At 43.6% G+C, this 922746-nt stretch carries 813 protein-coding genes, 2 tRNA genes, 5 pseudogenes, 2 CRISPR repeat arrays, 1 riboswitch and 2 other annotated features (2 of these 825 running past the window's edge); of the genes and pseudogenes, 663 read left to right on the top strand and 157 right to left on the bottom strand.

What is annotated here, in order from left to right:
- From rho to ACFPRA_RS09635, 38 genes are all read left to right on the top strand, one after another.
- Positions 1 to 731, top strand: the 3' portion of a protein-coding gene (rho, locus tag ACFPRA_RS09820) for a transcription termination factor Rho (protein WP_381433435.1). Its footprint begins 553 nt before the window's first position; the window shows 731 of its 1284 coding nt (coding positions 554-1284); its start codon lies off the left edge, out of view; the stop codon is at positions 729 to 731.
- Between the two features lie 120 nt (positions 732 to 851).
- Positions 852 to 1040 (top strand): DUF4177 domain-containing protein, encoded by a 189-nt coding sequence (locus ACFPRA_RS09815; protein WP_381433432.1) that lies wholly within the window; start codon positions 852 to 854, stop codon positions 1038 to 1040.
- Between the two features lie 20 nt (positions 1041 to 1060).
- Positions 1061 to 1570: a DUF2165 family protein gene (locus tag ACFPRA_RS09810; protein WP_381433429.1), complete on the top strand. Its 510-nt coding sequence runs from the start codon at positions 1061 to 1063 to the stop codon at positions 1568 to 1570.
- A 156-nt stretch (positions 1571 to 1726) separates the two neighbouring features.
- Positions 1727 to 1948: a 50S ribosomal protein L31 gene (gene rpmE, locus ACFPRA_RS09805; RefSeq protein ID WP_239392349.1), complete on the top strand. Its 222-nt coding sequence runs from the start codon at positions 1727 to 1729 to the stop codon at positions 1946 to 1948.
- Positions 1949 to 2146: 198 nt separating this feature from the next.
- Positions 2147 to 2749, top strand: coding sequence for a thymidine kinase (locus ACFPRA_RS09800; RefSeq protein ID WP_381433426.1), 603 nt, complete (start codon positions 2147 to 2149; stop codon positions 2747 to 2749).
- 249 nt (positions 2750 to 2998) lie between these two features.
- Positions 2999 to 4075, top strand: coding sequence for a peptide chain release factor 1 (prfA, locus tag ACFPRA_RS09795; RefSeq protein WP_381433424.1), 1077 nt, complete (start codon positions 2999 to 3001; stop codon positions 4073 to 4075).
- Positions 4050 to 4922 (top strand): peptide chain release factor N(5)-glutamine methyltransferase, encoded by an 873-nt coding sequence (gene prmC, locus ACFPRA_RS09790; RefSeq protein ID WP_381433421.1) that lies wholly within the window; start codon positions 4050 to 4052, stop codon positions 4920 to 4922. Before prfA ends, prmC begins: the two co-directional genes overlap by 26 nt.
- A gap of 43 nt (positions 4923 to 4965) precedes the next feature.
- Positions 4966 to 5535 carry a stage II sporulation protein R gene (locus ACFPRA_RS09785; protein WP_381433418.1) on the top strand — a complete coding sequence of 190 codons (570 nt, stop codon included), beginning with the start codon at positions 4966 to 4968 and terminating at the stop codon, positions 5533 to 5535.
- 59 nt (positions 5536 to 5594) lie between these two features.
- Positions 5595 to 6623 carry an L-threonylcarbamoyladenylate synthase gene (locus tag ACFPRA_RS09780; RefSeq protein ID WP_381433415.1) on the top strand — a complete coding sequence of 343 codons (1029 nt, stop codon included), beginning with the start codon at positions 5595 to 5597 and terminating at the stop codon, positions 6621 to 6623.
- A 318-nt stretch (positions 6624 to 6941) separates the two neighbouring features.
- Complete coding sequence (locus ACFPRA_RS09775) at positions 6942 to 7448, top strand: manganese efflux pump (protein WP_381433412.1); 507 nt, start codon at positions 6942 to 6944, stop codon at positions 7446 to 7448.
- A 61-nt stretch (positions 7449 to 7509) separates the two neighbouring features.
- Positions 7510 to 7953, top strand: a complete 444-nt coding sequence (locus ACFPRA_RS09770) for a low molecular weight protein arginine phosphatase (RefSeq protein ID WP_381433409.1) — start codon at positions 7510 to 7512, stop codon at positions 7951 to 7953.
- Positions 7953 to 9248, top strand: coding sequence for a methyl-accepting chemotaxis protein (locus ACFPRA_RS09765; RefSeq protein ID WP_408020214.1), 1296 nt, complete (start codon positions 7953 to 7955; stop codon positions 9246 to 9248). The genes ACFPRA_RS09770 and ACFPRA_RS09765 overlap by 1 nt, the downstream gene beginning before the upstream one ends.
- A gap of 138 nt (positions 9249 to 9386) precedes the next feature.
- Complete coding sequence (gene rpiB, locus ACFPRA_RS09760; RefSeq protein WP_381433406.1) at positions 9387 to 9824, top strand: ribose 5-phosphate isomerase B; 438 nt, start codon at positions 9387 to 9389, stop codon at positions 9822 to 9824.
- Between the two features lie 79 nt (positions 9825 to 9903).
- Positions 9904 to 10449, top strand: coding sequence for a TIGR01440 family protein (locus ACFPRA_RS09755; protein WP_381433402.1), 546 nt, complete (start codon positions 9904 to 9906; stop codon positions 10447 to 10449).
- 65 nt (positions 10450 to 10514) lie between these two features.
- Positions 10515 to 11756 (top strand): serine hydroxymethyltransferase, encoded by a 1242-nt coding sequence (glyA, locus tag ACFPRA_RS09750; RefSeq protein ID WP_381433399.1) that lies wholly within the window; start codon positions 10515 to 10517, stop codon positions 11754 to 11756.
- 341 nt (positions 11757 to 12097) lie between these two features.
- Positions 12098 to 12727: a uracil phosphoribosyltransferase gene (upp, locus tag ACFPRA_RS09745; RefSeq protein ID WP_381433396.1), complete on the top strand. Its 630-nt coding sequence runs from the start codon at positions 12098 to 12100 to the stop codon at positions 12725 to 12727.
- 19 nt (positions 12728 to 12746) lie between these two features.
- Positions 12747 to 13868: a non-hydrolyzing UDP-N-acetylglucosamine 2-epimerase gene (gene wecB / locus ACFPRA_RS09740; RefSeq protein WP_381434852.1), complete on the top strand. Its 1122-nt coding sequence runs from the start codon at positions 12747 to 12749 to the stop codon at positions 13866 to 13868.
- A 725-nt stretch (positions 13869 to 14593) separates the two neighbouring features.
- The gene (locus tag ACFPRA_RS09735) at positions 14594 to 14965 is read left to right on the top strand and encodes an ATP synthase subunit I (RefSeq protein WP_239392361.1); all 372 of its coding nucleotides are present in this window, start codon (positions 14594 to 14596) and stop codon (positions 14963 to 14965) included.
- Positions 14966 to 14994: 29 nt separating this feature from the next.
- Entirely contained in the window at positions 14995 to 15705 is a 711-nt protein-coding gene (gene atpB / locus ACFPRA_RS09730) for a F0F1 ATP synthase subunit A (RefSeq protein ID WP_381433392.1), read from the top strand.
- Positions 15706 to 15772: 67 nt separating this feature from the next.
- Positions 15773 to 15985: a F0F1 ATP synthase subunit C gene (atpE, locus tag ACFPRA_RS09725; RefSeq protein WP_239392363.1), complete on the top strand. Its 213-nt coding sequence runs from the start codon at positions 15773 to 15775 to the stop codon at positions 15983 to 15985.
- 344 nt (positions 15986 to 16329) lie between these two features.
- On the top strand, positions 16330 to 16875 hold the full coding sequence (gene atpF, locus ACFPRA_RS09720; RefSeq protein ID WP_381434849.1) for a F0F1 ATP synthase subunit B: 546 nt from the start codon (positions 16330 to 16332) through the stop codon (positions 16873 to 16875).
- Positions 16872 to 17411, top strand: coding sequence for a F0F1 ATP synthase subunit delta (locus tag ACFPRA_RS09715; RefSeq protein ID WP_381433389.1), 540 nt, complete (start codon positions 16872 to 16874; stop codon positions 17409 to 17411). The genes atpF and ACFPRA_RS09715 overlap by 4 nt, the downstream gene beginning before the upstream one ends.
- A 25-nt stretch (positions 17412 to 17436) precedes the next feature.
- A complete protein-coding gene (gene atpA / locus ACFPRA_RS09710) occupies positions 17437 to 18945 on the top strand; it encodes a F0F1 ATP synthase subunit alpha (RefSeq protein ID WP_381433386.1) in 1509 nt (502 codons plus the stop codon).
- Between the two features lie 129 nt (positions 18946 to 19074).
- Entirely contained in the window at positions 19075 to 19932 is an 858-nt protein-coding gene (locus ACFPRA_RS09705) for a F0F1 ATP synthase subunit gamma (protein ID WP_381433384.1), read from the top strand.
- Positions 19933 to 19974: 42 nt separating this feature from the next.
- Positions 19975 to 21390: a F0F1 ATP synthase subunit beta gene (gene atpD, locus ACFPRA_RS09700; protein WP_381433381.1), complete on the top strand. Its 1416-nt coding sequence runs from the start codon at positions 19975 to 19977 to the stop codon at positions 21388 to 21390.
- Between the two features lie 25 nt (positions 21391 to 21415).
- Positions 21416 to 21823: a F0F1 ATP synthase subunit epsilon gene (locus tag ACFPRA_RS09695; protein WP_381433378.1), complete on the top strand. Its 408-nt coding sequence runs from the start codon at positions 21416 to 21418 to the stop codon at positions 21821 to 21823.
- A gap of 139 nt (positions 21824 to 21962) precedes the next feature.
- Positions 21963 to 22199, top strand: a complete 237-nt coding sequence (locus ACFPRA_RS09690) for a DUF1146 family protein (RefSeq protein WP_381433375.1) — start codon at positions 21963 to 21965, stop codon at positions 22197 to 22199.
- A gap of 558 nt (positions 22200 to 22757) precedes the next feature.
- Complete coding sequence (murA, locus tag ACFPRA_RS09685) at positions 22758 to 24062, top strand: UDP-N-acetylglucosamine 1-carboxyvinyltransferase (RefSeq protein WP_381433373.1); 1305 nt, start codon at positions 22758 to 22760, stop codon at positions 24060 to 24062.
- 213 nt (positions 24063 to 24275) lie between these two features.
- Positions 24276 to 25154 carry a stage II sporulation protein D gene (gene spoIID / locus ACFPRA_RS09680; RefSeq protein ID WP_381433370.1) on the top strand — a complete coding sequence of 293 codons (879 nt, stop codon included), beginning with the start codon at positions 24276 to 24278 and terminating at the stop codon, positions 25152 to 25154.
- 10 nt (positions 25155 to 25164) lie between these two features.
- Positions 25165 to 25827 (top strand): peptidoglycan DD-metalloendopeptidase family protein, encoded by a 663-nt coding sequence (locus tag ACFPRA_RS09675; protein WP_381433367.1) that lies wholly within the window; start codon positions 25165 to 25167, stop codon positions 25825 to 25827.
- A gap of 340 nt (positions 25828 to 26167) precedes the next feature.
- Complete coding sequence (locus ACFPRA_RS09670; RefSeq protein WP_239392372.1) at positions 26168 to 26440, top strand: sporulation transcriptional regulator SpoIIID; 273 nt, start codon at positions 26168 to 26170, stop codon at positions 26438 to 26440.
- 632 nt (positions 26441 to 27072) lie between these two features.
- Entirely contained in the window at positions 27073 to 28065 is a 993-nt protein-coding gene (gene mreB, locus ACFPRA_RS09665; protein WP_381433363.1) for a rod shape-determining protein, read from the top strand.
- Positions 28066 to 28107: 42 nt separating this feature from the next.
- Entirely contained in the window at positions 28108 to 28947 is an 840-nt protein-coding gene (locus tag ACFPRA_RS09660; RefSeq protein WP_381433361.1) for a flagellar hook-basal body protein, read from the top strand.
- Positions 28948 to 28977: 30 nt separating this feature from the next.
- Positions 28978 to 29814 (top strand): flagellar hook-basal body protein, encoded by an 837-nt coding sequence (locus ACFPRA_RS09655; RefSeq protein ID WP_381433358.1) that lies wholly within the window; start codon positions 28978 to 28980, stop codon positions 29812 to 29814.
- 91 nt (positions 29815 to 29905) lie between these two features.
- Positions 29906 to 30214: a DNA-directed RNA polymerase subunit beta gene (locus ACFPRA_RS09650; RefSeq protein WP_381433355.1), complete on the top strand. Its 309-nt coding sequence runs from the start codon at positions 29906 to 29908 to the stop codon at positions 30212 to 30214.
- 50 nt (positions 30215 to 30264) lie between these two features.
- Positions 30265 to 30708, top strand: coding sequence for a 3-hydroxyacyl-ACP dehydratase FabZ (gene fabZ / locus ACFPRA_RS09645; protein ID WP_381433352.1), 444 nt, complete (start codon positions 30265 to 30267; stop codon positions 30706 to 30708).
- Positions 30709 to 30804: 96 nt separating this feature from the next.
- Positions 30805 to 31191 (top strand): hypothetical protein, encoded by a 387-nt coding sequence (locus tag ACFPRA_RS09640; protein ID WP_381433350.1) that lies wholly within the window; start codon positions 30805 to 30807, stop codon positions 31189 to 31191.
- A 109-nt stretch (positions 31192 to 31300) separates the two neighbouring features.
- Complete coding sequence (locus ACFPRA_RS09635) at positions 31301 to 31681, top strand: hypothetical protein (protein ID WP_381433347.1); 381 nt, start codon at positions 31301 to 31303, stop codon at positions 31679 to 31681.
- 69 nt (positions 31682 to 31750) lie between these two features.
- Here ACFPRA_RS09635 and ACFPRA_RS09630 read toward each other — a convergent pair whose 3' ends face one another.
- The gene (locus tag ACFPRA_RS09630) at positions 31751 to 32194 is read right to left on the bottom strand and encodes a YwpF family protein (protein WP_381433345.1); all 444 of its coding nucleotides are present in this window, start codon (positions 32192 to 32194) and stop codon (positions 31751 to 31753) included.
- Between the two features lie 281 nt (positions 32195 to 32475).
- Here ACFPRA_RS09630 and ACFPRA_RS09625 point away from each other — a divergent pair, with 281 nt between their 5' ends.
- Both ACFPRA_RS09625 and ACFPRA_RS09620 read left to right on the top strand, forming a co-directional pair.
- Positions 32476 to 32907 carry a single-stranded DNA-binding protein gene (locus ACFPRA_RS09625; RefSeq protein ID WP_381434847.1) on the top strand — a complete coding sequence of 144 codons (432 nt, stop codon included), beginning with the start codon at positions 32476 to 32478 and terminating at the stop codon, positions 32905 to 32907.
- A gap of 343 nt (positions 32908 to 33250) precedes the next feature.
- Entirely contained in the window at positions 33251 to 33412 is a 162-nt protein-coding gene (locus ACFPRA_RS09620; RefSeq protein ID WP_381433342.1) for a hypothetical protein, read from the top strand.
- A gap of 63 nt (positions 33413 to 33475) precedes the next feature.
- On the opposite strand, the gene ACFPRA_RS09615 is transcribed toward ACFPRA_RS09620, so the two are convergent.
- From ACFPRA_RS09615 to ACFPRA_RS09605, 3 genes are all read right to left on the bottom strand, one after another.
- Positions 33476 to 36217, bottom strand: coding sequence for a DEAD/DEAH box helicase (locus ACFPRA_RS09615; RefSeq protein ID WP_381433339.1), 2742 nt, complete (start codon positions 36215 to 36217; stop codon positions 33476 to 33478).
- Positions 36214 to 37794 carry a hypothetical protein gene (locus ACFPRA_RS09610; RefSeq protein ID WP_381433337.1) on the bottom strand — a complete coding sequence of 527 codons (1581 nt, stop codon included), beginning with the start codon at positions 37792 to 37794 and terminating at the stop codon, positions 36214 to 36216. Before ACFPRA_RS09610 ends, ACFPRA_RS09615 begins: the two co-directional genes overlap by 4 nt.
- Positions 37795 to 37860: 66 nt before the next feature.
- Positions 37861 to 38310, bottom strand: a complete 450-nt coding sequence (locus ACFPRA_RS09605; RefSeq protein WP_381433334.1) for a helix-turn-helix domain-containing protein — start codon at positions 38308 to 38310, stop codon at positions 37861 to 37863.
- Positions 38311 to 38502: 192 nt separating this feature from the next.
- Here ACFPRA_RS09605 and ACFPRA_RS09600 point away from each other — a divergent pair, with 192 nt between their 5' ends.
- The 12 genes from ACFPRA_RS09600 (at position 38503) to ACFPRA_RS09545 (ending at position 51722) form a co-directional block, all read left to right on the top strand.
- Positions 38503 to 38850, top strand: coding sequence for a hypothetical protein (locus ACFPRA_RS09600; RefSeq protein WP_381433331.1), 348 nt, complete (start codon positions 38503 to 38505; stop codon positions 38848 to 38850).
- A 104-nt stretch (positions 38851 to 38954) separates the two neighbouring features.
- On the top strand, positions 38955 to 39410 hold the full coding sequence (locus ACFPRA_RS09595; protein ID WP_381433328.1) for a transcriptional regulator: 456 nt from the start codon (positions 38955 to 38957) through the stop codon (positions 39408 to 39410).
- Between the two features lie 375 nt (positions 39411 to 39785).
- Positions 39786 to 40481 carry a hypothetical protein gene (locus tag ACFPRA_RS09590; protein ID WP_381433325.1) on the top strand — a complete coding sequence of 232 codons (696 nt, stop codon included), beginning with the start codon at positions 39786 to 39788 and terminating at the stop codon, positions 40479 to 40481.
- Positions 40474 to 41739 carry an efflux RND transporter periplasmic adaptor subunit gene (locus ACFPRA_RS09585; RefSeq protein ID WP_381433322.1) on the top strand — a complete coding sequence of 422 codons (1266 nt, stop codon included), beginning with the start codon at positions 40474 to 40476 and terminating at the stop codon, positions 41737 to 41739. Before ACFPRA_RS09590 ends, ACFPRA_RS09585 begins: the two co-directional genes overlap by 8 nt.
- Positions 41740 to 41891: 152 nt before the next feature.
- On the top strand, positions 41892 to 42503 hold the full coding sequence (locus tag ACFPRA_RS09580; RefSeq protein ID WP_381433319.1) for a 3'-5' exonuclease: 612 nt from the start codon (positions 41892 to 41894) through the stop codon (positions 42501 to 42503).
- Positions 42504 to 42599: 96 nt separating this feature from the next.
- Positions 42600 to 43733 (top strand): polysaccharide deacetylase family protein, encoded by a 1134-nt coding sequence (locus tag ACFPRA_RS09575; protein ID WP_381433316.1) that lies wholly within the window; start codon positions 42600 to 42602, stop codon positions 43731 to 43733.
- 364 nt (positions 43734 to 44097) lie between these two features.
- Positions 44098 to 44391 carry a YhdT family protein gene (locus tag ACFPRA_RS09570; RefSeq protein WP_381433313.1) on the top strand — a complete coding sequence of 98 codons (294 nt, stop codon included), beginning with the start codon at positions 44098 to 44100 and terminating at the stop codon, positions 44389 to 44391.
- Positions 44388 to 45833, top strand: coding sequence for a sodium/pantothenate symporter (gene panF / locus ACFPRA_RS09565; RefSeq protein ID WP_381433310.1), 1446 nt, complete (start codon positions 44388 to 44390; stop codon positions 45831 to 45833). The genes ACFPRA_RS09570 and panF overlap by 4 nt, the downstream gene beginning before the upstream one ends.
- A gap of 150 nt (positions 45834 to 45983) precedes the next feature.
- Complete coding sequence (locus tag ACFPRA_RS09560) at positions 45984 to 46895, top strand: DMT family transporter (protein ID WP_381433307.1); 912 nt, start codon at positions 45984 to 45986, stop codon at positions 46893 to 46895.
- A 552-nt stretch (positions 46896 to 47447) separates the two neighbouring features.
- On the top strand, positions 47448 to 48761 hold the full coding sequence (locus tag ACFPRA_RS09555; protein WP_381433304.1) for an alkaline phosphatase: 1314 nt from the start codon (positions 47448 to 47450) through the stop codon (positions 48759 to 48761).
- 458 nt (positions 48762 to 49219) lie between these two features.
- Positions 49220 to 50392: an aminotransferase class I/II-fold pyridoxal phosphate-dependent enzyme gene (locus ACFPRA_RS09550; RefSeq protein ID WP_381433301.1), complete on the top strand. Its 1173-nt coding sequence runs from the start codon at positions 49220 to 49222 to the stop codon at positions 50390 to 50392.
- A gap of 262 nt (positions 50393 to 50654) precedes the next feature.
- Positions 50655 to 51722 (top strand): CAP and S-layer homology domain-containing protein, encoded by a 1068-nt coding sequence (locus ACFPRA_RS09545; RefSeq protein ID WP_381433297.1) that lies wholly within the window; start codon positions 50655 to 50657, stop codon positions 51720 to 51722.
- Positions 51723 to 51825: 103 nt separating this feature from the next.
- Here ACFPRA_RS09545 and ACFPRA_RS09540 read toward each other — a convergent pair whose 3' ends face one another.
- Positions 51826 to 52011: a hypothetical protein gene (locus tag ACFPRA_RS09540; protein WP_381433295.1), complete on the bottom strand. Its 186-nt coding sequence runs from the start codon at positions 52009 to 52011 to the stop codon at positions 51826 to 51828.
- Positions 52012 to 52152: 141 nt separating this feature from the next.
- On the opposite strand from ACFPRA_RS09540, the gene ACFPRA_RS09535 reads away from it, so the two are divergent.
- The 7 genes from ACFPRA_RS09535 to ACFPRA_RS09505 all read left to right on the top strand — a co-directional run bounded on the left by ACFPRA_RS09535 (position 52153) and on the right by ACFPRA_RS09505 (position 64325).
- The gene (locus ACFPRA_RS09535) at positions 52153 to 53322 is read left to right on the top strand and encodes a S41 family peptidase (protein WP_381433292.1); all 1170 of its coding nucleotides are present in this window, start codon (positions 52153 to 52155) and stop codon (positions 53320 to 53322) included.
- A 112-nt stretch (positions 53323 to 53434) separates the two neighbouring features.
- On the top strand, positions 53435 to 54727 hold the full coding sequence (locus tag ACFPRA_RS09530) for a nucleotide sugar dehydrogenase (protein WP_381433289.1): 1293 nt from the start codon (positions 53435 to 53437) through the stop codon (positions 54725 to 54727).
- A complete protein-coding gene (locus tag ACFPRA_RS09525) occupies positions 54724 to 55434 on the top strand; it encodes a WecB/TagA/CpsF family glycosyltransferase (RefSeq protein ID WP_381433286.1) in 711 nt (236 codons plus the stop codon). Before ACFPRA_RS09530 ends, ACFPRA_RS09525 begins: the two co-directional genes overlap by 4 nt.
- A gap of 576 nt (positions 55435 to 56010) precedes the next feature.
- Entirely contained in the window at positions 56011 to 59517 is a 3507-nt protein-coding gene (locus tag ACFPRA_RS09520) for an S-layer homology domain-containing protein (RefSeq protein WP_381433283.1), read from the top strand.
- Positions 59518 to 59618: 101 nt separating this feature from the next.
- Positions 59619 to 61847: a beta strand repeat-containing protein gene (locus tag ACFPRA_RS09515; protein ID WP_381433280.1), complete on the top strand. Its 2229-nt coding sequence runs from the start codon at positions 59619 to 59621 to the stop codon at positions 61845 to 61847.
- 798 nt (positions 61848 to 62645) lie between these two features.
- On the top strand, positions 62646 to 63620 hold the full coding sequence (locus tag ACFPRA_RS09510; protein WP_381433278.1) for a hypothetical protein: 975 nt from the start codon (positions 62646 to 62648) through the stop codon (positions 63618 to 63620).
- A gap of 561 nt (positions 63621 to 64181) precedes the next feature.
- A complete protein-coding gene (locus ACFPRA_RS09505; RefSeq protein ID WP_381433275.1) occupies positions 64182 to 64325 on the top strand; it encodes a hypothetical protein in 144 nt (47 codons plus the stop codon).
- Here ACFPRA_RS09505 and ACFPRA_RS09500 read toward each other — a convergent pair.
- Positions 64262 to 64465, bottom strand: a pseudogene (locus ACFPRA_RS09500) (cytochrome-c oxidase); the annotation flags it as partial. The gene ACFPRA_RS09505 and the pseudogene ACFPRA_RS09500 sit on opposite strands and share 64 nt — an antisense overlap.
- A gap of 836 nt (positions 64466 to 65301) precedes the next feature.
- Between ACFPRA_RS09500 and ACFPRA_RS09495 the strand changes: the two are divergent.
- Positions 65302 to 66909 (top strand): S-layer homology domain-containing protein, encoded by a 1608-nt coding sequence (locus ACFPRA_RS09495; RefSeq protein WP_381433272.1) that lies wholly within the window; start codon positions 65302 to 65304, stop codon positions 66907 to 66909.
- A 259-nt stretch (positions 66910 to 67168) separates the two neighbouring features.
- The gene (locus ACFPRA_RS09490) at positions 67169 to 67939 is read left to right on the top strand and encodes a hypothetical protein (RefSeq protein ID WP_381433269.1); all 771 of its coding nucleotides are present in this window, start codon (positions 67169 to 67171) and stop codon (positions 67937 to 67939) included.
- A gap of 31 nt (positions 67940 to 67970) precedes the next feature.
- On the opposite strand, the gene ACFPRA_RS09485 is transcribed toward ACFPRA_RS09490, so the two are convergent.
- Together ACFPRA_RS09485 and ACFPRA_RS09480 are read right to left on the bottom strand one after the other, a co-directional pair.
- Positions 67971 to 68453: a VanZ family protein gene (locus ACFPRA_RS09485; protein WP_381433266.1), complete on the bottom strand. Its 483-nt coding sequence runs from the start codon at positions 68451 to 68453 to the stop codon at positions 67971 to 67973.
- A 97-nt stretch (positions 68454 to 68550) separates the two neighbouring features.
- The gene (locus ACFPRA_RS09480) at positions 68551 to 69633 is read right to left on the bottom strand and encodes an S-layer homology domain-containing protein (RefSeq protein ID WP_381433262.1); all 1083 of its coding nucleotides are present in this window, start codon (positions 69631 to 69633) and stop codon (positions 68551 to 68553) included.
- Between the two features lie 513 nt (positions 69634 to 70146).
- Between ACFPRA_RS09480 and ACFPRA_RS09475 the strand changes: the two genes are divergently transcribed.
- The 18 genes from ACFPRA_RS09475 to ACFPRA_RS09390 all read left to right on the top strand — a co-directional run bounded on the left by ACFPRA_RS09475 (position 70147) and on the right by ACFPRA_RS09390 (position 89215).
- Positions 70147 to 70875 carry a YveK family protein gene (locus ACFPRA_RS09475; RefSeq protein ID WP_381433259.1) on the top strand — a complete coding sequence of 243 codons (729 nt, stop codon included), beginning with the start codon at positions 70147 to 70149 and terminating at the stop codon, positions 70873 to 70875.
- Positions 70876 to 70880: 5 nt separating this feature from the next.
- Complete coding sequence (locus ACFPRA_RS09470; RefSeq protein WP_381433256.1) at positions 70881 to 71585, top strand: CpsD/CapB family tyrosine-protein kinase; 705 nt, start codon at positions 70881 to 70883, stop codon at positions 71583 to 71585.
- A gap of 48 nt (positions 71586 to 71633) precedes the next feature.
- Positions 71634 to 72401, top strand: a complete 768-nt coding sequence (locus ACFPRA_RS09465) for a tyrosine-protein phosphatase (RefSeq protein ID WP_381433253.1) — start codon at positions 71634 to 71636, stop codon at positions 72399 to 72401.
- A 47-nt stretch (positions 72402 to 72448) separates the two neighbouring features.
- On the top strand, positions 72449 to 74278 hold the full coding sequence (locus tag ACFPRA_RS09460) for a polysaccharide biosynthesis protein (RefSeq protein ID WP_381433250.1): 1830 nt from the start codon (positions 72449 to 72451) through the stop codon (positions 74276 to 74278).
- 29 nt (positions 74279 to 74307) lie between these two features.
- Positions 74308 to 75387 (top strand): Gfo/Idh/MocA family protein, encoded by a 1080-nt coding sequence (locus tag ACFPRA_RS09455; RefSeq protein ID WP_381433247.1) that lies wholly within the window; start codon positions 74308 to 74310, stop codon positions 75385 to 75387.
- On the top strand, positions 75335 to 76654 hold the full coding sequence (locus ACFPRA_RS09450; protein ID WP_381433244.1) for a nucleotide sugar dehydrogenase: 1320 nt from the start codon (positions 75335 to 75337) through the stop codon (positions 76652 to 76654). The genes ACFPRA_RS09455 and ACFPRA_RS09450 overlap by 53 nt, the downstream gene beginning before the upstream one ends.
- 5 nt (positions 76655 to 76659) lie before the next feature.
- Positions 76660 to 77940 (top strand): lipopolysaccharide biosynthesis protein, encoded by a 1281-nt coding sequence (locus ACFPRA_RS09445; protein ID WP_381433241.1) that lies wholly within the window; start codon positions 76660 to 76662, stop codon positions 77938 to 77940.
- On the top strand, positions 77927 to 79156 hold the full coding sequence (locus ACFPRA_RS09440; protein WP_381433238.1) for an O-antigen ligase family protein: 1230 nt from the start codon (positions 77927 to 77929) through the stop codon (positions 79154 to 79156). The genes ACFPRA_RS09445 and ACFPRA_RS09440 overlap by 14 nt, the downstream gene beginning before the upstream one ends.
- A complete protein-coding gene (locus ACFPRA_RS09435; RefSeq protein ID WP_381434844.1) occupies positions 79140 to 80303 on the top strand; it encodes a DegT/DnrJ/EryC1/StrS family aminotransferase in 1164 nt (387 codons plus the stop codon). The genes ACFPRA_RS09440 and ACFPRA_RS09435 overlap by 17 nt, the downstream gene beginning before the upstream one ends.
- A gap of 2 nt (positions 80304 to 80305) precedes the next feature.
- Positions 80306 to 81010, top strand: a complete 705-nt coding sequence (locus ACFPRA_RS09430; RefSeq protein ID WP_381434840.1) for a DapH/DapD/GlmU-related protein — start codon at positions 80306 to 80308, stop codon at positions 81008 to 81010.
- A 9-nt stretch (positions 81011 to 81019) separates the two neighbouring features.
- Positions 81020 to 82303, top strand: coding sequence for a glycosyltransferase family 4 protein (locus ACFPRA_RS09425; RefSeq protein ID WP_381433235.1), 1284 nt, complete (start codon positions 81020 to 81022; stop codon positions 82301 to 82303).
- The gene (locus tag ACFPRA_RS09420) at positions 82304 to 82900 is read left to right on the top strand and encodes a sugar transferase (protein ID WP_381433232.1); all 597 of its coding nucleotides are present in this window, start codon (positions 82304 to 82306) and stop codon (positions 82898 to 82900) included.
- 1 nt (position 82901) lies between these two features.
- Positions 82902 to 83546 carry a NeuD/PglB/VioB family sugar acetyltransferase gene (locus ACFPRA_RS09415; protein ID WP_381433229.1) on the top strand — a complete coding sequence of 215 codons (645 nt, stop codon included), beginning with the start codon at positions 82902 to 82904 and terminating at the stop codon, positions 83544 to 83546.
- Positions 83547 to 83558: 12 nt separating this feature from the next.
- Positions 83559 to 84878 (top strand): phenylacetate--CoA ligase family protein, encoded by a 1320-nt coding sequence (locus ACFPRA_RS09410; protein ID WP_381433226.1) that lies wholly within the window; start codon positions 83559 to 83561, stop codon positions 84876 to 84878.
- A 24-nt stretch (positions 84879 to 84902) separates the two neighbouring features.
- Complete coding sequence (locus tag ACFPRA_RS09405) at positions 84903 to 86330, top strand: APC family permease (protein WP_381433223.1); 1428 nt, start codon at positions 84903 to 84905, stop codon at positions 86328 to 86330.
- A gap of 13 nt (positions 86331 to 86343) precedes the next feature.
- Positions 86344 to 87519, top strand: a complete 1176-nt coding sequence (locus tag ACFPRA_RS09400) for a DegT/DnrJ/EryC1/StrS family aminotransferase (RefSeq protein WP_381433220.1) — start codon at positions 86344 to 86346, stop codon at positions 87517 to 87519.
- A gap of 26 nt (positions 87520 to 87545) precedes the next feature.
- A complete protein-coding gene (locus tag ACFPRA_RS09395) occupies positions 87546 to 88253 on the top strand; it encodes a glucosamine-6-phosphate deaminase (protein ID WP_381433218.1) in 708 nt (235 codons plus the stop codon).
- Between the two features lie 176 nt (positions 88254 to 88429).
- Positions 88430 to 89215 carry an isoprenyl transferase gene (locus tag ACFPRA_RS09390; protein WP_381434837.1) on the top strand — a complete coding sequence of 262 codons (786 nt, stop codon included), beginning with the start codon at positions 88430 to 88432 and terminating at the stop codon, positions 89213 to 89215.
- 83 nt (positions 89216 to 89298) lie between these two features.
- Here ACFPRA_RS09390 and ACFPRA_RS09385 read toward each other — a convergent pair whose 3' ends face one another.
- Positions 89299 to 89790: a sigma-70 family RNA polymerase sigma factor gene (locus tag ACFPRA_RS09385; protein ID WP_381433215.1), complete on the bottom strand. Its 492-nt coding sequence runs from the start codon at positions 89788 to 89790 to the stop codon at positions 89299 to 89301.
- A gap of 248 nt (positions 89791 to 90038) precedes the next feature.
- On the opposite strand from ACFPRA_RS09385, the gene ACFPRA_RS09380 reads away from it, so the two are divergent.
- Positions 90039 to 90521: a competence protein ComK gene (locus ACFPRA_RS09380; protein ID WP_381433212.1), complete on the top strand. Its 483-nt coding sequence runs from the start codon at positions 90039 to 90041 to the stop codon at positions 90519 to 90521.
- Between the two features lie 397 nt (positions 90522 to 90918).
- Positions 90919 to 92610, top strand: coding sequence for a methyl-accepting chemotaxis protein (locus ACFPRA_RS09375; RefSeq protein WP_381433209.1), 1692 nt, complete (start codon positions 90919 to 90921; stop codon positions 92608 to 92610).
- 102 nt (positions 92611 to 92712) lie between these two features.
- On the opposite strand, the gene ACFPRA_RS09370 is transcribed toward ACFPRA_RS09375, so the two are convergent.
- Together ACFPRA_RS09370 and ACFPRA_RS09365 are read right to left on the bottom strand one after the other, a co-directional pair.
- Positions 92713 to 94290: an S-layer homology domain-containing protein gene (locus ACFPRA_RS09370; RefSeq protein ID WP_381433206.1), complete on the bottom strand. Its 1578-nt coding sequence runs from the start codon at positions 94288 to 94290 to the stop codon at positions 92713 to 92715.
- A gap of 597 nt (positions 94291 to 94887) precedes the next feature.
- Positions 94888 to 94960, bottom strand: a tRNA-Asp gene (locus ACFPRA_RS09365).
- Positions 94961 to 95403: 443 nt separating this feature from the next.
- Here ACFPRA_RS09365 and ACFPRA_RS09360 point away from each other — a divergent pair.
- The 11 genes from ACFPRA_RS09360 (at position 95404) to ACFPRA_RS09310 (ending at position 109134) form a co-directional block, all read left to right on the top strand.
- Entirely contained in the window at positions 95404 to 95547 is a 144-nt protein-coding gene (locus ACFPRA_RS09360; RefSeq protein ID WP_381433203.1) for a hypothetical protein, read from the top strand.
- On the top strand, positions 95548 to 96066 hold the full coding sequence (locus ACFPRA_RS09355; protein ID WP_381433200.1) for a tyrosine-type recombinase/integrase: 519 nt from the start codon (positions 95548 to 95550) through the stop codon (positions 96064 to 96066). It begins immediately after the preceding gene.
- Between the two features lie 81 nt (positions 96067 to 96147).
- Complete coding sequence (locus ACFPRA_RS09350) at positions 96148 to 97548, top strand: S8 family serine peptidase (protein ID WP_381433196.1); 1401 nt, start codon at positions 96148 to 96150, stop codon at positions 97546 to 97548.
- A gap of 409 nt (positions 97549 to 97957) precedes the next feature.
- Positions 97958 to 101173 (top strand): hypothetical protein, encoded by a 3216-nt coding sequence (locus ACFPRA_RS09345; protein ID WP_381433193.1) that lies wholly within the window; start codon positions 97958 to 97960, stop codon positions 101171 to 101173.
- 16 nt (positions 101174 to 101189) lie between these two features.
- Positions 101190 to 101798 carry an Ig-like domain-containing domain gene (locus ACFPRA_RS09340; protein WP_381433189.1) on the top strand — a complete coding sequence of 203 codons (609 nt, stop codon included), beginning with the start codon at positions 101190 to 101192 and terminating at the stop codon, positions 101796 to 101798.
- Positions 101799 to 101992: 194 nt separating this feature from the next.
- Positions 101993 to 102715: an Ig-like domain-containing domain gene (locus ACFPRA_RS09335; protein ID WP_381433186.1), complete on the top strand. Its 723-nt coding sequence runs from the start codon at positions 101993 to 101995 to the stop codon at positions 102713 to 102715.
- A gap of 11 nt (positions 102716 to 102726) precedes the next feature.
- The gene (locus ACFPRA_RS09330) at positions 102727 to 103116 is read left to right on the top strand and encodes a hypothetical protein (protein WP_381433183.1); all 390 of its coding nucleotides are present in this window, start codon (positions 102727 to 102729) and stop codon (positions 103114 to 103116) included.
- Between the two features lie 286 nt (positions 103117 to 103402).
- Positions 103403 to 105859 carry an S-layer homology domain-containing protein gene (locus ACFPRA_RS09325; protein WP_381433180.1) on the top strand — a complete coding sequence of 819 codons (2457 nt, stop codon included), beginning with the start codon at positions 103403 to 103405 and terminating at the stop codon, positions 105857 to 105859.
- Between the two features lie 199 nt (positions 105860 to 106058).
- Entirely contained in the window at positions 106059 to 107426 is a 1368-nt protein-coding gene (locus ACFPRA_RS09320; protein ID WP_381433177.1) for an HlyD family efflux transporter periplasmic adaptor subunit, read from the top strand.
- On the top strand, positions 107419 to 108618 hold the full coding sequence (locus ACFPRA_RS09315) for an ABC transporter permease (RefSeq protein WP_381433174.1): 1200 nt from the start codon (positions 107419 to 107421) through the stop codon (positions 108616 to 108618). Before ACFPRA_RS09320 ends, ACFPRA_RS09315 begins: the two co-directional genes overlap by 8 nt.
- A gap of 39 nt (positions 108619 to 108657) precedes the next feature.
- Positions 108658 to 109134 (top strand): hypothetical protein, encoded by a 477-nt coding sequence (locus ACFPRA_RS09310; RefSeq protein ID WP_381433171.1) that lies wholly within the window; start codon positions 108658 to 108660, stop codon positions 109132 to 109134.
- 62 nt (positions 109135 to 109196) lie between these two features.
- Here the strand turns inward: ACFPRA_RS09310 and ACFPRA_RS09305 are convergent, their stop codons facing one another.
- The gene (locus ACFPRA_RS09305) at positions 109197 to 109811 is read right to left on the bottom strand and encodes a TetR/AcrR family transcriptional regulator (RefSeq protein ID WP_381433168.1); all 615 of its coding nucleotides are present in this window, start codon (positions 109809 to 109811) and stop codon (positions 109197 to 109199) included.
- Positions 109812 to 110565: 754 nt separating this feature from the next.
- On the opposite strand from ACFPRA_RS09305, the gene ACFPRA_RS09300 reads away from it, so the two are divergent.
- The 7 genes from ACFPRA_RS09300 to ACFPRA_RS09270 all read left to right on the top strand — a co-directional run bounded on the left by ACFPRA_RS09300 (position 110566) and on the right by ACFPRA_RS09270 (position 120022).
- Positions 110566 to 111213 (top strand): GTP pyrophosphokinase, encoded by a 648-nt coding sequence (locus ACFPRA_RS09300; protein WP_381433165.1) that lies wholly within the window; start codon positions 110566 to 110568, stop codon positions 111211 to 111213.
- A gap of 455 nt (positions 111214 to 111668) precedes the next feature.
- Entirely contained in the window at positions 111669 to 112958 is a 1290-nt protein-coding gene (locus ACFPRA_RS09295) for a TolC family protein (protein WP_381433162.1), read from the top strand.
- Between the two features lie 453 nt (positions 112959 to 113411).
- Entirely contained in the window at positions 113412 to 114860 is a 1449-nt protein-coding gene (locus tag ACFPRA_RS09290) for an efflux RND transporter periplasmic adaptor subunit (protein WP_381433159.1), read from the top strand.
- Between the two features lie 3 nt (positions 114861 to 114863).
- A complete protein-coding gene (locus ACFPRA_RS09285; protein WP_381433156.1) occupies positions 114864 to 117989 on the top strand; it encodes an efflux RND transporter permease subunit in 3126 nt (1041 codons plus the stop codon).
- A gap of 489 nt (positions 117990 to 118478) precedes the next feature.
- Positions 118479 to 118787 carry a hypothetical protein gene (locus ACFPRA_RS09280; RefSeq protein ID WP_381433153.1) on the top strand — a complete coding sequence of 103 codons (309 nt, stop codon included), beginning with the start codon at positions 118479 to 118481 and terminating at the stop codon, positions 118785 to 118787.
- Positions 118788 to 119007: 220 nt separating this feature from the next.
- On the top strand, positions 119008 to 119184 hold the full coding sequence (locus tag ACFPRA_RS09275) for a hypothetical protein (RefSeq protein WP_381433150.1): 177 nt from the start codon (positions 119008 to 119010) through the stop codon (positions 119182 to 119184).
- A 511-nt stretch (positions 119185 to 119695) separates the two neighbouring features.
- On the top strand, positions 119696 to 120022 hold the full coding sequence (locus ACFPRA_RS09270) for a DUF3817 domain-containing protein (RefSeq protein ID WP_381433147.1): 327 nt from the start codon (positions 119696 to 119698) through the stop codon (positions 120020 to 120022).
- 97 nt (positions 120023 to 120119) lie between these two features.
- On the opposite strand, the gene ACFPRA_RS09265 is transcribed toward ACFPRA_RS09270, so the two are convergent.
- Positions 120120 to 121328 (bottom strand): hypothetical protein, encoded by a 1209-nt coding sequence (locus ACFPRA_RS09265; protein WP_381433145.1) that lies wholly within the window; start codon positions 121326 to 121328, stop codon positions 120120 to 120122.
- A gap of 359 nt (positions 121329 to 121687) precedes the next feature.
- On the opposite strand from ACFPRA_RS09265, the gene ACFPRA_RS09260 reads away from it, so the two are divergent.
- On the top strand, positions 121688 to 121981 hold the full coding sequence (locus tag ACFPRA_RS09260; RefSeq protein ID WP_381433142.1) for a hypothetical protein: 294 nt from the start codon (positions 121688 to 121690) through the stop codon (positions 121979 to 121981).
- A gap of 72 nt (positions 121982 to 122053) precedes the next feature.
- Here the strand turns inward: ACFPRA_RS09260 and ACFPRA_RS09255 are convergent, their stop codons facing one another.
- From ACFPRA_RS09255 to ACFPRA_RS09240, 4 genes are all read right to left on the bottom strand, one after another.
- Positions 122054 to 122365: an AtuA-related protein gene (locus ACFPRA_RS09255; RefSeq protein WP_381433139.1), complete on the bottom strand. Its 312-nt coding sequence runs from the start codon at positions 122363 to 122365 to the stop codon at positions 122054 to 122056.
- The gene (locus ACFPRA_RS09250) at positions 122346 to 123683 is read right to left on the bottom strand and encodes an acyclic terpene utilization AtuA family protein (RefSeq protein WP_381433136.1); all 1338 of its coding nucleotides are present in this window, start codon (positions 123681 to 123683) and stop codon (positions 122346 to 122348) included. The genes ACFPRA_RS09255 and ACFPRA_RS09250 overlap by 20 nt, the downstream gene beginning before the upstream one ends.
- A gap of 10 nt (positions 123684 to 123693) precedes the next feature.
- The gene (locus ACFPRA_RS09245) at positions 123694 to 124992 is read right to left on the bottom strand and encodes a CitMHS family transporter (protein WP_381433133.1); all 1299 of its coding nucleotides are present in this window, start codon (positions 124990 to 124992) and stop codon (positions 123694 to 123696) included.
- A gap of 273 nt (positions 124993 to 125265) precedes the next feature.
- Positions 125266 to 126690, bottom strand: a complete 1425-nt coding sequence (locus ACFPRA_RS09240) for a sigma-54 interaction domain-containing protein (RefSeq protein WP_381433130.1) — start codon at positions 126688 to 126690, stop codon at positions 125266 to 125268.
- A gap of 153 nt (positions 126691 to 126843) precedes the next feature.
- On the opposite strand from ACFPRA_RS09240, the gene ACFPRA_RS09235 reads away from it, so the two are divergent.
- Positions 126844 to 127626 carry an isoprenyl transferase gene (locus ACFPRA_RS09235; RefSeq protein WP_381433127.1) on the top strand — a complete coding sequence of 261 codons (783 nt, stop codon included), beginning with the start codon at positions 126844 to 126846 and terminating at the stop codon, positions 127624 to 127626.
- Between the two features lie 762 nt (positions 127627 to 128388).
- Positions 128389 to 129918 carry a CoA-acylating methylmalonate-semialdehyde dehydrogenase gene (locus ACFPRA_RS09230; protein WP_381433123.1) on the top strand — a complete coding sequence of 510 codons (1530 nt, stop codon included), beginning with the start codon at positions 128389 to 128391 and terminating at the stop codon, positions 129916 to 129918.
- A 198-nt stretch (positions 129919 to 130116) separates the two neighbouring features.
- On the opposite strand, the gene ACFPRA_RS09225 is transcribed toward ACFPRA_RS09230, so the two are convergent.
- Both ACFPRA_RS09225 and ACFPRA_RS09220 read right to left on the bottom strand, forming a co-directional pair.
- On the bottom strand, positions 130117 to 130335 hold the full coding sequence (locus ACFPRA_RS09225) for a zinc ribbon domain-containing protein (RefSeq protein ID WP_381433121.1): 219 nt from the start codon (positions 130333 to 130335) through the stop codon (positions 130117 to 130119).
- A 16-nt stretch (positions 130336 to 130351) separates the two neighbouring features.
- Positions 130352 to 131305, bottom strand: coding sequence for an RNA-guided endonuclease InsQ/TnpB family protein (locus ACFPRA_RS09220; RefSeq protein ID WP_381433118.1), 954 nt, complete (start codon positions 131303 to 131305; stop codon positions 130352 to 130354).
- A gap of 336 nt (positions 131306 to 131641) precedes the next feature.
- Here ACFPRA_RS09220 and ACFPRA_RS09215 point away from each other — a divergent pair, with 336 nt between their 5' ends.
- Complete coding sequence (locus ACFPRA_RS09215) at positions 131642 to 132349, top strand: GDSL-type esterase/lipase family protein (protein ID WP_381433115.1); 708 nt, start codon at positions 131642 to 131644, stop codon at positions 132347 to 132349.
- Between the two features lie 86 nt (positions 132350 to 132435).
- Here the strand turns inward: ACFPRA_RS09215 and ACFPRA_RS09210 are convergent, their stop codons facing one another.
- Positions 132436 to 132705, bottom strand: a complete 270-nt coding sequence (locus ACFPRA_RS09210; RefSeq protein ID WP_381433112.1) for an excalibur calcium-binding domain-containing protein — start codon at positions 132703 to 132705, stop codon at positions 132436 to 132438.
- A 198-nt stretch (positions 132706 to 132903) separates the two neighbouring features.
- On the opposite strand from ACFPRA_RS09210, the gene ACFPRA_RS09205 reads away from it, so the two are divergent.
- A complete protein-coding gene (locus ACFPRA_RS09205) occupies positions 132904 to 133398 on the top strand; it encodes a cupin domain-containing protein (RefSeq protein WP_381433109.1) in 495 nt (164 codons plus the stop codon).
- 257 nt (positions 133399 to 133655) lie between these two features.
- Here ACFPRA_RS09205 and ACFPRA_RS09200 read toward each other — a convergent pair whose 3' ends face one another.
- The gene (locus tag ACFPRA_RS09200; RefSeq protein WP_381433106.1) at positions 133656 to 133892 is read right to left on the bottom strand and encodes a hypothetical protein; all 237 of its coding nucleotides are present in this window, start codon (positions 133890 to 133892) and stop codon (positions 133656 to 133658) included.
- A 136-nt stretch (positions 133893 to 134028) separates the two neighbouring features.
- On the opposite strand from ACFPRA_RS09200, the gene ACFPRA_RS09195 reads away from it, so the two are divergent.
- The 8 genes from ACFPRA_RS09195 to ACFPRA_RS09160 all read left to right on the top strand — a co-directional run bounded on the left by ACFPRA_RS09195 (position 134029) and on the right by ACFPRA_RS09160 (position 142390).
- Positions 134029 to 134754, top strand: coding sequence for a FadR/GntR family transcriptional regulator (locus ACFPRA_RS09195; RefSeq protein ID WP_381433103.1), 726 nt, complete (start codon positions 134029 to 134031; stop codon positions 134752 to 134754).
- Positions 134755 to 134789: 35 nt separating this feature from the next.
- On the top strand, positions 134790 to 135563 hold the full coding sequence (locus tag ACFPRA_RS09190; RefSeq protein WP_381433100.1) for a gamma-glutamyl-gamma-aminobutyrate hydrolase family protein: 774 nt from the start codon (positions 134790 to 134792) through the stop codon (positions 135561 to 135563).
- Complete coding sequence (locus ACFPRA_RS09185) at positions 135563 to 136633, top strand: ABC transporter substrate-binding protein (RefSeq protein WP_381433097.1); 1071 nt, start codon at positions 135563 to 135565, stop codon at positions 136631 to 136633. The genes ACFPRA_RS09190 and ACFPRA_RS09185 overlap by 1 nt, the downstream gene beginning before the upstream one ends.
- Positions 136634 to 136706: 73 nt before the next feature.
- Positions 136707 to 137555, top strand: coding sequence for an ABC transporter permease (locus ACFPRA_RS09180; protein WP_381433093.1), 849 nt, complete (start codon positions 136707 to 136709; stop codon positions 137553 to 137555).
- The gene (locus ACFPRA_RS09175; RefSeq protein ID WP_381433089.1) at positions 137556 to 138335 is read left to right on the top strand and encodes an ABC transporter permease; all 780 of its coding nucleotides are present in this window, start codon (positions 137556 to 137558) and stop codon (positions 138333 to 138335) included.
- 15 nt (positions 138336 to 138350) lie between these two features.
- Complete coding sequence (locus ACFPRA_RS09170) at positions 138351 to 139433, top strand: ABC transporter ATP-binding protein (RefSeq protein ID WP_381433086.1); 1083 nt, start codon at positions 138351 to 138353, stop codon at positions 139431 to 139433.
- A 21-nt stretch (positions 139434 to 139454) separates the two neighbouring features.
- Positions 139455 to 140909 carry an ABC transporter substrate-binding protein gene (locus ACFPRA_RS09165; RefSeq protein ID WP_381433083.1) on the top strand — a complete coding sequence of 485 codons (1455 nt, stop codon included), beginning with the start codon at positions 139455 to 139457 and terminating at the stop codon, positions 140907 to 140909.
- Positions 140910 to 140917: 8 nt separating this feature from the next.
- Positions 140918 to 142390 (top strand): aldehyde dehydrogenase family protein, encoded by a 1473-nt coding sequence (locus ACFPRA_RS09160; RefSeq protein ID WP_381433080.1) that lies wholly within the window; start codon positions 140918 to 140920, stop codon positions 142388 to 142390.
- 105 nt (positions 142391 to 142495) lie between these two features.
- On the opposite strand, the gene ACFPRA_RS09155 is transcribed toward ACFPRA_RS09160, so the two are convergent.
- Positions 142496 to 143551 (bottom strand): acyltransferase family protein, encoded by a 1056-nt coding sequence (locus tag ACFPRA_RS09155; protein ID WP_381433077.1) that lies wholly within the window; start codon positions 143549 to 143551, stop codon positions 142496 to 142498.
- A 340-nt stretch (positions 143552 to 143891) separates the two neighbouring features.
- Between ACFPRA_RS09155 and ACFPRA_RS09150 the strand changes: the two genes are divergently transcribed.
- The 14 genes from ACFPRA_RS09150 to ACFPRA_RS09085 all read left to right on the top strand — a co-directional run bounded on the left by ACFPRA_RS09150 (position 143892) and on the right by ACFPRA_RS09085 (position 159377).
- Complete coding sequence (locus tag ACFPRA_RS09150) at positions 143892 to 144863, top strand: sugar-binding transcriptional regulator (protein WP_381433074.1); 972 nt, start codon at positions 143892 to 143894, stop codon at positions 144861 to 144863.
- The gene (locus tag ACFPRA_RS09145; protein WP_381433071.1) at positions 144838 to 145875 is read left to right on the top strand and encodes a galactitol-1-phosphate 5-dehydrogenase; all 1038 of its coding nucleotides are present in this window, start codon (positions 144838 to 144840) and stop codon (positions 145873 to 145875) included. Before ACFPRA_RS09150 ends, ACFPRA_RS09145 begins: the two co-directional genes overlap by 26 nt.
- Positions 145876 to 145877: 2 nt before the next feature.
- The gene (locus ACFPRA_RS09140; protein ID WP_381433068.1) at positions 145878 to 147416 is read left to right on the top strand and encodes an FGGY-family carbohydrate kinase; all 1539 of its coding nucleotides are present in this window, start codon (positions 145878 to 145880) and stop codon (positions 147414 to 147416) included.
- On the top strand, positions 147400 to 148881 hold the full coding sequence (locus ACFPRA_RS09135; protein WP_381433065.1) for a sugar ABC transporter ATP-binding protein: 1482 nt from the start codon (positions 147400 to 147402) through the stop codon (positions 148879 to 148881). Before ACFPRA_RS09140 ends, ACFPRA_RS09135 begins: the two co-directional genes overlap by 17 nt.
- Before the next feature lie 19 nt (positions 148882 to 148900).
- Complete coding sequence (locus tag ACFPRA_RS09130) at positions 148901 to 149878, top strand: ABC transporter permease (RefSeq protein WP_381433062.1); 978 nt, start codon at positions 148901 to 148903, stop codon at positions 149876 to 149878.
- A 13-nt stretch (positions 149879 to 149891) separates the two neighbouring features.
- The gene (locus ACFPRA_RS09125; protein WP_381433058.1) at positions 149892 to 150884 is read left to right on the top strand and encodes a substrate-binding domain-containing protein; all 993 of its coding nucleotides are present in this window, start codon (positions 149892 to 149894) and stop codon (positions 150882 to 150884) included.
- 14 nt (positions 150885 to 150898) lie between these two features.
- The gene (gene deoC / locus ACFPRA_RS09120) at positions 150899 to 151570 is read left to right on the top strand and encodes a deoxyribose-phosphate aldolase (protein ID WP_381433055.1); all 672 of its coding nucleotides are present in this window, start codon (positions 150899 to 150901) and stop codon (positions 151568 to 151570) included.
- A gap of 304 nt (positions 151571 to 151874) precedes the next feature.
- The gene (locus ACFPRA_RS09115; RefSeq protein WP_381433053.1) at positions 151875 to 152537 is read left to right on the top strand and encodes a chromate transporter; all 663 of its coding nucleotides are present in this window, start codon (positions 151875 to 151877) and stop codon (positions 152535 to 152537) included.
- Between the two features lie 36 nt (positions 152538 to 152573).
- Complete coding sequence (locus ACFPRA_RS09110) at positions 152574 to 153116, top strand: chromate transporter (RefSeq protein ID WP_381433050.1); 543 nt, start codon at positions 152574 to 152576, stop codon at positions 153114 to 153116.
- Between the two features lie 336 nt (positions 153117 to 153452).
- Positions 153453 to 154334 carry an MBL fold metallo-hydrolase gene (locus ACFPRA_RS09105; RefSeq protein WP_381433047.1) on the top strand — a complete coding sequence of 294 codons (882 nt, stop codon included), beginning with the start codon at positions 153453 to 153455 and terminating at the stop codon, positions 154332 to 154334.
- Between the two features lie 24 nt (positions 154335 to 154358).
- The gene (locus tag ACFPRA_RS09100; RefSeq protein WP_381433044.1) at positions 154359 to 155336 is read left to right on the top strand and encodes a hypothetical protein; all 978 of its coding nucleotides are present in this window, start codon (positions 154359 to 154361) and stop codon (positions 155334 to 155336) included.
- On the top strand, positions 155317 to 156618 hold the full coding sequence (fahA, locus tag ACFPRA_RS09095) for a fumarylacetoacetase (RefSeq protein WP_381433041.1): 1302 nt from the start codon (positions 155317 to 155319) through the stop codon (positions 156616 to 156618). Before ACFPRA_RS09100 ends, fahA (ACFPRA_RS09095) begins: the two co-directional genes overlap by 20 nt.
- Before the next feature lie 42 nt (positions 156619 to 156660).
- Entirely contained in the window at positions 156661 to 157824 is a 1164-nt protein-coding gene (locus ACFPRA_RS09090) for a homogentisate 1,2-dioxygenase (protein WP_381433038.1), read from the top strand.
- Positions 157825 to 158018: 194 nt separating this feature from the next.
- Positions 158019 to 159377: an MFS transporter gene (locus tag ACFPRA_RS09085; protein ID WP_381433035.1), complete on the top strand. Its 1359-nt coding sequence runs from the start codon at positions 158019 to 158021 to the stop codon at positions 159375 to 159377.
- A 69-nt stretch (positions 159378 to 159446) separates the two neighbouring features.
- Here the strand turns inward: ACFPRA_RS09085 and ACFPRA_RS09080 are convergent, their stop codons facing one another.
- The 4 genes from ACFPRA_RS09080 to rbsD form a co-directional block, all read right to left on the bottom strand.
- Positions 159447 to 160625 carry an ROK family transcriptional regulator gene (locus ACFPRA_RS09080; protein ID WP_381433032.1) on the bottom strand — a complete coding sequence of 393 codons (1179 nt, stop codon included), beginning with the start codon at positions 160623 to 160625 and terminating at the stop codon, positions 159447 to 159449.
- 411 nt (positions 160626 to 161036) lie between these two features.
- Positions 161037 to 161270, bottom strand: coding sequence for a hypothetical protein (locus tag ACFPRA_RS09075; RefSeq protein ID WP_381433029.1), 234 nt, complete (start codon positions 161268 to 161270; stop codon positions 161037 to 161039).
- A 376-nt stretch (positions 161271 to 161646) separates the two neighbouring features.
- Complete coding sequence (locus ACFPRA_RS09070) at positions 161647 to 162390, bottom strand: glutamine amidotransferase (protein WP_381433026.1); 744 nt, start codon at positions 162388 to 162390, stop codon at positions 161647 to 161649.
- 108 nt (positions 162391 to 162498) lie between these two features.
- Complete coding sequence (gene rbsD / locus ACFPRA_RS09065) at positions 162499 to 162897, bottom strand: D-ribose pyranase (protein ID WP_381433023.1); 399 nt, start codon at positions 162895 to 162897, stop codon at positions 162499 to 162501.
- A gap of 146 nt (positions 162898 to 163043) precedes the next feature.
- Here rbsD and ACFPRA_RS09060 point away from each other — a divergent pair, with 146 nt between their 5' ends.
- The 7 genes from ACFPRA_RS09060 to rbsB are packed head-to-tail and all read left to right on the top strand — an operon-like array spanning position 163044 to position 169881.
- Positions 163044 to 164051: a LacI family DNA-binding transcriptional regulator gene (locus ACFPRA_RS09060; RefSeq protein ID WP_381433020.1), complete on the top strand. Its 1008-nt coding sequence runs from the start codon at positions 163044 to 163046 to the stop codon at positions 164049 to 164051.
- 33 nt (positions 164052 to 164084) lie between these two features.
- The gene (gene rbsK, locus ACFPRA_RS09055; RefSeq protein ID WP_381433017.1) at positions 164085 to 165035 is read left to right on the top strand and encodes a ribokinase; all 951 of its coding nucleotides are present in this window, start codon (positions 164085 to 164087) and stop codon (positions 165033 to 165035) included.
- A gap of 36 nt (positions 165036 to 165071) precedes the next feature.
- Positions 165072 to 165719: a transaldolase family protein gene (locus ACFPRA_RS09050; RefSeq protein ID WP_381433014.1), complete on the top strand. Its 648-nt coding sequence runs from the start codon at positions 165072 to 165074 to the stop codon at positions 165717 to 165719.
- A 35-nt stretch (positions 165720 to 165754) separates the two neighbouring features.
- Positions 165755 to 166444 (top strand): ribulose-phosphate 3-epimerase, encoded by a 690-nt coding sequence (locus ACFPRA_RS09045; protein WP_381433011.1) that lies wholly within the window; start codon positions 165755 to 165757, stop codon positions 166442 to 166444.
- Between the two features lie 4 nt (positions 166445 to 166448).
- On the top strand, positions 166449 to 167969 hold the full coding sequence (locus ACFPRA_RS09040) for a sugar ABC transporter ATP-binding protein (protein WP_381433008.1): 1521 nt from the start codon (positions 166449 to 166451) through the stop codon (positions 167967 to 167969).
- Positions 167950 to 168885: an ABC transporter permease subunit gene (locus ACFPRA_RS09035; RefSeq protein ID WP_381433005.1), complete on the top strand. Its 936-nt coding sequence runs from the start codon at positions 167950 to 167952 to the stop codon at positions 168883 to 168885. The genes ACFPRA_RS09040 and ACFPRA_RS09035 overlap by 20 nt, the downstream gene beginning before the upstream one ends.
- Positions 168886 to 168942: 57 nt before the next feature.
- Positions 168943 to 169881 carry a ribose ABC transporter substrate-binding protein RbsB gene (gene rbsB, locus ACFPRA_RS09030; RefSeq protein ID WP_381433002.1) on the top strand — a complete coding sequence of 313 codons (939 nt, stop codon included), beginning with the start codon at positions 168943 to 168945 and terminating at the stop codon, positions 169879 to 169881.
- 338 nt (positions 169882 to 170219) lie between these two features.
- On the opposite strand, the gene ACFPRA_RS09025 is transcribed toward rbsB, so the two are convergent.
- The 4 genes from ACFPRA_RS09025 to ACFPRA_RS09010 all read right to left on the bottom strand — a co-directional run bounded on the left by ACFPRA_RS09025 (position 170220) and on the right by ACFPRA_RS09010 (position 174543).
- Complete coding sequence (locus ACFPRA_RS09025) at positions 170220 to 171062, bottom strand: 5'-methylthioadenosine/adenosylhomocysteine nucleosidase (protein ID WP_381432999.1); 843 nt, start codon at positions 171060 to 171062, stop codon at positions 170220 to 170222.
- A gap of 200 nt (positions 171063 to 171262) precedes the next feature.
- Positions 171263 to 172129: an MBL fold metallo-hydrolase gene (locus ACFPRA_RS09020; protein WP_381432996.1), complete on the bottom strand. Its 867-nt coding sequence runs from the start codon at positions 172127 to 172129 to the stop codon at positions 171263 to 171265.
- Entirely contained in the window at positions 172126 to 173535 is a 1410-nt protein-coding gene (gene nhaC, locus ACFPRA_RS09015; RefSeq protein ID WP_381432993.1) for a Na+/H+ antiporter NhaC, read from the bottom strand. Before nhaC ends, ACFPRA_RS09020 begins: the two co-directional genes overlap by 4 nt.
- Positions 173536 to 173853: 318 nt before the next feature.
- On the bottom strand, positions 173854 to 174543 hold the full coding sequence (locus tag ACFPRA_RS09010) for a response regulator transcription factor (protein ID WP_381432989.1): 690 nt from the start codon (positions 174541 to 174543) through the stop codon (positions 173854 to 173856).
- Between the two features lie 181 nt (positions 174544 to 174724).
- Here ACFPRA_RS09010 and ACFPRA_RS09005 point away from each other — a divergent pair, with 181 nt between their 5' ends.
- Both ACFPRA_RS09005 and ACFPRA_RS09000 read left to right on the top strand, forming a co-directional pair.
- Positions 174725 to 175657, top strand: a complete 933-nt coding sequence (locus ACFPRA_RS09005) for an alpha/beta hydrolase (protein WP_381432985.1) — start codon at positions 174725 to 174727, stop codon at positions 175655 to 175657.
- Positions 175658 to 175682: 25 nt separating this feature from the next.
- A complete protein-coding gene (locus tag ACFPRA_RS09000) occupies positions 175683 to 177314 on the top strand; it encodes a flavin-containing monooxygenase (protein WP_381432982.1) in 1632 nt (543 codons plus the stop codon).
- A 210-nt stretch (positions 177315 to 177524) separates the two neighbouring features.
- Here ACFPRA_RS09000 and ACFPRA_RS08995 read toward each other — a convergent pair whose 3' ends face one another.
- Both ACFPRA_RS08995 and ACFPRA_RS08990 read right to left on the bottom strand, forming a co-directional pair.
- On the bottom strand, positions 177525 to 178106 hold the full coding sequence (locus ACFPRA_RS08995; RefSeq protein WP_381432979.1) for a hypothetical protein: 582 nt from the start codon (positions 178104 to 178106) through the stop codon (positions 177525 to 177527).
- Positions 178107 to 178414: 308 nt separating this feature from the next.
- Positions 178415 to 180052 carry a sodium:solute symporter family protein gene (locus ACFPRA_RS08990; protein WP_381432976.1) on the bottom strand — a complete coding sequence of 546 codons (1638 nt, stop codon included), beginning with the start codon at positions 180050 to 180052 and terminating at the stop codon, positions 178415 to 178417.
- Positions 180053 to 180392: 340 nt separating this feature from the next.
- A riboswitch (cyclic di-GMP riboswitch) is annotated at positions 180393 to 180477 on the top strand.
- A 191-nt stretch (positions 180478 to 180668) separates the two neighbouring features.
- Between ACFPRA_RS08990 and ACFPRA_RS08985 the strand changes: the two genes are divergently transcribed.
- Positions 180669 to 181634, top strand: a complete 966-nt coding sequence (locus ACFPRA_RS08985; RefSeq protein ID WP_381432973.1) for a sensor domain-containing diguanylate cyclase — start codon at positions 180669 to 180671, stop codon at positions 181632 to 181634.
- A gap of 436 nt (positions 181635 to 182070) precedes the next feature.
- Here ACFPRA_RS08985 and ACFPRA_RS08980 read toward each other — a convergent pair whose 3' ends face one another.
- The 3 genes from ACFPRA_RS08980 to ACFPRA_RS08970 all read right to left on the bottom strand — a co-directional run bounded on the left by ACFPRA_RS08980 (position 182071) and on the right by ACFPRA_RS08970 (position 185604).
- The gene (locus ACFPRA_RS08980; protein WP_381432970.1) at positions 182071 to 184080 is read right to left on the bottom strand and encodes a methyl-accepting chemotaxis protein; all 2010 of its coding nucleotides are present in this window, start codon (positions 184078 to 184080) and stop codon (positions 182071 to 182073) included.
- 474 nt (positions 184081 to 184554) lie between these two features.
- Positions 184555 to 184782, bottom strand: a complete 228-nt coding sequence (locus tag ACFPRA_RS08975; RefSeq protein WP_381432967.1) for a hypothetical protein — start codon at positions 184780 to 184782, stop codon at positions 184555 to 184557.
- A gap of 360 nt (positions 184783 to 185142) precedes the next feature.
- Positions 185143 to 185604 (bottom strand): helix-turn-helix domain-containing protein, encoded by a 462-nt coding sequence (locus ACFPRA_RS08970; RefSeq protein ID WP_381432964.1) that lies wholly within the window; start codon positions 185602 to 185604, stop codon positions 185143 to 185145.
- 205 nt (positions 185605 to 185809) lie between these two features.
- On the opposite strand from ACFPRA_RS08970, the gene ACFPRA_RS08965 reads away from it, so the two are divergent.
- The 3 genes from ACFPRA_RS08965 (at position 185810) to ACFPRA_RS08955 (ending at position 188235) form a co-directional block, all read left to right on the top strand.
- The gene (locus tag ACFPRA_RS08965) at positions 185810 to 186610 is read left to right on the top strand and encodes a GIY-YIG nuclease family protein (protein ID WP_381432961.1); all 801 of its coding nucleotides are present in this window, start codon (positions 185810 to 185812) and stop codon (positions 186608 to 186610) included.
- 184 nt (positions 186611 to 186794) lie between these two features.
- Complete coding sequence (locus ACFPRA_RS08960; RefSeq protein WP_381432958.1) at positions 186795 to 187718, top strand: nucleoside hydrolase; 924 nt, start codon at positions 186795 to 186797, stop codon at positions 187716 to 187718.
- A 181-nt stretch (positions 187719 to 187899) separates the two neighbouring features.
- Positions 187900 to 188235: a DUF3870 domain-containing protein gene (locus ACFPRA_RS08955; RefSeq protein ID WP_381432955.1), complete on the top strand. Its 336-nt coding sequence runs from the start codon at positions 187900 to 187902 to the stop codon at positions 188233 to 188235.
- A 314-nt stretch (positions 188236 to 188549) separates the two neighbouring features.
- Here ACFPRA_RS08955 and ACFPRA_RS08950 read toward each other — a convergent pair whose 3' ends face one another.
- From ACFPRA_RS08950 to ACFPRA_RS08935, 4 genes are all read right to left on the bottom strand, one after another.
- The gene (locus tag ACFPRA_RS08950) at positions 188550 to 189740 is read right to left on the bottom strand and encodes a thiolase family protein (protein WP_381432951.1); all 1191 of its coding nucleotides are present in this window, start codon (positions 189738 to 189740) and stop codon (positions 188550 to 188552) included.
- Positions 189737 to 190393 (bottom strand): 3-oxoacid CoA-transferase subunit B, encoded by a 657-nt coding sequence (locus ACFPRA_RS08945; RefSeq protein WP_381432948.1) that lies wholly within the window; start codon positions 190391 to 190393, stop codon positions 189737 to 189739. Before ACFPRA_RS08945 ends, ACFPRA_RS08950 begins: the two co-directional genes overlap by 4 nt.
- A complete protein-coding gene (locus ACFPRA_RS08940) occupies positions 190356 to 191072 on the bottom strand; it encodes a CoA transferase subunit A (RefSeq protein ID WP_381432945.1) in 717 nt (238 codons plus the stop codon). Before ACFPRA_RS08940 ends, ACFPRA_RS08945 begins: the two co-directional genes overlap by 38 nt.
- Positions 191073 to 191918: 846 nt before the next feature.
- Positions 191919 to 192050, bottom strand: a complete 132-nt coding sequence (locus ACFPRA_RS08935; RefSeq protein ID WP_381432942.1) for a YfhE family protein — start codon at positions 192048 to 192050, stop codon at positions 191919 to 191921.
- Between the two features lie 358 nt (positions 192051 to 192408).
- On the opposite strand from ACFPRA_RS08935, the gene ACFPRA_RS08930 reads away from it, so the two are divergent.
- The 13 genes from ACFPRA_RS08930 (at position 192409) to ACFPRA_RS08870 (ending at position 214974) form a co-directional block, all read left to right on the top strand.
- On the top strand, positions 192409 to 193473 hold the full coding sequence (locus tag ACFPRA_RS08930; RefSeq protein WP_381432940.1) for an ABC transporter substrate-binding protein: 1065 nt from the start codon (positions 192409 to 192411) through the stop codon (positions 193471 to 193473).
- 5 nt (positions 193474 to 193478) lie between these two features.
- The gene (locus ACFPRA_RS08925) at positions 193479 to 194252 is read left to right on the top strand and encodes an ABC transporter ATP-binding protein (protein ID WP_381432937.1); all 774 of its coding nucleotides are present in this window, start codon (positions 193479 to 193481) and stop codon (positions 194250 to 194252) included.
- 3 nt (positions 194253 to 194255) lie between these two features.
- The gene (locus ACFPRA_RS08920) at positions 194256 to 195047 is read left to right on the top strand and encodes an ABC transporter permease (protein WP_381432934.1); all 792 of its coding nucleotides are present in this window, start codon (positions 194256 to 194258) and stop codon (positions 195045 to 195047) included.
- A 701-nt stretch (positions 195048 to 195748) separates the two neighbouring features.
- Positions 195749 to 195931 (top strand): hypothetical protein, encoded by a 183-nt coding sequence (locus ACFPRA_RS08915; RefSeq protein WP_381432931.1) that lies wholly within the window; start codon positions 195749 to 195751, stop codon positions 195929 to 195931.
- Positions 195924 to 197351, top strand: coding sequence for an amidase (locus ACFPRA_RS08910; RefSeq protein ID WP_381432928.1), 1428 nt, complete (start codon positions 195924 to 195926; stop codon positions 197349 to 197351). Before ACFPRA_RS08915 ends, ACFPRA_RS08910 begins: the two co-directional genes overlap by 8 nt.
- 301 nt (positions 197352 to 197652) lie before the next feature.
- A complete protein-coding gene (locus ACFPRA_RS08905) occupies positions 197653 to 198870 on the top strand; it encodes an MFS transporter (RefSeq protein WP_381432925.1) in 1218 nt (405 codons plus the stop codon).
- Between the two features lie 100 nt (positions 198871 to 198970).
- The gene (locus ACFPRA_RS08900) at positions 198971 to 200377 is read left to right on the top strand and encodes a M20 family metallopeptidase (RefSeq protein ID WP_381432922.1); all 1407 of its coding nucleotides are present in this window, start codon (positions 198971 to 198973) and stop codon (positions 200375 to 200377) included.
- Between the two features lie 465 nt (positions 200378 to 200842).
- Positions 200843 to 202138, top strand: coding sequence for a hypothetical protein (locus ACFPRA_RS08895; RefSeq protein ID WP_381432919.1), 1296 nt, complete (start codon positions 200843 to 200845; stop codon positions 202136 to 202138).
- Between the two features lie 151 nt (positions 202139 to 202289).
- Entirely contained in the window at positions 202290 to 203411 is a 1122-nt protein-coding gene (locus ACFPRA_RS08890; protein WP_381432916.1) for a 5-methyltetrahydropteroyltriglutamate--homocysteine S-methyltransferase, read from the top strand.
- Positions 203412 to 203779: 368 nt separating this feature from the next.
- Positions 203780 to 204370: a class D sortase gene (locus ACFPRA_RS08885; RefSeq protein ID WP_381432913.1), complete on the top strand. Its 591-nt coding sequence runs from the start codon at positions 203780 to 203782 to the stop codon at positions 204368 to 204370.
- Between the two features lie 118 nt (positions 204371 to 204488).
- A complete protein-coding gene (locus tag ACFPRA_RS08880; RefSeq protein WP_381432910.1) occupies positions 204489 to 210704 on the top strand; it encodes a collagen binding domain-containing protein in 6216 nt (2071 codons plus the stop codon).
- A 154-nt stretch (positions 210705 to 210858) separates the two neighbouring features.
- Positions 210859 to 211815 carry a diguanylate cyclase domain-containing protein gene (locus ACFPRA_RS08875; RefSeq protein WP_381432905.1) on the top strand — a complete coding sequence of 319 codons (957 nt, stop codon included), beginning with the start codon at positions 210859 to 210861 and terminating at the stop codon, positions 211813 to 211815.
- A 36-nt stretch (positions 211816 to 211851) separates the two neighbouring features.
- The gene (locus ACFPRA_RS08870) at positions 211852 to 214974 is read left to right on the top strand and encodes a hybrid sensor histidine kinase/response regulator (RefSeq protein WP_381432902.1); all 3123 of its coding nucleotides are present in this window, start codon (positions 211852 to 211854) and stop codon (positions 214972 to 214974) included.
- A gap of 20 nt (positions 214975 to 214994) precedes the next feature.
- Here the strand turns inward: ACFPRA_RS08870 and ACFPRA_RS08865 are convergent, their stop codons facing one another.
- On the bottom strand, positions 214995 to 216134 hold the full coding sequence (locus ACFPRA_RS08865) for a response regulator (protein WP_381432899.1): 1140 nt from the start codon (positions 216132 to 216134) through the stop codon (positions 214995 to 214997).
- Positions 216135 to 216364: 230 nt separating this feature from the next.
- Between ACFPRA_RS08865 and ACFPRA_RS08860 the strand changes: the two genes are divergently transcribed.
- Positions 216365 to 217720: a cyclic 2,3-diphosphoglycerate synthase gene (locus tag ACFPRA_RS08860; RefSeq protein ID WP_381432896.1), complete on the top strand. Its 1356-nt coding sequence runs from the start codon at positions 216365 to 216367 to the stop codon at positions 217718 to 217720.
- A gap of 315 nt (positions 217721 to 218035) precedes the next feature.
- Entirely contained in the window at positions 218036 to 218923 is an 888-nt protein-coding gene (locus tag ACFPRA_RS08855) for a cation diffusion facilitator family transporter (RefSeq protein WP_381432893.1), read from the top strand.
- A 124-nt stretch (positions 218924 to 219047) separates the two neighbouring features.
- On the opposite strand, the gene ACFPRA_RS08850 is transcribed toward ACFPRA_RS08855, so the two are convergent.
- Entirely contained in the window at positions 219048 to 219932 is an 885-nt protein-coding gene (locus tag ACFPRA_RS08850; protein WP_381432890.1) for a LysR family transcriptional regulator, read from the bottom strand.
- Positions 219933 to 220325: 393 nt separating this feature from the next.
- Between ACFPRA_RS08850 and ACFPRA_RS08845 the strand changes: the two genes are divergently transcribed.
- The 16 genes from ACFPRA_RS08845 (at position 220326) to ACFPRA_RS08770 (ending at position 238211) form a co-directional block, all read left to right on the top strand.
- Positions 220326 to 221090, top strand: coding sequence for an SDR family NAD(P)-dependent oxidoreductase (locus ACFPRA_RS08845; RefSeq protein ID WP_381432887.1), 765 nt, complete (start codon positions 220326 to 220328; stop codon positions 221088 to 221090).
- Between the two features lie 47 nt (positions 221091 to 221137).
- Positions 221138 to 222409, top strand: coding sequence for an aromatic ring-hydroxylating oxygenase subunit alpha (locus ACFPRA_RS08840; RefSeq protein WP_381432884.1), 1272 nt, complete (start codon positions 221138 to 221140; stop codon positions 222407 to 222409).
- Positions 222406 to 222912: an aromatic-ring-hydroxylating dioxygenase subunit beta gene (locus ACFPRA_RS08835; RefSeq protein ID WP_381432881.1), complete on the top strand. Its 507-nt coding sequence runs from the start codon at positions 222406 to 222408 to the stop codon at positions 222910 to 222912. The genes ACFPRA_RS08840 and ACFPRA_RS08835 overlap by 4 nt, the downstream gene beginning before the upstream one ends.
- A 96-nt stretch (positions 222913 to 223008) precedes the next feature.
- Positions 223009 to 224037, top strand: a complete 1029-nt coding sequence (locus tag ACFPRA_RS08830) for an NAD(P)/FAD-dependent oxidoreductase (RefSeq protein ID WP_381432878.1) — start codon at positions 223009 to 223011, stop codon at positions 224035 to 224037.
- Between the two features lie 45 nt (positions 224038 to 224082).
- On the top strand, positions 224083 to 224331 hold the full coding sequence (locus ACFPRA_RS08825) for a ferredoxin (protein ID WP_381432875.1): 249 nt from the start codon (positions 224083 to 224085) through the stop codon (positions 224329 to 224331).
- A 72-nt stretch (positions 224332 to 224403) separates the two neighbouring features.
- A complete protein-coding gene (locus ACFPRA_RS08820) occupies positions 224404 to 225867 on the top strand; it encodes an aldehyde dehydrogenase (RefSeq protein WP_381432872.1) in 1464 nt (487 codons plus the stop codon).
- A 214-nt stretch (positions 225868 to 226081) separates the two neighbouring features.
- Positions 226082 to 227089 carry a VOC family protein gene (locus ACFPRA_RS08815; protein ID WP_381432869.1) on the top strand — a complete coding sequence of 336 codons (1008 nt, stop codon included), beginning with the start codon at positions 226082 to 226084 and terminating at the stop codon, positions 227087 to 227089.
- A 100-nt stretch (positions 227090 to 227189) separates the two neighbouring features.
- Complete coding sequence (locus ACFPRA_RS08810; protein WP_381432865.1) at positions 227190 to 228212, top strand: amidohydrolase family protein; 1023 nt, start codon at positions 227190 to 227192, stop codon at positions 228210 to 228212.
- Between the two features lie 62 nt (positions 228213 to 228274).
- Entirely contained in the window at positions 228275 to 229636 is a 1362-nt protein-coding gene (locus tag ACFPRA_RS08805) for an MFS transporter (protein WP_381432861.1), read from the top strand.
- A 540-nt stretch (positions 229637 to 230176) separates the two neighbouring features.
- Entirely contained in the window at positions 230177 to 231895 is a 1719-nt protein-coding gene (locus ACFPRA_RS08800; protein WP_381432858.1) for a hypothetical protein, read from the top strand.
- A complete protein-coding gene (locus ACFPRA_RS08795; protein WP_381432855.1) occupies positions 231892 to 232914 on the top strand; it encodes a dipeptidase in 1023 nt (340 codons plus the stop codon). Before ACFPRA_RS08800 ends, ACFPRA_RS08795 begins: the two co-directional genes overlap by 4 nt.
- Positions 232896 to 233696 carry a DUF3726 domain-containing protein gene (locus ACFPRA_RS08790; RefSeq protein WP_381432851.1) on the top strand — a complete coding sequence of 267 codons (801 nt, stop codon included), beginning with the start codon at positions 232896 to 232898 and terminating at the stop codon, positions 233694 to 233696. The genes ACFPRA_RS08795 and ACFPRA_RS08790 overlap by 19 nt, the downstream gene beginning before the upstream one ends.
- A 24-nt stretch (positions 233697 to 233720) precedes the next feature.
- Positions 233721 to 235193: an aldehyde dehydrogenase family protein gene (locus ACFPRA_RS08785; protein ID WP_381432848.1), complete on the top strand. Its 1473-nt coding sequence runs from the start codon at positions 233721 to 233723 to the stop codon at positions 235191 to 235193.
- Positions 235194 to 235277: 84 nt separating this feature from the next.
- On the top strand, positions 235278 to 236015 hold the full coding sequence (locus ACFPRA_RS08780) for an IclR family transcriptional regulator (RefSeq protein WP_381432845.1): 738 nt from the start codon (positions 235278 to 235280) through the stop codon (positions 236013 to 236015).
- 40 nt (positions 236016 to 236055) lie between these two features.
- The gene (locus ACFPRA_RS08775; protein WP_381432842.1) at positions 236056 to 236499 is read left to right on the top strand and encodes a RidA family protein; all 444 of its coding nucleotides are present in this window, start codon (positions 236056 to 236058) and stop codon (positions 236497 to 236499) included.
- A 107-nt stretch (positions 236500 to 236606) separates the two neighbouring features.
- The gene (locus ACFPRA_RS08770) at positions 236607 to 238211 is read left to right on the top strand and encodes a BCCT family transporter (RefSeq protein ID WP_381434834.1); all 1605 of its coding nucleotides are present in this window, start codon (positions 236607 to 236609) and stop codon (positions 238209 to 238211) included.
- Between the two features lie 65 nt (positions 238212 to 238276).
- Here ACFPRA_RS08770 and ACFPRA_RS08765 read toward each other — a convergent pair.
- Positions 238277 to 238447: pseudogene (locus ACFPRA_RS08765) on the bottom strand (YibE/F family protein); the annotation flags it as partial.
- A gap of 496 nt (positions 238448 to 238943) precedes the next feature.
- On the opposite strand from ACFPRA_RS08765, the gene ACFPRA_RS08760 reads away from it, so the two are divergent.
- Complete coding sequence (locus ACFPRA_RS08760; RefSeq protein ID WP_381432839.1) at positions 238944 to 239519, top strand: TetR/AcrR family transcriptional regulator; 576 nt, start codon at positions 238944 to 238946, stop codon at positions 239517 to 239519.
- Positions 239520 to 239546: 27 nt separating this feature from the next.
- Positions 239547 to 240935 (top strand): DHA2 family efflux MFS transporter permease subunit, encoded by a 1389-nt coding sequence (locus tag ACFPRA_RS08755; protein WP_381432836.1) that lies wholly within the window; start codon positions 239547 to 239549, stop codon positions 240933 to 240935.
- A 418-nt stretch (positions 240936 to 241353) separates the two neighbouring features.
- On the opposite strand, the gene ACFPRA_RS08750 is transcribed toward ACFPRA_RS08755, so the two are convergent.
- Complete coding sequence (locus ACFPRA_RS08750; protein WP_381432833.1) at positions 241354 to 241587, bottom strand: purine/pyrimidine permease; 234 nt, start codon at positions 241585 to 241587, stop codon at positions 241354 to 241356.
- 91 nt (positions 241588 to 241678) lie between these two features.
- Positions 241679 to 241996, bottom strand: a complete 318-nt coding sequence (locus ACFPRA_RS08745) for a winged helix-turn-helix transcriptional regulator (RefSeq protein WP_381434831.1) — start codon at positions 241994 to 241996, stop codon at positions 241679 to 241681.
- A 754-nt stretch (positions 241997 to 242750) separates the two neighbouring features.
- On the opposite strand from ACFPRA_RS08745, the gene allW reads away from it, so the two are divergent.
- From allW to ACFPRA_RS08660, 17 genes are all read left to right on the top strand, one after another.
- Entirely contained in the window at positions 242751 to 244199 is a 1449-nt protein-coding gene (gene allW / locus ACFPRA_RS08740; RefSeq protein ID WP_381432830.1) for an allantoin permease, read from the top strand.
- Between the two features lie 57 nt (positions 244200 to 244256).
- Entirely contained in the window at positions 244257 to 245588 is a 1332-nt protein-coding gene (locus ACFPRA_RS08735) for an allantoinase (RefSeq protein WP_381432826.1), read from the top strand.
- 70 nt (positions 245589 to 245658) lie between these two features.
- Entirely contained in the window at positions 245659 to 246930 is a 1272-nt protein-coding gene (locus tag ACFPRA_RS08730; protein WP_381432822.1) for an MFS transporter, read from the top strand.
- A 74-nt stretch (positions 246931 to 247004) separates the two neighbouring features.
- Positions 247005 to 248237: an allantoate deiminase gene (allC, locus tag ACFPRA_RS08725; RefSeq protein ID WP_381432819.1), complete on the top strand. Its 1233-nt coding sequence runs from the start codon at positions 247005 to 247007 to the stop codon at positions 248235 to 248237.
- Between the two features lie 31 nt (positions 248238 to 248268).
- Positions 248269 to 249318 (top strand): ureidoglycolate dehydrogenase, encoded by a 1050-nt coding sequence (allD, locus tag ACFPRA_RS08720; protein WP_381432816.1) that lies wholly within the window; start codon positions 248269 to 248271, stop codon positions 249316 to 249318.
- A gap of 261 nt (positions 249319 to 249579) precedes the next feature.
- The gene (locus ACFPRA_RS08715; protein WP_381432813.1) at positions 249580 to 250023 is read left to right on the top strand and encodes a MarR family winged helix-turn-helix transcriptional regulator; all 444 of its coding nucleotides are present in this window, start codon (positions 249580 to 249582) and stop codon (positions 250021 to 250023) included.
- A gap of 51 nt (positions 250024 to 250074) precedes the next feature.
- Positions 250075 to 251016: a ring-cleaving dioxygenase gene (locus ACFPRA_RS08710; RefSeq protein ID WP_381432810.1), complete on the top strand. Its 942-nt coding sequence runs from the start codon at positions 250075 to 250077 to the stop codon at positions 251014 to 251016.
- Between the two features lie 239 nt (positions 251017 to 251255).
- Entirely contained in the window at positions 251256 to 252314 is a 1059-nt protein-coding gene (locus tag ACFPRA_RS08705) for an LLM class flavin-dependent oxidoreductase (protein ID WP_381432807.1), read from the top strand.
- Between the two features lie 17 nt (positions 252315 to 252331).
- A complete protein-coding gene (locus ACFPRA_RS08700) occupies positions 252332 to 252898 on the top strand; it encodes an NADPH-dependent FMN reductase (RefSeq protein WP_381432804.1) in 567 nt (188 codons plus the stop codon).
- A 97-nt stretch (positions 252899 to 252995) separates the two neighbouring features.
- The gene (locus ACFPRA_RS08695) at positions 252996 to 253379 is read left to right on the top strand and encodes a DoxX family protein (protein WP_381432801.1); all 384 of its coding nucleotides are present in this window, start codon (positions 252996 to 252998) and stop codon (positions 253377 to 253379) included.
- 545 nt (positions 253380 to 253924) lie between these two features.
- Positions 253925 to 254668 (top strand): IclR family transcriptional regulator, encoded by a 744-nt coding sequence (locus tag ACFPRA_RS08690; protein WP_381432798.1) that lies wholly within the window; start codon positions 253925 to 253927, stop codon positions 254666 to 254668.
- 272 nt (positions 254669 to 254940) lie between these two features.
- Positions 254941 to 255927 carry a TRAP transporter substrate-binding protein gene (locus ACFPRA_RS08685; protein WP_381432795.1) on the top strand — a complete coding sequence of 329 codons (987 nt, stop codon included), beginning with the start codon at positions 254941 to 254943 and terminating at the stop codon, positions 255925 to 255927.
- Between the two features lie 78 nt (positions 255928 to 256005).
- On the top strand, positions 256006 to 256920 hold the full coding sequence (locus tag ACFPRA_RS08680) for a polysaccharide deacetylase family protein (protein ID WP_381432792.1): 915 nt from the start codon (positions 256006 to 256008) through the stop codon (positions 256918 to 256920).
- Between the two features lie 78 nt (positions 256921 to 256998).
- Entirely contained in the window at positions 256999 to 257508 is a 510-nt protein-coding gene (locus ACFPRA_RS08675; RefSeq protein WP_381432789.1) for a TRAP transporter small permease, read from the top strand.
- Position 257509: 1 nt separating this feature from the next.
- Entirely contained in the window at positions 257510 to 258787 is a 1278-nt protein-coding gene (locus ACFPRA_RS08670; protein WP_381432786.1) for a TRAP transporter large permease, read from the top strand.
- Positions 258788 to 258824: 37 nt separating this feature from the next.
- Positions 258825 to 260189, top strand: a complete 1365-nt coding sequence (locus ACFPRA_RS08665; RefSeq protein WP_381432782.1) for a dihydroorotase — start codon at positions 258825 to 258827, stop codon at positions 260187 to 260189.
- A complete protein-coding gene (locus ACFPRA_RS08660) occupies positions 260186 to 261430 on the top strand; it encodes a Zn-dependent hydrolase (protein WP_381432778.1) in 1245 nt (414 codons plus the stop codon). The genes ACFPRA_RS08665 and ACFPRA_RS08660 overlap by 4 nt, the downstream gene beginning before the upstream one ends.
- 312 nt (positions 261431 to 261742) lie before the next feature.
- Here ACFPRA_RS08660 and ACFPRA_RS08655 read toward each other — a convergent pair whose 3' ends face one another.
- Complete coding sequence (locus ACFPRA_RS08655) at positions 261743 to 262501, bottom strand: YibE/F family protein (protein WP_381432775.1); 759 nt, start codon at positions 262499 to 262501, stop codon at positions 261743 to 261745.
- On the bottom strand, positions 262498 to 263625 hold the full coding sequence (locus ACFPRA_RS08650; RefSeq protein WP_381432772.1) for a YibE/F family protein: 1128 nt from the start codon (positions 263623 to 263625) through the stop codon (positions 262498 to 262500). Before ACFPRA_RS08650 ends, ACFPRA_RS08655 begins: the two co-directional genes overlap by 4 nt.
- Positions 263626 to 263909: 284 nt before the next feature.
- On the opposite strand from ACFPRA_RS08650, the gene ACFPRA_RS08645 reads away from it, so the two are divergent.
- The 6 genes from ACFPRA_RS08645 (at position 263910) to ACFPRA_RS08620 (ending at position 271265) form a co-directional block, all read left to right on the top strand.
- Positions 263910 to 265109: a M20 metallopeptidase family protein gene (locus ACFPRA_RS08645; RefSeq protein WP_381432769.1), complete on the top strand. Its 1200-nt coding sequence runs from the start codon at positions 263910 to 263912 to the stop codon at positions 265107 to 265109.
- A gap of 263 nt (positions 265110 to 265372) precedes the next feature.
- Complete coding sequence (locus ACFPRA_RS08640) at positions 265373 to 267106, top strand: ABC transporter substrate-binding protein (protein ID WP_381432766.1); 1734 nt, start codon at positions 265373 to 265375, stop codon at positions 267104 to 267106.
- Positions 267107 to 267405: 299 nt separating this feature from the next.
- Positions 267406 to 268362 (top strand): ABC transporter permease, encoded by a 957-nt coding sequence (locus ACFPRA_RS08635; protein ID WP_381432763.1) that lies wholly within the window; start codon positions 267406 to 267408, stop codon positions 268360 to 268362.
- A gap of 19 nt (positions 268363 to 268381) precedes the next feature.
- Entirely contained in the window at positions 268382 to 269308 is a 927-nt protein-coding gene (gene opp4C / locus ACFPRA_RS08630; RefSeq protein WP_381432760.1) for an oligopeptide ABC transporter permease, read from the top strand.
- Positions 269309 to 269313: 5 nt separating this feature from the next.
- Complete coding sequence (locus ACFPRA_RS08625) at positions 269314 to 270297, top strand: ABC transporter ATP-binding protein (protein WP_381432757.1); 984 nt, start codon at positions 269314 to 269316, stop codon at positions 270295 to 270297.
- The gene (locus ACFPRA_RS08620; protein ID WP_381432754.1) at positions 270294 to 271265 is read left to right on the top strand and encodes an ABC transporter ATP-binding protein; all 972 of its coding nucleotides are present in this window, start codon (positions 270294 to 270296) and stop codon (positions 271263 to 271265) included. Before ACFPRA_RS08625 ends, ACFPRA_RS08620 begins: the two co-directional genes overlap by 4 nt.
- 224 nt (positions 271266 to 271489) lie before the next feature.
- Here the strand turns inward: ACFPRA_RS08620 and ACFPRA_RS08615 are convergent, their stop codons facing one another.
- Complete coding sequence (locus ACFPRA_RS08615) at positions 271490 to 271915, bottom strand: hypothetical protein (RefSeq protein ID WP_381432751.1); 426 nt, start codon at positions 271913 to 271915, stop codon at positions 271490 to 271492.
- A 97-nt stretch (positions 271916 to 272012) separates the two neighbouring features.
- Here ACFPRA_RS08615 and ACFPRA_RS08610 point away from each other — a divergent pair, with 97 nt between their 5' ends.
- Entirely contained in the window at positions 272013 to 272624 is a 612-nt protein-coding gene (locus ACFPRA_RS08610) for a M20/M25/M40 family metallo-hydrolase (RefSeq protein ID WP_381434828.1), read from the top strand.
- 389 nt (positions 272625 to 273013) lie between these two features.
- Here ACFPRA_RS08610 and ACFPRA_RS08605 read toward each other — a convergent pair whose 3' ends face one another.
- Complete coding sequence (locus ACFPRA_RS08605; protein ID WP_381432748.1) at positions 273014 to 274129, bottom strand: RNA-guided endonuclease InsQ/TnpB family protein; 1116 nt, start codon at positions 274127 to 274129, stop codon at positions 273014 to 273016.
- Positions 274130 to 274145: 16 nt separating this feature from the next.
- A pseudogene (locus ACFPRA_RS08600) lies at positions 274146 to 274429 on the bottom strand (IS200/IS605 family transposase).
- 302 nt (positions 274430 to 274731) lie between these two features.
- Between ACFPRA_RS08600 and ACFPRA_RS08595 the strand changes: the two are divergent.
- From ACFPRA_RS08595 to ACFPRA_RS08570, 6 genes are all read left to right on the top strand, one after another.
- Positions 274732 to 275979 carry a Zn-dependent hydrolase gene (locus ACFPRA_RS08595; protein ID WP_381432745.1) on the top strand — a complete coding sequence of 416 codons (1248 nt, stop codon included), beginning with the start codon at positions 274732 to 274734 and terminating at the stop codon, positions 275977 to 275979.
- A gap of 288 nt (positions 275980 to 276267) precedes the next feature.
- Positions 276268 to 277671 carry a dihydropyrimidinase gene (gene hydA, locus ACFPRA_RS08590; protein ID WP_381432742.1) on the top strand — a complete coding sequence of 468 codons (1404 nt, stop codon included), beginning with the start codon at positions 276268 to 276270 and terminating at the stop codon, positions 277669 to 277671.
- A gap of 28 nt (positions 277672 to 277699) precedes the next feature.
- Positions 277700 to 279043 (top strand): NAD(P)-dependent oxidoreductase, encoded by a 1344-nt coding sequence (locus ACFPRA_RS08585; protein ID WP_381432737.1) that lies wholly within the window; start codon positions 277700 to 277702, stop codon positions 279041 to 279043.
- A gap of 12 nt (positions 279044 to 279055) precedes the next feature.
- Positions 279056 to 280318, top strand: a complete 1263-nt coding sequence (gene preA, locus ACFPRA_RS08580; RefSeq protein WP_381432734.1) for an NAD-dependent dihydropyrimidine dehydrogenase subunit PreA — start codon at positions 279056 to 279058, stop codon at positions 280316 to 280318.
- 57 nt (positions 280319 to 280375) lie between these two features.
- The gene (locus ACFPRA_RS08575; protein WP_381432731.1) at positions 280376 to 281833 is read left to right on the top strand and encodes an NCS1 family transporter; all 1458 of its coding nucleotides are present in this window, start codon (positions 280376 to 280378) and stop codon (positions 281831 to 281833) included.
- An 18-nt stretch (positions 281834 to 281851) separates the two neighbouring features.
- A complete protein-coding gene (locus ACFPRA_RS08570; protein ID WP_381432728.1) occupies positions 281852 to 282058 on the top strand; it encodes a hypothetical protein in 207 nt (68 codons plus the stop codon).
- Positions 282059 to 282537: 479 nt separating this feature from the next.
- On the opposite strand, the gene ACFPRA_RS08565 is transcribed toward ACFPRA_RS08570, so the two are convergent.
- Positions 282538 to 282969, bottom strand: a complete 432-nt coding sequence (locus ACFPRA_RS08565) for a hypothetical protein (RefSeq protein WP_381432726.1) — start codon at positions 282967 to 282969, stop codon at positions 282538 to 282540.
- A gap of 130 nt (positions 282970 to 283099) precedes the next feature.
- Between ACFPRA_RS08565 and ACFPRA_RS08560 the strand changes: the two genes are divergently transcribed.
- Entirely contained in the window at positions 283100 to 284665 is a 1566-nt protein-coding gene (locus ACFPRA_RS08560) for a glycosyltransferase (protein WP_381432724.1), read from the top strand.
- A gap of 94 nt (positions 284666 to 284759) precedes the next feature.
- On the opposite strand, the gene ACFPRA_RS08555 is transcribed toward ACFPRA_RS08560, so the two are convergent.
- Entirely contained in the window at positions 284760 to 285938 is a 1179-nt protein-coding gene (locus tag ACFPRA_RS08555; protein WP_381432722.1) for an NAD(P)/FAD-dependent oxidoreductase, read from the bottom strand.
- Positions 285939 to 286111: 173 nt separating this feature from the next.
- On the opposite strand from ACFPRA_RS08555, the gene ACFPRA_RS08550 reads away from it, so the two are divergent.
- From ACFPRA_RS08550 to ACFPRA_RS08540, 3 genes are read left to right on the top strand one after another with little or no spacing between them, the layout of a single operon-like run.
- Positions 286112 to 286378: a (2Fe-2S)-binding protein gene (locus ACFPRA_RS08550; protein ID WP_381432719.1), complete on the top strand. Its 267-nt coding sequence runs from the start codon at positions 286112 to 286114 to the stop codon at positions 286376 to 286378.
- Complete coding sequence (locus ACFPRA_RS08545) at positions 286375 to 286773, top strand: (2Fe-2S)-binding protein (protein WP_381432716.1); 399 nt, start codon at positions 286375 to 286377, stop codon at positions 286771 to 286773. The genes ACFPRA_RS08550 and ACFPRA_RS08545 overlap by 4 nt, the downstream gene beginning before the upstream one ends.
- Positions 286766 to 287953 carry an NAD(P)/FAD-dependent oxidoreductase gene (locus tag ACFPRA_RS08540; RefSeq protein WP_381432713.1) on the top strand — a complete coding sequence of 396 codons (1188 nt, stop codon included), beginning with the start codon at positions 286766 to 286768 and terminating at the stop codon, positions 287951 to 287953. Before ACFPRA_RS08545 ends, ACFPRA_RS08540 begins: the two co-directional genes overlap by 8 nt.
- Before the next feature lie 364 nt (positions 287954 to 288317).
- On the opposite strand, the gene ACFPRA_RS08535 is transcribed toward ACFPRA_RS08540, so the two are convergent.
- The 3 genes from ACFPRA_RS08535 to ACFPRA_RS08525 form a co-directional block, all read right to left on the bottom strand.
- Positions 288318 to 288539: a tautomerase family protein gene (locus ACFPRA_RS08535; protein ID WP_381432710.1), complete on the bottom strand. Its 222-nt coding sequence runs from the start codon at positions 288537 to 288539 to the stop codon at positions 288318 to 288320.
- 176 nt (positions 288540 to 288715) lie between these two features.
- A complete protein-coding gene (locus tag ACFPRA_RS08530) occupies positions 288716 to 290038 on the bottom strand; it encodes a helix-turn-helix domain-containing protein (protein WP_381432707.1) in 1323 nt (440 codons plus the stop codon).
- Between the two features lie 2 nt (positions 290039 to 290040).
- A complete protein-coding gene (locus ACFPRA_RS08525; protein ID WP_381432704.1) occupies positions 290041 to 291366 on the bottom strand; it encodes an amidohydrolase in 1326 nt (441 codons plus the stop codon).
- Positions 291367 to 291733: 367 nt separating this feature from the next.
- Between ACFPRA_RS08525 and ACFPRA_RS08520 the strand changes: the two genes are divergently transcribed.
- The 17 genes from ACFPRA_RS08520 to ACFPRA_RS08440 all read left to right on the top strand — a co-directional run bounded on the left by ACFPRA_RS08520 (position 291734) and on the right by ACFPRA_RS08440 (position 311539).
- Positions 291734 to 292891 carry an ABC transporter substrate-binding protein gene (locus ACFPRA_RS08520; protein WP_381432701.1) on the top strand — a complete coding sequence of 386 codons (1158 nt, stop codon included), beginning with the start codon at positions 291734 to 291736 and terminating at the stop codon, positions 292889 to 292891.
- Positions 292892 to 292902: 11 nt separating this feature from the next.
- Positions 292903 to 293769: a branched-chain amino acid ABC transporter permease gene (locus ACFPRA_RS08515; protein WP_381432696.1), complete on the top strand. Its 867-nt coding sequence runs from the start codon at positions 292903 to 292905 to the stop codon at positions 293767 to 293769.
- Positions 293770 to 293782: 13 nt separating this feature from the next.
- Positions 293783 to 294826: a branched-chain amino acid ABC transporter permease gene (locus ACFPRA_RS08510; RefSeq protein ID WP_381432692.1), complete on the top strand. Its 1044-nt coding sequence runs from the start codon at positions 293783 to 293785 to the stop codon at positions 294824 to 294826.
- Positions 294819 to 295604, top strand: coding sequence for an ABC transporter ATP-binding protein (locus ACFPRA_RS08505; protein WP_381432689.1), 786 nt, complete (start codon positions 294819 to 294821; stop codon positions 295602 to 295604). The genes ACFPRA_RS08510 and ACFPRA_RS08505 overlap by 8 nt, the downstream gene beginning before the upstream one ends.
- Positions 295597 to 296295, top strand: a complete 699-nt coding sequence (locus tag ACFPRA_RS08500; RefSeq protein ID WP_381432687.1) for an ABC transporter ATP-binding protein — start codon at positions 295597 to 295599, stop codon at positions 296293 to 296295. The genes ACFPRA_RS08505 and ACFPRA_RS08500 overlap by 8 nt, the downstream gene beginning before the upstream one ends.
- Positions 296296 to 296638: 343 nt before the next feature.
- The gene (locus ACFPRA_RS08495; protein ID WP_381432684.1) at positions 296639 to 298021 is read left to right on the top strand and encodes an aminotransferase family protein; all 1383 of its coding nucleotides are present in this window, start codon (positions 296639 to 296641) and stop codon (positions 298019 to 298021) included.
- A gap of 70 nt (positions 298022 to 298091) precedes the next feature.
- On the top strand, positions 298092 to 299210 hold the full coding sequence (locus ACFPRA_RS08490) for a class II histone deacetylase (protein ID WP_381432681.1): 1119 nt from the start codon (positions 298092 to 298094) through the stop codon (positions 299208 to 299210).
- A gap of 64 nt (positions 299211 to 299274) precedes the next feature.
- Positions 299275 to 300756, top strand: a complete 1482-nt coding sequence (locus ACFPRA_RS08485; protein WP_381432678.1) for an aldehyde dehydrogenase family protein — start codon at positions 299275 to 299277, stop codon at positions 300754 to 300756.
- A 105-nt stretch (positions 300757 to 300861) separates the two neighbouring features.
- A complete protein-coding gene (locus tag ACFPRA_RS08480; protein ID WP_381432676.1) occupies positions 300862 to 302241 on the top strand; it encodes a purine-cytosine permease family protein in 1380 nt (459 codons plus the stop codon).
- 156 nt (positions 302242 to 302397) lie between these two features.
- Positions 302398 to 303822, top strand: coding sequence for an APC family permease (locus ACFPRA_RS08475; RefSeq protein ID WP_381432673.1), 1425 nt, complete (start codon positions 302398 to 302400; stop codon positions 303820 to 303822).
- A 357-nt stretch (positions 303823 to 304179) separates the two neighbouring features.
- Positions 304180 to 305355, top strand: a complete 1176-nt coding sequence (locus ACFPRA_RS08470) for a flavin reductase (protein WP_381432671.1) — start codon at positions 304180 to 304182, stop codon at positions 305353 to 305355.
- A 35-nt stretch (positions 305356 to 305390) separates the two neighbouring features.
- Positions 305391 to 306851 carry a 4-hydroxyphenylacetate 3-hydroxylase family protein gene (locus ACFPRA_RS08465; RefSeq protein ID WP_381432668.1) on the top strand — a complete coding sequence of 487 codons (1461 nt, stop codon included), beginning with the start codon at positions 305391 to 305393 and terminating at the stop codon, positions 306849 to 306851.
- Between the two features lie 74 nt (positions 306852 to 306925).
- Positions 306926 to 307501 carry an FAD synthetase gene (locus ACFPRA_RS08460; protein WP_381432666.1) on the top strand — a complete coding sequence of 192 codons (576 nt, stop codon included), beginning with the start codon at positions 306926 to 306928 and terminating at the stop codon, positions 307499 to 307501.
- Positions 307502 to 307528: 27 nt separating this feature from the next.
- Positions 307529 to 307981, top strand: coding sequence for a RidA family protein (locus ACFPRA_RS08455; RefSeq protein WP_381432664.1), 453 nt, complete (start codon positions 307529 to 307531; stop codon positions 307979 to 307981).
- Positions 307982 to 308027: 46 nt separating this feature from the next.
- The gene (locus tag ACFPRA_RS08450; RefSeq protein WP_381432661.1) at positions 308028 to 308711 is read left to right on the top strand and encodes a DUF1028 domain-containing protein; all 684 of its coding nucleotides are present in this window, start codon (positions 308028 to 308030) and stop codon (positions 308709 to 308711) included.
- Positions 308712 to 308824: 113 nt separating this feature from the next.
- Positions 308825 to 310069: a Zn-dependent hydrolase gene (locus tag ACFPRA_RS08445; RefSeq protein WP_381432658.1), complete on the top strand. Its 1245-nt coding sequence runs from the start codon at positions 308825 to 308827 to the stop codon at positions 310067 to 310069.
- Between the two features lie 42 nt (positions 310070 to 310111).
- Positions 310112 to 311539: an aspartate ammonia-lyase gene (locus tag ACFPRA_RS08440; RefSeq protein ID WP_381432654.1), complete on the top strand. Its 1428-nt coding sequence runs from the start codon at positions 310112 to 310114 to the stop codon at positions 311537 to 311539.
- A gap of 309 nt (positions 311540 to 311848) precedes the next feature.
- Here ACFPRA_RS08440 and ACFPRA_RS08435 read toward each other — a convergent pair whose 3' ends face one another.
- The 7 genes from ACFPRA_RS08435 to ACFPRA_RS08405 all read right to left on the bottom strand — a co-directional run bounded on the left by ACFPRA_RS08435 (position 311849) and on the right by ACFPRA_RS08405 (position 317553).
- Positions 311849 to 311977 (bottom strand): YvrJ family protein, encoded by a 129-nt coding sequence (locus ACFPRA_RS08435; RefSeq protein ID WP_381432649.1) that lies wholly within the window; start codon positions 311975 to 311977, stop codon positions 311849 to 311851.
- A 694-nt stretch (positions 311978 to 312671) separates the two neighbouring features.
- Entirely contained in the window at positions 312672 to 312890 is a 219-nt protein-coding gene (locus tag ACFPRA_RS08430; protein WP_381432646.1) for a DUF2922 domain-containing protein, read from the bottom strand.
- A gap of 56 nt (positions 312891 to 312946) precedes the next feature.
- Positions 312947 to 313165: a DUF1659 domain-containing protein gene (locus ACFPRA_RS08425; RefSeq protein ID WP_381432643.1), complete on the bottom strand. Its 219-nt coding sequence runs from the start codon at positions 313163 to 313165 to the stop codon at positions 312947 to 312949.
- A gap of 106 nt (positions 313166 to 313271) precedes the next feature.
- Complete coding sequence (locus ACFPRA_RS08420) at positions 313272 to 313829, bottom strand: hypothetical protein (protein ID WP_381432640.1); 558 nt, start codon at positions 313827 to 313829, stop codon at positions 313272 to 313274.
- Positions 313830 to 314078: 249 nt separating this feature from the next.
- Positions 314079 to 315305: an RNA-guided endonuclease IscB gene (iscB, locus tag ACFPRA_RS08415; RefSeq protein WP_381432637.1), complete on the bottom strand. Its 1227-nt coding sequence runs from the start codon at positions 315303 to 315305 to the stop codon at positions 314079 to 314081.
- Positions 315306 to 315710: 405 nt separating this feature from the next.
- Positions 315711 to 316184, bottom strand: a complete 474-nt coding sequence (locus tag ACFPRA_RS08410) for an S-ribosylhomocysteine lyase (RefSeq protein WP_381432634.1) — start codon at positions 316182 to 316184, stop codon at positions 315711 to 315713.
- A 184-nt stretch (positions 316185 to 316368) separates the two neighbouring features.
- Positions 316369 to 317553: an ROK family protein gene (locus ACFPRA_RS08405; protein WP_381432632.1), complete on the bottom strand. Its 1185-nt coding sequence runs from the start codon at positions 317551 to 317553 to the stop codon at positions 316369 to 316371.
- A 152-nt stretch (positions 317554 to 317705) separates the two neighbouring features.
- Between ACFPRA_RS08405 and xylF the strand changes: the two genes are divergently transcribed.
- From xylF to ACFPRA_RS08370, 7 genes are all read left to right on the top strand, one after another.
- Positions 317706 to 318797: a D-xylose ABC transporter substrate-binding protein gene (gene xylF, locus ACFPRA_RS08400; RefSeq protein ID WP_381432629.1), complete on the top strand. Its 1092-nt coding sequence runs from the start codon at positions 317706 to 317708 to the stop codon at positions 318795 to 318797.
- 334 nt (positions 318798 to 319131) lie between these two features.
- The gene (locus ACFPRA_RS08395) at positions 319132 to 320652 is read left to right on the top strand and encodes a xylose ABC transporter ATP-binding protein (protein ID WP_381432625.1); all 1521 of its coding nucleotides are present in this window, start codon (positions 319132 to 319134) and stop codon (positions 320650 to 320652) included.
- A 62-nt stretch (positions 320653 to 320714) separates the two neighbouring features.
- The gene (locus ACFPRA_RS08390; protein ID WP_381434825.1) at positions 320715 to 321812 is read left to right on the top strand and encodes a sugar ABC transporter permease; all 1098 of its coding nucleotides are present in this window, start codon (positions 320715 to 320717) and stop codon (positions 321810 to 321812) included.
- A 39-nt stretch (positions 321813 to 321851) separates the two neighbouring features.
- On the top strand, positions 321852 to 323174 hold the full coding sequence (gene xylA / locus ACFPRA_RS08385; RefSeq protein WP_381432622.1) for a xylose isomerase: 1323 nt from the start codon (positions 321852 to 321854) through the stop codon (positions 323172 to 323174).
- A gap of 86 nt (positions 323175 to 323260) precedes the next feature.
- The gene (gene xylB / locus ACFPRA_RS08380) at positions 323261 to 324760 is read left to right on the top strand and encodes a xylulokinase (RefSeq protein WP_381432619.1); all 1500 of its coding nucleotides are present in this window, start codon (positions 323261 to 323263) and stop codon (positions 324758 to 324760) included.
- A 15-nt stretch (positions 324761 to 324775) separates the two neighbouring features.
- Entirely contained in the window at positions 324776 to 325774 is a 999-nt protein-coding gene (locus ACFPRA_RS08375) for a Gfo/Idh/MocA family protein (protein ID WP_381432616.1), read from the top strand.
- Between the two features lie 35 nt (positions 325775 to 325809).
- Positions 325810 to 326856: an aldose epimerase family protein gene (locus ACFPRA_RS08370; protein WP_381432613.1), complete on the top strand. Its 1047-nt coding sequence runs from the start codon at positions 325810 to 325812 to the stop codon at positions 326854 to 326856.
- Between the two features lie 69 nt (positions 326857 to 326925).
- Here ACFPRA_RS08370 and ACFPRA_RS08365 read toward each other — a convergent pair whose 3' ends face one another.
- The gene (locus ACFPRA_RS08365; protein WP_381432610.1) at positions 326926 to 327675 is read right to left on the bottom strand and encodes a hypothetical protein; all 750 of its coding nucleotides are present in this window, start codon (positions 327673 to 327675) and stop codon (positions 326926 to 326928) included.
- Between the two features lie 335 nt (positions 327676 to 328010).
- Between ACFPRA_RS08365 and ACFPRA_RS08360 the strand changes: the two genes are divergently transcribed.
- The 17 genes from ACFPRA_RS08360 (at position 328011) to ACFPRA_RS08280 (ending at position 345862) form a co-directional block, all read left to right on the top strand.
- Positions 328011 to 329159, top strand: coding sequence for an acyl-CoA dehydrogenase family protein (locus ACFPRA_RS08360; protein ID WP_381432607.1), 1149 nt, complete (start codon positions 328011 to 328013; stop codon positions 329157 to 329159).
- An 11-nt stretch (positions 329160 to 329170) separates the two neighbouring features.
- Positions 329171 to 329755 (top strand): TetR/AcrR family transcriptional regulator, encoded by a 585-nt coding sequence (locus ACFPRA_RS08355; protein ID WP_381432604.1) that lies wholly within the window; start codon positions 329171 to 329173, stop codon positions 329753 to 329755.
- 103 nt (positions 329756 to 329858) lie between these two features.
- Positions 329859 to 330644 carry an enoyl-CoA hydratase gene (locus ACFPRA_RS08350; RefSeq protein WP_381432601.1) on the top strand — a complete coding sequence of 262 codons (786 nt, stop codon included), beginning with the start codon at positions 329859 to 329861 and terminating at the stop codon, positions 330642 to 330644.
- Positions 330645 to 330870: 226 nt separating this feature from the next.
- On the top strand, positions 330871 to 332460 hold the full coding sequence (locus ACFPRA_RS08345; RefSeq protein WP_381432598.1) for a class I adenylate-forming enzyme family protein: 1590 nt from the start codon (positions 330871 to 330873) through the stop codon (positions 332458 to 332460).
- 51 nt (positions 332461 to 332511) lie between these two features.
- Complete coding sequence (locus ACFPRA_RS08340; RefSeq protein WP_381432595.1) at positions 332512 to 333765, top strand: acyl-CoA dehydrogenase family protein; 1254 nt, start codon at positions 332512 to 332514, stop codon at positions 333763 to 333765.
- A gap of 29 nt (positions 333766 to 333794) precedes the next feature.
- On the top strand, positions 333795 to 334775 hold the full coding sequence (locus ACFPRA_RS08335; RefSeq protein WP_381432592.1) for an NADPH:quinone oxidoreductase family protein: 981 nt from the start codon (positions 333795 to 333797) through the stop codon (positions 334773 to 334775).
- Positions 334776 to 334809: 34 nt separating this feature from the next.
- Positions 334810 to 335604 (top strand): enoyl-CoA hydratase/isomerase family protein, encoded by a 795-nt coding sequence (locus ACFPRA_RS08330; RefSeq protein WP_381432589.1) that lies wholly within the window; start codon positions 334810 to 334812, stop codon positions 335602 to 335604.
- Positions 335605 to 335685: 81 nt separating this feature from the next.
- Positions 335686 to 336801 (top strand): TRAP transporter substrate-binding protein DctP, encoded by a 1116-nt coding sequence (gene dctP / locus ACFPRA_RS08325; protein WP_381432586.1) that lies wholly within the window; start codon positions 335686 to 335688, stop codon positions 336799 to 336801.
- Positions 336802 to 336878: 77 nt separating this feature from the next.
- Entirely contained in the window at positions 336879 to 338270 is a 1392-nt protein-coding gene (locus ACFPRA_RS08320) for a TRAP transporter large permease (protein ID WP_381432583.1), read from the top strand.
- Between the two features lie 24 nt (positions 338271 to 338294).
- Positions 338295 to 338840: a TRAP transporter small permease gene (locus tag ACFPRA_RS08315; protein WP_381432580.1), complete on the top strand. Its 546-nt coding sequence runs from the start codon at positions 338295 to 338297 to the stop codon at positions 338838 to 338840.
- A gap of 82 nt (positions 338841 to 338922) precedes the next feature.
- Positions 338923 to 339978, top strand: coding sequence for a phosphotransferase family protein (locus ACFPRA_RS08310; protein WP_381432576.1), 1056 nt, complete (start codon positions 338923 to 338925; stop codon positions 339976 to 339978).
- A gap of 99 nt (positions 339979 to 340077) precedes the next feature.
- The gene (locus ACFPRA_RS08305; protein WP_381432571.1) at positions 340078 to 341259 is read left to right on the top strand and encodes an acetyl-CoA C-acetyltransferase; all 1182 of its coding nucleotides are present in this window, start codon (positions 340078 to 340080) and stop codon (positions 341257 to 341259) included.
- Positions 341252 to 342151, top strand: a complete 900-nt coding sequence (locus ACFPRA_RS08300; RefSeq protein ID WP_381432568.1) for an NAD(P)H-dependent flavin oxidoreductase — start codon at positions 341252 to 341254, stop codon at positions 342149 to 342151. Before ACFPRA_RS08305 ends, ACFPRA_RS08300 begins: the two co-directional genes overlap by 8 nt.
- On the top strand, positions 342135 to 342971 hold the full coding sequence (locus ACFPRA_RS08295; RefSeq protein WP_381432565.1) for an enoyl-CoA hydratase-related protein: 837 nt from the start codon (positions 342135 to 342137) through the stop codon (positions 342969 to 342971). The genes ACFPRA_RS08300 and ACFPRA_RS08295 overlap by 17 nt, the downstream gene beginning before the upstream one ends.
- Positions 342968 to 343810, top strand: a complete 843-nt coding sequence (locus ACFPRA_RS08290; protein ID WP_381432562.1) for a 3-hydroxyacyl-CoA dehydrogenase family protein — start codon at positions 342968 to 342970, stop codon at positions 343808 to 343810. The genes ACFPRA_RS08295 and ACFPRA_RS08290 overlap by 4 nt, the downstream gene beginning before the upstream one ends.
- Positions 343811 to 343969: 159 nt before the next feature.
- Entirely contained in the window at positions 343970 to 345349 is a 1380-nt protein-coding gene (locus ACFPRA_RS08285) for a S41 family peptidase (protein ID WP_381432559.1), read from the top strand.
- Positions 345350 to 345433: 84 nt separating this feature from the next.
- On the top strand, positions 345434 to 345862 hold the full coding sequence (locus ACFPRA_RS08280; protein WP_381432556.1) for a VOC family protein: 429 nt from the start codon (positions 345434 to 345436) through the stop codon (positions 345860 to 345862).
- 55 nt (positions 345863 to 345917) lie between these two features.
- On the opposite strand, the gene ACFPRA_RS08275 is transcribed toward ACFPRA_RS08280, so the two are convergent.
- The 3 genes from ACFPRA_RS08275 to sda all read right to left on the bottom strand — a co-directional run bounded on the left by ACFPRA_RS08275 (position 345918) and on the right by sda (position 348844).
- Positions 345918 to 346955, bottom strand: a complete 1038-nt coding sequence (locus ACFPRA_RS08275; protein WP_381432553.1) for a PTS sugar transporter subunit IIC — start codon at positions 346953 to 346955, stop codon at positions 345918 to 345920.
- A 366-nt stretch (positions 346956 to 347321) separates the two neighbouring features.
- On the bottom strand, positions 347322 to 348461 hold the full coding sequence (locus tag ACFPRA_RS08270) for a polysaccharide deacetylase family protein (RefSeq protein WP_381434822.1): 1140 nt from the start codon (positions 348459 to 348461) through the stop codon (positions 347322 to 347324).
- A gap of 242 nt (positions 348462 to 348703) precedes the next feature.
- Complete coding sequence (gene sda, locus ACFPRA_RS08265) at positions 348704 to 348844, bottom strand: sporulation histidine kinase inhibitor Sda (RefSeq protein ID WP_381432550.1); 141 nt, start codon at positions 348842 to 348844, stop codon at positions 348704 to 348706.
- Between the two features lie 657 nt (positions 348845 to 349501).
- On the opposite strand from sda, the gene ACFPRA_RS08260 reads away from it, so the two are divergent.
- The 8 genes from ACFPRA_RS08260 to ACFPRA_RS08225 all read left to right on the top strand — a co-directional run bounded on the left by ACFPRA_RS08260 (position 349502) and on the right by ACFPRA_RS08225 (position 363616).
- A complete protein-coding gene (locus ACFPRA_RS08260) occupies positions 349502 to 350479 on the top strand; it encodes a bile acid:sodium symporter family protein (RefSeq protein WP_381432547.1) in 978 nt (325 codons plus the stop codon).
- A 164-nt stretch (positions 350480 to 350643) separates the two neighbouring features.
- Positions 350644 to 351822, top strand: coding sequence for an extracellular solute-binding protein (locus ACFPRA_RS08255; protein ID WP_381432544.1), 1179 nt, complete (start codon positions 350644 to 350646; stop codon positions 351820 to 351822).
- A 345-nt stretch (positions 351823 to 352167) separates the two neighbouring features.
- On the top strand, positions 352168 to 353238 hold the full coding sequence (locus tag ACFPRA_RS08250; protein WP_381432541.1) for an ABC transporter ATP-binding protein: 1071 nt from the start codon (positions 352168 to 352170) through the stop codon (positions 353236 to 353238).
- Between the two features lie 12 nt (positions 353239 to 353250).
- Positions 353251 to 354972, top strand: a complete 1722-nt coding sequence (locus ACFPRA_RS08245) for an ABC transporter permease (RefSeq protein ID WP_381432538.1) — start codon at positions 353251 to 353253, stop codon at positions 354970 to 354972.
- 34 nt (positions 354973 to 355006) lie between these two features.
- Positions 355007 to 356524 (top strand): argininosuccinate lyase, encoded by a 1518-nt coding sequence (gene argH, locus ACFPRA_RS08240; RefSeq protein ID WP_381432535.1) that lies wholly within the window; start codon positions 355007 to 355009, stop codon positions 356522 to 356524.
- On the top strand, positions 356524 to 357465 hold the full coding sequence (locus tag ACFPRA_RS08235) for an N-acetylglucosamine kinase (protein WP_381432532.1): 942 nt from the start codon (positions 356524 to 356526) through the stop codon (positions 357463 to 357465). Before argH ends, ACFPRA_RS08235 begins: the two co-directional genes overlap by 1 nt.
- Positions 357466 to 357708: 243 nt before the next feature.
- On the top strand, positions 357709 to 360564 hold the full coding sequence (locus ACFPRA_RS08230) for an S-layer homology domain-containing protein (RefSeq protein WP_381432530.1): 2856 nt from the start codon (positions 357709 to 357711) through the stop codon (positions 360562 to 360564).
- A 226-nt stretch (positions 360565 to 360790) separates the two neighbouring features.
- Positions 360791 to 363616 (top strand): S-layer homology domain-containing protein, encoded by a 2826-nt coding sequence (locus ACFPRA_RS08225; RefSeq protein WP_381432528.1) that lies wholly within the window; start codon positions 360791 to 360793, stop codon positions 363614 to 363616.
- 67 nt (positions 363617 to 363683) lie between these two features.
- Here the strand turns inward: ACFPRA_RS08225 and ACFPRA_RS08220 are convergent, their stop codons facing one another.
- Positions 363684 to 365174 (bottom strand): DUF6612 family protein, encoded by a 1491-nt coding sequence (locus ACFPRA_RS08220; RefSeq protein WP_381432525.1) that lies wholly within the window; start codon positions 365172 to 365174, stop codon positions 363684 to 363686.
- A gap of 418 nt (positions 365175 to 365592) precedes the next feature.
- Between ACFPRA_RS08220 and ilvD the strand changes: the two genes are divergently transcribed.
- From ilvD to ACFPRA_RS08175, 9 genes are all read left to right on the top strand, one after another.
- Positions 365593 to 367260 (top strand): dihydroxy-acid dehydratase, encoded by a 1668-nt coding sequence (gene ilvD, locus ACFPRA_RS08215; RefSeq protein ID WP_381432522.1) that lies wholly within the window; start codon positions 365593 to 365595, stop codon positions 367258 to 367260.
- A 380-nt stretch (positions 367261 to 367640) separates the two neighbouring features.
- The gene (gene ilvB, locus ACFPRA_RS08210) at positions 367641 to 369368 is read left to right on the top strand and encodes an acetolactate synthase large subunit (RefSeq protein ID WP_381434820.1); all 1728 of its coding nucleotides are present in this window, start codon (positions 367641 to 367643) and stop codon (positions 369366 to 369368) included.
- A complete protein-coding gene (ilvN, locus tag ACFPRA_RS08205) occupies positions 369365 to 369880 on the top strand; it encodes an acetolactate synthase small subunit (RefSeq protein ID WP_239391546.1) in 516 nt (171 codons plus the stop codon). The genes ilvB and ilvN overlap by 4 nt, the downstream gene beginning before the upstream one ends.
- 121 nt (positions 369881 to 370001) lie before the next feature.
- Entirely contained in the window at positions 370002 to 371036 is a 1035-nt protein-coding gene (gene ilvC / locus ACFPRA_RS08200; RefSeq protein WP_381432518.1) for a ketol-acid reductoisomerase, read from the top strand.
- A complete protein-coding gene (locus ACFPRA_RS08195) occupies positions 371023 to 372564 on the top strand; it encodes a 2-isopropylmalate synthase (RefSeq protein WP_381432516.1) in 1542 nt (513 codons plus the stop codon). The genes ilvC and ACFPRA_RS08195 overlap by 14 nt, the downstream gene beginning before the upstream one ends.
- Positions 372565 to 373068: 504 nt before the next feature.
- On the top strand, positions 373069 to 374169 hold the full coding sequence (gene leuB / locus ACFPRA_RS08190) for a 3-isopropylmalate dehydrogenase (protein WP_381432514.1): 1101 nt from the start codon (positions 373069 to 373071) through the stop codon (positions 374167 to 374169).
- 133 nt (positions 374170 to 374302) lie between these two features.
- A complete protein-coding gene (leuC, locus tag ACFPRA_RS08185; RefSeq protein WP_381432512.1) occupies positions 374303 to 375712 on the top strand; it encodes a 3-isopropylmalate dehydratase large subunit in 1410 nt (469 codons plus the stop codon).
- 21 nt (positions 375713 to 375733) lie between these two features.
- On the top strand, positions 375734 to 376330 hold the full coding sequence (gene leuD, locus ACFPRA_RS08180; RefSeq protein WP_381432510.1) for a 3-isopropylmalate dehydratase small subunit: 597 nt from the start codon (positions 375734 to 375736) through the stop codon (positions 376328 to 376330).
- A gap of 85 nt (positions 376331 to 376415) precedes the next feature.
- Positions 376416 to 377342: a threonine ammonia-lyase gene (locus ACFPRA_RS08175; RefSeq protein WP_381434817.1), complete on the top strand. Its 927-nt coding sequence runs from the start codon at positions 376416 to 376418 to the stop codon at positions 377340 to 377342.
- Positions 377343 to 377442: 100 nt separating this feature from the next.
- On the opposite strand, the gene ACFPRA_RS08170 is transcribed toward ACFPRA_RS08175, so the two are convergent.
- Positions 377443 to 379128, bottom strand: coding sequence for an exosporium glycoprotein BclB-related protein (locus ACFPRA_RS08170; RefSeq protein WP_381432508.1), 1686 nt, complete (start codon positions 379126 to 379128; stop codon positions 377443 to 377445).
- A gap of 225 nt (positions 379129 to 379353) precedes the next feature.
- Here ACFPRA_RS08170 and ACFPRA_RS08165 point away from each other — a divergent pair, with 225 nt between their 5' ends.
- Complete coding sequence (locus tag ACFPRA_RS08165; RefSeq protein WP_381432506.1) at positions 379354 to 381492, top strand: AAA family ATPase; 2139 nt, start codon at positions 379354 to 379356, stop codon at positions 381490 to 381492.
- A gap of 135 nt (positions 381493 to 381627) precedes the next feature.
- Here the strand turns inward: ACFPRA_RS08165 and ACFPRA_RS08160 are convergent, their stop codons facing one another.
- Entirely contained in the window at positions 381628 to 382716 is a 1089-nt protein-coding gene (locus ACFPRA_RS08160; RefSeq protein WP_381432504.1) for a glycosyltransferase, read from the bottom strand.
- A 311-nt stretch (positions 382717 to 383027) separates the two neighbouring features.
- Here ACFPRA_RS08160 and ACFPRA_RS08155 point away from each other — a divergent pair, with 311 nt between their 5' ends.
- Entirely contained in the window at positions 383028 to 385298 is a 2271-nt protein-coding gene (locus ACFPRA_RS08155) for an S-layer homology domain-containing protein (RefSeq protein ID WP_381432502.1), read from the top strand.
- A gap of 51 nt (positions 385299 to 385349) precedes the next feature.
- On the opposite strand, the gene ACFPRA_RS08150 is transcribed toward ACFPRA_RS08155, so the two are convergent.
- A complete protein-coding gene (locus ACFPRA_RS08150) occupies positions 385350 to 387344 on the bottom strand; it encodes an S-layer homology domain-containing protein (RefSeq protein ID WP_381432500.1) in 1995 nt (664 codons plus the stop codon).
- Positions 387345 to 387553: 209 nt separating this feature from the next.
- Here ACFPRA_RS08150 and ACFPRA_RS08145 point away from each other — a divergent pair, with 209 nt between their 5' ends.
- From ACFPRA_RS08145 to ACFPRA_RS08115, 7 genes are all read left to right on the top strand, one after another.
- Positions 387554 to 389020: an O-antigen ligase family protein gene (locus ACFPRA_RS08145; RefSeq protein WP_381432498.1), complete on the top strand. Its 1467-nt coding sequence runs from the start codon at positions 387554 to 387556 to the stop codon at positions 389018 to 389020.
- A gap of 302 nt (positions 389021 to 389322) precedes the next feature.
- Positions 389323 to 391599 carry an S-layer homology domain-containing protein gene (locus ACFPRA_RS08140; protein ID WP_381432496.1) on the top strand — a complete coding sequence of 759 codons (2277 nt, stop codon included), beginning with the start codon at positions 389323 to 389325 and terminating at the stop codon, positions 391597 to 391599.
- Between the two features lie 138 nt (positions 391600 to 391737).
- On the top strand, positions 391738 to 392877 hold the full coding sequence (locus ACFPRA_RS08135) for a polysaccharide pyruvyl transferase family protein (protein WP_381432494.1): 1140 nt from the start codon (positions 391738 to 391740) through the stop codon (positions 392875 to 392877).
- A 287-nt stretch (positions 392878 to 393164) separates the two neighbouring features.
- Positions 393165 to 395744 (top strand): hybrid sensor histidine kinase/response regulator, encoded by a 2580-nt coding sequence (locus ACFPRA_RS08130; protein WP_381432492.1) that lies wholly within the window; start codon positions 393165 to 393167, stop codon positions 395742 to 395744.
- Positions 395722 to 396837 carry a response regulator gene (locus ACFPRA_RS08125; protein ID WP_381432490.1) on the top strand — a complete coding sequence of 372 codons (1116 nt, stop codon included), beginning with the start codon at positions 395722 to 395724 and terminating at the stop codon, positions 396835 to 396837. The genes ACFPRA_RS08130 and ACFPRA_RS08125 overlap by 23 nt, the downstream gene beginning before the upstream one ends.
- A gap of 161 nt (positions 396838 to 396998) precedes the next feature.
- Complete coding sequence (locus ACFPRA_RS08120; protein WP_381432488.1) at positions 396999 to 397646, top strand: class D sortase; 648 nt, start codon at positions 396999 to 397001, stop codon at positions 397644 to 397646.
- 32 nt (positions 397647 to 397678) lie between these two features.
- Positions 397679 to 402343 carry a SpaA isopeptide-forming pilin-related protein gene (locus ACFPRA_RS08115; protein ID WP_381432486.1) on the top strand — a complete coding sequence of 1555 codons (4665 nt, stop codon included), beginning with the start codon at positions 397679 to 397681 and terminating at the stop codon, positions 402341 to 402343.
- A 99-nt stretch (positions 402344 to 402442) separates the two neighbouring features.
- On the opposite strand, the gene ACFPRA_RS08110 is transcribed toward ACFPRA_RS08115, so the two are convergent.
- Both ACFPRA_RS08110 and ACFPRA_RS08105 read right to left on the bottom strand, forming a co-directional pair.
- Positions 402443 to 403618, bottom strand: coding sequence for a DUF5050 domain-containing protein (locus ACFPRA_RS08110; RefSeq protein WP_381432483.1), 1176 nt, complete (start codon positions 403616 to 403618; stop codon positions 402443 to 402445).
- A 737-nt stretch (positions 403619 to 404355) separates the two neighbouring features.
- Positions 404356 to 405024, bottom strand: coding sequence for a LytTR family DNA-binding domain-containing protein (locus tag ACFPRA_RS08105; protein ID WP_381432481.1), 669 nt, complete (start codon positions 405022 to 405024; stop codon positions 404356 to 404358).
- Between the two features lie 213 nt (positions 405025 to 405237).
- Here ACFPRA_RS08105 and aceA point away from each other — a divergent pair, with 213 nt between their 5' ends.
- The 5 genes from aceA (at position 405238) to ACFPRA_RS08080 (ending at position 411819) form a co-directional block, all read left to right on the top strand.
- Positions 405238 to 406521 carry an isocitrate lyase gene (gene aceA / locus ACFPRA_RS08100; RefSeq protein ID WP_381432479.1) on the top strand — a complete coding sequence of 428 codons (1284 nt, stop codon included), beginning with the start codon at positions 405238 to 405240 and terminating at the stop codon, positions 406519 to 406521.
- Between the two features lie 225 nt (positions 406522 to 406746).
- Positions 406747 to 408345, top strand: a complete 1599-nt coding sequence (gene aceB / locus ACFPRA_RS08095; RefSeq protein ID WP_381434814.1) for a malate synthase A — start codon at positions 406747 to 406749, stop codon at positions 408343 to 408345.
- 17 nt (positions 408346 to 408362) lie between these two features.
- Positions 408363 to 408488 carry a YhfH family protein gene (locus ACFPRA_RS08090; RefSeq protein ID WP_239391524.1) on the top strand — a complete coding sequence of 42 codons (126 nt, stop codon included), beginning with the start codon at positions 408363 to 408365 and terminating at the stop codon, positions 408486 to 408488.
- Positions 408489 to 408632: 144 nt separating this feature from the next.
- Positions 408633 to 409799 (top strand): pyridoxal-phosphate-dependent aminotransferase family protein, encoded by a 1167-nt coding sequence (locus ACFPRA_RS08085; protein WP_381432476.1) that lies wholly within the window; start codon positions 408633 to 408635, stop codon positions 409797 to 409799.
- A 523-nt stretch (positions 409800 to 410322) separates the two neighbouring features.
- On the top strand, positions 410323 to 411819 hold the full coding sequence (locus ACFPRA_RS08080; RefSeq protein ID WP_381432474.1) for a class I adenylate-forming enzyme family protein: 1497 nt from the start codon (positions 410323 to 410325) through the stop codon (positions 411817 to 411819).
- A 71-nt stretch (positions 411820 to 411890) separates the two neighbouring features.
- On the opposite strand, the gene ACFPRA_RS08075 is transcribed toward ACFPRA_RS08080, so the two are convergent.
- Positions 411891 to 412766: a glycerophosphodiester phosphodiesterase family protein gene (locus tag ACFPRA_RS08075; protein ID WP_381432472.1), complete on the bottom strand. Its 876-nt coding sequence runs from the start codon at positions 412764 to 412766 to the stop codon at positions 411891 to 411893.
- A gap of 452 nt (positions 412767 to 413218) precedes the next feature.
- Between ACFPRA_RS08075 and ACFPRA_RS08070 the strand changes: the two genes are divergently transcribed.
- The 19 genes from ACFPRA_RS08070 to ACFPRA_RS07980 all read left to right on the top strand — a co-directional run bounded on the left by ACFPRA_RS08070 (position 413219) and on the right by ACFPRA_RS07980 (position 433416).
- Entirely contained in the window at positions 413219 to 414352 is a 1134-nt protein-coding gene (locus tag ACFPRA_RS08070) for an ABC transporter ATP-binding protein (protein WP_381432470.1), read from the top strand.
- On the top strand, positions 414349 to 415251 hold the full coding sequence (locus ACFPRA_RS08065) for a carbohydrate ABC transporter permease (protein ID WP_381432468.1): 903 nt from the start codon (positions 414349 to 414351) through the stop codon (positions 415249 to 415251). The genes ACFPRA_RS08070 and ACFPRA_RS08065 overlap by 4 nt, the downstream gene beginning before the upstream one ends.
- Positions 415248 to 416066, top strand: a complete 819-nt coding sequence (locus ACFPRA_RS08060) for a carbohydrate ABC transporter permease (RefSeq protein WP_381432466.1) — start codon at positions 415248 to 415250, stop codon at positions 416064 to 416066. The genes ACFPRA_RS08065 and ACFPRA_RS08060 overlap by 4 nt, the downstream gene beginning before the upstream one ends.
- A gap of 325 nt (positions 416067 to 416391) precedes the next feature.
- Complete coding sequence (locus ACFPRA_RS08055; RefSeq protein ID WP_381432464.1) at positions 416392 to 417765, top strand: ABC transporter substrate-binding protein; 1374 nt, start codon at positions 416392 to 416394, stop codon at positions 417763 to 417765.
- A 205-nt stretch (positions 417766 to 417970) separates the two neighbouring features.
- The gene (locus ACFPRA_RS08050) at positions 417971 to 420340 is read left to right on the top strand and encodes a bifunctional 2',3'-cyclic-nucleotide 2'-phosphodiesterase/3'-nucleotidase (protein ID WP_381432462.1); all 2370 of its coding nucleotides are present in this window, start codon (positions 417971 to 417973) and stop codon (positions 420338 to 420340) included.
- 411 nt (positions 420341 to 420751) lie between these two features.
- The gene (locus ACFPRA_RS08045; protein WP_381432460.1) at positions 420752 to 422080 is read left to right on the top strand and encodes a vWA domain-containing protein; all 1329 of its coding nucleotides are present in this window, start codon (positions 420752 to 420754) and stop codon (positions 422078 to 422080) included.
- Between the two features lie 13 nt (positions 422081 to 422093).
- Positions 422094 to 422795: a hypothetical protein gene (locus ACFPRA_RS08040; RefSeq protein ID WP_381432458.1), complete on the top strand. Its 702-nt coding sequence runs from the start codon at positions 422094 to 422096 to the stop codon at positions 422793 to 422795.
- A 337-nt stretch (positions 422796 to 423132) separates the two neighbouring features.
- Positions 423133 to 423873 (top strand): Flp pilus assembly protein CpaB, encoded by a 741-nt coding sequence (cpaB, locus tag ACFPRA_RS08035; protein ID WP_381432456.1) that lies wholly within the window; start codon positions 423133 to 423135, stop codon positions 423871 to 423873.
- A gap of 30 nt (positions 423874 to 423903) precedes the next feature.
- Complete coding sequence (locus tag ACFPRA_RS08030) at positions 423904 to 425031, top strand: CpaE/TadZ family protein (RefSeq protein ID WP_381432454.1); 1128 nt, start codon at positions 423904 to 423906, stop codon at positions 425029 to 425031.
- Positions 425032 to 425035: 4 nt separating this feature from the next.
- The gene (locus ACFPRA_RS08025; RefSeq protein ID WP_381432452.1) at positions 425036 to 426364 is read left to right on the top strand and encodes a CpaF family protein; all 1329 of its coding nucleotides are present in this window, start codon (positions 425036 to 425038) and stop codon (positions 426362 to 426364) included.
- On the top strand, positions 426361 to 427293 hold the full coding sequence (locus ACFPRA_RS08020) for a type II secretion system F family protein (RefSeq protein ID WP_381432450.1): 933 nt from the start codon (positions 426361 to 426363) through the stop codon (positions 427291 to 427293). The genes ACFPRA_RS08025 and ACFPRA_RS08020 overlap by 4 nt, the downstream gene beginning before the upstream one ends.
- A 3-nt stretch (positions 427294 to 427296) precedes the next feature.
- Positions 427297 to 428232, top strand: coding sequence for a type II secretion system F family protein (locus ACFPRA_RS08015; protein WP_381432448.1), 936 nt, complete (start codon positions 427297 to 427299; stop codon positions 428230 to 428232).
- A 27-nt stretch (positions 428233 to 428259) separates the two neighbouring features.
- Positions 428260 to 428466 (top strand): hypothetical protein, encoded by a 207-nt coding sequence (locus tag ACFPRA_RS08010; RefSeq protein ID WP_381432446.1) that lies wholly within the window; start codon positions 428260 to 428262, stop codon positions 428464 to 428466.
- Between the two features lie 21 nt (positions 428467 to 428487).
- Positions 428488 to 428886, top strand: coding sequence for a TadE/TadG family type IV pilus assembly protein (locus ACFPRA_RS08005; protein ID WP_381432444.1), 399 nt, complete (start codon positions 428488 to 428490; stop codon positions 428884 to 428886).
- Entirely contained in the window at positions 428861 to 429565 is a 705-nt protein-coding gene (locus ACFPRA_RS08000) for a pilus assembly protein TadG-related protein (protein WP_381432442.1), read from the top strand. The genes ACFPRA_RS08005 and ACFPRA_RS08000 overlap by 26 nt, the downstream gene beginning before the upstream one ends.
- A 108-nt stretch (positions 429566 to 429673) precedes the next feature.
- Positions 429674 to 429964 carry a hypothetical protein gene (locus ACFPRA_RS07995; protein ID WP_381432440.1) on the top strand — a complete coding sequence of 97 codons (291 nt, stop codon included), beginning with the start codon at positions 429674 to 429676 and terminating at the stop codon, positions 429962 to 429964.
- Positions 429965 to 430022: 58 nt separating this feature from the next.
- Positions 430023 to 432062: a hypothetical protein gene (locus ACFPRA_RS07990; protein WP_381432438.1), complete on the top strand. Its 2040-nt coding sequence runs from the start codon at positions 430023 to 430025 to the stop codon at positions 432060 to 432062.
- A gap of 149 nt (positions 432063 to 432211) precedes the next feature.
- Positions 432212 to 432814 carry a hypothetical protein gene (locus ACFPRA_RS07985; RefSeq protein WP_381432436.1) on the top strand — a complete coding sequence of 201 codons (603 nt, stop codon included), beginning with the start codon at positions 432212 to 432214 and terminating at the stop codon, positions 432812 to 432814.
- The gene (locus ACFPRA_RS07980) at positions 432811 to 433416 is read left to right on the top strand and encodes a hypothetical protein (RefSeq protein WP_381432434.1); all 606 of its coding nucleotides are present in this window, start codon (positions 432811 to 432813) and stop codon (positions 433414 to 433416) included. Before ACFPRA_RS07985 ends, ACFPRA_RS07980 begins: the two co-directional genes overlap by 4 nt.
- Before the next feature lie 109 nt (positions 433417 to 433525).
- Here the strand turns inward: ACFPRA_RS07980 and ACFPRA_RS07975 are convergent, their stop codons facing one another.
- The 3 genes from ACFPRA_RS07975 to ACFPRA_RS07965 form a co-directional block, all read right to left on the bottom strand.
- Complete coding sequence (locus tag ACFPRA_RS07975; protein ID WP_381432432.1) at positions 433526 to 435700, bottom strand: 5'-nucleotidase C-terminal domain-containing protein; 2175 nt, start codon at positions 435698 to 435700, stop codon at positions 433526 to 433528.
- A 179-nt stretch (positions 435701 to 435879) separates the two neighbouring features.
- Positions 435880 to 437529 carry an N-acetylmuramoyl-L-alanine amidase gene (locus ACFPRA_RS07970; RefSeq protein ID WP_381432430.1) on the bottom strand — a complete coding sequence of 550 codons (1650 nt, stop codon included), beginning with the start codon at positions 437527 to 437529 and terminating at the stop codon, positions 435880 to 435882.
- Positions 437530 to 437677: 148 nt separating this feature from the next.
- Positions 437678 to 438580, bottom strand: coding sequence for a C40 family peptidase (locus tag ACFPRA_RS07965; RefSeq protein ID WP_381432427.1), 903 nt, complete (start codon positions 438578 to 438580; stop codon positions 437678 to 437680).
- A gap of 328 nt (positions 438581 to 438908) precedes the next feature.
- Here ACFPRA_RS07965 and ACFPRA_RS07960 point away from each other — a divergent pair, with 328 nt between their 5' ends.
- The 5 genes from ACFPRA_RS07960 (at position 438909) to ACFPRA_RS07940 (ending at position 445802) form a co-directional block, all read left to right on the top strand.
- Complete coding sequence (locus tag ACFPRA_RS07960; RefSeq protein ID WP_381432425.1) at positions 438909 to 440021, top strand: glycosyltransferase; 1113 nt, start codon at positions 438909 to 438911, stop codon at positions 440019 to 440021.
- Positions 440014 to 441297: a murein biosynthesis integral membrane protein MurJ gene (gene murJ / locus ACFPRA_RS07955; protein ID WP_381432423.1), complete on the top strand. Its 1284-nt coding sequence runs from the start codon at positions 440014 to 440016 to the stop codon at positions 441295 to 441297. The genes ACFPRA_RS07960 and murJ overlap by 8 nt, the downstream gene beginning before the upstream one ends.
- A gap of 389 nt (positions 441298 to 441686) precedes the next feature.
- The gene (locus ACFPRA_RS07950; protein WP_381432421.1) at positions 441687 to 442793 is read left to right on the top strand and encodes an amidohydrolase; all 1107 of its coding nucleotides are present in this window, start codon (positions 441687 to 441689) and stop codon (positions 442791 to 442793) included.
- A 250-nt stretch (positions 442794 to 443043) separates the two neighbouring features.
- Positions 443044 to 444243 carry a CaiB/BaiF CoA transferase family protein gene (locus ACFPRA_RS07945; RefSeq protein ID WP_381432419.1) on the top strand — a complete coding sequence of 400 codons (1200 nt, stop codon included), beginning with the start codon at positions 443044 to 443046 and terminating at the stop codon, positions 444241 to 444243.
- A gap of 260 nt (positions 444244 to 444503) precedes the next feature.
- Positions 444504 to 445802, top strand: coding sequence for a CitMHS family transporter (locus tag ACFPRA_RS07940; protein WP_381432417.1), 1299 nt, complete (start codon positions 444504 to 444506; stop codon positions 445800 to 445802).
- Between the two features lie 44 nt (positions 445803 to 445846).
- Here the strand turns inward: ACFPRA_RS07940 and ACFPRA_RS07935 are convergent, their stop codons facing one another.
- On the bottom strand, positions 445847 to 447433 hold the full coding sequence (locus ACFPRA_RS07935) for a SulP family inorganic anion transporter (RefSeq protein WP_381432416.1): 1587 nt from the start codon (positions 447431 to 447433) through the stop codon (positions 445847 to 445849).
- A gap of 474 nt (positions 447434 to 447907) precedes the next feature.
- Here ACFPRA_RS07935 and ACFPRA_RS07930 point away from each other — a divergent pair, with 474 nt between their 5' ends.
- A complete protein-coding gene (locus tag ACFPRA_RS07930) occupies positions 447908 to 449359 on the top strand; it encodes a vWA domain-containing protein (protein ID WP_381432414.1) in 1452 nt (483 codons plus the stop codon).
- Between the two features lie 238 nt (positions 449360 to 449597).
- Here ACFPRA_RS07930 and ACFPRA_RS07925 read toward each other — a convergent pair whose 3' ends face one another.
- The gene (locus tag ACFPRA_RS07925) at positions 449598 to 450335 is read right to left on the bottom strand and encodes a C40 family peptidase (protein ID WP_381432412.1); all 738 of its coding nucleotides are present in this window, start codon (positions 450333 to 450335) and stop codon (positions 449598 to 449600) included.
- A 325-nt stretch (positions 450336 to 450660) separates the two neighbouring features.
- Between ACFPRA_RS07925 and ACFPRA_RS07920 the strand changes: the two genes are divergently transcribed.
- Together ACFPRA_RS07920 and ACFPRA_RS07915 are read left to right on the top strand one after the other, a co-directional pair.
- The gene (locus tag ACFPRA_RS07920) at positions 450661 to 452568 is read left to right on the top strand and encodes a sensor domain-containing phosphodiesterase (RefSeq protein ID WP_381432410.1); all 1908 of its coding nucleotides are present in this window, start codon (positions 450661 to 450663) and stop codon (positions 452566 to 452568) included.
- 382 nt (positions 452569 to 452950) lie between these two features.
- Complete coding sequence (locus tag ACFPRA_RS07915; protein ID WP_381432408.1) at positions 452951 to 454261, top strand: NAD-dependent malic enzyme; 1311 nt, start codon at positions 452951 to 452953, stop codon at positions 454259 to 454261.
- A gap of 54 nt (positions 454262 to 454315) precedes the next feature.
- On the opposite strand, the gene ACFPRA_RS07910 is transcribed toward ACFPRA_RS07915, so the two are convergent.
- From ACFPRA_RS07910 to ACFPRA_RS07900, 3 genes are read right to left on the bottom strand one after another with little or no spacing between them, the layout of a single operon-like run.
- The gene (locus ACFPRA_RS07910; RefSeq protein WP_381432406.1) at positions 454316 to 455974 is read right to left on the bottom strand and encodes a b(o/a)3-type cytochrome-c oxidase subunit 1; all 1659 of its coding nucleotides are present in this window, start codon (positions 455972 to 455974) and stop codon (positions 454316 to 454318) included.
- Positions 455974 to 456477, bottom strand: a complete 504-nt coding sequence (locus ACFPRA_RS07905; RefSeq protein WP_381432404.1) for a cytochrome c oxidase subunit II — start codon at positions 456475 to 456477, stop codon at positions 455974 to 455976. Before ACFPRA_RS07905 ends, ACFPRA_RS07910 begins: the two co-directional genes overlap by 1 nt.
- A gap of 23 nt (positions 456478 to 456500) precedes the next feature.
- Entirely contained in the window at positions 456501 to 456647 is a 147-nt protein-coding gene (locus tag ACFPRA_RS07900; RefSeq protein WP_381432402.1) for a cytochrome c oxidase subunit 2A, read from the bottom strand.
- A gap of 322 nt (positions 456648 to 456969) precedes the next feature.
- Between ACFPRA_RS07900 and ACFPRA_RS07895 the strand changes: the two genes are divergently transcribed.
- Entirely contained in the window at positions 456970 to 457662 is a 693-nt protein-coding gene (locus ACFPRA_RS07895; RefSeq protein WP_381434811.1) for a glucosamine-6-phosphate deaminase, read from the top strand.
- A gap of 369 nt (positions 457663 to 458031) precedes the next feature.
- Here the strand turns inward: ACFPRA_RS07895 and ACFPRA_RS07890 are convergent, their stop codons facing one another.
- Positions 458032 to 458394: a hypothetical protein gene (locus ACFPRA_RS07890; RefSeq protein WP_381432399.1), complete on the bottom strand. Its 363-nt coding sequence runs from the start codon at positions 458392 to 458394 to the stop codon at positions 458032 to 458034.
- Between the two features lie 212 nt (positions 458395 to 458606).
- On the opposite strand from ACFPRA_RS07890, the gene ACFPRA_RS07885 reads away from it, so the two are divergent.
- A complete protein-coding gene (locus ACFPRA_RS07885; protein WP_381432397.1) occupies positions 458607 to 459095 on the top strand; it encodes a C40 family peptidase in 489 nt (162 codons plus the stop codon).
- 434 nt (positions 459096 to 459529) lie between these two features.
- Here ACFPRA_RS07885 and ACFPRA_RS07880 read toward each other — a convergent pair whose 3' ends face one another.
- Both ACFPRA_RS07880 and secA2 read right to left on the bottom strand, forming a co-directional pair.
- Positions 459530 to 460423: an accessory Sec system S-layer assembly protein gene (locus ACFPRA_RS07880; protein WP_381432395.1), complete on the bottom strand. Its 894-nt coding sequence runs from the start codon at positions 460421 to 460423 to the stop codon at positions 459530 to 459532.
- Positions 460424 to 460425: 2 nt separating this feature from the next.
- Positions 460426 to 462786 carry an accessory Sec system translocase SecA2 gene (gene secA2 / locus ACFPRA_RS07875; RefSeq protein ID WP_381432393.1) on the bottom strand — a complete coding sequence of 787 codons (2361 nt, stop codon included), beginning with the start codon at positions 462784 to 462786 and terminating at the stop codon, positions 460426 to 460428.
- A gap of 699 nt (positions 462787 to 463485) precedes the next feature.
- On the opposite strand from secA2, the gene ACFPRA_RS07870 reads away from it, so the two are divergent.
- On the top strand, positions 463486 to 464529 hold the full coding sequence (locus tag ACFPRA_RS07870; RefSeq protein ID WP_381432391.1) for a glycosyltransferase family 4 protein: 1044 nt from the start codon (positions 463486 to 463488) through the stop codon (positions 464527 to 464529).
- A gap of 195 nt (positions 464530 to 464724) precedes the next feature.
- On the opposite strand, the gene ACFPRA_RS07865 is transcribed toward ACFPRA_RS07870, so the two are convergent.
- Positions 464725 to 465789, bottom strand: coding sequence for an LCP family protein (locus ACFPRA_RS07865; protein WP_381432389.1), 1065 nt, complete (start codon positions 465787 to 465789; stop codon positions 464725 to 464727).
- A gap of 168 nt (positions 465790 to 465957) precedes the next feature.
- On the bottom strand, positions 465958 to 466590 hold the full coding sequence (locus ACFPRA_RS07860) for a YigZ family protein (protein WP_381432387.1): 633 nt from the start codon (positions 466588 to 466590) through the stop codon (positions 465958 to 465960).
- Positions 466591 to 466735: 145 nt separating this feature from the next.
- Between ACFPRA_RS07860 and ACFPRA_RS07855 the strand changes: the two genes are divergently transcribed.
- The 4 genes from ACFPRA_RS07855 to ACFPRA_RS07840 all read left to right on the top strand — a co-directional run bounded on the left by ACFPRA_RS07855 (position 466736) and on the right by ACFPRA_RS07840 (position 470200).
- A complete protein-coding gene (locus ACFPRA_RS07855) occupies positions 466736 to 467887 on the top strand; it encodes a sensor histidine kinase (protein WP_381434807.1) in 1152 nt (383 codons plus the stop codon).
- Positions 467888 to 467915: 28 nt separating this feature from the next.
- Positions 467916 to 468590 carry a response regulator transcription factor gene (locus tag ACFPRA_RS07850; protein WP_239389139.1) on the top strand — a complete coding sequence of 225 codons (675 nt, stop codon included), beginning with the start codon at positions 467916 to 467918 and terminating at the stop codon, positions 468588 to 468590.
- 119 nt (positions 468591 to 468709) lie between these two features.
- A complete protein-coding gene (locus ACFPRA_RS07845; protein ID WP_381432385.1) occupies positions 468710 to 469285 on the top strand; it encodes a nuclear transport factor 2 family protein in 576 nt (191 codons plus the stop codon).
- Positions 469286 to 469828: 543 nt separating this feature from the next.
- Positions 469829 to 470200, top strand: coding sequence for a YhjD family protein (locus tag ACFPRA_RS07840; protein ID WP_381432383.1), 372 nt, complete (start codon positions 469829 to 469831; stop codon positions 470198 to 470200).
- Here the strand turns inward: ACFPRA_RS07840 and ACFPRA_RS07835 are convergent.
- The 3 genes from ACFPRA_RS07835 to ACFPRA_RS07825 all read right to left on the bottom strand — a co-directional run bounded on the left by ACFPRA_RS07835 (position 470190) and on the right by ACFPRA_RS07825 (position 472743).
- Entirely contained in the window at positions 470190 to 470717 is a 528-nt protein-coding gene (locus tag ACFPRA_RS07835; protein ID WP_381432381.1) for a competence protein ComK, read from the bottom strand. The genes ACFPRA_RS07840 and ACFPRA_RS07835 overlap by 11 nt on opposite strands.
- 229 nt (positions 470718 to 470946) lie before the next feature.
- Positions 470947 to 472122: a M20 metallopeptidase family protein gene (locus ACFPRA_RS07830; protein ID WP_381432379.1), complete on the bottom strand. Its 1176-nt coding sequence runs from the start codon at positions 472120 to 472122 to the stop codon at positions 470947 to 470949.
- Between the two features lie 105 nt (positions 472123 to 472227).
- Positions 472228 to 472743, bottom strand: a complete 516-nt coding sequence (locus tag ACFPRA_RS07825; RefSeq protein WP_381432377.1) for an antibiotic biosynthesis monooxygenase family protein — start codon at positions 472741 to 472743, stop codon at positions 472228 to 472230.
- Positions 472744 to 472957: 214 nt separating this feature from the next.
- On the opposite strand from ACFPRA_RS07825, the gene hemE reads away from it, so the two are divergent.
- From hemE to ACFPRA_RS07805, 4 genes are all read left to right on the top strand, one after another.
- A complete protein-coding gene (gene hemE, locus ACFPRA_RS07820; protein ID WP_381432375.1) occupies positions 472958 to 473998 on the top strand; it encodes a uroporphyrinogen decarboxylase in 1041 nt (346 codons plus the stop codon).
- A gap of 378 nt (positions 473999 to 474376) precedes the next feature.
- The gene (gene hemH, locus ACFPRA_RS07815; RefSeq protein WP_381432374.1) at positions 474377 to 475309 is read left to right on the top strand and encodes a ferrochelatase; all 933 of its coding nucleotides are present in this window, start codon (positions 474377 to 474379) and stop codon (positions 475307 to 475309) included.
- Positions 475310 to 475336: 27 nt separating this feature from the next.
- Positions 475337 to 476764, top strand: coding sequence for a protoporphyrinogen oxidase (hemY, locus tag ACFPRA_RS07810; RefSeq protein ID WP_381434804.1), 1428 nt, complete (start codon positions 475337 to 475339; stop codon positions 476762 to 476764).
- A 215-nt stretch (positions 476765 to 476979) separates the two neighbouring features.
- A complete protein-coding gene (locus tag ACFPRA_RS07805) occupies positions 476980 to 477831 on the top strand; it encodes a glycerophosphodiester phosphodiesterase family protein (RefSeq protein WP_381432372.1) in 852 nt (283 codons plus the stop codon).
- Positions 477832 to 477908: 77 nt separating this feature from the next.
- Here ACFPRA_RS07805 and yhfH (ACFPRA_RS07800) read toward each other — a convergent pair whose 3' ends face one another.
- From yhfH (ACFPRA_RS07800) to yhfH (ACFPRA_RS07785), 4 genes are all read right to left on the bottom strand, one after another.
- The gene (gene yhfH / locus ACFPRA_RS07800) at positions 477909 to 478034 is read right to left on the bottom strand and encodes a protein YhfH (protein ID WP_239389130.1); all 126 of its coding nucleotides are present in this window, start codon (positions 478032 to 478034) and stop codon (positions 477909 to 477911) included.
- A gap of 78 nt (positions 478035 to 478112) precedes the next feature.
- Positions 478113 to 478238, bottom strand: coding sequence for a protein YhfH (gene yhfH / locus ACFPRA_RS07795; RefSeq protein WP_381432370.1), 126 nt, complete (start codon positions 478236 to 478238; stop codon positions 478113 to 478115).
- A gap of 80 nt (positions 478239 to 478318) precedes the next feature.
- Positions 478319 to 478444: a protein YhfH gene (gene yhfH, locus ACFPRA_RS07790; protein WP_239389127.1), complete on the bottom strand. Its 126-nt coding sequence runs from the start codon at positions 478442 to 478444 to the stop codon at positions 478319 to 478321.
- Positions 478445 to 478524: 80 nt separating this feature from the next.
- Positions 478525 to 478650, bottom strand: a complete 126-nt coding sequence (yhfH, locus tag ACFPRA_RS07785) for a protein YhfH (RefSeq protein ID WP_239389127.1) — start codon at positions 478648 to 478650, stop codon at positions 478525 to 478527.
- A gap of 313 nt (positions 478651 to 478963) precedes the next feature.
- On the opposite strand from yhfH (ACFPRA_RS07785), the gene ACFPRA_RS07780 reads away from it, so the two are divergent.
- From ACFPRA_RS07780 to ACFPRA_RS07730, 11 genes are all read left to right on the top strand, one after another.
- A complete protein-coding gene (locus ACFPRA_RS07780; RefSeq protein ID WP_381432367.1) occupies positions 478964 to 479956 on the top strand; it encodes a lipoate--protein ligase in 993 nt (330 codons plus the stop codon).
- A 491-nt stretch (positions 479957 to 480447) separates the two neighbouring features.
- Positions 480448 to 481152: a response regulator transcription factor gene (locus tag ACFPRA_RS07775; RefSeq protein ID WP_381432365.1), complete on the top strand. Its 705-nt coding sequence runs from the start codon at positions 480448 to 480450 to the stop codon at positions 481150 to 481152.
- A complete protein-coding gene (locus tag ACFPRA_RS07770; RefSeq protein WP_381432363.1) occupies positions 481149 to 482201 on the top strand; it encodes a sensor histidine kinase in 1053 nt (350 codons plus the stop codon). Before ACFPRA_RS07775 ends, ACFPRA_RS07770 begins: the two co-directional genes overlap by 4 nt.
- On the top strand, positions 482152 to 482934 hold the full coding sequence (locus ACFPRA_RS07765; protein ID WP_381432362.1) for an ABC transporter ATP-binding protein: 783 nt from the start codon (positions 482152 to 482154) through the stop codon (positions 482932 to 482934). Before ACFPRA_RS07770 ends, ACFPRA_RS07765 begins: the two co-directional genes overlap by 50 nt.
- Positions 482906 to 484840 (top strand): FtsX-like permease family protein, encoded by a 1935-nt coding sequence (locus tag ACFPRA_RS07760; RefSeq protein WP_381432360.1) that lies wholly within the window; start codon positions 482906 to 482908, stop codon positions 484838 to 484840. Before ACFPRA_RS07765 ends, ACFPRA_RS07760 begins: the two co-directional genes overlap by 29 nt.
- Positions 484841 to 484941: 101 nt before the next feature.
- Positions 484942 to 485217: a hypothetical protein gene (locus ACFPRA_RS07755; RefSeq protein ID WP_381432358.1), complete on the top strand. Its 276-nt coding sequence runs from the start codon at positions 484942 to 484944 to the stop codon at positions 485215 to 485217.
- Positions 485218 to 485459: 242 nt separating this feature from the next.
- Complete coding sequence (locus ACFPRA_RS07750; protein ID WP_381432356.1) at positions 485460 to 487436, top strand: S9 family peptidase; 1977 nt, start codon at positions 485460 to 485462, stop codon at positions 487434 to 487436.
- A 189-nt stretch (positions 487437 to 487625) separates the two neighbouring features.
- Positions 487626 to 488207 carry a hypothetical protein gene (locus ACFPRA_RS07745; RefSeq protein WP_381432355.1) on the top strand — a complete coding sequence of 194 codons (582 nt, stop codon included), beginning with the start codon at positions 487626 to 487628 and terminating at the stop codon, positions 488205 to 488207.
- Positions 488208 to 488460: 253 nt separating this feature from the next.
- On the top strand, positions 488461 to 488637 hold the full coding sequence (locus ACFPRA_RS07740; protein ID WP_381432353.1) for a hypothetical protein: 177 nt from the start codon (positions 488461 to 488463) through the stop codon (positions 488635 to 488637).
- A 335-nt stretch (positions 488638 to 488972) separates the two neighbouring features.
- A complete protein-coding gene (aspA, locus tag ACFPRA_RS07735; protein ID WP_381432351.1) occupies positions 488973 to 490415 on the top strand; it encodes an aspartate ammonia-lyase in 1443 nt (480 codons plus the stop codon).
- A 141-nt stretch (positions 490416 to 490556) separates the two neighbouring features.
- Positions 490557 to 490829: a late competence development ComFB family protein gene (locus ACFPRA_RS07730; RefSeq protein WP_381432349.1), complete on the top strand. Its 273-nt coding sequence runs from the start codon at positions 490557 to 490559 to the stop codon at positions 490827 to 490829.
- Between the two features lie 442 nt (positions 490830 to 491271).
- Here ACFPRA_RS07730 and ACFPRA_RS07725 read toward each other — a convergent pair whose 3' ends face one another.
- Positions 491272 to 492084, bottom strand: a complete 813-nt coding sequence (locus tag ACFPRA_RS07725) for a flagellin (protein ID WP_381432346.1) — start codon at positions 492082 to 492084, stop codon at positions 491272 to 491274.
- Between the two features lie 104 nt (positions 492085 to 492188).
- Here ACFPRA_RS07725 and ACFPRA_RS07720 point away from each other — a divergent pair, with 104 nt between their 5' ends.
- Positions 492189 to 492596, top strand: a complete 408-nt coding sequence (locus tag ACFPRA_RS07720; protein ID WP_381432344.1) for a flagellar export chaperone FliS — start codon at positions 492189 to 492191, stop codon at positions 492594 to 492596.
- Positions 492597 to 492711: 115 nt separating this feature from the next.
- Here the strand turns inward: ACFPRA_RS07720 and ACFPRA_RS07715 are convergent, their stop codons facing one another.
- On the bottom strand, positions 492712 to 493488 hold the full coding sequence (locus ACFPRA_RS07715) for an enoyl-CoA hydratase-related protein (RefSeq protein ID WP_381432343.1): 777 nt from the start codon (positions 493486 to 493488) through the stop codon (positions 492712 to 492714).
- Between the two features lie 156 nt (positions 493489 to 493644).
- Between ACFPRA_RS07715 and ACFPRA_RS07710 the strand changes: the two genes are divergently transcribed.
- From ACFPRA_RS07710 to ACFPRA_RS07565, 30 genes are all read left to right on the top strand, one after another.
- A complete protein-coding gene (locus ACFPRA_RS07710) occupies positions 493645 to 494871 on the top strand; it encodes an EAL and HDOD domain-containing protein (protein WP_381434801.1) in 1227 nt (408 codons plus the stop codon).
- Positions 494872 to 494961: 90 nt separating this feature from the next.
- Positions 494962 to 495816: a DegV family protein gene (locus ACFPRA_RS07705; protein WP_381432341.1), complete on the top strand. Its 855-nt coding sequence runs from the start codon at positions 494962 to 494964 to the stop codon at positions 495814 to 495816.
- 41 nt (positions 495817 to 495857) lie between these two features.
- The gene (locus ACFPRA_RS07700; RefSeq protein ID WP_381432340.1) at positions 495858 to 497234 is read left to right on the top strand and encodes an ATP-dependent helicase ComFA; all 1377 of its coding nucleotides are present in this window, start codon (positions 495858 to 495860) and stop codon (positions 497232 to 497234) included.
- The gene (locus ACFPRA_RS07695) at positions 497231 to 497839 is read left to right on the top strand and encodes a ComF family protein (RefSeq protein WP_381432338.1); all 609 of its coding nucleotides are present in this window, start codon (positions 497231 to 497233) and stop codon (positions 497837 to 497839) included. The genes ACFPRA_RS07700 and ACFPRA_RS07695 overlap by 4 nt, the downstream gene beginning before the upstream one ends.
- A 20-nt stretch (positions 497840 to 497859) precedes the next feature.
- Positions 497860 to 498276, top strand: coding sequence for a TIGR03826 family flagellar region protein (locus ACFPRA_RS07690; protein ID WP_381432336.1), 417 nt, complete (start codon positions 497860 to 497862; stop codon positions 498274 to 498276).
- A gap of 136 nt (positions 498277 to 498412) precedes the next feature.
- Positions 498413 to 498676 (top strand): flagellar biosynthesis anti-sigma factor FlgM, encoded by a 264-nt coding sequence (flgM, locus tag ACFPRA_RS07685; RefSeq protein WP_381432334.1) that lies wholly within the window; start codon positions 498413 to 498415, stop codon positions 498674 to 498676.
- Positions 498677 to 498691: 15 nt separating this feature from the next.
- Positions 498692 to 499189: a flagellar protein FlgN gene (locus tag ACFPRA_RS07680; RefSeq protein WP_381432332.1), complete on the top strand. Its 498-nt coding sequence runs from the start codon at positions 498692 to 498694 to the stop codon at positions 499187 to 499189.
- Positions 499190 to 499200: 11 nt separating this feature from the next.
- Complete coding sequence (flgK, locus tag ACFPRA_RS07675) at positions 499201 to 500730, top strand: flagellar hook-associated protein FlgK (RefSeq protein WP_381432330.1); 1530 nt, start codon at positions 499201 to 499203, stop codon at positions 500728 to 500730.
- A gap of 18 nt (positions 500731 to 500748) precedes the next feature.
- Positions 500749 to 501630 carry a flagellar hook-associated protein FlgL gene (gene flgL / locus ACFPRA_RS07670; protein WP_381432329.1) on the top strand — a complete coding sequence of 294 codons (882 nt, stop codon included), beginning with the start codon at positions 500749 to 500751 and terminating at the stop codon, positions 501628 to 501630.
- 55 nt (positions 501631 to 501685) lie between these two features.
- Positions 501686 to 502240 (top strand): DUF6470 family protein, encoded by a 555-nt coding sequence (locus ACFPRA_RS07665; protein WP_381432327.1) that lies wholly within the window; start codon positions 501686 to 501688, stop codon positions 502238 to 502240.
- Between the two features lie 114 nt (positions 502241 to 502354).
- The gene (fliW, locus tag ACFPRA_RS07660; protein ID WP_381432325.1) at positions 502355 to 502804 is read left to right on the top strand and encodes a flagellar assembly protein FliW; all 450 of its coding nucleotides are present in this window, start codon (positions 502355 to 502357) and stop codon (positions 502802 to 502804) included.
- Between the two features lie 3 nt (positions 502805 to 502807).
- Positions 502808 to 503035, top strand: a complete 228-nt coding sequence (csrA, locus tag ACFPRA_RS07655) for a carbon storage regulator CsrA (RefSeq protein WP_381432323.1) — start codon at positions 502808 to 502810, stop codon at positions 503033 to 503035.
- A 250-nt stretch (positions 503036 to 503285) separates the two neighbouring features.
- Positions 503286 to 504449 carry a flagellin N-terminal helical domain-containing protein gene (locus ACFPRA_RS07650; RefSeq protein ID WP_381432321.1) on the top strand — a complete coding sequence of 388 codons (1164 nt, stop codon included), beginning with the start codon at positions 503286 to 503288 and terminating at the stop codon, positions 504447 to 504449.
- Positions 504450 to 504521: 72 nt separating this feature from the next.
- Positions 504522 to 506345 carry a motility associated factor glycosyltransferase family protein gene (locus ACFPRA_RS07645; protein WP_381432319.1) on the top strand — a complete coding sequence of 608 codons (1824 nt, stop codon included), beginning with the start codon at positions 504522 to 504524 and terminating at the stop codon, positions 506343 to 506345.
- 65 nt (positions 506346 to 506410) lie between these two features.
- Positions 506411 to 507418, top strand: coding sequence for an NAD-dependent 4,6-dehydratase LegB (locus ACFPRA_RS07640; RefSeq protein WP_381432317.1), 1008 nt, complete (start codon positions 506411 to 506413; stop codon positions 507416 to 507418).
- Entirely contained in the window at positions 507415 to 508569 is a 1155-nt protein-coding gene (locus ACFPRA_RS07635) for a LegC family aminotransferase (RefSeq protein WP_381432315.1), read from the top strand. The genes ACFPRA_RS07640 and ACFPRA_RS07635 overlap by 4 nt, the downstream gene beginning before the upstream one ends.
- A 5-nt stretch (positions 508570 to 508574) precedes the next feature.
- A complete protein-coding gene (neuC, locus tag ACFPRA_RS07630) occupies positions 508575 to 509702 on the top strand; it encodes a UDP-N-acetylglucosamine 2-epimerase (RefSeq protein WP_381432313.1) in 1128 nt (375 codons plus the stop codon).
- On the top strand, positions 509699 to 510778 hold the full coding sequence (neuB, locus tag ACFPRA_RS07625) for an N-acetylneuraminate synthase (RefSeq protein WP_381432311.1): 1080 nt from the start codon (positions 509699 to 509701) through the stop codon (positions 510776 to 510778). The genes neuC and neuB overlap by 4 nt, the downstream gene beginning before the upstream one ends.
- A complete protein-coding gene (locus ACFPRA_RS07620) occupies positions 510771 to 511394 on the top strand; it encodes an acetyltransferase (RefSeq protein ID WP_381432309.1) in 624 nt (207 codons plus the stop codon). The genes neuB and ACFPRA_RS07620 overlap by 8 nt, the downstream gene beginning before the upstream one ends.
- Positions 511395 to 511397: 3 nt before the next feature.
- On the top strand, positions 511398 to 512450 hold the full coding sequence (locus tag ACFPRA_RS07615) for a nucleotidyltransferase family protein (protein ID WP_381432307.1): 1053 nt from the start codon (positions 511398 to 511400) through the stop codon (positions 512448 to 512450).
- A complete protein-coding gene (locus tag ACFPRA_RS07610) occupies positions 512443 to 513129 on the top strand; it encodes an acylneuraminate cytidylyltransferase family protein (protein ID WP_381432305.1) in 687 nt (228 codons plus the stop codon). The genes ACFPRA_RS07615 and ACFPRA_RS07610 overlap by 8 nt, the downstream gene beginning before the upstream one ends.
- Positions 513130 to 513499: 370 nt before the next feature.
- On the top strand, positions 513500 to 514192 hold the full coding sequence (locus ACFPRA_RS07605; RefSeq protein ID WP_381432303.1) for a hypothetical protein: 693 nt from the start codon (positions 513500 to 513502) through the stop codon (positions 514190 to 514192).
- Positions 514193 to 514442: 250 nt separating this feature from the next.
- Positions 514443 to 515141 (top strand): FadR/GntR family transcriptional regulator, encoded by a 699-nt coding sequence (locus ACFPRA_RS07600; RefSeq protein ID WP_381432301.1) that lies wholly within the window; start codon positions 514443 to 514445, stop codon positions 515139 to 515141.
- A 43-nt stretch (positions 515142 to 515184) separates the two neighbouring features.
- A complete protein-coding gene (locus ACFPRA_RS07595; protein WP_381432299.1) occupies positions 515185 to 516510 on the top strand; it encodes an FAD-binding oxidoreductase in 1326 nt (441 codons plus the stop codon).
- A gap of 2 nt (positions 516511 to 516512) precedes the next feature.
- Positions 516513 to 517868: a (Fe-S)-binding protein gene (locus tag ACFPRA_RS07590; RefSeq protein WP_381432297.1), complete on the top strand. Its 1356-nt coding sequence runs from the start codon at positions 516513 to 516515 to the stop codon at positions 517866 to 517868.
- A complete protein-coding gene (locus tag ACFPRA_RS07585) occupies positions 517865 to 519322 on the top strand; it encodes an FAD-linked oxidase C-terminal domain-containing protein (protein ID WP_381432295.1) in 1458 nt (485 codons plus the stop codon). Before ACFPRA_RS07590 ends, ACFPRA_RS07585 begins: the two co-directional genes overlap by 4 nt.
- A gap of 30 nt (positions 519323 to 519352) precedes the next feature.
- Positions 519353 to 521527 carry a malate synthase G gene (locus tag ACFPRA_RS07580; protein WP_381432293.1) on the top strand — a complete coding sequence of 725 codons (2175 nt, stop codon included), beginning with the start codon at positions 519353 to 519355 and terminating at the stop codon, positions 521525 to 521527.
- 166 nt (positions 521528 to 521693) lie between these two features.
- Positions 521694 to 522473 (top strand): fumarylacetoacetate hydrolase family protein, encoded by a 780-nt coding sequence (locus ACFPRA_RS07575; RefSeq protein WP_381432291.1) that lies wholly within the window; start codon positions 521694 to 521696, stop codon positions 522471 to 522473.
- 243 nt (positions 522474 to 522716) lie between these two features.
- Positions 522717 to 524486 (top strand): L-lactate permease, encoded by a 1770-nt coding sequence (locus ACFPRA_RS07570; protein WP_381432289.1) that lies wholly within the window; start codon positions 522717 to 522719, stop codon positions 524484 to 524486.
- Between the two features lie 441 nt (positions 524487 to 524927).
- Positions 524928 to 526727: a DNA/RNA non-specific endonuclease gene (locus ACFPRA_RS07565; RefSeq protein WP_381432286.1), complete on the top strand. Its 1800-nt coding sequence runs from the start codon at positions 524928 to 524930 to the stop codon at positions 526725 to 526727.
- Between the two features lie 279 nt (positions 526728 to 527006).
- Here the strand turns inward: ACFPRA_RS07565 and ACFPRA_RS07560 are convergent, their stop codons facing one another.
- Together ACFPRA_RS07560 and ACFPRA_RS07555 are read right to left on the bottom strand one after the other, a co-directional pair.
- Positions 527007 to 527972: a S8 family peptidase gene (locus ACFPRA_RS07560; protein ID WP_381432284.1), complete on the bottom strand. Its 966-nt coding sequence runs from the start codon at positions 527970 to 527972 to the stop codon at positions 527007 to 527009.
- Between the two features lie 1449 nt (positions 527973 to 529421).
- Entirely contained in the window at positions 529422 to 530387 is a 966-nt protein-coding gene (locus tag ACFPRA_RS07555; protein ID WP_381432282.1) for a S8 family peptidase, read from the bottom strand.
- Between the two features lie 909 nt (positions 530388 to 531296).
- Here ACFPRA_RS07555 and ACFPRA_RS07550 point away from each other — a divergent pair.
- The 13 genes and pseudogenes from ACFPRA_RS07550 to ACFPRA_RS07490 form a co-directional block, all read left to right on the top strand.
- Positions 531297 to 531455, top strand: a pseudogene (locus ACFPRA_RS07550) (group II intron reverse transcriptase/maturase); the annotation flags it as partial.
- Between the two features lie 239 nt (positions 531456 to 531694).
- Positions 531695 to 533047 (top strand): sigma-54 interaction domain-containing protein, encoded by a 1353-nt coding sequence (locus ACFPRA_RS07545; RefSeq protein ID WP_381432280.1) that lies wholly within the window; start codon positions 531695 to 531697, stop codon positions 533045 to 533047.
- Between the two features lie 217 nt (positions 533048 to 533264).
- The gene (locus tag ACFPRA_RS07540) at positions 533265 to 534047 is read left to right on the top strand and encodes an enoyl-CoA hydratase/isomerase family protein (RefSeq protein WP_381432276.1); all 783 of its coding nucleotides are present in this window, start codon (positions 533265 to 533267) and stop codon (positions 534045 to 534047) included.
- A 2-nt stretch (positions 534048 to 534049) separates the two neighbouring features.
- Positions 534050 to 535222 carry a thiolase family protein gene (locus ACFPRA_RS07535; RefSeq protein WP_381432274.1) on the top strand — a complete coding sequence of 391 codons (1173 nt, stop codon included), beginning with the start codon at positions 534050 to 534052 and terminating at the stop codon, positions 535220 to 535222.
- Entirely contained in the window at positions 535194 to 536045 is an 852-nt protein-coding gene (locus tag ACFPRA_RS07530; RefSeq protein WP_381432272.1) for a 3-hydroxyacyl-CoA dehydrogenase family protein, read from the top strand. The genes ACFPRA_RS07535 and ACFPRA_RS07530 overlap by 29 nt, the downstream gene beginning before the upstream one ends.
- 13 nt (positions 536046 to 536058) lie before the next feature.
- Complete coding sequence (locus ACFPRA_RS07525) at positions 536059 to 537189, top strand: acyl-CoA dehydrogenase family protein (RefSeq protein ID WP_381432270.1); 1131 nt, start codon at positions 536059 to 536061, stop codon at positions 537187 to 537189.
- 315 nt (positions 537190 to 537504) lie between these two features.
- Positions 537505 to 538272 (top strand): SDR family NAD(P)-dependent oxidoreductase, encoded by a 768-nt coding sequence (locus tag ACFPRA_RS07520; RefSeq protein WP_381432268.1) that lies wholly within the window; start codon positions 537505 to 537507, stop codon positions 538270 to 538272.
- Between the two features lie 27 nt (positions 538273 to 538299).
- Positions 538300 to 538476, top strand: a complete 177-nt coding sequence (locus ACFPRA_RS07515) for a hypothetical protein (RefSeq protein ID WP_381432266.1) — start codon at positions 538300 to 538302, stop codon at positions 538474 to 538476.
- Positions 538473 to 540014, top strand: coding sequence for a sodium:solute symporter family protein (locus tag ACFPRA_RS07510; RefSeq protein WP_381432264.1), 1542 nt, complete (start codon positions 538473 to 538475; stop codon positions 540012 to 540014). The genes ACFPRA_RS07515 and ACFPRA_RS07510 overlap by 4 nt, the downstream gene beginning before the upstream one ends.
- Positions 540015 to 540026: 12 nt before the next feature.
- Positions 540027 to 541628 carry a long-chain-fatty-acid--CoA ligase gene (locus ACFPRA_RS07505; RefSeq protein WP_381432262.1) on the top strand — a complete coding sequence of 534 codons (1602 nt, stop codon included), beginning with the start codon at positions 540027 to 540029 and terminating at the stop codon, positions 541626 to 541628.
- 270 nt (positions 541629 to 541898) lie between these two features.
- Positions 541899 to 542598: direct repeats of the CRISPR family, unit length 32 nt; unit sequence GTCGCACTCTATATGAGTGCGTGGATTGAAAT.
- A gap of 370 nt (positions 542599 to 542968) precedes the next feature.
- Positions 542969 to 544177: a cation:dicarboxylate symporter family transporter gene (locus ACFPRA_RS07500; protein ID WP_381432261.1), complete on the top strand. Its 1209-nt coding sequence runs from the start codon at positions 542969 to 542971 to the stop codon at positions 544175 to 544177.
- Positions 544155 to 545213 carry a threonine aldolase family protein gene (locus tag ACFPRA_RS07495; RefSeq protein WP_381432259.1) on the top strand — a complete coding sequence of 353 codons (1059 nt, stop codon included), beginning with the start codon at positions 544155 to 544157 and terminating at the stop codon, positions 545211 to 545213. Before ACFPRA_RS07500 ends, ACFPRA_RS07495 begins: the two co-directional genes overlap by 23 nt.
- A 153-nt stretch (positions 545214 to 545366) precedes the next feature.
- The gene (locus tag ACFPRA_RS07490; protein WP_381432257.1) at positions 545367 to 546134 is read left to right on the top strand and encodes a GntR family transcriptional regulator; all 768 of its coding nucleotides are present in this window, start codon (positions 545367 to 545369) and stop codon (positions 546132 to 546134) included.
- Between the two features lie 237 nt (positions 546135 to 546371).
- A CRISPR array of direct repeats spans positions 546372 to 546868; the repeat unit is 32 nt; unit sequence GTCGCACTCTTTATGAGTGCGTGGATTGAAAT.
- A 186-nt stretch (positions 546869 to 547054) separates the two neighbouring features.
- Here ACFPRA_RS07490 and ACFPRA_RS07485 read toward each other — a convergent pair.
- The 6 genes from ACFPRA_RS07485 to ACFPRA_RS07460 all read right to left on the bottom strand — a co-directional run bounded on the left by ACFPRA_RS07485 (position 547055) and on the right by ACFPRA_RS07460 (position 558502).
- Positions 547055 to 548170 carry a M20 metallopeptidase family protein gene (locus ACFPRA_RS07485; protein ID WP_381432255.1) on the bottom strand — a complete coding sequence of 372 codons (1116 nt, stop codon included), beginning with the start codon at positions 548168 to 548170 and terminating at the stop codon, positions 547055 to 547057.
- Between the two features lie 141 nt (positions 548171 to 548311).
- The gene (locus ACFPRA_RS07480) at positions 548312 to 548998 is read right to left on the bottom strand and encodes a 4'-phosphopantetheinyl transferase family protein (RefSeq protein WP_381432253.1); all 687 of its coding nucleotides are present in this window, start codon (positions 548996 to 548998) and stop codon (positions 548312 to 548314) included.
- Positions 548998 to 552120 (bottom strand): non-ribosomal peptide synthetase family protein, encoded by a 3123-nt coding sequence (locus ACFPRA_RS07475; RefSeq protein ID WP_381432252.1) that lies wholly within the window; start codon positions 552118 to 552120, stop codon positions 548998 to 549000. The genes ACFPRA_RS07480 and ACFPRA_RS07475 overlap by 1 nt, the downstream gene beginning before the upstream one ends.
- Before the next feature lie 68 nt (positions 552121 to 552188).
- A complete protein-coding gene (locus ACFPRA_RS07470) occupies positions 552189 to 553940 on the bottom strand; it encodes a methyl-accepting chemotaxis protein (protein ID WP_381432251.1) in 1752 nt (583 codons plus the stop codon).
- 378 nt (positions 553941 to 554318) lie between these two features.
- The gene (locus ACFPRA_RS07465) at positions 554319 to 556319 is read right to left on the bottom strand and encodes a methyl-accepting chemotaxis protein (RefSeq protein WP_381432250.1); all 2001 of its coding nucleotides are present in this window, start codon (positions 556317 to 556319) and stop codon (positions 554319 to 554321) included.
- A gap of 188 nt (positions 556320 to 556507) precedes the next feature.
- Positions 556508 to 558502, bottom strand: coding sequence for a methyl-accepting chemotaxis protein (locus tag ACFPRA_RS07460; RefSeq protein WP_381432248.1), 1995 nt, complete (start codon positions 558500 to 558502; stop codon positions 556508 to 556510).
- Between the two features lie 212 nt (positions 558503 to 558714).
- Here ACFPRA_RS07460 and flaG point away from each other — a divergent pair, with 212 nt between their 5' ends.
- The 16 genes from flaG to ACFPRA_RS07380 all read left to right on the top strand — a co-directional run bounded on the left by flaG (position 558715) and on the right by ACFPRA_RS07380 (position 575530).
- Entirely contained in the window at positions 558715 to 559083 is a 369-nt protein-coding gene (gene flaG, locus ACFPRA_RS07455; RefSeq protein WP_381432246.1) for a flagellar protein FlaG, read from the top strand.
- 17 nt (positions 559084 to 559100) lie between these two features.
- Positions 559101 to 560600, top strand: coding sequence for a flagellar hook-associated protein 2 (locus ACFPRA_RS07450; protein WP_381432243.1), 1500 nt, complete (start codon positions 559101 to 559103; stop codon positions 560598 to 560600).
- Positions 560601 to 560627: 27 nt separating this feature from the next.
- On the top strand, positions 560628 to 561029 hold the full coding sequence (gene fliS, locus ACFPRA_RS07445) for a flagellar export chaperone FliS (protein ID WP_381432241.1): 402 nt from the start codon (positions 560628 to 560630) through the stop codon (positions 561027 to 561029).
- On the top strand, positions 561026 to 561376 hold the full coding sequence (fliT, locus tag ACFPRA_RS07440; RefSeq protein ID WP_381432239.1) for a flagellar protein FliT: 351 nt from the start codon (positions 561026 to 561028) through the stop codon (positions 561374 to 561376). Before fliS ends, fliT begins: the two co-directional genes overlap by 4 nt.
- Positions 561377 to 561691: 315 nt before the next feature.
- Complete coding sequence (gene hpf / locus ACFPRA_RS07435; protein WP_381432237.1) at positions 561692 to 562264, top strand: ribosome hibernation-promoting factor, HPF/YfiA family; 573 nt, start codon at positions 561692 to 561694, stop codon at positions 562262 to 562264.
- Between the two features lie 555 nt (positions 562265 to 562819).
- The gene (gene secA, locus ACFPRA_RS07430; protein ID WP_381432235.1) at positions 562820 to 565327 is read left to right on the top strand and encodes a preprotein translocase subunit SecA; all 2508 of its coding nucleotides are present in this window, start codon (positions 562820 to 562822) and stop codon (positions 565325 to 565327) included.
- Positions 565328 to 565365: 38 nt separating this feature from the next.
- A protein-coding gene (prfB, locus tag ACFPRA_RS07425; RefSeq protein ID WP_381434798.1) for a peptide chain release factor 2 occupies positions 565366 to 566467 on the top strand; the annotation gives its coding sequence in 2 pieces (ribosomal slippage) (positions 565366 to 565437 and positions 565439 to 566467; 1101 coding nt in all).
- A 273-nt stretch (positions 566468 to 566740) separates the two neighbouring features.
- Positions 566741 to 567079, top strand: coding sequence for a cytochrome c551 (gene cccB, locus ACFPRA_RS07420; RefSeq protein ID WP_381432233.1), 339 nt, complete (start codon positions 566741 to 566743; stop codon positions 567077 to 567079).
- A 365-nt stretch (positions 567080 to 567444) separates the two neighbouring features.
- Complete coding sequence (gene ftsE / locus ACFPRA_RS07415) at positions 567445 to 568131, top strand: cell division ATP-binding protein FtsE (protein ID WP_381432231.1); 687 nt, start codon at positions 567445 to 567447, stop codon at positions 568129 to 568131.
- Positions 568121 to 569005 (top strand): permease-like cell division protein FtsX, encoded by an 885-nt coding sequence (ftsX, locus tag ACFPRA_RS07410; protein WP_381432229.1) that lies wholly within the window; start codon positions 568121 to 568123, stop codon positions 569003 to 569005. The genes ftsE and ftsX overlap by 11 nt, the downstream gene beginning before the upstream one ends.
- 36 nt (positions 569006 to 569041) lie before the next feature.
- The gene (locus ACFPRA_RS07405) at positions 569042 to 570319 is read left to right on the top strand and encodes a murein hydrolase activator EnvC family protein (RefSeq protein ID WP_381434795.1); all 1278 of its coding nucleotides are present in this window, start codon (positions 569042 to 569044) and stop codon (positions 570317 to 570319) included.
- A gap of 513 nt (positions 570320 to 570832) precedes the next feature.
- Complete coding sequence (locus ACFPRA_RS07400) at positions 570833 to 571486, top strand: hypothetical protein (RefSeq protein ID WP_381432227.1); 654 nt, start codon at positions 570833 to 570835, stop codon at positions 571484 to 571486.
- Positions 571483 to 572064: a redoxin domain-containing protein gene (locus tag ACFPRA_RS07395; RefSeq protein ID WP_381432225.1), complete on the top strand. Its 582-nt coding sequence runs from the start codon at positions 571483 to 571485 to the stop codon at positions 572062 to 572064. The genes ACFPRA_RS07400 and ACFPRA_RS07395 overlap by 4 nt, the downstream gene beginning before the upstream one ends.
- Positions 572065 to 572203: 139 nt before the next feature.
- A complete protein-coding gene (locus tag ACFPRA_RS07390) occupies positions 572204 to 573643 on the top strand; it encodes a S41 family peptidase (protein ID WP_381432223.1) in 1440 nt (479 codons plus the stop codon).
- A gap of 437 nt (positions 573644 to 574080) precedes the next feature.
- Positions 574081 to 575250 (top strand): PDZ domain-containing protein, encoded by a 1170-nt coding sequence (locus tag ACFPRA_RS07385; RefSeq protein ID WP_381432221.1) that lies wholly within the window; start codon positions 574081 to 574083, stop codon positions 575248 to 575250.
- A 28-nt stretch (positions 575251 to 575278) separates the two neighbouring features.
- A complete protein-coding gene (locus ACFPRA_RS07380) occupies positions 575279 to 575530 on the top strand; it encodes a CsbA family protein (RefSeq protein WP_381432219.1) in 252 nt (83 codons plus the stop codon).
- A 109-nt stretch (positions 575531 to 575639) separates the two neighbouring features.
- On the opposite strand, the gene ACFPRA_RS07375 is transcribed toward ACFPRA_RS07380, so the two are convergent.
- Together ACFPRA_RS07375 and ACFPRA_RS07370 are read right to left on the bottom strand one after the other, a co-directional pair.
- A complete protein-coding gene (locus tag ACFPRA_RS07375; RefSeq protein WP_381432217.1) occupies positions 575640 to 575948 on the bottom strand; it encodes an AzlD domain-containing protein in 309 nt (102 codons plus the stop codon).
- Positions 575948 to 576670: an AzlC family ABC transporter permease gene (locus ACFPRA_RS07370; protein ID WP_381432215.1), complete on the bottom strand. Its 723-nt coding sequence runs from the start codon at positions 576668 to 576670 to the stop codon at positions 575948 to 575950. The genes ACFPRA_RS07375 and ACFPRA_RS07370 overlap by 1 nt, the downstream gene beginning before the upstream one ends.
- Before the next feature lie 136 nt (positions 576671 to 576806).
- On the opposite strand from ACFPRA_RS07370, the gene ACFPRA_RS07365 reads away from it, so the two are divergent.
- From ACFPRA_RS07365 to ACFPRA_RS07295, 15 genes are all read left to right on the top strand, one after another.
- The gene (locus ACFPRA_RS07365) at positions 576807 to 577430 is read left to right on the top strand and encodes a TVP38/TMEM64 family protein (RefSeq protein ID WP_381432213.1); all 624 of its coding nucleotides are present in this window, start codon (positions 576807 to 576809) and stop codon (positions 577428 to 577430) included.
- 264 nt (positions 577431 to 577694) lie between these two features.
- Entirely contained in the window at positions 577695 to 578597 is a 903-nt protein-coding gene (locus ACFPRA_RS07360) for a cytidyltransferase (RefSeq protein WP_381432211.1), read from the top strand.
- Positions 578598 to 578628: 31 nt separating this feature from the next.
- Entirely contained in the window at positions 578629 to 578955 is a 327-nt protein-coding gene (locus ACFPRA_RS07355; protein WP_381432209.1) for a DUF3870 domain-containing protein, read from the top strand.
- Positions 578956 to 579200: 245 nt separating this feature from the next.
- On the top strand, positions 579201 to 580214 hold the full coding sequence (locus tag ACFPRA_RS07350) for an LLM class flavin-dependent oxidoreductase (protein WP_381432207.1): 1014 nt from the start codon (positions 579201 to 579203) through the stop codon (positions 580212 to 580214).
- 33 nt (positions 580215 to 580247) lie between these two features.
- Complete coding sequence (locus tag ACFPRA_RS07345; RefSeq protein WP_381432205.1) at positions 580248 to 580832, top strand: NADPH-dependent FMN reductase; 585 nt, start codon at positions 580248 to 580250, stop codon at positions 580830 to 580832.
- Positions 580825 to 581808, top strand: a complete 984-nt coding sequence (locus ACFPRA_RS07340) for a hypothetical protein (protein ID WP_381432203.1) — start codon at positions 580825 to 580827, stop codon at positions 581806 to 581808. The genes ACFPRA_RS07345 and ACFPRA_RS07340 overlap by 8 nt, the downstream gene beginning before the upstream one ends.
- Before the next feature lie 6 nt (positions 581809 to 581814).
- Positions 581815 to 583107, top strand: coding sequence for a fumarylacetoacetase (gene fahA, locus ACFPRA_RS07335; RefSeq protein WP_381432201.1), 1293 nt, complete (start codon positions 581815 to 581817; stop codon positions 583105 to 583107).
- A 349-nt stretch (positions 583108 to 583456) separates the two neighbouring features.
- The gene (locus tag ACFPRA_RS07330) at positions 583457 to 584614 is read left to right on the top strand and encodes a homogentisate 1,2-dioxygenase (RefSeq protein ID WP_381432199.1); all 1158 of its coding nucleotides are present in this window, start codon (positions 583457 to 583459) and stop codon (positions 584612 to 584614) included.
- 330 nt (positions 584615 to 584944) lie between these two features.
- Positions 584945 to 586207: an MFS transporter gene (locus ACFPRA_RS07325; RefSeq protein WP_381434792.1), complete on the top strand. Its 1263-nt coding sequence runs from the start codon at positions 584945 to 584947 to the stop codon at positions 586205 to 586207.
- A 389-nt stretch (positions 586208 to 586596) separates the two neighbouring features.
- Positions 586597 to 586968, top strand: a complete 372-nt coding sequence (locus tag ACFPRA_RS07320) for a hypothetical protein (RefSeq protein ID WP_381432197.1) — start codon at positions 586597 to 586599, stop codon at positions 586966 to 586968.
- A gap of 21 nt (positions 586969 to 586989) precedes the next feature.
- The gene (locus tag ACFPRA_RS07315; protein ID WP_381432194.1) at positions 586990 to 588225 is read left to right on the top strand and encodes a CaiB/BaiF CoA transferase family protein; all 1236 of its coding nucleotides are present in this window, start codon (positions 586990 to 586992) and stop codon (positions 588223 to 588225) included.
- A 30-nt stretch (positions 588226 to 588255) separates the two neighbouring features.
- On the top strand, positions 588256 to 588990 hold the full coding sequence (locus ACFPRA_RS07310; RefSeq protein ID WP_381432192.1) for an enoyl-CoA hydratase/isomerase family protein: 735 nt from the start codon (positions 588256 to 588258) through the stop codon (positions 588988 to 588990).
- A gap of 3 nt (positions 588991 to 588993) precedes the next feature.
- The gene (locus tag ACFPRA_RS07305) at positions 588994 to 589776 is read left to right on the top strand and encodes an enoyl-CoA hydratase/isomerase family protein (protein WP_381432190.1); all 783 of its coding nucleotides are present in this window, start codon (positions 588994 to 588996) and stop codon (positions 589774 to 589776) included.
- A gap of 2 nt (positions 589777 to 589778) precedes the next feature.
- Positions 589779 to 590999 carry a CaiB/BaiF CoA transferase family protein gene (locus ACFPRA_RS07300; protein ID WP_381432188.1) on the top strand — a complete coding sequence of 407 codons (1221 nt, stop codon included), beginning with the start codon at positions 589779 to 589781 and terminating at the stop codon, positions 590997 to 590999.
- A complete protein-coding gene (locus ACFPRA_RS07295; RefSeq protein ID WP_381432186.1) occupies positions 590983 to 591558 on the top strand; it encodes a cysteine dioxygenase family protein in 576 nt (191 codons plus the stop codon). The genes ACFPRA_RS07300 and ACFPRA_RS07295 overlap by 17 nt, the downstream gene beginning before the upstream one ends.
- 26 nt (positions 591559 to 591584) lie before the next feature.
- On the opposite strand, the gene ACFPRA_RS07290 is transcribed toward ACFPRA_RS07295, so the two are convergent.
- Entirely contained in the window at positions 591585 to 592502 is a 918-nt protein-coding gene (locus tag ACFPRA_RS07290; protein WP_381432184.1) for a LysR family transcriptional regulator, read from the bottom strand.
- Between the two features lie 152 nt (positions 592503 to 592654).
- On the opposite strand from ACFPRA_RS07290, the gene ACFPRA_RS07285 reads away from it, so the two are divergent.
- From ACFPRA_RS07285 to ACFPRA_RS07235, 11 genes are all read left to right on the top strand, one after another.
- Positions 592655 to 594223, top strand: coding sequence for an ABC transporter substrate-binding protein (locus tag ACFPRA_RS07285; protein WP_381432182.1), 1569 nt, complete (start codon positions 592655 to 592657; stop codon positions 594221 to 594223).
- A 28-nt stretch (positions 594224 to 594251) separates the two neighbouring features.
- Positions 594252 to 595196, top strand: a complete 945-nt coding sequence (locus ACFPRA_RS07280) for an ABC transporter permease (protein ID WP_381432180.1) — start codon at positions 594252 to 594254, stop codon at positions 595194 to 595196.
- Between the two features lie 16 nt (positions 595197 to 595212).
- Positions 595213 to 596052 carry an ABC transporter permease gene (locus ACFPRA_RS07275; RefSeq protein WP_381432178.1) on the top strand — a complete coding sequence of 280 codons (840 nt, stop codon included), beginning with the start codon at positions 595213 to 595215 and terminating at the stop codon, positions 596050 to 596052.
- Between the two features lie 18 nt (positions 596053 to 596070).
- Entirely contained in the window at positions 596071 to 597099 is a 1029-nt protein-coding gene (locus ACFPRA_RS07270; RefSeq protein ID WP_381432176.1) for an ABC transporter ATP-binding protein, read from the top strand.
- A complete protein-coding gene (locus ACFPRA_RS07265; RefSeq protein ID WP_381432174.1) occupies positions 597074 to 598102 on the top strand; it encodes an ABC transporter ATP-binding protein in 1029 nt (342 codons plus the stop codon). The genes ACFPRA_RS07270 and ACFPRA_RS07265 overlap by 26 nt, the downstream gene beginning before the upstream one ends.
- Positions 598103 to 598473: 371 nt before the next feature.
- Positions 598474 to 601971: a helicase-exonuclease AddAB subunit AddB gene (gene addB / locus ACFPRA_RS07260; RefSeq protein WP_381432172.1), complete on the top strand. Its 3498-nt coding sequence runs from the start codon at positions 598474 to 598476 to the stop codon at positions 601969 to 601971.
- A complete protein-coding gene (gene addA, locus ACFPRA_RS07255) occupies positions 601949 to 605635 on the top strand; it encodes a helicase-exonuclease AddAB subunit AddA (RefSeq protein ID WP_381432169.1) in 3687 nt (1228 codons plus the stop codon). The genes addB and addA overlap by 23 nt, the downstream gene beginning before the upstream one ends.
- Positions 605636 to 605637: 2 nt before the next feature.
- The gene (locus ACFPRA_RS07250) at positions 605638 to 606837 is read left to right on the top strand and encodes a DUF418 domain-containing protein (RefSeq protein ID WP_381432167.1); all 1200 of its coding nucleotides are present in this window, start codon (positions 605638 to 605640) and stop codon (positions 606835 to 606837) included.
- A gap of 41 nt (positions 606838 to 606878) precedes the next feature.
- Positions 606879 to 607778 (top strand): fumarylacetoacetate hydrolase family protein, encoded by a 900-nt coding sequence (locus tag ACFPRA_RS07245; protein WP_381432165.1) that lies wholly within the window; start codon positions 606879 to 606881, stop codon positions 607776 to 607778.
- Positions 607779 to 607844: 66 nt separating this feature from the next.
- Entirely contained in the window at positions 607845 to 608237 is a 393-nt protein-coding gene (locus ACFPRA_RS07240; RefSeq protein WP_381432163.1) for a YisL family protein, read from the top strand.
- A gap of 539 nt (positions 608238 to 608776) precedes the next feature.
- Positions 608777 to 610225, top strand: a complete 1449-nt coding sequence (locus ACFPRA_RS07235) for an alpha-amylase family glycosyl hydrolase (protein ID WP_381432161.1) — start codon at positions 608777 to 608779, stop codon at positions 610223 to 610225.
- Between the two features lie 62 nt (positions 610226 to 610287).
- Here ACFPRA_RS07235 and ACFPRA_RS07230 read toward each other — a convergent pair whose 3' ends face one another.
- Positions 610288 to 611925: a glutathione ABC transporter substrate-binding protein gene (locus ACFPRA_RS07230; RefSeq protein ID WP_381432159.1), complete on the bottom strand. Its 1638-nt coding sequence runs from the start codon at positions 611923 to 611925 to the stop codon at positions 610288 to 610290.
- Positions 611926 to 612238: 313 nt separating this feature from the next.
- Between ACFPRA_RS07230 and nikC the strand changes: the two genes are divergently transcribed.
- The 4 genes from nikC to ACFPRA_RS07210 are packed head-to-tail and all read left to right on the top strand — an operon-like array spanning position 612239 to position 616163.
- Entirely contained in the window at positions 612239 to 613135 is an 897-nt protein-coding gene (gene nikC / locus ACFPRA_RS07225; RefSeq protein ID WP_381432157.1) for a nickel transporter permease, read from the top strand.
- 12 nt (positions 613136 to 613147) lie between these two features.
- Positions 613148 to 614089, top strand: coding sequence for an ABC transporter permease (locus ACFPRA_RS07220; RefSeq protein WP_381432155.1), 942 nt, complete (start codon positions 613148 to 613150; stop codon positions 614087 to 614089).
- A 45-nt stretch (positions 614090 to 614134) separates the two neighbouring features.
- The gene (locus ACFPRA_RS07215) at positions 614135 to 615160 is read left to right on the top strand and encodes an ABC transporter ATP-binding protein (RefSeq protein ID WP_381432153.1); all 1026 of its coding nucleotides are present in this window, start codon (positions 614135 to 614137) and stop codon (positions 615158 to 615160) included.
- Positions 615132 to 616163, top strand: coding sequence for an ABC transporter ATP-binding protein (locus ACFPRA_RS07210; RefSeq protein WP_381432151.1), 1032 nt, complete (start codon positions 615132 to 615134; stop codon positions 616161 to 616163). The genes ACFPRA_RS07215 and ACFPRA_RS07210 overlap by 29 nt, the downstream gene beginning before the upstream one ends.
- 71 nt (positions 616164 to 616234) lie before the next feature.
- Here ACFPRA_RS07210 and ACFPRA_RS07205 read toward each other — a convergent pair whose 3' ends face one another.
- Genes ACFPRA_RS07205 through ACFPRA_RS07195 form a run of 3 tightly spaced genes read right to left on the bottom strand, consistent with a single transcriptional unit; the run spans position 616235 to position 619283 of the window.
- Entirely contained in the window at positions 616235 to 617560 is a 1326-nt protein-coding gene (locus ACFPRA_RS07205) for a CoA-disulfide reductase (RefSeq protein WP_381432149.1), read from the bottom strand.
- Positions 617561 to 617579: 19 nt separating this feature from the next.
- On the bottom strand, positions 617580 to 618434 hold the full coding sequence (locus ACFPRA_RS07200; protein WP_381432147.1) for a DegV family protein: 855 nt from the start codon (positions 618432 to 618434) through the stop codon (positions 617580 to 617582).
- A gap of 36 nt (positions 618435 to 618470) precedes the next feature.
- Complete coding sequence (locus ACFPRA_RS07195) at positions 618471 to 619283, bottom strand: Cof-type HAD-IIB family hydrolase (protein WP_381432145.1); 813 nt, start codon at positions 619281 to 619283, stop codon at positions 618471 to 618473.
- Positions 619284 to 619424: 141 nt separating this feature from the next.
- On the opposite strand from ACFPRA_RS07195, the gene ACFPRA_RS07190 reads away from it, so the two are divergent.
- The 5 genes from ACFPRA_RS07190 to ACFPRA_RS07170 all read left to right on the top strand — a co-directional run bounded on the left by ACFPRA_RS07190 (position 619425) and on the right by ACFPRA_RS07170 (position 625743).
- Positions 619425 to 620204 (top strand): prolyl oligopeptidase family serine peptidase, encoded by a 780-nt coding sequence (locus ACFPRA_RS07190; RefSeq protein WP_381432143.1) that lies wholly within the window; start codon positions 619425 to 619427, stop codon positions 620202 to 620204.
- 202 nt (positions 620205 to 620406) lie between these two features.
- Positions 620407 to 620715, top strand: a complete 309-nt coding sequence (locus tag ACFPRA_RS07185; RefSeq protein WP_381432141.1) for a metal-sulfur cluster assembly factor — start codon at positions 620407 to 620409, stop codon at positions 620713 to 620715.
- Between the two features lie 193 nt (positions 620716 to 620908).
- Positions 620909 to 621394: a ribonuclease E activity regulator RraA gene (gene rraA, locus ACFPRA_RS07180; RefSeq protein ID WP_381432138.1), complete on the top strand. Its 486-nt coding sequence runs from the start codon at positions 620909 to 620911 to the stop codon at positions 621392 to 621394.
- Between the two features lie 336 nt (positions 621395 to 621730).
- Positions 621731 to 623872 (top strand): ATP-dependent Clp protease ATP-binding subunit, encoded by a 2142-nt coding sequence (locus tag ACFPRA_RS07175; RefSeq protein WP_381432136.1) that lies wholly within the window; start codon positions 621731 to 621733, stop codon positions 623870 to 623872.
- Positions 623873 to 623994: 122 nt separating this feature from the next.
- Positions 623995 to 625743 (top strand): methyl-accepting chemotaxis protein, encoded by a 1749-nt coding sequence (locus tag ACFPRA_RS07170; protein ID WP_381432134.1) that lies wholly within the window; start codon positions 623995 to 623997, stop codon positions 625741 to 625743.
- A 318-nt stretch (positions 625744 to 626061) separates the two neighbouring features.
- Here ACFPRA_RS07170 and ACFPRA_RS07165 read toward each other — a convergent pair whose 3' ends face one another.
- A complete protein-coding gene (locus ACFPRA_RS07165) occupies positions 626062 to 626244 on the bottom strand; it encodes a DUF2929 family protein (protein WP_381432132.1) in 183 nt (60 codons plus the stop codon).
- A 186-nt stretch (positions 626245 to 626430) separates the two neighbouring features.
- Between ACFPRA_RS07165 and ACFPRA_RS07160 the strand changes: the two genes are divergently transcribed.
- Both ACFPRA_RS07160 and fabF read left to right on the top strand, forming a co-directional pair.
- Positions 626431 to 627363 (top strand): beta-ketoacyl-ACP synthase III, encoded by a 933-nt coding sequence (locus tag ACFPRA_RS07160; protein WP_381432130.1) that lies wholly within the window; start codon positions 626431 to 626433, stop codon positions 627361 to 627363.
- A gap of 76 nt (positions 627364 to 627439) precedes the next feature.
- Complete coding sequence (gene fabF / locus ACFPRA_RS07155; protein ID WP_381432128.1) at positions 627440 to 628675, top strand: beta-ketoacyl-ACP synthase II; 1236 nt, start codon at positions 627440 to 627442, stop codon at positions 628673 to 628675.
- A 493-nt stretch (positions 628676 to 629168) separates the two neighbouring features.
- On the opposite strand, the gene trpS is transcribed toward fabF, so the two are convergent.
- Positions 629169 to 630155: a tryptophan--tRNA ligase gene (trpS, locus tag ACFPRA_RS07150; RefSeq protein WP_381432126.1), complete on the bottom strand. Its 987-nt coding sequence runs from the start codon at positions 630153 to 630155 to the stop codon at positions 629169 to 629171.
- Between the two features lie 55 nt (positions 630156 to 630210).
- Positions 630211 to 630456: a binding site (T-box leader), on the bottom strand.
- A 473-nt stretch (positions 630457 to 630929) separates the two neighbouring features.
- Between trpS and spxA the strand changes: the two genes are divergently transcribed.
- The 4 genes from spxA (at position 630930) to pepF (ending at position 635617) form a co-directional block, all read left to right on the top strand.
- The gene (gene spxA, locus ACFPRA_RS07145; protein ID WP_186669618.1) at positions 630930 to 631325 is read left to right on the top strand and encodes a transcriptional regulator SpxA; all 396 of its coding nucleotides are present in this window, start codon (positions 630930 to 630932) and stop codon (positions 631323 to 631325) included.
- Between the two features lie 251 nt (positions 631326 to 631576).
- Complete coding sequence (gene mecA / locus ACFPRA_RS07140; protein ID WP_381432124.1) at positions 631577 to 632236, top strand: adaptor protein MecA; 660 nt, start codon at positions 631577 to 631579, stop codon at positions 632234 to 632236.
- A gap of 364 nt (positions 632237 to 632600) precedes the next feature.
- The gene (locus tag ACFPRA_RS07135; protein WP_381434788.1) at positions 632601 to 633746 is read left to right on the top strand and encodes a competence protein CoiA; all 1146 of its coding nucleotides are present in this window, start codon (positions 632601 to 632603) and stop codon (positions 633744 to 633746) included.
- A gap of 50 nt (positions 633747 to 633796) precedes the next feature.
- A complete protein-coding gene (gene pepF / locus ACFPRA_RS07130) occupies positions 633797 to 635617 on the top strand; it encodes an oligoendopeptidase F (RefSeq protein ID WP_381432122.1) in 1821 nt (606 codons plus the stop codon).
- Positions 635618 to 636271: 654 nt separating this feature from the next.
- Here the strand turns inward: pepF and ACFPRA_RS07125 are convergent.
- The 3 genes from ACFPRA_RS07125 to ACFPRA_RS07115 form a co-directional block, all read right to left on the bottom strand.
- The gene (locus tag ACFPRA_RS07125; protein WP_381432120.1) at positions 636272 to 637078 is read right to left on the bottom strand and encodes a DsbA family protein; all 807 of its coding nucleotides are present in this window, start codon (positions 637076 to 637078) and stop codon (positions 636272 to 636274) included.
- Entirely contained in the window at positions 637075 to 637470 is a 396-nt protein-coding gene (locus ACFPRA_RS07120; protein WP_239389039.1) for a globin domain-containing protein, read from the bottom strand. The genes ACFPRA_RS07125 and ACFPRA_RS07120 overlap by 4 nt, the downstream gene beginning before the upstream one ends.
- A gap of 103 nt (positions 637471 to 637573) precedes the next feature.
- A complete protein-coding gene (locus tag ACFPRA_RS07115; RefSeq protein ID WP_381432118.1) occupies positions 637574 to 638260 on the bottom strand; it encodes a lytic transglycosylase domain-containing protein in 687 nt (228 codons plus the stop codon).
- A 147-nt stretch (positions 638261 to 638407) separates the two neighbouring features.
- On the opposite strand from ACFPRA_RS07115, the gene ACFPRA_RS07110 reads away from it, so the two are divergent.
- The 4 genes from ACFPRA_RS07110 to ACFPRA_RS07095 are packed head-to-tail and all read left to right on the top strand — an operon-like array spanning position 638408 to position 641206.
- Complete coding sequence (locus ACFPRA_RS07110; protein ID WP_381432116.1) at positions 638408 to 638797, top strand: UPF0738 family protein; 390 nt, start codon at positions 638408 to 638410, stop codon at positions 638795 to 638797.
- Between the two features lie 18 nt (positions 638798 to 638815).
- Positions 638816 to 639484 carry a GTP diphosphokinase gene (gene yjbM / locus ACFPRA_RS07105; protein WP_381432114.1) on the top strand — a complete coding sequence of 223 codons (669 nt, stop codon included), beginning with the start codon at positions 638816 to 638818 and terminating at the stop codon, positions 639482 to 639484.
- A 5-nt stretch (positions 639485 to 639489) separates the two neighbouring features.
- Positions 639490 to 640290: an NAD kinase gene (locus tag ACFPRA_RS07100; protein WP_381432112.1), complete on the top strand. Its 801-nt coding sequence runs from the start codon at positions 639490 to 639492 to the stop codon at positions 640288 to 640290.
- On the top strand, positions 640283 to 641206 hold the full coding sequence (locus ACFPRA_RS07095; RefSeq protein ID WP_381434785.1) for an RluA family pseudouridine synthase: 924 nt from the start codon (positions 640283 to 640285) through the stop codon (positions 641204 to 641206). Before ACFPRA_RS07100 ends, ACFPRA_RS07095 begins: the two co-directional genes overlap by 8 nt.
- Here ACFPRA_RS07095 and prpE read toward each other — a convergent pair.
- Positions 641190 to 641930, bottom strand: a complete 741-nt coding sequence (gene prpE, locus ACFPRA_RS07090) for a bis(5'-nucleosyl)-tetraphosphatase PrpE (RefSeq protein WP_381432109.1) — start codon at positions 641928 to 641930, stop codon at positions 641190 to 641192. The two genes, ACFPRA_RS07095 and prpE, sit on opposite strands and share 17 nt — an antisense overlap.
- A gap of 180 nt (positions 641931 to 642110) precedes the next feature.
- Between prpE and mgtE the strand changes: the two genes are divergently transcribed.
- Positions 642111 to 643484 (top strand): magnesium transporter, encoded by a 1374-nt coding sequence (mgtE, locus tag ACFPRA_RS07085; RefSeq protein ID WP_381432107.1) that lies wholly within the window; start codon positions 642111 to 642113, stop codon positions 643482 to 643484.
- A 102-nt stretch (positions 643485 to 643586) separates the two neighbouring features.
- Positions 643587 to 644015, top strand: coding sequence for a hypothetical protein (locus ACFPRA_RS07080; protein ID WP_381432105.1), 429 nt, complete (start codon positions 643587 to 643589; stop codon positions 644013 to 644015).
- Between the two features lie 134 nt (positions 644016 to 644149).
- Here the strand turns inward: ACFPRA_RS07080 and ACFPRA_RS07075 are convergent, their stop codons facing one another.
- Entirely contained in the window at positions 644150 to 644719 is a 570-nt protein-coding gene (locus ACFPRA_RS07075; RefSeq protein WP_381432103.1) for a CotY/CotZ family spore coat protein, read from the bottom strand.
- Between the two features lie 115 nt (positions 644720 to 644834).
- Here ACFPRA_RS07075 and ACFPRA_RS07070 point away from each other — a divergent pair, with 115 nt between their 5' ends.
- The 7 genes from ACFPRA_RS07070 (at position 644835) to ACFPRA_RS07040 (ending at position 648015) form a co-directional block, all read left to right on the top strand.
- Positions 644835 to 645242 (top strand): hypothetical protein, encoded by a 408-nt coding sequence (locus ACFPRA_RS07070; protein ID WP_381432101.1) that lies wholly within the window; start codon positions 644835 to 644837, stop codon positions 645240 to 645242.
- Positions 645242 to 645697, top strand: coding sequence for a stage V sporulation protein AC (gene spoVAC, locus ACFPRA_RS07065; protein ID WP_381432099.1), 456 nt, complete (start codon positions 645242 to 645244; stop codon positions 645695 to 645697). Before ACFPRA_RS07070 ends, spoVAC begins: the two co-directional genes overlap by 1 nt.
- Positions 645691 to 646692, top strand: a complete 1002-nt coding sequence (locus ACFPRA_RS07060; RefSeq protein WP_381432097.1) for a stage V sporulation protein AD — start codon at positions 645691 to 645693, stop codon at positions 646690 to 646692. The genes spoVAC and ACFPRA_RS07060 overlap by 7 nt, the downstream gene beginning before the upstream one ends.
- Before the next feature lie 9 nt (positions 646693 to 646701).
- The gene (gene spoVAE, locus ACFPRA_RS07055) at positions 646702 to 647064 is read left to right on the top strand and encodes a stage V sporulation protein AE (protein ID WP_239389028.1); all 363 of its coding nucleotides are present in this window, start codon (positions 646702 to 646704) and stop codon (positions 647062 to 647064) included.
- Positions 647065 to 647173: 109 nt separating this feature from the next.
- Positions 647174 to 647341: a YjcZ family sporulation protein gene (locus ACFPRA_RS07050; protein WP_381432094.1), complete on the top strand. Its 168-nt coding sequence runs from the start codon at positions 647174 to 647176 to the stop codon at positions 647339 to 647341.
- Positions 647342 to 647360: 19 nt separating this feature from the next.
- On the top strand, positions 647361 to 647615 hold the full coding sequence (locus ACFPRA_RS07045) for a stage VI sporulation protein F (protein WP_239389026.1): 255 nt from the start codon (positions 647361 to 647363) through the stop codon (positions 647613 to 647615).
- Positions 647616 to 647712: 97 nt separating this feature from the next.
- Positions 647713 to 648015 (top strand): hypothetical protein, encoded by a 303-nt coding sequence (locus tag ACFPRA_RS07040; protein ID WP_381432092.1) that lies wholly within the window; start codon positions 647713 to 647715, stop codon positions 648013 to 648015.
- A gap of 70 nt (positions 648016 to 648085) precedes the next feature.
- On the opposite strand, the gene ACFPRA_RS07035 is transcribed toward ACFPRA_RS07040, so the two are convergent.
- The 3 genes from ACFPRA_RS07035 to ACFPRA_RS07025 form a co-directional block, all read right to left on the bottom strand.
- Entirely contained in the window at positions 648086 to 648526 is a 441-nt protein-coding gene (locus tag ACFPRA_RS07035) for a GNAT family N-acetyltransferase (protein ID WP_381432090.1), read from the bottom strand.
- Between the two features lie 3 nt (positions 648527 to 648529).
- The gene (locus ACFPRA_RS07030) at positions 648530 to 649045 is read right to left on the bottom strand and encodes a YjcG family protein (protein ID WP_381432088.1); all 516 of its coding nucleotides are present in this window, start codon (positions 649043 to 649045) and stop codon (positions 648530 to 648532) included.
- A gap of 82 nt (positions 649046 to 649127) precedes the next feature.
- Positions 649128 to 649859 carry an alpha/beta hydrolase gene (locus ACFPRA_RS07025; protein ID WP_381432086.1) on the bottom strand — a complete coding sequence of 244 codons (732 nt, stop codon included), beginning with the start codon at positions 649857 to 649859 and terminating at the stop codon, positions 649128 to 649130.
- A 462-nt stretch (positions 649860 to 650321) separates the two neighbouring features.
- On the opposite strand from ACFPRA_RS07025, the gene ACFPRA_RS07020 reads away from it, so the two are divergent.
- The 5 genes from ACFPRA_RS07020 to ACFPRA_RS07000 all read left to right on the top strand — a co-directional run bounded on the left by ACFPRA_RS07020 (position 650322) and on the right by ACFPRA_RS07000 (position 654147).
- The gene (locus ACFPRA_RS07020; protein WP_381432084.1) at positions 650322 to 650906 is read left to right on the top strand and encodes a phosphatidylglycerophosphatase A family protein; all 585 of its coding nucleotides are present in this window, start codon (positions 650322 to 650324) and stop codon (positions 650904 to 650906) included.
- A gap of 226 nt (positions 650907 to 651132) precedes the next feature.
- Positions 651133 to 651861, top strand: coding sequence for an amino acid ABC transporter ATP-binding protein (locus ACFPRA_RS07015; RefSeq protein WP_381432081.1), 729 nt, complete (start codon positions 651133 to 651135; stop codon positions 651859 to 651861).
- Positions 651862 to 651883: 22 nt separating this feature from the next.
- Entirely contained in the window at positions 651884 to 652735 is an 852-nt protein-coding gene (locus ACFPRA_RS07010) for a transporter substrate-binding domain-containing protein (RefSeq protein ID WP_381432079.1), read from the top strand.
- 98 nt (positions 652736 to 652833) lie between these two features.
- Positions 652834 to 653484 carry an amino acid ABC transporter permease gene (locus ACFPRA_RS07005; RefSeq protein ID WP_381432077.1) on the top strand — a complete coding sequence of 217 codons (651 nt, stop codon included), beginning with the start codon at positions 652834 to 652836 and terminating at the stop codon, positions 653482 to 653484.
- A 12-nt stretch (positions 653485 to 653496) separates the two neighbouring features.
- Positions 653497 to 654147: an amino acid ABC transporter permease gene (locus ACFPRA_RS07000; RefSeq protein ID WP_381432075.1), complete on the top strand. Its 651-nt coding sequence runs from the start codon at positions 653497 to 653499 to the stop codon at positions 654145 to 654147.
- A 63-nt stretch (positions 654148 to 654210) separates the two neighbouring features.
- Here the strand turns inward: ACFPRA_RS07000 and ACFPRA_RS06995 are convergent, their stop codons facing one another.
- The gene (locus ACFPRA_RS06995; RefSeq protein WP_381432073.1) at positions 654211 to 654606 is read right to left on the bottom strand and encodes a helix-turn-helix domain-containing protein; all 396 of its coding nucleotides are present in this window, start codon (positions 654604 to 654606) and stop codon (positions 654211 to 654213) included.
- Between the two features lie 210 nt (positions 654607 to 654816).
- On the opposite strand from ACFPRA_RS06995, the gene ACFPRA_RS06990 reads away from it, so the two are divergent.
- Positions 654817 to 654996, top strand: a complete 180-nt coding sequence (locus ACFPRA_RS06990; RefSeq protein WP_381432071.1) for a hypothetical protein — start codon at positions 654817 to 654819, stop codon at positions 654994 to 654996.
- Between the two features lie 148 nt (positions 654997 to 655144).
- Here ACFPRA_RS06990 and ACFPRA_RS06985 read toward each other — a convergent pair whose 3' ends face one another.
- The 4 genes from ACFPRA_RS06985 to ACFPRA_RS06970 all read right to left on the bottom strand — a co-directional run bounded on the left by ACFPRA_RS06985 (position 655145) and on the right by ACFPRA_RS06970 (position 657038).
- Positions 655145 to 656038, bottom strand: a complete 894-nt coding sequence (locus tag ACFPRA_RS06985; RefSeq protein ID WP_381432069.1) for a manganese catalase family protein — start codon at positions 656036 to 656038, stop codon at positions 655145 to 655147.
- A gap of 40 nt (positions 656039 to 656078) precedes the next feature.
- Positions 656079 to 656300, bottom strand: a complete 222-nt coding sequence (locus tag ACFPRA_RS06980) for a YuzF family protein (protein ID WP_381432067.1) — start codon at positions 656298 to 656300, stop codon at positions 656079 to 656081.
- 265 nt (positions 656301 to 656565) lie between these two features.
- Positions 656566 to 656638, bottom strand: a tRNA-Val gene (locus ACFPRA_RS06975).
- A 256-nt stretch (positions 656639 to 656894) separates the two neighbouring features.
- Positions 656895 to 657038 carry a hypothetical protein gene (locus ACFPRA_RS06970; RefSeq protein ID WP_239389015.1) on the bottom strand — a complete coding sequence of 48 codons (144 nt, stop codon included), beginning with the start codon at positions 657036 to 657038 and terminating at the stop codon, positions 656895 to 656897.
- 608 nt (positions 657039 to 657646) lie between these two features.
- On the opposite strand from ACFPRA_RS06970, the gene ACFPRA_RS06965 reads away from it, so the two are divergent.
- From ACFPRA_RS06965 to ACFPRA_RS06945, 5 genes are all read left to right on the top strand, one after another.
- On the top strand, positions 657647 to 659137 hold the full coding sequence (locus ACFPRA_RS06965) for a UDP-N-acetylmuramoyl-L-alanyl-D-glutamate--2,6-diaminopimelate ligase (protein ID WP_381432065.1): 1491 nt from the start codon (positions 657647 to 657649) through the stop codon (positions 659135 to 659137).
- Between the two features lie 161 nt (positions 659138 to 659298).
- Complete coding sequence (locus ACFPRA_RS06960; protein ID WP_381432063.1) at positions 659299 to 660873, top strand: peptide chain release factor 3; 1575 nt, start codon at positions 659299 to 659301, stop codon at positions 660871 to 660873.
- Positions 660874 to 661284: 411 nt separating this feature from the next.
- Complete coding sequence (locus ACFPRA_RS06955) at positions 661285 to 664347, top strand: efflux RND transporter permease subunit (RefSeq protein WP_381432061.1); 3063 nt, start codon at positions 661285 to 661287, stop codon at positions 664345 to 664347.
- A gap of 237 nt (positions 664348 to 664584) precedes the next feature.
- Positions 664585 to 665349, top strand: coding sequence for a TerC family protein (locus ACFPRA_RS06950; protein ID WP_381432059.1), 765 nt, complete (start codon positions 664585 to 664587; stop codon positions 665347 to 665349).
- A 537-nt stretch (positions 665350 to 665886) separates the two neighbouring features.
- Positions 665887 to 667236: a TrkH family potassium uptake protein gene (locus ACFPRA_RS06945; RefSeq protein ID WP_381432056.1), complete on the top strand. Its 1350-nt coding sequence runs from the start codon at positions 665887 to 665889 to the stop codon at positions 667234 to 667236.
- 50 nt (positions 667237 to 667286) lie between these two features.
- On the opposite strand, the gene ACFPRA_RS06940 is transcribed toward ACFPRA_RS06945, so the two are convergent.
- Positions 667287 to 669038, bottom strand: coding sequence for a B12-binding domain-containing radical SAM protein (locus tag ACFPRA_RS06940; protein WP_381432053.1), 1752 nt, complete (start codon positions 669036 to 669038; stop codon positions 667287 to 667289).
- Positions 669039 to 669230: 192 nt separating this feature from the next.
- Between ACFPRA_RS06940 and ACFPRA_RS06935 the strand changes: the two genes are divergently transcribed.
- Both ACFPRA_RS06935 and ACFPRA_RS06930 read left to right on the top strand, forming a co-directional pair.
- Positions 669231 to 670664: an ATP-binding protein gene (locus ACFPRA_RS06935; protein ID WP_381432051.1), complete on the top strand. Its 1434-nt coding sequence runs from the start codon at positions 669231 to 669233 to the stop codon at positions 670662 to 670664.
- A gap of 521 nt (positions 670665 to 671185) precedes the next feature.
- On the top strand, positions 671186 to 671623 hold the full coding sequence (locus ACFPRA_RS06930; protein ID WP_381434782.1) for a MarR family winged helix-turn-helix transcriptional regulator: 438 nt from the start codon (positions 671186 to 671188) through the stop codon (positions 671621 to 671623).
- 732 nt (positions 671624 to 672355) lie between these two features.
- Here ACFPRA_RS06930 and ACFPRA_RS06925 read toward each other — a convergent pair.
- Positions 672356 to 672997 carry a hypothetical protein gene (locus ACFPRA_RS06925; RefSeq protein WP_381432049.1) on the bottom strand — a complete coding sequence of 214 codons (642 nt, stop codon included), beginning with the start codon at positions 672995 to 672997 and terminating at the stop codon, positions 672356 to 672358.
- 95 nt (positions 672998 to 673092) lie between these two features.
- The gene (locus ACFPRA_RS06920; RefSeq protein WP_239389005.1) at positions 673093 to 673272 is read right to left on the bottom strand and encodes a YkvS family protein; all 180 of its coding nucleotides are present in this window, start codon (positions 673270 to 673272) and stop codon (positions 673093 to 673095) included.
- 279 nt (positions 673273 to 673551) lie between these two features.
- Here ACFPRA_RS06920 and ACFPRA_RS06915 point away from each other — a divergent pair, with 279 nt between their 5' ends.
- Both ACFPRA_RS06915 and ACFPRA_RS06910 read left to right on the top strand, forming a co-directional pair.
- Entirely contained in the window at positions 673552 to 673713 is a 162-nt protein-coding gene (locus ACFPRA_RS06915; protein ID WP_381432046.1) for a Spo0E family sporulation regulatory protein-aspartic acid phosphatase, read from the top strand.
- Between the two features lie 342 nt (positions 673714 to 674055).
- Positions 674056 to 674928, top strand: a complete 873-nt coding sequence (locus tag ACFPRA_RS06910) for an NAD(P)-dependent oxidoreductase (RefSeq protein ID WP_381432044.1) — start codon at positions 674056 to 674058, stop codon at positions 674926 to 674928.
- Between the two features lie 341 nt (positions 674929 to 675269).
- Here ACFPRA_RS06910 and ACFPRA_RS06905 read toward each other — a convergent pair whose 3' ends face one another.
- Positions 675270 to 675734 carry a YkyB family protein gene (locus tag ACFPRA_RS06905; protein ID WP_381432042.1) on the bottom strand — a complete coding sequence of 155 codons (465 nt, stop codon included), beginning with the start codon at positions 675732 to 675734 and terminating at the stop codon, positions 675270 to 675272.
- 126 nt (positions 675735 to 675860) lie between these two features.
- Between ACFPRA_RS06905 and ACFPRA_RS06900 the strand changes: the two genes are divergently transcribed.
- From ACFPRA_RS06900 to ACFPRA_RS06840, 13 genes are all read left to right on the top strand, one after another.
- Positions 675861 to 677906 (top strand): putative bifunctional diguanylate cyclase/phosphodiesterase, encoded by a 2046-nt coding sequence (locus ACFPRA_RS06900; RefSeq protein WP_381432040.1) that lies wholly within the window; start codon positions 675861 to 675863, stop codon positions 677904 to 677906.
- 121 nt (positions 677907 to 678027) lie between these two features.
- Entirely contained in the window at positions 678028 to 678261 is a 234-nt protein-coding gene (locus ACFPRA_RS06895; protein WP_381432038.1) for a hypothetical protein, read from the top strand.
- Between the two features lie 138 nt (positions 678262 to 678399).
- On the top strand, positions 678400 to 678840 hold the full coding sequence (gene cbpB / locus ACFPRA_RS06890) for a cyclic-di-AMP-binding protein CbpB (RefSeq protein ID WP_239388999.1): 441 nt from the start codon (positions 678400 to 678402) through the stop codon (positions 678838 to 678840).
- 91 nt (positions 678841 to 678931) lie between these two features.
- The gene (locus ACFPRA_RS06885; RefSeq protein WP_381432035.1) at positions 678932 to 680419 is read left to right on the top strand and encodes an MDR family MFS transporter; all 1488 of its coding nucleotides are present in this window, start codon (positions 678932 to 678934) and stop codon (positions 680417 to 680419) included.
- Positions 680406 to 681299 carry a LysR family transcriptional regulator gene (locus tag ACFPRA_RS06880; protein ID WP_381432033.1) on the top strand — a complete coding sequence of 298 codons (894 nt, stop codon included), beginning with the start codon at positions 680406 to 680408 and terminating at the stop codon, positions 681297 to 681299. Before ACFPRA_RS06885 ends, ACFPRA_RS06880 begins: the two co-directional genes overlap by 14 nt.
- 93 nt (positions 681300 to 681392) lie before the next feature.
- Positions 681393 to 683795, top strand: coding sequence for a hypothetical protein (locus ACFPRA_RS06875; protein ID WP_381432031.1), 2403 nt, complete (start codon positions 681393 to 681395; stop codon positions 683793 to 683795).
- The gene (locus ACFPRA_RS06870; protein WP_381432028.1) at positions 683792 to 684721 is read left to right on the top strand and encodes an ABC transporter ATP-binding protein; all 930 of its coding nucleotides are present in this window, start codon (positions 683792 to 683794) and stop codon (positions 684719 to 684721) included. The genes ACFPRA_RS06875 and ACFPRA_RS06870 overlap by 4 nt, the downstream gene beginning before the upstream one ends.
- 1 nt (position 684722) lies before the next feature.
- A complete protein-coding gene (locus ACFPRA_RS06865; protein ID WP_381432026.1) occupies positions 684723 to 685568 on the top strand; it encodes an ABC transporter permease in 846 nt (281 codons plus the stop codon).
- A gap of 16 nt (positions 685569 to 685584) precedes the next feature.
- Positions 685585 to 687006: a hypothetical protein gene (locus ACFPRA_RS06860; RefSeq protein WP_381432024.1), complete on the top strand. Its 1422-nt coding sequence runs from the start codon at positions 685585 to 685587 to the stop codon at positions 687004 to 687006.
- A gap of 21 nt (positions 687007 to 687027) precedes the next feature.
- Positions 687028 to 688023: an AAA family ATPase gene (locus tag ACFPRA_RS06855; protein WP_381432022.1), complete on the top strand. Its 996-nt coding sequence runs from the start codon at positions 687028 to 687030 to the stop codon at positions 688021 to 688023.
- Positions 688020 to 688892, top strand: coding sequence for a DUF58 domain-containing protein (locus tag ACFPRA_RS06850; RefSeq protein ID WP_381432020.1), 873 nt, complete (start codon positions 688020 to 688022; stop codon positions 688890 to 688892). The genes ACFPRA_RS06855 and ACFPRA_RS06850 overlap by 4 nt, the downstream gene beginning before the upstream one ends.
- A gap of 15 nt (positions 688893 to 688907) precedes the next feature.
- Positions 688908 to 690674 carry a vWA domain-containing protein gene (locus tag ACFPRA_RS06845; RefSeq protein ID WP_381432018.1) on the top strand — a complete coding sequence of 589 codons (1767 nt, stop codon included), beginning with the start codon at positions 688908 to 688910 and terminating at the stop codon, positions 690672 to 690674.
- On the top strand, positions 690658 to 693252 hold the full coding sequence (locus tag ACFPRA_RS06840; protein WP_381432016.1) for a VWA domain-containing protein: 2595 nt from the start codon (positions 690658 to 690660) through the stop codon (positions 693250 to 693252). The genes ACFPRA_RS06845 and ACFPRA_RS06840 overlap by 17 nt, the downstream gene beginning before the upstream one ends.
- 316 nt (positions 693253 to 693568) lie before the next feature.
- On the opposite strand, the gene ACFPRA_RS06835 is transcribed toward ACFPRA_RS06840, so the two are convergent.
- The 7 genes from ACFPRA_RS06835 to ACFPRA_RS06805 form a co-directional block, all read right to left on the bottom strand.
- Positions 693569 to 694768: an MFS transporter gene (locus tag ACFPRA_RS06835; protein ID WP_381434779.1), complete on the bottom strand. Its 1200-nt coding sequence runs from the start codon at positions 694766 to 694768 to the stop codon at positions 693569 to 693571.
- Between the two features lie 527 nt (positions 694769 to 695295).
- A complete protein-coding gene (locus ACFPRA_RS06830) occupies positions 695296 to 696369 on the bottom strand; it encodes an ABC transporter substrate-binding protein (RefSeq protein ID WP_381432014.1) in 1074 nt (357 codons plus the stop codon).
- Positions 696366 to 697166 (bottom strand): ABC transporter permease, encoded by an 801-nt coding sequence (locus ACFPRA_RS06825; RefSeq protein WP_381432012.1) that lies wholly within the window; start codon positions 697164 to 697166, stop codon positions 696366 to 696368. The genes ACFPRA_RS06830 and ACFPRA_RS06825 overlap by 4 nt, the downstream gene beginning before the upstream one ends.
- A complete protein-coding gene (locus tag ACFPRA_RS06820) occupies positions 697150 to 697971 on the bottom strand; it encodes an ABC transporter permease (RefSeq protein WP_381432010.1) in 822 nt (273 codons plus the stop codon). Before ACFPRA_RS06820 ends, ACFPRA_RS06825 begins: the two co-directional genes overlap by 17 nt.
- On the bottom strand, positions 697964 to 699067 hold the full coding sequence (locus ACFPRA_RS06815; RefSeq protein ID WP_381432008.1) for an ABC transporter ATP-binding protein: 1104 nt from the start codon (positions 699065 to 699067) through the stop codon (positions 697964 to 697966). The genes ACFPRA_RS06820 and ACFPRA_RS06815 overlap by 8 nt, the downstream gene beginning before the upstream one ends.
- Positions 699068 to 699117: 50 nt before the next feature.
- Entirely contained in the window at positions 699118 to 699660 is a 543-nt protein-coding gene (locus ACFPRA_RS06810) for a helix-turn-helix domain-containing protein (protein WP_381432006.1), read from the bottom strand.
- Between the two features lie 200 nt (positions 699661 to 699860).
- The gene (locus ACFPRA_RS06805) at positions 699861 to 701315 is read right to left on the bottom strand and encodes a magnesium transporter CorA family protein (protein WP_381432004.1); all 1455 of its coding nucleotides are present in this window, start codon (positions 701313 to 701315) and stop codon (positions 699861 to 699863) included.
- A gap of 72 nt (positions 701316 to 701387) precedes the next feature.
- On the opposite strand from ACFPRA_RS06805, the gene ACFPRA_RS06800 reads away from it, so the two are divergent.
- The 3 genes from ACFPRA_RS06800 to ACFPRA_RS06790 all read left to right on the top strand — a co-directional run bounded on the left by ACFPRA_RS06800 (position 701388) and on the right by ACFPRA_RS06790 (position 703158).
- Complete coding sequence (locus tag ACFPRA_RS06800; protein ID WP_381432003.1) at positions 701388 to 701711, top strand: hypothetical protein; 324 nt, start codon at positions 701388 to 701390, stop codon at positions 701709 to 701711.
- Between the two features lie 199 nt (positions 701712 to 701910).
- Positions 701911 to 702354, top strand: coding sequence for a TlpA family protein disulfide reductase (locus ACFPRA_RS06795; protein WP_381432001.1), 444 nt, complete (start codon positions 701911 to 701913; stop codon positions 702352 to 702354).
- A 144-nt stretch (positions 702355 to 702498) separates the two neighbouring features.
- Entirely contained in the window at positions 702499 to 703158 is a 660-nt protein-coding gene (locus ACFPRA_RS06790) for a potassium channel family protein (protein ID WP_381431999.1), read from the top strand.
- Positions 703159 to 703210: 52 nt separating this feature from the next.
- Here the strand turns inward: ACFPRA_RS06790 and rnjA are convergent, their stop codons facing one another.
- The 3 genes from rnjA to def (ACFPRA_RS06775) all read right to left on the bottom strand — a co-directional run bounded on the left by rnjA (position 703211) and on the right by def (ACFPRA_RS06775) (position 705917).
- Entirely contained in the window at positions 703211 to 704878 is a 1668-nt protein-coding gene (rnjA, locus tag ACFPRA_RS06785) for a ribonuclease J1 (protein WP_381431997.1), read from the bottom strand.
- 3 nt (positions 704879 to 704881) lie between these two features.
- On the bottom strand, positions 704882 to 705091 hold the full coding sequence (locus ACFPRA_RS06780) for a DNA-dependent RNA polymerase subunit epsilon (RefSeq protein WP_239388978.1): 210 nt from the start codon (positions 705089 to 705091) through the stop codon (positions 704882 to 704884).
- Between the two features lie 268 nt (positions 705092 to 705359).
- Positions 705360 to 705917, bottom strand: a complete 558-nt coding sequence (def, locus tag ACFPRA_RS06775) for a peptide deformylase (protein ID WP_381431994.1) — start codon at positions 705915 to 705917, stop codon at positions 705360 to 705362.
- A gap of 194 nt (positions 705918 to 706111) precedes the next feature.
- Between def (ACFPRA_RS06775) and ACFPRA_RS06770 the strand changes: the two genes are divergently transcribed.
- From ACFPRA_RS06770 to ACFPRA_RS06745, 6 genes are all read left to right on the top strand, one after another.
- Positions 706112 to 706735, top strand: a complete 624-nt coding sequence (locus tag ACFPRA_RS06770) for a YkyA family protein (protein WP_381434776.1) — start codon at positions 706112 to 706114, stop codon at positions 706733 to 706735.
- 283 nt (positions 706736 to 707018) lie between these two features.
- A complete protein-coding gene (gene pdhA / locus ACFPRA_RS06765; protein ID WP_381431992.1) occupies positions 707019 to 708134 on the top strand; it encodes a pyruvate dehydrogenase (acetyl-transferring) E1 component subunit alpha in 1116 nt (371 codons plus the stop codon).
- Between the two features lie 3 nt (positions 708135 to 708137).
- Positions 708138 to 709115: an alpha-ketoacid dehydrogenase subunit beta gene (locus ACFPRA_RS06760; protein WP_381431990.1), complete on the top strand. Its 978-nt coding sequence runs from the start codon at positions 708138 to 708140 to the stop codon at positions 709113 to 709115.
- A gap of 27 nt (positions 709116 to 709142) precedes the next feature.
- Positions 709143 to 710465 (top strand): dihydrolipoamide acetyltransferase family protein, encoded by a 1323-nt coding sequence (locus tag ACFPRA_RS06755; RefSeq protein ID WP_381431988.1) that lies wholly within the window; start codon positions 709143 to 709145, stop codon positions 710463 to 710465.
- A gap of 4 nt (positions 710466 to 710469) precedes the next feature.
- A complete protein-coding gene (lpdA, locus tag ACFPRA_RS06750) occupies positions 710470 to 711882 on the top strand; it encodes a dihydrolipoyl dehydrogenase (protein WP_381431986.1) in 1413 nt (470 codons plus the stop codon).
- Between the two features lie 303 nt (positions 711883 to 712185).
- Positions 712186 to 712464: a UPF0223 family protein gene (locus ACFPRA_RS06745; protein ID WP_381431984.1), complete on the top strand. Its 279-nt coding sequence runs from the start codon at positions 712186 to 712188 to the stop codon at positions 712462 to 712464.
- A gap of 356 nt (positions 712465 to 712820) precedes the next feature.
- Here the strand turns inward: ACFPRA_RS06745 and ACFPRA_RS06740 are convergent, their stop codons facing one another.
- Entirely contained in the window at positions 712821 to 713438 is a 618-nt protein-coding gene (locus ACFPRA_RS06740; protein ID WP_381431982.1) for a YktB family protein, read from the bottom strand.
- A gap of 302 nt (positions 713439 to 713740) precedes the next feature.
- On the opposite strand from ACFPRA_RS06740, the gene ACFPRA_RS06735 reads away from it, so the two are divergent.
- Both ACFPRA_RS06735 and ACFPRA_RS06730 read left to right on the top strand, forming a co-directional pair.
- Entirely contained in the window at positions 713741 to 713938 is a 198-nt protein-coding gene (locus tag ACFPRA_RS06735) for a hypothetical protein (protein WP_381431980.1), read from the top strand.
- A 112-nt stretch (positions 713939 to 714050) separates the two neighbouring features.
- Entirely contained in the window at positions 714051 to 714845 is a 795-nt protein-coding gene (locus ACFPRA_RS06730; protein ID WP_381431978.1) for an inositol monophosphatase family protein, read from the top strand.
- Positions 714846 to 714902: 57 nt separating this feature from the next.
- On the opposite strand, the gene ACFPRA_RS06725 is transcribed toward ACFPRA_RS06730, so the two are convergent.
- Positions 714903 to 715088: a YlaF family protein gene (locus tag ACFPRA_RS06725; RefSeq protein WP_381431976.1), complete on the bottom strand. Its 186-nt coding sequence runs from the start codon at positions 715086 to 715088 to the stop codon at positions 714903 to 714905.
- 157 nt (positions 715089 to 715245) lie between these two features.
- Here ACFPRA_RS06725 and typA point away from each other — a divergent pair, with 157 nt between their 5' ends.
- Together typA and ACFPRA_RS06715 are read left to right on the top strand one after the other, a co-directional pair.
- Positions 715246 to 717087 (top strand): translational GTPase TypA, encoded by a 1842-nt coding sequence (gene typA / locus ACFPRA_RS06720; protein ID WP_381431974.1) that lies wholly within the window; start codon positions 715246 to 715248, stop codon positions 717085 to 717087.
- Between the two features lie 67 nt (positions 717088 to 717154).
- Positions 717155 to 717499, top strand: coding sequence for a YlaH-like family protein (locus tag ACFPRA_RS06715; RefSeq protein WP_381431972.1), 345 nt, complete (start codon positions 717155 to 717157; stop codon positions 717497 to 717499).
- A 36-nt stretch (positions 717500 to 717535) separates the two neighbouring features.
- Here ACFPRA_RS06715 and ACFPRA_RS06710 read toward each other — a convergent pair whose 3' ends face one another.
- Together ACFPRA_RS06710 and ACFPRA_RS06705 are read right to left on the bottom strand one after the other, a co-directional pair.
- Positions 717536 to 717739 carry a YlaI family protein gene (locus tag ACFPRA_RS06710; protein WP_381431970.1) on the bottom strand — a complete coding sequence of 68 codons (204 nt, stop codon included), beginning with the start codon at positions 717737 to 717739 and terminating at the stop codon, positions 717536 to 717538.
- 12 nt (positions 717740 to 717751) lie between these two features.
- Entirely contained in the window at positions 717752 to 718252 is a 501-nt protein-coding gene (locus ACFPRA_RS06705) for a peptidyl-prolyl cis-trans isomerase (protein WP_381431968.1), read from the bottom strand.
- A 190-nt stretch (positions 718253 to 718442) separates the two neighbouring features.
- Between ACFPRA_RS06705 and ACFPRA_RS06700 the strand changes: the two genes are divergently transcribed.
- From ACFPRA_RS06700 to pyc, 3 genes are all read left to right on the top strand, one after another.
- On the top strand, positions 718443 to 718724 hold the full coding sequence (locus ACFPRA_RS06700; protein ID WP_239388963.1) for an Fpa/YlaN family protein: 282 nt from the start codon (positions 718443 to 718445) through the stop codon (positions 718722 to 718724).
- A 208-nt stretch (positions 718725 to 718932) separates the two neighbouring features.
- Positions 718933 to 720114 (top strand): FtsW/RodA/SpoVE family cell cycle protein, encoded by a 1182-nt coding sequence (locus tag ACFPRA_RS06695; RefSeq protein ID WP_381431966.1) that lies wholly within the window; start codon positions 718933 to 718935, stop codon positions 720112 to 720114.
- Entirely contained in the window at positions 720114 to 723551 is a 3438-nt protein-coding gene (pyc, locus tag ACFPRA_RS06690) for a pyruvate carboxylase (RefSeq protein ID WP_381431964.1), read from the top strand. The genes ACFPRA_RS06695 and pyc overlap by 1 nt, the downstream gene beginning before the upstream one ends.
- Positions 723552 to 723601: 50 nt before the next feature.
- On the opposite strand, the gene ACFPRA_RS06685 is transcribed toward pyc, so the two are convergent.
- The gene (locus tag ACFPRA_RS06685) at positions 723602 to 724516 is read right to left on the bottom strand and encodes a COX15/CtaA family protein (protein WP_381431962.1); all 915 of its coding nucleotides are present in this window, start codon (positions 724514 to 724516) and stop codon (positions 723602 to 723604) included.
- Between the two features lie 322 nt (positions 724517 to 724838).
- On the opposite strand from ACFPRA_RS06685, the gene cyoE reads away from it, so the two are divergent.
- The 8 genes from cyoE to pdxR all read left to right on the top strand — a co-directional run bounded on the left by cyoE (position 724839) and on the right by pdxR (position 732965).
- Positions 724839 to 725756 (top strand): heme o synthase, encoded by a 918-nt coding sequence (gene cyoE / locus ACFPRA_RS06680; protein ID WP_381431960.1) that lies wholly within the window; start codon positions 724839 to 724841, stop codon positions 725754 to 725756.
- 101 nt (positions 725757 to 725857) lie between these two features.
- Complete coding sequence (gene coxB / locus ACFPRA_RS06675; protein ID WP_381431958.1) at positions 725858 to 726922, top strand: cytochrome c oxidase subunit II; 1065 nt, start codon at positions 725858 to 725860, stop codon at positions 726920 to 726922.
- A 35-nt stretch (positions 726923 to 726957) separates the two neighbouring features.
- Complete coding sequence (locus ACFPRA_RS06670) at positions 726958 to 728832, top strand: cytochrome c oxidase subunit I (RefSeq protein WP_381431956.1); 1875 nt, start codon at positions 726958 to 726960, stop codon at positions 728830 to 728832.
- Entirely contained in the window at positions 728832 to 729458 is a 627-nt protein-coding gene (locus ACFPRA_RS06665) for a cytochrome (ubi)quinol oxidase subunit III (RefSeq protein WP_381431954.1), read from the top strand. Before ACFPRA_RS06670 ends, ACFPRA_RS06665 begins: the two co-directional genes overlap by 1 nt.
- 1 nt (position 729459) lies before the next feature.
- The gene (locus ACFPRA_RS06660) at positions 729460 to 729807 is read left to right on the top strand and encodes a cytochrome C oxidase subunit IV family protein (RefSeq protein WP_381431952.1); all 348 of its coding nucleotides are present in this window, start codon (positions 729460 to 729462) and stop codon (positions 729805 to 729807) included.
- Between the two features lie 142 nt (positions 729808 to 729949).
- On the top strand, positions 729950 to 730885 hold the full coding sequence (gene ctaG / locus ACFPRA_RS06655) for a cytochrome c oxidase assembly factor CtaG (protein WP_381431950.1): 936 nt from the start codon (positions 729950 to 729952) through the stop codon (positions 730883 to 730885).
- Between the two features lie 31 nt (positions 730886 to 730916).
- A complete protein-coding gene (locus ACFPRA_RS06650; protein ID WP_381431948.1) occupies positions 730917 to 731378 on the top strand; it encodes a DUF420 domain-containing protein in 462 nt (153 codons plus the stop codon).
- A 144-nt stretch (positions 731379 to 731522) separates the two neighbouring features.
- The gene (pdxR, locus tag ACFPRA_RS06645; RefSeq protein WP_381431946.1) at positions 731523 to 732965 is read left to right on the top strand and encodes a MocR-like pyridoxine biosynthesis transcription factor PdxR; all 1443 of its coding nucleotides are present in this window, start codon (positions 731523 to 731525) and stop codon (positions 732963 to 732965) included.
- 709 nt (positions 732966 to 733674) lie between these two features.
- Here pdxR and serC read toward each other — a convergent pair.
- Complete coding sequence (gene serC / locus ACFPRA_RS06640) at positions 733675 to 734772, bottom strand: 3-phosphoserine/phosphohydroxythreonine transaminase (protein ID WP_381431944.1); 1098 nt, start codon at positions 734770 to 734772, stop codon at positions 733675 to 733677.
- A 261-nt stretch (positions 734773 to 735033) separates the two neighbouring features.
- Here serC and ACFPRA_RS06635 point away from each other — a divergent pair.
- The 6 genes and pseudogenes from ACFPRA_RS06635 to cydC all read left to right on the top strand — a co-directional run.
- Positions 735034 to 735668: pseudogene (locus tag ACFPRA_RS06635) on the top strand (NAD(P)H-dependent flavin oxidoreductase); the annotation flags it as partial.
- Positions 735669 to 735843: 175 nt separating this feature from the next.
- A complete protein-coding gene (locus ACFPRA_RS06630) occupies positions 735844 to 736293 on the top strand; it encodes a YfmQ family protein (RefSeq protein ID WP_381431942.1) in 450 nt (149 codons plus the stop codon).
- 361 nt (positions 736294 to 736654) lie between these two features.
- Positions 736655 to 738058, top strand: a complete 1404-nt coding sequence (locus ACFPRA_RS06625; RefSeq protein ID WP_381431940.1) for a cytochrome ubiquinol oxidase subunit I — start codon at positions 736655 to 736657, stop codon at positions 738056 to 738058.
- Positions 738045 to 739058, top strand: coding sequence for a cytochrome d ubiquinol oxidase subunit II (cydB, locus tag ACFPRA_RS06620; RefSeq protein ID WP_381431938.1), 1014 nt, complete (start codon positions 738045 to 738047; stop codon positions 739056 to 739058). The genes ACFPRA_RS06625 and cydB overlap by 14 nt, the downstream gene beginning before the upstream one ends.
- Positions 739058 to 740779, top strand: a complete 1722-nt coding sequence (cydD, locus tag ACFPRA_RS06615; RefSeq protein ID WP_381431936.1) for a thiol reductant ABC exporter subunit CydD — start codon at positions 739058 to 739060, stop codon at positions 740777 to 740779. The genes cydB and cydD overlap by 1 nt, the downstream gene beginning before the upstream one ends.
- Positions 740776 to 742509, top strand: a complete 1734-nt coding sequence (cydC, locus tag ACFPRA_RS06610) for a thiol reductant ABC exporter subunit CydC (RefSeq protein WP_381431934.1) — start codon at positions 740776 to 740778, stop codon at positions 742507 to 742509. The genes cydD and cydC overlap by 4 nt, the downstream gene beginning before the upstream one ends.
- An 88-nt stretch (positions 742510 to 742597) precedes the next feature.
- On the opposite strand, the gene ytvI is transcribed toward cydC, so the two are convergent.
- Positions 742598 to 743656: a sporulation integral membrane protein YtvI gene (ytvI, locus tag ACFPRA_RS06605; protein WP_381431932.1), complete on the bottom strand. Its 1059-nt coding sequence runs from the start codon at positions 743654 to 743656 to the stop codon at positions 742598 to 742600.
- Between the two features lie 123 nt (positions 743657 to 743779).
- The gene (locus tag ACFPRA_RS06600) at positions 743780 to 744145 is read right to left on the bottom strand and encodes a YugN family protein (protein ID WP_381431929.1); all 366 of its coding nucleotides are present in this window, start codon (positions 744143 to 744145) and stop codon (positions 743780 to 743782) included.
- 797 nt (positions 744146 to 744942) lie between these two features.
- On the opposite strand from ACFPRA_RS06600, the gene ACFPRA_RS06595 reads away from it, so the two are divergent.
- Complete coding sequence (locus ACFPRA_RS06595; RefSeq protein WP_381431927.1) at positions 744943 to 746016, top strand: CAP domain-containing protein; 1074 nt, start codon at positions 744943 to 744945, stop codon at positions 746014 to 746016.
- Positions 746017 to 746029: 13 nt separating this feature from the next.
- On the opposite strand, the gene ACFPRA_RS06590 is transcribed toward ACFPRA_RS06595, so the two are convergent.
- On the bottom strand, positions 746030 to 746761 hold the full coding sequence (locus ACFPRA_RS06590; protein ID WP_381431925.1) for an amino acid kinase family protein: 732 nt from the start codon (positions 746759 to 746761) through the stop codon (positions 746030 to 746032).
- A gap of 110 nt (positions 746762 to 746871) precedes the next feature.
- On the opposite strand from ACFPRA_RS06590, the gene ACFPRA_RS06585 reads away from it, so the two are divergent.
- On the top strand, positions 746872 to 748296 hold the full coding sequence (locus ACFPRA_RS06585; protein ID WP_381431923.1) for a UDP-N-acetylmuramoyl-L-alanyl-D-glutamate--2,6-diaminopimelate ligase: 1425 nt from the start codon (positions 746872 to 746874) through the stop codon (positions 748294 to 748296).
- Between the two features lie 411 nt (positions 748297 to 748707).
- Positions 748708 to 749151, top strand: coding sequence for a YlbF/YmcA family competence regulator (locus ACFPRA_RS06580; protein ID WP_381431922.1), 444 nt, complete (start codon positions 748708 to 748710; stop codon positions 749149 to 749151).
- A 60-nt stretch (positions 749152 to 749211) separates the two neighbouring features.
- Here the strand turns inward: ACFPRA_RS06580 and ACFPRA_RS06575 are convergent, their stop codons facing one another.
- Complete coding sequence (locus ACFPRA_RS06575) at positions 749212 to 750120, bottom strand: glycerophosphodiester phosphodiesterase family protein (protein WP_381431920.1); 909 nt, start codon at positions 750118 to 750120, stop codon at positions 749212 to 749214.
- A 341-nt stretch (positions 750121 to 750461) separates the two neighbouring features.
- Here ACFPRA_RS06575 and ACFPRA_RS06570 point away from each other — a divergent pair, with 341 nt between their 5' ends.
- The gene (locus ACFPRA_RS06570; protein ID WP_381431918.1) at positions 750462 to 750734 is read left to right on the top strand and encodes a YlbG family protein; all 273 of its coding nucleotides are present in this window, start codon (positions 750462 to 750464) and stop codon (positions 750732 to 750734) included.
- An 85-nt stretch (positions 750735 to 750819) separates the two neighbouring features.
- Here ACFPRA_RS06570 and ACFPRA_RS06565 read toward each other — a convergent pair whose 3' ends face one another.
- Positions 750820 to 751215, bottom strand: coding sequence for a DUF7147 family protein (locus ACFPRA_RS06565; protein ID WP_381431916.1), 396 nt, complete (start codon positions 751213 to 751215; stop codon positions 750820 to 750822).
- A gap of 123 nt (positions 751216 to 751338) precedes the next feature.
- Here ACFPRA_RS06565 and ACFPRA_RS06560 point away from each other — a divergent pair, with 123 nt between their 5' ends.
- From ACFPRA_RS06560 to coaD, 3 genes are all read left to right on the top strand, one after another.
- Positions 751339 to 752754 (top strand): hypothetical protein, encoded by a 1416-nt coding sequence (locus ACFPRA_RS06560; RefSeq protein WP_381431914.1) that lies wholly within the window; start codon positions 751339 to 751341, stop codon positions 752752 to 752754.
- A gap of 271 nt (positions 752755 to 753025) precedes the next feature.
- Complete coding sequence (gene rsmD / locus ACFPRA_RS06555; protein ID WP_381431912.1) at positions 753026 to 753574, top strand: 16S rRNA (guanine(966)-N(2))-methyltransferase RsmD; 549 nt, start codon at positions 753026 to 753028, stop codon at positions 753572 to 753574.
- Positions 753575 to 753584: 10 nt separating this feature from the next.
- On the top strand, positions 753585 to 754067 hold the full coding sequence (coaD, locus tag ACFPRA_RS06550; protein WP_381431910.1) for a pantetheine-phosphate adenylyltransferase: 483 nt from the start codon (positions 753585 to 753587) through the stop codon (positions 754065 to 754067).
- A gap of 50 nt (positions 754068 to 754117) precedes the next feature.
- Here the strand turns inward: coaD and ACFPRA_RS06545 are convergent, their stop codons facing one another.
- Positions 754118 to 755029: a hypothetical protein gene (locus ACFPRA_RS06545; protein ID WP_381431908.1), complete on the bottom strand. Its 912-nt coding sequence runs from the start codon at positions 755027 to 755029 to the stop codon at positions 754118 to 754120.
- A gap of 127 nt (positions 755030 to 755156) precedes the next feature.
- Here ACFPRA_RS06545 and ACFPRA_RS06540 point away from each other — a divergent pair, with 127 nt between their 5' ends.
- On the top strand, positions 755157 to 756203 hold the full coding sequence (locus ACFPRA_RS06540) for a SepM family pheromone-processing serine protease (RefSeq protein WP_381431906.1): 1047 nt from the start codon (positions 755157 to 755159) through the stop codon (positions 756201 to 756203).
- A 5-nt stretch (positions 756204 to 756208) separates the two neighbouring features.
- Here the strand turns inward: ACFPRA_RS06540 and ACFPRA_RS06535 are convergent, their stop codons facing one another.
- Entirely contained in the window at positions 756209 to 757423 is a 1215-nt protein-coding gene (locus tag ACFPRA_RS06535; RefSeq protein ID WP_381431903.1) for a nucleotidyltransferase, read from the bottom strand.
- A 120-nt stretch (positions 757424 to 757543) separates the two neighbouring features.
- Between ACFPRA_RS06535 and ACFPRA_RS06530 the strand changes: the two genes are divergently transcribed.
- From ACFPRA_RS06530 to ileS, 31 genes are all read left to right on the top strand, one after another.
- Entirely contained in the window at positions 757544 to 758077 is a 534-nt protein-coding gene (locus tag ACFPRA_RS06530; protein ID WP_381431900.1) for a YceD family protein, read from the top strand.
- Positions 758078 to 758100: 23 nt separating this feature from the next.
- Positions 758101 to 758274, top strand: coding sequence for a 50S ribosomal protein L32 (gene rpmF, locus ACFPRA_RS06525; protein ID WP_239388928.1), 174 nt, complete (start codon positions 758101 to 758103; stop codon positions 758272 to 758274).
- 246 nt (positions 758275 to 758520) lie between these two features.
- Positions 758521 to 759279, top strand: coding sequence for an enoyl-CoA hydratase/isomerase family protein (locus ACFPRA_RS06520; RefSeq protein ID WP_381431898.1), 759 nt, complete (start codon positions 758521 to 758523; stop codon positions 759277 to 759279).
- Between the two features lie 510 nt (positions 759280 to 759789).
- Entirely contained in the window at positions 759790 to 761340 is a 1551-nt protein-coding gene (locus ACFPRA_RS06515) for an acyl-CoA carboxylase subunit beta (RefSeq protein ID WP_381431896.1), read from the top strand.
- 70 nt (positions 761341 to 761410) lie between these two features.
- A complete protein-coding gene (locus ACFPRA_RS06510; protein WP_381431894.1) occupies positions 761411 to 762319 on the top strand; it encodes a 2-dehydropantoate 2-reductase in 909 nt (302 codons plus the stop codon).
- Positions 762307 to 762696, top strand: coding sequence for a DUF3397 family protein (locus ACFPRA_RS06505; protein ID WP_381431892.1), 390 nt, complete (start codon positions 762307 to 762309; stop codon positions 762694 to 762696). The genes ACFPRA_RS06510 and ACFPRA_RS06505 overlap by 13 nt, the downstream gene beginning before the upstream one ends.
- Before the next feature lie 91 nt (positions 762697 to 762787).
- Entirely contained in the window at positions 762788 to 764404 is a 1617-nt protein-coding gene (gene bshC, locus ACFPRA_RS06500) for a bacillithiol biosynthesis cysteine-adding enzyme BshC (RefSeq protein ID WP_381431890.1), read from the top strand.
- A gap of 266 nt (positions 764405 to 764670) precedes the next feature.
- Complete coding sequence (mraZ, locus tag ACFPRA_RS06495; protein WP_239388922.1) at positions 764671 to 765102, top strand: division/cell wall cluster transcriptional repressor MraZ; 432 nt, start codon at positions 764671 to 764673, stop codon at positions 765100 to 765102.
- Between the two features lie 96 nt (positions 765103 to 765198).
- Complete coding sequence (gene rsmH, locus ACFPRA_RS06490; RefSeq protein ID WP_381431888.1) at positions 765199 to 766131, top strand: 16S rRNA (cytosine(1402)-N(4))-methyltransferase RsmH; 933 nt, start codon at positions 765199 to 765201, stop codon at positions 766129 to 766131.
- Positions 766132 to 766145: 14 nt separating this feature from the next.
- Positions 766146 to 766517: a cell division protein FtsL gene (gene ftsL, locus ACFPRA_RS06485; protein WP_239388920.1), complete on the top strand. Its 372-nt coding sequence runs from the start codon at positions 766146 to 766148 to the stop codon at positions 766515 to 766517.
- A 35-nt stretch (positions 766518 to 766552) separates the two neighbouring features.
- The gene (locus ACFPRA_RS06480) at positions 766553 to 768727 is read left to right on the top strand and encodes a penicillin-binding protein (protein WP_381431885.1); all 2175 of its coding nucleotides are present in this window, start codon (positions 766553 to 766555) and stop codon (positions 768725 to 768727) included.
- Positions 768728 to 768784: 57 nt separating this feature from the next.
- Positions 768785 to 770701, top strand: coding sequence for a penicillin-binding transpeptidase domain-containing protein (locus ACFPRA_RS06475; RefSeq protein WP_381434773.1), 1917 nt, complete (start codon positions 768785 to 768787; stop codon positions 770699 to 770701).
- A 362-nt stretch (positions 770702 to 771063) separates the two neighbouring features.
- Positions 771064 to 772035, top strand: coding sequence for a phospho-N-acetylmuramoyl-pentapeptide-transferase (gene mraY, locus ACFPRA_RS06470; protein ID WP_381431883.1), 972 nt, complete (start codon positions 771064 to 771066; stop codon positions 772033 to 772035).
- Positions 772036 to 773388 (top strand): UDP-N-acetylmuramoyl-L-alanine--D-glutamate ligase, encoded by a 1353-nt coding sequence (gene murD, locus ACFPRA_RS06465; RefSeq protein WP_381431881.1) that lies wholly within the window; start codon positions 772036 to 772038, stop codon positions 773386 to 773388. It begins immediately after the preceding gene.
- A 76-nt stretch (positions 773389 to 773464) separates the two neighbouring features.
- Positions 773465 to 774529 carry a putative lipid II flippase FtsW gene (gene ftsW / locus ACFPRA_RS06460; RefSeq protein ID WP_381431879.1) on the top strand — a complete coding sequence of 355 codons (1065 nt, stop codon included), beginning with the start codon at positions 773465 to 773467 and terminating at the stop codon, positions 774527 to 774529.
- Positions 774530 to 774542: 13 nt separating this feature from the next.
- On the top strand, positions 774543 to 775349 hold the full coding sequence (locus tag ACFPRA_RS06455; RefSeq protein ID WP_381431877.1) for a cell division protein FtsQ/DivIB: 807 nt from the start codon (positions 774543 to 774545) through the stop codon (positions 775347 to 775349).
- Positions 775312 to 776052, top strand: a complete 741-nt coding sequence (locus ACFPRA_RS06450) for a DUF881 domain-containing protein (protein WP_381431875.1) — start codon at positions 775312 to 775314, stop codon at positions 776050 to 776052. The genes ACFPRA_RS06455 and ACFPRA_RS06450 overlap by 38 nt, the downstream gene beginning before the upstream one ends.
- A gap of 24 nt (positions 776053 to 776076) precedes the next feature.
- Entirely contained in the window at positions 776077 to 776796 is a 720-nt protein-coding gene (locus ACFPRA_RS06445; protein WP_381431873.1) for a DUF881 domain-containing protein, read from the top strand.
- A gap of 2 nt (positions 776797 to 776798) precedes the next feature.
- On the top strand, positions 776799 to 777170 hold the full coding sequence (locus ACFPRA_RS06440; RefSeq protein WP_239388912.1) for a small basic family protein: 372 nt from the start codon (positions 776799 to 776801) through the stop codon (positions 777168 to 777170).
- A 94-nt stretch (positions 777171 to 777264) separates the two neighbouring features.
- Positions 777265 to 778548 (top strand): cell division protein FtsA, encoded by a 1284-nt coding sequence (ftsA, locus tag ACFPRA_RS06435; RefSeq protein ID WP_381431870.1) that lies wholly within the window; start codon positions 777265 to 777267, stop codon positions 778546 to 778548.
- 344 nt (positions 778549 to 778892) lie between these two features.
- The gene (ftsZ, locus tag ACFPRA_RS06430; protein WP_381431868.1) at positions 778893 to 780065 is read left to right on the top strand and encodes a cell division protein FtsZ; all 1173 of its coding nucleotides are present in this window, start codon (positions 778893 to 778895) and stop codon (positions 780063 to 780065) included.
- A 378-nt stretch (positions 780066 to 780443) separates the two neighbouring features.
- Positions 780444 to 781298, top strand: a complete 855-nt coding sequence (locus ACFPRA_RS06425) for a sigma-E processing peptidase SpoIIGA (protein ID WP_381431866.1) — start codon at positions 780444 to 780446, stop codon at positions 781296 to 781298.
- Positions 781288 to 782001 (top strand): RNA polymerase sporulation sigma factor SigE, encoded by a 714-nt coding sequence (gene sigE, locus ACFPRA_RS06420; RefSeq protein ID WP_239388908.1) that lies wholly within the window; start codon positions 781288 to 781290, stop codon positions 781999 to 782001. The genes ACFPRA_RS06425 and sigE overlap by 11 nt, the downstream gene beginning before the upstream one ends.
- A 228-nt stretch (positions 782002 to 782229) precedes the next feature.
- Complete coding sequence (gene sigG, locus ACFPRA_RS06415; RefSeq protein ID WP_381431864.1) at positions 782230 to 783012, top strand: RNA polymerase sporulation sigma factor SigG; 783 nt, start codon at positions 782230 to 782232, stop codon at positions 783010 to 783012.
- 86 nt (positions 783013 to 783098) lie between these two features.
- Positions 783099 to 783341: a PRC-barrel domain-containing protein gene (locus ACFPRA_RS06410; RefSeq protein WP_381431862.1), complete on the top strand. Its 243-nt coding sequence runs from the start codon at positions 783099 to 783101 to the stop codon at positions 783339 to 783341.
- A gap of 72 nt (positions 783342 to 783413) precedes the next feature.
- The gene (locus ACFPRA_RS06405; RefSeq protein ID WP_381431860.1) at positions 783414 to 784106 is read left to right on the top strand and encodes a YggS family pyridoxal phosphate-dependent enzyme; all 693 of its coding nucleotides are present in this window, start codon (positions 783414 to 783416) and stop codon (positions 784104 to 784106) included.
- A complete protein-coding gene (locus tag ACFPRA_RS06400; protein WP_239388904.1) occupies positions 784103 to 784555 on the top strand; it encodes a cell division protein SepF in 453 nt (150 codons plus the stop codon). The genes ACFPRA_RS06405 and ACFPRA_RS06400 overlap by 4 nt, the downstream gene beginning before the upstream one ends.
- Before the next feature lie 26 nt (positions 784556 to 784581).
- Positions 784582 to 784860, top strand: coding sequence for a YggT family protein (locus tag ACFPRA_RS06395; RefSeq protein ID WP_381431858.1), 279 nt, complete (start codon positions 784582 to 784584; stop codon positions 784858 to 784860).
- Positions 784861 to 784922: 62 nt separating this feature from the next.
- Entirely contained in the window at positions 784923 to 785699 is a 777-nt protein-coding gene (locus ACFPRA_RS06390) for a YlmH family RNA-binding protein (protein ID WP_381431856.1), read from the top strand.
- Between the two features lie 91 nt (positions 785700 to 785790).
- Entirely contained in the window at positions 785791 to 786300 is a 510-nt protein-coding gene (locus ACFPRA_RS06385; protein WP_381431854.1) for a DivIVA domain-containing protein, read from the top strand.
- 88 nt (positions 786301 to 786388) lie between these two features.
- Positions 786389 to 786608 (top strand) — a binding site (T-box leader).
- A 188-nt stretch (positions 786609 to 786796) separates the two neighbouring features.
- Positions 786797 to 789559 (top strand): isoleucine--tRNA ligase, encoded by a 2763-nt coding sequence (gene ileS, locus ACFPRA_RS06380; protein WP_381431852.1) that lies wholly within the window; start codon positions 786797 to 786799, stop codon positions 789557 to 789559.
- A 105-nt stretch (positions 789560 to 789664) separates the two neighbouring features.
- Here ileS and ACFPRA_RS06375 read toward each other — a convergent pair whose 3' ends face one another.
- The 3 genes from ACFPRA_RS06375 to ACFPRA_RS06365 are packed head-to-tail and all read right to left on the bottom strand — an operon-like array spanning position 789665 to position 792880.
- Positions 789665 to 791164, bottom strand: coding sequence for a PH domain-containing protein (locus tag ACFPRA_RS06375; protein ID WP_381431849.1), 1500 nt, complete (start codon positions 791162 to 791164; stop codon positions 789665 to 789667).
- Entirely contained in the window at positions 791161 to 791655 is a 495-nt protein-coding gene (locus ACFPRA_RS06370; RefSeq protein WP_381431847.1) for a PH domain-containing protein, read from the bottom strand. Before ACFPRA_RS06370 ends, ACFPRA_RS06375 begins: the two co-directional genes overlap by 4 nt.
- Before the next feature lie 22 nt (positions 791656 to 791677).
- Positions 791678 to 792880 (bottom strand): DUF418 domain-containing protein, encoded by a 1203-nt coding sequence (locus ACFPRA_RS06365; protein ID WP_381431845.1) that lies wholly within the window; start codon positions 792878 to 792880, stop codon positions 791678 to 791680.
- Positions 792881 to 793025: 145 nt separating this feature from the next.
- Between ACFPRA_RS06365 and ACFPRA_RS06360 the strand changes: the two genes are divergently transcribed.
- The 14 genes from ACFPRA_RS06360 (at position 793026) to pyrE (ending at position 808642) form a co-directional block, all read left to right on the top strand.
- Positions 793026 to 793739 (top strand): response regulator transcription factor, encoded by a 714-nt coding sequence (locus ACFPRA_RS06360; RefSeq protein ID WP_381431843.1) that lies wholly within the window; start codon positions 793026 to 793028, stop codon positions 793737 to 793739.
- Positions 793736 to 795460: a sensor histidine kinase gene (locus tag ACFPRA_RS06355; protein WP_381431842.1), complete on the top strand. Its 1725-nt coding sequence runs from the start codon at positions 793736 to 793738 to the stop codon at positions 795458 to 795460. Before ACFPRA_RS06360 ends, ACFPRA_RS06355 begins: the two co-directional genes overlap by 4 nt.
- A gap of 123 nt (positions 795461 to 795583) precedes the next feature.
- Positions 795584 to 796060, top strand: a complete 477-nt coding sequence (gene lspA, locus ACFPRA_RS06350; RefSeq protein WP_381431840.1) for a signal peptidase II — start codon at positions 795584 to 795586, stop codon at positions 796058 to 796060.
- The gene (locus tag ACFPRA_RS06345; RefSeq protein WP_381431838.1) at positions 796060 to 796962 is read left to right on the top strand and encodes an RluA family pseudouridine synthase; all 903 of its coding nucleotides are present in this window, start codon (positions 796060 to 796062) and stop codon (positions 796960 to 796962) included. Before lspA ends, ACFPRA_RS06345 begins: the two co-directional genes overlap by 1 nt.
- Positions 796963 to 797097: 135 nt before the next feature.
- Positions 797098 to 797718 (top strand): bifunctional pyr operon transcriptional regulator/uracil phosphoribosyltransferase PyrR, encoded by a 621-nt coding sequence (gene pyrR, locus ACFPRA_RS06340; RefSeq protein ID WP_381431836.1) that lies wholly within the window; start codon positions 797098 to 797100, stop codon positions 797716 to 797718.
- A gap of 24 nt (positions 797719 to 797742) precedes the next feature.
- The gene (locus ACFPRA_RS06335) at positions 797743 to 799029 is read left to right on the top strand and encodes a uracil-xanthine permease family protein (protein WP_381431834.1); all 1287 of its coding nucleotides are present in this window, start codon (positions 797743 to 797745) and stop codon (positions 799027 to 799029) included.
- A gap of 151 nt (positions 799030 to 799180) precedes the next feature.
- Positions 799181 to 800122, top strand: coding sequence for an aspartate carbamoyltransferase catalytic subunit (locus ACFPRA_RS06330; RefSeq protein WP_381431832.1), 942 nt, complete (start codon positions 799181 to 799183; stop codon positions 800120 to 800122).
- On the top strand, positions 800061 to 801332 hold the full coding sequence (locus tag ACFPRA_RS06325) for a dihydroorotase (protein ID WP_381431831.1): 1272 nt from the start codon (positions 800061 to 800063) through the stop codon (positions 801330 to 801332). The genes ACFPRA_RS06330 and ACFPRA_RS06325 overlap by 62 nt, the downstream gene beginning before the upstream one ends.
- A 5-nt stretch (positions 801333 to 801337) precedes the next feature.
- A complete protein-coding gene (locus ACFPRA_RS06320) occupies positions 801338 to 802438 on the top strand; it encodes a carbamoyl phosphate synthase small subunit (RefSeq protein ID WP_381431830.1) in 1101 nt (366 codons plus the stop codon).
- The gene (carB, locus tag ACFPRA_RS06315) at positions 802431 to 805619 is read left to right on the top strand and encodes a carbamoyl-phosphate synthase large subunit (protein ID WP_381431828.1); all 3189 of its coding nucleotides are present in this window, start codon (positions 802431 to 802433) and stop codon (positions 805617 to 805619) included. Before ACFPRA_RS06320 ends, carB begins: the two co-directional genes overlap by 8 nt.
- The gene (locus tag ACFPRA_RS06310) at positions 805616 to 806392 is read left to right on the top strand and encodes a dihydroorotate dehydrogenase electron transfer subunit (RefSeq protein ID WP_381431826.1); all 777 of its coding nucleotides are present in this window, start codon (positions 805616 to 805618) and stop codon (positions 806390 to 806392) included. Before carB ends, ACFPRA_RS06310 begins: the two co-directional genes overlap by 4 nt.
- On the top strand, positions 806389 to 807303 hold the full coding sequence (locus tag ACFPRA_RS06305) for a dihydroorotate dehydrogenase (protein WP_381431824.1): 915 nt from the start codon (positions 806389 to 806391) through the stop codon (positions 807301 to 807303). The genes ACFPRA_RS06310 and ACFPRA_RS06305 overlap by 4 nt, the downstream gene beginning before the upstream one ends.
- On the top strand, positions 807300 to 808013 hold the full coding sequence (pyrF, locus tag ACFPRA_RS06300; RefSeq protein ID WP_381431822.1) for an orotidine-5'-phosphate decarboxylase: 714 nt from the start codon (positions 807300 to 807302) through the stop codon (positions 808011 to 808013). The genes ACFPRA_RS06305 and pyrF overlap by 4 nt, the downstream gene beginning before the upstream one ends.
- On the top strand, positions 808010 to 808642 hold the full coding sequence (pyrE, locus tag ACFPRA_RS06295) for an orotate phosphoribosyltransferase (protein ID WP_381431821.1): 633 nt from the start codon (positions 808010 to 808012) through the stop codon (positions 808640 to 808642). The genes pyrF and pyrE overlap by 4 nt, the downstream gene beginning before the upstream one ends.
- 93 nt (positions 808643 to 808735) lie before the next feature.
- Here the strand turns inward: pyrE and ACFPRA_RS06290 are convergent, their stop codons facing one another.
- Positions 808736 to 809407, bottom strand: coding sequence for an MOSC domain-containing protein (locus tag ACFPRA_RS06290; RefSeq protein ID WP_381431819.1), 672 nt, complete (start codon positions 809405 to 809407; stop codon positions 808736 to 808738).
- Between the two features lie 149 nt (positions 809408 to 809556).
- On the opposite strand from ACFPRA_RS06290, the gene ACFPRA_RS06285 reads away from it, so the two are divergent.
- Complete coding sequence (locus ACFPRA_RS06285; RefSeq protein WP_381431817.1) at positions 809557 to 809778, top strand: hypothetical protein; 222 nt, start codon at positions 809557 to 809559, stop codon at positions 809776 to 809778.
- A gap of 58 nt (positions 809779 to 809836) precedes the next feature.
- Here the strand turns inward: ACFPRA_RS06285 and ACFPRA_RS06280 are convergent, their stop codons facing one another.
- Positions 809837 to 811528: an Rqc2 family fibronectin-binding protein gene (locus ACFPRA_RS06280; protein ID WP_381431815.1), complete on the bottom strand. Its 1692-nt coding sequence runs from the start codon at positions 811526 to 811528 to the stop codon at positions 809837 to 809839.
- A gap of 157 nt (positions 811529 to 811685) precedes the next feature.
- Between ACFPRA_RS06280 and gmk the strand changes: the two genes are divergently transcribed.
- From gmk to ACFPRA_RS06215, 13 genes are all read left to right on the top strand, one after another.
- A complete protein-coding gene (gene gmk, locus ACFPRA_RS06275) occupies positions 811686 to 812303 on the top strand; it encodes a guanylate kinase (RefSeq protein WP_381431813.1) in 618 nt (205 codons plus the stop codon).
- 3 nt (positions 812304 to 812306) lie between these two features.
- Entirely contained in the window at positions 812307 to 812531 is a 225-nt protein-coding gene (gene rpoZ, locus ACFPRA_RS06270; RefSeq protein ID WP_381431811.1) for a DNA-directed RNA polymerase subunit omega, read from the top strand.
- A gap of 94 nt (positions 812532 to 812625) precedes the next feature.
- Entirely contained in the window at positions 812626 to 813840 is a 1215-nt protein-coding gene (gene coaBC, locus ACFPRA_RS06265; RefSeq protein ID WP_381431809.1) for a bifunctional phosphopantothenoylcysteine decarboxylase/phosphopantothenate--cysteine ligase CoaBC, read from the top strand.
- The gene (priA, locus tag ACFPRA_RS06260; protein WP_381431807.1) at positions 813830 to 816241 is read left to right on the top strand and encodes a primosomal protein N'; all 2412 of its coding nucleotides are present in this window, start codon (positions 813830 to 813832) and stop codon (positions 816239 to 816241) included. Before coaBC ends, priA begins: the two co-directional genes overlap by 11 nt.
- 92 nt (positions 816242 to 816333) lie before the next feature.
- A complete protein-coding gene (gene def / locus ACFPRA_RS06255) occupies positions 816334 to 816846 on the top strand; it encodes a peptide deformylase (RefSeq protein ID WP_381431805.1) in 513 nt (170 codons plus the stop codon).
- A complete protein-coding gene (gene fmt, locus ACFPRA_RS06250; protein ID WP_381431803.1) occupies positions 816843 to 817784 on the top strand; it encodes a methionyl-tRNA formyltransferase in 942 nt (313 codons plus the stop codon). The genes def (ACFPRA_RS06255) and fmt overlap by 4 nt, the downstream gene beginning before the upstream one ends.
- On the top strand, positions 817781 to 819133 hold the full coding sequence (gene rsmB / locus ACFPRA_RS06245) for a 16S rRNA (cytosine(967)-C(5))-methyltransferase RsmB (protein ID WP_381431800.1): 1353 nt from the start codon (positions 817781 to 817783) through the stop codon (positions 819131 to 819133). Before fmt ends, rsmB begins: the two co-directional genes overlap by 4 nt.
- A 41-nt stretch (positions 819134 to 819174) precedes the next feature.
- On the top strand, positions 819175 to 819933 hold the full coding sequence (locus ACFPRA_RS06240; RefSeq protein WP_381431798.1) for a Stp1/IreP family PP2C-type Ser/Thr phosphatase: 759 nt from the start codon (positions 819175 to 819177) through the stop codon (positions 819931 to 819933).
- Complete coding sequence (gene pknB, locus ACFPRA_RS06235) at positions 819930 to 821918, top strand: Stk1 family PASTA domain-containing Ser/Thr kinase (protein ID WP_381431796.1); 1989 nt, start codon at positions 819930 to 819932, stop codon at positions 821916 to 821918. The genes ACFPRA_RS06240 and pknB overlap by 4 nt, the downstream gene beginning before the upstream one ends.
- A 14-nt stretch (positions 821919 to 821932) precedes the next feature.
- Entirely contained in the window at positions 821933 to 822826 is an 894-nt protein-coding gene (gene rsgA / locus ACFPRA_RS06230; RefSeq protein WP_381431794.1) for a ribosome small subunit-dependent GTPase A, read from the top strand.
- On the top strand, positions 822819 to 823487 hold the full coding sequence (rpe, locus tag ACFPRA_RS06225) for a ribulose-phosphate 3-epimerase (RefSeq protein WP_381431792.1): 669 nt from the start codon (positions 822819 to 822821) through the stop codon (positions 823485 to 823487). Before rsgA ends, rpe begins: the two co-directional genes overlap by 8 nt.
- Positions 823484 to 824137 (top strand): thiamine diphosphokinase, encoded by a 654-nt coding sequence (locus tag ACFPRA_RS06220; RefSeq protein ID WP_381431790.1) that lies wholly within the window; start codon positions 823484 to 823486, stop codon positions 824135 to 824137. Before rpe ends, ACFPRA_RS06220 begins: the two co-directional genes overlap by 4 nt.
- A gap of 34 nt (positions 824138 to 824171) precedes the next feature.
- On the top strand, positions 824172 to 824294 hold the full coding sequence (locus tag ACFPRA_RS06215) for a stage V sporulation protein M (RefSeq protein ID WP_381434770.1): 123 nt from the start codon (positions 824172 to 824174) through the stop codon (positions 824292 to 824294).
- 58 nt (positions 824295 to 824352) lie between these two features.
- Here ACFPRA_RS06215 and rpmB read toward each other — a convergent pair whose 3' ends face one another.
- Entirely contained in the window at positions 824353 to 824541 is a 189-nt protein-coding gene (gene rpmB, locus ACFPRA_RS06210) for a 50S ribosomal protein L28 (protein ID WP_239388865.1), read from the bottom strand.
- A gap of 253 nt (positions 824542 to 824794) precedes the next feature.
- Here rpmB and ACFPRA_RS06205 point away from each other — a divergent pair, with 253 nt between their 5' ends.
- The 97 genes from ACFPRA_RS06205 to ACFPRA_RS05725 form a co-directional block, all read left to right on the top strand.
- Positions 824795 to 825157: an Asp23/Gls24 family envelope stress response protein gene (locus ACFPRA_RS06205; protein ID WP_381431788.1), complete on the top strand. Its 363-nt coding sequence runs from the start codon at positions 824795 to 824797 to the stop codon at positions 825155 to 825157.
- Between the two features lie 17 nt (positions 825158 to 825174).
- Positions 825175 to 826842: a DAK2 domain-containing protein gene (locus ACFPRA_RS06200; protein ID WP_381431786.1), complete on the top strand. Its 1668-nt coding sequence runs from the start codon at positions 825175 to 825177 to the stop codon at positions 826840 to 826842.
- Between the two features lie 529 nt (positions 826843 to 827371).
- On the top strand, positions 827372 to 828034 hold the full coding sequence (gene sdaAB, locus ACFPRA_RS06195; RefSeq protein WP_381431784.1) for an L-serine ammonia-lyase, iron-sulfur-dependent subunit beta: 663 nt from the start codon (positions 827372 to 827374) through the stop codon (positions 828032 to 828034).
- 13 nt (positions 828035 to 828047) lie between these two features.
- Positions 828048 to 828956, top strand: a complete 909-nt coding sequence (sdaAA, locus tag ACFPRA_RS06190; RefSeq protein ID WP_239388861.1) for an L-serine ammonia-lyase, iron-sulfur-dependent, subunit alpha — start codon at positions 828048 to 828050, stop codon at positions 828954 to 828956.
- Positions 828937 to 830985, top strand: coding sequence for an ATP-dependent DNA helicase RecG (gene recG, locus ACFPRA_RS06185; protein WP_381431782.1), 2049 nt, complete (start codon positions 828937 to 828939; stop codon positions 830983 to 830985). The genes sdaAA and recG overlap by 20 nt, the downstream gene beginning before the upstream one ends.
- A gap of 480 nt (positions 830986 to 831465) precedes the next feature.
- Positions 831466 to 832050 (top strand): transcription factor FapR, encoded by a 585-nt coding sequence (gene fapR, locus ACFPRA_RS06180; RefSeq protein ID WP_381431780.1) that lies wholly within the window; start codon positions 831466 to 831468, stop codon positions 832048 to 832050.
- Positions 832047 to 833039: a phosphate acyltransferase PlsX gene (gene plsX, locus ACFPRA_RS06175; RefSeq protein ID WP_381431778.1), complete on the top strand. Its 993-nt coding sequence runs from the start codon at positions 832047 to 832049 to the stop codon at positions 833037 to 833039. The genes fapR and plsX overlap by 4 nt, the downstream gene beginning before the upstream one ends.
- Positions 833036 to 833980, top strand: a complete 945-nt coding sequence (gene fabD, locus ACFPRA_RS06170; protein WP_381431775.1) for an ACP S-malonyltransferase — start codon at positions 833036 to 833038, stop codon at positions 833978 to 833980. The genes plsX and fabD overlap by 4 nt, the downstream gene beginning before the upstream one ends.
- On the top strand, positions 833980 to 834726 hold the full coding sequence (gene fabG, locus ACFPRA_RS06165) for a 3-oxoacyl-[acyl-carrier-protein] reductase (RefSeq protein WP_381431774.1): 747 nt from the start codon (positions 833980 to 833982) through the stop codon (positions 834724 to 834726). Before fabD ends, fabG begins: the two co-directional genes overlap by 1 nt.
- A 283-nt stretch (positions 834727 to 835009) precedes the next feature.
- Positions 835010 to 835246, top strand: coding sequence for an acyl carrier protein (locus ACFPRA_RS06160; protein ID WP_239388855.1), 237 nt, complete (start codon positions 835010 to 835012; stop codon positions 835244 to 835246).
- A gap of 147 nt (positions 835247 to 835393) precedes the next feature.
- A complete protein-coding gene (rnc, locus tag ACFPRA_RS06155; RefSeq protein WP_370642868.1) occupies positions 835394 to 836158 on the top strand; it encodes a ribonuclease III in 765 nt (254 codons plus the stop codon).
- Between the two features lie 2 nt (positions 836159 to 836160).
- Positions 836161 to 839718 (top strand): chromosome segregation protein SMC, encoded by a 3558-nt coding sequence (gene smc, locus ACFPRA_RS06150; protein ID WP_381431771.1) that lies wholly within the window; start codon positions 836161 to 836163, stop codon positions 839716 to 839718.
- Positions 839719 to 839732: 14 nt separating this feature from the next.
- Positions 839733 to 840728: a signal recognition particle-docking protein FtsY gene (gene ftsY, locus ACFPRA_RS06145; protein ID WP_381431769.1), complete on the top strand. Its 996-nt coding sequence runs from the start codon at positions 839733 to 839735 to the stop codon at positions 840726 to 840728.
- Between the two features lie 73 nt (positions 840729 to 840801).
- Positions 840802 to 841134, top strand: coding sequence for a putative DNA-binding protein (locus ACFPRA_RS06140; protein WP_381434767.1), 333 nt, complete (start codon positions 840802 to 840804; stop codon positions 841132 to 841134).
- Positions 841135 to 841148: 14 nt separating this feature from the next.
- On the top strand, positions 841149 to 842504 hold the full coding sequence (gene ffh, locus ACFPRA_RS06135) for a signal recognition particle protein (protein ID WP_381431767.1): 1356 nt from the start codon (positions 841149 to 841151) through the stop codon (positions 842502 to 842504).
- 221 nt (positions 842505 to 842725) lie between these two features.
- Positions 842726 to 842998, top strand: coding sequence for a 30S ribosomal protein S16 (gene rpsP, locus ACFPRA_RS06130; RefSeq protein WP_203246201.1), 273 nt, complete (start codon positions 842726 to 842728; stop codon positions 842996 to 842998).
- A gap of 15 nt (positions 842999 to 843013) precedes the next feature.
- The gene (locus tag ACFPRA_RS06125) at positions 843014 to 843247 is read left to right on the top strand and encodes a KH domain-containing protein (RefSeq protein WP_381431765.1); all 234 of its coding nucleotides are present in this window, start codon (positions 843014 to 843016) and stop codon (positions 843245 to 843247) included.
- A gap of 77 nt (positions 843248 to 843324) precedes the next feature.
- A complete protein-coding gene (rimM, locus tag ACFPRA_RS06120) occupies positions 843325 to 843840 on the top strand; it encodes a ribosome maturation factor RimM (protein ID WP_381431763.1) in 516 nt (171 codons plus the stop codon).
- The gene (gene trmD, locus ACFPRA_RS06115; protein WP_381434764.1) at positions 843840 to 844577 is read left to right on the top strand and encodes a tRNA (guanosine(37)-N1)-methyltransferase TrmD; all 738 of its coding nucleotides are present in this window, start codon (positions 843840 to 843842) and stop codon (positions 844575 to 844577) included. Before rimM ends, trmD begins: the two co-directional genes overlap by 1 nt.
- A 132-nt stretch (positions 844578 to 844709) precedes the next feature.
- A complete protein-coding gene (rplS, locus tag ACFPRA_RS06110) occupies positions 844710 to 845054 on the top strand; it encodes a 50S ribosomal protein L19 (protein ID WP_239388849.1) in 345 nt (114 codons plus the stop codon).
- Between the two features lie 107 nt (positions 845055 to 845161).
- Positions 845162 to 845719: a signal peptidase I gene (gene lepB, locus ACFPRA_RS06105; RefSeq protein ID WP_381431760.1), complete on the top strand. Its 558-nt coding sequence runs from the start codon at positions 845162 to 845164 to the stop codon at positions 845717 to 845719.
- An 18-nt stretch (positions 845720 to 845737) separates the two neighbouring features.
- Positions 845738 to 846619 (top strand): ribosome biogenesis GTPase YlqF, encoded by an 882-nt coding sequence (gene ylqF / locus ACFPRA_RS06100; RefSeq protein WP_381431758.1) that lies wholly within the window; start codon positions 845738 to 845740, stop codon positions 846617 to 846619.
- A 139-nt stretch (positions 846620 to 846758) separates the two neighbouring features.
- Entirely contained in the window at positions 846759 to 847538 is a 780-nt protein-coding gene (locus tag ACFPRA_RS06095) for a ribonuclease HII (RefSeq protein WP_381431756.1), read from the top strand.
- Positions 847535 to 849529 carry a hypothetical protein gene (locus ACFPRA_RS06090; protein ID WP_381431753.1) on the top strand — a complete coding sequence of 665 codons (1995 nt, stop codon included), beginning with the start codon at positions 847535 to 847537 and terminating at the stop codon, positions 849527 to 849529. The genes ACFPRA_RS06095 and ACFPRA_RS06090 overlap by 4 nt, the downstream gene beginning before the upstream one ends.
- Positions 849526 to 849813 carry an EscU/YscU/HrcU family type III secretion system export apparatus switch protein gene (locus ACFPRA_RS06085; protein WP_381431751.1) on the top strand — a complete coding sequence of 96 codons (288 nt, stop codon included), beginning with the start codon at positions 849526 to 849528 and terminating at the stop codon, positions 849811 to 849813. The genes ACFPRA_RS06090 and ACFPRA_RS06085 overlap by 4 nt, the downstream gene beginning before the upstream one ends.
- A 116-nt stretch (positions 849814 to 849929) precedes the next feature.
- Positions 849930 to 851090, top strand: coding sequence for an ADP-forming succinate--CoA ligase subunit beta (gene sucC, locus ACFPRA_RS06080; RefSeq protein WP_381431748.1), 1161 nt, complete (start codon positions 849930 to 849932; stop codon positions 851088 to 851090).
- A 19-nt stretch (positions 851091 to 851109) separates the two neighbouring features.
- Positions 851110 to 852012 (top strand): succinate--CoA ligase subunit alpha, encoded by a 903-nt coding sequence (gene sucD, locus ACFPRA_RS06075; protein ID WP_381431746.1) that lies wholly within the window; start codon positions 851110 to 851112, stop codon positions 852010 to 852012.
- Between the two features lie 75 nt (positions 852013 to 852087).
- On the top strand, positions 852088 to 852975 hold the full coding sequence (dprA, locus tag ACFPRA_RS06070) for a DNA-processing protein DprA (protein WP_381431745.1): 888 nt from the start codon (positions 852088 to 852090) through the stop codon (positions 852973 to 852975).
- A gap of 114 nt (positions 852976 to 853089) precedes the next feature.
- Positions 853090 to 855162: a type I DNA topoisomerase gene (topA, locus tag ACFPRA_RS06065; protein WP_381431743.1), complete on the top strand. Its 2073-nt coding sequence runs from the start codon at positions 853090 to 853092 to the stop codon at positions 855160 to 855162.
- Positions 855163 to 855310: 148 nt separating this feature from the next.
- Positions 855311 to 856621, top strand: coding sequence for an FADH(2)-oxidizing methylenetetrahydrofolate--tRNA-(uracil(54)-C(5))-methyltransferase TrmFO (gene trmFO, locus ACFPRA_RS06060; RefSeq protein WP_381431741.1), 1311 nt, complete (start codon positions 855311 to 855313; stop codon positions 856619 to 856621).
- A gap of 352 nt (positions 856622 to 856973) precedes the next feature.
- Positions 856974 to 857873: a tyrosine recombinase XerC gene (xerC, locus tag ACFPRA_RS06055; RefSeq protein ID WP_381431739.1), complete on the top strand. Its 900-nt coding sequence runs from the start codon at positions 856974 to 856976 to the stop codon at positions 857871 to 857873.
- A gap of 12 nt (positions 857874 to 857885) precedes the next feature.
- Positions 857886 to 858428 carry an ATP-dependent protease subunit HslV gene (gene hslV, locus ACFPRA_RS06050; protein WP_381431737.1) on the top strand — a complete coding sequence of 181 codons (543 nt, stop codon included), beginning with the start codon at positions 857886 to 857888 and terminating at the stop codon, positions 858426 to 858428.
- Positions 858425 to 859825, top strand: a complete 1401-nt coding sequence (gene hslU, locus ACFPRA_RS06045; protein WP_381431735.1) for an ATP-dependent protease ATPase subunit HslU — start codon at positions 858425 to 858427, stop codon at positions 859823 to 859825. The genes hslV and hslU overlap by 4 nt, the downstream gene beginning before the upstream one ends.
- Positions 859826 to 859923: 98 nt before the next feature.
- Positions 859924 to 860700, top strand: coding sequence for a GTP-sensing pleiotropic transcriptional regulator CodY (gene codY / locus ACFPRA_RS06040; RefSeq protein ID WP_381431733.1), 777 nt, complete (start codon positions 859924 to 859926; stop codon positions 860698 to 860700).
- Between the two features lie 315 nt (positions 860701 to 861015).
- Positions 861016 to 861411, top strand: a complete 396-nt coding sequence (gene flgB, locus ACFPRA_RS06035; RefSeq protein ID WP_381431731.1) for a flagellar basal body rod protein FlgB — start codon at positions 861016 to 861018, stop codon at positions 861409 to 861411.
- Positions 861412 to 861413: 2 nt separating this feature from the next.
- Positions 861414 to 861875, top strand: a complete 462-nt coding sequence (gene flgC / locus ACFPRA_RS06030; RefSeq protein ID WP_381434762.1) for a flagellar basal body rod protein FlgC — start codon at positions 861414 to 861416, stop codon at positions 861873 to 861875.
- 24 nt (positions 861876 to 861899) lie between these two features.
- Positions 861900 to 862208, top strand: coding sequence for a flagellar hook-basal body complex protein FliE (gene fliE / locus ACFPRA_RS06025; protein WP_381431729.1), 309 nt, complete (start codon positions 861900 to 861902; stop codon positions 862206 to 862208).
- A 54-nt stretch (positions 862209 to 862262) separates the two neighbouring features.
- A complete protein-coding gene (fliF, locus tag ACFPRA_RS06020) occupies positions 862263 to 863852 on the top strand; it encodes a flagellar basal-body MS-ring/collar protein FliF (protein WP_381431727.1) in 1590 nt (529 codons plus the stop codon).
- 16 nt (positions 863853 to 863868) lie between these two features.
- Entirely contained in the window at positions 863869 to 864882 is a 1014-nt protein-coding gene (gene fliG / locus ACFPRA_RS06015; protein WP_239388830.1) for a flagellar motor switch protein FliG, read from the top strand.
- Complete coding sequence (gene fliH / locus ACFPRA_RS06010) at positions 864866 to 865645, top strand: flagellar assembly protein FliH (RefSeq protein WP_381431725.1); 780 nt, start codon at positions 864866 to 864868, stop codon at positions 865643 to 865645. Before fliG ends, fliH begins: the two co-directional genes overlap by 17 nt.
- Positions 865642 to 866976: a flagellar protein export ATPase FliI gene (gene fliI, locus ACFPRA_RS06005; RefSeq protein WP_381431723.1), complete on the top strand. Its 1335-nt coding sequence runs from the start codon at positions 865642 to 865644 to the stop codon at positions 866974 to 866976. Before fliH ends, fliI begins: the two co-directional genes overlap by 4 nt.
- Positions 866976 to 867428 carry a flagellar export protein FliJ gene (gene fliJ / locus ACFPRA_RS06000; protein WP_381431721.1) on the top strand — a complete coding sequence of 151 codons (453 nt, stop codon included), beginning with the start codon at positions 866976 to 866978 and terminating at the stop codon, positions 867426 to 867428. The genes fliI and fliJ overlap by 1 nt, the downstream gene beginning before the upstream one ends.
- 4 nt (positions 867429 to 867432) lie before the next feature.
- A complete protein-coding gene (locus ACFPRA_RS05995; RefSeq protein WP_381431719.1) occupies positions 867433 to 868032 on the top strand; it encodes a MotE family protein in 600 nt (199 codons plus the stop codon).
- A 30-nt stretch (positions 868033 to 868062) separates the two neighbouring features.
- Entirely contained in the window at positions 868063 to 869454 is a 1392-nt protein-coding gene (locus tag ACFPRA_RS05990) for a flagellar hook-length control protein FliK (protein WP_381431718.1), read from the top strand.
- 3 nt (positions 869455 to 869457) lie between these two features.
- On the top strand, positions 869458 to 870105 hold the full coding sequence (gene flgD, locus ACFPRA_RS05985; RefSeq protein ID WP_381431716.1) for a flagellar hook assembly protein FlgD: 648 nt from the start codon (positions 869458 to 869460) through the stop codon (positions 870103 to 870105).
- A gap of 19 nt (positions 870106 to 870124) precedes the next feature.
- Positions 870125 to 870505, top strand: coding sequence for a TIGR02530 family flagellar biosynthesis protein (locus ACFPRA_RS05980; RefSeq protein WP_381431714.1), 381 nt, complete (start codon positions 870125 to 870127; stop codon positions 870503 to 870505).
- Positions 870506 to 870591: 86 nt separating this feature from the next.
- Complete coding sequence (flgG, locus tag ACFPRA_RS05975; protein WP_381431713.1) at positions 870592 to 871416, top strand: flagellar basal body rod protein FlgG; 825 nt, start codon at positions 870592 to 870594, stop codon at positions 871414 to 871416.
- A 79-nt stretch (positions 871417 to 871495) separates the two neighbouring features.
- The gene (locus ACFPRA_RS05970; protein WP_381431711.1) at positions 871496 to 871717 is read left to right on the top strand and encodes a flagellar FlbD family protein; all 222 of its coding nucleotides are present in this window, start codon (positions 871496 to 871498) and stop codon (positions 871715 to 871717) included.
- The gene (fliL, locus tag ACFPRA_RS05965) at positions 871707 to 872132 is read left to right on the top strand and encodes a flagellar basal body-associated protein FliL (protein WP_381431709.1); all 426 of its coding nucleotides are present in this window, start codon (positions 871707 to 871709) and stop codon (positions 872130 to 872132) included. Before ACFPRA_RS05970 ends, fliL begins: the two co-directional genes overlap by 11 nt.
- Before the next feature lie 45 nt (positions 872133 to 872177).
- On the top strand, positions 872178 to 873176 hold the full coding sequence (gene fliM / locus ACFPRA_RS05960; protein ID WP_381431706.1) for a flagellar motor switch protein FliM: 999 nt from the start codon (positions 872178 to 872180) through the stop codon (positions 873174 to 873176).
- Positions 873169 to 874365, top strand: a complete 1197-nt coding sequence (gene fliY / locus ACFPRA_RS05955) for a flagellar motor switch phosphatase FliY (RefSeq protein ID WP_381434759.1) — start codon at positions 873169 to 873171, stop codon at positions 874363 to 874365. Before fliM ends, fliY begins: the two co-directional genes overlap by 8 nt.
- A gap of 22 nt (positions 874366 to 874387) precedes the next feature.
- Complete coding sequence (locus tag ACFPRA_RS05950) at positions 874388 to 874750, top strand: response regulator (protein WP_381431704.1); 363 nt, start codon at positions 874388 to 874390, stop codon at positions 874748 to 874750.
- Positions 874722 to 875456: a flagellar biosynthetic protein FliO gene (locus ACFPRA_RS05945; protein WP_381431702.1), complete on the top strand. Its 735-nt coding sequence runs from the start codon at positions 874722 to 874724 to the stop codon at positions 875454 to 875456. The genes ACFPRA_RS05950 and ACFPRA_RS05945 overlap by 29 nt, the downstream gene beginning before the upstream one ends.
- Complete coding sequence (gene fliP, locus ACFPRA_RS05940) at positions 875449 to 876114, top strand: flagellar type III secretion system pore protein FliP (RefSeq protein ID WP_381431700.1); 666 nt, start codon at positions 875449 to 875451, stop codon at positions 876112 to 876114. Before ACFPRA_RS05945 ends, fliP begins: the two co-directional genes overlap by 8 nt.
- Positions 876115 to 876125: 11 nt before the next feature.
- Complete coding sequence (fliQ, locus tag ACFPRA_RS05935; RefSeq protein WP_381431698.1) at positions 876126 to 876395, top strand: flagellar biosynthesis protein FliQ; 270 nt, start codon at positions 876126 to 876128, stop codon at positions 876393 to 876395.
- Between the two features lie 4 nt (positions 876396 to 876399).
- Complete coding sequence (gene fliR, locus ACFPRA_RS05930; RefSeq protein ID WP_381431696.1) at positions 876400 to 877176, top strand: flagellar biosynthetic protein FliR; 777 nt, start codon at positions 876400 to 876402, stop codon at positions 877174 to 877176.
- 4 nt (positions 877177 to 877180) lie between these two features.
- Positions 877181 to 878263 (top strand): flagellar biosynthesis protein FlhB, encoded by a 1083-nt coding sequence (flhB, locus tag ACFPRA_RS05925; protein WP_381431694.1) that lies wholly within the window; start codon positions 877181 to 877183, stop codon positions 878261 to 878263.
- A gap of 418 nt (positions 878264 to 878681) precedes the next feature.
- Positions 878682 to 880712 (top strand): flagellar biosynthesis protein FlhA, encoded by a 2031-nt coding sequence (flhA, locus tag ACFPRA_RS05920; RefSeq protein WP_381431692.1) that lies wholly within the window; start codon positions 878682 to 878684, stop codon positions 880710 to 880712.
- Positions 880712 to 881824 (top strand): flagellar biosynthesis protein FlhF, encoded by a 1113-nt coding sequence (gene flhF, locus ACFPRA_RS05915; protein WP_381431690.1) that lies wholly within the window; start codon positions 880712 to 880714, stop codon positions 881822 to 881824. Before flhA ends, flhF begins: the two co-directional genes overlap by 1 nt.
- Positions 881817 to 882683 (top strand): MinD/ParA family protein, encoded by an 867-nt coding sequence (locus tag ACFPRA_RS05910; protein ID WP_381431688.1) that lies wholly within the window; start codon positions 881817 to 881819, stop codon positions 882681 to 882683. The genes flhF and ACFPRA_RS05910 overlap by 8 nt, the downstream gene beginning before the upstream one ends.
- A gap of 1 nt (position 882684) precedes the next feature.
- Complete coding sequence (locus tag ACFPRA_RS05905; RefSeq protein ID WP_381431686.1) at positions 882685 to 883824, top strand: protein-glutamate methylesterase/protein-glutamine glutaminase; 1140 nt, start codon at positions 882685 to 882687, stop codon at positions 883822 to 883824.
- Positions 883825 to 883836: 12 nt separating this feature from the next.
- A complete protein-coding gene (locus ACFPRA_RS05900; RefSeq protein WP_381431684.1) occupies positions 883837 to 885906 on the top strand; it encodes a chemotaxis protein CheW in 2070 nt (689 codons plus the stop codon).
- 16 nt (positions 885907 to 885922) lie between these two features.
- Entirely contained in the window at positions 885923 to 886390 is a 468-nt protein-coding gene (locus ACFPRA_RS05895; protein ID WP_381431682.1) for a chemotaxis protein CheW, read from the top strand.
- Positions 886380 to 887012, top strand: a complete 633-nt coding sequence (locus ACFPRA_RS05890; protein ID WP_381431680.1) for a chemotaxis protein CheC — start codon at positions 886380 to 886382, stop codon at positions 887010 to 887012. Before ACFPRA_RS05895 ends, ACFPRA_RS05890 begins: the two co-directional genes overlap by 11 nt.
- A gap of 1 nt (position 887013) precedes the next feature.
- A complete protein-coding gene (locus tag ACFPRA_RS05885; RefSeq protein WP_381431677.1) occupies positions 887014 to 887508 on the top strand; it encodes a chemotaxis protein CheD in 495 nt (164 codons plus the stop codon).
- Positions 887509 to 887616: 108 nt separating this feature from the next.
- A complete protein-coding gene (locus ACFPRA_RS05880; RefSeq protein ID WP_381431675.1) occupies positions 887617 to 888399 on the top strand; it encodes a FliA/WhiG family RNA polymerase sigma factor in 783 nt (260 codons plus the stop codon).
- Entirely contained in the window at positions 888396 to 888695 is a 300-nt protein-coding gene (locus ACFPRA_RS05875; RefSeq protein ID WP_381431673.1) for a hypothetical protein, read from the top strand. The genes ACFPRA_RS05880 and ACFPRA_RS05875 overlap by 4 nt, the downstream gene beginning before the upstream one ends.
- 6 nt (positions 888696 to 888701) lie before the next feature.
- Positions 888702 to 889220, top strand: a complete 519-nt coding sequence (locus ACFPRA_RS05870) for a DUF6115 domain-containing protein (protein WP_381431672.1) — start codon at positions 888702 to 888704, stop codon at positions 889218 to 889220.
- 143 nt (positions 889221 to 889363) lie between these two features.
- Positions 889364 to 890089 carry a 30S ribosomal protein S2 gene (rpsB, locus tag ACFPRA_RS05865; RefSeq protein WP_239388802.1) on the top strand — a complete coding sequence of 242 codons (726 nt, stop codon included), beginning with the start codon at positions 889364 to 889366 and terminating at the stop codon, positions 890087 to 890089.
- Positions 890090 to 890209: 120 nt separating this feature from the next.
- On the top strand, positions 890210 to 891094 hold the full coding sequence (gene tsf, locus ACFPRA_RS05860) for a translation elongation factor Ts (RefSeq protein WP_381431670.1): 885 nt from the start codon (positions 890210 to 890212) through the stop codon (positions 891092 to 891094).
- An 85-nt stretch (positions 891095 to 891179) separates the two neighbouring features.
- The gene (pyrH, locus tag ACFPRA_RS05855) at positions 891180 to 891905 is read left to right on the top strand and encodes a UMP kinase (protein WP_381431668.1); all 726 of its coding nucleotides are present in this window, start codon (positions 891180 to 891182) and stop codon (positions 891903 to 891905) included.
- Positions 891905 to 892462: a ribosome recycling factor gene (gene frr / locus ACFPRA_RS05850; protein ID WP_381431666.1), complete on the top strand. Its 558-nt coding sequence runs from the start codon at positions 891905 to 891907 to the stop codon at positions 892460 to 892462. Before pyrH ends, frr begins: the two co-directional genes overlap by 1 nt.
- Before the next feature lie 142 nt (positions 892463 to 892604).
- Positions 892605 to 893399: an isoprenyl transferase gene (locus ACFPRA_RS05845; RefSeq protein WP_381431664.1), complete on the top strand. Its 795-nt coding sequence runs from the start codon at positions 892605 to 892607 to the stop codon at positions 893397 to 893399.
- Positions 893396 to 894190, top strand: coding sequence for a phosphatidate cytidylyltransferase (locus ACFPRA_RS05840; RefSeq protein ID WP_381431662.1), 795 nt, complete (start codon positions 893396 to 893398; stop codon positions 894188 to 894190). Before ACFPRA_RS05845 ends, ACFPRA_RS05840 begins: the two co-directional genes overlap by 4 nt.
- A 61-nt stretch (positions 894191 to 894251) precedes the next feature.
- Positions 894252 to 895400 carry a 1-deoxy-D-xylulose-5-phosphate reductoisomerase gene (locus tag ACFPRA_RS05835; protein ID WP_381431660.1) on the top strand — a complete coding sequence of 383 codons (1149 nt, stop codon included), beginning with the start codon at positions 894252 to 894254 and terminating at the stop codon, positions 895398 to 895400.
- 43 nt (positions 895401 to 895443) lie between these two features.
- The gene (gene rseP, locus ACFPRA_RS05830) at positions 895444 to 896709 is read left to right on the top strand and encodes an RIP metalloprotease RseP (protein ID WP_381431658.1); all 1266 of its coding nucleotides are present in this window, start codon (positions 895444 to 895446) and stop codon (positions 896707 to 896709) included.
- Positions 896710 to 896791: 82 nt separating this feature from the next.
- Complete coding sequence (locus tag ACFPRA_RS05825) at positions 896792 to 898498, top strand: proline--tRNA ligase (RefSeq protein ID WP_381431656.1); 1707 nt, start codon at positions 896792 to 896794, stop codon at positions 898496 to 898498.
- A gap of 68 nt (positions 898499 to 898566) precedes the next feature.
- Positions 898567 to 902883: a PolC-type DNA polymerase III gene (locus tag ACFPRA_RS05820; protein ID WP_381431653.1), complete on the top strand. Its 4317-nt coding sequence runs from the start codon at positions 898567 to 898569 to the stop codon at positions 902881 to 902883.
- A gap of 431 nt (positions 902884 to 903314) precedes the next feature.
- Positions 903315 to 903791: a ribosome maturation factor RimP gene (rimP, locus tag ACFPRA_RS05815; protein ID WP_381431651.1), complete on the top strand. Its 477-nt coding sequence runs from the start codon at positions 903315 to 903317 to the stop codon at positions 903789 to 903791.
- Positions 903792 to 903812: 21 nt separating this feature from the next.
- Entirely contained in the window at positions 903813 to 905006 is a 1194-nt protein-coding gene (gene nusA / locus ACFPRA_RS05810; protein WP_381431649.1) for a transcription termination factor NusA, read from the top strand.
- An 18-nt stretch (positions 905007 to 905024) separates the two neighbouring features.
- On the top strand, positions 905025 to 905303 hold the full coding sequence (rnpM, locus tag ACFPRA_RS05805; RefSeq protein ID WP_239388791.1) for an RNase P modulator RnpM: 279 nt from the start codon (positions 905025 to 905027) through the stop codon (positions 905301 to 905303).
- Positions 905300 to 905611: a YlxQ family RNA-binding protein gene (locus ACFPRA_RS05800; protein ID WP_381431647.1), complete on the top strand. Its 312-nt coding sequence runs from the start codon at positions 905300 to 905302 to the stop codon at positions 905609 to 905611. The genes rnpM and ACFPRA_RS05800 overlap by 4 nt, the downstream gene beginning before the upstream one ends.
- Before the next feature lie 13 nt (positions 905612 to 905624).
- On the top strand, positions 905625 to 907976 hold the full coding sequence (infB, locus tag ACFPRA_RS05795; RefSeq protein ID WP_381431645.1) for a translation initiation factor IF-2: 2352 nt from the start codon (positions 905625 to 905627) through the stop codon (positions 907974 to 907976).
- The gene (locus ACFPRA_RS05790) at positions 907973 to 908251 is read left to right on the top strand and encodes a DUF503 domain-containing protein (protein WP_381431644.1); all 279 of its coding nucleotides are present in this window, start codon (positions 907973 to 907975) and stop codon (positions 908249 to 908251) included. The genes infB and ACFPRA_RS05790 overlap by 4 nt, the downstream gene beginning before the upstream one ends.
- 22 nt (positions 908252 to 908273) lie before the next feature.
- On the top strand, positions 908274 to 908624 hold the full coding sequence (gene rbfA / locus ACFPRA_RS05785) for a 30S ribosome-binding factor RbfA (RefSeq protein WP_381431642.1): 351 nt from the start codon (positions 908274 to 908276) through the stop codon (positions 908622 to 908624).
- Positions 908625 to 909109: 485 nt separating this feature from the next.
- Entirely contained in the window at positions 909110 to 910021 is a 912-nt protein-coding gene (gene truB / locus ACFPRA_RS05780; RefSeq protein WP_381431640.1) for a tRNA pseudouridine(55) synthase TruB, read from the top strand.
- Between the two features lie 12 nt (positions 910022 to 910033).
- Entirely contained in the window at positions 910034 to 910981 is a 948-nt protein-coding gene (locus tag ACFPRA_RS05775) for a bifunctional riboflavin kinase/FAD synthetase (RefSeq protein ID WP_381431638.1), read from the top strand.
- A 128-nt stretch (positions 910982 to 911109) separates the two neighbouring features.
- Complete coding sequence (gene rpsO / locus ACFPRA_RS05770; RefSeq protein ID WP_239388784.1) at positions 911110 to 911379, top strand: 30S ribosomal protein S15; 270 nt, start codon at positions 911110 to 911112, stop codon at positions 911377 to 911379.
- Between the two features lie 531 nt (positions 911380 to 911910).
- On the top strand, positions 911911 to 914031 hold the full coding sequence (pnp, locus tag ACFPRA_RS05765; protein ID WP_381431636.1) for a polyribonucleotide nucleotidyltransferase: 2121 nt from the start codon (positions 911911 to 911913) through the stop codon (positions 914029 to 914031).
- Between the two features lie 110 nt (positions 914032 to 914141).
- Positions 914142 to 915389, top strand: coding sequence for a M16 family metallopeptidase (locus ACFPRA_RS05760; protein WP_381431634.1), 1248 nt, complete (start codon positions 914142 to 914144; stop codon positions 915387 to 915389).
- 71 nt (positions 915390 to 915460) lie between these two features.
- A complete protein-coding gene (locus ACFPRA_RS05755) occupies positions 915461 to 915733 on the top strand; it encodes a YlmC/YmxH family sporulation protein (RefSeq protein ID WP_239388781.1) in 273 nt (90 codons plus the stop codon).
- The gene (locus tag ACFPRA_RS05750; protein ID WP_381431632.1) at positions 915726 to 916499 is read left to right on the top strand and encodes a hypothetical protein; all 774 of its coding nucleotides are present in this window, start codon (positions 915726 to 915728) and stop codon (positions 916497 to 916499) included. Before ACFPRA_RS05755 ends, ACFPRA_RS05750 begins: the two co-directional genes overlap by 8 nt.
- 12 nt (positions 916500 to 916511) lie before the next feature.
- A complete protein-coding gene (locus ACFPRA_RS05745) occupies positions 916512 to 917102 on the top strand; it encodes a dipicolinate synthase subunit B (RefSeq protein ID WP_381431630.1) in 591 nt (196 codons plus the stop codon).
- Positions 917103 to 917259: 157 nt separating this feature from the next.
- The gene (locus tag ACFPRA_RS05740; protein WP_381431627.1) at positions 917260 to 918285 is read left to right on the top strand and encodes an aspartate-semialdehyde dehydrogenase; all 1026 of its coding nucleotides are present in this window, start codon (positions 917260 to 917262) and stop codon (positions 918283 to 918285) included.
- 33 nt (positions 918286 to 918318) lie between these two features.
- Complete coding sequence (gene dapA / locus ACFPRA_RS05735) at positions 918319 to 919209, top strand: 4-hydroxy-tetrahydrodipicolinate synthase (protein WP_381431625.1); 891 nt, start codon at positions 918319 to 918321, stop codon at positions 919207 to 919209.
- Between the two features lie 449 nt (positions 919210 to 919658).
- Positions 919659 to 921326, top strand: a complete 1668-nt coding sequence (locus ACFPRA_RS05730; RefSeq protein ID WP_381431623.1) for a ribonuclease J — start codon at positions 919659 to 919661, stop codon at positions 921324 to 921326.
- 401 nt (positions 921327 to 921727) lie between these two features.
- Positions 921728 to 922746, top strand: the 5' end (the start) of a protein-coding gene (locus ACFPRA_RS05725) for a DNA translocase FtsK (protein WP_381431621.1). The gene runs 1345 nt beyond the window's last position; 1019 of the gene's 2364 nt are visible here — the first part of the coding sequence; the start codon lies at positions 921728 to 921730; the stop codon falls past the right edge of the window.

The following is a 922746-nucleotide window of genomic DNA, read 5'->3' as shown; positions in this document are numbered from 1 at the left end:
TGTTATTAAAGGAAATTGCCAATGCAATTACAACAAATCATCCCGAAACGGAACTGATTGTACTGCTGATCGACGAGCGTCCGGAAGAAGTGACCGATATCGAACGGTCCGTCAAAGCGGACGTCGTCAGCTCCACTTTTGATGAAGTGCCGGAAAACCACGTCAAAGTGGCGGAACTGGTTCTGGAACGTGCGATGCGTCTTGTCGAACATAAGCGTGATGTCGTCATTTTAATGGACTCCATCACCCGACTCGCCCGAGCATACAACCTGGTTATCCCGCCAAGCGGACGTACACTATCAGGAGGGATCGATCCTGCCGCATTCCACCGTCCGAAGCGATTTTTCGGAGCAGCGCGTAATCTGGAAGAGGGCGGTAGTTTGACGATACTCGCAACCGCATTGATCGATACGGGCTCACGGATGGACGAAGTCATCTATGAAGAATTCAAAGGAACCGGTAATATGGAGCTTCATCTCGATCGGAACCTGGCAGAACGACGAATCTTCCCAGCACTCGATATTCGCCGCTCTGGTACACGGAAAGAAGAATTGCTCATTCCATCCAACCAACTCGAAAAACTATGGGCCATCCGAAAAACATTTTCCGATGCACCCGACTTTGCCGAACGCTTCTTGAAAAAACTTCGCCAAACCAAAACAAACGAAGAATTCTTCGACAAACTCAACGAAGAAATGAAAGCCCACCGAAACGGCAAAGGCTTGTTATAAAAAAGATTTCGACTCTCATCTGAGAGTCGAAATCTTTTTTTTATCTAATAGCCTCTATAGACGTTTGCTGGCGTTTATTGTCAGAAATGAGGGTATATAAAAGTGAGGAGGGTAAGAGAAATGTATGAATACCATATTGAAAGTCTCCGATTAACCCGAAGGCTTGAAGGCTTCTCACTTGATCAGGAGTATAAGCAACTCATTGACACTTATGCTAGGGAAGGATGGCGATTTGTACAATTCGTGGATTTATCAGGTTTAACCAAAGAAGAGCAGAGGATCGACCTCGTATTTGAAAGAAAAAAATGAGATGAAAGGAGTGGCTTTACTTGAATACCATTGCATTGCGTTTATTAAAAACGTTTACGCTGCTGTTGGCAGGACTTTTTGGACTCTTTGTATTTGCGGGAAACCTAATGGATTACAATTCAAATTATGAATTTGTCCGCCATGTGCTATCGATGGATACAACGTTTGAAGGAAATGCATTAATGTGGCGTGCTATCGAAAGCCCTGTCCTTCATACAATTGCCTATTGGGGATTAATTATCGCGGAAGGTGTTTTCAGTTTGCTTGCTTTCATAGGCGTTTATCATATGCTGAAAAATATTCGATCGACAGGATCTCGTTTCAACAAAGCAAAAGCGTTTGGATTTTATGCTTTCATACTCGGCTTTGCAATTTGGTTTTTAGGTTTTATCGTCATTGGGAGTGAATGGTTCGCGATGTGGCAATCGCAAATATGGAATGGGAAAGAAACCGCAATGGACATCACAACCGTTTGGATCGGCTTCGCAATTTTGTTGGCCCTCAAGGATGATAACCTAAATGAGCAGTAAAATATAGTTGCATGAGAATATAGGATTTGTTATAATCACTTAGGTAACTTGATTACCATCTGCTGCATATACGGCTGACATACACGGGTCGTGTAAGGCATCAGTCTTATAATAAAACTCTGTTCCAGATGGTTCAGGGCGAGAGGAGAGAGATTGATGAGAGCAGGAATTCATCCAGCTTATAAAGTAGCAACTGTCACTTGTTCATGTGGTAACACATTTGAAACAGGTTCTGTAAAAGAGGACATCCGAGTGGAAGTTTGCTCAGAATGCCACCCATTCTACACTGGACGCCAGAAATTTGCTGCAGCGGACGGCCGTGTCGACCGCTTCAACAAAAAGTATGGTCTCAAAGAAGAAGGCCGCGACGAAGAGTAAGGCTTTCACAATACCCGTCAGGTGCATATGCATCGGCGGGTATTTCTATTTGGAGAAAATGATGGACTAATCCGAACATACATAAGGGATTGCATCATTCATAGCCATCCGACAAAGAATAAACGTCACATCCGACTTGTTCGATATTCTGATGACGATAAAATAAGACCTTATAAGTAAGTGGAAAGGGGATTTCACATGTACGTATCGATGCAAGGCGGTTGGATCGAAGTGATTTGCGGCAGCATGTTCTCAGGGAAGTCGGAAGAATTGATCCGCCGAATCCGCAGAGCGCAATTTGCCAAACAGAAAATTGCTGTATTCAAACCGGAAATAGACGATCGTTATAGCGAGGAAGCGGTCGTCAGCCATAATGGGACAACCGTCATCGCCAATCCGGTTGCGAGCTCAGCGCATATTAAAGAATTCGTCACCGATGAGTATGATGTCATCGCCATTGACGAAGCTCAGTTTTTCGATGAAGGCATTGTCGACATGGTCATGAATCTTGCAGATCGCGGATTCCGGGTCATCCTTGCCGGACTCGATCAAGATTTCCGGGGAGAACCGTTCGGACCGATGCCTCGTCTCATGGCGGTCGCCGAGCATGTCACTAAACTCCAAGCCGTCTGCACGGTTTGCGGCTCGCCATCCAGCAGAACCCAAAGACTGATCAACGGCGTTCCAGCCGGATACGATGATCCTGTCATTCTGGTTGGTGCTGCAGAAGCCTATGAAGCAAGATGCCGCAAGCACCATGAAGTACCAGAAGGCACCTCAGTCGCAACTGTGGAACAATAAGCAACAAAGCCGGCCTGGGAAAACTGGTCGGCTTTCACATTTTTTAGTAATCAAAAGTAAACAACGCTCCCGCTTAACAAAGCAACGTTCTCTTTAAAGTTCACAACGCAAGCGATCAAGAAAGCAACGCTCCCATCCAAGTACACAACGCACCCAACCCAACACCGCAACCAGAGAAATAACTGTATTTACCACGCCATTTCCCGTACAATTAACATACAAATCAGTTCTATAAATGAGGTGTCCAATATGTTTGAAAGGCTTCAGGCAGTAGAAGATCGATACGATCAACTGAATGAATTGCTGAGCGATCCAGATGTCGTGAGCGATATGAAAAAGCTCCGGGATTATTCGAAAGAACAATCCGGTCTGCAGGAAACGGTTGAGACGTATCGTGAATATAAAAATGCGATTACAGAACAGAAAAATGCCAAAGAGATGTTGAATGAACCGCTCGATGAGGAGATGAAAGAGCTCGTTAAAATGGAATTGTCCGAGCTGGAAGAGAAAATCGAAGCACTCGAAGCGCAACTGAAATTATTGCTCGTCCCGAAAGATCCGAACGATAGCAAAAACGTTATCATGGAAATCAGGGGAGCGGCCGGAGGAGATGAGGCTGCTTTATTCGCGGGGAACTTATTCCGGATGTACAGCCGCTATGCGGAAATGAACAACTGGAAAGTCGATGTGATGGATGCTTCTCCGACCGAACTGGGTGGTTTCAAAGAAATCATTTTCATGATTAACGGCGAAGGTGCCTATTCAAAATTAAAATTTGAAAACGGGGCACATCGCGTGCAGCGTGTGCCGGAAACGGAGTCGGGCGGTCGGATCCATACATCAACTGCGACAGTCGCAGTCTTACCGGAAGCCGAAGATGTCGATATTGACATTCTCCGAGAAGATCTGAAAATCGATACATACCGTTCAAGTGGTGCAGGTGGACAGCATGTTAACACGACAGACTCTGCTGTTCGTATTACGCACCTACCGACGGGAATCATCGTATCCATGCAAGATGAAAAATCACAAATTAAAAACCGTGAAAAAGCGATGAAAGTATTAAAAGCTCGTGTCTATGATGCGGCACAACAAGAAGCGCAAGCAGAATATGCTGCGAGTCGAAAATCGGCAGTCGGAACAGGTGACCGTTCTGAGCGGATTCGCACTTATAATTTCCCACAAAACCGGGTGACTGATCACCGCATCGGTTTGACGATTCAAAAGCTTGATCAAATCATCGAAGGAAAACTTGATGAAGTCGTCGAGGCACTCATCCTTGAAGAACAGGCGAAACGCCTTGAAAGTTTGGATCGGCATGACTGAACAAGTGTATGCAGCACTTCAGCGAGCCACTTCACAATTAGAAGAAAAAGGACTCGACATCCATGCGGCAAAGCTTCTAATGGAGCATATCACCCAAAAGACAAGCGCCAGTTTGCTTGCTGATTTACGTGAGCCGCTCACTTCTGAACAACAGCAAGCCTTTTGGGAAGCGATGCGTGAATTGCTCACAGGCAAACCGGTGCAATACATTATCGGTACCGAACAGTTTTACGGATATACATTCAAGGTGGATGACAATGTTCTCATCCCGCGTCCGGAAACGGAGGAACTGGTCTACAATGCCTTGCAGCGTGGCCGGAAACTGTTCTCGCAACAATCGATCCGAGTCGCCGATATCGGCACAGGAAGTGGCGCGATCGCGATTTCATTCAAAAAAGAATGGCCTGAGTCCTCTGTCACTGCAACAGATATTAGCGAAAGGGCGATTGCGGTCGCCAAACAGAACGCTGTGGATAACGACGCCGACATCGATTTCCGTTTAGGGGATCTCACTTCGCCGATTGCCGGGCAAAAGTGGGATATTGTCTTATCCAACCCACCTTATATCGCGCATGACGAAGCTAAGCAAATGGCGGATACGGTTCTTGATCACGAACCGCATGGTGCCCTATTTGCTGACGAAGACGGGCTCTTCTTTTACCGAAAACTTGCGGAAGCATTGCCGCCGCTTATGAATTGTCATGCATTGATCGGCGTCGAGATCGGTTATTTACAAGGCGAAGCTGTGCACCAGCTCTTCCAAATTGCATTTCCTAAAGCTGTCATTGAAATTGTAAAAGATATCAACGGTAAAGATCGAATGATATTTTGCAAGATTGGTGAATAAATCCCCCTCCCTCTGGCGACAATGCGAGTAGGAGGGGATCACTATGTTAGAAGATTACGAGGTTGCGAGAAAGAAAACATTATGGGACAAGTTGCTGCCATACATTGAATTCATCATCGTCCTGCTCATTATACAATCCATCATTACCCTATTCACAGGGGGAGTGGAAGAGGAGGACACCATTCGTTTCCGATTACTTGCGCATTCGGATGCCCCTGTCGATCAACAGATCAAAAGAAATATCCAGCGGGAAATCGAGCCGCTCATCGCAAAGGCAGTTGCTGATTCGCAATCCGACCAAGAGCTTGTGGATAACTTGGTTGCGATTGAAGAGACCGTCCTGGAAGTGGCTGAATCCTTGTCCAACGGTCATGCGGTTACATTGGAAAGGACGGAAGCGCTATTTCCGCCGAAAAGATCTGGGCTTTTCATTCATCCACAAGCCACTTATGATGCATATATCTTAACAATTGGAAGTGGACGTGGGGATAATTGGTGGTGTGCACTGTTCCCGAAAATCTGTTTTCCAGATCAAAAGGAAGAACAGGGGAAAGAAGAGGAGGAAGAAGTCACATTCTTCGTCTGGGAGTGGATAAAATCTTGGTTTTCATAAGGTTATCAACAAAACTTGTGGATAATTAATGAAAACTGTGTATAAAAGGGGTTTTACACATGGAAACAATCGTTGCAACCGTGGATAAAAATATGGATAACGAAAAAAAATATAAACAAGCTGTGGATATATTGAAAAGTGGAGAGGTCGTGGCGTTTCCGACTGAAACGGTATACGGTCTTGGAGCAATTGCCACGGACGAAAAAGCGGTGCAAAAGATATTTGCAGCGAAAGGGCGGCCTTCTGATAATCCGCTCATTGTACATATAGGACATCAGGAAGAGGTTTCGAACTATGCAACTGGCATTACGCCAGAAGCGGAAAAATTAATGGCTGCTTATTGGCCCGGGCCTCTGACGCTTGTTCTGCCTAAAATTCCTGGTGTCATTGCTGAAAATGTGACACCGGGTGTAGACACAGTCGGTCTTCGAATGCCTGATCATCCCGTCGCATTGGAACTACTTCGCACACTTCGGAAACCGCTTGCTGCGCCAAGTGCCAATCGAAGTGGCAAGCCAAGTCCGACTGAAGCTTCTCATGTATATGAGGATTTGAAAGGGTTGATTCCGCTTATTTTGGATGGCGGGAAAACGGGAGTTGGCGTGGAGTCGACGGTCGTCGATATGACAACGACACCCCCTGCGATTTTAAGACCGGGCGGGGTGACGAAAGAAATGATTGAATCGCTCATCGGTCCCGTTCAAGTTGAGAACAAAGTATCCGACGAAAAAGCACCACGTGCACCGGGTATGAAATATACGCATTATGCACCGGAAGCGCCGCTTTATTTGATCGGAAGTGAATCTGACACAATTGGCGCCGCCATTGCCTCGCTGCATAACGAAGGGAAGAAAGTCGCGTTAATTGGCCCGGATGAGTTGGATAATCCTGAAGCGGACTGGTTTTTCGCTATCGGTTCCAAGGAGGATCATGAAGCAATGGCGGCAAATCTGTACAGGGCACTCCGTCAATGTGATTTGACAGATGCGGATGTAATCTTAGCGGTTGAAACGGATCTGACCGGAGTCGGTGCAGCCGTGATGAACCGCTTGACGAAAGCGGCTGACGGAAAACGTTACAAAGACTGATAACTTGATTCAGCAAATCTTTTGTACTGAAAGCGAAGCGTCAGCTACAGAAGTCCTCACTTCCATAAGTGGCGGGATGAATGCCAGAATGCATTTTAATCAAAGGGAGTCTAAATTCCCTGCTGCATAAAGGAACTCAGGCTAAGGTCGCAGCGTTCTGAAAGTGCCTTAAATTCTGCCAAAAAAAGCAGAAATATGGCAAATCGAACCCTTCGATGTTCGATTCGCAATTACGCCGAGGCGTAATTGATATAATAGGCATGACCTCCTTAGGTATCGCATAAAATGGACGAATGTGGTATCTGGGGAGGTTTTAGTTTGACGGAATTATTCGTGGCAGGGATTACGACAATCGATATTCTCATCGTCTACGCCTTGTTACAAGTGAAAAAAGGAAGATTCAAATTAGCGCTCTGGACAGCCTTTCTGAATATGGCATTTCCGTTTCTCGGTTTTTGGGCAGGAGAAATGACAGCGAGTCTTTTTTCGGAATGGAGCGGATTATTATCCGGTGTATTGTTGGGCTTGATCGGCATTCAAATGCTTTTGCATGATGAAGATGCAAAAACAGTGGTCAATAAGACGATATCTCCGGCTGTGGTTGCGATTGCTGTCAGTCTGGATACCTTCTCCGTCAGTGTATCGGTTGGGATGCTCCAATTGGATAAGACGCTTTTTATCATGGCATCCGGATTGCTTTCTTTACTATTTTCTTATGCTGTGCTTCGTTTTAAACGCCATCTAGGGATCAAAAATGGAAAAGTTCTCAAGCGTCTGGCAGGCATCGCTTTGTTGGTTCTGGGAATAATGTCATGCTTTCGTTGAAATTATCTATTTCTTTCCTCATAGAACTCCGTTATTCTAAAGATATAGAAGGTGATCAATTATGAACATTTATTTGATTTGTACGGGAAATACATGTAGAAGTCCAATGGCAGAGGCTATTCTTCGATCGAAAAAGATCGACGGTATGGTGGTCCGTTCGGCGGGTATTTATGCGCAGGATGGCTGGCCGATTTCACAGCATGCGCAGGTATTGATTGACGAGGCGGACATGCCGCATACACCTGTCTCTAGAGCCGTCACACAAGAGGATTTGGAATGGGCGGATCTCATCCTGACCATGACAGAAGCGCATAAATCGGCGCTTCTACACGTTAATCCCGCAGTGGAACGTAAGACGTTTACGTTAAAAGGATTTGTTCAAGCAGAAAAAGATGGAGATGTCTATGATCCTTTCGGAGGCGATTTGGAAACATATCGACATACATTCACTGAATTGTCACGGATCATCGACCAGCTCGAACAGAAATTGGCGGAGGGAAAATGATGAGCAATATGGGGAAGAAGCAGTTCGGGTTACGAAAAAAACTTGTGTTATTCGTCACGATATTAGCGATTGTCACGTATACGACGAGTGCGGTATTCATCAACTTTATACAACCGCAATTCTTTCCGAATTTCGATAAGTTCTGGTTTGCGGTGATGACGTATGCATTGGGGATATTTTGGTCTGGCCTATTAGCGGCATTATTCAGTACCATTTTAACGAAACCATTGCAAAACCTTGAGCAGGCGGCCAATAAAGTGGCGGCTGGTGAAATCGGAATGGATATCGAATTACCGCGATCATCCGATGAAATCCGTTCACTTGCAGAAGCATTTCAGCACATGGTCTTGAATTTACGCACAGTTGTTGAACAAATCGAAACGAACTTTGAGAAAACGGCAACAACAGTGGACAAACTATCGGCGGAAACCGGGGCTGCGACTCGACAAGCAGACGCGGTATCCTCAACCATTCTGGAAATATCCGCTGGAGCGGAAGAATCGGCAATTGCCATTCAGGAAACCGCGGAAGCGATTGAAGATGTACGCGTATTGGCTGTCGAGGTGAATAACCGGGCAGAAGATTCGTCGGTTCGTTCAAAAGAGATGATGGATGAACTTGTACGAACAACGGCAGTATTCCGCACGCTCGTTGAGGGAATCCGGAATATGTCGGCGCAAAGTGAGTTGACATTGGGAACCATTCGACAGCTTGATGAAAATGCACAAAAAATCGGTGAAATTGTTCAGTTTGTCGGAAATATCGCAGCACAGACCAATTTGCTCGCATTGAACGCATCCATCGAGGCGGCACGTGCCGGCGAACAGGGTAAAGGATTCGCTGTCGTTGCGGAAGAAGTGCGCGTCCTCGCGGATGAAAGCGCCAAAGCGGTTCAGGGGATTTCCGCACTCGTCGCGACGATTCAAACAGACGTCACAAAAGTCGTGAAAGAGATGGAACAACAAGTGAAAACGGCGGCAATCGAAGCCGATCGTGCGAATGAAACGACTGGAAATGTCGAAGCGATGACCTTGAAAGTGAATGGCATGGCGGATTCCGTTGTGGATATTACAAAATTTGTTGAAAATCAGTTGACCAATATCGAAACGACGGCGCGCCAATCGCAAGAAGTTGCCGCCATCGCAGAGGAAACGTCGGCAGGTGCGCAGGAAGTCAGCGCTGCGACCGAAGAACAAGTTCGCTCTATTGAACAGGTGGATGCGATGGCAAGTGAATTGAAAAGACAATCGGAAGAGCTTTACAACGTCATCCACAAATTTGATCGAGCAAAATAATAATGACTATAAAAATGATGCCAGCTAGTATGCTTGGCATCATTTTTAAATGACATGATGTAGGTGCTAAATTTCGCTGTTTTTTTTACGGGAAGATGGTAGAATGATTTATAAGTAAATTATGAAAAGAGGGACGCTGTGAAAATTGCGATAGCTTCAGACCACGGGGGGAACAATCTCCGCCGTGAAATCGTGCAATTATTAGTGGAATTAGGCGTGGAATATGTTGATTTCGGACCGGATTCCAACGAATCTGTCGACTATCCGGATTTTGCGACGCCTGTTGCAAACGGTGTCGCATCCGGCAATTTTGATCGTGGCATCCTGATCTGCGGAACCGGGATCGGCATGTCCATCGCTGCCAATAAAGTGAAAGGCATCCGTTGTGCGCTTGTCCATGACGTCTTCAGTGCGAAAGCGACAAGACAGCATAATGATTCCAACATCCTTGCAATGGGGGAACGTGTCATTGGACCGGGCCTTGCAAGGGAAATCGTCGCTACATGGCTGAATACGACATTCGAAGGTGGCCGTCATGAGCGCCGAATCGGCAAACTGATGGATCTGGAAGACTGAAGAAAAGCGGAAGCGGAAATGCCAAGAGGGCACCGGCAACAGTAGCTGGGTCACTCTAGGAGAAGGCAGGTGCAGAGAAATGGATGTTTTACACCGATGTAAGGCTCAATTAGAACAATTGTTGGCAGAAATGGCTGAACAGACCAATCTAGAACCAGGTACGCTCTTTGTCGTCGGCTGTTCCACTTCCGAAATTGCGGGTAGCCGCATCGGCACTGCGGGAGCAATCGAAATCGGAGAAATGCTCTTCGAACCTTTAACGGAATTTGCCAAGAAACATCAATTGTTTCTTGCATTCCAAGGTTGCGAGCATATCAATCGAGCATTGACAATTGAACGCAAGGCAGCTGAAAAATTTAAGCTTGACCCGGTTTCGGTCATTCCGGTCGCGCATGCGGGCGGCTCGATGTCAGCCTATGCTTATCGTCATATGGAAGACCCAGTTGTAGTGGAAGAAATCCGGGCCTCCGCGGGAATCGATATCGGTCAGACATTGATCGGCATGCATCTTAAACCGGTTGCAGTCCCTCTACGGACAAGCATCGGAAAAATCGGTGATGCGATTGTGACTGTAGCAACAACGCGGCCGAAGTTAATCGGTGGAACAAGAGCAATTTATGAATAAATGCGTAGACACCCGGTGTCAGTTACCGACACCACAAAAAAACAGATGATAAGGGGAATGAGAACATGGATTTGAACAATGTAAAACGTGATGATGCAGCAGTATACGAAGCGATTATGGCGGAGAAAAAGCGTCAACAATCCAACATTGAACTGATTGCATCCGAAAACTTCGTAACAGAAGCGGTCATGGAAGCACAAGGCTCTTATTTAACAAATAAGTATGCAGAAGGCTATCCGGGCAAACGCTATTACGGTGGTTGTGAACATGTCGATGTCGTGGAAGATATCGCTCGTGACCGTCTGAAAGAAATTTTCGGTGCAGAATATGCAAACGTTCAACCGCACTCCGGTGCACAAGCGAATATGGCTGTCTATTTCGCTGTACTAGAGCCAGGCGATACAGTACTCGGTATGAATCTATCACACGGCGGTCACTTGACGCATGGTAGTCCGGTGAACTTCTCTGGTGAATTGTATAACTTTGTTGAATATGGTGTCGGTAAAGAAGACGAACTGATCGACTATGAAGATGTCCGTCAAAAAGCGCTTGAGCATAAGCCAAAAATGATCGTAGCTGGCGCGAGTGCTTACCCACGTGAAATCGACTTTGCGAAATTCCGTGAAATTGCAGATGAAGTTGGTGCTTACTTATTTGTAGACATGGCTCATATCGCAGGTCTTGTTGCAGTTGGCGAACATCCGAATCCAGTGCCGCACGCACACTTCGTTACGTCAACGACGCATAAAACATTAAGAGGTCCACGTGGAGGACTTATTCTTTCTTCAGAAGAATTCGGTCGGAAACTAGACAAATCCATTTTCCCTGGTGTTCAAGGCGGCCCGCTTATGCACGTGATCGCTGCAAAAGCAGTTGCATTTGGTGAAGCGCAAAAGCCAGAATTCAAAACGTATATCCAACAAGTGAAAAAGAATGCAAAAACACTTGCAGAAGCACTTATCGCAGAAGGTGTTGATATCGTCTCAGGCGGTACAGATAACCACCTCGTATTAGTGAACCTACGCTCACTTGGTATTACAGGAAAAATCGCAGAACATGCATTAGACGAAGTTGGTATCACTGCAAATAAAAACACAATTCCTTACGATACAGAAAGCCCATTCGTAACATCCGGTATCCGTCTTGGTACACCGGCAGTAACGACGCGCGGTTTCAAAGAAGAAGAAATGAAGGAAATCGCATCCATCATGGCGAGCGTTCTGAAAAACCCTGAAGACGAAGCCGTGAAAAAAGAAGCACAACAACGCGTTGCAGCATTGACGGACAAGTTCCCGCTCTACGCATAATCATCTGAAACAACAAGCCGCCATCATAGATAGCGGCTTGTTGTGCATGGCTTAGCGCTCAATCTTACATCCAAGAGCTCAATCATCAAGCCAGGCGCTCAAACTTGCATCTAAGTGATCAACCATCAAGCCAGGCGCTCAATCCCGCATCCAAGAGCTCAACCATCACGCCAAGCGCTCAAACCAACATCACAAGAGCTCAATCAACACGGCAAATGATCAATCACCACCGATTGAAATCGACTGACAACTTGAAAACAGAAAAACGTTTAGCTGGCAGATGTCCATGTAGTCCATTTCTGCTATAATAAACAAGACATTCCGAAAAGGGGCGAATAATCATGCCAAAAGTACATGTTTTTGATCATCCACTCATTCAACACAAACTGACACATATACGTGACGTGAACACAGGAACGAAAGAATTCCGTGAACTGGTTGATGAAGTGGCGACGCTCATGGCGTACGAAATTACACGCGAACTTCCGCTAATGGAAGTGGAGGTTGAAACACCGGTCAAAAAAGCGAATTCGAAAGTGCTCGCTGGTAAAAAATTGGGCATTATCCCGATTTTACGTGCGGGAATCGGCATGGTAGACGGAATTTTAAACCTGATTCCAGCTGCCCGAGTTGGACATATCGGACTCTACCGCGACCCGGCAACATTGCAACCGGTCGAATACTATGTAAAACTGCCTTCAGACGTTTCAGAGCGTGAATTGATCCTCGTTGACCCAATGCTCGCGACAGGCGGATCTGCGATTGAAGCGGTCAATTCATTGAAAAAACGCGGTGCGAAAAACATCCGATTCATGTGTCTGATTGCGGCTCCAGAAGGGGTTCAAGCAATGACGGAAGCGCACCCTGATGTGGACATTTATATTGCCGCACTCGATGAAAAATTGGATGAAAAAGGCTATATCGTACCAGGACTTGGCGATGCAGGAGATAGACTTTTCGGAACAAAATGATGTGGAAGGCGTGAACGTTTTGACAAAGAAATGGAAAGTGATGACGATTTTCGGCACGCGGCCCGAAGCCATCAAAATGGCGCCGCTCGTACTGGAATTGCAAAAGCATGCGGACGATATAGAGTCGATTGTAACGGTAACGGCTCAACACCGCCAAATGCTTGACCAAGTACTAGGAACATTCGGCATCACGCCCGACTACGATCTCAACATTATGAAGGATCGGCAAACGCTCGTCGATGTCGCGACGCGCGGACTGGAAGGACTCGATCGAATCATGAAGGAAGCAGAGCCCGACATCGTGCTCGTTCACGGGGATACGGCGACGACTTTTATCGGGAGTCTTGCTGCATTCTATAACCGAATTGCGGTCGGTCATGTGGAAGCGGGGCTCCGTACATGGGACAAATACTCCCCTTATCCGGAGGAGATGAACCGCCAATTGACAGGAGTACTCGCCGATCTTCATTTTTCACCGACCGAAAAATCGGCACGTAACTTATTGGACGAAGGGAAACCGGAAGAGCGCATCTATATTACAGGCAACACGGCGATTGATGCACTTCGGACGACGGTGCTCGAAGAATATTCACATCCTGTTCTGGATAAGATCGGGACGGATCGACTGATATTATTGACAGCACATCGCAGAGAAAACCTCGGTGAGCCGATGCGCAACATGTTCCGTGCCATCAACAGATTGCTTGAAAAACATGACGATGTTCAAATCATCTACCCCGTGCATATGAACCCAGCAGTCCGTGAAGTCGCTGACGAACTTCTTGGAGGTAATGATCGCGTACATCTGATCGAACCGCTTGAAGTGGTCGACTTCCATAACTTTGCCGCACGCGCCCACATTATTTTGACCGATTCCGGTGGTATCCAAGAAGAAGCGCCATCACTCGGGAAACCGGTAATCGTTTTGCGCGATACAACCGAGCGACCTGAAGGAATCGAAGCCGGCACATTGAAACTCGCAGGAACGGATGAGGACACGATCTTCGAATTGACAGACACGCTTCTCTCCGACAAAGACGAGTACACGAAAATGGCCCAAGCATCGAACCCATATGGTGACGGACACGCTTCCGAACGAATCGTCGAAGCGTTGAAAGAATACTTATCTTCTATAAAATAAAAACCGGATTTACCGATCACTCAGAGTGTAGACAAAGTTGTTTTTTTACTTTGTCTACACTCTTTTTTGAAGTATATGCTGTAAAGTAATTCCGGTCGCTTTTTCCATCGTCTAGACTCCGGGCACCCTCCGCTTTTGTTCCTAAGGGAAACCCCTAGAACAAGCCATCCCCTCAATTTTGTCGATTGTTTGACAAAACGAACACTTTGTGAAGAATTTCACGGGAATCAATTGACATCAAAATATGCCTATTGTATGCTTACAAAGGGTAAGAATGATAGGGGTTTTTCATATGCATGCAACAGAGTTGCATGGCGAAATGATGAACGCTCGCTATCACTACTGCCTGATCATGTCGGAATTGCGCGAGAATTGCTTTTGGACTGTTAATAGGTTAAGAAGCACTTTCTGTAAATCGCCTCTACTTCGACAAAAATGTATAATTTCTAGGTTCTATCCTTTTCGGAGTCTTTGCCTACAGGAAAAGCGGAAGTAAACCGGAACCGGGGGATACTTTTGGTAGAAGTCATAACTCAGTCTTATGGCAATCTCCATATACCCATGGAATTTTCGGAAACTGACGACTGGACAAGTAACAGGCTGGACGGCGGAACGGGAACCACCCCGCTTGTCCTTTTGAATTGCTTGCGCATGACCTTTCAAAAGGCGTTGCAGCAATGCTCCATACTATCCAAAAAAAACAAGAATCAGGAGAATAACCGATCATGCAAACACTGCAAGAAATACATAACCGGCAAAGGAAAGGCGTCTTTTTTTTGCTCGCATTGTTCGTTCTCGGATGGGGATTCACTGATTATCAAACGATTTTCGCAGGTTTAATACTCGGATCGTTCTTTGGATTGTATAATTTCTGGATTCTTGTCCGTAGAATGAAGCGATTTGATGATTCCGTTTCAAAAGGAAAAGGAGGAGCATCAATAGGGACAGCGATGCGTTTCGCATCCGGTATGGCCGCGGCCGCTATCGCGATTTCGCTGCCGGAACATATTGACATGGTTAGCACGGTGATCGGTCTTATGATTCCATACATCCTGTTACTGGCTGATAGGATCATATTCCACAAACAGTATGAATAATTCGATTGTTAGAGGGAGGTGAACGAAACGTGAACCACGGAAATCCTAATTTTAATCTTTTTGGTATTGTATTTAACGCGTCAAACATCTTAATGCTTTTCGTTACATGTCTCATCGTATTTCTCATCGCAGTTTCAGCTACACGCAGAATGCAGATGAAACCGACGGGCATGCAGAATTTCATGGAATGGGTCATGGATTTCGTGAAAGGTATCATTAAAAATAACATGGACTGGAAAACGGGCGGTCGATTCCATATTCTTGGCATCACACTTCTTATGTTCGTTTTCGTAGCAAACGTCCTCGGATTGCCATTTGCGATTTATTGGGATGGGTATCTATGGTGGAAATCACCTACAGCAGATCCGACTGTAACACTGACACTTGCATCTTTGGTCGTTATCCTATCGCATTACTACGGTATTAAACTTCTTGGTTTCAAAGAGTATGGGAAAGGCTATTTCAAACCGATGCCGTTCCTCTTCCCATTGAAAATTATTGAAGAATTCGCAAACACGCTGACACTCGGTCTACGTCTTTACGGTAACATTTTCGCAGGGGAAATCCTCATCGGTCTACTTGCAACACTTGGGGCCTCCAGTGCCGTTGGTTTTGCTGGAGCATTGATCCCGGCGCTCGCTTGGCAAGGATTCTCGGTCTTTATCGGGGCGATCCAAGCATTCATCTTCGTTATGTTAACGATGGTCTATATCTCACATAAAGTGAGCACGGATCATTAAACATATACTACCCAATTTCAGGGTGGACAAACAAAAAATACAACTATACTTAGGAGGAAATTATACTATGGGTCTATTAGCAGCAGCTATCGCAATCGGTCTTGGTGCACTTGGCGCAGGTATCGGTAACGGTCTTATCGTTTCTAAAACAGTTGAAGGGATTGCACGTCAACCAGAACTTCGCGGTGCACTTCAAACGACAATGTTCATCGGGGTTGCTCTTGTTGAGGCACTTCCAATCATCGCAGTAGTAGTTGCATTTATCGTCATGAACCGCTAATTATGAAGAACTAAGTACAAAATGGCGAAGAGCGCAGTAAGAGGTCCTTCGCCATTCCTTTATGTAGAGAAATTTATCTTCATTCAGCAGAAAACTCCCACCTCTAAGATGGCGAGATGAATGCGGTTTGGTTTACCTGTTCAGCGGATGTTCAAACGCCCGCTGAACGAAGATAAAGCCTCCGGCGGATGTCACAGATTTTGAAAGGAGTGAATCGAGCAAGCTCGATTCAAAATCTGGACGCAATTACGCCGAGGCGTAATTGATCAATTGCAAAAAGAAATGCATTCCAATTTTCAAATAAAAAGGTAGAAGCACTTGAAGGGAGTGAAACAATCGTGTTTATGGATACCTTCATCCACGTAGCAGATCATGCTACTGTAGGATTTTTAGCAGATTTAAACAACAGACTGAACCTTGGCGATATCATCGTCACAGTCGTGTTTTTCACGATACTCATGCTTCTTTTGAAAAAATTTGCATGGGGACCACTTATGGGTGTCATGGATCAACGCGCTGAGTTGATCGCGAATGAGATCGATGCGGCTGAAAAAAGTCGTCTAGAATCACAGAAACTTCTTGAAGAACAGCGTCAATTGTTAAAAGAAGCGCGTGATAACGCACAAGAGATTGTTGAAAACGCCCGCAGGCAAGGGGAAACACAGCGTGAAGAACTGATCACAGCTGCGCGTGCAGAAGTGGGCCGCATAAAAGAAGCGGCTGCAGTCGAAATCGCAACTGAAAAGGACAAAGCCATTGCGGCAGTCCGCGAAGAATTCGTATCACTATCTATCCTTGCAGCGTCTAAAGTACTCGGGAAAGAAATTTCCGAAGAGGATAACCGCGCATTGATTGAAGAAACGATTGTGAAGGCAGGCGAAGGCCGATGAGCCAATCGGTTGCGGCACAACGCTATGCCCTCGCATTGTTTGAATTGGCACAAAAAAATGGACAGACTGGACCGGTTCTGGAAGATCTCCAAGAACTGAAAAAGGCTTTCCAAGACAATGAACAACTCGGGCATTTGCTTGAATCTCCGAGATTATCCGTAACGAAAAAGAAAGAACTGCTTACAGACCTATTTAAAGGAGCAAACCCGCTCATTTTGAATACGCTGTCCGTCCTGGTCGACAGAAAGCGCATCAACGAGGTTGTTCACCTTGTCGATGAGTTTAACGCATATGCAAATGATGCAGCAGGCGTCGCTGAAGCGAAAGTGTACTCTACACGTTCATTGACAGACGACGAAAGCCAATCCATTTCCACTGCGTTCGCAAGGAAAGTCGGTAAACAGTCTTTACGAATTGACAATATCATCGATCCGAATCTGATCGGGGGCGTCCGTCTCCAAATCGGTAACCGCATTTATGACAGCAGCGTGAGCGCGAAGCTCGAGCGTCTGAAACGGGATCTCATCGGATCATAAATCTGAAATTTGAGGGGTGACATACATGGGCATCAAAGCTGAGGAAATCAGTGTTCTCATAAAACAGCAGATTGAAAATTACCAATCTGAGATGAAAGTGAGCGAAGTAGGTACAGTTATCTCAATCGGTGACGGTATCGCACGTGCTCATGGCCTCGACAACGTCATGGCTGGAGAGCTTCTTGAGTTCTCAACAGGTGTTTTAGGGATGGCACAAAACTTGGAAGCGAATAACGTAGGTATCGTTATCCTAGGGCCATACACAGACATCAAAGAAGGCGATGAAGTACGTCGTACAGGCCGTATTATGGAAGTACCTGTCGGTGAAGAACTAATCGGACGCGTTGTAAATCCACTCGGTCAACCAGTTGACGGACTTGGTCCAATTGCAACGACAAAAACACGTCCAATTGAAAGCCCTGCCCAAGGGGTTATGGCACGTAAATCCGTTCACGAACCACTACAAACAGGCATCAAGGCGATCGACGCGCTTGTTCCGATCGGACGTGGACAACGTGAATTGATCATCGGTGACCGTCAAACAGGAAAAACGACTGTCGCAATCGATACGATCTTGAACCAAGCGGACCAAGACATGATCTGTGTCTATGTCGCAATCGGTCAAAAAGAATCTACAGTTCGTGGAGTTGTTGAAACACTTCGTAAACACGGCGCACTTGATTACACAATCGTCGTAACGGCTTCTGCTTCACAACCTGCTCCACTTCTATACTTAGCACCATATGCAGGTATCACAATGGCTGAGGAATTCATGTTCCAAGGGAAACACGTCCTTGTCGTTTATGATGACCTTTCCAAACAAGCGGCTGCATACCGTGAACTATCCTTGCTACTTCGTCGTCCTCCAGGTCGTGAAGCTTACCCAGGTGATGTTTTCTACCTTCACTCCCGTCTACTTGAACGCGCAGCGAAGTTGAACGACACGCTAGGTGCAGGATCGATTACAGCACTTCCATTCGTTGAGACACAAGCAGGGGACATCTCCGCTTACATCCCGACGAACGTAATCTCCATCACGGATGGTCAGATTTTCCTTCAATCGGACTTGTTCTTCTCGGGTGTACGTCCAGCGATCAACGCAGGTCTTTCCGTATCCCGTGTAGGTGGTTCGGCACAAATCAAAGCGATGAAAAAAGTTGCGGGTACGCTTCGTCTGGACTTGGCTGCGTATCGTGAACTTGAAGCGTTCTCACAATTCGGTTCCAACCTCGACCCTGCAACACAGTCGAAGCTTGACCGTGGAGCGCGTACTGTTGAAATCTTGAAACAAGACTTGAACAAACCGTTCAAAGTCGAGCAACAAGTCGTCATCCTTTACGCGTTGACACGTGGACATCTTGACGATATTGCGTTGAAAGACATTCTCCGTTTCGAAAGCGAACTTCTAAGCTGGCTCGAAACGAACCACACTGACGTATATGATCATATTCGCACGACAAAAGATCTTCCATCTGATGACGCAATGGTAGCAGCTATCAATGCGTTTAAAAAGACCTTTGCCGCTTCCGAATAAGCAATAAAACAGTTGGACAACAACAGTCCGACGATGTTCGATCAAAAGAGGGATGTTTGAAAAGAAAGACGAACGCAACGACAATCTTTTCGGACATCCTCTAAAAAACGATAAGGTGGTGAAATGTCAGTGGCATCATTACGCGATATAGAAAACCGTATTAAATCGACGAAGAAAACAAGTCAAATCACGAAAGCGATGCAAATGGTTTCCGCTTCCAAATTGGCACGTGCCGAAATGAATGCGACCGCATTCGTTCCATACATGGAGAAAATCCAGGAAGTCGTCAGTTCAATTGCAGCCGGTACGAATGACGCCAGTCATCCGATGCTTATTTCGCGCCCTGTGAAGAGGACGGGTTATATCGTTATCACATCGGACCGTGGACTCGTTGGCGGTTATAACGCCAATATTCTGCGTGCGGTAACTCGTGCAATCGAAGAGCGTCACAAATCGAAAGATGAAGTGAGTATCGTTGCAATCGGCCGAAAAGGTCTCGAGTTCTTCCAGCGCCAAGGAATGAATATCGTCGAGAGCCTCGACGGTGTAAGTGATCATCCTACCTTCGGAGAGATAAAAGACATCGCGAACCGTGCTGTTGGCATGTTCACAGAAGGCGAATACGATGAAGTATACTTGTTCTACAATCACTTCGTCTCCGCCATCTCAAGTGAAGTGACGGAAAAGAAATTGCTTCCGCTCACGGATATCACATCGGCATCTGCAACGACTTCCTATGAGTTCGAGCCTTCAAGCGAAGCGATTCTTGAAGTGCTTCTTCCGCAATATGCGGAGAGCCTCATCTTCGGTGCATTGCTAGATGGGAAAGCGAGTGAACATGCTTCCAGTATGACAGCGATGAAGACTGCTACGGATAATGCATCTGATTTGATAGATACTTTAACACTTTCATTCAACCGTGCACGACAAGCTGCGATCACGCAAGAAATTACGGAGATCATCGGCGGCGTCGCTGCGCTTGAATAAGAGATAAACTGTTCGGCAAAGAGTAAGACAGGAGGGAAAAGTATGAATAAAGGACATATTCTTCAAGTAATGGGTCCGGTTGTTGACGTCAAGTTCGAAAACGGACAGCTCCCGGAAATCTATAACGCATTGAAGGTCCAGATTGAACGTCCTAACGAAGACCCAGTGACACTGACACTGGAAGTCGCGCTTCACCTTGGTGACGATTCTGTACGTACGATTGCAATGTCATCAACAGACGGTCTACAACGTGGTGCTGTTGTTGAAGATATGGGTGCCCCGATTTCAGTTCCAGTAGGTGACATTACACTTGGACGTGTATTTAACGTACTTGGAGATATTATCGACCTTGGGGAGGAAATCCCGGCAGCAGAGCGCCGTGACCCAATTCACCGCGAAGCTCCGAAATTCGAAAATCTTTCAACAGAAGTTGAGATCCTCGAAACAGGTATTAAAGTTGTTGACTTACTTGCGCCATACATCAAAGGTGGTAAAATCGGCCTCTTCGGTGGTGCGGGTGTAGGTAAGACGGTTCTGATCCAAGAATTGATCAACAACATCGCCCAAGAACACGGTGGTATTTCCGTATTCGCAGGTGTTGGAGAGCGTACACGTGAAGGGAACGACTTGTTCCACGAAATGACGGACTCTGGCGTTATTACGAAAACAGCGATGGTATTCGGTCAAATGAACGAGCCGCCTGGTGCGCGTATGCGCGTTGCCTTGACTGGTTTGACAATGGCAGAATACTTCCGTGATGAAAAAGGTGCAGACGTACTTCTGTTCATCGACAATATCTTCCGCTTTACACAAGCAGGTTCTGAGGTTTCGGCACTACTTGGCCGTATGCCATCAGCCGTTGGTTACCAACCGACACTTGCTACGGAAATGGGTCAGCTTCAAGAGCGTATCACATCGACGAACGTCGGTTCGGTTACATCAATCCAAGCGATCTACGTTCCAGCGGATGACTATACGGATCCGGCTCCGGCTACAACGTTCGCTCACCTTGATGCGACGACAAACCTTGAGCGTAAACTTTCTGAGATGGGGATCTACCCAGCGGTTGACCCGCTTGCATCCACTTCTCGTGCACTAAGCCCTGAAATCATCGGTGAAGAGCATTACGAAGTAGCACGTCAAGTGCAACAGACGCTTCAGCGTTACCGTGAACTACAAGACATCATCGCAATCCTTGGTATGGATGAGTTAGGGGAAGAAGATAAGCTGGTCGTAGCTCGTGCACGTCGTATCCAATTCTTCTTATCACAGAACTTCCACGTTGCTGAACAGTTCACAGGTCAGAAAGGTTCTTATGTACCTGTCGCTGAAACGGTTAAAGGCTTCAAAGAAATTCTTGATGGCCGCTATGATCACCTTCCTGAAGATGCATTCCGACTTGTCGGTCGTATCGAGGAAGTTGTTGAAAAAGCGAAAAGCATGGGCGTAGAAGTCTAAGAATAAGGGACACGGAGGGGAAAAAATGAAGACAGTTAAAGTCAATATCGTCACTCCCGACGGCCCGGTTGCTGAAACGGACGCAAACATGGTCATTGCCGTCACTGAATCAGGCGAAATCGGGATCCTTCCCGGCCACATTGCGATGGTCGCACCATTGAAAATTGGTGCACTTCGTCTGAAAAAGGGTGACGCGACAGAACATGTAGCAGTACACGGCGGTTTTCTTGAAATCCGTCCGGATGTTATCACTGTTTTAGCACAAAGTGCAGAAATGGCTTCTTCTATCGATCTCGCTCGCGCGCAAGCAGCAGCGAAACGTGCAGAAGACCAACTTCGCGCTAAAAAAGATACCCAAGAATACCAAATGGCAGAACTTGGATTGAAACGCGCTATTAATCGTATCAACGTGTACGGAAGTAGAGCGAGATGAGTTGTTGATGAAAGCGGACAGAGGACATGTTTCTTCTGTTCGCCTTTTCAATGCTAGAGCCAAATGCTTATGTTGTTGACAAATTAAATGCCCTGGCGAACTGCTCGAACAATTGCTGGCAATAGGAGGAAATGGACACATGAGTGGAATTATCGGATTTCAGCCATTGTTGGCGATCGTCTCACATATTTTTTTCATTGGCGTTTCTTTCTATGCATTACAGGCTGTCATTCCCGAAAAAATTATTAAGAAAAATCGTGTCATGCAAGCGCAAATTTTATTTATTTTATTGAGCATTGCAATCGGTTGGGCCGTATCAAATTTCTTTTTAGAGATATCCTATTGGTCAGGAAAGCTACCGTTTATGTTCAGTTAAAAACTTTCACATATCCGACGTTTCGCTTGGCGTACAAACCCATTTGCTGAATGAAGAACAATGGATCCATGTTATCGCCGCACATATAGAGGACGGCAACCTGCGCTTTTGAATTTGGACTCCGTATTTGGGGCGATGACATGAAACGGAACATTCGGTAAATAAAGAAAAGGTTTACATCAACCATTCAAAAGGAATGTATACTACAGGTCATAAGACGAAATGACACAAAACGCCAAAAGTATACATAGTATAGACTACGTGATGGCACATGAAAAGATAGCCCACTTGTTGCTTGTCTTATGACAATGGGCACTGTAAAATAGGATATGTTTTTATGCTTAATTTATCTTCATTCAGCAGGAGACTCTCACTTCCTTAGGTGGTGAGATGAATGCGGTTTTATTTTCCTTATTCAGTAGGTGTTCAAACGCCCGCTGAACGAAGATAAAGCCTCTGGACGCAATACGCCGAGGCGCGATTGATAACAACGATAACTAACGACAATAGATCAAGATATTTTGTTTGGCTACAATTTAGGAGTCGGAGGGACTTATTTTGGATAAAATCATTATCAACGGTGGACGTGTACTGAGAGGGAATGTCCGGGTCGAAGGCGCAAAAAATGCAGTATTACCGATACTTGCAGCTGCATTGCTGGCATCTGAAGGACCAAACATCATCCGTGACGTACCCAACCTTTCAGACGTCGATACGATTAATGAAGTGCTGAAAAGTTTAAATGCAAAAGTAAAATATTCACCGGAATTAGATGAGGTTATCATCGATTCTTCCAGCGAATTGTCCAGTGAAGCACAATTTGAATATGTACGGAAGATGCGCGCATCCATTCTGGTCATGGGGCCGCTTCTTGCACGTAACGGCTTCGCACGCGTTGCACTTCCAGGCGGCTGTGCAATCGGCTCACGACCGATCGATCAGCATTTGAAAGGCTTTGAAGCGATGGGCGCGGAAATTACATTTGGACATGGACATGTGGAAGCGAAAGCGGAAGGCGGCTTAAAAGGCGCGAAAATCTACTTGGACTTCCCAAGCGTCGGCGCGACCGAAAACATTATGACAGCGGCAGCGTTGGCAAAGGGCACGACAATTATTGAGAATGCGGCCAAGGAACCGGAAATCGTGGATCTGGCGAACTTCATCAATGAAATGGGCGGAAAAGTCGTCGGTGCAGGGACGGATTCTATTCGAATCGAAGGTGTCAAAAAATTATTTGGTACGACGCACCATATCATTCCCGATCGCATTGAAACGGGGACATTCATGGTTGCCGCTGCCATTACTGGCGGTGACGTCATCATTGACAATGCTGTACCGGAACACAATGCGGCCCTTATTTCAAAACTAGGAGAAATGGGTGTCGTCATAACGGAATTGGATGAAGGCGTTCGTGTGACGGCCGAGTTACCATTGAAATCCGTGGACTTAAAAACGATGCCATATCCAGGATTCCCGACGGATATGCAATCTCAGATGATGGCATTGATGCTCACGGCAACAGGTACAGGCGTCTTAACTGAAACAGTTTTTGAAAATCGCTTTATGCATGTGGAAGAATTCCGTAGAATGAACGCTTCGATTAAGATCGAAGGGAGATCCGTCATCCTGACAGGTCCATCCGAGCTACAAGGCGCTGAAGTGGCTGCAACAGACCTTCGTGCCGCAGCTGCACTGATCCTTGCTGGGCTCGTAGCAGAGGGCGTGACACGCGTGACGGAATTATCCCACCTCGATCGGGGCTATGTGAATTTCCATACGAAGCTCGCAGCACTCGGAGCCGATATCGTACGCGTCTCCCCGGAAACAGAAACGGAAAAGACACCGCAAAATATATATAATTGATTTCGAACCAGAAAGGCTGTCAGCAATAATTGACAGCCTTTTCGACGTAGAATATTGAAAAATCCCATCCTATTGATTGTTGAAAAGTATGTATAAAACCACTTCAAACTCATATACTCTAGCATGGACAAACTTCTACCTATTCTATTCATCTTATTATTATTTTTTATTCCGGTCTGGTTAAAAACGCCACCGGAAAAAAGCGGGTCTACTGTGGATGCGACAGCTAAGCTTTGTTCCATTGAAATTTCCGTTGCAGGCGTGGACAAGCCGATACCATTGGAAGAGTACGTCGCCGGGGTCGTCGCCGCCGAAATGCCCGTTAGTTTCCACGAAGAGGCATTGAAAGCGCAGGCCATTGCAGCACGTACATATGCACTTCGAACGACGGAAAACGGTCAAAAGCCGATTGCTGCAGATGTTTCGGCCCAAGTCTATGCCACTGAAAAAGACCGGAAAGAACGATGGAAGAAAGAATTCAAACGCAACGAAGAAAAAGTGCAAGCGGCTGTCCAGGCAACGGCAGGCGATATTCTCGTCTATGAAGACGAAATGATCTCCGCTATGTTCTTTTCTACTTCGAACGGCAAAACCGAAGCCGCACAAAACTTTAGTGGCAATGATATCCCTTATTTACAAAGTGTGGACAGTCCCGGGGAGGAGGACGTAGCACCGACTGTCGAGCGTGCCACTGAAATTGCACTAACGAAATGGAACCAAATTTTAGGGACCAATTGGAATGCCGACCATTTCAGAAAACTGCAACTCGTCCGGAATTCGACAGGACGGGTCCAGAAAGTGATCTCTACCGGATTCGAAGCGACTGGCAGGGAAATACGAGACCAATTGGAACTCGCCTCAACCGACTTTGATATCGCTTACGATGTGACCAACGAAATCGTCCATATTACAACGACTGGATACGGTCACGGCGTTGGCATGAGCCAATACGGGGCAGAAGCGTTTGCCCAGAAAGGATGGCCGGCGGATAGGATTCTTTTACACTACTATAGCGGCACCGAAATAAAAAAATTCACTTCGCTTGATTCGGAATGTTTAAAATCTCCATCACTTGCAAACAATAGCGAGTGAGGTGATGATAATGCGAGAAGAAAAACCGAAAGCCCCTTCTCAGAAGAACAAAAGTGCAAAGACAAAAAGCTGGTTCTGGCCAATCGTCTATTCGGGTATCGCAATTGTCTTCGTAGGTATGATCTGGGGGTATAATGCATTCATGAAAGAAGATTCCCCAGGCTCGGCAGACATTGCACAACAAGCCCCGAATGACAACCTGGTCGTAGAAACAAACGCATCCAAGGAGACACTCAAATACCCATTCTCTGAAGATCTCCTGGATGACGTAGCGATTCTACAAGATTATTATGACGCAGAAGCATCTGAGGAAGTACGAGAAAATGCCTTACTGGTATTCGACCAACAGTATGTCACAAACACCGGAGTATCCATCTCTGTACTTGGCCAGCCATTCGAAGTGGTCGCTGCAATGAGCGGTACAGTGGCAGAAGTTATTAATGATCCATTCAGTGGCGACGAAATCATTCTATCCCATGCTGACGGTAAGCAAACAATCTACGGTTCCGTTTCCGGTATTCTAGTCAAAAAAGGTGACGAAGTAACCCAAGGTCAACCCCTCGGCACCGCTTCAGAAAATGAATTGAACACAGAGGCAGGCATCCACTTACATTTCGAAGTCCATGAAGATGGCGTCCCTGTCAACCCAGGTTCATACTTGGGATTCCAATAACACACAACGAGCCATTCCTGACTAATCTGGAATGGCTTTTTTCAATGGGATATGAATATTCTTTAAGAATGAGTGAGCATTCCTTCTAAGAGATTAATCTTCTTAGGCGCTCAACCCTTCTTCCAAGCGATCAATCCTCTTCTTAGGCGCTCAACCTCCCTTCCAAGTGATCAATCCTCTTCCCAGGCGCTCAAAAGTTCCTCCAAAAGCTCAATCTCCTCATCCATCCCCCTCCAAAAACCCACAGGAATTCACATCACATCGGCCTAGCATCGCATATCTCACCTTTCGCTCGCATAAGCTAAAGGAAGATTCTGAGCTGACAGGAAAGGAAGAGGGCGTGCACGAGCAAATACGGAGGCGATGCGTGCGCCTCGGAAAAATGTTGCTTGAAACTGGACTTACCGTACGGGCGCTAGCAAAAGCGACGGGCTATTCGAAAAGCACGGTCCACAAAGACCTTACAGAACGTTTACCAAACGTCGATGTGGCACTGGCGGAAGAAGTCGCAAAAATACTTGCCTATCACAAGTCTGTCAGGCATTTACGGGGCGGCGAGGCGACAAGGATCAAATGGATGAACGAAACGAAGAAAGAAGTAGGGAGCAGGTAGTAAAGAAAAGCGTAAGCGCCTGTTTAGGGGTGACAGGCATAAGTCGATCCAGCGACGCGGCGATTTTTGCCGCATAGCTGGATTGCTTATGACCGGAGCCCCTGGCGCCCTACGCTTTTGTTTTATCTTGCTCAATTCAGGTTTCTACATAGGTCACCCAACCAAAGCAATTACGCCTTGGCGTAATTGCTTCCAGATTTTGAATCGAGCTTAAAGCTTGCAGGAAGCAGGTCATACAGTCGTTGCGAATCGAACAGCAAAGGGTTCGATGTGCCTTAATTTCTGCGATATTTGCAGAAATTAAGGCATATTCCTTTTTGGACGTCGCGAACTTAGACTGCCTTCTTTGACTCCTTTTAAAACTGTGACATCCACAGGAGGTTTTATCTTCGTTCAGCAGGCGTTTGGACACCCGCTGAACAGAAAAATAAAACTGTATTCCCCTCATCACCTATAAAGGCAGGTGTCTTCTGTAGCTGACGCTTCGCTTTCAGTACAAAGGCATTTGCTGAATGAAGATAAATGGTTCTAAAGTATGTTCATTAACGGTTAAGTATGGTAAAATAATTTGTTAGGAGCAGTTACATACAACGGATTATCAGATGATGCAGGTGGAAGGGGAAACTGGAACAATGTTTGCAAAAGATATCGGGATTGACCTCGGTACAGCCAACGTTTTGATACATGTAAAGGGAAAAGGGATCGTCTTAAACGAACCATCAGTCGTAGCCATTGATAAGAAATCGAGCAAAGTGCTAGCAGTCGGAGAAGAAGCAAGACAAATGGTCGGAAGGACGCCTGGCAACATTATCGCGATCAGACCGATGAAAGATGGCGTCATCGCAGATTTTGACGTGACGGAAGCGATGCTGCGTCATTTTATTAATAAATTAAATGTCAAAGGTTTTTTATCCAAACCACGCATCCTCATCTGTTGTCCGACGAATATAACAAGTGTCGAACAGAAAGCGATTCGCCAAGCGGCTGAGAAATCAGGCGGCAAAAAAATATTCTTGGAAGAAGAACCGAAAGTTTCCGCAATCGGTGCAGGAATGGATATTTTCCAGCCCAGTGGGAATATGGTAGTCGATATCGGAGGCGGCACGACGGATGTCGCAGTGCTATCGATGGGGGATATCGTCACTTCGCAGTCCATCAAGGTGGCAGGCGATACGTTTGACAATGATATTACACAATACATTAAAAAACAATATAAACTGTTGATTGGGGAACGGACCGCTGAAAACATTAAGATGAATGTCGGAACCGTTTTTCCGAAAGGGCGCAATGAACAAATGGATATCCGTGGCAGGGACATGGTCTCTGGGCTTCCACGCACAATTACCGTCCATTCTGAAGAAATCGGGAATGCGCTGAAAGAGTCTATCTATCTTGTCGTCCATGCTGCAAAATCGGTTTTAGAACAAACACCGCCTGAACTGTCGGCGGACATTATCGATCGGGGTGTTTTCCTGACAGGCGGCGGTGCGTTATTAAACGGCATTGACCAGCTGCTTGCTGAAGAACTGAAAGTCCCCGTCTTCATTTCGGACAACCCTTTGAACTGTGTAGCAATCGGAACGGGGATTTTATTGGATAATATCGACAAAGGTGTTCTGCAATAACGGACAGACACGAATACAATAAGTGAGGCAGGGGATAAGCAAATGTTCCGTGGATTTTATACAGTAGGATCAGGAATGATTGCGCAACAGCGAAAAACAGAGATGCTGGCAAATAATATGGCGAATGCCAATACCCCAGGATTTAAAGCGGAGCAAGCATCGATCCGTTCATTTCCAGAAATGTATATGTCCAGTATCGAGACGGCGCGCATACCGACCGCAAATGGCTTTCAGATGAAAGGACTTTCGCCGGTCGGTGCGGTTTCAACAGGGGTTTACATGCAGGAGACATTGCCGTTATTCATCCAAGGACAATTACGGGAAACCGAACTGACAACGGATGTGGCGCTCATCGACGGTCTCTTGCCGGCAGATGCGGAAACGGGCATTCAAGGTGCGATCTTTTTTAGACTGGAAAATGAAGGCGGCAACGAAGTATATTCGAAAAACGGAAATTTCACATTGGACGCCAATGGCTTTTTGACGCATCCGATGGGCTACTATGTCCTCGACAGTAACGGTCAACGAATTGCGTTGCCAAATGACGATTTCCAGATTACGCCTGAAGGTGTTATCATGGCAGGGGAAACCGCTGTTGCGACAATCGGTGTCTCCTTCGCGGGGCGTCCGGACACGCTTCTGAAGCAAGGAAATGGCTTGTTCGCAACAGAAGATGGGGCGAACTTACCGGATGCAAATGGCGTGGCAGGCGTCACTTATACGATGCAACAGGGTTATTTGGAAGGTTCCAATGTCGATGCCGCACGCACCATGACAGATATGCTGACGGCTTACCGCGCTTTCGAGGCCAATCAAAAAATCCTACAAGCATATGATCGTAGCATGGAAAAAGCAGTCACTGAAGTCGGCCGAGTTAACTGATTACCAGGCATTTGAAAGGAGTACGAGCATATGATACGCACAATGGCGACAGCTACGAATACGTTAAGCCAATTGCAAAACCAAATCGACGTCATTGGCAATAACTTGGCGAACTCAAGCACACATGGCTATAAAGCGAGCCAAGCCAACTTCCATGAATTGCTCTATCAGCAATTCAATAACGACAAAGCGGATGCGGCACCACGTCAATCGCCACCAGGTATCCGTTATGGAGCAGGCGCGGTTCTCGGAGCGGCGCAAATGAATTGGAAAGTCGGCTCCTTGCAAATGACTGGACGAGAACTGGATTTTGCACTGACAGAGCCGAAACAGTATTTCAACATTTTAGCACCCGGCGAAGGCGGGGAACAGACCATTTATACACGCCAAGGAAATTTCTATATTTCGCCTATGGATAATGGACAAGTGATGCTCGTCACGGGAGACGGTTATCCGGTTGCAAATAGTGCCGGCTTACCGATCTTATTTGCCGATGATGCTACTGGCTATTCGGTCAGAACTGGCGGCATCCTTGAAGTGAGACATACAGACGGCACAGTGGAAGCGATTGAAATGGGGATCACCGTCATGGAACGCCCCAACTTGATGACGCGACTTTCGGCGGCGAACTTCGGTCTTCCGGAAAACTTGGCGGATCTCGGTGTTACACAACAAGATGTCCTGACTGAGTTACAAGGGGATGCGCGTAACAGAATTGGTATGGAGAACCAAGCACTCGAAGCATCGAATGTCAATATGCAAAAAGAAATGACGGATCTCATTGCTGTCCAACGCTCCTACCAGTTCAATGCACGGGCAGTCACATTAGCGGACCAGATGCTTGGTCTTATCAATGGCATCCGCTGATCGATCGAATAAAGATAAAAGAACTCAACCTCCATTCACAGCAAGATACACTTTTCAAAAGGTTGGGAACTGGAATTAGGGAGTACTTTGAATGACGAATGAAAAACGAAACGTTGTGAACCGAAAGAGGGAGCGGACGGTAGAACCGATGACGCGTTCATCCCGTCGGCAACGCCCTGTTCAGAAGGAGGCATCTGTATCACCGCGAAAGGCATGGGTACAGATTCGCCTTCTTCCGATTTGGTTACGCATCGTGCTTGTCCTGTTACTACTTATAGGAGCGGCAATCTCTGGTATGATGGTTGGCTATGGGTATATTGGCGACGGAGAACCCCTCGATGCCCTAAAAAAAGAGACATGGGTTCATATCCTCGATATTATGAACGGGAAAGAGTCGTAAAGGCTCTTTCATTTTTCCAGATAAATACATAACAAGGAAGGTGTATGGACATGCTAACAGCAGAACAAATACAGGCTATTTTACCACATCGCTATCCATTTCTAATGATTGATCGAATTCTTGAAGTGGAGGAAGGTAAACGTGCGGTCGGCATTAAAAATGTCACAATCAACGAAGAATTTTTCAATGGTCATTTTCCGGGCTATCCTGTCATGCCAGGTGTTTTGATTGTGGAAGCACTCGCACAAGTTGGTGCAGTGGCTATGTTACAAAAAGAGGAAAACAAAGGACGACTTGCTTTTTTTGCAGGGATCGATAACTGCCGGTTCAAACGACAAGTAACACCGGGGGATACATTGCGACTGGAAGTGGAAATTACAAGATTGCGCGGTTCCATCGGCAAAGGAAAAGCACGTGCAACAGTCGACGGCGAAATAGCATGTGAAACCGAAATTACATTTGCTCTTGGGCCGATCGTGTCGAAAGAGGACTAAATTTGCGAATAACATGGAATTTAGTTACAATGGACAGTAAAGTGCAGTTGCAAGAGACAACGATTGCACTTCTAAAGCGGGAGGTAACAAATCAGTATGTTTAAAGATCTTTCTCCGAATTTGAAAAGCAGTATCACCAGGTCAATTACACAAACTTTTGAACAATACATGAGCGACATTGACTGGTCTGAAGAAAAATTTAGTATTGATGACTATATTGCCGCTTGGCGCGAATATATAACGACAAAAGCCCTTTGGTACACGAAGATTCCAGATGATATGAAAAGGGATCCGAAATTTCACGAAGACCTTGCACAGCGCATCAATGAAATCATCGGACGCATCCTTAGTGAGCCGCCATCTGAAGAACAGATTGCGACGATTCAAATCATGCAGGAAAAGCTTAATACTCATTATGAGTATGCTTGTAAAGCAGAAGCGGTATACGTCGAAACATTGCTGAAAAATCATTTGGAAATATAAAAACAAAAGCTAAAAAATTACAGGGATAGCTCTTTCTTTTCTGGTCAACCTACAAAGTATCATACAGATTTGTATGGTAGACGGCTTGTGGAAAGGAGGGAAACTCTTCATGGTCAAAAAAGCGATACCACTTGTTCTCATGTCAGGACTTGTATTGACGGCATGTACCACTAACAATACAGTCCCGAACAACAACGAAACGCCAATGGAAAGTTTGGAGGATCGTACTCGGGACTGGACGCCTCGCGTAAATGATGAGCGAACTGGACCGGACTTTGACGGTCTTGATAACGATCGCGGTGTCAACCGTAATGGTGGGATTATCAATGATAACAACGGTGTACGTAATGGTGTCATCAATGATGACAACAATATACGTAACGGTGTAATCAATGATACGAACCCGAACGGTGTCATGAATGATGGAACCACGACAACCCCACGTGAAGACATCATTATTGAAGATGATCGTAATCGAAATAACCGCTAACCACAAGCCGTAAAAAACCGCTTCGATAATAATCGAAGCGGTTTTTCCTTTGCAGAAAAGTTTCCAGTATTAATTTTCCGCTGTATTTTTATCTTTCTTCAAGCGTGGACGAGAACGCATATCGGCTTCAAAGCGGTGGAGAAGCTCTTCACCTTCCAAACCTTCCCCGATCAATTCTTCCAATAACTGCTCTGCATATTGGGCACGTGCCCGTTTCAATCTTCCCTTCAATAAGACCGAAATATTTTCCCCGATTTGTTTCACAGCTTCGACTGTGACACGAAAAGCAGCAGGTTCATTTTCTGGATAGGAGATGACTACCTTTGCTTCGAGCAACGCTTCTTCGGCTTTCCATCTTTCAAAAGACGCCTGATGCTTTTGATCAAGGAACATTTCCAATATCCACAAATGATGGCTATTTTCCTGATTGATGATTATTCCGTCGATCAGTGGAAAGTCCAATAAATGATTTTCATTTACGATTCCGACGGATAGCATTTTGAATGTTTTCATCGCCATTCTCCCCATTCATTTTCCCTTAAGTATACCATAGACACCTACTCGGACAGAAAAAAAGAAAAAATCCCGAATTTAAATTGTCATGAAATCGGTGCAATTCTGCCAAGTGGATCATGCCGCGATTGATAACCGGTAGCACACAGGAGCGTTCTTTTAAATAACAAATATCAAGCGCCTAAACAGTCGAAATTTGCAATATGCGAAGTTGCCTTGAGGAAATGAACAATTGTAGTATTAAGCCAAGTTAATCGAAAGGAGGGAAACCATTGAATCAGGTGGCACTGGTAGGTCGTATTACAAAAGATCTGACACTTCGTAAAGTGTCTGGTGGAAGGGTCCAAGGGAGCTTCATACTTGCGGTAAACCGAAACTACAAAAATCGACAAGGGGAGGTGGATACAGACTTTGTACTCTGTACGTTGTGGGGGAAACTCGCTGAGAATGCCGCAAAGCATTGTGGAAAAGGGTCTTTGATTGGCGTAGGCGGGAGGATTCAATCCAGGACATATGAACGCGAAGATAAAAGTCGGGTCTATGTAACAGAAGTGATCGGTGATGAAATCCGTTTTCTGGTTACCAAAAAACGGAGTACAGAAAACTTGTATGCTGAACCTGTGACGAGTACTGCGCAGCCGGAAAAAAGAGAAAATGAATCAATACATTTTCATTTGCCAGAGCGTGAGACAGAAGAATTACCGATTTTCTAATAAGACGACAGACAGCGTCATCTGAAAAAATGAACGACAAGGGGGCAGGATCGCCGGACGACAAGCCGGGACAATCATAACAGTAATGAGGAATAGGACTACGTAAAAAATGGGAAAACGGAACGCAAACGGATTGGGGATCCGAAACGTTCCAATCGTACATCAAACTCGCCAGATGCAACCGGAGCATCTGCAAAGCTAAAGTTCAGGGAATGAAAAATACTGCTATCCGCTTATCAAGCGGATACTTACCGCCACGCTACGCACATATATGGACATGAAGGCGGAGACCGCTTTCGCCTTCATGCTCCTCAATCACAATTGAAAGAAGGGAATGGGCTATATGCATACATTAGATAAAGAAGTGAAACGATTGGAGATGCAAATCGGACAGCTCGTCAGTATCATTGCAAATTTAAATGATCGCCTAAACCGGCTAGAAGACAGTGAACGCAAGAACAAAATAAGGAGTATCCGTAAAATCCAATTAGCAGAACGAATCTAACGAGCCGGACAAAACCCGAAAAGACCCCGGAGCGATCGAAGTCTCCGAGGCCATCTTGTATATTCAGCGATCAAACGAAAGGAGCTCATCCAATTCACGATCGGTCAATTCGGTCAACCATTGACTCGATTGGATAAGGTCTGCGGACAGTGCCGCTTTCTCCTCAAGCATTTTATCAATTTTTTCTTCAATCGTCCCGATCGTCACGAATTTATGGACATGGACGAACTTCGTTTGACCGATGCGATAAGCCCGGTCTGTCGCTTGATTTTCCACTGCCGGGTTCCACCAACGATCCGCGTGGAGGACATGATTGGCACCAGTTAAATTCAAACCGGTGCCCCCAGCTTTCAAGGAGAGAATGAAGATCGGAAATTCACCGTCTTGGAACGCTTCCACTAAACGATCGCGTTGTCCTTTCGGCATGCTGCCCGTCAGGAAAGGTGCATCGATCGCATATAACTCGGACAGGCACTGTCGGATCAATTGCCCCATTCCGATATACTGGGTGAAAATGAGACATTGTTCGCCATTACCGGCAATATCTCCAGCCATGGACACAATGCGATCCAGCTTCTCAGAGCGGGACATCATTTGCATCGCTGAAGTATTTGGTTCTTTTAAGAATAAAGCCGGATGGTTACAAAGCTGCTTTAATCGGCTTAACATTTTTAAGATAAGACCCTTCCGCTCAAAACCGGTTAGCGTCTCCAATTTGAACTTCGTCTCTTCCAGAAAACTTTCGTACAGAGCCGCCTGCTCAGTCGTCAACGGACAATACTCATTCTGTTCGAGCTTTTTCGGTAAGTTGAGTTGCAATTCAGGATCATTCTTTGTCCTGCGCAAAAGGAATGGTCGGATTTTAGCCCGAAGCTTCCTTTTCACGGCTTCGGAATCATCACGTTCGATCGGAATGATATAATCATCCGTGAATTTCCGGAAACCGCCGAAATACCCTTTATGGATAAAATCGAAAATGGCCCATAGCTCAGACAAGCGGTTTTCAATGGGGGTGCCTGTCAACGCAATATGATGTTGACCGTGAAGTTTCCGAATGGCACGCGACTGCTTTGTCTGCATATTTTTGATGTTTTGGGCTTCGTCGAGCGTAATACTCGCGAATTCCGTTTCCGCAAGCATCTCGCCGTCTTGGGTGCTCGTACCGTATGTCGTGAGAATGATATCGGGCTTCAGTTGCTCGATCCGTTCTTTGAATTGTTCATCTTTAGCTCGGGACGGTCCGTAATGGGTATAGACGGAAAGCGTCGGTGCAAAGCGTTCAATTTCTTTTTGCCAGTTGCCGAGAACGCTGGTCGGACAGATGATCAAAGAGGGGGTGGCAGTCTCTGCTCTGCCATGGACGTTCAGTAAATACGTAATGAGCTGAATCGTTTTTCCGAGCCCCATATCATCCGCTAGGCATGCACCGAAACGGTTATCGCGCATGAAAACGAGCCAATTATAGCCCTCTTCTTGATAAGGCCGTAATTCGGCATGTAAATCTTTTGAAATACCTGTTGCTGGAAGACCCTTCTTATCAGAAAGCATTTCCATATAGTTGCGCAACGACTGTTGCATTGTGAAGGCGAAGAGAGGATCATCCAGCTCTTCATCTTCCTCCAAAGGAATAAATTCCTCAGGGATATCTTGGAACAAAAGATCTTTTACCGTCCATTCTCCGGCATCCGCCCGGTCCATCAATTCGCGGATTTTCTTAAGCCAAAGTGGATCGATATGGAACCATTGGTCGCCAGCACGAATATATTCCCGATTTTCGTCAACGAGTTTACGGAAAGAGTCACGATCAATCTCATGCCCAGCAAGTGAGAAATTCCAGTCGAAAGAGAGGACCTCATCCAAGCCGGTTGCGGATTTATACGAGTGGGTATCCGCATTAGTCCGGATACGCATTCTCGATTCGGTTACGGACTTCAGCCATGCAGGCAAAATGATGGGATAACCGAATGATTGCAATAAGGCTAAATCATGTTGGATAAATAAGCGGACTTCCGCATCTGCCATCGATTGGGATAAAAAACTTTCCTGGAATGAAAGCTCAACAGATGTGATAAAAGACGTCATTTCAGCTTGCCTTTTTGTAATTTCTTTAGCATACGGCTTCCATTTGGCAGGCAACGCTTCCTCGATAGGTGAAAGTAATTTACGGACGGCAGGTGCCCAGTGCGTACCGCGTTCGCTGACAATGACAGTTTCAAGCAGCCATTCACTATCCGAATCATCTTCAGGCTCGGTCAGACGGAAAGCGACATTGACTGGGATAGCAGAACTGGTTTCGCCAGGCCAACCAAATTGTTTTAGATGCGGCAAGAGAGCAGGGAATTGATCGGGATGAATGGCGGTTGTCGTCAGCTTCCCACGGACGGCATCATGGATGAAATAGGCCGCTTCTTTCGAAATACCTGCTTGGTCGTAGTTAAAACGGATATCGTTATCGTCTACTTCAGCGTAGTTCCATATGTCTGCCTTCATCCATGCATCGGATGCTTCTTGGATGGAAGTGATAGCAGTATCGTCTTTCTTAGCCAACCCTTGAAAGGATACATAGGGATGCATATCGGAAAAAGCATGTAGCAACTGATCGGCCCTCAATTGTAAATGATGTTCACCCGTATGGGCAAGCAGGCCGAACAGTTCCCGTTCATTGCTGAAAAATAAATAAGAAGCCAGTTCATCAGGTGCCAACGTAAAATCATGTTCATCTTTGGCGAGAAGAGTGAATTGCCCCTCTTCCGTCCGTTCGATATCCAGTTGGAGAGTACGTTTTAATGTGAATTGTTCATTCATAAGTTCAGATTTCCCTTCTCCATCTCTTCCATTAACGCGCGCAGTCTGCGGTTTTTTTCACGCACTGTATCGATATATTGATTCCAAAAATCGATTTTCCCACTTTTTTTCGCTCCGGTTTTCATTTTCTTGAATAATTTGACCGCCCGTCGATAGCTATGCCGATTTTTTTCCTGTATGCATTTCATGGCGTACGTATGGAGAAGAGGTATAACAGCAACCGGATCTTTCGCCAAAGCCAATTTCAGTCCCCCGGCATCCGCACTATCTAAAGAAACACCATATCGATGCATCAGTGCTGCCCATTCGGCAAAGCGTTCCCGTTCAACGAGGAAATCGGCATAGACATCGACGCCGGCAGTGCCATATTGGGAAAACATTTCTTCCCGCAATTTTTCAGGGAAATCGGCCGCTTCAAGCAACCCATCGATCGTGCGCACAAATAATGGACGATTGGAAACTGCAATCGCATTGTTCACATATTCGCCGATGAATGGGGAAATCGCATGCATCATAACGGATAGCGTTTCGATCTCTTCTAACCCTTCCGCCAGTTGGGCAAGTGGGAGCCACAGTTCGACATGATTCGCATCCATGTCTTTGGCAAGCTCTTTCACTTCTTCATGATTGCCTTGCATCAAGTGGAAAAAAGCGATGAAGATACGGGCTTCTTCAGAAGGGTCTTTTGAAAGAATCGTCATTTCCGTAGCACGTTCTTTTGGATTGGGATAAAGATGTTCCCAAAAGAGACGATACACTTGAAAGCGTTTCTCGAAAAGACCGGGATGCCGAAGTGCAAATGTCCGGACGAGTTCTTTTAATCGTTCATGGAAAGCATCCGTTTCAAATAGTTTAGGCTTTGCTCCGATTGCAGAAATGCAAGCTTGCAGTTTATCAAGTTGCTCGATCAGCCAATTTTGTATATACCATTTGCCATATTGAAAAGAAGCAAAATTGCCGTTTAAGTGAGTTTGTATATAAGCCCAACCTGCATCCAAGAGATGCAAGCGATAATACAGCTCAAATAGCGGTTTCCACTCCCATTCAAATGGGGTGAGCGGAATCGCTTTTTGATCGATTAAGGAAGATTCATGGATGAAGATACCGGGATTATCAGATTGATCAAACGTTCGAAGTGGTTGAGTTAAACGTGACAGAACGTCAATCCATGCATCGGGCGTACGCTCGGATATGGACAGAGCGAGCTGCTGGGATTCCGCTCTTCGCCATTCATGCAGCCAGTCCGTCAAAGAATGGAATTGGGAATAGAGATGGAATACAGTGGCGATCCGATGCGAGCACCAGCCGAAGGAGCCGCAAGTGCATGCTGTCTCCATGCGGTCGAATGAAAGCCGGACATCCGCCGGGACGCCACCTTCCAAGGAGATCATGAAGTCTTCCGGATTTGCCCCGTAGCGATAGGAAGTTATCGCATTATTTCTTACGAGCGTGACAGCCCGTCTTATTGCGAGCGCATCGGCTTCTATTCCAGGCCGGAGAGTATGTTGAATTTCATACATAAAGTCGGAAATTTGATTTTCGTGCAGGTAGGAAATGCGTTCTACCGTCATGTTCATTGGACCACTCCCTCAGAAAAGCATTCCCTCCATTATACCGCTTTTCAGCCCGGGAGTTAAATAATCTCATTCGGTATCTTGTTCTTTTACGTATTTCAGGAACAAAGAGAGCAACGCTTTATTGGAATTCAAGTAATTCCGTCGATCCTTTTTCGTCATTTGCGAAATAATCGCCACAAATTCCCTTAGTTCTGGACTTTCTTCAAACAATTGCCGATGCCGATCGATAAAACTGTCCATATATTTTTCCTGCACTTCGGCCGCTTTGACAGGTTGTGAAATATTTGGATCCCGCACTGCTTTTAAAGGTGTACCAAGGATCATGGCCAAAAAGTAATCGTCTGGAATGGAAAAAGTCTCTTTGACGACGGGAAGTAAATCATTTGGGAATCCCCGTTCACTGCGTTCATAATTCGATAAGGCAGCCGGATCGATTTTTAATTCATAGGCCGCTTCAAGCTGTTTCATACGCAAATATTCTTCTCGATATTCCTTGAATTGTTTACCAAAATGCATAACCGTTTCCCCTCTCTCTTTTTTGACAACCGTATAGAAGTAATAAGGGGATTAATTAAAAACCAACGAAACGTTGATAAATATTTGGAGTACGTTGGTTTTCTTGAAAGAAAGGAAATTTATTGTAAGGATAATAGATGGTTTTACTCATTAGAGAAATCGTTACTTTCAGCATGATCGGAGGAATAGAAATTGGAAGAATACGTAGTGAAAATACCAAATCTGGAATCACTTTTTTTTGAAACAAAAGATTTGTATGAAAACGTCACCCAATTAGTAGATCAGACATCTAATCCATCGAGTAATCTCATATACTTAAAAGAAGAACGCAAACTGTATCTTCGATCGGTTTCATTCGGTACGTTAGCTTTTCAATTTGTTTCTCTCGACTTTGAAAACAATCAGATCCACTTCAAATGTTCGGACGAATCAATCGGGGATGCAAATCGTCAAATCTACGAATTTCTCACTACTTTACGCTGGAATTTTCAGCCGAAAAAAATGTCTTACGTAATGGAACGGAGGGCGAAGTTCAACTAAAAAAAACATCAAATTGAATACAAACGAAGCAATATCATTCACATATTAGCCACAAATGTGATAGAATACTAATAATCGGAATATTCAATAATGGAGGGAGAAAGATGCTATCAATCCAGAGGGTCACCCCATTTTTTACATCTCAAGAGGATTTTCGTTTACGCCTTGTGTTTGCTTACCAGTATTTCTCCATTGTCAAAGGTGGTGAGGTATTTCAGTTCATACCTTCTGAAGGAAAAGAAATTGTCATTAATATGAAGAGCTTACAAGTCGAAAACCTAGGGGAAGTATTTGTGTTCCAACGGGGCAACCGATTTATTCGACTACCTTTGTATCAATTGCTCCTCATATCAGATCTCCATACGCATTTGACAATTATTCTAGAAGGGGCGGTCAATATGGAAACGGAAGAGAAAATGCCGGAAGTCGTCATACTGGAAGCCGAAGGGATTATTGAACAGTTAGAAGTGGAGAACAGATTGCGGATGATCGATTATGCACTTGAAACAGACAATGTACAGATGTTTAATGAACTAACGGAAGGACTGCAGCAAAAGTGAATAGTGAAACTTGAAAAGGCACCTGTCGAACAGCAGTTAACGATAGGTGTTTTTTTTGATCTTGTTAAAGGAAAATAACAATGAAATTGTCAAAATAACAAGGAGACTCTCGTGTATCAGTTCGCCCTTCTTCCTTGTTGTCTGCAAAAATGTCGATTTCCCGGGAAATAAGTGAAAGGGAAATTTCCCGAAGAATCGATCGGGTTTTCCTTATTCAGCAGTTAGCGTTTTTAAGAGAAGAGGATGAAAAGTGGCCAACATCTTCATCATTTTCACGTTCTAACGTTGCAAAACTCTCAATTTTTGCTAAAGTAATCTATAGGATACTATGATTTACACAAATTCAGCGATGGTTAGCAGAAAGGGATTACCGCTATGTTTTTCGACTTTAAATTTTGGCATTTCCTGACGGACCCCCAGCAGTTGTCGAGCCGACTTCAAACATCCGAGATGCGCGGCTTCAACAAACGTGTAGCGGCGGTCTTTCTATTTGGCATCCTCCTATTCGTCTTTCGCGAAATATGGGGAATGGGCACGGAATCCATTACACCATTACTCCCGACGATGACGGCGACCGATTATACAATTGCGCGCTATGCCTCATTGGTCGGCACGATTCTATGGGCACTTGTCTATCTGTCCTTTCATTTCTTCGGTTTTGCCTACATACTGAGCCTGCTTACAGCGATTCCGTTTCAAAAGCTTCTGCCAATGCAATTGCTGATGACAGGGTTATTATTAATTGAAAAAACATTGGTCTTGATCGTCTTTATGATGAAAGGCGCGACTGCAAGTGTATCGTTTTTGTCTTTTGGACCACTTGCCGTTACATTTCTAGACTCTTACTATCTTATCTTATTTCTAAATCAATTGACCATTACGACTGCTTTAATTCTTACATTCCAGTTTCGATTTATCCGTTCATATAGCGGGATTACTGAAAGAAAAGGTTGGTTCTGGATTTTATTTGGCATCCATATTGGAATGGCACTGATCGTGGCAAGTGTGGGTCTTATTCCATTTGAGAGTCTATTTCATTCACTTGTAGAAAGAGGTGTCGGCCATGAATAAAAGAATGAATATCGCCGTCGCCATTGCGATCAGTTCGTTTATAGCCATGAACTTCTATCTTTTATTCTCCGACAAAAGCGTCATACCGAAATCCGTGTACATCGATCGTTATGAACAAATGGGAGCCCATCATGTCCAACAGGAAATTGGAAAAGAGGGCCTTGTTGCACCGTTTGAAACGTATACTGTTTACGTAGGTCGTGAAGAGACGGTCGATACATGGTTTGTTCAAGAAGGGGATCATGTCGATGTCGGCGATAATCTTGCCTTCTTGCAAACGGAACATGTAGAAGGGCAGCGCGCGATTTGGGAAGCTGACCTTCAAGCCCTGGACGAACAGGAATCCGCGCTTTTAAGCCTCATTTCCAATTTAGAATCGGAGCGTAAATACTCCGCTAACGACAGCTCTGCCAATGTTTCAGAAAAAGTCGAAGGAGAATGGGCTGTCGATGTTCAAGTCGATGTGAAACAGGACGCCTCTTTTGCGCAAGCCATTTCAGCAGCGGAACAAGAGCTGGCTCTGATTGAACGTCAACGGGTAGTCGTGGAGGCGCAGCTTGCACAAAACACGACAAAGCCTGCCTTAGTCAGTCCCGTTGAAGGCATTGTTTCCAACATAACGCGCCATGGCACGATGCTTGCCGTTGATATTTTCAGTTCACAAAGAATTGTGGTCACCTATGCGAAAAATAAAGAATGGCAACAAATCGAAAACGGGGATCGTGTACTGATCCAAGGGGATGGCGTTGAAGAAGTGTTGGAAGGAACCGTCTTATCGGTGTCCATGGCACCTGCGTCCGATAACGAATGGCTCCGTACGTACAAAGCGTTGGATGACGAAACGATCACCAATCCGCTTGCCTATTATGAAGTTCGTATTCTATTCGATTCAGACTTGGAATCAATCCCGTTCGGAACAGACGTCAACGCGGTCGTCATTGTCAATGAAGCGCAAGACGCTATCACCATAAATGATAAATGGCTCCATCGTTCTTACAAGGAATCTGCGTCCGTCTGGAAAATCGATGACACAGGACATGCCCAATTGACTACTATCGAGACGCCATTCAGTTGGCAATCACGCGCAGTCGTATCGGAAGGTTTACAAATTGGGGACATTGCCCTAGACAAACCGGATTTATCGCAATATGGGGATGCTCCTAGGGTATTTATGGCACTCCCTACGGATATGCCGACAAAGTCCCAATGGAGAACGTTTGGATGGCGCAATTATATCAAATATGGGTTGATTAAATAAGGAAATGTACTATAAAAAGGGAATTCCTGCATTGTTATATAAGGGAATTCCCTTTTTTGTGTAGAAAAGAGGGATACCTCTTGTAGTTATGGGTATAGAGTAGTATAAGTAATAAGTAGGAATCGGATTTTTCTGGAAAAGGAAGTGGTCCTATGTCAGACACACATGAAAGAGCGAGAGAATTGCTTCGCCTTAAACCGAAGCAGCAAAATTGGGGGGCAAGAAGAGCCGCGAGAAATAAAAAATACAATTCTTCCTCCAAAGTGGTAAACGATTACATTGTCCTTGATTTCGAAACGACAGGCTTTCGCGCGGGAGCGGATCGAATCATCCAAATTGGCGCCATTAAATACGCAGATCATGAAGTAGCAGAAATGTTTACGACCTTCATTAATCCCTTGCGCCATATACCGCTGTCCGTTACAAGACTGACTGGTATTTCAAATGAAATGGTCGAAAGCGCACCAGTGATCGAAGAAAAAATCCATGAGCTGATCGACTTCATCGGAGAATTACCGATCATTGCACACAATGCCTCGTTTGATATGGGTTTTCTATATGCGCTAGAGAACATCGAAGGAGTCGAAATTCCAGCTTACACCGTCATCGATACGGTCAAACTTGCCCGCAAAAAAATTACCCAATCGACCGATCATCGATTGACGACGTTAACCAATTATTTGCAGCTGGAACATGACGCGCATGACGCAATAGGCGACTGTCTAGCTACGGCCGCCATCTATCAATATTGTATCCAAAATTAGGGAAATGAGTCACTGTGCATAAGACGGCTCTAAAAGAATACACTATAGTGAAGAGTTCTATTTTCATGAAAAATATACGGAAATGGGGCAAACGAGATGAAAAATAGCTTATTAGCGATTTTTATAGCTGGCCTAATCAGTTTAGCTTTCGGCATAGGAAAAAGCGAAGCTGCCATCATGAAAACAAGCCACCATGTTGGCCTCCATGACCGTTTGCTTGACATTGAAGATGTTCGCGTCATCGATAACGATATGAAAGTACCGCTCGATGAAATCGCAAAAGTCCTTTATATACCGGTGGAAACCGAAGCGGGGAACACAATCATCCGCAAGCGCGGCATTGAAATCGTGTATAACGAAGCGACAAACCTCATTTTACAAGATGGAAAAGAACTGACATGGTCCCCGATTGTCGATATCGACGGCACCATTTACATTAGTGTAAAATACATCGCCCGTGAAATTGGCTTCAAGGTCGAATATTTTCCAAAACAAAAAACGTTGCGAATTTACCGCGATGACTATGAGCATATGAGCCATTCAGATTATGAAAAACATATCGCCAATCTTTTGGCAAAAAAAGAAGCATCCAAACCGGCCGCGAAAGCGACCGTCTATCTCACATTCGATGACGGTCCAAACAAATACACGAAGATCAACAACAATACCCTTAAAGAATACAATGTTCAAGGCACCTTCTTCTTCCTCGGTAACTATATGAAAAACAACGAAGAAATCGTGCAAACCGTCGCTGAAGCAGGACATTACATCGGTTCACATAGCATGACCCACGACCAAAACAAAGTCTACAAATCGACGAAATCGTTCATTGACGAAATGAGTGGGGGCATCGATCTGATCCATGAAATCACCGGTATCGACAGCAAACTAATTCGCGTCCCCTATGGTAGTAAACCGCATGTCACACCTGCCATGCAACAAGAGCTAACAGCACTCGGTTACAAAATGTGGGACTGGAACGTCGACTCCAACGACTGGAAATACACAGACAAACAAGTCGATAAAATCATCGAAAATGTCCAAAATGGCGTCCAAAAAGCCCATCGATCCGGCGAGCAAAACATCATCATTCTGATGCACGACCGCAGCCAAACAACAAAAGCACTACCCGAAATCATCCAATGGCTCCAACAAGAAGGCTACACCATCAAACCATACGAACCCGACCACCATATCACCCAAAACTTCCTAAACGACATCACTCTATAACCCTAAAAACCGCCAGTGACGGCGGTTTTTTTGATGGAATTAAATTGAGACGTGCCGCGCTCAAAGATTCTGCTAAGTGATCAAAGCGCCATTCCCCGCGCTCAAAGAGTTCCCTAAGTGATTAAAACGCTACCCCAGCGCTCAAAACACCCACCAAATAATCAAAGCACTCCTCCCAAAAAACTTCGTCTCCCTAAACTCTGTCATTTCCGGTATAATGAGACCCACAGAATGTTTTCAAACTAGGGGAAGCACTGAGAACCGATGCAACACCGCATCCCATACAGACGGATCTATCGCCGTCTGGTAAAATAAAGTGCCAGCAACTGGCATCACCAACACAACCATAGAAAGGAACACCCTTATGGCAATCAAAACAAATACCCAACCAACCATTGACCCGCGCTTCAAAATCGCGCACCGTGAAGCGTGGATTGGCGTTGCACTCGCTATTTTCAACTTCGTCTGGTGGTTCGGCTTCGCTTACGGGCTCGGCTCACGACCTGTCGAAGAGTATACGTATATCCTCGGCTTGCCCGATTGGTTTTTCTATAGCTGCGTTGTCGGCTTCGTCCTTATTTCGGCGCTCGTCATCGTCATCGCCAAATTTATATTGAAAGAAGTTTCATTCGAAGAAGAGGAGGAGCAAGCACCGTGAACTTGGGCGTCATCATCCCGCTTGCCATTTTACTAATCGCTATTTTCGTGATCGGACTACTGGCATCAAAAACATCTATGACCGCAAAAAACGGCTTCCTTCAAGATTATTTTCTTGGAGGGCGCGAACTCGGCGGTTTCGTCCTTGCGATGACAATGGTCGCCACTTATGGAAGTGCGTCTAGCTTCCTTGGAGGTCCGGGCACCGCTTATACAGTCGGCTTCGGCTGGGTATTATTGGCGACGATCCAAGTCGTCACAGGTTATTTCGTCTTGCTCATTCTCGGCAAGAAATTTGCCATTCTTGGCCGCAAATATAACGCCGTCACAATGATTGATTTCTTGAAGGCGCGTTACAACAGCTCGGCTGTCGCGATTCTAGCAGCTATCGCCATCATCATCTTTCTTTTTTCCGCCATGACCGCACAATGGGTCGGCGGCGGATGGCTTATCGAATCGCTTACAGGCTTGCAGTACACAACGTCGCTCTTCATTTTCGCGGTTTCGGTTCTCGTTTATGTCATCATAGGGGGCTTTCGCGCCGTTGCGGTAACCGATGCCGTCCAAGGGGCCATCATGGTGATCGGCACACTCGTCCTGCTAATCGGCGTCATCATCGCAGGGGGCGGTGTACCCGCCATCATGCAAGATTTGTTGAATGAAAACCCGCGTCTCGTCACGCCATTCGGGGCAGACGGGAACTTGACCGCCGCCTACGTATCCTCGTTCTGGATTCTCGTCGGCGTCGGCGTCGTCGGACTTCCGCAAATGGCAGTCCGTGCCATGAGCTACAAAAGCTCGCGCGCTATGCACCGCGCGCTCGTCATCGGCACAATTGTCACCGGCATCATCATGCTCAACATGCACTTGATCGGCGTGTTCGCCCGTCCTGTCATGCCAGGCATCGAAGTCGCCGACAAAGTTATCCCGCTACTCGCGCTCGAAGTATTACCCGCATGGTTGGCGGGAATCGTACTCGCAGCTCCGATGGCGGCCATCATGTCAACCGTAGACGCGCTGTTATTACTGGTCAGCTCAGCTATCGTCAAAGATGTCTACCTGAACTTCATCAAACCCGATGCAACAGAAAAATCGGTTAAATGGATAAGCTTCGGCGTTACCGGCGTACTCGGAATCATCGTCTTCCTACTCGCCCTGCAACCGCCCGAACTGCTCATCTTCCTAAACCTATTCGCATTCGGCGGACTCGAAGCAGCCTTCATCTGGCCAGTCGTCCTCGGACTCTACTGGAAATACGGCAACAAATACGGCGCCATCGCCTCCATGATCACCGGCATCACATCGTATATCATCATCCATTTTTACAACGAAGCATACGGAAATTTACTAGGCGTCCACACCGTCACGATCCCGGTCGTCTTGTCATTCCTTGCCTTCGTTTTCGGCAGCCTGGCAATCAAACAGAAAGCCTTTGAGTTTTAAGCAATAAAAAGAAATTATGTGGAACAGTAGCGTCCACATAATTTCTAACCCAGTACATAACGTTTGAATAAAACAATGCAATGTTTCAACTAAACGAAGCAACACTCAGTACCAAGAATCCAAACCCAAACCAAAAGGAGGCTCAGCCCTATGTGGAAAATCTACGCCTTACTCACAACGACCATGCTCATTTGGGGATTCAACTTGCCACTCCTCAAATATCTCATTACAGAAGTCGAACCCGTCACCATGACAGCGTTCCGCATCCTGTCTGCCAGTATCGTCGTCTTCATCATCCTTGCTGCACTTAAACTCCTTCGTTTACCTACTCGAAAAGAGTGGCTTTACATCCTGGGAGGCGCGCTTCTCAACGTCGTCCTTCACCATTACTTTCTAAATATGGGCCTCGCCCGTACGTCTGGCACCAACGCAGGACTCATCCTAGGAACAGGACCCGTCCTCACGGCCATTTCCGTCTCGTTGATCTTCCGCAACTACCCATCCAAAATCCAATGGCTCGGCGTCGGATTCGGACTGATCGGCGTCAGCTTCGTCGTCCTGGTGGGTGGGGAAATGAGTGGACTCGCACTCGGTGACATTTTCGTCTTTATCGCCATTTTGGTCCAAGTACTATCATTTCTAGTTATCTCGAAAGCCGCCAAAACCCTTAATCCGCTCACCATGACCGCCTACATGATGGGGATCGGTAGCATCTTTCTAATCATCATCAGCATCATTCAAGAGCCCGGCGAAATCAAGGTATTCGCCACAGTGCCGCCTGTCTTTTGGCTCGGCTTCTTTGCCAGCGCCATCATTGGCACAGCAATCGGTCACATGCTCTATAATTACGCAGTCGGAAAAGTCGGCCCATCCAAAGCCGCCATCTTTATTAACTTCAACACCCTATTTTCATTACTCGGCGCCATCCTATTCCTAGGCGAAACGATCACCGCCCGACACCTCATCGGGCTCGTCTTCATCGTCGCCGGCGTCATCCTAGGATCTGGCGCCGCCGAAGACCTATGGAAAAAACGGCGCGAACAACAAGAAAACGCCGTTTAAAAGTAAGTGTTGATAAATGCCGCACAAGCGTTGTTTACTTAGAGTCAAGCCAACACCATCCACGCCGTCCAAAAACCTGGACGGCTTTTCTAAATCTACTGCGGCTACCCGAAAACTTTACACAACAACTATCCGAAAAAGATACAACCGATTCTAGGGGAGGAGCAGAGGTTAATGGAACTCTCTAACGAAGAAAATGCATCTTCAACATCTTCGAGCTGAAGCGGCAAGAAGGAAAGATGGAATAACGACGTGAGATAGCGCGAAATTTACTAAAACAAAAAATCCCATACGAGACAATCGTTACGGCTACAAAATTGACGTTGGAAAAACTTAAACTAACGAAAAGTTCCGGTTCAAAAAAATGTTTCCAGCAAAGTAAGCAACAGCTATCGAAAACCACAACACTCTATCCAAAGAAAACAACACCCCCGCCTCAAACCAATAACATTCCACCTACAAAAGATTTACAATCTCTTACACTATTTTAATATTCCTCTAACAAGCTAGAGATACAGTTAGAGTGTACGAAACTTTGGAGGAGGAATTCATTTGAAGAAAACGTTGAAAAAAAAGATGATGATCGCTGCGATAGCGGGGAGCTTTACCGTAGGAAGTTTCATAGGCATCACATCACTGCAACCGGCTGAAGCAAAAGAATCACAATCCAACGAAAAAGTAGAGAATGTCATTTTTATGATTCCGGATGGATATTCTAGTTCATACGCAACGAATTATCGCTTGTACAAAGGAGAAGAATCGGTAATGGATTCACACCTCGTGGGCATGCATCGGACGTATTCCGCCAACTCGGAAGTGACGGATTCTGCTGCGGCTGGCACCGCGATGGCGACTGGAACGAAAACGAACAATGGGGTCATTAGCATGGATCCTGATGGCAACAAGCTTGAATCGATTTTACAAGCTGCAGAAAAGAGTGGGAAATCGTCAGGGTTAGTCGCAACTTCCACGATTACCCATGCCACGCCGGCCGTTTTCGCTTCAAATGTAGCAACGCGCGCTAATGAAAAAGACATTGCACCTCAATTCCTTCAAAATGATGTGGATGTCATCCTAGGCGGCGGTAAAAAGTATTTTAGTGATGATTTATTAAATCAAGCAAAACAAGACGGTTATGAAATTGTGTCTGATGCGCAATCGTTAAATAATGTAAAGAATGTAAAGAATGCGGACAAGTTGATTGGACTTTTTGCTGAAGATAGTTTAGCCCCTGAACTGGATCGTGAGACGACGAATGAGCCAAGCTTGAAGGAAATGACAGCAGCTGCTATCGATGTGCTAAGCAAAGATAAAGATGGATTCTTTTTAATGGTTGAAGGGAGTCAAATCGATTGGGCTGGCCACGATAATGATGCGGCTTGGGCGATGAAAGACGCTGAAGCGTTTGAAAATGCAGTAGAGGCGGCACTGGATTTCGCGAAAAAAGATAAGAAAACGTTAGTCGTCATCGCAGGTGACCATGATACGGGTGGTATGTCTGTCGGCGGTTATGATGGATCAGGTGCCAATTTGGAAATCCTTAAAAATGTAACAGCGACAGGCGACTTTATGGCAGCTCAACTAAATGAAGAGCGAACTAATATCCAAGAGATCGTATTGGAATATGCCAATATTACATTAACCGAAGCTGAAATCGATCAAATCAAACAAGCAAGCAATCCGTCATTCCAAATTAACTCAATCATTTCCAAGCATGCACTTGTCGGTTGGACACACACGGGACATACGGGTACAGACATCCCTGTCTATGCCTACGGTCCACAAGCCCATAAATTTGCAGGGTTAATCGAAAATACAGATTTCCCACAACTGATGGCAGAAGCTATGAAAATCCCATTTAACTAACTCGTTAATTGGTCCGCCCCTCTCCACGAGGTGCGGACCAATTTATATCAAAAAGACAGTAGTAGGCATAAATCAAGCCCCGCCCTCGCTCTCCAAGCACCTCCCAAGTGATCAAAGCCCCGCCCTCGCGCTCCAAGCACCTTCCAAGTGATCAAAGCCCCGCCCCCGCGCTTCAAGCACCTCCCAGGTGATCAAAGCCCCGCCCTCGCGCTCCAAGCACCTCCCAAGTGATCAAAGCCCCGCCCCCGCGCTTCAAGCACCTCCCAGGTGATCAAAGCCCCGCCCTCGCGCTCCAAGCACCTTCCAAGTGATCAAAGCCCCGCCCCCGCGCTTCAAGCACCTCCCCCAAGCGCTCAAACCAACGCTCCCCCAAATCCCCCAAAAAAACACCCCCAAAAACCAAACAACACCCATCCCGCATACACTAGACTACTTAACCACCAAAAGGAGGACTCGCCATGACGCCTTCCATCAATCCGCGCGTGCAACAAATTGAACTGTCAGGCATCCGGAAGATCGCGAATCTGCTCATCGATTATCCCGACGCTATCAATCTCACCGTCGGGCAGCCCGATTTCCCGACACCCGACCGCGTCAAACAAGCCGCCCACCAAGCCATCAGCAACAATCAAACCGCCTACTCGTCCAACGCCGGTCTACTCGAACTCCGGCAAGAGGTATCCACGTTCTTCGCCGACAAATACAATTTCACCTATGACCCGGAAACCGAAATCCTCGTCACAACCGGAGCCAGCGAAGCGATGGACGTTGCATTCCGAACCATTCTCGAAGCCGGTGACGAAGTCATCATCCCGGTACCGAGTTATACCGGCTACGAACCGCTTATCACACTTACGGGCGCAAAACCTGTCTACTTAGACACAACCCAAACCGACTTCATCCCGGACCCGCAGCAAATCGAACAACTCATCACACCCAACACCAAAGCGATCGTTTTCAACTATCCATCCAACCCGACCGGCGTCACCATCCCGCGCCTAACGATGGACGCCCTTGTCGCCACCCTCGTCAAACACGACATTTTCATCATCTCGGACGAAATCTACAGCGAAAACACATTCGAAGGGGAGCACCGTTCATTCGCACAATACCCTGAATTAAAAGACAAACTATTCCTTATCCACGGCCTATCCAAATCCCATTCCATGACCGGCTGGCGTATAGGCTTCCTGCTTGCCGCACCCCAGTGGACAAAACACGCCGCCAAAATCCATGCCTACAACACCATTTGCGCCAGCGTCCCATCCCAACACGCCGCCATCTGCGCACTGAACGAATGCCGACAGACCCCTGCGGCAATGAACCGCGAATATATCCGCCGCTGTGACTATATGTACACCCGTCTCACCAATATGGGCCTTCCGACCGTCAAACCGACCGGCGCCTTTTATATGTTTCCTTCTATTAAAATAGCCAACATGACCGCCGACCAATTCGCCCACACGCTGCTCGACGAAGCCCGTGTCGCCGTCGTCCCAGGCACCGCCTTCACATCCTACGGCGAAGGACACATCCGCATCTCCTACGCCTATGCCTTCGACCAACTCGAAATTGCCATGGATCGAATGGAAAAATGGCTCGGTGACCGAACATCCGGTACCAGGTACTGACACCATTCTCCTCCAACAGTAGAAATAACCGTCACACCTTGGAAGGGGGCGGTTATTTCTTTATCAACTTCCCAACGATTTGACTCTAGCTACCAAAATAGGCATTTTGTATTGAATTTTTTCAGTTCCAACGCCATCCCCACATCTCCATGCCCAACATCACCCCAAAATCCCTATAACTACGTAACTACTAAAATAGTACAATTTAATAGAAGCAAAACGATTTTGATTTCAAAAAAGTTGCACAAAAGGAGGGAATCTCATGAAAAAACACATTGCAACAGTCATTCTATCGGCAACTCTATTATTCTCACTTCAACCGGCTACCCAAGCTGCCACTTTCAAAGATGTTCCGTCCACACATTGGGCGCATGACGCCATCACCAATATATCCAAACGTGGGCTGATCAACGGCTATCCGGACGGTACCTATCGGCTAAACGAGCCCGTCACCCGTGCCCAAGCGGCCAAAATCGTTGCACTGGCCATCAATGCCAAACCATCTGCGCATTTCAAACCGCAATACCGGGACGTTAGCCCAGCGCATGGTGCCTACGACCATATCCGTGCATTGACGGAACGTGGCATCTTCACAGACGGGGGCCAGTTCCGTCCGAATGAGCCGCTCACCCGTGCGCAAATGGCCAAAATGCTCGTCATCGGCTACGACATCATCGTCGACGACAACGACTATATCCGATTCGAAGACGTCCGGACGATCAACCAATATTATGGCTATATCATAACGCTCGCCGAAATCAGCGTCACCACCACACCGCCAGGCGGCACTTATAACCCGAACGGCAATGTCACCCGAGCACAAATGGCTGCATTCGTCGACCGGACAACGAAATTCGACCAGGACCGCAAAAAAGGGCTTATCTACTATGACCAACAACAACGCAAATACCGAGAGAAGAAAGCATCTGAGCCACCCGCACCCGTCGTGGACAACCAGACCCAAACCATCCAATTGGTCAATGAACAGCGGAAACAACTCGGCGCCAAAGCACTCGTCCAAGATGAAAAATTAGCTGCCATCGCTCAGAAGAAAGCGGAAGACATGGCGAACAATAACTATTTCGCACATCAGTCTCCGACATATGGATCTGTCAGCCAAATGCTTGACAGCTTTAACTACACGTGGACAGGCTATGGCGAAAACATCGCCCAGGGCTATACCACACCGAAAGCCACGGTCGATAGTTGGATGAACTCAACCGACCATCGCGCCAATATCATCAACACCAAATTCACCAACATCGGCGCAGGCTACGCCACAGACACCAGCGGAACGACCTACTGGGTTCACCTGTTTACTCAAAAATGAAACTCGGTGCCATCTACTGGTACTCCACAATCTTGAAAAGTCTACAGGATGCGATACACTGAACGTAGAAACGCATAACCTAAAAAGACCGAGTGCGCTAACACTAGGCCCAGCAACTGCCACCCGCAAGAAGAGCGGTTGGTCCGATGGCAGAAATAACCGTCAAACCTTGGTAGGGAGGGACGGTTATTTCTTTTTCAATAGGAAAAAGATGATTGACAACAAAATCGTAATGAACATCAACTTCATAACGAAATAACTCAACACCCCACGGCACCCGCTCAATCAACCACCGCTCCCACCAAACAAACCAACGACCACCCACCCAAAAAACACAACAAAATCCCCAGCACTATGTATCTATCACCTAAATCGCGGGTATGGTTTATAATACAGATAGAAACTAAACCCGCGAAAGGGGACCATTCGAATGAAATACCTTCAAATAGCACTTCTTACAGTCTTTTCCCTATTCCTATTCACACCATTCGCCGAAGCGGATACCGTTGAGGATATTAAATTTTTCGTTGAAACGTATTATTATGGGGACATGCCAAAAAACTTGGACAAGATGTCAACGGTAGAGGAGATTATGAGCTCCTTGGATGAATATTCCCGTTATCTGTCGGCAGAGGAGTACCGCGCTTATATAGGGCATGTTGCGGAAGACACTCCCAAGCAACAAGCGACAGCAGCAGATACTGAAAACCAGCCTGCGGTTACCTCTTCCATGCTGTACGGCAATGTCGGTTATATGAAAATCACCACGTTCTCCACGGATCTCGGTTCAAAAGTGGAGCAGCATTGGCTGAAGTTGAAAAAAGCCGGTGCGACTGAACTCATCGTCGATCTCCGTTACAATGGCGGCGGCTATGTGGAGAGTGCCGAACAGCTTCTCGGATTCTACCAAGGCGTGACAGACGCCTATCATCTACTGACGCGGGAAGGCAAAGAAACGATCAAGCCGTTTCCGAGGAAAACGAAATTCCCGAAGCAGTCGTATTTACTGGTCAATCGTTATTCCGCTTCTGCTTCTGAAATCGTCGCAGCCGCGCTGCATGACACCAATGCCGCAACAATCGTCGGCGAGACGACAAAAGGGAAGGGGAGTGTCCAAACCTTTTTTGAATTCGATGACGGTTCGGCACTCAAGCTGACCATCGGCAATTTCACAGGCCCGAAAGGAACGATCGTCCATAAGAAAGGCATCACGCCGACGATCAAAACAACACCCGACAACGAACTCACCACGATGCATCAGCGGCTGTTAAATGCATCATTCACTAAAAAGAGCTATCGCAAGACGGTCGAACTGAAAAACGTCGCGACCGATAAAATCTTTCACGTCCAGTTCACCCAGCCGATGAACTTTTTGGACAAGCAAACGTCCCATACGGTAGAGCTTGTAAAATTGGGCGGCGTGGCCGTCCCGATTCAATTGAAGAACAACTACGATGACATACTCGATGTCATCCCGAACAAAAACTTGCAAGTCGGCGGCTCCTATATGCTCGTCGTCCACCCGGGCGCCAAGAACACGAAAGGCCGCACCGTGAAACAAGGCACATTCACACCGATCACGGTAACAGGTTCCCGTTAAGGACACTGTTAGGCCATACAATAAGCAGGCACTCGCAAGTACCAAAGCAGTTATGGTATAATCAACAGATGTTTACAAGGACAAGCACCATCCAACAGAGAGGAACATACCAATGACGAAAAACATATGTGTCGTAGGACTCGGCTATATCGGCCTGCCGACAGCCGTCATGTTCGCCAATAGCGGCGTGCGCGTACACGGCGTCGACATTAACGAAAAAGCGGTCAATATGATCGCCAATAAACAACTTCATATAGAAGAGAACGGTCTTCAGGAACGTCTCGAACAAGCCATCGACGAAGGGATGTTCACCGTATCGACAGCACCGACAGAAGCGGAAGTCTACATCGTTGCCGTCCCATCTCCGATCAACCCGGACAACACGGCGAACTTGGAATATATCCGTCAAGCGACGGCTTCCATCGTTCCATACTTGCAAAAAGGCGCACTCGTTATTCTTGAATCGACGGTTCCACCGAAAACGGTTGAAAACGTTATGTTGCCGGAACTTCGCAAATCCAACCTCGTACTCGGTGAAGAACTATTCGTCTCGCACTCACCGGAACGTGTCATCCCGGGTAAGATTTTCGAAGAGCTTATCAATAACGACCGCATCGTCGGCGGGATTACACCGAAATCGGCTGAAATGACGAAAGAACTATACAAAACGTTCGTTCAAGGGGAAATCCACCTGACAGACGCGACAACAGCCGAACTCGTCAAAGTCATGGAAAACACGTACCGCGACGTCAACATTGCCTTCGCAAACGAACTCGCGAAAATCGCGGAAACGATCGACGTGGACATTTGGGAAGCGATCCGTTTCGCTAACTTCCATCCGCGAGTAAACATCCATACGCCGGGACCTGGGGTAGGGGGACATTGCATCGCCGTCGATCCATGGTTCTTAGTGGAATTAAGCCCAGACAAAGCCGACATCATCAAGAAGTCACGCCTGACAAACGATGGCATGCCGAAGTTCACAGCCCAAAAAGCGAAAATGCTATTGGAAGAGCAAGGCATCGAAAACGGCAAGGTAGCAATTCTCGGCCTGGCGTTCAAAGGAAACGTCGATGATATGCGGGAAAGCCCGTCCACGGAAGTGATCAAAGAACTCGAAAACATCGGGTTAACCGTGACATCATTTGATCCGCATATTAAAGAGATGCAGCACCCAACGCAAAAAGAATCGCTCGGACAAGCAGTTCAAGACGTCGATTTGATCATCCTAACGACCGATCATAACGAGTTCAAAAATATTAATCCCGAAATGCTGAACACCGGCGATACGAAACCGCTCGTCCTCGATACGAAAAATGCTCTCAACCGAGACAAATGGGAACGTGCAGGCTTCCGTTTCTTCAAACTCGGTGATGGGAAGCACAAAGGAAACTCTTCTATATGAAAGAAGAAATTTTAGGTGTTCAAGTTAACACGGAAAACTACGATGAGCTGATCCCGAAAGTATTCCAGAACATCGAAGAGAAAAAGAAATCGCTTGTCGTTGCCATCAACCCGGAAAAGCTCATGAAAGCGAAAGAAGATCCGGAACTGAAAGCGCTCCTGAATCGGGCCGAGTTCCAGATCCCGGATGGCATCGGAGTCATTATCGCGTCCAAGCTGCAAAAAGGCAATATCACCTCCCGCGTGACGGGCGTCGATATGATGGACCGCATCGTTCGGGAAGCGGCACGTACACAGAAGGCCATCTTCTTATACGGCGCCAAGCCAGGCGTCGCAGAGAAGGCGGCCCAAAAGCTGCTTGACACTTACCCGGATCTAATCGTTGCCGGAACACAAGACGGTTACGAAAAAGACACGCGCAAAGTCATCGAGACGATCAATCAAGCGAAGCCGGATATCCTATTCGTCGCCATGGGTTCACCGAAACAAGAACAATGGATCGAAAAGTATAGAGACGAGCTGCACCCCATCCTCTATCAGGGCGTGGGGGGCTCTTTCGATGTACTTGCTGGGAACGTCAAACGCGCACCTGCCATATTTCAACGTTTCGGGGCGGAATGGCTCTACCGTTTACTGAAAGAACCGAGCCGTCTCAAGCGGCAGATGAACCTTCCGAAATTTTTATTAGAAGTTTTTTCCCGGAAATGATAATTGAGCACTTGTAATCTAGTAGATTAGGTGCTAGAATACGAATTGTAAGGATAATTTCCTCTAAAGCATATAACAACGCCACGCAGGTCGAAATCGGTTGGTTGACCACACAAAAAGGCTTGAACAGTTCCCATCTGTTCAAGCCTTTTTGTTTTATCTTGAAATAGAAGAGATACCTACTATTTTACAAGACAAGTCGAGTGACAAAAAAATGAACTTTTTGCGAACTCCATAACGCATCCATTTCTACCTCGCAATCATGCTTTTCCCTTATACCACGCTAAATAGCCAGAAAACACAGGCACCCGTCATAACTCCTATACAAAAGAAATTTTTTTGTAACATTAATCCAATAACAGTAAAACACTTGATATATATCTAAAATACGCTAGAATAATATAAGCGACTCGGTAATCTCATATCCTACAGTATGGATTTTACGATATTACTAATTTGTAATTGACATCCTTGTCGCAAATATCTATACTTTACTGTGTAATGGCTTCTAACTTTCATTTTGCCGTGAAAGTAGTAGACAAATTTTATTTCTATCTAAGAGGAGGAAATTATTCAATGGCTAACCAACCATCGAAGTACAGCAAATTTTTACTTGGCGCTGCATCAGCTGCTCTAGTAGCATCCGCAGTAGCACCAGTAGCAAGCGCGGCAGATTTCAAAGATACAAAAGGGAATACGCACGAAGTAGCAATCGATGCACTATCTGATCTAGGCATCATCTCAGGCTACCCAGACGGTTCTTTCCAACCAAACAAAGTTTTAACACGTTCTGACGTTGTTAAAATGATGGGTAAATGGCTTGTATCTCTTGGAAACGAAGTTCCAACAGACTACAAAACGAACCCACGTTTCACAGACTTAAACTCTAACTCTAACAACGAGTTGCTTCAATATGCTGCATTAGTAGCAGACCATGGTGTATTCCAAGGTAACAACGGTAAACTAGATCCAAATGGTAACATCACGCGTGAAAACATGGCATTGGTTCTTGTTCGCGCTTACGATGCAATCAACGGAACAGACCTTGTTGAAACTGTGAAAGGCGAAGACTTCAAACGCGATGTAACAGACCTTGCAACAGCAAAAGCTGAAGCACGTCCTTACATAGATGTGCTGGATTACTATGATATCACTAACCCAGCAGCTCCTGTGTTCAACCCGAAAGGAACGACTACACGTGGTCAATTCGCATCATTCCTTCACAGAACTGCTAACCTTGATGAAGTTGCACTAGAACTTCGCATTCTAGACGTAGTTGGTTTGAACGACACGAACCAATTCCTACAAATTAACTTCAGCAAACCGGTAACAACTGGTCTTGATCCAGCTGATATCCAAATCAGAAACTCAAAATCTGGCGATACGTACGGTGTACGTGAAGTGAAACTTGCTGCTGACGGTAAAAGCGCACAAGTTGAACTCTTCCAACCAAGAGAAGGCGACATCGTTCTTGAGTATGTAACAGATTATGACATCTCTGTTAAAGCAAACGGCGAATTGTTGACGTTCGTATTCAACCGTCCACTATTCTCTGAAGCTCGTATCGTTGACATCGATGTAGCGAATAACAAATTCACTGCTGTCGATGACAAAACAGGAAACTCTGTAACTGTTAAAGTACTAAAAGACACTGAGTTTGACTACCAAGGTGCAATCGGTGAACTAGTACGCGTTTGGTACAATGGCGATAAAGAACTAGTAAAATATGAAATCCAATCTGCTTCTGCAGTATACGATGCGATTGAAATCGACGATAAAGATACAATCAAACTTCTAACTGCAGACAAAAAAGTTGATATCTCTGACGATGAGTATACTGGCAACAATAGAAACGATGACTACAAGTTCAAAATCTATGTTGACGGTAAAGAAGTTACAACAAGCAATGGCGAAATCCCATCTGACCTTGCTAAAAAACGTTTCAACTTCGCAAAAGTTGGTTACGACAAAGCTGGCGAAATTGAATACGTGAGCGCTTATAGCCTTAACGAATTCTTAGTTGTTGACAAAGTTGACGGTAAAGAAATCGTTGGTGTTGAAGGCGATGCTTCTGGTTCATTCAACGCTAAAGATGCAACAATCATCAAAGACGGCAAAGTGATCGCACTTGACGATGTTAAAAAAGGCGACATCTTGTTCTTCAGCAACGATGCAGATGATAAAGATGGATTTGCAGAAGTATTCAACAACACAGTGAAAGGTAAAATCACTGACACATTCCTAGAGTCTATCCGTGTAGACGGAAAAACATATGATTTCGTTCATGATAAAGCAGAAAGCGACAAATTCGTCAAGAAAGACTACGCTAACGCTGTATTCTTGAATGACCGCGACAGACTAGAATACATCGATGAAGATTCTGCAGAAGAACTTCAGGCAGCTGGTGACGTTACATTGTATCTTGACCGTGCTGGTAACCTAGTTTACGTTGGCGGAGATACTGCTGATGTTGCGAAAAACACAAAAACTTCTATCCTAACAGAAGACATCAAAGTGAAAACTGACTTTGGTAAATCTGTTGCTCAGTTCGAAACTGTCAACCAAGACGGCGACGACAAATTGTATCAAATCGATCTAGAAACGTTGAAGAAAATCGTTATCAACGGTAAAGATTACACAATCGATAAAAACGCTGACGAGTCAGATGAGTGGAAAATCTCACACAACGACACACAACTCGTATTAACTAGCGGAACTGGCGTAAAAGAAACAATCGCGCTTAAAGCAGCTGGTACAGTTGTAAACTTCAAACTAGACGATGCTAGCGTTGTTAAAGAACTTGAATTCTTCACAAGCACATCTGCTAAAGAAGGTTACGGTACAACAACTAGCGTTGTAGAAGCTAAAGACAACTACGTTGGCGGTAAGCGTCTACTAAGCAACACTGTTGTATTTGATGCGAAAAAAGCAGCATCTAACGGTACAATCGATGAGAAAGATGTAAAAGTGACTACATGGAGCGAATATAAAGGTTCAGATATCACTTCATCTTACTACATCTACAACGATGACAATGAAGTTATCGCTCTAGTAATCAAACAAACAAGTGCACAAGATACAGTAGAAGAATCAGCGCTTATTACAAATGTACTTCGTAATTCTGATAAAGAAATCATCGAAATCACAGCATTTGTTAATGGAGCTAAGAAAACTTACAAAGTTGACGAAGTGAAATTCGACAGCGTTGAAAAAGGTTCAACTGTTGTACTTGAGTTCGATAAAGACAACTCTGACGTTGTAGACGGTATCAAATCAGCTACTTCTTCATTCGTTGCTAAAGATCTAATCGTTGATTCTGTAGATTCTGGCCGTAGAGAAGTTACATTTGCTGATGGAAAGAAAGCTCGTCTTGTTAGCAACGGTCTAGTTCTTAACGGATCAGATAAAACAGATATCACAACAAAAGCATTGAGCGACCTTCGTGGTGAGAACATTAAAGTAACAGTTCTTTATGACGAAAAAGGTTCTGAGTTCGCTAAGTACTTCGTTTACGAGAAAATCACTAAAGCTGAGTACGATCGTTTGAAAGCAGAACAAACTAAAGATGAAGTAGCAAAAGTAACTGCTCTAATCGACGCACTTCCTACAGCTGCTAACATCAAACTTGCTGACGAAGCAGATGTTAAAAAAGCACGTGATGCTTACAATGCATTGACTTCTTCACAAAAAGATCGCGTTGCAAAAGCATCTGTTGAAAAACTAGAAGCTGCTGAAGCGAAAATCAAAGAATTGAAAGAAGAAAATCAAACTCCAGCTGATTTCGAAATCACAACAGCTGAAAAATCTTATGCAAATACGATTTCACAAGCTCTAGGACTTGCAAACATTGACGTTGCAGGAACTATTGCTACAGCGGATATCGGCAATGTATCAGAAGTTAAAATCTCTGTCCTTCCATTAGAAGAAGATCAAGAGGTTGCTACTGTGACTGTTAATGCAGATGGGAAATTCTCATACACAGGTCTTGGTTCAAGCAAACATACTTCTGTAACTGTTGAATATGTTGTGAATGGTGAAACTAAGACAGCATCACTAAACCTAACTGACAAAGGTGTTAAGTAATAATATTATTCACTACACACTAAATCATGATAACAACGTCTACAAGCCTAATAGATTATTAGGCTTGTAGGCTAGTTATCTACACAAATGGAGGTAACAAAGTGAAAAAAGGATTTAAATACTCAATGGCAGCTATCGTTGCAGCATCTGCGCTTACGCCGGTAATGGCTTCAGCTGCAGAAAATGATACTGTAGCACCAGGAGTTTATAATACAAGCACAAATGAAACCCTTACATTATCACAGTTCCAAGACCTTTCAACTTCTGCTAAAGGTAAATGGTTAGCAAACTCAAACGTTTATGTAGTAGTTGATGGACTAGCGTACAAAGGTACGAACATCATTACATTGTCAGATGCTGACCTTATGGCATCTGGAGTTCCAGCTAAAGATGTAATAACACAACCATCTGTGCCTGGAGAACTTAAAGTTGAATCGGTAAGTGCGATTAACGCTAAAGAGATTAAAGTAAATTTTAATCAAAAAGTTACTAAAGCAACTGCAGAATGGTCGGTAGCAACAGATGCTGGTAATATTACTGTTAAGCCTACAGGTGGTGCAGCAGTTAATGTTACTTCTAAATTAGCTGCTGATGGTTTGTCAGCTACTTTAACATTAGATGGTGCAGCAGTGTTAGCTAATGAAACTGGATATGATGTAACTGTCGGTACTGGCGTACTTAATGAAAAAGGAGAAGGTCTGAAGCAAGCTTCAACTTCTACTTTCCAATTTAACGACAAAGTAAAACCAACTGTAACTTCTGTACAATCAGTGAACGGGGATGTTGTTGTTACTTTCTCAGAGAAACTTAATGCAACAGCTACTACTGTAGTAATTAATGGTCAAGATCATACAGTAACTCCTACATCAGGAGATACAAAAATAACTGTAGCTAAATCAAATTTCACCGGTGCAGCAGCACTTGAAGCAGGTAAAAATTATACTGTAGTTGTAGCTGGAGCAGAGGACCTCGCTGGAAATGCAATGAACTTATATTCAGGTTCAGTACAATATTCAGTAATTACTGATACAGTTGCACCTACAGTATCTTCTGTAACTGCAGTTGACGAAAAAACATTTAATGTGAAATTCTCTGAAGAATTAGCTTATACTGCTAACGCACCAACTGCAGCTGAGTTGGGTCTAACAGTTAATAAATCTGATGGCTCTGCAGTTACGCCACTTACAGTTACTACGGAAGATGGAATTACATTCAAAGTAGTAGTACCTACTGTATATGGAGCAAACTCTTCAACAGAGAAAATCACAGTTAATTTAAATGGTTATAAAGATGTTGCTTTAAATTTAGGACAATCTAAATCAACTCAGTTAACTTTGACTAAGGATACAGTTGCACCAAAGTTAGTTAAATCAGAGTACAATGCAAATACAGGAAAAATCACATTAACATTTGATGAAGTTCTTAAAGCAGAAGCAGCTGGTGCTGCAGGTACATTCGAACCAGCACTTTCGATTGTAAATGATGCTACTGGTCAAACAGTTGCTGTCGTTGCTGGTTCTGTTGAAGCTGTAGCAGCTGGATCTAAAACAGTTGTTATTGATAATGCAACGGCTGCACTTGCTAATGGAAATTATACTTTACATGTATCGGCAGCTGCTGTTACCGACACAGCATTTACACCAAATACATCTGCTGCATTCTCTACTAAAGTTGTAATCACTGGTTCAGCTACAGTTAAACCAACATTAACTTCAGCAACAGCAAATAGCACAAACTTAATTACTGTAACTTTTGGAACAGCAAAAGTTAAGGGTGGAAATGTTGCTGGTTCAGCAACTGATGCATCTAACTATAAGTTAAACGGTGCTGCACTACCAGCTGGTTCATTATTAACAATCGACGCAGCAAATGAAGTAGTTTCTATTCAATTACCAGAAGGATCAATTGATAATTCTGCTACACAGATACTAACTATTTCTGGTGTTCAAGCTGTAGGTTCTTCAGCTACTATTGATACTGTGAATTCTACTGTTACTCTAACTGATACTAAAAAACCTGAGATTACATCAGCTATTATCAATACAACAGGTGACATAGTTCTTACATTCAGTGAAAGTATTAATGGCACAACTACTGGTACAGGAACTCAACCTGTAATTGGCGACTTTATTGTTGCTGTAGATGGTGCTACTGTTGCTTCTGGTCTTTCAGTTGCAAATGGTGAAAAGAATAATCAATTGGTTATCAAATCATCAGACGTAAGCTTTGCAACTGGAACAGTTACTGTTAAAGCTACAGGTACAACAACTGGTGCGGATGCAGCAGGAAATACAATTTCTACTGTAAACACGGTTACTGCAACTCGCTAATTTAGGATTAAGTTCGGATACCAAGTTCCAACACGATTCTGACAACTCATTTATTATTTTTTTTTGAGTGGGTCTAGTAATCTAGTGTTAGAATTTAAAATTCGAATATAGAAAATAGCCAACTATCTTTCGGGATGGTTGGTTGTTTTTTTGCTTCTACTACTCTTTCATTCATATATTATAATTCCGAATCAATGATTACAGCTTTACTTCCATCAACGGAGGTAGGGCTTATTTTAATTGGAGGGATTGTAGATGAAGAAGTATGGAGAGAAAGCAGAGCAGTTGAAATGGTTAATGGTGAAGGGAGGGATGAATATCAGAAACAAGTTCTGGCTAAGCAGGTGAAAATCATGTTGTTGGGGTTGTTCAAGGTATCAAGTAGGATCCACAGTTACAGTTGATACTAGAGGATCTACAATTGAATGAAGCTCCAGTAGATTATTTGTGGATTTACTCCTCGTGTCGTCTTGTATGGCAACATGGCAGTGATTGTATCTTGTGAAATTGTTACCACTCAACGAGATGCCAGCGGACTCGTTTACATATTGTTCAGGTGCCAGGTACTTGATACAATTCAGATAACTTTCATAGAATCTCTGTGGGGCTTTTCTGTTTGCATCTATTGAGTTCAGGTTATTCCCTTCTAATCAATTTATAGTATAATAGAATCAGGAGGAAAGTTGCGATTCGCAGACCTGTTGAATATATTTTTAGAGAGTTTTGTTTAGCTAGTAAAATCTTTGAAACAAAAATTCAACGGTTATAACCTAAATTTGTTTAGTGAAGGAGAATTCTATGAGCAAAATTATCAAAGTATTAGTTATGTTTTTCATCGCCACTACATCACTGTTGTTGATGACTGGAAGCATAGTTAGTGCTACAACTAATGAAAAAGTATACAAGTCTTTTTCATTGCACTCTGAAAAGTCGAAGTTCCCCATGAAACTCAGCAACTCATTAGTAATCGATATTACGCCAAATGAAGAGCCAGTCATAAAAAAAGAAAACCGTGTATTTTGGCAAGGTGTTGGCGGATGGATGAGTAGTGAGATAAGTTTCACAGTGACAAAAAATAATGACACCTATCTTTATTACAAAACTGGAGCAGGCGGGACGGAATCAGTTGAAGTGATTGGTGTGAATCGTGATGGAAAGATATTCATGAATAAAACATTCAATGGCGATGGTGCGGCCATGCATGCCAGATTTGTGTCCCCAAGCATTATTGAAATTGGGATTGAAGGTTATAGTCCATATTATGATGGTTCTACAGCCAGTAAACATTCCGGGTCTTATAAATCGAAATTTTATCAGCTGTATGTAAACGGCTCCGTTAAGGAAGTCGTCTATTTTGACAGCACCTTTGCTTCATTGGCAAAGAAAGGTCAGTTGAAATGGGTTCCAGGAGCCCTTGGTATGTCATTTTCCAACTTGAAATCCGCTGTTCAAGATCCATATGCTTGGCAGGATATGGCCGAGCACTATAATTTCTATTATACAGCGGTTGGAATGTACGGCTTCTATTATAATAATGACTTCAGCAAATCAATTAAACCAAATGCCAAAGTGCGGGGAATCTTCCGAACCTCCGATCTGCACGGCAACAGGAAGGACTTACGACCGTTTTTCAGAAAACAATTCGGCAAAGAAGTGTTAAGTTACGGAACTCATTTGGACGTTTATCGAGTAGGCAAGTATTACCTGGGAGTACAATATTTCGATGCAGACACTGTGCATCTTAACCTAACTACCGACAATGTTTTCCGCTAAAAACTGAAGGTTGCCCCTTCAAAAAGTCCATCCATTAACATTCGGTGCCAGTAACTCAAACAACTCAGACACTACTCTGACATTTGTGAGTGACACCACAGAAATTGGCTCTTCGATCGAGAAATCGATCGTGGGGCTTTTTCTTTTGATTACAAAGTGTAAAGTTCAGGAGTGGTCAAGCCCACTAATAATTAGCTAAATAATTCGTATTCAAATAAGAGACTGGGCGTTAAAATTATTTTTCAAACTTAAATAGATAGTAAAACGTAAGCCCGTAATCAAACAACGCATATAAACATGAAGCACCTCCTGATACGATAAACATATTATTTTATAGGAGGTGCTTTTCATGCCGCAAAAACACTCAGTCATCGTCCCCGTAACATTACATCCTATAGCAAACACCGACAAGCCTAAGGTATCTGCAATTTTCTCCGGGTTTTGTACAATTATACTCGCACATATAGAAATCATCTTTCGAAATGACGTTGAGGAGAGCATCAACCAAACCATCATGATTCTAAGGTCCGAAACATCTATATCATCCACGGGAAAAAAGACATGCGGAAAGGGATTGAAGGTTTAGGTACGCTGATTCAAGATTTTTTCGAACTTGAACCGTACAGCGATTCTATTTTCTTATGTAAGAGTAGGGCTAACCCGATCATCATGAAAGGAAGTCCGATATTGAACAACCAAAAGTGAATTTTTGCGATTGTGGTTGTCGCTGCTTTTGGAAATCGGACATATATGATTCCCACGAGTCCCGAGGATGCCCAGCCAAGAAGGTTAATATGTGCATGAACGGGCGTTAAGAGGTGATTATGGGACATGGACATATACATGCCGAGCGAAACACCAATTACAAAATAGATAACTGCAATTTTAATAAATTTAACTTGCTTCAGCAGAAGTCTCCTGAATGAAAGTGCCTTAATTTCTGCAAAAAAACGCAGAAATACGGCAAATCAAACCCTTCGCTGTTTGATTGGCAACGCCTGAGTGACCAACATCCTGTTGGCCCAAGCCTCCGGCGGATGTCACAGATTTTGAAAGGAGTTAATTGAGCAAGCTCAATTCAAAATCCGGACGCAATAACGCCGAGGCGTTATTGATCTCCCATGCTTTTCCTTCTCCCTTCCAATCGATTTGTTGTATTCGATCGTATGGCCGCAACTGTCATAGTCGATACCTTCGGGTTCATCACTCCTTCTATTTGCGGAATTATTTTGTAAAATAAACATAATAGTTGCTACACTTATAGCAACATAAATATGAACTTTAATTAATTTGAATACGTTAGTTCCTTTATACCCAATAACTAAAGTTGTAAGCCTGAAGTTTCAATACCAATCACATATTTATAATTTTCTTGTATAAGTGACATCAATCGTAACCAAAATTTTATTTTCGATGGTTATTTATGCCTTCTTCACATACGTCCAAAAAATATTCATTTACACCCATTCCCCGCTAGGTGTTTTGAATTAACGAAAACATCGAATTTGTCGGTGATTTTGTAGAAAAGGGTGTAATTGTTCCCCGAAGCGTGTATGATACGAAGTCATTATTTTTGCATTAGTATAAATAATTTCACGATAAAAAATGGTGAATGCATCTATGAATGTGATAGGATACGATTTGAAAGAAATTTTAGTAAATACTACTAGGAGGTTAGAAGATGAAAAAGGATTCAAGCGCGTATCAAAAATTATTTAGAGCAACATTAGCAACAACCATGGCTACAGGGGTACTTGTAGCAGCCGTGCCAACTTATACGGAGGCGGCAAAATCGTTCACAGACGTTAAACCGGTGGATCATTTCAATGAAGCAGTTTCGAACTTAGTAGAAAGGGGCATAATTAAAGGCTATGATGATGGTACATTTCGTCCAAATGAAAACATCAGCAGAGCACATGCCGCTAAAGTCATGGCACTTGCTTTAGAGTTGGACACGGAAAATGTAATTGATCCAGGCTTTAAGGATATCCCAAAGAGCCATCCATATTATGGGCATATCGCTGCACTCGTTAATGCAGGTATTATTAACGGCTATGAAGACAATACGTTTAGACCAACAGGAAAATTGACGCGCGCACATGCTGCTCAAATGCTAGTAATAGGATACGATCTTGAAGAAGAACTTTCGAATCTACCATTCAAAGATATTAACGACAAACAATGGTCTACAAGTTACATTCAAACCTTATATGCTAAAGAAATCACAACAGGAACAACCGAAACGACATTCTCACCGAATACATTCGTTACACGTGGACAAGTCGCTTCGTTCATCAACAGAAGTGAAAAGGTAGCGCAAAAGAAAGGCGCAAAAGTCATTCGTATTGCGGATAATAAAATCGAGTTATCAGATGGGACATTCTTACTCCATGCTGACTTGCAAAAAGTATTCAACGCAGAGAATCTGGACGTACTGAAAGGTGCAAAAGTCAAATACACGGTGAAAAAAGGCGTAATCGTAGCAGTCAGTTCAATCGAACTCCATGCAAACGGGACTGCTAGAAAAAATTTAACACTAGATGGTCAAAATGCAACATTTGCAGGTGATATCACGGTAAATGGTGATTATATCGCCTTGAAAAATCTTGAAGTTCCGAATGTAACTGTAACTACAAAGGCTAAACATGTGATCATCGATGCGGAAGTCGACGAACTACACGTCAAAACAAAGAACTCAAAAATCACCCTTGGCACGGATGCTAAAATTGGAAATCTCGTTTTTCCAAGAGGAATCCCGACAAAAGACATCGTCCAAGACTATGACAACGTAAAAGAACAAATCGAGAAAATCAACGGGCAACCTGACCAAGGTTCTCCTGACGGTTCAACGTCAAAAGGAAATGCTGAATTGAGAGATCAGCTTCGCGACCAACTCGAAAAAGGAAATGAAGCGGCAGATGGTGCTGTGAAGATAAAATTGGCAGGGAAAAAGTTTAAAGTCGAAATTAAAGATCCTGCAAGTACACTTGATGAATTCAGTGTAGCAGCAGAAGAAGTGTTTGATGCTTTCAAAGCAAATGGAACTGTTGTTAATTCAGCAACAGTAACGTATCGAACTTCACTAGGAAAGGTTACATTGGCGAAGGACGATATCAATAATAACCAAGACTTTGATGAAGTAATTAAAAAAGCATTAGCCAAAGTTGGATTATCAGGCAGTACGAAGCTGAGTATCTTAGAAAACAGATCAATCGAATTCAAGGTGAAAGGTGTTATCGATGGCAAAGCATTTGACGACAAGTACACATTTGAATTTAAAACAAAATAATCATCATTAACAAAGCCCGCCATGTCTAGAGACATGGCGGGCTTTCTTTCGCAGTGACCTTGGTGGGGAAAGTCCACTTCGGTGACTATACTACTAAAATTGTAAGGGGAATAATCATGCGAGAGTAAAGTAAACAACATGTTCAAAAATGAACCCACATCCATACGACCCTTTTTGCTAAATATTACCTAAGTCGCTACATCCTATTCTACCTTTCTGCTAGACTGGTAAACATACGACAAAATTGCAGGGGGAATGTATGAAGAAAAAACTGAAGATTTTCTCATTGGTATTTGTAATTGTATTATTGGTTGCAGCAAGCTACCTGTTGTATGTCATCAAATTCAAGGAATATGATGTGGCGGACGAAGAGGTGGAGAAAATAGTTAAGGTGCCATATGAGATTGAGTTGCCTGATGGAAGTAAGCTTACGTTGGATGAAGAACAGAAGGGGACGGATTCTGAAGAAGCCGATTCCAAGACGGCAGGTTCGACTGTGGATACAGCCGGCAAATTGGATACGACCTCCGACCGAATTACTGCAGATAGTGGTATGGAAGAAGGGAAGTCCGATGCTGCAAAAAAACAGGATTCCGTATCGAAAGGCACCGGCTCGGACGGCACGCGCGGCAAAGCGGATAGTTCGAAAAGTCGTGGTAATAATGAAACTGAAAAGAAACCGACAGTCGCTTCGATTAAACAGAAGTATGCGCCCACATTTGAAAATCTGCAAGTGCAAGCGGATAATAAGCTGAATTCCTTGATCGGCCATGCGAAAAAGGAGTATATCGATAAGAAGGAAAGTGGAGAAAGTATCAGTTACGGTTACTTTTACAATAAGTACGTAGATGCTGCCAACGGATTGGAAGCGCAAACGGACGCAGCATTCAATAGTGTCATCAAAGCGGTGGAGAAAGATCTGGTGGCGAACGGTTACGGAAAGTCATACGCTCAAAGCTTCATCGATGAATACAATGTAAAAAAGAAAGAACGTCGCGACAGTCTGATTAGCAAAGCGATGGACCTATAAGTAAAAAGCAAGAATCCACTGACCATCAAGGTCAGTGGATTCTTGCTTTTTTTCGCAGTTTTGGTTTTACCCATAGTAGCAGTCGCAACAAGAGGAGGAAAGTAATGGCCCCAGACATATCGAGAATGACATCATTGACCGTCGGCGTCCGTCCGCCTGTTAATGATTGATGATATTCATCGCCAATTGCGAACAATAATGTGATAATCGTCGCAGTTAACATACGGAATGCATGCTTCGGTAAAAGCGAATAGATGACAGTGGCAAGGATACCGAATATGAAGAAATGGGCGCTTTTTCTCAGAAGGAATTCAACAAAATGATAATAGCCCCTTTCTTCGATGGAAATCGTTTTCCCCCAATAAGGTACTTGCAGTTTCGATAGCGAGGCTTCAAGTGGTTTATCCGGCAGCCATTCCTTCAGTGTCGGAATTAGTGACTGTTGCTCATACGTCTGCGCGGATGAAACGAATAGGATGCCTAGAAGGATGAATAGTACGATTATTTTTTTCATATGCAAATTGTATCATATGAAATGGTTGAAAATACATGCATAAGAAAAAGACCTCCCATCCAAATTGGATTGGGAGGTCTTTACAGTTTGAAAAGGATTATTGTTTCGGGATAAAAACTCGCAAGTTGACATTGAAGTCTTCCCAGAACTCAGTGTCATCTTTTTGGGCGAACAGTGTCACCTTGATGTCATCCGCTGCGAGATCCCCATTTGTCTTATCTTCCGTTTCTTTCAAGTGAGCGATTAATTCTTTTTGCAATACGTTTTTCGCTGCAGCACGGTCATTCGCAATATTTACGATATCGTTTGTCCCTACTCGAATATTATTGACGCCAAGATCAAGTAGTTTGTCCGAGAATAATCCTAGATTTTGGATAGCATGCAAGCCGTCATCTAAATCGTACGCGGTAATTGTCAGTGTATTTCCAGCAGGATCAAATTTCGTTTCTGCTAATTTTTTGCCATCGGATTCAACGACCGAATTTTCTAATACGATTTTCCTGATTTCTGTTTTTGCTTCCTGTACAAGTTTGTCCACTTTCCCGGCGTTTTCTGCACGGGAGACAAAGGAGGCCATTTGTGCCCGTGTAACAGTATCGTTAGGCTCGAATGTTGTGGCTGTTTTCCCTTTGGTCACTTTGTTGTTGATGAGCGTGCGGACATGATCGACATACCAAGCGGAATTGCTCACGTCTGTGAAAGGATTTTCGATAGCTGGATCGAGTTCTAGCTTATAACCGAGAGCAATCACTTTTGCCATTTGTGCGCGTGTCATCGGTGTATTGGGACGGAATGTTTGATCTTCAAAACCTGTGAAGTAACCTGCATTTGCAATCGCTGCTACATATTTGTAATGCCATTGTTTGTTGTTCAAATCTTTGAAGCCGGGATCTTTGACATTTTCAGTATCTAATCCAAGAGACAGTGCAAGGATTTTGGCTGCATGTGCACGCGTCAGTTTACCGTTAGGTTTGAATGTTCCATCCTCGTACCCTTGAACGATTCCTTTTTCAACCAAATCCATGATGTTGTCATAATGATCCATATTGGCTTTGACATCTGAAAATGATTTGTCAGCTGCCTCTGTTGCAAGTGGAACGGAGACGACAAGTGCCCCTGTAGCAACGGATAAGGATAGAGCGGATAAAAATGCTTTTTTTGATGCTTTTCGCTTTTTCATGAGATTCCCTCCAAATTAGTAGTGTTAAGAAAAATCCCAATAACCATATCAAATAACAAGCTAGATTGATAATTATTAACTGTTAAAAATGAATAAACAGGAAAAAGAAACCATTCATTCAATCCGTTGTTCATGATTTCCTAAATAACACGAAATTTGCACATCGAAGTTCAACTATGAAAATGGCTATTTTTACAGTTATTTCAATTTTAAAGCCGTGAAATAACCAATATTATCCAAGAGAGTACCCTTTGACCTGCGAGGCAAACTCTTCCATTAGGTCCATGATTTACCCTAAGTTATTTCCAATAAATAATTGAAATGAGAATTCTGATGCATCTGATTACTTCAGAACGGTTATCGGTCAATTTTCGTTGATGGTTCATTTTTACTGTGATGGTTCCATTGATTCAACTTTGAAAAAATTGCGACATATCACGAGATAATCTGCCAAACTATGTGCTAGAATGAGGTCGATTTAATAGAGATTGCGATAAAGGGGATACCGAGCCTATGGAAGAAACAATCAGTCTTCAGGATTTGTTCAAGACACTGAAGAAAAGAGCTGTCCTAATTTTGCTTGCAATGCTCCTTGCGGTGACTGTAGCAGGAGTCTTCAGCTTTCTGGTTCTAACGCCGATTTACCAGGCGTCTACACAGATTCTTGTGAATCAGCAAAAGTATGAACAGAACCAGTTCAATTCACAGGACATCCAAGCAAATCTGCAGCTTATCAATACATACAACGTCATCATCAAAAGTCCGGCGATTCTGTCCATCGTGATTGAAAACCTTGATCTCAACACGACGCCGGCAGCACTCAATTCGAAAATAACGGTGAATAGTGCACAAAATTCTCAAGTCGTGAACATTAGCGTACAAGATCCTGAGCACCATGTTGCCGTGGATATTGCCAATACAACGGCTGAAGTGTTCCAAGAGGAAATTCAAAAGCTCATGAATGTCGATAATGTCAACATTCTATCGCCAGCAGTCTATGTGGAAAATCCCTCTCCTGTAAAGCCGAATCCGTATCTCAATATGTCGATTGCTGCAGTAATTGGTCTAATGCTCGGTGCTGGAATTGCATTTCTGCTGGACTATTTAGATACGACAGTGAAAACGGAACAAGATATCGAAAATCTGCTTGGCTTGCCGATTCTTGGACTGATTAGTCCTATTTCTGAAAAGGATATCCTGGGCATGAAAGAATCACCAAAATGGGGAAGAAAGGGGAGGTGACGGTTATGTTCAAAAAGACTAAGAAGCCGCTTCAAACTGTTGCAAGAAAACTTGTGACGAATCTCAACTCGAAATCGATCATTTCTGAGCAATTTCGGACGGTCAGAACGAACATCAATTTTTCGATGCCTGATAAGGAGTTGAACACTTTGCTGTTCACTTCTTCTGCTCCGGGGGAAGGGAAATCGACGAGTGCGGGAAATGTCGCAATCGTTTTTGCCCAGGAAGGGAGGAAAGTTCTGCTTGTTGATGCGGATATGAGAAAGCCAACGATGCATTACACATTCCATATGGCGAACACTGCCGGTCTGTCCAATTTACTGACAAGAAAATGGAGCTTGGATGATGTTGTCAAAGAAACGGGAATCAAGGGGCTACAACTCGTCACATGTGGACCGATTCCGCCGAATCCGGCTGAACTGTTAAGCTCCAAAACAATGGATGCACTTATCGAGGAATTCAAAGACAAATATGACCTTGTCGTATTTGATGCACCGCCACTCCTATCTGTAGCGGATGCGCAAATTCTGTCAAATAAATGCGACGGTACAATACTTGTTATTAATTCAGGGACGACCGAAAAGAATAGTGTTGTCAAGGCAAAAGAAGCACTAGAGTCAGCGGATGCAAATATTATTGGTACCTTGCTGAACAATTTCATTCTTGAAAAAGATCATTACTATTACCAATATTACGGAACAGGAGAGTGAAGGAATGAGTCATCATTTGTCTTTCAGTAGACCTTGGAGGAGAACCAAATGATTGATATGCATACCCATCTCCTGTTCGGAGTGGATGATGGCCCAAAAACGATAGAAGAAACGATGGGCATCGTGGAAAAAGCGATGAAAGAAGGGATTACAGATATGATTGTGACGCCGCATGCATTCAGTCCGCATTTCCATGTGTCTTGTGAAGAGATTGAAAGTCAGCTTCGCTTGCTTACTGACGTGGTGCGAGAAGCACGTTATCCAGTGAACCTCCACACAGGGCAGGAGGTTCGTCTGTGTGAAAATCTTGTCGAAAAGTTACAAGTGAATGAAGTGATGACACTCGCAAAATCGCGTTATTTACTTCTTGAGCTCCCGACACAATCCGTACCGGCTTATACAGTGAATGTAATTCAAGCATTGCTTGAAAAAGAAATAATCCCGATTATTGCGCATCCCGAACGGAACCGTGCAATCGCGGAAAAACCGGAGCGCCTTGAGCGATTGATACGTCACGGAGCATTGGCACAGATTACTGGAGGGAGTCTAGCGGGACATTTTGGGAAAAATGTGCAAAAACTTTCCCTTCAGCTGATCGAGGCAAATCTAATCCATGCATATGGATCGGATGTCCACAACTTAGATACCAGACCACTCCTGTTCAAGGAAGGGCTCTACTATCTGGAGAAAAAGAAACGATCTGACAGGATCGATATTCTCCTTGAAAATAACGAGCGAATTTTGAAAGACGAACCGGTTATTATGTTAGAACCAGAAACACCAGTTTCAAGAAAATGGTGGCAGTTAATTGTGTAAAGGATTTACGAGTTATGTTGAACAAATTCTCTGAAGGAGGAAGGGCAATGACAATCGGGAAAAGGATGTCGTTTTTATTTGCTGTCGACTCATTAATCGTCCTACTATCAATTTACTTTGGCTATTTTATCCTGCATCCGAATATTAATGTGCTTACGAATGAAGTATTATTCGTCAGTGTTATTGTCATCCAGCTTGCGCATCATTTTTTTGCATGGCGATATGGACTCTATCGAAAAGCATGGACTTACGCGTCAATCGGCGAGTTAAAATCGATTTTCAAAGCTGTTACATGGACCATAGCCGTTGTCATGGTTGTCCAATTTGCCATGACACAAGATATTTACCTGCGGGCGCTTTTTCTCACATGGGTGTTTCATCTACTGCTGATTGGCGGTTCACGATTATCATGCCGACTAATGCGTCACACAATGACGCATCATCATGGGAAGAAAGCGAAACGTACGTTGGTGGTCGGAGCTGGACAAGCGGGGACAATGGTAGCGCGTCAAGTACTTCAAAACCCAGAATCAGGTATGAAGCCGGTAGCCTTTGTCGATGATGACCATTTAAAAAAAGGATTAGAGATTTTCGGTGTGAAAGTACTCGGATGTACCGAGCAAATTCCGGAGTTAGTGGTAAGCAACAGCATCGATAAGATCATCGTTGCCATTCCGTCTTTACCGAAACAGGAAATGGCAGACTTGATGAAGATATGTGTCAAAACAGGGGTAAAAACGCAAACCATTCCGAGAATTGAAGACCTGATGACCGGGAAAATATCTGTCAATGATATACGCGATGTCAAAATCGAGGATCTCCTTGGCCGGGAAGAAGTGGAACTGGACATGAAGGTAATCGCAGAAAAACTTACAGGAAAAACCATCCTCGTTACAGGCGCAGGCGGCTCGATTGGGTCCGAAATCTGCCGGCAAGTGACTGAATTCAGACCAAGAAAACTCATTCTTCTAGGACATGGTGAGAGTTCAATATACAACATCGACATGGAGCTTCGGCAAAAAGTGTCGAAAGAAACGGAACTCATTCCAATCATCGCAGATGTGCAAGATCGGGTCCGCATTTTTGATATCGTGGCTGAACACAGCCCTGATGTCATTTACCATGCCGCGGCCCATAAACATGTGCCGTTAATGGAATACCAGCCGATGGAAGCTGTAAAGAACAATATTTTTGGAACAAAAAATGTAGCTGAAGCGGCAGACACATTCGGTGTTCCTCATTTCGTCCTTGTTTCGACAGACAAAGCCGTCAATCCGCCGAACATCATGGGTGCAACCAAACGTTTTGCTGAAATGCTTGTTCAAAATCTGGCAAAAGAGAGTAAAACGAAATTCGCAGCCGTCCGTTTCGGCAACGTCTTAGGGTCTCGCGGAAGTGTTATCCCGCTATTTAAACAGCAAATCGCTAAAGGGGGTCCAGTAACCGTAACGGATCCTGAGATGACCCGCTATTTCATGACAATTCCGGAAGCATCACGGCTTGTTATCCAGGCAGGCACCCTTGCGGTAGGTGGAGAAGTATTCGTCCTAGACATGGGCGAACCAGTGAAAATCGTCGATCTCGCGAAAAATCTCATTAAGCTTTCCGGCTATAGCGAAGAAGAAATCGACATTGAATACTCAGGGATTCGTCCTGGAGAGAAGTTGTTTGAAGAACTGTTGAATGAGAATGAAAGACAAAGCGAGCATGTATTTCCCAAGATTTATATTGGCAAGGCAGACCCAATCAGTCCATTGAAGATGAACGAGCTGTTAGAGGTACTCCCTAAAATGTGTGACGCAGAGGTCAAGGAAACGCTGATTGGATTGGCGAACCGAAAAAAGATTAAAGAGCTGGACGTTGTTCCGATTGCTTAAAATTTCAATTTGAATAGTGAGGGTTTTATATGAATTTTGCAATTGTTGGGTGCGGTTTTATAGCAAAGAAGCACTCCCAGGCCATCAAGAATATCGAAGATGCAAAATTAGTGGCGGTTTGCGATCAAGTACCGGAGTTGATGCAACCCTATGTTGAAGAACATGATGCCACTCCCTATACAGACATTGAAGAAATGCTGAGAAATGAGTCAATCGATATCGTTAATATTTGTACACCGAGCGGCTCTCACGCAATTTTAGCCGAGCTTGCTGCAAAGTATGGTAAACATGTCATCGTTGAAAAACCGATTGCGATGACTTTAGAAGAAACGGACCGGATCATCGGAGCAACACAGGCACAAAATGTGAAGCTGGCTGTTGTCCATCCGAACCGTTTCCGTCCAGCAGCGATGAAATTGAAGGAGGTTCTTCAACAGAATCTGCTCGGTAAAATTAGTCATGCGCTCTGTATTGTCAATTGGAACCGTGGTCAGGATTATTATGACCAAGCTCCTTGGCGTGGAACAAAAGAATATGACGGCGGAGTGTTAATGAATCAGGCAATACATAATTTGGATTTACTTTTATGGTATATGGGAGCGCCCGAAGAAGTGTTCAGCATGGAAGCAACCCGTTTTCGCGACATCGAAGCGGAAGATGTCTCCACGGGAATCATTCGTTTCCAATCAGGAGCACTCGCTACAGTTCAAGCTTCAACAACGGTCTATCCGAGAAATTACGAAGAGTCAATTACGATTTTCGGTGAAAAAGGAACCGTTAAAATAGGTGGGGCGAATGCGCTCCATTTTGAAACTTTGAATCTTCAGGATATGAGTGATCAATTGATTGAGACCACTATTGACCAAGTAAGATCCAATCCTTGGGGAAAGTCAGGTCACGAAGAAATCATTGCAGATATGATCGAAGCGATCAGGGAAGATCGTTTACCTGCAATCACGGGGGAAGAGGGACGTAAAGCTGTCGAGCTTGTTCTAGCTTTCTATGAATCCGCAAAACTAAACAAATCTGTGAAGATGACGGAGAGGAATGATTCGAATGACAATGACCAAAACAAAATCACAAAGTTTACTAGAAAAGTTGAATGCTAAAACCGCCAAGATAGGTGTCGTGGGGCTTGGTTATGTAGGGCTTCCATTGGCAGTCGAAAAGGCGAAGGCGGGATTCACAGTCATCGGTTTTGACCTCCAGGAAGAGAAAGTGAAAATGGTCAATCAGGGGATGAATTATATCGGCGACGTCGTCCAAGAAGATCTTGAAGCACTAGTTGCTGCAGACAAACTGATGGCCACATCCGACTATTCCTTTATTAAAGAAGTCGATGCGATTGCGATTTGTGTACCCACGCCGCTTGATATTTACAAACAGCCAAATATGGAGTATGTGAAAAGCTCAGCGGAAGCGATTGCTGAAAATGTGATGGCCGGCACGCTAATCGTTCTTGAAAGCACAACTTATCCGGGGACGACAGAAGAGCTTATCAAGCCAATTCTGGAAAAGAAGGGTCTTATTGTCGGAAAAGACGTGTTTTTAGCATACTCGCCTGAACGTGTCGATCCAGGAAATAAAGACTTCAATACGAAAAACACGCCAAAAGTCGTTGGTGGGGTTACGCCAGCATGTACCGAAGTGGCGGCAACCATGTATCGTGCTGTTCTTGACAGTGATATACACGAAGTATCCAGTCCGGCTGTTGCCGAGATGGAAAAACTGCTTGAAAATACCTTCCGGAATATCAACATTGCACTTGCAAACGAGATGGCAATCCTTTGCAACAAAATGGGGATTGACGTATGGGAAGTCATTGATGCAGCGGCAACAAAACCTTATGGGTTCATGCCTTTCTATCCGGGACCGGGTCTTGGCGGTCACTGTATTCCAATCGATCCATGGTACTTGACATGGAAAGCCCGGGAATACAATTACCATACAAAATTGATTGAAACTGCTGGTGAGATTAATGACAGTATGCCGGATTTTGTTGTTCAGCGTTGTTCAGAAATTTTGAACGAACAGGAGAAATCATTAAGAGGATCTAAAATTCTTGTGCTTGGAGTTGCTTATAAGAAAGACATTGACGATTATCGGGAGTCACCGGTGTTGCCGATATTGAATCGATTAACGAAGGTTGGGGCTGAATGGGAAGTTGTAGATCCGCATGTGCCTGAATTTAAGTTGGATGGGACAATCATTGAATCGATTGTATTGACAGAGAAAAAGCTGAAAGAAGCGGATCTTGTGGTGATCGCAACGAATCATAGTGGGTTAGAGTACGGGATGATACAAGAACAGAGTAAGGCGATCCTTGATACGAGAAATGCAATTGATAAAACACAAAGAAATTACTACAAGCTATAAAGTGAATGATGAAAAATACAAAGAATAAAGGTTTTATAAAAAACGTTCTCACGATCGCTAAAGGAACGGCTACCGGGCAACTAATACTTTTTTTAGCATCACCTATATTAAGTAGAATTTATACTCCGGAAGAATATGGCGTATTAGCCATTTACACGTTACTAATTTCGACATTAAGTATTTTGTCAACACTCAAACTCGAATTAGCGATGCAAACAGAAGAGAAAGATACACGCGCTATTTTTATCGTTAAAGTATCAATGATTTTTAATATACTATTTTCATTAGTTTTATTTGTTATCTTTCATAGTCAAAAAGAGTTGCTATGTAAATTATTTAAAATACCTTTAGAAAGCTCCGGGTTTTTATATTTAATACCTGTTGGTGTTTTTGCATTAGGGTTAAATAGAATAAATTCAAGCCTATACATTAGGAACAAGAATTTCAATGACTTAAAAAAGCTGTTTGTTTCTAATTCTATTTTAATGGTCATTACCCAGATGGGATTGGGTGTATTAAAGATAATCCCTAATTCTTTGATAATTGGAGATGCAATAGGCAGGCTAATTACCAATGTCAGGGCTATAAAAGGAAATTTAACGAATAATAAAACGTCAAAATTCAGCTATCTAAATGTTTTCGAACTCATTAAGGAAAAAAAGAAATATGTTTTTCTCTCCACCAGTTCTGAATTTATATTTGTATTGGTGAACCAATCTATCCCTTTTTTGCTTATTTTCTTCTATAGTCCGATTTTAGCTGGCTACTATACATTTGGGCTAAAGATAGTAAATGCACCAATGGTCTTAATTGGTAAATCAATATCTCAAGTATATATATCGGAAATTCGTACTGAAACAAAAAGATATAACAAAATCAATAAACTTTTTAATCAAATTGTAAAAAGGCTAATGATAACGGCTATTTTACCGTATAGCTTATTATTCTTTTTTGGACCAGAAATTTTTTCGATTATCTTCGGATCTAAATGGAGTTATTCCGGTGAACTAATGAGTATAATGTCAATTCTATTCTTTGTGGAAATAATCGTCTATCCATTGACAGTAACGTTAGAAGTTTTAGAAAAACAAAATTTTCTTTTCTTCTGGCAATCAATTAGAGGCATAGCAACTATTATAGCTTTCTTCGCCTTAGATTTCTTGCAAGTTAAAGTGGAAACAACTCTATCTATCATCTCGCTGTTACTAGTGATTTTTTATTTGATTGTTTTTGTATATATAAAAAAAGTCATAACTAGCAAGGAAGACCAAATTGAAGCTGAATGATTTAATAAAGTTAACTCAGATGATCATTATTGTACTAATTATATTTGCGGGAAGAACCAATTTTGGTATTAATCTACCACCTATTCCAATCTACCTTGGACTTATCGGTATTATTGCCTTACTACTAAGTTTCGTAATAATAAAGAAAAGGGAGGGGTATGGATTAACCAATCAATTTTATATCTCTTTATTCTTCCTCTTTTCATTAATTTTATTGGTAGGTAACTACATTGATACAAGTCAATACGGTTTTACAAAGTCTATCGAGTTTACTATTTATGTATTTTTCCTGATTTTAATCATAGATATTTGCGTTCAGGAAAGAAAAGATTTAATAAACTTAATAAAATCATTTTATTTTATAGCTTTAGTAATGGCGATAATCTCTATAGCAATGGGGGTAATCAATAATACTCTCTTTACGGACAGATTAACCTTTTTAAACAGCGGTTCTAACACTTTTAGTCGAATGATGTTTATGGGTATATCAGCTAATCTTTTTTTAATATTTAGTTCAAAACGAGGCGTTGTAAAATACTTTAGTTTATGGTTTTTTCTGGGGGCTATTTTCTTAAGTGGAGCCAGACAAACAATCTTAGGAACAGTTATTTTAGTTACATTATTTTTGGTACTTATCATTGCAAAAACAAAGAAAACAAAAGGTAAATCAGTAATGAAGTTTACTTTCTTACTATTTTTCTTAATAATACCATTTGTTTTTTTGTGGCCTTTTATACAGGAAAGCAGGTTCTATGGTAGGTTTCTTCTGCTATTTTCCGAGAACAAAGGTGACTCGATTAATGTTAGGACTTGGTTAATAGAGCAAGCATTTCTTTATGGGAAAGAATCTTATCTATTTGGAAATGGTACAGGATCCTTTGCTATAAAAATGCCTGAATATATTTATCCCCATAATATTTTTGCAGAGATTTTTATGGAGAATGGACTATTGGGTTTGACAATTTTATTCATTATTATTTTGTATCCGTTCACTTCCATTATAAAAAAATCAAGCTTCCGAATTGAAGAAAAAACACAACTGGTGAACGAAACTTTGCTGATCATGTACCTTTTTAGTTTATACACTGCTCAAATATCAGGTGATTTATATGATAATAGATGGATTTTTATTTTCGGGTTACTATTACTGAAAAATCCTATTTTGATAAGGAGAGAGTATTTTGAGAAAACAAATTCCGATGCTAGATTTAAGTAATCAATACCTCAATATAAGGGAAGAAATAATTGAGAAACTGGATCAGGTAATGTCCTCGTCACAATTCATCCTTGGCAGCCATGTGAAGCAAATCGAAAATGACATCGCTAAAATGAGTAAGACAAAACATGGAATTGGCGTGGGGAACGGCTCCGATGCAATTCATATCGCGCTCCAAGCGGCAGGCGTTGGCGAAGGCGATGAAGTCATTACAACTTCATTCACTTTCTTTGCCACCGCGGGGGCCATTGCACGTGCCAATGCGAAACCGGTATTTGTTGATATTGATCCGGTTACATACAATATTGACCCTTCAAAGATTGAAGCTGCTATTACTGAGAAAACGAAAGCAATCATTCCTGTTCACTTATACGGTCAAATGGCAGACATGGATCCAATCATGGAAATTGCTAAGAAACACAATTTGTATGTGATTGAAGATGCTGCACAGGCGATTGGTTCAACCTATAAAGGCAAACAAGTTGGAGAAATGAGTAGCGCCGCAACCTATAGCTTTTTTCCTACCAAAAATTTAGGCGCATATGGCGATGGCGGGATGATCGTGTCAAATGATCAGGATCTGGCAGAACAAGCTCGCGTTATTCGTGTCCATGGCAGTAAGCCGAAATATCACCATCATGTCTTAGGCTATAATAGCCGATTGGATGAAATGCAGGCGGCCGTTCTAAGTGTGAAGTTGCCGCATTTGCCTGCCTGGGGCGAGAATCGCAGAATGCGTGCTACATATTACACTGAAAAACTGAATGAGGCTATGGGACAACATGTTGTTACACCTGTTGAAGTGGAAGGGAATTACCATGTCTTCCATCAGTACACGCTTCGAGTTCAAAAGAGGGATGAATTGCAGGCTTTCCTGAAAGAGCAAGGCGTTGCCACTATGATTTACTATCCGATACCTTTGCATTTACAGCCAGTCTTTGAAGAATTGGGTTATAGCGAAGGCGATTTGCCAGAAACAGAAAAAGCAGCGAAAGAAGCCTTGTCGTTGCCGATGTTCCCCGAATTGAAAGAAGAGCAACAAGACTATGTCATTGAGAAGATAGCTGAGTTTTATTCCCAAAATGTAATTGAAAGCCAATCTGAAGAGACCGAGCAATTTCACAAGGAGAGGGTGGGTATTGATTGACGATCAAGAGAGGGCATAACGTTGTTCTTGGAGAAAATCTAACGATTGGAAACAATGTTGTGATTGGAAACAATGTTGTCATCTATGAAGGAACAGAAATCGGTAATAACGTGATCATTCAAGATAATGCGGTGATCGGAAAACAGCCGACACGTGCAAAAGCGTCCATTCTTCCCGAGGTGAAGACGTTGCCGGCCGCAAAAATCGGTTCGGGTGTTACTGTGGGAACATCCGCAATCATCTATGCCAATGCTGAAATCGGCGATGATGTGTTCATAGCCGATTTAGCTACCGTCAGGGAACGAGTGACTGTCGGAGAAAAAACGATTGTCGGTCGCGGAGTTGCAATCGAAAATGACTGTGTAGTCGGGAAGAGATGTAAACTCGAAACGAATTGTTATATAACCGCCTATTCAGAGCTTGGCGACTACGTATTTGTTGCGCCATGTGTCGTCACGACGAACGATAACTATTTGGCCAGAGGAAAAGAACGTTTTGACAAATTCAAAGGGGTCACTGTAAAAGATGGAGGTCGAATTGGGGCAAACTCCACGATACTACCCGGAAAAGTAATTTATGAAGATGGAACTGTCGCCGCAGGAAGTATCGTATCACGGGATGTAGAGAAAGAATGTCTGGTTGTGGGATCACCGGCAAAAATATTACGGAAAGTTCCTGAAGAACAATTATTAAGGAACCAAGAATGAGGGAACACATTGAATATATGGATCTTTAATCATTACGCAAAAACGCCCCTTCAAAGTGCAGGGACCCGACACTATGAATTAGCCAAATACTTGATCAGCAAAGGATGTAACGTCACAATCTTTGCTTCATCATATAGTAATATTCAAAAAAAGTATCTGATTGAACATGAACATGCAAATTATCAAGTCGAAAAGGTAGAAGGCATTCGTTTTGTATGGCTAAAAACGACATCTTATCAAAAAAACAGCACAAGGATACTTAGTTTTTTCAGTTACTATAACCAATCCATAAAAACTGTAAAAAGAGTATTTGCAAATGAAAAAGTGGACTTGATCATAGGATCTTCCGTGCATCCATTGGCAGCTTTGGCGGCATATAAAATTTCGAAACTGAAAAAGTCAACGTTCTATTTTGAAGAACGTGATTTATGGCCCCAAACATTTATCGATTTCGGGAAAATCAGTGAAAATCATATTGTAAGTAAATTTTTATTTGGACTGGAAAAGTTTTTATACAAGAAGTCCGATAAAACTATCGTTCTATTTGATAGAGCTGTAGATTATGTGAAATCCAAAGGCATAGACGAGCGTAAAGTAATCCATATTCCAAATGGCGTCAATCTCAATGCTTTCAAACAGAGAAATGAATCCGAAAGTATTGATGAAATGTTTAGGGACTTTGAAGATAAATTTATGATTATCTATACGGGCTCCCATGGAATAGCCAATGATTTGGATAAACTAATTGATTTGGCGGAGCAAGTCCATTTGTCCGATACTGAAAAAAACATTCATTTCTTGTCAGTAGGAGCAGGCCCTTTAAAGGATAAATTAATAAAAAAAGCTGCCGAGAAAAAGCTTGATAATATTACTTTTTTAGAACCTGTAAGAAAAGTCGATATCCCTTATCTATTGAGTAAAGCAAATATGAGTTATATTGCGATTTTAGATAGTCCTTTATATAAGTGGGGATTTAGTATGAATAAGCTATATGACTACTTGGCCGCTGGTTTACCGATGATTATGCATACTAATTCAGAGCTCGTAGGCGAATATAATGAAATCGATGGAGTTTTTGTTTCTGATCATATCGAGACTCTTCGGGATAAAATACTTTGGTTATCTACTCATCAAGAGGAGATACCAAGATATTCTGCTGCTCTAAAAAATCATGTTGAAACGAGATACTCGTGGGATATCTTAGGAGAGCGAATTTATAAAGAAATGATCAGTGATATGAAATTGAATGCGATCGAAGTGAATGATTCAAAAATCAGGAGTGAAGTGAGATAAGTGAAAAGAATTTTTGATGTTATCGTAAGCAGTTTATTATTAGTGGTTCTTTCACCTTTAATCTTGATAATTATTATATTCATAAAATCTAAATTAGGTTCACCTGTATTATTTAAACAAAAAAGACCAGGACTGAACGGGAAAATTTTCGAGATCTATAAATTCAGGACAATGACAAATGACGTGGATGAAAACGGGCATTTATTACCGAATGAAATGCGTCTTACCGAATTTGGAAAATTGGTGAGAAAGACGAGTTTAGATGAACTTCCACAGTTGTTCAATGTAGTAAAAGGTGATATCAGTCTAGTGGGACCGAGGCCATTATTGGTCGATTACTTGAAACTTTACACGCCTGAACAAGCAAGAAGGCATGATGTGCGCCCCGGAATTACGGGATGGGCGCAGGTAAATGGTCGAAACGCGATCAGTTGGAAAGAGAAGTTCGAACATGACGTATGGTATGTCGATAATCAGAGCTTTCTACTCGATATGAAGATTCTTTTGCTGACGGTTAAAAAGGTATTCAAATCAGAAGGTATTAATACAACTTCTAATAAAATGGTTGAGCGTTTTACGGGAAATGAGGGCGATTGAGATGAGTATTCCTACGTATATTATTGGTACCGGCGGTCTTGGAAGGGGCGTTGCTGAAACGATAAAGGTCCTGTCAGATCGAGATCGCAATTGGACTTTTGCAGGTTTTATTGACGATGATTCCAGCGTGATCGGGACATCTGTGAATGGAATGGAAGTGGTTGGCGATACAGACTATTTACTTAGCTTGAATGTAATGGCAAATGTTGTAATTGCGATTGCAAATCCAGAGATCAAGTCTGTAATCAGTCAGAAGTTATCTCAAAATGCCCATCTCTTATATCCAAATATTGTACATCCATCCGTAAATCTTAATTCATCGATAACGATGGGGATCGGAAATATCATTTCGGAAAACGTTGTATTTTCCGCAAATGTCAGTATCGGTGATTTTGCGTTAATTCATTTTAACTGCACGATTGGTCATGATGTGCAAATTGGGGATCATGTAACGGTTTACCCCGGCGTGAATCTGTCCGGCTATTCGAAAATGGAGCCCAAAAGCCAAGCGGGAACGAACTCATCTATATTGCCGCAGGTGACTGTCGGTGAAGGGGCGGTTGTTGGCGCCGGCTCGATGGTGAACAAGAACACAATGCGCTATGCCACTGTAGTGGGCATACCTGCTAAGGAAATGAAAAATTGAGGTGTTTCAAAGATGGTACGACTGTCTGATTCTTCTATTATGAACTTCAATGAGGTTATTCGAAATAAGCTTTTCTTTTTTATGGATCGTGTACTAAAAAAAGGAATTTACGACCAAATAACATCTGTAGAAGAAGATGTTAGGAATCCGCGTTTCGAGTACAAATTGAATGAGATCATTAGCCATGCTGGACGAACTGTTCCCTATTATCATACCTATAAGGACGTTGCTGACATCTCGCAAATGCCTGTTGTTAACAAAAGCATTATCCGAAAAGAGAGTCAGTCATTTCTCTCTACTTCATATGCGAAAAATGAACTCATTAAAGTAACAACTTCCGGATCATCCGGTACTCCGATGGAATTTTATAGGGAGCATAACAAAAGGATCCGGCAAATAGCAGAAGTGATTTTTCTAGGAATACCGATAAAGTATTACTTCGGCATGAAGCATGGATTCATCAGAGCGACCCATCCAAAAAGTCGGTTGAATCTGCTGTTGCAGAATGAGATTCATATTGATCCGACAAAGATGTCGGCCGATGCTCTCGAGAAAATTAGAACAGATATTAAAGAAATGAAATGTATCATTGGGTTTCCATCGACCTTATATGAAATTGCTTTGTATTGTGAGAAAAAAGGAGATACTCCGAAACATTTCAATTTGGTCGGTCTTATTTGTACTGCTGAACCTTTACTTGAAAAGCAGAAAACTGTAATCCAACGGGTATTCGGCTGTCCAATTCAAGTCAGATATGCTGCAGAAGAATTAGGGTTAATAGCGGTACAAAATCCCGGTTCACCGTTTTACCGCGTTAATCAAGCATCATTTTACGTGGAAATATTGAAGTTGGATTCAGATTCGCCTTGTGAGGAAGGTGAGGAAGGAAGAATCGTCATCACTGATTTGGAAGCGAAAGCGATGCCTTTAATCCGGTATGACACGGGCGACTTGGGTGTCATGAAAATTGAAGAGATAAGGGGCGAAAGGATTGTCACTCTCTCATCGATTTCAGGTAGAAAGATTGAAATGTTGTTCTCTCCAACCGGGGAGAAAATTTCGCCTTTCTCGATTAACGTAAAAATGAAAGATGTTAAAGGCGTTATTAAGTTTCAATTCATTCAACAGGATAAAAATAACTACACCATGAAAGTCGTGACTGACGAAGCGTACTATGACGAAACGAAGCTACTACGGATTTTGCATGGTATTTTAGGAGAAAATGCAATGATTTCCATCGAAAAAGTTAATGAGATCAAGCCTTTAGCTTCTGGTAAAACAGCATATATCGTTAACGAATACATCCAAAAAGACGAAGCAAGGACAAGCTAAGACTTACTAAAAGGAGATGTATGGATGGAGAAAAGAGAAGTATTGGAAAAGAATCTGAAACCGTCATGGGTATGGGCGATCGCATTCGGATCTTCCATCGGGTGGGGGGCTTTCATATTACCCGGGGACTGGATTGCTGAGGCCGGACCTGCGGGAGCAATGATTGGCTTGCTTCTGGGGGCAGTTGTCATGATGTTCATAGCTGTCAGTTACGGAGTTCTCATTAGAAAGCATCCTGTTTCCGGCGGAGAATTTGCTTACGCCTTTCTAAGTGCCGGGAAGACTTGGGCATTTATAACAGGATGGTTCCTGGCTTTAGGATATGCATGTATCGTTGCATTGAATGCTTCAGCTTTTTCGTTATTGTTGAAGTATTTATTCCCTTCATTTATGAAACAACTATTTCTCTATGAAATTGCAGGGTGGGAAGTGTACCTTCCCGAGGTTATCATTTCCTCATTAGCTATTTTGCTCTTTGCTTATTTGAACATTAGAGGTAACGGGTTTTCTGGCAAGCTTCAATTTATATTTTCGGTTGTTTTGATTTTGGGTGTTGCAATAATGGGCATCTATACGTTCGCGTTTGCAGATTTTCCGATTGAAAATATGAAACCCGCTTTTCCTGATGGGAAATCGCCACTCGTTTCCATATTGCTGATACTTGCAATTGCTCCTTGGGCATACGTCGGATTTGATAATGTCCCCCAGGCGGCGGAAGAGTTCAAATTTTCGCCTAGCAAAGCATTTGGGCTAATTATCATGTCATTATTAGCTTCCGGGCTAGTATATGCGACCATGATTGGCGTTACATCATGGACTTTCGCTTCAGGGACAAGTGTGGATCATTCAAATTTATGGTTAACGGGCGATATTATCAGTTCATCCTTTGGTACGGTTGGCGTTGTTGTTTTAGCAATTGCAATCATTATGGGGATTTTTACTGGACTTAATGGTTTTTTTCATTCATCGAGCAGGCTTTTGTTTGCGATGTCTCGCGGAAAAACGCTTCCAGTTTTTTTCTCGGATTTACATCCTAAATATAATACACCTTATAAGTCGATTATTTTCATTGCTCTTTTTACATTGCCATCTGTCTGGTTTGGTCGTGAGGCTTTGATTTGGATCGTTGATATGTCTTCGATCGGTGTATCGATTGCCTATTTCTTTACATGTTTTACCGCATATCGGGTGCTCAGTTGGACAAGGAATACGAATGGATTAGAACGATCACCCATTAAAAAGACAATCGCTTTATTGGGAGCGGCTTTTAGTACAATGTTTGTACTTTTATTGATAGTGCCTGGCTCGCCGGCACAGCTGGGGACGCCATCCATAATTGCCCTCCTTGTTTGGATTGTACTGGGTGCCTCCTTTTTCACGAGTATATATAAGCGTTTCAAAGTATTTAGTAAAGATGAACTGTCTTACTATATCTTAGGCGATAAAAAATAAGGGTAATGGGGTGATGAACATGATAGAAAACAAGCGAATTTTTTTGTCTTCCCCTCATATGAGCGGGAACGAACAGAAATACATAAACGAAGCGTTCCAAACGAATTGGATTGCGCCGCTTGGGCCGAATGTGGATGCGTTTGAAAAGGAGCTGGCTTCATATGTGGGGATGGCTGGTGCTGCAGCAACTTCATCGGGTACTGCGGCGATCCATTTGGCGCTTGAATTACTTGGCATCGAACAAGGCGATACAGTATTCTGCTCAAGTTTAACGTTTGTAGCGAGTGCAAATCCGATTTTGTATACAGGTGCGGAGCCGGTGTTCATTGATTCGGAAGAAGAGACATGGAATATGTCTCCTATCGCGTTGGCACGTGCTTTTGAAGATGCACAAGTGAATCGGAAATTGCCGAAAGCGGTGATTGTCGTTAACTTGTATGGGCAAAGTGCCAAGATGAATGAATTGCTGGAAATCTGTGAGCGGTATGAAGTTCCGATGATCGAGGATGCGGCCGAGTCGCTTGGCTCTCTCTATAAAGGTAAAAAGAGCGGCTCATTGGGACAGTTTGGGATTTATTCATTCAATGGTAATAAGATCATTACGACATCGGGCGGGGGAATGCTTGTCTCTGATAATCTAGGTGCATTGGAACAGTCACGCTTCTTGGCGACGCAGGCACGTGATACAGCGAAACATTATCAGCATAGCCAAGTGGGATATAACTACCGGATGAGTAACATTCTTGCAGGGGTTGGCCGAGCGCAGCTTGAAGTGTTGGATAAGCGAGTGAAGGCACGGCGCGATATATTTGATCGATATATTGAGGCGTTAGGTGAAATCGAAGGTGTTCACTTTATGCCTGAACTTGAAGGAACGTATTCGAACCGTTGGCTAACGGCGTTGACGTTAGATCCAGATAAGGTGGGCATTACACCTTATGAGCTGATTGATGCTTTAGAAGCGGAGAACATTGAAGCACGCCCGGTGTGGAAGCCGTTGCATATGCAGCCGTTGTTTGAAGGGTGCAAATTCTATCGGCATGCAGAAGAGGCGAGCGTCAGTGAGCGGTTGTTTGCAGAAGGGCTTTGTCTGCCTTCGGGATCTAACATGACGGAAGAGGAGCAGGAAAGAGTTATTACAATCTTAAAGAAACAGCTTTCAAGAAAAATCTCATTACTAGGAATATAAATTTATAGATTTGGCAAGGTGGAAAAATGGAGAACATCACATTACTAAACGTCAAAGATCAGGAACAAGCGGCACAACAGGTATGTAAAATGATTCAAGGCCAATTGGATGAAGGAAAGCTCGATGTGCTCGGACTTGCAACAGGGAGTACAATGATTCCAATTTATAAGAAATGGGTCGAATCGGAACTATCATTCGAGAAGGTTACGACATTCAATTTGGATGAGTATGTTGGCCTTCACGCAGAGAATAAGAATAGTTATGCCTATTTCATGCAGGAGCATTTGTTTAGTAAGAAGAAGTTTAAGCGATCATTTATTCCGAATGGTGTTGCTAACAATCTTGAAGAAGAATGCGCGGCATACGAAAAACGATTAAGGGAGTACCCTTTGGATGTTCAACTTCTCGGAATTGGCGAGAATGGTCATATTGCATTTAACGAGCCGGGCACTTCGTTTGATTCGGTGACGCATCTTACAACATTAACCGAATCCACACTAGGCGTAAATAGCACATTTTTTGATCCTGACGAAACAATACCAAGAACTGCATTGACAATGGGGATATCTTCTGTCTTAGCAGCGAAGAAGATCATCCTCATTGCCTTTGGAGAACGTAAACGCTTTGCACTTGAAAAGCTGTTGGAAGGTAAAGAGACTGTTGAGTATCCTGTAACGGCATTAAATGGTCATGGGGATGTCACGGTGATTACAGATTTGGGGTATTTGATTTAAAGTTCAGCCATTAGCTATTTGCAATACCAATAAAGTTAGATTGAATGATATGCAATGTTTATAAATGAATTTATGAGCAATAGGACAGACTACATCCCCCTATATTTGACGTGGGTTTGCAGATTGGAGGATACAATATGCTCGAAAAGTTTCTTTGGAAAAAGTCAGAGCCTGTGATGCCTGTGCCTGACAGTTTTGCGGATAGATTGAGTATTGCCCGAAAAAAGCAAATGCCTAATCATGTTGCGATCATCATGGATGGGAATGGGCGTTGGGCAAGGCAACGTAATCTGCCCCGAGTCGCCGGTCACCACGAAGGGATGAAGACGATCCGTAAAATTACCCGTTTTGCGAATGAACTCGGTGTTAATGTTTTGACTCTCTACGCGTTTTCAACCGAAAACTGGAAAAGACCGAGAGTTGAGGTTGATTTTCTTATGAAACTTCCGGGCAAGTTCCTAACTGCATACTTGCCTGAACTGATTGAAGAAAATATCAGGGTAGAAATGATTGGTCATTTCGAAGCATTGCCGGAGCATACGCAGCACGCCATTGAAAAGGCGATGAAGGCGACGGAACAGAATGACGGTCTTGTTTTGAACTTTGCCATGAATTACGGAAGTCGGCTTGAATTGGTGAATGTAGTGAAGCAGATTTGCGAGTTAGCCATGACGCAGCAGATTGACCTTGCAGATGTGAATGAAGCGTTAGTGGAGTCCTGCCTCATGACGAGTCATTTGCCGGAGCCTGATTTGCTGATCCGGACGAGTGGTGAAGTCAGGCTTTCGAACTTTATGCTTTGGCAGCTTGCCTATGCAGAATTAGCATTTACAGATGTCTATTGGCCGGACTATGACGAGGAGTGTCTCTTGGAAGCCATCGAAGACTTTCAACTGCGCAATCGGCGGTTTGGGAGTTTGTGTGAAGAAGAGGATGCGTTGAAAAAACAGCGAATGAAGTAAAGGGTTGTCCGATACAATGGACAACCCTTTACTATTGAGGTAAGGACAAAGTAGGGAGACGAAAGACATCAACTGATCGATCCTTACGAGTCTATCGCGAATGCACTTCTCAATTTGAACAGTATCCGATGCCTCCGCTTTTTTATTCCCTCCACTGAAATGCCGATATTTTTAGCACATTCCATAAGGGTGAGCCCTTCGATGAATAACGATTGTATAAGTTCCCGCTCAGCAGGTGCTAGTATATCTAGTATATCGGTAATTTTATCGGCCATCCCGGCATGGCAATGGTTTTGGTTCTCTAGGAGATACGCTAATGATGAATCGTCCACATGGGTGAACCTTTCATCAAATTTGCTTTCCTTTTTCATATCATCCAGCATGGCGCCTCTAATGCTTCGATAGGCAAATGCTGTGAAATTCCCTTTTGTAGCGTCAAAGCGATTCCAAGCTTGCCATAAAGCGACTCTTCCTGCTTGTATGAAACTGTCATGGTCACGGTAAATATGCAGATTGCGGATCGAGGCGGAGATCATCGGTTCATATTGTTGTAAAATGTCTTCAAAATTTGTCATTTGTACGGCCTTTCAGACCGTGCACGGCGCTTTGGATTCCCGGGTGACTTCATCGTAGTTCAATCGGAATATGGAAACCAATGCTCATTTATGACGTTTGGCGCACCATACGTTAAGAATTGAGAGACCTAAAGTGACATATGGACCAATTAAATTGGATAATTCCCCATATTTAATTAATTTAGACTATGAATCTTTGTGGGATAATGGTAAACTGTGAATAGAGGGAAAAAAAGGGGGATTTTTACATGTTGAACTGTGATTCTTTATTACTTGATGAGTGTGCATTAGCGTTAAAGCCAGTTTTTACCGGGGGATATCAATCCAAAATTATTACAACTCAAGGAATTTATTATTCCAAGTTACCAGCTAAGGAGTTACTGAATAAGGCGTGTCTCCGTTACTTTTCAACGAAACAGGGGCGTACACAAGCTGCGGCATTGCTGTTGGAGTTTTCACGGAAACCGCCGTTTATGATCGTACCGAACGAAGTCGGGGTATTCCCTACGGAATCACCAAAAAATCCGGAATGTATCTGGATCTTCAACCATCGTTTCACTGTCGACGAAGTTGCGAAAGGGAAATCGGTTATTACATTCATGAACGGCACATCCATTCATGTTCCCGTTTCGAAATTCACTATAGTGAAACAAAACGAACGACTGCACACATTAATGAGTATCAGTCGTTTCATGCATCGGGAAAAAGGCTTATACGGGAAGGGCGAATAAAATAAGAGGTTTCAAAGCAATTCAACATTGTTTTGGAACCTCTTATTTTTTGATTCCATTCAAGTTGTAAGAATTAAAATACTATTTACAAGAATATTATTAAAATTCACATATTTAATCCGATATTATTATTGTAGGTGAAATGAAATATGTGTAGAATGATTGATTTATATCTACTGGGGTATGGTTTTTATAAGTCCAACTAGTAAGGAGGGAGGAATGAACTTGATCGCTGATCTGAAAAATCTTATAAAAACTTCAAGCTTTTAAGCGTTTGATAAGTAATCGTCTCTATACGAGGAATAAGGACATAGGAATTTGTTGGAGAAAGGAGTCGTTACTTTGAGGTTTTCGGTGACGGAGCAGTAAAATCCCATACTGAACAGGAGATGTTTAGATGAAGAGAGTAGGTTTTAAAAGTATAAGGAGTAAATTGACTTTTTCATTTTCGATAGTTGTGTTGTTGGTGATCGGATTAGGCGTTTACAATCTTGCATCGGTTAAAGATGTCAATGAGATGACAGAGAACATTGTGAATAAGGAAATTCCTTTATTGATGGCTGATCAAAAGTTGGCCACAACGATGGCGAATCGGATTGCTGCTGTCCGGGCGTATGTCTTGTTTGGGAATCCGGATTACAAAGAGCAATTTTATACATATACCGAGCTAAGTAAAGAATATCAGGCTCAGGCCGAAGTGCTGGCAGCTTCAGAAGAATTTGACCAGCTCATTGTCGAAACGGCCGCGTGGAGAGAATCCATTATTCGTGAAGTATTTGATGAATACGATAAGGGGAACGAAGAAATCGCCCTTTTCAATCTTGGGAAATTGGCTGAAGTCGGTTCAGAACTGACGAGTCGCTATGAAGGGATAGCGGATAATCGGGAACGGATTACGAACGAACAAGGAAGGCAGATTATTGCGAATGGCGAGGGTACGTTCAAAACGGTTTCCATTGTCACCGTTATCGTTGTGATTGTCAGTATGATTGCCGCATGGGTGGTGTCTTCCATTATTTCAAAACCGATCATCAAGGTGATGGATCGCATGAAGTCCATTGCTGCTGGCGATTTAAGTCAAGAACCATTGGCGATACATACACGAGACGAGGTGGGGCAGTTAGGTGTCGCGATGAATGAAATGAGTGTCCATACACGTGAGTTGTTACAGAACATCAACCACGTTTCTGCAACGGTTACGGCACAAAGCGAGGAGTTGACACAGTCATCCAATGAAGTGAATGCAGCATCCCAACAAGTCGCCACGACCATGCAAGAATTGACATATGGAATTGAGAACGAAGCGAATAGTGCTTCGGAACTTTCGTCGATTATGGAAGTTTTTACAACGAAAGTAGAGGAAGCCAATGGGAAAGGGGAGGCGATCCAGCAAGCTTCGCGGCAAGTGCTTGGCAAAACGGCAGAAGGCACCCATTTAATGGACATATCCACTGAACAGATGAATCAGATTGATACCATCATGCACGATGCTGTTTTAAAAATAAAAGGGTTGGATACTCAATCCCAAGAAATATCCAAATTGGTTGTCGTCATTAAAGAAATATCGGACCAAACGAATCTATTGGCTTTGAATGCCGCGATTGAAGCAGCAAGAGCCGGGGAACATGGGAAAGGCTTCGCGGTCGTCGCGGAAGAGGTGAAGAAACTGGCCGAAGGAGTGGCGGTTTCAGTAACCGATATAACCGGCATTGTGGACACGATCCAAAGCGAATCCAGTATGGTTACGGCATCTTTGCAAGAGGGCTACACAGAAGTGCAAAGAGGAACCGAGCAATTACAAACGACGAGCAAGACCTTTACAGAAATCAGAGATGCAGTCAATGACATGGCAAATAATATTTCGATCATTTCCGAGAACTTATCGGATATTGCGGCAAATAGCGAAGAAATGAGTGGAACCATTGAAGAAATCGCGGCCATTTCTGAACAATCCGCTGCCGGCGTGCAAGAAACCGCCGCTTCCATGGAACAAACAAGCAGCTCGATGGAAGAAGTAGCGGGCAGCGCTGTACAACTCGCCCGATTAGCCGAAGAGTTAAATGGACTCGTTCAACAATTTAAAATTTGATGGATGAAAGATAAAAGGCTCTGCAGTGATTTCCCTGCAGAGCCTTTTGTAAGTAATATGATGAATGATTCCTAATTCAGTCATGTCTATAGTTTCAGTTCGTCAGTTCTTTACCAAAATGATGTCATCATCTTTCGAAAGGAAAAGAGTAACAGTTTTTCTCATATCTTCAGCAGCATTTAAATTAAAATGTTTAAGTTTTCCTGAGTCTATGTAATACCCATCATAGTCGTAAACTTTTCCAGTTACCTTAATGCCACTATCATAGATGGCTTCTATTTTGCCGGTAACGATATTCGTTCCAACTTCCATAACACCCTCAACTTCATTGAAAAGTAAGAAATCGCCTTGTTGAATATCTGCTTGTCCAATCATTTTATGTGATTTAACAAAGACGTCAAAATTCTTTAAGTCGATTTCTCCATTGATGCCTTTCATGATAGAACCATCCACAGACTCTACTAAAAGAAAGTCATTTAATTTATATTGTGCAATAAATTTGTTTTTCTTTTTCACATCTTTTTCTTCATTTTTAAACTCATACGAAGTCAGTTCACCATTACTGTTGTGCCAGATTTTTACTTCTCGGTTATAGGCTGCGACAAAATCCATTTCTAGCTTTTCAGGTACAAAAAATGTCCTATTGGCCTTGTTGTCATCTGTAACAGTAATTTTACGGTTAGCTACATCAACCGCTGTAATTTTAAGATCGTTGGCTGGAATATACTCATTTCGATTATAGGAGACAGAATTTGTGAACCCATTTGCTTTGAATTGGATTGTATAATCTCTTACAGTTTTTAAGCCTGCTCCTTCAAACATAGTAAGAATAGCTTTCTTTCCTTCACTATTTAATTGAACGTCTTGAACGCCGTGTAGATCTCTTGAAGCTACATCAGAAATATGAAATTGGAATGGTTCAATGTGATTGAGAGCGTCGCTAAACGTTACTTCTATATAGCGTCCATCACTACTAAGTGCGACAACATCTGTTATCGTGATTTCTTCAGAAGGCGTATCCTTTACAGCAGGAGCATCCGGTACAGAAGATTCGTCCTCATATTGAAGGGCTTTATAGACAATACCAACTGCATGTGCCCATGTTAAATGTTGATTGGGTGCATATTGATTCTTCTCATTTCCTTTTATAATATCCGCATGGTAAAGCGTACGGATTTGGGAAAAAGCCCAGTGATTGGAATCGATATCTGAAAAGGGTGGGGAATTCTTATCACTTTCCTTGAGGTCATAAGCTTTTGAAACCATAACGGCCATTTGGGCACGTGTTAAAGGATTGGCAGGACGGAATGTACCGTCACTATAGCCACTAAACACGCCTTGCTCTGCTAACGTGATAACAGCAGCATAATAGGGATCCTCTTTTTTGATATCTGTAAAGGATGACCTCTCTTTTTCAATTGGTTTGGCATCCTGAGATTCATAGATTAATTGGACAAACTCACCACGTGAAATGACTTTATTTGGTTTAAACTCTTCTTTATTGGAAAGAACGCCATTGGCGACTAAACCTTGTAATGCATCACTATACCAGTAAGTTTGCTTCTGAACGCCAACAGTGGCAGCAGAAACAGTTAATGGCTGTATGGAGTACACAAGCGCAAGAAGCATGAAGCCAACTGCCAATATAAAAAATTTGGATAAAAACAATGGATAACTCATGAAGCCTATTCCTCCTAAAAGATTTTGTATAAGCCAAAATGATAACCATTCTCAATAGCGGGCAAAAAAATATACATGTCATACTGATAATGATTCTCATTTTCATCTACAAGATTATCATAATTGCATGAATATACTTTGTCAATGATAAAATTATTATTGGTTTTTTTATAGCTGAAAAAGCTCTGATCGTTTAACTTAACTAGGTTTTCGATGAGTCAATCGTTGAATAGCTAGCTTTTTTCATCGAGCAGGAAATTATAAAATTTTGACCTGTGGCTAACTGCTCGTATATTCAAAGGGAGTAGGATGTAGTGAAAGGGGAAAGCAGAGTTATTATTAGAATAGTAATTTAAGCATTTATACATTCATGTGCATGAAGCAACACTTTCTGCTTTAGGAAAAGAAAAGCTGGATGAAGAAGTCGGATAATACTCCCAAAAAAGTCCCAAGTGAATGGTTTACACTTGGGACATGGATAGAGGCGCTTTTGTTCTTACTGTTTCGTTTGGAGGAGCTATTCAAAGGCCGAATGCCAGTTTATTTAACTAAAAAAGTCGTGAAGGTTATGTAAACCATTCACGACTTTTTATCATACGGTTCTGACGGGGATCGAACCCGCGATCTCCTGCGTGACAGGCAGGCATGTTAACCGCTACACCACAGAACCAACTTTTATAGTATATTATAACTTTATTTATAAATCAACATAAAATTATAGAATCGGCTGTTATTTATTTTAGTAGTTTTCATTTCTTATCATCCCCTTATCTCTTCTACCATCCCACTGAACCCGAGAAAAACACCAATATCCTTTCACATTCCATAACATTTCCGCGAATGATTCTCCTTAATATTGAGCATTATCTCCTTTATTTTCCTTATCGCCTTATAAATCATGGCAAATGGATAGGAGGAATTAGGTGGTTGAGCAAACTTAGGGGTTTGATGAAAGTGTGCGATTATTTTTGGAACACTTGGAACGGCAATGTTATTCAGCTGAAACTTCGAGCGGATATGGAAAGGACCTGGAATGCTTCTGGAGGTTTATGGGGGAGAAGGATTTTCCCCTAGAGACAATTGGGAAAGAGGAATTGCTGAAGTTCATGGACGATGACATCATTTTATAAGTTTCTCGTCTATGAACTGGATTTTCCGGTAGATGTGGCGGCACGAATCCGGATTCCCAAAGTGTATGTGCCACTTAAGAATATATTAACGGAAGAGGAAGTGAAGCGATTATTGGAGGCTGCGTAATTGTTGGGCCCATGCTATCACCTTCTTTTCAGCATGTTGTATTATATCGGCTTACGCTTGACGCCGGTTCGGGTTTTGGAGAGAAACTATATCAATCTAGCGGAAGGATTAATCTATTTTCCAAAAGTGAAAGGCGGAAAAGATCTATACTTGCCGTTATACGTAGCATTGCAGGCGCCCATTGAACAATACCTGTCTGAACACCTGACGAGGGAGAGCCGCTACGTCTTTCTATCCAACCGTTGTCCAGACCAACCGCTCAGTCCATCAGATATTCGGAATAAACTACGTTTAGCGGCCTATTCCGCAGGACTGGACACATCAATTACACCGCACACCCCACGCCATTGCAAAGCAACACACTTGACGATACACAACGTCCCCCAACACACATACGATTTATCCATTAGCTTGGATAGAACGAAACAAATAGCTCTTCTATGTGAGTCATCTATCGAGGAGCTATTCTGTTTCTGTAAAAGGAAGAAGCGATATCTATTTCGTTCCAAGTATATGTAATAGTTATGTAGGATGTTTACGCGTTCCTTCCGATTTCCGTTATACTGATAGGAAAGTAGAAGCTCAAGGGAGGTAGAAGAGATGAAAAAAGCAATAATTAGTATATGGATCATTTTTCTCACTGGACTATTTTTGACAGTGCCTACTTTAGATTTGGCACTTGCAACTTCAGGGAATCCTGATGTGAATGAAGAAACCGATCGAATGCTTGTAAAAGTGACCGATAACGAAGGAAATGAATTTGTCGAAAGTGTTTCAAGAGAAGAACTTGGACAAGCCAATGAAGATTTTCTTGCTGATGAATCTTCTGTGCTTTATGAAGCGCAAGAAGTCGAAGCCCTTGAACCGGATTTTCGCCGCTATATCGCGGTTCAGCCTGTTAGCATTGAAACGATGTCCTGGGGGACTGAGCGTATCGGTATTACGGAGTTGAAAAACAAAACAGCTATAGGTAATGAACGTGTAATTGTTGCGGTCATTGACACTGGGGTTGATTATACACATCCTTTCCTGAAAGGCCGGATGGTGCAGGGCTATGATTTTGTCGCGGATGATACGGAGCCGATGGATGTCCATTTCCACGGTACGCACGTCGCAGGTATCATCGCGGATACGACGCCAGCGAATGTCAAAATAATGCCGATTCGGGTCATGGATGAAGAGGGGCGGGGCTACGACTCCGACATTGCGAAGGGAATCCGTTACGCAGTCGACAACGGTGCTGATATCATCAATTTGAGTTTTGTTGGTCAAGGCTACTCTCAATATTTGGCGGACACGATTCAGTATGCCCTCTCGAACAATGTCCTGGTCATCGCCGCCGCAGGGAACGAACAAGCCGACACGTCCGATTATTATCCAGCTTCCGAGCAAAAAATCATCGTCGTTTCAGCAACCGACAGAAACGACCGCATCGCCCAGTTCAGTAATACCGGTTCTTCGATCGATGTTTCCGCTCCTGGCGTCGATATCGTTTCAACGATACCACAGCAAAAATTTGGAAGCGCAAGTGGCACTTCCATGGCCGCACCCTATGTAAGCGGAGTGGCTGCCATGTTGAAACTGGATGACTCCAAAAGAGAGATTGCAGAACTGGAAAGGCTATTAAAAATTTACGTAGATGATCTTGGAACAATCGGATGGGATCCGCTTTACGGTGAAGGAATTGTAAACGTCACCGAGTATACGAGCAGTCCCGGTAATGGAGCAATGGAATTTATTCAGCTCCCCGAACTGCATGACGTGCCTCTAGACAAAATCTGGAGTATTAAATTCAACCGTGAACTTCTGGAGCAAGACATTGTCAATGTAAAGCTACTACAAGGAACTAATGAGATTCCAATTCAAACAGCGGTCAATCCACAAAACAAAGAAATCACCGTAACGCCACGCTCAGGGTTTAAGCCGAACCGGGCTTATCGCCTTCTCATTATGATCGAGAATGGGAGCAATTATGAAATGGTGTTTACTACGGGGGATTAGATCCTAAAAGAGAGAAGCGCTCGAACGCTCCTCTCTTTGTAACCTCTACCGTCAGGGAGATGGTAGTGAAAATTTATTTAATGTCTTGAGAACCACCCTTTATTAGCCTGCAACGGCGTTGGGTGGTTTTCCTGTTTTCAAGTACTTTTTCCGAAAATATGAAGTCGCCTGTGTCACGCTTTACATAGTACCCTCATGGAATGGATACGGGTCTAAATTCCTGAAGTGAATTTGGCAAGAAAACACACTAAATAATTGTGAAAATAGTACGATAGTAAGGAGTAGGGATAGAAGGGCTATTATCCAAGGAATCCGTGTGAGAGATACGAGAGAGAGTAATCCAGTACATAAGCAATAACAGTATCATCTTGCACGAATACCTACACAATATTAATAAAGGAGCGAACAAATGAAGCCTATCAAGAACACTAAAAGTTATTTACGTAACATCCTGTTACCCTTATTTACATTCATGCTAGTACTTTCTACAGTACTACCTTCAGTTGCATTGGCAGCGGAGGGGGGATTGATAGAAGTTGAGCTAGACACCAATCCTACAATCATAACTGAAGCTAAAATCAACAACGATGGCTTTAAGGTTACCCTTACTTTATCCGACCTCAATAGAAAATGGGTAAGCGATGTCGATAGCCAAGATAAAAAAACACTACTCATTGATAGCATGACGGTGGATAATAATCCAGCTGCATGGAATAAATACAAAGATGATCTGAAACAAAAACTTGCTGATGTGACAGTTGTTGTTGATGATCAAAAGCTCACATTAACACTACCAGCATCGTCTGTATATGAAATCTCACAAGACGAAACAATCACAATGAATCTCTCGCCAGCATTAATTGAAAATTGGCCTGGACAAGTAACACCTGTCACCATTGACATCTATGCTGACCCGCAAATATCAATGGGCGGTAGCGTTATGTCATCTGTGACGGCAGAAGAAATTCGAAAAGGTGGCAAGGAAATTGAGCTTAAATTAGTCAATGCCACTTGGAACGAAACTGAGTTTTATGAGATGGCTAAACTGAAAACCTTTTTAGACCAATTCGGTAATACACCAATTGATATCGCAAAATATGTTAATCTAGCGAACCCGAATGATGTTATCGAGTTTCCTAATCCACAAACATTAAAAATTAAATTACCGGCTATTCCGTACATCGGAACTGGTGGGGTTGTTACATTCAACCCTGTACCACTACTGCCACCTAATGGGAACTATGCAACTATTGATAAAGCGAAAGATGGAACAACTTCACTAGGGGACGATATAAACGAAATTTCTCCGATGTCGTTTGACATTAAACCGAGTACTGCTTCAAGTCTTGAGATCACTACAAATCCAAACCCAATTACAGAAGAAAATGTGATTGCAGGGAATCAAGCAACAATCACTTTAAAGTTAAGTGGTAGTGCGAAGTGGGATAGTAATCTTACAAACGCAAAGAAAAATGCTCTAATCGATGCGCTTGAAGCGGAAAATCAGGCGGACCAGTGGAAAAAGGTTAAAGATGCTTTAACAAGTGCTAATGTAAAAAGAGTAGACGAGACAGAAATAACGATTGAAATCCCAAAAGTCGAAGGTTATTACCTAACCGCCAACCAAAAAATTTCACTTCAAGCCCCTCATCAACTATTAGTAGATGATGTGGATCTGAATTCAGTAGAATTTGAGATTAAAGCCAAGCCAAAAGCACTGATATCGGGAACTGTCACACCAGAAGTCTCCCAAGCGGATATCATTAAAGGTGGCGAGACAATTATTGTCACATTGGTCAATGCAAAATGGGATGCCGATATCGCAAAACAGACAGCTTTACGTGAAAAATTACTAAATGGTTTTACATTCGATACTGCATATAAAGCAGTCATAAATGCTGGGGCGAGTGTAGTAAGAACAAATGATCAAGTCGTTACGATTACATTACCGCCGATTGTTGGATTTAAAATAGGATCTGATACACCGATAGCATTTAACGAGAATTCAATAACAGCAAACGAGACGTTAGTCTCAACAACGCCAAAAGCCTTCACTATCACACCTGTTGCCAATCAAACCGCAACCATTTCAGGTTCAATTACTAATTCCAATGAATTTGACATTGTCAAAGGCGGCAAGACAATTACAATTACATTGAAAAATGATGTTTGGGCGAAAGACCTTAGCACTAAACCAATAACTTTTTCTGATACCAAGTTAACTTACACTAATATTAAAAGAGTAAGCGATACTGTTGCAGAACTTACACTAAACGGGATAAGTGACTACTCTTTAACTGAAGACACTTCAGTAACCCTAGATATACCAGCAGAATTGCTCTCTATTTCAAGTGGAAAAATCACTACATCGGCATTCAAAATTGCCGCTGTAACCGCTGAATTGCCGAAAAAAGAAAATCTAGTACTCGATAAGTCCGATATCCAAAAGGGTGGTAAGACAATCACGATTACGCTAAAAAATGCAACGTTTAAAGAAAATCTAACTACTAATGAGATAACTACTATTTTCACTGGCACCGCTTCAGGTAAAAATATGATAGTAAATGCAATTAATAATGATCCAAAGGCAATCAAGATTACAAAAGATAAAATAACGATTAAATTACCGCCAATACCTGGATACAATTCTACGAACCCAGAAACGATTAGATTGCAAATCCCACGAGGATTAATCAATCACGACAGCCCTAGGGATATACCGGTTGACGGAGAAATTGCAATCGGGGCAGTCGCCACAGCGACACTTAATGGAAGCTCATTCACGAATCAACAAATCAAAGCTGGAAACGCAACAATCACAATTACTTTAACCGGTGGTATAGAGTGGGATCCGACCATTGAAACAAATAAGAGTAAAAAATCGGCCCTTTTGAAAGGCTTCACAGTTTCCGATCAAACGAAAGAATGGTCACTTCTTAGCAAGGAAATTAGTGCGAATGCACAATTCGAATTGAATAATGCCAAGAATGCATTAAAGATTACATTCCCTGCTGTACCGGATTATTCAATTATCCGCAATCAAGTCGTGGACATTAAGATTCCGAAATCTGTATTGGCAAGTTATAAAGATGATATAGAAGTTGCGAATAAATTGACGATTACCGTACCTCGGGGCGCAATCAGCGACAAGACACTCGGTGATTTAACAGCGGAAGAACTTGCTAAAGCCATTGAAGATAACAAACGGGTCATTGTCCCGGCAAAAGTGGTCGAAACCATCTTCGTCAATACGGTTGAACTCCCAGAAAAGCAAAGCATTACAACGATTGAAATCACTACAACGTCTGCCGTGGAACAGGTTCAGGTGACAGTAGCAGGCGGCACAGCGCAAACAGTAGAGCCAAAAGGGAATAAATCCGTTTTCGTCTACACGAACTTGGAGAAAAATAGCGAATTGAAAGTTTCAGTATTTGGAAGTGATAAATCCAAGCCGTTACAATCCGATATTTACAAGAAAATCGGTAAAGGGAATAAAACGTATAGTGAGATTCCTAAAAAAGATCTGACAGGATCTTACTCAATCTATACCCTTTTGACGGATAAATCCTTACTGAAAGATATTTTTAAACATTACTCAATTGACGAGCTGAAAGTGACTCAGTGAGAGAGGGGGAGCATACTTGAAACAAAGAACTAAAATAGTCGTAGCTTTTCTAGCCATGTTCTTCGTGATCTTGGCAACTAGCCAATTAGCGAATGCCAAGGAGTGGACTTTGCAGACGAATGATGATGTGAATAAGGTTTGGAACATCCGATTTAATTACCCGATAGACCCTAGTTCTTTATCGACGGATAGCGTTTATGTGCTAGATGGAACAAAAAAACATACGATAACGCTAGGTTTAGCGGAGGGCGGAAAAATGGTATCGGTAACTCCAACCACATCTTATGAAATGGGGAAAACATACCGATTAATGATTACGAATGCTCTTCAATCAAATGATGGACAAGCGTTGATGGAACCTGTGGAATTGCCATTTCAAATAGTCAATCCAAATGATAAGATTCAATCCGTGTACAGTAAAACTGTTAACCTATTTACGACCGTGACGGTGAAAACTAGTTCGGATGTACACAGTGTGAAGGTAAGTGGAGATGAAATGAAGTACGAAGGAAATAATACGTATACACTCACACTCGTCGATGCGAAAATCGGTTCCACCCTGACGATCTATGGCTATGACGAAAATGGTAAACGTATTGAAACGAAAAAATACAAGATTGAATAAGAAGGAATACCGTGCTTCAAAACGATCCCGAATTGTTTTGGAGCACGGTACCTTTTTGGCGTCCATACCAAAGTAAGCAATAAATTACCCGAATTATCCGCGGTATCCAATGATATCCTGACTATCCAACAATGTACATTGCATCATTTCTATTATATTATTAGAAGTATTCATACTAAATTGGAGGGGATGACATGAAAAAGTTTTTTGCTATAGTTATTGCTTTTGCCGTAACCTTTTCGCTTGGAAGCAATATAAAGGCAATGCATCATTTTGATGAAAGCACCGATTCGTTAGCTGTCCAAGGAAATACATATGATTTTGCTCATTCGTCTATCGCGAGTACTTCCGAACTATCGGATGGTCAATTAAAAGGGATTCAAATTGAACTAACATCTGAAGTCATGATACGCGGTGAAGAGCAGGCGGTGAAGTTAATCGGTCTCTATAATGGTGGGGCGCAGAAAACGATTAGTCTTTCCGATGTGGAGTTGATCTCAACCGAACCGACTGTCGCTGCTCTATCATCAGGAACGTTAAAAGCTTTAAAGCCTGGAAATACAGTGCTTATCGCGAGATATGGCGAAATGGTGGATTTTGTTACCGTTCAAGTTAAAGATTTCAAAGAGCAATCTCATAAAGCGAATGTGCCTGCAAACAAAATCTGGAATGTACCATTTAATCAACAAATCGATATTCAAACAGTGAAAAATATTACGGTCGTGGATAGCAAGGGAGTAGAAGTACCTGTAACTCACAATTACTTAAACGATAAAAAAGATTCAATCGTCCAAGTCATTCCGGTTAACGGTTATACACCTGGGCAACGATACACCATTTGGGTGAAAGATGTACGATCGTTATCCGGGAAGTCGCTAGAATATTACACGAAAATGGATTTTACGATTAAAAAATAGGAGGAGTTCAAATGAAAAAAATAGCGCTAGCGCTCGTATTTACTTTACTGTTGACTGTAGCAGCGCCATTGACGAGTTCTGCCGATTCCGGAAAAGCTCCAGATGGTTTTTATAAGTTAACTGGAACAACAAACTTCGTTCCGGTGTCCAGTTTTATATCAGGGAAACTAAAATATAAAGTATCCATTTTGACGGATACAGATTATTATTTGATTTTAAATGGAAATGCGATTTTAGCATACGATATCATTTTTTCATCATCAGATGCTGAATTGGAAAAGAATATGATCACTGAAACAGAATTGAAAAGAATGTTTAATGTAGGAATTGATTCTAAAGGGAAGGTCATCCCCGGCGGATTTGTGGATGACGAGGGATTTAGGGCAGAAGAGATTTTTTGAAAAATGAATTAGAAAGACGATTTCTCCAGCCATAAAGTAACATACAAATATCCGCGCAAGGGCTGTCCCATCTGTCATGCATTCACTGACGGATGGGCAGCCCTTTTAACTATCTGTTATTCGGCTGAATTTGACTTGGGATGTCGAGTAGTGGGGGCTATAGGTCCATTTGCAATAACGAAATTTGAACTATATAATTAATAGAATAATAATTTCATAGAATGGGCATTTTAGTGCTATATTACATAAAAACATGTACAGAAACGAATGAGGAGGATGTGAAAAAATGTTCGGTCGGATCAAGTTATACAAGCAAGTTTTAGTGGGCTTCGTCGTGGCGGTGCTTGTCGCTACAACGCTGATACCTGTGGCAAGTGCTGCGACAGGATTTTCTGATGTTTCATCTGCAAGTTCGCATGCTGAAAACATTGAGCGGGCGGTTGAAATGGGACTTATCAAAGGACAAAATGGCAAGTTCCATCCGAATGATGCGATTACGCGTGGACAAGTTGTGAAGATTTTGGCCCGCTATTTGGAAAATAAGCATGGGAAGAAAAGTACTTCGAAAGTCGAGCCTTTTGCCGATGTGACTGCAAAAGCGAAAGACAAAGAGTTGTATAAAGCTTCGCGGGTTGTGAAGTATCATGAAGCGTTTATGGGGGATAACAATCGTTTGCGACCGAGTGAGATCATGACACGTGAACAGATGGCTAGTGTCCTTGTCCGTGCTTTCGAGTTGGAGCCGAAAGCGGGAAATGCAAGGATTACAGACATCGATCAAGTGAGCGAGCATCACAGGCAAAATGTGCGGACGATTGCCAACTTGGGCATCACGTCGACAGCGGACGGTCGTTTTTCGCCTAAACAAGCTGTGACACGTGCACAGTTTTCCAGTTTCTTTGTCAGAACGATTGATGGACATGGTGGTCTTCCGAAGTCTATGAACGGTTTGAAAATCACCAATATCGTTGCACTTGACGATGCCAACCAAGCTTTGCGCATTGATTTTAGCAAGGCTATTACGAAATTGACGCCTGCAGATATTGATATTCGGCACGCGATCTCAGACACGAATTATGCTGTGAAAGCAGTGGAGCTTGCGGAGAATGGTAAAAGTGCTCAAGTTGAACTATTTACCAATTTAATGGCGGACCGGGCAAATGTTGCCGATTATCACGTTACAGTGAACGTATTCGGAGAGGAATTGACGTATTCGTTCAATCGATCCACTTATATAGAAAGTTTTGTTGTAGATATTGATGTGAGTAAAAACAAAATCACATACTACACGGACAAAGGCTCTACAAAAACGATTGATATGCCCGCTACGGCGAAAAACTTGGATCTTCAAGAACTACTCGGTGCAAAAGTCCGTGTTTGGCTCGATGCTAAAAACAAGCCGACTGATGTAGAATTGATGAAGCAGAAAACAAAATACGATGCGATTGAAATTACGAAAATCGATGAAATTCGGTTGGTTTCAGAAGGGAAGACCTATAAAATATCGACAGACACCTTCCCGAATGCCCCCAAGAAGAATCAATTTGCTTTCTATTTAAATGGACAGAAAGCCGAAATTGGGGAAAAAAACGATCAGAAGAAAAAAGTGAAGGTCAAAGATCGCTTCAACTTTGCCAAAGTGAGCTTTGATGATAGAGGAAATATCGTATTTGTAAGTGCCTATAACTTGAATGAGTTTTTAATAGTCGATCGAGTGCAGGACAAAGACGTGATCGGCTATCCTGGAGAAGGGACGGGCGGCATCTTCAATGCGAAAGACGCGACAATCATTCGGGATGGCAAGGCTTTAAAACCAAGTGACCTACGCCGTGGGGATGTAGTGTTCTTTAATAAGGAAGCGAACAAGAAGAAAGGTTTTGCAGAAGTTGCGGGACCTGTCGCCAAGGGAGTAATCGATGCTGTTTCTTCAAGCGAAGTCCGAATCGATGGTACGACTTATCGTTTGCACGAGCTCTCCAAGTTGGAAGATTACAAAGTGAACTATGGCGCTGCCGTTTATCTTCATCCTGATGGTAAAACGGAAATGATCGACTCCGCTATTACCAGGGCCCTCCAAAATACAGGCACTGTAAAGGTCTATGCAGACCGGGCAGGCAATGTGGTCTATATCGAAGGCGGTCCCGTGAAAATTGAACGCAATCAAGCCATTGCCCTTTTACTCGCAGACATTGTCGGCAATAGACAATCAGGTCGGGAGATTTTTGAAGTGGATGCCCTCCTTGCAACGGGCGAGAGAAGGTGGTTTACTTCAGACTTGGATAGCTTGGATAGTATCATCGTGGATGACATAACTTATGATATTAGTAAAAATGGTAAATGGAAGGCGGAATTTGTTTACAAGGATGCTAAAAATCAAAAAGAACCAACGACAATTCTGCTAACCAGTAAAAATGATAAAAAAACAGTGAAAGTACCGATGGATAAGACGAAAGGTCAACTCGTCCGCTTGCATATGGATCGGGATCATCGGAAATTGGAATCGATGGAGTTCTTTAAAAAGCGTTCGGCTAGCAAGAAAGCAGTTGTTAAATCGAGTGACACCCAGATTTCGGGCAAACGGTTGAATCCGCAAACGATTGTCTTTGATACAGAATATTTCAATTCAAAAGATATCAAAGTCACAACATGGGGCGCTTATAAGGGTTCTGCTACAGTCGCCTCCATGATTTATGACGAAAACAATGCGATCATTGCATTCGTGACGGACAAACCACCAAAATGATGCGATAGCAAAGCCGGAAGTATTGCAAAAAATAAGGATAAAAAATCCTTCGAAGTCCTTTAGGGCTTTGGAGGATTTTTTTCATGACTGTTGTCCTTGTCTGCCAAGAATTACTATGTTACTATCATTCTAGTGACCATAGAACTGATTTTGAATTTTGGTCAGAACGATAAGGATAAGGATTTAGGGGGGCAAGGATATGAAATATCTTCGAATAATCGTCTTGTCGGCAATGGTACTGCTGATCGGGTCGGGTATTTTTGTTTTATCGACAAATAAGGTAGAGAGCAAGTTTGCTGGGAAAATGGAATCGAATCCAACGGCCTATCTCGAAGCGACTCAGTTACATGCCAGTTTTAAAATGGGAGGACGTGTGAGCGAGATACTTGTGAAGGAAGGCGATGTCGTCAAGAAAGGTCAAGTGCTGGCACGCCTTGAAAGTGAAGAATTGCTCACGAAAGTTGCACAGGCTGAAGCGGCGGTGGAAGTGCAAAAAGGCAAGTTGGCAGAAGCGCAATCTGCCGTACAAATGGCTCAAGGAAAAGTGGGGGAAGCGGAAGCCTCAACAGCGGCCGCGGCAGCACGGAAATCACAAGGAGCGGATGCTGCCCGCTTAACGGCTCAGTCTGTGGAAAAACAGGTGAAGGAAGCGCAAGCGGTTGTCAAAGTAGCGGAAGCAAAATTGGCGGCACTTCAAAATGGTGCTAGAGCGGAGGAAAAACAACAAGCTAAAAGTAAATTGGAAGCAACTAAAAAAGCGCAAGAAACGGCTCAAACAAATCTTGAACGCCTCCAAGCATTATATGAGGAGGGCTTGACCTCCCAAGCCGCATTGGAAGAGGCGGAGATGAATTTCAAAAAGGCGAGCTCGGAATATGAAGTGGCAGATCAAGCCTATCAAATGGTGACAAAGGGACCGCGCCAAGAGGAAATCAATGCCGCAAAGGCGCAGCTTGAACAAGCGAAAGCTGTATTGGAATTGGCAGAAGTGAGTCGCGGACAGGTGGCTGTTCAGGAAGGTGACATTCTTGTTGCGGAAGCGGGAATCAAACAATCGGAAGCGACCATTACGTCGGCGAAGTCCGGTATCTCACAGGCGGAAGCATTAGTACTTTCCGCGCAGGCTGGACTACAGCAAGCGGAGGCGAGCCTCGCTGAAGCCCAAACCTATGTCAGCTACATGGAATTACTGGCCCCTGCAGATGGGATCATTGTGTCGAAATCGGCTGAGACGGGTGAGCTTGTAGGATCTGGATACCCGGTGTTTACAATTGAGGCACAGGAGGACAAATGGACAACCTTTTATTTCCCTGAAACAGATGTGACGGCCCTCAACGTTGGACAAGAGGTACAAGTGCGCTTGCTTTCAACTGGGGAAGAAGTGGAAGGGAAAATTGTTCAAATGGAGCCAGCTGCTAGTTTTGCTGTGAAAAAGGCTTCTCAAAGTTTAGGAGAGACGGATATCCGTTCATTCGGCGTGAAAGTCGCCTTTCCACAATTGCCGGAAGGAATTGTGACAGGAATGACGGTTCAATGGAGTGAACAAGGGGTAAAGGATAATGAATGAGGCTGGATTGAAGATCGGTGATGTGATTAAAGAAGAGTGGATGAATATTTTCAAAGATAAGCGTTTGCTGGCGATGTTAGTATTGGTGCCGCTTTTATATTCAGCCATGTTTGCGTATCTTTACTCCAATCACACCGTGAAAGAGATGAATACGGTATTATTCGATCAGGATAATAGTCAACTTAGTAGGCAAATCGTTCAGTCTTTTGATCAATCTGAATCATTCAAGGTAACCAATCTCGTGTACTCAGAGTCCGAGATTGAACAGGCGATTGCGCTTGGCGAAGCAAAAGTCGGGATTATCATTCCGAGTGATTTTTCAGCCCGCCTTAAGCGTGGGGAAAGTCCATCCATCCTGACGATGATTGATGGTAGCAATATGATGATCTCGAATTTAGCGACTCGTTCCGCCAACGAAATCATCAGTACCATCGGCATGGGAGCGTCTGTTGAACAGTTGCAACAGCAAGGTTTACGCAGTGAAGAAATCACAAAAGTGTTTTCACCGATCCCGTTCAGTTACCGGGTGCTTTATAACCCGACATTTGACTATAGCGTATTTCTTGTGTACGGTTTAATCGGGACGGCGCTTCAGCAAGTCTTGTTATTAGGAATTGCGTTAACGGTTACGCGTGATAAGGAACTGGGGATTTGGGGGCGTTTTTCAAATTGGAGAGAGCAACCATGGAAAATCGCCTATGCAAAATGTGCACCCTATTTTTTGATCGGTGTTCTGAATACGTTTGTCGCCTATCTCGTGGGGATTTATGCCGTGCAGCTTCCTTTTAGAGGACAAGTACTGCCCTTTCTTTTATTGACAATCAGTTTTGCTTTTGCTTTAATTGGTCTGGGTTATTTAGTAAGCCTGTTCTCAGAAAACCAGCTTGCATCTACTCAATTGGCGATGCTGATTGCGGTACCGTCGTTTCTGTTATCGGGCTTTACATGGCCGTTTGATGCGATGCCGACATTGTTGTCGACGATTGGGCATGCATTACCTTTAACGTATTTTCTCGATGGAGTCCGAGAAATCTTTCTGAAAGGGAATGGTTTTGTTACCATTTGGAGAGATCTCGTCGCCTTGTTATTGATGGGATTGGTTACGTTCTTCATCGCGATGGTCGTGACAACATTCAAGCGCTATTGGGAGAAGAAAGAAAACGAGAAAATGTCAAGTTCTAACGCCATGTAAGACGTTAGAAAAACTGCACTCAGCAGAGGAGGATTTACAATGAAAAAACTACTAATTGTATTTGTTGCGATGTTAGGATTGGTACTTGCAGCGTGTAATGGACAGACAAAAGAGGAAACGCCGGAAAAACCGGGCGTAGAGACACCAGGAGAAACAACACAGACGCCGGAAGAAACACAGACACCAGAAGAAGCACCTGAAATTTCAAAAAGCGTGATTGAAAAAGCGGTAACTTCTACGAAGGATAACATGATGATCGAAGATGCGACTGCTGAAGTGAAGGACAATACAGTGAACCTTTTCGTCACTGTATCGGATGCTTCAATTGATATGAAGTATGCGGAACAGACAGGTGAAGAGTTTGCCAACTTGCTAGCTTCTAATTATGCTGAAGAAAATGCATCTGCTTCCAAGCTATGGGATATGTATGACCTGACCATTACGATTGGTACAGATAAGGACAATCCGGTAATTAAAGGTTCGAAAACAACAGATGCTGATAAAATTAAGTGGTAAATTAGATGAAAAAAGATCCTCTTAAGCCAGTCATGCTTAAGAGGATCTTTTCGTTTAGCCCATCATTCTTTGGCTAGCCCTTTTTTAATCATATCAATTTCGGTCGTATAGTTTTGTAAGGATTCTTCAAAGGATAATTCCAACGCGAAGTTTTGAATGAGGTTTTGAAACGTGATGGCCAGAATAATTCTGACGACATGAAATAATTCATGTTCATCTGCAATGTTCAATTTATCTCGATTGATCAAGTCAAGATGTTCGATTTGTCGGCATTTTGCATCTTCCATATTTACATTTTTGGCAATTGTATTTTCCACTTTGTGATTCATATTTAAAAAGGCGTTTTTAATAAACATACCGTAATCTTGGTTTTGAAAATCCGTTAACATACCTCGGAACATTCCCTTGAAAGAGTCAAATAAGTCTCCGTCATTTTCTTGTAGCAGGGAAATGAATCTCTCCTCGTTCTGTTTGGCGTATTTCTCTAAGATAAAGAAGAATAAGTCATCCTTGTCCTCGAAGTATTGATAGAAACTGCCTCGAGCAATTCCTGCCTGTTTAACAATGTTGGAAATGGACGCTTCGTTTAATGGGACACGTGAAAATTCTTTCACCGCCGAATCGATTAACGTCTCCTGTTTATCTTGAGGTAAATTAAAAAAGGTTTGTTTAGGCACTTTTTTCCTCCTGGTTATTTAATGTATAATCTTGGTTGCGAATCGAACAGCAAAGGGTTCGATTTGCCGTATTTTTGCGGTCTTTGCAAAAATTAAGGCACTTTCCTTTTAGGGCGTCGAGCACTTAGACCGTCTTCCTTTATTCGTTCAGCGGGCGTTTGAACACCTACTGAATGAAGATAAATGAGTAAAATTATGGCACGAACAAGTACAATCTAATAGTAAATGACACGGTGTCACATGTCAATGATGAAGAAGGGCTATCCCATAAGTCAGAAAATCGGCTTATGGGATATTTTTTTGAAAAACGTCAGAACCGTGTCCAACTCAGAAAAAGTAATGACGCATTGTCATTTTACAGTTGACATATGACACACCGTCACTTACTATAAGTGCAGAACAGCAAATGACACACTGTCACTTGTTTAACTTGATTCAGCAGAAGTCCCCCACTTCCATAAGTGGCGGGATGAATGCTAGAAAGCAATTCAATCAGAGTGAGTTCAAACTCCTTGCTGATTGGAGGAACTCAGGCTAAGGTCGCCGCGTCCTGCGGCAACGCCTGAGTGACCAACATCCTGTTGGCCCAAGCCTCCGGCGGATGTCACAGATTTTGAAAGGAGTTAATTGGTGCCTTAATTTCTGCAAAAAGCGCAGAAATACGGCAAATCGAACCCTACGCTGTTCGATTCGCAATTCAAAATCTGGACACAATCACGCCGAGGCGCGATTGATTGAGAAAGGGGGATCATAGATGAATGTAATGGAGAAAAAGCATACGGGGAAAATTGAAATAGAAGATGTGAAGCAGTGGAGTCTTCTCCTATTGCCCTATAAATTTGCGTTAGATGAGTTAAAAACAAAAATGAATATCATGGCTGAAGAAACCATGTATATGAATGACTCCAATCCGATTGAACATATTAAAACGAGAATAAAAAAAGTGAACAGTATCCAAGCGAAATTGGAAAGAAAAAATATCGCGCCTACCATGAGAAATGCGAAAGACTATATATTCGATATTGCAGGAATGAGGATTGTTTGTTCTTTTATCACGGATATCTATGATATTTATACAAGATTGTCAAATCGAAAGGATATTAAAATTATAGAGGTAAAAGATTATATAAAGTCTCCGAAAGCGAACGGTTACCAAAGTTTACATATCATTGTCCAGGTACCCGTGACATTATCGCATGGCATCGAACAGGTTTATGCGGAAATCCAGCTTCGCACGTTGGCAATGGATTTTTGGGCCAGTCTTGAGCATAAAATTTATTACAAATATGACAAAGAAATCCCTGAAAACTTAGAGAAAGAACTTCTCAAAGCAGCGCAAACAGCCAAATTGATGGATGAAAAAATGATGGGTATTCGGGAAGAGGTCAGAAGTCTGTCTTAATCCGGTAATTTTTGTACTAAAAGCGTCAGTTACAGAAGCCCCACATTCCTAAACTCTATGAAAATATGGAATATCAGTTTATTTAGAAGCATAGTTTGGGTGTTGAAACCGATTGTGTGAGACGATTCATGTAAAAACTTTGTACTCTCGGTCTAGCTGATTCAAATTAACAAAACCTCAACAATCAAGCTGAATTTTAGAGGAAAAACCGATTATTAGTTGTATTGTTTAGACTGTGAGTATAAAATGGTTGAGTAGCTGGAATGCGTGTTTGAAAAGTATGGATAGATAGAAAATCATGGAGGTTAAAAAAGAAAATAACAAATCCAGACTATAAGTTACTTTATATACTTGTAAGATTACATAGTCATTTTAAGATAATAGAAATATATGATACCAGTTTGTTATAATAAAATAGGTTTACTAGCACTAGAAAAGTAGAGAGGAATGGTTGTATGAAAAAAGGTACTGCGTTGGGACTAGCATTGATGTTGGCACTCCCAAGTATGTCGACAGTCGCATTGGCAGATGGAGTGGAAGAAATTGAGGATGTCAACGTAACCGAAGACGGTGAAAATATAGAAGATGGTGAAATTGTTCTAGAAGGTGAGCTTGAGGAAGAAGGGCTAGAGGAAATCGAAATGGAGTTAATCGATAGCCTCTCACTCGAAACGGTGCTTGACCTTGCACTTGAAGATAATTACTCTCTTTTACTTCTAAACTATCAACTTGAACTTCTCGAAAGCCAAACAGGCGGGACAAGCAAGGACTACGGTGAAACAGTTTTCGATATTCGAGATTTGGAAAGAACGAAAAAACGCTTGCAAAAGGCTGGAGGTAGTGCTTCATTCGCGGAACGACTTCAAATTCAAAACCAGCTAGAAGCATTGCAAGATAAGATCGATGCAGTTGAAGATGCGCTTGACCAAATGGAGTCAGGACAACTTTCATTGATCTACTCGGAAGAAGAAGCGAAAGAAAATATTAAAATGGCAACGACTGCGACTTATATCCAATTGTTAATGGGGGCGGAACAGCAAGAATTGCAACAGAAAGCTCTGAACCTCAAAGAAAAAGAAGTCGCAATGAAAAAGCGTCGCTATGACTTAGGTCTTCTTTCCCGTGATGAACACTCAAAAGAATTACGCGAAATTGAGCGCCAAGAAATCCAGCTCGCATTAGATAAGAAAGAATGGGATAAAAACCTGGCGGAATTCGCGCTTGACCTAGGGATTGTCTATCATCCGGACTTGACGCTCCAACCACTCAATTTGGAGGAATTGGAGCTGATTGAACAAGAGACCGAAACTCAAGAGCTCATTGAAAACTCGTTCAAATACAAAAACCAGCTCAATACGATTGAACTGGCTGAGAAACAGCGTACAAGAGTCCATGAAGATGAAGACTCGAAATCGTATGACAAAAATCAGGCAGATATCAATGTGAAGATTGAAAAAGAGAAACTCGAACAGTTAAAAGTGGATATGGCCATTTCTATCAGACAACTATTCTATGACGTTGAAGATGGTTTCCAAGCCATCAAGGATGCAGAGCGCGAATTGAAGTTTGCTAAAGAAGACGACCAGACGTTAAAACGTCGTTATGAATTAGGACTTGTTTCTCGTGCAGATTATGAACTGGCTTCGATCCGTTTGGACCAAGCGGAGCTGTCACTTGGTTTAGCCAAAGATGCCTACGTCTTGTTGACGAAAAAAGTCGAATTGCTTGAGGCAGGCGTCATTTAATGATCACGAACTAACTCGTAAGCTAGAAGTGAAATGTGTATAAGAAGCGGAACTGTGCGGCGATCGCCAGTCCGCTCTCTTCATTTGTCCCGCATTAACGGGCAGTAAGACTCCCACCTCAAGAGTTAAGTAAAACGATAAGGATAGGTGGGAGATCAACTGCCAATCGAACAGCGAAGGGTTCGATTGGCCTTAATTTCTGCGCTCTTTGCAGAAATTAAGGCACTTACAGGAGGCCGCGAACTTAAGTTGCCTTCCTTCAGTAGGTAGTTTGGACATCCGTGTAAAAGCCCGATTGGTTCGGGCCAACACGATGTTGGTCACACAAGCGTTGTCACAGGACGTGACGCTTTTAGCTTGTGTTCCACTCAATCAGTGGGGGATGGGGAACCCCACCCACTGATTGAAGTTTCACTTTATGTATAGATTGTAAAGGGAGGATTCGATTCTGAGATGAAGCGAAAGAAAAATAGGAGAATACTAGGCTTTTTATCCATTATAGCGGTTATGGCTGTAGTGGCTGGCTGTAATAAGGATGAGACGTCGGGGGAAGAAGAGCCGGTTGCGAAAGAAATTCCGGTTGAGGTTGCGGAAGTGACCTACGGAGCCTTAAGTGATAGCAATCGATTAACCGGAACGATCATTCCTGAAACGGAAGTGGACGTCGTTCCTAAAACGGCCGGCGAGTTTAAAGAAATCAAAGTGCAAAAAGGGGATATTGTTAAAGTTGGTCAAGTCCTTGCGCGCCTTGATGATACCGCTGAACGAAACGCAGTCAAGCAACAGCAGGCCGCTTTAAAACAAGCCCAAAGTGGTTTGAAAAGTGCACAAAGCGGTTTGCGCAATGCACAGAGTGGAAAGTCGAAAGCTGAAAAAAGTTATTCACAGGCCCAAGCATCTGTGAGGCAAGTCGAGGCTTCCTTAGCAGAAGCGCGTAAAGCTAAAAATGACAATTTGGACAACATCGAATTCCAAATCAAAAATGCAAAACTGGCTTGGGATCAAGCGAAACAAAACTTGGAACGTATGAAAGCTTTGCATGATGAGGGACTCATTTCCCAACAAAATTACGAAGACGCTGAGAACGGAGAAAAGAATGCCAAAAATGCTTATGACCAAGTCGTTTTGAATAAAAATCAAGCGAGCGGAGATTTAAGTTTACAGTCGCTGGAGGCATCTTTAGACCAATCCAGAATCGGATCAAGCATTGCGCAATCATCGATTCAAGATGCGGAGATCGGGATTATGCAAGCCCAAGCAGCTGTAGAACAAGCCCAAGCGGGGGTCGAGCAGGCACAACTGGGTGTCGATTCAGCGAATGAGCGATTGGATGATAAAGTGATTGTTGCGACTGCATCTGGAGAAGTGACACAAGTTTCAGGTGAAGTGGGTGCGATGGCGTCCGGTCAGCAACCCTTTGTAACGATCGTATCCATCGATACAGTAGAAGTGAGTGTCAATGTCCTTCCGGATCAATTATCCATTTTTAAACCGGGTGCAACAATTGACGTCGAAGTGAACGGAATGAAAGAAAAATTCAAGGGAACCGTTTCCTATGTTTCTGCAGTAAGTTCCGGCTCTGGCTTGTTTACGGTCGAAGCGCGAATCGACAATCCGAATCATTTGATTCGACCTGGTATGGTGGCTACGATTATCGTGGATGAAGTATTGGCGTCCGATACGATCCTTGTTCCAACCACTGCAGTGATCCAGAAGGAAGGGAAATCGGTGGTCTTTACGATTGCTGATGGAACTGCCGTGTTAAAAGAAGTGGAAGTTATCCGTTATGGAACAGATTTAACTGCGGTAACAGGTGAGTTAAAAGAACATGAAGAAGTCGTTATTAAAGGACAAAACCTCCTGAATGATGGAGATTCCGTGAAAATCATGAAGGAGGACTAAGCTTTGAAACTGATTAAAGGTTCGATAAATCGTCCTGTCGGGGTCATCATGGTTGTTGTGCTCGCACTCGTTTTAGGTTTTATCTCGGTTCGAAATTTAGCCGTGGATTTATTTCCTAAAATGGATTTGCCGATCGCGGTTGTGGTCACGAGCTACCCGGGTGCTGCCTCACAGGAAATTGAAGAATTGGTTAGTAAACCAATAGAATCAGCGGTTGGAACGCTTGAAGGTATCGACACGATCCAATCCATTTCACAACCATCTTCGTCGATGGTGATTTTACAGTTTGACTATGGAACAGATATCAAATCGACTTTAAATGATATGAGGGAAAAGTTGGATCCTGTCCGTGCCCAATTGCCGGATGGCGCGAATGCCCCATTGGTCATGCGTCTCGATCCTCAAGCGATTCCAATTCAGACGATCAGTTTAACTGGGGCAGATTTAAGTGAATTACAAGTCATCGCTGAAAACGAAATCCAGCCCGAATTCGAGCGTGCACCTGGAATTGCTTCCGCTAGCATTACAGGTGGATTGAAAAGGGAAATTCAGGTGAATTTGGATCTTGGAAAGATGCAAAACTTTGGGCTTTCGGGCCCTCAAGTTGCCCAAGCATTAGGGGCAGAAAACCGCTCTATTTCGGCGGGGACTGTAGAACGTGGCGGTGAAGACGTTCAAGTACGGATCGACGGTGAATTTACTTCGGTCGAAGATATTATGAACACCAAGATTGCTCTTGTCAGCGGTGAGACGATTAAAGTGAGAGATGTCGCTGAGGTAGTAGATACATTTGAAGACCAAACGACAATCTCTCGTGTTAATGGAGAAGATACACTGACATTCTCCGTTATGAAGCAATCGGATGCCAATACGATCAGTGCAGCAAATGAGATTAATCGAGTCATTGACAAGTTAAATCCGAAGTTGGAAGAACGCGGTTTGAAATTGACAACGACCATGGATACATCCATATTCATCTCAGACTCGATTAACTCTGTTATGGTCAATATGGTTGTCGGATTTGCCTTAGCAATGATTGTCTTACAATTATTCTTACGGAGCATTCGAACGACGTTGGTCATTGGTCTGACGATGCCATTATCCCTGCTCACGACATTTACGCTCATGTACTTGACAGGTGAAAGTATCAACACCATCTCAATGGGTGGTTTGGCAATCGGAATTGGTTTGATGATTGACAGTGCCATCGTTATTCTTGAGAACATCTTTAAAAAACGGACGGAAGGCATGCCGATCAAAGAAGCTGCATTGGCAGGGGCGACTGAATTAGCACCATCCGTCATTGCGGCAACCTTAACGACTGCGGCGATTTTCGTACCGATGCTCTTCATCAGCGGACTTGCAGCGCAGATGATACGCCCACTTGCATTGACAGTCGTCTTTGCGGTATCGGCAGCACTTATTGGTGCCATCACATTCTTGCCGATGATTTCCTCTAAATTTTTAGGAAGTGTATCTGCATCTTTCGACAGTGAGGAAAGTAAGGGATGGTTCAATAAGCTGTTAAATAAGTTGACGAATAGTTATGTCAAGCTTTTGGAAAAAGCTTTAAGAGCCCGGAAAAGAACGATTGCTATCGTTGCGGCAACTGTAGTCGGAAGCTTGTTTCTTGTCCCCTTCATCGGATTTGTCTTGATGCCATCTGCCGATAGCGGAGAGATGCAAATCAATGTGGAGTTACAACCAGGTACGCAACTGGCCGAGACAGAGAAAACGGTTCAAGATATTAGCGAACGTCTGACTCAATATGACGACATCATCGATATGACAACTGTAACCATTGGTGGTAGCTCGATGGGAATTGGCGGAGGCAGCTCCGAATATGCGAGTTTTGCCATTAAATTTGTCAAAGCAAGTGAACGGGATTTATCGACATCGGAGTTGATTGGTGAAGTCGATACTATGCTGAGTGATATTCCTGGCGCAAAAATCACCGTGCAAGAGAATGATCAAGGGATGGGTACGGGTTCTCCAATTCAAGTTGAAATTTCGGGCGATGACTTGGCTGTCCTAGGCGATCTATCTCAACAGGTCGTGTGGATCCTTCAAGATATAGACGGTACCCTCAATATCGAAAGTACTTCTGCGGAAGGGCGACCGGAAGTTCAAGTCATCGTGGATCGTGAAGTGGCCAGTCAGTATGGACTCTCTTATCAACAGGTCATGAACGGAATCAGCATGGCTTTCAGTGGACAAGTCGCTACAAAATATAAAGAAGATGGCGATGAGTTTGACGTTCGGGTTGCATTCCCGAAAGAAAGTACACAAACCATTCGTGATTTGGAAACATTCGTCATTCAAAATAGCGAAGGCGTCCACGTTCCGATTACGGCTGTGGCAGAGCTCAAGCAAGTCCAAGGTCCGACCGAAATCAACCGGAAGAACCAAAAGCGACAAGTGAATGTCACAAGTGATGTAATCGGACGTTCTGCAGTGGAAGTATCACAAGACTTGAATGCGAAGTTGAAAGAACTTGCATTGCCAGAAGGTTATGAAGTAAGTACGGGCGGGGAAGCGGAAGATATTGCCGAGGAGTTTACGGCGCTAGGGATTGCGCTCGTACTAGGCGTTGTGCTTGTGTACATGGTAATGGCATTCCAATTCGAATCCTTTACCCATCCGTTTGTCATCATGTTCTCCCTGCCAACGATGATCATCGGGGCGATGGTCGGACTCTTTGTCACCAATATCCCGCTAAGTGTCACGGCATTTATGGGAATCATCATGTTGGCCGCGATTGTGGTGAATAACGGGATTATCCTGGTTGACTATACCAATATCTTACGATCACGAGGAATGGAAAGAACCGAGGCACTTATTGAATCGGGACGTAGCCGACTTCGTCCAATCCTGATGACTTCCGTCTCCACCATCTTTACGATGATCCCAATTGCTTTTGCATTTGGGGAAGGAGCGGAATCCAACCAGCCGATGGGTGTAGTTGTTGTATTCGGTTTAGCTGCTTCAACAGTATTGACCCTCGTTTTCGTACCGGTTATGTATGTAGTCATCGATAATCTGGCGGAAAAAACAAAGAACAGATTCAGTGGAGAAAAAAGGTTAAAGAGGAAAGCTAATAAGTTAAGCCTCAATGGGAAAAGCGAATAATAATCGCTTTAAAATATAAGCAAGACTAGAAGTGTCAATCAACCGAAATTGAAATACTGGTGTTTAATAGACATAAAAGGACACAGGGCAGCTGCCTTGTGTCCTTTTGGTATATTTACTTTTGTTGGTTCAAACACAATTGTGCTTACTACTAATTTACCGCCTATTGGAGTTAGGAAAATAATTTTTACGCGTTCTATCCTTCGTGAGAATTGAAATTTGAGGGGAATAAAACTAGCAAATTTGCAATATGCCTTTTTTATTTATTTCAAAACGGCATTATCGACTTTTCAGTACATTTATGACAATTTATACCCTGAAATTGTTGGTGTATGGTGGATGAAAATGGAAACAAATTACCGCCAAACTTCAAAATCCTACAATTAAAGCAGTAAACCATCGCTAGGTAAAATCACAACGAATTCTTCCCTAATCACTATTAATTCACGGTGAAAAACCCTTATACTATAATCTATAGGAGTGGGTCATATGGACAAACAACTTATTGAAATGATGGGCAAAATGATGGAACAGATGAACGGTGTACAGTCAGATGTCCAGAGTTTGAAAACAGAGATGAAGGATGTTAAAACCGATATCCGAGACATAAAAACCGAGATGCATGAACGGTTCGATGCTGTTGATACAAATTTAAACGGTGTCGGTCGTCAATTCGAGGAACTATCAAAAAATACGGTTCAGTTATGGAAAGATATGAAGAAAGAGCTGAAGTACATCACATACAAAATTCATGCCTTGGATCGGGAAGTATTTATGCGAACCGATTCATTGCATTGAAGAAAATAGGATAAAACCGAACTAATAAGTCCAATGACCGAGAAAGGTCGAAGGGCTTTTTCTTATTCAATGAGGCAACTAATTCTCTAATATTTGAATAAAATATGACACACTGTCGTAATGTATTGACATGTGACAAAGCGTCATTTATTATGGAAATAACCTGAGAAATGACACGTTGTCATTTGATGGGATCACTTTAGCTAGAAGGAGGACTTTTTTGAAAAACAACGATCGGAAAACGGAACAAACTCTTCTACAAAAGGGCTATTTGACGACTGCCCAAATTGTGAAAAAGCTACAATTACAAGGAATTCAAGCGGATGTGTGCAAAAGAGTAACAATTGGGCTACTCGCTCCGTTAGAGAATCCCCGAGAAAGCTTAGACATTCTATAAGATGGGTTAAGCAACCCGAAATCTGGGTTGCCCATTCCCAGAGGAATATTTAACTTGATTCAGGAGAAGTCCGCCATTTCCATAAGTGGCGGGATGAATGCCAGAATGCATTTCAATCAGAAGAGTCTAAACTCCCTGTAGCTGACGCTTCGCTTTCAGTAGAAAAAGATTTGCTGAATAGAGGAACTCAGGCTAAGGTCGCCGCGTCCTGCGGAAACGCCTGAGTTACAAACATCCTATTGGCCTAAGCCTCCGGCGGATGTCACAGCTTTTGAATTGAGTTAATTGCGAATCGAATGGTTCGGTTTGCCTGAAATTTCTGCGTTCTTTGCAGAAATTAAGGCACCAGCCATTAGAAAGCGCAATTCAAAATCTAGACGTAATTGATAGTAGAAAACTGTAAGGAAGAACTTGCTCTGTGAACGTTCAGTGAAAGTCCTTTCTTTTCTTGTACTTGTTCTGATGCTACTTCTATAATGGGAATAGACTAGTAGATTAGGAGTGGAGATTGATGTTGAAAACGGCCTTAGGGCGATTTCGATTGATGGGTATATTGGAAGGTGGCTCGTTATTGTTCCTCTTATTCATCGCGATGCCTTTAAAATATTTCATGGATATGCCAATGGTGGTCACTGTCGTTGGAATGATACACGGGGTGCTGTTCACCATCTACTGTATAGCCATTGTGTATACGACATTTGCAGTGAAATGGCCAATCCGATTTTTCTTCGGTGCATTTATCGTAGCGTTTATCCCGTTTGGAAATTTCATTTTAGATAGTCGCCTGAAAAGGCTAGAAAGTAATTTGGCTTCGGGGTCTAGGTTACAATACAATTAAGTCTACAAATTCCATATATACTAATCAATCCGGGACTGTACGATTGTAGTCTCGGATTGATTAATAAATGAACGAATATCTTATTCATTATTCCAATTCACCAATCTTCATGTACCCGGAAGACGATATGACAAGTTGCGTTTCCTGAAAGACTCGTGATCGCTAATGTCACCGGAGTTGTCCCATTCAAAACGGTATCGACCGGAAAGCGTTGCTGCGCTGAATGTTGCCCGCCTTTGGCAAACCCGCTCATCAGTTTGATCCCGGTTGAGGTATTGATTGCGGTGGCGGAAACATCTGATTGGCAACATGTTTCTGCTGATGGAGTATCGCTAATATTGCCAAAGGAAGCCCCGGTCAGTGTAGAACCGTAACGCAATTGCCATCTTAGATCGTTACTGGCTAGGATATCGAAGCTGCTAATTTGTACATTCACCGAGTTATTCCTGTTTGAACCATCAGGAAAAATGCTTTTTCGTCGGAAACTGATGGTCGGAATAAAGGCACCGGCTCCTACCGTCATATTTAACCGGCTTTCTGAAGTGATTCGATTCGTTGGGACAGTTGGTCCGAGAATCGCATAATATCTTCCCCTCACGTTTGCGGAAAATACACCGCCAGCCCCTCCATTTTCGACCTGCACACGAATGACTTGGTTCGGATCAGAAAGTAAAACGCCGTTCGTATTTTGGGCCTGGCGATGACAGACGACGATTTGCTGGAAATTTAACGTGTTCACAAATACGATCCGGAACTCGATAATTCCGTACTCATAGCCAAATCGTATTTGGAACATTTTCCCGACTGTTGTATTAAGTTTAAGTTTACTTGGTCCTGATCCATCCAGCCGGTCTACATTCCAAGAGGATTGATAAACCTTAAATATTTCGACGCCGTTGTTAAGGACCGCAACAAATATCCCCGTGGCGTCTTGACCGAAGTAGGCACCATTGCTTCCATCAAAATAACCCCAAGTGGCTTTTTGGGTACCCGTCGGAGCCGTAGGAATACGGACGGAAACCCCGGCTTCGAACGAATTGCCTGGGAATAGCTTACCGCGTTCAGTGGTATCTAAAATGGCTGTAGCATTTGGGGAAGTGGTCGTTGCGACTTGATAGAAGCCTTGTGTATTTGTAACTGTACCACTCCCTGTGGTGGAAATGACATCCCTTACTGCAGAAATGCCGTAATTGGATGTATAGTTGAATAGAGGCGTTGCTTCAGCGGTTTGTAAACGATCGAACATCGAATTTAATGTCGGAGAAATTCCTGTAAGATTGATAACGGGCCAAATGAGATCTGACACAAGTGTTCCCTCCCTAAAAAAAGATTCTTATCATATGTATTCCATTGCGGATCGTTAAAGAATTGAAAATGCGAGTGGACAAAGGAATCAATTACGCATTGATGCGATTGGTTTATAAAATAGAAGGAGTATTTTAGCATGCGATAAGATTGGAAGAGTTAAGTTGCATCAGACGGATTGGGGAAAGAGCGTTTCTCTGAAGGGGCACAAAGGCCGATTAAAAAAGGCTGTTGTACATGATAGTATACGGAACATATACTGCAATTGTATTGGAAAATATAAGAAATCAATCGGGTCGTATCTCGGTTGATTTCTTATTTGTATGTTTCTCCTAATGACAACTGGGGGTGAAATTAATTATGAAATTTTCCACTGCAAGATGGATAGCTGCTATTTTGGGGATTTCGGCAACGGTGGCCATCACTACTTATTTCATGCTAGATGCCAAAGATCGGATGATTCCCTTCTTAGCGCTGATTATCAAGCCGTTTATGATGATGACGCTGTTTCCCCTCGTTATTTTACTTCTTGCGATGCTCATTGCAGAACAAAAGAAAGAAGAACAAGTTTCCGGTCAAGTATTCAAGCGCTCGATTGTGATTGTCACTGCACTCTTTTGTTTTAAGCTATTTACACGTTATTTTTCGAACTGATCACTCCGTTGGATATTATTAGCCATCTCGAAAAAATGTCCACCCGTTTGTCAGGTGGACATTATGCAAAACCTATATCTCAATCTCCATCCCCAGCAATGCATAGCTCAAACTTTTCCCATGGGTGTCCATGCTGAGCGAGGTGGTGACGCCGCCGAGTAAGGCATGGTGACAAACGAATTGAAGTGCGGAAATGTTTGGGACTTCATAACGGATGATATTTCCATCGACAATTTCTGTTAAATGTTCCTTTACTTTTTCCGCGGTTACTTTTTCATGTAATAGCTCGTAATCCTTTTCTTCATACGGAATTAGGGAGAGGATGAGCGTATTGCCTTTGTCGCCGGCGCGGCTATGGGCGAGTTCATATAATTTTTTCTTCATATTTCACACTCTCCCTTATGTTGACAGATGCCTTTATGTTGCTTCGCGGGATTAAGGTCGACACGATCCCAACGACTTCATTTGTATATTTACGGGCGCCCCCACCGGCAGCTGGGCCGTTTGTGTACAAGGCTTCGACTTCTTCGCCGATTTTTTCCGCGGCTTCTTTCGTTTCTGCTTTGCCCACTACGCGCAGCCGGATTTCATAGGGTTCTTCCAGTGCTCCAAAGTTTGTACGATGGACGGATGAGCTGCCGATATAATCCAGTCGAAGTTCGGGGAATTCGCCTTTTAGCCGTTCATGCAGAATTTCGCCGGCGAGTTCTGCTCTACCTAACGCATTGGGCCCGGCATAGGAGATTTCGCCTTCACCTTGGAATCCTGCATGGTAGCCGACGCTTACTTTCAAAGTGTTTGGCTTCGCTTTCCCTTTACAACCGGAAACTTCGATGCGGTTTGCGGCAAGCTCCTTCAACCGAACCGTTGTAAAATCAGCACTGACATCAGGGGTGAGGTATTCATTCGGATTGGTCACTTCATACAACAGCTGTTCTTTCGCCGTTGCCAATGAAATCTTGCCACCCGTTCCTTCCAGCTTGCTGATGACGGCCGTACCATCTGACGCAACATCCGCATAGGGGAATCCTAAGTGGGCAAGGTCCACCACATCTTTTTTCCCCGGGTCGGCAAAATAGCCTCCGCAAATTTGCCCGCCACATTCCAATAAATGGCCAACGACTGTCCCTTGTGCAATCCGATCCACATCGTCCAATGACCAGCCAAAATGATGGACCATTGGCGCGACGAATAACGACGGATCCGCCACACGGCCGGTAATAATGATATCCGCGCCAGTCTCTAATGCAGGCAAGATGGCTTCGACGCCGAGATAGGCATTGGCGGATAGTAATGATCCGTAGGCAGATATGGGGGTCTGATCCTCTAACGTCTTTTCATTCGGTCGAATGAGTGCAAGGACATCATCGCCCGTTACAGCCGCCACTTTTATGGAGATCCCAAGGTTGCGCGCCATTTCCGCCACTTTTTCAGCCGCCCCCACCGGATTGGCGGCACCCATATTGGTGATGAGTCGTACTTTATTTTTAGAAAGAATAGGTAAGAGTAATTCCAATCTCTTTTCCAATAAAGGATCGTAACCCAATAACGGGTTATTCAACTTCCGTTTTTGTGCCAACGCAATGGTGCGTTCCGCAAGACATTCCAATACTAAGTAATCCAACTTTCCTTGTTCAGCAAGAAGTACGGCCGGTTCCAATCGGTCTCCTGAAAATCCTGCTCCTGATCCGATTCTGATCATTTCAATCACCTCAAATAGATATCGCTCCTGTTAGTAATGCAATGATGGTCATGACAATCGTTGTCCCGAATGCCCATTTGAAAATGAATTTTTGGTGCTCGCCTAAATTGACCCCGGTCATACCGACAAGAATGAACGTGGAGGCGGTAAGCGGGCTTAATGGAAAGCCGGTCGTCATTTGGCCAAGAATCGCCGCGCGTCCGATTTCAATCGGATCAATGCCGAAATTCACAGCGGTTTCCGTGAGAATCGGCAGCACACCGAAATAATAAGAGTCCGGTGTGAACACAAAGCTGAGCGGCATACTCGTGATGGCGACGAGTAAAGGCAGGAAGTTCGCGATTTGCTCCGGAATGACTGACACCAAAGAAATGGCCATGGCGTCAATCATTTGCGTGCCTGTCAAAATGCCGGTGAAAATCCCTGCCGCAAAAATCATGGAGGACACCATAACGACATTGCCTGCATGATTCGTCAGCCTTTCTTGTTGCGCTTCGAAACTTGGATAATTGACAAGCAAAGCGATCACGAATGCGACGAGAAATAAAACCGGCATCGGCAGCCAGGCCATCACCAATGCAACGAGAAGTAAAACCGTTAATGCCAGATTGAACCAGAACAGGTTATATCGCTTCACTTCGGCAGTAGCCGCGTGCTCCATCATGAACCCTTCCTTCTCGAGATTCAAATCGATAATCCCCAGTCTCTCACGCTCTTTTTTTCCAAGCCAATAGGCTGAAAACAAGACCCACGCGATTCCTGCAAACATGGCAGGTAGAACGGGATTGAATAATTGGGTTGAATCCGCTTCGAGTACACTCATCGCTCTTGCCGTCGGACCACCCCAAGGTGCAATATTCATGACGCCTGCCCCCAACGCAACGACACCCGATAAAACGAGCGGATTCATCCCAAGCCTTTTATAAATAGGAAGAAATGCCGAAATCGTTATCATAAAAGTCGATGCACCATCTCCATCCAATGCCACAAGCATCGTAACAAGCGCTGTCCCGATGACAATTTTCAACGGATCCCCTTTCACAATTCGAATGATCCGTGAAATGATCGGATCAAATAACCCCGTATCCATCATCAGCCCGAAATATAATACCGCAAAGCCAACCATAATCCCCGTTGGTGCAACTTTTTGAATCCCTTCTAACATCATCGGTCCCATTTCTGGACCAAACCCGCCGATCACCCCAAAAACGATTGGTACAAGGACAAGCGCCACAATGACGGTCAGCCGCTTTGTCATAATCAAAAATAGGAACGTACCGATCGTCAAATAGCCTAATAATGTTAACATCGAATCCCCCCAGTTCCCTTTTAATCCTTCCCTTTTTCTTCCTGTCACCGCCTTTTTCTCTATGCGGTTAGTGATGCAAGAAGCGTGCCAGAAGGATATGGGGGGTGAATCGGCGGAAAATGGCGACTATTTGAAAGGTGATGTTAATATTTTTTGATCTGGTTTCTAGCTAATTAGAAATCAATAGAATGATGATGTCTCGAAATGTTGTGCCAACAATGATTAACTTGATTTCTAATTCCTTAGAAAATTGACAGTCTGCTTTCTAAGTGTTTAGAAATCGATGTGATGACGCTTCAATTTGTTATATAACGTAGCTAATGAAATCCCTAACGCATTGGCAACTTTTTTCTTTTCTTCAATGCCTGTCCCGAATCGTTTGATCGTTTCTTGAATGAAGTTTTTCTCGGCTTCCTCCATTGCTTGCTGCAAAGGTTTATCGACGCTATTGACCTGCAGACTAGGGGAGACTACACGGTTTTTGGTCAAGATCTCGGGTAGATGTTCGATTTTGATTGCTGTACCTTCGACCATACAAGAGGCGTAGTCGATCATATTTTTTAATTCGCGGACATTACCTGGCCATTCGTAGGACTGCAAAAACGCCAAGGTCTGCTCGTCCACTGTATAATCGGCAGGCACATGCTCCAACTCCAAATTTGTAACGGATGACTGGAGGATCGAATCGACCAACTCAGGGATATCTTCCTTTCTTTCACGAAGGGGTGGAATATGTAGGTTGATGACATTCAGCCGGTACAATAAATCCTCACGGAAGCGGTTCTTTTTCACGAGTTGCTGGAGATCACGGTGGGTTGCCGCGATAATTCGGACGACTATGCGCCGCTCATTCGTTTCGCCTACTCTACGAATTTTGCTTTCTTGCAGCACCCTTAACAATTTTGCTTGCAGATCGTAGGACATATCCCCGATTTCATCTAGAAATATTGTTCCGTTATTTGCCATTTCAAACAGGCCGATTTTCCCGCCCTTTTTCGCATTGGTAAAAGCGCCATCCCCATAACCGAATAATTCGCTTTCCAAAAGAGAGGGGGGAATAGCAGCGCAATTGACGGGGACAAATGGCTGATTCTTTCGCCGGCTTTCATTATGGATGGCTTGGGCAAACAGCTCTTTTCCCGTCCCGCTTTCGCCTGTAATTAAAATGGACAAATCGGTCTCGGCCACTCTTTCGGCTACGTGAACCGCCTCTTTAAGCCCCCTGTTTTTGCCGATAATTTGCTTGAACGTATAATTTGCTTGGTAAAGCGAATTCATCTTTTTCTGAAGTTGCTCTAATTTTTCCCCTTTTTGTTTTAGCTCCTGATTGAGCTTATGAACTTCCGTCAAGCTTTTACAAATAGATACTGCCCCAATGATTTGATTGTTGACTGTAATGGGGGCCATATCGACAACATATTCCCGATCCCCTGTTTTCCGATAAACGCCCACCCTCGTTTTTTGATCGATCAGTGTTTCAGGTAAGAGGGCACCAGGGCGGGACTCTTTCAATGGCTTGCCGATCATTGCCGGCGTACATCCTGTGATCTTTAAATACTCAGGGTTCACGAGCCGAACAATTCCTAGATGATCAATGACAAGCACCCCATCATTGATGGAATGAACAATCGCCTTCCACCACTCGATCTGCTTTTCAAGGGAAAGATCCGTCATCTCAAAATTTGAAAACTCCAACATGTCTCTGCACCGTCCTTTCTAAAAACATCCTATTTTCATTATAAACATAGAGGCAAGGGGACTGTTGGTTGAATGAATGGCAATATTGATTCATAAAATGAAATAGAGTATCCCGTTACACGACTAAAGGCAAGCGGAAAGGGAGGATACGATATGCTCGATAAGTTTCTTTTGAAAAAGTCGGAGCCTGCGCTACCTGATAGTTTGCTAAAGAGGTTGAATGAAGCCCGGAAAAAGCCGATGCCGAATCATGTAGCGATCATTATGGATGGGAACGGACGATGGGCGAAGCAGCGTAATCTGCCCCGGGTTGCCGGTCATCATGAAGGGATGAAAACAGTTCACAAAATTACTCGCTTTGCCAATGAACTCGGCGTTAAAGCGTTGACGCTCTATGCGTTTTCAACCGAAAATTGGAAAAGACCCAAATTTGAAGTGGATTTTCTGATGAAACTGCCGGGTGAGTATTTAACGACTTACTTGCCTGAGCTGATCGAAAAAAATGTGAAAGTGGAAATGATCGGCGATTTCGAAGCGTTGCCAAAACATACACAGCAAGCAATTGAAAATGCGAGGAAGGCGACAGAACAAAATGACGGTCTTGTGTTGAACTTTGCATTGAATTACGGAAGTCGGCTAGAGTTGGTGAATGTCGTGAAGCACATTAGCGAATTAGCCGTGGCGCAACAAATTGCCCCCGAGGATATAGATGAAGCATTCGTGGAATCTTGTCTCATGACGGGTCACTTGCCGGAACTCGATCTGCTCATTCGGACGAGTGGGGAAGTGAGGTTGTCGAACTTTATGCTATGGCAACTTGCCTACGCCGAACTCGCATTTACAAACGTCTATTGGCCGGATTATAACGAGGAATGCCTATTGGAAGCAATCGAAGATTTTCAATTGCGCAATCGACGATTTGGCAGTTTAGGATGAAAAGGGTTGCCCAGATGTAGTGGGCAACCCTTTTGTTGGGAGCTCAAAATGTTTGTTGAGTGCCCAAGGTGCATGGTTGGCGCTCAAACTATCTTCTCACATGCTCATAAAAAACCGTTCGCGCTCAAAGAAGATCCCCTCGCGCTCATAAAAATCCGCCCGTGCTCAAAGGAAGTGACAAGTGATCAAAGAGAAACCCGCCGCGCTCAAAGATTTACTCCTCAAGCTCAAAGAAAGTTGTGCGCTCAAAGGAAGTGTCGAGTGATCAAAGAGTATCCCATGGTGCTCAAAGCCTCCCCTCACACGCTCAAACAACGCGGTACGCGCTCAAAATCAGCAAAGAGTGATCAAAGCGTGACCCGCATCGCCCAAACAAAGTTACCTCGCGCTCAAAGCTCACCAAAAAAACGTCACCCCCTGAAACCATCCAACATAATCGAAGTGGAATCTTTTCGGCGATCAACTTGGGATACATTGTCTATGGAATGGATACGAACACGGTTCTGAACAAACTTCCAACTTTTAGCATGGAAAAATCTATTGAGGAATAGAAGGAATTATCCGACATGCTCACGAAGGATTACTTATGGTTGATTTCAGTAAGATTTCCCCGCAATTGAATGACAAAATCTATGCGTTGCCAGAGAGCACGCATTGGATTAGTTGGGAGCGCCGATCGGGGATATGCTGATTGCATATGATGAAGAAACGGTGGAAAAGGGTATGGCGAATTAATCAAACAATAAATGGGGAGGAATGGACATGACGTCAATCAAAAGTGAAAACAAAGTGAGCACGTTGACACACTTTATTGGTGGGGCAATGGTGGAAGGGAAAAGCGGGCGTTTCGGGGATGTCTTTAATCCATCGACAGGTGAAGTCATTGGGCATGTTCCATTGGCAACGAAAGAAGAAGTCGTGGAAACGATTCAAAAGGCACAAGCCGCTTTCCCGGAATGGCGGAAGACTTCTGTTGCGAAACGGGTGGAAATCATCCATCGTTTCAGGGCTTTGCTAGTGGAAGAAACGGATCGGTTGGCGGAGTTGATCGGCCGTGAAAGCGGTAAGACGATTGCCGATGCGAAAGGAGAAATCAGTCGGGGGATTGAATCGGTAGATTTTGCCTTGAGTGCTCCGCAAATGTTAAAAGGGGAGTACTCCGTCAATGTCGGCGGCAATATCAATTCGTTCTCAGTGAAGCAGCCGCTTGGCGTTGTGACGGCGATTGCACCGTTCAACTTCCCAGTCATGGTGCCGCTTGCGATGACATCGATGGCGGTCGCTTGCGGAAATTCCGTGATTTTGAAGCCGTCCGAACGTGTGCCGCATTCTGCACTTTTCATTTCAGAGCTTTGGCAAAAGGCAGGGCTTCCGGCAGGTGTTTGGAGTGTCATCAATGGCGATAAGGAAGCGGTGGATGAGTTGTTGTCCAATCCGCTTGTAACGGCTATTTCCTTTGTTGGCTCGACGAAAGTGGCGGAGTATATTTACCACGAAGGTTGCCGGAACAATAAACGGGTCGCGGCTTTCGGCGGCGGGAAAAACCATATGATTATTATGCCGGATGCCGATGTGGATCAGGCAGTGACGGCATTTCTCGGTGCCGCATTCGGTGCAGCCTCCCAACGTTGCATGGCGATTTCCGCCGCTATTCCGGTTGGAGAAAAGACAGCAGAACGCTTTACAGAAAAATTAAAAGAACGCGTTGCCGAATTAAAAGTCGGTCCCTACCATGATGAGCAAATGGACTTCGGCCCAGTCATCACCCAACAATCAAAAGATCTTGTTCTCAAATACATTGAAGAAAGCTTGGAAGATGGAGCGAAACTTGCCTTTGACGGCCGCAATCCGGAAATTTGCCAAACTGAGAAAGGCTTCTTTTTAGGCCCAACCGTCTTGGACCATGTCACAACCGATATGAAAATTTACAAAGAGGAAGTATTTGGCCCAGCGCGCATCGTTGTCCGAGTTTCTTCATTGGATGAAGCAATTGACATGATCAACGACCACGAGTTGGGGAATGGCGTCACCATTTTCACGAATAATGGCGCTGCCGCCCGCAAGTTTACAGAAGAAATCGAAGTCGGCATGGTCGGCGTCAACGTCCCGATCCCGATTCCAGTCGGCTATCATAACTTTGGCGGTTGGAAGCGCTCCAAATTCGGAGAAGGCCATATGTTTGGTCCGGATACCGTCCGCTTCTTTACGAAATCCAAAACCGTATCGGAAAGATGGCCGGATGCAGATGCGATTGGACAGCAAACGGAGTTCTCTTTCCCGAGTAATGATTGAATGAACCTCCCCCACTTAAAACGTTCCGTTTTTGAAGTGGGGGTTTCCTATCAAATGAATGAAAATGCTCCAACAAAGAATGTGGGTGACACGTTCTTTTTACGAGAATTCGTAGAAGTCGTTTTCATGCACTACAGTAGGCAACAACTTATCCGCAGATAAGCAGGGTCGGAACAGACCATCTACTACTTCTTGCCCTTAGGCAATCCGTAGATACTTTGTAGATTGTAGGCTAAAATCGAGTTCTCTGATTTCGCCATAAAAGGTTTTTGCGAAGAAATTGGATGCCCCGTGAATATCGCGATGATTTGTATAACCGCATGGACATGTATAGATTCTCGAAGAGACCTTGCGTTTCTTCGGGCAGCAAGGACATTGCTGACTCGTATGACTTTCATCGTGTTTTTCGATTTTCATGCCTTCTGCTTCCAGTTTATACTTCAGATAGGCGTAAACTTTTCCAAAAGACCAATTGGATAGCTTCTGGTTCGTCGTTCTTCGTCGGACCTTTTTTCTTTTTACGGCGGGATGTGTTGCGTTGAACGCCGTCCACATCTCCAAATGCAACTTCTTTGACTTCGTTTTCGATGCACCAATCGACAAATTGTTTCGTTGTTTTATGCAAAGCATCTTGAAGTTGTTTATCACTTTTCGAGAGCACATAGCGTTTCGCTCGGTGATATCTTTTCCACTGCTTGGACCCTTTTGTGCATTTGCTCATTTTTCGTTGGAGTTCTGCTAGCTTTTTATTGCGCAACCGATGAATGGCGCGGATTTTACGACCAGTAATGATGATATTTTCACCATTTTCCGCAACCGCCGCAACGGTGTGGATTTCTCCAACGTCAATTGCTGAGCGATTTACGAAGGTATTTTCTTTCGCTTTCTGACCATCCTCATAAGCGATGGATAACATCAGTTGTCGGTCAAAAATTAGTTCGATTTCTTTGATTTGACCTTTTGGCAACTCTTTGATCCAGAGAATAAGAGGAGCTTGTAGCTTCCCTTCAAATTTTCCCACCGATAATTGGATTTTGCCATTTTCAAAGACTTTGAAGCCGTTGTTCGCCCATTTCGTATTGAAGTGTTTTTTTCGTTTGTACGGATATTTATTTTGATGTCCGGCTTTTCTCGCTTTTCTTGCTGCATCACGTGCAAACAGATACTTATGACAAACGGCTTGCACAGATTGGGAATGAATCGGGAAGATTCCCTTTGTGCCTTTCTGTAACGCACTTTTGGTAATCCATTTTCCTGTTTTCAAATGGGTTTCTTTCGCAAGCTCTAAACACCGGTTCCAAACTTCACCCGAAACCCGGTTGCACTCGAATAATCGGTCAATCGTTTCCTCGCTTGCCCGGAACGGCGTCTTCATACAACGAATCATTGCCAACCCTCCAATCAGATGCTAGTACACTTTATTATACCACGAACCCCATAAAATGAAACGTATGTTCTTGTGTGATAACAATATAAGAGCAAGCATTCATCTCCCACCTACGCTTTGCGTTGAGGTGGGAGAATTCTGCCCTAAGTTGTTAAATAATAAGCCAGGCGCTGAAACAATTGGGGTTGTTTTGGTGTCTGGTTTTTTGATGGTGAAAGCAATGCACCGCGCGAGAAACACAACATATACAAAATAACAGCACCCTTGTTAAAACTCCCGCAAATCGGGGTATAGCTATTTGGAAAGGCTTTTGCCTCGAAGTAAGGAGTGTACAGTGTGAAAAAGTACAAAATTTTATTGATGATTTCATTAGTTTTAAATATCTTGCTTATAGGATCAGGCAGTTATGTAGTGAACAAGATTGGCGGCATCGATTTTGGGAAAACAAAGGTGCAAGCGACGTCATCTCCGAAAAAGGATGCGAATTATTATTTCACAAAGAAAAGTATTTTTGAGCAATCGACTATCCAGCAGCCGGATAAAGTGTTTATCGGAGACAGCATAACCGATTATGGAGAGTTCCAGGAATATTTCTCCGGCGAAGTTGTATTGAATCGCGGGATCCGGAATGATACTGCAGAAGGTGTTTTGAATCGGGTAGATGAAGTGGTGGAGCGGAATTCTGCAGAGGCGTATTTGATGATTGGCGTGAATGATATTCGTCATGACACGGATATACAGGATTTCAGGAAGAACGTCACCGCTATTGTAGATGCGTTTGAAGGAACGAGCACGAAGCTTTTTCTCCAATCGATCTTGCCAGTGAACAATGGATTATTCGGGAATGATGTGTCGAATGAAAAAGTAAAGGAATTCAATGATGTTTTACAAAAAATTGCTTATGAAAATGGAATTAAATACATCGACTTGCATGCCCATTTTGAGGATGAAAGTGGACAGTTGGATAAGCGCTACACGGTTGATGGACTCCATTTGAATGGCGAAGGGTATACATTGTGGATCGAAACACTCAATGCAACATGAAAAAAGCCAGCCATCTACAAACTCGGCTGGCGTTTTGCGTCTACACAAACAAAATCACTTAAAATCTTAAAGGAATAAAGACTATTTTATCGCTCGCAAGCAATCAAATCTTTATCACGATCACTTTTCTTATTCGCGTCATAAAGTGCTTGAGAAACAAACGGCTTGTACTTCGTTTTGCCGCCTTTGTTTTTAATGGAGGCAGATCTCGCCACGCCGCCAGGATATACCTTATTCAGCTCTTTACAGTTGGCATAAGTTTTAGTTTTTGGACTAGCCGCTTCAACTTGCGTGGTATAGAATGACAGACTGAATACTAGTGTGAAGGACAGGACTACCGTGAATAATCGCTTCATGCATAGACGCTCCTTTTGAATGAATTTCCATAAATTTCATTTTCTTTTAATATATCTTTTAATAGAAATTTTGTCCAGTGCGTATTTTCATGGGAAACGGTTTGCTATCATTAGCATAAGGGCATGATTGTATAAGTAGAAGTTGATATATCAGAAAAAGAAGAAACTAGAATCTATCAAGTAAAGGTTGGTTGACACATGAAAAAAGACGCTCATTACTATATTCAGCACCTTGGTCTGGAGCAGCATCCGGAAGGTGGGTTTTATAAAAGCAGTTTCGCTTCACTACATGGTATGGATGTGGACGGAAAGAAGCGCCATCTGTTCACAAGCATTTATTTCCTTTTAGAGTCAGGGGATGTGTCCCATTTTCATCGGTTGAAATCGGATGAAGTGTGGTATTTCCATGGAGGTAGTCCGCTCATTGTTCACGTGATCGATGAGGCAGGAAATTATACGGAAATGAAGCTTGGTCTAGATATCGAGAACGGAGAGATGCCACAGGTGATCGTTCCCCGAAATTCGATTTTCGGATCTTCCACGATTGAAGGCGGAACATTTTCACTCGTTGGTTGTATGGTTTCTCCCGGCTTTGATTTTGAAGACTTTGAGCTGTTTACACAGGAGCAATTAATGGAAAGCTATCCACAACACGAAAAAGTGATTGGCCAATTAGCATATAGGACACTTTAAAAAGAATATAAATTGTGGATCGAAGTCCTAGGCCGATTCACATTGACATGAAAACACCAGCCATTTCAATTTGGCTGGTGTTTTCATGTTGTTATGTAGGATACGGCACTACTGGGTCTTTCCATCCCCAGTCGGATGGGGCGTAGTATTGTTTTTCACCTTCTGCCGAAAGTGCCCCAGCGCGGGACAGAGAGGTGCCGCGTCTCTGTAATAAGTAGTCTATGCAAAAATGAATGACGTTATACATTCATTTTCTCTTAAGTTGGCATTGGGTTTGTTTCCTTCTTCGGCGAAAATCCACCGAGCAATAGTTTTCCATTCGGCAGCAAATGTTTGATCAGAATGGAAACGATGATCGGGATGAACACGCCAATTGCTGTGTACCCGATAAGGCCGTACGTAAAATAGTCGTTCAACAATTTGTCCATGAGAATATGCAAGTACATGATGGACAGCGAGTGCTGTTCGACTTTTTGTAGCCAGCTGAGTGACATGTTGATACAAATGAGTTCAAACGGTTTTTACTGGTCACGAATATTATATTATTTAGAAAATGCTTGCATTGGCGAAAAAATAGTTTTATTATAAGGTATAAGGTTTATACCATAGACCAAAGGAGGAGTAATATCTTTGAATCAGTGGAAAAGTGTCGATACATTCAAGAATATCGATGCGAAAAAAGTAAGTGACTATATTTTTGAACAACTTCAAGAAGCAATTGTTTTAAAAGAGTTGCTGCCGGGAGAGCAGTTACCTCCAGAGCGGGAATTATGCAAAATTTTTAATACCAGCCGTGACACAATGCGAGATGCTATCGCAGTACTAAAAGAAGAAGGTCTTATAGAACAGAGAAGAGGTGCGAAAGGGGGAACGTTCATACTTCCACTTACAACTCAAGATATTGAACGTACTCGAACGAACGTATTGAATGAAAAAGAGAATTACTTAAAATTATTCGAGTTCCGGAATGTTATTGAGCCGGAAGTTGTTCGATTAGTTGTCCAAAATGTCTCTAGTCAAGAGCTGGAAGAATTAAACACTATAGTTGAAAAAATGAAAAATGAAAAGAATCGAGAAGAGTTTCGCTCTTTAGACGTACAATTTCATTTGATGCTTGGAAAGTATTCGGACAATCTATATTTTGAACAAGCGGTTCGCATGATTAGACTAAAAGTGAATCCTGTGTTAGACATATTACCTTTTAATGAAAAGGTCTATGAAAAAAATTATCTGGAACATAAGCAGCTCTTAAAGGCTATCGAAAATGGTGACACCAAAGAAGCACATCAAATCATGGTAAACCACATTAGCTCTACCACAAATAACTTGTTTGAACGGTTGAAAAATACAAATTAGATGGAATATTTGTTTGTACTAGATGAGGTGAATAAATGAGGAACACACTTATAAAAGTAGGGGTGACAGGTTATTTCGTATCCTCTGAACAAAACAAAAATGGTTGGGTGAAAGGTGTTCCAGGACAGCAGTTTTCGATGTTCAGTTATGATTTTGTTGAATCAATTTTAAGTTCGAAAGCGTTACCAACTTTAATGCCGATTGTACCCAAAAAATTCATCAAAGAACAATTAAGGTTAATTGATGCATTGGTTTTGGCCGGTGGAGAGGATGTTCATCCTAAATATTATGAAACTGAACATGTTAATCAAGAATACAAAGATACTTCCTTTGAAAGAGATGAGTATGAAATAGAACTGATCAGACAAGCACTCGATATTGGAATTCCTATTTTATTCATCTGTCGGGGAATGCAATTGTTAAATATCGTTCAAAATGGCACATTGTATGGAGATATTGCATCTGAAATATCAACTAAGATAAAGCATTTAACAGTAGAAAACAGATCGAAAGCAGTACATGATGTCGTTTTAAAGGAGGATCATTTTGTTTCTTCTTTAATAGGAAATACAATTAATGTCAATAGTATTCATCATCAGTCAATTAAACATTTGGGAGAAAATCTTGAGATAGTAGGGAAATCAAGGGATGGTATTGTCGAAGTCATTACATTTAAAGACAGGGAAGATATTATTGCTGTTCAATGGCATCCCGAAATGATGTACCAAGAAAGTGGTCATGCGAAAAGCATTTTTAACTGGTTGATTGATAAGGCTGATGCCAACCAAAAAAGTAAAGGGGGATTATGATGAAGAAAAGCTGGATATTAACCGTATTTACGATGGTAAGCATCTTGATTTTGGCTGCTTGTGGTGGAGGAGATAAGGAAGGGGCCACTTCCTCAAACGGGACAAAAGGAAAACAGAAATTGGTTGTCACCTCGTTTGGCGGTGATTATGAAGCTGCGCAAATGGAAGTGTTAGTAAAACCATTTGAAGAAGAATTTAATGCCGAAGTTGAAATGATCACGTTATATTCTGCGGATGCGCTTGCTCGGATAAAGGCTCAAAAAGATAATCCTGAAATCGATGTTGTTCAATTTTCTGGTGGTCAAGAAGCACAGGCGATTAAAGAAGGTTTAGTGGAAGAAATCGATTCTAGTATACTCAAAAATATTTCGGGTATTTATGAAAGCGCTATATTAGATCCTAAATACGGTCCTGCATCGGCATTCGATGCGTTAGGTATTTTATACAATAAAGAGATCGTAAAAGAAGTTCCTACATCTTGGAATGAATTATGGAAAGAAGAATATAAAGGCGATGTCGGGATAATCGATATTTCAAATACGTTTGGTCTACAATTTCTAGTGATGAACGCATTATTAAACAATGGCGATGAGAAAAATATCGATCCAGGTTTTAAAAGTATTGAAACTTTATTGCCAAATGCTTCTTCAATTGTCTCAACAACTCCTGATCTAGGAAATCTTTTTGCTCAAGAAGAAGTCATTATCGCACCATATGACTCTGGATATGCTTTTAACTTTAGTAAACAAGGCCAACCAATTGGATTCTCTATCCCTGAAGAAGGGGGAATGGCTATATTCATCAATATGCAAGTCGTAAAAGGCTCCAAGAATTCAGAATTGGCCAATGAGTTCATCAATTACTCGTTGCGTCCTGAAGTTCAAAAGGCTTTTGCTGAAAAAACAGGATTCTCACCTACCAACAAAGACGTAGAAATATCAGAAGAGTTGGCTGAAGTCATTCCTCATGGCGAAGAAGTCATGAATAGTTTGATTAAATTAGATTGGAATACTGTCAACGAGTATAAAGGTGAGTGGACGGAACGTTGGGCTAAACTAATCTCACAATAGGTGTGACAAATGGTAAGGCAATCCTGTGAAAAATTGCCTTACTCATCTTATTTTGAAGTAGGAAGGTGAAGCAATGAAACTAAAACTTTCACCACATTGGATATTGCTCATTCCAGGACTAGCGATGATGTTATTCTTCTTTATCGTTCCTCTTGGACAAATTTTCATTATCAGTTTTTTTGAATCGCAAACGGATGGCGTATTTACATTCGAAAATTACAGTAGATTTTTATCAGACTCCCATTATTTGAAAATATTATGGCGCACCATATGGATTGGCTTTGTGACGGCTCTTGTCTGTTTATTTTTAGGCTATTCCCTTTCTTATGGAATTGCCAGGGCGAAAGAAATGTATCAAAATTTTCTACTCTTATTAGTCATATTACCATTACTGACGAGTGCGGTAGTTAGAAACTTTGGTTGGATGGTCATTATGGGGAAAAAGGGATTAATTAATGAAACATTGTTATCCCTTCATATTATTTCTAGTCCAATCGAAATTTTATATACTCCGTTGGGGGTTATTATTGCGATGACCCATGTTTTGTTACCTTTCATGGTACTCGTGTTATATCCAATTTTATCTTCAGCGGATCTAAATATAGAGCACGCTTCGGAAAACTTAGGTGCCTCTCCGTTTAAAACATTTTGGTTAGTTACGATACCATTATCACTTCCGGGTATCTTTGCTGGAACATTGCTCGTATTTTCAATCGCTATCAGTTTCTACATTACACCGGCATTAATCGGTGGACCAAAAGTTCCTGTCATGGCGACAGAAATCTATAATCAAACCATCAACTTATTAAATTGGCCTTACGCATCCTCTATTGCTGTGATTTTATTAATAGCCGTATTAATAATAATTAGCGTTTATAATAAAGCGCTCAGTAAAGTATCGAATCAAGGGGGTGGCTTGTAGTTGAAACCTATTTCTATTTTTCGCATTATCAATCTATTCATTTTTGCCTTTTTAATGGCGCCACTCTTAATTGTCATTGTTACATCTTTTAGTAATACAGCTTATTTAACGTTTCCACCAGAGGGTTTTACTTTGAAGTGGTATGAATATGTGCTCTCAGATGGAAGATATTTTGAACCATTAATGAACAGTCTATTAGTTGCAGCAATCGCAACCATTGTCTCATTGATCATCGGAACCATGGTTTCAATTGCAGTCGTTCGATATCGTTTCAAATTAAAAGGCGCCGTTAACTCCCTTTTTCTTGCACCATTAATCGTTCCGTCACTTTTACTCGGGATCGGTTTGTTAATGTTTTTTAGTAAGTTAGGAATTACAGACGCATATGTAAGGTTGACCGCAGCCCATTGTGTGTTAACGGTTCCTTATGTCGTTAGATCAGTAGTTGCAAGTTTGGGACGAATCAATCCCTCGATTGAAGAAGCTTCAAGAATCCTCGGTGCGTCACCCATAAAGACTATTTTTCTGGTGACATTACCTTTAATAAAACCGGCCTTAATAGCCGGAGGATTTTTCGCTTTCATTATTTCTTTCGACGAGCTTGTAGTAGGGCTGTTTTTAACAAGTTCTAGTGTGACAACGTTACCTTTATTGATATATTCTGATATCCAATTCAATTTGAATCCGTCGATTTCAGCAATATCTTCACTCTTAATTTTAGGAACGATAATAATTGGCGTGATAGGCATGAGATTTATTGATAAAAAGGACCTGTACTAACTAGGGGGGAAAAGAATGGGTCGTTTAGTAATAACGAATTTATGCAAGCAATATAAAGACAATCTAGTCGTTAAGCAACTCGATTTGACGATTGAACAAGGAGAATTAGTTTCCTTATTAGGTCCAAGTGGTTGTGGTAAAACGACAACATTGAGAATGATCGCCGGATTACTTGATCCGACGAGCGGTTCTATTAAGTTAGATGATAAAGAAATTGTAAACGTTCCGACACATAAGAGAGATATTGGTCTAGTTTTCCAAAACTATGCGCTGTTTCCTCACTTGACCATATTTGAAAATGTTGCATATGGCTTGAAAAGAAAGAAAGTACTTAAAAGTGAGATTGAAAAAAGAGTGAAAGCGGCGCTTGAATCTGTACAACTTACAGGATTTGAGGACCGTTTACCTACACAATTATCAGGAGGTCAGCAACAACGTGTCGCTTTGGCACGGTCACTTGTCCTCAATCCGTCCATTATTTTATTTGATGAGCCACTTAGTAATTTAGATGCGAAGTTACGGCAATTTTTAAGAGTGGAAATCAGGCAATTACAAAAAAAACATGGGTTTACAGCATTATTTGTCACGCATGATCAAGAAGAAGCGATGGTCTTATCAGATCGAATCGCAGTTATGTATAACGGTGATATTTCACAGCTTGGGACACCGTCGGAAATATATGATGAACCGAGCAACTCGTTTGTTGCCAACTTTATTGGAGAAACGAATATGATTTCAGTCAACGATGTCCGGGAAGAATCTGATTGTTTTACTGCCAAACTTAAAACTGGCGAAATCATAAAAGTGAGTAAACGAAAAAATTCCACTTCTATCGAAAAAGTCATTATGTTCAGACCGGAACATTCACAAGTAATTAAACAGAGTGATGTTGAGAAGATGGGTGAACAAAATAGTTTAAATGGGCAAGTGGAATACATGCATTTTCTAGGTTCGACATATACGCTTGGCGTTAGGTCGGCTGCACATGATAAAACCATTATTTGTTCATTACAACCAGAAGATTATAAAGACTTGTCTTTACATGAAGGCGATGACGTTTTTGTTACTTGGTCAAAAGAAAAAACATATATTTATTAACGAGTAAAGGGGAATCTTATGATGACTAACAATTTAACAGTAAGAATTGCTCAAGGGACCGATGCTTCTACGATGGATCCATTTGCACATTCAGAGACGACGACCGCGAATATTTTACTTCAGGTATACGACTCACTTGTAAGAAGAGATAGTGAGATGAATATTCAACCTCATCTCGCGACGTCTTGGGAGTATGTAAATGATAGGGAAGTAATTTTTAATTTACGGGACGATGTTTATTATCATCATGGGAATAAATTTACAGCTTCAGATGTGAAGTTTTCAATCGAGCGAATGGTTGATCCGAAAATGAGTGATATTTTCCCACCGGCAGGCCGATTTAACTCAATGGTGTCTGTTGATGTTTTAAGTGACGATCAAGTGAAGGTTCATTTACATCGTCCGGATCCGAATTTATTAGCACAACTGGCAGGGCTGATGATTATTTCCGAGTCTTATTTTAATGAAGTTGGCGAAGCCAAGTTTTCAGTTTCACCAAGTGGAACGGGTCCTTTTAAAATGCAAAATTGGAAGCGAGAAGAGGGGAAAGTTTATTTAGAAAGAAATGATAACTACTTTTTAGGAAAAGCAGACATGGAGTTTTTGGAGTTTCACGCTGTACCCCATGGAGTAGATCGGGTAGAAGGCATTAAAAATAAAATATATGATGTTGCAGCGAATTTTCCTCCACTTGATAAAGAAGCTGTTGAAAAAGAAGAAGGGGTTACAGTCGCAGGAACACCAAGTGTGGGAATCATCTACATGGGAATAAATACTCACCATGAAATACTTAGTAATAAAAAGTTACGACATGCGATTAGTCATGGGATCGATATGAAAACAATAATCGAAGAAGAATTAGTAGGCTGTGGTTATCCTTTAGCAGGTCCCGTTTATCCACAGGCATTTGGAGTCGATGAAAATCAAAAACCGATCGAATACAACCCGGAAAAATCAAGACAGTTATTAAAAGAAGCAGGATTCGAAGAGGGAGTATCCGTTAAAGTCGAGGTCCCGGATGGCCGTTTTACACAAGATAAAGAAATCTGTTTTAAAATGAGGGATCAACTAAAAGAAGTGGGAATAGATCTGGAAGTTGATGTAAGGCCTTGGGAGGAGTTTATCGGAAGGTTTAGAAACCACCAATATGATCAAATGTACTATGTCGGTTGGGGCAATTTCACATTTGATCCTGATGAAGTTTATCGGAATGCTTTTATTCACCCTAGAGCATGGAATCCGACGCATTTTTCACATGATAGAATGGAAGAAATCGCGATCGAAGCGAGTAAGATTTTAGATCCGACTACACGTCAAGAGTTATATAGTGAAGCACTTTCTATTTTTAGAGATGAATTACCTTGGATTCCACTATTTCAACAATTTGATCTCTATGGGTTAAATGAAGAGTGGATATTTAAGCCAAGAATGGATGAGTTTATCTATGCGTTCGATATCAAGAAAAATAGAGGGTGAGGTTTCAAATGGAAATCGGAAAGATGTATGTAAATGGTGAATGGATACTTGCAAGAGGCAATGGGACCCGTGAAATTATGAACCCTGCAAATGGAGAAGTTATCAAGATTGTAACTGAAGCTACAGCTGAGGATGCAGAAGCAGCAATTGAAACTGCAAGAAGAACGTTTGATTCAGGTATATGGTCTCAATTAAGACCTGAAGAACGAGCTATGTTTTTATATAAAATTGCAGATGAAATTGAAAGAAGTAAAGAAGAACTCGCTCAGTTAGAGACATTAAATAATGGAAAGCCACTTGGAGAAGCCATTTCGGATGTAGAAACGGCAGCTGATGCATTTCGATATTACGCGGGTCTTACGAGAACAGCGTTTGGAGAAACATTTGATTCGTCATTGGATAGTATAGTTGTAAAACAAGCAGTGGGTGTATGCGCATTAATCGTTCCATGGAACTTTCCATTACAAATGGCGGCATGGAAACTTGCACCATGCTTAGCAGCGGGGAATGTTGCTGTTTTCAAACCAGCCGAAATTACACCTTTAACCGCTATAAAGCTGTTTGAAATAATCGAAAAAGTGCAACTGCCAAAAGGCGTCTGCAACTTGGTGTTAGGCTCTGGACAAGTGATTGGAGATATCATGACGTCTCATCATGAGGTAGATAAAGTATCTTTTACAGGTGGAACAGAGACAGGAAAAAAAGTCATGACAAACGCACTTCGAACGATGAAAAAAGTTACATTGGAATTAGGTGGGAAATCACCGATTGTTGTTTTCCCGGATACAGATTTAGAAAAAACAGCAGAATATATTTTATTCGCCATCTTCTTAGGGGCAGGTCAAATTTGCTCTGCTGGATCAAGGTTGATTGTACATGAGTCTATTGCGTTTGAGTTAACTTCACTACTAGTGAAACACACGCAAAAAATAGTTGTAGGGAATGGGCTAGATACTGGTGTGCAAATGGGCCCCGTATCTTCTATTCAACATATGCATAAGGTACTTGCGATGATCGAAAGAGCTAAGGAAGATGGCGCAGTGCTGTTAACAGGAGGAAATCGAATTAATAAGGTGTCTTTGGATAAAGGATATTTTATAGAGCCGACCATTTTTTCTGTTGAGGATAACCAAATAGAAATTGTTCAAGAAGAAGTGTTTGGCCCGGTCCTCACGATACAAACATTTAAAGACGAAGCTGAAGCTATTTGTTTGGCAAATAGTACCAAATTTGGATTGGCTGGAGCTGTCTTTACTAAAGGCTTTTCACGGGCTATGCGCATGTCTAAACATATACGCTCAGGAACAGTGTGGATTAATAAATATCATAGCGTCAATAATCAGCTTCCTTGGGGAGGTTTCAATCAAAGTGGATTTGGTAGAGACCTAGGAAAAGATGCATTAAACGAATACCTAGAAACGAAAGTAATCCAGATGAATTTAAGTGATAGTGCATTAGGGTTTTATGATAGTTTTAAATAATCGATGCAGTAAGTGTGAATTAGCTAACTATTATTTGCAGTAATAAAGAATGCGAAGCTTATAATCAGTGATAAGATGTCTTCGGTATGTTGCCGAAGACATCTCTTAAGTTGGCATTGGGTTTGTTTCCTTCTTCGGCGAAAATCCACCGAGCAATAGTTTTCCATTCGGCAGCAAATGTTTGATCAGAATGGAAACGATGATCGGGATGAACACGCCAATTGCTGTGTACCCGATAAGGCCGTACGTAAAATAGTCGTTCAGCAATTTGTCCATGAGAATATGCAAGTACATGATGGACAGCGAGTGCTGTTCGACTTTTTGTAGCCAGCTAAGCGACGTACGGGTAGTGAAGCGCTGGAAGAGGCCGACCAATACGATGGTGAATGAAAGCGGAATGGCCAAGTCCAGTATGAAATGGTCGTAGCGCAAAAATTTCATGCTTAATCGGTAGTCGATGACGCCCATGCTATCCAGTAAAATGGCGGTCATGCTGACAACCAATCCCGCAACCAACCATCGTTTCGTCACGTTCATCCACATATCTTTCAAATAATAACCGACCGCAAAATAGACGACCGCCATCAGCGCCACATCGAGATTCCACAACATCGGAATCGACTGAGCAGCCTCTGAGGGCTTTCCGCCAATGACATGCATCGCCACAATGCTTTCGAAATGCGCAATCAAATAGAAAATCGCTAACAGAACAAACTGTTTCCTGCGGTTGAATGTTTTGGTCAACCATAAGAAAAACAGATAAGTAAAGAACAACGTCGTTACAAACCAGAACACTCCATACGCCCCGCGGATAAAACGTCCACCCACTGCAAGTGCCCATAAATCATTCAAATACCACGATATATCCAAATTCCCGGAGCCGATTTCCATCCCATAACGAATCAGCGTAATACTGACAAGGAAAAACAGATAAGGGACAATCAGCTGCATAAAGCGCTTATGGATCGCCGCTTTCATCAGCCCTTTCTCCACAACCGGTTTAAAAAACAACCCACTCAAAATGAAAAAAGCAGGCATATGAAACCAATAAATATACTTCGCAAGCGGAAAATCCAACTCCCCCGGATAATGCCCGATCACGACAAGAATCATTAAAAACCCTTTTGTTACATCCACCCACGTTAACCGTTTCTTCGTCATGCATAAGCACCTCGTGAAAAAGAATTTGCTGCTATTGTATACCCTAATTGCCGCATTTGAGCGCAATGTAACACAATTGAAAACAAAATGTAAGATTAATGGGGAATTTTGTAGGAGTTTCCATAGAAGAAGACAACGTGTTATATGAAACGAACACTATCAATCTGTTTGTTTACCTTTTCACTTACTAAGAAGGCATTTTGAAATTGTATGAGATTCAAGAACAATTGAAATTTTGTTCAATCATTGAGAAAACGCTTTCCAGTTGAAAAATTTAGATTATACTAACTGTAGAACATAATTTACTAAGGTGAACAAAATTTCATACGAGGAGGACGAAATGTATTCCCAAGTAGAAATGATTAAAGTTGCGAAACTTTATTATGAAATGAATCTTACACAAAAAGAAATTGCTGAAAAATTGAATTATTCCAGGGCGACAATTAGCCGGATTATAGATGCGGCATTTAAAGCAGGTATTATAAAAGTGGACATTCAATATACACTGAGTTCTGTTCAAAAATTGGAAAATCAAATTAAAGAAAACTATAAATTGAAAAAGGTCTTTGTGGCGCCTGTCTATTTAAATGAACCGAAGCTTGTTTTAAATGACGTAGGGAAAGCGGTCGCAGCGTATTTGGATGAGATTTGTGAAAACGATTCCATATTGGGTGTTTCCTGGGGTACTTCGCTAGGTCATGTGGTTCCCTATCTAAAGAAAAAGATGTTACCAAACATGAAAATTGTCCAATTGAACGGTGGAGTTGCAAAAAGTACTTATTCTACAGGTTCCGTCGCTTTGCTTGAAAAATTTTCACGAGCTTTCATGGCTGAGCATTATCATTTGCCGGTTCCTTCCATCGTGGACTCCCAAATAATCGCCGAGGCTATTATGACGGATTCAAGTATTGAGCAGGCGCTGGAATTGGGGAGTCAATGTAATATCGCTTTATTTGGGATCGGTAATGTTTCGTATGAATCGGTTCTTTACAAAGGCGGTTATTTCAAAGGAGACGCTTATGAAGAATTGATACAAAAAAAGGCCGTGGGAGATATTTGTTCAAGATACTTTTCTGTGACGGGAGAGGTTGTCGATCAGCATTTAAATCAACGGACGATTGGACTGGAATTGGAGAAATTACGAAACAAAGACTATTCGATTGCACTAGCTGCTGGAAAAGAGAAGGCCGATAGTGTGATAGGGGCCCTCAACGGAGGTTATGTAGATACACTTTTCATCGATGAGGAATTGGCAAAGGAAATTTGTAAGAAGGAGATGTGGATATATGATGAAAGCAGTCAAATTATATGAACCGGGGAATTTACAGGTAGAAGATATAGGGATACCCACGATTTCGCCTGATGAAGTACTTATTGAAGTGAAAGCGGTGGGGGTTTGCGGGTCGGATATTCCACGGGCATTAGTCAAAGGAGCTTACTATAAAGGCTTGACACTTGGACATGAGTTTGCTGGTCAAATTGTGGAGTGTGGGTCCGATGCTACGGAATGGGCTGTAGGTGATCGGGTAACCATTGCACCATTAGTTCCTTGTAAGAAATGCCAATATTGCGAACAAGGGAAATATGGTCTGTGCGAATCCTACAACTATTATGGCTCAAGAACCGATGGAGCGATGGCAAACTATATAAAAGTAGGAAAAGAAAATATTTTAAAAATAGATGATACGATCTCATACGATGCCGGAGCGATGATTGATCCGGCTGCAAATGCCATTCATGGTCTTTGGCGGGGAGATTTGAAAAAAGGGGACGTGGCAGTTGTCATCGGACTCGGTGCAATTGGGTTATTCGCAATACAATTCGCCCGAGAAATGGGAGCGAAAGAAGTGATTGCAGTTGATATTTTTGATGAAAAACTTCAAGTTGCTAAAAAACTGGGTGCGGACCGCGTGATCAATTCAATGACTGAAAATCTCGGTGAAGTATTAGCGGGTACGGATGTCTCGGTTGTACTGGATACTTCAGGCTCCGCCATTGCACAAGAGCAAGCTGTTTCAATTGCGGGGAAAATGGGACGAGTTGTATTCCTTGGTATTTCCAATCAGCCACTCACACTTTCTGCCAAAACAGTGGATCGTCTACTAAGGTATGAAATTGGGGTCCACGGTTCGTGGAATTCTTTTTCCGATCCATTTCCAGGTAAAGAATGGACCTATGCCATTGAATGCATGGCGCAAGGGAAAATCAAAACCCAAGAAATTATCTCTCACCGATTTTCATTGGAAGAGACGCCACAGGCATTTGAAAAGATAAAAAATAAAGAATTGCTCTTCAACAAAATTATGATCTACCCAGGTGATTAACTATGCTGACAGATTATGTACTCGGAATTGATTTGGGAACTCAATCGTTGAAGGTAGGGGTTTACAGTACGGATGGTAAGTGTCTTGGTCGTGCGAGCGCTTCCTATCCTACCTATAACCGAAATGATGGTTACTCTGAGCAGGATCCGAATGACTGGTGGAGTGCATTACAGACCTCTATGCAATCCGTTTCCCAATCGATCGATATGGAACGGATTAAAGGCATCACTTTTTGTGCGACTTCTTCGACGGTATTGTTAACAGACGAATGGATGCAACCAATCGGCTTGGCACAATGCTGGATGGATCAACGCTCCATCAGTGAGGAAGATGAAATCAATCGAAATGAGCATGTTGCTGTAAAGGAAAGGCTACGCTACTCGGGTGAGAAAACATCGATTGAATGGATGCTGACGAAGTCGTTATGGTTGAAAAAGAACCATAACTTGTCGGGGAAAAGAATTATGGAGCAAATCGATTGGATGAACTATCGATTGACTGGCGAACTGGTGGCATCCAAGTGTAACGCTACATGTAAATGGGGCTATGTAGAACAGCTTGGTGGTTTTTCCGATCCATTTTTTAAAGAAATCGGTCTTGAGGGCATTACAACACATTGGCCTTCGAAAGTGCTACGTGTCGGCGATTTGGTCGGATATGTATCACAGGATGCTGCTCGTTCTTTAGGATTAAAAACAGGCATACCCGTTTTCCAAGGTGGGATCGATGCGCATATTGGGATGATTGGCGCGGGAGCACTTGAGCCAGGAAATCTCAATATGATGACGGGCACGAGTTTTGTCCATTTAATGCATCATAAGCGGCCGATTTTTAATGACGCGTTATGGGGACCTTATGATTCACCACTTGTCGAAGAGCATTGGCTTCTTGAGGGAGGTCAACTATCGTGCGGGTCCATCATCTCTTGGTTTCTCAATGAATTTTATGGACAGTGTGAAGACAAAGCAGCTGTCTATCGGGAACTGGAAAACGAAATTCAGAAAATAGGGCCGGGAAGTGAAGGGCTGCTTGTATTGGATAGTTGGAAAGGGCATCGGACTCCTTTCAAAACGCCGTATGCAACAGGTGCATTCGTCGGAATGACGCTTTCTCATAACAAATATCATATCTATCGGGCGATACTAGAAGCTATTGCATTCGGTACACGAAATGTAATTCGCACATTCAAACAGTCCTCTATACCCGTAAAGCGGATCATTGCAGGGGGCGGCGGGACCAACAATGATTCATGGATGCAAATTATTAGCGATGTCACCGGTGTCCCGATTTCAATACCAAAAGATGTGGAAACGGGTTCAAAGGGAGCCGCTATTGTCGCTTCATTTGGCCTTGGTAACTATCCATGTTTAATCGAAGCGTCCTCCTCAATGGTCGAAATGCAGAAAACGTATACACCGAATAAGGAAGTGCAAGCGAAATACGACGCACTTTTTGACATCTATTTGGAGTTGAATCAAACGTTATTCCCAATTATGGAAACGCTGAAGAAAGGGGTAGCCTACAGTGAATCATATTCTTGAAATGAAAAGGATTTCTAAATCATTCCCAGGCGTGAAGGCCCTTCAAAATGTGGATTTTTCGCTCGAAAAAGGGGAAGTGCATTGTCTCATTGGTGCAAATGGAGCTGGTAAATCGACTTTAATGAAAGTTCTGGCAGGCGTTTATACAAAAGATGAAGGAGAGATTTTGTTAGAAGGCCAGCCTGTAACGATAAAGAATCCTTTCGATAGTATGGCGTTAGGGATTTCTACGATTCATCAGGAGCTGTCACTTGTCGAAGAATTGAGTCTCGCGGAAAATATCTTTCTCGGTAATTATTTGAAACCGCAAGGCGGATTTGTCAACTGGAGGCGGATCCATGAGGAAACGAAGAAATTATTCGAGCTACTCGGCCTATCTGTCTCGCCCTCTATGCGCACTTCCGATGCAAGTATGGGAGTGAAACAAATGGTCGAAATTGCAAAGGCGATCCGATCCGAATGCAAAATCATTGTGATGGACGAACCTTCTACGGCGCTATCGAGTGAGGAAGTCACGAAATTGTATAAAGTGATCGACCTACTGAAAAAACAAGGTTATACAATTGTTTACATTTCTCATAAGCTTGATGAGCTATATGCTGTCGGTGATCGGGTAACGGTCTTAAGGAACGGACAATGGATTATTACAGATAGCTTGGCAAACCTGAAACAACCTGAATTAATCCATCATATAACAGGTCGCTCAATTGAGAAGGAAGAAAAGGTTTACAAGGTATCATCTAGAGAAGAGTTTTTACGTGTAGAAGGCTTCACGAATGATAAGATTCATAATGTATCTTTTGCAGTTGGTAAAGGTGAGATTGTAGGCTTGTACGGCTTAGTCGGATCTGGGCGAACTGAATTGTTAAGAGCCATTTACGGCGCGGATGCTAGAAAAGCAGGAGAGCTATTCATGGACGGGGCGAAGAAAAATATCACTTCCCCGAGTCAAGCGGTGGAATTAGGAATGGGGCTCGTGCCGGAAAATAGAAAGACTGAAGGGGCGAATCTAGAATTATCCATTTTAGATAATGCCATGTTACCATCTCTTCATTCTTACTCTAAGCGGAGTTTCGTAAAGTCGAAAAAAATGAAAACGGCTATGCAAGAAGCCATTCGAAAACTAAATATTAAAGCGAGTAGCATGCAGGTAAAAATGGGCACGTTGAGCGGAGGAAATCAGCAAAAAGTAATTATTGCAAAATGGCTGATCCATAACTCGAAACTTCTGCTATTCGATGAACCGACGCAAGGTATCGATATCGGGGCAAAAGATGAGATTTACAGCATCATGAAGGAAATCGCGCATCAAGGGACCAGTATTATTATGGCAACATCCGAGATTGAAGAGTTACTGACCGTTTGTGACCGGGTTTTGATTATGTTTGAAGGGAAGCTTATCAAAGAGTTCACACAACCAGCGGAAAGTAAAAACGATATTATGAACATCGCTGTGTCAGGATAATCAGTAAGGAGGGCAAATCATGACCGCAAAAATAGAAACCTATCAAGAATCGGAAAAAAGTTTTCCATCCGTGAAATCTATTTTAAAGAAATATAATCTGTTTTTCATCTTTCTAGGGTTTATTTTAATCGGTAGCCTGCTATCAGATCAATTTCTATCTGTACAAAATATACTAAACCTTCTTCAACAATCTTCTTTCGTTGGCATTGTGAGTATCGGGATGACTTTCGTTATCCTGGTGGCGGGGATTGACCTATCTGTTGGAGCCATATTGGCTTTAACCGGCATGCTCGTATCGATCTTGCTCAGCACAGGGATGAATCCCGTTTTAGCCGTAGTTCTGACATTGCTAGTCGGAGCGTTTCTAGGTTTTGTAAACGGATTCATCTCCACGAAATTTAAAGTGCCAGCTTTCATCGCGACATTGGCGATGATGGTCAGTGCAAGGGGCTTTGCATTGCTAACGACAAATGGAGAACCGGTTTATGATCTTCCCGATAGCTTTACGGCTCTCGGTGGGAATGTGTTTGGAAAGGTTCCACTTACGGCGGTCATTTGGATTGTTTTAACGATCATTGCCATCGTCGTTTTGAAATATACGACTTTCGGGAGAAAGATTTACGCAGTCGGTGGTAATGAAGAATCATCACGACTTTCAGGTATTCCAGTAAAGAAATATGTCACTTGGTGTTTTGTCATATGTGGAACATTGGCCGGGGTTGCGGGAATCTTGATGAGTGCTTGGCTCACTGTTGGGCAACCGACAGCTGGGAGTGGGCTCGAATTAGATGTCATTGCAGCGGTCGTCTTAGGTGGGACAAGCCTCGCTGGTGGTAAAGGCGGCGTTGGGGGGACGTTTATCGGGGTGCTGATTATGAGTATGATTATCAACATCTTTAACTTACTCGGGTTATCGTCCTACTACCAGTCCATCTTTATGGGCTTCATTATCGTCTTGGCTTTAATTATGAACCAATATATTACACACAAAAAATAGGGGGATTTCAGATATGAAGAAGAAATGGCTAATCGGCTTGTTAACAATTATTATGGCAATCTTGCTAACGGCTTGTGGAGAAGAAAAATCTTCGGGGAATGGAGATACTGCTACTGATGGGGAGAAGAAGCCATTAGTAATCGGTTTTTCACAAGTCACGCTTGAATCTCCATTTTACACATCATTAGTTGATGGGGCAAAGGCTGAAGCCGAAGCACAAGGCATTGAACTGATTGTCGTGGATGCGCAAAACAACATTGAAAAACAAAACACGGACGTCCAATCACTCATCACTAAAAAGATCGATATTCTTCTGATTAACCCTGTGAATCCGTCAGCGGTAGCGCCCGCTTTAAAAGCGGCAGAAGCTGCCGGAATTCCTGTCATCACAGTAGACCGTGCAACGAAAGAAGAAGTTGTTTCGTATATCGGACGTGATAATGAAGAAATGGGTCGTATCGCAGGCGAAAAGGCACTTGAGCTTCTAGGTGGTCCATCAGCGACAGGAAAAATTATTGAGTTGCAGGGCGATGCAGGGGGCACTGTCATGAAAGCCCGTCACGATGGTTTCCATGAAATCGTAGGGAAAGCGGCTGGCATTAAAATTATCGAAGGTCCTTACAATGACTATATCCGGGCAAAAGCGGTTTCCTCCATGCAGGATTTACTGCAAGCCCATCCAGATGTAAATCTCGTTTACGCGCATAATGATGATATGGCGTTAGGCGCAATTCAAGTACTCGGCCAACAAGGGAAACTCGATCATGTACAAGTTGTCGGAATCGATGGACTAATGGAAGCGGTGAAGAAAATAGAAGAAGGTTCATTTCAAGCGACAGTTATCAATGATCCAATTTCCCTTGGTCAACTTGCTATCCAAACAGCGATTAAAGTAGGAAATGGTGAAGAAGTAGAAAAAGTCATGAATGCAGCTACTGGATTGATCGACGAATCAAATGTTGCGGATTATCTAGACGACTCAAAAAACTTTGCTGAGGTAAAATGAAGGAGGACCTGAAGATGTCAATTTCATCCTATATTGATCATACATTGTTAAAGGCTGATGCCACAAAGGAACAGATTGAAGAGCTATGTAAAGAAGCAGCAGAGAATAGATTTGCAACAGTTTGTGTGAATCCGCATTACGTCGCGTATTGTAAGGAATTGTTGAAAGATACAGAAGTGAAAGTCTGTACAGTTGTCGGATTTCCGTTAGGTGCCAATAAAACGGCGGTTAAAGTATTCGAGATGGAACAGGCCGTGCAGGATGGGGCAACAGAAATCGATTATGTCATCAATGTGAGTGATGTGAAAAACGGCGATTATCAAGCGATAAAAGAGGAAATGAACCACTTCTTGAAAATGAAGAGCAAGCACCCGGAGCTTATTATTAAAGTGATTTTGGAAGTCTGTTATTTAACGGATTCCGAAATATCGAAAGTATCGATGATTGCAAGAGAATGCAATATTGACTATGTGAAAACATCCACCGGATTTGGAAGTGGCGGTGCAACGGAAAAAGCTGTCCAAATCATGAAAGATGTATCGGGTGAAACAGTCAAAGTAAAAGCATCAGGAGGCATCCGTACCATTGAGGATGCGGAAAAGTTTATCGCCCTTGGCGTGTCTAGAATTGGGACAAGTAATGGCGTTACGATTGTCAAAGGCAAAGCAGCCTTAAACGAGTATTAATGAAAATAGTGGATTTGATAAGGTGCCCCTTAAGTTGATTAAAAACTTAAGGGGCATTTTGATAATTGGAGAAGTTACCATAGAAGAAGACAACGTTCTTACAGAAGTTGTAAACTCTATGCTCGAAGTAATCAACGTTTTCGAGAAAGTGAACAACCCTACATATGAAGACACAATGACTGATTTTACGGGAATATCTAGAAAACAAATCTATTCACTAGGTATACACTTTTGTTATATCCGATACAGTTATTGCAATTTACCTTTCCTTCTTTATTTGATAACGTTAAAGAGAAGTTATTATATGAACAAACCAACTTTAGATAAAATGAAAGAAGGAGAAATCATGAAGGGATGGAAAATTCTATTCCAACTTTTTTGGACTTTTTTTAAGATCAGTCCTGTCACGTTCGGTGGTGGGTTTGCGATGGTACCGCTTATTGAAAAAGAAGTGGTAGAGAAGAGGGGATGGTTGAAAAGTGAAGATGTTACGGATGTGTTCGCGTTATCCCAATCTGTACCGGGAGCCGTTGCGATTAACTCCGCCACTTTTATCGGTCAACGAATAGGTGGGGTAAGGGGCGCTATTGCAGCAATGCTGGGTGTGTCATTACCTACTTTTTTTATTGTTCTCATTCTGGGTGTCTTGTACTTTTTCATACAGGATAACCCCAAGGTTGAAGCAGCTTTCATATCGATCAGAGTTTCGATAGTCGCCATCATCGTTTATGCGGCCATTAAAATTGCCAAAAATGCTATTGTCGACAAATCCACATTTGGCATGATGGTGATCGGGATTCCTGCCTTATTCTTCATTCACCCGATTATTGCCATTGGCGTGGGCGCTGTAACCGGGATCATCACGATCTCAATTAAAATGAAGTTAGGGTACAAAATAGAACGGGAGAGGAAGGCGGAAAAGGACGATAAAGATAAGCTTGAATACTTCATGGGCGCAGGCATATAGCCGCTTATATTTTCAACTGAAAGAGAGGTGAACAGGGTGGTACTGTGGGAGTTGTTTAGCACTTTCTTTGTTATTGGCTTCGTCTCTTTTGGCGGGGGCTATGCGATGATTCCTGTCATCGAAAATGAAGTTTCCCAACATGGGTGGATGACGGCGCAACAATTTACGGATACAATTGCCATTGCGGGCATGTCGCCAGGTCCAATCGCAGCAAATAGCGCGATTCTTGTTGGCTATTCGACAGCTGGTGTCACCGGGGCAGTGATCGCGGCGCTGGGAATCTTGCTACCGGCCATTATACTTGTCATAGTTGTAGGGACTTTCTTTATCAAATTGCATCATAATTCGGTGGTTCAATCGATGTTTTATGGATTAAGACCGATTGTTACAAGTTTAGTGATCTATGCGGCGATCAGTTTTGCCTTATCCAGTCATTTACTGAGCTTGGAAGTTTCATGGAAAACCATCAGCTTACTCGTAACATTTGGATTATCATTATTTGCTCTTCTGAAATTGCATTGGAATCCAGTCTATGTCATTTTACTTTCCGGATTGGTTGGGGTTGCCCTTTATTCATAAAATAGTGGATAGCTGGATTAGATCCATTAGCATTGCACAAAAATGATCATTTTATCATTGTGTAACGCTAGTGGCTATCTCCATGATTAGATATCTATGAATTTAAAATTATAAAAGTGTTGAAACATATTGAGTGCTGCGTTACAATGAAAATGCATTTATCCTTTTGGTTTGAAAAGTCGGAATTTTAGGGTTGTCTGATAAACGAAGAAATTCTGATGTCCCATTTTTTTTGACTATTTATGTTCAAAATGAATATAAATAGATTTATATAAATGTATAAAGAGGATATTTATCTATTTAAATCCAAAATGATAATAAGGAAGGGTGTTTTAAATGAGTATATCAGTTGTTATGTTGGGGACAGGGAGTCCACGGCCAGATTTAGACCGTTCTGGTCCGTCTCAAGTTTTAATGATCGACGGCACACCCATTTTAATTGATTGTGGAGATGGTGTAGTCAATCAATTAATGAAGGCAAAGATTTCACTTTCCGAAATCAATTACCTATTTTTAACGCATTTACATGCAGACCATGTCTATGGGTACGGTCACTTTTTAGTAGCCGGTTGGGGAAGTGGACGGAAGAAGTTAACGGTAGTAGGTCCTCCGGGAACGAAAGAACTTCATAATTTGGTTTTAGAGATGTTTAAAAATGATATCAAATACAGGACCTCATTAGGGTTTCCTCCGGAAGGGATTTTAGATGTCACGATTGTCGAGGTAGATCCATCGCAGGCTATTCCTTGTGAGTTACCGGCTGAAGTAACAGCTGCCTCTATGATTCATAACGTTCCAACCTTTGCTTACCGTTTTCAAATGGGAGACAAAGCTGTCGTCATTTCTGGGGATACGGCTCCTTCGCAACGGCTAGTCGAGCTATCTCAAGGAGCGGATATTTTAGTTCACGATAGTTGTCTAACAACGACTTCCATGTATAACCATTCGCCAAGGCCGGAATTAAAAAAGGTATGGGAAAACCTACAAAAAGAACATTGTACGCCGGAGCAAGCGGCAGATACAGCGCGTGAGGCAAATGTGAAAAAACTAGTCTTGACCCATTTTCTTCCGGGTATCGATGTGAATGAAATCTATCAAGAATCAAAGAAGGTCTATGATGGAATTGTCATAGTACCTGAAGACTTGCAAGTGATTGACGTAGACGATGTTGAAATAGCCGATATCAGAAAAGAACTAGCCATACAAACCGCAAATTAATGATAAAGAAAAGGTGATAACAGGATGAAAGTCAGTTTACAAGCATTTATGGCGAACTTAATCGATTATGCTGGTCTGTTTCCACCAACCAGTCTGCCATTGGACGAGGCAATCCGGAACTATGCTGTCTATCGATCGGAAAAGGACGCTTGGATGTTGGGGCCTTTTATTATTCCAATCTCACAACTGGAGAAACTTGCCCCCTATGTCTCTTTATTTTCTCGTGAACTGCCTCTTTCTCTTTCCGTAATCGGTCGCAAGAGTGCTAAAGAGGATGATTGGCAACGAGGGCTCCAAGAAGATTTAGCGTTAGTGGAAGCTTTTCGTCAGAGGCACGGTGATTGTGTAAAAATCGGAACATTAGAACAACTGTTACCGCCGATTGAATTGGAACAGGAGTTGTTAGAGGCGTTCGCTACGGAGACCGCCAGACATAACTTGAATACTTTTTGTGAACTAGCAGCACCGCTCGATGTAGATTGGGAAGTCAACCTGTTAAAAACGCTTGATTGCATCGCGGCTCATAACGAGCAGCATAACAGTCAACTAGGTTTTAAGTTGCGTACAGGCGGAGTCTCGGCTGAAATGTTTCCATTACCGGCCCAGGTTGCATCGGCAATTATTGGTTGTCGCGATAGGGGCATTGCCATGAAGTTCACGGCGGGGTTACACCATCCGATTCGAATGTATCGAGATGAGGTGGGGACAAGGATGCATGGTTTCTTGAATGTCTTTACGGCGGGCATGGCAGCCTATGTCCATCATTTAGATGTGGTAGAGACGACACAGATTCTAGCGGACGAAGATCCGAATCATTTTTCTTTTACCACTGAAGCGTTGTCTTGGCGTGATTTGGTTGTCAAAGCATCTGCTATCGAAGAGGTGCGGGAAAAATTGCTTTGCTCTTATGGTTGTTGTAGCTTCGATGAGCCACGTCAGGACCTGAAGGAACTAGGAATTCTATATACGGAGGATGATTTAAGTGAAAAAGTCTTTTATTGATGTAAAAACGGATTCGCATTTTCCCATTCAAAACTTGCCTTATGGTGTATTTAGTACAAAGGGCAATCCAACACCACGAATTGGCGTTGCGATAGGGGAGTATGTATTGGATTTGTCTGTACTTGAAAAGGAAGGTTTTTTTCAACAAATTATCGGGGAGCACGGCCCTGTTTTTAATCGTACCTCATTAAATGATTTTATGGGGTTAGGAAAAGATATTTGGAGCGCGGTCAGAAAACAAGTTCAGCTGTTATTGTCGGCAGATGAACCGACATTAAGAGATCATACTGCCCTTCGTCATGAATCTCTTGTCCTTCAAAATGAAGTGGAACTTCATCTCCCTATGAAAATTGGGGACTATACCGATTTTTACGCTTCGAAAGAGCATGCGACAAATGTGGGAGTTATGTTCCGTGGGAAAGAAAATGCATTAATGCCTAACTGGACGCATTTGCCAGTCGGTTATCATGGAAGGTCTAGCTCTGTCGTCGTAAGTGGAACGAATGTGCGTCGTCCAGTTGGTCAAACAAAACCGGCAAATGCGGATGTCCCGATGTTCGGACCTAGTAAGCAACTGGATTTTGAACTGGAGATGGGTGTTGTCATCGGTACTGGAAATAAGCTTGGTGAACCGATATCCATTGAACAGGCAGAGGAAGCCATCTTTGGTTTGGTGTTAGTAAATGATTGGAGCGCGCGTGATATACAGGCTTGGGAGTATCAGCCATTAGGTCCTTTTCTAGCCAAAAATTTTGCAACTTCCATATCGCCATGGGTCGTACCATTAGAGGCATTGGAACCTTTCCGTGTAACGGGACCTGTACAAGACCCTCAGCCATTAGCTTACCTTAGACAGCCAGAAGCGAACACGTTCAATATTCATCTAGAAGCCTATTTAAAAGGTGAAAAGCAACATACGCCAACACGAATCAGTTCGACTAATTATCGTTCCCTCTATTGGAGTGCTGCTCAAATGGTCGCACATCATACGATCGGAGGCTGTGATCTGAACCCTGGAGATTTACTAGGTACGGGCACAATCAGTGGCCAAGAAAAAGAAGAACGTGGAAGTTTATTAGAAATAACATGGCGTGGAACAGAACCTGTCCAACTAGGCAAAGATGAACAGCGTGAGTGGATTGAAGATGGTGATGAGCTGACGATTACTGGATGGTGTCAAGGTGATGGGTATCGGGTGGGGTTTGGAGAAGTGACGGGAACGATCGAGCCCGCGCATGATGTAAAGCAATTATTGTCTGAACAAAAACTTGTCCATAAGTGAAAATAGAGCTGGCTAAAATGTAAAATGGGAGGGTTAAAGATTATGTCATTTTATCACAAATTGGGGGAAATACCCAGAAAGAGGCATACCATTTTCCGTAAGGAAGATGACACATTATTTAAAGAGCAAGTGATGGGGACAAAAGGGTTTTCAGGGATCCAATCAATTTTGTATCATCATAATGCCCCTACTAATTTTTTGAAAGCAGATTTAATCGGGAAATGTAGTTTGGAATATGAGGAGCAAAGTGCGCTACGTCCACGTCATTTTTATTCGGATCAAGTTAGCAAGGAACCAAGTGATGCTGTGATGGGGCGGGAATACATTCTTGGAAATGATGACTTGTTAATAGGAGTCGTCAATCCAACAAAAAATATGGATTATTTCTATCGAAATAGTGATGGGGATGAATTATTATTTGTCCATCATGGGACTGGAAAAATTGAAACGACCTTTGGAACGCTTCAGTATAAGCCAGGCGATTATATTGTGATGCCGGTAGGGACGATTTACCGAGTGACACCAGACGAAGGGGAATCCAAGTTTCTAGTTGTGGAAACATTTAGTTGGATTACAACACCAAAACGTTATCGAAATGAATTTGGTCAACTTCTTGAACATAGTCCGTTTTGTGAGAGAGATATACGAGTGCCCGAAAGTTTAACGGCCAGCACGGAAAAAGGGCAATTTGAGGTTCGAACAAAAACGAGAGGTCATTTGCATGCTCATTATTATGCGCATCATCCACTTGATGTTGTTGGTTGGGATGGCTATTTATATCCATGGATCTTCAATATCAGTGATTTTGAACCGATAACGGGGCGCATTCATCAGCCGCCTCCGGTCCATCAAACGTTTGAAGGACATAATTTTGTAATTTGCTCATTTGTTCCACGCTTATATGATTATCATCCAGATGCTATTCCGGCACCTTATGTTCATAGTAATGTGGACAGCGATGAAGTCTTATATTACGTGGAAGGGAATTTTATGAGCCGGAAAGGCGTAAAAGAAGAGTCCATTACGCTCCATCCGCTTGGCATTCCGCATGGACCACATCCAGGAAAAGCAGAAGCTAGTATTGGTAAAAAAGAGACGCTTGAATTGGCGGTTATGATTGATACATTCCGGCCGTTAAAAGTCGTTAAGAAGGCACAGGTATTAGAAGATGAGAATTATCAATATAGCTGGAATGAAGAAAGTTAATTGTAAAATATAAGTGGAGTGTAGGTATGACTACTATCTTCCGAAAGAGAAAGAAGGCGTGGGAATCTTCTTTCTCTTTGTATTAGAAAAATTATAAAATAAACCTTCTGGGGACACCATTCAATCCATCTTCATCTAAGAACTAACTAAAAAATGAAAGCGATACCAAACTTTAACTATAAAGGGGTTAAATTATGAAAAAAGTTGACGTTAAAGAAATTATAGATACTAGTAAATTCGGTCGTTTTCATCTGAATTTACTCATTGCTTTACTATTTATTGTTCTTTGTGATGGATACGATATGTTTTACTTAGGGAACATCATTCCCTCTTTAATAGCGGATTGGGGCATTACTACCGTTCAAGCGGGTGCGATTACAAGCTCGGGATTATTTGGAATGGTGATTGGCGCTTTAGTTTTAGGAACCTTGGCAGATAAAATTGGAAGAAAAGCATCCATTTTTATCTCGATTGTTGTCTTTTCAGGCTTTACTTTTTTAGCAGGTTTTTCAAATGACCACATCACATTTGGCATATTACGATTCATTGCTGGCTTAGGGATAGGTGGTATACTTCCGACTCTTAATGCATCATTAGCAGAATATGCCCCTAAAAAAAATCGAATGACGCTTATCGTGCTGATGAACATTGGAGCACCCATAGGCGCTGTTTTAACATCTGTATCAGCTATGTATTTGCTGCCTGATTTTGGATGGAGACCCGTTGTATGGCTTGGAGCACTACCCTTATTGTTTTTACCATTACTATTCAAGATCATACCGGATTCACCAGCGATTTATGTAAAGAGAAACCAGAAAGCAAAATTAGCAAATGTGCTCAATCGAGTTGTCGGTGAAAATATCTATACGGAAAATGATGAATTTACATTAACAGTTGATTCAAAAAAAGGCTCTTCTGTCAAAAAGTTATTTATGAATAAACGGGCAGTGAATACGCTATTGTTCTGGATTGCGATCTTCATGAATTTGATTGTATTGTATGGATTAAGTACATGGATACCTAAAATTATGCAGAATGCGGGTTATTCACTCGTATCGAGTATCAGCTTCTTATTAATGCTAAAAGCGGGCGCTATATTAGGAGCTATCGGTGGAGGACGTCTTTCGGATCGGTTCGGAGCAAAAAGGGTTATTTATATCTATTTTATGTTGGCCTTTTTTGCGCTATCCATTCTAAGCTTACAACCTAGTTCAACTTTGTCCTATATTTTGTTGTTTATAGCAGGGGCAACCACTAGTGGAACACAAATGGTATCGAATGGGTATATTTCACAATACTATCCAACTGAAATCAGATCAACAGGCATTGGCTGGACGCTTGGAATTGGCAGGATTGGCGCGATCATTGGCCCCATTTTAGGAGGATATGTGTTAAGTCAAAACGTTCCTTATGCGACCAACTTTTTAGTTTTTGCCATTCCTTGTTTAATTTCAGCTATCGCTTTCTGGTTTGTGCAGGAGAACTTCGGTAAAGCGTCCGTTGTTGCTGAAACGAACAAGAATCTTGAAACAGCCATTAAAATTCAGAACTAGCGTTGAATGACCATAGGACAGCCCTTCACTTGTTGGTGAAGGGCTGTCCTATTTATAAGCGCCTGGACATTATGAAAGATAAGTTTCATGAATATAAATGGCAGCTCCTATTGCCGCGGCATTTTCTTTTAAAACGCCTTGACTGAATCTGAGCTGTTCATTTTGCTGGACATGTTTTTCAACGGACTCCATTACTTTATTGAAGTAATTAGGATAAGTTTCGATAAGTGGCCCTTTAATGATGATCATTTTTGATTGGAATAGATTGGCTATATTCGAAATACCAACCCCTAAATAATACGCAGATTCCATCACGATTTCTTCTATTAAGGTATCTCCCTGTCTCAAGAATTCCATGATTTCATCGATAGAGACTGAAGATAATTTTTCCTTGCTAATGTTGATAGAAGGTCTCCTCGTTGTTAGTTCATCTAGAAGATTATAAGGTGACGTATAGGTGATTAAACATCCTCTTTTGCCACAGGAACATTCCCGTCCATTGATATCAACAACCATATGCATTAAACCTTTTATATCAATCGGTAAAATTTCACCATTCACAAGCGCACCACAGCCTAATCCCCAGCCCCCGCTAATCCAATAAAGAATATTGTCCTCAATGGATTTCGTATATTTATATTCGCCTAACACCGCCGCGTTGGGCAAGTTTTCTAGCATTATTTTGACGGGTATATCTTTTCCTAATATCTCTGCGACAGGGGTGTTCTCCCATTCAGAGTTAAGGAACCCACCAGGCTGTAAAACGATTCCATTTGTTTTATCTAGTACACCGACGCTTGCAATTCCTATTCCTAGGAGTTCATCAAGAGTTATCTGGTACTTTTCCATGAAGTTAAAAGTAATATCTTTTATTTTAGTTAGAACAAAGTCCGGGTTATGCATGGAAGTCATAATAAATGATTCCTGATCCACCTGGTTGTACAAAAGATCAAGTAACACGACACTTACTTTCATTCTTGTAATATTAATACCGATTAAATAACTACACCTTTCATCTATATGATAGAGAACAGGCGGTCTTCCTCTTCCAATATCTTCAACGCCATATTTACGAATATATCCATTATCTAATAACTCATCAATCACCCTTGCTAAGGTACTCGTTGTAAGTTTGATCTTCGGCAATAATTCTGCTTTCGAGATAGGCGCATATTGATGGATGAGCCGATATACATCTTTATAAATTTGATTTTTAGGTGATGAATCCAATAAGAACTGTTTTAACATAAAGAATCCCTACTTTAACGTTTATTTATCATATAAAGGGCATATATTTTGGCACTTATGCTAGTAATGAGCTAAAGCAATATAGTGTAAATGAGTTACTGGGTATAAGTAGATTTGTTTCGGAACCTAGTACTCAAAATGAAGAGCCTACTTCAACAAAACTAAAATTGTAAAAGGGGTCCAGAATAGTTTCATTCCGAACCCCTTTCGTTTAACGGGCATGCTAGCGATCAGATTATCATCTATTCCTATTAGTTGTTTGTCCTCACTTAAATCGCCATCGATTTTATCAAGGAATACTTCAAATTATAAAGAAGGTAGTCAGTATATGTTTCTTTATACGCATTATACTAATAATTCGGATGAAATACCATGGATTAGCGGTATTCAGTGCAAGATAAAAACGGATGTTCACGGGTAGTGAATATGATACGATTCAAGACGATGATAAATGGATAAAAAGTAAAATGGGGGTGTATTGAAAAAAGAGGTTCCTGTTTTGTTTATCCATTCAACCGAAACAGAAGTTATTAAGTCTTTTACATCAATAATCATCGCATTTTCTTTCGAAATGGAGTCTTTATAAATTTTCAATTCTATCGTCTTCACTTCATCCACAAGATAAATATTATCTTGAATCGCCATCGGAATCCCATGCAATGAACCACGATAATTTCCAGTTATATTTCGTTTTCGGTTTCTTCAGCTTGAGACAACGCTTTTTGGACGTCACATCGATAATGGCATTCAGCGTGTTGTCCAGTTTTTTAATTGTGATGAAAATAGAATTTCAGTCTGTATCCGTTGGAAGCGTAAATTTACTGATCGAAAGGAAGTACGTAGAGTCATTATAAAAAAGAAAATCCTTTAATTGTTTTGCAGCAATTAGAGGGAAGGAAGCAGGACATATATTGACTAGTATATAGGGTGTTACTGGGCAAATCAGAAAATCGATCACAAGTGATTTTCTGATCTGCTCTTCTCTTATTCGTATCTTCAAAGATAATAATCTACCTACCTGTTATCTTTCAACCAACCATTTTACTGTATTCACCCAAAAAGTATTATAATGTTCCCATTCTATGAACTCTTTTGGCCCCCAATGTGGAGCAAAATCGCTTGCAAATGCAAATGTTCTTCCATCCCCGTAAGCATGCGCGCTAATAAAAGGATTTCCATTGTGTTCGGCAATGACTGTTGCATTCGGTTTCGCTTTCAATTTGTTATAGCCGAGAAAATGAGGCCACTCGCCTGTGATTCCATTGAAAATAGGGTGTTCGGGTTGTATGATTTCCATCTGAATGCCTTCTGGATGTTCCGAACGATCGTCGGTTGCATATAATTCTACCGGTAAAATTTCTTCGATTGCAGTATCTTTGTATTGGCCTTTGCAGTCGATTCCTTGGAAGGACATATAACCACCAATCATCGCAAAATTCCCGCCGTCTTTTACATATTCCTTGATTAGGTTCAGACGATTCGGTTGGATGATGCCATTTGTAAAAGTGTTGATGGGAAGTAAAATGGAATTACTTCCGATGTCACTAAAAATAATAACGTCATATTGCTTCAATTCTTCAAGCGTATTAGGAAAGTACTCAGCTACCTGATGACTTGGGATATGTTTCAAGTCGATATTCGCACTTTCCATTGCATGTTTAAACCAGGAAATCCCTTCTCCGTACTCGGAAGTCGTAAAAGAGTCGAATCCCTTAATATGAATAATATGCTTTGTCCATGTTTCTCCAGCGATTAATACTTTCATGAAAAAATCCCCCTTATAATTTATGTTGAATCAAACCTTCTTTGCATAACCGGAGTGAAGGCATCCCGCATTGCATGGCAGCAGATTTGCCGGAATTAAATCAAGTAATTAGAATAAGACGCCTGCGATTAAAATGATATTACAGTACGGGGTAAATTCTCCGGTCCGAATGACGACTTTCGCTTCTTTTACAAGCTCTTGAAGTTGCGCATGTGGAATATCTTCTATAGGAAACTCGTTATTGATCGCTGACTGCAATTCTGTTTTTATGTGAGGACTGACTTCCTCCATCTCGGTATCGATGATAGCGCTTTCTACCTTTAGTTCACGCAATATCGCCTTCAATGTAACGAGAAAACTAGGTTGACCTTCAACTAAGGCTAGGTCAATGCACTTGACTCCTTCGGGGACAGGTAAACCTGCATCACCTATAACAAACTTATCCAAATGTCCGGATTTTGCAATTTCTTGTGCTAACTCATTGTGAAGGATTCCAATTTTTTTCATATAATGACCTCCCGAATAATAAGAATAGTTGACATTTTTAGATTATTGTTTTAAATTATAGAATATAACCGGTTACATTGCAATAGAAACGGTGTTGTAACCGATTACAGTCTACTATCGTGTGTAACCGTTTACAGGAGGTTTTTATGAATACGATACGCGATGTAGCTAAAAAAGCTGGTGTTTCAGTCGCAACTGTCTCAAGGGTAATTAATAAAAAAGGTAAAGTGAGTGAAAAAACCGAATTGGCCGTATTACAAGCTATTAAGGAATTATCCTATCAACCGAATTCTATTGCACGTAGTCTATCAAGTCGAAAGTCGAATGTTGTTGCACTCATTGTGCCTTCTATCAATAATGCCTTTTTTCCGGAATTGGCAAGGGCTGTAGAAGACATCGCACAATTAAATGGATATAAATTGTTTCTATGTAACACAGATGACAGTAGAGAGAAACTAGTGGATTATTTGAATTCACTGGGATCCCAGTATGTGGATGGTTTAATCATCGACTCGCATAATATTAAGGAGGCAGATTTGACCAAACTAAGTCGACTCGGAATTCCAGTAGTGATGATCGACCGTGTAATTGAAAATAGCAACTATACATCAATTACCGTGAATAACCGGGCAGGAGGGCGATTAGCGACCGAACATCTATTGGAAGTAGGTTGTAAAAAAATTGCCCATATCCAAGGCCCCAAAAATGAAATGAACTCTGTTCAACGCATGTGGGGATACCGAGATCAAGTTGGTAAGCTGCCTTGGTTCGATGAAAGTTGGATTGCGCATGCTGAATTTAGTGTAAAAAGTGGCTATCAAGCGACAAAAGAATTGCTGATACGGCACCAGGATATGGATGGAATATTTGCTTCCAATGACTTGATTGCAATCGGTGCTTTAAAGGCGGCATATGAGTGGGGAAAGAAAATCCCGAATGAGTTGGCGATTGTCGGTTTCGATGGAATCGACATGAGTGAATTAACAGTTCCAGGAATTACAACTATTCAGCAACCTATTTATCAAATCGGTGAATTAGCCATGCATGAATTACTCAATCAAATAAAAAATTCACATGCGAAGCCGAAAAAATATATTTTGGATATTGAGTTAGTTCTCAGAGAATCGACAATGCGTTCGCAACGCTACATTTGAAATATAGCTATTTTTAGCTTGGGAGGAAATCATATGTCAGAAATTTGCGTTGTGGGAAGTATCAATATGGATATTGTGACTTCTGTAGATGAGTATCCCAAAAGAGGACAAACGGTCTTTGGTAACAAAGTATCCAATTCAGCAGGAGGGAAAGGAGCCAATCAAGCCATTTCATGTTCAAGGCAAGGAAAAAAAGTAAGTTTAATAGGTTGTGTAGGTAACGACTATTATGGAGAAAAACTGATAGACAACTTAAAAAGAAATCGCGTTGATACATCAACGATCAAACGAGATGGTGTGGAGAGTACAGGGCAGACAACTATACTTTTGGACAACCAAGCCGAGAATACGATTATTTATGTAGAAGGCGCCAATAAAGCATTAGATGAAAAGTATGTTTTAGATACCCTTTCAACATTGACGGATTGTAAAATTCTGCTTATTCAAATGGAAATTCCATCGAATACTGTTCTCGAAGTGATGAAATATGCGAAGCAACATCAGATTTTCGTAATTTTAGATCCTGCGCCAGCTAATGCTGTTACAGATGAAATGTTAACATATGCGGATGTAATTCTCCCAAATGCTCATGAAACAGAGCTTTTAACAGGGATTACAATCATCGATGAGAAAACGGCCCGTCAAGCCGCAACAATATTTTTGGAAAAAGGGGTATCACAGGGAGTTCTGAAATTAGGAAAGGAAGGTTCCTATGTTTTTATTGAAAACAAAATTACTTTTATTGAAGGAATAAAGGTAGGGGCGGTAGATACAGTAGGAGCAGGGGATTGTTTTGCCGGAGCTTTGGCTAGCGCATTGATCGATCGTCAACAGCTATTGGCTGCGGTGGAGTTTGCCAATATTGCAGCTGCGTTGAAGGTGACGAAGCATGGAGCCCAAGAAGGAATCCCTACAATTGAGGAGATCAAGTCCTTTTGCCATGAAAATGACTTGACAACTTATCTCAATTTTCAACCGAGCTAAATAATTTTTGAACACTTGAAAAGAGGCGAATGTAAAATGTTATATCTGGATACTGCCAATATCAGCGAGTTGAAAAGAGCGTTTTCAAGTACGATTCTAAGTGGGGTCACGACCAATCCTACCATTCTTTTAAAAGAGAACCGTAAACGAGAAGAGTCGATCAATGAAATTCTTGCATGCACTTCAGGGATTGTTTTTGTGCAAACAGTAGGTGGAAATCAGGATGAGATTTATCATGATGCATTGAAGATACTGGAATTTAATTCGTCTCGAATCGCATTGAAAATCCCTGCACATTTAGAGGGGATCGAAGTGATTAAGAAAATCAAGGATGAATATCCGCAAGTGAAAATATTGGCCACTGCCATATTTTCGGTAGATCAAGCAATACTAGCCGCAATGGCTAATAGTGATTTTATCGCCCCCTATATTAATCGCATGGAAAATAACAACATTGATCCTTACGAAGTGATTAAAAAAACAAGGAAGATTTATGATGATCAAGGGTTGGAAACAAAAATACTAGGAGCTAGTTTTAAAAACACAAACCAATTAATTAATACATTTTATGCGGGTGCACATACTGCAACGATTTCATATGACCTCTATACGAATATGGCGAACAAAGACCTAGCGTTGTTAAGTATCAAAAAATTTAATGAAGATGCCTATAAGCTAATGTAAAAAGTGATGGATCATGAGGAGGGTCTTAAAAAACAATGAGTATACTAGCTGCTTCAATCATGTGTGCCAATCAGTTGAACTTGGAGGAAGAACTTCGAGAACTTGAAAAAGCTGAAGTGGAGTTATTGCATTGTGATGTAATGGACGGTGTCTTTGTGAACAATCTTGCGATGGGCCCTTATGTTCTCGAGGAAATCAAAAAAGCGACAACCATCCCATTGGATATCCATTTGGCAACAGATACGCCAGCAAAATACATTGAAATGTTTGCCCCGATCCAACCGGAATATATTTCGTTCCATGTGGAAGTGAGCGGAAATGTCCGAAAAGAAATTGAGTTAATCAAAGAAAAAGGGATCAAGCCCGCGTTGGCGTTAAGCCCAGATAGTCCTGTCGAAATGATCAAGCCTTACTTAACCGATGTGTCCATGATCTTAATGATGACTGTCAATCCAGGTTTTGCAGGTCAGAAGTTTAATTACAATGTCCTGAATAAGTTAGATGAGTTAAATGCACTTCTGAAAAATATGGACAACAAACCGTTGATTGAGGTGGATGGGAATATTAATCGAGAAACAATTCCTGCGCTCTTGGAAAAGGGGGCCAATGTCTACGTGCTAGGTACTTCGGAATTATTTAATCCTCATGAAGGAACATATAAGGAGAAGGTAGATCGTGTAAAACAATTATTTACCGATATGTCAAAACCTTTAAAAACGAGGTGAGAACATGCTAGAAACGCCATTTATAGAAATGATAGATATCGATAAATCATTTGCTCGTAACCAAGTCTTGAAAAAGGTGAGTTTCGATGTTCGGGTGGGAGAAATCCATGCGTTAATGGGAGAGAACGGCGCAGGGAAATCAACCTTAGTGAAAGTGTTAACGGGTATATACGTTCGTGATCGTGGAGTCATTAAAGTAAATGGTGAGGAAGTGACATTTACCAATCCAAAAGAAGCCGAAAAAAAGGGGATTGCTGTCATCCACCAAGAGTTGAATATCATGCCCAATTTGACAGTTACCGAAAATATGTTCCTTGGGAAGGAATTGACTTACGGAAAATCAGGTGTATTAAATAAAAAGGAAATGAAGAAACAAACGATTGCCAGTTTAAAAGAGTTAGGTGTTACATCCATACATCCAGATCAAATGGCTGGAGAACTTTCTGTAGGTCAACAGCAAATGTTGGAAATTGCCAAGTCCTTAGCAACAGACGCAAAATTAATCGTCATGGATGAGCCGACAGCAGCATTAACGGATCGTGAAATAGAAAGTCTTTTTAAACTGATTGCTTCCCTAAAGGAAAAACGTGTCAGCATCATTTACATATCTCATCGGATGGAAGAAATTTTTGAGATTTGCGATCGCATTACGATTTTACGGGATGGCCATTATATTGGAACAGAAAAAATCAAAGATACCTCATTTGAAAAAGTTGTAAAAATGATGGTAGGCCGCGAGTTAGGAGAACGCTTCCCATCCCGAACCAGTTCGATCGGCGATGTGATTTTCGAAGTTGAAAATTTAAAGCAAAAAGATTGGTCTAAAAATATTAGCTTCCAAGTGAAGGCGGGCGAAATTTTAGGGGTGGCCGGATTAATGGGTGCGGGGCGAACAGAGTTAGTGGAGGCTATTTTTGGTTATCGAAAAAAAACGAGTGGGACGATCCGTTTGAATGGACAAGTGTTAACGATTAGACATCCCCGGGATGCAGTGGATGCCGGAATAGGCTTCGTAACAGAAGATCGAAAAGATAAGGGGCTTGTTCTCGATGCATCTATCCGGGAAAATATTTCATTAACCAATATGAAGTCTATTTCGAAAAAAGGTGTTATTTCTCCTACAAGTGAGCATCGGTTTGTAAAAAAATTATTTAAAAGACTTCATATTCGAGCGACGGGGATCGAACAAAAGGTGGGATCCTTGAGTGGTGGAAATCAACAAAAAGTGGTCATTTCAAAGTGGATCGGGATCAACCCAAAAGTTCTTATACTCGATGAGCCTACAAGGGGTGTAGATATCGGGGCGAAGAAAGAAATCTACAGCATTATGAATGAATTAAGTGAAAATGGAGTTGCAATCATTATGATTTCATCTGAACTTCCAGAAGTATTAGGAGTGAGCGATCGAATTATGGTGATACATGAAGGGGAAATCACTCGCTTTTTACATCGAAATGAAGCCGATCAAGAAAAAATTATGACGGCGGCTACGGGGAGGTATCAAGATGAGAAAGTTAGCCCTTAATCGTTTTTCACAGATAGGACCTCTGATTGGGCTTATTGTCATTACAATATTGCTGACATTCCTGAGTGACAGCTTTTTCACAGTAAATAATCTACTGAATTTACTGCGGCAAATATCGATCAATGCCCTCATCGCATTCGGAATGACATTTGTCGTGCTGACTGCTGGGATAGATTTGTCAGTTGGGTCCCTTTTAGCTTTGGGGAGTGCTTTGACAGCGGGGCTGTTAGCGAGTGGGATGGATCCACTGTTGGCAATCTTTCTCGGTTTACTAATTGGATTGGCATTGGGAGCGGTGAATGGACTCATTATTACAAAAGGAAAAGTTGCTCCGTTTATCGCTACTTTAGCGACAATGACTGTTTTTCGTGGCGCCACACTCGTTTATACCGATGGAAAACCCATTACCGGACTATCGGATAGCACAGTTTTTGAAATGATTGGTCGAGGTTACCTGTTTGGTATCCCTTTTCCAATTATCATTATGCTAATCGTTTTTCTTATTCTGATGTTTGTTCTTAAAAGTACTGTTTTTGGCCGACAAGTCTATGCTGTCGGTGGCAATGAAGAAGCCGCAATCCTATCAGGTATAAAAACAGACCGGGTGAAAATTTGGGTCTATTCTTTAACAGGTATGCTTTCGGTATTGGCAGGAATCATTTTGACAAGCCGTTTGAACTCCGCACAACCTACTGCAGGGAATATGTATGAGTTAGATGCAATTGCTGCGGTTGTTATTGGAGGAACTAGTTTAATGGGTGGGCGTGGAAGAATCGTCGGGACACTGATCGGTGCTTTAATCATCGGGGTCATTGGCAATGGCTTAAACCTATTGAATGTATCATCATTTTATCAACAAATTGTCAAGGGTGGCGTTATCTTGCTAGCTGTCCTACTTGATCGTCGTACAAAATAAGGGAATTCGATATTCCAAGGAGTATCCCAAAATAATAGCTTTAGAGGAGGAAGAGAAATGAAAAAATGGATGAGGTCAGTGGGGGTATTTGTCTTACTCGTATTTTTGTTGGCGGCTTGTTCAACCGATCAGCCAGGAACAAAGGATACAGAGGAGAAAACTGAAGGTACAGATGGAGATGTAAAAATCGGTTTTTCAATTTCTACATTGAATAACCCCTTTTTCGTAAGTTTACGTGATGGGGCACAAACCGCTTCTGATGCAGCAGGCTATAAAATTGTAGTTGTTGATGCACAGGACGATCCGTCGAAACAAATTAATGATATTGAAGATTTGCTTCAACAAGATATTGATGTGTTATTAGTCAATCCGACAGATACATCAGCAGTTGTAGCGGCGATTGAATCGGCAAATCAGGCCGGAATCCCGGTTATTACAGTGGATAGAAGCGCAGATGGTGGAGATGTCATTGCACATATTGCATCAGACAATATTCTTGGAGGAGAAATGGCCGGTCAATTTATTGCAGACCATTTAACGGAGGGTGGAAATGTTGTCGAGCTGGAAGGGATTCCAGGGGTGTTAGCTACAAGAGAACGCGGAGAAGGTTTCCATAATATTGTAGATGCGGTTGACAACATTACAGTTGCTGCTAATCAGACAGCAGATTTTGATAGAACAAAAGGATTATCAGTAATGGAAAATATTATTCAAGGTACGAAGGATATCGTAGCTGTTTTTGCGCATAATGATGAAATGGCTCTCGGTGCAATCGAGGCTTTAGAAGCACATGATATGCTACAAGACGTAATCGTAGTCGGATTTGATGCAAATGATGATGCGCGTATTGCAGTCAAGGAAGGAAGAATGGCCGCTACAGTAGCACAACAACCCGAGCTAATTAGTAAGTATGCGATTGAAACTGCAACCAAGGTTATCAATGGTGAGAAAGTTGATGAGTTCATTCCGGTTGAATTACAATTGGTTACTGAATAAAGGAAACCAATGCTCGTACGAAAATGCTAGATGGGAGAAGTGCAAACGAATTACTCCTTCTCCGCTAATTACTTCATTTCTTCCTGATATTGTTCTTCTACATCGCTCGTTGCAGGGGTGAACGGTTCGTTATTGTAATCAATCCGTTTGACATAGCTCTTCTACGTTGGAGAATTCATACCGGGTAAAATAAATGAAAGATGCCTAGTATCGACACATATCATGTGTTCATACTAGGCATTTTTTGCATCAGAAATGATAAAATCCTGATTTAGGGTTCATTTAGAACAGGAAGAGAACCCGTCTAAGCAGTTACCCCGCGCTTTTATGCTAAAAGATTACAAGTTTTTGTCCGCCGCTTTGATCATTTCTTCAATCATTTTGCTGGCGTTTTCAGCTGCCATTTTTACGAAGTCTTCATATTTTACATCCGCCTCACCGCTGGCATCGTCAGAGATAGCGCGAATAATAACAAATGGCACTTCATTCAAGTGTGCAACATGTGCAATCGCTGCGCCTTCCATTTCGACAGCATAGGGGGAAAAGTGTTCCGTAATCCATGCCTGTTTTTCCGCACTTGCAATAAATTGATCACCGCTTGCGATTCTTCCTTGAAACACATGGATGTCCCCGGCTAATGCTTCTGTAGCCGATTGTGCGAGTTGAATTAACTTTTCATCCGCTACAAAATAACTTGTTTCCATGCGGGGAATCGCACCAGGCTCATCTCCGAATACAGTGGTATCCACGTCATGTTGGACAGCATCTGTCGAAATGACAATATCTCCAATGGAGACATCAGGGCTAAGTCCACCGGCAACGCCTGAGTTGATGAGATAGTCCACGCCAAAATGATCGACGAGCACTTGCGTACAGGCTGCCGCATTCACTTTTCCAACGCCAGATTGAACCAAGACAATGTTTTCACCATCTAATGTACCTTTGTAAAATTCCATTCCTGCGATTGTTTCAGTACTTTCGATTTCCATTTTATCGCGAAGGATTTCCACTTCTTCGATCATTGCCCCAATAATACCGATGACCCGTTTTTCCGATTGTTCGGCATTTGTTTTTGATTCCGGTTGTTCGATTGCACCTTCTTTTTTCGTAGAACAGCCCATTAACATGAAAGCTGCAATCATTAGGACTGTAAAGAATTTGAGGCTTATTCGCATTTTCATAGATGTAAACTCCTTCTAATTGTTTTCATATACGAACAATAAATTAATTTCATTAATAAACGTTCGCTTTCACTTGGTTAGTATATAACGGCGAATAAAAAGATGCAACCCGTTTTGGCGATAAAATAATAAAAGGTGCCTAGTACTGACACCAATCATAAATGTGTCAATACTAGGCACCTTACGCTTTTGTACTTTGCTTATAGTAGGAAGTCCATGCCTTCTTCAGCAATATGGAACCCTTTTGCTTCAATCAGGTTGCGAATGCTTTTATCAGAACGGATAGCGGGATTCGAGTGATTTAGATGGGTAAAGTAAATGTCGGTTTTTTCAACTAAATCTTGTAGTCGATCCATTGTTTCGGTCATAAGGGGATGGGGGATTTCGCGATAGTCACGACCGATTTTTTCAAGATCTTCTGCGGAATGGAATGTGCCATCCAATAAACAGATGTCCGCTTCTTCACAGGCTTGGTAAATATCTGTATCCCACTGTTCCCACCGATCGATATCGGGAATATATAAAACTTTCTTCTTCGGCCCTTCGATCCAAAAACCGAACGTCTCCGAAAACTCATTTCGATGTGGGACATCCACAGGTGTAATCCTCACTTGAGGTGAAACCGCAATGGTTTGTCCATCATTTATTTCCTGCAATTCGATATTATGAAGCTTCGTTAATTGGCTCCATGGCGCTTGGTTTTCCAACATGGCCTTCATTTTCGTACCTGCCATGACAGGTACACCCGTTGCCCCGATCGCTTCCCGTCCTAAATACAATAATCCCGGGTAATGCCCCAAATGCGCATGTGTTAAAAAGATACGATCCATTAACTGACCTTGCAGATTGAATTTCATTTGGACACGGATCAGTTGGTCTTTTAAGTCAGGCGTTGCGTCAATTAACTGCCAAGTCTTTTCTTTCGGGTGAACAATCGCCAACGACGACGCGAAACGTTTCAAATGGGGATTGTTAATAGCCGCTGTGCAATTTTCACAATAGCAATTTGGATGGGGAAGGCCAGCGTCTTGTGCCGTTCCCAATACATGTAAAATCACTTCACTCATGATTGACTTTCTCCTTTAACGGTAGTTTCAGGATAATTCTTTTTGGTGATGGTCCAACCCGTGAACCCGAAAATGAGATTGATCAGTGGCACGAGAAACGCAAAGAAAATATAAGGGATGAGTTCACCTGGGCTGACGCCAAGCACGCTCCCTGCAAAGACGATAGGAACACTCCACGGTACGAGGTTAATGCCTACAGTGCCTGCTGCCTCGACACATCTCGAAAGATTTTTCGTATCGATACCCATCTCTTTATATGTTTTGACAAATGTTCTAGCTGGTAAAATAATCGCTAAAAATTGCGCGCCACTGGCGAATGCCACAACAAAAGTGGAAAAAATAGTTGTGCTGATCAATGTACCAGTTGAACGGACACGGGTCATCATTTTTCGAGTGAGCGCCTCAAAAGATCCGGTTTCCTCCAGAATCCCACCAAGCGCTGTCGCGAGGATTAACAGACCAATTGTCCCTAACATGGACATTAGACCGCCACTATTTAACAACTTATCCACCGCAGCTACTTCAGACTCGACTTTAAATCCACTCGTCATCACTTGGACAATCGAGGAAACGGAAGACCCTTGAACGAGTACTGCAAGGACAGCCCCTAAAAGGCCTACAATCGTCAACGCTGGAATCGCAGGGACACGCTTCATCATCAAAATAATTGTGAAAACGGGCATCAGCAATAGCAGTGGATGAATGACAAAGACGCTCTCCAACCCTGTTTTGATGAGATTAATTCCATCCGCATCTACGGCATTGTTGGCTGCCCCTGTATTGCCTACAAACCAATATAAAATAATGGAAATAGCAAATGCGGGAATCGTGTCCCAAAGCATGTGCCTAATATGACTAAATAAATCTGTGTCGACCATAGCTGGAGCGATATTCGTCGTATCGGACAGCGGCGATAGTTTATCGCCCAAATAAGCCCCCGAAATGACTGCCCCCGCAACTAGCCCCGGGGCAAAGCCTAACCCTTCTCCAATCGCCATAAAAGCAATTCCAATTGTTGCAATGGAAGTGAATGAGCTCCCCAATGTAATTGATACAATTCCGGTAATCAATGCAACGAGCGGTACAAACAAGGAAGGTTCAATAATAGACAATCCATAGTAAATCATCGTTGGAATAACGCCACTCGCAATCCATGTACCGACAATGATGCCGATGATGAGGAGGATAAAAACAGCGGGCAACGCTCTCGCTACTCCTTTGACCATCATCGTTTCGACTTCTTGCCATTTCCAACCGCAAAGAATAGCAATCACTGCGGCCGCAAGTACCCCGATCATTAACGGAATATGCATGCCGGCTTTCCAAATGAAAATCGATGAAGCCGCCGCGGCAATTAAGGCGACAATTGGAATAATGGCCATACCTAATGAAAGTTCTTTTTTCACTTAATACTTCTCCTTTAGTCATGCAAATTGCGTTTTGTTAGTTGTGTAAATACCGAGAATCCGGTAAAAATCCTTATCCTTTTCGACTAATTCGAAAAAAAGAATTAAGTTTTATAGTAAGCTATTTTCGCAAGATTTGCTATATCTATTTTTAGCATTGTACTTTGTCATTAAAGAGGTAAGCGCAAAATCGCCCCCATCCATAGGAAGTGGGGGCGGTTTGATGCTTGTTGGCATAAAAGAAAAACCAAGTTCTCGTTTAATCTTGAATTATATGCTTAACATTGGTGCTGTTAATAGGAGTTCAGATTTACATCTTTATATTTTCGGAGCCAAATAGATCGAAACGGCATGGGCCCGGTTTTTGGCACCCAATTTCACAAAGGCAGATTTAATGTATTGTTTAATGGTTGCTTCACTTAATGACAAGAGTTCGGTGAGTTCTTTTGTGGAGAAACCGTTGGCAAGTGCTTGGACAATTTCGTTTTCACGTGGACTTAGTTTTGGGTGTGCGATCTTTTGAGGTTGGATGAGTAGTCTTCCGGCTATGCTACCGAATTGTGTGAGTAGGTCTATTGTTTGTCCATCGTGTGGAGGGATGCTGTGCATGTATTCACTACATATATAGGCGATTGACAGGTTATTTACATGGAGTGGCACGACGATCAATGCTTGTAGTGGTTCATCGCGATGGTAACGACTTGAGATGAGGGTGATGATTTCCTGTCCGGTGTAAAAGTGTGCTTTACGCTTTTCCACCGCTTTTTTAATAACAGGTAATGAACGGATGTCGTCACGTATATAGGCGAGAGATTGGAAATGACCATTTTCCAGTTGCGCGATTCCTTCTCCGACATATCCGATCGGGCTGAACCGATAGAATGAAAGTCGTTCACTCTTAAACATTTCTGCAAAGGTTGAGAGGACATGGCATATTTGTTCCTCTTGCGTGTTTGCATTCACAACTCCTTGTAATTTTTCTTCAACTGCCCAAGAAGTCACTTGCACTGAATCACCCTTTCATAGAAAGATAGACCCCGCTAAAAAGTAGTCATGCAACAACAAATAATATCTCTTTGTATGAAGTAGTATAGCTAAAAGAAGGAATATTCGCAATAGTTATATTTCGTTATGATAAAATTGCAGACAAACTGGATGCGAAAATCAATAGAGGAAGGAAGATGACAAAATGGGATTATCCAATAGTGCACAGCAATATGTAGAGGTATTTTATAGTGGGCCGAAGTTTCAATCGTTATCTGCTGAACAAGTGCGTGAAATGATGAAATTGGCCCCGGTTCCAGAAGGGATTGAGGTGCCGCCGGTGGCAAAGGTGGACAATCGCCAAATCTCGGTGAACGATGGAGAAATTACTGTCCGGATTTATACGCCATCAGGACAAGGACCATTCCCACTTTTTGTGTATTACCATGGAGGCGGTTGGGTACTTGGGGATTTGGAAACATCCGATGCAGGTTGCCGTTTATTGGCAGAAAAAACGGGTCGCGTCGTTGTGTCGGTAGACTATCGATTAGCGCCGGAACACCGCTTCCCGGTTCCCGTTGAAGATAGTTATGCAGCGCTTTGTTGGGCACATAAGCATGCAGCTGAATTGAATGCCGTTGGAGCAGACATTGTCGTCGGTGGCGATTCGGCAGGCGGCAATTTGGCGACGGTCATGACGATGCTCAGTCAAGAAAATGACGGCCCTTCTATTGTTGCGCAAGCCCTGATTTATCCTGTGACCAACTTGGATTTCACCACTTCCTCCTATGAAAAATTCGCTGAAGGATATGGATTGGACAAAGAGTTGATGATCTGGTTTGGCGAGTATTATATCAATGATGAAAAAGAATTCAAAGATCCACTCGTGTCTCCTTTACTTCATAAAAATGTAAGCGCTTTACCTCCTGCAATTATTGTAGCGGCTGAAAATGATGTACTGTTGGATGAAGGTGTACAATATCGTGATCGATTGAAAGAGGCGGGCGTACCTGTGGATTACGTTCAAATAGAAGGTAGTGTACACGGTTATTTTAGCAATATGGCGCTATTCGCGGACGAAACGAAAACAACAGTAGAGGCAATTGCAAAATTTTTAAGCTTAGTACCTTCGAAATAAAAAATTCGAAATGGAGGGTTTAAAAATGGGCGCAAAACAATATGATGCGGTTGTCATCGGAGCTGGGTTTTCGGGGCTCTACATGTTGAATAAGTTAAGGGAGCGTGGCCTTTCCGTACGTGTCATCGAGGCGGCGGATGGGGTGGGCGGTGTTTGGTATTGGAGCCGTTATCCGGGAGCGAAATGTGACTCGGATTCCATTTTTTATAATTTCACATTCTCCGAGGAACTCTATAAAAAATGGCGGTGGAAAGATCGATACGCCTCCCAACCGGAAATCTTGGAATACCTCAACTTTGTTGCGGATGAGCTGGAGTTGCGATCCGATATTCAATTCAAAACAAGAGTGACGGAAGCAAGTTTTCAAGAGGAAGACAAAACATGGAAAGTTACGACCGATACAAATGAAACCTTTGAAGCGAAATATTTGATCAGTGGAATGGGCTGCTTATCTACAACTAATATTCCACCGTTTGAAGGGGTCAGTATTTTTCAAGGTGAGCAGTATCATACGGGACGTTGGCCACATGACAAAGTGGATTTCACAGGAAAACGGGTTGTGGTAATTGGCAATGGTTCAAGTGGTGTCCAAGCAATGCCGGAAATTGCGAAGGAAGCGAAAGAGCTGACATTGCTCATGCGAACGCCCCACTATGTAGGAGAAGCACGCAACCATCCGTTAGGCAAGGAGCAACAGGATGCAGCCATCGCGAATTATAAAGAAATTCGAGATGCATTTTTTACGACGCCGGGTGGAATTCGCATGTTTACAACTGGAAAATCTGCAATAGAATTTTCCGTTGAGCAACAAAAAGAAACGCTGGACTATGTATGGAAAACAGGTGCATTAGCGTTAGGCTCCGCCTTCCCGGATGTCGGTGTTAGTAAAGAAACAAACGATATCGTTGCCCAATATGTGCGGGATAAGATTGACGAAATCGTGGAGCAACCGGAAACAGCTGAACAATTACACCCGGATTATTTTATTACGACGAAACGTTTGATCATCGGAACGAACTTCTATGAGATGTTTAACGAAGACCATGTCCATGTCGTATCTTTAAAAGATAACCCGATTGAACGAGTTGTAGAAAACGGTGTGAAACTGCACAACGAAACGATTGAATGCGATGTCATCGTCTATGCAACGGGCTATGAAGCTATGACGGGTTCACTGTTGAAAATCAACTTACAAGGGCGGAATGGACAAACGATTCAGGAAAAATGGGAAGAGGGGCGGAATGTCTCCACCTATCTTGGATTGACAATGGAAAACTTCCCGAACTTTTTCATGATCACAGGTCCCCAAAGCCCTTCCGTCTTAACGAATATGCCATCAGCCATCGAGCAACATGTAGACTGGATCGACCAATGCATCGGCTATGTAGAATCCAACGGCTTGCAAACGATCGAAGCGCAAAAAGACGCAGAACTTTCGTGGGGAAAACAATGTGATGATCTGGCCAATAGCACATTATTCCCGCAGACAAACTCTTGGTACACCGGCGCCAACATCGACGGAACCCAACGCGGCTTCGTCATTTACGTTGGCGGTCTAGATAGTTATCGTAAAATATGTGACCAAGTCGCTGAACGTCAATATGAAGGATTTACGTTTGAAAAACAATCCAATCAACTATTAAAAACAAGTCAATAATTCATTTGAATCCATCCTCTAATGCCTTTAGGGGCGTTAGAGGATTTGGAAGCAAGTGATACTTTCATGAAAGGGAGATTCCTATGATCGTTGGTGAATTCACTATGATCGCTGGTAGTCTCCCATTGATCACATGAAGACGTTTATGATCGGAGTTGCTTCCCAGTGATCACTTGAAGATCCTTATGAACACTGATTGCCTCCCTCCTTTCAATCCTCCTCCCATCTCTCCTTCACTTTCTTCGCCAATTCTTTCATATCCTTCTGATACTGCTCCTCTACGTCACTTGTTGCAGGGATGAATGGTTCATTATTATAATCGATTCGTTTGCCATAGCGGATCATTTCGTAGATGATCATTCCATTATTCGGCTTCCCGTTGACGGTCATCATCGGAATGGTATCGAGGAGCACATAATACATCGCATAGAAAACAAATCGATCCCAAAAACTCCGGTATTCCTCCAGCATTCCATTAGCGAGAAGAGCGTTAATGGTGAGGGCTAGGGAAACATTGAGGAGGATGGGACTCGCATAAATGCTAATATAGGCAAATTTACTTGTTCGTTTTATTGTATCAAAAGAGAACCAGCTAAATAGATGATAATATTTACGAATATCGAATACGCCAATTTTCACAATCCGAGGACCGGATCCAATGGTTAGCCGAGGATTTTTCACGCCGAAAATCGCACTCATAAGAAAATAGCCCATCTCTCTCAGTAGGATGACGACAGGCAAAATGATGAATGCCGATACGATTAGCGACAATAAATCCATGAGTCCAAACATGTCCATCCCCTTCTTTATCAATGCCGACGTACTATAAGTAGTAATTACCCGGGAAAGGGGAAGGTGAATCTAGCTCTTTTGGCTTTTTACAATTTTACTTGGTTAGAATAAACGACAAATGAAACGATATAACCCGTTTTGTAATAAAACCCCCACGCGATCAAAATAACTAAAAAAACCAAGCACTAACACGATTCAAACGCATGTCAGTACTTGGCATTATTCACTGTATAACCCTCATCACAAATTGCATAGCAGTTCCTAAATAATATTGTAGATTGAGTAAGTAATCTCTTGGTATTGCAACTCTACACATTGAGTTTTGCATGTTTTACGTTCAATTTATGTTTTGATTCCTTTTCCTTCACATCCGGTATGAAAATGATTGTTGAAATAAACCATAAGATGAGGATCGAAAATATGAAGATCCCGATCAGTCCGCCAGCGTAAAGCGGCTTGAAAAACAAGGTAGCGACTAACAATAACAACGCGCTGCTCACCAAGGCAACGTATCCTTTTCTTGCACTGGAAACAGATAAGTTCACTTGCAATACTTTAGCGGATTGAATGAGCGTGATGACCATGATTGTTACAATATTGGCAGACATTCCGATCCAAACAGGATGGATATTCAAATAGAATTGATTTGGGAGCCATCCGCCGAGATGATACCAGAGGATGCCCGAAAGGAAACCGGCAATCATGGAGCCGACGACAGCTTCTTTCGTTGCCAATCGCCAGAACAAAGCGGCGACGACCGGTGCAAAAGTGGCGGAATTGCGCATCGTCCAGGCGAGGATATTCCACCAAGCGGATTGTTCCGTCCGGATTGCGCCGAAAATGATCATAAGCCCTGTCAACACAAGTAATGAGATTTTTGTATATTTCACAAGTTGTTGTGGAGTTGCCGCCGGGTATAGTGCACTTCCGACATCTTTACCTAAACTTGTCGCACCGGAAAACTGGCAAGGTGCTCCCCATCCTAGCGCACAAGCCCAAATGCCAAGGAAAAACAAGCCGACTAGTGGGGCAGGAAGCACTTGCATCAAATATTGCGGCAATGCGACTAATCCAAGTGATGATCCTGGCACTACGGCCGCAGCTGATAAGCCGAATAAAGTTCCCAACAAGATAAAGGGAACGCCGAAAATCGCCGCTAACTTCAATCCTTTTTGCCCTTCTTCAGGTGTTCGACACGACAATGCCATTTGGAATGCGGCTTGTGCCAAAATGACGTTCACCAAAAATGTCCCGAACCAAACGACAATGACTTGGACCCCGACACTGCTAAACTCGAACATCGCTGGACTGGCAACCGCCAATTCCTTTAAACCTGCGATCCCAGGATTAATAAAAAAGGCAATGATGCCAATGACAAACATGATGCCGAACACAAACATATTCATCGTTTGGGTAAAGGCGATTGACCACATGCCCCCCGCTTGCAAATAAACAAACAGCAGAAGCGCCGTAAACGCGACCGATAGTGACAAAGAAATGCCCGTAAAGACATGAACAGCCGATGCAAAAGCAATCGCGGTCGCAACGGACCACATCGGAAAAGCGAAAGCGGTAATTGCACCGCTAATTCCTAACGCTTTTCTCCCGTAACGTTCACCGATCATCCCGGATACAGTGACGACGAGCTTTTTCCGAAAAGGACCGATGATGACAAAGGCGATGATCAAAATTTGAATTGTTTCAGCGACCCCATACCATATCGCGGAAATTCCAGTTAAATACGACAATTCCACGATGGAGATAAAGGTCGATCCGGAAAATAAACCCGTGATACAAAAGCAGACGAGCCATTTATTGAAAGTCCGGCCGCCAACAAAATAGCCATCCCCTTTTGCCGACTTCTTTCTTGAAATCGAACCGATAAAAATGAGAGCTATTGTATACAGTACGGCAAAAGCGATTAACCACCATCCATATGACGTCATGTTTTCATTCCTCCATTCCCTTGCTAAGTAAGTAAAAAAGGCTCCATAACACCCACAAAATTGTCTGGAAACAAATTTGCAAATGTCATAGAGCCTCCGATTATTCGGTCAGCTATACAATTATAATATTGTTTATTATCTTAAGTGTGTAATTCATATAAGTCAAGTATGAATTAAAAGCATTTTCTACCTTAGATTCACCAAGCCGATGAATGGATACGAATAGGGGGTGTCCAAAGAAATAGGTAACTTTAAAATTCAAATGAAAATTATTCCAAGCAAGTCTATTGACCTAGTTGTCGTGGAACGGTAGAGTAGTTAGTAATTACTTTCAAAATTAAAACAATAATGGCAAATTCATCGAAAGGTGAAGACGCAAAGCTAGAGGGGCTAAAGTCGATGAACTAAGTCAGCCAGCTATCGAATAGTGTTTACAGAACAGCAGACTAAACGACATTCGATTGGTCTGCTATTTATATTCATTCAGCAAATGTATTTGCTGAATGAATATAAAGCCTCCGGCGGATGTCACAGATTTTGAATTGAGCCTTGCCCAATCCAAAATCTGGACGCAATCACGCCGAGGCGCGATTGATATTGGGGTAGGGGGATGGCAATGAAGGTTGTGCTTTTTGCACTAGGCGTGCTAACAGGAATGCTTATTCCACAGTTCTTCAAAGGATATTTGAAGGTTAAATCAGGTTGCCGGTTAAATAGAATGAGTCGGATGCTAGAGTTGGTCGATAGTTCTAAAGATGTGATTTATCATTATCAACTTAAGCCACGCCCAAAATATCTTTACGTCAGCCCATCCATTGAGGATTTATTGGGCCCTGAACTTTTAGAGGCGAGCTATCAAAATCCCAAAATCTCTTTTAATTATATTCATCCAGAAGATCGCACACTTTTACTCAAGAAAATGGAGGGCAAGGTCGATTTCAGTAAGCCCATTTTGCAACGTTGGAGGGACCATACCGGAAACTATAAATGGTGTGAGGAATATGCCACCCCTATTTATAAAAAGGGGGAGTTGGTTGCCATTGTTGGTTATATCCGAGATATTACGGACAAAGTGGAGATGCAGCAAGAGCTACAGTACTTGAGCACACATGATATTTTGACAGGCCTTTACAACCGGAATTACTTTGAGAAAATCATGGAGCGTTATAACAATGAAATCGATTGTCCCATTGCACTCATCCTTTGTGATTTGGATGAATTAAAAGGGATCAATGATACATTTGGACATGTGGAAGGCGATAAAATCATAAAAACATCCGCCAAAATGATCCATGAATTTTTCTCGGAAAATACTACTGTAGCCAGAATAGGCGGAGACGAGTTCGTCATCATCCTTCCAAACCAGACATCTTCACAAGTCGAAATGCTATGCAAAGAATTCGAAGCCCAAATTGCCGACTTCAATGAAAAGGCCAAAGAAAGACAATTAGGCCTTTCCCTAGGTTACTCGTCAACTGAGCGCTCAATCGGAAATATGGACAACCTCCTCACCCAAGCCGACATAAGAATGTATCAGAACAAAAACGATAAAAAGCAAAAACAACTTGTGATTAATCGCTGAAAGGAAAACTTGTTTAAAGGGGGTGTACTAGTGATCATAGAATCATTTGCGCGCTCAAAGCGGGTGTGTTAGCGATCAAAGGATTTCACCTCGCGCATAAAGCGGGTGTGGTAGAGATCAAAGATTCCCTCACGCGCTCAAAGCGGGTGTGTTAGTGATCAAAGAATCTCCCCCGCGCTCAAAGCGGGTGTGCTAGTGATCAAAGACTTCCCTGCGCGCTCAAAACAAGTGTGCTAGTGATCAAAGGATTACCCCCGCGCCCAAAGCGAGTATGCTAGTGCTCAAGGGATACCCAGAGCGCTCAAACCGAACAGCCATCGCTCATAAACAAGTCCCCGCAAAATCACCACCCCCAACGTGGAATCAATGAAATCCTAGTACTTTCCATAAAGAAAAAACAGCATCTATCCCGTTCTATCAGGATAGATGCTGTCGTTTAATGCTTAAAACTAGAAATTAATTCTTGCAATTCCTCTGCCATAGTGGAAAGGGTTTTGGTGGATGCGGTGATTTCTTCCATGGAAGCTAGCTGCTGTTCGGTTGACGCTGCTACTTCTTCGGAGGAAGATGCATTGCTTTTTGCCATATTTTCAAGTTCAATGGCGGTTCCTCTTAATTCATCAATAGCGATTTGGACGTTTTGAGCAGATTTCGAAATGTCATCCATTTGCGGAGTGATTTCTTGGGTGCTTTTCAGGATTTGCTCGAATTTTTCAATTGCTTCGTTCGAGATGGTCATTCCTTCTTTGACGTCCTCTGTTACTTTTGCCATCATGTCGACGGAGTTTTCGGTATCTTTTTGAATACCTCGGATAATGTTGAAAATCTCTGTGGCGGATTGCTGGGATTGTTCGGCCAGCTTTCTCACTTCGTCGGCGACGACGGCAAAGCCTTTTCCATGTTCGCCTGCTCTTGCTGCTTCGATGGCGGCATTCAAGGCGAGTAGGTTTGTTTGCTCCGCAATCCCGGTAATGACATTTAAAATGGATCCCACTTCTTTGGAACGTTCGGAGAGGGAGCTGATCATTCGATTTGATTCGGACACTGAAGATTGGATGGAAGTCATCTGATTCACGGTATTGGTAACCGCCTGTCCTCCGATTTCGGCTTGTTCCCTCATATGGATGGCAAGTTCTGTCACGTTTACGGAACGATTGGCAATGTGCGAGATCCCCTCGGTTACTTGTTCGATCAGAAGCACGTTATTCTCGACGCTGTTTAACTGATTTTCGGCATTGCCCGCCACTTCTTGAACCGCTCCTGCTACATGTTCGGTCGCATACATTGTCTGTTCGGCGCTTGCCGTCAATTCTTCAGAGGAAGCTGCAACAAGTTCCGTATTGTGCTCGATATTACCGACCAGGTTTCTTAAGCTTTCCTGCATGTCACGAAATGCTTCGCCTAATTGGCCAATCTCGTCGTTCGTCTTGATTTCGATTTCTTCGGTCAGATCGCCGTTACTAATGGTATGGGCCTGCTCCTTCAAAACCCTTATCGGTCTAAGGACGGATTGGATAATGAAGAACACGATCAGGGCACCGACCAATAAGGCAATCCCGATGACGACGCTTGTCCTGTTTAAGATCGGGGCGGCCGCTTCCTCTATTTCGGATGTAATGAGCGTGCCTCCGATTTTCCACCCGGTCAGTTCGTTCGTCAGGAAAGTCATGAACTGCTCATCACCTTCAATTGTATAATCAAAAGTACCTTGCTTTTGCTCATACATCTTTTTATAGAAATCCTCTTGGGCCGTAGTTCCTCCTTCGCCCGTCGGATGGGAAATGAAATTCATATCTCCATCTAGCAGAAAGGCATACCCTTCCTTTCCAATCGATACTTGTTTCGCCAGTTTAGTAATATAATCCAACGTAATATCGACGCTAACGACACCTGAATGGTCCTTCGTTGTCTTGGAAATGGTGACAACTATATCATCCACGGCCGCATCCTTATACGGCTTCGATATGAGGATTTCGCCTTTCTGTTCCATCGCTTGTTTGTACCAATCGCGGGTTCGCGGATCATAGATAGAAGTGTCGTTGATGACCGGCTCCTGTATGTAGAAGCCCTCCTCCGTACCGACATAGATGCTCAGGATTTCCGGGTGCAAAGCGGCATATTGGGCTAGATTGCTCCGTATTTCTGGACTCTCATGTCCATCATATAAACTTTTCGATGCTTGATTGCTAAAAAGTTCGACATCATGGATTTTCGTGGAGATTGTGTTATCAATAATCGTATTCAAAATATGGGTGTTTTCATCGGCGGCAGCAGTAATTTGTTTTTTTACCGCATCTTTTGCGGCCATATAGGACGTGAATCCAATAATGACTGCCGGGATGATCAAAATAAGAGAAAAGGCCAAAATTAGTTTTGCTCGAATCGTATTGAAGCGATGCCTCATCGTTGTTTCTTCCTTTCCGATTGGTTTTAAGATGCCTTTCATTCATCGGTACTCTTTTAATATTTCGGTAAAAATCTTTTGATTTCAATAACAAAGGTGATCTAAATTAATCACGGAACATTCGGGAATAACAGGTCGCTGCGTCACTATGAAGCAAGCTTCCGCGCTCATACCTTGTTCCGCGAGTTCAAAACGTTGCCGCTTTCGCTCATACTTTGTACCGCGAGCTCAAAGCGTCGCCACTCTCGCTCATACCTTGTACCACGAGCTCAAAGCGTCGCCACTCTCGCTCATACCTTGTACCACGAGCTCAAAACGCCTCCACTCTCGCTCATACCTTGTACCGCGAGCTCAAAGCGTAGTCACTCTTGCTCATACAATGTTCTGCGCGCTCAAAGCGTCGCCACTTTCGCTCATACTTTGTTCCATGCGCTCAAAGTGTCACCTGCCACGCTCAAAACACGCCCTCCGCGCTCAAATCGCAACGCCTGCATCCAAGGATTAAGTCAACATCCATTACAAATTTCTTTCAGGATAATAAAATCCCTCCACCGGTGCGTTAAAGCACATGAATATATCCGAGAAATACGTCTCTTCGACCAATTGATCCAATACGCCTTTGAAATATCCTGGCAAGTTGCGGATGGCTTTCTTTTTAGTGGCCATCACAGTGATCATGAGGGCACGATAGGCAAGGTCTTCGAAGACTTTCTTGTCGTCTTGATAAATCTCAAACTTTAACATTTTCCCCGAGATCGCTCGATGAATGCCATAGAATTCGCGGGCCAGTTTTGTGTCTCCGAATGTTCTAGTAAGCAGGTCTTTCATTCGACTGAATAGACTTGTAGAGTACTTTGACGATTCCTGTGGAGACGTCTTTAACTTGATTCAGCAGAAGTCCATTGATTTTATGATTGGCGGGATGAATGCTAGAAATGCCTTCAATTCTGTGGGGATTCAAACCCCGGCTGAATCAAGTTAAGCCTCCGGCGGATGTCACAGATTTTGAAAGGAGTTATGGAAGGCAGTCTAAGTGCGCGACGTCCTGTCGCAACGACTGCATGACCTACATCCTGTAGGCCTCAATTCAAAATCTGGACGCAATTACGCCGAGGCGTAATTGATTAGATCTTTAGAATTTATAGATTTAGAAAGTAAGGCTTCGCTTTTGGAAATTGGCTCGTTTTCCTTGTCGTCATGCGGTTTGTCGGCATCATCCCGGCTGTTCATTTTCCCCTGGTCATCGAAGGGAAAAATGATGTAAATGTTGGCGCCGAGCCCGCTCATGACGGGACGGATGTAGTGAACTTTTTCGATGATGCGAAGCTTGATGAGTTTCCGGATGGCACGTCGGACTGTTGCATTTGATTTTCCGATGGTTTCTTCAATTGTTCCGTGTTTCAAATGGGCCGCCCCGTATTTCACCGAATAGCGGCGGATAACGTCTAGCACCCGGCGATCAGATTTCGTCATGGCATCCCAGTGGAAAGTGACATGCTGTTCAGCTGCTGCATCCATTTCCGCGATTGTGGCAAAGCGAGCGTATTCCTGCAAATAATGTGTCATTTGAAATTCCCCCTTTGCCCTCTATATAGAAGGGAGGGGTCGAAAAGTGGACAAATTTGAGGAAATAATTTTATACAAAATGAAAAATCTGCAAAATCGTTTGACGTTAAAGTAAAATAGAAGTAGTTCCATAGGTTTGTTTGGGGGATAAAAAATGAATGAATATGTTTAGAAAGATTGGGTTAAGCAATCGAGGAGGATTCTCATGTTCGATCAATTGGAAAGTATTTTAAATTCGAGTGGATTGGGTGCGTTGTTCGAGGAGAGATCGCGGGATGATCGTACGGATAGTCCTCAGCCGCATGTAGCGTATCGAGTGAAGTCGAATATTTATCGGATTCGGGCATTTGAGTTATGGGGTACAGAAGAAAGCTATCAGTTCCGTATTTATCACGGAAGCAAAATGAGTGCTGAATTAAAAGATCTACTCAAGGGAAGACCTGAATGTACAGGCAGTTTGATACGTGTAGTCGATTTTCAAACGGAAGACTATTTGACCTTGGCGGTTGCCATCAAGGAGATTTTATTGGATGAAGAAGTGGTGAAAGCATGCAAAGAATCGGGCAGTATGGCAAGAACGACAAAATTCGAAGGATTGAATCTCCCGGACGTTGATATGACAGATGAGACTGTGCTTGGCCGCACCTTTACATGGCGTCAGATTATTGCCATTTTCGAAGATGAGTCCGAAGAGAATGTGTTAAAAGCTGCATTGTCCAGAAAAGGGATCTATATTCAGCGATCAAAAGACGGAGTAAGCAGGTATATCGGGAGTGCCTACGGTTCAAATGGCATCTTAGGCCGCTGGATGGAACATTTGACATCAAACGGAAACGCCCATCATTTGAATTTATTCGTCCTGGAAAACGGCTATAATGAAATCGTATTTTCCGTCATTGAGTTTTACGAAGAAACGGATATTATCCAAAGGGAAGCTATGTGGAAGAAGATGTTGGCAACAATCAATTATGGGCCTTATAATGGTTTGCAGTTGAATAGGAATTAATGGAGGAGCAAGGGAGTTCGATCATCATTTAGCGACAGACTATATAATTCGAAAGTTTTTGTGATGTGGCGGATGAAAGTAATAAAACCGAGCTTTTCAAACCTCTCTTATTGTGTGGGAAATTACTCATAGGGTTCAACTGAGTTCTATACTAGAATACGACTAATTATGGGAGTGTACACTTATGAAAACACCTATTATTATCGATACAGATCCGGGAATCGATGACGTTATTGCTATCACCGCCGCATTATTCGCGGAAGAGCTGGATGTAAAACTGATCACGACGGTCGGAGGCAATGTTGGAATTGAAAATACAACGAGAAATGCTGTGAATTTGGTGAATTTTTTAGGGAAGGGTACACCGGTTGCCAAAGGGGCGGCTCAACCGTTATTGAATAAGTTGGTAAATGCTTCCTTTGTTCATGGTGAAAGTGGTGTGGGTGGCTATCGCTTTGAAGAAAAGGAAAATGCGACAGTCCTTTCAACTCGACATGCAGTAGAGGAAATGAAAGAGCTCATTCTCCATTCCGCTGAGCCGGTAACGCTTGTGCCGATAGGGCCCCTTACCAATGTTGCACTTTTACTTAGAATGTATCCAGAAACAAAAAGTAATATTAAAGAGATCGTTTTAATGGGGGGAGCTGCCCAAGGAGGCAATCGAACTCCGGTAGCTGAATTCAATATTTTTGCGGATCCTCATGCGGCTAAGATCGTCTTTGATGAACAAATAAAAATTGTGATGTGTGGATTAGACGTTACACGTTTAACAAGTATTACCACTGAAAATATCCGTGAAGTTGAGGGGTTTGGAAAAGTGGGCGATATGGTGAGTCGATTGTTGAGTGATTACGATAGCACAACCTCTTCTCACAATCATGTTACAATTCACGACCTCTGCGCCGTTTTTTATTTGACGCGACCTGAAATTTTTAAAGGGAAGAGAGCGACGGTGAATGTCGTGACAGAAGGGGAAGCTTCAGGATGTACAGTGACTCACTATACAGAGGATGGACATGTATTTGTCTGTTTAGATGCCGATGTAGAAGAGTTTAGACGGGAGTTCGTTTCCACCTTTAAAAAGGCGTATGAGAAAATGGAAGGGTAATAAAGGTCATAATAAAATACAAGGTTCCCAAACCAATTATGGTATATTTGGGAACCTTGTATTTTTTTGTGATTTATTATGAATAAAATGAATTCACAGCATATTATAAACCGAATTCCCTAATCAGTTTTGTTATACTAGAGAGGCAATCTCACAGTATATAATTGTTGGAGGTATATTGATGCAAAAATTAGCAAGTGTTTTAGTGACCGCATATGCAAAAGCACCACAAGGTACGTCTATGTATGAAACATATAAACATGCTGGTATTGTATTGGAAGTCGATAAACAAACACATGAAGTGATAGACGCTGAATTCACTTTCATTACGAAGCTTGCACAAGATTATTTCAAACGGATGATTGTCGGTTTCGATTTAACATCCAATATTGAAGTCTTGATCGGGCGTATAGACTCCCATTATTTTGCACCTTCTACCGGTTCCGTCATTGTTGCTTTAAAATCTGCTCAAAAAAGATATTTAGAAAAAATAAGTAGTGTGCAAGACACCAAATAACTGGTATCTCAGCCTGTTGACAAACGCTCGCATCCGTTGTTGAGGCCTACAGGAAGTAGGTCATGCATCCGTCGCCGCAGGACGCGGCGTCCTTAGGATGCCTTCCTTACTCGCTCGTCCGCTCATGAACTTCAGTTCTATTCGCGTCTTCGCTCGACTTGGCGCGGGCTCGCAGGACGCGAGTCATGCAGGCGTTACGACAGGACGTCGTGCTCTTAGCCTGCCTTCCACATGACAAGCGTTTTCAATCAGGCTGAGAGAATTCCTATTTGGCAGTATATACTTCCAAAAAGAGTGTAGACACCAAATAACTGTTAGTGCTGTAGATTCTCGACGATGGTGGTAATTCCTAATCCACCGGCAATGCACAGGGTGACTAGGCCGTATCGTTTGCCTGTTCGCTCTAGTTCATGGATCAGTTTGGTGAATAGAATCGCGCCTGTTGCGCCAATCGGGTGTCCCATCGCAATCGCACCGCCGTTTGGATTCACTTTTGCTTCATCTAAACCGAGCTCTTTTATCACTGCGATGGATTGAGCAGCGAAGGCTTCGTTTAACTCGATGATGTCGATATCATCAAGGGATAAGTTCGCTTGCTTCAATGCCTTTATCGTAGAAGGAACAGGCCCGATTCCCATAATGCGTGGATCTACACCGGCCGCTGCTTGTGCAATGATTTTCACTTTTGGCTTTAAACCGAGTTGTTCAGCTTTTTCTTTGTCCATGACGAGTAAAGCCGCTGCGCCATCGTTTCGGCCGCTACTATTGCCAGCGGTCACTGTCCCGTCTTGTTTAAAAACCGCTTTCAACGAACCGAGTTTGTCAACGCTGGATAGTCGTGGGTGTTCATCGATTTTAAATTCGACGGTTTCTTTTCGTTGCTTGATTTCATAAGGGACGATCTGCTGTTCAAAATAGCCATTTTGAATTGCACGGGCCGTCTTTTCTTGACTGCGATGCGCGAACTCGTCTTGTTCTTGCCTCGAAATCTTATATTTTTCCGCTAGATTTTCCGCCGTCATGCCCATCGTTGTAATCCCATATTCCGCCGGCTGGGAACCTGGTTGACTTTCCGTATTCGGATCCAGTAACAGCCCATTTCCCGACTGATAGCCAAAGCGGGCGTTTCGTAAATAGTAGGGTGCCGTGCTCATCGATTCGGCTCCACCTGCAAGAATAATATCGCTTAAGCCAAGCTGGATTTGCTGCGCAGCCGAATTGACGGCTTGGACACCGGATCCGCATTGGCGGTGCACGGTATAGCCAGGGACTTCAATGGGGAATCCCGCTTGTAAGGTGGCGAGCCGGGCAAGGTTGGATGCATCCGCACTTTGTTTAGCTTGTCCAATGATGACTTCATCCACAAGTGCGGGATCGATGGCAGCACGTGCGACGACTTCTTGCATAACTTTCGCAGCCAATTTATCTACGCTTTCATTTCCAAGAGTACCACCTAATTTCCCGATCGCTGTTCGAACACTTTCGACGATCACAACTTCTCTCAACTTACAAAACTCCCTTCTAAATCGTTTACAAATGCAGCTTCTGTATGTTGGGTCACTTGTTCCAAGGTAACGCCAGGCATTAATTCGACTAAATGTAATGTTTTGTTTTTAACGTGGAACACAGCAAGCTCCGTGATTATGATGTCTACACTTCTTGTTGAAGTGATCGGATAAGTGCATTCTTGCAGCAATTTACTTTTACCATCTTTGGAAGTATGCGTCGTGGTGACAATGACTTTTTTAGCCCCGACTAATAAATCCATTGCCCCACCAACGCCGATAATATTTTTCCCCGGTACTGCCCAGTTTGCAATTCTTCCTTGCGCATCGACTTGCAATACACCTAGAATGGCCACATCGACATGACCGCCGCGGATCATTCCGAATGAGTCCGCGCTGTTAAAAAATGATGCGCCCATCGCTTGGCCTACCGGTAACTTGCCGGCATTGACAAGGTTCGGGTCTATTTGTTCTTCATCGACATCTGTCACACCGAGAAGTCCATTTTCTGTATGGAACTGAACGAGATCACTGTCAATATATTTGGCAACGAGAGTCGGGATCCCGATACCTAAATTGACAATGCTCCGCTCTGTTAACTCCTTAGCTGCCCGTTCAGCGATTAACGTTTGTATATTCTTGTTGTTTGTCATGATTGACAATGCCCCCTTTCGTCAACACTTTTTTTGCGACCACAAGTCCGTCTACAAATAGATGAGGCGTCACAATTTCTTCCGCAGACAGTTGTCCAACTTCGACAATTTCATCTACCTCAACAATGACATGGTCGGCAGCAGTTGCCATTAATGGATTGAAGTTACGCGCCGTTTTATAATAAATAACATTGCCTAACGTGTCGGCTTTATGTGCGCGAATTAAGGCAACATCTGCACGCAGCGCCTCTTCAAATATATACTCAACCCCGTTAATCATTTTCGTTTCTTTCCCTTTCGCCAAATCTGTACCTACTGCGGTTTTCGTATAATAGCCACCAATGCCGGCGCCCCCCGCACGAATGGATTCTGCCAACGTCCCTTGTGGGAGTAACTGGATTTCCAACTCGCCCGCTTGATAAGCATCTCCAACATCCCGATTACTCGTAAAATAGGAGCCGATCGCTTTCCTTACCTTTTTTTGCTGTAGCAGAAGGCCAAGACCTTCCCCTTTTTCACCTAGATTATTGCTAATAATTGTCAATCCATTGGCATCTTTTTCAATCAGACCGTCAATCAGCGTTAACGGCGCACCGATCAGACCGAATCCACCAACCATGATCGTCTGATTGCTTTGTACACAAGCCAGTGCATCCGCTATGGAATCATATACTTTCATTGTGAGCCTCCTCTTTCTACCTACGCAAAAAGGCTACACCTATCCAGCAAAATAACCTTCTGCTAGAAAGATGTAGCCAACTATTCAAATAGCTTTGAGGAAAAAAAGGGTCGCTTTTTTATGGCTATTCGATAGGCGTTTTATTGAACTACTAGTTATAATAATTGCATAAATCAGAATGAATAGCAAGCTTTTTTAAAAACTTGTTCAAAAAGAATGAGGTTTTAAAAGGGAAGAGAGCGACGGTCAATATTGTGGCAGAGGGGGAAGTATCTAAAGACATACATTGATGAACTATAAAGCAGATGGACATGTGTTTGTCTGTTTTGACGCCAATTTATTTCGATTTTCAAAAAAGTTCGTGAAAGAATACTGGTTTTCAAAATAATTTTTCGACGAGAGCAGGTGCGACTGTCTCTTTAGATGTATAGGGTTATTTAGTCAGGAATTAAAAAGGTGGTGCTAATTCATTGCTTAATTTCCATTTTTGTACTTGTACCCTTTTGCCCGAATATGAAATAATACTAAATTTTAAGTGATGCATCAAACTATTCGTGTTTTTTCCCTTCACCACAAAATAACCCCCTCTCCTAATTAAATGAGAACGCTAATTTTACCACTCAATTTAAACCGATAAATGTGAAACATATAGCTGAGAAAAAGGGACATGAAAGAGGCTGAGCTGTTGGTGGAAAAGTATTTACAGAATATCGAGGAGAGAAAAGTTGTTTTTTAAAGAGCGGTGGGCCACAAATGAGCATCGAACTACAATCTGTACCCAATCGACCATTTAGGTGCCCGGTACTCAGGTGAAGGATGAGAGTCCCGGGCACTTTTTGAATGTCTTTAGCCTTTCTTTTCTTTTTTAGTCACTTTATCCGCTTTTCTATACTCTTCCTGATAAAGTACCTCTTGTGTCGAAGACATTCCGTTGTTTTTATCTGTCAATTGCTCGTGCGGAGGTTTCTTTTTAGTCATTTTTCATCTTCCCTTCATTATTTTTTACTTGATTATTTAGTGTGTCCACATGTGAAAGGATTACACTTGAAGGAAAAAAGTATATCTATTATATAGAAAGTAGTAATACGTTACTAAAAAAATTAGTCTTTACGTAAATACATCAGCAGGCGTGTTTTTACTCTACAGTGTTGAAAACGTTCATGAAATATATAATTGTGCATCAATTTATGCTATTCTAAAAGGTGTGGGAAATTGATTTTGAAAAGCGGCGAATAGTCTTTTATAGATTCTATTAATCATTAAAGGTCTTTTTCTGTTGTTTTTTCGGGTCGAGCCATAGCAGAATTGTACGATTAGAATTTGGAGGTAAGGAGACATGAAGAAAAGAATTGTGATTGCATTTTTGACTGTCCTATTATTAGCAATTGGACTGGTTGGATGTGGAAAGGATAGATCGGAAAAGGCGGCCAATTCAGATGGCAACAAAGATAAAGATGCTAAAAAAGAAGCTGTTGAAATTGGCATGTTGAAATTGACAAGCTCAGCTCCTCTGTTCATCGCGCTTGAAAAAGGTTTCTTTGAGGAAGAGGGGATCGATGCCAAAGCAAAATGGTTTGAGGCGGCACAACCAATTGCGGTGGCAACAGCTGGAGGAGATGTAGCTGTTGGGGCTACTGGAATTACAGCGAGCTTGTATAATATGGTTGCTAGTGGGGAAAAGTTAGTGATTGTTGCAGATAAAGGACGAGAACAGGAAGGTTATTCTTCTACTGCAATATTAGTGCCAAGCGACTCGACCGTGACAAGCATTGAAGAGTTGAAAGGGAAAAAAATCGGGATTACACAAACAGGTTCTACATACCATTATATGGCTGGAAGACTTCTGGAGGAAAATGGACTTACGACGAATGATGTCGAACTAGTTCCACTAAACAGTATTCCGGGTCTTATGGATACGTTAGAAAGTAAACAAGTAGACGCAGTGTTATTGAATGAACCGAATGTGTCAAGAGTCGTTGAAGAAGGCTATGGAAAGATAATTGCACAAGTTGGAGACGAAATTGACTATCAAACTTCTGGAATCTTCTTCTCAAAAGCTTTTGCGGATAATACAGATGCCGCTACACGGTTCCTTAAAGCTTATGCAAAGGCAACACAATATTACTATGATGCTGTTTTAACAAAAGAAAACGGCGAGATTGTGCCGGGTGAAAATTATGATGAAGTTATCGGGATCATCGCAGAATATACAGACCAAGAACCGGAGCTGATTAAGAAAGGTCTTCCTTACATAGATCGAGATGGAAAATTGCTTGAGTCTGATATTCAGACACAAATCGACTGGTATGCGAAAGAAAAGTTAGTCGATCAATCAATTGATGCGTCAGAAATCGTGAATACGGAATTACTAGAAAATGCGTTAACGGAATTAGGGAAGTGAGATAGATGAAGGTCGTCATTGAGGATGTCAGAAAGACGTTCGGTGATTCAAAAAAAGGCGAAGTTTTAGCGCTGGAAAATATAAATTTCTCGATTGAAGAGAAAGAGTTTGTTGTTTTAGTAGGGCCGAGTGGATGCGGGAAGTCGACACTTCTGAATATCGTAGGCGGATTATTATCACCGACGAGTGGAACGGTCTATTTTGAAGGTGAGATGGATAAGAAGCCGGATCTATCGATTGTTTTTCAGGAGATTGCATTATTTCCATGGCGAACCGTTTATGAAAATGTGATTTATGGGCTGGAAGAGAAAAAAGCAAGTAAACAAGAGCAAAAAGAAAAAGGCGATTATTATCTTGATATGGTCGGCTTAACAGGATTCAAAGAGGCTTATCCGAAACAATTATCCGGCGGTATGAAACAACGGGTCGGCATTGCAAGGGCGCTTGCGGTTGAACCGGATCTATTGCTGATGGACGAGCCATTTTCCGCGTTAGATGCGCAAACCCGAACGTTGATGCAGGAAGAGCTCTTGACGATTTGGAATCGTACGCAATTGAGTACACTTTATGTGACGCATAACATTCAAGAGGCTGTTTACTTAGCGGATCGCGTAATTGTTTTATCTAGACATCCGGGACGGATTAAAGAAATTATCAAGATTGATTTACCGAAAATGGGAAGAGATGAAGAACAACACAGAGCTAAATTTGAGCAATATGCAGATGACATTTGGCAGCTTATCCGTCAAGATGCCGAGGATGCCCTAAAGGAGTTATAACGGATGACTAAACAGAGACAAATCATTACGAACCGCGTTGCTTTTCTTGAAAAAAAGATTCCCATTTATGCTTCTTTTTTAGGTTTAATCGGTCTGCTTGCGATATGGGAAATCATATGTAGCTTGAACCTTGTTTCTCCTTTGTTTTTGCCCGCCCCTTCAGCGATTGTAACGACCGGATGGGAAATGCTGGTGAGCGGAGAAATTTATGAGAACCTCGTTCCAAGTCTTTACCGCATTGTGATGGGCTATATAATCGGATCTATTTTTGGGGTTTTAATCGGTCTGCTTCTTGGCTTTTCCAAATGGGCAGATGCGATTGGAACACCGGTTGTTTACTCGATTTATCCGATTCCGAAAATTGCCCTATTGCCGTTGTTCATCTTATGGTTGGGAATTGGTGAGCTATCCAAAGTGACTATTATTGCATTGGGTGTCTTTTTTCCAGTGGTCATCAATACATTCTCAGGTGTGAAGAATGTGGATCCCATCCTCATAAAAGCGGCCGTTACATTTGGGTCTAGCCCTTTTAATGTCGTTCGTAAGGTTATTTTACCTGGCTCACTTCCGATGATTTTTGCAGGTTTGAAACTTGCTGCGGGGACATCCTTGTTGTTGCTTGTATCCGCAGAAATGATTGCTGCCCAAAATGGAATTGGTTCAATGGTTTTACACTATGGTAATTTAATGATCACAACGAAGCTGATGGTAGGGGTAATCGTGTTATCCTTGCTCGGATTGACATTTAACCGATTGCTCCAATGGTTGGAATATAAGCTCATTCCATGGAAATAAAAAATGCTTTTCTAAATAGTGCCAGCGTATAAAACGATGCCGAATTGCTTTATACGCTGGTGCTTTTTGTATTTAATTCCAAAAAGAGATCATTTTTAAGTGAATGGATACGCCAAGTGATCTATGTGCCTAGAAAAATACCATAAACAATGGTGAATTATTTTGGCGTTGAGCCTTTATTTTTTGTCGGAAAATATAATTTAGAATAATTTGATAATTATAAAGATTTATAGTACACTAGAGTCGTTGTGTGAATATTATTTTGGTGGTGATAGCTTTCTAGTCGATCATTTAGTTGTTCATTGGCAGGTATTTATCCTAATTTTTGCGAACAATTTGTACCGATTGTAATACTTTTAACTTAATTCAGCAGAAGCTCTTCCTTCTATAATTGGTTGAACGAATGGTAGACATGCATTCCGTTCAGGGAGATTAAAACTCGGCTGAATCAAGTTAAAGCCTCCGGCGGATGTCACGGATTTTGAAAGGAGTTAAAGAAGGCAGTCTAAGTGCGCGACGTCCTAAAAGAAAAGTGCCTTAATTTCTGCAAAGATCGCAGAAATACGGCAAATCGAACCCTTTGCTGTTCGATTCGCAACGACTGCATGACCTACATCCTGTAGGCCTCAAGCTCAGTTCAAAATCTGGACGCAATTACGCCAAGGCGCAATTGATAAAAAACTAATTGGAGTGATTTATTAATGACGGTGTCAATTCGGGAATTATTTGCTGCAAAAGATCTAAAAATACCGGAAGAGGACTTCAAAGTGGTGGAGTCACGTTGGAATGCGATTGCAAAGCTGAAAGAACAAATAGAGGATCTACCATTAGAAAGCTATGACATCTCATTATGCAATACTGCGGGAGGTGATCATATTGAGTAAAGAACTGATCTCTCTTGCTATTGAAGAATTGGCGCCGCTGATCGAGAAACAAGAAGTTTCTCCAGTTGAGTTGACAGATGCCGTTTTGGATCAGGTGGATGCGCTTAATGAGCAAAACAATGCTTATATTTCTATTACGCATGAAAGTGCGAAAAAAGCTGCGAAACAAGCGGAACGTGAAATTGCGGAGGGGAATTACCGCGGAAAGCTTCACGGGATTCCGATGGGTATAAAGGATAATATTTATTTTAAAGACGAAGTGACAACGATGGCATCGAAAATCCATCGTGATTTTGTATCGGATTATGATGCGACGGTCATTGAGAAATTGCGTGATTCAGGCGTCGTCTTTACAGGAAAGTTGAATATGCACGAGTATGCTTGGGGAATCACGAATAATAATCCTCACTTTGGTCCAGCGCGTAACCCGTGGGATCTGGAGAAGATTCCGGGCGGATCGAGCGGCGGTTCAGGCGTCGCTATTGCGGCCAATATGAGTATCGGGACGCTTGGAACGGATACAGCAGGTTCCATCCGAATTCCTTCTTCGGCTTGTGGTATTGTCGGGCTGAAGCCAACACATGGTCTCGTCAGTAAATATGGTTGCTGGCCGCTTGCTTGGTCATTGGATCATATCGGTCCGATGACGAAGACGGTGACAGATGCGGCAGCAATGTTGGAAGCACTTGCTGGATTTGATCGCAAAGATCCGACTTCCGCGAATGTACCAAGCGTGAAGTATACGGAAAAATTGACGGGCGATGTCAAAGATCTTGTTATCGGTGTCAATGAGGATTACTTCTTTAAAAACGTCGATTCAGAAGTGGATAAACTGGTCCGCGCTGGTATTCAAGCATTGGTCGACCAAGGGGCAAAAGTGGAAGTCGTGCCGATTCCTTCGTTACAATATGCTGAATACGCGGAGTTGATCACTTCATTATCCGAAGCTAGCGCAATTCATCATAAGAATTTACAAAAGCGCCCGCATGATTTCGGAGATGATATCCGCTATCTCTTTGAATTGGGTGAAATTCCATCAGCCGTCGATTATTTACAGGCACAGCAAATTAGAAGGAAAATCAAACTCGAATTCCAAAAAGCGTTTGAAAAAGTGGACGTGCTCATTACTCCGACGTTGCCATTGATCGTCCCGAATATCGGGGAAGACTTGGCGAATATTAACGGAAAAGAAGTCGATCTGATCGAAAATATTATTCGATTCACAGGGCCGGGCAACTTGACGGGTCTACCGGCTCTGACGATTCCATGTGGATTGGTCAATGGAATGCCAGCCGGGATGCAAATTATGGGACCAGCCTTCAGGGAAGATCTTGTCTTGAATGTCGCTTATGCATTCGAAAAGACAAACCCATTAAAAGGCGCGCGCCCGCAATCCATTGCCGCTACATCTGTAAAGTGATGGTAGGGTACTCCTAAGCTGAAGTAGAAAAACGACTGAACAGGAAAAATTCCTGTCAGTCGTTTTTTGTCGTGGAAAAGGGGGATACTAAACATGTGAAGAGTGCTATATATTCCGGAAAGTAGACGACATTTTGGATAAAGAACGCAACGTTCCGATGTAAGTTGCTAACTCGTTATGCCGAAAAAATGTATTGCGTTATGCCTAACTATTATTTATAGTATTCTACATAACGAATGTTTCGTTAATTATGCGGTAAATGAGGTTATGAGTATTACATAATAAAAAAGGGGGGTCTATTATGGTTTCTGCGAAACATAGAAATCTAATTTTGTTTTTACTTTTTCTCGGTTGGGCGATTGGGAACTTTGACCGGTATTTTATCAATTATGCCGTTTTGTCCATCACGGAAGATTTACAATTGAGTCCGACGAGTACAGGGCTAATTTTGAGTAGTTTTTTTGCAGGATATGCATTGATGCAAATTCCTGGAGGTTGGTTAGCGGATAAATTCGGTTCCAGAAGGGTTCTGATGGTCTCTGTTCTTATGTGGTCGATCTTTACTGCGATGACCGGTGCGGTTTGGTCATTGGCTTCAATGGTCGCCATCCGTTTTCTGTTCGGGATCGGTGAAGGTGGATTCCAGCCTTCGAGTTCGAAATTGATTTCGCAAACGTTTCCAATGGATAAACGAGCATGGGCGATGTCCATTATGCTGTCATCCGGTGGGATTGTGTCGCTGATCGTTCCGCTTCTTTCCGCTTATATGTTGACCACGATCGGTTGGCGTGTGTCTTTCTTCATACTGGGTGGTATCGGGATTGTGATTACGATTCTCTACTGGGCTTTCATCAAACTCCCTGCACATGTAAAAGAAGAGGAATTGAAACAGCAAGGCGAGAAAAAACAAGGGATTTTTGGGCAATTATTGAAAACGCCGCTCATGTTGAATCTGTTTATCGCTTATTATAGTATTTATGCCATCAACTGGGGCTTGGCAACATGGTTGCCGACTTATCTTGTCAATGTAAGGGGACTCGACTTGATTTCGCTTGGCTGGGCGCAAACGATTCCAGGTTTAGCGATGATCGTTTCCATGTATTTATCGGGGTATGTGATTGACAGACTCCCACTTGGGAAGGAAAAAATAGTAGGAGCAGTTGCTTGTGTTGTCGTCAGTATCTTGTTATACCTCATGTTCAATGCACCAAATGTAACGATTTTCGTCACGTATCAGACAATCGTCATCCTCTTTATTTCATTTGTCATGTTGCTTTTACCGGCAGTCATTTTGAAAAGGCTTCCATCTACGGTTACAGGGACAAGCATGGGGATTGCCAATACGGGCGGTCAATTAGCGGGCTTTATCACGCCGCTGGCAATCGGTTATATTGTGCAGACGTTCAATGGATCGTATAATGCTGCGTTTTGGATGTTGATCGTTTTTGGTATCATCTGTACGGTATCCTTACTGACATTGAATTTTAAAAAAGGTGAGTTGCTACAAGCGAAAGCGTAGGATTTTGAAGGGACTTAGTTGCGCTTATTTAAGTGCGCGATTCAAAATCCGGACGCAATTACGCCGAGGCGTAATTGATTAATGCAAGGAGGAATGAATGATGAACATACAGCAAACAGTTTCCAAGTTGATTGAACAGAAACGGGAAAAATTTATCGCGTTAAGCGATCAAATTTGGAGCATTCCGGAGTTGTTTTTTGAAGAACATCAATCATCCGCCTATTTGAGCAGAGCTTTGGAAGAGGAAGGGTTCCAAGTCGAACGAGGTGTCGCAGGGCTGGAAACAGCTTTTGTCGGAAGTTATGGATCAGGAAAACCTGTCATTGCGATTCTTGGAGAGTTCGACGCATTGGCGGGGCTAAGCCAGAAAAAAGGGCTTACCCATCATGATCCAGTCGTCGATGGTGGAAATGGACATGGTTGCGGACATAATTTGTTGGGGACAGGCGCATTTGCGGCAGCTGTAGCCGTTAAAGAATATATGGAGTTGAATCAATTGGACGGGACGGTCCGTCTATACGGTTGTCCGGCTGAAGAAGCTGGGTCGGGAAAAGCCTTTATGACGCGGGCTGGTCTGTTTGACGATGCGGATATCGCACTGTCATGGCATCCATGGGATGTACCGGGGCTGATGAATGCACGGATGCTCGCCAATTATTCCGCTCGTTTCAAGTTTAAAGGAAAGAGCGCACATGCCGCGGCAGCGCCTCATTTAGGCAGAAGTGCACTCGATGCAGTGGAGCTGATGAATGTCGGTGTCAACTATTTAAGGGAGCATATGGTTCCAGATGCACGGATCCATTATGCGGTGACGGATACAGGCGGCAGTTCGCCGAATGTCGTTCAAGCGAATGCGGAAGTCGTTTATTTGATCCGTGCGTTGGAGAAAGAGGATGTGAAGTCGCTTTACGAGCGAGTCCATGACATTGCACGCGGAGCGGCGTTGATGACCGGGACGACGTTTGACGTTGAATTTGAAGGGACGGCTTCCGATCTGATTCCGAATGCTGTGCTGGCAGATGTGATGTATGATAATCTGGCGAAAGTGGAGCTTCCGACTTACGATGAAAAGGATTTGAAATTTGCCGAAGAAATCCGTGCTACGTTATCCGAAGCAGATGTGAACAATGCGTATGCAGGTCGGGATCGAGAAACGGTGAAGAAATTGAAAGAACGAGTCCTTGCAGACTTGATTCCACCTCATTCCAAGGCAGAGGCCGTATTGTCCGGCTCTTCTGATGTCGGGGATGTCAGCTGGGTCGTTCCGACGATGCAATGCTTGAGCGCTTGTTTTACAATTGGCACTCCGCTTCATACATGGCAAGTTGTTTCACAAGGAGCCACTCCGATTGCGCATAAAGGGATGCTGCATGCCGGAAAAGTGATTGCTTCCACTGCTGTTCAATTGATGGAAAATCCGGCGCTCATTGAACAGGCGAAAGCTGAGTTGCAAGAACGCTTGGATGGGAAAACCTATGAGTCATTGATACCAGAAACGGTGAAATAATATACTTAATGTGAGGCTGAAGCGATTCAGCCTCTTTTTTGATGGATATCATGCGAATTTACCGGTAAAATTAACTTGATTCAGCAGAAGTCCCCCACTTCCGTAAGTGAAGGGATGAATGCCAGAAAGTACTTCAATCAGAGGGAGTTCAAACTCCCTGTAGCTGACGCTTCGCTTACAGTACAAAAAAATTTGCTGATTAGAAGAACTCAGGCTAAGGTCGCCGCGTCCTGCGGCAACGCCTGAGTGACCAACATCCTGTTGGCCCAAGCCTCCGGCGGATGTCACAGATTTTGAAAGGAGTTAATTGCGAATCGAACGGCGAAGGGTTCGATTTGCCTTAATTTCTGCGTTCTTTGCAGAAATTAAGGCACCAGCCATGAGAAAGCGCAATTCAAAATCTGGACGCAATCACGCCGAGGCGCGATTGATTGAACAGATGTATGCAGAAAGTAGGGAGCCGTCATGTATAAAATTGCGGTTGTCGGTCCGCGTCAATCAGTGGATAGGATTTTGACATTGGCAAGGGAAATCGAAAAAGAATTGGAATTCGTCCCTTATGTTTATAGCAAAACGGCCGAAGTGAAAGAGTTTGTAATAAACCCGGAGACACCGGTCGATTTTTGGCTTTTTTCAGGGTATATCCCATATAAAGTTGCCGTGAATGCGGTAGGGACCAATGAAAACTTCGTTTATATTGATTCCAGCGAATTAAGCATTTATAAAGGAATTGTAGAACTTTCAGCAGAAAGTGGTCAAATGTTGGAGCGGATCAGCGTAGACATGATCGACTCGTATTTTTATGAAAATGATTTACTCCAGCTAGAACAACCATTGCAAAAAATGTACTTGAAAACATTCGATGTGGACATCCAAGCGGAGGACTTATTTGATTTCCATTATGATTTATGGCAACAGGGAAAAATCGAGGCGGCACTCACTTGTTATCCGACGGTCTATGCTGATTTGCAAAAGGTGGGGATTCCAGCATTCTGGCTATCACCGACCCGCCATGAAATCATCCATACCATTCGGATGTTCTTTGAGAAAATAAAAACTTCCTATTATAAAGATGCGCAGATTAGCGTGGTTATTATGGAGATTTTAGCGTATGACGCCATCAAAGAAAAAATGAAAGAATCTTATCGATTGGACTATTTGGAACTCGATTTGAAAAAGACGCTCATTCAACTTTGCGAACGTTTGGATGGCTCGCTTTTCGAACAAGGAAATGGTCGCTATGCCATCTTTAGCACAAGGGGAGCCGTCGAGCAGGAAATCGGTGCGTTGAAAGATAAGGTGAATTATCTTTCCTTGGAAGCGGATTCGGCTGTTGCAGTCGGCATCGGATTCGGACAGACGGTCTTTACGGCCGAGACGAATGCTTACCGGGCCATTCGGGAATCGAAAGGGAAAGAGCAACATGAAATCATCATCGTACAAGAGGATGGCATGATGATCGATGCCGTCGGGAAGGAAGAAGAACTCACCTACGCCTACCGGACAGACGACAAAGAATTTTTAGCAAAACTGGATGAAGGAAACATCAGCATCAAAACGTTCAAACGGCTTGAATCTTTAATCCGTAAAATGGATTGGGCCACCTTCACAACAAAGGACTTGGCCATTCACTTGAAAATGAGCGATCGAAATGCCCAACGCATCGTCTCTGACTTATGTAAAGTAAGTATAGTGGAATGTGTCGGAGAAGAATTGCGTTATTCAAGGGGCAGACCGCTGAAGGTTTATCGGTTAATATGAGTGTGAATAGAACCAGGAAATCGAACAATCTAGTATTGTTTGATTACCTGGTTATTTTATATTTATTCAGAAAACTGCGTCCGTAAAACGGTTATGTATGTTAGCATAAAATTACAACTACAATTTTTGACAACAGAAGGGAAGAAGTGCCATGAAGCAGATCACTTTGACAAAAGCACCGTTTCGAGCGGATCATGTAGGTAGTTTTTTGCGTCCACAGCGACTAAAAGAGGCACGAGCACAATTTTTGGAAGGGCAGCTGACGAAAGAAGAGCTACGCGCGATTGAGGATACGGAAATTGCGAAGCTTGTAGAAAAGCAGAAGGAAGTTGGACTGACAGCGGTGACGGATGGGGAGTTCCGCCGAAAGTGGTGGCATTTGGATTTCATACAGGCATTAGAAGGGATTCGGGTTTACGATATCGACGCAACCGGGCTATTCAATGGCACGATGAAAAAAGCAACGCTGTATACAGTGGATTCTAAATTAGGGTTCCCAGCGGATCATCCATTTTTGGAAGATTTCAAGTATCTGAAAAGCATTGCGGGGGAACATATCGCTAAGTTGACGATACCGGGACCGAATATGATCTTTTATTCGGGAGTTGTCAACAGTCAGCCGTATTTGGATAAGCCCGCTTATTCTTCGCTGGACGAAGTGGCACAAGCTATTGTCCAAGTGTATCGAGATGCGATTGAAGCGTTTTATGAAGCGGGCTGTCGCTATTTGCAGTTGGATGATACGAGTTGGGGCGCACTTTTCAGCGATGATTTCAGAGAAAAGATCATAGCAAAAGGATTTGATCCAGATGAATTGGTAAAAAAATTCGCGGATATTACAGTTGAAGCGGTAGCGAATAAGCCGGAAGATATGGCCGTCACGATTCATATTTGCCGTGGAAATTTCAAATCATCTTGGCTCTATCAAGGAAACTATGAGCCAATTGCGGAAGAGTTATTTTCTCGTGTCAATGTGGACGGATTCTTTTTGGAGTTTGACGACGAACGTGCGGGCGATTTTTCACCATTGCGCTTCATTCAAAAACAGAAAGTCATTTTAGGCTTGGTCACATCAAAGACAGCGGAACTCGAAGATCCAGCCGAACTGAAAAGGCGCGTAGAAGAAGCGACGCAATATGTCCCGATCGATCAACTTTGCATCAGCCCACAATGTGGATTTGCCTCAACGGAGGAAGGAAATACAGTTTCTGAACAGGACCAGTGGAATAAATTACGGCTTGTTGTTGAAACAGCAAAGGAAATCTGGGGATAAAACATTTTTGAGGACTAGGTTCCAAAACAATTGTGAATTGTTTTGGGCCCTGGTTCTTTTTTTTCTGTGGAAGAAAGCAACTCTCCGCTCCTATGAAAGAAAACAATACCTTATAAGAAGTACTCAACACTCTCCTTCTCTCGAAAAAGGAATTGACTAATTTTGAATATATATGCCCAATTCATACTTACGCATTACCCATCATAAAGTTATGTGTGCAACTTCAGCTTGTGTTTAAGGGGACTGGATCTGTCTAGTCTTCTTTTATTAGTGTGAAAAAAGAAGAAATCCCTCCGACTTTAAGTGTTTTGTAAGAGCAACATTATACGATAAACAAGTAACAGGATTTTGGAAAAGGAGAAATTGGATTGCGGAAAATCATGGGACTGTTCTTTATTCTTATTGGTGTTGCCATTTTTTTGTATCCTCTGTATGAAAACATGCAATATGATCGCGAACAGCAACAGTTATTGGACAGCTTTGCGCAACTGGGCAATACGGAACAATTGGAGCAAGCATCTATGCAGGTTGAACAGACAAACGAGGACAAGTCCGACTTATTAAAAGGGGCACGTGGCTTAATATCCATCGATAAGATTGACTTGGATATGCTCATTTTCGACGGCACGTCTACCGAAGCGCTGAGCAAGGGAATCGGGATGATTGAACCACAAAAAGAATTCGGTGTGAATAATATCGGACTGGCCGGACATCGGGCAATCACCAAGGGCAAACAATTCAATCGTCTAGACGAATTAAACGTCAACGACGAAATCCAAGTGACAACGTCAATTGGAACACTTGAATTTGCCGTAGTCGACACCTTTGTCGTCCACCAATCGGAAGTATCCGTCCTAAATGACCAAGACGAGCCATTACTCACACTTGTTACATGCACACCAATCGGCTCACGCAATCCGCCGCATCGACTCATCGTTCAAGCGGCACTCGTACCTTGATATTTATATAATTTTATATAAATAAATATGATGAATGAAAAGGGGAAATGGGTATGGCAGCGGGAAGTGCCTTTTACAAGGCATACAGACAAGACGATAAATTTATAGGGGGGAGAGCATGAAGAAATTAAGCATATTTGTCCTAATGTTGCTGATTATTGGTCAGACGATATTGGGGCCGATTGCGACGGTTAGTGCGAGTGAAATTCCTGTTGAAGAAAGCACTTATAATGACGGGCATGAGGAAGGTACAGAGGAACAAATAGGTGAAGAAACACCTAAACCGGAAGAATCTACTTTAACTAATGAAACTGATGAAACTAACATAGAAGAAGTGGATGGTAAAGAATTAGGAACCGGCGAAAGTGGGAGCACGGAAGGTGAAGAAGAAGCGTCTGACAATGGTGAAGACGAAGAAGTAAATAAAAATGAAGAGCCAAAAAGCGACGAAAGTGTTGACACAGATCAACTGGGCTGCGAAGAACAGCTAGCTGGTGAAGAATTGGCTGAGTGTGATGAGTTAAACGCTGACGACTTGTTAATGGCTGAAGCTTTGGAATTTACACCTGATGAGGTTAAAATGGATTTTCTCGGGCTTGAGATTGGTGATTTAGTCATCAAAAATTCTGACGACGCTCAAGGTGTAGAATTGAAAGAAGGACAACAGGCAAAGATTCTCTATGCATTTAACTTAGATCTAAAAAAACCTTACGGCGAAGGTTCAACTTTCACCTTTCAATTGCCACAGTCCATTGTCGTATTTGACCAAAGTGCATTAAGTGGAACGGTGAGTATACCTGGCGAACCTTCTTTTAAATATGAGACAGACAAATCTGGTGTCGTAACCGTCACTTTTCTTGACGAATTGCAACCGGGCGAATATACATTGCATTTAAACTTCAGTGCGAAATTCGGGAATTTTGGAAGTGAGGAAGATTTAGATCAAGAAATGGAAATTCCGATCAAAGGCAGTGAAACGGTAACGCTAAAGCTCACCTTTGTGCCTAAAACAAGTAGCTGGGCGATGTCCAAAGAAGGAACTGTCGAATCTAAAGATGGAAAAAAGTACATTAACTGGACAGTATGGACAAACCGGGCAGGGAAAGCGTTAAAAGATGCTAAGCTTAACGATACGTTAGGTGATGGGCATGAACTTGTTGAAGGCTCGATTAAGGTTGAAAAGTATAAAGTGGGTCTGAATGGTGTAATTGAACCTTCGATTGATACTTCAAGCCACGGTAAATTCCCAATTCCATTAGATGACGGTAAGTTTTCCTATAAAGTGACCTATCAGACAGAAGTAACACGAGTAGCGGAAAATATAACAGAAACATTCACGAATGACGCCAGTCTAACAAATAATGGGTCTACTACGGAAAAAGCCGGCAATGATGTTTCCATCACATATGGTACCCCGTTGTCAAAGTCTCGAACCGGCGGCGATAAATATAGAGCCAACTGGGAAATCCATTACAACTATTTAGGTGCCGAAATTGAAGCAGGGCATGCAGAAATTACAGATGTCCTTGAAGGGAAGCATGAAGTTGATTCCGCTTCAATAAAAGTTTACGAAGTGATTGTCGATGCTAATGGTGATGAAGAAAGTGCCTTTCTATTAGATATTAGCAGTTATACAACGAATTTAAGCGAAGACAATAAAAAACTTGTGATTGACTTCGCAAAAAGTGCTTCGAATGGCCATGTGACTAAAGCATTCAAAGTGACATACGACACTGTCGCAACGGAGGAGTTTATTACGGGGGATTCGGTCGTCAAGAATACGGTGACGAGTACGAATACAAACAGCTCTGATAAAGCATATACAGCGACTGGTACGTTGCCATTAGGCCAAGGGATTTTTGATAAATCTAAAGGGGCAATCGATTATGACAATAAAATAATCACTTGGAAATTAACGATTAACGCTGAAAAAGATTTAAAGAATTTTATCATTACAGATGCGTTCACACCGACAGATGGTGAAAGTCATCAAACACTTTTGAAAAACGAAGAGAATAAGTATTTCACCATTGAAGGTTATGACGGCACTACTACAGAAACAGACGTGACGGCAAATAAGGGGTACACGTTAACATTTAACGATGTAATTCCAGAAGGTTCAAAAGTGACGATCACCTACAAAACAAAATTCGATATTCAATTGAATGGAACGGCATATGAAAAGTATGGAAACAGTGCAACAGCGAAATGGAAGGGTCAAAGTTCTGAAGATAATACAGTTACGAAAGAAGCGGAATACAAACCCGGCGATAGTCCGACAGGTCACAATGGGTATAAAAACGGTAGCTTCAACCATATAACTCAACAATTCACTTGGACGATTGCCGTCAACATTAACAAGCAAAATATCAATGACGCGACATTGACGGATACGTTAGGGGGAGGCCACCATATCGCCATTCCTGATGGAAAAACGCTTCAGGATCAAATTTCCGTCAAGCAACTAAATTTATCGAGTAATGATACAGGAACACCTGGAAACGAGTTACCAACAGAAAAATGGGACGTAACAGCTACAGAAACAGATGGCCTTGTAACAGGCTTTACAATTACATTTAAAGATTTGGATGACAATCAAAAAAATCAAGCGTATATCATTGAATACCACACAATCGACTCAGATGAGATTATCGGTCAAAGTGATGGCTCGAACGTCTATAAAAATAATGCGCTCTTCAAAACAACGGATAAAAAAGAGTATCCATTTTCAAAAGAAGTGACGGTTTCCCATGCAAACGAGCTCATTTCAAAAAATGCCCTAACAAATCAGAATGAGGAAACGATTACTTGGACGGTCGATGTGAACAAATCACACTCCCATTTAGGTGAGATTAGGTTAACAGATATACCATCTGAAAACCAACTGCTATTGAAGGATACACTTCGAATTCGTGAATATAACATGTCTAAAGAGGGAAAAATTGAATACGATGAATGGAAGAAAGTGGATGCAAGTAATGTGACGTTCCCTCCAGAGGGCGGCTTCGAGTTAACGTTAGGTGATTTAACAAAGAAGGGCTACCAAGTAGAATACAAAACATTCTTTACAGGTGGAAACGGTGATGAGTTTTCAAATAAAGCCACAATCAACTATGAAGGCACAGCAGGTGAGAAACAAGAAACAGAGGATTCCAATAAAGGTAATTTCGAGTTCAATCAATCTTCAGGAGGTATCTCGTCAGATAAAGGGAAAGTCAAGCTTCATAAAGTTGGCTATAACCCCGCAACCGGAGAAAAAGTGGATTTGAAAGATATTGTATTCGAACTGTATAACATAACAGGCGAATATAAGTTGGATGAAGCAACGTCAGACGAAAATGGCGAATTTACCTTCGAAAATATTCGATATGGAAAATACGTTATTAAAGAAGTTGCAGCACCAGAAAGATACGTGAAGAGTGCTGACATTGCCTTCACGATGGGCGGAAATACAGACATTTTACTTGAGGGGAATCAAGATAAAATCGTCGAAGTGATAAACGTCGAAGATATTCCAGAAGGTAAGATGTGCAACAACTATACTTTAACCGTAAAAGATCAAAATGGTAAACCACGTTCGAATGTTCAAGTGAAGTTTATTGGTGAAAACGGCAATATGGTAGTTAAACGTACAGATGCAAACGGTGTAGTAACTCCTTCGCGTACTGAACTACCTGCCGGTAAATATCAAGTGGTAGAGCTTGGTGACAACGGAGATGAATTAGACACCTTACTCGAAGAATTATCCGTCATCTACACACTTGATAATTGTGAAAACAGCATTCAACCAGGACCATCTTGTGAAGATTTCACGATTGCAGTTAAAGATGAAGAGGGAATTCCCCGTTCAAATACAACAGTGACATTAAAAGACAAAGACAGTAATGAAATTGCTACAGTAACAACAAACGATCAAGGCGAATTTACAGTGCCGACTACAACACCAGCAGGAAAGTACAATTTATATGAAGACAAACAATTTCTTGGTGAGGTGGAAATTGATTATAATGGCAACAACTGTGGAACAACAGTTACACAAGCACCCGTTTGTGAAGACTTTATATTAACAGTAAGAGATGTTGATGGCGATATTCTGAAGGATGTAAAAGTCATCATTAAAAACAAATCAGATGACAGTGTCGTGGTGGAAGGTATAACAGATGCAAATGGTGAAGTAACATTCAAGGACTTAGAGCCTGGTGAGTATGAGGTCTACGAAGAAGATGCGTCTACGCCTTTCGATAGGTTCGTTGTTGACATTACTTGTGAAGCAGAAGTACAACCAGCACCAACATGTAAATCTTTTACGATCGTTGTAAAAGATGAGGAAGGCAATCCACGTCCTAACGTTCAAGTAACAGTGAAGGATGCAGCTGGGAATGTAATTCCGACATACGGACAATCGACAGATGAATACGGGAAAATTACACTCCCTACAACAACGAAGCCGGGGACATACAGCATATATGAAGGCGAATTGTTGTTTAAGACCCCAATTGAAGTGAGTTACAAAGAGGATTGTTATACAGAAGTACAAGGTGCACCTTATTGTGAAGACTTCACCCTAACTGTACAAGACAGAAGTGGCAACCCACGTGCGAATGTTTTAATTACAGTAAAAGATGCATTAGGCACAACTGTAATTGAGACAGAGACAACAGATGATGGTGTAGTAAAAATTCTTAATAAAATCGAACAAGGCACGTATAGTGTGTACGAAGGGACTAGATTGGTCAATTCATTCACTGTCGAGGATGAATGTGAAGCAATCGTGAAGCAGCAGTCCAGTGGAGGTGGCGGTACTCCACCTACACCACAAACCTGTGATATTTTCACAGTAACAGTGAAACAAGAAGGTGTTGAAGTGGGAGCGGATGTCGAGCTTACGTTGAAGTCGGGTGCGACGGAAGTGCCGGGCAAGACGAATGCAAATGGAAAAATTGTTTTCGCGAAAGACAATTTGTCGGAAGGCACATACACTGTGCTCGATAAAGACGGTAACGAAGTCGGTTCTCTGACAGTTACCTACACAGAAGGCGAATGTCAAACGGAAATCGATCTTGCATCGAAAACATGTGATGCTTTCACACTCACGGTGAAACAATCCGGTGAACTTGTGGAAGAAAACACAAAAGTTACCTTGAAAGATCAAGCCGGCAATACGATTGCAACGGGTACGACAGATGCGAACGGCAAGCTTGTCTTTGAACAAGCTGATCTACCGGCAGGCACGTACACGGTGTATGACGAAAATGATCAATCGATTGGCACGGTCAAGGTATCTTACACAGAAGGTGAGTGTCAGGCAGAAATCGATCTTGCGCCGAAAACATGTGATGCATTCACTCTCACGGTGAAACACTCGGGTGAACTTGTGGAAGCAGCCACAGAAGTAACGTTGAAAGATCAAGAGGGCAATACGATCGCAACGGGTACGACAAATGTGGATGGCAAGCTTGTCTTTGAACAAGCTGATCTGCCAGCGGGCACGTACACAGCATATGACAAAGACGGCCAAAAAGTTGGAACTGTGGCAGTGTCTTATGAAGAAGGTAAGTGCCAAGCCGAATTGGACTTGACGCCAAATCAACAGGTATGTACAGTGTTCACACTGACGGTTCAAAACCGAAATAGTAATCCCCAAGTAGGTGTTTCCATTACCATCAAAGATTCGGCGGATCATGTCATTACACATGAAGGCAAAGAATCTTTTGTTACGGATCAAAATGGTCAAATCACGATCGGTTTACTAACATCGGGTGCATACAAAGTGTATGTGGATGGTAACTTGCTGGGTGAATTTACAGTGAACGATACTTGCTCAGCAATCGTGAAGCCAAGGTCATCTGGTGGCGGCGGTGGCGGTGGAGGAGGCGGTGGAACTCCTCCAACAAAGCCGGAAGAACCAAGTGAACCGGATAAACCAGGAGAAACGGAAGAACCAGAAAATCCTGAAACATCTGAGCCAGGTGAATCAGGAACAGAAACACCAGGATCAGGTACAACTGACCCAGGTACACCAGGAACAGAAACACCAGGATCAGGCACAACTGACCCAGGTACACCAGGAACAGAAACACCGGGAACAAGCACGACTGACCCAGGCACGCCAGGTGCAGAAACACCAAGCGTATCCGAGCCAGGTTTGCCAGGTGCTGAAGTTGCCGGGGCCGGTGAAGGAAAGCCGAGAGCACCGGGAGCAGGTGAAAAAGCAGGAAATAAATTACCGCAAACGGGTGAGGCATTCCCGATCGGTTCCATTGCGGGCGGATTGGGAGCGATCGCTCTAGGTGCGTGGTTATTGTTTAGAAGAAAAAGAGAAGCGCAACAGTAAATTCAAAAGCAACCATCGGAAAAGCCAGTCGTTTTCACTTCAATTGTGAAGCGGCTGGTTTTTTCTTTTCATTTCTTTAAGAGTTTTTTAAGAGTTTTTTTGTATAGTAATAAGATAAAAGTACTATGAAGCCTACAAAGATAGGAGAATCGACATGAAGTTTTGTTTTTCAGACTTTGGAAAAGAGAAAATGGATGCTCCTGTACAAGCCGATCCACTAGAAATACTTAAACATACATTGACACAAGCGTTTATTCTTACGGTTTTAGATGATGAGGGAAAAGTGATTGACTTGAATGGAAATTTCGTGAATACCTTCAATTATACGTTGCACGATTTGTATTTGCAGGATTACTGGAAGTTGTATTCCAGCTACCATGCTGATCGCTTTTTGGAAGAGATCTGGACTGTCGTTCAAAAGGGAGAGCAATGGTCAGGGGAATTATGCCATCGTACTAGAAAAGAGGAGTTAATCTGGCTTTCCTCTACTATTATTCCAGTTCGGGATAACGGAAAAGCGCCAAGTCGCATGCTTGTGGTTTCTACCAATATTTCGAAGCACAAAGAAATGGAGAAATGGCAGCATCTCGCTTGTCATCATGAGCTTACAAATTTACCGAATCGGAGGATGTTGGATCAGGTGATGGAATCGTCCGTTGCAACAGCGCAACGTAAGCGATCGCAACTTGCCGTTCTTTATATGGATATCGATCGTTTTAAAACGATTAATGATACGCATGGGCATGCCGTAGGGGACCTCGTTTTGAAAGAGGTTAGTAGCAGGCTCGTCCGTGTGCTCTCTTTGCCAAACTACGTTTTTCATGTAAGTGGGGATGAGTTTGTGCTGATCATTGAGGATATGGGGAAATTGGAAGTGCTTGTCCAAGCAATGATGGAGCTTTTCAGCAAACCGTTCACCGTCAATCAACTTCAAATCAAAGTAAGTGCCAGTATAGGCATGAGCATTTACCCGGATCATAGTACAGATCTTAGTCGGCTCGTCGAGTACGCGGATGTAGCAATGTACGATGTAAAAGGACGGAGTGGAACGAATTTCCGGAAATATAGCCCATCCAGCTGTTTACCAGATGCTACTTTTGAAAACGAATGAAAGAGAACGACTAAATAAGGTCATAGAAAAAGAGGTTTGAGTTATGAGGATAAAAAAGAAGCATCATCTACAATGGCAGCGTTAACCATCATGAACAAGAAGAAAATGATTGGGATCGTCGTTCTATTTACATGTGTATTGCTGAGCTTTCGCTTGCTTTGGGTCCATCATCATCTGACCTTGGATTATTCGTTTGCAGAGGATGGGATTCTCGATTTAAGAGGGGTAGAGTTGCAAGACCATCAACCGATTACGCTGAATGGGGAATGGCTCTTTTACCGTGAGCAACTCATTGATCCGCAGAAGATGGAGAAGCCGTTATCAGACTTGAGACCAACTGAAATAACAGTTCCCAGTGGTTGGAGAGAAATTGTATCTGAAGATGACCGTTCGCATTATGGGTATGGGACTTACCGGCTACGTATTTTATTGGCTGGACAATCCGAACCGTATACGCTGAACTTTAAAGAAATCAGATCCAGTGCGACTGTTTTTGTGAATGGTAAAAAGGTAGCAGAGATGGGGCGTGTAGGGGAAACTGCCGAATCGGCTATCCCGGACTGCCGACCATTCGAAGTAACAATCGATGGAAATTTACAAGAAATTGACCTCGTTATTCAAGTTTCGAATTTCCATATGAGCCGTTCAGCCGGAATCGCAAAATCGATCTTGTTCGGGACGTCCACGGCCGTAAACAAAGCTCAAACACAGTCCTTCATGATGCAATTTGTAGTCGTGACGATCCTGTTGCTTCATTGTATTTATGCGTTCGTCATCTTCCTTGCATTTGTAAGAAAGAAGGAATTGGTTTATCTATCCCTGGCGTTTCTTTCTGCGGCTCTTTCCGTCTTGGTAGATGACGATAAAATCTTACTTTACTTATTTCCGGCTATTAGTTGGGAAACGTGGATAAAACTACTGTATATTTCCTATGCTAGCAGTGCATTTTTCATGTTGCAATTTAGTAAATCTCTTATGATGAGAAATTCAAATGGAACGATGCGGCTATTCACCTTGTTTAAGGTGATAAACCTTATCTATTTGCTATATATTGTCTGCGTGTTGATTGATTTGAAAGTGATTATTACTCCGCTTTTTACCGTCATCATGGTTCTTATTCCATTGATGGTCCCTCTTGTCATATTGAGACTGGTAGAAGTAGCAGGCAAAACGGGGGTCATCTACTTACTGTTATCAACGATCAGCATTGCATCCAGTGCAATATGGGGTGCTATTAAGAGTAGAGTCTATACTTCATTTTCTTACTATTCATTCGACATTATCATGGGTGTTATCTTCTTCGCGGTATTTTGGTTTAAACGTTTTCATGAAGCGACGAATGAAAGCAAGGACTTGACGGCAAAATTGCAAAAGGAAATGCAAAGAAAAGATGATTTCCTTGCCAATACATCACATGAATTGAGAAATCCGCTACATGGCATCATGAATATTTCCCAAACGATTTATGATACCGAAAAGGATAAGTTGGATGAAGAAAATAAGCGGAGCTTGGAAATTTTAATGACAGTTGGACGCCGGATGTCAATGACCTTGAACGACCTACTTGATATGACGAAGCTGAAGAACGATGGCATTCGGTTACAAATGAAGGACGTGGATATCACCTCTGTTGCGTCGAGTGTGTTTGATATGTTGCACTTTATGAGGGAGGGGAAGAAGATTTCCTTTGTCCAAGCGATCCCTGAATCATTTCCACTTGTAAAAGCAGATGAAAACCGTCTTTTTCAAATACTGTTTAACTTAGTGCATAATGCCGTGAAGTATACGAACGAGGGGGAAATTACCGTTTCAGCGGAAATGAAACAAGGGATGGCGTTCATCCATGTAAAAGATCATGGGATCGGTATGGATGCAGAAACAGTGGAAAAGGCATTTCAGCCATACGAACAGGCGGACTCAGAAATGACTGCGATTGCAGGGGGAATCGGCCTTGGGTTAAGCATTTGCGACCAATTGGTTAAGTTGCATGGAGGAACCTTATCCGTCAATTCTTCCATCGGTCAAGGGTCTACATTTACTTTCACTCTACCCGTAGTGGAACATCAGCAAGCGAAGAGTAGTTCTAAGCCAAAAAGAGTCCACGACGCGGAACCGGTCAAAGTGAAAAGAACGCCGGAGATCTACTTGAATGAAGAGTTACCCCGTCTATTAGTGGTGGATGATGATCCATTGAATTTAGCCATTGTCGAGCGTATGTTACAGGCCGAACACTATCATGTTGTCACTTGTACAAGCGGACAAGTGGCATTGGGGTTATTGGAAAAGAAGAAGTGGGACCTTCTCATTTCCGATGTCATGATGCCGCAGATGTCTGGTTATGAATTGACACGGACCATCCGGGAGCGGTTTACGTTGTCGGAGTTGCCGATCTTGCTATTGACAGCACGCAGTCAAGTGGAAGATATCCAAACGGGATTTTTATCTGGCGCGAATGATTATGTAACGAAGCCTGTAGAAAAACTGGAATTGATTACAAGGGTGAGGGCATTGATAGATTTGAAAGTGTCCATTCATGAAAAGGTGCGATTGGAGGCAGCATGGCTGCAAGCGCAAATCCGGCCTCACTTCCTTTTCAATACGTTAAATACGATTATGGCGTTAAGCGAGCTGAATCCACCTAAAATGTTGGAGTTGCTAGATGAGTTTGGAAATTATTTATATGCAAGTTTCGCTACACAAAATCTAAATCAGTCTATTCCATTGGAAAAGGAACTGGAATTAGTCCGTTCCTATGTATTTATTGAACAACAACGATTCGGATATCGCTTGAATATCGAGTGGGAGGTTGAAAAAATACCGGACGCTCAAGTTCCCCCGCTCGCCATTCAAACGCTTGTGGAAAATGCGGTGAATCATGGCGTGTTAAAACGTCCTGATGGGGGGACGGTTTGCATTCGAATCATCGAGCAACGGCAATCGATCGAAGTTTCAATCATAGATGATGGGGTCGGGATATCGGAAGAAAAGTTGAATAGACTGCTTACTCATCCCATCGAAGGGGAGCAAGGTATTGGTTTACTGAACACCAATAAACGTCTAAGGCAACAATATGGTCATGGGTTGGTGATAACGAGTACACCAGATGTGGGAACAACGATTACATTTACAATTCCCACAGACAGGAAAGCGCCAATCTAAACAAGCAGTTGGCGCTTTCCTTATGACTCATGTGCATATAGAATCGATTCGTATAGTTCGTTTGTTGCTCGGCTTGGTAAAATACCGAGATCCTCAAGCAATAGTTTTTTGAAATCATAGAACAGCTTGATAGCATCCCCACGGTTTCCAGCAAGGATATGGTGTTGCATCAGTTGCTGCAGTACCTGTTCAGAATAGGGATTATAGTGTAGAAGTAGTTGTAAATGATGCTGTTTTTTAACGGAATCCTCATTGTCGTGATAAAAGTCAATCATATTTTGAAGCAGCAACAATAGTTTCTGGCGAAGGTTTTGTGCTTTGACAGTCGCCCATCCGTATCCGTTTTTCTCCATATAGTCGCCGCTGTATTGCTGCACGAGTTGCTCGTACTGTTGAATATTCGTCCGGTTTACTGCATCATGTTCGTCCAAGACCCTTTCCAGTGTGATGGCATCGCATTGGAAGTTATGTAATTTCAGTATATAGCTTTGGCTGGAAAATGTTAAAGTACCTGGAGAGCCATTCGCCTCCAATGTTTTCCGCAAATGCGAAATAGCAGTATGCAATTGGATTTTGGCTTTTGCGTAGTCGACCCCTGCCCATAGTACATCGATAATCATGTCCCTGTTTATATAGGTATTCAAATTGGAAATGAAAAAAGCGAATAGTTCCTTCACTTTGGCTGTTTTCCATTTGACAGGGGTTTCATTATAGTAGACTGCAAACTCATCAAAACAGTTGATTTTCAATGCAGGGGAAGGGTGTTGTTGTGCAGTGTCGGATAGGATGTCGTTCAGTTGCAGTTGTTCTTGGATGCGTGAAACGGTTTTTTCTAGGCGGTTTTTCATCACAGGTTTCATCAAATAATCAATCGAATCGAGCTCAAAAGCTTCTATTGCATAATCTCGATAAGCGGTCACAAAAACAATATATACATCTTTGTTCCAGCTTTGAATGATTTCAGCCAAATCAAGTCCGTTTACCCCAGGCATATGAATGTCTAAAAACACTACATGAAAATCAAGCTGTGGCATTTCATCTAATACTGCTTGTGTATTTGAAAAAGTTTTAATTACTTGGACCGTACCCAATTCGGTTAAAATCTTTTCCATATGTTGTAAGGCGAATTGTTCGTCGTCCACTAAAATTGCGCGTATCATGAAAACACCTTCTTTCAACGTGTACGTTACATCAGCATTGGATCTTGAATAAAAAAAGTGTTGATTACTTTCCTGAAAATTCATTTATAATTACTATATCGTTGAACCTATATTTTGTCCAACTTTTAATTTCCACTTAATTGGATACAAATAATTTTAAAAAGTGATTGTATTAAAATACATGATAGTTTATAATTATAAACAAGTCATAGGAATTAGGAGAGAATGCTATGGAAAAGAAAAATATTATTATCATAGGCGCTGCAGGTAGAGATTTCCATAATTTTAATACAGTTTATCGTAATAATGAAGCATATAATGTCGTTGCATTTACAGCGACTCAAATTCCTGATATAGATGGTCGTAAATATCCAAGTGAACTGGCGGGTGAATTATATCCGGAAGGGATTCCGATTTATTCACAAGATCAGTTACCTGAATTAATAGAAGAATTAGAAGTAGATGAATGTGTATTTGCTTATAGTGATATCGGTTATGAAGACGTGATGGGCATTGGTGCGGTCGTCAATGCGGCGGGTGCTAACTTCACATTACTCGGATCGAAAGGTACACAGTTAAAGAGCAATAAACCAGTCATTTCAGTTTGTGCTGTGCGTACTGGAACTGGAAAAAGTCAAACGTCACGTAAAATTATCGAAACATTGCTTGAGCATGATTTGAAAGTCGTTGCAATCAGACATCCGATGCCTTACGGTGATTTAAATGCACAACGCGTACAACGTTTTGCGACAGTGGAAGATTTGAAGAAGCATAATTGTACAATCGAAGAGATGGAAGAGTACGAGCCACATGTAGCTCGTGGCAATATCATCTATGCGGGCGTGGATTATGCAGATATTTTAGCGGCAGCGGAGAATGATCCGGACGGTTGTGACGTCATTCTTTGGGACGGTGGAAATAATGATTTCTCCTTCATCAAGCCTGATCTAGCCGTGACAGTATTGGACCCGCATCGTCCAGGCCATGAGTTGAAATACTACCCTGGCGAAGTGAGCTTACGAACAGCTGATGTATCCATCATCAATAAAATTGATAGTGCAACGAAGGAAGCTATTGAAATCGTTGAAAATAATATTAAATTTGCAGCACCGAACAGCACAATCATTAAAGCTGAATCAACAATTACCGTTGACAATCCAGAAATCGTTGCTGGAAAACGAGTGTTGGTCGTTGAAGATGGTCCAACATTGACACATGGCGAGATGAAAATTGGGGCAGGTTCGGTCGCAGCTGAACGTCTAGGCGCGAAAGAAATCGTTGCAGCAAAACCATTTGCAGTCGGTACAATCGTTGACACGTACAATAAATACCCACATATCGGGAATATCCTTCCGGCAATGGGGTATGGCGAACAACAATTGAAAGACCTTGAAGAAACGATCAATAACGCGGACTGCGATGCAGTGATCATCGGCACACCCATGGACCTAACCCGTATCATTTCCATCAACAAACCTTGTACACGTGTGCATTATGACCTTGACGAAGTAGGAAATCCGAACTTGGGCGAAATCTTAAAAGGCTTCATCCTAGAACATGAACTGACAAAAAGTAATAGCCTATAAAATATGGTCCGCCCCAATTCAAAGTGATTTGAATTGGGGCGTTTTTTGTATAATAAGCCATTAATTAACTCGTTTTTCTTAAGTCAGATTAGCAGAAACTTGCTTGCTTCAGAGTCACATGCTAAGATGAAGGGACATATGAAAAGAGTGATAGCCATGAGTAGATTGCATCTCAATGACATATATCTTTTAAATTTCCCAACCCTTGACTGAAATCAGTCAAGGGTTTTTGTTTCCTTCAAGCAACATTGGAAGGAAGGGACACCAATTGTTGTCTAGCGTTGGTTACTCAAAGTGATGATGGGGGCGAACTAGTTGAATGAGCAAAAGTATATCGAGCTTAAATTAGGAGAACGAGGCGCCATACTAAGTATAGTCGCTTACATCTGTCTTTCGATCATGAAACTAATGGTAGGCACGATCAGCGGATCAGAAGCTTTAAAAGCGGATGGTTTAAATAATGCGACGGATATTATTGCATCGATTGCTGTGCTGATCGGGTTAAGGCTGTCCCAAAAGCCGCCGGATAAAAATCATAAATATGGGCACTGGAAAAGCGAAACCATTGCAGCTATGGTCGCTTCGATTATCATGATGGCGGTCGGTATCCAAGTATTCATCAGTGCAGGCCTCTCTTTTTTTAATGAAGAAAAAGAATCACCAGATATGCTTGCTGGATATGTTGGGCTATTCTCTTTTGCCGTGATGTATTGCGTGTATCGATATAATAAGAAATTAGCGCAGAAAATTAATAGTCAAGCTGTTATGGCAGCTGCGAAAGATAATATTTCAGATGCTTGGGTAAGTATAGGGGCAGCAGTGGGGATATTTGGCTCCCAGTTGGGCATGCCATGGCTCGATACGTTAACGGCCTTGATCGTAGGGTATTTGATTTGTAAAACGGCGTGGGAAATTTTCAGTCAGGCTTCTCATGATTTAAGTGATGGTTTTGATGAATCAGTGATGAAAGCCTATAAAAATACGATTAAAGCAGTTCCCGGCGTGCAAAAAGTAAAAGAAATCAAGGCTAGAATGTATGGCAATAATGCTGTAGTAGATGTCGTCATCCTCGTGAAATCATCCTTAAGTTTAGAAGCTGCACATGATATCTCAACCTTGGTTGAGAAAACATTGAAAGATGAAAACGGTGTATATGATGTGCATGTTCATGTCGAACCAAATGCACCGCTAGAACATTCTTGAACGGCTACAGGAACTGTTCCCATTCGAAGTGATTTGAATGGGAGCAGTCTTTTTTTTGCTTTGTGTTCAGGGGTGAGTTAAGCGCTTACAATTTGTTGGAAGGCGGCTGTGTATCCTGTGATGTTTAGATGGATGTTTTCATTTCATGATTAATAATAGAATAAATTATTTTTTTAATAGGAGCAGCGATAATTGAATTCTTTCGATATTGTACATAGACTCTGTTTGGGATATTTCCGATCTCTTGAATATCTTTGACGATTAATTTACTTTCATTTAATTTATTGATTCCGAGAGAGGGGGTGATTCCAATGCCTAAGCCGTTTTCTGCTATGGTTTTCAACATTTCATTATTATCAACTTCAAGCCGCTTGATATTGGAGATTCCAATGAGTCGTTGGTCAATTTCTCTCCATAGGTTGGAATTTCGACGATAACTAATTAATGTCTCATTTTGCAGGTCATGAGGGGTGAGGAATTTCTTTTTTGCAAGTGGATGGTTTTGACCAAGGACTGCAACTAATTTGTTGTCAAAAAGATATTCTGCGGCGATTTCCGGGCGGTGGGATTGAATGTTTCGGGTGAATACAAGGTCGAGGTCGCCCGCCAAGATTTGCTCATTCAAATTGCAGGAATCCAATCCTTCCATGATGGTAATGTTTAAATTATCGATGGATATGACAGCGTCTAATAACTCTGTTATGAAAGAATACGAATACCCCGGTGAAAACCCTATTCGTATTTCAGGGTACTTTGTGTATTTGGCGACTTCTTTTGAATGGTTCATGTAGGTTAAGATATTCGTTGCATATTCAAAAAAAACAGTCCCTTCTTTCGACAAAGCGATGTCTCTTCCGACTTTGGTAAACAATGGACAGGATAATTCATTCTCTAGATTTTTTATGCGTGCTGTGATTGTAGGTTGAGTGACATTTAGTAGAGTAGCAGCTTTTGAATAACTTTTGTGTTCGGCAATTGTTAAAAAGGTCTCTAATTGGGTTTTGTCCATTTGCTCGACTCCTTACCTTATCAGTAATTTGAATTGACGTATATTCAATTTCTACCAATGCTTCATTCATTCTAAGTGGAAAGTTCGGAATTGTCAAAATGATTTTTCGGAAGAGATGGAATTCTTCCAATCCAATAAGTAACCGATTAAGTTGCTAAGTGATGTATAGAAAAAAGTTTGATAAAGTCAGATTATACAAAATATTTTCAATTGGAGTTATGCTTTACTGCCCTTTATACTGAGGTTAAGTCAAACGCATTGCAGCTTCACCCTGTTCCAACCTTTCGTTCAAAAAAGTAATCGTCAATTTGAATGCGGTTACATGAAGGGGAATGAAATGAATAAGCACAAACTGAATTATTACTATCAAAAGAAAAGAGATGATCGGGAACAATGACTAACCAACTGTTAGAAGGAAAAGTTGCGATCGTGACAGGTTCTTCTCGTGGCATCGGGAAAGCGATTGCAATCGGTCTAGCGCAACAAGGTGCAAAGGTATTAGTGACTGGGACAAATGCAGAACGTACGCAAGCTGTCGCAGATGAAATTGTCCAACAAACGGGGCAAGAATCAGCCTACTTTGTCGGGGATCTATCACAGGAAGAAAATGTGATAGCGATGGTTGAAACAGTCATCGACAAATGGGATAAAGTCGATATTCTTGTTAATAATGCCGGTGGTGGCGTCATTCTACCTTTCCTTGAGCAGACATCTGAAACACTAAAAACGACGATTGATCGGAACTTATGGACAATGCTTTGGTCCTGTCATAAGGTTTTGCCTTATATGGTTCAGCAAAACTTTGGAAGGATCATTAATATCGGCGCGGATTCGGTGCGTAACGGTTTATGGGATCATGCCGCTTATAATGCCGCAAAAGGCGGGGTTCATGCAATTGTTTCTGGACTTGGAAGAGAGTTTGCAAAAAATAATATTACGGCGAATGTGATTGCACCTCCAGCAGTCGAGGGAGAATTGCTGGATGATATTCGGGATCGGGACACCCAATTGGTAGATCGTTATATTGATATTATTCCGATTGGAAGAGGGGCCTACCCGGAAGAAGTTGCAGATGCAGTCGTTTTCCTAGCATCTGATAAAGCCACATTTATTAACGGCCAAGTGATCAGTGTTAATGGCGGCAGTACGATGCAATAAGAAAAGGAAGTTGCTACTAATAGATCATTCATAGGAGGAGAGCGTTAATGAAAAGCTATATTCGTGAAGATCATCAAAAATCCGAGTTTTCAGTGCACCGAAGTGTGTTTACAAGTCATGAAATTTTGGAAAAGGAACGGCAAGAAATTTTCAGTAAATGTTGGATTTATATCGGTCATGAATCGGAGCTGCCGAAGAACGGTGATTTCAAAAGGAAAAAAGTGGGTGGGCGAAATTTATTGTTCACACGTGGAACGGATGGAGTCATCCGGGCTTTATATAACTCCTGTCCGCATCGCGGCGCTTTGGTTTGTCGTGAAAATGAAGGGAATACAAAAGTCTTTCGCTGCTTTTATCACGCTTGGACATTTAAGAATGATGGGGAATTAGTAGGGATGCCTGGAAAAGATGGTTTTCCGAAAGACTTTAATTGTGATGGTTCCAAAAATCTGACAGAGGTGACACGCTTGGAAAGTTATCGCGGCTTCATGTTTGTGAACTTCGATACAAAAGCGATTTCCCTCGTTGAGTATCTTGGAAACGTGAAAGAATATATCGATTTGGTTGCGGATCAATCAGAAGTCGGCTTAGAAGTGTTACATGATCCACAACAATATAGTGTCCGCGCGAATTGGAAGCTTATTTCCGAAAACAGTGTCGATCTCTATCACGGCATGCCGACGCATAAAACCTATTTTGATATTAAAGCAAGTCAAGATCCGGGGTTGAAAAAAGCGGTACTTGAAGGAAAAGGGATCGATCTAGGCAATGGTCATGCGGTGATAGAATATGTTGCGCCTTGGGGAAGACCGGTTGCACAGTGGACACCGGCATGGCCAGAAGAGGATCAAGCTGAAATTGAAGAGCTGAAAAATAAACTCGTCGAACGATTTGGCGAGGAAAGGGCAGAACGGATCGCAGGATACAACCGTAATATTTTAATATTCCCGAACTTGGTCATCAATGATATTATGGCGATCACTGCACGGACCTATTATCCGACAGAACCGGGTTATATGGAAGTGACGGGGTATTCGCTCGCGCCGAAAGAAGAAAGTGAAAAGTTCAGACTTAGGAGAAACGACAACTTCCTTGAGTTCCTTGGACCGGGTGGCTTTGCGACGCCGGATGATAACGAAGCACTTGAGCTTTGCCAGGAGGGGTATTTGAATAATGCAGAGGTCGAATGGAATGACATTTCCAAAGGAATGATCCGGGATCAGGCGCAGGCAACGGACGAAGAGCAAATGCGTAGTTTCTGGCGCAAATGGAATGAAGTTATGACGAAACAATCCGTAAAAGAGGAGGTTTTAACATGACAAGCATACTTCAAGAGATGGAGACAACCGTATCCCGTCAGGAAATTGTCGATTTCTTATATAAGGAGTCAGAACTCCTTGACGAATGGAAATTAGTCGAATGGGCGGACTTGTTTTCGGAGGATGGTACGTATCTTGTGCCCCCATTAGGGAATCCAGATGCGGATCCAGCTACATCCATTTTTTATATCAACGATGACCGGGCTCGACTTGAAGAGAGAGCTAAGCGATTGTTGAAAAAAGAGGCCCATGTTGAATATCCACATTCCACAACCGTTCGGAATATCCACAATATCCGTATTAAACAGCAAGAGGGAAATGTGATCTATGTGCGATGCAATTTTTCAACGTATCGAACAAAACGCGAAGTGCTCGACTGTTTTGTCGGTGTCAATGATTATCGATTGATTGTGAAAGACGAAAGAATCGTCATTCAAGAAAAGAAAGTGACGCTCAAACTTGATAGTTTACGACCGCACGGGAAAATAAGCCTTATTTTATAAACTAGAAATGGAGATCCCATTGAAACAACTTTAATACAATAATACTTATTTTAGACTGAATATTTTGTTTATTTCATTTGTGCAGGAGGTTTAGATATGAATGAACGGTCTGAAGTAGTGGATATGACGATTATCGGTGGTGGACCGGTAGGTTTGTTTACGGCTTTTTATGCGGGGATGCGGCAAATGTCTGTCAAAATCATCGAAAGTCTTCCACAGTTAGGCGGACAGTTAGCGGCATTGTATCCCGAAAAATATATTTATGATATTGCAGGCTTTCCTAAAGTGAAAGCGCAGGAACTTGTCAATCGATTGGAAGAACAAATGCAGCAATTTGAATCGACGATCTGTTTGAATGAAACAGTGGAAGAACTGGAAAAGCAAGATGACGGTGTTTTCAAACTCACGACCAATCAAGCTACGCATTATACAAAAACCATTGTCATTACTGCGGGGAACGGAGCCTTTCAACCCCGGAAAATGAATGTGGAAGGGGAAGGCGCGTTTGCGGATCAAAACCTTCATTATTTCGTGACCAATGTCAATGCGTTTGCCGGGAAAAAGGTTGCATTATTCGGCGGTGGAGATTCAGCAGTGGATTGGGCATTAATGCTGGAGCCCATTGCAGAAAAGGTCACACTGATTCATCGAAGAGATACATTCCGTGCCCATGAACATAGTGTGGAGTTGTTAAAGCAGTCAAAAGTAGAGGTGTTAACCCCTTATATTCCTACAAAGCTCGTTGGGAATGAAAGTATCGAAAAAGTCATTGTCAAAGAAACAAAAGGGGATGCCTTAGTGGAACTGGATGTAGACGACGTGCTCGTGAATTTTGGCTTTGTTTCTTCCCTCGGCCCTATTAATCTTTGGGGACTAAATATTAAAAAGAATTCCATCGTTGTCAATTCAAAGATGGAAACGAATATTGAAGGAATCTATGCAACTGGGGACATTTGCACCTATGAAGGAAAAGTGAAATTAATAGCAACGGGGTTTGGTGAAGCGCCTATCGCTGTAAGCAATGCAAAGGTGTATATTGATCCGACGGCGAAAGTACAAGCTCCTCATAGCACAAGCATTATGGGGGAAGAAAAAGGAGCGAAAGAACCGGTCGGTGCCACTTGATGAGACGTGCATATCCGCATACGAAAAGGAAAGAGGAGGTAGCAGATGGCCAAATATACAATCGTCGATCAGGACACTTGTATTGCTTGTAGCGCTTGTGGGATCGCAGCACCTGATTTGTTTGATTACAACGATGAAGGAATTTCTTTTGCTTGCCTGGATGATAACCAAGGAATGACACCAGTGCCTGAGGACATGGAAGATGATCTGGAAGATGCTTATGAAAGCTGTCCATCCAATTCGATCAAAATGGCGGATGAACCATTTACATGTAAGAAGGAGGCAGCGAGTTAAACAAAGGGCTATCGTTGATCCAACCCCAACGCTATGTCTATCTTAATAAAGAAAATGGAGATGAATGAATTTATGATTACAACAACAAAAGTGCAAGCCATCGATTGTCGCCACTTTATAAATGGAAAGTTCGTTGAATTGAAAAAGGGTAAAAGCTTCGAAAATATCAACCCTGCAACAGAAGAAGTGATTGGACTTGTGGCAGAAGGGGGCAAGGAAGAAGTTGACATTGCGGTTACGGCAGCCCGGAAAGCACTGGATGGTCCGTGGAAAACGTTCACGTTAGAAGAACGTTCCAAAATTCTTCGCAGAATTGGTGATTTGATACTCGAAAGACAAGATGAGTTGGCGCGTTTGGAAGCTTTGGATACCGGAAAACCAGTCTCTCTCGCTAATTCGGTCGATATTCCGCGTGCAGCCTACAACTTCCACTTTTTTGCGGACTATATCATATCTGTTGGAACGGATGCCTACCAGCAAAACGAAGAAGCATTGCACTACGCAATCCGTCGCCCTGTCGGTGTCGTCGGGATTATTAAGCCATGGAATTTACCGTTGTTGCTCCTTACTTGGAAGCTGGCTCCATGTCTCGGAATGGGGAATACGGCAGTCATTAAGCCGGCGGAATGGACACCAATGACGGCGACCGTGCTGATGGAAATCATGAAAGAAGCGGGAGTGCCGGATGGCGTTGTGAACCTTGTTCATGGATTTGGACCAGGCTCTGCAGGTGGAGCGATTTCTGAACACCCGGATATCGATGCAATTTCATTTATCGGTGAACCAAGAACGGGTGCTGCCATTATGAAAGCGGGTGCAGATTCGCTGAAAAAACTATCTTATGAGCTCGGCGGAAAAAATCCGAATATCATCTTTGCTGATGCAGATATGGACGATGTCATTGAAACGACAATGAAATCCAGTTTTATTAACCAAGGTCAAGTTTGTATGTGCGGTTCACGTATTTACGTGGAAAGACCAGCATATGAGGAGTTTTTAGAGAAATTTGTAGCGAAAGTCAAAGAATTGAAAGTCGGTCAGCCATTTGAAGCGGATACAAATGTCGGTGCGTTGATCAGTAAAGAACATTATGACAAGGTGACAAGCTATCTCGATATTGCCCGTGAAGAAGGCGGAGTAATTTTGACAGGCGGCAAACGACCGGAAGAATTGGACAAAGGTTATTTTCTGGAGCCGACGATTATTACAGGTTTGGATAAAAACTCCCGTTGTGTCCGGGAAGAAATCTTCGGCCCCGTTGTAACGGTAATTCCATTTGATACGGAAGAGGAAGTCATTGAGCAGGCGAACGATACGCATTATGGACTTAGTGCCTCGATTTGGACGACGAATTTGAAGCGTGGCCATCGCGTTGCCCATCAAATTGAAGCGGGAATGGTTTGGGTGAATACATGGTTCCTTCGCGATCTGAGAACGCCATTCGGCGGTATGAAACATAGTGGAGTCGGTCGGACGGGCGGTATGCACAGTCTCGATTTTTACTCTGAATTATCCAATATTACGATCAAACTGTAAAAGCTGTAAGTAGAGATTGAGTGGAAGTGAGACGCTTAATTCCTACTATTCCTATAAAGTAAATTGTGAAAAAGCTGAAACAACGGCACTTCTTGTGTATATAAATTGAATGAATGATTTCCAATCATTGTTCTTCCGGGGGCATATGGAAAAACATTCTTCAACCTATATAAATAAAATTTATAAAAAACTAAAAAGATAGGGGATATGACAGATGAGTATTTCGACTAATAAAATGAATGAGGAACAAGCACTTTTGAAACAGTTGGAAAAATATACAACGAGTATCGCACATTTAGGTCACGTAGAAATCGGCGTAACCAATTTGGAAAAATCCGTTTGGTTCTTTACAGAGGTGATGGGACTTTCTGTGTCAGCTGAGGAAGGTGACAGAGTCTATTTACGTGCGTGGCAAGATTTCGATCATCATACGCTGGTGCTTAAAAAATCGGATACTTCCGGTGTTCAACAGATCGGCTGGCGCGTGAGCTCATCTGAAGCATTGCGAGCTTTTGAAAGACAGTTCAAAGACATGGGAATTGACCATAAATGGGTCGAAGCGGGCTTGAAAAAAGCGCAAGGTGATTCGATTCAATTCAGATCGCCGGCGGGCTTACCGGTAGAATTATATTGGGAGAAGGAAAAGTTTGTCTCGATGGATCCAGCTACTGCATCAAAACTACCGAGTCACCCAAGTAAATATACTGGAAAAGGTGTATCGCCACGTCGCTTTGACCACGTCAACATTATGGTGAATGATGTTGTGAAAGAGCAGCAATGGTGGACCGATCTACTAGGTATTCACCACCGCTATTATGTGCAGAACGAAAATGATGTACGGCTAGGCTCATGGTTGAGCCGTACGAATATTGCACATGAAATTGCATTGATGCGTAACGCAAATCAAAACGGTGCACTCTTCCACCACCTGGCGTACTATTTAGATTCGCCAGATGAACTGATCCGAGCGGCTAACCTAATGGCTGAAAATGAAATAAAAATCGAATGGGGACCAGGAAAACATGGGACAAGCGGTGCGCAGTTCATTTATGTGATTGAACCTTCCGGCAACCGGGTTGAAATTTGGACGGGTGGATTCTTGATTTTCGCTCCAGATTGGGAACCGATTGAATGGAACCCAGAGGTTGGCCCGTTAGGCCTTGATCTATGGGGAAGCAAAGCGCCAGAGAGTTACTTCACGTACGGCACAAAGTTATTGTAAGCTAGATTTTTGGCAACTCACGAATAATGAGATGGATGGAAGTTTCTATCTATCTCATTATTTTTTTAAGATGATTTTGATTGAAAAGGAGATGTTTTCAGTGGTAAATAAAACACTACGCGTGGATTTTCATACACATATCATTCCGGAAGATTTCCCGGATTTAGCGGCGAAGTATGGGGATGCGCGCTTCCCGGTCTTGGAAAAAACATGCGATTGTGGTGCAGAGATTTTCATTCAAGGGAAATCGTTTCGAAAGATTACGGATCAGGCATGGGATGTTGAAAAAAGAATTGCGGATATGGATCAAGAAGGCATCGATATTCAAGTGTTATCTCCGATCCCTGTGACGTTAGCGTATTGGTCAAGCCCGGAAGCTGGGTTGGAACTGGCACAATTGCAAAATGATTTTATCGCTTCCATTGCAAAGGAATATCTGGATCGCTTTATCGGCTTGGGAACCGTTCCTTTGCAGAATGTTGACATGGCCATTCAGGAAATGGATCGGGCGAAGCATGAATTAGGGTTGAAAGGTCTGCAAATCGGTTCCAATGTCAATGGGCTGAATTTGGATGATCCGTCCCTTGAGCCATTTTTTGCAGCGGCGGAGAAATGGAATGTTCCGCTTTTTGTACATCCATGGGCGACATTGGGCGGGGAAAGAATGCCGAGACATAAATTTATGTATATGATCGGGATGCCTTCGGAAACGGCACTTGCAGCGGGCAGCATCATTATGAGCGGTCTTTTGGATAAGTACCCGAATTTGAAAATATGCTTTGCACATGGGGGCGGTTCTTTACCTTATTTATTGCCTCGAATGGACAAAGGCTGGGAAGTTTGGCCGGAAATCCGCAAAACGGAAAAACCACCGAGTTATTATGCCAAGAAGCTCTATTATGATTCACTCGTTTATGATCCTGTGAATCTGCGATATATGATTGATCGATTTGGTGCTGAACAAATCATCGCTGGATCGGATTATCCGTTTTTATTGCGCGAAGTTCCATCAGGTAAAGTTGTTGACGCCTTGCCATCGATTTCTGAAGAAGAGGCCCGATTGATCCACGGTCAAAATGCCTTGAAATTTTTAGGCTTGCATGAAATGGCGGTTTCAAAGTAAAAGCCAAACATGATTGATGGATTGGCCCGTTGATAAGTTCGTATGATAAGGGAGGAAAAAGCTTGAAGTCGATTAATATTGCCCGTACTGTTGATGAATCAAAATTTAACCGTTTTCACGGATTAGTTGTTTTTTGGTGTGCTTTCATCATTGTATTTGACGGATATGATTTAGTCGTATATGGATCAGTTGTCTCTTTATTAATGGAAGAATGGTCCTTAACATCCGTACAGGCGGGCACCATAGGGAGCTATGCGCTAATCGGAATGATGTTTGGTGCCTTTCTATTTGCGCCATTGGCCGATCGGATAGGTCGAAAAAAGGTGATTCTTTTTTGCGTCATTCTCTTCAGCCTTTTTACAGGTTTAATCGCTTTTTCCAATGGTCCTACAGCATTTGGGATTTATCGTTTTGTCGCGGGATTAGGATTAGGGGGAGCCTTTCCTGTTACGGTGGCGTTAGTAACGGAATACGCTCCTAGAACCATGAAAAATCGCTTAGTGACACTGATGTTATGTGGATATGCAATAGGAGGGATTTTAGCATCTGGACTAGCCATTTACCTGATTCCAGTTGCAGGTTGGAAATCGATGTTTTTAGTCGGTGCAATCCCTTTACTGGCGGTTCCTTTTCTATACAAGTACCTTCCTGAATCACTAGGGTTTCTAATGGTGCAAAATGACAAAAAGAGAATTGGTCAATTAGTCGCCAAAATCGACCCATCGTATACACGGCATGATGAGGATGAGTATGAAATGACCGTTCCATCGAAAACAGGTATTCCTGTAACAAATTTATTTGAAAATGGACGAACCATTAGTACCGTGCTGTTTTGGTTCAATTTTTTCTTATGTTTGTTAATCACCTACGGTTTGGGTACCTGGTTACCGAAGCTAATGAACGAAGCTGGGTATGCATTTGGTTCAAGTTTGACATTTCTCTTGGCGTTAAATATCGGGGGGATTTTTGGTTCATTGATTGGTGGATGGCTGGCCGATCGATGGAGTACGAAACGCGTGTTGACCATCTTTTTTTGCCTAAATGCCATTTCTTTAACTGTAATGGGGATGCAGCCAACTATCATCTTACTCTATCTATTTGTGGCAATCGCTGGAGCTACATCAATCGGATCACAAATTATTCTCTATTCCTTCGCTTCTCAATTTTATCCGACCGAAGTGCGTTCGACAGGAGTTGGCTGGGCATCAGGTGTAGGAAGAATTGGGGGAATCATTGGTCCCGTGTTGGGAGGAGCGCTTCTTGCCCTTAGTTTACCATTTCAACAAAACTTCATGGTATTGGCAGTGCCAGGATTACTGGCAGCAATTGCTGTCTCCTTTATTTATGAGAAGAGTTCTTCTAGGCAATCGGTAAGTGTTGCTGCTAAATGCTACGGGACTGCTGGTGATCTTGTAGAAAAGTAAAATGGAAATTAGTATTTTCATTTATTCCGAAGAGCCCACTTTGCATGGACTTTTCTAGTTTAGCTGGGGGAATGAGGGGCTTGATCATTTGTAAAGAACAATGATTCAAACGAGCGTGAGAAATTCTTCATTCAATTACTAGGATTGTCCAACGCTCACGCGAAATGAACCAGGAACATAAACTTGTGTGATTAATGTCAGGTAATAAGTACTGCCACCATTTGAGGGGACTCGAATGGTGGCAGTTTTTTTCATGCAATCACGGCTTCCAGCTGATATTGGAATTACGGAAAATCGAACCCTTTGCTGTTCAATTCGCAATTCAAAATCTAGACGCAATTCCGCCGAGGTGTAATTGATTAGTAAGTCAAGTTATAAAAATGGAGTTCTTGTAAATTTTCGAAATACGATTGACAGAAAATAATAATGCGTTTACTATTAGGTCATAATGAATTATTCGGAATTGTTTTCCGATAATCGGGATTATAAAGTCTGGGAAAATCAGTATACAGATAAAAGAGAAAAGGAGGCATTTATAGGATGGTTAAAGAACTTGCCAAGCAAATGGATTTAATGAGGCCTGCTGCCGAAGTCATGCAGATTGAAAGGTTAGGCGCATTACGCTCTACAAGCTTAAGTTTCTTGAGAATACTAACACGTAAAATGATGAGAGAAGCATGGGAAATTGATAGAATTTCATTTGATTTAGATGCTGCCGGATATGGAGAGGCCGTCTATCACATAACCACTCCTGGAGGTTTATTCACATTTGTTGCATTTTCTCAAGAAATCGATGATGCGGATCGAAGTGATCGAGTGATCTCTGAAAAGTGGGATGTTACTTTCGCTCTTTGTGAAGGAAAGATTACAAAAGAAAAAAAGGACCGGCTACGAAACGAATTGCCGAAGCAGGAGTTTGGACGTGGAGATGTGCATGACCTTGTTTGGTCCCGGGCAAATAAAAGCGGAAGAATGTTTCAGCATGTATTAGAGGCATTAGTTAATGAAAAGCAACCTGATGCTGCTGTGTTAAATGAAGTAGGTTACCTATTTAGAACGACAGCAGTTTATGGAAATGGGAAATTTGGGATTGCTCCCTATGACAAAATAAAAGAAAATCATCCGTTTAGCGGTGCGTTTCAAGCGCAAATGGTTGCTGTCTATATGCTACGTAACTTTAGTTTTGAACTGATTGAACATATTGCTCGGATGCAAAATCCGAACGCGTCAAAATTGCACCCTGAACTGAAACGAATCATCGGAACTGGCAATGCAACCGGACTAGGCATGGTACCTTTTCTCGTTTCGCATCCGAAATTATTACATCAGTGGATTCATATTCGAGAAACAGCACTTGCACGAGTGAAAGGCATAGACCCTACAGATACAGATTGTAAGCGCTTTATCGACCTTCTCGAAAAAGTATGCGTTCATTTTCAAGAAACTGTTGCACCAAAAGTTGACGTTTTTCAAAGTCCAGCAAAATTGGCGGCCGGTTGCGAAATGATCAAGGGCTTGGTAAGTGAATACCGCGAAACTAAAACATTTTACGGAAATGATGTTGAAAAGCCGTGGATTCGTTTAACGGAAATAGCTAAAAAGGAATTATCGATTGAAGTACAGGAATTACTACACTCGTTATTAATTGAATGTTACGCGAAACGTGTTGAAGACTTGGAAGCGTGCACAAATGCACATGATGTGTATCAAGTTATTCCTGAAATGACGATTGAAGGGCTTTTGCAAATCATCAAGGAGCGCTATAGCTGGGCATTCCACTATAACTTCGAAAAAGAAGATGAAAAATATTTTTTCTGGTATCGATCTGTTGAAAAAGAAGAGCCGCGAATGGGCGTACGAGGCGAAGAGCCCGGGGAAGACCGTGAAATGCAGTTGAATATTGCAGAACAAGTGCAAATGTTACATAAGGAATTACAACGTCACGCAGGTGATGAGTTGGTAGCTGCATTTCTTTTGAAGTATCCAACATTCAAAGGGATTGTGAAAAGGGTCCAATCTTTAAGGGACTATGAATACAGTGAGATCCAATCGAACTTGCTTCATAAAAACACATTGCCGATCCATTTATTGAAATGCAAGCTTGCCATCTTTGGCGCCGAACGATTTGATCCCAAGTCCAATCGCTGGGTGCGAATTACCTTGTTCCAAGGGGCACCGTTAGTCGAAGAAATCGGCAAGGATGATTTTGAAGATTCTTGGGTATACCCACAATTGCCAACGATGGAGGATATGAAATGAAAAATCAAACACAAGATATGATCATAATTGATGCATTGGAATTAAGTAACTGGGATCGAGATTTCCTACTTTTGCTAAAGGAAGGCGGCGTTACTTGTGTACATGCTTGCTGTGGTCTATGGGAAAATGCCCGTGAAACTCTGACGAAAGTGGGGAATTGGCACCGATTTTTCAAAGACAATGAAGACCTTGTGCTTCCTGTTCATAAGGGAGCAGACATTCTAACAGCAAAACGCCTTGGAAAAATAGGCATTATCTTGGGAACACAAAACACTTCGGCACTTGAAGATGAGTTGGCACTGGTTTCCGTGTTTAACCAGCTCGGTGTGAAAATCATGCAGCTTACGTATAACAATCAAAATCTCATCGGATCAAGTTGTTATGAAGAAAGGGATTCGGGCTTATCCAGATTTGGAAAATTAGTAATAGAAGAAATGAATCGTGTAGGAATGGTCATCGACTTGTCCCATGTGGGAGAAAAAACGTCACTGGATGCGATTGCCGCATCTAGCAGACCCGTAGCCATTACACATGCCAATCCTGATTGGATATACCCATCTAGCCGCAACAAGTCCAAGGAAATCTTGACGGCATTACGCGGAAACGGCGGGATGATCGGCGTTTGTGCATATCCGCATTTAATCAATGGACATCAGACAACATTAGAAGAGTTTTGCCAGATGATTGTAGAAACTGTTGAGTTTATGGGTATTGACCATGTTGGAATCGGAACGGATCTAACTTTGAATATGTCGGATGAGTTTTTAGCTTGGATGCGAATGGGCCGCTGGACACATAACGTCGAATACGGTGCGGGATCAAAAGACAATCCTTCTTGGCCGAAATGGCCGGAATGGTTTGAAACACCAGCGGATTTTCCGAATATCGCGCAGGGCCTCTATCAGCAAGGAATGTCAAAAGATGACGTGTATGCCGTAATGGGAGGAAACTGGCTGAAATTCTTTGATGAAGGGTTTAAGGCGGAAAAGGAGCTGGCGAAATGCGTGTCTCTTATTTAGAAACCTTTTTACATTGTAAAAAAGTCTTTGAAGCCTGTGGATGCTCCTATGGGATCGCGGAAGACGGTGCCGAGATGGTCGCTTGGGGAGAGTTTGCTGGATTGGCAGGTTTAACGATATTAGCCAATGAAGTAGCGACATTGCAGTCATCTAGTCGTACCGAAATCCAATTGCTTGTTGAAAAAGAGGACGTTACCCTTCTCGATGGTGGCGGACAAAGTAGTTTACTAGTAGCGAAAGCAGTTGCAGATTATGCCCTTTCCAAATTAGGGCGGTCTGGAAAAGAGGTACTAGTTGTACAAAATACATCAGCTTCAAAACTTCTAGCAACACAAGCATCTTATGTTGCGTCGAAGGGAAAAGGGTGTGTCATTTCTTATCACACACATGAAAAAAAGCCCGTTCTGCTTTTAGCTACACAACGAACACAATACCCGGTCGTCATTGAAGGAAGGGCGGAACACGACTTGTTGGATCGTATGTCAAAAGAGTTTAATCAGGATGTGAAGTTAGGGAATGATCAATCAAATGGTTTTACGTTTATTTGTACAGAAGACTTAAGCCGGATTGATCGATTCATTGAAGAAATACTAGATGAGCCTTTTAATTCGTCCATTGATATCTATGAATCAAAGAAGATGGAGAATCAATGGAAAAAATCATGGGAAAACGGTGCAGAAGTTGATCGGGAGTTATGGGACGAGTTATACAAAACAGGAAGCAAGATCCTTGTTGAATCGACGGAACAATCAAGGCTTCGTGGTGCAGGGGAGCTTGCCTAAAATTTGAAAAATGGAGGAATCACAATGACAGTAATGAATGAGGTAAATACTTTGAAGAATTATATTAATGGAGAATGGGTTTCATCAAGAGGTTCTGAAATTCTTGAAATCTTGAATCCAGCCAATAAAAATGAAGTAGTGGGAAGGGTACAACAATCAACTGCAGAAGACGCTGAATCGGCCATTATCGCTGCTGAAAAAGCTTTTCGTTCATGGAATAAGGTTCCTTCTCCTCAGCGTGGCGAGTACTTATTCAAGATCGCTTCCCTTATGGAGGAAGAGCAAGAAGAGTTTGCAAGAATCATTGTAAAAGAAGAAGGGAAAACCTATAACGATGCCATCAAAGAAGTGCAATATGCGGCTGGAATTGTGCGCTATTATGCCGGGGAAGGCAGACGGATGACGGGTAGAATCATTGAATCGGATATGCCCAATGTACAGATTGAGACGCATAAAGAGGCACTTGGTGTGGTATTGGTGGTCACACCGTGGAATTTCCCACTTTCCATTCCTGCATGGAAAATTGCTCCGGCCATTTTAGCTGGAAATACAGTTGTCCTAAAAGCATCTTCAGAAACACCATTGACAGCATCGAAATTTATGGAAGTCATTGAAAAGGCGGGTGTGCCGGCTGGAGTGGTCAATCAGCTTATTGGACCGGGCAAATTAGTGACGGAGATGATTCATCATCCGGCAGTGAAGGCGATTACGTTTACGGGGTCCAATCGTGTAGGAAGACTCATTTACAATGAAGCGGCAAAAGATATGAAGCGTGTTTTATTGGAAATGGGCGGGAAAAATCCGTTGATTGTTATGGAGGATGCTGATATAGATGCGGCAGTCCAATTAGCGGCTGCAGGTGGATTTGGGCAAACGGGTCAAGCCTGTACAGCAACGGGTCGGGTCATTATCCACAAAAGTATTGTTGAAGAATTCACCCAAAAACTTGTTGCGCGTGCAAAAGAAATTAAAATAGGGAACGGTTTCGAAGAGGGGGTTGAGATGGGACCTCAAGTAAACGAAGGAGAAAGACAATCGACGCTAGCACTAGTGAAGTCAGCGGTTGCTGAAGGTGCAATGCTTCTCACTGGGGGCGGAATTCCTGAAATCGAAAATGGCGAAGACGGATTTTATGTTGAACCGACGGTGATTGGACATGTCACAACGCAAATGACAATCGCTCAAGAAGAAGTGTTTGGGCCTGTCATTAGTATTATTGAAATTAGCGATATAGATGAAGCAATTGAAAAGGCGAATGATATCGCTTATGGCTTATCAGCAGCCATTTGTACGAAAAACATCAGCTATATGAATAAAGCTTTGAGTGAAATTCAAGCAGGCATTGTAAAAGTGAACATGACGACGACAGGAACGTTTTTCCAAGCTCCATTCGGAGGATATAAAGAATCCAGTACGGGCACGTATAAAGAATTAGGTAGCGAAGCAATTGAATTTTATTGTCAAAATAAAACACGCTACATCAATTCAAATATCTAAGAAAAGATGAAAATGATACAATGACCACAAGAAGAATAGAGGAATCGCTTACACAAGCAAACTCTATATTGTGGAGGTAAGAAAATGAAGAAAACGCCAGAAGTATCTGCAACGGTTGTGCGAGCTATAAAAGTCGTCAATTATTTGAATGAAGTACCGAGTCCCCAAGGAGTAAGTGAGATCAGCAAGGCCTTGGGGTTATCATCTACAATTGTACACAGATTGCTTGCGACACTTAAGTCGGAAGGAATGGTCTTTCAAGATCCACGAACAAAATTGTATACACTTGGACCCATCTTTTTGGATTATGCCAATAAAATAATAACGGAAGTGCCGATTGCTCCTGTCATCGAACCGTGGTTGATTAAACTGCGAGATGTAACGGGCGAAACAACCGGCTTTTATGTACCCAATGGTCAAGTGAGAGTTTGTGTATTGGAATATGAAAGTCAGCAGGAAATTAGACGGTCCGTTGGTGTAGGAAAGCGGCTTCCGCTACAAGCGGGGGCAAGTGGACGAGCCATCCTTTCCTTCCAATCGGAAGATTTGCAAGAACGTATTTTGGGTTCTGTTTCGCCCGATGAAAGAAATTCGATTCGAAAACTACTGGACGAGACGAGAGCAAATGGATTTGCCATCAATGAAGAGGAAATTAGCGCAAATGTCTCGGCATTGTCGGCTCCGGTGTTTGATCAGCATCATCGTATAATAGGTGCGCTATCCATATCAGGTCCAAGTTTCAGATGGAATCGAAAAACGATGGAATCATTTATACCAATATTGATCGATTCGACAGAAGAAATTACAAAATCATTTACGTAAAGGGGCTCCTAATGATCTAGAAGCCTAGAAGGAGAGAGCTATGCGTCCAGAAGAAAAGCTATTGGAAATGGGAATCACTTTGCCTCAAAAACGAGCGAAAGGAGGTAATTATGTTTCTTGTGTGCAAACAGGAAATTTACTCTATCTATCTGGATCCTTATCATATGACACGATTGGAAAAGTTGGGGATACTTTATCAATTGAAGAAGGCTACCAAGCAGCGAAAGAAGCTATTTTATATGCATTGACGACGATAAAAGAAGAAGTGGGAGAATTATCCCGTGTAAAGAAATTCGTAAAGTTATTAGGTCTCATTAATACGACCTATGACTTTACATCCCAGGCGAAAGTGATGAATGGTGCTTCGGATTTGTTAGTTGAGCTATTTGGCGAGGAGATGGGAAGTCATGCAAGGACTGCTGTCGGAGTGATGTTGCCGCGCGGAGCTGCAGTGGAGATTGATGTGGTCGTTGAAGTGGAATAATGATTCCACTGTAAATGATCGTAAGCGGTTACATTTTTGGTTGGCAGTCTGGTTTTCATAATACTGCTATCAGTAGATGGATTCGATAAGGAGGGGAATGGTTTATGATGAAGGATCATACAAGGCAAGTAGATAGATCTGTACTACTTTGGAGTGGTGGCTCGTTAACGCTTTTTGTTTTGGCTTCTCTTATTAGTGTAGATTTTGTTTCGAATGCGGTAAATATTTCTTTTACTTTTGCAATAAAATACTTTGGAGCTTTTTGGCAAGTCTTACTCCTTGCTACATTTTTCATTGCAATTGGTCTAGCAATTACAAAGTATGGAAAAGTCAAACTTGGTCTGCTTGATAAACCCGATATTGGGAATTTCAAATGGATTGCGATGATTATGACGACATTACTTGCTGGGGGAGGCGTGTTTTGGGCTGCTGCAGAGCCAATGTATCATTTTATAAGCTCACCGCCTACATTTAAAGACGTGGAATCGGGCACTACAGATGCGGTCATCCCGGCATTAGCTCAGACTTATTTGCATTGGGGCTTCCTTGCTTGGGCAATCTTGGGGACATTGAGTACGATTGTATTAATGTATGCACATTATCACAGAGGGATGCCATTGAAACCACGCTCCCTTCTTTATCCGCTATTTGGTGAAAAAATCATGAAAAATAGTCGACTTGGAACAGCGGTTGACGCTTTTTCCATCATTGCAGTAGCTGCGGGGACCATTGGACCTATTGGTTTTCTCGGTTTACAGGCGGCTTATGGCATGAATGTCTTATTTGGTGTTCCCAATAATATGATGACGCAAATCTTGATTATCATCGGTGTCGTGGCAATCGCGACGATATCAGCAGTAACTGGGCTGCGTAAAGGCATTCAGTTTTTGAGTAATTTAAATGTTGTATTGACTCTTCTGTTAATGGTGTCGGTCTTACTACTAGGACCAGGAGGGTTTATCGTGGATACGTTTCTAGCCTCTTCAGGTGTTCATCTTCAGGAATTTATATCTCTTAGTACGTTCCGGGCGGATTCTGAATGGCTAGGCGTTTGGACCATTTTCTTCTGGGGTTGGTTTTTAGGGTATGGACCGATGATGGCCATTTTCATTTCAACAATTTCACGTGGACGAACGATTCGAGAAATCGTTGTGGCCATCGCAATCGTTGCACCTGTCGTCACTTGTTTTTGGTTTACAGTGGTAGGTGGCTCAGGCATTTTTTATGAGCTGGCTCAACCGGGGATCATATCGAATGCATTAAATAGCGCAGGAATGCCGGCAGCCATGATATCGATCACACAACAATTACCGCTCAGTGTGATTATCGCTCCTGCTTTTCTCATCGTAACCATCTTATTTGTTGTGACAACGGGTGATTCAATGGCTTATACGATATCCGTTGCGATTACGGGCGATAGTAATCCAGCGAAAAGTATGCGCGTTTTTTGGGCAGTCATTATGGGGGCAGTCGCGATTGTTCTATTAGCGATAGGCGAAGGAAGCATTGGAGCGATTCAGTCATTTATTGTTGTGACGGCCGTCCCAGTATCCTTACTATTATGTCCTTTATTATGGACTGCACCAAAAGTGGCAGGCATCTTGGCTCGAGAACAATTTAACATGGAGGAGATTGCAGATCGTAAGTTAAAAGTAGCTGTATCAGAAAAAAATGAAGCTACAAAGGATAAATTGCAGATTAGTGATGTTTAATCAGATAGATAACAAATGGTGCCAAGTTCTAAAATAATGCTAAGTTATTTTAGAACTTGGCACTATTATTTCCCCTCCATTCTCACAAAAAAATAAGCCGTGATCCAAGCGGTGATCGGAATGATCAAGGCGATCCCAATGCCAGCGCAGAGGATGGTAATCATTTCAGCGCCAAACACTTTGGAATTAACGATTTCCCCAAACGAATAGGACAAATTCTTAAACCAGATCAGCAATCAAAGAACAAGTATGATGTAAAAAAAGTTTGTTTGTAAGTCTTTTTTTACTTTTGTTGAAGAGGACATTCAACCGCAACCCACTAGTGTGAACAATTACGATTCGATGAATAGTGATTTAAACTAACAAGAATATTTTCTTCGGTCAGGGAAACACAGGACACGTAGTCGACAGGACGTAGCTCCGTGCATCGTAGTGGATTCAATGGAATTTTTTTTAATCACGTTCTTGTACACCAGGCAAGTAGATTGTTTTCCATAACACTATTAGTTTATGATGAACTTATACTTTTTAAATTGGAAAGTATAAAAATAGGTGTGGAGGATGAATAAAATAAGCGGAAAAATATATTCAATGACAGTTATCATCAACACGATTTGTAAAAATAAATAGCAACGCTTCATTTTTTTTAGTATAAATGTTAGTTATGACTAACTAACAATCAAAAGGATTGGCATATACAAATCGATTCAAATCGTAATGGGAGGGAACAGGATGCAAAATACTTCAGATAAAATACTTCAGGCAGCACTAACTTTAATGCAAGACAAAGGTTATCAATCGGTGACGATAAAGGAAATAGCCCAACATGCTGATGTGAGTGAAATGACGGTGTTTCGACACTTTAAAACCAAAATGGGCGTTTTTGAATCAGCCGTGGAAAAGTTTTCGTATATTCCACGCTTTGAAAAAATCTTTGCGGAGTATATTGTTTGGGATTTGGAAACGGATTTAACATTAATAGCGAAATCCTATTTTGAATTGATGAATAAAAATAAATCTATTTTTTTAATTGCTATTCAAGAAAGAAGCGATTTTCCAGAGTTAAATCAGGCCATCGCTAAAAATACGATGAAACTTAAAGAGCTCATTATCGCTTATTTCACTTCGATGCAAGAGAGAAATCGAATGAAAGAGACGAACGTCGAAGCGCAGGCAATTATTTTCTTAACAACGTTATATGGCTATTTTTCATCCACGTCATTATGGAAAGACCATTTCCTGCATGAATGGGAAGAATCGTTTTTAAGCAACACGATCCATTTGTTTTGTGAAGCACTAGAAAAATAAGTTTGATGGATAGGAGTTTGAAAATAGATGATAGCTGAAAAACAGTCATTTAATCGCAATCTTATTATTGGAATCTTGTTATCAGCGTCTTTTGTGACCATTTTGAATCAAACGTTAATCATTATAGCCATTCCCCCTATCATGATCGATTTTAAAATCGATCCGAGTCAAGCCCAGTGGCTGACAACGGCGTTTATGTTAACGAATGGCATATTGATACCGATTACGGCATTTTTTATAGAAAGGTTTTCAAGCAAGCATCTTTTGGTTGCTGCGTTAAGTATTTTTTCACTCGGAACGTTGATAGGCGCACTCGCACCTAGTTTTTCTGTTTTGCTTTTGGCAAGAATTGTTCAAGCCGTCGGGGCTGGGATAATGATGCCCTTAATGCAGACGGTTATGCTGACCCTTTTCCCACCTGAGAAAAGAGGATCAGCAATGGGGCTGGTTGGTCTTGTCACAGGGTTTGCCCCTGCAATAGGTCCAACATTAGCGGGCTGGCTCATTGTTCACTTCTCATGGCGATCCCTATTTTACACTGTTTTTCCAGTTGCTTTGATTGTTTTACTGTTAGCAATATTCCTGATGAAAAATGTAACCGAACAAAAGCAAGTGAAAATAGATCTTGTATCTGTCGTTTTTTCCACCTTTGGATGGGGCGGGCTACTTTATGGATTTAGTATCGCGGGTACAGCTGGATGGATGAGCGCGCAAGTTATCGGGGCAATTAGCGTTGGAGTGGTAGCATTATACATCTTTATCGTAAGACAGTTGAAGCTGAAACAGCCGATGTTGGAATTCCGCGTCTTTCACTCACCAATGTTTGCAGTTACAACTATATTGTCTGTCTTAGTATTTGCGATTATGGTAGGAACACAAACACTATTACCAATTTACGCGCAGGATGTAGTAAGCTTTACCGCTCTAGAATCAGGATTAATGCTTCTTCCAGGGGCACTGATCATGGGCGTTATGTCCCCGGTAACTGGGAAGATATTTGATAAATTTGGTGGTAAGTGGCTTTCTATAAGTGGCTTTACCTTAATTACGACGGCGTTGATTTTGTATGCAAACTTGTCACTTGATACAAGTATTGTATGGATTGCGACGATATTTTTCATAATGATGATCGGTGTCTCTATGATGATGATGCCGTTAATGACAGCCGGTATTAATGACTTGCCTGCCCATCTCATTGCCCATGGTACGGCAATGAGTAATACAATCCGGATGGTTGGCGGATCCATTGGAACTGCGATACTTGTATCCGTTATGAGTAATGCATCTTTACAGTCATCTATTCAACCGACTACACAAGCAACAATGGACGGGATTCAAAATGCTTTTCTAATTGCATCTATATTGGGAGGAGCTGGCATCTTATTGTCCTTCCGTGTAAAGCGCAAGAAGCATTGAATCGATGATCAATTGATGAGCCTCACCAGGAACATCTAGACGCTACTCCAGTTATTAAGGTGTAACAAATGCCTTTCATCACCTGATCGACAAATACATTGATAAATGTTGAATCCACGTTTCACTTATAGATAAGAATCTGAAAGTAGATAGGGCCGTATAGCAAATCCAATACTATATCTAAATTAATTGTATCTTGGATTGGACGATGTTAATCGGCCTGCTCTTTTTGCAGATGCCAATCCTGTTCTAATAAAATAGCAATCAGCATTCCGACCATCACGCCATTGCTAAACACATATTGCAGATGGTCGGCAAGGCAGAGAAGATTGTTGACGGTAAGAACATCACCCCTGTCCCAATCGAAAGAGCCGTACTTAAAATTGTCCTTTGGTCAAGTGGTTCCCTTAACACAGAACTAATACTGATACCTGCCATCGAAGTAAACGAAGCAATAATAGCAGCATGAGCAAAAAGAGAAAATCACACTCCTTGGTTGAATTGTAATCGACGTATCACTAACTCCCATCATTCCCTCTAGGAACATCCCACGTAGCTGGAAACCGAGGATAGTCAAGTAAACTCCGTTAACCAGCGGTGTAAACAATTTAAGTAATTTACTCATCCCGCCTGCTTCACCAATAACTGTCAACCAATTTCCCTGAAACTAATCCTCGACAGTATAAAATACTGATTCGTTATCTATTTTTCTGGTCATGTACTTTCAAATAGTACTTTAAGACTTATAACCATTTTTCAGCCCATGATTCTACAGATTTGAGAGCTTTCCCTAATTCCTTTCCTTTTCTTGTTAAGGAATATTCGATTCGCACTGGTCGATCTGCAATCACATTTCGAAGAATGATTCCGTATTCCTCTAATTCTTTGATGCGTTCGTTGAGCACGCGCTTACTCAAATCAGGAATATAAGCATGAATCTCACTAAACCGTTTTGGTTCATCAAGAATCGAATGAATGATAAGACCTATCCATTTTTTACCGATTAGTTGATAAGAATGTTCTACTTTATTACACAAATGCGTTTGTTGTATTTCTTCCATCATTTCTTCACCTCTCTTCCTTTTGGATATTATTAATTACCTATTAATTATTAATAATAAATTATTTTCACTTATTATACTACAGAAATACATCCGTCGGATATGATTTAAGTGTTTTTATGAAAAATACATAGTTTGTTGGCGCGTTATTATAGCATCTGCATTTTCGTTGCTTAACGTTATTGTGTGATACGAACGAAGAGTAATATGCACATCAATAAAAGTAGAAATGATCAATAAGGCTATTAGATTATGCGTTCTTTAAAGAAAGTCTTATGAGTAGGGAGACTTAGGCAAAGGATATAGTAGGATATCCAGCAGTCTGAAATTGAACAAAAGCGCTTGTTATAGAAGAATCCATTTAAATTTTAACAAAATCGACACATTTATATTGACGAATTGTAACCAGGGGTATATTATGTGTATATTAAGTTCATATGTTACTAAAAGTAACCTATGGATTGTGAAGGGAAGGAGAAGAAATCTGTACGTTTGTACAAATAAGGAAGTGCATGTAGGAAATCGAAAAGGAGAATATTTTGGACAAGGCCCATTTTTGAAGGATTTGGGGGTTGGAAAAGTATTTTTCAAGTTTACTCAAAGTAATTGAAGGTAGGAAATGAATATGCTATTCGGCTGAAATGGTTCATATAGCAGTGAATAATTAAATGCGGATCGACTACCCATACAAATGCCAGATAGGCTTGGATGAATGATCGAAATGCTAATTTGTCAAAATCAAGGAGGGTTTCGATTGGAGCAAATCAATCGAGAGCAATTAAAAAAAGCGGGTTTTAACGAAGACATTTTGCCGACAATTCCAGAAGATAAAAGCTGGAAAGTCGGAAATTATGCGTCAGTATGGATGGGTTCAGTTCATAATATCCCCAACTATATTGCTGTTGGTGGACTGTTTGCTTTAGGGATGTCTGTTGGACAAGTATTTTCCATAATCATGTGTGCGTCAATTTTAATAGCAGCAATAATGGTTCTGAATGGCCATGCAGGATCTAAATATGGCTTACCTTTTGCTATGCTAATACGTTCCTCTTACGGGACAAAAGGTGCAATGTTTCCAGGTGTGTTAAGAGGGGTTATTGCGGCGATCATGTGGTTTGGTTTTCAAACTTTTGCAGGAAGCCAAGCGTTATATATTCTCATCGCAAAGCTTTGGCCGGCGTTTTCAACATTAGGTGGAGACTGGAACTTTTTCGGATTATCATTACCCGGGTTAATTTCATTTCTACTATTCTGGTTATTTAATGTTGCTTTAATTTATGGAGGAATGGGATTCTTAGGGAAGTTTACAAATATCCTATCTCCGCTTGTTTATATTGTTTTTGGGGGTATGGCGATTTGGGCCATTAAATTAGCTGGAGGTATCGGTCCGATCTTGGCATATACAAGTGCAGGGGCTAGCGGAAATCCAGTCATTGTCTTTTTAGCAGGAATCACTGCATTAATTGCTGCCTGGGCAGCTCCAATTGTCAATGTCTCTGATTTCACTAGATTGGCTCGCTCTACGAAGGTTCAGGCGGTTGGCCAAACGGTAGGTTTAGTTGTGACTTATTTATTGTTTGCCATCGCAAGTATTTCGATTATTGTGGGCTCTGAAATTGCCTTTGGTACACCCATTTGGAATGTACTGGATGTTGTAGCTCGATTTGATAGTGCTTTTGCAATCGGGATATCGGTGCTAACACTATGTTTAACAACCTTATCGGTGAATGTAACGGGGAATATTGTTCCGGCCGGTTACCAACTAGCATCACTTTTCCCGAAAAAACTTACATTTAAATCAGGCGCAATGATTGCTGCTGTCATTGGAATTCTAGTCATGCCTTGGAAACTGATGGAGAAAGCGACAAGTATCTTTACATTCTTAAATATCGTTGGCGGCTTATTAGCTCCGATAACAGGCGTTATGCTCGCTCATTATTTTGTAGTGTCAAAAACAGAACTTGACTTAGGAGAATTGTATTCCAAAAACGGAAAATACAATTATAGGAATGGTTTTAATGGAAATGCCCTCATTACATCAACGGTAGCAGGGGTGCTGAGCTTAATCGGCAATTTCATCCCATTCTTTAAACCACTTTATGATATGTCATGGATTGTGGGCATTGTTTCAGCGTTTATTCTTTATAGTGTGCTGGAGTTGCGGAGCAATAACCGTGCTCGCATTGAAAAAACAGGCAAATGAAGAAACGTAGTTATAGGTGAAGTCATTAACGGAAAACAGATACTGGAGGGATAAATAATGGTTAATTACGATTTAATTATAAAAGATGGGACGATCGTTACGGCAGATTCAATTATTCAAGGAGATATCGCCATCAAGGATGGAAAGATTATAGAAGTGTCTGTGGGCAAGTCTTTGGAGGCAACAGCGGATAAAGAGATAAACGCTGAAGGACTTCATATCCTTCCAGGTTTAATCGATACACATGTTCATTTTAACGAACCGGGTAGAACAGAATGGGAAGGATTAGAGACAGGAAGCAGAAGCTTAGCTGCCGGCGGAGTTACGACATTTTTTGATATGCCGTTGAATAGTACACCACCGACCATTAATAAGGTCAATTTAGCGCTCAAGAGCTCAGCTGCCGATGAAAAATCCATTGTCAATCCCCAATTCTGGGGTGGGCTTGTACCGGAAAATATTGATGATTTAAAGGACCTACACGAAAATGGCGTAATTGGATTTAAGGCGTTTATGTCACCGAGTGGAATTGCTGACTTCAATAATGTGGATGATGAAACGATCTATAAGGGGATGAAAGAGATTGCATCCCTAGGTTCCCTTTTAGCTGTTCATGCTGAAAGTACGGTTATTACTGATCAACTTGCGCAAGAAAAACAAAGACAAGGGAAAACCACTGCAAGAGACTATGTTGAATCACGTCCGATTATTTCTGAAATTGAAGCGGTTAGACGAGTGATTTCTTATGCGGAAGCAACAGGCTGTAAACTTCATATTGTCCATGCAAGTAGCCGAAAAGTGGTTCAGGTGATCAATGATGCAAAACAAAGAGGCGTAAATGTAACAGTTGAAACCTGCCCACATTATTTATCATTGACAGTAAAAGACTTAAAAGAAAAAGGAGGATTGGCGAAATGTGCTCCTCCATTAAGAGATCAAGAAGAAGTCGAAGATTTATGGGCAGCGGTCGCTAACGGAGAAATTAACGTCATTGCCTCCGACCATTCACCAGCACCGACATCTATGAAAACTATAACAGACAACTATTTTGAAGGATGGGGAGGGATTTCCGGAGCGCAGTCCACTTTAAATATTATGTTGACTGAAGGGTATTTTAAACGCAATCTTCCGTTAGAAAAAATTGTAGCATTAACAGCGACAAACCCGGCAAAATTGTTCGGACTATCCACGAAAGGAACAATTGCAGTGGGGTATGATGCGGATTTGGCACTTGTTAATTTAAATGAGAGTTTTGAACTGAAGAAGGAAGATTTGTTTTACCGTCATCAGCACTCGCCTTACGTTGGGATGACCTTTAAAGGGAAAGTGAAGACGACAATTGTTGGTGGGCAAGTAGTATTCGAAAATGGTCAACCGATCGAAAAGTAAACATGTGGTGGGATGTTTTTTATAACTGTGTGTCCCTGCGACAATTATGAAAGGGTAGGTGGGTAATTTTATGACGCCAAGGGAAACACAACCTCAAATGCAACAGAATAAGAAATTTATGATTCCGTATTGGTGGAAAGTAGTATTTGCATTCACGTTGGGATGGATGTTCATCAATGCCAATAAATATTTTTTAAATCCTATTTTAGGGGAGATCGGGTTAGAGTATAACCTGAATAATACCCAGCTTGGATTGGTCAATAGTATCTTCTTTCTGACGTACACGATTGCGCAAATTCCGGCCGGAGCGTTTAGTGATAAATTCGGCAGGAAAAAGTTGCTTGTCATTGGGTTTATTTTATATGGGATTTTAACAGGTGTCAGTGGTCTTATGGCCGGTTTCACGGGCTTTTTGGTAGCTCGTGCGATTGCGGGAATTTCCTCGGCAACTTATTACGGTCCCCAATTTGCCTTATCATCTGAAGCCATTCCAGAAAAACGAAGAACGATAGGCAGTGCCATTATTAACAGTGGATCAGGGATTGGGATTGCGTTAGGTTTTGTTTTGTCGAGCACCCTAGTGTTAGATAAGGGCATGAGTTGGAGCGTTCCGTTTTATGTGTTCGGTGTGCTAACGGTTCTTGTCGGAATCCTAATTGCAGTACTAGTTAAAGAGAAAAATCCAGATCAGGTTTCGAAACAACGTGAACAACGCAAGGAGTCATCCGATACAGGTGAAAAAGTTTCGGTGCTATCATTACTGAAAAACCGCAATCTGTTGGTTACCTTTCTTGTCTTATTTTGTTCCATTTACGGCTTTACGGTCATCGTCACATGGTTGCCGAAGTTTTTGGAAACTGAAAGGGGCTTCCATGGCAGTCAAGTTGGTTTGATAGCAGCTTTGGTCCCATTGGCTTCAATACCGGGAGCGCTTGTCGCAAGTGCTATTTCGGATCGCTTAGGTCGGAGGAAACCTTTCGCTTTTGTGCTCATTCCGATTGCAGCAATTGCATTATGGGCAACGGTCTATGTGCATAGTACCGCGTTATTGATCACTGCGTTAGTGGTTTATGGGCTATTTGGTAAGATTGCGCTGGATCCACTTCTAATTGCATCTGTTTCTGAAAACGTCGATAAATCAGCGTATGGGATTGCCTTCAGTCTCTATAATTTCATGGGGATGATCTCGTCGGTAATTGCTCCTTGGTTTGTTGGTTTTCTCGCTGATAAAACAGGCAGCATGGCCACGGGATTTTACTCAGCAGTCATTGTTTTGGCCATAGGACTTGTCATTATGATGTTCTTTAAAGAAGGTCCGAAAGTAAAAGAGATGAGTGCATAAATAGGAGAAAGTTCAGGACGTACTAAAAAATAATAATATGAATTCGTAATGAAAATAGAAAGGACAGATGTATTATGAAAGATTTAACAAGTGAAGTTGCTCAGCTTGTAGACTGGCTAGGTGAATTCGGGAAGGATCCCGAAGGTGGAGTTACGCGGTTATTGTATACAAACGAGTGGGTTGAGGCGCAAAAAGCATTAGAAAAACAGATGCAAGAAGATGGATTGACGACTCGTTATGATGACATCGGCAATTTATTTGGACGATTAGAAGGAAGTAAATATAGCGATGAAACCATTTTAACGGGCTCTCATGTCGATACCGTTAAAAATGGCGGTAAATTAGACGGTGCATTCGGCATTTTAGCCGGGATTTTAGCGCTTCGGCATTTAAAAGCCAAATATGGTCAGCCTCTTCGTAATCTTGAAGTCGTATCGTTTGCTGAAGAAGAAGGAAGTCGCTTCCCATATGCTTTCTGGGGTTCTAAAAACTTGATGGGACTAGCTAAGAAAACAGATGTTGAAAACATAGAAGACTTCAATGGTGTTCGTTTTGTCGATGCCATGAGAGAAGCAGGTTTTGATTTTAGGGATGAAACAAAAGCGATGCGAAATGATATAAAAGGTTTTGTTGAAATCCATATCGAGCAAGGGAATGTGTTAGAAAAAGAAGGAAAAGCGATTGGGGTCGTCCATAACATTGTCGGTCAAAGACGTTTTACGATCGAAGTCACAGGTGTAGCGAACCATGCAGGTACAACGCCGATGGGGTATCGTAAAGATGCATTATTGGCAGCGAGTCAAATGATCCAAGACGTGATTAACAAAGCGAAAGAATATGGCGATCCGCTTGTTGCGACAGTTGGAAAAATTGAAGTCAAACCAAGTATCGTCAACGTTGTTCCGGGGAATGCCTTATTTACATTGGATGTTCGCCACACGGAAAAAGACATGCTCGTCAAGTTCACTGAGGAACTCACCACGATCATCGACGGTATTTCCGCTGAGTCCGGAGTCGAGACGACAATTGATATGTGGATGGATGAGGATCCAATTCCAATGGATCCACAAATTGTGGATGCTATTGAGAAACAGACGAAAGAAAAAGGATTGAATTACAAAATGATGCATAGCGGTGCCGGCCATGATTCTCAAATCATTGCGCCCATTGTACCGACAGCGATGATCTTTGTGCCAAGCCGTGATGGGATTAGTCACAATCCGTTGGAATATACAAGTCCAGAAGAATTAGCAATAGGTGTTCAAGCATTGATTGAATCATTATATGTTCTAGCATACAAAGAATAAAAAAATTCTACATTAATAGGAGTTGTTTAGTTTGAAAACTACGGAAAAAGAATTGAAAAAATTAATTACAGCGAAGTTGCATAAAGCCGGTCTTTTGGAAGAACATGCAGAGGGCGTAGCTGATGTCTTAGTCCATGCAGATCTACGAGGTGTTCATTCTCACGGGGCTATGCGAGTGGATTATTACGCTGAGAGAATCGCGAAAGGTGGAATTACGACAAGTCCAAAATTCACTTTTGAAAAAACGGGACCAAGCTCAGCGATATTTGACGGCGATAACGGTGTTGGGCATGTGGCTGCTAAAAAAGCGATGGACCACGCCATCAAAATGGCGAAAGAGTCTGGAGTTGCAGTAGTGGGCGTTAGAAAAATCGGTCACAGTGGAGCACTGTCATACTATGTCCAACAGGCGGCTAAAGAAGGCTTAATTGGACTTTCGGTTGTTCAATCAGATCCGATGGTCGTACCTTTCGGAGGAGTTGAGCCGTACTATGGGACAAATCCAATTGCGTTTGCGGCCCCAGGGAAAGAAGATGATATGATCGTCTTTGACATGGCGACGACAGTCCAAGCATGGGGGAAAATTCTACATGCGCGCTCGAAAAATGAACCCATCCCTGATACATGGGCGGTGGATAAAAACGGTGAACCGACAACAGATCCGTTTAAAGTAAATGCTTTGCTCCCGATTGCAGGACCGAAAGGCTATGGTTTAATGATGATGGTGGATGTGTTGACAGGTGTTTTACTCGGATTGCCATTCGGAAACAAAGTCTCATCCATGTACCATGATTTAAGTGAAGGGCGTAATCTAGGGCAACTTCATATTGTGATCAATCCAGCTTATTTTACAGATTTGGAAACGTTCAAAGAAAACATTTCAAAAACGATGAGCGATTTAAATCATATTAAACCGGCGCCGGGATTTGAACAGGTGTTTTATCCAGGTCAAAACACAGCGATCATAGAACAACGATCTAAAGTAGAAGGAATCGAAATTGTCGACGACGTATATCGCTATCTGGAGTCAGATGTCGTGCACTACAATAAGTATGACGATAAAGATCCATTTGCAAAATAACTGATATGCATAAAAAATATACAAGCGCAGGATGGAGAATTATTGGCATGGGGTCCTACGTAAAGTAGGCAGCCTATGCAATAGGAAGAATAGGGGCTGTTCGATCAGCCCCGAAAATTAACTAGATGCAAAAAAATAAGTCGCTATTCTTTCACCGAACTGTGTGTGAATCGTATATCTTGAATTAAAGCCTTTAGTATTGACAGGTCATCAGTTGCGTGGTAAAGTGATAATTAAGATAAGCAATGAGGAGGTTGCAAAATGCGTAATAATACGGTCGGTTCACTCATTTGGTTGCGCTTAATGCGATTCACAAACCAAAGCAATCATCTGTCGAATGAATTTTTAAAACGCTTTAATTTAACAACAGCACAATTCGATGTCCTTGCGCAAATTCAACTATACCAACCACTCACGCAAAGTGAATTAGCTGAAAAAGTAACAGTTACACAAGGCGGCATATCTCGCATGCTCGTCCGTCTTGAAAAGGAAGGGTATATTGTACGTAAACAAAACTGGAAAACAAAAACGATTAGCTTAACTGAGAAAGCTGATGAGATTTTAGAAGCGGCAATGCCTGCTCAACTAGCATTTCAATCTTCGTTTTTTGAAGATGTATTATCGAAAGAAGAAGAGAAAACATTATACAAGCTAATGACACGTGTGCATAAATATAGCCAAAAAAGAGAATTACCGCCCGAGTAATTTTTTTTACACTATCATTTGACTAGTCAAATTAAAATGGGAGGAATAGAAATGTACACAATACCAGGACATCATCATATTTCAATGATCACAAAAAATGCGCAAACGAATCACCATTTTTACACGGAAGTGCTGGGTTTGCGGCGTGTTAAAAAGACCGTCAACCAAGACAGTCCATCGATGTATCATTTATTTTACGGGGACTTAACAGGAAGCGCGGGTACGGAACTATCCTTTTTTGAAATGCCGATGGCTGGCAGAACGGTGCGGGGAACAAACGCTATTACAAAAATTGGCTTGCTTGTGCCTTCGATTGAAAGTTTAACTTATTGGAAAAGGCGTTTTGAACAATTCGATGTAAAACACGATGAGATCACAACATATGCTGGCCGAGCAGCGCTTCCATTTGAAGACTCGGAAGGGTTGCGGCTCATTTTAATCAATAATAACGGAGAAGAAGTGCCAGAATTTTGGTCGCCTTGGGAAGAATCAACTGTAGATCAAGCACATCGTATTTTAGGAATGGGACCGACGGAAATCACCGTCCGTTATTTGAATCGAACAGCCAAAACATTAAAGGATCTATTTGGTTATGCGGAGATTACCCGTTCGGAGAAGGAAGGCATTTATCAGTCTGTTGCCGGGCAAGCATTTGGAGAAATTGTGCTAAAGCAGCAAGAAGGGCCTAGTGAAAAACCAGGTCGTGGCAGTATTCATCATTTAGCGATCCGTGTAAGAAACGAAGAAGAGCTTCATTACTGGGCTCAAATTGTGAAAGAACATGGATTTGCTTCATCTGGTGTCATTGATCGTTATTATTTCCAAAGTTTATATTTCCGTGATTCTAATGGGATTTTATTTGAAATTGCGACAGATGGACCGGGATTTACAAGAGATTCAACAATTGAGGCGCTTGGGAAAGAATTGGATTTACCAGCATTTTTAGAAGGGAAACGTGCTGAAATCGAAGCTCGTTTGAAGCCAATTGATTAAATTTTATCATTTGAGTGATTAAATAATGATGATAAATGTTCTGCATCATTTACGATTGAGCAGTGACATAAGTCGGCGTTTTGCATATACAAGGAACAGCGGAAAAGAAAATACAGAATGAAATATTTTTTTACTTTATCACTTGATTGATCAATTAAAGAGGTGGAAAATATCGCTGTCTTTTTAGAAGGGCATCGTGGGAATTGAAAAAAACAACAACGAATTGAGGAGAGTTAATGATGGAAAAATATCGAATCAACCCGGCAAACGGCATGGAGTTTGGGCTATATTCGTTGGGAGATCACATTGCCAATCCATTGACAGGCGAGCGTGCTTCAGCTCAACAACGTCTACAGGAATTAATCGAGGCAAGCAAATTAGCAGAACAAGCTGGTATAGAAGTATTTGGTGTTGGTGAAAGTCATCAGACATATTTTACGACGCAGGCGCATACGGTTGTGCTTGGGGCGATTGCACAGGCAACAAGTAAAATTAAAATTACAAGCTCGGCAACAGTACTAAGCGTTTCCGATCCCGTACGCGTGTATGAGGATTTCGCTACCATTGATTTAATTTCGGATGGCCGTACAGAAATCGTTGCTGGTCGTGGTTCTCGTGTAGGGGCTTATCAATTACTGGGCGTTGATTTACAAGATTATGAAGAAATCTTTGAAGAAAAATTAGAGCTACTCAAAAAAATTAACGAAGAAGAGTACGTGACATGGCAAGGTGAATTCCGTGCCCCATTACAAAACGCACGGATTCTACCGCAGCCAAAAAATGGCTCACTTCCAATTTGGAGAGCTGTCGGTGGACCGCCTGCAAGTGCCATTAAAGCAGGGTATATGGGGATTCCAATGATGTTAACTACTTTAGGCGGACCGGCTGTTAATTTTAAACCTTCTGTTGATGCTTACAGGGAAGCTGCTGAACGAAGTGGCTTTGATCCAAATACATTGCCGATTGCGACAACGAGTCTGTTCTATGTTGCGGATACAACGAAAGAAGCGCTGCAAGGCATGTATCCGCATATTAATGGCGGTTTCCAAGCCATTCGAGGGAGCGGCTATCCGAAACAGCAATTTGCTCAAGCGCCTGATACACGTGATGCATTAATGGTTGGAAATAAAGAGCAAATTATTGAAAAAATGCTTTACCAACATGAACTCTATGGAATGCAACGCTTTATGGCTCAAATTGACTTCGGCGGTGTTCCTTTTGACAAGATTATGAAAAACATTGAAATCATCGGGAATGATATCATTCCAGCAATAAAAAAATATACAGCCACTCAGTAAAAAAGGGGAGAGAAATTATGAAAATTGTAGCATTAGCTGGCTCTGTTGTTGGTTCAAAGACAAAAACCGCAATGGTAAAAACGGTCGAAATGCTTGAAAAGAAATATCCGCAGCATGAAGTGGCACTGCTAGATTTAGCAGAGTACACTATGGAATTTAGCGATGGCCGCAATTATTTTGACTATGACGGAGATACAAAATATGTGACGGAAAAAATAATGGGGGCGGACGCCATTATTATTGGGACGCCAACATTTCAAGCGTCTATTCCGGGAACACTTAAAAACATCTTTGACTTACTGCCAGTCAACGCTTTTCGTGACAAAGTCGTTAGTACTGTCGTAACTGCCGGTTCACCGAAGCATTATTTAATGGTGGAACAGCAATTGAAGCCGATCTTGGCGTATATGAAAGCTCAAATTGTCCAAACTTATGTTTTTATTGAAGAAAAGGACTTTCACCGGAAAGAAATTGTGAATGACGATATCCTCTTTCGCCTCGAACGATTAGTTGAAGACACTGTGTTATTAACAGAAACGTATAAAAAGATTCAGGCAGAAAGAGACGCGGAATATGATTTTTGATCAGGTCGATCGTGTGACGAATGGTATCGGATAAAAAAGTTATTGTGATATTTGATGGGAAACGGAAAATTTTAAAATTAATGGAGGAGATTTTTAGATGTTAGATTTAGGAGTTTTATTAATTCGAATTATGATTGGATTGGTCTTTGTCTTGTACGGTACACAAAAATTATTCGGTTGGTTCGGCGGATATGGGATCAAAGGAACTGGAGGATTTTTTGAGTCGATTGGGATCAAGCCAGGTAATCTAGTTGCAGCCGTAAGTGGTATATTTGAGCTAGTTGCCGGCGTGTTATTCATTTTAGGGATATTCTTACCGCTTGGGGCGACGCTCATTACTATTATTATGATTGGTGCAATTGCGAAAGTTCATGGCGCGAAAGGATTTTCAAATACAGCAGGTGGCTATGAATACAATGTAATGCTTATTATCGTTGCGATTGGCCTAGCTTTAATTGGACCGGGAATGTACTCAATTTAATCGAGTTCTACTCAAAATCATCAGGGGTTTCAGTCTAAGTTCGCTACGTCCAAAAGTGACTTGATTTATGCTGAAAACGCAGAAATCCCGACGCAATTACGCAGAGGCGTAATTGATCATGAGTGTTTCTTAGGAAGGAAAACCCTAGCTTAAGGTTTTCCTTCCTTTTTTCATTGGAATCATCTTATCTGGGCCTCTTATAGGAATCTAGGGTTATTGGAAAAATGCTATACTGAATTTGACTGAAAATAGAGACGGCTATTTTGTCTAACCACGAAAATTATGGAGGGGATAGTTGAGTAATTTAGCGAAAACATCTAACCTCTAACAACGAAAATATTCTGTTTAAGAATGAGGTCGATACACCTTCATAGTTTTAGTAGGATTAGATGGAAAAATGAATACAATGAAAGACATAGGTTGACTAGGTTGCCTAGATTTGCTAAGTTCAGATTATCATAAAACGGATTTATTTTTTCATGTAATGATAAAATGGGTTGAGTGATTTCCATGATAAGTATTGAAAAGGGTTAGGGAGTGTAAAATTGAATCAGACACAAACGGTGGGAAGGGCATTGGATATATTGTTTGTTCTCGCGGAATCAGGAAAAACGTTAACGGTCGGAGAGATTGCGGAAAGGGTACCTTTACCCGAGAGTACAGCTTATCGGCTCGTTAAAACGCTTGAATTGAATGGGGTAATTGAAAGAAGGGAAAAGGGGCAGATTAGTTTAGGGATGCGCATTATGGATTTAGCAAGAAGTTTACACCAACAAATTGATCAGAACCTTTTGACGATATCTCGCCCGATTATGGACAGCTTAACGGAAAGGCTAAATGAAACTTCACTACTGGTTGTTAGAAGGGGAGACGTAGGTGTAACAGTGCAGTTTGCTGAAGGAAACAGACTCATTGGCTATTTAACTAAAAACGGTAAAATCCATCAATTGGATCGTGGCGCTTCGGGAAAATCAATATTGGCATTTGAAAATTCCAAGTTTATTAATGGAATTATGAAGGAAGCAGATGAGACTTTTCGAGAAGAGTTAGAACATGAATTGGAGAAGATCCGCCATCAAGGTTATGCACAAACTGTAGGAGAAGTGGATTCAGACACGTTGGCAGTAGCGGCTCCGATTTTTGATGAAAGTAATTCTGTGATCGCAAGTCTTTCAATTCTGGGACCAAAAGAGCGGTTTCCGGAGGACATTCTAAATAAAACCATAGATGAAGTAGTAAAATCAGCAAATGAAATTACGAAAAAAGTAAAGAAAAATCAAATATATTAACTGAAGAATAAGGTTTTGGAAAGTGGGTTGTATAGTTTCGCTTCTCAACCCTCTATTCAAGGAAACGTGGAATGTTCGCGTAATCGATTTTAGATTACGCAGACATTCCACGTTTTTTTCTAGAAAAAGATTAGTACCTTTAAAAAAAGTACAGTTTAGTCAATCATTTTGAAATTGAATAAAATTAATCTTGCTATTCTTATAGGATTCAATTATGATAATTATCACGTAGTGACTATTTATTATCACAAAATGATAAAAGGGGTGTTGGAATGAAGAAGTTATTGAAAAATACGCTTGTTCTAGCTGTTGCATTGATTCTATTAGTGGGATGTTCGGGAAATGGAGAAAGTGGCGATGGTGTGCAAACGCTTACTCTTGCACATGGTGGGGCTTTAGATTCTCATTTACATGAAGGAGCATTGAAATTCCAAGAGCTTGTTGAAGAAAAGTCGAATGGTCAAATTAAAGTGCAGGTTCACCCGAATTCTGAGCTGGGGGCTGAAAGAGAAGCAGCTGAATCCGTACAATCTGGAAGCATTGATATTGCATTACTTTCAACGGGTCCAATGGGGAATTTCGCCGATAAAGTGAATGCGCTTGATTTTCCATTTTTGTTTACAGATCACAAGCATGCTGAAGAAGTACTAGACGGTGAAGTCGGAGAAGAAATATCAAAACAATTGGAAGAAGCAAACTTTAAAAATCTATATTGGATTGATAATGGCTCGTATCATATTGCAACGAACTCTAAACCCATTCGTGAATTCTCTGATCTAGCAGGTTTGAAGCTAAGAACGCAGGAGAATCAAATTCAGATCGATACTGTAAACGCTTTCGGATCGTCTGCAACACCGATCCCTTTCAGTGAGCTGTTTCTTTCAGCGCAACAAGGAATTGTCGATGGACAAGGGAATTCACTCGCAGTCCTCATTCCTCAAAAGTATTATGAGGTCCATGATTATTTGACAGTGACGAATCACATGTATTCGGCAGGAATGATTTTGATGAATAACGATAAATTCAATTCGTTCCCTGAAGACTTGCAGCAAGTCTTACTCGAAGCTGGAAAAGAAGCAGGAACTCATCAACGGGAGTTTGTACAAAAGCTTGAACAAGAATATAAAGATACTGCAATTGAAAACGGCATGGAAATTATAGAAGATATCGACTTGGCACCATTTAAAGAAGCAGTGAAACCAATTTACAAAAAATATGAAGATAAGTACGGTGAAATCCACAAAGCGATTCAACAGTAAACTTGGTAGCAAACAGTAAAAACCCATTGAAAACAGCGGTTTTCAGTGGGATCTCATACTATTGAACGAGGTGACATGATGAAGCTAACTGAAATTAAAATTCCAGGACCTAGCCAAGATTATATCGGCTATGGAAGAAAAGGATTTGCGGCTCGTTGGCCAAATGATGCGCGAGTAGTCGTCAATATTGCGGTCAATTATGAAGAAGGCTCGGAGCAAATGAAATCATTGGGCGATACGGAGAATGAGAGTTTTGTCGAATTCACGCCGTTAATGCCCCATGATCGAAGAGATTTGGCGGTTGAATCCGTTTTTGAATATGGAAGTAGAGTGGGGATTTGGCGTTTACAAAGACTATTTGATGACTTAAAAGTCCCTTTTACGTTATTTGGTTGTGCAATCGCAATCGAGCGAAATCCAGAAGTGGGAGATTGGATAAAAGAATCTGGAAACGATGTTTGTGCACATGGCTGGAGATGGGAGAAAGTTTGGAGACTCTCAAGGGAAGAAGAAAAGCAACATATGGAATGGGCGGTAAAATCGATTGAACAGACTTGCGGATCTGCTCCTCAAGGCTGGTATTGCAGATATGGCCCTTCAGAACATACAAGAGAATTGATCGTTGAACACGGGGGATTCTTATATGATTCGGATGCCTATAATGATGAATTGCCTTATTACACAAACGTGAAAGGAAAGAAGCATTTAGTTGTACCGTATTCCCAAACGTTGAATGATGGTAAATTCGTTCGCCCTCAAGGCTATGGCAGCGCAACAGACTTTTTCGATTCATTGAAAAGAAGTTTGGATTATTTATGGGAAGAGGGAGAAACTCAGCCAAAGATGATGTCAATCGGATTGCATCCGCGAATCATTGGTCAACCTTATCGAATGTCAGCGCTCCGAGAATTTATTGAGTATGCAAGAGAAAAGGAAAAGGTTTGGTTTGCACGCCGAGTAGATATCGCCGAGCATTGGTTAAAAAACTATTGAATTAGAAGTCTATTCGTCTTCATCTCACCACTCATGGAAGGGAGATGAGGACGAATAAAGTTAAAAGGAGCGTGCAATATGGAAAAAGTGATTAAACTGATTGACCAAATCAATAAAGGATTAAAAGTCCTTCTTGCTTTTAGTTTAGGGACCATGTCAGTTGTCATTATCGCTCAAGTCGTTTTACGTTATTTCTTTCATCATACTATTACATGGGCTGAGGAGCTTTCCCGCTATTTGATGGTGCTATCCGTTTTCTTAGGAGCGAGTTTGGCATTGAGAACACAATCTCTCATTGCTGTGGAATTATTGGCAGAGAATATTACATATGCAAAGAAAAGAGTTTTGAAAATCATTGTCTATCTTTTATGTTTGATTTTTTTCGCAACTCTTCTTGTCGTGGGCATTCAAGTTGTAGGAAATGTGGGCGGACAACTCAGTCCGGCACTGCAGATTAAAATGTCGATTCCTTATATGGCGATCCCGATTGGTGCTACTGCATTAGTGATGAATGCCATTGCAGTCATCATGGAATTGATCATCCACAAAGAGCCGATTAATCAAGCCGAAGAAGAGGAGGTCATCTGATATGTTAATCACTCTTATGTTGTCCCTCTTCGTATTATTGGCATTATCGGTACCGATTGCCGTCGCTATCGGGTTAGCTTCTGTTATCGCCATTGTATTTGCAAGTGATCTTCCGATTAATGTATTGGCCCAAAAAGCCTTTACGTCAATCGATTCCTTTTCCTTGATGGCCATTCCTTTCTTCATTTTTGCAGGGACATTGATGGAAAAAGGCGGGATCGCTAGACGGTTAGTGCGATTTGCAAGTTCATTGGTCGGAGGGATGACGGGTGGACTGGGCATGGTCGTTGTTGTCACTTCTATGTTTTTTGCTGCGATTTCGGGTTCAGGAATTGCTGCCACAGCTGCGTTAGGGTCCATTCTTATCCCGGCGATGATTAAAAAGGGATATGATCGCAGTTACGCAGGGGCATTGCAGGCTATCTCTGGGGAACTGGGGGTTATTATACCACCAAGTATTTCAATGATTTTATTCGGAGTAGCTGCAAGTGTATCGATTGGTGATCTATTTATAGCTGGTATTTTACCTGGTCTTATGATTGGATTCTCGCTTATGTTAGGGGTTTTCATTATTTCGAAGATCAAGGGATACAAGGGAGATGCAGACTTACCAAAAGGGGAAATATGGGTCTCCTTTAAAGACGCAATTCTCGCATTATTAATGCCGGTTATTATTTTAGGTGGAATTTATGGTGGGATTTTTACACCAACGGAAGCGGCTGCGGTGGCAGTAGCTTATGCATTTATCATCGGGGTATTTGTTTATAAAGAAATTAAGTTCAAAGATTTAATCTCTATCTTTTCTAGATCCATGATTATGACATCGATCGTCATGTTCATTATTGCCAATGCGGGAATTTTCGCATGGGTACTCACTCGGGAAGGTGTACCTCAAAAGCTTGCGATGTTCTTTGGAAATGTTACGGATTCTCCAATCATGTTCTTGTTGATTATTAATATTTTATTATTTGTGATTGGCATGTTCTTTGATGGAAGTGTTGCCATTATTATTTTGGCGCCATTATTTACACCGATTGCTGTCTCTTTAGGCATCGATCCGATTCATTTTGGAATGATCATGATTACAAACTTGGCAATTGGGATGTGTACACCACCATTAGGTGTAAATCTATTTGTTTCTTGTCAAATTGCGAATATCCGATTGGAACAAATTACGAAAGCGATCTTACCGTTTATAGGAATTATGATTATCAATGTATTGTTAATCAGCTATATTCCTCAAATTAGTCTATTTTTAGTCGAATTGTTCAAGCGCTAAACGTCACCATAGAGTCATTCAATATAGGAGGAATTAGATGCTTACTTCAAAAACAATTAAAGGAAATATCGTCTTGCCGGAAAAAGTATTGTTCAATGCTTATTTAACGGTTAAAGACGGAAAAATCATCTCGATTTCAGAAGAAAAACCTTCAGAATTTGAATTGGTGGATATGACAGGACAGTATATTTTCCCGGGCGTGATTGATGCGCATGTGCATTGTTTCAGCTCTTTAGATGAAGGTTTTACAAATGCGACCTGTTCTGCTGCCGCTGGAGGAGTAACGACGATTGTTGAAATGCCTTATGATGCAGATAAGTTAATTTGTACACAACGTCTTTTTGAAGAGAAAAAGGAACGATTGAAACAAGAAGCAGTGGTCGATGTTGCCATGTTAGCCACGATCGCTCCTCATGATGGACTGGATCAAATTGCATTATTGGCAGATTCAGGGGCTTGCGGATTTAAGATTTCTTTGTTTAATACAGATTCGGTTCGATTCCCGAAAGTCGATGAAGGGGAACTTTACGAAGCATTTAAAGAGGTACGCAAAACAGGGAGACCTGTCACAGTCCATGCGGAGACGGATGCGATTGTCCGGAAGTTCATTCAGAAATATGAGAACGAAGGGCTGAATAATCCGATCGCCCATTGTCAAAGTAGACCGAAAGTGGCGGAGTCGACAGCGGCATTGACGATTTTGGAATTAGCGCATGCTACCGACACGAAAGTTCATTTACACCACAGTACATTTCCGCGTGTCTTCAATCTTGTGGAAGCTTACCAACAGGAGGGAACCGACGCAACGGCAGAGACATGTACCCATTACCTCGTGTTGAATGAAAACGATATGGAGCGCTTAAAGGCAAAAGGGAAAATTAATCCTCCTTTAAGAAGTGAAGCAGATATGCATGCGTTATGGGACTTATTGGCAAGTGGGAAGATTGACATGGTGACGTCCGATCATGCCCCTTGGCCAATCCATTTAAAAAGCGATGCCAATATATTTAAAAATTCTTCAGGAGCACCAGGCGTCGAAGTATTATTCCCGATTTTATTTAGCGAAGGTGTAGCAAAAGGCAGAATCTCCATTTTACAATTGGCAAAAGTATTGGCTGAAAATCCTGCCAACCGATTTGGATTAGGGCATAGAAAAGGGAAATTAGCCGTTGGTTATGATGCCGATTTTATCATCGTTGATCCGACGGAAGTGTCAATTTTAGATGAAGAAAAAATGCATTCAAATGCAGGCTGGAGTCCGTATAATGGAATGGAAGTCCGTGGGAAAGTGAAGCGGACTTATGTAAGAGGGAAAGAAGTCTACAATGGCCAAGTAGTTGGCGAAAAAGGAGACGGCACTTTCATTCCCGCAGTCTACGAAAAGAAGGTGCTTGCGGAATGACCGTTTTCGAGCTGAATACAGATCGGATAAAAGACAATATCCTAGCTTTAGCGACGATCATTGATGAAGATAAACCGGGCTATACGAGAAGACCGTTCACGAAATGGCATACGCAAAGCCGCGAGTGGTTAATGAATGAAATGAAGAATAGTGGTTTGGATGTTTCAATTGACGTTGCATCGAATCTGATCGGCAAACGCGAAGGGAAAAATCCCGAACTTCCTCCGATTATGATTGGTTCTCATACGGATTCAGTTGTTGGCGGTGGCCGATTTGATGGGATTATCGGTGTGCTTGCTGGAATTGAAATCGCCAGACAGTTGAATGAAAAAGATGTTCAGTTGGCACATACTCTTTTAGTTGTTGACTTTACGGGAGAAGAAGCAAGTGAGTTCGGGATTTCGACGATTGGCAGCAGAGGCATGGTCGGAAATTTAACGCAAGAAGACTTGAATCGCACAAACGGAGACGGGCTTGTTCTTCGGGATGCTTTGGCAAGTGTAGGGGGGAGACCGGAAGACTTGGCGACAGAGTCATTACGGCCGGGCGATCTATCCTTATATGCTGAGTTGCATATAGAGCAAGGGCCTGTACTGGAACAAACGAATCATGAATTAGGTGTTGTAACGGGAATCGTAGGCATTCAACGCCATAAAGTCATCGTTGAAGGACAAGCGAATCATGCCGGAACAACACCAATGAATATGCGATTTGATGCGTTAACGACAGCTTCAGAAATTGTGTTGGCAATCGAAAAAGTTGCAAACGAGGAGTACGCAGAACAAGTCGTTGGAACAGTAGGCCGCCTTTTTGTAGAGCCGAATGGTGCCAACGTGGTTCCAGGAAGTGTCATTTTTGAATTTGAAGTACGTTCATTGGATTTACAAGCACTCGATCAGATGATCGAAAAGATTCAAAGAGAAATTGCAGAAGTGGAAAAGAGACGAACTGTCTCCATCACAATGAATCAGTTATCCCATGCGGATTCTATTATTGTCGATGAAGAGATCGTACAATTAATAGAAGAAAGTTGTGAAACCGTAGGAACAACGCATCGTCTCCCAAGTGGCGCCGGTCATGATGGCAACCAATTAGCCAAGATAGCACCGGTCGGTATGATTTTTGTTCCGAGTCAAGAAGGAAAAAGCCATTGCGCCGAAGAGTGGACAGACTTTGAACTCATCGCAAAAGGCGTCCAAGCTTTAGGAAATACAATCATTCGTTTTGATCAGAGGGTATGAAAGTAGAAGGGAGCGTGTTCCGAATTAATTGGGACGATCCCCAATCGATCCTTATCCAGCTCATTTCAAAAGAGATAATCATTAAGAAGAGACCTTTAGGCCGTGCCTTAGGTCTCTTTTATCTTCATTCAGCAGAAGACACTCGCCTCTATAGGTACCGAGTGTTTGCGGTTTCGTTTTCCTGTTCAGCGTGTGTCCAAACGCCCGCTGAATGAAGATAAAGCCTCCGGCGGATATCACAGATTTTGAAAGGAGTTAATTGAGCTTTGCTCAATTCAAAATCTGGACGCAATTACGCCGAGGCGTAATTGATTACCCTTCCACTCTCACCAAAAAATAAGCCGTAATCCATGCGGTAATCGGAATGATCAAGGCGACCCCAATCCCCGCGCAGAGGATGGTAATCATTTCAGCGCCAAACACTTTGGAATTTACAATTTCCCCAAACGAATAGGACAAGTCCTTAAACCAGATGAGCAGCCCAAGATAGCTGCCGAAGAAGGCGAAAAATAAGGTGTTTGTATCCGTACCTAACACATCCCTGCCGATTTCCAATCCGAATGTAAATAACTCTTTCCGGTCGATGGAGGGGTTATGTTGGAATAACTCGCGCATCGGAGAAGCGATGGAAATGGCGATGTCCGTAATCGAACCGATTGTACTCATGATGATCACCGCAGCTGCGACTTTTATAAAATCGACGCCGATGAAAAGGGAGAAGGCCCCGATTTCTTCAATTTCTTCTTCGCCAAATCCTTGGATCATTGCTTTTTCTGTGATGAACACAATGAACAGGAGAAGGATGACGATCGTGATCATGGAAGAAAAGAATGCCGTTTTGGTGATTCGATTGACGCCATTAATGTAAAACAGATTAATGCAACTGATGACGATACAGGCAATGATGGTTAATAGGATCGGGTTGACATTGGGAATCGACATCAGAATGATCGTAAAGAAAAGCACGCCGAAATTCAGGAATAACGTGAAAAAAGAACGCACGCCTTTTTTTCCACCAACGAGCGCCATCAGGAGGAATAAAATGACCCCGAGTAATAGTTGTACACTCATGATTTCGCCTTCTTTCGAGTGACAAAGAAAATGGATGCATATAGACTGATCGGAATGGCTAAGACGATTCCGATACCGCCCGCTAAGGCTCGGGCCAGTTCCAATGACAGGTTCATGGGAAGCGTATAGGATAGGGGTACCCCATTATTTAAATACAAGATGATCATCGGAATCGAGCCACTAATATAGACGAAGAACAAAATATTGGTCATCGTTCCCATAATATCTTTGCCGATTTCCAATCCTGATTGTTGAAGTGCTTGTAAAGAGATCTTGTGATTCTTTTCATAAAGCCCGAAAATCGAAGAGGACATCGTGATCGCTATATCCATCACGCCCCCTAAAGAGCCGAGGAATAGACCAGCCATAAAGACTTCCTGATAGGGACGGGTCAGAAATTGCATTTCTTCATAACGAAGCCCATTTTCAGAAGTGGCCCATAACGCAATATATGCAATGAAGAGCGATATAAAAGTTCCCAACAGCGTCGCTACAATAGCCGCATATGTTTTTTCATTCAAACCGTTAATGAGTACTAAGGAAATAACGGTGAATAAAACAGCGCTTATACTGCAAATGACAAGCAAGCTCACTCCAAAATGATTTACATAGACATCCAATGCATATGATAACAAAGCTGCATTCACCGCTAAACTGATGATGGAAAACAGGCCTTGTTTTTTGCCGACGATGAGCAAGGTGAAGATGAAAACCCATGCGACCATCAGCATGTATTTATCACGCTTGACGTCCAGAATCGTTCCGGATAGTGCTCCGTTTTCTTCCTTACCTGGATCAATGGAAACAAATAATTCATTGCCGGGTTGATAGGCTTGGTCATAGGCGCCCGATGACGAATACTCATTCATGATATGAATCATTTGCCCTTTTTCGGGTCCGTTTTTTAGTTTGGCAATTAATTGTTGGGTGAAAAGAGAATCTAAATCGTTGATCGGTGTCGTGTCTACCAAAGTCGTTTCGATCACTTCAGCAATCGGCTTGTGATAGAAGGAATGATTATGATTGACAAAAATGACCGAGGCAATAAAACAAAGAAAAAGAATGATATACGACAGAGTTTGTTTATAGGATCGTTCGTTCCATATCGTTTTCATAATATTCATCCAAAAACCTCCACGTAAGCAATGTGATGCGATGAATAGGGACTTAGAATAACAAGAATGGATTCACCGGTCAAGGAAACATCGGCTTCCTTATTAAATCCCTTTGCGATGTAAGCAATGGTTTCGTGCAACAAGCCAACGCCCCCTCTTCAGGAATAGACAGTAAACTCCTCCAAATATAAAAATTCGACAAAATCAATCGACTTTGGGTGTTGTGTTTCTAGAGAACTATGACTATAATAAAACCAATCAGTATAATAGGTATTAAGAAAAGAGGGATTAAAATGGGAACCCTGAATAATGATGATACGCTCAATCAGATTTTTGCTGACTTGGATGCTCGTTTTGAAGAGATTGTTAGTTGGAGACGATATATGCATCAGCACCCGGAGCTTTCTTTTCAAGAGGAGAAGACGGCGAAGTTCATTGAAGAGAAGTTAGTGAGCTTTGGGTTGGATGTTCGGACGAATGTTGGTGGTTATGGACTTGTGGCGGTGTTGGAAGGGAAGCAACCGGGGAAGACGATTGCGTTACGGGCGGATTTTGATGCGCTTCCGATTCAGGATGAGAAGGAGGATGCACCGTATAAGTCGTTGAATCCAGGTGTGATGCATGCTTGTGGTCATGATGGGCATACGGCTGCTTTACTCGGTACGGCGCAAACGCTTAGTCAATATCGGAAAAGTCTGAAGGGGAAAGTGGTATTCCTTTTTCAGCCGGCTGAAGAGCTACCTCCTGGTGGCGCGAAGTTCATGATTGAAGATAACGCATTGGATGGCGTGGATTATGTGTTTGGTGCGCATCTAGCTTCCGGGATTCCGCTCGGGAAAATTGCAGTTGGGGAAGGATATAAGCAGGCGGCTGTCGATAAATTCGATATTGTGATCGAAGGAAAAGGCGGGCATGGTGCAAGGCCGCATAATACGGTGGATTCGATTGTCGTCGGTAGTGAAGTGGTTAACTCCTTGCAGAAAATAGTGAGTCGAAGAGTGAATCCGTTGCAGTCGGCGGTTGTGACCATCGGTGTGTTCCAAGCGGGGAATGCCTTTAATGTCATTGCGGATACGGCCAGATTGGAAGGAACGGTTCGGACTTTTGACAAAGAAGTGCGGGAACAAGTGAAAGAAGAGATCTATTCCATCGTCGAAGGTATTACAAAAGGATTCCATGCGGGTTACAAAATCGATTATCTTCACGGATATCCCGCTTTGTACAACCACCCGAAAGAGACGACATTGGTTCGGAATTTATTTTCGGAAGTATTTTCTGAAGATGCGGTCATCGATCTGGAGACATCGATGGGAGCGGAAGATTTCGCTTATTATTTACTGGAGCGACCGGGAACGTTTTTCTCTGTCGGTGCACAAAATGAGGATGAGAAGACGCATTATCCGCACCACCACCCGAAATTCGATTTTGATGAGCGTGCTTTGTTGAATACTGAGAAAGCGTTTGTGAAAATTGTATCGCATTATCTGTTTTAACTGGATTCAGATGAATGCCAGAAAGCATTTCAATCAGAGAGAGTCCAACTCCCCTTTAGCTGACGCTTCGCTTTCAGTACAAAAACATTTGCTGAATAGAGGAACGCAGGCTAAGGTCGACGTGTCTTGGAAGTGCCTGAATGACCAACATCCTGTTGGTCCAAGCCTCCGGACGCAATTACGCCGAGGTGTAATTGGTTAATAAACCTAGTTAATCAATAGGAATACATATGTTGAATTGTAGATAAAAGGAGAAGGAACGAATGAAATCATCAAAAATCACAAAATTCTTATCCATTGTCGGACTCAGTCTGATGGTGGCGGCTTGCAGTCCGGATACTGCTGAAGAGGATCAAAACACAGCGGATCAGGGGACGGAAACAAACGCAGGTGGAATTGTTGTGGAAGATACGCGGATCGAAGCGGAGAATCCGGCTGCTTCTCCACAATTGGCGATCAATCGGGGAGATACGGTTGTTGTCGGCTTACAGGAACCGGGTGGCGTGTTTACACCTTATTTCAATACAAGTGGTTATGATGGCAACGTGCAATCGGTCATGTTCCCGCCGTTGGTTGATATTAATGAAAAAGGCGAATCGGTTGCAGGCTTAGCGGAATCATGGGAAGTTTCCGAGGATGGGTTAGTGTATACATTTAAACTGCGTGACGGTTTACTGTTTGATGATGGGACACCATTCACGGCAGAAGACGTGGAATTTACATTGACATTGCTCCACGATCCAAGCTATCCGGGTGATACAGATATTACCGAAGCGAAAGTCGTCGGTGGATTGGATTATAAAAATGGAGATGCTACTTCGATTTCAGGGATTAAAGTGATCGATGAGCAAACAATTGAAATCACGACGGAAGAAGTGAATGCACAATCGTTGCGTTTGCTAGGCGGTCAGATTTTGCAAAAGGCTTACTATGGAAAAGATTATCAAAAAGGGAATCTTGACTACTTAAATGACTTGCATTTGAAACCGGTCGGCGCGGGACCATTCCGTTTTGTCGCTTATTTGCCGGGGCAAGAAATCCGTTTTGAGGCCAATGAACATTTCTATGCCGGAAAGCCTGAAGTATCGCAGTTCATCTATAAAACGACTGAAGGGGATTCGCAACAATTTTTCCAAACGGGTGAATTGGATTACAGTGCGTTAACGGCCAATCAGGATAATTTCGAGTTCTTGCAAATGTTAGGGTTTGCGGACGTCAATGTGTACACGTCTTCCGCTTATGGCTATATCGCATTTAATCATGAAAAAGAAATTTTTAAAGATCCAAAAGTGCGTCAAGCATTTACGTATGGACTAGACCGTCAAACGATCATTTCTACTTATTATCAAGGATTTGCAGAAGTGGCGCATATTCCTGTATCGCCAACATCATGGGCTTATTCAAGTGAAATCGGCAGTACAACCTATGATCCTGAAAAAGCGAAGGAATTGCTAGAAGAAGCTGGGTGGACAGAAGGTTCGACTGGCATCCGTGAAAAAGACGGGCAAAAACTTGTCGTCTATTACTTTACGACCGCTGGAGGACTAGGAGATACACTGATTCCAATTGCCAAGGAAAACTATAAGGAAATCGGTATTGATCTACAAGTTGAACAAATGGACTTCAATGCATTAATGTCACGTGTCGGCAATGGCGACCATGATTTAGCTTCTTTCACAACGGTTATGTTGACGGATCCGTATAATGGCGTTAAAAATTTCCATTCGAAAATTCCGTCTGCCACAATTAAAGGCTATGGCGATGATAAAATCGATGCGCTGATCGATGCGACGATTGCGTCCAATGATATCGAGGAGCGTACAAAAGCATTCCATGAATTGTACGAAGGATTGGAAGAAAATCCACCGGTCATCTTTATGGAATACAAGAAAGTATTGAGCGGTACGAATGCTAGAGTAGAAGGGTTTAATCCCAACGGCTATCGCGGCATTGCATCCAGCTTGAAAGATTTAAAAGTCATCGATGTAAATCAATAAGGATCGGTCTTTTAGCAGAGTAACGCAGATTTACGAGTATTGGTTGGGGCGTATCCAGTATCAGATCTGGATACGCCTTACTTATTGTTTTAAAAATTTGACGTCTAGGCTCCGGGCGCCAGCCGCTCGGGTCACAAGCCAATCCTGCTGTGCGGTAAAGAGCGCCGCTTCGCAGGCTTGTCTTGTGCCTGAAGCCCGCACGATGCGGGTCATGCAGTCGTTGCGACAGGATGTGGCGCACTTAGACTGCGAACATAAGTAAAGCAGGCGCCCTGCGCTTTTGAAAAGGAGATGACATTTTGAAGAGCTATGCGTTGAAACGATTACTCTATTTGATCCCGACGCTGTTTGGAGCGTCCGTGCTAATCTTTTTCCTCTATTCTTTAGTGCCGGGGAACTTTGTGGATGCGGACCCTAACTTAACTCTTGAACGCAAAGCTGAGCTTTACGCCTTATATGGCTTTGATCAGCCTGCTATTAAGAGGTATTTCATCTGGATCGGGAATTTGTTGAAAGGGGATTTGGGGTATTCCTTGCAGTTTCAACGACCTGTAGGTGAAGTGCTTGGCAATTATATGTGGAGTTCTTTTTTTGTGGCGCTCGCTTCGCTGATCCTCACATGGATCATTGCGGTTATCATCGGTGTCGTGTCCGCGATTCGCCAGTATTCCTTATTTGATTCATTGATAACGGTGTTGGTATTTGCAGCGATGGCAACACCTTCGTTTTTCCTTGGTTTGCTCGCCATCAAATTCTTTGCGGTCGATTTAGGATGGTTTCCTGCAGGCGGCATGATTACGACAGGAAGTAACGCTACGGGCTGGGCGTATGTGATAGATGTGGCACAGCATATGGTGTTACCTGTTCTGGTGTTGACGATGCTTGGCATTGGCGGCTTGGCCCGCTACTTCCGGACGAATATGCTGGAAGTCATCAAGCAGGATTTTGTCCGGACGGCCAGGGCAAAAGGCTTGAAAGAAAAAGTGGTTGTCTACAAGCATGCCTTGCGCAATGCTTTGCTTCCTGCGATTACGCTCTTCGGATTTGAATTGCCTGCCTTGTTCAGTGGGGCGATCATTACGGAGCAAATTTTCAATTGGCCTGGAATCGGCGCCATTTATATGCAGGCGTTCACGGTCCGTGATTATCCACTGCTCATGGGCTTTACGATGTTCATCGCTTTGTTGACAGTAATTAGTAATTTGATAGCCGACTTATTATACGGTGTCGCGGATCCGAGAGTGCGGCTGAAGTAAAAGCAAGGAGTTGAATCGCGTGGAAAATCCAATCGATCTACCTGTCAGTAAAAAAAAGATCAAACCAAATCGGAAATCTTCCTTATGGGGACAAGTATTGGGGCGGCTACTGAAAAAGAAAATAGCTCTTGTCGGACTCGGGTTTCTGATTTTCATATTTTTGTTTTCATTCATCGGACCATTTTTCTCACCGTATGTCCATTTAGGCGTTGACCCGACGAAAGTCAATCAGGCCCCAAGTGCAGCTCATTGGTTAGGGACGGATAAATTAGGGCGAGATGTGTTGACTAGACTGATGTTAGCTGGACGAATCTCGCTGACAGTCGGACTCGGTGCGATGGTGATGTCCGTAACAATTGGTGCGTTACTAGGCATTTTAGCGGGCTATTATCGAGGAATCGTCGATCAAATCGTCATGCGAATCGCCGATATCCTTATGACATTACCGGGCATTCCTCTCTTATTCATCATGGCTGCGGTCATGTCAGAATGGAAAGTACCGACCGAGCATCGTCTATACATCGTCATGCTCATGCTCAGTTTAGTCGGTTGGCCTGGACTGGCAAGACTTGTGCGTAGCCAAGTGCTCAGTTTACGGGAAAGACAGTTCATCCAGGCGACGGATGCATTGGGACTACGGGACCGCCGAAAGTTGCTAAATCATTTATTGCCCAATATTGTACCGCTATTGATCGTTTCCGGGACATTGAGTATCGGTGGTGCGATTTTAAGTGAATCGACATTGAGCTATTTCGGATTAGGGGTTGTACCCCCTGAGGCCTCATGGGGCAATATGATTACGTCAGCCAATTCACTCATTGATTTTCAAAAACGTCCATGGCTCTGGATTCCACCAGGACTGGCGATTTTCATGACTGTTATTAGCATCAATTTACTCGGCGATGGCTTGCGTGATGCCATTGATCCGAATATGAAAAGGAGGTAACTAGGTTGAATGAGCCTATTCTTCAAGTGAATCATTTGTTGACGCAATTCCATTCGGAAGAGGGATTTGTGAACGCAGTGAATGATGTCAGCTTTGAAATCCAAGAAGGGCAAACTGTCTGTCTTGTCGGTGAATCCGGATGTGGGAAAAGTGCGACGGCCATGTCCATCATGGGTCTGATCGATCCGGCATCCGGAAAAGTGAAAAGTGGGGAAGTCCTTTTTAAAGGCCGGGATTTATTGGGCATGAAAAAAGGAGATCTGCGCCGCGCGCGCGGCAATGAATTCGCGATGATCTTCCAGGAACCGATGTCTTCGTTGAACCCTGTTTTAACGATCGGCGAACAACTGACGGAACCGTTATTGGAACATCAAGTGCTGACGAAAAAAGAAGCAAAACAAAAAGCGTTGGAATTGATCGAGCTTGTAGGGATCGGGCGGGGCGCTGAAATTTTTGCTTCGTATCCACATCAGTTAAGTGGCGGGATGTTGCAACGAATTATGATTGCCATTGCGCTTTCCTGCAATCCGAGTCTATTGATCGCAGACGAGCCGACGACAGCGCTGGATGTGACGATTCAAGCTCAAATCCTTGATCTGCTCCGCGAATTAAAGAAAAAACGCAATATGTCAATGTTGCTCATTACGCATGATTTAGGCGTCGTTGCCGAAGTGGCGGACTATGTCATCGTCATGTATGCAGGGAAAATCATTGAACAAGCTCCCGTGATCGATTTGTTTACAAATCCGAAGCATCCATATACGAAAGGACTGCTAAAAGCGAAGCCAGTCATTAATCAACGACAAGAAGAACTGTACACAATACCGGGACAAGTGCCCAATTTGGTGGAATTACAGCCATCCTGTTACTTCAGTGATCGTTGCAAACATTGCATGCGCATCTGTACGGAAAAAACGCCTCCTGTTAAGCAACTGGAAAACGGTCACCAAGTGGCGTGCTGGTTATATGAAGAAGAGGTGATGGTATGAGTGAGGCATTACCTTTAATCGAGGTTAAAAATTTAAAGAAATATTACGGAGAATCCGCCAATATTTTTAAACGCAATCCATCGGTTGTCAAAGCGGTCGATGGCGTCAGTTTTACGATTCATCAAGGTGAAACATTTGGATTGGTAGGAGAATCCGGTAGCGGGAAAAGTACAATCGGAAAAAGTGTGTTGCGCCTTTCTTCTATCACATCAGGGGAAGTGCTGTACAACGGGCAAAACCTACATGGTCTGTCAAAAGATGAAATGAGAACCTTGCGACCGAAAATCCAATTCATCTTCCAGGATCCTTATAGTTCGCTCAATCCCCGCATTCGAATCGGTGATGCAATCGGGGAGGCCCTTCTCGATCATGGCTTATGCAGTAAAAGCGAAGTACGGCAAAAAGTGCTTGAAGTATTGGAAGTCTGTGGGCTTGCAACGCATCATATCGATCGCTTTCCACATGAGTTCAGCGGCGGGCAGCGGCAGCGGATCGGCATTGCACGGGCCATCATTTTACAACCCGACTTCATCGTCGCCGATGAACCTGTTTCCGCATTGGACGTTTCCATCCAAGCACAGATCATTAACTTGTTCAGCAAACTGCAAAAAGAAAAACAGATTACATTTCTATTCATCTCGCATGACTTAAGCGTAGTGGAGCATCTCTGTTCCAGAATCGGTGTCCTCTACCTAGGGACTATGATGGAATTGGCAAGCCGCGACGATCTCTATAGCAATCCGCTTCATCCCTATACAAAAGCATTGCTATCCGCGGTTCCCATCCCGGATCCGACATTGAAACGGGAGCGGATCATCTTGAAAGGGGACATCCCCAATCCGGCTGATCCGCCAAAAGGATGCAAATTCCACACCCGCTGTCCATTCGCAACGGATATCTGCCGCGCAGAAGTTCCGGAATTCCGGGAAGTCGAACCTGAACATTTTGTTGCGTGTCATCTAGTTTAGATTGCTTCAGCAGAAGTCCAAACTCTCTCCGGAATAAAGGAACACAGGCTTAAGGTCGCCGCGTCCTGAAAGTACCTTAATTTCTGCAAAAGACGCAGAAATTAAGGCAAATCGAACCCTTTGCTGTTCGATTCGCAACGCTTTACTCAAAGTAAACAACGTTGTTTCAGCACATAAAAAAAGGTTCCTCTTGGCAATCTAGCCGCAGGAACCTTTTTTCACTTTTAGACTAGCTCGATGGAAATCCTTTTATTCGCGGGAAGCGTCTCTTGAATTTTACAGTTTCGAGAGAGTAATTGTTTCAGTACCGTGAAATCAGATTCTTCCAACTGCAGTCCTGAAATGCCTGTTTCAGTTACTTGGTAATCGCGGTCTGCTTGTTTTTTGAACTTCAATTGTAACAGTGTCTGTAATCCTCTTATCGTAACGAATTTCACGGTATAGCCGTCTTGGATGATCGATTCAAAACTAGTTCTGTCTTGGTCGGCGAGTTCGACAAGATGATTAAAGTCAAAGTTTGAATCTAAATGGTCCCATGGTGTTACATCCCGTTCCCCGATTTGATGAAGTATTTGATCGTCAGATATGCCGTTACTGCGTAGCGTTTCGATCATATAAGCAGTCGGCAATGAAATTCTGTTTATCGTCATAGTAAAACCTCCAATGAAATTACATTTCCAGCAAACGAATTACTCTTATTATCTAGTATTGCCAATATAAAATCTATACAAAGTGACATAAGACTTCCTGGCGAAACGGACACAGAAAAAGGGTGGAAAACACGAAGTTGTACATGTGTCCGCTAACTACGGTAGCGTTCCGTTTGCACCTGGAGCTAGCGATTATGCAACAGGGACGGCGGTAGCTTTAGAACTCGCCCGTGTATTGAAAAGCTACCCGATTGACAAGGAATTGAGGATCGCCTTTGTCGGTGCTGAAGAAATTGGCTTAGTCGGTTCGAAGTATTATGTAAGCCAATTGACATCGGATGAAATCAATCGGAGTATCGCTAATTTTAACATGGATATGGTCGGGACATCATGGGACAATGCGACGGCCATTTACATGAATACACTTGACGGAAAGTTGAACATTGTGTCTGAAACGGCTACTGCAACAGAAGGGAGAATCGGTACACCGTCGGAACTGATCCTTTTTCAACGTGGGGCATCCGACCATGTATCTTTCCACGATCCAGGAATTCCTGCGGTGAATTTCATCAGCTGCGAACCGGGCACTGCCAATTTGGAGCCTTATTACCACACGCCACTCGACACGATCGAGCATGTCAGTGTGGAAAGATTGAAAGAAGCCGGAGACTTGGTAGGGGCTACTATCTATGAACTGATCAGGGAATAATTGGTTCATTAACAAGGATATCAGTTTCTGGGATACTCTCGCGACACAGAATACACGTCCTCCGACGAATAAGCAATGTTGTGAACGAACAAAAGGCCGCACCCTACATTTAAAATGTGGGGTGCGGCCTTTATAAATCCATTTTTTACAAAGCAAAACAAAAGTACCAAGTCCATATTGAATTCATTGAAGACGTGCTGCGGGGGAAAACAAACCTCCCATAATACTGGGTGAACAACTCACCACTTAACGCTCTGACGAGCTGTTTGAAGTGGGAGCTTCCTGTTTCACAGATCACAGCATAGCAGGATTTCTGATATGTCTTACACGATCTCCGCAGGCGTAGATTATACTGTTCGGACGTGACCCCGCCCTACAGTCTTGACCTTTTACTCAGTCGTTGCTAATTGTTTCAATCCTTTTTTGAGGATATTTAGGCTAGCGTTGTGATCCCGATCCAGAATTGTTCCACATTTCATACAAATATGCGTGCGGATGGAAAGTGACTTTTTCACTCGTTCGCCACAGGAAGAACAATCTTGCGTTGTGTATTTTGGTTCTACTTTGACTAGTACACCGCCTTGTTTCTCACACTTATAGGCCAGCATATTTCTGAATAGGCCCCATCCTGCGTCTGAAATGGATTTGGATAACCTTCTGTTCTTCACCATGTTACGGATGTTTAGATTTTCTACTGCAATGACTGAGTAATCTTTTGATAAGTTGAAGCTTAGCTTATGGAGAAAATCACGGCGTTGGTTCGTCACTTTTTCGTGGTGTTGCCTTACAAGCTGGGCTTGTTTTGCATAGTTTGCGGAACCTTTTTTCTTCTTGGAGAGTGTGCGTTGTGCTTTCATTAACTGTTTCTCTTGCTTACGGAGAAATCCCGGATTTTCGTATGCCTTGCCATTGGAAAGAACTGCATATTGATGGAGACCAACGTCAATTCCGACCGCGTTATTCAAATCGATAGATGATGAAACTGCTTGTCTTTCGACACAAAAAATAGCGTACCACCTCTGTCCTTGACGTTTGATGATCAGTTGCTTGATTTTACCTTCCAATGGACGGTGGAGCAGGATATCCACTTCCCCCAACATCGTGTTGAAGAGCTTGCCGTTCGCTGAAAAAGACATCGCATACTTGTGTCCTTTTTTGTTTATTCCAAACTGCGGAAAGGTTAGGCTATTATAATCTTTGTGCTTTTTTAGTTTTGGATAGCTTGCATCTTTCCGAAAGAAGTTGTCAAATGCTTTTGTTACCCGCAGGAAAACTTCTTGCAAAGGTTGTGACGGAATCCCTTTTAGAAATGGATAGGCTTCCTTATCGATCGTCAGTTGTTTCTGCATATCGAAACGATTATAGTTTTCTTTGTTTTGCTTGTATTTCCGTTGTTTATCCAAAAGGGCAGAATTATAAAGTTGACGGCAATAATGTAACCATCGCTCTACGATCTCTTTTTGTCCGTATGTCGGAAAGATTTCGTATTTCTGATTGAGCAACATCACCGTCACCTCCCTATTATTTTCGTCCTTGATTTTCAATGTATTTTTTTATGATTTCCAAAGGAGCGCCACCTGTTGTGAGTAGGCCAAAACATTTCATTCCCTAAACTTTTCCTCACTTGTGGAAAGTCTTTTTTTTATGCGTCGGGAGCTTGCGCTTTTGTAAGCATTGATGAAATTTGATCGCTCTGTATTTGGATGGGCCTTGAACAATATATGATCACTGTCATGATTCCACTCCATCAAAGTAATATGATCGTGCATCAGAAACACTGAATGGTTATTACTGTCCAATTTCATTGATACACGACCTTTATAACTTATCAGATTGATTGTATCACATGTGAGTTTAACAGAACGAACATTCTGACTATCGTCAACCGAAATTCATCGCCCACTTTCACGGGGCTGCGCCCCTAACGTTTAGAAGTGGGCGACTTCTTTCGGAGGGCGTGTTAAAATTTGCTCGTAATTGTTGGCGGTTAGTGTGTATTCATAACTTCCTCCTATTCCGCATAATTATTAAAACGTCAACATATTTTGTATTTTAGCAAGTTTATAATCATCCCATTTTTAATAACTGTGAAAGAGAGGACTTGCATATGTATAAATGTAATCGTAATCGATTGCAGAGTTTAATTGAACAATTTAGTCAATTTGGTGCAACTACCAATGGAGGCGTAACCCGTTTGTCCCTTTCGAAAGAGGATGTGTTAGCGAGAGATTATTTTTGCGCAATTTGTAAAGAGTTGGGCATGGATATTCAAATAGATGATATGGCAAATATCTATGCGACTCTACCAGGAAAAAAAGATTGCCCACCAATCGTACTGGGATCCCATTTAGATTCTGTTGAAAAGGGCGGCAGGTTTGATGGTGTCTTAGGCATTTTAACAGCAATAGAGGCGATACGGACGTTAAAGGAAAATGACATTGAGCTTGAAATCCCATTAATGCTTGTGAATTTTACGAATGAAGAAGGTGCGCGTTTCGATCCGGCAATGATGAGTTCTGGTGTCATTGCTTCCAAATTCAGTAAAGAAAAAATGCTACAGTCTGTCGATAAAAATGGTACATCCTTTCAAGAAGCATTGCAGGCAAGTGGCTATGAGGGGAAGCAAGGAAATCGTTTAACGGAAGCTCTTGCTTATATTGAGTTGCATATTGAACAAGGACCGGTTTTAGAAGCAAAGCAACGTGAAATTGGTGTGGTCGAAGGTGTTTTAGGTATGGTGTGTTATGAAATTACCGTGACAGGCGAATCCAATCACGCTGGCACAACGCCGATGTCGATGCGCAAAGATCCTATGATTGAAGCGTCTCGTATCATTTCGTCTTTACATGAGGAGTTAGGCGAAATCGACGAAGAGCTTGTGTTCACATTTGGGCGTATGCACGTGACACCTAATATTCATACCGTCATCCCGCATGAAGTAGTATTTACTATCGATTCGCGTCACCAAAATCCAGCGGTGATGCGCAAAGTAGAGAAATTATTGACAGGCTTAGCTTTAGAGAAAAACGGTTGCTACATTCGTCCGGTTAAGCTGTGGGGGAGGGAGACGGTATTTTTTGATACAGCCATTTGCAATGAAGTGGAACAAGCATGTCAGTACTTTGGTTACTCCTGCCATCGGATGTTCAGCGGAGCGGGGCACGATGCCCAGTATATCGCGAGCTTCATCCCTTCGGCAATGATTTTTGTACCAAGTATTAACGGGAAAAGTCATTGTGAGGAGGAAGAAACGACATTTGAGGACTGTGCAAAGGGAGCAGACGTGCTACTGGAAACCGTGTTGACACTACAAACGAAATTCAGCGTGGACAAAAAACAAACACTTAACTCATGAGAAGTGCAGGCTAAAATACGATCATTCGCTAGTCTATAGGTTCATCACAAAAAGTAGTTGATCCATTTAACTTGATTCAGCAGAAGTCCCTCACTTCTATAAGTGGCGGGATGAATGCCAGAAGGCATTTCAATCAGAGGAGTCCAAACTCCCTGCTGATTCAAGTTAAGCCTCCGGCGGATGTCACAGATTTTGAAGGGAGTTAATTGAGCTTTACTCAATTCAAAATCTGGACGCAATTACGCCGAGGCGTAATTGATTATTCATTAATTGAAGGGTGAGGGTAGCATGAAAAAAGTGATTACAGGTGGACTAATTGCAACAGCTTCAGAGATGTATGAGGCGGATATTTTAATAGAGGACGGTAAAATTGTACAAATTGGAAAAAATTTATCAGCTGACGGAGCGGAAATTGTAGATGCAACGGGTAAATACGTAATGCCTGGGGGAATTGATCCGCATACGCATTTGGATATGCCGTTTAACAACACGGTGACAGATGATGATTGGAAGTCGGGTACAATTGCAGCTGCCTTCGGTGGGACGACGACCATTTTAGATTTTTGCTTATCTGCGGGTGAAGAAAAACTTGCGACAGCTGTGGAAAAGTGGCATGTAAAAGCAAAGGGTCAATCAGCCATTGACTACGGTTTTCATTTAATGATTAGTGATTTAACGCCTGAAACAGAAGCCGAGTTGCCATTGTTACTAGAGCAAGAAGGGATTACGTCTGTCAAGGTGTTCATGGCTTACGCAAAAGAATTTCAAGCGACAGACCGTACGCTGTTCAAAGCGTTTAAAATCGCAAAAGACATGGGCGCAGTTGTCATGGTCCACTGTGAAAATGGCTCAGTCATCGACGAATTAGTAGAGGAGGCGAAGCAAGCTGGTCAGACGGCGCCCATCTATCATGCACTGACGCGTCCCGCCGAATTAGAGGGCGAGGCGACGAAACGGGCTATTGAACTAGCACATATCGCAGGTGCCAAGCTTTATGTTGTACATGTAACGTGTAAAGAGGCGTTAGATGAAATTATCGCAGCGCGTGAAAAGGGCTATGACGTATATGGGGAAACATGTCCACCTTATTTAACGCTCGATCAGTCAGCGTTAGCACAGCCAGGCTTCGAGGGGGCGAAATATGTTTGGTCACCACCGCTTCGCCCGAAATATCATCAAGAGCATTTGTGGAATGCGCTAAAAGCCAAGCAATTGCAAACGATTGGCTCGGACCAATGTTCATTTAGCTTTAATGGGAAAAAGCAATTAGGGTTACACGACTTTTCTAAAATTCCAAATGGTGGACCGTTTATCGAAGATCGTTTTAGCATTTTATTTTCTGAAGGTGTGGCGAAAGGGCGAATTTCCATCCATGACTTCGTCGATATGATTTCGACAAGTGCCGCAAAAATTTTCGGTTTATATCCACAAAAAGGAACGATTGCGATTGGTTCTGACGCGGATATCGTCATTTTTGATCCTACGGTAAAACGTGAAATTTCAGCGAACACCCATCATATGAACGTCGACTACAACCCGTATGAGGGCTGGGAAGTAACAGGTGAACCTATCAGTGTACTTGTGCGTGGTGAATACGTCATTAAAAACAAACAATTTGTAGGAGCACTAGGCAGTGGCCGATACATCAAGCGTGCACTACAGCCGACGACTGCGCAAACAATCAACGTCTAAACATCAATCCATGAGGGGGAATGTTTCAATGACTTCGCAACTCGAACGGAATTTTGTGGAAATGACGAGCAGGATGACAAAAAATGAAGCACTAGAAGAGGCGAATCGCTGTCTGTACTGCTATGACGCACCTTGCATTACAGCTTGTCCAACAAGTATTCCAATTCCGAATTTCATTAAAAAGATAGCTTCCAATAATATGAAAGGTTCGGCCATGACAATTATGGAGGCCAATCCGATTGGTGCAAGCTGTGCGCGAGTATGCCCGACCGAGGAATTATGTGAAGGGGCATGTGTGTTAAATTCCTCGACAAAGCCTATTAAAATCGGGCATTTGCAACGCTATGCAACAGATTGGGCGATGGAATCAGATGTCGAGCTATTTAAAAAAGGGCAAACAAATGGACAAAAGGTAGCGATTGTTGGCGCTGGTCCAGCTGGTTTATCGGCGGCGCGTGAGCTTAGTCGATTCGGCTATAGTGTCACAATTTTTGAAGCAGAAGCAAAGGCGGGGGGCTTGGGTACCTACGGCATCGTATCATTCCGATTACCGAATGATGTAGTGGATTGGGAAGTGGCGCAAGTTGAAAAGCTTGGTGTGGACATTAAAACAAACACAACAGTAGGCGTGGATATTTCTGCTAAGGAAATTTTAGCGCAATATGACAGCGTTATTTTAGCGGTTGGGATGGGGGCAGTGCCTAATCTTGGCATTCAAGGTGAGGAACTAGCTGGCGTTCATGATGCCATTGAATTTATCAAGCACACAAAAATGGGTGCACTGACGGAAGACTTGGTCGGTAAACGTGTTGCGGTTATTGGTGCTGGTAACACAGCCATCGATGGTGCAACCTGTGCTGTGCGACTAGGCGCAGAGCAAGTGGACATTCTTTATCGAAGAACAGAAAAAGAGATGACTGCCTACCAATTTGAATATGAATTTGCCAAGCAGGATGGCGTTGGATTTAAGTGGCTGACAGCGCCGAAACAAATTATCGGGGACGAGACAGGGAAAGTAGTGGGACTTGAATGCGTCAAGATGAAGCTTGGAGAGGCGGGTGCAGACGGCAGGCAACGACCGGAAGTAATCGAGGGATCTGAGTTTGTACTAGAGGTGGACGCGGTCATTAAAGCAATTGGACAAACGCGCTTTGTCTCGCTCATTGAAACGTTTGGATTACAGCATACGAACGGAGTAGTAGATATTGACGAAACGACTATGCAAACATCGAATGACAAAGTGTTTGCCTGTGGAGATGTCGTGTTCGGCAATGGCCAAGGGGAAGCAATGGTGGTAACAGCTGCACAGCAAGGTAAAGATGTTGCTTACATCATTCATGAGCGTTTTAAAAAAACGAGCGAGATTGCATAGGGGGGATGTAGCATGGCGGACTTACGAATTGATTTAGCGGGGATTAAATCACCGAATCCATTTTGGTTGGCATCGGCACCACCGACTAATTCGGGCTATCAGGTGCAACGTGCATTTGAAGCAGGCTGGGGTGGCGCAGTTTGGAAAACGTTAGGTGAGCCCATTTTAAATGTTTCATCGCGCTTTGCAGCTGTCAGCTTTAATGGACAGAGAGTGGCGGGCTTTAATAATATTGAGCTCATTACGGATCGACCGTTAGAGGTTAATTTACAGGAAATTCTTGAAACGAAAAAAAAGTTTCCGAATCATGCCATTATCGCTTCGTTAATGGTAGAGCCACAGCAGGAAAAGTGGCATGAGATTGTCAAAAAAGTAGAAGCTGTGGGGGTTGATGGTCTTGAGCTTAATTTTGGTTGTCCACATGGGATGGCAGAACGAGGAATGGGAGCTGCCTCTGGTCAAGTCCCTGAATTGGTTGAAAAGCAAACGTACTGGGTGAAGGAAGTTGCACGTACACCTGTTATCGTCAAGCTCACGCCAAACATTACAGATATTACAGTGACGGCAGAAGCGGCGGTGCAAGGCGGGGCAGATGCCGTTAGTATGATTAATACGATTAACAGTTTAGCGGGTGTCGATTTAGATTCATGGAATACGGTGCCGCATGTTGGTGGGAAAGGGTCGCATGGCGGATATTGTGGGCCTGCTGTCAAGCCGATTGCATTAAATATGGTCGCAGAATGTGCGCGCAATGCTTTCGTCAATGTACCCATTTCGGGCATTGGTGGGATTTCAAATTGGCAGGATGCTGCGGAATTTATGCTGATGGGTGCAACGGGTGTACAGGTTTGTACAGCAGCGATGCACCACGGATTCAGTATTGTCGAAGATATGATTGATGGACTTAATAATTATCTGGATGACAAGGGCATTGCCTCGGTGACGGATCTAGTCGGCCAGTCGGTCCAACGTTATTCTGATTGGGGTGACTTAGATTTAAACTACAAAATTGTTGCTGAAATTAATAATGATGTTTGTATTAATTGTAATAAATGCCATATTGCATGTGAAGATACGTCGCATCAATGTATTGACCTGTACACAGAGAGTGGTCGTCCGATGCTCAAGGTGCGTGAACAAGATTGTGTAGGCTGTAATTTATGCTCGATTGTGTGCCCAGTAGACGGTGCGATTTCGATGGTCGAAAGAAAGTCTACGATTGCGCCAATGACCTGGAACGAACGTCAATCACTTATCAGTAATTTTGCCCGATAAAAAAGAAGTGAATTGTTTGTTGATCAACTGGAAATCTACTATAAGGGAGAGGCATGAATGGCGAATGGTGGGGATTATTTAAAATCACCAGATTTACTTCCAGTGACACACCAACAAAGAAATATCGGGACATTTGGTTTTGCTGTGATTTGGGTAGGAATGGCCATCGTTTTAGCCGCCTTTGCAATTGGCGGATCAGCTATTATGAGTTTGCCATTGCCGATGGTCATTTTAGCGACAATGATAGGTTCTGTGTTAATTGGCGTATTTATGACGTTAATCGGTGATATTGGTATTGAGCATGGCTTGTCCTTCCCGGTTTATATGCGTGCCCCATTTGGGACAATTGGCACGCATTTACCTTCTCTTGTTCGTGGGGTGACAGCTGCTTGTTGGTTCGGGATTAATACCTATTTTGGCGCAATGGCCATCAATGGGATTTTGAATTTATTATTCGGCTTTAATAATTGGTTTTTATGTTTCCTTGTTTTTGCGGCATTACAGTTATTTAACACATCGCTCGGCATTAAATCCATTGAGCGCTTTGCGGATTTAGCGGCGCCGATTATTATTTTAATATCGTGCTGGATGTATATTACGCTCGCCGATCAGGCGACGGCTCAAGGTAAAGATGTGTGGACTTGGGTGGAATCACCGACGACAGGAGTGGCAGCTTTTACAGCATTCATGGTCGTGATTATGGCGAACATGGGATTCTGGGCAACGTTAGCAGCGGATATGCCATCACTATCACGTTTCTTTAAAGCACCAAAAAATGAACGCAATTGGTTCAAGCGCAATAAAACACAGTTAGTTGGCTCTTTAATCGTGATGCCGATTACCAATACATTTATCGTAACCATTGGTGCAGTGTGTTATATGGCCGTGGCATCTGCTGATCCGATCAATGCTTTGCAGCAAAGTGCAAGTGGATTTGTGTTAGGGATTTTATTGCTAATGATTGTGTTAGCGCAATGGTCGACAAATACGTCCGCAAACGTTATTCCTGCAGCAACGATTTTCTCGAACATTGGTGGACCAAAAGTGCCGTTCTGGGCTGGGGTTATTGTCGCGGGGGTTATTGGGGTTTTAGCACAGCCATGGAGCTTATTTGGCGTCCTAGTCAATGCGCTATTAATCATTGGCGGTATTTTAACAGCAATAGTGGGGATATTATTCGCTGATTATTATTTAATCCGTAAACGTCGTGTGAACGTAAAAGATCTGTATGAGTTAGACGGCCAATATAAGTATACGAATGGCTTTAACTTAGCGGGGTTAATCGCTTGGGTGATTGGCGGTGTCTTAGCAAATATGTTCTCAACGTATTCTTCATTGGTGGGCTTTTTCGTAGGGGCACTCGTGTACTATGTCTTGGCGAAATATTGGTGGTTCAAAAAGTACCCGCAAGCCGAACTAGACGATCCTAGTGACGCCAAGTATTTAGGGATTACAGTTGGTCACGATTGGGACGATATCGTCGTGCAAGAAATCGAAGTAAAAGGTGCTGAATAAGAAAAGCGAGGTGTGTTTATGTCGGATCATTTACTTAGCATGGATGAAATGAAACAAGTAGATGACTATTTAGACAGGGGCTTTAAAATCCATAATGTGTATGAAAATTTAAGCGGGATGTTTGTCGAGTTTGAACGGCAGGAAGAAGAAGTTTGTTTGCAGATTCAGACCGCCGAAGCGCGTAAGTATTTTGCGGCAAAGCTCCAAGAACAAACGCAGTTGTAAGAAAGTATGTCGATTTAACTTGCTTCAGCAAATCTTTTTGTACTGAAAGCGAAGCGTCAACTACAGAAGTCCCCCACTTCCATAAGTGGCGGGATGAATGCTAGACATGCATTCAATACAGCGGGGGTTCAAATCCCGGCTGATTAGAGGAACTCAGGCTAAGGTCGCCGCGTCCTGAATGAAAGTGCCTTAATTTCTGCAAAAAACCGCAGAAATACGGCAAATCAAACCCTTCGCTGTTTGATTGGCAACGCCTGAGTGACCAACATCCTGTTGGCCCAAGCCTCCGGCGGATGTCACGGATTTTGAAGGGAGTAAATTGCGCTTATCCAAGTGTCTTAATTTCTGCAAAAGACGCAGAAATAAGGCAAATCGAACCCTTTGCTGTTCGATTCGCAACGCTTTACTCAAAGTAAACAACGTTGTTTCAGCACATAAAAAAAGGTTCCTCTTGGCAATCTAGCCCCAGGAACCTTTTTTCACTTATAGACTAGCTCGATGGAAATCCTTTTATTCGCGGGAAGCGATTCTTGTATTTTACAGTTTGGAGAGAGTAATTGTTTCAGTTCCATGAAATCAGATTCTTCCAACTGTAATCCTGAAATGCCTGTTTCGGTTACTTGGTAATCGCGGTCTGCAATCTTATCAAACTTCAATTGCAACAATGTCTGCAATCCTCTTATCGTCACAAATTTCACGGTATACCCGTCACGAATAATGGATTCAAAAATAGTTTGATCTTTGTCGGAAAGCTCGACAAGATTTGTAAAGTCAAAATTTGAATTCAAATAGTCCCAAGGCGTTACATCCCGTTTCTTGATTTGATGAAAGATTTGTTCATCAGATATGCCGTTATTGCGTAGCGTTTCGATCATATAGGCAGTCGGCAACGTAATGCTATTAATTCCCACAATAAAACCTCCAATAAACTAGCGAATGAACACCTTCTATTATCCTGTAAATTGAAAATAAATCTAGATGCACGGCAGTAGTGAACTTATATTGTGGGATACATATAATAATTGAGGAACGAGAACCTTTATGAATGGAAAGATGGTGAATGAGATAGAGGGAAAAAAGAAAGTATTGATCGCAAGTCCGGTGCATCAAAAGCCGGAAATATTAGGTGCCTTTTTGTATTCCTTGGAACAACTTCAACAAGAAGATCTCACATTCGCTTTTCATTTTATAGATGATAATAAAAATCCGAAATCTAGTCGGCTTCTGGAAAAATTTCAAGAGCGCAATCCATCCGTGCTTATTGAAAAGTCAACGTATCAAGATGAATATGTAAGGGATGGGATTACCCATTATTGGAATGAGCATCTAGTTTGGAAAGTAGCGGATTTTAAGAACACAATCATCCAAACGGCAAAAACGCAAGATGTGGACTATCTATTTTTAGTTGACTCAGATCTTTTATTATATCCGCAAACCATTACACATCTCGTTCAGCAGAAAAAAGAGATCATTTCTGAAATCTTTTGGACTAGATGGCAACCGACTGCCATCGAACAACCACAAGTGTGGCTCTATGACGAGTATATCCAATATCAAAAGCAACGGGGAGAACAGCTATCCGATGAGCAAACTAGGATACGCTTCAACGAATTCTTGAATAAGTTGAGAGTGCCAGGCGTATATGAAGTGGGGGGACTTGGTGCATGTACGCTGCTGTCAGGGGAGGCACTTCAGAAAGGGGTCAATTTTAACCAAATCCCTAATCTAATGTTTTGGGGAGAGGACCGGCATTTTTGTATCCGCGCAGCAGCCCTTGGATTGGCGTTACACGTCGATACACATTATCCCGCGCACCATATTTATCGGGACGAGGACGTTGCGGGAATTCCTGAGTTTTTTCATAAAGCCTATGGCAACGAAAAGGCAACCCTTGAAAATGTGTACATCGTTAAACCGAAGCTGACTTTATCGATGATTGTAAAAAATGAAGGAAACGGATATTTACGAGAAGTGTTAAGCAAGCATCTGCCTATCATTGACGAGGCTGTCATTATCGATGATGGCAGTACAGATCATACAGTAGAAATTTGCGAGGAACTGCTAAAGGGCATCCCATTGACAATAATAAGAAATGAAGTTTCCAAGTTTTCCAATGAAATCGACCTACGCAAGCAACAGTGGGAGGAAACGATCAAGACGGAGCCGAATTGGATTTTAAATTTGGATGCGGATGAACTGTTTGAGGACAGATTTATTCAAGAGATTAACGGGCTACTGTTGCAAGAGAAATACGACCTTTATTCATTTAGATTGTATGATTTTTGGAATGCGACTCATTATCGCGAGGACGACCATTGGCGCGCCCACTCGATGTACCGTCCATTCCTATTAAGATACCGAAAAGATTTTAGGTATACTTGGAAAGAGACGGTCCAACATTGTGGGCGATTTCCTGAAAATATATTTCAATTGCCCAATCAAATTTCTCATTTGAGAGTTAAGCATTATGGATGGGCAACGCCCGAAATCCGTGCCGAAAAGTATAAAAGGTACATGACCCTTGATCCACAAGGTCAATATGGAGTGAAAGCACAATATGAATCCATAATGGATGTACATCCGAATCTTGTGAAATGGGAAGAGTAGGGCGATTAAAATTACGACAATCCACTCGAAAAAAGTACCAAATTCTAATGCAGTTCAGCGTTAGAATTTGGTACTTTTCAATTATGAATCCACTTTACAAAGAAGGTATTTTACTAAAACGTTCAAAGCGTAGCGGGTCAATTGGAATGATCGTGTCCGACTCTTCGCGGATCAATTGATCAATCAATTTGCCAGTTACGGTAGCAAGGCTGATTCCATCACCTTCGTGTCCTGCGGCGATGAAAAAACCAGGGATTTCATCGACAGCTGAAACAATCGGCAAATGGTCGGATGTCCACGGTCTAAAACCGGTGTACGTACGGATCATCGTGAAATCATTCAATTTCGGATAGAAACGGATTGCTCTTCTCGCCATTGTTTCCACGACATTGATATCGATCCTTCCATCATACCCGACAAATTGGCGGCTGCTTCCGAGCAAGAAATTCTGACTTTCCGTCGGCTCCAGCACCAATGCGACACCGTGTTTTTCTGTTCTTTCATCCACAATACGTTCTCGGCCAAATTTATTCATTAAATAACCGAATTCCATAACGTTGCGCATCATGACCGGTTTTTGTCGGGCACCCACCATGATATGCCCTTTTCTTGGGATGATCGGGATGTCGAGGTCGAGCATTTTGCCAATGAAAGGTGCCCAAACGCCTGCCGCATTGACCACTTTTTTCGCGGTGAAGGTTCCTTTCGACGTTTCAATCGTAAAATTTTCTTTTTTCGTAATGGCTGTCACTTCAGCATGGGTCTGTAACTTCAGACCATATTGCTTGGCCTTTTCAATCAGTGAATAGCAAAATAGGTAAGGGTTGATCAGTGAATCCGTTTCGCATTCCAACCCGCCTGGAATATCATCTGCAAAATAAGGGGATTCTTGTCGCAGGTCTTCCCGGTCAAGTAAGTTGAACTTCAATCCGGCAGCCGTTTGAATATTTACCCATTCTTTCGCTGCTTGCATTTCCGTATCGTTCTCACAGACAAGTAAACTGCCGAGTGCCCGGTATTCGAATGGTAAATCCAATTCGTTACTTAACTCTATCGTCAATTCCTGACTTTTCCAGGACATTAAACTATCAAATCCAGGGTCTTTATCCACAATGGTAACGTTGCCATCACAGCGTGAAGAGGTACCACTTGCGATATCATTTTTCTCAATCAATACACAGTCAATCCCTGATTTCGAAACGTAGTAAGCGATTGCACAACCGACAATACCTCCACCAATAATTGCTACTTCAGCATGGTTATTTTGCGTCATCTTCCCAGCCTCCTTTGACATGTAAATGTCAGGTAGTCTATTCTAGAATGTAAAATGAATTATAATGTTTTTTTAGTAAAATTTGAATATACTTATCCTTTCTTAATGTTAGAATAGAAGAGGATATTGTGTCAACTTTTATAGTGATGTCTTTAGAAGGAGGATGTTGCCCCGTGGATCAAACGATTATTTGTAGATGTGAAGAAGTTTCGTTGGAAGATATTCAACAGACCACCAGCCATTATAATTGTTCCGCCCGTGAAGTAAAATTGCGTACAAGAGCCGGAATGGGTTATTGCGGGGGACGCACATGTAGACCTGCTGTAGACGCCGTTTTGGAAGCGGTAACAGGAGAAAGAGCAGGCCATGATATTCCGTTAAAAGTCCAACCTCCCATTCGCCCTGTATCATTATCTGTCTTAGGAGGGGAATCGAGATGACAAATCGTATTGTAGATCATCCGGTTTTGGGGAAATTAACGAATCGGCCGCCGGTCACCTTCACTTTTGATGGCAAAACCTATGAAGGAATGGAAGGTGACACCATCGCATCTGCACTCCTTGCTAATGGTATTAGACAATTGCGTGTGCATGAAGGGACAGGTACCCCACGTGCAATTTATTGCAATATCGGGCATTGTTTTGAATGTCGTGTGACAGTAAATGATGCCAAAATCGTACGCGCATGTATGACGCCTATTCAAAATGAGATGGTCATTGAAAGTGGAAAAATGCAACCTGCTCCATTTAAAGCTTCACCTGAAGAATGGCCGCGTACGTACGCTGAATTTGAAAAAATGAATGACAATCATAAGGAGGGTGTTCCGCATGCGTGATGTCGTTATCATCGGTGCGGGCCCAGCCGGTTTATCCGCTGCAATTGCCTGCCGTGAATCCGATTTGGATGTACTTGTGATCGATGAATTTCCGAAGCCGGGTGGTCGGCTTCTTGGACAACTTCACCAAGAACCAAGTGGGGAATGGTGGAATGGTATTGAAGAGACGAAGGCTTTATTGGCGAAAGCTGAGAAGCTGAATACGACAATCCAATGTGAAGTTTCTTGCCATCATCTTGAAAAAATAGAGGGTGGCTATATTGTGCATACCAATCATGGCCTTTTTGAAACGAAAAATGTTCTGTTGGCAACGGGCGCCGCAGAAACGGCTGCGCCAATCCCGGGTTGGACGCTTCCTGGCGTCATGTCCATCGGTGCGGCACAAGTGATGACCAATGTTCATCGTGTTCGTGTGGGCAATAAAGGAATCATCGTGGGGGTCAACGTCTTATCCGCCGCGATCGCTCGTGAGCTACAACTTGCAGGAGTGGGTTTGCATAGCATGGCGTTACCTGTTAGCAACCCGGTCACGAAAAATCATGCACATCCGGGAAAGGTGATGGAAGGCTTGGTGCGCATCGCCCATTTAGCGCCGTCCGCTTTCCTCCGTTTCGGCAGCAAATTCGCCAAAGCCGCTTGGGTACGTGACTTAGCCGTGAAGTTCTATCCAAAGGGCGGCGTGAAAATGTGGGGAATGCCGATCCACATCCGAAAAGCGATCGTGCAAATTAACGGGACTGAAAAAGTGGAATCTGTGACGATGTGTGATCTCACGCCTGAAGGGGAAGTGATTCCGGGAACTGAAAAGAAAATCGAGGTCGATTTTGTCTGCATCGCGGGCGGTCTGTATCCATTGACAGAACTTGCTGCGGTCATCGGCTGTCCATTCCAATACGTAGAAGAATTAGGTGGTCATGTTCCGATTCATAATGAACAAATGGAAACGCCGCTCGAAGGATTGTATGTCGCCGGGAATATTACCGGGATCGAGAGCGCCAAAGTGGCACGTGCACAAGGAAAACTCGCCGGATACTCCATCGCCAAACAGAACGAGAACATCCAACAAGCGATGCAAGAGGTAAAAGCGATCCGTGAAGCGGCCACCATCCAATTCCATCCGGAAATCGAAGCCGGTCGCCAAAAAGTGGAACGGGCATTTCATGAATATGTTGTTCCATAAATGCTAACGCAGTTTAGAGAGTTTATCGACAACATGTTGTCAAATTATATGGATCGGTTGTAGTATCCTCTTGAGTCTTTCGGGACTTAAGGGGATTTTTATTTTTAATTAGGTTCGAAAGTTGAGTTATATCATTACTTGCTTATCTCTTTATATTTTTATTAATTTCCTGTGATAGTAATGATGAACAACGCAATTCAGAAGTATTTTAGCAGATTATGTCTTTTGCCTATAAACAAGAAAAAAGTACCAGTATTTTAACCAATTGAGAATTGGTTTGGATACTGGTACTTTTCAATATTCCCTTCAAAGTTACGGCTTATTTCCTTATTTCAACCGAAAATGAACAATTAGACTAATGATTTTATGGGATAAGGCTATTGGTCAAGGCTTTTTCAGTACGCTTTTTTACGGATTCTCCAGCGATTCCCCAATCCTCTGGCCGCATTTCTTCGATTTGAATCCGTACAGTTTCGATATCCTGTTCCAGAATACCGGCGATTAAATCAGTAACTTCTTTAATCATCAATTCTTTTTTTTCAGGAGTGCAACGCTCCTCGATCATTTTAATATGGACAAATGGCATAAAAAAATCTCCTCTCTTTTTGAATTAAGATAGACAAATGTTTATAACTAATATTGCCATTCAAAGTTTTATCTTCTCCATCGATTGATAAGGCAATCTATTGTTCTAAACATTAAACAGAATAGACTAATTATTTAGATTTGTCAAACCGAAAAACATGCTTTTACTTTGGTTACTTATTCACCATTATTCGAGAGGAGATCCAGGCCTACTTGATAGATATTCCGTGGTCGCCCTCGTGTAGTAGGCGCTTCTTGGCCAACAACTTTTGCAATACCGACATTAGTGAGATTAGTAAGAAGTCGGCGTGCATTGCGCTCGGTCATCTTGAGCCATTCGGCGATTTCAGCAGCTGTAATGTTATGCTTGCCTAAGTTTCGCTGGACAGACATGATTTTGTTGAATGAAGTGATGGAGACACCGCTTTCTTTCAACAGATTACCTATAGCCTCATCTTCGTTTCTAAATTCAAAGGAAATACTCTTGGTTTTATTAAGAGGTCCTTTGACGGTTCCATTGTTTTCGACTAAAAATGCACTGTTCGGGTTATAATTTTGGGCATGTAAGAGTGCCAATCTTGCATTTTCTTCCGCAGCAAGGGAGGAGTCTCCGTAGCCGATTCCGATATTAGCAGGCAGGTCCGTAATAATGGATAATTGATCCAATAGTCGCACGCTTTGATGACCAGCATCTTGCAAGGAACCTCGCGTTGAAAAGATGATGAAAGTCCCGGTCCCAATCGATAAAAATGAGCCGGAGATAGATTCTGTGAACGATAAGACTGCTGATTGCAGTTCCAAGTTCAACCGATGTAAATCATATGAAAATGAATGGGGCTTTTCAATTTTATTGATGTTATCGATTGTAATCAACATGACAGTAAGCTGGGATTGTTTGAAATTCAAAGCCTCCCATTGTTGCAATGCAATACTAAAGGTTGATCGCATATTCGCTCGGGTAGGCGTGACCCTATAAACGGGGATATTCTTACTATTTAATATTTCAAACACGTCGCTTAAACAAGTTACACAAACGGACACTTTGCCTTCTTCATATAAATCCGCGTGAAAATTCACGATTTCTTCGATTGGGGTAAAGCCATGATATTCATAAAGATGGCAGTTTTCATCCGAAACGTTCAATGAACGATAAGTCTCCGTAACATCGCGTTTTTCGAGCATGTCAAAACTAATTCTATCCAGTTCTTTTTTGCCTTTATACACAACATCCAATAATGACCTTGTTAAGCTAGACCCGTTAAATTTCAGATAGAAAAAGAGTTGATTTGACGAACTTTTTTTTGCAAGGGAATAGGGAGTGAGGCCTGAGAAAACCCAAATGTCGATAGCATGCTGATTCTTTTCAACAATTTCGGTTGTTTCGACAGCGTTTTTATATTCAAAACAAATCGGGATCATTTTTTCATCGAATTCCTGGGCAATCTCATTCATAATTTCTACAGTATCTCTTGGTCCTACAATTCCGACTCTTGTTTTCAAAGTTATTTACCTCCGTATGATGATATTAAGGAAATTTCAGGCTGCGTGATGCAGGAAACAATTGTTTTTACGGCAAGAGGAATCACTTCTTCATCGATATCAAACTTTTCATGATGATGACCCGCAGCAAGTGTGGTCCCGAACAGGACATAGGCGGCTTGCCCTCCGTTTTCCTTTACACGTGACATCATATAGGTAGCGTCTTCCGATCCGCCCGATGTGAAACTGCTCGTAATTTTATGGATTTCTTCAACTTGACCAGCAGCCTCACGTAAGAAATTCAATAGGGTCTCACTTGGTGAACAAGTCTGCGCTGCTCCAACAATTTCAATCATCGTTTCCACTTCATACATATCTCCTGAGGCTTGTACAATTTTACTAACGCGTTCAAGCATATAGTCATTTATATCCGTATTGATCCCACGAGTTTCCACTTCAATGACAGCCTTGTTCGGGATAATGTTACGGGCACTACCTGCATGGAATGTGCCAACATTGATACGGCATTCACCTTTACTATGTGATGAGATGGCATGCATATTCAAGGTTGCTGTAGCAGCGGCTAATAAGGCATTTTTACCTTCTTCTGGATTAGCTCCTGCGTGTGCCGCCTTACCTAAAAAGGATATATTTAACTTTGTCGTAGCAAGGAAGCCCAGATCACTGCAGACAAATTCACCAAGTTCCGCGCCTAAACCAATATGTTGGGAAAGGAAAATATCGACATCATCTACAACACCAGCTTCCACCATCGATTTGGCACCCCGCACGCCTTCCTCAGCGGGTTGGAATATCAGTTTGAATCTACCTCGCAAACGATCTTTTATCTTGGACAGAAGGGAAGCGACTCCGAGCCCGATTGCCATATGTGCATCATGACCGCACGCATGCATCATCCGTTCATTGACTGAAACGAATCCACGTTTTACAGGCAAATGGGTATCGTCATGAGATTCCTGCAGATCCAAAGCGTCCATATCAAAGCGCAATCCAATTGTTGGTCCCGGGCGACCTGTATCCAAAATACCGACGATTCCTGTAAACCCGTCCCGCAATAGGGAAATCCACTCCGGATCCGCTCCTTGCTGGAGGGCTCGACTATATTGCTCTTCCAAATAGTTTTGATCAGGGACCCCCATTCTGGAATGAGCGTCCATCACTTCGATACCGGCACGGATATCATACCCCAAACGTGATAGTCTGGAAGCGATAAGGGAAGCTGTGCGGAACTCTACCCAACCCGCTTCCGCATAGGTATGAAAATCACGACGCCATTCAATCAATAAATCTTTTATTTCATCTGTCATTTCCGAAATTCGAGTCTCCATCTGAACCCTCCTCATTATTTTCTTGTTATAATAATTATTTTGGTAACCTAAACTGGGGAGAATATATTTCAATTCTTAATCAACTGAGGCGTCTTACAGTAGACAATTCTAATATATCACACCGGAAAAACTTTATGTATTTCAATTATTCTAAAAAATGTCTTGACTGTTTTCAGATTAGAGTTTATATTCTTAATTAATAGATGCAGGTGTTAGAGATGTATGATTTATCTATTTTTAATTTGGGTTGATTTAAGGACAATTTCTTAAATAGATGATTAAGAAAGGGAGGGATCCATTTTAAAATAGACTTTAGTAAGCGATTACCGTTTTAGGCATCGACTAAATTATTCACGGGGGGATAGAAATGAAGTTCGGTAAACAAAAGAATGCATTGGTAGCTACTATTATCGCGCTTATGCTAGTCCTTGCAGGATGTTCGTCAGGGGAAGAGAATTCTGCGGAGGGGAAAGAGTCTGGTAAAGGGGACACGATCCGAGTTGGATTGCAAGCTCCAATGACTGGGGACAACGCACAATACGGACAAGATATGAAAAATGGGGTCGATCTCGCATTCAAAAAGCTAAATGCAGAAGGTGGCGTGAATGGAAAGAAACTGGAGTTGATCGTTGGGGACGATAAAGCAACTCCATCCGAGGCAGTTGCCGTAGTGAACAAAATGGTTATGAATGACAAGGTGAAGGCGATTATTGGTGGCTATAATTCATCACCAACATTAGCCGCCCAAGAGGTATCGAAAAATGCGAAAGCATTACATGTTCATATGGGTGCAAGTCCTGAATTTACGTCGTTGGAGAATGAGTATCTATTTCGCATTATTCTAACAGGCCAAGTGTATGTTCCGGCAGTCTTGGAGTATATGGCTGAGGAAAAAGGCGTCAAGAAGATTGCGTCACTTTATGAAAATACGGATTATGGCATCACAATGTCCGAATCTGCAAAAAAAGCGGCGGCATCGGTAGGTGTAGAATTTATTGCGACAGAAACGTATAACCCGGGCGATAAAAACTTCTCCTCACAATTATCGAAAATAAAACAACTGAAGCCAGATGCTGTGATGATCGTAGGCTTGTACAATGAAGTGGCATTAATTGCCCAGCAAGCCAAACAAGCAGGATTAGATGTCCAGTTCTTTTCACCGGATGATTCGATGTATTCCGATCAACTTATTGAATTGGGTGGAGATGCAGTTGAAAATCATATTTTTGCATCCATGATCAACATGGATATGGACACTGAGGCAATGAATGAATTTATAAAGTTGAGTGAAGAGAATAATATTCAACCTGAAGCGAATACGGCGATTGCTTATGACGCAGCGATTACTCTCGCAAAAGCTTTTGAAGAGGGTGGCGATTCGCCTGAAAAAGTCCGTGATGCACTAGCACAAATTCAACTGAACGGAACAACTGGTTTAATTCAATTTGATGAAGACGGAGAACGTGCAAATGCTCCGATGATTATGCAAGTGAAAAACCAAAAATTCGTAGTAATCCAAGAATAGGGTGATTATGTATGATTGTAGATCAATTAATCAATGGGATTGTCTTGGGAAGCGTATATGCGTTGATGGCGATTGGTTATACAATGGTTTGGAATGTGCTCCGGTTCATTAACTTTGCACATGGTGAGGTGTATATGGGAGGGGCATTTGTTGCCATAACCCTCATGTATCTAGGAGCCCCGATATGGGTGGCTTATACATGTGGAATGTTGGCAGGGGCCTTACTCGGTTACTTAATGGAGAAGCTAGTTTATAAAAAAATGAGAAACGCGCCTAAATTGAACTTACTGATTGCTGCAATTGGCATTGCGATTTTACTTCAAAATTTGGCGCAACTTATCTGGGGTGCTTCGCCTGAAAGACTGGCCTCCCCGTTTCTCACCGATAATATTAATATAGGTGGAATGATGATCAACCAGCATTACATCTTCATCATTATTGTGACGATTGTTGTCATGATTCTATTGGAGGTTTTCATCAATCGTACATTGATGGGAAAGGCGGTTCAAGCTGCTTCCCAAAATATTCAAGCGACAGAATTGATGGGGATCAATGCGAACAAAGTAATCTCCATTACATTTGCCATTGGTTCGGCCGTGGGTGCGCTGGCAGGTATATTGGTCGGTCCAGTCTTCCTTGTTTACCCGACAATGGGTGTGTTTGCGGGACTAAAAGGTTTTACCGCCTCTGTTATGGGGGGGATGGGAAATATTCCAGGTGCAATGGTAGCCGGCCTGATGCTTGGCGTACTTGAAAGTTTCGCGGCAGGTTTTATCTCTTCCGGGTATAGGGATGCTGTTGCCATGGTCATCTTGTTGGTCATTCTGTTAGCTCGTCCACAAGGGATCTTTGGTAAAGTCGTGGCAGAAAAAGTATAAAGGAGTAGAAGGTATGGAGCTTATCAGAAAGTTGGGAAACCGCAAGCTTGGATTGTTCATTGGAGTAATTGCCTTACTGATGCTTCCCCTTGGAATAACGAACCCATACTTTATGTATATCATTAATCTGATCCTTATTTATATACTTCTTGTACTTGGATTGGATTTACTCGTTGGCTATACAGGCCAAGTGTCCATCGGGCATGGTGCGTTCTTTGGGATAGGAGCTTATATTGCAGCAATCTTTTCAACGAAACTCGGCCTCTCATTTTGGTTGACCTTACCGATAGCAATCCTTGTTACGGCCATATCTGGTTTTGTTATCGGGTTTATCGGCTTGAAACTGATAGAAGAATACTTGGTGATGGCGACACTTGCCTTCGGAACAATTATTTGGTTGGTATTTCTGAATTGGACAAATATGACGGGAGGTCCGATGGGGATTGCTTCAATTCCATCCCCGCCTGCCCTGAATTTCGGAATCGTCGAGTTGTCTTTTACCCAATACGCCGATTATTATCCTTTACTTCTTTTCTTCGTGATTGTAGCGATTATAGTTACAAAATTGTTGATTAGATCTGGCTTCGGACGGGCTTGTACAGCCATTCGGGATGATGAACTGGCTGCACAGTCGATGGGGATTCCGGTTTTTAGAACGAAAGTGGTCATGTTTACGATCTCGGCGGCTTATTGTGGTGCTGCCGGAACTTTATATGCGCATTTCATACATGTGGTAAGCCCTGAAACTTTCAATTTTACGATGTCGGTCACAATTTTAACAATGGTCATGATTGGTGGAAAAGGCTCTATCATTGGAGCTGTTCTAGGTGCTTCCTTACTGACGGTTTTCTCTGAAGCATTACGTGCAGCGCCTGAATTGCGTATGCTGATCTATGGATTGTTAATTGTCATCATGATGATGTTCTTTCCGAGAGGCATCATGGGGATCATCCAATATTTTAGGAACCACATCGTAAAACGTAATTTAATGAAGGAGAAAAAGAGGGCTGCAAATGCAAAGGTGGATGTAGAGAAAGAAGGTTTGGGATATGAATAATGCAAATTCCGCTATTTTAACGGTTCAGGGACTATCTAAGTCATTTGGGGGTGTGAAGGCTGTAAATGGCCTTTCATTTTCGGTTAAAAAAAATCATATACACGCCATCATAGGACCCAATGGTGCAGGAAAAAGTACATTATTTAACCTGATAACAGGTATCATCTCTCCGGATGAAGGGGAAGTGCGTTTTTTCTCCGCCGATATCACCTCCTTGCGGTCAGATCATATTGCGAAACATGGTATTTCAAGAACCTTTCAAAATATACGCCTGTTTCCAGATATGACGGTTTTTGAAACGGTGTTAATCGGAACGTATTTATTAACAGGGGCAAAGTTAGCTCCAGCCTTGTTTTTGACGAAAATATTCAGAGAAAATGAACGCGCTGCTAAGCAACGCGTGGAAGAGATATTGAAATTTGTCGGACTATGGGAGATGCGTGATGAGTATGCAGCGCAATTGTCTTATGGGAATCAGCGTAGGGTGGAGATTGCAAGGGCGTTAGCAACCAAACCGCAATTATTATTGCTGGATGAACCTACTGCAGGAATGAATCCGAAAGAGACGAAGGAGTTAATGGATTTGTTTACTTCTGTAAATAATGAGGGGATTACGATTCTCATCATTGCGCATGATATGCACTTGGTGAACACATTATCAGACCAGATTACAGTGATTAATTTTGGAGAAAAGCTAGTGGAAGGAACTGCCGAGATGATTCAGAAACACCCTGCGGTAATCGAAGCCTATATGGGGAAGGTGGAGGCGAATGCTTAAAGTACAGGATTTACACACGTATTATGGTCAGGTGTGTGCATTGGAAAATATGAGTTTTTACGTGAAAGAACGAGAAGCGGTATCGGTCATTGGTGCAAATGGTGCAGGAAAGAGCACGCTTTTAAAAAGTATCATGGGAGAGGTCCGACCTAAAAGTGGGAAAATAACACTGTCTGATAAAGTAATCACAAATTCGAGAACTTTTCGGTTGGTTCATCACGGAATGACTTTAGTGCCTGAGGGAAGGCAAGTATTTCCGTATTTATCCGTTTGGGATAATTTACTGTTAGGCGGATATACATTAAGTCATAAAGAGCGCTTGAAAATGGCTGAGGAAGTGTCCGAGCCGTTTCCCATTCTCCGTGAACGGAAAAATCAGATGGCGGGATTATTATCCGGAGGAGAGCAACAAATGCTTGCCATTGCGCGTGCAATGATGGTTAGTCCGAAATTGTTATTATTGGATGAGCCATCTATGGGGCTATCACCAAGGCTTGTGTATGAAGTGTATGAAAAAATTGCGGAATTGCATCAGCGAGGGACGACGATTTTGTTGGTAGATCAAAATGCGGAAATGGCCATTGATTTTTGTGATAGAGGCTATGTCCTAATGGCAGGTCGTCTCGTAGGTGAAGGGACAAAGCAAGAATTAAAGGAAACTGAAATTGTTCAAAAGTCTTACTTAGGTTGAATTTGAAAACAAGACGTAGTAACCGGAAAAGTATATTCAATAGTAGGTTTACTAGGAAATTTGATAGAATTATATTTTTTTATTGACAAAATTACTTTTGATTGTATATTTGGAATTGAGGGATAATTCGATAAACGTGTCTTGTGTTTTACAACGAAGGGAATACGATGAATTCTCCACTTTTAAATCTCATATATGGACTATTTAAGGATATTATCTTTAAATGGAAGCCGATTAAAGGGGAGGCGTCGCCTAAGGACAGAATTTAGTATAAAAGATTCTTAAATGATGTTAAACGGTAATTTCGGTCTTATTATTTCTACTAATCATAGGGGGTAATGAAATGGTAAATGTATCTGCTTCTACTAGTAAAATTCAAGAGTTGAGTGAACTGGATAAGAAATACTTTTTACATCCGACAACTGTTCCAAAAGCATTTATTGAAGAGGGGCCGAAAATTATCTTTTCCGAAGGTAACGGAATTCGAGTGAAAGATATAAAAGGTGATAGTTATATTGATGGCGTCTCCATGCTGTGGAATGTGAATCTCGGTTACGGCCAAAAAGAACTAGCGGATGCGGCACATCAGCAGTTATCGAAACTCCCGTACAGCTCATCATTTTACGGCTATTCAAATGAGCCGGCGATCCGTCTTGCAGAAAAAATTGTTTCTTTAGCTCCTGGAAAATCAAGTGCTGTATTTTACACGTCGGGTGGTTCTGAATCGAATGAAACCGCCTTCAAATTGGCTCGCTATTATTGGAGTTTAAAAGGGAAAAGTGAGAAAAAGATCATCATTTCCATCAAGCGCAGCTATCATGGTGCAACGATTGCGACAGGAAGTGCGACGGGGATTGAAGGATTCCATAACTTCTCAGGTTCTTCCGGTAACGATATGATCCATGCAAAGGGACATTTGACAAATTGTGAACTGGGAGACAAAACGGATCCGGAATATGAAGGTTGTATTCGTGATGTGATAGAAAAAGAAGGTGCCCATCGAATAGCCGCAGTCATTCTCGAACCAATCCAAGGGGCGGGTGGCGTGCATGTCTCTCCTGACGGTTATTTACAAGCTGTTAAAAAGCTTTGTGAAGAAAATGAAGTTCTTTTCATTGCTGATGAAGTCATTAGTGGTTTTGGGCGGACCGGGAAAATGTTCGGTGTTAATCACTGGGAAGTGGAGCCCGATATCATCTGTGTAGCAAAAGGGATCACAAGCGGTTATTCACAATTGGGTGCGGTCATCTTAAGTGAAGAACTACGGGAGACATTGGTACAGACTGAACAGATTTTAGGTCATGGGTTTACGTATAGTGGTCACCCAACTGCTTGTGCGGTCGGTTTAAAGACAATTGAGATAATTGAACGGGATAATCTAGTTGAAAACGCAGCGAATATGGAGAAAATATTGAAGGAAGGGTTCGTTTACCTTCAAGACAAGCATCCACATGTTGCTAAAACGAGAGCAGTCGGATTACTAGCCGGCTTTGATTTACAGGCCGACCGAGATAATGACGTTCCGTTTGAGCAATCGATTCGTGCAGCTAAAACAGTCGTTGAAGAATGTTTTAAACGCAAATTGATCTTGCGTGCTGCCGATTTTGAAGTCGGAAAGAATATTGTCGCGGTTGCCCCTCCGTTAGTTATCAATAAACAAGAGCTGGAAGAGGTTATTGGCATAATTGACGATGCACTGACTTCATTTGAAAAAAGTTTAGGCTAATGATGAGAACAGGGGGCTCTTACTGATTTTGGTTCCCTGTTTACATTCTGATATGGTTGGGAGGATGAAAATGAAAACAGGTTATATCTATGATGAAAGTTATTTTTGGCATGATAATGGAAGTGGAACATTGTATCTTCCATCTGGTGGGTATTTAGAACCAGATGTATTCGTTGAACATCCATTAACCAAAAGACGCGTTAATAATTTGATGGAAAGATGCGGAATCATGAGGGAATTGGAACAGATTCGACCTCGATCGGCAACCCGGGAAGAAATTGAGTTGTTCCATACATCGGAGTATGTAGATAAGGTCAAACATTTGAGCGATACGACAGGCGGGGATGCTGGTGATCATGCCATTGTCGGAAGAGGTTCATACGAAATTGCCTTATTATCTACGGGTGGAGCATTAACAGCTGTTGATTCCGTTATGAAGGGTAGGGTGGATAATGTTTATGCACTCACTAGACCGCCAGGCCATCATGCTGAAGCTGATAGGGGCATAGGTTTTTGTATTTTCAACAATGTTGCTATAGCTGCTAAATATGCAAGGAAAAAATATGGATTAGAAAGAATCATGATCATAGATTGGGATGTTCACCATGGAAACGGCACAGAAAAGGCATTTTACAATGATCCGAATGTGTTGTTTGTCTCAGTTCATCAAGATTTAAATTTTCCCAATAATTCGGGGTATGCAAAAGATGTAGGGGAAAATGTCGGAAAAGGTTTCAATGTAAATATCCCTTTACCTCCTGGATCAGGTGATGCGGCTTATGTAAGCGTATTCAAAGAGGTGATCAGACCTTTAGCCGATGAATTTAAACCGGAACTAATCCTTATTTCCGCAGGACAGGACCCAAGTATGTTCGATCCATTGGGAAGAATGTTGGTATCAGCTAAAGGGTTCGGAAAAATGACAAAGGTCATGATGGAAATTGCCGAAAAACACTGCGGCGGTAAATTGGTCATGTGTCACGAGGGCGGTTATAGCAATTCTTATGTTCCATTCTGTACACTTCGGATCATTGAAGAACTTAGTGGTATCGAAACGGATGTTGAAGACCCTTTCGCAACCGGATCCAATGGTTATCCTGATTTGGTATATAGCAATCAACAAGAAGCAATTGATCATGTGATAGATATTCAATCCGAGTACTGGGAGACATTTCAAGTAAAAGTTTGATCGTTAATGTTATAGCTTGGGCAAAATGAAGGTCGATACAACAAGGGAAAATAGGAGGCTAGGTATGAATACTCAAACAGTAGAATTGAATAAAAACGTAGCGGAATTCTTAAAAGGGACGAAGAAGTTATTTATTAATGGGGAATTTGTGGAATCGGAATCCGGAAAAACGTTTAATACGTATAACCCTTCTACGGGTGAGGTATTGGCGGTTGTATCCGAAGCTTCGGAAAAAGATGTCGATAAGGCGGTAAAGGCTGCAAGAAAGGCATTTGAAGATGGACCATGGCCAAAGATGACTGCTGCAGAAAGATCTCATTTGATGTACAGACTGTCTGACCTCATTGAAAAGCATCAAGAAGAACTTGCGATCATTGAAACGCTTGATAACGGAAAACCGATTAATGAAGCAAGACTGATTGATTTGCCTAATTCAATTGAAACTTACAGGTACTTCTCCGGATGGGCTACAAAAAACATGGGACAGACCATCCCCATTTCAGGCAATCTATTAAACTATACAAAGCATGAACCTGTGGGGGTAGTCGGGGCCATCGTTCCGTGGAACTTCCCGTTAATGATTGCAGGTTGGAAGGTCGCACCTGCCCTTGCAACGGGTTGTACAGTTGTACTGAAGCCGGCGGAACAAACACCATTATCTGTTCTTTATTTGGGAAAACTTATTAAGGAAGCTGGCTTTCCGGATGGGGTGATTAATATCGTGCCTGGTTTTGGTGAAACAGCAGGTGCAGCAATTGTTGAACATCCGGATGTCAATAAAGTTGCGTTCACGGGTTCTACTACAGTTGGGCAAAGCATTATGCGTGAAGCGGCGAAGACTATGAAGCGTGTATCGCTTGAATTAGGTGGGAAATCCCCAAATATCATCTTGCCGGATGCGGATCTATCAAAAGCAATCCCAGGTGTATTTACTGGAATCATGACGAATCAAGGGGAAGTCTGTAGCGCAGGATCAAGAATCTATGTTCATAAAGATTTGTACGAACATGTTGTTTCCGAATTAACTACCCTTGTAGAAAAAGTGAAAATGGGCATTGGTATGGATGAAGAGACGCAAATGGGACCACTTGTATCATTGGAACAACAAAAGAGAGTGCAAGATTATATAGAAATTGGTAAAAAACAAGGGGCAAGAGTAATTTCTGGTGGAGTTTGTCCTGAGAAAGGTTATTTTGTTCAGCCAACCATCTTTGCGGATGTCACGAATGATATGCGAATTGCACAAGAAGAAATTTTTGGTCCGACTGTTGTAGTCATATCATACGACGATATTGATGATGTTATCGCTAAAGCGAATGATTCCGACTATGGACTAGCAGCAGGTATTTGGACGGAAAATGTAAAAAATGCGCATTATATAGCAGAGCGTTTAAAAGCGGGAACGGTCTGGATTAATACTTATCTTCTCGTAAATCCGGCAGCTCCATTCGGTGGCTTTAAGCAATCTGGATTTGGTCGTGATATGGGGTCTTACGCATTAGACAATTATACGGAAGTAAAGAGTGTCTGGTTAAGTCTAGAGTAATTTATACATTTATGTAGGGGGGGCAACTGGTAAAGTCTTGCTACTCCCTGCAAGATGTAGTGCATATTAAGACGGATTTGCGACTAAAAATCTAGGGGGATCAATATGAGCGGGACTAAAGCTAATTCGATTGAACAAAGAAGTTATGAATATATCCCTTTAGAGGAAAGAAGGGGAAATCCAAAACAATTATTTTTTACTTGGTTTGCCGCGAATACAGTTTCTACAACATTGATCACCGGCGCTTTGGCTATTATCATTGGCTTGAATTTTTGGTGGGCAAGTCTCGCAATAATTGTTGGGCATGCACTTGGGGCTGTAATTATGGCACTACATTCTGCCCAAGGTCCAAAGTTGGGTATTCCGCAAGTAATGCAAAGCAGAGCCCAGTTTGGTTATTTCGGCGTTGTGTTGCCGATGTTGATCGTCTTTACGATGTACCTTGGATATGGAGCTAGTAATACAGTTTTAGTAGGTCAGGGGATATATGAGTCGCTAGGAATCAATATTAATGTAACGATTCTGGTCAGTTTAGTTCCCATGGTATTTTTAGCAATCTATGGTCAAGGATTAATTCAAAAATCAATGAGACTATATACATTTGTGTATGTGATCATATTTGCTTTATTGACTGTACTTGTAATGAGTCAAGTATCTATGGAAATGCTTAGTCAAGGTAGTTTTTCTTTCACTCAATTTGTTTTGGCAGTTTCCATTTGTATCACTTGGCAAATTACATATGGACCATACGTATCTGATCATTCACGCTATATGAAGCCTCATGAAGGGAAAAAAACGTTCCTTTACTCATATTTAGGCAGCTTTCTTAGCTCATCGTGGTTGATGCTTTTGGGTGCTGCTCTAGCAAGTATGGTTGTAAATGGAAATGTTATGGCGCAAATCAAAGAATTAGGTGGAGGTACAGGTGTTTTACTCGTCATCTTACTATCGCTCGGATTAATTGTAATTAATTCACTGAATATTTACGGAGCAGGGATTATTCTACTGTCCATAGCGAGTAATTTCATTAAATTTAAAACGACGATTAAAATACGCGTATGTGTATCGATTGTTGTTGGAGTGATTTTAGCGCTAGCAGCGACAGTAGGTGCGGGAAATTTTATGACTTATTTTCAGATGTATCTGAGCTTTATTCTCTTCTTTATCATTCCTTGGAGTGTAATTAATTTAACTGACTTTTACTTGTTGAAACGTCAGTATTTTCAGCCTGAAGATTTTATGGATGAAAACGGCGAATTAGGAAAATTGCGTATGAGTTCTTTAGTAATCTATCTGTTGGCGGTCACATGCCAGATTCCATTTACGAATAATGGAGTTTATCAAGGGCCTATATCAAAAATGATGAATGGATTGGATATTGCATGGATAGTAGGACTTGTTCTCTCTTTTAGTCTATTTTACAGTTTTGAAAAATTTAAGGAAGCCAAGAAAAAAGAGGTCCTGACAAATGCAAAACAAATTTGATCCATACATCGAAACTATTAAGAAGATGAGTTCGCCATAATTCAATCTGTCATTTATTCGGCTCTTCTTAAAAGTAGTCCCATTCACTCAAAATAGAAGGAAATTGGGAAACATGAATTTTAGTTATTCAACCTGTAAAAAGGAGGGAATCTAAAGATGACTAAACAGTTGAAAAGAACTCTTGGATTATCGGCGGCCATTGCAATGGCTGTAGGAATTGTTGTCAGTTCCAGTGCACTGGTTTCATTAGGACAAGGATTTGGTATAGGGGGACGCGGTTTTCTATTAGCGATGCTAGCAGCGGTATTCTTAAATCTATGTATAGCATTTTCATTTTCAGAGCTTTCGGGCATGATTCCGAAAGCGGGGGGGATTAATCACTATACCCTGCCAGCGCTTGGACCTTTCATGGGCATGATTTCAGTAATAAGCGGCTATGTGCTCGTAACCATATTTGCGGGTAGTGCGGAGGCAAGTATTGCGGGAATTGTATTTGCTGAAATATTCATCCCAGGTGCTAATCCGATACTTATATCAATAGTAATAACCGCGCTACTAGCAGCGGTCAATATTATGGGAGTGAAATTTTTTAGTTATACCCAAATCATTTTGACGACGTTATTGATTGGATCTACCATTATATTAGGCATTATCGGTTTAACAGGGATCGGCGCTTCAGGTGAACCTTTGCAAATGGCGACAGAATTCAATCCGACCGGTTGGGGTGTTTTCAGTCTAACTGCTTTGGCCATATGGTTGTTCATCGGTGTCGAATTCGTAACACCGATGGCAGAGGAGATTAAGAAGCCGAATAAATATATCCCGATCGCCATGATTGCAGCATTATTTATAATCCTATTTGCAGATCTCCTCTTTGGATTTGCATCTCTCAGATTCGTGCCATTGGATATCTTGGCTGGTTCGACAGCACCCCATGTTGACACTGCCAGCGCAATGCTCGGTAGGACAGGGTTAGTCTGGATGGGGATCGTCACAATTCTGGCTACGACAAGTACGTTGAATACTCTGATTGCCGCCATTTCCCGAATGCTCTATGGGATGGGGTTGGAAGGACAATTGCCAAAAATTTTTTCTAAAACGAATCGGTATGGTACACCTTGGTTTTCCATAGTGGTTTTAAGTTCATTGTTCGTCGTTTTTCTACTCAACGGACTCACCACAAGTGATTCACTGGTGACCTTTATACTAGCGGGATGTTTTTGTTGGTTAGTCACATACTTTATCGCTCATTTGAATGTTGTAATTCTACGTTTCAAATATCCGGATTTAAAACGACCTTTTAGATCGCCGTTTGGACTCACTTTTCAGTTGATCGGGATGCTTGGGATATTATATGTAATGTTTAATATGTCGCCAGATACTGCAATGAAGCAATCGATTTATCAATATTCCTTTGTTTTTTTAGGAGGGACAGTTTTCTACAGCGCTATTTGGGTTAAGTTTGTCATGAAACGTAAGCTTTTCAAACCCATCCCTCTGGAAGATGTGGTGGAAATTACATCGGGTTCATTCGAAGAACCTAAAACTGCTCCTGTAGATGAGCAATTAGTAGTTAAATAATCTTGTAAAACAAAAACATGATTCTGGTTATTGACATTCTTTTAAATAGTCTGTATATTATACTTAAAGTATTATACAACACCTATTGTAGATGAAGGAAAGCTGATTTGCTTTACCTTAATTACTTATAAAAGAAATTAAGGTTCTTTTTTCTGACAATTAAGGACTATTTAAGGAATATGTCCAAAAAGTTAGGCAGGCTATATTTTCATTGTTAAATGTATTTATTTCAGGGGGAGGATGCCGATTCGATTTGCTATACCTTAATTACTTATAAAAGAAAAAAAGGTTCAATTTTTTGAGTAATTAAGGATTAATTAAGGAATATGTCCGAATAGGATATAGGGAGGGATCTATATGGGAACAGAATTGAGTGAGTATGAGAAATTGGGTCCGGTGGACAATTTAGTGTTTCGTGATGTGATTGGGCATTTTGCTAGTGGTGTGACTGTCATTACGACGAAACATGAAGGAACCAATTACGGAGTTACAGCGAGTGCGGTTTCATCCTTGTCGGTCGACCCACCCATGTTATTGGTTTGTATCAATCAAGCAACTGGTACATGTAACGCGATTTCCAAGCAAAAAGTTTTTGGCGTGAATATTCTACATGAAGATCAGGGAGACATTGCTTTACAGTTTGCTAGACCTTCAGCAGATAAATTTAAAGGGATTGACATAACCGAAGGCAAATTGGGCGAGCCGATACTGAAAGACACACTTGCACATCTGGAATGTAGGGTTGTTCAGGAAGTGACAGGCGGTACGCATTCCGTTTTCCTGGCGGAAGTTATTCATGCAAGTTCAGAAGAACGGAAGCCGTTGACTTACTACCGCGGGAAATTTGGACGCTTCATTTCACAAAATGACGAAGCAGTTTTTCATGATTTGCGAAGCAAAGTGTTAAAAAGGGATTTCCGACTGCTGGATTCCTTCAATGTTGCAAGTTTGACAGAGGCACTCGATGTGCCAAGACAAGTGGTCTACCATGCGCTTACTAAACTGGAGGCAGAAGGATTGGTCACGCGTGGTGAAAATGGAGACTTCTCAGTTACACCATTAAGTATCGAGATGCTGATTGAAGCATTGGAAACGCGTTGTGCATTAGAAGTGGCTGCTGTTGAAAAGACAGTCGGCAATCTGTCCAAAGAGGAATTGGCCAATTTGAGGAAGCGTGTTGAAGACACCATTCCGGACAAAGAAAAAGGAATTACGGAAATTGACAAATACATCGAAGCTAATATCTCGCTCCATGATTACACGATTGCCTTAACCAATAATGCAACTTTGCTAGATTCCTATCGCCGGCTAACAGCGGAGGCCGTGATGACAAGTGCATTGCGTGTCGCACTAGAAGCGAAGAATAGTACAGCACATGCTGAGCTAAATAAATTGGCGGATGACCATACAGCATTGCTGGTAGCTTATGAAACAGGTGATAAGGAAACAGCGAAAAACATCGTTCTTCAACATACGGAAGATGCCAAGAAACTAGGTAAATACATTATTAGCCACGCTGGTGGCAGTATTTAATCATAAAAAAATAAGGTGACTAGGGAGGAATTTACATGGCTTTACTTACTGGAGACGATTACCGCAGATCGCTAAATGATGGCAGAGAAGTTTATATTGATGGGGAGAGAGTACATGATATTGCGAATCATCCAGCGTTTAAACCGATCATCGACGTAAAAGCCCGTATGTATGATATGAACCATGAGGAACGATACAAAGCTAAATTGACAACAAAGCTGGCAGACGGCGATGAAATTTGCCGAGCGTTCAAATTGCCGAAGTCGAAGGAAGATTTGAAAGGGATTCGTACGTACGTAGAAACGGTGTTGGATGATTTGGGGGGCGTTGTCTATCGAGTTGGCGATGAAACGATTGGTGAAATGTGGTCACTTTACGATGCCCAAGATCGTTTGAATGAGATTGATCCGACGTATGCGCAAAACATTAAGCATCATGTGGAGCGTGTGGCGAAGAAGGATTTATTCCACGTTTCGGCTAACACGGATCCAAAAGGGGATCGTAGTAAGCTCATTAACGGTGAGGACGGCGGAACGCTACTTCATATCGTCGCCGAAAATGATAAAGGGATCGTCGTTCGTGGCGCCAAGTTTGAAACGGCTGCTGCTTACGCACACCAAGCATTTGTCAAACCGACGATTTCCAATTGGTCAAATACCAGTGTCAATATGGAAAACTATGCAGTCGGCTTCATCTGTGATATGGGCTCTCCAGGCTTGAAGCATATTTGTCGGACGCCTGTCGGGTCAGGAAAAGATCCAGTAAACTACCCATTATCCAGCAAGTTTGAAGAAATTGATACGCTCTTGATTTTTGACGATGTCTTGATCCCTTGGGAAAATGTATTATTTCATCGTAACTTGGAATCGGCAAAATATATCCGTGAGACGGTTCACCGTTATTCTTCATTCAACTACGTTCTACGCATCCTGAGAAGAGCGGATTACCTCATTGGCGCAGCATTATTGAATGTGGAGCAAACAGGATTGACGAAAATCCCAGCCGTTCAGCAGAAGCTTTCGGAGTTGATCAACTATCGTGAAACGATTAATGCCCATCTGACGGCTGCAGTTTCGGAAGCGCAATCGACGTCGGGCGGTTTGATGATGCCGAATCAATCCCTGCTCTATACAGGTCGCGTCTTTGCGCTAAAGCACTTCCCTGAAATGGCGCATTTGGCACGTGAGTTGGTTGGTGGACAGCTTGCAGTTACACCGGATATGGAAACGATGAAGGATCCACAAATCAAGGAGTATATCGATCGGTATTACTCAGTCGGTGAGTGGAGTGCTGAGGAACGTGCGAAATTGCTGTACTTTGCGCGAGATATGCTCAATTCCTCTTATGCGGGTCACCAAGTGACATTTGAATTGTTTGCCCAAAGCCCGCCATTTGCGCAACATGCGGCCGTCTTTAATAACTATGATTTAACGCCAAATAGAGAGATGGTCATGAAAGCAGCGAAATTATCTCCTGAATTGGTGTTACAGCCATGACTTGGTAAGCCGTCCCTCTAAGGCGGGGCTGCGCTACTGGTGTATTTGTAACTTAGATGGAAGAGGTGTTATACATGCAAGTTCATAATGCCAAGACGTTAAAGCTTCCCAATTGTGTGCTGACGATTGGCGCGTTGGATGGCCTGCATATTGGCCATCAAACTTTATTGAAGCATGCTCGTCAGCGAGCGGAAAAGCTGGGTGTGCCACTTGTCGTGTATACATTTGACCTTCCACCCAAAGTGTTTTTCCAACATGTGAAGTTGTTGACTTCTTTGCCCGAGAAGTTAGCGTTGCTTGAAAAGTTAGGTGTCGATCACGTGGTCGTAGCTCAATTCAATGCGGATTACATTTCTCAAGGTGTGGATCGTTTTCTACAAGAGTTGAAAGACCTGAATCCCCTCGAAATTTGTGAAGGTCATGATTTTCGCTTTGGTAGGGGGAGGGAAGGTGATGTGCATACATTACGGAAATACTACGAGGTGTTTATTTTGGAACCGGTCGTTTGTGCCGAAGGAAAAACAATTTCCTCGACGAGGATCCGTACATTGTTTCAATTAGGTGATTTTGATAAAGCCTATCAATTATTAGGATGGGACAAATTCAGTCCACATGTTCAGCAGAATGAAAAAGCTCTGGTGGAAAAATAAAATGAAAATAGCGGAGGAATGATTACAATGACAGTCTTTGAAAATACGAAAAAAGTGGAAATTCAACGTATCAGAAAGTTTAAGACAAATGAATTTTATCCATCATCCCTTGGAAAGCCAGAACACCATATCGTCAACGAATTAAGTATGGCTGTCCGTGCAGGAAACCGGATTTTCCTCCGGGGACAAACAGGCTTTGATTTAGAGGGGAACTTCCATGGAATCGGCGACGTTGCAGCACAAACGGATATGGCTTGCCGATGTGTGAAACAGCTTTTAGAAGAGGCGGGTGGATCGGTGAAAGATATTTGTAAAATGACAGTTTATATTTTGAACCGTGAAGATCGTAGTAAAGTCTATCCGGTTATCGGGGAGCATTTCAAAGATGTGTATCCATGCAGTACGGGTCTTATTGTAAGTGGCTTTGCTATGCCGGAAATGTTGATGGAAATTGACATTGAAGCGGTTATTAGTGAGTAAGTGGAAGACAGCGTGAAAATAGATTGCAATATAATGGAGGATAATCATGAAAATTACGAATACCTTTTCAGTCGCGGGACGTTGTGAAGATACGGGTGCATTGGGGGTCATTGTCACTTCCAGTAGCCCCTCTGTGGGTGCAAGATGTCCATGGGCAAAACAAGGTGTCGGTGCGATTTTAACGCAAAATGTAACAGATCCAAGACTAGCCAGTATCGGCTTGAATGTGTTAGAAAATGGCTTTGACGCTGAGTCGGCGATCAACGCAATGAAGGAGTCCACCCCTTTCCAGGAGTATCGTCAATTGGCTGTCGTTGATGCGCAAGGAAATTCCGCTACATTTACGGGTGAAAAAGCACTTGGGGTGCATGGGGAATTCACAGCTAAAAACGTTGCGAGTATCGGAAATCTATTGAGTGATCCACACATACCAGAACAGATGGGAAAAACCTTTTTGAATACGAAAGGCGCGTTGGCTGACCGGTTGATCGCGGCTATTTCTAAAGGCTTTGAGATGGGGGGAGAGCTAGACCAGGAACATTCTATCGGCTTATTGGTTTATCAAGAGGATGCATTCCCATTTGTAGATTTACGAGTGGATTACAGTGAGCAACCGCTGGATGATTTGAAAAAGGCATGGGAAATTTATGGTCCGCAAGCTGAAGAGTATCGCATCCGGGCGATTACACCAGAAATAGCTCCATCATACGGGGTGAAAGGCGACGAATAATTTTGATAGATGAATGCAAATTGAAACATGTAGCCATAGACTTAACAATCTAGGGCTACATATTTTAAATTTTTAAGGTTTATTTCATTACAGCAGACATTGGGGGCAAAAAAGTGGTGCAAATTCAGTTGAATCGATTAGTTGAAGATCTTGAAAGTTATGCTACATATGGTCAGGATGAACGAGGAGGGATTACACGACCAAGCTTTTCTTCGGAAGATTTGAAAGTGCGGATACGCTTCATTAAGGAATTACAAGATCTTGGTTTGGAAGTATCGATTGACGGTATTGCGAACATCTGGGGCAAGTTAAGAGGAAATGGAAAGAAAAAAGGAAGTATCGTCATTGGTTCCCATTTGGACACAGTTCCGAACGGAGGGAAATACGACGGGGCACTTGGGACTCTTGTTGCCAAAGAGATCATTCGAACGATTATCGAAAAGGACCTTACCCTTGACCATGACTTGGAGATTGTCTCCTTCACTGCCGAGGAATCGAATGATTTTGGATTATCGACGCTTGGAAGTCGTGCTTTTGTTGGACGGTTATCGGAACAGGAACTTAGAAAAGCGACAGACTCCAAGGGACTTCTATTAAGTGAAGCTTTACAGACAGTGGACGGAGATATCGATCGGATTCCCGAAATGGCTGCTATCCGTGATGACAAAAAAGTTTTTGTCGAGCTGCATATCGAACAGGGAAAACGGTTGGAATCGAATGATAGACCAGTAGCAATCATCAATAGTTTGGTCGGAGTTTATCGAAGTAAAGTGACGGTAATTGGAGAAGCGAATCATTCGGGAACAACGATGATGCCTCATCGAAGTGATGCCTTGACCGCCGCATCAGAAATGATCCTTGCAGTGGAGCACATTTGCGCAGAAGATAAGACGGATTTAGTCGGTACTGTCGGGAAATTAGAGGTGCAGCCGAATGCCATTAATATTGTTCCCGGACAAGTCGATTTCGTATTGGAAATTAGAGGTGAATGCCAGGAACGGATGGAAAAGATTGTCGGTAAAATTGAAGCGGAGTGGACTGAAATCATTGCACTACGTAGCCTTCAATGGAAGCAATCCATTTTGCAACAGCAAGAGCCAACAAAACTGGATAAAGAGATCGTAACTATTTTACAAGGTGTGGCGAATCAGATGTCCATTCCTTATATGACCTTGCCTAGTATGGCGGTGCATGATGCTGCCCATATGTCGCTTATATCGAAATCAGCAATGATTTTTGTGAAGAGCATTGATGGAAAAAGTCATTGCCCTGAAGAGTACAGCACCCCTGAAGATATTGAACAAGCAAGTAATGTCATGTTGCAGGGTATTCTTGCGATTGATAAGCTATTCGATTAACAAAATCGTGGATGATTTCAATCTGGAAAGGGATGTATGGATGTGAAATATCGGATAGAAAGCGATTTTTTAGGAGATAAGCAGATCCCGAATAATGCGTATTATAGTATCCAAACGGCTCGGGCTGTAGAAAATTTTCCAATTACGGGGGAGAAAACACATCCCGAATTGATTCGGTCGATAGCGCTCATTAAAAAAGCGGCTGCCAAGACCAATGCTGAAATCGGATTATTGGATGAATCCGTTTCAATCGCTATTCGAAAAGCCGCCGAGGAAATGGAATTGGGGATGTGGGATAACCAGATTGTTGTGGATGCCATTCAAGGCGGTGCCGGCACTTCCTTAAATATGAATATCAATGAGGTGCTTGCTAATCGTGCGCATGAGTTATTGAAAGGGACAAAAGAAGGGCAATCCGTTGTTAGCGCCAATACACAAGTCAATATGTCCCAATCAACAAATGATGTCATTCCGACAGCTGTCCATCTAACATTGCTGAATATGGCGGGAAGATTATGCGCTGTATTAAAAAGGCTACATGAACAATTGGTCATTAAAGAAAATGAATTTGACGATGTTATCAAAATGGGGCGTACCCATTTACAGGACGCCATTCCGATTCGGCTAGGTCAAGAATTCGGGGCTTATGCTTGTGTGATCAAACGGGACTTAAACCGTATCGAAAAAGCCGTACAGCAACTGAATACAATCAGTATTGGTGCAACAGCAATCGGTACCGGTTTGAACGCAAGGGGGGATTATCGGGAAAAAATCATTGACTATTTAATAGAAGAAACGAATTATCCCTTGGAGAATGCGGAGAATTTAGTGGATATTACCCAAAATACAGACCGCTACACGGAAATCTCCTCAACATTGAAAATCCTGGCGATCAATCTATCTAAAATCGCAAATGACCTCAGACTTCTCGCGTCGGGACCTTTGACCGGATTCAACGAAATCAATTTACCGGCAAGACAACCAGGTTCTTCGATTATGCCCGGAAAAGTGAATCCTGTCATACCGGAAGTTATGAATCAAATCTCCTTCCAAGTCATTGGAAATGACCATACCATTTCACTGGCCTCCGAAGCGGGGCAGTTGGAACTGAATGTGATGGGGCCTGTAATGGTATCGAATCTATTGCAATCCTTCGCGATTCTTACAAATGGCGTGCATGTATTTTCCGCATTTGCAATTGAAGGTATTACCGCAAATGTGGAACATTGTCGGGAATTAGTCGAATCGAGCGTAGGTATTGTAACTGCCATCAACCCGCATGTAGGCTACGAGGTCGCCTCCAAAATCGCAAAAGAAGCGCTTGCAACAGGTGTATCCGTGCGGTCGATTTGCCTTAGAGAAGGATATTTAAGCGAAAAAGAATTGGATATCATTTTGGATACGAAAGAAATGACCGAACCAGGGATTGCCGGATTAGAGTTGCTTAGGAAAACAGTGAGGATTTCATAAAATGAAATTCGTCCCATACGTCAGTTGAATCAGGGGCGGGTGGGATAGCTTTTTGTATAAGAGCAGAACATTTAATATGATCCTTTGAACGAAGGAGAAGTGATTCGGTGGTGTGAAAAGACGATTGACGTAGACTTCGTTTGTATCGCAGGCGGATTGTACGTCTCCGGAAATATTACCGGTATCGAGAGCGCCAAAGCGGCACGCGCATTTCATGAATATGTAGTTTCATAACAAGAGTAAAAAGCAGAATCGGCAGTTCATGCCGATTCCGCCTTTTTATAGGAATTGAGAAGGAAGCACCCCTTATCATTTCTCCTTCAACGCAACAAGTACATCATGGATGGCGACGAGTTTTGTTTCGAGCCGGTGCAATAGATAGAACGAAACGAAAATCGGGAAGCCGATTTCTTGTATGAGTTGTATCCATTGTTCCATCCCGTTTCCTCCTCTCTTGGATCAAAATCAATTACACCTCGGCGTGATTGTGTCCAAATTTTGAATTGCGCTTTCTGATGGCTGGTGCCTTAATTTCTGCAAAAAACGTAGAAATACGGTAAATCGAACCCTTCACCGTTCGATTCGCAATTAACTCCCTTCAAAATCTGTAACATCCGCCGGAGGCCTAACTTAATTCAGCCGCTGTTTGAGCCCACATTGAATCGAATGTATTTCTGGCATTCATACCGCCGCTTATAGAAGTGGAGGTCTTCTGCTGAATTAAGTTAAAACGCCGGTTCCCAGTCCGAAAACTGGTAAACCGGCTGCAACAAGATCAATCACGCCTCGGCGTGATTGTGTCCAGATTTTGAATTGCGCTTTCTAATGACTGGTGCCTTAATTTCTGCAAAGAACGTAGAAATTAAGGCAAATCGAACCCTTCGCCGTTCGATTCGCAATTAACTCCTTTCAAAATCTGTGACATCCGTCGGAGGCTTGGGCCAACAGGGTGTTGGTCACTCAGGCGTTGCCGCAGGACGCGGCGACCTTAGCCCGAGTTCCTCCAATCAGCAAATTTTTTTGTACTGAAAGCGAAGCGTCAGCTACAGGGAGTTTGGACTCCCTCTGATTGAAATGCTTTCTGTCATTAATCCCGCCACTTATGGAAGTGGGAGACTTCTGCTGAATCAAGTTAGCTTCCTACAATTTCGGTGACATTGCGCTCGACGATGCGGGCGTTCTTCGCTGTTTCCAATGGTGATCCATCCACTTCGAATACACCGGAAGTGATGATTTCCTGCATGGTGGCCTCGATTTCGGGAGCCGTCAGATCTTCACGTGGTTCATCCACGGTTAGCACCACATTTTTGCCAGTAGCTGTACTGAAGTTCAGTTGTAAGGTTTTAGCCATTTCCGAATCCTCCTTTAAAATGAGTGTTGCATGACAGCATCAGCCAACTGGTAGGCTTAGCCCATCACACTTGAGGTTTCCACTTTTTCCGCCCCGATGAATGGAAGTTCTGATAGTTGCCCAAGTGCTTGCAATGCATTGTACAAAGCATCTGCCTCGACGTTTTCTACAATATTCCGGTACGTTTTCGATTTGCGGACAAGTTTTCCATCTTCCGTTAACCCGCCATCGAAATAAACCCGACCGACCGCTTCTTTAAATTCGATTGTCGCCATCTCGATCACCTCCTTTCACCCTTTATATAGAACGAAAGGGGAAGAAAGTGGACAAAAATTTTCAAAAAGAAAAACGGCTGGCAATTAATGCGCAGCCGTTTCTGAATTAATCTTGTAACTCACTAAGCTCATTCATGACTGTTCCATTCTGCTCCGTCTTGATCAAACCGATATCGGGTGCATAAAAGAACGTCCATCCATGAGAGGCATCCACTTGGACGACGCTATGGAACGTGCCTGCTTTCACCGTGACGTCAAGATCCATCGCCGTGACGGTGTACGTATTGAAGTCGATTTCTTCATCAGAAGTATCCCAAGTTTTCCCTTCAAATAAAGGATACCTTAAATCAGAATAATATTCGGAATAAGGGTATCCCGTATACAAGCCTTCTTCCGTTTCTTTCACAAGAAAGTAGGCTGTTTCACCGTTTATCGTTTCTTTCCATTGATCCCACTCCGGTTGCTCTTCGTAAATTTCATTGGAATAGGTGATAGTTGAAAGAGTCGTTTGGCCATCAACATAGGAAGTCCATGTATATGTTTTGGATGTATCCAACAGATAACTGGAAGAGATTGGTTCAGGCAATTCGTCAGCTTCCTTACTAACAGCTGGCTCGGTATTGGAAATTCCCTCCTTATATCCGGTTGTCCAACTTAAAGTCATTAAGGAATAAAAATAATCCTGCAAGTTTTTGAAGGATCCTATATCGAACAAAAGTAGCGAGGTGTTGATGGAATCATGGTTTGTCTGTGTTCCGTCAGGCATTTGATAGGCTGTCGCTTGTGTCATGGGTGTCTGAGTCAAAAGCAAAACAAGTACGAGCAGAGAAAGACATAATCTTTTCATACATATATAGGCTGGTGGACACTCGTAACTTCAGTCATTAGAGTAGCCAGCCTGCACTTCCCTTCTTTAACTTATTTGAACGAGTAATGTACCGGCTTTCCCCACGATTTGTAACTTTTTGTAGCTTGCACTTTTATGCACACTTGTACCGTCTAGTTTTCGCAAATCAAAGTAGCCGCTTTTTCGTCGACCGAACACAAAGCATTCGTTTCCTTCAAAGACGACTTTGTCGAACAATTGAAAGCCTTTGACAAACCGTTCTGCTTTGTTGGCTTTTCGATAACCGCCTTTCGCGATGGTCATCTTGTGTAACTGTCTGTTGTTTTTGCGTACTTGTTTGAACAGGTACGTATTTTGGGATAGAGATGCAAGTGGATTGCCACTGATACACCGGGCATCAATTGAATGACTCTTTTCCAAGCCATATCGGATGCGTGTGTTTTTAGTTTGGAATCCATATGTCAATTTGACATGCGGATATAATTCTTTAACTTTATGATGAATAAACCATCGCATCGCCGTCATTTGGGACGCATCACGAAAAGAAGGACTTTTCCGCGTGAATAAATGTTCTTTTCCTTCTTTGTGAATACTATTGTGACACGTCTTGCAGAGTGTCACGAGATTATCCGGTCCGTCACCACCTATTTTACGGCTTTCAATGTGGTGGACGTTTAAAATTTTGTCTTTCGTTTTGCCTTTGCAATGCTGACAGACATGCTTGTCCCGATAAATGACATATTCCCGAACATTCCAAAAACCAAGCTGGTCCCCTTTTTGATAGAGGTCTCCTGAAATGCTAGGATTCTTGATTTTCTGAATATCAAATTGGGCAACTTCAATGATTACGTCCGTAATTGGGAGCAATGCATGGAGCTTTGTAATCATCTTTGCATGCATGTCGACTTTGTTTTGAACGGATGGGGCAAGCCATCCTTTGTCTTTATTCCTATTTAGAAAACGGGGTTTACGGTAGCGAGTTTTCCGGTCTCGTCTAGCCCTTCGCAAGGCTCGGCGAGTTGCCAGCAGCTCCTGAATATCAGTACGTAGCCCGACTTCAGCTTCAAATAATACTTGACTTTCCGTTGTTGCTGAAAGTCCAATATGTTTCGTTCCTGCATCCACGCCAAGAGACACGGGTTGTTTATAGCCGCTTGATCCGTATGTTAATTGAATGGTAAATGGCGTTCGTCGGACGACGCTTGCTTTTCCTTGTTGCATTAGTTTGCGTGCTTTCTGCGGCTTGCAGGGCATAAGTGGATGTCCATGCTTATTCAGTACGTAAACGAACATGTCGTCTACCTCCTTCGAGTTTGTTCCTCTTCGCCAATGTTGTAAGTGCTTGTTGGGCATGCAACACCGCACCTTTCCCTCAGAGCTTTTAATCGCATGCGACAGTTGCATAGAACTAGAGTGGGCATCCTATTGTGTCATGACACAAACAACGTAGCCAGTAAAGACTTAGGCTAGTCAATCAAGGCTCTTACAAGCCTGCGACTGCAGTCGTGGGTAATTGACCTAACCATCCCCTAGCTTTGATGTTCACTAAAACAAATTCCTTCTTACTCTATTACATTCCCACTCAGCAGAGAAAATACCTTCAAATTATTAAATTTTTTCATTTTTATTGAAAAAAACAGCAGGCGGCCCGCTTATCGAAATAAGGGGCCGCCTGCTGATTATTTATCCTTGTTCATATTAACGCGTGATTGCTTCTTCCGTGCGGAAAGGATCACCACTCAACCCGGCTTCCACAACCATCTTTGCATATTCTTGTGCTGCGAAAAGGGAGTGGTCGCGGTAGTTTCCGCATTCAAGGGCAGAAACTGCAGGGATATGCTCAGTAGTGATCACTTTTTCCAACACTTTTGTCAGCGCAGTAGCGATTTCTTTTGGCTCATGCTCATCCCAGATGATCATGTAAAATCCAGTTCTGCACCCCATTGGTGAAATGTCGACAATCCCTTTGAGTTCATCGCGCATATACGTTGCGAGCAGATGCTCGAGTGTATGAACTGCGGAAGTCGGCATTGCGTCCTGGTTGGGTTGTAAAAATCGTAAGTCATACTTTTGAAGGGAACTGCCTTTCTCATGCTGTTCGGTTCCTGCAAGACGCACGTATGGGGCTTTCACTTTTGTATGATCAAGTAAGAAACTTTCAACTTGTGCCATGTTCATCATCCTTTCACTGTATCCTTTTAAACTATCACATTTTCCAGCGTAAAGGAAACATATTTCACTGAATAATAAGAGAAAAGAGTGTTGCTTCGATTATAAAAAGTGTTGCGAAGTTCGACTAAGATGTTAAGAACTTTCTACGATACATTGTTTAGTAAATGGACGACTTTAAGATTCCTTACGTATTGGCAAGGGGTGCTTGGTCGATTTTAAGAAATTCCTCTATGGCAAAGGCGGATACACCAAGGGCTGCCGAATAGTCGGATAGCTTTGAAAAACGGATATTCATATCGGCTTGGTGAAAGGGCATTAATTCTTGTTTGGCGGTTTTGATGATGGCGTTTTGTATCCAGCTCTCCGCTTTTGCTAACCGATTTCCAATGATGACGAGCTGGGGATTGAATGTCTTGATCAGGTTTGTAATACCGGTGCTCATATTACAACCGATTTCTTCTAAGAGGGCTCGTGCATCTTTATCATTGTTTTCCGCAAAACTGATCAATAGTTCAAGACTGGCGTCTGCTAAATGCGGGATGCCCTTTGCTTGTCGTAATAGTGCATGCTCGGACGCATAGGCCTCCCAGCAACCGTTACTTCCGCAATTGCATTTGCGACCATTTTTGACAATGGTCATATGGCCGCTTTCGCCGGAGTAGCCATTCATGCCACGGTAAAGTTCTCCATTTAAGATGATGCCTACGCCAATACCTATTCCAGCGCTTACATAAATTAAATTATTACATTCCAGTCCCGCTCCAAACCGCATCTCTCCGTAAGCTCCAGCATTTGCTTCATTTTCGACAAGAATGGGATAATCAAATTCTTCTTCCAGCATAGTTAATAAATCTACATCTTCCCACTTCAAGTTTGGTGCCAGCAATACTTTTCCATAGTTATCAACAATACCAGGTACACCGATACCGATGCCAACCACACCGTATCTACTGTTAGGTGTATGTCTGATAAGTGTTTTGATTGTATCAACAACAAGCTTCATTTGCTCTTCAAAGGGAAGGGCAGTATCCATGATTTGATTTACTTCATAGATGACATTCCCAACTAAATCTGTCACAATGCCTAGCATATAATTTACCCCTATATCGAGACCGATTGAATAACCTGCTTGTTCATTAAATAGCAGGATGACAGGTCGTCTGCCCCCACTTGATTCACCGGTGCCTGACTCATAAATCAGTTCTTCCTCGATCAGTTCGTTTACTAAAGACGAGACGGTAGCTTTGTTTAAGCCGGATCGTTGCGCAATTTCAGCGCGGGATAAAGGTGCCAGCCCGATAATGGATTGTAAGACGATTTCTTTATTCATTTTTTTGACGACATGCTGATTCCAAGTAATTTGTTTCATAACTTCACCATTCCCTATGTTATTAACAATTCTGTCTGTTGAAAATATTGTACTATAAACTTAGTTTATTAGATAGACAAACTAAGTTTTTGGTGCTAAACTCAAAATAGATTGCCAGGTAGCACAATTTGGAAAAGGGGGATTTTTCAATTATGAAAAGATGTAAGGGGTTACAATCAATCATTTTTCTTTTAGTCATGATGCTGATTCTTGCGGCTTGTGGACAAGATGCTGGCACGCAAGCAGAAGGAACGGACAAAAGCGGAGGGGAGAAGTCCGATGGCAAACTCAAAATCGGGCTTTCCGTATCGGACTTGACGTTGGAACGTTGGCAACATGACCGCGACTTCTTTGTTGAGAAAGCGGAAGAACTCGGAGCAGAAGTAGTTGTACAATCTGCAAATGGGGACGAGGAAAAACAATTATCACAAATCCAAAACATGTTATCACAAGATATCGATGCATTGGTCATCATCGCGATCAACTCGGATGCCTTATCACCGGTTGTCGATAAAGCAAAAAGTGAAGGGATCCCTGTTTTAGCCTATGACCGTCTTGTAAACGGAGCAGATATTGACGCTTATGTCTCTTTTGACAATGTGCGCGTAGGTGAAATGCAAGCCGAATATTTGGTGGACAAAGTACCGACTGGAAAGTATTTTTTGATGGGCGGATCACCGACAGACAACAATGCAAAAATGTTCAGAGAAGGTCAAATGAATATTATCCAACCACTTGTTGATAAAGGGGACATCGAAATTATCGGTGATCAATGGGCGAAAGGTTGGGATGCAAACGAAGCGCTGAAAATCACTGAAAATGCGTTAACGGCCAATAAAAATGATATTGATGCGATTGTTGCCTCAAATGACAATACGGCTGGCGGAGCCATTCAAGCATTAGATGCACAAGGATTGGCAGGTAAAGTTGTGATTTCGGGACAAGATGCCGACCTTGCTGGCGTTCAACGAATTGCCGAAGGTACGCAAACAATGACGGTCTATAAACCGATCAAAGCTATCGCAATCAAATGTGCTGAAGTGGCAGTGCAATTGGCGAAAGGGGAAACGGTAACTTCGGATTCCACGGTTAACAATGGAAAACTTGATGTTCCTTTCATTAAATTAGATCCGATCAAAGTCGGTCAAGAAAATATCGTTGACACACTGATCAAAGATGAATTTCATTCTTATGACGATGTCTATAAAAATGTTCCAGAAGATGAGCGTCCACCACGCCCATAATTAGACCTTTTCAGAGGGGGGATTGTATTCCCCCTTTCAATTTATCTTCATTCAGCAGGTGCGCAGACGCCCGCTGAATGAAGATAAAGCCTCCGGCGGATGTCACAGATTTTGAAAGGAGTTAAAGAGAAGGCAGTCTAAGTTCGCGACGTCCTAAAAGGAAAGTGCCTTAATTTCTGCAAAGATCGCAGAAATACGGCAAATCGAACCCTTCGTTGTTCGATTCGCAACGACTGCATGACCTACATCCTGTAGGGCTCAAGCTCGATTCAAAATCTGGACACAATTACGCCGAGGCGTAATTGATTGATATTTTTAGGAGAGGAAATCTGAAATGGAAAATTATGCACTTCAAATGAAGGCCATTACAAAAGAATTTCCGGGAGTACGTGCGCTTGATAATGTCACATTTTCAGTGCGTAAAGGTGAAATTCATGCCTTATGTGGTGAGAATGGGGCGGGTAAATCCACTTTAATGAAAGTATTAAGCGGTGTTTATCCACATGGGACCTATGACGGCCAAATTTTAATAAACGGTCAAAAAGTAGAACTTAAATCGATTAAAGAGTCGCAAAATGCGGGTGTGTCCATCATTTATCAAGAGCTTGCCTTGGTGGAGGAAATGTCGGTGGCCGAGAATTTGTTTTTGAGCCACGACTTAATGAGAGCGAGAATTATTGATTGGAATAAAATCTATTCAGAAGCCCAAAAATGGTTGGATCATATTGGATTAGATATCGACCCACAAACGAAAGTAGGGCATTTGACAGTAGGGAAACAACAACTGATTGAAATTGCGAAAGCGTTGACCCAAAAAACAGAGATTCTTATATTGGATGAACCTACAGCTGCATTAACAGAAAGTGATGTTGATATTTTAATAAAATTGTTAAATGATTTGCGGGCGGAGGGCGTCACTTGCATCTATATTTCTCATAAATTAGGCGAAGTGATGACGTTGGCGGATACTGTGACGATTATTAGGGACGGACAAACCGTGAGTACGGACCGGATCGAAGACTTGTCGGAGGAAATGATCATCACAAAAATGGTGGGCCGTGAATTGACAGAGCTTTTTCCTTATGAAGAACGCCCGATCAGTTCTGAAAATATACTCGATGTTAAAAATTATACAGTGATAGATCCTCTAGGGAAAAAAATAATTAATGATGTTTCATTTACACTGAAAAAAGGTGAAATACTCGGCTTTTCCGGCTTAATGGGTGCTGGGAGGACGGAATTATTCATGAGCTTGTTTGGCGGCTTGAGGGGAAATCCGACAGGGACGGTTTTGATAGATGGAAAGGCAACGATGATCAAAAATCCGGCAGATGCGATTAGAGAAGGATTAGCCTATGTGTCTGAAGACCGGAAACGTTACGGCCTTGTTTTAGGGATGGATATTACCAAAAACACGACACTTGCCGCCTTGAACAAAATGATGAAATTAAAAGTGATCGATAATGCCTTGGAAGTGAAAACGGCTGGGGATATTACATATAAAATGAATTTGAAAGCGCCTAATTTGGAGGCGTTGGTCGGTCAACTAAGTGGTGGAAACCAGCAAAAGGTTGTACTGAGTAAATGGTTATTAAATGACCCGAAAGTTTTGATCCTTGACGAGCCGACGAGGGGAATTGATGTCGGGGCGAAGTATGAGATTTATAAAATCATTAATGAGTTGGCGAGTCAAGGCGTCGGTATCGTGATTGTTTCGTCTGAATTACCTGAAGTCCTCGGTATGTCAGATCGGATTCTTGTGATGGCAGAAGGGAAAATCACTGGGGAATTCAGTAGGGAGGAAGCAACTCAAGAGAAAATAATGACATGTGCTACAGGAGGGGAAAAGTCGTGACAACGCAACCCGCAGCGAATACAGAAGCGCACGAAAAAAGAGGACTAAGTTTCAAACTGGATATGCAGGCATACACACTGATTATTGCCTTGGTGTTGATCGCTGTTATATTCGGTTTTTTTACAGGCGGCGAATTTCTATCATCTCGTAATATATCCAACTTGTTTTCTCAAATGTCCGTCATCGCAATACTGGCAATTGGCATGACATTGATCATTGTTGCGGGGCATATTGATTTGTCCGTCGGTTCCTTGGTGGGATTAACAGGCGGTGTGGCAGCGATTTTACATGTTTGGTACGACTGGAATACTTTTGCTGTTGTTATTGCGGCAATTGTGGTCGGTGCGCTATTCGGCATTTGGCAAGGTTGGTGGGTTGCTTATCGAGCTGTCCCGGCCTTTATCGTCACATTAGGCGGGATGCTGATATTCCGGGGGATTCTAATTGGTTTGAGCAAAGGGCAAACAGTGTCACCGATGAATGACAGTTTTAAGGCAATTAGTAATAGTTACCTTCCATTTACCATTGGTTATATGTTGGCACTTGTCAGTATCGGACTGCTAATTGTATGGACTGTGCGGAACCGGGCCAAAAGAAAAAATCTGGACCTATTGCTTCCGGCACCACTGATCGATTATGGGAAAGTAGGTATCTATTCCTTTTTCATTTTATTAGCGACCTATATGCTCAATCGCTATCAAGGGATTCCAACGCCTATTTTGATTGTCATCTTTTTTGCGGCTGTTTTCATTTTCGTTTCATCGAAAACATCATTCGGCAGATATGTGTATGCAATCGGTGGAAACCAGGAAGCGGCTGCCCTATCAGGGATTAACATTAAGCGGAATACGCTATGGGTCTTCACTTCGATGGGAGCGCTCGCAGGAGTTGCGGGCGTCATACTCACAAGTCGATTGAATGCGGCAACGGTAAATGCCGGGAATATGTATGAACTTGATGCAATCGCGGCTTGTGTCATCGGTGGAACCAGTTTAATGGGCGGAAAAGGGAAAGTTGTTGGCGCGCTGATTGGTGCGCTGATCATGGCAAGTATCGACAATGGGATGAGTATGATGAACATTGAAACGTTCTGGCAATACATCGTGAAAGGCCTCATTCTGATTGTCGCCGTCTGGATTGATATTGCTAGTAAGAAGTGATCGGATCTTGTAACTAAAAAGTATATGGGGGTATTAAACATGGCTTATTTTGAAAACATCAATCGCATTACCTATGAGGGACATACATCTACCAATCCGCTTGCCTTTAAATATTATAATCCAGAAGAAAAAGTGGCAGGCAAAACGATGGAAGAAATCTTACGTTTCGGTGTTGCGTATTGGCATACGTTCACAATGGATGGATCAGATCCATTTGGCAGCGGCAATATGATCCGTTCTTGGGATAAGTTTAAGGGCATGGATTTGGCGAAGGCTCGGGTAGAAGCAGGATTTGAATTTTTCGAGAAATTAAATGTACCCTTCTTTTGCTTTCATGATGTCGATATCGCCCCGGAAGGCGCAGATCTCCGGGAAAGCTATCGGAATCTCGATGAAATTGTGGCGATGATCAAAGATTATATGCAGACAAGCAAAACGAAACTTTTATGGAATACAGCGAATATGTTTTCACATCCACGTTTTGTACATGGTGCTGCAACGGCAGTCAATGCCGATGTATTTGCCTATTCAGCTGCCAAGGTGAAAAAAGGGTTGGAAGTGGCTAAAGAGCTGGGGGCTGAAAACTACGTATTCTGGGGCGGACGCGAAGGCTATGAAACGTTATTGAATACGAATATGAAACTGGAATTGGATAACTTAGGCCGCTTTTTCCATATGGCGGTCGATTATGCGAAGGAAATTGGTTATGATGGTCAATTTTTAATAGAGCCAAAGCCGAAAGAGCCGTCGAAGCATCAGTATGATTTCGATGTGGCGACAGGGTTAGCCTTTTTACAATCCTACGATTTACAAGATTATTTCAAATTTAATATTGAAGCGAACCATGCCACTCTTGCTGGGCATACCTTTGAGCATGAACTACATTATGCCCGTATCAATGGCATGTTAGGTTCAGTCGATGCTAACCAAGGGGATACATTGCTCGGTTGGGATACGGACGAATTCCCGACAGACTTATATGCCACGACGTTAGCGATGTATGAGATCTTGAAAAATGGCGGATTGGGACGAGGCGGATTGAACTTCGATGCAAAAGTGAGAAGAGGCTCGTTTGAACAGGAGGATTTATTCCATGCACATATCGCTGGGATGGACAGTTTTGCAGTCGGATTAAAAGTGGCGCAAAAGCTGATCGATGATAACGTACTTGATGGATTTATTGAAACGCGTTATGACAGCTACAATCATGGGATTGGGAAAGAAATCGTTGAAGGGAAAACGAATTTCCAGGAGTTAGAAGAGTATGCCTTGCAATTAGGAGAAATTCAAAACACTTCTGGGCGTGCAGAACGACTAAGAGCGACGATCAACCAATATTTGTTATCAGTAACCTTTGCGTAATGAAAGGTTGAAACTAAGGATGTACTAGAATCAGATCATAGACTTCTAGTATGTCCTTTTTATCTAAAGTAGATGAGGGTGAAGTCATGAAATATGTCATTGGCATCGATTTGGGAACGAGTGCAGTAAAGGTTCTATTGGTCAATCAATTGGGCGATGTATGTCAGGAAATCAAGAAAGCCTATCCACTCATACAGGAAAAATCTGGCTACAGTGAACAAGATCCTGAGCAATGGGTCCAAAAAACAGCAGAAGCTCTTTCGGAACTTGTAGAGCAATTTGAAGGAAATCCCCAAGATATCGAAGGTATCAGCTATTCGGGGCAAATGCATGGCCTTGTGTTAATGGACCAAGAGCAAAAGCTGTTGCGCAATGCCATTCTTTGGAATGACACGCGGACAACGGAACAATGTCAAAGGATTTATGAAGTTGTCGGTAGAGATAAGTTGCTTAGCATTACGAAAAACCCCGCTTTGGAAGGCTTCACTTTGCCAAAACTGCTATGGGTGCAAGAGAACGAGCCTGAGATATTTAAACAGGTTGCCCACTTTATGCTTCCGAAAGATTATGTACGGTATCGGATGACTGGGAAGATACATAGCGAGTATTCAGATGCGGCAGGAACTCTATTGCTTGATGTCGGTGAAAAAGTGTGGAGCAAAGAGATGTGTGAACGATTTACTATCAATCCATCCATTTGTCCACCATTACTTGAATCGCATGACTCTGTAGGGAGCATTACACTCGAATTTGCAAAGGAAACGGGACTTGACCAAGCGACAACAGTTTTTGCTGGCGGCGCAGATAATGCATGCGGTGCCATTGGCGCTGGAATTTTATCGGACGGAAAAACGTTATGCAGCATCGGAACTTCAGGTGTCATCCTTTCTTATGAGGAAGATAAGGATCGTAACTTTGAAGGGCGAGTTCACTTTTTCAATCATGGAAAGGAAAATGCTTTTTACACGATGGGGGTTACGTTAGCTGCTGGACATAGCCTCGAATGGTTTCGGAATGTTTTTGCCGAGAATGAACCTTTCGATGAACTCCTTACGGACATAGATCATATACCGATCGGTTCCAACGGCTTACTTTACACGCCTTATTTGGTAGGAGAGAGGACTCCCTATGCGGACTCGACAATTCGAGCCAGCTTTATCGGAATGGATTCTTCCCATACCAAAACAGATTTTGCCCGGGCAATTCTAGAGGGCATCACTTTTTCCTTAAATGAGTCCATTCATCTCTTTAGGGAAAGTGGCAAGACCATCGATACGATTATCTCCATTGGTGGCGGCGCGAAAAATGATACTTGGTTACAAATGCAGGCGGATATTTTCGATGCGAACATCATTAAGTTATCCAGTGAGCAAGGTCCTGGTATGGGGGCAGCCATGTTAGCGGGGTATGGCTGTGGCTGGTTTGAATCATTGGAACAATGTGCGGATGTATTTCTGAAATCAGCGACATCCTATACGCCGATTAAAGAAAATGTGGAAAAGTATCATGCATTATTTGAGATTTATAAACAAGTCTACGTCCAAACAAAAGCGCTAAATGAGGAGCTAAAGCCATTCAGAAAATAGAGGGGGAAAGGGATAATGAAAAAAATCCGTTGGGGCGTTCTAAGTACGGCAAATATCGCTCAAACGCAAGTGATTCCAGCGATTGTTCGCGCCGAAAATGCAGAGCTGATTGCAATGGCAAGCCGGGAAAGTAAAGTTCATGCAGTTGCTTCGAAGCTAAAAGTCCCGAAAGCATATGAAAGCTACGAGGAATTATTGCTTGATCCGACAATCGATGCGGTCTATATTCCTCTACCAAATCATCTGCATAAGGAGTGGGTAGTCAAAGCGGCTGCACAAGGGAAACATATCCTTTGTGAGAAGCCGGCAGCACTATCCGCTTCGGAAGCTGCTGAAATGGTACAACTATGCCGTGAACACAATGTGAAATTCATGGAAGGGTTCATGTACCAATTGCATCCGCAGCATGCACGAGTAAAAGAGATTATTGCATCCGGAGAAATCGGTAAAGTGAAACTCATTAAAGCCAGCCATTCCTTTTATTTGGAGAATCGCGGGGAGGATATCCGGATGGACAAGGAGATGGGGGGAGGCAGCTTATATGATCTTGGCTGTTATACGATCCATGTGACTCGCTATTTAACAGATGCGGAACCTGTAGAAGTGCAGGCCTTGGCATCGTTTGACGCTGAAGCCGGCGTGGACGTCAGTACGTATGGTTATATGAAAATGGCTAATGGAGTGACGGCAATTTTCGACTGCAGTTTTAATATGGCTGCCCGCAATGAATATGAAGTTGTTGGAACCAAAGGTACGATCAAGGTTCCTTTTGCATTCCGTCCGGACACGAATGGTGGAATTGGTTCAATTCTCATCCAAAGTAACGGAGTGATGCGGGAAGAAGAATTCGAGGGCGATATTTATCGACTGGAAATCGAACATTTTTCCGAGGTGATTCTAAATGATTTAAGCCCTGCGATCACAGGCCGATCTACCATTCGTAACATGCAGGTCATCGAAGCTTGCTACCAATCCATTCAAACAGGACAACCTGTTGAAATCAACCAATCATGATTTTTTGCTTTATGTTGAAAGGATGGAAGCTGCCAGTGGAAATGAAAAAGGAGCTGTTTGGCTTGATAAACGAACAGCCGGTAACTTTATATACCTTGAAGAATCAGAATGGATTCGCACTATCTTGTCTTGATTATGGGGGCATTATTACAGAAATTATGGCTCCTGATCGTGAAGGGAAAATAGAAAATATCGTTTTGGGATTTGATACATTGGAAGAATATTACGACAACCCCCATTATTTTGGGGCAGTGGTCGGGCGATTCGCGGGACGCATTAAGAATGGAATTGTCCATTTAGATGGAAATGACTATCAGGTCACTACAAATGAAAACAATCATCATCTACACGGTGGACGTCAGGGATTCAGTCATGTGCTTTGGGATTCAACAGTAATTGAAAAAGAAAATGAAATAAGCATTATGTTTTCTTATGTAAGTCCTAATGGAGAAGAAGGCTATCCCGGAAATCTTGAAATAAAAATGACATACACCATTACAGCCGATAACGAGCTGATCATCTCTTACTGGGGGATTTCAGATAAAAAAACAATATTGAATCCGACCAACCATACCTATTTCAACTTAAGTGGCGACTTAAAAAGATCTATTTTAGATCATGAATTAAAGATCAGCAGCCATCAGTTTATCGAATTGAATGATGAATTGCTTCCGACCGGGAAAGTACTGGCGGTGGATCAAACTGTTTTTGATTTTCGAAAAGGAAGAGCGATTCGCGATGGCGTTATATCCACTCATCCACAAAATGCATTGGCGACTAATGGATATGATCATCCATTTTTACTGAATGAAAATCAGCATCAAGAAATTATTGTAAAAGATCATGAAAGCGGCAGAAAACTTGTGGTAGAGACAACCGAACCTGCTGTCATTGTATATACAGGAAACAAATTGGAAGGCGACTATACAATCAGAGGTGAAAAGGCGCGAAATTATTTAGGGTTATGTTTAGAAACGCAGGCACCGCCTGATTCTATCGAACACCCTCAATTCCATTCATCCATCTTAGATGTGGGGGGAGTATACGAATCAATGACGAAGTATACTTTTCGTACAATATAAGTTGAACCAATGCTATTCCCCAACGTACAACCTCCCGATCAGCCGGACGATCGGGAGGTTGTTATCGTTTTAGACAAACCAATACAACAGCTCACTAAAATACTCACCGATCGCTGAATCGGCAATAAGTATAATGAAAAGACTAAAGAGGATGGAATAAGTGATTAGGTAGACGATGAAAATATAGAACGGATCAATTGTCGTCGGGTTTTTCAGGATCAAAGCGCTAAGCAGGTAAAGCGGCACTAACAAGATGGCAAAGAGAAAAACGAGGCTGAGCAGTAAATGTCCATATGTGTAAGATTTGATGACCATCAATAGGAAGGAAACTGTTGCACCGATAAGAAGAGGGGGTAAGTAGGCTCCATATAAGCTGAGTATTGTTTTAATGGATTGTTGTGGACCGAGCGATGAAGTGGTAGCGAATAGGGCGATGAGTGCGATGGTGATGGCGAATAATGTAAAGATGAATGCACCGCCAAAAAACGATAGAAATCCGTTAGCGAGGCTTGGACGTAAAGCTGCAAAGAGGGACAGTGTCACTAAAATACCAAGTAACAGAATACTGGTCAGACCGTTTGCCAATCCGTTTTCGCCCTGTTCGTAGGCGAGTGCGGGCTTTTTTAATTGGCGAAGGAAATAAGAACGGTACGCTTTCGCTTGCATTTTTAATTTTTCGAGATGAGGATTCGGTTCGGTAGGGCTGGGTAAGGTTCGGCGAGTGTTGTGTATGGCATTCGTTTCCCCAAATTTGGTTCCACAATCGCCGCAAAACTTTCCTGTTGGCTGCTCAAAGCCACAGGCAATGCATTTTAACATAGATGTCCTCCTTCTAATGTATTTGGATAGTGCTTCATTCACTGTATGCATGCAGTGGAAAAACAAGAAGAGTGCGAACTTATTTGTGCGGATCAGGAACCCATTTTGGTAAGTTAGGATGAATACTTTGGTGAAGTTGGATCAGTGTCGTCCACTTTAAATCATTAAGAAATGAGGACTAGTTTAGAAGCCTGTTTCATATGATCATTTGAACACGGTTTTAATATTAAACGATGTTCAAAAAAAGTTCTTGCAATCTTAAAAATTAGTTGTTAGAATATCATTAAACTCAAAATTATCAGATAATTTAACGACGTTTAAAAAGGAGGAGTTCAGTGACTACTGCATTTTTGACGGTTGAGCATGCTATTTTTCGTGATTCACTTCGGAAAATGTTGGAGAAAGAAGCATATCCGAATTATGCGAAGTGGGAAGAGCAACGCGAAATCCCACGTGACTTTTGGGTAAAGCTGGGCGAAAACGGGTTTCTTTTGCCTTGGGTGGATGAAGCGTATGGTGGCTTGGGGCTCGACTTCTCGTACTCGATGATATTGACGGAAGAATTGGAGCGGGTAGGGGTCGGTCTGGCCAGTGGTGTTTCGCTTCACTCTGACATTGTAAGCCCTTACATATCTGCGTATGGGACAGAACAGCAGAAACGAAAGTGGCTACCCAAAAGTGTAACAGGTGAATATATATCTGCGATTGCAATGACTGAACCGGGTGCTGGATCGGATTTGGCCGGTGTGAAAACGACCGCACGAAAAGATGGGGATCACTATATCTTGAATGGGGAAAAGACATTTATCACAAATGGGCTGAACGCAGATTTTGTCGTAGTCGTTTGTAAGACGGATGACCAAGCACAACCGGCGCATCGGGGAATCAGTTTGCTCGTTGTGGAAGACGGAATGTCGGGATTCAAACGCGGGAAAAAACTGAACAAATTGGGGATGCACTCGGGAGATACGGCGGAACTCATCTTCGAGGATGTTAAAGTACCGGTTGAAAACCTTCTTGGTGAGGAAGGAAAAGGATTTTATTACTTAATGGACATGTTGCAGCAAGAGCGATTGCTTGTGGCGCTTCAAGTGCAAGTTGAGGCGGAGGAAATGCTAAAACTGACGATCGACTATGTAAAGGAGCGAAAAGCATTTGGCCAACGAATTGCCGATTTCCAAAATACGCAATTTAAACTGGCAGAAATGGCGACAGAAATCGATATCGGACGAACGTATGTGAATAGACTCACAGAAAGGCATCTACAAGGGGAGGAGATTGTCAAGGAAGTATCGATGGCGAAATGGTGGATCAGTGAAATGGCCAAAAGGGTTGCTGCGGAATGTCTGCAACTTCATGGCGGCTACGGTTTTATGGAAGAGTATGAAATTGCTCGCAGGTATCGCGATATCGCAGTCACATCCATCTATGCCGGAACAACAGAGATTATGAAAAATATTATTGCGAAAAGAATACTTGCCTAGGAGTTGGGAATATGAAGCTCTCTGAGAGAAAAACATTGAAGAAGAAAGAGCAGATCTTAATGACAGCAATTGCCGTCGTCAACAAACGAGGATACGACGGTGCAACGATGGAAGAAATTGCAGCAGAGCTTTTAATGACAAAAGGTTCTCTCTATTATTACTTTAAAAATAAAGGAGATCTCATGTACGAATGTCATAAGTTCGTTCTAAGCGATGCGATGGGCGCGCTTGAAATGGCTTTAAATGAAGAGGGGACAGCCGAAGAAATCCTTCGTCGAATGATTTCCTCCCATATCGATTATGCCATAGAAGAAAAAGAAACGAACAATCTGATTATCGAACCGCACCGCTTCTTTGATGAAGAGCAATTAGGACCGGTTTTACAACTGCGGAAAAAGTATTCTTCCTATTTTGACCAAGTGATCGAAAAAGGGATCGCTTCCGGTGAATTCCAAGTAGATGAACCGATCTTTGTCAGAATGATGATTCTCGGAGCGATGAACTGGATCCAACAATGGTATCGTCCAGATGGAAGAATGACATTGGAGGAACTGAAACGGAACTTCGAGGAATATATTTTGAAATTGTTGAAGTGAGTCGTTGTGGGAAAAGGCGGCAAGGCGGCTATTTTGATTTATTCGAGGAGAAGGGAATTGCCTATTCAATTATCATCAAGGAAATGTAAAGGAGAGGGAAACGATGGGGGAATTGGTGCGTTACGAAGTAGAAGATGGGATTGCAACAGTAATCATTGACAATCCGCCAATGAATGTATTAAGTCGTCAAGTGGTGACAGAGTTAGGTGAAATTTTTCGAGGAATTGCTATCGATCCAAATGTTGTAGTCGTCATTCTCACAGGAGCGGGCAACCGAGCTTTTATGGCAGGTGCCGATATTAAAGAGTTTCCGGGGTGGTTGGACTTGGAGACCGAGGAGTTGAAGCGAAATACGCTGAAAACCAATGAAATATTGAATGAGATTGCCAATTTATCTAAGCCGACGATTGCCTATTTAAACGGATATACTTTCGGTGGAGGCTGTGAATTGGCGTTAGCCTGCGATATACGTATAGCAGAAATAACAACGCAGCTCGGTTTACCGGAAGTGAAATTAGGTCTTTTCCCTGGTGGCGGGGGGACTCAACGATTACCAAGACTTGTTGGGGAAGCAAAAGCGAAAGAATTGATGTTTCTTGGAGAGCCGATTTTAGCAGAAGAGGCGCATAAAATTGGGCTTGTAAACCAGGTAGCTCCCGAAGGAAAAGGAATGGAAACAGCGCAAAGGATGGCAAGAAAAATGGCGAGTTACTCTTTGGAGGCCCTTGGTAGAATAAAAGTAAGCGTGAATGAGGGGATGCAACAATCGCTTGAAGACGGCCTGGAGCTAGAGGCGGAACTATTTGCAGACATATTTAGCACGGAGGATGTTCGGGAAGGTGTTCAAGCATTCTTGGAAAAGCGCACGCCTACATTTCAGCATTGCTGAATGATCACTCAATCAGAATTGGAAAAATAAGAAGTATTTCACGATTGACAGTGGAAACGGGAGATCATCATTTGCAATGATCCGCTATAAATACCTAAGTGTTCCGAAAAAGAGGAGGCTTACTATTGTTGAGCGGTTAGATTAACTGAAATCAACAGATAGCCTTTGTGATGAAGCGAGCATCCGGAAAAGAATATATCCAGTCTCTAAAAAAGGAGAGCCACTTATGGAGATTTTGCAAGATATAGAACAAATCACATTGTTCGGTAGGAAAAAGATCAACGTATTTGCTAATCGACCATCATCTCTGAAAGAAATTTTTCATAACACCGTTCAAAACGATTGCTACAAAGAGGCCTTGTTTTTAAACGGCATTGCCATGACCTACGATGAACTTGACCGAAAATCAACTAAGTTAGCTGCTTCTTTACAAAAGAAATATGGAGTTGAAAAAGAGGATCGCCTCGTTTGTTTGATTGGTAATAACCTTGAATTCCCTTTAGTTGCAATTGCTTGTATCAAAATCGGGGCAGTAATGATTCCGGTCAATACAAAATTAACCTCTTCTGAAATTGCTTATATCATCGGGCATTCCAAACCGAAATTGATCATTGCAGATAATGAGTTGGTACCGGTAGTAGAGGAATGCAATAAGAAAAATAAGCATGTTATACCCTATACAAAGGTGATCATTCAAACAGGGAGCAACCCGCCGACGGATACGATTGCCAGTTTACTAACGGAAAAGTATGACCTGCAAGAAGTGGAAATCGATGAAACGGATCCGGTGTATATATTATACACGTCTGGAACGACGGGACGTCCGAAAGGCGCGGTGTTAAGTCATGTGAATGTTGTTCATTCACTGATGCATTACCAGAGGATATTTCAAACGACAAATGCCATGCGGACGATGATTGCCGTTCCGCTATTTCATGTGACTGGGTTAGTGGCCCAGTTTCTGCATATGATTTACATTGGTGGATCATCTGTTATTTTGAAAAGATACAATAATGATGAGTATATTAAACAATCCTATGATTTAAAAGTAGATTTGCAATTTAATGTCCCCACCATTTTTATCATGATGGCGACTAGTCCGCTGTTGAAAGAACGCTCGTTTGATTTCGTAAAGAGGGTGGCATATGGCGGCTCGCCCATTTACGAGCAGACACTCCAGAGATTGCAAGAAATCTTCCCGAACGCCACTTTCCACAACGCTTATGGGGCGACTGAGACGACTTCCCCGACTGCATTGATGCCATTGCATTATCCGTTGACAAAAGTTGCAGCAGTCGGATTACCCGTTGACACTGCTGAAGTGAAAGTTGTCGACGCGTCAGGCAAAGAGGCCGGTATCAATGAAGTGGGCGAATTATGGATCAAAGGCCCAATGGTCATTGGCTCGTATTGGGACAATCCGGCAGCTAATGAATCGTCCTTTGTGGACGGATACTGGCGATCTGGGGATATCGCAAAAATCGATGAGGATGGATTCATTTATATTCTTGATCGAATGAAAGATATGATCAACCGCGGTGGAGAGAAAATTTTCTCCATTGAGGTGGAAAATGTTTTAAAAAGCCATCCAGAAGTTAAAGAAGCAGCGGTGATCGCCATTCCAGACGATATTTTCGGGGAAAAGGTGAAAGCGGTCATTGTATCGGATAGGTTACAGGCATCCAATCAAGATACGATTCGGTCATACTGCGCCCGACATTTGGCAAAATTTAAGATACCGGAAGTATACGAGTTTGTGGAGGAACTACCTAAAACTGCGTCGGGCAAAATTTTGAAGCATCAATTAAGAGTGTAAATTCGTCTATCAATAACTGAATATTAAAATTATGCATAGGGGGAATTGATGATGTTAAAAGAATTATCAGCACATGCTAAAGAACTTCAGGGGAAGTTACTTGAATTCATGGAAGAGCATATCTATCCAAACGAGGCTCTATACGAAGCGCAGTTGAATGAAGGTGAAAGCCGTTGGATTGTTCCGCCGATTATTGAAGAATTGAAGGAAAAAGCGAAAGCACAAGGCTTATGGAACTTATTTTGGAGCGATACGAAATACGGTAAAGGTTTGACGAATTATGAGTACGCGCATTTATGTGAAATTATGGGGCGTTCTTTAATCGCACCGGAAGTGTTTAACTGTAATGCGCCGGATACTGGAAATATGGAAGTGTTGATCAAATACGGAACGGAAGAACAGAAGAAACTGTGGCTTGAACCGCTTTTGAATGGGGAGATTCGTTCCGTTTTCTCGATGACAGAACCGGAAGTAGCGTCATCCGATGCGGTCAATATTCAAGGTAGTATCATCCGGGATGGCGATGAATATATCATCAATGCAAAAAAATGGTGGTCCAGTGGGGCGATGGATCCGCGCTGTAAAATTGCGATTGTGATGGGGAAAACGGATCCTGATGCACCGAAGCATCAGCAACAATCGATGATTCTTGTCCCATTCGATACACCTGGAGTGGAAGTGAAGCGGCATTTGCCGGTTTTCGGTTATGATCATGCACCGCATGGACATGCGGAAATCCATTATAACAATGTCCGTGTGCCTGCTTCGAATCTATTGTTGGGAGAAGGAAGAGGATTTGAAATCGCGCAAGGAAGACTGGGGCCAGGAAGAATCCATCATTGTATGCGCGCAATCGGTGCGGCGGAACGCGCTTTGGAATTATTAATCCATCGGGCGAATGACAGAGAAGCTTTCGGTTCCAAATTGGTGGATAAAGATGTAATTCGGGAAGAAATTGCAGAAAGTCGGATCGAAATCGAGCAAGCCCGCCTTCTAACCTTGCATGCTGCACATAAAATCGATACGGATGGTGTGAAAGCGGCACGAAAAGAAATTGCGATGATTAAAATTGTCGCACCGCGTGTTTCACTAAATGTGATTGATCGTGCCATCCAGTTATTTGGCGGTGCGGGTGTGTCAGATGATTTCCCGCTTGCTGCACATTGGGCCAATGCACGGACGCTGCGCATTGTTGACGGACCAGACCAAGTACATTTACGGGATATCGGGCGCCTTGAATTGCGCGAACAATTGAAGGCGAAAGAACAGCCAACGGAAAATCGTCAAAAATTAGTACTGAAGTAATAGACTCAACCACGACAAGGAGGGATTTGATGAAGGCATGGCAAGTGAAGCAACTTGGGGATCCTCAAGTTGCTTTGGATATCGCGACGATTCAGAAACCAGCTCCAAAAGAGAACGAAGTATTAATAAAAGTAGAGGCATTTTCTTTGAACTTCTTTGATATTTTACAGTGCCAAGGAAAGTATCAGGAAAAACCAGCATTACCGTTTACACCAGGTGCCGAAATTTCGGGCATCGTAGAAGCGGTTGGTGAGGGAAGTCAGTTCAAGGTTGGTCAACGTGTATTGGCGACACCGCATCTACCAAACGGTGGGTTTTCAGAATATGTTGTAGCGGCAGAAGACGGGGTGTTTCCGATTCCAGATAGTCTTCCCTACAAGGAGGCGGCTGCATTATTTATCACTTACCAGACGGCTTATTACGCTTTACATCGCAACGCGCATTTGCGAAAAGGAGAAACCCTTCTTGTGCATGCGGGCTCGGGCGGTGTCGGATCCGCAGCGATTCAGCTTGGCAAAGCGGCGGGAGCAACTGTCATTGCGACAGCGGGCAGCGATGAGAAAACAGCGGTTTGTCAGGAACTAGGTGCGGATCATGTCATCAATTACCAAACAGATGATTTTATTCAAAAGGTCAAGGAGTTGACCGGTGGAAAAGGGGCAGATGTCATTTTTGACCCGGTTGGTGGCGATACGTTTGATCGCTCAAGGAAATGCATCGCTTTCGAAGGACGGATTCTCGTCATCGGTTTTGCAGGCGGAAGGATCGCTGATGCGCCGACGAATCATGCACTTATTAAAAATTATTCGATCGTCGGTGTTCATTGGGGACTTTTCCGCAAATTATTTCCCGAAGAAGTGATGAAAGCTCATTTGGAATTGATGGAGCTATATGAAACAGGTCAGATCTGTCCGCTTATCTATCAAGATTATACGTTTGACCAAGTGCCGGCTGCATTGGATTCGCTAGGGGCGCGTAAAACTTGGGGGAAACTTGTTGTGAATCCGTAACTCATAAAATGGTAATTGATTAGGAGGAAGATTCGTGGGAAATCTAGTGGAAATGGAAGAGTTAGTGAAAATCGAAGTTCAAGGTGAAATCGGTCATATTATCATGAACCGTCCGAAAAAGTTAAATGCATTATCCAAGGAATTAGTTGAACAAGTGATCCAGTCTCTTGACCAATTGTCTCAAAATGACGCAGTGAAAGCCATTATCCTTTCGGGGAATGGCAATGCTTTTTGTGCCGGTGGAGATATTGAATCGATGAACAGTTTGTCCGATGCCAATGAAATCGTGAAGTGGATCGATATCGCGTCCGGCCTTTCGAAAATGTTGATGAATGCGGAAAAGTATGTCATTGCCGCAGTACATGGCTATGCAGCTGGTGCAGGGTTCAGCATTGCGCTTGCGGCAGATTTCATTGTCGCGGATGAACAGGCCAAATTCGCATTGAGTTTTACCAATATCGGTTTGATACCTGATTTAGGGTTGATCAAATCATTGACGGAAAGAGTCTCCCCTTCGATTGCCAAAGAGTGGATTTCGTCGGGGAAAGTGCTGACGTCGAAAGAAGCTCATGCACATGGAATAATTAATCGAATTTCCACTGGATCTGTGGTGGAGGAAGCGGTTCGCTTCGCAGAGTTCATTGTCAAAGGGCCGAGTATTAGCAATAAATACGTCAAGTATTTAGTGAATCATGTGGGCGAACTTCATCAAGAAACCGCCTTTGCCCAAGAAAATATGATCCAGGCGATGCTGCTGCAAACGCAAGATCATAAAGAGGGGATTGCGGCATTTTTAGAGAAAAGGGAAGCGCGTTTTACTGGGAAATAGAAGTAGCACCGAGAAGCCATAAGCAGAAAAAGACGCAAGCTTCAATCTACTTACAAGCCGAAAAGTGGAGGGGAAAGTCGAATGGAAAAGTTTAAAACAAAGGCTTTTGCAGCATTCGTAGCGCTTCTTATGTTCGTTCTCGTTGGCTGTAGCGGTGAAGATACTGATAAAGCTTATGGTGAAAGTGAAACAATTAAATTACGTGCTGCAACAGGCTTGAGTACCCAGCATGCTTGGTGGGCAAATTCCATGGTGCCGTGGATGGAACGTGTTGAAGAATTAACGGATGGTCAAGTTGTCTTTGAATCCTTTACGGGAGGGGAACTTGTTTCAGTCCCCGATGAAGCGGATGCTGTATTGGATGGTACGGTGGATGTGGCACTCGTCTTGCCCATTTATGAGCCAGATCAATACCCGATGGCGGAAGTGACGATGTTGCCGTTAAGTCATTCGGATACATTCATTGCTTCGAATGCTTGGAAGAAGCTTCTTGAAAGTGATGTTGAATTAGCAGATGGTAAAACGTATTCAGAAATGCAATTTTCCGGTTTTAAAGTGTTCCCTGTTTCTACAACACAGGAATATTCCATTTCAACAACAGGAAAGGAATTTATAACAGCAAATGATATCAAAGGCACTTCACTTCGTACGCCATCCCGAATCCATGAAGTGTATGCAGGAGAAGCAGGCATTAATAGTGTTACGATGCCAGCGGTTGAAATGTACGATGCATTGAGTAGAGGCACGTTTGATGGAAGCTTCTATAGTATTGCCGACTGGTCCGGTTATGGTTTTCAGGACTTGTTCAAATATACAATTACCGGCGTGAATTTTGGGCATTTTAACGCTTTTATCGGAATGAGTAAAGAGAAATGGGAGAGCCTTCCAGAACATGTTCAACAAGCGATGACGCAAGCGAATGAGGAAATCTTTACGCCTGGGGCCCAGGAATGGGTGGATCGATCTGAAAAGGCGATCACGGCAAACAAAGAGATCGGTGGTCAGTTCGTTGACTTTTCAACGTTGAATGCAGATGTACAGGAACACTTCCACAAAGGGATGGAGGGGACATGGAAGAATTACGCTGAACTGTTAGAATCGAATGGCCTTCCGGGGGATAAATTGGTGGTCTTATGGCGGGATATATTGATTGAAGAAGGTGGAGAAGTACCCGAGTCGATAATGAATCTGGAGTAATGGCGGTCAAAGGGAATGGCAACTAAAATGGAGTGCTATTCCCTTTTTATTCGAGAGACTTAAAAGGGAGGGTAAGTATGGATAGTTTACTCGTGATAGCAATCATTATCGTGATGCTGATTATGTTATTAGTCTCGGGTTTATATATTCACTCCGTTCTACTGGCGAGTGGAATTATTGGCTTAATTCTGTTGGAGGGATTTGGAATTCTTCCGGGGCTTATCGGAAAAGAGCCATTTAACAGAGTGGCTAGCTATACCTTAACAACAATTCCGCTTTTTGTATTAATGGCTCAATTTATACTTCAATCAGGTCTTGTCCAAGATATATTTTATATGGTGCACAAAGTTTCGAAGGGGAAAAATAGTTTGCTAGGCGTACTCACCTTATTCATAGGGGGAATGTTAGGGGCGGTTTCCGGATCGGGGACGGCGACTTCCGCCTCCTTGGGCCAAGTGGCAATTCCAGAACTTCGTAGACATGGGTACAGCGCACCGCTTGCAGGAGCGATTGCAGCTGCTGGGGGTTCTTTGTCCGGCATTATCCCGCCAAGTATTATTTTGATTTTGTATGGGGTGGCAACGGAAACACCGGTAGGCAAGTTGTTTATCGGAGCTTTTATTCCAGGAATTTTAACGATGGTTGTATTTATCTTTGTCATGCTCGTTCTCTTTCAAATGGAGCGTAAAAAAAGGAGTATTGCTGCAGTGAATCCGGTAAGTATGCAGATGGAAAGCAGCATCAATCCGTATCAAGACAAAAATGATATCGAAACGGCAGCAACAGTGTCGGAGCATAAACAGGAAACCATTTCCGCTTTGCGACTTGTGACCGTAAGTATTATTGGTGTCCTCATTATGGCAGTCATTTTCGGAGGAATCTATTCAGGCTTATTCACGCCTACTGAAGCGGGGGCTGTCGGTTCGCTTGTCGGATTGATCGCTGCGCTAATTCTTGGAAAAGTGAATGTGCAGTTCTTTAAAAGTTCGTTAACGGAAACGGTCAAATTGACAGGGATGGTCATGATTATCATGATCGGGGCTCAGATTTTCGGCAAGTTTGTTTCGTTGTCGCTATTACCAAGAAAGCTCATTGTGATGCTTGAACCGATCATGGATTCACCTGCTCTGGTGCTGATCGCCATTTCAGTTGTACTATTTATCATGTTCATGTTTGTGGAGGGGGCAGCGGTCATTTTGATGTCCATTCCCGTGCTTTTACCGATCATTACAGAATTGCAAGTGGATATCCTCTGGTTTGGTGTATTTGTTGCAGTTATTTGTACGATTGGCTTACTGACACCCCCTGTAGGGCTCAGTGTCTATGCCGTCGCAGGTGTTAGTGGTATTGGATCTGGACCTATTTTTAAAGTTGGAATGATTTTTGCGATCGTTGCGATGATTATCGTCTGCGGTTTAATGATTGTCTTTCCGCAACTGGCGACATGGCTGCCGAATTCAATGAGCTAACGACAAGATTGGAGGAGAGAATGCATGGAGGGTGTCCTGAAAGCCTATAAAGTTTTCCAATATCTGAAGGTGATCGGTGTTTGGGTAAGTGGAATTAGTGTTCTCGTGATGATGTTCTTTATTTCCTATGATGTGTTTGTTAGAAATGTATTTTCAGGTTCAATCCGTGGTGGTTTTGAAATTGTACAAAACTATTTAATGCCACTTGTCGTTTTCCCTTCACTAGCATATGTCTATTCTTCTGGCGTCTTACCCAAAATGGATTTAATTATGGATAAATTGGGAGCGAGAATGAAAAAAGGGTTAATTTTCATGATGTTACTCATTGAATTATTCATCCTCGCGCTGATTGTTCAATTCAGTTGGGAGTTCGCGATGAACGGATTGGAGAGAAAGACGGCTTTTCCGGCTGCGGGAACGATGTATCCGCTATATCCATTGTTCTTCATGATACCGATTGCATTTGCGATGATTTTCATTGAAAATATTTTCATTTTAATCCGTAATTTGAAAGAAGAAAAGGCGTCTTTACTAGTTATAGATAAGAGTGGGGAGCTGGAAGGTTTCTAAGTTGAAATCATCATTGCTTATTCGCAAGTACAGAGTATTGTTGACGAGCAGGCGTTGTTGGGCCTGTTAGAAAGGAGGATGTATGGACAGGACAACTGAGAAAACAAAGGTGGATCATCAATATATTGATTGGCTCAAAGTCGAATGTCACTTAAGGGAATCGATAAGTGGCATCCCTGATGGAAATATGGAAGTGAAAAAGTTTTCCGAAGGCTATTCAAATATGACCTATTTGCTACAAATTGGCGATTGGGAAGGGGTGTTAAGGCGTCCGCCTTTTGGAAAGATTCCTCCGAAAGCGCATAATATGCAAAGGGAGTTCACGATTTTGGATCATGTCCATCCCGTTTTTCCACTGGCCCCGAAACCTTTCATGTACTGTGAGGATCCGGCCATTATGGATAAGCATTTTTATGTCATGGAAAAGAAGCTAGGAATTGTGGTGGATGGGCAGTTGCCGACGTCATTCGGCCGTTCGCAACAAGCCGGACCACTCATTTCAACGAATATGATTGAGACGCTTATCCAGTTGCAATCGATTGATTATAAACAGGCGGGCTTAGCGAAGTTAGGGAAACCGGAAGGCTATTTGGAAAGGCAAGTCAATGGCTGGATGCATCGATACGAACTTTCGAAAACGGATGATTATTTACATGTCGCTGAGTTGGAAAAATGGCTGCGGACCAATCGACCGTCAACAAGTGATGTGACAATTGTTCATAATGATTTTAAGTTAAATAATCTTGTACTGGATGAAAAAGATCCGGGAAAAACAACGGGCGTCCTCGATTGGGAATTGGCGACGATCGGCGATCCGTTAACGGATATCGGTTCAACGGTCGCTTATTGGGGACAATCGGACGATCCGGAAATTGGTATCAATTTCGTAACTGATCAACCAGGTTTTTATAACCGCCGGGAATTTGTAGAAGCCTATGCAACGAAGAGTGGCCGTGACGTCTCGGATATTACCTATTATGTAGCATTTGGATTTTATAAACTCGGTGTTATCCTTCAACAAATCTACTATAGATGGAAAATTGGGGAATTGGAGGATAACCGATTTGAAACGTTGAATGTGGCGGTTTCCAATTTATTTGAGATGGCCAACCTGACGCGGAGGAACCGTCTTCTTTAGGTGGGATTGAATTTATAATAATTACAATAAAAAGAATTTCGTGTACTAGTATTATAGAGTGTAAAGGTAACAAGAGTGAGGGAAAGGGGAAATGAAAGAATGTCAAACGTATACATTGTAAACGGGGCAAGAACGGCTTTCACTGCATTTGGGGGATCATTCGCCAAGGTGGATGCTACCGAATTGGGTACAGCTACCGCTGTTGAAGCATTGAAGCGTTCGAATGTGCAACCGGAACAAGTGGATCATGTCATTTATGGCAATGTCATTCATACAGGGACAAATGCGGCTTATCTAGCACGACATATCGGCTTGAAAGCGGATATTCCGCAAGAAGTACCTGCGTTGACATTGAATCGGCTCTGCGGTTCCGGCATGCAATCTATCGTAACTGCGGCGCAACATATAGTCCTAGGGGAAGCGGATATCGTCTTAGCAGGCGGTGCAGAAAATATGACGCAAGCACCGTATTCCAATTTTGAACAGCGATTTGGCGGCTCGAAAATGGGGAATTTACAGTTTGAAGATATGTTGTCCGCGACATTGACAGACGAGTATACCGGAAGCAGCATGGGAATGACGGCTGAAAAATTGGCGGACCAATATGCGATTACGCGAGAAGAACAAGATGCCTTTGCCATCGAATCCAATCAACGGGCGGCAGCAGCGGTGGAAAGTGGTGCATTTGCAGAAGAAATCGTAGCTGTTGAAGTGAAAACAAGAAAAGGTTCCGTGTTTGTGGATAAAGACGAACATATAAAACCGGATGTCAATGCGGAAGCGATGGCCAAGCTTCGACCTGCTTTTAAAAAGGATGGGAGTGTGACAGCTGGGAATGCATCAGGTATTAACGACGGGGCTGCGTCAGTTGTTGTTGCGGGTGAAAAAGCCGTTCATAATCATGGATTGAAACCAATTGCGCGCATTGTTTCGTGGGGGGTTGCAGGTGTAGATCCGACGATTATGGGAATTGGTCCGGTACCTGCTATTAAACAGGCATTGGAAAGGGCGGAGCTCACGCTCGCGGATATCGACTTGGTCGAAGTGAATGAAGCATTTGCTGCCCAATACTTGGCGGTCGAAAAAGAGTTGGGATTGGATCGCTCGAAAACGAATGTCAATGGCGGCGCCATTGCGCTCGGTCATCCGGTTGGTGCCAGTGGCGCACGGATTTTATTGTCGGCTGCTTATGAATTGAAGCGCCGCAATGGAAAATATGCAGTGGCGAGCCTTTGTATCGGCGGCGGGCAAGGCATTGCGGTGGTGATCGAAAATGCTTAAGCTTCCCGTTATCGTGTCGCCGATGTTTTTAGTTTCTACGCCTCAGATGGTCATTGAGGCTGGGAAAGCCGGCGTGATTGGATCATTTCCGTTATTGAATGCGCGTCCGGTTGAGCGGTGTGCAGAATGGCTCCAGGAAGTGAAGGCGGGGTTGGGCGATCTTCCATGGGCGGTGAATTTTATTTGTCATCCGAAAACGAATAAGCGCTATGACGACGATCTTGAACTTATCCGGAAATATGAACCGCCGATTGTTATTACATCGCTCGGTCATCCCGGTGCAGTCAATGAAATCGTCCATCGTTATGGTGGTCTTGTCTATTCGGATGTGGCGACTGTCAAACATGCGCGAAAATCGGCGCAGTCAGGTGTGGACGGACTGATTTTAGTATGTGCCGGGGCGGGTGGACATGGCGGAACGTTGAATCCCTTTGCCTTCATTGCAGCGGTGAAAAGCTTTTATGATGGAACAATCATCTTATCAGGATCGATTTCCACGGGGGCGGATATCGCGGCTGCGCAGTTAATGGGCGCGGATTATGCCTATATGGGTACTCGTTTCTTGGCCTCAGAAGAAAGCAGTGCACAAGAAGAATTCAAGCAAATGGTCATCGATTCCACAATTGAAGATATCCTTTATACCGATTCTTTCAGTGGGGTCCATGCCAATTACCTCATTCCGAGCATCATCAAGGAAGGCATCGATCCGTCAACCTTGAAGCCGAAAGAGGAAGTGGATCTGTCGCATTTGGTGGATGTCAAAGCGTGGCGCGATATTTGGTCAGCCGGGCAAGGTGTCACAACTGTCACCAAGCGGGAAACGACAAAGGGAATTGTGGAAACGCTGATCAAAGAGTATGAAGGAGCGGTGGGCCTTGTACAAAACCATTAAAACAGAGTTGCAAGAGGGGATTCTCACGCTTACATTACAGCGTCCGGATGCTTTGAATGCCTATACGCATCAGATGCATGAAGAATTGCTTCATTTTTATAGAACTGTGAATGACGATGATGAGATAAGGGTCATTGTTGTGACAGGGAGCGGACGGGCATTTTGCGCTGGCATGGATTTAGCGGAAGGGGATTCCACGTTTGCCTCCGATGCATCCGCAGAGGACTTCCGGGATATTGGTGGACAATTGAGCATGCAAGTGCAAAAGGTCAAGAAGCCGATCATTGCGGCTATCAATGGGCCTGCTGTCGGCATCGGCATGACAATGACGCTACCGATGGATATCCGGATCGTCAAAAAGGATGCCAAAATCGGATTTGTTTTCGCGCGGCGGGGCATTGGTCCTGAAGCCGCTTCCGGTTGGTTTTTGCCTAGGCTCGTGGGAATCGGAAAAGCGTTGGAATGGACATTGACTGGCCGGTATATACCGACCGCGGAGGCAGTGGCCACAGGACTTGTCCAATATGAAGAAGAAGAGCCGCTCACCAAGGCCTATGAAATTGCCCGGGAAATTATCCAGCATACGGCGGCAACTTCCAATCAATTTACGAAGCAATTGCTATGGAACATGCTAGGAGAAGACCATCCTTACGCATCCCATTTGGCCGAGTCGAAGTTTTTGCATTGGGCGGGGCAAAACGCCGATGCCCAGGAAGGCGTTCAATCTTTTATCGAAAAACGGCCCGTGAAGTTTCCATTGAAAGCATCGGATTTACCTGACTTTTTCAATACACATGACGAAGGAGTGACGGTCAAGTGAAGAAAATTGCAGTGATCGGAGCCGGTACTATGGGAAATGGAATTGCCCAAGTTGCCGCAGAAGCAGGCTTTGAAGTGAGTCTGTATGATAAAAATGCAGAAGGGCTTGCAGCGGGTATAAGACGAATCGAGAAGACATTGAATCGGAATGTTGAAAAGAACAAAATTAGCCAAGCGGAATCTGATGAAATCCGAAATCGGATCCAACCGGTTGCAACAATGGATGAACTGAAAGATATGGATGTCGTTATTGAGGCCATTATCGAGCAGATCGAGCCGAAAAAAGCGCTATTTGCGGAACTCGATACGATCTGTAAGTCATCTACGATTTTTGCATCGAATACGTCCGGACTCAGCATTACGGAAATGGCGAGCGCGGTGAAACGGAGTGGGCAAGTGGTCGGGATGCATTTCTTCAATCCGGTTCCTGTTATGCGATTGGTTGAAATCATCAGAGGAGAACAGACAGATGAAGAAACTTTTCAAACTGCACACACATTGGCTGAGCGTTTTAATAAGGTGGCCATCTCTGTAAAAGAAGCACCGTTATTCGCGGTTAATCGGATTTTAACGCCGATGATCAATGAAGCCATCTTTGTGTTAGATGAAGGAATCGCTTCGGCGGAGGACATTGACCAAGGGATGATGCTCGGTGCAAGCCACCCGATCGGCCCGCTAGCATTAGCCGATCTGATCGGTCTGGATACGATGCTGTTTGTCGCAGAGACGCTCTATGAAGAAATGAAGGATTCCAAATACCGCCCTGCACCATTATTGAAAAAATATGTCCGTGCTGGACGTCTCGGCAGGAAAACTGGAGAAGGATTTTTTAAATACTGATTGCTTATACGATTAGCGCAATCTCCCCAACTTGTATGCATAGGATGGGGAGATTTTTTCATTCGGCGTCGAAACTACTTTCTCTTCTATAAATCTATTCAATCTCAGACCTATAACGCTATAATAAAAGAAGGTTGTAAAGAGAGGGGAACTGCCATTGTGAGGACAAATATTAAAATCCTGTTAGTTGCGTTATTAACCGTCTTATTTTTTCAAGTATCGTCCGCATCCGCTCAACCAATCGACGATATCCGGGAGCTGGTCCGTGATTATTATGTCGATGATATTCCTGAATCCGTGTTGTCTAAGGGATCCATTACAGATATTACGAATCATCTGGATCCGTATTCTGTCTATATGACTGCAAAGGAATATGAGCAATTCATCAACAGTATCGAACAGCGCATCGTCGGGATTGGCGTCGTGTTGGAGGAGGATGGAAAAGGAGTTAAAGTGACATCCGTCATTCCGAAAGGCCCGGCAGATCAGGCTGGGATCCAAGCGGGAGACATCATTACGAAAATCGATGGGAAAAGCGTTGTCGGAAAAGCGGTGCAGACAGCTGTCAGTCTCATTACTGGGGAAGAAAATACGATGGTCACGCTGACGATTGAACGTCCGGCAAGCCGAGAAGTATTGACGAAACAGATGAAGCGACAAGCAATTTCATTGCCGAATGTTGAGTTTGCCATGCTAGGGGGAGACATCGGATACATTCGCTTGAACAGTTTTTCAACGGAATCTGCCAAAGAGGTGAATGATGCGATGAATTCGCTTGCCGGTGCGGATGGATGGATACTGGATCTACGTGATAATGGCGGCGGTTTTATCACAGCGGCTCAGGAGATTACGGGATTCTTTCCAAAAGCGAAAAATGCATTTCAACTAAGAGAAAAGAACGAAGCACCTGTCGTGTATAAGTCAGAGTCTTATTTGAACCAATTCCAGAAGCCCGTTCATCTACTGGTGAATGCCTATAGTGCGAGTGCTTCGGAAATGGTCGCGGCGGCAGTCAAAGAACAACAAGCGGCTACTTTATACGGACAGACAAGCTATGGAAAAGGAACAATGCAGTCGATGTTCAGCTTTACAGATGGCAGTGTGTTGAAGTTGACGACTGCCCGTTTTTATTCACCTGGAGGCGAGTCGATTGATAAAACCGGTGTAAAACCGAATATCGTCACTAAAATAGGGGAAGAACTGGAGCAATCCCATCGAAGTCATTTGCTGGCAAAGCTGAAGAACTATAAACAGCATCCAAGCCTTGTAAACGTTCCGGTCACAAAGACATTTACAGTGGAAATGAATACGTCCATGGACTGGAAAGATATCGATGCATCCGCCGTTCAACTGATCGAGCTGGGTGGAGTTGAACAACCTGTAACCATTGATGTGAAAAACGATCAAACCATCACCGTTATCCCGAAACAGCCCTTATTGTCGGGTAACAAATACATGTTGCTGATTCATCCTCTATGGAAAGGAAAGAATCAACATGCGATGAAGCAAGGGATTTATTTGGATGTGTCAGTGAAATAAGATGCCTTGATTATTCTGGAATTTTGATAAGAACGCATAGAATGTCGCAATAGTGGGAATGTAAAAAGTGGAGGTGTTAAGCGGATGACTGTAGATGTGTATCTGAATTTTAATGGCAATTGTCGTGAAGCAGTGGAATTTTATGCGGAAGTGTTTGGGATGGAAAAACCGCAAATGATGACGTTCGGAGAGACGCCGCCTAGTCCGGAATTCGTGATGCCAGAAGAAGCGAAGAACTTGATTATGCACACGAGACTTAATATTGAGGGAAGCAATGTCATGTTTTCCGACGTATTTCCAGGCATGCCTTTTACGCAAGGGAACAATATTAGCCTCGCTTTTGTCAGTCAGGATTTGGAGAAAGTGAAAGCAGTGTTTGCAAAATTGTCAGATGGTGGTTCTGTCAAAATGGAGTTACAAGAAACTTTCTGGACAAAATGCTACGGTAGCTTGACGGATCGGTTTGGTATTGAATGGCAGTTTAATCATGACAACGGAGAAACGTTCATGTAATGGATAAAAACGATACCCCTGATGAGACGAATCAGGGGTTTTGTGTTGAACAATATTAGTCGAAATCCAATTTATAATCCGCAGCTTTAATCATTTTTAATTTTCTCGAAAAGACGTAAATAAGAACGAGATTCAAAATAATTGGCAGAATAAAGAATGTAGCGAGCATGATGGAAATATTACGCGGTGTCCAACCGCCTTCCGCAAAGGTTATGTAATTTAACGGACCTACTAAACCGGATAAGCCGAATCCAGCACTGTAAGGTGTCCCTTGGATGTTCAAAACACCGGCTAATGCTCCAAGTATCGCCGCGGTGATCAACATGGGGAGAACGATTTTCGGTTTCATGAAGAAGTTTTTCATCTGGATTTTCGGTGAGCCTAATACGTGGGCGAGTGCGGTTCCAAGATTGTTCGCCTTATAGCTGGCAATGGCTAATCCTACTCCAGTTGCTACGATGCCCAGATTGGCGGCACCGGATCCGATACCGGACAGCATGATAACCGTTGCGACACCTACTGTTGAAATCGGTGAGAGAATAATCAGGCAGAAAATGACGGCGATAATTGCACCCATGAGAACCGGTTGCAAGGTTGTTACATTGTCAATGGCTATGCCGATTAGACCTGTTGAATTTTTGACAAATGGGAGCATCAGATAGCCGATCATCCCAGGTAGTAGAATGCTTAATGTCGGCATCAACAGAATGGAGTAAGCTTTAAAGCGGTCGCCGATAAATTGGACGAATAGGACAGTCAATGCAGCCGTCAGCCCAGTATTGATGACAATTCCGATCCCATTCAGCGCAAACAGGCCCTCTGCCGTTTTTTGAACGGCCCCGCTTCCGACCATCGCCGCAATGCCGACACTTGCCGTTTGAATGGGCGATAATTTAAAGTTAATGCCTACCATGACGCCGATCATGACGGGTAATAAACTCATGACAAAAACAGTAATATCAAACACATGTTGTAAAGCGGGGAAATGCGGAATTAATAATTTTAAAATTTCCCCTAATAAGGCATTTGGAATAAGTGCGACAACAATGCCGATACTCATCCCCGTCAATAATTTACTGAAAAAATCCTTCATTCTACCAAACTCCATTCTAAGATGTTCATGCGGATAATTATAAGGAAGATTCTGAAATCCGTCAATGTCATGAATGGCTTATGTGTGTGCTATGGTCGTAAGAAAGATTTTATGATCACTAGGTCGTGTGTATTGATCGCGAGAAAGGCTTTATGATCGCCAGGTTATGTGTATTGATCACGAGAAAGATATTATGATCACAAGGTTGTGTGTATTGATCACGAGAAAGATTTTATGATCGCTAGGTTATGTGTATTGATCGCAAGAAAGGCTTTATGATCGCCAGGTTGTGTGTATTCATCGCTGGAATGACAGAAGGTCCCACAAAAAAAGTCCTCTCCGCACTAAGGAGAGGACTTGATCGGATTATTTCCCTTCCAACCGATTTGCAAAATCTTTCAACGTCAGATCGGAATGGACACGTTGCCTTTTCAATTCGAAGATGGAATCGCCTTGGAAGACATTACCTTCGTCAATGGTATAAGCACTTGTAATGCCTGCAGACTTCAATGCTCGAATGGCTTGTGGGCTTCGCTTCCCGTAAGGATAGGCATGGGCAGTGACAGTGTAGTTAGGACCTAGGATATCTTCAATGATTCCGTTTGCCTGTTGGAGATCTTCCAATATGGTATATTCCGACTCATATTGAAGAAGGCTTAAGTTTGTTAAGTTGTTGAACATATGGAAGACATGTGTATGATTTTGATACGAATAGACATCCTGCGTTCGAGCGATGTCTTGATCGGATACCATGCCGGGACGGTTGATGCGGCTTGTAATCAAAAATGAAGTCGCTTGAAAACCATGTTGTTTCAGAATAGGATAAGCCAAATTGGTAGTTGAGGCATAGCCGTCATCGAATGTGATGAGAACGGACTTTTTCGGCAATGCGATCTTTTTGGTCACCCATGCCTCCAATTGATGCGGTGTAATGGTTGTCCACCCGTTTTTCTTCAAGTAGTTCATCTGCTCCCTAAATTTCTGGATTTCCAGCGTGGAAGCGTTTTGATCGAATTTGCTGGTAACAATATCGTGATACATCAAAACCGGGATTCCTGATTCGATTTTCAATTGATCTTTATGGATATAGCCTGTTTGTCCGCCAACAAGGATTGGATAGTAGACACCTTTCAACCGTTGGACATAAATGGTCATCTTCGGTTGGATCGAGCCGAGCACATTGGCTTTTACAGAAGGACGTTCCATAATATTGACATGTGTCGAAGTTGTCGCACGGACGGGATGCGCGCCTTTCCAGTTGCCGGGATCGTTTTGGATCACTTTTGCCCGTTGTTTCGAAAACTTCACTTCATCATTTCCCATAATGGTATGGTAAAAGCGATCCGATTCTTTAATGACTGTATGGGAGGTCCCTTTCTGGAAGACTGCCACCTTTTGCATATCGTCAAAAACGGGTGTTGTTTCTGTTATTTTAACTAATTTCACACTGGAAGCATGTGTGGAAATTGGAAAAGCCAGTGTGAAAATAAGTAGAACTAAAATCATTTTTTTCAATTGTCAATGGACCCCTTTATTGTTAGTTGTATCTATGATGATTGGGATAAACTGTTGAAATGTCAAGCTTTATTTGAATTGGAAAATGGATAGGGTGCTGTGAATCATTGAACTAAAAAATCACATTGTTTGATAGGATGAACAGGGCTGAAGGTTTAAATACCAAAAAAATTTCAACTTTTTGCAAGCTGGCATGGTGTTATGCTGAATCTGTCCGTTGGTAAAATAAGGACCTAGCTCGGCAACTTGATCGTGATGAGTAAAGCACGTGAACGAATTTCCAATTCTAGAAGGTAAATGAAATAAGGATTCAGTTTTAAATCCTTCGCTTTGAAATAGCACTCAATTAACAAATCATCCGGTAATTTTCGCATGCATAGGGTCACCTCCATATTTTATTTGCCAAAAGTGTGTTATTTGAGCTCATGGATGAATAGACTAATTGGTTACGAATGATGTACTTCTAATCTATCAAAAATCCTTAGTAAGAACAACCGTTCTCTTATCCACAAGTGTTAGTGGATATCCTGTGGTTAAGTTGTTTGCAAGATGTACAAACTGTGTTATTTATGCGGTATAATGTGAGTAAAGTTATCCACAGTTCCGAATAATGCGAACTTTGTCGAAAGATTTTATCGTTTTGTTGGTTTAAGTTTTCAATAGTTTAAAATGATAGTTACATGTCACTTCCCGTTGAATGCCGAAATGATTCACGAATTATCAAGTATAAAAAGGGCTGATGAATTTGAAGGATTTCTACAAACTAAATAGGATGAAATGTTGTTTTTACTGGAAAAACTCGTGAACACGGATTCCGGTTCTAATGATAAGAGCGAATTGATGAAACAGGAAATATGTTAAGCAGTGAATATAAGAAGCTGGACTTTATGGTTGAGATAGTGGAAGAGAAAGAGAATGGTAATAATCTGTTGATTAAACATAAAGATATAGAATATAACTGAAGAGGACGTGTGCTTGGAGCGAATTGGTATTGTTCCAAGTACAGGTTTTTGTTGTTTGGAGGCATATAGATGAAGGTGATTCAGGCAATCACAACTTTAATTTCGAAATACTTACCCGTTTGGATTGTACTTCTATCGTTTATCGCGTATTTTTTTCCCAATGCATTTATTCTAATTCGTAACTGGACCGGAGCAGGATTAGGGATGATTTTCTTATTAATGGGAATGTCGCTTTCGGCGGAAAAACTATTTTCAGTCATTCGGAATCCAAAGCATGCATTATTAGGTGTGCTATTAAAATGGAGCATCATGGTGACTGTCACAATTGGAATTGCTTACTTGTTTTTTAAAGATAACGCGGAAATCGCTACCGGCGTCATTTTAGCAGGGACGGTTCCGAGCGGGACATCCGCCAATATTTATACATTCATCGCGGGTGGTGAAGCGGCATTGAGCATTACGATGGCAACGATGGATACGTTCATCTCGCCGGTGCTGACACCGACGCTTGTCCAAGTGTTTGCGGGGAAGCTGATCCCTATCGCTTTTTGGCCATTATTTATCAATATCATTTATATTGTTTTCATCCCACTTCTTACAGGGTTACTGTTGCAATGGAAATGGGCTAAGCGCATAGAAGTTGTGAAACCTTACACGGCTGTCCTCTCCCAACTTGCTTTATTTATCGTCGTCTTATCAGTCATTTCCAATGCGCAGCCATCCTTACAGGACAACTTATCGGTTCTGCCGAAAATTTTCTTGGCGGTCTTTTTTCAAGTGACCATTCCGATGGTTGCGGGCTATGTCATAGCCAAATCAATGAAAGTACCGGAAGAAAATGCACGGGCAATTTTGTTCCACACTGGAATTTGTAATACAGCGCTCGCGGCGACATTGGCAATGGAACATGTCAGTTCGCTTGCTGCCGTTCCGGCAGTTGCGAATATGATCGTCAATTTAACGATAGGTGCAATCGTAGCGAATCTTTTTGCAAGAAGAAAGTGGAAGCAACCAACTGCAGATCCCTTTAAGTCCATGGCGACTTAAGGGGATTTTGTCAATGTTTAGGAAACGTTCTACGCTTTCTTTCAAGGGAATGGAATTTGTAGGTTTGCGGCTAATTGGCTACGGGGTATTTATTTGATTATTAAGACTTCTGGAACTGCCCTCAAGTAATCTTCTAGATCATAAAACATAAAGTGGTAGAGTAGATGAAAAGAGTCATTGGGTTATGGCATTATGCAACAATCTATACAGAGAAAAAGGGGGGCGTTGATTTGAAGAGGAAATTTTTTTTTAGTGTATGGCTCGTTTTCTTACTTTTGCTTGCGGCAGCATGCAATACGGACAAAGGGAAAAGCGGAACGAAAACGGACGATAACACCAAGCAGGACGAAAATGCAACATCTGGTGACAATGCAACCATCAATAATGAAGCTTCCGGCAAGCTCGTTATTTACACAGGCCGCGATGAAAGTGTAGTTGAAAAGGTCGTCGGGATGTTCAATGAACAGTATCCGGATGTGCAAGTGGAACATTTGACGATGGGGGCGCAACAGATCCTTGAACGTGTCCGGGGTGAAAAAGCGAACCCACAAGCGGATTTTTGGTGGGGCGGTACACAGTCGGCGATGATGGTGGCAGCGAATGAAGATCTCCTGTTGCCATTTAAACCGTCGTTTGATAATGCGGTTGCCGACGCATATAAAGATCCTGAAGGCAGATGGTACGGGGAGATGTTGCTGCCGGAAGTCATTATGATCAATAGTGATGTATTGACAAAGGAGACAGGTCCACAAGATTGGGATGATCTTTTGAAGCCAGAGTGGGAGGACAAAATCGTCATCCGAGGAGTTCTAGCTTCCGGAACGATGCGTACCATCTACTCCTCGATGATTTACCGTCAAGGTGCCGACGACCCTGCGAAAGGATATGAATGGCTGAAAGGCTTGGATAAAAACACGAAAGAGTATGCACAGGATCCTACGAATCTCTATTTGAAATTGGTGCGTCAGGAAGGGACCGTTTCATTGTGGAATTTGCAAGATATTTTGCTGCAAAGCAAATTGAATAACCAACCATTTGATTATATTTATCCAAAGAGTGGCGCACCGATTCTTGTTGATGCGGTTGGTATTGTCAACAATGCTAAAAATGAAGCAAATGCGAAGTTGTTCTATGAATTCCTTTTCGATCCGGAAGTACGTGCAGAGCTGGCGGAAGAGTTGTATCAGATTCCAACACGTTCGGATATTGCGAAAGAAGATATGCCGGATTGGTTTCAGGAGCTGGACTTGAAGGCGCTCGATATCGATTGGGAAGTGATGGCGGACAAAGAAGCGGAATGGATGGAGCATTGGGATTCGAATATTAAGGGGAAAGGTAAATAATTGGAGTTAACAGGATGCAAATGGCAAGGCCTCGGGACATGAACCTCGGGGTCTTTCCTATATCTTTATTCAGCGGGCGTCTAAACGCCCGCTGAATAAAGATAAGCCTCCGGCGGATGTCACAGATTTTGAAAGGAGTTAATGAAGGCAAGCTAAATGCGCGACGTCCTAAAAGGAAAGTGCCTTAATTTCTGCAAAGATCACAGAAATACGGCAAATCGAACCCTTCGCTGTTCGATTCGCAACGCTTGCGTGACCCACATCGTGTGGGCCTCAAGCTCGATTCAAAATCTGGACGCAATTACGCCGAGGCGTAATTGATATAGAATCGGAAGGGGGATTGGGATGAAAGGGGTTCGATTGAAAGATATCACCAAAATGTTTGGAAATGTGCATGGTGTTAAGGAGTTGAATATTGATATTCAACCAGGTGAATTCTTTACATTTCTCGGTCCGAGCGGTTGCGGCAAGACGACGACGCTCCGGATGATTGCAGGGTTTTATTATCCGACAGAGGGGAAGATTTTTTTCGATGACCGAGATGTGACGACCTTGCAACCGAATAAGCGGAACATCGGGATGGTGTTCCAGAACTATGCACTTTTTCCGCATATGACAGTCAATGAAAATATTGCGTTCGGCTTAGAGGTACGAAAGTTTTCCAAAGCGGAGATTAAACAGAAAGTCGATCAAGTACGAGAGCTTGTGCGACTTGGACAGTATGGCGAGCGGAAGATCAATGAGCTTTCGGGCGGGCAACAACAGCGTGTCGCTTTGGCTAGAGCACTTGTCATTGAACCGGATATCTTGCTGTTGGATGAACCGTTGTCTAATTTGGATGCCAAGTTGCGTGAAGAGACGCGGATTGAAATCAAACGGTTGCAGGCAGAACTTGGTGTGACGACTATTTATGTAACACATGATCAGACGGAAGCGATGGCGATGTCGGATCGTATCATGGTGATGGAAAATGGCTATGTGCAACAGATTGGCACGCCACAGGAAATCTATAATCGTCCGGTGAACCGTTTTGTTTCAACGTTCATCGGTGAATCGAATACGATAGAAATGACGATTACATCGATAGACGGCGAGCAGGTCGTTGCGGAAACTGGACCCGGTGTCTCACTGAGGGGACGACTGACCAATAGTTCCCCGCTTGCCCCGATGCATGTTGGGGAAACTGTCCATGTGTCGATCCGTCCGGAATCCATCCAGCTAGGAGGAGGCGAAAATGGATTGACCGGAACCATCAAGTTTGTTGAATTTACAGGGATGAGTGTCCATTATCTCGTCGACATATCTGGAATTACGTTCAAAATGATGAGCATCAATACAGGTGGGGAACTGTTGGAAGTCGGAGATGCCATTCGGTTAAATATCCCAACGCGAAGCCTTTACTTTTTAGGAGAATAGGAGGCCGATCTGATGAATAAACAGACGTTTCAACCACTACAAGATAGCAAGTGGGCCCGGCTGACACGGTCACCTTCCTTCATTTATGTATTGATATCACCCTTGTTCCTCATTCTGTTTGCGTATGTCATCTATCCCTTTTATCAAACATTCATCCAAAGTTTCAGCAGTGAGTCGGGGCTAGCCAATTATAAGCGGTTTTTCAGTTTTGAAAGCACAGCGAATTTGGAAGCGCTCTGGACGAGTGTCTATATTTCCAGCATCAGTGTCATTACGTGTGCAATCGTCGGAGTGACGATGGCGTTTCTATTGGAACGGTATGACTTTCCGGGACGTCGTGTGCTATCCGTTCTTGTGTTGGTACCGATGGCGTTGCCACCGCTTGTCGGTGTACTGTCGTTCACCTTTCTATATGGAGAAAGTGGCATTATCCCACGTGGACTCCAGCATTTATTCAATCTTCAGCAAGTACCATTCTCGTTGAAAGGCGTATGGGGCGTCATTGTTGTCCATACGTTCACGATGTATACCTATTTCTATTTGACCGCGTCGGCCGCGATCAAGGGGCTGGATCCATCTTTAGAAGAAGCAGCGACCAATCTTGGAGCAAGTCGGATCCGCATTTGGCGGAAAGTGATTTTGCCAATGCTGACACCGTCGATTGTTGCGGCGGCGCTACTCGTTTTCATGATTGCGATGGCGTCGTATACGGCCCCGCTTATCTTTGGTGTGGAACGAACCATGACGATGCAAATCTATCTATCGCGGACGAATGGTAATCTGGATATGGCAGCCACACAATCGACAATTCTTTCGTTTGTCTCCATAACGTTTTTGATCATCATGCGCTGGTATCAGAACCGGCGGAATTACCAGAACTTAAGCAAAGGGATTGGTGTCCATCGCTCGGAAGTGAAGTCGAAAGTGATGAAAATGGTATCCATCCTCCTATCCATTATCGGTGTTATCATTTTGTTGCTACCGATTTTGACGCTGATTCTCATTTCGTTTTCGGTGGACGGCACGTGGACGATCCAAGTGTTGCCGCCTCAATATACATTTGATCATTATATTGCCTTGTTCACGGATGAACGAACGTGGCGACCAATTTGGAACTCATTGCAGATGGGTTTTGTGGCAACTGTTGGGAATATCTTGTTCGGCGTTGCGGCGGCGTATGCGATGGTACGGTTGAACTTTAAAGGGAAGACGTTGCTCGATATTTTGATCATGGTTCCGTGGGCGCTGCCTGGAACAGTCGTCGCGGTGAATCTGATTGCTGCATTTAGCGAGGAAAATATATTCGCGTTCAATCAGGTGCTCATTGGGACTTTCTGGATCTTACCGCTGGCGTATTTTATCCGCCATTTGCCACTTGTTTTCCGGTCGACATCGGCGTCGTTGTTGCAGATGGACCAAACAATCGAAGAAGCCTCACGCAGTTTGGGGGCAGATTGGTGGATGACGTTCCGCAGAATTGTTTTGCCTCTGACATTGACGGGGATTTTGGCCGGGACGTTGTTGGCATTCGTTCAAAGTATTGGGGAGTTTGTTGCATCCATCCTCATTTATAGCATGTCGACCATGCCGTTATCCGTGGCCATATTCCAGAAGATGTATGCATTCAAATTTGGTACGGCTTGCGCATATGGCGTTTTACAAATCATTTTAATTTTAATCGTTCTAATGATTTCCGAAAAGTTGTCAAAAGGGAGTGCGGGTTCAGCAATCTAAAGGATTGAAATTAGTTGGAAGGAAGGTTTACGTCATGATTCGCAATTTCAAGGATCGCATCAATGAAGTGGAAGGGGAAGAGTTCCCTTCGAAAACGTATCGGCGAATGGTATTACAGCCTGCTTATGATGAAGCGAAAAAGTATTTCTTGCATTCCATGATCCAAATCCATGCCGCTCATTTGAAGATGCTAGAGGAGCAGGGGATCATCAGTCCGGAAGAAGCCGTGACAATCGGCAAGGCGGTCCATGCGCTAGATGTCGATTATTATAGTACGGATCATTATAATCCGCTTTTCGAGGATCTGTTTTTCAGGATTGAACATGATTTGATTGAAGACGCGGGTGAAGTAGCAGGGAATTTGCATATCGCGCGGAGCCGGAATGATATGGGGATCGCCATTTACCGCATGACGTTGCGAAAGAAACTGCTTGAACTGATGAGTGAAATGTTGGCGCTGAAAGATGCACTGCTCGTTTTTTGTGAAGCGCATATCGACACGGTGATGATCGGCTATACACATACGCAACAAGCCCAGCCGACAACGCTTGCTCATTATTTGAAGGCGGTCATCGATCAACTTGGCAGGGATTTCAAAAGAGCCCAATCGGCTTATGGTACGGTGAATCGCAGTAGTATGGGTGCGGCTGCGCTGACAACAACGGGCTTTGCGATCAATCGGGAGCGTATGCGGGATTTACTGGCATTTGATGAGATTATCGAAAATTCCTGGGATGCCGTTGCGGCGGCCGATTATATTACGGAGTCGGCAAGTGCTGTTCAATTGTCCGCTTTGAACTTGGGACGCACGGTGCAAGACTTTCTGACATGGGCAACGCAGGAGTTCAATGTATTTACATTGGCAAATCCCTATGTTCAAATCAGCTCCATCATGCCTCAAAAGCGCAATCCGGTGTCGATTGAACATATGCGCTCTTTACTATCCTCGGTCGTCGGCGATACGAATACGGTATTAACGATGATCCATAATACACCGTTCGGCGATATTGTGGACACCGAAGATGATTTGCAGCCCTATTTGTGGAAAGCGATCGATCGCCTCATCGGCATTTATCAATTGTTTGGCAGTGTCGTGTTGACGATGGATGTCAATAAGGATCAGTTGCTGAAACGGGCGGAAGGAAGTTTTGCCAATGTGACGGAATTGGCGGATACGCTCGTCCGTTCAGAAGGGATTTCATTCCGTCAGTCGCATCAGATTGTCAGTAATTGTGTCAAAGCATTGGCTGCGGCAGGGGAAGACTCATTGTCAAGCCTGACGTGGCGCTTGGCAAACGACCAGGCGCGTCTTATTTTGAAAAAAGATCTCACGATTTCCGCACTCGATTTTCAAGCCGCATTGCGTCCACAACATTTCGTTTCGATCCGAACGATTTACGGTGGTCCTGCTGCTGAAACGATGAAAGCTTCCATTGAACGATCAAAAGTAGTCGCGAAAGAGGCGATGCAATGGTTGAATGAAAAGGAACGTGCGATTATTGATGCAGAAATCCAGTTGGAAACATTCAAAGCGAACTGGAGTGATGCATGATGGAAGAGATCATCCTTGCCGTTGATGGTGGGGCGACCAAAACGGCTTTGACACTACGGAAACGCGATGGAACGGTATTGTTGGATAAGCTAGGCGAAGGCTCCAATTACCAGACGTCGGGAGCGGATCAAGTGCAGGCTGTTCTGGTCCATTTATTGACAGAGGTGAAGTCGGCTTTTCCGACGGCGCAAGTGGACATTGCTGTTTTCGCACTCGCAGGAATTGATTCGGACCGGGACCGGGCCGTTGTTCGATCGATCGTTGAGAAGGCTTGCTTGGTAGCTGGTTTACAGGCCGCGAAGCTGATCGTCGAAAATGATGCCCAAGCGGCCATGCTTGGTGCAACCGGCTGTCAACCGGGTGTCCTGCTGATCTCGGGGACGGGTTCCATCGCTTTTGCGCATGATGGCAAAGGCAATGTTATCCGCTCTGGTGGATGGGGGCATCGTGCGGGGGATGAAGGGAGCGGCTATTGGATAGGGCGTGAAGCATTGCGTGCGATTTTTAGGTTGGAGGATGGTCGGGGAGCTGTTACTTCATTATATAGAAGCGTATTGGAAGAGCTGTCGCTCGGAACGATTGAAGAATTGGCGGATTGGTTATACGGATCGGATTATTCCGTAGACCGGGTGGCACGATTATCCGTTGTCGTGGATCGTTGTGCGCAACAGGACGACTGGGTGGCCATTCGTATTCTAGAACAAGCAGCAGAGGAATTGGCGCTATTAGTCGCTTCGGTGATTCGAAAGAGCAACTTGGAGAAAACGGAATGCGTCGTCTATTTAAATGGAGGTGCGGTTGTGCATTCTGGAAGGATCAGAGGCAAGCTTGAAGAAATAGTGGAAACAGAATTCTCGCAATGCCGTTTCGTCATTCCATCCCAATCTCCACTTGAGTACATCGTCGAGCGTGGTTGGCAGTGGAGTAAAAGTAAAGGATGAACAAAGGCTATTCAATGATTCAGGAGCGATGGATCGTTGGATAGTCTTTTTTTCGCTCTAGTATTCTAGTAAAAGGAAAAAGACCATAAATTGGATGCTAATAGAGTAAATCTAATATGTTAGGATAAGTAGGCAACAACCAAAGGTACATATGTAGTACCAGTAATCACTTACCAGTTAGAATTGAAGGTTCTTAGATTAAGAAATTCATCTCTACCTACATACGAGGAGGAAATGTTTTAAATGGTTAATAAACAATCTGCAAGGTATAAAAAGTTCGTTTTGGGCGCTGCTTCAGCGGCTTTAGTTGCGGCTGCAGTAGCACCGGTCGTAAGTGCGAAAGAATTCAATGATGTGAAAGCAGATCACACGCACAAACCGGCAATCGATGCGTTATCTGATGCGGGTGTCATTAGCGGTTACCAAGACGGCACGTTCAAACCAGGCAAAACATTGACGCGTTCTGACGTCGTAAAATTGATGGGGAAATGGCTTGTATCTGAAGGCTATAAAATCCCGGCAGACTATAAAACAAATATGCGTTTTACAGATTTGACAGCTAAATCTAATGACGAGCTTTTACAATATGCTGCAGTTGTGAAAGACAACGGCGTATTCAATGGAAATAACGGTCGCCTAATGGCTGCTGACAACATTACACGTGAAAACATGGCTGTTGTCCTAGTTCGCGCATTTGATAAGTTACATAATATGGACCTAGTCGCTTATGTTGAAGCACAAGACTTCGATAAAGACGTCATTGACCGAGCGAAAGCAAAAGAGGAAGCGCGCCCGGCAATCGACGTTCTCGATTTCTTTGACATCACGAACCCGGCTGCACCAGCGTTCAATCCGAAAAATACAACAACACGCGGCCAATTCGCCACATTCCTTCATAAAACAATCAACACAGACTTCTCTGCTGTTACAGCACCTGAAGGGAATAAAGACAAAGTAGCGGTGGAAGCTGCTGCTAAACAAGTGAAAGACGGTGCAGTAACAGTATCACGCGGCGAATATGCAACAGACGCAAACAAACTTGCAGCTGTTCAAACATACGTTAAAGGCCTAGTGAAAGAAGAAGGCGTAACAACGAAAGCAACAGCAGGCAAAACTGCTGGCGAATACGTTGTCACATTGACAAAAGGCGAAGAAAAAGTAGAAAAAACGATCGCTGTAACATTCGAATTCGCTGCGGATGATCGTTTTGTTACGGAAGTAAACGCTTTGAATGCTACGCAAGTTGAGGTTAAATTCAGCGTAGCGGTAGATAAAAATGATATTGCAGGAAAAGTTTCGATTCAAGGTGTGCAATTTACTTCTCAATCATTATCTGAAGATGGAAAAGTTCTTACTTTAACTGCTTCTGCGCCAATTAACGTTTCTAACGCAACAGTTGTTGTTGAAGCGGTTAAAACAAAAGCGGATACAAAAGTAAAAACGGATAAATATGTCTCTACTATTACGTATAAAGATGTAGTAGCTCCAACAATCACAAGTGTGGAAGCAAAAACAAGCGGTAGCCTTGCGACTAGATTAACAGTAAAAGCTTCAGAACCACTTAAAACAGGCACTGGGCTTGTTAAAGTGAATGGTGCTTATGTGAGTGCTGACTTTGCAGGTACAGACACAGCTACAATTTCTGGACTTTCTCTAGAAACTGGAAAAACACACACAATTGAACTCATCAACATTGAAGACTTGGCTGGAAACAAAACAGTTTCAACTTCTGCTAACTTTACTGTAAATGTAGATGCAACTGTACCAGCAGTTACACTTACTGCAAAAGGTGAAAAAGAAATCTTGATCACTTTCAGTAAATCAATGGATGTTAAGTCTGTTAAAGATGCTTTAGTGAGTGGCACTGTTAAAGATGAAGCATTGAATGCTGTAAAAACAGGATCAGTAACTGAAGTTGAAGGCTCAAACGATACGCAGTTCTTAATTCCGGTAACGGCAACTACTATTTTTGCCGATAAAGCGAGCAGAACGTACACAGTTGTATTAACAGATACAATTAAAGATAAATTAGGGAATAAACTTACGGCTACTACACAAAAAGTTACGCTTTCAAAAGACACTGTAAAACCGGCTGCAACAGGTTACAAAGTTATTAAAGATAACAACGGTAAAGTCACTGCAATTGAAGTGAACTTTAGCGAAGGTCTAAGAGCGGCAGGTAAAGGCAAAACAGTAGCTCCAACAATTGTTGACGAAAATGGGGTTGCAGTAACAAACTTCCTAGGTGGATTAACTGCGGATGCGGTAACTGCGGGTGATCAGAAAGTAGTTTATACTGCTAAGACTCCAGCTACAGTATCTGGTAAATTCGCATTTTCATTTGCGAAGGAATTGGTTTCTGACCAAGCGGAGACTGCAAACAAATCAGATGCATTCAACTACACAATTGACTTTGGTAAAGCAGAAACAGCAACTACTTTTGAATTGACTTCTGCTGAAGCAACAGAAAATGTAATTACAGTGACATTCCCTGAAGCTGTAAAAGGTGGCGCAGTTGCAAATTCTGCAACTGACCTTGCTAACTACACATTAGCGGGTAAACCACTACCAACTGGAACAGAAATAACATTAGATACAGCACAAAAAGTAGCTACAATTACTTTACCAGTTGAATCAATTGAAAAAACTGATCAGGCAGTTGTATTTACAGCAGCTAATATTCAATCTACATCAGGTAAATCATTAAAAACCTACACAGGTACAGTAGCTGTTGAAGATAACGTAGCTCCAGTACTAGAAAGTGCAAAAGTCTTGAATGATACAACGATTGAGTTGACTTACAGTGAAAATGTTGTCCTTACAGATGGTCAAGACAATGTTTTTGAAGTGGGTGACGATTTCGTAATCACGAATGGCACAGTTGCTTTAGATCTCAAAGCAGGTGAGTTGAAAGCGAAAAAGGTATCTGGCTTCGAGAATAAATTAACAATCTCAATTGAAAAAGCAGGAGAAACAGCAACTGCTCTTGATTTAACAAAAGCGATTAAAGTTAAAACAATTAAACCAGCAACTGCAAACGTTGAAGATATTCAAGGAAACACTCAAAAAGTTGGCGTTGAAGTAAACGTCGCGAAATAAGTTATTGCAACGGTGGCACACACCTATGCGATTAATAGATTAAGTAAAATTCATTCAAAACAAAAGCGGAACAAGCTCATTCCAGAGCGCGTTCCGCTTTTTTATTTCAATAAACTTCTTCAAGGCGATTTTCTCAAATAGTTTAAATCAATCTACTAAGGGTATAGATAGAAATAGTCGAATAGAGTTCATTTCTAACGAATGATTCAAGAGGAGGAAATTTTTCATGACTCAACAATCATCTTCGAAGACAAAAAAATTCATAATAGGTGCTGCATCGGCTACTCTCGTTGCATCTGCAGTAGCTCCGATGGCAAGTGCAAAAGAATTCAAGGATACAAAAGAGAATACACATGAAAAAGCAATCGATGCCTTATCCAATATGGGGATTATTTCAGGTTATCCCGATGGAACGTTCCAGCCGAATAAAACATTGACGCGATCAGACGTTGTGAAATTGATGGGGAAATGGCTTGTAGCAGAAGGGTACGATATTCCGAAAGATTATAAAACAAATCCACGTTTTACAGATCTCACCTCTAACTCCAATGATGAACTTCTGCAATCTGCGGCCATTGTGAAAGATAATGGATTATTCAATGGCAATAACGGACGCCTGCTCGCTTCAGACAACATCACGCGTGAAAACATGGCTGTTGTGCTTGTCCGGGCATTCGATAAGAAAAATAGCACGGATCTCGTCTCTTATGTGGGAGAACAAGATTTCAAAAGAGATGTCATTGATTTGACGAAAGCGAAAGCGGAAGCCCGTCCGGCGATCGATGTCCTCGATTATTTTGATATTACGAATCCGGCCGCTCCAGCTTTTAACCCTAAAAACACAACAACTCGTGGCCAATTTGCAACGTTCCTCTATAAAACCATGAACACGGAATTTTCAAAAGTGAGTGATGATCAAGCGGCTGTCGATTCGGCAGCAGAGCTGGTGAAGGCTGGAGATGTTGTCGTTTCGGGAGGAGAACAGGCAACCGATAAGGCTAAATTGGAGGCCGTACAAGCCTATGTCGATCGTGTTGTTACAGGTAAAGGGGTGAAAGCTGAAGTCGTTGCGGGAGCTGGTGACGGTGAATACAAAGTGATATTGACGAAAGGGGAAGCAACAGCTGAACGAACGATGACGGCAACGTTTGAGTATGCCGGAGACGATCGTTTTGTGACAAGTGTGAAACCCATCAATGCTACACAGTTTGAAGTCCATTTCAGTACAGCAGTAGACGCCGCTTCTGTGTTGACTTCAAGTGGGACGATCAAAGAAAACACGGTTGCCATTTCATCGCTAGATGGGGTAACTGCAAACGTCGTATCAGGTAGCTTGAGTTCGGATGGAAAAGTATTGACAGTGACAGCGAATGCTCCACTTTCAAAAAGGTATGATGTGAAAATAAAAAACATAAAAACGACTAACGGAAAAGTGATTGACGACTTTACGGAAATGATAACCATTGAATCAGATACGACTGCGCCAACGATTAAAAATGTCGAAAATCTTTCTGCCACACAAGTGCGAGTGAAATTTTCGGAACCGATGAAAGCTTTTAATGCAACGACATTCAAGTATGAAGACGGTTCAGCCGTTACAGGAATTACAGGTGCAATGACAGAAGGGGCTGATGAAGTCGTCTTCACAATGGATGCAAATGTTTCCGAATCGAAGCGGATCGTTGCGACATTCATCGGAGCACAAGATATGGCTAAGAATTTGCTCACGCCTAATCCGGCAACTGTCACTTTCCAAAAAGGGGCTGCTGACGGGGTTGCACCAGTAGTTGAAAAAATTACACAAACAGGGGCTTCCTCGTTGTCAATCAAGTTTTCCGAGCGGCTAAATGATAATCCGACTGTAGCTGTGTCAGGATATCCGAAGACTGCAGTTTCTAGGTCTACTGACGATCCGACGGTGTATGATGTGAATGTTGAAGGCCTTTTAGATGGGGCTAGGACTGTAACGGTTTCAGCTTTTTCCGATTTGAGTGGGGAAGTGGGAGCTACTACAAACAAAGTGATCACGTTCACCAAAGATACCACCGCTCCGAAAGTCGTCTCCAATGCGGTTGTACAAGAAAAAGCAAACGGGAAAGAATATTTGGAACTTACATTTGATAAAAACATCAATCTAGGAGAACGGTCAACGGTCAGCGGTGTCGGAAGTTATGTGAGAAACTACGTGACGGTCGGCTCAAAGAACTTCGATGCAACACCGGTGACCTATAAAGAAACGGACAATAAAAAAGTGGTGAGGATCGAATTGGATTCCTTTTTAGGAGAAAACGATTTTAAAGCTGCCGACTATACACTCGACCTAACGTTCAATAATGTGACTAGTGAATCAGGAGTTGCGACAGGCACGAACCATGTGGCCTTCACACGCGGTGAAGATGTCACACTGGCGAATGATGCAGTAGTCGGTGTAACCGAAGTGGTTCAAGATCCTGCGGATAATAATAAAGTAAACGTGACGTTTAATCCTGCAGTTGATGGGGAAACGGCTACCACCCTGGCTAATTATTCAATTGACGGAGCAGTGATTGAGTCTGTGACATTAAAGCCGCCAGTCACATCAGAATCGGCTACAACGCAAGTAGCCGTGCTCAATCTTAAAAAAGGATCCAATACTTATACAGGGGTACGTAATATTTCAATTGATAATGTAAAAGCGTTCGGTTCCACGAAAACAATGGATCGTTTCTTGACGAATACGGTGAGCCTGAAAGAGAACGTAGCGCCATATGTGGAATCCGCTGTATTGACAGATACGAACAAGGTGAAACTTACTTTCTCGGAGGCCGTGACAACAATCGGAGGCGAGCAAGATTTCGCATTGCTGATTGATGGGGCGACAGTTGCAGACAATAAACAAGTGGCGACATCTGCGGGAACCTCTATTAAATCAGTTGAACTGACATTAGAGAAAGATGTAACAAAAGCAAACATCGCAAGCGGTCTCTCTCTCGAAGTGTTGGAAAGCCGAAATATCAAGGATGCTGCAGGGAACAAACTTTCAATACCTGCAAGTATCCGGATTACACAATAAAGAACATTTCTAATAAGAGAAAAGCGGAACGAGCCCATTCAAGGGTCGTTCCGCTCTTCTTCACCAATTATTCAACTTCGTATTCGAATTCTGCTTCGAATTCCGCTTCAAGTTGTTCGAAGTATTCTTCCATTGTGATCGCGTTTTGGATGACTTCCTCAGGAACTTTAATTTCTTCAACGGCATTGAAGTTACTGAATGTCCCAGAAATAATCATTTTCATAGAGAAAGAGTCTTCGCCCATCGCCATCGTAATATGTGCATTTCCAGACAAATCAAGTGGGAATAATGTTTCCTTATCATAATTGGAAACAAAGTAGAATTCCTCAAGCTTCAGACCAAGGCTTTCGAAGATCGCGTCGAAGTCGCCTTCTTCAAAAATGACCTCATCAATCACTGCTTCTTCTTCAGTCGTTTCATTTGTGTTTTCCTCAGTAGTTGTTTCGTCAACAACTGCTTCTTCTTCAGTTGCTTCATTTGTATTTTCTTCAGTAGTTGTCTCATCAACAACTGCCTCTACAACAGTTTCTTCTTTTGCTTCTTCAGTCACTTCATTTTCAGTCGCTACTTCTTCAATCTCTTCCGCTTCAGTCGCTTCCACTTCGACAGTTACTTCTTCAGTTTCCATAACAGGCAGTAGATCTGCGAATAAGGAAGATGCTTCTTTTAGCATTTCTTTAAGTTCATCTGTCGTCAGTGATTGTGTCATGACATAGACATCATCATATTCATAGATGTTGATGCCTGTCGTGAATTTCTGTTGCAGTTCTTCCAATTGTGGCAGTAACATTTCTTGTGCAGATGTAATTTGTTGCATGAATTCTGCCATTTCATCGTCATACTTGATCCAAGTGTCGCCCATTTTTTGGAAGAATCCATCTTCAGTAATATACGTTTCAGATACTTCCTCAAATGCAAATCCTTCTGAGTCAGTCATTGACATTGTAGAAATGGAGTGTGAGGAAAATGGATCCAAAATGTCGTCTGATTGAATAGCCATTAACATCTTCATCGTTTCTTCATCTAGTAGTGAAGATGACATCTCTAAATCTAATGTTAGATTAGTAGATTGGCTGTTCAAATTGGCATCCATTGCTTTCTCTAAAAATGCAGGGACATCTAGCACACGGTTTGTCTCAATAGCAACCGATTGATGATCCGCTGCAACTTTTGCTGAAAACCCTTCTAGTTGTGCCAAAAATTCAGTGGAAATATAGTTTCCATCTTTTTGATCAGTGAGAGGGAATTCGGTATTTACCTTTTCACCATTCACTTTGATTTCTCCTGCTGCCGCATCGAAGTCAATCGTTAAGTGGTTATTCGTTACATTCACTTTACCAGACTCGTCTTTTGAAACTTTGAAACCAACTTCTTTAAATAGTTTCTCTATGGGAAGCAGAACCTTATCATTGGATAGGAAAGGTTGGTCGTTCCCTTTCACTTCAACATCATCAATCGTCCAGTTGAGTGAGTAAGATTGAGCAGACGCCGTACCTTGTGGAAAAGCGAACGAGAGTAACAAGATGAATGCGAGTGCCCATGTTGCTAATTTTTTCATTGCCTAAAACCTCCATTAGATTATTGGTAAAAAATACATACTTGCAAAAGCAAGTATACTACAGATACGAGTATATTGCAGGAAGGTTTCATAAATCATGAATTTTTTAAATATCCATTTCTTTAGAATTAAAACACTTTCTATGCTCAATGTTATTTCGTAGAGAATTTTTTATTAAATATGAACAAAATGTGAGATATGCGATATATTGCACTTGTAAGCGGATACATTTTTATTTGCAATTCTTAATTGGCTAATAATTATAAAAAGACTGTTGACTATGGGCGATATCCAAGATATGATAGCTTCAATCCAAATCAGCACATGATTCAAGTCAGATGACAAGTGACTGATTGATAGGTAGTAACTTAGTTTAATTGATATAGAAGTGTAAGTGATTTGAGTAGGAGAGAATGCAATGAGAAGTGATATGATCAAAAAAGGTGTAGATCGCGCACCTCATAGAAGTCTATTGTACGCAACTGGTGTTCGGATGAAAGATATGCACAAACCTTTTATAGGTGTCTGTAACTCATATATTGATATCATTCCTGGTCATATGCACTTGAATAAATTCGCAGAAGTTGTTAAAGAAGCAATCCGGGAAGCGGGGGGCATCCCGTTTGAATTTAATACCATCGGAGTAGATGATGGGATTGCAATGGGGCATATCGGAATGAGGTATTCACTCCCAAGCCGAGAGCTCATTGCAGATGCAGCGGAAACCGTGATTAACGCTCACTGGTTTGACGGTGTGTTCTACATACCGAACTGTGACAAGATTACACCAGGTATGCTGATGGCAGCAGTCCGGACGAATGTCCCTTCTGTGTTCGTATCAGGTGGACCGATGGAAGCTGGTACATCAGCTGATGGAAAACAACTTTCACTCACTTCCGTATTTGAAGGAGTCGGGGCTTACAAACAAGGATCGATGACAGAGGAAGAACTGCTCGACATTGAACAAAGCGCATGCCCGACATGTGGATCCTGTTCAGGAATGTTCACTGCGAACTCCATGAACTCTTTGATGGAAATGCTCGGCTTGACACCTCCAGGGAATGCCACAATTGTAGCCACTTCGGACGAGCGTCACCGACTCATCAAAGAAGCGGCGCAACATCTTGTCCGCATGGTAAAAGAAGATATTAAACCACGTGATCTCATTACGAAAGAAGCGATCGATGATGCTTTTGCACTCGATATGGCAATGGGTGGTTCGACGAACACAGTCCTCCATACACTTGCCATCGCACACGAAGCGGAAATCGAGTACGATGTGAAAGACATCAACGAAGTCGCGAAGCGCATTCCATATTTATCGAAAATTATGCCGGCTTCCGATTACTCGATGCATGACATTCACCTTGCAGGTGGTCTCAGTGCCATCATCAAGGAACTTTGCGAAATCGAAGGAGCAGTACATCCAGATCGTATGACGATCACAGGAAAAACGCTTTACGAAAACGTCAAAGAAGCCAAAATTACGAATGAGGCAGTCATCAGACCGAAAGAAAATCCATACAGTCCTGTAGGCGGATTATCCATACTCTTCGGAAATATTGCACCGGACGGCGGTGTCATTAAAGTCGGTGCGGTTGATCCGTCAATCAAGGAATTCACAGGCAAAGCGATTGTCTTTGATTCCCAAGAAGCGGCACAGGAAAACATCGATAATGGCACTGTTAAAGAAGGTCATGTCGTTGTCATCCGCTACGAAGGTCCGAAAGGCGGACCTGGAATGCCTGAAATGCTTGCACCGACGTCTGCGATTATGGGACGCGGTCTAGGAACAAAAGTGGCACTCATTACAGACGGTCGTTTTTCCGGGGCATCCCGAGGCATCTCGATCGGCCATATTTCACCGGAAGCGGCAGAAGGCGGACCAATCGCGTTAGTCGAAAACGATGATATCATTTCCATCGATTTGACGAACCGGACGATCCAACTCGAAGTTTCCGATGAGGAATTAGCGAAAAGACGGGCATCATTAAAACCGTTTGAACCGAAAATCAAAAAAGGCTATCTTGCCAGATATTCAGCACTTGTTACATCAGCGAGTACTGGCGGCGTTATGAAAATTTAATAGATTGAAATCGATGATGGGGCAAAAGTAACTAGATCCAGTATTCACAGAGAGCCGGGACAGCTGAAAGCCGGTATACACCTAGTTTACGACATCACCCCGGAGTGGATTGCTGAAACCACATGGGAATAGGTAATCCCGGGCATAGTATACTGTGCTCGTTAGAAGCGAATAGACAATGTCTATTCATGAGGCAGCAAAATTGCTGTGAACAAGGGTGGTACCATGAAAAGCTTTTTCATCCCTAGGTAAAGAGAACATGTTTCTTTGCGTGGGGAGAAAAGGCTTTTCTTTATTTCGAAAATGATTAGATGAAAAGAAAAGTAAGGAGGAGTTTATTGATGAATGCGGAAGTTCAAACGAAGCAAGCAGTAAAGGAAATGGTGACTGATACTGTGATTGAACAACAAAACATACAGCCGAGCGATGGATCTGCTGTTTTGATCCAAGCATTGAAAGATCAAGGCGTCGAAGTCATCTTCGGTTACCCTGGAGGGGCTGTATTACCAATATACGATGCGCTATATAAAAATCCCATTTCCCACGTGCTTGCCCGTCACGAACAAGGCGCAATTCATGCGGCGGAAGGGTATGCCAGAGTATCCGGAAAAACAGGTGTCGTACTTGCCACATCCGGACCGGGCGCAACGAACTTAGTGACAGGGATTACGGATGCTATGATGGATTCTTTGCCACTCGTCGTATTTACTGGCCAGGTTGCTAATACAGTCATCGGAACCGATGCATTCCAGGAAGCGGATATCATCGGCATTACACAGCCAATCACCAAACATAATTATCAGGTGAACGACGTGGCGGATTTACCGCGGATTATCAAAGAAGCATTCCATATCGCTTCAACAGGACGACCTGGACCAGTTGTTGTGGATATACCTAAAAACATTGCGACGGGGTTGTTCGCTTCGACGAATGAAAAGTATGAAGACATCGAAGTCAACCTACCAGGCTATCAGCCGACAACGATTCCGAACTTTTTACAAATCCAAAAAGCGGCAAAAGCCATTTCAGAAGCGAAAAAGCCGATCATCCTAGCGGGAGCCGGTATTCTCCATGCACAAGCGATGGACGAATTGAAAGAATTTGCGGAGAAACACCAATTACCGATTACCAATACACTTCTTGGATTGGGAAGTATCCATGGCGATCACGAGTTATTCCTTGGCATGGCAGGGATGCACGGAACAGTTACTGCCAATATGGCGCTCAGCGAATGTGATGTACTGGTCAATATCGGGGCACGCTTCGATGACCGTTTAACTGGTAATCTTGAGTTGTTCGCACCACATGCAAAAGTCATCCATATCGATATCGACCCGGCAGAAATCGGGAAAAATGTACCGACGGAAATTCCGATCGTTGCAGATGCTAAAGAAGCATTGAAAGAACTTTTGAATCAGCAATTAGAATCGCCTGAAATATCTGAATGGTGGGCTTACTTGAAACAATCAGCAGAAGAGTTCCCATTATGGTACAACGAGGATGATAGTGTCATTCTTCCACAACAAGCGGTTGAAATCATCCACCGTATCACGGAAGGGGAAGCGATTGTCACAACGGATGTAGGTCAGCATCAAATGTGGGCAGCTCAATACTATAGTTTAAAAAATCCGAATCATTGGGTAACGTCAGGCGGTCTTGGGACGATGGGCTTCGGTTTCCCAGCAGCGATTGGCGCACAGATTGCCAAGCCGGATAAACGTGTCATATCGATCGTAGGTGATGCTGGATTCCAAATGACGGCACAAGAATTGTCTTTATTGCAGGAATTGCGCCTTCCTGTCAAAGTGGTCATTTTGAACAACGAAGCACTTGGGATGGTTCGCCAATGGCAGGAGACATTCTATGGAAACCGTTATTCTCAGTCTTTGATCCCGGTTCAGCCGGACTTTGTGAAATTAGCGGAAGCATACGATATCAAAGGCTATCGAATCGAAAAACTGGAAGAGGCAGAAGCCCAGTTCCGAGAAGCACTATTATCCGATGAACCTGTCCTGATCGACTGTCGCGTGAAACAGGCGGAAAAGGTTACGCCGATGGTCGCACCAGGCAGAGGATTGAATGAAATGATTGGAGTGAGCAAACATTGAAACGAGTCATTACAGTAACGGTTATTAATCAAAGTGGCGTCTTGAACCGAGTGACGGGATTGCTCATGAAAAGACAATTTAACATCGAGAGCATTACAGTCGGGCATACTGAACAGGTAGGCATCTCGAAAATGACGTTCATCGTCAATGTTGAAGATGAGCGGAAAATCGAACAGCTTGTCAAACAGTTATCCAAACAGATCGATGTCCTTAAAGTGAATGACATTACAGATAGAGCGATTGTCATGCGGGAGCTCGCTTTAGTCAAAGTTATTTCACCGCCGCATGTCAGAAGTGAAATGAATAGTATCATCGAACCGTTTAGAGCAACAGTCATCGATTCCGGTAAAAACGTCGTCACTTACCAAGTGACAGGCAATCCAGATAAGATTGAAGCATTTATCGATCTGCTCAGACCCTATGGCATTAAAGAATTAACAAGAACAGGTGCTACGGCATTTGTTCGGGACACGCAAAAAGTCCAATCACCACAATTATCCATTTTAAAATGATAAAAAAGCGCAGGGCGCATGCTTAGACGCAAAAGGATAACAGTAACACCATTCAAATGTGTACCATTTAAATACCATATAGATAATAACAACTACAAACAATTTATTGGAGGAATTTAAAATGACAAAAATGTACTATAACCAAGATATCAATGAGGCAGTTCTACAAGATAAAAAAATCGCGATCATCGGATACGGTTCACAAGGTCACGCACATGCTCGTAACTTACAAGATTCAGGTTTCAATGTTGTTGTAGGTGTACGTCCAGGTAAATCTTTCGATCAAGCAAAACAAGATGGTCTACAAGTAACAACAGTAAAAGAAGCAGCAGAACAAGCAGACTTCATCATGATCCTATTGCCGGATGAAAGACAAAAACAAGTCTATGAAGAAGAAATCGCTCCAGCTCTAACAGCAGGAAAATCACTTGTATTCGCACACGGATTCAACGTTCACTTCGGTCAGATCAAACCACCAGCGGATGTTGACGTATTCCTAGTAGCACCAAAAGGACCAGGGCATCTCGTTCGTAGAACATTTGAAGCAGGCGCAGGTGTACCAGCATTGTTCGCTATCTATCAAGACGTATCCGGCAATGCAAAAGACGTTGCACTTGCATATGCAAAAGGTATCGGTTCTGCACGCGGTGGTGTTCTTGAAACAACATTTGAAGAAGAAACAGTTACAGACCTATTTGGTGAGCAAGCAGTACTTTGCGGCGGTTTGACATCACTTGTTAAATCTGGATTTGAAACACTTGTGGAAGCTGGCTACCAACCAGAACTTGCTTACTTCGAAACATTGCACGAAGTTAAATTGATCGTTGACTTGATGTACGAAGGCGGAATGGCCGGCATGCGTTATTCAATCTCCGATACAGCTGAGTGGGGTGACTTCGTATCAGGTCCACGCGTTGTCGATGCAGATACAAAAGCACGTATGAAAGACATCTTGACTGACATCCAATCTGGGAAATTCGCTGAAGAGTGGATTGCAGAGAACGAAAACGGTCGTCCAAACTTCAACCGCATCGAACAAGAAGAAGCGAAACACCAAATCGAAGAAGTTGGTCAAAAACTACGCGCAATGATGCCATTTGTGAACGAAGGTGCGAAAACAAAAGAGGAAGAAGTGGTCGCAAGTGCGAAAAATTGACATCTTTGATACAACATTGCGGGATGGAGAACAGTCCGCAGGTATCAACTTAAATACAGCAGAAAAATTAGAAATCGCACGTCAACTAGAAAAATTCGGGGCAACAATTATTGAAGCAGGGTTTCCTGCTTCATCCCCGGGTGATTTTGAAGCGGTTCAACGCATTGCGAATACAGTGAAAAACTCAACGGTTACAGGTCTTGCCCGGGCGATGAAAAGCGATATCGAAACGTCATGGGAAGCACTTCGTGGTGCGGAACAACCTCATTTACACGTATTCTTAGCAACTTCACCAATCCACATGGAATATAAACTTCAGAAAACCCCTGACCAAGTCGTTGACATTGCAGTGGAAGCCGTCAAATATGCACGCAAATATTTCCCGCTTGTCCAATGGTCCGCGGAAGATGCATTCCGTTCAGACCCGGAATTTCTTGTCCGCATCATTAACCAAGTGATTACTGCAGGCGCCACAACCATCAATATTCCAGATACGGTCGGTTATGCAACGCCTCAGGAATACGGTGCACTCTTCAAATACTTGAAAGAAAATGTCACTGGAATCGACAAGGTTAAACTTTCTGCTCACTGTCATAATGACTTAGGAATGGCTGTCGTCAACTCGATTGCGGCGATTGAAAATGGAGCGGATCAAGTCGAAGGGACGATCAACGGTATCGGGGAACGGGCAGGGAATGCAGCACTTGAAGAAATTGCAGTTGCCCTTCATATCCGAAAAGACTTCTACGGTTTCGAAACGGGTATCAATTTGAAGGAAATCAAACGTACGAGTCAGCTTGTGAGCCAATTGACTGGTGTCGTTATACAACCAAACAAAGCAGTCGTCGGCAAAAATGCATTTGCTCACGAGTCAGGGATTCATCAAGATGGTTATCTGAAAAATCGTGAAACTTACGAGATTATTACTCCGGAACTGATCGGTGACAAAACAGAACCGCTTGCCCTTGGAAAACACTCAGGTCGACATGCATTCAAAGATCGCGCCATTACAATGGGCTTCAATCTGGATGATGAAAAAATTAATAAAGCGTTTGTTGAATTTAAAAAGTTGGCAGACCGCAAAAAAGAGATTACGGAAGACGATTTATTCATCCTCTTCACGGATCAGCAGATCGAATATAAAGAGGTTCCAGTATACGAACTGACGAATGTGCAAGTGCAGTATGGAACTGCAAATGTACCGACAGCGACAGTTACAGCTGTTGTACCAAATGGAGAAACCGTTACGGTGGCTGCTACGGGAGCAGGTTCAGTTGAAGCCATTTTCAATACACTTGAAAAATTGGTGGATGGCGAAACCCACATTTTGGATTACCGTGTAACATCAATCGGTAAAGGACGCGATGCACTTGGAGAAGCTGTTGTGAATCTAAGTGTTGATGGTCAAATTTCGATTGGTCGTGATGTCGCACAAGACGTATTGGAGGCATCTGCTAAAGCTTATCTGAACGCAATTAATAGACAGTTGATCAAGGCAGGGAACAAAGTCAAAGCAGCTGTCCAATAAACTGACATATAAAACTGAATGAAGAAGTCTTTAAGGAGATGCCAACGTCAGTAGTTGAGTTGTAAACGGCTAGGCTACTGACGGAATAACTTGCCGAGCACTTTAACTTGATTCAGCAGAAGTTCTCCACTTCCATAAGTGGCGGGATGAATGCCAGAATGCATTTCAATCAGAGGGAGTCCAAACTCCCTGTAGCTGACGCTTCGCTTTCAGTACAAAAAGATTTGCTGATTAGAGGAACTCAGGCTAAGGTCACCGCGTCCTGCGGCGACGCCTGAGTGACCAACATCCTGTTGGCCCAAGCCTCCGGCGGATGTCACAGATTTTGAAAGGTATCAATTGCGCTTATCTAAGTGCCTTAATTTCTGCAAAAGGCGCAGAAATACGGCAAATCGAACCCTTCGCTGTTCGATTCGCAATTCAAAATCTGGACGCAATTACGCCAAGGCATAATTGATCTATAGAAGAAACTAAGTTCAGACTTTAACAAGGAGGAGAAGGACGATGGAAAAGAAAGTAGCAGTATTACCAGGAGATGGAATTGGTCCGGAAGTAACAGAAGCGGCCGTGAAGGTGCTTGAAGTCATTGCAAAACGCTTTGGCCATACGTTTCATTTTGAACATGCATCCATTGGGGGAGATGCAATCGATCAGCATCAAAATCCTCTGCCGGATGAAACAATCGCAATTTGCGAAGCGAGTGATGCCGTGCTTCTCGGAGCAGTAGGTGGACCGAAATGGGATCAAAACCCACAGGCTCTCCGTCCGGAAAAGGGACTCTTGGCCATTCGAAAACATTTCGATCTGTTCGCCAATCTTCGTCCTGTGAAAGCTGTCCCTTCTTTGCTCCATACTTCTCCTTTGAAAGAAGAAAATGCAAAAGAAGTCGATATGCTGATCGTACGAGAATTGACTGGTGGTTTGTATTTTGGAGAACCGAGTCACCATACAGACGAAGGAGCAGTAGATACACTCCTTTATACACGTGCAGAAATTGAACGTATCGTAGAAAAATCTTTTGAGTTTGCTCAACTGCGCAAAGGGAAAATCGCTTCCGTCGACAAGGCAAATGTTCTTGAGTCGAGCAAGCTATGGCGCAAAATTGTGGACGAGAAAAAGGTGGCCTATCCGGACGTAGAAGTCGAGCACATGTTAGTCGACTCAACATCTATGAAGCTGATTACAAATCCTGCTGCATTCGATGTCATTTTAACGGAAAATATGTTTGGCGATATTTTAAGCGATGAGGCGTCCGTCATTACAGGTTCACTGGGCGTACTGCCTTCAGCAAGTATGCGTGCAGACAGTTTCGGCCTTTATGAACCGGTACACGGTTCAGCTCCAGAAATTGCTGGTAAAGGGATTGCGAATCCAGCTGCCACCATTTTGTCAGCTGCGATGATGTTACGTTATTCATTCGGAATGGAAGCGGAAGCGGTGGCGATTGAGAAAGCCGTTGATACAGTATTCGAAGATGGCAGCTTCACAGCGGATTTGGCTGATTCTGCGCAACAGGCTCTAACAACACAGGAATGGACCGAAAAAGTAATCAACGAAATCGAATCACAATCTGTTTCGAACAGCATTATGAATTCATACGTATGATTTAATTCAGTAAACTGAATTAAATCATGCCTCCGGCGGATGTCACAGATTTTGAAAGGAGTCAATTGAGCAAGCTCAATTCAAAATCTGGACGCAATTACGCCGAGGCGTAATTGAGAAGGGAGAAGGACTTATGGCGAAAAATATTATCGAGAAAATCTGGGAACAGCATGTAGTTTATGAAGAACAGGGGAAACCGGATTTGCTCTACATCGATCTTCATTTATTGCATGAAGTGACCTCTCCGCAGGCATTTGAAGGATTGAGACTAGCAAATCGTAAAGTTCGAAGACCGGATCTTTGCTATGCAACGATGGATCATAATGTACCGACGCGCAACCGGGAAACCATTAAAGACCCGATTGCACGGAAACAGATCAATACATTGCAAACGAACTGTGATGAATTTGGTATTGAACTGGCGAATATGGATCACCCAGACCAAGGAATTGTCCATATTATCGGGCCGGAACTTGGATTGACGCAACCTGGAAAAACAATTGTTTGTGGGGATAGCCATACATCGACGCATGGAGCGTTCGGTGCGATTGCATTCGGTATTGGAACAAGTGAAGTCGAGCACGTGTTATCGACACAAACGCTTTGGCAAAACAAACCGAAAACCATGCAAATCCGCATCAATGGCGAACTTGGTTTTGGTGTCACTGCTAAAGATATCATTTTGGCGATTATCGCTAAATTCGGCATCGATATGGGGACAGGACATATTGTGGAATATACAGGCGAAGCCATTCGGAAGCTAACGATGGAAGAGCGGATGACAATCTGTAATATGTCCATTGAAGCAGGAGCGAAAGCTGGTTTAATCAGCCCGGACGAAACGACCGTCGCCTACTTAAAAGGGCGTAAACATGTTCCACAAGGAGACGCGTTTGATGAAGCAGCAGAAAAATGGCTTGCTCTGGCGTCCGACGAAGGAGCTACATATGACATAACAGTCGAACTGGATGCAAATGAAATCGAACCATTTGTGACATGGGGGACGAATCCTTCCATGGGATCAGGTATAACATCACATGTACCTTATGCAACTGACTTTGAATCCGAGTCTGATAAAGAAGCGTTGAAAAAAGCACTTGCTTATATGGGACTTGAAGAAGGGGCTCCACTGACATCCATTGACATCCAGCACGTTTTCATCGGCTCTTGCACGAATGCAAGATTAAGTGACCTACGCGCAGCTGCTAAAGTGATAGAAGGGAAAAAAGTTCATCCTTCCGTTACAGCGATTGTCGTACCAGGTTCATACTCCGTTAAAAAGCAGGCGGAAGAAGAAGGACTGGACTCCATTTTCTTAGAAGCAGGATTTGAATGGCGCGAGTCAGGCTGTAGTATGTGCCTCGCGATGAATGATGATGTTGTTCCAGCAGGAGAGCGATGCGCTTCGACATCCAATCGGAACTTCGAAGGCCGTCAAGGTGCGGGATCCCGAACACATCTGATGAGCCCGGCGATGGCGGCTGCATCTGCCATTGCAGGTCATTTCGTCGATGTACGTGAAATACAGAAAGCCCATGCGTAAGCGCTGAAAGGAGACGATTAGATGGAACCGATTAATGAAGTAGTGAGTGTCATCACTCCACTCGACCATAAAAACGTCGATACCGACCAAATTATTTCCAAGGAATTCCTAAAGCGGATTGAGCGTACAGGATTTGGAAAATACTTATTTTACCATTGGCGGTATAATGCGGATGGGACTGAGATAAAAGATTTCGTATTAAATGATGAGCGATTCAAAGGATCCAAAGTTCTCGTGTCACATGAGAATTTCGGATGTGGTTCTTCAAGGGAGCACGCCCCTTGGTCAATCGTGGATTATGGTTTCAACGTTGTCATTGCCCCTAGCTTTGCGGATATTTTCCATAATAACTGCATGAAGAACGGTTTACTTCCTATTAAATTGAAAGTGGAAGAAGTGGAAGAACTGTTGGCAAAAGGCGAGCAAGAGCCATACACGGTAGAAGTGAATTTGGAAAAGCAAACAGTGACTGGGCAAGACGGGAAGGTTTATTCATTTAATATCGACCCGTATTATAAACAGATGTTGCTAAACGGTTGGGATGAAATTGCATTGACATTCCAATATGAAGAGCATATTGCCAAGTATGAACAGCAACAAACAAACCAGCTGGTATAACCGGCTGCATTAAAGAGGAGATGGTGTAATTGGGAATTCGTACGACACAGCTCGTTTATTCGAAGCATTTGAGAGGTTAACAGAAATCGTTCATAGGACGCCTTGCAAACAGTCCGAAACATTGAATGAATGGACCAACAGTGAAGTGTATTTAAAGCTTGAAAATCTTCAGAAGACAGGTTCGTTCAAAGTACGAGGCGCTTTCAACAAAGTCGCGCAGCTTTCCGAAGAGGAATGTGCCAAAGGATTATTGGCAGCCTCGGCGGGAAATCACGCACAAGGAGTCGCGCTCGCAGGACGGAAAAAAGGCGTTCCGGTGACGATCTATATGCCACTCGCTACACCGGAAGCGAAGGTGCAAGCGACGCAGAAATACGGAGCAACCGTCAAATTGATCGGTCAAAGTTTTGACGAAGCTTATTTGGCTGCACGCTCTGCACAGCTTGCTACAGGTGCGACATTCGTTCACCCGTTCGACGATCTGGCTATAATTGAAGGTCAGGCTACTGTTGCCATGGAAATGCTTCAGCAACAACCTGACTTAGATACGATTGTTGTACCGGCAGGAGGAGGCGGTTTGTTGGCGGGAACAGCGCTCGCTGTCAAAGCAATCCGTCCCACTGTCAAAGTGATAGGAGTTCAAGCGGAAAATGCACCTGCAATCTTTTCGAAATTTCACGAACGAAAAGGCATGATCCATTTTCTACCGACCTTGGCAGAAGGCATCCGTGTCAAAGACCCAGGGAAGGTGACAATGAACATTATCCAGAATTATGTAGACGAACTGATTACAGTTTCCGAACAAGAAATTTCATCCGCGATATTGTTCATGCTGGAACGTGAAAAAACATTGATCGAAGGTGCAGCAGCTGCCGCAGTCGCTGCAGTTCTGCATAAAAAACTACCCTTTACAGCAAATCGTGTCGGCGTCATTGTCAGCGGTGGAAATTTCGATGTCGCAAAGCTCGGTGAATGTGTCACGACGAGTACTGATTACGTGAATAACTTCTAAACTAAATCACCCCTTTCATTCAAGTGAATGAAAGGGGTGATTTTTTGCTTATCGATGGATAACAACCTGTTGAGAACTGAATTATGGGAGGATGCGTTCATTAACTGATTGTTACGCCGCCACTTGCTGCGCCGGTGAGAGTAGTGATTACATTAAGACCAGTAGTGGTTACGGAAAATACAAGCAACAATCGTTGTCCAGCTGTAACAGGAATTGTCAATCCGCTTGTTATTCCATTGCTGATCAAACCAACCGAAATTAAACCAGTCAAGGACGGAGCTAGTGTCACAGAAGCCCCTGTTACCGGACTAAATGTATTGCTATTGGCTGGTGCAGAATAGAGTTGCGCCTGAATCGTTGCAGTTCCAAGAAGAACGCCGATTCCTGTTGTAACTGTAAAGAATCCTGCCAATGAGGTTATGGTCCCATCCCGTGGAACGATAAACGCATAGTTCAGCAGCCCGGAAAGGTCAATGTTTGCACCTACTAAGCCAACTCCTGCAACAGCGCTTCCGAATCCTACAAGACTTGTAGTTCCAACCAATCCAGCCGCAGTCGCTGTTAATACAACCGGTGTAACACCGGAAGCGAACGGAATGATTGCACTTGCTCCAGTAGGTCCAGTAGGTCCAGTAGGTCCAGTCGCACCAGTGGCACCTGTAGCACCTGTAGCGCCTGTAGCTCCAGTTACGCCAGTTGCGCCGGTAGCCCCGGTAGTTCCAGCTACTCCAGTTGCGCCTGTAGCCCCCGTCGCTCCTGGATCCCCAGTTACGCCAGTTGCGCCTGTAGCCCCGGTAGCTCCAGTTACGCCAGTTGCGCCTGTAGCCCCGGTAGATCCAGCTATACCGGTAGCCCCCGTCGCTCCTGGATCCCCAGTTACGCCAGTTGCGCCGGTAGTCCCTGTAGCTCCAGCCACACCAGTTGCGCCCGTAGCCCCGGTAGATCCAGCTACACCGGTGGCCCCCGTCGCTCCAGTAATTCCAGCCACGCCGGTAGCGCCCGTAGCCCCTGTAGCTCCAGTTACGCCAGTTGCGCCCGTAGCCCCTGTAGCTCCAGCCACACCAGTGACGCCCGTAGCCCCGGTAACTCCAGCCAAGCCTGTAGCGCCTGTAGCCCCTGTAGCTCCAGTTATGCCGGTGGCGCCCGTAGCCCCGATAGATCCAGCTACACCCGTATCGCCCGTAGCCCCGGTAATTCCAGTCACGCCGGTGGCGCCCGTAGCGCCTGTAGCTCCAGCCACACCAGTGGCGCCCGTAGCCCCTGTAGCTCCAGCTACACCGGTGGCCCCCGTCGCTCCAGTAATTCCAGTCACGCCGGTAGCGCCCGTAGCGCCTGTAGCTCCATCCACCCCGGTAGCGCCCGTAGCTCCGGTAACTCCAGCTAAGCCGGTAGCGCCCGTAGCCCCAGTAGCTCCAGCCACACCAGTGGCTCCTGTAGTCCCTGTAGCTCCAGCTACACCCGTAGTGCCTGTAGCCCCGGTAACTCCAGTAGCGCCAGTGGCACCCGTAGCACCAGTAGATCCAGCCAAGCCAGTAGCGCCCGTAGTTCCGGTATTTCCAGTTACGCCCGTAACCCCTGTAGCTCCTGGATCCCCTTGTTCCCCTTGAGGCCCTGGGAATCCTCGTGGCCCACGCGGTCCTTGCGGTCCACGAGAGCCCTCAGGACCTTCCGGGCCCTCATATCCACGTGGTCCTCTTGGTCCAGGAGGACCTTGACAACAGCATTCATGTTTACAATTACAATACTTATTTCTATTCCTATGGTTCATATACTCAAAAAACTCCATTTTTTTCACCTCTTTTCTGTAACATATTATTCGAGAAAAAAGGGGAAGGACGGGCATACAACTACTTGTCTTAGTCAAACGATGAATAAATAGAAAAAGAATGATTATTGCCTGAGCAAAATTATTGAAAGTCAAAACAGGTCAGAGTATAATCGAATCATAGTCAAATATAGTCAAAGTCAAAAACGGTTGAATATATAAGAATCCTTTAAGGAGGAATGAAATATGAAATGTCAACAATGTGGTAAGAACCAAGCAACGATGAATTTGTGGATCCAAATGAATCATCAAAAAATGCAGATCAATATGTGTCATCAATGCTTTAATGAAATTCAAAACACACTAAATTCAGGAGATTTTTCATCTTTTAATGAAAATGCCAATGATGCATTTGCAAAACAATTTTTCCAAGCGAATGGTGGAAAACAGGCTAGAACGCAAACGGTTCAAGAACAAGGGAACCGTGGTAATGGTTTGCTGGATCAACTTGGTAAAAATCTATCCAGCGAAGCAAGGGAAGGTTTGATCGATCCTGTCATCGGGCGTGATCAAGAAGTGAAGCGTGTCATTGAAACGTTAAATAGAAGAAATAAAAATAATCCAGTGCTCATTGGTGAGCCGGGTGTTGGTAAAACGGCGATTGCTGAAGGGCTTGCGGTGAAAATCGTAGAAGGCGATGTCCCGATGAAGTTGATGAATAAGGAAGTTTACCTATTGGACGTTGCTTCATTAGTGACGAATACAGGTATTCGTGGGCAATTTGAAGAGCGGATGAAACAATTGGTTGAGGAGCTGCAAACGCGTAAAGATGTGATTTTGTTCATTGACGAAATCCACTTATTAGTCGGTGCAGGATCAACGGAAGGTTCGCAAATGGATGCGGGCAATATTTTGAAACCGGCATTGGCGCGGGGCGGTTTACAATTGATCGGGGCAACGACTTTGAAAGAGTATCGCCAGATTGAAAAAGATGCTGCACTTGAACGTCGTTTCCAACCGATCATCGTGAAAGAACCGTCTGCTGAAGATACGGTGAAAATCCTGAACGGCATCAAAGATCGCTATGAAAAATTCCATGAAGTACACTATTCTGATGAAGCGATCCAGGCTTTCGTCACATTGTCTCAACGGTATATTCAAGATCGATTTTTGCCGGATAAAGCGATCGATTTAATGGATGAAGTTGGTGCACGTCTCAATCTTGTCCATTCGGAAAAAGATGTCGCTTCAATTGAAATGCGTCTGAATGAAGTGAGTAAAGAAAAAGTTCAGGCAGCTGAAGCGGAGGACTATGAAAAAGCGGCGAACTTACGTTATGAAGAGATCCGGCTTCAGAAACAATTGGAAGAGATCAACAAAGATGAAGAAGTTGCCCGAGTAGAGGTATCTGTTGCAGATATTGAACAAATCGTGGAAGAAAAAACAGGGATTCCCGTGACAAAACTGCAAGCGGCTGAACAAGCGAAAATGAAAGGAATGGCGGAGAGTCTTCGTGCAAAAGTAATCGGTCAAGAGGATGCGGTTGATAAAATCGCTAAAGCGATCCGCCGCAGTCGTGCCGGATTGAAATCTAAGCAGCGCCCGATTGGTTCATTCCTATTTGTCGGTCCGACGGGTGTTGGTAAAACGGAAATCACGAAAGTGCTTGCTGAAGAATTATTCGGCTCACGTGATGCCTTGATTCGCCTTGACATGAGTGAATATATGGAGAAACATGCGGTGTCGAAAATCATCGGTTCACCTCCTGGCTATGTAGGTCATGAAGAGGCAGGTCAATTGACGGAGCAAGTCCGGCGCAATCCTTATTCCATTCTATTGCTCGATGAAATTGAAAAAGCTCATCCTGATGTTCAAAATATCTTCTTGCAAATCATGGAGGATGGTCGTCTTACGGACTCACATGGCCGGACTGTCAGCTTTAAAGATACCGTCATCATTATGACGAGTAATGCTGGGACGGGCGATAAGAAAGTGAATGTAGGTTTTAACCGGATTGAGCATGATTCCATTACAACATTGGAAAATCTAAGTGATTACTTCAAACCGGAGTTTTTAAACCGTTTCGACGCGATTGTTCAATTCAATACGTTGACGGAAGAAAACCTACTCGAAATTGTTGACTTGATGCTTGCTGATTTACAAGCGAACATCGAGGAAAATGAAATTGAAATGACCATTACGGCCGAAGCGAAACAGGCGTTGGTCAAACTAGGCTATGACAAACGTTTTGGAGCAAGACCACTTCGTAGAGTAATTCAAGACAAAATCGAAGATCAATTGACAGACCTTATTTTGGAAGAGGACGTCATTGAAAAGGTTCAAGTCGAAGTGGTTGAAGAAGAGATTGTCGTGACAAAAGCATAAGTGAAGATGCAACTCCCACTGGATTGTCAGTGGGAGTTTTCTTTTTAGTATTAAAGTCTTGAAATACAAGCAATTCGACGATGAGTGCAACCAAATCCATTACAAATGCAACCAAACAGAAGCCGATCCGTAGTTTTACAGGTTTTCGTCGTTTTGCTTTTGAAAGATTCCTTCAAAGTACTGTTTATTGTGAATGATTCTTTCATCATTCGGCCTATACTTTCTAGCGGATTCATTGTGTTCGTAAGCGACGTCATACTGCTGTAATCGATCATACAGGACACATAATTGAAGATGTGGCAACCATGTCGTAAAAGCGGGATTTTGTAAACTAATGTAGTCTTTATTTCCGGCTGCCAGTGCTTGTTTGTACCAATAGATCGCCTCCAAATTTTTGAATTGTTCCATGAAAGAATAACCTAAACGGCAACAAGCTTCAGGGCGGGGAACGTCATAGATGAATGATCGTAAAGTGGCGTTCAGTTCCATTTCTTTGTTCTCTAATTTGTGGTAGCAATCTGCCAATTTAAAACAGGCTCCTATGTTATCTTCAATCCAACCTAGCTTCGAATCCAAGAATTTCTCGTAATAATGAGCGGCTTCTTCGAATTGACTGTGGTCCATCAATTCATTCGCGTAATAGAAAGTATCGCGTGGGGAAAGGGGGGAGCCGGATTCTATCATTTTTCGATAAATCCTTAAGTTGCGATCACTGTCATGGGAAAGTGGAGAATGGGTAATGGCAACCTCGCTGTCGAATAAATTCCCAGAGACCGCAAGATACTCATGGACAGCACCTATCCATTGGAAATTATTTTCTTTTTTTACTAAACGATACCTTCGTAAATGGGAAGTGACGTTGCCATCCTGGTCGAAACCCAAATAGTAATTCATCGATACAGCATCGATTGTTGAATCGAGGGATTGTTTTAACGCTTTGAATTTATCACGGTCTTCTGGCGTTAGTAGATCATCTGCATCTAGCCAAAGAATATATTCCTTTGTCGCTTGCTGAAAGGAGAAATTTCTTGCACGGGCAAAATCGTCTATCCATTCAAAATCCCAAATCCGGTCGGTATACATTTTCACGATTTCCTTTGTTCGGTCTGTAGAACCAGTATCGACGATGTTAATTTCGTCGACTACATCACGAACCGATGCCAAACATCGCTCAATGACATCTTCTTCATTTTTGACGATCATACATAAGCTGATGGTTACCATTTCAATCCCTCCGAACTTTTCTTCTTTCATATATATGCATGGCATTCTATTTTGACGAAATTTGATGATCCATAGGGAATTCAGAAAAGACTATGCGAGACCTCCTAATAAATAGGAGGTCCTTTTATGCGAAAATATGGTATTATAAAGGAATTACTGTACAAAATATAAGAGCGAAGTGCACCGCTTAGACGTGACAAGCGCTGGAAGAATTGAAGATAAAGGCGTTCTTTGCCTTTATCAGCAAGTCTGAAGCTACTTGAGCGGCTGGTGGACGGAGTCTGGAAAATAAGTCAGTAAGGGGGATATCAATGGTACACAAAAGAAAGATGAAAAGCCCGATCATGATTGGGTTTATTGCAGTTATCGTCTTTTCGTTATTTGGATTCGGTATTTTAAACGTCAGTGCCAACCCGATCCAACAAAGTTTTACGGATGTTCATAATGATTTTTGGGCGAAAGATGAAGTGACGCAACTGGTCGATTTGGGCGTTATTAATGGCTATCCTGACAAGCAGTTCAGACCCGCATTAGAAGTCTCACGGGGGCAGGCGGCCAATTTACTCACCAATGCGCTACAGTTAACGTACTCATCCTATCAACCTATTTTTAAAGACGTCAGTGCGAAGTCTTCCCATTTGAAAGGGGCAATGGCTACCTATGAGGCGGGTATTTTCCTAGGGAAGGAAGATGGAACTTTCGGCGTCGGGGATTCGTTGACACGTGAACAGATGGCAACTGTCATCGTGCGTGCGTTTGATTTACAGGACACGGGTGAAGAAATCCATTTCACCGATGAAGCCCGCATCAGTGACTCTCACAAAGAAGGGGTCAAAATACTGGCGCAACATGGCATCACAACTGGAAAAGAAGATGGTACATTCGATCCGAAAACGCCCGTGAACCGTGCGACGTATGTTGTTTTCCTACATCGCGCAATGATCCAAAACGGAATGATCGAGAAATTGCCGGCAACGGTATTTGTCGAAGCAAATACATATGGCGACTATACGCCAATCCGCTTTGAACAACAATTTGCAGAAGTTCCATTGACGACAACCGCTAAAACGTATTTGCGCTCAAATTACGCGATGCAATTTGCAGGTGAGAAAACGATCAATCATCCGCATGCGAAGGACATCGTTTATACATACCGAGTAAGCGGTTTGTCACCAGCGACGGTCACGTTGACAAAGAGGGAACTGCCGAACGGGGATTATTTCTTATTCACCGAGTTGAGAAATCCGCAGCGCATGCCGATTACCGTTGACGTCATTCAGACAGAAACGGGATTGACGAAAGGCGTGTTGCATGAATTTAGCAAATATCCAATTAAGAAAAATGTGGATGACACATTCGGCTTTGACTTGACGACGTATCCGACAGGTATTTTTGAAAAGACGGATCAGGATGGTCACAAGTCGCAACGAATGATCGGGAAATCTTATCAGTCCGTTGAGCTATACCAAAAATATCCGACAGGTGCGGAAAGTCACACGAGAGAATTGCTACAAGAAAGTGAAGCGTTCAGTGGAGCGAAGCTAGGCGACACGCAACTCTCTGTCTATCGTCTGCAATCAAGAGGATTCGATGTCGTCGACCAATGGCTCCTTTCTTCCGAAGAGCCGCTATTTGCAGATCGGAAACAAATGGATGCGTGGATGTTGGAATCTGCAGTGAATTATAAGAAGCGTAACAAATGGTATACAGCACACGGACCGTACAATAAAATGGCGGTCACCATTGAACCGATGCCGAAGTCAGGAAGAGGATATGGCCGGAATCTTCTGCTTGTGAAGGAAGACCGGGTCATGGCATTGTATTCCGAAACGGGAGAACGGTATTATGAAAACCTTGTCTACAATGCGTTTGCTAATCTTGATATCTTCAGAGGGAATGCGACGTATTGGGAAACGGAAGTGACGAGTACGTATTTAAAGAGTCTGTACGGGATTACGGCTCCGTTTGTCGATACGCGTTTCAATGAGCAAATTGCTTTGTATCTATACAATGGTGGCAAAGCATTCGGTCATACGGACTATTCTGTTGGACTGAAAAATTATGCGGACTTGCTGGTATCTCAAAAAGTTAAAGGAAATATATTGAAAGTAGATAATTCATCTTATTACATTTCCGATTATTTCCCATCTGCCCAGAAAGTGAAGACGCATACGTCCATGAACCATGCGCTTGGCGGGATGAATATTCTATTGCTTGCTTATCAGGAATTCAAAGATCCAGTTTACTTGAATACAGCTTATAGCATTCAGTCGGCCATCGAAAAAGACAAGAAAAAATGGATTCGTTCGGATGGGGATATTTGGTATAAGGTTTCTCCAGAATATGAATTCATCGGACGAGATTACGTCCATTTAACATTGGAAGACTTGATTCATTCTTATGAAAACTGGTCCGCCATCGATCCGGCAGCGCTACCGGTGTTTGAAGAGATGATCCGTTCCAAAGCGGGTTATTTGAATAAAAACAAATTAGGGTACACGACGAAAATCAAACAAGGTTTGGAACGTATCGGCATGTCGGAATTATTACCGGCAGGTGCGGAGCATACAGACGCTTTGTAAATAGAAAACACTCCATGCATCGGTTCAATCCGATGCATGGAGTGTTTTTATTTAATAGTTAATGCGTTCAACGAGGTCTGAACGGATCCAACCGTAATCAGCCGGTGGATTCATATCTGAAAGCACTTTGTACCATTTATAGCCATCCGTGCCGGTTGTTTCGTCAACGATCACTACTGGATAGCCAAATGCTGCGTTAAGACCAGGATCTTTTTGTTGGTAGCTGAATAGTATTGGACTTGTTGCATCAGGGCTTGTCCGTACATTGACCCCAACAGGACCATCATAGCTGATCCGTCCGAGATCCGCTTGTTGGTAATCTTTCTTGCCGAGGAAAGTATCGATGCGCCACATATGGCCTGCAATTTTACTGCCCCAGTTTGGATCGGAAGCGTATCGAACATTGAAACCGACCACTTTATTGCCAGGAGCGGCTCCATTTGCATAGCCACCAAGTGGATTGGCATAATTTTTGTTCATATATTCTCGAATAAAAGCATCGACGCTTTTTTCAGGGCTTGCGTAAACTTCCCCTTTGTCAGGATCAGAGTCGAATACTTTAATGCCGAAAATATTATTCTTCGTTTGCGCATTGGTACTGATGCCGTAATCACTTTCGTGAATGGCAGTTGCCAAGATGAACAATGCATTGACGCGATGTGTTTCTTCAACAGCTTTCAAATATTCGCCAAGACCGATTAGCTTCGATTGAGTTGCCGCATTTTGATAACGGGCAATCCCCGTTTTTTGACGATCAACCAAAATCTCATTGATATAGGTATCCAGTTCCGCACCGGTATAGGCGGACGGATAGCGGATCGATTGGAATTGGAAGTAAGGGTAATAGGTTACCTTCTTGTTCGAACCTATTTCACTAAAATGGACGCCGTCAAGGCTTGTATATTTGGCGCCGATTCGCATGGATGATGCAGCAGGGGCAATCGAATAATTCGCGTATGATTTGCTAATATTATTATAAGTGTAATGGTACAAAACACCGTCCCGGCCCACTTCATAATAGTCTGAGCCTGTCACCAGTTCTGTCGGGACAAGATCGACTTCGTTCTGCTTCGCATAATAAGTCAACCCGCCCACTTCCACAATTACACGGTCTGCGCTACTTCCAACGTAGCTGATTTCACGACCTGCTTGGATGGAGGTCACTAAAGTTTTGAAAGAAGAATCTTTATACAGCGAGGTCGTATTCGTCGAGTTATTTGAACCGAAAGCTTTCCCCGCTTTCATTTTAATGATTTTATCTCCTTTTTGGATGACTTTTATAGATGAAGATGCATTGTAAGCAGCCAATGCATCTTCATAAGTTTTGTATAGTGCGGTTGTTGATTTCAATTGTCCACCAGAAATCGAGCTCACTTTGTATACTTCCGGGTCGACATCGGGGATAGTAGGTGTACCTGGAGTCGTCGGTTCACTTGGCTTCAATTTTTCAGCTGCTGCCACCATTCTGAAAAGGAAGGCAGAAGCGTGAGCGATTGTCGCATGATCTTGAGGGTTGAAATAGACACCATCTTTACGGTGATCCCCACGGATAATGTTTAAACTGTGTGCGACAGCAACCGGATTGACAAAGTTCGCAGATATTTTATTGGTATCTTTGAATTTGAAATTTGAATGTTGTTCCGGTAGTTTCATATAGCGCATCGCTTTATACATCATCCCGGCCATATGTTGACGCGTGATTTTTTCATTCGGTCTAAAGGTACCGTCAGGATAACCTGAAAGGATTCCTGCGCCAGCCGCGTTCTGAATTTCAATGGTTAGCGTTGTGTTTGCCTTCAAATCTTTGAATTTGTGTTTTGTAGAAGTCGGTAACTCTAGTGCACGTGCAATATAGGATGCGAACTCACCTCTTGTTACCGCCTTGTTTGGGTTGTAATTACCTTTCGCATCGGCTCGGATTACGCCTTTGTTAATCCAGTAATTCAACTCTGTTTCCATCTGATGACCCTTTACATCGCTTGCCTCGGCGACAATTGGGGTCCATAATAACAAAGTGAGAAGCATCAACGTGAATAATTTTTTCAACCAATTAACCTCCTTTTTTACCTTCTATTAATAGTAGCAGAAAACTACAAGAATAATAAGGTATATTTAGCCCAAGATGACTTCATCATAAAATTGCAACAAAAGGTTAAACCAAAACGTCCCATAAGATGCTATAATGACGGAGGACTTCTATATCATTGGTCATTGTAATTGTTAAGCGATTCTTCATAGAAAGGGTAATTGTGTGAATGTCAACTTTAAAAAAGTATGTAAGCGATAAAGATACAGTTTCACTGTTAGTAGCGCTCGCAGTGGTCGTAGTCGCTTTATTCCTACCTCCATCCATTGCGCTAGTCTCTACGTCGTTGTTTTTTGTCCTGTTTGCCTTTTTTAGGCCGCAACAAAGTTTGCTGTTTCTTTTGGTGTATGTCAGTATCCGTCCATTGTTCATTGAAGTGAACTCAGGTTTGAAGTTAATCGGGGATCTCATTACGGTAATTGCGTTTGGGAAACTTGTTCTTTCCAGTGGGCGGAATTGGAAGTCGTTGTTTTCGTTTAAATGGTTTGAATGGGCATTCTTTGCTTTCCTTGTATTCGGTGCAGTGATGGGCTTGACGCAAAATGTTCTCCCGGCTGCGGTTATTTTCCAAATACGGACGTTTATCATCATGTATTTGCTTTACTATATCGTCTCCAGAATGTTGTTGCCGGAAGGTTGGTACCGTCGATTTGCATGGGTGACGGTGTGGACAGGCTTCATCGTCTCTATCCACGGTTTGATTGAGAAATTGTCCATGAGACAGTTGTTGTTGCCGGATGTCTGGAAATACAAGACATTATCCGCTACGAATGCTGTCCGCATTTATGGGCTTCCAGGGAATCCGAATTCCTTGGCGCTCTTACTGTTTTTTGCAATCATCGCGATCTTTTTCTTGAAATCGGTGTATGGGAAAGAGAAGCATAGGTTGTTCTTGAATATCAATCTCGTGCTATTCCTTGGGGTGTTCATCTTAACTTACTCAAGAGGAACATGGATTTCAGCGTTCATTTTCGGTTTGATTTTCATTTTGCTGACGAAAAATTGGCAAGTGCTCAAGCGTTTGGTGCTCGCTGGAATTACGTCAATTATCATCATTTATTTCCCTGTGAATTTTGCTGTGCAGTATTTTCAATCACTGGGTCTCACTGAACCTGTATCTGATGGACCAGGAAGTATCGGGGGAAGGTTTGGTGAGACGTTCGATGAAAACAACTTGGCGCTCATGTCCGAAAGCGGTCGATTCTTCTATATCAATAAAGGCTTTGAAGTCTTTAAGGATAACCCGATCACGGGGACAGGCTTCGGATCATTCGGAGGCTCTGCGACATTGTCTTACGGATCGCCTATTTACAACCATTACGGCATCCGTTCGGATATTTACGGTGGCAAGTATTTCTACTCCGATAATCAATACATCCAAGTGATTGCGGAAACAGGTGCAGTCGGCGTCGTATTGTTTGCGGCCTTCTTGTTAGGGATGCTTGCGATGTTCTGGAAAGAGCGGAAAACCGTGTTTGGAAAATTCATGATCGCACTATGGTTCGCAACCGGCTTTTCCGGTTTTTACTATAATATATGGGAATTGAAAATGTATACGATGTTCTACTTCCTGATTCTCGGAACATTTGCCTCGCATACCAACCAGTATGTAAAAATAAACATAAAAGAACGATAACTTTAACAAAGCCGCGCAAAGTGTAAAATTAAACACTTTGCGCGGCTTTTTTGTAGGGGGAGCTCGAGGTTCATTATTGAGCGTGAGGTGTGAAATATGATCATATGAATGGCTTAATGATCGCGTGCTATGAGTAATGATCACTTGTAGGAATATATGATCGCGTGCTATGAGCAATGATCACCAGTAAGAATTAATGTTCACAAATCTACAAGCTTTTCTATTTTACATCTTCTGGATTATGGCAATCTGTCGAATTGTTTGGTAAGCTGTATATTCATAGGAAAGGAGAGTTTCACTTAATGGATAGTAAAGTAGCTTCAATGAAACGTATCGGGAAACAGATTGCCATGACAGCAGTGGCTGCCACATTGTTATGGACTGTCCCGGCAAGTGCTTCCGCCAATCAGAGTTCAGTGAAAAGTTATCCGGTGTCTTCGGGGGTTACATATTCTCAATATACGCATTCCGGAACAAATTACATAAATCATTTAGCTGTCAATTTAGGAGATTCACATACGAAATTGGATATTGGTCTTCCATCGCCGATTAACAAAACGCAAACGACGACGTCTTTGGCCAATCGGGATTCTAAGGTTGGCAACCGGGTCGTCGGGGCAATCAATGCCTCCTTTTTCGACATGAATAGTGGTTATCCAATGTATTTGATTTCACAAGGAAATAATATTATCAACGGCGGTGTCATTTCCAACTCATCCAGCTATTACGTGAGCCAGCCGATCGCTTTTGGTGTCACAAAAGATGGTCTTGCCGAAATTGATCATTTCAACTTGGGCATCCATTTGGGCTATAAAGGATTCAATTATCAAATCACAGGTCTAAACCGCGAACGTCAAAATGATGAAACGATCATTTTTACACCGCAATATAGTAGCCAATATACCAATTCCAATCAATATGGAATTGAAATTGTCATCGACACGGGTCAACCGATTACAGCTACACAGTACGGACAAAAATTGTCCGGCAAAGTGGTCAAAGTGCGTGACTATGGATCAAAAGAAAAAGTGGAAATTCCGAAAACCGGTTTTGTATTGTCCGTTCACGGGGCAAAAGGGCTTGAACGCTTTAAAAACATGCAAGTCGGGGAAGATGTCTCACTTTCATTATCTATCGACGATAAATGGATGAATTCCCAGTTCATGCTCGCTAGCGGTCCGATGCTTTTGAAAGACGGCAAACCGAATATCACGATGGACACATCCAACTGGCGGGCGAGTACACGTACTGCACGCACAGCTGTCGCCATCAGTAAGGACAAAAAACAAGTGCATCTTGTGACAGTGGACAACCGTTCTGGTTACAGTAACGGTATGACATTGACACAGTTTGCCAATTACTTAGCAGCGCAAGGATACGACCGGGCCATCAACTTTGACGGTGGCGGTTCCACTGCGATGGGTGTACGTAACCACGGTAGTAACACAGTTGTATTGGCAAATCGGACGACTAACTCCGCTGAGCGTCGTGTATCAGCCATTATCGAAGCGATCAGTACTGGACCGGTGAGTGATCCGGCCCATATTAGCGTTTCACGCAATCAAATCGGTACGTTGCTCGTTGGATCGAAGGTTTCTATGACGGTCAATCACGTGCTTGATGCTTATTATAATCCGTTGAAAGTGGACAATAACCAGATCCAAGTTGTATCGGAGAAGGGGACAGTTTCAGGATCGGGGCTATCCTATAGTGCAGTAAAAGCCGGGGAGGACCGAGTTACCGTACAATATGGCAATGCGAAACAATCTTTCCCTGTCACAGTCGTCGATGCACCGACGAAGTTGACGATTTCACCTTCGACGTCCAAAGTGACGCCGGGTGCTTCGGTTTCATTCAAAGCGACAGCGACAGATGCACAAGGGAAGAACCTGATTTATGCACCTGAACAACTGGAATGGAGCGTCTCAGGCGATATTGGAACGATCACCCAATCCGGAAGCTTCAAAGCGGCGAACAAAGTTGGCAAAGGGCAAGTGACGGTGAAACTCGGTACGAAAACGGCGAGCATTCCGATCGATGTGACGGACGGAGCTCCTGCATTCAAAGACATACCTGCGGATTATGCGTACTTCACGGAAATCAATTTCCTGAAGCAGCGCGGTTACATTAAAGGGGATTTGGATGGGAAGTTCAATCCAGGTAATACATTATCCCGCGAACATGCGGCTGTCATTTTAAGCCGGGTATTCGATTTGGATACGACAAAACCGGGCACACAGGTTTTTAAAGACGTTCCTGTTTCACATCGTTATTTCAATGAAATCAATGCCATCGCTAATGCCAATATCGTAGGCGGTACCGGAGACGGTAATTTCGACCCGACCGGACAGTTGACAAGAGCACAAATGGCGGCGATTCTCGTGAAAGCTTATAAGTTGGAAGGCGAATCAGCGAAGAAATTCAAAGATGTTCCAGCAAGCCACTGGGCGTATAAGCAAGTGCATATTTTAGCGAACAGCGGCATTACAACGGGCAATGAAAAAGGCAATTTCGAGCCGAATAAACCCGTGAATCGCGCACAATTCAGCGCATTCCTATACCGCAGTATCAATAAGTAAAAGAAATCCGGTGCCAGTTACTGATTCAATATGTATCAGCAACTGGCACTTTTTTGAGGTTGGGTAATGGGTTCCATTTTCAAGAGTGTAGGCGGCTATGCTATACTAAAACCATCACGGAATAAAGGAAGTATTCAAATGAAAATCGGTATTGTCGGCAATTATGGAAATGATAATAACGGAGACGAAGCGATTCTGCTTAGTATTATCAAGCAGGTGACGTCGACGTTCAATATAGGCAGTGAGCAACTGACCGTCTTCAGCAATAATCCTGAACAGACGGCTAAGCGCTACGGCGTTAGCAGTTTTCCGCTTTATTATAAAAATGGCAACGCAGTGAAAACATTTTTCAAAACGTATCGCCTCAATAAGGAGATCGTCAAAACGTTTGATCTTCTCATCATAGGCGGGGGCGGTATCTTAATGGACCTTTATAAAAGAGAAGCGCCGCTATATGGTTCTTATGCGATGATGGCGAAAAATTCGAATACGCCGTATGTCATTTATGGATGCGGTGCAGGTCCGTTGTTATCGGGCTTGGGCAAATGGTTCATCCGCTATATGTGTAAACATGCGGAAAGTGTGTCGGTGCGTGACCCAGAATCGGCGGAGCTGTTGCGGGAGATCGGTGTTAAAGAGGACGTGCAGATCATCGGTGATCCGGCGTTTTCATTACGGCAGGAGGGCGCAGATAAATCCGCTGCCCCAACGAAAATTGGCATTACAGCTGTCCCTTACTACAACGCGGGTTACTGGCCAGAAGGAAATCCCGCTATCTACAATGATTATGTGGAAGGCATGGCGAAAAACTTGGATAATTTGGCGGCACGACATGATGTCGAATTGACTTTTTTCGCTACGAAATATCCGCAAGACGCGGACGTCACAAAAGATATTCAGCAAAAGATGACGCACAAGGAGAAGATATCCATTATCGACGATAACTTGTTGCCTGACAGGATCTTAGATGTAACGGCACAACAGGACATCATCATTGGTACAAGGCTCCATTCCTTAATCTTGGCGACATGCACTGAAACACCGATCATGGCCATTTCCTATCATCATAAAGTGAATGACTTCATGAAATTGGCCGAATTGGAGGCATATGCATTCCCGATCGGGGATATCCACAAACAAGATACTCTGTTTTTGGATGCGTTCAATGATATGAAAGAAAATTGGCCAGAAACAATTGACAATACGAAAAAACTTTCGCAACAATTATACGACGCATCGATGGCAGGTACAAAACAGTTTGTGGATGCTGTTAAGTAATCAGTAGTGCCTCCAACTGCCTAACATTATATAAGAACAATTGCAAAAGTTGCCAATAGATGGAAAACATAGAGGAATCCGTAAAAGTCATGTTACTTTTACGGATTTTTTATATTCTCAAAATAGTCAAAAAGGATTATTCTAAAAAAGTTTTTTGAAAATAAATTGTTTTGATACCTAAAATAGATGCAAAATAAGTGCTTTTATCCTATGGAATCAGTTAAAATAGAATGAATAATAGGCTGAATATTCAAATTAGTAAAAATGTCGTACGAGTGAGGTGAATTGTGAGAAGAAGCGTCGCTAGTATTCTATCCCTATTAATTATCGCAGTTACTTTATTGAGCATCTATTTAAACAATGGACTTCAGAATCTTAACGGATCGATAGTATTAGGTGAAAAAAATAATATATTGGATGCCATTCTTTTTGCTGGATATATCGTATTGGCTCTGTATTATTTGGGTTCATTCTTGCAAATAAGAAATGAGTATTACCAACTCTACTTCAGTATTTATTTCTTCATCCAAGCCTTATATTTTGCCACATTAAATGAACAATTATTTTTACTAAGCTTCCAAAATTTCAATAGCATATCGATCAAATCAATGCAGATAGCACTTATCCATTTATCCGTCGTGTTCTTTTTATTGTACGTCGATAGTTTTTTTCAAAAGTACGCCAATCGGAAAATAGTCATACGTTTAATCGGCCTGTTAGTATTGCACATTTTGCTCTTCGGAATTCCAAATGTGTTTGAATTTATGACGAATCATTTTCCAATGGAAAATTATCGAATCATCGTTATCCTCATGTTGGGGATGTGTAATGTTTATATTGTTCACGTCTTACTAAAAGCATTTTGGGATAAAACCGCTTGGTCTGAGTATTTGCTTGTCATTGTGACGACCTTTATTTGCCACCGAATACTAATAGGATTGCATTTCTTAGTCGCTATGGAAATTGGCTATGTGCATGTTTTGCTATTTATCATTATGACCATGGGCTTGTCATTGCTGATGGGACGCCGCTTTCAGTCGAGCCACTTGCAAGTTGAACAATTATCAAATGATTTGCTTCTGTATGACCATTTAAAGGATGAATTCTTAAAGCGAACTTCCCATAGACTACAAGTACCATTACAAACGGTGTTAAATCTATCTCAATCACTAATGGAAGGAACGGAAGGCCCCTTACGGTTAAATCAGCAGGAAACGGTCACGCGCATTCAACAGGCTGGCAAGCGCTTATCAGTCATTGCGGAAGATTTATTGAGCGCCACAACGATACAACAAGTGGATACATCTAGCCAGCCGACTTCTGTTCGGCTGACGGTTGTGGATGAAATGCTAGAGGAGATGAGTTTTCTATTACCCCCATTCTCTCCTGTTGCAATTCGAAACGAGATTGCTCACGAGTTACCGCCCGTGTATGTAGATCCACAAAGTTTGAAACAAATCGTATTCAATCTGATGGATAACGCCATTAAATATACAAGGCAAGGGACTATCATTGTGACTGCGAAAGTGAGAGAGGATCAGATGCAGATTTTCATTGAAGACACGGGAATCGGTATCGAGAAAGCGTATCAGGAGTTGATATTTACATCTTTTTTTCAAATAAATAATGAACAGAACACCGAGGGGATGGGTATTGGACTGGCGATTGCCAAGCAGTTAATTGAATTATCCGGTGGCGCGATTTGGGTACAATCGGAGTTTGGAAAAGGATCCTGTTTTACTTTTACGCTACCACTCGCGGTACTGTATGAATCTGAAAGAAACGATGAAATGGAACTCGAAATAAGGACTGAACATGATAGGGACATCGTCAAGTTAGAACTTCCGCAACGAGTCGCAGGTCAACGCAAGATGACAATTGGCATCGTAGACGATGACCATACAACAATTCAACTGCTTGTAGACTTGTTAAGCCAATTACAATTTACAGTCATAGCGGTAGATAATGGGCAACAAGCATTCGAAATGATGAAGAAAAATCATGTGGATTTGCTGATTATCGATTTAGTTATGCCAAAGATGTCGGGATATGAGGTCTGCAAACTCCTACGGCAGGAGTATAGTTTAGTTGAGCTGCCCATTTTGCTTTTGACTGCGGGTACTCGATCAGTGGATGCTGTTACGGCAATGACAGTGGGGGCCAATGACTTTTTGCGAAAGCCTATCTATGCCGAGGAACTCAAGGCTAAAGTTGAATCGTTATGCTCGATGAAGCAAGCGGCGCAAACAGCTGTCCACAATGAACTAAGCTATTTTTATGCACAAATTGCGCCGCATTTTTTATATAACACGCTGAATACAATTATTGCAATGACCTACATAGATGCAGAAAAAACCCGAGAGGCATTGCAGCATTTAGCAACCTATTTTAGAGGGAAATTGGATTTTTATAAAAACAATTCAATGATTTCATTAAAACAAGAAATGGAACTGGTAGCAGCCTATGTAGCCATCGAGCAAATGAGATATGGCGATAGACTTACAGTCCACTACGATATTGATGAGCGTATTCAAACAGAACTTCCGGCAATGACCATTCAACCGCTTGTTGAAAACGCGATTCAACATGGTATTTCTAAAAAAAGAGGAGGCGGCACATTATCTATTTCCATTCGCAAGGGCGATGAAGGAATGATTATCGTAATCCAAGATGATGGTGTCGGGATAAAAGCAGAACAAAAAGAGACACTACTAAGCGGGGATGGTATCGGTTTTGTGAATGCATTCAATAAGTTGAAGCTGTTGAAAAATGCGCAATTCAAACTGGAAAGTCAGGAAGGGCAGGGCACAAAAATCACCATTATCTTGCCGGAGGTTACGCAAAATGAAAGCGATACTAGTCGATGATGAACGGCTTGCGATTGATTTTCTTGAAATTGTGCTTAGAAAGATCCATCAGATTGAAGTTGTTGGATCATATACAGATGCAAAAACTGCTTTCAAGGGGATGGAAAACGAGGAAGTGGATGTCGTGTTTCTGGATATGGAGATGGGAGAGAGTCATGGTCTCCAAATTGCGGAAGAAATCGTCATGCGATTTCCACATGTAGAGGTCGTATTTGTGACAGCTTATTCCGAATATGCGTTGAAAGCATTTGAAGTGAGTGCGGTTGATTATTTATTGAAACCTGTAAAAATAGATCGGCTACAGAAAACCATTGATAAAATACAGAAAAGGCTGGACCTTTCTAAACAAAACAGACAATCCTTCAAGGCTGAAGAAGTCCAATTAGTAGCCCGTGTGATGGGGAATTTTCAACTCGCTTGGAGCGGGAAAAACGTCGTGAAATGGCGAACAAAAAAAGTGAAAGAACTATTTGTTTACTTATGGCACCATCGGGAAGCTGCCATTCACCGCACACGTATTATAGAAGAACTATGGGCAGATTTGCCGAATGAGAAGGCGACTACATTATTGCATACAACTGTGTATCAGTTGCGCAAGGGACTTAAAGCACTCGGCATGGATAACCCGATTTCCATGAACAATGAAAAGTATAAGTTGAACATTTCTGTACAAAGCGATTTGAAGGAACTGGAGAATGTATTAGATGAAAAAAAGGTGACGAGTTCAGCGATTGAAAAAGCAATTCAACTGTATCAAGGCGATTACTTGGAAGAAGAAAGTTACCCTTGGGCACTGCATGCACAACAAAGGATAAAACAGTCCTACCTTCAGTATTTGGAGGCCTATGTACACAAGGAGAAAAATAATAGGGAACAATCCCTTTTACTTGAAATTTGTTTGGATCAAATGATTCAGATGGATCCTTATAATGAGAGCTACATTTGTTTATTCATCGAGCATTACGGGGAAGTAAGAAAAATGGAAAAGATGATCATCCTTTTTCATGAATTTAAAAAGAGGTGGATTGAAGAATTAGGCATTGATGTCCCGAAAGCGATTATTGACATTTATACAAAGCATATTAGTAAGTAATGAGCTAAAAAGCACTTGCGAATCCTTTTGTTATGGGAGGATTCGCAAGTGCTTTTTTTATATAAAACAGAATGTTCAGAATATGTTCAGCGTTAAATTGTTATCATTCATTGAATAATTGTAGTCTCCAGAAATATGATTTGGAAGAAGGTGATAACCAGTTGCGTAGAATCGTTGGTTCAATCGTCTTGCTAATGGGAGTAGCTCTTGTTTTTTACCCTCAAATCGAAAAGAAATGGGTCTATGATCGCGAACAGCAACTACTCATCGATAGCTTTGAAGAGTTAGGAAAAACAGAGTACTTGCAGCAATTATCAACAGACGCAGAAAGTAGAATCCATGCAAAAGATGTAGATCGATTGAAAAAATCGATTGTCACCAACAGTACGCAAGACAAAAAACAGGAAGCACTTGAAGGGGCAAGAGCGATTCTGCGGATTGACAGGATTGAACTTGAAATGATCGTGTTTGACGGTGCAGGTGCAGTGAATCTTAGTAAAGGAGCTGGAGTCATTGAACCGAAAAAACAATTTGGTATTGATAACGTCGGGCTGGCAGGACATCGGGCACTTGCCAAAGGCAAGCAATTCAACCGGTTGGATGAATTGGCACCCAATGACGTGATTGAAGTAACCACACGGGACGGCGTTTTTCAATATGAAATTACCCGAAAGTTCGTTGTCCCCAAAACAGACGTTTCAGTCCTAAATGACACCGATACTCCACTCCTCACACTCGTCACTTGCACACCGATTGGAAAATCCAATCCGCCAGATCGATTAATCGTGCAAGCCGAACTGAAAAAGTGACAACAACTGTACTTCAAGTGAGGAGGAAGAACATGTCGAAAAAGCTAAATTTGATCGCCTTGATGATTTTGTTGATCGGGCAGATTATTTTGGGACCGATGGGATCGGGGAATATTGCCTATGCGGATGAAGGAGGCGGGGATCCGGCAACGGTAGAAACGGATCCAGCACCAACGGATCCAGCGCCAACGGATCCAGCACCAACGGATCCAGCACCAACGGATCCAGCACCAACGGATCCAGCACCAACGGATCCAGCACCAACGGATCCAGCACCAACGGATCCAGCACCAACGGATCCAGCACCAACGGATCCAGCACCAACAGATCCAGCACCAACAGATCCAGCACCAACAGATCCAGCACCAACGGATCCAGCACCAACAGATCCAGTACCAACGGATCCTCCGTCTGTGAACACCCTAACAGCTGACCCTCAATCTGCGGACTGTGAAGATCCAGAAGCAGGTCCGGGTAAGAGTGATTGTAGACATATTTATATTACAAAAGTTGATCCGACTGGTGAACCGATTTCAGGTATCAGGTTTACTACAACACGCGATAATAATAAATGGTCAAGGACGGGTGTAACTGATAGCGATGGAAAAGTAACACTTGAATTTGCACATAATGGTAACACTTACTTAACAGAAGCGGACGGCGACTACAAACTTTGTAGGGTACTTGAGGATGGAACAGACCTCGTAAGTTTCAAAAAGCAGAAGAATGGTGAAGACGGGATTGTTTTCCAAGACAACAAGGATAAACATTACACATTCGTCAATGCACCTACGGGTATGGATTGTGATAGTAATATCGTAAAAGCAGAACTAGAAGTTACAAAGAAATTTAGAGATTCAAATAGTAATACGTTAAAAGGCACATTCACCCTAACAGGTCCTAACAATTATTTCGAAACGAAAACAATAAAAAATGGACATAATGAGAAATTTAGTAATCTGAAGCCGGGTGAATACACGCTTACCGAGATAAGCTCCACGGATGAACAAAACTATGCACTTATGGAGCCGTGGACATTTACAGTTACCTCTGACGGGAAGATTAATGGCGATAAGAAACATAAAACCACAATATGGAACGAGAAAATCCAAAAAGCAGAACTAGAAGTTACAAAGAAATTTAGAGATTCAAATAGCAATTCATTAAAAGGTACATTCACCCTAACAGGTCCTAACAATTATTCCGAAACAAAAACAATAACAAATGAGAAAAATGGTAAATTTAGTAATCTGAAGCCGGGAGAATACACACTTACTGAGATAAGCTCTACGGATGAACAAAACTATGCACTTATAGAACCGTGGGCTTTTACAGTTACCTCTGACGGAAAGATTAATGGTGATAAGAAACATAAAACCACAATATGGAACGAGAAAATCCAAAAAGCAGAACTAGAAGTTACAAAGAAATTTAGAGATTCAAATAGCAATTCATTAAAAGGTACATTCACCCTAACAGGTCCTAACAATTATTCCGAAACGAAAACAATAACAAATGAGAAAAATGGTAAATTTAGTGATCTTAAGCCAGGAGAATACACGCTTACCGAGATAAGCTCCACGGATGAACAAAACTATGCACTTATGAATCCGCGGACTTTTATAGTCACCTCGGAAGGCAAAATTAATGGTGATAAGAAACATAAGATCACGGTTTGGAACGAGAAAAAAACGGAAATACCAAAATCAGAACTAACAATCCAAAAGTACTTTGAGGAATCAGAAGATGGTGAATTAGAAGCTGAATTCACCCTAACAGGGCCTGAAGGCTTCGAACCAATAACTTTTACTATCACTAATATGGGAAGTAAGATATTTACGGATTTGGAAGATGGAGTTTATACACTTACAGAAGACACCACCGATGACGACTATGAGGTTACAAACAGCCGAACGTTTAACATTGAGGATGGCAAGTTCGTTTTTAACGGTGAGCCGGGCACAAATGAGCACACGGAAACTATAACAAACTATAAAAAAACGGAAGATCCAAAAGGAAAACTCATCATCACCAAAGTGGATTCGCAATTTTCTTGGCTCCATTTATATGGTGCGAAATTCGAACTGTACCATGAAGAGAACCTCGACACTCCAATTGCCACGCAAGCAACGAAATGGCAAGGGTTCTCCACAGGTATAGCGGCAATATTTGACAACTTAGAATATGGTACCTATATACTGAAAGAAATAAAAGCACCAGACGGTTATGAGATAAGTGAAGAATATGCAAACGGAGTAGAAATCGAAATTGACTCTGAGGTTATTTGGAGAACAGTTGAAAATACTAGAGAAGCTGCTGTAACACTTATTAAGAAAAAAGAAGGTACAAATGAGACTTTGCAAGGTGCGAAGTTTAAATTACAACAACGGTTTCCGTTTGTTGGTTGGCAAGATGTTCGAGGCTATAGCAATTTAGAAACAGATGAAAATGGTCAAATCAATATACCTCTAAGTCTGCGGCTACTACCGGAAGTCGATTATAGATTCGTGGAAACTGAGGCACCTGAAGGTTATGAAATAGGCGATACAAAAGAGTATCCATTTAAAATTAAAAATTTGAAAGAACCAATAACAATTCAAGCGTATAATGCACCAATCATTAAACCAACGGGCACAGTAACCATAGTCAAATACGAAGAAGGCAATGAACAAGAAACATTACCTGGTGCCGTTTTTGCTCTCTACAAAAAGAATGCCGTCGATGCCGACTACACAAGAATTAGAGAATCTGAGGAATTTAGAACAGGAGCAGGCGGGATACTCGAGGTCAGCGGTTTGGAATCAGGTGAATACTACTTCGAAGAAACGGCTGCACCGATGGGTTATGCTCTCGATAATGAAACAAGGTACTCTTTTGAGGTGGGATTAGATGGCAATCAGATTTATGTAACGCCAGATCGAATTCTAGTGCCGAACGAACCAGAACCGACCGGCTCCATCACGCTTTACAAACATAGAGCGGGCTCTATAGGGACACCGTTAAACGGTGTAACTTTCTCACTTTATAAGGTAGAGGGGGATGAACCGGCTGCGTTAGTTGAAGCGGGTCTGGTGACTTCGGGCACCGGCTCGGAGGCTGGTCATCTAGTTGTTGAAGACCTGCCTTACGGAGACTATTACTTCATCGAAACGGCAACAATAGCCGGGTATCAGTTAGATAATACTACCAAGTATGGATTTACGATTCCTTATGCTCCACTTGCAATTATGATTGCGGCGGAGGGGGATCAGGAAGATGTAGGAATTGACGTGGAAACTATTTTTGTACCAAACACACCTATTTCTACACCACCAGGACCAGGACCAGGACCAGATCCAGAACCGGGAACAGGTTCGGTGACGTTGGTTAAAACGGATGCGGCATCGAGTGTAGGATTGGGCGAGGCGGTGTTCTCGCTGTATCGCGTAGGCGAAACGAATCCGATTCAAACGGGGTTAACGACGGATGCAGATGGTAATTTGACTGTGAATAATTTGGCCCCTGGCGACTATTACTTCGTAGAAACGACTGCACCGACTGGTTATGTGCTGGATGCGACGACGCAACATAGTTTTGACATTGTGGCGTCTCAATTGGCATCGGTGGAAGTGACGAATACGAAGTTTACCGGATCGGTGACATTGTTCAAAAAAGATAGTGAGACAGATGAAGGATTAAGTGGCGCAGTGTTCTCACTCTATCAAGACGGAGAAGATGAGGCCATTCAGACAGGATTGACGACGAACGCGGATGGTAACTTGACAGTGAGTGGCTTAGAGACGGGTGGTTATTACTTTGTTGAAACGGCTGCGCCGGAAGGCTATGTGCTTGATGGCACACCACGTCCATTTACCATTAGTTCCACGCAAACTGCCAATGTGCAGGTCGAAGTAGCGAATACAACTATTTCTGACACAACTGGCTCTGTTACGTTGTATAAAGTGAACAGCGACACAGGCGAAGCGTTGAACGGAGCAACTTTTGCAATCTATCGTGTGGTAGATGGCGAGGGGGATGCGCTCGTTCTAGGTGGGCTCATAACAGGTGGAGTAGGTCAACCGGATGGCTACATCTCTGCAAGTGACTTGCCAATGGGTAGCTACTACATCGTTGAAACAGCCGCACCGGAAGGCTATGAACTTGGAGATACACCGCCACGTATTGACTTTGCGATTACCGCAGGAATGACTGCAGTCCTCGATTTAGGAACAGTTGCTAACACACCGGAAACTACTGGTGGCGGGGGCGGCGGGGGCGGCGGAGGCGGTGGAGGTGGTAGTGGCGGCGGGCCGACACCAACGCCGGTAACACCGACACCTTCACCGGAAACGCCAAACGAAGAAGTTGAAGAAACGCCACAACCAGAATCACCGAATGAAGAAGTCGAGGAAACACCGCTACCGGAATCACCAAACGTGCCGGTTGAAGAAATGCCACAGCCGGAGGCACCAATTATTGTTGAAGAACAACCACAACCAGAGGCACCGAGTGTAACGGTTGAAAAGCCGTCTAAACCGGAATCAACTAGTATCACTGTGAAAGAGCAGCCAAGACCGCAAGCTACTAAAGTGAGCCCAACATTACCGAGAACAGGTGAAGAAATGCCGATCGCCACACTGATTGGCGGACTCGCACTCATCACCCTTGGTGGATGGCTACTACTTGGCAGAAGAAAAAGAAATAAAACCCAGATGTAAAGTGAAATGCTTAAACTAAAAAACGTGTACACGATGCCATCTAGGCTCGTGTACACGTTTTTTTATCGTCTAGGCAGGCGCCCTGCGCTTTTGTTATGCTTATTTAGCTGCTGCCTTATTGTTGAGTGCTAACGACATAGGTTTCTTTGAAGTGCTATCTGTAAAGCGAAGTATGTTTCCATCGACTGCAATATCTACAGAGTGCACGGAGTTCAACTTTTCTAACTTCGTACCATCTGTTTTCATTTTATATAAATAGCCTCCATTTGAATAGTTGCTAAAATAAATATCGTTGCCGACAACTGCGAAGTATGGTGCTCTAACATCATTTACTTTTTGTTTATTTTTTCCGTTGCTTGCCATTTTATATAGTTTTTGATTATCTGATTTACTGCTGTAGAAGTAGTCATTTCCGACTTGGACCATGTTTTTGAAGTCTTGGAAGTAACTATATTGCTTGTCCACTGCAACTGCCCAGTTCTTTTCATCCCAAGTATGGTCTTTGCGTAATTGATCGGAAGTGACGAGGAAATAGTCATACCCGACAACGCCCGGTTTGTTCGGAACGGGATCATCCCATGTAATGTCCATGAAATAATACTTGCCGTTCAATTTCACTTGGTTCCAAGAATGCAATCCGTCTTTAATATGTCCTACCACATATTGATTTTCGATACCGAGACGGTTGAGAAGAAGCTGTGCAGCTTTTGTATAGCCGTCACACACTGCCACTCCGCCTAGCAGGGCACCGTGTGCAGTATAGGAATCGGCAGGAATGGTTTTATTTTGTTGGTTTGTGTAATCATAGGTAGTGTTCAATACGAGATAGTCATGGACTGCTTTTACTTTATCAAAATCGGAAAGGCCTGGTTTATCGATGCTAGCTAGTACTTTGTCCACCTTTGCATTAAGGGCAATCCGATTTTTTTTTATTGTTTCAGCTGGTAGATAATACACATATTCGATTTTTCCATCAGACCATACGTTAGCAGATTTATAATAGAGAATTTCAGGATTTTCTTGCACAACTTGTTGAATGAGTGCACCCACTTCTTTCGGGGACATTTCGGAAGGATCGAATCGACCAACCGCTCCATTTTCAAGAAGTGTGGAACGAATCATCTGATAGGAGTTTTCGTATTGACTAGTTTTGGCAGGGATTGCTGCTACAGCTGGTTGCGCCGAGAAACTTGCTGCATTCGCAGAGCTGGGGCTACCGACAAATATCGACGTGGAAAGGGCGAAGGAGAGGGACAGCGAAATGATCTTTTTCATTTGGATTTCCTCCTTAATAATTTTCGGAATTCTATGTGACTTTAGTCTGGAGTTTTAATGGAATGGAGTGAGTAATTAGTCTATCATTCTACTTTTATTATACAAGGTTTTTAGTTGAAAAAATGACTCGAATATGGCCGAAATGGTAACGTGAATTTTAAAAAACCAAATAGTTCTAAAGTCCTTTTATACTATATTGATAAGGAGTATAAGATAGAGTGAGGTGAAAAACGTGTCAGTACAGGTTTTATCTAGGGTCTAGAAGATAAGTGGAGAAGAGGAACGGAGTCTCTTTATATAGAGTTAGAATAGGTGGACTATTCAGTCTTATTAATAAATTAAAATTTGAATAGAAAGTGCTAGGGAGGATAATGAGGGAACTTTCGCTGAATAGAGTTGAATCGAAGAGGTTATAAACTAGAAGCAAAACAAAACAAGCCGCTCGGATACCTTATCCTGCGGCTTGTTTTCTTGAAAATTAATATGAATGATCAAATCCATCCTATAAATGATCAAACTCCTACTGAAGGCGCTCATACCCCTTCAAGAGTGATCAAACTTACATCGCCTACGCTCAAATACCCTAATGAGTGATCGAACCACCTTCGCTTTCGCTCATACTTCTTTATGTGTGATCAATCCACGCTCGCTTTCGCTCAAACCACCTTCGTTTCGCTCATACTTCTTTACGCGTGATCAATCCTCAATCACAATCACTCAATCCTTCCAATCTCCACCTAAAATCCAAGCACTGCTCTAAGTTCTGTTGCATATGTTTGGCTGACGGGTAGTTCTGTTTCGTCTTTCAATGTAAGGATAAGATTCGAAGATAAGTCCCTGGAAATGCGTTGAATATAAGCGATGTTAACAATATAAGAGCGATGGATCCTCAAAAAAGATTGGGGCAGTCGTATATGCAAGTCTTTTAAAGTGAAATTGGTACAGTATCCTTCATCGTTGGCGTAAAACCAAGTTTTCTTTTGCAAACTTTCAATATGGGAAATCTGTTCGATTGGAATCGGGCTCCAATCTTCTTGTTGTTTTCCTGTTAAATAGCGGAAGGGTTCAGGGCGCTGTTGATAGTTGGGGGACAGGATGACAATGAGCGCACCGGGTTCGTCGTGTATTTGGATTGGATAGCCGATGCCGTAGTAGGGGATGCCACATGGTGACTGATTGACAAGGGCTTTTATTTTGCGCCTGTTGCGAATGACTTCTTCCGCAATGCTTCCAGGTTCGATGGGCTGGCCTTCCTTGATTTGGATATTAGAAGACCCTTCAATAGAACAGATGTAGTGATCGCCAACGCCAATGGCAATAGTAGCATCGTCTGGAATCCAATCTTCCAATAATGTTGTATATTGCTGTAATTCTTCATTTGACATCCTCAACTTCTCTTTTGTCATTGTCATTTCCCCTTTGTATTTGATTTCCAAGACCCGACTCATCCGTCCTATTTTCCGTTCGTCTTAAAAAAATACCTTTTTGTCAGAATGTACAGACATTATTTAAAATGTGTTATATATTACTGTATAACAACTTCATCTGTTATGAAACAGTAAAAAAGTAGTGTTTTAGATTAGCAGTTGAAAGTTTATTAAATGGGAAGGTGTGACTAGATGATGACGAGACAAGAACAGATTGCACAATTGGAGAAAAGCTGGGCGGAGGATAGCCGTTGGAAAGGGATTGAACGCCCTTATTCCGCAGAAGATGTTGTGAAGCTGCGCGGATCCATCCTTATTGAACAGACGTTGGCAACTAAAGGGGCAGCTCGACTGTGGAAATCCCTTCAGGAAGAAGATTTCATCAATGCGCTTGGTGCTTTGACAGGAAATCAGGCAGTCCAGCAAGTGAAAGCGGGCCTTCAAGCCATCTATTTGAGCGGTTGGCAAGTGGCGGCGGACGCGAATCTTTCGGGGCAAATGTATCCTGACCAAAGCCTGTATCCAGCAAACAGTGTTCCGTCAGTTGTCAAGCGCATCAATCAGGCTCTGCAACGTGCAGATCAGATCGATCATGCCGAGGGGCGCGATGACGGTTTTGACTGGTTCGCTCCGATTGTCGCAGATGCAGAGGCTGGTTTCGGCGGACCGCTCAATGTTTTCGAATTGATGAAAGGCATGATCGAGGCAGGGGCTGCGGGCGTTCACTTGGAAGACCAACTGGCATCGGAAAAGAAATGTGGACATTTGGGCGGTAAAGTATTACTGCCGACACAAAATGCCATCCGGAACTTGGTTGCGGCACGACTTGCGGCGGATGTACTGGGCGTACCGACTGTCCTCATTGCTCGCACAGATGCGGATGCGGCTGACATGGTCACAAGCGATATCGATCCGGCTGATAAAAAATTCCTGACAGGGGAGCGCACGCCGGAAGGATTTTTCCGTACGAAAGCGGGAATCGACCAAGCGATTGCAAGAGGATTGGCGTATGCACCGTATGCAGACCTTGTGTGGTGCGAAACATCCCACCCATCACTTGAAGAGGCTAAACAATTTGCCGACGCGATCCATGCGAAATTCCCAGGCAAGAAGCTCGCCTATAACTGCTCACCTTCTTTCAACTGGGAAGCGAATCTCGATCAGGAAACGATCGCGAAATACCAAGTGGAGCTCGGTAAAATGGGCTATAAATTCCAGTTCGTCACACTTGCAGGCTTCCATTCTCTGAACCACAGCATGTTCAATCTTGCACATGACTATAAAGATAACGGCATGGCGGCTTATTCGAAACTGCAGCAAGCTGAATTTGCTTCTGAAGAGAAAGGATATACAGCAACACGCCATCAACGTGAAGTCGGTACAGGTTACTTCGATGAAGTGTCACAAGTCATTTCAGGTGGTCAATCTTCCACTACGGCGATGCAAGGTTCAACAGAAACCGCACAATTTGTTTGACTTGATTTAGCGGAAGTCCCCCACTTCCATAAGTGGCGAGATGAATGCCAGAATGCATTTTAATTAGAGGGAGTCCAAACTCTCTGCTGATTCAAGTTTAGCCTCCGGCGGATGTCACGGATTTTGAAAGGAGTCAATTGCGCAAGCGCAATTCGAAATCCGGACGCAATTACGCCAAGGCGTAATTGATTTCCTTAATAACTAGAAAGGGTGAAACCTTTGACGATGCAACCATCGACCTCTCAAAAGATAGAAGTTCGTGGAGAAAAGACGATTGAAAGTACAGCAATACTGACGCCTGAAGCACTTGAATTTCTCCGGGCTCTTCATGCCAAATTCGATGAACGACGAAAAGAATTACTGATAAAGCGCCAACAACGGCAGCTTGACCTTGACAATGGAAAGAAACTTGATTTTTTACCTGAAACGAAACACATCCGGGAAGGGGATTGGACGATTGCGCCACTCCCCCGGGACCTGCAAGATCGACGGGTTGAAATTACAGGACCTGTCAATCGGAAAATGGTCATTAATGCGCTGAATTCCGGTGCAAAAACATTTATGGCCTGTTTTGAAGATGCCACTTCTCCTACATGGGACAATATGATGGAGGGGCAGTTGAATATGAAGGATGCTGTTCGGAAAACGATTTCGTTCACACAGCAATCGAACGGCAAAACCTATACGTTGAATGAAGAAACAGCTGTTTTAATGGTGCGTCCACGCGGCTTGCATTTACCGGAAAAACATGTCGTTATTGACGGAGAACCTATTTCCGGGGGCCTATTCGATTTCGGCTTATATTTTTTCCATAATGCGAAGGAGTTATTGGCAAGAGGAACGGGCCCTTACTTCTATTTGCCGAAGTTGGAAAGCCATTTGGAAGCACGTCTGTGGAATGATGTCTTCGTCTTTGCGCAGCAACAACTCGGCATTCCGAACGGTACAATTCGCGCAACTGTACTTATCGAAACGATTGTAGCGGCATTCGAGATGGACGAAATTTTATATGAGCTTCGCGATCATTCAGCAGGATTGAATTGTGGTCGCTGGGATTATATGTTCAGTTATTTGAAGCGATTGCGCAATCAGCCTGATGTCATTTTCCCGGATCGGAGCCAAGTGACGATGACATCGCCATTCATGCGTGCGTACACATTGCTTTGTGTGCAAACATGCCATAAGCGGAATGCTCCGGCAATCGGCGGGATGGCCGCACAAATTCCGATTAAGGACCATCCAGAAGCGAACGAAGAGGCTTTTGGGAAAGTACGTGAAGATAAGCGGCGTGAAGCGACAGATGGGCATGATGGAACATGGGTTGCACATCCGGGACTTGTCGCAGTGGCGATGGAACAGTTCGACAAAGCGATGCCGACTCCCAATCAGATCGACCGAAAACGGCAAGACATTCACGTCACTGCGGAAAACTTGCTCGAAGTGCCAATTGGGAGCATTACGGAGGCCGGTTTGCGCATGAATTGCAGTGTCGGTGTTCAATATATCGCTTCCTGGTTGCGAGGGAATGGCGCGGCCCCGATCAATCATCTGATGGAAGACGCCGCAACGGCGGAAATCTCAAGAACTCAAGTATGGCAATGGATTCGCCATCCGCAAGGGATTTTGGAAGATGGACGCAAGATTACTGAAGGTTTGTTTTTGGTGGTGATGCAAGAAGAGTTGGATACGATTCGACAGTCGATTGGTGAAACCAATTACCGTCAAGGAAGATTTGAAGAGGCGGCAGAACTGTTTTCTTCATTGACATTGCAAGACGAATTTATGGAATTCTTAACATTACCCGGCTATGAAAAATTAAATTAAAAATGGAGGAGATCCCTATGAAAATGAACAATCAAAAAGAAATGCCGAAAAAGATCTGTCGTGAGTGCGGTTGTGAAATCATTGAAAAAGTGGACTCACCGCTTTATGAATGCGAACGTTGTATTGGTTCCAATGAAGAGTGACATGGAAACGGCTCTATTCCAATTAGGAGTAAAGCCGTTTTCATTTTTTTATATGTTATTTTGAAATAACAGGTTTTTCTTCAATTATAGAGAAGTAGTAAGAGTGGGATGGAAATATGTAGAGAAATGTTAGGGGGAAAACAGATGCGTAATGAAGAAATGCTGCTTGTACCTGGGCCAACACCCGTCATCGATGCCATCTATGATGCCATGGCGAGCGAAACGAGAGGACATACCGATCCAAGGTTTGTCGCGATTTTTAAACATGCGATCGAGCAAACACGTCAACTGTTTCAGACGGATGGGGAAGTATTTGTCGTGGCGGGTTCCGGAACGACTGCAATGGAGATGGCGCTCGTCAATACGGTTGCGGCAGGAGAGAAGGTTTTAGTTGTCAGCCAAGGGTATTTTGGGGATCGATTCATTCAATTAGGGGAAGCTTTTGGCATTGAAGTGGACGTGCTGCAATCGGAATGGGGGAAACAAGTTGCACCCGCAGCAGTGGAGAAAAAACTAGCTACTGGGCAATACAAAGCTGTAACGATTACACATGCGGATACATCGACAGGCGTTGCTGCGGATCTCGATGCACTCGTGCCAGTTGTAAAAAAACATGGCGCCCTTGTCATTTTGGATGGCGTCTGTGCAACGGCTGCGATGGAAGAAAATATGAGCAAAACATATGGGCACCCTGATTACAAAATCGATGTTGTCTTGACAGGATCACAAAAAGCAATCGGCGTACCGCCGGGATTAGCCATCGTCGCTTTCAACCAAGCAGCGCTCGCTGCCAGGAAACAACTTGGGCGGATTCCTGCTTACTATTGCGATATCAACAATTGGCAGCCCATTATGCAAGATCCGGGGAAATATTTCGCGACACCGCCAGTTAACTTGATTTACGCCTATGAAGAAGGCATGAAACTTGTTTTAGCGGAAGGTTTATCAAACCGCTATGTCCGCCATACCGCCTTCGGAAAAGCGGTACGTGCCGCGCTCACCGAATATGGCATGAAGGCGCTGGCGGAAGAGGAAGCCGCTGCTTCCACACTGAGCTGCATTCTCTATCCGGACGGAGTAGATGACAGCGCATTCCGTGCCGCTCTCGCGAAAAAAGGCATCATCGTCGCAGGTGCTCTCGCCCATTTAGCAGGCAAAGCGTTCCGCATCGGCCATATGGGCAACACAACAGAAGAGATGCTGAAAAAAGCGATTGAATTGATTGGCGACACATTGAATGAGCTTGGCCATCCAGTGGATTCCGCCAAAGCGGTTGAGCGGTTTAACAAAGAAGTCCTAACGAGTGTATAAGAAAACCGGTGACGGGGACTCTCATAGTTTGTGAGAGTCCCCGGCGTTGTAATGAAGTGAAAAATAGTCATCCGTCTCAAACTGCTGCTCAAAAGCGATCTTCAAGCGATCAAAGCCTTCAACTTTCGCTCAAAGAATTTCCTGAATGCTCATACCTTCCTCCAAGCGCTCATAATCCTCTTCCAATGCTCATGGATCTTATATCCTCGCTCATACTCTCTTTTTAGGTGATCATTGATCTCACGCCGCTCAAAACCGCTCACCAAGCAATCAAAGCCTTCGCCTTTCGCTCAAAGAATTTCCTGAATGCTCATACCTTCCTATAAGCGCTCATAACTTCTTCCAAATGATCAATCCTCCCAACCCCCACGCTCAAACACGCTTCTCAAACGCTCATAACCTCCTAGAACAAACGAATGCTACAAGTCATTATTTCCAATTAACTTGCAATACTTAGTTAGACTATTTATAATAATCTAATAATATGAGAGATGATAGAAACGAAAATGGGGGGAGTTTGACGGTGTTTATTGCGGAGAAATTGAAATGGTTTGCTGACAGAGATCCAGACAAGGTCATTACATCGTTCAAGGGAAAAGAGATTTCCTATCGGGATTTTTATCGGAAAGCGGAAAACTTGGCGGGTTATCTTCAGGAATTAGGTTACCTGAAAGAGGACCGGTTGGCGCTTTTATTGACGAACTCCGATTCGTTTCTCATTTGTTATTATGCCTGTCAGATTGGCGGAATTACCATATTGCCGATTAATACAAAGCTGGCGCCTCCGGAAGTAGAGTATATTTTGGCCCATTCGGAAGTGAAAGGGATCATTTATGATGATCAGTTTGCAGGGGTAGTCCATTCCATTGGAGAGAAGTTGCCGGCTTTGCAAGATACAATTTGTGTGAAAGGGAAGTTTGAAGAAATCATTGTAGGAGAGCGGCAGGTCAAAAAACCGGAGCTGCTTGAAGAGGATACGGCTGTCATTTTTTACACGTCAGGTACGACGGGGCGGCCGAAAGGCGTTATGCTGACCCATAAAAATGTTGCGGCTATCGCTGCTATATGGAGTGAATCGATGGAGATGGATGCTCATGATCGGATGCATATCGTCGCTCCTTTGTTTCATTGTGCAGCCAGCCATGTTTTCAGTATTCCGGTCATTTACAAAGGAGGGATGGTCATCATCGAGGAAGCCTTTTCACCGGAAACGACCATTCGTACGATGGAACAGGAACGGGCGACGATCTTTTTTGGCGTACCTGCCATGTATAGCATTCTACTGAATATGCCATCGCTTGAGCAGGCAGATCTCTCCCATTTGCGCTTGTTCTGCTATGGGGCTGCGCCGATGCCTTATGAACTTATCCGAAAAGTGAAGACGCTGTTCCCCGATGTGAAAGTTCAAAACTTGTATGGGCAGACGGAAAATTCACCGGGAGCAACGACGTTGAAAGATGCATATGCTTTGGAAAAAGTCGGATCGGTCGGGAAACCGTTACCACAAACGGAAGTGCGGGTGGTCGATATATTTGGTCAGCCAGTGCCGCCAGGGCAAGTGGGGGAAATTATCGTGAAAGGTCCTCAAGTGATGAAAGGATATTTGAAAAATGAAGAAGAGACTGCCCGGACCGTAAAAAATGGCTGGATGTATAGTGGGGATCTAGGTCGGTTCGATGAAGACGGTTTACTTTATATTGTCGACCGTAAAAAAGATATGCTCATCCGAGGTGGGGAAAACGTCTATCCTGTAGAGGTCGAAGAAGTACTCTATGCGATCCCTGAAGTATTAGAGGCAGCTGTCATAGGCATTCCGCATGAAGTGTATGGGGAAGTTCCGAAAGCATATATCGTATTGAAAGAAGGAGAAACGCTTTCGGAAGAAGCTGTCCTAGCTTTTTGTAAGACACAGCTTGCCTCTTTCAAAGTGCCCGCAGAGCTTGAATTTCTGGATACGCTTCCGCGTAATGCAAGCGGTAAAGTGTTGAAAAACGTACTTAGAGGGCAGGTCAAAGTATAACTTGATTGAAAGCTTATATGATTCAGCAGGAAGATCAGCTCTCCTGCTGAATCAAAATCATTGTTTGCCTATCAGTCAAAATCTGGCCGATAGGCTTCATCCCGCAAAAGAATGACGAGATCCGGTTTGTCGGTAAAAATGCCATCGACACCGAGCGTCAGGAGTAAACGGATCGTTTCTTCCTCATTGACAGTAAATGCATGGACGTCCATTCCTTCTTTGTGCATGGTTTCAATGAATGCCGGTGTGATAGCATCCCAATTCACGCCGACTCCAGATGCATAATTTTTTAACCTCTTAAGCTCCTTTTTCGTGAAAGATGCTTCCTTCTCAAATCGGACTAGCTGGATAAGCGGTATCGTCGGTTCCAGCTGAAATACTTTTTGCAGACTGTCCGCATGGAAAGATTGGATAATGACTTTTGGAGGCTGGTCATTGGTATCCAATAAATGATGCGCTTGAAGTTGTCTGATCAGTTCCTCTTCGATACCCGGATATTGGTCGGGTGATTTTATCTCTATATAATAATTGGTGCTCATACTGAAATGTTGAAAGATATCTTTTAATTCAACAATCCGCTCGACTTCATATTTGTCGGAAGCGTACTGTGGATTTTCTTTGTTGAACACTTCCCCGGGCGAATATAATAGCAGTTCGTCCAGCGTAATATCCGCAATGGCTCGTGTTGCGGTTTGAAATGACACGACGGGATCGTGTACTGCTACGAGTTTGCCGTCATTTGTCATGTGTAAATCGAGTTCGATGTAGTCTGCTCCCATTTCAACAGCCATCTCATAGGCGGCAATTGTATGGGCCGGGGCATAAGCGGAAGCACCTCGGTGAGCAATGACCAGAACGTCTTCCATCGGCAGATCGACTGGCCGGACAGTCGGTTGTGTACAGCCGTAAAGGATGAATATCAATAAAGAGATCATGATTTTTTTCATCAGTACAGCACCTTCTTTCGTAAGATCTATTACGCCATGGCGTAATTGCTTCCAGATTTTGAATCGAGCTTGAGGCCTACAGGATGTAGGTCATGCAGTCGTTGCGAATCGAACAGAGGAGGGTTCGATTGGCCTTAATTTCTGCGATCTTTGCAGAAATTAAGGCACTTTCCTTTTAGGAAGTCGCGAACTTAGACTGCCTTCCATTCTTCGTTCAGCGGGCGTTTAAACACCTGCTGAACAGTAAAACAAAACTGTTTTCATCTCTCTACCTATAGAAGTCGTAGTCTTCTGTAGCTGACGCTTCGCTTTCAGTACAAAAAGATTTGCTGAATGAAGATAAAGGTAAAAAATTTGTTAAGAATGCTAAATGGAAAAGGAGTGATCGATCTCATCGGTGAAAGAGATAGTTGGCATGGAAATGAGCTTGTTCTTGGAAAGGGGTTGAATAGATGAAGAAAGTTGAGTTGATCGATCTATCAAAATCTTATGATAAACAAGTGAACGTCATCTCCAATATAAACGTTACAATCGAACCTGGCGAATTTTTCGTTTTGGTCGGGCCTTCCGGATGCGGAAAAAGTACGATGCTACGGATGATTGCTGGCCTGGAGCAGATTACGAGCGGAACGCTGAAAATCGGTGAGGTCGTGGCCAATGATCTGCCGCCCGACAAACGTGATCTGTCCATGGTATTCCAAAATTATGCCCTCTATCCCCATTTGACAGTCCAACAAAATATTTCGTTTGGTCTTGATGTGAGAAAAGTGAAGAAAGACGAACAGCGTAGAAGGGCAGAAGAAGTGGCAAAGATGCTCGGCTTAATGGAATTTCTCAAACGCAAGCCCCGCGAATTGTCAGGGGGACAGCGACAGCGGGTTGCACTTGCCCGTGCCATTGTGAGCGAAGCACCCATCTGTCTGATGGATGAACCGTTATCCAACCTCGATGCCAAGCTACGTGCGCATATGCGTTCAGAAATCCGGCGAATCCAACGTACACTCGGCATTACAATGATCTATGTCACCCATGACCAAGTGGAAGCGATGACGATGGGTGACCGGATCATGATTCTCCATGAAGGAAAGATCCAGCAAGTCGGAAAACCGATCGACATCTACAACAACCCAGCCAATCCTTTCGTCGCGACGTTCATCGGTTCACCGCCGATGAATTTGGCGCAGGCTATGGTAGACAAAAAGGCATCCGAACTCATCGTCGGAGATGTCTGGCGGTTACCCATTCCAGCGGATGAAATAGACGCCTTTCCGGAAGCTCCGTTGATGGCGGGGATCCGTCCGGAGTATTTGCGACCCGCCACGAAAGAGACGAAGGAAGACGATAAAATCATCGTCGAAGTGACAAATGTTGAAGTGCTGGGGAATGAAACTGTCTTTTCTTTCCTACTGGGTGCCGACGAGTGGCAGGCGAAGTGGAGTGGCCAATGGCATATCGACATCGGAGATTCCATTCCCTTACTTGCCGATTATGGAGCACTTTGTCTATTTGAATCCGAAACTGGAAACCGGATTAAACAACCGACGGATCTCGGAAACTTTGTGTTCGGTAAAGAGGTGCTCGTATGAATGGGCAAGCGAAATACGGATTTTGGAAGAAGACGGTAAATGGCAGAACAGCTCTTCTTTATTTATTCCCTTCCATCTTGCTTTTTTCGGTGTTCGTGTTCTATCCGATGTTCCGTACAATTTATTTAAGTTTTTTCTTGACCGATCAGGCAGGGAATGCAGCCTTGCATGTCGGATTGGAAAACTACGGCTATTTACTTGAGTCGTCCGCGTTCCGTAACAGTATGAAAGCGACCGGATTATTCGTTTTGTATACAGTGCCGATCGGAATCATCCTATCCCTCTTTTTCGCTTTATTGGCCAATGAAAAGCTGAAAGGGATCGGTTTTTTTCGGACATTGTATTCATCGACAATGGGGATTTCGGTTGCGGCATCTTCCGTCATTTGGCTGTTCATGTTCCATCCGAGTATCGGCATGTTCAATCGGGTGTTAAGCGTGTTGAATCTGCCGCAGATCCAATGGTTGCTTGATCCGGAATGGGCGCTCCTGTCCGTATCCATTTCAACGATTTGGATGAATACGGGTTTTTCATTCCTTATATTACTGGGTGGCTTGCAAAATATTGATGAGCATCTATACGAAAGTTCACGAATTGACGGAGCGGGGTATTTTTATCGTCTCCGTCGGATCACATTACCGATGCTGTCTCCAACTTTGTTTTTCATAATCACGATTTCACTGATCAATGCGTTCCAGTCGTTCGGCCAAATCGATATTTTGACGAAAGGTGGTCCCTCCCAATCGACGAATTTGATCGTCTATTCGATTTACCGGGAAGCTTTTATCAATTATCAGTTCGGGACAGCGAGTGCCCAGGCAGTCATTCTATTTATCATCATCCTGATTGTGACCATCCTCCAATTTAAATTGGGTGAAAGGAAGGTGCATTACCAATGACGATGAGCCTTCCGAAAAAAATAGGGATGTATTTTCTACTGATCCTCACTTCTTTGCTAGTGTTTTTCCCAGTTTTATATGCGTTTATGATTTCGTTTATGACGGGTCCTGAAATATTGCAAGGAAGATTTCTACCGCATTCTTTCAGTCTTGAAAACTATGTCAAAGTATTCGAGCGGTTTCCTTTGCTCAATTATTTGTTAAACAGTTTCATCGTATCCGCGGGTGTTATGCTCGGGCAACTGGCGGTTTGCAGTCTGGCCGCTTATGCTTTCGTGTTCATCCAGTTCAAGGGACGGGATTTTATTTTTTTCTTGTTCATTTCGACGATGATGATTCCATGGGAAGCGACGATGATTCCGAACTTCTTTATCATCCAAAAACTCGATTGGCTGAATACGTACCAAGGGCTGACGTTGCCATTTTTTGCGCTCGCATTCGGCACATTTCTACTGCGCCAGCATTTCAAGACGATTCCAAAAGAACTCCAGGAGGCTGCGCAAATTGCCGGGCTAGGGCGCTTCGCTTTTTTCTGGCGGGTCATCTTGCCTGTGTCGAAAACAAGCCTGGTCACATTGGGAGCCTATGGATTCCTGACGACTTGGAATATGTATTTATGGCCGTTGCTCATTACGACGAACAGTTCAGTCCGGACTGTACAAATCGGGTTGAAACAATTGCAGTCCCAAGAGATCGCAACAGATTGGGGGGTGGTCATGGCTGGTGTCATTGTCGTCATCGTCCCGACGCTCTTGCTGCTGTTCATCGGGCAGAAGCAATTGCAAAAAGGGCTATCACAAGGCGCATTAAAGTGAAAGAGGGTTCGGTTCGATCAATTACGCCTTGGCGTAATTGCGTCCAGATTTTGGATCGAGCTTGAGGCCTACAGGATGTAGGTCATGCAGTCGTTGCGACAGGACGTCGCGAACTTAGACTGCCTTCCTTAACTCCTTTCAAAATCTGTGACATCCGCCGGAGGCTTTATCTTTATTCAGCAGGCGTTTGAACACCCACTGAATAAAGATAAAACTCCATTCATCTCGCCACCTATAGAGGTGGGGTCTTCTGTATCTGACGCTTCGCTTTCAGTACAAAAACATTTGCTGAATAAAGATAAAAACAAAAGGGGTGTTTGGTAAGATGAAAAACTTGTTAAAGTCTTCTCTATTCTGGTTACTTCTTCTCACAGTGGCAATTCTCACGGCGTGTACGAACAGCGATAGCAATACGAATAATGACGAGCCGACGGACAATCCGGCCACGAGTGATAGCGAAGGCACTGGAACCGAAGACGGCAAAGTGACCATCGATTTCTGGCATGCGATGTCAGGATCCGGACAGGAATCACTTGACGCGATCGTTGCCGGTTTCAACGAATCTCAAGATAAATATGAAGTGAAAGCGGAGTTCCAAGGAAGTTATGAGGAGTCGCTGACGAAGCTGCGCAGTGTCGGAGGGACAAAAGATGCGCCGGCCATCACCCAAGTGTTCGAAGTCGGTACGAAATATATGATTGATAGTGGTTATATCGAGCCGATGCAGTCCTTTATCGACAAAGACAATTATGATCTATCCCAGCTCGAGGAGAACATTCTGAACTACTATAAAGTGGATGGGGAGCTGTATTCCATGCCGTTCAACTCCTCAACGCCGGTCATGATCTATAACAAAGACGCTTTCAAAGAAGCGGGGCTCGATCCTGAGAAAGCGCCCGAAACGTTTTCCGAAGTGATTGATGCGGCAGCGAAGCTAAAAACAGATGATATGTACGGCTTTTCCATGCTGACATACGGTTGGTTCTTTGAACAACTTGTCGCTACGCAAGGGGGGCTATATGTCAATGAAGACAACGGTCGTTCTGGTGATGCGTCGGAAGCCCTGTTCAACGGTCCGGAGGGGCTGAACGTCTTCAATTTCCTCGATACGATGAACAAAGCCGGTACATTCGGCAACTTTGGCACGAATTGGGATGATATCCGTGCAGCCTTCTCGACAGGAAAAGTGGCGATGTATATGGATTCTTCCGCAGGTGTAGCCGGAGCCATAAATAATGCACCGTTTGAGGTCGGTGTCGCTTATATCCCGCATGCGGATGAAGTACAGCGGAACGGGGTCGTCATTGGCGGAGCATCGCTTTGGATGTCCAAAGGCATCGCAGAAAATGAACAAGAAGCCGCATGGGAATTCATGAAATATTTGACGACGCCTGAAGTACAGGCGAAATGGCATCTCGACACGGGTTATTTTGCCATCAACCCGAAAGCATATGAAGAAGAGAATGTAAAAGAGAAATGGGCCGAATTCCCACAGTTTAAAGTGACTGTCGATCAGTTGCAAGATACAGTTCCAGGGCTTGCTACACAAGGGGCACTCATTTCCGTCTTCCCTGAATCGCGCCAGCAAATCGTCACGGCATTGGAAGACCTCTATCAAGGAAAAGACCCGCAAGAAGCGCTCGATCAGGCGGCTGAAGGCACGGAACGTGCAATGGAAATTGCCAATAAAACGAAATAAGCATGTACCCCCGTCCACTCACCAGGAACGGGGGTATTCCAATCCCTCTATAACAAATGGACGAGTCCACTAGTACGATTCTCATATTTTGAATAATTCAGAACGTTATACGTGCAGACCAAGGATGTTTCCATGATAAGCTACTAGAAAGAGTACTTGTTCATGAACTGGTGCTTAAAAGAAAAATGATAAAGGAGATGAAAGCATGTCATTAGTGAAAAAGATCGGATTCTGGATTGTCATCGCGGTGCTCACTTTCAGCGGCTTTTCATTTGTAACGCAAGCAAATGCTGCCTCTGCGACAGGCGAAGTGACCCGTGGCGAATACATTCAAGCCGTTGTCCAAGCGCTGGATTGGGAACTGAGGGATGGCACGTCTATCCCATTTTCTGATGTCGATCCACAATTGGCACCTTATGTGGAAGCTGCGGTAGAAAATGGGATTATCAAAGGAATTACGCCTACAACGTTCGAACCGGATCAGAAGTTGAAGCGTGAACATGCATTTCTTATCGCATCAAGGGCCATTCCGACGAATGAATCGTTCTCGCCCGATCTGCTTGATAAATTCAAAGATAAAGCTGCGTTTAAAACAGCCGAAACAGCAGAATTGGCTAAAAGTGTCGGACTCGGTTTACTACAAGGATTTGAAGATGGAACAGCAAAGCCGCAGAAAGTTGTGACCAACGTACAAATGACAAAAATCATCGACCGGATGCTTAACGCTTATCAGATTGAACCGCCTAAAGGCTTGGTTTCACTTCGTCTATTAGGAACATCCGATTTACACACCAATTTCGTTAACTACGATTATTATCAGGATAAAGTATCCAATGAAATCGGACTGGCGAAAACAGCGGTCCTTATTGAACAGGCACGTGCCGAGCAACCGAATCATCTTCTATTCGATAATGGAGACTTAATCCAAGGGACGCCGCTTGGCGGTTATAAAGTGACTGTGGATCCGTTGGAAGAAGGGGAACTTCATCCCGCGCTCGCAGCTCTTCAATCGCTGGATTTCGATGCGAGCACGTTAGGGAATCATGAGTTCAACTATGGGTTGGATTATTTGGATCGCGTCTTAAAAGAAGCGCCGTTCCCGGTGTTGAACGCCAATGTGTATGATGCGGAAACGAAGCAAAATCGCTATACACCTTACGTCATTTTTGATAAAGAAGTGATCGATCGTAAAGGGGAAACGCATAATTTGAAAGTCGGCGTTATCGGTGTGGTCGCGCCCGGTATTTTGCGCTGGGATCGCGCACATTTGGAAGGGAAAGTGACCGTGGAGGATGCGGCCGATACGGTTGAGCAATTCATCCCGGAAATGAAAGGCCAAGGGGCAGACATCATCGTAGTCCTTTCCCATTCAGGTATCGGAGATGAAACCCATGACAAAGGGGAGGACGACGTCGCGTATCAAATCACCGCACTGGAAGGTGTGGATGCTGTATTAACAGGCCACAACCATGACGTTTTCCCAGGCGATTTCGGTGAATTGCAACATGTAGACCAAGAACAAGGAACGATCAATGGAACGCCAATCGTCATGCCAGGTAAATTCGGTAGCCATCTAGGCATCATCGATCTCGAGCTGGAAAAGTCAGGTGATCAATGGAGCGTTGTAAAAGGCAAAGGCGCTGTCCGCGAAATCGATAAAACATCTGACAAAGTTGTACAGAAAGTGATCGACGCCGTAAAAGAAGCACATGAAGGGACGATCGACTATGTGCGCAGTCCAGTCGGGCAGACAACAGCGCCGATCAATAGCTATTTTGCACTTGTACAAGACGATCCTTCCATCCAAATTGTGACAAATGCTCAAAAATGGCTTGTCGAACAGCGGATTCAAGGAACGAAATACGCGGAATTGCCTGTCCTCTCGGCAGGTGCACCATTCAAAGCGGGAGGCCGTAACGGAGCAAGCTATTATACCGACATACCGGCCGGTGAAATTGCCATTAAAAACGTAGCGGACTTGTATGTCTATGACAACACGGTATTCGCACTCATCATGACGGGTGCGGATGTGAAAGAATGGTTGGAAATGTCGGCAGGCCAGTTCAACCAGATCGATCCGTCCTCCACGGAGGAACAACAATTGATCAACGAAGAATTCCGCACCTATAACTTTGATGTCATCGATGGGGTTACGTATGAATTTGATGTGACACAACCTGCGAAATACGATTATGCAGGCGAAACGATCAATGAAAAGGCCAGTCGGGTTGTCAATTTACAATACGACGGTAAACCAATTGATCCGAAACAGCAGTTTATCGTTGTGACGAACAATTACCGGGCCAGCGGTAATTTCCCGGGTGTCCGCAATGCGACGGACGCGATCGATTATGCGTATGAAAACCGTGCAGCCATCATCGATTATATGATTGACGTCGGTACTATCGATCCATCCGCGGATGATAACTGGACATTTGCGCCATTCGGCGAAAATGTCAATATTATTTTTGAAACGGCAGCTAAAGCGAAAGATTTCATCCCGAAAGATACCGGTATCGATTACCTATCTCCTACGGAAGAAAGCTTTGCGAATTATACGTTCAAACAGAAATGATTCATCATGGAAAACACAGCGGGGAAAGGTTAGATGTTCCCCACGCTGTGTTTTTTATTTGTTCAGTATTCAAATAGCTTGGTATCTAACTACTTCAATTGAGCTTATTTATTAGAAAATTATAGAAAAAAGGTTGAAAGTCCTTTTATTCATAGTGAAGGTTATTAGCGCTAGTGAGGATAGCCCTATTTTTTGTGAGTTGTCTATTAATTTTACGTAACAGAAGGGATGGCCAAATTTATAAATGACAATGGACATAGAGTCAATATGACTAAAGTGGATTATTACGAATGTGACAGGATTTTGACATACGGGAATTGGAATGATATTCATTATTTATGAAGATATTAGGAAAGCATTAATAGGATGCTAGATTCATTTAAAAAGCTTACGTTGGAGGTTTGTCAATTCGTGAAGAAATTGTTAATGACTACGATTGGGTGTATGGCTCTTCTTCTTGTAGGGTGCAATGACAAAGAGGAAATACAAGATGCAAATAAGGACAAACAAGAACAAGAGTCAGTGGAGGTTGATCGAAACGAGGTCGAAGAGGAAAAAGATCTTGTGGAATTTAGCCAGGCACCGTCTGATGCGGCAGCCATCATCGAAGCAGGTGCAGGCGTAAAGATGAAAGAGATACTTGGCTCCTCAACCGAAAAATTAAAGCCTGAAGACCTCGTATTCATGGAAGAGTTTCCAGTGGAAAAGCTGACGATGGATGAGATGTATAACGGAATCGTCGAATGGTTTGCGATGGACTATACTACAGTGCACGATCCGCTCGTAAACTTTGAGCCGGATTATGGCGAATACGGAATCGATAAGCGTGAGAAGAAGCAGCTGAACATCGCGGTCCTCATTGATGCTAGTGGCAGTATGAAAGCGATAATCGGTGGAGAACAGATGATGGCACTGGCGAAAGATGCGGTGAAGCGCTTTGGAGCAGGTCTTCCAGAGGAATCGATCATTTCGCTGCGCGTATATGGTCATGAAGGCACCGGATCGAGTGCGGATAAAGCCATGTCATGTTCGAGCAATGAGCTAATCTATCAGCCCGATTTTTACAATGAAGCCGAATTTACGAATGCTTTAACGAAGTTCGAAGCTGCAGGTTGGACCCCTCTCGCCGCTGCGATCAAAGCAGGGGGAGAAGACTTACGCGTGAAAGCGTCCGAAAAAACGCAAAATATGATTTTTGTTGTCAGTGATGGCGTTGAAACTTGCGGAGGTGATCCGGTCGCAGAAGCCAAAATGCTTGCGGAATCTGATCTTGGAGTCGAGGTGAACGTTATCGGTTTCAATGTGGACAGTGAAGGGCAAAAGAAATTGAAAAAAGTGGCGGATGAAGGAAACGGAAAATACGCAAACGTCAAATCGACAATTGATTTTCAAAATACATTCCAATCGATGTTGGAAGAAGCGAATGCAGTTGTCCGGGAAATGAGTCAAAAAGTGAATCACGGCATGCAAATCGATAATCGGACTATTAAACTGAACGACGAGGTGTTGAAACTAGCATCGTCATTCTATGACTTCGCGGCTCTAGAGAACAGCAATATGCGAGCGGCCGTTAGCGTATTACGCAAGTCCGACAGAATCGATAACGAAACACAATTTGAACTCGTCGACAAATTGGATGAGCGACGTGAAATGATGAATGACTATGGAGAATCGTTAAAAAAGGAAAAACTCGAACTGATCAAGCAAACGCGACAGCAGTTATATGAATCGATGGATTGAGAGGTGACTGACAGTGCGTATATTAATCGATCAAACATTGGGGATACCGGTTTCGAAAGACATGAAAGTAATCATTCGAGAACCATCTTTGAAAAAAAAGCAGAAACTTGAAGAAATTATTGAAAAAAGAGAGAATCGTCTGTTGAAAACCCGATTACCCGTCTTAAAGAGAACGACGGAAGTGGAGCTTGCAGAAATCGGGATGCTTTTAAAAAAGCATCGTCGCATCCTGTACATTTACGATAGTAAGATGACAGACGAGGGCGCATTACAACGGGTCCGCAATTGGTACTTACCCGAATATACACTCCAGATCGTAGATGGTTCGAGGCATCGAGCATATGCGCTTTACTTATTGAAAATGATGGGGGAAGGCTATTCTCCCTCAAGGGCATTGCCACCTGCGAACGGCCATTTGATCAGTAATGTAAAAAGAATCACGGTATCCAATTATCAAAAAATCGGACGCAATCCGAAAAAGAAGTGCTATCTGTTATCAGGAGAACAACTTGAAAATAAAAAAAGTGAAACGAATTTAGCTTTATTAGATCAATTATTGAAAAGTCATCCGGAAACCAAATTTATTGCGGTTGGAAACACGGAAGTTCCCGAAATGGAAAATCTGGAGTATTATCCATTGGAAAAATGGGCCTTCCCAAATTCAGTAAACTATCTTTCTATCTTTCCACTCCCGGAAAGATCTGATCGAAACTAATGTTAACTTGATTCAGCAGTAGTCCCCCTTTTCCATAAGTGGCGGGATGAATGCCAGAATACTTTTCAATCAGAGAGGGGCCAAACTACCTGCTGATTAGAAGAACTCAGGCTAAGTTCGCCGCGTCCTGCGGCAACGCCTGAGTGACCAACATCCTGTTGGCCCAAGCCTCCGGCGGATGTCACAGATTTTGAAAGGAGTTAATTGCGAATAGAACAACGAAGGGTTCGATTTGCTGTATTTCTGCGGTTTTTGCAGAAATTAAGGCACTTCGATTCGCAATTCAAAATCTGGACGCAATTACGCCGAGACGTAATTGATTTGGAGTGGAATTCTGTTGATAGATTCTAAAAGGAAAGCGATCATATTTCTAACAATCTCGTTCATATTGGCGGTTGTGACAGCGGGAGTCGTACTGGTCCAAATCAGTCAAGCACAGGAAAGACTTGGTGAAACGGTGGAAGTTGCCTCTGTGTCAAAGGATGTCCAGTCCTATCGTGAACTCGATATGAACGATATCGAATGGGTGAAATTACCGAAAAACAGTGCGTATTCTTCTTTCATTACAGATAAAAGTGATTTGGAAGAAGTCATTACGATCGTTAATTTGAAATCAGGCGATTTGCTGACAAAAAATTTAGTCCGGAAAAAGTTGGATATCCCGGCGAATGAACGTGTCGTTTGGCTGAATGCAACCGATCTTGTCTTGATCGACCAACAAGTGACGGAAGGTGATCTTGTAGACGTCATTGTCTCAAGGGAAGTCGAAAAAAAAGTGGAAACGAAGAGATTGCTCTCCAATATCAAAGTCGTCCAAATTGAAAAAGGGGCAGAAGGAAGCGAAAGCATTAAAATTTCTTTACCGCTTGAACAAGCTGAAAAACTGATCCACTATCAAAACTTTGCCAAGCAGATCCGTGTCCTTCGTGTGAATCAAGTGAATGACAACAAGGAGGAAGTCGTGGATAAACCGTCCAAACCAATTGTTGAAACAAAGCCTGAAGTGAAAGAAGAGAAAAAGAAAGACGAATCTGTAACGGAAGTTAAGGTGGAAGAAGGAACAAAAAAAGAGAAATGATCATCGGTTTAGAAAGAGAGTTGTGAACGTATGTTCCAAGTGAATGCACTTTTACTGACAGAAGATGAAGAATGGCAAGAACGCATTTCGGAATATGCGGAAAGAAACAGCCTTCATCTGACTGTTGCACAAGAAATACGAAAGATGTTAGGGCAACAACAATATCATATTTACTTATTTGATTTAGATACCGTTCCGCTTCAACAAATGATTCCTCAAATGACTGCAATGAGTGCTGTCATCGGATTGACGAGAAAAGAGAACTTCGAAGTTTCGCGGGAATGGCTCATTAAAGGAGCAAAAGACATCATCGTTTTCCCGGAAGAAAAGCCCAGACTTGAAGCGCTCATACAGGAGATTGTGAACCAGTACACGATACAAAGGGAAGCGGATATGGGATTTGGTACAGGGGAAGTCCATGCTTTCTATAGCGCAAAAGGGGGTAGTGGCTGTACGATTTTGGCGGCCATGATGAGTCAATCATTCAGTGTACACTACCAGAAAAAAGTGCTGCTCATTGATTTGAATGCACAGTACGGCGTGACAGACGCGCTATTTTCCATGCAGCCTCAAAGATCTTATTATGATCTGCTGCCAGTCGTGAATGAAATCGAAATGAGGCATTTGCAAAATATCGCGAACGAACATGTCGATACAGGAGTGTTCGTCATTTCGAGCCCATCCGACCCCGAAAAGACAGAAGAGATCACGGATGAACTAATTGCCAAACTGATACGTGTAGCACGCGCTCATTTCGATCATGTCATATTGGATCTCCCTTCTGCCATGAATTCAATTACATTTACTGCACTTAATGCAGCTACCAAAATACATTACGTCATGACGCCTGATAGTTTAGGTCTCCGATCTTATAAATATGCAAAGGAATTATTCGAGAAGTTTTCCATCGGTGCAGGTATGTCGAAAACGTTATTGTTGAATAAAGTCCATGCCAAAAGTGAAATGACCGCATCTGATATTAAGAAAATAGTCGGAACGGAAATCGAAGCGCAATTTGCGGATGATTTTTATGGTATTCAGTCCAATATCAATATGGGAACCGGATTTTATCGGAATAAAAAGCATAAAGGTGATTCGAAAATCGCAAAAGATATGAAGAAATACATTGATTCCTTTGTATTGAAAGCGAAGGAGTGATGGTATGTCCTGGATAGAAAAAACGTCAAATCGAAAACAGGTAGATGCCAAATGGGCAGTCACGCAATCGCAAGTCGATATCTGGGTAAAGCATTACAAAAGTAGACTGATTAAAGAAGCGAACTTGGAAAGCATCATCGTCCTGAATCCGATGGAGCGAAAACAGACGATCGAAAGACTTGTTTTGCAAATGATCAACGAAGAGAGAGTCATTATACCGAATGACCAGATTGAAGAAATCATTCAACAGCTCATCAATGAATCTGTCGGGTATGGCCCGCTTGAAGCGTTGCTGAGAGATGATTCGATCACAGAAATTATGGTGAACGGACCGAATGATGTGTTTATTGAAAGAAATGGGAAGCTCGAGCAATCCGGCGTGCGTTTTAACAATGATGAGCATGTTCGGCACATTATCGATCGAATTATCGCGCCTTTAGGCCGTAGAATCGATGAAAGCTCACCGATGGTGGATGCCCGTCTCCTAGATGGGAGCCGTGTGAATGCAGTGATTCCGCCAATCAGCTTGGATGGACCTTCCATTTCTATCCGGAAATTCAAAAAGGACCCTTTTTCACTCGAAGATTTGATGGCTTTTGACAGTTTCTCGATGGAAATGGGGGAATTCTTAAAAGCAGCTGTTCAAGCGAAGACCAATATTCTTGTTTCCGGGGGGACCGGGAGCGGGAAGACAACGCTGTTGAATGTATTATCGGCATCGATTCCCAAAGGGGAAAGAATTGTGACAATCGAGGATATGGCAGAGCTCCGTTTTTCCTATGACAACCTTGTCCGTTTAGAGGCACGGCCGCCGAATATGGAAGGGACCGGAGAAGTGATGATTCGCCATTTAGTGAAGAACGCGCTCAGAATGCGACCAGATAGAATTATTGTCGGAGAAGTCAGGGGCTCTGAAGCGATCGACATGCTTCAGGCGATGAACACCGGTCACGAAGGGTCGCTTACAACGGTTCACGCAAATAGCCCGAAAGATGCGCTCGGCCGATTGGAAGCAATGGTTATCATGGCCGGGTTGCCGCTGACAGTCGATGTCATCCGTGGCTATTTTGTCGGGGCATTGGATTTGATCGTTCAAACATCCCGTTTCTCAGATGGGAAGAGAAGAATAGTGAATATCGCAGAACTGATCGAAGAAGACGGTGAAATCATCGCGAAAGATATTTTCGCATTTCATCGACAAGCGACATTAGCCGATGGACGCATTGAAGGGGAGTTCCGGGCGACAGGCTATCGGCCTAAATTGATGGATCGTTTCACCAGTTACGGAATTGTGTTTGATGAAACGATTTTCAAAGAAGGTATGTACGTATGAGTTGGACATACCCTTTGCTTACTTTCACCATCTTTACATTCTGCCTTTCCATTTATTACTTGCTCCGGGCAAGGCGTCAAAAAGAGACGAAAAAACGTGTGGAAGACTGGTTCGAAACGGAACTGCAACAGGAACGGAACAGTGTTGTGTTGTTATTGGGGAACCTGTTCGACCGATCCGAACTTTCACAGGAATTGGAAAACAAACTGAAACAGGCGAATCTATCCTTAAAACCTTCTGAATATATGGGGATTTATATTTTATTATTATGCCTCTTCACGTTTATCAATCACTTTTTGTTAGGTTTGTACTTCCTGATGTCTTTATTAATCGCATACTTGATTGTCATGGGAAGTTCAAAAGCATTTTTGGGTTCCCGGAAAAATAAACGGACCGAATCTTTCAATCGTCAATTGCCTGAAATCTGCCGATCCATGTCGAATGGGATTAAGGCGGGACAAACGATACCGCAAGCGATTGAGATGGTTGCACACAATACGAAAGCACCAAATGGGCCAGAGTTTCAAAGGTTTGATCAGCAATTGAAATTAGGGGATAGCTTGGAAACAGTCATGAATGGATTCCGTCAACGTGTACCAAGTAAGGACGTCGCAATATTTGTCAGTACCATTTTGATTCAACAGCGGGTTGGGGGGAACTTATCAGCTGTCTTGTCGAATATGGCCGAAACGCTTGAAGAACGCAATAGGATCCATAAAGAGATTTCCACAGTTACTGCGGAAAGCCGTTCTATTGCATATATTCTCGTTGTCATGCCATTTTTAATGGCACTGATGATGAACTTGTTCATAAAAGGATTCTTGAATGTCCTCTTTACACCGTTCGGACTGATTTTGTTCGTCGTCTTTGTTGCAATTGTACTGTGTGGGTTCCTGCTCATTAAAAGGATTACGGATATAAGGGTGTAGCGTATGGAGATTATTGGTTTTTTCTCGATTGTCATGTTCTGCTTGATTTTAATTTTCCTCTTCATCGGTTTTCTGTATTGCTATTTATATATTGCTAAAAAAGAAAATCTGATGCGTTCACAAGGCTATCCAAAAGAGCGGAAAAAGAAAGTTTCACTACGTGAACGGATTATGGAACCATTGGTGAAATGGGGAATAAAAGCAGGTCCTGTCGGAATGAAATATCCCCTTTTTCTGAATGTAGACAAACATGAGAAATGGTTGAAGGAAGCAGGTAGACCGCTCGGACTGACGTTGGAATCTTTTTTCGGTTTCCGATTCGTCACGGGTCTGATTGGTTTGCTTTTCGGTAGTTTTTATACTTTTTTAGGGTTGCCATTTGCTCTCATCATTTTAATGGTAGCCATTATGGGGGGCTTCTTCGGACCTTCTGCTTGGCTGTACTTTTCTGCAGTGCGACGTCAAGAGGAAATCAGCATGATGATGCCGGATTTCTTGGACACAGTGAGTGTATCCTTGCAGGCCGGAGTCAGTTTGGATGGCGCATTGAAGCATGTGACCAGTCAATTGGAAGGACCGCTTAGTGAAGAAATCGACCGTTTTAATAAGGAGGTGGAACTGGGCGTTCAAAGAAACACCGCATATCACAATTTGATGGATCGCAACTCATCAAAAGAATTACAAACACTTGTCAATGCACTGATTCAAGGCTCTACATTAGGGGTGGCGGTTGCAAGGACCTTTAAACTGCAAGCGGAAGACTTGCGGATTACAAGAGGATTTACTGCGAAGGAAAAAGCGGCGAAAGCGAATCCGCAAGTGACACTAGTAACAACGTTTTTTATTGCTCCAGCTGTATTTGGATTTATTATGGGTTTAATTGTACTGAATATCATTTATAATCCAGCTGCGTTTGGATTGGATGTTTTCATGCGCTAAATTACAACAATAACGGAGGTTCTGACAATGATGAAAAAACTAATGACAAAAATGAATGAAAAGTATTTTGGATATGTTCGAAATGAAAAAGGAGCACAAGCGCTTGAATGGGTTGCACTTGGACTCGTCGTCATCGCGATCATGTCCGTCATTGCGATGGGAATCCAAGGATCCAGTATCGGTGAGACGATCATTTCGAAATTGGAAGAAATGATTCAAGGGATTGGTTCTTAATTGAGTTCGGAGTGATATGTGATGTTAAAAGAATGGAGTTCCTACGTAAAGAACGAAAGAGGGTCGCAGGCGCTTCAATTTGTCGGTATGTTTCCCCTCATCATTCTATCCATGCTGATCATTTGGCAAGTCGGACTCATTTCCTATTCTGTCGTCGTTGCAGAAGCGGCTGCCCGGGACGGGGCAAGGGCCGCCTCTGCGCATGATGATAATTGGGAAGAGATTGCACGAAATTCAGCGTACGGTTTAGAAGTGGAAGTGTCGGGGGGACCAGGAACCGACGTCGCAACAGTCAAAGTGAAAGCGAAAGCACCGATTATCAGTTTACCTTTAATTAACAGTATGAAATTTGAATTTACAGCAGATGCCGTTATGCCGATGGAGAAAAAGAAGGATGAGACAGATGAACGGTTTCCGTAAGATTATACAGAATGAACGAGGCGACGGATTGATGCTTGTCATGGTCGGCATCCTGTTGACATCGGTTTTCATCTGCTTTGTGTTCTTCGATTTCTCAAATGTGTTTATTAATAAACGCGTGACACAAACCGGTGCGGACGCAGCAGCGCTTGCAGGGGCTAAAAGTTCTTCGGAGTATATGAGCGAAATCTTGCAAGAAAAAGTCGAAGAGGAGCTCGAAGATGTGACACGTTCATGGGAAGCTTATTTGGCCGCGGCGTTGGATGAAGAAAAAAGTATCGCAGAACTTTTCGATGAGTTTATTGAAAGTGTAGAAAACAGCCGTGGGAAATCGATGCCAGGCGACATAAGAAACTACATATGGAGTGGTAGCGGGCAAGTCGAAGGTAATCCGGCGCTACGCTTCTTTTTCAAAGATAATGAGATCAGTGTCATGGCTTGTAAGGCGGTAAGGGACAACCTTCCATCATCGTATAGGGAAGCGACCGCTTTCGCAGAAGAAAATCAAAATGATCGACTTGTCGACTATCAGTTTTTGGAAGACGAGTTTAAAATCTATGCAAAAACGGAACGAAACGGGCAATACATTACAGTTCCGGATTCATCTGTCAAGGCTATTTCCGCTCAAGCTTCCATTCAGATCGGCTCACCGAAAGATGTGCAAATCGCATGTCCTTGATAGATCCCCATGCCTTCATTCGTATTGAAAATGAAATGAACGTTCACTTTCTACACGAATGCAGGCATTATTTTTTATTGATGAAGTAAAAAGAAGGAGAAGGTACTTATGGAATTTTCGACAGCGAAATGGACAGCTGGTATTTTAGGTTTTTTGGCGGTCTTAGCCATTACGGTTTATTTCATCCTAGATGAAAAAGATATGATGATACCGGCTTTTTCAGCAAATATTTTACCAATCTTGACGGTGACGATGGTACCGGTCATCTTCCTGCTCGGAGCGATGCTGATGGCTTATTCCAAGAAAGAGGAGCGCATCTCCAAAAACAGTTTTCAAAGGGCATTGGTACTGATCGCCTGTCTTGTTCTTTACAAAGTAGCAACCGGCTATTTCTCCTAATCGAAGCATGGCAAATGAAAGTTTGCTTCAGGACAAGATAGGAAGGGTGTGAAATGAATTGGAGAGAAATATAAAAGTCGGGGTACTAATTGCTGTTTTCTTAACTTGTTTTTTGATGAATAACACCAAACTTGTAGTTGCAGATGTAACGGATATTGAATATGACTCTCCTTCGTTCGTCAAAACAGACCCAACAGGATCGGATCAGAATGATTCCGCGGATACGGGTGATAATCGAAATTGGTTTGAAAAATTACTTGATTTAGCAGAGGAAAAATGGGACGACGCTAAAGAATACATGCAAGATGAATGGGAGAAATTTAAAGATTGGTCCTATGAAAAATGGGAGGACTTTAAAGAATGGGCTCCTGAAGCATGGGACAAAGCGACAGATTGGATGTGGGATGGACTTACAGCCATCGGTGATTTCTTTGTAGCGGTCTGGGAAAACGAATGGGTGCAAGTCGTTGTAGGTGCAGTCGTTGCGACAGGTGTCATCATTGGAGGCTTGCTATTAGTTGGGACGCCGATCGGCTGGGGAATTCTCGCAGTTGTCGGTGGAGGAGCGCTCCTCGGCGGAGGGATTTATAAGCTTTTGGCGGGGGACAATTTTAGCTTTTTAGGATCGCTATTATCATCCTTAGGAGGAGGACTTTTAGGATTAGGTATTTTTGCCGGAATCACTTCAGGATTTTTTGCAGTAGCAGGTAACGCTACTCGAATATTTCTAGTAAATAATTTTGTGAAAGCACGCATATGGGGCTCGTTAGCAGTTGCAGTTATTCGACAAAACCTTGTCAATAGTTGGGCGACATTCATGTTACATACAAGGGTAGGGCTCAGTATGTGGGGGGCAAAAATAGCGAGCGGTGCGGCTTATCTTGGTTCCCAAATAGCACGATTTGGCGCTTTTTTAGCGTCTAAAATTGCCCCGCAAGGATGGAAGATATGGGCGAGAAATGCAGGTTTAGCCGGGACAATGGGGGCCTTTTTTAACGGCTACCTTTATTTTGCAACGACGTCACCTGAAGAAAGGGCTTGGAAGGATCTCTTGATAGAAACGGCTATCGGCGGTGCTTCTGGGGTACTGTTAAGTCCTTTTTTATTAGTACAGACATTAAAAACAGGTGGTAAGATCTTCCTGGCTGGCTATGCAGGATTGGAAAACTTTCTGATTGAAGGGTTGAAAAGCGGAGAGTGGACTTGGCAGAGTGCTGTTATTGGAGCGGCTGCTGGTTTATTCGTCGGTTATGTCGTTTCGCCGATGTTAACGAATGGGACAAAGTTATTGAAAGGACTGCTTAATGGTGGAAAGACGGATTTACACACAGTAGACGACATTCTTGTGGATAATGCCACAAAACCATTCGGGGCAGATATGCGTTCGGACCTAAATAAAACCTTCGACAACTACGATATCAATAGCCAGAATGGAGGGAAAGACGTCTCGGATCATAAACTAAGACCGGATCCGCAAATAGAGCCGAAACAAACACCGGACATGGATCCGAGACTGGACCTGCAATCAGATCCGAAGCCAGAGCCACAGCCGGATTCGAAACCGGATCCGCAGCCAGATCCGAAGCCAGAGCCACAGCCAGATCCGAAGCCAGAGCCACAGCCAGATCCGAAGCCAGAGCCACAGCCAGATCCGAAGCCAGAGCCACAGCCAGATCCGAAGCCAGAGCCACAGCCAGATCCGAAGCCAGAGCCGCAGCCAGATCCGAAGCCAGAGCCACAGCCAGATCCGAAGCCAGAGCCACAGCCGGATCCGAAGCCAGAGCCACAGCCGGATCCGAAGCCAGAGCCACAGCCAGATCCGAAGCCAGAGCCACAGCCGGATCCGAAGCCAGAGCCACAGCCGGATCCGAAACCGGAGCCACAACCGGATCAAACTCCGGATGAGGATTCGAATGATGGACAGGAGCTGGACGCCGGGGATAATAAGGTAGATAATCTGGATGAAGTTGAAAATGGTGCCCATTCATCTGATGATGTGGATGATCGTGAGAAGGATTCAGAACGAAGTGTGTCAGAAAATCAACCAACCACGCAGAACAATCGATTTGAAGGACCGCAACCTTCCTTTGCGAAATAATGATTGCCATCATGAAGAGGTGGTTCTCCTGTCATAAGGAAGAACTATGAACATATGGATCATAGAAGTGCATCGTAAAAGATATGCCGCAAAAGGGATACGGGTCTTCGTTGATAGGGAAATACTAAAGAGAATGAAAGGGTGTGTCCATGAGTTCGATGACACCAGCAACTGAAGAAATTGCAGAAAAAAGAATCGGCATGACGTTGTTTATTCATGCTACCCTACTAGTAGGTTCCAGTGCGATTCCTGAAGAGGACTTTCTCCTATGGTTTCCGATCAATTTGACCATCGAAACGTTGATTATTATCCAATTACTTAGAATGTGGAAAAAGTATAAATATAACACGAAACAATATTATACGATCCAAGTCTACTGGATGCTGATCGGTTTGTCGTATTTCGCAATGGCACCGATTGTGAAAGTGATGTACTATACACCTTCTTTTTGGCCCGTACTCATTGTAACGGTCCTCCTGTTTGTTTATGCGCATTTGATAAGAGAAAAAATAGCAGAAGTATTCGTCAATCCAAAGAAAGAGAGACAGCTTCGCCTTTGGCCGGTATCCCTTAGTATTCTTATCCTTGTTGGCATACTGATCATGGCCATTTTTCGTGCTCAATCGTATCATCCTAACCTTGGAATCGCTGTTTTTTTATATCTAATAGGGGGGATGGCAGTGTTTCTCGCTACGCCTTTTTCACTTTCGGGTGAGCGGCTTGAGGAACTGAAAGGGGAGAGCGCCGATTGAAGCAATTGACTAAACAGACGTTGATCGCATCTATACTTCCGTTACTATCTGGTCTGATGGTTCTTTTCATGCCGGACTTTGATGCAGTTTTTGCGTGGTTGACGATTGGCATATACCTTCTATTGATCATGCTTCCGGGGATTCTTTATTTGAAGTATAAAAATAGAAAAAATAAAGAAATTGTATATCGTCTGACTGCAAAATATATGATGTATGCTTTTCTGCTGTTTTGGATATTTCCGATTCTTAAACTATTCTCAAATAACTCGGTAGTCCAGTTTTTGCTACTAGCTATTTTCATAAGCATGCTCTATTTGGCCAGGTATGACCAGAATACGAAAGTGCCGATTATCTTTCCCGGGGATGATAAAAAACATAAAAAAATTGCCTATGTTTATTATGCACTGCCATTACTGTTTTTGATACCGGTAGCAGGAAGTGGAAATGTCGTCGCCGCCCGCCGTATGGCCGAGCAATTAGGTCATAGTAAGACGATGATGCTATTTTCAATTGTCATTTATCTCTTTTCCTGTTGGCTCCTCTTTTTCTTTAGCTCGATCACTTATAAATCCCATGTTAAAGAGGGTTTTTTGGATGAATGAACGAACCTTTGAATTTTGATGAATAAAAAGCGTTTCCTCACTCCAAGAAGGGAGTGGAGAAACGCTTTTGTTTATGTCTAGGCTCCGGGGGCCCTACGCTTTTGTTTCTTTACTCTGCTTTTTTCACTTGTTTCGTATTATAGATGAAATTGGAGACGATTTTGGCTGCTTGTTCCCGAGTTGTCGACTTACCAGGCATGAAATTACCGTCAGAGCCGTTTACGATGCCCAGTTCATGTAACATGGAGATTGCGTTGACCGCTTCAGCCCCATAGTTTCCGAAATCATTATAAGGGGCTTTGGTAGATGCTTTATAGGTTTCGCCCGTGTAGCTTTCGAAAGCACGTTCAAGCATTAATGCGAATTGTGCCCGTGTCACTTTTTCGCTTGGCATGAACTTGCCATCGATGCCTTTGATCAGGCCATTTTCATAAGCTGCTGCAATTTCAGCCTTTGTGTCGTCTGCATAACTGCTAATGTCACTGAATGGGGCAGTGCCTTCCGCTTTCAAATCGAGTGAGCGGACAATCCAGGAGGCCGCTTGCGCCCGTGTCATTTCTTGTGAAGGAGCGAAAGTCGTATCGGACCCTTTTAGCACGCCGCGGTAATAGAGATCGGATACGTATGGATATGCCCAGTGATCGTATGCCAAATCGCTATATGGCACTTTGGCAAGGATACGTCCTTCAATCCCAGTATAGATTATTCCGATGGATTTCATATGATCTGCGAAGTTCTCCCAGTCGGAGAATCCAGGTTCGCTTGCACGGCCTGCCTCATATGCTTTACCTAGCGCTTCGAAGCCGTCTCCACCACGAGCTGTGAAAACATTTGTTGCTGCTTTGTACATTTTGTCATCTTCGATTTCTTTCCCATCAATTTGAATCGAAATGATTCGACTTCCTGCTTCTGCTTCACCGTCGAAGATATACTTCATTCCTGCGACATGTAGGAAACCGCCCGATTCTTTCGGGTATTCTTTCACAGCATGCTCAAATGTGGATTTTAACTCCGCTCCGCTTAGCTCGACGATGGCAAGTGGATTTCCGAAAGGTAGAACAGAGAGCACCTCGCCATATGTAATCGACCCTTTATCAATGGATGTTCGGATGCCGCCTCCATTTTGAAATGCAATGACTGTGTCCGGATCGATTTCTTTGGCGCGTTTCAACATTCCATCTGTAATCAAGTTCCCTAGGTTCGTTTCACCGGCACGGACACCGCCGAGATCACGCAACCCACTCAGGAATACTCCCGCTGTCGCACCAATCGGTTTTTCTGTCGTCGCTTTTACTTGATCGGCGAACGGTTTCAAGATAGCTGCCGCTTCCGCATCTTGTTCAGCGTTTTCTCCACCAATCGCATGGAGGACTCCTGCATAGTCTTTAATCACACCGTTTTCATCGAAAGTGACGTCCAGTTGGCCTAAAAATTTATTGTATTCATTCGCTTGGACGATGACGACAGGCTCTGTATCTTTATTCAGAACATAAGGCTCGTCCAGTTTCACATGTGTATGACCGCCGACAATAATATCGATGCCAGGAACATTTTCTGCCAGTAAAATATCATTGTCATACTTCGGAGAATCGTCGAAGCCGATATGTGTAAGGGCAATAATTTTGTTGACGCCTGCTTCTTCAAATGCAGAGACTGCGGCTTTCGCTTCCGTAATATAGTTCGTGAAGGTCACTTTGTCGGGGCTCGCAATATCGACCGTTTCTTCCGTCGTCAAACCGAAAATCCCAATTTTTTCACCATTCACTTCTTTAATGATGCCATTATAGATCTTGCCATCCTCTGCATCGGCGGTGATGTCTTTTGTCTGCAGCCCATCAAAGTGCGCATCAGCAGAGAAATCGACATTCGCAGAAACGAATGGGAATTTCGCCCCTTTCACGAAGTTAGCAAGCGCTTTGTGGCCTTCCGATGATCCACCGAGGTCGAATTCATGGTTGCCGAAAGTCATCGCATCATAGCCGAGATAGTTCATGATGGCGAGATCGGCTTGCCCTTGAAATTCATTGAAGTAAAGTGTACCGGAGAAAACATCACCCGCGTCGAGCAGCACGTTATACGGCTTTTCCGCCCTCAATTCTTTGACAAGTGCTGCACGTTCAGCCGTTGTCGCAAGATTTGCGTGTGTGTCATTCGTATGGAACACCGTTAGTGAAAAATCCCCTGTTGCTGCAACCGGTGTTTCGGCAGCGAGAGCAGGAGTCGTTGCAGCTATACTCATCAATAGCATGGCAGCTGCAGTCCCTTTGAAATATTTTGTCGTCATCTTGCACCATCCTTTGCGTTTTTTGACTATTCTCACGGCGTCAAAGTCTATGAGTAAATTACTAAATAGTCTGTCCTTTTAGTTTATCACAAAGCTCAGTTTGGACAAATGACTATTTAGTAAATATTTCTAGACAATCAAAAAAAAGAGTGTAGATAGATCTACACTCTTTGAATAGCTTATGGAGCTGAATAGTACTGTACGAGCCCTTGATAGATCGACTCTGCATAGATTTCCAAGTATTCATCACTTGTCAGTTTCTTGAAATCATCCGCATTTGAAATAAAGGCTAGTTCGACAAGAACAGCAGCGATATTGTTATTCCGGATGACATAGAAGCGATTGTCTTTCACACCACGGTTCACCATATCCGCTCTTTTGACAAGGTTGTTCTGGATGTAAGTTGCCAACGATTTACTTTCTGCCGAGTTGGCATTCGTTGACGAGTCAAAGTACGTTTCCGTACCTTTTGCGGATGAAGCAGCCGCGGAATTGACATGGATGGAAACAAAAGCTTCCGCATAATGTTTTTTCGCGAATTCAGTCCGCTCTTCCAAGGAAAGGAATGTATCATTGGAACGGGTCATCAGAACTTTTGCCCCTGCTTTTTGCAGTTTTCCTTCTACAAGTTTGGCTACTTTCAATGTAATGCTTTTTTCTGTCACTTTATTTTTCGTAGCGCCCCCATCATGTGCGCCGTGACCAGCATCAATGACGATAATCCGATCCTTGAGTGCTCCACCTTTTTGGTTAAGCAATTTCAAATAGGATTTATGAACATAACCTGTTTGTGAATTGACATGGATTTTCGCCCAATTGCCGTCTAGTGAAAGGACGGAAACTGTTTGCCCCTTTTTCAACGTGCTGATAACCACTGAATTGGTGCCAGGGCCTTCCCGCATGTTCAAGCTACTGACAGTCACTTTTCCTAGCAGATCACTCGTAATGGATGGTTGTTCCGGCTGAACTGGAGGTTCAGGCAATTCCGTTCCAACTTCAACGGTATAGCGGCCGTTAATATAGCCTTCTTCGTCATCCAGTAAAACGAGCAACCAATCTCCGGATTGAGCAATCACTTCGACGATATCACCATGCTTTAAACGTGCGATGATGGAGCCATCGACGGATGGTAAAGTGCGTACGTTCAGTGTATCGCCGCCCGTGTTCACTTTGACAAAATACGTGCTCGATGTTTGGTCAGGTGATTTGACGGGTAACTTATACTTATCATTTAATGCACGTGCAACGAACAGTGCGAAATGTTTACGAGTCAAATGGTTATTCGGCAGAAATTTACCGCTGTCGCCTTGTGTAATGCCTGCATAATAGAGACCGTTAATGCGTTCGGCGTAGGCATGTCCTTTCATATCGCTTAACAGGAGCGGATGATCGGCAGTGATCTTTTCAGAAAGGTTGAACGCGACTGCTAATGCATTCCCCATTTCGCCACGCTTCAGTTTTTCATTCGGTTTGAAGCTGCCGTCAGCGGCCGTTTTAAAATAGCCGAGTGAAACGGCACGACTTGCGAATTCATACTGTTCCGTACCCGCTTTCAAATCTTTGAATTTGATGGAAGGGGTCGGGATGTTCTGTTTCTTGGTCGCGATGACGAGCATTTTAGCGGCTTGTGCCCGCGTCAGATTGTCGTTCGGGTTGAACTTGGCAACTTTGTTAATAATACCGAGTTCAGCTATGTAATGAACTTGCTCATAATGCTCATCATTTTTTGATACATCCGTGAACTGGAACTGGGCAGAAGAATGTGTAGGAACTACGGAAACAAGCGCGAAAAAGATCGCAATTGTTACAGCCCACTTAATTGTTTTCATTGTATCCTCCCTTAGTATACTAGAATCATAGTTTCATTTTAACAGCGAATGGCGTATAAAGCCATAATGATATTTAACTATATTCGACTTTTTTTTACAAAAAAGACTGGAAGTCCCAGTTGTGGAACATCCAGTCTTCCTTCATTCATTATTTTTTCAGGCGATCGATGAATGTCTGAAATTGTTTAGCAGTGACATTATCATTCAGTCCGAAATTGCCGTCTCCATAACCTGTAGTGATGTTATGAAGGTAAAGCGTATTTATATAGTCATGCGCCCAATGATCAGCAGGTACGTCTTTAAAGGATGCTGGTGTGGAGCCTTCAAGATCGAATGCTTCCACTAGCACTTTCGCAAGTTGTGCCCGCGTCAACAGACCATCCGGATTGAATTCTCCATTGTTACCTGAGAAGATACCAGCTTCAGCGACCGCCGCTATTGCACCAGCGCTCTGATGGTCGGCGGATACGTCAGAAAAGACGGATTGCGTGCTTGTACTTGTCAAATTGAGTTCTTTGGAGAGCGTTTCGGCAATTTCAGCGCGTGTTGCATAGTCGATCTTCTTAGATTTCAGTGAATCGTCAGCGGCTACCATTTTTTCAGAAGAGAAATCTTTCACACGCTTAGCCCCGATATAGCGGCTACCCCAATAGGCAGGGTCATTAATAGAAGAAATCATGACGCCTTTACTAGTAGAAGAGTGAATGAATTTCCCGGCACCAATGTAGATACCGTTGTGTGAAACACCTTTACCAGTTGTATTGAAGAAGACAATGTCTCCAATTTGAAGAGCATTTTTAGCAACGGACGTTCCTGTTTTATACATTTGTCCAGTCGTTCTTGGTAAGGAAATCCCTTCCTTTTCAAACACATACTGCACGAAACCAGAACAGTCGAAACCGGAAGTGGTTGTCCCACCGTAAACGTATGGGGTACCTATATAAGCGCGTGCTGTATTCACGAGCGAAGTTGTTGAACTTGCAGAAGCCATTGACGGAATAGACGTTGAAATAAGTAGACTTGCTAAAACATAAAAAAACAAACGTTTCATTTTGTTACTCAAATTCCCCTTTCGCACGTCTATAACCCGCGTGCTTTGTCTGTGAACCATCTTAGCATAGGTAAACCTATTATTTGATTACAGTTATATTACAAGTGGGTTACAAAAGGGAGAATCATAGAGAATGAAGTTGAAAAGCGCTAAATGACAAAGTTTATTCAACCTGTCATTTGGCGCTTTTTGTATTTTTATAATATAGATGGGGAGGGGAAGAGTCGGATTCAACTCGATGTGTTATAATCGTTAGATGCGAAACATTCTAAAAGTGCACTGGACGCCAGGCACGTTTCTACTTAGATAGATGGGATTGAAAATGGAAATGAGAAAAATAATGATATTTAGTAATATGTATCCGTCAGCGGAACATCCGACATATGGCATTTTTGTGAAAAACCAAGTGCGGTTACTTGAATCGGCGGGCGTCGAGGTGGACGTCGTTGCCATTCAAGATCCAGGAAAAGGGAGAAAGGCTGCCCTTAAAAAATATATGACGTGGTGCGGACGCGCGGTTTGGCAGATGATTAAAAATCGGAAAGTGATTGCACTCACACATGCACATTATGCATTTCCGACGGGTGTGCTTTCCTTGGTCGGTAAGAAAGTATTCGGGATTCCTTACGTCGTAACGGTCCACGGCGGGGATATTGACCAAATGGCTGCGAAAAGTCAGCGTATCGCCGACATGACAAAGCGTATTTTACAACAAGCCGAAGCTGTCATCGTCGTCGGTGATAAACTGCACGCAGATGTGACAACCCGTTTTGGGGTTCCCGAAGCCAAGGTCCACGTCATGAGCATGGGGGTCGATACGTCCGTATTCAAAGAAGTGCCGAAAGCCGAGGCACGTAAGCAACTAGGCCTTCCAATTGAAGAGAAAATCATGCTATACGTAGGCAACGTCATTCGTGCGAAAGGATTGCTTGAGCTTGTTGAGGCATTTGATTCGTTAAAGATGTCGCTACCGGATAGTCGATTGTATATTGTCGGCTCTCAAAAGGACGATGCTTTTGCTGGGGAACTTCGATCGTTCATCCAAGAAAATGATGTGGAGGATATCTTTTTCAAAGAACCACTTAGCCAATCGGACTTGGCGCTATGGATGGCCGCGTCAGACACGCTCGTCTTGCCTTCACACCATGAAGGATTCGGATTGGTCGCACTGGAGGCGATGGCTGCGGGAACAACAGTAGTTGGTACTGATGTCGGGGGCTTGTCTTATTTATTGAAAGATGGGGCGGGTTTCTTGGTCGAACCGGAAAATCCGGCATCCTTGGCGACTGGATTATGGAATGCGATTGGAGAGAACGCTGAAGGGATCGATGACACGGTTGTCCGTGAAAGAGTTACAGCGAACTCCTTTGAGACGATCTTGGCTAATTTGTTGTCGATTTATCGTTCAGCGGGGAAAGGTCGGGTTGCTCGCGATGAGTAAAATGCTGAAAATTATCGGGGCTGTCGCAGTCATCAATATTGTGGCGCGGTTGTTTGGATTTTTGCGGGAAGTCGTTATCTCCAATCAATATGGGACATCGAATGCGGCTGATGCAATCATAACGGCGTATACGATTCCAAACTTCATCTACCTTGTATTGGGGGGCGCATTGACGACGGCATTCATCTCCGTTTATCATTCGACGCAATCGGACAAGGCAATGTATGTACGCAAGTCGTTTACGACCGTTCTTGTCTCGGCAGTTGCGATAACGGCTTTGCTTATGGCCTTCACGGATCCTTTACTGCATATGATGTTCGAAGATTTGACCGAAAAGGAATTCGCAATGACGCGCAATCTATATCTTTGGATGATGCCTTCTTCCATTATCCTCGTGCTGTCCACTTGGATGAGTGGGTTGCTCAATGTGAATGGCAAATTCAATTTGTCGAGTATTTCGGTTCTGCTCTATAATGCCTCATTCGTCGGTATCGCCGTTCTGTTGACCGGTTATTTCGGGCCGGAATCGTATGGAATCGGTGCGCTATTCGGTGCGTTGTTAATGGGCGTTTTTTTATATGTGGGTTTACGCAAATCTCGGCTTTATTCATTGAAACCATCTTTTGCAATGTCTGATGATGTGAAGCGGTTATGGGTTATCGCTTTGCCGATTTTATTCGGCGGTGCTTCTTTGCAGTTTTATTTTATCATCCATCGAATTGTAGCAGCGGGGCTTGAAGAAGGGACAATTTCCGCAGTGAACTTTGCTTCCAAATTAACCGGCTTTCCACAGGCGATCATGATGACCGCTGTGACGACGGTGATCTATCCTCTGTTAAGTAAAAAAGAGGGCGAAGGGGATATGGAAACTGTTCGCGCGCTTTACAAAAAAGGAATGCTCTATTTGGTCGCATTGCTCGTACCGGCAACTGTGGTTGCTTACTTTTTAGCTGATCCACTCGTCCGCCTCGTTTACGGACATGGAGAAGCGACAGAGGAGTCCATGCTCCTGATCGTTCCACTTTTTCGCGTATTTACATTATCGATGTTTTTCCTGGCTGCCAATACGTATATTACACGTTTCTATTACGCAAAAGGAAATTCCATGGCGCCTGTCATTTTCAGTTTGATCAGCGTCTTCGGTATTAATATAGCGGTTATCTATGCGATGATGGAAGAATACGGTGCTTCGGCAATCGCCTATGGTACTGTGATCAGTGCTGCTTTGAACTTTGTGATGCTCGCTATATACGCAAGGGTGAAGTGGAAATTATAAGTGTTCATGGAAAGGCTATCTCGTTAATGATTGCGGGATAGTCTTTTTATTGTGAATGAATAGCAAGTTTCTCCTCGCGCTCAAAGAATCCCCCCACGCGCTCAAAGCGCCGTTCTAGTGCTCAAAGGATTTCCCTCGCGCTCCAAAGAGCCGTTCTAGTGCTCAAAGAATCCCTCCGCGCACTCAAAGAGCCGTTCTAGTGCTCAAAGAATCCCCCCACGCGCTCAAAGTGTCATTCTAAAGCTCAAAAAATCCCCACGCACTCAAAATGTATCTCTTGTGCTCAAAGTCCCCTTATACTTCAATGCCGCCTCTATTTATTTTCCGAAAGATAGGCTATTCTAAAAAGAAACGAATGATTTAGTTAAGTAGGATAGGAGTGTTTTCAAATGGACGTCAAAGAAAGAATCGCAGAATGGTTTGCTCATTTCCATGTACATCCTGAAGTGAGTTGGAAAGAAGTGAAGACGACAGCGAAATTGGCGGAAATACTAGCGGAGATGGGGGTAAGACATCATACCTTTGATGATGTGACAGGTGTTGTAGCAGAAATCGGGGAAGGTGACCGCATCATTGCGGTGCGTGCCGACATTGATGCATTGTGGCAGGAAGTTGGGGGAGTCTACAAGGCGAACCATTCTTGCGGGCATGATGCGAATATGGCGATGGTTCTAGGGGCTCTTACTTATTTACAACAGGAAGAGCTAGGTAGTAAAATCCGTTTCATCTTCCAGCCAGCTGAAGAAAAAGGCAATGGGGCCAATTCGATGATTGAGCGAGGGGCGATTGACGGGGTGTCTCATCTATTTGGCGTCCATCTACGTCCACAGGAAGAAATACCATTCGGAAAAGTAGCTCCGGCAATCCATCATGGGGCGGCTTTATTCCTCGAAGGGAAAATTAAGGGAGAAGATGCACACGGGGCACGCCCGCAGCAAGGGAACAATGCACTCGATCCTTTGTTTGCGATTGCGCAATTCATCAAAACGATTCACTTTTCTCCCTATGAAGCATACTCGGCAAAGTTGACCAAGGTGCAAGCTGGCGGTGATAGTCTCAATATTATTCCAGGAACAGCATCGTTTGCCATCGATACACGTGCACAATCGAACGAGGTGTTGAATGAATTAAAAGAACGGGTTTCCGAAGGCATTGAAGCGATCGGCAAACTGCATCATGTAGAAATCGAAATGGTTTGGAGCGATTATACGCCGGCCGCTGAGGTTTCTGAAGAGGCGGCATCCCTTGCGGCGGAAGCAATTGTGGAAACGCTCGGCGAAGAAGCATTTGCGCCTGCCATCATCACATCTGGCAGTGATGATTTCCATTTTTACACGATTCACAATCCGGAATTGAAAGCGGCCATGATTGGCATCGGAGCGGATTTGGGACCGGGGCTTCATCATCCCGATATGACATTCAACCGTGAAGCGCTCGATATGGGTGCAAGGGTACTTGCGTCCGCGTTGCAGAAAGCATCGTTGTTGAATGAATAAATCAAAAAATCTTCTTGTATTGTAGATACAATACAAGAAGATTTTTTTAATTTCAAAATAACATTGACTAATAGAACTCATTACTCTATTCTGACTCATAGGAGAATTGCATACATTCATCGAAAAATAGGGACTTATGACAAAACATGTAATCAGAAAAGCAGAGCTGACCAAAATAATAAGGTTGGAAATTTAACGAAAAAAGCCTCTTATTGAAGTCAGTTGCGTAACAGAGGGAGGCTAAAAATAGATGGCTAGAAAACCATTGGAAGGGATTCGGGTCCTGGAATTGGGAAATATCGTTGCTGCACCATTTGCGGGAAAAATACTTTCGGAATTTGGTGCGGAAGTGATCAAAGTAGAAGAGCCGAAAAACGGAGATCCGCTTCGGAATTGGCGTATCATGCACAAGGATACGTCTGTCTGGTGGTACGTACAGGCAAGAAACAAAAAATCAATTACGCTCAATTTACGAGATGCAGAAGGACAGGAAATTGTGAAAACACTCATTGAAAAAGTGGATGTCGTGCTTGAAAATTTCAAACCGGGAACTTTAGAGAAATGGGGACTTGGATTCGAAGAGATGCAGAAAATCAATCCTTCCATCATTTTGACACGGATTTCCGGCTATGGACAAACAGGCCCGTATAAAGAAAAGCCGGGCTTTGGTAGTGTAGCAGAAGCAATTGGTGGATTGCGGTATCTGACTGGCTATCCTGATTTGCCTCCTGTGAGAGTCGGAATTTCACTCGGTGATATGGTCGCAGGTTTGTATGCGGTCATTGGTACATTGATGTCCCTGCGAGCGAGAGATGTAGATCCGGAAAAGAAAGGGCAAGTTGTAGACGTTGCATTATATGAATCTGTATTCAGCTTGCTTGAAGGAATTTTACCGGAATACGATTTAGCAGGGCATGTTAGAGAGCGGACAGGAAGTACATTGCCGGGAATTGCACCTTCCAATACATATGAATGTGCGGACGGCAAGCATGTAGTCATCGGTGGAAATGGAGATAAGATTTTCCAACGACTTATGATGGCCATTGGAAGGGAAGATATCGCCCTTAATCCGAAATACGGATCTAACCAAGGGCGTGCGGATGATGTTACATTCATCGATGCGACAATCGAGGAATGGACAAAACAGCACCCGTTAAAAGAAGTACAACGAATTCTGGATGAAGTGTCCGTACCAGTCGGACCCATCTATAGCATCAAGGAAATTGTGGAAGACGAACATTACAATGCACGTGAGATGTTGCGTGAAGTCGATTTACCCGATGGAAGTAAGGTGTTAGTACCGGGTATTGTACCGAAACTGTCGGGTACACCGGGTGACATTGATTGGAACGGCCCTTCTCATGGAGAACACAATGAAGAGATCTACACGGAATTCATGAATTTCTCCTTCGAGGATTTTAAAAGATTGAAAGAGCAAGGGATAGTCTAAATGTTTTAAAATGAATTCAACACTTTTTCATTCAGTGAACTGGATGAAAAGGTGTCTTTTAAGGAATGTTTCGAAAAGCATTGACTAATCTTGCTTAATAAATTACTCTATTTGATATGTATTTAATATATTACATATTACGAAGAAAGGTAATCGAGTATCTAATAAATTAGGAGGGACATAGAATTTATTTTTTGAATAATTAGGCATTGGGAACTTACATATGAGTTTTGTTTTGCATAAAAAGGGAGAGTTTTAAATTGTTATCGATTTTAGGATTTGCCATGATTGCCACTTTTCTTCTGTTAGTCCTGACGAAGCGGCTTTCGGTCGTCGTTGCATTTGTCTTCGTAGCTGTCGCTTTCGCTTTGATAGGCGGGTTTAGTGCGGAGATGGGACAGATGATGATGGATGGGATTATCAAAGTTACACCTACGGCAGTCATGATTGTTTTTGCCATATTATATTTTGGATTAATGATTGACGTGGGGTTATTCGATCCTTTAATTGCGAAAATTCTCGGTTTTGTGAAAGGTGACCCGTTAAAACTTGTGTTAGCAACTGCTATTATTACCATGTTAGTTGGTTTGGATGGGGATGGATCCTCAACGTTCATGATTACCATTTCAGCATTGCTTCCGCTTTACAAAAGATTGGGTATGAACCGTCTCATATTGGCCTGCGTTGTTTCGTTGGCAGCTGGTGTGATGAATATCATTCCGTGGGGAGGCCCTTTAGTAAGAGCTGCGGCTAGTTTACATGTTGAGGTATATGATTTATTCATTCCGTTGATTCCTGTAATGATTGTAGGTCTTTTGTGGACACTTCTCGTTGCCTATATTCTCGGCAAGAAGGAGAGAGCGAGACTAGGAGTCATACAGCCGGAAGCTTTCATGGCTTTGACCGAACAAGCGGCTACCGCTGAGGTCCAGCGCGGAACTTCCAAGCTATTCTGGTTTAACTTGATATTGACACTTGTTCTGATGACTATGTTAGTGATGGAAGTGTTACCGATTCAAATTTTGTTTGCAGTAGCTTTTGCGATTGCATTGTTTGTCAACTTCCCAAATCCGCAAAAACAACAGGATATGATTTTAAGTCATGCTAATAACTTTGTCATGATTTGTACGTTAGTTTTCGCGGCAGGAATCTTCACAGGGATATTTAGTGGAACGGGTATGATGGATGCGATGGCTGGAACACTCGTTTCGATTATTCCGGATTGGCTTGGCTCACATATGGCTGTCATTGTGGCGCTGACAAGCCTTCCGCTCGGTTTTGTTTTTTCACCTGATGCTTATTATTTCGGGATTCTTCCGATTCTTGCCGAAACAGCCGCTAATTTTGGGATTGACCCTGTCGAAATAGGGAGAGCCGCTCTATTAGGGCATTCGACAGCTGGCTATCCGTTATCTCCACTAGTACCTGCTACATTTATTCTTATTGGATTAGTAGGGGTCGATTTTGGAGACCATCAGAAATTCCTCTTTAAGTGGGCGTATGGAACGACAATCTGCATGACCATTGCGGCGGTCTTATTTGGAGTCATTACTTTATAATAAAAAGAAGGCAACCTAAATTGATTAGGTGCCTTCTTTTTATGTTACATAAAGAAATTCTCTTCCCCGATTTTGTCATATAATCCGCTCTTTTTAAATAGAAGCAATTTCTCTTTCGGTAGACGTTTTACAATGATCTGTTTGCCTGCTTTTTCTGCATCGTCTAGCAGGGCAAAGAAACCGGCTTCGCCTGTTGCGTCAACGACCGATAAATGCTCTAAGTCCAGGATGATCTTTTTCGCTTTCGTAGCAAGGAGCTTCGGATATTGGTCTTCGAATACTTTGGCTGTTCCGAAGAAAAGCGGTCCTTCGACGATATATTTGATGAGTGAAGAACGATCGCTATCTCCGAATTTGACAACTTCCACTTCGGAAAGTTTCCCTTCTTTCATGCTGAGTTTCCCGCTCATTTTTCGTAGGAAAGAGAGCGCTGCCAGTAAGATTCCCACTTGTACAGCAACTGTTAAATTGATAAAAATCGTTAGAAGAAACGTTGTCAATAACACAATAGAATCACTAGATCGTACAGAAAGTATGTGGACAAATGCATGTCTTGCACTCATATTCCAAGCGACGAACATTAGGATGGGAGCCATCGCCGCGAGCGGGATATGGGATGCATACGGGGCAAATAGAAGTAGGAAAGCCAAAACGAACAAGCTTTGCACTACGCCGGAAATGGGACTGACAGCTCCGGACCGGATATTTGTCGCAGTTCGCGCGATTGCACCTGTAGCGGGTATTCCGCCAAATAATGGAGAGACGATGTTCGCAATCCCTTGGCCGAAAAGTTCCCGCTTTGAATGATGTTTTTGACCTCCTGCCATTCCGTCCGCAACGACTGCAGACAATAGCGATTCGATTGCACCTAATGCTGCAATAATGAGTGCAGGTTGCCAAAGAGAAACAATTTTTGATAGCGTAATTTGTGGAAAATGAAAGCTCGGTATTGAATTAGGTATCCCGCCAAATGCAGTGCCGATCGTTTCGACTTTACCTGGAAACAGGAAGAACGAAACAAGTGTTGGAATGAGTAAGGCAACGAGCAGCAACGGAACACGCGGTGCGATTCTCGGTAAAAAGAAAATGATGGCAAGACCGATTAGGGCAATCGCCACACTATAGAAGTTAACCGTATGCAACTGTCTGACAAGGTCGATCATGTTTTCGTGGAAAAATTCTTTCTTCTCCAACCCTGTCAATCCAAAGAAATTACCAAGCTGACCAGTAAAAATAATGATGGCGATTCCAGATGTAAAACCGATTGTAACGGATCGCGGCACAAAATGGATGAGATTGCTAACCCCGAGAAAACCCATAATGAGAAGAAAGATACCTGCCAGGAACCCGGCAATCAACAAATCTTCGTAACCATATTGCAAGACGATGGCGAGTAGTATAGGGATGAAAGCCCCTGTCGGCCCGGCGATTTGGAAACGAGAACCTCCAAATAAAGCGACAAGAAGACCGGCAATGATAGTTGTATACAAGCCATATTCGGGTTTGACGCCGGAAGCAATGGCAAAAGCCATCCCAAGCGGAATGGCGACAATTCCAACCGTGATACCGGCAATCAGGTCTTTGCGGAATCCAGCTGCATTGTAATCAATATAGCGGTTATCCTTGAACAAATCATATCACTCCGTCCAAGATAGTAAGATTTAGTGAAAGCTTCCTCTATCTAGTATATCCAACTATTATTGGAGTGACAAGGTTTCAAAGCTATTAGGGGAAGGGAAAATCCACGCGCTCATTAAGAATCCCCTCGCGCTCAAAGTCACTCGTCGTGTGCTCAAAGAATCCTCCCCGCGCTCAAAGCCAATCGTTGTGTGCTCAAAGAATCCCCTCGCGCTCAAAGTCACTCGCCAAGTGCTCAAAACATTATAATCCATGCTCAACAAAAAAATCTAACGCTCAATCCCTACCTACTAGCAAAGCCATATTAATTTCATATGAAAATATCCTTTAAAGAATCCAGTAAACCGTATTGAGCCTTAAGTAGTAGGGTGTTCGGATTATTTTCCAGAGTTATCGGAAATCCTCTCGTAAACATTTGTTTGGATTGTTAATATATAGAAAAATAGGTTGCGAGTGAGGGGTTTGGGATGAGGAGAAAGTGGCGCTTGGCAATTTTCTTTTTACTAGTTTTGGTGGTTGGGGGATGTTCAGAAAAAGAGGTAGTGGATGAACAAAAACCGCCTGAAGATGTTGGATTGGCGGAGACTGTCGATGAAGAAGGAGTAGAAATAGAAGCAGCACCAAAAAAAGAGAATGAATCCGAGCTTGATTTCATTCGGAAAATTACCATACCAGATTCGGAAGAGAGCTTCCGTGCCCAAGAGCCGGGCATTTTCACAGCTGATATACCTTATGAAAAAGAGACAGCGCAAGTGTGGGGGTTTTTCGGACTGGGAGATTATGAAGAGGATTTAACTGAAAAGCTGGCCGAAGTGACAGCGGAGACCCAAGATCCGGAAGACTTGTTCAAGGCACTCCATTATTACATTGGCAGCAATGCATACGGTCAAGCGGCAACGAATCTGGATGATTATAGTGTCGCATGGTTTGAGCCCTATTTGCCTGAGCCTGGGGAGATAGAAGACCAAGAGGGAGAAGAGGTCATCGATCCAGGAAAGACGTTCATATTACTCGATGCGAGTTCCAGCATGCTTTTGAATGTGGAAGGGAAACAGAAGATGGGTATCGCTAAGAAAGCGACTGGGCGTTTCGCGACGACAATTGGCGGAGATGATGATATCGCACTTGTCGTTTATGGCCATGCGGGTACGCAAAACAAATCGGATAAAGAGTTATCTTGCACGACGATCGAAGATGTCTATCCACTTCAGAAGTACGATTCAGCGCAATTTGCCAAAGCGTTGAACGATGTGCAAGCGAAAGGATGGACGCCCCTTGCCAATGCGATTGATTTCGTCCGTGACCAAATGGAAGGATCGACGGATAATGTCACGCTTTATATCGTAAGTGACGGGGCCGAAACTTGTGATGGTGATCCGGTTGCCGCAGCAAAGGCATTTGCCATGGAAGACGACAGAAGAGCTGTCAATATTATTGGCTTTGATGTCGATACAGCGGGGGAGAACCAGTTGAAAGACGTCGCTGCTGCCGGTAACGGTGACTATATTTCCGCGAAGACGATCGATGAGCTTGATAATTCCATCGAGACCCAATGGCTACCTTCGCTGCAGGATATTATGAGCAAATCCAATTCACTTATCAATCATTGGGGCCAGTCGTGGGATGAAACTGTCACCCGTAGCGGACTCTCGGATCGTTTCTTTTACGCGACGCTAAATGAAGCGGACCGTTTCAACTCTGCTATTTCTATTATGCGGAGCGAGAAAATGGTACCCAAGGAACTTGCTGATGAGTTGAAAGCAATGGTCAAGGAGAAAGATCAACGCGGAAAAGAGATTAAAAATGCTATTGATAAGAGGAAAATGGAACAGAACGAAGCGGATCGTCAAGCAATCATTGAAAGGGTGGATGCGTGGACGGACCGGATGTTTGAACTAAGGGATGCACAAGGAAAATGAAAAGAGCTGTTTCAGAAAATCAGTTTTCTGAAACAGCTCTTTTATCTTCATTCAGCGGAAGACTCCCACCTCTGGAGGTGGCGAGATGAATGCCAGTTTTGTTTTCCTGATCAGCGGGTGTTCAAAACGCCCGCTGAACGAAGATAAAGCCTCCGGCGGATGTCACAGATTTTGAAAGGAGTGAATTGAGGCTTGCTCAATTCAAAATCTGGACGCAATTACGCCGAGGCGTAATTGATCATTGAAGAAGATTGAAACGTTTATAGCCTGTAAATTTATCCTTCCAGTAAGCGGAGTCGACGGATGCAATTTCTACTTTTTTCGTACCCGCATGTATAAAGTTTCCATCGCCCAAATAAATGCCCGCATGTGAAATTCCGCTTCTGTATGTATTTTCAAAGAAGACTAAATCACCTGGCATAGGCATGTCCACGTAGGCGGAATTGCTGTATAGGCTGAGGGTATCCATTCGCGGCAAATCCAATCCGGCAGATGTAAATACATAGTAGATGAATCCGCTACAGTCAAAACCTTCTGGCGTGATACCAGCCCACGTATACGGCGTATCGAGAAGAGGATGAGCCAATTCAACGGCATTCAACATGATTTTTTCAGTTGAAAGCGATGGACTTTGCCCTTTTCCTATCGAAGCGGTAGTTGTTTTCCATCCATTGGTGGAAGAAGTGACAGGTTTCACAACAGTGTTCTTGTTAGAAGTGATTGACGATCCCGCTGTGGATGTCGTTCCCCCATTATTTGCTTTGACAATCAATTTTTGATCAACTTTGATCGCATCGGAAGTTAGCTTATTTAAGCTTTTCAGTTCATCAACTGTCAGTTTATGTGCTGTTGCGATTTTCCACAAAGTATCGCCTGACTTCACAGTATAGGATTGTGTCGCCGCTTCAGCGGTACCGGTTGCGATACATGTTGCAAGCGCAACCGTTGCCAAAATCGAAAAAGCCTTCTTTTTCATCTCATTTTTCCCCTTTCCACGACAAACTATCTACTACTATTCTACCTTCGCTAGATTTATAGTACAATCTTTCGTTAAATTACATTTATGTTACAAAAACATGTCGAATGTATTACGGGAAATGATTTGGATGAATAAAGTGGGATTTTCATCGGATGAAAAATTATTTTGTATATGAAAGTGAATTACGAAGCCCGAATTTATAAAAAAACGGAAAGGCCATTCTATTTATCTACCAAACAAATCCATGTTATAATCGCAATAATAAGCGAATTTCGACAAAATATGACTTTATTCAGATAGAAAGAAGGAGGGGATAAGATAGATGGGATATGGGAGAGAGCTTTCCGCTGAATCAGTGAATGCGGTATTGGAAGAACTGCATCAACAACAGGAACTTCTTTTTACACAGGCAAAATTCTTAAATGTAACAAACGATTCCATTAAACTTGTGCTTGAAGAAACTTGTAGACGGATTGCAAAGATTATGAAGTGTGAAAGAGTAGGGATTTGGTTATTTAATAAAGAGCAAGATGAATTGACGGCTCAAAATTGTTATGATGCCACTTCATCTAAACATACATCGGGGGAACGCTTATTCCGAAGTGATACGCCTTCCTATTTTAAAGCGATTCAGCAGGAGCGGACATTAGCAGTAGATGATGTCACGACACATCCCGCCACGCAGGATCTAGTGGATGGTTACCTCGGCAAGCGGGGAACAGTCAAATCCATGCTAGACGTAGCCCTCATCTTAAGCCAAGGGATCGGCGGGGTACTTTGTTGTGAAACGGAAACGCGTCGGACGTGGACGTCTTTCGATGAGACCGTCATTGCGGCGCTTGCAGATATGCTGTCCTTTCTTTTTGACCGGCTTTATCGGTTGGAAGCGGAGGAACATATTCGGACACTTGCCTATACGGATGTCTTGACCGGTTTGGATAATCCACATGCCTTTACGGAAAAGGCGTCGTTGAAAATACGGTCGCTTGCGAAAAAAGAACGGGGTATATTCATCTATATGATTCTGGATCAGTTTACGGAAGTGCAAGCAACGCTTGGGCATGGCGCAGGTGAAAAAGTGTTGAGACTGATTGCGGATCGGTTGTGTTATTTATTTCCTGAGCCGGCATTGACTTCCCGCATCGGATTTGATCATTTTATCATTTTCTATCCCTATAGCGGAAACCGTGTCACAAGGGAGATGGATATTGATTTTATCGCTAAAGTGTTAAGAGAGCCTATGGTAGTGGGCGGGCAAGAAGTCTATATGACCTTCAGCTTTGGCGTATCATCTTTTCCGGATCATGTCAGCAATGTCAAAGATGGATTGCAGGCTGCCCAAGTCGCATTGGAAGCGGCGCGTAAAAAATCGCCTCGTAAAGCGAGGGGATTTTATAAACCTGATCTGTTCAGAACCATGAAAGAAACGATGCTTTCTGAAATGAATTTAAGAAGAGGGTTGGATTTTAATGAGTTCAGACTTTTTTATCAGCCCCAAGTCGACTGTCTAACTGGGAAAGTGCTCGGGTTTGAAGGGTTGATCAGGTGGCAGCATCCGGAGAGGGGATTAATTGCTCCCGGCGATTTCATAGAACTTGCTGAATCGACAGGACTCATCATCCCGATTGGTGAGTGGGTCATCCAGGAGGCTTTTTCCCAATTGGCTGTATGGGAAAAGCTAGGGAGAGGGCATTTGACCATTTCAATCAATTTGTCGCCAAGGCATTTTTTACATACGAAACTTCCCGCCTTTTTAATGGAATGTGCAAATAATAAGGGCATTGAACCACAGAAACTAAAGCTTGAAATTACGGAGAATGTCGCACTTGAAGATCATGTGGCGGTGAACAAGCGAATCAACCAATTATCCGAAATGGGTTTTCCTGTATCGATCGATGATTTTGGGACCGGTTATTCTGCTTTCATCTACTTACAACATTTCCCGGTCCAGCAGATAAAAATCGATCGGCAATTTGTCCGTACAGTTGACGTTGATCCGAAAAGTGAAATCATTATTAAATCGATTGTCCAATTGGCGCAAATGCTTGGTCTTCAAACAGTTGCGGAAGGCGTTGAAAACGAAGAACAATGGAAAAGGCTACAAGCGATGGGATGCGACGAAATCCAAGGATTTTACTTCAGCAAACCGCTTCCAGCTGAAGAGATTCATAGATTCTTTGCTTCTTCTGAAGAACTCTTGCTTCCAATGCCAAAGGGAGCGAAAAACTAAGAGACGCACGCTCTAGCGAAACAGCACCGCCATTAGCCGTGAAAGGGTTTGATGGCGGTTACTTTTATCTTCATTCAGCGGAAGACTCCCACCTCTGTATGTGGTGAGATGAATGCCAGTTTTGTTTTCCAATTTAGTGGGTGTTCGAACGCCCGCTGAATGAAAGGCAACCTAAGTTCGCCGCGTCCTGAAAGAAAGTGCCTTAATTTCTGCAAAGGACGCAGAAATACGGTAAATCGAACCCTTCGCTGTTCGATTCGCAATTCAAAATCTGGACGCAATTACGCCGAGGCGTAATTGATGGGAAGAAAAGCTAGAGATGTTGTACGGACATCATACTACGTGTAAAATAAGGATGAGTAATTCATCAGGAGGTTATACAATGGGACAGGTTCAGTTTATGCGTAATCTTATTATCGAAACACCTTCCGTACCCGGGAACTTTGCGAAAGTGGCAAAAGCGATCGGTGAACTGGAAGGAGATATGGGTGATATTCAGACGATCAAGGTTGGTACGTTAACAACCATTCGTGATATAGCGATCTCATGTTCAAATGAGGCGCATTTGCTTAAAATCGTAGATGCCGTGAATGCAATTGGCGGCGGCATTAGCGTTCATGCTGTAACGGATGATGTGCTACAAGCGCATGAGGGCGGAAAAATTCATATGAAAGGTCGTATGGAAATCCGTTCGCTCGGCGATTTGAGACGTGTCTACACACCGGGTGTGGCAAATGTTTGTGAAGTGATCAAAAACGATCCTGATCAAGCAAGATACTTCACAGGTATCTCCAATTCGGTTGCTATTGTAACCGATGGAACTGCCATTCTTGGATTAGGGAATATCGGTCCGGTAGCTGGAATGCCTGTTATGGAAGGGAAGGCCGTATTATTCGATCAATTTGCGGGAATTAGTGGTGTGCCGATTTTGCTCGATACGAGTGATCCCGATCAGGTCGTTGAAACAGTGAAGCATATACATAAGGGCTTTGGTGGTATTTTGCTGGAAGATATCGGTTCTCCACACTGTTTCGAAATCGAAGAACGTTTGAAAGCGGAGCTCTCGATTCCAGTTATGCATGATGATCAACATGGAACAGCCGTTGTCACACTCGCATCGGTGATCTCTGCATGCCAACAGTCCGGTGTAGAGCTGGCGGATTCGGTTGTCGGGCAAATCGGTCTGGGTGCTGCGGGTCTTGCGATTAGCCGTATGCTTATGGAGTATGGCGTCAAAGAGATGCGTGGGGTCGACCGCAACGAAGAAGCGCGGAATCGCCTAGCCGATCATGGCGGGTCAGTTGTGGATTCGGTGGAAGAACTGATGGAAACTTGCGATATTATCGTCGCTACAACAGGTGTTGCAGGGTTGATCAAACCGGAAATGGTCCGTAAAGGGCAAATTATCCTAGCATTATCCAATCCGAATGCGGAAATCACGCCTGAGGATGCACTGGCAGCAGGTGCCGCATTTGCAGCAGATGGCCGCCTTGTCAATAATATTCTCGGCTTCCCAGGAATTTTCCGAGGGGCGCTCAATGCAAATGCGAAGGAAATTACGTACCCGATGCTCATCGCGGCTGCACAAGCCATTGTAGAGAGCACAAAGCCGGGGGATTTAGTGCCGCATCCACTAGATCCGAATGTCCACCAGAACGTCGCGGCAGCAGTCGAACGCGTAGCGAATAGCTGATGAATGAAATAAGCCTATCCATGAGAGAAACTCTCCATGGATAGGCTTTTCTTATTACCTTCCAATCGGCCAGTCGAATGGGACGGAGCCGGGTGGGGAATGTTTTAAAATATCGAATACGGGAATCGTATAGGCGAATAAGATGAGCGCGATTGTGATACCGACCCAGAGATACCAGTTTTCAAGGATTTTAGGTGTCGGCTCGGCATCGGCTTCTTCTTCGGCAATCGGGTATTCTTCAACGCCACGCGGTGCGAAAAAGGCAAGTTGGATGAAGAGGTAAACCATGAGTAAAATACCGATGAAGAGAATCGAACCGCCAATCGCTTGTGCGAGTTGGTAGTGCACCCACATCTGTACTTGTTCGCCACCCGCATAACTGGAGAAATTCGAACGTCGCGGTCCGCCGAGTAACCCTTGGATATGCATGGCACCTGACATGATGGCCATCCCGATCGTCCAAATGAATGTCTGGATGATCCCGAGCTTATTCAACTTCGGCGTGAGCCTTCTCCCTGTCAAATGAGGGACGAGCCAATAAGTGATTCCGAAAAATGTCAAGATGACTGTCGTTGCCGCTGTCAAATGGAAATGGCCTGTTACCCAAATCGTATTATGGATGAGCGCATTCATTTGGTGGGAGGCGTTGACAATTCCGCCTGCTCCGCCTGGTATGAAAGCAACCATTCCGATGAATGGGGCAAGAAAACGTACATCTTTCCAAGGCAGTTTTTTAAACCAGCCGAACAAACTTGTATAGCCTTTTTTACGCCCTGTTGTTTCGAATGTTGCGAAGATCGAAAACGCCGTCATCAAAGTTGGAATAACAACCATAAATGTTAATACGACTTGGATGAATTTCCACGTAGGATCGATCCCAGGCTCCGTTAATTGATGGTGGAAGCCGACTGGAATTGAAAACATTAACAATAAAATGAAAGACATTCTTGCTAGTGAATCACTGAATAATTTTCCACCAATAATCCTTGGAATCAATGCATACCATGCCATATAGGCAGGGAGTAGCCAGAAGTAGACGAGCGGATGTCCGAAATACCAGAATAATGTACGGCTCATCAAAACATTAATCGTTTCCACATAGCCAAGAGACCATGGGATGAACTGGATCAGAACGGATGATGCTACCCCAAGTGAGGCGATGAACCACATGAGCATATTGATCGTCACCATGAAAGCGAGCAATGGTGATTTCTGCCCTTTATGTGCTTTTTTCCACACATAGAGCTGGCGGAAGTTGACGAATGCTGCAATCCAGCTACCAATGATGACGAGTGCGAGACCGATATAAAAGGCTGGATGTGCCCGTAATGGTGCATAAAATGTGTATAATACGGATGCTTCACCGACTAGGATCGTCACCGCAGTCATAATCGTTCCGACGATCATGACCCAGAAAGAAAGCCAAGCGACTTTTAGTTGCTTATCGGAAATACCGACTGTTTTTCCCATGAGCGAAAATTGAAAGCCGATGATGAAATATGTAGTAAGAACGAGCCCAAGAATGACTCCGTGAACGGTCAAAATCGTATAATAATCAATATTGAAAGGAAGTGTATATTTCCCGGAACGGACGAGTGTCTGCAACAGTCCCATCAAACCGCCGATAAATAAAGAAATAAATGTTACATACATAAAAGCCATATATAGACGAGCTTCCTTTTTAGAAAACAGCAATCGATTGTTTGCAATCATTATTCATACACCTCCACTGTGCCGAACATCATATGGTGACCGATTCCACAGTATTCATTACAAACGACTGTGAATTCACCGGTATTTTTCATGACTGTTTCAAAACGGCTAATATGTCCGGGTTCCACCATCATATTGATATTCGTACCTGCAACCTGGAAGCCGTGTACAACGTCCTTTGTTGTGATTTGATAAAGGACAGTGGAACCTTTGGGTACACGGATTGTTTTGACAGCATTTCCGTTTTCATCTGTCCCGAAGTCATAGTTGAATGCCGAGGCGACGATATTGACGATATATTTACCATCTGCCACTTCATGGAGACCCAAATTTTCAGGTTTGAATGCCTCATGTGCTTCGATGTTTTGCGGGTCGATCGTTTCGATATGGCTTTGAGGATGTGTTCCTTTCCAAAATGCGGCAAAGCCGATAATAGCTAAAAAAAGTGCGAGAGAACCCATTCCGAAAATGAGCCATATCTTTTCGTATTTATGCAGATGCATAGGTTTACCTCCTAAAAATAGTGTTATCTTGAAAGAAACAGTGCGTAAAGTGCGAACCAGGAGATGAGTATGAAGACACCCAACAACATGACTGCGATAAAAGTCCCTTTCAAACTGATGGGAGCTCCTTTTTGTTTAGATTGGTGTGGGTCCAGTTTTCCTTTTGTCATCGTTACACCTCCTCTTCTCGTGAAGTGAATGTCGCTTATCTTTATCATAATCCGATGGTGAAATAGTGGAATTAGGGGAATCCCTATGCCTTTCGAAGCAGGGCATTATGTCACGATTTGTTCACGTACACTTCATCATTTCGTCAAATCATTTCAATTGTTTTCGGAACCTATCCGGCATACATTGAAGGAATGCAATACAATACGGATTTGATAGAGAAAAGTTTTTTGAAATACGTCAAAGTTGACCATACTGTCTGTGGAAATTACAATTAGACAGTGGCAAAATCTAATGGAAAGTCGGTTGATTGATATGGAAAATTTGAAACTTTTAAAAGTTGAAAGCCCTGAAAAAGGTGCGGAGCATGTTTTCCGGATCATTAAAGAAGAGCTTGAAAATGGACGTCTCCATGTATTAGGTCTAGCTACAGGGAGTACGATGATTCCTGTTTACAAAGAATGGGCAGCATCGGATCTTGATTTTTCGGATGTCACTTCGTTCAATCTGGATGAATACGTCGGACTTTCTGCATCGAATCCGAATAGCTATGCTTACTTTATGGAAAATCATTTGTTTGCGAAAAAGAAATTTAAAGAAACACATATTCCGAATGGCACAGCGCCTGATTTGGATAAAGAATGTGCAGACTACGAGGCGTTGCTGTTGAAGCATCCTCTGGATATTCAACTTTTGGGGACTGGCGAAAACGGTCATATTGCCTTTAACGAGCCGGGAACACCTTTCGATTCTGTTACACATGTAGCTCAATTGACAGAGTCTACGCTAGGCGTGAACAGCCAGTATTTTGAAAATGATGAAAAGATTCCAGAGACTGCTATCTCAATGGGGATCACCTCCATTTTACGCGCGAAAAAACTGATCCTGCTTGCCTTTGGTGAAAAAAAACGTGCTGCGATTGAGAAGTTGTTGGAAGGGAACGTATCAACAGAATGGACGATTACTGCATTGCTTGAGCATGATGATGTGATTGTCATTACAGATTTGGATGTATAAGGAAATCAATTACGCCTTGGCGTAACTGCGTCCAGATATTGAATTGAGCAAAGCTCAATTAACTCCTTTCAAAATCTGTGACATCCGCCGGAGGCTTGGGCCTGCACGATGCAGGTCATGCAGGCGTTGCCACAGGACGTGGCGACCCTAGCCTGCGTTCCTCTATCGTTCAGCGGGCGTCTGAATATCCGATGAACAGGAAAACCAAACCGCATTCATCTCGCCATCTACAGAGGTGGGAGTCTTCTGTAGCTGACACTTCGCTTTCAGTACAAAAAGATTTGCTGAATGAAGATAAAGAAACCGCAACCCTTTAATGGGGTGCGGTTTTTGTATGGAGAAAAAGCCTAGTTCTTCTATTTAAAATGGTTAGGGTTGATCGAATCCCTCGGCATATAGTTCTTCTTGCATGAGAAGATGGATGGTGTCATCCATCTGTTCACCTGAGGTAGGAAGCGTCGACAAGTCGCGTAGGAGAGGGTTGCTCATTTTTTTCGAGTTTTTCATCTTTTGTTTTGGATGTTCGGACATGTGCAGTTTTTCACGATGTTGGAGCGGCTCATAATCACCAGCTGCATGGTCAAGTTGCGGATTTCGATGATAGGCTTTCCAGTCTGTCTCCGTGGAAGAGTTTGAATGACCATTCGTCGACCATTCGCCATTTTTCGCTTTAGCGGGAACTTCATGAAGTCTCTTCTTATCCTTTCTCAATCCATCTGGTTCCTGTTTCATGATGCGTGCACCTCCATTGAAGATAGTCCTTTCTATTAAATACCCTATCTATTGAACATTAAACCTCAAAAACAGACAAGTATATTTCAAATATGCAATTTATTGCGATTCATGTAATATCGTTGTTACACAACTGTAATATAATGTAGGTTTATAACATGTTAAGGTTAATAAAGAGAAAAAAGAGAGAAATTATACCAATGGGGGAACATATGAAACTGCTATTTTCGTTGAAAAAAACACTACCAATTATGGCGATGGCCATTCTATTATTCGTCGCACCTTTCGCGGGACAAGCTGAAGCATCCAAATCGGACTCAATCATTGAGACGGCAACAAGCCTAAAAGGGATCAAATATCGTTATGGTGGTACGACAACTAGCGGTTTTGATTGCTCAGGTTACGTCAATTACGTTTTTAACCAACATGATATTAAGCTTCCACGTACATCTTCTGGTATGTACGACTCTGGAACGGCTGTCAATAAATCCGACTTGGAAACCGGAGACCTTGTATTTTTCAATACATCAGGTAAAGGAGTTTCCCATGTGGGAATTTACATAGGAAATGGTGAATTTGCACACGCTTCGACATCCAAAGGCGTGCGTGTCGATAAAGTGGACGACCCTTATTATTGGGGCAAACGTTATGTCGGTGCAAAACGCATCGCAGATGTCAATGCAGTTGCTGTAGCTAACTAAATTCAAAACACTGAGTATCGCGTAGGCGACGCTCGGTGTTTTTTCTTTGTTTATGAAAAAAAGATTGCAAGGAATCCCTTGCAATCTAAAAATCAAGCGTTTTATCCCGCTTTAACGGGCAGTAAGACTCCCACCTTAAGACTTAAGTAAAACGATAAGGATAAGTGGGAGATCAACTGCCAATCGAACAGCGAAGGGTTCGATTGGCCGTATTTCTGCGCCCTTTGCAGAAATTAAGGCACTTACAGGACGCCGTGAACTTAAGTTGCCTTCCTTCAGCGGGTAGTTTGGATATCCGTTAAAGGAAGATAAAAGCCCGATTGGTTCGGGCCAACACGAAGTTGGTCACACAAGCGTTGTCACAGGACGTGACGCTTTTAGCTTGTGTTCCCCTCAATCAGTGGGGGGAAACCTCCACTGATTGAAGTTTCACTTTATTGAGGAACACGGACTGTCCAACGAGTGAAATCCGGTTCCGTTTTTTGGACCATTTCTTTCGGATAGATGAATGTCCATGGTTTCGATGTGTTCGCCTTAACAGATAGCGGACTGAGTGCAAATGAGCCGCGCGCTACGAGGTCACCTGTCGCATCGATCAGTTCCAATGGCAATTTCTCGATGTTGATTTGTTTGGAGTGTCCGTTACGGATGAAGACGGATGCTGCGATACTGCCGTCCTCTTGTTGTTTCACTTGGAATCCGCTAATATTCACTTCACGTGGCTTCAATTTCGGAAGACCTTCGACGACTTTCGCTAGACCTTCTTTTTGCTCCGCTGTCAGCCCATCTTCCCACGTTTGTTCCAATTCAAGCTTATGCGGTACCATCGATTGGACATTGAATGCCAGTTTCCAGTTTTCTTTCGGCGGTTCTTCTGCAAAGATATTGTCTTTCGTAAAAGTGAATACCCAAGGACGTGCACTGCGGGCCGGGATATCACCGAGCTCATTCAAATCGAATTCGTCTGAAGCAAGTGTTTTCCCCTCTTCATCGAGCAACATCAATTCAACGGAGCCGACTGAAATTTCTTGGTCGAGTGATGAACGGAAAAATGCTTTGACAAGCCAGCTACCATTTGCCGGTTCCACATCGATATCGATCCCTGAGAGGGAGATCTGATTCGGTTTTAGCGGTTCAAGTTCGTTGGAAAGGAAGCGAAAAACATATTCCTGCTCCTGTGGAACTTCCCAACTCGGATGAAGGGAGAGCGTCGTCTCCACTTCGTCCGTTTCAGTGGATTTGTCTATGCCTTCGATGATTTCTTCTGAACCAATTGTACTATCCGATCCAGTCTTTTCAGCTTTCTGGAAAAATGAAAATAGTTTCATGCTTATTGGACCTCCTGTTGTTCTGTTATAAGTTTCATAAAGCCAATCACTTCAGAAGCGATGTTGCGGCGGAGTTTCTGGTAATGGCGACCAAATAATTCAAGCCCCTCACGCTGATAAATCCGCATCGGGTCTTCCTGTCCATAAGAGCGGAGTCCGATCCCTTCTTTTAGACGCGTCATCACTTCCAAATGTTTGACCCACATCGTGTCGATATAAGACAGCATCACTTGTGGAATCATTTTATTGACACGTTCATTGTCTGCAAACGAATCGATATAGTTCAGCAGATCATCAAGAGGTTCCTTGTAAAACTTCACAATGTCCGCTGTTTTTTCCGCTGTTCGTGGTGCTGAAACAGGCTCTAGAAGAAGGGCATTCATCGTCTGTTCAATCCGACTGAAATCCCAGTTCTCCGGCATTTCATCTTCCGGACAGCTGTCGTAAATGACGAATTCTACCGTTTCGGACAGCATCGTTTTCAATTGGTCGAGTACATCTTCTCCTTCGATGACTTTATCGCGGAGCGCGTAAACGACTTCCCGCTGGTCATTGATGACATCATCGAGTTTCAAATTATATTCCCGCATGGAATAGTGGGCACCTTCAACAATTCGTTGGGTACGTTCTGTCAACTCATCAACTTCCGGGTTGAGAACGAGTCCATTTTCATCTGTCTTCACTTTTTTCAGGAATTTCTCCAAATCGTCCTTGGCGAAACGTTTGAACATATCGTCTTCAAGGGATAGGAAGAAGCGGCTCTCTCCATGGTCCCCTTGTCGACCTGAACGACCGCGTAATTGATTGTCAATCCGACGGTTTTCATGTTTCTCGGTTCCAAGAACGAAAAGTCCGCCGACTTCTTCTACGCCATCTCCTAGAACAATATCGGTCCCGCGCCCTGCCATGTTCGTTGCGACAGTGATTTGTCCGAGTTGTCCGGCTTGGGAAATCAATTCGACTTCCTGCTCAACACTTTTAGCGTTTAACAAATTGTATTTGAGCTTATATTCGTCCAAATATTGAACGACTTTTTCCGATTGCAAAATGGATGTTGTTCCAACGAGGACAGGTTGTCCTTTCTCGTGACGTTCAGCCACTTCTTTAGCCATTGCTTTATATTTTTGATCGATAGTTGCATAGACTTGGTCTGGCGAATCGATCCGTGCACGTGGGCGGTTGGTCGGGATTTGAATGACTTCCATCCCATAGACTTCACGGAATTCTTTTTCTTGTGTTTTCGCTGTTCCTGTCATCCCGCAAAGCTTCGGATACATCCGGAAATAGTTTTGAATGGTGATTTGGGCCTGCGCTTTGTTTTCTTCCGTAATCGGCACGCCTTCTTTCGCTTCGATTGCCTGATGGAGACCGTCGGAAAGCGTACGCCCTTCCATGATCCGCCCCGTGAACATATCGACGAGTTCAATCTTCCCATCCCGTACGATATAATCGACATCCCGTTCGAAAATGACGTGTGCACGTACAGCTTGGATCATGTAATGGTAAAGTGTTTGGTGTTCCAGGTCATATAAGTTGTCCACGCCGAACGCTTTTTCCACTTTTTCTATGCCGGCATCGGTAAGGGAAGTCGCCTTTGTTTCATCATCGAAATCAAAATCGATGCCTTTTTTGAAACGTTTGGCGAGACGTGCTGCAATATGATGAAGATCGGCATCCGCTTGCATTTTACCTGCAACGATAAGCGGCGTTTTCGCTTCATCCACAAGGATACTATCGACTTCATCAATGATGGCAAAATGATAAGGGCGCTGTACGTGTTGCGACTTTTGCTGCGCCATATTATCACGCAAATAGTCAAAACCGAATTCTGTCCCGACGCCGTATGTGATATCTGCCTGATAAGCGGCTTGTTTGGCGGGCCCTTGCATCATCGGCACATTCAGCCCAACAGTAAGTCCTAAAAATCGGTGGATCTGGCCGATTTGCTCATAGTCTCGTTTCGCCAGATAGTCGTTCACCGTGATAACATGGACGCCTTTCCCTTCAAGGGCGCGCACATAGGAGGGAAGGGAAGCGACAAGCGTTTTCCCTTCCCCTGTCGGCATTTCGGCAATATTCCCTTCGGTCAGCACAAGGCCGCCAATGAGCTGCACGTCGAAATGGCGCATACCGAGTACTCGTTTAGAGGCTTCGCGCACGACTGCAAATGCTTCCGGTGTAATCGAGGGGAGTGATTCCCCAGATTGAATCCGCTTTTTAAAAGTGTCTGTCATTGCGATGAGTTGTTCATCGGACAGATCTACGTATGTAGCTTCCAGTTTATTTATTTGTTGAACAATTTTCCGGTATTTCCGGAGTTGTCTTTCGCTCGTCTGAGTTGAACGTTTGAAAATAGATAACATGAATGAACGCTCCTTTTTTCTGATCCATCAAAAGGATCCGTCCTCATTTTATCAAAAAACAGGTGAAATGACTACCATGAGCGGGAACAAAAGCGTAGGGCGCCGCTTAGATGCGACAGGCATAAGGCTATTCGACGTCGTGGTGTTCTTTACCACAGAGTCGAATTGACTTTTGACCCGAGCATCTGGTGCCCGGAGTCTAGACGAGAACTAACATATATAAGGAAGGAAAAGTCGGCGGATAGTGTAGGGAGCAGAGGGAAGGATAAGGGGAAACAAGGAAGCGCAAAAGGATCAATTACGCTTCGGCGTAATTGCGTCCAGATTTTGAATTGAGCAAAACCCACGTCTAGTCTTCGGGCGTCAGGAGCTCGGGACATAAGTTAAAGTTGCTCTGTGGCAAAAGTCGCCACGCCGCATCTTTGCCTTATTCCTGTCGCTCTAGGCAGGCGCCCTACGCTTTTGGAGAATTAACTCCTTTCAAAATCTGTGATATCCGCCGGAGGCTTTATCTTCGTTCAGCAGGCGCTAGAACACTCGCTGAATAGGAAAACAAAACCGCAAACACTCGGAACCAGTAGAAATGGGAGTCTTTTGCTGAATGAAGATAAATTTTTCTCGTAGAGTGCTTTCCTTGACCGAACATGCTATAATACTGTTGGTTTGAAAAATTATTGATTTTCATAAGGGAGGAAGGACATGTTATTCCTAGCAATGGTTGCTGCATTGATTGCATCCATCTTACTTACTCCGCTCGTCATAAAATTAGCGTTTCGGATCGGAGCGGTTGATCGCCCGAACTACCGGAAAGTACATGCGTCTATTATGCCGCGAATCGGCGGCCTTGCTATATTTGGTGCGTTTCTCATTGGTTATTTGGTCTTGCGCCCGGCAGACGAACATGCTGCGGGGATCCTGGTGGGGGCCCTCATTATCGTCATCGTCGGTTTCTTGGATGATATGCTTGAAATTACGGCAAAAGCGAAGCTCGCAGGTCAATTGGCCGCTGCGCTCGTTGTTGTAACATGGGGCGGCTTACAAATCGAGTTCATCAATTTGCCATTTATCGGTCAAATTGACTTTGGATACTTAAGTATCCCGATTACGATTATTTGGATCATCGGGATTACAAATGCCATCAATTTGATTGATGGGTTAGATGGATTGGCTGCAGGTGTTTCGACAATCGCGCTCATTTCGATTTCAGTGATGGCGATGATCATGGGGGACCTTTTCGTTGTGGCAACAGCTGCGATACTTGCAGCAAGTTCACTTGGCTTCCTGTTTTACAATTTCCATCCGGCGAAAATCTTCATGGGAGATACGGGGTCATTATTCCTTGGCTTCATGATTTCCGTTCTTGCCTTATTAGGATTCAAGAACATCGCTGTCGTTTCACTTATCATTCCTGTTATCATACTAGGGGTTCCGATTTCGGATACATTTTTTGCGATTGTCCGTCGGATCCGCCTAAAGCAACCGATTACCGCACCAGACAAGTCACATTTACATCATTGTTTGTTACGGACAGGATTTTCCCATAGACAAACCGTGCTGATCATTTATGGTATTGCGATTTTATTCGGTGTTGCGGCGATCTTGTTTTCACAAGCAACTGTATGGGGAGCGATCTTGCTCATTATCGTTATGTTGATTGCAATTGAATTGTTCGTCGAGATTATTGGCCTTGCCGGGGGCAATTATCGCCCGTTACTCAATCTCGTCCGTATGATCGGCAAGTAATAAGAAGCGAAGGCGTTTAGATTGGTACTCAAGTATCAGGACAAGCAATCGTCTATCTATACTCTTATACTTAATAAATATAAAAGAAAAAGTCCGACGATACACCTGACCTATTCAGGTAGTATGGTCGGACTTTTTTCATTTTATACATGGAAACAAAAAAACTGCTAGAGGCGATTGCCCCCGGCAGTTGCATCAATTGCTGTAAAGACTTTCTGATTCAGCGGCTTTGTCCGTGGTACCCGTCAAGTTTGAACGGCTATCCGTTAAGCTGGAGGAATCCGGAATAAGTCCAAGATGTGCTTTTAACAATTGTCTTGTTTCATATAAATCAGTCTCATCGAGCTTCCAATAATAAATGCCGGTAGACATATCGTCGTAGCCCTTCAAGCTGATCGTATCAACTTGTGGCATACCGCCTTTCGCATAAGCGAAGAATGACTTCATTTCATCGAATGTCATGTCGGTTTTCATATTATCGCCGACCGCTTCGATCATATCGCCATATTTGGTGACGGACTTGACAGAAATCGCTTCTTTCATGATCGCTTGCAAAATCATTTGCTGGCGTTTGCCGCGTTCTACATCCGTATCAAGCTTTCGTGTTCGCGCAAGGGCGAGCGCGTGCTGACCATCCAAATGTTGAAGCCCTTTTTTCAATTGGATGGTGTATTTATCATTTTCGTCTTTTTCGAGTCGATCATAAGGCACTTCCACTTCAATTCCACCAAGTGCATCGACAACATCTATGAAGGCGTTGAAGTTCACTTTCACATAGTAGTCGACCGGCACCTCAAACAACTCCTCGATCGTTTCGATAGTCGCTTGGGTTCCACCGAATGCATGGGCGTGGTTGATTTTATCCCGGTAGCCTACTTTAGGAATATAGACATATGAATCACGTGGAATACTGACAAGTTTCACAGACTTGTTTTTAATATTCAAAGTAGCCATCAAAAGTGCATCGGATCGGCTATTGCCATCCCCCTGATGACGGGTTTCGCTATCATCGATACCGATAAACAGAACGGAGACATTATCATGGGCGGGTTCGACAGCCGTTTCACCACGAATGTCGGATGTCGGACGATCAGGGATCTCCTCATAAGCACGTTCTACAACTTTTTCCGCTTTTTTCTGTAAGGATGCTGCATAGGCTGCGACCATTAGAAATGCAGAAAGTGTCAGCAGGAGCGAAACTTTTAATGCCAAACGCTTGCCCTTCGATTTCTTCCGTTTCTTATAATCTCTTCTTTTCATGCGTCGTTCCTCCGAAATCAGCTAGTAAAAAATTTAAATAGCAGATTATTTAAATGGACTATATCCGTTTGTTTATGTCGAAAAATGTAATCAAACAGTAATAGTTCAAGGCGAAAATAGTACAACTTAGACCATTATACTACCTTTTGCATGAAAGGTACACCGTTTTCAAATGTCGAATTCTAGAAATTCCTTAGCAACCGAATTGATCTGTGCCTGACCGTTTGTTAGCTCGATCATCCATTCGGTAAATGAAGTTACATCCGCTACTGGAACGTACATGAAAAGATCCACCTGATCGGCATAGGTCATTTCTTTTAAAGGATAGACCGATTGTCTTGCTTCGTTTTCGATTTTTCCAAGCCATGTATAGTCGATTGTTACTTTCATGAGATGATGTAACCTTCTCTCGACGACTCCTGTCGCTGCAACCCCTTCCGACGTGGCGCGGCCATACGCACGGATCAGTCCGCCACCGCCTAACTTAATGCCTCCAAAATAGCGTGTCACGACAACAACCGTATCTTTCAACCCTTGTTTTTTCAATACTTCGAGCATCGGCACACCTGCTGTGCCTGATGGTTCGCCGTCGTCATTCGCTTTTTGGATAGAATCATGTTCACCGATCAAATAGGCGGAGCAGTTATGCGTCGCTGTATGATGCATTTTTTTGATCTCCTGAATAAAGTCGAGCGCTTCTTCTTCCGTCTCGGCACGCTTTACATAGGTAAGGAATCGGGACTTTTGGATGACCAATTCACTTTCCCCGTAATTTTTAACTGTAGTATAATCAGCCCGCATTTGCGGCACCTCCATTACTTGTAATACAATTTTAATATTCAAATGTCCCTACAATGCTATAATAAATGAAGTGTGTAAGGAAATCATCCTTCCTGCAACACTTTCTAAGTTGACGGGTGCTACCAGGTTATAGGCGGGAGGGAGTATATTGAAGGAACATACAGTCGATATCCAAACGCTTGAGACGATTTTCAATAACATGGTGCGTGCAATGGATCAATCGAAAAATGATATCTTCATTATAAGTGAACAGAGCCGTGCGAGTCTTGAGGAAATGCAAAACGAGCTTGTCGTTATTAAAGAAGATATTTCCCGGGTAATAACAGAAGGTGATCATCTAGAGGAGTTGACCCGACACGCACGGAAGCGTCTCGCCGATGTTTCGAAAAACTTTATGAAGTATTCGGAAGAGCAAGTGAGAGACGCCTACGAAGTTGCGAATGATTTGCTTGTCCGTTTATCCATCAACCGGATGGAAGAGAAGCAATTGCGTAACAGACGGGATGACTTAGATAGGCGATTGGCGGCTTTGCTCGATACGATTGAAAGAGCGGACCAACTCGTCAATCAAGTCACAACAGTCATTAACTATTTGACATCTGATTTAAAAAATGTGGGAGAAGCACTTGAAACAGCGAGACAAAAACAAGAGTTCGGTATTCGAATCATACAAGCACAGGAGGAAGAACGAAAAAGACTTTCGCGTGATATTCATGACGGACCTGCACAAATGCTGGCAAATGTGCTGATCCGATCCGGGTTGATCGAAAAGACTTATGATGAAAAAGGGCCCGAAATGGCTTTCAAAGAACTGACAGATTTGAAAGGGATGGTCAGAAACGCGCTTTCCGAAGTACGACGCATCATTTATAATCTGCGCCCGATGGCGATTGACGATTTGGGCTTAATACCGACATTGAAAAAGTATTTATCGACAATTGAGGAATATGAAAAGGGTGTTGAGATTCATTTTCGCAGTGCAGGTCAAGAACAGCGCTTCCAATCCGATTTTGAAGTATCTGTCTTTCGACTGGTACAAGAATCTGTATCAAATGCGTTAAAACATGGAAGAGCAGATGATATTTGGGTGAAAGTTGAATGGCTTCGCGATATAATGAACATTATCATCAAAGATAACGGGCAAGGATTTGACCAAAATGAAGTGAAAGATAAGTCATTTGGGTTAATCGGTATGCGAGAGCGGATTGATTTGTTGAAAGGGAATATGACAATCTCTTCGACAATTGGCAATGGAACAACTATCCATTTCCAAATTCCACTTGAAGTAAATAAATAGTAACTAGTTGCAATGGGAGGAAATGATTATGACGAAAATATTGATTGTAGACGATCATCAGCTATTCCGTGAAGGGGTAAAGCGAATTCTTGATTTTGAGGATTCGTTCGAAGTGATTGCAGAAGGTGATGACGGTAGTGAGGTGAATGACCTTTACAGACAGTACCTACCGGATGTTGTATTGATGGATATTAACATGCCACGCATGAATGGCGTCGATGCAACTGCACAGCTCGTTAAAGAATACCCGGATGCAAAAGTGATCATGTTATCCATTCATGATGATGAATCTTATGTATCCCATGCGTTGAAAACGGGAGCTCTTGGCTATATGCTCAAAGAGATGGATGCAGATGCCATTGTTCAAGCCATCAAAGTTGTTGCGGCAGGCGGTTCTTATCTCCATCCGAAAGTGACGCATAATTTAGTGAGTGAATTCCGTCGCTTAAGTGAGCGGGAACATAAAGGATCATTCCAACAAAATGATATTCGCCGTCCTTTCCATTTGCTGACAAAGCGTGAATGTGAAGTATTACAGCTGTTGACGGATGGACAAAGTAACCGGACAATCGGAGAGACTTTGTTTATTTCCGAAAAGACGGTTAAAAACCACGTCTCCAGCATTTTGCAAAAAATGGCTGTCAATGACCGGACACAAGCAGTTGTCACTGCGATTAAAAATGGTTGGGTCGAAGTGAAGTAAACAATATTGAAATTTATCCATAAAAGGGAAGGCCTTCCGTCTGGAGCGGCCTTTTTCTTTGGTATCATTAACGTCTAGTCTTCGGGCGCCCTACGCTTTTGTTTAAAGGAGGAAAAGAAGTGAAAAAATGGTTTGTTTTTTGTCTGGTAGTCGTAATGATGTTACTTGCCGCATGCAACAAAGAGGAGGGAGCGGCTTCTCAGCATGGCTCTGTCAATGATGGAGAATCGGTGAACGGACACGGTGCAATCGATCATGGAGTGGATGACAAAAAAGTCGGATTCAATGTGACGGGGGATTCGATTGAGGAAGCGGCTAATGTGCCTGCGGAAGAAAAAGACCGGATTCTAGAAGTGTTCAATGTGTATATCGATGCGTTTAACGACAAAGATATCGATCGGTATATCGAAACACTTTCAGAGCGGACGGAAAGTTTTAATAAGGAACAGGAACAGGTCGATTTGGAAGACTATTTTAGCCAGTATGATATTCAACGTGAAGTGACCGATGTGACCATCGTGAAATACGAGGAAGAAGAAGCGCAAGTGTTTGCGAAGCTTGCAACATCCATGAAACAATTATCGACAGGTTTGGAAACGAATCCGACAGGCAGACAAGTGACTGTACTGACGAAAGAGGATGGAGAATGGAAAATTGCATCGGTGCATTATATCGGAGATGACATCAGTAAATAAGGAAACAAAAGCTTCCGGCTCAGTGCAGCTGGAAGCTTTTTTAACTTGATTCAGCAGAAGTCCTCCACTTCCATAAGTGGCTGGACGATTACCAGATGCAGATCAGAGGGAGTTTAAACGCTCTGCTGATTAGAGGAACTCAGGCTAAGGTCGCTGCGTCCTGAATGAAAATGCCTTAATTTCTGCAAAAAAACGCAGAAATTAAGGCCAATCAAACCCTTCGCTGTTTGATTGGCAACGCCTGAGTGACCAACATCCTGTTGGCCTAAGCCTCCGGCGGATGTCACAGATTTTGAAAGGAGTTAATTGCGCTTATCAAAGTGCCTTAATTTCTGCAAAAAACGCAGAAATACGGCAAATCGAACCCTTTGCTGTTCGATTCGCAATTCAAAATCTGGACGCAATTACGCCGGGGCGTAATTGATTAGGTCGGCTAGTTCTCATACAACTGTCCAGCTTCCGAAATTTGGATGGTTGATTTTCTTGAAAGAGAGGCATACAATAGGTATACGAACATGGGTTCTGTATGAGGGAGGTATGGAAATGCGTTTAATCCCACCAGAGGCGTTGCCGTACTTTGAGAACATGATCTATTTGCCGATGGTTCTTACTATTTTGGAACGGGATCGGGAATTAGTTGAAAAGGGCCCCTTCAAATTGAAGGGCCCCTATGTCAAGCTGATCGATGGAGCAGTGAAGCATGCGCGTGCCGAGTTGAAGCAAACGAAACTTTATTTGCAGCGCCATCATATGAAGGTGATACGCAATAAGATGGATGATACATTTACGGAGTATTTATTCATCCATGGAGGCTATGAGGATTATAGGCGCTATTTGAATGTCCGACTACGCAATCGTACGGAGGAATTGCTAAACATGTACTTCGCGATGATTGAAAGCGAAGTCAGTCGTTAAAGGAATCCTCAAAATCCCGGTATGGGGCTGGTCGAGTCAATTGTCTTTGCTTTTTCAAAAAGTCTTTTTCAAGAATAGCGGCAAAGGCGAATTGCCTGTACATCGTCGTAGCGGAAACGTTCACTTGCTGAGACCGCCCGTTGTCTAAATGGATGATGCTATTTAAACGATGGGGCTCTATATTTTCAATTGCATGGTAGGAGACCCAGGAATTTAATTCGGCGTTCGGAGACATGGTAGGGAGAAAAATGTAGGGTATTCCGAAATCGTGAGCAATGATGATCGGTGCTTTGTGCCGATTTCCAAGGGCTAGCTTTGCTATGTTTGTCGAATTCATGAGCGAACCACCATAAAAGTTGCAAGACTTCCTGACGACGTGAAGTGGCTTCCTTGGAATGATAAATTCTCCATTCCTTTCAATGACCCGTGTGGCGATTTTGTTACCCGTGATGACAGGTTGTAACATTAACGTGTCGAAAGATATAATATAATCTCCAGCTCTTGTCTTTTTATTCAATTTAATATCCCCCTTTTTAATGTAAAATACACTATAAGTCCTATTATAGGAAAAATTAAGAAAAAAGCAATAGATTATGTAGATAATTAAGACTATTACAAAAGTTAGAATTAGAAACATTTTTAACGGGAGCATAGGATGTTTGGAATGGAAGCTAAAAAGGGAAGAAATGAATAGAAAAGCCCTCCGCTCACATTCGAGGGAAGGCTTTAGGTAATTAAAAAAATTGTTAAAGGGTTTCGTTTGCTTGATAATCGATAGCGGCAGCCCCTAAAGTTTTAGCTGCAAGCAGCATAGCCTTTTCATCAAAGTCAAATTTCGGATGATGATGTGGGTAAGGCTGGGCAGTCATCGCGCCTGTAAAGAAAAATGTCCCAGGCACTTTTTCAAGGTAATAGGCAAAATCTTCTCCGCCCATTTGTGGAATGGATTCCACAACACGTTGCGCTTCCGGTACGCTTTCCGCCACCGTTTTCAAAAATTCCGTTTCAGCGGCATGGTTGACAACAGCCGGATAACCACGGTGGTAGGAGAACTCGATTGTACAATTATGAGCGAGCGCAGTACCATCTACTACACGTTTCATCTCTACTTCCATCAGGTCACGAATTTCTGGATTGAATGTTCGAACAGTACCACCTAAAGTTGCAGTGTCCGCGATGATGTTAAATGCATTTTCCGCAACGAACGAACCGATAGACAGCACCGCTGAGTCGATCGGGTTGACGCGACGAGAAACGAGTTGCTGTAAATTCATGACAAGTTGTGAAGCGATCACAATCGCATCCTTCGTCTCATGAGGAGATGCACCGTGACCGCCAGCCCCTTGGACTTTGATAGAGAAACGATCCGCGGCAGCCATAATAGGGCCTGTCAAATATTCAATCGTTCCTGCAGGCGTCATCGACCAAAGATGTGTACCGAAAATGGCATCGACGCCATCGAGGCAGCCATCTTCAATCATTGAAATCGCCCCACCTGGCGCAAATTCTTCCGCGTGCTGATGGATAAATACGTACTCGCCGGCAAGATCTTCCCGCAATTCATGGATAGCCTTTGCAACTTGAAGAAGAGTCGCTGTATGCCCATCGTGACCGCAAGCATGCATGACCCCAGGAATGGTCGATTTGTAAGGGACTTCTTTCTCGTCTTGAATCGGTAATGCATCAAAATCGGCACGCAGGGCAACCGTTTTACCAGGTCTACCGCCTTTCACACGAGCGACAACCCCATTGCCGCCTACACCCGCACGGACTTCGATACCAAGATCTGCGTAAAAATCATGAATATATTGTGCAGTTTTCACTTCTTTAAAGGATAATTCGGGATGCATATGGAGATGACGTCGAATGACGACCATATCTTCATACGCGCTATCTAATTTCTCAAATAATTGTTGTTTCATTGGTACTTCCCCTCTCGAAATAACAGTGGTGTTAATTTTTCTATTATAACAAATATCCGAAAAGGGGGCAAAGCACCGCAAAATCAAAAAGCGTGACTGATAGAGTCACGCCTCGTCATCCTTTACCTTCGAAATATAAGTCGTTTTGGAAGGGGTACCTGAGAAAATATGGAGCGTGCTGTTCGCGCCTGTTTGGGTGGGGGCCGTCAAAAAGTGATCGAAGGATGAAGCGTTTTTCCACATGGTGTAAAACTGGTTGCCAGACCATTCCGTTAAGAAGATATACGTATCGGAATCGCGTGGACGCAACAAACGGAAAGCGATGAACCCAGGTTCTACATCGAGCGTATTCGCACGCTCTTTAACGCGATGTTCGAAAACGGGGCGTCCTTCATCCGCAACAGGAATATGATGAAAGACAAAATAGCCATTTTCTTCGAAGTCACCGGCAGAAGCGACCACTTCAAAGCGACGCGGTGTTTGGAACACCGTTTTGCCATTCGTTTCATGCAAGAGGACGGTCGTGCTTTCCCCATGTAACATAACCATCTGTTCACGTGCGTGTTTTGCTCTCAATTTTTCCATGAATTCGGTTGTACCGGACGTCATAAAAATGTTCAATTCCAAAACCTCCTTCAATACTTATCATCCTATTTTCCCTGATGTAACAAGTTAAAACAATCCATGACAAACTGGTGTCGATATCATGAAGAAAGGGAGCACAATTTTATGACAAAAAGGGCGAAACGCTATACATTGCAAGGCAAAACGTCTATATTGAGTACGGATAAGTAACACGTGATAACGATTATATATGAAAGTGGGAATAGACGATATGACAACATTCAACGATACACTTCTACGCGCGGCAAGAGGTGAAAAAATCGAACATACACCGGTTTGGTACATGCGACAAGCAGGGCGTTCACAACCTGAGTATTTGAAAATCAAGGAAAAGTATTCCCTTGAAGAAATTACACACCAACCCGAGTTGTGTGCATATGTCACAAAGCTTCCGGTCGACCAATATAACGTAGACGCGGCCATACTTTATAAAGATATTGTCACTCCGCTTCCGGGATTAGGAATCGATGTAAAAATCAAAGCAGGTGTAGGCCCAGTCATCTCCAATCCAGTCCGTACTGTTCAAGATGTCCATAATCTTGGCGAGTTATCACCCGAAGATGATATTCCGTTCGTTCTCGAAACGATTAAAATGCTGACACAGGAGCAACTGAACGTTCCGCTTATCGGCTTTGCAGGAGCTCCATTCACGCTCGCAAGCTATATGATCGAAGGCGGCCCTTCGAAAAGCTATAACTTGACGAAATCATTCATGGTGTCCGAGCCAGAAGCATGGTTTGCGCTGATGGACAAGTTGGCGGATATGACGATTACGTACATTACTGCGCAAGTTAAGGCAGGTGCGAAAGCAATCCAGATCTTTGATTCGTGGGTAGGGGCTTTGAACGTTTCCGATTACCGAATCTTCATCAAGCCGGTCATGACACGCATTTTCACTGAGTTGCGTAAATTGAACGTTCCACTCATTACATTTGGTGTCGGTGCGAGTCACTTGGCAAATGAGTGGCATGATCTGCCAGTTGACGTTGTTGGTCTTGACTGGCGTCTGTCCATCAAGGAAGCGGAAGAGCGCGGATTGACAAAACCGTTGCAAGGAAACCTTGACCCGTCCTTGCTCCTTGCAGATTGGCACATCATCGAAGAACGTGCAAAAGTGATCATCGAGCAAGGCGTCGAGCATGGTAGCCATATCTTCAACCTTGGACACGGCGTATTCCCGCAAGTGAAACCGGCCACACTGAAAAAGTTAACAGAACTAATTCATACTTATAGTTCACAATTGCGTAAGTGATTTATCTTCATTCAGCAAATGTTTTTGTACTGTAAGCGAAGCGTCAGGTACAGAAGACTCCCACCTCTATAGGTGGCGGGCTGAATGCGGTTTTGTTTTCCTGTTCAGCGTGTCTCCAAACGCCAGCTGAACGATAGAGGAACGCAGGCTAGGGTCGCCACGTCCTGTGGCAACGCCTGCATGACCTGCATCATGCAGGCCCAAGCCTCCGGCGGATGTCACAGATTTTGAAAGGAGTTAAAGAAGGCAGTCTAAGTGCGCGACGTCCTGTCGCATCGACTGCATGACCTACATCCTGTAGGCCTCAAGCTCGATTCAAAATCTGGACGCAATTACGCCGAGGCGTAATTGATTGATTCAAACGAAGAGGTGAATAGAATGACAAAAAAAACAATGGGATTATTAGTAATGGCGTATGGTACGCCGTACAAAGAAGAGGATATCGAACCGTACTATACACATATTCGGCACGGGCGTCCGCCGGCACCGGAGCAATTGGAAGATTTGCGTAACCGTTACGAAGCGATCGGCGGTATATCTCCGCTTGCACGCATTACCGAAGACCAAGCGAATGCGCTTTGCAACCGTCTGAATGAAGTGCAAGACGATATCGAATTCAAAGTGTATATCGGGTTAAAACATATTACACCATTCATCGAAGACGCAGTGGAAAAAATGCACCAGGATGGCATCGAAGAAGCGGTATCGATTGTTTTGGCACCGCATTTCTCCACCTTTTCCGTCAAATCCTATAACGGACGTGCAAAAGAGGAAGCGGATAAGTATGGCATTGCGATCACATCGGTCGAAAGCTGGTACAAACAACCGAAATTCATCGATTATTGGGCAGGTAAAGTGCGTAGCACATTCGATAGCATGAGCGACGAAGAGCGGGCAGCAGCATGTCTTATCGTATCGGCACACTCCTTGCCTGAAAAGATTTTGGCAAACGGTGACCCGTATGCAGATCAGTTGAAAGAGACGGCAGATTTGATTGCAGAAGCAGCTGGTGTGAAAAACTACGAAGTCGGCTGGCAAAGTGAAGGGCAGACGCCTGAACCATGGCTTGGTCCGGATGTACAGGATTTGACACGCAACTTGCATACTGAAAAAGGCTATCAAGCATTTGTCTACACACCGGTCGGCTTTGTGTCCGATCATCTTGAAGTACTGTACGACAATGATTATGAATGTAAAGTCGTCTGTGACGATATTGGTGCTGCTTATTATCGTCCGGAGATGCCGAACATCAATCCGTTATTTGTGGACGCCATGGTGGACGCAGTATTCGATAAAATGAAGGAAGCCTAAAAATGACAGAAGAAAGTGATGATGGACATGGAAAGACGAAACAAAAAAGTCGTCATCGTGGGCGGAGGGATCACCGGCCTCTCTGCGGCGTTCTACATGCAGAAAGAAGCGCGTGAGAAAGGACTTCCGCTCGATGTCACCCTTGTCGAAGCGGCAAATCGGCTCGGTGGAAAAATCCAGACGGTCCGGCGAGACGGTTTTGTCATCGAGCGTGGTCCGGATTCATTTCTCATAAGGAAAAAAAGCATGGGCATTTTGGCGGAGGATGTCGGGGTTGCCGAAGAACTCGTCCGGAATGCGACCGGACAAGCCTATGTGCTAGTCAATGGCGAGCTCCATCCGATTCCGGGAGGATCCATCATGGGTGTCCCGACAGAAATCGGCCCTTTCTTAAAAACAGGCTTATTTTCGTTGGCAGGGAAATTGCGGGCGGCAGGCGATTTTGTACTACCGCGCTCATCCATTCAAGGGGACCAATCATTGGGCGGTTTTTTCCGTCGCCGTTTCGGTGGAGAAGTCGTTGAAAATCTAATTGAACCGCTGTTATCAGGCGTCTACGCAGGCGATATTGACCATATGAGCTTGGAGTCGACATTTCCGCAATTCTACGAAGTAGAAAAGAAGCATCGAAGTCTCATACTTGGCATGAAAAAGTCGACACCGAAAAAATTGCCGCAGAAGAACAGTCATAGCTCGAAAAAGGAAGGGGTCTTCCATACATTCCGGAACGGCCTTGAAACACTCGTCGAAGCAGTGGAACAAAAACTCGAACCGGGTTCGGTCATGAAAGGTGTCCGGGTTGAAGCGATCAAAGAGCCTGCGACTCCAGACGGAAAGACCATCCTCGAATTGAATGGCGGACAACAACTGGAAGCGGACGCAGTTATCTTAACCACAGGCCATGAAATGGCGGGGCGCTTATTTGCGCCTTATGGATTGCTACAAGATTTGCGAGCAATCCCGACTACATCAGTGGCGACAGTTGCTTTAGCGTTTCCAGAAGAAGCGGTCGTACAGGATCGAGAAGGAACAGGCTTCCTTGTCTCCAGAAGCAGTGATTATTCCATTACAGCCTGCACATGGACGCATCGGAAATGGCCAACAACAACACCGGAAGGTAAAATTCTTTTGCGTGCATTCGTGGGCCGGGTAGGCGACGAAGCCATTGTCGACTTATCCGATGCGGAAATCGAAAAGATCGTCCTCGCAGACCTCAACAAAATCATGACGATCAAAGGAAAACCTGATTTTACCATTATCACTCGCTGGAAAGAAGACCGTCCGCAATACCGGGTCGGTCACAAACAGCGGATTGCAGATGCCCGTGAAGAACTGAAAGCGCGTTTCCCGCAAGTCAAACTGGCTGGTGCTTCCTACAACGGCGTCGGTTTACCCGACTGCATCGACCAGGGGAGAGCTGCAGTCAATGAAGTGCTAGAAGATCTATTTGAGTGATCGAAACAACAGCCTCCATTCCATTGTGAATGGGGCTTTTTTTGCCGTCAAGAAAAGTAGGAGCCCCGATCGATGAAGAAGTTTTGATTTTTACATCCGGGCGTATTACGCTTTTATTCTAGTTCAAAAAACCTATTCTCGAAGAACAATGAAAAGAATGAGGAAAATGGGGGTATAAGACTTATAAAAGAGAAATCGTGAAAAGAGGATACAAGATGAAAAAACTTGCATGTGTACTAATATGTGCAGCTTTATGGTTGACGGGATGCGGGAAGGATGATGGGCCGATGCCGGAAGACGAATTTCTTGTCATTGCACATCGCGGAGCGTCGGCATATGTACCGGAAAATACATTGGCTTCTTATGAGTTGGCAAAAGATCTGGATTCCGATTATATTGAATTGGATATTCATCTGACGAAAGACGGAGAACTGGTTGTCATGCATGACCAAGATGTCGAGAGTACGATGAATGCCAGTGGCAAAATTAGCGAATTCACATTGGATGAATTAAAAAAGCTGTCAAAAACATCCCGCTATAAGGATGACAAAGGGATGGCCGCAAAAGGACATGCAGAAATGTATGCAGTGCCGGCACTGCGCGAAGTGTTTGATCAATTCGGAGATCGTATGAATTTCATCATCGAACTAAAGAATCCGGAAGACTATCCAGGAATTGAAGAAAAGTTGATGGAGCTATTGGAGGCGGCTGATATGATTGGAGCGGATGGAGATGGACATCCGAAAGCCGTTATTCAATCGTTTAGTGAAGAAGGGCTTGAAAAGATACATGCGTTGAATCCGAAAATCCCGCTGTTAAGACTGATCTCTTTCGAGGACGGCGAAGAAGCGCAGTTAACCGCAGAGGAAATAGAGAAATTACAAACTTACGCGGCGGGAATCGGCGTCAGTTATGAGGCTTTAACAGAGCCGTTTATCAGCTATATGCAGCAAGAAGGGCTCGTTGTGTATGCATATACGGTGAATGATCAAGAAACAGCGCTCACCATGAAGAACCTCGGCGCAAACGGCATTCATACAGACCGTCCCGATATTCTGGAAAAATAAAAGTGAACGCAACCCCGAATCCCGGCTCTCTACGAGGAGTCCGACATTCGGGGTTGCGTTCAAACGGGTGTACCAGCTTATAAAATATTACAGGAGTCACATTTATTTCCGTAGCATTCATGCTGCTCTTCGATTTCTTTGCCGCATGACGTGCAGATTTTAGGTGGTAGATTCTTAAAAAATTCGATGATGTTTTCAAGCATTGTAATTCCCTCCTTTTTATAGTGTATTAGTACTCGTATTATAGTGTGCGTTGTATTAGAACAGGAAATATAAAAAAATTAAAGGATGTTACAAGCGTCGCATTTGTCGCCATAGCACTCGTGCTGCTCTTCGATTTCCTTGCCACACGACGTACAAACTTTAGCCGGTAGATTTTTAAAAAATTCGATGATGTTCTCAAGCATTCTAATCCCTACTTTCCTTATTGTATTATGACTATGTTATTAAAATACTGATGTAGTAGTACAGATATTACAAAAAAATATTAAAGCATATTACAGGAATCGCATTGATTGCCATAGCATTCATGTTGCTCTTCGATTTCCTTGCCACACGACGTACAAACCTTAGCCGGTAGATTTTTAAAAAACTCGATGATGTTTTCAAGCATTCCGATCCCCACTATCTTTATTGTATTATGACTATGCTAATAAAATGTTGATGTAGTAGTACAGATATTACAAAAAAATATTAAAGCATATTACAGGAATCGCATTGATTGCCATAGCATTCATGTTGCTCTTCGATTTCCTTGCCGCATGACGTACAAACTTTAGCCGGTAGATTTTTAAAAAATTCGATGATGTTCTCAAGCATTCAAGATCTCTCCTTTTGACAGTGTATTCGTATGCAGTTTAGAAAATTGAAGGATGTTACAAGCTTCACATATATGACCATGGCATGTAGGCAATTCGCCAATTTCTTTTCCACAAATGATACAAAATTGGGTTGGTAGAGTCATCAAGAAATCCAAGTTGTTTTCCTGCGTAATGTCGCTCACCCCTTATTTGTACTATAACGTAAATCGATATTAGTAGTGTATTATAACAGTAGATCGAATGTCAACACTTTTCTTTACTTTTCAGATAAAATAGGACTGAAGCCCAATTTAAGTTAAGGAGCGATTATATTGTATTTCATTGACAATAAAGGCATTACCGATCCTCGCATCAACCTTGCAATTGAAGAGTATGCGTTAAAAACGATGGATATAGACAAAGATTCTTATTTGCTGTTCTACATCAACGAACCGTCGATCATCATCGGGAGAAACCAAAACACGGTGGAGGAAATTGACACGGATTATGTGGATACGAATGGCATTCATGTTGTTCGTAGATTATCGGGTGGAGGGGCAGTCTACCACGATTTGGGCAATTTGAATTTCAGTTTTATAACGAAAGATGACGGGGAATCATTCCGCAACTTTAAAAAGTTCACCGAACCTGTCGTACAAGCATTGGCCGAAATGGGCGTGAATGCGGAATTGCTTGGCCGAAATGATATTTTGGTCGAGGGCCGCAAGATTTCGGGGAATGCGCAATTCTCGACAAACGGCCGGATGTTCAGTCATGGGACGCTGATGTTCGATACGGAAATCGAACGCGTTGTGAAAGCTTTAAAAGTTCGAAAAGATAAAATCGAATCAAAAGGCATCAAATCGATCCGCAGCCGTGTCGCCAATATTTCTGAATTTCTCGAAGAGCCGATGACGATCGAACAGTTCCGAATGGAAATCCTAAAATCGATCTTCGGTGGAGAAGAGAAGATTCAATATATGGAGCTAACGGAAGACGATTGGACCAAAATCCGCGAATTATCTGCTGAGCGCTACGCAAACTGGGATTGGAATTATGGGAAATCGCCAAAATTCAACATGCAACATTCGCATCGTTTCCCAGTTGGCGGCATTGACGTCCGCCTGCAAGTAAACAAAGGCATTATCGAAGACGTCAACATCTTCGGCGACTTTTTTGGAGTAGGCGAAGTGGCTGAGATTGAGGAAAAGCTCAGAGGTGTTCAATATGATAGACAATCGATAGGCGAAGCACTCGCCCCAATCGACATCACCACATACTTGGGCGGCATTACAAAAGAAGAATTCTTACAATTGATCTATTGATGGAAACAAAAAGCCTGACAATGCGTCAGGCTTTTTGTGTTGGTGGGAGGGAGATTACTTATTTACGCGAGCAAGTTGCTATGTAAGAGATCAAACTTCGTAGCACGCGCTCATCATATTGTGTGAGTGATCAAACCTAGCATTGAGCGCTCATAACCTCGCGTGAGTGATCAAACGTAGAATCCCGCGCTCATAAGTGTCGCGCGAGCGATAAATCTTCGAATTAAGCGCTCATAACCCCGCGCGAGCGATAAATCTTCGAATTAAGTGCTCATAACTTCGTACGGGCGATCAATCTTCGAATTAAGTGCTCATAACTTCGCGCGGGCGATCAAACTCCGAATCAAGCGCTCATAACCCCGCCCAAGCGATCAATCCCCGTATCACACGCTCATAACCCCACACCAAACTCAACTCCCCAAGCAATCCACCCCCAACTTATTTCCGCTTTTTAGGTTATAATGAGAGGAAGTGTGAAAGGGGAATGAACGATGGACAAGCATCGCATCTTCATAGTGGAGGACGATAAGAAAATCGCCCAGCTATTAGCAGATACATTACGGAAATATCAATATGATGTTGAAATTGTAGAGGATTTTGAACAGGTGAAGGAGGAGTGTTTGGCATTTGATCCGCATTTGATTTTGTTGGATATCAATTTGCCTTCTTATGATGGGTATTATTGGTGTCGCGAGTTGCGGCAGCATACGACGTGTCCGATTATTTTCATATCGGCGCGATCGGGGGATATGGATCAGGTGTTTGCGCTGGAGAATGGCGGGGATGATTTTATCACGAAACCTTTTCATTATGAAATCGTCCTTGCCAAAATACGGAGCCATTTGCGCAGGACGTTCGGGGAGTATGCGCCGAGTCAGGCGGAGCGGACGGTGAAGATTGGCGCGTTGAATTTATTCATTGAACGGATGGAGTTGCATGTCCGGGATAATGTTGTGCCGTTGCAGAAAAAGGAGAGCGTCATTTTAGAGTTATTGCTGGAGGCATCGCCGAAAATCGTGTCGCGGGAAAAGTTGCTGGAGGAGTTATGGGACGATCAGTCTTTTGTAGATGAAAATACGTTGAATGTCAATATGACGCGGGTACGGAAAAAGTTGGCGGATTATGGCATCCAGTCCTCCATTGAAACGGTGCGTGGCGCGGGTTACCGATTTATGATTGCCGCGGAGGAATCATGAAAAAATTTACGATGTTCATCCAGGAACATATGTCGTTCATGGTGTTCCAATTGTTTCTTGTGTTGTTTATCATGTTCCTTTATTGGCTGGATGGGTTTCGGAATTTCAATACGGCGGTGTATTCGATCAGTATGAGCATGCTGTTGACGGCGGGCTATCTCGTCGGAAAATTCATCATGCGGCGTTCTATTTATGCGACCATTACGCAGAAGCCGCAAAAGATGGAGGATGCGCTTATCCGGCATGGACAGTCACCCGAACATCGGCAAATGATGGCGTTCACAAGGGAATTGTACAAAATCTATCAAAATGAAGTGCAAACCTTGTATGCTTCCCAGCATCGTCAACTGCACTTCATGAATCAATGGGTGCATCAGATGAAAACACCGATTTCAGTCATCGGTCTGCTTCTACAGGAAAAGGGGGAGTTGGATCGGGAAAGCATCACGGAAGAAATCGAGAAAATCCGTCGGGGTCTTGATACTGTACTTGTCAATGCGCGTCTTGAAACATTTGAACAGGATATGCAGATTGAAAGAGTTGGCTTAAAAACGTTGGTACAAGAAATTGTCAATGAGCATAAGCGGCTTTTCATCACCAATGGGGTGTTTCCCGTCATTTCGATTGAGGAAAACTATTCTGTGGCCACCGACATGAAGTGGATGAAATTCGTCATCGGACAATTCATCACCAATGCGGTGAAGTATACATTTGAACGAGGGAAGAAAGTGCATATCGACGCTGCGCGTACAGCTGAAGGCCTGCGACTTACCGTACGCGATGAAGGCGTCGGCATTCCGGCATCGGATTTAAAGCGTATTACGAAACCGTTCTTTACGGGTGAAAATGGGCGTTTGACGGGTGAATCAACCGGGATGGGGCTGTACATTGCAACTGAAGTTTGTCAGCGGCTTGGCCATCGACTCACAATCGAATCGCAGTTGGGGGCTGGCACGACAGTGACCGTATTATTTGAAAATGGAGAGGCGGGTGAGCGGGATGACACGGAAGACGATCGTCGAACTGACGGAAGTGACGAAGATCTATGAAGGGAAAGTGATGCACCGGGCATTGAATCGCCTCGATTTTGAAGTGGAGGAAGGTGAGTTTGTCGCGGTCATGGGACCTTCAGGAAGTGGCAAGACGACCTTGCTGAATTTGATTTCGACGATTGCGGTGCCGACATATGGCCGCTTGATGATCGACGGGATTGAACCGGAAACGCTTAACCAAAATGACTTGGCCCTTTTCAGACGGCGAAACCTTGGATTTGTTTTTCAAGATATTAATTTGCTGCAAATGTTGACGGTAGAAGAGAATCTTGTCTTGCCGCTTACGCTCGATGGATTGCCTGTGAAGGAAATGGAAAAACGTGTGGCGGAATTGACGGAACGGCTTGATTTACAAGATATCTTGAATCGCAGGCCGGATGAGTTGTCGGGAGGGCAAGCGCAGCGGACGGCAATCGGCCGTGCCTTGATCCATAAACCGAAAATCATTTTGGCGGATGAGCCGACAGGGAATCTCGATTCGAAATCAGCCAGAGATGTCCTCGAATTGCTTAGTCAAATCAATCAAATCGAGAAAACGACCGTCATCATGGTGACGCATGATCCGATTGCTGCCAGTTATTGCGATCGGGTGATGTTTATCAAGGATGGCGAGTTTTTCAATGAAATTTATAAAGATGAGCGGCGTCAGACGTTTTTCCAACGTGTTTTGAATGTACTATCGCTTCTTGGGGGCAATGTCAATGACCTTTCGACAGTTCGCCTACCGTAATGTCATGCGGAACAGCCGGAGTTACGCCGCCTTTTTTATGGCGAGTATTTTCTCCGTCATGGTGTTTTTTCTCTACTCCATGCTATTGTTCCATCCATCCATTGAAGGCCGTTTTTTACAGGAAATTGCGATTATGGGGATGGGCGGGGCAGAACTCATTTTGTACATTTTCACTGTGTTTTTCCTGTTCTATTCACTGCGGGCATTTCTGCAAGCGCGCTCGAAAGAATTTGGTATTCTGCTCCATTTAGGAATGGAAAAAGGGCAATTGAATCGGCTAATCTTTCTGGAAACGATGATTATTGGAACGGTGTCCATTGCTGCGGGAACGGTGCTCGGTTATATGTTTTCGAAATTCTTCTTTATGATCGTTCGGGAAATCGTGCTGTTGCCGGCCTTGCCCCTCTATTTATCTTGGGAACCGTTCGCTTTGACCATCGGTGCTTTCCTGAGCTTATTTGGGATCATTTCGTATGTCGCACCTGTTTTTATCCGTACAGGGGAAGTGGCAGAACTGATTCAAGGGGAGGCGGGGAATCACGAGGCGTATGGCTATTCGAAGAGCCGAGGCTATCTCGGACTGCTCTTTCTTGGATTGTCTTATGCGATGGCCGCAGCGACAAACAATCCTATCGTCATTAGGCTCCTTTTCTTATTGCCCCCGTTGGCGACGATCGGGACCTTTTACTTTTTTAATGATTCCTTGCCGATGTTGCTACAAACGATTCGCAATCGGAAACGGTTATATTGGCATCATTTCTGGTTGCTCTCCATTTCGGAAGGCGTCGTCCGGTTGCGTGAAAATGCCCGCATGTTTTTCATCGTGACACTTGTGTCGACGATTGCGTTCATGTCGGTCGGCATTCTTGCATCCTTGACCTCTTTCGCTTCTCAATACCGGGAAATGCATCCACTCGGACTCGTGTATAAAAGCGAACCGGAAAATAAGTTGGAGCGGCAACATATCGGACAACTTGTTGAGGAGCTGAATGCGCATAAAATCGATTTTTCCTTAATACGGTTCCATGTATTGAAACAGACTTCCTCCTTTACGCAGAATAATGTCGCCATCTTGAAACAATCCAATGTCGATATGCTCGCCCATTCGTTCGGCTATCCCGCGCTGGAGCTGGGTCCGGGAGAAGCGATATTTCTGCCGCCTTCCGCTTCGTCCTATGATCAGCTGAAAGATCGGACCGTCCAGACCGAGCTCGTGGAAAGTGATATCCGTATCCAGATTACCGGGGCATATCCATATCATTTATTTACATCCTATTCCATCGGAACGAACGCCATCATTTTAAACAACAATGATTACGATAAAGTGCTGGAAAGCGTTTATACAAAAAATCTGCCTTCCTTCACGTATTATGCGTTCAACGTACCTGAATGGCAGTTGACAAAAGAAATCGGGCGTTCCATCGATGCAACCGTGACTGAATCATTTTTGACAGGTAATGCGGAGCCCTTGCACTATACATTTGAAAATCCGGGCTTGAACTATTCGGTCATCCGAACGACATTTTCTTTGTTATTGTTCATCGGCTTACTGCTCGCAGCCGTCTTTTTCTTAGCGGCAGGAAGCTTCATCTACTTCAGGTTATATACATCATTGGAACGCGATCGGAAACAGTTCGACGTGTTGCGGCGCATGGGCTTAACAGATCGTGAATTCAAGAAAATTGTTAATCGGCAATTGATCCCACAATTTTTCTTCCCGTGGGGCGTTGCATTGGTCCATAGTTCGTTTGCATTTCTTTCTTTGCAAGTCATCTGGGATGCGCTTGCGGAAATTTCGATTGTGAAAGAACTGACACTCGTCCTTGCCGGCTTTACCGTGATGCAAATTTGTTATTTTTATCTCATTCGCTGGCGTTATCTTGCGCATATTAAAGCAACTGGATGAAATCCCACGTCCGCATTCAATAGGCAATCCCCCTCGCTATCTGGCAAGGGGGATTTGGTCATTCATTACCACCAACAGCAACGTCTGCGAGACCGTTGTTCATGGCAACGGTTGCATCGGTGTCGATCACACTCGGATCGCTTATGGCAATCAGCCAACCGATGCCTGAAAGTAAAAGTCGGCTGCGTATTGGAATTGCAGTGTCTTCTGTCATCGTGATGCCGATGTTGCCTACAATCGCAATGTCTTCTGTCATCGCTATGCCGATGTTGCCCACAACCGCAATGTCTTCTGTCATCGTGATGCCGATGTTGCCCACAACTGCAATGCCTTCTGTCATGGCTGGATCGTTGGAATTCATTCTCGAAAAAAAGTGACATGTCCAAACCTCCTTTCCTAGTTAAGTAGAGAAAGGAAGTGGAAGCTTTCAAGATTGGCCACAAAACACTTTCCCTCTCTTTAACGTACGTGGTTGTACCAGAAAGATAGGAGACAAAAGCGTACGTGGGAAAAATATATTGTTATCAGTAGAAAAAGGACTTTATTATGCTGCCAATAAAGGGAAGTTGTTCCGTCTGTCGAAATAAGTAGATGGAGTATTAGTGAGGGGGAATTTCCGATGGGAAAACGTAAACTACAAGTAGAGGATCTGTTCAAATTACACTCTGTGACGAATCCTCGATTGTCTCCGGACGGCAAGGAAGCGGTATTTGTGAAAACGCATATGGACGAAAAGGACAATACATATGTGTCGAATGTCTATCATGTCGAATTGACATCGAATGAAGTGACACAATGGACATTTGGAAACAATCACGTCTCATCACCGCAATGGTCTCCGGATGGCAAGCGTATCGCGTTTTTGTCAAACCGTGAAGAGAACAATCAAGTGTACATCATTTCTGCAAAGGGTGGCGAAGCGAAAAAATTGACTTCGTTCGATAAAGGTGTGTCGAGTTTCCTTTGGTCCCCATGTGGCCAGAAAATCTGGGTCAATGCCCCTGTTAAAGAAGGCCAAACATGGACGGACAAAGAAGAAAAAGAGAAGAAGCAAAAGCCGGAACCGTACCGAGTGACAAAGATGAAATACAAGATGGACGGAGCGGGACTCTTACCGCAAGATACATTCCAGCAAATCGGGATAGTTGAACTCGCAACAGGCGAAGTGACCCAGTTCACCGAAGGCAATCATCAACACGCGCTACACGCGGTCTCGCATGATGGAAAGAAAATCGTCGTCGGCGTCAATCGGAAAGAAAATCAGGACTTAGAGTTCCGCCAACCGCTATTCTTGGTCGATGTAGAGACGAAAAAAGAGACAGTGCTCATCGATGAGGAAGGTTTCTATGGCGGCGCGCGGTTTTCATTTGATGATCGATACATTGCATTCGTCGGGAAAGACCAGCAATTTTACAATGCGACACATTCCTATGTATATGTTTACGATATCGAAGTAGGCACCCGCATGAATTTGACAGAAAGCCTTGATGCGCCAGTCGGAGACTATGTCGTGGCGGATCATCAGCAAGGGGTGAATGCACCGGCAGTCAGTTGGACAAAGCATAATCAACTTTATTTCCAATTATCAACGATGGGGGATGTGCGCCTCTATTTTGCGACACTGGAAGGGGAACTTTATCCGGCTTCTCCGGAAAACGAGCATATTTATGACTATGCCATGTCAGCGGATGGTGATCTTGCGCTTGTTGCGGTCACAAATGCCACCAATCCGGGTGAGTTGTACAAGCAAACGATCACAACGGGCGAACGGGTTGTCCTCACATCATTCAACCAAACCTATTTGGAGGAAGTGGAACTTGTTGAGCCGCAAGCCATTACCTATACAAGCACGTCAGAGTTGGATGTGCATGGCTGGCTCATGAAACCAGCGGGCTATGAAGAAGGGAAGAAATACCCGCTTATCGTCGAAATCCATGGCGGTCCGCATACGATGTATGGCAATTCCTTTTTCCATGAGATGCAATTGCTAGCGGCACAAGGATACGGCGTACTTTACGTCAATCCGCGCGGCAGTCACGGCTATAGCCAGTCATTCGTCAATGCGGTCCGCGGCGATTACGGCGTCGGTGATTATGCAGACATCATGGCGGGACTGGATGTGGTCATCGGGGAAAATGATTGGATTGATACGGATCGCCTTGGCGTAACAGGTGGCAGCTACGGCGGTTTCATGACGAATTGGATCGTCGGCCATACGAATCGCTTCAAAGCGGCAGTCACGTTGCGTTCCATTTCTAACTGGGTCAGCTTTTACGGCGTCTCCGATATTGGCTATTATTTCAGCGAGTGGCAGATCCAGGCAGATATGAACGATGTGGAAAAACTTTGGGAGCATTCACCATTAAAATATGCAAAAAACGTGGAAACGCCGCTACTCATTTTACATTCAGAAAACGACCTTCGTTGCCCGATCGAACAGGCGGAACAACTGTATATTACATTGAAGAGAATGGGGAAAGAAACGGAATTCGTCCGCTTCCCAGATGCCGACCACAACCTATCGCGCACCGGAATACCGAACTTGCGTATCGCTCGATTGAATGAAATTATCGATTGGTTTACGAAGTATTTGTAAGATATCATCATATGAACAAACAGCCATTCCGGCAAAGCTGAGCGGCTGTTTTTAGCTAATTCCAACGATGGTGAAAATGTTAGCTCCTGTCATCATTAAAGACTTAAACAAAGTATTAGATAACGGGACAGAAGCAAACAGGCAACCGATCCAGACAACTACAACGAAGACGGCACAATCAAGCGCGGTGTGAAGTTAGAATGGCACTTTTCGAAATGCTATCTTCGGTTAAAGCCGATCCGAAAAGACCTTCATCGAAAGCTCGCGCTTAAAGGAAAACAGTCCCATGAAATCCTCGTGAACCATGTTCTCTCGCTCGGTTCAGATATTCGTGTAGAAACCATGCGGGTACAAGGACTTCAAAAGCGAACCAAGAAGACAACGCGCAACAAGAAAAAGCGCTACGGTAAGGTAATTGTCAACCGAGCGACTGCCATGTTGATGGAGATAATCGATCGAAAACTACACTATCAAGGAAGAAAAATGAAGAAAATCAACACTTTCAAAGTCAAAGCAAGCCAATTCAATCATGTAACTGGTGAATACAACAAGAAAGATTTAAACGAACGTTGGAATGAGAATATTCTAGGTGGACGCATCCAACGCGATCTATATAGTGCGTTCTTAATTGGAAACACCGTCGATACCCTGGATGCCGTAGATGTGGACTTGTGCAACCGAGGGTGGAAGAGCTTCGTCGCACTGCATCATCATGAAGTGGCAAGACTAGGTCAACACCGTAACAAGCAAATGCGTTGGTATGTCGCTTAATACAGACCTGTCGGAGTGACAAAGTTGCCGACTTTAATAATGGAGTGGGTATCGTAAGCGCACGAACGGTCTTCATTGGCTAATCGGAGTAGCGCCGAACAATACGTTCTAGCCCCACGAATTTCTTTGGAAAAGCGCAACAGTGTAGGGATGGCAACCTCAATCGCATGGTTGATCTGGTCGCCCTAAGAAGTGTGCTGTTCGTGGCAAGTTTCCACTAACCCAAAGAACCCCACGGCTTTAGCCGTGGGAGTTGTCAGGCGAGCAATTCATCCAACAAATCGGCGTGAAAGTACTCGCAAGACTGACACAAATCGTGGAACATTTTCAAGCAAAAGGCCAAATCATCGACGTGCCGGCAAGCTCACTCATTCGAATGACCAGTTCAACCCTTATCGGCTACTTCATTACCAAGTACGCCAGCCCCTAACTTAGAGTGGGATGACCAAGTTGAAATCGACCTGATGATCGACTTTTTGATGAAAGGCTTGGCGCCGGAGAAATAACACAGGAATCCCACAGCTTCAGCATGTGGGATTTTTTTAAACGTTACCAACCCCATTTGAAATATTGCCAGGTTAAAGAAAAGTCACACTTCTACCCACCTATGCCTTTTATTTCCCCTACTGTATATTCCAAATACCAATGAATACGCTTACTTAATAGAATGTCACAAAAAAGACACAAATGGTTTCTTTTCTATATTCATTATTACTGAGAAGTCATCTACGATTGAAATAACATAAGTTTTTGGGAGTGACACAAATGGAAGAGGTTAAGGAATATCGGATCGAGAAAGATTTTATCGGTGAAAAATATGTACCGATCGATGCGTACTATGGCATTCAGACATTGCGCGCGGTCGAGAACTTCCCGATTACGGGCTATCAAGTCGATAAGCAGTTGATCAAAGCGATTGCAATTGTCAAAAAATCCGCCGCACAAGCGAACGAAGCGGTCGGACAATTGGATAAATCGATTGCGCGTGCGATCATCCAAGCTGCCGATGAAATCATTGCGGGACAATTCCACGATCAATTTATCGTCGACCCGATTCAGGGCGGCGCAGGGACATCCATGAACATGAACGCCAACGAAGTCATCGCCAACCGGGCACTTGAATTGTTGGGGCATTCAAAAGGGGAATACGCCAAGATCAGTCCGAACACGCATGTCAACATGGCGCAGTCCACGAACGATGCGTTCCCGACAGCGATCCATATTGCGGTGTTGGCAAAAGTGCAACAGCTTCTTACAGTCATGGACGAGCTTCATGAAACATTTTTGAAAAAAGCGGAAGAATTCCAGCCTTATTTAAAAATGGGTCGGACGCATTTACAAGATGCGGTTCCCATCCGTTTAGGACAGGAATTCGAAGCATATGCAAGAGTATTCCAACGTGATATTGAGCGCATTAGCGGCTCGAGACAGCATCTATACGAAGTGAACATGGGAGCGACTGCGGTTGGAACGGGGCTAAATGCAGATCCACTCTATATTGAAAAAGTGGTGGAATGTTTAACAACGAATAGCGGGATGGCGTTGGAATCAGCGGATCACCTTGTCGATGCCACGCAAAATACGGATGCTTATGTCCAAGTTTCCGCGGCATTGCGCGGTTGCATGGTCAATATGTCGAAAATCTCCAATGATTTACGCTTAATGGCTTCAGGTCCGAGAGCGGGACTAACTGAAATTTCATTGCCAGCACGTCAACCGGGATCGTCCATCATGCCAGGGAAGGTCAACCCTGTCATGGCGGAAGTAATGAACCAAGTGGCTTTCCAAGTGATGGGCAATGACCAAACAATTTGTTTGGCATCCGAAGCTGGGCAGTTTGAATTGAATGTTATGGAGCCGGTGCTAGTCTTCAACTTGCTCCAATCCATCGATATCATGACCAATGTCTTCACAGCATTCCGCAACTATTGTTTAGACGGCATCCAAGCGAATGTCGAGCAGATGGAAGCATACGTACAGAACAGTATCGGTATCATCACAGCCATCAATCCACATGTCGGCTACGAGGCGGCGAGTCGCATTGCGGGGTTAGCAATGGAAACCGGTCGACCAATCCGTGAACTTTGTATCGAAAACGGTCTGTTAACAGCAGAAGAACTGGACGTTATTTTACATCCAATCGAAATGACAAACCCAGGTATCTCCGGTAAAGAATTACTAGAGAAAAAAGGGCTTGTACAAGTATAAAGTGAGGGGGAGCAGCTGACTCGTTCAGCTGCTCTCTCTTTGTTTGAATCAATACCAAAAAGATTCAACAGTTTGAAAGAATGGTATACTTAAATGAATGGAAAAGATTGCATGACCAACAATGCTTTGGAGGGGAACCCTGTGGCTGTACATAATGTGATGGAAGAGATCGTGCATGAAGTGCTTGTCAATTATAAACAACAATTCAACTTATCTTGCGAATGTGAACGGTGTCTAGACGATATTAAAGCCATCGCATTGAATCAATTGCCACCCCGTTACATTACAAAAGACTCGCATATTCCTTATGTACGGGCCCCGCATACAGCGGATCGGCAAGGCGTGACCAATGTGTTGATGACCGTGACAAAAGCAGCCAGCATCGTATCCAACAATCCGCGCTGTAATAAATAAATAAGTGTTATAGGAATGGGGCTATCTTTTGGAGGTAGCCTCTTTCATTTAAAATAATAAGAGCACTCCTCCGAATCCCGCGCTCATACCCCATTACTCGAGCTCGATCCTTGTCTCAAGAGCCCGTACTTCATTACGCGCGATCAATCTTTATTTCAAGAGCCCATATTTCATTCCCTGCGCTCAAACCATTTCACAAGTGCTCATGCTTAATCTCCCGCGCTCAAACTTTGTCTCAAGTGCCCATACTACCTTCTCAGCGCTCAATTACTAAAACAGGAGCTCATTCCACCGCCTCGCACGCTCAAACTTTAAATCAAGCGCTTATAAACAGCCCTCATCCGATCGTACTCCCTTCAATCAACCCAAAAAAGAAGAAGGCATCAACGCCTTCTTCTCATACTCTCTTTTTAGTCTTTTCCACCAATGACTTTCAACACACTCATCGATTAAAAATACCTAAAGTCTCATTCAAATTACGATTTACATGTTGGACAAGCAAATGATCGCCTTTTTGCCGGATATCGTGGTTGATGAAGGTCATCATTTCTTTGGCGATGTCCGTATCTTCTAGCATGGAGAGCGATTTGGTCAAATTCGTTTCGAACAACATTGCATTTTGCAAATGATGCTCGATCGCTTCCATATCGGAACCGATTCTCGTTAAATGGCCGCTCACGATTTGAATCGCATTATCCATTCGAGAAATTAGCTCTTCGGCGTCACTTTGTGTCAATAAGGAAGCATCTTGAATACCTAAGGCCGCTGTCCCTACGTCAACAAGGTCGACCTTGATTTGCTGTGTCGGGTTTGCGCCAACTTGTAAGATGAGAGGTGCATTATCTCCAAGGATTTTCATGGTGTTGAATTCCAGCCTTTCAGCTGTATCATCGATTGCTCCCATCAATTGGGTGAGCTCTTTTTCACTCGCAAGCCGGTCCTGTTCCGTCAAGGTTCCGTTGGCGCTCAATACCGCCAGCTCCCTTGCGCGCTGCAGCAATCCATTGACATTGTTCAAGCCTTCATTGGATGCTTCCAACACGGAAAGGCCGTCCTGCATATTACGCTGCGCTTGGGATAGGCCCCTCACTTGTGCCCGCATCGTCTCTGAAATGGCAAGTCCTGCCGCATTGTCGCTTCCTTTCGCAATCTTCAAGCCGGAAGCGAGCTTCTGAATACTTTTTTCAATTTGGTTGGCGTTTCTTTTGGCACGATTCGCCGAAAATGCGATCTGTTCCTGACTGTGGATGCGCATGTTTTCACTCCTAACCTAAAGGAAATTCATTTCACACTTTCTATATCGGTCTTTCTGCTTACAATTGAACAAATCGAGCCGATAATAAAGAAAAAGAGGATGGAGTGAAAAAAGTGGATATTCATCGAGCGGCGAGACGCTACAAAGAAAACGATTATACAACCCTTTCAAGCATCGAATATGTCCTTCGACTGATCGATGAATGCCAGCATCATGTCGAATTTTGCCAAACTGCAATTTCAGCTGATGATCGCGATGCCCTATACGAATCTTCAGCAAAAGCCCAACAGCTCCTCTTCGAATTAATGGCCACGGTGAATGGACGGACGTTAGAAGGGGGGCGCCTCACCACTTTCTATATTTATTTAAACCAGCGCCTCGTCGAAGCACGTCTACAGAAAAAGTCCGTACCGCTACAAGAAGTAACCGGACACCTAAAGGAAATGAAAAATGCTTGGGAAATTGCCAGGCAAAAAAGCCGCCAACAAAACTTTCAAAGCGGCTGGGTCTAAAATGTATCTAGGTTGACTATGCACTGTTTTAGTGAAACGAAGCAAGACCCTGGCTCGACTACATAACCAACACCACGAAAAAAAAGAAGAAGGCCATTCAGCCTTCTCCCATCTATCATTTCCCTTGAAACACCGGTTTCCGCTTCTCTGCAAAGGCGTTCAGCGCTTCGACACGGTCTTCAGTCGGTATGGTGATTTCATATGCTTTCCGTTCAATGGCGAGTCCGGTCTGCAAGTCCACATTCATGCCTTGTTTGATGGCGAATTTGGCTTGTTGCAAGGCGATCGGGCCGTTTGCCAGAATGGACTCCGCAAACGCGGCCGTTTCTTTTGCCAAGTCATCCGAAGATGCAATTTTGGTTACGACGCCATAGTTGAGCGCTTCTGCCGCGGTCAGTCTACGCGCAGTCAAAATGAGTTCCAAAGCTTTCGCTTCACCGATCAATCTCGGCAAGCGTTGTGTTCCGCCAGCCCCTGGTATGATTCCGAGCCCTGTTTCCGTCAAGCCCATCAAAGCCGTATCGGCGGCAATCCGGAAATCACAAGCAAGTGCCAGCTCCATGCCTCCACCGAAAGCGAAGCCGTTCATCATCGCAATTGTCGGTTGTGGCAACTGTTCAATGGCTGAAAACACTTCGCCGATTTTATAAATATTGCGTTTTACCTGCAAATCAGTCAGCGTCTTGCGCTCTTTCAAATCAGCCCCCACACTGAAAGCCCGCTCGCCCGCTCCCGTAAAGATGACGACACGAATATCCGGATTGATGCGGATCGACTCCGTAATCTGTGCCAGTTCGACAAGCAAATCGTAATTGAAGGCATTCATCGCTTCCGGACGGTCAAGCGTCACAAATGCTACATGCCCTCTTTGTTCATAACGCAAATTTTCCATTGTAAATCCCCCTTGTTTCTGCCATTTCACACAATTAAAACATACCATTTATCGCCCAATGATGCTATTATAAAAAGTTTTAAGATTCCAACAATGTCTTGTATCCTAGTGCTTTTTTGCTATACTACTGTACAAAGAGGTGAGAAAGTGCAAAGCATGGATATTTTCGTAGGCAGACAGCCGATTTTGACACAAAATGGCGACATCTATGCGTATGAACTCTTATATAGGAATAGTCCGGATAATTTTTTTCCGGATGTGGATGCGGACAAAGCGACAATCGAGTTACTCGTCAACACATTTTTAACAATCGGTGTCGATCAAGTCGTGGGTAAAAGTCTGTCCTTTATCAATTTCACGGGAACATTGCTTGCCCAAGACCTGTTTTCAAGCCTGGATCCTGACAGAGTTGTCATTGAAATTCTGGAGGATGTTGAAATCACGCCCTCCCTATTGACAAAAATACGTGCATTAAAAACGGACGGCTTCAAATTGGCTTTGGACGACTTTACTCTACGAGAGCAATATGTCGTCTACGAAGAGTTATTCAGGCTTGTCGACTTCATTAAAATCGACTTTTTCAACACGACAATAACGGAACGAAACATCATTGAAACTTACATAAAGAAATATCCAAACATACAATTACTGGCGGAAAAAGTCGAAACGAAAGAACAGTTCAATAGAGCCAAAAAAGCCGGATACAAACTGTTCCAAGGCTATTATTTCGCCAAGCCTGAAATTATCCAAGGGGTTGAAATCCCACAAGATGTCGGATTAAAATTTCATATCATCCAGAAGTTGAATGAGGAGACACCAAGTATTGAAGAGATCGCAGAGCTGGTGATGCGCGACATCTCGCTATCCTATAAATTGCTTCGTTATATCAATACACTTGCCTTTGAAGTCCCGAAACAGATCCGCTCCATCAAACAAGCACTCGTCCTGATCGGTTTGCGTGAAACGAGAAAATGGATGCAAGTCCTGGCATTGCAGGAAATCAAGGAAAGGTCGAAAGCGAGGCATATTCAAGTCTTGATTGATTATTCACTGACCCGGGCAAAGCTTTGCGAGCTCCTTGCCAAACGGGATGGTAAGAAAAATCCGGAAGAATATTTCCTCGCCGGCATGTTTTCGCTCATGAACATCATGATGCGGCGGAGTTGGGAAGAGATTTGGGGGCTGATTCCCCTCTCTGATGAAGTTCAACAAACATTGAAAGGGGAACAGACGGAAATTACCTTCTATTTACAATTGGCGGAAGCGATCGAGCGATTCGATTGGGAGCGGATTACACTTTATTCACAAACCCTCAATATAACCATAAATGAATTGAGTCAATACGCTCTCCAAGCGCATAGCTGGACGCAACGACTAGAATAAGAAGGAACAGACAGATTACTAATTCAACACCCTTCCACATTTCCATTCTGCCGCGTTTTGGGTAGAATAGAGGGCAGGAGTTGAGAATAATTGAAAACAGCAATTGTAACAGATAGTACAGCATATTTACCTGTCGAATTACGAGAACAATTGGACATCCAGATGATCCCATTAACCGTCACATTGGACGGTGTCGCATACGAAGAAGAAATCGACATACAAGCAACCGAATTTTACGATAAGGTGCGCGGAAATGGTCCGCTGCCAAAAACGTCACAGCCGCCTGTCGGCAAATTTGTCGAATTATTTGAGACGTTAAAAGAACGGTACGAAGCAGTCATTTCCATCCATCTTTCCAGCGGTATTAGCGGCACATATGCAGGGGCAGTACAAGCTGGCGGAATGGTCGACGGCATTGAAGTTTACGCATTCGACTCGGAACTGTCCTGTTATCTGCAAGGATTCTACGTCATCCGTGCCGCGGAAATGGCTCGACAAGGTGCTACGCCTGATCAAATACTAGCCAAACTTGCGGAAATGAAACAGACGATGCGTGCATATTTTATGGTGGACGACTTGGCTCATTTACAAAGAGGTGGCAGACTATCGGGGGCACAAGCGTTCATTGGTAGCTTATTGCAAGTGAAACCGCTTTTGCATTTCCAAGACAAAGTGATCGTCCCATATGAAAAAATCCGGACGCGAAAAAAAGCGATGAAACGCATTGCGGACATGCTTGCCGAAGATGCGGCAAAGATGCCACTCGAAGCGTCCATCATTCATGCCAACCGACTGGAAGAAGCCGAAGCTTGGCTCGCCGAATTATCCGAACAAATGCCGGACGTCCACTTCACTATCAGCCACTTCGGTCCCGTCATAGGAACCCATCTAGGTGAGGGGGCCATGGGATTGGGCTGGGTGAAAAGAAAAGCGCCAATCGAATAATACCCGCCACAGACAAACTATAAAAGAAAGGGGTGTTGCAGATGACCAAACGAATCGATCCGGCAGTGCGGGAGTTTCTCGCCGGCCGTATTTGGTTGCGCCTGCATACCCCTTTCCCAACTGACACCATTGACGCACACATTGCATCCCAACAGATTGAAATCGTTCCAGGTATCACATCGACCAAAACCTATACCCGACAAATCCGCCATTTCTGCAATCGATGTGAAAATGATAATTCATCCCGCTTCACTACATTCCACTGTGCAAAATGCCAAGGACCTTGCACGTATTGCCGTCACTGCCTCAAAATGGGACGCGTCTCCAGTTGTACGGAACTTATCATCTGGAAAGGGGAACCGCCTGTCTACCCGACCACCCATACACTTGCTTGGCAAGGAACGTTGACACCACGCCAACAGCAAGCTTCCAACGAATTGACGGAAAGCAACACGAAACGCATTCCGCATCTTATCCATGCCGTCTGTGGATCTGGCAAAACAGAGATCCTTTTTGAACCGATCCACAAACTGTTACTGGAAGGGAAACGGGTATGCATCGCTGCACCACGCGTCGACGTCATTTTGGAACTCGAACCACGCCTGCGCGCCGCATTCCCGAAAACGCTGATCGATGCGCTATACGGTGGGGCCACGCCATCCCTACAATCCACTCAACTCATCCTAGCCACTACTCACCAGCTTTACAGATTCCGCCATGCGTTCGATACCATTTTTGTCGATGAAGCCGACGCGTTTCCCTATACCGCAGATGAAACATTGCGAAGGGCTGTCAAGAAAGCGGCAAAGCCCGAAGTCCCCATTCATTTTGTCACCGCAACACCATCGGACAAACTGATCGCGGACATGAACCAGACAGGCCGCATCTCCACCATCAATCGCCGCTATCATGGCTATCCATTGCCTGTACCGCGCTATGAGTCATTATGGAATTACGCAAAGCAGATCCCAAAAGGCAAGCTGCCGAAAAAACTCGTCGATTGGACAACTGCGCGACTTGCTCAACAAGAACCTTTTCTCATCTTTTTCCATCATATCGGGCTTATGGAACAAGCGGAACCTTTATTCCACCTGCTAGATGCCCGTATCCGTGCCGTCCATGCCTCGCATCCGGACCGGAAAGAACATGTCCAAGCGCTGCGCAATAAAGAACTACCTGGCCTGCTGACGACGACCATTTTGGAACGCGGCATCACGATCCCCAATGTCCAAGTGGCCGTTGTCGGGGCGGAACAATTGATTTTCAATAAAGGCGCACTTATCCAAATCGGTGGCCGCGTCGGACGCTCAGTCCAGCACCCGACCGGCGATTTTGTCCTTTTTCACCATGGCATCACTTATGCGATGGACGATGCGAAAAACGAAATCATCCGATTGAATAAAGGAGAATCTACATGAGTGAATGCCTACTTTGCCTACAGCCCATCGTTTCCACAGCAACTTGGAAGGGATTGCTTGGCCTCGAAAAAGAAAAGGAAATTTGCCAACACTGTTCAAAAAACTTCCAACGTGCCGACATAAAAGGTAAGGATGACGTTCTTGATAGCATCACATCACTTTACGCGTATAACGAAGCGATGCAGGACTATCTCCATCAGTTCAAATTTCTGCAAGATGTCGCACTCGCTACCGTTTTTGCAGACGAATTGCGTAGCCACTTAACCGGCAACGTCACGATCGTGCCGATTCCGATGCATCCGGAGAAAAAGCGTGAACGGACTTTTGCGCATATTGACGAACTGTTAACAGCGGCGCGTATCCCATTCATCCATCTGCTTGAAAAGACAGACAACGGATCGATGGGTGAAAAAACGAAGCAGCAACGCTTGGCAATGAAACCGTTATTTACAATAAAATCGGGAACCACTATTCGACCTGAAACGTACTTACTGGTGGACGATATTTACACAACCGGCACAACGCTCCGCCATGCGGCAATCGCCTTGAAACAAGCAGGCGCCACCCGCATCGAGGCGGTTACACTGATCCGTGCCGGACGATAAAAGTGGAAGGGGAAAAGACCATGGCTGAATTACGAAATTGTCCGACCTGTGGCGATTTTTTTAACTACACAGGCGTACGGGATGTCTGTGCGAAATGTGCGGCGAACGAAGAAAAATTGTACGAGGAAGTGTACCGCTTCTTAAGAAGGCGTGAAAACCGTGCAGCGACTATTGAACGGATTGTCGAAGTGACAGGCGTCACCGAAACATTACTGCACAAATGGGTCCGGAAAGGGCGACTCCAACCTGCATTATTCCCGAACCTCGGTTACCCGTGTGACAATTGCGGCAAACTGACAACGAAAGGGAAACTATGTGATCGTTGCACGGCCGACATTAAAAACGAACTGCGCACATTCGAGGCGGCAAAAGAATTCAGGGAAAACGTCGAAGCCCAAAATCGGGGGACCTACCTCGCAGACCGCAAACCTAAATAAGGAAAAAACCGGTGCTTTTTGAGCTATCCGGTTTTTTCCTTCCAAAGACACTAAACGTTCACTAATTTCGACCGACATAAAGAGTAGACACTTATCGAAAGCGTATACTAGATGACAATCGAAAGGAGCGAGATGAATGAAAATCAATCGATTCAATCTGCCAGCCGTAAACCCTTACAAAGCTAATCAGTTGAAAGCTGAACAAGCTGAGCAGCAAAACAAGATGAAAACCGACAAACTCGAAATTTCATCCAAAGCGAAGCAACTGTCCGAAATGTCTACCTTCACTGCCGAGCGCAATGAACGCGTCCAACAGCTAAAAAAGCAAGTCGAATCGGGCACGTACAAAGTGGATGCCGATCAACTCGCTTCCAATCTTGTAAGGCACTTCAAAAAGTAAAGGCGGTGTATGAACATGTCCATCACAACGATCTTGTCGACCATCGACAACCTCGAAAAACTGCATAAGAGCTTGTTGCGTCTTGCTATTGACAAGACAGCCCTTATTAAAAGCGGGGACATGGCAGGGCTCGACCAAATGCTGAAAGACGAGCAAGCCCATTTGGCCGCCATCGTCCAGATGGACAACGCAAGACAGCGTGCCGTCGCACTATACCTGGTCGATCAAGGAAGATCTGTGCTTGCGGAACCAACTGTATCCGACCTGCTCGAAGCTGCCTCCGATGCAGACAAACAACGCCTAGAGGAGGCGAGGGACCGTCTCCTGCATGCGATTCATGAATTGAAATGGCAAAACGACCTGAACCAGAAACTGACCTACCAATCCCTTCAGTTCGTGAATCTTTCGCTGGACATGGTCCGGCCACGCCCGGAATCGGTCAACTACTCAAAAACAGAAATTAGCGGAAACAAAGCATCGAAAGCCCAAACGACTTTCGACACAAACGCCTGAGGAGGAACAACATGCGCTCCACATTTATGGGACTCGAAACAAACAAACGCGGCCTGTTCACACAACAATCCGCGCTCTATACAACCGGACATAACATCTCTAACGCCAACACACTCGGCTACTCACGCCAACGCGTCAACATGCAAGCCACAGCCGGATACCCAGGCGTCGGCCTCAACGCCGGCACCATGCCTGGTTTCCTTGGAACCGGTGTCGAAGCCGGCTCCATCCAACGGATCCGCGACTCCTTCGTCGACCAGCAGTTCAGACAGGAATCGAATAAGCTTGGCTATTGGGAGTCTAGATCACAAGCTATTTCGCAAATGGAAGATGTCCTTGCAGAACCTTCCACCTATGGCTTGCAAAAATCACTGAGCGAATTCTGGTCATCTTTACAAACCCTTGCGACAAATCCTGAAAATGGAGGCGCGCGTGCAGTTGTTGTCCAACGAGGGGAAGCGGTAGCCGATTCATTCAACTATATGCATAAGTCTTTAACAGAAATCCAAACAAATCTAGGCAAGGAAATCGGTGTTTCTGCAACAGCGATAAACTCCATCCTACAACAAATCGGGGACCTGAATCGGCAAATTTCAGAAGTGGAGCCTAATGGTTATATGCCGAATGATTTGTATGATGCACGGGATATGCTATTGGATGAACTCTCGACTTATGTACCGATTGAAACGTCTTATGAAAAATCAGGTGGCCGTGCCTTGGCGATTGCAGAAGGTACGGTAACTGTGAAAATTAAAACGAATGGTGACCCTATCACAGTAGTATCCGGGAAATCCTATTCGGAGATATCGGTAAACGGTGCTGATGCGGATGGCAACCCAACTGGCCCAATGACAGGCTTCACTTTTACAGGCGGTCCAGCAGATGGTGATAGTTTGACAGTGGATAACATGCAGGTTGCAGGAAAACTTAGATCCCTTATTGATTCGTATGGCTACGATGATGGAAGTGTAAACGGGAAAGGTCTTTATCCAGATATGATCGCTGAATTGAATAAAATGGCTGCTGTCTTTATCGATGAGTTCAATCAAATACATGCAGCTGGTGAGCCGCTTCCAGTGCCTGAAGGAGAGACACCTAGAGTCAAAGAAGACGATTTCTTTGAAGGAACAGATGCAGCAACGATTAAAGTCAATGCCAATATAATCGATGACCCAGGAAAAATAAATGCTTCAAATGCAGAAAATGAAGCTGGAAACGGTAAAAATGCACAGGCTTTATCTGAAGCTCAATTCAAATCTTTATCTGGTTTGGGCGGCTCCACCATCCAAACCTATTACTCCGGTGTTATCGGCAAGCTTGGTGTCGAAGGTCAACAAGCCGAAAAACTTGTATTTAACACAGTAACATTATTAGGGGCAGTCTCCAATCGCCGAGACTCCATCAGTTCCGTTTCACTCGACGAGGAAATGACGGATATGATTAGATTCCAACAAGCATACAATGCTTCTGCTAGAATGATCACTGTGGTAGATGAAACACTCGACAAAATCATTAACGGAATGGGCACCGTAGGTAGATAAGAAGGAGGAACCAATTAAATGCGTGTAACACAATCAATGCTTTCCAACAACATGCTCCGTAACTTATCGACGAGCTACAATAAAATGGGCAAGCTGCAAGATCAATTGAACACCGGTAAAAAGGTAAACCGTCCATCCGACGATCCCGTCGTCGTCATGAAAGGCATGGGCTACCGGATGCAAGTCGACAAAGTCGCCACATTCCAGAAAAATCTTGGTGAAGTGAACAACTGGCTCGATAGCTCAGATGACGCGCTTGACGGCGTTGGGCAAGTTTTGCACCGTGCGAAAGAACTTGTAACGAATGCGGCGAATACTGGAGCTATGACACCCGAGGATCGTGAAAAGATTAAGATCGAATTGGATCAGCTTCGTGAGCAAATAAAAAATTTGGCTAATACGAAAGTCGGGGATAAATATATCTTTAGTGGAACGAAAACAGATACGCCAGTCTATGGAGAAAATGGTTTTCCGACTGATCAAGCAACTTTAGATGCATTTGACAAAACTATTGAGATAGAAGTATTTGATGGCGTAAGTTTGAATGTAAACTCAAATGCTGCGGCAATGTTCAAAGATATCGACGATTTATTTGAAGAACTCGAAAATATTGGTGACGACGGGGCTGGATTCAGCGATGCGTTATCTAAAATTGACGAGCAAATGGATGCGGTCTTAACAGCTCGTGCAGATATCGGAGCTCGCTCCAATCGTGCTGAACTAATGCATAACCGTCTTGAAATGCAAGAAGGCGCTGCGAAAAAACAGCAATCCGAAAATGAGGATATCGATTATGAAAAAGTGATCACTGAAATGATCACTCAAGAATCGTTACATCGTGCTGCCCTTTCAGTAGGCGCACGAATCATCCAGCCATCACTTGTAGACTTTTTACGATGATCAATATTCAAGGCGTTTGGATATTTTTCCAACGCCTTGCTAAAAGGTGAAGCCAATGAACATCCCACAATTACAAATTCAAACAACACATGGCATTTTAGGACTTCAAATCGACAAACCAATCCAAGAAATTGAGCAGCCAATAGCAACACTCACTCAGGAACAACCCGCCGCCATCTTGGAAATGTCCACGGTGAGACCTCAACTCTCTTTAGATACAACAGAAGTTCGTGCGGATGTTGATTTGAAAAGTCCGTTAAGACGTTCTGCTGAAAATGCCCAATACGGACACCAAAGTGTCCTGGAAGGCATCGCACGTCGGGCGCAAGAAGGTCAACAACTTGTCCGTATCGAAAACGGTGGAAACCCAATCGCTGACATTGCCAAACAGAACGGCACACCACCACCAAAACAAATGGACATCCGTTTTGTCGGCGACCGAACGAAAATTCAAATGGCTTTCCAGCCGGGTTCACTTACTATTAATGCAACACCCCAGAAGGCCATCAACAATGTCCAAATCAATAAACCGATTCACAACTATACGCAAGGCAAAGTAACCGGTGTAATGGAACAATACCCTTCCATACAAATTGATTGGAAGTTATGAAGAACGTCATCCAATACGTTCTTTTTTTATGCAGGAAAACAGCAACATGCTATGCTATTTCATAGGAAAATAGTTAAAACCATTACGAGAAATCCCATCAAAGGAGCGACAAACATGAACATTCAAACGAAATTCCACGGCGAACTTGAAATCCAACCCGACCAATTATGGAACTTTCCAAAAGGTATTCCTGGCTTCGAAGATGAAAACCAATTCGCTCTTCTTTCAATAGAAGGTAACAGCGCATTTCAAGTGCTCCAATCTACGACAACATCCGAAGTTGCCTTCATCGTTGCCAATCCATACACACTTGTTGAAAGCTACTCATTTAATATCGACGAACCAACAATTGAATTGCTAAGCATCAAAAAAGAAGAAGATGTTTTCGTTCTTGGTGTCATTTCAATAAAAGACCCATTCGAAACATCAACCATTAATTTACAGGCTCCACTTATTTTCCAAACTAACACAAAAAAAGCAAAACAAATGATCCTAAACGACAACAAATTCTCTTTGCGCCACCCAATTGGTAATCAAGTCACAGCAACAGAAGGGGAGGCGTAATAGATGCTCGTACTCTCCCGAAAAACAAACGAAATGATCAAAATCGGTGACGATATCGAAATTCGCATCCTAGAAGTAAAAGGTGATACCATCCGTATCGGCATCGAAGCTCCTAAATCAGTTGATATTCTCCGAGGGGAACTCGTCCAATCCATTTCCGAAACAAATAATGAAGCGATTGTATTAGACGCTTCCCTCTTTTCACAGCTGACAAATAAAACGACAGATTGATAGCCCCTGTATGGTGCCAGGTCTCTGACTTTCAGTCGTGTCCTACGGCGAATTGCGGAAACGCCTGGCACACTTTGTACAAATTTCTCCAAAAACTTTCTTCTAACTACTAAACATCCCCTCAACCATTCCGATATTATTATTGTAAGCGGCAGTAAAGAGTTCGGCCGGCTCTTGACTCCGCAAACAATACTACTTACTCGGCTCACAAGGACGTGAACCGAACACACACTCAAGGAGGAAACAAACAATGAGAATTAACCACAACATTGCGGCTCTTAACACACACCGCCAACTAGGAATTAACAACACAGGTGCTTCAAAAAACCTTGAAAAACTTTCTTCAGGTCTTAAAATCAACCGTGCTGGCGACGATGCAGCTGGTCTAGCAATCTCCGAAAAAATGCGTGGACAAATTCGTGGTTTGGATATGGCCCAAAAGAACTCTCAAGATGGTATTTCTTTAATCCAAACTGCTGAAGGTGCTCTTAACGAAACACACTCAATCCTTCAACGTATGCGCGAACTTGCAGTTCAATCTTCAAACGATACAAACACAGGTGTAGACCGCGGCGAGATTCAAAAAGAAATCGATCAATTGACTGCTGAAATCGATCGTATCGGGAATACTACTGAGTTCAATACTCAAAAATTGCTAAATGGAGATCGTGTAGGTCTTTCAGCAGCGAAAAAAGGAACTGCAAGCATCCAAAACAACAGTCGTGGGGATGTAGATTTTAAAGCTGCAACTATGTCATTAGTTGAAGCACTAACTGCTGGCGGGACAATTACAATTACTCGTATTAATGATGCAACTGGTGTAGATCAATTTATCGTTTCAGATGCTGCAAATAGCGGTATTAACCTTGATGATTTAGGGACTGCAGCTACAGGAATAACTGTTGGAGGCGTAGATTTATCTATTGCTAATTTACTTGACATTGGCGTTGGCGAAAGTGTTACAATTACGATCAATGCAAAAGAAGATGCACAGACAGATGCCTCTAAATCAGTTTCACTACAAATTGGGGCAAACACGGGTCAAAACATTCTTGTAGGTATTAATGATATGCGTGCAACTGCTCTTGGAGTCCGTGCAACAAGTGGTGAATCATTAGATGTATCTGATTCTGGAAAAGCTTCTACAGCAGTTACTGTCATTAATAACGCAATCGAAAAAGTATCTGCAGAACGTTCTAAATTAGGGGCAACCCAAAACCGTTTAGAGCACACAATCAACAACTTAGGCGCAGCTTCTGAAAACTTAACAGCCGCTGAATCTCGTATTAGAGACGTTGATATGGCTGCTGAGATGATGGAGTTCACTAAGAACAATATCCTTACTCAAGCTGCTCAAGCAATGCTTGCACAGGCTAACCAACAGCCTCAAGGAGTTCTACAATTACTTCGTTAATTTTTAAATTAAAAACCTCCTCAATGTTGAGGAGGTTTTTCTTCTACATAATCAATGAAATGAGGATTTGTCATGAACATTTTTGAAAAGAACATGCACTATTTTACATATAAGAAATCAAGATTAAATCTTCAATTTATTAGTGAAGCACCAGAATATGAGTTATTGCATATCAATGAAGGGCAATCAGAGTTTATACAAAAAGAAGATCAAGTGTATGAAGTAAAGTATGAGGTAGATGTTAATAACTTACCTAATCATAAAATTAGACAACTTTATTTTATTCTGGGAATAACAAATATTAATGAGCTTTATCAGCTTTTTCAGTCCGCACACCCCAAAACAATCTTCTATATAATCGAACCGCAACCGGGTTTTTTGAAATATATCTGCAGCCAATTTGATTTTACTTTATTCGAACAATATGATATTCGAATTTTTTGTGATGAACTCATTGAACTTCCAAACTTCCTCGAAGAGGTCTTTAGGACTGAGGATGTTCTTCTTATAAGGAATATTAAAATATACGGAGATTTTTATTATAGGAACTTTGAAGTCGAACGCTATGGCTCTTTTGTAAACATGGTTACGACAAGTGTAAAACATAATCTATTTAAATTCGGAAATTCAATCGAAGATTCATTGATTGGTTTAGCAAATAACACGTATAATATGCGATTTTTGAGTCGTTCATTAGACTTTGTGAAAATGAAAGATCTTTTTGCAGGAAAACCCGCTATAATTGTAGCAGCAGGACCATCGCTAGAAAAAAATATCCACCAAATCAAAGCAGCGCAGCATACATCTGTTATTTGTGCCGTTGATACAATAGCTGAACGATTGATTAGGGAAGGGATTGTCCCACATTTCATATTCGCAATTGAACGTGTACATGAAGTGTATGATTATTTCTTTAAAGGAAAACATTATCCCGAAGAAATAACTTTAGTAGTACCACCTGTCGTAAGACCCGAAATACTTGAAGAATTCGAGGGGAATATTGTTCTTCCATTTAGGGAGAATATTCATGAATATCATTGGTTTAATCGCATGTACAATTTTCCAGAAGAAGTCTATATGCCGATGGGGCTTTCAGTAGCACATCTAGCTTTTGGTTTTGCTGTTCACTTAGGGTGCTCTCCTATTATTTTGACTGGCCAAGATTTGGCCCATGGTGAAAAAAGTACACATGTATCGGGCACAGTCTATGATGAAAAATCTGTTGAAGATTCTTTTAGCGATTATTTTGAAACAGAAGGCTATAACGGTGAAAAAGTGAAAACAACTCAAATTTGGCTCGATTTTAAACAATTATTTGAGTTAGAAATAAACAAACATAAATTAAATGTAATTGACGCTACCGAAGGCGGAGCAAGAATTCTTCATACAACACAGATGACATTGAAAGAAGCGGCTGAAAAATACTGCAATGAAACTCTAGCTGTAAATAATAAAATTGCAACTATTAAACGCTATGAAGTTAATCAGCAACTAGTAGATAATCGATATAAAGAAGAATTAACTGTATTAAAAGAGATTAGTGATCATGCGAGAAGCTTATTAAGTATGTTAAAATTAATTAATGTTAACAAATATACTTCTTCGAAGCATTTGAAACAAGCACTTGATAAAATGAAGAAAACGGATAGTCTTTTACAAACTGCAATGAAACATCCACTCTATATGCATAATTTGCAATCATATTTCATTCAGGCTTTCAAAAAGTTTAATTCGATTACTAATGAATTCACATTTGAAAACGTTCGGAAAAATTTAGATATCCAATTGGAATTGGCTGAAACAATTTCATCGGTCGGTGATCTGATTATAAAAACGATTGAATTGAATCAGCAATTGACAAGGGACGACTTGTATGAGGAATTGGAAGATAAATAATTTTTGCTCGTATTATCAAAAACACTATTAAAATCTAAAAGTATAAATCGAAAATAGGTGAAAAGATGTCAACCAATAAAAAAATCCTTATTACAGGTGCGGATGGCTTCATAGGCTCCCATTTAACAGAAGAGTTAATCCGGCAAGGCTACGATGTCCGAGCATTTATTTATTATAATTCATTTAATTCATGGGGATGGTTGGATCAATCCACTTCAGAAATCAAACAAAGCCTAGACGTTTTCGCAGGAGATATTCGCGATCCGCATGGTGTAAAGGAAGCGATGAAAGGCTGCACGCATGTCTTGAATTTGGCTGCACTCATTGCCATACCGTACTCTTATCATTCTCCAGATACTTATGTGGATACAAATATTAAGGGTACGCTGAATGTCGTTCAAGCAGCTCGTGAGTTGGGCATTGAAAAAGTAGTTCATACGTCAACAAGTGAAGTGTACGGCACGGCACAATTTGTCCCAATCGATGAAAATCATCCACTTCAAGGACAATCACCTTATTCTGCAACCAAAATAGCGGCTGATCAGATGGCTCTTTCATTTTACCGTTCTTTTGATACACCTCTGTCCATCATTCGTCCATTTAATACGTATGGTCCAAGACAATCTGCCCGTGCGGTGATTCCAACGATTATTGGACAACTTGCAGTAGGAAACACGACAATTAAATTAGGAGCAATTAGCCCGACGCGTGACTTTAACTATGTTAAGGATACAGTCAATGGATTCATTTCTGTCATGAATAGTGAAAAGTCAATTGGAGAAGTGATTAATATCGGTTCGAACTATGAAGTTTCAATTGGTGAAACGGCGGAAATGATTGCGGATATTATGAACGTGGATTTAACCATTGAAACCGATGAACAACGCCTACGCCCGGATAAAAGTGAGGTAGAACGGCTTTGGGCTGCCAATCAAAAAGCGAAAGACTTGCTTGGATGGGTACCGAGTTATGGTGGCAAAGACGGCTTTAGACGAGGTCTTGAAGAAACGATTGAATGGTTTACAAATCCGCAAAACTTAGCATCCTACAAAACGGATGTGTATAACATATGAATGAGCAATGGCTTACCTTTGCAAACGCTATAAAGGATTTATACCAAAAAGATTTTGTTCCGTTACATGAACCTACTTTTGATGAAACTGAAATCGAATATGTAACGGATTGTGTCAAGTCTGGTTGGGTTTCTTCGGTTGGAAAATATGTAGATCGATTCGAGCGGGAGTTGGCTGAGTTTACAGGCGTGAAACGTGCAGTTGCTGTTGTGAATGGGACAGCTGCACTTCAAATTGCTTTGAAAATTGCGGGAGTACAACCAGATGATGAAGTATTTATGCCTTCTCTGACGTTTGTGGCAACAGCAAACGCGGCTACATATTTACAAGCAGTTCCTCATTTCGTCGATGTAAGTGAAAAAACACTTGGGCTTGACCCAGTAAAGCTCGAAGAACATATTAAAGGCATCGGTGAAATGAAGAACGGAAAGCTTATGAACAAGCAGACAGGCAGAGTAATACGCGCAGTGGTTCCAATGCACACGTTTGGTCATCCAGTTGATCTTGATCCTTTAATCGCAGTATGTGAACGCTATAATCTTGTACTTATAGAAGATGCTGCTGAATCACTTGGTTCCTATTATAAAGAAAAACATACTGGTGGATTCGGTCTTGTTGGAGCGTTAAGTTTCAATGGCAATAAAATCATGACAACTGGTGGTGGTGGTGCCATCTTAACGAATGATGATAAACTTGCTAATTACGCCAAACATATTACAACAACAGCGAAAGTTCCACATCGTTGGGCATACGAACATGACGAAATTGGGTATAATTATAGAATGCCAAACATTAATGCGGCACTTGGATGTGCACAGTTGCAAAAGGTACCGATGTTTACTGAACAAAAAAGACAGCTTACAGAGATATACCAGAACATGGTCAATAGTTTAGATAGCGTATCATTATTTAAAGAGCCCGCTTATACAAAAGGAAACTACTGGTTGCAAACGTTGATGCTCGAAGAACAACATGATCGTGATGCAATCTTAGACTGTTTAAATGAAAATGGTGTTATGTCCCGGCCAATTTGGACGCCAATGGATGAATTAGAGTTATACAAAAAAATGCCGAAAGCCGATTTAACGGTTACAAAGCAGTTGAAAACTTCGTTGATTAACATTCCAAGTACACCATTGAAAGTGAAGTGAAATCATTGCTTCGAAAAATATGTGTTGTCACAGGGACAAGGGCTGAATATGGGTTACTTTACTGGCTTATGAAGGAAATCCAGCAAGATGAAGAACTTGAATTACAATTGGTCGTCACAGGTATGCATCTGTCGCCAGAATTTGGCTTAACATATAAGCAAATTGAACAAGATGGATTTGTGATTGATGAAAAAGTGGAAATGCTGTTGTCTTCAGATATTGCAGTTGGTGTTGCGAAATCTATGGGGATTGCAACAATAGGTTTTACAGGTGCGTTTGATCGACTAAAGCCGGATTTACTCATTATTCTTGGTGATCGTTTTGAAATGATGGCAGCGGCTCAATCGGCTCTGATTATGCAACTGCCGATTGCTCACTTACATGGCGGGGAATTGACTTTTGGTGCGTATGACGATTCAATACGTCACTCAATTACAAAAATGGCGACTTGGCATTTTGTCAGTACGGAATCACATCGTAAGCGAGTTATCCAACTTGGAGAACATCCGGAACGTGTATGGAATGTCGGTGCACTTGGTATTGAAAATATTTTGAAAATCCCTTTGCTATCGAAAGCAGAACTATATAAAGAACTAAAACTTGATGAAAGTAAGCCGCTGTTTTTAATTACCTATCACCCCGAAACAAATGGAGTTACAAATGGGATAACATCACTTCTGTCTGCCTTGGGTCGGTATCCGAATATCAATCTCGCTTTTACAAAAGCGAATGCAGATAATGGTGGGAGGGCTATCAATGAGGCGATTGAACAATTTACTTTAAGGAATGACAATGCATTTCTATTTGAATCATTAGGACAGTTACGCTATTTAAGTGCAGTGAAGCACGCAAAAGCTGTTATTGGCAATTCATCTAGTGGACTTATTGAAGTTCCGTATTTACAAACGCCAACAGTTAATTGCGGTAACCGGCAAATGGGGAGGGAGTGTCCTTTGTCAGTAATAAATGCTGCTCTGGACGAAAATTCTATTTGTAATGCAATCGAAACTGCATTGCATTTTCGGGGAACCTATGAACAAATCTTTGGGAATGGGAAAGCTTCTACGACAATTGTAAGGAAAATAAAAAGCTTGCCGTCCTATTCGATTCAAAAGGAGTTTTATGATCTATGAACAATCCAACTTATATTATTGCTGAAGCAGGTGTAAACCATAACGGCTCTCTTGAAATGGCGAAACAGTTAGTAGATATCGCAAAACAAGCTGGAGCAGATGCTGTGAAGTTTCAGACATTTAAAACAGAGAATTTAGTAACACAGGCGGCATCACAAGCCGAGTATCAAGTGAATAATCTAGGCGAGGAAACTACGCAATTCGGGATGTTGAAAAAACTGGAGTTATCCTATGAAGAATTTGTTAATGTAAAAAAATACTGCGATTCTCTTCGGATTGAATTTTTATCGACGCCTTTTGATTTTGAAAGTGTCGATTTTTTATTAAATGATATTGGAATGAACAAGTTCAAAATCCCTTCCGGAGAACTTACAAATAGTCCTTTTATTCACTACATTGCTACAAAGAGAAAGCCGATGATTATATCGACTGGGATGGCGACAATGGAGGACATTCATGATGCATTAGCATTCATCGCTTTTGGATTGGCATTTCCAGAGCATTCTGTTGAACTTGATAATGTACAAGCATTCTATCATACGGAAGAAGCTAAGTTACTTTTGAACGAGTATGTAACCGTTCTACATTGTACAACAGAATATCCTGCGCCGTTTGAAACTATCAACTTGAACGCAATGAATACGATGAAAAAAGAGCTGCAATTATCAACTGGCTTTTCAGACCATTCGGAAGGAATCGCCGTCCCGATTGCAGCAGCGGCACTTGGAGCAACAATCATTGAGAAACATTTTACTTTAAATCGCAATTTGCCCGGACCGGATCATCGAGCTTCACTGGAACCGAAGGAGTTAGAAGAAATGGTCATCGGAATAAGAATAGTTGAACAATCACTTGGTACAGGGAATAAAACTCCCACTCAAATCGAACTTGAGAACCGAAAAGCAGCCAGAAAGAGTATTGTAGCGAATATAGAAATTGCAGCAGGTGAAATACTTACAGAAAATCATTTGACTATCAAACGTCCGGGCAACGGGATGCCACCAACTGCCTATTGGTCATTAATTGGAAAAAGGACCAAGAAATCATATGAAATGGATGCGTTAATTGATGAATAAGCCAATTATCATGATTGGGGCCGGTGGACATGCTGCTGTCTTAGCGGAAACGTTGATTGCTCAACGAAGAGTAATAATGGGGTATACTGCCCCCCGAGAAGAAAAAGAATTTTTAAATTTGCCGTATTTGGGTACAGACAATGTAATTGCTACATATAATCCGGATGAAGTAGAACTTGTTTTAGGACTAGGAACAATTACTATTTCATCAATAAGAAAATCGATTTTTGAACAATTAAAATCAAAGGGATATTTGTTTACCAATGTTATTCATGCTACAGCAATTGTGTCACCTTCAGTGCAAATTGGAAATGGTATTCAAATTATGGCAGGGGCCATTCTTCAGGCTAATGCATCAATTGCAGATAATACGATTATTAACACGGGTTCCATTGTCGATCATGATTGTATCATTGGGAGCCACGTTCATCTAGCGCCGGGTTCAACCCTGTCAGGTGGAGTTAGAATAGGTGAAAGTTGCCATATTGGAGCAGGGGCTTCTATTATTCAAGGGATTGCAATTGGTGCAGAAACGATGGTTGGTGCCGGATCGGTCGTTGTGAAAAATATTGAAGATAAAAAAACTGTCTATGGAGTTCCGGCAAAGGAAGTGTAACAGATGAAAAGTTGGAAGGATGTTCTTATTCAACCTCAAACAACGATATTGGAAGCGATGAAAATAATTGATGCCACAACGATGCAATTTGCAGCTGTTGTAGATGATAATATGTTCTTACTAGGCACCGTAACGGACGGTGATATTCGGCGTGGAATCTTAAAAGGACTTCCACTTGAAAGTGCAATCAGTAAAGTGATGAACAGATCACCATTCTGTGAACGAGAGGGAAAGAAAATTGTTTACTATAAAAAAAAAATGCGAGAGAGAAAATTAAAGCAACTGCCGATACTTTCAAGTGATAGTATATTACGCGGGATATTGTTTTCGGATGAGCTGGAGTTAGCAATAAAAAAGAATAATAAAGTAATCTTAATGGTTGGAGGACTTGGCACTAGACTTCGTCCGTTGACAGACACAATACCTAAACCGATGTTAAACGTTGGAAATAAGCCGATATTAGAAACAATTATTGAAAGTTTTAAGAACTATGGGTTTATGAATTTTGTTTTGTCGGTTAACTATAAAAAAGAAATGATTATGGATTATTTTCAAGATGGTACTCATTTGGGCGTGAAAATTGAGTACATCGAAGAAACCAAAAGACTTGGCACAGCAGGTGCATTATCATTGTTATCAGAAAAACCGACCGAACCTTTTTTTGTAATGAATGGCGATTTATTAACAAAAATTAATTTTGAACAGTTACTTGATTTTCATAATGAAACAAATTCAGTGGCAACAATGTGTGTTCGTGAGTATAAATATCAGATTCCATATGGTGTTATTGAAACGGATAATGATCAATTGCTATCGATTGTGGAAAAGCCTGTACATAAAAGTTTTGTGAATGCAGGAATTTATGTGCTGAACCCAGCTGCTTTAGATCATGTTCCAAACAACGAGTTTCATGATATGCCTGAGCTGTACAAAAAGTTGATGAATGAAAAAGAAAACGTTTCAGCATTTCCATTGAGAGAATATTGGTTAGATATAGGTCGGTTAGATGACTATGAGAAGGCGAATGGAGATTATAAGGAGACTTTCTATGATTAACGATAAAAAAGTTCTTGCAATCATTCCGGCCCGAGGCGGTTCAAAAGGAGTTCCTAGGAAAAATATCAGAAGTCTTGCAGGCAAACCGTTGATAGCTTGGACAATCGATGAAGCGAAGAAATCAAAGTATATTGATAGACTAATATTATCTTCTGAAGACGCTGAAATTATTGAAACTGCCAAAACATACGATTGTGAAGTTCCATTTACTAGACCAGTTCACTTAGCGCAGGATACTACTCCGGGAATAGATCCTGTCTTACATGTAGTTGATGAAATTGAGGGATACGATTATGTGGTTCTCCTTCAACCAACATCCCCACTACGTTTAGTGGAAGATATTGATGGTTGCATAGAAAAACTTATTAAAACAAATTCGCCAGCTTGCGTCAGTGTTACAGAATCGGAGACATCACCCTTCTGGATGTATAGAGTAAACGAAAAAGGGATTATGCAACCACTAATTATGCAAGATGGACTTACGACACGACGGCAGGACTTGCCTACGATTTATGCGCTAAATGGGGCTGTATACGTTGCAGAAATAGACTGGCTAAAGATAAGTCGATCATTTTTAACAGATAAAACCGTAGCTTTTTTAATGCCTAAAAATCGATCGTATGATATTGATTCGGTGGATGATTTTTTATGGTGTGAGTGGTTAGTGAAGAGATATTAGAAATGTGATAGGGTATTTGTACAAAATGGTTAAACGTATTTCAATTAAGATGCTGGGATTAACTTGACATAGGCTATCAGTAAGTATATTCGATAACCAGTAGTAAATATATTACAGTTATTTTAAGTGTTCAGACCCAAGTTTCTTACGAGGACTGGGTTATTTTATTTTGTTGAGGGATTTTAATGAATCCATTTGAGGATAGAATTTCTTCTATATGCGGTAAAAATATTTATTCAATTGAGTTAATTAATCTTACAGCTTCGAATAAAAATATTTGTAGCTAAGCCTTTATATATCTTAAGAACTACCCTTTTTCACCGATATAAGTAATAGGTCTTATTACGCATATATCTGATGAGGTGAAAAGATGAGTTTTCTTAAAGGATTGGGTTCATTGGTAGGTGGAGTGGTAGGTGAGGTAGTAGGCGGGACGGTCAAAGTGGTAGGTGAAGTGACGAACAGTGATTTTGTTCGTGAAATAGGCGATGGGGTGAAGCATGCTTCTTATTTTGCCGGAGAAAAGCTTGGTGAAGCAGCTAGTGGTACGTGGGATATCGCTTCTGGCATTATTACGCAAGATCAAGATAAGTTAGATGATGGACTTAGTGATATGGGAAAGGCAATCGGAGATACTGCTAGAGCAGCTGGCCATACGATTTGCAATGTAGTTGAAAACGGAACGGATGTTGTGGGCGGTCTATTGGATGGGGATAATGAACGGCTCAAAGATGGTGCAAAAGGGATAGTTAAAGTGGGAGTCGTCGGTGCACTTTCCTTTGGAGTTATTGATTTAATTGACGGCGGAGACGTGACGCATGCTGATCCGACGATGACAGCATCTCCATCCGTACCCGGGCTAGACACAACGCCGAACGCAGAACCAGCTCTGCCTGCCGAAAATATATCATTAGTGGAAAATCCGAATAGTCACCATGTAGAACCGCACTGGCGTACATTATCGGATGGAACAGAAATTTGGGTTGATGGCGACGGTGATTCGTCGGTGAATACATACGAGGGATGGACACAATCTAACCCGGATTATAGAGTGAAAGGCTAAATAACAAGGCCTCTAATTAATACATTCATATATTTAACAAAACGCGACCAGAAAATTGTAGGTCGCGTTTTTTTATAAACTCAATCACCATTAAGAGGCATGTTCATAAAAAGGAAAATAGCCCATATAATAATCCGAATATTCATTTGATTCTAAAAGACTATTGAATATTCTGAATTCTGATGTTTTAATTGAAACTACGAAATGACTTGTCGGATATGTGATGTCTGATAGGAAAGGTGGGGGAGGCGTGCTTGTTGAAAAGATTTCTACAAAGAAAGTGTCGGAAACGGTTGCGGAGGAAATTGAAAAGCTGATTGAAAGGGGCACGTTTCAGGCGGGGGAGAAGTTGCCGTCTGTCCGTGAGTTGTGTGAGTTGTTTGGGGTTGGACGGTCTGCGGTTCGGGATGCTCTTACGACGTTGAGTGGCAAAGGGATCGTTTATGTGAAGCAAGGGGAAGGGACTTATATTTGTGAGTTTGATTCGTCTAAGTTGTTTAACCAACATTTGTTGTTGCCGAGTTCGAAAGATATTATCGAGCTGTTTCAAGTAAGGAAAATTTTAGAGACTGGCATTGCTGAATCTTCTGCTATTCACCGATCGGAACAAGATTTACGGAAGATGGGGGAGTGCATTTTCAATCCATCTGTCATCGAATGGGAGTCTGATTACCATTTTCATCTGGCAATGGCGGAGTCGACGGGCAATGAAATGTTGATCCAGTTTATGCAGTTTATTTCGGAGACGACGAAGAAGTCGATGATTGATTTTCATCAGTACATCAAGAAATATCCGGACACGGTTAAAAAAATTGAAAAACAGCATCTTGAAATCTACGAGGCTATTAAAAAAAGGGACTCAACGAAAGCACACAGCATGATGCGCGACCATTTGAATTTTGTTGAAGAGGAATTGTTGCAAAGCCGTATTTTACAGCAGTCATTGTAAAATAACCGTATTTCTTTTGACTAAATAATGGGGGTGTATGCATTTGATCGCGACAAAGCTTGTAGGGGACTTACAATTATTGATTCCAAAGGAACGCATCCTAGAAGGAGAGAATTCACACCATCCGCTTGGGAATGGCGGACAGGTGAGTGTTTTCCCGACTTCGGAAGAGGAAATCGCGGCTGTCTTAAAGTATGCCAATGATCATGGGAAAACAATAACGGTGATGGGGGGAGGAACGAAAAGGGGATTTGGCGGATTGACGGAATCCGCGGATATCCTGCTGTCATTGGCAAATTATAAAGGAATTGTCGAGCATACCGTGGGGGATATGACGCTGACGGTTAAGGCTGGCACAACCTTTCAGGAGTTGCAAGACTACTTGGCAAAATACAAGCAGCGTGTTTCATTGGATCCTGCATGGCCTGAATTGGCAACAATCGGGGGGATTGTTGTCGCAAATGAAAGTGGTCCCAAGCGTCTCGGGTATGGCTCTTCACGTGATGTGGTGATCGGACTACGTAATGTTTATCCTGATGGAACCGTCATTCGTTCCGGCGGGAAAGTGGTGAAGAATGTGGCTGGGTACGATATGAACAAGCTGTTTATCGGTGCGGTGGGAACACTCGGAGTGGTTTCAGAAGTGACGGTGAAGCTTCGTCCACTCGCAAAATGTGAAAGTCTGATTCTTGTATGTTTCCCGGAGGGCAATTTGGATAACATTCGAACGTTTTCCAAAACGCTGCTGGATTCAATGCTGGAGCCCGTCACGCTTGAATTATTGAATCCTTTCTTATCCCAAAAGTTGAGTGGTCAGTTGACATATACGTTAGCCATTTCATTTGAGGATGTGGAAAGCTCTGTCCGTTATCAAGAGAAATATGTCCAAAGCATTCAGCCTTCGGGTACAAGCATGGACATTCTGTCCCAAGAGGAAGCTCGAAAATTTTGGCATCAGTTTTACACGATTTGTCCGCATGGTGCAGAGGTCTATACAGGGAAGGAAATAGAGGCCTCTCTGAAAATTGGGGTCGTGAATCTCGATGTGCTGACTGTCATACGAGAAAGTGAAGCCTTAAAGGACTCTTTTCATTTACAGGTTGAGGCGCATGGGGGATTAGGGCATGGATTATGCCAAGTCAATCTGAAAGGTAAAAGTGAGGATATTGTCGCAGCTATTCAACATTTGCGGAATAGCATTACGAGGCTCGGCGGTTATGTAGTTGTGAAGCATTTGCCATTAGCTCTCCGTCAGCAAGTGGATGTCTGGGGAGAGAAGCCGTCGTATTTCTTCCTGTTGGAAGGGATCAAATCCAAGGTGGATCCGAACAGAATTCTGAATCCTAATCGATTTGTGGGAGGGATTTAAGCATGACTGTGAAAGAATTGGAGTTGAAAAAAGTCCCAGCCTGTACGACTCAAAAAAGCTTCAGCAATTATCTGTGGAGCGAGCATCCGGATGAAAAGAAATGGGCGGATTGTACACATTGCGGCATGTGTTTGGAATCTTGCCCGACCTATGAAGTGACGGGACAGGAGCAACATTCGCCTCGTGGACGTGTTCATCTCATGAAGTCGGTGGCAGAAGGGAGACTGGAAGTGAATAAGCAGTTCATGGATCCCGTTTTTGCTTGTCTGGACTGCCGTGCCTGTACGACGGCTTGTCCTGCAGATGTGGATGTCGGCGGTTTAATCGAAGAAGCACGCGGTCAAATCCGCCAAGCAATCCCGCTAACAGGATGGAAAGGAACGGTCAGCAAATTTTTTCTAGAGGGAGTGTTTCCACATCAGAATCGATTAAAAACGTTCGGAAGCTTTTTGCGGTTTTACCAAAAAAGCGGCATGCAGAAAGTTGTCCAAAAGACGAAGCTGATCAATGTTATGCCACAGCATTTAGTGGAGATGGAAGCGGTTATGCCGGAAGTGCAACAATCTGTCCGGAAAAAGTTTAACAATGAAACAGTGATCAAAGCAAAAGGCGAAACCAAGAACGAAGTGGCATTTTTAACAGGTTGTGTCATGGATGTGATGTTCAGTGATATCAATGAATCGACCGTCAACGTTCTGACACGGAACGGTAACGATGTAAAGATCCCGAAAAAACAGACTTGTTGTGGCGCACTTCACGTTCATGCCGGCGACCGTGACACGGGTAGAAAGCTTGCCAAGCAGAATATCGAAGCGTTCCAGGATGCTGAAAAAGTGATTGTGAACGCTGCCGGGTGTGGCTGTATGCTCAAAGAATACGGGGAATTGTTCCGGGAGGTTGAACCGGAGTGGCGCGAGAAAGCAGAGGCGTTTTCGGCAAAAGTAGAAGATATTTCTAAATACCTGCATGACACAGGGTATGAAAAACCGAAAGCGGAACTCAACAAGCGCATTACTTATCATGATGCTTGCCATTTAGCACATGGGCAAGGCGTACGTCAGGAGCCGCGCGATATTTTGCTGGATATCCCCGGTGTCGAGATGGTCCATATGCCAAACGCAGATCGCTGTTGTGGAAGTGCCGGTATTTATAATATTACCAATCCGGAAATGGCAGGAGATGTCCTTAAAAACAAAATGGAGAATGTGCCGGAAGATGTCGAGATGATTTCAATGGGCAACCCGGGCTGTATGCTGCAGATGGCGATTGGCGTCCAAAAATACGGGAGAAATCAAAAAATCGTCCATACCGTACAACTGTTAGACTGGGCCTATCAAAAAGAGGAGGGGGAGAAATGACGGTTAAGGGAATTGACACAAAGGATAAACATATTTTAAATCTTGCCAAGATTGTCGGTGGGGCACGTTCAATCCTGTACCACAAGGAAGATTTGCTGGCGTATGACTGCGATGCATTTACGGTGCATAAGCATTTGCCAAGAACCGTTGTCTTTCCAAAAAACACACAGGAAGTTTCCCAGCTTGTCAAATACTGTTCCGATCATCAGTTACCTTTCCTCGCACGCGGTGCAGGTACGGGTCTAAGTGGTGGTGCGATTCCTATCAATAACGAAGTGATCATTAGTTTAGTCAGAATGAAGAAGCTTGTCAGTGTTGATCTGGAAAACAGGCGAGCGGTCGTAGAGCCTGGCTTTATCAATCTGAAGCTGACAAACTCCATTTCTGACAAAGGGTATTACTATGCGCCTGACCCGTCAAGCCAGTATTGCTGCACGATCGGTGGGAATGTTGCTGAGAATGCAGGTGGGGCGCACTGCTTGAAGTATGGGGTGACAACCAATCATATCCTTGGCCTCGAAGTTGTTTTGCCAAATGGAGACATTATTGAAGTAGGGGGAAATGGCATTCCCGATATGCCTGGTTACGATTTGCTCGGTTTGTTAACGGGATCGGAAGGGACATTGGGCATTGTCACGAAAATAACAGTCCGAATTTTGAAAAATCCTGAAAGCAAGAAAACGGTGCTTGCTTATTTTGATAGCGTTGCCGACGGAAGTCAGGCAGTGTCGGATATTATATCGGCTGGCATTGTACCGGCAGCTCTTGAAATGATGGATAAAGTAGCCATCGAGGGCGTTGAAGCCGCCGCTTTTCCTGTAGGACATCCGAAAGACATCGCGGCGTTTTTATTGATCGAAGTGGATGGGATTTCAGCAGGGATTGATGAACAGATCAATCTCATCTTAGAAGTTTGTAAGAAAAGAAATGTTCGACAAGTGAGAGCGGCGAAGGACGAGGCGGAAAGGGAGAGATGGTGGGCAAATCGTAAAACGGGATTCGGGGCAATGGGGGCGATTTCCCCGGATTATTTAGTGCAAGACGGTGTGATTCCGCGGAGTAAGCTCCCGGAAGTGTTGAGCAGAATCGAAGAAATCAGTCAAGAATCAGGTTTGCGCATTGCCAATATTTTTCACGCTGGTGACGGAAATCTACACCCGCTTGTCCTATTCGATGCCCGCATTCCAGGTGAAACCGAAAAGGCCATCGAAGCCGGGAGTGCTTGTTTGCAAGTATGTGCCGATGCGGGGGGGACGATTACGGGCGAGCATGGCGTAGGGATTGAGAAAAGGGAAGAAATGCGTTTTGTCTTTAAAGATGAAGAAATTATTGCCCAGACGAATATCCGTGAAGTATTCAACCCTGACAATCTATTAAATGCCGGTAAATTGTTCCCGACGCCGGGACGTTGTGCGGAAGTGAAAAAAGAGATGAAAGAAGCGGTCCATTCATAAATGAAAAAATTCAAAGGGGGAAATAATAACATGACAAGTTATGTTCAAACGAATAATCTGCAAGTGGCATCTGTACTTTATGAATTTATTAACAATGAGGCTCTTCCAGGAAGTGGAGTGGATCGAGAAAGGTTCTGGTCCGATTTTTCACAGCTTGTCCGTGACTTGACACCAAGGAACAAGGAATTATTAGCGAAACGCGATGAACTACAAGACAAAATTAATGCATGGCATCGTGAAAATAAAAACTTAGACTTTGGAAAGTATAAAGATTTTTTACAGGAAATTGGCTATCTTGAACAAGAAACGGAGGATTTTCAGGTCCAGTCTGAAGGCGTCGACGATGAAATTGCAGTTCAAGCGGGACCTCAGTTAGTCGTTCCAGTCGATAATGCACGTTATGCGATTAATGCGGCAAATGCCCGCTGGAATAGCCTCTATGATGCGCTATATGGAACGGATGCGATCAGCGAAGCGGGAGGCGCTCATTTAGGAGAAGGCTATAATCCGATTCGCGGGGAGAAGGTTATTCAATTTGCGAAGAACTTTCTAGATCAGGCCGCCCCTTTAACGGATGCCTCTCATAAAGACGCTGTGCAATACCAGATCGTCGAAGGGAAGTTGTCCGTTACTCTTTCCAATAGAGAAGTAACGGGACTGAAAAATGAAGTAAAATTAACTGGCTATCAGGGACCGCAAGAAAACCCGAATGCTGTGTTGTTGAAAAACAATGGGCTGCATTTTGAACTACAGATCGACCGCAGTCACGCAATTGGGAAGACGGATAAGGCAGGTGTTAAAGACATCTTGATGGAGGCTGCCCTGTCAACGATCATGGATTGTGAAGACTCGGTAGCGGCGGTTGACGCGGAAGATAAGGTGCTCGTGTATAGCAACTGGCTCGGTCTGATGAGAGGCGATTTGACTGCTGAATTAACGAAAAACGGCAAATCATTTACACGTAAGCTCAATCCGGATCGCAGCTACACTTCCCCAAGTGGAGAAAAACTCACACTACGAGGACGTTCCTTGATGTTTACCCGAAATGTCGGACACTTGATGACCAATAATGCGATTTTAGATCACAATGGTGAAGAAATCCAGGAAGGTATTTTGGATTGTGTAGTTACGAGTTTGTGTGCAAAGCATTCGCTATTAGGAAATGGCGCCATTCAAAATTCCACCAAAGGTTCAATCTATATCGTGAAACCGAAAATGCATGGGTCAGAAGAAGTGGCTTTTGCCAACGAGCTATTTGACCGAGTGGAAGATTTGCTTGGACTGGTAAGGAATACCCTTAAAATCGGTGTGATGGATGAAGAACGCCGGACTTCTTTGAATTTGAAAAATTGCATTCGCGCGGTAAAGGACCGGGTTGTGTTCATTAACACGGGATTCTTAGATCGTACGGGTGATGAAATGCACACGTCAATGGAAGCGGGGCCGATGATTTGCAAAAGTGACATGAAATCCTCTCAGTGGCTGCAAGGTTATGAACAATCGAATGTGAACGTCGGACTCGCTAGCGGTTTTCAAGGCCGTGCCCAAATTGGCAAAGGCATGTGGGCAATGCCAGACTTGATGGCAGCTATGCTGGAGCAAAAGATCGGTCACGTACAAGCAGGGGGCAATACGGCATGGGTGCCATCTCCTACAGCTGCGACGTTGCACGCCCTGCATTATCATCAAGTAGATGTAATACAAGTACAAAATGAGCTTGCGAAAAAAGCGCAAGATTTGCGGGATACGATTTTGCAAATTCCAGTTGAAGAGAATCCACAGTGGAGTGCAGAAGATATTCAGCAAGAACTGGATAACAATGCACAGGGAATCCTTGGCTATGTCGTTCGCTGGATTGACCAAGGAATCGGTTGCTCAAAGGTACCGGATATTAACGATGTGGGGCTGATGGAAGACCGGGCGACATTGCGGATTTCGAGTCAACATATGGCCAACTGGCTCCATCATGGAATTTGTACGAAAGACCAGGTTCTAGAGACTTTACAGCGTATGGCAAAAGTGGTGGATGAGCAAAACGCCGGCGACGCCAATTATGTGCCGATGGCGAAGGACTATACCAATTCGGTGGCGTTCCAAGCAGCATGTGACCTTGTTTTCAAAGGTTACGAACAGCCAAGCGGATATACGGAGCCGATCCTGCACCGTCGACGTCTGGAAGCGAAAGCGAAAATAGCGGTAAAATAATCGCCATTTTACGATGGAAGGGCCAAGTGGTTAATGATGGAGATGACAAGGCATTCTATTCAATTAGGAGCCTTGTTTTCATCTTTTATTCATGATGCCTAAAAAATCGGAACGAGATGGAACCGATTCGTTATACAAGAGAATGAAACGCGAGAGGGGTGCTACTATGAAATTTGCTAGATTTAAGGTGAAGGCTGATGTTTATCAAGGCGTACTAACAGAGGATATTTTGAAAGTGATAAAGGGTGATCTATTTGGTAATTGGGCATATACGGGCGAAACGTTTCCGGTGAGTGAGGTGACACTTCTAGCGCCATTGGAGCCAAACCAAATCATTGGCATCGGCGCAAACTACGTAACCCAAAAAGCGGAACTACCAAGCGAGCTACCGGAAATCCCAGTCTTTTTCTTCAAGCCAACTTCATCCGTCATTGGACCGGAAGAAGACATTGTCATTCCAGCAGGTATCGATCAAGTGAAATTTGAATCGGAGTTGGCGATTGTCATTGGAAAGGAAGCAAAAAATGTCCCTGAATCAGAGGTTTTGGATTATGTATTTGGTTATACCGTTGGCAACGACGTCACAGCGCCTCAGTTTTTCCATCAAGACGGACATTGGACAATCGGCAAATCATTTAACACCTTCACACCTCTAGGTCCCGTTATTGAAACGGAGCTTGATCCTTTCCAAGTCAGCGTAGAAGCTAAACTGAATGATGTCGAAAAACAAAACAGCGAAACGGCGTTAATGATTATTCCGATTCGCAAAATGCTTTCTTATTTGACAGAAGTGATGACCCTGAAGCCAGGGGATGTCATCTTATCAGGAAGTCCTGTTGGTGCAGAGCTTGTCGGAGCTGGAGAAGTCATTGCATGTACAATTAACGAGATTGGAACGCTTCGAAATACGTTTGTAGCAGCAAAAATAGCCTCGGAAATACGCTAACTAGTTATTGATAAAAGTCTTTCGTTTTGCCTGAATTCCTTCAATAGGTTTTCAGGTTTTTTAATGTTCAATAAATCTCTAAGATTGTCCCACAGTGGATGATGTTGATTTATAAAATGACTATACGTTGTTATATCATATCGAAAATTTCTAGTATTTTTTGCTTAGTCTAGCTTTCGGAATATTGTCAAATTCGTTGGAATAAGCTGTACAAGCAAAGTTGAATAGGGGAGGGAAATGAATATGGATACGGGGATGTTAGCGTTCTTATCACTTTTACCTATTTTAGCGGTCGCAATTTTTTTAGTTGGTCTTAGGTGGTCTGCAAGTAAAGCCATGCCAATTTCTTATATGGTGGCCATTGTGCTTGCGTTATTTGTTTGGAAGGTGCCGGGAGCAAATGTTGCAGCAGCGTCTATTAATGGACTTGTCGTAGCAGGCACGTTGTTGTTCATTATTTTTGGTGCTATTTTGCTATTGAACACACTACAAGAAAGTGGCGGGATTCGGACGATTCGTCAGGGGTTCACAGATATTTCTGAGGACCGACGTATACAGGTTATTATTGTTGCCTGGCTCTTTGGCTCTTTTATTGAAGGATCTGCTGGATTCGGAACACCTGCTGCCGTCGCAGTGCCGCTCATGGTGGGGTTAGGATTTCCGGCAATGGCGGCTGTTGTTGCCGGAATGGTCATTCAGAGCACGCCGGTTTCCTTTGGTGCAGTTGGGACGCCGATACTCGTCGGGATTCAGACAGGCTTATCTGCCAATGCAAGTATTACGGACAACATGCTTGCGTTTGTCACTTCGATTGGCGGACAAGTGGCTATCCTGCATATGATTGCTGGGACACTGATCCCCCTCTTTGTAGTGGCGCTCATGACTCGATTTTTCGGTAAGAATAAATCCTTCACTGAAGGCATTAAAGTGTGGAAGTTTGCTTTGTTTGCAGCCTTTGCCATGACGATTCCCTATGTCATCGTAGCGAATGTTCTGGGTCCCGAGTTTCCATCAATGATCGGTGGATTAGTTGGTTTAGCCATCGTCGTCTCTGCAGCCAAAAAAGGGTTTCTTATGCCTCCTAAAGATGAAGTATGGGACTTTGAAGAAAAATCGAAGTGGGATCCGGAATGGAGCGGCAAGCTGGAAATCAAAGATATTGCGCATAAAAGTGGAAGCATGAGCATGGTCCGTGCGTGGGCACCCTATATCATCATCGGATTCCTTTTAGTTTTAACTAGATTGAAAGCGTTACCATTTATGGGGTGGTCGCAATCATGGACGTTAAGTCTTAAAGATATTTTCGGTTCAGGCATTACAGCAAGCTTTCAGCCGTTGTATTCGCCAGGCACAATCTTTATTGTAGTATCCGTCATCACCTTTTTCCTACATGGTATGAATAAAAAAGCATACAAGCGTGCGTGGGCTCAATCGGGTAAAACGATGATCGCCGCATCCACAGCCCTTGTTTTCACCGTTCCAATGGTTCAAGTTTTCTTGAATTCAGGTGGTGGAGCGGCAGGATATGACCAAATGCCAATTGCATTAGCAAATGGAGCCGCAGCGCTAGCGGGTGATTTTTGGCCCTTCTTCGCTACGTTTATTGGTGGGATCGGTGCCTTTATTGCGGGAAGTAATACGGTCAGTAATATGATGTTCGCATTGTTTCAGTATGATGTAGGCATGCAGATCGGTGTTGACGCGACATGGATCATAGCGCTTCAGGCAGTTGGTGGAGCGGCAGGCAATATGATTTGTGTGCATAACGTTGTAGCCGCTTCTGCCGTTGTAGGATTGATCGGAAAAGAAGGAGCCGTTATTAGAAAAACCTTATTCCCGTTTGCATACTACGCGTTATTAACAGGCTCGATCGGCTATTCGATCGTGTGGTACGCCGATAAAGGGCTCTTCAATCTCGGTACGTTCATGGCAGCACTCATTGCTTGTATAGCCATTTACATTATTGCTACGAACCGTAGGAGAGCTGATTTATTAATAAATGAACGAAAATAACAAAAATGGAAAGTTAGCATGACGATACTCTATAAAAACATCGACTTGGCAAGTAGTTGTCAGGTCGATGTTTTATTTTGAGTCAAATTGCTTTGGGAACCACTCATTTTATTTCCTAATACCTTAACTGCAATTTCTTATTGCCTATATAACCGATTAGAAATGTATCTTCAATACAAAGATAGACGAGAAAATTTAAGGAGTCGATGAGGCGTCTAGTTCATTTGTTAGCTCTAGCTTCTTCCCCTGTCTTCCATAAGGACCAGATCAATAATAGTGAAAACAGATCCTGATTGGCTAAAGTCATATTGGTAACGTGTTTGGTTCAATATATCCCTTGAATTATCCTTAATAAGTAACTTTCAAAAATACAACATGGTTGTTAGAATTATCTAAACAGTAATGATTAATTGTCTGCAACTACTTCAAGGAGGGATATGTATGTCTACTAAACGACTTGATAAGTTTCAAAGTCCCCAAATGGATCTCGTAGATTTGCAACAACAACAAGCTTTAAAACGTTACATCGTGCGATCCAATGAGCGTGAACGGATTGCTAGTGAACTGAAAACTAAAAACCCAATGGAAGTGGACACCCCTGAGCGAGTCGCACTCCGTAAAATGATGATTGATCCACATGATGGACTTGCTATCGAGCGTATTATTGGCCGAGATGATCTATTTCCAATTTCTTATCTTGAAGCAGGTTTACGAGCAGCCAAGCCTGTTTGTAGAATCGAACTCCGAGATCGTATAGGAAGAGTACTTGGACATGGTACAGGCTTTCTTGTCTCACCTACTTTATTGCTTACAAATAATCATGTTTTGGAGAGCTGTGCTACGGCCCGGTTTAGTGTTGCACAATTCAATTATGAAGTGGGTCTTGATTTAAAAGAACGTCATATGAAAACCTACCGTTTCGCACCTGAGCGTATATTTATAACAGACCAAAAGCTCGATTTTACAATCGTCGCGATCGAGGAAGTGTCTGCCGATGGTACAAAACTAAGCGATTTTGGGTATTTGCCTCTTATCCCGCAATCGGGGAAAGGGTTGGTTGGTGAAAGCGTATCCATTATTCAACATCCATCAGGGGCACCCAAAGCTGTAGCGATCAGAGAGAATCAAATTGTGGATGTATTTGACGATTATATTCATTACTCAACAGATACAATGCCCGGATCCTCGGGTTCGCCTGTCTTTAATGATGAGTGGATTGTTGTCTCCCTCCACCATTCAGGCGTTCCGGATCCAAGTAACCGGACAGAATTTATCGCCAATGAAGGGATTCGTATCAGCAGTATCATACAGTTTGTTGTGGAGCAAGGAACTCAATTCAGTGATGACCAAAAAATGTTGTTGAATGACATTGTGAAGGAGTGGGAAGTTCCCGATCATACGGGTGAAGAGATGGTCGTTGAGGAGTTAAGCCGTTCGTGGTATGAAGGAGCGACAGGCTATGACACACAATTTCTGGGTGAAGAGTATGAAGTCCCACATCCTCTATTCCGGTCTGATCTTGAAGAGGATATTGCCTTGTTGAAAGACGGGGGCAATGTGCTGCATTATACACATTTTTCGATTGTCATGAGCAAGTCACGCCGTTTAGCCTATTATACTGTGGTGAATATTGATGGCAATCAAATGAAGAAGGTGGGCCGTAATGACAAATGGTATCTCGATTCCCGCATCGAATCCAAGTACCAGTGCGGCCCTGAGTTATATAAAAATAATGCACTCGATCGGGGGCATCTTGTCCGCCGGCTTGACCCAGTTTGGGGAGAGGCAGCAGAAAAGGCGAATAAGGATACGTTCCATTTTACAAATTGTGCGCCACAGCACAGTGAACTGAATCAGAAAAGTTGGCTAGATCTGGAAAATTATATTCTAGACAATGCCGATAACGCAAACCTCAAAGTGACCGTGTTTACTGGACCGGTTTTTCAGATGGATGACGTTATTTATAGAGGCGTTCAGATACCCGAAGAGTTTTGGAAAATCGCTGTTATGGTGAAGAAAGATGGGAATCTATCTGCAACCGCTTATTTACAGACTCAAAAAAATTTGATTGAGGATTTGGAATTTGCATATGGAGAATATAAAACGTATCAAGTACCCCTTTCAAAAATTGAAGGGATGACAGGTCTTGATTTTGAAAATTTACGTAATCACGACCCGCTCAATCAATTGGAGTCGGTAAGGGGATATGTCGTTGAAGCACCAGGGGATATTAAACTCTGAAATTAGCGATTGTCACCTAAATCGTAACGATACCATCAAAAAAAGCTAGCCGCACAAGAAAATCAACATTTCCTGTGCGGCTATCGTTATATATTAAATTGTTTAGGAAATAAAACAATCTCGTACTGTGGATACCTTACAACTTAGAGATATTACGTCGAGACTCCGGGCGCCAGACGCTCGGGTCATAAGCCGTTTTGGCTGTGAGGCAAAGAACGCCTCTTCGCCAATCCGTCTTATGCCTGTCGCATCTGAGCAGGCGCCCTGCGCTTTTGTTCTTTATTGTACATTCAAAACCAACATTTCAATTTCTTGCTCAAAGACATTTGTCAAATGTTCAAGGACTGTTAAATAAACGAGTCCATTACCTTCCAGTCTTGGTGAGAAACCGAGCGGAACGGTTCTTTTTATGAGTTGGGCATAGAGCTCCGTTTCCGAAAGTTGACGGCTGAAACTGTCGTTGACCAAATTTTTTATAAGGGCAAGTGCTCCGGAAACATGCGGTGCAGCCATTGAAGTTCCACTCAATGTTGCATATTTTCCGTTCAAATACGTAGAAATGATTTTTTCGCCCGGAGCTACTAAATCGATTTCATTGTGGGAGTTGGTGAAATCGGACGAGCGACGCTCCAGGTTGATCGCGCCTACACTTATGACTTCGTTATAACAACCTGGATAGGCGAATTCATCCGTTGAATCGTCGCCGTCGCCCTCATTACCAGCCGCACAAACAACGAGGATATTGTGAGCGATCGCTTTTTGGATAGCCTGATGAAGTTCGGGCATATCATGGGGGCCCCCTAGTGACATAGAGATGATATCTACTCGTTGTTCGATGGCATAATGGATTCCCTGGATGATCCAGTCATATTGCCCCGAGCCGTTTCTATTCAATACTTTTACTATGAGCAAACTTGCTTCTGGGGCTACTCCAATTACGCCTTCACCGTTATGACGGGCTGCAATTGTCCCTGCTACGTGCGTTCCATGACCGTTGTAATCAAGGAATATGTCAGGGTTGGACCCATCATCGTCCGTGAAGTTCCGACCGCCTATGATCTGTTCCTGCAAATCAGAGTGCCTAGTATCGCATCCTGTATCCAGGACTGCTACTGTAATGCCTTTACCTTTTGTTTCGTCCCAAATACGAGGTGCTTGAATTAATGCTACACCTGCGGGGATTTCACTTGTATTTGCTGCTTGTCCGATCATTTCATAAGGGATTACCTGAGCATAATTTTCCATTTCAAACCTCCTAGTTAGTGTTGGAAATCTGCATGATTGATCCAGAAAACGAATTGAACGATTTTTTGCACTGACTTGATACTGGAGGAAGGATTCGTATCTCTTTGCACTACTTGCTACATAGAATGATTAAACCTGACTTGTAATAAATAGGACTGAGAGGTTAAATCAGTCCTATTTATTGCCGACGGAGTTCCATGTCGGGGTAAAAACAGTTTGTCCAGAATGGAACTAGAAGAAGTAATTGTCCACACTTCTGCCGATAGGGGGGCTATTACTCCTTTCTCGAGAAGAAAATGAAAGCTGACAACGACACCGACATTAAAGCAATCCATCCACCGGAAAGTGCAATGAGTAAGCTTAATATTTCGTATGTTGTCACTGGTTTTCACCTCCTTTCAATGGAAAGTTTCACCGTGTAAGTCATACTTCAATATAAAAAAGCTGGAAATGAGAAACTTGAAATGGAAACATACAAATGATTGTTTGTAAATGAACCGTTATGTATTTAAATTGTCAGAGGAGAGGGGAGGTTTTGGAGAACTAGTACTGACACTTTAAGAAAAATTGCAGTCTATGTCTAATTGTTACTATATAATAAACCATACCATTATTTGACTATTCAGTCCAATTGATAATGTCTAATTTACATAAAAGATTCGGAAGACTCAGTGAATAATGGTGTATTTAGTACTTATATAGCATTGTGTAGAAAGATACTAAAAGAAATGTTTCTATTTAATAGGACATGCTACTTGTATAGAATTGTAAATTGTTGTACTTATCGTACCTCGTCGATCGGATAAAACCGATTTTTAGTAAAACGTTGAAAATTTTTCCTTGTAGACGTATTTTCATCTTAGAACTCCCCATCCTAAGTTTTCAAATAACAGTTCATACAAATATAATAGCACATACGTTCGCATATTTCAAACAGGAAATTTTGGTCCTTGTCAAAAGCTTGAAGCATCACGAATTTTCCATATTTGAATAAAACTCAACATTTGACGCACGCCTTACCCCATGTCTAAAGATGAGCTATGCACTGCATGGGCTCATCAATTTGAAAATCTGTATTTCATTAAGTAATGAAAAAGAACTAACCGTTTGAACATTCAGACCTATAATGGTAGACTATAATTACAAAATCATAGTCGATTTTGTAATTCATGCAACGGTGAAAACTGTTGTAGTGAAAAGAAGAAGTAATTGTCCACACTTCTGCCGATGGGGGGGCAGTTACTTCTTTCTTTATGAGAAATTACGTCCGACATTGACAACCGAGTCATCTTGCTAACAGGATCATGTAAGCTCCTCATCTAGGTATATAATGAAAAAAGATGAGAACTTAGCCCAACGACATAGGCTAAGTTCTCTTTATAGATCTATTCTAGCGGTTGAGTAGTCATACTTACATGTCAATCATGCACCCGTTCCATCCTTCCTACATTATCGAGCCCCTATAGCCAAAGGTTCCTGTTTCGTTCCAATTACATTCTCCAAATGTTCCAGAACCGTTAAGTAGATAAGCCCGCTGCCTTCGATTTTGGGCGAGAAGCCGAGTGGAACTGTTCTTCGAATCAGCTGTGCATATAGCTCGGGTTCTGAAAGTTGCCGTTCGAAGCTGCTGTTGACCACATTTTTTATGAGAGCGAGAGCTCCGGAAACATGGGGAGCAGCCATGGATGTTCCGCTCAATTTGGCATATTTTCCATTTAGGTACGTGGAGAGGATCTCTTCTCCAGGCGCGACTACATCGATTTCATTGTGAGAGTTAGAAAATTTGGAAGGGCGTCGTTCGAGATCAATCGCACCAACGGAAATGACTTCGTTATAAGCGCCGGGATAGGCGAATTCATCGGTTGAATCGTTGCCGTCTCCTTCATTGCCGGCTGCGCACACTACGAGAATGTTGTGGGTGACCGCTTTTCTGATGGCATCATGCAGTTCAGGCACATCATTCGATCCCCCGAGCGACATAGAAATAATATCCACTTGTTGCTCGATGGCATATTGGATGCCGTTGATGATCCAGTCATATTGCCCAGCGCCTTTTTTATTTAAAACCTTGACGATTAGCAAATTTGTTTCTGGGGCAACGCCGACCACGCCCTTGTTATCTTGTTGGGCCGCAATTATTCCAGCGACATGGGTTCCATGCCCATTGTAATCATGGAATGAGGCCGGGTCGCCTCCATCATCATCCGTAAAATTTCGGCCGCCTATGATCCGCTCTTGTAAATCAGGGTGGTTGCGTTCGCAACCCGTATCTAGGACAGCGACAGTAATCCCTTTTCCTTTCGTAACATTCCAAATCTTTGGCGCCTGAATTAAATCTACTCCTGTCGGAACCTCATTGACCTCACTTACACGAATATTCACTTCAAATGGAATGACTTGAACAAGATTCTTCATATTGGACCTCCTCGAGGGAATAGTCACTATCCAACCAGTCATAAGTCTGCTGAAAAAATCCTGCTGTAGTAGAGATATCAAAAGGAGATTTTCCGAATCTAGTACTTCCTGTATATACTAGGAAACTACTTCGAATTGAAGAAATATGTGTACATACTATTAGCGAAAGCCTTGACAATCCATGAACGAACTGGGATGTAATCTAGTTTAGCTAAGAGATTCTACACTTCTATTAAAAAGTCATCATATAATAGAAAACGTAACATACAATAAAAAAGGATTGGGCGTTTAAGCATTCAGTCCTACAACAGGTCACAGATAGAAAACAGCATGGGCCATTTTTTACATTGTATGACGGTGTAAATCATTGGGCAAAAAAGCGTTTCAAGAGGAAGTAATTGTCCACACTTTGCCGAGGGAAGACAATTACTCCTTTCTTGATAAGAAAAAGATGACGGACAACAACACGGAGATTGCTGCAATCCATCCACCGGACAGTTGGAGGAGCAAGCTGAGTGTTTCGTATGTTGTCATTGATTTTCACCTCCCTTCGATGAGGACTGCCATACAAAACCGTCATACATGTTCTGTCCATAAAATGTTGTCAAGGTGCAATAATTGAAAAATGGAGTAATAAGTTGGATAGTATTTCTATAATGTATATGTGCAATATTTTGGTATATGTCGAAAAACTGAAATAAATGAAAGGAAATTTCTTTTAACGTGGAGAGATAGGAAGCTTTATTGTTCAGAACCATTTTTTGATGCGCCCAGCATGGGCATAGTCTATAGGGGGCAAATCCCGTACTGTGAAGGCAGAAGTAATAGTTAGCTTAACGCAAGAGTGTCTGTGGCGACATGGAATCTGAAAGAAGCGAGCGGTAAAACTACGGTCTGAGGAACACGAACTTCATTCAACAGGCGATTGTCTAAGTTTTAACCACTTTGTATGACCCAACTTTCTCGGACCATAGTTATGGGTTTCGACCTAATCGAAGCGCTCATGATGGGGGAAGGAAAGCAAAAGGGTATATACAAGAAGGGAATTGTTGGGGTGTCGTCGAAATAATCAAGTCGATTGAGCAGTAATATTATAACTACTAAGCAGTTGTATGGTCTTAACGTCCATCTTATATGAATAAACAAAACGCGGTCCGGGTTTCTGGCCGCGTTTTTATAATGAAAAAAAGCCCATGTAACAAAGGAAATTTCTGCAATCATTTGTGTTAGTATTATATTAATTGAAAAATCCATTTAATTCGACAACTATATAGATAATTATTATTTAATAGAAGGGGGATGTTTCGATGAATCATTTACAAGTATTATTACCTAAAGCTCTCTTACAAAGTTATGAAGGGTTTTTATTATCTGATCATGAGGGACGGGTTTTTTTTGCGAATGCGGCTGTTGAAGTCATTTCGGGGGTTAAGTTAGATCAGATTATTGGAAAGACACCGGAGGAGATGCAGGAGGACGGCCTCATTCTCAAGCAATCACAACGCATTCTTCAAAAAAATCCTTTGACGATTTACCAGAAATTGAATACAGGGCGGGATGTTTTCATAACGAGTAAGCCGATTAAAGATGAAAATGGTAAGGTGTTGTGTTATGCATCCAATTACCGTGATTTAAAAGATCTGAATATGCTGTTCGATGAACATTTAAACTACTCGAAAATCAGTTTTTTGGAGTTGGAGCGCTTACGTGAAAGCGTGACGAAGACCGGTGGCATTATGAGTATTTCATCCGTTATGCAAGAGTTAAAAAGGCTGGTTGAAAAAATTGCGAAAGCCGATGCAACCATTTTGATACTTGGCGAGTCCGGCACGGGGAAAGAAGTGATTTCCAAGAATATACATAGTTTGAGCAAACGTTCGGATGCCCCTTATATTCAAATCAATTGTGGAGCGATTCCCGAGAATTTAATTGAGTCGGAGTTGTTTGGATATGAAAAGGGAGCATTTACAGGAGCGAATACAAGCAAGCCTGGTCTATTAGAGGTGGCAAATCATGGGACGGTCCTCCTCGATGAAATCGGGGAAATGCCATTGCATCTACAGGTGAAGTTATTGCGGGCGATTCAAACGAACGAGATTACTCGGGTTGGGGGAACTGCGAAAAAGCAGTTGGACGTCCGCTACATCGCTGCGACCAATCAAGATTTGAAAAAACGTGTACAGGAAGGGAAGTTCCGGGAAGATCTCTTTTATCGCTTGAATGTGGTTCAAGTAGAGGTCCCTCCTTTACGCGATCGTGTGGAAGATATCGGGTATTTAGGCAAATACTTTTTAGACAGGTTCAATAAAAAATACAATAAGCAGTTAGTGTTCTCAAAACGAGCACTATCGCTTCTGGAACAGTATGAATGGCCTGGGAATGTGCGACAACTCGAAAATATGGTGGAACAGTTGGTTATTTTATCAGAAGGTCCCTCCATTACTGAAAGGAATATTCCACACGAAATCTCCCGTAGTCAATGGAAAGAAGAGTATTCTACGACAAGTATTCGACCGTTAAAAGAGAGTATCGAGGAATTTGAAGAAGTAGAAATTCGAAAAGCTTTACAGGTGTATCATTCTATTCGTAGTGCCGCAAAAGCTTTGGGAATTAGCCATTCGACGCTGCTGCGTAAAATTAAACAGTATGATATCACTTAAAATGAGCCTCTATTGTGGAGGCTTTTTTGTTTTCTGGTTTAAAAATGAACCACTCAATGATAAATCGTGAGAAGTAAATCAAAACTGAACCACAACTGGTCTAAAAATGAACCATTTCACGTATGGAATAGATATAGGTTTGTAAAAACGTTGATTTGACGCGGTCGGAAAAGTGGCAAGCATATTGCAATGTAATTAAGCAAGGAAAGGGGGGACTATGAATTTGGATTTTCTTGAGCTAGTAGTATGCGATACGTCGCCACAAATCCGTATTGTGACATTGAATAGGCCAGAAGCAAAGAATGCATTGAATCGTCAGGTTATCCAACAGCTGATGCAATTGATAAAGACACTTGAAGATGAATCTTCGACAAGAGTGGTCATTTTGCAAGGTAAGCAGGGGAACTTTGCGGCAGGCGCGGATATCAAAGAAATGTTACATGCGGATTTAGTGGAAATCGACTTGTTAACTGAACAGGTCCATGAATTGCACAAACGGATGAATACAAGTCCTATCATTTTTATAGCTGCAATTGAAGGCTATTGTTTAGGCGGGGGCTTTGAACTGGCCTTGGCATGTGATATACGGATAGCTTCCCCACAAGCGGTTTTTGGACTGCCGGAAGTGAAGTTGGGCATTTTGCCGGGCGGCTGGGGCACGCAAAAGATCCTTACTTTAGCAGGCATCTCTTTTGCTATGAAAAATATTTTAACGGGTGAATTTTTTGATTCGGAGAAAGCACTTTCTTTCGGTCTTGTCAGTGAAGTGGATGTGGATCCCTTACAAGAAAGTATGCAGATTGCCGAGAGAATCGCTTCCAATAGTCCTTATGCCAACAGTGCTATCAAAGAATTATTGACGGGTGTAGAATATGCAATTCTCAAAGAACGGTTGGAATTGGAGAGGACGGCATTCAAACAGTTATTTGTAGAGGGGGAAGCAAGAGAAGGACTCCTTGCATTTGCAGAAAAAAGAAAACCAAATTTTATAAGGACGTGATGATGATCGAAACAGTATATATTGCGGCTGCTAAGCGAACGGCTATCGGTTCCTTTGGCCAGTCATTGAAACCATATTCTGCAGTGGAACTAGGAGCATTCGTAGTCAATGAATTGTTCTATGATATCCCTGCAGCGAAGGAAGAAGTGGATGAAATTCTTATTGGTAATGTGCTGAAGCATGGTTTGAAAGGAAATCCGGCACGTCAAATTGGCATTCGTACCGGGTTGCCCATTTCCGTTTCGGCGATGACGATCGATATGCAATGTGCTTCAGGGCTTACTGCCATCATCCAAGGGGCGAACAATATCCGAAGTGGTCAAAGTGATGTCGTTGTAGCGGGCGGCATTGAAAGTATGACCAATGTTCCGCATTTGGATTTAGACAGTAGATGGGGGAAACGTCTTGGCAATCCGCAAGTCGTCGATGCATTGCTTCATGACGGATTGATCTGCGCCATCGAAGATTATCATATGGGCCTCACAGCAGAAAATTTAGTGGAGCGTTATGGAATTTCGCGTGAGACGCAAGATGCTTTTGCATTGGAGAGTCAAGAGAAAGCATTGCGTGCTATCGAGGAAAACCGGTTTGTGGAAGAAATCGTCCCGGTCCCTTGTCAGAGGGAAGATCAATATTTCACTACGGATGAACATCCACGGAATACAACCATCGAAAAGTTAGGTAATTTAAAGTCCGCCTTTAAAAAGGAAGGGACGGTCACAGCTGGCAATGCATCAGGGTTAAATGATGGGGCAGCAGCTGTATTGCTTGTTTCTGAAAGAGCATTAAAACGATTAAATCTGAAACCTTTGGCGAAAATCGTCTCAACTGCCACTTGTGGTGTACAACCATCAATCATGGGAATTGGTCCCGTTCCGGCCATTTTGAAAGCGCTTGATAAATCCAATCTGGAAATGGATGACATCGACCTGTTTGAAATTAACGAGGCTTTTGCGGCCCAAGTGCTTGCCGTCAATATGGAACTTAATATCCCGACTGAGAAATTGAATGTGAATGGTGGCGCAATCGCCTTAGGACATCCAGTAGGCGCTTCAGGAGCTCGTATTATCGTGACGTTATTACATGAATTAAGAAGAAGAGGGTTACGGAAAGGAATCGGATCATTATGTGTAGGAGGTGGTCAAGGTGCAGCAGCAATCATCGAAGTTGTTTGAGCATGTCCTTGTGGTCGGTGGGGGATTGATGGGGGCAGGGATTGCCCATGTCCTGGCGGAACGTGGGGTACATGTCACCTTAGTCGATCAAACCGCCCAAATGTTGGAAAGAGCACAGCGGCAAATTGAAAAAATGCATAGAAGGCTACACCCGGAAACGGAAGTCCAACCGATCCTGAATAATATTGTATTTTCCACAAATATTGAAGATGGAAGAGATTGTTTATTGGCGATTGAAGCCGTACCGGAAAAAATGGAGATCAAGCAAGCGGTTTTCAAACAGTTAGATGAACTATTGCCACAAGAAGCCATTCTTGCCAGCAATACATCATCGTTATCAATCGCAGCGATGAGCAGTGTGACGACAAGGCCGTCTCAAGTTGTCGGCATGCATTTTTTCAGTCCGGTCCCTGTCATGCGGCTTGTGGAAATTGTACGGGGGATCAATACATCAGAGGAAACGACGGAAAAAGTTCGAGCATTTGGCAAGCAGATCGGAAAAGAAGTGATCGTCGCAAAAGACTTCCCGGGATTCACGGTGAATCGGGCATTGGTTCCGCTCTTGAATGAAGCGGCGTTTCTCGTTATGGAAGGCAATGATCCGGAAGAAATCGATCGCGGTCTCATGCTCGGTGCCAATCATCCGATCGGGCCGTTGAAGCTGACCGATTCCTTAGGCGTCGATGTTTTACTCTTTACGCTCGAAAGCTTATATGAAGGATTCAATGATTCGAAATATAGACCTTGTCCTCTCTTAAAGAGAATGGTGGAGGCCGGCCATTTAGGAAAGAAATCAGGTAAAGGTTTTTATAACTATTCATAAGGGAGTGGCGCAGATGACGTTAGTGGAAGAAAGACAGATGATCCGGGATTTAGTGAGAAAGATTGCGAAAGAACAAATTGAACCGCGGGCAGCGGCAGTAGATAAAAGCGGTGAAATGCCATGGGATAATTTAAAAGTGCTTGCGGAGAATGGGCTTTTTGGTGTGCATGTATCAGAGGAATATGGCGGGGCAGGCGCTGATTTTGCCAGTCATTTGGCGGTGGTGGAAGAAGTGGCCAAAGCTTGTGCGTCGACATCGGTTGCATTGTCTACACAGGCGCTCGCGATGGCACCGTTTTTATTGGCAGGCACACATGAGCAGAATATGAAGTATTTGACGAAATTGGCTTCTGGGGAAGTGCTCGGTTCTTTTGGCATTACAGAACCGCAAGCTGGTTCGGATGTATCGGGTGTGCAGACGATAGCGAAAAAAGATGGTGATGACTACGTTTTAAATGGTCATAAAATCTTCATTACGAATGCGGGAGAGTCAGAGATCTATGTCTTCGTGACGCGGACTTCCGAGGAGCGGACGAAAGGGATCACATTATTTATTGTTGAGGATGGGACACCGGGATTATCTTTTGGCAAGAAGGAAGAAAAGATGGGGATCCGAGGCTCTGTCACGCGTGAAGTGTTTTTGGAAAATGTCCGCGTTCCTGCGGCCAACAGGCTTGGTAGTGAAGGGGAAGGATTCAAGATTTTGATGAATGTCTTTAATGAAACAAGGCCGGTTGTGGGCGCGCAAGCATTGGGCATTGCGACAGCCGCCTTTGAATACGCGAAAAACTATATTTCAGAAAGAAAACAGTTCGGAAAAACGCTGGATCAATTTCAATTATCGCGTGCGAAGATTGCCGATATGTTTATGCAGTTGGAGACCGCACGTCTTCTTGTTTATGAGGCGGGGCAGAAACTGCAGGATCAGGACGCACAAGTGCCGCTCTATTCATCGATGGCGAAATGTTATGCATCGGATGTGGCGATGAGCATTACAACAGATGCTGTTCAATTGCTTGGCGGGAATGGTTATATACAGGAATATCCAGTTGAGCGTTATATGCGTGATGCAAAGATCACACAAATTTATGAAGGGACGAACCAAATTCAACGTATCATCATTGCAAACGAATTGTTTAACTAGCTTCAGTGGAAGTTCCCTACTTCTATAAGTAGCGGTATGAATGCTAGACATGTATTTAATTCAGTGGGGTCCAAACCCCGGCTGAATTGAGGTACTCAGGCTAAGATCGCCGCATCCTGAAAGTGCCTTAATTTCTGCAAAAAGCGCAGAAATACGGCCAATCAAACCCTTCGCTGTTTGATTGGCAACGCCTGAGTGACCAACATCCTGTTGGCCCAAAGCCTCCGGCGGATGTCACAGATTTTGAATTGCGAAAGCACAATTCAAAATCTGGACGCAATTATGCCAAGGCGAAATTGATATAAGGGGGATCCTATGAATCTATTCGATGTGCAAGATAAAGTCGTCATTGTGACAGGTGCTGGACGGGGAATTGGCCGGAGTGTGGCGAAAGGGTTTGCGGACGCGGGTGCTAATGTACTTGTATGTAGCCGCACGGAAAGGGAGCTAATTACATTACGGGAAGAGATTGAGGCAACTGGCGGTATTTGTGAAGTAGCCCCCTGTGATGTGACCGTACAGTCCGATATTGAACATGTCATTCGGATAGCCATTGAGAAATATGGGAAAATCGATGTTTTGATCAATAATGCAGGCATTACCAAAAAGATGCCTGCAAAAGATATCGCTTTGGAAGATTTTAAACAGATTATCGATATCAATTTGACGAGTGTATTTTTATTTGCCCAGCTCGTAGGTCGCGTCATGATCGAACAAGGTTCCGGGAAAATCATTAATGTCTCCTCAGTCGCGTCTAGTCAAGGATTAACAGGCTCTATTGCATACGCAGCTAGTAAGGGCGGTGTAACGATGCTCACAAAGACTTTGGCAATTGAATGGGCTGAGTACGGAGTTCAAGTGAATGCAATCGCTCCGGCGTATGTGGAGACACCACTTGTTGAAGTTGTCAAACAAACGCGTGAGGGCTTTGAGGCCGCTATCATCAACCGAACACCGATGCGTAGGATGGCTAAACCGGAAGAAATGGTCGGTGCTTGTATTTTTTTAGGAAGCGAAGCGTCATCGTATATGACGGGTGAGACAATTTTCTTGGATGGCGGCTGGAAGGCTTACGGATTATAGTTAAATAATAGAATGGGGAGTGATTGCATGTTTGGAATTCCGGGTGAAGGTTGGATTGCTTTAAGTATTTGGTTCGGTATTATTATTTTGCCTTGGACGTATTCATTATATTTTATTAAGCGTATTAACGATTCGGGGGTAGAACGCTGGGGGGCGAAGGCTAAACGGATCAAGAATGTGCAGGAAAAGGAAGTGCGTGTATGAATAGTGCGACGTTCCTGATTGCGATTGTGTATGTAGCCGTTTTATTCTATTTTATAATAAAAGGAAATAAAAAGAGTTCCGATCTGGATGATTTTACAATCGGTGGCTGGAGTATGAGTTTAGGGGTGAGTATTTTCTATTTCACAGCGACGTGGGTAAGTGCGGCATCCGTTTTAGGCGTACCGGGAATCTTATATGCAAACGGATTTGCAGGCATTACTGGCTGGTTTGCTGGCTGGTTTTTCGCTACGGCCATTTTGCCAATCATCGCTTTTAAGTTACGTAGACCGATGTTTCCGGTACGGACGATCCCGGAATATATGCGCTTGCGCTTTGAGCCTTATGCGAAAAAAAGTGTGTTGCAAGCATGGTCCGCCATTATGATTGTGTTTGGCTATATTAGCTTCGTGACGATCCAAATTACAGGGATCGGTTACTTACTTTCACAAGTGACAGGCTTAAGCTATTTCGTTTCGATCTTAATCTTCCTTGTATTCATTCTATTAACGGTTTTAGGGGGCGTATGGTCGGTTGCGTTGACCGATGTCTTGAATTCCATTGTTATTATTTTGGGTTTAGCATTTGCGGCAGGATTGTTGCTTTGGAATATCGGAGGGATTACGACCTTATTCGAGAAAGCAGCATTGATCGATACGCCCGCTGTTGAAGGCGGGATCGCGACTGCGGCTGGCGGATTATTCAGTCCGTTAGGGACGTTTTCAATGGCTGCGATGATCGGGATTTTCATTTCCAATTCGTTGGGTGCAGCCGTGGCACCGCATTGGCCAACCCGGCTGTTATCTTCCAAGAACGTGAAGATTTCCATTTTCACGCCGTTATTGTCAACAGGGATTTTAGTCTTTATATTCCTCTGTCTGCTTGTATTGGGAATCGGTGGCCGTGTACTTGTGCCAACGATGCCGACAGGAATGGCAACGGATCAAATTGTGCCGTTATTGATCGCGGAATTCATGAACCCGCTTGTTGCAGGTATTTTGATAGCTGCTATTTTTGCAGCGGCCTTATCCACAGCAAATGGGATGATTCTGCAAGCGGCGATTGCAGTTTCTTATGATATGTACCGGAATTTGAGTACGAAAAAAGTGGAAGATAAGGCTTTGATTCGAATTACACAAGTGTTGCTAATCATTATTTCAGTCATTGCATTTATCTTTTCCATTAATCCTCCAGCGTTTATCGCACTTGTTGCGGCTTATGTCTTCGGTTTCTTTGGCTGTGCATTTATCGGTCCGATATTTTTCGGGCTCTATTGGAAGCGTGCGAACAAGCAGTCCGCTTATGTCGGTAGTATTATAGGAGCTATCTCTTATGTAGTATTCAGTTATTTGATCAAAATCGGGGTCTTTGTCGGACCGATTCCGGCTGTGGCAATCGGGATGGGGTTATCCTGTATCAGTATGTTGGTCTGTTCGGTCCTATTCCCGCCTGCTCCACGCGTTGCTTGGGAGCCTTATTTTGAAGAGGATATTTCCGAAGAGACGAAAGAAGTTGTCGATTTAGCCATGAGAAACGTGTAAGGGGGAAAGTTCATGAAACAACTATGGTTACAAAGTTATCCGGAAAATATTCCACATGAAGTCGTCATCGAGGATAAAACGATGGTCGATGTATTGTATGAAGCCGTTTCACAGAATCCCGATCAACTTGCATTAGTGGAAGGAAATCGTCAACTGACCTACGCGCAGTTGCGAGACCGGGTCCACCAGCTCGCGAATGCGATGTCCAAAATGGGCTTACAAAAAGGGGATCGTGTGGCGTTTATGATGGGTAACAGTCTGGAGTATGTCATCAGTTATTATGCGGTATTGGCGTGTGGAGGCACGATCGTACAAAATAATCCGACCTATACAAAGCGTGAGTTGTATAACCAAGTGAATGATGCGCAAGCGACGATGATCATTATTGACGAAAATTTAGGCAGTCAGTTTCCGGATATTCTAGAGGAAACATCCATAAAGGTCATTTGGTATGCTTCAAGTGATGAGGTACAGGAGACTAGCTTACGAAAAGTTTTTGACAGTGAAGCTTTGAACTTTACACCTGTCCCTTTGAACGCCAATGAGGACGTTGCCGTTCTGCAATATACGGGTGGAACGACTGGTGTGTCCAAAGGGGTAATGTTAACCCATCGGAACATTTATGCAAATGTTGTACAGACACATGCTTTCTTAGGCGTCTACGCAAAAGAGGGACAAGAACGTTTGTTGAATGTATTACCATTATTCCACGTCTATGGCATGACCGTTTCCATGAATTATATGATTTATTTACAATCAACGATGCATCTTGTCAGCAAGTTCAATAGTTCAGAAACCTTGGCATTGCTCGATCAACATCGGATTACGATGTTTCCAGGAACCCCGACGATCTATGTAGCAGTCAATCATAATGAAAAAGTGAAAGAATACGATATTAGCAGTATTCATACTTGCATTAGTGGTTCGGCACCGCTTCCTGTGGAAGTGAAAAACCAATTTGAAGCACTGACTGGGGCGAAAATAGTAGACGCGTATGGCCTGAGTGAAGCGTCACCAGTTACGCACAGCAATCCGATCAATGGCATCCGAAAGCCTGGCAGTATGGGCTTACCAATTCCAAGTACCGCATGTAAAATCGTTTCCATAGCGGATGGCAAAACGATATTACCGATACACGAACCGGGGGAACTGCTCATCAAAGGCCCTCAAGTGATGAAAGGCTATTGGAATATGCCGGAGGAAACTGAAAATGCCTTGAAGGATGGCTGGCTTCATACCGGAGACGTCGCTTATATGGACGAGGATGGCTATTTCTTTATCGTAAGCCGAAAAAAAGAAGTGATCATCGCGGGAGGTTATAATATCTATCCCCGTGAAATAGAAGAAGTGATTTTCAATCATCCAGCTGTACGCGAAGTGGTAGCTATTGGCATTCCGCACTCCTATCGAGGAGAAACCGTCAAGGTGTTTGTTGTCGCAAAAGATGGACATGAGATACAGGAGGATGAAATTATCCAGTTCTGTCATGGCAAATTGGCGAAATTCAAACTACCAACTGAAGTGGAAATTCGAGATGAGTTGCCTAAAACGGCGGTAGGGAAAATATTACGTAGAAAACTAGTTGAAGAAGAACTGAAAAAGGTAAGTAACTGATAAAAGGACGAGATGTGAATCAAGCACGGAAAGCGGTTCGGAATCACGAGCCGTTTTTTCGGTTATTGGGGATAGTGAATAACTTATCTCCTTATAGTTTGGTGCGAACCTGAAGCACACATGAAAACCCTGGGGGATTCGCACCAAAAAAACAGCTGTTTTATCAAAATAAAATGAGTATTTTACGGAATGTTTCAAATTTGGTAGGATTAAAAGAGGAATTAATGCTGAAGATGCTATTTAGGCTGGTTTTTTAGTACCTTTTTTGCAGTCGCACTCTATATGAGTGCGTGGATTGAAATCATGATGTTGTAGAGGTGTACCATTTCGTGCATTAGTCGCACTCTATATGAGTGCGTGGATTGAAATCTTGGTGCTGGAAAGACTTTAGGGGCATCTATTCGTCGCACTCTATATGAGTGCGTGGATTGAAATTACAAATCTTTCAATCCTTTACCTACGGGGAAATGGTCGCACTCTATATGAGTGCGTGGATTGAAATAATCTAAAAAGCCTATCTCTAATGCTAGTAACAAAGTCGCACTCTATATGAGTGCGTGGATTGAAATTGATGTTGCAGCGTTTGTTGAAGGGAAACTTATCGTCGCACTCTATATGAGTGCGTGGATTGAAATGGCTCGTAAAGCCAACCTTCATCTGAGGTTACCTCGTCGCACTCTATATGAGTGCGTGGATTGAAATTCCAAGTCTAATACAAGGAACGGCTCTGTCGTCATCGTCGCACTCTATATGAGTGCGTGGATTGAAATATCCGTAAAAGATGGTTGACTTCCAGCTGGAATGGTCGCACTCTATATGAGTGCGTGGATTGAAATGACACGGAGCCGAACAAGCTCGTTAGGCAAACCGCGTCGCACTCTATATGAGTGCGTGGATCGAAATGTCGGTTCGAACTTTTCGAGTATGTCGTTTAGTTGGTCTTACTCTACATGAGTGAGTAGATTGAAATAGGGACAGGTCACCAACCGATACTCAGTGGACATATGAATCCATGTACTGAAATACTACCCAATTAAGTTTGCACACAAAATGATACTCTTTACTATACTTGTAAAAACTCAGCCACCCTTACAATCGGCTGAGTTTTTGATTTTTATATGTCTCATTATTTATGGAAGTATCTATTACTGAGTTCTATTGCCTGAATAAAACAAATATTATATATTGACAACATGTTATATAACATCATATGATATGTTGTAATAAACGAGCATACAAAAGGAGGGGATGGGGATGGAATGATAGAGAAGAGATTTATCTTTTTAGTCGGTTTTTCAGAATCAATTATCTGAATTATTAAACGAATGGAGGGTTTACTGATGAAATTGGGCTTAATACCGAAGCTATTGTTAGGTTTAGTGCTGGGAATTGTGGTTGGCATATATGCGCCGCTGTGGTTGACAAGTATTACGGAAACCGGCCGGGTGTTTTTAGGTAATTTGATTAAGTTCTTTATTCCATTTATTATTTTTAGTTTCATCGCTGCTAGTATTGCGCAATTGAAAGATAGTGCAGGGAAGTTGCTTTCTTTTACGGTCAGTTTGTCATACGTAGACACGATCATCGGTTGTACCATGGCGGCTGTCACTTCGTATATACTTATTCCTGGCTTTGTCAATGGTAAATCTTTTTCCGAAACAACCGCTGCGACCATTGGAGAGCCGATTGTTGAAATCGCTTTTCCACCCCTGATGGATATTATGTCCGCATTGGTGTTAGCGATTGTGATCGGTTTAGCTGCCAGTTGGGGGAAGTCCAAATTGATTGCAACTGCAGTCGAAGAGTTAAAGGATATTATTGATATTGTAATTCGGAAATTCATGATTCCGGTCATTCCTATTTTCATATTTTGTATCTTTGTAGGGATTTCGGCTAAAGGAGAGCTGTCAGGAGCCATTGTCGTTTTTGGGAAGATGTTGCTGTTAATAATTATCATGCAACTCATTTGGTTAATTATTGAATATACCGTTGCTGGATTCATCTCGAAATCCAATCCATTCACTGCGGTGAAATGCATGTTACCGGCTTATATTACGGCGATGGGGACGATGTCTAGTGCCGCAACGATGCCGATTTCATTAAGACAAGCAAAGACGATTCCTGTGATGGATAAAAAGATTGCAGACTTTGTCATGCCATTATGTGCAAATATCCATTCTGCCGGGGCAGCCCTTACGCTGACAATCAGTGCGATTACGGTATCCGTTCTCACGAAGGGGGAATTGCCGCCCGTCAGTTTGATCATTGTATTTATCATCGTTTTAGGAATTGTTTTAACAGGGGCTGCCGGCGTTCCCGGTGGTTCGGTTTTAGCGACACTTGGGATTTTACAGTCCATTTTAGGCTTTGATGAAGTAGGGCTGGGGTTGATGTTAGCGCTCTTCATGGTGCAAGATACGTTCGGGACGGCGACGAATATAACTGGAGATGGAGCGTTGGCGTTAATCGTCAACCGGTTCTTTGGAAAGAAAGTGAATAACCAAGAAGTGTTGAAGGGGGATTTACATGTCACCGGAGAGAATAATTGATTTGAGAAGTGATACGGTTACCTTGCCAAAGGAGGAAATGATAGAGGCGATTCGGTATGCGCCTTTAGGGGATTCGATTATGGGGGAAGATCCTACCGTCAATCTCTTGGAAAAAAAAGCGGCAGAATTGCTAGGGATGGAGGCGGCATTATTAGTCACCTCGGGAACAATGGCGAATCAAATTGCATTGATGAGTCTCTGTCAACGGGGAGAAGAAGTGCTGATGGGGGGAGATTCCCATATCTTTACATTAGAGGGGGCAGCTGCAGCGGCGGTAGCGCAAGTACAAATTCGTACGATTGAAGTGCCTGATGGAATTTATGATGTAAGTAAAATTGAAAGGAATCTGAATGCGGGAGATATTCAACGACCGAAAACAAGTTTAATTTGCTTAGAGAACACATATAACTTGAACAAAGGTCAAATTGTATCGCTTGAAAATATGAAAGAGGTTCGAGCGGTTTCCAAGAAATATAGTATACCTGTCTATTTAGATGGCGCCCGTCTTTTCAATGCTGCTGTTGAGTTAGGGGTGACACCGGCAGATATTTGTCAAGAGGTGGATGCTGTTCAAATTTGTTTGACGAAAGGTCTTGGTTGTCCGATTGGCTCAATTTTAGCAGGTTCAAAAGAGTTTATTGAAAAAGCTATTTTAAATCGTCAGCGACTGGGTGGAGGGATGCGGCAAGCTGGAATTATTGCGGCACCTGCCATTTATGCGCTAGATCATATGATCGATCGGCTAACTGAAGATCATCAAAAGGCAAGCCGATTAGCTACACGTTTAGCTGCAATAGACGGGATTCGTATGGAAGATGTCCAAACAAATATCGCTTCACTAGAGCTATCACGTGAGGATTGGAATTCGCAGTTTTTGATTGAATTCTTATTTACAAAAGGAATTAAAGTGAAAAATATTGGGGAGAACCGGGTACGTATGGTTGTCCATTATCAAATTACGGATGAAGATATTGATAGAGTTGTAAATGCTTTTGAAGAATTTGCATCGGTAATTACTATGGAATCTACAGTATGAAACACAAATGACCCTTTTCAAATGGAAAGGGTTTTTCTACTTGAAGGGAAGATGTAATATGTCGCAATATACGATATACTTAAAAAAGAATAGGGAAATCTGTGACGAACTTATCTATTTTTTCCTTTAGTAAATTTGTTGGAGTTGGTTATGTTGACCGTATCAAGAGACAATCCGATCGCATTGTATCTTCAGATTGCGAATAAGTTAAAAGAAGAAATCTTAAGTAAAAAAATAAAGCCGGGCGAGAAAATTGGATCACAGCGAGAGTTGGAAGCGCGTTTTCATGTCAGTAAAATTACAATACGCAAGGCAATTGAGTTATTGGAAAAAGAGGGGCTTGTACTGACGAGTCAAGGGAAAGGTACTTTTGTAAAACCGGAGAAGGTGGAGCAAACGTTAGACCAACTGCAAAGTCTTTCAGATATTATTAAAAATAGTGGCTATACTCCCCAAGTGAAAATTAAAAAGCTTGAAATGGTATCTACACCAACGAGCTTTAAACAAGATGAAAATAACGATATCGATCCGTATTGCCTCTATATCGAGCGACTTCATACAGTAGAAGAGTTACCAATCGCTTTTGCGCAAGTCTATATTCCTTATGATCTAGGAGAAAAATTAACAAAGAACGAGTTGGAAAATCACACCATTTATGAATTACTTGAACAAAAACTAGGCATTACTTTAGGAGAAGCCATTCAATCAATTGAAGCCTGTCCAGCAAGTGAGGCATTAGGAAAAGTATTGGATGTACCCGAAGGTTCGCCTCTTTTAAAAGCAGAACGGTTGACGTACAGTTCCAAGGATAAACTGATCGAAAAAATTACATTCTATTACCGATTTGATGAGTACGCATTCAAAATCAAATTAAGCCGTGCCAGCCAAATCCCGATGTGGCCACCAATTCCTGATAATTAACGAAGTACATTTTAGGGAGCGATTCGTTAGCAATAATTTTAAGGAAGGATCGAAGTCTATCATGTCGGTGCGAACCTGAAGCACACATGAAAAACCTGGGAGATTCGCACTAAAAAACGGTCTTTGTTTACTGAGAAAGCTTTGACTCAGGGAGGAATTAACAGATTATTTAGTGTTGAAAGATGAAGGAAGTGCTAATAAATGTCATTTTGTATGCTTTTTAAGCCTTTTTTCGAGGTCGCACTCTTTATGAGTGCGTGGATTGAAATTTGTTTCCTTTTATGGCTATGCCTATGTTTTTTAGTCGCACTCTTTATGAGTGCGTGGATTGAAATGGTTCTTCCGGCGCCTCGTACTCAATTTGCGCAAGCGTCGCACTCTTTATGAGTGCGTGGATTGAAATAATGGTATGTACAAAAGCGTTCCGAAGGTTGGAAGTCGCACTCTTTATGAGTGCGTGGATTGAAATGTTTTAGCGTCCTCTAGGTCGTCACATACGATAAGGTCGCACTCTTTATGAGTGCGTGGATTGAAATCTTTTGATCGAGTTTGATGACTTTCGATATTTTTGTCGCACTCTTTATGAGTGCGTGGATTGAAATCTTTTTAATCTTCGTTAAAGTTGTTTCACTTTTAGTCGCACTCTTTATGAGTGCATGGATTGAAATGACGAAAGAAGCTCATTATTTCAGAAGTATGGCAGTCGCACTCTTTATGAGTGCGTGGATTGAAATAATGGAAGACATTGTCCAAATCCCGGGGGTTCCGTTAGAGAAAATTAATAAAATCATCACCTCAATACAGCAGCGTGCCTGTGTCAGTCATTTTTTCTCGTGTTCTAAATGACTATATCATACGAAATAAAAAACGCAGTCAAAAATCTTGACTGCGTTTTGACAATCTTGAAGTTAAAGCTCATTTTACTCTTTTATAAGCCCCTTAAATAGTTCAACGCCTGATTCAATCAGTTCATCTCGAAAGTCATATGTATTCGTATGAATATGTGGATAATCTTCTCCATTTCCAATAAAGCAAAGGGCACCTTTTGTTATTTTAGTAAAATGTCCGAAGTCTTCTGAACTACGGATTGCTTCTTTCAATTCCACAAACTCTATTCCATTTGTTTCCGCGACTGATCGGATTTTATCTGCGCTTTCTTTATGGTTGAACGTTTCCGGGAATTCATCATTGTATTGGAAGCTCACTTTCAATCCGAATTCTTCCGCTTGCTCTTTTGCAAAGTTTTCTAGGTTTTGTTGGAGACGGTCTAATTCTTCTTCGTAAAATGCACGGATTGTCATTCGAAGATCACCTTTTGAAGCGGCAATGCCAAACGCTTTTTCACCTACATCAATCTGTACAACCGTGCAGAGGACAAGCCCTTTATTGTTTCCCTGATCGGTGAATTCCGGAATCTTGCCAAGAATATTCCCGATTGCGAATGAGGGGTTGATGCCCGTTTCTGGTTGACTGGCATGGGCTGGAGCGCCTTCCAAGTGAATGGTCATTCCTTTCGATGCACACATAATCGTTCCATCTATAATCCCCACGGCTTTAAAGGGCAAACCACTCATATTATGGTAGGCATAAATTTCATCAATATTGTGCTCCTGGATGAATTCGACGCATTGAATCGCCCCATCGCCTGTTTCTTCGGCAGGTTGGAAAAGGAAAAAGACGTTTTTGTTTGCACCTTCTTGATCGATTTCAAGTGCCAAACCTGCCAGCGTTGCGGAGTGGCCATCATGACCACATTTATGGGCTTTTCCAGGGAATGTAGAAGCCCATGGCAATTCGATGACTTCATCCATCGGGAGTGCATCCATCTCCGCGCGGAAAGCAATATTGGACTGATCCTTCCCAGCCCGGTAAATCGCATAGAACCAATTTCCTTTATCTACAATTTCCAGACTTGTATTCGCTTGCAAAAAAGCCATTAAATACTGTTTTGTCCAAACTTCTTCGTTCGACAGTTCGGGATGTTGATGCAATTCGTGCCGTAGTTTTTTTACCGATTCATAGTTTTGAACTTTCACTTTACAACCCCCTAAGATGCTGTTTTTCTAATTTTACTACATATTCAATTAAATGAACGCTAAACCTTTACTTTTCATAGTTGATTTTTACCTTATAAGACTTCCGATTATCGTAACTAAATAAAAGCAAGCACATCCATTTTAGCGGATGTGCCTGCTTTCAATGAGTTGACCCCTATTTAAAATTGTCAGTTCAACAGATGGTAGCTTTTGATCTGAGCAAACTGTCATGGGATGTTCTGGGTCTATATTCAACAGCTGTGTATGAAGGTTGTTCTGTTTTACCTTCCATTCAATTGTGTCCAACGACTGTGGTGTGGCATCCGGAACTAATCCAGTTTTATAGATAGCCTCTTTCGTTGTCCAAAGCTCGTAAAACCTTTTGACTTGGTCAACAGGGGATTGTTGATGAATCATTTCTAGTTCAGTTTCTGACAAGGCATAAGTCAGGAGTTCTTCATTCAACGGACCGATTTTTTCCACATCTATCCCGACATGGCCATGATGAGTAAGCGCAGCGACAATCCAATTACCTGAATGGGAAAGATTGAAATCACCTTTCCAACAGACATTGTCAGCCATATAGGGGCGACCGTTCTCGTTGCGTCTAATGGATATGTGCTGCAAGTCCGTAAATTTGTGAAGCATCCATCGCACCAATACACTCCCGAGCAATGTTCGTTGGCGATCTTGCCAATGTCTATAGTCCGAAATTCGCTCCTGTTCCTCCTTTGGAAGAGAGGAGAGGAGCGTTGCCCGTTCGGATTGCAAACACTTTGGACCGAGGGGGAGGGCAACTAATTGGATTTCGTTTTTGCAAGCTGCCATCATTTTACGCCGACAAGTAACGGTTTTGGGAAATAGCCCATTTCAATTCCATATTCAATCATCGTTCGGATAAATGATGGATCCGGTGCTGAACATTTGACAGCTGTCTGTTCCAATAATGCTTGCGTTTGATCACTATTGAAGATGAACTGTGAATCACTAGCGCCGTCACCATCCAATTGGGCAATGGCCAATGCCAAGTATTCCTGTATTTCCTGTGGATGATCCCCGTTTACGAGCCAATCCTCATATGCATTCGGCTCCATTATTTCTAGTTTATAGCCGAATTCCTTCATCATTTCAATAAAGTCAGCATAGACCAGTGGGGCAGGGTTACATAGATGGAAAATATGGCCGTTCGATTTAGGCTGGCGAGCGAGTGCGACAAGTGTCTGGCTTGCGTAATCAATCGGTGTGAAATCAATATGCCAGTTCGCTTCCGGTGCTTTTCCTAAACAAAGCATTGATTTCATCATACGGTAAAACGCATTGTCATCCATATTGCGCTGGAATTTGCCAGTTTTGGAATGACAAGATAAATTTCCGACACGGTAAATGGAGACGGGGATCTGATCTTTTACTGCGTTCCGGACGAGATTTTCCGCTTCCAGTTTACTGTTGTTATAGACATTTTCCAATGACACTTCATAATCGAAGTCGCCATGCGTTTCATAGTATGACCATTGAGTCGAAGCAAGTTCTTCCGGAATGCCGATGGTCGATACATGATGGAAATGAACACCCGGTTTGTGTTTCGCAAGCTCCAACAAGTATCTCGTTCCTTCAATATTGACATCTTGGAAATGGGAAGCTGCACCAAAATGGCGTACATCCGCACCACAATGGATGATGGCATCGATCTCTTGTGTTAAAATGCGCTCATCTGCAGCAGATAAGCCAAGTGCAGGTTTTCCTAGATCACCTTGGATGACGGTAACCCGGTCCTCCATCATGGCCTTTACCGCTTTGCTGAAATAAAACTTCATCTGATTTTGCAATTTATCTTCCGGGGTCGCATTTACACTTGGGCGAATGAGACAGTAGATGTGCGCATCCGTTTCAACCAATAGTTCATACAAGACATGGCTTCCTAAATAGCCGGTTGCGCCGGTCAATAGAACCGCATGCATCGGCAAAGGTTTTGCAGTCTGCTTGGTCGAAAGAGGGATGGGCTCTTTTAATTCCTTCAGTTCGAAGTTAGTGTTCCGCTCGGTCGTGACGTGTTTTTCAACTTGCACGCTCTGTAGATAGTTGTCCAGTTCCGCAATGGTCGGATATTGGAAGAAATCTTGGATCGTTAATGCCGGTAGATGCTTTTTTACCTGTACGAGAATCTCTAGCACTTTTAATGAATGGCCACCAATATGAAAGAAATTATCATGAATTCCGACACGCTCCATGCCGAGCACATATGTCCAGGCATCGGCCAATCGTTGTTGTATCTCATTTTCCGGTCCGGTATAACTGCTTGTCTGGGTTAGTGAAACTTCCATCTTCGCCAATTGTTTCCGATCGATTTTACCGGTAGGGGATAAAGGCATTTCTTCGACTTCGATAAACCGTTCCGGCACCATATAGTCCGGTAGGTTGTTTGCCAAATAATCCCTGATATCTGTTTCGGCCACTTGAACTCCTTCGGCTACCGTATAGTATGCAAATAAGCTATTATTGCCGTCCGTCATTTTCTTCGCAATAATGACCGCTTCTTGAATGTTTGGTTCATTCCCTAATACGGCTTCAATTTCCCCGAGTTCGATCCGGAATCCTCTTACTTTGATTTGCGAATCTTTGCGGCCGACAAATTCTATGTCACCGCTTGGCAATAGACGGACGATATCACCTGTTCGATACATTCTTTTTCCAGGCACGTCTGAAAATAGATGGGGGACAAAGGCTTTCGCCGTCTGTTCGGGTTGTTGGAGATATCCGGCAGCTAATCCAACGCCAGCAATACATAATTCTCCTGGCTCATTGATCGGACAAAGCAGACCTTCCGGATTGACGACATACATTTCATAGTTGGCAATCGGTTTGCCGATCGGGATGCTTGATTGGCTTTCCTTCACTTCGTCTTTCACTTTATAGTAGGACGCCACGACGGTACATTCTGTCGGTCCGTACACATTGATGATTTCCGTTGCAGTACCGAACTTCTCCTGCCATTTTTGAACAACGGCAGGGAGTAACGCTTCACCACCGACCGATAAATAGCGGAGTGATGCCAATGCGTCCCGACTCTCGGCAGGTAGGTGGGTAGCAAGTTGTGTAAAGAAAGCATTCGGAACGGTGGCCGCTGTCACTTTTTCCAGTTCAATGCGATCGGCGAATGCTTCAATCGATACCCGTTCGATACTTGTCAGCATATGTAATCGCGCACCGGAGAAGAAAGCGGTGAATGTTTCCGTGATGGATGGGTCAAAGCTATAGGAGATGAATTGTGAATAGACATCCTGTTCCGATGATTGATAGATTCGTTGGTGATCTGCGATTAAGTTAATGACGGAATGGTGTTGGATCATCGTTCCTTTCGGTTTACCAGTGGAGCCGGACGTATAAATGATGTAAGCGAGATCGGTTGGGACGAGATCTATCGATAGATTCTGCGTTGAAAACGTGTCTTCCATTCCGGTCAACGTGAGGATGGTTCGAGAACCAGCTTGAACACCATCCAACAATGCCATATGTTCTTCTTTCGTCAAGATGAATGGCGCGCCGGTATCGTTTAATAAGTAATGACAACGTTCTTCCGGATAACTCGGGTCGATCGGCACGTAGACGCCGCCCGCTTTCAGAACACCGAGCAGGCTGACGACGGTTTCCTTGCTGCGCTCCATCACAATGGCAACATAATCGCCTTTCTGCATCCCATTCGCTTGCAGCATATGGGCGATTTGATTGGATTGTTCGTTGAGCCGGCGATACGTCATCTCCCCCTTTTCAAAAGATAAAGCGATGCGATCCGCGAATGCTGCTGCCGATTGATAGAAGATTTCTGGTATCGTTTTGTCTTGCTCATAAAAGGCGTTCGTTTGGTTTAACGTTTGGTACAGACATTTTTCCTTATCAGTTAACAATCGCATGCGATCTGCAAGTAATGACTGATGTTGTACTGTTGAATTCAATGCTAACAACTCCTATTTTCTCAAAAAAAGTATTCAATGGAATATATATTCCATTGAATACCCAATCGTTATTGTTTCACTATGAAAGTATGAACGACTTTCAATAAGTCATCAGATAACTCCGTTAAGACTTGTGCTTCCTCTGAAACTTGTTGAACCGCTTGTAACTGGGAAGCAGAAACTTCGGCTACAGTTTTTGTATTATCCCTTGAGTGGATTGAGAATTCTTCCATGTTCTGTACAGATGCAGTCACTTCTTCCGTACCTGCTGCCATTTCTTCAATGGTCGCTGATAATTCCTGAATTTGACCGGAAACTTGTTGGATGGACGTTAAAATGTGACTGAATGATTTTTCGGATTCATTGATCATCAGTAAGCCGTGATCCACTTCTTCTACTGCATGCGTCATCATTTTGACGGATTCATTCGTATCGCGTTGAATATGGGAAATCAACGTAGAGATTTCCCTTGCAGATGCCTCGGATTGTTCCGCAAGTTTCCGTACTTCGTCCGCGACAACAGCAAATCCTTTTCCTGCCTCACCTGCGCGGGCTGCTTCGATGGCAGCATTCAATGCGAGTAAGTTCGTCTGGGAAGCGATGCCTGTAATGATCCCGACAATCTCTTCGATTTTATTGGAATGCTCTCCTAATAATTTGACGGATGTAGCAGAATCATTGACAGCTTTGCTGATGGTATTCATTTGTGACACGGATTTGTTAGTCGAATCATTTCCTTTTTCGGCTTCTTCCGATGCAGTGATCGAGGATTCTGTAATTTGGTTCGAGGTCATCGCGATCCGCTGAATACCGATGCTCATCTCTTCGATTGTCGCTGAAGTTTGTTGTGCTTTTTGCACTTGTAACTCCGAACCACTTGCCACTTCCTGCATCGATGCAGTGACGCTGTTATAAGAATCCGTTGCATCGATCATATTGGACGACAGGACTTGCGCGGAATTTGAAACGCGCTCAGAAACAGCTGTCGCACTTTGAATGACGGTTCGGAGCGATTCGATCATCCGGTTAAAGTTTGCCGTCAGAACACCGATCTCATCGTTGAATTTAACGGGCAGAGGCTCCAGTTCCAAATTTCCGTCCGCCACTTTTTTAGACAGTTCGGACAGTTGCTGAATAGGCGTCAGCTTACGTTTCAAAAGGGAATACACGGCGATGGACGAACCGATCAGGAATAGGAGTGTCACAAAGATGGTCCACAATGATTCTGACATCGCCTTCGCGGTCACCATCGACACATCGTAGTCGATTGCATAGGCGGCAAGCATGGAGCCGTCTTCCGCTAAAATCGGTGTAAGTCCCGTTTTATAGCTTCCATATTCATCACTATAAATTTCCGTAGCTGTCGCTTTCTTCGTTTCAAAAACTTCCTGAATCCTTGCAAGGAAGTCTGGTGAGAGACCCATTTCGATCATGTCTTGGTTATAGACCGCTCCAAAATCCAAAATGCTTGAGGAAAGAACCGGCGCATTGATATTCTCCCCATCTGTCGTAATGATGAATAAATTCGTAATAATATCCGATTCGTCGTTAATGGCATCCATTTCTTTCGTCAATCGAATGGCATCCGCATTATCGGCACTCGGCCACTCTATTGCAGAGTGCAATGTGTCGAGGTTGATCGTCTGCGATAAAATCAATCCTTGATCATAGAGGGATCGATCCATATCTGTTAAATTACTATTTTTTACAATGTAATAAGAGATGCCTGTTGTGACCAATCCGAATACCAATAAAATACTAATCAGAACGGCTGTCAACTTCATACTGAGCGACATGTTCCGCACTTTTATTCTTTTCATGCTCCTCCTCCTAAAAATGGAAAAATGGACAACCTGCTAACAGGATGACCGAAATGAAATCTATCATTGAATGAATAAGTCGAATATAGGTCGCTTTAACCGGTTAGCGAACTTTTCGAAGAGAGCTTTATGCCTATAATACAGCCATCTAATCATACTATTTTGCATAGGGATATAGGTAAAAGATCATGATAAATAAGACTGTTTCATTCATTTCTTTCAATGGTTAAGTATACCTATTAAACAATTAATCCACAACTTTTTACAGGTAGATTACTAAATTTGAATTTTTCGGAGTGTTGGGAAATCCTTTTATGAAATTGAAAAAACGTTCAAGACAATAGTCCTGAACGTTTTCATGAAGTTAAACTTTAGTCCTTATGCTTTAAACCGATTGACTGCCTCACCTAGTTCTTCACTCAGTTCGGTTAACGTCTCTGCAGCAGCCGTTACGGAATGGATGGCACGGAGCTGTTCGTCTGTCGAAGCACTGACTTCTTCGCAAGCGGCAGCGGTTTCTTGTGAGGTTGCGGCCATCGTTTGAATCGTTTCCGAGACGTCGTCTTTATGGGCGGCAACTTTTTGAATACCTTCGTATACTGCATCGATGGAATCCTGCATAGCAGTCATCAACGACGAAATTTCACTGAAGGTCTTTCCTGTATCATGCACGACGCCGCCTTGAGTATGGAAGTTTTCACGCGTATCGTTCATCTGCTCGGTGACAAGTCTTGATTCTGACTGTAATTCTTGGACGGTCACTTTCACTTCTTCGGTTGCGCGCGCGGATTGTTCCGCAAGCTTGCGCACTTCTTCGGCGACGACGGCGAATCCTTTGCCATGTTCACCGGCACGAGCTGCTTCGATGCTGGCGTTCAGTGCAAGGAGGTTTGTCTGTGCCGAAATTTCTGTAATAGTTTCCATGACGCCACCTATTGCTATTACTTTTCCTTCTAGTGTCCCGATTGCTTTGGCCATGGATTGCAAGTTGTTCTCCCAAGCATTGAAGGAGTGGGTCAATGTTTGCATTTGTTGTTGTCCGTTTGTGTTCATGTCACCGGCTTTTGTCGCGATGTCCGACATGACATCCGCTTTCACTGTGATTTCGTTAATTTGTTGTCCGAGTAGGTCTGCACGTTCAGTAACGAGTTCTGCATCTTCCGCAGATCGGGATGCGCCATGTGCAATTTCACCAACTGCGTGTGCGACTTCGGCACTCGATGCACTCGTTTCTTCTGCGACTGCGCTTAAACTTTCGGAGTTTGCCCGAACGTTCGAAGCGGAGTCATGGACGACGGAAATGATGCTACTCATATTTTCAATCATTACGTTGAAGTGTTTTCCAAGATCTCCGATTTCATCATTGGATTTGATAGCTGAGCGTACCGTTAAATCGCCTTGTGAAACGGAGTCCATAAGCAGATTCAATTGTCCGAGCGGTTTGATCATCCGGCTGATCATGCCATAGAGGACGATGAAGACCAGGACGAGTGTAGCCAATGCGGCAAGTATCATGGTCGTCTGTAAACTGGTCGCAGTTTCGTTAATGCTCTTTTGATCGAAAACGGCTGCGACCTTCCAATCCAACTCAGGGATTGTCGTGAACATGAGCGCCTTGTCTTCCCCCTCGTAGTGGTATTGGATGTCCCCGCTTTCCTTTCCGGAGGCATACATCTCCGCGATGAAAGGCAACTCCATTGCATTGTCCCCGCTCAATGTCGGGTGGGCAATGACAACTCCTTCCGAATCTAAAATCGTAGAGTAACCATCAAAACTTAGCTTCATTTCTGAAATGGTTTCGGTGAGCGCAGATAGCTCGATACTCAAACCGATAACACCTACGACTTGACCGTTGGATTGAACTGCTTTTGCCGCTGTGACTGCGTGATCGCCGGTTGCGATATCAACGTAAGGATTTGTCCAATATACTTTCTCTGGATTTTTGGCCGCTTCTTGATACCATTCACGACTGGTCGGATCAAAATCAGCATCCAACTCCACATAAGGGATATGAATCATATCTTTATTCGTCAATGCATAGTAGACGAAAACGGCATCCTCGTAGACACCTAAGAACTGGTTGAATTCGCTTTCAACTGTTGGAAGAAAGGCATTCTCCGTGTTTTCCGTCCCTCCTGCCTCCATAAAGTCTTGGATGGTAGGGGAGTTTGATAGTTGGTAAAGCCCTTTGTCAAACTGACCGAGGTAGTTCTCGATCGAATTGGACATTTCTTCGACAAAGACCGTGCTTTGGTCGATGACGGTTTCTTCAGTTTTATTTTTCACTTGGATGATGCTAACGGCATTCATTGTGAAAACGCCAATTAGGAAGAGTACCATCACTGTGAAGATCAGTTTTGTTTTGATCGATTTGAACAAATCAATAACCCTCTCTCTTTCTAAAAAATTAGTATACTTACTCATTTTCGGCTATTTCATTAAATACTTTAGACTTGTGTATAAAGTAGTAGAATTGGGAATATTCGAATCAATGACTATCGAATTCATAGTAGATGATGTAAAATAAACCCACCTCAGCTAATTTGGCCGAGATGGGTTCCATATAGTTACATCGTAAATCGATTGACGACTTCGTTTAATTCCTCACTTAACTCTGTCAACGTTTCTGCAGCATCTGTTACCGATTGGATGGCGCGAAGCTGTTCGTCGGTTGAAGCACTCACTTCTTCGCAAGCGGCGGCGGTTTGTTGTGAGGTTGCGGCCATCGTTTGAATCGTTTCCGCAACTTCCTCTTTATGAGCCGCGACTTTTTGTATGCCATCATATACGGTAGCGATAGAATTTTGCATATCAGTCATCAATGATGAAATTTCACTGAATATCATTTCCGTATCGTGAACGACAACGCCTTGGTGATGGAAGTTTTCACGCGTGCCATTCATCTGTTCCATGACGAGTCGCGACTCTGCTTGTAGTTCTTGGACAGTCATTTTCACTTCTTCTGTTGCTTGTGCGGATTGTCCCGCGAGCTTGCGTACTTCTTCTGCAACAACGGCAAATCCTTTGCCGTGTTCGCCGGCTCGAGCAGCTTCGATACTTGCATTCAGTGCAAGGAGGTTCGTCTGTGCCGAAATTTCGGTGATTGTTTCCATGACTCCGCCAATCGCTGTCACTTTATTTCCCAGTGTATCGAATGCTTCGGACATCGATTGTAAGCTGATTTTCCAATCATTGAAGGAATGGGTCAATGTTTGCATTTGTTGTTGTCCGTTTGCATTCATTTCGCCGGCTTTTATTGCGATATCGGACATGTCACTTGCTTTTGTTGTGATTTCATTGATTTGCTGACCGAGCAGTTCAGCACGTTCTGTGACAAGTTCTGCATCTTCTGCCGATCTGGATGCACCATGCGCAATTTCATTAACTGCATGTGCGACTTCTGTACTCGAGGCATTTGTTTCTTCTGCGACCGCACTTAAGCTTTCAGAACTTGTCCGGACATTTGCAGCAGAGTTGTTTACGACAGAAAGGATGGTGCCCATATTTTCAATCATCGTATTGAAATGATCGCCCAATTCACCGATCTCATCCTTCGTTTGAATGTTGGACCGGACAGTTAAATCGCCATTGGAGACTGAATCCATAAGGGATTGCAATTGGCCGAGCGGTTTGATCATTCGATTGATCATGAAAAAGAGTACGACGGAAAAGAGGATGAGCGTAGCGAGTGCGATAACGATCATTGCTTGGCGCAAGTCAACCGCCAGTTGATCGATCTTTTTTTGATCGTAAACAGCACCTACTTTCCAATCCACCCCCGGAAGGGTCGCGAATACGATGACTTTATCCAACCCTTCATATTGATACTGAATGAAGCCTTTCGAATTTCCGGGCGTATACATTTGATCGATGAACGCTAGGTCCATCAAGTTTTCACCGCGTAATGTTGGATGGACAATCGCTGTACCTTCTGCATCAAGGATGATCGGGTAGCCATCATGGCTGAGCTGATTGCCTGCAATTTGGTTCGTCAAGGCCTCCAATTGAATGTCCAATCCGACGACTCCGACAAGTTGACCATCCAATTGAACGGCTTGTGTCGCAGTGATGACAAACTCACCAGTCGCACCGTCAATATAAGGACTGGTCCATTGAATGGCTTCCGGATTTTCGATGGCCTGCTTGTACCAATCCCGACTGGTCGCGTCAAAGTCGGCGCCTAAATCGACAGAAGGGAGAATGGTCAGATGCTTATCTGGTAGCGCAAAATAGACGGATGAAACATCTTCATAGACCTCCAAAAATGCAGTCAAATCACTATCTAACGTAGTTTGTGCCGCTGTCTCATCTACATTTCTCCCAGCGATAAATTCCGTTAAAGAACGGGAATTGATAAGTTGATAAATCCCTTTTTCATATTGCCCAAGGAAATTCGTGATCGTAAAACCCAGCTCGTCGATGAACACAACGCTTTGATCGATCAAACCCTCCTCGGTTTTCGTTTTCACGTGTATGCTACTTATTGCCGTCATGGCCGCAATTCCGATGAGGAATAAAATGATGACTGTAACAATGATTCTGGTCCTGATTGACGCAAACATGTAAAACCCTACTTTCTGTGAATAATACTATAAATATAAAGTATCGGTTGCATCCTTATTTTGTTGACTGGTAATTAAATGAAATGAGTTAAAGAAATTGTAAATTTTTCTGCGTGTTCAAAAGAATTTTTCCTTATGTATATCCTTAACTTCTGCTCTAGCATGCCGATAGTAAAGAATAAGAGACGTTCTGAAATTGAGGGGGTATGAAGATGGTCAGTCGTATGGATGGTGGGGGATCTATACAGCAAAAAAGCATTGTAATGGACAATGTAGCTTCTGATACGGATATCACGGTAATGGAAGGACAAGCATTAGCGAACGAAGCGCGTCAATCCAAATCCGAACAACAATTACCGTTGGAGAAGGCGCAGCAATTGACAGATAGTATGAATACATTTCTAGAAAGCGCAAATACGCAATTACGATTCAAATTGCACGACAAACTGAACGAATATTATGTCACTATCATCGACATGAAAACAGACGAAGTCGTCCGCGAAATCCCATCCAAAAAACTGATGGACATCCACGCGGCCATGCGCGAATTCCTTGGTCTTCTCGTCGACCGAAAAATCTAAAAAAGGTGTGAAAGCATATGCGAATTAGTGGACTAGCAACAGGAATGGATACCGAATCTATCATCCGAGACCTCATGAAGGCCAATCGGATACCACTCGATAAAATTACACAGAAGAAACAATACTTGGAATGGCAGTTGGATGATTATCGAAGCATAAACCGGAACCTGCAGGATTTGACTTATAAAATCAATGATACGATGCTACGCCAAAGCACGTTCAATGCAAAAACAGTGAGCGTATCTAATACAGATGCGGTGAATATTAAATCGCTGAATTCAACATCTGACTTTTCAGGAACGATTGCGGTGCATCAGTTGGCGACACAGGCAACTTTGCAGGGTAGTGAATTTAAAAAAAATCTTACGACCGAACAAGTGAGTACAACTAAACTATCGGACCTTGGTCTAGATATAGGTTCAGGCGAACATGAATTTAAAATCAAAGCTCCGGAATCTGATGAGGAAAAGGTTATCAAAATCACAGGGAATGACTCCCTTGGAGCGCTAATAGCACAAATCAATAAAGAAACAGACGTTAACGCTTTTTATGATGTTCATACTGGGAAAATTGCGTTGACTGCGAAGAATAGTGGAGCGGGGGCTATCACTGTTACTAATGTTTCGGGCGAATTAGCTGGGAAGTTAGGACTCACTAATGGAACAAGTACCTCCGGACAAAACGCCGAATTTACTTTCAATGGCCTGACGACAGAACGATCATCCAACACATTCCAAATCAACGGCTTCGAAATCAATCTGAAGCAAGTGACGGACTCGACATCGGGCACGACAACAAACGCCGTAACTTTCAGCTCTGCAGCTGATGTTGATAAGATAGTTGATTCAGTCGTTCAATTCGTCAATGACTACAATAAAATGATTGAAGAATTAAATGCGAAAATTCGAGAAGCTAAATATCGTGACTTCCAACCACTTTCGACCGAGCAAAAGAATGACATGAAGGAAAAGGAAATTGAATTATGGGAAGAGAAGGCAAAAAGTGGGACGCTTAAGAACGACCCGACAATTTCCAGCATGCTTTCAAAAATGCGGACAATTATGAGTAGTTCGGTAGAGATGTCTGATGGAACGAAGATGAGTTTACGTGATTTGGGAATTAAAACATCCACTGATTACTTAGAACATGGGAAGCTGATTATAAATGAGGATGATCTACGGAAAGCGATTGCTGAAGATCCGCAAAAAGTACATGAATTGTTTTCCAAATCGAGTGATGATGATGGCAAAGGTGGCGGGATTGCAGTCCAATTCCGTGATACAATTGTGGCGAGCCGGGAGGTCATATCCCAGCGTGCTGGTACTGCAGGAGCAGTAAACGATTCTTTTGTTCTTGGCCGCAATTTAAATGATATGAATAAACAAATCGAACGATTCGAGGATCGCTTGAAAATGATGGAAGACCGTTATTGGAGACAGTTCACGGCTATGGAAAGAGCTATACAACGTGCAAACGCACAATCTGCCAGCTTGATGAATGCATTTGGTGGCATGTAATATCAGCAGTACAAAAGGAGATCTAAAATGGCTATTAATAATCCTTACGCAACGTATCAAAATAACTCGGTCAATACTTCAACACCTGGTGAGTTAACGCTTATGCTGTACAATGGTTGCTTGAAATTCATCCAGCAGGCCAAGCGTGCATTGGAAGAGAATAATATTGAAGAAAAAAACAAATCGATCCAAAAAGCGCAAGCGATTATTTCGGAGCTAATGTTGACATTGGATAAATCATTTCCAGTTGCAGAAAATATGTTAGTGCTTTACGAATTTGCCAATAGCCGTCTCATTGATGGGAATATTAAAAATGACAGTGCATTGTTTGACGAAGCAGCTGCGATTATTACGGAGTTCCGCGATACGTGGAAGCAAGTGATCCAAATCAATCGTCAAAAACAGTATGCCAATGTGGATGAAGTATGATTCGTCCCGCGTTACTAGCTTGGCGTGAAGCCACTGAGACTTTATTGGCACTGACCTACACAGAGGAAGAAAAACGCGATGAAACGATTGCGCGGATAGAAGAATGTTTGGATATACGGGAAAAAGTGCAAGTGGAAATTGTAGCTCCTTTCACACCGGAGGAAGAGGCATTTGGAAATGAACTCGTTGCTATGGAAGTGGATGTTCAAAAGAAGCTTGCCTTATTGTCCAAAAGGATTCGTTTGGACATCTCTCAATCCCAATCCAAAAAAGACCATATGAAAAACTATGTTAATCCTTACAGTAATGTTGCCAGAGATGGCACATTCTATGATACGAAACAATGACTCGATTGGAGAAAATTCCCCAATCGGGTTTTTTCTTTCAATGGGTATGAGGGAAATTTGACTGGGAAAAGATATTATTCCATTTGGTGCAATCCGAGGCGTAATGAAGCCACATGAACCATATATTGGAGGGTGCGTCGTTTGTAAAAAGCTCCAACTGGAACTGAAAATGTGAAGAAAGGACGAGCGAAATCCATTCGCATCATTGATTGTCACAATTCGACAAATTATTTCACTTTTTTCAATGTTTTTAGAAGGACTTTCAGGGGAACATGTAGAAGTGTAAAGTAACGGTTAAATAAAGGAGGAGTTCATATGCTAAACTTCAATATACGCGGTGAGAACCTTGAGGTGACTCCAGCAATTCGCGAACATGTCGAGAAGAAAGTCCAGAAGCTCGTCAAGTACTTCACTGAAGAAACGCTTGAAACAGCAACTGTTAATGTCAACATGAAAGTGTATAACGATAAACAGAGTAAAGTGGAAGTAACGATTCCGATGAAAAATTTGACACTTCGCGCAGAGGAACGTCATGATGATCTTTATGCCGCAATAGATTTAATCGTCGATAAATTAGAACGTCAAATCCGTAAATATAAAACAAAAGTGAACCGTAAATTCCGTGAGCGGGAAGGAGTCGCTTCGTTTTTCGCTTCGGTGAACAGAGCTGAAGAGAAAAACAACGACGCAACTTTGGATGAAGACCATGAGTTTTCCGTCGTACGTACAAAGCAATTCGATCTAAAACCAATGGATCAAGACGAAGCCATTCTTCAGATGAATATGCTTGGCCACAACTTCTTCATTTTCACCGATGCAGAATCCGACGGCACACATATCGTCTATAAACGAAAAGACGGCAGATACGGCTTGATTGAAACAAACTAAATCGTAATGCGAAAAGCCTCCTCAGTGGCACTTGAGGGGGCTTTTTTCGTGCTGTTCAAAAGTGTCGTGAGAAATAAAAAATGAATGATCATAATCTAGGCAGTGGTGATCAAACTAAGTGGAAAATGCTTAAACTTGTTTCCAGGCGCTTATACTCCGTGATTCACGCTCAAACTTGTTATTAAGAAGCTCATATTTCATTCCTTACGCTCAACCTCGATTTCAGGGGCTCATTTTCTGATATTCGTGCTCAAACCAGGTTCCAGGCGCTCAAACTTGTTTTTTAGTGCCCATACCTTGTTTCGCGAGCTCATAACTCGTTCAAACTCGCTCATACTTCATATCGAACGATCATACCACCTCCAATCCCGCCCATACTCCCTTCCAAGCGATCATACCTCCCGAACACTAGCTCATAACTCCGCGAACTGCGCTCATCCTCCATACCACCTCACCCTCCAATTCCCCCGCCTCCACGCCTTTCAGTTAGACCATTTGCACCGTGCATTTCACAGTGTTAAAATGAAGAGTGAACTTAACGAGGATGTGACCTGAATGCTTGGCGTATTGAATAAAATGTTTGATATGAATAAACGAGATTTGAAGCGTCTTGAAAAGATTGCGGATAAAGTCGAGGCACTCGCTACGGAGATGGAACAGCTTTCGGATGAACAGCTAACTTCGAAGACGAAGGAATTCAAAGGGCGTATTGCGTCTGGTGAAACGCTGGATGATATTCAAGTTGAAGCGTTTGCGGTTGTTCGGGAGGCGTCACGTCGGGTGTTAGGAATGTACCCGTTTCGCGTGCAACTGATCGGTGCAGCGGCGTTGCATGAAGGCAATATTGCGGAGATGAAAACCGGTGAAGGGAAGACGTTGACGTCGGCGCTTGCGGTTTATTTGAACGCGCTTGCTGGAAAAGGTGTGCACGTCGTGACGGTGAACGAATATTTGGCGAGCCGTGATGCGACAGAGATGGGAGTGCTCCATGAGTATCTCGGTTTGACGGTCGGTTTGAACTTGAACAGTATGTCGAAAGAAGAGAAGCGGGAAGCGTATCATGCGGATATCACGTATAGCACGAATAACGAACTCGGTTTCGACTATTTGCGTGATAATATGGTGCTCTACGATGACCATAAAGTGCAAAGACCGCTATTCTATGCGGTCATTGACGAGGTGGACTCCATTTTGATCGATGAGGCGCGTACACCGCTCATCATTTCAGGTCAAGCTGCAAAAGCGGCGGAATTATACCGCTTGGCGAATCGATTTGTCATCACGCTAAAAAACGAAGAGGATTATTCGTATGATGAGTCGACAAAAGGGGTCGTGTTGACGGAAGCCGGGATCGAGAAGGCGGAAAAGGCATTCGGCATCGACAACTTATTTGATCTTCAGCATGTCACGCTCAATCATGCGATTAACCAATCGTTGAAGGCGCATGCGAGTATGCATATCGATGTTGACTATGTCGTCCAGGAAGGCGATGTCGTCATCGTCGATTCGTTCACGGGACGTTTAATGAAAGGTCGTCGTTATAGTGATGGACTGCATCAGGCGATCGAGGCGAAAGAAGGTTTGGAAGTCCAGAATGAATCGATGACGCTCGCGACGATTACGTTCCAGAACTTCTTCCGGATGTATGAGAAGCTTTCCGGTATGACAGGGACGGCGAAAACGGAGGAAGAGGAATTCCGTAACATTTATAATATGAATGTCATCGCGATTCCGACGAACCGTCCAATTGCGCGGGATGACCGTGCGGATTTAATCTATGCGACGATGGAAGGCAAGTTCAAAGCGGTTGCGGAAGATATTAAGGAACGTAACGCGAAAGGGCAACCTGTCCTTGTCGGTACGGTCGCTATCGAGACATCTGAGATCATTTCGAACTACTTGAAGAAATATGGCGTCAAACATAATGTCTTGAATGCCAAAAATCACGGTCGTGAAGCGGAAATCATCTTGGAAGCCGGGCAACAAGGCGCTGTGACGATTGCGACGAATATGGCGGGACGTGGTACGGACATCAAGCTTGGCGAAGGCGTTAAAGAACTCGGAGGTTTGGCGGTCATCGGTACGGAACGTCATGAGTCGCGCCGGATCGATAATCAGCTACGTGGACGTTCGGGGCGTCAAGGAGATCCGGGTGTGACGCAATTTTACTTGTCACTTGAAGATGAATTGATGCGCCGTTTCGGATCGGATCAGATGAAATCGATGATGACAAAACTCGGAATGGATGATTCGACGCCTATCCAATCGAAAATGGTGTCGCGTTCTGTTGAATCGGCGCAAAAACGGGTAGAGGGGAATAACTTCGATGCTCGGAAACGTTTGCTGCAATATGATGATGTTCTGCGCCAACAGCGCGAAATCATCTACAAAGAACGGAACGAAGTGCTGGAATCGGAGAATATTCGTGAAGTGTTGGAGAATATGCTGCGTAATGTGATCGAACATGCTGTAGCAATCCATACATCCGAAGAGAATGTAGCCGATTGGAAGCTGAAAGGGCTAGAGGACTACCTAGGCGCGAACCTTCTACCGGAAGGTCGTGTGACCGTTGCGGATATGGAAGGAAAAACGGCCGAAGAGCTGACGGCAATGATCCAAGATGCAGTCATCGCCCGTTATGATGAAAAAGAAGCGGAAATGTCCGAAGAACGCATGCGCGAGTTCGAAAAAGTCGTCTTGCTTCGTGCTATTGATTCAAAATGGACCGATCATATCGATGCGATGGACCAGTTGCGTGGTGGAATCCATTTGCGTGCATATGGCCAAACAGATCCATTGCGTGAATACCAATCGGAAGGATTCGCGATGTTCGAGGAAATGGTCGCGTCGATCGAAGCCGATGCATCGAAATATGTGATGAAGGCGGAAATCCGCAATAACCTTGAACGTGAGGAAGTTGTTAAAGGGCAAGCTGTTAACCCGAAAGAGGATGGCGAGCAAGTGAGGAAGAAACCAGTGCGTCGGGCTGTAAACATCGGGCGTAACGATTCATGCCCTTGCGGCAGCGGGAAGAAATATAAAAACTGCCATGGTAAAGCATAAGCTACCAGGCAACCCAAATTCAGGAGGAATAAACAATGATGGAATTATCCGATGTACGTAATGAGTTAGACAAATCAGCTAAGAAATTAGCGGACTTCAGGGGGTCTCTTTGACTTAGAAAACAAAGAGGCACGTATACAAGAGCTCGATGAAGTAATGCTGGAGCCGGGATTCTGGGATGACCAGGACAAGGCGCAGAAAGTGATTTCCGAATCGAATGCATTGAAAGATGTCGTTGGCGACTATAAGGAATTGACCGACGAGCAGGAAAACCTGGAAATGACGCTTGAATTGCTTCGTGAAGAATTCGACGCGGAAATGCAGGAAGACCTGGGTAATGAATTAAAGGAATTCAAAACGAAAATGGAAGCATTCGAATTGCAAATGCTATTAAGCGATGAGTTCGATAAAAATAGTGCCATTCTTGAATTGCATTCTGGTGCGGGCGGTACGGAATCCCAAGACTGGGCATCTATGCTATTGCGCATGTATACACGCTGGGCGGAACATCATGGATTCAAAGTGGAAACACTCGATTACCAAGCGGGCGATGAAGCCGGAGTAAAATCAGTGACGCTTTCCATCAAAGGTCATAATGCTTATGGCTATTTGAAAGCGGAAAAAGGCGTTCATCGTCTTGTACGGATTTCTCCATTCGATTCGTCTGGTCGCCGTCATACATCTTTCTCGTCCATTGAAGTCATGCCTGAGTTCGAAGGCGATGTCGATGTGGAAATCAAAATGGAAGACGTTAAAATTGATACGTATCGCTCAAGCGGTGCGGGCGGTCAGCACGTCAATACGACGGATTCCGCTGTACGGATGACGCATATTCCGACAGGCGCAATCGTCACTTGTCAGACGGAACGTTCACAGATCAAAAACCGTGAGCGTGCATTGAATTTATTGAAAGCAAAAATATATCAAATCCGGATGGAAGAAGAGGAAGCACGTCTCCTTGAAATCCGGGGCGAGCAAAAAGAAATCGGTTGGGGAAGCCAGATCCGTTCATATGTTTTCCATCCGTATTCCATGGTGAAAGATCATCGGACGAATGCAGAAACAGGAAACGTCGGCGCAGTGATGGACGGCGAAATCGACTTATTCATCAACGCCTATTTACGTTCACGTATTTCGTGATGGAAGGCGGAAAAGAGAAGTACACTTCGGTGTGCTTTTTCTTTTTGCCCCCTGTTTGCTGTAAAATGTTTTGAATGTTTGTTTTAGGTGTATAGTAATTCATATGAGCACATTTGTGAAATTTCTCTATCTAGCGTCGTTTTGCCTTATTAGAAAAAAATTGGCTAGATTTGTCATTGATTTGATGAATATCAGCGCGTTGTTGGAGGGTTCAAATAGTGCGAATTTGGTATACTAAATACTGTAGGACAACATTCAACAGGAGGGTTCAACATGAAAAACAAACTTCTGGCCGTACTGTTTGCAGCCATACTTGTCTTAGGGGCATGTGGTGGCAAAAAGACGGAAGAAAACAACACGAACAATGGCACAACAGGTGGTAACGCTGCGGCAGTCGATGCTGAACAAGTTGTGAACACAAGCTGTATCACATGTCACGGTAAAAACTTGGAAGGCGCGGGGAATGCACCGTCAATCGCTGATGTTGGTTCACGCTTGTCCGAAGAGGAAATCCATGATGTCATCATTAACGGACGTCCGGGTATGCCTGGTGGTCTAATCAAAGGCGAAGAAGCAGATGCTGTCGCTAAATGGCTTGCTGAAAAAAAATAAGTGAATGACAAAAACCGCTAACGGGTAATCGAGCCGTAGCGGTTTTTTCATGCAACAGGATACAGGCTAGGCAACTTTTTTTAGCGCGCTTTACTTCGACGTGGTTTGTCCAGATTTATCGAATTTATTCTAATCGGAAGGATTTTACCTAACAAAGTCGAATAGAACTGAGGAAGATCGTGGAAACAGGCCCATCTCTAGACGAGGTTACATGTTTTCCGATAAAAAACTCCCTCAGGTACCATTCGATCTTCAATTGAAACATAACTGTAATACGCATATTGACGAATCATGTTATAATGGGCATGTTGGAGAAAAAAAGAAAAAGAGAAAAAGAGGAATATAAATTTTCAGGTGGTTTTAAAATGATTGTGATGAAAAATGTCTATAAGAAATACCCGAACGGCGTTGTAGCCGCGAACGGCATCAATGTTGAAATCGATCCCGGCGAATTCGTCTATGTAGTCGGACCGAGCGGTGCTGGAAAGTCGACTTTTATCAAAATGATGTATCGCGAGGAAACGTCGACAAGTGGAGAAATTATCATTAATGGCGTGAATCTTGCTACTTTGCGCAATAGTCGAGTCCCTTTTCTGCGTAGACAGATTGGTGTCGTGTTTCAAGACTTTAAACTATTACCGAAATTGAATGTTTACGAGAATGTAGCGTTTGCGCTTGAAGTAATCGAGGAATCACCGAAAACGATACGAAAAAAAGTGAATGATGTTTTGGCGCTTGTCGGACTGGCGCAAAAATCGCGGATGTTTCCGGATGAGTTATCCGGCGGTGAACAGCAGCGCGTTTCAATAGCAAGGTCTATCGTCAACTCACCAAAAGTGGTGATTGCAGATGAACCGACAGGAAATTTGGACCCTGATACATCATGGGAGATCATGAGGATTTTCGAACAGATCAATGCACGTGGTACGACGATTGTCATGGCCACCCATAACAGGGAAATTGTAAACACGATGAGACACCGTGTCATTGTAGTGGAAGGCGGACTTATCACGCGGGATGAGTACGAAGGTGAATACAGTTATGAAAGCTAGAACGTTTGGTCGGCATGCTCGGGAAAGCTTGAAGAGCCTAGGCCGCAACAGTTGGATGACATTTGCGTCGACAAGTGCTGTAACCGTCACCCTTCTCCTCGTTGGTGCATTCATCGTCATTATGATGAACTTGAATCAGTTGGCGAACAATATTGAAAACGATGTAGAAATTAAAGTCGTGGCAGATCCGGCAGCAGATGAGGCAGCCGTGAAGGAACTGGAGGAAAAGGTCCGTTCGACAAACGGCGTTCTCGAAGTGGTCTATTCGTCGCGAGATGATGAATTGAACAAGATGATCGAGTCATTCGGGGAAGAACTAAGCCTCTATAAACAAAGCAACCCGCTTGGTGATGCGCTGTATGTGAAAGCGAAAGAACCACAAAAGACGGCTGCTATCGCCAAAAAAATCGATACATATGATTATACGTATGAAGTCGTTTATGGGGAAGGGAAAGTAGAAAAGCTATTCAACGTATTGAACAATAGCCGAAACGTCGGAGTTGTGCTCATTTTAGCGCTTTTGTTTACTGCGATGTTCCTCATTTCGAATACGATTCGTATTACGATTGTAGCGAGAAAAAGAGAGATCGAAATTATGAAACTGGTTGGTGCAACGAATAGTTTTGTCCGGGTACCGTTTTTACTGGAAGGTATTTGGCTTGGCGTACTCGGAGCGATCATACCAATGATTGTTATTTCAATTGCCTATTATAATTTGCATGTATACTGGGCACCAAGATTGCAAGGAGAGTTATTCCAGTTGCTAGATACTACACCATTCATTTTCCAACTAAATGGGCTCCTGTTGTTCATGGGGGTATTTATTGGTGCGTGGGGTAGTTTCATGTCTGTGCGGAAATTTTTACGAGTCTGATAGAGACAAGCTGAAAGGGGAACTGAGAAGTTGAACATGTACAAGTGGATACTTTCCTGTGCAATCGCTTTTCTACTATTGATATCTGCGGTGGCGCAGCCGATTGTGTTTGCGAGTCCATTGAAAGACTTGCAAAAAGAAAAAAGATTGAATGAACAAAAATTGAACGAACTCAATACGAGCATCAATAAGAAAAAATCAGAAATTAAAACAAATAAATCTTCGATTGAACGTATTCTGGATAAGATTAAGACACTCAATGGAAAAATTAGTGAAACGAATCAAAATATTGATCAAGTTACTGCAAAGATCAATCAAACGACAAAAGAAATCAAAGACTTGAGGGCTTCCATTGAAGACTTGGAGAAGAAAATCGAAGAACGCGATGAAGTATTGCGCGATCGCGTTCTTGCTATGCAAGTAAACGGTGGACAAGTCAATTATCTCGATGTTCTGCTTGGTGCAAATAGTTTTGCGGATTTCATCGATCGGTTTTCCGCAGTGAATACGCTGATGGATGCGGATCGGAAAATCTTACAACAACAAGCCGATGACAAAGAGCAATTAGAAAAAGAAAAAGCGCTTGTTGAAAAGAAACTAGCAGAACAACAAGAAGATAAAGCGAAGCTTGAAGGTTTAAAAGCATCACTAGTGTCACAAAAACAGGAAATGAACAAGCTAGTTGATGAGTTAGAAGCGGAACAGGAAAAGCTAGTAAGTGAACAGAAATCGCTTGAAGAAGAGTTTCATGATGCGCATGAAGTAGGTAAAGAGCTTACGAATAAGATTGCTGCTGAACAGAAAAGAGCTGCGGAAGCCGCCCGTAAAGCGGAAGAAGAGCGAAAACGTAAAGCGGCTGCAGCAGCGGCATCAGGCGGAGTCGCGCCAGTGATCTCAAGTGGCACATGGACAACCCCTGCGTCTGGGCGCTATACTTCTGCATTCGGATGGCGCACGCACCCGATCTACGGAACGAAAAGACAGCATCGTGGAGCGGATATCGCCAACTCAACCGGCACACCGGTCTATGCGGCTGGTGACGGCGTTGTTTCACACGCCGGTCCAATGGGGACATACGGAAATGTCATTATGATCACCCATTCCGTTGACGGGCAGATATACACGACCGTCTATGCACACCTTTCTAGCATTAAAGTGAGCTCAGGAAGCTCAGTCGAGAAAGGGCAACATATTGGAGCAATTGGAACGACAGGAGCTTCTACCGGTCCACACTTGCATTTTGAATTCCATATCGGCAATTGGTCAGCATCAGGGCCAAGTGCAGTCAACCCATTACGTTATGTACCGTTTTAAATAAAAGAAGGTCCGCCTCCTATGTGGAGACGGGCCTTTTCTGATGGGATGCTATAGTTGTGGTTTGAAAGGGCTGGTTGGATTCACCGATAAGCCTCGTGCGATCATACTTATTGTTATAGGCTCAAAAAGTTGGTCGTGTGCTCAAAGGTCTTGCTTTACGGTCAAAGCCCTTGTTTACCGCTCAAAGGGTTGCGCCACGCGCTCAAAGCCCTTGTTTGCCGCTCAAAGAGTTATGCCACGCGCTCAAAGTCCTTATTTACCGCTCAAAGGGTTGCGCCGCGTGCTCAAAGCCCTTGTTTACCGCTCAAAGAGTTATGCCACGCGCTCAAAATCCCTCATTTTTAGCTCAAAGCACCCTCATTGAACGCCAATAAACCAGGCATGGACGCCATTAATTTCAAGGAAGCAACTTAAAGGCACTCTTTGTTTTTTGAAAATCAAAAACATCGCATTTCCTTATTATTTTCGATAGGATAAAACAGGAGCTATCATTAGAAGGAGTCTACATACATGGTTGTGACGAATTATTTTCAGATTGGTAATTTATCCGCTCCATCCTCATGGATTGCGTTCATGGTGGGCGTTGTTTTGGCATATGTTGCAGTCCGGGTTCGTTTCGGGAAGCCGCAAGGTGACAGAGTGGCGGATGCGTTTTTTACACTGGTACTTGTTTGGAAGTTCAGTATTCTTCTCACTGATTTCAAGTCAGTGTTGCGGTCGCCACTGGCATTTATCTATTTCGACGGGGGAACGATCGGATTTTTCTTAGGCTTATTAGTTATCGCGGTGAAAGTATTGTGGGACTGGAAAAAGGGCCGGCTTTCGATCAGGGCGATGCATGCATTGTTTACGGGGGCGGTCATTGCGCAAGTACTCTATCAGGTGATGATGGTTGTATTGAACGATGGAGAGTGGGTTGCACAAGTTGTGACGGTGTTGTTCTTTGGCCTGTTCCTTTTCTATTTCTGGCTGGACAGTAGAAATGCAAAGGATATGCGAAGTGTTATATGGTTATTCATGGCGGTGCATCTTTTTGTCGCGACAGTTCAGCCGAAGGGACTCGCGGGAGCGGCGTTCGGTGCAACACTTGTCCTTGGTTTATTTTTTTGGTTGTTTTATGCAAAAGGGTATCGGACAGTTGATGAAGTGGAGGAACATACATGAAGAAAAAAATGATTGGTTCGATCATAGCCGCATTGTTGATTGGTTCGATGGTTGTCATCATGGTCAAATCGAATTTGGACAATGAAGATCCGCTCGATAATTATATTGTCAGTGCGGATTATAGCGAGGATGATAGCTTGCCGGGCTTGGAAAAAGGGTCGATACCGCCCGATTTTGTGCTATCATCACTTTCCGGTGAAACATTTAGGTTATCGGACTTAAAAGGGAAAAAAGTCATTTTGAATTTCTGGGCATCGTGGTGTGGTCCGTGTAAAGCGGAAATGCCCCATATGCAAAAATACTACGAAAAAAACAAAGACAAGGAAAACGTTGAGATCGTGGCGGTGAATTTGTCCGAGACTGAAAAGCGCGGACAAAAGGGTATCGAGGAGTTTGTCGATGCATACGGATTGACTTTCCCGATTCCACTCGATAAGGAAGGGGCCGTCATGAAAGCCTATAAAGTTTTAATCATCCCAACGACTTATTTTATCGGGACGGATGGGAAAGTGGGGCAAAGGATCACAGGTCCGATGGATGAAAAGCGGTTGAAAGAACTTGTAGAGAATTTAGATTGAAAGAAGCCGGTTTCTTGAAAGTGCCTTAATTTCTGCAAAGAACGCAGAAATACGGCAAATTGAACCCTCCGCTGTTCGATTTGCTGTCGTAATGTTCTTTTTCGGTTCATATAATGGACGGAGGAGGGGAACTTACGTAATGCAGAGAAGCCGGTTTTTACTATTTGTCATGCTTGCGGTGATCGCGACAGGAGTATTTCTCATACTGGATGGCTGTTCAGGGGGAGCAGCGAAAACGGGAGGCGCAAAAAGTTCGGTGTCAGTTATCGATGAGGCGCTCAGTGTGATTAAAGAAAAAGGGGTATACCCAGTTGACGGGGACATGCTGATCGAAGGGGCTTTGCGCGGCATGGCTGATGTCATTGGGGATCCTTACTCCACTTATTTAACGCAGGAAGAGGCGGCAGCCCATAGGGAGTCACTGGCTGCTGAACGGGTTGGCATCGGCGCGGAAATTTCAAGGTCAAGTGGGAAATTTATTATTGTGGCACCAGTAAAAGGATCTCCGGCAGAAAAAGCGGGGTTACAGCCGTATGATGAGATTATTCGGATTGACGGTGAACGGTTGGAAGGCGATTCTTTGCAAGATGTTGTCCAACGGATTCGAGGCAAGGAAGGCACTTCGGTCGGCATGACCATTTACAGACCGGATTTGGATAAACATCTTGAATTGACAGTCGTTCGGGAAAAGATTCCAGTAAAGACCGTTTCCACGGAACTGATCCAAGAACGAGGAAAAAAGATCGGTTACATATCGATTACAACGTTCGGCAATGAGAGTGCGAAAGAGTGGCTAGATGGAACGAATAAGCTCATTCAAGAAGGGGCTGAATCACTAATTATCGATGTACGTGGCAATCCGGGAGGATATTTGCATTCTGTCGGCGATATCGCAAGTAGTTTAGTGCCGGAAGACACGGTTTTTGCTTATATGCAAGATGCAAAAGAAATGTTGACGCCACTCGTGACAGAAAGTTCCGATAAATTGACTTACGATGACAAATTGAAAAAGATGCCAATCGTTTTATTACAAGATAAGGGTAGTGCTTCAGCGAGTGAAGTGCTCAGCGGCGCTTTGAAAGATTTACGGAGAGGGTTCATCACCGGGACAACGAGCTTTGGCAAAGGAACTGTCCAGGACATTACGCAATTGTCCAATGGGGGAGAAATGAAATTGTCGACCCATAAGTGGCTGACGCCGAAAGAGCATTGGATTCATGGCAAAGGCGTCAAACCCGATTTGGAAGTGGACCAAAACAAATTATTCAATGAGCATATCCACCTTGTTGCAGAGGATTATACAACTGGGGAGTATCACGAGGATATCGCTTACGGGCAACGATTGTTAGTGGGACTTGGTTATGAAGTCGAAAGGCAAGATGGTTACTTTGACGAATCCACAGCAAGTGCAGTGGAAGCATTCCGCGCAGATATGGGAATCGCAGCCGATCCAAAGATGGATCGACAATTCTATGCGAAGCTGAAAGAAAAAGTGGAAGCGTTCCGTGCCGATAAGAAAAATGACAAACAACTTCAAATGGCAATTGGCTATCTGCATCATCAATTGGGTGGAAAATGACGCGAGGCTCCTAGCGATAAGGCTAGGAGTCTTTTGCGTTTGGAATTGACGTAGATAAGTAGGAACGGAGTACCCGCTTAGACTACAGGTGTTTTTGTTCATTTGTCGATTTTTTCAATTCTGGTTCGCATAGAGTCCACTTCTTTTGATACAATGAAAAGAAATGAAACTTGATTCAGCGGAATTTCGCTACTTCTATAAGTGATGGATGAATTCTAGATATGTATTCAATTCAGTGGGGATTCTACTTCCGGCTGAATCAAGTTTGAGCCTCCGGCGGATGTCATAGATTTTGAAAGGAGTTATGGAAGGCAGTCTAAGTGCGCGACGTCCTGTCGCAACGACTGCATGACCTACATCCTGTAGGCCTCAATTCAAAAACTGGACGCAATTACGCCAAGGCGTAATTGATAAGAGAGATTGGAAGGTGACGGTTCTTGTCCGAGAATGTATTGCTAGATGTACTGCAAGTGGTTCTACTCTTTTTTTTGAATCCACTATTCATTGCGACATTATTTGCATCTGTTGCTTTGGGCTATTACCGTGTGAAAAGAGAGCGCAGAGATTTCAAAGTTCGATTGTTGCCAGGGCTTACTGAATTCAAACGGCTGTTGGGAGAGTCGTGGCTCTATGCGCTCATCGTATCCGTTTTAATGGTTGGCGTTGGATTGGTTGTCGATTGGGGATGGCTTGTACTCTTTTCAGTTATGGCTCTTATCGGATTGGTTTCCTTTTATTATAAGATTACTTCTCCCATCTATTTTGCCTCGATCGCTTTTTTTTCAATCTATGCGCTTGAAAGATACGCGGGCAATTTCACCGTTTTCGGTTGGAGTCCAAATCAGGTAGATTTGTTAGGAGAACTGGCGATGACAATCCCGCTTATTGCCGGGATGTTATTAGTAGTAGAAGGGCTTTTGATCAAAAAGTATACGATCAAGTACGCTTCCCCTCATTTAGTGCATACCAATCGAGGGTTACGTGCAGCTGCCTTCAAAACCAAGCGGCTTTGGTTATTGCCTATCGTATTTCTTGTTCCTGGAGATATGATTTCTGCTTATTTGCCGTATTGGCCACAGTTCACGCTAGGGGAGCGGGCATTCAGCTTCCTGCCGGTTCCGGTCATTATCGGTTTTTCGCAAGTGGCGCGGTCGATGTATCCGGATCATCTCTTTCCGAAGATGGGCGATGCCATCGCTTGGACAGGCATTGTCGTCATTGCTGTCGGAATGGCTGCATGGTGGTTCCCGATTGCAGGCTGGGCAGCATTATTGCTCGGTGTAATCTGTCGCGCATTCATCTCCATCCGTTTCTCACTCAGTGAGCGAAAAGGGGCTTTTGTTGCCGCCCCACGTCCGGCTGGTGTTGTCATTGCGGGAATCCTGCCTGATTCACCTGGTGAAAAGATGGGCCTTATACCAGGGGAATGCATCCGATCGGTGAATGGATTACAAGTGAGCAATGAAAAGGAATTGTATGATGCGATTCAAATAAATGCCGCCCATTGCCGCCTTCAAGTGATCGGCCGTGATGGGGAAGTGCGGCTTATGCAACAAGTGATTTACAAGCATGATCATCATCGGTTAGGTTTGCTAGTTGTCCGATGAACGGTTCACTTTGGAAGGAAGGTGGAACATGCTTTCATTTGAAACAAAACTGCTACTGGCCATTATACTACCTGCTCTGCTCGTCATCTTTTTCACACGTGTGACGTATCATCACGTCGTCGGACTTATTTTAACAGTGGCCCTGATTGCAGCGTCAGTCTATGCGGGCTACACACATAATTGGCAGTTGTATGCGGCGGATGCCTTGTCACTGACAGTCGGTTTCTGGTTAGCGACACGTATGGTGCGCAAAGCACGAGAAAATAGGGATGAAGAATGAGGAAAACCGCCAGTTCGCGTAAACTGGCGGTTTTTCGTTTGAATGAGCTTGGAAATGGCTATAATGCTAGTAGATATCAGTTCTATACGCTAAATAATCAGGGACCCAATCATATAAATAAGCTATAGACGGCAAGTACACCGATTGTGCCAAGTACAACTGACATGACACCGCCGCCTAAAAAGGCGATCAAGAATGCAACGCTTGCCCCGACAACGCCAAATAAAATATTCCCCTCCTGCACAAACAAGACGGCGGGAAAAATGAGTGCACCGAGCACAGCAAATGGAATATTACGCAATATACCTGAGACGATAGGCGGCAGTTCTTTACCATCCAAAAAGGTCAGTGGAATCATACGTGGGATATAGGTTACGAGTGCCATGCCAAAGAGCATCCACCAATAAGTTGCTCCCATTACGTTCCCTCCTTCCGACTGTACATGGTGTCGGCTGTTTTACCGCGTCGCGCGTAAACCATTTCGATAAGAATCGAAGATGCGAGCGTTGCCAAAAGAATCGACCAGCCTGTTGACATACCGACGATATGCAGGAGGCAATGAAGGATGGCTGCCAAACCGGCGAGCATGACCACTTTGCGGTTCCCTTTCATGGAAGGAACCAGCAATCCAATGAACATGGCATACAGTGCAATCGACATCGCAGCTTGTAAAAATTGAGGTAAATTTGCCCCGATCATAAAGCCTACAACAGTGAAAATGACCCAACTCCCGTAGGCGATGAGGATCACACCAAAAGCAAAAGCTGTCGGAATCTTGCCTTTTTTACCAGTTGCCAGCATCGAAAAAGATTCATCCGTAATCCAGAAAGCATAGATCGCTTTGACCCATTTTTTTGCAGGTTGCATCTTTTCATTGAGCGCAGCCGTCATAAGAAAGTGTCGAATATTGACAATGAATGTGCTTGTCACAATCAATAGTGGCGCTACGCCTGCTGTAATCAGACTCAGTGCCATATATTGCGAAGCGCCAGCATAGACGAAAATACTCATCGCGGTCGCTTCGATTATGCTCAGCCCAGCCGTTTTGGCCAGCAGTCCGAATGTGAGGGCGACGGGGAAATACCCGATGGCAATACTTGTACCGGCTCTTAAACCGGCGGAAAATTGGTTATTCTCCATTTTGTCACATCTTTCTAAAGCTTTTATGTGATTATACTATATTTTCGTGTTTTAATGTTTACATAGGGAGATTCTTGTAAGAGCTTGAAGCAATCAACTTCAATTGGATTTAGAAATCGTAGTAGGGGTGTTTAGGATGAACGAATGGATGGACGTCGATAAGATCATTGAGTTATCACAACATTATAAGACACTTGGACCGCTCATCGGAATTTTGTTGCCGTTTATCGAAGCGTTTCTACCGTTTCTTCCCCTAGTAGTGTTTATCATCGCAAACGCCGGGGCTTATGGGCTTTGGCTTGGTTTTATATTGTCATGGGCGGGGACCGTTGCCGGATCTTATGTCGTTTTCCTGATTATCCGAAAATACGGTCGCAACCGGATCCTACGCTTTTTGACGAAAAGGCGCCGCGTGCAGCAATTGATCGGTTGGGTAGAACGGAATGGTTTCGGACCGCTCTTTCTCCTCATTTGTTTTCCATTCACACCGTCAGCGCTTGTCAATCTGGTCGCTGGATTATCGGATATGAAAAAGACCTATTATCTCATCAATTTAATGGCGGGTAAGCTCGTCATGATTTTCATCATCAGCTTTATCGGTCATGACTTGAAGGCGTTATTGACCCAGCCATTGCGAACGGCAATCGTTGTGTTGATCATCTTCCTGTTATGGGTAATCGGCAAAGCATTTGAAAACCGGTTGAATGCAAAAGTGGAAGCGGATTTTCGGTCGGTGGTGGCGAAGACGGAGGAGAAGTGAGGAGATTGAATGGACTTTTGTTAATAAGAGGGGTGAGCGGATCAATTGGTTAGTTAAATGTTGAAAAACATTGTTTAAATGTTCGAATTATTGTATAGTAAACGAAAGATAAACATAAAAGCTGACTTACTTAAGAGGAAAAAGGATGACCTTTTACCATAAAAATTAAGTAAACAACCAGTTGTGCATGAGTTATTGAAAGGGTAATCACTTTCAATGATTTAAGCATGGCTGGTTTTTATTTTGTAAAAGGAGGTAGATGAAATGGAAATATTTTATATCAAGACTGCAAATTTTCCCAGTAAAATACCAGACGAAACTGTTTTGGCTCTAGGTTTCTTTGACGGTGTTCATTTAGGACATCAGCAGCTGATTACGAAAGCGAAGGAAATTTCAACAAGAAAAAAGCTTCAACTAGCGGTTATGACATTTTATCCTCACCCGAAAGAGATTGTTCAGGGCGGCAAATTTAACTATTTGATGACGCTTGAGGAAAAAGTAAAGAAAATGGAGCTCCTAGGAGTAGACTATCTTTACGTTGTCAATTTTAACAAAGAATTTGCCAGACTATCTCCTGAGACATTCGTACAACAATATATAAGCGATTTAAATGTCAAACATGTTGTCGCGGGTTTCGACTATACGTATGGGCATAAAGGAATGGGAACGATGGATACGATAAAAGAACACGGAAATGGAAAGTTTGAAGTGACTGTTTTGCCCAAAGTTGAGTTGGATGGAATAAAAATCAGCTCCACACATATCAGGAATTTACTTTTAAAGGGGGATGTTAAACAGATCAAGTCATTTATGGGTTCTGTTTATGAGACGTTAGGTCAGTTGGTTGTCCCTTTTTCTGAAAGTAATGTTACGGTAAGGAATGATGGGGCTTATATGTCAAATAACTATATATATACTTTTGTACCAAACAATCATTGTTCAATTCCATGTACTGGAAAGTATTTGGTAGAAGTACAATCTTTCAATCAGAGAGAAACCGCAATTGCTGAAGTTATTAGTATTGGGAAGGAGATTGAAATTCAATTATGTAGTCAATTAGAATTAGGCTATAATAATAGAGAATTATATATCAAATGGTTGGATAGTCTTGAAAATGAAAAGATAATGATTGAACAGCAGACAAAAGAGTTGGTACCTGCTCGCTGACCATTTTGAACTAGATTAGGAGATGAAAATATTGTCGAGAAAAAATGAAAATACGGATGTTTTACTTGCTGGATTTGCACAATTGCCAAAAGGGACTCCACTATTTGAAACACAGAAAGTTATCGGTTGTATACTTGTCATCGACTCCGAGACTGATGTTATAAAAAAAGCTACGTTTACTTTTATTCAAGACCTTACAAATGAATTCTCTTCATCGTTGATATTGGGTTATTCTATTGTAGAGGAAATTGATGAAATTATTAAAAATATGGAAAATAAATTAATGATACCTCCACAAAAAGCAGCGATACAAGCAGTCATATCCGGTCGTAATCGTTATTTAGAAATGAAAAAATAAATTATTAGAAAGCGCTTGCATATTTCTGAACCTTCGTTATATAATGTCATCAATACGAAAAAGCCTAAAAAGTTTGCTGGCTAATCTATAGAGTGAAAGATATAGTTCTGATCTCTTCAAAGTAGATTAACAACCAGCGGTATTGAAAGCGATCTTCTTTTGAACATGGTTATGTTCAATTTAGAACGTTCTCATTACTGTTGGTTTTTTTGTGTTCAATTTACTAAAAATTTGGAGGGATAAGAATGGAACTAGGTCTATTTACAGTATTTGATAATTACAAGGAGAAGTTGGGACGTTCACATGAACAATTATTAAACGAGGTGTTGGAACAAACGGTTTTGGCGGATGAATTGGGGTACAGTTCCGTTTGGTTTGCGGAGCATCACTTTAGTGAATATGGAATTTTAACAACACCGACTCTCCTCTTAGCAGCGGCAGCCGAAAGAACAAAAAATATTCGACTTGGTGTTTCCATCGTTACATTGCCATTTAAAAATCCAATTCAAGTAGCGGAAGACTACGCATTGTTGGATGTTCTCAGTAATGGAAGAGTAAATCTTGGTTTGGGAAGCGGTTATTTGCCACATGAATTTGCGGGATTTGGTGTAGAAGGAAAAGATAAAGCCCTTCGTTTCAACGACTCGTTGGCGGTTATTGAAAAAGCTTGGACAGGGGAAGAGTTCTCGCATGATGGTGATTACTATCAGTTTTCTAATATAAAACTAGAAGTTGTTCCAAAGCAAAAGAAAGTACCTATTTGGATTGGGACGTTAAGTCAAAGAGGTGCCGAATACGTAGGGCAAATGGGTTACAACATCATGGGGGTACCTTATGTAGCAAGTAGCTCGATTGCTGAATTGAAGACGATTATCACTGGATATAAAGCAGCTCGGAAAGACGCAGGACATGAAGAAAGTGAAGTGAAGGTACCATTAGCCCTTCATACATTTGTAGCCGAAACAAGGGAAGAAGCCGAGCGTATTTCCAAGGAACATGTGAATTTATATTTGGATACACGTCAATATGGACGCAGTGCACAATTCGAAGATTTAGAAGCGAAAGAACAATTGTTAATCGGTACGCCTGATGAAGTCATTGAAAGAATTAAAAAGTACCAAGATGCTGGTTGTGAACATATTATGATGCTTATGAATTTCGGTGGAATCCCACACGAAGAAGTGATGAAGTCGATGAAGTTAGTTGCAGAAAAAGTGATGCCGGCATTCGATCAAAGCAAACAAGCGGTTTTATCCTGAATGATCAATGGTACGGATAAAGGAGTGGGAACAATGAAGTTACTTGGAATTTCCGGTACGATTGTCGGTGCGAAACCAGCGTTACTAGTCAAAGCAGTGCTTAATGATGTGAAGAAGAAGGATATGAATATCGAAACCGATTTATTGGATTTAAGGGAATATGATATGCAGTTTTCAGATGGAAGAGTGCCAGAACGATACAACAAAGATACACAGGAAATCATCGGAAAAATGTTGGACGCTGATTTTTACCTTATCGGTACACCTGTATTCAATGGTTCCATTCCTGCACCATTGAAAAATCTTTTTGACTTGTTGCCGCCCGCTACCCTCCGAAACAAAGTGATGGGATTCGTGGCAGTTGGCGGTACCTATCAGCATTATTTAATGATTGAAAACCAACTGAAACCGATTGCTGGCTATTTACGTGCATATACGACACCAAGTTATGTATATGCCCATAATACTCACTTCAATAAAGAGAATGAAATTATTGATGAAGAATTACTGGAGCGTATAGAAAATCTTGCTCATGAATTGATCTTCATGCAGAAAAGCTTTTGTAAAGCAGAGGAAAATCCTAAAGGCAAAGAAAGGGTTGAAACTCAAGTTGTTTGAACGAAATGAAAGTGTAAGGGTATTACCTCGTAGTTCGGATGCTTTTTTTGAACATTTAATTGACTATGCTGGATTATTTCCGCCCACTCAATTGCCTTTGCAAATAGCTATTACCAATTATGCTTCCTATATCACTGGAACCGATGAGTGGAAGATCGGTCCTTTTGTACATTTGGCGTACACATTAAATGAATTGGATCCTTATGTGTCATTGTTTTCTAAAGAGCATCCATTGTCTATATCTGCATTAGGAAGGAAAGGGCAATCTGAGAGAGATTCTTTTGAACTGCTTGAAGAAGACTTGAAGGCAATTCTTTCTTTCAGGGAAAGGCATGGGGAAAAAGTATCCGTAGATTTTTTGGAACTACCTATTCCGTCGTTAAATGTAACCTCCCAGTATATAGCGGAACTTCATCTTTACTTATCAAAATACAACCTATTTTGTTATTGCGAACTACCGATAAATGAAGAAGAAATCAATTGGGAGGATAGATTGAAAGACGCAATGGCATCCATTGCCAAACAAAATCGCATCGCACCTAGTTTAATAGGAGCAAAACTTCGGACAGGTGGAATCAGAGCCGATCTGATTCCGTCTGTCGAAATCGTAGCGTCTTTCATCCATAGCTGCAAAACCCATAAAGTTCCCTCGAAATTTACTGCGGGGCTGCATCATCCAATTCGCATGTATCGGGATGAAGTCCAAACCGAAATGCACGGGTTTTTAAATGTATTTATCGCAGGCTTGATGGCTCATACACATGATTTGGAGCAAGAAGCGATTATCGACATATTGGAGACTCAAGAATCATCGGGAATTTCTTTTGAAAAAGACAAAATTATTTGGAACGGTTTGGAAGTAACGACGGATAAAATCATTGAGTTGCGAAGAAGTTATCTTCGTTCATATGGATCTTGTAGTTTTGAAGGGCCTATGAATGAATTTAGAGTATTGAACGTTCTAGAGAGGGGTTAATGAAAGATGCAATCATTTATTAAGGTGGAACCTACCAATCACTTTCCAATTCAGAACTTACCATACGGTGTCTTTAAGTTGAAAGGTAAAAATGATCGGCAACGGGTTGGAGTGGCGATTGGGGAATATGTATTAGATCTGGCTGTTTTAGAGGCAGAAGGATATTTCGAAGGAATATTGTCTCTTGAAGAAGAGATATTTAGTGCTACTAGTTTGAACAAATTTATGGAAAAAGGTCATGAGATTTGGCGTGCGGTACGGAAGAAGATTCAGAACGTGTTACACGCAGATGAGCCTGTACTGAGAGACAATGCGGAGCTTCGGGCAAGGGCATTGATTCCACAAAGTGATGTAGAAATGCAAATTCCTGTTCACATCGGCGATTATACAGATTTTTATGCTTCGAAAGAACATGCGACAAATGTTGGGATGATGTTCAGAGGGAAAGAAGATGCCCTTATGCCAAATTGGACGCATTTGCCAGTTGGTTATCATGGTCGTGCTAGTTCAATTGTGTTGAGTGGTACAAATATTCATAGACCACATGGACAAATTAAACCAGCAGACGCTTCTACACCTTTGTTTACACCGTGCCGCCAACTCGATTTTGAATTGGAAATGGGGTGTTTTATCGGTCCCGGTAACAACCTTGGAGAACCGATATCGATTGATAATGCGGAGGAGAACGTGTTCGGTCTTGTATTGCTCAACGACTGGAGCGCACGAGATATCCAAGCATGGGAATATCAGCCGCTTGGGCCATTTCTAGCGAAAAACTTTGCTTCTTCCATTTCACCGTGGGTTGTTCCGCTTGATGCATTGGAACCGTTCCGTGTTGAAGGACCAAAACAAGATCCCGAACCACTGCCCTACTTGAAGACGGAGAAGGCAGACTCCTTTGATATTCACTTGGAAGTATATATCAAAGGTGAAAACATGGAGCAATCAGATCTCATTGCAACAAGTAATTATAAGTACCTTTACTGGAGTGCAGCGCAACAAATTGCTCACCATACAATTACAGGCTGCAACTTAAATGCAGGTGATCTGCTTGGAACTGGAACAATCAGCGGTCCGGATAGGGAAGAACGCGGAAGCCTACTTGAATTGGCATGGCGCGGAGCGGAACCTGTCGAACTAAGCAATGGGGAACAACGCAGTTGGATTGAGGATGGAGACGAACTCACGATGACAGGCTGGTGCCAAGGAGATGGCTACCGAGTCGGTTTTGGGGAAGTGACAGCCAAAATTTTACCAGCCAAAGTACTGAAGGGAAAACAAGAAAAAGTATTATTATGAAAAAATTAACTTGCTTCAGCATTCATCCCCACTTCCATAAGTGGGGGGATGAATGCTAGAAATGTATTCAATTCAGTGGGGGTTCAAACCCCGGCTGATTAGATGAACTCAGGCTAAGGTCGCCGCGTTCAGAAAGTGCATTAATTTCTGCGAAAACGCAGAAATACGGCCAATTAAACCTTTCGCTGTTTGTTTGGCAATGCCTGAGTGACCAACATCCTGTTGGCCCAAGCCTCCGGCGGATGTCAAGGATTTTGAAAGGAGTCAATTGCGCAAGCGCAATTCAAAATTCGGACACAATTAAGCCGGGGCGTAATTGATCGAATGATTAGAAAGGAGATTATTTCAAATGACTTATTATAAACAGATGGGAAAAATTCCGCGAAAACGTCATACTGTCATGAGAAAAGAAGACGGCTCTCTATATCGGGAACAAGTGATGGGAACAAAGGGATTTTCAGGCATTCAATCGATTTTGTATCATCACCATTCACCAACTGAAATTGTCAGGTCGACCGTGTTAGAAGATAATCCGCTAGTTTATGAAGAACAAGGCGCCCTAAGGCCACGTCATTTACAGACAGATAAAGTAGAAAAAGGGAAAGATGCATTGACGGGCCGGGAATATCTTTTGGGCAATGAAGACCTTGTCATCGGTATCGTACATCCGGAAAAAGAAATGGACTTTTTCTATCGAAACAGTGATGGCGATGAAGTGTTATTCGTTCACTATGGGACAGGCAAAGTGGAGACAATGTTCGGAACCCTTACATATGGCGAGGGCGACTATATTATCATTCCTGTCGGAACGATTTACAGGGTAGTACCAGACGAGGGGGATTCGAAGATCCTTGTCATCGAAACAACGAGCTGGATTACTTCGCCTAGACGCTATCGTAATGAATTTGGACAATTGCTTGAACATAGCCCATTCTGCGAACGGGACATTCGGGTGCCTGAAACGTTAATGAGCCACTCGGAAAAAGGTGAACATGAAGTAAGAACGAAAGCAAGGGGAATCATCCATTCCCATATCTATAATCACCATCCACTGGATGTAGTCGGATGGGATGGGTTTCTATATCCTTATATTTTCAATATTGCCGATTTCGAGCCGATAACAGGCAGAATTCATCAGCCGCCTCCAGTCCATCAAAATTTTGAAGGACATAACTTTGTCATTTGCTCATTTGTTCCTAGGTTATTCGATTATCATCCTGAGGCGATCCCAGCACCGTATTATCATAGTAATGTAGATAGTGATGAGGTGTTGTATTATGTGAAAGGGAATTTCATGAGCCGAAAAGGCATCAATGAAGGGTCTATTACATTGCATCCGTCGGGGATTCCACACGGACCGCATCCTGGGACGATTGAAGCGAGCATAGGGAAAAAAGAAACGCTGGAGCTTGCAGTTATGATCGATACATTCCGTCCATTAAAAGTATTGAAGTCGGCTCAACTTACTGAAGATGAGAACTATCAAAATTCATGGATAGAAGACTAACGTTCGATTGATAGATCAGCTTGAGGTGCAGGCGCATAAGTTTACTATTCTTATGTAAGCAGGACAGGAGTATAAAATCGAATCAAAGCAGGGAATGACTGACAGATTTAAGTTTTTATATCTAACAGCTTTTCTGCTGAATCAAAAATATGAGAGGTTCCTTCTAAGGAAATTAGAAGGAGAGCTTAATAGAGATTGACCCATTGAAAAATTTTATTGACCAATTAGAGGTAGGAGTGAAATGGAATGAGTCAAAATATTCGAGAAATCTCTCCAGGTATCGATATAAAAACTTCATCAACTGTTAATTCAGGCGTACCACGTTCTTTAATGTATTTTGTAATAAGCATCTGTTTTTTCTGTATTTTGGCAGATGGTTATGATCTAGGGATTTACGGCGCAGTTTTACCTAGCCTATTGGATTATCAACCGTGGGGCCTAACACCTGCTCAAGCTGGTACAATCGGAAGTTATGCGTTATTTGGTATGTTTTTTGGCGCTATACTCGTTGGTACGATTACCGATTTAATCGGACGAAAACGTGTACTAATCATTTGTGTAACGTTCTTCTCCCTCACAATGGTCGGTTGTGCAGTGGCAACTTCACCGGAAATGTTTGGTTTGTTCCGGTTTATTGGAGGCATCGGTTTAGGGGGAGTTATTCCGACTGCGTCTGCCCTTGCTATTGAGTATTCTCCTCCACATCGTAGATCGTTAAACTATGCACTCATGTTTTCAGGCTATTCCTTCGGGACAGTTTTAGCTGCAATATTGGCTATATTTCTTTTGGATTCATTTGGGTGGAGATTTATGTTTTGGATTGGGGCAGCGCCTCTATTGTTAGTGCCGATTATGATAAAGTATCTGCCGGAATCTGTTAGTTTTCTTTTATCACGGCAACGCCGAAAAGAAGCGGTAGCGATTTGCGAACGCTATCGAATGGACATCTCTTATTTTGAGCATCAGGCGAAGAAAGATGAAGGAGAAGCAAAAGGGCAAAAGTCTGTTAAAGGGCTTTTCTCAAAACAATATATTCGCGCGACATTGGTCATCTTTGTAACATATGTTATGGGCTTTTACTTAGTATATGGACTCAATACATGGCTGCCTCAAATCATGAGAGAGCTTGGCTATTCACTAAATTCTAGCTTGTCTTTCTTACTCGTAATGAACCTTACAGCAGGGATCGGCGCACTTATTGCAAGCGCGATTGCTGATCGTTTTGGTTCCAAAAGAGTCATTGGAGTTTCTTATTTCTTGGCAGCATTAAGTGCGTTCTTATTAACAGTCGGGGCACCTCCAATTGCGTTGACGTATTTAATGGTAGGGGTGGCTGGGTTTGGTGCAGTGGGAAGTACGCAAATCCTAAACGCATTCGTTACGAAGTATTATCCAGCACAATCTAGGGCCACCGCATTAGGGTGGGGCCTTGGAATTGGACGGATTGGAGCTATTTTAGGACCGATTGTTATCGGATTTTTGTTAAGTATGAACCTTAACATGGTTTGGAGTTTCTATACCTTTGTCTTTGCAGGGATTGTTGCTGTAATTGGTGTTGTATTGATACCAAGCAAGAAAGATGAAGTTCTTTAATTTAGAGACAATCGAAAAGGAAAAATAAGGATTAATAATTAGACCCATGAATAAGACAATAAAACCGCAAAACTAGTAGCCTATTTGGTCAACGAAGTAATTGGCTAGTTTATGAAGAATTTTTACTGCTTAACTCCTGCGTGTAGCATCAATAAATACAGTTTTTACAGAGTGTAGACAAAGTGTTTTCTGACTTTGGCTGCGCTCTTTTTTGATGTTTATTTCATATAAGGGAATCATTTTTAGTAAAAGGAGCTATTTGGGTAGCTTTCCGAAAATAAAATAAACATGTTAGCCGATTGATAGGAAATTTCTATCAATCATGTAATATTTCAAATGTTCATACTTGTGTAATTGGTATATCATGTTTGCAAGGAGGATGATGAAATATGTTGATTGGTATGGTATTAGCAAAAGATAAAGAAACGATTGTCCCGATTGTAGATGGAGAAATAGCCCGTATTTACAATTTGGAAAGCGGCGAAATAATCGATTCACCAAATCCTGCGCGGGAAGTGAGTGAAGGGAAAAGAGGAGCCACTGTCAAATGGATGGTACAAAATGATGTAAAGGTACTGTGCGCACCCCCTGGCACCTTGTGTGAACTCTCCTATTCTCGCGCACAAACGGAAAACTTGAATTTTTGTAGGGTAGATCCAGGAACTAGTTTTTCATCACTGAAATCACATATTGAGAACGGTGAGTTAAGAATAGTGGATTCTTTACCGAATAATGAGATTGAACTAAGTGCGAAAAAATAATGGGGAGAGGAGGTTGATTAAATGGAGAAAGAAAAGAAAAAACTAAGTGCATGTCCAGATTTCGGTCCTTTAAAAGGTTTGAAAGTGCTCGATATTGGTACCCTTATAGCCGGTCCATTTTCAGCTGGTTTACTTGCGGATTTTGGGGCGGATGTTATTAAAATAGAATTGCCTGGCGTCGGAGACTCGGTTAGACATATCGGGAAAGCAACAAATAACGGAGGCTCACTTGCTTGGGCTAATGGGGGGAGAAACAAGCGCTGTATCACATTGGATATGCGAACTGAAGAAGGGCAAAAACTGATGTACCGTTTAGTGGAATGGGCCGATTTGTTAATGGAAAACTTTTCACCCGGAACGCTCGAAAGATGGAATCTCGGATATGAGAAACTGTCTGAAATAAATCCGAGACTTATTATGGCTCGAGTTTCTGCTTATGGACAAACAGGTCCAAATGCTCATAAGCCTGGACTTGATCGTGTTGCGTTGGCTTATAGTGGTGTTAGCTATGTTACTGGACATGCAGATCGACCGCCAGTACGGATGGGGATTTCTATTGCGGACTATTTAACGGGCACCTTCAATGCACTTGCGGCGTTAATGGCAGTTTATCATCGTGACGTTGTCGGCTCAGGGAAAGGGCAGATGATTGATCTCGGTTTATATGAAGCTCCTTTTCGGATTACGGAAGATATTGTTTCACAATATGCAGCCCATGGTGAAGTCCGGGAAAGAATTGGGAACGGTCATCCCTCTCTTGCACCGGCAGAAGTCTTTGAGGCGAAAGATGGGAGCTGGATCACCATCCATGCCGGGTTGGATGGTGCATTTAAAAAACTTGTCAAAGCGATGGGGCATTCCGAATTAGCCGAAGACCCTCGATTTGTCGGCATTCGTGATCGGGCAAAACATGCGGATGAAATCCATGCAATTGTCGGTGATTGGGTGAAGAAATATCCAGCAAAGGAAGTACTTACAAAACTAGATGGAGCAGGCGTTCCTGTGGCACCTGTGAATAATATAGCCGACATTTTTAATGATCCACATTTTAAAGAGCGCGAGAATATCGTTGAAATTGTCGATCCGACCATTGGTAAACTGAAAGTACCAGGGATTATTCCGAAGTTTTCGGATACACCAGGAAAAATCGCTTGGTCTGGGAGAACTCTAGGTGAAGATAATGAAGAAGTCTATTTTGGTTTGCTAGGGTTGAAAAAAGAAGAGTATACAAAGCTCAAAGAAAAGAAGATCATTTAACAAAACTATAAAGTGTAGGGGGAATTTAACATGACGACGAAAACCTATTTAAACTATGAAAAAATCGGACATATTGTGCAAATAACATTGAACCGTCCGGAAAAACTGAATGCATTAAATAAAAATATGGTGGAAGCACTTTATAATGCCTGGAATGAGTTTGAACTAGATGATGATGCAAGAGTAGCGGTCATAGCAGGAGAAGGCAGGGCATTTTCAGCAGGGGTGGATATAACAGATCCGACACCGGTTGTCCGGTCAGTCCCGGGGATAGGCAGGGAAGTGACAAAGCCAATTATAGCTGCAGTAAATGGTCATTGCGTTGGGGTAGGTCTTGTGATTGCTTTCATGTCGGATATTCGTATTGCTGAAGAAAATGCTATCTTTATGTATCCAGAAGCTAAATTGGGGATTACAGGCGGAATGGGGTCTCTACTTTCCAAATATATCCCTTTAGGCATAGCGCTTGAAATGTTAATGGTAGGAGATGGTATACCTGCGCAGCGTGCTTATGAGGTCGGGTTGGCCAACAGAGTAGTACCAGTAGGAAAAGGGCTCGAAGCAGCAATGGAGATGGCCGAAAAAATCGCTAATAATGCCCCTATGGCCGTCCAAGCGCTTAAAAAACTTGCCCGTGATACAAGCATTATGGAAGCCACGGGAGTGGGTACGAAAATTACATCAGCAATAGCGGTAAGTGCGGACGCCCAAGAGGGTTTTAATGCTTTTAAAGAAAAAAGAAGTCCTGTATTCACTGGGAAATAAGCGATGACAGATTCCAATATCCTCATTCACACACATTATACAAAAGACAAGAACATTATTATTTTAACATTAAATCGTCCTATGCAATTAAATGCTATAAATTTTCAATTGCTAGAGGAATTGCGACAAGGGTTAGATGAAATCTCGAAAATTCCGGATCTAGGGGCGCTAGTCATTAGAAGTAATCATCTGAAGGCCTTTTGTACAGGCGTAGATGTAGAATATATAAGGTCCCTTACAAATAAAATGGCATCCGATTTCTTTTCAAAATTGGCGGAAACCCTTGAAAAAATCATTCATTTTCCTTGTCCTACAATTGCCTCAATCGATGGCTACGCATTTGGTGCAGGTGCAGATATTGCTGTAGCATGTGATATAAGAGTTGGGAACGAATCTGCCTCTTTTCGCTTTCCAGGTCCACAATTTGGATTGCTGTTGGGCACGCAGAGACTTATGAGTGAAGTAGGTCCTTCGGTTGTCCGGCATTTAGCTTTAACAAACCAAGTCGTTACTGCAGAAAAAGCTTTGCATTATGGTTTGTTACACGAAATTGCAGAAAATGAAAGCGCTTTCGAAGGTGCTTTGAAATACACTGAAATGACGGCTAATATCTCGGAACGAACCTATCGTCTTTTAAAAGAAATAAGTGATGGCGTCAACCGTCTGGAACCCAATCAAACTACACCATCGGAATATGCAAGAAAATCAGTGGAACAAGGAGACTTTGCAGCTAGATTTTCAACATATATTAGCCAAATTACGAGTAATAAAAAAAGGCGGGTTTAGTTATGAGTGACCATTATCAAAATCCCCCACTTTCAGGATTGAAAGTAATTGAATTCGGACAAGTTGCAGCTGGACCTTTTACAGGGATGCTTCTCGGAGATTTAGGTGCAGATGTTGTGAAAATTGAGAGACCAGACGGTGGAGATGCAATGAGATTATGGCCTCCTTTATTGGAAAATGAGGAAGGTGAAAACTTCAGCGGCAATTTTGCTTCATTAAATAGGAATAAGCGTAGTGTAATGATTGATCTTTATAATTCGGCGGACTTGGAAAAACTGAAATGCATGATAGCCGAGGCGGACGTATTCATAGAAAATTATAGACCGGGCATCTTACGAAAGTTTGATTTAGATTATGAAAGTGTAAAAAAAATGAATTCGAAATTAGTCTATTGCTCGATTTCAGGATTTGGTCAGAACGGGCCTTATTCGAACAAGGGTGCTTTTGATGTTACGATTCAAGCAATGAGTGGATTAATGAGTGTAACTGGGGAAGAACACGGACCGGCTGTTAAAGCGGGTATTCCAGTCGGAGATTTTGTAACCGCATTGTATGGTGCCTACTGCATAATGGTTGGCCTTTCGAATGTGGCACGTAGTAAAGAAGGAACGTATATTGATTGTTCCATGCTAGGAAGCCTTTTAGGGATTTCTGCACTCCAAACAAGTGAATATTACGGAACAGGTAATTCCCCAAAAGCATTGGGCTCTGCACACCCTAGAAATGCCCCTTATCAAGGATACGCTTCTAAAGACAGACATTTCGTCATCGCTGCAGGGAACGACAAACTATGGAAAAGTGTTTGCCAAATTGTTGATAAATGCGAACTTGCAAATGACGAACGATTTAGCTCTCAAGTGTTGCGGGCTAAAAATCAAAAGGAACTATCCGCCATTTTACAACCGATTTTCTTAACCGCTACTGCTGAAGAATGGCTGGAAAAGTTCGATCATGCAGGCGTGCCTTGTGCACCGATCAACGACTTTGAAGAAATTTTAAAAGATTCTCATGTCACTTCAATGAACATCATCAAAGAAACAAAACTGCCGAATGGAACAACGACCAAAGATATCGGATTTCCAATAAAAATGAGCAACTTCAACTTTGAAATCTTCAGAAATGCTCCAAAACTGGGAGAGCATAATGATGAAGTATTTGAAGAATGGCTGGGCATAAAAAATTTTAACCTTTATAGGAGGGGAAACATTGATCACAACAGATAAAATGCATCCAGAACTAAAAAGTTTTATTGAAGATCTAAAGGTGATTATTAAAGACGGCGAATCAGAAGAGGTGATCACAGAGAATGTAAGAAGTCGGATTAAACGTTTACTGACGGATGATGGTGTGATTCCTGCTGCTTATAAAATACCAAATCCAGATAAATATACTTTATACCCTGTCTATATCGCACCGGATAATAGCTTTTGTATTGCTTCTGCGGTATGGGACGTCGGCCAATCAACCCCCATCCATGATCATGGAACTTGGGGGGTGATTGGAATCATCCAAGGAAATGAGCTGGAAATTCACTATGATGTGGATTCAAAAAATGAGCTGATAGCAGTACAGGAACGTGAATTTCAAAAGGGAGATACCGTCGTTTGTTGTAAATCCGATCGTGATTTACATAAAGTGCAATGTGTTTCTTCTATTCCTTGTGTGGGCATTCATGTTTATGGTGGAAACATTGGAGAAATGGAAAGGCATATGTACGATCCAGTGACAGGTAATAAAAGGACGGTTGTAACGGCTTGGGATACGGTTACTGCCGTTGAATAAGAAAAAATCGCCTTTTGATTGGCGATTCAAAGAGGGATTTGCTCCCCGGAAACTTTAAGGACAATCTCAATAACCTCTTCAATATATTGTGGGATATATCCGTCTTCTTTATAAATACAACAAAGGTCAAGTGAGAATTCCATATCTTGAAATTCGATAACATGTAAACCTTCGTACTCTTTAAATGGCAGATCATTCACATAGGTTTCGGCCAATATCGATACGCCAATCCCGGCTTTCACTAAATCCCGAATCGTATCATAACTATCAAATGACCCGACGATGTTTTTGCTAAACTGTGGACCGAAAGTCAGCAAAAGCGTTTCCCGCACCATGCTCTTGTGATACAAGAAAAAAGGTTCCGATGCAAGTTCTTTGATGGATATATTTTCATTTTGAGCTAAACGATGATTCTCGGAAACGACCGCCACATATTTAACTTTGAATAAATCTTTCCAAAAAACCTTATTCGTTTCCAAAAATTCTTTTGTGCCCTTGTTTACTGTTACTAAACCGACATCGATTTTAGAACTAATGAGCATATCGATTAAATCGACAGAACCCCCTTGGAAAACATTGAAAATAATATGTGGATATATTTTCGTGAATTCTTTGAAGAACGAAGGAAGTACCCTAGCTGCCATAATGGGTCCAAGTCCTAACCGGACTTGACCACTTAAAGGATTTTGAATTTCCTCAATTAGTTTTTCTGCGTCATGAATAGCGGCAAGGATCTTTTTGATCGAAGGGAGAAGTTTTACTCCTTCTGGGGTCAGTATTACATTTCTGCCTTTTTTTTCGAAAATGGGGAATTTAAGATTCTGTTCCAAGGCTCGGATCTGTTGACTGATTGTCGGTTCTGTGACAAATAGGTGTTTTGCGGCTTCTCTCATGGTTCCATATTTTACGACACTATCGACATATTTTAAATGGCTGATGTTCAAATGGCTCACCTCACAGTTCATAATCTAATAGCATTATATATTTTAATAGTGCTATAATTCAAACGAATCAAACTATTAGGGGCCGATAAGGAAATCCAGAGAAGAAATACATGAAGCTTTACCTTTACTTATCAAAAGGGGGATCACCAATTATGCGGAACAATCAAAGTAATTTTATCGGTAAGTTAGTTATGCTAGTCGTTTTACTGTTTGGCGTCGCGGCCTGCTCCTCCGAATCCAACGAAAATGTGAATGGGGGGAGCGAAGAAAAAGTGAAGTCCGATGAGAGCGCACCTCAAAAGGGAGGAGAATTGGTGATTGCCTATGAAGCGGATGCAAGCAGTTACGATCCGATTAAAGCGACGAATACAATCAATCATCCGCTCTTAATACCTGTGTATGATACGCTTATTGCGTATACCCGTGAACTTGAACCTAAAGGGGGATTGGCGGAATCATGGGACATTCCGGATGAAAAAACGATCATCCTCATGTTAAGAGAAGGCATACTGTTCCATGATGGCACGCCATTCAACGCTGAGGCAGTTAAATTCAATATTGAAAGAGCGAACTCCGAAGATTCTCTTGTTTCCGATCTAGCAAGTATTGAGAGTGTGGAAGTCGTCGATGAAAAAACTGTGAAACTCCACTTGGAGAAGCCTGATTCTTCAATCATTTTGGCGCTTGCAGACGTCGGTGGAATGATGGTTTCGCCAACGGCCGTTCAAGAAAGCGGAGAAGACTTTTCTCAAAAGCCGGTTGGGACAGGACCCTACAAACTGGTTCACCATGTACCGAATGGCGAAGTCGTTTACGAAGCAAATGAAGCATATTGGCAAGAAGGGCAGCCGTATTTGGATAAAATGACGATAAAAATTATGGCAGATGAAAATACAAGAATTAACGCCTTAAAATCAGGCGAAGTACATTATGCTGAAAATATTTCTCAAACCAATGTTGCCAGCCTGAAAAACGACTCGAATATTGTATTGAAAGAGATAATGCCGCTTCGATTTGAAAATATTTTTTTAAACACTTCGATATCGCCTGTCGACAATAAAGCCGTCAGACTGGCGATATTACACGGGATTAATCGTGAAGGGCTGATTCAAGCACTTAACTTTGGGAATGGAGAGCCGGCAAGTCAATTGTTCCCATTGGAATATTGGGCTGCGGATGCCAGCATGAAGATAGATTATGATCCCGAAAAATCGAAACAATTGCTGAAAGAAGCCGGTATTGACAATGTTTCATTTGAATTGATCCATTATACACCTGCTTATGAACAAAGATTGGCTGAAGCGATCAAAAGTCAATTAAGCGAAGTCGGAATCCAAGTTGACTTGCAACCGATGGAGGCGCAAGCAGCGATTGCGAAGTATGGGGAACTAAAAAGTCCAAGTATATTGACAAGATGGAATGGACGCCCTGACCCGTTAATGACAATGAAAGCGATATTCTCCCGATATGGTTATTATAATAAAGGCGGAAATACAACAGATGAAATAGAAAACCTCATCGCCGAAGCCGCCGCTAGTTATGATCGGGGTGAGCTTGCCAAGCTGTACGGCGAAATTAGTAAAAAAGCATTATTAGACGAAGCAATGATTATCCCACTTTACTTTTCGCCAAGGGTATCCGCGATGAATCAATCCGTAAAAGGTTTCGAGCCCAATATGCAAGGAAAACCGTTCTATACAACGATTTGGAAGGAGAATTAACGAGTAGTCTTGAAAGGGGGGCGTTGAGATGTTTTTGAAATTTTTAGTGCGTCGATTGTTGTTCGTTATCCCGATGTTGTTCATAACAACGCTTATTGTGTTTTCTTTTATTTTACTCATTCCAGGTGATCCTTCTCTAGCTTTGCTCGGTGAGAATGCTACACCTGAAAAGATAGCCCAATTGCGACAGCAATTGGGCTTGGATCAAAATATACTTCTACAATACTTCGAATGGTTGAAAAATGCGATGCATGGGGATTTGGGGCGTTCTATCTTTACAGGTCAATTTGTTCATGAAGCGGTTTTCAGTCGGTTGGCGGTCACATTTCAACTCGTGATTGTCGCGATGATGATGTCTATTGTGGGAGGCATGTTCTTTGCAATCACTTCCATAATTTTTCCGAATAGCTGGATGGATTATGTTGCCCGCTTTTTTGGAACTCTCGGTACTGCGATTCCGAACTTTTGGTTGGCGATGCTTCTTGTGTTGTTTTTTAGCCTTACATTAGATTGGTTGCCGGCGACCGGCTTTACGAGCATTTTTGATAACCCGATCAGTTTTTACAAAGGGATTTTATTACCTTCCCTCTGCCTTGCAACAGCGGGGACTGCCCAGATTACAAGACACTTAAGATCATCCTTAATGGAAGTGATGGGGACGGATTATATCAGAACTGCACATTCCAAAGGAGTGGATCGCTGGCGGGCACTTTTCAAACATGGTTTACAAAATGCTATGCTCCCTGTCGTGACAACTATCGGTATATTATTCGGAAATTTGTTGGGATCTACAGTCGTCATTGAGACGATTTTTGCAATACCTGGAATGGGTCAGCTCGCCGTGAACTCGATTTTACAGCGAGACTTTACGATGCTGCAAGGCGTTGTGTTAGTGATGATTGTCATGATCATACTCATTAACTTTATTACAGATATTCTGTATGCCATTCTAGATCCTCGGATCGAATATTAGGAAAGGAGTCGGGAAAATGAGTTTGTCAACGATCCTAAAGCGTCTACTAGCCGAACGTCTTGCGTTTTTCAGCCTTCTCTTTTTAATCGTACTAATTATTATTTCCCTGATCGCTCCTTATATCGTTCCTTATCAGCCACTTAAGCAGGATCTGGCCAATGTGATGCTTCGTCCAAGTGGGCAGCATTGGCTTGGTACGGATGAACTTGGACGTGATATTTTCAGTCGATTGTTAATGGGGACGAAAGCGGCAATCCAAGCCGCCTTGTTTGCCATTTTGATTCCACTCTGTATCGGTGTGCCCATGGGGATTTTATCAGGTTACTTAGGTGGTGTCATCGATGATATTTTCATGCGGATTGTCGATGGTATCATTGCCATTCCTGCCATTTTGTTGGCTTTAGGGATTACTGGGGCGTTAGGCGTAAGTTTATGGAATGCCATGATTGCAATCGGAATCGTTTTCACGCCGCAATTTGCCAGACTGGCAAGAGGCCAAACCTTACAAATCCGCTCAGAGCCTTACGTTGAGGCAGCGAAAATTTCGGGTGCAGGTGCAGGTTGGATCATGCTGAAGCATATTATCCCGAATATTGCTCCGCCTATTGTTGTTCAAGCATCGTTCAATCTGAGCTATGCCATTCTTGTTGAGGCATCACTCAGTTTTCTAGGCATGGGAGCTCAGTCTCCACAAATCAGTTGGGGAAACATGATTCAACAAGCATACAGCATGATCAACATGAATCCTTGGATGATTATTTATCCTGGATTGGCTATTATGATGACCGTGCTTGCCGGTAACTTTCTTGGAGACGGCCTCCGATTAGCGCTCGATCCGAAGTATAAAAAAGCATGATAGAGGGGGTAGGGAGAATTGAAAGAAACGGAAAGTCCATTGCTTGAAGTGAAAAACCTGAAAACATATATACCTACAGCAAAAGGTGAAATTTATCCTGTCAACGATATCTCATTTTCCATTCGGAAAGGTGAAATTGTCGCACTGGTTGGAGAGTCGGGCAGTGGAAAAAGTGTTTCTTCCCTTTCGATTATGGGTCTCAATGCAAGCGCAATTAAATATAAGTCTGAAAGTAACATCTTGTTCAAAGGGGAAAATCTACTGGAATTAAGAGAGAAAGAAATGCGGAAAATTCGTGGCAACGAGATCGCTATGATTTTCCAAGATCCAATGTTTTCACTGAATCCGGTCCATCCGATCGGCAAACAAATTGCCGAGTCCATCATTTTGCATAAGAAAATGAAATATAAAGAAGCTGAAAAGATAGCATTAGATCTATTAAATAAAGTCGGTATTCCTGATGCGAAGCGCCGCTTACACGACTACCCTCATCAGTTGTCTGGAGGGATGCGGCAAAGAGTCATGATTGCCATCGCGCTTGCTTGTGACCCGCAACTGCTTATTGCAGATGAACCTACCACTGCACTCGATGTAACCATACAAGCGCAAATCTTAAGTCTATTACGCAATCTGCAACATGAATTTGGAATTTCGATCTTGTTAATCACACATGATCTCGGGGTTGTAGCGGAAACAGCTGATCGTGTCCTCGTCATGTATTGCGGAAAAATTGTCGAAGAAGGAACCGTGGAGGCTATTTTCGAAAAGCCGCTTCATCCGTATACGAAAGGATTAATGGCTAGTATACCTCCATTGCACGGACCTTCTAAAGAAAAGTTAGACGCCATTCCTGGTGTTGTTCCGAGTCCTTTGAAATTGCCGAAAGGATGTCACTTTAGTACACGCTGTGAATTTGCAACGGAAAGATGTCATCATGAAGAGCCTGCCTTGATTCTACATCCTTCAGGCAGTAGGGTTTCCTGTTGGAATCCGCTCGTCGAGGAAAGGGAGATGACGCAATATGCAACAGCCGCTAGTATCTCTTAAAGGGATAAAAAAGTATTTTCCGATCGGAAGCGGGCTTTTCGGTAAAAAAGATTCATTTGTAAAGGCCGTCGACGACGTAAGCCTAGATCTCTACCCCGGTGAGACGGTCGGGTTGGTAGGCGAATCTGGATGCGGAAAGTCAACAACTGGCAGAATGGTTGTCGGTCTCTCCAAGCCGACAGAAGGGGAGATTTATTTTCAAGGTAAAAAACTAAGTGACTACAAAAATAAAAAAGCTTTGGGGAAAAATCTGCAAATGATTTTTCAAGATCCTTATTCATCATTGAATCCTAGAATGAAAGTCGAGGATATTATCGCCGAACCCCTTGTCCTACATAAAGTCGGGACAAAATTGGAAAGAAGAAAAAGAGTGGACGAGTTATTGGAGAGGGTCGGATTGGATTCGTATTATGGGAACCGTTATCCGATCGAATTTTCGGGAGGGCAAAGACAGAGATTAGGTATTGCGCGCGCACTTGCTCTGGAGCCGAAACTCATCGTATGTGATGAGCCAGTCTCTGCTTTAGACGTATCGATCCAGGCACAAATATTAAATTTATTGAAAGAAATCCAAAATGATCTCGGGCTGTCTTATCTCTTTATTGCTCACGGCATCCAAGCGGTAAAACATATTAGCGATAAAATAGCGGTAATGTATCTTGGTAAAATCGTCGAGTTTTCGGATACTGGGAAATTATTTGAGAATCCGAATCACCCTTATACAAAAGCGCTTTTGTCGGCAGTACCTCAGCCGGATCCAAAGATGCGGGATAGAGAGCGTATCCTGCTAAAAGGAGATTTGCCTAGTCCCGCAAATCCTCCTATTGGCTGTAGCTTTCATACCCGCTGTCCAGTAGCGATGGAGCGATGTAAGAGCACAACGCCGATTTTGTTACCTACCTCGGCGCAGAGCTTAACTGCTTGTATTCTCTATGAAGAAAGTCATGGGGAAAAGTCCAATGTGAAATCGGAATCCATTGAAGAAAAACTTGTTATGATGTGATGAATGTCTAGCATGTACTGTCCCCCTGATAGTAACGGAACCTTCAGCCGGATTAAGTTCATTTGTAGAAAATCACAAAAATAAATAGCCGAATCATTGTTCGCTACAATTACTTCCTGTCATCCCAAACTTTCTGTACAATAGAAAGAAAGGGATGACAGGATTTTTTTGATTTATAAAGTTCAACTAACAATCAGTGGGGGGTTCCTCCCACTGATTGTTAGTTGAACCAATCGGGCTTTTACGGGCAGTTGATCTCCCACCTATCCTTATCGTTTTACTTAAGTCTTGAAGTGGGAATCTTACTGCCCGTTAATGCGGGATAAACAAATGAATCACCTATATATATCCATAAAAAGGAGGGACTTCATATGTCACTACGTTTCATAACCGGCAGATCAGGTGCTGGGAAAACGACGTTCATTGAGCGGGAGATTGCTGCGGAGTTGCAACGGGATCCGATGGGGGCGCCGGTTATTGTTATTGTGCCTGATCAGATGTCGTTTTCGATGGAGCATAGTTTGTCCGTCAATTTCGGTTTAAAGGGATTGATCCGTGCACAAGTGTTGACGTTCAAGCGGCTGGCTTGGCGTGTGTTGCAGGAGACAGGCGGAATTACGCGCAAGGAAGTGGACGGTTTCGGTTACCGGATGTTGGTCCGAAGTGTGCTTGAGGAGAATCAGGAAGAATTTAAGTTGTTCCGTCAAGCTGCGGGCAAGCGTGGGTTTACGGAACAAATAGGGGATTTAATGAAGGAATTCAGTCGCTATTGCTTGGATCACGAAACGATGGGGAACTTGCATGATGAATTGGCGACAAAGGGGGCACCGCGAACGTTGCTCGATAAAGCGAGCGATTTGTCGCTGTTGTTGACGAAAATCGAGGAGAAGTTAGGAACGACCTATGTGGATAGTGAGGGGCATTTGGCGCTTCTCGCTTCCCAAATTCAACATTCGGACCTGTTGAAAGGTGCCGATGTCTATATCGATGGCTTTGAAAACTTCACGACGCGGGAATACGAAATTATTTCGGAATTGATGAAGCATACGAAGCGCACGACCATCGTGTTGCCAATGGAAGGGGCGCTCACCGGATTTGGGGATCATGAACTGTTTTTCAATCCTGTACGGACATCATTGAAATTACGGGAACTGGCGCGGGCGGAAGCGGTTGAAGTGGAAGAAGATGTGTATTTGTCAGAAGCGCGCCGATTCAAAAATGACGAGCTGCGCCACTTGGAAGCGGAATTCGATCATTATCCCGCGAAAACCTATGTGTCGGAAGGTCATGTTGTATTGATTGAGGCGGCGGATCGGCGGGCGGAAATCCATGCAATTGCACGGGAAATCCGGGCAATGATGATGGAAGGGAAACGGTATAAAGATGTTGCGATTTTGTACCGACAACCGGAAAAATACGATGAATTGATCAACACGATTTTCCCGCAATACGACATCCCTGTATTCATCAGCCAGAAAAAGCCGATGTTGCATCATCCGCTCATCGAGTTTTCCCGTTCGATTTTAGAGGCAGTCACATCGGGCTGGTCATATGAGTCGGTGTTCCGCGCTGTGAAGACGGATCTCTTTTTCCCGCATGGAGAAGATAAGTTGTTATGGCGTGAGCGTGCAGATCGATTGGAAAACTATGTGCTTGCCCATGGCATTTACGGACAGCGTTGGTTCGACGACAGTCGCTGGCGTGTGAAAAAATATCGCGGGCTTGAACTATATTCAGACGTACAAACCGATGAGGAACGGGCGTTAGAGAAAGAATTGCATCAGATGCGTGACGTCATCCGGGAGCCGCTAGCGGAATTTGAAAAGCGCTTAAAACGCTCTAAAACGGGCCGAAATGTGGCGGAAGCGTTGTTCAAGTTTGTGGAAAAGCTGCATGTGTTCGATAAAATCATTGATTTGCGTGCAGAGGAAGAACGTGCCGGCAGATTGCTGAGTGCAACGGAACATGAACAGGCGTGGACGGGCTGGATCAATGTGCTTGATCAGTTCGTGCTCATGTTTGGAGACAAGAATATGAATCCTACCGAAGCGGCACGCATTTTGGATGAAGGGCTTGATACGCTTGAATTTGCGCGTATTCCACCTTCGCTTGACCAAGTGACGGTGTCTACGGTGGAAGTGTCGAGTTTGATGGAAATCGATGCGGTATTCGTACTTGGCGTGAATGATGGCGTGATGCCACAGCGGATGGACAATGAAGGGATCCTCTCAGACGCGGACCGCGAATGGTTTCAAGAAATTGGCTTTGAGCTGGCACCGACATCGAAAATGAAATTGATGGATGAAACATACATGGCCTATCGGGCGTTCACCGCAATGCGTGAAAAGCTGTATGTATCGTATCCGGTTGCCGATGAAGAAGGAAAATCACTTTTGCCTTCCTTATATATCGCGCGTATCCAACAGCTTCTTCCTGGGGTACCGCTGAAACTGGCTGTGACAGATCCATCCGAATTGACATTGGAAGCGGATCCGTTTGATTATATTAGTCATCCTCGCGCAGCGTTGCCGTACATGTCTATGAAGTTGAAAGAAGCGGATCATTCGGGTGTGCTTGATCCGGAATGGCGTGCTGTCATGGCCTATTATGAAGAAGACCCGTACTGGTCTTCCGTGTTCAACCATATCCTTCGTCCGCTCACTGCGGATAGACAGACTGAACGTCTACAACCTGAGTTGACGGCGGGCTTGTATGGTGAATCTTTTGTTTCCAGTGTGTCACGGATCGAATCGTATTACAGCTGCCCGTTCCAGCATTATGCATCGTTCGGACTCGGTCTCCGGGAACGGACAGAATTTACACTGGAAGCGCCAGCTATCGGTGATTTATTCCACGCGGCTTTGAAATGGGTATCCGATGAAACGATGCGGCTCGGGAAAGCATGGGCGGAATTGTCGAAGGAAGACTGTTGGAAAATGGCAAGGCAAGCAGTGGAGGATATTTCTCCGTATTTCTTTAACCGGATATTGTTGTCTACGAACCGTTATGTTTATATTAAACGGAAATTGACGCACATTATCCAGCGGACGATCTATTCGCTCAGTACGCAAGCGAAAGCGACGGTGTTTAAGCCGGTTGCTATTGAAGCCGGATTCGGACCGGGCGAGGAATTGCCACCGCTAGAAATTCCTTTGCGCCGTGGAGATTCGATGAAATTGCGCGGACGGATCGACCGGGTCGATGCGACGGAAATCGGCGGGAAAAATTATGTGCGTGTCGTCGATTACAAATCGTCTGCACGCAGCCTCGATTTAACGGAAGTGTATTATGGCTTGTCCTTGCAAATGATGACTTACTTGGATGTCGCGCTTGAAAATGCAGAAGAATGGCTTGGCATTCACGCAGATCCCGCGGGCGTCTTGTATATGCATGTCCATAATCCGATGATTCGTTCCGGTACAGAATTGACGACAGCGCTACTGGAAGCGGAAATTGCCAAGTCTTACAAAATGCGCGGCTATTTGCTCGACAACCCGGAAGTCGTCATCGGGATGGATGCCGATATCGGAAGGTCCTCCGCAATTGTGCCCGCTTCCCTCAAAACGGATGGGACGTTTGCGAAGACATCCAAAGTGCTGTCTTCCGATGATTTGCAAATGATGCGGTCGTTTGTCCGAACGCGCCATCGGAAAGCGGGGGACGCGATGCTTGCGGGTGATACACGCGTTTATCCGTATAAATTGAAAGACCAGATGCCGTGCCAGTTTTGCCCGTATCGTTCGGTCTGTCAATTTGACCCGACAGACCCGGCATCTAAATTCAGGCCATATGCTGAAATGGCGCCGGAAGCATCACTAGAAAAAATGAGGGAAGAGGTGGCCGAAGATGCACATACCCGTGAAACCTGAAGGGCTGACCTTTACGGATGCCCAGTGGAAAGCCATTTGGGCAAAAGGGAAAGATGTCCTCGTTTCCGCTGCAGCCGGCTCGGGGAAGACGAAAGTGTTAATCACTCGGATGATTGAAAAAGTGTTGGATGAAAAGGATCCGATTGACGTCGATGAACTGCTCGTCGTCACGTTCACCAATGCTTCTGCTGCGGAGATGAGACACCGGATGGCAGAGGCGTTGGAAGAAGCGATCGTCGAAAAACCGGAGTCTGTCCATTTGCGGAGACAACTTAATTTATTGAACAAAGCGCAGATTTCCACTTTGCATTCGTTCTGTTTAAATGTTGTAAAGCAATATGCCTATTTGCTTGATATCGATCCGGGTTTCCGGATTTCAGATAGTACTGAAGCAGCTTTGTTGCGCGATGATACAATTGGAGAAGTGTTGGAAGAAGCGTATAGTGCAGAAAATCCAGAGTCGATGTACCGCTTGGCGGACAGCTTCACGTCGGATCGCAATGATCAGTCCATTGAGACGCTGATCGACCGTTTGTACGATTATTCCAGAGTCCATCCGTCGCCGGAGCAATGGTTGCGCCTCCTTCCTGAACAGTATGAAATCGAAGGAATGACGTCGATTGATGAATTGGCCTTTATTGATCCACTGAAAATGGCCATCCGTCATTCATTGGAGGAGGCCGCCGCGCTAACAAATGATATGAAACGGATTGCATTCATGCCGGACGGACCAGAACCGCTTGCGGCGACAGCGGAAGCAGATTTGATGTGGATCGAGGAAGCCCAACGGCGTATTATGGAAGGCGGCTGGGAAGAGACATACGCTTTTTTCGGCTCGCTAAAATGGGTGAAAGCCGGAACAATCCGGAAAGACTCCTGTGACGAAGAGCTAGCCAAGCGTGCGAAAGCGCTACGTGATGCAGTGAAAAAGATCATCAATACCTTGAAAGAATCTTATTTTACCAGGACGCCAGCTCGTCTGCTTGAAGAAATCCGACTGATGGCACCCGCGATGCATACACTGATCGATCTCGTTGTCGAGTTTGGCAAACGGTATGAACAAGTGAAAATCGATCGGGGTATCGTCGACTTTTCCGATTTGGAACATTATGCGCTACGCATTTTATCCACGGAAGAAGAGGGCGTGCTCACCCCTTCCGATATTGCCATTGACTACCGGAACCGCTTTGCGGAAGTGCTTGTCGATGAATACCAAGATGTCAATTTATTGCAGGAAACAATCATCCAGCTTGTGAAACGCGGCGGGGAAGCGGATGGCAATCTGTTCATGGTCGGGGATGTGAAACAATCGATTTACCGTTTCCGTCTTGCTGAACCGATGTTATTTCTCGGGAAATATAGTCGATTTACAGAGACGGATGGCGAACAAGGGCTGAAAATCGACTTGAACGCCAACTTCCGAAGCCGGAAAGAAGTGCTCGACGCCACGAACTATGTCTTTGCCCAAGTGATGGGTGCCCGTGTCGGCGAAATTGATTATGATGAAGCGGCCGCTTTGAAATACGGGGCCAACTATCCGGAAAAAGCGGTAACAGCGGGATTGACCTTGCTTTATGATGAAGAAGAGGAACAGGACGATGAAGGGGAAAGCTTGAAAAGTTCCCAGGCGGAAGCGCGTTTCATGATTCGAAAAATCCAAGCATTACTCGAGTCCGGAGCCGAGGTGACGGATGCCTTCAGCGATAAAAAACGTCCGATCGAGTACCGGGATATTGTCATTTTGATGCGTTCGATGACATGGTCCGGTGAAATTGCTGAGGAATTCAAGCTGGCCGGGATTCCGGTCTATGCGGAACTCTCACACGGCTATTTTGATGCGCTGGAAGTGATGATCATGTTGAACACCTTGCGTGTCATCGACAATCCTTATCAAGATATTCCGCTCGCATCGGTGTTGCATGCGCCGTTTATCGGTATGACGGAAAATGAACTTGCCCAAGTGCGGCTTACCGCGAAAAATGAGCCATTTTACGAAGCGTTAAAACGATTCTATAAAACCGGTGGTGCAGGAATCGCCAGTCAGACGCAGCAAAAGTTACAACGATTTTTTAACCAGTTTGAGGATTGGCGGAATTTGTCGCGTCGAGGTTCTTTATCCGAACTGATTTGGCAAGTGTATGCCGATACCCATTATTATGAAATGGTCGGTGCGATGCCAAACGGCAAACAGCGCCAGGCTAATTTACGTGCACTTCATGACCGGGCGATCGATTATGAAAAGACCTCGTTCCGCGGTTTGTTCCGTTTCCTTCGTTTTGTTGATCGGATGCGTAGAAGAGGTGACGACTTAGGGGCGGCACGCTCGCTTAGTGAAAAGGAAAACGTTGTGCGGATCATGACGATCCATTCATCGAAAGGGCTTGAATTTCCATATGTGTTCATCGCAGGGGCGGGGAGGAAATTCAATAAAATGGATTTCAACGAACCGTATTTATTCGACCAGCATTTCGGGCTCGCCGTGAAAGCAATTGATCCCGACAACCGGATTATGTATACGTCCTTGCCGTTTCTCGCGATGAAAGAAAAGAAAGAATTGGAGATGCGTGCGGAAGAAATGCGGGTATTGTACGTGGCGATGACGCGGGCTAAAGAGCATTTGGAAATCATTGCTTCTGTTAAAGATATTGAAAAAACAATTGTCAAATGGCAAGATGCGCAATTGATCGAACCGGGTCAAATGTTGCAGGAATATACGCGTTCACGCGCGAACGGCTATATGGATTGGATAGGTCCTGCGATTGCAAGACATGCCGATTTCGACAAATTTGGGGTCATTCCGAGTGGTCAACTGGTAGATGATTCTTCCAAATGGCAAATCGATGCGTTACCGCTGTCCGCATTGACTGGACCTGTGAATGAGGCTGATGATGCAACAGAACCCCCTGCCGAAGTGCAACTGATTGAAAAAGCGGATGATGCGATACTTAAGGAAGTGCAACGGCGCTTCGATGCACGTTATCCATTCCAAGCTTCTGTGGCGAAACGGTCGAAACAGACGGTCAGTGAGTTGAAGCGGGTTGCCCTTTTGGAGTTGCAAGCGGATGAAGATCCTTTTCTCAATAAAAGTCTGGAAGTGAGCAACGCTTATTTACATGATCGGCCTGCATTCATGCAATCGAAGGCGTTATCGGCAGCGGAAATCGGAACGGCGATGCATACAATCATGCAGCACATCGACATCCGACAGGAAAACGATGCTGTTAAAGTAGCTGAATGTGTCAAAGAGTTGACAGCGCGCCAACTGCTGACGATGGAGGAAGCGGAAATGGTGGATACGAATGCCATCGCTCACTTCTTCGGATCGTCGATTGCAAAACGGCTCGTGGAGTCGGAGCAAGTGATGCGGGAATTGCCCTTTACGTACGCGTATGACGGAGCCGATGGAGACCATCAAATTTTACAAGGGATAGCGGATTGTTTATTCAAAGAACCGGATGGCTGGGTCTTGCTCGATTATAAAACAGATCGGATACAAGGACGATTTGATGATGATGAGGCGATCGATGCGGAAATGCATAAGCGCTATGGGATCCAGTTGAATTTATATAGAACGGCGATTGAAGAAATCGTAGGCATTGATATTAAAGAGATGGTCCTGTATTTATTTGATGGAAGCAGGACTGTAAGGATTCAGGAGGAATGAGATTGAAATTTACACCGACGACACTTGGGAATCGAGTGGAGGCACTGGATTTACTACGTGGGATTGCTCTACTCGGCATTTTCATTGCCAATATGCTGCTATTCCATTCGCCGTATTTGTATATCGACCCTTATTCATGGTTTAGCACGCCAAGTGATGTAGCGACGTATAAGTGGATCAATATTTTTGTGGAAGCGAGTTTTTATCCAATATTCGCCATGCTGTTCGGGTATGGATTGAATATGCAATATGAAAAGGCGATAGCGAATAAGACGTCATTTGCCCCCGTCATGGCACGTCGTTTAAGTATTTTACTCGGATTCGGTGTGCTGCATGCGGTTTTCATATGGTCGGGAGACATTTTATTCACGTATGCATTGATGGGCTTTATTATGATTGCGTTTGTCAGAATTCCGAAGAAGTGGGTATTACCGATTGCCGCTGTCATTTACATTATCCCATGTGGACTTATGGCCGCCGCGACTTACTTCCTAGGAAAACTGAGTTCGAGTGCGGGCTTGGAAGAGTATGCGGACATTCATCAAATTGAATTGTCGATCAGTGCCTATGCGCATGGCACCTATGCAGAAATTTTAAGTTATCGTTTTTTTGAATGGCTGCTGATGGGACTTGTTTCAACATTGACTGGCTTCTTTATCGTTCTGCCGATCATTTTATTCGGTGCGGGTCTATCGAAATGGAAAGTGATTGAACGTGCTTCGGAATGGAAAGGCCGTATTGCGGTCGTAACTGTGATTGCACTGGCAGCGGGCTTTTGGCTGAAATCGATCCCTTACGCTGGTCAACCTGGACTGGATACGAAGCTCTTACAGCAATTATTCGGTGGACCGATCTTAGCGGTTGGCTATGTCGGACTGATTCTTCTATTGTTTCAAATTCCGCTGTTCCGTAAAATCCTACGCCCTGTTTCGAAAGCTGGTCGTATGTCGCTGACGACTTATATTACGCAATCGATTGTGGCAACGCTCATTTTCTATAGTTATGGATTGGGCATGTATGGCAAAGTGGATTTGGTCACGGGAACTTGGATCGCTGTCGGTGTATTCACCATCCAAGTCATCTTTGCGGAAGTATGGTTGACGAAGTTTAAGATGGGTCCTCTGGAATGGCTATGGCGAAAAGGGACATACGGAAAGAATTTGACGGATAAAGAGGAAAAGAGTAGTCCAGTAGCGAAATAAAGAGGAAAGAGAAATTCATTAAAGAAGGGTTGGGCTATCAGATGAAATTATTATCGTTCCGTTATGAGGATCGAACGAAATTCGGTCCGAAAGTGAAAAGGGAGGATGCCGTATGGGACGTACTATCCATCGCGGAAGAATATGGCGTCGCGGACTTCCCGCAAACGATTACGGAAGGTATTTCATTGGGATTGGATTTTGTAGAAAAAGTGAGGGCGATTGTCGAACAAGCATTGCAGGATGACAATCCGAATCGTTTCAAATATGCATTTACAGAAATCGAATGGCTTGCACCGATTCCGAGAACGCCTAAAAACGTCCTCTGTGTCGGCAAGAACTATGCAGATCATGTAAAGGAAATGGGCTCGGATACACCGCCTGAAAAATTGGTCGTCTTTACGAAATCCCCTTTATCGATTGCTGCAGACGAAGAAGTTTTGCCGATCCATGCAGATGTGACGGAGAATCTCGATTATGAAGGAGAACTTGCGATTGTCATCAGCAAAGGGGGACGACATATCCCGAAACAACTTGCTTATGACTATATATTCGGTTATACCATCGCCAATGATGTTTCGGCACGTGATATCCAAATGGATCATGTCCAATATTTCCTCGGCAAGACGTTAGATAAATCCTGTCCGATGGGACCGTATATCGTCACGAAAGATGAAATTCCCAACCCGCATAATCTGTCGATTGTCACTAAAGTGAATGATGAAGTACGTCAAAATGGCAATACAGGTGAAATGATTTTCAAAATCGATGAACTGATTGCAGAAATTTCAAAGTATGCGACACTTGAGCCGGGCGATGTCATTTTAACGGGAACGCCAGCCGGTGTCGGTAAAGGGATGACGCCTCCTTCCTTCTTGAGAAAAGGGGATACAGTGAAAATTTCGATCGAAGGGATCGGTACTCTCGTGAATCAGTTCAACTAAACCGCTTGGGAAGTGTATTCACTTCCGCACAATTCCAGAGTATGTTACGATTACGAAGTAATCATAATGAATGAGGTGACGGTTTTGGACGCATTAGCTAGCTCGACCCATTTTCATATTTTCACATGGGTTGTCGGAATAGTTTTATTCCTTGTCGCTGCAGTAATGGCGAATGGTACAAAAGGTAGGAAAATCACACATATGATTGCACGTCTATTCTATGTGTTGATTGTGATTTCGGGTGCATTGTTATTCTTCAAATATTCAAGTGCTGATGCGGCACTTTACGGTGTGAAATTCCTGCTTGGTCTGCTGACGATCGGTATGATGGAAATGGTACTGGTACGCGCGGATAAAGGGAAGAGCATATCAGGTGTATGGATTCTATTTTTTGTTTTCCTCTTTGCAACGATGTACCTCGGATTTAAATTGCCGGTCAACATCAGTTGGTTTGCCTAAATTGAATAGGGAGTTAGAGGAAGGGGAGGGAACCGATGATGGGATGGCTGTTTTTATCAGTTCTTTTGCTACTCATGCTGCTGTTTGCCGTTTCCGTCTTCCTCTTCTCTCGTAACAAGAAAACAGAAATTGAAGATGAAGAATAGAATTGTGAGTGGAGCGTCTACTGGTTTTGATCAGTAGACGTTTTTTGTTTTGTGTTAACTTGATTCAGCAGCAGTCCCCCATTTCCATAAGTGGCGGGATGAATGCCAGAATGCACTTTAATCAGAGGGAGTCTAAACTCCCTGCTGATTCAAGTTAAGCCTCCGGCGGATGTCACAGATTTTGAAAGGAGTTAATTGCGCAAGCGCAATTCAAAATCTGGACGCAATTACGCCAAGGCGTAATTGATAAATATGGACTCTACTAGAACACGGCAATTCACAAAATTGACCTATTTGTGAAGGGGGCGGTTTGTTTTCTGCGGAAAGCATGGCGGTTGTACGATTGGTTTGGTAAAATGACGGATGATAGCTTGTACGGAGGAGGCTTTTTTTGTGAAGGTGAATCGATGGGTTGGATTACTTATAACAATTGTTGTATTAGGCTCGACGCTACTTCCAGCTGGTGTTTTTGCGGAAGGGAAGCGGACGATTGACGACGAAACTATATATGATTTGCTTGTGGACCGTTACAATAACGGAAGTGGCGAGAATGATATCGGGGTCGATTCGCGGGATTTGACTGCATTCAACGGTGGCGATTTTAACGGAATTGTTGATCGATTGACGCATATAACAGACATGGGCTTTACGATGGTTTCGCTAGGACCTGTGTTTGAAAGCGAGTCATATGATGGGAAAAAAGTGTTGAATTATGCAAAACTGGAGCCTCATTTCGGCACAGATGAAGAGTTCGTCAATATGCTCGACGCTTTACATGCAAAGGATTTAGCCGTCATTGCAGATTTTCCGCTTGGCGGGGTAAGTGAACATCACGTATGGGTACAAGAAGGGCTCTTGAAATTTACACCGGATACGGACGGAACGATTGATTGGGATGCTTCGGATGTTGCTACGCAACAAGCATTGCGAGATGCCGTTGTGAAATTCATGGAAACCTACTCATTGGACGGCATCCGTCTAACAGAAATTGGTGCATACGATATAGCTTTTTTGAATGATCTTATTGAAGCGGTCAAAACGGTGAATCCGGATGCTTATGTCATCACCAATGAGATGAGTGGTGCGAATTTTGATGCCTCGCCAGACTTCGACAAAATGAATGCCTTGCGCAGCTCTTTTGTTCGGTTTGATGCGGATACTTCGTCCTTATCATTGTTCACAAATGACAGTAGGGGGCAATTGATTCAATTTGATGAATTGACGGGCCCTCGTTATACATATGATATTGTGGAAGAGAGAATGTTTCCACCGACTCGTTGGAAATTGGCGGCAGCCGCTTTGTTTTCATTGCCTGGAACACCGATTATGACTTATGGAACGGAAATCGCTGTAAATGGGGAAGCACCGCCGGAAAGTCATCAGTTGCTGAATTTTAAAACGGATGCGGAATTGAAAGACTATATTAGTGACTTGAATACATTGCGCAACCAGTCCGAAACTTTTCGGAACGGGGATTTCGAAATGTTGCATAATGAAAATGGGTTTACGGTCTTTAAACTATCATCAGATGAAGAGACATGGATCGTCGCGTTGAATAATACGACGAAAACGGCAAGTCTAGAAATTCCAAAAGAAGTCATCGGCGAGAATAAGCTCTTGCGTGGCGTGCTTGATGGGGATTTGGCCCGTGAAGGGAAAGATGGCGTATTCCGTATTGTATTGGAACGTGAACTTGCGGAAATTTATTTTGCGGATGAAGATAAAGGCTTTAACATACCTTATTTGATCGCATCGATCATGGTGTATGTGCTGTTTTTCGGATTTTTATTCCTAATCTTCCGTAAAGCGAAATTGGCGAAGAAAGCAAAAGCGAATCAATAAGAAGGTATACCTAATTGAAAAGAGTGTAGACAGAACAATTTGTCTACACTCTTTTTTTGTTGTTATTCGACGAATTGAACTTGTTGTAATTGGTAAATTCCTGACGTATCGACGGAAAAACCGGTGATTTGGTTGCTAATCCCAGTGAGGTATTCTTGGTGATGGATGTATACCATTGGTGCATCTTCAATGAGCTGTTCTTGGATGCTGTAGTAAATTTTGATGCGCTCGTCCAGGTTTGTTTCGCGGCGACCTTCATCCAGTAGTTTGTCGACTTCTGCATTTTCATAGAAGGAACGGTTTCCTGGATTTCCTTTTTGAGACGAGTGGAATAGCGCATACATGCCGTAGTCTGCATCGCCCGTTGGCGTCGACCAGCCTAGAATATACATGTCATGTTCGCCTTTTGCGGTTTTTTCAAGGTACGTACCGAACTCCAGTTGTTCAATTTCAACATCGATATTCAGTTCTTTCAAGCTCGCTTGCAGAAGGACGGCGATATCGACACGTTGTGGGTTGTCATTCGTCCAGATCTTTGTTTTGAAACCATCTGCGTAGCCTGCTTCTGCAAGCAATTTTTTCGCTTCTTTCGGATTGAACTCGATTGGGTGTGCATCCTCGTTATAGCCGAAGACGCCAGGTGCTAGTGGTCCTTTCGCCGGAATGCCGAAACCTTCAAAAACGCCATCAATGATATCTGTTTTATTGACCATCATTGAAATGGCTTTACGGACACGGACATCATCAAAAGGTGCTTTTTCTGTATTGAAGCCGATATAAGAAAGGCTGGATGATGCTTTTTGGTTGACTGAGCCGTAATCACTGTTATTGATGCCGGCCACTTCAATCGGTTGCACATATTCAGCGATTTGAGCGAATCCGCGCTCAAGATCCGCATTTCGTGTAGCACTCTCTGAGATTACTTTGAAAGTGACCGTATCAACATGCGCTTTGTCGCCCCAATAGTCATCGTTTTTCTCGAGTTTAATTTCGTTCCCTGGTGTCCAGCTTACGAATTTAAAGAAACCTGTTCCGACCGGTGCTGCAGAAATGACAGAGCCTGCTTTTTTGCCGTTTTCAATTGCTGCGTAATCTGCTTCAATCGATTTCGGACTGATGATGCTTCCCCCGTTATGGGAAAGATGGGCAAGAAGCGGCGCGAACGGGTACTCTGTTTTGATGCGTACTTTATAGTCATCTACGACTTCAATGTCTGTTACCATTTCAAAAAGGAAATAACGCGGAGAAGCGACTTTCGAATCACGGATACGGTCAAGGGATGCTTTTACCGCGTCAGCATTAAAGTCTTCACCGTCATGGAATTTGATCCCTTGACGTAAAGTGAATTCATATGTTGTATCGTCAATTAATTCCCATTTTTCAGCAAGTCCCGGAATAATGTTGTTCTCGTCATCTCGCTTGACAAGTGTTTCATAAATATTAGCTTGTACAACGGATGATGGCACATCATTGGAAGCACCCGGATCGAGTGAAGATGCTTCAGAATGGACAGCGAATACAAGATCGCCTCCTTCGACTGGATTTCCGGTAGCCCCTTCGTTAGTTGTTCCATTGTCCTCATTGTCATTGGTTCCATTATTGTCCGACTCGTTACTTGAACCGCCTGCACACGCGGCAAGCACAAGTGTAAGCGCTAACAATAATAGGCAGAGCCATTTGATATTACTCGTTTTTTTCATATCTTTCAAACCCCTCCCATATGAGTAATCACCTGTTCATCTAGTCTGAACGGGTATTTGCAATATAGCATAGAAAAATGATTCAGACAATAAAATGCTTGATTTATTCATAGATATATGAAAGGAAAGTCCCCTTAGAGCGCCAAATAACCTTATGTTTTTCAGTATAAGTTTATTTGTGGGAGACGGAAAATTCGTAGTTTTGGGAGAATTGAATTAGTATATCAGCAAAGAGAATTTCATGTTATGCTACTTTTAATAACATTTAAAAAATAGTCGAATGGGACTTGTTTAAGAGAGGGTGTACGAGATTATGTCAGAAAAAGTGGTCGGAACGATCAACCAACCAAAACGGTCAAGCCCAAAATTTGATCAACTAAAAACTACATGGAAAAGACTTAGAAAGAATAAAGCGGCTGTCGTCGGTGGATTTTTCATTTTATTATTTATCTTCGTATCCATTGTAGGTCCAGAGTTAACGACGCAAGACCCGAACAAAGTGAATATAATCAATAAGCTGCAAGTACCGTCCGCGGAACATTGGTTTGGTACGGATAACTATGGTAGGGATATTTTCACCCGGATTATTCACGGGATGGAATTGACTTTACGTGTCGGATTTCTTTCCGTAACAATTGGTGGTGTGATCGGTGTAATCTTGGGCATCGTTTCCGGTTACTACGGTGGAAAAATCGATACGATCATTATGCGTGTGATGGACGTCTTGCTAGCCTTTCCAGGGATACTTCTCGCACTCGCCATTGTCAGCGTACTTGGTGGAAGTTTAAATAATGTCATTATCGCAGTTGCGGTTTTCTCGATTCCTGCTTTTGCAAGGATTGTGAGAGGTTCGACGCTGTCGGTAAGGAAGTTGGAGTATATCGATGCGATGAAAGCGCTTGGCGCCTCTGATTTCAGAATTATTTTCAAACATATTCTTCCGAATGTCATGTCACCGATCATCGTTCAAGCTACTTTACGGATTGCGACGGCTGTCTTGACCGCGAGCGGATTGTCATTCCTCGGTTTGGGTGCTCAACCGCCCACACCTGAGTGGGGTGCGATGTTAAGTGAGGGGCGAGCGTTTATGACTGAACATCCGCACGTCATTCTGTTTCCTGGGATGATGATTGTCATTGTCGTATTGGCATTTAATATTTTTGGAGACGGATTGCGAGACGCACTTGATCCGAAAATGAATAGAAGATAGGGGGGAATCGACATGGTTACATATATAATTAGACGCCTATTGCAAACGATACCTGTATTGATCGGTGTCTCGATTTTAGTATTTTCATTGATGCACCTGATACCAGGGGATGCGGCACAAATTATGGCCGGAGAAGCGGCTTCGGAAGAAACGGTTGAACAGATTCGAGAAAAGCTAGGCTTGAACGAGCCACTATACGTTCAGTATTTCACTTATATATCGAACGCTGTGCAAGGTGATCTTGGGTATTCTGTCCGCAGTGGAAGGGCGGTCATGGATGAAATAAAAGTCAGGTTCTGGGTCACTGCGGAACTTGCCTTTTACGCGACCTTGTTGGCTGTATTTATCGGTTTGATTGCAGGGATCATTTCAGCAGTACGTCATTATACAGTTGCCGATGTGTCCATCATGATTATTGCTCTTTTTGGACTTTCCATGCCGAACTTCTGGATGGGACTTGTGTTGATCGACTGGTTTGCCATTGGGGGCGATTGGCTACCGGATTGGATGAAAATGAGACCATCTGGATGGGGAGATAGTTGGAGACAGGTCATACTTCCCGTTGTGACCCTCGGAACAGGCGGAGCAGCGATCATTGCGAGGATGACTCGTTCTTCCATGCTTGAAGTTATCGGACAGGATTATATCCGGACTGCGCGAGCAAAAGGTCTAAGTGATCGCATTGTTACGTACCGCCATGCGTTGAAAAATGCGTTGATACCTGTTATTACAGTTGTCGGGTTAGAATTTGGTGCGTTTCTGGGTGGTGCTGTGATCACGGAAACGATCTTTGCCATTAACGGAATGGGAAGATTGACGATCCAAGCGATTCAAACGAGAGACTTCCCAATCGTACAAGGAACGGTTCTTGTCATCTCACTCCTGTTTGTTTTTGTGAACTTACTCGTGGATATTTCCTACCGCATGTTGAATAAACGGATCGATTTGAACTGACTTGAATTGTGATGGACACCATGAATCAAAATGGAGGTTTTTATCATGGATACAGCTATATTGGAAGTGCGTGATTTACGTACATCCTTTTTTACAGATGACGGAGAAGTGAAAGCCGTAGATGGTGTTAGTTTTGTCGTGCCGCAAGGGAAGACCATTGGAATTGTAGGGGAATCCGGATCTGGGAAAAGTATCACTTCGTTGTCGATTCTTCAACTGCTTGCCAGTTCGGGAAAAATTGTTGGCGGTAAAGTGCTGTTCAAAGGGAAAAACTTGATCGATTATTCAGATCGGGAGATGAGAGAGATACGCGGCAATGCCATTTCGATGATCTTCCAAGAGCCGATGACGTCACTAAATCCGGTATTTACAGTCGGTCAGCAAATTAGCGAATCTCTCATTAAGCACAAAAGATTACCTAAACGTGAAGCGATGGCAAGGTCGGTGGAATTGCTGAAACTTGTCGGAATCCCTTCACCAGAACGCCGTGTGAAAAACTATCCGTATGAGCTGTCTGGAGGAATGCGCCAGCGGGTCATGATTGCAATGGCACTCGCCTGTGATCCGGAAATCCTGATCGCGGATGAGCCGACAACGGCATTAGACGTGACAATCCAAGCCCAAATCTTGACGTTGATCAAAGATTTGCAAAGTCGTCTTGGTATGTCAGTCATCTTTATCACACATGACTTAGGTGTTGTAGCCGAGACTTGCGATTATGTAGCCGTGATGTATGCAGGGCAAATTGTCGAATATGCAGATGTACGGACATTGTTTGCAAAGCCGAATCATCCTTACACAGTCGGACTTTTGAATTCATTGCCACGTCATGATATTGACCAAGATAAGCTCGTACCGATCAAGGGAAATGTACCGAATGTGCATGAAATGCCAATCGGTTGCCGTTTTTCACCGCGTTGTCCTGCAGCGACAGACTTATGCCGGACCGAGCTGCCGGAACTCATGCATGCTGGAAATCGAAACGAAGTCCGTTGTTGGATCTATTCAGACAAATGGGACGGAGAGACGGAGGTGGACGTCTATGGCGAAAAAAGAATTGCTAAAGGTTGATGGATTGAAACAATACTTCCCCATTAAAGGTGGAATTTTAGGGCGCACAGTCAATCATGTCAAAGCAGTTGACGATATTAGTTTTACGATCTATGAAGGGGAGACAGTCAGTATTGTCGGGGAGTCCGGATGTGGGAAATCGACAACTGGACGGGCTATTTTAAGGCTTGAAGAACCGACAGAAGGCAAAGTGACGTTCAATGATACCGAATTGACAGGCATTTCGAAGCGGGAAATGCGGAAGCATCGGAAAGATTTACAAATCATTTTCCAAGATCCATACGCCTCCATCAACCCAAGACAGACGGTATCGAATATTTTAATGGAAGCGATGACGATTCAAAAATCGTACCCTCGGAAAGAACGCCGGAAACGGACCATTGAATTATTGCAAACGGTCGGCTTGAATGAATACCAAGCAGATCGTTATCCACATGAATTTTCGGGAGGGCAAAGGCAAAGAATCGGAATTGCCCGAGCATTATCCGTGAATCCGAAACTGATCATTTGTGATGAGGCTGTATCAGCATTGGATGTATCCATCCAAGCACAAGTGTTGAATTTATTGGAAGATTTGCAGGAAGCGTACAATTTGACCTATCTATTTATCTCCCATGATTTAGGGGTTGTTCGGCATATTTCAGATCGTGTCATCGTCATGTATCTTGGAAAAATTGTTGAGATTGGTGACAAACTTTCGATTTTCGATCATCCGAAACATCCTTATACGAAGGCACTTTTGTCAGCGATCCCTGTACCTGATCCGACACGTGAAAAAATACATATTCCATTGAGGGGAGATGTACCGTCGCCGATCGACCCGCCAAAAGGATGTCGTTTCCATACGCGATGCCCATTTGCGCAGGATAAATGCAGACAGGAAGAACCGTTGCTTCAGACATATGTATCCATGGGGGAAGATCATCAAGCGGCTTGTCATTTTGTTGAGGAGATTGAGAGAGGACAATTGAAGCCGAAAGATTATCGTTCTGTAATGGTGTGACATCAAAGAAAAAGCCTTCATGTAGCTCAGTACATGAAGGCTTTTTCATTTTCCAGACACCAAGTGTCTCGTTATTTCGCTTTATAACCGACCATATTGATGGGATCTTTTGGAGACGAATAAGGCGGAGAATAGCAGAGCTCGAGTGCTGCTAAGTCATCGACTGTCATTTTGCCCAAGATTGCAGTAGCAATGACATCAATTCGCTTGTCGACACCTTTGTCACCGACCGCTTGCGCACCGAGTATGCGTCTTGTTGCTCGGTCGTAATGGACACGCAAGTGAATCTGTCCATGATCGGGGTAATAGCCTGCATTGGTCCGTCCATCATAGATGGCTGTATCAAATGCAATGCCTTCGTCGGTTAAGCTTTTCGCGGAATGACCAGTGATTGCTGCCGTCAATGAAAACAACTTCGTGATGGTCGTCCCGAGGAGGCCGTTCATCCGAACCGGATTTCCTGCCAAGTGACTGGCAACAATGGCGGCTTGCCGATGCGCGTGCCAGGCGAGTTTTACATTCTTCGGTTTACCTGTAAACCAATCCTTGGATTCCACCGCATCACCGATCGCGTAAATATCGGGATCGTCAGTTTGCATATAGTCATTGACGACCATTCCTCCGGTCGGCCCGATCGATAACCCTGCTTCAGCAGCCAGTTCCGTATTCAAGTCAATTCCTATACAAGCAACGAGAAAATCGACTGAGAAGTTCGGTCCTCTATCCATGAATAACGTGCGGCCTTCTATTCGATCAATGGCATCATTAAAATAGATTTCGACCCCATTGTCTTTCATTTCATTGCCAAGGACTTCGGAAATCTCCGGATCCATCACGCTCATGACCCGTTCATCGCGGTTGATCAGTACTGTTTTCAAGTTTTGGTGTATAAGATTTTCAGCTACTTCGATGCCGATAAATCCGCCACCAATCACAGCGCAAGCCCGCGGTTTTTCACGGTCGATGTAGGCTAGGACTTCTTCCATTTGACCAAAGTTTTTCAGTGTGAATAAAGGAAGGTTACCAAGCCCTTTCAATTTTGGAATACGGGCTCTGCCGCCGGGGGAGAGAATCAGTTTGTCATAGGTTTCTAGAGCGTGCTCACCTGTTAGTAGGTTTTGGACCTTGACGGTTTTGTTGGTGCGATCGACGGCAAGTACTTCATGTTCCAAACGAACCTCGATATTCCGTTGGTGGGCGAATTTGCTAGGCGAGGGACCCGCAATTTTCGATTTTTCGTCAATTACCCCACCGATAACATAAGGCATCCCACAAGTACCGTAACCAAGAACGGGATCACACCCGAATAGGATAATTTCGGAATCCGGCAAAGCGCGTCGTACTTGGGCCGCGACGGTAGCCCCTCCGGCAACTGCACCGACGATGACGAGTTTCATGAAACATGCCTCCCTGAGTTCACTTACTTAGCTTGTTTAAGAAAAAAACTGAAACAGTTCCTGGACCGGTATGGGAACCGATTGTGGGACCGATCATATGGATTTCAATGCTTTTCGGACGGAACAGTTCATCGATCAGTCCTTTTAGTTCGAGTGCGATGCTTTCATCATCTGCATGGCTGATGGCAATGGTTTGTTCACTTAAATGGTCTCCACGTTCCGCCATCAGTTCGGTGATCCGTCGCAACACTTTTTTTCGTCCACGGTGTTTTTCAATGGGTACCAATTTTCCGCCTTCGACATGGAGAAGTGGTTTGATATTCAGCAAACCGCCAATGAATGCACTCGCTTTCGATACGCGGCCGCCTTTTGCCAAGTAATCGAGATCTTCCACGGTGAACAAATGCTCCATATGGGCTGCCATCGATCGGATTTTCCGCTCGATTGTTCGCACATCGTCTCCTTCATTGCGCAGGCGGACCGCTTCTTTCACGAGAAGACCATAACCGAGAGAAGCGCATTTCGAATCGATGATGACGAGATTCATGTTCGGGTTTGTTTCCTTGACTTGGTCTTTCATCATGACGGCGGTGTTGTACGTACCGGATAATTCAGATGAAAAGGCGATATACAGTCCATCTTCCCCAATTTCCGCAAGTTCTTTCCACTTTTCTAAAAAAAACTCGGGTGAAACTTGAGAGGTTTTGGGGTGTTTACCATTTCGGATAGCATCGTATACCTCTTTTGCCTCGATTGCCAGAAGATCTTCGTAATCATTATCGTCCATGAGGACATGTAAGGGGAGTATTGTTACATCGTTTTCATCAAAAAAGGATTTGGGTAAATCGCAGGCACTATCTGCAAATAATTTCATAAAACTCCTCCTATGGAAATGATTTTATTTATTTAATTATTTATTTAAGTGCAACCGTTCTTCTAAGAACAGTGCAATACCATCTTCATTATTCGTTTCAGTCACTTCATTCGCAATTGATTTCAGTCGGTCGATCGCATTCCCCATCGCGACGCCCACTCCGGCATAATCGATCATTTCCAGATCATTGTCTTCGTCGCCAAATGCGATGATTCTTTCTGTTGGAATATCCATCCACTTGGAAACGTGTGAAATGCCGACCGCTTTATTCAATCCGTGACGGACAATTTCGATGACATGCCATGGTGCACCCCAACGTCGATGGTCAATCGCTTCTGCATGCACTTCCCCAAGATGGCGTCGAATTGGATCGACGTGCTCGGCATCCGCTTGAATGAGTAAACTTGTTGGGTTCTCTTTCAAAAATTGACGGATATCCCCTTGTTTGATCATCGGATCGCCAAACCCGAAAATATCAAGTAGTTTCTCATCATGGTAATGCATATACACATCATCCATCACTTCCGCGACAATATTATGGAAAGAATATTGTTGCATCGCATCAACGACATCGGTGACGACTGGAAGTGAAATTGGTTCATGGATCGTCTTCCATGACGGATCTGTCGGATGGTGAACGAACGCCCCATTGAAATTGACGATAGGCGTACGGAGTCCGAGTTGTCGATAGTAGACCTCACTTGCCCGATAAGGTCTACCGGTTGCAATCATAATATGGTGGCCGTGCTCTTCTGCTTTTTTTAAGGTTTGTTTCGTTTTTTCCGAGATGACTTTTTCGTCGGTGAGTAAAGTACCGTCCAAATCAAGTACGATTAAATGTGGCTTCAAAAAAAACGCCTCCTTCTCTATTGTATAGTGTATCGTTAAGTAATAATCCAAGTCAAAAAAACGCTAATAGGTGGAACTTCCTTTTTGTTTTTTTAGAAAAACTTTGGTACGCTCTAGTGAAAAGATAAAGGTGTGTGTGTCTTGATTGTTACGGATGAGCAATGGGGAGATATCCCATTATTACATATTGTAGAAGAACAATTCGCGGACAAAGAAGTACCTGTCGTTATTTTCCTGCATGGTTTTACGAGTGCCAAGGAGCATAATCTGCATTATGCATATAATATGGCAAAGAAAGGACTTCGTGTTTTATTGCCAGATGCGCTCTTGCATGGTGCAAGGAGTGAGGATCTGGACGAAGTGCAATTGAGCCTACGCTTTTGGGAAATCGTTTTGACATCGATTGAAGAAGTGAAGTTTTTGTATGAAGAACTTGGAAGACGGGGAATCCTGAAGACAGAAAAACTCGGAATGGGCGGTACATCGATGGGTGGTATCACGACACTCGGTTGCCTGTCCGTATATGATTGGATCAACGTGGCGACCATTATGATGGGAGCGCCGGGCTATGTGCAACTATGCAAAGCGCAAATGGCACAATTTGAACGTCGCGGTTTTACATTGCCCATCACGGACGAGGAAAGGAAAAACTTGCTCAATACACTTGGCGCATTCGATCTGACGAAACGGGCAGCCACTTTGAAGCAAAGGCCGATCTATTTCTGGCATGGTCAACAAGATACCGTCGTCCCGTTTCAGCCGACATACAATTTTTACGAAGCTATCAAAAAAGACTATGCACATGTACCTGAACGGATCGAATTCGTCACGGAAGACACTGCGGGACATGCCGTTTCTAGAAAAGGCATGCTACAGTCGGCAGACTGGTTTGCACGTCATCTTCAGTCAGCATTTGTTTGAAAACCTGCTAAATGAATAATGGAAGGCAACCTAAGTTCGCCGCTTCCTGAAAGTGCCTTAATTTCTGCAAAGGACGCAGAAATACGGCAAATCGAACCCTTCGCTGTTCGATTCGCAATTAAGCCGAGACGTGATTGATTTGAATGAGTAAGCCGAACTCTGTTATGATGGGGATAACATATGAACGGAAAGAGGGATGAAAATGAGTAACGATATGAAAGAAAGCATGATGGGCGCACTAGAAAATGTCGTCGACCCGGAACTGGGCGTGGACATTGTCAACTTGGGGCTTGTCTATGACGCAGAGCTGGATGAAGAAGGCAAAGCGATCATCACGATGACATTGACTTCGATGGGCTGCCCGATGGGACCGCAAATCGTCGCGAACATCAAACAAGAACTGATGGAACTCCCAGAAGTGAAAGATGTGGATGTCAACATCGTATGGAATCCGCCTTGGTCACGAGATAATATGTCTCGCTATGCCAAAATGGCGCTAGGGGTAAGATAATAGAAAATACCTGAAGTATGGGGTGAGCTGTATGACCGATTGACGAGTCGTACAGCTTTTTTTGTTGTGGTGGGGGTGTGTTGTGAAGTATGTATCCCTGCAATTCCATTTTTATTTCAAAATAAAGAAGGGTTTTCGGAATTTTGTCGAATGAGGTTATGGAGTAGAAAAATGTGAAATGGGAGTGGAAATGATGGCTTTTACAACAGCTGATCTTTGTGATGATTTTGCGAATGAGGTACAGATATGTACAGTAGAATTTAAGTCTTATGGGAAAAATAAAAAGTTTTCTGGGCCAATTGCGACTGTCAAAGTATTGGAAGATAATGTATTGGTGAAAGAAGCTTTGCAGCAAATACCTGAAGGGAGCGTCCTTGTTGTAGATGGGGGCGGTTCCAGAAGATGTGCGTTAATGGGTGATAATTTAGGAGATATTGCGCAAACGCGCAAGCTTGCGGGCGTGATCATTTACGGATGTGTCCGGGATACTGCAGAAATAGCGGAACAAAATATCGGTGTATTGGCGATTGGCAGCAACCCGTTGAGAAGTGTGAAAAAAGGGAACGGAAGCACCGATATTCCTTTAAATTTTGGAGATGTCGAATGGGTGCCGAACCATTATGTGTACGCGGATGAAGACGGTGTCATCGTCGCTCCACGTCCATTAATTGGTGAATGATAACTCTTCGGAAAGGGTATACCCTTTCCGAAGGGATTTTTTTATCTTCATTCAGCGGAGGATTCCCACCTCTATAGGTAGCGAGAAAAATGCGGTTTTGTTTACCTGTTCAGCGGGTATTCAAACGCCGCTGAACGAAGATAAAGCCTCCGGCGGATGTCACAGATTTTGAATTGAGCTTTGCTCAATTCAAAATCTGGACGCAATTACGCCAAGGCGTAATTGATATAAAGGATAAGCAAAATTCTTTACTTTGATGAAAAATCATCTTAAAATTCTATTAATCAAAGATGGTCAAAGATAGTCAAAGTCAAACTTATTGGAAGGTGAGTGTCTATGAGAATGGCTGGTCAACAGGAAGAGCAACAAGCGCCACTTGAACAATTTGGGCGTAATCTTGTGGAAGAAGTGAAAAAAGGGAAAATGGATCCGGTGATTGGACGGGATGAAGAAATTCGTAATGTCATCCGGATTTTATCTAGAAAGACGAAAAATAATCCGGTGCTTATCGGAGAACCGGGCGTCGGGAAGACCGCAATTGTGGAAGGGCTCGCTCAGCGAATAGTGAAAGGTGATGTGCCGGAAGGATTAAAAGACCGGCGAATTTTCGAATTGGATATGAGTGCATTAATTGCCGGTGCCAAATACCGCGGGGAGTTTGAGGAGCGCTTGAAAGGCGTGCTGAAGCAAGTGAAGGATAGCGACGGTGAAATCATTCTGTTCATCGATGAAATCCATACGATTGTCGGGGCAGGGAAAACGGAAGGGGCGATGGATGCGGGGAATATGCTGAAACCGATGCTCGCCCGCGGAGAGCTATATTGTATTGGGGCAACGACGCTCGATGAATATCGCATGTATATTGAAAAAGATCCCGCGCTTGAACGCCGTTTCCAGCAGGTGCTCGTACGCGAACCGTCCGTGGAGGATACAGTGTCGATTTTACGAGGGCTGAAAGAACGATTCGAACTTCACCATGGGGTCCGAATTCACGACCGGGCAATCGTTGCAGCGTCCACTTTATCCGATCGTTATTTGACGGAACGGTTTTTACCGGATAAGGCGATCGACTTGATCGACGAAGCGAGTGCGATGATCCGGACGGAAATCGACTCGATGCCACAGGAACTAGACGCTGTGACACGTCGCATTATGCAACTGGAAATTGAGGAACAAGCATTGCGGAAGGAAAAGGATGCGGTCAGTCAAACGCGCTTGGAAGCGTTGCGCGATGAGTTGAAAGAACTGAAGGAGTCTTCCGGAGGGATGCGGGAGCAATGGGATGCTGAAAAAGCGACGTTGCGGGGCATTCAGGAAAAACGGGAGCAACTCGATCGGTATCGCCGTGAACTTGAGGAAGCCGAAAATCGCTTTGATTTGAATAAGGCGGCGGAACTTAGTTACGGGAAAATCCCGGCGCTTGAGAAAGAGTTGGCAGAATTAGAAGCCCCACTCGTAGATGGCCGGGAAAGCCGTCTCCTTCGTGAAGAGGTGACAGAAGAGGAAATTGCGACAATCGTAGCACGTTGGACTGGCATTCCGGTTACGAAACTCGTTGAAGGCGAACGTGAAAAACTGCTTCGTCTGCGCGAAACATTGGAAGAGCGTGTCATCGGGCAAGAGGATGCGGTGCAATTGGTGACGGAAGCGGTCTGGCGTGCACGTGCAGGGATTAAAGATCCTGATAAGCCGATCGGTTCGTTCTTGTTTTTAGGACCTACCGGTGTTGGGAAAACGGAACTCGCGAAGACGCTTGCTGCTACGTTATTTGATTCGGAAGATCATTTTATCCGGATCGATATGTCGGAGTATATGGAGAAACATAGCGTTTCGAGACTGGTCGGTGCACCTCCGGGGTATATCGGTTATGAAGAAGGCGGCCAATTGACAGAAGCGGTCCGTCGCAATCCGTATTCCGTCGTGCTTCTTGATGAGATCGAAAAAGCGCATCCCGATGTCGCGAATATTTTGCTACAAGTACTCGATGATGGACGGATTACGGATAGCCAAGGAAGACTCGTCAACTTTACGAATACAGTGGTTATCATGACGTCGAATATCGGATCGGCATACTTGTTGCAAGGACTGGAAGATACGGGAGATCACGCGACGGAAGATTTGGTCATGGCTGAATTGCGTCGCCATTTCAAACCGGAGCTGTTGAACCGGATGGATGATATTATTATCTTCCACTCGCTAAAAGCTAATTCTTTCCGTCTGATCGCTAAGAAAATGCTCGAGGACCTAGTGAAGCGGCTGAAAGGGCAAGAAGTGGAGTTGGCCTATACAGATGCTGTCCTTGACTGGATTGTCCAAGAAGGGACGGATGCCGAATTCGGAGCGCGTCCATTGAAACGCTTCATCCAGCGACATGTCGAAACCGTTGTCGCCAAAGAGTTGATCAAAGGGGATTTAGGACAAGAGGGCAAGCTCATCCTCACAATGGAAGAGGATCGTTTGAAAATCAATCACGAATAAATGAAATCGCATAGGTCATAGGATCTATGCGATTTTTTACGCTCCACTCAATTTTAGATGTGCATTCTATCGTTTTCGCGTTATGATGGTAGATAGACTACTAGAAAAAGGAGAGTGATCGGATGAAAGGAAGAGCTTCATTAAGTCGGCAAATAACGCTATTTGTTGTTGGGACTATGGTAGCTGTTTTAATAGCGATCGGTATTATTTTATTTTTAAACACATCGAAGACGGTCCAGAAGTCGATCAGCCTTCAAGGGATTAGTACAGCACAACATATTGCGAGTTTACTAAATGCTGCTGAGTATGAACAGCTAACGAATGAGATGACGGAATCTGAATTGTATTGGAAGCTCCGTGCAGAGTTGAAGGAATTACAGACGACGAGTGGCGTACTGTTTCTTTATACCATGACCGCTCCGGATTCGCCTGACGAACCGGTGCAATTTCTCATTGATGCGGCGGATCCGGATGCTGAAGATGCGATCCGGATCGGTGAATCACATGAGTTCACGACATATGAAACAATCAAGGGTGCGCTAAAAGGAGAAGGGAATGCAGCCCCTATTATCGAAGATCCAGATTACGGAAGCTATCTCTCCGCGTTTGCGCCGTTGTATAACGAACAAGGTGAAAGAATTGCGGTTGTTGGTGTTGATATTGCAGCCGATTCGGTTGGGGCGGTTCGTGCTGAAATATTGAAATCGAATTTACCGCTCTATATCGGTATTATTTTAGCGATTGTCGCGCTTGCATTATACTTGATGAATCAGTTTGTCAGCCGTGCACTCCGACCATTGGGCGAGATGGAAAATGTCGCATCGGAATTTGCGGGTGGTCATTTGACGAAAGCAGAAGAATCCCTCGTTTCCGTACAGGCGAAAGGGAACAATGAAATCACGTCCTTTAAAGGGGCGTTCACGGAATCCTTGATTCAAACGAAAGGACTGATGACGGACATGAATAAAACCGCCATTTCACTTCTTGCGGTGGCGGAGGAACTGACACAAGTTGTCGATGATGTCCGGGGCTCGAACGATGAAATTACAGCTAGTATGGCGCAAATTGCAACAACGAGTGAGGTGCAGGAGACGAATAATCGGGAAGTGTTGACAGCGGTGGAGGAAATGGCTGTCGGCATCCATCGAATCGCGGAGTCTGCCTCGGCTGTTGCAGAAGCATCTGATGTCATGGAAGGTCTTGTGGACGCAAGTGTGGCAAATTCACAACAAGTTGTCGGTCAGATCAAAGATGTGGAGGTCACTGTCCAAAAATCCGAAACGATTATGCGGAATATCGGCACAAAATTCCAATCGATAGAAGAAATGGTCGGCATGATCACGGATATCGCAGAACAGACAAATCTGCTTGCGCTAAATGCAGCCATTGAGGCAGCGCGTGCTGGAGAATCCGGGAAAGGCTTTGCAGTCGTTGCAGGGGAGGTTAGGAAGCTTGCAGAAATGTCCCGTCACTCTGCAGAACAGATCCGGGATGAAATTGAGTCATTCCAAATATTGACTTCTAGCGCAATGGTTGAAATGGGGACAAGTGCTACCGGAATGGTGGAAGGATCGAAGGCGGTCGTTCAAGTTGTCGATGATTTGGCGGCTGTGCTTGATACCGTTCGGAACGTCAACCAGGAAATTCAAGATGTATCGGCTGTGACGGAGGAAATGTCGGCCGCTTCTGAGGAAGTACTGGCATCGATGGAAGAAGTGATGTCCTTGGCAACAGAAAATGCAGGGCGGACACAGTCGGTGGCGGATGCTTCGGCTATTCAACAGAACTCCGTCGATTTACTCGTCAAAACGATTCAATTACTCAATAACTCTTCAGCGACACTTCGTAAAGATTTAGAGAAATTTGACTGAAAATGAACAATCAATTACGCCTCGGCGTAATTGCGTCCAGATTTTGAATTGCGCTTGCTAATCGCTGGTGCCTTAATTTCTGCAAAGAACGCAGAAATACGGCAAATCGAACCCTTCGCCGTTCGATTCGCAATTAACTCCCTTCAAAATCTGTGACATGCCCAGGAGGCTTTATCTTCGTTCAGCCAGCGTTTAATACCCGCTGAACAGGAAACAAAACTACATTCATCTCGCCACCTATAGAGGTGGGAGTCTTCTACTGAATGAAGATAAAAAACCATCTTCCATGACACCTGGAGATGGTTTTTTCTTCGCTTATTAATGATCTGCAACTTCGCCTTGTGGAAATGATTCGCCGACGAGAAAGACAAACACAGAAACAATTAGAGAGATAATTACGCCGGGAAGAAATTCAAAAGATACGTTGGCAATTGAACCGGAAACATAGTTCAACATCGATATTAATAAGAAAGACCAAATGAACGTCATGATGAATTGCATGGATTTCACCTCTGTATCACTATTTCTTTGTTCATCATATCACAGCAAGTTCGTCGGAGAAACCATTTTCCACAGACAAAGACACTTTATTTGGCGAAAAAGTGTCCGTGGGTTGAAAAATGGTTGCAATTCTTTTATGATTGATACCAGGTACTAATATTAGATGATAAGAACGGGGGATGTGGAATGAACGCGGGACTAATAGGCATCGGGAAATACGTGCCGCCAGGTATTTTGACAAATGCGGACCTTGAAAAGCGTATGGATACATCAGATGAATGGATTCGGACGATGACGGGTATTGAAGAAAGGCATATTGCGGATGAGTCCATCAACACATCCGACATGGCATATAACGCAGCAGTAGATGCACTGAACAATGCAGGCATCAAACCAGAACAGATCGGGCTTATCCTTGTTTCAACTGTTACGCCGGATAAACCGTTTCCTTCTGTTGCAACAATGATCCAAGAACGGCTCGGTGCAAAAAATGCAGCGGCAATGGATGTTTCAGCAGCTTGTGCAGGATTCATGTACGGTGCTGTAACAGCCAAGCACTTTGTTGAAGCGGGAACATATGATTATGTACTAGTTGTGGGTGTAGAGAAGTTATCCAAAGTGACAGACTGGGAAGACCGCAATACGGCGGTTCTTTTCGGAGATGGCGCAGGCGCGGCTGTCATTAGTAAAGTGAGTGAAGGACGGGGAATCCTGTCATTCGAACTTGGTGCAGATGGAACGGGCGGTAAACATCTTTATCAAGATCGGTACATCCACATGAACGGACGAGAAGTGTTCAAGTTTGCGGTCCGTCAAATGGGCGAATCGGCGGAAAGTGTCATTGAAAAGGCGGGATTGACAAAGGAAGATGTCGATTTCTTAATTCCGCACCAGGCAAATATCAGAATTATGGAATCGTCGCGGGAACGCCTTGGCTTACCGATTGAAAAGATGTCCAAAACGATCCATAAATACGGTAATACATCTGCAGCATCTATCCCGATCTCGCTTTTCGATGACTTAGCGGAAGATCGAATCAAGGATGATGATATCATTGTACTCGTTGGATTCGGCGGAGGCCTGACATGGGGCGCTCTTTGTATCAAATGGGGAAAATGACATGCTATAATAAATGGAGTTTCAACACGGAAAATTAGAATCATTTTTATTCAGTAGAGAAGGGAAGTTTTCGCGAATGGAAAAACGACGTGTAGTTGTAACAGGAATCGGTGCCATTTCTCCTGTCGGTAACTCGGCGGAAGAATCATGGCAATCGGTTTTGGCCGGTAAATCGGGCATCGGTCCATTGACAAGGCTTGATAAAGAACAGTTTCCTGTAAAAGTAGCTGCAGAAGTGAAGGATTTTGACATTGAAGCGTACATCCCGCGTAAAGATGCACGTAAAATGGATCGCTTCACGCATTATGCACTCGTCGCCTCAATTATGGCGATGAAAGATGCAGAACTTGAATTGGAAGGTGAGCTGGCTCTTCGTACCGGCGTTTGGATCGGTTCTGGAATCGGCGGAATGGAAACACATGAACAACAATTTAAAACATTCCTTGAAAAAGGCTATCGCCGAGTCAGTCCGTTTTTCGTCCCGATGATGATTCCGGATATGGCGTCAGGACAAGTATCGATTCATCTCGGAGCAAAAGGCATTAACTCCTGTACGGTAACGGCTTGTGCATCCGGTACGAATTCCATCGGGGATGCATTTGAAGTGATACGGCGCGGGGAAGCGGACGTCATGATCACAGGTGGCGCAGAAGCACCGATCACGACGATGTCGGTTGCCGGATTCTGTGCGAATACTGCATTATCTTTAAATCCGGACCCAGCGACAGCATCACGTCCGTTCGACGCGGAACGTGACGGGTTTGTAATCGGGGAAGGAGCTGGAATTCTGATCCTCGAGGAATATGAGCATGCAGTGGCACGTGGAGCGAAAATCTACGCTGAAATGATCGGTTACGGTTCCACGGGAGATGCGCATCATATTACAGCTCCGGCTCCTGGAGGCGAAGGTGGCGCGCGTGCAATGGCTCAAGCGATTGCAGATGGTGGCATCACACCGGATCAAATCGATTATATCAATGCCCACGGAACGAGCACACCGTATAACGACCAATTCGAAACGATGGCAGCCAAAACTGTATTCGGTGAACATGCTTACAAACTGGCAATGAGTTCGACAAAATCGATGACAGGCCACTTACTGGGAGCTGCCGGCGGATTGGAAGCGATCTTCACAGTGAAAGCATTACAGGAAGGCATCTTGCCGCCGACGATGAACTATGTCAATCCAGACCCTGATTGCGACCTCGATTATGTTGTGAACGAAGCGCGGAATGCGGATATCACCTACGCCATGAGTAACTCACTCGGCTTCGGTGGCCATAATGCATCCATCGTCTTCAAGAAACTATAAGATAGAAAAAACGAGTGTCGGCAAAGTCAAATTACGACTTTGCCGACACTCGTTTTTGGTGGGGTTAAAGCTAGAGTGCGACGCTCAAAGAAGTAATGCAGTGATCAAAGCAAGGCGCCATCGCTCAAAGAAGTAATGCGGTGATCAAAGCAAGCCTCCAGCGCTCATACCTGTAATCAAGTGCTCATCCTAAGTGCGCCAGATCCTAACAACAGGTTGAAGCCCCCTTCGTCTAAAAGGGGGCCATGCTTTCATATAATGGACCCAAGCGTCTGGCACCCGGAGTCAAGACGAAAAAAATCCAAAGGACGATGCAAAATGACACGCACATTTCTATTTCTCATTAGTTATGGACTCATTGTCATCACGATCTCCAATATGATTTTCTACTTCAACTACAGAGCACTTGGATATGAGTGGAACGAGATTTTTCGTTATATTTTTCGGACAGCGGATTTTGCCCTCTTTGTGATAGCTGCGTGCATCCTGATTCTTACCGTCTACGTCCGAGTCCCATCGCGGCTTCCATTTTCGCGACAGTGACGGATGCGATGGCATTGGCTTTATTTGCACCCTTATCGAGGATTTCATCAAGGACAGGCGATTCAAGTAACTCATTATACTTTTCTTGAATCGGTGTTAAATGTGCAACAACTGCTTCAGCGACACCGGTTTTGAAAGCACCGTAGCCCAGTCCTTCATATTTCACAACAAGATCATCGATCGACACGCCACTTAGTGCGGATTCGATGGTAAGCAAGTTTGAAACGCCAGGCTTATTTTCTACATCATATTTGACAACGCCCTCGGAATCGGTGACGGCACTTTTGATTTTCTTCTCGATCTCTTTTGCAGTGTCAAGCAGGGAGATGGTACCTTTTTTATTCGGATCGGACTTGCTCATTTTCTTTAAAGGATCCTGAAGGGATTTGATACGGGCGCCATTTTGCGGGATCCGTACTTCTGGGATGGTTAACACTTTGCCGTATCTTGAGTTGAAGCGTTCAGCCAAGTCACGTGTCAGTTCCAGATGCTGTTTTTGGTCATCGCCGACAGGGACGATATCTGTATTATATAGAAGGATATCGGCAGCCATTAACGGTGGATAGGTAAGCAATGCAGATGAAACTCCCTCCTGTCCTTCGGATTTGTCTTTGAATTGTGTCATCCGCTCAAGCTCTCCGATATAGGAAATACATTGCATCATCCAGCCGGCTTGGGCATGTGCAGGGACTTCTGATTGGATGAACAGCACCGCTTTTTCTGGATCGATTCCACTCGCGATATAGATCGCTGCGAGGGAGCGGATCGTTTTTGCTAATTCGGCAGGGTCTTGCTGTACGGTAATTGCATGTTGGTCAACAATGCAAAATAGACATTCATATTCATGTTGCAGTTCTGTAAATTGGCGGAATGCCCCGATATAGTTACCAAGCGTGACAACGCCAGTCGGCTGTACGCCGGAAAAAATGGTTTTCATAAAATCTCCTCCAAATTGGTGTATTGAATACAAAAAAACATCAGCTGTCCCCTGTGAAAGGGACGACTGATGTTTGATCAACCGTGGTACCACCCGAATTGCCCGAAGGCCACTCTAAAATCCCGTAACGCGGGGGACGTGACAAGCTACTCTGGAAATCATCCGTTCACATGATGATTTCTCACTTCTTCACCTGTCAGGCTCAGGAACCCACTTCCTCCGATCTGCCCACCTGTTCACACCAACCACAGGCTCTCTGCAAGAAACATGACCGGCATACTATTTCCGTCAACGCCAATTCGCTCTACTGTTTCCAAAATTATAATATGGTCATGTCCAAATTGCAAGAGGACACTTTATAATATTAATATGGAAAACCCTGAAAAGTGTGTGATTTCAGGACTTTTTTTGAAGGTTGGTGAAACCTTTTCCATGTTAGAAACGTATTATATAGTGTACTCCGTTTTTCAATTAGATAGTTTCTAAATGAGAAATTTTTTTATTTGACAAATCAGATGTTTAAACATTTAAATCTACGGGTATAACAGTAATGAACGAGTAATCGTAAAATGAATTGCCTCAGAAAAGCTGATTATATTATGGAATTGTGACAATCCCCTATGATTAAGTAAGTTTTTTTGAAAAAAGTGTATTCATCGCTTCTGAATATGTGTATAATAGGAATAGGAGCAAACAGTTTAAAATCATTCTAATTTATCTATAGAAATAGCTGTCAAAACATTTTAGCCGACTGAAAGGAAGTGTCAGCATATGATGGTTACACTATTTACTTCACCAAGCTGTACATCATGCAGAAAAGCGAAAGCATGGTTGGAGGAGCATGAAATACCGTATACAGAACGAAACATTTTTTCTGAACCATTGAATATTGATGAGATAAAAGAAATTCTTCGTATGACCGAAGATGGTACGGATGAAATTATTTCAACAAGATCTAAAATATTCCAAAAGCTAAATGTTGATGTGGAAAGTCTCCCATTACAACGTCTTTATGAGTTGATCCAAGAACATCCAGGTCTATTGAGAAGACCAATCATTCTGGATGAAAAAAGGCTGCAGGTAGGGTATAATGAAGATGAGATTCGTCGATTCCTACCAAGAAAAGTAAGAGCCTATCAGCTACTTGAAGCACGACGCATGGTAAACTAAACATACAATAATGTAGGGCTGATAGGAGCAGACATTGTAAAATGCCTTATACCTATCGGCTTTTTGTATTTCTCTTGCTTTCCTGAAGGATGTTCTCTACAATGCTATTACTATCAAAATTACTCGTCATCAGGCGGAACCCTTTCAAATCCTGTTCGACGGTCATATAGTAAGAATAAGCATTGCAGGTTGTTTACTAACATTGAAAGAAACAAGTAAAACTTGTTTTGGAGGAAGGGAGAGGAATAGAGATGGAAATAGAGCGCATTAATGAAAATACTGTTAAGTTTTTCCTTTCATATATGGATATTGAAGAGCGGGGCTTCACCCGTGAAGAAGTATGGTATAACCGCGACAAAAGCGAGGAACTTTTCTGGGAAATGATGGATGAAGTCAATGATGAGGCCGAGTTTGAGGCTGAAGGTCCATTATGGATACAAGTGCACGCGATGAGCGGTGGTATCGAAGTAACTGTGACACGAGCGCAACTATCTGAGGACGGCGAACCGTTGGATTCACCGTTTGGAGTAGACGATCCGAGGAAATTGTTTCAACATCACGATGAATTGTTTGAAAATGATGAAAATTCGACATCGGCGATGGATAGGGGAGCATTTGAATGGAACGACAATATGTTTGTTTTTAACGAATTCGACGATCTGATCCCGCTGGCAGTACGAGCGGCTGACTATGAGGTAAAGACATCGCTCTATTCGTATGAAGATAAATACTATATATATTTGGAATACGATGATGAAGTGATGAAAAATGCAAGGAAATCCGATCTATACAGTGTGCTATCTGAGTTTGGTACACCGTCCAATTTGACGATTCATCGCATAAGAGAGTACGGCACTCTGATTATGGATGAGGATGTCTTTTCAAAAATTCAAGCTTATTTTTCAGCATAATATAGACAGAATTGCGGACAGCTACCTAATGGGTGGCTGTTTTTTTGTGGTCGTCTAGACTCCGGGCGCCAGACGCTCGGGTCATAAGACGTTTTGACTGTGAGGCAAAAAGCGCCTCTTGGGCCCACAGGATGTGGGTCATGCAGTCGTTGCCAATCGAACAGCGGAGGGTTCGATTGGCCATATTTCTGCGTCCTTTGGAGAAATTAAGGCACTTGTTTCAGGACGCGGCGAATTTAGACTGCCTTCCTAACGTCTTACGCCTGTCGCGTCTAGGCAGGCGCCCTGCACTTTTGTTCTTGAACGAGATAGTTGATTTATGGTTGGAAAATTCGTAAAATTAAAATGAAAGGAGGGAGCTTTCATACTCGCAGCTAAAACAAAAGAAGGGAAACTGATCGTTCTTACGAAAACATATCGAAAGGAACAATTGAAAAAATGGCGACAATCCCAAAGTTTCTATTGTCCACAGTGCGAAAAGCCGGTCCACTTGAAAATTGGAGAGATTGTGGCGCCTCATTTCGCACATAAGAAAAATGAAGCCTGTCCAAGTTTCTTTTCAGAAGGTGAATCCAAAGATCATCTCCAAGGGAAACAACAATTGTATTTATTTTTTCAACAACATGCAGACCACGTTGAACTCGAACCGTATTTTAAAATGTTGGCCCAGCGTCCAGATCTCCTTGTCATTAATAGAAATAAGCGAATCCCTATCGAATTCCAATGCAGTACAATCCCTGTCGCTGATATGGAAGCCCGCTCATCGGGCTACCGAAGCATAGGGATGGATCCCGTTTGGATTTTGCGTACGCCCGAAAAATTTGTTGGTATTCCACAAGGTATTGGTATTTTTCATTTATCCCATTTTGATGAACATTTTTTGACCCGTCATTCCCCTGAAGGCCGTGTCCTTCTGACGTATAATCCCCAAACAGAACGCTTCCATTATTACAGTAGCTTATTCCATGTAGTAGGAAATCGCCATATCGGCATTCATCGAACATTATCGAGTTCGATGCAAATCTTTCCCTTTGCGCGCCCGAAAACACCCACTGCAGAAGACTTACAAAAATACACGACGATCTATTTATCGTTGCGCAACCAATTTTTGCAATCACGCATACTATTGAATCGGAAAGGGATCCGCAATTCTTTTTTACGGATCTGTTATGAATTACGCCTTTTACCAACCGAACTTCCGTTATGGATCGGCGTGCCCGTGAGAGGAAGTGATGCATTCCGGGAACATGATTGTGAGTGGCAATTGGCATTGCTTTATTATATGAGACGGCAAGGAATCAGTTTAAATAATTTGTCACAAGCTCATGTTAGAAAGTATCTCGCCCGAATTGGGCAACTATCCGAAAGGAAGGAGCATGCCTGTTTAGCCTATCGTGATTTCCTTCTTACAGCCGGCATTGTCCCATTCCATAATCCTAACAGCATCGACGAACAAAGCATATATGCCTTCATAGCAGCAAGATTCCTTGCAAAGGGAAGTGAAAATTGAGAAAATAGGTCTGATTCGTTATCCGAAATAAAAGCGAAGGGAGATAATACATGTCAACTGAAACGAATAAGAAAGTATTAGCCCGCGATGAAGTAAAAGTGGAGGAAACATGGCGCCTAGAGGATATCTTTGCCACAGATGAGGTATGGGAAAAAGAGTTTGCTGAAGTGGAGGAACTTGCAAAAAAGGCTGAATCCTATAAAGGGACGCTTCATCATGGAGCAGAGACCCTTTTTGAAGCCTTGACGTATCGTGATACCTTGTCTGAGAGATTGCGCAGACTTTATACGTATGCGCACTTGAAGAGCGACCAGGATACGACAAATAGCTTCTATCAGGCCATGGATAGCCGTATCAAATCACTCTACGTAAAAGTATCGACAGCTCTGTCCTACTTCCTTCCAGAGCTTTTGGCCATCGATGAAGATGAATTGGATAAATTCGTCGAAGAATATGATGAGTTAAAACTTTATAAACAGGAATTTGAAGAGGTCAATACGCAACGCCCGCATGTTTTGCCGGCGGAGCAAGAAGCATTGATCGCGCAATTATCAGAAGTAACGAGCAATGCTTCGGCAACGTTCAGCATGTTGAATAATGCAGACTTAACATTCCCAACTGTCAAAGATGAAAATGGGGAAGAAGTTGAATTATCGCATGGCCGTTATATCCGCTTCTTGGAAAGTGATGATCGACGTGTACGCGAAGATGCCTTTATGGCCATGTATTCCAAGTACGGAGAATTCAAAAATACATTCGCTACTACGCTATCGGGGAATGTCAAAGGGAATAATGTCAATGCGCGCATCCGGAACTATGCATCTGCGCGGGAAGCGGCAATGTCCAATAATCATATTCCTGAACAAGTGTATGATAACCTGATCGCGACGATCAATAAGAATGTTCATTTATTGCAACGGTACGTAGCTCTTCGAAAAAAGATGTTCGAATTAGAGGATTTGCATATGTGGGATCTATACGCCCCGCTCGTTCAAGATGTGAAGATGGAAATTACGTATGACGAAGCGACGAAGACGATGTTGGATAGTTTCCACCCGTTAGGCGATGAATATGTATCTATCGTCAAAGAAGGGCTGGAAAACCGCTGGGTCGATGTCCGTGAAAACAAAGGGAAACGTTCTGGCGCCTATTCTTCCGGTACTTACGGAACAAATCCATATATTCTCATGAATTGGCAAGACAATGTGAATAACCTCTTTACACTCGCCCATGAGTTTGGCCATAGTGTACACAGTTATTATTCCAGAAAAACACAGCCATTCATTTATAGCGGTTATTCCATATTTGTCGCGGAAGTGGCTTCTACGGTGAACGAGGCTCTTTTGAATGATCATTTATTGAAAACAATCGATGATGAGCAGAAACGGATTTATCTGTTAAATAATTGGTTGGACGGATTCCGAGGCACAGTTTTTCGCCAAACGATGTTTGCGGAATTCGAACATAAAATCCACGAGCTTGACCAACAGGGAATTCCTTTAACCGCCGAAAAATTGACAGAAGAGTATTACGCACTGAATAAGAAGTATTTCGGGGAGGATTTGGTCGTTGACGAAGAGATTGGACTCGAATGGGCCCGAATCCCACATTTCTATTATAATTATTATGTGTATCAGTATGCGACCGGCTATAGTGCAGCCGTTTCACTTAGCAATCAAATCTTGACGGAAGGGAAGCCGGCAGTCGACCGGTACATCAATTACTTCCTAAAAGCCGGTTCATCCGATTACCCAATTGAAGTGCTAAAAAAAGCCGGGGTAGATATGACGAGCGTAGCGCCAATTGAAGAAGCCTGCCGAGTCTTTGAAGAGAAATTAAACGAGCTTGAATCACTCCTATTGAATAAATAAGATTTGAGTACCGAAAGGGTCCGACGTCATGCGTGACGGTTAGGACCCTTTTTTTAGGAAGGTGAGGGGAATTCAGAGGAGCTTTTTTGTCATGATAGGTCATGAAACGACAAAAAGAGGAATGATTCTCCAAATGTAAACGCTTTTTGTGACAGTCATGTGAAATTCCTTGTGAAAAGTTGATGGTACTATTATTTTATGATAAAGTAAGGATGTGAAATAAATCACATACCAAACATACACCCCTTTTGTTTGAACGTGAACATTTCTCCCATTCCCTTTGTAAAAGAGCATCCACTCCCCCCCAGGAGTCGGATGCTCTTTTCGTTCAGCCTGTTGACAAACGCTTGCATCCGTTGTTGAGGCCTACAGGAAGTAGGTCATGCATCCGATGCCGCAGGACGCGGCGCCTTTAGGATGCCTTCATTAATCGCTCGTCCGCTCATGAACCTTAGTACTATTCGCGTCTTCGCAAGACTTCGCGCGGGCTCGCAGGATGCGAGTCATGCATGCGTTGCGACAGGACGTCGCGTACTTAGCCTGACTTCTACGTGACAAGCGTTTTCAATCAGGCTGAAGGAATTTTTAATTTTACAGCATATACATAAAAAAACTTCCTCACCGATTTTTGAGTGAGGAAGTTTTTTTATGATATTATTTTTGTTTTTTTCGCCATAACGTAATGTCTTCGATTGTCACTCTTTCGACATGTTGTTGGAGCAGGCGTTTTTTTAGTTCGCGTTCTGCGGAACGTTCGGGAAGATTGTAAATATCTGCGATTTCCGCTGTTGTCAGTGTATCGAAACGGTGGAACAAATCATCGAGGGAAGGCGGTAAGTCAGGAATAATCGATTCATCAAGCAATTCCTCTAAGATTTGTTCGTACACTTCATATCCATACAGACCGCTCACTTTTAGCCCTTCGTCTTCTATATTCTCGTTGAAAAATACAAATGTCGGAGCATGTTCAACTTCCATTTCTTTTGACATATACAAGTCGACCTGCAAGGAACGCAAGACATTCTTGGAAGAAAAATCACGAATGAACTCATCGACATCAAGGTTTACCTTTTGAGCAATTTCAACAAGTACGGAAAAAGACGTCACATCGCGTGATTTTAAAAAGGAATATTCCAACATTTTGCTCAAAAAACGAAACCCTGCTCGTTTACCTTGGAATTCAGCTGCTTTGACAGCGATCGAAGGAAAAGTGGAATGTGTTTGCTCGCAAGCGAGTGTATCTTCCACTTTTTGAGTACATTTTGAATTCATGATCGGTAAAGAAGAGCGCAGGGCGATCCGAAGTGTAAAATAGCGCTCATATTCAACTTGTAATTTTCGAAGGAGTGGTTGGATTGACCAGCACTCCCCACAGAGTGGGTCAACAAATACATATAATTCAATGGGTCTAGTTAACGTTGAAGGACTGATTGGATTTTCCAATAGAGTTCGCTTGTTCACGTATACTTCTCCTCCCCGCTTCTGTTCACCATATGATGAGCAGTTAAGACGAGGCGTTTGTAGTACGTCTCACGAAATTTCCCTTCTAGTCCGACTTCGTCCATCGCTTCAGCCATACAGGCAAGCCACGCTTCCGCTTGAACCGGCGAAATCGGGAAAGGCATATGGCGAGCTTTCATCATAGGGTGACCATGTTCTTCTGTATATAAATTGGGTCCACCTAAATATTGGGTTTGAAATTGTTTTTGTTTACGTGCTGTTTCTGTCAGGTCTTTCGGGAAAATCGGATACAGGTCCGGGTGTACGGCCACTTTTTCGTAAAACAGGTCGATGAGTTCCGATAATTTCTCAGCACCGATCTCCTCATAAGGGATCAAAGGTTTTCGCATCATCATGTCAATCTCCTTTGTTCTGACTGTATGGACATTCTACCAACCTGTCGGGATTTTCACAAATAAACCGCTTGGACATCCATTGCAAAATGGTTAGGAAAATCTAAATCCGATAGTAGTTTAGCACTTTGCTGACATATTGCTCTGTTTCTTTAAAGGGAGGAATTCCCCCATATTTTTTAACGTTTCCGGGTCCTGCATTATAGGCGGCAAGTGCTAATTGAATATCTCCACCGAACTGATCAAGCATTTGTCTTAAATATTTAGTACCGCCCATGATGTTCTGGGCTGGGTCGAAACTATCTGCTACACCGAGGAACTTGGCTGTTCCTGGCATAAGTTGCATAAGTCCTTGTGCGCCGGCACGACTGACTACATGATTATTGAAATTCGACTCCTGTTTAATGATTGCAGCGATTAGTTTGTCAGGAATCCCATATCTTTCAGCAGCTTGTCGAATAATGGTTTCATAGCTTCCGATGGAGCTTTGCCCGATCGAAGCTGAACCGCTTTTGGTTTCAGTTGTCGCCATTAGAGCAGTTTGCAAGGAGGTGGGTACAAATACTTGTTGACTACCAGTATAATGCAAGCTTTCAAGCGCTGTATGCTGTCCATTGTACGATGAGGATAAGGTGTCCGTGATGGTGGAGCTACCTAACAGCTCTTCCAGCATGCTATTGAACATGGAAGAGGGGGAGTTTGACTCCGCGTATGACTGGACAGCTCCGAAAGATTGCATTGCATTGAGCTCCATCAAAGTACGGATTGTACGCGTATCGATGACAAACATTCCTTTCTGCTTCAAGCGTTTGATTAGGTCAAGCGATTCCGCATATCTATTATACCAATTTCCACTGAAAAACGCATATTCTAAACTGCAAGGGCGCGGATCATATGGTAGACTAAACGTAATGACAGGTGAAGGGAAGAAAAGATTGTGAGCAATTTAAATCAAATCAACCATGCAAATTTGAATGGAGATCACGTCCATTTTACAGTAGCAGAAAAGACGAAGGCACCTGAAGGGAAGCCCGCGGGAAAAATGATCACGGATAGCGATGAATTTTCATTTGTCTATTTGTTTGATGTTGAGGATGGCTACACCTATTATCATTTTCCACAAGCAGTTTGGCCGATGATGGTGGAGGCTTTGAAAGCGGATGTAGACCCTATTCTTTCATGGGACGACGGAGAAGTGACATTGAACGGTTTTAAGGAAGAGCTAACGATGTTGATTTTCAATATTGAGGGTAATGATAATTATGGGGAAAGCTTCTCGACAGCTGTTGAACAAACATTCAGTTCGATACTTCAAAACGCGGAATAACGGCTAGGAGGGATTCGGATGAGGCAGTGGAATCAATTTCTTGCACCATACAAACAAGCGGTAGATGAATTGAAAGTGAAGTTGAAAGGATTGCGTGCTCAGTATGAGCTGGAAGATGTACATACACCGGTTGAATTTGTAACGGGCAGAGTGAAGCCGTTGGCGAGTATCTATGATCGTACACTTGAAAAAGGCATTCCATTTGAGCCATCAGCCGAACTTGCTACAGAATTGCCTGATATTGCAGGTGTACGGATCATGTGTCAATTTGTGGATGATATCGAGAAGGTTGTCGAGACATTGCGCAAGCGGAAAGATCTTGAAATAATCGAAGAGCGGGACTATATTTCTAATAAAAAACCGAGTGGATACCGCTCTTACCATATGATTATCAATTATCCGGTTCAGACGATTCATGGGGAAATATCGATTTTGGCGGAAATCCAGATTCGGACGTTGGCGATGAACTTCTGGGCATCTATCGAACACTCCTTAAACTATAAGTACGAAGGTGAAATGCCAGATGAAATTAGGCATCGGCTGGAACGGGCAGCCGAAGCAGCCTTTCAACTCGATGAAGAAATGTCACAAATCCGTGATGAAATCCAAGACGCACAGCAGTATTTCAGTGCGTTTAAAGAAACAGCCACAAGAAGTTACGAGAAAAAGAAATGGAAAAAGAGGTAATGAGTATGAGGTTTGCCATACAATCGAGGAATGATGCATTATCGAATCGGCTAATGGACGAAGCGAAAAACTACTTACAAGATTTTGGTCTCGTTTTCGATGAAGAGGAACCGGAAATCGTTCTGTCAATCGGTGGAGATGGCACATTATTGCATGCATTCCATAAGTACCAGCATCGTTTGCCATACACATCATTTGTCGGCATTCATACGGGCCACCTTGGATTTTACGCAGACTGGAAGCCTGAAGAGTTGGAGAAACTGGTCATTTCCATTGCACGGATGGAATTCAATGTGATCGAATATCCATTGCTTGAGGTGACCATTAACTACCAAAATATGAAAGAAAGTGCAAAGTATCTGGCGTTGAATGAGTCGACCGTCAAGTCTCCTGACGTGACACTCGTCATGGATGTGGAATTGAATGGAGAGCTTTTTGAACGGTTCCGAGGCGATGGGCTTTGTGCTTCCACGCCTTCCGGCTCGACTGCATATAATAAAGCGCTTGGGGGGGCCATTATTCATCCTTCCCTCTCTGCCTTTCAATTAACTGAAATGGCATCTATTAACAATCGGGTGTTTCGTACGGTCGGCTCGCCACTCGTATTGCCGGATCATCATAAATGCGTGCTCACGCCCGTGAATAGTCCAGACTTCATGGTGACCATCGATCATTTGCAGCTGCTCCACAAAGATGTGAAATCGATTGAGTACACGGTGGCAGATGAAAGAGTCCGGTTTGCACGTTTCCGTTCATTCCCATTTTGGAAACGCGTCCAGGATTCATTCATCGACAGTGATGATTAATAGGGACGGGCAAGACCCACGATTCAGGCTGACATTCCATGTGGAGGAAGACGATGTCCTGCTGCGTGAATTCCTACATGCGAAAGGCATCTCCAGAAGGACGTTGACTGCGACGAAATATGAGGGCGGACATATTTCAGTGAATGGGATTGAACGAAATGTCCGTCATCTATTGCAAAAAGGAGATCTAGTAGCTGTTCATTTTCCCCCCGAGCAACCAAGTGCGGGATTGCAGCCAGAAGAAGGGGAATTGTCCATCCTCTATGAAGATGAGGCATTCATCATTGTGGACAAACCCGCGGGGAAAAGTACCATCCCATCCCGTGACCATCCAACGGGCACAGTTGCCAATCTTGTGGCCGGCAAATTTGCTCGTGAAGGACTTCCGGCTACGGTCCATGTCGTTACGCGACTGGATCGGGATACGTCAGGACTCCTATGCATTGCTAAAAACCGGCATATCCATCATCTGTTAAGCGAGCAGATGATGGCTTCCGGATTTCATCGCGAATATAAGGCCATTGTTGAAGGATGGCCCGAAATAGATCGTTTTGTGATCGAACAGCCGCTCGGACGGAAAGAAGGAAGTATCATTAAGCGGATCGTGCGTCCAGATGGGCAGTATGCTCGGACTGATGTAGAGGTCCTTCGACGATTGCAACGAAATGGACAAAGCTTGGCATTGGTTAAGCTTGTCCTTCAAACGGGAAGGACGCATCAGATCCGTGTGCATATGCAGTGGAAGAGGCATCCGTTGAGCGGAGATGATCTATATGGAGGATCAACTGAAATAATCGGACGTCAAGCTTTGCACTGTGCAAAGCTTGGATTTACAAATCCGCTAACAGGGATCTATCAACTTTTTAACAGCGACCTACCCCACGATATGCAATGTATGATCAGTCAAACGTCGTAAATTTCTCTTCTATGAGAGATTGCAAAGAAGGGACAGATAGTACTTCCATTTCTGGGAATCGCAATGCGGTTAATTTTCCACCGAACACACAACCGGTATCTACATTGACGGTATGATTGACAAAGCGTGCTTCTTTTACAGGTGTATGACCATAGACAATCCAAGCATCGCCTTTATAATGTTTGGCCCAATCACGTCTGACGGGTCTTCCATCTGGCAATTTCTTGCCGGTGATATCTCCATAGAGGACAAAAACACGTATTTTTTCCGAATAAGGTGCACCGATCATATTGGCAAGGATTCCTGCATGTGACACGATGAGCTTGTTATCATCTAGCATCAGATATAAGGGAAGCGCTTCGTAAAATTGACGGTAGCGATTTAAAAATGAGATCCGTTCCATAGCAGGTAGTGCATCTATTTCAGCTACCGTCGTTTCCAGTCCATGTGCCAGTTTTACGTTATTCCCTTTCGCATAGCGGTAAAGTTTATTGCAATGATTTCCCGGGGAATATTGGAGAATACCTGCATCCTGCATCTTGAAAAGCAGTCGCAACATGTTGAGGGAGTCTGGTCCCCGATCCATAGCGTCTCCGACAAAAACGAGTTTTCTTCCGTCGGGATGCACCGGTAAACCGTCTTCCATCCTATAGCCGAGCTTTTCACTTAACGATACGAATTCTTGGTAACAGCCATGAATGTCGCCGATAATATCAAATTTCATATCCGCTCTCATCCTTCCATCGATTGTGTTTCCTATAGCTATAGATTACCCTGAATTGATGTGGAGATGCAGAGTTGGGATTGATTCAGCCGCAGCATAATAGTGTAAGGATATCAACTCATACTCAATAAGCTGAAGGCCTAGCCCTGGTTGAATCCAGTGAAGAAAGAAGGTGTAGTTATGTATGAAAATGAAGAATACAAAGAGGAAATTAATCTCGATGAGGAAAAGCTAAAAGATACGCTTCTTCATGAGGATATACGAACTTTTAGGGGAGAATATCTACTTCTTCATCCGTATGATCGGGCTCTATTCTACGAGAAGGTCGAACCCGAATTACGAAAAAGGATTTACCGATATTTGTCACCTAAAGAGCTTGCGGAGATTTTCGAGACAAGTGAAATTGATGCGGATGAATACAAACAGTTCCTTCAGGAGATGGACACGACGTATGCAGCGGACATGATTTCCTATATGTTCGTCGATAACGCGGTAGATGTCCTGAAGGAACTAGATAAATCACAAGTTGTCAGTTATTTGACATTAATGGATAAAAATGCTGCAACTGAAATTAAGGCCTTGCTTCATTATGAGGAATACACAGCCGGTTCCATTATGACAACTGAATATGTAACGGTGCCGCAAAACTCGACGGTCCGTTCTGGAATGACCATTTTGAGGAATGAGGCACCAGGAGCGGAAACGATTTATTATGTGTTTGTTGTAGATGACGATAATCGACTGACGGGAGTCGTCTCCTTGAGGGATTTAATCATCGCGGACGAGGATACGTTAATCAGTTCGATTATGAATGAACGTGTTGTCAGTGTACTTGTTTCAGAAGATCAAGAAGAAGTTGCACGAATGATCAAAGACTATAATTTCCTTGCCGTTCCCGTTGTTGATTTTCAACAACATATTCTCGGCATCATAACGGTCGATGATATTATCGATGTCCTCGATGAAGAGGCGTCTGATGACTACTCGAAACTTGCCGCCGTTTCCAATATGGATACGTTCGATAAAAACTCCTTTTCCGCGGCTAAAAAGAGATTGCCCTGGTTATTGATACTATTAGTACTCGGCATGATGACTGCTAATTTAATTGATTTGTTTACGGAAACGATATCGAAAGTGGCTTTATTGGCAGCCTTCATACCCCTAATTGCGGGAACTGCTGGGAATAGCGGAACGCAAGCGCTCGCTGTTGCAGTGCGTGGGATTGCAACTCGGGACGTGGAAGATGAAAGCAAATTCAAGCTGCTGTTACGTGAAGCTGGAACCGGCTTGATTACGGGTTTACTATGCGCGGTTTTTGTTGTCGGACTGATCTATGTATGGAAGCATGAATTTATCATAGGTCTTCTCGTTGGGGCAGCCATTCTCGTTTCCATATTTGTTGCAACGATTTCGGGCTCTTTTATTCCGTTGTTCATGCATAAGATGAAAATTGACCCGGCAGTTGCATCAGGCCCTTTCATCACGACATTGAACGACGTCATCAGTATTATTATCTATCTTGGTCTCGCAACAGCTTTCATTGGTGATTTATAAAACCGATGAAAGCTTTTTTTATTTAGCAGGCGCCATACCGATTTTGATAGAACTTTGGGCAACTTGGGTGCATATAATGCTTTTAGAAAGGATGTGCTATTCATGTTCCGAAATGAACCGTTAATGTTTGTTCAAGGGCCACCTGTTTATATTAAAGTTACGATAAAGGATGAAGAAAGCACGTCGGTTTTTGTCACCAATGAAGATGAGAGCCAAGTCGTTGCACAAGACGGTCTAGAAGAAATAGAGCAGCAAGTAATCCAAGAAGTGCAAGAGGAACGGCCTTTACAAAAAATGCCTGATCCCTCCATCATTAGAAGGATCAATTATCTCGGATCCCCATTTGCCCGCCAAGTGTATCGACCACTTCAGTTTGTAATGGGAGAAGAAAAAGTGAAAGGGACCATTGAAAAGATAGAAGGCGAAACATTGATTATTGAAATGGCGGAAGGGGAGAAAGAATTCGTTGCCATCGAAATGGGGAGAATCGAAGAAATTCTTTGGCGCGGGAATCCATTCGTTGAAAGCTAAAAAAAGAAGGCGGAACGGGTTCTTTCGTTCTGCTTTTTTTGATGGTATTTCGAATGAAAATGGACTTTGCAACTAAAAGTTTGCCCGATTGGCACAAGCCAATCGGGCAAACTGAGCATTGCAGGTCAAATCAATTAATCGTCGTCACATTGAAGGTGCACATCTCTAAAACATTGAACACCACAGAAGCATTTCAAGTCAACGGTAATACAAGAACCTGTTCTTTCAAATCTTTCAACTTTACAAAATTCATTAAAATCAAATTTGCCATGTTTAAAGAGATTTACTCTTCTGCCTCTTTCGTCACGTGGTTCAAGAACTTCTAATGTTGCACAGCAATTGTCAAATACGTTTTGAACTCTAAAGAAGACAGAAAAGCAGTTTTCGCGATCACAATCACTGTCTCTTTCTCTTTCATTTTCTACATTGAGTTCTCTTTCAAACTCTCTCTCTCTTCTCCCACGCTTGAAAAATGCTTTGAAAAGATCACCATCATCTGTTGATAGCGTAAATACCCGTGTGTTCGGACGTCGCCGTGATGGGCTTAAACTGCCTAGAGGAGTCAAGAAACAGTCTGTTCTACAATCATCACAGTCCAGTTCTTCCCGCATGTCCTGAATCCGTTTAATAGCACGAACGACCTCGCAAATACAATTATCGTGATGACGGACTTCTCTAACATCTTCATTTCTTCCACATCCCATTCATTCCACCTCCTTTTCTCAATTCTTTATTACTTTATGCGACAGGTTTCGGGATAAACGGGCAGACGGACTGGTTATGAATAAAGTTAAGAAGGAAAAGGCATACTGAGAAAAAATGGAGGGGACGCGTATTCGAAAAGTTGTCATGCTGTTTTTCACACTTATTTTACTCTCCGGCTGTTCGTGGAATGGAATCCGCAGTTATGATGGGGCGAATGGGGAGTCTGAAAAGGCAAAAGAATTATTCACAAACGATAAGCGAGTAGCCTCCGCTGCCACGATATTCCATGAAGATGAAGTGGTAGCAGGGATTTCCCTCAAAGCATTTTCTCGATTCAAAAAGGATAAAATTGAAAAGGAACTGAAAAAGGAACTGGAAAAGCAATATCCGGATCGTGAAGTGACCATATCAGCAGACAGTAAAATATGGATGGAAGCGAATAAGCTCATCGATTCGGATGAGAAAAAAGATATCGATAAAACGATAAAGAAATTAAAATCATTGCTAAAGGAAGAGACATAATGGACGAGAAAAAGTATGCAAAGTTGGAGCAGGACATGTCACCGAAAACGCCGTTGGTACGCAATATGTTTTTTGCATTTTTGACGGGCGGGACAATCTGTTTGATCGGTCAATTCATCTCTTTATTTTATATGTCTTTTTTTGATTTTACGGAGAGGACAGCCAGTAACCCGACCGTTGCAACAATGATTTTCATTGCGATGCTTCTTACCGGCTTTGGTATATATAAGAAAATCGGCCAATTCGGTGGGGCAGGTAGTGCTGTACCGATCACAGGATTCAGTAATGCAGTCGTTTCTGCCGCGATTGAACATAAGTCGGAAGGATATGTACTCGGAGTAGGGGGAAACATGTTTAAATTAGCGGGATCGGTTATCCTGTTTGGCGTGTTTTCCGCTTTTGCTGTTGCGCTTATTAAAACGATACTTGTCAAATTGGGAGTGGTGTCATGGTAAGAAAAGGGCTGTTAACCTTTAAAACGATGCCTTCCATTGCCACGACCGGTGTGACTGCAGGGCCGTTGGAAAAGCAAAGTCCCTTCAGTGATCAGTTTGATAAGATCTATGATGATGAGCGTTGTGATACAAAAACGAATGAACATGCGCATGCCAAGATGATGGAAGACGCTTGTATGATCGCGCTTAGTAAAGTGGATGCCAATCCAAGTGACGCCGATTATTTACTCATTGGCGACTTAGTCAATCAGATGACACCTTCCAATTTTAGTGCAACGACTTTGGAAATCCCCTATATTGGCATGTTTTCTGCGTGTGCGACATCCATATCTACCACGATCATGGCTGCACTGTTAACCGAAATGGGCATGTCTAAATATGCAGTGGTGGGTGCCTCTAGTCAGCATAATGCGATTGAAAGGCAATTCCGCTATCCGGTCGAGTATGGCGCACAAAAGCCTGAAACTGCTCAATGGACGGTTACGGCGGCCGGTATAGCTGTAGTGACACCACAAAAAAAGGGAACACCTTCTATTACATGTGCAACGATAGGAACTGCTGTGGATTTGGGGATGACCGATCCGCTCAATATGGGAGCCGCGATGGCACCGGCTGCAGCGGATACGCTCTATCGTCATCTGAAAGGCCATCAGACGAAAGAGAGTGATTATGATTGCATTATGACAGGCGATCTCGGAAAGTCTGGATTTGAAATTTATAAAAAACTGGCAGGGAATAAAGGCATCCAGATTACAGAAAATTTCCGAGATGCAGGCGCCGAATTTTACGGGGATGATCCTTTGTTTTTAGCGGGAGCAAGCGGAGCGGGTTGTTCTGCGGCAGTCTATTTTTCCGAGGTGATCGGTAAAATGATGAAAGGTGAATATCAACGGGTTCTGTTAATCGCGACAGGAGCACTGTTGTCGCCATTATCGTTTCAACAAAAAGATACGATCCCTTGCATCGCGCACGCAGTCGAATTAACGATGAAATGAGTGGGATAAATGATTTCAATTTTCATAACAGCATTTATTGTCGGGGGTCTGATATGTGTAATCGGGCAGTTGTTATTCGATGTAGCTAAATTGACCCCTGCGCATACTTTGTGTATTCTCGTTGTGGCCGGTTCGATATTGGACGGATTCGGACTGTATGAACCGTTAATCGATTTTGCTGGAGCGGGTGCCACTGTTCCGATTACGTCGTTTGGAAATTCCTTGACACATGGTGCAATGGCAGAAGCAGAAAAGCATGGTTTGATCGGTGTGTTGACAGGTATGTTTGAGGTGACAAGTTCTGGAATCAGCGCGGCTATTCTTTTCGGATTTATTGCTTCGGTATTTTTTAAACCGAAGGGAAAGATTTGAATCGTACCAAAATAAGTACGCCATTATCGGCTTTTTAAAATCTGTGCGTATGCCCCTCCTTCGAAATCTTCTTTGCATATTATATGTGGAGAAGGAAGGGGGGATTTTCATGTATGGAGGCTATCCAGATGGATGGGGATGTGGAGGCGGATACGGTTACGGGCCTAGCTTCGGCTATTTTGATGGAGGTAAATGCAATAACTACGGCGGTTCGACATTCGTTCTAATTGTTGTTCTCTTTATCTTGCTCATTATTGTGGGCAAAAGTTTTTGCTAATTAGAAGGGGGGATAACATATGAATGATTCATTTTTCCGGAAAATCGAATCAAAAACCGGCGTCCCGATGGAAGAAGTGTTTGCGCTGGCAAATGCCATTCAATATGCGGATTTCAGTGATGAACGCCAAGTGAGGAAAATCATACGAAAAGTTGGGAAGCTTGCTAAGAAAGACGTTCCGCAGCAGATGGAAGATGAACTGGTGCGCTCCATTGTCTCAGATGGAAAATCAGTAAATATCCAAGACATCCAAAATATGCTGGGTAGACAGTAAGAATAGAAGAAATTTCGGAGAATAGGTTTGGAGTTCGCAACATATGGATATAGAAATATAGAGTAGAAACTAACTTTTGAAGAGGGGGGTGTGAGCAATGGGGTATCTTTTACCGATCCACTCCATTCAATCCCAACAATATGCAGAACGGATGAATATGGAGCCTTCTAAATTCACGAAAATCGATCGCGTAGCAAAAGTGAGTTTCACTGAAGAATTATTGAGTCGTGATGTTTTAAGTGAGCAAAATCATTTAAATGTCTATGATGAAAAGAAGAGGACGGCAATTGCTTCACCTCCCTCTTCCTATGAAAAGGGAAATGGTCCGAATCACGACAACCTTTCACCGATTCTCGCTAAAATTACTGGAAAAGGCTTGTTTGTCAATAAATACGTTTAATAGATATGAAAAAGTTCGCCTTGCTGATTCAGCAAGGCGAACTTTTTAACCTTTGGAAGCTAAAAGTGCTTCAGGATGGTTCTAGAATATGTTTTTCCATTGCACGATGCGGGATATCCGCATCCATAAATTCAGGGGATGTCACAACATAACCTAATTTTTCGTAGAAAGGTATTGCATAGGACTGGGCATTCAGAACAATTTTCGTCAACCCTGTTTCTTGCGCATGTTCTTCGAGCGCATGCATCACAAGATTACCTAGATGCTTTCCGCGAAAATCTTCCAATATACAGACCCGTTCCACTTTCCCTACACCGTCAGTCGTCATTCGCAGGCGGCCGGCACCGATTGGGGTATCTGATGAATAGACAACAAAATGGGTTGCCGTTTTATCTAAATCATCGATTTCCAAGTTCAGGGGCACGCCTTGTTCTTCCACGAACACTTTTCTTCTGACAGAAAATGCATGTTCTCTTTCAAGGTCAGAAGTTGCGATTCTTACCATAAACAACGCTTAATTGTCCTCATCAAGACGGAAAGTTTCATAGACAGTCCATGATCCGTCTTCCAATTGATAAAGTAGGTGAAGTCGATCGATCGTTTCGGTATGATCAACACCGACCATTTTCAATTGACCGATAATATCATCATGTTCACCAGATGAAAGTTTTTGTGCAATGGTAATATGTGGAACAAAAGCATATTCAGGCTCATCACCGAAGAAGTCATGGTTCAGGTCTTTGTACAATGCAAGTAATGCATCGTTAGGAACGACTTTAAAGAAGATTGTGTTCGTAATAGGTGCAAATGTACCGACCTTCGAAACACTCAATTCGAATGGATCATGTTTAGTCGTCACCTTTTGGATTGCCTTTGCAACCTCTTCGATTTCTTGATCGTTCGCTTCGAAAACACCTTTAATGGTCATATGGGGTGTAATCAGTGCATAATGCGGGTCATAACGTTTCCGGTAAGCATTTGCCAGATCTTGGAGTTTTTTAGATGGGAATGCAACAATGCCGTATTTCATAGTACAAGACCTCCTCATTAGAATGATATAAAATTTTTATACTATCGATTATAACAGAATAATCAACCGATGTCCGGTTAACTTAATTTATCGAATAGCCATAGACCTTTTTGATAGCGCGGGGAACATCGGGTTGCCAATGTTTCCAAGTGTGGTTCCCTTTAAATTCTTCATAGAAGTAAGGAATACCTTTTTTTTCGAGCAAATCTTTTAATAATCGATTGGGGGTCAGGAAATCTTGGATGCCATCTACCGTTGTTTTCACTTCGGTCTCTTCTTCACCGATAATATGATAAATTGAAATGGAGGAGAGATCCTTTGCCTCCTCCACCTCTTTTAGGACCAAGTCATCGACATAGGGGGAATGAAGTATCACTTTTCCGAATATATTAGGGTACTTCAATGCTGCACGTAATGATGTTGTCGCTGCAAGAGAATCGCCAATCAGCCCTCTGCTAGTTCCTATTTGGTTTGTCGGATATTCTTTATCCAAATAGGGCACGAGCTCATGTGCAAGAAAACGGATATAAGCTTCGCTGCGGTCTCCGTCAGGATGATACATTCGTCTTCTTTCGGGAACGCTTTTATAGGGGACCCCGACGACGATAATATTTTCAATCTCTTCTTCCTCCATCAATTGGTCGACCACGCGTCCAATACGGCCATATTGGAAATAATCTTTTCCGTCCGATGCGATGAGCACCTCATATTTAAATAAGGGGGAATAGTTATCCGGCAAGTGGATGAGCAGTTGCATCTCTTCGCCCAGCGATTCGCTGTAAATCGAAATGTCTTCAATTTTTCCGTATTTCATGCATGATGCCTCCTAAAAATGGGGATGTATAGAGAGTGTATCATATTCGTGAATCAATTACGCCTCGGCGTAATTGCGTCCAGATTTTGAATTGCGCAAAGCTCAATTAACTCCTTTCAAAATCTGTGACATCCGCCGGAGGCTTGGGCCAACAGGGCGTTGGTCACTCAAGCGTTGCCAATCAAACAGCGAAGGGTTTGATTTGGCGTATTTCTGCGTTTTTTGCGGAAATTAAGGCACTTTCTGTACGCGGCGACCTTAGCCTGAGTTCCTCTAATCAGCAAATCTTTTTGTACTGAAAGCGAAGCGTCAGCTACAGGGAGTCTGGATTCCCACTGATTGAAATGCCTTCTGGCATTTATCTCGCCACTAATGGAAGTGGGAGACTTCTGCTGAATCAAGTTAACAGGTATAATGGTTCCATTGTCTTTGAAAGTAATTCGAAAAGGGAGATGAGCGCGTATGTTTGATAAAAAGAAGATTGTTCATTCAAAATTAGTAACTGAAGCGACCAAAGAGGCATTACTGCGACGCGGGGTGACATTGGAGTCGATCGCAGAAATCGTTTTTGAAATGCAACTCCCGTATAATGCAGGGCTTCAAATGGAACATTGTATCGAATCGGTTGAAGGGGTGCTACGGAAACGGGAATTGCAACATGCCATTTTAGTCGGTATTGAATTGGATGAGTTAGCGGAACAGGGGAAATTGTCTGGTCCGCTCCAGCAAATTGTCGAATCGGACGAAGGTCTGTTTGGTGTCGATGAAACGATTGCACTCGGTGCTGTGTTTACATATGGCTCCATCGCTGTTACGACATTTGGTCATCTCGATAAGAATAAGATCGGGATCATCAATGAGCTCGATACAAAGAAAGGGAAAGGCATCCATACATTCCTAGACGATCTTGTTGCCAGCGTCGCAGCGTGCGCGGCTTCGCGCATTGCACATCGAACGCGTGATTTGGCTGAAAAAGGCGAGACATTCGAAGATATTGCACCGGAGGAAACTATGCCTGAAACGAATGTGGATGGTGCACAAACTTAATTGATTTGACTAGGTATACCCAAAAGAACTCTTCATTCTTTTGGGTTTTTTTTTGTCTTCACGTAATCCTACTTTAGAATTATTTAATTATATAAAAATGAAATACTAGATGGACAATTTGTAAAACTATGGCTATAATGACAGGTACACATGAGTATTCAGAAATGATTGAACTCTCTATGAACTTGAATTTTAGGAGTTTCGAAGGGAGAGAAAGGGGAATGACATGATTACATTTGAAAAAGTCAATAAGTATTATGGTGATTTTCATGTTCTAAAAGATATCAACCTCACGATCCAAAAGGGAGAAGTCGTGGTCATTATCGGACCATCAGGTTCAGGGAAGAGTACATTGCTTAGATGTATTAACAGACTTGAAACTATTTCGGAAGGTTCGCTTATTGTGAACGAGATGAAGCTGAGTGACAAAAAAACAAATATTAATAAAGTAAGACGTAATATCGGTATGGTCTTCCAACACTTTAATTTATATCCACATAAAACAGTTCTAGATAATATTACGCTAGCGCCTATCAATGTGTTGGGGGTTTCAAAAGACGAGGCGAAACAGACTGCGGAATTCTATTTGAAGAAAGTCGGGATTCCGGACAAAGCATCCTCCTTTCCATCTCAGTTGTCGGGAGGGCAACAACAGCGTGTGGCGATCGCTAGAGGATTGGCCATGAAACCGGATATCATGCTGTTTGATGAACCGACCTCTGCTCTGGATCCAGAAATGGTGGGCGAAGTGTTGGATGTAATGAAAGCGCTCGCGAAAGAAGGAATGACCATGGTCGTCGTGACACATGAGATGGGATTTGCCAAAGAAGTGGGCGATAGGATTGTCTTTATCGACCAAGGAAAAATTTTAGAAGAGGCCGCTCCGGCTGAGTTTTTCGAAAATCCAAAAGAAGAACGAGCGCGATTATTTCTCAGCCGTATTTTAAATCATTAAAAACAAAAGGGGAGATGTGTGCATGTTAAAGACAAAAAAATTTCTTTTATTGATGGTAGTAGCCCTGATGTCGATTCTGCTGTTGGCTGCTTGTAATTCGGGTGAGGACAATACGTCGGGTTCAGATGGCGAAGCAGAGGGTGAAAGCGAAAACGTAAACGCAAATGTTCTCGAAGAGATTAAAAATCGTGACAAGATTATTTTTGGCGTGAAAAATGATACGAAATTATTTGGCTTGAAAAACCCTTCTACAGGAGAGGTTGAAGGGTTTGATATTGATATTGCCAAACAATTGGCAAAGGAAATCCTTGGAGATGAAACGAAAGTCGAATTTAAAGAAGTTACTTCTAAAACAAGAATTCCGTTACTGAATAAAGGGGAAATTGATGCCATTATTGCAACGATGACCGTTACAGAAGAACGCAGTAAAGAAGTCGATTTCACGGATATCTATTTTGAAGCGGGTCAATCCCTTCTTGTGAAAAAAGGAAGTCCTGTTCAAAGCATTGACGATTTGACGAAAGACACAACCGTACTAGCGGTGAAAGGCTCTACATCGACAGATAATATCCGGGCGGCAGCTCCAGATGCACCGGTATTGGAGTTTGAAAACTATGCGGAGGCATTTACAGCGCTACAAGCTGGAAAAGGGGAAGCGTTAACAACAGATGACTCCATCCTCGCAGGAATGGCTTCTGAAGATGATTCGTTTGAACTTGTTGGTGAGAAATTTACAGAAGAGCCTTATGGAATTGCGGTGAAAAAAGGGGAAAAGGAATTCTTGGATGAACTGAATGCTGCGTTGGAATCTCTAAGAGAGAGTGGAGAATTCGATAAGATTTATGACAGTTGGTTTGAAGGATTGTTGAAGTAAAAGGATGCTTCCGTACTAAATAATAGCTCGTTATGCTTAAAATCAGGATGGGCAACTAGTTGCCCATCCTGATTAAGTTAAGTGAGGTGGGAATGAAAATGAGATTTTCTATATTGACGGAATACTTCGATATGTATTGGGATGGGTTCATCGCTACATTGACAATCAGTTTTATTGCACTAATAGCCAGTTTTTTTATAGGTGCCATTATTGCGGTCATGAGAATTACGCCGATCGCACCATTACGATGGTTTGGGACTGCATATGTTGAGTTTTTCAGGAACATCCCACTGCTGGTTATCGCTTTTTTCTTTTATTATGGTACACCCACTCTTGGGCTAAACTTATCAGGATTTACTGCAGGAACGATTGCACTGACGATCTATACATCTGCTTTTATCGGTGAAGCCATTCGTTCGGGTATATTAGCGGTGCCAAAAGGTCAGATGGAAGCAGCTAGATCTTCAGGTTTAACCTATATGCAAACAATGCGAATGATCATATTACCCCAAGCTGTAAAAATCGTTATCCCTCCTATCGGAAACCAGTTTATCAATTTAGTGAAAAACTCGTCCATTCTAGCACTGATTGCAGGTACCGAACTCATGTATCAAGCCGATCTCATTTCAGCTAAGACGTATGTTGTTTTGGATGTGTACATATTTGCTGCAATCTTTTATTTGCTCATTACGATCCCATTAAGTTTAGGCGTAGGACATCTTGAAAAACGTCTTGCCAAAAGCTACTAAGGAGGTGCCGTCATGGAGTTTACAGGTGCATTTTCTCCAGATAATCTAGCATTTTTAATGGAGGGATTTTACATCACGCTAAAAGTGGCCTTCATTTCGATTGTGCTCAGCTTTATTATTGGAGGGGCGATCGGTACGTTGCGTTTTGCTAAAATCCCTGTCCTTTCACAGGTGCTAGCTGTTTTAGTAGAAGCTATACGGAACTTGCCATTGCTGTTGATTATATTATTTACGTATCTTGCTCTTCCGGAATTAGGAATTAACTTGAGTATTACTGTTTCTGCCATTGTGGCACTGACTATTTTTGAGTCAGCGATGCTGGCGGAAATTGTCCGTGGCGGGCTGAATTCAATTGAAAAGGGACAGATGGAAGCGGCCAGATCATCAGGGCTTACTTATATCCAAGCGATGAGGACGGTCATTTTGCCTCAAGCGCTAAGACGAATGGTCCCCAATCTTGTGAGTCAATTCATTTCTCTTTTGAAAGATACATCACTTGCAGTTGTGATCTCTCTTCCGGAATTGCTCCATAATACAAGAATCGTTCAGGCGCATCACATGAACGAAACGATACCGCTCTTCATCCTGATTGCGGTCATGTACTTCGTCGTCAATTATGCATTGTCATTACTTGCTAGAAGACTTGAGTTGAAAACGGCATAATCGTATGTAAAAAGGTGATGTATCGTCCGGCTACGATACATCACCTTTTTGATTTGATTTAAATTAATCGTCTTCATCCTCATCTAACAGGATTCTTTTCATTCGATAAAGTTTGGATAACTCCCTCACTTTTGTTTCGGGATCTGTTGCTAAATCTTGGAATAACGAGGGGTGTTTTTTCAATACCTCAAAAAGATGCAATTCTTCCGTTGAAAATGTAATATTCTGGTCATCAACCGTAACGGTTTGTGAAGATTCGATGCGGTCAGAATTACCTAGAAGATAGTCTGTAGATACCCCGAAGTACCTAGCGAATATTTTCAATGTGTCATAATCGGGTTGTCGGCTCCCTTGCTCATAATTGGCGAGCTTCCCTCTTGAAAAGCCAAGTATTTCTGCTAACTCGTATTGACTTAACCCTTTATCGTTTCGAAGCTTAGCAAGTCTTTTCCCCAACATTCGAATGCACCTTCTTAAAATGATTACTAACTTCATTATAAGAAACAAAAAGTTTCCTTTCTATAAAAGTAACGAAACGTTTCTTATGATATTGACAGAAACAAACTGTTTCTATAAAGTGGTAGTTAGACGTAAAGAACTAGCTGAAAGGGATGTGACGAATGAGGGGTATCATGAAGTTTAAGGGAATTGTTAGGAGGGCTAGAAAAAGTGTCAGATGAAATAAAAAAATCAAGAGAGACCGGCATGAAAGTAAATGAACTTTCAGTTGGCATTGAGAATTTATCAGAGCTCGTCGATCTATTTCAGAAAGCGATTGATCAAACGGAACAATTGCAAAAAACGATTACGCAAATAAATGAATTCCGGGTAAATGTGAAGGCGAAATAGAAGGAGCGGATGTCTCGATTGGGCAATACGTATAGGGTATATAGGGCGGTTCACTGATAAAGCTTTAAAAGAGGAGACTGCTCATGCTGAGTGGTCACCTCTTTTTGATTCGACAATCGGACGAATGTCGTTTTCCGATAGAAGTTGTTTACATATTTGATAAAAGCCGTTTCGCGATTTGTTGGTATTCGTCCGGTCCGATCCCAGGTGCAAACATTTCAGGCAAATCGTCAAGATCAGGAATTTTGGCGCCTTTTGGACTGCCTTCTTGAACGACTAGCGTTTCTCCACTAGCCGGGTTGGTGCCTTTCCAAATTTGATTAATATCCTTATATTCACCATCGTCATTCCACGTAAACAAAACGTTGCCTAATCCTCGATCCTCAAATTTTCTGGCCGTATCGAATGCACGATTATCCAGATTAGGTATTGGAAGCATCTTTGTTAAGTCTGTCCCGGTGGCCATTTCAATCGCTTTGGCATAAGCGAGGATATGCGTCCCACCTCTGACGAGCAAATAGCCGATCATTTCCCTAGCTGTCGGGTGATCGGTCATTTCATACACCCGCATCTTATGGGTTCTTGCGCCGCACTCCAGAAAGAAGTTGTGTAATAGATCCAGCACTAGATTTCCACTGGAGAATACATAACTTCCGTTCCAGAAGTGTCCTATCGAGTCACCCGGAATGGAAGTCTGAGCAGTTGCGATGAAAGCATGTGTATTCCGTTTATTCTTTCCATCTTGTAGTGGGGTAAGATCGGGGGCTGCATTAAAAGATGATCCTTTACCGACAATATTTATCGTATTCGATACAAGTTCGACATGCCCAAACTCTTCTGCTGTAATACTGGCCACTAGATCGTAGAAGGGTTTTAATTTACTTTTTTGCCTAAAGTTAAAGGACTGGTACATATAGTTATTAAGTGTCGACATTTCCCCGAATTGTCCACCCAATAATTCCTGAACTGCTGCCGCCGCATTCGCGTCTCCGTATTCAGGTATGGGAAGCTCGATCGCTAATTTGTTTACACGTTTAAACATGTTTAATCTCCCTTCAAAAAATGAGTGCATTCTAGCACCATCATGTGGTTGTGACCCATACAATTTCTTGTGCGCGAACATAAAAAGGTGTGCCGCTCACTTCAACGACAATATGATCAGGCATCACCGTTGTTAATATCCCTTGCAAAGGGTTTTTCGTCGTATTTACAACGACATTCCGCGATCTGAAACTTAATAAGGTTTGATAGAAATAAGGATCATATGAACTGACCATATCGACTTTAGATTGCTGAACGTTCATTACTATCCCTCCTTTTCAATTGAATCGTTTCAGTATATGGATAAGGATAGGGAGGTATGAGTCATGAATAAAAGAGGAAGAGATTTTGAGGTGATATACGGGAAGCTTGAGTAGTAGGGGATGTACTAGCTCATTAACATTCTATAGTTCACTGGTTTCAGCTTTTAAAGTAAAGCCGTCAATATGTTGGCAAAAAAAGAAAAACACTTTCTATAATCAGAAAGTGTTTTTCTATGAACCTGTATACACTACAAGTTTATCGCTATGGTCCCAGACGGGCTCGAACCGCCGACCCCTACCTTGTCGAGGTAGTGCTCTCCCAGCTGAGCTATGGAACCGGGATTTTGTTGCGCTTGTCTTAAGCACATTTCTTATTATAGACTGTTTGGTAAATAAGTCAACACTTTTTCTAAAACTTTTTTAAAAAGCTGTAAAACATGTTCATTTCGCGTGAAAAGGAGGGAAGCATCGCATATTTACTTCTCTTACGGAAGTCTCTGTATAAAAAACAGCTTTTCCCTAACCATCCGGAAAAGCTGTTTTAAGGTTCTTCTATGGAAATTGTTACACTCGACAATTGAATGGCAATGAGAATCAGTGTATATGCTCCTGCATTTGTTCTTCCTCTTCAAAGTATAGGAAATTTTCATCTTCAAGTTCGGTAAAGCGTTCTTTGTTCATCCCTAATGATAGGTTTCCTTCAAAAATCGTTTCCCACCATGTTTCTGTTGTAGTCATGTCCATTTCCTCCTTTATGATCTTTGGTGTTTGAACATTCTATTCCCTGACGTGTTGTGAAGCGAAACGTGAAAGGTGAAAAAGGAATCGTAAGACCTATTCAGTTATCGATACAAAAAAAGCTGAGAAAAGGGCATCCTTCTTAGAAGCGTCCTCTTTTCAAAAAATATTTACTAAAAGATGAATCATTGCAACAAAGAGTATGCCGGCATTGCATTGGACCTTCCTTTGTTAGTTGATTAGTTCATTCAACAAAAGGGAATGTCCTCTACAGTATATGGAGAAAAAGATGTTCTAAAACTGTGTATTTGGTCGGAACTTATTGTTACACGAAAAGACAGTTCTTTTGAAATATTGACTTCTTTCGATAAGATTGATTCGAAATTTGGATGCAATTACGCCGAGGTGTAATTGATTCACTTTTCGAAAAGAATCGTTCGTATGGGTTATTTCTTTGGACATGGATGACGCTCGTTAAAGAAAAAAGTATAATAAGAACAGATCGTTTGCATGGCAATCTTTTTTGGATATTCGATTTGACTAAACGAAAAAAAGATAAATATAACGATGTCACATCATCGATGATGAATTGAATAGGGAGGGATTGGATGGAAACACAATCATTATTAGCTGTGTTACCAGTAAAACAGGTTGCAGGAACTTTACCGCCAACTGTAACGGATATTGCGGTCGATTCTCGGGCGGTGAATGCCGGTGGAGTCTTCGTCTGCATTAAAGGATTCACGGTGGACGGCCATCATTATGTCGGCAAGGCAATCGATAACGGTGCACGGGTGATTGTCGCTTCGGAGCCGGTTGACGTTGACTTGGATAGAGTGGCAGTCGTTCTCGTGGAAGATACGGCACGTGCCATCACCTTGCTTGCACCCCGTTTTTACAATTATCCTTCCAAGCGGATGACGATGATCGGTGTAACCGGGACGAATGGCAAAACGAGCGTTAGCGGTATTATACATGCGATCTTGCGGCAAGCGGGCGAGATGTCTGCTGTTTCGGGGACGATCGGCTTTGAATTGGATGGCGTTTTGTACGAAACGGAAAATACGACGCCGGATGTGTTGACGACGCAAGGGATGATTGCCCGTGCAGCCGAAGAGGGATGCACAACGATGACGATGGAAGTATCATCACACGGCCTTGTCGAAGGGCGTTTGGCAGGGACGGAATTCGATATTGCGATCTTCACGAACTTAACGCATGATCATCTCGATTTTCATGGCACGATGGAAGAATACGGGCATGCGAAAGGGCTTTTATTCGCCCAGCTTGGACAAGACTTGGAAAAGCGCAAGTTTGCGGTTGTCAACGCGGATGATCCATGGAGCGACAAGTTTACGAAGATGACGCCTTATCCGGTTTTAACGTATGGTATCCAGAATGATGCATTATTTAGCGCCACGAATATCGAACTGAAGGCGGACGGTACAGTCTTTACGCTTCAAGCACCGGAAGGCGAATTCCACGTAGAGATGAAATTGATTGGTGAGTTCAGCGTTTACAATGCGCTTGCAGCCATTGCGGCATTATCTGCAAAAGGGATGACTGTCGAGGAAATCGTCGTTCTTCTTGGAAAGATTCCATCTGTTAAAGGCCGGATGGAGATTGTACCGACTGAATTGCCGCTCACGATGTATGTTGACTATGCGCATTCACCGGACGCGATTGAAAAAGCGATCGCTGCGGTGCTTCCTTATAAGAAGGAAGGCCAAAAATTGATCTTCCTGATCGGCACCGGAGGTAATCGGGATCGGATCAAACGGCCGATTATGGCAGAAAAAGCATCCGTCGCCGAATATGTCATCTTGACGACGGATGACCCAAGGGACGAGCCATATGAGTCCATTTTGTCAGAACTGGCAGCCGGTATGCAGCACGAAGGGTATGCCTGCATCGGCGACCGCGCGGAAGCTGTCCGCCATGCGGTAGCCATTGCGGAAAAGGATGATATTATCATTTTTGCTGGAAAAGGCCATGAGGATTTCCAAATCATCGGCAATGAAAAGTATCCGCATTCAGATGCAGCCATTGCTCTTGAAGAAGCAGGGAAGAGATTTGGAGAAGGTGCCGTGAAAAAGTGATCGTAAAGAGGGTCGAGCCCATTCGAAAGGGCCGGCTCTTTTTTGTTCAGGAAATAAGGTGCCACCGTGGAAATCTTCTACTAAATAGAAATAAAAAATGTTGAAATCAGCGTGCAGAGTGTCTATGCTTAAAAAAGCAGAACAGAAGGAGATTATAGAAGATGGAAAAACCAATACATGATGAAATTGCATCGCGGCGTACGTTTGCAATTATATCCCACCCGGATGCGGGAAAAACGACGATAACGGAAAAATTGCTGTATTTCGGTGGGGCAATCCGTGATGCAGGAACTGTAAAAGGAAAAAAGACGGGGAAATTCGCGACGTCAGACTGGATGGAAATTGAGAAGCAACGGGGGATTTCGGTTACTTCCTCTGTCATGCAATTCGATTACGATGGGAAACGCGTTAACATTTTGGATACGCCCGGTCACGAAGATTTCAGTGAAGATACGTATCGGACATTGATGGCAGTCGATGCGGCAGTTATGATGATTGACTCCGCAAAAGGGATTGAACCGCAGACCATTAAATTATTCAAAGTTTGCCGGATGCGCGGAATTCCTATTTTTACTTTCATCAATAAAATGGACCGTCAAGGGAAAGAACCGCTTGAATTGATGGAAGAGTTGGAAGAAGTGCTGGGCATTGAATCGTATGCGATGAACTGGCCGATCGGAATGGGGAAAGAATTCCTCGGTATCTATGACCGTTTCAATAAGCGGATTGAGCAAGTGCGTGTTGACGAAGCTCACCGCTTTCTCGCTTTGAATGAAGACGGTGGACTTGCAGAGCCACATCCAATGGAAGAAACATCTTATTACCGGCAAGCGCTTGAAGATGTGCTTTTACTAAATGAGGCGGGCAATGAATTTGATGAGGAACGAGTGGCGCAAGGTGAACTGACACCGGTCTTTTTCGGCAGCGCGTTGACAAATTTCGGTGTTCAAACATTTTTAGAGACATTTTTACAGTTTGCACCATCTCCGCAACCACGGCAAACGAAGGAAGAAACGGATATCGATCCGTATGCGGAAGAGTTCTCTGGCTTCATCTTTAAAATTCAAGCGAATATGAACCCGATGCACCGGGATCGGATTGCATTCGTCCGCATCGTCTCTGGAGCGTTTGAACGGGGAATGACCGTAACCGTTCCGCGGATTTCGAAAACATTCAAACTGACGCAGACGACACAGTTTTTGGCGGATGACCGTGAAACTGTCAATGAAGCAGTCGCAGGAGATATTATCGGTTTGCACGATACAGGGAACTACCAAATCGGGGATACGGTGATCGGCGGCAAATCCTCTTTCCACTTTAATGCTTTGCCACAGTTCACGCCGGAGCTATTTGTTCGTGTCACTGCGAAAAACGTCATGAAATCGAAGCAATTCCATAAAGGGATTTTACAGCTCGTACAAGAAGGCGCGATTCAATATTACCGAACACTCCATACGGAGGAAGTTTTACTCGGGGCTGTCGGACAGTTGCAGTTTGAAGTGTTCGAGCATCGGATGAAAAATGAATACAATGTGGAAGTAAATATGGAGCATATCGGTTCAAAAGTGGCACGCTGGATTGAAAATGAAGGCGATGTGAAAGAATCGATGGCAGGGCAACGTGCAATGCTTGTGAAAGATCGATACGATAATTTTGTCTTTTTATTCGAGAACGATTTCGCAATGCGCTGGTTCCATGACAAACACCCGGATATCCGATTGTATAGCCTTTTATAAAACAAGAACCCGGTTGGACGAAGCAGACGTCTTGCCGGGTTTCTCTTCATTTGACAATCAATCACGCCTCGGCGTGATTGCGTCCAGATTTTGAATTGCGAATCGAACGGCGAAGGGTTTGATTTGCCGTATTTCTGCGGTTTTTTGCAGAAATTAAGGCACTTTCATTCAGGACGCGGCGAACTTAGCCTGAGTTCCACTAATCAGCATAGAGTTTGTACTCCCCCTGATTTAAAATGCATTTTGACATTCATCCCGCCACTGATAAAAGTGGGGAATTCTGTAGCTGACGCTTCGCTTTCAGTACAAAAAGATTTGCTGAATCAAGTTAAATAGATGCTGATATTTGAAGTCAAATTCAACATTGCATATGATTAAGTGAGCGCTGATTGGAAGAAAGGAGCGTCATCTATGAAAATAAGTGATTTTTCAATAAAAAGACCTGTGTTGACGATTGTCACGATGTTCCTTGTCATACTGCTTGGGGCGGTCTCTTTTTTTAAGGTTCCTGTGACGCTTATTCCTGAATTGAAACCGCCGATTGCAGTCGTTGTGACAAGTTATCCGGGTGCGTCTCCTGAAGAGGTGAGCGATAAGCTGACCAAACCGCTGGAGGAAAGTTTATCGACGACGCCGGGCTTGAAGACAATGCAATCTTCCTCGCAAGAAGGTTCAAATTTCATCTTATTGTCATTCAATTGGTCGACAAAGATTGACGATGTTCAGCTCGATATACTGCAACGCTTGGAACAGGTGACTGTTCCGGATGGCGCGAGCAAACCGCGTTTTATGAAATTCGATCCTTCTCAATTTCCGGTCATTCAACTTGCCTTGTCTTCCAACGCGGAAGGAGCAGATGTCAGGCTTCTTGCGGAACAGTTGGAAACAGAGTTGCAACGGACGGAGGGCGTCGCAAATGTGACGATAGCAGGGAAATTGGTACAAGAAGTCCAAATTATCCTTGATCAGAAAAAGCTGGAAGCGAATGGGCTTGTCCAGTCGGATATCGTCCAAGCGATTCAAGCAAACAATATGTCCATGCCTGGCGAGCCGATCGACACAGCGGATGGCAAGCAGCTGACAACCCGTATTGTAAGCACGTTGACGACGATTTCGGATATCCGAGGCGTCATTGCCGGTGTCAATCCGCTCACCGGTGCGCAGGTGACGATTGCTGATGTGGCGGATGTGGCACTTGTTGAGGCCGAATCATCCATGCAAACGCGATCCAACGGTCAGCAAGCGGTATTGATGTCCGTGTTGCAGGAATCGGGTTCGAATACGGCGGCTGTCTCGACTTCATTTAAAGACGCGCTGGCCAAGCTGTTGGCCAAAGAAGAGTTTGCCGATATCCAAGCCAATATTCTCTTCGACCAGGGCGATTATGTGAAACTGGCGATCGGCAATATCGGACAATCGCTTCTTCTCGGTGGTCTATTCGCGATGCTCGTCTTGTTTTTGTTCCTGCGTGGAATGAAGAGCCCGATTATCATCGGGATTGCTATACCTTACTCTGTGATCGTTACGTTTGTCCTCATCTATTTCGCGGATTTTTCCTTGAATATTATGACGCTCGGAGCGCTGGCACTTGGTATTGGTATGCTTGTCGATAATGCAATTGTTGTTATTGAAAATATTGAACGGCATCTGGCGATGGGAAAACCGCCGAGGCAGGCGGCATCCGAAGGGACGAAAGAAGTCGGTCGAGCCATTACAGCGTCCACTTTGACGACGCTTGCCGTTTTCGTTCCGGTCGTTTTCATAAGTGGCTTGATCGGACAGATCTTCACGGAATTCGCGTTGACGATTGCGTTCAGTTTATTTGCCTCTCTTGTTGTCGCATTGACTGTCGTGCCGATGATGGCAAGCCGTATGCTGAAGAAGCCGAAGAAAAATATCGAGGCACGCAGACGTCGTTCAAAAGCGTTGAACCGTTATGAAAGATCTGTGAAATGGGCAATTCAACATCGTTTGGCTATTTTAGGTGTCACGGCAGTGATGCTTGTAATCAGCGGTTTCGGTTTATTCAAAGTGGGGACGGAATTCTTGCCTGCAACCGATGAGGGGTATGTCAGTATGACCGTCACGTTGCCGAACGGGACGTCACCGGCTACGACAGATGAAGTCGTGCAGCGCATCGAGGCGCGCTTGCAGGAGGAACAGGAAGTGGACGTCTATGTCAGTCTTGTCGGTGGAACGCAAGAAGGGATTGTGCAAGGCTCTACGAAGGCGAACGTCGCAGAAATCTATGTGAAACTCGTTCCACTTACAGAGCGCGATCGTTCTGTTTTTGAATTTGTAGATGATGTGCAACCTGAAATGCTACAGTTGGTTGGAAAAGATGCAAAAATTGGTTTCAATATGCAAACGGCAGCCGGATCTAATCCAAATGCCATTTCTTTTTCGCTAACGGATACAGACGTCGCAAGACTTCATGAAGCTGTGGGGAAAATGGAGCGAGAACTGAAGGCATTGGATTCGGTAATGGAAGTGACGAATGATCTTCAGCATACAGTGGAAGAAATTCGAATCGAGGTCAATCGGGAAAAGGCTGCCGCACTCGGTTTGCTACCTTATCCAATCGCCCAAGCAATTAACGGGATTACAAGAGGGACGATGGCGACACACATTATAAGTGAGAACAGTAAAGTGTTTGCCGTTAATGTTATATATGATAAAAGATATCGCAATACGGTGGAAAAACTGAAGAAATTGAAGCTCAGAACACCAACCGGAGCATTTGTGACACTCGACGAAGTCGCGGCTGTCACGATTGAGGAAGGTCCGGTAGCCATTCGGCGAATTGATCAAGCCCATTCCGTCAACTTCACTGTCAAATATACATCTTCCAAATCACTAGGAGAGATGACGAAAAAAGTGAATGAAACGGTCAATCAGCTCGATTTGACAGAAGGGACCGAACTGGCTTATAGTGGCGATCGGGAGCTATTTGAGGACGCGATCGACGATATGCTCATGGCCGTCCTCCTGGCTGTCGTTCTTGTCTATATTGTCATGGCAGCGCAGTTCGAATCATTCAAGTATCCTTTTGTCATCATGTTTTCCGTTCCGCTTATGGTCGTTGGTGTCGCTATCGGACTGTTTGGGACAAGTACACCGATCAGTGTTCCGGCAATTATCGGTGTTCTTGTCCTTGTAGGGATTGTTGTCAATAACGGCATCGTGCTCGTCGATTACATCAATCAACGGAAAGAGACGGGCTTAAACTCGTATGAAGCCATTCTCGCCGCCTCACGGGAGCGGGTACGTCCGATCTTCATGACAGCATTGACGACATTGCTCGGATTGCTGCCGCTGGCGTTGGGGATCGGGGAAGGGACGGAAATAAACCAGCCGATGGGGATTGCTGTCATCGGTGGTTTACTCAGTTCAACATTACTGACATTGTATATTGTTCCGGTCATTTATAGCCTGGTTGAAAAAGAGACAAGGAAGGATGTAAACGGAAAATGATTTTCCGTTTACATTTCAGTCAGCGGTGGTATAATAGAACAAAAGCACCCAACTTAATATCTTTTGACGTCGCGTCAAAGGGGAGTAGCTATAGGGAAACCTATTTCATAGTCGTCAATACATGGCGTTTGCCATCGGTTATGATAGCTGAATTTTCTTCGGAATTCTGACTTAGCGAGACCTTTGCCTTTTTATTAGGTGAGGGTCTTTTTATATTGTCAAATAGGAGGAATCAATTTGGAAGCAATTTTATTGGAATATGCATGGGTCCTTGTAGTACTGATCGTATTGGAAGGATTGTTGGCGGCGGATAATGCAGTGGTCATGGCAGTCATGGTCAAACACTTGCCGAAAGCCCAACAGAAAAAAGCCTTGTTCTATGGGTTATTCGGGGCATTTGTTTTCCGGTTTGCGGCATTGTTCATGATTACGTTCTTAGTGAACATTTGGCAGATCCAGGCGCTCGGTGCAGCTTATTTATTGTTCATCTCGATTAAAAATATTTATGATTCGCGCAAAGGGAAGGAAGATGATCATCCCGATGCCAAGCCTCGTAAGCAATCCGGTTTTTGGATGACCGTTTTGAAAGTCGAACTCGCGGATATCGCATTTGCACTCGATTCGATGTTGGCTGCAGTAGCACTTGCTGTAACGTTGCCTGAACTTGGTAACTTCCATGTTGGAGGCATTAACGGAGGACAATTCTCCGTCATGTTATTAGGTGGAATCATCGGTCTGATTATCATGCGATTTGCGGCACGTCAGTTTGTTGTGCTCCTTGAGAAATATCCTGCATTGGAAACAGCGGCATTTCTAATTGTTGGATGGGTGGGGGTCAAATTGGTCGTTCTTACATTGGCACATCCTGCCTTACAGATTATCGATCCGGCATTCCCACATTCAACCTTATGGAAAACGACATTCTGGATTGTTCTTGCGGGAATCGCAGTGAATGGCTATTTAGTCGGTGTTAGGCAAAACCGGGAAAAACTGAATGGATAATTTTATTTTTGGTGACGACAGCTTGTTACAGGCTGTCGTTTTTTCTTGATTCAGCAAATGTTTTTGTACTGAAAGCGAAACGTCAGCTACAGAAGCCCCCACTTTCTTTGAAAGGAGTTAATTGATCTTATCTAAGTGCCTTAATTACTGCAACAAACGCAGAAATTAAGGCAAATCGAACCCTTCGCTGTTCGATTTGATGAGAAAAGCTTTCTTTTTAGAGTGACATTCACTAAAATGGAGGAACGATATCTTTCATCTACATTTAGCGGGCGTTCATATGCCCGCTAAATGTAGATGAAGCCTCCGGCGGATGTCACAGATTTTTTTAGGGAAACTTTTCTCCCAAAAGCGTAGGGCGCCTGCTTAGGAGCGACAGGCATAAGGAGAAGATACGGCGTGGCGTTTTTTGCCACAGAGCAACTTTGACTTATGACCCGAGCTACTGGTGCCCGGAGCTAGATGTGGGCGGGCCCGAAAAAATCCGGACGCAATTATGCCGAGGCGTAATTGATTAGGTGAAAGGGATAGATTAGCATGAAGTTGACACGTGAAAATCTTCGGAGATTAACTCCCGCACAAATCATTGTGTTTTATTATTTTTTGGCCATCGCTATTTCATTCCTATTGTTGAATTTGCCAGGCGTTTACAAGCCCGGTGTTGATGTCAAGTTCATTGATAGCTTGTTTACTGCTGTTAGCGCTGTAAGTGTGACGGGTTTGACATCGATCAGCATTGGAGATACGTATTCCATTTTTGGACTTTGTATGCTGATGCTTGTCTTTCAAATCGGCGGAATCGGTATCATGTCAATCGGCACGTTCTTTTGGTTGCTTGTGAAAAAAAAGATTGGCTTGCGTGAAAGGCAACTCATTATGGTCGATCACAATCAATATAGCTTGTCGGGTGTCGTCCATTTGATACGGGAAATCGTCAAAATCATTTTTTTGATTGAATTGATCGGCGGCTTGCTTATAACAGTGTATATTATGCGCTATTATGATTCGTTCAGCGAGGCTTTATTGAATGGGATGTTCAAGGCGGTTTCTGCTACAACCAATGCGGGTTTTAGCATCTCGGATAATTCCATGAGTCCCTATTTTAATGATTACTTTGTGCAAACGGTGACAATGATTCTCATCGTTCTGGGTGCTATCGGTTTTCCTGTCTTGATTGAAGTGAAAGCATATTTTTCGAAAAAAGTGCCTCATTTCCGTTTTTCATTATTCACGAAAATTACGACGATCACGTTCGGTGCGCTGCTCCTTTGGGGAGCGTTTATGATTTTCCTATTGGAATCGATGCATTCATTCAAAGGGATGGCATGGCATGAAAAACTGTTTACATCCCTCTTCCATTCTGTTTCCTCCAGATCCGCGGGACTGACGACGTTCGATGTGACGCAGTTTAGCGAAGCAACGGATATTGTCATCAGCTCGCTGATGTTCATCGGTGCCTCTCCAAGTTCGGTGGGGGGCGGGATCCGGACAACGACATTCGCGATTGCACTGTTGTTTTTAATCAATTTTGCACGTGGGAAACAAGTGATCAATATCTTCCATCGTGAAATTAAGTTGATCGATGTATTCCGCTCGTATGCGGTCATTCTTTTAGCAGGCATTATGGTGATGACAGCCTTGCTAATTTTACTCATCACGGAGCCGGGTATCCCGGTTGTGGCACTTCTATTTGAAATCACTTCCGCATTTGGTACATGTGGCATGTCTCTCGGTGTGACGTCGGAATTATCGACAATCGGCAAAATCATTATTATGGCACTCATGTTTATTGGACGTGTCGGCTTGATATCGTTCTTGTATACACTCGGTGGGAAAACGAAGGTGGAGAAATATCAATTTCCGCAAGAGCGTGTCATCATCGGCTGATACCCCAAAAAGGCTGTACTCCTGCAAGGGAGACAGCCTTTTTACATTTGTCATATTGTGGAAAGCGTCCGGTCTAGGAATAGGAAATCGGGTGTTTCTCCATGTTTGAAAACAGTGACCAAAAAGCCATCCGTTTTTTCCAAGATCCCTAACTCTACATCGTCTGGATTGACGTAAATGGGTGTGATATATGTCTGTTTCCGGATGGTGCGTTCATTTAGCCCGTATGAGGTGAAATCTTTTCCGGTAAGCATCGGAGTTTCGAGTAGGGTCTGTTCAATTGCCATACGTGTTTCCCGAGGCAAATCATCCTGCCACCAAACTTTTCGCGGTTGGAATTTATGGTGTACTAAATAATCGATTTTCATCAGACTGCGTGCAATATCCATATCAGCACGGCCATCTTGTTCTAAGAAATCATGCAATCTCGTGAAGAGGTCTTCTAGCTGATGCCCGATTCTTGACCATCCACGTGTTTCCCAATACGTCCCGAATTGCTGGAAGAAATCGAAAGGGGATTCAAATACATCCGTCACGATATATTCCACTGTCCGTGGTGTCCGGTTGTCGTTCCAGTACTTTTCCAGGACGTCTTCTGTCTGTTTAATGCGTAAAATGTCATCAAACGACAGCACGTTATTCGAGAAGATTTCATAGGGCGCTTCGTCAACATAAGTGTAGCCATATTGTTCCGCTTGGATGCGTAAGCCTGTTCCGCGCAGTAACTTCAGGAACCCGAGTTGCAACTCTTCTGGCCGCATCGCGAAAACGTCATTGAATGTTTTCCGGAAGGAATCATAATCCTCTTCGGGCAATCCCGCGATCAAGTCGAGGTGTTGAGCGATTTTGCCGCCGTCCTTCACCATGGTCACCGTTCGCGAAAGTTTTTCAAAGTTTTGGCGACGTTGGACAAGTTCGTTCGTCAAATCATTTGTCGACTGAACGCCGATCTCGAATCGGAATAATCCTGCAGGAGCGTTTTCGTTTAGAAACTGAATCACTTCCGGACGCATAATATCGCCGGTGATCTCAAATTGAAAAACGGTTCCGGGTACATGTTCATCGATGAGAAATTGGAACATCTCCATCGCGTAACTCCTGCTGATGTTAAACGTGCGATCGACAAATTTGATCACTTTCGCACCGTTCGCCATCAAATAACGGATGTCCTCTTTAATGGCATCCCGATTGAAATAGCGAACACCGACCTCGATTGAGGATAGGCAAAATTGACAAGAAAACGGGCAGCCTCTACTTGTTTCGATATACGTCACTCGTTTACCAAGTTCAGGTATATCTTCGGCAAATCGAAAGGGTGATGGGAGCTCCCGTAAGTCCAGTTTTGGACCGGGTGCCGTAAATTTTAATTGTTCATTTTCTCGGTATGCAATCCCTTGAACGGTCGCCAAATCACCGTTATTGGCATAGACGTCAAGCAGTTGTTTAAATGTCCGTTCCCCTTCACCGATCGCAATAACATCAATTTCGGGTACACGTTTTAACCAATAATCATAATCATAAGTCACTTCTGGACCACCCGCGATGATTTTGACGTCCGGCATGACTTGCTTTAGCATGCGCATCACTTTGATGGACTCTTCAATATTCCAAATATAGAGGCTAAAACCAATAATATCTGGCTTATTTTGATAGAGATCTGATACGATATTCATTGTCGGATCCTTTATCGTGTATTCGATAATTTTGGGGATATATGCTGGCATTGCGTAGCTCTTTAAATAACGTAGGGCCAAATTGGTATGAATATACTTTGCGTTTAATGTCGTTAGGATGATGTTCATAGTTAAGCTCCTTTTCTATGTTCAGTTTTGTGCAGTTTGTATTGTTTCTGAATATAGGTATATCCACCTATTTCTATCGTACCGATAATATGGAATAATCTGAATTAGTTACATTTTGCATTTATTTGACCTTTATGCATGAAACATTGTCAGTTTTCATATTGTTTTGAAACGAGGTCAGGAGGAATACACTTGAAATGTAAAAATGATAAGGTAATGAAATCCGTCTCTCTTTTGTTGGACGATGCTCGCAGGCCAGGCGCAGTATTTGACCTAAATGGAATGATTTTGTATGAAAATCAATCATTTAGCGAACACGGAATGTTAAAAGAGATAACTAACATGAAAAAATTCATGATGAAGACGTCCATTGACCTGTGGGACACCATTGTGAATAGTGATGATACCGCGAACAACACATGCAAAATTGATCTCCTGTTAGGCGAAGAGCAAAATTTACCCGTTCATGTAGATATTATATACGTTGAGCATGCTAAACAAGTAATTGGGCTATTTGACATTCCGAAGAAAGAACGGGAAGTCGCGAAAAAAACTTATTTGCATGCATTCCACAACTCGATCTGTTTGATGCTGGTTGTGAATCGAGAAGGGATTATCTGTGATGTAAACAATCAGTATACAAAGTTTTTTAATGTAAATAAAGACTATTTCCTTGGAAAAACAGTTGATGTTGTTCTGCAACTTTTCCCCGATTCCACTGAATCCACCTTGAGAAAGTATATCCAGAACGTTAAGCATTATGGCTGTGCGGCAGAAACACTGAAGTATGAACCGTCTTTTGGTGATGAAAGATATTATCGTGTAGAAACCTTTTACAACAGTGAGACGAATATGTACTTGATTCGGATGAATGACTTGACCGAAAAAATGGCACTCGAACAACAGTTGGCTCATACCGGTTCATTATCGACTGTCGGGGAGCTTGCAGCTAGTATTGCGCACGAAATTCGGAATCCGATGACGACACTTAAAGGGTTCGTTCAATTGCTGCAAATTTCGGCTTCGGAAGACACGTTGAAATATCTTGCTGTCATAGATGATGAAATCTCCAGAATGGAATCGATTTTGGGTGAAATGCTTGTGTTATCCAAACCGACGTCGAATAAAAAGACGACGTTTTCACTCGAAGTATTGGTGGATGATATGATTCAAGTGATGCGACCAAAAGCGATGATGGATGGAATTACAATCAATCGGAAAGAAACGGACCTACGCGATACATTAGTGAACGGCGATGCCGAAAAAATTAAGCAAGTCCTCTTGAATTTATTCAAAAATTCGCTGGAAGCAATGTCTTCTGGAGGGGCATTGACAATTTCGATCACTTTAGATAAGGCGAATCAGTTACGGTTGGATATCACTGATACTGGAAAAGGGATGACAAGACAACAGTTGAATCAGATATTTATGCCCTTTTATACGTCAAAACCTGAAGGGACGGGACTTGGACTGCCATTTGTTTTGAAAACGATTGAAGAACACGGTGGCACGGTAACTGTAGAAAGTGAACTCAATCAGGGAACAGTCTTTATCGTCACCTTCCCGCCCGCAATTATACCATCAACACAGAAAGGGAAGGAAGAAGAAAGGCTATTGCTTTATTAATAGATCTTTAAATCAATTACGCCTCGGCGTAATTGCGTCCGGATTTTGAATTGCGAATCGAACAACGTAGGGTTCGATTTGCCGTATTTCTGCGATTTTTGCGGAAATTAAGGCACAAAGATAAGCGCAATTGACTCCCTTCAAAATCCGTGACATCCGCCGGAGGCTTGGGCCAACAGGATGTTGGTCACTCAGGCGTTGCCAATCAAACAGCGAAGGGTTTGATTTGCCGTATTTCTGCGGTTTTTTGCAGAAATTAAGGCACTTTCATTCAGGACGCGGCGAACTTAGCCTGAGTTCCACTAATCAGCATAGAGTTTGTACTCCCCCTGATTTGAAATGCAATTCTGGCATTCACCCCACAACTTATAGAAGTAGGGGACTTCTGTAGCTAACGCTTCGCTATCAGTGCAAAAAGATTTGCTGAAGCAAGTTGAAAATGAATTTTGACAGAGAGGGATTAGAACCGTTATAATGGGGGCGATTGCCGAACGGATGATAAAAGGTGGACGGGAACTATGATGAAAGATACAGAGCGCGCGTTAAAGTTATTTGTCGTTCTTTCAAGGGCGAGTAAAGTGATTTTGGAAGAGGCGCAAAAAACAAATGAGAAGTATGGATTGAATTCAACTGAATTCGCAGTTTTAGAGTTGCTATACCATAAGGGTAGACAGCCGATCCAAAAAATCGGCCAAAAGATTTTACTTAGAAGTGGCTCGATGACCTATGTTGTCGATAAGCTTGAAAAAAGAGGATTATTGGAACGGGTGTTTTGTGAAGAAGATAGACGGATCACTTATATGTCGATTACTCCTGCTGGGGTTGAATTGATGTCGGCTATTTTTCCGGAACATGCGGACCATATCCACTCCATCATGTCGGCCCTAACGGAAGACGAACAAGAGCAGGCAATTGCACTCATTCGAAAATTAGGATTATCCGTAAAAGATTTATCGTGATAAGCAACAACGGATGCAGCGTTTGATCAATTACGCCTTGGCGTTAATTGCGTCCGGATTTTGAATCGAGCTTGAGGCCTGCAGGATACAGGTCATGCAGTCGTTGCGAATCGAACAGCGAAGGGTTCGATTTGCCGTATTTCTGCGATCTTTGCAGAAATTAAGGCACTTTCCTTTTAGGACGTCGTGCACTTAGACTGCCTTCTTTAACTCCCTTCAAAATCCGTGACATCCGCCGGAGGCTTGGGCCAACAGGATGCAGGTCACTCAGGCGTTGCCAATCGAACAGCGAAGGGTTCGATTTGCCTTAATTTCCGCGATCTTTGCAGAAATTAAGGCACTTTCCTTTTAGGACGTCGTGCACTTAGACTGCCTTCTTTAACTCCCTTCAAAATCCGTGACATCCGCCGGAGGCTTGGACCAACAGGATGTTGGTCACTCAGGCGTTGCCAATCAAACAGCGGAGGGTTTGATTTTCCTTAATTTCTGCGTTTATTTGCAGAAATTAAGGCACTTTCATTCAGGACGCGACGACCTTAGCCTGAGATCCTTTAATCAGCAAATCTTTTTGTACTGAAAGCATAGCGTCAGCTACAGGGAGTTTGGACTCCCTCTGATTGAAATGCATTCGGGCATTCATCCCGCCACTTATGGAAGTGGCGGACTTCTGCTGAATCTAGTTAACAGAATAAGGCGTAAAGGAACAGGTTCCTTTACGCCTTATTTCTATGTTTAAGATTGTTCGACGATGGTTTCACTCATTTTTAAGAACTGATTGAAGTGTTCTTCTTTAGATGAGTCGAAAATCGTCAGTCTGACGACCATATTGCCTCGTTCGAAAACGATTCCAGTAACAGGTCCAGATTCAGCTTGGACAGAAAAAACTTTGGCATTTTCGATCCCTTCGCCAGACGGAATCAAAGTCGTATCCGTTACTTCAGTCGGTGCGACCCCACCGCTGGAAGCTTCAAGGATAGCTGTTAAATTTTCGGTGAAGTAATCATATGTGCCTTCTTCTTTCGGTGCTGTTTCGATACGCATGAAAACCGCTTCGTTATCATCGGCAAGGAGACTATCTTTGCCTGGTTCTTCACTCGTCAGCGTATAATTAGGCAGTACAGAAATAGTATAGTTCTGCGCATCACTTGCGGTCGGTACCGCGTCCTTTAGAACATCTTCTTCATTCTCTTTCTGAACATCTGTTTCTGGCTCTTCAACATCCTCGCCATCGTTTTCAACGGACGATCCGTTTTCTACCTCTGGGGTATCATCGGTCGTATCGTTTGGAGTACCGTTGGACTGATCTGTCCCACATGCGGAAAGTAGCAAAGCGATTGCGGCAGATGCGAATAAAAGATTCCATTTGCTTTTCATCGTAATCCCTCCTTATTTTAATTGGACGTGTAATCCTACAAAATGTTCCATAATCGTTGAATGATTGAGTAGGTCTCCTTCACTTTTGTTGTGGATTATTTATGAATGATTTTATAGCGTTTATGGTTGACGACCGTCTTTTCTTCGAGCTGAAGTGCATCGAAATTTTCCATATATGTGAGATCGACGATGACCGAGTTCTCATTCACCTTTTCAACGATTCCTTGTAGCCCGTCCTTGAATTCAATGATATTCCCTACCTCTGCAATTGTCATTGGTAAACAACTCCTTTTCTGATCATAATGCTAGGATAAGAGAGCTTCACTTCTCTCACAATCTTTTATAGTGTGCCTTAAAAAAAGGATAACGTAAAGTAATTTCTATCGAAATTGCTACATTATGACTTTTGATCTGGTGAATACCAAAAAGCGGTTTTTTTGCCGGTATGAGGAGAGATTGAATTGTCGGAAATTGTCGGTAATAATTATCCATTTAAAGTAAGCAATACTGTATAATCGTATACTAGCGATGTCTATATCCACGGAGGGATTGTAATGGTGCAGAGCCTGGAAGAGGAAATCGAACAGTTGCGTGAAGCGATGCTGATAGTAGCGGAAGAGATGGGGTTGACCGCTGATAAGACATTGGAAATCAGTAGACAACTCGATAGGCTGATTAATCAATTAGAAGCACTGAAAAATTCTTGTAAGGTTTAATCATTTCTTAATTACCGGAGAGGACACGCGCTGAAATAGTGAAGGTTCATGGGGTGGTCCTAGAGAGTTCCAGAAATGAACAGAAAGCCATTTTAAAATGGTAAGGGATCCAGATTCGATCTTACATTCAAAATATGATCAAGGAATTAAAAAAAATAAATTTTTTGAAAAAAGATGTTTAAACTGTCGGAAAAGCGGGGAAATTATAATCGAACACAGCAACATTCTCATTTCCCCCTTTTGAGGACGGCACCCTAATGCAGGGTCCGTCCTCCTTTTTTTTATCTTTCTCCCCTTATCTTTTGGTAAGATAAAAGTACAAACAGTAGGAGGGGAAATAAGATGGGGAAAATGAACATGGCCTTTATCGGCACAGGGGTAATGGGAACGAGTATCGTTAAACATTTGTTGAATGAGGAGTACGAAGTGGCGGTTTACACGCGAACGAAATCAAAAGCGGAACCGCTTATTCAAGCTGGAGCTAGCTGGGCGAGTTCGATTGACGAAGCAGTGGCGGAAGCGACAATCATCTTCACGATGGTCGGCTATCCTACGGATGTTGAAGAAGTCTATTTTGGTGAAAGAGGGATTTTTTCGGCTGGGAAGGATGGTCAAATCGTCATCGATATGACGACGTCGAGCCCGGCAATGGCAAAACGAATTGCAGAACAAGCTTCGCGTCAAAAGATGTCAGCGATTGATGCTCCCGTTTCAGGCGGGGATATTGGCGCGAAAAACGGGACTTTATCCATTATGTGTGGTGGAGATCAGCAAATATTCAACGAAATTTTACCGATTCTGTCCATCTTTGGTCAGCAAATTGTCTATCAAGGTGAGGCAGGCGCAGGTCAGCATGCGAAAATGTGCAACCAGATCGCGATTGCGACAAATATGATCGGTGTTTGTGAAGCGATTGTCTACGCAGAAAAGGCAGGGTTGGATCCAGATACGGTTTTGCAATCAATTTCATCGGGAGCAGCAGGTTCGTGGTCCTTATCCAATTTGGCGCCAAGAATGTTGAATGGAAACTTTGAACCTGGATTTTATGTGAAACACTTTTTAAAAGATATGAACATCGCATTGGAGGAAGCGGCAGCCATGGATTTAGCGTTACCGGGTTTGGAGCTTGCTCGAAATATGTATGAACAACTTGTTGAACGAGGATATGGCGAAAAAGGAACTCAAGTTCTATATAAAAGTTATTCGGTAAACTAAATAGTTTCCCAAACATGCCGACATATAAATTAGGAGATGTGTTTCAGACATAATGGTAATTTCATGGCAAATCGATGAAGAAATGTCCGCTACAGGAATAGTTAAGCGTGAAACGGGAATGATAGGGTTTGTTGATTTTGAAAATGTTTTGGAGGAACAAATGAGATAGGAATCGTCATGCAATTAAGCGAGCAACATTTAAGTGATGGAACCTTTCACTTTACTTGGGAGGCAATGAAGTCTTTCCCAAGTAAAGTGAGTGCTGTTGATGGATACCCCTGAATTGAAGAATTTGTCAAAGGAAGTGAATGAAGCGATTATGACAGATTGGCTTGTATAAATTATTTGCCATCCAAATAGGAAGAACGGAAAGTTTGGGTATTCTGTATCATACGACGCTTTTTCGGAAGAGCAGGCGATTTCTTTTCTTCAATTATTGGGGCATGGGGATTCACGAATGCTGACAATAGATCACGGGCTGTTTTCAAACTCATCCGTTCTTGCGGATTACGGGAAGCCGCGTCTTGCTGTCCTAGATGGGGAAGTGTTTTGAAGTCTTCTTTGTCCGGGATTGTATGGAAGAGGAACTCGTCACATCGGACGAGTAATGCAGAATGTTGTTTACTGAATTTCGGGTTTTCGACAAAATGCAATCCCAGCTTTTCAGCCTTGCCCGTCCGAATCAGTTTGTCGAGCGCCATTTTCTTTAATGTATAGAGCTGCTTATTATCCGGAGCTGTTTTTGCATGTCGATTGATCGTATAGATGGCAATCGCCAATTGACGGATCGCTTGTTTATTATTCAAAATAGACCTCCTTATTCGTGAAAAAGTTGTTGTTTCTGTCCTGATAATAGCAAAAGACAATGAAATGTACAATTCAAAACATGTCCGGAATTTCACTAAGGTGCAATTGATTTTATGGAGGCTTACATGGGAAAAGTTGAACTGGAAAACAATATGAAAAAACTTGCTGAAGCCTATATTCACGAACATCCTTTTAATATGTCAATCCTTCTTCAAAAAAACGCCCAGGAGGATTTTAAAGTGTTGTATGCCAATACATTGGCTCTACAATATTTCAACGAGCATCAGAACCAAAGGGCTGCCGATTTTTTCGGTGAAGTTTGGACAGTGATTGAACATTCGATAAGTCATTTACATAGAAAGAACAATCATGCAACAGAAATAGTGCTTGATAAAAACGGTATGAACATTTTGTTTGAAATAAGTGTGCAACAACGATCAGGGGAAGACGGGAACTTAGCTATTTTCATACAAATGCGTGAACGAATGGATTTACTGGCAGAAAGGGAAAAAGGGAAAGCGTTTCAGCAGAAGTATATGTCTGTGATCGATCATAATCTTGACCCGATTTTTTTGGTCAACCGAAAATTGGAGATTCTTTACGCAAATCGTGAAGTACAAAATGCGTTTGATTATCAATTGGAAGAGTTAGCTGAACGGAACGTGTTGGATATTGTAGATGAAGGAGATGTTGATTTCTTCAACTCATATCTCCACCGGGCATTAGCAGGGGAGTCCATTGAAGTCGAAGGGATTTCATTCCTACATAAGCGGGGGATGGTCGTACCGACGACTGTCAAAGCCATTCCGATAAAGGTGAATGATGAGGTGTTGGAGGTCCATTTACTGTTGCGGGATATGACCGTCCATGATGAACATACTGCAAAACTTTTATATTTATCTTATCATGACCAATTGACGGGTCTTTGGAATAGGCGTGCGATGAAGGAGCATTTTGCGGAGGATTCCGGTTATGCGCTGAAAAGTGATGAGCGGATTTCATACATCCATTTGGGACTTGACCGTTTTAAATTGATCAATGAATCGCTCGGTCATAGCGGGGCGGATGAAATCTTGAAAAAGATCGCCGAACGATTAAAGATGAGCTGTCCAGTGTCGGCAAAATTGTATCGCAATGGAGGAGATGAATTCGTCGTTGCGTTGCGTAATCACTCTGTCTCGAAAACGGAAAAATTTGCACAAAAGTTATTGGATGATTTTAGGAAACCCTTTTACTATCAGCACCAGGAATATTTCATTTCTGCATCCATTGGCATTTCCGTCTATCCAGAAGATGGAAAGACACTTGAATCCCTGATTCGTAAGTCGGAACAGGCACTTGCTTTTGTGAAGGACCGTGGTCGTTCACATTATCGATTTTATCAAAAAGAAATGAATACGACATTCCCCGATGAAGCACTGATGGAATCCCATTTGCGAAGAGCCGTTGAATTAAATGAATTGACCGTCCATTATCAGCCGCAAGTGGACTTGAAAACCGGGCAAATCAGCAGTTTTGAAGCGCTTCTGAGATGGAATAATCGTAAATTTGGGTTTGTTTCACCCGCACAATTCATCCCGATTGCGGAAGACTCCGGCTTAATCCATGGGATTGGGGATTGGGTATTGGAGCAAGTATGCATTCAGCTAAAGGAATGGCAGGAAAAACAGTTTAAACCGGTTAGAATTGCGGTTAATATTTCCCCGAAACAGTTTCAAATGGAGAGCTTTTCGTATAACCTAAGAAGTAAAATTGCCCATCACGGAATTGCTCCCTCCTCCTTGGAACTGGAGATTACTGAAAGTGCTTTGACGAATATGAACGAGACGCTTAAAACGATCAATGAGTTAAAAAAGATCGGTGTTTATATTTCGGTGGATGATTTTGGGACGGGCTATTCCTCTCTTAGCTATTTAAAACAATATCCGATTGATATTATCAAAATCGATCGTTCGTTCATTAAAGATATTGAAGTGGACGAGAAAAATGAGGCGATTGCTAAGACAATTATCAATTTAGCCCATAATCTCGGAATGACTGTTGTGGCGGAAGGGGTCGAAAAGGATTTGCAAGCCCAAATCCTGCTGGAGGCGAACTGTCAAAAAGCACAGGGTTTTTTATACAGTAAAGCCGTTCCTGTTGATGAAATCGTGGAAAAATATATCGAATAACAAAACGAGCATTGCAGCTGCGAATACTGTGGAAAGTAAATGAGTGGTGACAAACATCGCTGATTGTAGTGAATAACTAGCGCCAAATGGTACATCCTTTTTATAAAGGGAGTGATGTACATTGGATATTTGGACTGTTCCACTCATTTTTGTGATTTTACTCATTTTGCTAATCGGATTATTATCAATCCGGAAATGGAGAAATATGGATCCCGTTGTTCATGGGAAAGATAGTCCGGTTCCGGAAGCTGTCGAGGAACATCCTTATACGTTGAATCCGATTTTTTGGGTTATTCTTGTAGCGACATTTTTTATCGGGATCGTGATTTTCTATTATGCGACCTCTTTCTATTGAAAGGGGTTTTATCTTTGTTCAGCGGGGTCCGCAGAACAAAGATAAAGTTACCGGAATAAGGAAAGAAGCTCCTAGTTATGATATGATAGAAGTGTAGTTTAGAAACGAACAGCATAGCTACAGAAGGAGCCGATCTATATGATTTCTGTAAATAACAGGGATTTTCTGTTTACACCAATTGCGGACTCTATTATTTCATCTGAAAAGGTTGCGCACGTTCAGATTGGTAACAACGCTGAACATGCTTTACTTGTTCTTACGAAAACAGGATATTCAGCCATACCGGTCCTTGATGCAAAGTACCATCTGAAAGGATTACTTGGAATAGGGATGATTACGGATTCCATATTGGGATTGGAACGTATTGAATATGAGCGTTTGGCAGATTTAAAAGTTGATGAAATTATGCAAACAGATATACCGTCCATCAAAACGACGGATCGCTTTCAAAAAGGTCTCGATCTTCTCATCGACCATACTTTTCTTTGTGTAACAGAGGAAGATGGGACGTTTGCGGGGATTTTAACGAGAAGAGTTATATTGAAGCAGTTTAAAAAATACATTTACTCCGTTCAATGATAGCTGTATAGGAGAGTAACATCATACGATTGACAAAGATTGAAAAAAAGGCTCTTTAAAGGGGCCTTTTTCTGTTTGGGGGGGGATAGGAATGGGGAACGAAAAAGTGACAAACCGTCCACTCGTACTTGCTTCCGTCATGTTGGCGATGTTTGTCAGTGCGGTTGAAGCGACGATTGTGACGACTGCCATGCCGACGATCGCATCGGATTTAGGCGGTTTTTCAAGATATAGTTGGATTTTTTCCGCGTATTTACTAATGAGTACGGTGACTGTGCTTATCTACGGGAAATTGGCGGATGTATTTGGAAGGAAGCCGATTTTATTTATCGGGCTTACATTGTTTCTGATCGGCTCCCTTCTTTGTGGGTTCGCCAGTTCGATGGAGCAATTGATCGTCTATCGGCTTATCCAAGGTTTGGGAGCAGGGGCTGTCATGCCGATTGCAACAACGATTGTAGGGGATATTTACTCGACGGAAGAGCGTGCGAAAATCCAAGGTTATTTATCGAGCGTCTGGGGGATTTCTGCTGTTTTGGGACCTGTGATTGGCGGGCTGATCGTCCAATATATGCATTGGAAATTCGTGTTTTGGGTGAATATACCACTTGGACTTTTAGCGATGCTCGGGCTCTATCTATTTTTACATGAACCGCAACAGGATCAAAAAGTTTCCATTGACTACAAAGGGGCCATTCTGTTGATGCTGTCGTTATCGACCATTTTGTTTTGGTTGGCCGAAGGCGGTCAATCTTTTAGCCGCTTTTCTGTCGTCAGTATTGTACTGGTCGGGACGGGCATTGGATTGTTTATTTTTTTCATACAAGTGGAAAAGAAAGTGGCGAATCCGGTCATGCCTTTTTCCATCTGGCAAAATCCAGTCATTTTATATGCTAATTTAGTATCGTTGACGACAGGAATCATTCTGATTGGTATTTCATCCTATTTGCCTACATATGTCACGGGCGTGATGGAACAACCGGCTATTATTGCAGGTTTCACCTTGACGACCATGTCCATTGGATGGCCGATCGCTTCATCAGTAGCAGGCCATTTGCTCATTCGCTATGGTACGTTTAATGTCTCATTTATAGGAGGCCTTTCGCTGATTCTCGGGGGGATTCTTTTCGTAATGATGGGCGCCGAATCCGGACCGTTGTGGGCGGCTATCGCCAGTTTTTTTGTTGGTGTTGGTATGGGATTGACGAGTACTACATTCACCGTTACGATTCAAGCAGCTGTTCCGAGAGAAAGACGGGGTTCCGCCACAGCCTCGAATATGTTCATGCGAAACTTTGGCAATACGATAGGCGCCGCCTTGTTTGGCGCGATATTGAATGGCATGTTAATGATGCAATTCAATCAAGAACATTTAGCTTATGGTTTGGATAGTATCAATCTATTGTTGACGGAGGAGCAGAGACTTACATTGCCGGTAGCGGATATGCATGTATTGCAACATCTCTTGGATCGCTCGCTATATTGGGTGTATGTAACGGTCGCTGTTTTTGCCGTAATCAGTTTACTACTTATATTAAGGATACCGCGTGGAAGGGGATTGCCTAATGACAACGACTGATTTAGAAATTATTAAAGCGCTTGCTGAGGAAGGCAATATGAGAAAGGCGGCTGAACGTCTATTCCTTTCTCAACCGGCACTCTCTCAACGATTGCAATCCATTGAGAAAGAGTGGGGGACATTACTATTCATCCGCTCGCAGAAAGGGCTTGAAACGACATCGGCAGGCGAATTGGTCGTCGCGTATGCAAATGAAACGATAGCGAGGAAAGAAGAGACGTTTGAGCAGATCGCCTCCATGGCTGACAAAGTGCATGGGACGTTGAAAATTGCTTGTGCTTCCATTGTCGGGCAGACGTGGTTGCCGAAAGTACTGAAGGAATTTGTAGCGCATTATCCTGATGCGAAAATATCGTTGATGACCGGTTGGAGTTCTGAAATCGTTCAGGCACTTTATAACGGAGAAGCGCATGTTGGCATCGTACGTGGACAAGTGGATTGGAAAAGTAGAAAAAACTATCTATTCCGAGATCGCTTGTATTTAGTGGATCGTGAAATCACCTCCATCGATGAACTGCAAGAAACAGAACGCCCTTTTATCCAATTTAAAAGTGATTCCAACTACTATATGGAAATCCAACGTTGGTGGCAACGTCATTTTGCGCAAAAGCCGGGACGGCAAATTACAGTCGATCAAATTGAAACATGTAAGCAATTAGCTTTAAACGGAATTGGTTATGCAATCTTACCGTCTATTACGTTAACGGGGGAAGAACGCGTTAACCGGGTTCCTTTGCTGAATAATGAGGAGGAATTCGAACTGACGCGCGATACGTGGTTAATCGGGTATGAGTCATCGTTTGCGTTGAAACAGGTCGATGCGTTTGCGCAAATCGTTCAATCGCATGCGGAAAAAAATCAAAAAGACTCCGACTTGTAAGAATAGAGGAACTTTGTCTACTCCAATTCGTACTAATTAAATGACAACCACATTTTTGATCCGAATTAATGGAGACGAACGGGGGATAAGGTTATGTGGAAAAAAATTACGCTTTTTGTCGTTTTACTTATCATTACGCTCCCCTTCTTGCCGGCTGCGGAAGCATCTGCCGCACCTGCGTTGGAAGTGGATGTGACTGCAGGACTAGATGGGAAAGCAAAATATGGCAAAGGAGCGCCAATCAACATTACGATTGAAAATATGGGTAGCGCCTTCAGCGGTGATTTGGTCATTGATCTCCCTTTTTCCTATTCGATGGGAACAGGCAAGGCCATCCCGCTTGATATCGGAGCTGGCGAGACGAAAACAGTATCCATCGTTGTTCAGAAAATGACGGATGCAAGGGGCATGTATGGGACATCGAACCCGAAAACGATTTTTCTATACGAAGGGGGTTGGAAAGACGGAAAAGAGCTGGATCATACAGGCGCCCAGCAATTAACAACAACTTTGTATAACGAAGATACGAAGATCATGGCACTATTAACGAATAATATCGATCGGTTGAGAGCGATAAACGGTGTAAGGTTTCCGAATGCCCCGAATACTCAGCTGATCGACGTTGCGAAAGTTCCTACAAACCTTTTACCAGCGGAGGCAGAGGGCTGGGGAGCGGCAAACTTTATCATTGCCGATGAGTATGCCATAGCCGATTTATCCCGCAGTCAGCAGGAAGCACTATTGGATTGGGTACGTTCAGGAGGCGTCATCATTTTCGGTGGCTCGGATAATAGCAGTGCTGAAGCAGGTCTGTTTAAAGAATATTTACCTTTACAATTGAAAGGGAAAGCGTCCATCGATGGAAAGGTATTGACCGCATGGACAGGAACGGAAGGGTTCGATGGAGCGTATCCTGCATATTCAACAGAATTGCAAGCCGGTTCAACACCGCTTTTTGAAAATGGTCAAAACGTGCTGGCGGCCTATCGGCAAATCGGTCAAGGGGCTATTATGCAAACTTCTTTTTCGGTTGGCGATGAGCCTTTAGCCAAAGCGGAAGGCATGACCGCCATTTGGCAGAAGCTTTTTGAAGCTAGTGAAAGCATCTCCCCATCTAAGCAACCTTTTCAGGCGGATCCGCTTGAGGCGATGACCTATACGTTTGGGCGTGCGAATGAACTGTTCCCATCTTTTAAAGTATCCGCGCCTGTTATTTTTGGAATTATCATTCTATATATCATTATCATCATTCCAGTGCTCTATATGATTTTGAAAAAGAAAGACAAAAGGGAGTATGCATGGTGGCTCATCCCTGTTATTGCGGTGGTGACATCGATTGCCATATTTGCTTTTGGTGCAAAAGACCGGATTGGCCGTTCGCAAATCCAACATTCCGCAGTGTTGACCGTGGAACAGGACGGCCGCTTGGCAGGCCATTTTGCAGAGTCCATCTTCACGAATCAATCTGGCGATTACACGTTTTCAGCACCTTTAGGAACAACTTTAGCGGCTTCAATGCCCGGTTCACTCTTTAACTCTTCTTCTGCTCCATCGCATAAGCAGACGGTGGTGGAAGAGGATGCAAGCGGTGTGAAACTCCATTTGCGTAAGATCGGTTATTGGGATGTCGCTACTTTGTACGGCAAGACGAGAGTGGAAAAGACGGGACAGCTGGATCAGTCATTACGTATTGAGGATTTGCAACTAGCAGGAAGAATCACAAACACTTTCCCGTTCACCTTGACGGATATCGCCATTTGGTCAGGGGGCACGTTGATCCCGATTGGTGATCTTGGCCCGGGAGAGACGGTAGACGTTCGTGAAACTCTAAAGTCGAGCACGTTACTGCCGATTAATACCTTGCCCAATCAATTTGGAAATCCTTTTCCTGTCGTTACGGATGACTTAGTGCAAATGAGGAAAAACGAACTGCTAACCTTTGCTGGGGAACAGTTAAGTCAAACTACCGAAACATTTCTCATCGGCTTTACGGATACTCAAGTCATCCCGGTGGAACTTGAGAAAGGAAAACCATCCATTTCTTCAATGACTTTGATTGTGCAACCGGTGGAAGCGGATGTGTTGTTCAACGAGACGGTAACAGTCGAGCCAGACATGATGACGATGTCACTCCTTTCGGAAAACGGACGGTTTGAAGCTTCTCCATCAGGATTGCCAACTAACCAATATTTTTTCAGTGAAGCCGTCTATATCCAAACATGGCAATTGCCAAAGGAATTAATGAATGAACAGTTGGACTGGACATCTATTGAAGTAGGGAAAATCCAACAGCAACTGTATGAAGCGAGCCTATTCAATGTACGGACTGGAAAATTTGAACGTAGTGAATCCGACAAGTGGACAATTGTGGAAAATGTGAAAGATTATATTTCTCCTGAAGGTAAAGTTGTCATTCGAATGGTCATGCATGACGCAAAAAATGGCAATGAAGGGCATGCTCCTGAACTAAAGTTGAACAGTGAGGTGGTAAAATGATCGAAATTAAAGGATTGACCAAAAAATACGGAACGTTCCATGCGCTGGACAATTTGAATTTGACATTGGGTGAAGGAACGGTTTTTGGGTTTGTCGGAGCAAACGGTGCCGGGAAATCGACGACTTTCCTGATCATGGCCACCTTGCTGCAACCGACTTCAGGGGATGTCTTCATCAATGGCGTGAATGTAAGGGAAAACCCAGCAGCTGTTCGAAAGATGATCGGTTATATGCCTGATTTTTTTGGCGTGTATGATCAGTTGAAAGCGGATGAATACCTTGACTTTTATGGGGCTAGTTACGGCCTTCCAGAAGCGGAAAGAAAAGTTCTTATCCCCCAATTGCTTGAACTTGTCAATCTATCCCATAAACGCTATGACTATGTGGATCTGCTGTCACGGGGGATGAAACAAAGGCTTTGTCTGGCACGATGCCTTATTCACGATCCGAAAGTGCTCATTCTTGACGAACCGGCATCTGGACTCGATCCACGTGCCCGTGTCGAAATGAGAGACATCCTAAAAACACTTAAAAAGATGGGGAAGACCATTTTGATCTCCTCTCATATTCTTCCTGAACTTGCAGAAATGTGCGACGAAATCGGTGTCATCGATAATGGGCGTCTTATCGCCCATGGCTCGGTCGCAGCAATCCAAGACAAACTGCGCGGAGAACGTGTAATTACAGTTCGTCTAAATGGCAGTCTTGATACAGCCAACGCATTTTTTGAAGAAGAGCCGTTCGTTGCTAATCTTGAACGGACGGATGCAGGGGATGGCATCACCTTTACGTATAAAGGGACAACAGAAGAACAGGCTTCCTTGTTAAAGCGGGCCATCCTTAACGATGTGCCAATTCTTTCATTCATGGAACATATGACGGATCTGGAAGATGTGTTTATGGCAATCACGAAAGGAGCTGAATGATGTGAAGCTGAATAATCCTGTCCTTTTCAAGGAATTGAAGTTGCGCTTTCGTTCTGTAAAAAGCTTCAATGGTATTCTGTTCTATTTAATTGCCATGTGCATTTTTGTTTTCGGTTTCATTTTCACGACGATGAATATTACGGGGGTTTCCTATTTCAGGCCGAGTGAGAGTTTTATTTTGTTTACACTTTTGGCATTCATCCAACTCGGGCTTGTATTATTCATCACGCCTGGCTTGACGGCAGGTACGATCAGCTCGGAAAGGGAGAAGCAGACATTGCCGATTTTGTTGACGACATCACAAAGCTCGTTACAAATTATTACGGGGAAATTGATGGCTTCGATCGCCTTTTTACTGTTGCTTATCGTGGCCGGCTTGCCGGTCTATAGCTTAGTTTTCTTATTCGGTGGCATATCACCGATGGATTTTGCGAGAGTATTTCTCTTCTTGTTTGTGACAGTGCTTGCGATCGGTAGTGTGGGGGTCCTGTTTTCTACACTTATTCGGAGAACGGTCGTCTCGATGATTGCCTCATATGGGACGATGTTGTTCTTATCGATCGTGACAGGCTTTCTATTCCTGATCGCGATACAGATGTCGGCATACAGCTATTTCGGGACCGGTGCTTCCTCATCGTCTATCATCGGATATTTATGGGCAGCCATTAACCCTGCGGTGTTGTTCGCATCGATTTTATCCCCGGAAGTGGGGAACGGAATAGCGGAAATGACACAAGTGGAATTTCCGATTTGGGTGAGTTATTTGCTCTTTTATTTATCGCTTACCGTTCTGTCGCTTGTTGTGGCGATTAAAAGGTTGCGGGTCAATATGAAGCATACTAAATGACAAGGGGGAGGACGGGATGAATGGAAAAGCACGATTATTCACCTATGTAAAGGCCGCACTGAAGCGCCTCCGTTTTGAACAATTCGTTTATACCGGACAAACGGGACTGTTTATAGCTGTCTTGTTGGCGGTACTTGTAATTGCCGCTTCCAGATTGTTCGTCCTCCCTCATTACAAAGCGTTTGCGCTAGGAGCGGCAGGATTGACGATTGTTGTGACGATCATCTATCTCGTCATCAAACGGTCCCGTCTCATCGAAGCGATCCGTCGGCTGGACCGTTATATGCCGGATAATCTACTTTTAACGGCAATGGGGATCGACGAGAAAGATACGCATCTGGCCTCGGCCTTGATCCATGCAGCGGAATCGGAAGTGGCTGCAGCATTCGAAGGCTTTAAAAAAAGAAGGAAAGCTTATTTGAATGGAAAGATGCTTGTAGGAATCATTGGACTGGGTGTCGTTCTCGTCATGTTAATTCTTCTCCCTTCCGAAGCGCAATTGGAGGCAGAGGCAATCGTCAAAGAACAAGAGATTATTAAAGAAATGAAACAAGATGTGCAAGAGCTCATCGCAAAAGAAATATTGCCTGATATGAAAAAAGAATTGCAAGAACTCGCTGAAAAGCTACAGCAAGCGGAGACTTCGGAAGAGGCGTTGAAAGAGCTGGTCAAAAAGCAGAAAGAAATGCGCTTAAAAGAACAACGTCTTGCTGAGAGAAAAGAGCATTCAGCGCAATCGGAAGACGCTTCTGACACTTGGACGGAGGTGGAAGAGAAGGAAATGGATGCACTTGGCAAGATGTCGGATGAACTGGCTAAAAATGCAGGGAAGGCACATACAGCGCTGAACCATATCGGAAAGGCCTCTTCATTGCCTGCACTTGCAAATGCGGAGAATCCTCCATCTGCAATAGAGGAAGGGAAAACGGATCCATCGACAGAGGCCAGTGGTGGCGAAGATCAAAGTGATGGAAATGGGCAGGGAGGCGGTGAACAACAGGCTGGAATGGGCAATGAGGCAGTGCCAGGTGAAAGCCAGGGAGAAGGTCAAGAACAAGGCCAAGGGCAAAGTCAGGGTCAAGCTCAAGGCGAAGGCACGGGGCAAAGCGAAGAGCAAGGACTGGGCCAAGGCCAAGGAGCTGCTTCTGGAGCAGGCGGGAGCGGTGTAGGGAAAGGATCAGGCGGAAGAAATCTTCTTTCCATCCCCCATCATCGCATCGGTGAAAAAGGGGATACCTCCGTTGTAGATGGAAATCTAGGCGAAGGGGAGTTCATCGAAGACCGGGAAACGGAAGGTCCCGTAGAAAGGGGGACGGTCCGACCTTATCAGGAAGTGGTCGGTCAATATAAGGAATCTTACCTCCATAGTACGGATCGTATGAAGCTGCCGCCAGATTTGCAGCACATCCTTTCCGATTACTTCTCCACTATTGAATGATAACGGAATGGGAGTGTTGAAATGCCATATACACCAGAGCAATTTGCAGAAATGAGCGAAAAACTTGGAGCGGTGAAAGGAGAAATCGGAAAGTTTATCGTCGGCCAGCAAGAAGCGGTGGAGTTTTCGCTTTATGCCATCTTGGCCGATGGGCATGCGCTTCTGGAAGGCTTGCCCGGGTTGGGAAAAACGATGCTGATCCGAACGATTTCGGAAGTGTTGGATTTATCCTTTTCCCGTATCCAGTTTACGCCGGATTTAATGCCTTCTGATATTACTGGAACGAGTATTTTAGAGCGCGGTGCGGAAGGGACACAACGCTTTGTGTTCAAGGAAGGTCCGATTTTCAGCCAGATGGTACTTGCCGATGAAATTAACAGAGCGACGCCGAAAACACAAAGTGCCCTATTGGAAGCGATGGGCGAGAAAACAGTGACCGTACTCGGTGAAACACGGAAAATGGCAAGGCCATTTTTTGTTCTTGCTACACAGAACCCGATCGAGATGGAAGGTACTTATCCGTTGCCGGAAGCCCAAATGGATCGCTTTCTTTGCAAAATTCTTCTCCCTTATCCGACGAAAGCGGAATTGAAAGAAATTATGAAGCGCACGACGGGCTCGAACAGCATCGCTATTCAAAAAGTGATGGGTACAGAGGAAATCATGGAAGCGCAGGAGATGGTGAAGGAAGTTGTTGTAGCGGATGAAATGATCGACTATGCAATCGATCTTGTCGCAGCCACACAGGACAAAAGCGGTTCTGCAGATGAATGGTCAAAATACGTCCAATATGGCAGCGGACCGCGGGGGCTTCAGTCAATTATTAGACTAGCGAAAGCGCGCGCCCTTGTAGCTGGACGTTTTCATGTGTCAATCGCGGATATCAAGACGGTTGCAAAGCCAGCATTGCGTCACCGTATTCTTATCAATTATGAAGGCGAAGCAGAAGGCGTGGATGTCGATGGCCTGATCGCCAAGTTGCTTGAAGAAGTGCGGCAAGGGGCTTCCGTGCGATGAGCAGTGAATTGTTTCCTGATAGACTGACGAAAAGACTCGGTGCATTATCCATCGTCTCCAGTTCAAAAAGGCTTGGCCATCAAAAAGGGTTGCATCGGTCACATAAGACGGGTTCCTCCCTCGATTTTTCCGATTTCCGGGAATACTATCCGGGAGATGATTTGCGGCATATCGATTGGAACGTCTATGCTCGCACGGAAAAGCCGTTCATCAAGCAGTTTCTTGATGAGCAGGAAATGCGCATTCATATTTTACTCGATCCGACGAAGTCGATGGGTATTGATGGAAAATGGGATTATGCCCGACAGTTGGCGATAGCGCTTGGTCATATCGCGCTCAAAAGTGGCGATACGGTATCGTTTTCCACATGGACCGATGAACGTGACCATTTTTATAGAAAGAAAGGTGCCGCTCACCGGGCATCTTTGACGAAATTCATTTCTTCGCTTGAAATACCTGCTTCTACTGAACTATTCACGGATCGTGCGCTTGCTGCAATTCCCAAAGCGGTTACTGTGCTGTTTATCATTACGGATGGACTTGAAGAAACCGATAAATGGGCGTCTTTATTCCGTCGCTTGCCTGGCATTTGTAGGGATGTACGTATCATCACGATCCATTCCAAGCCTGAAGAATTGCCCGATTATGAAGGAGATGTTCGCTTTGTTGACATTGAAAGTGGAAGTGGCATTGAAGTAACAATGACAAAACGGGCAGTTCAGGCCTATTTAGATAAAAAAGCGGCCCACGAAGCCCGCTTGTCGACGCTTGCTGGCAAGTATGGGATACGGCTTTTGCGTGCAGATCTCGCCCTTGGTGTCGTGGAAACCGTCACAAAGAAAATGAGGCATGCAGGTTGGTTGAGATAGGGAGGGGACAGCCAAATGGGATTTGATAACCTCATAAACAGCTGGATGCTCATTTTTCCATCGGCAGTTGTGCTGTATTATTTTTTTCGGAAACGGTATGAAACGCAAACAATCTCATCTACATTGTTTTGGGAGCAGTCCATGCGGGAGACGAAAGTGGCTCCTTACTTGAAAAATCTGCAGCGGAATGCCCTGTTTTATCTGCAAATGGCGGCATTGCTGCTTTTCGTATTTATTTTATTGGAGCCCTATTTGAACAGAGAGGAAGCGACTGGCGGCCATACGATCTTCATTGTGGATACGTCAGCGAGTATGTTAGTTGGCAAAGGCGGGGCGACCTTATTTGAAAAACATCAGGAAGCGATGAAGGAGCTGGCGGGTAGTCGAATAGGAGAGCCTATCACGATTATCACAACGGGAAGCGAGCCTTCCATTGTGGTGCGTGAGGATACGGATGGGGAGAGCGTTAGAACTGCAATTGATGCCTTGGCGGTCGCTTATGAACATGAACAGATGGAACGGGCGCTAGAGCTGGCGCGATCCATCACATCGGAGGGAAGCGCGGATATCCATATTTACACAGACGCGCTGGAGAGAGCCTTGTTTTCCGAAGAGCAAGGATATCTGGCTTGGATAGTCCATGGGTCAAAAGAAGAGCCGAGCACAAATCTCTCTATCGATAAATTTGGTGCAGTGAAGACTGCAGAAGGTACCGAGGCGATTGTCAAAGTGGTCAATGATTCACTTCGCGATCACACAGGAGAAGTACAGATTACAGATGCTTTAACAGAAAAAGTATTGGTGAATGACTCCTTTACAGTCGAGAGCGGGAAAGAGGCCCTGCTTTCCTTTAAACGGCTGCCTGACAGCCAAGCGATGCGTGCGGAGATACGGGTGGACGATGCGTATGCAGCCGACAATACCGCATATGTGCTACTTGGCGACGAAATGTCGGAAGCGGTCGTGGATGGGCAATTACATGAACTCGTTAAACGGGCGTTCGAGGTGATCGGATTGACAGTGACGACCGGATCGGCAAATGAAATACAAGTGGCACAAGATAGTGAAATCATAGTGACAAATGATGTTACCTTTTTAGAAAAAGGAATAAAGCCCATCATACTCGTCGGCAGGAATGACAAGTCGGCAGAATCGGTTTCGGGTATGACAAGCAGCACAGACGATGCCCTGTTCGCAATAGCCGATATTACCGATGTTTACGTCAGTGCATTGTATCCGCCCTTTCCTTCGTATACGACAATTGCGACCGTCGGGGATCAGCCGTTCATCCAAAAATCAAAGCGGAGTGACATCGTCATCCTGGCCGATATCGAATTGACGGATTGGCCCTTGCACCCGTCTTTTCCACTATTCATCTGGAGTGCTTCCGAATTGCTTCGGTCCGAATCAGGTTCGCTCGGTACATTCGTTCCAAATGAGCGGAAAACGGTTCTTTCAAGCGGAATTGAAAAGTACCTGGAACTCTATACATTAACTGATGAATACGTCACGACATTTGTTGACGGTTCGGATTTCATCGCTCCGTCAAAGCCGGGGATTTACAAAGTATTGGACAGTGGAACGGAGAAATGGCTGGCCGTACAGTTGGAAAGTACCGAAAAAGAAATCAAGCCCGGTACATCGTATAAGATTGAAAGGATGAATCATGGAGAAGTGGTGGAAGGAGGAAAGAATCGGATTGGATGGTATTTCCTCATTCCGGTTCTCCTACTCCTACTGATTGAATGGGAGGTGCAAAGAAGGCGTGGATATCCGAATTGAGCAACCGCTCTGGCTTCTTTTGCTGATCCCGACCGCTTTGTATATGGTCTATGCATGGAAATCTTCTGGCATGCGTTTTGTGGAGAAACGTACGATTCTTTTTGCTTTGCGCTGTCTAGCCATTGCCTTGCTTGTGTTGGCACTTGCCGCTCCTTCTATAACATTGCGTGCGGATGAGGAACAGATTCTGTTTGTGGTGGATCGTTCTGTATCCATTGCAGATGCAGGGAATGCGGCGGACGGGTGGATAATGGAAAGTTTAAAAGAGCGTCAAGCGAATCAATCTGTCGGACTGTATTCCTTTGCCGAAACATTTCGGACAGATGTTCAGCTGACAGATACGGATGTGACGGTGCCAGTTGTGGACAAAATTGCAGCTGATAGCGCCACAGATATCGCAAAAGCGATTGATGTGGCCTCAGCCGTGGCGAAAGGAACGATTGCTACGCGGATCGTCCTTTTTTCAGATGGATTGGAAACGGTTCATTCAGTTGAAAAGTTATTGCCTAAATACAGTGGCGGGCGTGTCACCATCGATACAGTCCTTCTTGAACGACCGAGCAATGCAGACGCATCCATTGCGTTTTTTAATACACCACGGACTGCCTACGAAGGAGAAAAACAGCACCTCGAAGTGGAAGTGGAGTCTTCCAAACGAACAGCAGGAGAATTGTTCATTTACCAAAATGATCAAGAAATCATTAAAGAATCCGTGACACTCGAACCGGGAAGAAATGCGTTTTCTTTTCGAACGTCGGCTACAGGGGACGGGTTGTTAAAATACGAAGCGAAACTCATTGTACCGGATGATGGATTTCTTGAAAATAATCGGATGCTTTCCGTGACGATGATGAAGCATTCACCGCGAGTACTTGTTGTGCAAACGGAGCGGAATCCATCTGTCATCCCAACATTGCTAGATAAGTCCGCCATACAGGTAGATGTAGTCGATGTGATAAACTTACCGGCAAATCTATCAGGTTATTTAGCATATGGTGCGATCATTTTTGATAATGTTCCAGGTCATAGCGTCGGAGAGCAGAAGATGACAGTCATTGAACAAGCGGTTAAAAATTTTGGAACGGGGTTCATGATGGTGGGAGGAGAGGAAAGTTTCGGACTTGGAGGGTATTTCAAGTCACCGATTGAACGTCTTCTTCCCGTCGAGATGGAAGTGAAAGGGAAAGAACAACTTCCTTCACTAGGTTTAGTTATTGTTCTTGATCGTTCTGGAAGTATGGCCGGTTCCAAAATTGTCCTAGCGAGGGAAGCAGCCGCGCGATCAGTTGAACTTCTTCGTGATGATGACACATTTGGTTTTACTGCTTTCGATGAACAGCTATGGGAAGTGATTCCCGTCGGACCGCTAGAAGATAAGAAAAAAGTGATCGAACAGATTCTGTCTGTGCCGGCAGATGGCGGGACGAATATTTTCCCGGGGGTTGAGAAGGCCTATGCAGATTTGGCTAGCTTGAAACTGCAACGCAAACATATCATTCTTCTGACAGATGGCCAATCAGAGATGCCACCAGACTATAAGGATGTCATTGATGAAGGAAGAAAAAACAATATTACCCTTTCGACAGTTGCCATCGGCTCAGATGCGGACTGGGGATTGTTAGAAAGTCTTGCAGAGGATGGAGGCGGCCGATTTTACGATGTTGTTGATGAATCGACAGTACCGGCCATCTTAACAAGGGAAACGTCGATGTTGACGAGGACCTATATTGAAGATAATCCTTTCTATATGAGGCTCGGCAATGTTCCGGAATGGACCACGCTGTTCACCGACGGCATCCCACAGATGAACGCTTATATTGCCACTACAGCCAAAAGGACAGCGACGATTGTCGGCGAAAGTCATAAAGAAGATCCTGTGCTTGTGGAATGGATGTATGGGCTTGGCAGAACGATCGCATTCACATCCGATTCGACCGGACGATGGACGGGAGATTTTGCAAGATGGGGCGGGTATTCGGCGTTTTGGAACACAGCGGTGGCTCGTCTGTTGCCATCGTATGAGGAAGTGCCTTATCTGATCACCCATGAGCGCGGCGGCACCTATACAGTGACGGACAGTTCGCAGAAAGCGGCCTTTCTCGATATTGCCGTTGTCGATGAAGAGGGTAGGGAAGTCCCTTTCATTGCAGAACCGTTGGCACCGGGAAAAATGCGTGTCACTGTAGATACAAAGCCTGGACTCGTCTTTTTCGGAATATCAGATGACAAAGGCGGCTTGTTTGAAGCGGGGGTTTCGGTTCCGTACAGTGACGAATACAAGCCGTCCCTACCCAATCAGGCATTGATGACTAAAATCGCGGAACGTACGGGCGGGCGAGTATTGGAGGAGCCGAGAGAAGCTTTCCGGGATCATCCGTATAAAAGCGGCGAAAAAACACTGATTACAGAATGGCTCATCGGTGTTGCGATGCTGTTGTTTTTTCTCGATATCACCCTTCGCCGTTTTGGCTTGTTAAAAGGATTCGGTGAGAAAAGGGGGAGAAAATCGATGGTCGAAGAGGAGTCAACAGCTCAAGAAAGTATTGCTGAATTGCTGAAAGCGAAGCGAAAAAGATAGAAAAATGCCTATCCTACTGATTGATGACAATCAAGGCGGATAGGCATTTTATCTTCATTCAGCTGGATGAAGATAAAGCCACCGGCGGATGTCACAGATTTTGACAGGAGTCAAGGAAGGCAGTCTAAGTGTGCGACGTCTTAAAAGGCAAACTGAACCCTTCACTGTTCGATTCGCAACGACTGCATGACCTACTTCTTCGGAAAAGAAAGGCGCTTTTTCTCGAGCGATGTAACGCTGTCGAAGCATTTCTTGTCCTGTAGGCCTCAAGCTCGATTCAAAATCTGGACGCATTTACGCGGAGGCGTAATTGATTTTATTTTGTCCTCGTTGTGGCCAGTAAGGGTTGGTTCTTTTTCGCCCAGAACGCTGCGATACCGAAGCAGCCTAGTAAAATGAGCATACCTAGTATATAAGGAAAGATAATATTGATATCGAAGATGCTTCCGGCAATTGCGGGACCGATCATATTCCCTAAACTCATATACGCATTCATCATACCAGCTGCATAGCCTTGTTCTTTACCGGCAAGCTTGGAAATCAGCGTATTGACTGCAGGCCGCAGCAAAGTGGTGGCAGTGGTAAAAATGGTGGCGGTCAATAAAATCGTCCAAAACAGATTGGCGAAAGCGATACTCATCAAGGAAAAGGCCGCAATGACCAGATTGACAAGAATGACACGCATTTCCCCATACTTTTTAAAAAGGGGAGTAATAACGAAAGTCTGGACAATGACACCAACAAAGCCGCCTACTGTAATGAGTACCGCAATTTGTGAAGGCGTGTAGCCGAACTTATGGTCAACGAAAAGGGAAAACGTAGATTGAAAGTTTGCTAATCCGAATGAAAAGACGAACATGACAATAAGTACAATGAAATATGGCGTCTTTGTTGATCGTTTTAACTGTTGGAATAAGTTTTCACTTTTTCGTTTTGCTTGTTCTTCGGAAATGACAGGTTTTGGATTCGGTAGGAAAAATAACGATAGCAGTGCTGCAATAAGGGCTGCTCCTGTTGCAAAATAGAAAGGGAAATGCAAACTGATCTTTGATAGAAAACCACCAATCCCAGGGCCGATCATAAATCCGAGGGACATGGAAGCCCCGAGTAAACCCATCCCCCTGCCACGATTTTCATACGATGTTACATCGGCGACGAAAGCCATCATTGGAGGTACGATGAAAGCGGAGCCGAAACCGGAGAAAAAGCGGGCAACATATAACATCCATAATTCCGTGGAAAGGCTGAATGCCAGCTGGGAAAGCCCAAAAATGATGAGTCCGATAATAATGATGATTTTTCGCCCATGATGATCCGATAGATTACCAGCTAATGGTGAAAAGATGAATTGAGCGAAAGAAAAAATCGCAATGAGAAAGCCGAGTGCTTGTCCTGCGACGCCGAAAGTGCCCAAGTATTCCGGCATAATAGGGATGATCAGTCCGATGCCAGCCATAGCGATAAACATATTGAACATCAGTAAATATAAAGCGAAATTTGTCGATTTGACCGCCATCGAAACGCCTACTTTCCAAATTGAATTATCTTCATTCAGCAAATGATTAGTCCTGATAGCAAATCGCCGGCTCCTGAATGAAGATAAAGTCTCCGGCGGATGTCACAGATTTTGAAAGGAGTCAAGGAAGGCAGACTAAGTGCGCGACGTCCTAAAAGAAAAGTGCCTTAATTTCTGCACAGATCGCAGAAATTAAGGCAAATCGAACCCTTTACTGTTCGATTTGCAACGACTGCATGACCTACTTCTTCGGAAAAGAAAGGCGCTTTTCCTCGAGCGATGTAACGCTGTCGAAGTATTTCTTGTCCTGTAGGCCTAAAGCTCGATTCAAAATCTGGACGCAATTACGCCAAGGCGTAATTGACGTTGTTAACGTATAATACCATATTCTGCATGCAAATACACTGAAACGGTGCCAGCTGCTGCTACAATTCCAAGGGCATGAATTGTAGCAATAACTGGCACCGGCATTTTTTTCTTATGGTCTAGCAAAAAGTTCCAGATGCGACAGGCACTTTTTGCTTTTCTTATTTCATATCCATTTTGAATTCAAGGAATAATTCATTGTAATGGCCGAGCATTTCAAGTCCCAAATTGCGATACACTTCGAGATGGCTTCTTGTTTCTTCATCTGGATAGAAACGTTCGTCTTCTATTACTTCGGGATCCATGAAATCTAAAGCGGCCAAGTTTGGCGTGGAATAGCCGACATAATCGGCATTTTGTGCCGCCACTTCAGCGTCCAACATGAAATTGATAAAGGCATGGGCGCCATCGATATTTGACGCAGTCCGCGGGATGACCATATTATCGAACCATAGATTCGAGCCTTCCTCTGGCACGATATAATCGATATCTTCGTTTTCATACATCATATCAGCGGCTTGACCGGACCATGTCAGCGAGACGGCCGCCTCGCCATTGACCATCAATTGCGTCACTTCATCCCCGATGACCGCTTTAACATTGGGACTCAGTTTTTTCAACTTATCCGTCGCCTGACGCAATTCATCCAGATTGGTAGAGTTCAGTGAATAGCCGAGCGAGTTCAGCCCCATTCCGATCGTTTCACGCGCACTATCGACGAGCACGACTTGCTGCTTGAGTGAAGGATCCCATAACTTATCCCAGCTTTCAAAAGTTTGCCCGTTCAGCAGTGTTGGATTGAATGCGATGCCTACTGTACCCCAGAAATAGGGGAGAGAATATTGATTGCCGGGATCGAAGGGCAAGTCAAGGAAATAAGGATCGATATTTTTGATGTTCGGAATTTTGCTATAATCCAATGGTAAAAGCAGATCCTTTTCCTTCATCATTTCAATCATATATTCGGAAGGCATCGAAATATCGTAGGATGTGCCACCTTGTTCGATTTTGCCCATCATCCCTTCATTGGAATCGAATGTTTCATAAATGACTTTTATGCCCGTTTCCTGTTCGAACTGCTTCAACAAATCGGGGTCGATGTATTCACCCCAGTTATAAACCGTGATGGTGTTTTTACCACCGCTGCCACCGCCTTCGTTCAACTTCGCGTTGATGAATAAGAGGATAGCTGAAATAAGCAGGATGACAGCTGCTCCACGTACAATTTCTTTCATTTTCGCACCCCCGCAAGCGGTGATTTCGTTTTTCGGCTAATCGCATAGTAGCCAACCACCAAGATGACAGTCACGATGAAAATCAAGCCGGACAAGGCATTGATGGTCAAAGTAATCCCTGCGCGGGCCATGGAGTAAATTTCAACGGACAGCGTCGAGAAACCATTCCCTGTCACGAAGAAAGTGACCGCAAAATCATCGAGGGAATACGTCAACGCCAGGAAAAATCCTGCAAAGATCCCCGGTTTGATAAAGGGGATGATGACACGTCTCAAGACGTCCTTTTTCGTAGCACCCAGATCCAGCGCAGCATCGATTAGTGACGGACTCATCTCTTGTAGTTTCGGCAACACCATGATGACGACAATCGGGATGCTGAATGCTATATGTGAAATGAGCACGGAAGCGAATCCGAGTTTGATGCCAACCATTGTGAATAAGATGAGGAATGACGCCCCGATAATGACATCCGGACTGACAATCAGAATATTATTCAAGGATAATACGGCGCTGCGCATCGCTTTATTGCGCATGTACATGATAGCGATAGCACCCAATACACCGATCGCGGTTGATAGGAGCGCAGACAGTAATGCAACGACAATCGTATTGATCAAAATGATGATGAGCCGCGTATCGTCAAATACGGCCGCATAATGTTCAAATGTGAACGATTCGAAATTTGACATGCCACCGCCTGAATTGAATGAGTAAAAGATCAGGTAGAAAATCGGTGCATATAAAATGATGAAGACGACTGCTAAGTACAGTTTTGGGAGCTTACTTAATTTTCCCATTGGTCGTCCCCCTCTCACTACCACTTGTAATCATCATGATGATGAACATGAACAAGATTAGAAATACGGCAATGGTGGATCCCATGCCCCAGTTTTGTGTCACAAGGAACTGCTGTTCAATTGCAGTCCCCAACGTAATCACTTTATTCCCCGCAATAAGCCGCGTAATCATGAAAAGTGAAAGGGCAGGGATAAAGACGACTTGAATGCCCGATTTCACCCCATGCAAAGTCAAGGGCCAAACGACACGTCGGAATGTTGTCCAAGCATTTGCACCGAGATCACGTGAAGCGTCGATCAATGTTGGGTTCAATTTATCGAGCGCATTGAAAATCGGCAAAATCATAAACGGAATGAAAATATAAACAGAAACGAACACGAAACTGAAATCGGTGAACAGCAATTGTTGCTGGCCGATCCCCATCACTTCTAGAAATGCATTTACCGGACCGTACAAACCGAATAAGCCGATAAACGCATATGTTTTCAATAATAGATTGATCCAAGATGGGATGATAATGAGCAACAGCCAAAGTTGCTTATGCTTCGTCTTTGTTAAGAAATAAGCGGTCGGGTATGCAAATAGCAAAGAAAATAGTGTAATGAGAAAAGCATACCAAAATGAACTGATCGTTAGTTTCAAATAGACAGATGTGAAAAAGTTTTTATAATTATCGAATGTGAAATGTCCCGTCAAATCAAAAAAGGAATAATACAAAATGAGGGCGATTGGCGCAATGACAAATAGAATGATCCAAGCCGTGTAAGGAACCGTATATAAAGGGCGTAGCAGTCTCTTATTCATCGTCCGTTACCCCATATGCCTCTAGTCTTGCATCGAATTCTTCTTCTGTTTCATTCAAACGCATAACATGAATCGCCTCTGGATCGAAGTCCAGTCCGACGGTGACACCCACTTCCGCCTTTTTTGTCGAATGGACGAGCCATTCGTTGCCCTCTGCATCATAAGTGGATAATTCATAGTGAACGCCACGGAATAATTGTGTATCCACGGTTACATGCAGTTTACCTTTCTCGACGGTTGTCAGTTCCAAGTCTTCCGGGCGGATGACGATATCGACTTTTTCATCCGGATTTAAGCCCCGGTCCACACATTCAAATGTCTTCCCTGTAAATTGAACGACATAATCCTCGATCATAATGCCCGGTACTATATTCGATTCACCGATAAAATCTGCGACAAAACGGTTGATCGGCTCATCGTAAATATCGATCGGTGTACCGGATTGTTGGATTTCACCTTTGTTGATGACGAAAATCTCATCGGACATAGCGAGCGCCTCTTCCTGATCATGCGTGACAAACACGAAAGTTTTGCCAAGTCGTTGCTGCAATTCCCGGAGTTCATATTGCATTTCAGAACGCAGTTTCAAGTCCAAGGCCGAAAGGGGCTCATCGAGCAAAATCACTTCCGGATCGTTGACGATGGCACGTGCGATTGCCACTCGTTGACGTTGACCACCGGACATTTCGGAAATCTCTCGGCTTTCATAGCCTTCCAAATTGACGAATTTCAGTGCTTCAAGCACCCGGCGTTGCACTTCGGCTTGCTTTACTTTCTTAATGCGCAGACCAAATGCGATATTTTCAAAGACGTTCAGATGGGGAAACAAAGCATAGTCTTGGAACACCGTATTGACTTGCCGTTCATTTGCCGGGACATCGTTGATTTTCTTGCCATTGAAGAAGATATCCCCTTCTGTCGCTTCTGTAAAGCCTGCGATGAGGCGAAGGATTGTTGTTTTCCCGCAACCAGAAGGACCGAGCAATGTGTAAAACTTTCCTCTTTCCATTTCAAAAGAAACACCGTTTAGGACGGTCGAATCTTCACTATACTTTTTTGTTACATTTTCAAATCGGATAATTGGCTGTGTGGTCATGATGAACCCCCTTCTAGTTATTGTCTGGCCACCGTACGCCTTACTTTGCTTTATAAATAAGATTCTGTTGCAACGAGAAGTATTTCGGTCATCCCTTTATGTGCATTCGATAGACGGTGATGTTCGGATGCATCATAATAGGCTGCATCTCCTTTGGCAGCGATATAGGTCGTGTCGCCGATTTCAATTGCCACTTTCCCTTTTAAAACGAAGATGAATGTTTCTGAGAGGGAAGGCTCAAATTTCTTGAATTCCCCTTTTTCGTGAAAGCAGATGTGAACAGGCTCCATCTCATTTTCATTCGAGCGTGGAACGAGCCACCGAATGCTGTACTTCATCTCTTCGTTTGTGTAAATTGTTTGATCATCCGGCGAGTAAACGATTTTCACATTTTTTTTCGGTTCATCGAAAAATTCTTTCGGTGTCGTGCCGAGTACTTCTAATAGGGCGAATAGCGTTTCGATGGAAGGTGAGTTAAGATCGCGTTCCAATTGGGAAATATGCCCCTTCGTTAAATCGGTCCGTTCGCCAAGCTCTTCCTGGGTAAGCCCTTTTTTCAATCGCAGACGTTTAATTTTACTCCCAATTTCCATGGACACTCCACCTTTACGTAATGATGCCGAGGTTTATTCATAATATACTTGGAGTTTACTGAAAACCCTCTTTATTATAAAGAAAATGGTCTGGAAATCAAGAGAAAAATTTCAGGTTTTCGATAGAATTTGACACGGCCTCAATGGAAACCAGAAAACCGGATAACCTCTCAGGAAGGAAGAGGTCGATCCGGTCTTGGTCATAATCGTGATTCAGCCTTTCTGTTACGCAGTCTTTTGATAACGATTTTACCGATTGTGGACCCGATGAGATAGGTGGAAAGACCAATTCCACTAATGGCCGTTACGAGGGCGATCCATTCGTAAAAATTATATTGTTGAAATGCTTTCCAGCTGGCCGAAGTTTCCCAATCTTTGATCACGAGGTTCATGCCGTAAATGCCTGAAATGACTGTAAAGACGGTTAGGGCGAATAAAAGCATATTCATCCTATCAGAGTTGATGCTTTCCTGATTTTTATACAGTTCGTGTAATGTGTTATTCACTTCTTCGAAAAGCTGACCAATCGAAAATGATTGACGGAACATTTTCGATAATTCTTTCCCTTCTGAGCGGGTACTGACCTCTTGAAAATAATACCAAGAGGAGAAAAGGGTAATAAGTTTGATAAGAGATTTGACATATTCATCGTCCCGCTTCCAATCGAGTTGACTGTATTCGAATGCAACACGCAATAACATGATCTTATAGAAATAATGAAGCAGAAAATTGTAATAATGTGTGCCCATGAATTGGGACAGCTCCCTGTCCATCTCCTCGGGTGGGCGGTTTGTAACGGTGATATAGGCATGCTCGGTTATGACGGTGTATGTATACGGAGCCCATCTGTCATGCAGCGTTTGGTCCAGTGCCCCTCGGATGTAAGCCGGGTTATGTGCAGACATGAATGCCTCGCCATCCGGAGATCTGCCATCCAGGGCCCCCATACGATACAAATGGGTGTCTGTAATCGATGCCCCCTCACAGCTGACGAGGTATGCAGAGGTATACATCCGCTCATCTTCAAAATAGGGGAGGGAACCGAAGTAGCCTTTCAGCTGATCCTCTTCTGTTAGATAACTCTTCAGAAAGGGGCATAACACCTCAAATAACAGTCCGTGAACCGATAATCGCTGTCCGCTATCAACGAGGTGGACCTTTGCCCCTTTCTCTTCCTTAAGAATCGGTTCAACCGTCCTGAAATGATGCATGAAATCGAGCACATCCGTCAGCTCATGAACATGATCATCCAATACAACCCGGATTGTCATGAATGCGATGCCGAAAGGAGCTAACGTAATGTCGACGCTTTGAATGGTGAACGGCAAAATGGACTTTCTAATTTGAAGCTGAAAAGATTTCATGATGGAAATGCTGAATCGGTGAAATCCCTTTTGGGCAGGGGAGTCCGGAAACAGCTTTTGCCCGATGTAGGGGAGGAAGTACTGTTCAAGTTCTTTTCCTTCTACAATGATATTCTCTCCATAATAGTTGTGAAAATCGGATGCTTGATCGATTTTAAAATAGGTATACCCATTTTCCGATAGCGTTCCGATGATGTCTTTCTTACTTTTGCGGTTATAGCCGAATGGAAGTACAAATGACATTGATGACTGAATGATATCCAGCTTGTCGATCGTAGCGATTTCCTGCATAAGGATCAATCCTCCGGCAATTGAATTTCTCACTTTTTATGGTACAATAAAGCGCATAAAGGGGGGCTATGATTGGGAAAAAAGAAAATTTTTTACCTGGATCCGGATGAACGTCAATGGACAACGGAAGACTTGGGACTCAATTGGGATCCTTTCGCCGATCCACGTACGGAAAAAAAAGAGATTGAAGGAATTTTCCTAATGAAAAATGGGAAAATCCTAGAATTGAACGAATTATCCAATCACTGTAACGTTTGCCTCGACCCGCTTGCGTATAATGATGAGCATGATTCCATCTATTGTCCGACATGTGATGAATGGCGTGAAGCTTCCTGCAGTGATCCGGATTGTGAGTATTGCTTGGCAAGGCCTGCAAAACCGTCCCATTGCAAATGACCCTACAATCCAGTTCCCTTAAATGAGGGATAGATAAACATAATGACAAGAATTCGTCAAAAATGCCCAATTTCAAAGAAGGATCGACTGTGACAAGTTGAGCCGATTTGAAATTGGGTTTTTTCATTTTTATCAATTGACAGCCAGATGCATATATTAAATAGTGGAGATTTTTGGGAAACTAAGGAGGACAGCAATTATGAGATTGCGCGAACAAATGCCTGAACTTGTAGGCGCAACAGCATGGTTGAATGGACAAAAGACAAAGGTTGATCTCATCGGGGAAAAGCCGACACTCATCCATTTCTGGTCGATTAGTTGCCATCTTTGTAAGGAAGCGATGTGGGACATCAATAAATTCAGAGATAGATATAGAAGAGAGCTGAATGTTATCGCTGTCCATATGCCGCGTTCAAAAGCCGATCTGGATCTATCCCAAATTAAATCGGTCGCCGCACGACATCATATGACGCAGCCAATCTTTGTAGATGGTGAAGTGAAACTGACAGACAGATTTGATAACCAGTATGTGCCCGCTTATTATGTATTCGATAAATATGGTCAGTTGCGACATTATCAAGCAGGCGGTGGCGGTATGGGAATGCTTGAAAAACGTCTAAAGCGCGTTTTGGTTGAACTGTAGAGTGATAATTGATGATTGAGCGATTGTGCCTTCTTTAAAGGCATAGTCGTTTTTTTTGTAATTAAGCAGGGATTAAAATGACGGATTTTCCGTTTATGTGATACACTAGGCGCATGTATGAAGTGAACAGGGGAGAAAAAAGATATGAAAAAGGAATTTGCCGTCATTGGGCTAGGTCGGTTTGGAGGAAGCATCGTTCGTGAGTTGATCGAACTTGGAGCAGATGTGATGGCAATCGACATTTCACATAGTCGTGTAGATGAATATGCCCAAATTGCCACACAAGCAGTAGTGGCGGATACTACAGATGAATCTGTACTCAAATCACTTGGCATCCGAAATTTTGAACATGTTGTTGTAGCCATTGGCGAAAATATTCAAGCGAGCATTTTAACGACATTGATGTTAAAGGAAATCGGTGTCCCCAAAATAACGGTAAAAGCCCAGAATGATTCCCATGAAAAAGTATTGCGTAAAATCGGCGCTGACCAGGTCGTTCACCCGGAGAGGGATATGGCCATGCGGATCGCCAATAATATGGTGTCGAATAATATACTGGATTATCTGGAGTTATCAGAAGAGTATTCCATCGCAGAAATAAAGGCGAATGAGAAAATTGCAGGGTTTACGTTGATCGATCTGGATATCCGTGCAAAATTTGGTGTCAATATTGTAGCGATTAAACGCAGTAACCAAATTTTAGTCTCTCCTCAAGCGATCGAAAAAATCCGTCTAGATGATATTCTCATTATCATCGGATCGGATGAAGATATCCATAAATTTGAGAAGAAAGCCCTTCACTAAATAAGGATTAAATTCATAGAAAAGCCCTTCAGCTTACTGAAGGGCTTTTGTTTTATACTTCCATAATAACTGGTAGTACCATCGGCTTTCTTTTTGTCTTATCGAATAAATAAGGGCCTAATACATCAATGATTTCACTTTTTAGTGCACCGATATCCGCAGGGGAAGCTGCAAGTTTTCTTTGCATTTGTTTCGATAGCATTTGTTGTGCTTCATGGATCATTGTTCCGGATTCCCGCATATAGACGAAACCTCTGGAAATGATGTCCGGTCCGGAAACGACACGATTGCGTTTCATATCGACCGTTGCGACGACAATGACAAGGCCATCTTCCGAGAGAATCCTGCGATCGCGGAGTACGACGTTTCCGATATCACCGATACCGCTACCGTCAATATATACATCGCCTGATGGGATTCTACCGGCAAGCCGGGCGGAATTTTGTGTCAAGGCCAGAACATCACCATTTCCCATAATAAACGTATTTTCAAGTGGAATATCACAGTCGACAGCGAGGTTCGAGTGCATTTTCTGCATGCGGTATTCGCCGTGGATCGGCATGAAGAACTTCGGTTTGATCAACCGTAGCATTAATTTCTGCTCTTCCTGCGAACCGTGTCCGGATGTATGGATATTATTGAGTTTTCCGTGAATGACCTCCGCGCCTGCTCGGAATAGCGCATTGATTGTTTTGTTTACACTAAGCGTATTTCCTGGAATCGGGGAGGACGAGAAAATGACCGTATCTCCCGGGTGAATCTGCACTTGCCGATGTGTTCCGTTCGCAATGCGTGACAAGGCGGCCATCGGTTCTCCTTGACTCCCTGTACATAGAATCATTACTTCATTTGCAGGCAATTTGTTCAAGGATTGTGCGTCGACAAATAACTCTTTTGGTGCATCGATGTACCCGAGATCACGCCCGATGGTAATGGCATTGTCCATACTGCGTCCGAAGACAGCAATTTTTCTTCCGAACAGTTCAGCTGCTTGAATGACTTGTTGAAGTCTGTGGATATTCGATGCAAACGTAGCGAATATAATGCGGCCTTCCACTTTTCTAAAAATATCATTCAAGCTTTCTCCGACTTTTCGTTCGGACATTGTGAAGTTCGGCACTTCGGCATTAGTGCTGTCAGAAAGAAGACAGAGAACGCCTTCACTTCCTATTTTGGCCATTTTTGTTAAGTTTGCTGGCTCACCGACAGGCGTAAAGTCGAATTTGAAGTCACCGGTATGAACGATATTGCCGGAAGGCGTTTTTACGACAACCCCGAACGCATCTGGAATACTATGGGTTGTCCGAAAAAAGGATACCGATGTTTTTCGAAATTTAATCAAATCGTCTTCATCGATGGCAATCATTTTTGTTGTCCGCAAAAGTCCGTGTTCTTCTAGCTTATTGCGCAATAGACCCAGTGCGAGTTTTCCTCCGTAAATCGGGATATTGATTTTTCGGAGTAGGTAAGGAATGCCCCCGATATGATCTTCGTGACCATGGGTGATGAATAGACCTTTGATTTTATCTACATTCCGTTCCAGATATGTGTAGTCAGGAATCACATAATCGATACCTAGCAAATCGTCTTCCGGGAATTTGATGCCTGCATCAATCAAGATGATTTCATCTTGAAATTGGACGCCGTATGTGTTTTTACCGATTTCACCTAGTCCGCCTAATGCGAAAACGGCTGTTTCATTGTTTTTAATCGATTTCATCGATCAGACCTGCTCAAGCTCGAAATAGGGTGAAGCCTGTTCGTGCTCAAGGTGTTTTCCTTCTAAAAGTTGGATGAATTCGATGTTGTATTCACGATTCTTCAACTTTGCGCGGACTTCCCTTTCCGAATCCGCTTCGATGTACATGCTTCTAGTGTTTTCGCGGACCGGTACTTGTAGTTTGTTTTCTTGATAATACACTTTATAAATCATCGTTCGCTCTCCTTTTTACGTTCGATTCAAATCATTCTCTTTATATTAGCACGACATTTCCATAAAATAAAGAAAAGCCCACCATTTGAAGGGTGAGCTAGAATATTTATGCAATGGTTTTTTTGCCGAGGATGCCATTCAGTCGCTTCAACAGTTTCCGTTTTAAGCGTTTGTACATGGCTACATCACTCCTTAGAGTAATTATAGCATTTTCAGAAACTTTCGTCAAGAGAGGTTTCACTAGTTCTACAATGTTTTCTTGCTATTTTCAATCACGTTCAAATGGGATAGCGTCAGGAATTTCCTTATAGGGCATTTTCGGATCAATGTGATCATAGAACATGATGCCATTTAAGTGATCCAATTCATGTTGAAAAGCGATTGCTGGAAGACCTTTCAATCTCTTTTTGAATTCTTTGCCTTCCACATCTTTCGCTTTTACTGTGATGCGGGCGTACCGTGGTACATAGCCTTCAACATCCCGGTCAACTGAAAGACATCCTTCACCTGACGTAATATAGGTGAGTTCAACAGAATGGCTGACAATCTTCGGATTGATGGCGACAAAGCTGATCGGCTCTTTTCCTTTTTCCGGAATATGAAGTGCAAACATTCTTTTCGATTCATTTACTTGCGGTGCGGCAAGACCGATCCCCGGACGAAGACCGTACTTTTCGTTTAAATCGGGATCTTGGCTATTCTTAACATATTCAAGTAATTCTTCACTTAGTTTTAGGTCTTCTGCTGATAATGGGAATTTTACCTCCTCCGCACGTTTGCGGAGTGCCGGGTGTCCTTCACGGACGATTTGATCCATTAAAATCATCGTACAACTTCCTTTCGGTTAAACGTATCTATTCAATAGTATAATCGAATGTGAAAATAGGTGAAAGGAATAAAGAACAATATTGAATATTGTATTTCAAAACTCTATTTTTTTACCTGTTTTAAAAGAAGTCAAAAACTTGGCGATGCGTACAATCAAGCGCAGCAGAAAGATTAAAGGAGAGGATAAATTTGATGAAACCCAAACTCATATATGTGTTGGTGATTTCAGCCATGCTTGCCGGATGTGATTTTGGAAGTTCCGCAGATGAACAGCTGAAAAAAGTGATCGATGAACTGAATCATATGGAAATGGATTATCGGGAAGCGCAAGAGACGGTGTTTGAGTATGAGCAACAAGAACAGCAATTATTTAACGAGACCATGGAGCTGACGAAAGACCGTCAAGAGGAGTTGGCAGCTAAAGTGGCAGAGTTGAAAAAGCTGTTAGGTCAGCGTTTAGCCTTCCTTGAAAAAGAAGAGGCGTCCATTCAGGAAGCGAAGAAATCCGCAATGGATTTGGATAATGTTTTGGATGATGACGACGAAAATAATAAAAAGATGATTGAGCAGTTGAAATCAGTGGTAAATGAACGATATGAGTTGCATGATGCATTCGTCTCCGAATATAAAAAGCTGACTACATTGCAAAATGAGTTATATGAAATGCTGATTGACAATCGGACTGGATTGTCGCGATTAAATGAACAAGTAAAAGAAGTGAATGTCCAGAAAGAAGAAGTACAATCGGCAATCTCCATCTTTAACGAAGCGACTACGAGGGTCAATGCTTTGCTCGAGGATATCGAATTCAATTGACGAGACTTCATATCGGGTAATTGGAGATAGCAGGAGCTCAATCCTGCTATTTTTCTGTGTTATGTATGCGTTATCAAAACGAATAACTGTTACAATACAGATTTCGGATTGTGTTAATACAGAATGATGTTTATTTTCTATTCAGAAACTGTGGATGTGCAGAATAACAAGAGGTTACAATGATTGACCATTTGATTTTAATTGAGTATACTGATAAAGAATTCAGTTGTACCAATTAATAATTTGAGAGTTTATAATACAGATATAAAGGAGAGGTGCCGAAATGGCTGCAAAAAAAGGTAAGCAGTTCGATCCGGTGGAAACACTTCACGCGATTGAAGAGAAGTTTGAAATGTTCCAGATTTTGAACGAAGAAGGCGTAATTGTCAATGAGGATGCAAATCCAAATTTATCAGATGAAGAACTCGTTGACTTAATGTCACGAATGGTATTCACTCGAATTTTGGACCAACGTTCAACTTCATTGAACCGCCAAGGACGTTTAGGTTTCTACGCACCGACAGCAGGACAGGAAGCATCTCAAATCGCTTCACACTTTGCGCTTGAAAAAGAGGATTTTGTGTTACCGGGTTACCGTGATGTACCACAAATGCTTTTCCACGGATTGCCATTGTCAACAGCATTCCTTTGGTCACGTGGACATTTCCAAGGAGGAACGATTCCGGAAAACGTCAATGTATTCCCGCCGCAAATCATTATCGGCGCCCAATATATTCAAGCGGCAGGTATCGCGCTAGGATTCCAAAAACGTGGCACAAAAGCAGTCGCCATGACATACACAGGTGACGGAGGAACATCTCAAGGAGATTTCTATGAAGGGATCAACTTCGCAGGAGCATATCGTTCCCCGGCGATCTTTATTGTCCAAAACAACCAATACGCAATTTCGACGCCACGCGAGTTGCAAACTGCAGCGAAAACATTAGCGCAAAAAGGGATTGCAGCAGGTATTCCGAGTGTCCTAGTGGATGGGATGGATCCACTGGCGGTGTATGCGGTTACACGTGATGCACGTGAACGCGCATTAAATGGTGAAGGACCTACACTAATTGAGACGATGTGTTACCGTTACGGACCACATACGATGGCTGGGGACGATCCAACTCGTTACCGTACATCCGAAACGGATAGCGAGTGGGAAAAACGCGATGCGCTCATTCGTTTCCGTAAATACCTAGAAGGAAAAGGTCTCTGGAACGAAGAGAAGGAAAACGAAGTAATCGAACGCGCGAAAGAAGAAATTAAAGAAGCGATCAAAGAAGCAGACGCTGCACCAAAACAAAAAGTGAGCGATTTTATCAATATTATGCATAAAGGTGAGCTTCCTTACAATTTACAAGAACAGCTCGCCATTTACACAGAGAAGGAGTCGAAGTAACCGATGGCACAAATGACGATGATTCAAGCGATTACGGACGCGATGCGTACAGAGTTGAAAAATGATGAAAACGTCCTCGTCTTCGGTGAAGACGTTGGGAATAATGGCGGAGTTTTCCGCGCAACGGAAGGGTTACAAAAAGAATTTGGTGAAGAGCGCGTATTCGACACACCGCTGGCGGAATCGGGTATCGGTGGACTCGCGATCGGACTTGCATTTACAGGCTTCCGTCCGGTTATGGAAATCCAATTCTTCGGTTTCCTATACGAAGTGATTGACTCTGTCAGTGGTCAACTAGCGCGGATGAGTTTCCGAAGCAATGGTCGTTTTAATGCACCTGTTACGATTCGTTCTCCATTTGGAGGCGGTGTAGCAACACCTGAAATGCACGCGGACAGCCTTGAAGGACTAGTAGCTTCACAACCGGGATTGAAAGTTGTCATCCCTTCAACGCCATACGATGCAAAAGGTTTGCTAATTTCTGCAATCCGCGATGAGGATCCGGTCATCTTCCTTGAGCATATGAAGTTATATCGTTCATTTAGACAGGAAGTTCCAGAAGAGGAGTATACGATACCTCTTGGAAAAGCGGATGTGAAACGTGAAGGGACAGATTTGACGGTTATCGCGTATGGCGCAATGGTACAGGAAAGTCTAAAAGCGGCTGAAGCGCTTGAAAAAGAAGGCTATTCACTCGAAGTTGTTGATTTACGCACAATCCAACCACTTGATATCGAAACGATCATTGCATCTGTTGAGAAGACGAATCGCGCCATTGTTGTACAAGAAGCACAAAAACAAGCCGGAATTGCTGCGAACGTTGTAGCAGAAATTACGGAGCGTGCGATTTTAAGTTTGGAAGCACCTGTACTGCGCGTAGCGGCACCGGATACAATTTATCCATTCGCGCAAGGTGAAAATACATGGCTTCCTAATGCAAAAGATATTGCTGAAACAGCTAAAAAAGTACTGACATTCTAAAAAAATGAACATGAAAGGGTGAATTACGTGGCATATGAATTCCGTTTACCAGATATAGGAGAAGGAATCCATGAAGGTGAAATTGTGAAATGGTTTGTTGCGAAAGGCGACAAAATCAATGAAGACGACACACTTCTTGAAGTCCAGAACGATAAAGCGGTCGTGGAAATACCATCACCAGTGACAGGGACAATTGAAGAAATCGTTGTTTCTGAAGGAACGGTTGCAGTCGTAGGGGATGTGCTGATCCGAATAGACGCACCGGGTTACGAGAATGCTTCATCAGGTGAAGAGGCAAGCGCTGAAACAGAAGCTCAAGTTCAAGCTACTGCTGAAGCGGGTCAATCGATCGAAAAAGAGGAAGCGCCAAAACAAGAGGCAACTCAAAGCGGAAAAGCTCAAGAGGATGTCGATCCGAACCGTCGAATTATTGCGATGCCATCGGTGCGTAAATTTGCACGAGAACAAGGTGTGGATATTCGTCAAGTGGCAGGGACTGGTAAAAATGGGCGTGTCTTGAAAGAAGATGTCGAATCCTTCCAGAATGGCGGACAAGTCCAGGTGTCTACTGTTTCTGAAGAAGGTGGGCAAGCGGAAGAAGTGGCACAAGAAACAGCTGCTCAGGCTCCGGTTAACCTTGAAGGGGAATTCCCGGAAACACGCGAAAAAATGTCAGGTATCCGAAAAGCGATCGCAAAAGCGATGGTCAATTCGAAACATACGGCTCCACATGTGACGTTGCTTGACGAAGTCGATGTGACAGAACTCGTTGCGCACCGTAAAAAGTTCAAAGACATTGCTGCGGAAAAAGATATCAAGTTAACGTATCTCCCTTATGTCGTAAAAGCGCTCGTTTCGACATTGCGTGAATTCCCGGCGTTGAACACATCGCTAGACGATGCTACACAAGAAATTATTCAAAAGCACTATTACAATATCGGAATTGCTGCTGACACAGAACGTGGACTACTTGTTCCGGTCATTAAACATGCAGATCGCAAATCAGTATTTGCTATTTCAGATGAAATAAACAAATTGGCTGTTAAAGCGAGAGATGGAAAACTGTCTCCAAATGAAATGAAGGGTGCGTCTTGCTCGATCACGAATATCGGATCGGCAGGTGGACAATGGTTTACGCCGATTATCAACCATCCGGAAGTCGCTATTCTAGGAATTGGTCGAATTGCGGAAAAACCTATCGTAAAAAATGGTGAAATTGTAGCGGCACCTATGTTAGCATTATCATTGGTGTTCGATCACCGAGTGATAGATGGAGCGACAGGACAACAAGCGTTGAATCATTTGAAGAAATTGCTCGGTAATCCAGAATTATTATTAATGGAGGCGTGAGATCATGGTAGTAGGGGATTTTCCAATCGAAATTGATACGCTCGTAGTAGGATCAGGTCCAGGAGGATATGTTGCGGCAATCCGTGCAGCACAATTGGGTCAAAAAGTTACAGTTGTGGAAAAAGGTACTGTAGGTGGCGTGTGCTTGAACGTAGGATGTATTCCTTCCAAAGCGCTAATTGCTGTTGGACATCGCTATGCAAATGCTAAAAACTCCGATTCAATGGGAATTACTGCAAGTGAAGTGAAGCTGGATTTCGCAAAATCACAAGCATTCAAAGACGGTGTTGTCAGTAAGTTGACTGGTGGTGTTTCAGGTCTTCTTAAAGGTAACAAAGTGGATTATGTAGAAGGCGAAGCATACTTCGTCGATAGCAACACAGTTCGCGTTATCAAAGAAGATTCTGCACAGACATATAAATTTAATAACGCAATTATCGCAACTGGCTCACGCCCTGTTGAAATTCCGACATTCAAATTTTCTAATCGCGTTCTTAGCTCGACGGGTGCATTGAACCTTACTGAAGTACCTGCTAAACTCGTAGTCATCGGTGGCGGATACATCGGAACTGAGCTTGGTTCTGCTTATGCGAACCTTGGTTCAGAAGTGACGATTATCGAAGGAGCGGACGATATCCTTGCTGGCTTTGAAAAACAAATGACACAAATCGTCAAAAAAGGCTTAAAGAAAAAAGGTGTCGAAGTTGTTGTAAAAGCATCTGCTAAAGGTGTCGAAGAAACAGATACAGGTGTAACAGTCACTTATGAAGCGAAAGGCGAGGAAAAGAAAGTCGAAGCGGACTATGTGCTCGTTACGGTTGGTCGTCGTCCGAATACAGATGAGATTGGTCTTGAAGAATTGGGTGTCAAGTTCCTTGAACGCGGTCTGATCGAAGTTGACAAACAATGCCGTACAAGCATTCCGAATATCTACGCAATCGGTGATATCGTACCAGGACTCCAGCTTGCGCATAAAGCTTCTTACGAGGCGAAAGTGGCTGCTGAAGCGATTGCTGGTGAAAAATCTGAAGTCGACTATTTGGCGATCCCTGCTGTCTGCTTCACAGATCCTGAACTTGCGTCTGTCGGTTTGAACGAACAACAGGCAAAAGAAGAAGGTTATGACGTAGTAGCTGGCAAATTCCCATTTGCGGCAAACGGCCGTGCGCTTGCACTGGATGCGACTGAAGGTTTTGTTAAGCTTGTTGCACGCAAAGAAGATGGACTTCTTCTTGGTGCGCAAATTGTCGGGGAAAATGCTTCCGATATGATCGCTGAACTTGGCCTTGCTGTTGAAGCGGGTATGACGCTTGAAGATGTCGCAATGACTATTCATGCGCATCCAACATTGGGTGAAATTTCCATGGAAGCTGCAGAAGTTGCGCTTGGTAAGCCGATTCATATGATTTCAAAATAATAATCTATCTTTGTTATGTTAAAACCGTCTACAAAGCATCTAGCATGCTTTGTAGACGGTTTTTAGTATTGTTTGAGAGTTATCCCTCGAATATCGCCGAAACGTGCTACAAGAACGTTGCAGTTAGTTCTAGCGAGTGGAGGCTTTATCTTCGATCAGCAGGTGTTTGAATACCCGTTGAACAGGTAACCAAAACCAGCATTCATCTCAACACCTATAGAGGCGGGAGTCTTCTGCTGAATGAAGATAAATGTGTTAAAATCAAAATGGTATCGGAAGAAATTCGGAACGGAGTGAGACAGTTTGGATTATAGCTATCCAATTAGGCATGATTGGTCGACAGAAGAGATCATTACAGTGGTTGCATTTTATGAGGCTGTAGAAAAAGCATATGAAACCGGGATTGCAAGAGAACAGCTGATGGAAGCGTATCGGGCATTTAAAAAAATTGTCCCGTCCATGGCTGAAGAAAAGACGCTTTTCAAAGAATTTGACGAAGTGAGCGGCTATGCCTGCTATCGGGTTGTAAAAGCGGCAAAAGAAGGAATGGATGGGGAAATGATTAAAGGGACGCGAGCTTAACGCTGCGTCCCTTTCAGCCTGTTGACAAACGCTCGCATCCGTTGTTGAGTCCTACAGGAAGTAGGTCATGCATCCGTTGCCAATCGAACAGTGGAGGGTTCGATTTGCCGTATTTTTGCGTTCTTTGCAGAAATTAAGGCACCTTCTTTTAGGACGCGGCGCCCTTAGGATGCCTTCCTTATTCGCTCGTCCGCTCATGAACTCTAGTTCGATTCGCGTCTTCGCTCGACGTCGCGCGGGCTTGCAGGAAGCGAGTCATGCAGGCGTGGCGACAGGACGTCGAGCTCTTAGCCTGCCTTCCACGTGACAAGCGTTTTCAATCAGGCTGAAGGATTTCCTGGTTTATGGTAAAAACCTCATTTATAGGACAATGTATAGAGTGGGAGTAGTGTTTCAAACGTATCTTTTACAACTTCATATAGTGCTTGGCCGTCTTTTATAATCGGATCATTTGAGGCGATATGTCTACCGATGAGAAATTCGGCTTTTTTGACGTTGCGAAACCTTTCTAAGGCGGCATGCAGATCGATTTCTTCCATCGACTCCTTGTCTTTTTTCATATGATCCATTGATACGACATAGTCGTTAGGTACAGTTTTTACAATATCGTCCATATGATCGAGGAAAGTGGAAGCGATTTTTTGTTTGTTCGGCAATTCATAAATAAAAGCCAACCATATGAATAAATGATCGTCATACAATCCAATCTGAAAATGTGGATGTTGTTTGTACCCTCGCTTATTGTTGCAGATTGCCAACCATGTATCGTTGGGTGGGTTCACTGTCCTTCTCGCATGTCTTGCGATATGTAAATGCATTTCATTCCCCAACATCATGGCAAGGTCTTCTGTCAACGGTTCACCGATTGTACGGAATTTTGGCTGGATACGCTCTTGTATTGCCTCCATGCGTTCGGCTAACCCTTCAATCTTAAATGTGTCAAAGTCGTTTTGTGCAAAGCCTTCAAAATTCATATGTACTGTCACCTTTCTATTTTAAGAACATTTTTTTGTTAAATACTTTTTTTAAAAAATACAGTAAAGCACTGGAGGATTGTTTCAATCCATTGAATGAAAGAGGTGGAAAAGTCTTGACTTTCGAAAAAATGATTTACCGTTTTCATCCGCTGTAATTGTATTTCCACGTTTATCTTAACAGAAATCGGGGAACAATCTTTACAACAAGGCTTATAACTAGAGCGAGCTATCGCGCAAGCATATTTTAGTTATAAGTAACTGAAAATTTAAACCATTCATTTGGAAAAGGGGTGTCAATTATGAAACAGGTCGTTCATGTAATACGTAAAGCCGATGTAGAGAAAGAATATGTGAAGTTGTTGAATTTGGAGCTTGATTATGAACTTGCGACATTATTTGATGCAATTCAAGAAGATGATGCCGAACAGAAATTAAAGAGCAATAAAAGGCTCATGGAGCTTCACCGTGAGTTGGAGATTCTGAATGGTTTCGCTTAAAAGCGAGCCTTTAAGCGGAAAAGGCATTCCTTCACGTCCTTCGGAAACGAAGAATGTGAAATCGGATGCCTTTTTCGTTATACTGTAGAGAGAAAGATCGGGGGGATGTATGATGAATTGGGGGCATATTGACCGGTACGCGAAATCGCTCATTAAAGAAGCGGGTCATCAAATACGGGTTTCTTTTTATCAACAGATCGATGTGGAAACGAAAGCGGATGCGAATGATTTAGTGACGAATATTGACCGGGAAGTGGAACGGTTTTTCATCAACCGGATCAAACGGGATTTCCCGACGCACCGAATCCTCGGTGAAGAAGGATTTGGGGATGAGGTACAATCGTTAGAGGGCGTCATTTGGATGTTGGATCCGATTGACGGGACGATGAATTTTGTCCATCAAAAGCGCAATTTTGCCATATCGCTTGGTATTTATGTCGACGGAGTCGGCATGCTAGGATACATATACGATGTGATGGGGGATGATTTTTATCATGCGGCGAAAGGTGAAGGGGCTTATTTGAATGACGAACGTTTGTCGCAATTGGAAATAACGCCTCTTTCAGACGCGATCATCGGCATTAACGCGAGCTGGGTTGCGCCGAATCGTCACATCGACAATGAGAAAGTGATTGAGTTGGTGAAAGCGTGTAGAGGGACGAGATCATACGGCTCTGCAGCTATCGAGTTGGCCCATGTATCTGCGGGAAGGTTGGATGCATACGTATCGATGCGCTTGTCGCCGTGGGATATCGCAGGAGGCATCGTGATCGCACAGGAGGTCGGAGCAGTGGCGACCAATTTGAAAGGCGAGGCGCCAGGCTTGCTTGGTCAAGAGCCATTTATCGTTGCCCGACCGGGTTTGCATCGGGACTTATTGACAAACTACATTAAGTTGAAACAATAAGAAAAAGGACTGTAGAAGGATCATTGAGCATTCTGAGCAGTCCTTTTTTCTGAAATCCTATAGTAGACCTTGTTCCCGCATCCGTTTTTTCGTTTTGAAGCCATTGCCCATAACGAAGATCAGAGCGACGATGGCGAAAATGGCTAAAAGGGGACTTGCAATGGCGACAGAAACGCCGATCGCACACATCGAGGCGACCGCAGCTAGCGAATAGAAAACAAAAATCCATTTAATGTCTTTCAAGAAAATCCCTCCATTATTCATCAAACCTGTTTTGACATAATCGACTCGGCAGAATTGAAGGCGTCTGCTCGTTGAAATAAAAATGTTTTTGAATTGTCTCCTCATGTGCTATAATAACACAGTTAACCAACTGAAAAAAGACAAATGGAGTGAAACCATGACAAATAAACGTAATGATCTACGGAATATAGCAATTATCGCACACGTCGACCACGGAAAAACGACACTTGTCGACCAGCTTTTGAAGCAATCAGGTATTTTTCGTTCAAATGAGCAAGTGGACGAGCGTGCAATGGATTCGAATGACATTGAACGTGAGCGCGGGATAACTATTCTCGCAAAAAATACAGCCATTCACTATAAAGATACAAAAATCAACATTTTGGATACACCTGGACACGCAGACTTCGGTGGAGAAGTGGAGCGGATTTTGAAAATGGTGGACGGCGTCATTCTCGTCGTCGATTCGTATGAAGGATGCATGCCGCAAACCCGTTTTGTCCTTAAAAAAGCGCTTGAAGAAAATATCAAGCCGATCGTTGTTGTCAACAAGATTGACCGCGAGTTTGCGCGACCTGAGGAAGTTGTCGATGAAGTATTGGAGTTATTCATCGAACTGGATGCCAATGATGAGCAACTGGAATTCCCGGTCGTCTATGCATCTGGATTTAACGGGACGGCTAGCCTATCCCCTGATCCTGCTGAACAAGAAGATACATTGCGCGTTCTCTATGATGCGATCATCGAGCACATTCCTGCACCGATTGATAATCGTGAAGAACCGTTACAGTTCCAAGTATCGTTATTGGATTATAGTGATTATGTCGGTCGTATCGGCATCGGTCGTATTTTCCGCGGAACGATGAAAGTCGGGCAGCAAGTTTCCGTTATGAAGCGGGACGGCTCCTTGAAAAACTTCCGCGTGACGAAAATGTCCGGGTTCCTTGGATTGAAGCGCGTAGATATCGAAGAAGCGTTTGCAGGTGACCTCGTAGCGGTTTCCGGAATGGAAAATATCGATGTCGGGGAAACGATTTGTCCTGTCGATCATCCTGAAGCGTTGCCCGAATTGTATATTGATGAACCGACACTTCAAATGACATTCCTTGTCAATAACAGTCCGTTTGCCGGCAAGGAAGGGAAATGGGTGACGGCCAGAAAGATCGAAGAACGCCTTGAACAGCAATTGCAGACAGATGTGTCCCTACGTGTTGATCCGACAGATTCACCGGATGCTTGGGTCGTCTCTGGGCGCGGAGAATTGCATCTTTCCATCTTAATTGAAAATATGAGACGCGAAGGCTATGAGCTACAAGTTTCAAAACCGGAGGTCATTGTCAAAGAAATCGATGGTGTCCGTTCAGAACCGGTTGAACGCGTGCAGATCGATATCCCGGAAGAACATACAGGTTCCGTTATCGAGTCGATCGGTGAGCGTAAAGGTGAAATGCTTGATATGATCAATAACGGAAATGGACAAGTCCGACTCATTTTCCTTGTACCCGCACGCGGGCTTATCGGTTATTCGACAGAATTTCTGACAATGACAAGAGGATACGGAATCATGAACCATACGTTCGATTCGTATAAGCCGATGGCGAAAGGGAAAGTTGGCGGTCGTCGGAACGGTGTCCTTGTATCGATGGAGAATGGAACTGCTACACCATACAGTATCATGCAGCTGGAAGATCGTGGTACGATGTTTGTGGAAGCGGGAACAGACATTTATGCTGGTATGATTGTAGGAGAAAATACGCGAGAAAATGATTTGACGATCAACTTGACGAAAGCGAAACAGGCGACGAACGTTCGTTCCGCAACGAAAGATCAAACTGTGACAACGAAAAAGCCGCGTATTATGTCACTTGAAGAAGCATTGCAATATTTGGATGATGATGAGTACTGTGAAGTGACACCGGAATCGATTCGACTTCGTAAGAAAATTCTTGATAAGAACGAGCGTGAACGGGTTCAAAAGAAGAAAAAAACTGCGGAATGATTTATAGTAATAAGTAGCTATAAAAAAGAATGCGTACAATCGCTGGGATTAGAAGGGAATGTGCTAAATGAATGGTACTATCGGGGATGCAGAAGCAATCGAAGCAATGTCACCAATTGCACGTATGATTTATGAAATGACTTCATCTTCTGCGACTGGAATATTGTTATTTGCTGTTGTTTTCATCCTTTCGGCCATTGTATTTAAGCTTGGGTTTGCTAGGAAAATAAAGTTTTGGCAAAATGTTGTCGTTTATATTTTTCTTTTTTTAGGATGTATAATATTGACGTTTTTTGCAATTTATCTTCCGATTGTAGAAGGACTGATCGTTGCAGCACTGATCTTGATCATTTATCGAGTCCGTCGGATGAATGAATATAAAGACAAAGAAGAAGACCCTGTCGTGAGGTGACAGGGCCTTCTTCTTTAATTTAGAAGCATGTCCTATTTAAAAATCTTTTTCAACGGGATGTGAGCTTCGGTGGAAAACGAAGTTCCCGGTTGCGAGCCGGGCAATTGTTTTCGTCGTGATCCGCTCGTTACAGGAGTCGCACATATAGGTATGTATCGGACGATTCCTTAATTTTTTTGCTAAAGGTGCATCGTCAGGTAGTTGGCCGATTTCATCGCATATGACGCACTTCACTCGCATTGAAATCACTCCTTAGTCGATTCTGATCGCATTGACGTTGCGGATTGGATCTTTGAGATTTGAACCGTCTTTGAAAAGGACATAGACGGGGCCGTTTTCAAGAATCGGCTTTCCTTTTTCGCTAAATTTTAAGACGAGTTCATCTGCTTGGGCAATCGGGAAGGTGTGTTCTTGACCATCCGATGTTTCAAGTATAAGTGTACGCGCATCTTGGGCAGGTTTTGCATTTTGGACAAAATGTTTCAGGAGCATGCCGAATGTTCCTGTAAGCATCCTTGTTTTTTCATATTTCTTTTCACTTTTTAGCGTTGGTGGAAATGTTGCACCTTCCATGATTTCACGTGACCAATGTGCACCCATATCCCTTTTATACTCTTCAATTTCGTCCTTTTCGACGTAATCTGCTGTGAAAAAAGTTTCTAAATCGATCCGGCGATCATCGAATATCCAAACAGTCGGATCGAGTGTAATTTGATGCTGTACATTTCCTTTAATCGGAATAATTGACTCCAAAATGATATCCCCCTACTTGTCTTGATAAAGTACTTTTTCATTTCAGTATAACGTTTAGTAGCAGTTAAGAAAAGTTTTTGCTACTCTTTTCTCTAAAATAAAAAAGGTAACACTTGCAATTTCCGGGTTCAAAAGATACAATTTATTCATAATGACCATTCAGAAATAATAGGTTGATGGGGGCGTCCTCATGGATATAGAATTGCAAGAAACATATCAAGAAAAAGCCTTGAAACAACTACAGGCAGATGCAGATAAGATCGCACAATTGATAAAAGTGCAAATGGACCATTTGACGATGCCGCAATGCCCTCTCTATGAAGAGGTGTTGGACACGCAAATGTATGGCCTTGCGCGCGAGATCGATTTTGCGGTGAAGCTTGGTCTTATCGAACGTTCAAAAGGGAACGAAATCCTTTCGTTACTGGAGAAGGAAATGAACGTTCTGCACGAATTATATACGAAGAAGTAAGTTAAAAACTCAAACTACCACAATGGTTTGAGTTTTTTGTTTACGGCCAGTGAAACTCAGCCCTAGGTTGATACGTCCTAGTTAGACGCCTATACGTTAGATTATACGCGAATAAGCAACGAGCTAACTATGCTGGATATGGGGAGCCGGGTGCCGAAATACTGCATTTGTACAAATGCAGTAATTGATAGATAACGAGGTTTTGTTAATGAAAACATACATGAAACGAATGATACGGAATTTTGACTTTCCCCTTTTCTTTGTCTACTTGATATTGACTTTGTTTGGGCTTGTGATGATCTACAGCTCAAGTATGGTTTGGGCCGTCAATAAATATGGTTATGAGCCGGACTATTTCTTTCAAAAGCAACTGACGAATTTAAAACTTGCTTACCCAGCTTTTCTCATAGCTGCATTTTTTCCTTATAAAAACTTTAAGCGCAAGAAATTAATGATTTTTTCATTGATTGGTATGTTCGCGCTATTATTTCTCGTCCACTTTATCGGTTATGGCGAAGATAAAGGGGCGAGAAGCTGGATTTACATCGGATTTGGAAGCATTCAACCTTCTGAGGTGGCGAAGCTTGTCATTATTGTCTATTTTGCGAGTGTTTTTGCCAAGAAATATGAGTCCGGGACAATTGATAGTTTGAATCAGTCGATTGGACCGCCCGTAACAGTCCTATTTCTAGTGGTTGTTTCGATTATGAATGAGACGGATATTGGTACCTCATTCATCATCATCATGGCCGCATTGTCAGTCATGGCCGCAAGCGGCATTAAATTGCGGACATTTTGGAAGTTGAGCGGAATTGTTGGAGTCGTCATGATCCCAGTGGTGATCGGCATGTACTTCGCATGGGATAACATTATGACGGGCAGCCGCAAAGGGCGTTTGCTGTCTTTCTTGAATCCATTTGACTATGAATTAGGATCAGGTTATCAAATTGCCAATGGGTATATTGCGATTGGAGCAGGAGGGGTGAAAGGTCTCGGTCTAGGAAACTCCGTTCAAAAGATGGGTTATTTGCCTGAACCGCATACGGATGTCATTATGGCGGTGATTTCCGAGGAAGTGGGGCTACTAGGAACGATTATCGTCATCGGTGGGTTAGGTTTCATTGTATTGCGTGCGTTAACGATCGCATTGCGTGCAAAAGACCCGCATGCGCGGATGCTCGCCGCAGGAATCGGCAGCGTTATCGGAATACAAACATTTGTAAATTTGGGCGGTTTAACGGGGCTGATACCGCTTACAGGGGTACCTCTGCCGTTTATTAGTTATGGCGGAACTTCCGTAATTCTGCTATCGTTAGCTGTAGGAATATTGATGAATGTGTCAATATTCGAAAAAATGAGAAGAGAAAACAGAAAAGGGAGTGCCTCGTAATGGAGAAGATAAAGAAAATTCTTGTAGCAAACCGGGGGGAAATCGCTATACGTATTTTTCGGGCTTGTACCGAATTGAAGATTCCGACAGTCGGTATCTATTCAGCCGAAGATAGCGGTTCTTTCCATCGTTACAAGGCAGATGAATCGTATCTTGTGGGGGAAGGGAAAAAGCCGATTGATGCATACCTTGATATTGAGGGCATCATTGCAATTGCAAAAGATTCAGGCGCCAATGCGATTCATCCGGGGTATGGATTTTTGGCAGAAAATGAGGAGTTTGCTCGTCGATTGGAAGAAGAAGGCATTATTTTCATCGGTCCGAGCTCAAAACACCTTGATATGTTTGGAGACAAAGTGAAGGCGCGGGAACAGGCGATTAACGCAGGCATTCCTGTCATTCCTGGTAGTGATGGCCCCGTTACTTCCGTTGAAGAGGTTGCTAATTTTGGAGAATCACACGGGTATCCGATTATTATAAAAGCATCGCTTGGTGGTGGAGGCCGTGGAATGCGGATCGTCCAAACTGCCGATGAAGTGCTGGAAGCCTATGAGCGGGCGAGATCTGAAGCTAAATCGGCTTTTGGATCGGATGAAGTATACGTTGAAAAATATATTAACCAGCCGAAGCATATTGAAGTCCAAGTTCTCGGGGATTCATATGGGAATGTCGTCCACTTGTATGAGCGTGATTGCTCAATTCAAAGACGTCACCAGAAAGTGGTGGAAATTGCACCATCCATTTCGTTGGAAGATGGATTGCGGCAACAAATCTGTGATGCAGCTGTGCAGCTGATGCGCAATGTAGATTATATAAATGCAGGTACAGTTGAATTTCTCGTTTCCGATGGGCGTTTCTATTTCATCGAAGTGAATCCACGGATTCAAGTTGAGCATACGATCACCGAAATGATCACAGGTGTTGATATTGTTCATGCCCAAATTCACATTGCGGATGGACAAGATTTGCATAAAGGGGAAACGTCCATTCCTCTTCAGCAGGAAATTCCGTTATTCGGTTATGCGATTCAATCCCGCGTAACGACGGAAGATCCGTTGAATGATTTCATGCCCGATACTGGTAAACTGATGGTCTATCGTTCTGGTGGTGGTTTCGGAGTTCGATTGGATGCTGGAAATGGATTCCAAGGTGCTGTCATTACACCATATTATGATTCCTTGCTTGTCAAAGTTTCTACATGGGGCATGACATTCCGAGAAGCTGCATCCAAAATGGACAGAAACTTACAAGAATTCAGGATCCGTGGGATTAAAACGAATATCCCGTTCCTAGGAAATGTTGTGAAACATAAAGATTTCCTCAATGGGAATTATGATACAAGCTTTATTGATTCGACGCCGGAGCTTTTCTTATTTCCAAAGCGTTTAGACCGTGGAACGAAAATGTTGAATTACATTGGAAATGTGACGATCAACGGATTCCCTGGTATCGGAAAACAGTCAAAACCGGTATTCCATCCGGTCAGAAAGCCACAAGTTGATTTGCTCACTCCTCCTCCAGCAGGTACTAAACAGATTTTGGACGAGCGGGGAGCGGAAGGGCTCGTAAAATGGATTAAAGAGCAGAATGATGTCTTATTAACAGACACGACTTTCCGGGATGCACACCAATCATTGTTGGCTACGCGTGTCCGGACGTCTGACATTACATCTATCGCGTCTGAATCCGCAAGGCTGATGCCTGAGCTGTTTTCCTATGAAATGTGGGGCGGAGCCACATTTGACGTTTCTTATCGATTTTTGAAAGAAAGCCCGTGGGATCGATTGTTGAAGTTACGGGAACAAATTCCAAACGTCTTATTCCAAATGTTATTCAGAGGGGCGAATGCAGTTGGCTATAAGAATTATCCCGACAATGTCATTCGTGAGTTCGTCCAGAAGTCCGCTGAAGCGGGAATTGATGTGTTCCGGATCTTTGACAGTCTGAACTGGATCAAAGGGATGGAAGTGGCGATTGACGCGACACGTGAAGCTGGGAAAATTGCAGAAGCGGCCATTTGTTATACAGGGGATATTCTAGACGATTCCCGTGCGAAATATACGGTCGGCTACTATAAAGAGATGGCGAAAGAGCTAGAAGCGGCTGGTGCCCATATACTTGCAATTAAGGATATGGCAGGATTGTTGAAACCGGAAGCGGCCTATCGCCTAATTTCTGAATTGAAAGATACGGTCGATCTGCCGATTCATCTGCATTCGCATGACACGAGTGGCAATGGAATCTTCATGTATGCAAAAGCGGTTGAAGCAGGTGTGGACATTGTCGATACGGCTCTCGGATCGATGGCGGGGCTAACTTCCCAACCTTCTGCAAGCTCTTTGCACTATGCACTACAAGGTGGTAAACGCAGTGTGCGTACAAATGTCCAAGCACTTGAGGAATTGTCCTACTATTGGGAAGATGTTCGAAAGTATTACCAGCATTTCGAAAGTGGGATGATCAGTCCACATTCAGAAATTTACGTCCATGAGATGCCTGGCGGACAATATTCTAATCTACAACAACAAGCAAAAGCGGTTGGTTTGGGCGAACGTTGGGAAGACGTGAAGGATATGTATTCTCGCGTGAACCTCTTGTTCGGGGATGTCGTCAAAGTGACGCCTTCTTCCAAAGTTGTCGGGGATATGGCATTGTTTATGGTCCAGAATGATTTGGATGAAGAGTCCGTTCTAGAAAGAGGGAAATCGATCGACTTCCCAGAATCGGTTATTGAGTTTTTCGAAGGGTATATTGGTCAACCGTATGGCGGATTCCCGGAAGAATTGCAAAAAGTCATTCTAAAGGAACGTGAAGCGATCACCGTCCGCCCAGGGGAATTGTTGGAGGATGCCGACTTTGTTCAAATGCGTGATGAACTGAATCAAAAATTGGGACGCCCTGTTACAAGTCACGAAGTTCTTTCTTATGCTTTATATCCGAAAGTATTTGAGGAATATGCGAAGATGAACCAACAATTCGGGGATGTATCGGTGATTCCGACACCTGAATTCCTCTATGGAATGCGCTTAGGCGAGGAAGTCGAAATTGAAATTGAAAAAGGAAAAACATTGATCGTTAAGCTTGTTTCAATCGGTGAACCACAATCCGACGCGACACGAGTCATCTACTTTGAATTGAATGGTCAACCGCGTGAAGTGATCATCGATGATTTAAGTGTTGAGTCTGTCACGATCCGTAAACAAAAGGCAGATCTCTCGAACGCTGCTCATATCGCAGCGACGATGCCGGGAACCGTTTTGAAAGTAGCCGTCTCGCATGGTGCTAAAGTGAAGCGTGGCGAGCATCTGCTCATCACAGAGGCAATGAAAATGGAAACGACAATCCAAGCGCCGTTCGATGGTGTTGTGAAAGAGATTTACGTTTCAGCAGGCGAATCGATTGCAACTGGCGATTTGCTGATTGAATTGGAGCAATAAAGGGTAGAACATACAAAAAAGACCGCTTTTTTGGCGGTCTTTTTTGTATGTTATTTGTTATTGAGCCTACTTCTGTAGACAAGTAGAATCATATACGTCAGCAGACCGAACAGCAATGTGATGAATAATGAGTGGAGCAAAGCGATGAATAAATTAAGTTTTGTCAGAACGACTGTCATGCCTGTCAACACTTGGAGCGTGACAAGGATAAAAGCGATTGTCCATCCCCAATAGATGATCCTTTGATTTTTGTAATGGCGGATTACATGGATCAAAATGACTGCTAACCAGATGAAAATAAGAGCGGCTGCCGTTCGATGTCCCATCTGAACCCATTCGTATAAATTTCGAGGAAGTTCGAAGGAGCCATTCCGGCAAAGCGGCCAATCTGAACAAACAAGACCAGATTCCGTGTGGCGGACGAGTGCTCCGGTATAGACGACGATATACGAATAAATCGAAACCCCGATTGTATGCCATTTTAAACGTTTTCCGATATGGATTCGATCCGCATCAAATTTTTGATCGATTTCAAAGATCAATAGGGTCAATAAAAGGACTGCCGCAAAAGAGATGAGAGAAATGCCGAAGTGAAGTGCAAGGATGAAATCGCCTTGCCCCCATAGTACTTGGGCGGCACCGATCAACGCTTGTAATACTAGGAAAAACACAGCCATAATCGCTAAAAACTTCGTTTCCCTGATATGTCCGAGCGCTTTCCAAGACCAGATAGCCAAAACGACAATAAAGATACCGACAGCACCGGTAACTAACCGATGTGAAAATTCAATGAGCACTTCGGCGTTAATTTCGTCGGGAATCAGTTGGCCATTGCATCCGGGCCAATGTCTACCGCAACCCATCCCGCTGTCGGTTTTCGTTACGAGGGCTCCGCCCAGTAAAATGAGAAGCATTCCGATTGTCGAGGCAACAGCAAACCATTTCAAATACTTGTTATAATTCAAAAAATGACACCTACTTTATATTTAGTGACCATGATTAAATACTCGCTACTTTTCCGATGATAACGAAAAAAATGTGTAAAAACAATGTCGAACGGTGAAAAAGCGTGTAATAGGCACTCAATTCACAAATTGTTCATAAAAAAGACGCTTTAACTTCACAAAAGGGTAATAGAAATGATTTACTATAGATAGGGTATCAGACCAAATATGTCGTAGTTCCACGGAAAATAGGGGAAATCTTGCTTAAGTATAGAAATCAGTCCTAAATTTCGCTATAGTTAAGTAAAGTGGGGATACTGACAATTTTGAAAGGAGGGGGAACATGTCAAACGGTCGTACAATTTCTACACGTACTGAATCTGAGGTTGTGACGGCTTCTCTGCTACAGGATTTTCTAGCACTTATTAAAATCGGCATTGTCAATTCGAATATGATCACCACATTTACAGGCCTATTTCTAGCAATTCAATTCACGAGTGGCCACTTTCTACATAAGCTCGATCTGCTTATATATACTTTGGGCGGAACGGGATTGATCATTGCCGGTTCGGCGGCATTGAATAACTTAATCGATCGGGATATCGATCCGATCATGACAAGAACGAATTCCAGACCGACAGTTACAGGTCGATTCAAAGCACCGGCTGTGTTGACACTTGCGCTCACTTTCATTGTCGTAGGTGAAATATTATTGTTTTCAGCCTCTACAGCGGCCGGCCTATGGGGACTTGCCGGTATCTTCAGTTATGTTGTACTCTATTCGATGTGGTCGAAACGGAAGCATGTCAGCAATACAGTCGTCGGAAGTATTTCAGGTGCCATACCGCCTTTGATCGGCTGGGCGGCAGTCGAACCGGCATTGGGTGCTGGAGCCTGGGCGTTGTTTCTCATTATGTTCATCTGGCAACCGCCGCATTTCTATGCGCTGGCGATGCGACGGACAGAGGAGTATCGAGCTGCAAACATACCGATGTTGCCTGTTGTCAAAGGATTTAAAAGAACGAAGAAATCAATGTTAGGCTGGGTGCTTTTATTGCTGCCAATACCATTTCTTCTACCTCAACTAGGAATCGGGTTCCTTGTTTTGGCGACAGCGTTGAATATTGGCTGGCTCTATTTAGCAATGAAAGGCTTTACAGTGAAAAATGATTTAAAGTGGGCAACCGGGATGTTCGTCTATTCATTGAATTACATGACAATCCTATTTGTTGCCATGATTATTTTCTCTATTTTCATTTGATGAACGGGAATTCTTTCTTTGGACAGGAATTCATATATAAGAGGTCAACAGTCCTCAGGACAAGAAAAACATTTTTTTAGAAAGAGAGGTATCATTAAGCGATGATGAAAGGACTCAAAAAGTGGCGTCTCTTTTCTCTATTAGCAGCTCTTACCGTGTTCCTTGCGGGATGTGGTCAAGAAGAGCTATCCACGCTTCTTCCGGCTGGTGAAGTCGGAAGGGATCAATTCAATTTGCTGATGCTAACATCGGCAATCATGGTATTGGTCATCTTTGTTGTTGTAATCATCTATGTAATTTCACTCATTCGTTTCCGACGTTCGAAATTGGGTGAGGATCACATCCCGGAACAAGTGGAAGGAAGCCATACACTTGAACTTGTATGGACAATAATTCCGATCATCCTTGTTCTGATTATGGCTGTACCTTCAGTTTATTACACTTATAAACTTGGAGATGTATCAGCGATGGATGCGGTAGATGAAGACGGAAACGCAGAAAATCTTGTCGTGGACGTTACGGCAAAACTTTACTGGTGGGAATTTGAATACCCCGATCTTGGAATCGTCACTGCGCAAGAATTGGTTGTACCGATGGATGAAAAAGTCTATTTCAACCTGATCGCAGCAGATGTCAAGCACTCCTTCTGGATTCCAGCAGTAGGCGGTAAACTGGATACGAACGTTGAGAACGTCAACAAGTTCTATCTCGTTTTTGAAAAAGACTCGAAAGATTTGAAAGATGGCGTTTTCTATGGTAAATGTGCGGAGCTTTGCGGCCCATCACATGCTTTGATGGACTTCAAGGTGAAGACGATGCCTCGTGCCGAATTTAATAACTGGGTAACAGCGATGCAAGCGACGGGCGACCGTGTAGCAGATGCAGCTGTCAGCCAAGGGGAAGAACTATTCGCACAAAGCTGTATCGGTTGTCACGCAGTGTCAGCTGTCGGTGAATCAGGAGCGGCTGGGCCAAACCTTGCGACATTCGGTGACCGTAACCGTGTAGCAGGTTATCTGGACCATACAGAAAAAGATCTGAAAAATTGGATCACGGATACACAAAAGTACAAACCAGGAAATACGATGCCATCGTTCACTCAGTTTTCTGATGACGAACTTGATGCAATCGCAGCGTATTTGATGGGACTGTCAGTTGAAAAATAATTTGCCAATGTGATTTTGAAGAGGAGGTAAACAAATTGAGTTCAGTTGCTCAAAAAAGAGGTTTTGGTGCAACAGTGTATGACTGGATGACGTCCGTCGACCATAAGAAGGTTGGTATTATGTACCTCTTTGGTGGCTTGTTCTTTTTCATCCTTGGTGGGATTGAAGCAATGCTCATTCGTCTACAGCTTCTTACGCCAAACAATGATCTAGTCAGTGCAGGGCTTTTTAACGAGCTCATTACGATGCACGGAACGACGATGATTTTCCTAGCAGCCATGCCTATATTGTTCGGGTTCATGAACTATATTATGCCTTTACAGATCGGGGCACGCGATGTGGCGTTCCCATTCCTTAACTCGTTAGGTTTATGGTTGTTCATTTTTGGAGGAATCTTCCTGAACTTGTCTTGGTTTTTCGGCCATGTACCTGATTCAGGGTGGACTTCCTATACATCACTGGCGATTTCATCCGAAGGACATGGAATGGACTTCTATGCGATCGGACTTCAAATCGCCGGTGCCGGTACGCTGATTGCGGGGATCAACTTCCTCGTTACCATCATTAACATGCGTGCACCAGGTATGACATACATGCGTATGCCGATGTTTACATGGACAACGTTTGTAGCGTCTGCTTTGATCCTGTTTGCATTCCCGCCATTTACAATCGGGTTGTTCATGTTAACGTTCGACCGTATGTTCGGCGCGAATTTCTTCGATCACACGATGGGTGGAAATACGATTATCTGGGAGCATATTTTCTGGATTATGGGACACCCTGAAGTATATATTCTTATTTTGCCGGCATTCGGTATTTTCTCGGAGATCTTTTCGGTTTTCGCACGTAAACGTCTTTTCGGTTATTCAGCGATGGTATTCGCTACTGTCCTGATTGGTTTCTTAGGATTCATGGTGTGGGCTCACCACATGTTTACGGTTGGTCTCGGGCCGACAGCGAATGCGATTTTCGCAGTTGCGACGATGGCGATTGCTGTTCCGACAGGAGTTAAGATTTTTAACTGGTTGTTGACGATTTGGGGCGGAAGCATTAAAGTGACTACGCCGATGCTGTATGCACTAGGCTTCATCCCGTCATTCGTAATGGGGGGCGTTACGGGGGTCATGCAAGGTGCTGCACCGCTTGACTACCAATTGCATGACTCATACTTTATCGTTGCTCACTTCCACTACGTTATCGTTGGTGGGGTTGTATTGGCAATCTTTGCTGGTCTACATTATTGGTGGCCGAAAATGTTCGGTACGATGCTGAGTGAGAAACTTGGTAAAGTGACATTCGCTTTCTTCTTTATCGGTTTCCATCTGACATTCCTGATCCAGCACTGGTTAGGATTCTGGGGAATGCCACGTCGTGTTTGGACATATATGGACGGACAAGGCTGGAATGCGGCGAACTCTATCAGTACAATCGGAGCGCTTATGATGGGAGTCGGATTTACGGTTCTAGTCATTAATATCATTATAACAACGGTTAAAAATGTTCGGGTTTCCAATGACCCTTGGGAAGATGGACGTACGCTCGAGTGGGCGATTTCATCACCACCACCATTTTACAACTACCCGCAGACACCGCTTGTACGCGGACTTGACACTGTATGGATTGAAAAAATGGAAGGAAATAAATCTGGATTTACACCATCGGAACCTGTTGTGGATATCCATATGCCGAACGGTTCAATCATCCCGTTCTTCATGTCATTAGGTTTATTCATTGCCGGTTTTGGCGCGATGTATCGGGCAGAAACGACTTGGGGTCTAACCGTTCTTATCCTCGGTCTTCTACTTACATTTATTGCAATGAGTCTTCGTTCAGTGAAAGACGACCTTGGCTACTATGTGAAAAAGGAAGACGTTCTTCGGGATTTGAAAAGTAAAGGGGGGTCTAACTGATGGATCTGAATAAGAAATTCACCCCTGAAACATGGCCTGATCATCCGGAACAAGCTACACTTGAGGCGAAAAATAAGTTTGTCGGTTTCTGGATCTTCCTTGCTGGAGAGATTATTCTCTTTGCAACGTTATTCGGAGGCTATCTTGCACTGAAAAACAAAGGACCAAGCGGACTCGAATTTTCAACACAAAGTCTTTATGAATTGCCGCTTGTCTTCGTCATGACAATGCTTCTTTTGACATCGTCACTGACGAGTGTTTATGCGATGTATCATTTGAAGAACTACAACTTCAAAAAGATGCAACTTTGGCTTGCGATTACTGCATTTTTAGGACTTGGCTTCCTTGCACTTGAAGTGTATGAGTTTACGCATTATGTTCAGCTTGGTTTCACTTTCAGCAATAGTGCGTTCAGTTCTGCGTTCTATACGCTTGTCGGAACCCATGGTTTCCACGTTGCGGTCGGTCTTGTATGGATTACGCTTCTCATCTTCCGTAACGCGAAGCGTGGATTGAACTTGTATAATGCGACAAAGTACTATACATTCTCGCTTTACTGGCACTTCATTGACGTAATTTGGGTATTCATCTTCACTGTAGTTTACTTGATGGGAGTGATAGGTTAAGATGGCGGACATTGAAGTTTACAAAAAATCAGCCCATGAGCTTGCTTTATCACATAGACGTGCAAGAAAGTCGATGCGTGGTCAAGTAATGATGTTTTCGCTAATGATTTTCCTAACGTTGATTTCATTTTCAATTGTCACTGCTTACCAACATGAAACGCTAGGATTCTCAAGTTACTTTACCATTCCTGTGATATTACTATTTGCTGCGGTGCAAGTCGCACTACAATTGTATTATTTCATGCATATGAATGAAAAAGGTCATAACGTAGCAGCATTGTTTATGTTTATCGGCGTATTGCTTGCCTTTGCGATGCTCCTTGGTTATATTTCAATTGTTTGGTGGTAAATTAATCAAAAAACCTGTAAAAGTCATTTGACTTTTACAGGTTTTTTCAATGAATAGGCCTTTGTCATAGTTCGTTCATTGTGTTCTGTCAACAATCGACTTATAATTAAGAAGAGATGATAGCGAAGGAGCGATAGTACGTATGCCTTTAAGTATATTTGGATTCCGAGCGCTATGGAGTCCTTGGTTTTTTCTAACACTGGTTCTTATTGCAGTCTTATACTTTTTACTCACTGTAAAATGGCGTGATCGGATTGAAGGTGCAGTTCCAGCAACGCGTAAAGAAATCATTTACTTTTCGACAGCCATGTTATTACTGTATATTGTGAAAGGCTCTCCCGTTGATTTACTAGGGCATATTTTGTTTTATGTTCATATGATCCAGATGGCGGTCCTGCTGTTTCTGATAGCGCCATTATTCATTATGGGAATCCCGAATTGGATGTGGCAAAAAGTATTGGATACTAAAATCATTGGGGGAATCTTTAGAGTTCTTACTAAACCGATTTTAAGTATCATTGTTTTTGCACTCTTGTTTTCGATGTACCATTATCCATTAGTCTTAGATGAAATAAAGTTAAGCTTGGTCTATCATTCAATCTTTACGATCACACTTTTCTTATCGGCTATTTTCTATTGGTGGTCGCTGGTTAACAAGATGCCGAATCAGAAAAAAGTGCATAGTTTAATGAAAATCGGTCTAATGATTTTAAGTACGATCTTAATTACACCTGCATGTGCGCTTATTATTTTTAATCCGGACCCGATGTATATGACATATGCGAATGGTGAAGCTTGGCTACAGGCGATGGCACTTTGCGTTCCGGCCGGGATGCTTTCAGGCCTTTCCGGTTTAGCGATTTCAGGACCTGAACTATTTTCAAATATGTCGACAATCTATGATCAGCAATTGGGCGGCATCATTATGAAAATTGTTCAAGAAATTATTTATATTGTTTTCCTTGGTAAATTTTTCATTACTTGGTATAGAAACGAACGGGATAACGCTGATGAAATAACAGAAAAAGCGCTTCTCGAACGCCAAAGATTAACCATGTATAATCAACCAAACCGATAAAAGGAATTTGAAAGACAAGGGGAAAAAATGAATGAATGTACCACTGCTACCTACGATTAGTACGCTTTTGATTGTTCTTTCTGCAGTATTGGTTGCGGTTGGATGGAACCTGATCCGTAAGAAAAAAATAGAAGCGCATAAAAATGTAATGCTCGCTGCTGCGATCTCCGCGCTCCTTTTTTTGATCATCTATCTATCCAGAACCGTTTTTATTGGGAATACAGCGTTTGGCGGTCCGGAAAATTTGAAAATTTATTATACGATTTTCCTTGTTTTCCATATATGTCTTGCAACAACAGGAGCGATACTTGGCGTTGTCACGATTTCTGCGGGTTTGAAAAATAACTTGAAAAGACATCGAAAGCTTGGTCCACTGACAAGCGTTATTTGGTTTTTTACAGCCATTACAGGTGTTTTTGTTTATTTATTTCTGTACGTTTTTTATGAAAGCGGAGAAGTGACATCCATGTTCAAGGCGATCCTTGGATTTTAAATGGTGACGTCACTAAAAAGAGAAACTTAATATCCTAAAAAGCCTGGTGGAGTATTATTGCTTCCCAGGCTTTTTGATAAAGTGCAAAAACCATTAAGCAATGGTTGTTTGGGTGTCAAATCAAGCAACAAGAGGAGGAAATGGATGGATTGGAAAGTCGATCGAGCATCTAAGAAACCTATCTATAAGCAAATTGCGGATTTTATAGAACAAGGAATTTCAACTGGGGAGTTTTCTTCGGAAAGCTTGCTGCCATCTGAGCGCATTCTCGCCAAAGAATTAGGGGTTAACAGGAGTACAATCGTAACCGCTTATGACGAGCTACAATCGCATGGTATCGTTGAACGTATAAAGGGAAGCGGAACGCGCATCAGTACGGATATTTGGGGAGTGTCCCACAAGCGCATCCCGAACTGGGGGCGCTATGTGGAAGACGGTTCTTTTTTACCTAACTTGCCATTTGTTCAACAGATTCAATCCGAAAGTAGAAAAAACAATGTCATTAACTTATCCAGTGGTGAATTATCACCAACATTGTGGCCGAGCGAACAATTCCGTTCGATATTCACAGACCAGCCATTTTTAGAGTCACTCGGTTATGATCATCCGAAAGGAAATGTATCCCTTCGTGAAACTATTTCCGCACATGTAAGCACGTACCGTCATATTGATACCTCTTCCTCATCGATTCTAATTACATCGGGCGCGCAACAAGCCTTGCATCTTATTGTGCAGTGTTTATTGAAGCCTGGGGATGCGATTGCGATTGAAAAACCATCTTATTTTTATTCATTACCACTATTCCAATCGGCAGGTTTGAAAATTTATCATTTACCAGTTAATCAGCATGGCGTCAATCCTGATGATATCGTCGATTTATATAAAAAACATCGAATCCGTATGGTCTTTTTGAATCCGGATTATCAAAACCCGACAGGCCTTACTTTGCATGCTGAACGTCGGAAAAAAATATTGGACATTTCATCTGAGTTCGGTATCCCGATTGTGGAAGATGATCCTTATTCTCTAACCTCTTTTGAAGGAAAAAGGATCTCTACATTGAAATCAATGGACGCAAATGGCACAGTTCTTTATATTAGTTCCTTATCGAAAATCGTAGCATCCGGATTGCGGATCGGTTGGATCATAGGCCCTTCTCAAGTGATTGATCGGGTAGCGGATGCTAAGCAGCAAATCGATTTTGGCCACAGTATCTTTCCACAATGGGTAGCCAATGCGTTTTTGAAGGATCCTTATTTTGATGTGCATATTTCTATGCTAAGGCAAGCGTTGAAAGAAAGATGTGATGAAATTGTCTCGTGTTTAAAGGATTTTTTACCGGAAGAAATCGAATGTATCCCTCCTGAGGGGGGTATCCATATATGGTGCAAACTGAAAGCTAAAGTGGATGAAAACCAACTTCTTAAAGAAGCGATGAAGAGAGGTGTTTCATTCATACCTGGAAGTGTGTATGGAACAGACAAGGGCTATGTGCGCTTTACGTTCGGAAGAGAAGAACCGCAGCGTATACGAGAAGGAATTTCAAGGTTCGCTGAAGCATTGAAAGTATGTAAACAATCAAAATAGAGAAAGGGGATGTCTGATAAGTCCTTAAAATAAAACCGGTGGAGAAGGATGACACGTTTTTCTCCATCAGTTTTTGTATCTTTTTGTTTTGGTCCAGAAATTAGCTGGCGTATGCTGTGGGACGCTCCATTTTTCATATGGTCGTCTTTCATTTATATTTTGAAGGAAATCTAATGAATGTATTATTGAAATAAGAACTTTTAAAGAAATCTTGGACGGTTCTTAAGACACAAAAAAACATGTTCTTTTTCACTGGTCCCGAACCGTCCTCCGTTGTTACGCAAATATAAATATAGCTATAAGAGTCACTATAACAATAAATGGGATTGATAAAACATAAACCCATAGCAGTTTAGAAAAACTCTCTCCACTCCTGTAATTTTTATTCATAGAATTAGCTGCGGAAATGGTCAAAATTAGTCCGATAGCTAAAATAATGAATATGAAAATGGTTAAAACTATAAGAGCTACCTTCATGCCTTTCTCCTTTTTAAAAATAATTTTTTTATTCTATACGTTATAATTTTATAATGAAAAATATTTTCGAGAACCATCCAATTAAGGATTATTTAAACCAACCACTTTTATGTAGCGAGTATCTTGTCGTCGAGTGCCCAATAGCCTTGCGTGAATTGAATTAAAAAAAGGGCCGTCACGGAAAGTCAATTTTTACTGACTTTCTGGACAGCCCTTTTCTCTATTTTTTCTATTAATGATTGCTTTGTTGGAATTGAATCATGAATTCACTTAGTGCTTTGCACGCTTCGACCGGTACGGCATTATACGCAGATGCTCGGCATCCGCCAACGGAACGGTGACCATTCAAACCGACAAAGCCGGCATCTTTCGCTTCTGCTAAGAACTTTTTCTCCAATGCCTCATCAGCTAGACGGAATGTAATGTTCATAAGAGAACGGCTTTCCAACTCTGCATGGCCTCGGTAGAAACCATCGCTGTTGTCGATCACATCATAGATCAGTTTCGCTTTTTCCTCATTTCGTTGTGTAACGGCTTCTAAGCCGCCACATTCTTCGATCCAGCCGAGTACTTCACCGAGCATATAGATCCCGAAAGTCGGAGGCGTATGATACAGCGAGTTGTTTTTAGCATGTGTTGCGTACTTAAGGATCGTCGGATTGTCGGGGTTCGCTTTTTCCAGCAAGTCTTTGCGGATAATGACGACCGTTACGCCAGAAGGTCCCAGATTCTTTTGGGCACCCGCGTAAATAAGGGCAAACTTGCTCACGTCAATCGGCTTGGACATGATATCACTGGACATATCCGCAATTAGCGGGACATTTCCTGTATCGGGGTAGTCCTTCCACTGTGTACCGTAAATGGTGTTGTTCGTTGTGATGTGAAGATAAGCATCATCCTCGTTGTAATTCAACTCATTTGGATTGGGAATGTGGTTGTGCTTATCCGTTTCTGTACTAGCGACTTGGTAAGCATCGCCAAGTCGTTCAGCTTCGGCAAATGCTTTTTCCGACCAAACACCTGTCATAACATAACCCGCTTTTTTTCCGGTTTGTAAAAAATTCATCGGAACCATGGAAAATTGAAGGCTTGCCCCTCCTTGTATGAAGAGGACTTCGTAATTTTCAGGGATTGAATAGAGCTTTTTTAGGCGTTCAATCACTTGATTATGTACTTCTTCATACGGTTTGCTACGATGGCTCAGCTCCATGACGGACATGCCAGTTCCACGGAAATTGATCAGTTCCTTTTGCGCTTTTTCGAGAACAGCTGCAGGAAGTGCTGAAGGCCCCGCGTTAAAGTTGTAAACAGGTTGAATCGTTTGCGTCAAATTTCTCACTCCATAAATTATGAATTTTTAGTTATACATAGGATTATACCTTATGGGGATAAATTTAGGTGTGTTATTTTTATGAATTTCATTTATTTAAAGTGGATGGTTGAAATCACCTTCAATTGGATGGTCAATTATTATTATTGTTTCTATAAACTGATAGGAGAACAGTGAATCATTGCAAATAGTACAGATGGACTGATTACACTTTTTTCTAAGCGAATAAAATAGGACAACTAAGAAGGAGGAAGCGAAGCTATGAATACAAGAGTAACGGAAATCTTCGGGATTAAATATCCGATTGTACAAGGAGGGTTTTCCTACTTTGCAAATGCTAAACTAGCGGCTTCGGTTTCGAATGCTGGCGGACTTGGACAAATTACTGCGGTACAGTTACGTACACCAGAAAAACTTCGGGAGGAAATTCGCAAAGTAGTTACACTGACTGATAAGCCATTTAGCGTAAACTTTGCTTTCATAAGGGACGATGAAAAGTATAAGGAGTTGCTTGAAGTTGCTATAGAGGAGAAGGTACCGGTCATTACGATAACTGGCGCTAATCCGCAGCCGGTTTTTGAACGATTAAAAGGAGAAAATATTCGGATCCTCGTTCTTGTGTCGGGAATTAGGCAAGCGCAAAAATCGGAAGAACTCGGTGCGGATGCTTTGCTGGCGGTTGGACAGAGAGGCGGGGGAAATTTAGGTCGTAACGATATGGAAACAATGGCACTTATTCCTCGTGTTAGGGATTCTGTATCGATTCCTGTAATCGCGAGTGGAAGGATCGACGATGAGCGCGGGTTAACGGCAGCTCTTGCATGTGGGGTAGAAGGAACTGAGGTCCACGCTTTATCACTATTCAGGAGTGCATTCAGACAGGCGCGGTATATAAGTAGGCAATCCCTTGAACAACAACAGTGACCGGCATGGTGATGTTCAATTCCATTATTACGGTTCAGGTGCTATTTGCATCAGATTGACCCACTTTACTCACGATGACATAAATAAAATAAGTACCTACAGGTAAATTAGGTAACCAGCTATTATTAATTAAGGAGCTAAGATGAAATGATATGGATGACAATTGCAATTATAGTAATCGGAACAATTTTAATATTTCTATCGAGTCCTACGAGCGCATTTGTAGGATGGGTTTTAAGTAAATTTGCACTTCATCCAAAACTTGATCCGAAAGATATTAGTGTAACATTTAACGGAATACACTTAGAGGAAGAAGAAAAAATTAGATTTAATAACTATTTTAACGAAGCTCAATTTTTAGAAAGAAACCACATATTTCCGGGGAATGAAGGATTGTTTCTACATCCAGAGACGAATGTTATTCCATTTATTATCAAAGTAAAAAGAAGAAAAAAGGAAATGAATTTCTTTATTTATAGTTACGATGATCACGTTGATGTCGTCAAGCAGTGGAAGAAAAATGTTGCTTCTTTTAGCATGAGATCTGAGTATTTACAAAGTTTTTCCACATCGAATAATATAAATGAAAAGGCTTGATATACATCTTCTTAAGTATTCAATTTTGATAAAAAAATGTATAATACCTGAGAGTAATTATTCAATATTAACAGGTGATTGATAGCAAAGAGTTTAGCTCCTCGACTACGAAAATGGTCGAGGGGCTTTTTGGGTTGTATTATAAATTGATTATTTATCGGTGATACAGATTTAGTATCAATAATAAGTGTTGTTATAAATTGTATATATGAGAAGTTTGTGAAGTTATTATAACAGTAATAAAAATGTCATAATACAGAGTTACTAATTTCGTAACGGATTTTTGTTCAATTGTTCACAAACGTTTTTTCTTCCTAGGTTATAATGAAAACAGAAAGGAAAAAATGGAGGTATGACCTTTATGGATGCATTACTACTTGCAAGGATTCAATTTGCTTCAACAACATTGTTCCACTTTATTTTTGTTCCCTTATCCATTGGGCTTGCATTACTGATTGCGATTATGCAGACGATGTATGTCTTTAAAAAACAGGAAGTCTATTTAAAGATGACAAAGTTCTGGAGTATCTTCTTTCTCATCAATTTTGCAATCGGTGTTGTAACTGGAATATTTCAGGAGTTTCAGTTTGGGATGAACTGGTCGACTTATTCTCGGTTCGTCGGTGATATCTTTGGGGCTCCGTTAGCGTTTGAAGCATTGCTTGCTTTCTTTTTGGAATCCACTTTCATTGGCTTATGGGTTTTCGGTCGGAATAAATTACCTGAAAAAGTCCACTTAGCTTGTATTTGGCTTGTTTCAATCGGAACGATGCTGTCGGCGTTTTGGATCATGGCTGCCAACTCGTTCATGCATAATCCTGTTGGTTATGTCTTACAAAACGGACGTGCAGAAATGAATGATTTCCTCGCTGTACTGACCAATGAGAAGCTATGGGTCGCTTTTCCACATACCGTTTTTGGAAGTTTTGCGACAGGAGCTTTTTTCATTATCGGTGTGAGCGCTTGGTACATTTACAGAAAGCGAGATGTTGATCACTTTAAGCGTTCAATGAATATCGCATTGCTGGTCGGCTTCATCTCAGGATTTGGGCTAGCTTTCACAGGACACTCTCAGGCAACCTATTTAATGCATGCCCAGCCGATGAAAATGGCGGCTGCTGAAGGGTTATGGGAAGACAGTGAAGATCCGGCGGCGTGGACAGTCGTCACGAATATAGATGTAGAAAATAAAACGAGTACAAATCGTATCGATATTCCTTATTTATTAAGTTACTTAGCGTATGGAAAGTTTGAAGGTAAAGTTGAAGGCATGAACACATTGCAGGAGAAATATGTGTTGAAATTTGGAGATGGTAGCTATATTCCGCCTGTCAAAACTACTTTTTGGAGTTTCCGGATTATGGCAGGAACTGGCGGTTTACTGATCTTATTAAGCGCCATCGGGTTGTTTTTATCGTATAGGAAAAAGCTTGAGGAAAGTTCAGCATACTTAAAACTGATGGTCCCTGCTATATTTTTACCATTTATCGGGAATTCATTTGGTTGGATTATGTCTGAAATTGGACGGCAGCCATGGGTTGTCAATGGTTTAATGAAGACGGCGGATGCAGTTTCGCCAAACGTATCAGCAGGGAAGGTGTTATTTTCATTAATCACTTTCTCGACGATCTATTTTATCCTCGGTGCAATTATGGTGTTCTTGTTTGTAAGGGTCATTAAACAAGGGCCACATGAAAAAGTAAAAGAGGATGTTTCAACTTCGGATCCTTTTGAGACAGGAGAGATACCACATGCAGCTAAGTGAGCTTTGGTTTTTATTGATAGGCGTCCTCTTTGTTGGATTTATGTTTCTGCAGGGATTCGACTTTGGGGTAGGCATGAGCACAAGATTTCTCGCTAAAAATGATCTGGATAGGCGGATGCTCAATCAGACGATCGGCCCGACTTGGGCGGCGAATGAAGTATGGCTTGTTACAGCTTTAGGGGCTATGTTTGCAGCTTTCCCCCATTGGTATGCAACTTTGTTGAGCGGTTATTATATGTTGGTTAGTGTTCTATTACTTGCGTTAATCGCAAGAGGGGTTGCCTTTGAATTTAGGGACAAAGTCGAATCTGAGCGATGGGTCAAAACATGGGATTGGTCGATTTTTCTCGGCAGCATTCTACCGCCATTTTTACTGGGCATGCTATTTACAGGACTAATTCAAGGTTTACCGATTGATGCGGACATGAATATGTATGCGGGGTTCTTGGATATTGTGAATGGCTATACAGTGGTTGGTGGACTTATTTTTGTCGCATTATCCTATTTGCATGGCTTGACATTTATTTCATTGAAGACAACTGGGGAACTACGCGAACGGGCTCGGAAAGAAGCACTGAAATGGTATGTGATGACCGGTATGATGACTCTTCTGTTTACGATATTGACAACTGTTCATACAGAGGTGTTTTCTACAAAAGGGTCGATTTTAATTCCGATGTACATCCTTGCCGGGATTTTGTATGGCGTACTATTCCTTCAATTACGTAATAGGAAAGAAGGATTTAGTTTTACAATTACAGGGATTATTCTCATACTCATTACAGCTTCCTTTTTTATCGGATTGTTCCCGAATGTGATGATTAGTTCGTTAGGAGCTGCTCAAAATATAATGATTTATGATGCAGCATCGGGGAGTTATTCACTTCGTGTCATGACCATCGTGGCGGCGACAATGCTTCCAGTTGTTCTGGGCTATACATTTTGGACGTATTATGTTTTCCGCAAACGGGTGTCTAAAAAGGAGCATTTGGACTATTGATGGACAAACATTTATTTCACTACAAAGATAGTAAATCTGTAATGGCGCTGATTGGCCTGTTAACGCTCGGTCAAGCGGTTGTAATTATCTTTCAAGCATTGTATTTATCAAAAGCTATTACTCGTATGTTTCAAGGGGCTGCTTTGTCGGCAGTCCTCTCCTCGTTTTTGATCTTTCTTGTGGCGCATATTTTGCGTCATTTTTTGCAGTGGGGGAAAGAGCGAGTCGCTTATCGATTTGCGGATCGCACTGCGCTTTCGTTGCAGCAAATGCTTGTACAAAAAGTATTTGACCTTGGACCGAGAAGTATCGGTAAGCATGGGTCGGGTAATATCATCACCCTTGTATTAGAGGGGATTCCTCAATTTAAAACGTACTTGGAATTATTTATTCCTCGCTTTATGGCGATGGGGATTATTCCGTTTGTGTTGGTCCTATACATTTTCACAGTAGATCGACTTTCGGGCATCATATTGGCGATCGTCTTGCCGATTCTGGTTGTCTTTTTGATCTTGCTCGGCTATGCAGCCCAAAAACAAATGGATGCCCAAATGGATACGTATAAACTATTATCGCGCCATTTTGTTGATTCGCTGCGCGGGCTTGTTACGTTGAAATATTTAGGACGCAGTAAATCACATCAAAAAGCGATTGAAGTTGTAAGCGATAAATACCGGATTGCCACGAACCGGACGTTACGCGTCGCTTTTTTATCTACTTTTGCATTGGATTTCTTCACCAGTATATCGATTGCGATTATTGCAGTTGAACTGGGGGTAAGGCTGATCGGCGGGCATATCGGGCTTGAAGTCGCCTTGGCAATCCTCATCTTAGCGCCGGAATATTTTTCGCCTATCCGCGATCTTGGTAATGATTACCATGCGACGATGGATGGGAAAGAAGCGGGAGAACAAATTCGCGGCTTGCTAGTTGAAAAAACAGTCGATCAAAAGAGTCTGCCATCTGCTCCGACATGGACAGAAAATAGTCGGTTAATCTTCCGAGGAATAGGAAAAAAATCTGAGGAAGAGCGGGATATTTTACAATCGATCAATTTCACGGTCGCAGGCTATCAAAAGATCGGGATTGTCGGGACTTCAGGTGCAGGGAAATCCACATTGATTGATTTATTATCCGGGTTTACACAGCCGTCAACGGGAATGATTTCAATCGATGGCGTCGATTTCAATCACTTATCTGTACCGAACTGGCAAGACCAGTTGACATATATTCCACAGCACCCTACGATTTTTTCGGGGACAGTCGCTGAAAACATCCGTTTTTATGAACCGAATGCAACGCGTGAAGAGGTTGAGCGTGCAGCCAATATGGCCGGCCTGAATGAATTGATCCAAAGTTTCCCGAATGGTTATGATGAAAAAATTGGGCAAGCTGGTCGGATTTTGAGCGGCGGGGAAGAGCAACGGATTGCATTAGCGCGGTCGTTATTGCAAAATCGCTCAATTCTTTTATTTGATGAACCTACAGCTCATTTGGATATTGAAACGGAACATGAGATTAAAGAGACGCTGTTGCCATTGTTAGAAAATAAATTGGTGTTTTTTGCTACCCACCGTTTACATTGGATGAAAAATATGGATCTTATTATTGTAGTTGAGGACGGTCAAATTGTTGAAATGGGTACGCATGAACAGCTCGTAAGGAAATCGGGTGCATACGACAAGTTGATGCAGGCACATAGAAAGGGAATGAGAGGATGATGTTATTTCAGGCGTATATTGCACCGTATCTTAAAAAATATAAGAAAGCTATGCTGGCGACCATCCTCTTAGGTGTACTAGCCGTCCTGTCGGGTGCAATGTTGACGTTCGTTTCAGGATATCTGATCTCCAGAGCATCCGAAATGCCGGAGACCATTTTACTTTTATATATACCTATCGTGTTGGTTCGCACATTTGGATTATCTCGTGCCGTTAGTCATTATTTGGAGCGTTTAGCCGGTCATAACGCGGTTTTGAAAATCTTATCGGAAATGCGTGTTAAATTATATGGCATGCTTGAACCACAAGCCTTATTGATCCGCCAGCGCTTTCAAACCGGGGATTTACTTGGTGCATTAGCGGATGACATTGAACATCTACAAGACGTCTATATTCGTACGATTTTTCCAACTGCCGTTGGTCTTTGTTTATTCATTTACGCGATAACGATGCTAGCGCTCTTCGATTGGCTATTTGCGATTTGGATGGTATTTTGCCTAAGTATAATCGTTTTCGTTTATCCAATGTTTTCTTTATATACATTAAAGAAACATCAGCGTGAAGCGAAAAGGAAGCGTGGACAGCTGTATCGGAAGTTAACTGATGCTGTATTCGGTATTAGCGATTGGATGATTAGCGGAAGAAAAAATCATTTCACTACAGGCTTTATGAACGATAGTAGGTCGAGTAATAAAATGGAAAATAAGCTGGCCTATTGGAATCTATCCCGGGGGTTTCAACTGCAAATCATCTCGGGTGTTATTTTAATAATGGTTGGAATTTGGGCGGGGAATGCAGCACAACAAGGGGAAATTATTCCTGCTTATATCGCCGCCTTTACGTTAGTGACATTGCCGATTTTAGAAGGACTCATTCCGCTTTCTTATGCAATTGAACGCATTCCTGCTTACGGAGAGTCGCTAAAACGCATTGAATCGATTCAGCAGTTTGTTCAGGATGAGGAAGGAAGTAAAGGGAATGTACAAACGCTCAAAAAAGCTGATATTTCAATCGATACCTTATCTTATCGCTACGAAGGCGAGCAAGCGGATGCGCTTCACCAACTATCCTTATCGATTCCATACGGCCAAAAACTGGCTTTGCTTGGAAAGAGTGGCGCCGGAAAATCGACCTTGATTCAATTATTGCAAGGAGCCATTCGGCCCACTTCTGGCGGAATCTTCCTAAACGACCATTCGCCAATTGAATATGGCGATCAGATTTACGACCTGGTTGGCGTTTTAAATCAAAAGCCATATTTATTCGCGACAACGGTTGAAAATAATATTCGTTTAGGCAATCAGCAAGCTACAAAAGCAGAAATTGAAGCGGTCATGAAACAAGTAAAATTGGCCCACTATATGGATTCGCTTCCGAATGGCTTACAAACGCAGACGGAGGAAACGGGACAGCGGTTCTCGGGTGGGGAAAGACAACGGATTGCATTGGCAAGAATTTTATTGAAAGATACACCTATCGTCATCTTGGACGAACCGACCATTGGTTTAGATCCAGTAGTGGAGTCTGAGTTGATCGAGACCATTTTGACAAGCTTACAAGATAAAACGGTTATTTGGATTACGCATCATTTAATCGGTATCGAGCAAATGGAACAGATTTTATTTTTGGATCAAGGTCAAATTGCCATGCAAGGAACCCATGACCAATTAATGCGTACGAATCAGCGCTATCAACAATTATATAAGCTAGATCGAGGCGTAGAGGATTAATACAATAGCGCGGACTGACGTATCGGTTAGCCCGCGCTTCTTTTTGAATATAAATAGACCTGTTCCACTAGCTGATCTACATAAGGGTCTAAATTCGAAAGTTCATTTTGATCATTCCTGCTTCCCGTGCGGTTGTGAAAAGGATGAGGATGAATGGTCCGACGAACAGACCGAGGAAGCCCAGCAATTTCAAGCCGATAAACATCGAAATTAACGTCGCAAGAGGGGATAGGCCGATTTGTGAACCCATTACTTTCGGTTCGATCGTGTTCCGGATGACAACTAGAATGACTGCCAAAATCATCAATTTCGTCCCTGTTCCTATATCGCCACTGATGAATTGATACAACGACCAAGGGATCAAAATGATAATCCCGCCTAAAATGGGAAGCAGATCGATAATCCAAATGAGGAGGGACATGTAAATGGCATATTTGGGCGCGATGAAAAGCAGTCCGATAAACGTGACAGCGAGAATAATCAGACTCACAAATAGTTGCGCTTTTAGAAAACCGAAAATAACGGTATTCAATTTTGTAATCATAAATCTTGCTTTTTCCGCTGTGGAAGTGGTTAAGTGTCTAAAGAGCTTGATTTTCAGTTCGGGTAACTTCAGCATAAATAAAAATAGTGCAATGATGTAGAAGGTCAAGCTGACAAGGAAATTCGGGATTTCGGTCATGAGCGCCATCATCTTCTCGTAACTGAGTAAATTGAGAATGGACGTTTGAATAGACTCAAACCCGTTTTTAAATTCTTTTTGAATGGCTTTAACGACTTCGTCTGGCATTCCGGAAGTAAATTGCAGCAATTTACTTTGCCCGTCAATCCAAACGCCGGACAGTGAGTTGAAATAGTCAGGTGCATCTTTTGAGAATTTAATAATTTTACCGATCAACTGCGTGACGGTATAGTAAAGTAGAGATGCGATGATGACCAGAATGAAAATGAAAACGGAAATGACCGATACTTTGCGGCTCCACTTAAATTTTCTTTCGGTCCACTTGACGAACGGATCGATAATGAATGCGGTAAGAAGCGCCAAAATGATCGGAATTGAAACCGGGATGATGAAGATGGCGACTAAGAATGCGATGAGTATACAGAAGCTGATGATAAAATTACGTTTAGTAAGCCATTTCGCCAACAAACATTCCTCCAAAAGATTACTCCTCCAATTATAACCAAAAAGTAGGAGAATGATGAGGGAGGGAAAGAGGAATTATAAAAAAGCCGGGGAACATGGGGTCCTCCGGCGATTTGATGAAAATTATTTTTTTAAGTTATAAGGAATTAGTGCTGTATTTACCGCTTTTAATGTCGCTACACAGTCTTTTACGAGGCTTTCAGGAAAATGTTCGCCTTCACCATACTCAACGCCATGTGGATAGTAGTACTTGCCGATGACAGGTTTTTTAAGATTGATGATCGCGTCACGTGTATCCACATCTCCGTCTGTTGTATACCCGAATACTCGCAAATAATATGTACCTTCTTTGATCACATATTTCTTATCGTATGTTACGCGTTCATAGTCCCATTGACCTGCACGGATCAGGTCGTTTTTGTGCATGAGTTCATCAAGTACGGATAAGTCGGCAACAATATTTTCAATGCCTGTATCTTCAATATACATAGTTCAAGTCCTCCTTATATATCGTTCACCCAATTGCCTATACTAATTCATAATAGAACAAATCTCCAGTAGTTGCAATGGCAACATTGTGTCAATGCCGGTGAGTGAAAAGCAGGCAAGATGAGAATCTTAACCATTACGATTTGGAAGGAGTGCTTTCACTATCAATTACGCTTTGGCGTATTTGCGTCCAGATTTTTTTCGAGCTTGCTCGCATCTAGCTCCGGGCGCCAGGAGCTCGGGTCATAAGTCAAAGTTGCTCTGTGGCAAAAAACGCCAAGCCGCATCTTCGTCTTATACCTGTCGCACCTAAACAGGCGCCCTTCTCTTTTGGAAGAAAAGCTCCTCTAAAAAATCTATGACATCCGCCGGAGACTTGGGCCAACAGGAAGTTGGTCACTCAGGCGTTGCCAATCAAACAGCGGAGGGTTTGATTTGCCGTATTTCTGAGTTTTTTTGCAGAAATTAAGGCACTTTCATTCAGGACGCGGCGACCTTAGCCTGAGTTCCTCTAATCAGCAAATCTTTTTGTACTGAAAGCGAAGCGTCAGCTACAGGGAGTTTGGACTCCTGCTGATTGAAAAGCTATCTGGTATTCATCCCGCTACTTTTGGAAGTGGGGGACTCCTGCTGAATCAAGTTGAAAAACATTTGCCGAATGAAAATAAAAAGGAGTGGATTTGAAATGAAAATTTAACATTTCTAGTGGTTAGTTGAAGTATAATAAAAGTGAACGAACCTTTTAGCTAAGATCATACATAAATAAGGAAACAAACTATTATATGAAGGCAGGGCGGATGATGAAAGTTATTTGGAGAATTATACCGCTTCTGATAATTGTCCTGATTCTATTCTATTTAATGGATGACCGTGTGAAAGAAAATGAGCCGTTGGAATCTCCTGTTAAACAGGGTTCTGCCATCCAAGTACCTGGAAATGGGGGAGAAACGACTCATCCACAAAGGGAACGGCCAACTTCTGGATTATCTGTTTTTGTTGGAGAGAGCTCGAAACAGTTATTGGAACAAAAAGGGGATCCGGACAGGGTCGAACCTTCGGAGTATGGATATGAATGGTGGATTTATCAAACAGAATTCCAAATGATGGCCGGGGTGAAAGATGGGAAAGTAAATCAGATCTATACAGCGAATAGCAATTCTGATGTAGCCCCTTTTGAAATAGGTCAAGACGTCGAGGAAATTTATAGGACTACGATCATTGAATCTGAAATTTCGATTGAGAACGGAGAGAATATCTATACATTCTCGTTGAATAGTGAGGATATTAAAAGCCGCCCACTGGTTCAATATGAAAATGTATATGCTCAGCTCTACACAGATGTAGAAGATGGGAAGCTTGAGGCGATTCGTTTTATCGATCCGATTACGCTCGTTCTGCATCAGCCGTATGATATGTCTTATATGGGCGAAATTGTGCACCCCACTCGATCGGCTTCAAATATGCAAGCGGAAGTCGATCGTGCGATGGAACGGCAAATTTTTGATCTGACGAATATTTATCGGGAAAAGCATGGAGTTCCTAATGTTCAAGGGGATTACAAGTTAAGCGAAGTGGCGCGCAAACATAGTGAGGACATGGCGCTTGAAAATGAACAATCCGAAGAACCACATGTGCTTGCGAGCTTGGCTGAAAGGCTGAAAGAGGTCGGAATCGATCATCGTAAAGCAGGCGAAAATATAGCATCCAATTATGTGGATGCTATCGAAGCCGTCCATGGTTGGCTAAATTCTTCTGCACATAGAAGTGTTTTGCTGGATAAGGATTTCACTCATTTGGGGACAGGGGCTTTTGGCAAATATTACACACAAGATTTCATACGGATGCATATAGACGAAAAAAAACGACAATAAAAGGTATTGTCGTTTAGGGCTTTATCCAAGTCCCTGTTTCAGTACTGGCGACACCTCTTATATAAAGGGGTGTCGCTGTTTTTATGGCATGAAGCGCGGCGCGTTTTTGAATGATTGGCCGTTCGCAATCCAGAAGAGGAAGAAAATCTTCTAGTTGAAGGAAATCTAACTTGAGCGGATTGGCTACTTTGCGTGGGTCGTCCGACATGACACCTGGCACATCTTTAAAAAATTCGACATGTGAAGCTTTTAGGGCTCCCGCAAGTGCAACGGCAGTTAAATCGCTTCCTCCTCTTCCAAGGGTCATAACTTGCCCGTCTGCATTGATCCCCTGAAAGCCGGGGATGATGATGCAATTTGTTTGTTCCAGCTTTTTTAGAATGGAAGAAGGATCGATATGACTGATGGTGCCGTCACCAAATTCTCCGGCTGTTTTTATTCCGGACTGGACCCCGTGAAGGATGGCGTTAGGGACACCTTCCTCGGTCAGTTCAGCTGACAGTACAGCAGCCGCGATCAGTTCACCGCAAGATGCAGCAAGGTCGCTTGCCGCTGTAGAAGATGAAAAAGCATCTGTGATTTGTAAAAGGGTATCCGTAGCATAAGGATCTCCGAAACGTCCGATAGCAGAGACGACGATCACCACGGTTCCAAACTCATCTAGTCCATCTTTTATATGATGGATGCACTTACTTCTTATTTCTTTGTCTTGCATCGCAATTCCACCGAATTTTTGGATGATCATATTGATTCCCAACTTTCTTCGTGACGTTCATTGGAATTTCGTCATACGATAAAGTATGTTCGCTCTCAATATATTCGATTTCACAGAAAATGTTCGGGAAGGGGAGAGTGGTGCTGAATTTAACGGAGCTTATTAAAGACTGGCCTTGTACGGTCAGTGGTGGGGAATTTCGAGTGGCGGTCACGGGAATCACAGAAAACTCGACACGGGTAAAAAAGGGGTTTATCTTTGTAGCGAGGAAAGGGTCTCGGAATGACGGTGCTTTATATATTGACGAAGCGCTTAAACGGGGAGCTGTAGCGATCGTAATCGAAAGCCTATATAGTAAAGAAATTTCTTCTGAAATCCCTGTCATCATGGTTCCGGATTGCCAACGCTTTATCGCTCATGCGAGTGCGCGGATCGCTGGAAATCCAGCGAGTCGATTGAAAGTGATTGCAGTGACTGGTACAAATGGGAAGACGACTGTCACTCATTTTATCGGGCAATTACTTAGTCATCTTGGAGAACGGACGGCCGTCATCGGTACGACGGGATTGTTTATCGATGGTGTGAAAAAAGATGTTGAACTACCGCAGATGACCACACTACCTGCCGAATATCTTCACCCTTTACTGAAAACATGTGAACAACAAGCCGTTACACATGTGATCCTAGAAGCTTCCTCGCTTGGTCTCTCTTCTCATCGATTGGATGCGTGTGAAATAGAGGTTGGTGTCTTGCTGAATATCGGCACAGATCATTATGAAGAACACGGCGGGAAATCTTGTTACATTCAAGCAAAAAAGAAACTATTCCAAATGGTGGATACGATGTTGATCAACTCGGATGATCTGGAATGTATGGAAATGGCGAGAGATTGTCCTGCATCGATTGTCTACTTCGGTACAGATCTATCTGCAGATGTCCAGTTATCCATCCTGGATTCGCAACTAGCGATTCCGGGTCATTATAATCGTATGAATGCATTGGCTGCCGTCAGTGTGCTTTTGGTCATGGGCTATCGTTTGGAAGATGTTTTGCCCTATTGCGCATTGCTCCGACTACCTGAAGGAAGGTTGCAACGCGTAGAACGTGATGGTGTAACAGTATACATTGACTATGCCCATACCCCGGACGCACTCCAAGCCGTCCTGCATACATTATCCCATTTATGTTATGGCCGTCTGATTACGGTTTTTGGCTGTGGCGGCGAACGTGATAAAGGGAAGAGGGCGGAGATGGGGGAGCTTGCTGTCCTTTATTCGGCAAGTGTCATCGTCACATCGGATAATCCGCGAAATGAAGATCCTGCAGCGATCATCCGGGATATTATGGAGGGGTTCGGAGGTGATTGTTCGGCAATTGAGGCAGTGCTTGACCGTAAATACGCCATTCGTAAAGCAATATTCAGTGCTGCACCGGGAGATATTGTGCTGATTGCAGGGAAAGGGCATGAAAAAATACAGCATACTTCAGAAGGTCAGTTTCCGTTTTCGGATTATGATGAAGCGACTCAAGCACTACTTGAAAAAACAACTTCCCCCCAATCATAAAGTGAAACTTCAATCAGTGGGGGGGTTCCCCATCCCCCGCTGATTGAGGGGAACACAAGCTAAAAGCGTCACGTCCTGTGACAACGCTTGTGTGACCAACATCGTGTTGGCCCGAACCAATCGGGCTTTTATCTTCCTTTAACGGATGTCCAAACTATTCGCTGAAGGAAGGCAACTTAAGTTGACGGCGTTCTGTAAGTGCCTTAATTTCTGCAAAGAGCGCAGAAATACGGCAAATCGAACCCTTCGCTGTTCGATTGGCAGTTGATCTCCCCCCTATCCTTATCGTTTTACTTAAGTCTTGAGGTGGGAGTCTTATTGCCCGTTAAAGCGGGATAAAAATAATCATCAATAGATGCATATTTGTAATCACATCTGTTATCATTGTAGAAGATGGGAGGGGATCAACCCATGATGATGAGCGAAGAATGGATCACCATCATCGAGAGTGCTGAGGAACTTACTCAAATGGTTCTTTCATCAGAAACCGTAAATGGCTATCGGAAAGCGCATGACGCTGTCTATTCAGACGCGGAACTCGTGAAAACGATCCGGGAGTTTACGGAAATGAAAGAACGCTATGAAGAAGTACAACGGTTCGGAAGATATCATCCGGATTATCATATAGTGATGAAAAATATCCGTGTACAAAAACGCGAACTTGATCTCAATGAGCGCGTTGCGGAGCTGAGGCTAGCGGAGAATGATGTGCAGTATATATTGGATGAAATCGGATCCATCCTTGCGAAATCCGTTTCGGATTCTGTAAAGGTTCCCGCTGGCAGTGCATTTTTCACCGACTCCTCTTGTGGAAGCGGTTGTGGAACAGGCGGATCCTGTTCTTGCTCTGCATAGGATGTGATGAAGAACAGGTTGCGAATCTGTCGGAATGTCGACAGATGGCAACCTGTTTTTTTAATCGGAATATTCTTGGATAGTTTCCATGATGCTAGTTGGGTGGTCGGTTACGAATCCGGAAGCGCCAGCATTCAATAGTTTGATGCAGGACTCCTTCTCTTCGATCCCTTCGAAATAAACGGGGATATTCAATTGGTTCAAAAATTGCATGAAACCTTCCAATCCGAGTGGAAATACACCGAGCTTGGCAGGAATTCGGTAAAAATCGGCTTTGGGATTGTAGAGATGTCCAAATTTGCTCGTATAGGAAGCATAGGCTTTCTTTACTTCTGAATCTCCGGCTCCGATGGCGACCCGATTCTGTGCGTATAAATTGAAGCGGTCAATTTGCTCATCGTAGATGCTTGTTACAGCGACACAGTCTTCCACGCCAAGTTCTTCAAGTAATCTCCAAAGCTTGGAAGGCATTAAACTTCCTTCATAGGTGTCTGGGGAATCTTTCAAGTTGATGAGGATGAACAGATGGGGATACAATTCCAAAAGTTCTTGAAGAGAGAGGATAGTCTCTCCTGTTCCTCGATAAGGGTGATGACCGGCTACGTCTGTAAAATGGTAGCCTGCATCGGCTTTTTTTAAGTCGTTAAATGTGTGATCGGAAATTCTTCCAGACAAGTCTGTTGTACGTTCAAGATATTCATCGTGAAAAACGACGATTTCTTCATCTTTCGTTAAACGGATATCGATCGCGAAACCATGAATACCAAGTGCAGCGGATTTGGAAAACGCGACTGATGTATGTTCAGGTGCTTCGGAAAGCCCACCCCGATGAGCGAGGACGACCGGTTTTTTGAAGTCAAGCGCTATTTTCCCTTTGCGGGGGATCGGTTTTGCAACGGCTTTGGAAGCCGCCCACGCAGCAACGCCAGCTGCACCGACAGTGAGGGCCACTTTTGTTTTTCTTCCCATGAATGATCCTCCTCAACAATTACAGATGTTTTTATTATAGAACAAAAGATTGGCGCTGTCAGTATAGTTCTGGACTCAGGCGCCCTGTGCTTTTCTTATTGCCTAGCTCCGACTCCCAGATGCTCGGGTCATAAGCCATTTTGGCTGTGCGGCATAGAGCGCTGCTTCGCCAAACCGTCTTATGCCTGAGGCTTGCACGATGCAAGTTATGCAGTCGTTGCGACAGGACGTCGCGCACTTAGACTGCGTTCCTTTAATAAGCAGGCGCCCTACACTTTTCTTTGGTTGCAGGGTATTTCAAACTTATGGTATTGTATGGGGTAGGAAAAGAGGGGGAATCTATGGTCGATCGTCAAGGTATTATTGTATACCTCCATCATTTAAAGCAGGCGAAATCGTTCCGGAAATATGGTCATGTCCATTATATATCGCGCAAAATGAAATACGTTGTCCTTTATTGTGACATGAAGGATGTCGACACGGTCATGGGTAAATTAGCTCGTCTTTCATCTGTGAAAAAAGTGTTGCCTTCTTACCGTCCATTTCTCAAAACGGAATATGAAAATGCTAAACCGGATAAAGCGAAAGAGTATGACTATAAAACCGGCTTATGAATTGACTCAATAAGCCGGTCAGCCTGTCGGCAACTATATTCAATCAGGCTGAAGGAATTTCTTTCAAGAACGATAGGAGGAAGTCTCATCTCAATGGTGGAAGTAAATGATTGAGTCGCAAGATTCCGATCACGTAATGATAGAATAATTCGCGTTCCTCGAATTCTGAAGAGTGTTTCAACTCGATGGTGGCAGGAGTGCTATTCGCTGATGCAGCCGCTTCTTCAAAAAGGATCCTTCTTTTCGATTTCACGTCTCCTTGCTGAATAATGCCTTCTCTGCAAATGTAAATCGGCATGAAGTGGTTCGTACTTACAGGATTAAAGGTCGCTGCAAGCGAGATTGCATGACCTGCTGGCGTAGAGGAGGAGAGGATGAATGTACCGTGCAACCGATCACGGTTTGTTCGGATCAGTTCACATAATTCGTAAACGTCTCCATACCCTTCGCCGAGCTCGATGAATCGTTGATGTAAAATCATACAGAACACTACCTTTCTAAAAACGTACGATACATAGCATAACATGCAACACACTGTTCCGGATATCCGATTCAGTTCAGATCGTGTCCATGCATAGAACTTTAACACAACGAGGTGTACACTTTGAAATACTTATTAAGGGCAGTTGCTGTCCTTCTGTTGGTCAATACAATTTTGATATACATGCATTATAAACAAGCGGGAGAAGCGTTAGCCAAAGAGGATGCTCATTTGACGTATGTGCAGGAAATTGAAGTGGTGAACCGTCCCGATGCTTTGTATATCCGCCATCATTTCCGGAATCTTTCGGAAGAGCGGCAGGAAATTGTTTGGCCTGCAACAAGTGTAAACCGCTCCTGTTACTTGGAAGAAGCCATATCCTGTGATCGTTTGGATGACAATATCACCGCCTTTTTGGAGGGCGAGAACGATAGTCAATCCATTTCATATAAAATACCAAAAGAGGGATCAATGCAAAAAAACGCGCTTTTCCATGAACCTTTCGCTACTTTGCATGGGATGAAGGCTGCATTCACATCGATGCACATAACCGATGAAACTGCAATTGGCGGGATTTGGGTAAATGGTTTGGAGCGTGTCGGCCAGGAAAAAATGGATTCTATCGATTATATGTTGTACCGAGGGACAGGAGAGGTTTTGGATCTGTATTGGCAACAACATGAGCTGCCACTTGTCTACCAAGGGGAGGCACTTTCTGTTTTTGGTGCAGGGGTTGAGGCTGATCGCTTCGGAGAGGTCGATGAGGCATTACAGGCGGTCGGAGCCGATCATTCGACGATTGTCATCGATAACGAAAATCCAGCTATGAACACAGCGAGGTTCATGATTTCAAGCCTCTCCAAAGTGGATCAAGTATCCGACCGGATTTTCACAAATCATATGCATAGTCGTTTTTCAATATCCGGCGCTGCAGAAACTGTGGAAGTGATTGCTTCGATCATGAGCGGAAAGCCGGTGGGGACGGATAGTACAAGTCATATGGTCCATACATTTTTTGATACGCTTTCAGAGGAAGAGTCCAAGCAGTTCCGGGAATTGTTGGAAGCGCGCGAAGGACAAGCGGTCGATGCGGCTGCTCTGGATGAGTTGGTCCTAGAGGTGACCGGGTTCAAAACAAAGTATTTCTCAAGGAATATGCAAGATGATTCCGTTAGTTATCCGTTCCTGTTTGAAGATCCACGGGAGGTTGCGTTGGAGGGGGAGGTACTTCCAAAGGTGCAGATTATCTTGAAAGACGGAATGGCTTATTATCCGGCAAAGCAACTTTTAAGTGGCGCCGGTTATGACGTCTCCTCCAATGAAAGGTCTATTTATATTGAAAATGAGCTCAGACAGTTCAGGTTTCCGAAAAAAGAGCTGTTTTATGTTTACAATGATCGGAAATTTAATGTTGTCACGATGCCATTTGAAATAATTGATAAGGAATTTTATTTTGAAGAAAGCTGGTTTAAACGTTTATTTCTATTAAGTATCGATAAAAGCGGAGAGACCATTCAAATTGTTCCTATTTCAACTTGATCCAGCAGGAAATCTCACTTTTATTAGAAGTGGTGAGATAGATGCTGTAATGAATTTAATCAGAGGGAGTTTAAACTCTCCGCTGATTCAAGTAGCCTCCGGCGGATGTCACAGATTTTGTAGGGAGTTAATTGCGCATATCTAAGTGCCATAATTTCTGCCAAAAGCGCAGAAATACGGCAAATCGAACCCTTCGCTGTTCGACTCGCAATTCAAAATCTGGACGCAATTACGCGGAGGCGTAATTGATTATTGTAGAGGAGGTGGCCCCATGAGGATTATCGCCGGTTCAAGAAAAGGCATTCCGCTAAAATCATTGCCAGGGACTGGTACGCGTCCCACGTCCGATAAAGTGAAAGAATCCATCTTTAATATGATCGGACCCTATTTCAATGGAGGTGTTTCCGTAGAACTGTTTGGAGGAAGCGGTTCACTTTCACTGGAAGCACTATCCCGGGGTGTGGACGAGGCCTACTTATTTGAAAAGAATGCGAAGGCTTGTGCGGTTATCGAGGCGAACGCGGAAAAAAGCAGGTTTACTGAGGCATTGCATATTCAGCGGGCGGATGCGAGAAAGGCAGTTCAAATTTTGCAGGAAAAAGGAGTGGAGGCGAAGCTTCTTTTCCTCGATCCTCCTTATGCCAAAGCGGAATATTACAACCTTGCGCTCGATTTTGTGGAGGCGGGATTGCTGTCGGATGTTGCGGCTATTGTATGTGAACATGACAAGCAGCTGGAGTTACCGGACGCATATGGTACATATCGTAAAGTGAAAAATGTAGTATATGGAAATATCGCAGTATCCATTTATGAGAAATGAGGTTATACGATTGGCGAAAATTGCAGTTGTACCGGGAAGTTTTGATCCGCTGACAAATGGTCATCTTGATATTATCAAACGTGCGGCAAGAGTTTTCGGAGAGGTCCGAGTTGTGATTATGCATAACTCGTCGAAGAATGCCCTGTTTACGGTAGAGGAAAGATTGGCCCTGATTGAAGAAGTGACGTCCGTCTTTCCGAATGTGAGAGCGGAGATGTCTTCCGGTTTGCTTGTCGACTATGCAGAACGTGTCGGAGCATCCGCGATTGTCCGTGGATTACGAGCTGTATCCGATTTTGAGTACGAAATGCAAATCACTTCTATGAACAGATTTCTAGATGAAAGTATCGAGACGTTTTTTATCATGACGAATAATCAGTACTCCTTCTTGAGCTCGAGCATCGTCAAAGAAGTAGCCAAGTATGGAGGGGCCATTTCTGGACTTGTTCCGCCACCAGTGGAATTGGCATTGCGAAAGAAATTTGAAGTATAAAAAGTTGGAAGTGGTTATGGTGAATGACAATTCGCCATAACCACTTTTCACTAATACGCTAAATAGAAAATGATAGGGACGAAAAGGATGCTCCATACGCGTCCCAAGACATAAGGGATCATTGAAATATTCCCTGCTTTTGCAATGACAAAAACTTGCATATGGATGCTTAGTCCATTCATTGAAATGATTGCTGCGATTAAAAAAGGGAATATTGCATCATGATAAAAGTGTTCCGTTGCCGATTGGACGCCTGATGTCATTTCAAATAGGGCCAAAGCAAACGTTTTGGCAATCCCCATATCAACCGTAAAAGCTGAAGTTGTGACCGTCGATAAGACGTTACCGAGTGACGAAAAGAAAATGACAGTTGTGGCGACAAGAATAATGACGGATGAACTCTCCTTAATGGCATCTAGAAGAGGTAGTGTACTGGAAGGCTTATGTGGCCTTATTTGAACACTTTCGGATTCGTTATCTTTTGCCATGAACAAAATAGTCAGGATGAAAAATAGCAGGTTGGCGATATGGATGGCAATTAACAATTTCCATCCATTGCTGACATTTCCGAAAAGCTCTGTGCCCACAAATCCGATGATGAACATAGGACCTGGAGCGTGACAGGCAGCTAACAGAAAACTGCTTTGCTTTTTCGTCAATTCCCCATTCTTCAGCATTTCAGTCACTGTAACGGCTCCGACTGGAAATCCCCCGAATGAGCCTAGCACATAAGCTTTTATATAACGACGCCATTTCGGTGTTTCTTTAGGATTCCCGGGCATTTTTAAAAGCCATTGTGTCAAAATGATATACGGTAACAAATAAGGGAGCAGCGCATGTACGAACAGCTTTGCACCGGCTACGGCTCCATCATGTGCGATCCCTGGTTGCAGGATGAATAGGATAATCAGTCCCCAAACGGTTAGAATTGAAATCATCGGATAGAAATGTGACTCATGCACTTCGCTCCTTTCCCATTCTTTTGTGGAGTCAGTGACCCGTACTAAATCTTTTGTCACTCATTTTTTACGATGCTACACTTATATATATGTCAAGAAAGTACAGGCTATTAATGGAGGTGCGAAGAATATGAAAAAGAAACGGTTCGGGATAATAGGTATCCTGTTGGTAATCGCTGCTATATTATTTGTCTACCCGCTTGATACTTACATATCCAAACCAGGAGGAGCATATGATCTTGCCCCACTAGTGGAAGTGGTTGGAGGAGATGAGGATGATCAAGGAAAATTCAATATGATGACGATATCCGTGGCGAAAGCAACACCGGCGACGTATGCTTACGCCCATTTTTCGGATAATCAGAAGCTCTTGCCGGCTCAAAAGGTGAGAAGGGAAGGCGAAAATGATAAAGAGTACAATCTCCGTCAAAAGAAACTGATGTCCACTTCGCAATATAATGCCGTCACCGTCGCATTTGAGAAAGCCGGTATCCCGGTCAATATCCAGTTTGACGGTATATTTGTCCTAATGGTTTTAGAAGGGGGAGCCGCTGATGGAATCTTGGAGGTCGGTGATAAAATCCGGGAAATAGATGGCATACCTTTAACGAAATCCAGTCTGTTTTTTGATCAGATTGCGGAAAAGAAAATAGGCGATTCAATAGAAGTCAAGGTTGAACGTGAAGGAAAAACATACGACTACACAATCGCTTTAAAAGAAATTCCGAACAGTGAAGGACGCGTCGGCTTAGGTGTCAGTTTCGAAGAAGACAAAAAGTTGGAGACTGATCCGAAAGTTGAATTTTTGACTTCGAATATTGGTGGGCCTTCCGCAGGGCTGATGTTCACTCTAGAAATTTTAAATCAATTAGTGGATGAAGATATTACAAAAGGCTATAATATCGCCGGTACGGGAGAAATGTTGGAAGATGGTACGGTCGGTAGGATTGGGGGCGCCGATTTTAAAGTCATTGCGGCCTCACGGAAAGGGGTGGAGATCTTCTTCGCACCGGATGATGAGATATCAGAAGAAGTGCGGGCGGCTAACCCTGACATCCTGACAAATTATGAAGAAGCTGTCAAATCTGCGGAAAGAATCGGCACGAAAATGAAAATCGTGCCGGTGAAAACAGTGGATGACGCATTGGATTATTTGGCGTCATTGAAAGAAAAGTGAACAATTCAACGGATGATAATCGGATGCCTATCGTAATCAGATCCAATTTGATTGTTGCCGATCCCCAGTGCGTACATGTTGGACGCATGAATGTCCATTTGCAGTGAAGGATCTGTAGAAGCGGCTGCCTTGCTTATAAGAGGCAGCTTCATCCTTTTTTTCGTTTCATTCAAATAGCGCTGCCCTGCCGCTGTCATACCGAGCAAGCGTAAATAGGAGGGAGCTGGCATCAATTGACGCATGGAATAGGTGAATCCGGTAAAGATATGGGTAAGCATGCGTTGGATACGCGTCCATGTATAACGTTTTGACTTCACTTCTTCCATGAAATGTTCGAATGTGCTATGAGTTGTAGCAGCACGGATGAACAAATTTTCAATTCCTTCGGTTATATCTGCAATCATTTTTAGTTGGTCCGGACCTTCCCGTAAAATCGTATAACGCAAATAAGGATAAAGTGTGGACCAGCTTCCGAATTGTCGCTGATCAGCTTGCCAGTCAAGCAGTATATCGCGGGTCGTTTCGGGAATGAAAGCATTGACCGCTTGAAGTCCATCTGACTGGAAAAAAGCCTTTCGAATGCCGGTAGCGCTGGCGATTTGGTTGCCCGGAATGGCATCATCATGGTATTGGGCGATGATGCGAGGAATGGTGATGGCTTGCATAGTAGAGCCGATTGCTTGCGCAGCTTCCATATAATGAAAGCCTAAAATGTTGTTCGGCTTGGAAAGGTCGGCAAGTGGTTCATCGACCGGAACGGTTGTAGCCACTGCCAAATAGGCCTCGTTCAATGCTTTTGGATAGCTGAGTCCACGACCGACCGCATCTTTCACTGCCTGTTCATATTGTCCGCCGGACTGTTGCAGTAGATGGAGGCTCCGTTGGAAGGGGGCGATGTCACCGTCTTCGCTGCCAAAGCAAAATGTGCTGCATCTGGCGGCGTCAAGTATTCGAATGGCCCCTTCTGCGAAGGTTGGGGCGTGGGCGGTTGCAAAGGCATAAGGGAGCTCAAAAACAAGGTCCACACCATTGTGTAATGCCATTTCTGCCCGCGCCCATTTATGGATGAAGGCAGGTTCTCCGCGTTGCAAAAAGTTGCCGCTCATCACGGCAATGACGATATCTGCTTCTGTTCTTTTTTTAGCTTGTGCTGCATGATAGAGATGCCCGTTATGAAACGGGTTGTACTCGACGATAATCCCTGTCGCTTTCAAAGCCATCAGTCCTTTGCTACAATGTATACTAATTATACCTATGCGGCTCATGAAGTGACAAGAAATTATCTTGACATCCCTTTTCACGCATTATATAATCAACATTGTTGTCTTGAGGTGATAGACATGAAATGGTCCATCAATCAGTTGCAGAGATACAGGCAAGGCGCGATGCCGCTTGACGAAGCTGTCGACCTTGAATCCGTGAAAAAACGGAATCCGGAAATCCGGGATATTACGCCTGTCCGCGTGACCGGAAGTTGTACGATCGGCGCCAAGAAATTGACATGCCGATTCCGGCTTGAAGGGACAATGATCCTGCCTTGTTCCCGTACATGGGAAGACGTCAAATTCCCGTTTACCATCGAGTCTGATGAACAATTCAGCTGGGATGAAACGGTTCTTGCGACAGACGATGAAATTCACCCGGTAGTGGGTGAAACAATCGATCCGACCCCTGTATTCGAGGAGCTCGTCCTCCTCGAAGTGCCGCTTCAGATTTTCAGTGAAAATGCCGATAACATGCAGCAGGTAGAAGGGAAAGGCTGGTCATATACGACCGACGAGGAGTACAATGCCAGACTCCAAAAGGAGCTGGAGACGAAAGTGGACCCAAGACTTGCCGATTTGGCCAAGTTTTTTGAATCCAAGGACGAATAGGCGATCGTAAGGAGGTGCCCCAGATGGCTGTACCAAAAAGAAGAACATCCAAAACAGTTAAAAACAAGCGCCGTACGCATTTCAAATTGCAAGTGCCAGGAATGACTACTTGTGATAACTGTGGCGAAATCAAATTGGCTCACCGCATTTGTAAATCATGCGGTCATTACAAAGGAAAAGAAGTCGTAGGAGAATAATCAAGATTCGCCTATAAAGGCTACCGGAAGACCATGGCTCCCGGTAGCCTTTTTCTATAGAAAAGCGGAAGGCGCCGTTCAGCCCCGACAAGCGCTGGAAGGCTTGACGATAAAGGCGTTTTTTGCCTTTATCAGCAAGACTGAAGCGACTCGAGGGGCTGGCGCCTGGAGTCTGGACAAAGAAAGCGCACTAGTGATACGGTTGATTGAAGAATTGAAATTCAATTGGCTAATGGAGGAATGGGTATGGATTATAACATTGCGATTGAGAATGGGATTGCGACATTTACCATTAATCGTTCTGATGTGCATAACGCAATCAATTCAACTGTGATGGATGGACTTAAACAGTTTTTGGATCAGATTGAGGATGATCAGGATATTGCGTATACCGTCATTACAGGGGCGGGGGACCGGGCATTTTGTTCAGGAGGAGATTTGTCAGAATTTCATGACTTACGAACAGCAGAGGAAGCGTATCCGATGTTGGGGGCGATGGCAGGGTTGCTATACCGAGTAGCGACATTGCCGATGCCTGTCATTGCGCTTGTCAATGGTACAGCTGTTGGTGGGGGCTGTGAAATTGCGACCGCCTGCGATTATCGCATCGTTTCGGCATCCGCGAAAGCGGGGTTCATCCAAGGAAGATTGGCGATTACGACGGGGTGGGGTGGTGCGACGCTGCTTTTTGAGAAAGATGGAAAGCATGATCGGGTTTTCCGCCTTTTATCTGAAGCTGAGGTATTTACAGCCAATCAGCTATTGGAGGCTGGTTGGGCTACAGAAATTTACGAGGGAGATCGGGAAGATGGACTTCAACGGTTCCTAGCGAAGATGTCTGCTCATCATCCTTCGGTCCATCGTGCCTATAAATCCGTTGCCATACGGAAATGGACGGCTGATTTCATGCGTGATCGCATGCTGGAAGAGGCGAGACAATGTTCAATCTTATGGGGAAGCGCAGCGCATCACGAAGCGGTGGATCAATTTTTGAACAACAAATGAGAACAAGAATATATTCGGGCAATCCTATCGGCAACTGTTTGTCGGAAAGGAATGCCTTTTTTGGTTAGTAGAAAAGGGAGAAATGGCTCTTTTTTCAGATAAAGGGTTGAAAACGGTTTCAAATATCGTATAAACTAGAGTAGGGGAATTGTTTACGATCAAAAAGTTTAGGGGATTTATTTGTATATAATATCGATCGTAAATTGTTTGAAAATCGCATTTTGAATGATGAAGACTTGTAAACGACCTGGTATTCTTGCTAGGATCTTCGCAAGTTCAAGAATCCTGTTTGTGAGTGGGTGGGGTTATGAATTTGGCGATCCGTTTGGGGACGGACGCCAACCATCCGACATATAGGAGACTCAGTTTCGTTCTAGGAGAATGCGGATAGAAGGTATTGGATTTGTTCACTGCGACGGTGAACAAGCGCTCAGTCAATAAGTTTAACCTTTAGAAATGAATACGAGAATTCAGGTGGATCACGGAATTGACAAATGGGAGGGAATGGAAATGGCGAAAGTGACGGAACAAAAGACGTATAATGAGAAGTTAGAAAAGAAATTGCAAGATATTTTTGCTGGGGGGCAGCCAAAATATCATGAAAAGTTGAAAGAACAGAATAAAATGTTCGTGAGGGACAGACTTGCACTTCTTTTTGATGACGGCATCTATGCGGAAGATGGACGGTTTGCCAACTGTGAAGCGGGTGATTTGCCGGCGGACGGTGTTGTTACAGCAATGGGGGAAGTGGACGGACAGACGGTTTGTGTCATGGCGAATGATTCGACGATCAAAGCCGGGTCGTGGGGATCCCGGACAGTTGAGAAAATTATACGCATTCAGGAGATTGCGGAGAAAAACCGTGTGCCGATGCTCTATTTGGTCGATTCTGCAGGTGCCCGTATTACGGATCAGCTGGACATGTTTCCGAATCGTCGGGGTGCGGGCAGAATATTCCACAATCAGGTGAGGTTATCTGGCTTCATCCCGCAAATTTGTATTCTTTTCGGTCCTTCTGCTGCAGGGGGAGCCTATATTCCAGCATTTTGCGATATCGTTATAATGGTGGATGGCAATGCATCGATGTATTTGGGCTCGCCACGTATGGCGGAAAAGGTTATTGGGGAAAAAGTGACGTTGGAAGAAATGGGCGGAGCCCGCATGCATTGTACGGTCAGCGGTTGCGGAGATGTCCTGGTGAAAGATGAGCAAGAGGCCATCGCGGAAGCACGTCGCTATCTGGCGTATTTCCCGGCCAACTTTACAAAGAAGCCTGCGTTGAAAGAGTCTGTTGAAGCAAAACAAGGGCGGGCGTTGGAAGCGATCATCCCGGAGAACCAAAATGCTCCATTCAATATGTATGAGGCGATTGACGCTTTGATCGATGAGGGCAGTTTCTTCGAGGTAAAGAAGCTTTTCGCGGGCGAAATTATTACAGGATTAGCGCGGATTGAAGGACAGCCGGTTGGAATCATTGCGAACCAGCCGAAAGTGAAAGGTGGTGTCCTCTTCGTCGATTCGGCAGATAAAGCGGCGAAATTCATCAATCTTTGTGATGCATTTTCCATTCCGCTACTGTTTCTTGCCGATGTTCCAGGCTTTATGATCGGGACGAAAGTGGAAAGGGATGGGATTATCCGTCATGGAGCGAAGTTAATCATGGCCATGAGCTCCGCGACTGTGCCGAAAATTTCCGTCATTGTCCGCAAGGCATATGGAGCAGGGCTTTACGCGATGGCGGGTCCGGCATTCGAGCCGGATGTCTGTATTGCGCTACCGACTGCGCAAATCGCGGTTATGGGGCCGGAAGCTGCGGTCAATGCCGTGTACTCGAACAAAATCGAGGCGATCGAGGATCCAAAAGAACGGATCACTTTTGTGCAGGAGAAACATAAGGAATACAAAGAGGAAATCGATATTTACAAACTGGCCTCTGAGATGATCATTGACGAGATTGTAGCACCATCCAGCTTGCGGGCTGTACTGGCGGATCGCTTCCGCTTCTATAGCACGAAAGAAGTTCAGCAACCACCGAGAAAACACCCAGTTTATCCTGTATAATAGATTCATTCAACTGATAGAGGGTCCGCCGACTGACAGGTGGACCTTCTTATTCGATAGGGGGATACATATGGATGTGGTCGTTGCGGGAGCAGGTTCGATCGGCTTGCTGATCGGCTCCTATTTTGCGGAAGCGGGAATGGATGTGACTTTCTACGTTAGACGGGAAGAGCAAGCACAACTTATACGGACGGAAGGGATTCAACGTATCGAGCAAGATGGCACGAAGAAAGTATTCTGTGCGCAGGCGACAACGGATATACATAGACTTCCTGCGGCCCCATGGATTGTTGCAGTTAAATTTTCTGGAGTGGAAGAGCTGTTAATGACGATGCAGCAGGCGAAGGTCAATCCGCCTGTTCTGTTTGTTCAGAATGGGATCGGTCACTTGGAGCTTGTCGAGCGTTCAGCTTTGCGCCATGTCGTTTTTGCTACGGTTGAGCACGGCGCGGGGCGCTGTGATGACCGTACTGTCTCCCATAACGGAGTCGGGAATCTGACGCGGGCTGTATTTCGAGGAGACGAAAGGTTATTTGAATTCCTAAGACGTGCAGCTGCAAGGGACTTCCCTGTTGTGTATCATCCAGACGCGGAACAGATCCTGATGCGCAAAGTGCTGATCAATTGTATGATCAATCCGCTCACTGCCATCTTACAAGTGAAAAATGGAGAACTATTGAAAAATCCCTACTGCTTGAGGATGTTCAAGAGATTGTATGAGGAACTGATAGATGCATTTCCGGAAATGGCCCAGGTGCTTCCATATGAAGCGGTGACGAAGGTTTGTATGAAGACAGCAGATAACCAGTCATCAATGTTAGTGGATCATTTAGCCGGTCGGCCGATGGAAGTAAACACGATTGTTTCAGCGGTACGTGTCATGGCGGAAAAACGCAACAAAAAGTTGCCAATTTTAACCTCATTGGAAATGATATTGTATGCGATGGATTGGAAAGGGGAAGGGGAATGGCAGGACTGATATCGGCAATTTGGGGAATACTCATCTTATTCCCATTTATCGTCACCATTGTGTTTTTGATTGTTGCCCGAAAAATGGGCAAAGCCCCTGCCGGAGTTATTGGACTCGCAGCGGATGTGACGACGCCGTTTCTCTTCATCGCAGTCTATATCATCTGCATGACGACCTTTGGGAAAGGAGCCGGAATTTACATTGCAGGACTTGCTATTGTTATTGCGATTATCCATGTTGTCATCGAACGCCTCAAGGTGAAAGAATTTCGGATTATCCGCCTGTTGCGAAGAACATGGCGCTTTTACTTTTTGCTATTATTCATCGCTTATTTCCTTTTGATCATGACGGGGACCGTTTTAAAAATAATTGAGTATATGACATGAAAAGAAGAATTTCTGGAGCGTTTGTTTTTCAATCTTATGGCATGGAATGCTATACTCACTTCATATCAAAAGTGACAAAGGGGCATGCACGATGGAATTGGAAGGATTAGCATTACAAGAAACAAACAAAGTAATGCAAGCTTATCAGCATGATAAAGAGTTTTTACATACGTTTTTTGATTACGAAAATGAAGATCGTGCCTATATCGATCGGTTAGAGGAGCTGGCGTCCCGCGGATTTGAAAGGCAGCAACTTGCCGGGATCGTGCGCGCATTCATGGAGCGTTTCGGCATTTCGGAACAGGCGGATCAGCATATTGAGGAATTAGCGGATGATGCCGTTGCTGTTGTCGGAGGACAACAAGCGGGCATTATGACCGGTCCACTCTATTCTGTGCATAAGGCGATTACGGTTATCCTCCTTGCCAAGAAGAAACGCGCCGAGCTGGGCGTTCCGGTAGTACCTGTCTTTTGGGTTGCAGGCGAAGATCATGATTTGAATGAGATCAATCATGTGTACACGGAGTTGGATGGCCGGGCAGTGAAACATCAATTCCGGGACAAATTTGTACTGAAATGGATGGCCTCGGATGCGTCATATGATAAAAAGCAGATGGAAGCCTTCGTAAAAAGCATTTTTGGAAAGTATGGAGAAACCATCTATACGAAAGGTTTGCTGGAGGAAGTTTTAAACGCTGTCCATCAGGAACAGACTTTTACACAATTTTTCGTCCGCCTGATGAACGGCTTTTTCCAGAAGGAAGGATTATTGTTCATCGATTCGGCATTCAAGCCGTTGCGGGAACTCGAATCGGCCTATTTTATCCGCTTGATCGAGGAGTCGGAAATCGTCGCGGAGATGATTTACAACAAGGAAGCGCATTTTACCGAACTTGGATTAGGAACACCTATTCAAGCGGAATTGGATGCAGCGAATCTATTTTATATCCATGAAACAGGGCGTGTGCTATTAAAAAGAAAAGATGGACTTTTCGTCAATGACAGCACAGGTATCCATTTTACGAAAGAAGAAATGCTTCGGATTGCTAAAGAAGAGCCTTGGCTTCTCAGTAATAATGTTGCAACAAGACCGCTCATGCAAGATCTGGTTTTCCCTGTGCTGGCATTTGTGGGAGGTCCGGGGGAAATCGCCTACTGGGCATTGCTAAAAGACGCATTTCATCATTTACAGATGAAAATGCCAATCATCGTCCGACGCATGTCCATCACACTCGTGACGCCACAAGTAAAACATGCGTTGGAAGGGAAAGCATTCACTGTAGAAGATGTCATGTTAGGGCAAGTGTCCATTGCAAAAGAGCAGTTTACCGAAGGATTGAAAAATGATCAATTTGAAGCCGTCGTACAGGAAACAGAAGCCCTCCTTACGGAACAATATCGTAAAATTGAAGAGGTCACCGATCGTCAAGGACCTATGTTGCAGGAAATATTAACGAAGAATCTTCAGTTTCATACAAAACAATTGAACTATTTAAAAGGGAAAGCTGAGGAAGCGACCGTATTGAAGCATGCGACCGCCTTGAGGACTTACAGTTTACTGGAAGGAGAATTATTTCCAGAAGGGATCTTGCAGGAAAGGCTGTATACGCCATATGCCTATATGAATGCTTACGGTCCGTCACTGATTCAAGACATTTGCGAATTGCCATTCGAAATGGATGGCACGCATAAAATTATCTATCTATGATTGTTCAAAAAAACTCTTGTCTGCACATGGTGTGGGCAAGGGTTTTTTTGAATTGGATTTAGAGTGAAATGTCAAAATGGAACGACTTCTATTCAAGCGGTCATTCTAGTCCAAAAAAACGGGTAGAATCAGCCTTTGTTCCGTTAGATTTCATTGAAACAAGTACTATTGACACATTTTCAAATGAAAAACAAAAAAACACGGGAAATTGGTGGAGGAAAGTGGGGGGATGTGGTACATTAATTTCATATAGTGGGGTGAAGAGTATGTTCATGGGCGAATATCAGCATACTATCGATACAAAAGGTCGCCTGATCGTTCCCTCTAAGTTTCGGGAACACCTCGGGGCAGGCTTTGTATTGACCCGCGGCTTGGACAATTGTCTCTTCGGTTACCCGATGGATGAATGGAAACGGCTCGAAGAAAAGCTGAAAGCATTGCCTGTGACCAAAAAGGATGCCCGTGCCTTCACTCGTTTCTTCTTTTCAGGAGCTACGGAAGTTGAATTGGACAAGCAGGGTCGCATCAATATTCCTTCATCGTTACTCCACTATGCGAAAGTTGAGAAAGAATGTGTCGTCCTTGGTGTTTCAAGCCGTATTGAAATTTGGGCCAAGTCACTTTGGGAAGAATATTACGAGCAATCCGAGCAATCGTTCAGCGAAATTGCGGAAAACATCATTGATTTTGATTTTTAAACAAAAGCGCAGAGCGTCTGGCGCCCGGATTCTAGACGAAAACAAAAGCGCAGGGCGCAGCATGTTAAAACACTTGAAAGAAAGAAGGCGGTTTCAATGTTTAACCACACGACAGTATTGCTTCAAGAAGCCGTCGAAGGTTTAGCGATAAAAAACAACGGCATCTATGTCGACTGTACGCTCGGAGGAGCAGGTCATAGTAAAGAAATAGCAAAGCGTTTATCTCCGGAAGGTAGACTGATTTGTTTCGATCAGGATATGACGGCAATTGAAGTGGCGAAAGAGCGATTGAAGGAGTATCTTCCCCAAGTGACGTTCGTTCACTCGAATTTCAGGAACTTAAAGACGGAATTGGCTAAAATTGGAGTCCAAACCGTCGACGGAATCCTTTATGATTTAGGAGTATCCTCTCCACAGCTCGATACGCCGGAACGGGGATTCAGTTATAACCATGATGCCCCGCTCGATATGCGGATGGATAGAAGTGCTGCATTGACCGCTTATGACGTCGTCAATGAATGGTCTTATGAGGATCTGGTACGTATCTTTTTCCGCTATGGTGAGGAAAAGTTTTCGAAAAGCATTGCACGCAAAATTGAGGAAGCGAGACAACAAAGTCCGATCCGTACAACGGCTGAACTGACAGAACTGATTAAAGCAGGCATACCAGCGGCTGCAAGGCGGACGGGAGGACATCCGGCTAAACGGGTATTCCAAGCAATCCGAATCGCTGTCAATGATGAATTGGGAGCCGCAGAACAATCCTTAACGGATGCGATTACTTTGCTGAATCCCGGTGGTCGTATTAGCGTCATTACATTCCATTCGTTGGAGGATCGATTGTGTAAAACCATTTTTAAAGAAGCATCTTCTTTGCCTGATCTACCACCCAACTTGCCGGTTATACCGGAAGGGATGGAACCAGTCTTGAAGCTCGTCACAAGGAAACCGATCGTTCCGGACAAAAAAGAGATAGAAGAGAATAAGCGGGCGAGATCCGCTAAGCTACGTGTTGCTGAAAAGAAGTAAAGGGGGAATTGTGAATGGCTTTGGAACAGAGAAATTTTCAGACATCATATGTTCGTGAACTGGAAATACCGGAAGTACCGCAAAAACAACCTCAAATACGTCCTTCTCGTAAAATCTTTTCCAAAGGGGAGAAGTTCTTATTCGTGCTGTTTGCCACTATCCTCGTCCTTTTCTCAACAATGATTCTACATACACAAGCACAAATCAATGAAACGAATCGGGAAGTTCAATTAATCGGAAAGGATATTTCTGAAATTGAAAAAAAGAATATGGAATTGTCCATCCAAGTGAAAGAGAAATCCACATATGAAGTCGTGTGGGAAAGAGCGAAGGAGCTCGGCTTAAATCTGAACGAGAACAACGTAAAGGTTGTGCCTGGACGATGAAAAAGAGATTTCGATTCCAATGGGGAGCCTTTCTGATGTTTTTGACTTTTGGAGGGCTCTTTTTCCTGTTATTCGGACGAATGCTATTCATCCAGGCTACAGGACAGGCGGAAGGGAAAGTGCTGACGGCGCTTGCGGAAGCAAAATATGCGAGGGAGTCGACCTTGAAAGCGGATCGCGGAACGATTGTCGATCGAAATGGCGAGTTGATCGCTGCGGATACACTTAGTTATCGTCTCGTTGCTGTTTTAAGTGAAAAGGCGAGTAATGGATCGAAAAAAACGATGCATGTCAAAGATTACGAAGCTACGGCTGAAGTACTCGCCAAATATATCCCGCTCGAGAAGGAAGCTATCCTTTCACGCATGACGAATGCAAAAGAAGGTACTTGGCAGGTGGAGTTCGGAAAAGCAGGTCGTGATCTGAGTCACGAAACGGTTCTTGCACTAAAGCAAGAAATCGAGGACAAGAAGCTTTCCGGTATCCTTTTTATCGAAGATCAGAAAAGATTCTATCCGAACGGCGTTTTTGCTTCTTACTTAATTGGTTTTGCGATGAAGGAAGAAGATGAACAAGGAAATATTTCCACCGTTGGGAAAATGGGGTTGGAAAAAACATACAACAAAGAGTTAACAGGGACGGATGGAAAAGTAGATTTCCAATCAGATGGTTGGGGATTCGTGTTACCGAAAACGGAAAAAAACATTGTCGCCGCTCAAGATGGTCATGAAATCCAGCTGACGATCGACAAGACAATCCAAAACTTCGTCGAGGATGCATTGAATCGAGCCAATGCCGTCTATTCTCCTAAGAAGATGCTCGTCATCGTGGCGAATCCGAAAACAGGTGAAATTCTGGCCATGAGTCAGCGCCCTGCATTCCACCCTTCTACACGGGAAGGGTTGACGGAAAACTGGCTGAATGATGCACTTGAAAATACGATTGAACCCGGTTCGACAATGAAGATGTTCACCTTGGCTGCAGCAATCGAAGAGAATAAGTGGGATCCGAATGCCTATTTCAAGTCGGGTCAGTATACGATTTTTGACCGAACAATACGAGATGTGAATCGTGACGGATGGGGAACTATCACTTATTTGGAAGGATTCCAACGGTCGTCGAACGTTTCCATGGCTTATTTGTTGGAACGTTTAGGGGACCGAACGTTTATCGACTATCTACGAAAATTTGGATTTGGTGAAAGGACCGGAATCGATCTGCCGAATGAAGCGCCAGGTATCATTTTGGATCGGTATCCAAGTGAAAGATTGACAACTTCCTATGGGCAAGGCTCTACGGTGACGCCAATCCAAATGGTCCAGGCGGCAACAGCAATTGCCAATAACGGCAACATGATGAAACCGTATGTCATAGACAAAATTACCGATCCGAATACGGGTGAAGTAATCAATGAGCACGAACCGGAAAAGCATGACAGTCCGATTTCTGCCGATACGGCAAAAGAAGTAAGGAAAGTGCTGGCATCGACCGTAACGGGAGAAAAAGGAACGGCGAAGAAATTCGCGCTGAACGGCTATACGGTTGGCGGGAAAACTGGTACTGCAGAAATTCCGAAAACGAGTGGTAGCGGTTATTTGAGCGGCGGCAGCAATTACTTATATTCTTTTCTGGGCATGGCTCCGATTGAGGACCCGCAGCTCATTACATATGTTCTTGTCCAGCAGCCGCAATTGCCGATTGACAAAGTCGGATCGGATCCGGTGGCAGAGGTGTTCACATCCGTCATGGAAAGCAGTTTGAAGTATTTGAATATCGTTCCTGATGATGAAAATGCCACTGAAGCGAAGGCGCTCAAAGATTATACGGGCAAAGATTCTGCCGAGGCCGTGTCGCAACTTGAACAAGAAGGATTTCGTCCGGTAGTGATAGGCGAAGGTGGGAAAATTGAAGTACAATATCCGTTGCCGAATACAAAGCTGACAGAAAACGCGGTTGTCCTATTGAAAACGGGAGGGGAAACGGCATTGCCGGATTTCACGGGATGGTCGAAGAAGATGGTTCTTTCGTTTAAGATGCTATCCGGACTCGATATACGCATGAACGGTGAAGGGTTTGTCACCGAACAAAGCTTATCCTACGGGACGGTCATCGATCAGAATGATCCAGTAGTTGTACAGCTTCAAGCACCCGCCGAAATTCATAAGCCGCAAGTGGAAGAGCCAGAGGAAGAGAAGATTGTTGGCGGATAACGAATAGCTGAAGTCTTCGCATCATACGTTGATAGAAAAACGAGAGGTGTGCAGGCACTGCGAACGTTCATACTATTACAATCCAAAAAGAGACTAAGAGCCATTTTTGTCATTTTCCTCATCTTACTTGCGCTGGTCGTTGGAAAGTTGTTTCATGTACAAATCATAAAGCACGAACTGCTAAAAGAGCGCGCAGAGGCGAATTGGGATCGGGAAATTCCATTTGGAGGAATGCGGGGGGATATCCTTGACCGAAATGGCGATTTACTTGTGGGGAGCAGATTAGCCCCGACATTGTATTTTATGCCTTCTCAAAACAAGGATATTGCAGGTGCCGCGAGAGCATTAGCTGATATACTGGAAACCGACGCAGCCAAGTTGGAAGAAAAAATGGCTAAAAAAGCATACATGGTTAAATTGGCACCCGAAGGAAAAAATATTACTAAAGAACAATCGGATGAAATCGCGCGTCTGCAAATTGACGGGCTCTATACAGGTGTCGATTTTGTCCGCCATTATCCGAAAGAGGAATTGCTTTCCAGATTGATTGGCTTTACGGGGTATGATCATCAAGGATTGGCGGGAATCGAGTTTGCATATGATGAAATTTTGAGCGGTACAGGTGATAAAATTCGTCTATATACAGATGCTAAAGGCATCCCGTTGCCGCATGTGGATGATGGGTTCACGACGGGGAAAAAAGGTTCGTCCGTCGAGCTCACAATCGATTCGCGGATGCAGGAAGTGCTCGAAAGAGAATTATTGCAAGCGATGGAAAAATACGATTCTACGCAGGCGTTGGGGATTATTATGAACCCTAAAACGGGTGAGTTATTATCGCTTGCATCTGTTCCGACTTTTCACCCTGCTGATTATCAAAACGTCGATCCGAGCATTTACAATCGGAATTTACCTGTGTGGATGACTTTTGAGCCGGGTTCAACCTTTAAAATTCTCACGTTGGCAGCCGGTTTGGAAGAAAAAGTGATTGATTTGCACAATGAACATTTTTTTGATCCCGGTTATGTGATGGTCGAGGGTGCGAGGTTGCGCTGTTGGAAAAGGTCGGGGCATGGAGATCAGACTTTTTTAGAAGTGGTTGAAAACTCCTGTAACCCAGGATTCGTTGAAATCGGTCAACGTTTGGGCGGCAAAAAGCTCGATCAATATATCCGTGCCTTCGGTTTTGGGCAATCGACGGGATCGGGTATTGCCGGGGAAGCGAAAGGAATCCTTTTTTCGGAAAAATCATTTGGCCCAGTCGAGCAGGCAACAACGGCTTTCGGGCAAGGGATTTCCGTGACACCGATCCAGCAAGTGCAAGCTGTTGCCGCAGCCATCAATGGAGGCTATCTGTTCCGACCGTATATTGTCAAAGAAATTTTGGATGATAAAGGGGAGACGTTGCAAGCATTCGAACCGGAAATGCAACGTCAAGTGATCAGTGAAGAAACGTCAAAGCAAGTGCGGGAAGCATTGGAATCAGTTGTTGCGAATGGTTCCGGCCGCAATGCTTTCACAGACGGACTCCGTGTCGGCGGAAAGACGGGGACTGCCCAAAAAGTAGTCGATGGCAATTATAAAGATGGGGACTATATTGTGTCTTTTATCGGTTTTGCACCCGCAGATGACCCCGAATTGCTTGTTTATGTCGCTGTTGACAGTCCGAAAAATGCGAGCCAGTTCGGTGGTGTCATCGCTGCACCGATCGTCGGCCGGGTGATTGAAGAAATTGCGCCGATGGCTGGAATCACACCGCGTAGAGAAGGGCAGTTGGAGAAAGACTACCGTTGGGGGGATACTTTAACGCATCGTGTTCCGGATCTGACAGGCATGACTAGAAAGAGTGTCAGAGGTCAGTTGTACACATACCAGATCGAATGGCATGGGTCGGGAGAGAAGGTGAAGTATCAGCTGCCGGCAGTCGATACATTGATTGGGGTGGATGATGTGATTCACGTATATACGGAATGAGATCCCTCAAGGGCATCTGCCCAACAAGCTATCGATATCTTCATTAAGTAGAATATTCCCATCCCTATAGGTGGAGAGATGAATGCGGTTTTGTTTTACTGTTCAGTGGGTGATCAAACGCCTACTCAACGAAGATAATGCCTCCGGTGGATGTCACAGATTTTGAAAGGAGCTAATTGCGCTTATCTAAGTGCCTTAATTTCCGCAAAAAACGCAGAAATACGGCAAATCGAACCCTACGCTGTTCGATTCGCAATTCAAAATCTGGACGCAATTGCGCCGAGGCGTACTTGATATAATTGCAAAGTCTGACACAGCGCATGGATATGGACTGTTTCAGTAGCTAGAAGGAGAAAAAAATCATGACACTCGTCACGACATTGACGGCCATTGTGGTCGCATTCATTATTTCAGTATTACTAGGATTTCTCATTATCCCGGCTTTAAGGAGATTGAAGTTTGGGCAGAGCATTCGGGAAGAAGGTCCGAAAGCTCATCAGAAAAAGGCGGGTACACCGACAATGGGTGGGCTAATTTTCATCGGTTCCATCATCTTGTCAACGCTCGCCCTTTCTTACATAAATGATGTACTGACGACACAGACCATTGTTCTATTACTTATTCTCGTCGGTTTTGGGATCATCGGGTTTATCGATGATTTTATCATTGTTGTTGTAAAAAGGAACTTAGGCCTGACATCGATTCAAAAACTGATCGGGCAAATCATCGTTGCGGTCCTTGCATTCTTCCTTTTGAAGTTAGGGCCGTTTGATACAGTTGTGCGAATTCCTTTTACGGATATTCAAATGGAACTTGGTATTTTTTATGTTGCGTTCCTTATTTTTTGGCTCGTTGGTTTTTCCAATGCGGTCAATATATCAGACGGACTGGATGGGCTTGTTGCGGGAACATCATCCATCGCATTCGGTTCATTCGGTGTGCATGCTCTCATTTTCGGGCAACAGGATATTGCGTTGTTTTCTTTCGTAGTAACCGGTGCGATGCTTGGATTCTTGGTCTTCAATGTGAAGCCTGCAAAAGTATTTATGGGGGATACGGGATCGCTTGCCCTCGGTGGTGTGCTTGCTATGTTATCCGTTCTCATTAAACAAGAATTTTTACTCCTTGTCATCGGGATCGTCTATGTTGTTGAAACGTTATCAGTCATCATTCAAGTGATCAGTTTCAAGACGAACGGCAAGCGGGTGTTCAAGATGAGTCCGATCCACCATCACTTTGAATTATCCGGATGGTCGGAATGGAAAATTGTCATCGTTTTCTGGGGCGTCGCATTTTTGGCAGCGATTGTACCCGTCTTGCTGGAGGTGATGTAAATGAAAAATGTCAATCAGTTCAAAGGAAAGCATATACTCGTTCTTGGCTTAGCGAAAAGCGGATTTGCGGCAACTAATTTGCTACATACTTTAGGCGCGAAGATTACTGTGAATGACGCATCACCGGAGGGGGACAACAATGATATTGCGGAACTCCGTTCGAAGGGGATAGAAGTCATTTGTGGCGGCCATCCCTCCGACATCATGGAAAAGGGGTTTGAGCTTGTAGTGAAGAACCCCGGGATTCCGTATACGAATCCGGTCGTTGTAGAAGCATTACGAAAAAAAGTCCCTGTCTGGACAGAAATCGAATTGACATCCTGCTTAAGTGAAGCCCCGATTATTGCGATAACCGGATCGAATGGCAAAACGACAACGACGACTTTGCTGTACCATATGTTAAACATTGGGGGGAAACAGCCACTGATTGCAGGGAATATCGGAACAGTTTCTTGTTCGGTTGCAGAACGGGCGAGTGAAGAGAATATCATCGTGCTTGAAGCCTCTTCTTTTCAGCTGATGGGGACAGAAACATTCCGGCCGAAGATTGCCATATGGACGAATATTTACGATGCGCATTTGGATTACCACGGGACGCCGGAAGCATATCGAAGCGCGAAGGCGAATATCACAAAAAATCAGACGCAGGACGATTATTTCATTTACAACGATGATCAGTCCGATCTCCGAGAATTTGCCGCTCAAACTTCAGCGATGACGATTCCGTTTTCGCTACAAGGTAGAAAAGAAACCGGAATATCGGCGGACGACGAATGGATATACTGGAATGGAGAGCCGTTTGCAAAAAGGTCCATTATCAAGTTGCCGGGGCAACATAATCTTGAAAATATCTTATCTGCTACAGCAGCAGCCATTTTGATGGGGTGCGATAAAGCCGCGATTGAAGATGTGCTGAGCTCTTTTACAGGGGTTCGCCATCGGATGCAATTCGTTAAGGAATTGCAAGGGCGTATGTTTTACAATGATTCGAAAGCAACGAATACGCTGGCGACGAAAAGCGCGCTGGCCGCATTTACGAAACCGACGATCCTGATTGCGGGTGGACTTGACCGGGGTCACTCTTTTGAAGAACTCAGACCGTTTATGACGAATATTAAAGCGGTTGTCGCTCTTGGTGAGACTGCTGAGAAGCTTTCAGAGTTTGCGGCTTCCTGCGGCATTGTGGATATCATCCAGGCCAAAGATGTGAAGGATGCCGTACAACAGGCATATCCACTGTCGGTTGAAGGGGATATTATCCTCCTTTCACCAGCTTGTGCAAGTTGGGATCAGTATTCGAGCTTTGAAGTGCGGGGTGATCAATTTATTGAAGCTGTAATGGAATTGAAATAAAAACAAGTATGTTCATGTAATACTGCAAGAGTACTATTGCGGAAGGATGCGTTCGCTGGAAGAGAAGTTAAAAACAATGTTTATTGTTTCTGCGGTGGCGCTGTCGTTGATCGGATTGGCTTTTGTCCATTCTGCAGGTTCCTATTGGGGCGCGGTTCATTATGCGGATTCCATCCCCTTCATCGTGAAGCAAGGGGTTTATACGGCGGTGTCAATCGGAATTGCCCTCGTTATCATGAAAAGCCCATTGACCTCTTATCCGAAAACATGGACCGTTTTCTACTACGCGATGATCTTGTTGCTGATCGCTGTATTGATCCCGGGCATCGGGGTTGTTCGCAATGGTTCGCAAAGTTGGATTGCGCTCGGACCGTTCAGTTTGCAACCTGCTGAATTCGTGAAGGTCGCATTGATCGGGAAATTGGCTTGTAGCATGGACAAAACAAGCAAGAAAAAAATGTTTCATTGGCAGCATTTTGGATTGATCTTGCTTCCTGCTGCTTTGATCATGTTGCAACCGGACTTAGGTTCAGCCGTCATTATGATTATCTCGGCATTTGTCATCTTGTTCATAGCGGGTTATCCGTTAAAATTTTTCACTTTCCTGGGGGTGGGCGGCGTTGTTGCATTCATCGCGTTGATTGCAGCGGCACCGTATCGTTTGGATCGGATCAAATCGTATATCGATCCATGGAATGATCCGCTTGGCACCGGTTTCCAAGGGATTCAATCTCTTTTTGCCATCGCACCAGGGGGACTATTCGGTCATGGTTATGGAAATAGCAGACAGAAGTATTTATATTTGCCTGAGCCGCAAAATGATTTTATCTTTTCGATTATTGCGGAGGAAACAGGGTTTATCGGAGCGACGTTCGTCTTATTGTTGTTTGTCGTCTTATTGGTGGCGGCATTCGGAATCGCGATTCGGACAAAAGGGCGGCATGAGCTTTTGATGGTTGCTGGGATGGGCTCAATGATCATTTTTCAAACGTTTTTGAATATGGGTGTCGTATCGGGACTATTGCCTGTCACGGGTGTTACGTTGCCGTTCATTAGCTATGGGGGTTCATCGTTAATGACGACTTGGCTGGCAGCGGGGACGATTATGCATTTCGCCAGTCGTAGAAAATCGATTGGTTAAAGGAGGAGCCAATATGGAGAAAGTGATTGATATTGAAGAACGGATCCCATCCATGCGGGAGAAGCGCCGCAGGAAGACGAACAAGAAATTTCTGTTCGTATTATCCGTCTTCATCATTGCGCTCCTCGCTATTCTTTATTTTCAATCACCATTCAGTAAAGTGGGAGCCATTATTGTGAAGGGAGCCGTTCTTCACGAGCCGGATTTTTATCAGCAACAGAGCGGGCTGCAAGTGGACGAGCCTTTATGGAATTTCAGCACCGGAAAAATTGAGGAATCTTTGGCAAGACTAGAAGAAGTGAAAAGCGTAGACGTTTCTCGAAAGTGGATGCATGACGTCCAGATCACCATTACCGAATGGAAGACCGTCGCTTATATGGAGGAGAAAGAGCAGTACAATTTGCTGTTGGAAAATGGGGAGGTCTTCCCGGCAGGTCTCCATTATCCTGAAGCAGAAGCGCCTATATTGACTAATTTTAAGGATGCCGACATGCAAAAGAGGCTGACCAAACAATTGCTGAAAATGGATGAGAACGTCTATCGGCTATTATCCGAAATCATTTTTATGGGGACGGAAAGCGGTCCGGATAATATTACGGTTTACATGGATGATGGCTTCGAAGTGCGTTCCGTCATTTCCGATTTTGCGGAAAAAATGGCTTATTATCCAGAGATTACAGCACAATTAGGCGGAATGGAAAAAGGTGTGATCGATATGGAAGTAGGAACATTCTTTGTCCCCTATAGTGAAATATACGGCGAGACCGGGGAGGAGGAGCCAATTGAAGAGGAAAGTGAAAACGAAAGCGAAAGTGAATGATGACTATCAAAAACGAGGAAGACATATCCTTTTTTCTGTCGTTTTTCTCGTGCTCGGTTTTATCCTCGCTTTTTCTTACCGGACACTTGGCTCGAATCAGGAGGCCGATGCCCTTGAATCCTCCGTGATCTTGAAGGAAGAAGCATATCGGGAAGAATTGATCAGCCAGCAGGAACGCAATAAGGAACTGACAGATGAAATCGCCGCCAAGCAGGAAGAGATACGGGAATTTGAACGTTCTTTTTCAACGAGAGAGGAAGACCATGCCATTCTAGTAGATAAGGCAAGAGACCTCCGCTTGCTGCTTGGTGTTATTCCTGCAGTCGGACAAGGTGTCATCGTGACATTGAAAGATGCCGACTATGACCCGATTGAACAAAATCCGAATGATTATATTGTTCATGAAAGCCATGTTCTTCGGGTAGTGAACGAACTTAGAATTTCCGGAGCGCAGGGCATTGCGATTAACGGTCAAAGAATAACAGCCAATTCTTATATTAAATGTACAGGCCCTGTCATCACGATTGATGGTAGGACATTCCCTGCGCCGTTTGTCATTGAAGCGGTCGGTGATATGGATGTTCTCACGTCTTCTTTGTATTTGAAAGGCGGTGTCATTGACGGGTTGATCAGGGATAATATTGTCGTGACGACAGAACAGTCAAAAGAGATCCGGTTGTCTGCTCTGCGGGACGAAAGTTGAACCGGCGCTTAGGAGGATGGACGGGTGGGAAAGACAATCCATTGGAAATTTACAGTGATTTTGCTCATCGTCGGATTCATGGTGGCCGTCCAATTCAATTCGATGCAAAAACCTGAAGAACGTGATACAAGGGATATTTGGGCAATACGCCATGAGTTATCCACTGAAAAGCAGTATCATTCCGAATTGTTAACGGAAATTCGTGAGCTGGATCAAACAATCTCTACATACAAATCACTCAACGAAACAAATGCGGGAAAGGCCTTATCGGAAACGGTGGACAACTTGTATAAACAAGCGGGGATGACAACGATTAGCGGACCGGGCATCGTCTTAAATGTTCGACCATCTGCCGAAAGTGTTGCATTCGGTGTACCGATTACGGGCATATCCCCCGATTTGCTCACCCGGTTCGTCAATGAACTGAACCGTTTCAAAGGGATTTCCTTGGAAATTGACGGGAAACGGTTTACGACATTGAGTTCCATCCGGGATATTAACGGGGTGACAAGTGTGAATGGTTTACATATATCTACCCCACCATTCACGATCAAAATTATTACACCGACAATGGAAGATAGTGAAAAACTGTATAATTTTTTATCCGCATCGACGATCCGCGATGATTTTTACCTCGATAATCTGCTTCTTGTAATCGGAAAACCGGAAGCGACTATTGAAATCCGAGGATACAAGGAAAGGTTTGAAAATCAGTTCTTGAAAGAAATACCGAAAGGGGAATAATTATGTGGCTGCCTTTGCTTGGTCTTTTGGTTGGGATTTCACTCGGATTATTGTCGGATATACAAATTCCACAAATATATGGAAATTATTTATCGATTGCCGTTTTGGCAGCCTTGGATACGCTGTTTGGAGGCATCAGAGCGCATTTACAGCAAGTGTACGACGATAAGGTGTTTGTATCCGGATTTTTCTTTAACATCGCACTGGCAGCTGCGTTGGCCTTCCTGGGGGTACATTTAGGCGTCGATTTATACTTGGCTGCCGTATTCGCTTTTGGTGTGCGGTTATTCCAGAATATCGCTGTCATCAGAAGGATCTTAATCGTAAAATGGACGGAGCGGAGTAAAGTTTCTCAATCAAATGCTACGGAATGAAAGGATTTGGCGAAGAGATGTCGAAAATATTTAGACAATACACTTATAATACAATAGAATGGAAGATAAGAGTTGCTATGGGAGGTGCCAGTAATTGAGCCAATCAGAATTATATGTATCACTTGATATAGGTTCTTCATCAGTCAAAGTTTTGATCGGTGAGGTGGATGGCGGATCCCTGCATGTGATCGGAGTCGGTAACGTCCAATCGGCAGGTATCCGAAAAGGGACGATCATCGATATCGATGCAACTGTCCAATCGATCCGTAAAGCGATCGATCAAGCGGAGCGCATGATTGGCATGCAGATCCGCGAAGTCATTCTTGGCATCCCTGCAAATGGTGTAGTATTGCAGGATGTGAAAGGTGTAGTGGCAGTCAACTCGGAAAACCGTGAAATCACTGATGATGATCTCGATCGGGTCATGAAATCAGCTCAAGTCATGTCAGTCCCGCCAGAGCGGGAAATCGTCAATATCATACCGAAGCAATTCATCGTTGACGATTATGACGAAATTACGGATCCAAGAGGAATGATCGGAGTCAGGCTTGAAATGGACGGTACGCTTATCACAACATCAAAAACACTTGTTCATAATATATTGCGTTGCGTAGAACGGGCGGGGCTTGTGATCCGAGAAATCTATTTACAACCGTTAGCGGCCGGCACTTTTGCCTTGACGGACGATGAAAAGAATCATGGCACGGCTTTCATTGATATAGGCGGAGGTTCTACGACCATCGCACTGTTCGGTGAAAATCGTTTCATGGCGACGGCCGTCATCCCAGTTGGCGGCGATCATATCACAAAAGACTTATCCATCATTTTGAAAACGCCGACTGAACAAGCAAGGAAGATTAAGCACCAGTATGGACATGCATTCTCGGACGATGCATCGGACGATGAACTGTTTGAAGTGCCGGTGATTGGCGCAGATTCGAAAGACCAATATAGCCAACGATACATATCGGAAATCATCAGCGTACGGCTGGAAGAGCTTTTTGACCTCGTTTTGGAAGAATTGTATCGGATGGGTGTGCGAGATCTCCCAGGAGGAGTCGTTTTAACTGGTGGAATCACCAAGCTAGATGGTATGCTTCAATTAGCCAGACATGTGCTCAAAACGAGAGTGCGCATCCATACGCCGGAGTATATCGGTGTACGAGAGCCGATGTATTCGACAGCTGTCGGTCTGATCCGATATGCACATATGCAGGATACTTATTTCGGCCATGTACAAGATTCACCGACCGTGCAGGTAGCTGAAACCCAACAACCGGCACCGGTCAACAAGAAAAAGGTAGCGGAACGGAGTGCGGAAAAAAAACCGGGGCTTTTAAATCGGGCAAAAAAGGTGTTCGACAATTTCTTTGAATAAGTGATTGATAGGAAACTTGATTCAGCAGAAGTCTCCCATTACTACAGGTAGTGTATTGAAAGTTAAAATGGCTATCAATTCAGAGGGAATCCAAATTCCCTGTAGCTGACGTTTCGCTTTCAGTACAAAAAGATTTGCTGATTCAAGTTGAGCCTCCGGCGGATGTCACAAATTTTGAAAGGAGTTAATTGCGCTTATCTAAGTGCCTTAATTTCTGCAAAAAACGCAGAAATTAAGGCAAATCGAACCCTTCGTTGTTCGATTCGCAATTCAAAATTTGGACGCAATTACGCCGAGGCCTAATTGATTTTTAGTATGCATGAGATAGATTAGGAGGAGAAATGATGCTGGAATTTGATACGAATGTTGATGCAGCAGCTGTCATCAAAGTAATTGGAGTTGGTGGCGGCGGGAACAATGCTGTAAACCGAATGATTGAACATGGTGTACAAGGTGTAGAATTCATTGCAGTGAATACCGATGCGCAAGCTCTTAATCTTTCAAGTGCTGAAGTGAAATTGCAAATTGGTGCAAAATTGACACGCGGACTTGGTGCGGGTGCAAATCCGGAAGTCGGTAAAAAAGCTGCAGAGGAAAGCAAAGAGCAGATTGAAGAAGCTTTACGCGGAGCGGATATGGTCTTTGTAACCGCGGGTATGGGAGGCGGAACCGGTACAGGAGCTGCACCTGTCATCGCACAAATTGCAAAAGATCTTGGAGCACTAACGGTCGGTGTTGTCACAAGACCGTTCACATTTGAGGGACGGAAACGTTCCACGCAGGCAATTGGCGGCATCACATCGATGAAAGAATCCGTGGATACGCTGATCGTCATCCCGAATGATAAATTACTTGAAATCGTGGATAAGAATACGCCGATGCTTGAAGCTTTCCGTGAAGCGGATAATGTACTGCGTCAAGGGGTTCAAGGTATTTCGGATCTGATCGCGACACCAGGACTCATTAACTTGGACTTCGCGGACGTCAAAACGATCATGTCCAATAAAGGCTCTGCATTGATGGGGATCGGGATGTCCACAGGAGAAAATCGTGCAGCGGAAGCAGCAAAAAAAGCAATTTCAAGTCCATTGCTTGAAACATCGATTGACGGTGCGAAAGGTGTCATCATGAACATTACAGGCGGATCGAATCTCAGCCTATTCGAAGTGCAAGAGGCTGCGGATATCGTCGCGTCTGCATCAGATGAAGATGTTAACATGATTTTCGGATCGGTCATCAACGACAATTTGAAAGATGAAATCATCGTGACGGTAATCGCTACAGGATTTAGCGAAGAACAGCTCAACGCATCACGTCCGGCGAGAAGTGCAGGATACGGTTCCAGCCGTCCGCAGCCACGTGAGCAAGCCCCGGTTCAACAAACGCCTGTACGCGAACGCAGAGAAGAGGCACCTCAGTTTCAACAACAAGAGACGCCTCCAACTCGTCAACCGCAAGCAAATCAAAACGAAGATGCGTTAGATATTCCAACATTCTTACGCAATCGCCGTCGATAATGGCGAATACCATTCAAAGCATCCCGGCCCATGCAACAGCATGGACCGGGATGCTTTTTGTCGTGGGAATTCTTACAGTTGGAATGCATTGTGAACTTATTGATCGCTGTCAGCGTCTTCTGATCGCTAGAAGGTCTGAATGATCACTTCAGCGTCTTATGATCGCTAGAAGGTCTGATTGATCACTATCGGTGTTTTATGATCGCGAGAAGGTCTGATTGATCACCGCCAGCGTTTTCTGATCGCCTGAAGATTTATTTGATCACTAGCTCCTCCCATCTCAATCGAAAGCTGTCGATTTCTTTTTTGAAAAGAGCCGCTATTCCGACAAACATTTCAACTTCAGGATGTTATCGTTGTCTGTAGGGAGGGCGGTCTATGTATGGAGAGATCATAGTCGGAGTGAATATGCTATTCAATTATGCCATTCTGTCGTTCGCCAACAAAGTGGGAGATATTTATGCCGCCCGCGGGAGGCTTGTTCTGGCAGCTTTGGCTGGCGCATTACCTGTCACGCTTTTTCCATCGTCCATTTTTGCGGTCATCCTTTCGTTTTTAGGCATGACATTTTGTGCATTTGGCAAAACATTCGAACCTTGGAAAAAATCGGCGTCCATGGTTTTGGTCGGAGCCATTTTTGCAGGTGGGTTATTGACCGCTTTTCATTTTCGTCTCACTTCTTTCAATACTGCAGTAAATGTTTTAACTTATGCGGTCGTTGCCTATGTTGCCCTCCATTTCTTGAAAAAGAAATGGCTGGATGTCAGGATTGCACGTCATGTATCGGAGCTCAGATCTTCTTCTGTTTTGCATCTCTGGGATGCTGAAATCCCGATTGAAGTATTTGTAGATTCAGGAAATAGCTGTACAGAGCCCTTATCAGGTTTACCGGTTCATTTTGTATCATTGAAAGCGGTGGAATCATTCATGCCGGAAGATCTGAAAAAACCGTTGTTTGAATGGGATTCAATTGGCTCGCCTTCGTTAACGGCGTTTCCGGAGAAGTATCAAAAGAGCATTCGATTGATCCGATTGATGACCATTCAAGGACAATCATGGGCGATTGGTTTTAAATTCGAACGATGGGTGGTGGGGGATGAAAATGGGCTACAACCGGGTTATGTTGTTCTGACGAAAAAAGACCGTCGTTACCCGGACAGTGCCGAAGCGATTTTGCACGTATCCGCAATGGAATCACTAAACGTCGAAAGGGGAACTGTTCATGCTGCATAAGTTGAAAAATTGGTTGTCGATGATTGTTTCCTCTCTTAAAGGGAAGAAAAAGGGCACATACTATATCGGAGGACATGAATCACTTCCAAAACCATTGACACGTGAAGAAGAAGCAGAGGCAATACGGGCTTTCATGGAAGGCGATATGAATGCGCGTGATACGCTCATTGAAAAAAACCTTCGTCTCGTCGTCTATATTGCTCGACGCTTCGATAATACCAATACACATATCGAGGACTTGATCAGCATTGGGGCCATTGGACTTATCAAAGCGATTGAAACGTTCAAAATCGATAAGAATATCAAGTTGGCAACATATGCTTCCCGCTGTATTGAAAACGAAATATTGATGCATTTGCGCAAAACGAATCGGACACGCTCGGAAATTTCTTTTGACGAACCGCTCAATTCGGATGCGGACGGCAATGAATTACTATTATCGGATATACTCGGCACAGATGAGCATATTATTATCGATGATGTTGAAAAGAAAATTGAACGTCAACATATGATTGACGCCATACAGACATTGGATGAACGGGAACGCTATATTATGGAATGCCGCTTCGGGTTAACTGGAAAACTGGAAATGACTCAAAAAGAGGTAGCCGAATTACTTGGTATTTCCCAGTCCTATATTTCCCGGCTTGAAAAGAAAATAATCATGGATTTGAGAGAGCAATTGAATCATCCAATTGCGTAACTTGAACAAGCAAAGTTTCCTGCTTATTTAATAAAGGAAGGCAACCTAAGTTCGTATTGAAAGTGCCTTAATTTCTGCACAGGACGCAGAAATTAAGGCAAATCGAACCCTTCGCTGATCGATTCGCTGTTCGATTGGTTGAAATTGGCGATACGAAATCCTGCATATTCCGGACGTCCACGGACAGACTATTTGTACAGTCATCGACAGAATGTGGAGGAAAAGCGAATGGTACGTACAAGAGTAGAAATATGCGGAATCGATACGTCCGAATTGCCATTACTCACAAACGACGTGATGAAAGAAACATTTATCAGGCTACAAAGCGGAGACCAATCGGCGCGGGAGGAACTCGTCATCGGCAATTTGCGACTCGTCCTTAGCCTCGTTCAAAGATTCGCTTATCGTGGAGAACAAGCGGATGATCTTTTTCAAGTCGGCTGTATCGGCTTGTTGAAATCGATCGATAACTTCGATTTGAAACATAATGTGCGATTTTCAACATATGCCGTCCCGATGATTATCGGAGAGATCAAAAGACATTTACGCGATCACCATTCCATAAGAGTATCTAGGTCACTGCGCGATATCGCTTATAAGGCGATCAAAGCGAAAGAACAATTCATCAATGATCACCAAAAAGAACCACGCATTTCAGATTTGGCGGATATGACTGGTATTCCGGCTGATGACATCCTTTTTGCATTAGATGCGATCCAAGACCCGATGTCCCTTCACGAACCGATCAATGGGGAAGGCGGAGATCCGGTATTCATGATGGATCAGTTGCAGGATAAAACCGTGTCCGAAGATAAGTGGTTAACGTATGTTTCCGTCAAAGAGACTGTATCCACAATGGATGAACGGCAACAGACGATCCTTTCAAAACGTTTTTACTTGGGACAAACGCAAACTGAAATTGCCAAAGAACTAGGCATTTCACAAGCACAAATTTCAAGATTAGAGAAAAATGCGGTCAAAATTATCCGAGATGGCATGGACCAACATTAATTACATGAAAGTTAAAACGCAATGCAGCGACTGCATTTGCGTTTTTTTTCGATGCGATGCATATATTCAAACAAAGGAGGGAACGTATGCGTTTTTCAGAAATTCAGAAGAAGGAAGTCATTGATATAAAAAGAGGTGTATTCCTTGGATTTGTACAAGATGCAACGATTGACACGAAGAATGGAAAAGTGGAATTGCTTCATGTTGGTGGAGGGGAACGGAGCAGTTTTTTTGAGGGGAAAGGGAAAGAAGTGAAACGGGTAGCGCTTGCCGATATTGCAACAATCGGAAAAGATATCATGCTTGTCGGCAACAAAGACGGAAATTAATGACTAATCATTGATATGTAGCCGCCCACTTGTTACAATAAAGGGTAAGAAAGATGAAAAGTAGTGATAATCATGAGTCTATTACAACAACGTATACAGAAAATTGAACAGGATATACAAGCCGCTTGCGATCGGAGCGGGCGAAACAGAGCCGATGTTACGATCGTAGCCGTCACAAAATCAGTGTCAGCCGCAAGGACTTCCGCGGTACTGGAAGCAGGCATCCGTCAGCTCGGTGAAAATCGTGCGGAGGGTCTTCTCGGTAAACAGGAAGCGATTCCAAATGGTGCCGAATGGCATTTCATCGGCAATGTCCAAAGCAGGAAAGTCAAGGATATCATCAATCGGATTGACTATTTACATTCAGTCGATCGGTTGAGTATTGCCAAAGAAATCCAAAAGCGGGCGGATCATCGAGTTGACTGTTTTATCCAAGTGAATGTTTCCGGTGAAGAAAGTAAATCCGGGATCACCCCTTCCGAACTTAACCAGTTTATCGAAGAAGTGGGAACTTACGATAAAATCCGGATCGTCGGTCTGATGACAATGGCACCTTTCACTGAGAATAACGATGAAATCCGTACGATTTTCCGTTCGTTGAGAGAACTTCGTGATGGAATTGCCGCACGAAATCTACCTTTTGCACCGTGTCCATACTTGTCCATGGGAATGTCGAATGACTACATTATCGCAATCGAAGAAGGTGCAACCCATGTTAGAATCGGAACTGCACTTGTCGGAGCAGAAAGCGAGGAAGACGGATGAGCATCAAAAACAAATTCGAGAAATGGTTTTATCTTGAAGACGAAGAAGATGAAGTGCAGGAGAAACCTCAACCCCGCCGTGAAGAACAACAGCTACATGTGCAAGAACAACCACGCAGGGTCCCACCGAGAAAACAACCGGTAGAAGGTCAACAAACGCGCAATGTTGTAAGTTTACAAAGCATCCAGAAATCATCCAAGGTTGTACTTGCCGAACCCCGTGTCTATGCGGAAGCGCAAGACATATCTGAGCATCTGAAGAACAAACGGGCAGTCGTTGTCAACTTGCAGCGAATTGAACGAGACCAAGGAATCCGGATCGTCGATTTCCTGAGCGGAACCGTCTATGCGCTTGGCGGGGACATACAGCGAATCGGTACGGACATTTTTCTTTGCGTCCCTGAGAACGTGGAAGTTGCAGGGGCGATTTCCGATTATTTTGAACGTTAGACTTTGAATGAGGTGTACGAATTAGCATGTCAACTACCATTTTATATTCGATTTATAAACTTATTGCAAATGCAATCCAAATTTACTCGGTACTCCTCATCATTTATATTTTAATGTCTTGGATACCTTCGTCACGCGAAACAAAATTCGGTCGATTGCTTGAAAAGATTGCAGAACCTTATTTAGGTTTTTTCAGGAAGTTCATTCCACCACTCGGCATGATTGATATTTCGCCAATTGTAGGGTTATTCGCATTAAATTTAATCTCAAGGGGAGTTTGGGAAGTATTCAGGCTGTTTTTCTAAAAAAGATTGAATGATGAAAGGATCCTCACTTAGGTGAGGATTTTTGTATAAGGAGAAAGAAAATGGAAACTATACTACAGCATTTCCGCAAAGACGAACAACCCTTCATAGAAATGGCTATCGGTTGGATCCGTGAAGTGGAAGATACATATGCCCCTAAATTGACCGGATTCCTAGATCCACGGCAACAATTCATTGTTGAGTCACTCGCACACGGTTCCGATCTCCAAGTCGGATCGAGTGGTGCATTTTCTGAAGCGGAGCGGCAAAGGATGCTTATTTATCCAGATTATTATGTTCCGGAATCAACCGATTATCAGATTGCATTGTTCAATGTAAAATATCCAGCCAAATTTATGAAGCTCGAACATCGAGACATTCTTGGCTCCATGATGTCGCTCGGGATTGACCGTTCGAAATTTGGGGATATCCGAATTTGGGAAGATGTGGTCCAGTTTACAGTCGCCGATGAATTAAAAGATTATATGACCGCGAACTTCACTTCCATCGGGAAATCGAAAGTGACGGTCGAAGAGAATGATCGACCGGAAGAGTGGCTTCAATCTGCGGATACTTGGACGGAGGACTTACATATCGTTAGTTCGATGCGGCTCGATGTCGTTGTAGCAGCCCTTGCGAATATTTCGCGTCAAAAAGCGGCTACGCTCATTCATGGTGAAAAAGTGAAAGTGAATTGGGCGGTACGGGATCAACCCGCCTTTGAATTGCAAGAATCCGATATGCTTTCCATAAGGGGAGCGGGCAGATTTAAAGTGGTGGGTATCGAAGGTAGGACAAAAAAGGACAAAATCCGTCTCAGTATTGGGAAGTTAGAATGATTTTTCAGATTATGGGTGAAGATAATGCTGTCTTCTCTTGTTTCAACATGTATAATAGAGAAAGAATTACGCTAAAGGGGAGATGCGACGAATGGCTCTATCACCACTTGATATACATAACAAGGAGTTTAGCAGTAAATTCCGTGGGTATGACGAAGATGAAGTCAATGAATTTCTAGAACAAATCATGAAAGACTATGAAAACGTCCTGGAAGAAAATAAAGAACTAAAAAATAGCTTGAAACAAACGAAAGAACAAGTATCACACTTCAATTCAATCGAGGATACATTGCAAAAATCCATCTTGGTCGCCCAGGAAGCGGCAGAAGATGTCCGTCGCAACTCCATGAAAGAATCGAAGTTGATCATCAGAGAAGCAGAAAAGAATGCCGATCGGATTGTCCATGAGGCACTTTCCCGCGCACGTAAAATATCCGTAGAAATCGAAGACTTGAAAAAGCAATCCAAAGTGTTCCGTACACGTTTTAAAATGCTTATCGAAGCGCAGCTTGATCTGATACAGTCGGATGATTGGGATAATTTATTGGAATACGAAATCAATGCGGAGCGGTTGGAAGCGGTCGCTGACGAAGAACTATAAGTCATTGATGAAGTTTTTTGGGCAATGTTCAGGTGAAGAAGCTTGACTTTCAGTATAATTGACCCATATAATAATGTGCATATATTCACAATAGGCGTTGAAAGAGAAAGTACTTTCCAAAATTGTATGAAGCGAGCCGGGGATGGTGGGAGCCTGGTCTACAATTGGAAACGAAAATCACTCCCGAGCTGGATAGCGGAATGCTTAGTACGCTACTCCCGGTTACACCCCGTTACGGTGTCTGAGTGGCAACAAATCTGTTTGTTGCAAGTAGGGTGGTATCGCGAGAATGACTCCTCGTCCCTTTTTTAGGGACGGGGATTTTTTATTTTCATTCAGCAAGTGTCCAAACACTTGCTGAATGAAGAATGGAAGGCAGTCTAAGTTCCCGACGTCCTGAAAGTGCTTTAATTTCTGCAAAGAACGCAGAAATTAAGGCAAATCGAACTCTTCGCTGTTCGATTTGCAATTGATTGAAATCTAAGGAGGAAATCAAATGGAATATAAAGATACGTTACTGATGCCGAAAACTGAATTTCCGATGCGTGGAAATTTACCAAACAATGAACCAAAGATGCAAGCAAAATGGGATGAGATGGATATTTACAGCAAAGTACAGGAACGCACGCAAGGCCGCCCGTTTTTTGTTTTGCATGATGGACCGCCATATGCAAACGGAGACTTACATATGGGCCATGCATTGAACAAAGTGTTGAAAGACATGATTGTCCGTCATAAATCGATGACTGGATACCATGCACCATATGTTCCGGGTTGGGATACACATGGTTTGCCGATCGAACAAGCGCTTGTCAACAAAGGCGTGAAACGGAAAGAACACTCCATTGCGGAATTCCGAAAAATGTGTGAAGACTATGCCTATAGCCAGATCGACAATCAACGTACCCAGTTTAAACGAATTGGCGTACGTGGGAATTGGGAAAATCCTTATATCACATTGAAGCCTGCGTTTGAAGCGCGTCAAATCCAAGTGTTCGGTGAAATGGCGAAAAAAGGGTATATCTATAAAGGCTTAAAACCGGTATTCTGGTCCCCGTCAAGTGAATCAGCATTGGCTGAAGCGGAAATCGAATACCAAGACAAGAAATCCCCATCTATTTATGTTGGTTTCCCTGTGAAAGACGGGAAAAATGTTGTTGAAAATGATGTTCAATTCTTAATTTGGACGACGACTCCGTGGACGATTCCGGCAAACTTAGGGATTTCCGTACATCCTGAATTTACGTATATCATCGTCAAAGTCGGAGAGCAGAAATTCCTAATCGCCAAAGATCTCCTTGCTTTCGTAGCGGAAGAAATCGGTTGGGAAGATTATTCTGTCGAACGCGAATTGAAAGGTTCCGAGTTGGACCGCGTTGTAGCAAAACACCCATTGTATGATCGTGATTCACTTGTCATGCTAGGTGAGCATGTCACAGCGGAAGCGGGGACAGGTTGTGTCCATACGGCGCCTGGTCACGGGGAAGACGACTTCTACATTTCCAAATCTTACGGCTTGGATGTGCTTTCTCCGGTGGATGATAGAGGTGTCATGACAGACGAAGCACCTGGTTTTGAAGGCTTATTCTATGATGACGCCAATAAAGCGATTACGGAAGCGCTCGATAAAGTAGGGGCATTACAGAAATTATCCTTCATCACGCACTCGTATCCGCATGATTGGCGTACGAAAAAGCCGGTCATTTACCGTGCGACTGCTCAATGGTTCGCTTCCATCGAATCATTCCGTCCAGAGTTACTAGAAGCGATCCGCAATACGAAATTCACGCCATCATGGGGTGAAACACGTCTGTATAATATGGTCCGTGATCGTGGTGACTGGTGTATTTCCCGTCAACGGGTATGGGGTGTTCCGATTCCGGTCTTTTACGCGGAAAATGGTGAGCCGATCATTACGGATGAAACGATTGAACATGTTTCACAACTATTCCGTGAACATGGTTCCAATGTTTGGTTTGAACGGGAAGCGAAAGATCTCCTTCCAGAAGGATTCACACATGAAGGCAGCCCGAACGGCCAATTCACAAAAGAGACAGATATTATGGACGTTTGGTTCGACTCCGGTTCAACACATCAAGGAGTTCTCGAAGAACGAGATGATCTCGTTTACCCAGCTGACTTATACTTGGAAGGATCTGACCAGTACCGCGGATGGTTCAACTCCTCATTGACAACAAGCGTTGCCATGAACGGCCATGCACCTTATAAAGGTCTGTTGAGCCATGGGTTCACTTTGGATGGCAATGGACGCAAAATGAGTAAATCACTTGGGAACGTTATTGTACCTGCTAAAGTGATGAACCAGCTTGGAGCGGATATTCTCCGCCTATGGGTATCTTCTGTCGATTACACGGCAGATGTACGCGTTTCGGATTCGAACTTCAAACAAGTTTCAGAAGTGTATCGGAAAATCCGGAATACGCTTCGTTTCCTACACGGGAATACATCTGACTTCAATCCTGCGACGGATGCTGTCGCTTTTGCGGATTTACGTCCAGTTGACCAATTCGTCTATGTACGTTTACAGGATCTGATCAAAGAAGTGCGTGAGGCTTATGAGAATTATGAATTTGCAGGCGTCTACCATGCGGTCAATAATTTCTGTACGGGCGAATTGAGCTCGTTCTATCTCGACATTGCAAAAGACGTTGTTTACATTGAAGGCGTGGATCACCCGCACCGCCGGGCGATGCAAACCGTTATGTACGATACATTGTTGGCATTGCTGAAACTATTGACACCGATCATTCCGCATACGACGGATGAGATGTGGGCGTATATGGCACATGTCGATGTGGAAAGCGTACAGTTGACTGATATGCCGGAAGCAGAGGATCTTGGAGAAGAAGCACAGGCATTACGAGATCGTTTCGCTACGCTGATGCTCATCCGTGATGATGTATTAAAAGCACTTGAAGAAGCACGGAATGAGAAAGTGATCGGAAAATCGCTCGAAGCGAAAGTGACGGTAGCACTTCCAGAAAATTTACAAGGTGTTTTTGCAGCAGACGATATCGACTACGCACAATTCTTCATCGTATCCAATTTTGCTGAAGGTGATGTGAATCACATGCCTGAAGGGACTTTGAAACTCGATACGGTAAGTGTCCTCGTGGAGAAAGCAGAAGGTGAAAAATGTGAACGTTGCTGGACGATTTCAGAAACAGTCGGACAGGACGATACACATTCTACACTTTGTACACGCTGTGCAGATGTTGTGAAAAAATATTACGCATAATGATCAAAGCGGCTGTGACGGTCTTTTTAGAAAGACTAGTCACAGCCGCTTTTTTGGTGTTAAATCGGTGGACATATCCTGTAAAGTGGCACCTTACAGGGTAGTTCATTCAACGGTAACTTCATTTTCCCGATCCTTATACCACTTCACAAATGCATTTGCGAACTCTATTGGCACATCATCCACACCTGCATGACGGATTGGCTTTCCTCTATTTATTGTTCGAATCGATGCAAGGCCCAACCTTTTTTGAACGAGGTTTCGTGTCACATTTACTTCGATCACTTTTTCTCGTTTTGAGATGAATAAGGAAGTCTTTAACACGCCTTTTTTAAACTGCATAAAGTGCTTATTCATTCTATAGCGGGTATGGAGAAAATCCAGCCATCTTACGCCTAAAATCCAAAACAAAAGGACTACTGATAGAATCAGCCAGGCTTGTTCTAACTTTAAAATTGTTGGCTTGAAATAAAGCAAAAATCCCGTCACTATGAGCCAAAACCAGCTTGGCCACAGCATGCGCAGCCAAAACACCTTCTTTGGAAGGCGAGTCATTTCCTTTGTGATCGCATAGGACGGCAGAATATCCGCAATCATGGCATATGCCTTGTGAACAGGCAGGAAAGGATAGAGCGTATTCACTTCGAGCTTATGTTCACCAGAGCTTAAACTGCCTAGACTTGTCAGTTTCACGCCGGCCAACCCAAACCATCTTCTCAGCAAAGACTGTTCAATTTCGATGGCCTGTACCCTTTCCTTCGAGATGGAGAATGCTGTTTCATCGATGACACCTTTCGAAATATAAATATAATCTGAATCTGAAGAGATTTCATAGTTTCCGTACTTCAAAAATGTTTTTACAATGCCGAAGGCTACGGAGGCTATGGTAAGTACAATCACAGTGATGGTCACAGCCCACGACGTGCTTATCATTCTTTCAAAAAGTCCTTCCGCTGTATGCCTCACATCAAAAATTTCATTGGTTTTGAAATAAAATGAGCCGATGAAAGGAATTAGAATTAGAAAACTTAATGATGTAAAGGATGCTTTGAAAATGTCCTTTCTTGTGGATTGAAAATGGATGATCCGATTCGGAGCATGATGCCCAACTTCCACTGGTGGCTCATCGAAACCATCATTCGGATAGACCTCGTTATGCTTCGTAGCGCTTTTAAGAAATGTTTCTATTCGCTCGGCTTCTTTTTGAGAGATAACTTTAAATGTTACAGCTGCATTGTCGCCTATCATCCCCGTTTCAAAATGGATAGAGGTCATATTAAATATACGGTGAAATAAAGGGGCACGCCGATTAATGTTTTGAATTTTAGAAAATGGAATGATTCGTTCCGACTTATTGAAAAGCCCTTTGTAAAGATGGAAAGACTTATCATCCAATTCGTATTGATGAGTAAACCATTGATAGATGATTGAAAAAACTGTCAGAACAAACACGAGAAGAAAAATAATCCGTCCATATGTAATGAAAAGCGATGTAGAATCTGCCTTTATAACATAAAGAAAAACAACGAAGAAAAAAGAGTTCTTTCCTAATTTCCCAAATTCGAACAGCATTACAAGTGGAGAGTAACGCCTTTTTTTCGTCATTGTTCCACTTCCTTAATTTTAGCGTATGTAGCAATTTGATTTCGTAATTCAATCGCCGCTCTTTTGGGAAGCGCAGGTATCGAATGGGAGGATCCCATCGTTTCAACTGAAACGGAGCAGAGGCCATATCTTCTAAGAAGAGGCCCTTGTTCTGTTGCGACCGATTGGATTTTTGTCATAGGAACGAGTTGATGCATTTCTTTTATAGCCCCTAATTTTAATTGCAAAAAATGTTCATCCACATCGTAACGCCAATTTTTGTACGATAAGAAGGGATAAATCAGCGACCAGACCCCACCAATCAACGCGAAAACGGTCAGAATGATGAGGAGCAAACGAATCCATTCTTTCCAGGAAAATCGAATATCCAGGTAAAAGAGGATGCCAAGGACGAGGAATCCGATTAAATTCGCAATCATGTCACTAATAAGCCAAACTTTGATGGCTTCCTTTGCTAAACGCTTCTGAGGTGCATTCAATGTACTAGTCAAAAAATCACCGCCTATCTTTCGCTTATAATTCATTTAAAAGATTTTGTTCGGAAGAAGATTTGCGGGCTCCTTTTCGTTTTTTCGGTTTGTTGGAAAAGGATAAATAGGTACCAATCCGTACGATTTTTTCCAAAGGACCGTAGCGGAAGTATTTGATGTAAAGACAACTGAAGGCGATTTGCATGACGAAAATTAGGATGCCGAATAGCATCGCTTCAAAAACGCCCACTTTACCGAATAAACCGAAGCCATATCCATAAAAAACGGTCGTACAAATAACTGTTTGGAAAATGTAATTCGTCAATGATAATTTACCGACCTGTTCGAAATACATGACTAAACGGGAGGTTGGGAACTTGCTGTATAGCAGTCCGATCAAGCTGATATAACCGAAAGCAAGAATAATCCCGCCAATCATGACAAAACTTGTTTGTGCGAGAAAATAACCGTACGCTTTCATACCTAACCCTAAAATGAGGCCTATTACAGCGCCAATCAAGTAATGCCTTTTCTCTTGTTGTGGACGGCGGAAGAAACCTCTTTTGGCTGCATACATCCCGAATAAAAACATCGGCGCAATCGTGAATGGCATCAATAAAAGGATGGCGCCGATTTCACCTTCACTCATACTTTGGGACAGGGGATCTTCGCTGTGATTGCGATATGTTGTGATTTCTGAATAAGAACCCGTTTGGTAAACTTCCGTTGTTGTGTGAATATACGATGTCAACAATGCCGGTTCGAGAAGTTCTTCATCCTCGGTAGGGTATAAGTTGAGAAAAGCGATTGCTAAAAACAAGACGCTTCCCCAAATGAGTAATGTTTTCGCTTTGCGATTGACAAATACAAGCAAGAACAATCCCATCACACCATAGAGCAATAAAATATCGCCATCCCATAAAAACGTGGCATGTAAAATTCCGATGATGACCAACAAGCAGGATCGTCTGAAAAGATGCCATTTGATTCTTAAGTTATTGTGGGCGAACCGTTCCCGCATCATCATCATCGAATAACCGAATAAGAAAGTGAAAATCGGCATAAAACTGCTTTCTATCGCAATTTTAGTGAAAGCATAAAAGTTTTTATCCAACGGAGATAGGGGGAATAAGTGAATCTCATCTTTGCCCCATAAGCCGTATTGGAAGATCAATAAATTTGCCAATAAGATGCCGAATAAGCTGAAACCTCGCATGCCGTCAATGATGTGAATCCGTTTCTCCATCTGTTTCTCCTCCTTCTGTTCAATACCTATCGTAACTTTCCTTGTTTTCGCCAGATGAACGTCCACCTTACTTTCACCTTAATTTTCATGTGATGTAGTAAGGTTCCGTTAAGCTTCCTATGATAGGATAAATATGGGTGATCATATGAAAAATAGTAAAATATTATTGGTAGACGATGAACAAGCGATTTTACAAATGTTAGAAATGGTCTTAACGAAGGAAAAGTTTACAAGTATTTATACTGCCACGACAGGGACGGAAGCTTTCGCAATGGTTCACAAACACGCACCGGAATTCATCGTGTTGGATGTCATGTTGCCGGATATGAATGGATTTGAGCTCTGTACAAAAATCCGGGCTTATACGGATGCTCCTATTTTATTTTTGACAGCTAGGGTTTCAGATATGGATGTATTGACAGGATTTGAAAAAGGCGGAGACGATTATGTGACGAAACCTTTCAACCCATTGGAAGTTGTCGCGCGGATAAAAGCTCATTTAAAACGCAAGCAAACATATGATCCGACGCTTGCTAACATGAACAAAAGAGTGCATCGTTTCGGAGATTGTATCGTCGATGAGGATGCAGGGGAATTGATCGTCAATGGTGTTTTGACGCCATGTCCGGCGCAAGTATTTTTGTTGCTCGTCCATTTTTGTCACAATGTCAACCGTGTGCTGTCAAAAGAACAGCTCTTTACGGCTGTATGGGGGTATGAGCATATGGCAGATGATAATACGGTGATGGTTCATATAAGGAGAATCCGAGAGCGTATTGAACCGGATCCGGGCCGTCCTATCCATTTAGTCACGGTTCGTGGTTTAGGCTATAAGTTAGTAAAGGATCCTGCTGAATGAACATCAATTATAGAATGATGTTTCAGTTCTTAACTCAATTTATCCTGAACTTTATTGCCACATTTTTGATTGTCGTCTTGTTAATTATCCTGGCGATGCATCTCATTACAAAAGACGAATTAAAATCAAATCCCCAAAAAGCGATTGTAGAAAACCTTCCTTATAGTTCTTATATCGGGGGAGATGGACAAGTTGAATTGAATGATAGTTGGAAAAGTACTTTATCCGAACATCAGATGTGGGTACAAATTATTGATGGGACGGGAGAAGTCATTTACGCATTCAATACACCGGATCATTTCCAACGCATTTATACGATGAATGATTTACTTGCCATCGAAAAAACGAATCAGTTGGGCAATTATACAGTGGATACGTATTTTGAAACGGGGAAGCCGCAGCCTTATTATTATTTATTCGGTTATATTGACAAACAGCAACAATTATTGACGGATTGGTATGATTCTTATAGTGATGCGGGCATTGTAAGAAATGATCGAAAAGAGGATCTTGAAAAAGAAGTGAGCAAGCATGAGGGCATGCTCGAAATCTATCAAGATGGAAAGTTAGTCGAAAAAATAGGAGAGAATCTTCCGACTCCGACAAAGATGCTAGATGTAGTGGGGAGTATTCATGTGCCGGGTAATTATGAAACAAAGGCATATGTGGTGAATGACAATACGGCAAATAGTGCGTGGGTTTATCATGAATTGAATGATGCATTTAAGAGCCCTTCAATTCGGTTTTTCTCCAATAGGGAGTTGCAAACTTTCGCGCTTGTTCTACTCATTAGCATGGTGATCCTCGTTGTCTTATCCATTTGGAATGGCTATCGTTATGGAAAACCTTTACTACTTTTCATGAATTGGTTAAAAATCGTTGAACAAAAGCAATATGAAGATGTGCTATCGGGAAAAGAGCATCAGAAAATTTATAAGAAAAACGGTAAGGTAAAGTTTCGGTATCGTTTGTATAAGGAAGTATTTGAAACCTTTTCCAATATGTCAGAAAAACTTTCACTTGCTGAACAAGAGAGAAAGCAGTTGGAAAGAACCCGGGAAGAATGGATGGCAGGCATTTCCCATGATTTGCGGACGCCTTTATCCAGCATCCAGGGATACGGCCATCTGTTGGAAAGTGGTCAATATGATTATACAAGAGAAGAATTACAGCAGATCGGCCAAGTCATTCGGGATAAGTCCGATTATATGGTCGATTTAGTGAATGATTTTTCACTTATTTTCCAATTGAAAAATAGCGCCATTGCGATTCAGAAAGAACGCATCGATATGAATGCTTTTATCCATGACCTGGTCGTTAAATACCAAGACGATTTCACGTTGAACAGCCATCTAATTTCTTTCGAACGATCCGATGAGCGTTGTGAAGTCGAAATCGATCCAAAATGGTTTATCCGTGTGCTCGATAATTTACTCTCAAATGCGATGAAGCATAATCCACCCCGAACGAAAGTGCATGTGAAAGTCGTTTGTAAGCAGCATACAACAATGATTATGATTATGGATAACGGAAAGGGAATGGACGAAACGTTCGTTGACCATTTATTTACACGCTATTACAGAGGAACGAGTACAGATGAACGGACAGAAGGGGAAGGTTTGGGCATGAGTATTGCCTATGCGATTGTCAAATTACATGGCGGTTCAATTGAAGTGCAATCGGAAGTGGGTAAAGGAACGACCGTAGTCATCAAGCTATGATTCGTGCTCTTGTAGTCAACTTTCACTTCAACTCTTGCGATCTGTTAGCGTGGCACCAACTGGCATCCCATGTGGTCCCTATGGTAAAATGATACGTAATCTGTCAGACGGGGGTAATTGGGCTTGTTTATTTATTATGCTGTGGCGGCAGTCGTCATCTTACTGGATCAGTTGACGAAGTGGCTTGTCGTAAAGAATATGGAACTTTATGAAAGAATCAGCATTGTAGATCCTTATATCGGGCTTCTATCCCATCGCAATAAAGGTGCGGCATGGGGCATGTTGGAAGGACAAATGTGGTTGTTTTATATCGTCACAATTATTGTGGTCGCAGGTATCATCTATTTCTTCCACAAAGAGGCAAAAGGGCATCCGATTTTTGGGATCAGTCTGATGTTTCTACTTGGCGGGGCGATCGGTAACTTTATCGATCGGTTGTGGCGCAAGGAAGTCGTCGATTTTGTCGATGTCCTTATCCCGGTCATCAATTATGATTTTCCGATTTTCAATGTGGCAGATGCCGCGTTGACAGTGGGGGTCATTTTGATCATCATCCATATGATTTTGGATGAAAAAAAGAATAAGAAAAAGGTGTCTTAATGGAAAAATTCGAAATAACGGAAGAGCTTGAAGGAAGCCGCATTGACAAAGCGTTGACAACCATCCAACCGAATTGGTCGCGCACGCAAGTTCAACAATGGTTGAAAGATGGGCTTGTCCTTGTAGGGACTCTGCCTGTGAAGCCGAATTATAAAGTAAAACAGGGGGATATCGTTGCAGTCGACGAACCGGAAGTGGAAGAGCTGGATGTCGTTGCGGAAAATCTGCATCTTGAGATCGTTTATGAAGACAAGGATGTCCTCGTTGTCAATAAACCGCGTGGTATGGTCGTGCATCCTGCGCCGGGTCATACAACAGGAACGGTCGTCAATGGGCTCATGTACCATGTCAAGGACTTATCCGGGATCAATGGCGTGCTCCGCCCCGGTATCGTCCACCGAATCGATAAGGATACATCCGGGCTGTTAATGGTGGCTAAAAATGACCAGGCCCATGTTTCGTTAGTCGACCAACTCGTGGCCAAATCAGTGACCCGTGTGTATACAGCACTTGTCCACGGTCATATCCCGCATGATAACGGGACGATTGATGCGCCGATCGGACGCGACCCGAAGGACAGGCAAAGCATGGGGATCATCGACAAAGGAAAGCATGCGGTGACGCATTTTAAAGTGCTTGAACGGCTCGGAGACTATACGCTCGTTGAATGCCGATTGGAAACGGGAAGAACCCATCAGATTCGCGTGCACATGAAATATATCGGCTATCCGCTTGTCGGCGATCCGAAATATGGTCCGAAAAAGACTATCGATTTTGGAGGTCAAGTATTACATGCAGGCACCCTCGGTTTCAATCATCCCGCAACGGATGAATATCTGGAATTTACAAGTCCACTCCCCGATGATTTTCAAGCTTTACTGGAGCAGTTGAGAAAAAACTGAAAAAATGCATTGACAAATGAAGAACGTGAATTGTATACTGAACAAAGCAACTGAATAGCGATACCTTTAAAATCAGTCCAGAGAGGCTGGGAAGGTTGCACGGAAGTACAGTCGAACTGCTGCGCGCAGTTTTCGATGTACACTTTTTCTGCACGTACGCCCTCCCGCCATCTAAGGCAGGAGGGCTTTTCTAATGTAAAGGAGGATAAAGAAATGACGGAAAAAGCGATCATTTTAGATGAGCAAGCAATTGGCAGGGCGATCACACGAATTGCTCACGAAATCATTGAACGGAACAAAGGAATCGATGAGTGTATACTTGTCGGCATTAAAACAAGAGGTGCTTTTCTTGCAGAACGTCTTGCAGGAAAAATTGAACAGATTGAAGGGAAACCGATTAAAACGGGAGAACTGGATATTACACTCTATCGGGATGATTTACTTTATAAGCACGACAATGAAGAGCCGCTCGTACAGCAAGTCGATATTAGACATGATGTCGAGGATAAAAAAGTGATTCTTGTCGATGACGTGTTATACACAGGAAGAACAGTACGTGCAGCAATGGACGCCGTCATGGACTTGGGGAGACCAGCATCGATTCAACTGGCAGTGCTTGTCGATAGAGGACATCGTGAACTCCCGATCCGGCCGGATTTCGTCGGGAAAAACATACCGACTTCCAGTGAAGAGCTGGTCGTTGTCAGTATGCAGGAAACAGACGGCAAAGAGTCCGTTTCAATCCATAAAAAATAAAGAATTGCTGCGGGGGAAAATAGGGTGTCAGAAAAAGTATTAGACGTCAATGAAACACCGAAACTTGGGAAATTGCTCACACTTAGCTTTCAGCATCTGTTTGCCATGATCGGAGCGACGATTCTCGTCCCGCAACTTGTCGGGTTAAGTCCGGCCATCGCATTATTGACAAGTGGTATCGCAACGATTGTTTTCATTATCATTACGCAATTTAAAGTCCCAGCTTATCTTGGTTCGTCCTTTGCCTTTATCATCCCGATCCAGATAGCGACGCAAGAAGGCGGCATCGGCAGTGCAATGATCGGCAGCATGTTTGTCGCAGCGGTGTACGCACTCATCTCACTCCTGATCTGGAAAACGGGTCATCGATTCATCATGCGGATTCTACCGCCGATTGTGGTGGCACCTGTCATCATCGTTATCGGACTTGCGCTGTCACCTGTAGCGATCATGAATGCCAGCACTATTCAGGTAGGGGATGAAAGAGTATACAGCCTCTTGCATTTCTCGGCAGCGCTCGTCTCGCTGGCAGTTGCCATCATCTGTATCATGTTTTTCAAAGGGATCATTAGTCTGATGCCTGTCTTGCTCGGCATCATTGCTGGCTATATCTACTCGATTGTGATCGGTATTGTCGATTTCACAGCTGTCAAAGAAGCGCCGGTCTTCAGTGTTCCAGAAATGCTCTTACCAGGAATCGATTATGAGTTTACTGTGACCTGGAGTTTACTTGCAATCATGGTGCCAATTGCCATTGTGACCATATCCGAGCACATCGGTCATCAGCTCGTACTTGGGCGAATCGTCGAAAGGGATTATATAAAAGATCCCGGATTACATCGCTCGATACTCGGAGATGGACTTGGAACTTTTATCAGCTCATTGATCGGCGGTCCGCCGAAGACGACATATGGTGAAAATATCGGAGTATTAGCCATTACCCGCGTGTTCAGTGTCGCCGTGATCATCGGTGCAGCAGTACTGGCAATTCTTGTTTCTTTCCTTGGGAAGGTGATGGCGATCGTCCAGACGATACCGGGAGCCGTCCTAGGAGGGATCTCAATTCTGCTGTTCGGAATCATTGCATCATCAGGATTGAGGATGCTGGTCGACCATAAAATCGATTTTGGCAATCAACGAAACTTAGTAATCGCATCTGTCATTCTTGTCATCGGAATCGGTGGCGCAACGATCAAGTTCAGCGAAACATTTCAGATTGAAGGGATGGCACTGGCCGCAATCGTCGGGGTACTTTTGAATCTGATTTTACCTGGAAAAACAACTGAGACGCTAATAGACGAAACTGAATAGAAGACCTTTTAATGACTGTCCAGAGAGACAGGGAAAGGTTCGTTTGACGCACATTCTTCAACAGTGGAAGAACGTGTATATCGTCATACCTAACGAGCCTTTCCGCCTGCCGGAAAGGCTTTTTCAATAGAATGAGAGGGAGGAAAACAGTATGGATCACTTAGTATCAATGAGTCAACTAACGGAAGCAGAAATCATGGCAATTCTTGATCGGGCTGACAACTTCAAAAAATTCGGAAATCGGGAATTGCCCGGGAAATATACGGTGAGCAATTTGTTTTTTGAACCGAGTACACGGACGAAGATGAGCTTTGAGTTGGCGGAAAGAAAACTAGGTCTTGAAGTACTGCCTTTTGAATCAGAATATTCCAGTACGGTAAAAGGAGAAACGCTTTATGACACGGTAAAAACACTCGAAGCAATCGGGTTGGATGCGCTTGTGATCCGGCATTCCCAACGGAACTATTATGAGCAACTGATTGGGAAGACTTCGATTTCATTGATCAACGGAGGGGATGGATCGGGACAACATCCAACGCAGTCACTTCTTGATTTGTTCACAATCCACGAAGAGTTTGGCAAATTCAAGGGACTGAATATTGTGATTGCGGGGGATATAGCGCATAGCCGCGTTGCCCGTTCAAACGCAGACGCTCTGACGAGATTAGGAGCCAATGTCACGTTCGTTTGTCCAACAGAATGGGCAGGAGAATTCAAAACGATGAATAAATGGGATGGCTTGATTGAAACAAGTGATGTTGTCATGCTACTCCGCGTTCAGCATGAAAGACATAGAACGACCTCGCTTTTCACGAATGAAAGTTATCACGAACATTTTGGATTGACAGAAGAACGAGCTAAGCAGCTAAAAGATGGGGCAATCATTATGCATCCCGGGCCGTTTAATCGCGGAGTGGAAATTGCAGAACCATTAATTGAATGCGCGAGGTCCAGAATATTTAAACAGGTAGAAAATGGCGTTTACATACGAATGGCAATACTAGACACAATTTTGAAAGGGAGGAAGAAAAATGAAAAAACTAATTCAAGGGGTACAAATGCTAAACGAAGAAGGGAAGCTATTTACAACTGATATAAAAATAACAGGTGATAAAATCTCGGAAATTGGAACGGATCTTACGACGAATGATGCAAAAATAATTGAGGGCAATGGACTATTCGTAGCACCAGGTTTTATCGATGTCCATGTCCATCTCAGGGAGCCGGGCGGCGAACAGAAAGAGACGATTGACAGCGGGACACGAGCGGCAGCAAAAGGAGGCTATACGACCATTTGCGCGATGCCGAATACACGGCCGGTGCCGGATACGAAAGAGAATCTATCGAAGATCAATGAATTAATTGCCGAAAAAGCGCTGATCCGTGTCCTACCTTATGCATCCATCACGATTCGTGAAGCGGGCAAGGAACGGACGAATCTAGCTGAATTGAAAGAGCATGGCGCATTCGCTTTTACGGATGATGGAGTGGGTGTCCAGCAAGCAGGAATGATGTATGAAGCGATGCAGGATGCTGCGAAAATCGATATGCCAATCGTTGCACATTGTGAAGACAATACGCTGATCTATGGAGGAGCCATGCATGAAGGGAAGCGGAACAAGGAACTCGGTCTTCCCGGAATCCCGTCCATTGCGGAATCGGTCCATATCGCCCGTGATATTTTACTGGCGGAAGCGGCAGGCGCTCATTATCACGTCTGTCATGTCAGTACGAAAGAGTCGGTCCGGGTTATCCGCGATGCAAAAAAAGCGGGAATTCATGTTACGGCAGAAGTGAGCCCACATCATTTGCTGCTTTCTGAAGAAGATATCCCAGGAAATGACGCAGATTGGAAAATGAATCCTCCACTCCGGGGGCAAGACGATCTTGCAGCACTTCGCGAAGGATTGCTGGATGGCACGCTTGATTTCATCGCGACAGATCATGCGCCGCATACGGCAGAGGAAAAAGCGGCGGGTTTTGAAAAAGCACCGTTTGGGATTACCGGGTTTGAAACCGCGTTTCCACTTCTCTATACGCATTTTGTAAAAGAAGGGAAATGGACATTGCAGCAATTGATCGATTGGATGACGAAGAAACCGGCGGAAGTTTTCGGTTTACCATACGGTACATTGGAAGTCGGAGCAACGGCGGATCTTGTGTTGCTAGATTTGTCAAAAGAACAGACAATCGATAGAACAACCTTTGTATCAAAAGGAAAAAATACACCATTTGATGGATGGAAATGTGCAGGATGGCCAGTCAAAACGATTTTCGGCGGTAATATCGTTTGGGAGGAATGACAAACATGAAGAAACGTTTGCTTATTTTGGAAGACGGCACGATTTTTGAAGGCATTGCTTTCGGCACGGATGAAGCGTCAATAGGCGAAACGGTTTTTACGACGGGGATGACAGGATATCAAGAGATAATTTCCAACCCATCTGCATGTGGACAAATTATGGTTATGACATACCCGCTCATCGGAAATTACGGCATTAACCGGGATGACTATGAATCTATTGAACTGGCAATTCATGGCATCGTCGTCCGCGAACTAGCGGACGAGCCATCCAATTTCCGCAGCGGGATGACATTGGATGAGCTGCTCACGATGAAAGGAATTCCCGGAATTGAAGGGATTGACACACGAAAGTTAACAAGGTTGATTCGTGAAAAAGGACCTTTGAAAGGCATGCTGACCGCAGCTGGCGAAGAAGTGAATGCACTTGAACTTGTTGAACAAGTAGCCTCTTATTCTTTACCGACTGATTTAGTCGCCCAGGTGTCAACGAAAAAACCATACCCAAGCCCAGGTCGCGGGAAACGAGTCGTCTTGATCGATTATGGGATGAAACACGGCATCCTCCGCGAGCTGAATAAAAGAGATTGCGATGTCATCGTAGTTCCTTATGATACGTCAGCAAAAGAAATCCTTGCCCTATTCCCGGATGGAATCGTATTGTCCAATGGCCCCGGAAATCCGGAAGATGTGAAAGGCGCAGTTGAAACGATCAAAGGATTAGTTGGGAAAGCCCCGATTTTCGGCATCGGACTAGGCCATCAATTATTTGCCCTTGCAAGTGGTGCTCGTACAATGAAATTGAAAAATGGCCATATCGGTGGTAATCACCCAGTGAAGGATTTGCGTTCCGGTCGAACGGAATTAACGGTCCAAAGTCATGGCTATGCAATCGATGCATCCTCAATTGATGGGACAGATCTTGAAGTGACGCATCTGGCATTAAATGACAAGTCGATTGAAGGTGTGAAAAGCACGGTTTACGACGCGTTTTCTGTACAATTCCATCCAGAAGCTTCGCCTGGCCCAGAAGATTCGAATCATCTGTTTGATCGCTTCAAAAAACTTATGCAAACAAGTAGTGGGAAGGGGAATTTCAATGCCTAAACGTCAAGATATTGAAACGATATTAGTCATCGGGTCCGGTCCAATCGTTATCGGACAGGCTGCAGAATTCGATTATGCGGGGACACAAGCATGTCTTTCATTGAAAGAGGAAGGCTACCGTGTCATCCTCATCAACTCCAACCCAGCTACCATTATGACGGATACCGAAATCGCGGATAAAGTGTACATTGAACCAATCACGCTCGATTTCGTCAGCCGCATCATCCGTAAAGAGCGTCCTGATGCACTTCTTGCTACGCTCGGGGGGCAAACGGGGCTCAATATGGCCATCGAACTGCATGAGTCTGGCATTCTTGATGAATTAGGTATAGAAATTTTAGGAACGAAGCTCGACGCTATCCACCAAGCGGAAGACCGTGATTTATTCCGAACATTAATGAATGAACTCGGAGAACCAGTTCCGGAAAGTGATATTATCCATAATCTTGAAGAGGCTTATGCATTTGTCGAGAAAATCGGCTATCCGGTCATCGTTCGTCCCGCTTTCACACTAGGTGGAACGGGAGGCGGAATTTGCTATAAAGACGGAGATCTGGAAGAAATCGTCACAAGCGGTTTGAAATACAGTCCGGTTACGCAATGCTTATTGGAAAAGTCGATCGCCGGCTACAAGGAAATCGAATATGAAGTGATGCGCGATTCTGCGGATAATGCAATAGTCGTTTGTAATATGGAAAACGTCGATGCGGTCGGGATTCATACGGGAGATTCGATTGTTGCAGCGCCGAGTCAGACGATGACGGACCGCGAATACCAAATGCTCCGCAATGTATCATTAAAAATTATCCGTGCGCTTGGAATTGAAGGTGGATGTAACGTTCAGCTAGCACTCGATCCGCATAGCTTCAATTACTATATTATCGAAGTGAATCCGCGCGTAAGCCGTTCTTCGGCATTGGCATCGAAAGCAACTGGTTATCCAATTGCCAAATTGGCAGCGAAGATTGCAGTCGGTTTGACGCTCGATGAAATGATGAACCCAGTAACCGGAACGACATACGCTTGCTTCGAGCCTGCACTAGACTATATAGTGACGAAAATTCCGAGATGGCCGTTCGATAAATTCGAATCTGCTGATCGGAACTTAGGTACGCAAATGAAAGCGACGGGCGAAGTGATGGCGATTGGCCGAACATTCGAAGAATCGATCTTGAAGGCGGTCCGTTCACTGGAAACGGGACAATTTGGCTTGTCGTTGAAAAATGGTGAGGAATTGACCGACGAGTGGATTGAAAAACGAATCCGCCGTGCAGGTGACGAGCGCTTATTCTTCATCGGTGAAGCATTCCGCAGAGGGATAACGGTAGAGACGATCCATGAATGGAGTATGATCGACGTCTTTTTCTTACGAAAGCTGGAAAAAATCGTTCAATATGAAACGGTGTTGCGGGCGAATCCTTTTGAATACACGACATTGCGTACAGCGAAACGGATGGGCTTCTCGGATGTGACGGTAGCAACGTTGTGGAATACGGATGAAAGAACCGTCTACGAGTGGCGGAAAGAGCAAGGGATTGTTCCAGTTTATAAAAAAGTCGACACTTGTGCCGGTGAGTTTGAATCGAAAACGCCATATTTTTACGGTACTTATGAAGAAGAGAACGAATCCATCAAATCGGATAAGAAAAGCGTCATTGTTTTAGGTTCCGGTCCGATCCGCATCGGTCAAGGTGTCGAGTTCGACTATGCGACTGTCCACTCCGTTTGGGCTATCCAGGAAGCGGGTTACGAAGCAATCATCGTCAACAATAACCCGGAAACGGTGTCGACGGACTTCTCGATTTCGGACAAGCTGTATTTTGAACCACTGACGCTCGAAGATGTCATGCATATTATTGATCTGGAACAGCCTGAAGGGGTCATCGTCCAATTCGGTGGACAAACGGCCATTAACTTGGCGGAAGGTTTGGAAGCACGTGGCGTGAAAATTCTCGGGACATCTTTGGAAGATTTGGATCGTGCGGAAAACCGGGACAAGTTTGAACGCGCACTACGTGAAATCGGCATTCCGCAACCACTTGGAAAAACTGCCGTATCTGTACCAGGAGCAGTCGCCATTGCAAATGAAATCGGCTATCCGGTACTCGTCAGACCGTCGTATGTACTCGGAGGCCGCGCGATGGAAATCGTTTATCGCGAAGAAGAATTATTGCACTATATGGAGCATGCGGTGGAGGCAAGTCCCGATCACCCGGTTCTCATTGACCGTTACTTAACGGGAATCGAGATTGAAGTCGATGGTATATGTGATGGGGAAAATGTATTGATTCCGGGCATTATGGAACATATCGAGCGCGCTGGAGTCCACTCAGGTGACTCGATTGCGGTGTATCCGCCACAAAGCTTATCAAAGAGCATGCTTGCAACGATTGCGGATTATACGGCACGGCTTGCCAAAGGGTTGAATATCGTGGGTTTGCTCAATATCCAGTTCGTCATTTCGGAAGGGCAAGTGTATGTCATCGAAGTGAATCCGCGTTCAAGCCGGACGGTACCGTTCCTCAGCAAGATTACGAACATTCCGATGGCTAATATTGCAACGAAGGCCATTCTTGGACAATCGATCATGGCACAAGGCTATCCGATTGGTCTTGCACCTGTACAAGATGGCGTTTTTGTCAAAGTTCCTGTGTTTTCATTCGCGAAATTACGCCGGGTAGATACGACGCTCGGACCGGAAATGAAATCGACCGGGGAAGTCATGGGGAAAGACACAACAATTGAGAAAGCCCTCTATAAAGGTCTTGTCGCAGCCGGTATGGAAATAAAAGAATACGGCACCGTACTCGTAACGGTATCCAACAAAGATAAAGATGAAATGGTCGGGATCGCTAAACGGTTTGCAGATATTGGATATCATCTATTGGCTACAGAAGGCACAGCCAAAACGTTCCAGGAGGCAGGGATCGAAGTGGAAACGGTCGGTAAAATTGGTTCGGAAGGTCCAACACTTATCGATGTTATTCAAAAAGGCGGGGCGCAACTCGTTATCAATACATTGACTAAAGGAAAACAACCGGAACGTGACGGTTTCAGAATCCGCCGTGAATCGGTCGAGAACGGCGTACCTTGTCTCACGTCCATTGATACGGCAGACGCCTTGCTCCGTGTCATTGAATCTATAACGTTCCAGACAGAAGAAATGGGGAAACAGCTATGATTATTCAGGATCGGATGAAGGTTATCTCACAGAGGCAGATTGCCCACCATATTTTTGAAATGACATTGTCGGGGAATTTAGTCGGGGAAATTTCTTCCCCTGGCCAGTTTGTTCATATAAGGGTTGCCGATTCATTCGAACCTTTGCTCAGACGTCCGATCTCTATTGCTTCAATCAATACCGAAGCGGATGAAATGACGATCATTTATCGGGCGGAGGGGAGAGGAACGACGCTTCTTTCCCAAAAAAGGGCTGGTGACGAAGTGGATGTGCTCGGTCCCCTCGGAAATGGTTTTCCGGTCGAAGAGACAGCGGCAGGTGAAACAGCTGTATTGGTCGGAGGCGGTATCGGTGTCCCTCCACTCTATGAATTGTCGAGACAGTTGACCGCAAAAGGTGTGACATGCATCCATGTATTGGGATTCCAATCGGAAAATGTAGTGTTTTACGAGGAGGAATTCACGAAGTTGGGTGAAACGTATATCGTCACGGTCGATGGAACGCTTGGCACAGCCGGATTTGTAACGAATGTCTTGGAGAAGCTCGACAAAGATTTTGCTACGTATTATAGTTGCGGCCCGCTACCTATGCTGAATGCGGTGCAACAAATGTATGAAGGAAAAAAGGGCTTCTTATCTTTTGAACAACGAATGGGATGCGGCATCGGAGCTTGCTTTGCTTGTATATGTCAAACGACCGACAAAACGGACAAGGCATACATCAAAGTCTGTTCCGACGGGCCTGTCTTCCCGGCAGGGGTGGTGGCGATATGAATCGATTAGCAATTGAATTACCAGGCTTACAATTGAAAAATCCGATCATGCCAGCATCCGGCTGCTTTGGGTTCGGAAAAGAGTATGGCGGACTATATGATCTATCCTTGCTTGGGGCGATTATGATCAAAGCGACGACGTTGGAAACACGGCTTGGCAATCCGACTCCCCGCGTTGCGGAAACAGCCGCAGGGATGCTCAATGCGATCGGGTTGCAAAATCCAGGATTGCAAGGCGTATTGGAAAACGAATTGCCTTGGCTTGAACAATTCGACGTCCCGATTATTGCGAATGTCGCAGGAACTGAAACAGCGGACTATGTCGAAGTGGTCAAAGAAGTGTCAAAAGCATCGAATGTCAAAGCGATAGAACTGAATATTTCTTGTCCGAATGTCAAGGCAGGGGGCATTACGTTTGGTACAGATCCCGAAGTGGCTAAAGAACTAACAAAGGCGGTGAAAGCCGTTTCTGCAGTACCGGTTTATATCAAACTCTCCCCAAATGTCACTGACATTGTGTCCATTGCGCAAGCGGTCGAAGCAGGCGGAGCGGATGGCATCACGATGATCAATACACTTATCGGGATGCGTCTCGATCAGAAAACAGGTCGCCCTGTCATTGCAAATGGAACGGGCGGTTTGTCCGGTCCGGCGGTGAAGCCGGTTGCCATCCGGATGGTCTACGAAGTGAGCAAAGCGGTCCGAATTCCGATCATCGGAATGGGCGGCGTTTCGGAAACAGCCGATGTGATCGATTTCTTGTCTGCGGGAGCGAGCGCCGTAGCGGTAGGGACCGCAAACTTCGTCAATCCGTTTGTTTGCCCGCAAATTATCGAAGAATTGCCGGCTAAACTGGATGAGCTCGGCGTAGGTCATATTTCTGAACTGATAGGAAGGAGTCACCGTTTATGAAAACATCACCAATCATTGCACTCGACTTTGAATCGGCTGACAAGACGTTCGATTTCCTTCGTGTCTTCGACGGGAATGTTAATGTCAAAGTAGGCATGCAGTTATATTATAAAGAAGGTCCGGCGATCGTAGCCCGTTTGAAAGAGTTGGGCTTCGATATTTTCCTGGACTTGAAACTGCATGATATTCCGAATACCGTAAAATCTGCGATGGAAGTGCTTGCCGGATTTGGCGTTGATCTTGTCAATGTCCATGCAGCAGGCAATAAGACGATGATGGAAGCGGCGCTGGAAGGATTGGATAAAGGAACGCCTTCAGGGATGACACGTCCGTCATTGATCGCTGTCACGCAATTGACATCCACGGATGAGCGCCAAGTACGAGAGGAACAATTGATCGGCGCATCGCTACAAGAATCTGTTCTTCATTATGCAAAGCTGACGAAAGACGCCGGACTGGACGGCGTTGTTTGTTCCGTCCACGAGGCGGCTGTGATTACAGAAGTTTGCGGAAAATCATTTTTCAAAGTGACACCGGGCATCCGACTTCCGGATGGCGGGGCACATGACCAAAAACGGATTGCAACACCGGAACAAGCGCGGCTGGAAGGTTCGACCCATATTGTCGTCGGGCGGGCTATCACAGGGGCGACGGATCCGCGTGCAGCTTATGAACAGATCGAAGCGCTTTGGAAGGGGACAGAAGCATGAGCAAGAAAAAAGAAATTGCAAAAATACTATTGAATGTCGGTGCAGTGGAACTGAGCCCCCATGATCCGTTCACGTGGGCATCGGGTATTGAATCACCGATTTACTGCGACAACCGTTTGACGATGTCAGACCCAGTAGGCAGGAAAAAAATTGCACAAGGCTTGGCAGATATTATACGGGAAACATACCCGGAAACGACAGTCATTGCAGGAACGGCAACAGCAGGAATTCCACATGCGGCATGGGTAGCGGACATTCTTAGTTTGCCAATGGTCTATATCCGTTCGAAAGCGAAAGGGCATGGACGCAGCCGTCAAATCGAGGGGAAAATCGCGGAAACAGACAAAGCGGTCATTATCGAAGATTTAATTTCCACAGGTGGTAGTAGTTTGAATGCTGCGGATGCACTCCGTTCTGAAGGCATCGAAGTGACAGGAATCGTGTCCATCTTTACATACGAGCTCCAAAGTGCCGATGAAGCATTTGCTTCCGCGGGGCTGACATACAATAGCCTGACCAATTTCGGCGCACTTACAGAAGCAGCACAGGAAAGCGGTACAATCAGCGAGGAATCGATCAGCGATTTACTGGATTGGCATGGGAAATTGAAAGCGGGATTATTGAAATGACAATAAGGGCAGTTCCAAACGTCAGCTTGCACTGAATGTTGGAACTGCCCTTTTCATTAAGTTTTACAATGATTACTTATGCGGAGCAAGGTTTCACACCGGACTTGTTAATTTCTCCAATCGCTTCGTTAAGCGTTCCCGCCAATCTTCCGCCAATTCTTGAACACCCAACACTTTTTGAATACCTTCAACATCTTTGGGACGATGAAAATAAAGCTCATTCGTAAATAGGACGGATACTTGTTTTGGGTGTGGCTCAAGTAAAGTGATTTGCGAATCTTTCCGAACGGTCCCTTCTTCCAATACGCGACATAAATAACCCGTAAATCCTGTTTCGATCATTCTTTTAAGCAAGGGAGGGAGATCGGTTCGTTTTGTAATCGTACTACACGGAATTCTACCTTGCGTAATTTGAATTACAGCATCTCCGAGTTGAAAAATATCGCCGATATGTACATCCTGCTCCAACATATTCGTAACGGTTATATTTTCACCGAAAGTTGAGCGTGGCAGAGGTTTGTTGAACTCCTGCTCCCAAAGCGTATAATGCTCATACGGATAAACACAAACTGCACGATCCAGCCCGCCATGATGGCGTAAATCTGCTACACCGTCGCCATGAAAGCCATCATTCGTCAAAAATGCTTCCTCCGTCGTTTCTTTACAAATGCCGGTTTCCATTTCCTTATCCGTACCATATTTCATTTTTTTCGGTAGTCCGATCGAAAAATTTATCAGTTCAATTCTATCAATAGAGCCAGTCATCTTCTCTCCCCCTGCTTTCTACTTTTTATACTTGCGAATATTACTAATTTACCATAACTTCTCTTGTCCAGTCGTGAAAAATACGATTCAGTTTGAGATGAAAAGGGAAGAATAAAGAAAAAAAGACCGAAAGACGGGAGTTATTTGGAATGAAAGAATTCAAAGTGACCTACTTTTTCGATGAGGAGCATTATATTAGAAGGTTCATTCATATGGAGTCACAGGAAAAGGCGGAGGAGCTCATTCGCAGCGAGCGGGATCAATATATTTCGTTTCGCGACAGTAGAGGAATCTATCATGAATTGAACACAAGCAATGTTCGGGTTGTCCAAATCTCCGAGTATTTCCGCATCGATAAAGGTGAAAAATAAAATGATCTATACTGAAAATGCGATTCCACAAGGAACAACCTTTGTGAAATCGCATCTTTCATTTCTTCAGTTTCATTACGACATCTTCATCCGGTGTAACAAAAATCGTCTTTTGTTCAAAATAGATGACAAATCCCGGTTTCGATCCGTTCGGCTTTTTGACATGTCGCACTTCTGTATAGTCGACGGGGACGGAAGCCGATCCGCGTGCTTTACTGAAATATGCGGATAGGATGGCGGCTTCTAGAATTGTTTCTTCATCGGGATTTGTGTCATGGATGACAACATGTGACCCCGGGATATCTTTTGTATGCAGCCAAGTTTGATCTCTCGACGCCAGTTTGAAGGTCAAATAGTCATTTTGTTTATTATTTTTTCCGACTGAAATTTTCACGCCTGAAGTGGACATATACGTTTCTGGTGCCGGTTTTTTCGGTTTACTTTTCTTTTTCACTTTCCGCGCTTTCAAAAATCCGAGTTCCGCCAACTCTTCACGTATTTCTTCGATATCTTCAGGGGATGCTTGCAATACCTGCTGTTTGATCATTTCGAAGTAGGCGATGTCTTCTTCGGCCTTTTCTAGTTGTTCCGCAATCATGACAAGTGCTGTTTTCGCTTTCGTGTAGCGCGCGTAATAGCGCTGTGCGTTATCGATCGGCGATTTTCGTGGATCTAGCGGTATGGTCACCGTTGCATCTTCTTCGTAATAGTTGTTGACGACCACTTCCGTCATCCCTTTTTGGATGGCGTAACTGTTCGCCGTCAATAACTCGCCGTATAGTTGGAATGTATCGAGCTTCCCGGCTGCTTCCCGTTCTTTCACGAGTTTTTTCATTTTCAAGTTGAGCTTCGCAATTTCATTGTCCAGCCACCGTTCCAAATCCGCCGCCTGCGATTTTACACGTTCTCTTTCCGCACGTGCAAAATACACTTTATCCAACAGTTCGCCAAGTGTATCGTATTCCGCAAGCGTGCGATCTGCATGCGTCAGCGCCGTTGCAGAAAATGCGGTTTTCGTTCCGATTTCCGCTAGGTTGGGAGAGCCGCCCGTTCCTCTAAATGAAGCAAGGAATGCTGTAAATACTTTAAACTGTTCATGCGCCGAGGCGTCTTGTAAACGGTAGAGCAGTTCAGTAGCGTTCACCGGTGAAAACCCCGAAAAGAGCTTGACTACATCACGAGCTTCTTCTAATTGCGGCAACAACTCAAGAAATTGGGCTTCCGTCAAAGCAAACGGATCTGCTTTGTCTTGCGGCGGGGCAGGGATGAACGGTTGCCCCGGCAAAATGGTCCGGTAACTATTTACGGAAGGAGGGAGATGCTTCATACTATCGATAATCATATCGCGATCTGGATCGACGAGAAGCAAGTTGCTATGTCTGCCCATAATTTCAACATAAATCCTTCTTTTGATGTCATCTCCAACTTCATTTTTTGCTTGGATGTCGAATGTGATGATCCGATCTGATCCGAACTGATCGACCGTTGTAATAATGCCACCTTCCAGATGCTTGCGAAGCACCATGCAGAACATCGGTGGTTCGGAAGGGTTCGTAATCGCTTCGTTTGTCAATTGGACCCGCGAATAAGACGAATGGATCGAAATGAGTAATTTGTGGTTTTTGCCGTCTGCTCGGACAAGGAACACAATTTCCTGTGCGTTTGGCTGATGGATTTTGGAAATGCGGCCGTTCTGTAAGGCTTGCAATTCCTGTACCATTGCCGTTGTAAATAAACCGTCAAATGCCATATAGATTCCTCTTTCAATTCCTTTTGTTCCATTTTAGCACTCTCTGCATGAGATATGGTATAATTAACAACAAAGTGTTATGATCCGTCAGATCGGAACAAGCATGTTTGCGTTGAATCATTCTCGCAAAGCAAACTAGAATAAGAAGAGGGATTGCATGTATAAAAAACGTGGGCTTTTGATCGTTTTGTCCGGACCTTCTGGCGTAGGCAAAGGGACGGTCCGAAAAGAACTTTTTACACAGCCTGATACGAACTATGAATATTCCATCTCAATGACTACGCGCAGCCCTCGTGAAGGGGAAGTGGATGGGGTCGACTATTTCTTCAAATCGAGAGATGAGTTCGAACGATTGCTGGAAGAAGGCAAATTATTGGAGTACGCGGAGTATGTCGGCAATTATTATGGAACGCCACTTGACTATGTCAATGAGACGCTGGAGGCAGGAAGGGACGTCTTCCTTGAAATTGAAGTGGTCGGAGCTGCACAAGTTCGCGCCAAAGTGCCAGATGGACTATTTATCTTCTTAGCACCACCAAGCTTGTCCGAATTGGAAGAGCGCCTCATCGGAAGAGGGACAGAAGGAGCCGACGTCATCGCTTCACGGATCGCGAAGGCACGTGAAGAACTAGAAATGATGAATTTGTATGATTATGTCGTTGAAAACGATGAAGTATCGAATGCATGCGATCGCATAAACGCCATCGTCACTGCTGAACATTGCCGTCGTGAACGTGTGGAAAAACGCTATTTAACTATGCTGGAAGGGGAATAAAAGATGTTAACTCCATCACTTGATTCATTAAAAGCTAAGATCGATTCAAAATATACACTTGTAACACTCGCTTCAAAACGAGCGCGCGAAATGCAGGAAGAAGGCAATAAGCTCCTTTCCAAGTACCACTCGAAAAAGAATGTCGGCAAAGCGCTTGAAGAAGTTGCCGCTGGTGCATTGACGAAACAGAAGCAAGATGACTCGATTGTTTACGAAGACGAGATCTAAAAAGCTACCACTCAAAAAATAAGCAAACGTGATACTCCCTTAGAAACGAGTCTTTCTTTGGGAGTTTGTCATTTTAGAAAGGGTGCGGACAGAGATGTTGAATAAAAAAATCCTCTTATGTGTAACCGGTGGAATCGCGGTCTATAAAGCGGTTGCGCTCGTCAGTAAACTTTCACAAGCGGGGGCAGATGTGAAAGTGATGATGACGGAATCGGCGATGGAATTTGTCACGCCGCTTACATTTCAGGCGATGTCGCGCAACGATGTTTATTTCGATACATTCGACGAAAAAGACTCTCGTGTTATCGCGCATATCGATCTAGCGGATTGGGCAGATCTTGTTGTCGTTGCACCTGCAACAGCAAATGTCATCGGGAAATTGGCGAACGGCATAGCCGATGATATGGTGACAACGACATTGCTCGCTACAACGGCAGAAGTGTGGATTGCGCCGGCCATGAATGTTCATATGTATGAAAATAAAGCGGTCATCCGCAATATCGACAGATTGCACCAAGATGGCTATCGATTCATCGAGCCGTCCGAAGGCTTTTTGGCGTGCGGATATGTAGGGAAAGGGCGCTTGGAAGAGCCTGAGAAAATTGTAGAACTGATTATGGAACGGTTTGCGACGCCAAATGAAAGACCGCTTGCGGGGAAAAAAGTCGTCATTACGGCCGGACCGACACGTGAACGAATCGATCCGGTCCGCTATGTTTCGAACTTTTCAAGTGGGAAAATGGGGTATGCGATGGCGGAAGCGGCTGCTTCGCTTGGTGCGACAACGATCCTCGTATCCGGTCCAGTCGGATTGGACAAGCCGGCCGGTGTGACGGTCATCGATGTGGAAAGTGCAGCGGATATGTATGCAGCGGTGCGAGCACATTATAAGGATGCATCTATTGTCATCAAATCAGCAGCGGTCGCAGATTATCGCCCGAAAGAAATCCATACACAGAAGATGAAAAAGAAAGACGGCGATTCGGTGATTGAACTTGAACGGACGACCGATATATTGAAATCGCTTGGCGAGATGAAAACAGAACAAATCCTTGTCGGCTTTGCAGCGGAAACTGAACATGCGGTCGACTATGGAAGAGGAAAATTGGAAAGTAAAAATCTAGATTATATCATCGTGAATGACGTGACCGATCCGGATGCAGGATTTGGCAAAGATACGAATGTCGTTACGCTCTTATCAAGAAAAGGCATGCATCAGCCGTTTGAAGCGATGCCGAAAAAAGAATTGGCTAAAGTATTGCTAGAAACGATTATAAAAGAGGAAAGTGACCGTCTACATGATCGCTGAAGTCATTGTTGACGTATCTGCTTATCCGATCGATCGACCTTTCGATTATCTTGTACCAGCTTCTATTACAGCTGTTATCGAAGTCGGTTCACGTGTGAAAGTGCCGTTCGGTCCGAGGAAAGTGCTTGGTTACATAATTGGGTTGAAGGAAGAAAGTGAACTGGATCGTTCAAAATTGAAGCCGATCGATGAACTCATTGATTTGGAGCCGGTCATTTCAACGGAATTGCTCAATTTGTCCAAATGGCTGGCGACACATACATTAGCGTATGAAATTGATGCGCTCCAAGTGATGTTGCCTGCCGCCATGCGGGCCAAATATGAAAAAGTCATTGTTGTGGACGAATTGGAACAGATTGAAGACGAGGCATTCAAGCGCTTCCTGGCGGGGAGAAAACGGATCCCTCTGAAAGAAGCGGAAGCATCGGGTTTGCTCACAACCGTAAAGGATTATGTCAAGCAAGGGATCATTACGGTGGACACAGCCATTCGTCAACAGACAGCGGTTAAGAAAGTGCGTATGATCCAGATTGCAGATAAAGAGACACTTGAAACGTTGTTAGCGTCTATTCAGCAAAATGCCAAAAAGCAGATGGAATTGATGAATTGGATGATTGAACATGCGGGCGAGACAATCAGTGCAAAACAGCTGATGGAACAGTCGGGCATTCAAGCGGCAATTTTGAAAGCGGTCATTGAAAAAGGGGCAGCTACGGAAGAACTGGCAGAAGTGTATCGCGAACCAGAACTACCACAGCTAAAGGATACAGCCATCCCAGTACGTTTGACAGAAGAACAAGCTGTTGCTTTAGCTCGTATCACCGACTCTTTCGATAAACGAAAACCGGAAACCTTTCTTCTTCATGGTATTACAGGTAGCGGCAAGACAGAAGTGTACTTGCGGGCGATTAAGCATGTGTTGGATCAGGGCAAGGAAGCGATTGTCCTTGTACCGGAAATTTCATTGACACCGCAAATGACCGCCCGGTTTAAAGAACGTTTTGGTCCGCTTGTCGCGGTGATGCATAGTGGCTTATCTTCTGGAGAGAAATTCGATGAATGGCGCAAAATTCAGCGGGGAGAAGTGAAAGTGGTCGTCGGCGCGAGATCGGCGATATTTGCCCCGTTCGAAAATATCGGTCTCATCATTCTTGATGAAGAGCATGAGTCGACTTACAAACAGGAGGATACGCCGCGTTATCATGCGAGGGATGTGGCCATCAAACGATCGGAATATTACAATTGCCCGGTTATTCTAGGCAGTGCAACACCTTCCCTCGAATCGTATGCACGCGCTTCCAAGGGAGTCTATTCGCTTCTTACATTATCCAAGCGTGCAAAAGACCAGGAACTTCCCGCAGTCACGGTCGTCGATATGCGTGAGGAGCTAAGAAATGGCAATCGTTCGATGTTTTCATTACCGCTTGCGGATGCCGTACGAATACGGTTGGAAAAAGGGGAACAGACGGTGTTATTTCTCAATAAGCGCGGGTTTTCTTCCTTTGTGTTATGCCGCGATTGCGGAACAGTCGTCGAATGTCCGAACTGTGATATTTCGCTCACTTATCACCGTGCCAATGAACGGCTAAAATGCCATTATTGCGGCCATGAAGAACGCGTACCTCTCCAATGTCCCCAATGTGAGAGTGAGCACATCCGCTTTTTCGGTACCGGTACTCAAAAAGCGCAAGAAGAAATTGCGAAACTCTTCCCTGAAGCGCGTGTCATTCGGATGGATGTTGATACGACGCGGCAAAAAGGAGCGCATGAGCGTTTGTTGCGCCAATTCAGTGAAGGGCAAGCGGATATTTTACTCGGTACACAGATGATAGCCAAAGGGCTGGATTTCCCCAATATTACGTTGGTCGGTGTACTGGCGGCAGATACGACGTTGCATCTGGCCGATTTCCGTGCTGCGGAAAAAACGTTCCAACTGATGACTCAAGTGAGTGGACGGGCAGGTCGCCATGATTTGGCGGGTGAGGTGTTCATCCAGACATACACGCCAGAACACTATGCAATCGAGTTATCGAAAGCGCAGCATTATGAGCCATTTTATCAGTTGGAAATGGCGGCGAGAAGGCAATATGGTTACCCACCTTATTTTTATGTCACGCTTGTCCAGTTCACTCACGAGGATTTATTGAAGGTGGCCGATTACGCAGAAAAAGGGACCCGCTTCCTAAAAGAGCACTTATCACAACATACGGTCATTATCGGACCGACCGCCTCGGCCATTAGCCGTGTGAACAATAGATATCGATACCAATGTTTGATAAAATACAAAAAAGAACCGAAGTTGACTGAAACCTTACAGCAACTTATTAAAATATACCGGACGGACTGGATCAAATCAGGCCTCATCATGACGGTAGATGTAGAACCGGCGTCCATCTTTTGAAAGCAGAGCTACAGACATCCAGAGCTAGATGTAAGCAAAAGCGCAGGGTGCCTGGCGCCCTGAGCCTAGACGAAGAGAAAAGAGGAATTCAATTGGCTATACGTGAAATTGTGAAATACCCGGCACCGATTTTAGAACAAAAGTGCAAAGAGGTTGTAAAATTCGATCGGAAACTTGCAACACTTCTTGATGATATGTATGAAACAATGGTTGCAGCAGATGGTGTCGGCCTTGCGGCGCCGCAAATTGGGGAAGCTGTACGGGTCGCCATCGTTGACTTGGGCGAAGGGGAAGATGTCATTGAAATGGTGAACCCTGTCGTAACAGCGATCGGTGGATCCGAAGTGGAAGTGGAAGGATGCCTCAGCTTTCCGGGCTTATATGGAGAGGTGGAAAGGCCATTTTTTGTCCGCATCGAAGCACAGGAGCGGGATGGATCGCTCTATGAACTTGAAGCGGAGGATTATGAAGCGCGGGCCATCCTCCATGAAATCGACCATTTAAATGGCGTCTTGTTCGACTCGAAAATTATCCGTGTCGTCGATCCATCGGAATTTGAAGAAGCGAATGAAGAAACGGATCAAAAGGAAGGTGGACACCAATGACAAAGATTGTCTTTATGGGAACCCCAGAATTTTCTGTCCCGATCTTAACAATGCTTCATGAGGAAGGTCACACGATTGCAGCTGTTGTCACACAGCCGGATCGACCTGTTGGGCGGAAAAGAATTTTAACACCGCCGCCGGTAAAACAAGAAGCACTACGCCTCGGACTCCCAATTATTCAACCGGAAAAGCTGAAAGGTTCTGCCGAATTGGAAGAGATTATCGCTCTACAGCCGGATTTGATCGTCACAGCAGCATTCGGTCAGATTTTACCGAAGGAACTGCTCGAATCACCGAGACTCGGTTGCATTAATGTCCATGCATCATTATTGCCCAAATATCGTGGGGGCGCGCCGATTCACCAATCGATTATAGATGGAGAATCGAAAACGGGCGTGACGATTATGTATATGGTTGAAAAGTTGGATGCGGGCGATATCATTTCGCAAGTAACGGTCCCGATTTCAGAAACAGATCATACGGGAAGCATGTTCCAAGCACTATCAGCGGCGGGGACGAAGCTGCTGAAAGAGACGCTTCCTTCTATTTTAAATGAAACGAATGAGCGCATTGTCCAAGACGAATCACTTGTCACGTTTGCGCGTAATATCTCACGGGAACAGGAGCGGATCGATTGGTCCAAAGGTGGAAAAGCGATTTACGATCAAATCCGTGGTCTTCATCCGTGGCCAGTTGCTTATACGGTATTTCAAGGTGAAAACGTGAAAGTATGGTGGGGTGAAAAAGTCACTTCAACTACAGAAGCGGAGCCAGGTACAATCATTAAGATCGAACAGGATCGGCTCATTGTGAAAACAGGGGATCAGACCGCGATTGCGATCACCGACCTTCAGCCTGCTGGTAAGAAGCGGATGATGGCGGATGTTTTCATTCGTGGCATTGGATCGAAATGGAGCGAAGGAGACCGCTTTGAATGAATAATAGACCGAAAAAGAAAATTTGGAACGGCAATGTGCGGGATGCCGCCTTATCCATCTTGATGGAAATTAACAACAACCAAGCCTACAGCAATTTATTATTACATCGAACGATCGAGAAATATGGAATCGAAGCGAAAGACCGCGGCTTGTTGACAGAGTTGACATACGGTACATTGCAACACCGGATGACGCTCGATTATTATCTTGAACCGTTTGTCCGTGGGAAATTGGATGGCTGGGTGCGGGAACTTCTTCGATTATCAATTTACCAAATCGTTTATTTGACGAAAATCCCGCCTCATGCGGTTGTTCATGAAGCGGTTGAAATCGCAAAAAGACGGGGGCATAAACGCATTGCGCCAACGGTAAACGGCATTCTTCGTTCTATCTTGCGCAGCGGGGTTCGTCCGCTCGACGATTTGCAAGATGGCGTTACAAAAACCGCGATTGAGACGAGTCATCCTGAATGGCTGATCAAGCGATGGACAGCACAATTCGGCGAAGAGGAAACCACCATTATGGCCCATGAAAACAATCAACCACCTGTGATGACTGTCCGTGTGAATGCGGTCAAAACGACACCGGAAGAAGTCGCTTCCTTGCTGGAATCGGAAGGCATTGAAGTGCGGAAAGGTGAAGTGGTGCCCGAATGCATCGTTACGACAAATGGCAATCCGGCTAATACGGAAGTGTATAAAAAAGGGCTTGTGACGATTCAAGATGAAAGTTCGATGTTACCTGTTCTTGCGCTTGATGTGGCGCCCGGCATGAAAGTGTTGGATATGTGTGCGGCTCCCGGCGGAAAAACGACCCATATCGCTGAAAAGATGAACGATGATGGAGAAGTTTTCGCTCATGATATTCATGATCATAAATTGGCGCTCATTGAAGCCAATGCAAAACGGCTTGGATTAACGTCCATTCAGACGAAAAGCGGGGATAGCCGGAAATTGACGGACCTCTATGCACCTGCGTCTTTCGACCGCATTTTGGTCGATGCACCGTGCAGTGGTCTCGGTGTCATACGCAGAAAACCGGAAATCAAGTACAATAAAACCGAAGCCGATTTCGCCGGATTGACATCGATTCAGTCAGAACTTTTGGAAACGGCGCGTGAATTGATTAAACCGGATGGCCTGATCGTCTATAGTACGTGTACGGTGGAGCATTCCGAAAACAAAGGAATGGTCGACCGATTTCTAGAAAAACATCCGGATATGGAAAAAGTTCCATTGCCCCAATTAAAAGAAAACAAGAAATTGGCGATGGATGACGATATGCTCCAAGTGCTGCCACAACATTTTGGAAGCGATGGCTTTTTTGTCGCTGCTTTCCGGAAAAAATGATGTGAACAGAGGAACGTGAAGTAGAAAAGAGGGGATGGACGTTGCAATTTGAAGTGTTGACGGACGTTGGAAGGAAACGTAAGGTCAATGAGGATAGCGCAGCCGTATTTACACGATCGGAAGGTATCATTCTTGCAGTAATTGCGGATGGAATGGGAGGGCATCGAGCAGGCGATTATGCCAGTTCCACGGCGATTAAAGTGATAGGCGAACAATTCCTCGAGCTCGATGCAACCGATTTTGTAGACGAGCAATATTGGGTGGAATGGCTCCAAGAAACAGTTAATTATGTCAACCGGCTTCTTTTCAATGAGGCGAATGACAATGAGGAGTTAAAAGGGATGGGGACGACCTTGGAAGCGGCACTTATTCGGGGAAGTTCCTGCCTAGTTTCCCATACGGGCGACAGCCGTGTCTATGCCATCAATGAAAATGGCATCCGTCAAATTACGAAGGATCATTCATACGTTAATATCCTGTTGGAGAATGGTGAAATTACGGAGGAAGAAGCGGAGGCACATCCTCAACGGAATTGGATTATGAAAGCGATCGGTTCTGAAAAGACGATTGAACCCGATTTGTATTCCATCGAATTGAAAGACCAATCTTACTTATTGTTATGCACAGATGGTCTTAGCAATAAAGTGAACCAAGGGAAAATACAAGAGATTGTGTTGTCCGATGCCAATTTATATGAAAAAGCGAAAAAGTTGATCGACTTGGCGAATCAGATGGGCGGAGAGGACAATATCTCCGTTATTCTGATTGACTCGACCAAGGTGGAGGTGGATGATCTATGATCGGAAGCCGAATCGGAGGCCGCTATGACATTTTGCGGGCGATTGGTGACGGAGGGATGTCCAGAGTCTATCTCGCGCATGATGCAATCCTGAATCGCGATGTAGCCATTAAAGTACTCCATTATGATTTTGCCAATGAAGAAGAATTGAAACGCAGATTTCAACGGGAAGCACTGTCAGCGACGAGTTTGACGCATCCGCATATTGTCGATATTTTCGACGTCGGAGAGGATGGAGAACTTCATTATCTAGTAATGGAATACGTGGAGGGACAGACGTTAAAACAGTTCATCCAATCGGAAGGGCCACTGACACCTGAACGGGCTTTGCCCATTATGCAGCAACTTGTTTCCGCCATTTCCAACGCGCATCATAACGGGATCGTGCACCGCGATATCAAGCCCCAAAATATTCTTATGGATGCGGATGGAAATGTGAAAATTACAGATTTTGGTATCGCCATGGCGCTCAGTGCAACTGCGCATACGAAAACGAACTCCGTCATCGGGACTGTTCATTATTTATCACCGGAGCAAGCGCGGGGTGGGATGGCGACAAAAAAATCGGATATTTATTCACTGGGTATTGTTTTTTATGAATTATTGACGGGCGAATTGCCATTTTCTGCAGAAACAGCTGTGGCGATTGCGTTAAAACATTTACAAGAAGAAACGCCATCCGTACGTGCAGCGTTCCCTTCCATCCCGCAAAGTGTGGAAAATGTCATTTTAAAAGCGACTGCGAAAGATGCATCGTACCGTTACCGTTCCGCAGATGAGATGTATGATGATCTCCTGACTGTATTATCGCCTGAACGTGCGGACGAAGAGAAATTCAGCATCCCATATGATGACGACAAAACGATGGCAATTCCGGTTGTAAAAGATGTGCCCAAATTTGAAGAAGCGGAATCGACAAAAAAAATTGAGCCGGTTGTTATTGAACCACCGCAAGCGCCGAAGAAAAAACGGAAAAAATGGCCGATTGTCGCCGGTATAGTAGGTGGCGTCATTGTGGTAGCGCTATTGGCCATTCTTATTATCAGTTTGCTAGGTCCGAAACAGGCAATCGTTCCTGACGTTTCCGGAATGGACGAGGCGGAAGCGATAAGTATGCTGGAAGAAGAAGGGTTTAAGGTGGATGAGCCAATTGAACAGACTTCCGATGAAATCGAGGCGGGTAAAGTCATCCAGACCATACCCGAAGCGAATAAAAAGCGGGAAGTTGGATCGTCCATCAAGCTCTATATCAGTACGGGAAAGGAAAAATTCGAATTGTTGGATTATACGGGACGTAGTTATGAAACCGTTGAGTCTACTTTGAATGTCTATGGTTTCCGCTCCATTAAAGCTGACACACAATTTTCCGATGAACCGGAAGGGACGATTATAGGGCAGGATCCACCTGGTGGGATGGAAGTCGTTCCTAGTGAAACCGATCTCGTCTTTACAGTGAGTAAAGGGAAAGAGACACGGACACTTGGTAATTTGATTGGCTATAATGAAAACCAATTAACCGACTATGCGGAATCTACCGGCTTCAATATTTCCGTCGTCGGACATGAGCATTCAGAAACAGTCCCGGCCGGGCAAGTAATTTCCCAAGTTCCGGACAAAGGTACAGCAGTCGAAAAGGGCGGGAGAGTGCAAGTGATCGTGTCAAAAGGTCCGGAGAAAAAAACGGTTCAACTTATCGTCCATCGAGTGACAATCCCTTATGAACCTGACGTTTCAGAACCTGTTGATGAGGAACAGGATGAAGAGGGCAATTGGCAACAACCCGAACCAGTTCCGCAACAGATTAAGATTTACATCCAAGATCGCACCCGTAACTTGAATGATGTCTATGATGAATTTACCATTACCGAATCCACTTCGAGACAGTTAAAATTTGAATTGGAAGAAGGGCAGCAAGGTGCGTATAAAATTACGCGTGACGACCAAGTGTTTATTGAAGAATCAGTGGATTATAGCGACTCCAACTAAGAAAGAGGGATTGGATGCCGGAAGGACAAATTAGAAAAGCGATTAGTGGATTTTATTATGTGGAAAAAGACGGGGACTTAATACAGTGTAAAGGTCGTGGGGTTTTCAGGAACCGCGGAATCCATCCGCTAGTCGGTGACTTTGTCACATTTGAGGTAGAGGGAGAGAACGACGGGACGATTACAAGTGTGCATGAAAGAAGCAATGAGCTTGTGCGTCCCCCGATCGCCAATGTCGATCAAGCTTTGTTAGTTTTCTCGATTGTCGAGCCTGATTTTAGCTTACACTTGCTGGATCGGTTTCTCGTTGTTGTGGAGTCATTCGATATCCAACCGGTTATTTGTTTGACGAAAAAAGACCTTGCGTCTGATGCCGAAATGAAAAAGGCGTCTGAAGCCATCTCCTATTATGAAAAGATCGGTTATGATATCGTTCAGACATTCATAGACGATGTAGATCTGCCGGCTTTGTTGAAACCTTATTTGGAAGGGAAAACAACTGTCCTTGCCGGGCAGTCGGGTGTCGGGAAATCGACTTTATTGAACACAGTACTGCCGACACTTGGATTGAAGACAGGTGAGATTTCGGAAGCGCTTGGGCGCGGAAAGCATACGACACGCCATGTCGAACTCCATGAAGTGGCCGGGGGACTTGTCGCTGATACACCTGGTTTTAGCTCACTGGATTTTGATCATATCGAACGTGAGGAATTACCGCGGACGTTCATCGATATGGAACAAGTGTCATCGCAATGTAAATTCCGCGGTTGCCTGCATTTGAAAGAACCGAAATGTGCCGTGAAAGAGCTGGTGGAAAACGGAGAAATCCCGCGTCATCGCTATGATCACTATTTACAGTTCATGCAAGAAATAACAGACCGAAAGCCGAGGTATGATAGAAATGATTAAAATAGCACCATCCATCTTAGCGGCGGACTTTGCGAAGCTTGCGGATGAAGTGAAAGAAGTAGAAGCGGCTGGAGCCGAACTGATCCATATCGACGTGATGGACGGCCATTTTGTCCCGAATATTACGATGGGGCCCATCGTTGTCGAGGCACTTAGACCTGTTACGACATTGCCGCTCGACGTTCATTTAATGATTGAAAATCCGGATCTGTATATCGAGCAATTTGCGCAAGCAGGTGCGGATTATATTACGGTCCATGTAGAAGCGTGTACGCATTTGCATCGGACATTGCAACAGATCCGTTCGCTCGGCGTAAAATCGGGGGTTGTCTTGAATCCGCATACGCCGATTGAGATGATCCAACATGTGTTGGAGGAAGTCGATCTTGTATTGTTCATGACAGTCAATCCAGGTTTCGGTGGGCAGAAGTTCATCCATTCTGTTCTGCCAAAAGTGAAGCAACTGTCGGAAATCATTCGCGAGCGTAATCTTCCGATTGAAATCGAAATCGATGGCGGAGTCAACGAGGAAACAATTGTCCCATGCGTGGAAGCGGGAGCTACGATTCTTGTTGCCGGTTCTGCCGTTTTTAACGCTTCGGACCGTGCAGCTGCTTTACAACGCATCAAAGCTGCCGGTGAGCGCGCATTAGGAAAATGACAGTTGTAGTCGTTTGTGCAGGCGGACCGGCTTCGGAAATAGCTGATTTAACAGCATTTTCGTCTGAAGATACCGTGTTTATTGGTGCGGATCGGGGAGCCCTTCATTTATTGGAGAATGGGATCATCCCTAGGGAGGCAGTCGGTGATTTTGACTCCGTAACGAAAAATGAATATGTGAGGATTGAGGATGCAGTCCTTACAGTCGGCCAGTTTCAAGCGGAAAAGGATGAAACTGACACTGAACTTGCGATGGAGAGGGCGCTTGCCTATCGTCCGGAGCACATCATCTTAACGGGAGTGACAGGGGGAAGGTTAGATCATATGGAATCGGCCCTCCAGCTCCTTTATCGGTTCCAGATCAAACATGCACAGATCTTATTCTCGATTCGCAATTTGACAAATGAGCTGTCTATTTTAACAGCGGGAGAGCATCGGTTGCAGTCGGACGAAAGATTCCCATACATATCTTTTTTTCCATTTGGCGGGGTAGTCGAAGGACTGACATTGACCGGTTTCAAATATGAAACGGTCGAAGCGCGATTGGAAATGGGCATGACGAAATTTACAAGTAATGAACCGCTTCAAGAAGTTTGTACTATCTCCTTCCACTCGGGCATATGTTTAATGGTAAGGAGTTCAGATTCCTGAAAGGAGTGGGGAATTGCGCGTTTATACATTTACGATGCCTAAATTTGTGAGTGGCTTTGTCCGGAAGTGTTTGGTTGTATTTCAAAAGGAAGATCAGTCCAAAGCGACTGCAAGCAGTAAAACGAGGAAGAAAAAACGAGAAAAAACGCCAGGCTGAAGCGATTCAGCCTGGCGTTTTATTTCTGTCACGAAAAGAGATATTTCAAAGATATCTCTTAAACGCGTTGAACTTTACCTGATTTAAGGGCTCTTGCGGAGACCCATACACGTTTCGGTTTACCGTTAACGAGAATACGGACTTTTTGAAGGTTTGCACCCCAAGTACGTCTGCTTGAGTTCAATGCGTGTGAACGCGTATTTCCTGTACGGGCTTTGCGTCCTGTAATAACACATTCTTTAGCCATTAGTAGTACCTCCTTGCGAATGATGATTAAGCGATTCACTTCTTTATTCGCATACCCTAATAATGTATCATATGAATAAATGCGTTGCAACCTTTTTTATGACATCTTTCAAGGGAAAAGCCTTTACACTCGTCGGATTTTTTGAAATGAGCAAGAAGCCCGAAGATCTCTTAGGTATGAAGTGCTTTCTTTTATTATGCCGATGGGTATAGTACAATGAGGAAAGTGAAAAAGGTACAAGGGGGATAAAACCATGTCAGTCGAAGTGAAAAACGAATATGGCAAAATCGATATCACGAATGACGTCATCGCCCAAGTGGTCGGGGAAGCGGCGATAGAATGCTACGGAATTGTTGGCATGGCTTCAAGACATCACATTCGCGATGGGCTAACGGATATCCTTCGCAAAGAAAACTTTGCGCGTGGAGTCATTGTCCGTAATGTTGGAGAAGATACGCATATCGATATGTATGTAATCGTTGGATATGGAACTAAGATTTCAGAAGTTGCCTACCAAGTACAATCCAAAGTAAAGTATATATTGCAAAAAACAGTTGGCTTGTCCGTCAAGTCTGTTAATATTTTTGTCCAAGGAGTCCGCGTGACGAACTTGTGAAGGAGGAAAAAATTTCGATGAAAACCATTAGTGGTTTGAAATTTGCTGAAATGGTGAAGATGGGGTCCCATCATCTTTATCAAAATGCCGATTATGTCGATTCGCTGAATGTATTTCCAGTGCCGGATGGAGATACCGGAACGAATATGAATTTATCGATGACATCAGGGGCAAAGGAAACTGAGAAAGGTGCAGTCGTCCATATCGGGCAAACTGCCCAAGCATTATCAAAAGGATTGTTAATGGGCGCAAGAGGCAATTCAGGGGTGATTTTATCACAGCTATTCCGCGGATTTGCTAAGGCGATCGAAAACGAGGAATCCATCGACGGCGTGAAATTTGCCGAAGCTTTGAAATATGGGGTGGATACCGCTTATAAAGCCGTTATGAAGCCCGTTGAAGGTACGATTTTGACCGTCGCAAAAGACGCGGCCAATCGGGGAGTGGAGGCAGCTTCAGCATCCGAAGATCTGATTGAAGTAATGGCAGCGGTTGTGGACGAAGCCCAAGCTTCATTAGAACGGACACCAGAATTATTACCTGTCCTGAAGGAAGTCGGCGTTGTAGATAGCGGCGGACAAGGTCTTGTCTACGTTTATGAGGGTTTTTTGGCATGTCTGAAAGGTGAAGCGCTACCTGAAAAGACCATTGTTCAATCGATGGAAGATTTGGTCAATGCGGAGCATCATCGGAGCGTTCAAGGTTTCATGAATACGGAGGATATTGAATACGGTTATTGCACTGAATTCATGGTCAAATTCGAAGACGAAAAATTGAACGATCAACCATATGATGAGGGTGAGTTCCGTCAGGCGTTAAGTCGATTTGGTGATTCCCTTCTCGTCATCTCTGATGAGGAAGTGGCGAAAGTACATATCCATACCGAAGAACCGGGCGATGCTTTGAATTATGGACAGCGCTTCGGTTCGCTTATCAATATTAAAATCGAGAATATGCGTGAGCAACATCTTGAAATCGTCGGGGAAGGCCATTCCGTGCAGAAGGATGCCAAAAAAGAAACAGAACAACATCCATACGCGATTGTAACGGTCGCCATGGGATCAGGTCTGGCGGAATTATTGAAAAGCTTCGGCGCCTCTGCGGTAATTGAAGGGGGACAAACGATGAATCCGTCGACGGAAGACATCGTAAAAGCCATCCAGGATGTCGGTGCCGAACGGGTGCTGATTTTGCCGAACAATAAAAATATCATTATGGCTGCGGAGCAAGCGGCAGAAGTAATCGGTATCGAAGCGGCAGTCGTGCCGACAAAAACCGTACCGGAAGGACTTGCTGCAATTCTCGCTTTCAACCCGGAAGCGGAAGTGGCTGCGAACGCTGCTGCGATGGCAGAGGCGGCATCTACCGTGAAAACGGGACAAGTTACGCATGCGGTCCGGGATACGTCCATCGACGGTGTCGATATCGCTAAAGATGATTTCATGGGTATTTCTGAAGGGAAGATTGTGACGGCATCCACTGAGCTGGATGAAGTGATGAAGACACTGATGGACTCCTTGATCGACGAAGATGCTGAAATCGTAACGATCTTGTATGGGGAAGATGTCAATGAAGAAGATGCTTCCGCGATTGTCGGGTATATTGAGGAGCATTTTGACCATGTCGAGGTCGAATTGTACCATGGTCAACAACCACTATATCCATATATTATTTCAGTCGAATGATCATCATGAATGCAGAACGTCCGCTTTGGAGGTTCTGCATTTTTATCTTCATTCGGCAGAAGACTCCCACCTCGATAGGTGTCGAGATGAATGCGGTTTTGTTTCCTGTTCAGCGGGTGTTCAAACGCCCGCTGAACGAATAATGGAGGGCAGTCTAAGTGCGCGACGTCCTGATAAAGTGCCTTAATTTCTGCAAAAAACGCAGAAATACGGCAAATCGAACCCTTCGCTGTTCGATTCGCAACGACTGCATGACCTACATCCTGTAGGCCCGCGGATGTCACAGATTTTGAAATGAGCAATTCTCCAAAAGCGTAGGGCGCCTGGCGCCCGAAGACTAGACGCGAGCTTTGCTCAATTCAAAATCTGGACGCAATCACGCCGAGGCGTGATTGATATATAACAAACCGTTGTGATGATCCCTTTTCGCTGAATTCTGTCAGTGATTGGCAAGGAATCATTTTTTGTTTTTATCCCCTTAATCATGTAAAATATAAGTTGTACGGCCTATGAAGGGGGGAGTTTCGTTTTGAAATTCAGATCAGTTTTCGATATTATCGGTCCAGTCATGATTGGACCATCATCTTCACATACTGCAGGTGCAGCCCGAATTGGTCGCGTTGCACGGACGCTTTTCGGACGACAACCGGAATGGGCGCGGATCCATCTATATGGCTCCTTTGCAGAGACGTATAAAGGGCATGGAACGGATGTTGCCATCATTGGCGGCTTATTGGACTATGATACATTTGACGAACGTATTAAAACTGCATTTGGCGATGCAGATAAGCTTGGATTGACATATGAATTCATCCCCGAGGAGGAAGAAGCGGATCATCCGAACACCGCTCGCATCGTAATCGGCGACAGCCAAGGTGTCATGGAGTTGACAGGAATCTCCATAGGAGGAGGGACGATGGAAGTGGTCGAGCTCAACGGCTTTCCGTTGCGTCTTTCAGGCCATTATCCGGCACTCCTCGTTGTCCACGAAGATACATCCGGTGTCATTGCGAGCGTTTCCAATGCGATTGCATCGCAAGGTATGAATATCGCGCATATGGAAGTCGGACGTAAGGAAAAAGGCGAAATGGCCCTTATGGTGATTGAAGTGGATCAGATGATCAATGATCAGCTTATCCATGAGTTACAATCGATTGCACATGTTACACAAGTCGCCACATTGGCTAACTAAGGGGGGAACAACAATGGAAGTGTTATTCGGTACGGTGAAAGAGCTAGTTGCGCTAGCTGAATCACAAAATAAGCCTATTTCCGAAATTATGATCGAACAGGAAATGTTAATAACGAAGAGATCAAGAGAAGAAATCGTCGCCCAAATGGATAATAACTTAAAAGTTATGGAAAGTGCTGTCGAAAAAGGATTGCAAGGTGTTCAATCCACATCTGGACTTACCGGTGGAGACGCTGTCCTACTTCAAAATTACATGAAGTCAGGAAAATCGCTTTCGGGTGATTTGATCTTAGATGCGGTCAGCAAAGCGGTTGCGACGAATGAAGTGAACGCGGCAATGGGGACGATTTGTGCGACGCCGACTGCCGGTGCGGCAGGTATCGTACCAGGCACTTTATTTGCGGTGAAGAACAAATTGAATCCGACCCGGGAACAAATGATCAATTACCTGTTTACAGCAGGTGCTTTCGGTTTTGTCGTTGCCAATAATGCATCGATTTCCGGAGCTGCAGGGGGATGCCAGGCGGAAACGGGGTCTGCAGGTTCCATGGCCGCAGCTGCGATTGTTGAAATGGCTGGAGGCACGCCACAGCAAAGTGCGGAAGCTTTTTCGATCGTCATGAAGAATATGCTCGGATTGGTCTGTGATCCGGTAGCAGGTCTTGTTGAAGTGCCTTGTGTGAAGCGGAATGCGATGGGAGCCGCGAAAGCGCTAGTCGGCGCGGATATGGCCCTTGCCGGTGTGGTAAGCAGAATTCCGACGGATGAAGTGATTGAAGCGATGCATCGAATCGGTCAGTCAATGCCTTCCGCGCTCCGGGAAACAGCAAAAGGTGGACTAGCTGCTACACCGACTGGCAAAGCACTTGAAGCACAAATATTTGGCAAGGATCAGTCAGATCGTGACGCCATCCATATATGATTCGGTAAAGTCGGTCAAAGGGGTTGGAAAGGCGACTGCCGATCAGTTGGAAGCACTCGGGATTTCGACGATTCACGATTTTGTCATGACTTTTCCTTATCGGCACGAAGATTTCAGATTAAAAGATTTATCGGAAACCCCACATAATGAGCGAGTAACCATTGAAGGTAGGATCGAAAGTGAACCGACCGTCCTTTTTTTAGGGAAAAATCGTTCTCGTCTTCAAGTCCGTCTTCTTGCCGATAGGCATCTTGTGAAGGCGGTTTTTTTCAATCAGCATTATTTGAAGGATCGTCTCTCACCGGGCATGATCGTCACAATTACGGGAAAATGGGATCGCGGCAGGCAAGTGATCAATGTCAGCAATTTTAAAGAAGGGCCGAAAACAGCGCAGGCTGATTTTGAACCGGTATACAGTCTGAAAGGGGTCATGCACCAAAAGACATTCAGGCGTTTTATGCGCAATGCTTTGGATGCAGCTGCTGGTCAGCATGTCGAAACACTTCCGCCCGATGTGCGAGAAGCGTATCGATTGCCGGGGATTGCCGAAGCGTTGGAAATGATTCATTTTCCGAAGAGTCCGGGAGATGTGAAGCAGGCGAGAAGGCGCTTTGTCTATGAGGAACTATTATTGTTCCAGTTGAAAATGCTTGGCATGAAGAAAGCGCGGAAAGAAGCGGAAAAAGGAACCCCTGTTGAATATGATTTAGCTAAGCTGAAAAGCTTCATCGCTTCTTTACCATTCGAATTGACCGGCGCCCAAAAACGGGTGGTCAATGAGTTATGTGCGGAATTGAAAAGTCCGATCCGGATGAATCGTTTATTGCAGGGAGATGTCGGTTCTGGGAAGACCGTTGTGGCGGCTATCGCATTGTATGCGGCGATTACTGCGGGGTTCCAAGGTGCGCTAATGGCGCCGACGGAAATTCTTGCTGAACAACATGCGACATCACTGGCGGAATGGTTAGAGCCGCACGGTGTTTCCGTTGCTTTTTTAGCGGGATCAACGAAAGGGAAGGCAAGAAAAAGCTTGCTCGAAAAACTCGAATCAGGTGAAATTGATTTGCTGATCGGTACCCATGCTTTGATCCAGCCGGATGTCGTTTTCAAAAATCCAGGCCTTGTTATTACGGATGAGCAGCATCGCTTCGGTGTCGAACAAAGACGGATTTTGCGCGATAAAGGGATGAACCCGGATGTGCTGTTCATGACGGCGACGCCGATCCCAAGAACACTTTCCATCACTGCGTTTGGTGAAATGGATGTTTCGATTTTGGATGAATTGCCGGCTGGCAGGAAGAAAATTGAAACCCATTGGTTAAAAGAGGAATCTCTATTGCCCGTTTTGCGCAAGATGGAAAACGAACTGCGTGCGGGGCGTCAGGCTTATGTCATCTGTCCACTCATTGAGGAGTCCGATAAATTAGATGTCCAAAATGCGGTGGATGTCCACGGACAACTTTCCACGCATTTCAGAGGAAAGTATACTGTCGGTCTTATGCACGGCCGCCTACATGCGGATGAGAAAGATGCCATTATGCGGGAATTCAGTGATGGGAAGATCGATGTCCTTGTTTCCACGACGGTAGTGGAAGTCGGTGTGAACGTTCCGAATGCAACGTTCATGCTCATCTATGATGCGACTCGATTTGGCCTTGCGCAGCTTCACCAGCTGAGAGGCCGGGTAGGACGCGGAGCCGAACAGTCCTATTGTGTCTTGCTCGCCGATCCGAAAACGGAAGACGGGAAAGAGCGGATGCAGACGATGACCGAAACGAATGATGGTTTCGTCCTAGCGGAAAAAGATCTTGAATTAAGAGGTGCCGGTGATTTCTTTGGCAAAAAGCAGAGCGGGATGCCCGAATTCAAAGTCGCAGATCCTGTCCACGATTACAGGGCGCTTGAAACTGCGAGGAAAGATGCGGAGAAACTGCTGGAATCCCCGCATTTTTGGACAGATCCCGAATACGCCGGGCTAAAACTACAGCTTGAAGAGTCCGGGGCGCTTAGCTTGGAAAGATTAGATTAAAAGAAAATATTTATTTTATTGGTGTTCGCCAGCCGGTAATTGGCGAATAAGGACTTTAGGAATAGACGGCTGTCCGATTTAGGCAGCCGTCTTTCGATATTCTTGATGTCCAGTTTCGACTCCCAGACGCTCGGGTCATAAGCTGTTTTGGCTACATGGCAAAGAGCGCCATTTCGCCAAACCATCTTATGCCTGTCGCGGGCCTACAGGATGTAGGTCACGCAACCGTTGCCGCAGGACGCGGCGAACTAAGGTTGCGTTCCGCTAAACGGTCGTCTTCGCATTTCTATTTGTCCAGCTCCAGGCGCCAGATGCTCGGTCATAAGCCGGCTCGCCTGTGTGGCAAAATGCGCCGCTCAGTCAATCCGTCTTATGTCTGCCGCATCTAAACGGCGCCTTCCACATTTCTATGCTTGCATTCTCATTTCCATCTTTATATACTACTATTAGTACCAAGTGCTAATCCGGAAGGTGAAATGATTGAGACTGCCTAAAAAGGAAAGGCAACGACAGCTTGGATTGTTGCTTGATGGAAATCCGTTTTTGACGGATGAGGAGCTATCAGAACGGTTTGGTGTAAGTGTCCAGACGATTCGGTTGGACAGGCTTGAATGCGGGATCCCTGAATTACGGGAACGATTAAAAACGGTTGCATCCCGAACGATGCAGGAAGAAGTGAAATCCCTTCAGACAGATGAAGTCATTGGAGATATTATCGATATCCAATTGGATAAAAGTGCATTATCCATATTCGATGTAACGGAAGATCATGTTTTTCAGCGGAGCGGCATCGCGCGAGGACATCATTTGTTCGCGCAGGCGAATTCACTTGCGGTCGCTGTCATGGATGATGATTTAGCCTTGACGGTGAAATCATCCATTCACTTTCTGAAACCGGTAAAAGCTGGGGACAGAGTGGTCGCACGTGCCGAAGTGAAAAAAATAAATCCATTGAAAAACCGGACACTCGTTGAGATTGTGTCAACAGTCGGGAATGAGACCGTGTTTACGGGAGAGTTTTATATGTACCGGACAACTGACGGAAATCAGGAGGAAACAAAATGATTATAGCAGTAGACGGGATGGGCGGAGATCATGCACCGGGCGAAATCATTAAAGGTGTAATTGAAAGTCTTGCAGCATTTGAAGATATTGATATACATATTTATGGTGATGAGCAAGCGATGTCACCTTTTTTAACGGATCATGAAAGACTAAAAGTGATCCATTGTACAGAGCGGATTGAACCAGATGATGAGCCGGTCCGCGCGATCCGACGGAAAAAAGATGCGTCTATGGTGCGGATGGCGCAGGCGGTCAAAGATGGGGAAGCTGCCGCATGTGTATCAGCGGGCAATACAGGAGCGCTTATGGCTGCCGGACTGTTCGTTGTCGGTCGGATTGATGGCATTGAGCGTCCCGCCTTGGCGCCGACGTTGCCGACAGTTGACGGACAAGGTTTCGTCATGTTGGATCTCGGAGCGAATGCGGATGCGAAGCCTTCCCAACTTGGACAATATGCGGTCATGGGAAGCATTTACGCTGAAAAAGTACGTGGGATTGCGAAACCGCGTGTCGGTTTATTGAATATCGGAACAGAAGAAGGAAAAGGAAATGAGTTGACGAAAGCAGCTTATGAAGTCCTTTACAATGAACCTGTCCATTTTATCGGTAATGTAGAAGCACGCGATCTATTGACAGGTGTTGCTGATGTCGTTGTGACGGACGGATTTACAGGGAATATGGTTTTGAAATCGATTGAAGGAACCGCGCAAGCCTTTTTCACGATGTTGAAAGAAGTATATGGCTCTTCATTGAAATCGAAATTGTCGGCGGGTCTGATCAAAGACGAATTGCGCGGACTGAAAAATAAAATGGACTACACGGAGTACGGTGGAGCATGTTTATTCGGTTTGAATTCTCCGGTGATCAAAGCGCATGGTTCTTCGAATGCCAATGCAATCTTGAATGCCATCCGACAAGCAAGAACGATGGTACAATATGACGTTTGCGGTACAATCCGTGAAACGGTAAGAAAGGCGGAAACTCAATGACGAAAGTGGCTTTTATTTTTCCAGGACAAGGTTCGCAGACGGTCGGTATGGGAAAGCAATTTGCGGAAACGGATGAGAAAAGTAAGCAATTCCTGGAGCAAGCAGATCAAGTGCTTGGTTTTCAGTTAAGTCGACTCATTATGGAAGGGCCGCAGGAAGAACTGACGTTAACGTATCATGCACAACCTGCGCTTTTGACGGTAGGATCAATGATTGCAGCGAGATTGGCTGAAGCAGGGATCACGCCTGACTATACGGCGGGGCATAGTCTCGGGGAGTATACGGCGCTTGTCGCATCGGGTGTTCTATCTTTCGAAGATGGCGTGTCGGTCGTCCATCAGCGCGGCTTATATATGAATGAAGCGGTTCCAGCAGGAGAAGGGGCGATGGCAGCGATTCTCGGTCTCGACGGAGAAAAGTTGAAAGAAGTGACAGATGGCATTACGGAATCCGGGTTTGCCGTTCAACCTGCCAACTTGAATTGTCCGGGTCAAATCGTTATTTCCGGCACGAAAGAAGGTGTTGAGCAGGCATGTGTCCAATTGAAAGAAGCGGGCGCAAAAAGAGCGATCCCGCTTGATGTCAGCGGACCGTTCCACTCGTCGCTGATGAAACCGGCAGCAGAGAAACTCGGAAACACGCTTGACGCAGTGGAGATGAAAGATGCTTCCATCCCTGTCATCGCGAATGTAAACGCAACTGCAGTGACTGATTCCAGCGAGATCAAAGGCTTACTTGTAGAACAGCTTTATTCGCCTGTACTATGGGAAGATTCTGTTCGCCAACTATTGGAACTGGGCGTCACACATTTCATCGAGTGCGGTCCTGGAAAAGTGTTAAGCGGTCTAATCAAGAAAATCGATCGGAGTGCGACAGTGCTACCGGTTTATGATGAAGAGACGTTACAAACCGTAATCGAAGCATCGAAAGGATGGTCGTAATGGGAAGATTTATAGGGAAAGCGGCAATCGTGACTGGAGCTTCACGTGGAATCGGCCGTGAAATTGCGCTGCTACTTGCGAAAGAGGGCGCACGTGTTGCAGTCAACTATAGCGGTAGCAAAGACAAAGCGGAGGAAGTGGTCAAGCTAATCACAGATGCGGGCGGAGAAGCATTTGCCATTCAAGCTGACGTATCCGATGCCGAAAGCGTAAAAAATATGATTGATCAAACGTTGGAGCATTTCGGATCGATCGATATCCTTGTCAATAATGCGGGCATTACGAAAGATAATTTGCTCATGCGTATGAAAGAAGACGAATGGGACGATGTCATCAGTACCAATCTGAAAGGTGTCTTCTTATGTACTAAAGGAGTTACACGCCAAATGATGCGGCAACGTGCTGGTAAAATTGTCAATGTGGCATCAATTGTCGGTGTTTCCGGAAACCCGGGCCAAGCAAATTATGTCGCGGCGAAATCGGGCGTCATCGGCTTCACGAAGACGGTGGCACAAGAACTCGCTTCTCGCAATATCAATGTCAACGCTGTTGCGCCAGGGTTCATAACGACGGATATGACAGATGCTTTGAATGAAGAAGTGACTAAGCAAATGCTTTCGATGATTCCGCTTGGGAAATTAGGGAATCCAGAAGATGTGGCGAAGACTGTCCTGTTCTTATTATCTGACGATGCAGCTTATATTACTGGACAGACCATCCACGTCGATGGTGGCATGGTGATGTAATAAAGTCCATATTTCTAGTGTCCAGCTTCGGGCGTCAGCTCCTCGGAGGCTCACATCCTGTGAGTTACGCAGTCGTTGCCAATCGAACAGCGAAGGGTTCGATTTGCCGTATTTCTGTGCTTTTTACAGAAATTAAGGCACTTTAAGGACGCGGCGAACTTAGACTGCGTTCCTTGATAGCCGTTTTGCTGTGGTGGCTGAAGTACGCCATCCTCGCAAACCGTCTTATACCTGTCGGAGCTAGACGACGCCCTCAGTATTTCATTGAAGGGAGGTGACAAATTTGTCAACAGTACTTGAACGTGTAACGAAAGTGATCGTCGACCGCCTTGGCGTCGATGAGAGTGAAATCAAATTAGAAGCTTCTTTCCGTGACGATCTAGGCGCAGACTCACTGGATGTCGTTGAGCTTGTTATGGAATTAGAAGATGAGTTCGATACGGAAATTTCCGATGATGACGCTGAAAAAATTGCGACAGTCGGTGATGCGGTTTCGTATATCGAAGCGAAAGTGAACTAATGTCCAATTTGGTCTGAGAGACTCTTTCAACCTTTCTTTTGAAGGGATTGAAAGCGTCTCTTTTCACTTTTCCATGAAACCCTTTTGCACTAATCCATTGGAAAGGGTAAAATTATATGCATTAAGTACTGAAAGGCAGAGTCGGAAATGAATAATAGACGAATGAATGTAAGAAATGCAAATGCAACACTTCCGTTAGCAATTCGTAAAAAGTTTGATGAACTACAAGAAAGATTGGGAATCCCGTTTAATAACCATGCACTTTTGTATAATGCTTTCACCCATTCATCCTATGTGAATGAGCATCGAAGAAAAAAATTCACCGATAATGAGCGGCTCGAGTTTTTAGGGGATGCAGTCTTGGAACTGGGGGTTTCCCGCTATTTGTACTCGACAGAGCCGACGATGACAGAAGGTGAATTGACGAAATTGAGAGCGGCCATTGTCTGTGAACCGTCCCTTGTTAAATTTTCTAATGAGCTTGGATTTGGAAATTATATCCTGCTCGGGAAAGGGGAGGAACAAACAGGCGGAAGGATGCGTCCTGCATTATTGGCAGACGTTTTCGAGGCATTTATCGGCGCGTTGTATATAGACCAGGGAATGGAAGCGGTCACTCCTTTTCTTGAAAAAGTGGTTTTTCCAAAAATCAGTGTCGGTGCTTTTTCGCATGTGATGGATTACAAGAGCCGTCTGCAGGAAATCGTCCAGCAGAATAATAATGGGCAACTTCAGTATGAAATTATCGAAGAGAAGGGTCCTGCCCATGCGAAAAAGTTCGTGACGGTTGTTCGTTTAGGCGGACATGATCTCGGTACCGGTCTTGGGAAATCGAAAAAGGAAGCCGAACAGGAGGCTGCCCGTCACGCGATTCAGGAATTGAAGAGTCGGCAGGTTGAAGGGGAGAACTGAGTGTGTTTTTAAAAAGATTGGAAATAATGGGCTTCAAATCATTTGCAGAACGCGTCGGGGTGGATTTTGTACCCGGCGTGACTGCAGTTGTCGGACCGAATGGCAGTGGGAAAAGCAATGTGACAGATGCCATTCGATGGGTTCTTGGTGAGCAATCTGCGAAGACCCTCCGCGGTTCGAAAATGGAAGATGTCATTTTCGCGGGTAGTGATTCCCGGAAAGCACTTAACTTTGCAGAAGTAACGCTTATTCTTGACAATAGCAAAGGGCTTTTTCCGCTCGATTATACGGAAATCAGCGTAAGCAGAAGGGTATTCCGTTCGGGGGAAAGTGTCTATCTGCTAAATGGGCAACCCTGCAGGTTAAAAGATATCAATGATACGTTTATGGATTCAGGCCTTGGAAAAGAAGCATTTTCATTGATTTCACAAGGTCGTGTCGATGAAGTATTGAATAGTCGCCCCGAAGATAGACGGGTCATCTTTGACGAGGCGGCTGGGGTATTGAAATATAAGACGAGGAAGAAGAAAGCGGAGCACAAGTTATTTGAAACGGAAGACAATTTGGATCGGGTCCTTGATATTTTGAAGGAGCTCGATACGCGGATTGAGCCGCTCCAAAAAAGTGCAGAAGCGGCTGAACGACATCAGGCGCTTTCCGAGGAAATAAGGGAAGCGGATGTGATGCTGTTAAATTATGATGCGAAGGAATTGCATCACGAAATTATGGAAAAAGCCGAAGAGGCAAAAAAGATTCGACAAGATAAAGACCGGCTTGAAGCCGAGACGGAAAAATCCGAGGAACAATCGACTGCCTTAAAGAGCCAGCTTGCACAGGTCGATCAGGAATTGGATGAGTTGCAGCAGAAGCTGGTCGAAATGAGTGCGAATGTGGAAAAATGGGAAGGCAGACGGCTGCTCTCATTGGAAAAACAGCGTAATACGGACCAACAACTGGAACGGCTACGGCTGGAACTCGAGACGGCCGAAAAGTCGAAAATCGAGCTGGCATCGAAATTGGGAGCCGCGCGTGAAAAATGGCAGGCATCTGTATCCGAATATGAAAAAACAGCTGAAGAAATGGATGGTATTTCCCATATATTGAAGCGTTCGGTAAAAGAAACGGAAAACGAGATCGAAGAATTGAAGTCCACGTATATCGAACGATTGAATGAAGAAGCGACCCTCCGCAATGATCTGAAACATATAGAGGAAAGGCTGGAAGGTGAAAAAACTTCTTCGGAAAGGATTCACCAACAGTCTTCCCGATTGAAAGTTCAGCTCGCACAACTGATGGAAGAGAAATCAGGCAAGGAGAAGAGCCTAGCCGAATTGAAAAAGAAATTGAAAGAAGCCGACTCGACGTACCGCACGTCTTCGCAAACGTTACAGAAAACGGAGTCCGATCTTCGCGTGCAGCAGGAATTCATGCAGAAGGCTTTCAATAAGCAACATGAAATGCAAGGACGTTTGCGTGCATTGGAAAGCATGGAAGCGGATTTCTCAGGCTTCTATTCCGGTGTAAAAGAAGTGCTTGTCGCGAGGAAGTCAGGGAAGTTGCAAGGCATTGATGGTGCTGTCGCTGAATTGATCTCTGTCGAGAAGGGCTATGTAAAAGCGGTGGAAACCGCTCTAGGTGCTGCAATGCAACATATTGTGACGGCAACGGAATCAGAAGCGCGCAAAGCGATCGGTTACTTGAAAGCGAAAAATGCCGGCCGTGCAACATTTTTGCCGCGTGATGTGATGAAGTCCAGAAAGCTTCAGCCAACTGCCCTGCGTACTGTGGAACAACACCCGGAATTCATCGGTACGGCTGATGGACTCGTCCAGACTGACGAAACCTATCGAATCATTACGGAAAACTTGCTAGGCAATACGATCGTTGCTAAAACACTTGAAGGTGCATCTGCTATTGCCAAAGCATTGGGCTACCGTTACCGTATCGTGACGATCGATGGGGATGTCGTCAATGCGGGCGGTTCACTGACAGGTGGCGGCGTCAAAGGACAGGCCACTGTTTTCACACGCAAAGCGGAACTGGAAACATTGAAAGAGCAGCTTGTCCGAATGACAGCGACAATCGAAACAGCGACTGCGAAAATCGGCGATACGAAGATGGATGTCGCCAAGTTGCTGCATGATACCGAGCAGTACCGTTCCCTTGTAGAGAGTCTTCAAATTGAATTGACCGCAGCGGAATCTGGAATCCGTGAGACGGAAATTGCCATCCGATCGATTGAATCGGAAGTGGCTATGACGGAAATGGGAAGACAGGGCGTGGAAAGTACCGGTTCAGAGCTTTTGAAAAAGAAAGCAGACCTATTGGAACAGCATCTTAACGTCCAAAACGAACTGGAAGCGATCCAAGCTGAAGTTGCTTCGTTAGAACGGTTGGCTACGGACCGGCGGAATGAGGAAACCGTGTTGACGAGCCGCTATAATGAGCTACGGGAGAAAATTGCTACACTTCGTGAACAGAAAACGTATCAGCAGACCGCTATCCATGATCTGGAACAGGCGGTTGCACAAAACGAACAGAAACGGACCTCATTGAATGAGGAAATGCAATTTCTCACTGGAAATGATGGCATCGGAGAATTGACTGCTGAAGATATCGATAGTCAAATCGGACAAGCTAACGACGAAAAGGAAAGCATTGAACTGGCAATTACAGCCGGCAGAGAGCGGCGTGTCACCTTGGCGGGCCTTTTGGATGAAGGGGGCATGCAATTGCGTCAACTTCGAGAAAAGGCGGGGGAAGCAGTTGCCGCGCTGAATACGGTGACGGTTTACATATCTCGGCTTGAGGTGAAATATGAAGCGGTGTTACAGCGGCTCTTGCATGATTATGGTCTTTATCCGGATTTGGAGCTTGCCGTGGATTTCGACGAGCAGCGGATGCGTGAAAAAGTAGAAACGTTAAAACAGGCTTTAGCGGCTCTAGGACCGGTTAACCCGGGGGCGATCGAAGAGTATCAAGAAGTGTCGGAAAGGCATGCATTTTTGACTGAACAGCGGAATGATTTGCTGGAAGCCAAAAACACATTGCATGAAGCGATGACAGAGATGGATACTGAAATGACGATGCGGTTTTCAACGACTTTCAATGCTGTGCAAAACCGATTCCAGCACGTTTTCAAGGAGATGTTTGGTGGTGGGGATGCAAATCTCGTTCTGACGGATCCGAAGAACTTGCTTGAAACGGGTGTAGATATTGTTGCGCGTCCACCTGGGAAGAAGCAGCAGAATTTGAGCTTGCTATCAGGGGGAGAACGGGCATTAACCGCCATTGCATTGTTGTTTTCAATCATCGAAGTGCGCCCTGTTCCTTTCTGTATTTTGGATGAAGTTGAGGCTGCGCTTGATGAAGCGAATGTCGTTCGATACAGTAAATATTTGAAGAAATTCTCGGAGAAGACGCAGTTCATCGTCATTACACACCGCAAAGGGACGATGGAAGGAGCGGATGTGCTTTACGGAATTACGATGCAGGAATCCGGCGTATCGAAACTCATTTCCGTGAAAATTTCCGAAGTGCCAGAAGAAGCGATGATATAAAGGAGCGGATCACTTTGTCTTTTTTTAGAAAGTTAAAGGAAAAAATAACAGGTACCAACGAGGCGGTTACAGAGAAATTTAAAGACGGTTTAGCGAAAACGCGGGATTCATTCACTTCCAAGGTGAATGATCTTGTCGCTCGTTTCCGGGAAGTGGATGAAGAGTTTTTCGAGGAATTGGAAGAGCTTTTATTGCAAGCGGATGTCGGTTTTGAAACCGTCATGGAGCTGATCGATCAGCTGAAGCTTGAAGTGCAACGGAAAAACATTAAAGATACTGCAAGTATTCAGTCCGTCATTTCGGAAAAACTGGTGGAAATCTACCAAGCTGGAGAAGAGATGGAGAGCGGCTTGAATATCCAAGAGGGCGAATTGACCGTCGTTCTTATGGTAGGTGTCAATGGCGTCGGAAAGACGACGACAATCGGTAAACTGGCAGCCCGTCTGATGGCAGAAGGAAAGACGGTCATGCTTGCTGCGGGCGATACATTCAGGGCCGGTGCCATCGATCAATTAGTTGTCTGGGGAGAGCGTGCGGGTGTGGAAGTGATCCGCCAGTCGGAAGGATCGGATCCTGCCGCTGTCATGTATGATGCCATCCGGGCCGCAAAGAACCGGAAAGTGGATGTGTTGATCTGTGATACGGCAGGCCGATTGCAGAATAAAGTGAACTTGATGAATGAGCTGGAAAAAGTGCACCGTGTCATCGGTAAAGAAGTGCCGGGCGCGCCGCATGAAGTGTTGTTGGCCCTTGATGCAACGACAGGTCAAAATGCGCTCGTCCAGGCACAAACCTTTAAAGAAGCGACGAATGTGACAGGGATTGTTTTAACGAAGCTGGATGGAACTGCGAAAGGCGGCATTGTGCTGGCCATCCGACAAAAGTTGAACATCCCGGTGAAATTCGTCGGTCTTGGGGAAGGTGTGGACGATTTGCAGCCGTTCGATCCTGAAAAGTATGTCTACGGCCTTTTCGCGGACGGCTTGGAACTAGAAGAGTCAGACAAGTAATTTAGCTTGACAGAGGACTGCCCTCATACTATGATGGCAATGGAAGAAACAAGTGGGGGAGGCAAGGCAAGTGGTGCTAGAAAAAACGACACGCATTAACTTCCTCTTCGATTTTTATCAGTCACTACTGACGGATAAACAGCGACTGTATATGCAACTCTATTATTTGGATGACTTATCCCTCGGCGAAATCGCGGGGGAATACGATGTATCCCGTCAAGCAGTCTACGACAATGTGCGTAGGACGGAAGCGATGCTCGAAGACTATGAAACAAAATTACAACTGTTTTCGAAATTCCAAAGACGGATTGAAATTGTAGAAAAGCTAGAACACCTCATTCCGGAATCGGATGAGCGTTCGGAGTCGTTCAGGGAGCTATTGAACTTATTAAAAGAGAATGATTAGGGGAGGCTCTATGCATGGCATTTGAAGGATTAGCCGAGCGCCTGCAAGGGACGCTTCAGAAAATAACGGGCAAAGGGAAAATCAATGAAGCGGACGTCAAAGCGATGATGCGTGAAGTCCGATTTGCATTGATCGAAGCGGATGTCAACTTGAAAGTTGTCAAGGAATTCGTTAAAACGGTCAGTGAGCGCGCTGTAGGACAGGACGTCATGAAGAGCTTGACGCCAGGGCAGCAAGTCGTGAAAATCGTCAAAGACGAGCTGACATCCTTAATGGGCGGCGAACAGAACCCGATTCAATTTGCGCGCAAATCGCCGACAGTTATTATGATGGTCGGTCTTCAAGGGGCAGGGAAAACGACGACGACCGGGAAATTGGCAACAGTCCTGCGCAAACGTCACAATAAGAAACCGCTTCTCGTTGCGGCCGACGTTTATAGACCGGCCGCTATCCAGCAGTTGGAAACACTCGGCAAGCAGTTGACGATGCCGGTATTTTCACTTGGCACCGAGGTATCGCCCGTTGACATCGTCCGCCAAGCTTTGGCAGAAGCGGAAAAAGAGCATCATGATGTCGTCATTGTCGATACGGCGGGCCGCTTACATGTTGACGAAGACTTGATGCAAGAATTGAAGGATATCCGTGAGCTTAGTAAGCCGGATGAAGTATTCCTCGTTGTTGATGCGATGACAGGGCAAGACGCTGTCAATGTCGCCCAACACTTTGACGAAGCAGTCGGCATCACAGGTGTCGTCTTGACGAAACTGGATGGGGATACGCGTGGTGGTGCAGCACTATCCATCCGTTCCGTCACCCAAAAACCGATTAAATTTGTCGGGATGGGCGAAAAGATGGATGCACTTGAACCGTTTCATCCGGAACGTATGGCATCCCGGATTCTTGGTATGGGGGATGTCATGTCGCTCATTGAAAAAGCGCAGGAGAATGTCGATGAGGAAAAGGCGAAGGAGATGGAGCAGAAACTTCGGACTCAGTCGTTCACACTTGATGACTTCCTCGATCAGCTTCAACAAGTGAAGAAGATGGGGCCTCTCGACGAACTTCTGAAAATGATGCCCGGGGCCAATAAAATCAAAGGTCTCGAAAATGCCAAAGTCGATGAAAGTCAGATGGGGCGCGTCGAAGCGGTGATCCAATCGATGACCAAGGCGGAGCGCACTACACCGGAAATCATCAATGCGAATCGCCGTAAACGGATTGCGAAAGGTTCGGGGACATCCATTCAGGAAGTGAACCGTTTGTTGAAACAATTCGAAGACATGAAGAAAATGGTCAAACAGATGACCAATATGCAACAAAAAGGCAAGAAAAAAATGAAAATGCCTGGATTTGATTCATTCTTTAAATGAAAAGCGCAGGGCGCCTGCTTATTAAAGGAACGCAGTCTAAGTACGCGACGTCCTGTCGCGACGACTGTGTAACTCACATCCTGTGAGCCTCCGAGCATCTGGCGCCTGGAGTCTAGACATTTTAAATGAAATTTAAGGTGTTAAGAAAAAACACTTTACAAACATGAGAAAGCTTGATAATATACTATCTTGTGTGAAACTATTCGGAGGTGCAAGAAATAATGTCAGTTAAAATTCGTCTTAAACGTATGGGAGCAAAGAAAACTCCTTTCTATCGTATTGTAGTTGCAGATTCACGTTCACCACGTGATGGTCGCCAAATCGAAACAGTTGGAACTTACAACCCGCTTACAAAACCTGCGGAAGTAAAAATCAACGAAGAGTTGGCACTTAAATGGCTTCAAAACGGTGCAAAGCCATCTGATACAGTACGCAACCTGTTTTCTGATCAAGGCATCATGGAGAAATTCCATAACGCTAAACACGGTAAATAATCAGGAGGTGTGTCCATGAAGCAGCTGATTGAAACGATCGTTAAACCGTTAGTCGATATTCCCGGGGATGTCCGGGTTGTTATGGATGAGCACGATAATCGTGTCGTCTACAAACTATCCGTCAATCCCACGGACATGGGAAAAGTAATCGGCAAGCAGGGGCGTGTAGCGAAAGCGATCCGTACTATTGTTTATTCAGCAGCAGGCAACCACCACAACAAAAAGGTTTTTATCGATATCATTGATTAAGACAAAAAAAGGAAGGAGCCTATGTTCCTTCTTTTTTTGTCTATTCGATTACTTTAATAGGAAAGTCGGTGTCAGTTATGCAGTGGTTCAATGTCGGTAAAATCGTGAATACGCATGGCATTCGCGGGGAAGTCCGTGTCATTTCACGCACACACTTTCCTGAAGAGCGCTATGCGATCGGAAGCGAGCTTGCGCTTTTCATGCCAGGAAGCAAAACGCCTATTCATTTGACAGTAGCAAGTCATCGGAAACATAAAAATTTCGACTTATTGACGTTCGAAAATCATCCCAATATTAATGATGTGGAGAAGTATCGGGACGGCATTTTGAAAGTGGCCGAAGATCAGCTCGGTGATTTAGAGGAAGGCGAGTTCTATTACCATGAAATTATCGGTTGTGAAGTTTTCACGCTGGAAGATGCACCTATCGGCAAAGTGACAGAAATCCTGGAGACGGGTGCAAATGATGTGTGGACCGTGACACCTGAAAAAGGGAAGCCGCATTATATACCTTACATCGCCGATATTGTTAAAGAAATCGACGTTGACAACAAAAAAATCGTCATTGATGCGATAGAAGGACTTCTTTCATGATGAAAATCGATGTATTATCATTGTTTCCCGAAATGTTTGAAGGGGTGCTTCATTCGTCCATTATGAAAAAAGCGCAGGAAAATAGTGCCGTATCATTTGATGTGACCGATTTCCGTGATTTCGCTACGAATAAGCACCGGAAAGTCGATGATTATCCATATGGTGGCGGAGCGGGGATGGTGTTGAAACCGGAACCTCTCTTCGCTGCTGTCGAAGCTGTATCGGCAGAAGCGGAAAAGCCGCCGCGTGTCATCCTCATGTGTCCACAAGGCGAGCGTTTTACGCAGAAGAAAGCGGAAGAGCTTGCTACCGAAGAGCATCTTGTCTTCGTCTGTGGCCATTATGAAGGGTATGATGAACGGATCCGTCAGCATTTGGTGACAGACGAGTTATCGCTCGGTGATTTTGTGTTGACCGGTGGAGAGATTGCTGCCATGGCCATCATCGATAGTGTCGTCAGACTGTTGCCGGAAGTGCTCGGCAATGCCGATTCATCCGTTCTGGATTCATTTTCTACTGGATTGCTCGAACATCCGCAATATACTCGCCCCGCTAACTTTAATGGGCTGGAAGTGCCGCCTGTCCTCTTGTCCGGCAATCATGCCGAAATCGAAAAATGGCGGGAAGAGCAAGCTCTACTTCGAACGTTCGAGCGTAGAAAAGATTTGCTCAAAGAAGCCCCGTTAACTGCGCATCAGCGACAATTGCTCGATCAATTGGAGAATGAAAAAAAATAGACGGATTGCCTTGCACCTACCTGCCATCTGTGATACTATCTACTATGTACTTTCATGTGAAGTGCATACTGACGGTGTTCCGCTGCAAAGGCAAGAAGTGCAAGAGCATCTGTGGAGAAGGAGAGAAAAACAATGCAAAACCTAATTGCAGAAATTACAAAAGATCAGCTACGTGCAGATCACCCATCTTTCCGTGCAGGAGATACAGTTCGTTTGCACGTGAAAATCGTTGAGGGAACGCGTGAGCGTATCCAAATTTTCGAAGGTGTTGTTATCAAACGTCGCGGAGGCGGAATCAGTGAAACATTCACAGTCCGTAAAATCTCCAACGGTGTAGGCGTTGAGCGTACATTCCCTGTACACACACCGAAAATCGCTAAACTTGAAGTGACTCGTCGTGGTAAAGTACGTCGTGCGAAATTGTACTACCTTCGCAGCCTGCGCGGAAAAGCCGCTCGTATCAAAGAAATCCGATAACAAAAAGCGAAGATTCAGGAGGCCAACCAATCGGCCTCCTTTCTTTTTGCCTCAAATATGATTAGGTTGTACAATAAGGACAGTAGGATGTGCAGGAGGCTTTGTCAATGAAAGAAGAAAAGAAAAAAAGTGAATCATGGGAATGGCTAAAAGCATTATTAATCGCGTTCGGTCTTGCGGCGGTGATTCGGATATTCCTTTTCACGCCAATTGTCGTAGATGGTGAATCCATGATGCCGACATTAGAAAATGGTGACCGGATGATTGTCAATAAAATCGGCTATACAATCGGGAAGCCGGACCGGTTTGATATCGTCGTATTCCATGCGGAAGAACAAAAGGATTATATTAAGCGAGTGATCGGATTGCCTGGGGATAAGGTGGAATATCGCGATGATGTTTTGTACATTAACGGAGAGCCTTATGACGAACCCTATCTTGATCAATACAAAGCGGAAGTGATCGACAGTCCCTTGACGGAAGATTTTACATTGGAAGAGAAAATCCAAAGTGCAACGGTTCCTGAAGGACATGTTTTTGTCATGGGGGATAATCGTAGAAAAAGTAAAGATTCCAGACACATCGGAGCCGTCGCAATCGATGAAATCATCGGCAGCACGAAAGTCGTTTTTTGGCCGATCAAAGATTTCGGAATCGTCAAATGATGTAAAGGAGCTGATAGCATGACGATTCAATGGTTTCCCGGTCATATGGCGAAAGCGCGGCGGGAAGTAACCGAGCAGTTGAAATTAGTAGATATTGTATTTGAATTGATTGACGCAAGGCTTCCGCTCTCTTCAAGGAACCCGATGATTGATCAAGTCATTCATCAGAAGCCTAGATTGCTGATCCTGAATAAGATGGATCTTGCAGATCAAACGGAAACAACGAGATGGATCCGTTATTTCGAAAAGCAAGGAATCCGTGCTGTTGCCATCAATTCATTTGAAGGAAAAGGGCTTCAAGCTGTCACAAAGGCCGCCAAGGAAATTTTGGAACCTAAGCTCGAGAGGATGCGGAAAAGAGGGATCCGTCCGGGCGCAATCCGTGCAATGATTGTAGGTATTCCGAACGTTGGCAAGTCGACATTGATCAATCGGCTGGCGAAGAAAAACATTGCGAAAACAGGCAATAAGCCTGGCGTGACGAAAGCCCAGCAATGGATCAAGTTCGGTAAGGAACTTGAACTTTTGGATACACCAGGGATTTTATGGCCGAAGTTTGAAGACAAAGAAGTAGGCTACAAACTTGCCCTGACAGGTGCGATTAAAGATACGATCGTCAATATGGAAGATTTAGCTGTTTATGGACTCCGTTTCCTAGAGGAAAATTATCCGGACCGGTTACTGGAAAGATACGGATTGTCGACGATAGGCGAAGATCTTCTTCATGTATTCGATCAGATTGGCACATTGCGTAAAGTATACACGACAGGTGGAGAAGTCGAATATGACAAAGTGGCGGAATTGATCGTCCACGATATCCGCAACGAAAATCTTGGGAAGTTGACATTCGACTTCACCTCACAGCAACCTCACGAATTGGCCGATGCCGACACGGATTAATATCCGCGGCAATCGGCTTTTCTCTTTATCTTCATAAGCAATTAGCTCGAAACTTGCTTTCGATTGCCGATATAAGAAAAAAGCGAAACAACGATATACGCGCATCGAACAAACAGCCTGTAAGTGGAAGGTGGATACAATGAATACGATTAAAGAAATTACGGAGAGGCTCAATCAGACGGGCGAACGGGAAGCTTGGATGGCAGAGCTTGTACAAGATACAAGGGCGGGTGTAAAAAATGCCCTTGCGCGTTGGGAAAGACAATATGAGAAACGGCAAGAAAAAGAACGGAACCATGCTGAGAAAATAGCGTTTGATAGGTCGTTTGCGCCGTTTGATGGAGCGATGGTTGCGGGGGTCGATGAAGCGGGCAGAGGACCGTTAGCGGGGCCTGTCGTCACTGCAACGGTTATTTTACCGAACGAAGTCCCGGAGCTGGTCGGTCTCGATGACTCGAAAACGATTGCCAAAAGTGAGCGGGAGCGATTGGCTCTAGAAATTAAAAAAGTGGCCATTTCCTACGCAGTACATATTCAATCTTCCCAAATCATTGATGAGCTCAATATTTTTGCGGCAACGAAAGCTTCAATGGAGCAAGCAGTCAAAGGGCTTTCGGTTCGGCCAGATTTCGTCATAGCGGATGCGATGCAGTTGGCAACAGATTGTCCGACTGAATCGATCATCAAAGGGGATGCAAAGAGTTTGGCAATTGCGGCGGCTTCCATTTTGGCAAAAACAACAAGGGATGCCATCATGGATGAATTGCATGAGGAATTCCCTGCCTATCAGTTCGGAAAAAATGCCGGTTATGGAACAGCAGAACACCTTGAAGCTTTGCATAAGTTTGGACCTTGCGAACATCATCGAACCAGTTTTGAGCCTGTCAAATCCATGGTGGAAGGAAGGAGAAGACAATGAGCTTTCCTACAATGATTCCGTTAACTGGCCAGCAGATGACGAATGCAGCGTTTCAAAATCGCCCGTTCGTTCTCCATGAAGGTCAGCTATTCCATGGGCAGATCAAACAGCTTTTTCCCGGACAGATGGCGGAAGTTCAAATAGGGGGACAGAAGCTAGTGGCTAACCTTGAAGTGCCGATGAAAGCAGGGGATGCGTATTATTTCCAAGTCTCTTCAGTGAAACCTGAATTGCAGCTAAAAATTATTGCTGGTCCTCTTCAGGCTGCGGAAGGGCAAAGCCATCAACTCGGTAAATTAATGGAGGCTATGCAATTACCGAAGACTCCTGAGATGCAATCCGTATTTGCATTTATCATGAAAAACAAAATTCCGATGACAAGGGAAGGTTTACTGCAGGCGGCAAACTTGTTAAAGGATGTTCCAGCTAATCTTCGCAATGAGGCGTTGGCATCCATTCAAAGGTTAGCGGACCTGAAATTGCCGTTCACTGAATCGATTTTTCGTTCATTGCTCGGAGTGGAAGCGAAGGAAAGTACACATGCCCTCCTTTCCACATTGAAGGCGACGTTAGTAGCGGATGCAATGATTCCATCCCAACAGAAAGAAGGCATTCTAACGGCACTTGACAGAATGGTGAAACCGTTTGCGCAGTCGACAGGAGGCGTGTTCCTTGGTCAAGCGGTATTGACATTGCTCAATCAAATCGAAAGTCCGGAGAATCGATTTGCCATCTTGCAAGTATTGAAAAGCGCAGGTATCTTACCAGCACGGGCATCGCTTGCGAACTTGCAACAAGTATTGTCCGAGTCAATGACACGCGGAGGAATTGTTCAGCAGGGAAACAACACGGCTCCCACACAATTTTCAGGTCCATCAACAGCGACAGATATGAATAATCCTTCTGTCCAAACGTCATCCACTTCCACTACTGAACCGACAACTGAACGATTGATAGCAGCTCTCCGACAAATTGTGCAAGCTACATCGACACAAACAACCCCTGATATTTCCAATTTGAAAGCGCTTGTTGCGGCAGATCGAGAAATGAACAGTCAGCAAAAGGCGATGCTACTGCCGATAATCGATCGTCTGACAGAAAGTCGGCCATCGCATCAAGCAACGATGGAATTTGTACGGGAATTCACCAATACACTTTTGAAAGTGACGTCGGAAAATGCGATCGCCACCCCTTTCGGACAACATGCGTCATCGGAAGGGAGCGCCGCTAAATTACTGTCATTGCTTTATCAACAGGCTTCACAACAAAGTGCTGAAAAAATGACAGCGGTCATACAGATTGCAGGGCGTTCCGATAATCCAGCGATTCAAAAGATGGTGCAAATGGCTGATGCCGCAGTAGCTACAGCCATTGACGGCAAAGTGATGAAGGACGCATTACAAGCGGTCATTCGTTCGTCAGGCTTCAATTATGAAGCGGAACTTGCTGGCAAGGAACTGGAGCCTAACCGGCTGATGGATGCAGTGAAGCCACAATTAGTCAAGCTTTTGCAAAGTTCGATGCTATCCTCGGCTGTGCGTGAGGCGACGGAAAACGTTGTCATGCGTATGAATGGACCGTTGTTGCAATCCGGAGAAACCGGCGTGCAACATCAACTCGTTATGCAAGTACCGCTGGACATTTTGGGCAAGCGGATTGATTCGACATTGCAATGGCGTGGGAGGATGAAAGAAAACGGGCAAATCGATTCCGATTTTGCGCGCGTTCTATTTTATCTTGATTTGGCATCGATGAACCAAACTGTGATTGATATGCAAGTACAAAATCGCGTTGTTACAGTAACCGTTTTCAATGAGGACGATACGCTTCAGGCGGTGGCTCTCCCCTTGCAAAATAAGTTGAAAGACGGACTAGAAACAGCCGGTTACCGCCTGTCAGGAATCTTTTTCAAACCTTTTGTCGAAGAAAAGAAACCATTGCAGAACAAACAACGACCGTCCGACGGTCAAGGGGTTGATGTTCGAATATGAACGAAGAACGGCAAATCCGCAAAGAGGCGGTTGCCCTATCGTATGATCCGATTGCGGGAGTTGCACCTAAAGTGACGGCGAAAGGGAAAGGGAAAATCGCAGAAAAGATTCTAGAAAAAGCGCAAGAGAATGCTATTCCTATTCAAGAAGATCCGAGTCTAGTTGAAATTCTTGGGCAGCTGAATGTAAACGAATCGATACCTGAAGAACTCTATCAAGCAGTTTCGGAAGTTTTTGCTTATATTTATCAAGTGGATCGAGCGCATGGTTTACGAAAAAAATAACTGAATTTCGACAAATTTCAGGAGTTGGGAATCAATTGTGGACATTGTTTGACATCTTTACTACAATGAATAAGGCAGTAAATTATTGAGATACAAGTTTGATTGGAGGATGTAAGATGAATATCCATGAATATCAAGGGAAACAGCTACTAAGAGATTATGGAGTAGCAGTTTCGAACGGCCTTGTTGCTTTTTCTCCGGAAGAGGCAGTTAAAGCTGCGAAGGAATTGGGAACGGACGTCATCGTTGTGAAAGCACAAATCCATGCGGGTGGCCGCGGAAAAGCGGGCGGTGTCAAGATCGCTAAAAATCTTGACGAAGTGCGCGCTTATGCGGAAGAGCTAATCGGCAAAACACTTGTAACACACCAAACAGGCCCGGAAGGTAAAGAAGTGAAAAGACTTCTTATCGAAGAAGGTTCCGATATTAAAAAAGAATACTACCTTGGACTCGTCCTGGACCGCGCTACAGATCGCGTAACACTTATGGGTTCTGAAGAAGGTGGAATGGATATCGAGGAAGTTGCAGAAGCAACACCTGAAAAAATCTTCAAAGAAGTGATCGATCCGGTTGTTGGTTTGACTGGCTTCCAGGCACGCCGTATGGCTTTCAACATGAATATCCCTGCTCATCTTGTCAATAAAGCAGCGAAATTCATGCTTGGTCTCTATCAAGTATTTACTGAAAAAGATGCATCGATCGTTGAAATCAACCCGCTTGTTGTAACAGGCGATGATAATGTTTTAGCGCTAGATGCAAAATTCAACTTCGATGCAAACGCATTGTATCGTCATAAAGACATCATGGAGCTTCGCGACCTTGATGAAGAAGATGCAAAAGAAATCGAAGCTTCAAAATATGATTTAAGCTATATTTCACTAGATGGCAACATCGGCTGCATGGTCAATGGTGCAGGTCTAGCGATGGCGACAATGGATACGATCAACTACTACGGCGGTTCACCGGCAAACTTCCTTGACGTTGGGGGCGGCGCAACTGCTGAAAAAGTAACAGAAGCATTCAAAATCATCCTATCCGACGAGGCTGTTAAAGGGATTTTCGTCAACATTTTCGGCGGAATCATGAAGTGTGATGTTATCGCAGAAGGCGTCATTGCAGCAGCGAAAGAAGTGGGTCTACAAGTACCACTAGTCGTACGTCTGGAAGGTACAAATGTAGATAAAGGTAAAGCTCTATTGAACGAATCAGGACTTAATATCATCGCCGCAGATTCAATGGCGGACGGTGCACAAAAGATTGTTGAACTCGTAGGCTAAGAAAGGCAGGGACAAACTGATGAGTATTTATATTAACAAAGATACAAAAGTGATCGTACAAGGAATCACAGGTTCTACAGCACTTTTCCATACGCAACAAATGCTAGAGTACGGGACAAAAATCGTCGGTGGTGTAACGCCTGGAAAAGGTGGAACAGAAGCAGCTGGCGTACCTGTTTTCAACACGGTTGAAGAAGCGGTGAAAGCAACAGGCGCAAACGTTTCAGTTATCTACGTACCGGCTCCATTCGCAGCAGATGCGATCATGGAAGCGGTAGATGCAGAATTGGATATGACAATTTGTATTACAGAACATATTCCAGTTCTTGATATGGTAAAAGTAAAACGTTACATGGCTGGCAAAAAGACACGCCTTGTCGGACCGAACTGCCCGGGTGTCATTACTGCTGACGAGTGTAAAATCGGTATTATGCCAGGCTATATCCATACAAAAGGTCATGTGGGTGTTGTTTCGCGTTCTGGAACACTTACATATGAAGCCGTTCACCAACTTTCACAAGCGGGTATCGGTCAAACAACAGCTGTCGGTATTGGTGGAGACCCAGTAAATGGAACAAACTTCATCGATGTTCTAAAAGAATTCAATGAAGACCCTGAAACTTATGCAGTTGTCATGATCGGTGAAATCGGTGGTACAGCTGAAGAAGAAGCGGCTGCTTGGATCGCTGAAAACATGACGAAACCGGTTGTTGGCTTTATCGGCGGACAAACAGCTCCAGAAGGTAAACGTATGGGCCACGCTGGTGCAATCATTTCAGGCGGTAAAGGAACTGCGGCTGAAAAGATCAAAGCGCTCAATGCGGCTGGTGTTGAAACTGCAGATACACCGTCTGTTATCGGTGAAACGTTAATCAAAGTGATTAAAGAAAAAGGTCTATACGACAAGTGTAAAACACATTAATTCAATTCAATCTAATTCAACAAGATGCAGCGTGTATATTGATGCGCTGCATCTTTTTTAAAAGGGAGGAATCCAATGGAATTGACGGAAAAAGAACGACGATTGCTGGCACTTCATTATGTATTTCCTGTGCCATTGAACCGATTAGGGAAGCTATTCGAGATAGACCCAGATCTTGATCAGCTCTTTACGTATCGCGCAAAAGAACTTGCAGAACTATTGAACATTCCGATGGCAAAAGCATTCAAGTTAAAAGAGAATTTACAGAGAAACATGGACACCCCTTATGACGAGTTATACGAGCGGCACGCCATATTCCCCATCCCATTTACTCATTCCCTATACCCTGAAAAATTACACCTTTTGATTGATCCACCCGCTGTCCTTTATGCGAAAGGTCATTTACAATTATTGACGGATCGGTGGTATATTGCCATCATTGGGTCAAGAAAAGCGACCGCCTATTCGAAAAAAGCATTGGAACTGATTGTCCCACCGCTGGTAGAAAATAATGCTGTCATTGTCTCCGGGTTGGCGAAAGGAGCCGATGCGATGGCGCATGAGGCAGCTCTTGAATATGGTGGGAAAACCATCGCTGTACTCGGGCATGGCTTATTTCATCTGTATCCAAAAGAGAATGCGAAACTCGCTGCGGAAATTGTCGAAAAACAGTTGATATTGACTGAATACCCTCCTTATATGAAGCCGGAACGCTGGACATTTCCGATGCGTAATCGTATCATTAGCGGCCTATCCGACGCGGTTGTCGTAACGGAAGCCGCCCGAAAAAGTGGCACGATGAGTACGGTGGAGCATGCGCTTGATCACGGAAAAGATATTTTTACGGTCCCTGGTCCCATCACATCCGCATTATCCGCAGGACCGAATCAGTTATTAGACGAAGGGGCAAAACCGATCTGGAGCGGCTTTCAGATCGTAGAAATGCTCGCTTTTAATAGGTAAAGAAAAACCTTTCCTCCTTAAAAGGTTGCAATAAATTGAAATCTGTTATACATTTTGCAACAGATATTCTTTTGATGAATAAATACCGAACCTCTTTAAGGAGGCATTTAATGAATGGCAGATAATTTAGTAATCGTAGAATCCCCTGCAAAGGCGAAAACGATTGAACGATATTTAGGAAAAAAATATAAAGTGCGTGCATCACTCGGTCATTTGCGCGATTTGCCGCGTAGTCAAATGGGTGTAGATACGGAAAATAACTATGAGCCTAAGTACATCACGATTCGCGGGAAAGGTCCGATTTTGCAAGAGTTGAAGAAGGATGCAAAAAAAGCAAAAAAAATCTATCTCGCGGCCGACCCCGATAGAGAAGGGGAAGCGATCGCTTGGCATTTGGCGCATCAGCTTGGTATTGATATCGAATCGGATTGCCGCGTCGTGTTCAATGAAATTACAAAAGATGCAATCAAAGAATCTTTCAAAAACCCTCGACCGATCAATATGGATCTAGTCGATGCCCAGCAGGCACGCCGTATTTTGGACCGGCTTGTCGGGTATAACATCAGCCCGATCCTTTGGAAGAAAGTGAAAAAAGGATTATCGGCCGGACGGGTTCAGTCGGTTTCGCTACGGCTCATCATTGATCGGGAAAATGAAATCAAAAATTTTGTCCCGGAAGAGTATTGGAGCATCAGTGGGCAATTTACGAAAGATTCCATTACATTCGAAGCGGCTTTTTATGGCGATGCGAAGAAAAAACTGAAATTGACAAACAAAGCGCAAGTCGATGAGATTCTCGGTCAGTTAAAAGGAGACAAATTCGACATCGCTTCCGTTGTGAAAAAAGAACGCAAACGGAATCCGGCAGCACCATTCACCACTTCTTCTTTACAACAGGAAGCCGCGCGTAAGTTGAACTTCCGAGCGAAAAAGACGATGATGCTGGCGCAGCAACTTTACGAAGGGATTAATCTTGGAAAAGAAGGCAGTGTCGGGCTCATTACTTATATGCGAACGGATTCGACTCGGATAGCGGATAGCGCGAAGGAAGAGGCGCAGTCCTTTATCGAAACGATGTATGGCAAAGAGTTTGTGACACCTTCAAAGGCCGCGAAAAAGGAGACTAACAAAACGCAAGATGCGCACGAGGCGATCAGGCCGACATCCGTTATGCGTCCGCCTGCGGCTATGAAAACGGTTTTATCACGCGATCAATTACGCTTATACAAACTGATTTGGGAGCGATTTGTCGCTAGCCAAATGGCACCGGCCATTTTAGATACGGTTACGATGGATCTTTTAAATGGCGATGTGCGCTTCAGAGCAAATGGTTCGCAAGTGAAATTCCCTGGATTCATGAAAGTGTATGTCGAAGGGGACGATGACAAAGAGGAAGAGAAGGATCGTATTCTACCGCCGCTAGAAGAAGGGCAGCAAGTGGATTATAGTGAGATTGATCCGAAACAGCATTTCACTCAGCCGCCGCCGCGCTATTCGGAGGCACGTCTAGTCAAAACGCTCGAAGAACTTGGCATCGGTCGACCATCGACTTATGCGCCGACACTCGATACCATCCAAAAACGTGGTTATGTGACTCTGGATGCGAAGCGCTTCATCCCAACCGAACTTGGTGAAATTGTTCACCAGGCGGTCAATCAGTACTTCCCGGATATTATCGATGTTGAATTTACAGCCGAAATGGAAAAAGGGCTCGATAATATCGAAGATGGAAAAATTAAATGGGTCGAAGTCATTGATGATTTCTATCAGGATTTTGAGAAGCATGTGCAAGTGGCGGACGCCGAAATGGAAAAAATCGAAATCAAAGATGAACCCGCTGGAGAAGATTGTGAAAAATGCGGTTCGCCGATGGTTTTCAAACTGGGGCGTTACGGAAAATTCATGGCCTGCTCCAATTTCCCGGATTGTCGTAATACGAAAGCGATCATCAAACCAATCGGTGTGACGTGTCCAACTTGTAAAGAGGGACAGGTCGTTGAACGGAAAAGCAAAACAAAAAGGATTTTCTACGGCTGTGACCGCTATCCGGAATGTGAATATGTCTCATGGGATAAACCGGTTGCAAGACCTTGTCCGAAATGCGAAAATACATTAGTTGAAAAGAAATTGAAAAAAGGCGTACAAATCCAATGTACAGAATGTGACTACAAAGAAGACCCACAGTAACGAAAAGCGGAAGCGCCTGGTCAGGGGCGACAAGCGCTGGAAGGCTTGAAGATAAAGGCGTACTTTGCCTTTATCAGCAAGACTGAAGCGACTCGAGCCTCTAGGCGCTGGAGCTGGACAATAAGTGATTTAGAAAGAAGGTGATGGGATGACACCCATCGTAAATGTCATAGGCGCAGGGCTTGCAGGAAGCGAGGCTGCGTGGCAGATTGCCAATCGTGGAGTAAATGTCCGTTTATATGAAATGAGGCCGGTAAAACAAACGCCAGCGCATCACACGGACAAATTTGCAGAGCTTGTTTGCAGTAATTCATTGCGTGCCAACAATTTAACGAACGCAGTTGGAATCATCAAGGAGGAAATGAGAAAGCTTAATTCATTGATCATTGATGCGGCGGATGCATGCTCTGTTCCAGCAGGAGGCGCATTGGCGGTCGACCGTCATGAGTTTGCAGGCAATGTGACGGAGCGGGTCCGCAATCATCCACTCATCGAGATTGTCAATGAAGAGGTCACCGAATTGCCGGAAGGTATCACGGTCATCGCAACAGGCCCTCTCACTTCGCCGGCATTGGCAGAGCAGATCCGCAAACTGACAGGTGAAGAGTATTTATATTTCTATGATGCAGCAGCACCGATTATCGAAAAAGATTCCATCGATATGGAGAAGGTCTTCTTGAAATCCCGCTATGATAAAGGGGAAGCGGCTTATTTGAACTGTCCGATGGATGAAGAGCAATTCGCACGTTTTTATCAAGCGCTAGTAGATGCTGAAGTTGTTCCGTTGAAGGAATTCGAGAAAGAGATTTACTTTGAAGGCTGCATGCCGGTTGAAGTGCTTGCGCAACGTGGTGAGAAAACCTTGCTATTTGGAGCGTTGAAGCCGGTTGGACTCGAAGATCCGGTAACCGGAAAACGCTATAAAGCGGTCGTTCAACTACGGCAAGATGATGCAGCAGGAACCCTTTACAATATTGTCGGATTCCAGACGCATATGAAATGGGGAGCTCAAAAAGAAGTCATCAACCTCATTCCAGGTCTTGAAAACGTGGAAATTGTCCGTTATGGTGTGATGCATCGGAATACATTTATCAATTCGCCGCGTGTATTGGACGCGACATACCAATTGAAGTCAAATCCGAACATATTCTTCGCAGGCCAGATGACGGGAGTAGAAGGGTATGTTGAATCGGCAGGTTCGGGGCTTATTGCGGGGATCAATGCGGCAAACATGGCACTCGGCAAAGAAACGGTTCTATTTCCGCATGAAACGGCACTTGGCAGTATGGCAAGATATATTACGGAAGCCGATCCGAAAAACTTCCAGCCGATGAATATCAATTTCGGTCTTTTCCCAGATCTTGGGGAGCGGATCAAGTCAAAAGTGGAACGAGCAGAAAGACATGCCGAACGGGCATTACATGCAATTACCGAATTTCAATCTTCAGTAACCGTCTAAAAAAGAGGAATCTAAAAAAGGGGCTAGGTGAAAGTATTGACTTATCCCCTTTTTTCGTTGTTTTTCGACAAAAAGATTGTCGATTCCCCATATTTTTCTTGTAATTTGAACATTTTGTGTCGAAAATGGAAAAAAAGTGATAGAGGTCTGACTTCTGAAGGGATGAAAGTTGCCGATGGGTCCTCAAATATTGTATAGTGAATCGTGGATGACTTTTGAATATCCGGATAAGTCGTTATTTTGAAGTTATTTACTTCGCTTATAAGCATAAACATGTGTAAAAGCATCGGCGTTTCAAAGACTCGCAATATTGTTATCATTCAATCAGCTTTTCGTTTTGGGGGTGAAACGTTTGGCGGTAGAACCTTCTAGCATCCGTGATGAATATATTTCGTATATACGCTTGGAAAAGAATTATTCATTCAACACTGTATCCGAATATGAAACTGATATCAATGCTTTCCTGAACTTTATGGAAGTTGAGGGGATGACGGATTTAAATGATGTCACATATCCGGAAGCAAGACTCTATGTAACTAGATTATTTGATAAGGGATTATCGAGGGCGTCGATTTCAAGGAATATTTCATCCATCAGATCTTTTTTCAAATTTGCAAGTACCCGTTATCGGATTTCCGATCATGCATTTCGTTCACTTCATCACCCGAAAAAAGAAGAGCGGCTACCCGCTTTTTTTTATGAGGAAGAACTGGCCGTTTTATTTTCAGCTTGCGAAGGGAATGATAAGAAGTCATTACGTGATAAAGCGCTTCTTGAATTGCTCTATGCTACTGGAATTCGGGTCAGTGAGTTGACAGCGATCACGTTGAAAGACATCGACGATCAGCTTGGGATCGTTATGGTCATGGGGAAAGGGCGAAAAGAACGTTATGTCCCATTTGGAAGTTTTGCACAAACTGCGCTTGATGCATATTTGGAGCGGAGTCGGCCATCATTGGTAAAACAGAAAAAACATGACCTACTTTTCGTCAATTTACGGGGTGACCCACTGACGGATGGCGGGGTGCGGCATATATTAAATATGATGATGGAACGTGCAACACTTCATTCCAACATTTACCCGCATATGATCCGCCATTCATTTGCCACTCATCTTTTGGCAAGTGGTGCTGATATGCGGACCGTTCAGGAATTACTGGGGCATACGCACTTATCATCCACTCAAGTGTATACGCATATTACAAAAGAGCATTTAAGAAAAACCTATATGAATACGCACCCACGAGCATAGGAGGTTGAAAAGATGGAATTCCATGCAACGACGATTTTTGCGATTCGCCATAAAGGCTCTTGTGCCATGTCGGGCGATGGGCAAGTGACGGTAGGGAATACAGTGGTCATGAAACATACCGCAAGAAAAGTCCGTAGACTGTTTGGCGGCAAGGTGCTGGCCGGTTTTGCCGGTTCGGTCGCAGATGCTTTCACATTGTTTGAACTGTTTGAAGGGAAGTTGACAGAGTATAACGGGAATCTTCAACGTGCTTCCGTCGAACTTGCAAAAGAGTGGCGTGGAGATCAAATCCTTAGGAAGCTGGAAGCAATGCTACTTGTGATGGATCAGGATAGCCTATTACTAATATCAGGAACAGGAGAAGTGATCGAACCTGATGACGGTATTCTCTCGATCGGTTCTGGTGGAAATTATGCGATGGCTGCCGGACGGGCGCTGAAAAAGTATAGTGGCGACACTTTGACAGCGCAGGAAATTGCACGGGCTGCTCTTGAAACCGCTGCGGATATCTGTGTGTACACAAACGATCAGATCATAGTGGAGGTGCTGGAATGACCAAAAGACAAGAACTGACTCCGAAGGAATTGACTGCACATCTCGATCGGTTTATCGTCGGACAAGAAAATGCGAAGCGTGCTGTCGCTGTAGCAATCCGGAATAGATACAGAAGAAGTCTGCTGACGGATGAAGAGAAGAGTGAAATCATTCCGAAAAACATTTTAATGATAGGACCGACGGGTGTTGGGAAGACTGAAATTGCCCGAAGAATTGCGAAGTTGGTCAATGCCCCATTCATAAAAGTGGAAGCGACAAAGTTTACCGAAGTTGGCTATGTGGGACGCGATGTCGAGTCGATGATCAGGGATCTAACGGAAGCAGGTGTCCGTATTGTTCGGGCAGAACAACGAGAAGCTGTGAAAGAAAGCGCCTCGTTGCTAGCCGAAGAACGTCTCGTTGAACTGCTTGTTCCAGAAAAGAAAAAGAAAAGTGGCATGCAAAATCCATTCGAAATGCTATTCGGACAAAAAATGGATCAAGAAGAGCCTGACGCAGCAGAAGTTGCCGAAGTGAAGCGCAAACGATCGGAAATTGCCGCAAGTCTGAAAGCCGGAGAGCTTGAAGAGAAAATGGTAAATGTGGAAGTTTCTACACAACCGCCATCGATGTTTGATGCCCTGCAAGGATCGGGTATGGAACAGATGGGAGCGAATATGCAAGATGCATTATCCTCGCTCATGCCGAAAAGAACAGTAAAGCGCAAAATGAAAGTGAAAGACGCGAGGAAGGTACTTGAAGCGGAAGAAGCCGACAAACTGATTGACCACGATGAAGTCGCAAGACGCGCTGTCGAATTGACAGAGCAATCAGGGATCATCTTCCTTGATGAGATGGATAAAATCGCTAGTCGGGGTGGCAATGGTTCTTCTGCGGACGTATCGCGTGAAGGTGTACAGCGGGATATTTTACCGATTGTAGAAGGATCTACAGTCACGACAAAGTATGGAGCTGTCAGAACGGATTTCATCCTTTTCATTGCGGCAGGTGCTTTTCATATGGCGAAACCATCCGATATTATCCCGGAACTACAAGGTCGATTCCCGATTCGTGTCGAATTGGATAAGTTGGCCAAAGAAGATTTTGAACGGATTTTAAATGAACCGGACTTCTCGTTGATCCGGCAATATGAGAAATTGCTCGAAACGGAAGGCGTCATCTTGGACTTCACAGACGAAGCGATCAGCAGGATTGCAGAGATTGCTTTTGAGGTGAATGATGAGACCGAGAATATCGGGGCACGTCGACTTCATACGATTTTGGAAAAATTATTGGAAGAACTGTCGTATGAAGCGGCTGATATCGGACCGACAGCCATTAAAATCACACCCGCATATGTCGATGAAAAGTTGAAAAACATCGCAAAAAACAAAGACTTGTCACAATTTATACTTTAATCGAATCGTTTTAGTTTATTTAATGATTGAAAACCTTTAGAATATTCATTAAACGAAACGTCATACAGTACGTACTTATTTTGAGGAGGAAAAGTAATATGTCATTGTTAGCAAGAACACGCGAAATTAATGCAATGCTTCAGAAATCAGCAGGGAAACCGGTAAACTTTAAGGAGATGGCTGACAAGCTCAGCGATGTGATTGAATGTAATGCTTTCATCGTGAGCCGTAAAGGGAAATTGTTAGGGATGGGTATTCACCAACAAATCGATAACGAACGTATGAAAAAGATGTTGGAAGAACGTAAATTCCCGGAAGATTATACAAACAAACTTTTTGAGGTGTACGAAACGTCTCCCAACTTGGATGTTTACAGTGCACATACCGTATTCCCGGAGGAAAATCGTGACCTGTTCAAAGATGGCCTAACAACGATTGTCCCAATCAACGGAGGCGGAGAGCGACTTGGCACACTTATCCTGTCCAGATTGAAAGAAGAATTCGAAGAAAATGATTTGATTCTTGCTGAATACGGCGCTACAGTTGTCGGTATGGAAATCTTGCGTGAGAAAGCAGAAGAGATTGAAATCGAAGCCCGTAGCAAGGCGGTCGTGCAGATGGCGATCAACTCACTTTCATATAGTGAGCATGAAGCGATCGAACATATTTTCAACGAGTTGGATGGAAATGAAGGATTGCTTGTCGCGTCTAAAATTGCAGACCGTGTAGGAATTACACGTTCTGTCATCGTTAACGCATTGCGTAAGTTGGAAAGCGCTGGTGTAATCGAATCACGCTCCCTCGGTATGAAAGGGACGTATATTAAAGTGCTAAACAGTAAGTTCCTTGGTGAACTGGAAAAACAAAGATCATAAAAATATGGGACATTCGACACTTCTTCCGAATACAGGAAGAAGTGTCTTTTTAAATTAGGGATTTCATAACATGGGGCGGAATGGATGAAAGTACCTTTATTAGGAATGTCGGAATAGTAAAATGAGAGAGGAAAGACCTACGTTAACCCGAATTCCTTTATATTGTCACAGAAAAAGGAGATTTAGCACTAATGAAAAACGGGTATATTCAATAGACAAGGTTCTACAAAATCCGCTACAATGTATACATATGTTTAAAACTAGTTTACTAGTATTGTGAGAGAACTTGCTGGCAGCAAAAATATGAGGTGAATTATGAATATTTACGGATCAACGATTTCTCAATTGGAGCGCGGATTGGATTTTTCGGCTACTAAAGGTAAAGCCATCTCCCAAAACATCGCGAATGTTGATACGCCTAACTATAAAGCAAAAAATGTCAGTTTTAAGGATGTTTTGTCGAGTGTGCAATCTACTACTTTAGAAGCGTATCGTACCAATCCGCGACATCTTTCATTTAAATCAACGTCGTCACATTCAGGTGTTTTTAACTATGCCAATTTGCGCTATCGGCAAGATGGCAATGGAGTGGATATGGATAAGGAGCAAGCGGATCTAGCTGCCAATCAGATTTACTATAATGCACTTGTTGATCGGATCAATGGAAAATTTAATACGTTACAAAATGTCATTAAAGGAGGGGGACGTTGAAGATGACAATATTCCATAGTTTGAACACGTCGGCTTCGGCATTGACAGCGCAACGTATGCGGATGGATATTATTTCATCCAATATGGCTAATATCGATACGACACGCAGTAGGATGGTGGAAGGGGAATGGCAGCCTTATCGTAGGAAAACCGTCTCATTCCAACCGCGGGAAGGACAATTTTCATCGATGCTGAACGCGGCGATGGGAAAACAAATAAAAGGTTCGGTGGGATATGGCGTCACGGTCTCAAGTATTAAAGAGGATACCGAAACGCCATTTAAACTTGTCTTCGACCCTGACCATCCTGATGCCAATGAGGAAGGCTATGTCGAAATGCCGAATGTCGACCCGTTAAGGGAAATGATCGACCTGATGTCCGCTACCCGTTCTTATGAAGCGAACGTCACTGTGTTGAATGCTAATAAGTCGATGCTGATGAAAGCACTGGAGATTGGCAAATGATAATTTTGAAAGGATGCTGATTAGATGGCTATACAATCCATTTACAGTCATACACCAAGTTCAGGTATAAGCAAAATGGGAAATGAAGTGAAGTCGACGCCGTACGAGGCGCAGCAAAGTTTTGGGACGTTTTTGAAAGATGCTATTCAAGAAGTCAATCATAAACAAGTTGAGTCCGATAAGATGACACAAAAGCTTGTGATGGGCGGAGACGTCGAATTGCACGATGTGATGATCGCGGCTCAAAAAGCATCCATCGCATTGAATGCGACGATGGAAGTGCGCAATAAAGTAGTAGAGGCCTATCAGGAAATTATTAGAATGCCAGTTTAAGAACAGAATAGTGAGTATGGATATTGAATTATGGAAGCTGACCGGGGGATTACAATGAATGAAAGATTGGCGAAAATCAGAACGGATATGAAGCAGTTCTGGTCGAGTCGTACAAAAAAACAAAAAATCACTTATATCAGTTCTGCCGCCGCAATCATCGCACTTGCTGCATTCCTGACATTTTTTCTGTCCAGAACGGAATATGTGCCACTCTATTCAGATGTATCCCGTGCGGAAATTGGCCGTATTAAAGAGCAGCTGGATAGTCAAGGCGTGCCGAGTCAAATCGCACCTGGTGGAACGTCAATCCTTGTCCCGCGTGAACGTGTAGATGATTTGCTCGTGACACTTGCAGCGGAAGGGTTTCCGAATTCTGGGACGATTGATTATTCCTTTTTTGCTGAAAATGCAGGGTTTGGCACGACGGATAACGAGTTCAATATGATCAAATTGGATACGATGCAAACGGAACTTGCCAACTTGATTAAAGGTTTTGAAGGCGTAAGAGATGCCAGTGTGATGATTACATTGCCGACACAAAGCGTTTTTCTTAGCAATAGTACAGAACAGGCAAGTGCCGCAATCCGATTGACCATCGATCCGGGGCATCAGTTCACCGAACAGCAGATTACTGGACTTTATCAACTTGTATCCAAGAGTATACCGAATCTGTCGACGGACGACATTAGCATCATGAATCAGTACTTTGAGTATTACGATTTGAACACAAGTCATAATGCTTATGGACCGAGTATAGCGGACCAGATGTCGGTGAAAAAGACGATTGAACGCGATTTGCAACGCCAAGTACAGATGATGCTTGGCACGATGATGGGACCGGATAAGGTCGTCGTATCTGTGACGACGGACATCGATTTTAAACATGAAAATCGGGAAGAATCCCTTGTCGCACCTGTCGATGAAGAAAGTATGGAAGGGATCGCACTTAGCGTCCAACGCATTACGGAAACATTTACAGGTAATGGACCGGTAGCAGGTGGAACACCGGAAGGGGAAGATCCGACTGATAACCGCACAGGATTTGTCGAAGGGACATTTGCCAACGGGGATTATGAAAAAGTAGAAGAAACGGTTAACAATGAAGTCAACCGGATTCGGAAAGAAATTGTCGAAAGTCCTTATAAGATCAGGGATATCGGGATCCAGGTCATGGTGGAACCACCAGTAGCGGATGATGCTGCATCGATGCCAGCAGGGTTACAGGAGGATGTCGAACAGATTTTGGAAACAATTATTCGGACATCAATTGACAAAGAATCGGCAGGCACACTGACAGATGCGGACTTGAATGACAAAATCTACGTCTCAGTTCAACCATTCAATGGAAAAGTAGTTGAATCTCCAGCAACGGAATCCGTTATCCCATGGTGGGTATATGTGATAGGTGGGGCACTGTTACTCATTATCATCGTACTGATCGTCCTATTTGTACGAAATAGAAGAAAAGCACAAGAGACGGAAGCAGAGATGATTCTCGAAGAGCAGGTTGAACTCGATGTGGACGATATCAATCAGGATATGGAAACGGAAGGAACACTTCGCAGAAAGCAGCTTGAGAAGATGGCAAAAGAAAAGCCGGAAGAGTTTGCGAAGCTATTGCGTACATGGCTGGCCGAGGAATGATAGGGAGAGATGAATAGTGGTAAAGAAAGAAAAAGGAATGACCGGTAAACAAAAAGCGGCGCTTCTACTCATATCCCTCGGTCCGGAAGTATCCGCATCCGTCTATAAACATTTGAGCGAGGAAGAGATTGAACGCCTGACGCTTGAAATTTCAGGCGTAAAAAAAGTCGAGGCATCTGTGAAAGAAGAAATCATTGAGGAGTTCCATAATATTGCACTTGCTCAGGATTATATTTCCCAAGGGGGGATCGGCTATGCGAAAACGGTCCTCGAAAAAGCTCTTGGGAAAGATCATGCACAAGCGATCATCAATCGACTCACATCCTCTTTACAAGTAAGGCCATTTGATTTTGCGAGACGGGCTGATCCTGGACAAATTTTGAATTTCATCCAGAATGAACATCCACAGACGATTGCACTCATTTTGTCTTATTTGGAGGCGGAGCAAGCCGGGATGATTTTATCGTCCCTTCCTCAAGAAGTGCAAGCGGATATTGCGAAACGAATTGCAACGATGGATTCGACATCTCCGGAAGTGATCAGCGAAATCGAGGCGGTATTGGAGCGCAAGCTATCATCCACTGTTACGCAGGACTATACGGAAACAGGTGGCGTGGACGCTGTTGTGGAAGTGCTGAATGGCGTAGATCGGTCGACGGAGAAAACGATTCTTGATGCACTTGAAATTCAAGACCCGGAACTGGCTGAGGAAATCCGGAAGCGGATGTTCGTATTCGAGGATATTGTGACATTAGACAATCGTTCCATTCAACGTATTGTCAGGGATTGCGAAAACGAAGACTTGATTCTATCGTTGAAAGTCTCCAGTGAAGAGGTCAAAGAAGTATTGTTCCGGAATATGTCACAACGGATGGCTGAATCGTTCAAAGATGAGATGGAAATTATGGGGCCTGTCCGCTTGAAAGATGTCGAAGAAGCGCAATCCCGTATCGTCGGCATTATTCGCAGACTGGAAGATTCCGGAGAAATCATCATCGCCCGTGGTGGAGGAGATGACGTCATTGTCTAATGTATTCCGTTCTTATCATACGATTATGCAAAACGGAAACAAGAAAGAGATTTCGATCCGTAATCTAACCGTACCTGAACTGGTTGAAACGAAGGATGAAACCACTTTGGAATCGGTAGTGGCAGAAAGGGACCGGCTATTACAGGAAGCCAAGAAATCGATCCAACAGGACAAAATGCTTGTAGAGCAAATGAGGCAAACAGCCACTGAAGATATTGCAGCGATGCAAGCTGCCTGGGAAGATGAAAAAGTCAGCCTGCAACAGCAAGCCTATGACGAAGGTTTTCAAGTCGGCTATGAGGAAGGGCATAATAAAGTGCTATCCGATATGGCTGAATCTATTCGAACCGCCAATGAAGCAACCGAATTGGCCTATACCAATGCACAAAAATACTTGGAAAGCCAAGAAAGGATCATTTTGGAACTTGCGATGCGAACAGCAGAACGAATTATGGGACTCACACTCCAAAACGATCCAGAGCGTTATTTGGACTTCGTCAAAAGAGCATTGAAAGAAGCACGAGAGATGAAAGAAATTAAATTATACGTCTCATTGGATTATTTTGAGCTTGTTTCTGATAATCGGACAGAGCTCGCATCCATATTTCCGCCGGACGTACCCTTTTTAATTTTTGTAAACGAAGATTTCAAGGCGACGGATTGCTATATTGAAACGAATCATGGCCGAATTGTAGTAAGCATAGATGAACAACTGAACGAATTAAGGGAGAAACTTGTCGAGATCATGGAAAGTGGTGAATGACGATGAAAAAAGCGGCAAACTTAACTGAATTCATTCCACGCGTGAACACGTTTAAAAAATTCGGTCGGGTTGCCCGTGTCGTCGGCCTCATGATTGAATCACAAGGGCCGGAAAGTTCGATTGGTGATGTCTGTCATATCCATTTAAATGATTCTGGGAAAGAAGACTCGATCATCCAAGCGGAAGTCGTCGGTTTCCGAGAAGAAATTGTCATTCTGATGCCGTATACGAATATCCGCAATATATCTAGCGGTTGCCTAGTTGAAAGTCTAGGGAAACCTCTAGAGGTGAAGGTCGGCATGAATTTAATCGGAAAAGTGTTGGATTCGATGGGGAGACCGATCGATAACAGCACACTGCCGAAAGGATTGACGACAGTCCGGACTGAACAAAATCCGCCAAACGCACTGACGCGTCCGCCGATCAATGAAAAACTTGCGGTTGGTGTAAAAGCGATCGACGGCATGCTGACGGTTGGAAATGGTCAACGGGTCGGCATATTTGCAGGTTCTGGTGTAGGGAAAAGTACGTTGCTCGGCATGATTGCACGCAATACAACAGCCGATTTGAACGTCATCGCACTGATCGGAGAACGCGGTAGGGAAGTGCGGGAATTCATCGAACGGGACTTAGGTCCGGAAGGTTTAAGTAGGACGATCGTCGTTGCGGCAACATCCGATCAACCGGCTTTGATGCGCATTAAAGGGGCGTTTACAGCTACAGCGATTGCCGAGTATTTCCGCGACAAAGGGATGAACGTCATGCTCATGATGGACTCCGTCACACGGGTTGCGATGGCGCAGCGAGAAATTGGACTCGCTGTCGGCGAACCGCCTGCAACACGGGGGTATACGCCTTCTGTTTTTGCAATCTTACCAGAGTTGCTGGAACGGACGGGCACGAACGAGCATGGTGCCATTACAGCGTTCTACACGGTTCTTGTCGATGGCGATGACATGAATGAACCGATTGCCGATGCTGTCCGAGGGATTTTGGACGGGCATATCGTCTTGGATCGAACACTTGCCAACAAAGGGCAATATCCGGCGATCAACGTCCTAAAAAGCGTCAGCCGTTTGATGAACCATATAGCTGATCCGGAACATAGAAAGGCGGCAGAACGCTTGCGGGAATTGTATTATACGTATGACAAATCCGAGGACTTGATCAATATCGGGGCCTATAAAAGAGGCACATCGAGGGAGATCGACCAAGCGATTGAATATGAGCCGTTGATCACCAATTTCTTGAAGCAAAGTTTCCAAGATAATATTTCCATGGAAGATACAATCGAAGAACTCATTTCGCTTGGATCGGGAGGCGGAAACTGATGAAACCTTATCATTATCGCTTCGAAAAAGTATTGACATACCGAGAACAGGAAAAAACGGAAACCGAGGTGGCATTCAAAGCATCTATTCAAGCATTCGAGACGGTCGCCACAAAACTATACGATTTGCTGAAAAAGAAAGAAAATGTCCTTCAGGAACAGCAAGAGAAAATGATGACAGGCTTTTCGGTCAATGAAATTCATCATTATGCCCGGTTCATCGACAGTTTGGAAAAAAGGATTGCCATCTTGCAACAAGAAGTGATCCAAGCTCGGTCAAAAATGAATTGGTATGAGAACAAACTATTGGAAAAATCGCTTGAAGTGAAGAAGTTTGAAAAAATGAAAGAAAAAGATCGTGAACATCATCGCGCTGAAATGAAACAACTAGAAGCAATTGAGCTCGATGAATTGTCGACAATGAAGTTCCGCAGAAGAGAAAACGGGTGGTAATGTGGTGAAACAAACGAAACAATCTACGGAAATGACTGCGAAGGAAAAAAGGACATCCCGCGGCATTTTTCAATCGATACTGCTTTTAGTTATTATCCCGTTGTTATTCGCGACGGCAGTTTTCCTGATCATTGCACAAGTGGCGGATATCAACGTGTTTGACAAGGCGAAAGAATGGTCCAGCAAGTTACCGTTCAGCTCTGAACAAAATGACAAGCCCGAACAAGCAGATCTCGTATCGGAAGAGCGTGTGGTTACACTTCAAGCAGAGATCCAAGAAAAAGAAGCCCAACTGTTTAAACTACAGCAGCAGCTCGATCAGTCTGCGGATGAAAAGGAGCAGTTGCTGATTGAGCAGGAAAAGCTACTTGCAGAAATTGAAACGCTCCAACGTGAAAAGGAAGATACGAATAAGCAGTTTGCAGAAATTGTTCGTACTTTCGAACAAATGTCTGCGAAATCTGCAGCCCCTGTTATTACAAATATGAATGATGCCGAAGCGATTCGGATCCTGACGAGTTTAAAGCCGGATGACCTAGCAGCCATTTTAGAAAAAATGTCACCAGAGGATGCGGCAAAGTATACGACAATGATGACAAGATGAGAAGAATGCATTTTGAAGGGAGGTGAATAAGTGAATATCGCAGCATTACAAACAATGGTTGGAATGAACGTACCGAATACGACCTCGAATGTGCAGATAGGTCAAACGTCTGGGCAGACTTTCGGATCTGTCTTGGGGAGTATAACGGCTAAGCATACACTCACGAACATGTCAGAGGTTAAGCCAACTGACGACATCGTTTCAGATGAAACCATCATCGCATTATTGAATGCTACTTCTATCGAAGAGTTGGAGGATATTGTCAAGGGATTAGATGCCGAATCGGAAGAGGGGATTCTTCAATCGATTACAAGTCTTAGCAATGTTAACGAACTGGCGGAACAGCTTCATTTAGATACGCAGCAGTTGATAGAGTCGTTATCGCAGTTACTGGAAAATGCGGATCAGAGTGAAGTGGAACTTGCAAAACTGTCCGATATTTGGATGGTGTTGGAAGCAATTGATAAAAGCGCCCCGACTTTTTTCAAAGACTTGACGGACGCTCTTGGAGGAAAAGGTGACATCTCCAAACAACAAGCAGCTGAATTGTTGACATTATTGAAGGCTGTGGAGTTGATCGCGCCGAAAACCGATTTGCTTTTGAAACAAGAACAGCAGGTTTTCGCCTTGCAAAGTTACCTAAGCTTGGCTGGAACACAGCTTGAAACGGATCTACATGTTAAACAACCTTCGTTCAATCTTATGGAACAGATGCACCCGGTAAGGATCACCAATCGGATCGATGCAAGCCAATCGGTGAAGGAAGATGTCACCTTAGAAAACGGCGAAAAACAAACGATCCGTCAGACGATTCAACAAGCTAACCCACTATCAACCAGCTCATCTTCAAAAGTGATGGACGAAACGACTATGAAAGTGGGACATGACTCTTTGACGAGTATAAATCTATCTAAAGAAACATCACCGCAAGTCGTAAATAGCGCAATTGGGACAGTTGCAGTAGCGAAAGGTGAATTCGTTGTTACGGAACTGGAAAATCATACACGAAGCGAAGCCTTGATTCGTGAATTGCAAACGATTTTCAAACGCTCCAATTTTGGACAGACCGGCGGAACGACCCGGTTACTCATCAAATTGTATCCGGAACATCTTGGACAAGTCCGAATTGAATTATTGCAAACGAACGGCATCATGACTGCGCGTATTCTCGCATCGACGGCCCTTGGCAAAGAAATGTTAGATAGTCAATTGCATCAGTTACGACAAGCATTCGTCCAGCAAAACATTCAAATCGATCGCATCGATATTTCACAAACGTTGCAAGATACAACAAGAAATGATCGTGAGCAAGCCTTTAACCAACAGTTTGGAAGGCAACAGCAAGAGGCTGAACAACAGCATCAGCAAAACAGTGAAGAAGACAAGACCTTTCAAGAATATATGATTGAACTAGAGGTGTAACAAATGATTGAGGGACAAACAGCAATAACGAGTGATATGTATTTGATCAATAAGCAACGAGATGAGCGTAAAACCGGTAATGGGACGCTTGGTAAAGACGATTTCATGAAATTGCTCATCGCTCAATTGCAAAACCAAGACCCGACAAACCCGATGAAAGATAATGAATTCATTGCACAGATGGCTCAATTTTCGGCACTCGAACAGACAATGAATCTATCAAAGTCATTCGAGAAATTTGCAGAAGCGCAAAACCAATCACAACTGATCCAGTACAATAACTTCGTCGGTAAAACTATCCGCTGGCATGAAATAACGGAGGAAACGGGAGAAGATGGCAAACCGGTTGTGAACGAAGGGACAGGCAGGATCACGTCCATTAAATTCGTTAACGGTTCAGCTGTATTCACACTGGAAAATGGCAAGGAATTGACACCAGGCAATATTTCCGAAGTACTTGCAAGTTCGGGGAATACGAACAGTCTTGTGGAAGCAAGCATGTTAATCGGTAAGACAGTCGGCTATATGGATGGGGAAGAAGAAAAGTCCGGAAGGGTTGTCTCTGTGTCCAATAAAGAAGGAAAGCTACAATATATTTTGGAAGATGGCAGTCGCATTAGCGGCGACCTTTTTATATCAATCAGCCAATAACGGAGATTGGAGCGATGACATGGATAAAATAAACCTCCATCGCATTCCATCGCAACCGTTCGTACGCCAAGGAAAAGCGCCAACAATCACACAAAGCCCGAACAAAGCGTTTCTCGAGCATTTGAATGAAGCGATGCAACCCGCTGCATTGAAGATCAGCAAGCATGCGTCCGACCGATTAGCGGAACGGAACATTCACATATCGGAAGTTGAATGGGCACACATCACAGACAAGGTGAACGAGGCGAAATCGAAAGGAATCAAAGAATCGCTCGTCTTGATGGAACAAGCTGCACTCATCGTCAGCGCTAAGAACGCCACCGTCATTACAGCGATGGATCGCATGGAAGCGAAAGATCAGTTATTTACGAATATCGACGGCACGATCGTGCTCAGTTAATCATGGCAGGACCTGTTCAGGATGCCATCCAGCCGCCGACCGATAGACGCGGCTACACTTAAAAACCGAGAGGGGAAAACAGTAATATGCTACGCTCAATGTACTCAGGAATATCAGGACTTCGGAACTTCCAAACGAAACTGGACGTCATCGGGAACAATATTTCGAATGTCAATACGTATGGATTTAAAAAAGGACGGGTTATCTTCAAGGATTTATATTCGCAGACAGTTGCGGGGGCATCAGCGCCAACAGAGAATCGCGGTGGGGTTAATCCGAAACAAGTTGGGTTAGGTTCACAAATAGCCGCCATTGATACAATTCATGGAGGAGGCTCAACGCAATATACAGGGAATACATTAGATCTTGCGATTGAAGGGGATGGATACTTCCGGGTTCAAAATGGCGAGGGTGAAGATGATGTACTTTTCACAAGAGCGGGAAATTTTTACTTGGATAAAGGTGAAGGCGACGATGCCGAAGAAGCGAGAATCGTTGACGGAGAGGGACGTTTTTTATTAGATATAGACGGAGAACAGATTATAGTTCCGATTAACGCAACTTCGCTCTCAATCGGACAAAATGGCGCTGTGAATTTTGTTGTAGATGGAGAATTAAATGATGATCCACAGATAATTTCTCTAGTGAAATTCAATAACCCTGGGGGACTTGAAAAAGTAGGAGGAAACTACTTTCAGGTATCGGCAAACTCCGGTAATCCATCTGAGGATATGACTCCACTTGAAGAAGGACTTGGAGCTATCAAATCTGGTTCCCTAGAAATGTCCAACGTCGACCTGGCCGAAGAATTTACCGAAATGATCGTGGCACAACGTGGTTTCCAAGCGAATACACGAATCATCACGACTTCTGACGAAATCCTTCAAGAGCTTGTCAATCTAAAACGATAATCTGATTTTATCTACTAAGCTAGTATTATTTCAACAGAAAAGGAGGGCCGGGCCGGCTCTTGCTGCCCGGCCCTTACATATGATCCAAGTTACACGCCTCAATGGCACAGCGTTCACATTGAACGCCTTGTACATAGAAAAAGTAGAGACGTTTCCAGATACGACCATTACACTGACGACTGGTACGAAATATGTCGTACTGGATACGGCTGAAGCAGTGAACAGTCGAATTATCGAATTTTATCAGGCGGTCCAGCTGTTATCCAATCCGCATATCCGAGGTGAAGAACATGAAGAATAAAGTGCTGACCATATCCCTGATCATCTTAGTTTGCATTACGCTTGTCGGTGTTGTTGCTCTCATACTTGTTACACAAATGACAAAAGGGGATTCGGATAAAGAACCGACAATTGATGAAATCATCGAGTCTTCTGTCGATGTCGAAGAGATAACGACGAATCTGGCCGGCAATCAGTTCATCCGAATTTCCTTGAAAATCCAGACGGACAATAAAAAAGCAGCAGCCGAACTGGCCAAACGGGATTTCCAAGTGAAAAACACGGTAATTCAAGAATTGTCCGAGATGACGTCGAAAGACTTGGAAGGGAAAATTGGGAAACAGGCATTTGAGGACGCGATCAAATCGCAGATAGATCCCCTGATGCAAGAAGGACAAATTGAAAAAGTGTATATCGTCTCCTATATTATCCAATGACGATTTACGCAATAACAAATCATGTAGAAGGCAGGAGGTGGCCATATGTCCGGGGATATTTTGTCTCAAAACGAGATAGACGCACTTTTATCGGCGCTATCGACAGGAGAAATGTCAGCAGAAGACATGAAGGCTGAGGAGGAAACCCGGAAGGTCAAAGTGTACGATTTCAAACGTGCCCTCCGCTTTTCCAAAGACCAGATCCGCAGTTTGACGCGGATCCATGAAAACTTTGCCCGATTGTTGACGACGTATTTTTCGGCTCAACTTCGGACTTATGTTCAGATCAATGTTGCGTCGGTCGATCAAATCCCGTTTGAGGAATTCATCCGTTCCATTCCGAATATGACACTGATTAATATTTTTGAAGTGCCGCCATTGGACGGGAATATTTTGATGGAAGTGAATCCTAACATTGCTTATTCGATGCTTGACCGTCTGATGGGAGGCGTTGGCGCGAGTCCGGGAAAAGTCGATAATCTGACCGAAATCGAAACGAAAATCATGACCAATCTCTTTGAACGATCTTTTGATAATTTACGGGAGGCTTGGTCGGGCATTATCGATATCGATCCTTATTTGAAAGAAATGGAAGTGAATCCGCAGTTTCTGCAAATGATTTCGCCGAATGAAACGGTCGTCGTCATCTCTTTCAACATCATGATCGGTGAATCGAGCGGCATGATTAATATTTGTATTCCACATGTTGTCTTAGAACCGATTGTGCCGAACTTGTCCGTCAGATATTGGATGCAGTCCAATAAGAAAGAACCAACGCCAGAGCAAAGCATTTTGTTGGAAAGACGAGTAAAAACGGCTCCGCTACCGATCGTTGCTGAGTTGGGGCAAGGACAAATGACAGTTGAGGATTTTCTCCACTTACAAGTCGGCGATGTCATTTCGCTTGACCGGAAGATCGATGAGCCGCTTATTATCAAAGTCGGTAATATACCGAAATTCACTGGACAGCCTGGGCATTTGAGAAGTAGGATGGCTGTTCAGATTATCGAAACTAGGATAGGAGGGGATGAAGATGATGAGTGATAATATCCTATCGCAAGAAGAAATTGAAGCATTATTACGAGGAGAACCGGTAGGGACTGAAGAATCCGAAATCTCGTCCACAAAAGAAATCAACACAGAAGATTACCTGAATGAAATGGAAAAGGATGCACTCGGTGAAATCGGGAATATTTCCTTTGGCAGCTCTGCTACTGCCTTATCGGCATTGCTCGGCCAAAAAGTGGAAATTACAACACCGACGATTTCGGTTATCGATAAAGAAAGCCTTGAGGCGGAATTTATCCATCCATATGTCGCGATTAAAGTGGAATATACGGAAGGATTAAGTGGGATGAACTTGCTTGTTATCAAGCAAAGTGATGCCGCAATCATTGCAGACCTCATGTTGGGCGGTGACGGCACAACACCGAATATGGATCTCGGTGAAATCCATCTAAGTGCCGTTCAAGAAGCGATGAATCAGATGATGGGATCCGCAGCGACTTCCATGTCGACCGTATTTAATAAAAAAGTGGATATTTCTCCCCCAATGATTGATCTAATGGATGTACAATCCGATCAGGGGCGTGAACATATACCAGAAGATGATTTGTTAGTAAAAGTGTCGTTTACATTGAAGGTCGGCTCGCTAATCGACTCTGAGATTATGCAACTGCTTCCACTTAAATTCGGGAAAAATCTCGTTGTATCGTTAGTAGGCGGCGAAGCGGAGGAGGCGGCAGCGATCGCTGAACCAGCGGCTCCTGTACAACCGCCACAGCAGGCTCCAACTCAACCTGCATATGAACAAAGTATGCCGAACGAAGAGAGATGGCAGCCAGCAGAGGATCCTTATTTGGGACGGCAAAGCGCAGCACCGCAACTGCCCCCGATGCGGACACAACAACCAATAAACGTCCAGCAAGCACAATTTGCTAGTTTTGACAGTCCAACCTTGAACGAGACAGAGTCCAATAATTTAAATATGCTCCTCGACATTCCTCTACAAGTCACTGTAGAATTAGGAAGGACAAAACGTTCTGTGAAAGAGATTTTGGAAATGTCTAGCGGATCGATTATTGAACTTGATAAACTGGCAGGCGAACCTGTCGATATTTTGGTGAATGATCGCCATATTGCGAAAGGGGAAGTCGTCGTTATCGATGAAAACTTCGGCGTACGCATTACAGACATTTTGAGTCAGACAGAACGATTGAATAATTTACGATAAATGATATCAGGAGGTAAAGAACATGGGAAAACGTATTTTAATAGTAGATGATGCTGCATTCATGCGCATGATGATTAAAGATATTTTGACGAAAAATAACTTTGAAGTGGTTGGAGAAGCGGCGGACGGCGCACAAGCAGTTGAAAAGTATATGGAATTGAAACCGGATCTTGTAACGATGGATATTACAATGCCTGAAATGGACGGCATTGCTGCATTGAAATCAATCAAAGAAAAGGATCCTGCGGCCAAGATCATCATGTGTTCTGCAATGGGACAACAAGCGATGGTCATCGATGCTATCCAAGCGGGCGCAAAAGACTTTATCGTTAAACCGTTTCAGGCGGATCGTGTGATTGAAGCGATTGAAAAAGCTCTGGGATAATCGGAAGATGAAATTAGTAGGGATAAAAAAGTATTTGGTCATTTTCCTTCTGTTGCTGTTATTGGGAAGTCAATTGCCAGCGGAATCCGCCTATGCAGTGGATGATCCGAACATGTCAGTTAAAGATTCCTTTAAAGATAAAGAAAAACAGGACGAAGAACATGAAGAAATTGAATTGGACAATGAATCTCCAGCTGCCGGTCGTTCTGACGGGGCAGCTGTTGGTCCGTCAGTGACAGATTACATAAGAGTTGTCTTTGCATTGCTGTTTGTCATCGGTTTATTGTACGGGTTGTTGAAATTGATCAATCGCAAAAATAGGCTATACGATAAAACGCGGCTGATGAAAAATATGGGAGGACTATCCCTTGGACAGCATAAGTCCATCCAATTGGTCGTCATTGGCGAATCGTATTACTTGATTGGTGTCGGAGATGATATCCGACTTCTGAAAGAAATTACCGATTCGGAAGAAATCAAGGCGCTCCAAGCGTTTTATGAAGGAGAGAGCTCGGAGGCAACAACTGCAACAGGCATGCTTAATCGTATACTTACGAAAATGCCAGGTAAATCGTCAACAAGGCAAGCGGAAGATGAACCGGCAGCATTTGGCCATTTGTTCCAATCCAAGCTTGATGAATTGAAAGAAGAGAGAAAGCGGCAGATTAGCAAGTTGACAGAAAAGGAGCGCGACCGAAATGAATGATTTTGTTCAATTTTTTTCGGATAGTGATCCGTCCAACGTATCGACTTCCATTAAACTGATGCTATTGCTGACTGTTTTGTCCCTTGCGCCAGCCATTCTGATTTTGATGACATCATTTGCACGGATTATCATCGTGCTGTCATTTGTCAGAACGGCATTGGCAACACAGCAGATGCCGCCGAACCAAGTCCTTGTCGGTCTTGCCCTATTTTTAACATTTTTCATTATGGCTCCGACATTTCAGCAGGTGAATGAACAGGCACTGACGCCATTATTTGCAGAAGAGATTACACTCGAAGAAGCTTACGAACAGGCAAGTGTTCCGTTTAAAGAGTTTATGAGCGAGCATACGAGACAGAAAGATTTGGAATTATTCCTGCGTTATAACGGGGCAGAACGGCCTGAGACATTGGAAGAAATCCCATTGACAATGCTTGTACCGGCATTCGCCTTAAGTGAAATCAAAACCGCTTTCCAAATGGGTTTCATGGTGTTCATTCCGTTTCTTGTCATTGATATGATTGTGGCTAGCGTTTTAATGTCGATGGGGATGATGATGTTGCCACCTGTCATGATTTCATTGCCATTTAAAATTTTACTCTTTATTCTCGTGGACGGTTGGTATCTCGTTATTAAATCATTATTGCAAAGTTTTTAGGAGGGGTTTGAATGACAAGCGAAACGGTCATAGCGATAGCGGAGCGTGCCATATGGGTCGTCCTTCTGGCATCCGGTCCCCTCCTTTTAGTCGCATTGCTGACTGGACTTGCCGTCAGTATATTCCAAGCGACAACCCAAATTCAAGAACAGACATTAGCATTTGTTCCTAAAATTATTGCTGTTCTTGTAGCGATCGTTTTTTTCGGACCATGGATGTTAGCAAGAGTCACAGCTTTTGCAACTGATATTTTCGATAATCTCGTTCGGTATATCGGGTGATGATATGGATGAATTAATCCCATCATTAGCCGTTTATTTACTTGTACTAACCCGCGTCACCGCATTTTTTGTCACGGCTCCGCTTTTTTCTTATCGATCTATTCCGGCAACACACCGTATCATTCTCGGTGCATTGCTCGCTTGGATGCTTGTCTATTCCATTGATGCCCCCGAGTTGGAGATTGACGGTGCCTATCTGCTGCTTGTCATGAAAGAAGCGATGACCGGGCTATTTATCGGCATTATTGCATTTATCGTCATGTCGGCCATTCAAATAGCCGGTGGATTTATCGATTTTCAAATGGGTTTTGCCATTGCCAACGTCATCGATCCGCAAACAGGTGCACAATCCCCGCTACTCGGTCAGTTTTTCAATTCGCTGGCGATCTTATTATTGCTCGCATTGAACGGACATCATATGTTGCTGGATGGGATTTTTTATAGTTATCAATTCATCCCGATTGACCAGCTTTGGCCGGCATTTGGAGAGGAACGTCTCATCGAATTTGTCGTTCGGACGTTTGCGGCGTCTTTTGCCATTGCCTTTCAAATGGCGATCCCGATTGTAGCGACATTATTTCTTGTCGATTTAGCACTGGGGATTACAGCAAGAACCGTACCGCAATTGAATATTTTTGTAGTCGGTTTCCCGATTAAAATTGGTGTCAGTTTTGTTGTTCTGTTCATCACGATGGGTGTCATGGTTCAAGTGATGCGGAAGTTATTTGAAGTGATGATTTTGAGTATACGAGACTTGATGGTTCTTCTTGGAGGTGGCTAAACGAATGCTATTGCGCTTGGATTTGCAATTTTTCGCGGGCGAAAAGACGGAGAAGGCTACGCCCAAGAAGCGTCAAGATTCACGTAAAAAGGGACAAGTTCTGAAAAGCCAAGATGTCACAAGCGCGATTGTCCTGTTATCAGTTTTTCTCTTTCTTTTTTTTGCAGCTGGGTTCATGCGCGATCGATTTACTTTCTTTTTTACGCATGTTTTTACGCAATATGTTCCGATTACGTCAATGGATCATAATCAGACCATGCTCATTTATTCAGAAATTCTGCTCCAAATGGCTTTCATTCTATTGCCAATTATGTTAATCGCGGTTGTGGCAGGGGTAGCCGGAAACTTGTTTCAGTTCGGCTTCAACTTTACGACCGAGCCATTGAAATTTGATTTAAAGAAAATTGATCCCATTAAAGGACTTAAACGTATTTTTTCCATTCGTGCCATTGTAGAACTTTTAAAATCGATCTTGAAAATTTCGTTCATCGGTACGGTCACGTTTCTTATCGTTTTTTTGAATATAGACAAAGTACTTGGGTTAGCGTATAAGACGCCGTTAGATACACTTTCGACGATTGCGCAGCTCACTGTGCTAATGGGCATTATAGCGTCTTTTGTATTGCTGTTTATTGCAATTTTGGATTTCATTTATCAGAAATATGACTATGAAAAAAATCTCCGGATGTCCAAACAGGATATAAAGGATGAACATAAAAACTCTGAAGGGGACCCGCTTATTAAATCCCGCATTAAGCAACGTCAACGAGAGATGGCGATGCGCAGGATGATGCAGGAAGTCCCACAAGCGGATGTCGTCATTACGAACCCGACCCATTACGCGATTGCCATCAAGTACGATGATGGCAATATGGATGCGCCGATCGTGGTGGCGAAAGGCGTCGATTTCGTAGCACAAAAGATTAAAATGATTGCTAAAGAACATGAGATTGTCATGGTAGAAAATCGACCTTTAGCTAGGTCGCTCTACGATGAAGTAGAGATCGGGGATCGGATTCCCGAACAGTTTTTTAAAGCGGTCGCCGAAGTATTGGCGTACGTCTATCGAATTCAACGTAAAATTTGAGTTTGAGTATCAATCACGCCTCGGCGTGATTGTGTCCAGATTTTGAATTGAGCAAAGCTCACGTCTAGTCTTCGGGCGCCAGGGGCTCGGGACATAAGTCAAAGTTGCTCTGTGGCAAAAGACGCCACGCCGCATCTTCGCCTTATGCCTGTCGCCCCTAGGCAGGCGCCCTACGCTTTTGGAGAATTAACTCCTTTCAAAATCTGTGACATCCGCGGGCCTACAGGATGTAGGTCATGCAACCGTTGCCGCAGGACGCGGCGAACTTAGGTTGCCATCCATTCTTCGTTCAGCGGGCGTTTGAACACCCGCCGAACAAGAAACAAAACCGCATTCATCTCGCCACCTAGCGAGGTGGGAGTCTTCTGCTGAATGAAGATAAATGCGTCTAGATAATTTACAAGAAAGTGGGGATGACATGCAATTTAGAGATATAGGTGTGCTTGCGGCGGTCATCATGATTGTTGCGATGCTTGTCATCCCGCTTCCGACATGGCTTTTAAGTTTTCTGATCATCATTAACATTACTCTCGGCTTAATGGTTTTGCTGACTGCCATGAATATGAAGGAAGCGCTGGAATTTTCCATTTTTCCAACGATCGTTTTACTTTTGACTTTGTTCAGGGTCGGGTTGAACATTTCGACCACAAGAGCTATTTTGACGAATGGAGATGCGGGTGGAGTCGTTGATACTTTCGGAACGTTCGTAACCGGAGGCAATATTGTCGTTGGGCTTGTTGTCTTTGCCATTCTGGTCATTATCCAGTTTATCGTCATTACGAAAGGGGCGGAGCGTGTATCAGAAGTGGCTGCCCGTTTTACACTCGATGCAATGCCCGGAAAACAGATGAGTATCGATGCGGACTTGAATGCTGGCATGATATCTGAAACGGAAGCGCGGATGCGCCGTGAAAAGGTAAGTAATGAAGCGGATTTCTATGGTGCGATGGACGGTGCGACCAAATTTGTCAAAGGAGACGCCATTGCAAGTATTATCATCGTCATCATTAACTTGCTTGTCGGGATGATTATCGGAGTTGCGCAGATGGGGCTACCATTTGGAGAAGCGGCGGTACTTTTCTCCCAGCTGACAGTTGGGGACGGGATTGTATCGCAAATTCCGGCACTTCTTATTTCGACGGCAACCGGTATTGTCGTGACACGTGCGACGTCGGAAGGGAATCTCGGCACGGATATTACGAGTCAGTTGCTCGGTCAACCAAAACTATTATATGTTGCGGCAGCTACGATTTTAATGCTTGGGCTGGCAACGCCGATCAACGATATGTTGACCATTCCGATTGCAGCTGCATTGGCAGCAGGTGCATTTACGATGTCCCGCAAAACGGTTGAAGATCCAGAAGAATTACTGGAGATGGAAGAGGATGTTGAAACGGAAGGTATGAAAAGTCCTGAAAATGTCGTCAATCTTTTGAATGTCGATCCGATTGAATTCGAATTCGGTTATGGGCTTATCCCGCTCGTCGATGCGACGCAAGGTGGGGATCTCCTCGACCGTGTCGTCATGATTCGTAGACAACTGGCGATTGAGTTGGGCCTTGTCATTCCAGTTGTCCGGATTCGGGATAATATACAATTGCAACCAAATGAGTACCGAATCAAAATTAAGGGAAGTGAATTAGCAAGGGGCGAATTGTTACTGGACCATTACCTTGCGATGAGCCCGGGAGGAGACGATTCCATCGAAGGGATCGATACAGTTGAGCCGTCATTCGGACTTCCAGCCAAATGGATTACAGAGGACGTCAAGGAAGATGCAGAGATTATCGGCTATACAGTCGTCGATCCGCCAAGTGTCGTCTCCACCCATTTAACAGAAGTAATCCGTGCCCATGCAGCTGATTTGATCGGTCGACAGGAAACGAAGCAGCTCATCGATCATGTACGGGAAACGTATCCGATTCTTGTGGACGAACTGACACCTACCCCATTATCCATTGGGGAAATCCAGAAAGTGCTCGCCAAACTGTTGCGGGAGCATGTATCCATTCGGAACTTGCCGATCATTTTTGAAACATTGGCAGACTACTCGAAGTATACGTCCGATGTCGATGTGCTGACGGAATATGTCAGACAGGCATTGGCCCGCCAAATTACTAATCAGTATGCAGCGGCAGGTCAATCGCTGAAAGTGCTAACCGTATCCGGTAAAGTGGAAAAATCGATAGCTGATACGATCCAGCAGACCGAACAAGGGAATTATTTATCGATTGATCCAGCTGTTTCACAAGAGATCAATGAGTCGATCGCACGCGAAGTGGAGCGTGTCGCTTTGATGGATCAGTCGCCAGTCGTTCTTTGTTCGCCGGCAATCCGTATGTACTTAAGACAAATTACAGAACGCTATTTCCCACAAATTCCAATCTTATCTTACAATGAACTTGAAGCTTCGATTGAAGTCCAAAGTGTCGGGGTGGTGGATATCTGATGAAAATGAAAAGATATACGGCGGACACCATGGTGGACGCGATGAAAAAAGTGCGATCTGATTTTGGCGATGATGCCATCATTCTCAGTTCTTCTGTCGTCAAATCGAAAGGTTTTCTCGGTTTGTTCAGAAAGCGTTCTGTTGAAGTCGTTGCAGGATTTGATGAGCCAATGCAAAAGGAGATGGCACCGGTTTTCCCACAACCTTCTCAGCAAGTTCAAAGCGATGGACAAGCATCTTTGGAATTGCAGAAGGAAATGAACGATTTGAAAAAGATGTTGAAAAGTATGCAACAATCCACGACATACGCCCAATTCCCTGATGAGATGAAACCTTTGCTGACAAGCCTGGAGAAGCAAGGCTTGGCTGCTTCATTCATTACGATGATCGGTGAGGAATTATTCAAACGTATGAAAGTGGAAAAAAGGGATTTCACGGATCGTGAGCAACGTAAAATCGTCAAGGAAATACTAGAGCGGGAGTTAGACAGTTTGCCATTCGGCGGTATTTCATTTCAAAAAAAATACATTAATGTATTGGGTCCGACCGGGGTTGGAAAGACGACGACGATCGCTAAAATTGCTGCAAGGGCCTTGCTCGAAAATAAGAAGAAAATCGGCTTTATCACAACGGATACGTATCGGATTGCAGCCATTGAGCAACTCCGGACATATGCCAATTTACTGCAAGCACCTGTCGAGGTTGCGTACAATCATTCAGATTTTGAAGAGGCGATTGCCAAGCTTTCCGATCGTGAGTTGATTTTCATCGACACAGCCGGTCGCAATTACAAAGAAGCCAAATTTGTCGAGGATTTATCGCAACTTATTGACTTCTCAATGGAAATGGAATCTTACCTTGTGCTGTCGATGACGTCTAAGGAGGAGGATATGCGGGTCATTGTTGACCAATTTAACGCATTTCCAATTGAGAAGTTCATTTTTACGAAAATGGATGAAACGGGATCGATCGGTTCAATGTTTAATTTGATGAAGGAGTATGGAATCGGGACAGCTTATTATACGGATGGACAAGAAGTGCCGGAAGACATTACGGAAGCGGATTGCAAAAAATTGATCGATCTGCTATTCAAAGGTGAAGCGGATGCGTGATCAAGCTGAATCCCTTAGACTAAAGATGCTGAAGGCGCAAGGCGAACTATCAAGATCGATTGCCATTGTCAGTGGCAAAGGCGGGGTCGGGAAATCCAATTTTTCGACCAATTTTGCCTATGCCCTTCTTGCTAAAGGAAAAAAAGTGCTTATTATCGATATGGATATTGGTATGGGGAATATTCATATTTTGCTTGGCATGGCTCCGCGATATAGTTTGAAAAATTATTTAGTCGGAACGGAAGCGTTATCCCAAGTGATCAATGAAGCTTCGGGTGGCTTGCATTTCATCGCTGGCGGTTCCGGTCTGGACACTGTGATGGAATGGACGCCCTCCATGTTTGATACATTGATTCAAGGCTTTGAACAATTGCAGAAAGACTATGATTTTATCCTGTTTGACATGGGGGCAGGAGCGACCCAGACAGCGATTGAAATCATTACTGCTGTGGATGAAATCATTGTCATTTCGACGACAGAGCCTACATCGATTACGGATGCCTATTCGATGATGAAGTTCATATGCCTGCAAGATCCAGAGAAAGTATTCCATATTGTCAGTAATCGTGTGTCGAAAGGGGACGATGGCAAGGATGCTGTTGCAAGACTTCAATTTGCTGCAAGGAAGTTTTTAGACAAAGAAACGGAAATTCTCGGCTTTCTCCCTGAAGACCCTGCTGTACATCAGGCTGTGCTTGCCCAAAAGCCATTTCTCCAGCTTTATCCGAATGCGCCAATTTCCAAAAGGATGATGGCGATTGTAGACGTTTTTCTAGGTATTGAAACCGTAAAAGGCATCCGAAAAGGGGAGCGATTCCTCGGAAAGTTGAGAAGTATTTTTACGAAAGGGCGTGGCTGATTTGAATACAGGCAGTCGAAAGAAAACGCTTGTGGTAGATGATTCAGCGTTCATGCGAAAGCTCATATCCGATTTCCTTTCGAGTCATCCTAAAATTGAGGTAATCGGGACAGCTCGCAACGGTCAAGACGCGATTGAAAAAGTGTTGGCGTTGAAACCTGATGTCGTCACCATGGATATTGAGATGCCGCTCATGAATGGTCTAGAAGCTCTTCAGGAAATTATGGCCAAACATCCAGTCCCCGTTGTCATGTTGTCCAGTACAACTGAAATCGGTGCAGAAAATACGATGTTGGCAATGGCTTATGGAGCGGTTGATTTCATCGCTAAACCGGGCGGAGCGATTTCTTTAAATTTGCATGAAGTGCGCGACGAAATTGTCGAGAAGGTCATTTCAGCTTCGGAAGTTCGCTTGTCGACATTGACTAGGAAAACTTCAAGTCCACTTGTAGCGAAGCCAAACATCCCAAAAACCGTTATAAAATCAACTCCGTTGCATCGGGAGGCATCCACACATTCCGATAACTATTTTCGGATGCCGGATGTTAAGGTTCCCAAAACGGGCAAGACATTTGTTATAATAGGCACATCGACAGGGGGGCCTAGAGCACTACAAGAAGTGCTGACTCAATTACCCGAATCAATCGGGGTTCCGATTCTCGTTGTGCAGCATATGCCACCAGGTTTTACGAAGTCGCTTGCAGACCGGCTTAACAGTCTATGTAGCATACAGGTAAAAGAAGCGGAACATGGTGAGCTTCTTGATAATGGAACGGCGTATATTGCACCAGGAGGTAAACATTTGAAGATGGTGAAAAAAGGTGTGTCTTATTACGCACAACTGGATGATTTGGAGTCTCCGCGTATGGGACATCGCCCTTCTGTAGATGTTCTTCTCGAATCCGCTGCGACCTGTGCTGATGTCAATTATGTCACTGTCATTATGACAGGAATGGGCAATGACGGCACGAGGGGTATGGAAGTTCTTCGAAGAAAAGGTAGGACGGTTACAATCGCCGAGTCTGCAAATACATCGATTGTCTACGGAATGCCAAAAGCGATAAAGGAAGCTGGTTTTGCCGATAGAATAGTGGATTTACAAGACATCTCGGATTCGATACTGGAAATCATAAAGGCCTAAGGGGGCGGCATTATGGATACAAATCAATACTTGGAAATGTTCATTGAAGAAAGTAAAGAGCATTTGCAATCATGTAATGAACATTTATTGGAACTGGAAAATAACCCGGAAGATCTCGGAATCGTTAATGAAATCTTCCGGTCTGCCCATACGTTGAAGGGGATGTCCGCTACGATGGGCTACGAAGATATAGCCGATTTAACTCACAAGATGGAAAATGTACTCGATGCCATCCGCAACGCAAAAATTCGGGTCACGACTGAAATTATCGATGTCGTCTTTCAGGCTGTTGATGATTTGGAAGAGATGGTGCTCGATATTGCATCGGGAGGAACAGGTAAAAAAGACGTCCATGAACTGGTTGAAGTACTCAATCGAATTGAAGCTGGCGGTTCGGCTGTAGTTGCGGCATCCGCTGAAACTACAGCAACGGTGGTAGCTGAAGTGGAAACGGAACAGAATGGACACTCGGATTTGCAATTTGACGAATATGATATGACAGTGATTGGCCAATCATTCGAGCAAGGGTACCAAGCATACGAAATCTCGGTCCAATTACGGGAGGATTGCTTGTTGAAAGCTGCCAGGGTCTTCATGGTCTTTGAAATATTCGAGAAAATTGGAGAGGTCATCAAAACCGCTCCAACGGTTGAACAGCTGGAAAATGAAGATTTTGAAGAGGCTTTTACTGTCGCGTTGCTTACCAAAGAAGAAGCGGATGTCTTGAAGGCCAAAATCATGAAAGTTTCCGAAGTTGAAAATGTTGTTGTAAGGCCAATTACGAACGAAACATTGCTTCAAGGTAGAGTTGAAAAAGAAGAAAATATAGTGAAGAAAGCGGCAGTCGAAAAAGCCGATTCAACAACAAATCCGAAAAGTGCTACGGTTTCGGGGGATAAACAGAATCGTAAAAACGTCACAGCGCAAGCCGGTAATAAAACGATTCGTGTCAATATCGATCGATTGGATATTCTGATGAACCTGTTTGAGGAACTCGTCATAGACCGCGGCAGGCTTCAATCAATAGCAAGTGAATTACATAATGCCGAATTGACGGAAACGGTTGAACGGATGACGAGAATTTCCGGTGATTTGCAGACGATTATTTTGAATATGCGCATGATACCGGTAGAGACTGTGTTCAATCGGTTCCCGAAAATGGTCCGACAATTAGCGCGTGATCTTGATAAGAAAATCGCCTTGGAAATCATAGGTGCTGAAACGGAACTTGATCGGACCGTCATCGACGAAATTGGTGATCCACTTGTTCATTTAATCCGAAATGCGCTAGATCATGGAATTGAAAGACCGGCTGAACGGCTCGCAAAAGGGAAGCCAGAAGAAGGGACAGTTACGCTTCGTGCCTACCATTCTGGAAATCATGTTTTCATAGAATTGGAAGATGACGGCGCTGGCGTCAATCGTGAGCGTGTACTCGCAAAAGCAATTAGCAATGGAATCATCTCCGCAGAAATGGCGGATACAATGACAGACAAGCAAGTCGCAGAACTGATTTTGGCATCTGGCTTTTCTACAGCTGAAAAGATTTCTGACGTTTCCGGACGTGGAGTCGGTCTCGATGTCGTGAAAAACACCATCGAGTCGCTTGGCGGCCATATATCGATCGATTCGAAGGAAGGGCACGGATCCTTGTTCCAAGTTCAACTTCCTCTGACACTGTCCATCATATCGGTCATGCTTGTCGAATTGGAGAAAGAGATTTACGCGATTCCGCTATCGTCCATCATCGAGACTGCCATTATCCAGACGTCGGATATTATGAATGCACATAATCAGAAAGTGATAGATTTCCGTGGCAATATTGTCCCACTCGTCGATTTGAAAGAGATTTTTGAAACGGAGGATGGAGCGTATCAAGCGGACGACTACCAGTCGGTTGTTATCGTTCGAAAAGGAGATAAGCTTGCAGGACTAGTCGTGGATTCTTTTATAGGTCAACAAGAAATCGTCTTGAAATCGCTCGGGAATTATTTGCAAAATGTCTTCGCAATATCTGGCGCAACGATTCTAGGAAATGGACAAGTTGCACTGATTGTCGATTGCAACGCATTGATTAAATAAGCGGGAGTGATGAATCATGACGGAAATGCTCGACCAAAAAGAAATGAAAGTCATTGTATTCCAATTGATAGATAAGGAATATGCAATCGGAGTCGATGTTGTCCAATCGATCGAAAAGCTGTTGACGATTACACGGGTTCCTAAAACGCCACCATATGTCAAAGGCGTTTTGAATTTAAGAGGGGTTGTGACGCCGATTGTCGATTTGCGTGAGCGTTTCGGCTTGGAAGCGAAGGAAATGGACGACAGTACAAGGATTATTATTGTCACATTACCTGAATTCGAAGTGGGGCTCATTGTAGATGCCGCTAATGATGTAATCGACATACCGGTAGGGTCGATTGAACCGCAGCCGGGGGTCGTCGGAACGGTTGAATCGGAGTTTATATCAGGGGTGGCCAAAATCGATAAGCGCTTGCTCGTCATGTTGAATTTAGAGAAAGTCCTTGAGCCCGTGAAACGAGGAACATCGGATGAATTCTAATAATCCGATTACAGATTTGCATCTGGATGTTCTAAAAGAAATCGGAAACATCGGCGCAGCTCATGCGGCCACTTCCATGTCCCAATTGCTCAATCGTAAAATCGATATGTATGTACCGAATGTCAAGCTCGTTTCCTTTGATGAAATGTTTGAACTGGCAGGCGGAGCCGAAAAAGTCGTGGCTGGCATTTTTCTCCGCATCGAAGGGGATTTATCCGGCAGCATGTTCTTTGTTCTACCCATTGCCTCAGCCAATCATTTTATTAAACGGCTGATCGGAGACGACACATTCGATTTTGAATCTGCATCCATTCCCGAAATCGGCATTTCGGCGATGCAAGAGTTAGGTAATATTCTTTCAGGCTCTTACTTATCCGCATTATCCGATTTCACAGGATTGAACATCTATCCGACAGTGCCTTCTTTAAGCGTCGACATGGTCGGTGCGATCGTTAGCTTCGGTCTAATTGAAGTTTCTCAGCATAGCGATGAGGTGATCGTTATCGATACACAAATCAGTGAGGAAAGTGATGATGGCACTTCAAGCGTCAATGGCCAATTCTTCTTGATGCCTGACCCTACCTCTTATCGAACGATTTTTCGTTCATTAGGTGTGTTATAAGATGGCATTGATACAAGAAGTGGTGAGAGTTGGGATTGCGGATATGAATATTGTGAAAGAGCCGATGACCATCCGGACTTCCGGGCTTGGCTCTTGTGTCGGAGTCGTGTTATATGACGAAAGGAAAAAAATTGCCGGACTATTGCATGTGATGCTTCCAGATTCAGGCCTGGCCAAATCAGATCGTCTAAATGTGGCCAAATTTGCAGATACAGGGATTTATGCATTAATGGAAATGTTAAAAGCGGAAGGCGTCAGACCAATGTCGTTGAAAGCGAAAATTGCAGGTGGGGCACAAATGTTCCAATTTGGCTCAAGTGATACGATTCGTATTGGTCCGCGTAATGTGGAAGCGGTGAAAGAACAATTGAAACGTTTATCCATTCCCCTGATTGCTGAAGATACAGGTGGTTCAAGTGGACGTACAATCGAATTCGATCCCGAGACATCACTTCTTAATATCCGGACTGTGAACGCAGGGACAAAAGATATTTGAGCGGGGAAATACAGGCGGCTGATCGGTTCAGTCGCCTTTTTTCGAGCATTTTTGCTATACTGATAAGTACAATGACTGAGTGAATCATCATGGAAAGTGAGGGATTCGATGTCAAAACAGGATTTGATGGAAGAAGAGGCATGTTGGGACCAATGGATTCGAAAACGTGATCCCGAAGCGGGGGATGCCTTGGTCCGTAAGTATACGCCGCTCGTTACCTACCATGTACAGCGGATTAGTGCGGGACTCCCGAGAAATGTTTCGAGGGATGATATTATGAGCCTAGGACTTCACGGATTGTTCGATGCTTTGACAAAATTCGACCCGAGTAGGGATTTGAAGTTCGATACATATGCCTCATTTCGGATTCGGGGAACGATTATCGATGGCTTGCGAAAAGAAGATTGGATGCCGCGTTCTTCTAGGGAAAAAACAAAAAAGCTTGAAGAAGAGATCACAAAACTTGAACAAAAACTATTGCGTCATGTGACGCCAGAAGAAGTTGCCGATCATCTTGGAATGAGCGTTGACGAAGTGTATGAGACGGTTCGTGAACAATATTTTTCAAACGTACTTTCCATCGATGAAAAAATCAATGATGATGACGAAGAAGGACAGAAATCATTTGTGATCAAAGATCGAGACTCCAAGACTCCAGAACAGAAGACGATGATGAACGAATTGGTGAGCGACTTGGCAAAGAAAATCCAAGAGTTGAATAAAAATGAACAGCTCGTCTTGAATTTATTTTATACAGAAGAAATGACGCTGACAGAAATTGGGGAAATTTTAAGTCTATCCACTTCAAGGATTTCTCAAATTCATTCGCGGGCACTGTTTAAACTTCGCAAATTATTAACGTCTGAAATCGTCGATGGAGGGATCTTATGAGTCTAAAAGGAATTGAACTGCAAATTGCGATTCCGAAGACATTCGATGCGGGAAAGGTTTCGGAACAGAAACTCCAACAATCGCAATTGAATCAAGACCTTGCTCATGCGTTGACGGAGCGGCAAAGCGCAAAGGCAAGAGAAACGGTCTTGGAAACGAAGCAATCGGCAAGGACGGATGGAAATGGAAAACGACAAGGACAAGGTGAATCACAAGATGGCGAACAGCGAGAAAATGAGGAAGAAAAGAAGACGCATCATCCTTACAAAGGTGCATTTGTCGACTTTACAGGGTAAACGATGATGGCGATTTTCTTAGCAGTTTTATTTTTCATTCAAATCATCGTCGGTTATTTCCTTGTTTTGCTTTATATGAAAGTATCGAAATTCGATAACTTGGAAAAAAAACAACGGCAGCTCATGAATGAAATGGACGACTCGATCGGTGCCTATTTGGCGGAGTTGAAAGATGAAAATGAGCGGCTGATCGCAAAGCTTGCTGAACGGCAAACAGAAATGACGAAACAAGGGCAGGCTGGAATTGCTGACCCTGCCAAGCCAGTACCGACTGCCCCTAGGGAAGAATCGCAACCTGGATCGGCCATTGGCGTACCGAAAGTGCCGGTCAATATTGCGCTTCAATCTTATGAAAATGCTAGGAAAGTGCATGGCAACGCGTCTGATGAGCAACTTGAACGGGAACCGGAAGACGATAGAACACGGGCGCTGGAATGGCATCGAGATGGCCATTCCGTCGAAGAAATCGCTAAAAGGCTCGAAAAAGGAAAAACTGAAGTGGAGCTGATGCTCAAATTTAAGTGAAACAAGTTGCCAAACGAATTCGGCTATGGTATATTAGCAAATGGTATTACTACACACGTGCACGGACGACGGGGAAGGTGCCGAAAGGTCGCTCTGCCGAATGAAGCGCACGGAGGAATCAAACCAAACAGGAGGAATAACAAATGTCAGTAATCTCAATGAAACAACTGCTTGAAGCAGGGGTGCACTTCGGTCACCAAACACGCCGTTGGAATCCGAAAATGAAAAAATACATTTTCGTAGAGCGTAACGGTATCTACATCATCGACCTTCAAAAAACGGTCAAAAAACTTGAAGAAGCTTATGCATTTATGCGCCAAGTCGGTGCTGACGGTGGGAAGGTTCTTTTCGTTGGTACGAAAAAACAAGCTCAAGATGCAATTAAAGAAGAAGCTGAACGCGCTGGAATGTACTACATCAACCAACGCTGGCTCGGCGGAACACTTACGAACTTCGGTACGATTCAAAAACGTGTTGCACGTTTAAAAGAAATCGAGCGCATGGAAGAAGACGGTACATTCGACGTACTTCCTAAAAAAGAAGTTGGACAACTTAAAAAAGAACACGAACGCCTTGTTAAATTCCTTGGCGGAATCCGTGATATGAAAGCACTTCCTGATGTAATGTTCGTCGTTGATCCACGCAAAGAGCGCATTGCTGTAGCGGAAGCGATCAAATTGAACATTCCACTTGTCGGAATCGTTGATACAAACTGTGATCCGGATGAAATCGACTACGTCATTCCTGCGAATGATGATGCGATCCGTGCAGTACGTCTATTAACAAGCAAAATGGCTGACGCTTTGATCGAATCAAGACAAGGCGAAGACGAAGAGGCGACTGAAGAAGAAACAGTAGCTGCAGAGTGAATTTAGTAAATCAAAAGACGATAAGCGGCCTATCCCCTTATCGTCTTTTTTAGGAATGTCTAAGGTTCAGGCGCCCTGCGCTTTTCCTTAGAATGAAGACATAAATTGGAGGAATGGAAAATGGTAATTACAGCACAAATGGTAAAAGAACTTCGCGAAAAAACTGGTGCAGGAATGATGGACTGCAAAAAAGCACTAACAGAAGTGAACGGTGACATGGAAGCAGCAATCGATTTCCTTCGTGAAAAAGGTCTTTCTAGCGCAGCGAAAAAAGCGGATCGTATTGCTGCAGAAGGAACAACTTCGATTTATGTCAATGGAAACGAAGCAGTTATCCTTGAAGTGAATGCTGAAACAGACTTCGTTGCGAAAAACGAAGCGTTCCAAACGCTTGTACAAGAACTTGCTGAGCATCTTCTAGCTTCGAAACCTGCAACGATTGAAGAAGCGCATGATTCCAAATTGGAAAACGGTCTCTCTGTTGCAGATCATATTTCAAATGCAGTTGCGAAAATCGGTGAGAAAATCACGCTTCGTCGTTTTGAAATCCGTACGAAAACAGATAACGATGCATTTGGTCCTTACCTTCATATGGGCGGCCGTATCGGTGTTCTTGTGGTGCTTGAAGGCTCTACAGATGCTGAAGCGGCAAAAGACGTTGCGATGCACGTTGCAGCTTTGAATCCGAAATACGTTTCTCGTGACCAAGTATCGGAAGAAGAAGTTGAGCGTGAGCGTAAAGTTTTAACTGAACAAGCACTTAACGAAGGAAAACCGGAAAACATCGTAGCGAAAATGGTCGAAGGTCGTATCGGCAAATACTTCGAGGAAATTTGTGTGCTTGATCAGGCGTTTGTTAAAAACTCCGATCAAAAAGTGAGCGACTTTGTCAAAGCTACGGGCGGTACATTGAAAGAATTTATCCGCTACGCAGTAGGTGAAGGAATCGAAAAACGTGAAGATAACTTCGCGGATGAAGTAATGAGCCAAGTTAAAGGTAACTAATTGATTTCTTTATAGAACAACTGATGGGGAACACATGCATGTGTTCCCTCTTTTTCGAGAATAAAGTAGTAGATGGAGGATACAAATGAACGTCCCAAAATACAAAAGAATCGTCTTGAAGTTAAGCGGAGAAGCACTTGCCGGTGAAAAAGGTTTTGGATTATCTCCAGAAATCATCAAAACGGTTGCCGAACAAGTGAAAGAAGTTGTCGATCTGGACGTCGAAGTGGCTGTCGTCGTTGGAGGCGGAAATATTTGGCGTGGGAAAATTGGTAGCGAGATGGGCATGGATCGTGCGACAGCCGATTATATGGGAATGCTCGCAACGGTCATGAATTCCCTTGCGCTACAAGATTCCCTTGAAAAACTCGGTGTTGAAACGCGCGTTTCATCTTCCATTGAAATGAGACAAGTAGCGGAGCCTTACATACGTCGGAAAGCCATTCGTCATCTGGAGAAGAAGCGGGTTGTGATCTTCGCAGCAGGCACAGGGAATCCCTATTTCTCAACAGATACGACTGCGGCGCTTCGGGCGGCAGAAATCGAAGCGGACGTCATACTGATGGCGAAAAATAATGTGGACGGTGTATACTCTGCCGATCCACTGAAAGATACAAATGCAGTAAAATATCAGGAACTCTCTTATTTGGAAGTCATCAGTCAAGGGCTTGAAGTGATGGATTCCACTGCTTCAACTCTATGTATGGACAATGATATCCCTCTCGTAGTATTCTCGATAATGGATAATGGAAATATTAAAAGAGCCGTTCTAGGTGAGCCGATTGGAACGGTTGTCAGGAGGAATCTGTAATGCCGAAAACAGTGATGGATCAAGCGAAAGATCGTATGGAAAAAGCAATCGGTGCCTATACAAGAGAGCTGGCATCGATTCGAGCGGGACGTGCAAACGCTTCTCTACTGGACAGAATTTCTGTCGAATATTACGGAGCGCCAACGCCGCTAAACCAAATGGCTGGAATTTCAGTACCGGAACCGCGTCTGCTTGTCATCCAACCATATGACAAAACAACACTCGGAGAAATTGAAAAGGCGATTATGAGATCGGACATTGGGATTACACCATCAAATGACGGTTCTGTCATCCGTCTTGCCGTTCCTGCGTTGACGGAGGAACGCCGTAAAGAGCTTGTCAAGCAAGTGAAAAAAGAAGCGGAAGACGCGAAAGTTGCGATTCGTAACGTCCGTCGTGATGCGAATGATGATTTCAAGAAACTCGAAAAAAATGGCGAGATCACAGAGGATGAATTGCACCGTAACGGAGAAGAAATCCAAAAACTGACAGACTCGCAAATTGAGCGAATTGAGCAAATCGCAAAAGACAAAGAAAATGAAATCATGGAAATCTGATAGAGAACTTTCTATAGACCGGGACGTCCTAATTTCAGGACGTCTCTTTCTTTAGGTGATCGGAAAAAATGAAATTAGTCGTCTAATTTGATACGATAGAGTATGTACTTGCTCAGAAAAGTAGCCGAGTGGAGGAAATGACATGCTGGACAAACTCATGCGAAAAAAAACTGCGATGTCTGAGGGATTGTTATCGGACCGGATTGCCAATGTTAAGAGAGGGCAGATTCCCGCCCATGTAGCAATCATCATGGACGGAAACGGCAGATGGGCAAAACAGCGTAACTTACCAAGGATCGCAGGACATCACGAAGGGATGAAAACGGTCCGTAAAATAACGCGAATCGCAAATGATTTAGGCATAGAAGTGTTGACACTTTACGCTTTCTCCACGGAAAATTGGAAACGGCCTAAGCTCGAAATTGATTTCCTAATGAAGCTTCCCGGAGAGTTTTTGAGCACATATCTTCCCGAGTTGATTGAGAAAAATGTGAAAGTTGAAATGATCGGCAATGTCGAGATGCTCCCGGAACATACGAAAAAAGCGATTCGAAAAGCGATGGAAGCAACGAAGGACAATGACGGGATGACATTGAACTTTGCAATGAACTATGGAAGTAGACTTGAACTTGTCGAGGCTTTGAAGAAAATCGCTACACTAGTTGAAGACGGTTTACTTCAAGTGGATGATATCGATGACTCGATGATTAGTTCGCATTTGATGACGGCGCATTTGCCAGAGCCAGATTTACTTATCCGTACGAGCGGAGAAGTGAGACTTTCCAATTTCATGTTATGGCAACTAGCCTACGCGGAATTGTCATTTACGAGTGTGTTATGGCCGGATTTTGACGAAGCATGCATGATTCATGCGATGGAAGAATTCCAGTTGCGTCATCGACGTTTTGGAAGCGTTGAAGGGGAGGGAACTATTTGAAACAAAGAATTATAACGGCCATTATTGGGCTTGCCTTTTTGGTTCCACTTGTCCTCTTGGGTGGATTGCCTTTCATTTTAGCGGTATACATCATGGCAACGATTGGTCTTTTCGAACTGTTAAGGATGCGAGAAATTCGACTTTTTTCCGTGGAAGGGATTTTGACTTGGATTGCGCTTGTCATCCTGCTCATGCCTGTTACATGGAATGATGCGGTTTATAGCAAGCTGGGGTATACGAAAATTGAAATGTCATTTGCCATCATTCTTATTTTATTGATTTATACAGTCATTGTAAAAAATCGCTATACGTTTGATCATGCAGCATTTTCAGTATTAGCTGCCCTCTATGTAGGAATTGGATTTTATTATTTGATCGAAACAAGATTAGCTGGGATCGAATATGTAATTTATGCGTTGATGGTCATTTGGACGACGGACTCGGGTGCTTATTTTGTTGGAAGAAAGATTGGAAAACGGAAACTCTGGCCGGAAATCTCCCCGAATAAAACAGTGGAAGGTTTTATCGGTGGCATTCTATCGGCAGTCGTTTTTGCATGCATTTTTCAATATTTTTATGCCCTTTCATCGACATATATTATTTTAGTCGGTGTGACGGTTGTTGCTTCAATTGTCGGTCAATTGGGCGATTTGGTTGAATCTGCACTGAAAAGGCATTATGCGGTCAAGGATTCCGGGAAGTTGCTTCCGGGTCACGGTGGGATACTGGATCGATTCGACAGTCTCCTTTTTGTATTGCCATTACTTCATTTTTTACATTTTATCGGTTGACTTTATGTAAGCAGGAGTCCCCATTTCCACAAATGCGGGATTGATTGGAGAGGATGTCTTTATGACGAAGAAAATTAGCTTGCTTGGGGCGACGGGATCCATTGGTATACAAACATTGGATATTATCGGATCCAATCCGGATAAATTCGAACTCGTATCTTTTTCGGCGGGGTTGAATATAGTTAAGGTGAGGGAAATTGCTGCTACCTTCCATCCTCAAATTATATCTGTCATCAGACAGGAGGATGCACAAGCATTACAAATCGAATTCCCGTCCATCCGATTCGTTCATGGCAAAGAAGGGCTTATCGAAATTGCAGCACGATCCGGTGCTGATATATTGGTTAGTGCGGTTATTGGAAGCGTCGGATTGGAGCCGACGTTGGAAGCGATCCGTGCTGGTATACCGATTGCGATTGCCAACAAAGAAACGCTTGTCGCTGCGGGGGATATCGTGATGGAAGAAGCACGTAAGCATCGCGTTCCGTTATTGCCAGTCGACAGCGAACATTCCGCACTGTTTCAATCGCTGAACGGTGAAAATCCAAAGCGGGTGTCGCGCTTGATTTTAACTGCGTCAGGAGGCAGTTTCCGAGACCTTTCCCGTGAGGAGCTCACGAATGTGACGGTTGAACAAGCCTTGGCCCATCCTAACTGGTCCATGGGCAACAAGCTGACAATCGACTCAGCGACAATGATGAACAAAGGGCTGGAAGTCATTGAAGCTCATCATCTTTTCGATATGCCATATGATCGGATCGACTGTTTGCTTCACAAAGAGAGTATCATCCATTCCATGGTGGAATTCGAAGATACAAGTGTGATGGCACAACTGGGCTCTCCGGATATGCGTGTGCCGATTCAATATGCATTGACGTATCCGGATCGCATCCCGATGCAAAACGCGAAGCCGCTCCGTCTGGAGGAAATCGGCCAATTGCATTTTGAAAAAGTAGATCTTGTCCGTTACAAAGCATTGGCTTTGGCTTATGCAGCCGGTAGGGAAGGTGGCACAATGCCGACGGTGATGAATGCAGCGAATGAAATCGCAGTCAGTCTCTTTATGGATGGGCGCATCCCATTTGTCCAAATCGAGGAGATCATTGAACGTATGATGGATAAACATGAGACGATTACTGCGCCCGATCTCGAAACGATTTTAGAAACAGATACGCTGACTCGAAAAATGGTGTATGCTATGGTAAAATGAGTTGTTTAGAATCGGCTTTGAAGGCCAGTGAAGGTGGTTTTTTATGGAAACCGTAATTGCGTTTATCATCATATTCGGTTCTCTAGTTACATTTCATGAGCTGGGACATTTCTTGTTCGCGAAAAGAGCCGGGATTATGGTGCGCGAATTTGCAGTTGGGTTCGGTCCCAAAATATTAGGCATCAGAAAAAATGAAACATTATATACGATTCGACTACTTCCGCTAGGCGGTTATGTACGAATGGCCGGGGAAGATTTCGACACGGTCCAGTTACAGCCGGGATATCGTGTTGGTCTCATCATCGGCGAAACTGGAGAAGTAGAAAAAATTTACCTGAATCGCAATGTCGCGAATCCCGATGTCCTGTTCTTGGAAACGGAAGCATCCGATTTGGAAAAGGACATGTTCATCAAAGGATATGATGATGAGGGGCAACTTGTCCGTTTTAATGTTTCGAGAAAAGCGGTCATCTACGAAAAAGGACAGGAGACGCTGATCGCCCCTTACGACAGACAGTTCGAATCGAAGTCGGTCGGTCAGCGGGCGATGGCGATATTTGCCGGCCCGTTGTTCAACTTCATCCTAGCATTTTTCATCTTTTTAGCAATTGGTTTGTTGCAAGGGGTTCCGACATATGAGCCGATTATTTCGGAGGTCGGTTCAAATGGTCCTGCACAAGAAGCGGGGATGGAAAAAGGCGATTTGGTTACAGGAGTGAACGGTACGCCAATCGAGACTTGGCAAGAATTTGCACTCGTCATTCAAGAAAATCCGGGTGTGCCTTTGCAATTTGAGGTTGAGCGGAGTGGAACTCGTCAGATACTGGAAGTGACACCTAAAACAGTAACCGAAAAAGGCGAGACATTTGGTCAAATCGGTGTCACCTATACAAGTCCAGTTGAAAAGAATCCATTGAAAGCAGTGGCGTTCGGTGCAGAGCAAACAATCACTTGGATCAAGCGTATATTTGAGTTGCTCGGGATGTTAGTGACAGGGCAATTCACGATAGACGCATTATCTGGACCGGTCGGTATTTATAAAGCAACAGAGGATGTCGCAAAGTTTGGCATTTACAGTTTGATGAATTGGGCCGCCATTTTAAGCATTAACCTCGGGATTATGAATCTGTTGCCATTGCCAGCGCTGGATGGTGGTAGATTATTGTTCTTCTTGTTCGAAGCGATTCGAGGAAAGCCAATTGACAAGCAAAAAGAAGGAATGGTCCATTTTGTTGGGATTGTCCTCTTGATGGTTTTGATGCTAGTCGTCACGTGGAATGACATTCAACGCTTCTTCTTTTCCTCCTAAAGAAAAGAGGAATGCGTCATTGATCTTCAACAGAAAGAGAGAAAACGTGAACATTGAACTTCACTAGAGGTGGGAATAACTTATGAAACAATCTCTAACATTCATGCCAACAATGCGTCAAGTTCCTTCTGATGCAGATATCATCTCACATCAGTTGCTTCTTCGAGCCGGGTTTATTCGTCAAAACACAAGCGGTGTGTATTCTTTCCTGCCCTTAGGCAAGAAAGTGTTGCAAAAAATCGAGAAAATCATCAGGGAAGAGATGGAAGCGATCGATGCCGTCGAAGTATTCATGCCAGCATTGCAGCAAGCGGAATTATGGCAGGAGACGGGCAGATGGTATTCGTACGGTCCTGAATTATTCCGTCTGAAAGATCGGCATGATCGGGAATTTGTGCTTGGTGCAACTCATGAGGAAGTAATTACATCACTTGTCCGTGATGAAGTAAAATCCTATAAAAAATTACCGCTTACGATGTTCCAAATCCAGACGAAGTTTCGAGATGAGCAAAGACCGCGCTTCGGTTTGTTACGTGGACGGGAGTTCATCATGAAGGATGCCTATTCGTTTCATGCGACCGAAGAAAGCTTAGATGAAAAATATGAAGATATGAAGCGGGCGTATATGAATATCTTCACGCGCCTAGGACTCGATTTCCGTGCAGTCATTGCAGATGGCGGTACAATCGGCGGAACCGATACCCATGAGTTCATGGCTTTATCGGATATCGGAGAAGACACGATTGCCTATAGCGATAGTTCTTCCTATGCAGCGAATATTGAGATGGCAGAAGTGAATATTTCATATATCAAAAAGGACGAGCCGTTAAAAGAGGTTGAGAAAGTCGCCACGCCTGATCAAAAAACGATCGATGAAGTCGCAACATACCTTGAAATTGAAACTGACCAACTGATCAAAACATTGATCTTTAGAGCAGATGACGAACACGTTGCGGTTCTATGCCGTGGCGACCATGAAATTAATGCAATCAAACTGAAAAACACATTAGGAGCAACTGAAATCGAATTAGCTGCTGAAAGGGACGTCCAAAGTCTTCTTGCGTGTGCAGTCGGTTCAATCGGTCCGGTTAAATTGCCAGTCGGTCTTCATGTGATAGCAGACCATGCCGTAGCAGCAGTAGTCAATGGTGTATGTGGTGCGAACGAAGATGGGTTCCATTTGAAGAATGTCAATCCGGAACGTGATTTTGCCGTAGACAGTTATGAAGATTTGCGGTTTATCCGTGAAGGGGACGTCTCGCCGGATGGCAATGGCACGATTAAATTTGCCAAAGGAATCGAAGTCGGTCATATATTCAAACTGGGTACGACCTATAGCGAACCGATGGAAGGTACATTTTTAGATGAAAACGGCAAAGCGAAACCGTATATTATGGGTTGCTATGGTATCGGTGTGTCGCGCATTTTAGCTGCGGTTGCAGAGCAATTTAACGACGAGAACGGTTTGAAATGGCCAAAGAACCTATCCCCATACGATGTCCACCTGATTTCGGTCAATGTCAAGGACGACATCCAAAAGGAATTGGCAGATGAATTATATAGCGTCTTGAAATCCTATCGCTATGAAGTGCTATATGATGATCGTCCTGAACGTGCAGGTGTCAAATTCGCTGATTCTGATTTGATCGGACTGCCAATTCGCCTGACAGTAGGAAAAAAAGCTTCGGAAGGAATTGTCGAAGTGAAATTCAGACAAACAGGGGAAACAACCGAATGGCAAAAAGAAGAAATTACTGAAAAGCTACAGGGCTTTTTCTCAACACAATAATACGCAAGGAGGGAAGGCCGTTTAGCGGTACTTCCCTTCTTTTCACTACATATGGAAAGGGGAGGCATATGGACGCCCAGAATAAGCTGTTACTGTTACTACAACAAATCGGTATGACCGATGATGAATTTGTGATCCACTTTGAACAGGCTGAACTGAACCGGGTGAACATCCATCGGAAATCAAGGGTGTGGCAATTCAATTTGACTGTTCCCAAACCGTTACCAGTCAACGTTTTCACCATTTTTGCACGACGTGTCAACGAAGCCTTCGCGGCGATCGCGACTGTCAAACTTCAGATCACATCCGCTAATCCGGTAACGGATGATCAATTGCTGACAGACTATTGGCCTTTTATTATCGAAGAGATGAGTGCCATGTCGCCGCCGATCAGAGAGCGGTTGATCGGGCAGAAGCCGGTGATGTCCGGCGGGAAATTGACGTTATATTGTACGAACGACATGGAATTGCAAACGATGAAAAATAAATATGGTGAATTGATTGCCAACGCTTATACAGCATTCGGTTTTCCTCGTCCCATCGTCGATTTCCGGATTCAGGAAGGGGATAACAGTGAAGAGGAAGCCGCCCGGATGGCATTTTTTGCTCAGCGGGAGGCGGAAGAGGAAGCACTTGGTCAAAAAGCGCTGGCGGATATGAAACAACGTGAAACGTCGAAAAAAGAAAATGGCGATGCAGTATCCGGACCATTCCGACTCGGTGTTCCGATCAAACAAGACGAGCCGATCATGGAAATTCAGCAGATTCAAGACGAAGAGCGCCGGATCACCATCGAAGGGTACGTCTTCGATACAGAGATCCGAGAATTGCGAAGCGGCCGCTCGCTCCTAACGCTAAAAGTGACGGATTATACGGACTCCATCCTTGTCAAAATGTTCTCTCGTGACAATGAAGATGCGGAAATGATGAAGTCCTTGAAAAAAGGTATGTGGGTCCGAGCACGTGGAGGGATTCAGAACGATACATTTGTCCGCGATCTCATTATGATGGCACAGGATATTATGGAAGTGGCACCCGTTATCCGAAAGGACAAGGCTCCGGAAGATCGAAAACGGATTGAACTACATGCCCATACGACAATGAGTCAGATGGATGCTGTCGTATCCGCTTCTGCACTTGTCGGGCAAGCGGCAAAATGGGGCCATCCTGCCATCGCTATTACCGATCATGCAAATGTCCAGTCGTTTCCAGAAGCCTATGCGGCCGGGAAGAAAAATGGTATTAAAGTCATTTTCGGACTGGAAGCGAATTTGGTGGATGATGGAGTCCCAATTGTTTATGATGAACAGCACCGCAAGTTGGATGAGGATAGTTATGTCGTATTTGACGTGGAAACGACCGGTCTATCAGCGGTATATGACACTATCATTGAGCTTGCGGCAGTCAGAGTAAAAGACGGTGAAATTATCGAGTCTTTCGAACGGTTTGCCAACCCGCATCACCCATTATCGTCAACGACAACCGAGTTGACGGGCATAACCGATGACATGGTGAAAGATGCCCCGGAAGTCGAGGATGTTATTAAAGACTTCAGTGCGTTCATCGGGGATTCGATACTTGTTGCCCATAATGCGAAGTTCGATATGGGATTCTTTTATGAAGCATCCAAGAAAGCGGGATTGCCGCCTAAAGCGTATCCGGTCATCGATACGCTCGAACTGGCTCGTTTCATCCATCCTGAACTACGGAACCACCGACTGAACACGTTGGCGAAAAAGTATAACATCGAACTGACTCAACATCACCGGGCCATTTATGATACCGAGGCGACGGCACATCTTTTCGTGAAGCTGATGAAAGAAGCTGCGGAGAAAGAAATCGTCTATTTGGATGACTTTAATCGTCATATCGGGGAAGGGGATGCCTACAAACGTTCACGCCCCTCGCATTGTACGCTGTTAGCAACAGATGATGAAGGGTTGAAGAACCTTTTCAAGCTCGTTTCATATTCCCATATGGATTATTTTTACCGGGTACCACGAATTCCGCGTTCTTTACTGACGAAATATCGGAAAGGGTTGCTCGTCGGTTCCGGTTGTGATAAAGGGGAAGTGTTTGAAGGGCTCATGCAAAAGTCAATGGATGAAGTGGAGGAAATCGCAAAGTTTTATGATTATCTCGAAATCCATCCGAAACCCGTTTATTCACATCTCATTGAATTGGAACTAATCCGGGATGAATGGAATATGGAAGATATCATGCGGAAAATGGTGAAGCTTGGGAAAAAGGTCGGACTTCCCGTCTGTGCGACTGGCAACGTCCATTATATCGATGAGACGGATGCGACATTCCGTCAAGTGCTTGTCCGATCACAAGGCGGTGCCAATCCGATGAATCGGCATGGGCTGCCGGCAGTCCATTTCCGGACGACAGACGAAATGTTGGAGGAGTTTTCTTTCCTTGGGGAGCAGGTGGCGGAAGAACTGGTCATCGATAATCCGCGTGTGATTCTGGAAAAAATCGGCGACGTCAAACCGATCAAGGACGATCTTTATACACCGACTATCGAAGGTGCAGATGATGAAGTAAGGGAATTGACCTATTCGATGGCTCACCGTATTTATGGCGAGCAGTTGCCTGAAATCATAGAGGCACGGATTGAAAAAGAATTGAAATCCATTATTGGCCATGGATTCGCGGTTATCTATCTTATTTCTCACAAGCTGGTGAAAAAATCGTTGGATGATGGTTATCTTGTTGGATCGCGTGGGTCAGTAGGTTCATCTCTTGTCGCCACATTGATGGAAATTACGGAAGTGAACCCGATGCCGCCGCATTATATTTGTCCATCCTGTAAGACTTCCGAGTTCTTTGATGATGGGTCCGTTAGTTCGGGTTATGACTTACCTGATAAAAACTGTCCATCTTGCGGCGCTACATTCAAAAAAGATGGACAAGATATCCCGTTCGAAACGTTCCTTGGCTTTAATGGAGATAAAGTTCCGGATATCGATTTGAACTTCAGTGGGGACTATCAAGCGCATGCGCATAATTATACGAAGGAGCTGTTCGGGGAGGATTACGTCTATCGTGCAGGAACAATCGGGACGGTTGCTGAGAAGACAGCGTATGGCTATGTGCGCGGCTATATGAATGATAATAATCTACATTTCCGTGGTGCTGAAATCGATAGGCTTGTTCAAGGTTGTTCAGGCGTTAAACGGAATACTGGGCAACACCCAGGCGGTATCATCGTTGTGCCGGATACGATGGAAATATTCGATTTCACACCGATCCAGTTTCCGGCGGATGATGTGGAATCAAGTTGGCGGACGACGCATTTTGATTTCCATTCCATCGATAACAACTTGTTGAAACTCGATATCCTCGGACATGATGATCCGACGATGATCAAAATGTTGCAAGACCTTTCTGGAATCGATCCGATGACCATTCCACCGGACGATAAAGGGGTCATGGAATTGTTCAGCGGAACTTCATCGCTCGGTGTAACAGAAGAGCAAATCGGCTGTAAGACCGGCACACTCGGTGTACCGGAATTCGGGACCCGTTTCGTTCGGCAGATGTTGGAGGAGACGAAGCCATCGACATTCTCGGAACTGATCCAAATTTCAGGATTATCCCATGGGACAGACGTTTGGCTCGGCAACGCACAGGAATTGATACAGAACAAAACATGTGAATTGTCCGATGTGATCGGTTGTCGTGATGATATTATGGTCTATCTCATTTACCAAGGCTTGGAACCTTCCATAGCGTTCAAAATCATGGAGTTCGTGCGGAAAGGGCGTGGCCTGACACCTGAATTCGAGGCGGAAATGAGATCGAATGGTGTACCGAATTGGTATATCGAATCGTGTAAAAAGATCAAATACATGTTCCCGAAAGCTCACGCGGCTGCCTACGTATTGATGGCGCTTCGCATTGCTTATTTCAAAGTGCATCATCCGATCATGTATTACGCAGCCTACTTCTCTGTGCGTGCGACCGATTATGATTTGCTGACGATGACGAAAGGTTCAAATGCGATCCGAGCACAGATTAAAGAAATTAATGCAAAAGGCTTGGATGCTTCGCCGAAAGAGAAGAGTTTATTGACGGTGTTGGAAATTGCATTGGAAATGTGCGAACGAGGTTATTCATTTGCGAAGCCGGATTTGTATAAATCCGATGCCACGACATTCCTGATTGATGGGGATTCGCTCATTCCGCCGTTCAATTCGATTCCATCGCTTGGTACGAACGTCGCTAAAATGATTGTAGAAGCGAGGAAAGACGGGGAGTTCTTGTCCAAAGAGGATCTACAGCAACGGGGACGTGTATCGAAGACGGTGACCGAGTATATGGATTCGCTAGGCTGTCTCGAAGGAATGCCGGAAGCGAACCAGTTATCGTTGTTTTAAGATTTTCGAATAGCATAATCTGTTTCGTCTAGTTATTGTTCGTATAATTTCTGCAAAGTGCGCAGAAATTATACAAACCGAGCCCTTCGCAGCCCAGTTTGTTTGCACGGCTAAATAACGTGTGGTATGATAAACTTAACTTTTGTAATAAGTCTTGCGCAAAAAGAGTGGGGATTCCCGCTCTTTTCTGTTGTTCTGTACATTTTTTAACTTGCTTCAGCCGAAGTCTACCGCTTTCTTAAATAGCGGGATGTAGGATGGGAATGTAATCTAATTCAGTACGGTTTAACCCCCGGCTGAATCAAGTTAAAGCCTCCGGCGGGTGTCTCGGATTTTGAAAGGAGTCAATTGCGCAAGCGCAATTCAAAATCCAGACGCAATTACGCCGAGGCGTAATTGATTTGCAGGAAAAAGATTTCGGGAGGAATTAGATGAGTAAAATTACGGAAGAGGTTGAAAAACTCGTCAATCCGATTGTCACAGACCTTGAGCTGGAGCTTGTCGACATCGAGTTCGTGAAAGAAGGAAGAGACTGGTTTTTACGTGTCTATATCGATACGCCTGAAGGCAATATCGATATCGATCAGTGTGCGCAAGTGAGTGAAAAGTTAAGCGAAGAACTTGATCGTACAGATCCGATTCCACAAAATTATTTCCTTGAAGTTTCTTCACCGGGAGCAGAACGACCGTTGAAGAAAGAAGAGGATTTTCAAAAAGCGATTGGCCAGTACGTCTACATGAAGACGTACGAACCGATTGAGGGTATGAAGGAATTCGAAGGTTATTTGTTAAGCTATGGACCAGAAGCTGCAGAAATTGAAGTTCGCATCAAGACTAGAAAGTTGACGGTTGTCATTGAAAAGGAAAAAATCGCATTTGCCCGCTTGGCTATTGATTTTTCCGCATAATTGAATGTAGGAGTGATGAACATGAGTAGTGATCTACTCGATGCATTGACTGCCCTCGAAAAACAGAAAGGCATTTCGAGGGACGTATTAGTAGAAGCGATCGAAGCGGCACTTGTGACTGCGTATAAACGCAATTTCAATCAGGCACAGAATGTGCGGGTCGATTTGAATCTTGATAAGGGGACGATGAAAGTCTATTCCCGGAAAGACGTCGTCGACGAAGTGGAGGATGATCGTTTAGAAATCTCTCTCGAAGATGCACGTCGCATCAATCCGGCTTATGAATTGGAAGATATCGTCGAGGAAGAAGTGACGCCGCGTGACTTCGGACGGATTGCCGCCCAAACGGCTAAGCAAGTCGTGACACAGCGCGTGAGAGAGGCAGAGCGTGGGCTGATCTACGAAGAATATGTGGATCGGGAAGATGATATCGTCAACGGAATCGTCGAGCGCTTAGACGCACGCAACCTCTATGTCGGTCTTGGAAAAGTGGAGGCAGTATTGCCGGCAGGCGAACAGATTTCCACAGAAACTTACCAACCCCATGACCGCATCAAAGTGTATATTACAAAAGTTGAACGCACGTCACGTGGTCCTCAAGTGTTTGTTTCCAGAACCCATCCAGGTCTTCTTCGCAGGCTGTTTGAGGTCGAAGTGCCAGAAATTTACGAAGGCATCGTCGAAATCAAATCGATTGCGCGAGAAGCGGGTGATCGCTCCAAAATTTCGGTCCATACGAATAACGAAGAGGTGGATCCGGTCGGTTCATGTGTCGGAGCAAGAGGTGCACGTGTTCAATCGATTTCCAATGAATTGAACGGCGAAAAAATCGATATCGTTGAGTGGTCCGAAGATCCGGTCATCTTTGTTGCGAACGCGCTCAGCCCTTCAAAAGTGATCGACGTTCAAGTGAACGAAGAAGACCGGTCAACAACGGTCGTCGTACCTGACTATCAATTGTCGCTTGCGATCGGGAAACGAGGACAAAATGCCCGACTTGCTGCGAAATTGACAGGTTGGAAAATTGATATCAAAAGCGAGACGGATGCCCGTGAACTCGGCATCTATCCACGAGCATTTGATGAAACGCAAGTGGAAGCAGAAGGGCAATTGGATGAGGAACTCGCGTTGAACGATCCTTATTTTGTGGAAGACGAAGCGTCCACTGAGTTTGAGGAAGAAACAATCGATTTGTATTCGGACGACGAAGACTGAGGAGGAGGCTGACCATAGATGGCGAGCATGAAAAAAATTCCTTTGCGAAAATGTGCGGCGTCCGGTGAAATGTTCCCGAAAAAGGAAATGATCCGTATCGTCCGCACAAAAGAGGGGGAAGTTTCAGTCGATCTCACTGGTAAGAAATCCGGTCGCGGGACGTATGTGTCGAAATCCGAGGAAGCGGTGGAGTTGGCACGCCGTAATCGATCGATTGAAAGTCAACTGGGCACGGCAGTACCAGAACAAGTCTACGAAGATCTACTGCATGCCATCCGACGAGAGGCATTGAAATGACCGATTCGAAACGGATATTTCAAATGCTTGGTATGGCTGCAAGGGCAAGAAAGATCATAACAGGTGAGGAATTGGTCGTGCGTGAAATTCGTGCGGGCAATGCAAAACTTGTCATTGTGTCGGAAGATGCTTCTAAAAACACAATGAAAAAAATAACTGATAAATGTACGTCTTATAACGTTGAGAAGCATGTCTTCGGGAGTCGGGAAGATCTCGGGCATGCCATCGGAAAAGAGTCGCGAGTTGTCCTCGCGCTAACGGACGCCGGCTTTGCCGGCAAATTGTCCGGGCTCCTCAACGAATATTAACGGGGGTGGGCTAATGACGAAAATACGTGTACATGAATACGCGAAAAAAGTGAATCGGACAAGTAAAGAAGTAATTGATGAGTTAGCAAAAAATAATGTGAGTGTCAGCAACCATATGGCAACTTTGGATTCGGAGGCGGTTTCCAAACTGGATCGTAAATTTGCCGGCAACACAAGCAATCAACAAACATCGAAGCCGAACACATCTGCTAACAACACAAACAACGGGCAAAAAAATAACCGACAAGGCGGTAATCGTCCAGCGCAAGGCGGACAAAATCGTCCAACAGGCGGTCAAGGCGGCAACCGTCCAGCGCAAGGCGGACAAAATCGCCCAGCAGGCGGCCAAGGCGGCAATCGTCCAGCACAAGGTGGACAAAATCGCCCAGCAGGCGGCCAAGGCGGCAACCGTCCAGCGCAAGGCGGACAAAATCGTCCAACAGGCGGCCAAGGCGGTAATCGTCCAGCACAAGGTGGACAGAACCGTCCTGGAAGCGGCGGGCAAAATCGTCCAGGTGGTCGCGGCGGTCGTCCACCCGCAAAGGGCATTAACCAAGGACGAAGAAGATACCGTCCAGCACCACAGCCGAAAGTGGAACAACCATTACCGGAAAAAATCACATTTTACGAGTCATTGTCCGTGGCAGAATTGGCGCAAAAGCTCCATCGTGAACCATCCGAAATCATTAAAAAGCTGTTCATGCTTGGTGTCATGGCGACGATCAACCAAGAACTTGACCAAGATGCAATCGAACTGATCTGTGCTGACTATGGCGTGGAAGTAGAAGAGGAAATCCGTATCGACGTGACAGATCTTGAAATTTATTTCGAGGAGTCTGAAGAAACGGTCGAGGGACAAACAGAGCGTCCACCTGTTGTGACAATTATGGGTCACGTCGACCATGGTAAAACGACATTATTGGATTCGATCCGGAACACGAAAGTGACACAAGGCGAAGCCGGGGGAATCACCCAGCATATCGGTGCTTACCAAATCGAAGAACACGGCAAGAAAATCACGTTCTTGGATACACCGGGTCACGCAGCATTCACGACGATGCGTGCACGTGGAGCGAAAGTAACGGATCTTACCATTCTTGTTGTAGCGGCGGATGATGGTGTCATGCCACAAACAATCGAAGCGATCAACCATGCGAAAGCGGCAGAAGTACCGATCATTGTAGCGGTGAACAAGATGGATAAACCGACAGCGAATCCGGATCGTGTCATGCAGGAATTGACAGAACATGGCCTCGTTGCTGAAGATTGGGGCGGCGATACGATTTTTGCACCGATTTCCGCATTGAAAGGTGAAGGGATCGATCATCTGCTTGAAATGGTGTTGCTCGTTGCCGAAGTCGGCGAACTGAAGGCAAACCCTGCAATCCGTGCGCGTGGAACGGTCATCGAAGCACAATTGGATCGTGGCCGCGGATCCGTTGCAACCCTTCTTGTACAAGATGGAACTCTCCATGTCGGTGATCCAATTGTTGTCGGGAACACATATGGACGAGTTCGTGCAATGATCAATGACATCGGTCGACGAGTCAAGGAAGCCGGACCTTCTACGCCAGTTGAAATTACAGGTTTAAGCGATGTACCGCAAGCGGGCGACCGTTTTGTCGTTTTCGAAGACGAGAAGACAGCACGTCAAATCGGTGAATCTAGAGCAGGCGAGGCATTGCAAGAGCAACGTGTGGAGAAAACACGCGTTACGCTCGATAACTTGTTCGATCAAATGAAACAAGGCGAAATGAAAGAATTGAACCTCATCGTGAAAGCTGACGTACAAGGTACAGTTGAAGCGATGGCAGCTTCTCTCATGAAAATTGAGGTCGAAGGAGTCAACGTCAAAATCATCCATACAGGTGCCGGTGCGATCAATGAATCTGATATTTCGTTGGCGGCAGCGTCCAATGCGATTGTGATTGGCTTTAATGTTCGTCCGGACGTCAATGCAAAACGTGCAGCGGAGGAAGAAGGCGTCGATATTCGCCAACACCGTGTCATCTACAAAGTGATCGAAGAAATCGAATCCGCGATGAAAGGTATGCTTGATCCGGAATATGAAGAAAAAGTAATCGGTCAACTTGAAGTTCGTGAAACATTTAAAGTGTCTAAAATCGGTACGATTGCGGGAAGCTATGTAACAGACGGTAAAATTACACGTGACTCAAGCGTTCGGATTATCCGTGACAACATCGTCATTTTTGAAGGGGAACTGGATACGTTGAAACGCTTCAAAGACGATGCAAAAGAAGTCGCAAAAGGGTATGAATGTGGTGTTACGATTAAAAACTTCAATGACATCAAAGAAGGCGATATCATTGAAGCCTATGTGATGGAGGAAATTAAACGGGTATGATTGTCTATGCGGAATGCACATTTTTCATTCCGGACGTAGCTTCCCTAAAAGGGAAGCGATCTGTATTGAAGCGTATGACGGACAGAGTGAAAAATGCTTATAACGTCTCTATCGCAGAAGTGGACCATCAAGACCTATGGCAACGGACAACAATCGCAATTGTTGCCACGGCATCATCGAAGGATGCTGCCGAGCGTGAGGTAAGGCGGGCTATTCGTTTTCTGGAGTCCAATCCGGAATGGGAATTGTCCAACCTTACACTCGATTATTATTGATACGGAATCGGGGTGACCATCCATGTCCATGCGTGCTAACCGTGTCGCAGAACAGATGAAAAAAGAACTGGGCGCCATCATCGGCCAAAAATTGAAAGATCCACGAATCGGGTTCGTAACTGTCACCGACGTCGAAGTGACCGGCGATCTTCAACAAGCGACGATTTTCATTTCTGTGCTTGGAAAAGAATACGAAAAAGAAGAGACGTTGAAAGGGCTGAACAAAGCGAAGGGATTCATTCGTTCTGAAATCGGCCAGCGGATCAGACTTCGTGTCACACCGGAGATCAAGTTCGAATTCGATGATTCTGTTGCATACGGAAATCGGATCGATACGCTTCTCAATCAGGTGAAAAACGAACAAAATAACTAAGAAAAACGCAGGTTTCCCGAAGATGCCCGGTGCCAGTGACCATCATAATTTATGTATTTCAAATTGTGGTAGCTGGCATCGCTTCGGGAAAATGTTAAAATGGAGGAAGTCGGTGTCCAAATGGATTCTCCGGCTTCCTCCATTTCCATACATATGAATGAAAGTTGAACGATCAATCACGCCTCGGCGTGATTGCGTCCAGATTTTGAATTGCGCTTGCTAATCGCTGGTGCTTTAATTTCTGCAAAGAACGCGGAAATACGGCAAATCGAACCCTTCGCTGTTCGATTCGCAATTAACTCCCTTCAAAATCTGTGACATCCGCCGGAGGCCTAACTTGAATCAGCAGGGAGTTTGGACTCCCTCTGATTGAAACGCTTTCTGGCATTCATCCCGCCACTTATGGAAGTGGGGGACTTCTGTAGCTGACGCTTCGCTTTCAGTACAAAAAGATTTGCTGAATCAAGTTAAAAAGGGGTTTAATCATGGACGGAATTTTACCATTATGGAAAGAAAAAGGGATGACCTCGCATGATTGCATTTTCAAATTACGGAAAATACTCGGTACCAAAAAAGTAGGTCATACGGGTACGCTCGATCCGAATGTGGAAGGCGTATTGCCGATTTGTATCGGGCAGGCAACGAAAGTGGCGGAGTATGTGACAGATTCCGGGAAGGAATATGTCGCCGTCGTTTCGATCGGGACTTCAACGGAAACGGAAGATGCAGATGGTGCGATCGTCGCTTCCGATTTGTCGATGAAACGCGTGACGCGAAACGAGTTAGAGGAAGCGCTTGCTCGTTTGACAGGGGAAATTACACAAATCCCTCCGATGTATTCTGCGGTGAAAGTGAAGGGCCGTAAACTTTATGAATATGCACGCAAAGGGATCGAAGTCGAGCGACCGGAACGGAAAGTGTGGATCCATGAAATCGAGTTGCTTGATGCCGTCGATTTGTTAGAAGGAGAAGTCATTCAGTTCCGCATCCGGATCGCTTGCGGAAAAGGGACTTATATCCGGACGCTAGCTGTCCAAATCGGAGAATTGCTCGGCTATCCTGCACATATGGCTTCCCTCGTCCGTACAGCTTCAGGAAGCTTCAGAAAAGATGACTGTCGTACGTTGGATGAAGTGAAGGACTTGCAGGAAAAAGGGCAGATCGGCACCATTTTAAGACCTCTTGAAGAGGCATTAGCCGATTTTCAAACGGCGGAAATTGATGGGGAGCTCTATGAAAAAGTACTGAATGGACAAGTTTTGCCTGAACATCCACAATTACAAGACAAAAGCCCGATCGTTTTCATCAAAGAGAATCGGGCAGTGGCGGTATATAAAAAGCATCCTGCAAAACCGGGGTTGATGAAACCGGAAAAGATGTTTCCTTTGAATAAATAAGGAGTGGTGACAATGGAAATCCATACATTACATTATCCCGAAAAAACGGATAGCGGTCATGACGACCAACAATATTCACTGGCAATCGGATTTTTCGATGGGCTACATAAAGGGCATCGTGCAGTGATCGAGGAAGCGCAAAAAAAAGCGAAGGAGCTTGGTATTCGTTCGGCCGTCATGACATTTGATCCGCATCCCTCTCATCTTTTCGGTGATGGAACGAGCAAAGTGAACTATATTACACAATTTCCCGAGAAAGTCCGGTTGCTCCGGGCAATGGGGATCGATACATTGTTTGTCGTTACTTTCGATTGGGCGCTTGCATCGCTTTCACCTGAACAATTCATTGATATTTTTATAAAAAAGCTAGGGGTCAAACATGTGACAGCTGGCTTCGACTTTACGTTTGGTTCCAAAGGAGTGGGCACGATGGAGCAGATGGCGGCTTTAGCGAAAGGGGAATACGGCACAACGGTTGTTGAGAAAGTAACTGACAAAGAAGAGAAAGTTTCCTCGTCCCGAATTCGTCAATTGCTGGCGGCAGGAAATGTCGAAGAGGCTTCCACCCTTTTAGGAAGATCGTTTCGCACTATCGGGACGGTCGTCCATGGTGAAAAGCGCGGCCGTCTGCTCGGCTTCCCGACAGCGAACGTCTCACCTGATTACAAACCGGTCCTCCCTGCGAACGGCGTCTATGCAGTCCGGTTTACAGTGGAAGGAAAGACCCTTGATGGTGTCTGCAACGTCGGTGTGAAGCCTACCTTTCATGATACGGCCAAAGCACCGGTTGTGGAAGTATATGTACTGGACTTCGATGGCGATCTATATGGAAAAGAAGTAGTCATCGATTGGATCGGACATATACGGGCGGAAAAGAAGTTTGATTCGGTAGATGCATTGATTGACCAGCTGAAAAAAGATGCACAACAAGCAAAAGACATACTGTCGGCACAACGTTGATATTGCATTTTAAATGCAAGCATGCTAAACTTGATAAGTGCTGTTAAGCACGAACCATTCCTTGGCAAAGCGATTCACCAACGTTTGCTCGGGAACCGGGGATATCTTAATCATTGGAGGTGAAAAGGATGGCTATTACACAAGAGCGTAAAAATGAATTGATCAATGAATACAAAATTCATGAAAACGATACTGGATCTGCAGATGTTCAGATCGCTATCCTTACTGAAGAGATCAATAACCTGACAGAACATTTCCGTACGCATAAGAAAGACCACCACTCACGTCGAGGTCTTTACAAAATGATCGGAACACGTAAAAGACTTTTGAAGTACCTACGTGAAAACGAAGTTCAGCGTTACCGTGATCTTATTGCTAAACTCGGCCTACGCCGTTAATAAGATGACTACAGAAAAGCAGGCATTGCGCCTGCTTTTTTTGATATTCACTACACTTGATGAAATTATAAATGTCGATAGCTTAGAATTACATTCAGGAATATTTACACATACCATTTCCCCCATTCTATTTTAGAATCTACAATAAAGTGTTATACTATAGAAATGTGTCATGATGACGGTATATGATGATCAATTACGCCTTGGCGTAATTGCGTCCGGATTTTGAATTGCAAGCGAAGGGTTCGATTTGCCTTAATTTCTGCCTTTTCTCAGAAATTAAGGTACTTAGATAAGGGCAATTAATTCCTTTCAAAATCCGTGACATCCGCCGGAGGCTTTATCTTTATTCAGCGGGCATTTGAATACCCGCTGAAGAGGAGACAAAACTGCATGTAACTCGCCACCTATTAGGGGGGAGTCTTCTGCTGAATAAAGATAAAACTTGTATTCACAGAGCGCTATCACTTACACTAATGCTATACATACAACGTCTACAGTTTAGGCTGGAATATGGAGAGGAGTTCTAACATGACAGAACTAAAAAAAGTGTTCACAATTGATTGGGCGGGTCGTCCATTGACGATCGAGACCGGTCAACTTGCAAAACAAGCGAACGGAGCCGTGTTGGTCCGTTATGGCGATTCAACAATCCTTGCAACAGCAACATCATCTAAAACGCCGCGGGGGCTAGATTTCTTCCCGCTTACGGTTAACTATGAGGAGCGGATGTATGCGGTTGGGAAAATTCCGGGAGGCTTCATTAAACGTGAAGGTCGTCCATCGGAAAAAGCGGTGTTAACGAGCCGTCTTATTGACCGTCCAATTCGACCTTTGTTCGCGGATGGATTCCGGAATGACGTACAAGTCATTTCACTCGTCATGTCGGTAGACCAGGATTGTTCACCTGAAATGGCAGCGATGGTCGGTTCTTCATTGGCATTGTCCATCTCGGATATTCCGTTTGAAGGTCCGATTGCAGGCGTGCAAATCGGACGGATCGACGGACAATTCATCGTCAATCCGACGCCGGCACAGCTGGACGCAGGCGATTTGGATCTGATTGTCGCTGGAACGAAAGATGCGATCAACATGGTTGAAGCGGGCGCACAGGAAATCCCAGAAGATGTCATGCTGGAAGCGATCATGTTCGGACATGAAGAAATCATCAAGCTGATTGAATTCCAAGAGAAAATCGTTGCGGAAGTTGGCAAAGCAAAAATGGAAGTTGAATTGTTCGAGTTGGATCAAACCATTTTAGCGGATATTAAAAACAGTTCCGAAAAAGACCTTGTTCAGGCAATCCAAACAGAAGAAAAGCATGCGCGTGAAGATGCGATCAACGCAGTGAAAAATGCAGTGATCGAGCACTATACGGAAAACGAAGCAGACGAAGAGACGATGAAACAAGTGAAAGCGGTATTGGATCAACTTGTCAAAGACGAAGTACGCCGTCTCATTACGGATGAAAAGGTCCGTCCGGATGGGCGTGGCCTGGAAGAAATCCGCCCGCTTGCTTCGGAAGTAGGCATTTTACCGCGTACGCACGGTTCCGGGCTCTTTACACGTGGTCAGACACAAGCGCTGAGCATCTGTACGCTCGGTGCATTGGGTGAAGTACAGATCATCGATGGATTGGGGCTTGAAGAAACAAAACGCTTTATGCACCACTACAATTTCCCGAACTTCAGTGTAGGGGAGACGGGTCCAATCCGTGGACCGGGTCGCCGTGAAATCGGTCATGGCGCGCTTGGTGAGCGTGCGCTTGAAGCGGTTATTCCGGATGAGTCGAAATTCCCGTACACAATCCGTCTTGTTGCGGAAGTGCTTGAATCGAACGGATCATCTTCCCAAGCTTCGATCTGTGCTTCCACAATGGCGATGATGGATGCAGGTGTACCTTTGAAAGCACCGGTTGCAGGGATTGCGATGGGACTTGTGAAAAAGGATGACAATTATTCCATCCTATCTGATATCCAAGGGATGGAGGACCATCTCGGTGATATGGACTTTAAAGTAGCAGGGACTGAAAAAGGAATCACTGCACTTCAAATGGATATTAAAATCGAAGGTCTTTCCCGAGAAATTTTGGAAGAGGCATTGGCACAGGCGAAAGTGGGCCGTTTGAAAATCTTGAATCACATGATGACAGCAATTGACGCACCACGTACGGAGCTTTCCGAATACGCACCGAAAATCATCATGATCCAAATCAATCCGGATAAAATTCGGGATGTCATTGGACCTGGCGGAAAAGTGATTAATAAAATCATCGAAGAGACGAATGTTAAAATCGATACGGAGCAAGATGGAACGATTTACATTTCTTCTCCTAACTCCGAGATGAATGAAAAAGCGAAGTCGATGATTGAAAATATCGTGCGGGAAGCAAAAGTTGGCGAATATTATATGGCAAAAGTGAAACGCATTGAAAAATTTGGTGCATTCCTTGAAATATTCCCAGGGAAAGACGGCCTTCTCCACATTTCAGAAATTGCGGAAGAACGGACGAAAGCAGTGGAAGACGTGTTAAAATTAGGCGATGAATTATTTGTCAAAGTAATTGAAATCGATAACCAAGGACGCGTCAACCTGTCTAGAAAAGTTGTTCTGAAAGAAGAAAAAGAAGCGGCTGAAAAAGGGAAAAACTAAGCCGACTTGAATATTCGAACAAAAAAGCCTCACTTCTAATTAGAAGAAGGGGCTTTTTGTGTTTGAATCCGTTAGAATAAAAAAATAGACAAAAGAGGGGGAATGGTTTCATGGTTGAAAAATATGTATGTCCCAATGGGGTTCGGATTGTTCATGAAAAAATGCCGCATGTACGCTCTGTGGCGATCGGCGTTTGGGTCGGAGCCGGTTCGTTGGATGAAAGGGAATCGGAATCCGGTATTGCCCATTTCATTGAGCATATGCTGTTCAAAGGGACGGCAACGAGAAACGCCCGTGCCATTGCAGAAGAATTTGACCGGATTGGCGGAGAGGCTAATGCGTTTACGTCCAAAGAGATGACATGCTTTTACACGACCGTTCTAGGCCATCATGCGCCTCGCGCTTTGTCGGTATTGGCGGACATGTTCTTCAACTCCCTATTTGACGAGCAGGAAATAGAGAAAGAAAAGTCTATTATCCTTGATGAACTCGCAGCTGTTGAAGATACGCCCGATGATGATGTGGATGAAAGATTATGGCGGACGATGTACCCGGATCATGCGATTGGCAGATCAGTGTTAGGGAACGAAAATACAATCACCGCATTTGATCGGGATGCGATCCAAGCATTCATGGACCGGATGTACACACCGGACCGTCTTGTCATCTCCATTGCGGGAAATTATGATGAAAGGCTTCTTAAACTCATCGAGGTTCAATTCGGATCTTTCAGACGGGGAGGAGAGGATAAATCGCAAACATCCCTTCCATCAGCTGTCTTTCATAGTGGCACGACTATGAAGGCGAAAGACATTGAACAAGCGCATGTGTGCCTTGGCTATCCAGGTTTATCTATCAAGGACGAGCGTCTCCATGATCTGATCTTGCTGGATAGTATCATTGGCGGCACGATGTCTTCCCGTCTATTCCAAGAAGTGCGTGAAGAACGCGGATTGGCTTACTCAGTCTACTCTTATTACTCTTCTTATTTGTCCACGGGTAATTTTATGATTTACGGGGGAACGTCTCCAGAAAATATGCGGAAGTTGAGCGAAACAATCGATGGGGTTATTCAATCTATTTTGACGGAAGGAATTACGGAAAACGAACTCCATAACGCGAAAGAACAGTTGAAGGGTGGTTTCTTGCTCGGTCTTGAAAGCTCGGAATCGCGGATGCATCGGAATGGGAAAAATGAACTTATCCTGCAAGAGCATAAATCGATGGATGAAGTGGTGGCGCTCATCGACGATGTGAAAGCCCGCGATGTGTATCGCATGGCAAACGAACTGTTAACAAAAGAACGCGCCCTGTCCATCATTGCACCTGCCCGTGTTTTAGAAAATATTGAAATTTGAACGGAAGTACAAGTCAGCTTTCTCGTTTTTTATTCATATGATGGATGGAGACGATGGAAAGGAGAATGGCGATGCTACTTTCGGAACTTGCGCAAAAGGAGCTTATTCAAGTGGAGGATGGTGTCCGCTATGGGTTTTTGGCGGATACCGACCTACTATTCGATGGAAAGACCGGGGAGATCATTGGGTTTGAAGTGAAGAAGCGGTTTAGCCGTTTTTCATTCAAAAAAAATCAGGAGATTTCTGATGAATACATCCCTTGGCATGAAATTGTATTGATTGGTGAACATCGTATCCTGTTCGGGAAAACACATCGAATGGATGAGTTGAATCTCCATGACTGAGGAAAAATGGCTTTTCATTGGGACGGACAAGAGACTGGCTGTGTGCAGTGAAATGATGGCAGACCGGGGCTTTATCACAACCCATATCGCAACGGATTCCTATTCTGAGCAACTTGCAACCTATCTGTTGATGGAGACCCCCAAACATATTGTTTTTCCCATTCGCCAAATGAAAGGGACGATTCCTCCCGATTTGTTGCACAAAGAAGCGAAGCTGTATACAGGCGTCGCTTCAGAGGAGTGGTTAGCCCCGTTTAAAGAGACGGGATTGACCGTTTATTCCTATTTGAAGGATGAGCCGTACATTTGGCAAAATGCCCGATTGACGGCTGAAGCTTTTATTCGTGAATATTATGCGTATGCCGGGCGCAGTATTGCGGAGAACCGTTTCCACATCGCCGGGTTTGGAAAGGTCGGGAAAACGGCTGCACACGCCCTGACGGCGCTTGGAGCCGATGTGACAATCGTCGCCCGATCCAACAGTCAACTCGGTGAAGCGTCCGTCCTCGGCTATCGTACGGAAAGGCTGACGGATGATTGGGAGATGAAAGAAGGTAACTTGGTCAACACCATTCCGGCAAAGTGGTTAGCGGTCCCCGAAACTTCCCGCCTTCACATTTTTGACCTGGCTTCAGCGCCCGGTTGCCTAAGGGAAGTCCCGATTCCTGAATACTATACAGTACTTCTCGGATTACCGGGTAAACATTTTCCCGTGGATGCAGCCGCTGTCTTGGCAGAGGCGCTCGAGAGGATGCATAGAGGATGAAAGGGGAACGCAATGTTACAAGGAAAGCGGATAGGTCTTGGTATTACAGCATCTCATTGTACGTACGACGTCTTAGTCCCGGTTATTGAATCATTGAAAGATGCAGGAGCAACAGTCGTGCCAGTCATTACCCATTCAGTGTTAACTGCGGCAACCCGTTTTGGTACAGGGGAAGAATGGATTGAACGGATTGAGGCTGCCACTGGCGAAAAAGTGATTTCCACAATTGTCGGGGCAGAGCCGTTCGGACCTTCGACACCGGTAGATTGTATGATCATAGCACCAATGACTGGGAATTCAATTAGTAAATTTGCCAACGCTTCGACAGATTCACCTGTTTTAATGGCCGCGAAAGCGACATTGCGCAATGGTAGCCCGGTCCTGCTCGGTATTTCAACAAATGATGCACTTGGACTGAACGGGGAAAATATTATGAAGTTATTAAATACAAAAAATGTCTATTTTATTCCTTTTGGTCAAGATGATCCACACAACAAGCCGAACTCGCTCATCGCTGATTTTTCACTTATGATACCAGCAGCCGCTGCCGCTTTAGAAAAGAAACAGCTTCAGCCATTATTGATAATTCACAATAAAAAATAAAAAAATACGACAGAATATTCGTGGATATGGTATAATTCCTCCAATGAACTGCTTACGGTGTAGCGCATAAAAAGGTTTTGACGAACAATGGGAATTCGTCCACTGTTCGTAAATCCAAGCCATTTGCATACCCGTTATAGCTGAAAGGGAGATAGAGATGAAGAAAGTGAATGTTGCAATTGTCGGTGCTACTGGAGCCGTTGGGACAAAAATTCTTGAGAAGTTGCTCGAACGGGAATTTCCTGTCGAATCCATCAAACTATTAGCTTCTAAACGTTCAGCCGGAACAGAAATCACGGCAGACGGTCAAACATATATTGTCGAAGAAACGGTACCTGAATCATTTGAAGGCGTAGATATCGCATTCTTTAGTGCCGGTGGTTCCATTTCGGAAAAATTTGCACATGAAGCGGTGAAACGTGGTGCAACAGTGATTGATAACACGAGCGCGTTCCGGATGCAGGAGAATATCCCGCTTGTGGTGCCTGAGGTGAATGCGTCTGCGCTCAGCGGACATACAGGCATCATTGCCAATCCGAACTGCTCGACAATTCAGATGGTGGCTGCATTGCAACCGATCCGCGAAAAATACGGTTTGGAACGGATTATCGTTTCAACATACCAAGCGGTGTCTGGTGCTGGTGCAGAAGCGATCGATGAGTTGGAAGGTCAAAGCCAACAGTTTGAAAATCGTGCGGAAACAGAAGCTTCCATTTTGCCGTCGGCTGCGGCGAAAAAGCATTATCCGATCGCGTTCAATGCCATTCCACAAATTGACGCATTTGACGCTTCCGGGTATACGCTTGAGGAACTTAAAATGATAAATGAGACGAAAAAGATTTTCGGGGATCCACAATTGGCCGTTGCCGCAACTTGTGTCAGACTTCCAGTCGTAACGGGCCACTCCGAATCTGTCTACATTGAACTCGGCGAAGAAGGTGTAACCGTGGAGGCGCTGCATGCTTTGTTGGAAAAAGCACCAGGCGTTGTCGTTCAAGACGACCCTTCGACTCAAACCTATCCGATGCCATTATTTGCGGAAGGAAAAGACGAAGTATTTGTCGGTCGTATCCGCAAAGATCCAAACCATTCGGCAGGCTACCATCTGTGGATCGTATCGGATAATCTGCTAAAAGGTGCGGCGCTTAACTCCGTACAAATCGCAGAAAATCTGATTCAGTAACAAAGATAAAACATTAGAAAAGGGCTGAATAGAATGGAACTTGGACGCGTATCGACAGCGATGGTCACCCCTTTTTCTACGACGGGTGACGTCGATTATGAAAGAACTGCTAACTTGATTGAACATCTGATAGCAAATGGGACGGATTCCATCGTTGTTTGTGGAACAACAGGTGAATCTCCCACGCTTTCTGTCCAGGAAAAGGAAGCACTCTTTAAATTTTCTGTCGAGACTGTAAACAAACGAATTCCAGTCATTGCGGGGACAGGGACGTTTTCAACGACGGAGACAGTCAAGCTGACCCGTATCGCAGAACAGGCCGGTGCGGATGGCATCATGCTCGTTGCCCCTTATTACAATAAGCCAGACCAAAAAGGGATGTACGCCCACTTTAAACATGTAGCTGGGGAAACGACACTCCCAATCATGTTATACAATATCCCGGGGCGTTCGGCTGTCAATATGTCGCCTGAAACGCTTGTCGCGTTATCGAAGATAAAAAATATCCGTGCTGTCAAAGAAGCGAGCGGTAGTTTGGAGCAAGCGGCAGACATCATTTCCGGTACGGATGACGGTTTCTCTGTGTATAGCGGTGATGATGCATTGGCGTTACCGACACTTGCAGTAGGCGGAAAAGGAATCGTATCGGTCGCTTCCCATGTCGCTGGAAAAGAAATGCAACAGATGATCGGTGCGTTTATCGACGGACGGACGGAACAGGCTGCAGCGATGCATAGAGCGTTACTTCCACTATATCGTGCATTGTTCTATGCTCCGAATCCAGTGCTTGTGAAATACGCGCTTGAAAAAATCGGCGTTGAGACGGGTGGAGTCCGATTGCCTTTGACAGGTGTAGAAGGTAATGATGATGCATTTGACCAAGTGTGGGAACAATATAGGGAAAATCTTCATATTTTCAATTAATTGGAGCCGGTATTCGATACCGGCTTTTTTTATTTGTACAGATAGGTCAAGTCCCGTATAATGAGACTTAGTCGTGATGGACGGGTTTTGGAAATAGTGAAATTCAAAAAAGATTAGGAAAATAGCTAGGCCTCCAGGATACAGGTCGTACAGTCACTAATTTGCTTCAGCAGAAGTCCTCCACTTCCATAGATGGCGGGATGAATGCTAGAAAGCATTTCATCAATCATAGGGAGTCCTAACTCCCTGCTGAATCAAGTTAAGCCTCTGGCGGATGTCACAGATTTTGAAGGGAGTTAATCGAGCATGCTCGATTCAAAATCTGGACGCAATTACGCCGAGGCGTAATTGATTTATGTTCGCTCGTGTGCAGGGACTGTCTTCCTTTATCGGTCTAGGCTCTTTTTGTCTTCCTTTTTGAACAAACAGCATAATTAGGAGGAAACAATGTGGTAAAAACGAAAAACGAAGTGATAAGAATCATACCTCTCGGGGGAGTCGGGGAAATCGGTAAAGCGATGTATGTAGTAGAAATCGATGATGAGCTGTTCATTGTTGATGCCGGGCTCATGTTTCCGGAAGGTGAAATGCTTGGCATTGACATCGTCATTCCGGATATGTCCTATATCGAAGAGAACAAAGAACGGGTAAAAGGAATCTTTCTGACACATGGTCACGAAGATGCGATTGGTTCAATCGCTTATTTATTGCAAAAGGTACAGGCGCCAGTCTATGGTTCCAAATTGACAATTGCATTGGCGAAAGAACATTTGAAAAAAATGCCGGCACCTTCAAATATTAAATTTTTCGAAGTGTCTAATAAAAGTCGGATGAACTTCAAAACGACGTATGTAACATTTTTCCATACGACGCATAGCATACCTGATTCGTTAGGGATTGTGTTCCATACAAGTGAAGGTGCCATTGTGCATACAGGGGAATTTAAATTCGATCAGTCGGCTAAAGGCAAATATAGACCGGATATCGCCAAAATGGCGGCAATTGGCGAAGAAGGTGTTTTCATACTCATGTCAGATTCTTCTGAGGCGGAGAGACCGGGCCATACAACATCGGAGTCTGTTATTGAAAATAGCTTGTCCAAGACATTCCACGGTGCGGAAGGCCGAATTCTCGTCGCCCTCTATGCTTCGAACTTTATCCGGATACAACAAGTGTTCGATAAGGCGTATGAAAACGGAAAAAAAGTGGCGGTCGTCGGTAAAAGTCTTGAAAGCTATTTCGAGGTAGGTATGAAACTTGGTTATTTGACAATCCAAGATGATATTGTCATTCCGGCAAAAGAAATTGACTCGTACGATGATGATGAAGTCGTTATCATTGTCACAGGCAACCAAGGGGAACCGCTTGAAGCGTTGGAAAAGATTGTCCGCAAACATCACCGCGAAATTCGCATCCGGGAAACGGACACGGTACTCATTACATTCACGCCATCGCCAGGGATGGAAGTGTCCATGTTCCAGACGATGAATGATCTTGCCAAAGCCGGAGCGACTGTCCTGACAGCGAGTAAGAATGTCCATGTGACCGGACACGGAAGTCAAGAAGATTTGAAAATGATGCTCAACTTGATGAGACCGAAGTATTTCATCCCGATACAAGGGGAATACAGAATGCTGATTGCACACTCCAAATTGGCACAGGAAACGGGACTGCAGAAATCACAAGTGTTCATTGCCGACAAAGGGGATATCGTCGAGTATAAGAACAATAAGATGCGGATGAGTGGCCGCGTACAGGCAGGGAATATTTTAATCGATGGAATCGGAGTCGGAGATGTCGGGAATATCGTCCTACGTGATCGAAAGCTTCTCTCCCAAGATGGAATTTTTACAGTTGTTGTTACGCTCAATCGAAAACAGAAGCGGATCGCGGCGGGACCGGAAATCGTTTCACGCGGATTCGTCTATGTCCGCGAATCTGAAGAGTTGTTGGAGGAAGCGGCCAAGCTCGTGAGAAATATTGTAGAGAAATATGTGAATAAAGATACATTCGAATGGACAAACATTAAACAAGAGATCCGTGATACACTCAGTTCTTACCTATTCCAACAGACGAAAAGAAGACCGATGATCATTCCGATCATTATGGAATACTAATTTGCTTCAGCATTCGAAGTGAATGCTGGATGACTAAAAACAAACACACTGAATCGTATGTCAACCATAGTACCGATCTGAAGGATTTCCTTGCCGTCTGAGCGGCAGGAAATCCTTTTTCAGTAGATTTTATCTTCATTCAGCAGAAGACTCCTATCTCTGAAGGTTGCGGGTGTTTGCGGTTTTGTTTTCCTGTTCGGCGGGTGTTCAAATGCCTGCTAAACGAAGAATGGAAGGCAATCTAAGTTCGCCGCGTCCTGCGGCAACGGTTGCATGACCTGCATCGTGCAGGCCCGCGGATGTCACAGATTTTGAAAGGAGTCAATCGAGCAAGCTCGATTCAAAATCTGGACGCAATCACGCCGAGGCGTGATTTATATAATTACAAGAGGGGGGAGAACATGGCTAACAAATCGAAGAAAAAGAAAAAGAAAAAGAAGACAGCCGCCCAAAGTAAAAAGCCGACAGGATTAAATCCTTTGTTATATGAAGTGATCGGTTTAGCAATGATCGGTCTAGCAATTATACTGATATTTGAATTCGGGATTGTCGGCAGGAGCCTGTCATCCTTATCCCGATTCATCCTTGGAAATTGGCATAGTGCGATTCCGCTGCTCCTTATCATTCAGGCTCTCATGTTCATGATCAAACGGACGATGGGCGGTTGGAAAAACCGTGTGGTCAGCGGTTGTTTATTCATACTGGCGAGCTTCGTGTTATTCAGTCACATTTATTTGTTTAAGGAGTTATATGAAAGTAGAGTCCTCATGTCGAATTCTGCATTAAAGGAAACATGGAAGATTCTCATTACGAATGATGGGATCACTTCAAGGAGCGGAGCGCTTGGAGGTGGGATGGCAGGAGCTGTTCTGTTCGCGATGTTCCATTCGTTGCTCGATTCAGCAGGAGCGATGGTCGCTGGTGTACTGTTGTTCCTCATCGGCTTCATCTTGTTGACTGGAAAAGCGCTTGTGCCGTATGTTGTCGAGCATTTCCCGCAATATTGGAAGCGTATGAAAGGCTTATTTATGACCACAGAACCGAAAAAGTCGACAACGGCTGCGCGTACAAGAGCTTCTCGGTCGAAGAATAAGAAGAAACAGGTACCGATTGAAACAGAAGAAAATCAAGTGCCTCTTGAGCCAAGTGCAGAGGAAGTTGTGTCACAGCCAATCATTTCTGCATTTAGCGAAAGAATTGAAAAACCGGTACTAGATGAACAGACGGCAATTGTGAAAGAACAAAATCAGGAGCAACCTGATGCCGATACCGCTGAACAACCGGAAGTGTTGGATGAAGCGACATCCTACACAGGTGTTACGGGAGAAGAGGAGAATGAGTCATATGTCCTTCCGCCCGCTTCTCTATTGAAACAGACGCCTTTGAATGACCAGTCGGGGGAATTTGATTCCATCCAGGC

This window comes from Sporosarcina soli, from assembly GCF_042655805.1.
GTDB lineage: Bacteria > Bacillota > Bacilli > Bacillales_A > Planococcaceae > Sporosarcina > Sporosarcina soli.
Note: the sequence above shows the minus strand (reverse complement) of the source record. Positions and strands in the feature narration are given on the sequence as shown.

Excerpts from the sequence above, each read along its gene's own strand:
- ACFPRA_RS09815 (WP_381433432.1), top strand. The coding sequence starts at position 852 with ATGTATGAATACCATATTGAAAGTCTCCGATTAACCCGAAGGCTTGAA.
- rpmE (WP_239392349.1), top strand. The coding sequence starts at position 1,727 with ATGAGAGCAGGAATTCATCCAGCTTATAAAGTAGCAACTGTCACTTGT.
- ACFPRA_RS09800 (WP_381433426.1), top strand. The coding sequence starts at position 2,147 with ATGTACGTATCGATGCAAGGCGGTTGGATCGAAGTGATTTGCGGCAGC.
- prfA (WP_381433424.1), top strand. The coding sequence starts at position 2,999 with ATGTTTGAAAGGCTTCAGGCAGTAGAAGATCGATACGATCAACTGAAT.
- ACFPRA_RS09785 (WP_381433418.1), top strand. The coding sequence starts at position 4,966 with ATGTTAGAAGATTACGAGGTTGCGAGAAAGAAAACATTATGGGACAAG.
- ACFPRA_RS09780 (WP_381433415.1), top strand. The coding sequence starts at position 5,595 with ATGGAAACAATCGTTGCAACCGTGGATAAAAATATGGATAACGAAAAA.
- ACFPRA_RS09770 (WP_381433409.1), top strand. The coding sequence starts at position 7,510 with ATGAACATTTATTTGATTTGTACGGGAAATACATGTAGAAGTCCAATG.
- ACFPRA_RS09765 (WP_408020214.1), top strand. The coding sequence starts at position 7,953 with ATGAGCAATATGGGGAAGAAGCAGTTCGGGTTACGAAAAAAACTTGTG.
- ACFPRA_RS09755 (WP_381433402.1), top strand. The coding sequence starts at position 9,904 with ATGGATGTTTTACACCGATGTAAGGCTCAATTAGAACAATTGTTGGCA.
- glyA (WP_381433399.1), top strand. The coding sequence starts at position 10,515 with ATGGATTTGAACAATGTAAAACGTGATGATGCAGCAGTATACGAAGCG.
- upp (WP_381433396.1), top strand. The coding sequence starts at position 12,098 with ATGCCAAAAGTACATGTTTTTGATCATCCACTCATTCAACACAAACTG.
- ACFPRA_RS09735 (WP_239392361.1), top strand. The coding sequence starts at position 14,594 with ATGCAAACACTGCAAGAAATACATAACCGGCAAAGGAAAGGCGTCTTT.
- atpE (WP_239392363.1), top strand. The coding sequence starts at position 15,773 with ATGGGTCTATTAGCAGCAGCTATCGCAATCGGTCTTGGTGCACTTGGC.
- atpF (WP_381434849.1), top strand. The coding sequence starts at position 16,330 with ATGGATACCTTCATCCACGTAGCAGATCATGCTACTGTAGGATTTTTA.
- ACFPRA_RS09715 (WP_381433389.1), top strand. The coding sequence starts at position 16,872 with ATGAGCCAATCGGTTGCGGCACAACGCTATGCCCTCGCATTGTTTGAA.
- atpA (WP_381433386.1), top strand. The coding sequence starts at position 17,437 with ATGGGCATCAAAGCTGAGGAAATCAGTGTTCTCATAAAACAGCAGATT.
- atpD (WP_381433381.1), top strand. The coding sequence starts at position 19,975 with ATGAATAAAGGACATATTCTTCAAGTAATGGGTCCGGTTGTTGACGTC.
- ACFPRA_RS09695 (WP_381433378.1), top strand. The coding sequence starts at position 21,416 with ATGAAGACAGTTAAAGTCAATATCGTCACTCCCGACGGCCCGGTTGCT.
- ACFPRA_RS09690 (WP_381433375.1), top strand. The coding sequence starts at position 21,963 with ATGAGTGGAATTATCGGATTTCAGCCATTGTTGGCGATCGTCTCACAT.
- ACFPRA_RS09675 (WP_381433367.1), top strand. The coding sequence starts at position 25,165 with ATGCGAGAAGAAAAACCGAAAGCCCCTTCTCAGAAGAACAAAAGTGCA.
- mreB (WP_381433363.1), top strand. The coding sequence starts at position 27,073 with ATGTTTGCAAAAGATATCGGGATTGACCTCGGTACAGCCAACGTTTTG.
- ACFPRA_RS09660 (WP_381433361.1), top strand. The coding sequence starts at position 28,108 with ATGTTCCGTGGATTTTATACAGTAGGATCAGGAATGATTGCGCAACAG.
- ACFPRA_RS09655 (WP_381433358.1), top strand. The coding sequence starts at position 28,978 with ATGATACGCACAATGGCGACAGCTACGAATACGTTAAGCCAATTGCAA.
- ACFPRA_RS09650 (WP_381433355.1), top strand. The coding sequence starts at position 29,906 with ATGACGAATGAAAAACGAAACGTTGTGAACCGAAAGAGGGAGCGGACG.
- fabZ (WP_381433352.1), top strand. The coding sequence starts at position 30,265 with ATGCTAACAGCAGAACAAATACAGGCTATTTTACCACATCGCTATCCA.
- ACFPRA_RS09640 (WP_381433350.1), top strand. The coding sequence starts at position 30,805 with ATGTTTAAAGATCTTTCTCCGAATTTGAAAAGCAGTATCACCAGGTCA.
- ACFPRA_RS09635 (WP_381433347.1), top strand. The coding sequence starts at position 31,301 with ATGGTCAAAAAAGCGATACCACTTGTTCTCATGTCAGGACTTGTATTG.
- ACFPRA_RS09630 (WP_381433345.1), bottom strand. The coding sequence starts at position 32,194 with ATGAAAACATTCAAAATGCTATCCGTCGGAATCGTAAATGAAAATCAT.
- ACFPRA_RS09620 (WP_381433342.1), top strand. The coding sequence starts at position 33,251 with ATGCATACATTAGATAAAGAAGTGAAACGATTGGAGATGCAAATCGGA.
- ACFPRA_RS09615 (WP_381433339.1), bottom strand. The coding sequence starts at position 36,217 with ATGAATGAACAATTCACATTAAAACGTACTCTCCAACTGGATATCGAA.
- ACFPRA_RS09610 (WP_381433337.1), bottom strand. The coding sequence starts at position 37,794 with ATGAACATGACGGTAGAACGCATTTCCTACCTGCACGAAAATCAAATT.
- ACFPRA_RS09605 (WP_381433334.1), bottom strand. The coding sequence starts at position 38,310 with ATGCATTTTGGTAAACAATTCAAGGAATATCGAGAAGAATATTTGCGT.
- ACFPRA_RS09595 (WP_381433328.1), top strand. The coding sequence starts at position 38,955 with ATGCTATCAATCCAGAGGGTCACCCCATTTTTTACATCTCAAGAGGAT.
- ACFPRA_RS09590 (WP_381433325.1), top strand. The coding sequence starts at position 39,786 with ATGTTTTTCGACTTTAAATTTTGGCATTTCCTGACGGACCCCCAGCAG.
- ACFPRA_RS09585 (WP_381433322.1), top strand. The coding sequence starts at position 40,474 with ATGAATAAAAGAATGAATATCGCCGTCGCCATTGCGATCAGTTCGTTT.
- ACFPRA_RS09580 (WP_381433319.1), top strand. The coding sequence starts at position 41,892 with ATGTCAGACACACATGAAAGAGCGAGAGAATTGCTTCGCCTTAAACCG.
- ACFPRA_RS09575 (WP_381433316.1), top strand. The coding sequence starts at position 42,600 with ATGAAAAATAGCTTATTAGCGATTTTTATAGCTGGCCTAATCAGTTTA.
- ACFPRA_RS09570 (WP_381433313.1), top strand. The coding sequence starts at position 44,098 with ATGGCAATCAAAACAAATACCCAACCAACCATTGACCCGCGCTTCAAA.
- ACFPRA_RS09560 (WP_381433307.1), top strand. The coding sequence starts at position 45,984 with ATGTGGAAAATCTACGCCTTACTCACAACGACCATGCTCATTTGGGGA.
- ACFPRA_RS09550 (WP_381433301.1), top strand. The coding sequence starts at position 49,220 with ATGACGCCTTCCATCAATCCGCGCGTGCAACAAATTGAACTGTCAGGC.
- ACFPRA_RS09545 (WP_381433297.1), top strand. The coding sequence starts at position 50,655 with ATGAAAAAACACATTGCAACAGTCATTCTATCGGCAACTCTATTATTC.
- ACFPRA_RS09535 (WP_381433292.1), top strand. The coding sequence starts at position 52,153 with ATGAAATACCTTCAAATAGCACTTCTTACAGTCTTTTCCCTATTCCTA.
- ACFPRA_RS09530 (WP_381433289.1), top strand. The coding sequence starts at position 53,435 with ATGACGAAAAACATATGTGTCGTAGGACTCGGCTATATCGGCCTGCCG.
- ACFPRA_RS09525 (WP_381433286.1), top strand. The coding sequence starts at position 54,724 with ATGAAAGAAGAAATTTTAGGTGTTCAAGTTAACACGGAAAACTACGAT.
- ACFPRA_RS09520 (WP_381433283.1), top strand. The coding sequence starts at position 56,011 with ATGGCTAACCAACCATCGAAGTACAGCAAATTTTTACTTGGCGCTGCA.
- ACFPRA_RS09510 (WP_381433278.1), top strand. The coding sequence starts at position 62,646 with ATGAGCAAAATTATCAAAGTATTAGTTATGTTTTTCATCGCCACTACA.
- ACFPRA_RS09505 (WP_381433275.1), top strand. The coding sequence starts at position 64,182 with ATGCGGAAAGGGATTGAAGGTTTAGGTACGCTGATTCAAGATTTTTTC.
- ACFPRA_RS09495 (WP_381433272.1), top strand. The coding sequence starts at position 65,302 with ATGAAAAAGGATTCAAGCGCGTATCAAAAATTATTTAGAGCAACATTA.
- ACFPRA_RS09490 (WP_381433269.1), top strand. The coding sequence starts at position 67,169 with ATGAAGAAAAAACTGAAGATTTTCTCATTGGTATTTGTAATTGTATTA.
- ACFPRA_RS09485 (WP_381433266.1), bottom strand. The coding sequence starts at position 68,453 with ATGAAAAAAATAATCGTACTATTCATCCTTCTAGGCATCCTATTCGTT.
- ACFPRA_RS09480 (WP_381433262.1), bottom strand. The coding sequence starts at position 69,633 with ATGAAAAAGCGAAAAGCATCAAAAAAAGCATTTTTATCCGCTCTATCC.
- ACFPRA_RS09475 (WP_381433259.1), top strand. The coding sequence starts at position 70,147 with ATGGAAGAAACAATCAGTCTTCAGGATTTGTTCAAGACACTGAAGAAA.
- ACFPRA_RS09470 (WP_381433256.1), top strand. The coding sequence starts at position 70,881 with ATGTTCAAAAAGACTAAGAAGCCGCTTCAAACTGTTGCAAGAAAACTT.
- ACFPRA_RS09465 (WP_381433253.1), top strand. The coding sequence starts at position 71,634 with ATGATTGATATGCATACCCATCTCCTGTTCGGAGTGGATGATGGCCCA.
- ACFPRA_RS09460 (WP_381433250.1), top strand. The coding sequence starts at position 72,449 with ATGACAATCGGGAAAAGGATGTCGTTTTTATTTGCTGTCGACTCATTA.
- ACFPRA_RS09455 (WP_381433247.1), top strand. The coding sequence starts at position 74,308 with ATGAATTTTGCAATTGTTGGGTGCGGTTTTATAGCAAAGAAGCACTCC.
- ACFPRA_RS09450 (WP_381433244.1), top strand. The coding sequence starts at position 75,335 with ATGACAATGACCAAAACAAAATCACAAAGTTTACTAGAAAAGTTGAAT.
- ACFPRA_RS09445 (WP_381433241.1), top strand. The coding sequence starts at position 76,660 with ATGATGAAAAATACAAAGAATAAAGGTTTTATAAAAAACGTTCTCACG.
- ACFPRA_RS09435 (WP_381434844.1), top strand. The coding sequence starts at position 79,140 with ATGCTAGATTTAAGTAATCAATACCTCAATATAAGGGAAGAAATAATT.
- ACFPRA_RS09415 (WP_381433229.1), top strand. The coding sequence starts at position 82,902 with ATGAGTATTCCTACGTATATTATTGGTACCGGCGGTCTTGGAAGGGGC.
- ACFPRA_RS09410 (WP_381433226.1), top strand. The coding sequence starts at position 83,559 with ATGGTACGACTGTCTGATTCTTCTATTATGAACTTCAATGAGGTTATT.
- ACFPRA_RS09405 (WP_381433223.1), top strand. The coding sequence starts at position 84,903 with ATGGAGAAAAGAGAAGTATTGGAAAAGAATCTGAAACCGTCATGGGTA.
- ACFPRA_RS09400 (WP_381433220.1), top strand. The coding sequence starts at position 86,344 with ATGAACATGATAGAAAACAAGCGAATTTTTTTGTCTTCCCCTCATATG.
- ACFPRA_RS09395 (WP_381433218.1), top strand. The coding sequence starts at position 87,546 with ATGGAGAACATCACATTACTAAACGTCAAAGATCAGGAACAAGCGGCA.
- ACFPRA_RS09390 (WP_381434837.1), top strand. The coding sequence starts at position 88,430 with ATGCCTGTGCCTGACAGTTTTGCGGATAGATTGAGTATTGCCCGAAAA.
- ACFPRA_RS09385 (WP_381433215.1), bottom strand. The coding sequence starts at position 89,790 with ATGACAAATTTTGAAGACATTTTACAACAATATGAACCGATGATCTCC.
- ACFPRA_RS09380 (WP_381433212.1), top strand. The coding sequence starts at position 90,039 with ATGTTGAACTGTGATTCTTTATTACTTGATGAGTGTGCATTAGCGTTA.
- ACFPRA_RS09375 (WP_381433209.1), top strand. The coding sequence starts at position 90,919 with ATGAAGAGAGTAGGTTTTAAAAGTATAAGGAGTAAATTGACTTTTTCA.
- ACFPRA_RS09370 (WP_381433206.1), bottom strand. The coding sequence starts at position 94,290 with ATGAGTTATCCATTGTTTTTATCCAAATTTTTTATATTGGCAGTTGGC.
- ACFPRA_RS09360 (WP_381433203.1), top strand. The coding sequence starts at position 95,404 with ATGACATCATTTTATAAGTTTCTCGTCTATGAACTGGATTTTCCGGTA.
- ACFPRA_RS09350 (WP_381433196.1), top strand. The coding sequence starts at position 96,148 with ATGAAAAAAGCAATAATTAGTATATGGATCATTTTTCTCACTGGACTA.
- ACFPRA_RS09345 (WP_381433193.1), top strand. The coding sequence starts at position 97,958 with ATGAAGCCTATCAAGAACACTAAAAGTTATTTACGTAACATCCTGTTA.
- ACFPRA_RS09335 (WP_381433186.1), top strand. The coding sequence starts at position 101,993 with ATGAAAAAGTTTTTTGCTATAGTTATTGCTTTTGCCGTAACCTTTTCG.
- ACFPRA_RS09330 (WP_381433183.1), top strand. The coding sequence starts at position 102,727 with ATGAAAAAAATAGCGCTAGCGCTCGTATTTACTTTACTGTTGACTGTA.
- ACFPRA_RS09325 (WP_381433180.1), top strand. The coding sequence starts at position 103,403 with ATGTTCGGTCGGATCAAGTTATACAAGCAAGTTTTAGTGGGCTTCGTC.
- ACFPRA_RS09320 (WP_381433177.1), top strand. The coding sequence starts at position 106,059 with ATGAAATATCTTCGAATAATCGTCTTGTCGGCAATGGTACTGCTGATC.
- ACFPRA_RS09315 (WP_381433174.1), top strand. The coding sequence starts at position 107,419 with ATGAATGAGGCTGGATTGAAGATCGGTGATGTGATTAAAGAAGAGTGG.
- ACFPRA_RS09310 (WP_381433171.1), top strand. The coding sequence starts at position 108,658 with ATGAAAAAACTACTAATTGTATTTGTTGCGATGTTAGGATTGGTACTT.
- ACFPRA_RS09300 (WP_381433165.1), top strand. The coding sequence starts at position 110,566 with ATGAATGTAATGGAGAAAAAGCATACGGGGAAAATTGAAATAGAAGAT.
- ACFPRA_RS09295 (WP_381433162.1), top strand. The coding sequence starts at position 111,669 with ATGAAAAAAGGTACTGCGTTGGGACTAGCATTGATGTTGGCACTCCCA.
- ACFPRA_RS09290 (WP_381433159.1), top strand. The coding sequence starts at position 113,412 with ATGAAGCGAAAGAAAAATAGGAGAATACTAGGCTTTTTATCCATTATA.
- ACFPRA_RS09280 (WP_381433153.1), top strand. The coding sequence starts at position 118,479 with ATGGACAAACAACTTATTGAAATGATGGGCAAAATGATGGAACAGATG.
- ACFPRA_RS09270 (WP_381433147.1), top strand. The coding sequence starts at position 119,696 with ATGTTGAAAACGGCCTTAGGGCGATTTCGATTGATGGGTATATTGGAA.
- ACFPRA_RS09260 (WP_381433142.1), top strand. The coding sequence starts at position 121,688 with ATGAAATTTTCCACTGCAAGATGGATAGCTGCTATTTTGGGGATTTCG.
- ACFPRA_RS09255 (WP_381433139.1), bottom strand. The coding sequence starts at position 122,365 with ATGAAGAAAAAATTATATGAACTCGCCCATAGCCGCGCCGGCGACAAA.
- ACFPRA_RS09250 (WP_381433136.1), bottom strand. The coding sequence starts at position 123,683 with ATGATCAGAATCGGATCAGGAGCAGGATTTTCAGGAGACCGATTGGAA.
- ACFPRA_RS09245 (WP_381433133.1), bottom strand. The coding sequence starts at position 124,992 with ATGTTAACATTATTAGGCTATTTGACGATCGGTACGTTCCTATTTTTG.
- ACFPRA_RS09240 (WP_381433130.1), bottom strand. The coding sequence starts at position 126,690 with ATGTTGGAGTTTTCAAATTTTGAGATGACGGATCTTTCCCTTGAAAAG.
- ACFPRA_RS09235 (WP_381433127.1), top strand. The coding sequence starts at position 126,844 with ATGCTCGATAAGTTTCTTTTGAAAAAGTCGGAGCCTGCGCTACCTGAT.
- ACFPRA_RS09230 (WP_381433123.1), top strand. The coding sequence starts at position 128,389 with ATGACGTCAATCAAAAGTGAAAACAAAGTGAGCACGTTGACACACTTT.
- ACFPRA_RS09225 (WP_381433121.1), bottom strand. The coding sequence starts at position 130,335 with ATGAAAATCGAAAAACACGATGAAAGTCATACGAGTCAGCAATGTCCT.
- ACFPRA_RS09220 (WP_381433118.1), bottom strand. The coding sequence starts at position 131,305 with ATGATTCGTTGTATGAAGACGCCGTTCCGGGCAAGCGAGGAAACGATT.
- ACFPRA_RS09210 (WP_381433112.1), bottom strand. The coding sequence starts at position 132,705 with ATGAAGCGATTATTCACGGTAGTCCTGTCCTTCACACTAGTATTCAGT.
- ACFPRA_RS09205 (WP_381433109.1), top strand. The coding sequence starts at position 132,904 with ATGAAAAAAGACGCTCATTACTATATTCAGCACCTTGGTCTGGAGCAG.
- ACFPRA_RS09200 (WP_381433106.1), bottom strand. The coding sequence starts at position 133,892 with ATGTCACTCAGCTGGCTACAAAAAGTCGAACAGCACTCGCTGTCCATC.
- ACFPRA_RS09190 (WP_381433100.1), top strand. The coding sequence starts at position 134,790 with ATGAGGAACACACTTATAAAAGTAGGGGTGACAGGTTATTTCGTATCC.
- ACFPRA_RS09185 (WP_381433097.1), top strand. The coding sequence starts at position 135,563 with ATGAAGAAAAGCTGGATATTAACCGTATTTACGATGGTAAGCATCTTG.
- ACFPRA_RS09180 (WP_381433093.1), top strand. The coding sequence starts at position 136,707 with ATGAAACTAAAACTTTCACCACATTGGATATTGCTCATTCCAGGACTA.
- ACFPRA_RS09170 (WP_381433086.1), top strand. The coding sequence starts at position 138,351 with ATGGGTCGTTTAGTAATAACGAATTTATGCAAGCAATATAAAGACAAT.
- ACFPRA_RS09165 (WP_381433083.1), top strand. The coding sequence starts at position 139,455 with ATGACTAACAATTTAACAGTAAGAATTGCTCAAGGGACCGATGCTTCT.
- ACFPRA_RS09160 (WP_381433080.1), top strand. The coding sequence starts at position 140,918 with ATGGAAATCGGAAAGATGTATGTAAATGGTGAATGGATACTTGCAAGA.
- ACFPRA_RS09155 (WP_381433077.1), bottom strand. The coding sequence starts at position 143,551 with ATGACGAAGAAACGGTTAACGTGGGTGGATGTAACAAAAGGGTTTTTA.
- ACFPRA_RS09150 (WP_381433074.1), top strand. The coding sequence starts at position 143,892 with ATGTATTCCCAAGTAGAAATGATTAAAGTTGCGAAACTTTATTATGAA.
- ACFPRA_RS09145 (WP_381433071.1), top strand. The coding sequence starts at position 144,838 with ATGATGAAAGCAGTCAAATTATATGAACCGGGGAATTTACAGGTAGAA.
- ACFPRA_RS09140 (WP_381433068.1), top strand. The coding sequence starts at position 145,878 with ATGCTGACAGATTATGTACTCGGAATTGATTTGGGAACTCAATCGTTG.
- ACFPRA_RS09130 (WP_381433062.1), top strand. The coding sequence starts at position 148,901 with ATGACCGCAAAAATAGAAACCTATCAAGAATCGGAAAAAAGTTTTCCA.
- ACFPRA_RS09125 (WP_381433058.1), top strand. The coding sequence starts at position 149,892 with ATGAAGAAGAAATGGCTAATCGGCTTGTTAACAATTATTATGGCAATC.
- deoC (WP_381433055.1), top strand. The coding sequence starts at position 150,899 with ATGTCAATTTCATCCTATATTGATCATACATTGTTAAAGGCTGATGCC.
- ACFPRA_RS09115 (WP_381433053.1), top strand. The coding sequence starts at position 151,875 with ATGAACAAACCAACTTTAGATAAAATGAAAGAAGGAGAAATCATGAAG.
- ACFPRA_RS09105 (WP_381433047.1), top strand. The coding sequence starts at position 153,453 with ATGAGTATATCAGTTGTTATGTTGGGGACAGGGAGTCCACGGCCAGAT.
- ACFPRA_RS09100 (WP_381433044.1), top strand. The coding sequence starts at position 154,359 with ATGAAAGTCAGTTTACAAGCATTTATGGCGAACTTAATCGATTATGCT.
- ACFPRA_RS09090 (WP_381433038.1), top strand. The coding sequence starts at position 156,661 with ATGTCATTTTATCACAAATTGGGGGAAATACCCAGAAAGAGGCATACC.
- ACFPRA_RS09085 (WP_381433035.1), top strand. The coding sequence starts at position 158,019 with ATGAAAAAAGTTGACGTTAAAGAAATTATAGATACTAGTAAATTCGGT.
- ACFPRA_RS09080 (WP_381433032.1), bottom strand. The coding sequence starts at position 160,625 with ATGTTAAAACAGTTCTTATTGGATTCATCACCTAAAAATCAAATTTAT.
- ACFPRA_RS09075 (WP_381433029.1), bottom strand. The coding sequence starts at position 161,270 with ATGGCGATTCAAGATAATATTTATCTTGTGGATGAAGTGAAGACGATA.
- ACFPRA_RS09070 (WP_381433026.1), bottom strand. The coding sequence starts at position 162,390 with ATGAAAGTATTAATCGCTGGAGAAACATGGACAAAGCATATTATTCAT.
- rbsD (WP_381433023.1), bottom strand. The coding sequence starts at position 162,897 with ATGAAAAAAATTGGAATCCTTCACAATGAGTTAGCACAAGAAATTGCA.
- ACFPRA_RS09060 (WP_381433020.1), top strand. The coding sequence starts at position 163,044 with ATGAATACGATACGCGATGTAGCTAAAAAAGCTGGTGTTTCAGTCGCA.
- rbsK (WP_381433017.1), top strand. The coding sequence starts at position 164,085 with ATGTCAGAAATTTGCGTTGTGGGAAGTATCAATATGGATATTGTGACT.
- ACFPRA_RS09050 (WP_381433014.1), top strand. The coding sequence starts at position 165,072 with ATGTTATATCTGGATACTGCCAATATCAGCGAGTTGAAAAGAGCGTTT.
- ACFPRA_RS09045 (WP_381433011.1), top strand. The coding sequence starts at position 165,755 with ATGAGTATACTAGCTGCTTCAATCATGTGTGCCAATCAGTTGAACTTG.
- ACFPRA_RS09040 (WP_381433008.1), top strand. The coding sequence starts at position 166,449 with ATGCTAGAAACGCCATTTATAGAAATGATAGATATCGATAAATCATTT.
- ACFPRA_RS09035 (WP_381433005.1), top strand. The coding sequence starts at position 167,950 with ATGAGAAAGTTAGCCCTTAATCGTTTTTCACAGATAGGACCTCTGATT.
- rbsB (WP_381433002.1), top strand. The coding sequence starts at position 168,943 with ATGAAAAAATGGATGAGGTCAGTGGGGGTATTTGTCTTACTCGTATTT.
- ACFPRA_RS09025 (WP_381432999.1), bottom strand. The coding sequence starts at position 171,062 with ATGAAAATGCGAATAAGCCTCAAATTCTTTACAGTCCTAATGATTGCA.
- ACFPRA_RS09020 (WP_381432996.1), bottom strand. The coding sequence starts at position 172,129 with ATGAGTGAAGTGATTTTACATGTATTGGGAACGGCACAAGACGCTGGC.
- ACFPRA_RS09005 (WP_381432985.1), top strand. The coding sequence starts at position 174,725 with ATGGGATTATCCAATAGTGCACAGCAATATGTAGAGGTATTTTATAGT.
- ACFPRA_RS09000 (WP_381432982.1), top strand. The coding sequence starts at position 175,683 with ATGGGCGCAAAACAATATGATGCGGTTGTCATCGGAGCTGGGTTTTCG.
- ACFPRA_RS08995 (WP_381432979.1), bottom strand. The coding sequence starts at position 178,106 with ATGTTTGGACTCATGGATTTATTGTCGCTAATCGTATCGGCATTCATC.
- ACFPRA_RS08990 (WP_381432976.1), bottom strand. The coding sequence starts at position 180,052 with ATGACGTCATATGGATGGTGGTTAATCGCTTTTGCCGTACTGTATACA.
- ACFPRA_RS08985 (WP_381432973.1), top strand. The coding sequence starts at position 180,669 with ATGAAGGTTGTGCTTTTTGCACTAGGCGTGCTAACAGGAATGCTTATT.
- ACFPRA_RS08980 (WP_381432970.1), bottom strand. The coding sequence starts at position 184,080 with ATGAAAGGCATCTTAAAACCAATCGGAAAGGAAGAAACAACGATGAGG.
- ACFPRA_RS08975 (WP_381432967.1), bottom strand. The coding sequence starts at position 184,782 with ATGTTAAAGTTTGAGATTTATCAAGACGACAAGAAAGTCTTCGAAGAC.
- ACFPRA_RS08970 (WP_381432964.1), bottom strand. The coding sequence starts at position 185,604 with ATGACACATTATTTGCAGGAATACGCTCGCTTTGCCACAATCGCGGAA.
- ACFPRA_RS08965 (WP_381432961.1), top strand. The coding sequence starts at position 185,810 with ATGTTCGATCAATTGGAAAGTATTTTAAATTCGAGTGGATTGGGTGCG.
- ACFPRA_RS08960 (WP_381432958.1), top strand. The coding sequence starts at position 186,795 with ATGAAAACACCTATTATTATCGATACAGATCCGGGAATCGATGACGTT.
- ACFPRA_RS08955 (WP_381432955.1), top strand. The coding sequence starts at position 187,900 with ATGCAAAAATTAGCAAGTGTTTTAGTGACCGCATATGCAAAAGCACCA.
- ACFPRA_RS08945 (WP_381432948.1), bottom strand. The coding sequence starts at position 190,393 with ATGACAAACAACAAGAATATACAAACGTTAATCGCTGAACGGGCAGCT.
- ACFPRA_RS08940 (WP_381432945.1), bottom strand. The coding sequence starts at position 191,072 with ATGAAAGTATATGATTCCATAGCGGATGCACTGGCTTGTGTACAAAGC.
- ACFPRA_RS08935 (WP_381432942.1), bottom strand. The coding sequence starts at position 192,050 with ATGACTAAAAAGAAACCTCCGCACGAGCAATTGACAGATAAAAACAAC.
- ACFPRA_RS08930 (WP_381432940.1), top strand. The coding sequence starts at position 192,409 with ATGAAGAAAAGAATTGTGATTGCATTTTTGACTGTCCTATTATTAGCA.
- ACFPRA_RS08925 (WP_381432937.1), top strand. The coding sequence starts at position 193,479 with ATGAAGGTCGTCATTGAGGATGTCAGAAAGACGTTCGGTGATTCAAAA.
- ACFPRA_RS08920 (WP_381432934.1), top strand. The coding sequence starts at position 194,256 with ATGACTAAACAGAGACAAATCATTACGAACCGCGTTGCTTTTCTTGAA.
- ACFPRA_RS08915 (WP_381432931.1), top strand. The coding sequence starts at position 195,749 with ATGACGGTGTCAATTCGGGAATTATTTGCTGCAAAAGATCTAAAAATA.
- ACFPRA_RS08905 (WP_381432925.1), top strand. The coding sequence starts at position 197,653 with ATGGTTTCTGCGAAACATAGAAATCTAATTTTGTTTTTACTTTTTCTC.
- ACFPRA_RS08900 (WP_381432922.1), top strand. The coding sequence starts at position 198,971 with ATGAACATACAGCAAACAGTTTCCAAGTTGATTGAACAGAAACGGGAA.
- ACFPRA_RS08895 (WP_381432919.1), top strand. The coding sequence starts at position 200,843 with ATGTATAAAATTGCGGTTGTCGGTCCGCGTCAATCAGTGGATAGGATT.
- ACFPRA_RS08890 (WP_381432916.1), top strand. The coding sequence starts at position 202,290 with ATGAAGCAGATCACTTTGACAAAAGCACCGTTTCGAGCGGATCATGTA.
- ACFPRA_RS08880 (WP_381432910.1), top strand. The coding sequence starts at position 204,489 with ATGAAGAAATTAAGCATATTTGTCCTAATGTTGCTGATTATTGGTCAG.
- ACFPRA_RS08875 (WP_381432905.1), top strand. The coding sequence starts at position 210,859 with ATGAAGTTTTGTTTTTCAGACTTTGGAAAAGAGAAAATGGATGCTCCT.
- ACFPRA_RS08865 (WP_381432899.1), bottom strand. The coding sequence starts at position 216,134 with ATGATACGCGCAATTTTAGTGGACGACGAACAATTCGCCTTACAACAT.
- ACFPRA_RS08860 (WP_381432896.1), top strand. The coding sequence starts at position 216,365 with ATGGAAAAGAAAAATATTATTATCATAGGCGCTGCAGGTAGAGATTTC.
- ACFPRA_RS08850 (WP_381432890.1), bottom strand. The coding sequence starts at position 219,932 with ATGGACAAAACCCAATTAGAGACCTTTTTAACAATTGCCGAACACAAA.
- ACFPRA_RS08845 (WP_381432887.1), top strand. The coding sequence starts at position 220,326 with ATGACTAACCAACTGTTAGAAGGAAAAGTTGCGATCGTGACAGGTTCT.
- ACFPRA_RS08840 (WP_381432884.1), top strand. The coding sequence starts at position 221,138 with ATGAAAAGCTATATTCGTGAAGATCATCAAAAATCCGAGTTTTCAGTG.
- ACFPRA_RS08835 (WP_381432881.1), top strand. The coding sequence starts at position 222,406 with ATGACAAGCATACTTCAAGAGATGGAGACAACCGTATCCCGTCAGGAA.
- ACFPRA_RS08830 (WP_381432878.1), top strand. The coding sequence starts at position 223,009 with ATGAATGAACGGTCTGAAGTAGTGGATATGACGATTATCGGTGGTGGA.
- ACFPRA_RS08825 (WP_381432875.1), top strand. The coding sequence starts at position 224,083 with ATGGCCAAATATACAATCGTCGATCAGGACACTTGTATTGCTTGTAGC.
- ACFPRA_RS08820 (WP_381432872.1), top strand. The coding sequence starts at position 224,404 with ATGATTACAACAACAAAAGTGCAAGCCATCGATTGTCGCCACTTTATA.
- ACFPRA_RS08815 (WP_381432869.1), top strand. The coding sequence starts at position 226,082 with ATGAGTATTTCGACTAATAAAATGAATGAGGAACAAGCACTTTTGAAA.
- ACFPRA_RS08800 (WP_381432858.1), top strand. The coding sequence starts at position 230,177 with ATGGTTAAAGAACTTGCCAAGCAAATGGATTTAATGAGGCCTGCTGCC.
- ACFPRA_RS08795 (WP_381432855.1), top strand. The coding sequence starts at position 231,892 with ATGAAAAATCAAACACAAGATATGATCATAATTGATGCATTGGAATTA.
- ACFPRA_RS08790 (WP_381432851.1), top strand. The coding sequence starts at position 232,896 with ATGCGTGTCTCTTATTTAGAAACCTTTTTACATTGTAAAAAAGTCTTT.
- ACFPRA_RS08785 (WP_381432848.1), top strand. The coding sequence starts at position 233,721 with ATGACAGTAATGAATGAGGTAAATACTTTGAAGAATTATATTAATGGA.
- ACFPRA_RS08780 (WP_381432845.1), top strand. The coding sequence starts at position 235,278 with ATGAAGAAAACGCCAGAAGTATCTGCAACGGTTGTGCGAGCTATAAAA.
- ACFPRA_RS08775 (WP_381432842.1), top strand. The coding sequence starts at position 236,056 with ATGCGTCCAGAAGAAAAGCTATTGGAAATGGGAATCACTTTGCCTCAA.
- ACFPRA_RS08770 (WP_381434834.1), top strand. The coding sequence starts at position 236,607 with ATGAAGGATCATACAAGGCAAGTAGATAGATCTGTACTACTTTGGAGT.
- ACFPRA_RS08760 (WP_381432839.1), top strand. The coding sequence starts at position 238,944 with ATGCAAAATACTTCAGATAAAATACTTCAGGCAGCACTAACTTTAATG.
- ACFPRA_RS08755 (WP_381432836.1), top strand. The coding sequence starts at position 239,547 with ATGATAGCTGAAAAACAGTCATTTAATCGCAATCTTATTATTGGAATC.
- ACFPRA_RS08745 (WP_381434831.1), bottom strand. The coding sequence starts at position 241,996 with ATGGAAGAAATACAACAAACGCATTTGTGTAATAAAGTAGAACATTCT.
- ACFPRA_RS08735 (WP_381432826.1), top strand. The coding sequence starts at position 244,257 with ATGGTTAATTACGATTTAATTATAAAAGATGGGACGATCGTTACGGCA.
- ACFPRA_RS08730 (WP_381432822.1), top strand. The coding sequence starts at position 245,659 with ATGACGCCAAGGGAAACACAACCTCAAATGCAACAGAATAAGAAATTT.
- allC (WP_381432819.1), top strand. The coding sequence starts at position 247,005 with ATGAAAGATTTAACAAGTGAAGTTGCTCAGCTTGTAGACTGGCTAGGT.
- ACFPRA_RS08715 (WP_381432813.1), top strand. The coding sequence starts at position 249,580 with ATGCGTAATAATACGGTCGGTTCACTCATTTGGTTGCGCTTAATGCGA.
- ACFPRA_RS08710 (WP_381432810.1), top strand. The coding sequence starts at position 250,075 with ATGTACACAATACCAGGACATCATCATATTTCAATGATCACAAAAAAT.
- ACFPRA_RS08705 (WP_381432807.1), top strand. The coding sequence starts at position 251,256 with ATGGAAAAATATCGAATCAACCCGGCAAACGGCATGGAGTTTGGGCTA.
- ACFPRA_RS08700 (WP_381432804.1), top strand. The coding sequence starts at position 252,332 with ATGAAAATTGTAGCATTAGCTGGCTCTGTTGTTGGTTCAAAGACAAAA.
- ACFPRA_RS08695 (WP_381432801.1), top strand. The coding sequence starts at position 252,996 with ATGTTAGATTTAGGAGTTTTATTAATTCGAATTATGATTGGATTGGTC.
- ACFPRA_RS08685 (WP_381432795.1), top strand. The coding sequence starts at position 254,941 with ATGAAGAAGTTATTGAAAAATACGCTTGTTCTAGCTGTTGCATTGATT.
- ACFPRA_RS08680 (WP_381432792.1), top strand. The coding sequence starts at position 256,006 with ATGAAGCTAACTGAAATTAAAATTCCAGGACCTAGCCAAGATTATATC.
- ACFPRA_RS08675 (WP_381432789.1), top strand. The coding sequence starts at position 256,999 with ATGGAAAAAGTGATTAAACTGATTGACCAAATCAATAAAGGATTAAAA.
- ACFPRA_RS08670 (WP_381432786.1), top strand. The coding sequence starts at position 257,510 with ATGTTAATCACTCTTATGTTGTCCCTCTTCGTATTATTGGCATTATCG.
- ACFPRA_RS08665 (WP_381432782.1), top strand. The coding sequence starts at position 258,825 with ATGCTTACTTCAAAAACAATTAAAGGAAATATCGTCTTGCCGGAAAAA.
- ACFPRA_RS08660 (WP_381432778.1), top strand. The coding sequence starts at position 260,186 with ATGACCGTTTTCGAGCTGAATACAGATCGGATAAAAGACAATATCCTA.
- ACFPRA_RS08655 (WP_381432775.1), bottom strand. The coding sequence starts at position 262,501 with ATGAGTGTACAACTATTACTCGGGGTCATTTTATTCCTCCTGATGGCG.
- ACFPRA_RS08650 (WP_381432772.1), bottom strand. The coding sequence starts at position 263,625 with ATGAATATTATGAAAACGATATGGAACGAACGATCCTATAAACAAACT.
- ACFPRA_RS08645 (WP_381432769.1), top strand. The coding sequence starts at position 263,910 with ATGGGAACCCTGAATAATGATGATACGCTCAATCAGATTTTTGCTGAC.
- ACFPRA_RS08640 (WP_381432766.1), top strand. The coding sequence starts at position 265,373 with ATGAAATCATCAAAAATCACAAAATTCTTATCCATTGTCGGACTCAGT.
- ACFPRA_RS08620 (WP_381432754.1), top strand. The coding sequence starts at position 270,294 with ATGAGTGAGGCATTACCTTTAATCGAGGTTAAAAATTTAAAGAAATAT.
- ACFPRA_RS08615 (WP_381432751.1), bottom strand. The coding sequence starts at position 271,915 with ATGACGATAAACAGAATTTCATTGCCGACTGCTTATATGATCGAAACG.
- ACFPRA_RS08605 (WP_381432748.1), bottom strand. The coding sequence starts at position 274,129 with ATGTTGCTCAATCAGAAATACGAAATCTTTCCGACATACGGACAAAAA.
- ACFPRA_RS08595 (WP_381432745.1), top strand. The coding sequence starts at position 274,732 with ATGTATAAATGTAATCGTAATCGATTGCAGAGTTTAATTGAACAATTT.
- hydA (WP_381432742.1), top strand. The coding sequence starts at position 276,268 with ATGAAAAAAGTGATTACAGGTGGACTAATTGCAACAGCTTCAGAGATG.
- ACFPRA_RS08585 (WP_381432737.1), top strand. The coding sequence starts at position 277,700 with ATGACTTCGCAACTCGAACGGAATTTTGTGGAAATGACGAGCAGGATG.
- preA (WP_381432734.1), top strand. The coding sequence starts at position 279,056 with ATGGCGGACTTACGAATTGATTTAGCGGGGATTAAATCACCGAATCCA.
- ACFPRA_RS08575 (WP_381432731.1), top strand. The coding sequence starts at position 280,376 with ATGGCGAATGGTGGGGATTATTTAAAATCACCAGATTTACTTCCAGTG.
- ACFPRA_RS08570 (WP_381432728.1), top strand. The coding sequence starts at position 281,852 with ATGTCGGATCATTTACTTAGCATGGATGAAATGAAACAAGTAGATGAC.
- ACFPRA_RS08560 (WP_381432724.1), top strand. The coding sequence starts at position 283,100 with ATGAATGGAAAGATGGTGAATGAGATAGAGGGAAAAAAGAAAGTATTG.
- ACFPRA_RS08555 (WP_381432722.1), bottom strand. The coding sequence starts at position 285,938 with ATGACGCAAAATAACCATGCTGAAGTAGCAATTATTGGTGGAGGTATT.
- ACFPRA_RS08545 (WP_381432716.1), top strand. The coding sequence starts at position 286,375 with ATGACAAATCGTATTGTAGATCATCCGGTTTTGGGGAAATTAACGAAT.
- ACFPRA_RS08540 (WP_381432713.1), top strand. The coding sequence starts at position 286,766 with ATGCGTGATGTCGTTATCATCGGTGCGGGCCCAGCCGGTTTATCCGCT.
- ACFPRA_RS08535 (WP_381432710.1), bottom strand. The coding sequence starts at position 288,539 with ATGCCATTTGTCCATATTAAAATGATCGAGGAGCGTTGCACTCCTGAA.
- ACFPRA_RS08525 (WP_381432704.1), bottom strand. The coding sequence starts at position 291,366 with ATGGAGACTCGAATTTCGGAAATGACAGATGAAATAAAAGATTTATTG.
- ACFPRA_RS08520 (WP_381432701.1), top strand. The coding sequence starts at position 291,734 with ATGAAGTTCGGTAAACAAAAGAATGCATTGGTAGCTACTATTATCGCG.
- ACFPRA_RS08515 (WP_381432696.1), top strand. The coding sequence starts at position 292,903 with ATGATTGTAGATCAATTAATCAATGGGATTGTCTTGGGAAGCGTATAT.
- ACFPRA_RS08510 (WP_381432692.1), top strand. The coding sequence starts at position 293,783 with ATGGAGCTTATCAGAAAGTTGGGAAACCGCAAGCTTGGATTGTTCATT.
- ACFPRA_RS08505 (WP_381432689.1), top strand. The coding sequence starts at position 294,819 with ATGAATAATGCAAATTCCGCTATTTTAACGGTTCAGGGACTATCTAAG.
- ACFPRA_RS08500 (WP_381432687.1), top strand. The coding sequence starts at position 295,597 with ATGCTTAAAGTACAGGATTTACACACGTATTATGGTCAGGTGTGTGCA.
- ACFPRA_RS08495 (WP_381432684.1), top strand. The coding sequence starts at position 296,639 with ATGGTAAATGTATCTGCTTCTACTAGTAAAATTCAAGAGTTGAGTGAA.
- ACFPRA_RS08490 (WP_381432681.1), top strand. The coding sequence starts at position 298,092 with ATGAAAACAGGTTATATCTATGATGAAAGTTATTTTTGGCATGATAAT.
- ACFPRA_RS08485 (WP_381432678.1), top strand. The coding sequence starts at position 299,275 with ATGAATACTCAAACAGTAGAATTGAATAAAAACGTAGCGGAATTCTTA.
- ACFPRA_RS08480 (WP_381432676.1), top strand. The coding sequence starts at position 300,862 with ATGAGCGGGACTAAAGCTAATTCGATTGAACAAAGAAGTTATGAATAT.
- ACFPRA_RS08475 (WP_381432673.1), top strand. The coding sequence starts at position 302,398 with ATGACTAAACAGTTGAAAAGAACTCTTGGATTATCGGCGGCCATTGCA.
- ACFPRA_RS08470 (WP_381432671.1), top strand. The coding sequence starts at position 304,180 with ATGGGAACAGAATTGAGTGAGTATGAGAAATTGGGTCCGGTGGACAAT.
- ACFPRA_RS08465 (WP_381432668.1), top strand. The coding sequence starts at position 305,391 with ATGGCTTTACTTACTGGAGACGATTACCGCAGATCGCTAAATGATGGC.
- ACFPRA_RS08460 (WP_381432666.1), top strand. The coding sequence starts at position 306,926 with ATGCAAGTTCATAATGCCAAGACGTTAAAGCTTCCCAATTGTGTGCTG.
- ACFPRA_RS08455 (WP_381432664.1), top strand. The coding sequence starts at position 307,529 with ATGACAGTCTTTGAAAATACGAAAAAAGTGGAAATTCAACGTATCAGA.
- ACFPRA_RS08450 (WP_381432661.1), top strand. The coding sequence starts at position 308,028 with ATGAAAATTACGAATACCTTTTCAGTCGCGGGACGTTGTGAAGATACG.
- ACFPRA_RS08435 (WP_381432649.1), bottom strand. The coding sequence starts at position 311,977 with ATGGAACAATGGATACAACTCATACAAGAAATCGGCTTCCCGATTTTC.
- ACFPRA_RS08430 (WP_381432646.1), bottom strand. The coding sequence starts at position 312,890 with ATGGCTAAAACCTTACAACTGAACTTCAGTACAGCTACTGGCAAAAAT.
- ACFPRA_RS08425 (WP_381432643.1), bottom strand. The coding sequence starts at position 313,165 with ATGGCGACAATCGAATTTAAAGAAGCGGTCGGTCGGGTTTATTTCGAT.
- ACFPRA_RS08420 (WP_381432640.1), bottom strand. The coding sequence starts at position 313,829 with ATGACTTTAAGTTGGACAACCGGATATAAGGAGGGAATTTCCAATACC.
- iscB (WP_381432637.1), bottom strand. The coding sequence starts at position 315,305 with ATGTTCGTTTACGTACTGAATAAGCATGGACATCCACTTATGCCCTGC.
- ACFPRA_RS08410 (WP_381432634.1), bottom strand. The coding sequence starts at position 316,184 with ATGGCACAAGTTGAAAGTTTCTTACTTGATCATACAAAAGTGAAAGCC.
- ACFPRA_RS08405 (WP_381432632.1), bottom strand. The coding sequence starts at position 317,553 with ATGAAACAAATTACTTGGAATCAGCATGTCGTCAAAAAAATGAATAAA.
- xylF (WP_381432629.1), top strand. The coding sequence starts at position 317,706 with ATGAAAAGATGTAAGGGGTTACAATCAATCATTTTTCTTTTAGTCATG.
- ACFPRA_RS08395 (WP_381432625.1), top strand. The coding sequence starts at position 319,132 with ATGGAAAATTATGCACTTCAAATGAAGGCCATTACAAAAGAATTTCCG.
- ACFPRA_RS08390 (WP_381434825.1), top strand. The coding sequence starts at position 320,715 with ATGCAGGCATACACACTGATTATTGCCTTGGTGTTGATCGCTGTTATA.
- xylA (WP_381432622.1), top strand. The coding sequence starts at position 321,852 with ATGGCTTATTTTGAAAACATCAATCGCATTACCTATGAGGGACATACA.
- xylB (WP_381432619.1), top strand. The coding sequence starts at position 323,261 with ATGAAATATGTCATTGGCATCGATTTGGGAACGAGTGCAGTAAAGGTT.
- ACFPRA_RS08375 (WP_381432616.1), top strand. The coding sequence starts at position 324,776 with ATGAAAAAAATCCGTTGGGGCGTTCTAAGTACGGCAAATATCGCTCAA.
- ACFPRA_RS08365 (WP_381432610.1), bottom strand. The coding sequence starts at position 327,675 with ATGTTAAAATGCATTGCCTGTGGCTTTGAGCAGCCAACAGGAAAGTTT.
- ACFPRA_RS08355 (WP_381432604.1), top strand. The coding sequence starts at position 329,171 with ATGAAGCTCTCTGAGAGAAAAACATTGAAGAAGAAAGAGCAGATCTTA.
- ACFPRA_RS08350 (WP_381432601.1), top strand. The coding sequence starts at position 329,859 with ATGGGGGAATTGGTGCGTTACGAAGTAGAAGATGGGATTGCAACAGTA.
- ACFPRA_RS08345 (WP_381432598.1), top strand. The coding sequence starts at position 330,871 with ATGGAGATTTTGCAAGATATAGAACAAATCACATTGTTCGGTAGGAAA.
- ACFPRA_RS08340 (WP_381432595.1), top strand. The coding sequence starts at position 332,512 with ATGTTAAAAGAATTATCAGCACATGCTAAAGAACTTCAGGGGAAGTTA.
- ACFPRA_RS08335 (WP_381432592.1), top strand. The coding sequence starts at position 333,795 with ATGAAGGCATGGCAAGTGAAGCAACTTGGGGATCCTCAAGTTGCTTTG.
- dctP (WP_381432586.1), top strand. The coding sequence starts at position 335,686 with ATGGAAAAGTTTAAAACAAAGGCTTTTGCAGCATTCGTAGCGCTTCTT.
- ACFPRA_RS08320 (WP_381432583.1), top strand. The coding sequence starts at position 336,879 with ATGGATAGTTTACTCGTGATAGCAATCATTATCGTGATGCTGATTATG.
- ACFPRA_RS08315 (WP_381432580.1), top strand. The coding sequence starts at position 338,295 with ATGGAGGGTGTCCTGAAAGCCTATAAAGTTTTCCAATATCTGAAGGTG.
- ACFPRA_RS08310 (WP_381432576.1), top strand. The coding sequence starts at position 338,923 with ATGGACAGGACAACTGAGAAAACAAAGGTGGATCATCAATATATTGAT.
- ACFPRA_RS08305 (WP_381432571.1), top strand. The coding sequence starts at position 340,078 with ATGTCAAACGTATACATTGTAAACGGGGCAAGAACGGCTTTCACTGCA.
- ACFPRA_RS08300 (WP_381432568.1), top strand. The coding sequence starts at position 341,252 with ATGCTTAAGCTTCCCGTTATCGTGTCGCCGATGTTTTTAGTTTCTACG.
- ACFPRA_RS08280 (WP_381432556.1), top strand. The coding sequence starts at position 345,434 with ATGACTGTAGATGTGTATCTGAATTTTAATGGCAATTGTCGTGAAGCA.
- ACFPRA_RS08275 (WP_381432553.1), bottom strand. The coding sequence starts at position 346,955 with ATGAAGGATTTTTTCAGTAAATTATTGACGGGGATGAGTATCGGCATT.
- ACFPRA_RS08270 (WP_381434822.1), bottom strand. The coding sequence starts at position 348,461 with ATGATTTTAGTTCTACTTATTTTCACACTGGCTTTTCCAATTTCCACA.
- sda (WP_381432550.1), bottom strand. The coding sequence starts at position 348,844 with ATGCGAAAATTACCGGATGATTTGTTAATTGAGTGCTATTTCAAAGCG.
- ACFPRA_RS08260 (WP_381432547.1), top strand. The coding sequence starts at position 349,502 with ATGAAGGTGATTCAGGCAATCACAACTTTAATTTCGAAATACTTACCC.
- ACFPRA_RS08255 (WP_381432544.1), top strand. The coding sequence starts at position 350,644 with ATGAAAAGAGTCATTGGGTTATGGCATTATGCAACAATCTATACAGAG.
- ACFPRA_RS08250 (WP_381432541.1), top strand. The coding sequence starts at position 352,168 with ATGAAAGGGGTTCGATTGAAAGATATCACCAAAATGTTTGGAAATGTG.
- ACFPRA_RS08245 (WP_381432538.1), top strand. The coding sequence starts at position 353,251 with ATGAATAAACAGACGTTTCAACCACTACAAGATAGCAAGTGGGCCCGG.
- argH (WP_381432535.1), top strand. The coding sequence starts at position 355,007 with ATGATTCGCAATTTCAAGGATCGCATCAATGAAGTGGAAGGGGAAGAG.
- ACFPRA_RS08235 (WP_381432532.1), top strand. The coding sequence starts at position 356,524 with ATGGAAGAGATCATCCTTGCCGTTGATGGTGGGGCGACCAAAACGGCT.
- ACFPRA_RS08230 (WP_381432530.1), top strand. The coding sequence starts at position 357,709 with ATGGTTAATAAACAATCTGCAAGGTATAAAAAGTTCGTTTTGGGCGCT.
- ACFPRA_RS08225 (WP_381432528.1), top strand. The coding sequence starts at position 360,791 with ATGACTCAACAATCATCTTCGAAGACAAAAAAATTCATAATAGGTGCT.
- ACFPRA_RS08220 (WP_381432525.1), bottom strand. The coding sequence starts at position 365,174 with ATGAAAAAATTAGCAACATGGGCACTCGCATTCATCTTGTTACTCTCG.
- ilvD (WP_381432522.1), top strand. The coding sequence starts at position 365,593 with ATGAGAAGTGATATGATCAAAAAAGGTGTAGATCGCGCACCTCATAGA.
- ilvB (WP_381434820.1), top strand. The coding sequence starts at position 367,641 with ATGGTGACTGATACTGTGATTGAACAACAAAACATACAGCCGAGCGAT.
- ilvC (WP_381432518.1), top strand. The coding sequence starts at position 370,002 with ATGACAAAAATGTACTATAACCAAGATATCAATGAGGCAGTTCTACAA.
- leuB (WP_381432514.1), top strand. The coding sequence starts at position 373,069 with ATGGAAAAGAAAGTAGCAGTATTACCAGGAGATGGAATTGGTCCGGAA.
- leuC (WP_381432512.1), top strand. The coding sequence starts at position 374,303 with ATGGCGAAAAATATTATCGAGAAAATCTGGGAACAGCATGTAGTTTAT.
- leuD (WP_381432510.1), top strand. The coding sequence starts at position 375,734 with ATGGAACCGATTAATGAAGTAGTGAGTGTCATCACTCCACTCGACCAT.
- ACFPRA_RS08170 (WP_381432508.1), bottom strand. The coding sequence starts at position 379,128 with ATGGAGTTTTTTGAGTATATGAACCATAGGAATAGAAATAAGTATTGT.
- ACFPRA_RS08165 (WP_381432506.1), top strand. The coding sequence starts at position 379,354 with ATGAAATGTCAACAATGTGGTAAGAACCAAGCAACGATGAATTTGTGG.
- ACFPRA_RS08160 (WP_381432504.1), bottom strand. The coding sequence starts at position 382,716 with ATGGTAACCATCAGCTTATGTATGATCGTCAAAAATGAAGAAGATGTC.
- ACFPRA_RS08155 (WP_381432502.1), top strand. The coding sequence starts at position 383,028 with ATGGTACACAAAAGAAAGATGAAAAGCCCGATCATGATTGGGTTTATT.
- ACFPRA_RS08145 (WP_381432498.1), top strand. The coding sequence starts at position 387,554 with ATGTCAACTTTAAAAAAGTATGTAAGCGATAAAGATACAGTTTCACTG.
- ACFPRA_RS08140 (WP_381432496.1), top strand. The coding sequence starts at position 389,323 with ATGGATAGTAAAGTAGCTTCAATGAAACGTATCGGGAAACAGATTGCC.
- ACFPRA_RS08135 (WP_381432494.1), top strand. The coding sequence starts at position 391,738 with ATGAAAATCGGTATTGTCGGCAATTATGGAAATGATAATAACGGAGAC.
- ACFPRA_RS08125 (WP_381432490.1), top strand. The coding sequence starts at position 395,722 with ATGAAAGCGATACTAGTCGATGATGAACGGCTTGCGATTGATTTTCTT.
- ACFPRA_RS08115 (WP_381432486.1), top strand. The coding sequence starts at position 397,679 with ATGTCGAAAAAGCTAAATTTGATCGCCTTGATGATTTTGTTGATCGGG.
- ACFPRA_RS08110 (WP_381432483.1), bottom strand. The coding sequence starts at position 403,618 with ATGAAAAAGATCATTTCGCTGTCCCTCTCCTTCGCCCTTTCCACGTCG.
- ACFPRA_RS08105 (WP_381432481.1), bottom strand. The coding sequence starts at position 405,024 with ATGACAAAAGAGAAGTTGAGGATGTCAAATGAAGAATTACAGCAATAT.
- aceA (WP_381432479.1), top strand. The coding sequence starts at position 405,238 with ATGATGACGAGACAAGAACAGATTGCACAATTGGAGAAAAGCTGGGCG.
- aceB (WP_381434814.1), top strand. The coding sequence starts at position 406,747 with ATGCAACCATCGACCTCTCAAAAGATAGAAGTTCGTGGAGAAAAGACG.
- ACFPRA_RS08090 (WP_239391524.1), top strand. The coding sequence starts at position 408,363 with ATGAAAATGAACAATCAAAAAGAAATGCCGAAAAAGATCTGTCGTGAG.
- ACFPRA_RS08085 (WP_381432476.1), top strand. The coding sequence starts at position 408,633 with ATGCGTAATGAAGAAATGCTGCTTGTACCTGGGCCAACACCCGTCATC.
- ACFPRA_RS08075 (WP_381432472.1), bottom strand. The coding sequence starts at position 412,766 with ATGAAAAAAATCATGATCTCTTTATTGATATTCATCCTTTACGGCTGT.
- ACFPRA_RS08070 (WP_381432470.1), top strand. The coding sequence starts at position 413,219 with ATGAAGAAAGTTGAGTTGATCGATCTATCAAAATCTTATGATAAACAA.
- ACFPRA_RS08065 (WP_381432468.1), top strand. The coding sequence starts at position 414,349 with ATGAATGGGCAAGCGAAATACGGATTTTGGAAGAAGACGGTAAATGGC.
- ACFPRA_RS08060 (WP_381432466.1), top strand. The coding sequence starts at position 415,248 with ATGACGATGAGCCTTCCGAAAAAAATAGGGATGTATTTTCTACTGATC.
- ACFPRA_RS08055 (WP_381432464.1), top strand. The coding sequence starts at position 416,392 with ATGAAAAACTTGTTAAAGTCTTCTCTATTCTGGTTACTTCTTCTCACA.
- ACFPRA_RS08050 (WP_381432462.1), top strand. The coding sequence starts at position 417,971 with ATGTCATTAGTGAAAAAGATCGGATTCTGGATTGTCATCGCGGTGCTC.
- ACFPRA_RS08030 (WP_381432454.1), top strand. The coding sequence starts at position 423,904 with ATGTTCCAAGTGAATGCACTTTTACTGACAGAAGATGAAGAATGGCAA.
- ACFPRA_RS08025 (WP_381432452.1), top strand. The coding sequence starts at position 425,036 with ATGTCCTGGATAGAAAAAACGTCAAATCGAAAACAGGTAGATGCCAAA.
- ACFPRA_RS08020 (WP_381432450.1), top strand. The coding sequence starts at position 426,361 with ATGAGTTGGACATACCCTTTGCTTACTTTCACCATCTTTACATTCTGC.
- ACFPRA_RS08015 (WP_381432448.1), top strand. The coding sequence starts at position 427,297 with ATGGAGATTATTGGTTTTTTCTCGATTGTCATGTTCTGCTTGATTTTA.
- ACFPRA_RS08010 (WP_381432446.1), top strand. The coding sequence starts at position 428,260 with ATGATGAAAAAACTAATGACAAAAATGAATGAAAAGTATTTTGGATAT.
- ACFPRA_RS08005 (WP_381432444.1), top strand. The coding sequence starts at position 428,488 with ATGTTAAAAGAATGGAGTTCCTACGTAAAGAACGAAAGAGGGTCGCAG.
- ACFPRA_RS08000 (WP_381432442.1), top strand. The coding sequence starts at position 428,861 with ATGAGACAGATGAACGGTTTCCGTAAGATTATACAGAATGAACGAGGC.
- ACFPRA_RS07995 (WP_381432440.1), top strand. The coding sequence starts at position 429,674 with ATGGAATTTTCGACAGCGAAATGGACAGCTGGTATTTTAGGTTTTTTG.
- ACFPRA_RS07985 (WP_381432436.1), top strand. The coding sequence starts at position 432,212 with ATGAGTTCGATGACACCAGCAACTGAAGAAATTGCAGAAAAAAGAATC.
- ACFPRA_RS07975 (WP_381432432.1), bottom strand. The coding sequence starts at position 435,700 with ATGACGACAAAATATTTCAAAGGGACTGCAGCTGCCATGCTATTGATG.
- ACFPRA_RS07970 (WP_381432430.1), bottom strand. The coding sequence starts at position 437,529 with ATGAAAACAATTAAGTGGGCTGTAACAATTGCGATCTTTTTCGCGCTT.
- ACFPRA_RS07965 (WP_381432427.1), bottom strand. The coding sequence starts at position 438,580 with ATGAAACGTTTGTTTTTTTATGTTTTAGCAAGTCTACTTATTTCAACG.
- ACFPRA_RS07960 (WP_381432425.1), top strand. The coding sequence starts at position 438,909 with ATGAGAAAAATAATGATATTTAGTAATATGTATCCGTCAGCGGAACAT.
- murJ (WP_381432423.1), top strand. The coding sequence starts at position 440,014 with ATGAGTAAAATGCTGAAAATTATCGGGGCTGTCGCAGTCATCAATATT.
- ACFPRA_RS07950 (WP_381432421.1), top strand. The coding sequence starts at position 441,687 with ATGGACGTCAAAGAAAGAATCGCAGAATGGTTTGCTCATTTCCATGTA.
- ACFPRA_RS07945 (WP_381432419.1), top strand. The coding sequence starts at position 443,044 with ATGGCTAGAAAACCATTGGAAGGGATTCGGGTCCTGGAATTGGGAAAT.
- ACFPRA_RS07930 (WP_381432414.1), top strand. The coding sequence starts at position 447,908 with ATGAGGAGAAAGTGGCGCTTGGCAATTTTCTTTTTACTAGTTTTGGTG.
- ACFPRA_RS07925 (WP_381432412.1), bottom strand. The coding sequence starts at position 450,335 with ATGAAAAAGAAGGCTTTTTCGATTTTGGCAACGGTTGCGCTTGCAACA.
- ACFPRA_RS07920 (WP_381432410.1), top strand. The coding sequence starts at position 450,661 with ATGGGATATGGGAGAGAGCTTTCCGCTGAATCAGTGAATGCGGTATTG.
- ACFPRA_RS07915 (WP_381432408.1), top strand. The coding sequence starts at position 452,951 with ATGGGACAGGTTCAGTTTATGCGTAATCTTATTATCGAAACACCTTCC.
- ACFPRA_RS07910 (WP_381432406.1), bottom strand. The coding sequence starts at position 455,974 with ATGATTGCAAACAATCGATTGCTGTTTTCTAAAAAGGAAGCTCGTCTA.
- ACFPRA_RS07905 (WP_381432404.1), bottom strand. The coding sequence starts at position 456,477 with ATGCATCTGCATAAATACGAAAAGATATGGCTCATTTTCGGAATGGGT.
- ACFPRA_RS07900 (WP_381432402.1), bottom strand. The coding sequence starts at position 456,647 with ATGACAAAAGGAAAACTGGACCCACACCAATCTAAACAAAAAGGAGCT.
- ACFPRA_RS07890 (WP_381432399.1), bottom strand. The coding sequence starts at position 458,394 with ATGAAACAGGAACCAGATGGATTGAGAAAGGATAAGAAGAGACTTCAT.
- ACFPRA_RS07885 (WP_381432397.1), top strand. The coding sequence starts at position 458,607 with ATGAAACTGCTATTTTCGTTGAAAAAAACACTACCAATTATGGCGATG.
- ACFPRA_RS07880 (WP_381432395.1), bottom strand. The coding sequence starts at position 460,423 with ATGAAACTATTTTCATTTTTCCAGAAAGCTGAAAAGACTGGATCGGAT.
- secA2 (WP_381432393.1), bottom strand. The coding sequence starts at position 462,786 with ATGTTATCTATTTTCAAACGTTCAACTCAGACGAGCGAAAGACAACTC.
- ACFPRA_RS07870 (WP_381432391.1), top strand. The coding sequence starts at position 463,486 with ATGTTATTCCTAGCAATGGTTGCTGCATTGATTGCATCCATCTTACTT.
- ACFPRA_RS07865 (WP_381432389.1), bottom strand. The coding sequence starts at position 465,789 with ATGAAAAGAAGAGATTATAAGAAACGGAAGAAATCGAAGGGCAAGCGT.
- ACFPRA_RS07860 (WP_381432387.1), bottom strand. The coding sequence starts at position 466,590 with ATGCGGGCTGATTATACTACAGTTAAAAATTACGGGGAAAGTGAATTG.
- ACFPRA_RS07850 (WP_239389139.1), top strand. The coding sequence starts at position 467,916 with ATGACGAAAATATTGATTGTAGACGATCATCAGCTATTCCGTGAAGGG.
- ACFPRA_RS07840 (WP_381432383.1), top strand. The coding sequence starts at position 469,829 with ATGCGTTTAATCCCACCAGAGGCGTTGCCGTACTTTGAGAACATGATC.
- ACFPRA_RS07830 (WP_381432379.1), bottom strand. The coding sequence starts at position 472,122 with ATGAAACAACAATTATTTGAGAAATTAGATAGCGCGTATGAAGATATG.
- hemE (WP_381432375.1), top strand. The coding sequence starts at position 472,958 with ATGACAACATTCAACGATACACTTCTACGCGCGGCAAGAGGTGAAAAA.
- hemH (WP_381432374.1), top strand. The coding sequence starts at position 474,377 with ATGACAAAAAAAACAATGGGATTATTAGTAATGGCGTATGGTACGCCG.
- hemY (WP_381434804.1), top strand. The coding sequence starts at position 475,337 with ATGGAAAGACGAAACAAAAAAGTCGTCATCGTGGGCGGAGGGATCACC.
- ACFPRA_RS07805 (WP_381432372.1), top strand. The coding sequence starts at position 476,980 with ATGAAAAAACTTGCATGTGTACTAATATGTGCAGCTTTATGGTTGACG.
- yhfH (WP_239389130.1), bottom strand. The coding sequence starts at position 478,034 with ATGCTTGAAAACATCATCGAATTTTTTAAGAATCTACCACCTAAAATC.
- yhfH (WP_381432370.1), bottom strand. The coding sequence starts at position 478,238 with ATGCTTGAGAACATCATCGAATTTTTTAAAAATCTACCGGCTAAAGTT.
- yhfH (WP_239389127.1), bottom strand. The coding sequence starts at position 478,444 with ATGCTTGAAAACATCATCGAGTTTTTTAAAAATCTACCGGCTAAGGTT.
- yhfH (WP_239389127.1), bottom strand. The coding sequence starts at position 478,650 with ATGCTTGAGAACATCATCGAATTTTTTAAAAATCTACCGGCTAAAGTT.
- ACFPRA_RS07775 (WP_381432365.1), top strand. The coding sequence starts at position 480,448 with ATGGACAAGCATCGCATCTTCATAGTGGAGGACGATAAGAAAATCGCC.
- ACFPRA_RS07770 (WP_381432363.1), top strand. The coding sequence starts at position 481,149 with ATGAAAAAATTTACGATGTTCATCCAGGAACATATGTCGTTCATGGTG.
- ACFPRA_RS07765 (WP_381432362.1), top strand. The coding sequence starts at position 482,152 with ATGACACGGAAGACGATCGTCGAACTGACGGAAGTGACGAAGATCTAT.
- ACFPRA_RS07760 (WP_381432360.1), top strand. The coding sequence starts at position 482,906 with ATGACCTTTCGACAGTTCGCCTACCGTAATGTCATGCGGAACAGCCGG.
- ACFPRA_RS07755 (WP_381432358.1), top strand. The coding sequence starts at position 484,942 with ATGGCAACGGTTGCATCGGTGTCGATCACACTCGGATCGCTTATGGCA.
- ACFPRA_RS07750 (WP_381432356.1), top strand. The coding sequence starts at position 485,460 with ATGGGAAAACGTAAACTACAAGTAGAGGATCTGTTCAAATTACACTCT.
- aspA (WP_381432351.1), top strand. The coding sequence starts at position 488,973 with ATGGAAGAGGTTAAGGAATATCGGATCGAGAAAGATTTTATCGGTGAA.
- ACFPRA_RS07725 (WP_381432346.1), bottom strand. The coding sequence starts at position 492,084 with ATGCGCATCCACAGTCAGGAACAGATCGCATTTTCGGCGAATCGTGCC.
- ACFPRA_RS07715 (WP_381432343.1), bottom strand. The coding sequence starts at position 493,488 with ATGGAAAATTTGCGTTATGAACAAAGAGGGCATGTAGCATTTGTGACG.
- ACFPRA_RS07710 (WP_381434801.1), top strand. The coding sequence starts at position 493,645 with ATGGATATTTTCGTAGGCAGACAGCCGATTTTGACACAAAATGGCGAC.
- ACFPRA_RS07700 (WP_381432340.1), top strand. The coding sequence starts at position 495,858 with ATGACCAAACGAATCGATCCGGCAGTGCGGGAGTTTCTCGCCGGCCGT.
- ACFPRA_RS07695 (WP_381432338.1), top strand. The coding sequence starts at position 497,231 with ATGAGTGAATGCCTACTTTGCCTACAGCCCATCGTTTCCACAGCAACT.
- ACFPRA_RS07690 (WP_381432336.1), top strand. The coding sequence starts at position 497,860 with ATGGCTGAATTACGAAATTGTCCGACCTGTGGCGATTTTTTTAACTAC.
- flgM (WP_381432334.1), top strand. The coding sequence starts at position 498,413 with ATGAAAATCAATCGATTCAATCTGCCAGCCGTAAACCCTTACAAAGCT.
- ACFPRA_RS07680 (WP_381432332.1), top strand. The coding sequence starts at position 498,692 with ATGTCCATCACAACGATCTTGTCGACCATCGACAACCTCGAAAAACTG.
- flgK (WP_381432330.1), top strand. The coding sequence starts at position 499,201 with ATGCGCTCCACATTTATGGGACTCGAAACAAACAAACGCGGCCTGTTC.
- flgL (WP_381432329.1), top strand. The coding sequence starts at position 500,749 with ATGCGTGTAACACAATCAATGCTTTCCAACAACATGCTCCGTAACTTA.
- ACFPRA_RS07665 (WP_381432327.1), top strand. The coding sequence starts at position 501,686 with ATGAACATCCCACAATTACAAATTCAAACAACACATGGCATTTTAGGA.
- fliW (WP_381432325.1), top strand. The coding sequence starts at position 502,355 with ATGAACATTCAAACGAAATTCCACGGCGAACTTGAAATCCAACCCGAC.
- csrA (WP_381432323.1), top strand. The coding sequence starts at position 502,808 with ATGCTCGTACTCTCCCGAAAAACAAACGAAATGATCAAAATCGGTGAC.
- ACFPRA_RS07650 (WP_381432321.1), top strand. The coding sequence starts at position 503,286 with ATGAGAATTAACCACAACATTGCGGCTCTTAACACACACCGCCAACTA.
- ACFPRA_RS07645 (WP_381432319.1), top strand. The coding sequence starts at position 504,522 with ATGAACATTTTTGAAAAGAACATGCACTATTTTACATATAAGAAATCA.
- ACFPRA_RS07640 (WP_381432317.1), top strand. The coding sequence starts at position 506,411 with ATGTCAACCAATAAAAAAATCCTTATTACAGGTGCGGATGGCTTCATA.
- ACFPRA_RS07635 (WP_381432315.1), top strand. The coding sequence starts at position 507,415 with ATGAATGAGCAATGGCTTACCTTTGCAAACGCTATAAAGGATTTATAC.
- neuB (WP_381432311.1), top strand. The coding sequence starts at position 509,699 with ATGAACAATCCAACTTATATTATTGCTGAAGCAGGTGTAAACCATAAC.
- ACFPRA_RS07620 (WP_381432309.1), top strand. The coding sequence starts at position 510,771 with ATGAATAAGCCAATTATCATGATTGGGGCCGGTGGACATGCTGCTGTC.
- ACFPRA_RS07615 (WP_381432307.1), top strand. The coding sequence starts at position 511,398 with ATGAAAAGTTGGAAGGATGTTCTTATTCAACCTCAAACAACGATATTG.
- ACFPRA_RS07610 (WP_381432305.1), top strand. The coding sequence starts at position 512,443 with ATGATTAACGATAAAAAAGTTCTTGCAATCATTCCGGCCCGAGGCGGT.
- ACFPRA_RS07605 (WP_381432303.1), top strand. The coding sequence starts at position 513,500 with ATGAGTTTTCTTAAAGGATTGGGTTCATTGGTAGGTGGAGTGGTAGGT.
- ACFPRA_RS07590 (WP_381432297.1), top strand. The coding sequence starts at position 516,513 with ATGACTGTGAAAGAATTGGAGTTGAAAAAAGTCCCAGCCTGTACGACT.
- ACFPRA_RS07585 (WP_381432295.1), top strand. The coding sequence starts at position 517,865 with ATGACGGTTAAGGGAATTGACACAAAGGATAAACATATTTTAAATCTT.
- ACFPRA_RS07580 (WP_381432293.1), top strand. The coding sequence starts at position 519,353 with ATGACAAGTTATGTTCAAACGAATAATCTGCAAGTGGCATCTGTACTT.
- ACFPRA_RS07575 (WP_381432291.1), top strand. The coding sequence starts at position 521,694 with ATGAAATTTGCTAGATTTAAGGTGAAGGCTGATGTTTATCAAGGCGTA.
- ACFPRA_RS07570 (WP_381432289.1), top strand. The coding sequence starts at position 522,717 with ATGGATACGGGGATGTTAGCGTTCTTATCACTTTTACCTATTTTAGCG.
- ACFPRA_RS07565 (WP_381432286.1), top strand. The coding sequence starts at position 524,928 with ATGTCTACTAAACGACTTGATAAGTTTCAAAGTCCCCAAATGGATCTC.
- ACFPRA_RS07560 (WP_381432284.1), bottom strand. The coding sequence starts at position 527,972 with ATGGAAAATTATGCTCAGGTAATCCCTTATGAAATGATCGGACAAGCA.
- ACFPRA_RS07555 (WP_381432282.1), bottom strand. The coding sequence starts at position 530,387 with ATGAAGAATCTTGTTCAAGTCATTCCATTTGAAGTGAATATTCGTGTA.
- ACFPRA_RS07545 (WP_381432280.1), top strand. The coding sequence starts at position 531,695 with ATGAATCATTTACAAGTATTATTACCTAAAGCTCTCTTACAAAGTTAT.
- ACFPRA_RS07540 (WP_381432276.1), top strand. The coding sequence starts at position 533,265 with ATGAATTTGGATTTTCTTGAGCTAGTAGTATGCGATACGTCGCCACAA.
- ACFPRA_RS07535 (WP_381432274.1), top strand. The coding sequence starts at position 534,050 with ATGATCGAAACAGTATATATTGCGGCTGCTAAGCGAACGGCTATCGGT.
- ACFPRA_RS07525 (WP_381432270.1), top strand. The coding sequence starts at position 536,059 with ATGACGTTAGTGGAAGAAAGACAGATGATCCGGGATTTAGTGAGAAAG.
- ACFPRA_RS07520 (WP_381432268.1), top strand. The coding sequence starts at position 537,505 with ATGAATCTATTCGATGTGCAAGATAAAGTCGTCATTGTGACAGGTGCT.
- ACFPRA_RS07515 (WP_381432266.1), top strand. The coding sequence starts at position 538,300 with ATGTTTGGAATTCCGGGTGAAGGTTGGATTGCTTTAAGTATTTGGTTC.
- ACFPRA_RS07510 (WP_381432264.1), top strand. The coding sequence starts at position 538,473 with ATGAATAGTGCGACGTTCCTGATTGCGATTGTGTATGTAGCCGTTTTA.
- ACFPRA_RS07505 (WP_381432262.1), top strand. The coding sequence starts at position 540,027 with ATGAAACAACTATGGTTACAAAGTTATCCGGAAAATATTCCACATGAA.
- ACFPRA_RS07500 (WP_381432261.1), top strand. The coding sequence starts at position 542,969 with ATGAAATTGGGCTTAATACCGAAGCTATTGTTAGGTTTAGTGCTGGGA.
- ACFPRA_RS07495 (WP_381432259.1), top strand. The coding sequence starts at position 544,155 with ATGTCACCGGAGAGAATAATTGATTTGAGAAGTGATACGGTTACCTTG.
- ACFPRA_RS07480 (WP_381432253.1), bottom strand. The coding sequence starts at position 548,998 with ATGGCAGCTTGCAAAAACGAAATCCAATTAGTTGCCCTCCCCCTCGGT.
- ACFPRA_RS07470 (WP_381432251.1), bottom strand. The coding sequence starts at position 553,940 with ATGAAAAGAATAAAAGTGCGGAACATGTCGCTCAGTATGAAGTTGACA.
- ACFPRA_RS07460 (WP_381432248.1), bottom strand. The coding sequence starts at position 558,502 with ATGTTTGCGTCAATCAGGACCAGAATCATTGTTACAGTCATCATTTTA.
- flaG (WP_381432246.1), top strand. The coding sequence starts at position 558,715 with ATGGTCAGTCGTATGGATGGTGGGGGATCTATACAGCAAAAAAGCATT.
- ACFPRA_RS07450 (WP_381432243.1), top strand. The coding sequence starts at position 559,101 with ATGCGAATTAGTGGACTAGCAACAGGAATGGATACCGAATCTATCATC.
- fliS (WP_381432241.1), top strand. The coding sequence starts at position 560,628 with ATGGCTATTAATAATCCTTACGCAACGTATCAAAATAACTCGGTCAAT.
- fliT (WP_381432239.1), top strand. The coding sequence starts at position 561,026 with ATGATTCGTCCCGCGTTACTAGCTTGGCGTGAAGCCACTGAGACTTTA.
- hpf (WP_381432237.1), top strand. The coding sequence starts at position 561,692 with ATGCTAAACTTCAATATACGCGGTGAGAACCTTGAGGTGACTCCAGCA.
- secA (WP_381432235.1), top strand. The coding sequence starts at position 562,820 with ATGCTTGGCGTATTGAATAAAATGTTTGATATGAATAAACGAGATTTG.
- cccB (WP_381432233.1), top strand. The coding sequence starts at position 566,741 with ATGAAAAACAAACTTCTGGCCGTACTGTTTGCAGCCATACTTGTCTTA.
- ftsE (WP_381432231.1), top strand. The coding sequence starts at position 567,445 with ATGATTGTGATGAAAAATGTCTATAAGAAATACCCGAACGGCGTTGTA.
- ftsX (WP_381432229.1), top strand. The coding sequence starts at position 568,121 with ATGAAAGCTAGAACGTTTGGTCGGCATGCTCGGGAAAGCTTGAAGAGC.
- ACFPRA_RS07405 (WP_381434795.1), top strand. The coding sequence starts at position 569,042 with ATGTACAAGTGGATACTTTCCTGTGCAATCGCTTTTCTACTATTGATA.
- ACFPRA_RS07400 (WP_381432227.1), top strand. The coding sequence starts at position 570,833 with ATGGTTGTGACGAATTATTTTCAGATTGGTAATTTATCCGCTCCATCC.
- ACFPRA_RS07395 (WP_381432225.1), top strand. The coding sequence starts at position 571,483 with ATGAAGAAAAAAATGATTGGTTCGATCATAGCCGCATTGTTGATTGGT.
- ACFPRA_RS07390 (WP_381432223.1), top strand. The coding sequence starts at position 572,204 with ATGCAGAGAAGCCGGTTTTTACTATTTGTCATGCTTGCGGTGATCGCG.
- ACFPRA_RS07380 (WP_381432219.1), top strand. The coding sequence starts at position 575,279 with ATGCTTTCATTTGAAACAAAACTGCTACTGGCCATTATACTACCTGCT.
- ACFPRA_RS07375 (WP_381432217.1), bottom strand. The coding sequence starts at position 575,948 with ATGGGAGCAACTTATTGGTGGATGCTCTTTGGCATGGCACTCGTAACC.
- ACFPRA_RS07370 (WP_381432215.1), bottom strand. The coding sequence starts at position 576,670 with ATGGAGAATAACCAATTTTCCGCCGGTTTAAGAGCCGGTACAAGTATT.
- ACFPRA_RS07365 (WP_381432213.1), top strand. The coding sequence starts at position 576,807 with ATGAACGAATGGATGGACGTCGATAAGATCATTGAGTTATCACAACAT.
- ACFPRA_RS07360 (WP_381432211.1), top strand. The coding sequence starts at position 577,695 with ATGGAAATATTTTATATCAAGACTGCAAATTTTCCCAGTAAAATACCA.
- ACFPRA_RS07350 (WP_381432207.1), top strand. The coding sequence starts at position 579,201 with ATGGAACTAGGTCTATTTACAGTATTTGATAATTACAAGGAGAAGTTG.
- ACFPRA_RS07345 (WP_381432205.1), top strand. The coding sequence starts at position 580,248 with ATGAAGTTACTTGGAATTTCCGGTACGATTGTCGGTGCGAAACCAGCG.
- fahA (WP_381432201.1), top strand. The coding sequence starts at position 581,815 with ATGCAATCATTTATTAAGGTGGAACCTACCAATCACTTTCCAATTCAG.
- ACFPRA_RS07330 (WP_381432199.1), top strand. The coding sequence starts at position 583,457 with ATGACTTATTATAAACAGATGGGAAAAATTCCGCGAAAACGTCATACT.
- ACFPRA_RS07325 (WP_381434792.1), top strand. The coding sequence starts at position 584,945 with ATGTATTTTGTAATAAGCATCTGTTTTTTCTGTATTTTGGCAGATGGT.
- ACFPRA_RS07320 (WP_381432197.1), top strand. The coding sequence starts at position 586,597 with ATGTTGATTGGTATGGTATTAGCAAAAGATAAAGAAACGATTGTCCCG.
- ACFPRA_RS07315 (WP_381432194.1), top strand. The coding sequence starts at position 586,990 with ATGGAGAAAGAAAAGAAAAAACTAAGTGCATGTCCAGATTTCGGTCCT.
- ACFPRA_RS07310 (WP_381432192.1), top strand. The coding sequence starts at position 588,256 with ATGACGACGAAAACCTATTTAAACTATGAAAAAATCGGACATATTGTG.
- ACFPRA_RS07305 (WP_381432190.1), top strand. The coding sequence starts at position 588,994 with ATGACAGATTCCAATATCCTCATTCACACACATTATACAAAAGACAAG.
- ACFPRA_RS07300 (WP_381432188.1), top strand. The coding sequence starts at position 589,779 with ATGAGTGACCATTATCAAAATCCCCCACTTTCAGGATTGAAAGTAATT.
- ACFPRA_RS07285 (WP_381432182.1), top strand. The coding sequence starts at position 592,655 with ATGCGGAACAATCAAAGTAATTTTATCGGTAAGTTAGTTATGCTAGTC.
- ACFPRA_RS07280 (WP_381432180.1), top strand. The coding sequence starts at position 594,252 with ATGTTTTTGAAATTTTTAGTGCGTCGATTGTTGTTCGTTATCCCGATG.
- ACFPRA_RS07275 (WP_381432178.1), top strand. The coding sequence starts at position 595,213 with ATGAGTTTGTCAACGATCCTAAAGCGTCTACTAGCCGAACGTCTTGCG.
- ACFPRA_RS07265 (WP_381432174.1), top strand. The coding sequence starts at position 597,074 with ATGCAACAGCCGCTAGTATCTCTTAAAGGGATAAAAAAGTATTTTCCG.
- addB (WP_381432172.1), top strand. The coding sequence starts at position 598,474 with ATGTCACTACGTTTCATAACCGGCAGATCAGGTGCTGGGAAAACGACG.
- addA (WP_381432169.1), top strand. The coding sequence starts at position 601,949 with ATGCACATACCCGTGAAACCTGAAGGGCTGACCTTTACGGATGCCCAG.
- ACFPRA_RS07245 (WP_381432165.1), top strand. The coding sequence starts at position 606,879 with ATGAAATTATTATCGTTCCGTTATGAGGATCGAACGAAATTCGGTCCG.
- ACFPRA_RS07240 (WP_381432163.1), top strand. The coding sequence starts at position 607,845 with ATGAATGAGGTGACGGTTTTGGACGCATTAGCTAGCTCGACCCATTTT.
- ACFPRA_RS07230 (WP_381432159.1), bottom strand. The coding sequence starts at position 611,925 with ATGAAAAAAACGAGTAATATCAAATGGCTCTGCCTATTATTGTTAGCG.
- nikC (WP_381432157.1), top strand. The coding sequence starts at position 612,239 with ATGTCAGAAAAAGTGGTCGGAACGATCAACCAACCAAAACGGTCAAGC.
- ACFPRA_RS07220 (WP_381432155.1), top strand. The coding sequence starts at position 613,148 with ATGGTTACATATATAATTAGACGCCTATTGCAAACGATACCTGTATTG.
- ACFPRA_RS07215 (WP_381432153.1), top strand. The coding sequence starts at position 614,135 with ATGGATACAGCTATATTGGAAGTGCGTGATTTACGTACATCCTTTTTT.
- ACFPRA_RS07210 (WP_381432151.1), top strand. The coding sequence starts at position 615,132 with ATGGCGAAAAAAGAATTGCTAAAGGTTGATGGATTGAAACAATACTTC.
- ACFPRA_RS07205 (WP_381432149.1), bottom strand. The coding sequence starts at position 617,560 with ATGAAACTCGTCATCGTCGGTGCAGTTGCCGGAGGGGCTACCGTCGCG.
- ACFPRA_RS07200 (WP_381432147.1), bottom strand. The coding sequence starts at position 618,434 with ATGAAATTATTTGCAGATAGTGCCTGCGATTTACCCAAATCCTTTTTT.
- ACFPRA_RS07185 (WP_381432141.1), top strand. The coding sequence starts at position 620,407 with ATGAGTAACGATATGAAAGAAAGCATGATGGGCGCACTAGAAAATGTC.
- rraA (WP_381432138.1), top strand. The coding sequence starts at position 620,909 with ATGGCTTTTACAACAGCTGATCTTTGTGATGATTTTGCGAATGAGGTA.
- ACFPRA_RS07175 (WP_381432136.1), top strand. The coding sequence starts at position 621,731 with ATGAGAATGGCTGGTCAACAGGAAGAGCAACAAGCGCCACTTGAACAA.
- ACFPRA_RS07170 (WP_381432134.1), top strand. The coding sequence starts at position 623,995 with ATGAAAGGAAGAGCTTCATTAAGTCGGCAAATAACGCTATTTGTTGTT.
- ACFPRA_RS07165 (WP_381432132.1), bottom strand. The coding sequence starts at position 626,244 with ATGCAATTCATCATGACGTTCATTTGGTCTTTCTTATTAATATCGATG.
- ACFPRA_RS07160 (WP_381432130.1), top strand. The coding sequence starts at position 626,431 with ATGAACGCGGGACTAATAGGCATCGGGAAATACGTGCCGCCAGGTATT.
- fabF (WP_381432128.1), top strand. The coding sequence starts at position 627,440 with ATGGAAAAACGACGTGTAGTTGTAACAGGAATCGGTGCCATTTCTCCT.
- trpS (WP_381432126.1), bottom strand. The coding sequence starts at position 630,155 with ATGAAAACCATTTTTTCCGGCGTACAGCCGACTGGCGTTGTCACGCTT.
- spxA (WP_186669618.1), top strand. The coding sequence starts at position 630,930 with ATGGTTACACTATTTACTTCACCAAGCTGTACATCATGCAGAAAAGCG.
- mecA (WP_381432124.1), top strand. The coding sequence starts at position 631,577 with ATGGAAATAGAGCGCATTAATGAAAATACTGTTAAGTTTTTCCTTTCA.
- pepF (WP_381432122.1), top strand. The coding sequence starts at position 633,797 with ATGTCAACTGAAACGAATAAGAAAGTATTAGCCCGCGATGAAGTAAAA.
- ACFPRA_RS07120 (WP_239389039.1), bottom strand. The coding sequence starts at position 637,470 with ATGATGCGAAAACCTTTGATCCCTTATGAGGAGATCGGTGCTGAGAAA.
- ACFPRA_RS07115 (WP_381432118.1), bottom strand. The coding sequence starts at position 638,260 with ATGTTTGTCATCGATACGCGTACAATCCGTACTTTGATGGAGCTCAAT.
- yjbM (WP_381432114.1), top strand. The coding sequence starts at position 638,816 with ATGAGGCAGTGGAATCAATTTCTTGCACCATACAAACAAGCGGTAGAT.
- ACFPRA_RS07100 (WP_381432112.1), top strand. The coding sequence starts at position 639,490 with ATGAGGTTTGCCATACAATCGAGGAATGATGCATTATCGAATCGGCTA.
- ACFPRA_RS07095 (WP_381434785.1), top strand. The coding sequence starts at position 640,283 with ATGATTAATAGGGACGGGCAAGACCCACGATTCAGGCTGACATTCCAT.
- prpE (WP_381432109.1), bottom strand. The coding sequence starts at position 641,930 with ATGAAATTTGATATTATCGGCGACATTCATGGCTGTTACCAAGAATTC.
- mgtE (WP_381432107.1), top strand. The coding sequence starts at position 642,111 with ATGTATGAAAATGAAGAATACAAAGAGGAAATTAATCTCGATGAGGAA.
- ACFPRA_RS07080 (WP_381432105.1), top strand. The coding sequence starts at position 643,587 with ATGTTCCGAAATGAACCGTTAATGTTTGTTCAAGGGCCACCTGTTTAT.
- ACFPRA_RS07075 (WP_381432103.1), bottom strand. The coding sequence starts at position 644,719 with ATGGGATGTGGAAGAAATGAAGATGTTAGAGAAGTCCGTCATCACGAT.
- ACFPRA_RS07070 (WP_381432101.1), top strand. The coding sequence starts at position 644,835 with ATGGAGGGGACGCGTATTCGAAAAGTTGTCATGCTGTTTTTCACACTT.
- spoVAC (WP_381432099.1), top strand. The coding sequence starts at position 645,242 with ATGGACGAGAAAAAGTATGCAAAGTTGGAGCAGGACATGTCACCGAAA.
- ACFPRA_RS07060 (WP_381432097.1), top strand. The coding sequence starts at position 645,691 with ATGGTAAGAAAAGGGCTGTTAACCTTTAAAACGATGCCTTCCATTGCC.
- spoVAE (WP_239389028.1), top strand. The coding sequence starts at position 646,702 with ATGATTTCAATTTTCATAACAGCATTTATTGTCGGGGGTCTGATATGT.
- ACFPRA_RS07050 (WP_381432094.1), top strand. The coding sequence starts at position 647,174 with ATGTATGGAGGCTATCCAGATGGATGGGGATGTGGAGGCGGATACGGT.
- ACFPRA_RS07045 (WP_239389026.1), top strand. The coding sequence starts at position 647,361 with ATGAATGATTCATTTTTCCGGAAAATCGAATCAAAAACCGGCGTCCCG.
- ACFPRA_RS07040 (WP_381432092.1), top strand. The coding sequence starts at position 647,713 with ATGGGGTATCTTTTACCGATCCACTCCATTCAATCCCAACAATATGCA.
- ACFPRA_RS07030 (WP_381432088.1), bottom strand. The coding sequence starts at position 649,045 with ATGAAATACGGCATTGTTGCATTCCCATCTAAAAAACTCCAAGATCTG.
- ACFPRA_RS07025 (WP_381432086.1), bottom strand. The coding sequence starts at position 649,859 with ATGAAATACGGAAAAATTGAAGACATTTCGATTTACAGCGAATCGCTG.
- ACFPRA_RS07020 (WP_381432084.1), top strand. The coding sequence starts at position 650,322 with ATGTTTGATAAAAAGAAGATTGTTCATTCAAAATTAGTAACTGAAGCG.
- ACFPRA_RS07015 (WP_381432081.1), top strand. The coding sequence starts at position 651,133 with ATGATTACATTTGAAAAAGTCAATAAGTATTATGGTGATTTTCATGTT.
- ACFPRA_RS07010 (WP_381432079.1), top strand. The coding sequence starts at position 651,884 with ATGTTAAAGACAAAAAAATTTCTTTTATTGATGGTAGTAGCCCTGATG.
- ACFPRA_RS07005 (WP_381432077.1), top strand. The coding sequence starts at position 652,834 with ATGAGATTTTCTATATTGACGGAATACTTCGATATGTATTGGGATGGG.
- ACFPRA_RS07000 (WP_381432075.1), top strand. The coding sequence starts at position 653,497 with ATGGAGTTTACAGGTGCATTTTCTCCAGATAATCTAGCATTTTTAATG.
- ACFPRA_RS06995 (WP_381432073.1), bottom strand. The coding sequence starts at position 654,606 with ATGTTGGGGAAAAGACTTGCTAAGCTTCGAAACGATAAAGGGTTAAGT.
- ACFPRA_RS06985 (WP_381432069.1), bottom strand. The coding sequence starts at position 656,038 with ATGTTTAAACGTGTAAACAAATTAGCGATCGAGCTTCCCATACCTGAA.
- ACFPRA_RS06980 (WP_381432067.1), bottom strand. The coding sequence starts at position 656,300 with ATGAACGTTCAGCAATCTAAAGTCGATATGGTCAGTTCATATGATCCT.
- ACFPRA_RS06970 (WP_239389015.1), bottom strand. The coding sequence starts at position 657,038 with ATGACTACAACAGAAACATGGTGGGAAACGATTTTTGAAGGAAACCTA.
- ACFPRA_RS06965 (WP_381432065.1), top strand. The coding sequence starts at position 657,647 with ATGGAAACACAATCATTATTAGCTGTGTTACCAGTAAAACAGGTTGCA.
- ACFPRA_RS06960 (WP_381432063.1), top strand. The coding sequence starts at position 659,299 with ATGGAAAAACCAATACATGATGAAATTGCATCGCGGCGTACGTTTGCA.
- ACFPRA_RS06955 (WP_381432061.1), top strand. The coding sequence starts at position 661,285 with ATGAAAATAAGTGATTTTTCAATAAAAAGACCTGTGTTGACGATTGTC.
- ACFPRA_RS06945 (WP_381432056.1), top strand. The coding sequence starts at position 665,887 with ATGAAGTTGACACGTGAAAATCTTCGGAGATTAACTCCCGCACAAATC.
- ACFPRA_RS06940 (WP_381432053.1), bottom strand. The coding sequence starts at position 669,038 with ATGAACATCATCCTAACGACATTAAACGCAAAGTATATTCATACCAAT.
- ACFPRA_RS06930 (WP_381434782.1), top strand. The coding sequence starts at position 671,186 with ATGAAAGATACAGAGCGCGCGTTAAAGTTATTTGTCGTTCTTTCAAGG.
- ACFPRA_RS06925 (WP_381432049.1), bottom strand. The coding sequence starts at position 672,997 with ATGAAAAGCAAATGGAATCTTTTATTCGCATCTGCCGCAATCGCTTTG.
- ACFPRA_RS06920 (WP_239389005.1), bottom strand. The coding sequence starts at position 673,272 with ATGACAATTGCAGAGGTAGGGAATATCATTGAATTCAAGGACGGGCTA.
- ACFPRA_RS06915 (WP_381432046.1), top strand. The coding sequence starts at position 673,552 with ATGGTGCAGAGCCTGGAAGAGGAAATCGAACAGTTGCGTGAAGCGATG.
- ACFPRA_RS06910 (WP_381432044.1), top strand. The coding sequence starts at position 674,056 with ATGGGGAAAATGAACATGGCCTTTATCGGCACAGGGGTAATGGGAACG.
- ACFPRA_RS06900 (WP_381432040.1), top strand. The coding sequence starts at position 675,861 with ATGGGAAAAGTTGAACTGGAAAACAATATGAAAAAACTTGCTGAAGCC.
- cbpB (WP_239388999.1), top strand. The coding sequence starts at position 678,400 with ATGATTTCTGTAAATAACAGGGATTTTCTGTTTACACCAATTGCGGAC.
- ACFPRA_RS06885 (WP_381432035.1), top strand. The coding sequence starts at position 678,932 with ATGGGGAACGAAAAAGTGACAAACCGTCCACTCGTACTTGCTTCCGTC.
- ACFPRA_RS06880 (WP_381432033.1), top strand. The coding sequence starts at position 680,406 with ATGACAACGACTGATTTAGAAATTATTAAAGCGCTTGCTGAGGAAGGC.
- ACFPRA_RS06875 (WP_381432031.1), top strand. The coding sequence starts at position 681,393 with ATGTGGAAAAAAATTACGCTTTTTGTCGTTTTACTTATCATTACGCTC.
- ACFPRA_RS06870 (WP_381432028.1), top strand. The coding sequence starts at position 683,792 with ATGATCGAAATTAAAGGATTGACCAAAAAATACGGAACGTTCCATGCG.
- ACFPRA_RS06860 (WP_381432024.1), top strand. The coding sequence starts at position 685,585 with ATGAATGGAAAAGCACGATTATTCACCTATGTAAAGGCCGCACTGAAG.
- ACFPRA_RS06855 (WP_381432022.1), top strand. The coding sequence starts at position 687,028 with ATGCCATATACACCAGAGCAATTTGCAGAAATGAGCGAAAAACTTGGA.
- ACFPRA_RS06850 (WP_381432020.1), top strand. The coding sequence starts at position 688,020 with ATGAGCAGTGAATTGTTTCCTGATAGACTGACGAAAAGACTCGGTGCA.
- ACFPRA_RS06845 (WP_381432018.1), top strand. The coding sequence starts at position 688,908 with ATGGGATTTGATAACCTCATAAACAGCTGGATGCTCATTTTTCCATCG.
- ACFPRA_RS06835 (WP_381434779.1), bottom strand. The coding sequence starts at position 694,768 with ATGGCGGTCAAATCGACAAATTTCGCTTTATATTTACTGATGTTCAAT.
- ACFPRA_RS06830 (WP_381432014.1), bottom strand. The coding sequence starts at position 696,369 with ATGAAAGAAATTGTACGTGGAGCAGCTGTCATCCTGCTTATTTCAGCT.
- ACFPRA_RS06825 (WP_381432012.1), bottom strand. The coding sequence starts at position 697,166 with ATGGGAAAATTAAGTAAGCTCCCAAAACTGTACTTAGCAGTCGTCTTC.
- ACFPRA_RS06820 (WP_381432010.1), bottom strand. The coding sequence starts at position 697,971 with ATGAATAAGAGACTGCTACGCCCTTTATATACGGTTCCTTACACGGCT.
- ACFPRA_RS06815 (WP_381432008.1), bottom strand. The coding sequence starts at position 699,067 with ATGACCACACAGCCAATTATCCGATTTGAAAATGTAACAAAAAAGTAT.
- ACFPRA_RS06810 (WP_381432006.1), bottom strand. The coding sequence starts at position 699,660 with ATGGAAATTGGGAGTAAAATTAAACGTCTGCGATTGAAAAAAGGGCTT.
- ACFPRA_RS06805 (WP_381432004.1), bottom strand. The coding sequence starts at position 701,315 with ATGCAGGAAATCGCTACGATCGACAAGCTGGATATCATTCAGTCATCA.
- ACFPRA_RS06795 (WP_381432001.1), top strand. The coding sequence starts at position 701,911 with ATGAGATTGCGCGAACAAATGCCTGAACTTGTAGGCGCAACAGCATGG.
- ACFPRA_RS06790 (WP_381431999.1), top strand. The coding sequence starts at position 702,499 with ATGAAAAAGGAATTTGCCGTCATTGGGCTAGGTCGGTTTGGAGGAAGC.
- rnjA (WP_381431997.1), bottom strand. The coding sequence starts at position 704,878 with ATGAAATCGATTAAAAACAATGAAACAGCCGTTTTCGCATTAGGCGGA.
- ACFPRA_RS06780 (WP_239388978.1), bottom strand. The coding sequence starts at position 705,091 with ATGATTTATAAAGTGTATTATCAAGAAAACAAACTACAAGTACCGGTC.
- def (WP_381431994.1), bottom strand. The coding sequence starts at position 705,917 with ATGATTTTAATGGATCAAATCGTCCGTGAAGGACACCCGGCACTCCGC.
- ACFPRA_RS06770 (WP_381434776.1), top strand. The coding sequence starts at position 706,112 with ATGAAACCCAAACTCATATATGTGTTGGTGATTTCAGCCATGCTTGCC.
- pdhA (WP_381431992.1), top strand. The coding sequence starts at position 707,019 with ATGGCTGCAAAAAAAGGTAAGCAGTTCGATCCGGTGGAAACACTTCAC.
- ACFPRA_RS06760 (WP_381431990.1), top strand. The coding sequence starts at position 708,138 with ATGGCACAAATGACGATGATTCAAGCGATTACGGACGCGATGCGTACA.
- lpdA (WP_381431986.1), top strand. The coding sequence starts at position 710,470 with ATGGTAGTAGGGGATTTTCCAATCGAAATTGATACGCTCGTAGTAGGA.
- ACFPRA_RS06740 (WP_381431982.1), bottom strand. The coding sequence starts at position 713,438 with ATGAATTTTGAAGGCTTTGCACAAAACGACTTTGACACATTTAAGATT.
- ACFPRA_RS06735 (WP_381431980.1), top strand. The coding sequence starts at position 713,741 with ATGAAACAGGTCGTTCATGTAATACGTAAAGCCGATGTAGAGAAAGAA.
- ACFPRA_RS06730 (WP_381431978.1), top strand. The coding sequence starts at position 714,051 with ATGAATTGGGGGCATATTGACCGGTACGCGAAATCGCTCATTAAAGAA.
- typA (WP_381431974.1), top strand. The coding sequence starts at position 715,246 with ATGACAAATAAACGTAATGATCTACGGAATATAGCAATTATCGCACAC.
- ACFPRA_RS06715 (WP_381431972.1), top strand. The coding sequence starts at position 717,155 with ATGAATGGTACTATCGGGGATGCAGAAGCAATCGAAGCAATGTCACCA.
- ACFPRA_RS06710 (WP_381431970.1), bottom strand. The coding sequence starts at position 717,739 with ATGCGAGTGAAGTGCGTCATATGCGATGAAATCGGCCAACTACCTGAC.
- ACFPRA_RS06700 (WP_239388963.1), top strand. The coding sequence starts at position 718,443 with ATGGATATAGAATTGCAAGAAACATATCAAGAAAAAGCCTTGAAACAA.
- ACFPRA_RS06695 (WP_381431966.1), top strand. The coding sequence starts at position 718,933 with ATGAAAACATACATGAAACGAATGATACGGAATTTTGACTTTCCCCTT.
- pyc (WP_381431964.1), top strand. The coding sequence starts at position 720,114 with ATGGAGAAGATAAAGAAAATTCTTGTAGCAAACCGGGGGGAAATCGCT.
- cyoE (WP_381431960.1), top strand. The coding sequence starts at position 724,839 with ATGTCAAACGGTCGTACAATTTCTACACGTACTGAATCTGAGGTTGTG.
- coxB (WP_381431958.1), top strand. The coding sequence starts at position 725,858 with ATGATGAAAGGACTCAAAAAGTGGCGTCTCTTTTCTCTATTAGCAGCT.
- ACFPRA_RS06665 (WP_381431954.1), top strand. The coding sequence starts at position 728,832 with ATGGATCTGAATAAGAAATTCACCCCTGAAACATGGCCTGATCATCCG.
- ACFPRA_RS06660 (WP_381431952.1), top strand. The coding sequence starts at position 729,460 with ATGGCGGACATTGAAGTTTACAAAAAATCAGCCCATGAGCTTGCTTTA.
- ctaG (WP_381431950.1), top strand. The coding sequence starts at position 729,950 with ATGCCTTTAAGTATATTTGGATTCCGAGCGCTATGGAGTCCTTGGTTT.
- ACFPRA_RS06650 (WP_381431948.1), top strand. The coding sequence starts at position 730,917 with ATGAATGTACCACTGCTACCTACGATTAGTACGCTTTTGATTGTTCTT.
- pdxR (WP_381431946.1), top strand. The coding sequence starts at position 731,523 with ATGGATTGGAAAGTCGATCGAGCATCTAAGAAACCTATCTATAAGCAA.
- ACFPRA_RS06630 (WP_381431942.1), top strand. The coding sequence starts at position 735,844 with ATGATATGGATGACAATTGCAATTATAGTAATCGGAACAATTTTAATA.
- ACFPRA_RS06625 (WP_381431940.1), top strand. The coding sequence starts at position 736,655 with ATGGATGCATTACTACTTGCAAGGATTCAATTTGCTTCAACAACATTG.
- cydB (WP_381431938.1), top strand. The coding sequence starts at position 738,045 with ATGCAGCTAAGTGAGCTTTGGTTTTTATTGATAGGCGTCCTCTTTGTT.
- cydD (WP_381431936.1), top strand. The coding sequence starts at position 739,058 with ATGGACAAACATTTATTTCACTACAAAGATAGTAAATCTGTAATGGCG.
- cydC (WP_381431934.1), top strand. The coding sequence starts at position 740,776 with ATGATGTTATTTCAGGCGTATATTGCACCGTATCTTAAAAAATATAAG.
- ACFPRA_RS06600 (WP_381431929.1), bottom strand. The coding sequence starts at position 744,145 with ATGTATATTGAAGATACAGGCATTGAAAATATTGTTGCCGACTTATCC.
- ACFPRA_RS06595 (WP_381431927.1), top strand. The coding sequence starts at position 744,943 with ATGATGAAAGTTATTTGGAGAATTATACCGCTTCTGATAATTGTCCTG.
- ACFPRA_RS06590 (WP_381431925.1), bottom strand. The coding sequence starts at position 746,761 with ATGATCATCCAAAAATTCGGTGGAATTGCGATGCAAGACAAAGAAATA.
- ACFPRA_RS06580 (WP_381431922.1), top strand. The coding sequence starts at position 748,708 with ATGATGATGAGCGAAGAATGGATCACCATCATCGAGAGTGCTGAGGAA.
- ACFPRA_RS06575 (WP_381431920.1), bottom strand. The coding sequence starts at position 750,120 with ATGGGAAGAAAAACAAAAGTGGCCCTCACTGTCGGTGCAGCTGGCGTT.
- ACFPRA_RS06570 (WP_381431918.1), top strand. The coding sequence starts at position 750,462 with ATGGTCGATCGTCAAGGTATTATTGTATACCTCCATCATTTAAAGCAG.
- ACFPRA_RS06565 (WP_381431916.1), bottom strand. The coding sequence starts at position 751,215 with ATGATTTTACATCAACGATTCATCGAGCTCGGCGAAGGGTATGGAGAC.
- rsmD (WP_381431912.1), top strand. The coding sequence starts at position 753,026 with ATGAGGATTATCGCCGGTTCAAGAAAAGGCATTCCGCTAAAATCATTG.
- ACFPRA_RS06540 (WP_381431906.1), top strand. The coding sequence starts at position 755,157 with ATGAAAAAGAAACGGTTCGGGATAATAGGTATCCTGTTGGTAATCGCT.
- ACFPRA_RS06535 (WP_381431903.1), bottom strand. The coding sequence starts at position 757,423 with ATGGCTTTGAAAGCGACAGGGATTATCGTCGAGTACAACCCGTTTCAT.
- ACFPRA_RS06530 (WP_381431900.1), top strand. The coding sequence starts at position 757,544 with ATGAAATGGTCCATCAATCAGTTGCAGAGATACAGGCAAGGCGCGATG.
- rpmF (WP_239388928.1), top strand. The coding sequence starts at position 758,101 with ATGGCTGTACCAAAAAGAAGAACATCCAAAACAGTTAAAAACAAGCGC.
- ACFPRA_RS06520 (WP_381431898.1), top strand. The coding sequence starts at position 758,521 with ATGGATTATAACATTGCGATTGAGAATGGGATTGCGACATTTACCATT.
- ACFPRA_RS06515 (WP_381431896.1), top strand. The coding sequence starts at position 759,790 with ATGGCGAAAGTGACGGAACAAAAGACGTATAATGAGAAGTTAGAAAAG.
- ACFPRA_RS06510 (WP_381431894.1), top strand. The coding sequence starts at position 761,411 with ATGGATGTGGTCGTTGCGGGAGCAGGTTCGATCGGCTTGCTGATCGGC.
- ACFPRA_RS06505 (WP_381431892.1), top strand. The coding sequence starts at position 762,307 with ATGGCAGGACTGATATCGGCAATTTGGGGAATACTCATCTTATTCCCA.
- bshC (WP_381431890.1), top strand. The coding sequence starts at position 762,788 with ATGGAATTGGAAGGATTAGCATTACAAGAAACAAACAAAGTAATGCAA.
- mraZ (WP_239388922.1), top strand. The coding sequence starts at position 764,671 with ATGTTCATGGGCGAATATCAGCATACTATCGATACAAAAGGTCGCCTG.
- rsmH (WP_381431888.1), top strand. The coding sequence starts at position 765,199 with ATGTTTAACCACACGACAGTATTGCTTCAAGAAGCCGTCGAAGGTTTA.
- ftsL (WP_239388920.1), top strand. The coding sequence starts at position 766,146 with ATGGCTTTGGAACAGAGAAATTTTCAGACATCATATGTTCGTGAACTG.
- ACFPRA_RS06480 (WP_381431885.1), top strand. The coding sequence starts at position 766,553 with ATGTTTTTGACTTTTGGAGGGCTCTTTTTCCTGTTATTCGGACGAATG.
- mraY (WP_381431883.1), top strand. The coding sequence starts at position 771,064 with ATGACACTCGTCACGACATTGACGGCCATTGTGGTCGCATTCATTATT.
- murD (WP_381431881.1), top strand. The coding sequence starts at position 772,036 with ATGAAAAATGTCAATCAGTTCAAAGGAAAGCATATACTCGTTCTTGGC.
- ftsW (WP_381431879.1), top strand. The coding sequence starts at position 773,465 with ATGTTTATTGTTTCTGCGGTGGCGCTGTCGTTGATCGGATTGGCTTTT.
- ACFPRA_RS06455 (WP_381431877.1), top strand. The coding sequence starts at position 774,543 with ATGGAGAAAGTGATTGATATTGAAGAACGGATCCCATCCATGCGGGAG.
- ACFPRA_RS06440 (WP_239388912.1), top strand. The coding sequence starts at position 776,799 with ATGTGGCTGCCTTTGCTTGGTCTTTTGGTTGGGATTTCACTCGGATTA.
- ftsZ (WP_381431868.1), top strand. The coding sequence starts at position 778,893 with ATGCTGGAATTTGATACGAATGTTGATGCAGCAGCTGTCATCAAAGTA.
- ACFPRA_RS06425 (WP_381431866.1), top strand. The coding sequence starts at position 780,444 with ATGTATGGAGAGATCATAGTCGGAGTGAATATGCTATTCAATTATGCC.
- sigE (WP_239388908.1), top strand. The coding sequence starts at position 781,288 with ATGCTGCATAAGTTGAAAAATTGGTTGTCGATGATTGTTTCCTCTCTT.
- sigG (WP_381431864.1), top strand. The coding sequence starts at position 782,230 with ATGGTACGTACAAGAGTAGAAATATGCGGAATCGATACGTCCGAATTG.
- ACFPRA_RS06410 (WP_381431862.1), top strand. The coding sequence starts at position 783,099 with ATGCGTTTTTCAGAAATTCAGAAGAAGGAAGTCATTGATATAAAAAGA.
- ACFPRA_RS06405 (WP_381431860.1), top strand. The coding sequence starts at position 783,414 with ATGAGTCTATTACAACAACGTATACAGAAAATTGAACAGGATATACAA.
- ACFPRA_RS06400 (WP_239388904.1), top strand. The coding sequence starts at position 784,103 with ATGAGCATCAAAAACAAATTCGAGAAATGGTTTTATCTTGAAGACGAA.
- ACFPRA_RS06395 (WP_381431858.1), top strand. The coding sequence starts at position 784,582 with ATGTCAACTACCATTTTATATTCGATTTATAAACTTATTGCAAATGCA.
- ACFPRA_RS06390 (WP_381431856.1), top strand. The coding sequence starts at position 784,923 with ATGGAAACTATACTACAGCATTTCCGCAAAGACGAACAACCCTTCATA.
- ACFPRA_RS06385 (WP_381431854.1), top strand. The coding sequence starts at position 785,791 with ATGGCTCTATCACCACTTGATATACATAACAAGGAGTTTAGCAGTAAA.
- ileS (WP_381431852.1), top strand. The coding sequence starts at position 786,797 with ATGGAATATAAAGATACGTTACTGATGCCGAAAACTGAATTTCCGATG.
- ACFPRA_RS06375 (WP_381431849.1), bottom strand. The coding sequence starts at position 791,164 with ATGACGAAAAAAAGGCGTTACTCTCCACTTGTAATGCTGTTCGAATTT.
- ACFPRA_RS06365 (WP_381431845.1), bottom strand. The coding sequence starts at position 792,880 with ATGGAGAAACGGATTCACATCATTGACGGCATGCGAGGTTTCAGCTTA.
- ACFPRA_RS06360 (WP_381431843.1), top strand. The coding sequence starts at position 793,026 with ATGAAAAATAGTAAAATATTATTGGTAGACGATGAACAAGCGATTTTA.
- ACFPRA_RS06355 (WP_381431842.1), top strand. The coding sequence starts at position 793,736 with ATGAACATCAATTATAGAATGATGTTTCAGTTCTTAACTCAATTTATC.
- ACFPRA_RS06345 (WP_381431838.1), top strand. The coding sequence starts at position 796,060 with ATGGAAAAATTCGAAATAACGGAAGAGCTTGAAGGAAGCCGCATTGAC.
- pyrR (WP_381431836.1), top strand. The coding sequence starts at position 797,098 with ATGTACACTTTTTCTGCACGTACGCCCTCCCGCCATCTAAGGCAGGAG.
- ACFPRA_RS06330 (WP_381431832.1), top strand. The coding sequence starts at position 799,181 with ATGGATCACTTAGTATCAATGAGTCAACTAACGGAAGCAGAAATCATG.
- ACFPRA_RS06325 (WP_381431831.1), top strand. The coding sequence starts at position 800,061 with ATGAAAAAACTAATTCAAGGGGTACAAATGCTAAACGAAGAAGGGAAG.
- ACFPRA_RS06320 (WP_381431830.1), top strand. The coding sequence starts at position 801,338 with ATGAAGAAACGTTTGCTTATTTTGGAAGACGGCACGATTTTTGAAGGC.
- carB (WP_381431828.1), top strand. The coding sequence starts at position 802,431 with ATGCCTAAACGTCAAGATATTGAAACGATATTAGTCATCGGGTCCGGT.
- ACFPRA_RS06310 (WP_381431826.1), top strand. The coding sequence starts at position 805,616 with ATGATTATTCAGGATCGGATGAAGGTTATCTCACAGAGGCAGATTGCC.
- ACFPRA_RS06305 (WP_381431824.1), top strand. The coding sequence starts at position 806,389 with ATGAATCGATTAGCAATTGAATTACCAGGCTTACAATTGAAAAATCCG.
- pyrF (WP_381431822.1), top strand. The coding sequence starts at position 807,300 with ATGAAAACATCACCAATCATTGCACTCGACTTTGAATCGGCTGACAAG.
- pyrE (WP_381431821.1), top strand. The coding sequence starts at position 808,010 with ATGAGCAAGAAAAAAGAAATTGCAAAAATACTATTGAATGTCGGTGCA.
- ACFPRA_RS06290 (WP_381431819.1), bottom strand. The coding sequence starts at position 809,407 with ATGACTGGCTCTATTGATAGAATTGAACTGATAAATTTTTCGATCGGA.
- ACFPRA_RS06285 (WP_381431817.1), top strand. The coding sequence starts at position 809,557 with ATGAAAGAATTCAAAGTGACCTACTTTTTCGATGAGGAGCATTATATT.
- ACFPRA_RS06280 (WP_381431815.1), bottom strand. The coding sequence starts at position 811,528 with ATGGCATTTGACGGTTTATTTACAACGGCAATGGTACAGGAATTGCAA.
- gmk (WP_381431813.1), top strand. The coding sequence starts at position 811,686 with ATGTATAAAAAACGTGGGCTTTTGATCGTTTTGTCCGGACCTTCTGGC.
- rpoZ (WP_381431811.1), top strand. The coding sequence starts at position 812,307 with ATGTTAACTCCATCACTTGATTCATTAAAAGCTAAGATCGATTCAAAA.
- coaBC (WP_381431809.1), top strand. The coding sequence starts at position 812,626 with ATGTTGAATAAAAAAATCCTCTTATGTGTAACCGGTGGAATCGCGGTC.
- priA (WP_381431807.1), top strand. The coding sequence starts at position 813,830 with ATGATCGCTGAAGTCATTGTTGACGTATCTGCTTATCCGATCGATCGA.
- fmt (WP_381431803.1), top strand. The coding sequence starts at position 816,843 with ATGACAAAGATTGTCTTTATGGGAACCCCAGAATTTTCTGTCCCGATC.
- rsmB (WP_381431800.1), top strand. The coding sequence starts at position 817,781 with ATGAATAATAGACCGAAAAAGAAAATTTGGAACGGCAATGTGCGGGAT.
- pknB (WP_381431796.1), top strand. The coding sequence starts at position 819,930 with ATGATCGGAAGCCGAATCGGAGGCCGCTATGACATTTTGCGGGCGATT.
- rsgA (WP_381431794.1), top strand. The coding sequence starts at position 821,933 with ATGCCGGAAGGACAAATTAGAAAAGCGATTAGTGGATTTTATTATGTG.
- rpe (WP_381431792.1), top strand. The coding sequence starts at position 822,819 with ATGATTAAAATAGCACCATCCATCTTAGCGGCGGACTTTGCGAAGCTT.
- ACFPRA_RS06220 (WP_381431790.1), top strand. The coding sequence starts at position 823,484 with ATGACAGTTGTAGTCGTTTGTGCAGGCGGACCGGCTTCGGAAATAGCT.
- ACFPRA_RS06215 (WP_381434770.1), top strand. The coding sequence starts at position 824,172 with ATGCCTAAATTTGTGAGTGGCTTTGTCCGGAAGTGTTTGGTTGTATTT.
- rpmB (WP_239388865.1), bottom strand. The coding sequence starts at position 824,541 with ATGGCTAAAGAATGTGTTATTACAGGACGCAAAGCCCGTACAGGAAAT.
- ACFPRA_RS06205 (WP_381431788.1), top strand. The coding sequence starts at position 824,795 with ATGTCAGTCGAAGTGAAAAACGAATATGGCAAAATCGATATCACGAAT.
- ACFPRA_RS06200 (WP_381431786.1), top strand. The coding sequence starts at position 825,175 with ATGAAAACCATTAGTGGTTTGAAATTTGCTGAAATGGTGAAGATGGGG.
- sdaAA (WP_239388861.1), top strand. The coding sequence starts at position 828,048 with ATGGAAGTGTTATTCGGTACGGTGAAAGAGCTAGTTGCGCTAGCTGAA.
- plsX (WP_381431778.1), top strand. The coding sequence starts at position 832,047 with ATGATTATAGCAGTAGACGGGATGGGCGGAGATCATGCACCGGGCGAA.
- fabD (WP_381431775.1), top strand. The coding sequence starts at position 833,036 with ATGACGAAAGTGGCTTTTATTTTTCCAGGACAAGGTTCGCAGACGGTC.
- fabG (WP_381431774.1), top strand. The coding sequence starts at position 833,980 with ATGGGAAGATTTATAGGGAAAGCGGCAATCGTGACTGGAGCTTCACGT.
- rnc (WP_370642868.1), top strand. The coding sequence starts at position 835,394 with ATGAATAATAGACGAATGAATGTAAGAAATGCAAATGCAACACTTCCG.
- ffh (WP_381431767.1), top strand. The coding sequence starts at position 841,149 with ATGGCATTTGAAGGATTAGCCGAGCGCCTGCAAGGGACGCTTCAGAAA.
- rpsP (WP_203246201.1), top strand. The coding sequence starts at position 842,726 with ATGTCAGTTAAAATTCGTCTTAAACGTATGGGAGCAAAGAAAACTCCT.
- ACFPRA_RS06125 (WP_381431765.1), top strand. The coding sequence starts at position 843,014 with ATGAAGCAGCTGATTGAAACGATCGTTAAACCGTTAGTCGATATTCCC.
- rimM (WP_381431763.1), top strand. The coding sequence starts at position 843,325 with ATGCAGTGGTTCAATGTCGGTAAAATCGTGAATACGCATGGCATTCGC.
- trmD (WP_381434764.1), top strand. The coding sequence starts at position 843,840 with ATGAAAATCGATGTATTATCATTGTTTCCCGAAATGTTTGAAGGGGTG.
- rplS (WP_239388849.1), top strand. The coding sequence starts at position 844,710 with ATGCAAAACCTAATTGCAGAAATTACAAAAGATCAGCTACGTGCAGAT.
- lepB (WP_381431760.1), top strand. The coding sequence starts at position 845,162 with ATGAAAGAAGAAAAGAAAAAAAGTGAATCATGGGAATGGCTAAAAGCA.
- ylqF (WP_381431758.1), top strand. The coding sequence starts at position 845,738 with ATGACGATTCAATGGTTTCCCGGTCATATGGCGAAAGCGCGGCGGGAA.
- ACFPRA_RS06095 (WP_381431756.1), top strand. The coding sequence starts at position 846,759 with ATGAATACGATTAAAGAAATTACGGAGAGGCTCAATCAGACGGGCGAA.
- ACFPRA_RS06090 (WP_381431753.1), top strand. The coding sequence starts at position 847,535 with ATGAGCTTTCCTACAATGATTCCGTTAACTGGCCAGCAGATGACGAAT.
- ACFPRA_RS06085 (WP_381431751.1), top strand. The coding sequence starts at position 849,526 with ATGAACGAAGAACGGCAAATCCGCAAAGAGGCGGTTGCCCTATCGTAT.
- sucC (WP_381431748.1), top strand. The coding sequence starts at position 849,930 with ATGAATATCCATGAATATCAAGGGAAACAGCTACTAAGAGATTATGGA.
- sucD (WP_381431746.1), top strand. The coding sequence starts at position 851,110 with ATGAGTATTTATATTAACAAAGATACAAAAGTGATCGTACAAGGAATC.
- dprA (WP_381431745.1), top strand. The coding sequence starts at position 852,088 with ATGGAATTGACGGAAAAAGAACGACGATTGCTGGCACTTCATTATGTA.
- topA (WP_381431743.1), top strand. The coding sequence starts at position 853,090 with ATGGCAGATAATTTAGTAATCGTAGAATCCCCTGCAAAGGCGAAAACG.
- trmFO (WP_381431741.1), top strand. The coding sequence starts at position 855,311 with ATGACACCCATCGTAAATGTCATAGGCGCAGGGCTTGCAGGAAGCGAG.
- hslV (WP_381431737.1), top strand. The coding sequence starts at position 857,886 with ATGGAATTCCATGCAACGACGATTTTTGCGATTCGCCATAAAGGCTCT.
- hslU (WP_381431735.1), top strand. The coding sequence starts at position 858,425 with ATGACCAAAAGACAAGAACTGACTCCGAAGGAATTGACTGCACATCTC.
- codY (WP_381431733.1), top strand. The coding sequence starts at position 859,924 with ATGTCATTGTTAGCAAGAACACGCGAAATTAATGCAATGCTTCAGAAA.
- flgB (WP_381431731.1), top strand. The coding sequence starts at position 861,016 with ATGAATATTTACGGATCAACGATTTCTCAATTGGAGCGCGGATTGGAT.
- flgC (WP_381434762.1), top strand. The coding sequence starts at position 861,414 with ATGACAATATTCCATAGTTTGAACACGTCGGCTTCGGCATTGACAGCG.
- fliE (WP_381431729.1), top strand. The coding sequence starts at position 861,900 with ATGGCTATACAATCCATTTACAGTCATACACCAAGTTCAGGTATAAGC.
- fliF (WP_381431727.1), top strand. The coding sequence starts at position 862,263 with ATGAATGAAAGATTGGCGAAAATCAGAACGGATATGAAGCAGTTCTGG.
- fliH (WP_381431725.1), top strand. The coding sequence starts at position 864,866 with ATGACGTCATTGTCTAATGTATTCCGTTCTTATCATACGATTATGCAA.
- fliI (WP_381431723.1), top strand. The coding sequence starts at position 865,642 with ATGACGATGAAAAAAGCGGCAAACTTAACTGAATTCATTCCACGCGTG.
- fliJ (WP_381431721.1), top strand. The coding sequence starts at position 866,976 with ATGAAACCTTATCATTATCGCTTCGAAAAAGTATTGACATACCGAGAA.
- flgD (WP_381431716.1), top strand. The coding sequence starts at position 869,458 with ATGATTGAGGGACAAACAGCAATAACGAGTGATATGTATTTGATCAAT.
- ACFPRA_RS05980 (WP_381431714.1), top strand. The coding sequence starts at position 870,125 with ATGGATAAAATAAACCTCCATCGCATTCCATCGCAACCGTTCGTACGC.
- flgG (WP_381431713.1), top strand. The coding sequence starts at position 870,592 with ATGCTACGCTCAATGTACTCAGGAATATCAGGACTTCGGAACTTCCAA.
- ACFPRA_RS05970 (WP_381431711.1), top strand. The coding sequence starts at position 871,496 with ATGATCCAAGTTACACGCCTCAATGGCACAGCGTTCACATTGAACGCC.
- fliL (WP_381431709.1), top strand. The coding sequence starts at position 871,707 with ATGAAGAATAAAGTGCTGACCATATCCCTGATCATCTTAGTTTGCATT.
- fliM (WP_381431706.1), top strand. The coding sequence starts at position 872,178 with ATGTCCGGGGATATTTTGTCTCAAAACGAGATAGACGCACTTTTATCG.
- fliY (WP_381434759.1), top strand. The coding sequence starts at position 873,169 with ATGAGTGATAATATCCTATCGCAAGAAGAAATTGAAGCATTATTACGA.
- ACFPRA_RS05950 (WP_381431704.1), top strand. The coding sequence starts at position 874,388 with ATGGGAAAACGTATTTTAATAGTAGATGATGCTGCATTCATGCGCATG.
- fliP (WP_381431700.1), top strand. The coding sequence starts at position 875,449 with ATGAATGATTTTGTTCAATTTTTTTCGGATAGTGATCCGTCCAACGTA.
- fliQ (WP_381431698.1), top strand. The coding sequence starts at position 876,126 with ATGACAAGCGAAACGGTCATAGCGATAGCGGAGCGTGCCATATGGGTC.
- fliR (WP_381431696.1), top strand. The coding sequence starts at position 876,400 with ATGGATGAATTAATCCCATCATTAGCCGTTTATTTACTTGTACTAACC.
- flhB (WP_381431694.1), top strand. The coding sequence starts at position 877,181 with ATGCTATTGCGCTTGGATTTGCAATTTTTCGCGGGCGAAAAGACGGAG.
- flhA (WP_381431692.1), top strand. The coding sequence starts at position 878,682 with ATGCAATTTAGAGATATAGGTGTGCTTGCGGCGGTCATCATGATTGTT.
- flhF (WP_381431690.1), top strand. The coding sequence starts at position 880,712 with ATGAAAATGAAAAGATATACGGCGGACACCATGGTGGACGCGATGAAA.
- ACFPRA_RS05910 (WP_381431688.1), top strand. The coding sequence starts at position 881,817 with ATGCGTGATCAAGCTGAATCCCTTAGACTAAAGATGCTGAAGGCGCAA.
- ACFPRA_RS05900 (WP_381431684.1), top strand. The coding sequence starts at position 883,837 with ATGGATACAAATCAATACTTGGAAATGTTCATTGAAGAAAGTAAAGAG.
- ACFPRA_RS05895 (WP_381431682.1), top strand. The coding sequence starts at position 885,923 with ATGACGGAAATGCTCGACCAAAAAGAAATGAAAGTCATTGTATTCCAA.
- ACFPRA_RS05890 (WP_381431680.1), top strand. The coding sequence starts at position 886,380 with ATGAATTCTAATAATCCGATTACAGATTTGCATCTGGATGTTCTAAAA.
- ACFPRA_RS05885 (WP_381431677.1), top strand. The coding sequence starts at position 887,014 with ATGGCATTGATACAAGAAGTGGTGAGAGTTGGGATTGCGGATATGAAT.
- ACFPRA_RS05880 (WP_381431675.1), top strand. The coding sequence starts at position 887,617 with ATGTCAAAACAGGATTTGATGGAAGAAGAGGCATGTTGGGACCAATGG.
- ACFPRA_RS05875 (WP_381431673.1), top strand. The coding sequence starts at position 888,396 with ATGAGTCTAAAAGGAATTGAACTGCAAATTGCGATTCCGAAGACATTC.
- ACFPRA_RS05870 (WP_381431672.1), top strand. The coding sequence starts at position 888,702 with ATGGCGATTTTCTTAGCAGTTTTATTTTTCATTCAAATCATCGTCGGT.
- rpsB (WP_239388802.1), top strand. The coding sequence starts at position 889,364 with ATGTCAGTAATCTCAATGAAACAACTGCTTGAAGCAGGGGTGCACTTC.
- tsf (WP_381431670.1), top strand. The coding sequence starts at position 890,210 with ATGGTAATTACAGCACAAATGGTAAAAGAACTTCGCGAAAAAACTGGT.
- pyrH (WP_381431668.1), top strand. The coding sequence starts at position 891,180 with ATGAACGTCCCAAAATACAAAAGAATCGTCTTGAAGTTAAGCGGAGAA.
- frr (WP_381431666.1), top strand. The coding sequence starts at position 891,905 with ATGCCGAAAACAGTGATGGATCAAGCGAAAGATCGTATGGAAAAAGCA.
- ACFPRA_RS05845 (WP_381431664.1), top strand. The coding sequence starts at position 892,605 with ATGCTGGACAAACTCATGCGAAAAAAAACTGCGATGTCTGAGGGATTG.
- ACFPRA_RS05835 (WP_381431660.1), top strand. The coding sequence starts at position 894,252 with ATGACGAAGAAAATTAGCTTGCTTGGGGCGACGGGATCCATTGGTATA.
- rseP (WP_381431658.1), top strand. The coding sequence starts at position 895,444 with ATGGAAACCGTAATTGCGTTTATCATCATATTCGGTTCTCTAGTTACA.
- ACFPRA_RS05825 (WP_381431656.1), top strand. The coding sequence starts at position 896,792 with ATGAAACAATCTCTAACATTCATGCCAACAATGCGTCAAGTTCCTTCT.
- ACFPRA_RS05820 (WP_381431653.1), top strand. The coding sequence starts at position 898,567 with ATGGACGCCCAGAATAAGCTGTTACTGTTACTACAACAAATCGGTATG.
- rimP (WP_381431651.1), top strand. The coding sequence starts at position 903,315 with ATGAGTAAAATTACGGAAGAGGTTGAAAAACTCGTCAATCCGATTGTC.
- nusA (WP_381431649.1), top strand. The coding sequence starts at position 903,813 with ATGAGTAGTGATCTACTCGATGCATTGACTGCCCTCGAAAAACAGAAA.
- rnpM (WP_239388791.1), top strand. The coding sequence starts at position 905,025 with ATGGCGAGCATGAAAAAAATTCCTTTGCGAAAATGTGCGGCGTCCGGT.
- ACFPRA_RS05800 (WP_381431647.1), top strand. The coding sequence starts at position 905,300 with ATGACCGATTCGAAACGGATATTTCAAATGCTTGGTATGGCTGCAAGG.
- infB (WP_381431645.1), top strand. The coding sequence starts at position 905,625 with ATGACGAAAATACGTGTACATGAATACGCGAAAAAAGTGAATCGGACA.
- ACFPRA_RS05790 (WP_381431644.1), top strand. The coding sequence starts at position 907,973 with ATGATTGTCTATGCGGAATGCACATTTTTCATTCCGGACGTAGCTTCC.
- rbfA (WP_381431642.1), top strand. The coding sequence starts at position 908,274 with ATGTCCATGCGTGCTAACCGTGTCGCAGAACAGATGAAAAAAGAACTG.
- truB (WP_381431640.1), top strand. The coding sequence starts at position 909,110 with ATGGACGGAATTTTACCATTATGGAAAGAAAAAGGGATGACCTCGCAT.
- ACFPRA_RS05775 (WP_381431638.1), top strand. The coding sequence starts at position 910,034 with ATGGAAATCCATACATTACATTATCCCGAAAAAACGGATAGCGGTCAT.
- rpsO (WP_239388784.1), top strand. The coding sequence starts at position 911,110 with ATGGCTATTACACAAGAGCGTAAAAATGAATTGATCAATGAATACAAA.
- pnp (WP_381431636.1), top strand. The coding sequence starts at position 911,911 with ATGACAGAACTAAAAAAAGTGTTCACAATTGATTGGGCGGGTCGTCCA.
- ACFPRA_RS05760 (WP_381431634.1), top strand. The coding sequence starts at position 914,142 with ATGGTTGAAAAATATGTATGTCCCAATGGGGTTCGGATTGTTCATGAA.
- ACFPRA_RS05755 (WP_239388781.1), top strand. The coding sequence starts at position 915,461 with ATGCTACTTTCGGAACTTGCGCAAAAGGAGCTTATTCAAGTGGAGGAT.
- ACFPRA_RS05750 (WP_381431632.1), top strand. The coding sequence starts at position 915,726 with ATGACTGAGGAAAAATGGCTTTTCATTGGGACGGACAAGAGACTGGCT.
- ACFPRA_RS05745 (WP_381431630.1), top strand. The coding sequence starts at position 916,512 with ATGTTACAAGGAAAGCGGATAGGTCTTGGTATTACAGCATCTCATTGT.
- ACFPRA_RS05740 (WP_381431627.1), top strand. The coding sequence starts at position 917,260 with ATGAAGAAAGTGAATGTTGCAATTGTCGGTGCTACTGGAGCCGTTGGG.
- dapA (WP_381431625.1), top strand. The coding sequence starts at position 918,319 with ATGGAACTTGGACGCGTATCGACAGCGATGGTCACCCCTTTTTCTACG.